This is a genomic window from Mycobacterium avium subsp. avium (assembly GCF_009741445.1).
In the GTDB taxonomy this organism is placed as follows: Bacteria; Actinomycetota; Actinomycetes; order Mycobacteriales; family Mycobacteriaceae; genus Mycobacterium; species Mycobacterium avium.
This window is the reverse complement of the sequence record NZ_CP046507.1, coordinates 1,766,535-2,689,280: the sequence shown is the minus strand read 5'-3', so window position 1 is coordinate 2,689,280 and position 922,746 is coordinate 1,766,535. Positions and strand designations below refer to the sequence as shown.

The window sequence follows — 922,746 nt, the reverse complement described above, 5'->3', positions numbered from 1 at the left end:
GCGTGTCGTGGCTCGAGGCCTTGGGTTTCTGCGGCTTCGGCGAGGCCCAGGGATGGCTGGATGGCGGCCGGCGCATTGCGCTGGACGGCGAGCTTCCACTGAACACGCACGGCGGCCAGCTGTCCGAGGGACGCCTGCACGGATTCGGCTTCCTCTACGAAGCGGTGCTGCAATTGCGCCACCAGGCCGGTAACCGCCAAGTCAAAGACGCACGCACCGCCGTCGTCAGTACCGGTGGGGGAGTTCCATCCGGCGTCATGCTGTTGCACCGCGCGACGTGACGTCGCGACGCTATTCGAAGGCGATGACGCCCCGGATGTTCTTGCCCGCGCGCAGGTCTTTCATGGCCTCGTTGATGTCATCGAGCTTGTACTTCTGCGTGACCAGCTCATCGAGCTTGATCAGCCCCGCCTCATACATCGCCAATAGTTTCGGCATGGCCTCGCGGGGGTTCATCTCGCCGTAGAGCACCCCCTTGAACGTCTTGCACGAACTGACCATGTCAGTGAGGACGATCGGCACCATCAGGTCGGTGATCTTCGGCATCCCGGTCAGCACGCAGGTTCCGCCCTTGCGCAACAACATCATCGCCGTCATTATCATGTCCGCCGGAACGACCCCGGGCGTGAGAACGACCCGGTCGGCCATCACCCCCCAGGTGATCTCCTTGACCAGTTCCAGCGCGGCACCGATGTCGGCAGCGGCGTGGGTGGCCCCGAACGTCGGCGCGATCTCGCGTTTGAACTCGTTGGGGTCCACGGCGACGATGTGCTTGGCGCCGGCGACTTTCGCGCCCTGCACGGCGTTCATGCCGATTCCGCCGACACCGACCACGACGACGGTATCGCCGGCTTGGGTACCCGCCGCGACCGATCCCGACCCGAATCCTGTTGTCACCCCGCAGGACACCAGCGAGGCGGCCTCTAGGGGGATCCAGTCGTGGACTTTGACGAGCGAGCGCTCGGAGGCCACCACGTATTCGGAGAAGGTGCCGACCTGCATCATCGCCATGAGGTCTTCGCCGCCGAGGTGGCGACGGCGGGTGCCGTCGGTGGTCATCGCCTTGCTGTAGATGTCGGCGCCCACGTCGCACAGGTAGGTGTAGCCACTGGCGCACCATCGGCAATTGCCGCAGGCGGGCAGAAACGAAATGGCCACATGGTCACCGGGCTTCAGTGATGTCACCCCGGGCCCGACCGCTTCGACCACACCGGAGCCCTCGTGTCCTCCGAGCATGGGGAACCATTCGGGCACCGGAAGGCCAGACGCCCGCATCATCTCTTCCATCTCCGCTGTCGGCACACTGTCGCCGGTATAGAAGTGTTCGTCGGAGTGACAGATGCCCGCATAGGCCATCTTGACCAGCACTTCGCCCGCGTGCGGCGGATCGAGCTCCACTTCGGTGACTTCCCAATCCACACCGACACCGCGCAACACCGCTGCTTTGGACTTCATTGCGTCTCTTTCGTTAGGGGTTTCACCATTGGCGGAGTTCCTTCACCGCGTCGGAGGCGCGCGGGGCCAGTGTCAGGTAAGGGATGAAACTGCTGTTGCCGCAGTGGATCACGGAATGGACGACCTCGGTCAGGTGTTCCGCGTCAACGAGGCCCCCCCACCATGTACTTGTTCTCCATCCAGTACCTGATGGCCGCTTCCAGAGCGTCGGGGTCCCAGCTTTTGTTGAACTCGGTCTGCGCGTCGCCGGCGCCGCCGAGGCTGTCGCCCACGGCGAGACGGGTGAAGCCGATCTCCGGATGTTCGATACGCCAGGCCTCAACGAGCTTGTCTAAGGCGCTCTTGGTAACCGAGTAGGCCCCGAGCAGCGGCCACGGCGTCGTGTAGGACGCACTCAGTGAGGACAGGTATACGGCAGAGCCGGCCGTCGCCGCCAAATGCGGGGCGGCGGCCGCGGTGACGAGCGCGGCGCCGGTGACATTGGTCGCGAACAACTGTGCCCATTGTTCCGCGGTCACCTCGCGCAGTGGAGCCAACACACCCATGCCGGTCGTGTACACCAAGGCGTCAAGACCGCCGAGCGCGCCGACAACCTCGGAGATCGCCTTTTTGCAGCTGTCGGTGACGGTGACGTCGCACGCGATGGCGACCGCGCCGTTGCCGGCATCCTTGGCGGCCTCGACCAGCCGGTCGTATCGACGCGCCAGTAGCGCGACGTGCGCACCGCGTTGGGCGAGCCCGGTGCCGATGCATCGGCCGAGGCCCGCGGAGGCGCCGACGACGGCGACCCGCATCGGTTGATTTCCGTTGTCAGACATCGAGCTTGGCACTCACGGAGCCGAGGGTCGAGCCCACGGTGCGTTCGAACCGACCGTGGTCGAAGCTGCGGATCTCGACGTCGTGGTCACCGGCACCGGCACGCAGGGCGCCCACCGTGCACTGCTCTCGGGTGCGGTGTTCGAACGGGTCGAACGAATACCACCGACACGCATTCTCGTAGGTGATCTTGTTGATCTCGTCGTCGGGCAGCCCAGCCATGACGAGGGCGAGTTCCTCGGCCGCCGCGGGCCACGACGAGTCGGAATGCGGGTAGTCGCACTCCCAGGCGATGTTGTCGATGCCGACGTCGTGGCGCAGCTTGACCCCGATCGGATCGGCGATGAAGCAGGTCAGGAAGCGCTCCCGGAAGACCTCACTGGGCAGTCTGTCGCCGAAGTCCTGGCCCGTCCACAGGTGATGCATTTCGTACGTGCGGTCGAGGCGGTCGACGAAATACGGGATCCACCCGGTGCCGCCCTCCGAGAGCGCGAACCGTACGTCGGGGAATTGCTTGATGACTCGCGACCACAACAGGTCTGCGGCCGCCGAGCAGACATTCATCGGCTGCAGCGTGATCATCACGTCGATGGGCGCGTTGTCGGCGGTCATCGTGATCTTGCCCGACGAGCCCAGGTGGACCGAGAGCACCGTGTTGGTGTCCGACAGCGCCCGCCACATCGGATCCCAATAGTCGTCGTGGAAGCTCGGGAAGCCGAGGGTGGCGGGGTTCTCGGTGAAGGTCACTGAGTGACAACCCTTCTCGGCATTGCGACGGATCTCCTTGGCGCACAACTCCGGATCCCAAAGTACGGGTAATCCCATGGGCAGGAAGCGTCCGGGATACGACCCACACCACTCGTCGATGTGCCAATCGTTGTACGCCTGGGTGACGGCGAGCGCGAGGTCCTTATCGGGGTGGGTGGCGAACAGCCGGCCCGCGAAGCCGGGAAAGGACGGGAAGCACATGGACGCGAGCACACCGCCCGCGTCCATGTCCTTGATTCGCTCGTGGATGTCGTAGCACCCCGGGCGCATCTCGTCGAAGGCAGTGGGTTCGATGCCGTACTCCTCGCGCGGGCGGCCCGCCACGGCGTTGAGGCCGATGTTGGGGATGATCGCGCCGTTGAACGTCCAGACCTCCGAGCCGTCGGACTGCCGGATCACCCGGGGCGTCTCGTCGGCGTACGTGTTCACAACCCTGCCCTCGAACAGGTTCGGTGGTTCCACCAGATGGTCGTCGACGCTCACCAGGATCATCTCTTCGGGCTGCATGGGACTCCTTGTGCAGAGGTTGAGAGCGAGACTATCAGGTTGTAGAGGAACTATATTCAATTACGGAAATGTACATTTTCAGAACGGTAGCCTTTGACCATGAGCAAATCCAGAAACGCTACCGCCGCAATATTTTTCGGGGCGCTACGGCGAACGAGAGCAACAGCCGGTCGAGGACCTTGGCGGCTCGGCGGCGTGCCCTGGCGGGATTTGCGGCATGCGCGACCAGACGTGAAGCCTCCTCGAGCGCCGCGACGAGCATGTGCGTCAGCTCCCCGACGGGCTGGTCGTCGATGATGCCCTCTGCGATCGCCTCGCGGACCAACTCGTTGATGAGGGCGATGCTGTTGCCCTCCTGGATTTCGCGCAGGGTCTGCCAGCCCAGCACCACCGGACCGTCGACGAGTATCACCCTCTGCACGGCGGGCTCCGTTGCGGCTTCGAGAAATCCGTGCAGACCGCTCGTGAGCCGTTCCCACGGGTCCGTGCCGGGCGGGGGAGTGGCGATGGACCGCAGCGTAAGGTCGTTCTCAACGTCTTCGAACACGGCCCGAAACAGCTCGGCCTTGTCCTTGAAGTGGTGGTAGAAGGCACCGCGCGTGCCGACGCCCGACTTCGCCACGAGGTCACCGATGCTCGTGTTGAAGAATCCGTGCTCCACGAACAGTTCCCGGCCCGCCTCGATCAGGTCGCGGCGAGTCTGCTCGCCACGGGCACGCCGATCATCGTCCGCACCACCGCGCTGCGCCATGCCGATGATCGTAGCAACATTCAGTCTGCATGTTGAGGGGCGTGCCCAGGTGTTATCAGCGCACGATCCCGCGAACAGTCATGAGCCCAAGGTCGGCGTGGGACTTGAAACCCGGCGGGCCATCACAGATGGCGGGGATGGCGTTCACTGGTTCCATCGCGGTCCAGGCGTAGCCGATATAGCCGGGCTTCGCGTGGTCTCGTGCATCTTCGCTGCCCCGCAGGATCAGCTCGGTTCCCGGGTCGCCGTCAATCACCACGCGGTAGTGGTAGTAGGGCTCCCAATCAGGTTTCGGCTCGATGGCGTCGTGTTCAACAAACGAGTAGAGCTCGTGCAGCGTGATGAATGGCCTGCCGTCCACCCACGCCGTCCAGAGATGATGCTGGGACGCGACGGTGCCCGTCTTGATCACACCTTTGAGGCCGGGCATGTCCATGTCCGGGGATCCCTCGTACGGGATATCGCGGGTGGCCGTGCCGAGCTGCACGTCTGTCGTGAACTTCTCCACGGTTTTACCCAGCCCTTCGACAACCATCGTCAGCGACTGTGCGAACAACGACCACGCGTCTTGGAAGAGATTTCCCTTCGCAAATTCGACCGGGGTTTTTCCGAACCCCATCTCGTCCAAGTACTTCAGGGTGTCCTTATTGAAGTTCACCGCCTCGTAGATGTGGATGTGGTCGGTCTTGCCGACGATCCGGGCTAGCGTCAGAACGAGAAGGTCCGCGGCGTAGCCGGGGTGGATGCCACCTCCGTGGAACGAAGTACCGCCTTCTTGGCACGCCGCTTCGATCTTGTCGATGTCCGCGGTGTTGGTTTCGGTCCGATGCCACCACGCACCACCCGAGGCAACGACGCTCTTTCCTCCGCGGAGCAGTCGGCAGATCTCGTCGACGTCCGACCAGAGCGGCGCGTAGAACACGCAATCGGCGTCGAGTGTCTCCAAGGTGGCCTTATCGGTGGTTGCGTGTACCCCGATCGGTCCTACCCCGACGAGTTCACCGGCGTCCCTACCGACCTTCTCCGGGCGATTACAAAGCACTCCGACCACTTCGTAGAGAGGGTTGTGTGCGAAGTGGCGCAGTGCGATCGTGCCGACATTACCCATGCCCCACTGGATCACGCGGTACTTCTTCTGGATTGACGGCGCGTGGGACTCCTGCGTCGATGTGAGCGTCATTCCGTCTCCTCCGGATGTGATCCCCCGCTCGGAAAAACTAACATGCCGAAAGTTCGCTTTGCACTTTTCGTAAACCACCATTTTCGGCGGGTGCGAGTTTGCGGTGGCGCGGTGGGCCTCAACCTCCATACTGTATGTTGCCGCTATGGCAGACGAGGTTCGCGCATACGGTTCGGTCGCTCCCCTGAAAGTCGGCTTGCTCAACGACTATCCGACGTCCGGCGACACCGACAACGACAGCGTCGCCGCGCTGCGGCTGGTGATGGATGAAGCCCTTTCCTCGGGACTGATCGACCGGCCGATCGAACTCGTCACCCGCAATGTGGTGGGCCTGCCCAACGGGACCTACCAAGTGGTCGAGCGGGCCTTCGACGAGCTCGTCGCGGAGGGTTGCCTGGCGATCTTCGGGCCGTGGGTGTCGGATAACGTGGTGCCGCTGCGTTCCCACGTCGAGGCCACCGCGCGGGTTCCGATCGTCACTCTGTCGGGATCGGAGGGAGCGCTCGGCGACTGGTGCTTCGCACTGAACAACGGCTCGATGCCCGAGGAGCCGGTGATGCTGGCCGCGGTGATGATCGGCGACGGTCGATCGCGCATCGCCATTGCCTACGAGGCATCGCTCATCGGTAAGGAGTACCTCGCCTTCGCCGAGAGAGCCTACGACGCCGCGGGTTTGAAGGTCGTTGCGACCGTGGCGATTCCCCAGGTCGAAGCCGACAAGTCCGAGACGGTCACTGCGTTGCGTGCGGCGGAACCCGACGCGCTGGTGCACGTCGGGTTCGGGCACGGGCTGTGGGGCTTCACGGATGCGCTGCGCGCCGCGGGCTGGGATCCGCCGCGATACACGACGACGGCGTTCGAAATGGCACACATCAGCGCGGAGTGGAGGCGGCACCTATCCGGATGGATCGGCCTGGACAGCTACGACGAGCGCAACACGGTCGGACAGGCCTTCCTCGACCGCTTCGAGGCGCGATACGGTCGCCGGCCCGGACACTCGATGCCGGGCCTGTCGCACGACGCGGCCACCGTGATCGTGCGTGGTCTCGCCGCGGCACGGCCGTTGACCGGGGAGGGTGTGAAGAACGGGATGGAGCAGGTGAAGCTCGTCCCGTCGGCCAGCGGCGCGCCGGGAACGTTCCTGCGATTCGGCCGGTTCATCCGACAGGGGTGGATGGGTTCCGATTATCTCGTGGCCCGAAGGGTTTTGCCCGACGGCAGCGCGCACGTTTTCCATGCGGCGCCCAGCGACCACATCGCCCGCGCGGTCGGTGGTGCCTCAGGCTAGTTGGATCGCGCCGAACACCGGTGCTGTCACGACACCGGGTGGCCGGGCCAGCACGTACGGTATGGCGCGAACCGCGCTCATCGCGATCATCAGGTGACCTGGCATGGCGTGCTGGCCCGTCGATGGCGCGCCGTCGAATGCCACGTCGAGCTGGAGTTCAAAGCTGGGCTCACCTTTGATGACCGCGCGGATCAGCGGCGCCTTTTCGCCGGGCGCCAATGGAGCCATGCCCCATTGTGGAAGGTCGCGGGTGAGCACCCACTCCTCGTGAATGGCCAGCAACGGGCGTCCCGACCAGTGGCCGACCCACGAGAATCGCTGCCCGACAACCGTTCCCGCCTCGATCGTGCCGGCCAGGACGTCGATGTCGTGGGGCAGTGTGGTGGCGTCGACCGCCACGTCGATGTGGGACAGGGTGATCCCGAGGACGTCGGCCGTCGCATTGAGGGCCTGGCGGTAGGCCATGTCGAGCTTCTTGATGATCGGGGAGTCAATGCTGACGTCTTCCGGCGGTCTGCCCATGCCCATCAGGTCGACGAGCATCGGCCGACTGTCCACGGCGGAGACGTCGGTGGCCTCGTAGAGGTCGATGCGGTCGATGGACTTACTCAGCCCCGTCACCGTCGCGACGAGCCGCTCGAACATGAAACCGGGGTTCTCACCCGCCGCGTGAAAGCGTGACCCGCCCGCTCGGCACGCCCTGGCGAACATTGCCTCGGTCTCTTCGCCGTAGGTGGGTAGGTGGTTGTACGACGTGGTGGTGATGACGGTGCTACCCGCCGCGAGCAGGCGGCAGATGTCCGCAGCGTTCGTCTCGACGGCGTGGGCCTTGCTGGCCGCGTGCACGACGACATCGGCGCCCAGGGCGATGATCTCGTCCTTGTCCGTCGTGGCGATCACACCCGTCGTCGGTGGCCGCCCGCAGAGCACACCCGCGTCGAGGCCGGCCTTCGCCGGGTCGTACACGAGCACGCCCACTAACTGATAACGCGGGTTTTCAATAAGCTCCTGCAGTGCGGCCCGGCCGACGGCGCCGGTCGCCCATTGCACGACTCGAATAACCAATCGAACGCTCCAGGTTGCTCTTTCGGACTTCCCCGAGTTCTGGTTGGTTCAACCTACATGATGTAGGTTTACAACCGACAAGGTGTAGGTTGAACGGTCGTACGGGAGGTGGGCACGTGACGGAGCCTGCGGTTGCTGGCGACATCGAGCAGCGCATCCGTGATGCGCAGGAGAAGTTCAACGCCGGAATGGGCGCCGACGGCGCCGCGACCCCCTACCCGCTGCTGCGCGAGTTGCGGCGGAAGGCGGCCGTTCACCCCGGCTGGCCGGAGATGGGCGTCCCCGAGGACGGACCGGACGGCACGAAGACATTCACGGCGTACTCGTTCGACGCGGTCAAGGCCGTCTTCACCGACAACATCACGTTCAGCACCCGGATCTACGAGGACATGGTGCGACCGCTGCAAGGCCCGACGATCCTGGAAATGCAGGAACCCGAACACGCGACGTATCGCAGATTGCACGAATTCGCGTTCGCCAGGTCCTCGATGAAACGCTGGGACACCGAACTCGTTGGGCCCCTAGTGGACCGCACGATCGCGAAGTTCCGCGACAACAAGCGCGCCGACGTGGTCAATGCGGTGTTCATGCCGATCCCGGTCCGGATCATCGCCGCCCTGCTCGGCTTGCCCGAATCCGATGTCGGCGAGTTTCACCGGCTGGCCATCGACCTGCTGGGCTTTCGTGCCGACATGGAAACGGCGATGAAGGCCTCGGCTCAGATGAAGGAGTATTTCGTCGGAGTCCTCGCCGACCGGCGCAAGTCGCCGAAGGACGACATGGTGACCATCCTGTCTCGGGCCGAGATCGACGGCGTCAAAATGTCCGATGAACAAATCTACGGATTCATGCGCAATCTCTTGCCCGCGGGAGCAGAGACCACGTCGCGCTCGACGGCCAGCCTCGCGCTGGGTCTGTTGACCCACACCGACCAGCTCGATGCGCTGCGCGCCGATCGCAGCCTGTTGCCGCAGGCGATCGAGGAGGGCATCCGGTGGGAGACGCCGCTGCTCAACTTCATCCGAGAGGTCACTGCCGACATCGACTTTTTCGGGCTCCATATCCCGAAGGGTTCGACGATGATGGTCAACCTCGGCAGTGCCAACCATGACGAGACGCGATGGGAGGACGCCGAGTCCTTCGACATTTTCCGGGAGCGCAAGCCGCACATCGGGTTCGGTCATGGCGCGCACGTGTGCCTGGGAATGCACCTGGCGCGGTTGGAGAGCACCAAGATCTTCGACGCCTTGCTCGACGAACTCCCGGGGCTGCGGCTGGACCCCGACGCCCCGCCGCCCTACGTGACCGGCACCATGTTTCGATCACCGTCGCGCCTCGACGTGGTATGGGACTAGAGGAAGCCGCCTGACATGACTCGCGTGATCCAGTGGGCCACCGGGGTGACCGGAACGATGTCCTTGCGTCACGTCTTGAGCCGGCCGGACCTGGAACTGGTCGGCGTGCGGGTCTACGACGCGGGCAAAGCCGGGGTCGACGCGGGCGCGCTGTGCGGGGTCCCCGAAGCGGGAGTGTTGACGACCGCCGATCGCGACACCATCATCGGAACCGATGCCGACGTGGTGCTCTACATGGGAAAAGTCGAGACCGACACGCCGGGCTGCTTCGCCGATGTCTGTGATCTCTTGGCGTCGGGCAAAAATGTCGTAGCCACCGGCAGTCGGTTTGTTCATCCCCGCTCACTGCACGAATCGCTGGCCGACGCCATCGAAAAAGCTTGCCGCACCGGCGGTTCGTCGTTTCTGGGGCTAGGCCTGTATCCGGGCTTCGTCGGTGAGTCGCTCGCGCCGATCCTGTCCCGGCTGACCGAGCGCACCAACCGGATCAGTGTGCGGGAGGTGCTGAACTACTCGACCTATGCCAGCCACGACCTGATCTTCAATGCGATGGGCTTCGGTCATGCGCCGGATGATCCCGCCCCGTTGCTGACCAACACCGACTATGCCGCGAGCGCATGGATCGGCAGCGCGACGGTCCTTGCGCAGGCGCTCGGACTCCATATCCGGTCCGTCGAGGGGTTCCGCGAGGTCGTGACGACGCCGAGGGCGCTGACGGTGGCCGCCGGGGAGATTCCGGCAGGAACCGTGGGCGCCATGCGCTTCGGAGTGGTGGTCGACTGCGGCGAGACCACCCTCGCCGTCGAACACCTCACCAGGATGGCCGACGACCTGGCCCCCGACTGGCCGACGGAGATCGGTTATGCGGTGACCTTCGAGGGCAAGCCCAACATGACTTTTCAACTCGTGATCGGCTCCCACGGGGAGGATCATGCCGAGCAGGGCTGTCTGGCCACCGCCATGCACGCCATCAACGCCATCCCCGCCGTGATCGCGGCTGAGCCGGGGCTCTACGACTTGTCGACGATCACCCCGTTCGTCGCGCACTGGACTGAGCGCGGCGTCGTGCCCGCGACGTAGGCGCCCACACCTACAACTATGCGAGGAGAGTTGAGTGCTCAAATCGATTGATTTCCAGGTCCTTCGCGAGGCACCGTCCCTGACCCATTACCGGCGCGAATGGGTCCCGAGTCCCGGCATGGGACTGTCGGGAATCTGGCTCGGCGCAGTCGTCGCCGACGCATCCGGTCAGAACTACTGGGGGGTGCGGGGATGCGACGACTTCCTCACCGGAATGACCCACGTCGTGTCTCCGGTCTGCGGCTTTCGCTCGCTTCCGAAAGACCTTGGCGCCGAGGCGCCCCACCTCTATCCGGAGTACTCGACGCTCGACTGGTTCGAGCCGCTGCAGTACGTCGACGATGGTAAGGCGGTGCGGCTATCGTATCCGAGCGGGCGAATCGAACGCGACGCCAACGAGTTTCACTGGTATGACGCCAGCAATCGATGGGAGATCCACGGTCGTACGGTCAGCGACATCGTCCTCACCCACGTGCCCGCCCAGGGCGGCATCGACGACGATGTCTATTACCGCCATGAGCTGATGTACGCCACCGGCAGGGTCGACGGTGTCGAGGTGTCCGGCTACGCACACCAGGACTTCGCGTACGGTCCGCCGAAAAAGGTGTACACCGAACTCCCGATCGCCCGTCACCTGCAAGGCATGTGGGTGTCTTGGCTGCATGAGTTCGACGATGGGCAGTTGGGCGGCGGCAGCTTCTGGCAGGGGCGCGACGGCGTGGCTTTCGGGCCGGGCTATCAGCTGAAAGACGGTGTCACCACGGTGCATACGGATATCGTTGCGAAGCCGACTTTCAACCAGGCCGGAAGGATGTCCGCGCTCGAGGCGACCATCGGCGCCGATTCTTACACCTTCACCTTCGAATCCAGCGGTAGCCCGCTGCACGTCTTCGGTTCCGTGACCGCAATCTCGTCGGGTGCGCGGCCGGCGCGAAGCTGGTGCTGGGTCGAGTACGCCGGAAACATGCTGACACCGGAACTTCTCGACGCGGCCACCGCCGTGTTCGCGCTGGCGCGCGGACTCGGCTGACCACGGATCAGATGAAGTCGGACCCGCCGTCGACGTTGACGGTGGCCCCCGTCACGTAGCCGTTTCGTCGTGACGCCAGATAGGCGGTGACGGATGCGACCTCTTCGGGCAAACCGGCACGACCGACGTCGCAGGGATGGCCGTACGTCCGCTCGACCCATGTCATCACATGCTTGGGATCCGATGAGTCCAGCCCCCCTGCGGCAAGCACTTCCCTCAGCGTCTCGGTGAAACTAGCAGTCACAATGGTTCCGGGACAGACGCAGTTGACCAGGATACCCTCGGCGCCAAGGCTTTTAGACAGGTTCTTGGTGAAACTGGACAGGGCTGATTTGGTGGCCGTGTAAGCCACCAGGCGCGGGCTCTGGCGCTGGATCGAGTGCGCCGAGAGGGTGACGATGCGGGCCCACTCGGCGGCTCGCAACATCGGCAGTGCGGCCCGCACCGAGCGCACAGCGGAGAGCGTTCCCAGTTCGAACGCGGCGTGCCAGTCGTCGTCATCGAGATCCTCGAATGCGCCGGCGTTCGGTCCGACGGTGTGCACCAGGACGTTCAGGCTGTCCCAGGCATGACCAACGGACGCGAACGCCGATGCGATGGATTCGGTGTCGGACATGTCGACGCTGATCGTCAGCACTTCGGGAGCTCCCGCACTGCGGATTTGCCTCGCAGCCGAGTCCAAGGCGGCCTGGCCGCGCGCCATGATCGCCACGGAAGCGCCCTCGGCGCCGAGCCCCTCGGCGATCGCCAGCCCCATTCCCTTGCTGCCTCCGGTGACAACCGCGGTGGCGCCGGCGAAACCCAGGTCCATTGAGCCGTCCTCTGAGGTGCTGTGAAGGGCTACTGGCCCTTGATGATTCGGGGCGCCAGGTGAACGATCTCGCTGACCACTGTCGGGTTGGCGCGCGACATCGCGATCAGGGAAAGCATTGCGTTGGCCACGTCCTCCACCGTAGACATCTCGTCCGGGATCTGACCCCCGTGCGCCCAGGCGCGGTATAGATCGGCCAGCAGGTCCCGGTCGGCTCCGCGCAGGATCTCGGTGTCACAAGTGGGGCCGACGCTGACCCGGATCACGGCGATCTCGGGATGTTCGGCCCGCCAGGAGCGCAAGATCTCGTCGAGCGCGGCCTTGCTCGCGTGATACGCGGCCACACCCGCGCGGGGGCGGCCTACATCGTGGCTCGACGCGATGACGACCGTCGCGCTGTCGGTCAAGTGGGGGAGGGCCGTCCGCAGTACGTGGGAGGCCCCTACGGCGTTGACGGCGTACGCGTGCAGCCAGGTCTCCACATCGGTCTCTTCGATCAGCGCGAACGGCACCACTGCACTGGTGAAAACCACTGCGTCGAGCTTCCCGAAGTTGGCGGCAACGGCGCTGATGACGGATTCGATGGCGCGCGGATCGGACACGTCGAGTTCGTGGGCCGTTCCACCGAGCCGATCAGCTAGTTCCGAAAGGCGGTCTACCCGCCGAGCGGCGAGGGCCACCGCAGCACCCCTGGAGTGGGCGGCAAGGGCCAACGCCTGCCCGATGCCGGACGATGCCCCGATGATCAACATCCGCGTCCCCGCGATGCTGGAGTGCCGGTCGCTCATTGCCTGCTTCCTTTGGATGTTTTCATGATTGACGGCTGCGCCGACACTACCTTGATTCTCGCATATGAGAATCATTATTCTCAGGCGGGCCGGATCGGCCGCGCTCGACTCGGGCAAAACGGCCGGTTCCGGGGCAGCTGTGCTGCCTTTCGTCGATCGGCGCTGACATGTGCGGTGCGACGAACGGGACGCGTGTCCGTCAGCAAAAGAAACCGCCGGCAAACCCGCGGAGGTCACGGGCAAAGTCTGACCAAATTGGGCGGAAGGCTTGTTTGCGATTTGCGATAGCGAATACTCTCGACGAGACGACCTGCTCGGCGGGTAAGGAAGGACGACCGCGTGACGCAAACCGTGGGCGGCCAGCCGTACTTCCACCCGTCCGACTTCGAGATCGACGACGCCCCGTATCCGGTGTGGCAGCGCATGCGTGATGCCCTGCCCCTCTACCACCACGAGAAGTATGGATTCTGTGCGCTGAGCCGATCCGAGGGCGTCGCGCGCGATCTCACCAGTTGCGACGACTACCGCTCGGGCAAGGGCACCATCATCGAAGTCATCCTCAAGGCCTCCCTCCCTGCGAGGTCATGACGTGGCGAATACCGTTGACTCCAACACTGCTACGGGCTCCGTCGAACCGGTTGATGCCAGCGCGTCAACGCTGCTGACCAGGGCCGGGTGGGGGCTTTTCACCGTCGCTTACCTGGCCTTCGCGGTATTGACCGTCGCGACCGTTCAAACGGGCACTCACGGGGATCCCCGCACCACCAATCCCACCCCGGGCCCCGTGCCATATCCGCACTTCCTCGGGTTCGATAACTGGCCGCTGGTAGTCGCCTTCAGTTCCATTCCGATGGCGCTCGGCCTGATCGGATCGTTGGTGTGGCTCTCGGTGCGACAGCGCAGGCTGCATTGGGCGGTGGTAATCGCGTTCGCAGGCCTGATCACCGGCGCACTGGATCCGTTGGCTAACTGGGCGACGTTCGCGATGTTCGACCCGCGCATGCTGCACTTCCCGCGGTCATGGCCGTATATGAACATCTCGCCCAACCTGGAGCCCGCGTTGTCATTCCTGGGGGGTTACGCGGCCTATTACCTACTCAATGGGCTGGGAATCCTGCAACTGCACGACCGCTTCTTGGATCCTATGGTCCGGAGAACCAGTTGGCTTGCGCGCCATCGGCTTGCCGCGGTTTTCTTCGGTGCGTTCGTGATCGCCATACCGCTCAACGGGTTCGTCCAGTTCAGCTGGTTGAGGTTCGGTATCTTCTACTACTCCGAGGCGGTGGGCCCGACGCTGCGGATCGGCCACATCCATTTCCCGCTCATCATGGCGGTGTACGACTCGTTCATCTTCGCGATGGTTGCCGTCATGTGTGTCCGCGACCAAGGGGGCGAGCTGGTGCTGATCAACCGGATCGCCCGCCGGCTTCCGGCGCGGTCGGGCCACAAACAGGTCACGCTGACGCGCCAGCTCCTCGTTTCGGCTTCGGCGGGCCTCGTATCGTTCGGGGTACCGCTGGCGGTGTTGTCCGGGCTACGGGTCGCGGGGCTGTCCGCACCCGCATATGAGCAGAACCCGTATCCGAATGTCAAGGTATACGACCCGTATGGGCATCTCGAGGAATCGGGCAAGCCGGGGCCCTTCTACACATGAGCCCGATCCGAAGGGTCCCCCACCAGCGTGTCGAATCGATAATCGCAATTTCGTTGATCGGAGGCAGCGGTGATGACTGACCACGGTTTCGGCCGCCATCGAGTCGTCCACATCGGTACGGGTCTCACGGGAAGAGAAGCGTTGCGGGCCACGATTCTCGATCCGGCACTGGACCTTGTCGGGATAAAGGTGTCGACACCGAGCAAGGTCGGCACAGATGCGGGTCGGCTCTGCGGGGTGGCGGACGTGGGAGTGACGGCCACCGACGACATGGCGGAAATCATTGCGCTAAAGCCCGATTGTGTGTCCTACTGTGCGACGGCGGTGCGGCGGGAGGAGGACGCGATCGCGGATATTGCCGCGCTGCTGGAATCAGGGATCAACGTCGTTACAATCTCGACCATCCCGATGGTCTACCCGCCGGCTGCGCCGAAACACTGGCGTACCGCGCTCGATTCGGCCGCGAAGAAGGGCAATTCGACCCTTTACGCTACGGGTAGCGAACCCGGATTCATAAGCCTCAACCTTCCGACCGCCCTGCTCGCCGGCGCGGGCACCGTCGATTCGTATCGGATGGACGAGTACGCGGTGGACTTGGACAAGTCCTATCCGATCTGGGATGTGTTGCACGAGTCAATGGGTTTCGGCAAGCCGGATGGCCACGTACCCGCCCGGATAGCTTCGGGCAAGGTGAATCACGACTGGGAGGCGGTCGTGCGTTACCTTGCGGACGTACTTGGGATCGAACTCGACCGTGTGGAACTCGACTGGGAGACTCTGCTCGCTCCCGTTGATCTACCAACTGCTGTGGGCGTGGTGCCGTCGGGAACGATCTGCGGGCATCGCTGGCAGCTTTCCGGAGTCGCCAACGACCGGCCAGTAGTGGCAGTCCAATATTTCGCGACGGTGAGTTCGACACCGTGGCCCGAACACTGGCCGAAGCCCTCGCGCGTGGAACAGGGCGGAATGGTCTTTCGTGTCGAAGGAAATCCCAGCATGAGCCTGGAACTGTACCTCGAACCGTCCAAGGAAAATCACGTCAATCCGGGAATCACGGCCACCGCGATGGCCGCGGTGAATGCCATTCCTCGCGTGGTGGCCGCAGCGCCTGGCGTCATCGAATGGCCCCTGGCCGGACCCGAGATCGTTACTCGACTCTCCCGCACCGGACGGTGACCCTATTCGCGCTGTTACACGGCGGGCTGCATTACGGCTCCTGCTGGGATGCGGTCACCACGGAGCTGGCGCGGCGAGGCCATCGCGTGATCGCACCTGATCTCCCAGTCGACGACGACTCGGCCGGGGCGCTGAAGTGGGCGCAAGTGGCGATCGTTGCGATTGAGCGAGAAGCTGACGGCGCATCCGACGACGTTGTCGTTGTCGCGCACTCGATTTCGGGACTTTGCGCACCGGTCATCGCCACGCTGTACCCGGTGCGCCGAATGGTGTTTGTCGGTGGCCTCCTGCCCGTCCCGGGCCACTCGTTCGTCGAACACCTGGCCGCCAACCCCGATGCGATCACATTTCCCGAGCCGCAAGAACAAGGTACCGGACCGTTCGGTCTTACCTGGGAATCGGTGCGGGAAGGCTTTTACCATGATTGCCCGGAATCGATGGCACGTCATGCGTTCAGCGAACTACGGCACCAGGCGTTCACCGTGTTCACGGAGCGTTGCCCGATCAGCCGCTGGCCCGATACGCCGTCGACCTACGTGCTCATGCGGGACGACCGCGCCGTGGGGGAGTCGTGGGCTCGGCGCAACGCGGTCGGCAGGATCGGGGCACGGGTCGTCGAATTGGACGGCGGCCACTCGCCGTTCTTTGCCCGTCCGGCCGAGCTGAGTGCGGTGCTGCTAAGCTTGGACGACCCCGACGTCAGCTGAAATTGCAGCTGCGGTAACAAACTTCGACTCATCTGATGCCAGCCACGCAACCGCGTTCGCGACGTCCGCGGGCATCGTCACCGCGTAGGCAGCAGTTGCTTGGTGAAGCCGTATTGTCGATGAGGGTAACGGCGCGGTCCGATGTTCACCGTCTCGCGAAATCCAGCGCGTTGCGGGGCGCGGTGATCGGCAGATCCAGTGATGTGGCGATGCCGGGAGCCGCATCGATGACGTACGGGATGGCGTTGACAACGCGCATGGCCGTCGCCTCCATGGCGTTGTCATTCGCCGATGCCGCGGTGCCTTCGGTACCGAAGCGAAGGTCACAGTGGATGTGCGGTTCACCCTCGATCACGATGCGGTAAGTGCCGTGTGGCGCCGACGCCCACTGCGGCGCCAGGTCGGGAGCCATGCGGTTGATGTGCTCGATGGTGATCACCGGATGGCCGGCGACTACCCCGGTGGTCTCGGCCCTCACTGCTCCGCAGGTGCCGGCCGGAATCAAGCCGCACGCCACGTGTAGGTCGCGTGGCGTGATCACGCGCTCGTAGCGTTCGGTGATCTCGTCGAGTTCGACGTCGAGGGCGCGGGCGACGAGACCGATCGGTGGTCCCCAGGCGAACTGCTGTGCGCCCTCGAGTTCGAGCATCGGTTTGAAATCCAGTGGGCGACCGAAACCCATGGCGTCGAACATCAGGTACTCGTTGGGATAGGCCGAGTAGTCAAAGATCTCTTGTGCACGGACCGAGCGGATCGTGTTAGACAGGGTGGACAGTATGACGGCGAACTGGTCGCCGGCGAAGCCGGGTTCGATACCGGACGTGTATATCGTGGCGCCGCCGGCGAGCGCCGCGGCCCGCACCTGATCGGCCAGGTTGGGAATCCACCGGTCGGGAAACATCATTCCGGGCGTGTTGGTCGTGACCACATTGATGCCGGCCCTCAAAATGCGGAGATAGTCGCGCACCGCGGCCGCATCCATTTCGTCGCTCATGGCCGCATACACCACGCAGTCGGGCTTGAGCTTGATGATGTCGTCGAGATCGGCGGTGGTCGTGACGCCGATGGGGCCGACCCCGACTACCTCACCGGCGTCGCGGCCCGCCTTCTCGGGACTGTGCACCCATACGCCGACCAGGTCGAGGTGTGCGCGGCGGTTGATCGCGCGCAAGGCGATGCTGCCCACTCCACCGGTGGATATGACTGCGACGCGTAAGATTTGGTCTACCACGTCAATTGCTCCTTCGTAGGGTGCTTTTGCGCTACAGGTCGGGAATTGGCAGGGACGAATTCGGCCCCTGGAGGCCACCGTCGACGATGAAGGTCGAATTGGTGGCATAGCAATCGCGGGTGGACAGATATAGCGTCAGTCGGCCGAGGTCCGCGACGTCGCCGATACGATGCAGGGGCGTCAGCTCCTTCAGCTTCTCCTCGGAGCCCGGCATGAGGTCGAAGCTTGACTGCAGTCCGGTCGTCATAAAGGCGCCCAGGGCGATGGCATTTACCCGGATCTTGGGGGCGAGCTCCTGCGCCATGGCTCGGGTCAGAGCTTCGAGCCCGCCCTTGGCCACGGAATAGGGCAACAATCCACGGATTCCGAATCGACCTGCACCGGAGGAGATGTTTACGATGGAGCCCCGTCCCACCTTCAACATGTGGGGCACCGCGAGCTGGCTCATGATGAAGGCAGAAGTGACGCAGTAGTCGAACGTCTGCCGAAGGTTGTCGTCGGTGAGGCTCAGAAATGGGCCATACGTTGCGAAACCAACGTTGTTGACAAGGATGTCGATTCGGCCGAACTTGTCGACGGCGGTTTGCACCACGCGTTCGCTGTCCGAACGTTTGAGTGCATCGGCAGTGAGCGCGAGGCCTGTACCGCCGGCTAGTTCGATATCCTTGACCGTCGCTTCCACCTCGGACGAAGTTCGTGCCGTGCCAACGATGGTGGCGCCCGCTTCTGCGAGTACCTTGGCGATGCCTTCGCCGACGCCGCGTCCGGCGCCGGTGACTATCGCCACCTGACCGTCCAGCTTGAATTGTTCGAGTGCCATGAGCGCCTCTCCGCACGGGTTTTGGGTTCGCAGCGGCGAATCTACCGTAATGAGAATCAATATTTCCGGTTATCGGAAAGCGCCCTTTAGGGTGTCGTAGAGTCGTTCGTATGCCGCAGCCACAGTTGCACCACGTCGTGTTCGCGATCGGCCTCGAGCGGCTCGACCGCGCTGCGGAGTACCTGAGCGCATTGGGCTTTCAGTTCGAGGCTTTCGAGCTCGAGCACCTCGGCCTGCAAATCCGACTCGACTGGGACCGCGGTTTCGAGCTCATCGCTCCCACCGCGGCTGCACCGACGGACGGGGGCACCGCGGCGGAGTTCTTGTCCCGCAACGGCGACGGCCTGTTCTCTGTCGTGATACGTACCGCGGATTGTGATGCTGGCGAACACATCGCGGCGCGATACGGCGTCAAGTCCGACTTCCGGCAGCGGCACGAAGGTGACGGCTTCGAGCTGACCGAAGTCAAGCTGGAGCCGTTGTTCGGCATTCCGTTGACACTGATGACCACGAATATGGCAGACGGGCAGCCGGTCACCCCTTAGGGTGCGCCAACAGTTCGCTGAGCTGTTGCGCCAGCTCCGACTTCTTGACCTTTCCGCTCGCGGTGAAAGGGAGTTCTTGCTTCGCGGTGACCCAGATGAACTTCGGAACCTTGTACGCCGACAACCGGCCACGCAGTTGCGCCCGCAAGGACTCGCCGTCGAGCGCCGAGTCGCCGCGCGGTACCACCGCCGCCGCGACCACCGTGCCGTGCTCCTCGCTCTCGGCGCCCACCACGTATGCCTCCAGCACGCCGTCGCAGTCGGCCAGCGCCCGCTCGACCTCGCTGGGTGTGATGTTGGTGCCGCCACCCGTCTTGATCAGATCGCCCAACCGACCGGTGAACCTGATCCAACCGTCGTTGTACTCGACGCCGCAGTCGCCCGTCCGGTAGTAGCCGTCTGGAGTGAACACCTCTTCGCGCTCACGTTTGTGCAGGCGTTGCATCAACGAGTATCCGCGAACCCAGATTTCGCCCGGCGCGCCGACGGGCACCGGCCGCCCCGTGTCAGGGTCGACGATCAGATGGTGCAGCCCTTCGATGGATACGCCACCGGTTTCGGACCGCTCGGGCGGCTGCGGCACATAGGGGTCGACCCCAATGTGGTTGCCGCACAGTTCCGTCATCCCCAGCGCGTTAGGTCCCTTGGGTCGACGCGCGGGCGGCACCATCGCGGGCATGCTGGTCCGTTGCACCGAGCTCAGATCGCGTCCAGGAAAATCGGGATGCTCGGCCAGAGTCTTGCCCTGCTGGGGCCAGCCCAGCGTGATCGTCGCCCGGTGGCGCTCCATGAGTTCCAGGGCCTCGGCCGCGTCGAACGCGGGCTGGGTGACCAGCGTTGCGCCGTGGTGGATCACGGCATGCAATCCGGTGATCAGACCTCCCACCCAGAAGAAGGGCATGGCGGTGAACATCACGTCGTCGTGGGTGACCCCATAGGTGAACGTGAGGTTGTAGGTATGCCGCACCAGCGCGCCGTGGGTGTGGACGGGACCCTTCGGGTCTCCGGTACTGCCCGAGGTGTAGATGATCGTCGCGTCGTCGGCCGGCGTTACGCACAGTTCCACATCGACCAGGAAGTCGGTGTCGCTGGCCGACATGTTGCCATCGCCGTCGATCGTTGTCGTCCAGGCCTGATCGGATGGCCCCCACACGGCAACGGTCCGCAGGAACGGCGCTTTGGGTACGGCGATGCGGCCCGGCTCGCGCTGATCCGACAGCCCCGGCAGCGCCTCCCGGAGGCGGGCGAGGAAGTCGTGATTGCGGAACCGCGACCACGTCAGGATCGCGTGCAGGTCGGCATGGCGTGCGGTCCAGGCGAGTTCGGACGCCTGGTAAAAGGTGTTGAGCGGCACCGCGACCGCGCCGATGCGTGTGGTGGCGAACCAGGCCAGGGCCCAATCGACGCTGTTCGGCATCAAGATTCCGACGTGATCGCCCTTGCTTATACCCTCCGCCAGCAGGGCGATCGCCAGCGCAGCCGAGCGCCGGTCGAGGTCGATATAGGTCAATTCCTGACCATCGGCGATGAGGAACGGCTTGTCCCCGAAACGTGCCGCGCAGGATCTCACCAGAGCGGGAATCGTGGGCAAGATCTTCGGGAAGGGCATGAGCGCAGGATAGTAGCCTTTGCAGAAAACGAGAACAAAGGTTCTCATTCGTTGCTTTCGGCCTACAATTCCGCCATGGCCGCAGAAGCGGGGCGTCGGTCCACTGGCGATCGTTTGGACCGGGTCGAATCGAGTCTCGCGATCAGCCAGCTGCCCAGTAGATACGCGATGGCCCTCGACGCCCGGGATCTCAACGCGCTGGTGGCGTTGTTCGTCGACGACGTCGACGCCGGCGCGGAGGGCCACGGCAGGGATGCGCTGAAGCGTTGGTACGACCGGGTACTTCGGCGGTTCTACCGCAGCATCCACCTGATCTGCGGCCACCAGTTCGATTTCATCGACCCTGACCACGCGACCGGATCGGTGTATTGCCGCGCCGAACACGAGGACGGCGACGGGTGGTTTGTGATCACGATGCGTTACGACGACGTCTACGAGCGCCGCGGCGGCCAGTGGTGCTTCGTCAAGCGGCGGGAGCATCCTTGGTACTCGGTCGACGTGACGGAGCGCCCGGGTCCGGAATTCATGCGCTGGCCGACCGACGTTCGGTTGCGTGCGGCCATGCCCCAGCGCATGCCGACGTGGCGGGCCTTCTGGGCCGACGGAGATCCCGCGCTGCCCGAGCGGTTATCGGCGCGCCCATAGCCTCCGGCGCCGGTTGCCTCACGCGCCGACGCGGTTTACAAATCCGTTCGAAACTGACATTCTCACATAATGCAATCGTGCGTTTTCGCCGTTGCAAGCCTGCCGGTGCGCTCGCACCCGTACCACTGAGACCAATGGAGGCCGTCATTTCCGACGACAAAGTGCTCAGCGGCGTCCGCGTGTTGGAGGTCGCGGCGTGGACCTTCGTCCCGTCGGCCGGCGCCGTGCTCGCCGAGTGGGGCGCCGAGGTTATCAAGGTCGAGCCCCGCGAGGGCGGTGATCCACAGCGTGGCCTGGTCACGATGGGCATCGTGGACGAGGGCGGCGGCACGGTCAACTACATGATCGAGATACCGAATCGGGGGAAGAAGTCGATAGGCGTCGATCTGAGCACACCCGGCGGCCAGGACGTCATCCGTAAGCTCGCTGCCACGTGCGACGTATTCCTCACCAGCTATCTGCCGACTCGCCGCAAGAAGATGGGCATCGACGTCGACGACATCAGGGCAGCGAATCCCGGCATCGTGTACGTGCGCGGGTCAGGCCACGGCCCGAAGGGTCCCGATTCGGACAAGCCTGGCTACGACGGCGTCTCCTACTGGGCGCGCGGCGGCATCGCCGCCATGCTCACCGAAGACGGCGACGAGTTGGTGCGGTCGCGGCCCGCCTTCGGAGATCTCCTCGGGGGCATGGCGATCGCCGGCGGGATCGCGGCCGCTCTGTACAGGAAGGCGACCACCGGCCAGGGTTCGGTGGTGGATGTCTCCCTGCTCGGGCTGGCCGCGTGGAACCTCAGCCCCGACGTCGCGGTGAGCCAGATTCACGGTGGCAGCTCGATCCCGAAGTACAGCCACGCCGACGCACCCAACCCTCTGGTGGGGACCTACCGCACCAAGGACGACCGCTACGTCCAGCTGATGATGCTGCAACTCGACAAGTTCTACCCGGAAGCGATGCGCGCCATCGGCCTGCCCAAATTGGTCGAGGATGAGCGGTTTGCCAGTCCCGCAGCACGTTTCGCCAACCGCACGGAACTCATCTCGCTCATGGACGAGGTGTTCGCAAAACGCACACTCGCGCAATGGCGCGAACAGCTGGCCGAACTCTCTGGCGCCTGGGGGGTTGTCCAAACCCCCGGAGAACTCTGTGATGACCCGGCGGTGACCGCCAACGGCTATGTCGCGAACACCGCCACGATGAACGGCTCGCCATACTCGTTGCCCACAAACCCCGTCCAGTTCGACGAACGGGCCGTTGTCCCGCCGGGCGCACCCGAACACGGCCAGCACACCGAAGAGGTCTTGATGGAGGCAGGCTTGGACTGGGACACCATCGCGACCTACAAGGAAACCGGGGCGATCCTATGAGTGCAACGCCATCGCAGATCGCTTCTGAGAATCCTGTTGATTTCGACCCGTTCTCGGACGACTTCTTCAATGGAGCGTTCGACACGTACCGTCGGCTGCGCGACGAGGCTCCCGTTTATTACAACGCAAAGTGGGACTTCTGGGCCTTGACCCGTTACGACGACGTGGCGCCCGCTACCAAAGACTACGAAACCTTCTCGTCTGCCAAGGGCGCCACGCTGGACATGGTGCAGGCGCACGACGATGCGCTGCCGGTGCCCAAAGTGATCATCTCGATGGACCCGCCCGAACATCAGAAGATGCGCCGGCTGGTGAGCAACGTGTTCACCCCCCGCGCCATCGCCGCGCTGGAAGACATGGTGCGCGAGAAGGTCTACGAGCGCATTCATGCGCTCGACCCGTCCTCCTTCGACGTGGTAGCCGACTTCTCGGCCCTGTTTCCGAACGAGGTCATCACCACCATGCTGGGAGTGCCGAAGCAGGACCGCGACCAGATTCGTCTCTGGCTCGATCTGCTGCTTGAACGGCGCCCCGGTGAGATCGCCACCACCGCAGAGGGTTTCGAGGCCTCGACGAAGACGGGGATCTATTACTACAACCTGGTGCAGAAGCGCCGTGCCGAACCCTGCGACGACATGATCAGCCGGCTCATCGAGACCGAGATCGAGCGAGACGGGCAGGTCGAGAAGCTCACCGATGTGGATATCACCGGCTTCGCGACCATGCTCGGGGGAGCGGGCGCGGAGACCGTCACCAAGCTCATCGGCAATGCCATGGTCGCCTTCGCCGACTTTCCCGACCAGTGGCAGAAGTTGCAGAAGGACCGTAGCAAGATTCCGGCCGCGATCGAAGAGTTGCTGCGCTACGAAGCGCCGTCACAGTACCAGGTCCGCACCGCTACCCGCGATGTGACGTTGCACGGCAAGACAATTCCCGAGGGTAGCGCCGTCCTGCTCGTCACGGGTTCAGCGACGCGCGATGAGCGGATGTTCCCTGATCCTGACCGATTGGACATCGACAGGGAGCGCAAAATGGGCTTCAATCTCGCCTTTGGCTACGGCATACACAGTTGTTTGGGGGCCGCGTTGGCGAGGATGGAGAGCCGCATCGCCCTAGGCGCGCTGCTCGATCTCCTCCCCGAGTACGAAGTCGATCGCAGCGGGTTGCGGCGGGTGGCAATGTCCAATGTTTGCGGGTGGTCCAATGTCCCCGTGCGCAGAATTAGATGAAGTGTTGCGGACGCCGACATTGGCCAGGCGGTGATCGAATTGGCCGACCTCGCCGACGCCGGCGACGTGATCGCCGGAGAATTGCTGGCGTGGCTGTACGCGCGGCTGGCGAGATACAAGTGCCTCGGTCGATTTCATTCACGCGGTGCCTCCCGCGCACCGACGCGTGAAAGTTGAACAAGCATCAGCTCGCCCGAGAACTCGAATCGTGCAACAAGAGCCGGGGTCGGCGAGCGTGAATGGGCTGGAGTCGAGCTGACAGCACACAGTCGACGGAGGCCCAGGGCCGGCCGCTGCGATCCGACGCTAAACGCGATCGAATCCCAAAGATGATCGTGCGCGACGTCAGGGGAACGTCACGACGACCTTGTCCGCGGCGCCGGGGGTGGCCGCCAGCCGCAGTGCCTCCTCGACGTCATCGAACGGAATTGTGTGGCTGATGATGACGGCGTACTTCTGCCAGTTGGCCACCAGATCCTTTGTCACCTCGAAGATTTCGTCCGGGTATCCACAGGATCCGACGATCTCGATTTCGTTGCCCATCACGTTGAGCAGCTCCACGGACACGGGTTCCTTGTGGACGCCCACGATGGTCAATCGCGCGTCCCGCTTCGCCGCCGACAGGACGGTGTCGACGACGGCGTTCGCGCCAGCAGCGTCGAGGTAGACATCAGTCCCGACCCGACCGCCGAACATCGACTCGCCCTCGCCGTGCAGTTCCAAGAGCCGGGTGACGACGTCCTCCTCGGTGGGATCTATCACGGCGTTGGCGCCGACCTGCAGCGCCTTTTCGAGACGGCCCGAAATTGGGTCGACCACGACCACGTGGCCCACGCCGAGCGATTTGAACGCCAGTATTGCCCCGAGGCCCACCGGTCCGGCGCCGAAGACGACGACCTTGTCTCCGGTTCGAGGGTTGCAGCGATTGGCGCCGTGCAGGGCGACGGCCATGGGCTCGTTGAGCGCTGCGACCTCCCACGGTATGTGGTCGGGTATGACCTCGAGACTGCGTCCCCGCGCCGCGTTCTCGATGAGTAGGTACGGTGCCAACGCCCCTGTGGTGCCGCCGTTTCCGATGATGCCGCTCGGGGCGCTCATCGGGTTGACGACCACGTGATCGCCGACCTGGATCCCTACGACGTCCGCGCCCACCTCGACGACTTCACCGGCGGGTTCGTGGCCCAGAGGCATGCGACCCTGCATCGGTGGGACCCCGCCCATGGATATGTAAATCCCGTCGGACCCACACACGCCGCAGGCACGCATTCGCAACAGGACGTCGTTCGGTCCGGTTTGCGGCTTCGGAACATCGAGTAACCCCGTCTCGCCGACGGCAATGACTGTCGCTTGCTTCATGGCATCGGCCGATCGCCGTCAACGCGCGCAGGATCGGCCGCCCCCATGGCGAAGAAGCTCTCCATTACGGGCTGCATCACGCGGTTGACGAGTTCGATCCGGGGACCGATCAGTCCTTTGCAGTACGCCCAGAGCGTTTCGCCTTCGGGGGTTAGACCCCGCCCCTCGACAGCAAAGTGATTTGCTCGCAGCGCCGCGATGTCGTCATCGATGTCGTCGGACCAGTATCCGAGGTGGTGTAGGCCCGAGGTCGAAGGGGTCCACAGGGTGTTGGGAACGGCCTGGACGAGTTCCAGTCGTGGTTCGGTCAGTGAGAACGCCAGCCGTAGGGGGATGGTGTCGACCCGGCCGTCGAGTTCGACCGTCTGGTCCACCTCGAAAGCCTGAGTCCACCGGTGACCGACTACGTCGGTGAGGAAAGCCATCTCGGCGTCGAAGTCTTCGACGACGAGTCCGCAGTGGTACAGATCGTCTGCCTTCATTCTCGTTGCCCTTCTTCCATTTTCATTGCCTTTCTTCGTGCGCGTTGTGGGACGGCGTTCAGATGGACGCGAGTAGTTGCCGCGCCGCTTCGATGCCGGGACGCAGTCGCTCGGCTGCCCCGGTACCGGCGAGGGCCGCCTCGCGTTGCGGCATCTCCAGGCCGACGACGACGTCCCTGGGGAGCTCGGCCAGGTACTCCTTGAGGGGCACCTCACCGGCGCCGGGGACCAGTCGCTCGTTCATGGCCTCGAAGTTGTAGTCGTCGAATCGGCTGGTCATAGTGGTATCGGACAGCTGGATGTATCCGATGCAGGCCGCCGGAATTTCTGCGAGGTCTGCGGGTCGCGTGCCCAACCGGGCGATGTGCATGGTGTCGATCAGCAGGCGGAATTCGGGCCGGTCGACGTACTCGACCACCGTCATGCCCGTGCGGAGGTCTCCGATGGTGAAGCCCGGCACGACCTCCGTGACTGTACTCATTCCACGCTGGGCAGCCATCTCGGTGATCGCGGCGAACTCGTCGCAGCTTCGGCGTAGATCGGGTTCGAAGCTCACGACATTGACCTTCTGGGCGCCGAGCTCGGCCATCAGGTCGAGATCGGCTGCCAGACTGGCGGAGTCGCGTTCGGGCAGGATCAGCAGTCCCTCGCCCAACGAGATTTTCACACCGGTATCGGCCAGGGCGGCGATCACCTCGCGCCGCAGACGTGTGTCGTCCTTGAGCGAATACGTCGGGTAACCCAATTCGGGCAGCGGCACCCCGTACAGCGCCGTGGAGATGTAGTGGCAGCCCAACTCCGCAGTGAGAGAGATGAATTCGAGTGGCGGCATGCCGAAGATGCTCAGGAATTCGATGCCCAGCCGGTCCATGGTGTACTCCGATCGATGTGATTTCTCAGGCGCCCAGCATGATGAGGCCGCCATCGACGGCGAGCAGTTGGCCGGTGATGAATCCAGACCCCTCGCCGACTAGGAAAACCAGCAGCGGAGCAAGGTCTGTGGCCGGGTCGCCGAGGGCTCCGCGCAATGGGATGGCCAACTTCAGGTTCTCGTCCATGAACGCCGAACCTTCCGGACCGAGAAAGCTACGCAGGCGGTCGGCTCCGGGCGTCTGCATCGCCGGCGCGATCGCGTTCACGGTGATGCCTTCACTGCCCCAGGCCTTGGCGGCGGAGCGCGTCCACGCGTGTACCGCTCCCTTCGTGGCCGCGTAGACCGCCGAGATGGGACTGCCCATGACCGCTTCTGCGGAGCCGAAATTGATGATCCGGCCTCCTGAGCCCTGCATGATGCGGTGAGCGGCTTGATTGACGTGAATGGTCCCGCGCACATTGATCGACACGAGCCGATCGATGTCCGCGTCGGTAATCGTTCCCGCGATGCCCGGTAGCCACAGGCCGGCGGCATGAATGACGGCGTCCAAGCCCCCCATGGCTGCCGCCGCTGCGTCGACCGTCTCGTCCACGCTGTTGACACTGGTGACGTCGCAGCGAAGCCAGGAGGCTGGGGATCGCTCGGGAGCCGGCGCCTCATGGAAGGTGGCGACAACGTCGGCGCCGGAATTCACGAAGACGTCGACGATGGCCGCGCCGATGCCCGTGGCCGCGCCGGTAACCAAGACTCGTCTGCGACCGGATATGTTCGCACCTGTCCCGGGCATGTCACGGAGTCCCTTCAAGTTCGATGTCGAAGGCGGCTAAGTACTCGTCGAACACGGGCCGGATCCCGTCGACGGTCAAGCCGTACTGCTCCAATGAGTAGGCGGCAGAACCGAACCGATCTTGAGGATGTTCGGCAAGCCATCGACGCATCCGCTGAACGGTGTCATCGGTGAGTTCATCGCCGGCCCAGTCGTACAGACTGCGCATCACTGAAATCGGATCACGCATCATCTCCGAGTAGTACATGTCGAAGAAGCGGTCATCTCCGATGCGCTCGCGGACTCGAAGCGGGCGGGTGACGTGCGCGCGCATCTGATCCGTGGCCTTGCGGCCGAGCGCGCGGCGGTCGATGTCTGCTTCACGCATCACCACCTGCTGGGGCATCATCAGCAGGTTGCACAGCGAACCCGTGGCCTTGAACGGGTCACGATGGGCCCAAATCATACGCACGTCGGGGAATACGGTCAGCAGGGTTTCGATGTGCACCGCATGCGACGGCATTTTCAAGTTCCAGGTGCCAGGCGCCTTCGACTGCAGGATTTGCAGCACCAACTTCTGATACTCGTAAGTGCTCGTCATGTCCGCTTCGCCGATGAGCCACTCGGAGTATCGAGCAGTGGGCTGCCATGATTCCCACGACAGGGCCTTGAAATCGGCGGCGTGGATGAACATGTCCTCGGTCGGACCATCGGCGTCTTCCCAGTGCGGGATGGCAACTTTGGCCTTCCGCACCATCTTCAGCATCGCCTGCTGCTCTTCAAGGAGGGCCAAGCATCGCGGATCACTCTTCAAAGTTGCAGTGGTCGCGGGCGGCACCGGGTGGATGCACTCCCAGTGCAGCAGCGAGCGGCGTGCCGGGTCTTCGCCCAGTAAATAGCTGATCACGGTGGTACCTGTGCGCGGCATCCCAAGGGTGACGAGGGGCCGTTTGATCTCCTGCTCGCGCACTTCGGGGTGGCGCTTCGCGTAGTCGTGCACTTCCAGGCGGCTCGCGAGGACCCGCGCGAAGTTGCTGATCAGGTATTCGCGACCGGAGTCGGTGACCAGCGGCGAGGAGTGAATTTCGTCGAGCAGGATCGCCAATCCTTCGCGCCAGGAATCGGAATCGATTTCGTGTAAACCGCTGCGCTGCTGCGCGAGGCGCAGGACGTCATCGGGGCTGCGGACCGCACGGTAATCCACCGCGGACGGCGTGTCGGTGCTCATACCGTCAGGTACCCTCCGTCGACGGCGATGGTGGCCCCAGTGATGTACCGGGCCGGTTCACTGCACAGGAAAAGCACTGCCGCCCAACAGTCTTCAGGCTTTCCTGGACGCCCGAGCGGAGTATGGAATCCGATTTCAACATCGACGACTTGCGGGAGATTGATACCGGGGTCGCTCAGTCGCGTGTGGATGAGGCCAGGTGCGACGGCGTTGACGCGGATGCCGTCGTTGCACCAGCGTCGCGCGAGATTCCACGTCAGTGCGGTGAGTGCCGCTTTCGACGATCCATATCCCGGTGACAGGATCGCCGAGCGGAAGGCCGACATCGAGGTGGTGTTGACGACGTTGGCTCCGCCGGGTGCCGTGCTGCTCTTGAGCAGACCCTCGCATGCCATAGTCAAACGCATCGCTCCGAAGAGGTTCTGCGTCAGGGATAGGGCGAAGCCCTCGGGGGTCCATTCATCCTTCCACTCCGGGAATGGACCGCCCGCGTTGTTGACCAGGATGTCCAGTTCTCCAAGCGACGCGGCGAGGTCGTCGACTGATTTTTCGTCGCGGATCTGGCATTGCCGGTAGGTGAATGCGCTCAGGTCATCGTCATAGTCTTCGGTGGAGGCACGGGTCCCGGTGATGGTCACGGCGGCACCCGCTTTGGCGAATTGGGTGGCAATCTCCTGTCCGATGCCGCTCGTGCCACCGGTGACGAGAACCTTGGCGCCGGCGAAGTCGAAGGTGACCGCGTTCATGCCGATAATCCTTTGATGGAGTGCTGGATCCAGGCCTTCACCCAGAAGTTGTCTGCATCGCTGAGCAGACGCTCGTGTGCGGCAATGGCGACGTCCTTGGCGGCCGCGTTGGTGTCGTCGCCGGCCAGAATTAGATCGGTTAGGTGCAGCGCCTCGACCGCCTGGCCGGCGTCTAAACGCGAGCGGGCGGCCGCGACGAGCCGTTCGGCGCCAGCGGCCGCCACGACGTCCGGCGCGACCGACCACGGCGGGATGGGGAACAGCTCGGTGGTGGAGCGGTGGTGGAACCAGCCGCCGTAGAGCTCCCAGATGGCGCGGGAGTTCCACGTGGTCCGCCCATAACCCTCGCCGACGTCGAAACGTTCGGGCAGCCGGATTTCGTTCATCAGGCTGTAGATATCGGAGCCCGACACCATGGCATCGATGACGCGGTCGTGTACCCACTGCATGGCATCGCGCATGGCGGTGACCTCGGTCGCGATAAGGTCGGCACCTTCGATGGGGTCAAAGTGCCCGGTGATGAGGCGATCGGGCTGCAGGGACAGCACCAGATCGAGCGCCTCGATGTACTGGATCGGATCGCGATACCGATCACCGCGGATCGTCACGAGATTTGGCACGTGACCGAACAGCGGGCCAAACAGGTTACCGGTGAACAGGACTCGGCTGTCTGGTAACCATGCGACCAGTGCATCGGTGGTTTCGCCTCCGGGCGTCCAGTGCAGGTCCACTTGCCTCCCGCCGACGTTCAGACCCAGGTGACGATCGAACGTGATAGTCGGTTCAGGAAAAGACATGTCGAAGAGCGACATGTCGACGTCCTTGAGGTGTTCGAGGGTTGCCCTGGTGAATTTCTCGAAGGCGAAGGCGGTGTTGCGCACACGGGCCGGCATTAGTCGTTCGTTGTCGTCGCGCCAGTAGTAATAGTTGGCGTGCATCACCACCGCCGTGTCCGGGTCTCGGAGCGCGGCCGCTCCGCCCCAGTGATCAGCGTGGCCCTGCGTGACGATGATCGTGTGGGTCGGCCCCGGCACCGCCTGGTAGGCGTCGCGATGCAGTGGCCCCTCGTAGAAAACTCCGGTGTTGATGATGATCCGCCCGCTGCCGGTCTCTACGGCATAGGTGTTCGACACTCCCGGTGACATCCAGATGCCATCGCCCAGCGACGTCGCTGGCTGACCCGATGCGGCAGCAATCGCCTCGACGCCGGGTCGGCGGTGATGAATTGACCCCATACGCCGTACTTCCTCTCCGCCAGCCGCGCGGCGTGGTTCAGCCGGCCGGACTTTGCTATATCGAATATTCGATATAGCATCGATATCATGACACCGAGCGTAACCTTGGATTCCCAACCGCGTCAATCCGTTTCGCCACCCACCGATCGGGTGGTCGCCGTCATGAGCCTGCTGGGTGGTGCCCCCGACCGTTGCTTCACGGTGACCGAAGTCGGCCGAGCGTTGGAGATCAGCAGAGCGACCGCACACGCAGTGCTGAATGCATTGGCCGTTCACGACTGGGTAATCCGGGACCCCGAGACCGGTCAATTCAGTTGCGGCCCGGCCATCGAGGCATTGGCTCGTCCTTCCGGAGCAGGACGACGGCTCGTGCGGGCCCGCCTGGCCGGACTGGCGACTGAACTTCAGATGCAAGTTCTGCTGGTACGGCGCAACGGAACCGACATGACGGTGATCGAGACCGCCGGCCAGACGGCGACGGCTGCCCAGGTAGGCCTTGGCTTCCACATCCCGTTCCTGGCCCCTTTCGGCCGCGAGTTCGTCGCGTGGGCCGATGACCAAACGCATGGAGCTTGGCTCGCACGCTTGAAATCGGCGAGGCCCGAATTTCGTTCTCGCATGGACGAAGTACTGGCCGACGTACGCGACCGCGGCTACGCCATCGAGCGTCTGAGCCCTGAATGGCTGCGGGTGCACACTGCGCTTCAAGCGCTGAGCGGGCATGGTGACATCGACATCGTGACCACCAGCCTCGCCACTGCCATCGCCGACGGCACCGTGGTCGACTTCCTAACCGCGGAGCTTCCCCCTGGCCAATTGAATGAAGTGGCCATGGTGATGGCCCCGGTGCGGAACAGCGACGGCGCGGTCGTCATGTCGGTCTCGGCGATCCCCTTCGCGTCGCTGGAAGCGACCGCCGTGAAGGAGTTAGGTCAGCGAATGTGTCACGCCGCCGCCGAACTCGAAACGGTCATTGCTCGCTACGAGGCGACGTAAATGCGGCACCGGACAAATTCCCGTGTGAGCTGACCGTCTCGCCAGAATTTTCTAGTGTCGTGAGTCATCAATTCGCTTGCAGTAGTTCACGGCGGGTCCACGCCCTCAACTGCTCACGCTAGGCACTAGACAAAGCCACAGACGCAGCAACGGGGCCCGGCACACGCCAAGCCTACGATCCGAATGCGAGTTAACGACTCTCGACACTAGCGCCTCTTGAGTCCGTCACTCAGGAATCCCCGCACGACGTGGGCACGGACGAAGTCGGCGACCACGTCGTCGTCGCCCATGTCGAGATAGGGCGACGGGGTGGTGAACAACGAGAACAACATCCGCGCGAACCACTCGGTCGCCGACCGGATGTCAAGGTCACCGCGGACCTCGCCGGTCAGCCGCGCCGCGGAGACATACGGTGCGAGAAACTCGCTGCATTCCCGCAGGAGGGTCGACGCATTCTTGGTCAACATCAAGCTGACCTCGTCCTGGTCGAAATACGATTCGGGCTCCACGACTCGGCGCGCCTGAGCGACGAAAACGCCTGCACGCGTTAGCTTTTCCTCCAGCGTGCTGCCGCCGTGCCGATCGATCGCCGTGGCCAGCCTGCGATAGAAGCGCTGGGACGCCGCCTCCGCACAGCTTTCGACGATCGTCTCCTTGTCCCGGAAGTACTCGTAGAACGTGCTCCTGGACACATCCGCGACACGTGCGATGTCGACGATCGTCGTCTTCCGCAACCCGTGCGTGCGGAAACAGGCGAACGCAGCCGAGATGAGCACCTCGCGGGTGTCGACCGCCGTCGCGTACGTCATCTCGATTCCCGGCTTCCCCGCTCAGCGATCGGGCGCGAGGATCAGTCCGCTCGTCGGAACGCCTGTACCCGACGTGACCAGCACGTGTTCGACGTTGTCCACCTGATTGTGGGACGTGCCGCGCACCTGTCGGACGCCCTCGGTGATGCCGTTCATGCCGTGAATGTAAGCCTCGCCGAGCAACCCGCCGTTGGTGTTGATCGGCATCCGGCCGCCCAGCGACAGTTCTTCAACCGAGACGAAGTCCTTGGCTTCCCCGCGGCCGCAGAATCCGAGCTCCTCGAGTTGAGTGAAGACGAAAGGCGTGAAGTGGTCGTAGAGGAAAGCCGTCGAAATGTCTTGCGGTTTAAGACCGGAATCCCGCCACAGCTTGTCGCCAACGACTCCCATTTCGGGCAGGCCGGTGATCTCCTCGCGGTAGTAGCTGGTCATCACCTCGCCGTCGTAGGCGGCTCCTTGCGCGGCGGCCGTGATGACGGCGGGCGGCTTGGCCAGGTCGCGGGCGCGCTCGACGCTCGTCACCACCATGGCGACACCCCCGTCGCTTTCCTGACAACAGTCGAGCAGCCTCAGCACGGGCTCGATGATCCACCGCGATTGTTGGTGCTGCTCAAGGGTTATCGGCTTCTGGTAGAACCAGGCGTCGGGGTTGTTCGCGGCGTGCTTGCGGTCGATGACCGAGATCTTCCCGAAATCGGCGTTGGTGACGCCGTATGTGGTCATATAGCGCTGCGCGTGTAACGCGACCCAGGCGGCCGGCGTCATGAACCCGAACGGCGCATAGGGAGCCATCCACAGCGGCGTCACTCCCGGCTGACGGCCGGCGCCACCGAAGCGGAACCCGGAGCGCTCGTTGAACGCTCGGTAGCACACCACCGCCTCCGCCACGCCCGTCGCGACCGCCATCGCGGCCTGCATCACCGTTCCCGCGGCGGCGCCACCGCCGTGGGGGACCCTGGTGAAGAACGTCAGCTCCCGGATCCCGACATTGCGGGCGACCTCGATCTCCTCGTTGTCGTCGACGCTGAAGGTGACCATGCCGTCGATGTCGGCGGGACGAAGACCGGCGTCGCCTATGGCGGCTTTGACTGCCTCGCAGGCCAGTTGCATCTCGCTGCGGCCCGATTCCTTGGAGAACTCGGTTTGCCCGATCCCGACGAGCGCGGCCTTGCCGCCAATCCCGCAGGAGCCCCTGTTCATGCATCCACGCCTTCGAGCAGGCTGAGCACCGCGGTTCCCGAGACGTGGTCGCCGAGGCTGTTGGCGCCCCTGAACGTGACCTCGATGAATCCTTCGCCGTCGGCCGACGATTTGTCCGTGACCGATCCGGTGAAGCGCATCGGATCATTCGGGTAGGCCGGGACGCCGAGGCGAATGGACAACTTTTTGATCATCGCCTCGGGGCCCGCCCAGTCATGAAGGAACTTCACGCAAAGCCCATTAGTCGTCAGGATGTTCAAGAAAATGTCTTTGGATCCCTGGGAATTCGCAAAGTCGCGGTCATGGTGCACGGGCATGTAGTCGCGGGACGCGATGGCCCCGGCGACGATCAGTGTGGTGGTCACCGGGACGTCCATCGGGGTGACTTCCTCGCCCACGTTGATGGAATTCCATGCGCGCGTGGTGGTGCGGTCGACGGTGGAGGTCATGCGTTTCCTTCCGGGTATGTCGCGCCGAGCCGGGCGAGTTGTTGGGGGGCAGAGCCGAGCGAGAGCTCGATCTGCTTGGCCCACAGGAAATAGCGATGAAGCGGGTAGGTGACGTCGATGCCCATGCCGCCGTGGACCTGTTGGGCTGATGCGACGACCCGTGCACCCGCCTCGGCGGCCCAGAATTTGGCGATGGCGGCCTCGCGGGCGGCGGGTCGGCCTTCCGCGATCAGCCACGCCGCGTGCCAGGTGGTCCACCGAATCGCCTCGACGTCGATGAATGCATCGGCCAACCGCTGCTGCACGGCCTGAAATGAGCCGATCGGCCTGCCGAACTGCTCGCGCTCGCCGGTGTAGGACGCCGCGATCTTCAACGCGCGCTCGGTCACCCCGACCTGCATGGCGCACAGTCCGACGAGCGCCCTGGTGTACAGCGAGTCGACGGCATCCCGGCCACCGGCCTCGTTGAGTCGGAGCGCGACGGCCCCAGCGAACTCGACGTCGGCGTAGGGCTCACCGTTGGTGGTGATTGCCGGTGTGACGACGACGCCCTCGGTGGCCGTCTCGACGACGAACAGGCCCGGTCCGTCGTCCGCGCGTGCCGAAACCACGATGGCGTCGGCAAGCTGCGCTGCGGGCACGAGTTCCTTGACGCCGTCCAGGATCCAGGCGTCGCCATCGGGCCGTGCGGTGGTGCGTGGGGCGGCCGGGTCGGAGCTTCCCGGTTCGGCGAGCGCGGCGGTCAGTATCGTGCTTCCGTCCACCACCTTCGGTAGGTACCGTCGCTGAGTGGTCGAGTCACCGTGCCGCGCAATCGTATCCGCGCCGAGCACCAGGGTCGCATAGACCGGCACCGGCGCAACACTCCAGCCCACTTCCGCGAGCAGCACGCCGAGGTCGAGGAAGCTGCCACCGCTGCCGCCAACCGATTCGGGTAGCGCGATGCCCAGCAAGTCCGACGCCGCCAGCTCACGCCACAGTGCGGGGTCGAAACGAATCTCGCCCGATTCCAACTCGGTGAGGTGCTCGGTGGTGGCGCGGTGCTCGAAGAGCTGGCGGGCCACCTTGCCGACGGTCTCTTGTTCTTCGGTGAAGGAAAAATCCATGTTCGCCTGGTGCCTCGTGTTCAGCGGGCGGGCCGGAACTGGTGCAGCACCAGCTCGTCCCCGCTCGGGATTGCTTCGAACGTCTCGTAGAAGACCTCGACGGGCATACCGACGTCGATGGCCGCCGGTTCGATATCGCACAGGTTCGACACGATGCGCACACCTTCGTCGAGCTCGATCAGTGCCACGACGTAGGGGTATTGGAGGAAGGGGAGCGGCGGGTATTGCGGCATCACGAAGCTGTAAACCGTTCCGCGCCCGGTTGATTCGATGGAATCCCAGTTGAGCGACTGGCAATTTCCGCACATCGGGCGGGGCGGCACCCGCAACGTCCTGCAGTCGGCGCAGCGCTGGATCAGCAGCTTGTGGTCCTTGAGGCCCGACCAGAAGAATTCGGTGTCCGGGCTGATCGACGGAGCAAGTCTGGTCGCCATCAGCTTCCCGTCTTGAATCGCAGCGTGCGGAACCATTGGCGGCCGATGACTTCGCCGTTCTGATCGCGGTAGGTGGTCACCCACGTGACGAAGAATCCTTTGCCCATCGCGGTCGTCTTCTCGTCGGAGATCGAGTCGAACACCGTCTCACCGGTGATCTCGTCGCCGACGCGGGGATAGCGTTCGATCTCAAACTCAGAGTTCGTCGCGATGATGCCCGTGTAACCGGCGTCGGAGAGGAATTGCAGCGGGTTCGTCTTGATCTCGATCGGCACGCCGCCGCGCTCATGGATGCCGGCGAGCTTGGGCGGCGGCATCGTCCAGCTCTGCAGCATCACCGGCGGGGAAACCAGGCCACCGTAGCGGGAGTTCTCCGCGAACTCGGGATCAAGGTAGGCGGGATTCATGTCGTCCAACGCGTACGCCCAGTGCCGGATCATCGCGGCGTTCACCGGATCAGGGGCGCGGGAGGGTCTGCCGACTCCGTCGGTGGGCGTCCCGATCAACGCGTCGAGGCGCTCGCGCAGGTCGTCTTTGGCTAGCTCTGTCACGTGGATTTCTCCTTTCCGGAGGCCCGCACGTCTCGGGGTGCGCGGGGCATCCCGAGGCCGGCCATAGCGATGATGTCGCGTTGAAGTTCGTTGGCTCCGCCGCCGAATGTGTTGATGACCGCCAGCCTGTAGGCGCTCTCCAGCTCGCCCTTGAGCGGAGCCGCCGAGTCCTTGCGGACACCCGCCTGCCCGACGACTTCGAGCAGCTCGCGGGCGACCTGTTGAGTGAGTTCGGTGCCGAAAACCTTTGCCGCCGAGGCCTCGCCCATACCGAGGGCACCCGAGCTCATCGTCGCGTTCACGCGCAGGTTCAGCAGCCGGTAGGCGGCGACCTGCGCTTCCACCCGGGCCAGGGCCTGCTGCACCCAGGGCTGATCGATGACCATGCCGTCGTCGAGCGGTGTCGTCGACGCCCACTTGAGCGTCTTGGCGAAGAGCGGCTCCAGGGCACCGAGGTTGCCCAGGGCGGCGCGTTCGAGGTTGAGCTGGTTCGTCACCAGCGTCCAACCCTGGTTTTCGCCGAGCACGATGGCGCTCTCGGGTACCCGGACGTCATCGTAGAACGTGTAGTACGTGGACACCCCCGGCATGGTGTGTAGCGGCTTCCAGGAGAACCCGGGCGAGTCCGTCGGCACGATGAACAGGGTGATTCCCTTGTGTTTCTTGACGGTTGGGTCGGTGCGCGCCGCCAACCAGATGTAGTCGGCGAACTCCGCGCCGCTGGTGAACATCTTTGAACCATTGATGACGAACTCGTCGCCGTCCCTGACCGCGGTGGTCCGCAGCGAGGCGAGGTCGCTCCCGGCGCCGGGCTCCGAGTAACCGATCGCGAAATCAACGGTGCCCTTGAGGATCGCCGGGAGGAACTTGGCCTTCTGCTCCTCGGTGCCGTACTGAATGAGCGTGGGGCCCACAGTGTTTAGGGTGACAAACGGCAACGGTGCGTTGACCCTGCGCGCTTCCTCCGAGAAAATGTACTGCTCCAACGCGGTCAGCCCGCCGCCACCGTATTCGACCGGCCAGGCGACGCCGAGCAACCCGGCATCGCCGAGCGCCCGCCGGCACTCGGTCATCGCGGCGCCCCCCTCGGTGAGGTTGGCGACGGCGGCGCGGCGCTCCGGGGTCATCACCGCCTCCAGGCGCGTCCGGTAGTCCTTTCGGAGCTGCTCCTGTTCGGGCGTGTAGTCGAAGTCCATCAGTTGCCCGCCCCCAGTCGGATTGGCATGCGTTTCACGCCCGGCACCATGGTTGCGCGCAGCCGGGTCACGTCACCGGTGAGCTCGATCGTGGGAAAGGCGCCCAGTAGCACCTCAAACATCACCCTGGCTTCCAGGCGCGCGAGCTGGGCGCCAAGGCACGCGTGCTCCCCGGCCCCGAACGCGATGTGCGGGTTGGGATTACGGGTGATGTCGAACTCTTCGCAGGTGGGCCCAAAGATCTCTTCGTCGCGGTTGGCGGAGCCGTAGAGCATGACCACTGTGTCGCCCGCCCTGATCTGCTGGCCGCGGATCTCGACGTCCTCGGTCGCGCGGCGGGCCATGTGGGCGACCGGGCTGGTGAATCGCAGCATCTCCTCGACCGCGCTGGGCAGCAGCGACGGGTCCGATCGCAGCAGCGCGAACTGGTCGGGGTGGTCGATCAGCGCCAACGTGCCCAACGCGATCAGGTTGCGTGTGGTTTCGTTGCCGGCGACCAACAGCAGGAAGGAGAAGTTGAGCAGATCCGCGTCGGTGAGCCGCTCGCCGTCGACCTCGGCCGCGGCCAGGATGCTCAGCAGGTCGTCCTGCCCGCTGACCTCGCCGGACCGCCGCGCGGCGATGAGCTTGGTGAAGTATTCGTACAGCTCACCGAGGGCGACGATCGAGTCCAGTTCGATGTCCGGGTCGGCGGTGCCGACCGCCGCGTCCGACCACGCGCGGAACTGCTCCCAGTCTTCGGGAGGGGCACCGAGCATCTCGGCGATCATCCGGGTGGGAAGGGGCGCGGCGATCTCCTCGGCGAACTCGTACTCTCGCGACGGCTCGACACTGTCCACGATGCCCTTCACGATCTGGCGCACCTTGGGCTCGAGCAACTGCACCTGCCGGCGGGAAAAGCCGGAGTTGATGAGCTTGCGGAGCTGCCGGTGGCGGGGAGGGTCGGTGAAAATGAGGTTGCCTTCCTGAACGGGTTCAGGCTGGCTGGGATCCGGAATCGTGATGCCCTTCGTCGACGAGAAGGTCAGTGGGTGGCCCGAAACGTAGCGGACGTCCTCGTACTTCAACAGCGCCCAGAAGTTCGTGACGTCGTTCCACACCACTGGCGTCGTGTTGCGGAGTTCCCGGTAGACCGGGTAGGGATCGCCGGCGTAGAAGTCCGGAGAGTGCAAGGGAACAGTAGTAGTGGGCACCGCATGCCTTCCTTGGACACTGGGCTGGCCGGACAGATAACGCAAGAATGTCCGTTTCCATGCTGTCTACAGGAGAGCCAGATCATCTGTCAATCGCCGCATATTGGGCTAAAACTGGCTCAAATTAGCCGTTGACGGCGTCGCGGTCGGCGTGTACACACAGGTTGAGTATGTAAGTTATCTCGGTGGCGTCGCCCGCGCTGCTTCACGATCGTGCAGTCAGGAAGGCAGGCAGGATGGCTGGGTCGGGTTCGCTCCTCGAGGCCTACGGTCACTACATTGACGGCCAGTGGACCGACCCGGACTGCGGACGCTACGACGTCGTCAATCCCGCCACCGAGGTGGTGATCCAAACGGCGCCCGATGCGAGCGTGGCGCAGGTCCGGCAGGCGGTCGCAGCGGCCAGGTCCGCCTTCGACACGGGCCCGTGGCCCGCGGCAGAGCCCGCGGAACGGGCCCGATGCCTGCAACAACTCAGCGATGCGCTGATGGCCAGGAGCGAGGAGATCTACGCACTCGCGCTGGCCGAGTGGGGTTGTTCCGCGAACGAACGGCTGATTCACGTCGACGGACCGGCATTCATGGTCGGCCATGCCGCCGAGCTCGCGGCGGAGCCCGCCGAGGCACCGATGGATGCCTGGGGGGCCGCGGGCACCACACTGCTGCGCTACGAACCCCTCGGTGTGGTGGCGGCCATGACGCCGTGGAACTTCCCGCACACCCTCAACGTCATGAAGTTGGGCGCGGCACTGGCGGCGGGAAATACGCTGGTGCTCAAGCCTTCCCCGCTGACACCGCTGGCCGGGCTGGCGTTGGCGCGAATCATCGACGAGGACACGGACATTCCCCCTGGCGTCGTCAACGTGGTGCCGCCGACCAGCGTCGAGGCCAGCAGGAGCCTGACCCTGGATCCCAGGGTCGACATGGTGAGCTTCACCGGTAGCTCTGTCGTCGGCCGCGACGTGATGGCGGGAGCGGCGACCACCATGAAGCGCGTTCTGCTGGAATGCGGGGGCAAGTCGGCGACCATCCTGCTGCCCGACGTCGACGTCACCGACGACCTGTTGGAACGGCTGTTGTTCGAGGGATGCACGATGCATGCTGGTCAAGCCTGCATTCTCAACAGCAGGTTGCTGCTGCCCGAGGCGATCCACGACGAGGTGGTGGACCGGCTCGCCGCACTGTCCCGCGAAGTCGTGATCGGCGATCCCGTCGATCCGGCGGTCACCATGGGTCCGTTGATCAGCCGCGAGCACCTCGACCGTGTCGAGGGCTTCGTCAAACGCGCCGAAGCCGACGGTGCGACCGTCGTGGCCGGGGGAGCCCGCCCGAAGGATCTGAACAGCGGTTTCTATTTCGAGCCAACGATACTCACCGATGCCGCCGCCGATTCGTATATCGCGCAGGAGGAGGTGTTCGGTCCCGTGCTGACCGTCTTGCGGTATCGCGACGACGATGACGCGGTGACCATCGCCAACAATTCGTCTTATGGCCTCGGCGGCGCGGTGTGGGGAAGCGACATCGACCGCGCGGTGGCCATCGCCCGGCGGATGAGGACCGGACAGGTATCGGTCAACGGCACAATCCCCGGAGACGCGCCGTTCGGAGGCTTCAAGCAGAGCGGCATCGGTCGGGAGGGCGGCGTGATGGGACTGCGGGCCTATATGGAGCCCAAGGCCATCGGGATACCCGCGTGAACCGACCCCTGGCGGGCTTGCGCGTCGTCGAGTTGGCCTCCGAGATCGCGGGTCCCTATTGCGCGAAGCTGCTGGTGGACCTGGGCGCCGACGTGCGCAAGGTCGAGCCCCCGTCAGGTGACCCACTGCGCCGTTGGGGTCCCTTTCCCCCAGAGGGCCCTCATCCGGAGCGAAGCGGGCTGTTCGAGTACCTGAACGCCGGAAAGTGCGGCGCCACGGTTGATTTCGCGCAGGAACGTGGCCTTGAGGTCCTGCGCGAGATGATCTCGCAGGCGGATGTCCTGGTCGAAGACTTACCGGGGGGCGCACCTGAGCGCCGGGCGTGGGGTCTGGACGCGCAAACCCTGGCCCGGGTCAACCCGGATCTCGTCGTGGTCCGGATCTCCAGCTTCGGCCAGGAGGGGCCACTGCGTGACCGGGTGACGACTCCGCTGACCCTGCAGGCGGCGGCGGGTTGGATCAACGTGCGCGAGCCCGGCCGGGCGCCGCTACAGGCCGGCGCCCGCATCCCGGAATACATCGCGGGCGGATACGCGGCCCTCGGCGCGCTGACGGCCCTACGCGTCGCCACGGCCGAAACGCACCGGCCGGTCGAGGTGGACGTGTCGATGTTCGAGTCGCTGTTGGCGACGCTGCCCTATCCCATGCTGATGGCCGCCCGCTTGAAAAGCCTTGGCTTGCCGACGAATTCCAAAGCCGCGCCGATGCTGGGTATTGTGCGTGCCTCCGACGGCTGGATCGGGATCAACTGCCTGACCGGTCAGCATTGGCTGGACGTCTGCGCGATGGTCGGGTTGCCCGAGTTCGGCGACCACCAGCTCGCGATCATGCTCGGCGGGCCCGAGCGCGACGAGTTCTTCGCCAAGGCCCAGCCGTTCCTGGAATCGATGTCCGTCGCCGATCTGGTCGAATTGAGCCAGGCCATGCGCATACCCGCGGCGCCGATCACCGACGGCGACACGATCCTGGGCTGCCCGCAGTATGCGGAGCGAGGGTTTTTCGTCGACGCGGCCACCGACGGATGGCGATTCACCAGGCCAGGCGCGCCGTTCCGGCTCTCGAAGACCCCGGTACCGCCGCCATTGCCCGCTCCCGCCCTCCGAACAAACGGAGCGCAGGCCAAGTGGAGCAAGCGCGACGCACCGCGCCCGACGGGTGACGTCGCCGACGTCTCTTTGCCGTTCGCCGGGTTGAAGGTCTTCGACTTGAGCACTTTCTGGGCGGGCGCGTATCTGACGTGCTACCTCGGTGCGTTCGGGGCGGACGTGATCAAGGTCGAATCCATTCAGCGGCCCGACGGACACCGCTACTCGGGCTCGCTGCTGCGCGAGGGCGACGACTGGTACGAGCGCGGGCCGCTGTGGCAGGGAACCAATCTCAACAAGCGCGACATCACGCTGGATCTCACCTCTGCCACCGGTCGAGAGTTGGCGCTGCGACTGGCTGCGGAGGCCGACGTGGTGGTGGAGAACTTCTCGCCGCGCGTCGTCGAACAATTCGGACTGGATTACGACTCCATCGCGCGGGTCAATCCCGGCGTGATCATGGTGCGGATGCCCGGGTTCGGGCTCCAGGGGCCGTGGCGCGACTACGTGGGCTGGGCGCTGAACATCGAACAGGTGTCAGGCATGTCGGCCGCGACCGGTTATGCGGACGGCCCGCCGTGCAATCTGCAGGGGCCCGCCGACCCGATCGCCGGCGTACACGCCTGCGTCGCGCTGCTGGCCGCCCTCGAGCACAGGCGGTCCACCGGCGAGGGGCAGCTGATCGAGGCGGCGCAAATCGAGGTCGGCGCGGCGGTGACAGCCGAACCCGTCATCGAATACTCGTTGACGGGATCGGTGCGCCCGCGTGAGGGAAACCGCCACCGCGAATACGCGCAGGGCGTCTATTCGACCGGCAATGTCGACGAGTGGGTCGCGCTCTCGGTGCGTCATGACGATGACTGGCGAGCGGTGCTGGACGCCATTGACCGCCCCGACCTGCGCGACGACCCGAGATTCGCCTCCGCTGCAGCGCGCCGGGAACACCACGACGAATTCGACGAGGTACTGGCGAATTGGACGTGCGAGCGAACCGCGGAGGAGGTCGTGGCGACGTTTGACCGGCATGGTGTGCCCGCCGAGCGACTGTTGACGGCCGATCGGATGTATGACGTCGAGCAACTCGACGCGCGCGGCTTCTATCAGGACCTGGACCATTCGATCACCGGCCGACAGAGGTTTCCCGGCTGGCCTTTTCGCATCTCGCCGGGACCCATACACCAGCACAGGGCCGCCGCGCCGACACTCGGGCAGCACAACGCCGAGGTGCTTGGAGCGCTTGGACTTTCCGCTCAGGAGATTGCCGCGTTGCGGGAGCAACGAGTGATCGGGGAACGCGTTCTCAACGCATAGTCGATGAACTCGGCCCGTTCGGTCAGGCGTCGATCATCGCGGCGATCGTGTCGACGACGCACGCCGGGCGATCGCTGCCCTCCACTTCGACGGTGACGCGAACCGTGGCCCGGCCGCCTTTGTCGTTGCGCTCAACCTTGAGCAGTTCGGCGCCAGCCCTGATGCGGGAATCGACCGGTACCGGGGCGGGGAAGCGCAGCTTGTCGCTTCCGTAATTGACTTGCATCGCCAAGCCGGTTACCCGGTAGATCTGTTGCACGAGAATGGGTACCAGCGACAAGGTCAGATAGCCGTGGGCGATGGTCTTGCCGTAGGGACCGGCGGCCGCCTTCTCAGGGTCGACATGGATCCATTGATGGTCACCGGTCGCCTCGGCGAACAAGTCGATTTCCTTCTGCGTGACCTGGCGCCAGTCGCTGAAACCAAGGTGCTCGCCGACGTGAGCCTCGAAGTCGGCGATTCCGTCGTAAACCTTCGGGGATGTGCGCGCCCGGGTCATGCCGGAACCTTGAGCCCCAACTGCTCGATAGCGTTGCCTCCCATGATCTTCGCCTTGGCGGCCTCGGAGACACCGTCGAGCCGGTCGACAAAGCTCAGCGGATCACCGATGCCCTCGGGGTGCGGGAAATCGGAGCCGAACATCACGTGATCCTCGCCCATGATGTCGATAATCCCCTTGAGGTCGTCCCCGAGGAACGGATGGATGTAGATGTTTCGCTTGAACACCTCGACCGGGTGCTCGTCGAACTCCTTGGGCATGATCTTGTACGCGGTGTTGAGCTGCTCGAGCAGATTGCGGACCCACCCGCTGCCGTTCTCGACGCAGAAGATCTTCAGATCGGGGAAGCGCGACAACGCGCCGTGGCAGATCATCGCGGCCAGGGTGTCCTCGATGGCGCGGTGGCCCATCACGACTTCGCGTAACGCGCTCGGCTTGAAGGACAGGTACTCGTCGCCGCCTTCCCACTCCATGAGGTGTTTTTGGTAGCCGCTGTCCGAGGCGTGCATGGTGACCGGCATGCCGGCGTTGACGACCTCTTCCCAGAACGGGTCGAACTCGGGGAGGCCCATGGAGCGCGAACCGCCGAACCGGCTGGGCACGGGTGCGGGCCGCACCAGGAATGTCTTCATGCCGCGCTCGAGGCCCCAGTGGAATTCCTTGATGGCTTCGTCCACCAGGGGCAGGCAGATCACGGGGGTGGCGAAGATCCGGTCGTGGTAGTTGAACGTCCAGTGCTCGTGCATCCACTCGTTGAGCGCATGAATGATCGCGTGCGTGAGGATGACGTCGTCGGTCGTGCGTTCCTCGATGAGACTGGCGAGCGTCGGATACATGACGCACTGATCGATGCCGAGTTCGTCCATCAGTTCCAGTCGCGGCGCGGGTGACTGGTATGCCGGGATGACATCCATTGCCTCGCCGATGAATTCGCGGAAGTTGAGGCCTTCGGGATTGTTGCCCAGGAAATAGTCCTCCGCGCTGCCCGGCCTGGCGACTCGCTCGAACGTCGGGTTGGGGATCATGTGGCTGATGTGGTCCTTGACGACGAGTTTGGGTCGGCCGTTGACCTCGACGTAGCCGACCTTTCCGCGGTGCTCCTTCGGCAAGTACTTGGTGAGCGCGTCCGTCGTCTCGTACATGTGGTTGTCGATGTCGAAAACCGGGTACGGCAGAGACCGGGGTGACATGAGGCTATCCCTCCTCCGAGCAGCGAATATGATCGTTTACGATAAGTGAGAACGACGTTATCACTTTGGCTTTTCAACATCCAGACGGGGTCAGGACGCCGGGATCCCTTTCCACGCGTCAATCACGGCATCGGTGGTGGTCACCGTGGCGAGCAGGGACAGCGTGTTATCGATGATGGACTCGGCGTACTCCCGTGGATACCCGCTCACCGCGTCACGCGGCAACACGAACTGATAGCTGCGGTTCACCGCGTCCATCGCGAAGTTCTGGATGGCGATGTTGACCGAAACGCCCACTCCCACAATGGTCTTGATGTTCATGTTCCGCAGCACCGAGTCAAGATCGGTACCCGTCATCGGTCCGACGCCGTGGGTGCGGGTCAGCACGAGGTCGCTGGGTACCGGACCGAGTTCGGGCAGGACCGATGCGCCGGGGCTGCCGGGAGTCAGGTCGGCGGCGAACGATTTTCCGGCCATGAACAGCCGGGCATTGCTGTTCGATCCCCGGTTGTCCGGGCGCTTCTCGATCAGGCAGTGCACGACCGCGACACCGGCCGCCCTGGCGGCGCCGAGCAGCCTGGCGATGTTGGGAATGGCTTCGCGCCGGGCCTCTTCGGCGAGCAATGGAAGGCCGGCCTGCGGCCCGATCACCCCGCCCTGGCACTCCTGGGTCACCAGCGCGGTGGTTGCGGGATCGAGCATGGCTTGAAGGCTGGGTTGTGGCATGAGAATAGACGTTATCGTGTGCTGGAACTCAATTTCCACGAGGAGGACCGATGGAGGCTTGGGAGCTTGAAGTGCGGGAGTCGGTACGGCAGACTTTGGCCGACTACACCGCCGCCACCGATCGATTCGATCTTCGTGCGCTGGCGGCGTGTTTCTGCGACGAGGGAGTGCTGGAATTCACCGGCGGTGCCGAGCGCTTGACGGGGCCCGCGCAAATCGAGACCGGCCTCGGCGCCGCGGTGACCCGGCCTTCGACACCGGGCCAGCCGGCACGGCGCGCTCCGACCCACGTCCGCCACCATGTCTCCAGCATTCGGTTCGGGTCGGTGGCAAACACCAGGGTCGAGGTCAGCAGTTACTTCGCGGTCCACACCGACATCGGACTCGACCACTGGGGCCGCTACCGCGACGTTCTTGTGCCCCTGAATGGTCGGTGGCTGTTCGCCCATCGCCGGATCAGTGTGGACGCGTTCGCGGCCGACAGCCTGATGGCCTAAGGGTCATGCCGTGATGAACTCCTTGGCGAAAGCGCGCGAACGTTCGATGAGTTCGCTCCGGTCGGAGCCGGACGGGGCGATGGTCAACCAGGTGACCCCGGCGGCAGCGAGCCGCGCGATGATGGCGTGACGTTCGTCGGCCGATCTGCTGTCCTCCAAGAGGTTTCCCGCGGAGAAGCAGATGTCCAGCGGTGCGGTGCGGCCGATTTGGGCCGCGTACTGCTTGGCCCAGCCGATCGCGACCTCCAAATCCTCGATGGTCGAGATCTCCGCGGTGCGCGATGCGGCGGCGTAGCCGAACGTGTTGAACGGCGCCCACCCCTGAGCGCGCGATACCGCCCGGCGCACGGCCGGCTTGCTGTTGCCGCCGACCCATACCGGTGGGGGAGTCGTCGGCAGCGGGCGCAGCCGAACACCGCGGGCGGCGAATGACGTCCCCTGGTAGGCGATGTCCTCACCGGTGAGCACCTTGTCCAGCACGTCCAGCGCCTCATCGAGCAGAGCGCCGCGGTTGTCGAAATCGATTCCGAGCGCCTTGAATTCGGGTTTGAGATATCCGGCGGCAGTTCCGAGGATGAGGCGCCCGTTGGACAACGCCGCGAGGCTCTGGATCGATTTGGCGCCGAGAAACGGATTGCGGTAAGCGGCGATGTAGACATTGGTCAACAGCTTGACGTCGGTCGTTGCGGCGGCCGCGAAAGCCAACGCGACGAACGGATCAAGGGCGTGGTGGCCGCCGTGGTCGAGCCACTTCGCATCGGGTGCGGGGTGATCGGTGACGTGGACGGCTGCGAACCCGCTCTCCTCGGCCACTCGCGCGATTTCGGCGATCGCTTCAGCGGTTACGAACTCATCGACCGTTTCGACACGATGAGTCGGCAGTTCGAGGGAAAAGGAGACGGTCACGAGGATCCTTTCATTCAGAGACGAGCGTGGCCAGGCGCTGCGCGTGGTAGTCCGGGTCGCCGAAGATCAGCTGACTGGCCTTGGCGCGCCGGACGTACAAATGGGCGTCGTGTTCCCAGGTGAAGCCGATTCCGCCGTGGATGCGCATGTTGTCGAGCGCAACCTGCAGGAAGGCTTCCGAACACACCATCTTCGCGACCGACGCGGCGGTCGGGAGATCATCGGTGCCGGCCACTGCGGCCGCATGCGATTGGGCCGATCGCGCGCCCTCCACCTGAACCAACATGTCCGCGCACCGGTGCTTCACCGCTTGGAAACTACCGATCGGCCGACCGAACTGAATTCGATTCTTGGCGTAGTCGACGGCCATATCGAGGCACCGTTGCGCCGCGCCGACCTGTTCGGCCGTCAGCGCGACGAGCGCGAGGTCCGATGTGCGGGCAAGGAAGTTCGCGGCACCACCGTCTGTTCCGATCAGCTCCGCCGGTGCGCCGTCGAACTGCACCCGCGCCACCTTGCGGGTGCGGTCGAGTCCGGCCAACGGCGTGCGACAAAGCCCCTCTGGCCCGGCACGTACCGCGAACAACGACACGCCCGCGTCGGTGATGGCCGGCGCCAAGACGACGTCCGCGGTGTGACCGTCGATAACGAGCGGCGCCTCACCACGGATCCGATAACCGGCGCCCCGGCGGTCGGCCCGCAACGTCACGGCATCCGGGTCCCACGCGCCGAGTTGGCCGTTGAGGATCAGCGTCGCGGTGGTGGAACCGTCGACGAACCCAGGAACGAACCGCTCCACCGCCGCGTCGTCCTCGCTGGCGAGAATGGCCTGGGTCGCCAGCGCCACGGTGGCGAAGAAGGGGGAGCACACCAGCGCGCGTCCCATTTCCTCGAACACCACCGCAAGTTCGACCACACCGGCACCGGCCCCGCCCCATCGTTCCGGCACGACTATGCCCTGCAGTCCCAACTCGCCCGCCATCTGGCGCCACGACGCCTCGTCGTACCCGATGTCCGTCGCCATCAGCTTGCGAACGGTCTCGCTGGGCGATGTCGCGCTCAAGTAGTCGCGGACGACGCTGCGAAGTTCGTCGACCTCACTTGACGGCACGCCGGGCCTCCCGGTTCGGCCTCACCCGGGCTGCTGCGGGATCTGTGATACGCAACGCGGCAGACCGAACGCTCAGCGGTGCCCACCCGATCATGTTGTCGTACAGCGGTTTTGATGGAGTCATGTCTTCCTTTGCGCGATCGCGGCTGACGCCGGCGTCCCTCACTCGGGCGCCTGGCCATCCCGCGCGAGATGGCCATTGTCGGATCAGGATAGTATGTTTTGTGAAAATAGAGAATAATCATTCTCGCGCTTAAGGAGCGAAGCGGTGACGACGAAACTCGACTACGGCATCTTTGACTGCGACACCCACTGCTACGAGACGCGGGACGCGTTCACCCGTTATCTGCCGGAGGAGTTTCGGGACCGGGCGATCACCACCGTGCGCGGAGCGGACGGCGTCGAGGTGATCCTTGCGGGACATCGGGTCGCCACGTTCAACAGCGAAGGGGGACTGGGCCTCGATGTCGCTTATCGGCCGGGCTCGCTCAAGGAGATGCTCAAGCAGACGGGATCGGGCAACCCCGAGGAGTCCTACGAGCCGCAACCCATGCAACCGGAATTCATCGAGCGCGGTGCACGCCTTGCCGTCATGGCGGAGCAGAACATCGAGCGTATGGTCATCTATCCCAGCGGTATGGCCCTGGCCGCCGAACACTACGTCGACGACACAGCGGCACTGTACGCCAACCTGCGCTCGTTCAACCGATGGTTCGACGAAGAGTGGGGTTTCAACTACGAAGACAAAATTTTCGCCACGGCGCTGATGTCGTTGCGCGACTTGGATTCTGCGATCGCCGAGACGGAGGCCATCATCGCGCAGGGCGCAAAGTTCGTGCTGTTGCCGACCGGGCCGGCTTACGGTCGATCGCCTGGCGACCCGTACTTCGACCCGATTTATGCACGCTTGCAGGAGGCCGGCTGCATCCTGGTGTTCCACATCATGCCGTTCTGGTACTTCAATGCGATCTCGCCCGCCTGGGGACAAAACTCCGACCCGGCTTCTTGGCACATGTCGGCGTGGCAGTGGATGAATGTCTACGGCCAGCGCCCGATCGAGGAGACGTTGTCCGCTCTCATCTTCGACAACCTCTTCGGTCGCTTCCCGGGCCTGAACGTCCTCGTCGCCGAGCACGGGGCGGAATGGGTGCCGTTCTTCGTCAAACACATGGACAAGAGCAGAGGGATGGGCCGCAACGGGCCTTGGATTGGTGGGAAGCTGACGGAGCGGCCTTCGGCGATCTTCCGCCGTCATGTCCGTGTCGTGCCGTACCCCGAGGACGACATCCCAGGAATCGTCGCGGGCTTGGGATACGACGACTGCTTGGTGATGGGCTCGGATTACCCGCACGCCGAAGGCCTGGCCGTGCCGGCCGAATTTGCCAAGCTGCTCGACCCGCTCGACGACGCCACCAAGCGGCGGATCATGCGTGACAACGCCGACCAGTTGTTCTCCCGGAGCTAACCGCCCGATGGCAGACGACGACGTCGACCTCGACCTGCTGCGCGGGTCTGCGCGGGAGTTTTTGGCCGAGCGCGGCGAAAAGGAATCCGTCAAGGACCTTGCCGCGATGGACTGGACCGCGCTGCTCGTCGGTGAGGAGGCGGGTGGCGCAGGCTGGCGTCCCGTCGAAACGTGCGTCATAGCCGAAGAACTCGGACGAGCGAACGACAGGTCGGCATGGTTCGGTACCACAATGTCGGCCGGCGCGCTTGCCTCGGCGCCCGCCGATGTGAGGGAACAGTTGCTCCCCGGTCTGCTCGCCGGCACGACGGTAGCGGGCTTCGCCGCCGCGGACGCCTCCGCACGGATCATTCGCGGCAATGAAGTCGACATCATTGTGCTTCTGGGACGCAACGGAATTCACCTGATTCGTGACCCGGATCCCGCGCGGACGGTGCTGGACGGCGACTTGCTCGACGTCACCAGAACGGTCTGGCGTATCGACCTCACCGACGCGCCCAGCACCCTGATCGGGCCGCCCGGCAGGGCCACAGAGCTGATGGCCGTGGCTCGGCTGCTCGTTTCCGCCGACTCCTTGGGCGCCGCCTCGATGACCCTTGAACGTCTGACGGCATACCTGCGGGAGCGCGTGGCGTTCGGGGCGCCGATCGCGAGCTTCCAAGCGATTCAGCACCGGCTCGTCGAGCTGCTGGTCTTCGAGGTCAAAGCCCGGGCCGTCATCATGAAAGCGGCGCGCGCCATAGCCTCCGGCGACGAAAGGGCGACCGCCCTGGCGGCGGCCGCGCACGCGTTCGTGGCGGCGAAAGCATCGGCCGCCGTGGACGAATGCATGCAACTGTCTGGCGGCATCGGATTCACTTGGGAGTACCCGCTGCACTACGAACTGCGTCGCGTCTTCACCAACTCTCACCTGATCGGCACGGCGCGGTCGAGTCGCGCGCTGCTGGCGGAGGTGTCCGGCTGGTGAGCGCTTTCGTCAACCGGCCCACCGAGGCGCAGCTGACCGAGTTCAGGCATCGCGTCAGGGCACACATCGCCGAACACGCACCGGCGATCGAGGCGCGCGAAGGCCACCGAGCGCCCGAGACCGCCGAGCAGGAAGCCCTGTTGCGCACGTGGTTCGCCGGCTTGTTCGAGGCGGGGTTTGCCGGTGCGGACTGGCCGGTCGAATACGGCGGTCGCGACGACTACCACCCGCTGCACGACCGCATCGTGAGCGAGGAGATCCTGCGCGCCCGCGCGCCGCGCCCGGTGGACCAGGTGAACCTGGCCGCCCATGTCCTTCTGCACTTCGGGTCCGACGAGCAGAAACGAATGCTGCTGCCATCGATTCGGCGCAGCGAACATGTCTGGTGCCAGTTGCTCAGCGAGCCCGACGCCGGCAGCGACATCGCCGGAGTGCGCAGCCGCGGTACGCGGCAAGACGACGGCAGCTGGCGCCTCGACGGGCAGAAGACCTGGATCACCGACGGCCACTGGGCCGACATGGGCCTCGCTCTGATGCGCACCGACCCGGCGTCGTCGCGCCACCACGGCCTGTCGGTCTTCGCCGTGCCGCTCTCGGCAGACGGCGTCGAGGTTCGTCCGATCCGCACGATCGGTGATGCGATCGAGGTCAATGAGGTCTTCCTCACCGGAGTCCGCGTCGGTGCCGAGAGCCTGATCGGCGCAGCGGGCGACGGCTGGTCAATCATCATGGCGGGCCTGGACTTTGAACGATTCGGCATCGGTGGAAACGTCGTTCTGCTGGAACTGTTGATCGATGATCTGGTCGTCGTGGCCCGCCACGCGCAGGTCGACGGCACACCCGCGCTGGAGTCCGCCGACATACGCCAGAAGGTCGCCGAGTTGGCCGTGGAGGTCGAAGTGGCCAAGGCGTTCATCGACGATCACGTGGAGCGGCTGACATCGGGCGACGAACGACCGGGTGACGGCTCGATCGCGAAGTTGAGTTTTGCGGAGACATACCACCGCGTCGCGGCTTACGGCGCCCAGTTGGCGGCGTCCGCGACCGTCGCCGGGGTCGCGGACCCGGAGGTGCAGAACGCCAAACAACGGTTGCGGGAATGCTGGTTGTGGTCGCGCGCCTACACGATTTCGGGCGGCAGTTCGGAGATGATGCGCAACATTCTTGCCAAGCGCCGACTGCACCTGCCGAGCCGATGACCTCACGTCCTGCGGCGCAGACCTACTGGTCCCTGGTGGAGACCGCCGCGCGGGCGCACCCCGACTGGGTTGTCCTCGCGGACGACTATGGGCGCAGCCTGTCGTGCGCGCAGCTGCGGGACTCCGCACTGACTTGTGCGGCGGCGCTGGCGCAGCGGGGGATCGGTGCGGGCACGGTGGTGTCCTGGCAACTGCCGACCACGCTGGAGACGATGGTCGTCATGACGGCGCTGGCGCGCCTCGGTGCGGTGCAGAACCCGGTGCTGCCGATATGGCGGGAGAGCGAACTGCGGTTTGTGACAGCACAACTCGGGACCGAAGTCATCATCGTCCCGGGATTGTGGCGCGACTTCGACCACACCGCGCTCGCGTATCAGCTCGCCCGTGAACGTGCCGGTGAGCGGCCCATGTCCGTCGTGGTCGTCGACCACGACGCACCCGTCACCGGCGGGCTTCGGCTGCCGGTGGGGGAACCAAAAGAGCTGCCTCCACCGCCGAGCGGCGGCGAGGAACCGCGGTGGATCTACTATTCGTCGGGCACGACGGCGGCACCGAAAGGGGCGCGGCACTGCGACCGGTCGGTCATCGCCGGTTCGGCAGGGGTCATCGGGATCGTCGGGGCGTCCAGTCGCGACGTCAACCCGATCGCGTTTCCGGTTTCGCACATCGGAGGCGCCGCGATGCTCTCCGCGGCCCTGCTCACCGGGATGAAGCTGGTGCTGTTCGACGCCTTCGACCCCGTCGAGACCCCTGTCGCCATCGCGGCGCACCGCCCGACTCTGCTGGGCAGCGCGACGCCTTTCTTCGTCGCCTTCATGGCGGCGCAGGCGAAGCATGGCGACGAACCGCTCTACCCCGATCTGCGGGGCTGCGTCGGAGGGGGTGCGCCAATCACCGCCGAGCTCGGTCACCAAGTGCGACAAACGCTTTCGGTCGACGGCGTGGCCAATGCGTGGGGCTTGACCGAATTTCCGGTCGCCACCTCTCAGGCGCCGAACGGTCCGGCGGAGCTGCTGGATCACACCGTCGGCAAACCGGTGCCCGGCGTTGCGGTACGGGTCGTCGACGAAGCTGGACAGCAGGTGTCGCGTGGCACGGAGGGGGAGTTGCGGCTCAAGGGGCCGCAGTGCTTCCTCGGCTACGTCGACGCAACTCTGGATGCCCACGCGTTCGACGCCGAAGGATGGTTCCGCACAGGAGATCTGGGCCGCATCGACGACGACGGCAACGTCGTCGTCACCGGCCGGATCAAGGATGCGATCATCCGCAATGCGGAGAACATCTCGGCCTTGGAGGTCGAGGGTGTCCTGGCCAGCCACCCGGCGGTGGCCGACGTGGCGATCATCGGGGTGCCGGATGAGCGGACCGGCGAGCGTGTTTGCGCCGTCGTCGTCGCGCGCCCGGGTGTGGCGGTGACGCTTTCGTCGGTCTTCGAACACTGTCAAGCGCGGGGACTGAGCAAGCACAAAACGCCCGAACGACTCGAAATCGTGGATGCGCTGCCCCGGAATAGCACCGGCAAGGTCCTCAAGACCGAGCTGCGGGCGCGGTTCGGCTGAAGCACTTCATCGGGCCCGGCTAGACGCCGATGAGCTCCTTGAGGTTGCCGCCCATCACTCGTGCCCTAGTGTCCTCCGGAAGATCCTCGAGTTCCTTGACGAAATCCGCGGGCTCGGCCAGCCCCTCGGGGTGCGGGTAGTCCGAGCCGAACATCACCCGATCCGCACCCAGGATGTCGACGAGGTGCGACATGTCCTCCTCGTGGAACGGATTGATCCACACGTGTCTGCGGAAGACATCGCAGGGATGCTCGCTGAAGTCGTATGGCCTCTTGCGGTATACGCGGTCGAACACGTCCATCAGGCGCTGCGCCCACGACCCGCCGTTCTCGACCACGCCGATGCGCAGCCCTGGGAACCGCTCGAACACCCCGTGCGCGATGAACGCCGCGAGCGTGTCGAAGATGTTTCGGCTCTCCTCGTAGATGAAACCCCGCAGCTTGCTCAGCGCGAATCCGTTGAACTCCGTAGCTTCCTCCCAGTCGTCGACGTAGCGCTCATAGCCGGAGTCCGAGTTGTGCATCTGCACCGAGATACCCGAATTCTCGACCAGTCGCCAGAAATCGTCGAACTCCGGCAGCGCCGGTGACCGCGACGTGCCGTCCTCGCGCGGAACGGGTGCCGGCCGGATCAATACCGTCCGGGCGCCATTGTTCAGGCACCATTCGAGTTCCTGCACGCCCAGCGCGGGATCGTTCAGCGAGATCGCAGGAACGGGGAAGATCCGGTCCTGGTAGTTGAATGTCCAGTCGTCGAGTAACCACCGATTGAACGCATGCGCGACCACGTGGGTGAGCTCGGTGTCGGATTTGGTCCGTTCTTCGAGCATGCCCGCTGTCGTCGGGAACATCACGGCGCCGTAGACGCCCTGCCGGTCCATCAGCGCCAGGCGTAGGTCGGGCCGCCTGAACTCATCGGGGCAGCGGATCGGTTCGGCGAGCTCCCGCAACGTCTTGCCCTCTGGGTTTATGCCCCGGAAGTAATCGGACCAGGCGCCGGGTGTGGGGATCACCTCGTATGTCGGGTTGGGGATGCACTCCGTGACCGTGCCCAAGATCTGCAACTTCTTGCGCCCGTTGACGTCGATGAATTTCAGCGCCTCGGCGTATTTCTCCGGCAGATATCGCGTGTAGGCGTCGATCGTCTCGTACATGTGGTTGTCGGCGTCCCAGACCTCAAACGCTTTGTCGTCGCTCACCAGCACCTCCAGCAGGCGTGAGAATATTGATTCTCAATCATAGCGAACGTTGGTATCTGCAGCGAACGGGCTCAGAGGTTCATGAAATGGCCGCCATCGACACCGAGGGTTTGCCCGGTGACGTAGCGAGCGGCGGGACCGATAAGGTATGCCACGGCTGAGCCGATATCGCTTTCGGGGTCTCCGATGCGTCCCAGCGGGATTCGGCGTGCCAGCCTTTCCTCCATCGCCGGCTCGGCGCTTATCGCCAAGGTCATCGCGGGTGAATATGCCAGCGGTGAAACAACATTCACCGTGATGCCGTGAGGGGCCCATTCCCGCGCGAGGCTCTTGGCGAAACCGCGCAACGCGCCCTTCATTGTGGCGTAGAGCGGCAGGGTCGCGCTGCCTTCGATGCCGGCGGGTGAGGTCATGACGAGGAAGGTGCCGCCCCGCTTCTTCAACGCGGGAAATACTGAAACGGCGCAGAAGTGCGCTCCACGAAGTGACACCGAGTAGTGGTCGCCCCAAACGGAACGATCGACATCAGCCAGTTGGTGCGGCTGGCTCGAGGCGTTGCTCGTGGCGTTGTGCACCACGGCATCGAGCCGACCGGTGGTCGCCAGGGACAGCTGTATCGCGCCCGCCACTGCGTCACCGTCGGTCACATCGCATCGTGCCCACGTCGCATCGTGGCCCCGCGCGGTGATTTCCTCCGCGACGGCCAATCCCGTTTCGGACCGGGTGGCGACGACGACGTGCGCCCCGGCCGAGGCGAGAGCCATGGCGATGCCGCGGCCAACCCCGGCGCCCGAACCAGTCACCAGCGCGGTGAGACCGTGCAGGCTCATGGCAGCATCACCGCCCCTCCGTCGGCGACGATCGTCTCGCCGACGAGGTGATCGATATCCGGCCGCAAGAGGAATTTCACCGCCTCGACGACGGTGTGGAGAAGCGTCGAATCGTCGTGGACCACAGCCGTGGTGAGGTGCGCGGTAAAAGAGTCCATCTCGGGCGTGAACAGTCGCAGAGGGGCCGCGACCAGGTTGACGGACACGTCTTCGCGCTTCCATTGCCGCGCAGCGGATTTCGCCATCGCGCGGATGCCTTCCACTGCGGTGGTGTACGCCACCAGTCGGGCCGCGCCCGCCATGCCGATTGTCGGCACGACAACGACGATTCGTCCCCCGTGCGGTGCTAACGCGGACCGTGCCCGCTGGAGTGCAGCGAGGGCGGGCCACATCATCCCGTCGACGATGTGATCCCATTCCTCGCCACTGAGGCCGGCCGCGTCGGACGGCCGCGGGGCCGGATCGGTACCGACGACTACGACCGCTCCGGTGATGCCCGATGCCAGCCCACGTCCGGGTACCGCGACGATGCCGTCGAGTCCGTCTGCCAGCTCGCGCGCCAGACCGTCGGCCGCGCCCAAGACGACTGTGGACGACGCCACGTCATCGACTCGGCTGGCGCGCTAGGCGGTCATCGTGAATTTTCACCAACTCCCTGAACCCGATACGTACGTACCGGGGTTTGGGTTGGATGCCCCAGTCGTCGCGGGCGGTGTGCTGGCCGGCCGCTTCGGGTGCTCCCCCGAACGGGGGCCCACCGAGTGGATAGGGCTGTTGGCACTGGAGACTGTCGTCGGAGAAGCGCACCTTCATGAGCTCACTGCAGATCTCGGTCAGCGATAGCGTCGGCCAGCCGTACCAGACCGCCATCACAGGTACGGTCAACGAGCCCTCGATGACCAGCCCGAACAGGCAGACGTACAGCCCGCGTTTGAGCCATTTGTGCATTCGCGCCCACGTCGGGGTGGTTCCGACCGGCAACGGCTCGACCGAATCCTCGGTCCCCACACTGGAATTAGACACGGCGGTCCCTCCTTCGGTGCTAGTCGGAAAAGATCTCTCGGTTGACGGTGTGCAGGTACGGGATCGCGAGGAACGGCGTCACGTAGAAGATGTTGAATGCCCACCACCCGAGAACCGGTAGCCCGACTGCCGTATAGCGGACGTCGGCGTACATCGTCATGTTGAGGATGTAGCCGGTCCACACGATCACTCCGAACCAGCACGTCACGATCGTCCACTGGTGGCCCCAGCGTCTCATTTGGAGCAGCCCGATGGCGGCGGCGATGCGCATGGGAAACGCGATCAGCACGCAGACCATGACCCAGGCCTTCTCGCCTGGCGCAGCGGCTCCGCCGATCCAGAGTTCGTTGTAGTGCCAGAAGTAGCCGGCGTCGATGAGGTTGCCCCATGCGGTGAAGACCGTGCGGGTGATCAGGGCGTGGTTGGCGAATAAATCGAGCGCCCAGCCGATGCTGTTGAGCGCGGCGTCGAGGATGATGACGTATCCGATGAGCGTGACCATCATTGGCCGAACCGACAGCCCGTCGCGCTGCGCCTTTCTCAACAGATAGATCCCTCGGCAAAATATGGGCAGGCCGACGATGCCGAGGACGAGGGTGCCCATGAGCGCGGTGCCGGCGATGCACCATCGATCCGCGCGCCGTTGCATCTCACGCGTTTGTGCCTCGTGCTCGTCCATGGCGGGCGATCGGGTTGGACTCGTCATTGATCACCAATCCCTCGTGAGATACATCTGGAGCTGGATCGCGAACATCGCGATCAGCACTCCGTAGATGAAGACCTGGAACGCGATCAATCCACGTTTGCGTCGTCGATCCTGCTCGTCCACTGTGTCTCCTGCGTCTATCAGAAGGTGCCGATGTTGGCCAGCATCCAGTAGAAGAATGCGACAAGGCCACACATCACTGCCCAGGTCACAGCCACTCGGACCAGTTCCTGCCACATGAGACCCTCCTAGCGGGGTGAAACTTGCCACCAAACGTTAACATCACTCTCAGAAATGAGAACAATCGTTTTCGTCGCGTAGGCGTTGGAGGGACAGGGTCACACGTCCGCGAGCGCAGCGAGGTCGCGCTTGACCACCTTGCCGACATCGTTGCGGGGCAGCTGTTCGACGAACACGATGCGTACCGGAACCCGGTAGGGCGTCAGACGCTCTCGACACCACGACACGAGGCCGGCCTCGGAGACCGACTCATCGCCTCTGACGACGAACGCCCACGGCACCTCCCCGAGCCGCTCGTCCGGAACGCCGACGACGGCGGCTTCGCGCACCCCATCGGCGGCCAGCAGGACGTCCTCTACCGTGCCGGGAAACACTTTGAGGCCACCACGATTGATCATGTCCGATACTCGGCCGTCGAGCCACAGAAAGCCGTCGTCGTCGAACCACCCGAGGTCGCCGGTGTGGAACCAGCCGTCGTCGGTCAGCCGGTCCAGGAAGGCTGGATCGATCTTCCGGGCGGCCGTCGTGGGCGTGCGGACCATCACCTCGTCGTCGGCGATTGTGACGTCGATGCCGGGCAGCGGCCTGCCGACCGAACCCAGTTTGGTCTCGCCCCACTCCCGGGCGTCGGCGGCCGACCAGCCCACCACCTCACCCCCGAGTTCGGTCTGGCCGTAGGAGTTCAGCACTATCACCCCGAATTTGTCCCGGAACCGGCGCGCCTGCACGGGCGACAGGGGAGCGGTGATCGACCGCACGATCTTCAGTGGCGAGAGGTCGGCCAGCGAGTCGTCGTGCAGAACCATGGTCAGCGCCGCGGGCGGCAGCACCGTGGATCGCAGCTGGTGGCGCCGGACCAGCGCGGCGAAATCCGTCGGTGAGAACCGGTCCATCAGCACGACGCCCGAACCGGCCCGGAACGCGAACAGCACCTGGTAGATGCCGGCCCACAGCGACAACGACAAGGGCACCAGGTTCGGCATGGGGGGCCTCTTCGGTGGGGCCGACGCATTTTCCAAGCCAGGTTTCGTGCCGCGAAGTTTGGCCAGCAGCCGGTCGATCAGATCGAGCACCGTGCTGTGACGAAGCGGCACCGGCTTCGGCGGTCCCGTGGTGCCGGAAGTGAACTGCAGCAGCGCGACGTCGTCGTCGTAGCACGGCTCGCCGGCCGAGTGGCCTGACGACGCGACCCTGGTCCACGACAGCGCCTCGCCGGTGATTACGGGCAGGTGATGAGTCGAGAAACGTTGTGCGAGTGCGGGGGTCGTGATGATGGCAACGGGGCGCAGCGTTTCCAGCTGGGCGAGGATCTCGGGATCGGCCGCCCTGGGGTTTAGCGGTGTGTACACGCCGCCGGCGTGCCACGTGCCGAACAGCGCGGCGATGGTGGTGGCGTCGTTGGGCAGCATCGCGGCGACGACCTGTCCCGTCGCCAGCCCGGACTCGGCGAGCAGCTTGCCGAGTCGCTGGGCACTGGCCGACAGCTCGTCACGGGATACCTCGGCGCCGACCGTGTGCACCGCGACGTCGGGTAGACCGTCCAGCAGCGTTGCGAGGTTCACGAATCATCCTCCAGGGGAGCCCAGTTCGGAGTTCGCTTGTCCGCGAAGGCCAGGGGGCCCTCGTTCTGGTCCGGATGGCCCCACATCGATGTCAGGTGTTTCGCACCTTCGCGGCACGCATCGGTGAGGCCGTATTCGAGCGCGCCCCATAGTGCCCGTTTGGTGGCGCGCATCGCCGAGGGCGAATTCTTGGCGATCTTCTCGGCGAGCTCCTGGGCGGCGTCACGCAGCTTGTCGGGCGGGTCGATCACCTGGCTGATCATGCCGAGTTCGTACGCGCGCTGGGCGGTGAGCCGTTCGTGACTCCCGACGAGTGCCATCCGTAACACCGCTTCGGCGGGCATCTTTCGCATCAGTGCGATGGTCTCCAGCGCGCTGACCTGACCGATCGAGACGTGGGGGTCGACGAAGGCCGCATCCGACGACGCGATGACGATGTCGGCGTCAGCCACCCAGTGCAGCCCGCCGCCCGCGCACACCCCATTGACGGCAGTGATGACCGGCTTCTCGACATTGCAGTGCCAGGCGCTCAGCTTCAGATCCAGTGTGCGCATGGTCTCCTGGAATTGCAGCACGGCCTCGCCGTCGAGGTCCTCGACATCGGCGCCCACCTGAAACGCCCGGCCGTTCCCGGTGTGCACGATGACGCGGACGTCGGGATCGGCGTTCAATTCCGCCCACGCCCTGGGAAATTCCTCGCGCATCACGGCGTCGTAGGCATTGAGACGGTCAGGGCGGTCGTTGATGATCCATCCGACGGGACCCCGTCGTTCAACGATGAGTCTGTGGTATGTCATGGAACCTCCGCTACGTCGGGCAGCGGTTGCCACTGCGGCGCACGCTTCTCGCGCCACGCCCGGACACCCTCGGCATGATCGGGGTGATTGCGGAGCCGCCAGATCTCCTCGGCGGCGTCGCTGCGCGCCTGCGTCATTCCGACTTCCAAACTGTGCCAGAGCGCCTTCTTCGTGGTGCGTATCGCGGTCGGCGAATTCGTGGCGATCGCGGCCGCGAGACGGCCCGCCGCCGCGCGGAGCTGATCGGCCGGCACCACCTCGGACACAATGCCCAACTGGTAGGCACGCTGCGCCGAGATGCGTTCACCCTTGCCGCTCAGTGTCATTCGCAGAACGGCCTCCATCGGCGACTTGCGCAGCAGCGTGATCGCCTCGTACGCGACGGCCTGCCCGATGGAGACGTGGGGGTCGGTGAAGGACGCCTGCTCGGCGGCGATGACGATGTCGGCGTCTGCGACCAGATGCAGGCCCCCTCCCGCGCACACCCCGTTGACCGCGGCGATCACCGGTTTCCACACGTCGCAGTGCCAGGACGAGATCTTCAGCTCGGCATCCCTGGTTCGGCGGGAGTGTCGTCGCATGGCCGCCTTGTCCCGCGCGACCTGGACCACGTCCATCCCGGTACAGAACGCCCTGCCGTTGGCGGCGTTGACGATCACCTTGACGTCCGGATCGGTATCGAGGTCGGCCCAGGCGGCCTCGAGCTCGTCGAGCATCAGCGCGTCGAAGGCGTTGCCCGCCTCGGGCCGGTCGAGGATCAACCAGCCGATCCCGTCGGCCTTGGACACGATCAAGCGTTCATAGGCGCTCACGAACGGGGAATGTCCTTCCAGGGCTTGCCCTTCCAGGGGTCCGGCTCCTTCGGCAAGCCGAGCACGCGTTCGCCGAGGATGTTCTTGTTGATGTCGGTGGTGCCGCCCTCGGTGCCGTTGGCGAGGCTGCGCATCATGCCTTGCACATCCCGCGGCAGAGCGTCCGGATCGTCGTGGGCAGGCCAGGCGATCGCATCCGTGCCCAGCAGATCGACCATGAGGTCCTGGATCTGCTGATTGATGGTGGCCTGGTGCACCTTGCCGATCGACGAGGCCGCGCCGGGGGACTGGCCGGCCGAAAGCGCTGCGCGCACGCGCTCATTGGTCCAGCCGCGTACCCGCTCTTGCGCCCACAAGCGCATCACCTTGTTCCTGATCACGGGATCTGCCCAGCGTCCGGTCTCCCTGGCGAGGATGATCAGTCGTTCGGCGCTCGACCCGCCGAGGCGGCCCATCCCACCCGAGCCCGAACCCGACACCATCTGTCGCTCGCTGGACAGCGTCGACGCACTCACGCGCCAGCCGTCGTTGACGGCGCCGACGCGGTGGACGTCGGGCACCCGCGCTCCGTCGAGGAAGACCTCGTTGAATTCGGCCTCGCCGGTGATCTGGCGAAGCGTTCGCACCTCGACGCCCGGCTGGTGCATGTCGAGCAGGAAGTACGTGATGCCCTTGTGCTTGGGCTGTTCGGGATCCGTCCGCGCCAACAGGATCGCAAAATCCGCCTGATCGGCCCACGTGGTCCACACCTTCTGACCGGAGATCACCCAGGAATCACCGTCGCGCACTGCGCGGGTGGCCAACGACGCGAGGTCGGAGCCAGCGCCAGGCTCGCTGAAGAGCTGGCACCACTTCTCCTCGTTGCGCACGATCGGCGGCAGGAAGCGCAGCCGCTGATCCTCGGTACCGTGGCTGAACAATGCTGCCGCCGCATTGTTGAGCCCCAAGGGATTCAGACGCGTCAGGCGAAGCGGGCGGAGCACCTCGTCGATCGCGCGCGCGACTTCGTTGCCAGCACCCAGGCCGCCGTGTTCACGCGCCCACGTGGGTACGACTAGGCCGGATTCGGCGAAGGTCGGATACCACTGTTGGTAATCCGCAGGGCTGCGGACCGCCCGCATGGTCGCGGGGTCCTTGGCCGCGGCCGAGCGCCAGGCGGCCGGAACCTCGGCCTCGATCCACTGCCGCACCGCCGCGACCGCATCGTCGACCGGCGTGTCAGGGCGGATCGGTAGTTGCGTCATGATCTCAACCTCTTCAGCGGCCCTTGAATGCTGCACCGCGTTTGTCGCGGAAGGCCGCCAAGCCTTCCTTGAAATCCTCACTACGACTCGACAATTCGAGTGCCAATGCCTCGTTCTGGAGATGGCGGTCAAGGTCGAGGCCGTTGGCGCTGTGCAGCAACCACTTGGTGAGTCCGAGCGAAACCGTGGGCGCTTCACCCAGTTCTCTGACGAGTTGTTCGGCCACCGAGGGCAATTCGTCGGATGCGCAGGCGCCGTGGATGATGCCCCACTCGGCGGCGCACGTTCCGTCGATTTCCCGGCCGAGCATCAGCAGCTGTCGGGTGCGTACCAATCCGATGAGTCGTGGCAGTAACCAGGCTGCGCCGCTGTCGGGGGTGAAGCCGCGCGCCATGAACGGCTCCCAGAACCGGGCGTCGTCGGCGGCGACGCAGAAGTCTGATGCCAGCGCGATGTGGAAGCCCAGGCCGATCGCCCAACCTCGGACCACGGCGACAATGGGCACCTGCGTCTGAAGCATCAACGGAATCAGCCGATTTGCCTTGTTCGGTAGGCGGCGCTGCGTGCTGCCCACGCGTGGTTTCCGTTCGGATTTTGCGTTGTTGGCGATCAGGTCCGCGCCCGCGCAGAAATCCGGTCCGGTGGCGTCGATCCTGATGACCCGCACCGATTCGTCGGTGCCGGCATCGACCAGATGACCGATCATCGCGTCCAGCATCGCGTCGTTGACGGCATTACGGCGTTCGGCGCGGTCGAGGGTCAGCCGCAGGGTCGGGCCCTGCTGTTCGGCCAGAAGGCCGGGAACACTGCGGTAACTCATGTGCTCAGCGCTCGGCGAACTGTTCCGTTACGGCGGTCAGCAATTCGCCGAGGTTCGTCGCGCCGCCCGGCGGGTCGGGCAGGCGCACGGGCCCTCGGTCGCGGCTGGGCAGCAGGATGGTCGCGTGTCCCGGCGCGGTGATCTGGCCGCGGTGGTTGGTCGCCGCGAGTTCGAGGTCGACGGCGGGGCGTTCACCGTCGGCGAGGTACTTGCGGACGACGGTACCGGTGACGGTGTGGACGTCGCCGACGTAATTGAACAGACGAAACTCGCAATCGAGCTTCCACAGCCAGGCGTCATCACCCATCCAGTCCGTGCACAAGTGGATCAACCACGTCTCGCGCATGCGCCCGTAGTCGAACGTGGTGGGATTGCCCGCGTTGCGCGCGGCGTCGGGCTCCCAGTGCACGCGTTGCTGGGCATCGGGGACGCCGTACTCGTTGGGCGTGTAGAAGCGGGGGATGCGCTGCCGGTTCCGCCACGCCAGTCTCAACGGACGCACACCGTACATGCCCATACCCATGCCGACGTGCCAGCAGACCATGTCGGTGACCGTCAGCGGGCCCTTTGTCAGCGACCCCAAATCGTCGCCTTCGTCGACGTCTTCCCACCACCGCGGCTCGGCGCCGCGCGGGCTTTCGCGCCCGTAGCGTTCGTCGAGCTCGGCGATCTCGTCAGCGGTCCACGTCTTGAGTTGGACGGCTTCGTATTTCTTCCGGCCCCGCGCCTTGCTGCGCTCGGTGCGAATCATGTTGCGGTACTGGCCTCCCAAGATCGTGCCCTCGTCGTCGCGGAACACCTGGGCGGACCATTCGTGGATGGCGCGGCCGGCAAACTCACTGCTCTTGTCGAGCGCGGCCACCAGGGCATTGCGCCTGAAGACGCGGTGGTTGGCGCGCAGCGGCGCCCACCATTCCCGAGCAGATGAGGCGTAGAAGGCATGCACCCCGCGCAGTGGATCGCCCTTGGTCAGTGCGCGGTCCTCGTCCGAGAGTGTCGTGACTTCGTCCTCCCCGATCAGCGTGTCGCCGCCAACGAGGGCGGGTGGGGCCACAGACTCTCCCCATACAGACTTCGCGGCGTATTCGGGATCGGCCCACAGCGGGTTGGCGTCACCGTAGCTTTCGGCGACGTGACGAAACGTGTCCTCGTTGGGGCGGTAGTAGTGCGGTGGCTGCGTGTGCGGGACGGCAATGCCGATGGTAGCCCGCAACCTGGCCAATCCCTCGTCGGTGATCCGCCCCGTCTGCCCCATCGGATTGCCTCCTCGTTGTGGCGGCCCGTGTCGTCGCCCGGACAAGGTGGAAATTAAGATACCCGAAAAACGGAAACGCTGTTAACGCAGGGGTGAACGAGATGTCAGAACAAGCATCCGGAATCGTGTGTGCGATCGGCGCCGACGGCGTCGCGCGGGTGACAATAGATCGCCAGGAAACGGGAAACTCGTTGTCTCCGTTGGCGCGTGACGCACTAACCGAAGCATTCGTACGGGCCAATGACAACCCCGCCGTCCGCGCGGTGCTGTTGAGCGCCAGCGGCACCCGGCACTTCTGCGCCGGGGCCGGCCTCGCACCGCAACCGGCGGGCGCCGGGGCCGCCGTCGAGCCGGTGCAAAAGCGTCCGGGTGACATCGCGCGGATGCTTCAGCAGGGCTGGCAGCGGCTGGTCGCGTCCATTCTCGACTGTGACAAGCCGGTGGTCGCGGCGGTCAAGGGCACGGCCGCCGGGGCGGGCGCGAGCTTGGTTCTGGCTTCCGATCTCGTCGTGATGTCAACGGAGGCAAAGCTTGTCGAGGCGTTTGTGCATCGTGGAATCCTGCCGGATTCCGGCGCCATCCACCTCCTGACGAGGATCGTCGGCCTGCGCAAGGCGACCGAATTACTGATGCTCGGTGAGCCGGTCGACGCGGCCGCCTGCGAAAGGCTGGGACTGGTCAATCGGGTGACCGCGCCGGACGACACCGACGCGGTCGCCGAGGAACTCGCCGGACGGTTGGCCGCGGGCCCGACGGTGATGCTGACGCTGACCAAGCGGCTGCTGTCGGTGTCGTCGGAGTCGGATCGGCACCGCGCATTCGAGCAGGAGGCCTGGGCGCAGGAGGTGGTGTCGCGCACGGCGGACCTGCAAGAAGGCCTGGTGTCGTTCGCCGAACGCCGGAAGCCCAAGTTCCTCGGCCGCTGACCTTCCGCGTCAGCCCGCGATGGGTCCGCCCCGAATGGTGAACGCGGCGCTGTCGTCGATCTCGTCGATAGACGACGCCACCGACTCCGCGGTCAGCGCCGTGTCCTCGATTCCCTTGGTGACACCGATGAACACGCGTGACACTTTGCCCGCGCCCACCGAGTAGATGTGCGCGGTGCGGTCGCACGACCGATGACACAGATAGACCACGACGGGCGTGACGAGCTCGGGATGCATGGCCTTGCCGGCGTCACCCATGATGTTTTCCGTCATCCGGGTCCGCGCTATCGGGGCGATGGCGTTGACGGCGATGCCGTTGCGGGCGCCCTCGATCGCGAGAACGTGCATCATGCCGACCAGGCCCATCTTGGCGGCGCCGTAGTTGGCTTGACCGAAATTCCCGAAAAGGCCGGTGCCCGAGGTCGTCTGAACGATTCGGCCGTAATTCTGCGCCCGCATGATCGGCCACACCGCCCGCGTGACGTTGAATGCGCCGGAGAGGTGCACGGCAATGACGGCGTCGACCTGCTCGGCGGTCATGTTCTTGAACGCCGCGTCGCGCAGAATCCCCGCGTTGTTCACCAGCACATCGACCTGCCCGAAGGCCTCCAGCGCGGCGGCCACGATCGCCGCACCGCCCTCCTCGGTGGCCACCGAGTCACCGTTGGCGATCGCCGTACCCCCGGCCGCGGTGATCTCGTCGACCACGGCCTGGGCCGCCGATATCGACGCCCCGTCGCCGTCCACCGAACTGCCCAGGTCGTTGACCACGACCCGGGCGCCGCGGCGGGCGAGCTCGAGTGCATGGCAGCGACCCAGTCCGCCGCCGGCCCCCGTGACGATGGCTACCTGGTTGTCGAAAGTCATTGAATGCATGGGTGAGAGGTTACATTTACCTAACCGAGAACAACCATTTGCATCTGAGGCGTCGGAGGAGGCTCATGACTGGCCCGGCTGAGTTGCTACGACATGCGCGCCGCAGAGCCGAAGAATTGCGGCCCCGCTACCGAGCGGCCGGTTTCTGGACGGCGGAGCCGATCGACCTGGTGGGACCCACCGCGGCGCGGCACCCTGCCCGGGTTGCCGTCGCGGATCGCGGCGCCGAACTGACCTACGGCGAACTGGACAAGCGCATCGACTCGGCCGCCCGAGCGATGGTCGACGCCGGCCTTGCTCCGGGTGGCGCGATCGTCGTGGTAGTCGGTAACGACGTGGACTCAGTCGTGTCGGTCCACGCGGCGCTGCGGGCGGACGCGGTGGTTCTGCTCGTGCCGCGCAGTGCTGGGGCGACGCAGATCGCCGACATCCTCACCCGCACCGGTGCACGATTCGGCGTAGCGCCGAACTGGGCGACGATCACCGACGCGGAGCTGTCCGGCCTCTGCGATTGGATCGAACTCGGTGACGATGGCCGAACGGGTACCACCCGGCCGCCGCGGCCGGTGCGGTCAGCCGATGATCCGTGCCTTGTGCTTTACACCTCGGGCACAACCGCGCGGCCCAAGGGCGTGATTCATTCGCTGAGCACGCTGGCCAAGGCTTCGGCGAATTACATTGCGGCGGCGGGCCTGGGTTCCGACGACCGCATCTTCTTGATCAGCCCGCTCGCGTCGGTCACCGGGGTGTTGCAGGCGCTGTTCATCGGTCCGATGCTGGCGGCTCCAGTGATTCTGGAAGATCGCTGGGACCCGGCGGCGACCTGCGACCTCCTGGTCAGCGCGGGTGCGACGTGGTACGGGGGCCCGGACCGGCTGCTCGACCGGATGCTCGACCAGGCCGTGGCGCGCGGCGCCGTCGTCCCGTTACGCGCGGTGTACCTGGGCGGCACGATGCTGGACCGGCGGATCGTCGAACGCATCGAAGACGAGTTCGGCATCGTTGTGATGCGCGCCTATGGATCCTCGGAGACCCCGGTCAGCACGTCCGGTCTGCGGACCGAACCCCGAGACATCCGCCATGCCGACGACGGTGTGGCGCTCGGCGACGTCGACGTGCGCGTCGGATCCGAGTCCGAACCCACCGAGTGCTGCATCAAGGGTCCGCACACGTTTCTCGGTTACACCGACGCCGAGGACGACGAATACGCGTTCGAGGGGGAGTGGTTCCGAACCGGTGATGTGGCGGAGGTGGTCGGCGGCCGGGTTCGGATCGTCGGCCGGATCAAGGACATCGTGATTCGTAACGGGCTGAAGATCCCGGCCGCCGAAGTGGAGGAAGCGGTCTCGAGGATCGGTGGGATACGCGAATGCGCCGCTTATTCCGTTTCCGATACCACCACCGGTGAGCGATTGGCTATGGCGGTCGTGCTCGAACCCGGCGTCGAGATCTCGCTCGCCGAGATCGCCCGGACCCTGGGCGCGGAGGGATTGCCGAAATACAAACTGCCCGAAGAACTTGTCTTCTGGGACGAGCCGCTGCCCGTCAACGCCAACGGCAAAGTCGACCGCGCCAAACTCGAAGCGCGGTCGGTCGGGCGGCAGCGGCTGCTCGCCGACCGTCTCGCCACTACCGGATGAGAGATCCCGCCGCCGAACCTAGTCGGCAGCGGGACGGAAGACCGGGACGACGAATCCGTCTTCGTCGTCGCGGAAGGCGATCACCAATTGCATGTCGGCGCGCAAATCTTCGACGCGGCAATTCTCCACGACCGTCATCAGCCGCGGTCCCTCCTCGAGGTCGACCATCGCCAGCACGTACGGCATGCGCACGTCGAAAGGTGCGGCGTTTTGGTGGATGACGCTCCACGTGTAGAGCCGCGCGCGACCGGTTGCCGGCGCCAACTCGACGTCCTCAGCCCAACAATGCGGACAGAACGGCCTGGCGTACAACGATTTGCGACCGCAGGACCGGCAGGCATTCACCAACAGCCGCCGGTCCTGCGTGGCTGACCACCACGCCTGACCATCGGCGTCGATCGTGGGGCGATCAGGAGCCGTCATCGCTACCTTCCGAGAATCATTGTGGCGCTGTGGGTGAAAAAGCCCCCCATCGCGTGGACGCATGCCAACCTGGCGTCGGCGACCTGACGCGCTCCGCATTCACCGCGCAACTGCCGCACCGCCTCCACCATGAGGAACATTCCTCGCATACCCGGGTGACACGACGCCAGGCCCCCGCCATCGGTATTGGTCGGCAGCGAGCCGCCCGGGCGAAGCGCTCCGGACTCTATGAAGGGGCCGCCTTCTCCCTTGGCGCAGAAGCCGAGGTCCTCCACGGTCAGCAGGACGGTGGACGTGAAGGAGTCGTAGAGCTGACACACATCGATGTCGGCCGGGCTGACCCCCGCCCGCGCGAACGCGAGTGGCCCCGAGCGCGCCGCCGGCGACGTCGTGAAATCGGGCCACTGGCCCATGCTGACGTGCGACGCCGCGTCGGCCGTGCCAAGAATCCACACGGGATCCTTCGCGCAATCTCTGGCGACGCGCTCGCTGGCGAGCACGACGGCACCGCCACCGTCGGTGCGCAGGCACACATGCTTGGAGGTGAACGGGTCCGCCAGTAGCGGCGCGGCTGTGACGTCGGCAACGGTGATGCGGTCTCGCTCGAATGCGTTGTCGTTCATGGCTGCCCACTCGTGGGCCGCGACGGCGACTTCGGCCAGTTGGTCGACGGTGGTGCCGAATTGGATCATGTGGCGCCGGGCTGCCATGGCGTACTTGGCGATGAGGGTCGCGCCGTAGGGGGCCTCGTACTGCAGGGCACCGCCGGTTGCCATCGCGGCAGCCGACGCGCGCAGCTGTCGCTTGACGTCGGAGCGTGCGGTCGATCCGTAGGTCAACAGAGCGACCTCGATTTCGCCGGCCGCGATCGCGGCGGCGGTATGGCCGGCCATCACTTCCCAGGAGGATCCGCCGACATTGGTCGCATCGACCCAGGTAGGCCGCAGGCCGAGGTACTCGCTGACTTCCACGGGGGGAAGCAATGTTCCGTGCCCGCCGAAACCGTCGATGTCCTCCTTCGTGAGCCCCGCATCGGCGACCGCCCGCCGCGAGGACTGGGCCATCAGCGCCATGGCGGTCTTGTCGGGCACCCGGCCGCAGTCGGACAAGGCTGCGCCGACGATGGCGACGCGGTTCGATGACATAGCTCATGGTTATCACATCGACGTGGCGTCCGATAACGACCGTTGACAATATTGTGGAAACGTTATTCTCGGTCGGCTACCGTGAGCCTATGACGACGGCGCTGCGGGACGCCTTGCGGGCAGAGACGCTGGTGTTGTGCCTCGCGCTGCTCCACGCGCGCACGCCCGACGTTCCGGCGATCGCTGCGGCGTGTGGATACGACGCGGTATACGTCGATCTCGAACACACATCGACGTCCCTGGATACCGCGCAGATGCTGTGCGCGAGCGCGCTCGGCGCGGGGATCTCCGGCCTGGTGCGGGTGCCGTCTAACGATCCCAGTGTCATCGCCCGCGTCCTGGACGCCGGCGCGGTGGGAGTTATTGTGCCACATATAAATTCGAAACAAGAGGTCGAAGGAGTCGTGCAGGCCGCACGATTTCCACCGATCGGCAACCGGTCCATTTCGGGTCCCAACGCGGTCAGCGGATACGCACCGCGAACAGCGCCCCAATTGGTGGAGCTGCTCGAACGGCGCACGGTCGTGGCCGTGATGATCGAGACCCCGGAAGCCGTCGAGGCAGCCGACTCCATCGCGGCCGTCGACGGTGTCGACATGATTCTCATCGGACCGAGCGATCTGACCGCCGAAATGGGCATCCATGGACAGTATGAGAATGAGCATTTCCACAGTGCAGTAGAATCGGTCGCGGCGGCTTGTCGTAGTCACGGCGTGGCGCTCGGTATCGCCGGAATAAAGTCGGTTGACCTGCTGAATCGATTCGTGGGATTGGGATTGCGATTCATCTCGGCGGGGACCGATGTCGGGATGATGACCGAGGCGGCCTCAGCCCGTGCGCAAGCGCTTCGCGGACTGCAGAGCCACCGCGACGACTGACATCGACAACCGAAAGCGACGCCCACACACCAGGAGGACCGGATGCCGACAGCCATCTACACCGAACGCGTCACCGACCCAATGGCGTGGACCGGCGCGGACTTCACGAGCAAGGAAGACTTCGCCTTCGACCTGTCCGCCCGCAATGTGGCTGCGCTGGAATCGATCCTGGCCAAGACGGCGAACAAGGACCGCGATGACATCACGCCAGAGGATGCTCGGCACCCCGACCTCGACGACGATCTGGCGCGGCTCTACCACGATCTGATGTTCGGCAAGGGTCTGGCCTGCGTGCGCGGCTTCCCGGTCGAGCAGCATTCGATTGAGGACCTCGAGCGCATCTACTGGGCGTTCTGCACGCACCTCGGCTATCTGGTGTCGAACAACTCCTTTGGTCACCGCATGGTGCGCGTTCAGGAAGAGATCCTGCCGGGCGGCGTGCAGCCCGCTCGCGGCACGAAGTCTCGTGCCGAACTCGCGATGCACAACGACGCCGCCGACATCCTGTCGCTGCTGTGCGTCTACCCGGCGGCCCAAGGCGGCGAAAGCCAGTTCGCCAGCGGCCCGGCCGCGCACAATCGGATCCTGGCCGAACGCCCCGACCTGCTCGACGTGCTCTACGAGGGCTTTCCGCACCACCGACGCAGCGAACAACCCGATGACCAGCCCGATGTCACGCCCTACAACGTCCCGGTCTTCTCCCAGATCAACGGGCGAATCTGCATCAACTTCACCTACAGCAGCATCCTGCCGGCCATGAAGACGCTCGGGCGTGAATTCACCCCGAAGCAAGAGGAGGCCATCGAACTGCTGCGCAACATACTCGTCGACCAACAGGTCGAATTCCGTTTGGAGTCCGGGGAAGCGGCCGTGGCGAACAACTTCGCGATGTGCCACTCCCGGTCGGACTTTGTCAGCAGCGACGACCCCAAGAAGGCCCGCTGCTTCCTGCGCGCCTGGATGGAGGTCCCGCGCGAAGATCGTCGGCTGCCGATCGGTCGCGAGTACTTCCACATGGAAAACAAGGATCTGCGGCTCGGGTACGACGTGGTGCCCGGGCGCGACGGCGCGATCGCGCGCAACGACTACCGCAACGTCGACACGGCGCTGGCCGACATGTTCAAGGCGGCACAGGCCAAACCCAAGGCACGGCCATGAAAGGCGCACGACAAAGATGACCGGCGCGCTACGACCGCGGTTGGTCGTCGAGCGGTGGACTGACCCCGCCGCGGCGGACGTCCTGGAACTGTCCGGCATCGACATCGTCAAACTCGATCTGACCGCACCCGCCGAATCAGGCTGGGCGGCATTGGAGTCCGCGCACGGCTACCAAGTCGCCACGCGAACCGATGTTGCCTCCGTGGCCGACGGCGCACAGTGGCTGGCCGGTGAGGCATTGATCGCGCGCTGCCCGTGCCTGCTGGCCGTCTGCTCGGCAGGAGCCGGATATGACGTCATCGATGTCGATGCCTGCACCCGCGCGGGGATAGCGGTGTGTAACAACTCTGGGCCGGGAGCGGAGGCGGTGGCCGAGCACGCCCTGGGATTCATGCTCGACCTCGCCAAGAAGATCACCGTCTCCGACCGCGCGCTACGGAGCGGTCCGCTTCGCGATCGGCTGGCCCTGCGGGGAACTCAGCTGTTCGGCAAGACGCTCGGTGTCGTCGGGCTCGGTGCCATCGGGGGCCGCCTCGTCGAGTTGTGTGCGCCGTTCGGCATGGAGGTGCTGGTCTTCGATCCGTACCTCGACGAGACGACCGCGCGGTCTCGCGGTGTGCAGCAAGTGACGCTCGCCGAGCTCGTCGAACGTTCGGACTTCGTGCAGGTTACGTGCCCTCTGACGAGCGAAACGCGCGGACTCATCGGCAGAACGCAATTCGCCGCGATGAAGCCGACCGCCTTCTTCATCACCACGGCGCGCGGGCCTGTCCATGACGAGGCGGCGCTGCTCGACGCGCTCGTCAGCGGCGGAATCGCCGGCGCGGGCCTCGATGTGTTCCACGAGGAGCCGCCCCGGCAGGACAACCCGCTGCTGCAACTCGACAACGTCGTTGCGACGCCGCACACAGCGGGCATCACGGTGGAGGCCGCGCGGGACATCGCCGTCGCCACCGCGACTCAGTGGCAGACGATCTTCGAAGGCCGCATGCCGCCTCGCTTGTTGAACCCGCAAGTCTGGCCTCGCTATTGCGAACGATTCCACGACATCCTTGGTGTTCACCCGACCGCGCGCGTCCCCGCGGCGGCGGAGTGAAAACGACTACCCCCCAACGAGTGTGAGAGAAGGACCGTGACTTGGCGACACACTACGACACGATCGAGGTCGAGGTCAGGGACCATGCCGCCTGCGTGACCCTCAACCGTCCTGAGGTGCTCAACGCGATCAACGACGAGATGATCGCCGAACTGGCCGTGGCTTATGCGGAAATCGAACGCTCGCAAGATATCTGGACCGTGATCATCACGGGTGCCGGCCGTGCGTTGTGCGTCGGAGCCGACGTCAACAAGGCCGCCGACCACGACATGGAGAACGCGGCAGGCATCGACAACCAGGGCGAACCCATCCTCAGCTCGATGCGGCAGTGGGACGCCCCGCAGGAGGCGACACCGCCGTGGCTGCAGATGACCAAGCCGATCATCTGCGCGGTGAACGGCATCGCCTGTGGGGCGGGAATGGACCTGGTGACCACGGCGGACATCACCATCGCGTCCGAGCGCGCGACGTTGATGGACCCGCATGTCAGCATCGGCGTGACATCCGGGCGCGAAGGGGTCAGGCTCGCCCGTGTGCTCCCGCTGCCCGTGGCGATGCGGCTGATCCTGATGGGCAAACACGAAAAGCTCAACGCGCAGCGCGCTTATGACTTGGGCGTCTTCACCGAAGTGGTCCCGCACGATGAGCTCATGGCGCGCGCCTGGGAGATCGCCGACATCGTGAATTCGAATGCACCGCTGGCGGTGCGTGGTTCACGTATGGCCGTGCGCAAAGGTCTGACGATGCCCATATACGAGGCGGAACTGCTCGCCGAGAATTACCGGATGAAGGTGGCGCTGACGAAGGATGCCATCGAGGGGCCGCGCGCCTTCCTCGAGAAGCGCCAGCCGCAGTGGAAGGCGCTGTAGGGCTCGACCGGCTGCGTTACACCATCCCGAAGAAGTTCTTTGCGTTGGTGGACAGCACCTTTCGCTTGGTCTCCTCGTCCAGGCCCTCCGTCGCCTTGTTTGCGACCTCGAGACTCCGCGGCCAGTTCGTGTCGTTGTGCGGGTAATCGGTCTCGAACATGAGTTGGTCCGGCCCAACCAGATCCAGGATGCGGAACGCGACCGGATCGCCGAAGGTGGAGAACCACACTCGTCCGGGCACCTGGCTGCTCGGCGGTTCGGTCAAGAGAGGGTGTATGCCGCCCCACGCGCGCCGGTCCTCCCAGACCTCGTCGACACGCTGCAGGTAGTAGGGGATCCAGCCCGCTTGCGCCTCGGCGAACGCGAGCTTGAGGCCGGGGAACTGCATGAGCTTGCCGGAGAACAGCCAGTCGACCATGGCGATGGTGCAGTTGACGGCCATCAGTGCGCTCGTCACGACATGCGGGGAGTCCGGAGAGGACTTGGTCAGCGAAGAACTTGATCCGATGTGGAGCATGATCCCCACCTGGTTTCGCTCGCACGCGGCGAAGAACGGGTCCCAATAGCCGCTGTGAATGGACGGCAGGTCCAGGCGAGAGGGCAGCTCGGAGAAGCACACCGCGCGCATCCCCCGGGCGGCCACCCTTTCGACCTCTTTCGCGGCGAGCTCGACGTCCCAGAGCGGGATGATGCCGAGCGGGATCAGCCGACCGTTCGAGCTGCCACCCCACTCGTCGATCTGGAAGTCGTTGTAGGCCTCGACACAGAGCCTGGCGAGCCCCTTGTCCTTGCCGTACAGGAAGCGTTGGCCGCAAAAGCGTACGAGGGTGTTGGGAAAGCAGGCCGAGGCTTCGATGCCGGCAATGTCCATGTCCGCGAGCCGATCCGCGGGACGGTAGCAGCCGGGGCGCATCTCGTCATAGGTGATGGGGTCGGTGGTGAGTTCGTCGATTTCATAGCCGGCGGCCGCGCTGATGAGCGGGATCGGGATAACCGCGTCCTCGTAGTGCCAGATGTCCGCGTCGCGGCCCTCGTCGTCCTCGACGAAAGCCACATCGGACGTGACGGATGGATCCATGCGCCCGCGCGTGCGAACGATCCGCGGGCCGATGTCGCGATAGCGCTCGGGCAGCCGGCTGGTCCACAAATCGGCCGGCTCCACCAGATGGTCGTCCGGCGAGACGATGAGGATGTCTGCGCTCAACGCTGCACTCCTTCGAAAACGGCCCATGGCTTCAGTGAGTGGCACACGGATTCAGAAATGAGAATGACCGTTTCCACGGTACCGCATCAGGCGGCCCGGCGCGCCGGGGCACCTCTGGACTGCCGTCGGACCAAGGCTCCTCGGAGGCGTACCGGCTCTGGGAGAACCGCCCCAGTGCGGGCCGCCGTCGAACCTTCGGGGCCGATGCCGGCAGTAATCACTTACCTGCAGTGAGAATCAACATGCACGTGTAGGTAGATCGCACATTTTCCGCGTCGGACGGGTAGTCTTTCCGCATTATGCCTACGAAGAAGCCCGCCGGTCCCGAAACCGAAACCGGCTTGGAATTGGTCGACAACAACGTCGAGCTGCACGGCTCGTGGCAGCAACGCACGATCGAGCGGCGTCTGAGTTCTGCCAGAGCGCGTGCACTCGCGCGCAGTTCGCGGTTCCTGGCCACCGCGCTGGAATTGGTAGAGGAGTCGGGCAAGGCCGATTTCACGATCCAGACCCTCATCGACAGGTCGAATCTCAGCCTGCGAGCGTTCTACCAACACTTCGCGGGTAAAGAAGAACTGATGTTGGCGCTCTATGAGAACGTCACGAGTCAGTTCACCGAGGACATTCGCCACGATGTCGCGGCCGCCGACGGTCCGATGGAGCAACTCGAGGCTTTCTGCCGGGGCGTTCTGTCCCGCGCGGAGTCGTCGGAAGCCGTCGGGGGCCGGGTCATGACGATCTACAACCTGAGCCTGGAGATCGAGCGGCCGGACGACTTCGCAAAGGTCTGGGAGCCGCACCTGAAGCTGCTGACGAAGATCCTCACGTCGTGTGCTCGGGCCGGATTGGTACGCACGGATCTGACCCCCGCGCAGCTGACCACGTTGCTGAACACCACGCTGACGGCGCTCGCTCAAATCGGCGTTTTTCATCTGGGCGGCAAGGGTTCCAAGCTGACGGAGGACCAGTTGTGGGCGTGGTGCAAACAGGCCGTCACGCCGCCCGCGTCGGACGTCAAAGCCAAGCCGGCGCGCAAGGCGCCGCGTGCCGCAGCCGGCGGACGGGCCGGACGGCCGAAGAAACTAACGGGGTAGGCCGAGCCCGCGCTGGGCGATGATGCTGCGCTGGATCTCGCTGGTGCCCGCATAGATCGTCGTGCCCAACGAGAATCGCAGCGAGTGGTCAAACCGCCCGCGTTCGGGAGCGGTCGGCTCGAGGTAGCTGCGTAGACCGTCCGGGCCGACGAGTTCGAACACGTCCTGGCTGGCACGCTCGAGCGCCTCGGTGCTGAACACCTTGGACATTGACCCCTCGGCCACCGGTATGTCGCCCTGCTCGACCATCCACACGCACCGGCGCTGCAGCAGCATCGACACCTCGGCCTCCATCGCGACGCGGGCGAGCCGGCGCCGGACGTCGGTATTGGCGATCGGCAGTGAGCCGTCGCCGGACGCGCTGGTGGTTGCCCAATGCTCGGCATGGTGCAGCAGCCGGATCAGGTGGGGCCCCCATCCGGACGCGTGCTCGTCTTGCAGCGACAGGCTGAGCACCTGCCAGCCGCCATCGACTTCGCCGATGCGCCACTCGTCGCCGATCCGGACGTCGCTGTAGAAGGTGATGTTGGTGCGTTCCCCGGAAAGCGTCCATACGGCTTGTGCCGCAAAGCCATCAGAGTCGCCCGGCACCAGGAACATCGTCAGGCCTTTGTGTTTCGGCTTGTCCGGGTTCGTGCGCGCAAGCAGGAACACGAAGTCGGCGAGGTGACCGTTGGTGGTGAACATCTTGGAGCCGTTGATCACCCACCCGTCGCCGTCGCGCACGGCGCGGGTGGCGGCCGCCGCGACGTCCGACCCGCATTCGGGTTCGGTGAAGCCGAGCGCAATGGTGATGTCGCCGTTGATGGCTCCGGTGAGGATGCGGTCCTTCAAGAAGGGGGTGCCGATCTCACGGATGATCGCCGCAACCATCCTGGTTGTCTCGGAGAGGTACACCGGCGCGTCATACCGCATCAGTTCCTCTTTGACGACCTGATCGTCCCATGCGTTGCGGCTCTGTCCGCCGAACTCGACGGGCCAGGCCGGAGCGAAATAGCCCTTGTCGACGAGACTTTTGGCGAACTCGTCGTCGTGTGCGACCCCGCTGCGGTAGATGCGTTCCTCGAATTCGGGGGTCAACACGTCGTGCAAGTGGGCACGGAGTCCGTCGCGGTAGGTCTCGGTCTCCGTATCGAGCTGAAAGTGCATGTATGCACGCCAATCTGTCGTGGCACGCGGCCCAGGACGGTACGCATGGCAATGTTAATCTCAATTTTGAGAGTAACCATATCCGCACGTGACGGGGCGATAACGTGGACCTGAGCCTGACGGGCGAACAGAGACAGTTGGTGGATTCGTTCGCCGCGCTGTTTGCGCGCGAGTCGACATCCGAACGAGTCCGGGCGGCCGAGCCGTTGGGCTTCGACCTCAAGCTGTGGAAGGCCCTGCTGGAGACGGGGGCGGTGGAGATGGCGGTCGACGAGGCGGCCGGGGGATGGGGCGCGCCCGAACTGGAACTCGCGTTGATTGCCGAACAGTTCGGACGCGCGGTCGCGTCCGCTCCCGTCATCGAAGCGCAGGTTGCCGCGCGGCTGCTGGCGGCGTCCGGCGAGGCCGGTACCGGGCTTTTGAATGAGGTCCTCGCCGGTGAGCAGCTGGTCACGTTCGCGCCCCGCACCGGTTGCGGTGGGCGGTTGGGGTTGGTGCCCGGCGGGGCGGTGGCAGACCACGTCATCGCCCTGACCCAGGGGCGGCTGCTGGTGGTGCCGATCGGCGAGAACCGCACCATAGTGGAAAACCTTGGGTCAATGCCGCTGGCGGACATCATGATTGACGATGGTCCCGTCGTGCTTGCGGACGGGCCGCAGGCGCGCGGCCTATTCGATGGCGCCCTTGACCTGTGGCTCGCGCTGACCGCCGCGGCTTTGGCGGGCGCGGCCAAGAGGGCCGTGGAGATCGGCGTCGACTACGCCCAGCAACGTCATGCGTTCGGAACCGCGATCGGCTCGTTCCAGGCGGTGTCTCACCCGCTGGCCGACAGCGCCACCGCCGCCGATGGGGCGCGGCTGCTCGGGCTCAAGGCCGCGTGCGCATTCGCCGACGAGCCGGATTGCGTTCGCGAACTGGCTGCGATGGCGTTCGCATTCGCCTATGAGACGGCGCGCGACGCCACTCGGCGCAGCCTGCACATTCAGGGCGGATACGGGTTCGGCATGGAGGGCGACATCCAGCTTTACTATCGCCGGGTTCGGGGATGGGCAATGGTTTTCGGCGAACCCGCGGTCGCATTGGACCGGCTGGCCGATGCGCGCTATGGCGCCGCCGCGGAGTGAACAGAATCGCGACGCGCAAGGATCGCGAAGCTCAGCGTCGCACGCGCCGCGAGTCGGTCGCGGCCAACGTCGAAGACGTCGACGGCAACAACGATCATCCGTTTTCCCGCGCGCACCAACGTGGCGACCGCACGCGCGGGGCCATCGACGATCGGTGCCAGGAAATGGATGGACATGTCCGCGGTTCCCGCGCCGTCGCCGTCGCCGGCATATTTGACCGCAAGGCGCCCTGCGGCGACATCGATGAGAGTGGCTACCAGCCCACCCTGCAGCGCGCCGCGAATGTTCCTCAGGTCTCCTCGGTTGTGCAGGTCAACGACGACCGAGTCATCGGTGTCGACGACGTCGTAGAACGGCAGCTGGGCGAAAAGATGTCCCGGAACGGTGACGTCCATAGGGCGTGGCGCCGCGGGCGAGTTATTGGTCACCGGCACAACGTTAGACGCTGGACCGGACCTGATCTTTCACGGCCAAGACAACCGGGGGAGCGCTCCGCCAGTTCGGCACCCCTTGCGCCTCGCCGGCGGTGGGGAGCTTGTCCTCCCGGATCTGGGCCCAGTGCGAGTGATTCAATTGGTGCAACGCGAAACACGACTGCAGCGCGTTGTAAAAACCCATGTTGTCGACTGATTGGTTTACCGACTCTTTGATGAGCAGGGCCGCCATCGTGGGCACCTCCGCGATGCGTCGCGCCAACTCGAGAGTGCGCTCGGCCAGTTCGTCGCGCCGGAAGATCTTGCTCACCATGCCGAGCCGGTAGGCCTCTTCGATCCCGATCGCGTCACCGGTGAGCATGAGCTCCTTCGTGCGCCGCGGTCCGAATTCCCAGGGATGGCCGAAGTATTCCATGCCGCACATGCCCAGCCGCGTGCCTACCACATCGGCGAAGCGCACCTCTTCGCTGCCCACGATGAGGTCACAGGCCCAGATCAGCATGAGTCCCGCCGAGAACACGTCGCCGTGCACCTGGGCGATGGTGATCTTTCGTAGGTTGCGCCAGCGCAGGTTGTTTTGAAAGAAATAGTGCCATTCCTGCAGCATGGTCCGCTCCGCTCCATCGCGCGTACCGCCGTTGATGGTCACGGTGGGGTGCTGGCCGGGCCCGGGGCCGAACTCGGCACGCGCCTGCTTGGAGCCGATATCGTGGCCCGACGAAAACATCGGGCCCTCGCCGGCCAAGACGACGACGCGGACGTTGTCATCGGATTCGGCGCGGGCAAACGCCTCGTCGAGTTCGACCAGCATGCCGCGGTTTTGGGCGTTGCGCTGGTCGGGGCGGTTCAGCGAGATCCGAACGATCATGCCGTCGTCGAAGGTCTCCCACTTCAAGAATTCGTAATCGCTCACCGTTCGCCCCTTCTTCCCGCATCCGGTAATGGTGTTATCTCTATATGAGAAGATATGTTCTCACAGGTCGGCGGGCGACGACCGGAAGGGGTGCCGATGGCGGACGGTCGAGGTAATCCACGAGTGATCCTGTGGGGTCCTGGTCAGGTCGGCATCGGCGCGTTGCGTGCCCTCATCGCCCACCCCGGCCTGGAGCTGGCCGGCGTCGTGGTGCACGCGGAAGCCAAGGACGGCAAGGACGCCGGCGACCTGTGCGGGATGCCCGCGACCGGCGTCATCGCCACGCGGGACATTGGGGCCGCACTATCGGTGGACGCCGACGTGGTGGCTTACTTCGCGTCGGGTGACTATCGCTACCACGACGCGGCGGTGGACATCGCGCGCTGCCTGCGCGCTGGCAAGCACGTGGTGTGTACCTCGTTGGTGCCCATGTGTTATCCGCCCGCTGCCGACCGGGAAACCGTCGAACTGCTCGAGGCGGCCTGCGCGGAGGGCGGCACCAGCTTTTTCAACAGCGGTGTCGATCCGGGCTGGGCCAACGATGTGATCGCGCTGACGATGACGGGCTTCAGCAGCCGTGTCGACGGCATCACCATGCTCGAGATGCTCGATTACGGCCCGATCCGTCAACCTGACATCATGTTCGACTTCATGGGGTTTGGGCATACCCCCGATCATCCCGCGCCGCTCTTCGACCCGAACCGCCTCGCCGCGTTGTGGGGACCCACCGTGCATCTGGTCGCGGATGGTGTTGGCCTGCCGCTCGATCGCGTCGAGACGACGATCGAGAAATGGTTGGCGACAGAGCGTTACGAAGTGGCGTCGGGGTGGATCGAACCGGGAACCATGGGAGGAATGCGATTCAAGCTCGCCGGAATGGTCGGTGGAGAGGAACGCGTTGTGCTGGAACACATCACCCGAATGGGCGACGGTGCCGCGCCGGATTGGCCGCGGCATCCATCACCGCTCGGTGGCTACCGGGTCATCGTGGACGGCCTGCCCACCTACACCGTCGACATCGAGATGCACGGCCGCGGGGACAACATGCGCGGCCTGACCTACGCGACGGTTATGCGCGAACTCAATGCCATCCCCGCGGTGATGGCCGCACCAGTTGGTTTGCTGTCCACCCTCGATCTGCCGTTGGTCACCGGTCCCGTGCGCGGTGGAACCTGGCGGGGCGTGCTGCCCGCAAAGGCGAAGCTGTGAGCGCTCAACCGGTCCCGCCCGCATCGGTGGATCTGTGGGAGGTCATGCGGACCGCGTCGGCGGTACGGCGCTATCGCGACGAACCCGTCTCCGACGAGGCCGTCGACGCTTGTCTGCGTGCGGCGAGTTGGGCTCCGTCCGGCGGCAACCAGCAGCCGTGGAAGTTTGTGGTGCTGAGATCGAGCGCTCTGCGCGACGTGGTCACGGCGGCGGCTCACAAGACATGGGACGTCATGACCGAGTTCTATCGGCTTTCAATGCCCGAGGACGAGGCTGACGACCCCAAGTCGCGCGTGCTGCGCGCGATGGCTGAGCACATGAGCGTCGGAGGCGCGGCGCCCGTGCTGGTGCTGTTCTGTGTCCAGCCGCAGCGGGGAACCACCGAACTACAGCAGGGAGGGTCGATCTTTCCCGCCGTCCAGAACTTCCTGCTGGCGGCGCGGGCGCAAGGCCTGGGCGCGGCGATCACCCTGTGGCACGGGTCCTGCGAGGATCAGCTGCGGTCGATGGTCGCAATCCCTGACGACTGGCTCATCGCGACTCTGCTCACGGTGGGCTGGCCCAAGGGCGGGCACCACGCGGTGCGGCGCAAACCGCTTGATGAGGTGGCGTCGATCGATCGTTGGGATCAATCCTGGAGCAAGAGGATGGCGTGAGGGACCCAGCGGTAGAAATCGCGCTGCTTCAACAGCATTCCTGTCGCCAATGTGCGGGCGGCCGCGTGGTCTGACGCGCCTCACCCGGTCGACGGGACGCGAGATGAGCCGCCCCACCTACTGCCCAGCGGGGGGTGAGTGAGCACGGCTGGCGTTACATTTGCCTGTGCTAGTGTAACTGCGTTGTCGCAACGGGCCGACGGGAAACTGATGACCGCTGAGCAAGTCATGCCTGCCGAGATCGCCGCAGGGAGCCACAACGACGTCGGCGAAGTCATGAGCACTTCGCTTACACCGCGACATTCGACATCGAAATCGTGCAGCCCGGCGCCGACGGCGTCGGTCCCATTCAGCTGAACAGCCCTGCAGCCCCGACGGAGTTCTGATGACCGTGCCCACCGCCCCCACCGAATCCGACCTGTACTACGACCCCTACAACATCGACCTCAACATGAACCCCTATCCGGTGTTCGCCCGGATTCGGGAAGAGGCGCCGCTGTACTACAACGAACAGCACGACTTCTACGCGCTGAGCCGCTACGACGACGTCAACAAGGCGGTCATCGACCACGAGACGTTCATCTCCGGGCGCGGAGCCCTGCTCGAGATCATCAAGTCGGGCATGGAAATACCGCCGGGCACACTGATTTTCGAGGATCCGCCGATCCACAACATTCACCGCAACCTGCTGTCGCGGGTGTTCACTCCGCGCAAGGTGCTCGCACTAGAGCCGCAGATCCGCGAGTTCACCGCGCGGTGCCTGGATCCGCTGGTCGGGTCGGGTCGGTTCGACTTCGTCAACGACCTCGGCGAGCAGATGCCCATGCGCGTCATCGGCATGCTGCTGGGGCTCCCGGAAGACCGGCAGCGGCAGATCACCGACCACGGCGAGGAGACCCTGCAGGGGAAGACCGTCGACGCGCTGGCCACCGGCGAGGTGTTCGCGGAGTTCGTCGACTGGCGCGCCGAACACCCGTCCGACGACATCATGACCGACCTTCTCAACGCCGAGTTCGAGGATGAGACCGGCACGGTGCGCAAGCTGCGCCGTGACGAGCTGTTGATGTACCTGACGGTTATCGCCACGGCCGGTTCCGAGACCACCACCCGGCTGATCGGCTGGGCCGGTAAGACGCTGGCCGACTACCCGGATCAGCGCCGTGATCTGGTGGAGAACCCGGGACTGATTCCTCAGGCGATCGAGGAGATTCTGCGGTGGGAACCGCCAGCGCTCCAGATCGCCCGCTACGTCACCCGCGATGTCGAGTACTACGGCCAGACCGTGCCGGAGGGTTCGGCGATGCTGATGCTCGTCGGCGCGGCCAACCGCGACCACCGCCGGTTCCCGCCGGACGGTGACGTCTTCGACATCTACCGGGAACAGCGTTCTCACATGACCTTTGGCGCGGGCACGCATTTCTGCATGGGCAACGCGCTGGCCCGCCTGGAGGGTCGGATCGCGTTGGAGGAGATCCTCAAGCGTTTCCCGGCGTGGGAGGTCGACTGGGCCAACGCGGTGCCCTCGGAGACCGCCGCGGTCCGCGGCTGGGCCGCCATGCCCACACTCGTTTCACGTTCCTGACGTCAACGCCGGGATCGAACGTCCCTTACCTGCTTGACCATTGAGGTGCTGCCGCAGAGCGTCAACGGTTAATCCACGCCGTCACCACGCCTTTGAGCCACCGGGCATGCCGTGCGCCCCGCGCATTCGGGGCCAAGACCGCCTCGGCTTGAGCACCCGTCGGCCCATGAGCCGCAGTGTCTGACGAGGCCCGGGACAGTCGTCGCCAAGGTCCTGGCCGACTACGAGGCCGTCGCTGACATCGACGCTTTGGCCCGCGGTATCGGGCCGGCGGTGGCACACCTGGTAGCGATCAGCAAGCAACGCAAGCGAACACGCGGTCGCCGGGGATCATCGCTGGTCGCCAACGTCTAACCGGACCGCGGCCGTGGCGCAGCGTCATCATGCCGCACAACGGGATCGGGCAGGAACAACCTGCAGGAACCGGGTTCGGCGAACGGGATGAGACCGAGGCCCGGAGCGTCGGTGGCGCCGAGCCGCTCCAGCATTCCCTCGACAATCCCGAGGTGGACCTGACAGACGATCGTCGGATAACGACGGGCCGCGTTCAGCAGGGGACACCGGCGCAGTGCGATGCCTCGCCGCGCGTCGGGTTCGTCGTCGGGCGCGAAGCCGAGGCGGGCCAACGCCTCGAGCACGGACTGCCGTGCATCGTCGCCGGTGCGGCCGCACTCGTCGATGAGTTCGCGTCCCCACTCGACGCCGGCCGCACGCGCGTCGCGCTCCGGGTGCGCGCTGGTGCGAGCCAGCTGTCCGGCCAGCGCGGTCGCCAAACCCGCGTAGTCACGCGTCGCCACCGCGGGGTCGGCGGCCGATGCCCGGTACAGCGTGGCCGGACGTCCGCGTCCGGGTGTCCTGGCGGTGGAGCGTTCGACGAGCCCCAGCTCGACGACCGCGTCGAGATGTTCGCGAACGGTGTTGGCGTGCAGGTCAAGAGCCGCGGCGGCGTCAGTGACCCGGACGGGGGAGTGTGCGCGCACGTAGTCGAGCACCCGCAGCCGCTGCCCGGACAGCGCCACGGGCGCCACCAGCACCGGCGTCGGCCGGGGGCCCAGGACGACCGGCTCTTTTTTCACGGAATTTATTGTAGTAAATTGTTGGGCGATGCACCTAGCGCAATGAGCCGCACCCGCTCGGCGAGCGTCAGCTCAACGGAAAGGAACCGAAAATGCCGGCCAACGATGTGATCGTGGCGTCCACAGCTGCCGATGCCGAGGCGGTCGAAGCCATCACCAGTCACCACGCGCAACTCGCCGGGCAGCTGGCGGTGCTTACCGATGCGATGGTGTCGGCGGTCGAGCGCGGTGCGGACTTCGAGCCGACACGCGTTGCCGCCCTTGCCTTCCTGGCCGGTGAGTTGCTGCCGCACGCGGCGGCTGAGGAGGAGCGCCTGTACCCGGCCGCGACCCGCACCCAGCGCGCGCGGCCCCTGATCGAATCGATGATCGCGGCGCACCGCATCATCGGCTCCCTCGTCGACGGCATCCGCACGGAACCGCCGGTGCGCGCGGCCGGTTCCGCCCAAGCCCTGCGGGTGCTGTTCGACGCGCACCTGGTCGACGAGAACGAGCGGATTCTGCCCATCGTCGCCGCCGACCCGGACGTCTCCCTGGTGGAGGTAACCCACGGCATGCACGAACTCCTCGGCCACCCGCATACCACCAATGGCGCCGAGCCATCACACAACTGCGGCTGCGGCGAAACCGATGCCGACGATCCCGTGCTCGACGTCCGCGACGTGCCGCATTCGATCCGGCACGCGACCGTGTTCGGCGCGTTCGACGCGGTTCCGGATGGCGGCGCCCTGGTGCTGGTCGCTCCCCACGACCCGATCCCGCTGCTGCGCCAGCTCGACCACCGGACGTCGGGGCGACTCGAAATCCGCTACGAGCAGCGCGGTCCGGAGGCTTGGCGGTTGCGGCTGATCAAGCGGTAAGGGGCAATACGCGAAACCGCGCGGGGCGTCTAGTCTTCGCGGGACAGCGCCGCGCGCGGACACGCCGCGACGGCCTGCTCGGCGAGCGCCTCCTGCCCGGCGGGCACGGGGTCGGTGAGGACCACGGCGTATTCGTCATCGTCGAGCTCGAACACCTGGGGGGCGATGTTCACACAGAAGGCGTTGCCCTCACAGCGATCACGGTCCACTAGCACGCGCATTGAGAATCCTCCTTCGATACGTCAGCGGGCTGCGTCCTCACGCGTTCGCCTGCTGGCACACCCACCCGTCGGGCGTGCGTCCGGCCTCGATGAACCGGGTCAGCTCCGCGCTTGTTTGCGGCGGCAGGTCGGTGTCGGCGTTCGGATAGATGACCGGCTCCTCTTTGGAGTTGTGCTGGTGGAGTTGATCCAGCAGCTGCGTGCACGTATCCCTCAGTCGCGGAACGTCGTTCCCGTCGGCGAGCAGATCCTCCAGCGTGTTCATGGTGTGCCAGAGCTGACCGTGCTCGCGCATCATCACGAAGATCGGCATCACGATCCCGGCCTCCCGCAGCGGCGGGAACAGGAAGATTTCCTCGAGGTAGATGTGCCGGCGCAGGGCTACCAGGGTGTCGGTCAATAGTTCGCGCTGCAGGCCGCCGCAGTCGAGCTTTTCGATGAAAGCCTCTATCGCGTCATCGATTTCGCGGTGTTCTCGCGTCAACTCGGCAGATAGCGTCGGGCTGGTCATTCGCATCCCCTCTGTGTCGGGCGGCTTCTGTTCTAGTCGAGTTCGGCGTCGACGCTGATCGTCGCTCCGGCGAACAACCGCGACACCGGACACAGTGCTGCGGCCTGGTCCACCACGGCGGCAAAGGATTCGGCATCCAGGCCGGCGACGCTGGCCTTGACCTTCAGCTGCGAGGTGGTGATCGTCGGAACACCATCGACCGCATCCAGGGTCACGGTGGCGGTGACCTCGAGTCGCTGTGGCGGAGTGTGGTTCTCGCCCAATTTCAAGGCCAATGCCATTGAAAAGCACGACGAGTGTGCGGCCGCCGCGAGTTCTTCGGGGCTCGTCTTGCCTCCGGGCTGCTCGGTGCGAGAGGCCCAGGTCAGCGGCAGGCCGTCCAGCGCTCCGCTGCTGCCCTGCGACAGTTTGCCTTCGCCCGACGCCAGCGGGCCTTCCCAGGTGGTCCGCGCCGCCCGTTCCGCGATGCTCATAGTCCGCGATCCCTTTCTCCATTGCGTGGCATTTATACAAGTGCTATTTGTGCAAACCCTAGCCCGTCACCGTGCGCGTTGGCCAGCATCGTCATGGCCCGCCTGGAGCGGGATTCGCAGGGGAACCGTCTCGATCATCGCGATGACTGCGGCGCGGTCGTCGGCGATCGGCGCGGCAATCCCTACCATGGCTAAGACTCAACGTGTCCGCCGCAACACGTCGGCGAGCGCGCGCCGCGGCGTGGGCGGCGGGGCTGCGTCGAGCGCCGGCGCGACACCCACCCGGATCAAGACCTGAGGGAGGTCGGTGTGACCCGTGACCGCCGCCAGCAGTTCACGGCTGACGGACAGTTCCGTCAACTGCGACACCGGACACGTGGCCAAGCCGGCCATCGTGCATTCCAGGAGGACACTCGATAGCACTTCGCCGCACGCAAACGCGTTGGCGTGGCTGTCATCTTCGGTGGACAGCATCAAGATCTTCGAGAAGTCCCGCGTCACCCCGGCGCGCCGGTCCGGGTTGCGGGTGAAAGGGAAGTGGCGATTGACGCCCACCCGATCCGCTTCGGCGGCCGAGATCAACGAGCTGTAAGGGATCCCCTCCGATACCTCGAATGGTGCTGTCCACCAATCGAGTTCGACATGATACGAGGAGTCATACAGGCGCAGCGACTCGGTGAACTCGGCCGCTTCGGCCAGGCGCGGACGCATCTCCTCCGGCAGTACGTCCAAGCGCACCACGCCCGCGTCGATCCTGCCGCGGAGCAAGCCCTCGAAGGATTCCCAGTCGAGCGGCGCGAGGAACGGGAGCCGATCGGTCCGACGCTGCAGGATCGCGTCGGCGCGGCGACGTTGGTGGTCGGTCACGCCGTCGGACGGGGCGAAGCTCACCCTGGCCAGGTGCCCAGGGTTGCCCGGCTCGGGAAAGCGTTCGACTTCGGCGGTCCAACCCGCGGCCGCCATCGCCGCCCGGAGGTGTTCGAGCGCACCGCCGCAGCTGATGTGGGCCTCGCGCATCGATCGATCCGCGTGCACGACACGGCTCGTGTCGAGCAGCAGGTCCAGCCCAGCGCCGTCGGCCACCCATCGCCACGGTTGGGTGTTGTACAGCGACGGGGCGCGACAGGCCAACCGGACCGCATCCTCGATGACCTTGGTTTCCACCATAGTGTCGAACACGACGCACCTCCGGCTTCTCCGCTGGCCCAAGGCCGTTCGCTGGGGAGGACGACTCGGACATCCAGTGCTACTATTAATGAATATTATCCTCCAAATTGCTGGAAGGCAACCGGACGAGAGGATGGATGGGGTGGGCGAGCGCACCGGGACCGAGGCCGGACGGCCGCACCGCGCGGCACAGAACCGGCAGCGCCAACGAGTTCTTGAACTGGTGCGTGAGCATGACGGACCGGTCGATGCGACCGAACTCGCCGCACGGCTTGGGCTGCACACGACGACCGTGCGTTTTCACCTCGACACGTTGTGCGCCGAGGGACTTGTTGAGCGGACTCGGATCACGCGGACCGGTGTGGGACGTCCCCGCACCGGCTACCGCGCGGTGCGCGAGCGGCTGGACTATCGAATCCTGGCCGAAATATTGGCATTGGAACTCGGCGATACCGCCGACAAGAGGCGCCGCCGCGCCGAAGCCGCCGGCCGGCGCTGGGCCGAGCGGATCACCGACGACGTCCCGCACGAAGACGCTGTGGGACACCATGTTCCACGCGACGCGGCACCGGCGGAGGATGCTGAGGAGCGTTCGGCGATGATCACGACGGTGTTCGCCAGGATGGGATTCGCTCCCGAGCTGGTTCCGGCCCAAAAATCGACCCGCCGCAACCGGCGGATAATTCGTTTGCACAGCTGCCCGGTCCGTGATCTGGCCCGTGATCACCCCGAGGTGGCGTGCGCGCTGCACCGGGGCCTCCTGCAGGGCCTGGCGGGCCCGGCTAAGCCGGTTGGTTCGGAGCCGGGGATGCACGTCGAGCTGGAGCCGTTCGTCGAACCCGAATTGTGTCGTGCCACGGTGACCGCGCATGACTGAGGTGTGCGCCCCGGTGGGCCAAGCGGACGCAGATCTGGTCTCCCGCGCGGACATCGAGGCACTGTTGCGCCGGTTTTACGGCCGGGTGATGGTCGACGACGTTCTCGCCGAGCCGTTCGCGGAGTTGCGGAGCAAGGGCCTCGAGTCGCACATCCCGGTGATGGCCGACTTCTGGGAGACCGTGCTGTTCCGCGCCGGACTGTACCGCGGCAGCGCCCTGCACGCCCACCGTCATGTCAATCAACGAACCCCGTTGGGCGGCAGTCACTTTGCCCGGTGGCTCACCGTGTGGAACGGCACCGTCGACGAGATGTTCCGGGGCCCGATCGCCGAGCGCGCGAAGATCCAGGGCGCCCGGATCGCCTGGGCGATGCACCGACGGCTGACGGGCGCGGACTCGCCGGAGCTAGACACCCTGGTGCCGCGCTGAAGCGCTGACACAGCCGCCGGGGGGGGCAAGGTGCCTTCAGTCCGGGTCGCGTTCACGGACGCTGGACTTCCTGGCCTGTCGGTGCCATTCGACGATCCCCCTACCGCCGGACCGGGGTTGGGGTCACGGTTCGTGGTTGCGTGTCGGTCATCGGAACCCGCTCCATCTGGTTTATACAAGCCGACTTGTGTAAACTCTACGTCATGGCATACGTGATAGGAAAGCCATGCGTAGACGTGATGGACCGGGCCTGCGTGGAGGAGTGCCCGGTCGACTGCATCTACGAGGGTGGCCGGGCGCTGTACATTCATCCCGACGAGTGCGTGGATTGCGGGGCGTGCGAACCCGTTTGCCCCGTCGAGGCGATCTACTACGAGGACGACCTGCCCGAAGAGTTGCAGCCGTACCAGGCGGACAACGCGGCGTTCTTTTCCGAAACGCTTCAGGGCCGTGACGAGCCGCTGGGGTCGCCGGGCGGGGCCGCCAAGATCGGCCCGCTCGGTGTCGACACACCGTTGGTGGCCAACCTGCCCAAGCAGGAGCCCGAGCCGGCGTGAACACGGTCGTGATGCCACGCGAGGAACCAGTGGGCCACCGACGCGGAATCTCGTGATGAACGCCGAGGGATCGATTGCCGTCGCCTTGACCTTCGTGTGGTTGGGAATGGTGTTGGCGATCTCATTTCTGGAAGCACCGTTGAAGTTTCGCGCGCCCGATGTGACGAGGCGGATCGGGCTCGGGATCGGGCGCCTGGTCTTTCGCGCGCTCAACAGCGTCGAGGTCGTCTTCGCCGCCATCCTCGTGGCGGTGATTCTGGCCAAACCTCCGCCGGCGGGCGTCATCGCGGCACTGCTGACCGCCTTCGCGACGCTCGCGGCGCAGTTGCTGGTCGTGCGACCATTTTTGAACCGGCGTTCCGCCAAGGTCCTCGCCGGCCTTGATGCGCCGCGCTCACGCGGTCACTACGCCTACGTGGGCCTGGAGGCGGTCAAGGTGATCGCGCTGGTGGTCGCGGGCGTGCTGCTGCTCGCCACCCCGTGACGTGAATCCCGGTCTCGGAGCGTGCTTTTGAAAAGCCCCACGAACACGCGTGGCCGGGTGCTTCCTCGAGTATCACATTCGCCCATACGCGACGGCCATCAACAGGAAGATCCCCGCGACCAGAAGAAACATCGTCGCCAACGGGTCGATCACATCGAAAATCATGGAATCGCCATCAGCTGATGCCGGCTAGGTGAACGCCGTAGGGGACGGCCTTCAGCAGTGTGACGGTGAGCGCGACACCGCTGGGCAGGGTATAGGTGCGCTGCTCGCCGGGACGCGCACCGGCGATGGCGGCGCCCAGCGGTGATCGGATCGAATAGACCTCCATGCCACCGTATTCGGCGCCGCGCACGCTGAACAGGAACGTTTCGACCTCGCCGGTGTCGTCGTAGCGGATCGTCAAAACCATTCCGGGCTCGGCGATCCCGTCATCGGGCGGGTCCTCACCGACGACCGCATCGACCAACAACTCATGGATCCGTCGGATGCGCACCTGCCACGCACGCTGGACGGCGATCGAATTCTCGTCATTGGCGCTACCGACGGCGTTGGTGTCACACAACTCCCGCAGCGTCGCCAATTCCCGCTGAAGCCGCTCGTAGGCCTGCGGTGAAATCCATGCGGGTTGAGTGCTGGTCATATCTTTTCCCTTTCTTCTGACAGCGTTGGAGCGCGCCCGAGAACGTGCTCGCGGGCGAGGATTCGCGGGAGGCTTGCTTTCCGGGGTTAACGGGTGGCGTGACGCAGGGTCCGGTGCCGCGGGTCGAATTCGGCGAGAGCCTGGGGCTGCTTGCCGGTGGTGATCTGTTCGGCCAACAGCCGCCCGGTCACCGGGCCGTGTGCCAAACCCCACATGCCGTGCCCGCCGGCCACATACACGCCACGCACCAGCTCACCGATCAGCGGGCGGCCATCGGCGGGGACCGCGCAAGCACCGGTCCAGACATTGCTGCGCGCGGCCCAATCCACCCCGTCGAGTAGGGAACTGGCGTCGGCGGCGATGGCCTCCACCCGCTCGCGTGGGTGCGGCTGGTGGTGTCGGCGGAGTTCCAACGCGCCTGAAACACGCAGCGCCCCTTTGTAGGGCGTGCACGCGACGCGAATGTCGGGCAGGTAGATCGGCGCCAGTATCGGGCGGTCCACCGGCACGGTGAACGAGTAGCCGCTCTGGGCCTGGACGGGGACGCGCAGCCAGCGGCCGGCCAGCCGCGACAACCGATCACCGGTGGCGATGACCGCGGCATCGGCGGTCAGCGGGTCGCCGCGGCGCGGGTGCACCACGGCCCCGTGATTCCAGCCGTGGACGTCGTCGACTTCCAGCCTGTGCATCGCCGCCCCGCGGGCCATCACCGAGCGGCCCAGGGCTTCGACGAACCGTCGCGGGTCGACGAACCGCTGTCCATTGATGTTCAGCCCCGCGGTGACTTCCGGGGAGGCCAGGGGCACTTGCTCGCGCAGCGCCGCGCCGGAGAGCGCGGTGACATACATTGGCTGTCCGGCGTTTTCGAGCTGCTGCAGCGATTCCAGCATGCGCTGCGCCTCTTTGGTGCTGCGAAACAGCGCGGTGATCGGCGCGTCGGTGACCGGTGCGTCGACCCCGTTGGCGATCAGCACGTCGAAGGCTTCGATGCAGTCCTCGTTGAGCGCCACGCCGGCGCGCAGGGCCCGCTGCGACGACGCACGCCGATGAGGCGCGGACAGCTGCATGAAAATGGCCCCCAGGTGCGCGCCGAGGGTCGACGGCAGCTGCGGCGGCATGGCCGGCTCGCGAACGGCCTGCCATTCGTCGCGCAGCACGCCGGCGGGCTGGAGCGGAAAAGTCAGTGCCGGGGCGATCCATCCCGCATTGCCCCATGACGCGCCCGCTGCAACGCCCGCGCGGTCGACCACCGTGACGTCGACACCACGTTCCTGGAGGAACCACGCCGTGGACAACCCGGCGACGCCGGCGCCCACGACGATCACGGATCTGGGCCCGCCGTCAATAGATTCGACGCCACCCATCGCGCACCTCCGCAACTGATCTTCTGACTGGTGAAGTCCATGGTGGTGTGGACGGGTGCCGCGGTGGTTGCCGGAATCCGACAATGCGGGACTGGGCCGTTGTGCCGAACCGACAACGCCGTTGCTGCCGTTACCTCATCGATGCCCAACCAGGCTGTCGAAGTCCCGTTGCCATCGGGCGTAGCGCGACCGGTCGAGGGCGACACGGACGACGCCGAACAAGCCCGCCGCCAACAAACGCACGGTGGACCAGGTCGCCACGGCGAACGCCACCCCCGCGTCGACAGCGGTCCGCACCGCTGGGCGCACCGGGGCGCCCTTGCCATCGACCCAAATCTCAAACGCGTCACCGGACTTCACGTTCAACGGCGCGGAAACGTCACCGGTGTGCTCGATCCCGTCGACCGACCATCGTGCAGGCACCGTCACCGTTGGGCTTTCGAGATCCCTGCGCGAGTGGCTGTCGCCGATGGACGTCGCGGTCACCTGCCGGCGAGCCTGCTCGACGTGAACGCGGCTGCTGGACTCGTGGACGGCGGTGCCCACGGCAGCCCCGATGGGAACCCCCAGTAGCGAGATCGCGACGGCCAACACCAACACCAGCGCCTCCACCCGGTCGCTGGCGCGTATCAGCGGGTTGTGCCCGAACAACCGCGAGGACAGTCCCCGCGGCAACGGCACGGTGAAGCTCTCCATGGCGGCGCCATCGTCCGGGTCGCCTGCGGGCCGAAGATGATCGGGACGGTGGGTGCTCATCGGATGTTTCCTATCGACGGGTCGGCGCGGGCTTTGATCGCACACGGCAGCCGGAAACACGCCGCCACTGAAACCGGCCACGGGTGACAACCTCATGATGGCGGGCATGATCGCCACAGGGTTTGCCGAGCCAAGACAACCGGGCCGCGGCGCTTTGTCGGATCCCGACAGCCCCGTCGGTCAGTCGGTGTCGGTTGCCGCGAGCTCGATCATCATCGCCAGCCGCTTTCTGGCGTCGTCCAACGACAGGTTGGTGAGCTCGGCCATTTTGCGCAGCCGGTAACGGACGGTGTTCTCGTGCACTCCCAGGCGTTCGCCGGCCTCGGTCGGGTCGCCCTGGGCCTGTAGCCACGCTCGCAGCGTGAGCACGTAGTCCGTGCCGTTGGCCTGGTCGTGGCGGCGCAGTTCGGCCACCGGTCCGCGGGTCGGGGCGCGCCCTGAGCGTGCCGCGGCTCGCAGCCGCTGCAGCAGGATGTCGTCCCACGACTCGTCGTAGGCCGGCGGCGCGGCGGTCGGCGACATCTCGTGCAATGCCAGGCATTCGTCGGCCTCCTGGCGGGCGGCGGCGAGGTCCGCCAGCTCGGCCACCCCGCTGATCCCGGCGATCACCGTCACCCGCTCGGGCAGGGCCGCGTGCAAAGTCGTCACCCAGCGCCGCGCCGTCGCCGCGTCCTCGCCGGGGAGCACGGTGTAGACGATATTGCCCGCCAACGCGCTGCGCCCCGGCCGTGACCAGCCGAACCCCGTGGTGGCGCGCTCGAACGCCAACAGCAACGCCGCATCGCGGTCGGCCCCGACGAACGCCTGCATCGCGATCACGCGCAAACCGTTGTGCGCCAGGCCCAGCCTGCTCGCCACCGTGGACGCGTCGGCCGCGCCCTCCAGCAACCGGATCACCAGTTCGGACTCGACCTGGCGCTCCAGGTCGGCGCTCGCGCGCGACCGCAGCAGGTGCAGGGCCACGGTGTGCGCGCCATCGGCCAGGGCCCCGCGCGCCGCGTCGTCCAGCGGCGCCGGGCATGCCACCCACACCGACCCGATCAGTTCCGCGCCGGATCGCACCGCGACCACCATGCGTCCGGTCAGGCCCTGGTCAGGGGCCTCGGCGATAAACAGCGGCTCGTCGGAGACCGCCAGGTGAGCCAGCACCCCACGCGCCTCGAACAGCGCGCGTAGTGGTTCCGGCGTCTGCCGTCCAAGGATCGTCTCGACCCGTGCCGGGTCTGCATGTTGCTGCAGCCTCGAGTACGCCAACACCCGCAACAGACGGTCGTGGATGACGACGGCGCGACCGATCGCGTCTGCCAAACTATCGGCCAGCGCGAACAGATCGGTTGGGCCGCGCCCGGATTCCGTCTCGCGACCTTCCAGCACCAGGCCGTAGACCACCGCCGCGACCGCGCTCCATGACACCGCCTCGTCGATGACCATCACCGCGCCGACACCGGCGTCACTGTCAAAGGTCACCGGTGCGTCACGGTCGCGCAGCACCACCACGATCGCGCGGGCCGACGCCGCCCAGCGCACCGCCTCGTCGTGGGAGCCGGCGCCGATGGCCAGCAAAACGTCGCCGACGACCGGCCGTTCGGTGGGCGGCTCGTGGACGACCACGCTGCGCAGCTCGGTCGAGCGGGGCACCGACGACCAACGCAACCGGACGCCATACCCACCCAGGACGTTCACCAGGCGGTCCAGTGTGATCATGCGCCGGCTCCAACGGTGTGCAGAAACGAGAGGTAGGTGCCTTGTATTGTGCCCCGGATCGCGAGCGGTAAGCCGATTGTGGCTGCGGAGTCGGAATTCGCAGCGGTCTACCGCGGGTTTCGGCCGGACCGCACTAGGCGGTCAGCCGCAGTGAGGCAAGCCATTACGCCGCGCCAGCCGTCCCATGCGGTCCGTTCTGGTCAACGCGCCCGACGACGTCTAGACTTTTCACAATTTCATTTGTAAAAACATAGGGCGGGCATGTGCCGCCCGGGCCGCGATCAGCCACCGGCCGGCGATGGGCATCTGCGAAGAAAGGGCAGCGGCGCAATGAGTTTTCGCGACGACGGCAAGGTGTACCTCGAAGTCGGGGTCAACGAAGACGCCAGCAAGGATGAAAACCCGAATGTGCCCTACGGCGCCGAAGAGACGGCGCGCGACGTGGTCGAGTGCATGCAGCGCGGAGCCACCGCCGTCCAATTCCATGCCCGCTACGACGACGGCCGGCAGGCGTGGGCCGACGACGAGGTCTCCCGCACCATCCTGGCTGCCGCGGCTCGCGACGTCGACCCGTTGGCCTACCCGGGCTACGCCGGTAGCCTCGACCACATCTGGGCGCTGGCCGAGCACCCACCCGCCGGTACGGGACTGCTGCTCGCGCCGTTCGACCCCGCCCAACACGTCAAGCGTGTGCTGTGGCAGGAGGACGAAAACCAGTTCAAGACGGTCGGTTTCGACGATTCGAACGGTTCGCAGCCGTCTTACCCGCCCGAACTCGACCGGTTCACCAAGCTGGGCCTGGTGCCCAGCATCGGTGTGTTCAACGACGTCGACTTGCGCTGGGTGATACTGGCGGCCCGCATCGGGATCTTGCGGCAACCGCTGAACATCAAGTTGTTCTTTTCCGATCGCTGGGTGTCCTATAACGATCCCGACCCCGATGTCCTCGATTACCTGGTCTCGCGCATCCCGAAGTGGATCGACCACGAGATCGTTGTCGTTCCGTATGCGATGAGCTCCGCCGAACGGCGCCAAGAGCTTTGGGAACATGCGCTCAACCGCGGGCTCGGCATCCGGGTGGGCATCGGGGATTGCCCGACGATATCGCGGACGACCACCAACGCCCAGCTGGTGGATCGCGCGGTCAACCTCGTGACCAAACGGGAACTCACGCCCGCCACGCAGGATGACGTACGCGCCCGCTTCGCCGCGGCCGAGGTGGATGAAAGCGAGTTGGTAAGGGTCGTCGTCAACCGGAACCGGTGTATGGGATGGGGCGTCTGCTACTCGCACGCGCCAGAGATCTACCAACCCGATGCCGAGGGCTACTGTGTCGTCGTGAAGCCCCACGTCGACCCCAGCCTGCTGGAGAAGGCCCTCGAGGGCGCAGCGAGCTGCCCGGAACGGGCGATCCGCGTCGAGGTGTGACATCGCCTCGCGGCCGGACGATGCCCAGCGAGGATCACGGCGGGGGTGTCACCGAGCGCTGCAGGAAAGGCGTGAGTATGTCGACGGGCAGTGGGAAAACCACGGTCGAATTCTGATCGGCGCCCAACTCCAAAAGTGTTTGCAGGTACCGGAGTTGAAGCGAGGCCGGATTCTTCGACAGGGTCTCGGCGGCCTGGCTCAGCTCGTCGGACGCCTGTAGTTCGCCGCGGGCGTTGATGACCTTGGCACGGCGTTCACGCTCGGCTTCGGCCTCCCGGGCCATCGCCCGCTGCATGGATTCGGGGATCTCGACGTCCTTGATTTCCACGACCCGGACCTCGATCCCCCAGGGCCGGGTCTGCGCCTCGATGATGGTCCGAAGATCGTTGTTGAGGTCCTCGCGTTGGGCCAGCAGGGTGTCGAGGTCCGCGCGGCCCAGCAGCGAGCGCAGGGTGGTTTGCGCGATCTGTGAGGTGGCCACCGCGTAGTTCTCCACGGCGAGAATCGCTTTGAGCGGGTCGACCACCTGAAACATCACCACCGCATTGACCCGGGCGGGCACGTTGTCGCGGGTGATCACCTCCTGCGGCGGGATGGTCAATGTCACCACCCGCTGATCGACCCGAATCATCTTGTCCACCAACGGAATCAACCACCGCAGGCCAGGCCCGTACAACGGGCGGGCATGACCCATCCGGAACACCACGCCACGCTCGTACTCGCGCACTACCGCAAGCGAAAGAAATGTCAGCACGACCACCAGCACCGCGATTGTCACCCCGGCCACCCACAGCAGCGCGCTCACGTCGCCGCGTCCTTCTCCGGTCGGCCCGCGCCCCAGCGGGTCGAATAGCGGTCGACCGCGAGAGCCGCCTGGTCTTCCAGCGCGGAGCGGTGCGCCACGTGCCCGGGAGCGTTGGACGGGGTACGCCACAAATGGCCCGCCAGCGGCGTCCCCGCCGCCAGGGCGATGGCTATGACGCCGATCAGTACCAGCAGGTCGGCGGGGGAGTGCAGCCTGGCAAGCATCACCAGCGGCATCACCACCCCCAAAGCTGCTACGCAGCAAGCGATGCCGCGGTGAAAGCGTCCGGCTTCGGAATGCGGCCAGGGGTCGATCTCGCGGCTGATCTCGCGCCCGTGCTCCGAAGTCGTACAGGTCGATTTGACCGGGCAGCTGTTGCACACGCTGGGCTTGGCCCGGTAACGCATCACTCGGTGCTTCGGATCGAAGGAACTCGGCCACAGCCAGTGGTCCTCCGGGCACACCCACGCGTCATGGTCGGCGTGGTAACGGAATTGGCCGCTACGCCACTGCGCGGCGCGCTGCGACACGCGCCGTGCCATCGCGTCGACACCCCAGGCGGTGGCCACCAGTGCCAGTGCGTACCCGGCAACCAGCCATGCCGCGGCGGTGGGGGATGTCATCGTCAACCCTTCTGCGATGCAGCCGGAGTCGGGTCGAGTTCGGTGTAGAGCGGATGTTCGTGCAGCTCGTCGCTGGTCGGCGCGCGTCGGACGTTGCGTATCGCGGTCCACGCGATCCAGACGAACGGCAAGACACCGCCGAGGATGAAGACGAAATCGCCGGGCAGCCGCAGCCATTCGATCAGCGAGTTGCCGGGACGGGTGAGGTAGCCCAGCGACCGCGCCTCGAAATACCCCGTGCTCACGGAGTGGTACAGCTGCAACACCCCCAGCGGCAGCAAGGTGGCGAACACCATCCACGCCAGCCCGATGTTCATGCACCAGAAGGACAGCCGCGCCCACTTCTCCGGCCACTTGTCGGCCGGGATCGCGTAACGGAAGGCGAACATGGCCAGCCCGACGGCGAGCATGCCGTACACACCCATCATCGCTCCATGGGCGTGGTTGGCGGTCAGCGCGGTGCCGATCTGGTAGTAGGACACGATGGGCAGGTTGATCAGGAACCCGAAGATGCCCGCGCCCAAGAAGTTCCAGAATCCGACCGCCACCAGGAACATGACCGCCCAGCGATGCGGGAACGGTGTTTCGTGGCTTTGTTGGCGAGATCCCAGCTGGAGGAACGCCCAGGCCTCGACGGTCAGGAAGGTCAGCGGGATCACTTCGGCGGCGGAGAAGAACGCGCCCAGCGCCATGTGTTCCACGGGCGTGCCGGAGAAATACAGGTGGTGCATCGTCCCGATCACACCGCCGGCGGAGTACAGGATGATGTCGAGGAAGATCACTCTGAGCGCGATCCGCTCGCGCACCACCCCGAGCAGGACGAAGATGTAGGCCACCATCACGGTGGTGAACAGCTCGAGGAAGTCCTCCACCCACAGGTGGACCACCCAGAACCGCCAGAAGTCGGCCACCGAGTAGTGGGTGTCGTGGCCCGCCAACAGGCCCACGGCGTAGAAGGCCGGGATCGCCAGGCCGGTGAAGAAGAACATCCACGGCAGGTTCATCTTCGACTCGCCCTTGAGCTTGCCGCGGATGCCGCGCCAGATGATCGCGATCCACAGGAACAGGCCGACCGTCAGCAGGATCTGCCACAGCCGCGGCAGGTCGAGGAATTCCCACTGCTGGGAGAACAAGCCACCCGCGGGAATCACCCCGTAGATCGAGAGGGCCTCGCAGATCAATGAGCCGCCCACCACCAAGACGAGCGCGCCCAGCAGCCCGTACACTAGCCAACTCTGCCGTCGCGGTTCCCGGCGGCTGATGAAGGGCACCAGGAAGATTCCCCCCGCCAGAAACGCGGCCGCCGTCCAAAACAGCGACAACTGCACGTGCCAGGTGCGGGCGAGGTTGAAGGGCAACAGCTTGGCCAGATCCAGCCCGTAGAACGCCGACAGGTCGGCGCGGTAGTGCTCGGCGGCGCCACCCATCAGGGTCTGCGCCAAGAACAGCACCGAGACGATCGCGAAGATCCAGATCGCGGCGCGCTGCGAGGCGGTCAGTCCCACCTCGCCGGGCTGGCGGAACGACAACGTGGATGCCTCCGCGCTGTGCCACCCGATCTTCTGGCTCCATCGCCCGTACACGGCGAACATGATGCCGGTCCCGCCCAGCAACGTGACCAGCGACAACACCGACCACACCACGATCGATGCGGTGGGCCCATTGTCGACCCGCGGCTCGGCCGGCCAGTTGTTGGTGTAGCTGTAACTGTGACCCGGGCGCTCGGCCGCGGACGCCCACGCCGTCCACGCGAAAAACGCGGTGAGGTCATGGATGTCGGCCGTGCTGGTGATCATGTGCGGCAGCAACCCGTACTTGGTGGAGTTCTCGCCGAAGTAATCCGCGTAATGCTGTTGGAGATGGTCGAAGGCGGCCGCCTGCTTATCGGTGAACACCAACGTCTTGGTGTCGGCGTCGTAGCGGTTGGTGCGAAACTCGGCCACCACCCGTTCCTTCGCGTCAGCCGCCCCCTGTGCCCGCCATTGCGCGGCCACATCGTTGGTCGACATGCGCAGATATTCGGCGGTGTAGTCGGGACCGAGGTAAGCGCCATGCCCCAGCACCGACCCGTACTGCATCAGGCCGCGCGCCTGATAGAGCTCTTGGCCGCGGGTGATCTGGGCGTCGGTGAACAGCACCTTGCCCGACTCACTAACAACATTGGCTGGCAACGGCATTGAGGCGGTGTAGGTCCGGTACACCAAGATGCCCATCACCAAGAACCCGAAGATCATCACCAGCGCCACGCCCTGAGCCCAGCCCTTGCCGATCAACGACGCGGCGGGTGCCGGTGTGGAAGGTCGTGACGGTGCTGATCGGATTGCCATGTGCCGGTGCACTCCTCGGGCTGAGTGAGGGAGGGAAACGTGTCCGGGTAATTACACAATGACGATTGTAGAAATTCACTATGAGCTGCATCACGCCCGAACGCGGGCGCATAACCCCGGTTAGCCGGCTAGCGACCGCGTTTCGTGCCCGCCTGCTGGCAAACCCATCCATCGGGTATGCGGCCCGTGACGACGAACCGGGTGAGCTGCGCGCTCGTCGGCGCCGGCAAATCGTAGTCGGCGTGCAGATACACCACCGGCTCCTCTTTGAAGTTGTGCCCGTGCAGTTGGTCCAGCAGCTGGTTGCAGGTGGCGTCGAGCAGTGGACCGCCTGTCCGGTCGGCGAGCAGTCGTGTCAGGGCTTCCATCGTCCGCCATAGCTCGCCGTGTTCACGCATCATCACGAAGACGGGCATCATGATCCCCGCCTTGCGGATCGGCGGGAACAGGAAGGTCTCCTCCAGGTAGATGTGCCGGCGCAGCGCGTCCATCGTCGCCCTCAGCAGCTCGGGTTGCCGGTCGCCGCCGTCGAGCTTTCCGACGAAACATTCGATTGCAGCGCCTATTTCGCGGTGTTGCCGCATGAGTTCGGCGGATAACACCCGGTCGGGCATCATGTGCTCCTCTACGTCAATGTGCAGATCGGGGCGGGCCAGTTCCTAGAAGGCGGCGGGTCAAGCCGGTGGTGTTGCCGGCGACGAGGCAAGGTTCGGTTCCCGCTGCCCGACAGCGAGTCCCTGCTGTAAGCCCCCGATGAGCTGCTGTCGCTGGGCGGGGGCGCCGGCAGGGCTGGTCTGTGCGCAGCTGCAGCTGAGGCCGCCAAAGGGATTGGGGCCGTCGTCACCCGGATCCGGGTCGGCGCCGGCGTGTATCGGCGTCGACGCCCCGAGCGCCACGATGACCGCGGCGCACATCGCCGCGTTTGTCAGGAGCGCCAAAGGTTTTCGGTTCGGCGGCCGGTGCGCAGACCGGTGTGGTGTGGGTGTGTCCATTGCGATTTCCTTCGGATTCGACGAGCTTGCGCCTCCCGGGACGGGCTGCGGACGGGGGCCCTGCATCATCCGGCCACCGGCGAATGCGGGATGAGCGAGACACGCAAACCGACGCGCTGAACCGCACCCTCGGACTCGCGACCGACCATGCCGCCCAGCGGCAGCTTGGACACGGTCGGGCCGGGGGACGGCGCCGCGGCCCATCCGCCCGGCATGGCGCTGGAGTGGAGGGCCTGCAGGGGCGTGACCGACGAAACGGTGGCGGCCCAACTCGGGGGCACGGACAACGTGCTCAGCGAGCTGGCTTGGCCCACGCCCGCCGCAACTCCGTGACCCACTCCCGCGACCGGCGGGAGATTGCCCAGACCCGCGGCGGCGCCCATACCGCTGATGCCCTCCACGCCGCCGGCGCCCTCGGCCCCCAAAATGGAACCGGCGCCCGCGTAGTCCAGCGCCAACCCCTGGTAGTCCAAACCGAGCCCCTGGTAATCCAAATCGAGCCCGTAGAGGTCTATGCCGATTCCTCCGGTGTCGGCGATCAGGCCTGCGCCGTCGGCGCCGAAACCCGCCGCCTCTCCCGCCAGCGCGCCCGTACCGCCGTCGAGCGCCGGCGCGGCGGCGAGTGTGGAGGCCAGTCCCGTCGCGGCGCCCGCGCCCGTGCTCGCGCTCTTCGTCGCGCCCTTGCCGGAGGCGTTGGTCAGACCCGACAGCGCGCTGAGCGGGGCGGTGGCCCCCGACGATCCCAGCGAAGCGCCCGTGCCCATCGCCGCCTGCGACAGCCCCGTGCTCGAGGACGAGCCGGGTGTCGAAAGGCCTTGCAGGGTTTGCGGCACCGAGGAGGCCCACTGTGTCGCCGTCGCGTGGGCGGTGCTGCCGGATTGCAGCGCCGCGTGGGTGACGGCGCCGATGTGGCCGGCGACGGCGGTCGAAGTCGCCGTTTGGGGCGGCGGCGACGCCACGGGCGAAAGCGCCGAGGCCGACGCCGAACTGGCGGCGTAGCCGTACATCGCGGTCGCGTCTTGCGCCCACATTTCGCTGTACTCGGCTTCGGTCGCCATGATCGCCGGCGTGTTCTGTCCAAAGATGTTCGTTTGGATCAGCGCCAGCAGCCGAATCCGATTGGCCGCGACCAGCGGAGGGGGGACCGTCATCGCGTATGCGGTTTCGAAGGCCGCCGCGGCGGCCGTGGCCTGGGCGGCGGCCTGCTGGCATTGCTCGGCGGTCGCCGTCATCCACGCGATGTAGGGCATGACCGCGGCCACCATCGACATCGACGCCGGTCCCGACCAGGACTCGTCGGTGAGCCCGGCGATCACCGCTTGGTAGCTGTCGGCGGCATCAGTCAGCTCGGCCGCCAGCGTCTCCCATCCCGCCGCGGCGGCCAGCAAACTTGCGGGACCGGGCCCCAAATACATCCGACCAGAGTTGATCTCCGGTGGTAACGCGCCAAAATCCATGCCTATCTCTGTCCCTTGTCAGTTCTCTGGGCGGACCGTCCTGACGCCGCGGCGGTCGCACACGACATCCGGTCACGCAATCGATGTGGTGATGAAAAGCCCAAGTGCCCAACGCATCACGCGACGCGACCTGGTGAGCCCGCATTACCCGGGTTCGTTGGATTGACCTCGCCATTGCGCGAATTGGCACACCTGTTTCCCGGCAGCGCACCGGGGTGTGTGTGATGGCCACAACGCATCTGCTGAACGGCCCAGACGCGCCGATCAGCAGATGCCGGGGGCACCGGAGCTGATCGCGGCTAGCGTCTGATCCGCCGCGGGTGGGTATTGCGCGCCGGCGAGGTGACGCGCCCGATCAGCAACGGGCGACGCAGAACTGAATCAAAATATTGTGCCCGGCGGGGCTGGACGCCGGCGCGCGTGCCGGCGCATCGACGCGCTGCTGGGACCAAATTATGCCGAGGGTGGGTGGGGCCGACGATCCGGATTGCCGAGGCGTGGAAAGAGCGAAAGTGCTTCCACGATCACGCTTTAACGCGACGCTCTTGAATGCCTTGTCGTCGTTCACCGTGGATCCGACGCCGAGGCGACGTACCGGAACCGACTCGTGGTCGGAGTGCACGGGGTTGGATTGCGGGCTGACCGACGAGGCGGCCGCCTCCGGCGGCGAGGCGTTGGCGGCCATTTCGGCTCGCAAAGCCCCGCAACCGAGTACAGCTGCAACGAGTGCCAGCGCAGCTACGATGGCCAACGCGGGTTGCCGTCGCGGCCACCGTGAAAGCAGTCCAACTCCGAAATTCACAGTGCCATGCACTCTACCAGCCGCGATACATCGACAGGCAACGCGTCACGTCCAGCAAAACCCGATCGGGCGCCCTCGTCAGACCATCCGTGGTCCGCCGAAACCCGGAACCGCGCCCACCGGGATCAGCGCCAGCGCGATGACGAGAAGGATGAACAGCCGCACCGTCTTTGGTGTAGGTCGCCGATCGATCTCGGGCCTGCGCGCCGCGAAAAGGAGGAAGACGATCGCGACGTCGAACGCCACGATCGTCAGCCAACGGGTCCAGTCGAACCCGGTCAGAAAGACCGGGATGACCAGCAGCAGGCCGGCGATTACCCAGGCAGTTCGCCCGCGCAAGGCGTCGACGAACGCGCGCAGCGGGACGCCCGAAAGGGCGCTGAGACCCCACACCGTCACCGCGGCGGCACCGGCGCCGAAGAGCAGCGAGACGGTGAGGTCGAGCGCGCCGATGTGGCCGACGGTTCGGATGGCGTCCGCGATTCCGTTGGCGTAGTTGGGCATCACATTGCGGCACACCCAGTCGTGATAATCGGTTTGGCTCGGTTGTCCCGCAAGCACGTAGTGCATCAGCGTCGCGGGCGATGTGACCGTGGCAAAGGGGTTGGGCACCGGGTGGTGTGGCACCGCCGCGCACAGTTGAGGTGCGATGTCGTGGCGACCGAACGCCGCCACGGCAGCCGTGGTGAGGACTCCGGGCAGCACGGCCAGGAGCATGCCGCGGCGCCAGGTGGTTTCCAGGGCCCCGCCGAGGACGATGATTGCCAGGAATGCCCCCAACGCGAACTGCAGCCCTATCGCCTCGTGCACCAGCGTCAAGGCGGCGATGACGGCGCCGTAGGCGGCGCACCATATCGTCGCGGCGGGCCGGGATCGTGTGAGCGCCAACGCCGAGCTGAACGCCGCGAGGGCCGCCCCACCGAAGAGGTCCGGCCGAGCCGAGAACGCCGCGAACGGGACACCGAATGGCAACAGCGGCAACACCGCCGCGACCATCAGTCTGCGTTCAGACCGATGGCGACCCGAGACCACCACACCGGCAACCGTTGCCAGGCCGCCCAAATAGATCAGCGTGGACAGCCACCGCAGACTGAGCGTGGCCGCGAAGTAGTGGTTCGGGGCCAACCGGACCAGTTCGCCGGCGAGCCCGCGGCGGACGAAGCCATGCGTGTAGTCGGCCGTGTAATACGACATCCAGTACACGTCGAGGGGAACGACCTTGATCGCGAACCACAGCACGGCCGCCGCCCACGCCGCGATCGCGACGGCGACACCTACGTGAAGGCGACGCGCGCGGTGATCGGCGTCGAGGGCGAGGTCCACCGTCACGACCCGTCCCCATAGACCGTGGTGGCGGACAAATGCAGGTCGGCCAGCGCGTCGCAGGCGAGCTCGCTCGTGGCCGCGGTGATGGGGTGGGCGCCGCCGTGGTAGCCGACGATGGTGAGAAATCGGCTGCCGTTGACCGTTCCTGTGCCGCAGAACAATTGGCCGTGTGTTTGCTCGATGCGCGACCGGGTGAGGCCCTGCTCGGCCAGCCGCATCGAGAACTCGGTGGCGTCCGCACCGTCGATGCGGCCGACGGCGGCATCGAGGCTGCCGAGGTTGGAGCAGCCCACCGGCAGCTGGCCGGACGACATGGCGATGCCCTCGGCGCGACGGACCAGCCATCGTGGCGTGAACGGAATGAGTGGCAATCCGGCGAGCATCTCGTTGGGCTGGCGAGCCAAAGACGCCAACAGCTCTTTGACATCCGCACGCACGCCGCTCAAGTCGTCGGCCACGGTGTGGCCGTCGACGGTGAGCGTGATCGAGGTCAGCGCGTTGGCGCGGTCGTCATCGGCGGTGCGATCGCTGACCGGAAGCACCACCGTCACGGAGTTTTCGCCGGGGAGCACCCTGCCCATCCGGTGCGCCAGGCGAGCGGCGAACGCGACGCACAGCGTGTTGCTGCTCCCGCCGAGGCTGCGCGCACGTGCCTCCCATGCCGCGGCGTCGGTTTGAATCGTCACCGACCCGAATCCGTTCTGGCGCTGGCGCATTGGGCCGGACGCCCGAGGTGCGCGCGTTTGCGGCTGAGCCTGTCGATCCGCCGCGGCCTTGACCAGTATCGCCAGCGTCGCGATCAGCGCCCGGACGGCCGCCGGCAGGCTGAGAACGGCGTGGGACAGGTCTTCACGAATCGCGCGCCACCGGCCGCGCGAATTCGGCTGTGGGTAGCCGCGATTGCGCGGTTCTCCCTTGACCGCTTCGGTGATGGCCGCTGCCATCGCGAGGCCGTCGACTACGCAGTGTGACGCCACCAGGGTGACCGCCGCCCCACCGTCGTCCAACGGCAGCACGCCGAGGTGAAATGTCGGGCCGTGCTCGGGGTCGACGCGCACCCGCGCGCGTCTTTCGATCCACGCGCCGATCTCGCTCCGGGGGCGCGGCGGTTCGCACGCGATGTCCGGTGAGCGGCTGTCGGCCACCCAGCGATGGCGCCCGAACGGCAGCGGCGAACGCTCGATCCGGCGCCCGAGCAGACCGGCACCGAGATTGTCTCTGAAGGACCGCAATTCGTCGATATCGACGGCGCGGTCATAGACCCATGTGCATTGCACCGTGCTGCCTTGACCGGTGGCGCGCAGCCGCAGAAACGCGGCCTGGTCCAACAGTGCCAGCCTCGTCACTAGCACCCCGCCTCGGCCGCGGCGCGATATCCGCGCACCGCCACCGGCGCGAACACCGCGACCAGGACGCCGGCCCACAGGGCGGCCTGCCACAGCGGCGAGAGCACCGGCCCGCCCTCTGCGAGCGCGCGCATCGCCTCGATCGTCGGTGATATGGGCGAAAAACGGACCACCGGTTGCAGCCAGCCCGGAAAGACCCCGGCGGGCGCGACACCGGTGTTGAGGAACAGCAGCAGCACGCATCCCGCACCCAGCCAGGTCACCATGGCTTTGCCGTCCGCGCGGGCGGCGATCGCGATCACCAACGTCGCCATCCCGGCCGAAATCGCCACGGGCACCAGCACAAAGGCCAGCGCCGCGATCCAGCCGTAGCTGAATCGCAGCCCCAGGGCGACACCGAAGATGGTGAGCACAACGGCGGACGCGGTGGTGCGGGCGGCCTCGGCGACCAGCCGACCCGCCACCGTGCTGGCCCGATGCACCGGCTGCACCCACAACCTCGTCAGTACGCCCGACTCTCGTTCCGCCGGCAAAGCCAAACCGGCGCCCAGGGTTCCGAACACGGCGCCCACCACCGCACACATGGGAACCAGCCCGTACAGGCTGTCGTGTCCGGTGACGGCCAGAACGGCTTTGCCGATCAGCAATTTGTAGACGATGAGGAGGAAGGCCGGGAACAACAGGGCCTGCACCGCGACGATCGGGTCGCGCCGCCAACGGCGCAGGAGCCGGCCGGCCTCCGACGCGCTGTGACTGACGAAGGCCGTCAGTGACGGCGCATACGAAACCCGTTGCGTCGCACAACTAGCCACTGCTCCCCGCGGCGGCCGCGCGGACGCATCCCGCGCCTGCCGAGCGCCCTGAGACGGGATCCGGACCGTGCGGGGCGCGCGGGGGCGTCCGCCGCCGACGCGTCGCTGCATCCGCACCGCCAAAACGCCGAACAACGCCAGCAGCCCCAGGCACCACGCCGATGCCACCGCCAGATCCCTACCCGTTGCGTGACCGGCGGCCAGTCCGCGCAACGTGTCGGTGACCCGGGAGACCGGCTGGTGACGGACGAACGGGCCCAGCCAGGCCGGAAACGACTCCGCGGGAGCGATACCCGTGGACAACAGGACCAGCACCAGCTGGGGCAGCAGCAGCAATTGGCTCGACGATTCGACGGAGCCGACCCGCGAGCCGAGGGCGTCGGCGCCGAGGCACACCGCCATCGCGAACGCCACGACGATGATCACGAACAGGCCCGTGTCGCCCGGACCGCCGGCCATCCGGAAGCCGAACGACCACCCGACGGCGACAGCGGCGACGAGCGCGACGACCGAGCGTATCAAGCAATAGAGCATCCGCGCGGCCAGCGGCACCGCCGCGGGAACCGGCAAAGTCTTGAGACGAGACCCGAAGCCGGAGAGCCGGTCTCGTGCGGCACGGTCCGCGGTCGTCATCGCCCCGAACAGCATCGCCTGCACGATGACCACCGGGAGGACATATTGCGGATAGGTCATCGAGCCGGGATGGATCAGGCTGCCCAACACCAAGGTGAATCCCAGGAAGCAGCCCACGGGCGCCAGCGCCGCGAACAGCAGGTCGGCATCGCGCCGGGAGCCGGATAGTGTGCGCAAGGTGAGTGCCGCCAAGGCACTCATGCCGAGACCTCGGTCGGCGGAGACAATTCCGCGTCACGCATCGGTGTTCAGCCCGGCGTCGGCCACCCGGGTGAACTCGGCGCGCATCGTCTCGACGTAGCGGGAGACCGACCTACGCGCGACGTCGGTGCCGGGGTAAGCGACCACCAGCTGCGTTTTGTCGTGCATGCGATTGACCCACATGCACACCGTCTCCGACAGCCTGTTATCGCCCCACACCCCGGCACGCAGACCGTCGAAGTAGTCGCCGAACGGCAACTTGCGAATATCGATGTACGACAGCATCGGGACCGGACGGTCCGGAACCTCGATGGGGTCCGACGATCCGTCCGGCGACTCGAGCAAGTGGTAGTACGGCACGGCACCCAGGGCCGTGTTTGCATCGAACGATGCCTGGGCGGCGCTGACGACCTCGTCGAACGAAGCGCCGGCGGTCGGAATTGCCAACGGGACAAAACTGGCCAACCATCCGACGGCGGTGGCGTGGGCGGGATCCCGCCGGTTGTCGAATGGGGTGAGGCCGAAATACGTTGCGGCGCCCGTCAACCGGTGCTCGGTCAGGGCGGCGCAGGCGAACACGCCACCGCTGAAACGCGCGCCCGCGGCGCGGCACGCCGCTTCGAACCGCCGTCCCTGGTCGTCATCGATCAGGTCGAACACGTCGATGGCCCCCGGGGTATCGGCGGCCGCCTCGCCAAGTTCCAGCGGAAATTTCGGCAGCGCCCCGTTGTTCGCCGCGAGAAAGGCTCGCCACGAACGGATCTCGGGTGACTCTTCGGTCAGGCCCCTGGTGTACGCATGCTGATTCGCGCTGTATTCGCGATGGCTGGCGGCGGGTGCCAGCGGACACTGTGCCTGCTGCAACGCGCTGAAATACATCGTCTGGATGTCGAGGAAGATCACCCCGGCGGACATACCGTCGGCGCGCAGGTGGTCGACGGCGATCAGGATCGTGAACCGGTCATCACCCTGGATGACGCCGAAGGTGAAGCAGTCCCATTGCAGGGGATCGGGCGTGTCGAGCAGCAGTTTGCGGATCTGCGGCGGTCCCATCTTTCCGAGATCCGTTGGCGCCAAAGTGATGACCTCCGGCTCGGCAATGACGTAGCGAAGGACCTCGTCGTCGTCACCGAAGGCGAACCGGTCGTGGTAGGTGTCGTGTCGCCGCAGGTGCGCATTCACGGCGTAGGTCATCGCATCGATATCACAGACACCGCTGATTTCCCAGGCCCCAATGCACAACCGTGGGATATCACGACCCCGGCTGACCTGGCGTCGGTAGTATCGAAGATGCTGCGACTGCTGATAACTCACCGGCGCCGGATGGTATTGCGCTTCGGCAACACGCCGGTAGGTGGTCGCGGTGGGGTACCAGGATACGACGGTGCCCTCGGCCGTCCAGTCCTCAACCGTTCCCAAGAACATGCGCTACCTTTCGTCCGTCAGCTGGTGACGCCAGTTCGGATGACCTTAATGGCACAGCGCATGAGTTGCTGAACAAGTTGAGGACCCGAGGAGCCCCGTTACGCGGGCCTCCCGATCGCCGCACCGCAGGATGCGTCGACCAATGCGCGCGAGGGAATAAGTTCACCGTGATGTGAGTTGGCGACCCGCATGTTGTCAAGCGGCGCAAAGTCATGACTCGCCGGCGCACCCGCGGCGCAATCATAGAATTCCCCTCTCGGGCCCGAGCAATCTCTCAGGAACTTCTGACAACCCATGGTGTGCCCGTGTGAGGTAGTCAACGACAGGGAGCCGAATTAAATCGCGCGGCTAACACAGAACCGTTGGCCGAACAAGCATTTCTCTCGACGCGATGACCCAATCTGTCGATTCCCACCCACAGAGCGGCGCTGTCTCGGCAAGGCCACCCGAGACGATGCTGGGCCTGCCGAAACGGCGCTTCGGTTACCATATCGTGATGTATGGCCGTATTGGAATAGTGTCAGCAAAACCTTTCTTGCACCGGTGAGTCGGGCAAACAATCACACGATCCGCATAAGTTCCGCGGCGCTGCATCACATGCTCCCGTTGATGCGAAGCCTCGCATGGGATTCGGGCCGATTCCCGACTCCGGCAGCAAACTGCGGCCAACTGGGAATCCGGTCAATAGGGCGCGCTGCGGGCTTCCTCACATCTGAGAACGCATCGTTCCCCTATGCCCCTCAAGGCATTCGACGAGGCCAGGCCCAGGTCGTTTTGGCAGCGCACTGACACTTTGACGGCTTTGGCGCCGGGTTACGCGCAGACAAACAGCCGGGGATCATCGATGATGGTTCGGACACTCCCTCGTTCCCCTCCCGCGAGATTCGTACAGAAGGGACGTTGACGATGCCCGATGAGCTCCGGGGGCCGGCCAGGTTGTTCGATGCCCTGACCACCAAGGGCACCGCCTTCACCGAGGAGGAGCGACGGCGATTGGGCCTGATGGGTCTGCTGCCGACGACCGTCAAGACCCTCGAGCAACAGGCCGAGCACTGCTGGCACGAATTCTCCACGCGCCGCGACGATCTCGACAAACACATCTATCTGCGGGCGTTGCAGGACCGCAACGAGACGTTGTTCTACCGGGTTTTGCTCGACCACATCCCCGAGGCTCTGCCGATCGTCTACACGCCCACGGTGGGGGAGGCCTGCCAGCGTTTCAGCGAGATCTACCGCCGGCCGCGGGGATTGTTCGTGTCCTACGCCGAGGGGGACTGCCTGGACGAGGTGCTCAACAATCGGCCCCAGCGCGAGGTCGACGTGATCGTGGTGACCGACGGGCAGCGGATCCTCGGCCTGGGCGATCAGGGCATCGGCGGCATGGGCATCCCGATCGGAAAGCTGTCCCTCTACACCCTCATTGGCGGCATCGACCCCGCTCGCACACTGCCGATCGTGCTCGATGTGGGAACCGACAACAGCGAACTGCTTGATGACCCTCGGTACCTGGGATGGCGGCACCGACGCGTCGACGACGACGATTACTACGCGTTCATCGACAAGTTCGTCGCCGCGGTACGCAGGCAGCTACCCCATGTGCTGCTGCAGTGGGAGGACTTCGCGTCCACACATGCGCAGCCGATCCTCGCTCGCTACTGCGACGAACTCCTTACCTTCAATGACGACATCCAGGGGACCGCCGCCGTCACCGTTGGGGCGCTGCACGGTGCCGCCAAGGTCGCGGGACGCCCCCTGTCGCAGCAACAGGTTGTCATGCTCGGCGCCGGCTCGGCCAGCATCGGTGTGCTCGACATGATTCGTCGCCAAATGGTGAAGGAGGGATTGTCCGAAGGCGCTGCCTCGGAGCGCATCTGGGTCGTCGACGTGGAAGGGCTTCTCACCGATGACCGCACCGATCTGTCCGCCGCGCAGCGCGGGTTTGCCCAGCCGGCCGCCCGGGTGGCGGGCTGGGGCGTGTCCGGGCGCGCCCGGCTCGCCGATGTCGTCCACCATATCGACGTCGGCGTGCTGCTCGGCTTGTCCACCGCCGCGGGCGCGTTCACCGAAGCGATCGTGCGGGAACTCGCGGGCAAGACCGACCGACCGATCATCTTCCCGCTGTCCAACCCGACGAGCCGGGCCGAGGCGCACCCGGCGGAGTTGGATCGGTGGACTGACGGGCGCGCCCTGATCGCCACCGGATCGCCGTTCGCGCCCCTGCGCCGCGACGGGGTGGAACGCCCTGTCGCCCAATGCAATAACGTCTATATTTTCCCCGCGATGGGTTTGGCCGTCACAGCTGCCCAGGCGACCCGGGTCACCGACGAGATGATGCGCGTCGCCGCGGAGACGTTGGGCGAAGCGTCGCCCGCCCTCGCGCACCCCGACCGGCCGTTGCTGCCCGCGTGGTCGGACGTGCCCGATGTCGCCGTCCGCATCGCGCACGCGGTCGCCATGCAGGCCGTGGTGGACGGCGTCGCCCCGACGCGCAGCGACGCGGAGCTCGCCGACCGTATCGCCGAGGTGCGTTGGCGCCCGGAATATCCCACCGCCGTGAGTCAGTGAACACCGGCCGTCAGTAGACGTCGCGCACGTACCGGTGATTCTTGATCAGCTCGTTGACATAGGCGTGGGCGGCCTCGGCCTCCATCGCGCCGGCGTGGGCCACCAGCGCTCGCAACGCCTCGTCGACGTCCTTGGCCATTCGCTCGGCGTCGCCACACACGTACACGTGCGCGCCCCTCTTCGAGCCAGCCGAAGATTTCCGCGGCGTTCTCCCACATGCGTTGCTGCACATACTGTTTCGTGGCATCCTTGTTGTCGCGGGAGAACGCCAGGTCGAGTCGCGTGAGCACGCCCGATTCCCGGAAGCCGTGCAGTTCGTCGGCGTAGAGGAAGTCCAGCGCCCGATTCCGCGCGCCGAAGAACAGCCACGCCCGACCTGGCGCCCCGGTCGCCTGCCGTTCCTGCAGAAAGCCGCGGAACGGCGCAATGCCGGTCCCCGGACCGACCATGATGATCGGGACGTCAGCGCCGGGCAGGCGGAAGGTGTGATTCGGTCGCAGGTGCACGCGTGCCGTCTCGCTGCGGTCGGCCAGGAAGGTCGAGGCCACCCCGCCATACCGGCGCCCACGGGCGGTGTACCGCACCGTCGCCACCGTCAAATGCGCGCGATCGGGATGGACCACCGGGCTCGACGCGATCGAATAGTCACGGAATTGCAAGGGACGCAAGGTGTCCACGAGTTCGTCCACACTCAGCTCGCCCAGCCTGATCAGGTCGAGCACGTCCCTGCCGTACAACCACGTGCCGGGCTTCGCGGTTCCGTCACCGGCGAGGGCGGCGACCGCGTCGGCATCCCCGGCGCGGGATGCCACCAGCGCCCGCAGCGCCCGCGACGGAGCCCGAATATCCAGGTGGTGGGTCAGCAGGACGCCGAGCGGCTCGTCGTAGCCGGCCACCGCATGGTCGGGGCCCGCATCGAGTTCGGCGAGCACTGCGTCGACCAAGTCGGGGTCGTTGGTGACGTGCACCGCGATCGAATCGCCGGCGCTGTAGGCGATTCCGGCGCCGGTGAGGTCCAACTCGTAGTGACGAACCTCCTTCTCCGAACCCGGCGCGCTGAGCAGCCGGTTCACGACTATCGGTGCATCGAAACGTTGATGGTGATCCCGGCTCGGCGGGGGAGGAGCGGCCGTTGCCTCCTTGGCAACCGTCGCGACACGCGGTCCCGCATGAGCGCGGTCGGCGGCCAGCAGCTTGACCAGGTCGCCCGTCCACGCCGTCGCGAGTTGCTGGTAGGCGCCGTCCACATCGACACGCGCGGTCAGCCTGACCGCTCCCAGCGCTTCCAGGCGCTCGTCGAGGAGCCGGCCGGCATTGCAGAACAGTTCGTAACTGCTGTCGCCGAGCGCCAGCACGGCGAACTTCAAATGGTCGAGCCGGTCGGCGCTTTCGGCGCTGATCGCCTCCCAGAACAACGCGGCGCTGTCGGGGAACTCGCCGTCGCCGAACGTCGAGGTGACCACGATGAAATGGCTCGCCGATTGCAGGTCGGCGATTTCGACCTGGTTGAGTTCCACCGCTTCCGATTCGATGCCCATGGCTTCCTGGACGGAATCGGCGAACGACATGGCCGCGTCTTCGGCGTTACCCATGTCGGTGCCGTAGCCCACGATCAGTGAAAACTTCGGTTGGGCGGTCATGGTCGCTTCCTCTGTGTGCGCGGACCTGTGTCGCTGACCGGGCGGGAGCACCGCCCGACCCAGGCCTAGCATAGGGTAGCCTAACCTAACTGACACGGGAGGTTGCATATGCACACCGCGATTCACCATCCGCTGATATCGGGGATGGACATCCGCCGGGAGCTTCCGGTGCATGAGTCCAGCCGTCGCCTGCGCGCACTCTTTCCCGGGTGTCCCTTGGTGTATGGCATCGCCGTGCTCGACGATGTCTCGCGACAGCGCTGGTGGCCTCTCGATTCACAGCGGACCGACGCGTTGCTGCGGGCGATGTTCGACGATGCGGCGAAAAACATCGGTCCCCACGCCGCCGCGCGGCAACTGGTGGCCAGCCTCATCCACGAGATCATCGGCCGGATGCTGCCGCTGGTGCTGCTGGAAGGAAGAGCCTGGGACGTCGGCCTGGAGAATCTCTGGCTGCACCGCGATCGCGACGGTGCAATCGATTGGGCCGCGGTGGTGGACCCCACGCTGCGCGTGCTGCCCGACGATCCCTGCGCGGCCGCGCGCAGTGGCGATGCCTTCGGGCGGCGCCCGCGCCGAGAGGGCGTGCTCACGCTGCCGAACGAAGCGGCACTGGCGATTTGGGTGGCGCATCGCTGCCACCGAAGCCTGTCGCGGCTGTTCGACTCCGTGCACGCAATCAGCAACGGCGCCGTCGCGCTCACGGCGATGTGGCACATCGTGGGGTCGGCGATCATCGGGGTGGCCGCCCAGATCCCGCGCCCGGCGCCCGTGGACGACCATGTGATCACCCGCCGAAGCCAGGCCATCCTCGATGCGATGGTCGGATTCGGGCTGCCGGTACGCCGATCACGCCGCGCGACAGCGCCTTTGGTCGCCGCACACGCCGGCTCAATCTGACACGGGCGGTCCCGACGAATGCCGGAAGGCCGACGTCTTTGGCGGTCGATACCAACTTCGATGCTCCACTTGAACCACATACATACCGTGTGTATGTTAATACATACTGTATGTATGTGGAGGTGGAAACATGAGTGCCGTGCTCGAGGCCATAGCGGAAGAACGTAGGACCGTTTTGGAGCTTTGCTCGCAGATGCCGGATTCGATGTGGGCCAAGGACAGTGGATGTTCGGGTTGGTCGGTGCAAGATCTCGTGTCCCATATGGCGTGCAGCTTCTGGTTGGCGGTCGACCCATCGGCCCTGCCCGATCCCGGCGATTTGCCGGCCGAGCGCGCGGCGGACATCTATGTCGAGTCGCGACGCTCGATGACCCCCCGAGAGGTCGTGGCCGACTACGAATCGGTGAGTGCGCGGGGTCTGGAGGTGCTCGCCGCCATCGAAGGTCAGGACGTCGACATTCCGATAGGCGATGTCGGCACCTACCCGGCGTCGGTCGTGCCGACAACCTTCGTCTTCGAAGCCTTCGTCCACATCCGGTACGACCTTTTTCCTCCGGATGGGCCGCTGCAAGGTGCACCGCCGCCCGTCGACCAGCTACGGCTCGCGCCCACCCTCGACTGGATCGAAGCGGCCCTGCCGCAGCAGAACACGAGTCTGCTCAACGAGTTACAGACAGGCGTGGAGCTTCGCCTCGACGGCCTGTGCGCTCGGATCCTCCGCATCGGCGACCACGACGATGTCGCCACGCACATCACGTCTGATTCGCAAGCTTTCGTGCGGTGGGTTACCCAGCGCGGTACCTGGGAAAGCTTGGGCGTTCAGGCCGAGGGGGATCCATCGACTCTGAACATGATTCGCCGGCTCAGGGTGTTTTGAGTCCACCGCCGACCTCGACGCTACGCCGTCGGGCGGGGCATCCCACGACCTCCGCGCGGTATGTATGAGAATGCACACGTGAGAGGCGGGGATTGATGGCGAAGGGCGGTCGTCGCACACAGGCAGAGCGCGCGGCCGGCACGCGTGAAGCGCTGGTCGCTGCCGCCCGGCCGTTGTTTGCGTCGTTGGGGTTTGCCGACGCATCCCTGGAAACGATCGTTCGCAACGCGGGGGTGACCCGCGGCGCCCTGTATCACCATTTCGCCGACAAGACAGAGCTATTCGCGGCGGTGTTCGAGCAGGTGGAGGGGGAGATGGCCGCCCGAATGGGAGACGCCGTCGCGGCCGCGGGGCACGGCGATCCCGTCGAGATCATGCGGCTGTGCGCCGCCCTGTGGTTGGACGCGTGCGCCGATCCCGAGATTCAACGCATCGTTTTGCTCGAGGCGCTGGCGGTGCTGGGATGGGAACGCTGGAGCGCCATCGGGCACCGGTACAACATCGGATTCGTCACGGCGCTGCTGACCGAGGCCATTGAGTCGGGCAGCATCCCGCGCCAGCCGATCGAGGCGACGGCCCTGACGATCATGGGGGCGCTGCGCGAAGCGACGCTCTACATCGCGCGTGCGGACGATTACCACCAGGCGCGGGCGGACGCCGGCGTGGTGATGGACAGACTCCTCAGCGCGTTGCGCACCAACGCGATTGGCTAATCTGTCGCCACGTGCGGCGGGTCGTAGATGACCAGGAAAACGAGTTCGTCAGAACCGACGTTTTTCAGACTGTGCACGACGTTGGCGGGCACCTTGACGAAGGTGCCCGCCTTGGTCTCCCAGCAATGCTCGCCCAGCTGAACGAGGCCGGCCCCGCGCAGGAAACAGAAAGCATGGTTGTAATCGTGATGATGCGGCGAGGATCCCCCGCCGGGGCCGAACTTCGTCAACTGCGCACTGAAACGTGTGGAGTAGTTATCGCCGGCCAGCTCGTCACCGACCCAGAAACTCGGTCCCAGGCCGGTCTCGTGCCAGACGATCTCCTCGGGCGCGATGACATTCTGTAACACGTTGTGGCTCATGGGATTCTCCTTCGCAGCGAAAGCCTTGGTGCCCGGCATCGTCACGCGGCAATGCTGCCGCCGCCATCGGCGCGAATGATCTGACCGGTGATATAGCCGGCGTCCTCGTCCAGCAACGCGCAGATGGCGTGCGCGATCTCGCGCGGTGCGCCAAGCCGGCGCAGCGGAATGGTTTGCAGGAGACGCGCTTCGCGCTCGGATCCGGCCGGACTGAGCTCGCGGTACATCTCGGTTTCGATCGGCCCGGGCGCCACCGCGTTGACCGTGATGCCGGACTGCGCGAGCTCTCCCGCCCAGATCCGCGTGCACGCTTCCAGCGCCCCTTTGGTGGCGGCGTAGGGCGTGCGCTCCGCGGTGCCCAGTGTCGTCATGCTCGTGACGTTGACGATGCGGCCCCACCCGGCCGACAGCATCCCGGGCAGCACCGCTTGCACGACCTGCACCGCGGTGCGCACGTTCAGGTCGTAGGTGGTGAACAGGTCATCCAACTCGATCGAACCGATCCGGCCGAACCGCGCGACGCCGACGTTGTTGACCACGGCGTCGACGCGCCCATCCCGCAGGGCTCGCTCGAGTACCGCGTCGGTGGCGGCGCGGTCGGTGAGGTCGACCGCGTAGAACTCACCCGGGAAGTCATCCGGCCTGGCGCGCGCGAGGCCAACCGGCATGTCGCCCGACACCGCGAGACGGTCGGCGACGGCCCGGCCGATTCCCTTCGACGCCCCGGTGATCAGCACTCGCTTTGCGGTCATGGTGTCCTCCTTGGCACGTATTCCGATGATTACTTAAACGTTTTGGAAAGCCAATCAGACATAACGTTGTTGATATGGCTGATGACTTTGGCCTTATGGAGGACGGATGACGACGTTGTCACAGCTCAAGACGTTTATTGCGGTGGTCGACCAGGGCGGCTTCACGGCGGCGAGCCGGCGGCTGGGGCTCTCGCAGCCGGCCGTCAGCCGCACGGTCGCCACCCTCGAAAAGAATTGGGGTTGCCGCTGTTCATGCGCCGCCGGGATGGCCTCGCGTTGACCGAAGCCGGAGCCGTTGCGCTGACGCATGCGCGGGAAGCGGTGCGGCAGTTGACGTTGATGCGCACCGAAGTCGCCGGACTGGCGGGCGACATCACCGGGACGCTGAGTCTGGCCAGTCTGCCGACAGCGACCGCCACGCTCATCGCGCCGCAACTAAGGACCTTCGCCCGGCGGCATCCGGCCGTCACCATTCGGCTGCTGGAGGGGAGCAAGGAAGAAATCTTGGACTGGCTCGACCAAGGCGCCGCCGAAGCCGGTGTGGTCAGCTTGCCGAGCAAGGGCCTCGACGCGGCGGTACTCGGCGTGCAAGAAATGGTCGCGGTGGTGCCGGCCGACAGCCGGCTGGCGTCCAAGGACATCGTCACCTACGCCGACCTGGCCAAGGAGCCTTTTGTTCGCGGCACCGGCGGCTGCGCCGATGTGTTCATGCCGATCGCGCGGCGGCAGGGCATCGAATTCGACCTGGCCTTCGAAGCCCGCGAGATCGGGGCGACGCTCGAAATCGTGCGAGCCGGGCTGGGCGTGAGCATCCTGCCCAGCGCCGGCCTCCCCGAGCTGCCCGGTGTCGTAGTGCGGCCGCTGTTGCCCCTGACCGAACGGCGTCTGGGCATCGCGGTGTCCGCGAGTGCGTCGGCGCCCGCACGGGCTTTTCTCGACCAGATCGCCGCACTCGATCTGGATTAGGCTCGGTGGCAACGGCTTTGCGGTCGCACATGGCTTCACGCCTGTCTGTGGCCCTCGGACGCCGTAACGGGCTGTCAAGTGGTCGAGCCCCACGTGGTATGTTCGCCGACGTGAACATCGGCGTGCGCGCGTATTGGCGCTTTATCGAGGCTCCGGGCGGAGCCGGCGATGAGGCGTCTGGTTGACGCACCCGCACGACTGAGACCCGGAGCCCAGCAGTGACCACACGGTCGCTGCTTTTCGCTTTTCAGGGCATCGGGAACCAGCGGGCGTGCCCTGGCAGCCAACACAGAAAGACACACCCACCATGTCCCTCACCGACGTCACCACAGCTGTCGACACGTCCGACCATCGGATCGTCTCGTTCCGAGAACTCTCGGCTCCGGCCGCGATTCGCGCCGAACTGCCACTGACACCCGCGCGCGCCGAGGCCGTCCAGCGCGACCGCGACGAGGTGTCGGCAATCCTGGCCGGCCACGACGACCGCCTGCTACTCGTAGTCGGCCCGTGCTCGGTGCACGATCCGGCCGCCGCGCTCGACTACGCACACAGGCTCGCCCCGCTTGCGACCCGGTACGCCGAACGGCTGAAGATCGTGATGCGGGTCTACTTCGAAAAGCCGCGCACCACCGTCGGGTGGAAGGGGCTCATCAACGACCCCGCCATGGACGGCAGCTTCGACGTGGAACGTGGGATCCGCACCGCACGAGGGTTGCTGCTCGACATCATCGACGTCGGCCTCCCGGTGGGCTGCGAATTCTTGGAGCCCACCAGCCCGCAGTACATCGCCGACGCCGTCGCCTGGGGCGCCATCGGCGCGCGAACCACCGAGTCGCAGGTGCACCGCCAGTTGGCATCGGGGCTGTCGATGCCGATCGGATTCAAGAACGGCACCGATGGCAACATCCAAGTCGCCATCGACGGCGTCAAAGCTGCGGCGGCGCCCCACCATTTCTTCGGGACCGACGACGTGGGCCGCGCGGCCGTCGTCGAGACCATGGGCAATCCCGACTGCCACGTGATCCTGCGGGGCGGTACCGCCGGCCCGAATTACGATGCGGCTTCGGTGGTCACGGCCATCGATCGGCTGCGCAAGGTCGGGCTGTCCGAGCTGGTCATGATCGACTGCTCACACGCCAACGCCGCCAAAGACCACGTGCGACAGGCCGAGGTCGCCGCCGAGGTGAGCGCGCGCATCGCGGCGGGCGAGCGCGGCATCGCCGGCCTGATGCTGGAGAGCTTTTTGGTGGCCGGCGCCCAATCGCTCAGCGGCGAACTGACATACGGCCAATCCGTCACCGACGCCTGCATGGACTTCGCGACCACGGCGGAATTGCTGGCGAAGCTTTACGCGGCGATGGGTGATCGCGGGTAGGTGGCCCTGAGGCGGACGGGGCCGCGCCGAGTGTGGGGCCTAGGTACGGATTTGGTTCATTTTTCGTCCATACACTCGGTGAACCCAGCGCCCTTGCAAACCAACCAGTGATCGCGGGTAGCACGCGCACGGCGTGGTGCTAGCGCGCCGAAATCTGGCCGGCGATCGCCTTTTTGTCGATCTTGCCGATCGGCGTGGTGGGCAGCGTGGTCATCGGAACCAAGACGTCGGGACGCGCGTGCGCGGCCACGCCACGCCCGTCGAGGTAGCCGTTAAGCTCCGCGAGCGATAGCTCAGGTCCGTTGAAAACGACTGCTGCACAGATCTTCTCGCCCAGATAAGGGTCGGGGAGCGCCACCGCGGCCGCCGAGAAGATCGCCGGGTGGCTGTGCATCTGCTCCTCGAGGTCCGCCGCGGAGATGGTTTCGCCGCCGCGGCAGATGACGTCTTTGACGCGGCCGGTGACCACGACGTAGCCGTCGTCGGTGATCCGGACCAGATCACCGCTGCGGAAGAAGCCTTGCGCGTCAAAGCAGCGCTCGTTGTCGCGCTCGGCGCGAAAGTAGCCGTTGAACGTGTAGGGTCCGCGGACCAGCAATTCGCCTTCCTCGCCGGGGGGCACGGGCTCGCCGGCCGCGTTGACGACGCGCAGTTCGTCGGCGGCGGACAACGGCCGGCCCTGCGTGTGCTCGGTGAGTTCGGGCGGATCGTCGGGGCGCGTGTAGTTCAGCAGCCCCTCGGCCATCCCGAACACCTGCTGCAGGCCCGGCGTCAAGGCGGTGCGCACCAGGCGGGCGTCCTCGGGCTCCAGCTTGGCGCCACCGACTTGTAAGAGCCGCAAGGTTTTTGGAGTCACCGGTTCCCACTCGCAGGCCTGCGCCCACAGTTTGGCCAGGGCCGGCACCAGGGCGGTGACCGTGACGCCATGGCGGTCGATGGCGGCGAAGGCCGCCTCGGGGCTGGGATCGGTGCCGAAGACGGTGGTGGCGCCCACCGTCATCGCGCCGAGCAGGCCGGGACAGGCGAGGGGAAAATTGTGTCCGGCCGACAGCACCGCCAGATAGACGTCATCGCAGGTGAGCCGGCAGAGTTCGGCGCTGGCCGTCGCGTTGAACACGTAATCGTCGTGGGTGCGGGGGATGAGCTTGGGTGTGCCCGTGGTCCCGCCGGAAACCAGAAGCAGCGCAGGCGATCCCGGGTCGGCCGAGGACGGCGGGCCGGGCGCCCGCTCGCACAACTGCGCCCACGAGGTGAACGGCCCCGGGTCGCCGTCGACGATGACGTGCCGCAGCGTTGGGTTTTCCTCGATGAGGCCGAGCGCCATCGTGCGATAGTCGAAACCCGCCGCGGTATCGGCGATCAACAGACCGGTGGCCGCGCTGACCGCGGCGAAATGCCCGAGCTCGGCGGCCCGGTGTCCCGGCAGGCACATCACCGGGACCGCCCCCGCCCGCAGCAACCCGAACAAGGCCACCGCGAACTGGCAGCTGTTCGGCAACTGCAGCAGCACCCGGTCGCCCGGCGCGATACCCAGTGCCCGCAGCCCGCCGGAGGCGCGGTTAGCCTGGTCGTCGAGGTCCGCATAACTGAAGCCGGTACCGCCCACGGCGTCGCGCACCGCGGTTCGATCGGGCCACTGCCGGGCCGCGTCGGTCAGGATCGTGTCCAGCGTCCGTCCCGCCCAATAACCGGCCGCCCGATAGGCGGCGGCGCGATCAGCGGGGAAGGGCACGAACCCGTCGAGGACTCCGGCCGGCGGCGTTGTGTTCGGGGTCATGGCTCCTTAGACGGGGGCTTAGTAGCGGGGATGCACCGAGTAAGGATAGGGTAACCAAAAAATTAGGGCAGCCTGTGCTAATTCAGGGAGGGTCTGTGGTGCACGCCCCGGCACGCTCGGAGGACATCCGGGCGGAGGTGGCCGAACTCCTCGGCGTCGACGTCGATGCAGTTCAGCCGGGTAGCAACCTCATCGGTCAGGGCCTGGACTCGATCCGGATCATGACCCTGGCCGGACGCTGGCGCCGCCAGGGCATCGCCGTCGACTTCGCCACGCTCGCCGAAACGCCGACGGTCGAGGCCTGGGCGGAACTGGTCAACGCCGGCAGGCCGAGCGCTGATCGGCCGGCCGAGCCCGCCGATGCACCCGCGGACGCTGCGCGGTCCAGGGAGGACGAGCCCTTTTCGCTGGCCCCGATGCAGCACGCGATGTGGGTCGGCCGCCAGGAAAACCAGCAGCTCGGCGGCGTCGCGGGACACCTCTACGTCGAATTCGACGGCGGAGGAATCGATCCGGAACGCCTGCGCGCCGCGGCGACCGCGCTGGCACGGCGCCACCCGATGCTGCGGGTGCGGTTCTTGCCCGACGGCACCCAGCGCATCGCCCCGGCCGACGAGTTCGGCCCCTTCCCGGTCCACGTCGAGGACCTGCGCGAGCGGAGCCAAGGCGAGGCCGACCGGCGGCTCGCCGCAATCCGTGCCGCCAAATCACACCAGCAGCTCGACGGCGCGGTGTTCGAGCTCGCGGTGACGCTGCTGCCGGCCGAACGGTCGCGGCTGCACGTCGACCTGGACATGCAGGCCGCCGACGCGATGAGCTATCGCACCCTGATGGCCGACCTGGCGGCGCTCTACCTCGGACGCGACCTGCCCGAACTGCACTACACCTACCGGCAGTACCGCCAGGCCATCGAGGCCGAGGACGCGCGGCCGCAACCGGCCCGCGACGCGGACCGCGCCTGGTGGGCGCAGCGCCTTCCCGAGCTGCCAGACCCGCCCGCCCTGCCGACCACCGCGGGCCGCGCCGAGAACCAAAGCACCCGGCGCTGGCACTGGCTGGACCCGCACACCCGCGATGCGCTCTTCGCGCGCGCCCAGGCCCGCGGGTTCACCCCGGCGATGGCGCTGGCCGCGGGGTTCGCCAACACCCTGGCGCGCTGGTCGACCACCTCGCGCTTCCTGCTGAACGTTCCGCTGTTCGGGCGCCAGGCGCTGCACCCGGACGTCGACTTCTTGGTCGGCGACTTCACCTCCTCGCTGCTGCTCGACGTCGACCTCACCCGCGCGAACACCGCATCGGCACGGGCCCAGGTGGTGCAGGCCGCGATGCGCACCGCCGCCGCCCATTCGGCCTATCCCGGTTTGTCGCTCCTTCGTGACCTCAGCCGTCATCGCGGCACCCAGGTGCTCGCACCCGTCGTCTTCACCAGCGCGCTCGGACTCGGCGAGCTGTTCAGCTCCGACGTGACCGGCCAATTCGGCACACCGGGATGGATCATCTCCCAGGGGCCGCAGGTGCTGCTGGACGCGCAAGTCACCGAATTCGACGGCGGCGTCCTGGTGAATTGGGATGTGCGCGAAGGCGTCTTCCCCGCCGGCGTCATCGACGCGATGTTCGCCCATCACATCGACGAGCTGCTCCGGCTGGCCTCCGCCGACGAAGCCTGGGAGGCGCCGGGCCCCCCGGCGCTGCCCGAGGCTCAGCGCGCGGTACGCGAGGCGGCCAACGGCCGCACCGCCGAACCGAGCGGAGAAGCCTTGCACGACGGGTTCTTTCGGCAAGCCGAGCAGCGACCCGATGCGCCGGCGGTCTTCGCCAGTTCCGGTGACCTCAGCTACGCGCAGCTACGCGACCAGGCGCTGGCCGTGGCGGCCGCGCTGCGTGCGGCCGGCGTCACCGCCGGGGACACCATCGCGGTGATGGGCCCCAAAACCGCCGAGCAGATTCCCGCGCTGCTGGGCATCCTGTCCGTCGGTGCCGTCTATCTGCCGATCGGCGTCGACCAGCCACGCGACCGCGCCGAGCGCATTCTCGAGTCCGGCGGGGTGAGCCTGGCCGTGGTGTGCGGAGGACAACGCCTGTCCATGCCGGTGCCCGAGGTGGTGCTCGCCGACATCCTCGGCGGCGCGCCTGCGAGCACCGAGATCACTTCAGCGAGAGTAGATCCCGCCGCGCTCGCCTACGTGTTGTTCACCTCCGGCTCCACCGGCGAACCCAAAGGCGTCGAGGTCACTCACGACGCAGCGATGAACACTGTGGAATTCATCGGCCGCCACTTCGACATCGGCCCCGCGGATCGATGCCTGGCCCTGTCGACCCTCGAGGGCGACATCTCGGTCATGGACGTGTTCGTCACCCTGCGCACCGGCGGCTCCATCGTCGTGGTCGACGAAGCCCAGCGACGTGATCCCGACGCTTGGGCCCGGCTCATCGACGCCCACCAGGTCACCGTGCTGCATTTCATGCCCGGCTGGCTCGAGATGCTGGTCGAGGTCGGCCGCGGGCGGCTGTCCTCGGTGCGGGTGGTGCCCACCGGAGGCGACTGGGTGCGCCCCGAGGTGGTGCGCCGGCTACGGGCCGAAGCCCCCAACCTCCGGTTCGCCGGCCTCGGGGGAGCCACCGAAACCCCGGTGCACAACAGCATTTTCGAGGTGACCGAGCCGATACCCGACGACTGGACGGCGCTGCCCTTCGGCGTCCCGCTGCCCAACAACGCCTGCCGCGTCGTCGACGACACCGGCGCCGACTGTCCCGACTGGGTGCCCGGCGAGTACTGGGTGTCCGGCCGCGGCATCGCGCGCGGCTACCGCGGACGCCCCGATCTCACCGCCGAACGCTTCGTCGAACACGACGGCCGAATCTGGTATCGCACCGGCGATCTGGTCCGCTACTGGCCCGACGGCACCCTCGAATTCGTCGGCCGCGCCGACCACCGCGTCAAGATCAGCGGGTACCGCGTCGAGCTCGGCGAGATCGAGACCGCGTTGCGGCGCGTGCCGGGGGTGCGCACGGCGGTGGCCGCGTTGATCGCCGTGTCCGGGGAATCCGATGTGCTGGCCGCGCAGGTGTGCGCGGACGACGCCACCGTGACCGCCGAGGGAATCCGGCAGTCTCTCGCCGACCTCGTTCCCGCACACATGATCCCGCGCCACATCACGGTCGTGGAGCGGATCGGTTTCACCGATGCCGGAAAGCTTGACCGGCGCGCCGTGGCGCGCGAATTGGAAGGCGCCGTTTCGCAATCGCAGCGGCCGGGCCACCGCGCGCCGTCGACGCCACTTCAATCCGCGCTGGCCATGATCGTGGGCGACCTGCTCGGCCGGCAGAACATCGGTATCGACGATGACTTCTTCGCCCTCGGCGGTGACTCGGTGCTGGCCACACAGGCGGTGGCGCGAATTCGGGCCTGGCTGGACGCGCCGGACATCATGGTCGCCGACATCTTCGCCAACCGGACCGTGTCGTCGCTGGCCGCGGTCCTCGGGGCCGGTGAGCGCGACCCCGGCCGGCTTGACCAGGTCGCCGAGCTATATCTGGAGGTTATCGGCATGGACGCCGAATCGGTTCTGGCGGCCTCTCAGCAACCCGCGAAATCGTAAACGGTGCAATGACATTGAATAATCTGATCACCGTGTCTTCCACGTTCCCGTCCTGGATCAAGCTGACCCGGGGCCGCAACGAGGGGTCGGCGGACCGCCGTGCGGGCGCCACGGTGGTATTCCCGCATGCCGGTGCGGCCGCCGCGAGCTATCGGGTGCTGGCGGCGGCGCTGGCCGCCGGTGGCGACACCTACGTCGTGCAGTATCCACAGCGGGCCGACCGCCTCAGCGAGCCCGCACACGAAAGCGTGCACGACCTGGCCGCCGGCCTCTTCCAGGCCGCACCATGGCCCAGCGTCGCACCGCTGACGTTGTTCGGCCACAGCATGGGTGCCGTCGTCGCCTTCGAATTCGCCCGCGTCGCCGAGACGCACGGTGCGGCCGTCCGCAAACTCTGGGTATCGGCGGGTCCGCCGCCGTGCGTCGTCGCCGACATGCCCGAACTGCCGACCAGCGACGACGGGCTGCTGGCGGACATCGCCGATTTGGGCGGCACCGACCCGGAACTGCTTGCCGACGAAGAGTTCTCGGAACTACTGACCACCGCGGTGCGCGCCGACTACCAGGCCTTCAACCGCTACGACCCGAGCCCCGACGTCCGCATCGGCGCCGACATCCACGTGTTGGGTGGCCATGACGACCACCGCATCGGGACCGGTGTGCTGCGTCAGTGGGAAAGACACACCGCCGGATCCTTCGCCGTGTCGCTGTATGAGGGCGGGCACTTCTACGTCTACGACCATGTCGACGCGGTCGCCGCGCAGGTGAATGCCGGGTGATACCGATGTCGAACGATGCGTATGACGCCGAGAGCGTCGACCCCGTGGTGATCGTGGGAATGGGTGTCGAAGCGCCCGGCGGCATCGAAAACGCCGAAGGCTACTGGGATCTGCTGGTGCACGGCCGGGAGGCGCTGGGACCCTTTCCCACCGACCGCGGGTGGGCCGTGCGCGAACTGCTCGCCGGCTCGCGCCGCAGCGGTTTCAAGGAGATTCACGATCACGGTGGATTCCTATGCGGGGCAACCACATTCGACCCGGAATTCTTCGGCATCTCGCCCCGCGAGGCCGTGGTGATGGACCCGCAGCAGCGGGTGTCGCTCCGCGTGGCCTGGCGCGCCCTGGAAAACAGCGGCATCAATCCCGACGACCTTGCCGGCCACGACGTGGGGTGCTTCGTGGGCGCCTCCGCCACGGGCTACGGGCCCGAGATGGCCAGGTTCTCCGAACACAGCGGCCATCTGCTCGCCGGGACCGCCCTCAGCGTCATCTCGGGCCGCATCGCCTACACGCTGGGATTGGCCGGCCCGGCACTGACCCTGGATTCCTCGTGCGCGTCCGCGCTGGTGGCCTTCCACGTCGCAGTGCGTTCCCTGCAGAACGACGACTGCGACATGGCCATCGCGGGCGGGGTCAATGTGCTCGGCTCACCGGGGTTCTTCGTCGAGTTTTCCAAACAACACGCCCTCTCCGATGACGGCTACTGCCGCCCCTACAGCGCGCAGGCCAGCGGAACCGTGTGGGCCGAGGGGGCGGCGATGTTTGTGCTGCAACGCAAATCGACCGCGGTGCGCGCCGGCCGCCGGATCCTGGCCGAGGTGCGCGCCACCGCCATCAACCAGGACGGGCGCAGCGCCGGGCTCAGCGCCCCCAGTGGCGACGCCCAGGTCCGCCTCTTCCAGCGGGCCATCACCCAGGCCGGGATCAAGCCCGCCGAGGTGGGCATGATCGAGGGGCACGGCACCGGCACCCGGCTCGGCGACCGCACCGAATTGCGCTCGCTGGCACAAACCTACGGCGACACCGAGGCCGGCGCCGGGGCGCTGCTGGGGTCGGTGAAGTCCAACGTGGGCCACTCGTTGGCCGCCGCCGGCGCGCTGGGACTGGCCAAGGTGCTCGTCTCCGCCGAACACGGGGCCGTCCCGCCCACGCTGCACGCCGGCAACGCAAGCCCCGAAATCGACTGGGACAAACAGGGTTTGCGGCTGGCGCAGACCCTAACACCGTGGCCCGCGACCGACGGGCAGCGCATCGCCGCGGCGTCCGCGTTCGGGATCGCCGGCACCAACGCGCATCTGATCGTCTCCGTTCCCGAGGTCGCGTGATGCTCAGCCATCATCTGCCGGACGGGCGCATCCCGGTGCTGCTCAGTTCCCACGACCCGGAGCTGATCCGCCGGGACGCCGCGGCGATCCTCGATTACCTGGGCCGCATCGACTCGCCGAACGCGACCGCCGCGATCGCATCCACCCTGCTGCGGCTGCGGCGCCCCCGCCGGCACCGGGCCGTGCTGCGCGCGGCCGACGCCGCCGAGCTGGCCGCCGGGCTGGCGGCGATCGCGCGGGGCGAGGAACACGAGCTGGTCACGCATTCCGCGAAGACCACGCCGCCGCGCATCGCGTTCGTGTTCCCCGGCCAGGGAAATCAATGGCAGGCGATGGGCGCCGGCGCCTACCGGGAGCTGCCCGCCTACCGGGAGGCGGCCGACCGGTGCGCCGAAGAGTTCGTCGTCGCCGGATTCGCCTCCCCGCTGCCATATCTGGTGGGGGAGGAAGAGCGTAGCTGGTCACGTCCCGAAATTCAGGGAGCGCAGTTCACCCACGCGGTCAGCCTGGCCGAGGCATGGCGATGCTGCGGTGTGCTGCCCGATATCACCATCGGCCACAGCCTCGGCGAGGTGGCGGCGGCCTATGTGGCGGAGGCGATCTCGCTGCCCGACGCCGTCGCCCTCGTGGTCGCCCGCGCCACCGTGGTCGGCCGGCTGACGGGCCGCTACGCGATGGCGGTGCTGGGCGCCGGCCTCGACGCCGCCGAGTCGCTGCTGGCCGAGGCGCCCGGCTGGGTGGAGGTCTCGGCGGTCAACGGCCCGTCGTCGACCGTGGTCGCCGGCGATCACGACGCGGTGGCCGCCGCGGTGCGCCTGGCGCAACAGCGCGACGTGTTCACCCATCAACTGTCCGTCGACTATCCGGGCCACACCAGTGCGCTGCGGCCATTGCGTGCCAGCCTGGCCGAGCTGACGCCGCGGTCGGCGTTCCGGGACGGGCCGGTGCGCTTCGTCGGTTCCACCCGCGGTGCCGAGTTGGGCGAAGGGACCGATTTCTCGGACTATTGGTATGAAAACCTCTGCGGCACCGTGCGCTTCGATCTTGCCGTGCAGTACGCCCGCGCCTGCGGGGCCGACACGTTCGTGGAGCTCTCGGCGCACCCCTCACTGCTCTATCCGCTGGGCGACATCGTCGGCGACGAGTCGGTTGTCGTCGGCTCGGGCCACCGCGAGCGGCCGGTCACCGAGTCGCTCTCGGCGAGCATCGCCGCGGTCGCGGCCGCCGACCCCGGCTGCCGGTGGGCCGATGCCGTCCCGAACGCTGATCAGCCTCCGCTGCGGGGCTTCCCGAACGCGCCGATGCGCGCGGTGCACCTCTGGGCGGCACCGGAACGAGTGACCGAAGCGGCCTCACCGCCCGCGCCGACCGTGGCCGTCGAGGACTGGCAGCACGCCACCTTGCACACCGTTGCGACACGCCCCGACATCGGCTTCTTCGGTACGGACGCTCTCGCCCGTTCGCTCGCCGATGCCGTTGCGGCGCAAGGCGACTGCCGCGTCGTGGCGCCGAACCAGGCAGAGGTCCTGGCAATCGTGGCGCCGCGTCTCGACGAGCACGACGCCACGGCCGCCATCGAGCAGATCGCCGCCCGTCCCGATGCCGGCCTACCCGACTACCCCGCGCTCATCGGCCCGCGATGCCGGGCCGTCTGGCTACTGACCGTCGGCGCCGAACAGGTCGATCGAGACGACACCCACGTCTCGCCGGCGCAGGCGGCCCTGGCGGCGATGCATCGCAGCGTCGGGTTCGAATTCCCCGACCAGGCCTTCGGACATCTCGACCTCGAGCGCGCAGATGTGGACGCCGCGACCGCGCGGGCCGTCGCCGACGTGCTTTCGGGCGAGGCTGCCGAGGTGGCGTTGCGGGGCGGCGAGCCGCCGCTGAGCCATGTTCGAAGCCACGTCCGGTCATTCCGCGAATGCCGCGAAACGGCAACCAGCCGGCCCCTCGACGCCGCCGCCCTGGACGACGTGGTGATCACCGGCGGCAGCGGGGCGATCGGCCTGCAGTACGCGCGGTACTGCCTCGAACGCGGGGCGCGGACCGTCACCCTGTTGAGCCGCACCGGCGTGGACCCGGCCGCGCTGCGCGAGCTCGCCGACGGCCACGGCGCCGAAGTGCGTGCCCCGCAATGCGATATCACCGACCGCGCCGCACTGGCCTCCGTGGCCGCCACGCACGCGGGTTCGGGGGCGTCGCTGCTGATCCACACCGCGGGCATCGCGCAGGCACGCTCGCGCGCCGACCTCACCGGTGTCGATGTTGCGGCGGTGTGCGATGCCAAGGTCCGCGGTTTGGCGCTGATGGCCGAGGTTTGGCCGCTGCGGCCGGACTGCCGAATCCTCGCCTGCTCGTCGGTGTTCGGGACCTGGGGCGGCTACGGCCACGCGGCCTACGCGGCTTCCAACCGGATGCTCGATGTGCTGGCCGCCCAGCTGCGGGCCGACGGCCGCGACTGCACGGCGATCCGGTGGGGGCTGTGGCAGGGTGCCGGGGTGGTGGTCGGCAACGAGATCACCCGCACCGAACGCTCGGGCCTCGTGGCGATGGAGCCGGAGGCCGCGATCGAGGCCAGCCTGCACCGCTACGACGGCGACCCGCTGATTTTCGACGCCGACTTCGACCGGCTGCAGGTGTTCTTCGAAAGCCAGGGAATGCCAATGCCGTTCAGTGCTTCGCACAGCGGTGACGGCGGCGCACAGGAAGACGTCGCCGTCGCGAAGCCGCTCGCCGAGGTGGTACGGGCCGAATTGGCCGCGACGCTGCATCTGGGTGATTCGCTGTCGATCGACCCGGGCACCTCCCTCATCGACCTTGGGGTGGACTCGTTGCTCGCCCTCGATTTGCGTAAGCGGCTGCGGCGGACGGTGGGGAACTCGGTTCCGGTGGCGCGCATGCTCGGCGGCATCACCGTCAACGAGCTGATCGACGCTCTGCGCGCCGACTCACCCGGTGGCCCCACGCCGCCGCCCATCGAGCGCACCGGCGCCGCCACCGGTGCGCACCACTCAACGCTCGCGATGCTCGAAAGGTTGGACTCCTAGCGTGACAGACACCACCGGCGCCGACACCCGTCTCGACGAGGAACGCTTGGAACTGCTGCGCCGCAAGCTCGCTGAACGCGGCCTGGCCAGGCCGACGGGCGCGGCTTCCGTGGCCACCTACGACGAGCCGCGCATGTCCGCCGGCCAGCACCGGATGTGGTTCGTGCAGTCGGTCGATCCCGACAGCGCGCTGCTCAACATCTGCGTCTCCTATCGCCTCATCGGCGCCGTGGACGCCGCGCGGCTACATCGCGCCGTCGATGCCGTCGCCGCGCGTCACCCCGTACTGCATACGACGTATGACACCGACGGTGAGGGCGACCCGCGGCCCGTCGTCCGCGACGACCTACACCCCGAATGGTCCGAGCACGACTTGTCCGGGCTGGCCGATCAGGCCCGCCGGTTGCGGCTGGATGTGCTGGCGCAGCGGGACTTTCGCCGGCCGTTCGACCTGAGCAAGGATTCACCCCTGCGCGTCACCGTGGCGCACCTGGGCGGCGACGAGCTGATAATGCTGATCACCGCGCATCACATCGCCTGGGACGACGGCTCGTGGGCGCCGTTTTTCGCCGACCTGACCCGTGCGTACACCGACCCGGACGGCTTCGCCGCGGCGCCGGCGCTGCCGGATCTCGCCACCGACCCGACCGCGATCCGTCAGGCCGATCTGGACTACTGGCGGCCGCTGATGGCCGATCTCCCGGAGCCGCTGGAACTTCCCGGCCCCAATGGGTCGGTGGTGCCCACCACCTGGCGCGCGCAACGCGCGACCGCGCCACTGTCGGCGGACGTCGTCGACCGGGCGGCCGCGCTCGCCCGCGAGACGGGCGCCACGCCCTACATGGTGTTGATGGCCGTGTTCGGCGCCCTGGTGCACCGCTACACCCAGTCGACGGACTTCCTGTTCGCGGCCCCGGTGCTGAACCGCGGGGTGGGAACCGAGGATGTCATCGGGTACTACGGCAACACCGTGGTGGTCCGGCTGCGGCCGCGGCCACACCAGACGTTCCGCGAACTGCTGGCCCAGACCCGGGACGGCGCGGTGGGCGCCTTCGCTCATTCGCGCGCTGACCTGGATTGGCTGGTGCGTGAGTCGAATCCGGACCGCCGGCACGGCGCGGACCGGATGACCCGGGTCAGCTTCGGACAGCGGGAGCCCGACGGCGCCGGCTTTTGCCCGCCGGGCGTGCGCTGCGAGCGCGCCGAGTTGCGCGGTCATTTCAACCAGCTGCCGCTGAGTCTGATGGTCGAGCTGAACCGCACGCCGGATGGCCTGGGCGGCGGCGTCATCGAGGCCGAGTACCTCGTCGAGGTGCTGGATCAGCAGCTGGTGCAGCAACTGCTGCGCCACTACGCCGCCCTGCTGGACAGCGTGCTGTCCGACCCCGACGTGACGCTGTCGGCGTGCGCGCTGATGAATGACGAAGACGCCGAGTGGCTGCGGTCCGTGTCGACCGGTGAAGAATTCGTCACCCCGGCGAGCACCTTGTCCGAGCTGGTCAGCCGGCGAGCGGCGCGCACGCCCGACGCCGTTGCGGTCGTCTACGAAGGGCGCGCCTACACCTACCGCGAAATCGATGAAGAGTCGAACCGCGTGGCGCACTGGCTCATCGAGCAAGGAATCGGCACCGAGGATCGCGTCGCGGTCCTGCTGGACAAGTCACCCGAACTGGTCATCACCGCGCTGGGCGTGCTCAAAGCCGGTGGCGTCTACCTTCCGGTGGACCCCACGTACCCGGAGGACCGGCTGAGCTTCATTCTCGGGGACGCGGACGCCAAACTGGTGCTGCGCGAACCGGTTTCCGGATTGGGGAGCTATCCGACCACGGCGCCCGCCGCGTTGCTGCGGCCGCTGAGCCCGCAGAACACCGCGTACCTGATCTACACCTCGGGTTCGACCGGACTGCCCAAGGGCGTGCCGGTGCCCCACGCGCCCATCGCCGAGTATTTCGTCTGGTTCGGCGACGAGTACCGGATCGACGAGACCGACCGGCTGCTGCAGGTCGCCTCGCCCAGTTTCGACGTGTCGATGGGAGAAATCTTCGGCACCCTGATCATGGGTGCCCGGCTGGTGATTCCGCGCCCGGACGGGCTGCGCGACATCGGCTACCTCACCGATCTCCTGGCGCGCGAAGGCATTACGTCGATGCACTTCGTTCCGTCGCTGCTGGGACTCTTCCTGTCGTTGCCCGGAGCCAGCCAGTGGCGCACGTTGCGGCGGGTGCCCATCGGCGGGGAGGCCCTGCCCGGCGAGATCGCCGACAAGTTCCACGCCACCTTCGACGCGTCGCTGCACAACTTCTACGGACCGACCGAGACGGTCGTCAACTGCACCAGCTACCCGGTGGAAGGCGCCCAGGGCACGCGCATAGTGCCGATCGGCCGGCCCAAGATCAACACCCAGGTGTACCTGCTCGACAACGCGCTGCGGCCCGTCCCTGCCGGGGTGATCGGTGAGATCTACATCGCCGGAACACATGTCGCGCACGGATACCACCGCAGGCCGCAGCTGACGGCCGAGCGCTTTGTCGCCGACCCGTTCACCCCGGGCGGGCGGATGTACCGCTCCGGCGACCTGGCCCGGCGTAATGCCAATGGCGACATCGAGTTCGTCGGCCGCGCCGACGAGCAGGTGAAGATCCGCGGCTTCCGCATCGAGCTGGGCGAGATCGCCGCCGCCATCTCGGTCGACCCCAGTGTCGGACAAGCCGTCGTGCTGGCCATGGACCTGCCGCAGTTGGGCAAGAGCCTGGTGGGATACGTGACCCCGGCCGAGGGCGCCGGCACGGAAACCGTTGATGTCGAACGCATCCGCGCCCGGGTGGCCGCCGCGCTGCCGGACTATATGACCCCGGCGGCCTACGTGGTGCTCGACGAGATCCCCATCACCGCCCATCAAAAGATCGACCGCGCCGCGCTGCCGCAACCGCAACTCGCGGCCGGCACCGAGTACCGCGACCCGACGACCCCCACCGAAATCCGGGTCGCCCAGCTGTTCTCGGGGCTGCTCGGACACGAGCGGGTGGGCGTCGACGACTCGTTCTTCGATCTGGGCGGCCACTCGCTGGTCGCCACCAAGCTGGTCACCGCGATCCGCGCGGAGTGCGGTGTGGAACTCGGCATCCGCGACGTGTTCGAGCTCGCCACCGTGGGCCTGCTGGCGGAGCGGATCGACCAGCTGAGCTCGGGCCAACTGACGCAGTCGCGCCCCAGGCTGATCGCAACCGCACACGACGAGCCGATGCCGCTTTCGGCGTCGCAGCTGCGCAGCTGGTTCGCCTACCGCCTGGACGGGCCCAGCCCGGTCAACAACATTCCCTTCGCGGCCAAGCTGACCGGTCCGTGGGACATCGACGCGCTGATCGCCGCCGTCGGCGATGTCCTCGCGCGGCACGAAATCCTGCGCACCAGCTACGTCGAGCTGGACGGCGTGCCCTATCAGGTCGTGGGCCCGGTCGGGGTCGAGGTTCCGGTGCGCCGCGCGGAGGGCGTCGGCGAGGCGTGGCTGCAAGAGCAGCTCGACGTCGAGCGGCGCCATTGCTTCGAGCTGGACTCGGAACTGCCGATCCGGGTCGCGGTGCTGCGCACCGAGAACGCGGACGAGCACGTGCTGTCGGTGGTCGTGCACCACATCGCCTCTGACCATTGGTCGGCGGGTGTGCTGTTCTCCGACGTGATGACGGCCTACCGGGCCCGCCGCGGTGGCGAAGCGCCGTCCTGGGCGCCGCTGCGCGTGCAGTACGCCGACTACGCGGCATGGCAGCGGACGTTTTTGGGGGACGCCAGCGGCCAGGAGTCCGCTATCGCCGCCGAGCAGCGGGAGTACTGGACCCGCAAGCTGGCCGGGCTGCCGGAGGACACCGGGTTGCGCCCGGACTTCCCCCGCCAGCCGGTGCCCAGCGGGGAGGGCGAATCCGTCGACTTCCAGATCGACTCGGCCACCCGCGCCAAACTCGGCGAGCTGTGCCGCGAGTTGGGCATCACCGAATTCATGCTGCTGCAAACCGCTGTGGCAGTGGTGCTGCACAAGGCCGGTGGCGGCGTGGACATTCCGTTGGGCACCCCGGTCGCCGGCCGCACCGAAGCCGAATTGGACCAACTGATCGGCTTTTTCGTCAACATCCTGGTGCTGCGCAACGACATGGACGGCAATCCGACGCTGCGCGAACTGCTGAAACGGGCCCGCGAGACGGCCCTGGCCGCCTACGCCCACCAAGACCTGCCGTTCGACCGGGTGGTCGACAGTGTCAGCCCGGTGCGCTCGCTGTCGCGCAACCCGCTGTTCCAGGTCGTCGTGCACGTCCGGGATCACCTGTCCGCCACGCGGGTCATCGAAACCGCGCCCGCGGGCGGCGATGGACGCGACACCGTGTGCACGTCGCTGGACCCCATCTTCGACATGGCCCACGCCGACCTCAGCGTCAACTTCTTCGGCACCGACGGCACCGACGGCGTCGGCTACAACTGCAATGTCATCTTCCGTACCGAGCTCTACGCCAGAACGACCATCGAGCGGTTGGCGCAATGGCTGTCGCGTGCGGTCGCCGCGTTCGCCGAGGACCTCGACTTGAGCCTGCGCGACGTTGCGCTGATCGACGCGGGAGAACAGCACCGCATCCTGCAGGACTGGAGCCGCGGGGCGCCGGCACCGCACGACAGGCCGCGCACCATACCCGAGCTGCTGGAACCGAGTCGGGCATGGGACGCGGATCGGATCGCGGTGCGCTGCGGGGACGAGCGGATCGATTACCCTGCGCTGCACCGCCGTTCGGACAACCTGGCCGCGCTGCTCGCCAGGAGCGGGGCGGGGCCGGGTGCGTTGGTCGGGCTGTCGACCCGCCGCAGCATCGATCTCGTGGTGGCGCTGGTGGCCATCATGAAGGCCGGCGCCGGTTACTTCCCCATCGACCCCGGTTACCCCTTGGCGCGAAAGCAATTCATGCTCGACGACGTCGCGCCGCCGGTGGTGGTCGCAACGACCGAAGCGGTGGCGACCATGCCACACGTTGCGGGGGTCGAGTTGATTTCGCTGGACGATCCCCACGTGCGCGACCTGGTGGACAGCGATGACGTCGATCCCCAGTCGCGGGATTTGCCGCGGCCCCACCCCGACGACCCGATGTATCTGGTGTTCACCTCCGGATCGACCGGCAAGCCGAAAGGCGCGGTGGGCACCCATCGTTCGATGGCCGCCCGGCTGGATTGGCAGCTGCGGCACTACCCGCCGAGGACCGAGGACGTGCGGCTGGCGCAGGCGTCGATCACCTTCCTCGAAGGCGGGATGGAGATGCTGGCCGGCCTGGCCGCCGGCGCGACCATGATCCTGGCCGACGACGACGAGCACCGCGACCCCGAGGCCCTCGGGGAGTTGATGACCCGGTATTCGGTCGCCCAGGTGACCGCCGTGCCCAGCCTGGTCTCGGCGTTGGTGGACAGTCGGCCCGACGCCGTACGCGCGCTGTCGCGGCTGGTGTGCGGTGGCGAGCCGGTCAGCACGTCGCTGCTGCAACGGCTGGTGTCGGTGTGCGCCGACGATGGTGCGACCGAGTTGCTGAACAACATCGGTTCCACCGAGACCTCCGGCGCGGTTTGCCGCGGGCGGTTGGGCCTGCCGAATCCGCTTGTCGGAAAGCCGGTCCCGGGCGCGCAGGCCTACCTCCTCGACGACGGGCTCCGTCCGGTGCCGGTCGGCGTGGTGGGCGAGCTGTACTACGCCGGTGACCAGCTGGCGCGCGGCTATTGGAAACGGCCCGCCCTGACCGCGACGCGGTTCGTCGCCAACCCGTATGGCGGGGACCCCGGTTCGCGCTTGTACCGCAGCGGTGACCTGGCCCGGTGGACCGAGGACGGCCAACTGGAATTCGTCGGACGCTCCGACCACCAGGTGCAGGTCCGCGGCTTCCGGGTCGAGTTGGCCGAGGTCGAGGCGGCCCTCGCGGCGGCCGACGGCGTCGCCGCCGCGGCCGCGCGCACCTGGGAGGTGCACGGCGGCACGTCGCTGGCCGGATACGTTGTGCCCCAGCGGCCCATCGTCGATGACGTCGACAAGGCGGCGTTCGCGGGGGAGGTGCGCGCCGCGATCGCCACGACCCTGCCGGGCTACATGATGCCGTCGTCGCTGACCGTTCTCGACGTCCTGCCCAAGACCGAGTCCGGCAAGTTGAACCGGCCCGGGCTGCCGCTCCCGGCGGTCAGCACCGGTGGCCTGACCGAACCGGCGCGCACGGACACCGAACGGGCGCTGGCCAAGGTGTTCGCCGAACTGCTGTCGACCCCCGAAGTGGGGCGCTTCGACGACTTCTTCGCCCTCGGCGGCGACAGCATCCTGTCGGTGCAACTGGCCTCGCGGGCGCGCGCCGTCGGCCTGGCCGTGAGCCCGCGCATGATCTTCGAGAATCCGACGGTGCAGCAGCTGGCCGCCGCCGTGGACGCTCTGGGGGACGGGCAGGCTGACGCCGAGCGGGACGACCAGGCGGCCGACGTCCGTTTCGAGCCGATGAGCACCTCCGGCCTGTCGTCCACGGATCTGGCTGCGGTGACCCAACTTTGGTCGTCATCACGCGAGGGCACGACATGACGGCCGCCGACACCGACGTCGCCCCCGACATCGAGGACGTGATGGCGCTGAGCCCCCTGCAGGAGGGCTTGTACTCGCTGACCACGCTCGCCGAGTTCGCCGACGGCGAAGCCGCGGACGACCCGTACGTGATCGGCATGGCCGCCGACATCTCCGGCGCACTCGACGTCGCGCTGCTACGCGAGTGCGCGGAGAAGATGTTGGTGCGCCACCCGAACCTACGGGCCAGCTTCTTCAGCCGCGGCATCGCGCGGCCGGTGCAGATCGTGCCGTCCCGCGTCGAGTTGCCGTGGCGATCCGTCAGCGCCGCGCGTGAGGACGTGCCGGCGCTGGAAACCGGCGAACGCCGCCGGCCCTTCGACCTGGAACACGGGCCGGCCATCCGCTTCCTGCTGATCGAATTGCCGGGCGCGCAATGGCGTTTGGTGCTCACCGCCCATCACATCGTGATCGACGGCTGGTCGATGCCGGTGTTCATCAACGAGATGATGATCCTGTACCAGGCGGGCGGCGACCTGTCGGCGCTGCCCGTGGCGCCGCGGCCGTACCGCGATTACATCGGCTGGCTGGCCAGTCGCGACCCGGAGGCCAGCCAGCAGGTCTGGCGCCGGCACCTCGCCGGCCTGCCCGGCCCCACCCTGCTGGCCGCCGCCCTGGGCTCGGTGGAGACGACGCAGGGACAGCAGACGGCGTTGCCGCGCACCACAGAACTGCGCCTGCCGGCCGAGGCCACCGCGCGGTTGGTCGACGAGACCCGTTCGCGTGGCATCACCGTCAACACCCTGATGCAGATGGCGTGGGCGTTGGTGTTGTCCCGGCTCACCGACACCGACGATGTGGTTTTCGGGGTCACGGTGTCCGGCAGGCCGCCCGAACTGACCGGCGTCGAGACCATGGTCGGTCTGTTCATCAACACCGTGCCCCTGCGGGTGCGGCTGGACTCGGCCGCCAGCGCCGGCGAACAATGCCGCGCCGTGCAGCGCGACGCCGCCCTGCTGCGCGAGCACAGCTATCTCGGGCACGCCCAATTGCGTGCCCTCGGCGGCGTCGGGGAGATGTTCGACACCCTGCTGGTTTACGAGAACTTCCCGATGAACGGGCTGTCCTCCAGTGGCGAATTGACCGCCGGCGGTGCGACATTCCGGCCGTCCGCCCTGCAAACCCTGTCGCATTTCCCGATCGCCGTCGCCGCCCACATGGACGCCGGCGAGCTGGTGGTGCTGATCGAAGTGATCGACGGCGCGCTGGGCGCCATTCCCGCGGCCACGTTCGGTCGTCGGGTGCTGTCCACCGCCGAGCGGCTGTTGCGGGACTGGGCGCGACCGCTGCGCGAGATCAGCGTCCTCTTCGACGACGAGGTTGCCCCGCTGCGTGCCGCCGGGGCGCCCGCCGCGACGTCACCGCGGAGCATTCACGCGCGGTTCGCCGACGTCGTGGCCAGCGCGCCCGACAGCCCGGCGGTCAGCTGGGCGGGTGGCACGCTGAGCTATCGCGAGCTGGATGACCGGTCCACCCGACTGGCCGCCGAGCTCGCCCGCAAGGGCGTCGCGCCCGAAACACCGGTCGCCATAAGCCTTTTCCGCGGTCCGCAGTACGTCGTCGCGATACTCGCGGTGCTCAAGGCGGGCGGCATGTGCGTGCCGCTGGTGCCGGGGATGCCCCCGGAGCGGGTCACCTCGATCCTGCGCCAATCCGGCGCGTCGATCGTCCTGGACGACGAGCTGACCGCACAGCTCCTCGAGGCCGGCCGGCCGCACGACGACTTCACGCCGGTCGACGTCGCGCCCGAGCGGGCCGCGTATGTCGTGTTCACCTCGGGCACCACGGGAGAACCCAAGGGCGTCATCGGAACCCATGGCGCGGTGGGGGCGTACGCCGATGACCATCTGGACCGCGTGCTGCGGCCCGCGGCCGCAAGACTGGGCAGACCGCTGCGCATCGCCCACGCGTGGTCGTTCGCCTTCGACGCCGCCTGGCAGCCGTTGGTCGCCCTGCTCGACGGCCATGGCGTGCATGTGGTCGACGAGCAGACCCAGACCGATGCCGAGGCGCTGGTCGCGCTGATCGCCGAGCACGGCATCGACATGATCGACACCACCCCGTCGATGTTCGCCCAGCTGCAGGCGTTCGGCCTGCTGACCGACGTGCCGTTGACGGTGTTGGCGCTCGGGGGAGAGGCGCTCGGCAGCGCCGCCTGGGACCGAATCCGCGAGGCGTGCAACGCCACGTCGATGACGGCGTACAACTGCTACGGGCCGACCGAGACCACGGTCGAGGCGGTGGTCGCCGCGATCGCCGAGCACGACGAGCCCTGCATCGGCCGACCGACCCGGCACACCCGCGGATACGTGCTGGATTCCGGGCTGCGCCCGGTGCCGTGCGGCGCGACGGGCGAACTGTACCTGGGCGGCGCCCAGCTGGCCCGCGGCTACATCGGCCGCGCGGGGGAGACCGCGGCGCGCTTTGTCGCCGACCCCTTCGCGCCCGCGCAGCGGATGTACCGCACGGGCGACCTGGTGCGCCGATTGCCCGACGGCACAGTGCAATACATCGGTCGCGCCGACGCCCAGGTGAAGATCCGTGGCCACCGCGTCGAGCCCGGGGAGATCGCCGCCGCCCTCGAATCGCATCCCGCCGTCCGGCACGCCGGCGTGCTGGTACATCAGCACCGGGGAGCCCCGCGGCTGACCGCGTACGTGGCGACCACCGATACCACGGGGGCCAAGCCGACGGCCACCGAACTGCGGGCCATGCTCGGCACCCGGTTGCCGCGCTACATGGTGCCGCAGCGCATCGTTTTGGTCGACGAAATCCCGTTGACCCCCAACGGAAAACTGGACGAGTCCACCTTGGCCGCCTTCGACGTCGCCGAATCCGCCGGCGGCGCGGCAACACCCGAGACCGCCACGGAATCCGCGCTGGCCGACCTGCTCGCCGAACTGCTCGGGCACCCGAGCGTCGACGTCACCGCGGACTTTTTGCAGCTAGGACTGGACAGCATCGTGGCGTTGTCGGTGGTGCAGGCGGCCCGGGCGCGCGGAATGGCGCTGCGCGCCCGTCTCATCCTCGACTGCACCAACATCCGCGAACTGGCCGAAGCGATCGACTCGGAAACGGCGGCCGCCACCCAGCAGGTGGACGAGGCAACCGGGCCAATGCCGTTGCTGCCCAACGGCCGATGGCTCTACGAGCACGGCAACCCGCGCCGGCTCGCCCAGACCGAGGCCATCCGGCTGCCCGAGACGCTGCGCCGCGAACAGCTGGACGCCGCGCTGGCAAGCATCATCAACGGCCACGAGGTGCTGCGCACCCGGGTCGACCGCTCCACGATGACCTTGGTTCCGGTGCCGGACGCCGACGTCCTGGGGGCAGTCGAAGAAGTTGAGGTGGATAAAGAGCTGGCCGCGGCGGTACCGGCCCACGTCGCCCGGGCCGTCGACCGGTTGGACCCCGAACGGGGAACGCTGCTGGCCGCGGTGTGGCTCCGGCCCCCGGCCGGCGAGAGCGTGCTGTTGCTGGCCGCGCACGTCGTGGCGCTGGACCCGGCGTCGTGGCGGGTGATCCTCGGTGAACTCGGTGCCGCCCTGACCGCGGTGGCGACCGGTCACGCACCGGCCCCCGTACGGGAACACACCAGCTATCGGCGCTGGGCCGAGGCGCTCACCGCGCGGGCGCACGCCTTGGACACCGCGCCGTACTGGGCGTCGGAGTTGGACGGCGACGACCCCGACCTCGGCGCCCGGCGGCTCGACCCGGACCGCGATCGGGCCCGCGATCTGATCGTCCGCAACGTCGCGACCGACGCCGACCTCACCCGCCGGCTGCTGAATTCGGGTCTGGCGTTGCCCACACTGCTGGTCGCCGCCACCGTGGCGACGGTGACCAGCTGGCGCCGGCTACGCGGTCAGGCGACCCCGCCTCCGCTGCTGGCGCTCGAAACCCATGGCCGCGCGGACAGTTTGGTCGATGGGCCCGGTGCGCACACCATCGACACCGGTGACACGGTGGGCCTGCTCAGCTCCATCTACCCGGTGCGGCTCGACTCCGACGACCCGCACAAGGTGGCGGAGAAGTTGGCCGCGATCCCCGGCGATGGCCTCGACTTCGGGTTGCTGCGCTACCTGCGGGACGACACCGCCGCGCGGCTCGCCGGCTTCCCGCCGCCGCAACTGCTGCTGAATTACCTTGGCGCCGCCCACACCGACGGCGGCACCGGGCTGACGCTCGAACGCGAGCTGCTCGCCGGGGTGTCGCCCGTGCCCGAGCCCGAGCTGGCGGTGCGCCACGAGCTCACCATCGCGGCGATGGTGCTGACATACGGCGGGGAGCGGGTGCTGGCGGCCCAGTGGCGCGCGCTGCCCGACATTCTCACGGACGCGGACGTCACCGCGCTGCAAGGACTTTGGATCGATTCACTGCGGGAGGTGGTGAAATGAGCACACTCGCGATCGTGGGCGCCGGCGCCAAGGCGGTGGCCGTCGCCGCCAAGGCGTCGGTATTGCGCGACATGGGCGTCGAGGTTCCGGACGTGGTCGCCGTGGAACGCATCGGCGTCGCGGCGAACTGGCAGGCCAGCGGCGGCTGGACGGACGGCGCGCACCGGCTGGGCACCAGCCCGGAAAAGGACGTCGGCTTTCCCTACCGCTCGGCGCTGGTGCCGCGCCGCAACGCCGAGCTGGACGAGCGGATGACCCGCTACAGCTGGCAGTCCTACCTGATCGCCACGGCGTCGTTCGCCGAGTGGATCGACCGCGGCAGGCCGGCGCCGCCGCATCGGCGGTGGAGCCAGTATCTGAGCTGGGTCGCCGACCACGTGGGCATGAATGTCGTGCACGGCGAGGTCGAACGGCTGGCCGTCACCGGGGACCGCTGGGCGATCCACACCCACGAGACCACCGTGCACGCCGACGCGTTGATGATCACCGGCCCCGGCCAGGCCGAAAAGTCCTTGCTTCCGGGCAATCCGCGCGTCCTCTCGATCGCCCAGTTCTGGGACCGCGCCGCCAATCACGACCGGATCAGCGCGGAGCGGGTCGCGGTGATCGGCGGCGGTGAGACGGCCGCCGCGATGCTCAATGAGCTGTTCCGGCACCGGGTCTCGAGCATCACCGTCATCTCCCCCCAGGCGACGCTGTTCACGCGCGGCGAGGGGTATTTCGAGAACTCGCTGTTCTCCGATCCGACCAACTGGCCGGCCCTCACGCTGGCCGAACGTCGTGATGCCTTGGCCCGCACGGACCGGGGGGTGTTTTCGTCGAACGTGCAGGAGGCGTTGCTGGCCGATGACCGCATCCACCACCTGCGGGGCCGCGTCGCCCACGCGGTGGGCAGGCAGGGGCAGATCCGGCTGACGTTGTCCACCAACCGAGGAAGCGAGAACCTCGAGACGGTCCACGGGTTTGATCTCGTCATCGACGGCTCCGGCGCCGACTCGCTGTGGTTCGCACCGTTGTTCAGCCAGGACGCGCTTGATCTGCTCGAACTCGGCCTGGGTGGGCCCCTGACCTCGGAGCGGCTGCAGGAGGCTATAGGTTATGACCTGTCCGTCACAGACGTCACCCCTAAGTTGTTCCTGCCGAACCTGTCCGGACTCACCCAGGGCCCCGGATTCCCGAACCTGAGCTGCTTGGGGCTGCTATCCGATCGGGTGTTGGGTTCCACCGTCAGCCCGTCCGCGTATCCCCTGACAAGGAGACATGATGAGCGCCAACCCCTTTGACGACGACAACGCCACCTTCGTGGTGCTCGCCAATGACGAGAACCAGCACAGCCTCTGGCCGACCTTCGCCGACACGCCGTCCGGCTGGCGGGTGGTCTTCGGTGAAGCAAGCCGCGCGGACTGCCTGGAGTACGTGGAGCAGAACTGGTCAGATATCCGCCCCAAGAGCCTGATTGAGGCGCTCGCGGGGGAGTAAGAGCCCACTGCAGGGTCTTGCACTATGTAGGCAGAGGGTGATTTCCCAGCCGCTACACGCCTGCGCTACAAGGCTATTCGGGGTATTTCCCGCATCGCCGCCGTAGCGTCGTCGTAACGTGACCAACTTGAGACACAAATTCCGGAGTCACAGGGCACACTTACACCATCTTCAACCATGAAGACGTGTGACCGTGTGCGGCGATCCCCAAGATTTCCGCCACGGTCCATGTGCATCGAAGGGGGACCTGTGAATTCCGTGAAGTCCATTGCCACGGGCGTGGCGGCGCTGACCGCCATTGGCGGCGCCGCCGCCGGTGTGGCTTCCATTGCAGCACCGATGGGTCTGGATCATGTGCAACTGGCTGCGGTCGGCGCGCCACTGCCGCAGGACCCGCCGCCGCCTCCGCCCCCGCCGCCGGGTGCGCCGGGCCAGTTGCCGACGGCCGATCAGTTGGCCACTCTGTGCAACCAGGTAACCGACCCCGGCGTCAACTACAGGGAGAAGGCCAACTTCGTTGAAAACGGCGTCAGCCAAAACGAGGGCATGGTGGCCGACCACGACCTGCGAAAGGCCTACCGCAACGGGAACTTTCCCGAGCAGTTCAACGTGACGAACATCGCGCCGGCGGGTCCGAACATGGCCCAGGCCGACGTCGCCATCACGGGCCCGAAGTTCGCCGGCCCGGTGACCAAGCACCTCGCGTTCGTCAACCAGGGTGGGAACTGGGTGCTGCAGCACGACGCGGCGATCGCGCTGATACAGGCCGCGACCGCCACCAACTGATGACCGCGCGGTGCCTGCCGCGCAAACCCGAAGCCAGTCCGGCGGGTTCGCCGGACGTTCCGACACTCGAGGACACCCCATGCGTCGCCTCCTGGCGGCGCATGGGGTTTGGCATCTTCGGCCACCGGTAAAACGCCCGCACAGCCGGCGCACAGGGTGCTCATGTCGTTCGCACAACGGGCGGCCGTAACGTATCGGTGCCGAGACACGAAGTACGAGACGCAACGGGCACGCTGACACCACCCGAGCGTCGAGATTCGTGCCCACCGAAGGGGGAACCATGAACACTGTCAAAACCCTTGCCACCAGCGTGGCAGCTCTGGCGATCGTCGGCGGCGCGGCCGCCGGCCTGACCTCGATGTCGGAGCCGAGCCCCCAGGTGGGGGTGCAGCTCGCCACGATCGGCGCGCCGGTTCCGCAGGATCCGCCGCCGGCGCAGCCGGTCGCGGGCGCCAATGTCCCAACGCCCGATCAGCTGACCGGCCTGCTCAACAGCCTGGCCGACCCGAGCGTGTCGTTCAGCAACAAGAGCAACCTGGTGCAGGGCGGCATCAGCGGCATCGAGGCGCACGTCGCCGACAAGAAGCTGCAGAAGGCCGCGAAAAACGGTGACCTGCCGCTGTCGTTCGACGTGACGAACATCCAACCCACCGCCGCCGGTTCGGCGACCGCCGACGTGTCGGTCTCCGGTCCCAAGTTGACGTCCCCGGTCACCCAGAACGTCACCTTCGTCAACCAGGGCGGCTGGGTGCTGTCGCGGGCCTCGGCGATGGAGCTGCTGCAGGCCGCCGGTCAGTGATCGGCGCCGGGGGCGCGCAGGCCTAATTTCGCGATGCGTGCCGGATCCGCCAGCACATCGATCTCCCGGATCCGGCCGCCCCGCACCACGAATCCCATGACGGACGCCGCGTGTCCGGCGACGAAGATGACGGCGCCGGCGGCGCCGTTGACGGTCGCGGCGCGCACCTCGCGGTCGGGCCCGGCGTAGCTTCGGGCCAGCCTGGCCACCGAGGCCGCACCGTCGGCCCGGAACGCCGCCGCGGCCGGGCCGAAGTCACCTCGCAGCACCACCTCGGGATGCAGCACCGACACCAAACGCTCGAAGTCACCACTGCGGCCCGCCGCGAAGAAGGCGTCCACCACCTCGCGTTGGGCGGCCAGGTCGCCGTCGGGAACCGGATCGGCCCGCTCGATCCGCCGGCGCGCCCGGCTGGCCAGCTTGCGGGCCGACTCCGGCGTCCGATCGACGATGGTGGCGATCTGATCGAACGGCACGCTGAAGACGTCGTGCAGCACGAAGGCCAATCGCTCCGCCGGGGGCAGCGTGTCCAGCACCACGAACAGCGCCAGCCCCACCGCGTCGGCCAGCATGGCGCGGTGTTCGGGATCGAATTCCTCGTCGGCTTCCACGATCGGGTCGGGCAGGCGGACGCTCAGCTCCTCGCCGCCGTGAGTTCGGCGCTCGCGCAACATGTTCAGGCAGATGCGGGCGACCACGGTGGTCAGCCACGCGTCGGGGTTGACGATCTCCCCGGAGCTGCCGCTCAACCGCAGCCAGGCCTCCTGCACGGCGTCCTGGGCGTCCTCGAACGAGCCCAGCATGCGATAGGCGAGGGCGCCCAACCGCGGCCGGGCCGCCTCGAAGCGCGCCGTCAATGCCCGCAGTGACGGCGATGACGGCGCGGACGCATCGGGATTGGTCACGGGCGACCGGTCTCCGGCAGGGCGCACACGCGGTCGCCGGAAAAGCCCGACGACCCGATGTCGAGCGCGATGTTGAAGCGGGCGCGCAGATTGCCCAGCGTGATGACGTGGGTCAGGCCGACCAGTTGGGCGGTGTCGAAGTGCGCGCGCAGCGCCTCGAAAAGTTCATCGCTCACCTCGACGGGGGTGCGGCTGATCGCGGTCGCGTATTCGAGGATCAGTTTGTCGAGGTCGGAAAAGCACGGCGCGTCCCGATAATTGGCCATCCCCAGCAGCTCTTCGTCGGTGATGCCCCATTGCCGGGCGATCTGCGAGCCGAGGTCTATGCAGTATTCGCAGCGCACCGTCGTCGCCGATTTCAGCTCCGCCAGCGCGCGGTGGCGCGGACTGAGAACGTCCAGCTTCGATTCGGCCTGCTCCAACTTGCCGTAGGCGTTGAGCAGTCTCGGGATGTGGGCATACATCCGCAGCGGTTCCAGCATTCCCGCGGTTTCCAGCCCGGTCATCTGCGCGAGCTTGCGCCTGGTGAAGAAGAAGGCGATCTTGGCGCCCAGGCCGGCGTCGCGGTCGGAGACTCCCTGTAGCCGTGGCATGGCGATCCTCCCGGCAAGTTGTGGTCGTGAACCAACGTCCTCACTAGGTCGACACGCGGGAAGGCCCAAACGTGACCACTAACTCACCCGGGTTGGCCCAGGGGCATGTCCATGTCGAACACGCGGGCGTGAAGCACGGTGCGGTTCCGCAGCGCCGCGCGCACCGCGCGGTGCAGGCCGTCCTCGAGATAGGTGGTGCCCTTCCACCGCACCGCGTGCGGGAACAGGTCGCCGTAGAAGGTGGAGTCCTCCGAGAGCAGGCGGTCCAGCGCGAGCACCGTTGTGGTGGTGACCAATTCGTCGAGCCGGATCTGTTGCGGCGGTATCTGGGACCAATCCCGATAGGACAGGTTGTGCTCGGGATACGGTTTGCCGTCGCGCACGCCCTTGAAAATCATTGGCCGATCTCCCCCGACGCATAGCTGTGGCCCGACCGGTTCATGCTGGAAAGGCTAGCCGGACACTGGCCGTCCCGGCGAGCAGACGCTCGCGCTCCACCGGTGCGGGCGACGGCGCCCGAGACCGTAAAATGAACCGGGTCAAAGCGGTATCGAAGGAGGTGACGACCAGTGGGAACTGCCGATGACCGACGGTTCGAGGTGCTGCGGGCCATCGTCGCCGATTTCGTCGCCACCAAAGAGCCGATCGGTTCCAAGACGCTGGTGGAGCGCCACAACCTGGGTGTCTCGTCGGCCACCGTCCGCAACGACATGGCGGTGCTCGAGGCCGAGGGCTACATCACCCAGCCGCACACCAGTTCCGGGCGGGTGCCCACCGAGAAGGGCTACCGCGAATTCGTCGACCGGCTCGACGACGTCAAGCCGCTGTCCTCGGCCGAACGGCGCGCGATCCAGGGATTCCTGGAGTCCGGTGTCGACCTCGACGACGTCCTGCGCCGCGCCGTGCGGCTGCTCGCGCAACTGACCCGGCAGGTGGCCGTCGTGCAGTACCCGACGCTGTCGTCGTCGACCGTGCGCCACCTCGAAGTGATCGCCCTGACGCCCGCTCGGCTGCTGATGGTCGTCATCACCGACTCCGGCCGGGTGGACCAGCGCGTCGTCGAACTCGGCGACGTCATCGACGACCACGAACTCTCCCAGCTGCGGGAGATGCTCGGCCAGGCGCTGGTGGGCAAGAAACTGTCAGCCGCCTCGGTCGCGGTGGCCGACCTCGCCGGGCAGCTGAGCAGCCCGGAAGGGCTGGGCGACGCCGTGGGCCGATCGGCGACGGTGTTGCTGGAGTCACTCGTCGAGCACACTGAAGAACGCCTGCTGATGGGCGGCACCGCCAACCTGACCCGCAACGCCGCCGATTTCGGCGGCTCGCTGCGCTCCATCCTGGAAGCGCTCGAGGAGCAGGTGGTGGTGCTGCGGTTGCTGGCCGCCCAGCAGGAAGCCGGTAAGGTGACGGTTCGCATCGGCCACGAGACGGCCGCCGAGCAGATACTGGGCACTTCCGTGGTGACCACCGCCTACGGCACCTCCGACACCGTTTACGGGGGAATGGGTGTGCTGGGGCCCACCCGGATGGACTATCCGGGAACTATCGCCAGCGTTGCCGCGGTTGCCCTTTATATCGGCGAAGTCCTGGGTGCTCGATGAACGCGCACCCGCAGTGTGGGTAGGCGCGGAGAAGACCAGGTATAGGAGAGTCAGGCGTGGCACGCGATTATTACGGGCTGCTCGGCGTGAGCAGAAACGCCGGTGACGCGGAGATCAAGCGCGCGTACCGCAAGTTGGCGCGCGAACTGCATCCCGACGTCAACCCCGATGAGGCCGCGCAGGCGAAGTTCAAGGAAATCAGCGTCGCTTACGAGGTGCTGAGCGACCCCGAGAAGCGGCGGATCGTCGACCTGGGCGGCGATCCGATGGAGAATGCGGCCGCGGCCGGCGGCGGTTTCGGGGGCCTGGGCGACGTGTTCGAGGCCTTCTTCGGTGGCGGCTTCAGCGGTGGCGCGACCTCCCGAGGTCCGATCGGGCGGGTACGGCCCGGCTCGGATTCGCTGCTGCGGATGCGGCTCGATCTCGAAGAGTGCGCGACCGGCGTCACCAAGCAGGTCACCGTCGACACCGCTGTGCTGTGTGACCGCTGCCAGGGCAAGGGCACCAACGGCGACTCGGCTCCGGTGCCGTGCGACACGTGTGGTGGTCGCGGCGAGGTCCAGACCGTGCAGCGCTCCCTGCTGGGGCAGGTGATGACGTCACGGCCGTGTCCGACCTGCCGCGGCGTCGGGGTCGTCATCCCCGACCCGTGCCACCAGTGCATGGGTGACGGCCGGGTGCGCGCCCGCCGGGAGATCAGCGTCAAGATCCCCGCCGGTGTCGGCGACGGCATGCGCGTGCGGCTGGCCGCCCAGGGCGAGGTGGGACCCGGCGGCGGGCCGGCCGGTGACCTGTACGTCGAGGTGTACGAGCAGAGCCACGACGTCTTCGTCCGCGAAGGCGACGACCTGCACTGCACCGTGTCGGTGCCGATGGTCGACGCGGCGCTGGGCGCCACGGTCACCGTCGACGCCATCCTGGACGGCGTCAGCGAGATCACCATTCCGCCGGGCACCCAACCGGCTTCGGTCATCACGCTGCGCGGCCACGGGATGCCGCACCTGCGCACCGGCACCCGCGGTGATCTGCATGTCCACGTCGAGGTGGTGGTTCCCGCCCGCCTGGACGCCCGCGACACCGAACTGCTGCGCGAACTGAAGGCCCGCCGCAGCCGCGACGTCCCCGAGGTGCGCTCGACCCACGCCGGCGGCGGCCTGTTCAGCCGGCTGCGCGAGACGTTCACCGGACGCTAGCCAAGGCGCGCCGATGGTCGCGACCCTGTTCTACGCCGACGCGCTGCCCGAGACCGGCGCGCTGGCCGTCCTGGGCGGTGACGAGGGGTTTCATGCCGCCAGCGTGCGGCGGATCCGCCCCGGCGAGCAACTGGTGCTCGGCGACGGCGCCGGCGGCCTGGCGCACTGCGAGGTGGAGCACGCCGGGCGTGACGGGCTGCGCGCGCGGGTGCTCAAGCGCTGGAGCGTCGCGCCCGGAACCCCGCCGGTGACCGTCGTGCAGGCCCTGCCGAAGTCGGCGCGATCGGAGCTGGCCATCGAGCTGGCCACCGAGGCGGGGGCCGACGGGTTCCTGGCCTGGCAGGCCGCCCGCTGCGTGGCCAACTGGCACGGCGCCCGGGTCGAGAAAGGTCTGCGCCGCTGGCGTGCGGTCGCCCGTTCGGCGGCTCGGCAATCGCGCCGGGCGCACATCCCGCTGGTCGACGGGGTGCTGTCCACCCCGGCGCTGACCTCGCGCATCCGCGACGAGGTGGCCGGCGGCGCGACGGTGCTGGCCTTGCACGAGTCGGCCACCGAGCGGCTCGCCGACGCCGACCTCGCGGGAGCGACATCGGTGTTGTTGGTGGTCGGTCCCGAGGGCGGGATCGCCGACGACGAGATGGCGGCGTTGTCCGACGCGGGCGCGACGGCGGTGCGGCTGGGTCCGCAGGTGCTGCGGACGTCGACCGCCGCGGCCGTGGCGCTCGGTGCGCTGGGGGTGCTGACCCCACGATGGGACCACCCGCCGAGCCTGTAAAGACTCGTCGCGCGCTGCACATTGGGCCAGCGTCGACCCGGCGGTAGGATAAAAACGCTAGAAAACGCCGGAATCGGCGAGCACTTCACACAAGGCAGGCATCGAAAACCACGTGACGCCCCGCGAGACCAGCGCTGCTGACGCAGCCGGACCCCTGTCGGCCGACGCTCAAGTTCGCAGCAGCATCAATGTTCCGCCCCATTCCGTCATGGGCCTGCTGGGTTCGGCAGACGAGAACCTGCGCTCGCTGGACTGGAACGCACCCTTGACGCGGATCTACACGTGCGCGGCAACACCGTCACCATCTCCGGTGAGCCCGCCGACGTCGCGCTCGCCGAACGGGTGATCTCCGAACTGATCGCGATCGTCGCCGGTGGGCAGCCGTTGACCCCGGAGGTGGTCCGGCACAGCGTCGCCATGCTGGCCGGCACCGACAACGAGTCACCGGCCGAAGTGCTCACGCTGGACATCCTGTCGCGGCGCGGCAAGACGATCCGGCCCAAGACGCTCAACCAGAAGCGCTACGTCGACGCCATCGACGCCAACACCGTCGTCTTCGGGGTGGGCCCGGCCGGCACCGGCAAGACGTACCTGGCAATGGCCAAGGCGGTCAACGCTTTACAGACCAAACAGGTCAGCCGCATCATCCTGACCCGCCCGGCCGTGGAAGCCGGTGAGCGCCTTGGCTTTTTGCCGGGCACGCTCAGCGAGAAGATCGACCCGTATCTGCGGCCGCTGTATGACGCCCTGTACGACATGATGGACCCCGAGGTGATCCCGAAGCTGATGTCGGCCGGGGTCATCGAGGTGGCGCCGCTGGCCTACATGCGCGGCCGCACCCTGAATTCGGCGTTCATCGTGCTCGACGAGGCCCAGAACACCACCGCCGAGCAGATGAAGATGTTTCTCACCCGGCTGGGTTTCGGGTCCAAGATCGTCGTCACCGGCGACATCACCCAGGTCGACCTGCCCGGCGGCGCCACGTCGGGCCTGCGCTCGGCGATGGAGATCCTGGACCGCGTCGACGACATCCACGTCGCCGAGCTGACCAGTGTGGACGTGGTGCGCCACCGGCTGGTGTCGGAGATCGTCGACGCCTATGCGAAGTTTGAAGAGCCCGGCCTGACCATGAACCGGGCGGCGCGACGGGCGTCGGGCTCGCGCGGTCGTCGATGATGGTGTGCGGTGAGCGGGATCTATGAGCATTGAGGTGTCCAACGAGTCGGGTATCGACGTCTCCGAAGCCGAGCTGATCAGCGTCGCGCGGTTCGTCATCGCCAAGATGGACGTCAATCCGGCGGCCGAGCTGTCCATGGTGCTGCTGGACACCGCGGCGATGGCCGATCTGCACATGCGCTGGATGGACCTGCCCGGGCCGACCGACGTGATGAGCTTCCCGATGGACGAGCTGGAGCCGGGCGGCCGCCCGGATGCCCCGGAGCCGGGGCCCGCGATGCTGGGCGACATCGTGCTGTGCCCGGAATTCGCCGCCGATCAGGCGGCCGCGGCCGGGCACAGCCTGGGGCACGAGTTGGCGCTGCTGACCATCCACGGGGTGCTGCATCTGCTCGGCTACGACCACGGCGAGCCGGACGAGGAAAAGGAGATGTTCGCCCTCCAGGACCGGTTGCTCGAGGAATGGGTGGCCGATCAGGTGGAGGCCTACCACCAGGACCGCCAGCAGGAGCGCGACCGCCGATTGCTGGACAAGTCAAGGTATTTCGACAACTGATGCCCGCAAAATTGAGCCGACTCCGGATTCTGGCGGCCGCCGCGATCGCTTTCGCGCCGTTGTCGGTGGTGGTCGACGGCCCGGCGGCGCAGGCGGCGCCGTGTGCCGGCGCCGGGTCGAACCCGGTCTCCTGCCAGCACTGCATGTTCTACGTGAACGCCTACCACACCGCCAACGTGTGCAACGAGGACCGGCGGGGGGTGCAGGGCCCGCCGAGCAACGCGCCCACCCGGCCCCCGGAAGTGCCGGTGCCGGCTTACGAGCCGCCCCCGATCCCGGTGCCGGTGCAAAGCCCGCTGGTGTTGCCGCCGCCCAACGCGGGCCAGGGCGCCGTGCCGGTGCTCGAGATCAATCCGCCCGGGCCCGACGCGCCGCGCGACGCCCCCGTGGTGGCACCGCCCCGCGGCCTGGATGCGCCGTCGCTGGCGATCGCCGCGGCCAAGGCCGCCCCGGTGACCCGCGTCGACCCGGCCAACCCGCCCAAACCGCCCACCCAGGTGGACTTCAACCAGCAGGTGCAGAACGTGGTGGCCGCGCACCGGGAAAACGTCGACGTGCTCAAGGTCGACGAGCAACGGCTGATCCGCCCCCGCCACTGGGACTACATCGACTACGACGACGCCTACCGCCGCCCCACCCTCTACAACCCGCTCAATTCGGCGGTCACCTTCCGCTACTTCTACAACGGCGCCTACCAGCAGGCCTACCTGGCGCGCGGCGCGCGGATGGTGCTCGACGCCGCGACGGTCGGCGTGGTCCCGTTCACCGCGGTCGGCGACAGCTATGTGGCCGCGGGCAGCTTCTACGGCGGCGGATCGATTCCGCTGAACGGCTACAACGGCCCGCCGCCGCCGGACTACAAGCCGCCGGCGCCGCCGAAGCTGTACGAGAACGTGACGGCCTTCATCCCCGCCAAGGGTGAGACCGTCGAAGTCGGCCACGTGGCGGTGGTGGGTCACGACGGCAGCCAACCCGCGGGCAGCCAGGACACCTTCCTGCTCGACGACTCCACCCTGGCCTGGGGCCAGATCGACAACTCCAGCAGCGCCCCGGCCCAGATCCGGGTCATCAAGACCCAACCGCTGCCGGGCGCCGGGCCGACCGACGACGGCGGCTTTTTGGTGCTGCTGGCGGTCCACCACCAGGAGCCCGGTCAGCCCAGGCAGTCCGGGTGGGGTCTGGCGCTGCGGTTCGGGGGCTTCGCGGTGGTGGTGGGCGTGATCGCCTGGCTGCTGGCCCGCCGGAGCCGGTCCGAGGAGCAGAACGCCGATTCATGACCGGCTGGTCTGAGTTGCTGGGTGCGGTGGCGTTGATCGCCTTGGGCGGCCTGTTCGCGGCGATCGATGCGGCCATCAGCACGGTGTCGCTGGCCCGGGTGCAGGAGCTGGTGCGTGACGAGCGGCCCGGCGCGGTGGCGCTGTCCAAGGTGATGTCCGAGCGGCCCCGCTACATCAACCTGGTGGTGCTGCTGCGGATCACCTGCGAGATCACCGCAACCGTGCTGCTGGTGGTGTTTCTCTACGACAACTTCGGGCTCAGGTGGGGGCTGTTCGGCGCCGCCGCCATCATGGTGGTGACCAGTTTCGTGGTCATGGGGGTGGGCCCGCGCACCCTGGGCCGTCAGAACGCCTATTCCATCGCGTTGACGACAGTCCTTCCGCTGCAAGTCATTTCATGGCTGCTGATGCCGATCAGCCGGTTGCTGGTGGTGCTGGGTAATGCGGTCACTCCCGGCCGGGGGTTGCGCAACGGGCCGTTCGCCTCCGAGATCGAGCTGCGCGAGGTCGTCGACCTGGCCCAGCAACGCGGCGTGGTCGCCGCCGAGGAACGCCGCATGATCCAGTCGGTGTTCGAACTCGGTGACACCCCGGCCCGTGAGGTGATGGTGCCGCGCACCGAGATGATCTGGATCGAGAGCGACAAATCGGCGAGCCAGGCGATCAACCTGGCGGTGCGCAGCGGGCACTCGCGCATCCCGGTGATCGGCGAGAACGTCGACGACATCGTCGGGGTGGTGTACCTCAAAGACCTTGTGCAGCAGGCGCTCTTACCCGGCGGCAGCGGCCGGGCCACACCGGTGTCGCAGGTGATGCGGCCCGCCGTCTTCGTGCCGGACTCCAAGCCGCTGGATGCGCTGCTGCGGGAGATGCAGCGCGACCGGAACCACATGGCGCTGCTGGTCGACGAGTACGGGGCGATCGCCGGGCTGGTCAGCATCGAAGACGTGCTGGAGGAGATCGTCGGCGAGATCGCCGACGAATACGACCAGGCCGAGACCGCACCGATAGAAGACCTGGGCGACAAGCGGTTCCGCGTGTCGGCGCGGCTGCCCATTGAAGACCTCGGCGAGCTCTACGGCGTGGAGTTCGACGACGATCTCGACGTCGACACGGTGGGCGGCCTGCTCGCCCTGGAGCTGGGTCGGGTGCCGCTGCCCGGCGCCGAGGTGATATCGCACGGCTTGCGGCTGCACGCCGAAGGCGGCACCGACCACCGCGGCCGGGTGCGGGTGGGCACCGTGCTGCTCAGCCCGGTCGAATCCGACCGGTCACCCGACGGTGAGGAACCCGAGCATCATGACTGAATTCCGTTCCGGCTTCGTATGTTTGGTCGGGCGCCCCAACACCGGGAAGTCCACGCTGACCAACGCGCTGGTCGGCACCAAGGTCGCGATCACCTCGATGCGGCCTCAGACCACCCGGCACACCATCCGCGGCATCGTGCACCGGGAGGACTTCCAGATCATTCTGGTGGACACGCCGGGGCTGCACCGTCCCCGCACCTTGCTGGGCAAGCGGCTCAACGACTTGGTGCGCGACACCTACGCCGAGGTCGACGTGATCGGGCTGTGTATCCCGGCCGACGAGGCGATCGGCCCGGGTGACCGCTGGATCGTCGAGCAGATCCGGGCGACCGCGCCGAAGACGACGCTGGTCGCCATCGTCACCAAGATCGACAAGGTGCCCAAGGACCGGGTGGCCGCGCAGCTGGTCGCGGTCAGCGAGCTGGTCGGCGACGGCGCCGAGATCGTTCCGGTGTCCGCGGTGACCGGGGCGCAGGTCGACATCGTGATCGACGTGCTGGCCGCGGCGCTGCCGCCCGGGCCGGCCTACTACCCCGACGGCGAGCTGACCGACGAGCCCGAGGAGGTGCTGATGGCCGAGCTCATCCGGGAGGCCGCCCTCGAGGGTGTTCGCGACGAGCTGCCGCATTCGCTGGCGGTGGTCATCGACGAGGTCAATCCGCGGGAGGACCGCGACGATCTGATCGACGTGCACGCGCTGCTCTACGTCGAACGCGACAGCCAGAAGGGCATCATCATCGGCAAAGGGGGTGCGCGGCTGCGCGAAGTCGGCACCGCCGCGCGTGCCCAGATCGAGAAGCTGCTCGGCACCAAGGTGTATCTCGACCTGCGCGTCAAGGTCGCCAAGAACTGGCAAAGCGATCCCAAACAGCTTGGCAGGCTGGGCTTTTAGCGGGATGTGGTCGGTACGCGCAATCCTGGCCGGTGCGCGGTCGCGACTGCGCCCGAACGGACCGGGCGGGCTGCGGGCATCGCTGGGGGCCGACGTGCCGGTGGACGAGGTGACCGGCGAGGTGCGCCAGTTGCTCGGGTGACGCCTCAGGCGAGCACCCGGATGGTCTGCAGCGACGGATCGGCCGCGTCGGGCAGGTTCATCCCCGCGGCCACACCGGAGCAAAGGTAGTCCAGCACAGCATCATTGAGCCGCTCGCCGGGGACGACGGCGGGGATGCCCGGGGGATAGGGCGTGATCTGTTCGGCGGCGATCCGGCCGGCGGCGGTTTTTGTCGGCACTTCCTGCACCCGCCCGAAAAACGCGTCGCGCGGCAATTCGACTGTCTCCAACTGCATTTCGGCCGGCGACGGCAGCGCGATCCGGGGGGCGGGGTCGAAGTCCTGCGCCGCGGTGCGCCACGCCCGCAGCGCATCGGTGAGACGGCCCAGCGTCTCCTTGTCGTCGGCCATGGACAAGGTGGCCAGGATGCGGCGGTGGTCGCTCATGCCCACGTCGATGCGCGCGTGCTCGCGCAGCCAGTCGGCGGCCTGATAACCCGATGTGCCGGTGCCGCATACGTCGATCAGCACCTGCATGCGGTCCAGGTCGTGGGACGCCTGTACGCCCAGCAGCTCGTCGTCGAGCACCTCCACATCGGGAATGAGCTCGATCTCGTCGCGCACCTGCCGCGCCAAATCCAATGCGGCGCCGAGCAATTGGTGACCGTGCTGCACCATCTGCCGGCGCCAGCCATCCATCGCCGCGTAGATCAGGACGTTGGGGCTGGTGGTCATCAGCAGATCCGCGCACGCCGAGAGGCGGTCCCGGTCGATGAGGTCACCCTGGACGTGGAACACCGAGCCCTGCTCGAAACCGGCGCCCATCTTGTGCACGCTGACCACGCACACGTCGGCGCCGGCATCCATCGCCCAGGTCGGCAGGTCCTCGTGGAACGGCAGGTGCGCCCCCCACGCCTCGTCGAGGATCAACGGCTTGCCCCGCCGATGACACACCTCGGCGATGCCGGCGATGTCGGCGCAGGTGCCGTACGGGCTGGGGCTGACGACCAGCGCACCGGCGGCATTGGGATGCTTGTCCCAGGCCTCTTCGACCTGCTGCGGCGAGGGCGGATGAGAAAAGTGACGCTCGGCGTCCCAGCGGGGAGTGATCCAGCGCGGCTGCACCCCGGAGAAGATCAGCCCCGCCACGATCGACTTGTGGCTGTCCCGGCCGACCAGCAGGCTGCCCTGCCCACCGGCCACCGCCATCATCGCCGCGCGCACCGACAGGGAGCTGCCGCAGGTGGAGAACCAGGCGATCTCGGCGCCGACGGCCTCGGCCATCAGGTCCTCCGCGCGCTGCAGGTAGCCGTTGCTGGTGCGACGGTCGTCGAGCCCGCCGCTGGCCAGCACGTCGTCGAGAAAGGGCTCGCGGCCCAGCACCGCGAGGACCCGATCGTCGGTGCCGCGGCCCTGCCGGTGCCCGGGCGGCGCGAACCCGTACCGGTTCTTGTCGCGATAGTCGGCCAGCGCGTTGAGCAAAGGTGCGTCGGATTGGTCCATTGCGCTCGGATACCCCGGTTGTGCACGGCCGACTCGCCGCGGCCGGCCGCCGGCGCGCTCGTCGCGGGCGGCCGTCACCCGGTGGGCGCGGGCTGGCCGGGGGCGGGGGGAGTGTCGGCGCTCTGGTCCCACCAGGGCTGCGGCTGTTTGCTCGCCCACCCGGACACCGCCTCCAACTCGGCGGCCAGCGAGATCAGCATGCCCTCGCTGTTGGCCGGGCCCATCAGCTGCACGCCGATCGGCAGGCCGTCGGAGGTGAAGCCGGCCGGAACGTTGATGGACGGCCAGCCCAGCACGTTCCACGGGAAGGTCAGCGGGCACGCCGCGATCATGGCGCGGTCGGTGCCGAAGCCGCTGAGCCGGTCGAAGGCGCGGGCCAGCGGCGGGGGTTGCGCGGTGGTCGGCGCCAGCACCACGTCGACGATGTCGAAGATCGAGCCCACCCGGCGCTGGTCGGCGGCCTCGTGGCGGCGGGCGCTGCGCAGGATCGCCTGTCCCAGCAGATGACCCAGCCGCAAGTTGGCCACCGTGCGGGGGTCCAGAACCACGCCGTCGCCCAACCGCTCCTCCCAGTCCCGCAGGCCGGCGGTGGAGCGGGCGAGAAAATCCCACGACAGCCGCATGCCGTAGTCCGGGTTGCCCGGCACCACGGTGTGGCCCAGCAGCTCGAGTTGCTTGCCCACCGCACGGGTCGCGGCCAGGATCTCCGGATGCAGCTTCGGCCGGAACCCCGTGTAGGGGAACCGGGTCGACAGCGCGATGTTCAACGGACCGGGCGCCTTGCCCACATAGTCGGAGGCGGTGATCGGGGGCGGTTTGTGCCGGTCGCCGTCGACGTTGCCGGACGCCGCGTCGAGCACCAACGCCGCGTCGGCCACCGTGCGGGCCAGCACGCCGTTGACCGTGATCCCGTTGAACGCCTCTGGCAGCGGCCAGGTCGAGATGCGTCCGCGCTGCGGCTTGATGCCCACCAGGTGCGTCCACGCCGCCGGGATGCGGATGCTGCCGGCGCCGTCGGACCCGATGGCGGCGGTCACCAGGCCCGCGGCCACCGCCGCGGCGCTGCCGCCCGACGATCCGCCCGGGGTGTGCCGGCGCGACCAGGGATTGCGGGTGTGCCCGAAGCCCGGTCCGCTGGTGAACGGCCATTGCCCGAGTTCACAGGTGTTGGTTTTGCCAACGATCACCGCGCCGGCGGCCTTGAGGCGGCGAACCACCTCGGCATCGTGCGTGGCGGGCGGCACCGAGCCCTCGGTGCCGAAGGCGGTGGGCACGCCGGCAATGTCGACGTCGTCCTTGACGGCGATCGGAATGCCCAGCAGCGGGGCGGTGTCCCCGGCCGCGCGGCGCCGATCGGCCTCGGCGGCGTCGGCCAGCGCCGACTCGGTGAGCACCACCCGGAAGGCGTTCAGCGTGGGCTGGCTGGCATGGATGGCGTGCAGCGAGCGACCCACCAGTGTGGTGGAACTCACCGACCGGCTGGCCAGCTGATACAGCAGGTCAGTCAGGGTGGGCAGGCGCCGGTTGCCGGATCCGGAACTCGAGCCGGAAAGCGCCCCGGGACCCGACTCAGAAGCGCCAATCACGGGGTACGAGACTAACGGCGCGGATCCCCGCAATGTCGCGGCGGGGTGCAAAACTATTGGGATGCGGCTGTATCGAGACCGAGCTGTTGTGCTGCGCCAGCACAAGCTCGGCGAAGCCGACCGGATCGTCACCCTGTTGACCCGGGACCACGGGCTGGTTCGCGCGGTGGCCAAGGGGGTACGCCGCACCCGCAGCAAATTCGGCGCGCGGCTGGAGCCGTTCGCCCATATCGACGCGCAGTTGCATCCGGGCCGCAACCTCGACATCGTCACCCAGGTCGTCTCGATCGACGCGTTCGCCACCGACATCGTCAGCGATTACGGCCGCTACACCTGCGCGTGCGCGATGCTGGAAACCGCCGAACGCCTCGCCGGTGAGGAGCGCGCCCCCGCTCCGGCCCTGCACGGGCTCACGGTGAGCGCGTTGCGGGCGGTGGCCGACGGCCGCCGGTCCCGGGACCTGCTGCTGGACGCCTACCTGTTGCGCGCGATGGGCATCGCCGGATGGGCGCCGGCGCTGACCGAGTGCGCCCGCTGCGCCACCCCCGGCCCGCATCGGGCGTTCCACGTCGGCGCCGGCGGCAGCGTGTGCCCGCACTGCCGCCCGGCCGGTTCGACGACACCGCCTCCCGGCGTGCTGGACCTGATGTCGGCGTTGCACGACGGCGACTGGGAGTTCGCCGAGCAGACGCCGCAATCGCACCGCAACTACGTCAGCGGCCTGGTGGCCGCGCACCTGCAATGGCATCTGGAGCGCCAGCTCAAGACGTTGCCGCTCGTCGAGCGGACCTATCACATCGACCGCACCATCGCCGACCAGCGCGCCACGCTGATCGGGCAGGATATGGACTGTGGTTAGAGCCGAGCGCGCCCCGAAGTCGACCGGCTTCCCGCAGCTGCCCCCGGCGCCCGACGACTACCCCGTGTTCCCGGACAAGTCGACGTGGCCGGTGGTCTTCCCCGAGTTGCCGCCGTCGCCCGGCGGCGGGCCGAGCCGGCCGCCCCAGCACATCTCCAAGGCGGTCGCGCCGCGCATCCCCGCGGACCGACTGCCCAACCACGTGGCCATCGTGATGGACGGCAACGGCCGCTGGGCCACCGAACGGGGCATGTCACGCACCGACGGCCACAAGGCCGGCGAGGCGGTGGTCATCGACATCGTCTGCGGCGCAATCGAAATCGGCATCAAGTGGCTCAGCCTGTACGCCTTTTCCACCGAGAACTGGAAGCGGTCCCCCGAAGAGGTCCGGTTTTTGATGGGCTTCAACCGCGACGTGGTGCGGATGCGACGGGTGAACCTGAACACGATAGGGGTCAAGATCCGCTGGGTGGGTTCGCGGCCCCGGCTGTGGCGCAGCGTGATCAACGAATTGGCGATCGCCGAGGAGATGACCAAGCGCAACGACGTCATCACCGTCAACTACTGCGTCAACTACGGGGGCAGGGCCGAAATCGCCGAGGCCACAAAGGAAATCGCCCGGCTGGCCGCCGCCGGCCGGTTGAACCCCGAGCGCATCACCGAGTCCACCGTGGCGCATCACCTGCAACGGCCCGACATCCCCGATGTGGACCTGTTCCTGCGGACCTCGGGGGAGCAGCGGTCCAGCAACTTCATGTTGTGGCAGGCCGCCTACGCCGAATACATCTTCCAGGACAAGTTGTGGCCCGACTACGACCGCCGCGATTTGTGGGCCGCCTGCCAGGAATACGCTTCCCGCAACCGCAGATTCGGGAGCGCATAATGTCCTCGCTGCAAGAGCGTCTGGCATCGGTGCTGCGCGAGGTGCTGCCGTCGCAGGAGGAGTCCGACGGCGCGCTGACCGTCCACCACGAGGGCACCATCGCCTCGCTGCGGGTGGTCAACATCGCCGAGGACCTCGACCTGGTGTCGCTCACCCAGATCCTGGCCTGGGACCTGCCGCTGACCAAGAAGGTCAGCGACCACGTGGCCAGGCACGCCCGGGATGCCAACTTCGGCAGCGTGAGCCTGGTCGAGAAGGTCAACAAGACTGCCGTGCAGCGCAATTCGGGCAAGAACACCGCCAAGCTCGCCGACGTGATGCTGCGCTACAACTTTCCCGGCGCCGGCCTGACCGACGACGCGCTGCGCACCCTGGTGTTGCTGGTGCTCGATACCGGCGCCCGGATCCGTCACACGCTGACCGATTGAGTCCTTCCCGCCTGCCGAGCGTGAAGCTAGTTTCACGCTCGACCGCGAACGTGAAACTAGCTTCACGTTCGGCGCGGTTTACCGGCACTCCGAGCAGGTGCCGAAGATTTCGATGGTGTGGCTGACGTCGGAGAAACCGTGCTTGGCGGCCACCGCGGTGGCCCACTCCTCGACCTCGTGATCGCTCACCTCGATGGTGGACCCGCAACTGCGGCACACCAGGTGGTGGTGATGGTGCTCGGAACATCGGCGGTACACCGACTCGCCGGTGTCGGTGCGCAGCGTGTCGATCAGGCCCGCGGCGGCCATCGACTGCAGCGTGCGGTAGACGGTGGTCAGCCCGATGTTCTCGCCACGGCGGCGCAGCTCGTCGTGCAACTCCTGGGCGGAGCGGAAGTCGTCGAGGGTCTCCAGCAGGGTGGAGATCGCGGCGCGCTGCCGGGTGGAGCGGACACTGACTCCTGCCCCGTCGCCGGACGGCGTCATGGGCGCGGCTCTTCGCCGGCGTGGGCGACGGCGTCGACCACGATGTGCGCGAGGTGATGATCGGCGAGCCGGTAGAGCACCTCGCGTCCGGACCGCTCCCCGGCGACCACACCGGCCGCCTTGAGGATCTTCAGGTGCTGGCTGACCAGCGGCTGGGGCACCCCGAGCGCGTCGACCAGCTCGTGCACGCAGCGATGGGACTGGCGCAACTGCAGCACGATCGCGATCCGCACCGGCGCCGCCAGCGCCCGCAACAGCTCGCCGGCGGCGTCGAGGATGTCCCGCGGCGGCGGGACGGGGTAGTCGGCCGGACCGGGGTGGCCCGCGGCGGCGAGCCCGTCGTGGTCGTGGGCGGGCAGGCCCGGCTCCGGTCCCATGTCGCCGTCGGTGGCGGCCGGCATCGAGGCAGGTGAGGGGGACATCGTCATGGGAGCGGCATCACCTCGAGAAGTGCCAGGTAGTGGGAAAGCATCCGCCGTTGAGTATCGCGACCGGCCGGCTTCCACTGTCACATGCATGATGACGCATGTCAAAGGTGGCGGGGCCGATCGCTACCATGACTGATGCTCTGCGCACCGCGGTCGATCGCCGCGCGTGCCCGCCCGAACCCGGAAAGGGAGTGCACCGCCTCGTGGCGTCCGTCATCGACACCGTAGTGAACCTGGCCAAACGGCGCGGCTTCGTCTATCCCTCGGGGGAGATCTACGGTGGCACCCGCTCGGCCTGGGACTACGGCCCGCTGGGCGTGGAGTTCAAGGAGAACATCAAGCGGCAATGGTGGCGCTCGGTGGTCACCGGCCGCGAGGACGTCGTCGGCCTGGATTCGTCGATCATCCTGCCCCGCCAGGTGTGGGTGGCCTCCGGCCATGTCGAAGTCTTCCACGACCCGCTGGTCGAGTCGTTGATCACCCACAAGCGCTACCGCGCCGACCATCTCATCGAGGCCTACGAGGCTAAACACGGCCACCCGCCGCCCAACGGGCTGGCCGACATCCGCGACCCGGACACCGGCGAACCCGGCCGGTGGACCGAGCCGCGCGAGTTCAACATGATGCTCAAGACCTACCTCGGACCCATCGAGACGGAGGAAGGCCTGCACTATCTGCGCCCGGAGACCGCGCAGGGTATTTTCGTCAACTTCGCCAACGTGGTGACGACCGCACGCAAGAAGCCGCCGTTCGGTATCGGCCAGATCGGCAAGAGCTTTCGCAACGAGATCACCCCGGGCAACTTCATTTTCCGCACCCGCGAGTTCGAGCAAATGGAAATGGAGTTCTTCGTCGAGCCCTCGACCGCCAAGGAATGGCATCAGTATTGGATCGACACCCGGCTGCAATGGTATGTCGAATTGGGTATCGATCCGCAGAACCTGCGGCTGTTCGAGCATCCCGCCGACAAGCTGTCGCACTACTCCGACCGCACCGTCGACATCGAGTACAAGTTCGGCTTCGCCGGTAACCCGTGGGGCGAGCTGGAGGGGGTCGCCAACCGCACGGACTTCGACTTGTCCACGCACTCAAAGCATTCCGGGGTCGACCTGTCCTTCTACGACCAGGCCACCGACTCCCGCTACATCCCGTACGTGATCGAGCCGGCGGCCGGCCTGACCCGGTCGTTCATGGCCTTTCTGATCGACGCCTACGTCGAGGACGAGGCGCCGAATGCCAAGGGCAAGATGGAAAAGCGCACCGTGTTGCGGCTGGACCCGCGGCTGGCTCCGGTCAAGGCGGCGGTGCTTCCGCTGTCGCGGCACGCCGACCTGAGTCCCAAGGCCCGCGACCTGGCGGCCGAGTTGCGCCGGTTCTGGAATATCGAATTCGACGACGCGGGCGCCATCGGCCGGCGGTATCGGCGCCAGGACGAGATCGGCACACCGTTTTGCGTGACGGTGGATTTCGACTCGCTGGAGGACAACGCCGTGACGGTGCGCCGGCGCGACGACATGTCCCAGGAGCGGATCGGCATGGACGCCGTGGCCGACTACCTGTCGGCGCGGCTCAAGGGCTGCTAGCGCCGTCGTCGCCGACGCCTCCGCAGGACCGGATTCGGGAAATAAGGTTTGCGTAAATTCCGGCTTCCAACGCTAAGGGTGCCTTAGGATCTGCTCTGGGGCATAAGTCGATAACTAGTCGCCATGGGCGGATGTCGGGCCGTCCGTTGCAGGAGCCGTTAACTCGGCCGGTTGGGGTTGCGAATGATTCCCGCGTTTGTGTTCTTCCCTCCCGAGATCAACTCGGCCCTGATTGCGGGAGGCGCGGGCTCCGGACCCCTATTCGAGGCGGCCTCGGCCTGGGACGGGCTGGCCGCCGAATTGTCGTCGTCGGCGTCGTCATTCCAAACCGTGGTGACGGATTTGGCGGCGGGTCCGTGGATGGGGCCGTCGTCGGTGGCCATGACCGCGGCCGCTGCGCCCTATGTGCAGTGGCTGATCATCGCAGCGGCCCAGGCGGAAGTGGCCGCGTTGCAGGCCCGGCTGGCGGCGCTGGCCTTCGAGGGGGCGTTGGTGGCGACGGTCCCGCTGCCGGCGGTGCTGGCCAATCGGGCCAGGCTGCTGGTGTTGATCGCGACGAATTTCTTCGGCCAGAACACGGCGGCGATCGCGCAGACCGAGCTCGAGTACGTCGAGATGTGGTTGCGGGACGTGGCCGCCATGCTCGGGTATCACGCCGGCGCGCAATCGGCGGCGCAGGCCCTGCCGGCGTTCACGGTGCCCCCCGCCGGCCTGGGCGGCGGCGCGGCGTCCGCGGGCCTGGGCGGCCTGGCCGGGTTGGTGAGCGCACCGCTGAGCTTCGCGTCGCAGTTCTTCGAGGGCCTGTCCTCGCTGGGAACGGCGTTCGCCACCCAGCTGCAGTCCGTGTTGGCGGCGCTGCCGCCGGCGGTGTCGTCGCTGACCTCGTTGATCACCTCGACGCCGGTGGCGACGTTGACATCGGTGGCGCAGGCCGGGATGTATCCGGCCACCGCGCTGATGACGCCCATGGTGACGCTGGCCCAAAGCACCGCCCCGGCGGCGGCGCCGGCGGCGACACCCGCGCCGGCGCTGGTGAACACCGCCAAGATGCCCGTCGAGACCCCGCATGCCGCCGCCAACCCATTGGCCGACCTGCAGCCGCTGGCCGGTGGCGGGCTGGGCGCCCTGGGGGTGGCCTCGGCGGGCCTGGGCACCGCGCGGTTCGTCGGGGCGATGGCAGTCCCGCCGACCTGGCAGGGGTCGATGCCGGCGTACATCGCCACCCCCGCGATGTCGGGCGCGCCCGGCGCGGCGCCGATGACGGCGGCGACAACGGGTTCGACCGGTTCGAGCAGCGGCGTGCCGGTGACCGCGATGGCGGTGGGGGACAAGAAGCCCGAGGGCGAGGACCGCGCGACCCGGGCGGAGGTGGTGCGGTCCCGGCCGAAGGTGGTGCCCCGAAACCGGCCCGGATAACGCCGCGCGGTGCCGCTGTGGCAGATGTGCATGAAGTGCATTGCGGCGCGAATTCGGAATTCTTCGGCCGGCGCGAAAACCGCGCACCGGCAAAGCCGAATTCGTCCGCCGTGTCGGTCAAACCGGAGCCCGGCGCCCGCTGCCCGCGGTGTCCCTGCCTCGCCCCGCAAGACGTCCCGCGGTCGCCGACCCGTCCGGCGCTCGGGGTTGCCCCGACCCCGCACGCCGTTCCCGGGCAGCGGAACCCCGTGCGCGGCAAGGGTTTTACCGCTGCCGGCGCGTACGAGGGATTACCGCGCAGCCACCGGTCGGCGGCGTGTCGCGCTGCGACGGTGCACCGCCCGGGGCCGGACGTCGGCGGCCGATGCCGTTCGACACACGCGTAACGTAAGGAAAATCAGCAATTCCCGCATATTCTCTTCGGTTTGTCTTACGATGTGAACCGGTTGGTGTAAATAGGTTCGCCACAGCGTCCGAACGCTTCGATCGGCTGTGGAAGGGGGCAGGGGTGCTGTTGCCTCTTGGTTCGCCGTTGCCGGATGACACGGTGTCGGCAGTACGCGGTGAGTCAGGCGTGCTGGGTGGCTTGTCGGTCCCACTCAAATGGGGCGTGGCCGTTCCACCCGACGACTACGACCACTGGGCGCCGAAGCCGGAAGCGAGCGCCGAGGCCGTCGAGGAGACGGCCGAGATGCCCCGCCCGACCGCGGTCGCCGACGGGGTCTGGAGCGGGTGGGACGGCGAAGCCGTACCGCGCACCGCGGGCGTCATACCGCATTCCCCGGCCGCCGGCTGAGCCCCGCTAGCACCGAAAGTCCCTGCGGGGGCTGGTTTCTGGTCGCTCAGAATCGGCCGCCGCCACCCAGGAAACCGCCGCCGGAGGAACTCGTGCTGCCGCCGAACGACGCCGGGCTCCAGCCGCCGAACCCGCCGCGCATGCCCGAGCTCAGCAGGTCGCCGACGATGATGCCGCCGAGCATCGCGCCCATGTCACCGCCCCCGCCGCGCGGATAGGCGCGTCGCGCCGCTTGCACGTCGCCGTTGGCCAGCGACTGGGCCTCGGTGGCCAGCGTCGACGCCGCGTTGGCGTGCGCGATCGCATCGGCCGGGTCCGTCGCCCGCCTGTCCGCCGCGGCGTGCAGGTGCCGTTGCGCCTCGGCCAGCCGGGTGCGGGCCTCCGGCCCGATGCTGCCCCGGCGGGTGTCGATGTAGTCGGAGACCGCCCGCACCCGCGATTGCGCGGTGAACAACGCCTGCTCCAGCGACCGGGCGAGTCGCTCGGCGGCGGCCCGCTCCTGAGCCACGGCGGCCCGCGTCGGCCTTGGTCAGCTGCCCGAACGCGCCCAGCGGATCGTCGGGCGCACTGGCGCGTGCGCCCTCGACGGCCCTGGTGGCCGCGTCGCGCGCGGCGGCCAACTTGGCGGCGTGGCCGGATTTGGTGTCGCGGGTGGCGGCCAGTAACTCCGCGGCGCGCTTGATGTCGTTTTCGATATCGGCCATCGCCGAAGGCAATTGGTCGATCGCGTGCCGGATGTCACCGGCCGCGTGGTCCACCGCGTCGAGTAGCGACCGGGCCTGCCCGAGCGCCGACTCGGCGGCGCGCACCGCGTCCACCAATCGGCCTTGCTGTCCGCTGACGGCCTGGCCGGCGAGCTCGCGGGCGGTGCCGATGTTGCGGTCGGCGAACGCCAGCCGCTCCTTGGCCGCCGTGACATTGCCGGACACCGAAGTCAGTGCGGCAGCGCTGAACTCGTTGTGCAGCGCCGCCAGCTGTTGCTCGGCCGGGCCGATGCGGGCGGTCAGTTCGACGTACTGCTGCGTCAGCCCGTCCAGCCGCGACGGGGCGTTGATCACCAGATCGCGCAGGCCCTCGAAGGCCTCGGTCTGCGATTCCAGTTCGCGGTCGGCGCGCGCCGCCGACACGATCACCTGGGTGAGCAGCTCGCGGCGCTGCGCGGGCGTCTCCGGCATGCCGTCATCCAATTGCTGGCGCACCGTAAACGCTTGGGAGAGAGCGGCTTTGGCGTTGGTGACGGCCTGGGTGAACGGTTGGGTGCGCTGGTCGCCGAATTCGGCGACGGCCAGGTCCAGTTCGTTGGCGCTGGTGCGCAACGCGTTGTCGACGTCGACCACCAGCGCGCGGGACAGGTCGTCGAGTGTCGGCAGCGGCAGCGCGGCCAGCGCGTCGAGGTCGGTGGGGTCGAGGCGGCGCGCCGCGGCCAATGCGGCGGCTCGGCGGCGCCGCCCGCGATAACGCATGACCAGCAGCAGAGCCATCACCGCGACGAGAAGGGCCGCCAGCGTCGCCAGCAGGATCACCCGGCCCGACGAGCCGGGCGCGGTGTCGAGCCCGGTGGCCGCGGCCACCGCCGCGCCGCTCCAGTCGCCGTCGTGCAGGGCGGGCTCGATCTTGTTGTGCCGCAAGGCCTCGACTCGACTCTGGTTGACGCCCCTGATGGTGGGCGGCACCAGGAAGGCGTAGGCGCGGTCGGTGGTGGCGACGGCCAGCAGCGCGTCGTAGTCGCCCAGGTCGCTGGTGCGCAGGGTGTCTTGTGCCCACCGGGTCGCGGTCTGCCCGGAGAAGGTGTCGACGTAGACCACCCACAGCCGGATGTGGCGGTCGGTGTAGAGCTTGTCGACGGCGGTGGTGATGGCGTTACGGCCGGAATCCGATAGCACTCCGGCGGTGTCGGTGAGGTAGTCGGACAAGCGCAGTGGTGGTTGCGCGCCGGCCGGCGGTGCCAGCAGACCCGCGCTGAGGCCGACCGTGAGGAGCGCGGCGAGCACGGCGAGCAGGCGAGCTGTGCGCATAGGGTCAATCTAGCCCCGCGACAATTCGGGCCGGAGGGCCCGATGAGGAGTGGGGCAATCGAACACAGCCCCGCGACGATTCGGGCCGGAGGGCCCGATGAGGAGTGGGGCAATCGAACACAGCCCGGCGACGATTCGGGCCGGAGGGCCCGAGTCGAGCCGGACTCGGGCGGGCATTCCCTGGCAGACTGTGCGTCGGTGACCAGGAATCAGCACGACCCCTACGACGACTTCGACCGTCAGCGACGGGTGGCCGAAGCGCCCAAGACTGCGGGTCTGCCGGGCACCGAAGGTCAGCACCGTACCGACTTCGCCCGCGACCGCGCCCGCGTGCTGCACAGCGCCGCGCTGCGCCGCTTGGCCGACAAGACCCAGGTCGTCGGGCCGCGAGAGGGAGACACGCCGCGTACCCGGCTGACGCACTCGCTCGAGGTCGCCCAGATCGGTCGGGGGATGGCGGTGGGGCTGGGTTGCGATCTCGACCTCGTCGAGCTCGCGGGGCTGGCCCACGACATCGGCCACCCGCCCTACGGCCACAACGGCGAACGCGCCCTCGACGAGGTCGCCGCGGCATACGGCGGGTTTGAGGGCAACGCCCAGAACTTCCGGATCCTGACCAGCCTCGAGCCCAAAGTTCTTGACGCCCAAGGAAATAGCGCCGGGTTGAACCTGACGCGCGCGTCACTGGATGCGGTGATCAAATATCCGTGGCGGCGCGGCGAAGGCCCCGGGACAAGCAAGTTCGGCTTCTACGACGACGACCGGGAAGCGGCGGCCTGGGCGCGCGCCGGCGCCCCGGCCGGCCGGATGTGCCTGGAAGCGCAGGTGATGGACTGGGCCGACGATGTCGCCTATTCGGTGCACGACGTCGAGGACGGCGTCGTCTCGCAACGCATCGACCTGCGGGTGCTCGCCGACGACGACGAGGCCGCGGCCCTGGCCAAACTGGGCGAGAGCGAATTCTCCCGGGTGGGCGCCGACGACTTCATGGCCGCCGCGCGCCGGCTGTCGGCCCTGCCGGTGGTCGCCGCCGTCGGCAAGTACGACGCCACGCTGGCCTCCTCGGTGGCGCTCAAACGGTTGACCAGTGAGCTGGTCGGCAGGTTTGCCTCGGCCGCCATCGCCACCACCCGCGCGGCCGCCGGACCCGGGCCGCTGGTGCGCTACCGCGCCGAGCTCGCGGTCCCCGATCTGGTCCGCGCCGAGGTGGCCTTGCTGAAAATCCTGGCGCTGCAGTTCATCATGTCCGATCCCCGCCATCAACAGACCCAGGCCGGGCAGCGTGAACGCATCCACCGGGTGGCGCACTGGCTGTATGCGGGGGCGCCGCGAACGCTGGATCCGGTCTTTGCCGCCGCGTTCAACACCGCGGCCGATGACGGCGCCCGGTGGCGGGTGATCGTGGATCAGATCGCCTCCTACACCGAGGGCCGGCTGGAACGCATCGACGCCCGCCAGGCCGGTCCGTAGCGCCGCGCCGGCGACAAGTCGCGCGGCCCGGGAAGCGGCGCGGGCGCGGCGAGTTAGGCTCCCCGATATGAAGAAAATCAGCGGCTCGCCCTGCATCGCCACCCTCTTGATGGGGCTTCCGGTTCTCGCCATGACCGCGTGCAGTTCACCGCAGCACGCGAGCACCCAGCCGGGCACCACCCCGCCGGTGAAAAGCGCCGCACCCACGTCCTCCGGTGCGACGACCACCCCGGCGCCCGGCGGCGGGGCGCTGACCGCGGAACTGAAGACGCCCGACGGCCGGTCGGTGGCCACCGCGACCTTCGACTTCACCGGGGGCTACGTCACCGTCACGGTGAAGACGGTGACCAACGGGGTCCTGACGCCCGGCCTGCACGGCCTGCACGTGCACGAGATCGGCAAGTGCGAGCCGAACTCGGTGGCCCCCACCGGCGGTGCGCCCGGGAACTTCCTGTCCGCCGGCGGTCACTACCAGGCCCCCGGCCACACCGGCAAGCCGGAAAGCGGCGATCTGGCCACGCTGCAGGTGCGCCAGGATGGCGCGGCCTATCTGGTCACCACCACCGATGCGTTCACCCGCGACGAGCTGTTGGCCGGTAACAAGACTGCGTTGATGCTGCACGGCGCCGAGGACACCGAGAACGCGATGGACCGGGTTGCCTGCGGTGTCATCGGTACCGGATAGCTTTTCCGTACCCGGCGCGCTGCGCGCCTTACACTGAGCCGATGTCCAGCCCGGCAGGTTCACGCGCCCCGGGCGATGGCCGTGCCCGGGGCCGGGGCCGGATTCCCGACCGCGACATCGCCGCCATCCGCGAACGGGTGCGCATCGATGAAGTGGTCGGCGATTACGTCCAATTGCGGCGTGCCGGTGCGGATTCGCTCAAGGGCCTGTGCCCGTTTCACGACGAGAAGTCGCCGTCGTTTCACGTCCGCCCCAACCACGGGCACTTCCACTGCTTCGGCTGCGGCGAGGGCGGCGACGTGTATGCGTTCCTCCAGAAGATCGAGCACGTCAGCTTCGTCGAGGCCGTCGAACTGCTCGCCGACCGGATCGGCCACACCATCACCTACTCCGGCCCGGCCACCAGCGTGCAGCGCGACCGCGGCAGCCGCAGCCGGCTCATCGCGGCCAACGCGGCCGCGGCGGAGTTCTACGCGGCGGCGCTCGAGTCCGACGAGGCGGCGCCGGCCCGCCAGTATCTGACCGAACGCAACTTCGATGCCGAGGCGGCCCGTCGCTTCGGTTGCGGATTCGCACCGTCGGGCTGGGATACGCTGACAAAACACCTGCAGCGCAAGGGTTTTGAGTTCAAGGAGCTGGAGGCGGCCGGCCTGTCGCGGCAGGGCCGGCGTGGCCCGATGGACCGGTTCCACCGGCGGCTGCTGTGGCCCATCCGCAGCTCGGCCGGCGAGGTGATCGGGTTCGGCGCCCGCCGGCTGTTCGACGACGATCCGATGGAAGCCAAGTACATCAACACGCCCGAGACGCTGCTGTACAAGAAGTCGAACGTGATGTTCGGCATCGATCTGGCCAAACGCGACATCGCCAAGGGCCACCAGGCCGTGGTCGTCGAGGGCTACACCGACGTGATGGCGATGCATCTGGCCGGGGTCACCACCGCGGTGGCCTCCTGCGGCACCGCCTTCGGCGACGAGCATCTGGCGATGCTGCGCCGACTCATGATGGACGACAGCTTCTTTCGCGGTGAACTGATCTACGTCTTCGACGGCGACGCGGCGGGGCGGGCCGCGGCGCTCAAGGCGTTCGGCGGCGAGCAGAACCTGGCCGGGCAGTCCTTCGTCGCGGTCGCGCCGGACGGCATGGATCCCTGCGACCTGCGGCTGCGCTCCGGCGACGCCGCGCTGCGCGACCTGGTGGCCCGGCGAACACCGTTGTTCGAGTTCGCAATCCGGTCGGCGCTCGCCGAGCTGGACCTGGACAGCGCCGAGGGCCGGGTGGCCGCGCTGCGCCGCTGCGTGCCGATGGTGGCCCAGATCAAGGACCCCACGCTGCGCGACGAGTACGCCCGCCAGCTCGCCGGCTGGGTCGGCTGGAGCGACGTCGCGCAGGTCATCGACCGGGTGCGCAGCCAGTCCAAGCACTCCGCCGGCGCGGGGCGCGGCGGCTCCGGCGGCAGGGTCTCGCGCCGCGCCGAGCAGTCCGCCGCCCCGGCCGGTCCCGCCGCCAGCCGTCCCGACCCCCGCGATCCCACCCTGTGGCCGCAGCGGGAGGCACTCAAGTCGGCGTTGCAGTACCCGGCGCTGGCCGGGCCGGTGTTCGACTCGCTGACCGTCGAGAGCTTCACCCATCCCGGGTACGCCGCCGTGCGTGCCGCGATCGAGGCGGCCGGCGGCACGTCGAGCGGTGTCACCGGCGGGCAGTGGATCGAGGCGGTGCGCGACCGGGCCTCCTCGCCGCTGACGGCGGGGCTGATCAGCGAACTGGGTGTCGAGGCCATCCAGGTCGACGACGAGAAGCTGCCGCGCTACATCGCCGGCGTGCTGGCCCGGCTGCAGGAGGTGTGGATGGGTCGGCAGATCGCCGAGGTCAAGTCGAAGCTGCAGCGCATGTCGCCCATCGAGCAGGGCGACGAATACCACGCGCTGTTCGGGGACCTGGTGGCGATGGAGGCCTACCGGCGCAGCCTGTTGGAGCAGGCTAGCGGGGACGATTAGACGGCGCCAGGGCCTCGTCGGCCGGCTCGGCCTCGCGTTCCATGATGGCGGTCCGGTCGTCGATCTGCGTCAGCGTGACGAACCCGGCGTCGGGCGAGATCCGATTCGCGATCTTGCGCCGGCCCCCTTCGATCACCGATTTGGCCACCGGGCTGCTGGTCAGCGCGCGGTAGGTGCCGACGATCTGCTCGTATCGGCGCCGCCCGGCCTTTGAGCCCAGCACATACCCCAGTCCAAGCACCACGACATACCGGATCAAAGCGTTCCTCCCGACTATCGATGGCTCCATCCTGCCTCACCGGATGGGGTGCAGGCGTCCGCGATCGCCACGGTATGCCACGGGTCACGCTAGTTGGGTGCGGTCGTGCCAGTACGCTAGAGTCGTCCCGCGATCGGGTTAGTCCCCTGTAGCTCAATTGGCAGAGCATTCGGCTGTTAACCGAAGGGTTCCTGGTTCGAGTCCAGGCGGGGGAGCACTTTCTGCAGCGCCCGGCGTCGGTGAGCACGAATCACTTGGGAGACCCGATGGAGTTCCTGGTTGCCGCGACGACCCAGGTTCCCGACGGCACCCCCGCGGAAGCGGTCGACGACCTACGGGCCCGGGAATCCGCACGCTGCCGTGAGCTGGCTCGGCAGGGGCAGTTGCTGCGCTTGTGGCGCGCGCCGTCGCCGCCCGGCCGGTGGCGCACGCTGGGCCTGTTCGCCGCGGCCGACGACAACGCGCTGGAACAGCTGCTCGCCTCGACGCCGCTGCGGGCGTGGCGCACCGAGGAGGTGACGCCGCTGCCGGTGCACCCGAACGATCCGACCGCACGCCTGATCACCCCGGAGCCGGTTTCGGGCGGGGCTGCCGAGTTTCTGCAGGCCATCACCATCCGGGTTCCCGCCGACGCGCCGCAGCGGGTGGTCGACGACGTGCTGGCCCGTGAGGCCGAGCGCGCCGGCGAGCTGGGCGCGCAGGGCTGCCTGCAGCGGCTGTGGTGGCTGCATTCCGGCCCGGGCGAGCCGCGCGTGCTGGCGCTGTGGCGCACCGCGGACACCGAGAGCCTGGCGGCCGTGCTGCGCTCGCTGCCGCTGCACGCCTGGCTGCAGGTGGACACTACGACGCCGCTGCACACCCATCCGGACGACCCGGTCAGCGGCTCACTGGCGGGCCGTTAGCGAATCATCCTGTCGCGCACTGGCTTTCCAGGTCAGCGCCGGGAGCGTTGCCCTGAGCCGGCGCCAGGCCGAGATGCTCGCGCAGCGTAATGCCGCGGTATTCGGCGCGGAAGCTGCCGCGCTCTTGCAGCAGCGGCACCACCTTGTCGACGAACTCGTCGAGACCGTGCGGCGTCAGGTGCGGCACCAGGATGAAGCCGTCGCAGGCATCCGACTGCACGTAGTGGTCGATCTCGGCGGCCACCTGCTGCGGCGTTCCGACGAACTGCTGACGGCTGGTCACCTCGATGATCAGCTCCCGGATCGACAGGTTCTCGGCCCGTGCCCGGGCCCGCCAGGTCTCGGCGACCGTCTTGGGGTCGCCGTGCCGGACCCGGCCGCGGGTGATGGTCGGATTCTCGACGGGCTCGACGTCGGGCAGCGGCCCGTCGGGGTCGTAGGCCGACAGGTCGACGCCCCACACCTGCTCGAGGAATGCGATCGCGGTCGGGCCGCTGACCTGCTGCTCGCGGATGTGGCGGGCGTTGTCGGCCGCCTCGGCGGGGGTGTCGCCCAGCGCGAACGTCGCACCGGGCAGCACCTTGAGCTGCTCGGGGTCGCGCCCGTGGGCGGCGGCGCGGCTCTTCACGTCGGCGTAGTAGCGCTGTCCCGCCTCGAGCGACCCGTGCAGCGTGAACAGGGCGTCGGCGTGCTTGGCGCCGAAGTCCCGGCCGTCGCTGGAGTCGCCGGCCTGCAGCAGCACCGGGTGGCCCTGCGGCCCGGCGGGCAGCGAGGCCACACCGCGCACGTCGAATTGCCGACCGTGATGCTCGACGACGCCGATGCGCGCGGGATCGGCGTAGGTTCCGGCGTCGACGTCGGCGATCACCGCGCCGGGTGACCAGCTGTCCCAGAACTTTCGGGCCACGGTGATGAATTCCTCGGCCCGGCGGTATCGGTCGGCGTGGGCGAGGAATCCGCCGCGGCGGAAGTTCTCCCCGGTGAACGCGTCGGAGGAGGTGACCATGTTCCAGGCCGCGCGCCCGTCCGAGAGGTGGTCCAGCGTCGCGAATTGCCTTGCCACCTCGTAGGGTTCGTTGAAGGTGGTGTTGATGGTGCCGGCCAGTCCGAGGCGTTCGGTGACCGCGGCGAGCGCGGCCAGCACGGTGAAGGTGTCGGGCCTGCCGACGACGTCGAGGTCGTGGATCTTGCCGCGATGCTCGCGCAGCCGCAGACCCTCGGCCAAGAAGAAGAAGTCGAACAGTCCCCGCTCGGCGGTCCGGGCGAGATGCACGAACGATTCGAACGCGATCTGGCTGCCCGCGCTCGGATCGGACCACACCGTGGTGTTGTTCACCCCGGGGAAGTGGGCGCCCAGATGTATCTGCTTGCGGCGACGTGCTTTTCGCGTGGTCATCCGGTGAGCCCCCAGCGTTTGGCGATCAGTTCGTGCGAGCGCAGCCGGTCGGCGTGCCGATGCGTAACCGAGGTGATCACCAGCTCGTCGGCGCCGCTGACCCGGCGCAGCACCTCGAGCCGGTCGGCCACCTCGTCGGGGTTGCCGACGAATTGTGTTGCGGTGCGGTCGGCCACCAGCGCCCGCTGCTCCTCGGTCAACGGATCGCACAGGTCCGGGTCCGGGTAGGGGATCGCGCCCTGGCCGCTGCGGATGGAATACACCCAGTGGCCGTAGCTGGACGCGAGATGGCGCGCGGTGGCGCTGTCCTCGGCGACCACAACGTCGGCCGACACCACCACGTAGGGCCGCGCCAGCCGGGCGGACGGCCGAAAAGCATTGCGGTAGGCCTCGATTGCATCGAGCGCGGTGCCCGGGGTGATGTGGTAACTCGCGACGAACGGAAGCCCGCGGGCCCCGGCGACCTCGGCGCTCTGGCCGCGGGTGCTGCCGAAGATCCACGGCGTCAGCTCGGCGTGCTCGCCCGGCACCACCTGCAGCCGATGGCCGTTGACGGCATAGCTGCCGTCCAGCATCGCCTCGATGTCGGCGATCTGTTCGCCGAAGTCCGCGGGTTGTGCGCACGGCGGGGCCAGGACCGACGACTGCGCCCGGATCCGTTCGCTTTTCATCAGCGCCGTCTGGTCGAAGGGGGCGGGGATGACGAGCCCGTCCGTCTCCCGCCACGGCCGGGCCTCGGGCGGGGAGGCCGCGGTCGGCGACGCGGCCACCTCGGCGCGACGCTGCCCGGATCGGCCCAGCCCCATGTCGATTCGGCCGGGATACAGCGCGTCGAGAATGCCGAAGTTCTCCACCACGGCGACCGCGGTGGTGTGGCCGATCTGCACCGCGGCCGTCCCGACCCGGATGCGCGACGTGGCCGCGGCGATCTGGCCGATCAGCGTCACCGGTGCGGAGCTGGCCACCGCGACGAAATGGTGCTCGGCGAGCCAGTACCGGTGATAGCCCCAGCGCTCGGCGTGCCGGGCCAGGTCGATGGTGTTGCGCAGCGCGGTCGCGGCGTCGCAGCCCGCGCTGATCGGCGCGAGGTCCAGGATCGACAGCGGAGTCACGGTCATGACGCCGCCGTCGCGTAGCGGTTCGGGGCGGGCGCCAATCCCAGCCGCTCGCGCAGCGTCTCGCCGTCGCGGTAGCCGGTGCGGAAACGGCCGGCCCGCTGCAGCCGCGGCACCAGGTCGTCGACGATCGCGGGCAGGTCCAGCGCGTTGACCGCCGGCCGCAGCCGCACCCCGTCGACGCCCGCATCCTGCCAGGCGACCACGAGTTCCGCCAAATCCGTTGCGCTGCCCGCGAATACCCGTGCGTCCGACGAGATGGCCGCCGCGGGGGTCAGCGGATGCCCGACCAACGACACCACCAGGTCCGCGTACACCCGGATCGCCCGGCCCGCGGCCCGTCGCGCCCGGTCGACCTCGGCCAGGATCGCCCGCAGGGAGTCGTCGTCGCGAGGCGTGACGAAGACCAGATCGGCATTGGCGGCGGCGAATTCGTACACCGGGGGCGTGTGCGCCAGCGCCGCCACCACCGGCTGGCCCTGCGGTGGCCGCGGGGTGATGGACGGGCCCTTGACCGAGAAGTACTTGCCGGCGAAGTCGATGTAGTGCAGCTTGTCGCGGTCGATATAGCGACCGGTGGCGACATCGCGGATGACGGCGTCGTCTTCCCAGCTGTCCCAGAGCCGGCGCGCCACCTCCACGGCGTCGGCCGCCTCGTCGAACAGCTCGTCCACCCCGGGGACCGCCCGCCGCCCGAACAACGCCGCTTCCTGCTCGGTCGCGCTCACCCGCACCTGCCAGCCGGCCCGGCCGTGCGAGATATGGTCAAGCGTGGCAATCGCTTTCGACACGTGGAACGGCTCGGTATGGGTGACCGTCGCCACGGGAATCAGGCCGATGTGTTCGGTGACCGACGCTACCCGGGCCGCCACCAGGGTGGCGTCGGCGCGTCCCACCAGTCGCCGCGGCGAGATCTCGGCCCGGCGGCCCGGCTGCGCGTCCAGGCTGTCGTCGATGGTCAGGAAATCCAGCAGTCCGCGTTCGGCGGTGCGGGCCAGCGCCGCCCAGTATCGGCCGCTGAATTGCCCGCCGCCGGTGGCGTTGTGCGCGAACGCGTATCGCCACGCCTGCGGGTGCCAGCCGTACCCGTCCAGCGCCACGGCCAGGTGCAGCTCGGTCATGACCGACCCCGGAAACGTGTCAACGGCTCACCTTCGCGTTGTGTCGATAACTCACTGTGCAACGCTGGGCGCGGCAATGCATTCCGGCACCGGGTTAAGTTCAGCCTGAGTAATACTTCGCCGAGCTCAGCCGGGGTGAAACGCCACCATCCGGGTTAGGTGCAGCGTGGGCGAATCGGCTGCGCACGACTCGGAGGCGTCGCGGGCAAAGCCGTTCGGCCGAACCGCCTTTGGCGGCTCACGCTCAGATGGAAAAGTCTTCGCCGTACCAGACGCCCGCTTCGGGCCGACGGATGACCCGACCGGTCTGTGATCCGTCGACCTTCGCCTCGAGCTTGGTCACCCGGGTCAGCAGCGATTGCAGGCTGACCCCGACCAGATCGGGCATCAGCGAGTCGTCCGGACCGCCGGGGCCGGGATGGGTGCGGGCGATGACCTGCCCGGGCACGCCCACCACCACAGCGCTGGAGGGCACCTCCTTGACCACCACGGCGTTGGCGCCGATGCGGCTGTCGTCGCCGATTTTGATGGCGCCCAAGACTTTTGCCCCGGCCCCGATGATCACCCGGTCGCCGATGGTCGGATGACGCTTGCCGGTGTCGCGGCCGCTGCCGCCCAGAGTGACACCGTGGTAGATGGTCACGTCCTCGCCGACCTCGGCGGTTTCCCCGATCACCACCCCCGTCGCGTGATCGATGAACAGCCCCGGCCCCAGCACGGCGCCGGGGTGGATCTCGACGCCGGTCAGGATCCGGGTGATCTCGGCGCAGATCCGCGCGGCCAGCCGGGCGCCGCGCCGCCACAGCCAGTGGTTGACGCGGTGACCCCAGATGGCGTGCACGCCCGGGTAGGCGAAGATCACCTGCAGCGTGGTCGGAGCGGCCGGATCGCGCTCCCGGGCCGCCCTGATGTCACGACGGATGGCTGCCAGCATGCTAATCGGCCAGGTCGGCGAACAGCGGCGTGCTCAGGTACCGCTCACCGAAGTCGGGGAGCACGACGACCACCAGCTTGCCGGCGTTCTCGGGCCGGCGGGCCACCTGCAGGGCGGCCACCAGCGCCGCGCCCGAGGAGATGCCGACCAGCAGCCCCTCCTCGGCGGCCAGCCGGCGGGCCAGCGCGATCGACTCCTCGTTGCCGACGGCGATGACCTCGTCGACCAGATCCATGGCAAGCACCGGTGGCACGAACCCGGCGCCGAGACCCTGGATCGGATGCGGCCCCTTCTGGCCGCCGGACAACACCGGCGACGCGGCCGGCTCCACGGCGATGAACTGCGCCGACGGCTTGCGTTCCTTGATGACTTGGGCGACACCGGTGATGGTGCCGCCGGTGCCGACGCCGGCGACGAAGATGTCGACCTTGCCGTCGGTGTCGCGCCACACTTCCTCCGCGGTGGTGCTGCGGTGAATCGCCGGGTTGGCCGGGTTCTCGAACTGCTGCGGCACGAAATACCGGTCGTCGCTCTTGGCCAATTCCTCGGCCTTGGCGATCGCGCCCGGCATGCCGTCGGCGCCCGGCGTCAGCACGATCTCGGCGCCCAAGGCGCGCAACAACATTCGCCGCTCCACGCTCATCGTCTCCGGCATGGTGAGCACGCAGCGGTAGCCGCGCGCCGCGGCCACCAGTGCGAGCGCGATACCGGTGTTGCCGCTCGTCGGCTCGAGAATGATGGTGTCCGGTTTGATCAGGCCCGCCTGCTCGGCCGCATCGATCATGGCCACCCCGATACGGTCCTTCACGCTGTTGCCCGGGTTGAAGAATTCCAACTTGGCGACGACGTCGGCGACCGCACCTTCGGTGACCCGGTTCAACCGGACCAGCGGGGTGTTTCCGATCAGCTGCGTGACGTTCTCGGCGATGCTCATCTACCTTTTGTCTCCCACGATGTAGGACCAGGCCTCGTCGGCCTGCCAGCTAATATCGAACTCTATGGCCATTTCGGTGGGGATGGCTAGCGCAACGGGGGTAAACCGTTGCGACGCTTCGTCCAGCGCCACCCCGGTGAGCACGCGTCCATGCAGATCGCCAACGGTTTTCGCGGTCAGCGTTATTCCCGAGCCGCCCGGCGCCTCACGTATGTAGAAGTCCGTGCCCGGTTCGACGACCTGCCCGACGGCGAAACCGTCGGCGTCCACCAGTTGGTGGCCGTCGTCGGCGCTGAGCAGCAGCGGGATTCGCACCCGGAAGGGTCCGATCAGCCCGGCATCCGCGGTGGCCTGCCGGTCGTCGAGCAGCAGGGCGTCGTCGGCGTGGTGGACGGCGCGTCCCGCCTGCGCGAGCAGGTAGTTGTACAGGTGCACGACCTTGTCGGCGTTGCGGTAGTGGCGGGCACCGGTGAGCCGGAAGTTGACGTGCTCGATGGTGGGCGTGGCCGTCTCCGACGTTGCCACCAGCCGGTAGTAGCGGTAGCCGCGCCCGCCGCGGCCGTGACTGCTCGACGACAGCGTGCTGCCCTCGCCCAGTGTGCGCTGGTAGCGCCGCTGTCCGGGCTCCAACCTCAGGTGCGAACCCGAAACATCCTGCCACACAACACCATTGGTGGATTTCTGCAGTTTCAATGTGGCGTCGCCCGCCGACGAGCTCCACACCGAGTAGCCGCCGAGCTGAGGTTGGCCGTCGAATTCGAAGGTGAGCACCGGTCCGGGCGCCCGGTGCACCGCGATGGGGACGTTGAGCGGTCGGGTGTCCAGGGCCAGGCCGTTGGTGAAGAACCAGATCGCCGCCTGCGTCGCGGCGATCGCCTCGTGTTCGGTGATGTTGGCCGGCCCGAGCGGATAGCCGGCCTCGCGCACCTGTCGGCTCAGCTCGGCGGTGGAGCGCAGCGGAAACGAGTTGCGCAGGATCCAGTCGACCTTGGCCTCGTGCCCCGACGTGCGCAGATGCGGCAGCGCGGACCAGGAGTCGACCCGGTAGCGGGACGGATGCGCCGGGGCGATGCCGGCGAAATCCAGCGAATAGGCGTGCACGTTCGGGTTGAGCCGGATCAGATCGGTGCGGGCCCAGCTGCCGTCGGCGAACACCACCCGGTCGACGGTGTGCGAATACGTGCCGCCGCGGTAGCGGGTCATCCGGTTGAGCGCGGTGGCCGGTCGCACCACGCAGCGCCGGCGGGTGGCCACCGGCGCCAGGGCGCGGTCGGGCTCGGACAATATGGTCATGAGTCGTTGATCTTCCTGGAAAAGGCTTTCCATCGGCCCGCGTCGTCGCAGCGCCGGACAGCGCCGGCGACACCGCCCGGGCAGGGGCGAGCGCGGGGATTTCTACAGCGTCAGAGGGCTTGCGGAAATCAACGACAACAACAGCAACAACAGGCCACGACGAGGCAGCGCGACGGGGCAAAGCGCGGCTGTAGGCGGTGTTGCATGTCACCACTATAGGTCATCGCACTTGGCCGTTTGTTCGGCTCAGCCCGGCTGTAAGTCTTGGGCGGCGGTGACCGGCTGGCCTAATGTCGGGACTCGTTGAGTCACCGACCACCGCGGGCCGGCGGACTCGGCGCGGCGGAGGGATGCACGGCACGCCGAGCGACGACGCACAACACCGGCTCGGCGCGCGGCCCCGGCCCCGATGGGGCACGATGAATCCACCGATCCGGGCCGCATTTTTCGACCACGCACGAAAGGATCACGATGACGTCGGCTCAAAATGAGTCTCAAGCACTTGGTGATCTGGCTGCCAGGCAACTCGCCAACGCAACCAAGACCGTCCCCCAGCTCTCGACGATCACGCCGCGCTGGCTGCTGCACCTGCTGAACTGGGTTCCGGTGGAGGCGGGCATCTACCGGGTGAACCGGGTGGTCAATCCCGAGCAGGTCGCCATCAAGGCCGAGGCCGGCGCCGGCAGTGAAGAGCCGCTACCGCAGACCTATGTGGACTACGAGACCAGCCCGCGCGAGTACACGCTGCGCAGCATTTCCACGCTGGTCGACATCCACACCCGGGTCTCCGACCTGTACTCGAGCCCGCACGACCAGATCGCCCAGCAGCTGCGGCTGACCATCGAGACCATCAAGGAGCGTCAGGAGCTGGAGCTGATCAACAGCCCCGAGTATGGGCTGCTGGCCCAGGCGACGCCGGAGCAGACGATCCAGACGCTGGCCGGGGCTCCCACGCCCGACGACCTCGACGCGCTGATCACCAAGGTGTGGAAGACGCCCAGTTTCTTCCTGACCCACCCGCTGGGCATCGCGGCGTTCGGGCGGGAGGCCACCTACCGGGGGGTGCCGCCGCCGGTGGTGAGCCTGTTCGGCGCCCAGTTCATCACCTGGCGCGGTATTCCGCTGATCCCGTCGGACAAGGTGCCGGTGGAGGACGGCAAGACGAAGTTCATCCTGGTCCGCACCGGCGAGGAACGTCAGGGCGTCGTCGGGCTGTTCCAGCCCGGCCTGGTCGGGGAGCAGGCGCCGGGGCTGTCGGTGCGGTTCACCGGCATCAACCAGTCGGCGATCGCGACCTACCTGGTCACGCTGTACACCTCCCTGGCCGTCCTGACCGATGACGCGCTCGCCGTGCTCGACGACGTCGCGGTGGATCAGTTCCATGAGTACAAGTGAGTACCGAGCGGTAGACGCCGAAAGCGACCTGCCCATCAGCGCCGCGGAACTCGCCGCGCTGGCCAGCCAGCTGTATGCGGCCAGCATCCGCCCGGGCCCCGACAGCCCGCCGCAGCAGGCGCCGGTGGCACCTCGCGGCAGCGTGCCGGACGCCACGGCGGCGACCTCGGCCGGGCGGACCGCCGCCGGCACAGCCGACGTGTACCCGGGACCGGTTCCGCAGGTCGGTGGGCGCGACGTCTACCTGCCGCCCCCGGCGTCTCCCGCCCCCGAAGCACCCCCGCAGGCGGCGCCGCCCGCCCCGCGCGGCAGCGCGCCGGACGCCACGGCGGCCACGTCGGCCGGGCGGGCGGCCGCCGGCACCAGCGACGTGTATTCGTCATGGGTGCCGCAGCTGGGGGTCGCCGACATCTATCTCGGGGCTCCGACGCCCGCCGGGCCGGAGGCGCCGCCGCAGAGCGCGCCGTCCGCCCCCCGCGGCCAGGTGCCCGACACGACCGCCGCGGCCACCGCCTACGGCGCCGACCTGAGCGCGTTCGCGGTGCCCACCGGCATCGTGTCCACCGCGCCCGGTGTGCAGGCCGGGACGGTGCCGCCCGTCCCCGTCGTGCCGCGGGCCGCGACGGCGCCGTCGTGGCTGCCCGAGGCGCCCTCGGTCGCCGACCTGGGCTGGTCCGACGCACCCGCACCCGATGCGCCGGCCGGCGACGAGCATGACTACCACTTCCTGACCAAAACCGATCCGGTGCCGCAGTTTCGCGACGAGCACGAGGTTTTCGACGTCGCCGCGATTCGCTCGGACTTCCCGATCCTGAAGGAGACGGTCAACGGAAAACCGTTGATCTGGTTCGACAATGCGGCGACGACGCAGAAGCCGCAGGTGGTCATCGACCGGCTATCGCACTTCTACGCCCACGAGAACTCGAACATTCACCGCGCCGCACACGAATTGGCGGCCCGCGCCACCGACGCCTACGAGGAGGCCCGCGACACCGTCGCCGAGTTCATCGGCGCGCCCAGCTCGGAGAACATCGTGTTCGTGCGGGGCACCACCGAGGCGATCAACCTGGTGGCCCACGCGTGGGGCGCCAAGCATCTGCAGCCCGGCGACGAGATCGTCATCACTCACCTGGAGCACCACGCGAACATCGTTCCCTGGCAGCTGATTTCGCAAAAAACCGGTGCCATCCTCAAGGTGGCGCCGATCGACGACGCGGGCAACCTGCTGCTGAGCGAATTCGAGGAGCTGCTGGGCCCGCGGACCAAGCTGGTCGCGGCCAGCCACGTGTCGAACGCCCTGGGCACCGTGGTGCCGGTGGACAAGATCGTCGAGTTGGGTCACCGCTACGGCGCCCGGGTGCTGATCGACGGCGCCCAGTCCATCCAGCACATCCCGATCGACGTCGCCGAACTCGGCGCCGACTTCTTCGTCTTCTCCGGCCATAAGATCTACGGCCCCACCGGGATTGGTGCGCTCTACGGCACCGAGGAGGCGCTCACCGAGACCCCGCCGTGGCAGGGCGGCGGCCACATGATCGCCGACGTCACCCTGGAACGCTCGCTGTACCAGGGGCCGCCGACGAAGTTCGAGGCCGGCACCGGCAACATCGCCGACGCCGTCGGGCTGACCGAGGCGCTGCGCTACGTGCAACGGTTGGGCGTCGAGCGGATCGCCGCCTACGAGCACGCCTTGCTGGAGTACGCGACACCGCGGTTGGCTGACATCCCCGGGGTCCGCCTGATCGGGACCGCGCAGGAGAAGGCCAGCGTGTTGTCCTTCGTGCTGGCGGGCCACGAACCGCTCGAGGTGGGCAAGGCGCTCAACGCCGAGGGCATCGCGGTGCGGGCAGGCCACCACTGCGCCCAGCCGGCCCTGCGCCGACTGGGACTCGAGGCCACCGTGCGCCCGTCGTTCGCCTTCTACAACACGTTCGAGGAGATCGACGTGTTCCTGCGCGCGGTGCGCCGGATCGCCGAGGGTGGCGCCAACGTCGGCTGAACCGCCGGCCGGGCGGTTAAACCCTAAGTGGTTACGCCCCAACCGAATACGCGCGAGGTCAGCAGCACGATGCCCAGCGAGACGGTGGCGACCACGGTCAACCCGATGACCGCGACCACCAGCGGGCGCCACCCGGTGCGGGCGATCTGGCGGATGTCGGTGTTGAGCCCCACCCCGGCAAAGGTCAGCAGGAACGCCCATTTCGACACGTTGGCGAGGTTGGCGGTCTGGCCCTTGGTCAGCCAGCCCGCGGTGGCGATCGCCGAGACCACCAGGAAGCCCAGCACGAACTTCGGGAATTTGGCCCAGATGAAGGCGGCCTTGGCCCGAACCCCCGGGGCGATCTCGTCGGCCTGCCCGCGGCCCGCCCAGAACAGCGCGAAACCCAGCACCACGAAACCGATCAGCGCGTTGCGGGTCGACTTGACCAGCACCGCGATCTTGCCGGCGTGCTCGGAGTACAGGTATCCGGTGGCGGTGGTCTCGGCGGTGTTGTCCACCGAAAGCCCTGCCCACAAACCGAATTCGTGATCGGTCAGCCCGATCGCATGCCCTAGCGGCGGCAACACGAACAGCGACACCGCGCCCAACGCCAGAATCGCGGCGATCGCGTAGCTGACGTCGGAGTTACGCGCGCGGATCGCGCCCTTGGCCGCCACGATGGCCGACACCCCGCAGATGGACGTGCCGATCGCCAACAGCGAACCGAGCTTGCCCGACAACCCGAACCAGCGGGCCACGGCGATGATGATCGTCCCGGCGATGGTCATGTCCACCAGGATCTGCACCAGGCTGATCCCGCCCAGCTTTGCGATGTCGCCCAACACGAATCGCGAACCGAGCGCCACGATCCCGGCCTTCAGCCAGAATTCGTAGGTCAGCACGCCGGGCCGAAAGATCGGGTGCAGCCCGACGGTGTTGGTGATCACCAGCCCGATCACGATGGCCCACAACACATATTCGATGTCGGGCACCGTCCAGTGCTCGTGTTTGGCCAGCGCGTTCCACCAGATCTGGGCGTACTTGCCCAACACCCCCACGCCGATCAGCAGCAGGATGCCCGGCAGGTAGTCGAGCGGGCGGGTGCTGGTGAAGGTGGCGTCCGCTGTTTCGTCTGTTTCGTCGGGTGCGACGCGAACGGTGCTCACGCCGGTCACCACGGAATCTTCGGGAGCACGTCGGCCACCGCCAGCGCGACGATCACGCCCGCCACCGCGGTGGCCCACCAATCCACCGAAACCGACGCCAGCCGCGCCGCCCAGTCCTGCCCACGATCGGGCGCCTCGTGATCGCCGCGATTGTCACTCACCATGTCCGCTCCTCGAGCAACCGGTGGCGGCCCACGCGGGACGCCTGCTGACGGAATCGTGGCGGTCGCGCCCGCCGCATCCAAGCGATTGGCTCGGCCTGAATTTAGCTCCGCCGTATTTCAGGTCGGCAGACCGTATTTCTCCGCGTCGGCGCGGTAGCGGTCCACCCACTCGTCGGAGCGGTGGTCCGCCTGGCGCTCCAGCACCGGTTCGGGCGCCAGTTGCGGGTCGAGCCCCAACTGCTCGAGGATGGCGGCGACCACCTGAGTCAGGTTGCGCCACAACACCGGATACGGGATCTCCATGGGTTTGAGGTCCTCTTCGGCGAACCAATTGCGCCAGCCCTCTTCCTGGGCGCGCAGCATCGTCACGACGTGGGCGATCGCCCCGGCGTGATAGGTGGCGCGCGCGTCGCGCGCCGGGTCGGGCCGGCCCCGCCAGACCCGCGTCTGCACCGCCCGCCAGAACGACACCGCCTGCGAGACCACATCCGGCCGGTAGACGTGAATCAGCAGCGGCTCCTCGCCGATCACATCGCGGATGGCCGCCCGCAGCCCGTCGCCGCTGCGATCCGGCAGGTTCTTCGCACGGTCCAACAGCAGCGGGGTCTGGTTCCACATCAGCTTGCCGCCCCACACCCCGTTCGGGGTCCGGCCGACCGTGCGGATGTAGCTGCGCCAGATCTCGGGCGGAGCCAGGTCCGGCGTGCCCGCGTCCAGCGGATCGAGCAGGCTCAGGATCGACTCGTCGTCGACCCCGGCGAACCATTCCCGCGGCTGCGGGGCCTGGCTGGTGGACGGCAGGTACTGGAAGAACTCCTGAGGCTCGCCGGCCACGCCGGTGGCCCGCAGCGATTCGACCAGCAGCGTGCTGCCGCTGCGCTGCGACGCCAACACCAGGTATGACGACGGGCTGTTTGTCACCGGCAGAGTGTATCCACAACCGGCACTTCTTATTCCTCGACTTGATGCCCACCTGTTCCTGGACGGCCGAAGTTGTGGTCACGCCGACGCAAAACCTTGCCCACGACAGCGGTGCGGCGAATCCTGACGCTCGTCGTAGAAGCGTTGCGTGCAGCACTATTCCGGACGGCGGGTGAAACCATCCGTCCGGTCCCCGTCCACATTTCTTCTGGTTGATTGCAACCCTGACGGCGGACGAGGTCGTGGCCGTAGATTCGCTGAACTATGCGCGAAGCACACGTGAGTGCCGCATGTAAACAGCGCTGTTTGCTTGGGAGCCAGGTGATTACGAACGGATAAACCGTGTTACGAAATATGGGGGTCGGGTTGAGTCAGCGAATGAGCGGGCGAGCACCGTGAACGCGACCGCCATCGCCAAGCCCATGACGGCGCTCGGCCAATTCTTCTTGCTCAGCGCCGAGGCGCTGGCCGCGGCGGTTCGCGGGCCGTGGGCGTGGCGGGAAATTCTCGAACAGATCTGGTTCGTGGCACGGGTTTCCATTTTTCCGACCATCATGTTGTCGATTCCGTACACCGTGCTGATTGTTTTCGTGCTCAACATTCTGCTGGTGGAGATCGGCGCCGGCGACCTGTCCGGCGCGGGGGCCGGGCTGGCGTCGGTCACCCAAGTGGGGCCGGTCGTCACGGCGATGGTCGTTTCGGGCGCCGGATCGACCGCCATGTGCGCCGACCTGGGCGCGCGCACCATCCGCGAAGAAATCGACGCGATGAAGGTGATCGGCGTCAATCCCGTTCAGGCGCTTGTGGTTCCGCGCATCATCGCGGCCACCTTCGTGGCGGTCATGCTCTACGCGGTGGTCGCCGTCACCGGATTGACGGGCAGCTACATCTTCGTGGTCTTCGTCCAGCACGTCACGCCCGGCGCCTTCGTCGCGGGAATGACGTTGGTCACCGGGCTGCCGCAGGTGGTGATCTCGCTGATCAAGGCGACCCTGTTCGGTCTGTCCGCGGGACTGATCGCCTGCTACAAGGGTCTCTCGGTGGGCGGCGGTCCCACCGGCGTCGGCAACGCGGTGAACGAGACGGTGGTGTTCTCCTTCATGGCGCTGTTCTTCATCAACATTTTGACCACCGCGCTCGGGGTGAAGGTGACGGCCAAATGACCGAGATCGCCCGCGAGCCGTCGCGGTTCGCTGCGCTGGGGCCCAGGCTCGTCGAGTCGACCCGCAAGCTGGGGGAGCAGACCGTGTTCTACGGCCAATCCCTGGCCGCCATCGCCGACGCGATACGGCGCTATCCCGGCGAGCTGTTGCGGCTGATCGCCGAGATGGGCATGGGCACAGGCGCGTTGGCGGTGATCGGCGGCACCGTCGGCATCATCGGCTTCCTCACCCTCACCACCGGAGCCCTGGTCGCGGTCCAGGGCTACGACACGCTGTCCAACATCGGCGTGGAGGCGTTGACCGGATTCCTCTCGGCGTTTTTGAACGTGCGGATGATCGCGCCCTGCACGGCGGGCCTGGCGCTGGCGGCCACGATCGGTGCCGGCGCGACAGCGCAATTGGGGGCGATGCGCATCAACGAGGAGATCGATGCGCTGGAAGTCATGGGCATCCGCGCCGTCACCTACCTGGCGTCGACCCGCATCATCGCCGGCATCCTGGTGGTCATCCCGCTCTACGCCGTCGCCGTCCTGATGTCGTTCATCGCGGCGAAGCTGCTCACCATCTACGTCTACGGCCAATCCAAAGGCGTCTACGAACACTACTTCTCCACCTTCCTGCGCCCGAACGACCTGTTGTGGTCGTTCTTCTCGGCGCTGGCGATGGCCACGGGTGTGATGGTGGTGCACACCTATTACGGGTTCACCGCGACCGGCGGCCCGGCGGGCGTGGGGGAGGCGGTCGGCCGGTCGGTGCGGTCGTCGATGATCGTCACCGCCTTTGTGTGCCTAATGATTTCGCTGTCCGTGTACGGGCAGTCCGGCAACTTCAACCTGTCGGGATAGCCGATGAGCAAACAGAGCAGCAGCGGCCTCATCCGGCGCGGCGGAAACCAGCGCAACGGGATCGACCCCATCTGGTGGGCGCCCACCCTGTTCATCGTCATCGGCGGACTGGTCGCGTTGACCGCGGCCTCCTTCTCCGGGAAGTTCCAGACCTTCGTCCCGCTCACGCTGGTGTCCGACCGGGCGGGACTGGTGATGGAGGACGGCGCCAAGGTCAAGTTGCGCGGTGTGCAGATCGGGCAGGTCGCCTCCATCGGCACCGACGTGAAGACCGCCCGGCTGCAGCTCAAGATCCAGCCGGGCCCGTTCCGATATCTGCCGAGCAACCTGGAAGCCGAGATCAAATCGACCACCGCCTTCGGCTCCAAATTCGTCGACCTGATCGTTCCCGAGCGGCCCAGCGCCAGCCCGCTCAAGCCGGGCGCGGTGCTGCGTTCACGCAACGTCACCGTCGAGGTGAACACCGTCTTCGAGAACCTGCAGGCGGTCGTCCAGGCGCTCGACCCGGCCAAGCTCAACGCCATCCTGTCCGCGTTCGCCCAGTCGGTGCGCGGCAAGGGCGAGCGGATCGGCGAAGCCATCACCGACGCCAATAGCCTTCTGCGCACCGTCAATTCACGCATGGACACCATCGGTGAGGACTGGCGGCTGTTCGGGGCGACCACCGCCGTCTACTCCGACGCGGCGCAACACATCCTGTCGATTCTCGACTCGGCGAGCACCACCAGCAACACCATCACCGACAACCAGCGCTCGCTCGACTCGCTGCTGCTGTCGGCCGTCGGCTTCAGCCAGACCGGCATCAACGTCATCGGAGCCAACGAATCCAACATCGTGCGAGCGATGAACCTGCTCGATCCCACCATCGCGCTGATGCAGAAATACTCCCCGACCTACACCTGCCTGTTCCAGGGCGCCCAGTGGTACGTCGACCACGGCGGCCGAGATGCCCTGGGCGGCAACGGATATTCGGTGATCCTGGACGCCGCTCTGCTGTTCGGCGATGACCCGTACCGCTATCCCAAACACCTGCCCAAGGTCAACGCGACCGGCGGCCCCGGCGGCAGGCCCAGCTGTGGTTCGCTGCCCGACCCCAGCGCCAACTTCCCGGTGCGGGCCCTGGTCACCGACACCGGTTGGGGAGCCGCGCCGAACGAGATCCGCACCAACGTGGCCGCGGGTAACCCGTGGTGGGCCAACTGGTTCCCGACCACCAAGAACCCGCCCGAAGCGCCGCGCTACTTCTGGCGGGGAGGGCAGCCGCCGCCATGAGAAGGAAATTGTCGAGCATCGCCTGGCGGGTGGCGATCTTCACCGCGGTCTGCCTGTTGTTCACCTTCACCCTCATCGCGGTGTTCGGTCAGCTGCGCTTCGAGGACCGCACCGGCTACCAAGCGGTGTTCACCAACATCTCCGGCCTGAAGTCCGGCAACTTCGTGCGCATCGCCGGGGTGGAGGTCGGCAAGGTCGGCGATCTCAGCCTGCACCGGGACGGCACCGTCACCGTCGGCTTCGCGGTCGACAAGGGCGTGCGGCTCAGCGAGGGCACCAAGGCGGTGGTGCGTTACGAAAACCTGATCGGCGACCGCTATCTGGCGCTGGAGGAGGGCCCGGGCTCGCCGCGCCGGCTGCCGCCGGGCGCGACGATTCCGCTGGCGCGCACCTCGCCGGCGCTCGACCTGGACGCCCTGATCGGCGGGTTCCGTCCGCTGTTCCGGGCGCTGGACCCCGATCAGGTCAACGCCCTGTCCGGCCAATTGCTGCGCATCTTCCAGGGACAGGGCGGCACCCTGGCCTCGGTGCTGTCGCAGACCTCGATGCTGACCTCGACCCTGGCCGGGCGCAGCCAGCTCATCGGCGAGCTCATCACCAACCTGAACACCGTGTTGCGCACCTTCGCCACCCGCGACCACGAATTCTCCGACGGCCTGGACAAACTGGCGCAGTTGGTCGATGGGCTGGCCCAGCGCCGCGACGACATCTCCACCGGGCTCGCCTACATCAACGCGGCCGCCGGCTCCATCACCGACCTGCTCTCCCAGTCCCGCCAGCCCCTCAAAGACGTTGTGCAGCACACGGATCGGATGTCCGGGCAGGTGCTCTCCGACCGCGACTACGTCGACAACCTGCTCAAGGAGCTGCCCGACATCTACCAGGTGCTGGCCCGCCAGGGCCTCAACGGCGACTACTTCGGCTTCTACTTCTGCGAAGTGCTGCTGAAGCTCAACGGCAAAGGCGGCAACCCGATCTTCGTCAAATTGCTGGGTCAGCCCAGCGGGCGGTGCACACCGAAATGACGTGGAAGCTACCCAAATCACCCGCCCCGCAACGGCCCTTGATGCTGGGCGTGCTGGGAACCGTCATCCTGGCCTGCGTCACCGTCGTCGCCTTCCAGTACAACAAGCTGCCGTTCATCAAGAACACCGACGACTACGCGGCCTACTTCTCCGAGGCCGGCGGCATCAAACCCGGCAACGCGGTGCGGGTTTCCGGCATGGGCGTGGGCCGGGTCTCGGACCTGCGCCTGGAGGGCACCAAGGTGCGGATCGGATTCACCGTCCGCAAGGGCGTCGTCCTGGGCGATCGCACCGAGGCGGCGATCAAAACCGAAACGATCCTGGGCGCCAAGATGTTGGAGCTGACCCCGCGCGGGGACGGGCGGCTCTCGGGCGTCATTCCGCTGGAACGCACCACCTCGCCCTACGATCTGCCCGACGCCCTGGGCGATCTGACCACCACCATCAGCGGCCTGGACACCACCCAACTCTCCGCGGCCCTGACCACGCTGGCCGACACCCTCAAAGCCACACCGGAGAACCTCAAGCCCGCGCTGCAGGGCGTCGCCCGGTTCTCCGACACCCTCAACAGCCGCGACGCGCAGCTGCGCAACCTGCTGGGCAACGCCAATCACGTCTCGGCGGTGCTGGGCCGGCGCAGCCTGCAGATCGCCGGGCTGGTGGCCAACTCCAACGCGCTGCTGGCCGCGCTGCTGGACGAACGGGATTCGCTGGACGCGTTGATGAACCACCTCACCGCGGTGTCGCATCAGATCAGCGGGCTGGTCAACGACAACCGAACCCAGCTCAAACCCGCGCTGGACAAGCTCAACGGTGTGCTCGAGATCCTGGACAACCGCAAGGAGGAGCTGCAGAAAACGCTGCCCAAGTTCAAACGGTATGCGATGTCGTTCGGCGAATGCCTGGGCTCGGGGCCGTTTTTCAAGGCCTACGTCGCCAACCTGGTGCCCGGCCAGTTCGGCGGACCGGTGTTGGACGCGGACATGTACGACCGTTTCCTGGACCCCGATCAGAAGCTGCCCTCGGAGGTGGTGGATCCGCCGACGGGGACTCCGCCGGTGCCGCCGGAGAACGCGCCGGTGCCGCTGTGGTCGCAGCCGCCGTCGCCGCCGCCGTCCACGCCACCGGTGCGGACCATCCCGCCGCCCTCGCCCCACGAATTCGATCAGCCATGACCATCACTCGAGACACCCTGCGCAAGGCGACCGCGCTGAGCCTGGTCCTGACGCTGGCCGTGGCGAGCGTGCTGGTCGGCGGCAAGCTGTGGCGGGCCGTCGAAAAGAACAGCTACGCGGCGTATTTCGCGGAGACCAACGGCTTGTTCGTCGGCGACGAGGTCCGCATCCTCGGCGTCGCCGTCGGCGCGATCGACAAGATCGAACCCCAATCCGCCGGCTCGAAAGTGACGTTCTCCGTCGACAAGAAGTACGCGATCCCGGCCGCTGCCCGCGCCGCCGTGCTGTCGCCATCGCTGGTGACCGCCCGGGCGATCCAGCTGGTGCCGGCATACTCCGGTGGGCCCACATTGAGCCCCGGCGCGGCGATCCCGCTGAGCCGCACCGCGGTTCCGGTGGAGTGGGACGATTTCCGCAAGCAGCTGGAGAAACTGACCGACGCGCTGCAGCCCACCACCGCGGGCGGGGTGAACTCGGTCGGCGAATTCGTCAACTCGGCCGCCGACAATCTCCGCGGCCAGGGGGACACCGCCCGCGACACGGTACTCAAGCTCTCCGAAGCGATTTCGGCGCTCGGTGACCACGCCGATGACATCTTCAGCACGGTGCGCAACCTGCAACTGCTGGTGTCCGCGCTGTACTCCAGCAGCGACCTGCTGGCCTCGTTCAACACCAACCTGGCCGCCGTGACGACCCTGCTGACCAACACGCCCAACGAGGTAGGCAGTGCGCTGAAGTCGCTGGACGGGGCGCTGAGCGATGTGCGCGATTTCCTGGCGGAGAACCGCGAGGCGATGGGTGTCACGGTCGACCGCCTGGGCTCCATCACCACCGCGCTCAACGACAGCCGCGGTGACGTCAAGCAGATCCTGCACATCGCCCCCACGGTGTTCCAGAACTTCTTGAACATCTACCAGCCGGCCCAGAGCGCGATGACGGGCATCCTGGCACTGAACAACTTCGCCGATATTCCCCAATTCATCTGCAGCTCAATCGAAGCGGCGTCGCGGGCCCGGCTGGCGCGGGTATCCAAACTGTGCCTGCAATACCTCAACCCGATCATCAAGAACCGCATCTACAACTACATCCCGGCGGGGATCAACCCGTTCGTCGGTACCCAGGCCCGGCCCAGCGAGATCACCTACAGCGAGGACTGGCTGCGGCCCGGGTACACGCCTCCGGACAGCGGCCCGCCCCCCGAGGCGCCGGCTCCTCCCGGCCAGCCCGCGCCCGCCGATCAGCCGCCCGCCGAACCCGGCCCGCCGCCGAACCCGACGAGCAACTCGCTGCAGGTGCTGCGGGACCTGATGCTGCCGACGGGGCCGTCATGAGACGCGCGGTCGTCGCAGCACTGGTGGTAGCTTGCGCGGCAGCGCTTTCCGGGTGCGGCTGGCGTGGCTTGAATTCGCTGCGGCTGCCCGGCACCGCGGGCGGGGGACCGGGCTCCTACACCATCCAGGCGCAGATGCCCGATGTGGTGACCATCCAGGAAAACACCCGCGTCCGGGTGGACGACGTCAACGTCGGCAACGTCACCAAGATCGAACTGCAGGACTGGCACGCCCTGGTCACCATGCGCATCGACGGTGACGTGCACCTGCCGGCCAACTCGACCGCCAAGCTCGGCCAGACCAGCCTGCTCGGGTCGATGCACATCGAACTCGCACCACCCAAAGACGAGCCGCCCGTCGGCCGGCTCACGGCCGGCTCGGTCATCCCGTTGTCGCGGGCGAGCCTGTATCCCACCACCGAGCAGACGCTGGCCTCGGTGTCGATTCTGCTCAACGGTGGCGGAATCGGGCAGTTGCAGGAGATCACCCGGGCGGTGGCGAAGGCCTTCGCCGGCCGGGAAGCCGACATGCGCAGCCTGCTGAGCCAGATCGACGAGTTCATCGCGCACACCAACGAGCAGACCGACGACATCATCGCCGCTGCCGAGAACCTCAATGCCCTGGCCGGTCAGGTCGCCGCCGCCGACCCGGTGGTGGACAAGGCGTTGACGTCGGTGCCCAAAGCGCTTGCCGTGCTGGCGCAAGAGCGCACCAAGATCGCCGACACCATCGACCGGGTCGGCAAGTTCAGCGCGATCGCGGCCGACACCATCCACCAGAGCAAGCAATCCCTGGTGGACAACCTGCGCAACATCGCGCCGGTGCTGCGGTCGCTGGCCGACGCCGGACCCTCGCTGACCCGCGGCTTGGACGGCCTGGCGACTTACCCCTGGCCGGCGTCGACGGTGCGGAACTGGTTCCGCGGCGACTACGCCAACCTCACCTTGATCGTCGACTTGACGCTGAGCCGCATCGACCAAGGGCTTTTCACCGGCTCGCGCTGGGAAGGCAACCTCACCCAGCTCGAACTGCAGTGGGGCCGGACCATCGGCATGCAGCCCCCCAGCCCCGTCACCGGCGGCAACCCGCTGACCTATCCGTACCATTTCGGGGGATACTGATGCTTCGGTTGAACCGCCGGACCTGGATCCAGTTGTCGATTCTGGCGGTGGTGACCGTTGTTTCCTGCGGCGCAATGGCATTCAACTTCATGAAGCTGCCCGCGACCCTGTTCGGGATCGGCGAGTACCGGGTCACGGTCGACCTGCCGCAATCGGGTGGGCTCTACCAGACCTCGGTGGTCACCTACCGCGGTACCGACGTCGGCCAGGTCAAATCGGTCGACGTCACCGCGACCGGAGTGCGCGCGGTGCTGGCTATGCGGTCGGGGATCGAGGTGCCCTTCGACGTCCAGGCGTCGGTGCACAGCCGCTCGGCGATCGGTGAGCAGTACATCGAGCTGACCCCGCGGCCCGGCACCGGCGACCACCAGTCCCGGACGCTGCGCGACGGCGACGTCATCACCGCCGGCCGCGTCGAGGTACCGGTGGACATCGGGCGGCTGCTCGACATGACCAACCGTGCGCTGCAAGCGATTCCCCGCGACAACCTGCGCACGGTGATCGACGAGACCGACCGGGCGGTCGGCGGACTGGGCGCCGAGTTGTCCCGCATCGTCGACGGGTCCACCGCGCTGGCCGTCGCCGGCGGCCACACCGTCGACCCGCTCGCCACGCTGATCGATCAATCTCCGGCGGTGCTCAACTCACAGGTCCAGACCTCCGGGGCGATCGCCACCTGGGCCGACCGCACCGCGGCCCTCATGGCCCAGTTCAAGGCGCAGGACGCCGCGGTGCGAGACCTGTTGGCGCACGGCGCTTCCGGAGTCGAGGAGGGCCGCGCCCTGCTGGACCGGGTGACGCCCGCCCTGCCGGTGCTGTTCGCCAACCTGGTGAGCCTGGACGACATCGCCGTCGTCTACCGCCACGACATCGAACAACTGCTGGTGTTGCTGCCGCAGGGCATCGCGGCCATGGCGGCGATCATCGTGCCCAGCTCCAACACCAAGCAGGAGTACCGGGGCGCCCAGTTGGACTTCAACCTCAACCTCAACCTGCCGCCGCCGTGCACGACGGGTTATCTGCCTCCGGCGCAACGCCGTTCGCCCGCCAGCGTCGACGCGCCGGACCGACCCGCCGCCGACTTGTATTGCCGGGTGCCGCAGGACTCGGAATTCAACGTCCGCGGCGTGCGCAACATCCCCTGTGAGAGCAAGCCGTGGAAACGCGCACCGACCGTCGAACTGTGCGAAAGCGACGAAGAATACGTGCCGCTCAACGACGGCTACAACTGGAAGGGCGACCCCAATGCCACCACCAGTGGTCAAGGCGTGCCGCAGTATCCGCCGGGACAGGATCCGCGGCTGCCGCCACCGCGGGGCACCGCCCCGGCACCCCCGCCCGTCGCGGTGGCACCCTACGACCCGGCCACCGGGGATTACATTGGGCCGGACGGCCGCCGCTACACCGAGTCCGATCTGGCGCACCCACGCGCCAAAAGCTGGCAATCGCTTCTGGTTCCGCAACCCTGAGGAGTTCGAGCATCATGGCCGACGAATCTGATACCCCCTCCGCCGAGGAAAAGTCCGACGCAGCAAGACAACTCGACACCGCCGAGGGAGACGATCAAGACCAGGGCCGGGTCGCGCGCTGGCGCGAACTCGCCCGGCGGCGACGGCTGTCGCGGGCGGAGACGGTGTTGGCGGTCGGCGCGGTCATGGTGGCGGCGTTGGCCGGGTTGAGCGGCTGGCTGGGCTACCGCGCCTATCAGCAGCACGACGCCCAGGCGCGGCGCAACCTGTTCGTCGCGACCGCCCGTCAGGGCGCGGTCAACCTCACCACCATCAACTACACCCAGGTCGACCGCGACGTGCAGCGGATCCTCGATTCGGCCACCGGCGCGTTCCGCGACGAGTTCGAGCAGCGGTCCAAACCGTTCGCGGAGGTGGTCAAGGCGGCGCAATCGAAATCCGAAGGCACCGTGACCGATGCGGGACTGGAGTCGCAGCGCGGCGACTCCGCCCAGGTGCTGGTGGCGGTCGCGGTGAAGTCGCACACCGCCGGCGGCGACGAGCCGCCGCGGGAATGGCGGATGCGCATCGAGGTCCGATCCGTCGGCGATGACGCCAAGGTCTCCAACGTGGTGTTCGTCCCGTGACCGCGCCGAGCGAGACGGCCAGGACCGCCGCCGATATCCGGGAGTCGGACACCGACCCGCAACCAACGTCGTCGCGGGGCAAACCCTCGATCGCCTGGCCGCGGGTGTTCGGCTACGGCATACTGCCCGGGCTGGCGCTGGTCTTGGCGCTGGGCGCCGGCTACCTGAGGTGGTCGGCCGGATCCGCCGACGACCTCGCCCAGGCTCGCGCCCAGTCGGTGCAGGCCGCCCGTGAGGACGCGGTGGCGTTGCTGTCCTACCGGGCGGATTCGGTGGACAAGGACCTCGCCGCGGCGCGCGACCGGCTGACCGGTGAGTTCAAGGATGCCTACGCCGAGCTGACCCGCCAGGTCGTCATTCCCGGCGCCAAGGAGAAGCACATCTCGTCCGCGGCCAGGGTCAACGCGGCGGCATCGGTCTCGGTCGCCGAAAACCACGCGGTGGCTTTGGTTTTCGTCGACCAAACCGTCACCATCGGCGACGGCGCCCCCACCGACACCCAGCCCGTCGTCCGGATGACCTTGGACAAGGTCAACGGCCGCTGGTTGGTGTCCCGCTTCGAACCGGTGTGAGGCGTGTCGGTACCGGTGAACCACGCCGCCCGCCTGATGGCGGGCGCGGTCGTCGTGTCGGCGGCGCTGCCGGTGCCCGCCGCGCACGCCGACAACAAGCGGCTCAACAGCGCCGTCGTCTCCGCCGTCTACACCCTGCAGCACCACGCGGGCTGCACCAACGACGTGGTCAGGAACAACGCACTCACCCTGGCCGCCGAATGGCACGCCGAAGACATGATCAACAACCGAAACATCAACGACGACATCGGTTCCGACGGATCGACGCCGCAGGACCGGGCCAATGCCGCCGGCTTTCGTGGCAGGGCCGCCGAGACGGTGGCCATCAACCCGGCGATGGCGATCAGCAGCCTCGAGCTGGTCAACCAGTGGTATGCCAACCCAGACGACATGGCGATCATCCGGGACTGCGCCAACACCTCCATCGGGGTGTGGTCGGACAACAGCCTGGACCGCACCGTCGTGGTCGCCGTCTACGGCCAGCCCGATCCGGCCCGGCGGTAGCGGCGCGATCGGTGGCGGCTACCCGCTGGAAACGGACTCGCTCGCCAGCTCGCACACGCACACCTGGCCGCCGCGCCGCCAGGTGCCGAACTGTGTTCCGTGCCTGCGCTTGAGGTGCTGGGCGTAGACCTTGTCGCGTTGATCCCGCGAGAACGCGAAGTCCAGATTGACCGGCAAGCCCGCCCAGTCCACCTGGTCACCGGCCGCATTCTCGGCCACCCCGCCGTATCGCCGGGGGCACTGCAGCGGACAGTTCTTCTTCATGACCCGATCGGGTCCATCACACTCCCGAGCCACGACTACGTCACTCCTTCAGGTGCGCGACCTTTTGAGTGCATGGTGCGATGCGCATGTTTCAGCGATGGGTGTGCGATGTTTCCGCCGTATTACGAGTTCGACGTCGTCGCGGCTAGTGCGGGCTAGTAGACGTCGCGGTGGTAGCGCTTGTCCGCGCTGAGCGACTGAACGTAGGCCTTGGCCGCGTCCGGGTCGAGATTGCCGAATTCGGCGGCGATGTCGCACAGCGCCCGGTCGACGTCCTTGGCCATCGGGTCGGCGGTGCCGCACACGTACAGCTGGGCGCCGTCCTGCAGCCAGCTCCACAGCTGCTTGCCGCGGTTGCGCATCAGGTGCTGCACGTAGACCTTGTGTTGCTGGTCCCGGGAGAAGGCGAGGTCCAGCTCGGTGAGGAAACCGTCCTCGCGCATCTGCTCCAGCTCGTCGCGGTAGTAGAAGTCGGTGGCGGCGTGCTGCTCGCCGAAGAACAGCCAGTTGGGGCCGCGGTGGCCGAGCGCGCGCCGCTCCTGCAGGAAGCCGCGGAAGGGCGCGATCCCGGTGCCCGGCCCGATCATGATCATCGGGGTGTCCGGGTCGCTGGGCGGGCGGAAGTTGCTCGACGGCTGCAGGTAGACGGCCACCCGATCGCCGGGGGAGCGGGCGGCGAGGTAAGTCGAACACACCCCGCGGCGCGGCACGCCCTGGAAGTTGTAGCGCACTGGCGACACCGTCAGGTGCACTTCGCCCGGGCAGGCCTTGGGGCTCGACGAGATCGAATACAGCCGCGGCTGAAGGCGTTTGAGCACCCTGAGCCATTCGTGGGCCGAGGCGGACACCGGCAGCTGCGCCAGCAGGTCGATGGATTGCCGCCCCCACGTCCAATCGGCCAGTGCGCGTTTGTTTTCCGGCTTCAACAGCTCGGCGAGTTTGGCGTCGCCGGTACGCTCCTGCACGAAACGCACCAAATCCCGGCTGATGTGCGCGATCTCGATGCGCTCGGTGAGCGCCGAACGCAGTGACATCAGCCCGTGCTCGCCGACCTCGACCGGGGTCTGCCCGTCCAGGCCGGTGACCGCCAGCCACTCGTCGACCAGCTCGTCGCTGTTGCGCGGCCACACCCCGAGCGCGTCACCGGCCTCGTAGCTGACGGCGTCTTCCGGCAGGTTGAACACCAGATGCCGCACGTCCTTGGTGGATTTCGGCCCGTTCAACGTGGTGTTGCGCACCATGTCGGTGATGAGCGGGTGCTTTTTGCTGTAGGTGTGCGGCGCGGGCGTGTTCGGGCGGGACGGTGCCGCCACCGGGGAGGTGCGGGCCGAGACGGTCGCGCCGCCGTCGCCGCCCACCGCGGTGGGGGTGCGGGTCAGGGCCTCGATGACGTCAGCGACCCACTTGGCCGCGGCCTGTTCGTAGTCGGGTTCGCAGTCGACGCGTTCGGCGATGCGGGTCGCGCCCAGCTCGGCCAGCCGCGCGTCGAGTTTGCGTCCGTGACCGCAGAAGTCGTCGTAGTTGGAGTCGCCCAGCGCGAGCACCGCGTAGCGGGTGTTGCCCAATCGCGGTGCAGCGTCGCCGGTCAGCGCGCGCCACAGGCCGGAGCCGTTGTCGGGTGCGTCGCCGTCACCGGTGGTGCTGGTGATCAGCAGCAGTTCCCGCGTCGCCGCCAGCTCGGCCGCCGGGAAGTCGTCCATGCTGTGCAGGGCGACCGGCAGCTCGGCCGCCGCGAGTTGCGCGGCGACCTCGGCGGCGAGCTCCTCGGCGTTGCCGGTCTGCGACGCCCACAGCACCACGACCGGGGCCCGCTCGGGCGCGGGTGTGGCACCGGCCGGCGCGGCCGGTGGCTGCTGGACGGCCGGCTGGGGCGGCTCGGGCAGCGCCGCCTGCTGGGATGCGTCGGCGCGGGAGAACAACCCGGCCAGCAGGCCGTCCACCCACAGCCGGGTGCGGGAATCGAAGGGCGCGCTCGGCGGCAGCGTGGGCACGCCACCGGCGCGGCGGCCGGCGTCCGAGCGCAGTCCGGTCAGCATCCCGGCCAGGTACGAGCGGCCGAGCTCGTTGAATTCCGGCTTGAATGACGTTGCCACGCCCAGTAATTCGCCGAGGGCATCGACTTGTGACACGCTGATTTCTCGTACCTCCGTGGGCGCGGATTCCGGTGTGTCGTGGCCCGCCGAAGGGCCGGTTCCGATGGCCGAATCGGGGTGGGAGACGGCGACTTTCGTCAGGGTGACGGCGCACGCCTTGAATTCGGGCTGGTTCGAGATCGGGTCGACCGCGTCGTTGGTGACCGCGTTGATCGACAGATACTCGCCGAAGGCGTCATTCCAGTGGAACGGGGCGAAGCAGTTGCCGGGCCGCACCCGGTCGCTGACGACGGCGGGCAGCACGGCCCGGCCGCGGCGGGAAGCGATTTCGACGCGGTCGTGTTCGCCGATGCCCAGCCGGGCGGCGTCGTCGGGATGGATCTCGACGAACGGGCCGGGGTTGAGCTTGTTGAGTTTGGCGACCTTGCCGGTCTTGGTCATGGTATGCCACTGGTGCGGCAGCCGCCCGGTGTTCAACAGGAACGGGTAGTCGTCGTCGGGCATTTCCTCGGGCTGCAGGTGCGGACGGGCGAAGAACACCGCGCGGCCGCTCGGCGTCGGGAAGGCCAGCCGCGGCACGGTGCCGTCCTCGCGGACCAGTTGTGTCTGGCTGACGCCGTCATTGAGGTAGCGGATCGGGTTGCGGTCGGCCGTGCTCTGCGGCACGCACGGCCACTGCAGCGGCTGCCGACGCAGCCGCTCATAGCTCACACCGCGCAGGTCGTAGCCGGTCGTCGGATTCCAGAACCGCTTGATCTCCTCGAACACCTCCTCGGCGCAGCTGTAGCTGAACGCTTCGGAAAACCCTATCTCGCAAGCGATCCGGGCGATGATCTGCCAGTCGGGCATGGCCCCACCCGGCGCCGCGACCGCCGGCTGGGACAGCGTGATGTTGCGCTCGGAATTGACCATCACCCCCTCGGTCTCCGCCCACAGCGCCGCCGGCAACAACACGTCGGCGTATTCGCTGGTCTCCGTGCCGAGGTAGGCGTCCTGGGCGATCACCAACTCGGCGCGCTCCAGCCCGGCCAGCACGGTCTTCCGATTAGCAACGGAGGCAACGGGATTGGTGCAGATGATCCAGCATGCCTTGATCTGCCCGTCGGCCATCCGGGAGAACATGTCGATGGTTCCGGTGCCGACCTCGGTGCGCAGCCTTCCGCGGGGAACACCCCACACGTCTTCGACGAACTCGCGGTCGGCGGCCGATGCCACCGACCGCTGGCCCGGCAAACCCGGTCCCATGTAACCCATTTCGCGGCCGCCCATCGCGTTGGGCTGACCGGTGAGCGAGAAGGGGCCGCTGCCCGGCTTGCAGATCGCCCCGGTGGCCAGGTGCAGGTTGCAGATGGCGTTGGTGTTCCAGGTGCCGTGCGTGCTCTGGTTGAGGCCCATCGTCCAGCAGCTCATGAAGTTGTCGGCCTCGCCGACCAGCTGAGCCGCCGCGCGGATGTCTTGCTCGGGGATGCCGGTGATTTCGCTGACCCGGTCGGGGGTGTACTGCTCCAGGAAGCTGGGCATCACCTCCCAGCCCTCGGTGAACTCGGCGATGAATTCGCGGTCGGTGTGCCCATTTTCGACGATCAGGTGCAACAGGCCGTTGAGCAGTGCGAGATCCGTCCCCGGGGCGATCTGCAGGAACAGGTCCGCCTTTTCGGCCGTCGCGGTGCGGCGCGGGTCGACGACGATGAGTTTCGCGCCCGCCTTGACGCGGTCCATCATGCGCAGGAACAGGATCGGGTGGCAGTCGGCCATGTTGGCGCCGATGACGAAGAACACGTCGGCGTGTTCGAAGTCCTGGTAGGAACCCGGTGGTCCGTCGGCGCCCAGCGACAGCTTGTAGCCGGAGCCGGCGCTGGCCATGCACAGTCGCGAGTTCGACTCGATCTGGTTGGTGCCGATGAAACCCTTGGTCAGCTTGTTCGCCAGGTACTGCGCCTCCAGCGACATCTGGCCGGACACGTACATCGCGAACGCGTCCGGGCCGTGCTCGTCGATGATCGCCCGTAACTGTTTCGCGCACCGGGTGATCGCCTGATCCGTGTCGATCGGTTCGAGCGGTTCGCCGCGGCCGGCCCGCGCGTGCGCCGAGTCCATCCGGCCCGGGGCGGCGAGCAGGTCGGCGGTGGTGGCCCCCTTGGTGCACAGGCGGCCGAAGTTGGCCGGATGTTCTTTGTTGCCAACCGACTTGGCGACGTGACGGCGCCCGGTTTGCGGATCGGTTGTGATCTGCAACACCATGCCGCAGCCGACGCCGCAGTAAGCGCACATGGTGTTCACGGCGTTCTCCGGCGCCATGGACTCCCTGGCCACGCTTACGTCCCTCCGTCGAGTGTGCACGGGTTAGCTCTCTAACGAGTGAGTTCATTGTGGGGCAGCCATGTTTCGGCACCGCTGCCCGAAATTTCCCCCCGTTTACTTCTTCCTCTCAACGGCAGGCACGCCGGTGTGAAATCGCCGGGGAGATTCAGGGCTTGGGATCGTGTTACCGCAGGTCACCGTTGACCATCCGCCCCGGCAGAGGGTACTCACCGCGGCCCGCGCCACGCTTCTTCGAACGGGCTTTTTGACCAAACCGACGGGACATTCACAGTCTTCGCTAAGCTCACCGCGTGCGTCGGCTCATTGTGATGGTGTTGGTTTTGCTGGCCTCCGGTTGCGGCTGGAAGCCACCGGCGCCGCCACAGGCCCGGCCGGACACCTGCAAGGCCTCCGACGGGCCGACGGCCGACACTGTGCGACAGGCGATCACCGCGGTTCCCATCGCGATCCCCGGCACCATCTGGGTGGAGATCGGGCGCGGCCACACCCGCAATTGCCGGTTGCACTGGGTGCAGATCATCCCCACCATCGCCAGCGAGTCGACTCCCCAACAACTGCTCTTTTTCGACCACAACACGCCGCTGGGCACCGCCACCCCGAACGCAAAGCCGTATATAACCGTGCTACCGCCCTCGGATGACACCGTCACCGTTCAATACCAGTGGCAGAAGGGAAATGATCAGCTGTGCTGTCCCACCGGGATCGGAACGGTGAAGTTCCGGATCGGGCCCGACGGCAAACTGCAAACCATCGGCAAGATCCCGAATCAATAACGGCCGCGCGCTCGCGATCGCCCCAATGTCGTTGGGCAACAAGGTGATCGCCATGACGCAGCGGACGGCCACGGGGCGCCGGGTGGCGGGAACTCACAGCTTGCCCTCAGTGAGTTCTTACCGGGAAATGCCGCTTTACTCGGAAAGCGCTGGCATCCTTGACAACCGGTGCCCGGCGCGGTGGTCGGGCGACGTGTCGTGGGCGCCGATCGGCAGAAGGCGGGTTTGATGGCACGGACGCGACGCATCGCGCATTGGGATCCCGAGGATCTGGTGGCCTGGGAAGCGGGCAACAAGCTCATCGCCCGGCGCAACCTGATCTGGTCGATCGCCACCATGCACGTCGCCTTTTCCATCTGGTACCTGTGGTCGGTGATGGTGCTGTTCATGCCGCAGGCCCGCTACGGTTTCACGACCGGCGACAAGCTGCTGGTGGGCGCCACCGCGGCACTGGTCGGGGCGCTGGTGCGCATCCCGTACGCCATGGGCACCGCGCGGCTGGGCGGTCGCAACTGGGCCGTGCTGTCGTCGCTGGTGCTGCTGATCCCCACGCTCGCGGCCATCGTGCTGCTGGCACACCCAGGGTTGCCGTTGTGGCCGTATCTGGTGTGCGCGGCGCTGACCGGCTTGGGCGGCGGGAACTACGCGGCCGCGCTGGCCAACGTCGAATCGTTTTTCCCGCAGCGGCGCAAGGGGTTCGCGCTGGGTCTCACCGGCGGCGTCGGCAATCTCGGCGCGGCCGGCATCCAGGCGGTCGGGCTGGTGGTGCTGGCCACCGCCGGTAACCAGGCGCCGTACTGGGTGTGCGCCGTCTATCTGGTGCTGCTGGCGCTCGTCGGGGCGGGCGCCGCGCTGTTCATGGACAACCTGGACCATTCCGTCGAGGTCGGTCATGTGCGCTCGGTGCTGACGGTGCCCGACACCTGGACGATTTCGTTCCTGTACATGTGCGCCTCGGGCTCGTTCATCGGATTCGCGTTCGCCTTCGGCCAGGTGATAGCCCACAACCTGATCGCCGGCGGGCAGACGCACGGGCAGGCCGCGCTGCACGCCGCCGAGATCGCCTTCGCCGGGCCGCTGCTCGGATCGATGGCGCGGGTGGTCGGCGGCAAGCTGGGGGACCGCTTCGACGGCGGCCGGGTCACCCTGACCGTGCTGGCCGCCATGATCGTTGCCGGCGGCTTCCTGGTCGCGGTGAGCACGCACGACGACCTGACCCGCCCGTCCGGCGCCCCGGTGTCGCTGTACACGACCGCCGGCTACATCGCCGGCTTCATCGCGTTGTTCATCTGCTGCGGCGTCGGCAAGGGATCGGTGTTCAAGCTGATCCCGTCGGTCTTCGCGCAGCGCAGCCGGGCGTTGGAGCTCGGCGACACCGAACGACGCCACTGGGAACGGGCCCGGTCGGCGGCGCTGATCGGCTTCGCCGGCTCGTTCGGCGCGCTGGGCGGCGTGGTGATCAACCTGGCGCTGCGCCAGTCCTATGCCAGCACCGGCAGCTCGACGCCGGCGTTCGGCGCCTTCATGCTGTGCTACGTCGCGGCGGCGGCCCTGACCTGGGCCAGATATGTGCGCCCACGCCGGGCGCCCGAGCCGCGCACCGCGCCGGACTGGCAGCCGATGGCCGAGCAGCCGGTCAGCTCGTGAGGGCCTCCGACAGGTTCTCCGGGTGCAGCATCTCGGCGTAGCGCAGCCGCTCGGGGATCCCGAAACCGTCGACCAGGGTTTGGGCGTGCGGCCGCAGCGCCCGGCAGCGGTCATTGATGCCCCGGGTGACCGCCTTGGCGCGCTCGGTGGACAGGTAGCGGTGCTCGATGTACCAGGCCTTGTCATCCTCGATCACCGACAGCGCGTACAGGTCGCACAGGATGCCCAACAGCTCGCGGGCCTGCTCGTCGGGGCAGCCGTCGATGCCGGCGACGAACGCTTCCAGCACCACCCGGTCGATGTGCGCGCTGGCCGCGTGCAACACATGGTCCTGCACCGAGTTGAACGCGTCGAATTCGGACATCTCTTTGGATTTCGCCTGCAGCCGCCGCGCCACCGAGGCCAGCAGATACTCCTCGCGGTCTTCGAACATCTTGATCTGGGTGCCGCGGTTGAACAGGCTGCCCTCTTCCTCGCTGTCCTGCCGGGCGTCGACGATGGTCTGGATGATCGTCTCGGCCGCGGTGCGTTTGATGACGCGATCGCCAACGGCGTTGGCGGCGAAGCGAACCCATTCGACCGGACTCATGCTCTTGATGTCGTCGGCGTAGGCGGTCAGCAGCTCCTTGGCCACCAGCTGGGTCAGCACGTGGTTGTCGCCCTCGAAGGTGGTGAACACGTCGGTGTCGCCGCGCAGCGCGATCAGCCGGTTCTCGGCCATATAGCCCGCGCCGCCGCAGGCCTCGCGGGACTCCTGGATCGCCCGCGTCGCATGCCAGGTGTTGGCGGCCTTCAGCCCGGCCGCGCGCGCTTCCAGTTCGCGCTGCTCGTCGGCATCGGGATCGTCGGCGCTCTGGATGTCGTGGCACTTGCTGACCAGTTCGTTCTGCGCGAACTGCAGCGCGTATGACTTGGCGATCAACGGGAACAACCGCCGCTGGTGCACCAGGTAGTCCATGATCAGCACCTCGGAGTCGCCGTCCGGGGTGGTGAATTGCTTGCGCTGCAACGCATATCAGGTGGCGATGTCCAGCGCCACCCGGCCCGCCGCACCGGCGCTGCCGCCGACCGTGATCCGGCCGCGAACCAGCGTGCCCAGCATGGTGAAGAACCGGCGGTTGGGATTCTCGATCGGCGAGCTGTAGGTGCCGTCCGGGGCCACGTCGCCGTACTTGTTCAGCAGGTTGACCCGGGGCACGCGGACGTGGTCGAACACGATGCGGCCGTTGTCCACCCCGGGCAGGCCGCCCTTGTATTCGCAGTCCGAGGTGGTCACCCCGGGCAGGTCGTTGCCGTCGGCGTCACGGATCGGCACCAAGAGGCAGTGCACACCGTGATTGACCGGCTTGCCGTCTTCGGTGGTGATCAGTTGCGCGAATACCGCTGCCACCGTGGCGGTTTCGGCGGCCCCGCCGATGTAGTCCTTGCGGGCCGACGGGGTGGGGGAGTCGATCACGAACTCTTCGGTCGCCGGGTCGTAGGTGGCGGTCGTCTCCAGCGACTGAACGTCGCTGCCGTGCCCGGTCTCGGTCATCGCGAAACAACCGCGCAACTCCAGGCTGATGATCTTGGGCACGTAGGTCTCGTGATGGCGCTCGGTGCCCAGGTTCTCCACGGCCCCGCCGAACAGGCCCCACTGCACCCCGGCCTTCACCATCAACGACAGGTCCGACATCGCCAGCATCTCGATCATGGTGATCGCCGCGCCGACATCGCCGGTGCCGCCGTGTTCTTTGCGGAAGCCGTCGGCGGCCGCGCCGAACGCCGCCATAATCCGCATCTGCTCGGCCACCTTGGTGCGGGCGATCACGGTGTTGGGGGTGTAGTGGGGACGGAACAGGTCCTCGCTCAGCGTCTCCCGCATCCGGTTTCTGACGTCACGCCAACGCCCGTCCAGTGCGTTGCGCAGATGTTCGGCTGTGCTTGTCGTTTCTGGCGCCATGAACCGACCGTAACGTGCGCGTCGCGTCGCCGGAACAACGACGACAATTCATGTCGCCGAACGGATCTTCCCGGGTGAGCGCAACCGGTAGAGGGTCACGCCCGCGGCGGCGACGCCGAACAGCACGAGCATCACCATGTCGAAGACCCACCAGCCGCTGTAGTGCGTCCAGGTCTCGGCGTTGGCGGCCAGCGGGTCGATCCGGCGCAGGTTCACCGTGGACGCCGACGCGGCGAAACCCCACCGGGCCGGGACGAGCCAGCTGATCTGCTGCAGCCCCCACATGCTGACCAGCTGCACCAGGCTTCCGTTGAACAGCACCGCGGCCAGAATCACCGGCACCAGCAGCGGCAGGACTTCGCCCAGCGACTTGCCCAGCGCCGACAGCGCCAGGCCGATCACTGCGGACACCATCGCGGTGACCGCCACGGCGACGTAGAGCTCGAACGTGGCGTCGTGCAGCACGACGGCGCCGTACACCGGAGCGCCCTTGACGGCGATGACGACGGCGAACATGACGGCCGCCCAGACGGCCGCGGCCAGCGCGTACACGGCGACCTTGGCGGCCAGGTAGGCCGGCGCGGACAGCCCGACCTGCTGTTCGCGGCGGTAGACGCGATGCTCCCCGACCATGGCCGGAACCGTCAGCGCCGTCCCGATGATCACCGCGGCAACGTTGAGCAGAGCCAGGATTTCGATGGCCTCGTGCGCGTTGGCGCTGCTCGGCGCGGGCCGCGCCAGGCCCGAATCGCCGGGGATCAGCAGCGTGAGTCCGGCCAACACGAACGGCAGCAGCGCCAGGAATGCGAAGTAGAGGCGATTGGCGAGCAGCAGCCGGATCTCGCGGCGGGCCACCCACCGCACCTGCCGGTTGCCCGGCAGCGCGGCCGGCGGCGCCCACGGCGCCGCGACCTCCGGCGGGGTGGTCGGCGCCGCGGATTGCGGCCGCGCCCGAAACGCGCGATGGGCGCCGTCCGGATCGGCGCCGACCCGGGCCAGCACCGCCGACCAGTCGGCGCTGCCCATCGCGGACTCGGCCTGCAGCGGCGTCCCGAGATAGGCGACCTTGCCGGCGGCGGTGAGCACCAACACCTGATCGCACATGTTGACGTCGGTGAGCGACGTGCGCGACGAGATCGCCGCCACCACGACGCAGCCGAGATTGGCCTGGCGGCGCAGCACGGCCATCACGTGGCGCTGCTGCGCCGCGTTCAGCCCGGCGGTCGGCTCGTCGACCACCAGCAGGCTCGGTCGCGTGATGAGCTCGATCGCCAGGGCGGTGCAGCGCCGCACCTCGGGCGCGAGTTTGCGGATCCTGGTGTCGCGGTGGGCGGTCAGGTCGAGTTCGTCGAGCACCTGGCCGACCACCCGGTCGCGTTGCTCCGCCGAGGTCTCCGGCGGTAGCCGCAATTCGGCGGCATAGCGCAGCGCTTGTTCGACGGTGAGCCGCCGGTGCAGGCGCTCCTCGCGCGAGACGACCCCGATGCGGGCGCGCATGGCCGCCGGCTCGGCGTGCACGTCGTGTCCGTCGACGGTGACGCGCCCGGAGCTGGGCGTCCGGGTGCCCGCCAGCAGCGCCAGCAGCGCGGCATTGCGCGCCGCGGAGGGTCCGATGACCGCGGTCATGGCGCCGGGCTTCGCCGTGAATGAGATGCCCGACAGCGTCTCGTGCCCGTCGACGGACAGCCCGAGCTGATAGGCCACCACGCCGGTGGTGCGGGCGGCGGTGCGCAGCGGCAGCCGATGGGTGGAGTTGGCTTCGTCGGTACGGAACGACGGGCGCTGGGCGCGCAGCTTGGAGGTGATCATCCGCTCGATCAGGCCCGGGCCCTTGGGCGGCTCGGGCGCCGGCGCGGGCGGGGCCGGCGGCGGAACGGGAGGGGGAGGCGGTGGAACGGGTGGCGGCGCGGCCGCGGGCATGCGCTGGGTGGCGCTTTGGGTCGGCACCGTGGGGTCGGGGGCGGTCGGCCGGCCCGGCGGAACAGGCGGCGCGGCCGGGGGATTCGGCGGCCGCGGGGCCGAGTGTCCCGGGTCGGCGACCTGGAAAACCAGCCGCGGGCCGTGCCGGGGATCTTCGATGGTGATGGCCAGGCCGTCGCGGATCTCGACCGTCGGGACCCGGGATCCGTCCAGGAAGATGCCGCGGTGGCTCAGGTCGATGGCCACCCAGTGGGCGCCGGTGAAGCGCAGCACCACGTCCACGCGCGGCGCCGGGGGTGGTTGCGGGGCGAGGCGTTCCAGCGGGATGTCACAGCCGGGGCCGTAGCCCACCACCACGTCGCGACCGGGGGCGAAGACGTACCTGCTCGGTCCGGCCCATACGGTCAGCGAGGCCGGAAGCGCCGAAGCCTCGGTCGGCATCGCCCCACCCTTTCGTCACCGGTCAGTTCGACTACGTGTCTACCCTCGCGCCAGGTCCGGCCACCAGCCTCAGGACGTCTGGCGCCGGCCCGCCAGCGAGGACGCCAGGGAGGCGTTGTCGAGCAGCCGTCGCAACACGTCGACCGCCTGCCGCAGCACCTGCCGGTCTTCGGCGTCGAGCAGCGCCAGCTGCGGTTGAATCGCGGCGGCCCGGTCGGCCCGCACCGCGTTCAGGGTGCGCCTGCCCTCGGCGGTGATGCGGATCCGCACCGCGCGCGCATCGCCGGGATCGACCGTTCGGGTGACCAGGCCCGCTTCCTCGAGTCGGCGCACCTGCGTCGTCATCGTCGGCTGCGAGCAGTGGTCGACGGCGGCCAGGTCACCGATCCGGGCCTCGCCGTGAGCTTCGATGGTTGCCAGCAGCCTGGCCTGCGCTGCCGGCAACGGCATCTGGATGCGCTGGGTGGCCAGCCGGTTGAGCCGCGCGACCACGGCGAGCAGGTCGGCCCCCAGTCCCTGCCCTCCCTCGAGCTTTGCGGTGTCGACGACGTTGTCCATGTCTCCATGGTTGCATAGCTTTGCTAAGCGTGGCCTCAGCGTGGGCGCGTGCCGTGCGGAACACCTTCTTCAGCGGACACTCCCGCGGCGGGCTGGCAGAATCGCCCAAGTGACCTTGCTGCGTTTTCGGCCATCCGGACCAGGGGCACTGCGGCCGAATGAGTTGGCACAGGCCGCGGTCATGGGGGCTCTGTGTGCGGCGATCGAGATCCTCGCCGCGGTGATCCCATTCGCTCAGGGACTGGGCGTGCTGGGCACCGTGCCCATGGGATTGCTGGCTTACCGCTACCGCCCCCGCGCGCTGATGGCCGCGACGGTAGCCGGCGGGGTGATCGCGTTCCTGATTGCCGGGCTGGGCAGCCTTTTCATGCTCGTCGACTGCGCCTGGGTCGGCGGATTGTGCGGCATCGTCAAACGCAAGGGTCGCGGCACGCCGACGGTCGCGTTGTTGTCGTTGATCGCCGGCGTACTCTGGGGCGCCGGATGGGTCGCGGTGTTGGCGGTGCTGACCCGGCTGCGTCATCTGTTCTTCGACGTCATCACGGCCAACGCCAACGGCGTTGCGGCCTTCCTGAACTGGATGCACTTGCAGGGCGTGGGCGCAGGGCTGAAGCGGTACGTCGCCGACGGGCTGCAGCACTGGCCGTTGCTGATCTTCCCCTACATGATCCTGTTGGTCGTCGTCGTCTCGTTCATCAGCTGGTCGGCACTGTCTCGGCTGCTGGATCGGATGCGCAAGATCCCCGACGTGCACAAGCTGGACCCTCCCGACGACGGGCACGCCGCCATCGGGCCGGTTCCGGTGCGGTTGGAGAACGTGCGGTTCCGTTATCCGGGTGCCGAGCAGGACGCGCTGCGCGAGGTCAGCCTGGACATCCAGGCCGGCGAACACGTCGCGGTCACCGGCGCCAACGGCTCGGGCAAGACCACCCTGATGCTGATCCTGGCCGGCCGGCAACCGACGTCGGGCACCGTGCACCGGCCCGGCGCGGTGGGCCTCGGCGACGTCGGCGGCACGGCAATTGTGTTGCAGCACCCCAAAAGTCAAGTCCTGGGCACCCGGGTCGCCGACGACGTGGTGTGGGGTCTGCCCCCGGGCACCGACATCGATGTGCACCGGTTGCTGCGCGAAGTCGGCCTGGACGGGCTGGCCGAACGCGACACCGGAAGCCTGTCCGGCGGCGAGTTGCAGCGGCTGGCGCTGGCGGCGGCGCTGGCGCGGGACCCGAAGCTGTTGATCGCCGACGAGGTCACCACCATGGTGGACCAGCAGGGCCGAGATGCGTTGCTGGGCATCCTGTCTGGTCTCGCGAAACGGCATCAGACCGCCCTGGTGCACATCACCCACTACGACAACGAGGCCGCGTCCGCCGACCGCGTCATCAAGCTCAGCGACTCACCGGACAACGCCGTCGCCGCCGAAACCAACGCCGCGGCCGCGCCGGCCGTCGCCGTCCCGCACGGTTCGGGGGTGCCCGTGCTGGAGCTCATCGACGTCAGCCACGAATACGCCAGCGGCACACCGTGGTCCAAGGTCGCCCTGCGCGATGTCAGCTTCGTGGTGGAGCAGGGCGACGGGCTGTTGATCCACGGCGGCAACGGCTCGGGCAAGTCGACGCTGGCCTGGATCATGGCCGGGTTGACCACTCCCACCAGCGGCAGCTGCCTGATCGACGGCCGGCCCACCCACGAGCGGGTCGGCGAGGTGGCGCTGTCGTTCCAGTCGGCCCGGCTGCAGTTGATGCGCGATCACGTGGACACCGAAGTGGCGTCGGCTGCCGGCTTTTCGCCCACCGACCAGGACCGGGTGGCCGAGGCGCTGATGTCGGTCGGACTGGATCCGGCGATGGGCAAACGGCGCATCGACCAACTCAGCGGCGGCCAGATGCGCCGGGTGGTGCTGGCCGGCCTGCTGGCCCGGTCCCCGCGCGCGCTGGTGCTCGACGAGCCGCTGGCCGGGTTGGACATCGGCAGCCAGCGCGGCCTGCTGCGGCTGCTGGAAAACCTGCGCAGAGAACGGGGTTTGACGGTGGTGGTGATCTCGCACGACACCGTCGGGCTCGAGGAGCTGTGCCCGCGGTCGCTGTACCTGCGCGACGGAGCCCTGCAAACGGCGTCCACCGCGGCGGGCGGAATGCCGTGACCGCGCCCTCGGACACCAAGTCGCCGGCCGGCCGGACTCGGCGGCCGCCGCGACCGGTGGTGCTGCTGGTCCCGGTGCCCGGCACCTCGAAAATCCACGAATTGTGGGCCGGCACCAAACTACTTGTGGTGCTGGGTGTTTCGGTGCTGCTGACGTTCTTTCCGGGGTGGGTGACCGTGGGGTTGATGCTGGCCCTGCTGGTGGCCGCGGCCCGGCTGGCCCACATTCCGCGCGGCGCGCTGCCCTCGCCGCGGCGCTGGATCTGGATCGTGCTGGCGGTGGGCGGCATCACGGCCGCGCTGGGTGCCGGGAGTCCGGTGGTCTCGATCGCCGGGCTGCACATTGGGTTGGGCGGAACGCTGCACTTCCTGCGCGTCACCGCCTTGTCGATCGTGTTGATCGGGCTGGGCGCGATGCTGTCGTGGACCACCAACGTCGCCGAAATGGGGCCCGCCCTGGCCACTTTGGGACGCCCGCTGCGGTGGCTGCGCATCCCGAGCGACGAATGGGCCGTCGCGCTGGCGCTGGCGCTGCGCGCCTTCCCGATGCTGATCGAAGAATTCCAGGTGCTCTACGCGGCCCGTCGACTGCGCCCCAACCAGACACCGCACAGCCGCCGGGCCCGCCGCCGTCAGCAGGCCCGGGACATGATCGACTTGCTCACCGCGGCAATCGTCGTGACGTTGCGACGCGCCGACGAGATGGGCGACGCGATCACCGCCCGGGGCGGTATCGGGCAGCTGTCGGCCGCCCCGGCGCGACCGAAACTCGCGGACTGGGTGACCCTGACCATCACCGTCGCCGCCGGCGCCATCGGGGTGGCGCTGGACTCGATGATCCCCTTCCAGTAGGCCGCCCGGTTCCGCGCGCGCCCGCTAGGGCCGCATCCGGTCGATGAGGTTGGACAACACGACGATGCTTTCGCTGCGTTCGACGTCCGCGCTGGACCGGATCCGTTCCAACGCCACCTCCAAATGCCGCATGTCGCGGGCCAATACGTGCAGGATGGCGTCCGGGGTGCCGGTCACCGTCGCGGCGCTGAACACCTCGGGGATGTCCACCCAGGCCGTCCGCAGCTCGTCGGGCGCGATGCGGCCGTGGCAGAACACCTGAACGTAGGCCTCGGTGTTCCAGCCCAGTGCGTTGCGGTCGACGACGGTGGTGAAGCCCTTGATGACCCCGCTGTCCAGCATCCGGTCGACGCGGCGCTTCACCGCCGGCGCCGACAGGTTCACCTTGTCGCCGATTTCGGCGAAGGTGGCGCGGGCGTGCTCGGTCAGCTCGGCGAGGATGCGCTCGTCGGTGTCGTCCAGGCGATCCATCACGCCTCCTCGGTGCTGAGACAACAAATCATCGAATATCCGACTATAGCGCAATAAATCGACGGCAGACACGCAATGATAGTCGTTTGATTGTTCAGGGGACCGCAAATACCGTTGATGGATGACGGATCAATACGTGCGGGCAGCCCGCCCGGTGCCCCGATCGGCTGCCCGCACCGGCCGGGTGCACCGGCTGCCCAGCGTCCGCCGGTATGCGATGACGCGACCGTCCTTCTTCGCGGTCGACTACGCGATCAACCCCTGGATGGACGTCACCACACCCGTCGACGCCGGCCGCGCGCAGGCCCAGTGGGAGGCACTGCGCCGCACCTATCTACGGCTCGGGCACCGGGTGGACGTGATCGAGCCGGTGGCCGGGCTGCCGGACATGGTCTATGCCGCCAACGGCGGGTTCATCGCGGGAGACGTCGCGATCGTGGCCAGGTTTCGGTTCGCGCAGCGGGCCGGCGAGTCCCGCGCCTACGCCGAATGGATGCGCTCGCTGGGCTATCGGCCGCTGCTCACCCGCCACGTCAACGAGGGGCAGGGCGATCTGCTGAAGGTCGGCGACATCGTGTTGGCCGGCTGGGGGTTTCGCACCGACCGCCGGGCGCATCCGGAGATTTCGGCCGCGCTGCGCGCGCCGGTCGTGTCGCTGGAACTGGTCGACCCGCGCTTCTACCATCTCGACACCGCGTTGGCGGTGCTCGACGACCGCACGATCGCGTTCTATCCGCCCGCGTTCAGCGACACGGCCCGGCGGCAACTGGGTGCGCTGTTCCCGGATGCCATCGTGGTCGGCCCGGCCGACGCGCACGTGTTGGGCCTCAACGTCGTCTCCGACGGGTTACATGTGGTACTGCCCTCTGCCGCAACGTGTTTCGCAACCCAATTGCGCCGGGCGGGGTTCGAGCCGATAGGCCGTCGATTTGTCCGAGCTGCTCAAAGGCGGCGGCTCCGTCAAGTGCTGCACATTGGAGGTTTTCCCATGACGATTCTGGACGGGCAGCTCACCGCGACCCGCGTGGATTCCGCGATCAGGCTGGCGGAAAAGCGTGCCGCGCACAACTATTCGCCGTTACCGATCGTCGCCGCGAGCGCGCAGGGGGCGTGGATCACCGATGTCGACGGCCGCCGCTACCTGGATTGTCTGTCCGCCTATTCCGCGGTGAACTTCGGCCACCGCCACCCCGAGATCGTCGCCACTGCCCATGCGCAGTTGGACACCGTCACGCTGGTCAGCCGCGCGGTCCATTCCGACAAGCTCGGGCCGTTCTGCGCGGCGCTCGCCTACCTGTGCGACAAGGACATGGTGCTGCCGATGAATTCGGGCGCCGAAGCCGTGGAAAGCGGCCTCAAGGTGGCCCGCAAGTGGGGGGCCGAGGTCAAGGGGGTCCCCGCCGGCCAGGCCAAAATCATCGTGGCGGACAACAACTTCCACGGCCGCACCATCAGCATCGTCAGCTTCTCCTCGGACGCCGCGGCGCGGGACGGGTTCGGCCCCTTCACGCCGGGATTCCGCTCGGTGCCGTTCGGGGATGCCGGCGCGCTGGCCCAGGCGATCGACGACAACACCGTCGCGGTGCTGCTGGAGCCGATTCAGGGTGAGGCCGGCATCGTCGTCCCGCCCGACGACTACCTGCCGGCCGTCCGCGCGCTGTGCAGCGAGCACAACGTGCTGATGATCGCCGACGAGATCCAATCCGGCCTGGCGCGTACCGGTTACACGTTCGCCTGCGACCGGTGGCGGGTGGTGCCCGACGTCTACCTGCTGGGCAAAGCCCTGGGCGGCGGGGTGGTTCCGCTGTCGGCGGTGGTGGCCGACCGGGAGATCCTCGGTGTGTTGCATCCCGGCGAGCACGGTTCCACCTTCGGCGGCAACCCGCTGGCCGCCGCGATCGGCACCACCGTGGTGTCCATGCTGGCCCGCGGCGAGTACCAGGCACGCGCGACCGCGCTGGGTGCGCACCTGCAGCGGCGGCTGCGGGCGCTGGTCGGTCGCGGGGTGGACGAGGTGCGCGGCCTGGGGTTGTGGGCAGGGGTGGACATCGACCCGTCGCTGGGCAGCGGCCGGGAGATGAGCCTGCGGCTGGCCGAGCGGGGCGTGCTGGTGAAGGACACGCACGGCGCGACCTTGCGCTTGGCGCCGCCTCTGGTGGTCACCGCGCAGGAGATCGACTGGGCGGTCGGCCAGCTTGCTGCGGTGTTGCGGGAGGCTGCTTCATAATCAGCTGACCCGGCAACAGGAGGGGCAATTGCCAGCCAGGCCGATCGGCTTGAGAGCACAGCTGCTGCGACGGCGCCCGGTGGTGGGCGCACACGTGGCCCCCGGCACCGCCGATCACCTCCGGCGCGGCATCGGGACCTTCCAGCTGACCATGTTCGGGGTCGGGTCGACGATCGGCACCGGCATCTTCTTCGTCATGTCCCAGGCCGTCCCCGAGGCCGGCCCCGCGGTCATCGTCTCCTTCCTGCTCGCCGGCGTCGCCGCCGGGCTGGCGGCCGTGTGCTACGCCGAATTGGCTTCGGCGGTACCGGTTTCGGGCTCGTCGTATTCCTACGCCTACACCACGCTGGGCGAGGTGGTCGCGATGGGCGTGGCGGCCTGCCTGCTGCTGGAATACGGGGTGGCCACCGCCGCGGTCTCGGTGAACTGGAGCGGCTACCTGAACAAGCTGCTGAGCAATGTCGTGGGATTCCAACTGCCGCATGCCTTGTCGACCGCTCCGTGGGACGCGCAACCCGGCTACGTCAATCTGCCGGCGGTCATGCTGATCGGGATGTGCGCCCTGTTGCTGATCCGCGGGGCCAGCGAATCCGCCAAGGTCAACGCGATCATGGTGATGATCAAGCTCGGCGTGCTCGTCGTCTTCGGGATCCTTGCCTTCACCGCGTTCGACGTGCACCACCTCGACGACTTCGCGCCGTTCGGTGTCGCCGGTGTGGGCACGGCCGCCGGCACCATCTTCTTCTCCTACATCGGCCTCGATGCGGTGTCCACCGCGGGCGACGAGGTGACGAACCCGCAGAAGACCATGCCGCGCGCGCTGATCGCCGCGCTGTTGACCGTCACCGGCGTCTACGTGTTCGTCGCGCTCGCCGCGCTGGGGACGCAGCCGTGGCAGGACTTCGGCGGTCAGCAGGAGGCCGGGCTCGCCACCATCCTCGACCATGTCACGCACGGCAGCTGGGCCAGCACCATTTTGGCTGCGGGCGCGGTCATTTCGATCTTCAGCGTCACGCTGGTCACCATGTACGGCATCACCCGCATCCTGTTCGCCATGGGCCGGGACGGGCTGCTGCCGCCGCGGTTCGCCAGGGTGAACCCGCGCACCATGACGCCGGTGCACAACACCGTGATCGTCGCGGTCGCCGCCGCCACCCTGGCCGCGTTCATTCCGCTGCAAAACCTGGCCGACATGGTCTCGATCGGCACCCTCACCGCGTTCGTCGTCGTCTCCGTCGGGGTGATCGTGTTACGGGTGCGCGAGCCCGACCTGCCACGCGGGTTCCGGGTCCCGGGTTACCCTGTCACGCCCGTCCTTTCGATCATGGCCTGCGGGTACATCCTGGCGAGCTTGCACTGGTACACCTGGATCGCGTTCAGCGGCTGGGTGTTGCTGGCGCTGATCTTCTACTTCGTCTGGGGCCGTCACCACAGCGCACTCAACGACGCGGCGGTCGACCCGTCCGGCCAGGAGCGCTGACCGGCTTACCGGCGGGCGGCGGCGTTGGCCGCCGCCTGAGCCCGCCTCAGTGTCGTGGCGACATCGCCGCGGCCGGAGAACATTTCGTCGAAGTAGGGCCGCAGCGCATCGTTGCCGGCGGCGAAGCCGGCCCCGCCCGGGGCGGCGATGCGCGGCCCGTTGAGCACCGCGAAGAACGGTGTGACGTCCACGCCGCGGGCGGCCCAGTAGCGGAAGTACACCGGTTGCGCCGAGGTCACCGCGGGAATGGCCGCGCCGTAGCGGCCCAGGTATTCATTGCCCTGCCTGCTGCCCATCCAGGCCAGCACCTGGCGCACCGCCCCGGGATGCTTGGTCGCGGCGTTGCCCGCTGCGGCAATGCCGTTGGTGACGCTCACCCGGCCCACCGGCCCGGCGGGCATCATCGCCACACCCCACCGGAAGCGCGCATCGCGGGCCACCGGCGCCAGGTTGTAGGTGCCCGATTGGAAGAGGGCCATCCGGCCGGCGAGGAACTGGTTGCGGGAGAAGTCGCCGTTGTCGTTGGTGTCGGCGGCCGGGGGCGCGACGTGGTCGCGGTTGATCAGGTCGACCAGGTAGCGAAACGCCGACACCGCGGCGGGATTGTCGAAGGCGAACTCGTCGCCGCGCTGGAAGACACCGCCGGCCGAACCGATGTAATTCAGGTAGATGCCCTGCGGGTCGTTGGCCGCGTTGTAGCCCCACTGCCGCACCCGACCCGGGTCGAATCCCCGGGTGTCGCCGCGGTTTCCGTCGGCGTCGACGGTGAGCCGGGCCAGCAGCGGACGCAACGTGTCCCCGCCGGCCGGGTTCCACCGCAGGCTGTTCAGCTGGGCCGGGTCGATGCCGGCCGCGCCGAGCAGGTCCGCGTTGTAGTACAAGGCGATACCGGCGTCCGTGAGCTGCGGCACGCCCCACAGCTGTCCGTGCCGGGTGAACTGCTCGACGACGGGTCGCTCCCAGACTGCGGCCGCGTTAGTGCCAAGTGTGTCAAGGATATTCAGCAGTCGGCCGCTGTCGGCGTAGGCGGCGAGGTAGGCGTTGGACAGCCAGAAGATGTCGTCGGCGCTGCCACCGGCGACGTCGGTGCGCAGGGTGTTGAAGTAGGTCGAGTAGGCGACCATGTTGACGTGCACTTCGATGTCGGGATGGACACGGGTGAACGCCGCGAACGATTGCCGGTAGGCCTCGGCGAGCTCGTCGCCCCAGACTCGCACCGTCACGATCGTTTTGTCGCCGTGCGGCTGCCCGGAATAATCCAGCAGCACCGCCGCCGCGGCCAGCAACGCGGCGACCAGCGCCACCGCCCCGGCGACCAGCGTGGAGAAGCGGGGCCGGGTCACTTGAGTCCCGAGACGACGATCGAGGCGACGATGTGACGCTGGAAGATGACGAACAGCGTGACCAGCGGGACGATCGCGATGGTGGTCGCCGCCATCACCAGCGTCCATTGCGCGTTGAACCGGGTCTGCAGATCGGCGGTCGCCACCGTGAGCACCCGCCACTTGTGCCCGCTGGTGATCACCAACGGCCACATGAAGTTGTTCCACTGCGAGACCACGGTGATCAACGCCAGCGCGGCCAGCACCGGCCGGCTGGACGGGATCACCACGTGCACGATCACGTCCAGGGTGTGGGCGCCGTCCAGGCGGGCGGCATTGACCAGGTCGTTCGGAATCATGCGAAAGTGCTCGCGCAGCAGGAAGATTGCGTACGGCGAGCCGAACATGAACGGCAGCACCAACGCCCAGAACGTGTTGCGCAGGCCCAGCTGGGCCATCATCAGATACATCGGCACGATGGTGACCGTGCCCGGCACCATCAGCGTCGCGATGTAGACCCAGAACAGCGCGTCGCGGCCGGGAAACCGCAAGCGCGCGAACGCGTATCCGGCCAGCACCGAGAACGTCAGCTGGCCGACCAGGATGACCGCCGTCATCAACGCCGTCACCGCCGCCGCGCGGCCGAACCCGGCCCCGGCCAGGTCGGCGAAATTGGACAGGGTGGGCGGTCGCGGCAGCTGCAACGGGGTGCCGGTGACGAATTGATGCGCCGAGGTGAACGCCGTCAGCAAGCCAAGTGTGAACGGCGCCAACGTGATCAACGCGCCCACCAGCAGGCCGGCGTAGATCGCGATGTTGGCGCGAGCGCGGTCAGGTGAGGTCATAGCTGATCCGCCGCCGGAAATACAGATGCTGAACCAGGGTGACGCCGATCAGGATCACGAACAGCACCACCGCCATCACCGACGCCCGGCCGATGGCCGCCGAACCGAACGCCTCGGCGTAGATGCGGTGTGCCACCAGGTCGGTGCGGCCAGCGGGACCGCCGCCGGTCAACGCATACACCGTGTCGAAAACCTGTGCGCTGCTGACGATCCCGGTCACCAGCACGAAGAACGTCGTCGGTCGCAGCATGGGCATGGTGATGCGCCAGAACCGCTGCCACGCGTTGGCGCCGTCGGTGCGTGCCGCCGCGTGAATGTCCTCGGGGATGGCGAGCAGGCCGGCCAGGAACGACAACGAGACATACCCGACGTTGGTCCACACCACGACGGCCGACACCAGCGGCAGTGCAAAGCTCGGGTCGGACAGCCATTCGATGCTGTGCCCCAGTACCGCGCTCACCGCGCCGTCGGTGGGCGCCAGGATCCAGCGCCACAGCACCGCGATGGCCAGCGGCGCGCAAATCCACGGCAGCACATAGACGGTGCGGAACAGCCCGGTGCCGGGCAGCCGGCGGGCCAGCATGGTGGCGGCCAGCAGACCCAGCGCCGTCTGCGCCGGGACCACCATGGCCACGAAGACGGCCGTGACCATCAGCGAGTTGCCGAACCCGGCGTCGGTCAGCACCGACCGCCAATTGGACAGGCCGACAAAGCGCAGCGGGCCCAGCAGATCCCACCGGCACAGGCTCAGCCAGATCACCACCAGGATGGGCAGCAGCAGGAACGCGAGCACACCGAACAAGCTCGGCGCCAGCAGCGCGTAGCCCAACGCGGTGGACCGCGGTGCAACCCGGCGTTCGGCGCTGGCCATGGGGTAATTAAAGCGGGCGCTGCCACGGTTTGTGGGGACCGGCCGTTACGGTGGAGCCGTGACACCGAACCGGGGGATCGATGCCGACTTCCTGGACCTGCCGCGCCACGAACTGGCCGACGCGGCGCTGTCCGCGGCCACCGCGGCCGGGGCCAGCCATGCCGACCTGCGGGTTCACCGGCTCATCACCGAGATCATCCAGCTGCGCGACGGCGAGCTGGAAACCGCGGTGATCAATCGCGAGGTCGGGTTGGCGGTGCGGGTGATCGTCGACGGCACCTGGGGATTCGCGTCGCACGCGGAGTTGGCGCCGTCGGTGGCCGCCGAGACCGCCCGCCGCGCCGTGCACGTGGCCACCACGCTGGCCACGCTGAGCAGCGAGCGGGTCGAGCTGGCGCCCGAACCCGTCTACCGAGACGCCACGTGGGTGTCGAGCTACCGGATCGACCCGTTCGACGTCTCGGCCGCCGACAAGATCGGTGTGCTGGGCGACTACTCGGGGCGGCTGCTCGCCGCCGACGGGATCGATCACGTGTCGGCGCTGCTGACCGCCGTCAAGGAACAGACGTTCTACGCCGACACGTTCGGCTCGTCGATCACCCAGCAGCGGGTGCGGGTGCTGCCCTCGCTGGAAGCGGTGACGGTCGACGCCCAGGCGGGCAGCTTCGACTCGATGCGGACGTTGGCGCCGCCGATGGGTCGTGGCTGGGAGGCCCTGGCCGGTGACGAGGTGTGGAATTGGGCCGACGAGCTGGCGCAGCTGCCGTCCCTGTTGGCCGAGAAGGTCAAGGCGCCCACGGTGGTTCCCGGGCCCACCGACCTGGTGATCGACCCGACCAACCTCTGGCTGACCATTCATGAATCGATCGGGCACGCAACCGAATACGACCGCGCCATCGGCTACGAGGCCGCCTACGCCGGCACGTCGTTCGCCACACCGGACAAGCTGGGCACCATGCGGTACGGGTCGCCGGTGATGAACGTGACCGCGGACCGGACCGTCGAATTCGGTTTGGCCACCATCGGTTACGACGATGAGGGGGTGGCCGCGCAAAGCTGGGATCTGGTGCGCGACGGGATTTTCACCGGTTATCAGCTGGACCGGGTGTTCGCCCGGCGGCTCGGACACCCCCGCTCCAACGGCTGCTCGTACGCGGATTCGCCGCATCACGTGCCGATCCAGCGCATGGCCAATGTCTCGCTGCAGCCCGCCCCCGAACAGATCAGCACCGACGACTTGATCGCCCGGGTCGAGGACGGCATCTACATCGTCGGCGACAAGTCGTGGTCAATCGACATGCAGCGCTACAACTTTCAGTTCACCGGCCAGCGGTTCTACCGCATTCGCGGCGGGCGGCTGGACGGCCAACTGCGCGACGTCGCCTACCAGGCCACCACGACCGATTTCTGGAATTCGATGGAGGCGGTGGGCGGCCCGGCAACCTGGCGGCTGGGCGGGGCGTTCAACTGCGGCAAGGCCCAGCCGGGCCAGATCGCGCCCGTCAGCCACGGCTGCCCGTCCGCGCTGTTCCGCGGCGTCAATGTGCTGAACACCCGGACCGAGGGCGGACGATGATCACCCCGCAGCATGTCGTCAACGTCGTGCTCGACGAGGCGGCCAAGCTGGGCGGCGCCGACGAGACCATGGTGCTGGTCACCGACAAGGTGGAGGCGACGCTGCGCTGGGCGGGCAATTCGATGACCACCAACGGGGTTTCGGTGAGCCGGAGCGTGACGGTGATCTCGGTGGTGCGTCGCGGGTCCGGCGCGCGCATCGGAACGGTGGTGTCGGCCGAGGCGGACCCGCGGGTGCTGCCCGGGCTGGTCGCGGCGTCGCAGCAGGCCGCCGCGTCGGCGCCGGAGGCCGGCGACGCCGCACCGCTGCTCGCCGACGCCGGGGAACCCGCCGACTGGGACGCGCCGGTACCCGGCACCGGGCCGTTGATCTTCGCCGACCTCGCCGACTCGCTCGGCCGGGGTTTCCGCGGCACCGATCGGCTCTACGGCTTTGCCCACCACAGTGTTTCGACCACTTTCGTGGCGACCTCGACCGGGTTGCGGCGGCGCTTCACCCAACCCACGGGGGCGGTGGAGATCAACGCCAAGCGCGGCGACGCCAGCGCATGGGCGGGTGTGGGGACACCCGACTTCGTCGATGTGCCAACCGATTCGCTGCTCGAGCAACTGTCGACGCGGCTGGGCTGGGCGCAGCGCAGCGTGGAGTTGCCGGCGGGGCGTTACGAGACGATCATGCCGCCGTCGACGGTGGCCGACATGATGATCTACATGGCCTGGTCGATGGCCGGCCGCGGCGCTCAGGAGGGCCGGACCGCGTTCTCGGCGCCCGGCGGCGGGACCCGGGTGGGCGAGCGGCTCACCGACCTGCCGCTGACGCTGTTCTCCGATCCGATGGCGCCCGGGCTGATCTGCACGCCGTTCGTCGCGGTGAGCAGCTCCTCGGAGGCGGTGTCGGTGTTCGACAACGGCATGCCGATCGACCACGTCGACTGGATCCGCGACGGGGTGATCACCGCGCTGGCCTATCCGCGGGCCGCCGCCGCCAAATACGACGCCGACGTCGCGGTGGCCGCCGACAACCTGGTGATGACCGGGGGGACGGCCAGCCAAGCCGACATGATCGCGGCCACCGAGCGCGGCCTGCTGTTGACCACGCTGTGGTACATCCGGGTCGTCGACCCCACCACGCTGTTGGTCACCGGCCTGACCCGTGACGGCGTCTACCTGATCGAGGACGGGCAGGTCACCGCGGCCGTCAACAACTTCCGGTTCAACGAGAGTCCGCTGGACCTGCTGCGACGGGCCACCGAGGCCGGCGTCAGCGAGAAGACGCTGCCCCGCGAGTGGGGGGATTGGGCCACCCGCGCCGCGATGCCGGCGCTGCGCATCCCCGACTTCCACATGTCCTCGGTGAGCCAGGCCCAGTAGTCGATTGCCGCCGGGCCGCGCGCGTTCTAGCGTGTGACGGATGGCGGCTCCGGTTTCGCTTCGAGAAGACCAGCTCACCCGGTTGGTGGCGGTGTTTCCGGGGTCGCCGTCCGAGGCGCGCGTCGCAGCGTTGATCCGGCGGGTGTGCGCACAGACGTCGTCGCTGCCGCCGTTGCCCGCGCCCATGGAGGTGGGAGAGCCGGAATCGGAAACCGAGGCCGCCGTCGCCGAGTTCGCCGAACAATTCAGCGCCGACGTCTCGGCGATCACCCACGCGCAACGGTCTCGGCTGTCAAAGCAGCTGGGGGACAGGACCTTTGGGGTAGTCGTGCAGATGTACATCGCCGACTTCGTCCCCCGGGTGCGCGCCGGACTGGAAGCGCTCGGGGTCGGCTCGCGGTATCTGGGCTGGCTGTCGGGGCCGATCAGCTGGGACTACGGCAGCGACCCGTCGGATCTGGTGTTCAACGACTTTTTAATCGCGGTGGCGCGAATGCGTGCCCTGGACCCGGTGACCTCCGAGCTGGTTCGGCTGCGGGGCGCGGCGCAGCACCATTGCCGGCTGTGCAACTCGCTTCGCGAGGGCAGCGCGCTGGATGCCGGCGGTTCGGAAACGCTGTACGAGGAGATCGAGCGCTTCGAATCGTCGGGTTTGCTGGACGAGCGCGCAAAGGCAGCGCTGCGCTACACCGATGCGTTAATTTGGACGCCTGCGCACCTCGTCGCCGACGATGTCGCCGAGGTGCGCTCCCGGTTTTCCGAGGCCGAGGCCGTCGAGCTCACCTTCGACATCATGCGCAATGCCAGCAACAAGGTCGCCGTCTCCCTGGCTGCCGACGCGCCGCGGGTCGAAAACGGTACGCAGCGGTATCTGATCGGCGCCGACGGTCAGACGGTATTTAGCTGACCGAGCGGGCGACGGCCTCGGCACCGGTTGAGGCGCGGTTTGGCCACGGTTGGGTGGCCTTGGCGCCTCGCGCCGAAGGCACGAAATGTTAACTATTCGTACACCGCTGCGCAAGCGTCCGTTACCGCTTTGTGCTGGGCTCATTGGCTAACTTAAGCGCGGTCACCGACTCTTATATGAACAAATATGTCGACGATTTGACGCCGGGCGTGCGTCGGAAGCAATCGCATTGGTGCGCAGAGGGAGGTTCGCAGATGACCACCGGGACACGCTCGCAGCTGCGGGTGCCAGCGGTGTGGGTTGCCGGCGTTGCGCTGGGGGCCTCGATGCTCGGCGCCGCGGTGTTGTCGGCTCCGCAGGCTTCGGCGACCTGCAACCTGAGCGACAAGGACGATCAGTACATCAACCTGCTGGCGCAGAACAAGATGGTTCACAACGCCGACTACAGCGATTGCCACGAGGCCGCAGAGGGTCGGTGGTTCGCCGATCAGGTCCGGTCCAATCCCAATTCGTTCGGCGAGGCGCAGGAGTTGGTGAACATGATCACCAACACCACGCCGCTGAGCCAGGCCCAGGCCGAGTGGGAGGTCGAGTCGGCCATCTATGTGTACGCGCCCGACTTGATCCCGAAGATCAAAGACCAGGCCTCGAAGGCAAACTGGCCCACCGAGGGCTGATCGTCGTGGCGGAGCGCGGACCGCCAATGCCTTTGCGCGCCTTGGATTTCGCGGACGTCCGCACGACGCTCTGAGGGTCAGCACATTTGTTTGGTTCAAATACCCTGTCGCATAGCTCTTTTCGGTATTAGTTGTTCACCCATTGTTCGTAAGAGCCGGTGTTTGTCGCGCTCGCGGTCGGTGGTATCCGATCCACAGTGCGTCAAGGGAAGAAGAGACATTCCACCAGAGGGGGTATCTGGAGAAATGGCAAGAACACGAGCACAGGGGGCCGGGCTGGCGGTGGGAGCCGCCGGAATCATGTTGGGGGCGGCCGTGATCGGTGGGGCGGTGCTGTCGGCGCCACCCGCCGCGGCGGCGTGCAGTCTGACTCCCGCCGACGACCAGTACATCAACCTGTTGGCGCAGAACAAGATGGTTCACAATGCCGACTTCAGTGACTGCCATGAGGCCGCGGAGGGTCGGTGGTTCGCCGATCAGGTCCGGTCGAATCCCAATCCGTACGGAAAGGCGAAGGAGTTGGTGAACATGGTCACCAACACGACGCCGTTGTCCCCGGACCAGGCCGAGTGGGAGGTCGAGTCGGCGATCTATGTCTACGCGCCGGACCTGATCCCCAAGATCAAGGCTCAGGCCGGGCAGCCAGCGCCGCCGGCGGCGTGATCGCCGGCGCTGCGCCGCTGGGCTGGCCGCGGGACGCCGACTTCGGGCTTGGGCTACCGTTTCCTACGGAGCAATCACGTCGGGGCGGTAGCTCAGTTGGTTAGAGCCGCGGACTCATAATCCGTTGGTCGCGGGTTCGAGCCCCGCCCGCCCCACGAAAAGCGTGTTTTACCTCGGCTGATGGTTGACGTCTCGGCTTCGGTTGATGGGCGACGGTGTTTCGGCTGATGCGTGACAGTTGTTTCGGCTGATCGGTGACACTCCCTCGATGAGGGAGTTGAGCGTCGGTGAGGGACCAACTCAATCTCCGTCGTCGCGTGATACGGCGCGGTCGATCAGCGTGTGCGCGGCGGCCCGAGCATGGGCCCAGGGGGAGGGGTCGTTGAGCGAGGTGGACAGAGCGGCCGCGCCCTCATAGAGCACAGCGAGTTGGTTGCCCAGCACTTGGGGATCGGCCGCACCGGCCCGTCGGGCCAATTCGGCGAGGCCGTCGATGTAGGTGCGCTTGTGTTCACGAACGATGCTCTGAACTTCGGGCATGGTCTGGCCGGCCTCGACGGCGGCGTTATGGAAGGGGCAGCCGCGCATCAGGGCGTCGCCCGGGCTTGGAGTGTCGAACAGGGCAAGCAGGCGGGCGCGGGGTGACCGATTCGTGGCGTCCGCCTCGGGGTGGATCGGGTCCCCAACAGCTTGCTGGATTCCGCGCAGATACTCCTCGACCACAGCGTTCTTGCTCGGAAAGTGTTGGTAGAGAGTGCGTTTGGATACCGATGCTTCGGCGGCGAGTCGTTCCACGCCAGTGGCGTTGATGCCGTCGCGGTAGAACAGCTCAGTAGCGGTGTCCAGGATGCGCCGGCGCGCGCCCCGGCCGCCCCCGGTCGTCACGTGCTTGACGTCACGTCTCTTGCTCACATGTGAAGTATACCGATTGGTTTACATCGGGGTGGTAACGGTGTAGCGTCGGCTCGACAGAAGTACACCAATCGGTTTACTAGGAGTAGATATGACGCATCGATCACCGGTGGTGCTGGTCACCGGCGCCTCGTCCGGGATTGGCAGAGCCGTCGCGAAAGCCTTCGCCGCGAAGGGCTTTGAGGTCTTCGGCACCACCCGCAATCCCCGGACGGCCGAACCGATCCCCGGAGTCGAACTCGTCGAGCTTGATGTCACGGACGCCGCGTCGGTCGATGCGGCCGCCAAATCCGTCATCGAACGCACGGGGCGCATCGACATCCTGGTCAACAACGCCGGGTCGGGCATCCTCGGCGCCGCGGAGGAGAGTTCGGTGGCCCAGGCGCAACGGCTCATCGACACCAACTTCCTCGGGTTGGTGCGGCTCACGAATGCGGTGCTGCCGTACCTGCGCGCACAGGGCGGCGGTCGAGTGATCAACATCGGCTCGGTGCTTGGCTTTCTGCCGCAGCCCTACGGCACGCTGTATGCGGGCTCAAAGCATGCGGTCGAAGGGTATTCCGAATCGCTCGACCACGAGACCCGCGAATTCGGAGTCCGGGTCTCGGTCGTCGAACCCGCATACACTCGCACCTCGTTCGAGGCCAACATGGCTGATGCCGATGCGCCGATCGATGCCTATGCGGCCAGCCGCGAGCACGCCCGCCGGCGGATGGCCGAGCTGATGAAGACGGCCGACGATCCGGCGATAGTCGCAGAAGTCGTGCTCAAAGCGGCGACTGCCCGCAAGCCCAAACTGCGTTATCCCGCCGGGCCTTTGGCCCGTCGGTTGTCTCTCCTGAAGAAGTTCGCACCGGAAGCCGTGCTGGACAGAGGAATTCGCAAGACGAACGGGCTGCCGGCTGCATCGCGGCCCCATTCTCATCTGCAACTATAGTCGGGGTATCACAACTGTTATTGGGAAAGTGCGGCCCATCTTGTCGCGCACCGGTCGACGGGGTGGGCGTTAGTTCGTCGTTGTCAACGATGTGTCGATGTCTCCACTTAGTGAACAACGATCCGAAATAGTGGCGCGTCAACGTCACTGGTGGTGAAGGGCACCACCGTCACCGATGCCGTTGCGTCGAACCGGTCGTCTTGGACGATGACTGGGCGGGGTTTGCCGCTATAAGCGCCGCGTGCCGCGGCGATGTAGATGTCGCCTCGTCGCACGTCTATGTGGCGTCGTCCCAGTCGGCCGAAACGGCATCGACGAAGGCCTGGTCGTCACGATCCTGTTCGCTGGCAGCCACGAGCGCCGATTGGCGGTGCGCTTCTCTGACGAACCACCCAGCCGATCACAGCCCGATGTAGACGGCCTTGGTGTTGAAGTAGGCCTCGATGCCCTTGCGGCCGCGCTCGCCACCCCACCCGGACTGTTTGTGCCCGCTGATCGGCATCGAGGGGTCGGCCGCGAGCGCGGAGTTCACCCAAATCTGGCCTGCGCGAAGCTCATTGACGACCCGATGGGCACGCGACAGGTTCTCGGTCCAAATCGCCCCGGCGAGCCCGTAGTGCGTGTCGTTGGCGGCGGCGATCACTTCGTCCTCGTCGTCGAACGGGATCACGCAGCCGACCGGCCCGAAGATCTCCTCGCGGATCAGCCGCATGTCGGGTGTGGTGTTGGTGATGATCGTCGCCTCGTAGAAGTACCCCTTGCGGTCCATCGGCTTGCCGCCGGTGATCACCTTGGCGCCGGCGGCCACCCCGTCGTTGACGATGCCTTCCACGCGTTGCCGTTGCTTTTCGCTAATGAGTGGTCCCAGAACGGAATTGGGGTCATCGCTGCCGCCCATCGGCAGCATCATGGCGAACTCGGCGAGGCCCTCGACCACCTGGTCGTAGATGCCGCGCTGGACGTAGATGCGCGAGGTGCACGAGCAGTTCTGCCCCGAGCCGGCGAGCAGGCCCATGCCCGCTCCCATGATCGCCTTGTCGAGGTTGGCGTCGTCGAACATGATCAGCGGCGACTTGCCGCCGAGCTCGAGCGTCAGCCGCTTGAGGTTGCCGGCGGCCGCTTTGACGATCAGCCGCCCCACCTCCGTCGACCCGGTGAATGAGATCTTGTCGACGTCGGGGTGCGCGGTCAGCGCCGCTCCGGTGGTCTCGCCGTAGCCGGTGATGACGTTCAGCACGCCGTCGGGCAGACCCGCCTCGCGGAAGATCTCTTCCAGCTTCAGCGCGGTCAGCGGCGTCTCCTCGGCGGGCTTGAGCACGGCGCTGCATCCCGCCGCGAGCGCCGGCGCGACCTTGAGCATCGCGACGAAAAACGGCCCGTTCCAAGGGATTATCAGGCCGACGACGCCGACCGGCTCGAGCTGGGTGAAGGTGTGATAGGTCTCCCAGGTGCCGAGCAGACCGTCGGAGACCAGGTTGGCCGACTCGCCGTGGATCTTGCCGACCCAGCCCGCGTAGTACTTCAGCATGTCGACCGAGACCGGGATGATGTGGCCGGCGGCCGTCAGGTTCATCCCGTTGTCTTGGGACTCGAGCGCGGCCAGCTCGTCCTTGCGTTCCTCGATGATGCGGGCGGCGCGGAAGAGCACGTTGGCCCGGTGCGACGCGGGCGCCTTGCGCCACACGCCCGACTCGAAGGTCTCGCGCGCCCGCGCCACCGCCGCGTCGACGGCGGCCTGGTCGGAATCCGGGACCTCGGCGATCTGCTCCTCGGTGGACGGGTTGAAGACGGGAATGGTGGTACTCACGGTTCGTCGGGGCCCTTCGTCGGCGGAAATCCTGTCGTCGCGCGACAGAGGTTACGCGCTTAACCACGGGGTGTCCAGCACGTGCGGGCGCTCGATGAGCGTGACGTCCGGACGGATCCTGCAGGTCATCAGCGTGCCGAAACGGATGCGCCGGCCGCGCCCCGGCAGGTGGAGCCCCGCCGCAAAATGGCGGCTAGATTACCCCTATGCGGGTTGTTCGCCTGTTCGCTGCGGTCCTGACCATCCTCACAGCCGGGCTGCTGTGGGCGACCCCGGTCGGCGCGCAACCGCCGACCAAGCTCACCGATCACCTCACCGACAGCAACCGGGTGCTGACGGATCCGGATCGGGCGGCGGTCAGCTCGGCCATCGATCGGCTGTACCGCGATCGACACATCCAACTGTGGGTGGTCTACGTCGACAACTTCAACAAGTTCAAACCCGACAACTGGGCCGACCGCACCCGCAGCGAAAGCGGCATGGGCGACCGTGACGTGCTGCTGGCCGTGGCCACCAACACCAAGTTGTTCACACTTAACCCCCCGCCGCAGCTGCAGAACCCGACAGCCGACGAGTTGAACAGCCTGCGCACCAACAAGATTGGGCCGGCAGTCAGTGCGAAGAACTGGGCCATCGCCGCCATCGCCGCGGCCGATGGTCTGGACACCTCACTCAGCGTGTCTCACCCCGCGAGCCCGGCCAAGCGGGCCTGGCTGCCGATCGCGATCGCTGTCATCGCCGTCGTGGTCGTCGTCGTCGTGCTGCTGCTGGTGCTCTATCGGGCGCGGCGCCGCCGGCGCGCCGCTCGCGGAGTCGGCCCCGGCGGTCCGCAGGATCGTTCGTTGGGGGAGGCGTTGTCGACGGCCGAGGCCAGGTTGCGCCAAATCTCCGACTACGTCGCCCGGCATCACGACAGCGTCGGCGCCGACGCCCGCAGCCGCCTCGACGAGGCCACCCGGCACCTGGCGGCCGCGCACGCCAAGCAGGCAAGCAACGACACCGAGGCGATCGCCCATGCCAACCGGGCATCGACGTTGGCGGCGGAGGCGCAACACCTGGCGAACGACGACGTGCTGGGCGCGCACCGCACGACGCGACGCCGGGGTGCCGCATCCAAGCGATGACCTGAACCGTCGAACGTGGAGTTGTTGCGGAAAATCGGCCGGATCCGCGCAACAACCCCACGTTCGGCGTCACGAGGAACGGTAGCGGGCGCGCAGCAGGCCCAGCGCCTGCTCGACGGTCTCCTCCGTATCGCGGGTCGCGTCGACACGCAGCACCGACGCCTGCTCATCGGGGGGAGTGAACGCGGCGCGCAGCTGCGGCCACAGCTCGATCCGCGCGTCCGAGACGACGCCTTGCTCGGTCGCGCGCCGCTTGAGCCGCGCGATCAGGGTGTCGTCGTCCGCGTCGCACAGCACGAGGTGCAGGTCGACGCCGAGCCGGTGGGCAAGCTGCCGCAGCTGGGCGCGCTCGCCCGGATTGCCGAACGTCGCGTCGACGACCACGCCGTGGCCGCGGCGCAACCAACGGGCGGCGTCGCGGCGTAACGCGGCATAGGTGTTGCGCGTCATCGCGGGATTGTAAAGCCCCGAACCGAATTCGTCGCTGCCGCGGCGGGTCGGCGGAATGCCCGCCATCCTCTTGCGGGCCACGTCCGACGAGAGGTGCACCAGCCCGAGCCGGCCGGCGAGCGCCCGCGCCAGCGTGGTCTTGCCGCTGGCCGGCAGCCCCATGGTGACGACCATCAGCGGACGGGGCAGGCCGCCCGCGTGCGCCCACGCCAGGTCGAAATACCCGCGCGACTCGGCGATGAGCGCTTCCTGTTCACCGCCGGGCACCTTTTCGGTCTGGGCCAGGCGCAGGCTGCGGACCTTGCCACGCACGTAGGCCCGGTAGCACATGTAGAAGTCGAGCAGGCTGGGCAGCTCGTCATCGCCGCTGGCGCGGACGTAGGAGTCGACGAACGCCCAGGCCAAATCGCCGCGACCGTGGTACTCGAAATCCATGGCCAGAAACGACACTTCCGAAGCCAGGTCGGCGCAGCGATAGCGGGGCGCGAACTGCAGACTGTCGAACAACACGATCTGACCGTCGGCGATGCAGACGCTGGCGGCGTGCAGATCGCCGTGACCGTCACGCACGTGCCCCTCGGTCACCCGCCGCTCGAGCAGGGCGGCCTGCCGAAGGACGAATTCCTGGACATAGGAACGGATTTCGTTATTGATCTCGGGGGAGATGGTGCGCCCGATGAACGGGCCCATCTGGTCGAAATTCTCCTGCCAGTTCGCGATCACGCTGGACGGGCTGCCGTACGCCTCGATGTCGGGACCGGTTTCGGCCCGGCCGTGCAGCTTAGCCAGGGTGCGACCGATCCGGCGGGCGAGCCGCGTGTCGACATCGCCGCCCGCCAGCTTGGCCGGCAGCATGCCGTCTTCGGGCAGCCGCCGCATCCACACGGCCGGCTCGCCCGACCCGGCCTCGCCGCCGACCCGGTAGTGGCCGTTCTGCTCGGTGATGTCGACGACGCCGAGGTACACCTGCGGGCTGAACCGCCGGTTGAGCCGCAGTTCTTCGTCGCAGTCGGCGCGGCGTTGCTCGATGCTGGTGAAGTCGAGGAAGCCCAGGTTCACCGGCTTCTTCAGCTTGTAGGCGTAGGGGCCGGCGAGTATGACCCACGAGCTGTGCGTCTCGTGCAGGCGCAGGTCGTCGGCCGGCGGGTCGTACGCGTCGGGTCGCAGAAGATCCGCGACGATCCGCGGCTGTCCGTCGGGTCCGGTGGGGTCGAAGGCGTGCGTCATGGTCTCGCCCCATGAACACTACCCGGCGCTCAGATCTCCTCGACGTCGTCGGCGTAGCGGCCGGGGTTGACCAGCGATGCCAACGCGCCGGTGACCATCATGAGCGCCGCCGCGACGAACACTACGACCAGCCCGGCGTGGAACGGACCCGAAATCAGCTCGGGGAAAAACGATTTGCCGGTCAGCGTCGCGGCATTGACGCCGGGTTGTTGCAGTGCGTGCGACGGTGCGAGCAATTCGGCGATCGGGTTGTAGCCCAGAAACGCCGCGAACAGGCTGCCCACCGGGGGCAGGGCGGCGGCGTCCTGGGCCACCGCCGCGGGCACGCCCTGCTGTTGCAGCCCGCTGCTCAGTGCGTGCGGCAGCGTGCCGGCCAGCCCGACGACCATCAGCGAGAAGAACACGCCGATCGACAGCGCCGAGCCGGCGTTGAAGAAGGTCGACCGAACACCCGATGCGGCTCCCCGGTCCCGGGGCGGCACGCTCGACATGATCACGGCGGTGTTGGGCGCCGCGAACAGGCCGCCGCCCAGCGCGTTGAGGAAGATCAGCAGCGCGAACACCCGGTAGTCGAAATTGACCGGGATCATCAGCAACCCGATGAACGTGACGGCCATCAGCAGCATCCCGGCGACGGCGAACGGCCTTGCACCGAACCGGTCCGCCAACCACCCCGCGACCGGCGCCGCGATCAGGAAGCCGATCGTCGTCGGCAGCATGTAGATGCCGGCCCACAGCGGCGTCGATTCGAAGCGGTAGCCATGCAGCGGCAGCCAGATGCCCTGCAACCAAATGATGAGCATGAACTGCAGGCCGCCGCGGCCGCTCGACGACATGAGGTTGGCCAGGTTGCCCATCCCGAACCCCGCGGACCGGAACAGCCGGACGTTGACCATGGGCTGCGGTGCGCGCAATTCGATGAGGCAGAACACGATCAGCAGCAACAGCCCGAACGCGATCGAGCCCAGCACCCACGGGTTCGTCCAGCCCGTCGGATGGCCACCGTAGGGCTGAATGCCGTAGGTGATGCCGACCAGGACGACGGTCAGCCCCACGCCGAACGTCACGGTGCCGGGCCAGTCCAACGGGCCCGGCGTGCGCACGCCCAGCTCATGCAACGAGCGCATGCCCCACACCGTGCCCAGGACGCCGACCGGCACCCCGACCCAGAAGATCGCCCGCCAGTCCCATTCCGAGAGCAGCCCCCCGAACAGCAGGCCGAGGAACGAGCCGGCCACCGCGGCGACCATGTTGAAGCCGAGTGCCATGCCGCGCTGGTTGCTCGGGAACGCGTCGGTGAGGATGGCGGCCGACAACGCCATCAGGATGGCGCCGCCGACGCCCTGGATCACGCGCCAGCCGATCAGCCACACGGCGCCGCCGGTGAGCGGGAACGGGTCGAACGACAGCGCGATCGCCGCGACGGTGAACACCGCGAAGCCGGCGTTGTAGATGCGCACCCGGCCGAACATGTCGCCGAGTCGCCCGACGAACACCACCAGGACCGCGGTGACCACCAGGTAGCCCATCAGCATCCACAGCAGATAGCCGATGTTGGCCGGCGCCAGCGGGTTCAATCCGATGCCGCGGAAGATGGCCGGCAGCGAGATCAACACGATCGACGAGTTGATCATCGCCAGCAGCATTCCCAGGGTCGTGTTGGAGAGGGCAACCCACTTGTAGCGCGGGTGGTCGCGGTCCCATCGGAGCCTGCGGACATTGGTTTGCTTGGCGACCAGCGTCGGGCTCGTCGCGGCAGGGCTGTCGGCCATCTATATCCCGGTCATCATCAGTCGTCGCCTACATCGGTCCAAAGGCATTATGTTAGCCATACAAACAAATGGGTTTGCAGGCGTCTCTCTCCGGACCGTCAGTCGCCGGTTCCGACGGGCAACAGTTTGTGCACGAGGTGAGCGTTGACGACGCGGAATTCGTGTGCGGGGCGGCGCACGGGCTCGAGGATGCCGTCGGCGTGGACGACGGCGCCGCCGCCGGAGGGGATTCCGACACCTAGGGCGGCTCCCTTCAGCGATTGGATCGCCCGCGACAGCCGCGCCCAGCCGGTTCGCTCGTCGTGCGTGTCGATGACCGCGGGCACCAGGTTGAAGACGTCGAGCAGTCGGTGCTCCGGGGGTGTCCCGATGATGCCGTAGCGCCCGAGCTGGACCGCACCGGCCGAAATGCCCACCAGCACAGCACCTTTGGCGTACCGATCGAGAATCGCGTCCTTCATGCCGTTTCTCTCGAAGGTGTTCCAGCCCCGCTGCACGTCGCCGCCGGCCAGGACGATCAGGTGGGCGCCGTCGAGGAAGGCGCGGTCGGCCGGGCCGAACGACGACGCGATCATGCGGCGCTCGGTGACGCCGATCGCCTCCATCGCCGCCTCGAAGATGTCGTAGAACTCGGGGCGATCACCGTTCGATGCGCCGATGTAGGCCGCGCTGAGCGGCTTGTCTCTTGCCAACCCGTCGAGAGCCGCCTGCACGAGCGGTCGGTCGTGACGCTTCCAGAACAGCAACTGACTGTCGGCCAGCAGGTACAGCGGTTGACGGTGTGGCACAGTCACATCGGCCGGACTTCGGCGGCGAGTTCGTCGAAGCGGGTAAGCGCGGCATCAAGGTCGGTGTCGTCGAAGGCTTCGACACGCGTATAGAAGTCGCCGTCAAGTATGCCAACGACGATGGCCCGCCATTCGGCGTCAAACCCCTGTTGCGAGGTTCCACGCGTAACCTGTGTGATGACCGCTCCCCGGTCGCTCAGTCGGTGCACCGCCTCGATGTAGACGCTGAGATCCGGCATGATTTCCCACAGGCTGGGGAGATATCCGGGCAGAGGCTCCCGCTCGGTGGTCACGGTCGTCCGATGGTCGATGAGAACCGAATCCGTTGTCATGTCAGGAAGTTCGCACCGGTTGGTTCTGGAATAGGCCCGTGTGATCACCGACCAAACGCGCGCATGCGCGGCGGCTTCACCGGCAAGGTAGCGGGCGTCGAGTTCCTCGAATGCCGCGTCGAAGTCGTCGGGGTCGAACACAATGGACGCCGTGGCTTGGTTGTCGTCGTTGGCCTGCACGACGCCGAGCGCGGCGGCTTGGAATGCCTCGGGCTCGTGTTCCTGGCTCACGAAGGCGAAACGAAACAGTGCCAGGTGTGCTCCGCGGGTCGCGATCACGGTCGAGCTGACATCGCTCATCCAAACATCGCCCGTGGCATGCCAATTCGCCATCTCGGCGTCGCGGCCGCGTCGTATGCCGGCGTTCAAGGTTCGCCGGCGATCCTCTGAGTAGAAGTCGTCGGCGAGTAGTTCTGCCATGGCGTCCCAGTCGCGAATCGCGAAATGCGCCAGGAATAGCTCGATCAGTCGGCTTGTCACGTTTTCTGGTCGGGGTGCCGGTCGATGCAGCTCCTCGAAGCGGGCCAGCGCGTCGGGTAGGTCTGCCTCGTCGAAAAGCTCGCAACGGCTGACCAGATCACCTTCGAACATGACAAGGGCGACCTCTCGCCACTCGACATCGGACCGGTTTCGCAACCTGCCATGTGCCAAATGCGTGACGACCGCTCCTCGCTCGGTCATTCGATGCACGGCAAGGATGTGATTTTTGACGTCTTCCGCGAGATCCCAACCAGCACGCAGATATGCGATCAAGCCGCCCGGTTCAAACGCGGTCGCCCGCCGGTGGTCGACGTTGGCCCAGTCCGGAGTGTGCGCCGGCACCTCATACCGGTCGAGCGCGGCATCGCTCGCCCTGAGCAGCGACCACGTTCGCGCGTAAGCAGCCGCTTCACCGGCAAGGTAGCGGGCGTCGAGTTCCTCGAATGCCGCGTCGATATCGTTGGGGTCGAACACAACCCGCGCAAGCATCCGGTCTTCGGGATCGAGTTCGACCAGACCGAGCACCTCGCTATGGAACGCGCCGGGTCCTTGCTCCCGGCCGAAAAACCGGGTACGGCCAAGGAAGAGACGCTGGCCGCGGATCGCGATGACGTCCGACGCGATCTTCGTGATCCCGACCTCAGCCCACGCCCGCATGTTGTTCATATCGACGTCACGGCCGGATTGAATCCCCGCACCCACCACGCGACGGCGATCGTCGCTCGCAAAATCATCAGCCGTCATGTTGGCCATCGCATCCCAGTCGCGTGCGGCGAAGTACGCCAGGAAGCGGTCGCTGACTTCGCTTGCCGTGTTGTGTAGTCGGGGTGCGGGTCGATGCAGCTCCTCGAAGCGGGCCAGCGCGTCGGGTAGGTCTGCCTCGTCGAAAAGCTCGCAACGGCTCAGCAGTTCGCCGTCGAACGTCAGAAGTCCGATCTCCCGCCATTCGGCCTGGAAGCCCCGTGTCGAGGTGCCGTGCGACGCCATGGTGACGACGGCTCCGAGGTCGCTCAGGCGATGCACCGCAGCGACGTCGACGTGGAAGTCCGGTGCGTCGTCGAACACGTCGTGGATGTAAGAGGTCATGTCGCCCGCGGCGAACGTCGCTCCCCGGCGGTGGTCGATATTGACCCAGTCGGGCGATATCTCGGGAAGTTCATGTCTGTTGATCGCTGCGAAGGCGGCCGTCACCAGACCCCACGTGTGCGCATGGGCGGCGGCCTCGCCGTTGAGGTATCGATGATCGAGTTCGGCAATGGCGGCGTCGATGTCGTCGGGGTCGAAGGTAGCCCAACTCGCGATCTTCTGGTTGGAACCAATCTCAAGCAGCCACAACAGATCCACGTGGAATGCTTCGGTGTCCACGTCCCCGCGCGACACCTGTGACCGGATGAGGGCGAGACGCTCGCCACGGATTGCGATGACGTCAGACGTCGCATTCGTGACGTCGAGATCGGCGGCCGACCGGAAGTCGTTGATCTCAGCGTCGCGGTCCTGGCGGATGCCCGCATTCACCACCCGACGACGGTCCACGGTTGAAATGTCGTGAGACAGCATCTCCGTCATGGCGTCCCAGTCGCGGGCTGCGAATTTCGCGAGGAATTGCTGAACAACTCGGCTGGCACCGTTTTCCAGCCGCGGTTCCGGCCGGGTGAGCTCATCGAATCTCGCGATCGCGGCGTCGAGGTCCGCCTCGTCGAAGACTTCCAACCGGTCGACCAGATCGCGGTCGACCGTGATAACGGCGATACTGCGCCACTCGGCTTTAAAGCCCTCTCGCGAGGTTTCGTGCGATACCGTACTGAACACGGCTCCAAGGCTGTCCAGCCGGTGCACGGCCTCGACGGCGCTGCTCACATCGGATGCGAGTTGCCATTCGGCCAGCAATGCGGGCAGTCCACCGGGCGGGAACGACGACGCATGCCGGTGGTCGATAGTGACCCAATCTGACGTGGTCGGCGGCATCTCGCGCCGGTTGAGCGCGTCGTATGCCCGCAAGATTACCGACCAGGTGCGCGAGTGGGCCGACGCTTCGCCGGCGAGGTACCGGGCATCGAGTTCGGCGATGGCGCCGGTGATGTCATCGGGGTCGAAAGCGATGTGGGCCGCGAGTCGGTTGTCGGCGTTGATTTCGACGATGCCGATCATCTCGGTGTAGAACGCCTCGGGGTTGCGGTCCTGCTCCGAAAAGCGAAGACGACGCAGGGCGAGGCGTTCACCGCGGATGGCAATGACATTCGACGTGACGTTCCCCTGCCCGACGAGGTCAGCCATGACCTTCAAATTCGCGATTTCGGTGTCCCGGCCCCGCCGATTACCGGCGTTGAGTGCCTGGCGACGATCATCGAGCAAGAAGTCGTCGGCCAGCGTCGCGGCCATGGCGTCCCAGTCACGAACCGGAAAGTGCTTCCAAAAGCGTTGATCGGCTTGACTTGCCGCGTTTTGCAGGCGGGGTGCCGGCCGGGTGAGCTCATCGAACCTGGCGAGCGCGGCGTCCAAATTCGTCTCGTCGAACATCTCGGAGCGGTTGATCCGGTCGCCGTGCACTGTCGAGATGCCGATTTCCCGCCACTCCGCGTCGAAGCCCGAGTCAGACTTCCCGTGCACCACCCGGGTGACGACCGCTCCGAGTGCACTCAGCCGATGCACGGTCTCGATATAGGCATTCGGCGTTATCAGGTCCCATGTGGCGCGGAGGTACGGCCCAAGATCACCCGGAGCGAATGCGATTGCGCGTCGATGGTCGACGTTAACCCAATCCGGTGTCGTTGTTGGTAGCTCCTGACGATTAACCGCCGAGTACGCAACTGTGATTACCGACCACGCCTGCGCATACGGTGCCGCCTCCCCGGCGAGGTAGTGCGCGTCGAGTTCCCCTATCGCCGCATCGAAGTCGTCGAGGTCGAACGCTGCCATCGCCGCGATCCGCCCGTCGCTGTCGATTTCGACCAGCTGCAGGAAATCCACGCGGAACGCTTCTGATTCCTTGCCGTTTCGCGCGTAGTGGGCACGAGCGAGGGCCAGGCGCGCTCCACGGGTTGCAACGGTGTCCGATCCCGCGTCCGTCACGTCGATGTCGGCGGCCGACCGGTAATCTTCGATCGCGGCGTCGGGGCCGCGCCGGATCCCGGCGCCCACCACCGAACGACGATCGTCGCCGCAGTAGTCGTCGGTGAGAAGATCGGTGATCGCGTCCCAGTCGCGGGCTTTGAAATAGGCGTGCAGGCGCTCGTATGCGCGCGTCGCGCCATTCTCGAGCGTCGGTCGACGATTTACGCCCTCCAACCGAGCGTAGGCGGCGTCGAGTTCGGCCATCGCGGCGTCCATGTCTTCGACGTCGAACCACACCTGTCGCACGACTTGGCTATTCTCATCGACGGCGTAAACCTGGAGAAGCTCGTCGTGTGGCGCTCCGGGACTCTCGTCGACAGCGCTCGTGATCATCCGAGACAGAGCTACTCGCTCGCCTCGCGCGGCGACCATGACATGGTCGATACGTGTAACGCCGGCTTCGAGCTCACGCCTGACCTCACGTCGCATCGCGTCGGATGGGAAGCCAACGCCGACGATCTTTCGCCGATTCTCGATCGAGACATTTGGTGCGAAGAGTCGGTCGAACTCATCCCAGTCCTTGCGATGAACAGCGGCCATCACGCGTTCACCGACTCGCGTGGCCGCGGTGTCAAGTTCGACGCTGGGACTTCGGGGCGGGGTAGGTGCAGACGGGACGGTGTGCTCACCGAGAAGACGGCGTGCCCTCTCGGCGAGTGCCGCAGCGCCCTTCCGCTCGTACAGGTCGACCGCCCGGCCGGCGGCGGCGCGCGCTCCCGCGGTCTCGCCCGCAGCGTTCAAGACCGTTGCGAGAGTGAGGCATGCGTCGCCGTGATCGACCAACAGGTCGGTGTGCCCGGCCACGCTTACAGCCTCTTCGGCCATCCGCCGGGCCTCGTCATAATCACCTCGGCGCGAAAGCAACAGCGCCCGAAGCGTGCGCCAGGCGATCGACGCCTTCAGCGCGTGACCGGCGAGCCGCTCACTCGCCGTGCACAATTCGTCGGCCTCGGCTTCGCGATCGAGCACCAGACATGCCCGACCGAGCAGTGCTGCCGTCTCGGCGGTATCGGCATCGAGGCCCATGCGACGAAAACCGTTGTAAGCCTTGCGCAGATGCGGCTCGGCCGCGGCGGCATCGTCGGCAACCAGCTCGACAATGCCGGCGAACTGCTCGACCTCGAGGAGGGCGTGGCGCAGGCCGAGTTCGGTGACGGTGCGCCGCGCCGAGTCGATCATCCGACGCGCCGCCGCGGCCCGCCCGCGGAAGGCCTCCAACACGGCCTGGCACCGCGTCGACGTGGCTTCGACCGCGGGCGAGTCGGTCGTGATCCGGAGCAGTCGCACCACGTCAAGGCACCGGCCGCCCGCGCGCGGAACAGGATTCGGGCCCCACAGCGCCGCGAGCGGCGCATTCGCCAAAACCGCGTTCACCCGGCGATGTTCGCGCGCGCGGCGCGCCGCGGTGAGGGCATTGTCCAGGGCGATCTCGCAGTCACCGATTCGCCCGAGACGCGCCAGGCATCCGGCGCGGACGGTGTGCGCCGTGGCCTCTCCGGCCGCATCGTCCAATTCGGCCAGCCTGGCGGCGGCCGCGCCGACCGCGGCCTCGACCTCGTCGAGTCGTTCGGGATGGCTCAATATTGACAGCTGCCCGTCAAAGCACGTAGCCCATGCGCTCAGCCGAGCTGAATCGACTGTTGCGCTTTGCAATTGGGAAACGGCGCCCACTGCCGAAGCGACGTCGCCGGCGGCGAGCAGTGCCTCGCAGCGCGCGATCAACAGCTCGGTGACCTGGTCGTCACGGTCGGGCAGTTCGTCGTCGATCTCCTCGAGCGCGTGCAGCGCCCGATCGTAGAGGTCGGCGGCGCCCTCGTAGCCGAGCCGGGTCATCGCCTGGTCGGCCGCGCGCCGGCAATACTGCACGGCCTTGGCCGCATTCCCGGCCCAGGCACATTCGAAGTAGTGGTGCGCCAGTTCGGCCAGCAGCTCGTCCTCGGCGCCGGGCTGGTTCTCCAGGGTCGTGGCGATGCGCTGGTGCAGCCGCATGCGCCGCACCGACGACAGCTCGGCCAGCAGCGACTGCCGGACGATGGCGTGGTTGAAACGATAACGGCCGCCGGGCTCTTCGATGACGATGCCCGCCTGGCATGCCTCGTCGAAGGCGTCGACCTGATCCTCGCCGACCACGCTTTCGACGAGCTCCAGGGCGAACCGGCTGCCGATGACCGCGGCCGTGGCGAGGGCCTTGTTCGTCTCCGACGACAGCCGGGACAGGCGGCGGCTCACGGCCTCGCGCACCCCCTGCGGCAGGGTGCTCTGGTCCCAGCGGCCGCCGCTTTCGTCCACATGATGCAGAGCCTGGATGAGGAAGAACGGATTGCCGCCCGTGACCGACGCCAGCGCCCGGGCCAGCTCGTCGTCGTCATAACCGGCCTCGGCGACGTACGCGGCGACGTCCTGCTCATCAAGTCCGTTGAGCTGCAAGCGATTCGAAGGCTCGAAACCGGCGCTGCGGTGCAGGTCGGCGAGCATGGCCGCCAGCGGATGGGAGCGGTCGAGGTCAGTGCTGCGGTAGGTGCCGACGACTTGCACCCGGGCATGCTCGCCGAACCGCAGCAGATGCCGCAACAGCAGCAGCGTCGGCTTGGCCGCCCAGTGCAGATCGTCGAGCACCAGCACCACCGGCGCACCGGCCGAGACGGCCGCCAACAGCGCGACGACCGCGTCGAAAAGCGCGTAGCGCTCGGTGTCGGGATCGGCGCGCGTCGGCGTGGGCAGGTCGGGCAGCACGTCGGTGAGCCCGGGAACCAGCGGAAGCAGCGCCTCCACACCCCGAAGCCCGCGCAGCCGGTCGGGGCCCAGGCACGGCACCAGCATCCGCAGCGCTTCGGCGAACGGCTGATACGGCGCACCGAGATCCTCGTCGCAGCGCCCGTACAGCACGACCGCCCCCTGTTCATAGACCCGCCGCGACCATTCGCCCGCCAGCCGGGTCTTGCCTACACCCGGTTCGCCGGCGATCAGCACGGCCTGCATGTCACCGGCGAGCGTGCTCTGCCACGCCGAGAGAAGCCCGTCGAGCTCGCGGCCGCGACCGACGAACGGCCCCGGACCGAGCAGCACCGCGGGCAAGCCGGGTCGCTCCATCGGCGCGGCGCTCGGCTGCACCGGGGGAGCGGCTTGGGCGCCGGTTTCCAGGCGCAGCTCGAAAACATGCTCCGGACGGGGCAGGTTGCGCAGCTGGCGCATTCCCAGATCGGTGAGCACGACGTCGTCGGGCAGCGTGTCGATCACGAGTTCGGCGGTGGCGCCCGAGCACAGGATCTGGCCACCCGCCGCCAGTGCCCTCAGCCGCGCGGCGCGGTTGACCGCGCGGCCGAAGTAGTCGCCGTCGCGCAGCTCGGCTTCGCCGGTGTGCAGCGCCACGCGGATGCGCATGGGTTCCCGTAACGCCCACGGCTCGTGGCCGATCGCGTCCTGCAACTCGACGGCGGCCGCGGCGCCGGCCGACGGCCGATCGAAGACCGAAAACGTCGCATCGCCCTCGCCGCGCGTCTTGATCAGCCGTCCGCCGCGCGACGTGACGACCTGTTCGACGAGCTCGTCGTGTCGCGCCAGCGCCACCGCCATGGCGGCGGCGTCTGCCTCCCAGGCCGCGGTGGAGCCCTCGATGTCGGTGAGCAGGAACGTCACCGCCCGCGTCACCGACGAAAGATTCTGCACCACAAGGACATCCAGGGAGGCATCCTGCGCGACGATCGCGCTCTCGAGCCGGCGAAGCTCCGGCCCCGGATCGACGCCCAACTCGTCGGCCAGCTGCGCGCGCGCCCGCTGGTACGCGCCGAGGGCCTCACCCTGCCTGCCGGCCCGGTAGAGCGCGAGCATCAGTTGGCCCCAACGTCTTTCGCGCAGCGGCGCCTCGGCCACCGCGGCCTCCAGCTCACCGATGATCTCGGCCGCGCGGCCGGTGGCCAGCAGCGCGTCGGCCCGATCCTCCACCAGCGCGGCGTGACCCTCGATCCACCGCGTCTTCTCCGAGGTTCCCCGCCGGCCGTCGGGCAACTCGGGGATTCCGCGCCACAGGGCGAGCGCCGCGTCGAAGCAGGCCACCGCTCGGCCGTTGTCGCCGGCCGCGGCGGCGTCGCGTCCGCGGCGGGCGGCCACCTTGTATCGCGCGGCGTCGACGTCGGCGTCGGCCAGGATCCAACCCGCGCCCTGCGTCAGCACGACACCGTCGCCCAGGATGCGACGGAGCGAGGAGATGTGCGTTTGCAGCGCCTTGGCCGCGGTGCGCGGCGGTTCCTCGCCCCACAGCAGCTCCATGAGGGCGTCGGCCGAGACAAGGGCGCCACCGTGCAGGCCGAGCATGGTGAGGACGGCGCGGGGTTTGGCGCCCGGAATCGCGACCGGCGTGCCGTGCCGCCGGACCTGGAGAGGCCCCAAAACCCCCAGCTCCACCGGTAAAAGGGTACTCATCTCGATGATCGTCGGCGGCGCAATTCAATACCTGGTCAAGATCCGGTAAAGCCGCCGGTGACCTGCCCGGATGGCGCCCGAACGGCTAAGGCGCCGCACGGTGACCGGCGCTGGCCGCATGGTGTCGGGAGTTGCGGTACCGACATGGCCACGCACCCGACCGTTTACTTTGGTATCCATGGACAGCGACCGGGATGACTCCGCCGCCAACCGGCGGGACCGGCGCGAACTGGACCGCATGCACACCCGGCTCGACGAGCTGATGGCGGCGCGCGACCAGCTGGAACAACTGGTTCGGGTCATCGTCGAAATCGGCTCCGATCTGGACTTGGACGTCACGCTGCGTCGCGTCCTGAAAGCGGCGATGGAGCTGACCGGCGCCCGCTACGCCGTGCTCTCTTCCCGCGCCTCCGACGGCGGACTCCTCTCGTTCGTGCATGCCGGCCTCGACGCGGACACGGCCCGGCAGCTCGGCGAGCTCGCGGTGGGCGACGGTCTTCGCATCGACGATGTGAGCGTTGATCCGCGCAGCGCCCACCTGTCGGCACACGACCCACCGCTGCGGGCGCTGCTGGGAATACCGATCACGGTGCGGGCAGCCAACTTTGGCAACCTCTATCTGGCGGACGACCGGCAAGGGCGCGTGTTCACCGACTCGCAGGAAGGCGCGGTGCGTGCCATGGCCACGGCGGCAGCCGCCGCCATCGACAACGCGCGACTCTTCGAGCGCGAGCGCGAATCGGCGAAATGGACGAAGGCCAGTCGCGAGATCACCACCGCGCTGCTGTCCGGTGATCCGCAGACGGGTCCGTTGCAGCTCATCGTGAACCGGGCGCTGGAGCTGGCCGGCGCCGAGCAGGCGATCTTGCTGGTCCCGCGAGAGCCCGAGTCGCCCGGGCGGGAGGCCGACACCCTGGTGGTGTCCGCCACCGCGGGCCGCTACGCCTCGCAGGTGATCGGCCGGCAGGTTCCGATGGACGGCTCGACCACGGGCGGTGTCGCGCGGCGCGGCCTGCCGTTGATCACCGACTCCTTCCAATACCCGATCGAGGGATTCACCGATGTCGGCGAACGCTCGGCGATCGTGATACCGCTGATTGCCGACGGCGCGGTGCTCGGCGTCATCGCCGTCGCGCGCGACCCGCAGCAGCCGCCGTTCGGCAACGACTACCTCGACCTGGTCAGTGACTTCGCCCGGCACGCCGCCATCGCCTTGGCACTGGCGGCGGGCCGCCAACACGCGCTCAATCAGGAACTGGCCCAAGCGGATACGGTCGACGAGGCGGTACGCGCCGCGGCTGAAGAACTGCGCCGGCTGTGGCGCGCCCGCCGGGTGCTGGCCGTCACCTTCCCGAGCCACACCTCTGCTACGGAAACGGCGTTCGGTCCGCCCGAGGTCGTTTCGGTCGGCGAGCCCACGCAGTGGGCCGATCTACCGTCGCACATGCACCAGGCGCTCGGCTCGTTGCGCGACGGCGACCTGCTCACCCCGAACACCACGCAGCCCGGGACGGCGGGCATCGCCCTGCAGCATCCCGACGGCGTGCTGGTCGTCTGGATCGACCTGACCGATGAGCGTTCGTTCACCTTGGAAGACCAGACCCTGCTCACCGTGCTGGCCGGCCGCCTCGGCCAGGGCCTGCAACGGGTGCACCAGGTCGACCAGCAGCGCGAAACCGCACTGGCTCTGCAGCACGCGATCCTCGGTCCCGCCGATCTGCCCAACGGATTCGCGGTGCGCTATCAGGCCGCCACCCGGCCGTTGCAGGTCGGTGGTGACTGGTTCGACATCGTCGACCTCGAGGACGGGCGGGTCGCGTTGGTCGTCGGCGACTGTGTCGGCCATGGGCTCGCGTCCGCCACGGTGATGGGTCAGGTGCGCAGCGCCTGCCGCGCCCTGCTGCTCGAAAACCCAAGTCCCGCTGCGGCTCTCGCGGGTCTGGACCGATTCGCGGCGCGGCTGCCTGGCGCGCAATGCACCACCGCCGTGTGCGCGGTGCTCACCCCGGACACCGGGGAACTGGTCTACTCCAGCGCCGGGCACCCGCCGCCCATCGTGGTGCACGGCGACGGCAGCACCCAGATACTCGACGAGGGCCACACCATCGCATTGGGCATCCGACGGGACTGGCCCCGCCCGGAGGCCCGGGTGACCATACCGGCGCGCGCGACCCTGCTGTTGTACACCGACGGGCTGGTCGAACGTCGCCGCAGCCCGCTGGATCGGGGTATCTACCGCGTCGCCACCGTCGCGCAGGATGCCCGCGGCTCGTCCCTCGACGAGTTGGCGACCCGGATCATGTCCGCCGTCGCGCCGCGCGGCGGCTACCAGGACGACGTGGTGTTGCTGCTGTACCGGCATCCGGCGCCGCTGGAGCTGAACTTCCCCGCCGACGTCAACCAGCTGGCGCCCACCCGCACCGCGTTGCGCAACTGGCTGCGCCGTGTCCGGCTGGACCCGGAGCAGACGTTGAACGTATTGGTCGCCGCCGGGGAGGCGGTCGCCAACGCCATCGAGCACGGACACCGGCACAGTCCGCAGGGCACAATTCGGCTGGGCGCCACCGCGTTAGGCGATCAGGTCCGGTTGACGATCACCGACACCGGCACATGGAAGGTTCCCCAAGCGACGTCCTATCCGCATCGGGGGCGGGGCATCCCGTTGATGAAAAGCCTGATGAACGATGTCGACATTCGGTCCGACACCGGCGGAACCACCGTCCACCTCTCCGCCAGGATCACCTGATGGTCACCCCGCTGACGCTGGACACCGGCCGTGGTAGCGACGGCAACCCGGTGCTGGTGGCAGTGGGCGAAATCGACCTGAGCAACATTGACGCATTCCACCGGGCGCTGGCCACCGCCGCCGCGGAGGTCACCGGGAGTGACGGCGCGGTGCTCGTCGACCTCAGCGCCGTGGAGTATGTGGACAGCGCCGCCATCAATGCGTTGGCCGCGCACGCCGACCACATCGCGCTCGTCGCGCACCCGGTCCTGATGCCCGTCTTCAGGGTCAGCGGTTTGACCGAGCTGACCACCGTCGAAGCCGCACCCTCGCCGCCGGCACTTCGTTGAAACATGTTGCAGCGCAAGGCGGACGCGAATCCGCCAAGCCCGCGGCAGCAGTGTGAATTGCCGTGGCGCGAGGGGGATTTGGTCTACTCGGTCGTCATCGGGCGGACCACCGCACGATCGTTCGGCCCGCCAATCCGGCCCGCCGACAGGTTGATTGCCGCACAATGAGGTACGCGGGTCCGACCTACGACGAGTCATCACCGCCCGCCCGGACGACGAAGTGGAGTCGGCGATGAGAGATCACCTACGGCGCTGCCTGGTCGGCGCGTTCGCCCTCGTATCGATCGGGTTGCCGGCGACGGCGCTCGCGACGCCGGGGATCAGCCGCGCCGACGGGGACTGCGCCCCGGGCTGGGGCTGGAGCGTCGAACTGAATCAATGCGTGTTCCTGCTGCCGGCCGCGAACGGACCCGGCGGACCCGGGGGACCGGGCGGGCCCGGTGGACCGGGCGGACCCGGTGGACCGGGCGGACCCGGCGCACCTGGGGGGCCGGGCGCCCCGGGGCATCCCGGCCCGCACTGATACCGTCACCCAGCTGCGGCAACGCCACCCCGGAGCGGCGAAATAGCTGGTCGGCGGCGCGCGGGAACTCATCGCGCCGGCCGGTCGTTATATCAGCTAAGTAACCGGTGACTCGAGGGGGTAATAGCCGCATGCCACGCACAGACAACGACACCTGGGACCTTTCCACCAGTGTGGGCGCCACCGCCACGATGGTGGCCGCCGCACGCGCCATCGCGACCAACGCCGACAACCCGCTGATCGAGGACCGATTCGCCGAGCCGCTGGTTCGCGCCGTCGGGGTGGATTTCTTCACCCGCTGGGTCACCGGCGACCTCGTCGCCGCCGACGTCGACGACCACGACTCCGGTTGGAAGCTCGAGCACATGCCCGTGGCGATGGCCGCCCGTACCCGCTTCTTCGACTCCTTCTTCCAGGGCGCGACGCAGGCCGGGATTCGGCAGGCGGTGATTCTGGCCTCCGGCCTCGACGCGCGCGCCTACCGGTTGGCCTGGCCGGCCGGTACGACGGTGTTCGAGATCGACCAGCCTCAGGTGATCGAATTCAAGACCGCCACGCTGGCAAAGCTGGGCGCGACCCCGCAGGCCACGCTGCGCACCGTCGCCGTCGACCTGCGCGATGACTGGCTAAAAGCATTGGTGGAAGCGGGTTTTGGCAAGGGCCAGCCCACCGCATGGATCGCCGAGGGGCTGTTCGGCTATCTGCCGCCGGAGGCCCAGGACCGCCTGCTGGACAACATCACCGCACTCAGCGCCGACGGCAGCCGGTTGGCGTGCGAAGCTATTCCGGACATGTCAGAGGTAGACACCGAGAAGGCTCAAGAGATGATGCGCAGGGCCACCGCGAAATGGCGGGAGCACGGCTTCAACCTGGAATTCGGCGATCTGGGGTATCAGGGCGAGCGCAACGATGTCGCCGAGTACCTGGACGGCCTGGGCTGGCGGTCGGTCGGCGTTCCGATGAGTCAGCTGTTGGCCGACGCCGGACTCGAGGCGATCCCGCAGACCAACGACTCCGTGTCGGTGGCCGACACCATCTACTACAGCTCGGTGCTGGCCAAATGACCGCACCGCAGCGGCGAGGGCTGAACGACGTCGTCACGCGGATGTGGAGCTTCCTGGCGCCGGCGTATGACCTGCCCTTCCTGCAGCAGTGGGTGTACCGGCCTCCGCACAACGAGGTGATAGCCCAGCTGCGCAGCCACGGTTCGCGCAGAATTGCCGACATCGCTTGCGGCACAGGGATACTCAGCGAGCGGATCCAGCGCGAACTGAATCCCGACGAGATCTACGGCGTGGACATGTCCGACGGCATGCTCAACCAGGCGCGGGCGAAATCGGACCGGGTGCAGTGGTTGCGGGCGCCGGCCGAACAGCTCCCGTTTGACGACGGTGCGCTCGACGCCGTCGTGACGACGTCGGCGTTTCACTTCTTCGACCAGCCGGCGGCATTGCGGGAATTCCATCGCGTGCTGGCCCCCGGGGGGTTGGTGGCCGTCTCGGCGCTCAGTACCCGGCGACCGCTGCTGCAGGCATCCGCCGACAGCAGGTGGAAGCCGCAGCACAACGCGTCGGCTCCCGAGATGCGCAAGCTGTTCGAGGACGCGGGGTTCGTGATCGGCGATCAGTATCGGATCCCGCGGCCGGCCTGGACGCGCCTGGTTTCTGACCTGCTGACCGTCGGCACCAAACGCGACTAGTGACGCGGGCCGCGAAATGCGTTCGCCGGCAACGGCATAACTGACGACGCCCGCCTCACCTGATCGGCGAGGCGGGCGTCGTTTCAGCTATGGCTCACAGCGGGATCCACACTCCGAAGAACCAGAAGCCCCACTGGTTGAACCCGGGATCCCAGACGGGAGTCTCCTGGTAGCCCCAGTAGTCGATCGGGCCGTAGTCCCAGTGCCCGCCGGGCGGAGGGAGCGGTCGATCCCACGCCGGACGCGGTGGTTCACCCGGTCCCCAGGGGGCGGGTCCGTCGCCCCACGGGGCGCCGTGGAAGTAGCCACGTTGGGGGTCCCCATGCCAGGGACCACCCGGGCCGCCGGGGTGATCGGGCCCGCCCGGCCCACCGGGGCCGCCGGGGTGATCGGGACCGCCGGGCCCGCCCGGGCCGCCGGGGTGATCCGGCCCACCCGGGCCGCCGGGACCGCCAGGTCCGCCTGGTCCACCAGGGCCACCGGGATGACCGGGGCCGCCAGGACCGCCAGGCGGCCCACCGGGCCCACCCGGCCCGCCGGGACCGCCCGGGTCATTGGGGCCGGTCGGATGGTGGAAATCTCCGGGCTGCGACCCGCCATGGCCGGGGCCGCCCGCGGGAGGGGCGCCATGCCCGCCCGGAGGCGGCGGTGCCCCGGGAGCGGCGCCGGCGAACCCGGCTCCCATTCCCAACGCGGCGGCGCCGAGCGCTCCGGCGATGCTCACCCCTCCGACAAATTGCTTCAACCTCACGATGCTTCACCTATCCACTCGGTCCACTCGGGATCTCTGCGAAAGGGGAATTCCTCGAACGCCCCCCACCACCACCCAGACACTAGATAGCTTCCCTATGGACCAGCTGTGTCCCGCCCATGCAAAGCTTTGATCCCGGTCAACCGGCACCCGCGAGCGCTGGTTTGGCAAGGCTATGTTGGCTAGTCGCGCACGGTTTTCGTCTATATCGTTGCCGCCGTGTCGAGTACGCCACACCCGGCCGAACCCCACATCGGTTCGGTGTCGTCGAAGTTGAATTGGCTGCGCGCCGGCGTTCTGGGCGCCAACGATGGAATCGTGTCCACCGCAGGCATTGTCGTGGGCGTCGCGGCGGCCACGGCGCTGCGCGCTCCCATCCTGACCGCCGGCAGCGCCGGACTGGTGGCCGGGGCGGTGTCGATGGCGCTGGGCGAATACGTCTCGGTCAGCACTCAGCGCGATACCGAGAAGGCGCTGCTGATCCAGGAGCATCAGGAGCTGCGTGACGATCCGGCCGCCGAACTCGACGAGCTCGCCGCGCTCTACGAAGCCAAGGGTCTGACCGCGGCGACGGCGCGTACCGTGGCCGAGGAACTCACCGATCAGAATCCGCTGCTGGCCCATGCCGAGGTCGAGCTGGGCATCAATCCCGAGGAGCTGACGAATCCGTGGCATGCCGCGTCGTCCTCGGCGCTCTCGTTCGCCATCGGCGCGTTGCTCCCGTTGATCGCGATTCTGCTGCCGCCGCCGACGTGGCGGATTCCGGTCACCGTCGTGGCGGTGCTCATCGCGCTGGTGATCACCGGCGCGGTATCGGCCCGCCTCGGTGGCGCGCCGCAGCTTCGCGCCGTGGCGCGTAACGCCATCGGAGGCAGCCTCGCGCTGGCGGTCACCTACACGATCGGCCACGTGGTCGGCGCCGCGATCGACTGACCACGCCGGCGCATCCGCCGACTGGAAGTGCAACTGTAAGATCCACGGTTGCGGTCCTCAGCAGAGGCCGCACAACCCGTCGCGTGAAGGGTCATGCAGTGGCCGAACCCAATGTCGTTCCCGATCAACCTCGCTGGGCTGACGGGCTGCCGTATTTCGTGCGCGACGGAAACGATTTGGTACCAACCGAAATCGCGCGCGGCGGATGGGGGCCGTCGCTCAGTGGCCATGTCGTCGGCGGGCTCTTGGCGTGGGCCGTCGAGCAAGCCGCCGCCGACGCCGGCCTGCAACCGGCCCGGTTGACCGTCGACCTGCCCCGGCCGACGGCGCTGGAACCGCTCCGGGTGCACACCCAGGTGCGCCACGACCGGCGGCGGTTACGGCTGGTCGAGGCCGTCATCAGCCAAAACGACGTCGTCGTGGCGCAGGCGAGCGCGCTGTTTCTGCGCCGCGGCCCGCAGCCCGACGGGCGGGTCTGGTCACCCCCGGTGCAGATGCCGCCGGTCCCGCTGGACCAGACCTACTCGACGCTTTTCATGCGCACCTACGGCTGGGGCTCGCAGGTGCAGAACCCCGATCCGGACTGGCCGCAGACCGACGGCCCGAAATACACCTGGATACACGAGACGCGCCCGCTGATCGACGACGAGCCGCTCAGCGCATTCACCCGCGCGGCGATGGCCGGTGACATCACCGCGTCGATCGCCAACTGGGGCAGCAAGGCACTGCAGTTCATCAACGCCGACTACACGCTCACGCTGAGCCGGTTGCCCGAGGGCGACCACATCGGGCTGGCCTCGCTCACCCACCACAGCCACGACGGCGTTGCCAGCGGCTCGGCCGTCCTGGTCGACACCGTGGGCCCGATCGGCACCGGACTGTCGGTTGCCATCGCGCACTCGGGATTTCGTCCGCCGTCCGCCGACCCGTCGGCGCGGTGAGTTCCGGTGACGTTCTGGTCGCTGATTGCCGAGGCCGCACGACGCGGCTCACCCCGGCCACTTCTCGCCGATGAGCACGGCCGCAGCATGACCGCACGTCAGCTCTCCGACGCCGCATGCGTCGCCGCGGCCGCGCTGGCCGAGCGGGGAGTCCGCCGGGGCGCCGTCGTGTCCTGGCAGTTGCCCACCACGCTCGAGACCGTGGTGCTGATGGCCGCGCTGGCCCGGCTCGGTGCGGTGCAGAACCCGATCATCCCGGTCCTGCGGGAAAGCGAAGTCCGCTTCATCACCGGCCAGCTGAACACTGAATACTTTGTGGCGCCTGGGCTTTGGCGCGGCTTCGATCACGGTGGGCTGGCTCGGGCGCTGTCGGCCGAACGGGGCTTCGAGGTCATCACCGTCGACCTGGCGGCGCCGCCGGCCGCCGGTGCGCTGCGCCTGCCCGGCGCCGATCCCGATTCCCTGCCGGCGCCGCCGCAATCCGCCGACGAGGCGCGCTGGATCTACTACTCGTCGGGGACCACCGCCGCTCCCAAGGGGATTCGCCATACCGACAGCTCGGTCATCGCCGGCTCGGCGGGGGTGGTCGGCATGGTGGGGGCCACCAGCAGCGACGTCGATCCGATCGCCTTTCCGGTCGCACACATCGGCGGGGCCGCGATGCTGGCCACCGCACTGCTGACCGGCATGCGGTTAGCGCTGTTCGAGGCGTTCGACCCGGCCGCCACTCCGCTGGCCATCGCCGCACATAATCCGACGTTCCTGGGCACCGCGACGCCCTTCTTCGTCGCCTACCTCGAAGCCCAACGGGCCCAAGGGAATCGGCCACTATTCCCGTCGCTGCGGGGATGCCTGGCCGGAGGCGCACCCATCACCGCCGAGTTGAGTCGACGGGTCCGCGACACCTTCGGGGTGGCCGGCATCGCCAACGCCTGGGGAATGACCGAGTTCCCCTGCGCGACATCCCCGTCGCTGACCGCGGCGCCCGAGGTCCTCGACCACACCGTGGGGCCGCCGGTGCCCGGCGTCGAAGTCCGCGTGGTCGACGGCGCAGAGAATGAACTGCCCGCCGGGCAGGAAGGCGAGCTGCGGCTCAAGGGACCCCAGTGCTTCCTCGGCTACGCCGACCCGACGCTGGACGCCGACGCCTTCGACGACCAGGGCTGGCTGCGCACCGGCGATCTCGGCCTGATCGACGCCGACGGCAACGTCCGCGTCACCGGCCGCACCAAAGACGCGATCATCCGCAATGCGGAGAACATCTCGGCCCTCGAGATCGAGAACGCACTCGCGGCGCATCCCGCCGTCGCCGACGTCGCCGTCATCGGGATCCCCGACCCGCGCACCGGCGAACGGGTCTGCGCCGTCGTGGTACCCGCGACGGCCGACGGCGTCACGCTGGAATCCCTTGTGCAACACTGCCGATCACGCGGGCTGAGCCGCTACAAACACCCCGAGCGCCTGGTCGTCGTCGACACCCTCCCGCGCAACCAGTTCGGCAAGGTGATCAAGAAGGACCTGCGCGACGCCTTCGGGTGATGCTGGACGCCTGGGCCCGGCACGCTTATTCGCGCGGATGTAACGCCACGGCGAGATTTCGCCCGGATTTCCGCCGTGGCGTTACGAGCGCGGACAGACGCGGACATGCGCGGACGGGTGCGGACGGCTAGAGGCCCTTGGGGGCGTCGCGGACCGCCTGCACCGCCGCCGCGTCACCCTCGAAGTCGACCCGGGCGGCTCGCCCCACGGCGAACAGCAGCAGCTCCTCGGGCGCCCCGGTCACCGTGACCGCCGGGCCCCGCCCGGCGGTGAGCACGGTCTTGCCCTCCGGGGTGCGCAACGCCACCCGGGCGGGCACTTTGGCCAGGGTGAGCCGGGCCATCAGCGGCAGGGTGCGTCGCAGCGTGCGGGCCAGCGCCGGCTCCAGCGCACGCGGCGTCCAATCCGGCTGGGCGCGTCGCACATCCTCGTGGTGGATGAACATCTCGCCCACATTGGCGACCGGGTCCAGCAACTTGAACGGGGAGTAGACCGGCGGGCCGGCGGCGACCTTGTCCAGCAACTCGTCCCAGTCGTTCTGCGCAGTGACCTGGCTCTGCACCTTGGCGGTGTGCGAGGCCAAGAACGGGATCATGATGCCCGGCGTCGCGTCGGGCCGATACTCCCGGATCACCAGGTGCGCGGCCAGGTCCCGCGTCGTCCAGCCCTCGCACAGGGTGGGCGCATCCGGGCCGACGCCACGCAGAGTTTCCACCAGGGCGGCGCGTTCCCGTCGAGCAACAGACATGGGTTCAGCGTAGGGCCAGCCCCCGGGCGGCGACCATCGATTACTCGGTAAATTTGAAACGTCAAGTTGTCGAAGGGGAATGCCATGAACGCGCGCGTCGAGCAGTTGGAGTTTCAAGCCGAGGCTCGGCAACTGCTGGATCTGATGGTCCACTCCGTCTACTCCAACAAGGACTCGTTCCTGCGGGAGTTGATCTCGAACGCTTCCGACGCACTGGACAAGCTGCGGCTGGAAGCCTTCCGCAACAAGGACCTCGACGTCGACACCTCCGACCTGCACATCCAGATCGAGGTGGACAAGGATGCGCGCACCCTGACCATCCGCGACAACGGCATCGGCATGACCCGCGCCGAGGTGGTCGACCTGATCGGCACCCTGGCCAAGTCGGGCACCGCCGAACTGCGCCAACAACTCCGCGAAGCCAAGAACGCCCAGAACGAAGCCGCCTCAGAGGAACTCATCGGCCAGTTCGGCATCGGCTTCTACTCCAGCTTCATGGTGGCCGACAAGGTCGAACTGCTCACCCGCAAGGCCGGCGAGAGCGAGGCCACCAAGTGGGAGTCGAGCGGCGAGGGCACCTACACCATCGAATCGGTCGAGAACGCCCCGCAGGGAACCTCGGTCACCCTGCATCTGAAGCCCGAGGACACCGAGGACGAGCTGCACGACTACACCTCGGAGTTCAAGATCAAGAGCCTGGTCAAGAAGTACTCCGACTTCATCGCCTGGCCCATCCGGATGGAGGTGGAGCGGCGCACGCCGGCCACCGAAGAGGGCGGCGAGGAGACCGTCACCCGGGAGGTCGAGACCCTCAACTCGATGAAGGCCCTGTGGGCCCGGCCCAAGGACGAGGTCTCCGAGGAGGAGTACAAGGAGTTCTACAAGCACATCGCGCACGCCTGGGACGACCCGCTCGAGGTCATCGCGATGAAGGCCGAGGGCACCTTCGAGTACCAGGCGCTGCTGTTCATCCCGTCCCACGCCCCGTTCGACCTGTTCAACCGGGACGCGCACACCGGCATCCAGCTCTACGTCAAGCGGGTGTTCATCATGGGTGACTGCGACCAGCTGATGCCCGAATACCTGCGTTTCGTCAAGGGTGTTGTTGACGCACAGGACATGTCGCTCAACGTGTCCCGCGAGATCCTGCAACAGGACCGGCAGATCAAGGCCATCCGGCGGCGGCTGACCAAGAAGGTTCTGTCCACCATCAAGGAGTTGCAATCCGAGCGGCCCGACGACTACCGGACCTTCTGGACCCAGTTCGGCCGGGTGGTCAAGGAGGGTCTGCTGTCGGACTTCGACAACCAGGAGACGCTGCTGCAGCTCTGCTCCTTCGCCTCGACGCACAGCGAGGAGGAGGCCACCACGCTGGCCCAGTACGTCGAGCGGATGAAGGAAGGGCAGACGCAGATCTTCTACGCCACCGGCGAGACGCGCCAGCAGATCCTCAAGTCGCCGCATCTGGAGGCGTTCAAGGCCAAGGGCTACGAGGTGTTGCTGCTCACCGACCCGGTCGACGAGGTCTGGGTGGGAACCGTCACCGAGTTCGACGGCAAGCCGCTGCAGTCAATCGCCAAGGGCGAGGTGGACCTGAGCGCCGAGGGCGAGGAGAGCCAGGCCGAGCGGGAAGAGCAGCAGAAGGAATTCGCCGATCTGCTCGCCTGGCTGAAGGACACCCTGTCCGACCACGTCAAGGAGGTCCGGCTGTCCAACCGGCTGACCGACTCGCCGGCCTGCCTGATCACCGACGCCTTCGGCATCACACCGGCGCTGGCCCGGCTCTACCGCGCCTCCGGGCAGGACATTCCGGTGGGCAAGCGAATACTGGAACTCAATCCCAAGCACCCACTGGTCACCGGCCTGCGCCAAGCCCACCAGGACCGCGCCGACGATCCGTCCGTCGCCGAGACCGCGGAATTGCTTTACGGCACAGCGCTTCTGGCCGAGGGAGGCGCCCTCGACGACCCGGCCCGGTTCGCCGAGATACTGGCCGACCGGTTGGCCCGCACCCTGTAGCCCCGGGCCGCGCAGCAAATCGGCGAATTCGGGGATTGAAAAGCGCCGGGCAGGGATACTTTAAGTCCCATGGCCGAGTTCCGCGTGATCGACCCGCACGGGCGGGTGGTCGCGACGCAGAATTTCGCCGACGCCGAGGCCGCACACGCCTGGTTCGTCCACTCGGTCGGCGGCAGCACCGAGCTGGGTTGGCGGATGGAGGTCAACGACGACGGGCAGTGGGCGTTCTTCGATGACACCGAGGGCTTCACCGCCCCGGTGAGTCGACGGCCCGAACGGCGCTGAATCCGGCTCCCGGAGACCGAACATGATGGGCGCCAACCTGATTGGGTGACCCACCGCCGCCGTCGCGAGACGGCCGTGACGTGCCGCGTACGCTCCCACCATGCACGTCGACGCGATGACCGTTCCGCAGCCGCTCGGCCAGATCGGCGACCTGGCCCGGCGAACCCAATCCGCCGGGTTCTCCGGGCTGTTGTTCACCGAGACGGGCCGCACCGCCTACCTGAACGCCGCCGTGGCGTCGCAGGCCGCGCCCGGGCTCGAGCTGTCCACCGGCGTCGCGGTGGCATTCCCGCGCAGCCCCTTCGTCACCGCCGCGGTGGCGTGGGAACTGCAGGAAGCCACCAAGGGCCGCTTCCGGCTGGGGTTGGGTACCCAGGTGCGTACCCACGTGGTCCGGCGCTACGGCGCGGCCTTCGAGCGGCCCGGCCCCCGGCTGCGCGACTACCTGCTCGCCGTCAAGGCGTGCTTCGCGGCGTTTCGGTCCGGCACGCTCGAGCACCACGGCGACTTCTACGACCTCGACTTCATCACCCCGCAGTGGAGCCCGGGACCCATCGACGCGCCCGACCCCAAAGTCGATATCGCGGCGGTGAATCCGTGGATGCTGCGGATGGCGGGCGAAGTGGCCGACGGCGTGCACGTCCATCCGATCGGCGAACCGGGCTACCTCGCCCGTCACGTCCTGCCGACGGTCGCCGAGGGCGCGGCCAAGGCGGGACGCTCACCGTCGGACATCGCGATCATCGTGCCGGTAATGACGATCGTCGGGGACAGCGACGAGGAGCGCGACCAACAGCGCGAAGCCGTGCGGGCCAGCATGGCCTTCTACGGCAGCACGCCGAACTACGCGTTCATCTGGGACGAAGCCGGGTTCGAGGGCACCACCGCCCGCATCCGCGAGAAGCAGAAGGCCGGCGACTACGCCGGGATGGCCGCCCAGGTCAGCGACGACCACATCGCCGTCTTCGCCACCGAGTCGACGTGGGACGGGTTGGCCGACGCGCTGATCGAGAAATACTCCGGCACCGCAACACGTCTGGTCATGTACAACTCGGCGGCTGACCCGGAGCGCTTCGAGCGGTACGGCGAGGTGGCCCGCCGGATACAGCACGCGGTCAGCGGCTGAGCTGAATCGCCTTGACCACCAGCAGCAACGCGCCGACGACCAGGTAGCCGCGCAGGGCGATCATCGCCAGCCGGGTTCCGGGCGACCAGGTGACCGGCTCGAGCAGCGTCAGCGGCGGCATCCGCCAGGTGCTGCGGTCGACGCCGCGCGCCGGAAGCCGCGGGCCGGGTCGCGCGGGCTGACGACGGGCCAGCCAGCGCAGCACCGGGGCCGCACCGGCCGCCAGGATGATCAACGCCAGCGTCAGATAGCCGGCGACGGCGACGACGTTGAGGTCGGGGAACAAGGTGGTGGCCATCAAGATCCCGGACAGCAGCAGCAAAGTGCCGACGATCAATCCGGCGACCCAGTTCAGCCAGGCGCGATTGACCCACGGCCCCAACACTTCTCGGTCATTGCACAGCAACAGCAGAAAGACGCTGGCGCTGGGCAGCAGCAGACCGGCGAGGGCCTGCACCGCGGTGGTGATCAACCCCAGCGGAGCGCCCGGGATCAGCACGATGGCCGCGGCCACCACCACCATCGCGGTGTAGGACAGATAGAACTGTTTGGCGTCGGCGAAGCCGCGATGCAGCGAATGCTTCAGCCCGAACACGTCACCGAAGGCGTAGCTGGTGGCCAGGGTGACCGCGGCGGCGCCGATGATCGAGGCGTCCATCAGCACGATGGCGAAGATCGAGCCGAGCACCTGACGGTGTTGGCCCAGCAGGTGCGCGGTCGCGCCGGCGTCGGTGAAGCCACCCACGGTGTCGGTGGAGCGGGCTGCCCAGTCACCGGTCATCACCAGCGCCGCGGCGCCGATCACCACGACGAACGCGCCCAACACGGTGTCCGCGCGCTCGTAACCCATGAACCGGGGCGTGATGCGCTTGTCGACCACATTGGACTGCTGGAAGAACAACTGCCACGGCGCCACCGTGGTGCCCACGATGGCGATGATCAGCAGCACCGCGTCCGAGCTGACCCCACCCGAAATGCTGGGCACCACAAAGGACTTCGCGGCGCGTCCCCACTGCGGGTGCGACATCAGCAGCATGGGGATCTGCAGCAGGGTGATCGCGATGAAAATGAACATGGCCCGCTCCCACCGGCGGAAGCTGCCGCTGGCCATGATCGCTACCAGTGCCACCGCCGACACCGGCACCACAACGTATTTCGAGACGCCGATGTACTCGGCGGCCAGGCTGATGCCGATGAACTCGGTGACGATGGTCAAGAAATTGAGCAAGAACAGGTCGCCGACCGAGAACCAGCCCCAGCCCCGGCCGAAGCGCTCGTTGATCAGCCGCGCGTGCCCCACCCCGGTGACCGCGCCGAGGCGCACCACCATCTCCTGGTTGACGATGAGCACGGGTACCAGCAGCAGCAACACCCACAGCAGCGAGTAGCCGTAGTTCTGGCCGGCTTGGGCGTAGGTGGCCACCCCGCCCGCGTCGTTGTCGCCGACCATCACGATGATGCCCGGGCCGACGATGGCGAGCAGGGTCAGCAGCCGTGTCTTCCAGGTTCGGGCGTGTTCGGTCTCGCCGACCCGGATGCGGCCGAACGCGCCCTCGATGTCGCCCAAATGCGCGCTGTCGAGCACTGCCGTGCCCCGGGGTTCCACCGGCTCGGCGCGGCGGGTGTTCTCGCCGCCTGAGCTCACGGTGCGTTACCTCCGGGCAGCGGGCGGTCCTCAGCGGTGGTGATTTCGCGAATCGGGCGGGGCGCGGGCTCTCGGCGGCGCCAGTCTTCGGGGATGGTGGCCTCCAGCACGTCGTCGACGGTCACCACGCCGAGCAGGTGGTCCTGCTCGTCGACGACGGGGATCGAGTAGAGGTTGAAATCGGCCATCAGCAACGCGATGTCGGTCAGGTCGGCGTCGGCGTTGACCCGCACCGGATCGGAATCCATCAGCCGCTCAAGGGTTTCGGAGGGATCGACCTGTAGCAGGGTGATCACCGAAACGACGCCGTCGAGCCGGCGGTCCTCGTCGAGCACGTGCACCTTGATCAGCGCCTCGGGCTGAATGCTGTGCGAGGAGGCGATCAACGCCAGCGCCTCGGCCGCCGTGGCGCTGGCCGCGCAGGAGACCGAGTCGACGTTCATCAGCCCGCCGGCGCTTTCGGGGTTGAAACCCATCAACGTGATGACCTTGGTGCGTTGCGGGGCGGGCATCAGGTCGAGCACGCGGCGGCGCCGCGACTGGCGCAGATCGACGATCGCGTCGGCGGCGTCGTCGGCGCGCATCCGCCCCAGCAACGCGGCGACCTCGTCATCGGGCATCTCGTCGAGCAGCCGGCTGGCCTTCTCCGGGTCCAGCTCTTCGAAGACGTCGGCTTCCAGTTCGGGGTCGCTGTGCACCCGGTCCAGGATCTCGCCGCCCTCGGCCTTGTCGGCTTCTTCCAGCAGGTCCGCGATCTCGGCGGCCTTGAGCTCGCCGAACCGGTCCGAAAGCCGGCGCACCGCATCGGAGCGGGCGTGGCCGATCAGCGGCTCGAACGCCTTCCAGTCGCGCGACGCGTGGCCCCCGGAGTGCTTGATCAGCCCGAACAACCGGGGCGGACGGCGGGTGTCCAGCCGGGCGACCATCCAGCCGGCGGCGGTCTGCTCGAGTTCGATGTCGTAGGCGCGCACCAGCTCGACGGTGGCCACGTCGATCAGCCGGTGGCCCAACACGTCGGTGCGCAACAACACCTCGCCTTCCCGGCGTTCGAAGCCGCGAAGGTCAATCTTGTTCTTGGTCAACAGGACTCGATCCGCGGAGTATTCGTGAATCGATTTGTCGCCGACGAACACCCGCCGCCCGCCGACGCCGGCCACGATCCCGGTCACCAGCGGGTACTCGTCGGCTCCGCGCAGCCGCACGATCACGTCCTCGACCCGGCCCACCGTTTCGCCCGAGCGCGCCAGCACCGGCGCCCGCAGCAGTTGCGAGAGATGGATGACCGGCTGCCCGGGGGCCTTGTCCTCCGATGTGCCCACGTATCCCTCCTCAAGGCGGTACGACCGAACCCGCCGACAACCTACCCCGAATCCAGGCCGTGCTGGCGGCTACCGCGTCAATGTGGCCGGGCCGCCAGAGCGTACGCCGCGGTCGCGGTGGATGGCTACCACCAATAGGTAAACGGCAGAAGGCTATTGGGGTCGCCGCTACTGTTTGTCGACCTTTCCGGCGATCTGTTTGGCAATGTCGATGCCGAGGTCGCCGACATCTTTGCGGCACGCGTCGACGTCGATGACGATGTTGTTGCGGGCGGTCAGCGCACGCTGACAGGGCATCGTCACGTTCACGCCGTTGCCGTTGACGGTCACGGTCACCTGGCTGCTCAGCATCCCGTTGGCGTTGGTTACCGGCCCCACCTTCCAACGCAGTTCCGGGTTGGTGCCGTCGGCGGGAACCGTGTCCTGGCGATTGGCGCACGCGGGCCAACGCGCAGACGAGGCGGACAGGAAGGCGCTCGCCTGCTCGGGGGAGGGAAACAGCACGACAAATTGGTACACCTCAGGGCTTTCCAGTTGATTGGCGCCCGCGGGGGTGGGCGCCAGATCGTGGTAGCCGTAGACCGCGGTGCTGCCGCTGCCGGCGTATTCGGATGCCAGGCCGGCGTGCGTGGTGTATTTGCATTCGGCGGGGAATGTGTAATCGGTGCGCCGGACGGGGTCTTCTCCGAGGGCGGTGAACGGGGGATCGCTCGTCGTCCCGGTCACGCCCAGCGCGGTGTCGATGTCGTTGGGGCTGAGCATCAGGTCGGGCAGCGCGCCCCGAGCCAGCGGCGTCTTGGGTGAGGCCGTGCTGCCGGTGGCCGTCGACGAGGAGGCGGCGCCGTGATTGCCGGCGCCGCAGCCGGCGACGAGCATTCCGGCGGCGGCGAGTGTTGCGGCTAATCGGCGCACAGTTCAGTGCCCTTCCCGCGCGAGTCGGCTCCCCATTTTTCGGAGCTTACGACAGCAGGACGGTGCCAACTGCGAATTCGCGACAGCTGCGCCCGGTTGGACGATGCTGAACCACGGGCTATGTTCGCCGGGTGTCTGTTGTGCAGTTCACCTCGGTATCGCCGATCGTCCCGGTCCGAGACCTCGATGTCGCCCTGGACCGCTATCGCCGGCTCGGATTCGACGCGCGGGCATACCAGGGCCCCGAGCGGTACGGTTTCGCCGACCGCGGATCGGTGTCGATCCACCTGACCGAATGGGACGAGCACGACCCGTCGTGCACGGCCGCCAGCGTCTACTTCTACGTCAGTGACGCCGACGCCCTGTATGCGGAGTGGGCGGCGTTGGACAACCTCGGCGGGCGCCTGTTGGCTCCGCACGACACACCGTACGGTTTGCGCGAATTCGCCTACGTGGACCCCGACGGCACCGCGCACCGGGTCGGCTCGCCGCGCAGCTGATCACGTCTTTTCCGTTGAGAACGGCGGAATTTCGTCAGCTGTTGGGGCCGATGCGGCCTGGCTGCGGGCCAGCGCCACCGTCGCGGCCGCCATCACCGCCACCGAGATGCCCAGTGCCAACAGGCCAATGCCGTTGGTCCGCAACGTTTCACCGAGCACGGTGACGCCGAGCACCGACCCGATGATCGGCTCGGCGACGGTCACCGCCGGAAGCGACGCCGTCAGCGGGCCGGCCCGGAACGCCGACTGCTCCCAGGCGGTGGCCGCGATGGCCAGCAGCACCCACACATACAGCTCGGGTGTGCGCAGCAATGCCGGGATGCCGCGGTCGAGTTGGTCGACCACGCCCTTGGTCAGCACCGCAAACAGGCCCCACAGCGAACCGGACATCAGGCCGAGCAACAACGCGGCGACCGGGCCGGGATACAGGCGTGCGCCGAGCACGCACCCAATCAGCGCCGGCCCCATGACCAGTGCCACGATCGTCCACGTCTGCAGCGATCCCCGCGGGGTTCCCTCCTGCGGGTCGCCCACCGTGACCACCACCGCGACGGCGGCGGCCAGCAGTAGCGCCCAAACCGCTTGCCGCCCAGTGATTCTGCGGCGGTTCACCCGCGCGCTGATCAGCAGGGCGAACAGCAACGACGTCACCAACAGCGCCTGCACCAATACCACCGAGCCGAAACCCAGCGCTGCGGCCTGAAAGCCGAATCCGCCGGCGGCCACCAGGCTTCCGGTCCACCAGCGCCGGTCCCGCAGCAGTCGGCGAAACAGCGCGACGGTGCCGACCGGTTGATCCGTGACCTGCTGAGCCGATTGCTGTTGGGCGACGTCGCCCGCACCCACCATGAGGGCGGCCGCGACCGCGAGCACCGTCGCGATGTCCGTTCTGCCCACTAGCTCTCTTCCGTGTGTATCGACACCCGCAACCCGAGTCTTCGCGCCGAGCCTCAGCTGTTGCGCCGAATCCTGAGCGCCGTGGTGATCATCGGAATCTGCAGCGGCAGCCGGGCCAGCGCGGCGATCCGCATCGGCCACGGCTTGTCCCACCACAACCGGACCATGTTCAGGTTGCCCGGAAAGACGCCGACGAACAGGATCGCGGCGGCCAGCGCGGCGGCCCGTCGGGTGCGTCGCGGCACCAGCAGCGCCCCGACCGTCAGCTCGGCCACCCCCGAGCCGTAGGTGTAGAGCCTTGGGCTGCCGGGCAGTTCGGCGGGAATGATGGAGTCGAACGGTTTGGGCGCCAGGAAGTGCAGGGTGCCCACCCCGAGCAGCATGGCCGCGACGCGGTAGGCCGCCAGCTCGGTGGCGTCACGGGCAGCGGCTGATCTGGTTGTCATGGACCCATTGTGTCCCGCGCCCCGGGCGCTGCGGCCACCGGTAAGCCGCGATCGGCATGGGTGTCGCGACCGCGTGTACTAACCGTTTAATTGTTAGCGCGGTCACAGACCGGCCCACACCGAACTTAGGCCAATACTATTGTCTATACAGTATTTGATACGATTCGCCGCGACTGACCGCTGCCAGACCGTTCGAGGTTGAGAACATGGGTACACCCGTAATCGTCGGAGCCGTTCGAACGGCGATCGGCCGTTCCTTCAAGGGGACGCTCGTCAACACCCCGCCCGAGACGCTGATCACCGCGGTGCTTCCCGAGGTGATACGTCGCTCCGGTGTCGACCCCGCCGCGATAGACGACATCATCTTCGCCGAATCCCATTACGGCGGTGGCGATCTCGCGCGTTACGCGGCGGCAGCCACCGGCCTGGAGGACATTCCCGGCCAGTCGGTGAACCGGCACTGCGCGGGCAGCCTCACCGCGATCGGCAACGCCGCGGCCCAGATCGGATCCGGCATGGAGCGGGTGCTGATCGCCGGCGGCGTGCAGTCGTTGTCGATGACGCCGCTGGTCAACTGGCGCATCCCGGGCCCCGAGCTCAAGTTCGAGGAACGCTGGATGCCGCCGACCCACGTCGAGGCGCCGGACGCGCCCACCCGGGACATGTCCATCACCGTCGGCTGGAACACCGCCAAGACGGTCGGCATCACCCGCGAGGAAATGGACGCCTGGGCGGCCCGCTCGCACCAGCGCGCCATCGCGGCCATCGACGCCGGCAAGTTCGTCGACGAGATCCTGCCACTCAAGATCACCCAGGCGGACGGTTCGGTCACCGAGTTCGCCGTCGACGAGCATCCGCGCCGCGACACCACGGTCGAGAAGCTCGCCGGCCTGAAGGTGTTGCACCCCGAAATCGAGGGCTTCTCGATCACCGCGGGCAACAGCAGCGGCACCAACGACGCCGCCGCGGCGGTCGCGCTGGTCGACCGGGAGTACGCCGAAGCCGAAAAGCTCAATGTGATGGGCACGGTGCGGGCGTGGGCCGCCGCGGGCGTGCCGCCGCGCGACTGTGGCCTGGGCGCGGTCAAGGTGATCGGCAAGGTCCTGCAGCGGGCCGGGTTGTCGCCCGACGACGTGGCGCTGTGGGAGATCAACGAGGCGTTCGCGTCCGTGCCCATCGCGGCGTGCCGGGAATACGGTCTCGATGAGGAGAAGGTGAACTTCTCCGGCAGCGGCTGCAGCCTCGGCCACCCCATCGCGGCCTCCGGCGCACGCATGGTGACCACGTTGACCTACGAATTGGCCCGCCGCGGTGGCGGTATCGGCGTGGCGGCGATGTGCGCCGGTGGCGGCCAGGGCGGCGCGGTCGTCATCGAGGTCTAGCCGGGCCTCAGTTGCAGAACGTGTAGCCGATGAACTGGGTGCCGCGGGTATCGCCGCTCGAGTAGTTCGCGAAGTGCACCGCGGGCATCCCGTGGTACTGGGTGTTCATCTTCTGCACGTCCGGCGGCGGCACGTCCTTGGGGAAGGCCAGGATCATGTCCGCGAAGATCTTCAGGCCCGCCTGGCAGATGGCCTCCCGGCGCGGCGGCTGCGGGTTCCACGCGTGCACCACCACCGGCTCGGTCAGCTGAGATCCGGTCGCGCAGTTGGGATCGCAGAGTTTGAACACCGCCGTCCCGGTGCCGTCGGCGCCCTGCGGCCCCCAGGAACTCCACGACATGTCCTGCAGCGCAACGGCCACACTGGCGCAACCCAGCACGTTGAGTTTCTTGGGACGCTCGACCGGCAGGACCGACGGGTTGTAACAGCCCGGGATCGCGTAGCTCTCCGGCGTCGGCGGCGGTCCGGCGGCGGGCGCCGTCGCGCCGTGATCGCCCCGATCCAGCTGCATCCCCACGGCGGTGAGCACACCGATCAGCACCGCGGCCACGATGCCGATCACGATGAGTCGCCCCCGCGAGATGTGCCGCGACCGCCTGGACAAAGGAACGTTGCCGCTCACGTCACCAGATTACGGGGCGAAAATCGGGTCTGGGGCGGTCCGCGCCGACGGGGAATCAGAGGGTAAAGTTGGTCATCGCTACCAACATATTGAGGATTTCGCATGAATGACCATGAGCTGGCCGCGCGGTTGGCCACCGAGGCCGGTCGGCTGCTGCTGGGGGTTCGGGACGAGTTCGCCGACGCTCCGGCAAGCGAGCGGAAAGCGGCGGGGGACAAGCGATCCCACGATTTTCTGATCGAGGCGCTGGCTGCCGAACGGCCCGGCGATGCGGTGCTGTCCGAGGAAGGCGCCGACGACCCGGTGCGATTGCGCTCCGAGCGGGTCTGGATCGTCGACCCGCTGGACGGCACGCGGGAGTTCTCCGAGCTCGGCCGCGACGACTGGGCGGTGCACGTCGCGCTCTGGGAGGCCGGCGAGCTGGTGGCCGGCGCGGTGGCACTGCCGGCGCAGGGCGTCACGTTCGCGACCCCCGAGGTCGCGTCACCCCCCGTCGCGCCGGGCAAGCCGCGCATCGTGGTGTCGCGCACCCGCCCGCCCGCCATCGCGTTGAACGTGCGGGACGCGTTGGACGGTGTTCTGGTGGAAATGGGTTCGGCCGGCGCCAAAGTGGCCTCGGTCGTCCAAGGGCTCTCCGACGTGTACGTGCACGCCGGCGGCCAGTTCGAATGGGACTCGGCCGCGCCCGTTGCGGTGGCGCGGGCCGCCGGATTGCACACGTCGCGCATCGACGGGTCGACGCTGGCCTACAACCAACCCGACCCGAAGCTGCCCGATCTGGTGGTCTGCCGTCCCGAGCTGGCCGACGCCGTCCTCGCGGTCACCCGCTGACGGTCCTCGAGAGTCGCTGGCGCGCTTGGTCTTTCGCGCTAGGACGCGGGCCTGGGCAAAGGCCGCGACTCTGCGCTCAGAGCAACGCCTGCTGCCAGGACAGGATGCGTTCGGCCAGTTCAGGTCCGCGGTCCTCCTGAATGAAGTGACTGGCGTTGATGCGGGCGTGCGGTTGGCCCGCGGCGCCCGGAATGTGCTTGATCAGCGGGCTGTCCGCGTGGCCGAGGATGGGGTCGCGGGCGCCGAAGATGGCCAGGAACGGTTTTTCCCAGCGGCCGAGGGCTTCCCACGCCTTGCGGTTGGCCGGAATCGCGGGATCGGCCGGCGAGGTGGGCACCAGCTGCGGAAAGGCCCGCGCCCCGGCCTGATACGTCTTGTCGGGGAAGGGCGCGTCGTAGCCGGCACGCACCTTGGACGACACCCGGCGGACGGTCCCGACGCTGACGATGCGGCCGGCGGGCAGCACGGGGGAGTAGCGCGCGAAGGCTCGCCACGCGTAGAAGGCGGGCGGGGTGCGTCGCTGCGCGGTGGGAAGAAAGCCGTTGGCCACCACCAGCCGTCCCACCCGGTCGGGCTGCTCGGCGGCGATGCGCAGCCCGATCAACGATCCCCAGTCCTGCACGAACAGCGTGACGTCGCTGAGGTTGAGGTGTTCGAACCAGGAGACCACCCAGTCCACGTGCCGCTGGTAGGAGTAGTCCTCGATCCGGCTGGGCTTGTCCGACCGGCCGAAGCCGATCAAGTCGGGTGCCAGCACCCGGTTTCCGGCGTCGGTCAGCGGCGTGATCATGGTGCGGTACAGGTAGCTCCAGGTGGGCTCGCCGTGCAGCAGCACGATCGGTGGCCCGTCGATCGGCCCCTCGTCCAGGTAGTGCATGCGAAGCGGCCGGGTGTCGCGCGCGGTGACGTCCAGATAGTGCGCCACGAACGGGTAGTCCTCCAGGTTTTCGAATCGGGAGTCCGGGGTTCGCAGCACATGCATATTCAGCTCCTCGGCGTGAACCGGCACCTCTGCTAGCCTCTCTCGCCGACGGGCATTCGTCTAGTAGCAGATTCGTTGAGCTACACCGTTGCGGCCACTAAACTGGCCTCTTCATGGCAATTCGGCGCGCGGTGCTGCTCATCGCCGACATCGGCGGTTACACGCATTACATGCAGTGGAACCGGACGCATCTCGCGCATGCCCAGCTGACCGTCGCGGGACTGCTGGAGTCGGTGATCAACGCGGGCAAGGGCCTGAAGCTGGCCAAGCTCGAGGGCGATGCCGCGTTCTTCTGGGCGCCGGACAGCAGCGCCAAAGTGGTGGTCTGCGAGCGGCTGTCGCGGATGCGCACGTCGTTCCTGCAGCGGCGCGAGCGGATGAAAAACGACATCGCCTGCCAGTGCGCGAGCTGCGCCCAGCTGGAGCAGCTGTCGCTCAAATTCGTGGTTCACGTCGGCGAGGTGGCCGATCAGCGGGTGAAGCGGCACGTCGAACTGGCCGGATTCGACGTCATTCTGGTGCATCGAATGCTGAAAAACCTGGTGCCGGTTGCGGAATACGTGCTGATGACCGATCCGGTCGTGGACTGCCTCGACGAGCCGATGCGCGCGCTGTGCATGCCGCTGGTGCACGTGTTCGAAGGGATCGGCGAAACGCCGACGTACTACATCGACTTGGCGGAAGTGCGGGTTCCGGTCACCGAGCCGCAGCGCAGTTTGCTGCGTCGGCTCGGCGCGACCATGAGGTTCGAGTTCAACTCGCTGCCGTTCACCCTGGGCATGAAGGAGCCCGCGGAAGGGTTCCGCAACTTGGGCCGGGGCGGGGAGGAGATTCCCGCGTAGCGCGGGCGGGACAGCTAGCCGGACCGGGCGGCCAGCGCGCGGCCCATGCGCGACAGCGCCTCGGTGAGGATCGCGCGCGAGGTGGCAAAGTTCAGTCGCAGGTGTCCCGCCCCGCCGGTTCCGAACACGTGGCCGGAGCTCAGCGCCACCCGGGCGTGCTCGAGGAACCAGCGCGCGGGCCCGGACAGGTCGGCGACCACGGCCAGACCCTGTGCGGCGTCCTCGGCGAAGCCCAGCTCTCGGCAGTCCAGCCACGCGAGGTAAGTGCCTTGCGGCCATTGATATTTCACGCCCGGAAGATGTTCGGCCACCAGCTCGCCCAGCAACGCGCGGTTCTGGTCCAGGCCCTGCAGCGTGGCGTCCAGCCATCCGTCACCGCTGCGGAATGCCTCGGTGTGGGCGATGACGCCGAGATGGCTGGGCCCGTGACTGACCTCCTCCGGCATCCGGTTCAGGTCGGCCGCCGCCTCCGGTCCGGCGATGGCCAGGGCCGCCTTCAGTCCGGACAGGTTCCAGGCCTTGGACGCCGAGGTCAGCGCGAAGGCGTTCTCCGCCCCGGCCACGGTCAGGAAGGGGGTGAATCGCGATCCCGGCAAGATCACCGGCGCGTGGATCTCGTCCGATACCACGCGCACGCCGAACCGGCGGGCGAGCTCGGCAACTCCGCGCAGCTCCGCGGCGGTGTGCACCGACCCGGTCGGGTTGTGCGGATTGCACAACAGGTAGGCGACCTTCGCCGTGTTCCCGGCGCGGGCGTGTGCGAACGCTTCTTCCAACGCGCCCAAGTCAATTCGGCCGCCGTCGTCCAGTGGTGCCTCGACGACCCGGCGGCCGTCGTGCGACACGAATGCGTAGAACGGCGCGTACACCGGCGGGTTGACGACGACGGCGTCGCCCGGGTCGGTGACCAGGCGCAGCACCTCGACGGCGCCGAGCATGACGTCGGGAACCAGCGCGGTGCGGCTCACGTCGAGGTCGTGCCACTGCCAACGCCGCGCCGCGAATTCGCTCACCGCCTCGGCGAACGCGGTGCCGCAGGGGTAGCCGGTGTCGCCGTGGTCGATCGCCGTTCGCAGCGCCTGCGCCACCGTCGGCGCCAGTTTGACGTCCATCTCGGCGACCCACAGCGGCAGCACGTCGGCGGGATGGGCGCGCCATTTCATGCTGGTGCGAAGCCGCAGTTGGTCCAGCGTGAGTTCCTCGAACGGGTTAAACGTCACTCGGGCAGATTAAGGCAGTTGAGTGGGCGAACGTGGTCGCGGCCGTACCCGGGCTGCCGTGCTCGCTGGAGATCCCGACCACGCTGCCGCTTTACGCCTTCGACTGAACGTGTAACGTACGTCGCAGACATTAGGCCAGCTAGGAGTTCGCCGTGTACACACTGCGCTTCGACATGCGTGATCCCGAATGGGCCGCGCCCCCAGCCGATCTGTACGCCGCGGCGCCCGAAATGGCGGCCTGGGCCGAGGAGCACGGCGGCCTGGCCGCCGTGCTGTGTGAACACCACGGCTCCGAGGACGGCTACCTGCCGTCGCCGTTCCTGCTGGCCTCCGCGGTGGCCGCGCGGACGCAGCGGCTGGCGCTGAGCCTGATCTTGATCCTGCCGTTCTACGAACCCGTGCGGCTGGCCGAGGACATGGCCGTGCTCGACATCATCAGCAACGGGCGGGCCTCCTACATCCTGGCGCTGGGCTACCGGCCCGAGGAGTTCGAGCATTTCGGTGTGCCGATCAAGAAACGCGGACGCCTCTGCGACGAGAAACTCGCGCTGCTGCGCCGACTGCTGGCCGGTGAAACCGTCGTCGAAGACGGGCGGCGGATCACCGTGACGCCCCGCCCGCTGACTCCCGGCGGGCCGGGGCTGATGTGGGGTGGGGGCACGATCGCCGCCGCCCGTCGGGCCGGCCGGTACGGCCTGGGCATGCTGGGCAACGCGAACGCGCCGGGCATCCAGGAGGCCTACGAAGAGGCCTGCCGCGAGCACGGCCACCCGCCCGGCCCGACGATGTTCCCCGACCGCAACACGCCCTCGGTGGTGTTCGTCGCCGAGGACGTGGATCAGGCGTGGAAGGAGATCGGCGAGCACCTGCTGCACGACGTGCGGACCTACGCCGCATGGAATCCCGGGGACGAGACGACGGCGGGCTTCAGCCACGTCAACACCATCGACGAGCTGCGTGAGACGGGGACCTCGCACGTGATCATCTCGGTGCCCGAGGCGATTTCGCGGGTGAAGGCCGGGCAGGTGCTCAACCTGTCGCCACTGTGCGGGGGACTGCCGCCGGACATCGCCTGGCCGTACCTCAAGCGCGTGGGCGAGGTCGTACTGCCCGAGGCGCTCGGCCATTAGCTATACCGCCGAGCGTCACGCCCCCTTACCGCCGAGCGTCGAGTTATGGTGGAAAATAAGCGATTTCGGCGCAACAACTCGACGCTCGCGGGCTAGCGGGGCTGGTTCGGCACTCCCGGGAACAGCTCGCCCGTCGGACCCGCGGTCACCCAACCGCCCAGCTTCGTCACCAGGTGCGGCGCGAAAACCGCGCCGTAGAGCGCATTTCCGATGACGACCACGGCGACCACGGACAGGACCGACGCACCGACCCGGCTCTTCGACCGGTGCTCGGCCCACATCTCGATGACGTTGCGTCCCTGCGCGTCAGTGCGACCCAACAGGTAGGTGAAGAGCATCATCTGGATGGCCATCGCAACCGAGTCGTAGAGCGGGTACTGGTGCACGGTGCCCTCGCGGATCGCCAGCCCCGGAATCACCCGGCCGTAATAGAAGACCCCGAGCTTGGCGCCCAGGAATCCATTGAAGAACAGCGCCCAGCAGAAGCCGACGACAAGGCCCACGACCAACAGCGTCTGGGGCCTGCGCCAGCCGAAGCGCGCGCTCAGCCAGCGCCCGAGGGCGGTGCCCGTCACCGCCGGCAGCACGAAGTAGGAGATGTAGCCGATCGGAACGAACAACGGCAGCCCGCCCCAGGTCATGTTCAGCGGCCACCACGACGGCATCCGGGGGATCGCCGGCGGGAACTGTGCGTACATCGCCCAGTCGTAGGGCGCCTCGATCCAGGAGAACGACATCGCCGAAATGCACAGCAGCAGAAGCGGATGCAGGCGGCGCCGGCGAACGCTCAGGTAGATGCCGAACGCGGTGAACCCAATGCCGCCGATCAGCGCGAAATCACTGGCCGCCTGCATCACCGGCGTCATCTGCGAGCTCATCGGTCAGCCTGGCGGCTCCGGCGGGCTTGCGGGTCGAAGCGCAGCACCAGCCCGAAGATCAACACGATCAATCCGAACAATGTGCCGAGCATGATGACAGCACCCACGGCCGCACCCCTTCCGATCCGAGCTCGACTCATTAGATAGTGCACACTATCCTAAAGTCAACCATCGACGAGAGGACAACCACGTGGCCCAGCGGCCATCCACCAGGCGCGGCGCGGCAGCGGCGCCGGCCTCGATCCGCCGGCCCCGCGGCGCGCCGCGCCAGCTGCTGCTCGACACGGCCCGGGCCCGCTTTGCCCGGCAGGACTACCGAAGCACCACGACACGCGAAATCGCCCAGGCCGCAGGGGTAACCGAGCATCTGCTGTTCCGCCACTTCGGTTCCAAGGCGGCGCTGTTCCGCGAGGCGCTGGTGCTGCCGTTCACCGATTTCGTCGACGAATTCGGCCGCACCTGGCAGGCTGTGGTCCCCGAGCAGACCGACGAGGAGGAGCTGGCCCGGCGGTTCGTCGGGCAGCTCTACGACGTGTTCGTCGAGCACCAGGGTCTGCTGTTGACGCTGATGGCGTCCGAGGCGTTGAGCGAGGAGGAGAAGGCCGACGCCGGCATCGCCGAGGTCAGGCGGGCAATCACGACGCTGGGCCGGATCAGCGCCGAGGGCATGCATCTGCGGGGCCTGCGGTCCGACCATCCCGACCTGCCGGCGCATTCGACGGTGGCGATGATCGCGGGCATGGCGGCGTTGCGGTCCACCTACTTCGGCGCCGAGCCGCCGTCCCGGGAAGTCATCGTCGACGAGCTCATCCAGGCCATCCTGCACGGCTTCCTGCACAGAAACGGCTGATCCGTTCAATTCGCCACCGCACCAGAGGAATTGGTTATGACAGGCACCAGCGCGATCGAGTTGTACTACGACCCTTTCGATTCTGACATCGACGACAACCCGTACCCAGTGTGGCAGCGCATGCGCGAAGAAGCGCCGCTGTACTACAACGAGAAGTACAACTTCTACGCGCTGAGCCGCTACGAAGACGTGGCACGCGAATTGCCGAACTGGCAGACCTACCAATCCGGGCGGGGCACCACCGCCGACATCCTGTTCTCCAATGTCGAAGTGCCGCCGGGCATTCTGCTGTTCGAGGACCCGCCGCTGCACGACCTGCACCGCCGCCTGCTGTCGCGCGTCTTCACCCCGCGGCGGATGCTGGCCGTGGAGGACCTGGTGCGCGGATTCTGTGTCCGTGAGCTGGACCCGCTGGTGGGCGCCGGCGGCTTCGATTTCATCAGGGATCTGGGGGCGATGATGCCGATGCGCACCATCGGCTACCTGCTGGGCATCCCCGAGGAAGACCAGGAGAAGATCCGGGACCGCAGCGTCGCCAACATCGAGTTGTCCCGCGACAGTGACCCCGCCGCGGTGGACGCGAACGTGTTCGCCAACTCGATCGCGTTGTTCGCCGAATACATCGAGTGGCGGGCCGATCATCCCTCCGACGATCTGATGACCGAGCTGCTCCGAGCCGAGATCGACGAACCCGACGGCACCCGGCGCCCGCTGTCGCGCACCGAGGTGCTGGCCTACACCGCGATGATCGCCGGCGCCGGCAACGAGACCACCGCGCGGCTGATCGGTTTCATGGGACAGCTGCTCTCCGACCACCCGGATCAACGACGCGAACTCGCCGCCGACCCGTCGCTGATCCCCGGGGCGGTCGAGGAGACGCTGCGCTTCGAACCGCCGTCTCCGGTGCAGGCGCGTTACGTGGCGCGGGACGCCGAGCACTACGGCCGCGTCGTCCCGGAAGGGTCGTTCATGTTGCTGCTCAACGGTTCTGCGAACCGCGACCCGCGCCGCTTCACCGATCCCGACCGCTACGACATTCACCGGCAAGGGGGAGGCCACCTCAGCTTCGGCCAGGGCCTGCATTTCTGCCTCGGTTCGGCGCTGGCCCGAATGGAGGCGCGGGTGGCTTTCGAAGAGGTGCTCAAACGCTGGCGGGACTGGGAAGTCGACTACGCCAACGCCGAGCGCGCGCGCACCGCGAGCGTGCGCGGGTGGGCGCGGCTGCCGGTCGTCACCGGTGGTTAGCCCTCGACTGTCACGCCAGCGTGACGCTCGAGGTCGACCGTCACGCCAGCGTGACGCGCGAGGTCGACTGTCACGCCAGCGTGACGCGCGAGGTCGACTGTCACGCTAGCGTGACGCGCGGCGGCTAGCTGGCGCCGCCGTCCACCAACACCGCGCCGTCGGGCCGATCTCCCAGGGTTTGCAGCGGCACGTCCTCGCCGCGGGCGGTCAGGCGCACGATCTCGGCCAATTGCGCGGGGGCGTCGCACTGCAGATAGTGGTCGGCGCCGGGGATCACCCAGTAGCGGTTGCGGCCCGGCTTCGTCTTCAGATACGTCTGCCATACGTGGTTGGGGACGCGCAGCGGCGCGACGTTGTCGTGCAGTCCCCACACCATGGTGGTGTCCACATCGCTGGTGGAAAGCGCTTCCAGCCAACGGGTTTCGTCGGCGGCGCGCTCGTTGAGATATTGAATGGTGTCAGGCAGCACCCGGATTCCGTCGTTGTGGGCGAAGCATTTCGCCAGGGCGGCGATCTCCGGGTCGTCCAGCGTCCGCCGCGGCATGAACGTGCTGGCGCCCATTCCGGCCGCCAGCAGCTCGGGTGTGGTCGCGGCCGCGGTGGCCCGCGCGGTCGAGGGATCGAGCAGCGCGCTCTGAAACGCGGTGAGGTTGGCCAGCGGAAGGTAGATGTTGGCGTTGGTCAGGATCAGGTCGACGGGTGCGGCCGGCGGGTCGAGCGCGGCCAGCATGCCCGACGCGATCATGCCGACACTGCTGCCGCGGTCGTGGGTCAGCATGCGGTAGTCGGACAGTCGCCACACCTCGGTGATGGCGTGGACGAGCAGACGGGCGTCGTCGTACAGCGAATACACGTACGGCTCGGGCGGTTTGTCGGACAGTCCGTAGCCGGGGAAGTCGAGCAGGTGGATGTCGAAGTCACGGCTCAGCTCGCCGGCCAAGGCGAAGTAGTCGATGCTCGACGTCGGAAAGCCGTGCACCAACACCAATGCGGGCGCACCCGGGGTGCCGCAACGGCGGCTGAACACCCCGACTTCCCTGCCGTCGTTGGCCGCGGTGGTCGAGCGCCAACGAAGTTCGGTGCCGCCGCCTTGCCACTGCGCGAAAATGTCCAAGCAGTCAGCATCTCAGAGGCCGTCGCGGCGGACAACCACCGTTCTCACGGGCAGGTGACGTGGATCCCGAACGTCACGTCGCGCGTCCCGCTTTGGCCGGGTGTGGTCGCCTGGCCGGTGCCGGTGACCGTGTAGCTCTTGCCGTCCTTGGTTGCCTGCACCTGAGTCGGCGATTTGGTTCCCTGGTACGGCAATTGATATTGGCCGTTGTCCAGCTTGAGCGAAATCGCGAAGCCATCGACGGTGGGCGGTTGTTCGTCGGAGACCGCGAGGGAGACCGACGCCGAGTCGTCGTGCACGCTGATGCGGGTGGTGAGGTCTCCCGATTCCGGCGGCGACGCATTCGGTTGTGCTGCTGCGCTGGTGCAGTCGACGCCGGCGATCATGGTGTGCTTGTTCCCGTCGATCATCACGGTGGTGCTTGCCAACGCGGCGGTGGAACTCGGGGTGGCAGCCGGGTGGCCGTTCTTGCCGGAACATCCGGGCAGCCCGGCCCCCAACGCCAGCACACCGAGCGCGGTCGCGGCGCCGACGACCCGGCGCCGATCGTTCAGGTTCCTCATTGTCGGCCCTCCGCTAGACGTCATCAGGACTATAAAGCCCGATCGTTACCGCCGGGACGCCCAGCCGATCATGGCGTGCGGCGGTCGGGCGAACGGGCGTTGAACGCGCCCGTGTTCACGACGCGAAAGCCTATCCCGCACAGGGTTGTTCGTTATCTCAGTGTGTCGCGGTCGCGATGAACATGCCGGCGGCGGCGACGAGGAGCACGCCGTCAATCAGGAGCGCATAATGCCGCTGATCGGTTCGGCGCACGAGCGGACGCGCGACGAAGGGCCCGATCATCAAGGCGGTGCCGATCACCAGCCCGCGGGTCACCACGGCGAAGCTGAGCGCGCCCAGCTGGCTGAAGGTGCCGATTTTGCCGATGTAGAGCAGCAAGGCGCTGACGGCCTCCGACCCGAGGAACGCGCCGCCGGACAGCCCGTATCCGGTGAACACGGGCACGCTCAGCGGGCCCGTCGACAGGACCAGACCGGTGAGGAAGCCGACGACGACGCCCGCGACGGCCAAATGCCGCAGCCGAATCCGCCACCGGCGGGCCAGCGCAACCCTGCGTACCGGGATCATCGCGAGGAAAAACACCCCCAGCAGCCCGTCGACCACCGCCTGCGGGATGCTCAGCAGGGTGTTCGCGCCGAGCACGACGGCAGGAGTCCCCGGCAGCGCATAGGCAAGGACCGGCCGCCAGCGAATCTGCCGCCACCACGCGGCAACCCGCGCGACGTTCGCCATCACCGCCGCAATCCCCATGACGGGCACCGTAATTCGCGGCCCGTACATCATGACCAGCGCTGGCAGCAGCACCAGGGACGAGCCGGTGCCCACCAGCCCGCCGAGCGCTCCGGCGGCCAGGGCGATGAGAAAGAGGACGGCGAGAGCCACCATGGCAGGACCTTCTCGCCGGCACGCGGCGCACCGGCGGGGGTCCTCCAGGCTTTTGTCCGTTCAGATGACCGCCTTCCGTCGGGGAAGGCGGTGGCGCCGCTCGGACCAGTCACACCGTGTGGTGCCGGAACCCTAGGCGCTGTCGGGAACAGGCTAACAGGTGGTGCAGCCGCCTACGCGCCGCCGCGTTCCACCGGGCGGGCCGGGTCCGCGCACCACTCCGACCACGATCCCGGGTACAGCGCCGCCGTTCGGCCCACCGCCGCGAGCGCGGCGATCGTCACGGTGGCGGTGACGCCCGAGCCGCAGTAGGCGGCCACCGCGCCGTGCCGCTCGATTCGGTGCTCGGCGAACACCCGGGCGAGCGCGTCGTCGTCGAGGAAGGTGCCGTCGGCCGCCAAAACGTCGCCGCTGGGCAGATTCTCGGCGCCGGGAATGTGCCCGGCGACGGGATCGAGCGGTTCCACCTCGCCGCGGTAGCGTTCCGGCGCCCGGGCGTCGATGAGTGTGGCGGCGCCCGCGGCCACCTGCTCGGTCGTCACGGTCGGACGGTTGCCGGAATGCAAATCATCATGCGGCACAGTCACATTCCCGGGCGCTGGTTCGACCGGCCCGGACTCGAGTCGGCCGCCGGTCGCCCGCCAGGCGGCCAGCCCGCCGTCCAGAATGCGGACGTTGTCCAGCCCGGCCGCGCGCAGCAGCCACCAGGCGCGCGCGGAGCCGGCGCGGTTCCAGTCGTCGTAGACCACCACCGGTGTGTCCTGCCGGATGCCCCATCGGCGGGCGGCCGCCTGCAGGCTGGGTCCCGACGGCAGCGGGTGACGGCCCCGCCCGGACACCGTGTGGTCGCTGAGCTCGTCCTCGAGCGAGACGTACACCGCGCCGGGAAGGTGGCCCTGCAGGTAGGCCGCGCGGCCGTCGGGCTCGTCGAGCCTCCACCGCACGTCCAGGATGCTCACCGGGTCTCCGGCCTCGATGACGTCGGCCAACTCGGTCGCGGTGATCAATACCTGATCGCGTGCCCCCACCGGATCCTCCTTGTCGTCTGTAGCGAGACTAACCAGCGCGGTCGGGCAAACCAGCGCCCGCCCGAGCGGCGCGGCGAAAAGGCCCGGGTGACGGGGGCCGCCGACAGGAGCAACGGGTGGCGCACACACGGCGAGCGACGCGGCCGCGCCGCGCCAGGTCAGGCGGTTTGTTCGGAGTGCCCGCCCGGATCGTCGAAAACCGGTGCCCGCAACGACGCCAGCATGCCGGCGGCGGCCCGGTGCCAGGTGAAGTCCTCGGCGCGGCGCCGCGCGGAAATGCGGCGCTGCCGCTCGGGCCGGCTGACGATGGCGCTGACCGCTCGCGCGATGGCGGCCGGGTCGTTGGCGGCCGATGCGCCGCTGTCCGGGGTGACGATCTCGGTCAGCGCCGACGTGCGCGAGACCACGGCCGGCGTGCCGCACGCCAGCGACTCCAGCGCGGCCAGCCCGAACGTCTCGTGCGGTCCCGGGGCCAGCGTCACATCGGCCGAGGCGAGCAGCTGGGCCACGGTGGTGCGATCGGAGACGAAACCGGTGAAGTCGACCGGGAGCCGGGCGGCCTGCCGCTGCAGCCTGGCCCGCAGCGGGCCCTCGCTCACCACCACCAGCCGCGCGTCGACACCGGCGTGGCACAGCTCGCCGAGCGCGTCGATGCTGCGGTCGACGCGCTTTTCCACCGACAGCCGGCCGCAATGGACCAGCAGCAGCTGGGTCGGCGCCGCCCAGCGGCGGCGCACCAGCTGCGAGTGGTGCCGCGGATGAAACGTCTGCAGGTCCACCCCCAGCGGGACGGTGACGGTGTTGCCGGCGCCGATGCGGTCGAATTCCTCACGCGCAAAGCCCGTGGTGCACACCACGGTGTCGTAGTCGGCGGCGGTGCGGGCGTTGGCCAAGTCGGCGAACTTCTGCGCTGCCCGTCGCGGAAGTACCTGCCCCACAAGGCGATCCAGCCGCTCGTGAGAGATCATCACCGTCGTGACGCCGTGGTCGCGGCCCCAGCGGCCCAGCGATCGCAGGGTGAGCCGGTCGGACACCTCCAGTGCGTCGGGCCGCAACGCTTCCAGCAGCGCCTTGACCGGGCCCGGCAGCACCGCGCGGTAGCCGCCGGTGAAGGGAATCAGTCGGGCGGGCAAGGTGATTCGCACCACGCCGGTGTACAGCCGGGCACGCTCGGTGCGCTGCCCCGGAACGATCAGGAAGACCTCGTGGCCGTGGGCGCAGTATTCGGCGCCCAGTCGGTCGACCGCGGTGCGAAGGCCGCCGGAGCGAGGGCCATAGAAATTGGCGACCTGTACGACACGCATACCGTGAGGACACGCGGCGCGCGTGTGCACTCCTCAATGCTGGCCCGACGCGGGCCTGAACACTGGGTGAACTTCGCCTGGCGGGGTGCTGCTCGGCGGTCTGGCGTCACACTCGACTACCGGGTGCCCCAATCCCAGCGGGGCGTCGTCATCAAAGTCTGCCCGCCGATGCGCGTTTCGCCCCAGTCCTTGTACAGCTCGATCTCGACGGCTTCGCCGTCGGCGCCCTCGCTCAACGGAACCGTATCCAGAAACTCCAGCAGCGTGCGGGAGTGGGTGACCACGACGACCTGGGTGCTGGCGGCGGTGGTGCGGATCAGCGAGGCCAGCGGGGCGACCAGGTCGGGGTGCAGCGAGGTCTCGGGCTCGTTGAGCACCATCAGCGACGGCGGTTGCGGGCTGAGCAGCGCGGCGGACCACAGCAGGAAACGCAGTGTGCCGTCGGATAATTCGGCCGACCGCAGGGCGCGCAGCATGCCGCGCTGGCGCAGCTGAAGGTCGAACAACCCGTCGTGGATGGCCACCGAGACGGTGGCGCCGTCGAACGCCTCGGCGACGGCCCGGTCGAGGTCGTCGAACCCCGACTCGAGGATGGTCTGGATCGCTGCGGCGAGGTCGCTGCCGTCGTCGGCGAGCACCGGGGTGCGGGTGCCCACCTGCGGGTGCCGCGCCGGTGCCCCCGCGTCGACCCGGAAGCCGTCGTAGAACCGCCAGCCGCGCAGCCGATCTCGCACCGCCGCCAGTTCGGGCAGCGCCTGCGGGTGGGCGTATTCGGCGAGCACACTGTGATACGACGGCAGCGACCGGGACAGCTCGTCGAAACCGCTGCCGGAGTCGGCGCTGGCCTCGGCGAAACCGCGGGACCGTCGCACCAGGGTCGTGCTGGGCCGCAGCACCGGGCCGGCGAACAGCACTTCGCGTTTGATCTCCGGATCGCGGGCGAACACCGACTTCCCGGCCGACTGCGGCAGGCCCAGATCCACCAGATAACCGAAATCGTCTGCAGCGAAGCCCAATTCGAGGGATACGGGCCGGGTGCGCACGGTGCCCTCGGTCTTCCCGGAGCGCCGCGCGCCGGCCGGCTGCTCGGGGCCGGCCCACAGCACCGATTGCAGGCCGCCCTCGCGGGCCAGCGACCCGATCACCTCGCCGCGGCCGCAATCCGCCAGCAACCGCAGTGCTCGATACAGCGACGACTTGCCGGTGCCGTTGGCGCCGGTGATCACCGACAGCCGGCCCAGCGGCAGAACCACCTCGCGCAGCGAGCGGTAGCCCCGGACCGCGACGGTGTGCAGCATGAGGCCGACTGTACGGTCGGCCACCGACGGGCCCTATTCCGTGTCGCCGTCGTCCTCGTCGGCCGCGGCGGCCAGCAGCTGCACCTCCTCGAGATCCATCTCGTTTTGCAGCTCCCGCAGCACCGTGTCGTCGATCCGGTTCTGATTGCGCAGCGCGGTGACCTCGCGGCGCTTGTGCTCGAGCACCCCCAGCCGCACCTGCCGGACCTTCTCCCGGGTCTTGAGGATCCGGTTGTCCGGCGAACCGTTCTCGGTGGCCAGCACCAGCGCGGCCTTCTCTTCGTATTCCTTGTGCAGCCGCCGGCGCAGCTCGTCGCTGACGCCGACCTCGTCGGCGACCGCGGGTAGGGCGTCCAGGGCGGCGCGGGCGGCACGGGTGCGGGCCAGCTGCAGCTCCTCGGCGTGCGCGACGTCCGCCGGCAGCCGCGCCCAGCGCACCACGGCGGGCAGCGTGCTGCCCTGCACCAGCACGGTCACCAGGATGACGACGGTGACGATGAAGATCAGCAGGCTGCGATCCGGGAACGGCGCGCCGCTCAGCGTGGTCATCGGCACGGCCACCGCCGCGGCCAGCGACACCGCCCCGCGGAATCCGGCCCAGGCGGTGACGAAGCGCTGCCGCCAGCCGACCCGGCGTTCGCGTTGCACCGCCCGGCGGTCGATCAGCCGGATCAGCATGGTGGTGAATTCGCCCCAGAAGATGCGCGACACGATCACCACCCCGGTGATCACCAGCGCGACGAACAGGGCATGCCGCACACCGCCGTCGACGCCCGCGATGCCGCGCAGCGCACCGGGGATCTGGACACCGACGAACACCCACAACGAGCCGTTGAGCAGGAACGTCGCGATGTCCCAGAAGGCGTAGGACTGCAGCCGGGAGCGGGCCCGGATCACCACCGGCCCGGAGTAGGCCAGCACCAGGGCCGACACCACCACCGCGACCACCCCGCTGCACTCGACCGATTGCGCCAGCAGGAACGCCGCGAAGGGCGTCACCAAACTCAGCGCTCCCTCCTCCTGGGGCGCGTCAATTCGCTTGCGCACCAGCGTCACTGCGCCGCCGACCAGCAGGCCCGCGGCGATCCCACCCAGGTACGAGCCGATGAACCGGAGTGTGACCTCCGGTGGGCTGATCGCCGGCGCGCCGATCGCGACGTGCACGCTGACCGCGAACAACACCAGGGCGGTGCCGTCGTTGATCAGACTCTCGGCCTTCAACACCGTCAGCGAGCGGCGGGGCAGCTTCTTGGCCAGCCCGGCCACCGCGGCCGCGTCGGTGGGGGAGAGCACCGCGCCCAGCACTCCGGCCGCATGCGGATCCATGCCCAGCGCCCGCGCCGTCCACGACACCGCCACCGCGGTGGCGATGACCAGCGCGACGCTGAGGAACACGATGATGCGCGCGTTGGCCCGGATCTCGCGGAAGCTGATGTTCAGGCCTTCCCAGTACAGGATGGCGGGAAGGAACAGCAGCAACACGATCTCGCCGTCGATCCGCACGTGCCCGAACTGCGGGACCAGACCCAGCAGCACGCCGAGCACGATGAGCAGCACCGGCGGGCCCACCCGGTAGCGACGGCCGATGACCGTGCCCACGATGACGGTGGACACCAGGGCGACGATCAGGACGAGGCCGAACACCAGCCCATCCTGCCGGACGGGACCGACGGTGGCCGCGCGGGCCGCACGACGTCATGGGCCGGCGCTTCTTCGCCTATCTTCGGTCTGGGTCACGGCCGGTTAGGCTGCGGAGCGGAATCGAAGGGGGATCTGGTGAAGGTCAGGCTGCTGGCAACAGTCGCCGCGCTCATCTTGTCGACGGTGCTGGGCTGTCACTTCGAGTCCCGCAACCCGCCGTCGACCAAGACCCTCCAGGTCCCCATGAACGACGTGCTGACGCAGAGCGACATCAGCCAGAACATCACCTTGGCCGTCGGCAACACCCTGGTCGTGCAGCTGGGTTCGAACTACACCACCCCCTACCGGTGGACGCCCGACGCGAAGATCGGCGATTCGGCGATCGTCAAGCAGACCAGTCACGAGTTCGTCCCACCGACTTCGGACGCGCTAGGGGCGCCGGGCACCGAGGTGTGGACGTTTGCGGCGCTGAAACCGGGGAGCACCACCATCACCACGTCCTACAGCAGCTTCGTGGACAAGAACGCCAAACCGGCGTGCACCTACACCCTCAGCGTGACCGTGCGATGAGCTGATCGGGCAGCCGATCGCGGGCCGAGTAGACCTCGGCGAGGAACTGCTCGACGGCCACCGCGGTGTGCGCGGCGCGCACCGAGCCGAAGATGTCGAAAGCGTGTTGGGTGAACGGCAATTCGGCGTAGACCACCGGTTGGGTGCTGACTTGCCGCAGCCGTTCGACGAACGCGCGGGCCTGCTCGACGTATGCCAACGAGTCGTTGCGGCCGTGCAGCACGAAAAACGGTGGTGCGTCCGGGTTTACGTGGGTGATCGGTGAGGCGGCGGCGAACGTCTCCAGGTGCGTCGACGGCCGTTGTTTGATGATCGACTTGATCAGCAGTCCGGGCATCATCGGGTGCAGGCTGTCGTCGAAGCGGGTGAAGTCGTAGATGCCGTAGAACGGCACCGCCGCCTGCACCCGGGTATCGGCGTCTTCGAAGCCGGGCTGGTACTTCGGGTCGTTGGGGGTGAGCGCGGCCAGCGACGAGAGGTGGCCGCCGGCCGACCCGCCGGTGATCGCGATGAAGTCGGGATCGCCGCCGTAGCCGGCGATGTGTTGTTTGACCCAGGCCAGGGCGCGCTTGACGTCGACGATGTGGTCGGGCCAGGTGTTGCGCGGGCTGTGCCGATAGTTGATCGCCACGCAGATCCAGCCCAGTTCCGCGAGATGGCTCATCAACGGATGTGCTTGTCCGCGTTTGTTTCCCGTCGTCCAGGCGCCGCCGGGGATCTGGAAGAGCACCGGCGCCCTGCCGGTGAGGTCGAGGTCGGGGCGGCGCCAGATGTCCAGGTGGTTGGCGCTGCCGAATTCGCCGTAGCTGATGTTGGAGTCGTGGGCGTAGTCGCGGTAGATGCGCAGCATCCGCAGCAGGCCCGGTGTTTTGGCGGTGCCGGCGCCGGTCGGCCGGCGCCACAAGTCCGCCGACTCGGTGAGCCGGTCGGCGCCCAGTTCGCTGTCCAGCGCATCGGTCAGCGGCACATTGGCCCGGTGGCCCGCCCGGCTCAGGTTGAGCAGGCCGAGCGCCGACAGGCCCGCGACCAGCCACGCGATGATGCGGACCGGCCGGGTCAGGCGACGTGCCGTCAGGGCCAGCCCGCCGAGCTGGCTGAGCATCGTCTGCAGCGGCAATTCGGTGACGACGAGCCCGAACATCCAGGCGTACAGCGACGGGTACCCCTTGCGCGCCAGCGGCCGGTAGGCGTTGAGGGTGGACGCCGCGGTCACCGCGCTGGCCGTCAGCGACCCAATCTGCCGGATGAGGTGGACGATTCGAGCTTTGCGCATTGGCTCACTTTACGTAGGGGTGTGACGCCCGGATTCGCTAGCGCCGGTGCTAGCGGATTTGGGCGAATCGTCATGGTGTCGGGAGGGGCGGCCGGGCCGCCGAGGTCGGGACCCGGGGACCACCCGGCCGCCTACGTCCGGAGCTCTCCGGGTGGGGATGAGTGACTCGCGAATCCGCCAGCGCCCGTGCTATCAACCCGGCGTGAATCACTACACCTACCGAGTCGCCTGGTCGCCATACCTCGGCGAATACGTCGGCACCTGCCTCGAATTGCCCTACGTGCGCCGCCAGGGTGCGACGGCGCAGGAGGCGATGGGCGCGATCGAGGAGGCCGTCGACTGGTACATCGCCAGCGCTGAGTCCTCCGGCGAAACGCTGCCGACGCCGATGGCCGACCGGTACTACAGCGGCACCATCGTCGTCCGGACGTCCCCGGAACTGCACAGCCGGCTGGCCATGGAAGCCGCCGAACAAAGGGTCTCGATGAACCAATGGGTGGTGCAGAAACTGTCTGGCCGACGCCCGAGCGAGACGTTCGGGCTGTCCGGATTCGACTAGCGAAAAGCTACGACGCGTAGCGAAGGGCTACGACGCGTCGACGCGGCTTTCCAGGTTCTTCACCGGGGCCGGGTCGTTTTCGGTCAGCCCCACCTTCGCGGCCCCGCCGGGTGAGCCGAGTTCGGTGAAGAAATCGGCGTTGATCTGCAGGTATTGGCTGTGCTCGGGCGGCAGGTCGTCCTCGTAGTAGATGGACTCCACCGGGCACACCGGCTCGCAGGCACCGCAGTCGACGCACTCGTCGGGATGGATGTAGAGCATCCGGGCGCCCTCGTAGATGCAGTCGACCGGGCACTCCTCGATGCATGCCTTGTCTTTGATGTCGACGCAGGGCTCGGCGATCACGTAGGCCACGAGTGTTGTCCTTCCTTCTGGCGAGCGGGGTCAGCCGGGTGCGGGGCCGCAGCAACTCGGTTCAGGCTGGCTAATGTAGCGCGGCGGCGGCCGCGCGGGGCGCCGGCCGCGTGTCTTCCATGCTGGCGGCCCACGCCGGGCGGCAGTAGAGGTGCCAGCGTTGTGGTGTCACAAGCTATAGTTGTGTCACACGATTTGATTGTGAGCCCGCGACCATGCCGCTCAGCCCGAGGATGCCCGAACTCGCCTCGTTCGAGGCGTTTTTGGCGATCGCCGAGACGGGCAGCCTCGGCCGGGCCGCCCGCGAACTCGGGCTGACCCAGCAGGCGATCTCCCGGCGGCTGGCCACCATGGAGGCCCAGATCGGTGTCACCTTGGCGGTGCGCACCACGCGCGGTTCACAATTGACGCCGGCCGGCCTCATCGTCGCCGACTGGGCGGCCCGGCTGCTCGAGGTCGCCCACGAGATCGACGCCGGCCTGGGCTCGCTGCGCAAGGAGGGCCGGGAGCGGATCCGGGTGGCGGCCAGTCAGACGATCTCCGAACAGCTGATGCCGCATTGGCTGCTGTCGCTGCAGGCCGAGGCGACCCGGCGCGGCGAGGCCGCGCCGCAGGTGATCCTGACCGCGACCAACAGCGAACACGCCATCGCCTCGGTCCGCGACGGCAGCGCCGATCTTGGATTCGTCGAAAACCCCGGCACGCCAAAGGGTTTGGGCAGCTGTGTAGTGGGGGAGGACGAGCTGGTGATCGTGGTGCCGCCCACCCACAAGTGGGCGCGCCGCTCCCGCGTGGTGACCGCACGCGAACTTGCCCAGACCCCCCTGGTCGCCCGCGAACCCCATTCGGGAATCCGCGATTCGTTGACGGTAGCGTTGCGCAAGGTGCTCGGGGAGGACATGCAGCAGGCCGCGCCGGTGCTGGAACTGACGTCCGCGGCGGCCATGCGCGCCGCCGTGCTGGCCGGCGCGGGGCCGGCCGCCATGAGCCGGCTGGCGGTGGCCGACGACCTGGCGGTCGGCCGGCTGCATGCCGTCGAGATCCCGAAGTTGGACCTGCGACGCAAATTTCGGGCCATCTGGATCGGCGGGCGCACCCCGCCCGCCGGGGCGATCCGCGACCTGCTCAGCCACATCATCGCCCGCACGGCGGCATCGAAGTGACTCAGGCCGCAGCGTCGGCCGACAGCGCCTCGTCGTAACGATCCAGCACCGTCTCGGCCACCAGCCGGTGCGCCCCCAGCGGGGCGGCCATGCGAATCCCGTTGTCCCGGGCGAAGGTTGACACCCCGTCGGTGATGAATCCCGGCGCCAGAAACCACGGTGCGATCACCAGCCGGCGCGCGCCGCGACGGCGCAACTGGTCGGCGGCGCGGGCCACCGACGCCTCGGGCCGGGTCGCGAAGGCCGTTGTGGCGCAAGCCCATCGGGTTCCGGCGGCCAACCGGGACGCAACCTTGGCGGTGCGTGCGTTGGCGGCGATGTTCGACGAACCGATCGCCACCACCATCACCCCGAGATCGTCGTCGAGCGGGGAAACCCCGATCTCGGCCAGACGCCCGCGCAGCACCGCCACCAACCGGTCGTCCTCGCCCAACACGTCGGCCTGCCGGATGCCGTGCGCACCGGCGCGGGCGATCTGTTCGGGGATGTCGAGCCGCGCGTGGTAGGCGCTGGCCAGCAGCAGCGGGGCGACCACGGCGCGCCGGCTGTCCGGCAACCCGGCCAGCACGTCGACGAAGTTCGGGGCGTTGAGCTCGAGGAAGGCCAGCCGCACGTCGAGGCCGGGCCGCATCCGCCGAAGCCGATCGGCGACGGCCTCGGCATTGGCGGCCGACCGCGGATCGCGGCTGCCGTGTGCCGTGAGTACCAGCGTGCTCATGAGGCGTGTAACCCGCATTCGACCTTGTTTCGTCCCCGCCAACGCCCGCTGCGCGGATCCTCGCCCGGTGCCGGCTTGGCGGTGCACGGGGCGCAGCCGATCGACGGGTAGCCCTCCTGCACCAGCGGGTTGACCAAAACCCGGTTGCGCTCGATGTATTCGTCGACCTGCTCGTCGGTCCAGGCGGCGATCGGGTTGACCTTCAACACCTTGAACGACTCGTCGAAGCTGATCAGCGGGGCGTCGGCGCGGGTGGGCGCCTCCACCCGGCGCAGCCCACTCACCCACGCCGCGTAGCCGCGCAGCGCCCTGCGCAGCGGCTCCACCTTGCGCAGCCGGCAGCATTCGTTGGGGTCCCGGGCGAACAGGTCCTTGCCCAGCAGCTCGTCCTGCTCGGCCACGGTGTGCTCGGGTGTGACGTTGAGCAGGTGGATGTCGTAGACGGCCTCGACGGCGTCGCGGGTGCCGATGGTCTCGGGGAAGTGATAGCCGGTGTCCAGGAACAACACCGGCACACCGGGGCGCACGTCGCAGGCCAGCGACACCATCACCGCGTCCTGCATGTTGCAGGCCACCACGTATTTGCAGGTGGCCCAGCCGCGCGGCCCGTCGACGGGCCCGAAGTGCTCGTCGGTCCAGCGCAGGATGTCGATCGCGCTGGCGCCCTCCAGCTCCGAGGCGCCGCGCTCGGCCAGCTCGCGCAGCTGTTCCTCGGTGAAGTCGGTTGCCACGTCGCTCATTTTGACCTCGGACCTCAGCGCAGCTCTTCCTCGTCGGCGCGCAGCGCCCAGGACGCGAACGTCTCACCGTCGTTGCGGCCCTCGAGGTACTTGCGCGTCACCCGGTCGATGTAGTCGCCCAGTTCTTCGCTGGTGACCTTGTGCTGCCGCAGTTTTCGGCCGAAGCCGCTCTGCTCGCCCAGGCCGCCGCCCAGGTGAACCTGGAAGCCCTCGACCGATGTGCCGTCGCCGTTGTCGATCCACTGGCCCTTGAAGCCGATGTCGGCCACCTGGATTCGGGCGCACGAGTTCGGGCATCCGTTGAGGTGGACGCTGATCGGCGCGTCGAGCTGGGCGTCGACGTCGGCCAGGCGCCGCTCCAGCTCGGGCACCAAAGTCTGGGTGCGCACCCGGGTTTCGGCGAACGACAGCTTGCAGAACTCGATCCCGGTGCAGGCCATGGTGTTCTTGCGCCACGACGACGGCCGCGACGGCAGGCCCAGCGCGTCCAGGCCGGCGACGAGTTCGTCGACCTTGTCGTCGGGCACGTCGAGGATGACCAGCTTCTGAAACGGCGTCCAGCGCGCCCGATCGGAGCCGACCTGTTCCATCAGGTCGGCCACCGCGGACAGCGTGGTGCCCGAGACGCGCCCGGCGATCGGGGCGACGCCGACGGCGTTGAGCCCGTTCTTGATCTTCTGCACCCCGACGTGGTCGATGGTGTGCTTGACCGGCGCGGGCGCCGGTCCATCGATCAACCGCCGGTTGAGGTACTCCTGTTCGAGAATTTCACGGAACTTTTCTATGCCCCAGTCCTTGACCAGGAACTTCAGCCGGGCCTTGGCGCGCAGCCGCCGGTAGCCGTAGTCGCGGAACAGCTGGGTGACGGCTTCCCACACGTCGGGCACCTCGTCCAGCGGAACCCACACGCCGAGCCGCTGGGCCAGCATCGGGTTGGTGGACAGGCCGCCGCCCACCCACAGGTCCAGGCCGGGTCCGTGCTCGGGGTGCTCGACGCCGACGAACGCGACGTCGTGGGTCTCGTGCGAGACGTCCTGCAGGCCCGAGACCGCGGTTTTGTACTTGCGCGGCAGGTTGGCGTATTCGGGGTTGTTCAGGGAGCGACGGACGATCTCCTCGATCGCGGGCGACGGATCGAGCACCTCGTCGAGCGAGTCGCCGGCCAGCGGCGAGCCGTGGATGCCGCGCGGGCAGTCGCCGCAGGCCTCGGTGGTCTGCAGCCCGACGGACTCGAGCCGCCGCCAGATCTCGGGCACGTCCTCGATGCGAATCCAGTGCAGCTGCAGGTTTTCCCGGTCGCTGATATCGGCGGTGTCGCGGGCGAATTCGGTGGAGATCTGGCCGAGCGTGCGCATGGTGTGCGCCGACATCGCCTTGCCGTCGGAGCGGACCCGCATCATGAAGTACTTGGCTTCGATCTTGTCGGTGTTGTCGTCACCGGTCCAGCTGCCGTCGTAGCCCTGCTCGCGTTGGGTGTACAGGCCCATCCACCGAAAGCGGCCGCGCAGGTCGGACTTGTCGATGCTGTCGAAACCCTGCTTGGCGTAGACGTTGATGATGCGCTCGCGCACGTTCAGTGGTCCGTCGGCCAGCTTGATCTTCTCGGTGTCGTTGAGCGGTTCGCGATCTCCCAGCGCCCACTGACCCTCGTTGCGGGTCTTGACGGGACGTGCGGTGGTCATGTGGTGTTCTCCTTCGCGAACATTCCCCGGTGTGCGACGCACCGGGGTGGCGTTCCTGACGGCGGCTCAGATCGGCCTGCTACGGGGCCGGGATGGGCTGTCGGCCGCGGCATCGCGATGATGTTGGGGCTTTAGGCACCCGCAAGTTCGTCGTTGGACCCACGGGTCGCGATTCCCATAGTGCACTACTTGCGGCGGCGTCAGTAGAGGTCGCATGTTGTGAGGGCACAACCGGACGTTGTGTGCGCCGCTTCACGATGGGTGACGGCGATCACTTTGCGGGCCAGGGGAATTGCGGGGCCGGTCGCTGCCGTGAGGTTGGCAATTCCGGCCTGATTGGCAACCTTGGTCAGGCCGGACGTCAGACCGGAATCGTGGTGGAAGTCGTTCTGCGGCCGCCGAGTTGGGCCGGCAGCCGGGTGTATCCGTGCAAGTTGATCAGCGACCGCCGTTGCGGGGCAGCGGTGAGCCGCAGATCGGGGAAGTTCTCGAAGAGCGCGCGCAGTGCGGTGGCGCCCTCGATGCGGGCCAGGGCGGCGCCCAGGCAGGCGTGGATGCCGGAGGCGAACGCCAGGTGCTCGCGCGCATTGGGTCGGGTGACGTCGAAAGTGGTTGGGTCGCTAAACACTTTGGGGTCGCGGTTGGCGCCGCCGAGGAACAGCCCGACCATCTCGCCGGCGCCGATGTGGGCGCCGGCGATGTCGACGTCGCAGGAGGGGGTGCGCGCGGTCATCTGGACCGGGCTGGCGATGCGCAGGATCTCCTCGACGGCCGAGGGCCACAGGTCGGGATTGTCGTGCAGCAGCGCCAGCTGCTCGGGGTGTTGCAGCAGCAGCACGATCCCGTTGCCGATCAGGTTCACCGTGGTCTCGAAACCGGCGCCGACGATGAGCGCGGCGTTGGCGGTGAGTTCGCGGTCGGTCAGCGACCCGTCGGCGGCCATCCGGCCGAACGGATTGTCGCTGTGCGGGTCGGCGCGCAGCTGGTGGAAGTGCGCGAGCAGGTACTCGTCGACGCCGCGCAGCCCGTCGATGGCGTCGCGGTAGGTCTTCCAGTCGATGCCGAGGTCCAGCAGCGGAGAGCCGCTGCGGCCCCACGCCAGCATGCGCGGATAGGAATCGGGCGGCATGCCAAGGATTTCGGCGATGATGGCGACCGGCAATCGGGTCGCGAAGTCCGCGATCAGATCGGGCTGCGGGGTGGCCGCGATGCGCTCGATCAGCTCCATGGTCACCTGCGCGACCCGGGTGTTCAGTGCCTCGATGGCGCGCGGGGTGAAGCTCTGCGCGACCAGTTGCCGGTAGCGGGTGTGGTCGGGTGGATCCACGATCACCATGGCGGGCGGCTCCACCGGGTTGGCGACGCCCGGGTCGGTCTTGGCGATCAGCGCCCGCACCGGACGCGGCAGCTCCATCTCGGTGGGTGAGGTGACGCCAAAGCGCTTGTCGCGCAGCACTTGTCGGCATACCGCGTGGTCGACGCTGGCCCACACGAAGGGTGCACGCATCAGCGGCCCGCGGGCGCGGATCTGTTCCATCAACGCGTAGCGGTCCTCGCCCGTCGTTCCGCTGCGCAGCAGCCGCGCCAGCGGGTCACCGCGCCGGGCCTGGACCGCGAAGTAGGCCCGCGGCAGGCCGTGCATGGCCATCCACCGGGCGCCGAGCCGGACACGCATGGGCGATCCCTCCGAAACCGTGAGCCAGTCACGAGACGTGCGATACAGTGGAACTCTAAATGTCTCAGATGGCTTGTTCGTCACGATACGACGGCCGCGGCCGGCGGGCAAGGAGGGATGCGTGACCGCGACGCGAACGGCGGAGTTCGTGCGACGACTCACCGAACCCGACCCCGTCGTCCTCGCCCAGGTCGACAACCCCGACGAGATCACCGCCCGAATTCTGGCCGCCACCCTCGAACAGGCCGAACTCGTCGGGATGCGCCGCACCACCATGGAGGACGTGGCCCGGCGCAGCGGCGTCGGGCGCGCCACCCTGTACCGGCGGTTCCCGACCAAGGCGGCGCTCGTCGACGCCGTGGTGCTGGCCGAGGCGCGCCGCTACCTCGAGGGGGACGCGCAGGCCTGGGCGCAGGGCGCGACGTTCGAGGACCGCATGGTCAACAGCACGGTGTTCTCGGTGACCTTCATGCGCGAACACGCGCTGTTGAAGAAGTTGCAGCGCACCGAGCCCGAGACGATCCTGCCCAGCCTGACCGTTGACGCGGGCGTCATCCTTGACTACGCCATCGAGTACACCGTCGGGCTGCTGCGCAGGGAGCTCTACGGCACGGAGACCACCCCGTCCCAGGAGCGGCACCTGCGCACGGTCGCGGAACTGCACACCCGGCTGACGCTGTCGTTCATCGTCACGCCGCACACCAGCATCAACCTCGCCACCGTCGACGACACCCGCAGTTACGTGCGCAACTATTTGATGCCGATGGTGGTCGGGCCTCGCTAATGGGCCCAACGGCACCGGACTGGGCGGCCTTGGCCCGCCCATGTCGAATGTCGTTGCGGCTAGGGTGGGATGGCGTGGCTCGCGCGGGGGCGCCGCGGTAGCGACACGCGTGAGGTTGGCCACGTTAGCTCGACGCCCGATTCGGGAACTCGCGGGCTGAACCGTCGTGAGAGTGGTGAGAAAGGACAGTTCTGGTGAGCTCCTCGTCCCGCGGGTCGCGGCTCGGCGCCCGGTTCGGGCCGTACGAGCTGCGATCGCTGATCGGCACCGGGACGGTGGGTGAGGTCTACCGCGCCTACGACACGGTCAAGGACCGGTTGGTCGCGCTCAAGCTGTTGCGGGGCGAGTTGGATGCTGGTTTCCGGCAACGTCTTTGGCGCGAGTGTCGGGCGGTGACGCGGCTGCAGGAGCCGCACGTGCTGCCGCTGCATGACTTCGGCGAGATCGACGGCGTGCCGTTCATCGACATGCAGCTGGTCGACGACGGGGGCAGCCTCAAGGAGTTGCTGCGCGAGCAGGGCGGGCTGGAGCCGTCGCGGGCGGCGTCGATCACCGGGCAGGTGGCGCGCGCACTGGACGCCGCGCACGCTGCCGGGTTGATGCACCTGGACGTCAAACCGGAGAACATCCTGCTGACCCACGACCACTTCACCTATCTCGCCGACTTCGGGCTGGCCCAGGCCGCCGGCGACGAGAAGCTTTCGCGCACCTACATGGCGCCCGAACGGTTCACCACCGGAAGCCTCGGGCCGCAGACCGACATCTACTCGCTGGCGTGTGTGCTCTACGAATGCCTCACGGGTCAGCCACCATTCGAGGGTGCCGACCCGGGGGAGCTGAGGAGCGCGCACCTGCTGTCGCCGGCACCACGGCCCAGCATCATGCGCCGCGGTGTCGGCCGGGCGTTCGACGACATCATCACCCGGGGGATGGCCAAGCAGCGAAGCGCGCGATTCGCGTCCGCCGGGGAACTGGCCCGGGCGGCCAGCGAGGCGGTGTTCGCGGCCTACGAGCCGGTGTCGGCGGCGGCCGGGCTCGGCGGGCCCCGTCCGTTGCCGGCGCCGCCGGCGCAGTTCGACGACCCGGACGACACCTTGGGGCCGCCCCCTGTTGGCGAGCGACCGCCGCGCGGGCCGGCGGGCCGGCTGCCCGTGGTGGTGACCGCGGTGGCGGTGCTGATGTTGATCGCCGGGGTGGTGCTGTCGGTGAAAACCGTTGTGGGGACTCATCACAACAATTCGGCCCCGCCGCCGGCCCCGACCACGCGCGCGTTGGCGCCCCCGCCCCCGACGACCCCGCCGCCACCGCTGACTCCGACGCTGTCGCGGCCGGTGACCGGCGCCGACGGGCTGGGGTTCATCGGCGAGACGGCGCGCTGCGACCCGGGCAACCCGCCGGCCGCGGTGGTGCGCACGGCCAAGTCGCTGGCCGTGGTGTGTCAAAACCTCAGCGGCAGTTACTATTACCGCGGCGAGCGGATTCGCGACGGCGCCCACATCGAGCTGTCCAACGCCGAGCGGGTGGAGGACGGGTTCGACGTCACCAATCCGGTCGACGGCGTCGTCTACGAGGTGCGGCCGAATCGGTTGCGGATCATCAGCTTCGGGCACGTCGATTCGTCCGAGCCGGTGCTGCAGTACGCGACGGCGTCATAATCGGCACGGTTCATTTTTGGGGCGCGTGTTGGGGCGGGTCGTTTGCGCCGGCTCTTGGGGGTGTTACGAGAGTCTCATGGGGATCATCGGTCACATGGGTACCGGTTTGCCTACCATGAGATCACTCCCAAATCTGCTAGCGGATGTGATAGCGCTCCTGTCGAAGCGGCCAATGGGACCGTTGCGTGTAGGGGCACGGGATCACCACGGCCGCAATGTTTTGCGGCTCTTTCCGGGTGCGAAGGTGACCGGCAGCTGGCCCAGGCCGGTCATGCTGGGGTTGCCCAGGTATTGGTGCACGTTTTCGACGTCGACCTGGTAGTCCGGGATGCGGTCAAGAACCGCCCTGACCATGACCTCCGACATCAGCCGCGCTAGGTGGGAGCCGATGCAGCGGTGCGGGCCCAGGCCGAAGGCGACGTGGCGGTTGGGTGCGCGGTCGAGGATGATCTCGTCGGGCCGGTCGAATTCGTTTTCGTCGTGGTTGGCCGACAGCCAGCTGATGACGACGCGGTCGTTCTTGCGCAGCCGTTGGCCGGCCAGGACAACGTCGTGAGTGACTGTGCGACTGAGGGTTTGGTTGACCGAGAAGTAGCGCAGGAATTCGTCGGTGGCGGTGCGGTAGAGCTCGGGGTGGTCGATGAGTTGCTGCCGGAGGTTGGGGTGGGTGCCCAGGTGCAGCAGGGTCAGCGCGGTCTGCGAGGTGGTGGTGTCGACGCCGCCGCCGATCAGGTTCCACAGGATGTTGAGCAGCTGCTCGTCGGTGAGGCGGTGGCCGTCGAACTCGAATCGAATGAGGAAGCTGGTCAGGTCTTCTTCCGGATCCGCCCGTCGGCTGGCGGCGTAGTCGAGGACTTCTTGCATCATCGCCGGCACCTTGGCAATCGCGGCGGCGTACTCGTCGCTGTCCTGGCAGACGGCCATGACGGCGTGAAACAGGTTGGCGTACAGGTGCCAGTTGTCGTAGGGCAGGCCCATCAGCTTCATGGTGAGGATGGCGGGAACGGGGCTGGCGTAGTCGAGCACCAGGTCCATCTGCCCTGTTGTTATTTGTTGGTCGAGGAACCAGTGGGCGGATTGCTCCATGAACGGCTTGAGCTTTTCGACGGCGCCGGGGGAGAAGAACGGGGCCAGCGCGTGCCGTAGCGCTTGGTGGTAGGGGCCGTCGACCTCGCCGAGGCCCAGGGCCGGTTGGCCTTCGGGTCGCGGGACGCCCATCTCGCCCTGGTAGTCCACGCCGTCTGCGGCGTTCGGCTCGTACTTGTGGGCGAAAGTGTCGCCGTTGCGGGCGGTTTGGCTGACGGCGTCGTAGCTGCTGAGGAACCAGAACCCGCCGTAGTTCTCGTTCCACGCGACCGGACATCGTTGCCGCAGTTCGGCGTTGACGGCCAGTTCGTTGAGGTTGAACGCGTCGGAGTGATGGTCGAAGTCGACGATCGCGTCGGGGCTGACGTTCGGACGTGTGGCCATCGAAAAGCCCTCCAACGGAAGGTAATTTGCGTATTCGGCGGAAGCGGGCCGCTATTGGTTTATCTTTTGCATTATTACGCGTTCCAGCTGGTTGCAGTAGGGGCCTCGACGCCGGGCGGCGTCGGGCAGGGCCGGTTCGGTCCGACTTGCTGCGGGAAGGTTGCCATGACGAGCCATCGCACGGTTTTTAATCACGTTGGGTTATGCGTGGCGGATCGGGAGCGCTCCCGCCGGTTCTACGAGGGCCTGCTGGGTTTCCAGTTTTGGTGGGAGATTGACCCGCCCGACGATCGGACCGCTCAGCTGGTGGGGCTGCCCGAGCCGCTCGGCGTGCATGCGACGTATCTGGTGCGCCACGGCCTAGTGCTCGAGCTGATCGACTACTCCAAGCGCCGGGTTCATGCCGGCTCGCAGCGGACGATGGATCAGATCGGGCTGACGCACATCTCGTTCTCGGTGTCCGACCTGCCGGGTGTGTTGGCCCGGGTGCGCGAGTTCGGTGGAGCGGTGGTCGACGGGAGCGTGTCCGACGGCGCCGCGATGATCCGGGATCCGGACGGGCAGTTGTTGGAGTTGCTGTCGGACGGGTGGTTGGCGGCATTGCCGGCGAGGCCGTAGTCGGTCGGCCGGATGCGGGCGACAAGGCGATGTTGTCGGTGCCGGATGAGATGGTCTCGTAATGGAGACGGCGCTCGGTCGAAGCGATCGCCCGTCACCAAACACGTCCTCTCAGAGCGGCTTTGGGCAGGACAAACTTGGCCGCTCCCGGAAGGGCTACAATTGTGCTACATTTGTAGCATGTCTGAAGTGGCGTCTCGCGAGCTGCGCAACGATACGGCGGGGGTACTGCGGCGCGTGCGGGAAGGGGAGGACGTCACCATCACCGTCAACGGCCGAGCCGTCGCGATGCTGACCGCGCTGGGGCCGCAGCGACGGCGGTGGCTGAGCAAGGCGGAGTTGCTGTCGCGCTTGCGCCGCGCGCAAGCCGATCCCGGGCTACGCCAAGACCTCGCAACCCTTGCAGGCGACACAACTGAGGACCTCGGTCCGATCCGATGACTGCAAGGCCGGCCGGGGTGCTCGACACCTCGGTGTTCATCGCGTCCGAAAGCGGACGGCACCTGGACGAGGCGCGAATCCCCGACGAGGTAGCCACCACCGTCATCACCCTTGCCGAACTTCACGCCGGCGTATTAGCCGCGACGACGTCCGACGTTCGGGCGCAACGCCTCGCAACGCTGGAATCGATAGCGGATATGGAAATGTTGCCAGTCGACGACGACGCGGCCCGCATGTGGGCAAGGTTGCGGATCCACCTAGCCGAGGCTGGACGGCGGATGCGGGCTAATGATCTGTGGATCGCGGGGATCGCGGCATCGCGGGGACTGCCCGTTGTCACCCAGGATGACGACTTCGCCGCACTCGACGGCGCGGCGAACCTGGCGATTATTCGGGTTTGAAGGTGTGTCTCCGAGGTGCGCAACCTGGTCAAGCACGTGCGGTGCAGAGTCGCAGGGGCGAATGCGTTCCAGTCACACGCCGGTACGCGAATGGCGGTGGAGTTGAGTTCACTCTTCGCTCGCTGCTTTTCTGTCGGACCATCAAATTAGTTGTAAGCGGTACTTCCGGCTTCGGGATGCGTCGTGCTGACGAGCTTGGCGGCGCAGTGATCTCGGTCAAACCCTTGGAACCTGCACCAGGCCAACGGGCCAGAGGAGTCGGCGAAGGTAAGGCCGGCAACGGTAACCCAGAAGTCCGGCCCGGAAAAAGTCGACCAATCACCCGACCAAAGCAACTTTACGTTGGGATACCGCTGCCTCAGCTGCAAGTGCTCCCGGAGAGTCATTGCGTTGTCCCACACAACACCGTTGTCTACGACACCCGGACGTTTGGAGCTAAGTTGTGGAACCCAGCGGTCGGCGAGTTGCGCGCGAACAAACGCGCGGTCGTCATTGGCGATCTGGTGTAGCTGCTGTGTGGCGTCTTGTGGTGCCGACGTCGGCGTGCTGGGTAATCGGGCCGGCTCGGTACCTGACGGAGGCGGCTCGGTCTCATAGGTAGGCACGGGGTTGGTATAGGAAACAAGCGGTGAGGTTGATGGCTCCGAGGTGCTTGAATTTCGTTGTGTGGTAAGGCCAATGACCAGTCCGGTGCCGCCGACCAAGAGCGCCACCGCGACCCCAACAATGGTCAGCACCATCAATTTCTTCGAGCCGCCTTGGTCTGCGTCGGTAGCACTTACCGGACCTGTTGCGGGATAAGGATATTGGGCAGCGAACGGCGGATAGCTAGAAGGCGCACTGACGTATTGCGGCGCCAGCAGTGTATTGATGCCGGCCGAAGTGGCCGGATCGGGAGCCAGCGCGCGCTTTGCCGCGCGTCCTAAGGCCCCAGCACTCCCATAGCGGTCATCTGGATGTTTAGCCATGCCGCGGGCAATGACATCGTCAAACGACGCCGGAACGTGCGGATTCACGGCACTCGGCCGCGGAGGCGGTGACGACAGATGGGCGCGGATGGCCTGCTCCGCGCTGTGAACCGGAAACGGTTTCGCACCCGTGAGTGCCTCGTAAAGGACGCATGCCAGCGCGTAGACATCCACCGCTGAGGTTGTTTCCTCATCACCGAATCGTTCAGGCGCCATGTAGTCGAAGGTGCCGACTGTGTGCCCTGCCATGGTCAGGTGCGTATCACCTCTCGCTTCCGCGATGCCAAAGTCGACTAAGTATGCGAAGTCGTCTGGCGTGACAATGATGTTCTGGGGCTTCACGTCACGGTGAATGAGGCCTGCGGCATGGGCAGCGTCCAACGCCGATGCGACCTGCCGAATTATGTCGGTGGTCCGCCGCGGCTCAAGTGAACCCGTCTTGAGCATTTCGTGCAGTGTTTGACCCTGGACCAGTCGCATGTCGATGTACAGGACACCGTTAATCTCACCCCAATCATGGATCGGGATGACGTGAGGCTCCTGCAAAATTGCGGCTGCCCGCGACTCGCGCAGAAATCGCTCACGAAACTTTTCATCGTCGGCATAATTGTCGGTGAGTAACTTCAGCGCGACGGCTCTGCCCTTTTTGGTGTCGTACGCCTCGTACACCTCGCCCATGCCACCTTTACCGATCAGCCGCCTTATCTCGTATTGGCCGAACGATGTGCCGACCAGCGACTTCATGGTGCCCCTCCTCTGACTTTCGCTTCGGTCAGTATCCGGCGCAGGAGCTAGCTCGCGCAGGAGTTTCCGGAGGAACCGCGGAATCTGTACGGGTGTAGGCGCCGCTCGTAAATCGTTGCGTCGATGCTTCACCAGGTGCGTTGCCGCGGCTTACGGTTAATCGGCCCCGCCGAGCATGATCGCATTCAGTATCCTTCGGTGAACGAGCTGACGGCACCGGCGGAAAGGCAACAGGAGTGACCCGACTGCCCCTCGCGAACGCCGACGAGCAACCCGAGCAGATCCGCCAACTCTTGGAGCGCCCCGACACTCTCAACGTCCTCCGCCTGATCGCCAACGCCCCCAACATCTTCGAATCCTGGTCGCAGATGGCCAGCCAACTCTTCGGAACCGAAACCTTCAGCCCGCGGATGCGCGAAGTGATCATCCTGCGAGTGGCCCACTTACAAGACTCGCCCTACGAGCTCGCCCAGCACGTCGTCTTCGGCCGCGCGGCGGGACTGACTGACCACCAGATCGACGCCCTGCAAGACAAGGCGGACCTCGACGCGGCAGGGTTCACCGACGAGGAACGCACCGTCATCGACACCGTGACCAAGCTGTGCACCACCCACCGCCTGGATGACGCCTCCTTCGCCAAAGTGCACACGCTGCTCGGCGACGAGGCCCTCACCGAACTTCTGATGATCGTCGCGACCTACTACGGCCTGGCATTAGTCCTCAATGCAACGGACCTCGACATCGACGCAGCGACATGACCCGCATCCCGTACCGCCGGCCCGAAGAGATGCCCGCCAGAGCCCGCGAATTGACCGCCCGCCGAGGCAATCTCAACGTCTACCGCACACTCGCCAACGCCGAGAAGGTGTTCACCAGCTGGATGGTCGCCGGGGACGCCGCGCTGAGCAGCCCGGTGCTGCCCCGACGGCTGCGCGAACTCATCGTCCTCCGCACCGCATCGGCGATGGACTGCGCCTACGAGCTCGGCCAACACCGGGACGTGGCACGAACCGTCGGCCTCGACCCCGCCACCATCGACGCCGTCATCTCCGAAACCGGTTGGCAGACCGGCGATCTCACCCCCACCGAGCTGGCGGTGCTGCACCTGACCACCGAGCTGGTCACCACCCGCCGGGTCGCCCAACCACTCTTCGATCGCGTGCACCGCGCCCTCGGCGCCGAGGCCACCGTGGAGGCACTGATGGTGATCAACCGCTACGCGGGACTGGCGTTGATGCTCAATGCGCTCGAGGTGGACCTCGACGAGACCGCCCGGCTGCCCATACCGCCGCCGAGCTGAGCCCAACACGGCGGCACCGAGATCGCCAATCTCCTCAGGGGAGAGGACGCCTCCCGTAATCTGCATGATGTGGCACCCAAGCCCAAGTCAACCCGTCTGTCAGTCGAGGACTGGCTCGAGGTGGGCTACACCGTGCTCGCCGAAGAGGGCGTGCGGGCGCTGAAGGTCGAACGCCTCTGCCAGCAGGCCGGTGTCACCCGCGGCAGCTTCTACTGGCACTTCGAGGACATCGACAACTACCGGGCCGCCCTGGTCGAATCGTGGAACAAGTTCCTCGAACGCGACCGCCAGGCGCTCGCCGAGCTCGACTCGCTGCCACCCCGGGAACGCCTCTCAGCCATGATGGGCACCCTGGTCAGCCCGCAGTACTGGATGCTGGAGCGGGCGATGCGCGAATGGGCGCGCCTAGACCCGGTCGCCGCCGAGAACATCCGGGCCGCCGACCGGCACCTGCTGCGCACCGTCACCAAGGCCTACCGCGACTACGGCTTTTCCCCCGAGGACGCCAAGCTGCGCGCGGAGCTGACCTTCGCCGCGGGCATCGGACTGCTGCACCTCACCGGCTCGGCCGAGCAGGCTCAATCGCTGGCCCAACGCGAACGATTCCTCGACCTGATGCTGACCGAGGCGGGCGTGGCCTCAGATCATTGAGATCGGGGAGATCTTCGCCCCAATCGCCAACGCCCCGGCCAACTCTCGGCTCGTGTCGTAGTCGAACACCACATGCCCCGCGGCGATGTCCACGTCGCGCTTGGCGCGCTGCATCGGGCTGGACAGGAAATGAGCGCTCGCGCCGGACGCCTCCGTGACGTCGGCGATGATCGCCCGGCTTTCGTGCACCGTGCGCGCGGCCGCCAGCCGGGCCTCGGCCCGCACCGAGCGGCTCACCCGGTCGCCGCCGGCGACGATCGCCTCGATCCGGTCGGCGGTCTGTGCGACCAACGCCCGCAGCGCGTCCAGCCGCACCCGGGCCTCGCCCAGCCTGATCTGCGCGGCGGGCTGATCCTTTTGCGCCACTGCGCTATACGCCAGCACCCGCTCGCCGAGCCGGTCGGCGAACAGCTGCACCACCCGCTCCGCCGCCCCCAGCACGGGCATCGCCGCCGTCAGCGCCAGCGCGGGCACCATCGGCCAGCGGTAGGTGGCGGCGGCGTGCTCGCGCGCGCCGGGCGCGGTCCCGCCGTAGATGTCGGCCACCGCCACCAGCCGATGCTCGGGAACGAAGACGTCGGCGATCACCACGTCGTGCGAACCCGTGCCGCGCATGCCGGCGGTGTGCCAGGTGTCGACGACCTCGAACTGCCCGGCGGGCATCACGACCAACGCCGGATCGATGCGGTCGGTGCGCTCGATCAACGCGCCGACGATCAGCCAATCGGCGTCTCTCGCCCCCGTCGCCCAGGACCACCTGCCGGTCAGCCGCACACCACCGTCGGCCGGTGTGGCGCGGCCGGTGGGCGCCAGGGGAGCCGGCGCCAGCACCGGCCCGGACGCGAAGACCTCCCGCTGCGCCCGCGGATCGAACAACGACAGCATCCAGTTGTGCAGCGCATAGAAACCCAGCGTCCAAGCGCTCGACGCGCAGCCGTGCGCCATCCGCCGAATCGGTTGCAGCAGCTCGGGAAACGAGGCTTCCAGGCCACCGAACCGGGCCGGCAACAGCAGGCGGAACAGCTCGGTCTGCCGGAACTCGTCGACCGTCGCCGCCGGCAGCCGGCGCAGCCGCTCGGCCTCCTCGGCACGCTCGCCCAACCGCGCCACGAACTCGTCGGTGATGCCATGCAGCGGGTGATCTTCGACCACGGACATGCGCACGACCGTAACATACTTTTTAGTATGTAGAGCCCGCGGTTGTTACCATCGCGCGGTGAGTGATCGCCGAGGGCCGCGGTCCGTGGCCCGCCGCGACGTCCTGCGCCTCGCCGGCGCCATGCCGGTGATCCTGGCCGCCGGCGCGGTACTGCCCGGCCCGCGCGCGGCGGCCGGTGTGGCCGGCATGTCGGTCTTCCTCGACCCGGGCCACAACGCCGTCAACGACGCGTCGATCAACCGACCGGTGCCCAACGGTCGCGGCGGCAGCAAGCCGTGCCAAACCTCCGGGGCGGCGGCCGACGACGGCTACCCCGAGCACGCGTTCACCTGGGCGGTGGTCGGCCTGATCAACGCGTCGCTGAACCAGATGGGCGTGCACACCCAGCTATCCCGCGCCGACGACAGCGGCGTCGGTCCGTGCATCGACCAGCGCGCCGACGCGGCCAACGCGATGCGGCCGGACGCGATCGTGAGCATCCACGCCGACGGCGGGCCCGCGTCCGGCAGCGGATTCCACGTCAACTACTCCAGCCCGCCGCTGAACGACGTCCAGGCGGGCCCCGCCGTGCAGCTCGCTCACGCGATGCGAGATGCCTTGGTGCAGGCCGGTTTTCAGTCCGCCACCTACATCGGCTCGGACGGCCTGTACGGCCGCGACGACCTGGCCGGGCTGAACCTGGCTCAGTACCCGGCGGTGCTGGTCGAACTCGGCAACATGAAGAACGCCGGTGACGCCGCGCGAATGGAAAGCCCCGATGGCCGGGCGGCATACGCCGCCGCGGTCACCGCGGGAATCGTCGCCTTCCTGAACGCGAAAGCGGCGTCGGGCTAGCCGAGCGGCTGCTCAGCTGCCGAAGCCGCCGCCGCTCGGCGCCGCCACCGTCGCCGGCCCGCCCAGGCCGAGGTGGCTGGAGGCGAACGCGACGCCCTTGTCGATCATTTCGTTGTCGTTGGCGTAGGTGTTGTGCGCGGCGAAGTTCATCCCGTCCGAGCACACCGGATCCTCGGTGGCGCACACCTTCAGCGTCTTGTCCTGGTACGCGGGGCCGATGACCACCGGCGGCTCGTTCAGGAAATTCATCGCTCGCACGTTGGGCATGCCGAACAGCACCACCGAGGAGACGTGGTTGGCGACCTCGGGATCCAGCGGCTTGGGCACGGTGTTGGGGTCGACGCCGTCGGGCACCGAGGCCGAGGTGACGAAGCCCATCACGGCCGCGCCCTGCGAGTAGCCGCCGAGCACCATCTTGGTGTTGGGGCAGTCGTGCGCCATCGAATTCACATGTGCGCCCGCATCTCTGATGCCCTCGATGCCGGTGTCCCACTGATCACTCGCGGGGTAGTTGACCGGGTAGACGTCGAAGGACCGCCCGCCCACCCGCTGGTGCAGGGCGTCGACGAAGGCCTGTCCGGTGGGGCCGACGCCGGGGGCTTCACCGGTGCCCCGCGCGAACACCACCTGGATGTCCGGACATTGGGCCGCGGCGGTGGGGATCACCGAACCGGACACCGCCGAGGCGGCCACACCCGAGGCCGCCATGACCAGTGCTGAACCGAGAGAACGAACGATGTGACGTGCGAACATGCCGTCGAAAATGCCCATGCAAGCCCCTCCCAAACCTGTCAAGTTTCCGACCGTTTAATGAAATTTTCCTGTATGCCCGGGCGCGGCGACGAACGGTGGACAGGGGCGGCGTCGCCTCCATCGGACCGACGCCGCAATTGCGCAGTCGCGTCGTGTACCAAGACAGTCTAAGCGTCGTTTGGGGTATCCACGGGCGGGTAGCCGGAGACCGCGAGCACAAAATCCACTACTCACGGTCTGACGAGGTGACGACATGGCAACGGGTGAAACGGGTTTCGACGACGTGACCTACGACCTGATCTCCGTCCAGTACCACTCGCTGAAGGCGGGCCACGACTACGGCCAGTACGTGCGCGACGCGAAGAACGCCGGCATGGAGGAGATCGCCTCCTTCTTCAGCGAGGTGATGGCGCAGGACTCCGAGCGGGCGCGGCGCTGCCACGAGTTCCTCGGCCAACTGCAGGGGACGCCCGCCGCCGGCCCGGCCACAAGATAAGAATCACCGCGAGCCGCCGCGGCCGCCTGCCGAGCTAATGCCCGAACCGGGTCAGCCCGAGCGGGGCTCGGACCGGCGTTTGCGCTGACAAGGACGGGGTAATCGCGCGCAATGACCCGTCGTCGCATTACCGCGCGGGTGTCAGCATGGTCACATACTGGCAAAGCTCGGATGCGCCTGTCGGCGCGGCCTATTAGAGTTGCGTATCTTAGGGAAAGCTTAGGTATTCGTTAAGTAATGGGTTAGGTAGCTACGGAGCAAGGCTGTGGTCACAGACCGTTTCGACGCGATCATCGTGGGTGCGGGTTTCGGCGGCATCGGCGCCGCCATCCAGCTCAAGCGCCTGGGCTTTGACAACATCGTCATCCTCGACCGCGAGGACGACCTGGGCGGAACCTGGCACGTCAACCACTACCCGGGCATCGCCGTCGACATCCCGTCCACCACCTACTCGTACTGGTTCGAGCCCAACCCCGGCTGGTCACGGCTGTTCGCCCCGGGCGGCGAGGTGAAGCAGTACGCCGCCGACGTCGCCGACAAATACGACGTGCGCCGGCACATGCGGTTCAACACCACCGTCGAGGGCGCGCAGTGGGACGAGGACGCCGAGGTGTGGCGGGTTGCGCTGGCCGGCGGCGAGAGCCTGACCACCCGGTTCCTGATCACCGCGACCGGCTTCCTGTCGCAGCCGCACACGCCCGACATCCCGGGCATCGGCAGCTTCGGGGGAAAGGTCGTGCACACCACGGCATGGGACCACGACTACCGCTACCAGGGCCGGCGCATCGCGGTCATCGGCACCGGGGCGTCCGCCGTGCAGGTCGTCCCGGAGCTGGCCAAGGAGGCCGGGGAGCTGACCGTCTACCAGCGCACCGCCACCCACGTGCTGCCCAAGGTGGACTTCGAGTTCGACCCGGCGGTGCGGCGCCTGTTCGCGCGGGTGCCGGCGGCGCAGCGCGCGCTGCGCTGGGTGACCGACGTGCTGCTCGAGATCATCATGATCGTCGGCGCGTTGCACTTCAAGGAATCCCGCGGCCGTGGCAACATCTCCGCCTCAGATCTGGCCAAGATCAACCGATTTCGGTGGATCCGGGACAAGGAACTGCGCGCCAAGCTGACGCCGGACTACGACTGCGGCTGCAAGCGGCCTACCTTCTCCAACAGCTTCTACCGCGTCCTCACCCAGCCGAACGTGCACCTGGAGACCAACCCGATCGAACGGATCGAGCCGGACGGCATCGTCACCGCCGACGGACGCAAGACCGTCATCGACACCCTGGTGCTGGCAACGGGTTTCGACCTGTGGGAGGCAAACTTCCCGGCCATCGAGGTGATCGGCCGCAAGGGCCGCAACCTGGGCAAGTGGTGGCGCGAGACCCGGTTCCAGGCCTACCAGGGCGTGTCCATGCCGTACTTTCCCAATTACCTGAGCCTGGCCAGCCCGTTCGCCTTCTCCGGCTTGTCCTTCTTCCACACCATCGAATACCAGATGCGGCACATGGACCGGCTGCTCGGCGAGGTCATGCGCCGCGGCGCGACCACCTTCGAGGTCACCGAGGAGGCCAACGACCGGTTCATGGAGCGGATGACCAAACTGCTGGACAATTCAGTGTTCTACGCCGGCAACTGCGCCACCTCGCGGTCGTACTACTTCAGTCCCAGCGGCGAGGCCTCGCTGCTGCGGCCGACGTCGACGCTGAACTCGATCCGCGAAGCCAGCAGCTTCCCGCTCAGCGACTACGTCATCGCCTAGCTCGCCCGGCGGTGCGCTGACCGTGCTCGGGGTGGGGTTGGCGCCCGTGCGATCCTGATTCGAATCGATCAGATAGGTGATCGAAAACCGACCGCCGTCGCCACCGGTGTAGCCGGGCAGCCCGGCCGCGCAATCCCGATTCGCCACGCTGGCGATGGCGGCGTCCACGGCCATCGGCGCCCGCAGATACACCTCGGCCAAATGCGCTGTGGCGCAGTCGACCACGGTGACGTCGACCCGGCTGCCGTCGGCCGGCGGCAGGTCGGCCACGCACTGACCGGGCTGCAGGTCGATCCACTTCTCGGTGTGCGAGCCCGGGGGTAGCGGGGCGGCGGTGACGGTGGGGGTGGCGAGGCCGGCGTTGGCCCAGCAGCCCACCGCCGCGACCGCGGCCAGGCCGCACCGGGTGCGCAGCCGCCGAACCCGCATCGGAAGCCTCCCTGGATCCCTTGCCTGGGTGGAGTTTACGGCGCGCCGGTCAGCGCCGGATCCGGTTTTTCCGACGACATCGCCAAGAACCCCCGCACGCAGCGCGCGGCCAGTAGCCAGTTGCCCGGCCTCCTCATGTCCAGCCCACCCAGCAGCTGTTTGATCATGGTCAGCGTGTCGAAGTAAATGCGTTCGCAGACAAGGGTTTCGGTGTCGTCGAACAGGAAGTAGGCGGTCACGCGGACGCGGAACCGGCTGCCGGTGGGCGGCACCTTGCCCAGGTAACCGCGATGCGTGCCCATCAGCCAGAATTCGACGATCACCGCGTCGGCGCTGTGCCGCAGCGCGATGATCTCGTGGTCCTGGTCGGGGAACGCGGTCCGCGTGTAGGCGTAGTAGTCGCGCACCGCCGCTTCGCCGTCGTGCACGATCAGTTGCGGGATCAGCTCGTAACGCGGATGCGGGAAGGTCGACAGCACGTCGTCCCAGGCCTGGCGGACCTCGTCGTGGAAGTGGTCGAGCACCAGCTTCTGGCGGGCGGCCAGCACCTCGGGAGCGGGAAACGCGGGGATGGTCACCGGCTCAGCGTAATCCGGCGGCCCGGCACGGGGGCGGTGTTCGCGCCGCGAATCCGATAGCGGATGCGTCAGCGGATCTGGCACGCACACATGCCTTGGGAGACAGGCGAACTCGGGGCTAGCGCGGGGGAGTCCGGGCCACCGGGCCTAGCGCGGGGGAGTCCAGGCGACCGGCAGGCGCTTGATGCCGTGGATGAATTGCGACAGCAGCCGCGCGGGCTCCTCGGTGGCGACGATGTCGGGGATCTCGTGGCGCAGCTCGTCGAACACCACCCGGATCTCGCGGCGCGCCAGGTTGGCGCCCAGGCAGAAGTGCGCGCCCCCGCCGCCGAAACCCAGGTGCGGGTTGGGGGTGCGCGCCACGTCGAACAGCCAGGGATTGTCGAACGTCGACTCGTCCCGGTTGGCCGAGTTGTACCAGAGCGCGACCTTGTCGCCGGCCTTCATCTTGGTGCCGCGCAGCTTGACGTCGCGGGTCAGGGTGCGCCGCATGTACACCACCGGCGAGGCCCACCGCACGACCTCCTCCACCGCGGTCGGCGTCAACCGGTCGAAGTCCGAGAACCACTTGTCGCGCTCGTCGGGGTAGCGGGACAGGGCCAGCACCCCGTGGCTGATCGCGTTGCGCGTCGTCTCGTTGCCGGCCACCACCAGCAGGATGAAGAACGACGCGATCTCCGACGACGTCAACCGTTCCCCGTCCACCTCGGCCTCCACCAGGCTGGTGGTCAGGTCGTCGTGATGGTTGACCCGCCGATCCTCGGCCAGCGCGGTGGCGTACGCGCCGATGTCCATCGACACCTGAAGAAACTCCTCGAAATCGGTGGCCAGGTCCGAGTCGCCGAACCCGAGAATCACGTTGGTCCAATGGAATACCCGCTGATGGTCCTCCTCGGGGATGCCCATCATGTCGCAGATGACCTGCAGCGGCAGCGGCCCGGCCAGCTCGCTGACCAGCTCGGCCTCCCCGTTGGGATGATTGGCGACCAGCGACGACACCAGCCGGCGGGCCCGCTCGCGCACCGACGCCTCGATGCGCGCCACCACCTTCGGGGTGAACGCGCGGCTGACGATCGAGCGCAGCCGCTGGTGGCGCGGATCGTCGAGCACGATCATCGAGCCGAAATACTCTGCCAGCTCCGGTGTTTGGTCGTTGATGGTGATGTTCGGGACGGAGCTGAAGATCTCCGGATGCCGGCTGGCGAAGTGGACGTCCTCGTGCTTGGTCAGCGCCCAATAACCGTTGCCCGCCACGAACCCGTCCATCTCGATCGCCGGCCAGAACGAGATCGGCGCCTCGCGGCGCAACGTGGCGAAGGCGCCGTCGCGGAAGTCGTCGTCGTATCCCCAAAAGTCAAGCGACTCAAGGTGAATGTCGGCCAGCGGGACGCGGGGCGGCGGCGCCCCGTTGATCCGTGTGGCCAAGCCCTTTTTCGGTCGCGTCTTGAGGCTCACCGGGACCTCCTCTGTGCTCGGGACTGCTCGGTCAGTGGGTGCACACGGTCCGGGCGGGCGTGCCGACCGAAGCCGTCGCCGCACTCACCACGTTGCCGTCGACCAGGATCTTGCAGGAGATGGGACCCGGCCCCTGCGCGCTGACGGTGAACACCTCCCCGCCGAACCCGGTGAACTGCGCCGACCAGGGCAGCGGCGCATTCACCTGATGCAGCTGACCGGTGTCGGTTTGGTAGTAGATGAATTCGGCGACCGCGGGCCCGTTGACCTCGTAGCGGACCTGCGACATCTGGGGCAGCGCGTGGGCCACACCGCAGGCGTTCGCGAAACCGAAACCGACGGCCACCAACAGCGACGACCCGGCGAGGTGCTTGCTCATAAATGCATCGTGTCACCACGGGCGACGGTAGGGAAGCTTATGGTGAAGCCCGACGCGGGGATTGGTGAACCAAAAGGTGGCGGCAAGGATGTCCGAACACGGCTCGAAGCGTGTGGTCGTTTGGGGTACTGGTTTCGTCGGCAAGATGGTGATCGCCGAGATCGTCAAGCATCCGCTGTTCGAGTTGGTGGGGGTGGGCGTCAGCAACCCGGCCAAGGTCGGCCGCGACGTCGCCGACATCTGCGGGCTGCCCGAGCCGACGGGCGTCATCGCCACCGACGACGTGGACGCCCTGATCGCGCTGAAACCCGACGCGCTGGTGCACTACGGCCCGACGGCCATGCACGCCAAGGAGAACATCGCGCTGATCACCCGGTTCCTGCGGGCCGGCATCGACGTGTGCTCGACCGCGATGACGCCGTGGGTGTGGCCGACCATGCACCTCAACCCGCCCAACTGGATCGCGCCCATCACCGAGGCCTGCGAGCTGGGGGAGTCGTCCTGCTTCACCACCGGCATCGACCCCGGCTTCGCCAACGACCTGTTCCCGATGACCCTGATGGGGCTGTGCTCGGAGGTGCGCCGCGTCCGGGCCTCCGAGCTGCTCGACTACACCAACTACGAGGGCGACTACGAGGTCGAGATGGGCATCGGCCGCGAGCCCGAATACAGCCCGATGCTGGAAAACCGCGACGTGCTGATCTTCGCCTGGGGCGCCACCGTCCCGATGATCGCGCACGCCGCCGGCATCATGCTCGACGAGATCACCACCACCTGGGACAAGTGGGTGACACCCACCGAACGCACCACCGCCAAGGGCGTCATCAAACCCGGGCATGTCGCCGCCGTCCGGTTCACCATCAACGGCGTCTACCGGGGCGAGACCCGCATCCAGCTCGAGCACGTCAACCGGATCGGGCTGGACGCCGCCCCGGACTGGCCGTCCGGCCACGACAACGACGTCTACCGGGTGGACATCGAAGGCACCCCGAGCATCTTCCAGGAGACCGCGTTCCGCTTCACCGACGGCTCCGGCCGGGACGCCGCCGCGGCCGGATGCCTGGCCACCGGGCTGCGGGCGCTGAACGCCGTGCCGGCGGTCAACGAGCTGCGGCCCGGCTGGGTCACCCCGCTCGACCTGCCGCTGATCCCCGGCACCGGCACCATCCGCTGAGGCGCGCACAGCGTGCGCATAGCCGAAGCTGACCCGAGTTACAGGTTTGGACGGCACAATGACGGCTAGCCGAATGCGAGTCGGTGCGCTGCGAACACGGGGATCACACATGGCCAATGGAGCTGGGACCGCACTGGGCTTGTCGATCGGCGCCACCAACCTGGCGGCCGTCACCTCCGATCACGCCGTCACCCGCAAGCCCGTCCTGACCCGGTATCCGGACCGGCCCGCCGAGGTCGGCGTGCCCGCCGAGAATCCCCGGTTGCAGGGGCCCGGCGTGGTGATCACCGGCTTCGTCAACCGGGTCGGCGACCCGCGGCCCGTCGTCGCGTCCGACGGCTCGGTGCACCGCAGCGAGATACTGCTGGCCGACGCGCTGCGGGCGCTGGCCTACGCCGCCACCGGCGGGCGCGCCCTGCCCGACGACATCGCCGTCACCTACCCGGCGCACTGGGAGTCGGCGGCGGTGGAGGCCCTGGGCGCCGCGCTCGGCGAGATCCCCGAATGGTCGCGACGCGCCCGGCCCATCGTGCTGATCCCCGACGCCGCCGCGGCCCTGCTGGCGGTGCGGACCAGCCCGGGCCTGCCGGCGCGCGGAACCGTGGCCGTCTGCGATTTCGGCGGCAGCGGCACCAGCATCACGCTGATGGACGCCGACGGCGACTACCGGGCGCTGGCCCCGACCCTGCGGCACCGGGATTTCTCCGGCGACGTGATCGACCAGGCGCTGCTGGGCGTCGTGGTCGCCAATATGCCGACCACCGGCGCATTCCCCACCGGCACCGCGGCCATCGGCTCGCTGAGCCGGCTGCGCGGCGGGTGCCGGGTGGCCAAGGAGCAGCTGTCCGCCAACACCACGACCACCCTGACCGACGGGCTGACCGGGGTGCGCGGCGAAATCCGGCTCACCCGAGCCGAACTCGACGACGCGATCGCCCCCGCGCTGGGCGGCTTCGTCACCGTGCTTCGGGAAACGTTGTCGCGCAACGGGATCCGTGATCTCGCCGCGGTGGTGTCGACGGGCGGCGGGGCGAATCTGCCCGCCGTCACCACCACGCTGGCGCGGCATTTCCGTGTTCCGGTCGCCACCACGCCGCACCCGCAGCTCACCGCGGCGGTCGGGGCCGCGTTGCGGGTGGCGCACGCGGACGCCGGCGCGACGTTCACCGCACCGGCCGCACCCGCCACCGCCACCGCCCGCGCGGCGGCCCGGCCGGAGCCGCGCGAGGACGTGACCGCGACCGCCGCGGTGCCGCCGGCGAATCCCGCACCCATGGAAGCGCAGGCTTGGTCGGACACCGGGACCGACGCCGCGGTCCCGCCGCCCCGGCGCAAGCGGCTGTTCACCCGGTCGCGGCTGTTCCCCACGGCGGCGGTCGTCATCGCCGCCGCGGCGCTGCTGCCGGTGGGCACCGCCCTGATGATCGGACTGACCGCGCAGAACAAATCGGACAAATCGGTGACCACCCCGGCGCCCACTCTGAGCACCACCCCGGCGCCGCCCCCACCCAGCGTCACCGCCGAGCCCGCGCCGCCACCCGCGGACATCCCGGTGCCGTCGACGTCGGACACCAACCCGCCCGCCGAGACCGAGACGCCGATGACCACCACGCCGCGGGCCACCCCGTAGGCGGCCCCGCCCGCGCATCCGCTGCCCCCGCGCAGGGTCGCGGCCCCGGCGATCCCGCCCATTCCCGGGCTCAACGAACCCATCCCCGGGCTGGACCGGGTCAACCAGATCATTCAGGAAATCGAAGGAAACCTGGGCGTCGGGTAATTCCCTTACAGCTCAGCCCTTTTCGTCCTTGTTCGGAGCGGCGGCGGCTTCCCGGAGCACCTCGTTGAGGGCCTTGTCCTTCTCGATCTGATCCCGCAAGGCCTGCTCGTCGCGGCCCTCGTCGGCGTGATCGGTGCCCTCGGCGACTTCATGCTTGGGATTGCCGTCCTCGTCCAGCCACTCGTTGACCGCCGTCCCGGACACGCTGCCGCCGGTGCCGGGCAGCACGATGGTGGCCTTGTCCTCGTAGGCCTCCATCATCTCGGCGGCCTTCTTCTTGTCGTCCTCGTCGGGTTCCGGCTTCTCGGTCAACCGCTGATCATCGTCTCGGCCAGAGGCTTGATCGTCTCGCGCGCTCATGCATCTACCCCCTCGCAGTCGCAGATTCGACGATGGGGGGGGGGTTACCCGCTGCGCTGTTGTGCCGAAACTCTCATCACTGCGCCGCCTCGCGCTTGACCAGCACCAGCAACGCCTGCGGGATCCGCATCGGCTCCGGCGCGCTTGACAGGCGCTGGGCGATCGCGCTCTGCAGCTGCTCGACGAACCGCGGGGCCCGCGGGTCGCGGATCCCGTCGTCGAGTCCGGCCACCAGCGCGGGGAACAGCGCGGACCGCGCGAAGGCCGCCCACTGCGCGCCGAACGCCTCGGCGTCGTGGTCGGCCTGGAAGCGAGCCCAGAACCGGTCCTCGGCGTTGAAGATCTCCAGCTGCTCGACCATCAACCCCTCGAACCGACCCTTCGGCGCGAACGGTGCGCGAAAATCCTTCTCGCTGCGGGCGAAGGTGGGAATCGTCATGCGCTGCAACTCATCCGGGCGCAGCAGGCCGTCGCGCCGCTGATCCTCGAGCGCCTCGACGATGGCATCGAGCAGCGCGGCGAAACCCGCCGAGCAGCGCCCGTCCTCCTCGTCGGCGGCCAGGGTCAACGCCACCAGCCGGCCCTCGGGGGCCAGCTCGCGGCCCCGGAAGGCGACGAAGTTGTGCCAGTCCAGCGCGGCCTGGTCGGCGTAGGCCGCCAGCACCGCGTCGTCCCTGCTGCACGACACGTGCACATGATCGGGCACCGCACCCGGGGTGCGGCTGAGCCACTGCGTCGCCCACGACGTCCAGCCCAGGTTGACCGTCCGCGACGGCACGATCTGGTTGTAGAACGACCGGCCGATCGCCGAGGTGAACGTCGCCGCATCCGCGTGCAGGTAGCTCTCCGGGTCGTCGGCCACCGTGTCGAACAGCGCCGAGAAGTCATTGCCCGGTAAATCGGTGTGCGCCACCAGGATTGCGTGATCGGGGCGGGTGCGCCGGCGCAGCACCGAAACGGCCGCCGACAACGGCTTGAGCGAATTGTGGCCGTTGGCGGCGCCGTAGTCGGCCACGACGATCGGCTGCGGGGCCTTGGGCAGCGCCACCTGCTCGGCGGCCCGCTCGAACTGCGCGATCGCCTTCGCCAAACCGGCGGCGCGCAGCCGCGAGGCCTCGGTGTAGGTGGGTTCCGGCCGGACCACGATGCTTGATTGGAGGCCCGATTCGGGCGTCCCAGGTTCAGGCATGGATCAACGATAGTGGTTGAGTTGCCGGTCAGTTCGGCTTGCCGGGATCAGTGGCCGCGCGCCACCCACTCCTCGTAGTGCACGATCTCGTCGCCGATGGTGGTGCTGTCGCCGTGGCCGGTGTGCACGACGGTTTCGCCGGGCAGCGTGCCGAGTCGGCCGGAGATCGACTGCAGGATGGTCGGGAAGTCCGAATAGGAGCGTCCCGTCGCGCCGGGACCGCCGGAGAACAGCGTGTCGCCGCTGAACACCACGCCGAGTTCCGGCGCGTACCAGCACACCGAGCCGGGGGAGTGGCCGGGCGTGTGCAGCGCCAGCAGCTCGGTGCCGGCCACATCGATGGTGTCGCCGTCGGCGATGGTGCGGAAGTCCTTGTCCGGGTGGGTCATTCGCCACAGCACGTCGTCGCCCGGGTGCAGCAGCACCGGGGCGTCCAGCGCGGCGCCCAGCTCGGGAGCCACCGTGACGTGGTCGTTGTGGCCGTGCGTGCACACCACCGCCACCACGTTGCGGTTGCCGACGGCCGCCACGATCGGCTCGGCGGTGTGCGCGGCGTCGAACACCACCACGTCGGAGTCGTCGCCGACGATCCAGATGTTGTTGTCGACTTCCCAACTGCCGCCGTCGAGTTCGAAGGTGCCGTGGGTGACGATCTTGTCGATGCCGGCCATCACAGCATCACCACCGAGCGCAGCACCTTGCCGTCGTGCATGTTGTGGAAGGCGGCTTCGACGTCGCCGAGCCCGATGCGCTCGGAGACGAACTTTTCGAGGGGAAGCCGGCCCTGCAGGTACAGCTCGATCAGCGTGGGGAAGTCGCGTTCGGGCAGGCAGTCGCCGTACCACGACGACTTCAACGACCCGCCGTGGCTGAAGAAGTCCACCAGCGGCATCTCCAGCGTCATGTCGGGAGTCGGAACACCCACCAGCACAACGGTTCCCGCCAGGTCGCGGGCGTAGAAGGCCTGCTTCCAGGTTTCCGGGCGGCCCACCGCGTCGATCACCACGTTGGCGCCGAACCCGTCGGTGAGGTCCTGAATCGCGGCCACCACGTCGGCCTGGCGGGCGTTGACGGTGTGGGTGGCGCCGAAGCCGCGGGCCCAGTCCAGTTTGGTGTCGTCGGTGTCGACGGCGATGATGCGCCGGGCGCCTACCAGCGCCGCGCCCGCGATCGCGGCATCGCCCACGCCGCCGCAGCCGATCACCGCGACGGTGTCATCGCGGGTGACGGCACCGGTGTTGATCGCCGCGCCCAGCCCGGCCATCACCCCGCAGCCCAGCAGCCCGGCGACGGCGGGGTCGGCGGCGGGGTCGACCTTGGTGCACTGGCCGGCGGCCACCAGTGTCTTGTCGGCGAACGCCCCGATGCCCAGCGCCGGTGTCAGCTCGGTGCCGTCGGTCAGCGTCATCTTCTGGGTGGCGTTGAAGGTGTCGAAGCACAGGTGCGGGCGGCCGCGCTTGCAGGCCCGGCACTGCCCGCACACCGCGCGCCAGTTCAGCACCACGAAGCCGCCCGGCTGCACCGCGGTCACGTCGGGGCCGACGGCCTCGACCCGGCCGGCGGCCTCGTGGCCGAGCAGAAACGGGTACTCGTCGTTGATGCCGCCCTCGCGGTAGGTCAGGTCGGTGTGGCACACCCCGCAGGCGATGACGTCGACCAGCGCCTCACCGGGCCCGGGATCGGGAACGACGATGTCGACCAACTCAACGGGTTCGCCCTTCTTGCGTGAAATCACGCCGCGCACTGTCTGACTCATGGGCTCCAACCTACTGTCGTCCGCCATACATCTCGCGGCGGGCCGTCCACCCATCGACCCGGTGTAGCGTCCCAGGGCGTGACGGCTTTGGAGACGACCGACGAATTCACCGACCGGATCACCGCGGCCATCGACGGCGCCAGCCTGGCGCTGCTGCTGAGCATCGGACATCAGACCGCTCTGCTGGACACGATGGCCGGACTCCCGCCGGCCACCAGCGATCGGATCGCCGAGGCCGCCGGGCTCAACGAACGCTACGTCCGGGAGTGGCTGGCCGGCATGACCACCGGACGCGTCGTCGACTACCACCCCGCCACCGCCGAGTACTCGCTGCCCGCGCACCGCGCCAAGGTGCTGACCCGCGCGGCCGGGCCGGACAACCTGGCCCTAGTCGCCCTGTTCCTCCCGCTGCTGGCCGAGGTCGAGCAGAAGATCATCGGCTGCTTCCGCACCGGCGGCGGCCTGCCCTACACCGAGTTCCCGCGCTTCCACGCGTTGATGGCCGAGCAGAGCGGCGTGGTGTTCGACACCGCGCTGGTCGACGTGGTGCTGCCGTTGGTCGACGGGCTGGTGCCGTGGCTGCGCCGCGGAGCCGACGTCGCCGATTTCGGCTGCGGCAGCGGGCACGCGATCAACGTGATGGCACAAGCGTTTCCGGCCAGCCGATTCACCGGCATCGACTTCTCCGAGCACGCCATCGCCGCCGGGATCGCCGAAGCCGCCGAACGCGGCCTGGCGAACGCGTCCTTCGAAAGTCACAATCTCGCCGATCTCGACAGGGCCGACGCCTACGACCTCATCACGGTGTTCGACGCCATCCACGACCAGGCGCAGCCCGCCCGGGTGCTGGCCAACATCCACCGCGCGCTGCGGCCCGGCGGCGTGCTGCTGATGGCCGACATCAAGGCGTCGAGCCGGCTCGAGGACAACGTCGGCGTCCCGATGAGCACCTATCTGTACACCACCTCGCTGATGCACTGCATGACGGTGTCGCTGGCCGCCGACGGCGCCGGGCTGGGCACCGCGTGGGGCACACAGCTGGCCGTCGCGATGCTGGGCGAGGCCGGCTTCGCCGACGTGCGGGTGGCCGAGATCGAGTCCGACCCGATCAACAACTACTACATCGCCCGCAAGAGCTGATGGCGGCGCTCGACGCTCTGGACGAATGGCCCGTCGGGGCCGTCGCCGCCGCGGTGATCGGACCCACCGGCGTGCTGGCCGGCCACGGCGACGCCGAGCGGGTGTTCGCGCTGGCCTCGGTGACCAAGCCGCTGGCGGCGCGCGCCGTGCACGTCGCCGTCGAAGAGGGCGCCGTCGAGCTGGACGCGGCCGCCGGTCCGCCCGGCGCCACCATCCGCCACCTGCTGGCGCACACCTCGGGGCTCTCGATGCACTCCGATCAGGTGCTGGCCCCGCCCGGCACCCGCCGCATCTACTCCAACCAGGGCTTCACCGTGCTGGGCGAAACCCTGGAAGAAGAGACCGGCATCGAATTCGCCCGCTACCTGCACGAGGCGGTGTGCCAACCCCTGGGCATGACCGCCACCCGGCTGGACGGGGGCGCGGTGGCGGCCGGATTCGGGGCGACGTCGACCGTGGCGGACCTGGCGGCATTCGCCGGCGACCTGCTGCGGCCGACGACGGTCTCCGCGCGGTTGCACGCCGAGGCGACGACGGTGCAGTTCCCCGGGCTGGACGGCGTGCTGCCCGGCTACGGGGTGCAGCGGCCCAACGATTGGGGGCTCGGTTTCGAGCTGCGCGACGGCAAGGCGCCGCACTGGACCGGCGCGGCCAACTCGGCGCGAACGTACGGTCATTTCGGCCAGGCGGGCGGCTTCATCTGGGCCGACCCCGACATCGAGCGGGCGCTGGTGGTGCTCACCGACCGCGATTTCGGGGAGTGGGCGCTGGACCGGTGGCCGGCGATTTCGGACGCCGTGATATCCGAATACAGCTAAATCGGATCGCACACTAGCGCAACATGGGTATCACAGGGCACAATAGACACGCGCGACACAGAAAAAATCGAAGATTTGCGCAAGCTGCCCTGCTTGCCGGGTCCACAGGTCGTTGGGGAAGACGTCCCTCGTGGAACCGAAGGAGCAGGAAATGCGAGCGTCGAACCAATTCGCCGACGTGACGACTGGCGTGGTGTACGTGCACGCCTCGCCGGCGGCGGTGTGCCCGCATGTCGAGTGGGCGTTGTCGTCGACCCTGGGGGCCAAGGCCAACCTGACCTGGACGCCCCAGCCGGCGATGCCCGGACAGCTGCGCGCGGTCACCAACTGGGTCGGTCCGGTGGGCACCGGCGCCAAGCTGGCCAACGCGTTGCGCTCCTGGTCCGTGCTGCGGTTCGAGGTCACCGAGGACCCCAGCCCCGGAGTCGACGGCCACCGCTTCAGCCACACCCCGCAACTGGGTCTGTGGAGCGGGGCGATGAGCGCCAACGGCGACATCATGGTCGGGGAGATGCGGCTGCGCGCGATGATGGCCCAGGGCGCCGACACGCTGGCCGCCGAGCTGGATTCCGTGCTGGGGACGGCCTGGGACGAGGCGCTCGAGGCATTCCGCGACGGCGGCGACGCCGGCGAGGTGACCTGGCTGAGCCGGGGCGTGGGTTAGGGACCGGCCCGCAGGATCCGCAGCGCGCCCGGAACGGCGGAGATCTCCGCCGGCAGCGGGCAGGCGAAGTCGCCGTCGGCGTAGACGTTGATCCCCGGACACTCGACGTGGATGGATTTGGCCCGCGCCGTGCTCACCTGCTCGAGTTCGACGTGCGTGCCCTTCATCACGGTCGGGAACAGGCGGACCAGCTTGGCGCGCGATGCCTCGTGCACCATGGTGATGTCGAGCAGGCCGTCGGCGTGGTCGGCGGCCGGGCAGATCCGCATTCCGCCCCCGTAGCTGCGGGTGTTGCCGAAGGCGGCCAGCGTGATGTCGGCGTCGATCTCGCGGGCGCCGTCGAGCACCAGGCGAAAAGGTAAGAGCCGCAACTGGGACAGCTCGGCGAGCATGGCCACGTAATAGCGCAGCCGGCCGTGCGGCCAGCGCATCCGGTTGGCGCGATCGGTGACCAGCGAGTCGAAGCCGGTGGCCGCCACGGTGCCGAACCATTTGTCGAATCCGTTGTCGGCCCGAATCCGGCCCAGGTCAACGGTTTCGGCCCAGCCGTCGACGATGATGTCGGCGGCGGCCTCGGGATCCTTGGTGGGGATCCCGAATTCACGGGCGTGGTCGTTGCCGGTGCCCGCCGGGACGATGCCGGCGGGAATGTCGGTGCCCGCCAACACTTGTAGCGCGTTGGAGAACACCCCGTCGCCCCCGGTCACCATGACCGCGTCGGCACCCTTGTCCAGTGCCGCACCGACCAGGTGCCGGGCGTCTTGCGCGTCGTCGCCGATGATTTCGACGACCTCCACTCCGCGCCGGTGCAGCCGGGCGATCGCCCGCTGCGCGGCGGCCACCGCGGCGCCGTGCCCGGAGGCCGGGTTGGTCAGCGCGATCACCTTGCCGATCTCGTACCGGCGCAGCCGTGCAGCCGGGGACGTCACGGAATCAGCTTGCCGGGGTTGAGGATTCCGGCCGGGTCCAGGGTGTCCTTGACCGCGCGTAGCACCTGCACTCCCAACTCGCCGATCTCCTCGGGCATCCACGGCCGGTGGTCGGTGCCGACGGCGTGGTGGTGGGTGATGGTCCCGCCGGTGGCCATGATCGCATCCGAGGCGGCCTTCTTGGCGGTTTTCCACTGCTCGATCGGATCGCCGCGTTGCCCGGCGACCACGGTGAAGTACAACGACGCGCCCGTGGGGTAGACGTGCGAAATGTGGCACATCACCAGCGCCGGGGTGCCGGTCTGCGCCAGCGCGGTGGTGAGTGCTTGTGTGACAGCGGCTTTCAGCGCCGAGATGTTGGACCAGTCGGTGGCCGTCTCCAGTGTTTCGCACAGCGCCCCGGCCGCCAGCAGTGAGTCGCGCAGGTAGGGCGCACCGAACCGGCCGCGCTCCCAGGCCCGGGCCGGGCCGTCCCCCAGCGACGTTCCGCCCTGGGCCGCCAGCAGCGCGCGGGTTTCGGCGTGCCGGCTGTCGACGTGTTGTTCGGTGCCCTCGAACATGGTGATGCACAGGCAGCCGCCGGTGATCCGGGACTCGCCGATCGCCTCCGTGGTGGCCAGGTTGACCCCCGTCTCGGCCTCGTCGGAGAGGCGAATCACGGTGGGGCCGGTGCCATTCTGGGTGACCGCGCGCAGGGCGGCCGCTCCGGTTTCGAAGTCGGGGAACGACCATGCCTCGTAGCGAACGGCCTGCGGAATGCGGTGCACCCGCAGCCGCACCCGGGTGATGACGCCCAGGGTGCCCTCCGAGCCGATCAGCAGCTGACGCAGGTCCGGGCCGGCGGCCGACTCCGGTCCGCGCCCCAGGTCCATGGTGCCCACCGGGGTGATCACCCGCAGCCCGCGCACCATGTCGTTGAACCGGCCGTAGCCCGCCGAGTCCTGCCCGGAGGACCGGGTTGCGGCGAAGCCACCGATGGTGGCGTATTCGAAGCTCTGCGGAAAATGGCCAAGCGAAAAGCCATGTGCACCAAGCAGTTTCTCAGCATCCGGACCGGTGACCCCGGCCCCGAGAACCGCCAGGCCGGACACCGGGTCCAACGAGATCAGCTGATCGAAACGGCGCAGATCCACCGCGACGGCGGCGCCGAACCCGGCGCGCTCGGGGGTGAGCCCGCCGACCACGCTGGTGCCCCCGCCGAACGGTACGACCGCGATCCGATGCTGGGAGCAATAGCGCAGAATCGCGGCGACGGACTCGTCGTCGCCGGGCAGCAACACGGCGTCGGGCGCATCCTGCGGGCCCGGGCCGTTGCGGCTGAGCAGGTCGATGGTGGACTTGCCGCCCGCGTGCAGCAACCGATCGGAATCGGCGGTGCGGCAGTACTCGGGGCCGACGATGGCGGCCAGCGCCTCCCGGTCCGCCGGCGATAGCGTGGACGGACGCAACCGCACCTGCTCGGGTCGCGGCTCGGCCGCGCGGGACCCCTCGATCCCCACGGCCTGCTGCAGCAATGACCGGATGCCCTCGGAGAGCGGTTTGGCCGCGGCGGGATCCCCCCAGGCGTTCCATTTCATCGGCGGCAGCAGCCGCTCCGGATGCGTCATGCGTTACAGTATTACAGATGCTGTCAATCCGTAACGATAGGCCGGACGCCGCGCTGGACACCGGCGAGCGCATCCTGGCGGCCGCGGCCAGCTGCGTGGTCGACTTCGGCGTGGACCGGGTGACCCTGGCCGAGATCGCCCGGCGGGCCGGCGTCAGCCGGCCGACGGTGTACCGGCGCTGGCCGGACACCCGGTCGATCGTCGCGGCGCTGTTGACCCGGCATGTCACCGACGTGATGCGGGCCGCGCCGTTGCTCGGCGACGACCGGGAATCGCTGGTGCGACAGATCGTTACGGCGGCCGACCTGTTGCGCCAGGACCGGCTGGTGATGTCCGTGCTGCACTCGGAGCTGGCGCCGATCTACATCACCGAGCGGCTCGGCACCAGCCAGCACATGTTGATCGACGCCCTCGCCGCCCGGCTGCGGGTGGCCCAGCGTAATGGCAGCGTCCGGCCCGGCGACCCGGTGCAGATGGCCACCATGGTGTTGCTGATCGCCCAGTCGACCATCCAGTCGGCGCAGATCGTCGAACCGCTGCTCGACGCCGAGGCGCTGGCCACCGAACTCGCCTACTCGCTGAACGGATACCTGTCGTGATCCCCGACCCCAGCGCGCTCAACGCCGCCCGCCGGACCGCCGACTTGGCCGCGCTCGCCGAGGGTGAGCCGCTGGATGTGCTGGTGATCGGCGGCGGCATCACCGGGGCCGGGATCGCGTTGGACGCCGCCGCGCGCGGGCTGCGGGTGGCGCTGGTGGAAAAGCGCGATCTGGCGTTCGGCACCAGCCGATGGAGCTCCAAACTCGTGCACGGCGGGCTGCGCTATCTGGCCAGCGGCAACGTCGGCATCGCCCGGCGCAGCGCCCTCGAACGCGGAATCCTGATGACCCGCAACGCCCCTCATCTGGTGCACGCGATGCCGCAACTGGTGCCGTTGCTGCCGTCGATGAGCCGGGCCACGCGGGCGCTGGTGCGCGGCGGCTTCCTGGCCGGCGACGCGCTGCGCTTCCTCGCCGGCACGCCGGCCTCGACACTGCCCCGCTCGCAACGGGTCTCGGCGCAGCGCGTCGTGCAGCTGGCGCCGACCGTGTGCCGCGACGGCCTGGACGGGGGATTGCTGGCCTACGACGGTCAACTGATCGACGACGCCCGGCTGGTCACCGCGGTGGCGCGCACCGCGGCTCAGCACGGCGCGCGGATCCTCACCTACGTCGCGGCGTCGCGGGCCACGGGCACGTCGGTGCGGTTGACCGACGTGCGTGGCGGCGGCTCGTTCGACGTGTCGGCCGGCGCGGTGATCAACGCGGCCGGGGTGTGGGCGGGCGAGATCGACGGCTCGTTGCGGTTGCGGCCCAGCCGCGGCACGCATCTGGTCTTCGATGCCGCCGCCTTCGGCAATCCGACTGCGGCGCTGACGATTCCGATTCCCGGCGAGCTCAACAGGTTCGTCTTCGCGATGCCCGAACAGCTGGGCCGGGTCTACCTCGGGCTGACCGACGAGGCCGCGCCGGGTCCCATCCCGGACGTGCCGGAGCCGTCAGTCGAGGAGATCACGTTCCTGCTCGACACGGTGAACACCGCGCTGGGCACGGCGCTGGCCGCCACCGATGTGATCGGCGCCTACGCGGGGCTGCGGCCGCTGATCGACACGGGTGAGGGCCGCACCGCCGACGTCTCCCGCGAACACGCCGTCGTCGAATCCGCGTCCGGGGTGATCAGCGTGATCGGCGGCAAACTGACCGAATACCGTTACATGGCACAGGATGTGCTCGATCGTGCCGTGCGGGTGCGGCGGCTGCGCGCCGCGAAATGCCGGACCCGCAACCTGCCGCTGATCGGGGCGCCGGCCAACCCCGGGATCACCGGAGCGCCGCAGGTCGCACTGCCGGAGTCACTCGTGTCGCGGTACGGCGCCGAGGCGGCCAAGGTCGTCGCGACCGCCGGTTGCGAGCGGCCGTCCGAGCCGGTTGTCGACGGAATCGACGTCACCCGAGCCGAGTTCGAATACGCGATCACCCACGAGGGCGCGCTGGAGGTCTCCGACATCGTCGATCGGCGGACCCGGATCGGCCTGGTGCCGCGCGACCGCGAGCGGGTGGTGGCCGTGGCCGAAGAGTTTCTCGCCCGCTTCGGGTAGGGCGGCTGGGTCGCGCTCCACCCGTCAGGTATTGATAGTTCCTATCGAATGATAGACACTGTCAGTTCTGGGCGCGAGTGGAAAGGGGACGAGATGACCACGCGAGTGCCTGTGCTCATCGTCGGGGCCGGCGTCGGCGGGCTGTCCATGTCGGCGCTGCTGACCCAACACGGTGTCCGGTCGCTGCTGGTGGAGAAGCGGCGCGAGGTCTTCCTGTACCCGAAGGCCCGCAACCTGAGCTTTCGCAGCTTGGAGATCCTGCGCGGGATGGGTCTGGGCGACGAGGTGCATGCGGTCGCCGAGCACGTCTCGACCGTGGTGGCCAAGCCGGCGCTCAACAGCCCCGAGGAGCGACCGGCGCTCGACGTCGAGGGGATCTTCGCCGGTCTGGAGCGGTTCAGCCCCGAACCGGCGGCGCAGTACTGCCCGCAGAGCCGGCTCGAGCCGATCCTGCTCGCCGCGACCCGGCGCGGCGGCAGCGACGTGCGCTACGGGACCGAGCTGTCCTCGATCGACATGGACGAGGCCGGCGTCACCGCGGTGGTTCGCGACGCCGAGTCGGGCACCGCCGAGACGATCCGCGCCGACTATCTGATCGGCGCCGACGGGGTGCACAGCCCTCTCCGTAACCTGTTGGGAATCACCACGTCTGGATACGGCGCGCTGCCCATCTACGTCGTCTTCGTCTACTTCCGGGCGCCTTGGCGAAAGTTCATCCCGCACTTGCACGACGGCGACGGCGTGCAGGTCAAGAACGCCGACGTGGACGGCATCTTCCTGGTCGCCGAAGGTGACCTCGGCATGTTCATCACCACCTACTTTCCCGACGAGGGCGAGACGGCCGAGCAGTTCACGCCGCAGCGCTGCCGCGAGCTGCTCACCAAGGCGATCGGCGAGCCGCTCGACATCGACGTCATCGAGGTCGCGGCATGGCAGCCCTACGAGCAGGTCGCCGACCGATTCGATTGCGGGCGAGCGTTTTTGGTGGGCGATTCGGCGCACACCATGCCGCCGTTCAAGGCCGGGGGAGCCAACACCGCGATCCAGAGCGCGCACAACCTGGCCTGGAAACTCGCCGCCGTGCTGCGAGGCGCGGCCGGACCGGCGCTGCTGGACACCTACCACGCCGAGCGCCACCCCGTCGGCGTCTTCGCCGCGCGCCAGTCGCTCACCGGGCCGTCGATGGCCCTGCTGAGACCGGGTGGGAAGCGGCCGCAACTGCCGGCCGACGAAGAGGCACCGATCTTCGCCCTGATGATCGGATACCGCTACGGCGCGAACGGCATCGAGCTGGTGGACGAGTTGCGCGCCCAGCCCGGCACCCGGGTGCCACACGTCTGGGTGCGCGACGGTGTCTCGACCCTCGACCTGGTGGGCCCGGAGTTCACCGTGCTCACCGGCGACGAACGCTGGTGTGCCGCAGCGGCTTCCATGTCGCTACCGGCGCACCGGGTCTACAACGACCAGTGGGCGGCGATCACCGGGCTGGCGCCGGACGGGGCACTGCTGATCCGGCCCGACGATTTCGTCGGGTGGCGCGCCGACGAGCTGCCCACCGACCCGCAAACCGCTCTCCGCCAAGCGCTTTCGCTGTGCCTGGGCCGGGCACGTTAGGGCGCGAGCAGACGCAAAAGCCCCCGATGCGCGGCGTGTCGCGGGGCTTTTGCGTCTGCTCGCGCGGGAAAAGTGGGGTTACAGCGGGATGTTCTTGTGACGGCCGCGGCGCGCCGGCGCCTGGGCCAGCGCCTCGGTGAGCTTGCTGCGGGTGTGCGCCGGGTCGATCTTCTCGTCGACCACGCCGATCTCGATCGCACTGTCCACACCGCCGGCGATCTTCTCGTGCTCGGCGGCCAGCTGGTCGTGCAGCGCCTCGCGCTCGTGCTCCGGGGCGGCGGCCAGCTTCTTCTTGTGCAGGATGCCGACGGCGGCCTTGGCTCCCATCACCGCGACCTCGGCGTCCGGCCAGGCGAACACCTTGGTCGCGTTCAGCGAGCGGGAGTTCATCGCAATGTAGGCCCCGCCGTAGGTCTTTCGGGTCACCAGGGTGACCCGCGGAACGGTGGCCTCGCCGAAGGCGTGCAGCAGCTTGGCGCCGCGACGCACCACACCGCCCCACTCCTGGTCGACACCGGGCAGATAGCCCGGCACGTCGACGATCACCACCAGCGGGATGCCGAAGGCATCGCACAGCCGCACGAAACGCGCTGCCTTCTCGGCACTTTCGGAGTTCAGGCAACCGCCCAGCCGCAGCGGGTTGTTGGCCAGCACGCCGACCGTGCGACCGGACAGCCGGCCCAACCCGATCACCATCGACGGCGCCCAGTTCGCCTGGAACTCGTCGAACGGGGTCTCGTCGTCGAGGATCGCGGTCACGATGGGGCGGACGTCGTAGGCGCGGCGGGCCGACTCGGGCAGCAGCGCGTGGATGTCGGTGTCCCCGGCCTCGGCCTTGGTGCGGTCGAAATGGCCCTGCTGGCAGAACAATCCGACCAACCGGCGACCGCGCTCGTAGGCGTCGAGCTCGTCGTCGGCGACGATGTGGCACACCCCGGACTTCTTGTGGTGGGTCTCGGGGCCGCCGAGCGAGGCCATGTCGACGTCCTCGCCGGTGACGCTGCGCACCACGTCGGGTCCGGTGACGAACACCCGGCTCTCCGGCGCCATCACCACGACGTCGGTCAGCGCCGGCCCGTAGGCGGCGCCACCGGCCGCGAAGCCGACCACCACCGAGATCTGCGGGATGTAGCCGGACGCGCGGATCATCGCCTCGAACACCAGGCCCACGGCGTGCAACGCCTTCACGCCCTCGGCCAGCCGGGCACCGCCGGAGTGCCAGATGCCCACGATCGGGCTCTGCTCCTCGATGGCGGTGTCGTAGGCGTCGACGATGTGCGAGCAGCCCTCGATGCCCATGGCGCCGCCCATCACGGTGCCGTCGGTGCAGAACGCGATGGTGCGCACACCGTTCACGGTTCCCGCGGCGGCAAGCACGCCCGAGCGGTCACGTTCGTGCAGCAGCGCAACGCTGCCGTCGTCGAAGAAATTGCTCAGGCGCAACAGCGGGTCGCGGGGGTCGAGCGACTCGCCAACCGTCTCGGGGGCCGTGATAGTCATCGCAGGTCTCCTGTATTCCGGTGCTGCTCGGGACGGTGGGTTCAGTACCGTCCGAAGGCGATGGCGACGTTGTGGCCGCCGAAGCCGAACGAGTTGTTGATCGCGTACTGGTAGTTGCCCGGTCGCGGTTTGCCCGCCACCACGTCCAAATCGATTTCGGGGTCGAGGTTTTCCAGGTTCAGGGTGGGCGGGACGACCTGGTCGCGCAGGGCCAGCACGGTCAGGATGGACTCGACGGCGCCGACGGCGCCGACCGAGTGGCCGAGCGCGGCCTTGGGGGCGTAGACGGCGGCGTTGCCGCCGTGCGGGCCCAGCGCGTTGTTGATCGCCTTGCTCTCGGCCACGTCGCCCACCGAGGTGCCGGTGGCGTGCGCGTTGACGTGATCGATGTCGCCGGGCGTCAGGCCGGCCAGCTGGATGGCGCGGCTCATGGCGTGTCCGGCGCGTTCGCCGTTGGGGTCCGGGGCGACCATGTGGTAGCCGTCGGAGGTGATGCTGGCGCCCATGATGCGGGCCAGGATGTTGGCGCCGCGGGCCTTGGCGTGTTCCTCGGTTTCGATCACCATCAGCGCGCCGGCCTCGCCGAACACGAAGCCGGTGCGGTCCCGGTCGAACGGGCGGCAGGCGCCGACGGGGTCGTCGTTCTTGGTCGACATCACGATGCGCATCTGGGCGAACGCCGCGATCGGCACCGCCTCGATCTTCGTCTCGACGCCGCCGCAGATCGCGATGTCGGCCTCGCCGAAGACGATGTTGCGCCACGCCTGGGCGATGCCCTCGGAGCCCGACGCGCACGCCGAGACCGGGGTGATGACGCCGGCCTTGGCGTGATGTTCCAGCCCGACCGCCGCGGCCGCGCCGTTGGGCATGTACTTCTGCACACCGAGCGGGGAGACCGCCTTCATGCCCCGCGCGCGCATGTCGTCGTAGCTGAAGACCATTTCCTCGGATGACCCCAGGCCGGTGCCGATGGAGACCATCAGCCGGTTGCTGTCCACCTCGGGCGAGCCGGCGTTCTCCCAGACCCGCCGGCCCAAGATGGTGGACATCCGTTGCAGGTAGCCCGTCCGGCGCAGCTCGACGCGGGTCAGCTGACTGTCGAACTCCTCCAACAGATGTCCGCCGATGCGCACCGGCAGGTCGAACTCCTCGACGAAGGGATCGTCGAGTGTGCGGATACCACTTTGACTGTCCAGCAACAGCTTCCAGGTGGTCTCGGCGTCAGTCGCCAGCGCGGTCGTCATGGCGATGCCGGTGACGACCACGTTCGGGAGCGTTTTCCCGGTAACCAGCTCTGTCATGGGTCTTGCGAAGATTCCTTCCCTAACTTGTCCGGCAACTTTGCGGGCCGTTGCGGCCCGCATCGTCGCCGGACGTCGTGCTCAGTAGCGCCCGAAGGCCAGTGCCACGTTGTGGCCACCGAAGCCGAACGAGTTGTTGATCGCGTATTGGTAGTCGCCGTAGCGGGGTTCGCCCGCCACGATGTCCAGATCGATTTCGGGGTCCGGGGTTTCATAGTTCAAGGTGGGCGGAATGACGCCGTCGCGCAGGGTCAGCACCGTGAGCACCGATTCCAGCGCGCCGACCGCGCCGATCGAGTGTCCCAGCGCGGACTTCGGCGCATACACCGCCGCCTCCTGACATCCGGCCACCCGGATGGCGTTGGCCTCGGCGGTGTCACCGATCGGCGTCGCGGTGCCGTGCGCGTTGACGTGGTCGACGTCCTTGGGGGACAGGCCCGCCAACTCCAGCGACCGCGTCATGGCCCGGCCCGCCCGCACACCGTCGGCCGCCGGGGCCACCATGTGGAACGCGTCGGACGTGATGCCGGCACCCATCAACCGGGCCAGCGGCTTGGCACCGCGGGCCTTGGCGTGCTCCTCGGTCTCGATCAGCATCAGCGCACCGGCCTCGCCGAACACGAACCCGTCTCGGTCCTTGTCGAACGGCCGCGACGCCCGCTCGGGCTCGTCGTTGCGCGTCGACATGGCCCGCATCATCGAGAAGGCCGCGATCGGCAGCGCCTCGATGGGGCCCTCGACACCACCGCACACGGCGACATCGGCGTCGCCCATGACGATCTGGCGCCACGCGTGGGCGATCGCCTCCGAGCCCGACGAACAGGCTGACACCGGGGTGATCACCCCGGCGCGGGCGCCGAGCTGCAGACCCACCACGGCGGCGGCGCCGTTGGGCATGATCATCTGCACGGCCAGCGGCGACACCTTGCGGGGGCCGCCCTCGTTCATCAGGTCGTAGCTCTCCACGATCCGCTCGGCACCACCGAGGCCGGTGCCCACCACGACCGAGAACCGGTCGGGGTCGAGCTCCGGGTTGCCGGCGGTCTCCCACAGCTGGGTGCTGAGCAGCTTGGCCAGCCGCTGGACGTAGGACATGCGGCGCAGGTCGAGCCTGCTCATCCGCTCGTCGATGGGCTCCTTGAGGTGGCCACCGATCCGGACCGGCAGGTCCCACTTGGTGATGTAGTCGTCTTCGAGGACGTGGATGCCGCTTTCGCCGGCGAGTAGACCCTTCCACGTGCTCTCGACGTCCGGCGCGATCGACGTCGTCGCCGTGACGGCGGTTACCACAACGCTGGGGTAACCGCCGTTAGCAGTGGAAGGCTTACTCACTTGCTGTCCGCTTCCAGCCTTGCCTTGACGTTGGCGACCGCCTCGGGGTTCTCGGTCTCCAGCTTGGCGCGCAACGCCTCGGCAGCCTCGGGGTTCTCTTCCTCGAGCTTCTGGATGTAGGCCACGACGTCACCGACGGTGCGCAGACCGGCGAGGTCCTCGTCGGGAATCTTGACGCCGTACTTGTCCTCGGTCTGCACGGCGATCTCGACCATCGACAGCGAGTCGATGTCCAGGTCGTCGACGAAGGACTTCTCCGGGGTGACCTCGGAGGGCTCGATACCGGTCACCTCTTCGATGATCTCGGCGATACCGGCGATGATTTCTTCCTGGCTGACAGCCACAGCATTTCCCTTCGTAATGTGTTGTGAATCAGTCGAACTGACGTGTGTTATGCGGTTGTACTGGTCGAGCTGGCTATTAAAGCTCAGCCAAAGCGTCCAGGTCTGCGGGTGACTTCACGGCTCGTGCCGAAACCCCCCGAAGTTCTCGTTTGGCGATGCCGGTGAGAGTGCCCGCGGGCGGGAACTCCACGGCCGCTGCGACTTCCAGCTCACGCAGCGTGGCGGTGCACAGGTCCCAGCGGACCGGCTGGGTCAGCTGGGCGACCAGCGCCTCCATCGCCGCGGCCGCCGAGGCGACCGGCTTGCCGTCGCGGTTGGACAGCAGCGTGGCGGTGGGCTCGGCCGTCTGGACGGCGGCCGCCGCGGCGGCGTAGCCGTCGAGCGCCGAGGCCATGTACTTGGTGTGGAACGCTCCGGCCACCCCGAGGGCGCGCACCCGGGCCTTCGCCGGGGGATCCTCGGCCAACTTCTCCAGCGCGGCCAGCGACCCGGCGGCCACGATCTGGCCGGCGGCGTTGCGGTTGGCGGGGAACAGGTCGAGCTGCTCGAGCCGGGCGAGGACCTCGGCCTCGTCGCCGCCGAGCACCGCGGACATGCCGGTCGGCTCGACCGCGCACGCCTTGGCCATCTCGGCGCCGCGGGTGGCGGCCAGCGCGACGGCGTCGTCAGCGGCCATCACGCCGGCGATCGCGTAGGCGGCGATCTCCCCGACGGAGTGGCCCGCCACGACCAGGTCGGCGTCGGCGAGCAGGCCGCGCCGGGTCAGCTCCTGGTGGGCGAGCAGCGTGGCGGCGACGACCAGCGGCTGGGTGACCGCGGTGTCGGTGATCTCTTCGGTCGATGCGGTGGTGCCCAGGCGAACCAGGTCGAGGCCGCTGGCCTTGGACCACAGCGCCAACTGGTCGGCGGCGCCGTCGAGCTCCAGCCACGGCGAGAGCATCCCCTCGGTCTGCGAACCCTGTCCGGGCGCAAGCAATGCAATCACGTGTTTAAGAGAACACTGTGGAAACGGTTTTGGCGGGTGTAACAGATTATGAACCTCGTCTTAGGTTTTTGTGTACACCCTACAAAATAGCTCGGTAAGCTACTGGTTTGATATCGTGCCGCGATCTGTTGCCCGGGTCACTATCCGCCCGATTGCCCCCGCGCAGCACCGTTGACCGGCAGCGGAACGGCGGGCATGGCGGCGCCGGCGGCGCTGGGCGGGTGCGTCGGGTAGTTGAGCTGCCCGACCGTCGCGGCCACTCGCAGCACATATGCGTCGCGCGGCTGCATGGGATCGCGGCCGGTGAAGTCGGTGATCCGCTTGAGTCGGTAGCGCACGGTGTTTGGATGAACGAACAACTTTCTGGCACAAGCCTCAATCGCGCCACCAGAATCTAAGAAAGCGTCCAGGGTTTCGATGAGGGTGGGGCCGGCGTCGGCCAACGGGCCCATCACGTCCGTGTGCAGCGCCACGATCGCCGACGCATCGCCCATCAGGGCGCGTTCCGGCAGCAGCTCGCGGGCCAGCACCGGCCGTGGCGCTCCGCGCCAGCCGCCGACCGCGTTCATCCCGGATATCGCCTCGCTGGCGCTGTGGTAGGCCGCCGTCAGCATCGGTGCGGTGGGCCCGACCACGACAGGTCCGTCGGAGAACGCCTCCAGCAGATCGCCCAGGAATTTGTCGGTCGGTGACAATTGGCCGGAAACGATAGCGACCAGCCAGGTGCCGTGCACGTCGGTCAGCGCCGCCCGGCCGTGCTGCGCGGCGATGTCGCGGACGTGCTGACTGGCGCGTTCGCTGTCGCCGGGGCCGGTCGAGCCGTCGCGGCCGGGCGCCGGCGTCCCGACCACGACCGTCGCCGGGGCGGTGGTGTCCCAGTTCAGCGCCGCGGCGCGGGACAGCAGCTCCGGGCCGGTGTCGCCCCGGACCACCGCGTCGACCACGCTGGCTTCCATCCGGCTGTCCCAGGTGCCGCGCGCCTCGGCGGCGTCGGCGTAGGCGGTGGCGGCGGTGAAGGCCAGGTCGCGGCTGTATTTCAGGACGCCGACGGTCAGGGCGGTCAGCTGCTCTTCGGAGCGGGCCAGCAGCGGCACCACCTCCTCGAAGAACTCCATGGTGACCCGGACCATCTCCACGCTGTGCCGCAGCGCGATGCGGCGGGCCAGGTCCTGGGGCACCAGCTCGAAGGCCTGCGCGGTGTGCCGGACGTTGCTTTTGGGGTCCTGCATCCATTCGGCGAAGTTGACCACGGCCGTCTGCACCACCAGCGACACGCTGGCCCGTTGGGAGGCTTCCAGGTCGGCGAAGAACGGCAACCGGTCCTGCATCACCGACACCGCCTCGGTGGCCAGCCGGCCCGAATACTGCTTCAGCCGGCGCAGCACCGATTCCGGGACGGTATCCAGCGTCTCCAGCGGCGACCGGGGATGCTTCGCGAACGGGCCGGCGAACGGGTTGTCATTCACCCCTAAAACCTACGCCATCTTTTGGAGACTTCCCCCAAAGGGGCGGGGGTGTCGGACTGTTGGGTGCTCGCGGCCGGCGCTCGGGTGGTGCGGGGCCGCGGCGGCTGCGTGGGGCTTTGCCGGCCGAGCGTGAAGCTAACTTCACGCTCGGCCTCGACCGTGAAGCTAACTTCACGCTCGGCGGAGGCGCGGTGGGCGTGGGCGCGGCGGGGTGGTGGGCGACGGGCGTGGGCGACAGGCGGGGGCCCGGGGCGGGGGCGTGGGCGCCCCGCCCCGGGCGCCGTTAGGCCACGCCGGGGTCGGACGTCTGCTCGGGGGCGGCCAGCACGTCGTCGATGCGGTACTGGCGTGCGGCGGCGACCGGCACCGACGGGTCGATCTCGCCGTCGCGCGCCAGCGCCTCGAGCACCGCGACCACCTGCGACTCGGCGTCGGTGTTGAAGTACCGCCGCGCCGCGGGCCGGGTGTCGGAGAAGCCGAACCCGTCGGTGCCCAGCGTCACGTAGGTGCCCGGCACCCACGGCCGGATCTGCTCGGGGACCGCCCGCATCCAGTCCGACACGGCGACCACCGGCCCGCTGGCATCCGACAGCGCCTGCGTGACGTAGGGGACGCCGGCGGGCCGGTCCGGGTGCCGCAGCCTGGCCCGGTCGATCGCCACGCCGTCGCGGTTCAACTCGCCCCAGCTGGTCACCGACCACACGTCGGCGGCCACGTCCCACTCGTCGGCCAGCATCTTCGCCGCGCTCAGCGCCGACGGCATGGCCACTCCGGAGGCCAGGATCTGCGCCTTGTTGGCGCGCTGTTCGGTGGCCACGTGGTAGCGGTAGAGGCCGCGCAGCAGACCTTCGGGATCGAAGTTCTCCGGCTCCGGCGGCTGCACGTACGGCTCGTTGTAGACCGTGATGTAGAAGTACACGTCCTCGGGGTTCTCGCCGAACATCCGCGCCAGCCCGCTCTCCACGATGTAGGCGATCTCGTAGGCGAACGCCGGGTCGTAGGCGACCACGGCCGGGTTGGTGGCGGCCAGCAGCAGCGAGTGGCCGTCGGCGTGTTGCAGGCCCTCGCCGGTCAGGGTGGTGCGCCCGGCCGTCGCGCCGAGCAGGAAGCCGCGCGTCATCTGGTCGGCGGCGGCCCACAGCCCGTCACCGGTGCGCTGGAAGCCGAACATCGAATAGAAGATGTAGATCGGGATCATCGGCTCGTTGTGCGTCGCATACGACGTCCCGGCCGCGATGAACGATCCCACCGACCCGGCCTCGTTGATGCCCTCGTGCAGGATCTGCCCGACTTCGCTTTCCTTGTACGCCAACATCAATTCGGCGTCCACGGCGGTGTACAGCTGGCCGTTGCGGTTGTAGATCTTCAGCGACGGGAACCAGGAGTCCATGCCGAAGGTGCGCGCCTCGTCGGGAATGATCGGCACGATCCGCGGGCCGATCTCCTTGTCCCGCAACACTTCTTTGAAGGTGCGCACCGTCGCCATGGTGGTGGCGACCTCCTGGGTGCCCGACCCCTTCTTCAGCGCGGCGTAGATGTCGCGGCCGGGAAGCCGCAATGCCTTTGCCTTGGTGCGGCGTTCGGGCAGAAAGCCGCCCAGGGTGCGGCGCCGGTCGAGCATGTAGCGGATCTCCGGGGCGTCGGAGCCGGGGTGGTAGTAGGGCGGCAGGTAGGGGTTCTCGTCCAGCTGGGCGTCGCTGATCGGAATGCGCATCGCGTCCCGGAAGTGCTTGAGGTCTTCCAGCGCAAGCTTTTTCATCTGATGCGTGGCGTTGCGGCCCTGGAAGTGCGCGCCCAGCGAGTAGCCCTTGATGGTCTTGGCCAAGATCACCGTGGGCTGGCCCTTGTGGTCGACGGCGGCCCGGTAGGCGGCATACACCTTGCGGTAGTCGTGGCCGCCGCGCTTGAGGTTCCAGATCTCGGCGTCGGTCATGTTCTCCACCAGCGCCTTGGTGCGCGGGTCGCGGCCGAAGAAATGGTCGCGCACGTAGGCGCCGTCGTTGGCCTTGTAGGTCTGGTAATCCCCGTCGGGCGTGGTGTTCATCAGGTTCACCAGCGCGCCGTCCCGGTCGGCGTGCAGCAGGGCGTCCCACTCGCGGCCCCAGACCACCTTGATGACGTTCCAGCCGGCGCCGCGGAAGAACGACTCCAGTTCCTGAATGATCTTGCCGTTGCCGCGCACCGGGCCGTCGAGGCGCTGCAGGTTGCAGTTGATCACGAACGTCAGGTTGTCCAGCGCCTCGTTGGCGGCCACCTGGATCAGCCCGCGGCTTTCCGGCTCGTCCATCTCGCCGTCGCCCAAGAAGCACCACACGTGCTGATCGGAGGTGTCCTTGATGCCGCGGTCATGTAGGTAGTGGTTGAACCGCGCCTGATAAATGGCGTTCAGTGGGCCCAGGCCCATCGACACCGTGGGGAATTCCCAGAAGTCGGGCATCAGCCGTGGGTGCGGGTAGGACGGCAGGCCGCCGCCGGCGTGGCTGTGCTCCTGGCGGAAGCCGTCGAGTTGGTCGGCGGTCAACCGGCCCTCCAGGAAGGCGCGCGCGTAGATCCCCGGGGAGGCGTGCCCCTGGATGAAGATCTGGTCGCCGCCGCCGGGATGCGACTTGCCGCGGAAGAAGTGGTTGAAGCCGACTTCGTACAGCGCCGCCGACGACGCGTAGGTCGAAATGTGGCCGCCCACACCGACTCCCGGCCGCTGCGCGCGGTGCACCATGATGGCGGCGTTCCACCGGATCCACGCCCGGTAGCGCCGTTCGACGTCCTCGTCGCCGGGGAACCACGGCTCGAGTTCGGTGGGAATGGTGTTGACGTAGTCGGTGGAGGTCAGCGACGGGATGGCGACCCGCTGCTCGCCGGCGCGTTCGAGCAGCCGCAGCATCAGATAGCGGGCCCGCGACGGCCCGGAGCGCTCCAGCAGTTCGTCGAAGGACTCCAGCCACTCCGACGTCTCTTCCGGATCGATGTCGGGGAGGTAGGACGCGACCCCCTCGCGGATCACCCGGACGCGGTCGGGTTCGGCCGGGCCGGTGGGGTTTGTGGCCAGATCGTGGCGCACGAATTCGGTTGTCAACCCACTACTCCTGTAATTGGCGGGATGTGTGCCGTGGGGTGGTTCGCACCCCGACCACCATCGTGCCGCACCGGTGTTCGACGCGGATAGTCGACGTCGGGTAGCCGACTCGGCGGGCAACGCCCCGGCGGGTCGGGGACAGCCGCACACCCCACCCGGTAACGTCAGGACCGTGCTCATCCGGTGGCGTGGCGTCCCGCAGATGCAGGTGGGGGCTTTCCCCCGGCGTGGTGCGTTGGCGCTGGGCTGTGTGGCCGCCGCGCTGATCGGCATCGTGGGATGCACCTCCGTCACCAACGGAACCGCGACCCCCGACACCCGGGTGGCCCCGGCCTACCGGCAGTCCGTGTCCGCGTCGGTTTCCGCCTCGTCGGTGACCTCGAGCGTCCGGGAATCCCAGCGCCAGCAGTCGCTGACCACCAAGGCGGTGCGCACCGCCTGCGCCGCGCTGGTCACCACCAGCAAGAACGCGATCGACAAGACCAACGAATTCGTCCAGGCGTTCAATTCGGGCCGCGGCACCGGCCCCACCGAAGGCCCGGCCATCGACGCCCTCAACGACAGCGCCAACACGGTGGCCAACAGCTTCAACGATGCGATGTCGCAGCAGATCAAGGACGCGTTCAATGCCTACATCGACGCCGCGCACGCGGTGGCCAACGCCATCGGCACGCACGCGTCGACGTCGGAATTCAACAAGCGCGTCGACCAGCTCAACGACACGAAGAAGAAGGCGATCCAACTCTGCCTGGCCACCTAGTGAGCCGGAAGTGTGAACGGGATCGCGGCTGTGCGACGATAATCGGCAATCACACGGTGTGCACGGCTGGCGCACATGGTTGAAGGAGGCTCCACGGTGGTCGCGGCGGATCACGCCCCGAGCTACGCTCGCAAACTGGGCATCCAACGGGACCAAGTTGTCCAGGAGTGGGGCTGGGACGAAGACACCGACGACGAGATCCGCGCCGCGGTGGAGGAAGCCTGCGGCAGCGACCTGCTCGATGAGGACACCGACGAGGTGGTCGACGTCGTGCTGCTGTGGTGGCGGGACGGGGACGGCGACCTGGTGGACACGCTGATGGACGCGATCAGCCCGCTGGCCGAGGACGGGGTGATCTGGGTGTTGACGCCCAAGACCGGCAAGCCGGGACATGTGCTGCCGGCCGAGATCGCCGAGGCCGCTCCCACCGCCGGGCTGATGCCCACCTCGTCGGTCAACCTGGGCGACTGGAGCGCCAGCCGGCTGGTGCAGCCCAAATCGCGCGCCGGGAAGCGTTGATGCTGTCGGTCGGCACCCCCGCCCCGGACTTCACCCTGCGCGACCAGAACCAGCAGCGCGTCACGCTGAGCTCCTTCCGCGGCTCCAAGAACGTGCTGCTGGTGTTCTTCCCGCTGGCGTTCACCGGGATCTGCCAGGGCGAGCTGGACCAGCTGCGCGACCATCTGCCCGAGTTCGAGAACGACGACAGTGCGGTGCTGGCCATCTCGGTGGGTCCACCACCCACACACCGGATTTGGGCGCTGGAGAGCGGTTTCACCTTCCCGGTGCTGTCCGATTTCTGGCCGCACGGCGCGGTCAGCCAGAGCTACGGCGTGTTCAACGACGAGGCCGGCTACTCCAACCGCGGGACGTTCGTCGTCGACCGGTCCGGGATCATTCGCTTCGCCGAGATGAAGCAGCCCGGCGAGTCCCGCGACCAGCGGCTGTGGACCGACGCGCTGGCGGCGCTGAAGGCCTGAAAGTTTGGGGTCCCGGCCGGCGGGCGTGTAGCCTGCGGCCTGCACAGGGGCGCGTAGCTCAGTGGTAGAGCTCTGGTTTTACACACCAGCGGTCGGCGGTTCGATACCGTCCGCGCCCACCCGATGACCGGCCCGCCGGCCGGCCGCGCGCGGTGCCGAGCCGGCCGCCGAAGCCGGCTCGAAATGCCTTGGCGGCGTAGGGCTCCCGGCCGGTGGCCGGTGGGCCTGCCCCGAGATCCAGGACCGGGCGCCGGCGAGCACGGCGGCGTGCACCGCCCGCGCGATGCGGGCGCCGAACGTCGAGCGCGGCCCGCCGAACGCCTCCGCCGCCCCGTCCGTCGGGCAGTGCACGACGACCGCGTCCGAGGCGGTTCCGGTGGCCCGAATCCCGGCCTCGTGCAAGGCCTGCGCCTTGGCCTCGGTGGCGGTGGCCACGGCGTTGACCAACGCCGCCTCCGACAGCCGCACCGGCGCCGCCACCACGATGTTGATCGTCCCCACCCGGTGCGGCGCCTCGCGGCGGAAGTGGTGGTCGGGCGCGGCCGCCCAGGCGGGGCTGGAGAGCCCGACCGTCGCGGTCACCTGCGCGCCGCCGTCGGCGCCGAGGTGGTGGCGGGTCACGTCGACGGCGGTGAGCAGCCCGCAGCCGGCGCCGGCGAGCCCGAGCGCGGCGCCGATCTCGCCCAGGTGGCGGTCGGGGTCTGTCCGGTCGTAATCGAGCGGGACCGTGGCGTTGACCAACCAGTCCCGCGCGCCGATGCCGCCGCCGAGCGGGCCCGAGGAGATGCACAGGCGTGGCTCGGTGAACCGCCAGACCAGCACCGGCAGCGACCGGCCGTGTTCGACGCGCGCGGTCAACTGGGGATGCACGGGTCTCATCCTCGCGGGCGGGCGCCAGCGAGCTTCACCAGGCCGCGATTTCGGGCCCCGACAGTCGCGGTGGACTCACGCTCGCGCACTATGAACGCGTGAAACCGTTCCGCATCGATGTCCCCGACGACGTTCTCGACGATCTGCGTGCGCGGCTGGCCCGCACCCGGTGGCCCGAGGCCGAATGCGTGGACGACTGGAGCCAGGGCATGCCGCTGGCCTACACCCGCGAACTGGCCGACTACTGGGCCAACGACTACGACTGGCGCGCGCGGGAAGCGGCGCTGAATCGGTTCGACCAGTTCGTCACCGAGATCGATGGCCTGGACATCCATTTCATCCATCAGCGCTCGCCGCACGCCGACGCGTTCCCGCTGCTGATCACCCACGGCTGGCCGGGCTCGATCGTGGAGTTCCACAAGGTGATCGAGCCGTTGACCAACCCGGCGTCGGGACGCGCCGAGGACGCCTTCCACGTCGTGTGCCCGTCCCTGCCGGGCTACGGCTTCTCCGGGAAACCCACCCGCGCGGGGTGGGGCGTGGAGCGGATCGCCCGGGCCTGGGAAACGCTGATGCTGCGGCTGGGCTATCAGCGCTACGGCGCGCAGGGCGGCGACTGGGGCGCGGCGGTGACCACCCAGATCGGCCGCAATCGCGGCCACTGCGTGGCCATCCACCTCAACATGCCGATCGGCAGGCCCGGCCAGGAGGCGCTGACCAACCCCACCGAGCAGGAGCGAGCGGCGTTGGCCGCGTTGGCGAATCACCGCAAGCGGGGCACCGGCTACTCCAAGCAGCAGTCCACCCGGCCGCAGACGCTGGGCTACGGCCTGGCCGATTCACCGGTGGGTCAGCTGGCCTGGATCGTCGAAAAGTTCTGGGACTGGGCCGATTGCGACGGGCATCCGGAGAACGCGTTGAGCCGCGACGAGCTGCTCGACAACGTGATGGTCTACTGGGTGACCAACACCGCCGCCTCCTCGGCCCGGCTGTACTGGGAGAGCTTCTCGGCGTGGGGCGGCGGGGACCGGGTCGAATTGCCCACCGGCGTCGCGGCTTTCCCGGGCGAACTGCTCAAGGCGCCGCGCTCCTGGTGCGAGCCGGCCTACAACATCACGCACTGGACGGACATGCCGCGCGGCGGGCATTTCGCCGCATTCGAGCAGCCGGAGCTGTTCGTCGAGGATCTGCGCGTGTTCTTCGCGACGGTACGCTGAGGGCGGCTAGACCACCCGGCGGCCCCGGCGCGCCCGGGATCTCATGTCCCACAAGTAAATTCGATAGCCGAGGATCCACACCCCGTGCGGGATCAACCGGTCGGCCAGCCGCAACGAGAACAGCAGCCAGCCGAACCGGCGCTGCTGGGCCGGCGTCCAATCCAGCTGCATCATCTCGCGGAACTCGGGGGCCAAGAACCCCGTCGTCGCGAACAGGTTGAACGGCCCGGCCAGCACCCGCAGCGGCCAGGGCAGGAAGGCCAGCGACGCCACCCCGTGCAGGTGCTCGCGCACCGGCGGGTCGATGCGCAGCTCGTCGAGCGAGCGTTTCCAGTACTCGTCGAAGGCGGCCCGGTCCGGCGGCCACATCCGTTCGGGCACCTGCAGCGTGGTGCCCAGCCGCGCGGCGTCGCGATAGACCGCGTCGGCCGAGGCCTCATCCAGCGGGCCGTGCAGGAACTCGTGTTGGTCGACGAAGTAGCGGTACAGGCACGCCGCCACCCACAGCTGCAGCTTGGGGTCAAAAGCGTTGTAGGACACCGGGCTTGACGGCCTGGACCGCACCTGCCGGTGGGCGACGTCCACCGCCGCGCAGATCAACGCCCGGTCGTAGTCGGTGCCGATGGTCGCGGCGGCCAGATAGGTGCCGGTGGTGCGGGCCCGCTTGAACGGATGCTTGTAGACGTTGCCGCTGTCCACCGGGCTTTCCAGCACGCCGTAGCCGACGCCGGGCAGGGACAGCTGCATGATGACGTTGGCGGCGGGCAGCAACGTCGCCGCTGGATTCAGCAGGTCGGCGACCCGCTTCGCGGGCCACTTCATTGCGGGCCCCGCCTCGTCGATTCCATGAACCCCAGTATGAGACGCTGCGCAGGTGTTGGCGACGCACCCCCTCGGCGTGCTGATCGGTTACCTGGCCGACCGCGCGCTGGGCGACCCGCGCCGCGGTCATCCGGTGGCGCTGTTCGGCCGCGCCGCCGCCGGTCTGGAGAACCTCAGCTACCGCGACGGCCGGGTCGCCGGCGCGCTGCACGTCGGGGTGTCGATCGGGGCGGTGGGCCTGCTGGGGCTGGCCGTGCACCTGGCCGCCGCGCGCGCCGGTCCGCGCTGGTCGATCGCGGCGACCGCCGCGGCCGGATGGGTCTGCTCGGGTGGAACCTCGCTGACCCGCACCGGGCTGGCCATGGCCGAGCTGCTGCAGCGCGGCGACGTCGACGCCGCCCGTCGGCTGCTGCCGTCGCTGTGCGGGCGCGACCCGGCGGCGCTGGACTCCGCCGGGCTGGCCCGGGCCGCGCTGGAATCGGTCGCGGAGAACACCTCCGACGCGCAGGTGGCGCCGCTGTTGTGGGCGGCGGCCGGTGGGGTGCCCGCGGTGCTGGCGTATCGCGGCATCAACACGCTGGACGCGATGATCGGCCACCGCTCGCCGAGCTATCTCCGATTCGGTTGGGCGGCAGCGAAATTGGACGACATCGCCAACTACCCGGCGGCGCGGGTCACCGCGTCGCTGACGGTGCTGCTGGCGCCGGTGGTCGGCGGCTCCCCGTCGGGCGCGGCGCGGGCCTGGCGCCGCGACGCCGCCCGCCATCCCAGCCCCAACGCCGGCGTGGTGGAGGCGGCGTTCGCCGGGGCGCTGGGCGTGCGGCTGGGCGGGCCCACCCAGTACCGGCACCAGCTGCAGATCCGGCCGACGCTCGGCGCCGGCCGCGAGCCCACGGTGACCGATCTGCGCCGGGCGGTGCGGCTGTCGGCGGCGGTGCAGGCCGCCGCCGTGGCCCTGGCGGCCGGGCTGCTGGCCGCCTACCGGCGGCGTCCGTAGCGGTCGGCGAGCTTGTCCTGCACCGACTGCGGGGCTTCGGCTGCCGGTGCGGCCGGTTGCTTTTCCGCGCGGCGGGCCCGCAGCTCGGAGTAGGCGAAATAACCCACCCCGATCGGGGCCAGGATGCCGAACGCGATCCACTGGATGCCGTAGGACAGGAATGGGCCGGCGTCCAGTTGCGGCACCCCGACCACCCCCAGCCCGCCGGGCTGACCGTCGACCAACTGCAGATAGGACCCGGCGAGCGGCACCTTGGTGAGCACCGCGATCTGCTCGGTGTCGATCGAATACACCTGCCGCACACCGTCTCCCACGAACGGGTCCTTGCCGGCGGCGGCGGGCTCGGAGTTGCGCAGCCGGGCGGTGATGGTCACCGTGTCGGCGGGCGGGCGGGGGATCGGCGGGACCCGCGACCCCTCCAACGGCCGCACGTAACCGCGGTCGACCAAGACGGTGGGCCCGCCGTCGACCACGAAGGGCGCCAGCACCTCGAACGCCGGTTTGGAGTCGATCACCCGCAGCCGGGCCAGCACCTGCACGTCGGCCAGATAGTGGCCGGTGGCGCTCACCTGCCGCCACTGCTCGGCCGGGGCGGCCGAGTTTTGTTGCGGCAGCAGGGTTTTCAGCGGGACGGGCGGGGTGGTCAGGGAGTGTTCGATCTGGTGGTTCTGCTGTGAGGTCCTGCTGTGCTTGCCCAGCTGCCAGGGCGCGAGCACGGTGAAGCACAGGTACGCGAACGCGACCACCACCAGTGCCAGCACGACCCAGCCCGGTCGCAGCAGAAACGACAAGCCGCGCAGCCACCGGGGCATCACGACGATCCGTTCTGCGCCAGCCGTTCGTCGACCCAGTCGTGCAGGCCGGGCAGCGCGGCCTCGATGACGGTGTAGACGCGTTCGAAGTCTTTGCTGTCGCCGTAGTAGGGGTCGTCGACGTCGGGGGTGTGCGCGCCGGTGCGCGGATCGAACGACCGCAGCATCCGGATGCGGTCCTCGTCGACGCCCAGGTGCCGCAGCATCCGGGCGTGGTTGCGGTCCAGTGCCACCACCAGATCGGCGGACAGATGCTCGGCGCCCACCTGCGCGGCGCGGTGCTCGGTCGGGTAGCCGTGGGCGCGCAGCACGCCGGCGGCCCGCTCGTCGGCGCACTCGCCGACATGCCAGTTGCCGGTGCCGGCGCTGCTCACCCGCACGGCATCGGCCATGCCGCGGCGGCGCAGCTGGTCGGCGAACATCTTCTCGGCCATCACCGACCGGCAGATGTTGCCGGTGCAGACGAACGTGACGTGCAGCGGTTCAGACACCCAGCGCCCTCCGCAGCTCGTCGATGGTGGCGGCGCGGGTGACGCCGTCGGGGTGCGAGTCGGCGTGCCCGTAGCCCCAGCCGACCACCACGGTGTCGATGCCGTGCGCGGCCGCGCCGTGCACATCGTGGCTGCGGTCACCGACCATCAGCACCCGCTCGGGCAGCGGTTCCAGCTGCGCCAGCGCGTGCGCGAGCACCTCGACCTTGGCCTTGCGGGAACCGTCCGGGCTGGCCCCGGCGATCACCTCGAAGTGATGGTCGAGCCCGAAATGGGCGAGGATGCGCCGCGCCGTCGGCTCCAGCTTGGAGGTGGCCACCGCCAGCCGCACCCCGGCGGCGCGCAGATCGGCCAGCAGCGCCTCGATCCCGTCGAACAGCGTGTTCATCGCCCAGCCGCGGGCGCCATACTCGGCGCGGAACGCCGCGATCGCCGCCTCGGCGTCCTCGCCCAGTTGCATGGACCGGAACGTGTCGTCCATCGGCGGGCCGACGATCTGCGCGACGAGGTCGCCCGGGGGCACCGGCGCGCCGATGGACTCCAGCGCATGCAGGAAGCTGGCCACGATGCCCTCCGCGGAGTCGGTCAGCGTGCCGTCCAGATCGAAGATCACCAGCTGCGCCGCGGGGGCGGCGGGATCGGCTGACGTTGTGCCTGTCACCTCACCATTGTCCTCGATGGCCGCGGCGGGCCGGGACGGTGTTGCTCGGTGCTGCTCCGGGCCGCCGGGCCGGCCACTAATGTTTCACGGATGGCGAGTCTGAACCTGAGCCCGCCGGCGGCGCGCTACCACGGTGATCAGGCCGTCGCACCCGGGATGCTGGATTTCGCCGTCAACGTCCGGCACAGCCGGCCGCCGCAGTGGCTGCTGGATCGGTTGGCGGCGCGGCTGCCCGACCTGGCCCGCTACCCGGGCGACGACGACGTGCACCGGGCGCAGGACGCCGCCGCCGAACGGCACGGCCGCCGCCGCGACGAGGTGCTGCCGCTGGCCGGGGCCGCCGAGGCGTTCGCGCTGCTGAGCAACCTGCGCCCGAAGCGGGCGGCGGTCATCGCGCCGTCATTCACCGAGCCGGCCGCGGCGCTGAGCGCGGCCGGGGTGCCGGTGCACCACGTCGTGCTGGAGCCGCCGTTCGGTCTGCACGGCGCGGCCGTCCCCGAGGAGGCCGACCTGGTGGTGGTGGGAAATCCCACCAATCCCACCGCGGTGCTGCACGGCCGCGAGCAGCTGCTGGCGCTGCGCCGGCCCGGACGGCTCCTGGTGGTCGACGAGGCGTTCGCCGACGCGATTCCCGGCGAGCCGCAATCGCTGGCCGGTGACGCGCTGCCCGACGTGCTGGTGCTGCGCAGCCTGACCAAGACGTGGGCGCTGGCCGGGCTGCGGGTGGGCTACGCGCTGGGCGCGCCGGAGGTGCTGGCGCGGCTGACCGCGCAGCGGGCGCACTGGCCGGTGGGCACGCTGCAGCTGACGGCGCTGGCGGCCTGCTGCGGCCGGCGGGCCGTCGCCGACGCGGCTGCCGGGGCGGAGCGGTTGAGCCGGCTGCGCGAGAAGATGGCGGCCGGGCTGGCGTCGGTGGGCGCCGATGTGCTCGACGGGCGGGCGCCGTTTGTGTTGTTCCGGATGCCGGATGCGGTCCGGGTCCGAAAGCTGTTGCACGACAAGGGGATCGCCGTCCGTCGCGGTGACACGTTCGTCGGCCTGGACGAGCGGTACCTGCGCGCCGCGGTGCGCCCGGAGTGGCCGCTGCTGGTGCAGGCGATCGCGGAGGCGCAGCGGTGAGCGTGAAACTCGCCGACGTCATCGCGGTGCTCGACGAGGCCTACCCGCCGGGCCTGGCCGAACCCTGGGATTCGGTGGGGCTGGTCTGCGGGGACCCCGACGAACCGGTGGAGTCCGTGACCGTGGCGGTGGACGCGACACCCGCGGTGGTCGACGAGGTCCCGGCCGGCGGGCTGCTTCTGGCCCACCACCCGCTGCTGCTGCGCGGGGTGGACACCGTCGCGGCCAGCACGCCCAAGGGTGCGCTGGTGCACCGGCTGATCCGCACCGGGCGGTCGCTGTTCACCGCGCACACCAACGCCGACTCGGCATCGCCCGGGGTCTCCGACGCGCTGGCCGATGCGCTCGGCCTGACCGTGGAGGCCGTGCTGGAACCGGCCCGGCCCGCCTCCGATCTGGACAAGTGGGTCATCTACGTGCCCGGCGAGAACGCGGACGCGGTGCGGGAAGCCGTCTTCGCCGCCGGCGCGGGCCATATCGGCGACTATTCGCATTGCAGCTGGAGCGTCACCGGCATCGGGCAGTTCCTGCCGCACGAGGGCGCCTCGCCCGCGGTGGGCAGTGTCGGCAGGGTGGAACGGGTGGCCGAGGAACGGGTCGAGGTGGTGGCCCCCGCACGGGCCCGGGCCGCAGTGCTGGCGGCGATGCGCGCCGCCCATCCCTACGAGGAGCCCGCGTTCGACATCTTCGCGTTGCTGCCCCCGCCCGGCGACGCCGGGCTGGGCCGCATCGCGCGGCTGGAGTACCCGGAGCCGTTGCGGCGCTTCGTGTCCCGGGTCGACGCGGCGCTGCCGGCGACGTCCTGGGGAGTGCGGGCGGCGGGCGACCCGGAGCTGGCGGTGTCGCGGGTCGCGGTGTGCGGCGGCGCCGGCGATTCGCTGCTGGCCGCCGCGGCCGGCGCCGGGGTGCAGGCCTACCTCACCGCCGACCTGCGCCACCACCCTGCCGACGAGCATCGCCGGGCCTCCGAGGTGGCCCTGATCGACGTGGCACACTGGGCGAGCGAATTCCCGTGGTGCGCCCAGGCCGCCGACCTGCTGCGGTCCCGGTTCGGTGGACGGCTCGACGTGCGGGTGAGCTCGATTCGCACCGACCCGTGGAATGTCGAGCACGACGGGGGTGAGGGACGATGAAAGCCGATGTGGCACAGCAGCGTTCACTACTGGAGCTGGCGAACGTGGATGCCGAGCTGTCCCGGCTGGCGCACCGGGCCGAGCATCTGCCCGAGCAGCAGGCCTGCGAGCGGATGCAGCAGGAGTACGACGCCGCCGGTGACCGGCTGGGGGCGGTGCGAATCGCCTTGGAAGACATCGATGCTCACGTGCGGCGGCTGGAAGCCGAGGTCGACGCGGTGCGCCAGCGCGAAGACCGCGACCGCTCGCTGCTGCAGTCCGGAGCGATCGACGCCAAGCAGCTGGCCGACCTTCAGCACGAGCTGGAGACCCTGCAGCGTCGCCAGACCAGCCTGGAGGATTCGCTGCTGGAGGTGATGGAGCGGCGCGAGGAGCTGCAGGCCCAGCTGGACGGCGAGCAGCAGACGCTCAAGGAGCTTGAGGCCGCGATGGCCACCGCGCGGCGCGATCTGGACGCCGCGCGCGGCGAGATCAGCGAGTCCCGTGCGCTGCATTCGTCGCGGCGCGAGGCGCTGAGCGCCGAACTGGACCCCGAGCTGTTCGCCCTCTACGAACGGCAACGCGCCCGGGGCGGGCCGGGCGCCGGGCAGCTGCTGGGACGGCGGTGCGGCGCCTGCCGGCTGGAAATCGACCGCGGGGAGCTGTCCCGGATCTCGGCGGCGGCCGAGGACGACGTGGTGCGGTGCCCGGAATGCGGGGCAATCCTGCTGCGGGTCAAGGGGCCCGGTCAGTGAAGGTCGTCATCGAAGCCGACGGCGGATCGCGCGGCAACCCCGGCCCCGCCGGGTACGGCGCCGTGGTGTGGACACCGGACCGCGGCACCGTGCTGGCCGAGAACAAGCAGGCCATCGGCCGGGCCACCAACAACGTCGCCGAATACCGCGGCCTGATAGCCGGTTTGGACGACGCGCTGAAGCTGGGCGCCACCGAGGCCGAGGTCTACCTGGATTCCAAGCTGTTGGTGGAGCAGATGTCGGGGCGGTGGAAGGTCAAACACCCCGACCTGATCGAACTGCACGCCCAGGCCCGAGGCCTGGCGGCGCGGTTCGACAGGATCAGCTACTCGTGGATTCCCCGCGAGCGCAACTCGCACGCCGACCGGCTGGCCAACGAGGCGATGGACGCGGCCGCCGCGGCCACCGGCACGGCGGAAAAGCCCGAGCCGGCGGAAAAGCTTGGGCGGGCCGAACAATCCGATCCGACCGCCGTCGACGCCGGGAAAACCGCCGCGGCGCCGTCACCGGCGGCGCCCGGGTGGACCGGGGCGCGTGGCACCCCGACCCGGCTGCTGTTGCTGCGACACGGGCAGACCGAATTGTCGGTGCAGCGCCGCTATTCCGGGCGCGGCAACCCCGCACTCACCGAGACGGGACGGCGGCAGGCCGACGCGGCGGCACGCTATCTGGCCGCGCGCGGCGGGATTTCGGCGGTGTTCGCCTCCCCGCTGCAACGGGCCTACGACACCGCGGCGGTCGCCGCCAAGGCGCTGGGCCTGGACGTGACCGTCGACGACGACCTGATCGAAACCGATTTCGGGGCCTGGGAGGGGTTGACGTTCGGCGAGGCCGCCGAGCGCGACCCCGGACTGCACCGGCGCTGGCTGCGTGACACCAGCACCGCTCCGCCGGGCGGGGAGAGCTTCGACTCGGTGGCCGAGCGGGTGTCGCGGGTTCGCCAGAAGATCATCGCCGCACAGCAGGGCAGCACCGTGCTGGTGGTGTCGCACGTGACGCCGATCAAGATGCTGCTGCGGGAGGCGCTGGACGCCGGGCCGGGCATCCTGTACCGGTTGCATCTCGACCTCGCCTCGCTGAGCATCGCCGAGTTCTATTCCGACGGAGCCGCTTCGGTGCGGCTGGTCAACCAGACCGGATACCTGTAGGACGCCGGGAAGCCCGCCGGCCGGGTTAGCCGTCGCCGGCGGGCGGGTGCACGGTGATGGCCTGCTCCGGGCAGTTCTGCTCGCCGACGCCGGCCTGCGCCTCGAGCTCACCGGAGACCCGCCCGGGCCCGCACCACGCAGTGGCCGAACTCGTCGGCGTCGAAGACGTCGGGCGCCAGGGTGTAACAGCGTCCGTGACCGGTGCAGCGCTCGGCGTCGACGACGACGCGCCTCATCGCGCCCTCATCGCACTGGGAAGACCAGCGGCAGCGACTCCACCGACCTCAGCGCGGCGGTGTAGGTCAGCTGCGTGCCCGGTTTGATCTCGTAATCCGGTATGCGCCCATGGAATTCGCGAAGTGCCACGCGCAACTCCATGCGGGCCAGATGAGAGCCGAGGCAGCGATGCGGGCCGCCGCCGAAGGCCCGGTGTCGGTTGGGGCTGCGGGTGAAGTCGACGGTTTCGGGGTCGGGGAACTCGGCCGGGTCGGTGTTGGCCGCGCCGAGCAGCGGGCTGACCCGTTCGCCCTTGCTGATCGGGCAGCCGCCGACCTCGACGTCTTGCGTTGCGACGCGAGCGACACCGGGAACCGGTGTCTCCCAACGCAACAGCTCCTCGACGGCGCCGGGCAGCACGTCGGGCCGCTCGACAAGCTGACGACGGTGCTCGGGGTGGCGCGCCAGGTAGACGAAAAAGCAGTCCAGCGAGTCGGTGACGGTGTCCAGACCGGCGATCAGGAACAGGAAGCAGATGTCGAGCAGCTCCTCGCGGGACAGCGGCTGCCCGCCCACGTCGGCGGCGATCATCGCGGACAGCACGTCGTCACGCGGGACCGCGATGTGCTCGTCGATGGCCTTGTCGAAGTACTCGTAGATCTGTTGAGCCACACCGGCGGAGCTCTCGTGGCGGCGGTCGAACCCCGAGTCGCCCGCCGGGCGGATCACCCCGTCCTTCCACAGCAGAAATCGGTCGAGGTCCTCCAGCGGCAGACCCAGCAGCTGCAGGAACACCGTGCACGGCAGGGGAACCGCGAACTCGGCGTGGAAGTCGCATTCGCCCCGCGCGGCGAACCGGTCGATCATCTCGTTGACCAGCTCGGTGACGAGCGGTTCGCGGCGGGCCATCTCGCGCGGGGTGAACAGCGGGTCGAGGATGCGGCGGTACTTGGCATGCTCGGGCGGGTCGATCTGCAGCGGGATCAACGGCCGCACGTTGCCCAGGTCGACCGCGTCCATGTTCGACGAAAACAGTTCGGTGTGCTTGAGCGCCATCTCGATGTCGGCGAGGCGGCTGAGCACCACCGCCTGCGGGGACCGGAACACCGGGTTGGACTCGCGCAGCGCCTTGTACATCGGTTGCGGCTCCGCGACTCCGGTGACGGTCTGGTCGACGAAACCTCCGGCTTCGGTCATGGGGTGAGCCTGGCACCATCGTCGGCGCCAGGCAATGGCGCGGCCGGCTAACTGTGCAGGTGCAGCCGCTCGCCGTGCGGTCCGAAGATGACGATGGCCTCCACCGGCCCCTCGACCACGCCGAACCAGTGCGGAGTCCACGTCGAGAACTCGACCGCCTCGCCGGGATCGATGGTGAAGTCCCGGTCGCCCAGGATCAGCCGCATCCGGCCGGCCAGCACGTACATCCAGTCCTGTCCCTCGTGCACGGGCAGCTCGGCGGGCGGGGTGCGCCGCCGGGCGCTGACCCGGATCTTGAAGGCGTGCAGGCCGCCGGCGGGGCCCTGGCGGGTCAGCGGCCAGTAGGTGACGCCGTGGTGGGTGTGCGCCGACCCGCGCACCCGCGGGTCGGGCGCCTGCGCGGGCTGCAACAGCTCGTCGGTGCTGACCGAGAGCGCCCGGGCCAGCCGCGGCAGGTGATCCAGCGCCAGCCGGCGCTTCCCGGACTCCAGGCGGCTCAGCGTCGACACGTCGATCCCCGCCCGCGCACCCACCTCCTGCAACGTCAGGCCGCGCTGCACGCGCAGCTCCCGCAGCCGCCGGCGCACCTGGACGTCGATGTCGGTGTTTGCCTGCATGGCAAACAAGCTTGGCAAAACTTGGGCGGCTGGGCAAGCTCGCGGTATGGACACTTCGTGCGAACCCGGTGAGGCCGGGCGGTTTTGGGAAGAACGCTATCGCGGCGCCGAGCGGGTGTGGAGCGGGCGGGTCAATCCGCGGCTGGCCGAACTGGCCGCCGACTTGCCGGCGGGGCGGGCGCTGGATCTGGGCTGCGGGGAGGGTGCCGACGCGCTGTGGCTGGCGCAGCGCGGCTGGACGGTACTGGCGGTGGACATCTCGGCCACCGCGCTACGCCGCGCCGCCGAGGCAGCAGCGTCGCGGAAATTATTGGCGCGGATCGACTTTCAGCGCCACGACCTCAACGAGAGCTTCCCGGAAGGGATGTTCGACTTGATCTCCGCCCAGTATTTCCACTCGCCGGTGCACCTCGACCGGGACGCCGTGCTGCGCCGGGCGGCCACCCGGGTGAAGCCCGGCGGTGTGCTGTTGATCGTCGACCACGGCGCGGCGCCACCGTGGGCGCAGCACGACGGTCACCACTTTCCGGGTGTCGAGGAGGTGCTCGGGTCGCTGCGGCTGGATCCGGACGGGTGGACCCGGCTGCGGGCCGAGGCCGCGGGGCGCGAAATGACCGGTCCGAACGGAGAAGTCGGGACGTTGATGGACAACATCATGATGTTGCGGCGGACCGAACAGGCCTACGCGGCGTCGTGAAAGATCAAGCCCATCGCGTAGCGCTGGCCGGAACGCACCACCGAGACCCCGTGGCGTACCGGCGCCGCGGACCAGCCGCGGGCCGAGCGCACCGGACGTTCCCGGGTGGTGAAGACATAGCCATGGCCCTGAGGTAATTGCGTTGCGGTGCCGCGGGATTGGGCGCGCGGCCGCTGCTCGACAAGCAGGAATTCGCCGCCGGTGTAGTCGGTCTGCGGATCGCTCAGGTTGATCACCACCTGAAGCGGAAACACCAAGTCCCCGTAGAGATCCTGATGCAGCGCATTCCAGTCGCCGGCACCGTATTTGAGCATCAGGGCGGTGGACCGTTGCTGGCCGGCCGCGTGGCAGGCCGCCAGCCAGTCGTCGAGGCGGTCCGGCCACACGGGGTCACGGCCGAGTTTGCCCCACCAGTCCCGGGCGATCGGCAGCAACCGGGGATAGAGGGCCTGTTTGAGTTGTTCGATCGGCTCGGGATAGGGCGCGCGGAAGTAGCGGTACTGCCCGGCGCCGTAGCGTTTGGGGGCCATGTCGATGGTCGACCGGAACAGGCCGTCGTCGGCGTAGAGTTCGCGCAGCCGTGCGGCTTCCCGGGGCGTGACCAGCCGCGGCAGCAGCGCCCCGCCGAATTCGCCGACCGCGGCGGCGATGGCGTCCCAATCGCCGGAGTCGACGCGCCTGTGCCATCGGTCCATCAGGTCCACGATAGGGCCCGCCCGCCCGCGGCGAGGGCGTTGCTGGCACCGGCCGGGCGCAGCGGGTACCGTGGATCGTCGCGGACGAGTTGGCCGGGCGGCCGCGGCTCGTATCCCGAGTCGAGGAAAGTCCGGACTTCACAGAGCAGGGTGATTGCTAACGGCAATCCGAGGTGACTCGCGGGAAAGTGCCACAGAAAACAGACCGCCACCCTCGCGGTGGTAAGGGTGAAACGGTGCGGTAAGAGCGCACCAGCACCCCGGGTGACCGGGGTGGCTCGGCAAACCCCACCCGAAGCAAGGCCAAGAAGGCCGTGCCGCCGGCACGGCCGCGCAGGCGTCCGAGGGTTGCTCGCCCGAGCCTGCGGGTAGGCCGCTCGAGGCACCCGGTGACGGTGTGTCCAGATGGATGGTCGCCGCCGCGCCGCCGGTTTTCCGGCGGCGCGGAACAGAATCCGGCTTACAGGCCAACTCGTCCGCCCCGGCTTCGTTGCGGGCGGTTGCGGGCTAATCCGCCTTGTGCACCGCCTTGCCGAGTTTGCGCAGCGTGTCGTCGAGTTCGTCACGGCAGCGTTGCGCCAGATCGGCCTCGCGCTGATAGAGCAGCCCGTAGGTGAAGGTGTCCTCGCCGGCGGCGTGCGCGGCCTGCGCCTCCTGGCTCAGGTGTTCGCGGCTGACCACGCTGTCTTGGTGATCGCCCAGCAGTGACTGCACGGCCTTGGCCCGCTCGGCCACCCGCGCCGCTCCGGTCGCCGTCGCAGTGTATCGAAGTCGCTTGGCGCGCTTGCGGATTCGATGTATCGCCTCGTCGCGTAGGTGTCGGTCGCCGGGGTGCTCGCGGTCCACCCGGGCGGCGGCCTTGGCGGCCTTGCGGACCTTGCGGTAGGCGGTGTCGATGGTCACCGGCGCCTGTTCCTCGGCCCCGGGGAGGCCGGGGCGCCGGGCCGCGATCGCGTCCAGGGAGTCGAGCAGCCGGAAGTAGCGCTGCGACCGCATGGCGATCAACGAGCGGCGCAGCCCGACCTGATAGCGGCGCCGGGCACCCCCGACCAGACGTTCGCGCACCGGCCCGCGCACCAATTCCGGTGGGAGCGCGCCCAAGTCGCGCTCGTAGCGCTCGGCGAGCACCTCGGCGTCGCGGGCCACCCCCAAAATGCCGGCCAGCTCCCGCAATTCGTCGAGCACCCACGCGTCGTCGCCCAACCCGAACGAATCCTGGTAGTCGCGCAGCAGGCTGCGCAGCTTGCGGGTGGTGACCCGCATCTGGTGGACGGAGTCGAAGGCGTCAGCGCGCACGGCGCGATCCCACACCAGCAGCTCGCGAACCTGCTCGGCGATCGCGCGCTGCAGCGGATCCTCGGGCGGCCGCGCGCCGTTGGGCGACGGCGCGCGGCCCAGCACCCGCGCCAGCTTGGAGCCGTGGCCGGCCGGCACCGCTCCGGCGTCCAGCAGCCGGTTGCTCAGCCGGTTCAGCAGCTCGGCGCCGGCGGCGCCCTCGGCGTGCCCGTTGCCGCCGAGCAGCTCCAATTCCCATTCCCGCCACTCCTGTTGGGTGGGCGGATGTCGGGTGGGCGGGTTTTGGGTGGGCGCCTGATCGGTGGGCGACGCGGCGGTGTCGTCGAAACCGCCGGAACCCTCGTCGACACCGCCGGAACCGTCGTCGGGGCCCTCGGGCGCGCTCGGCGTCGCCCACGCGGTGACGTGGTCGTTGCTGAACTCGGCTAGCGGCTGGCCCGCCGCGTCGTAGAGCACCTGCGTGTCACGCTCGGTGGTGATCCGCGCGACCGGCCGCAGCGGACGGTTGCGGACGATCGCCAGCACCACATCGACCAACTCGGTGGGCACGGTGTCGGCGTCGGAGGCGTCCAGCGGTGCCCGGACTTCGGTGCGCGCGTCGGGCCCGGCGGGCAGCTTCAGGTGCCATCCGGCGTCCGAGCCGCCGGTGCGCCGGCGCAGGGTGATCTTGTTGCGCGCCAAGTCATGTGCGGGCGTGTCGAAATACGTCGCGTCCAGGATCTGGGTCGGCGACTGCTCGACCCGGGCGACCGCGGCGATCCCTTCGAACGAGGGCATCACCGTGGACTCGACCACGTCGAACTTGCGCTCCACCTCGAGATGACGCGAGGTCTGCGGCGCTTGTGCAGGCATCTTCGGGCTCCATCGGAGGCGCGTCGGAGGCGCGTCGGGGGCGCCGGGCGCGGCCGTCAACATGGTGGACAGGGGCGGATGAGCACCCATAGCCTGCCATACCGCGGTGACGGCGTTACGGCGGTGGAGGCGGCGGGGGAGTCGAGGTGTCGTCTTCGGGCAGCGGCGCGTAAACGGCCGGCGGCGGGGCGTAGCGGGCGATGTTGTCGCCGATGTTGGTGCACCCGCTCACCGTGACGCGCCGGCCGGCGCCCACGCACACGGTCGCGTCCGCGCGATCGGCGCCGGGCACGGCGACCAAGATCGCGGGCACCGCGGCCAGACCGCAGAGCACCAGCAACGCCGCACGGCACCGGCGCGCATTCATCCGCGCTCTCCTTCCGACGCTTTGATTGCCACCTGATTGCATTGTGCCGTCGTGAGCCGGCGGCGGGCGGGAATCGGAAATAATCGCCTGGCGGCCGCGCAATTCTTCGCCGCGAATCGGCGCCCGTGCGGCGAGGAAACCCTTATGGTTTGCCATACGCACACCCGCCTTTCGGCAGAACCGACGAATGGAGCGTTCCATGGCGCCTTTTGCTCGCTCGGCACGCCGAGTCATCGGCGAAAGAATCGCGGCCGGCGCGGCCGGGGTGGCAATGACCGTCGCCGGCCTTGTCGCGACGCTTGTGCTGACGGCGGGACCGGCGGCGGCCGACTGGCCGATGGACGATCCGGAACCGGCGCCGGCGTCGCTGCCGAACTGCACGGCGGCCGACCTGGCCCAGGTGTCGGCGGGCGTCGCCGCAGCCACGTCGGCGTATCTGTTCAGTCACCCGGACGTCAACGCCTACTTCACCAGCTTGAAGGGCCAGCCCCGCGACGAGATGCGCGCGCAGCTCAAGCAGTACATGGATGCCAACCCGCAGACCCACGCCGACCTGGAGGGCATCCGCCAGCCGCTCACCGATTTCCAGGACCGCTGCCGCTGACGGCCCCGGCCGGTCAGCCGGCCGGCGGCGGCTGCAGATGCATCGCCAGATCGCTCAGCTCGAGGATGGTCTGAATCTCGCTGTCCCGGAACGGCCGCCCGTCGGGATCCAGCAGGTCGTGGAACCATTCCCGGGGCATCGCCGGATCCGGATGCTCCCAGGAATCCCACGGGAAAAACGTCTGGGTTTTCCCGGCGACCAGGCCCCAGTTGAACGCGCCGACGTTGGCGCGCTTGGCGATCGGCAGGATGGTTTGCACCGTGCTGCCCAGCGGCCGGGCCATGTACTCGGTGCACAGGATCGGGCGCCCCAGCGGCACCAGATCGGCGATGCGCTTCTCGAACGCCGCCGGTTCGCCGTAGCAGTGGAAGGTGATGACGTCGGAGTTGTCGAGCTGGATGCCGCTGATGACGCTGCGCCGTGCCGGGTCGGCCCACTCGCCCTGCCACACGCCGCTGGTCAGCGGTTGGCAGGGATCCACCGAGCGGGCCCACGCGAACACCTGCGGCAGCAGCTCGGCGACCCGGTCCAGCTTGTCCGTGCGCTCGACCGAGGCGTAGGCGTCGGCGGGATTGTCCGGCTCGTTCCACAGGTCCCAGCCCAGAATGCGGTCGTCGGTGCGGAATTGCGCCAGCACCCCGGTGACGTAGCCGCGCAGGGTGTGCAGGTAGCCGTGGTCGTCCAGCCGCGCCGCGCCCGGGCTTTGCACCCAGCCCGAATTGTGGATGCCGGGCCGGGGCGCCCGCTGCGGACCCGGTTGGGGAAACGGATCCCAGCACGAATCGAACAACACGAACAGCGGCTTGATGCCGTGTCGGGCCGCGATGTCGACGAACCGGGCCAGGCGGCCCTGAAACCCCCGGTGGTCCTGTTCCCACAGCAGGTCGTGCAGGAAGACGCGCACCGCGTTGAACCCGTTGCGGCGGGCCCAGCCCAGTTCGGTGTCGATGCGGCGGGGGTCGAAGGTGTCCGGCTGGAACATCTCCAGCTGGTTGATGGCGTTGGAGGTGATGTAGTTCGCGCCGACCGGCCAATCCTGCGCCTGATACCAGCGGTTGGCCCGCTCGGGTGACCACCGGCTTGCCTGCGGCGACGTGCGGGGCGGCTGCGCGGACGCGTGCGGTGCTCGGGCCAAAGCCATGCCTCCTGCCAATAGCAGCGGCAACTTGAACACCAGTCGACGGTGCACTAAGTCACCACGATTCCCCCGGTCGATGTGGTCCCACCCTTGCGCTAGACAATCCGTCTTCGGCAATCGTACATCGTTGCCACACAAGGACTTTCAGCCCACACGGGCCGTCGGGTCGTGACCGGGACGGCTGCGGTGCGCGCTAAAACCCTTGCTACGCCGTCACAGTAGCGCAGCGGGGCGAGGGCCCCAACGACCGCCTCAGAAGCAGTGTTCGTCGGCCGGGAAGACCCCGGCGGCCACCTCGTGCGCATACTGCGTTGCGGCGCGGCGCAATTCGCCGCCGATGTCGGCGAAGCGCTTGACGAAGCGGGCGGACTTGCCGCTGCTCATGCCGGCCATGTCCTGCCAAACCAGAACCTGGCCGTCGCAGTTGGGGCCGGCGCCGATCCCGATGGTCGGGATGGTGAGCTTGCCGGTGATCTGGGTGGCCAGCTCGGCCGGCACCATCTCCATCACCACCGAGAACGCTCCGGCCTCGGCGACGGCGATCGCGTCGGCGATGGTCTGTTCGGCCGCGTCGCCGCGGCCCTGCACCCGGAAACCGCCCAGGCTGTTCACGCTCTGCGGGGTGAAGCCGATGTGCGCCATCACCGGGATGCCGGCCGCGGTCAGGTGAGCGATCTGCTCAGCCACCCGTTCGCCGCCCTCCAGCTTCACCGCGTGCGCGCCGCCCTCCTTCATGAACCGGGTGGCGGCGGCCAGCGCGGCGGCCGGCCCGGCCTCGTAGCTGCCGAACGGCAGATCGGCGACCACCAGGGCGTGCGGGGCCCCCCGCACCACGCCGCGGACCAGCGGGATCAGCTCGTCGATCGACACCGGCACCGTGGTGTCGTAGCCGTAGACGACGTTGGCCGCCGAGTCGCCCACCAGCAGCACCGGGATGCCGGCCTCGTCGAAGATGCGGGCGGTGGAATAGTCGTACGCCGTCAGCATGGCCCACTTGTGGCCCTCGGCCTTCATCTTCTGCAGATGGTGGGTGCGAATCCTGGTGCGCGGCTGGGCAGGTTGGGCGGGCTGGGCCGGCTGGGCGGCACCGTAAACATTGTGCTCAGACATCGTTGTCCTAGTGGGTGGTCGGGTCGATCCTCGTGGCCCTCAGTTTTGGAAAATCCTGAGCGGGTCCCCGGGCTCGTCTGACGGTGTCATTCTGCCATTTCTTTTGCGCAGTCGCACCGCCGCGGCGGTGTGAGACATACCATGCTGCGCATGCAGCGGCTGAGTGGACTCGACGCCAGCTTCCTGTACCTGGAGACCTCGTCGCAGCCCATGCATGTGTGTTCGATCATCGAGCTGGACACCTCGACGGTGCCGGGCGGCTACACCTTCGAGCGGCTGCGTGACGCCCTGGTGCGCCGCATCCGGGCGATTCCGCCGTTTCGGGAAAAGCTCGCCGACAGCCCGCTGAATCTGGACCATCCCGTCTGGGTGGACGACGAGGACTTCGACGTCGACCGTCATCTGCACCGCATCGCCGTGCCGGCGCCGGGCGGGCGTGCCGAGCTGTCGCAGATCTGCGGCCACATCACCCAGACGCCGCTGGACCGCCGCCGGCCGCTATGGGAGATGTGGGTGATCGAGGGCGTGGCCGGCACCGACTGTCACCGGGACGGGCGGCTGGCGGTGATGACCAAGGTGCACCACGCCGGCGTCGACGGGGTGACCGGCGCCAACCTGATGTCGCAGCTGTGCGCGACCGAGCCCGACGCCGCGGCGCCGGAACCGGCCGCGGGCGTCGGCGGCGGCGCCGGGTGGCGGATCGCCGCCGGCGGCCTGGTCAGGTTCGCGGCCCGGCCGCTGCGGCTGGCCAGCGTGGTGCCCGACACCGCGTCGTCGGTGCTGGCCACGGTGCGACGGGCGCTCGACGGCGCGGCCATGGCCCGCCCGTTCGCGGCGCCTGCGACGGTGTTCAACGCCCGGATCAGCAACCGGCGCTGCATCGCGTATGCCGAATTGAATCTCGACGACGTCAAAGCGGTGAAGAACCATTTCGGCGTCAAAGTCAACGACGTGGTGATGGCCCTGGTTTCCGGCGTGCTGCGCCAATATCTGGCGGAGCGAAACGCATTGCCGGATTCGTCGCTGGTGGCGTCGGTCCCGATTTCCGTGCACGGCAAATCCGACCGGCCCGGCCGAAATCAGGTGTCGGCCATGTTCGCGTCCCTGCACACCGAAATCGCCGACCCGGTGCAGCGGCTGAAAGCGATCGCCCACGCGAATTCGCTTGCCAAAGAACACAGTTCGGCCATCGGGGCGTCATTGCTGCAGGATTGGACGCAATTCGCGGCGCCGGCGGTGTTCGGCATCGCGATGCGGCTTTACGCGCGGACCCGGTTCACCGACAGCATGCCGGTGCACAACTTGGTGGTCTCCAACGTGCCCGGGCCGCAGCTTCCGCTGTACCTGCTGGGCTGCGAGGTCAAGGCGATGTATCCGCTGGGGCCGATCTTTCACGGCTCGGGGCTCAACATCACCGCCATGTCGTTGCGGGGCAAGCTGGACGTCGGGCTGATCGGCTGCCCGGACCTGGTGCCCGACCTGTGGGAGCTGGCCGACGAGTTCGCGGTGGCGATGGAGGAGCTGCGGGCGGCGGCGCGGTAGCCGGGCCGCGGTGCCGCTGATCAGGATCCCAAGTTTCCTCTGGCAGCATATGTGGGCATGGGCCTGTCTCGTCGCGGTAAGAGCGCGCGCACGCTGCTGATCTGGATGTCGATCGCCGCGGTCGCGTTGCTGTTGGCGGGCTGCGTCCGAGTGGTGGTGGGACGCGCCGTCATGTCCGGGCCCAAGCTGGGCCAGGCCGTGGAGTGGACGCCGTGCCGGGCCGCCAACCCGAAGGTCAAACTGCCCGCCGGTGCGCTGTGCGGCAAGCTGGCCGTCCCGGTCGACTACGACCACCTCGACGGCGATGTGGCGACGCTGGCGATGATCCGTTTCCCCGCCACCGGGGACAAGATCGGTTCGCTGGTGATCAACCCCGGCGGGCCGGGGGAGTCGGGCATCGAGGCGGCGCTGGGCGTCGTGCAGTCGTTGCCCAAGCGGGTCCGCGAACGCTTCGACCTGGTCGGTTTCGACCCGCGCGGGGTGGGCGCGTCGCGCCCGGCGGTCTGGTGCAACTCCGACGCCGACAACGACCGGCTGCGCACCGAGCCCAACGTCGACTACAGCCCGGCCGGGGTGGCCCACATCGAGGACGAAACCAAACAGTTCGTCGGCCGCTGCGTCGACAAGATGGGCAAGAAGTTTCTGGCCAACGTCGGGACCGTCAACGTCGCCCGCGACCTCGACGCGATCCGCGCGGCGCTGGGCGACGACAAGCTGACCTACCTCGGCTACTCCTACGGCACCCGGATCGGCTCGGCCTACGCCGAGGCCTACCCGCACAACGTGCGGGCGATGATCCTCGACGGCGCCGTCGACCCCAACGCCGACCAGATCGAAGCCGATCTGCGGCAGGCCAAGGGATTCCAGGACGCGTTCAACAACTTCGCCGCCGAATGCGCCAAGCAACCGAACTGCCCGCTGGGCACCGACCCGGCCAAAGCCGTCGACGTCTACCACAGCCTGGTGGACCCGATGGTCGATCCCGACAACCCGATGGTCGGCCGGCCCATCCCGACGAATGACCCACGCGGACTGAGCTATAGCGACGCCATCGTCGGCACCATCATGGCGTTGTACTCACCGAACCTGTGGCACCACCTGACCGACGGGCTGTCCGAACTCGTCGACCACCACGGCGACACCCTGCTCGCCCTGGCCGACATGTACATGCGCCGCGACGCGCACGGCCACTACACCAACGCCACCGACGCCCGGGTGGCGATCAACTGCGTGGACCAGCCGCCGATCACCGACCGCGCCAAGGTGATCGACGAAGACCGCCGCTCGCGGGAGATCGCGCCGTTCATGAGCTACGGGCAGTTCACCGGCAACGCGCCGCTGGGTACCTGCGCGTTCTGGCCGGTGCCGCCGACCAGCAAGCCGCACACCATCTCCGCGCCCGGGCTGGCGCCCACCGTGGTGGTATCGACGACGCACGATCCGGCGACGCCGTACAAGGCCGGGGTGGATCTGGCCAACGAGTTGCGCAGCTCGCTGCTGACCTACGACGGAACGCAGCACACCGTGGTGTTCCAGGGTGACGGCTGCATCGACAACTACGTGACGGCCTATCTGGTCGGCGGCACCATCCCGCCCAGCGGCGCCAAGTGCTGACGCCCCAGGTTTCGCCGAACGTGCACTGGCGGCGAGCTTCTCGCGGATTTTTCGCGCTGAGTGCACGTTCGGCGGCGGCCGGCTCGGCGGTCCGGCCCGAGACCAAGGCGTAACCGTTTCGCGCTGCCACGGGTATCCGGGGCTGCAACGATGACAGCCATGTCGCGCCTGAGATCGTTGAGCTCGGCGCTGCTCTCATTCGGCCTCGTCCTCGGTGGAACGTCGGGCGTCGGGTTGCCGGTGGCCGGCGCCACCCCGGAGCCCGGCGCCGGCCAGACCCCGGCGCCGAATCCGCCGGCGGCCGCGGCGCCGCAGGGCTGGGGGAGCTGCAGCCAATTCGTCACGGACACAAGCGATATCCCGACCGCGCAGTGCACCACGGTGTCGGTCCCGATCGACTACAACAACCCAGGCGCCGGGCAGGCCAAGCTCGCCGTGATCCGGGTACCGGCGACCGGTCAGCGGATGGGCTCGCTGCTGGTCAACCCCGGCGGCCCGGGCGGCTCGGCCGTCGACATGGTGGCCGCGATGGCCTCCGACATGGACAACTCGGCCATCCGGCGCAGCTTCGACCTGGTCGGCTTCGACCCGCGCGGGGTGGGCCACTCGACGCCGTCGCTGCGGTGTCGCACCGACGCCGAGTTCGACGCCTACCGGCGCGAACCCATGGTCGACTACAGCCCGGCCGGGGTTGCCCACATCGAGCAGCTCTACCGGCAGCTGGCCCAGCAGTGCGTCAACCGGATGGGCACCGCGTTCCTGGCCAACGCCGGCACCGCCTCGGTCGCCCGCGACATGGACGCGGTGCGCCAGGCGCTCGGCGACGAGCAGATCAACTACCTGGGCTACAGCTACGGCACCGAGCTGGGCACCGCGTACCTGGAGAAGTTCAGCAACCACGTGCGGGCGATGGTGCTCGACGGCGCCATCGACCCGACCGTCGGGCCGGTCGACGAGAACATCAACCAAATGGCCGGATTCCAAACGGCTTTCAACGACTACGCCACCGACTGCGCCCGCTCGCCGGGCTGCCCGCTGGGCACCGACCCGGCGCAGTTCGTCAACCGCTACCACGCTTTGGTCGACCCGCTGGTCACCCGGCCGGGCCGCACCGCCGACCCGCGCGGGCTGAGCTACGCCGACGCCACCACCGGCACCATCAACGCCCTCTACACGCCGGCGCACTGGAAGTACCTGACCAGCGGTCTGCTCGGGCTGGCGCGCGGCACCGACGCCGGCGATCTGCTGGCGCTCGCCGACGACTATCAGGGCCGCGACCGCAACGGCCACTACTCCAACGACCAGGACGCGTTCAACGCGGTCCGCTGCGTCGACGCCCCGAACCCGACCGACCAGGCCAGCTGGGTGAGCGCCGACCAGAAGATCCGCCAGGCCGCGCCGTTTTTGAGCTACGGGCCGTTCACCGGCAACGCGCCCCGCGACCTGTGCGCGCTGTGGCCGGTGCCGGCGACGTCGGCGCCGCACGCCGCCCCGCCGATGCCCGCGGGCAAGGTCGTCGTCGTCTCCACCACGCACGACCCGGCCACGCCGTATCAGGCCGGGGTGAATCTGGCCCGCCAGCTCGGCGGCCCGCTGATCACCTACGACGGGACGCAGCACACCGCGGTGTTCAACGGCGACCAGTGCGTGGACAACGCCGTGGTGCGCTATTTCGTCGCCGGCACGCCGCCGCCGGCGTCGTATCGCTGCCAGTCCTGACCAGCGCCGCACGCCCCACCGCAACGGTTCTGAGCGGGCATCGGTAACACAGAATTAACAGCGGTTGCCTACTGTTCGAGATATGGATCGACAGAAGGAATTCGTCCTGCGCACCCTCGAGGAACGGGACATCCGCTTCGTTCGGCTGTGGTTCACCGATGTGCTCGGGTTCCTCAAGTCGGTCGCCATCGCCCCGGCCGAACTCGAAGGCGCTTTCGAGGAGGGCATCGGCTTCGACGGCTCCTCGATCGAGGGCTTCTCCCGGGTGTCGGAATCCGACACCGTCGCCAACCCCGACCCGTCCACCTTCCAGGTGCTGCCGTGGGCCTCGCCCAACGGCCACCACCACTCGGCGCGAATGTTCTGCGACATCACCATGCCGGACGGGTCGCCGTCCTGGGCCGACCCGCGGCACGTGCTGCGCCGCCAGCTGCAGAAGGCCAACGACCTGGGCTTCTCCTGCTACGTGCACCCCGAGATCGAGTTCTTCCTGCTCAAGCCCGGGCCCGACGACGGCACGCCGCCCGTCCCCGTCGACACCGCCGGCTACTTCGACCAGGCCATCCACGACTCCGCCTCCAACTTCCGCAGGCACGCCATCGAAGCGCTGGAGTTCATGGGCATCTCGGTGGAGTTCAGCCACCACGAGGGCGCGCCCGGCCAGCAGGAGATCGACCTGCGCTTCGCCGACGCCCTGTCGATGGCCGACAACGTGATGACGTTCCGCTACGTCATCAAGGAGGTCGCGATCGAGAACGGCGCCCGCGCCTCGTTCATGCCCAAGCCGTTCGGGCAGCATCCCGGCTCGGCGATGCACACCCACATGAGCCTGTTCGAGGGCGACGTCAACGCGTTCCACAGCCCCGACGACCCGCTGCAGCTCTCGGACGTGGGCAAGTCGTTCATCGCCGGCATCCTCGAGCACGCCTCCGAGATCAGCGCCGTCACCAACCAATGGGTGAACTCCTACAAGCGGCTGGTGGGCGGCGGCGAGGCTCCCACCGCCGCGTCCTGGGGGGCGGCCAACCGCTCGGCGCTGGTGCGGGTGCCGATGTACACGCCGCACAAGACGTCGTCGCGGCGCGTCGAGGTGCGCAGCCCCGACTCGGCGTGCAACCCCTACCTGACCTTCGCCGTGCTGCTGGCCGCCGGCCTGCGCGGGGTGGAGAAGGGCTACGTGCTGGGGCCGCAGGCCGAAGACAACGTGTGGGACCTGACCCCCGAGGAGCGGATCGCGATGGGCTATCGCGAACTGCCCACCAGCCTCGACAGCGCGCTGCGCGCCATGGAGTCCTCGGAGCTGGTCGCGGAGACGTTGGGGGAGCACGTCTTTGACTTCTTCCTGCGCAACAAGCGCACCGAGTGGGCGACCTACCGCAGCCACGTCACCCCGTACGAACTGCGCACCTACCTGTCGCTGTAGCCCCGGCGCCGTAGCGCATTTCCCGTCCCGGGTGCGCCGGCGCGGCGTAGGGTTGCGCTACCGTCGTGGTCGTGACCAAACCCGCGACGCAGCGTCCCCGGCTGCCCAGCGTCGGCCGGCTCGGGTTGGTCGATCCCCAAGCGGCCGAACGGATGGCGCAGCTGGGTTGGTACGACCATGACGACCAGGCCCACGTCGATCTGCTGTGGGCGCTGTCCCGGGCGCCGGACCCCGACGCCGCGCTGCTCGCCCTGGTCCGGCTGGCCGAGACCCCCGACGCCGGGTGGGACGAACTGGGCGCCGCCCTGCTCACCGAACGCCCGCTACGGGGACGGCTGTTCGCGGTGCTCGGCTCCTCGCTGGCCCTGGGCGACCACCTGGTCGCTCAGCCGCGATCCTGGAAACTGTTGCGCGGCAACGTCTCTCTGCCCACCCACGACGAGCTGTGCGCGATGTTCACCGGCTGCGTCGACGAGGCGCTGGCCGACCCCGGCTCGGCGATGGTGCGGCTGCGCACCCTGTACCGGGACCGGCTGCTGGTGCTGGCCGCGCTGGACCTGGCCGCCACCGTCGAGGACGAACCGGTGCTGCCGTTCACCGTGGTGGCCGCCCACCTGTCGGACCTGGCCGACGCGGCACTGGCCGCCGCGCTGCGGGTGGCCGAGCACAACGTGTGCGGCGACCGGACACCGCCGCGGCTGGCGGTCATCGCGATGGGCAAATGCGGTGCCCGCGAACTGAACTACGTCAGCGACGTCGACGTCATCTTCGTCGGCGAGCGCGCCGACACCGTCACCACCCGGGTGGCCAGCGAGATGATGCGGCTGGCGTCCGAGGCGTTCTTCCAGGTCGACGCCGGGCTGCGACCGGAAGGCCGCAGCGGCGAGCTGGTCCGCACCGTGGAATCGCACATCGCCTACTACCAGCGCTGGGCCAAGACGTGGGAGTTCCAGGCGCTGCTGAAAGCCCGTGCGGCGGTGGGCGACGCGGAGCTCGGCCGGCGCTACCTGGACGCGCTGATGCCGATGGTGTGGGTGGCCTGCGAACGCGAGGACTTCGTGGTCGAGGTGCAGGCGATGCGCCGGCGCGTCGAGCAGCTGGTGCCCGCCGACGTCCGCGGCCGCGAGATCAAGCTGGGCAGCGGCGGGTTGCGCGACGTCGAATTCGCCGTGCAGCTCTTGCAGTTGGTGCACGGCCGCAGCGACGAGTCGCTGCACGTGGCCTCGACGGTCGACGCGCTGGCCGCGCTGGGGCAGGGCGGCTACATCGGGCGCGAGGACGCGGCCAACCTCACCGCCTCCTACGAATTCCTGCGGCTGCTCGAGCACCGGCTGCAGCTGCAGCGGCTCAAGCGCACCCACCTGCTGCCCGAGGCCGACGACGAGGAGGCGGTGCGCTGGCTGGCCCGGGCCGCCCACATCCGGCCGGACGGCCGCCACGACGCGGCCGGGGTGCTGCGCGAGGAGCTGCGGCACCAGAACTTGCGGGTCTCGCAGCTGCACGCCAAGCTCTTCTACCAGCCGCTGCTGGAATCGATCGGCCCGGCCGGGCTGGAGATCCGGCACGGCATGACCTCCGAGGCCGCCGAGCGGCAGCTGGCCGCCCTGGGCTACGAGGGCCCGCAGAGCGCGTTGAAGCACATGTCGGCGCTGGTCAACCAGAGCGGCCGGCGCGGCCGGGTGCAGTCGGTGCTGCTGCCGCGGCTGCTGAACTGGATGTCGTATGCGCCCGACCCGGACGGCGGGCTGCTGGCCTACCGCCGGCTGTCGGAGGCGCTGGCCGGGGAGAGCTGGTATCTGTCCACGCTGCGCGACAAGCCCGCGGTGGCGCGGCGGCTCATGCATGTGCTGGGGACCTCGGCGTACGTGCCTGACCTGCTGATGCGCGCGCCGCGGGTCATCCAGGACTACGGCGACGGGCCGTCCGGGCCCCGGCTGCTCGAGACCGACCCGGCCGCGGTGGCCCGCGCGCTGGTCGCCTCGGCCAGCCGGTACTCCGACCCGGTGCGGGCGATCGCCGGGGCGCGCACCCTGCGCCGCCGGGAGCTGGCCCGGGTGGCGTCGGCGGACCTGCTCGGCATGCTCGAGGTCACCGACGTGTGCAAGGCGCTGACCTCGGTGTGGGTGGCCGTGCTGCAGGCCGCGCTGGACGCGATGATCCGGGCCAACCTGCCCGACGACGGCCCGCAGCGGGGCAAGGCGCCGGCCGCCATCGCGGTGATCGGCATGGGCCGGCTGGGCGGCGCGGAGCTGGGCTACGGGTCCGACGCCGACGTGATGTTCGTCTGCGAGCCGGCACCCGGCGTCGACGATTCGGCGGCGGTGCGCTGGGCGGCCTCGGTCGCCGAGCAGGTTCGCACCCTGCTGGGCACCCCCAGCGTGGACCCGCCGCTGGACGTGGACGCCAACCTGCGGCCCGAGGGCCGCAACGGCCCGCTGGTGCGGACTCTGGCGTCCTATGCCGCCTACTACGAGCAGTGGGCGCAGCCGTGGGAGATCCAGGCGTTGCTGCGCGCGCACGCGGTCGCCGGGGACGCGGAGCTGGGGCAGCGGTTCCTGCTGATGGCCGACAAGACGCGCTACCCCGCCGACGGGGTGTCGCCGGAGGCGGTGCGCGAGATCCGGCGCATCAAGGCCCGGGTGGACGCCGAGCGGCTGCCGCGCGGCGCCGACCCCAACACGCACACCAAGCTGGGCCGCGGCGGGCTGGCCGACATCGAATGGACGGTGCAGCTGCTGCAGCTGCTGCACGCCCACGAGGTGCCGGCGCTGCACAACACGTCGACGCTGGAGTGCCTGGACGCGATCGCCGAGGCCGGCCTGGTTCCCGCCGACGAGGTGGACCTGCTGCGGCAGGCCTGGCTGACCGCCACCCGGGCCCGCAACGCGCTGGTGCTGGTCCGTGGCAAGCCCACCGACCAGCTGCCCGGGCCCGGGCGTCAGCTGAACGCGGTCGCCGTCGCCGCGGGCTGGCCCACCGACGAGGGCGGGGAGTTCTTGGACAACTATCTACGGGTGACGCGACGCGCAAAAGCAGTCGTGCGCAAGGTGTTCGGAAGTTGAGTCAGGAGGCCGGCGCGTTGGACGCCATATTCGAGGTGCTCGACGCGGCGGAGGCCGAACGGGTGACCGCACTGTATGCCCCGTTGGCCGATGCGGTCCGCGAGCTCGTCGACGCCACCATCCGGACCGAGGTTGACGACGCCGTCGTCGCCGAAGCCCGCTCGGCGATCGAGGCGGTCACCGCGTCGCTGCGGCGACGGACCCGGCCGGTGGGGGTGAGCTACCGGGTCGACGGCCGGCCGCTGCCGCTGGGCAACGCCGCGATCGGCGTGTGCAATCCGATCGCCCCGCCGATCGTCGTGCACCACGAGGGCGACGGGCGCTGCTGGAGCGAGTTCGTCCTCGGCTCGGCCTACGAGGGGCCGCCGCGGCTGGTGCACGGCGGCGTCAGCGCCCTGGTGCTCGACCACATGCTCGGTGAGGCGGCCAGCGAAGGGCTGTCCAAGGCGCGGTTCACCGGCACCATCACCGTGAAATACCTGCGCGGCACGCCGCTGGGCCCACTGCGCTGTGACGCCTGGATCGACCGTCGCGAGGGCGTCAAAGTCTTTGCCCGAGGCATCATTTCGGATGCCGCGGGAGTCACCGTCGAGGCCGACGGCGTGTTCATCGAGCCGGCCTGGGCGCGGGAGACGCAGTGAGGTTCTACGTCAGCAGCGCCTTCTTGAACACCCGGGAGATCATCGAGATCGCCAGGGCCGCAGACGAACTCGGCTACGACGGGATCGGCATCCCCGACCATGTCGTCAACCTGGAGACGCTGGACACCCCCTACCCGTACACCAGGGACGGGCAGCGGCGCTGGCAGCCGTTCACCGACTGGCCCGACCCGTGGGTGCTCATCGGGGCGCTCGCCCAGGTCACCACCCGGCTGCGGTTCGTCAACACCGTCTACATCCCGGCGATGCGCAACCCGTACTCGGCGGCCAAAGCCATTGGCACCGCGGCGGTTCTGGCGTCGGGCCGGGTGGAGCTGGGCGTCGGCGTCGGCTGGTGCCGCGAGGAATTCGCGTTGATGGGGGAGCGGTTCGAGGCGCGCGGCAAACGCACCGACGAGATCATCGAGCTGATGCGGGCGCTGTGGGCGCCGGGCTGGACGGAGTTCGAGGGCGAGTTCTACTCCGCGCCGCGGCTGGAGATGCAGCCCACCCCGCCGCCGATCCCGGTGTATGTGGGCGGGCTGTCGGACATCGCGCTGCGCCGCGCCGCCCGCAGCGACGGCTGGATCGGCGACCTGATCAAGACCGAGCGGGCCATCGAGGCGGTCGGCCGGCTGCGCGAGCTGCGCGCCGAAAACGGTTTGACGATGGACGATTTCACCATCCTGACGCCGCTGACCGACGCGTTCACCACCGCCGATTACCGGCGTGCCGAGGATGCCGGCATCACCGGGATCATCACCATGCCGTGGATGTTCTACGCCGGGCCGCAGGCGTCGCTGGACGACAAGATCGACGGCATGCAGCGGTTCCGCAAGGACCTCGCGCTGGACGGGTAGGGCTGGACACCTGCGCCGGCTTCGGCTGAGCCCCACGACACTTACCCGGTGGCGCCGACACGCCGGCGCGGGCCGCCATGGCTTACGTCTCGCGGAACCCAGCAGGGGCGGCGGGGACGAGACCGCCCGCCCGATCGGATCGGGCGGGCGGCATCGACTTAGACGTCTCTAAACGTCGTAGTACAGCGCGAATTCATAGGGGTGCGGCCGGACCTGGACCGGCAGGATCTCGGTCTCGCGCTTGAAGCTGATCCACGTCTCGATCAGGTCGGGCGTGAAAACGCCTCCCTCGGTGAGGTATTCGTGGTCCTCTTCCAGCCGGTCGATCACCGCGGACAGCTGGGTCGGCGCCTGCGGGATGTTGGCGGCCTCCTCGGGCGGCAGCTCGTAGAGGTCCTTGTCGACCGGCGCCTGCGGCTCGATCTTGTTCTTGATGCCGTCCAGGCCGGCCATCAGCATGGCCGAGAACGCCAGGTACGGGTTGCCCGAGGAGTCGGGGCAACGGAACTCGAGCCGCTTGGCCTTCGGGTTGGTGCCGGTGATCGGGATGCGCACACACGCCGAGCGGTTGCGCTGGCTGTAGACCAGGTTGATCGGCGCCTCGAAGCCCGGCACCAGGCGCTTGTAGGAGTTCGTCGTCGGGTTGGTGAACGCCAGCAGCGACGGCGCGTGGTGTAGCAGGCCGCCGATGTAGTGCCGCGCGGTGTCCGACAGACCGGCGTAGCCCGTCTCGTCGTACATCAGCGGGCTGCCGTCCTTCCACAGCGACTGATGGGTGTGCATGCCGGAGCCGTTGTCCCCGAACAGCGGCTTGGGCATGAACGTGACGGTCTTGCCGTTCTGCCACGCGGTGTTCTTGACGATGTACTTGTAGAGCATCATGTCGTCGGCGGCGTGCAGCAGCGTGTTGAACTTGTAGTTGATCTCGGCCTGGCCGCCGGTGCCCACCTCGTGGTGGCCCTTCTCCAGGCTGAAGCCGGCCTTGATCAGGTTGGACAGCATCTGGTCGCGCAGGTCGACGTAGTGGTCGACGGGGGCGACGGGGAAGTAGCCCCCCTTGGGGCGGACCTTGTAGCCGCGGTTGGGGCTGCCGTCGAGCTCGTTGGGCGAGCCGGTGTTCCACCAGCCCGAGATGGCGTCGATCTCGTAGAACGAGCCGTTGGTGCGCGAGTCGAAGCTCACCGAGTCGAAGATGTAGAACTCGGCCTCGGCGCCGAAGTACGCGGTGTCGGCCACACCGGTGGAGATCAGGTAGTTCTCCGCCTTGCGGGCGATGTTGCGCGGGTCGCGCGAGTACGGCTCGAGGGTGAACGGGTCGTGCACGAAGAAGTTCAGGTTCAGCGTCTTGGCCTCGCGGAACAGGTCGATCTGGGCCGTGGCCGGGTCCGGCAGGAGCAACATGTCGGATTCGTGAATGGACTGGAATCCGCGAATGGACGAGCCGTCGAAGGCCAGGCCGTCCTCGAAGACGCTCTCGTCGAAAAACGAAACCGGGATTGTGAAGTGCTGCATGATGCCGGGCAGGTCACAGAACCGGACGTCGACAAATTCGACTTTCTCGTCCTTGGCGAGTTTGAAGACGTCGTCGGGCGTCGTTTCCGTCACAGAATGCTCCTTTACTTGGTGAGATCCGCGGCCTGACGCTATGGAGCAGATGTTGCCCGTCAGTCAACCCGATGTTGCGCGCACGTTACGTGACCATGCCACACGCAAAAAGTGGCCGCGTCGGCGGCGGGTTCTATTGTGGGGCCATGGATCGCAAGATCGTATCTTTTCTGTTCGCGCGGCGCACCGTCTGCCCGTCCCGCCGGTGCCGGACCGCCGGGCGCCGCGACGCCGGTCCGGGGCGATGACGCCGGAATCGCGATCCGCATATCCGGGCGAAAAGCTCGGCCTGCCGCAGCGCGGGCCCGGCTCGTTGGCGCCGATGGGGCCCCGGCTGGGTGCGTTGATGATCGACTGGCTGATCTCCTACGGGCTGGCGGCGCTGGCCATGCGGTTGGGCTGGTTCTCGGCATCGGCCCTGGCCACCAGCGTGCTGGTGATCTGGTTTCTGCTGGGGGTGGTCTCGGTGCGGCTGTTCGGCTTCACGCCCGGCCAGCTGGTGTTGCGGCTGCAGGTGGTGACGGTGGACGGGCGGGGGCTGGTCGGCACCGGCCGCGCGGTGGTGCGCGGTGTGCTGGTCGGGACGGTGGTGCCGGCGTTGTTCACCGACTGGGACGGCCGCGGCCTGCAGGACCGGCTGACCGCGACGGCCGTGGTGCGGCGCTGAGCTCTGCCGATGGCGGCGACCCGCCGCGCCCGGCCGCGCTTTGCGATCGGCGCGGGAGCTACTTGCGGCGGACGGTGCGCTGCACCCCGCGCATCTTGCCGGCGTTGGGCAGCGGGCCCTTGGGCATGACGGCGGCCCCGGCCCGCGACCCCAGGGCGGCCAGCCGCGACTCCAGGGTGTCCATCTGCTTGACGGTGATGTTGGCCGGCAGCCGGGTCAGGTGGCGCTCCAGCTTGGCCAGCGGCACCTCGTCTTCGCCGTTGCCGACGATGATGTCGTAGATCGGCACGTCGCCGATCAGCCGGGCGGTGCGCTTTTTCTCCTGCGCCAGCAGCGGCCGCACCCGGGTCGGCGAGCCCTCGCCGACCAGGATCACGCCCGGCCGGCCGATGACGCGGTGCACGGCGTCGAAGTGGCCGGTCGCCGCCACCCCGGGGGTCACCCGCCACTTGCCGCGCAGATTGTCCAAAGCCCATGCCGCCGCGCCGGTTTGGCCCTCGGCCTTGCGGTACACCGATTTCTGCGCGCGGCGCCCGAACACGATGAAGGCGACCAGCGCGCCCAGCACCACGCCGAACGGGATCAAGGTGATCATGGTCAGCCCGCCGGCCCAGACGCCCACAGCCACCGACACGCCCACGACCAGCAGGAAGGCGCCGATCATGTAGGGCAGCAGGCGCTTGTCCTCCTGGCGCTGGATGTTGAACGCCTGCCACAACTGGGCGCGGCGCTCGCGCGCGGCGGCCTTGCGGGCGGCCTGCGCCTGCGCGCGGGCCGCCTTGTTGTCGGCGGCAGAGCGGGATTTAGCCATAGTCAAAGAATACGTAGCGCCGTGGCGGCTAGGCGCGGGCGCGGGCGGCCTGCCGGTAGAGCCGCCCAGCGCGGTACGACGAGCGCACCAGCGGCCCGGCCAGCACCCCGGAGAAGCCCAGCTCTTCGGCATGCCGCGCGAACTCGACGAATTCCTCCGGCTTCACCCAGCGCTCGACCGGGTGGTGGCGGGCCGACGGGCGCAGGTACTGGGTGATGGTGATGAGGTCGCAGCCGGCGCCGCGCAGGTCGGCCAGCGCGGTGCGCACCTCGTCGGGGGTTTCGCCCAGGCCGAGGATGAGGTTGCTCTTGGTGACCAGCCCGGCCTCGCGGGCCGCGGTCAGCACGTCCAGGCTGCGCCGGTAGGTGAAGGCCGGGCGGATCCGTTTGAAGATCCGCGGCACCGTTTCGACGTTGTGCGCCAACACTTCCGGGCGCGACCCGAACACCTCGGCGAGCCGGTCGGGCCGGCCGTTGAAGTCGGGGATCAACAGCTCGACACCGGTCGACGGGTTGAGCTCCTTGATGGCGCGCACCGTCTCGGCGTACAGCCAGGCGCCGCCGTCGGGCAGGTCGTCGCGTGCCACCCCGGTGACCGTGGCGTAGCGCAGCCCCATCGTGCGCACGCTGTCGGCCACCCGGCGGGGCTCGTCGCGGTCCAGCTCGGCTGGCTTGCCGGTGTCGATCTGGCAGAAGTCGCAGCGACGGGTGCACTGGTCGCCGCCGATCAGGAAGGTGGCCTCGCGGTCCTCCCAGCATTCGAAGATGTTGGGGCAGCCGGCCTCTTCGCAGACGGTGTGCAGCCCCTCGCGCCGGACCAGGCTCTTGAGCTCGGTGTATTCCGGCCCCATCCGGGCCCGCACCCGGATCCACGGCGGTTTGCGCTCGATCGGGGTCTCGGCGTTGCGCACTTCCAGGCGCAGCAGTTTGCGTCCCTCGGGTGCGACAGTCACATCGCCGATGCTACGCGGGCGCCGGGTGAGTGCTCACGCACCGGCAGCACCCCGTCCAGGGCGTCGCAGACGGCGTCGGCGACCGACGTCACGACGTCGTCGACCGCGACCGGTCGACGTAGTTCGGCCGTCAGCGACGTCACCCCGGCGTCGCTGATGCCGCACGGAACGATGGCGTTGAAGGCGCCCAGCTCGCAGTCGCAGTTCAGCGCGAAGCCGTGCAGGGTGGTGGCGCGGGACACCCGCACCCCGATGGCGGCAACCTTGCGGTCGGGCCGGCCGGCGTCGCCCGGCACCCACACCCCGGAGCGGCCCGGCACGCGGACCGTGTCCAGGCCCAGATCGGCGCACACCTTGATCAGCGCCTCCTCCAGCCGTCGCACGTAGTCGACCACGTCCAGCGGTTCGGCCAGGCCGATGATCGGATAGCCGACCAACTGGCCGGGCCCGTGCCAGGTGATCTTGCCGCCCCGGTCGGTGTCGACCACGGGCGTGCCGTCCAGCGGCCGCTCGTGCGGTTCGGTGCGCCGGCCCGCGGTGTACACCGCCGGGTGTTGCAGCAACAGCAACGTGTCGGGGCCGCCGGCGACCCGGGCGTCGGCCAGGTCGCGCTGCTGCTGCCAGGCCGCGCGGTAGTCGACGGTGCCGAGCCGGCGGACTTCGATCAGGGCGCGGCTGGACCGGATGGAATCGATCACGTTCGCGACGGTACTCGGCCCGGGCAGGTCGGGCCCAATCCGGGCGGGGTCAGTCGTGGGCGGGCCGGGCGGTGGCATAGCCGAGCGCCTCGCCAATGGTGTTGTGGTGGAACACGAATCCGGTGCGCTCCAGCGCGGCGGGGATGGCGCGCTGGCCGGTCAGCAGGCCCTCGTCGGCGAACTCCCCGAGCGCGGCGCGGACGGCGAAACCGGGCAGCATCAACGGGGTCGGGCGGTTGACCGCCCGCCCGAACGCGGTGGTGAATTCGGCGTTGGTGACCGGGGCCGGCCCGGTCATGTTCACCGGGCCGGACAGCGCGGGCTCGAAGATCGCGAACAGCAGGGCCCGCACCTCGTCTTCCAGCGTGATCCACGACATGTACTGCCGCCCACTGCCCAGCCGGGCGCCCAGGCCGGTCCGGAACAGGGGCCGCAACCGGCCCAGCGCGCCACCGGCGGGGGAGAACACCAGCCCGCTGCGGGCCAGCACCACCCGGGCGCCGCCGTACTGCGCCGGCAGCGTGGCCGCCTCCCAGTCCTGGCACAGCTGGGCCAGGAAACCGGTTCCGGCGCGGTCGTTTTCGTCGACCACGCGGTCCTTGGTGTTGCCGTAGAAGCCCACCGCGCTGGCGTTGACCAGGGTCGCCACCCCGGCGTCGGCGACGGCGTGCGCGAGGACCTCGGTGGGGGTGATGCGGCTGTCGCGCAGGCTCTGTTTGAAGGCCCCCGACCATCGCCGCTTGCCGATGTTCACCCCGCACAGGTTGACGACGGCGTCGACGCCGCGCAGCGCGTCGGGATCCAGATCGCCGCTCTCCGGATTCCAGGACAGCTCGTCGCCGTTCGCCGGCGCCCGGCGCACGATGCGCAGCACCCGATGGTCGTCGGCGCGCAGGGCCGCCGCCAGCGCCGAGCCGATCAGGCCGGACGAACCCGCAATGGCGATGACGGCCTTTTGCCCAGCGCGAGCCAACGTTCGACCGCCCTTCTCACAGCCCGAGGTCGGCCTCGAATGCTCCCTCTTCGAGCCGGTGCTTGATGGTGGTCAGGAAGCGGCCGGCGTCGGCGCCGTCGATCAGCCGGTGGTCGTAGGTCAGCGGCAGGTAGCAGACGGAGCGCACGCCGATCGACTCGTTGCCGAACTCGTCGACGATCACCCGCGGCCGCTTGACGATCGCCCCGGTGCCCAGCATGGCGGCCTGCGGCGGGACCAGGATCGGGGTGTCGAACAGCGCGCCCTGGCTGCCGATGTTGGTGATCGTGAAGGTGCCGCCGGACAGCTCGTCGGGCTTGAGGTTGCCCGACCGGGCGCGCGCGGCGATGTCGGCGATCGCCCGGGCCAGCCCGGCCAGCGACAGGTCGCCGGCGTTGTGCACGACGGGGGACAGCAGCCCCTGTTCGGTGTCGACCGCGAAGCCGAGGTGCTCGGCGTCGTAGTAGGTGATCTCCTTGGTTTCCTCGTTGTAACTGGCGTTGATGTTGGGGTGGATCTTCAGCGCGTCGATCACCGCGCGGGCGATGAACGGCAGGAACGTCAGGTTCACCCCCTCGCGCTCGGCGAACGCCGCCTTGGCCCGGGCCCGCAATCCGACCAGCCTGGTCATGTCGACCTCATGGGTCTGGGTGAGTTGGGCTGTGGCAAGCAGGGATTCGCGCGTCTTGGCCGCGGTGATCTGACGGATCCGGCTGGCCTTCTGGGTGGTGCCGCGCAGGTGCGCCAGCGCCGGCGCCGGCGTCGGCGCGGCGGGCTTGCGGGCCTCGGCGGCCGCGGGGGCCGGTGCGGCCGACGGCTGGGCGGCGGCCTGTTGTTGCCGCTGCTTCTGCTCGGCGGCGGCCAGGACGTCTTGCTTGCGGATGCGACCACCCACGCCGGTGCCGGTGATCGACGACAGGTCGATGTTGTTCTCGGCGGCCAGCTTTCGCACCAGCGGTGTCACGTAGGGGGTGCCCTCGCCGCCGGCGGCCGGCTGGGCTTGAGCCGGTTGGGCTTGAGCCGGTTGGGCTTTCGGCTCGGGCGCCGGCTGGGCTTGTGGCTGTGGCTGTGGCTGGGGCGCGGGCTGCGCCTGGGGTTGGGGTGCCGGTTCGGGTTTCGGTTCGGGCTTGGGGGCCGGCGGGGGTTGGGGCGCAGCGGGGGCGGGCGCCTGGGCGCCGGTGCCGATGCGGGCCAGCTCGCCGCCGACCGGCACGGTGCTGTCCTCCTCGGCCGTGATGCTGATCAGCACGCCGGCCACCGGCGACGGGATCTCGGTGTCGACCTTGTCGGTGGACACCTCGACCAGCGCGTCGTCGACCTGGACCGAATCCCCGACCTTCTTGAGCCAGCGGGTCACGGTGCCCTCGGTCACCGACTCGCCCAGCTCGGGCATCAACACCGGGGTGGCGGCGCCGCCACCGGACTCCTGCGGCGCCGGCTGGGCCGGCGCCTGCGGCTGGGCCGGGGCCTCGGGCTGGGCCTGGGCCTGGGGCTCGGGCTGGGCCGGTGCTTGCGGCTGGCTCGGCTGGCTGGGGGCCTGCGCCCCGCCGCCGGCGGCGGCGTCGTCGGCCGCGTCGCCGATCACGGCCAGTTCGCCGCCCACCTCCACGGTGTCGTCTTCCTGGGCGATGATCTTGGTCAGCACACCCGCGGCAGGCGACGGGATCTCGGTGTCGACCTTGTCGGTGGACACCTCGACCAGCGGCTCGTCGAGTTCGACCGTGTCCCCTTCCTGCTTGAGCCAGCGGGTGACCGTCCCCTCGGTGACGCTCTCACCGAGTGCCGGCATCTGGACGGAGAAGGCCATCTCTTCTGACTCCTCGATCGCTCGTGGGTCGGGGCGGGTCGATCAGCTCGCTCGCGGAAGGCGAAGTCGCAATCCAAAACTATCCTGTCACTGCGCCCGCGCCGGCACACATCCAGGGCAGATCCGGCTCGCGGCTCGGGTGACCCCGGTCACGCTTGCTACCGTGTGGCCACCGCGGCCCCAGCGCCGCGGCCCACAGCGGGAGCCAGACCGGGGAGGTCCGATGCCGGCACCACAACACTCGCCCCAGCATTTCGTGCACAGCGCCGACGGCACCCGCATCGCGGTCTACGACGAGGGCAACCCCGAGGGCCCGACCGTCGTGCTGGTGCACGGCTTTCCCGACTCGCACGTGCTGTGGGACGGGGTCGTTCCGCTGCTGGCCGAGCGGTTCCGGATCCTGCGCTACGACAACCGCGGGGTCGGTGCGTCGTCGGCGCCCAAGCCGGTGTCGGCCTACCGCATGGACCGCTTCGCCGACGACTTCGCCGCGGTGATCGGCGAACTCAGCCCGGGCGGGCCCGTACACGTGCTGGCCCACGACTGGGGCTCGGTCGGGGTGTGGCACTACCTCAAGCGTCCCGGCGCCAACGACCGGGTCGCCACCTTCACCTCGGTGTCCGGGCCCAGCCAGGACCAGCTGGTCGACTACATCTTCAGCGGACTGCGGGCGCCCTGGCGGCCGCGCGCGTTCGCCCGCGCGCTCGGCCAGGCGTTGCGGCTGAGCTACATGATCCTGCTGTCCATCCCGGTGCTCGCGCCGTTGGCCCTGCGGCTCACCCTGTCGATCCCGGCGCTGCGGCGCAACGCCGTCGACAACATTCCCATCGAGCAGATCCACCACTCCGACCGCCTGGCCGCCGACGCGGCACGCTCGGTGAAAACCTATCCCGCCAACTACTTTCGCTCGTTTGCCATCCGTAAACAGGGTGTGGCCGTCATCGACGTGCCGGTGCAGCTGATCGTCAACACCGAGGACCGGTACGTGCGGCCGTACGGCTACGACCACACGCCGCGGTTCGTGCCGCGGCTGTGGCGCCGCGACATCCGGGCCGGACACTTCTCGCCGATGTCGCATCCGCAGGTGATGGCCGCGGCGGTGCACGACTTCGCCGATATGGCCGAGGGCAAGCCGGCCAGCCGCGCGCTGCTGCGCGCCCAGGTGGGGCGTCCCCGCAAGGCGTTCGGCGACACCCTGGTGTCGGTCACCGGCGCCGGCAGCGGCATCGGCCGGGCGACCGCGTTCGCCTTCGCCCGCGAAGGCGCCGAGCTGATCGTCAGCGATATCGACGAGGCGGCCGTCAAGGCCACCGCCGCCGAGATCGCCGGCCGCGGCGGCGTCGCGCACGCCTACGTGCTCGACGTGTCCGATGCGCAGGCGGTGGAGGAGTTCGCCGAGCGGGTCAGCGCCGCGCACGGCGTGCCCGACATCGTCGTCAACAACGCCGGCATCGGGCAGGCGGGCGGATTCCTGGACACCCCCGCCGAGGAGTTCGACCGGGTGCTCGCGGTCAACCTGGGCGGGGTGGTCAACGGCTGCCGGTCGTTCGCGCGGCGAATGGTGCAGCGCGGCACCGGCGGCCACCTCGTCAACGTGTCGTCGATGGCCGCCTACGCCCCGCTGCAGTCGCTGAGCGCGTACTGCACGTCCAAGGCGGCGACCTTCATGTTCTCCGACTGCCTGCGCGCCGAACTCGACGCCGCCGGGGTGGGACTGACCACCATCTGCCCGGGCCTGATCGACACCAACATCATCAACACCACCAGATTCGACGCGCCGGCGGGCGCCCGGGCCGAACGGGTCGACGACCGGCGCGGGCAGCTGGGAAAGATGTTCGCGCTGCGCCACTACGGGCCCGACAAGGTGGCCGACGCCATCCTGTCGTCGGTGCAGAAGAAGAAGCCGATCCGCCCGGTGGCGCCGGAAGCCTATGCGCTGTACGGCCTTTCGCGGGTGATGCCGCAGGGGTTGCGCAACGCCGCGCGGCTGCGGGTGATCTGAGGCTAAACGTCCGAGGCTAAACGTCTGAGGCGAAGCGTCCTTTGGTTAAGCGCCGGTGGCCGCGCCGCGGCGCCCGGTCAGTAGCGTCGCGCCGATCGCGATGATGCCCAGCACCGCCAGCGGTATGGTCCACGCGCGCCGGCCGCCCACCGAGGACTGGCACTGCGCCACATAGTCCGTGTGCGGGACGATCTGGTTGAGGATCGGAACGTTGGCCACGCTGTTGTCGTTGGCGTTGCGGGCCGCGGAAAGATCCGTCACGACCGCGTTCCCGCATCCGATGGAGTGGCCGTTGCCGTCGGAAACCGACACCGGCGCCAGCAGCCCGATGACTCCGGCCAGCAACAGCACGGCGCCCACACCGATGATCAGCCGTCGCACCGTCATGGTTTCGCCTTTCTCGTCGGGCCCTGTCCGGGCCGAGCGATAGCAGATTAACCGCCGCGTGCCCCCGGTAAACCCGACCCGGGCGGCGAGTAACCCACCGAATCGCGGGTATCCGCGGCCCAAGCCAAAGACGTGAAGGGGTGGGCCGGTGATTACTGCCACGCGCGAGGTCGCCGCGCCGTGTGAGCGGGTCTGGGAGGTAATTGCCCAGGGCTGGACCTACACGCAATGGGTGGTGGGCAACAGCCGCACCCGCGCGGTGGATGCGGACTGGCCGAATCCCGGCGCCTCGATCCGGCATTCCGCCGGGGTGTGGCCGCTCGTCATCAACGACGCGACGGTGGTGGAGCGCTCAGACCCCCCACATGAGCTGGTGCTGCGCGCCCACCTGGGACCCCTGGGCGCCGCGCGAATCACCTTGCGGCTGCACGCAACCCGGGTGGGATGCCGGGTGGAGATGATCGAAGTCCCGGCCCGCGGATCGGTACGGCTGATCCCGAATCAGCTTGCGCTGCTGGCGGTTTACCCCCGAAACCAGGAGTGCCTGCTGCGGCTGGCGGCGCTGGCCGAACGGCAGGAGCCGAATCCGGTGACCTAGCTCATGGCCTCCGACGCGGTGGCCATGTCGCTGCTGACGAAGTAGTTCGCGAGCTTTCTTCGGCCGCCGAGCGTCACGCCAGCGTGGCGCCCGGCGGGCCGAGCCACGCCAGCGTGACGCTCGACGGGCGCAGCGGAATGACGCTCGACGGGCGCGGCGGAATGACGCTCGGGCGGGCGGCGGAATCGCGCTGGGGCGCTTAGCCGTTCGCGGCGATGTCTTCGAGCACCGCGAACATGGTGCGCGTCGGCACCCCGGTGGCGCCCTTGGGCGAATAACCCCACGGGCTGCCGGTGTTGTAGGCCGGGCCGGCCACGTCGATGTGCGCCCAGCCCACCCCGTCGGCGACGAACTCGCGCAGGAACACGCCGGCCACCAGCATGCCGGCGAAGCGCTGCCCGCTGATGTTCGACAGGTCGGCCACCGTGGACTTCAGGTCCTCCTTGAGCTCGTCGGGCAGCGGCATCGGCCAGCCGTTCTCACCGACCCGCTGGGAGATCGCCGCGACCCGGTCGCGGAACTCGTCGCTGCCCATCACCCCGGGGATCCGGGCGCCCAGCGCGACGGTCTGCGCGCCGGTCAGCGTGGAGGTCTCGATCAGGTAGTCCGGGTTGTCCTCGCAGGCCCGCACGATGGCGTCGGCCAGGATCAGCCGGCCCTCGGCGTCGGTGTTCTGCACCTCGACGGTGGTGCCGCCGTACTGCGTCAGCACATCGCCGGGCCGCTGCGCGGTGCCCGACGGCATGTTCTCCGCCATCGGCACGGTGGCGATCACGTCGATCGGCAGCTGCAGCCGCGCGGCCAGCGCCACGGTGGCGATGACGGCGGCGGCCCCGCCCATGTCCGAGGTCATGTGATGCATCGAGGCCGCCGGCTTGATCGAGATGCCGCCGGTGTCGAAGGTGACGCCCTTGCCGACCAGCGCCACTTTTTTCGCCTGCTTGGATTTCTTGGCCAGCCGCGAACCGCGGTGGATCAGCCGCACCAGCCGCGGCGGGCGCGACGAACCCTGGCCGACGCCCAGAATCCCTCCGTAGCCGCCCTTTTGCAGCGCCTTCTCGTCGAGCACCTCCACCTCGAGGCCGACGGACTCACCCAAAGCCCTTGCCCGCTTGGCGAATTCGTCGGGAAACAGGTGACTGGGCGGGGTGTTGACCAGATCGCGGGCGGTGGCGACCGCGGTCGCGACGGCCGCACCGTGCGCGACCTCCTGCTTGGCGTCCTTGGCGGTGGCCAGCACCGTGATCTTTTGCAGCCCTTTGTCTTTCGGGGCGGTCTTGGCGCTGCGGAATTCGGTGAACCGGTAGCTGCCCAGGATCAGGCCCTCGACGGCGGCCGAGGCCACGCCCTCGCCGGGCAGCGCCGCCAGCGTGGTGAACACCGTCTCGGTGTTGGACAGCGACCGCGCGGCCACCCCCGCGGCACGGCGGACGGTGTCGGCCGGCCACTCGGATCGCGGCTTGCCCAGGCCGACGGTCAGCACGCTGGACACCGGCAGCGATCCCACGACCAGCCGGTGCAGTTGTTCGGCGCCGCCGGTGGCCGCCAGCGCCCGCAGGCCGGATTCGATCTCGGCGACCGCGTCGGAGGACAGGAACGACCCGGCCGACGCGACGACGGCGCCCGGCTTGTCGTCGTCGCCGGTGGAGACGACGGGCACGATCAGCACGGTGGACGCGGCGGCGCGGCGCGGCAGCGAGGAGGCGACGTTGACGACGGGGGAGGCGTAACCGGGTTCTGTGCTCATCCGCATCACCCTAACGGTCCGCCGGTCGCGGCTGGCTAGGGTGAGAAGTCGTGAGCAACGAAGCCGACCTGCTGCACGGACCGCTGGAAGACCGCCACCGCGACCTGGGCGCCAGTTTCGCCGAGTTCGGGGGTTGGCTGATGCCGGTGTCGTATGCGGGCACCGTCAGCGAGCACAACGCGACGCGCAACGCCGTCGGCCTGTTCGACGTCAGCCATCTGGGCAAGGCGCTGGTTCGCGGGACGGGCGCGGCGCGGTTCGTCAACTCCGCGCTCACCAACGACCTGAACCGGATCGGGCCGGGCAAGGCGCAATACACGTTGTGCTGCAACGAATCCGGGGGAGTCATCGACGACCTGATCGCCTACTACGTCGACGACGACGAGATCTTTTTGGTGCCCAACGCGGCCAACACCGCCGCCGTGGTCGAGGCGCTGCAGGGCGCCGCCCCGGCCGGGGTGACCATCAGTAACCTGCATCGCTCGTATGCCGTGCTGGCCGTGCAGGGGCCGCGCTCGGCCGACGTGCTCGCCGAGCTGGGGCTGCCGACCGACATGGATTACATGGCCTACGCCGACACCTCGTTCCGGCAGGTGCCGGTGCGGGTCTGCCGCACCGGGTACACCGGCGAGCACGGCTACGAGCTGCTGCCGCCGTGGGAGTCCGCCGGCGTGGTGTTCGACGCCCTGGCCGCGGCGGTGTCGCAGGCCGGCGGCCAACCGGCCGGCCTGGGTGCCCGCGACACGCTGCGCACCGAGATGGGTTACCCGCTGCACGGCCATGAGCTGTCACCGGACATTTCGCCGCTACAGGCCCGATGCGGCTGGGCGATCGGCTGGAAAAAGGAGGCGTTCTTCGGCCGCGACGCGCTGCTGGCCGAGAAGGAGGCCGGGCCGCGACGGCTGCTGCGCGGGCTGCGGATGGTGGGCCGCGGCGTGCTGCGGGCCGGCCTGACGGTGCTCGTCGGTGACACGCCGGTCGGGGTGACCACCTCGGGCACGTTCTCCCCGACGCTGCAGGCCGGGATCGCGCTGGCGCTGATCGACACCGACGCCGACGTGCGGGACGGTCAGGAAGTCACCGTCGAAGTCCGCGGCCGCGCCGCCACGTGCGAGGTGGTGCGGCCCCCGTTCGTCGCGGTGAAAACCCGGTAGCGGCGCGGTCGCGCGGGCAAAATCCGATCGGACGCCCGGATATACAATCAGCGGATGACCAGTGGCTCCCTCGAGTTCACGGTTTCGCGCTCGACACGTCCGGCGACCGACGCCGAACGCGAAACCATCCTGGCCGAGCCGGGTTTCGGCAAATACTTCACCGACCACATGGTGTCGATCGAGTACGACGAGACCGAGGCCGGACGGGGCTGGCATGACGCGCGCGTCATCCCGTACGGCCCGATCGAGCTGGACCCGTCGGCGATCGTGTTGCACTACGCGCAGGAGATCTTCGAAGGGCTCAAGGCCTACCGCTGGGCGGACGGCTCCATCGTGTCGTTTCGCGCCCAGGCCAACGCCGCCCGGTTGCGGTCCTCGGCGCGGCGGCTGGCGATTCCCGAGCTGCCCGAGGAGCTGTTCCTGGAATCGCTGCGCCAGCTGATCGCCGTCGACAACGCCTGGGTACCGGCCGCCGGCGGCGAAGAGGCGCTGTATCTGCGGCCGTTCGTCATCGCCACCGAGCCCGGGCTCGGGGTGCGGCCCTCCAAGCAATACCGCTACCTCCTGATCGCCTCCCCGGCCGGCGCCTACTTCAAGGGCGGCATCAGTCCGGTCACCGTCTGGGTGTCGACGGAGTACGTGCGGGCCAGCCCGGGCGGCACCGGGGCGGCCAAGTTCGGTGGCAACTACGCGGCGTCGCTGTCCGCGCAGGCCGAGGCCGCGGCCAACGGCTGCGACCAGGTGGTGTGGCTGGACGCCGTCGAGCGGCGCTTCGTCGAGGAGATGGGCGGGATGAACATCTTCTTCGTGTTCGGCAGCGGCGGCTCGGCGCGGCTGGTCACCCCCGAGCTGTCCGGCTCGCTGCTGCCCGGTATCACGCGAGACTCGTTGCTGCAGTTGGCAATTGACGCCGGTTTCGCCGTCGAGGAACGCAAGATCGACATCGACGAGTGGCAGAAGAAGGCCGCCGCCGGTGAGATCACCGAGGTGTTCGCCTGCGGCACCGCCGCCGTCATCACGCCGGTGTCGCACGTCAAGTACGGCGAGACGGAGTTCACCATCGCCGACGGCCAGCCCGGCGAAGTGACGATGGCATTGCGCGACACGCTCACCGGGATTCAGCGGGGCACCTTCGCCGACACCCACGGCTGGATGACCCGGCTCGGCTGATTTGCGGGCTCGCGCCCCGCGGGCGCCGGCTGCCCGCGACTGTCGGCTCGCCCGCGAGTGCCGGCTCGCCCGCGAGCGTGAAGTTAGTTTCACGCTGGGCCCCGACCGTGAAGCTAGTTTCACGCTCGGCGGGTTGCTGAGCGGCCGAGCCGAGCCGAGCCGGCCCGGGCTAGACGCGCACCAGGGCCGCGAGCGCTACCGCGCTGACCGTCGCGGTCAGCTCGATCGCCGCGCCCAGCACGTCACCGCTGATGCCGCCGAAGCGGCGCACGCAATGCCGCACCAGCACCCCGCCGCAGCCCAGGCCCAGCAGCACCGCGACCGGTCCGTGCCACGGCCGCGGCCCGGCCACCAGCGACATGCCGAGCAGCACCGCGACCCAGGCCGCCGCCACCGCCGCCGGCTGACTGCCGGCGACGGTGGCGCCCAGCGAGCTGCCGGCGGCCGCCGGCACCGTCCGACGGCAGGCCAGCACCGCGGCGACCCGGCCGGCGAACACCGCCACGGCCACCCCGACCGGAACCGGCCGCCCCGCCGCGAGCGCGGAGAACGCCAGCGCCTGCGCCATCACCACCACGACGACGGCGGCCACGCCGAACGGTCCGGTCGAGCCGTCCCGCATCACCGCCCGGGCGCGGTCCGGGGGCCCGTAGCAGCCCAGGCCATCGGCCGTGTCGGCGACGCCGTCGATGTGCAGGCCGCGGGTGATCAACAGCAGCGCGGCCACGGCGAGCAGCCCGCCCAGCGGGCTGGACCGGCCGAACACCACCGTGCCGCCCCACGCGACGGCGGCGGCCAGCGCCCCCAGCGCGAGGCCCACCACCGGCAGCGCCGTCATGGCGCCGCGGCCCATCGGCCCGCGGCCGCCGGCCGGCATGGGCAGCACCGTGCCGAACGCGAAAGCCGTTGCCAGCGAACGCATCACGGGTGAGCCGACGGGTCGGACACACCGGCCTGGGCGAAGGTCGCCATCGACGACAGGGCCGCCACCGCGGCCCGCACGATGGGCAGCGCCAGCGCGGCGCCGGTGCCCTCACCGAGCCGCATGCGCAGGTCGAGAATCGGCTCCAGATCCAGCGCGGTCAGCGCCAGCGCATGACCCGGCTCGGTGGAGCGGTGCCCGGCCTGCCACCACAGCCGGGCGCCCGGCGCCAGGTGCTCGGCGACCAGCGCGGCCGCCGTCACCGCCATGCCGTCGAGCAGCAGCGGGGTGCGCCGCACCGCGGCCTGCGCGCAAAAACCCGCCAGCGCAGCCAGATCCGCGCCTCCGGCGCAGCGCAGCAGCGCGACCGGGTCGGGCAATACCCGTCGCGCCCGAAAGAGCGCGTCGCGCACCGCGGCCGTCTTCCGCGCCCACCCGGCGTCGTCGATGCCGGTGCCAAACCCCACCGCCACGACCGGCTCGACGTTGGTCAGCGCCGCCACCAATACCGCTGCGGCCGTGGTGTTTCCGATCCCCATGTCGCCGGCGATCAGCAGGTCCGCGCCGGCGTCGACCTCCTCGTCGGCGATGGCCGCACCCGCGGACAGCGCCCGCTCGGTCTCCTCAGCGGTCAACGCGTCCTGCACCGTGATGTCGCCGCTACCGCGGCGGACCTTGTTCGCGCCGATCCGATCGTCGGGCGGGTCTGCGTCCACCGCCAGGTCCGCCACGCGCACGCTCGCCCCGGCGACGCCGGCCAGCGCGTTGATCGCGGCGCCGCCCGCGTCGAAGTTGGCGACCATCTGGGCCGTCACCTCCGGCGGGTAGGCCGAGACGCCGCACCGGGCGACGCCGTGATCACCGGCGAACACCACCACCCGGGCCCGCTCGAACTGCCGCGGCGGGCACTGCCCCTGGCAGGCCGCGATCCACACCGACAGATCCTCCAGCCGGCCTAGCGCGCCGCGCGGTTTGGTCAGGGTGTCCTGCCGCGCCCGGGCGGCGGCGGCCGCGCCCGGGTCGGGCGGCGAGACGGTCGCGAATTCCATCAGACCCCCGGCGTTTTGATCGGCACCGGCTGGCCGGCCACCACCAGCACCACCCGGTCGCACAGCCGCGCGAGGCGCTGGTTGAGGCTGCCCAGCTCGTCGGCGAACCGGCGCGCGGACGCGGTGGCCGGCACCACAGTCAGCCCCACCTCCGGGCTGACCAGCACCAGCGCGGCGGCGAACTCGGCGACCGCGGCCAGCAGGTCGTCGACCGGGGCGGTCACCGAGCCGCCCTGCCATCCGTCGTGCCGGTCCAGCATGCCGGTCAGCCAGCCGCCCAGGTCGTCGACCAGGGTGGGGACCTGCGGACAGCGGCGCAATTCGGTTGCGATGTCGTCGGTTTCGATCGTCGACCAGTGCGCGGGGCGCCGGTCGCGATGCTCGGCGACCCGGTGCGCCCAGGCCGCATCGTGCACGCCGGGCGGCCCGGGCGCCAGGTAACGAACCCGCCGGCCGGCCGGCAGCCCGTCGGCGACGGCTTCCTCCGCCCACTGCGACTTGCCTGACCTGATCCCGCCGAGCACCAAAGTGCGCACCGGTGTCAGCCGGCTTTCGGGTGAGGTCTAATCGACACTGCTGCCGTGCTTGACTTGGGGCCGCGGCGCCCGCAACCGCCGCATCTGCGAGGCCCGACCGGCCGCGTAAAGGCCTAGCTTCCAACGGCTTTCGGTGTTGTTGGGGAACTTGGCGTCGACCATCCTGCTGACCTTGCGGCCCAGGATCAGGCCGTCGATACTCATCACTGCCATCAGCACCAGCATTGCGGGAGAGATGTAGAGCTGCAGTTGCGGGACGCCGAACATGATGAACATCAAGAACAGCGTCGACGGCATGAACAGGCCGAGCAGGTTGCGCCGGGAGTCCACGATGTCGCGCACGTAGCGTCGGACCGGGCCCTGGTCGCGCGGCAGCAGGTAGCCCTCCTCGCCGGCCATCATGCGTTCCCGCCGCTCCGACATGCGGGCGCGATTGGCGGCCTTGTCGGCGCGGCGCTCCTCGCGGCTGAGCTTGGGGCCTGCCAACGTCTTGCGGCGGGCCCGCGCCTCGGAGGCGGTCATCGGTGCGGGTGCGACGGGCCCCTTGCGCGCGTTGCGGCGGGCCTCGCTGCGCTTGGGGGTGGGGCGACCCTTCGGGCCGGTCCGGCGCGGCTCGCGGGACGCGGCGTCCGCGGCGCCAGCAACGTCGGATCCGCCCGACGCGGCGGTCTGCTCGTCGAGGTCTTCGTCCTGGTCCTTCTTTCGGCCCAACAGCTTCACAGGGGCCAGGTTACTTCGCGGCCGGGTCGCGCCGGAATTCGCCTGGAATGCCTTGCTATTAGACCTGCGTTAGTGCCTCAGTTGGCCCTACTCTTACACGTGATGAACGGCTGCCTTTGATGGACGACGGGTCGATGGCCTCGGATGATGCTGCCTCCAGCCTGGCCCCCGGCCGCCTTCAATTACCCGCGATGCAAGTTCTGGTGGCGCCCGACTGTTATGCCGACAGCATGTCGGCGCTGGAGGCGTCCGCCGCGATCGCGACCGGCTGGACGCGGTCGCGTCCCGGCGACCGGTTCATCGTCGCCCCGCAGTCCGACGGCGGTCCCGGTTTCGTCGAGGTACTGGCCAGCCGGCTGGGCGAGACGCGCCGGCTGCGGGTGTCCGGGCCACTGAAAGCCATGGTGGAGGCCGAATGGGTCTTCGATCGGGGGTCGGCGACCGCCTACCTGGAGTGCGCGCAGGCGTGCGGGTTGGCGCTGCTCGGCGGTCCACCCACCCCGGAGACCGCCATGGCGGCCCACAGCAAAGGCGTGGGCCAGCTGATCGCCGAGGCGCTGCGGGTAGGGGCGACCCGGATCGTGGTCGGACTCGGCGGCAGCGCGTGCACCGACGGCGGCCAGGGCATGATCGCCGAACTCGGCGGCCTGGACACCGCCCGCCGGCAACTGGGCAACGTCGAACTGATCGCCGCCTCCGACACCGAATACCCGCTGCTGGGCCCGTGGGGGGCGGCCCGGGTGTTCGGGCCGCAGAAGGGCGCCGACACCGCCACGGTCGCGGCGCTGGAAGTCCGGCTGCAGGCCTGGGCGCTGATCCTGGAGGCGGTCGCCGGGCGCGACGTCAGCGCCGAGCCGGGCGCGGGCGCCGCCGGCGGCATCGGGGCCGGGCTGTTGGCGCTGGGCGGCCGGTGCGAGTCGGGCGCGGCCATCATCGCCGAACACACCCGGCTGTCCGACGACCTGGACACGGCGGAGTTGATCGTCACCGGCGAGGGCCGATTCGACGAGCAGTCGCTGCACGGCAAGGTGGTGGGTTTCCTCGCCGACGCGGCCCGGCCGCGCGGGATTCCGGTGATCGTGCTGGCCGGCCAGGTCGATCTGGACACCGCGACCGTGCGCTCGGCGGGCATCATGGCCGCGCTGTCGATGGCCGAACACGCCGGATCGGCGCGGCTGGCCCAGGCCGACGCCGCCAATCAGCTGATGGGTCTGGCCTCGGTTGCGGCGGCGCGACTCGGGAATAGCGGTCCGTCAAGGTACCGTTGAAGCAGTGGACTTTCGCCCAAGTCCGGGTCGCAGTGCGCACGCCGGCGATACCGGGCCCGATCGAAGCCACCCAACGATGAGGCATGTAGGAGAAGCAATGACGGTGCAAAACGAGTCGAACGCCAAGACCCACGGCGTGATCCTGACCGAGGCCGCCGCCACCAAGGCAAAGTCCCTGCTGGACCAGGAGGGCCGGGACGACCTGGCGCTGCGCATCGCGGTCCAGCCGGGTGGGTGCGCTGGGCTGCGCTACAACCTCTTCTTCGACGACCGGTCGCTGGACGGCGACCTGACCGCGGAGTTCGGGGGTGTGACGCTGACGGTGGACCGGATGAGCGCGCCCTATGTCGAGGGCGCGTCCATCGATTTCGTGGACACCATCGAAAAGCAGGGGTTCACCATCGACAACCCCAACGCCACCGGCTCCTGCGCCTGCGGCGACTCGTTCAACTAGACCCTTCGGCTGATCGCGAAGGCCCTCTAGTACGAGCCGCCGGTGCGCAGCACGTACGAGCACACCATGATCTGGCCGCGCTGGAACAGCAGCTGGGCGATGCCCTGCACCTGCCCGCGCGCCGGGCCGCCGCTCACCGGGGACACCCGCATGCTGAACAACGCCTGCGCCTGGTACTGCGACAGGTAGACGATCTTGTCGATCGAGGTCACCTGCACCTCGGAGAACTGTTTGCGGAACGCGTCGCTGCTGAGCTTGGCCAGCGCCTGGTCGGACCGCTTGTCCTGGACGCCGTCGTAGAGGCCGCACAGGGCGTTGCGGGCGATCTCGTCGATGTCGCGATGCTCGAGCGCGTCCAGATAGCCCTGGATCGCCGTTTTGGCCGCGCCCTCGGAGAACGTCGCCCCGGTGTTGGCGCCGTTGGTGCGCACCCCGTACACGATGGCCACCGTCATCACCGCGACCAGCGCAACGGCCAGCGCCAGGCCGACGATCAGCCGCCGCTTGGATCGCCGCGGCGGGTACGGCGCGGGCGCGGGTGGGGGACCGGCATAATTGGCTGAACCGGGTGGCGCCTGCGGGGCCGCGGCGTAGCCGGTATCGCCGGCGTTGGGGTGGTCCGGGAACTCGAGTGGCTGGGATTCGCTTGGGGGAGTTGGTCCTTGGCCGCCGACGGTGTGGTTCGGCGAGTGCGGACCTGCCATCGTGGTTCTCCTACGGTGGTGACGGGACTGCGAGCGGGTTCGGCCCGTCGAGTTGCTGAGCCGTTCCCAAAGTCGTTCCTAAGGGAGGCTAGCGCAGACCATGCACCGACCGTGCACGCAGCGACGGTCGAAACACCTGAGTAAGCTAGATAACCTTACTAACGAAGGATGGAGATTTCGTGACGATCGCGGTGACAGGGTCGATTGCAACCGACAATCTGATGCGCTTCCCCGGCCGGTTTTCCGAACACCTGCTGGCCGAGCACCTGCAGAAGGTGTCCCTCAGCTTCTTGGTCGACGACCTGGTGATTCACCGCGGCGGCGTGGCCGGCAACATCGCCTTCGCGATCGGGGTGCTGGGCGGCGACGTCGCGCTGGTCGGCGCGGCCGGCGACGACTTCGGCGAGTACCGCGACTGGCTGCAGCGCCACGGCGTCAACTGCGACCACGTGCTGATCTCGCAGACCGCGCACACCGCCCGGTTCGTGTGCACCACCGACCAGGACATGGCCCAGATCGCCTCCTTCTATCCGGGCGCCATGTCGGAGGCCCGCAACATCAAGCTCGCCGACCTGGTGTCGTCGCTGGGCAAGCCGGAGCTGGTGATCATCGGCGCCAACGACCCGGAGGCGATGGTGGTGCACACCGAGGAGTGCCGCAAGCTGGGCCTGCCGTTCGCCGCCGACCCGTCCCAGCAGCTGCCCCGGCTGTCCGGCGAAGAGATCGACAAGCTGGTCGACGGCGCCGCCTACCTGTTCACCAACGACTACGAGTGGGAGCTGCTGCTGTCCAAGACCGGCTGGTCGGAGGCGGACGTGCAGCAGAAGGTCGGGCTGCGGGTGACCACGCTGGGCGCCAAGGGCGTCGACATCGTCGAGCGCGACGGCACCACCACCCGCGTCGGCGTGGTGCCCGAGACCAGCCAAACCGACCCCACCGGCGTGGGCGACGCATTCCGCGCCGGCTTCCTGACCGGGCGCAGCGCCGGGCTGAACCTGGAACGCTCGGCGCAGCTGGGCTCGCTGGTCGCCGTGCTGGTGCTGGAATCCACCGGAACCCAGGAGTGGTCCTGGGACCACGAGGTCGCCAAAAGCCGGCTGGCCGGCGCGTACGGCGAGGACGCGGCCGCCGAGATCGCCGCGGTGCTGGCCTGACGTTTTGCCGAGCAGACGCGCTCAGAGCTGCACCGGGTACACCGGCTCGCCGATCTGTGGCACCACGCTGTGCTCGACGAAGATGGCGTGCCAGAGCATGAAGATCAGCACCGTCCACAGCCGGCGGCTGTGATCGCTGACGCCGTTGCGGTGCTCGTCGAGCATCCGGCGCACGGCGCCCAGGTCCACCAGGTGACCGGCCTGAGACGACGCCACCATCGAGTAGGCCCACTCCAGCAGCTCGCCGGCGCGCAGCCAATGCCGGATCGGGACCGGGAAGCCGAGCTTGGGCCGGTGCAGCACGTGCGCCGGGACGATCGGCTCCAGCGCCCGCCGCAACGCGTACTTCGTGGTGGTGCGGGTGATCTTGGCCTCCACCGGCAACCGGGACGCCACGGCGAACACCTCGGGATCCAGGAACGGCACCCGCAGCTCCAGCGAGTTGGCCATCGTCATCTTGTCGGCCTTGACCAGGATGTCCCCGCGCAGCCAGGTGAACAGGTCGATGTGCTGCATGCGCGCCACCGGGTCCCAGCCGATCGACTGCGCGTACAGTGCGGCGGTGACGTCGGTGTGCGTCCATTCCGCGCGGAAGCCGGGCAGCACGTCGCGCAGCTGCGCATCGGAGAAGCTGCGGGCGTTGCCGTAATAGCGCTCCTCGAGCGTCAGCGACCCGCGGTGCAGCAGGCTCTTGCCGCGCATCCCGTCCGGCAGCGGCTTGGACACCTTGCCCATCGAGCGCCGCACCGGCCGCGGCAGGTAGTCGAAAGGCCGCAGCGACAACGGCTCCCGATAGATCGTGTAGCCGCCGAACAGCTCGTCGGCGCCCTCCCCGGACAGCACCACCTTGACGTGCTTGCGGGCCTCCCGGGCGACGAAGAACAACGGCACCAGCGCCGGGTCGGCCACCGGCTCGTCGAGGTACCAGACGATCTCGGGCAGGGCGGCGACGAACTCGTCGGGGTGCACCACCTTGGCGATGTGCCGGGCGCCGATCGCCTCCGCCGAGGCCACCGCGACGTCGATCTCGGAGAATCCCTCGCGCTCGAAACCGGTGGTGAAGGTGATCAGCCGCGGGTTGTGCCGGATGGCCAGCGCCGCGATGGCGGTCGAGTCGATGCCGCCGGACAGAAACGCCCCGACGGTGACGTCGGCGCGCATGTGTTTGGCCACCGAATCTTCGAGCACCGCGGTGATCTCGTCGTAGCGGGCCTGTTCGGTGTCGCGGGTGATGGGCACGGCCGCGAACCGGGGCACGAAGTAGCGGGTGATGTCGGGCGCCGCGCCGGGCCGGATCCGGGCATAACAGCCCGATTCCAGCCGTCGCACCCCGCGGTGCAGCGTCTCGGGCTCCGGCACGTACTGCAGGACGGTGTAGTGCTCCACCGCGCGCTCATCGATCGCGGTGTCGAACCCGATCAACTCGGCCAGCTCCAGCAGGCACTTCTTCTCGCTGGCCACCGCGGTGCCGCCGGTGCCGGTCGCCACGAACAGCGGTTTGATGCCGAAAGGGTCACGAGCACAGAACAATTCGCGGGTGACGGTGTCCCACAACGCAAACGCGAACATGCCGCGCAGCCGGGTCAATACATCGGTGCCCCAGTGGTGGAAGCCGGCGACGATGGCCTCGCCGTCGCCGTCGGTGGCGAACACCGCGCCGTGGTGGGCGGCCAGCTCGTCGCGCAGCTCCAGGTAGTTGTAGATCTCGCCGTTGAACACCAGCTCGTAGCGGTCCGGCGTCTCGGGCGGGCCCCAGCGCAGCGGCTGGTGCGAATGGGCGATGTCGATGATCGACAGCCGGTTGAAGCCGAACACGACGGAGCCGTCGGCGCCCGCCCAGGTGCCCGGCTCGTCGGGCCCGCGGTGGCGCATCAGGTGCGAGGCGCGCGCGATCGCGTCGTCGGCGCCGACGGCACCGGCTCGGGCGGCGACGAACGCCAGCAGACCACACACGGCGCCTCAGTATGCCGCACGTCCAACGCCGGGACCGACTGACGGGCCGGGGTTTCGTCGCCCGGTTCAGACGCGTGGTCTACGCTGCGTAGTATTCGATATCCGAGCAGGAGGCGCCGACGTGACCCCTCGCGAGCAGGACCGTTCGCAACCTTTGTCGCAGGGTAGGTTTCCGGGCCGCGTCGGGCGCAGGGTGCTGCGGCCGTTGGCGCTGGCCGTGACGCTGGGTGTGCTGGCGATCGTGCTGAGCGGATGCAGCAGCTGGGCCGACGCGCTGGCGCTGGGCTGGCCGAAGGGCATCACCCCGCAGGCCCACCTCAACCGGGAGCTGTGGATCGGCGCCGTGATCGCCTCGCTGGTGGTCGGGGCCATCGTGTACGGGCTGATCTTCTGGGCGTCGGCGTTCCACCGCAAGAAGGCGACCGACACCGAGCTGCCCCGCCAGTTCGGCTACAACATGCCGTTGGAGCTGGTGCTGACGGTGACGCCGTTCCTCATCATCTCGGTGCTGTTCTACTTCACCGTGGTGGTGCAGGAGAAGATGCTGCACATCGCCAAGGACCCCGAGGTGGTGGTCGACGTCACGGCCTTCCAGTGGAACTGGAAGTTCGGGTATCAGAAGGTCAACTTCAAAGACGGCACGCTGACCTACGACGGCGCCGACCCGGAGCGCAAGAAGGCGATGGTGTCCAAGCCGGAAGGCAAGGACGCGCACGGCGAGGAGCGGGTCGGGGCCGTCCGCGGGCTGAACACCTCGGACCGCACCTATCTGAACTTCGACAAGGTCGAGACGCTGGGCTCCAGCGACGAAATCCCGGTGCTGGTGCTGCCCACCGGCAAGCGCATCGAATTCGACCTGGCGTCCGCGGACGTGGTGCACACCTTCTGGGTGCCCGAGTTCCTGTTCAAGCGCGACGTCATCCCCAACGCCGAGGCGAACAACTCGATCCACGTGTTCCAGGTCGAGGAGATCAACTCGCCCGGGGCGTTCGTCGGCCACTGCGCCGAGTTCTGCGGCACCTATCACTCGATGATGAACTTCGAGGTCCGTGTGGTGTCGCCCAACGACTTCAAGGCCTACCTGCAGCAGCGGATGGACGGCAAGAGCAACGCCGAGGCGCTGCAGGCGATTGGTCAGTCTCCGGTGGCGGTGACCACGCACCCGTTCGACTCCAAGCGCGGTCAGTTGGCCGGAAGCCAGTAGGTTAGGACACCACATGCATATCGAAGCCAGGCTGTTCGAGTTCATCGCCGGGTTCTTCTTTCTGACCGCACTGCTCTACGGCGTGCTGACCGCGCTGTTCGCCACCGGCGGCGAGGAGTGGGCGGGGACCACCGCGCTGGCGCTGACGGGCGGCCTGGCGCTCATCGTGGCCACCTTCTTCCGCTTCGTGGCCCGCCGCATCGACACCCGCCCCGAGGACTACGAGGGCGCCGAGATCAGCGACGGAGCAGGCGAATTGGGCTTCTTCAGCCCGCACAGCTGGTGGCCGATCCTGATCGCGCTGTCGGGTTCGGTGGCCGCGGTGGGCATCGCGCTGTGGTTGCCCTGGCTGATCGTGGCCGGGGTGATGTTTATCCTGTCGTCGGTCGCCGGGCTGGTCTTCGAGTACTACCTGGGTCCTGAGAAGCACTGATTCGCGGCATAAAGGTCACAATCCGATCACGTGATCGGCTGCGCAGTTCGCCACGGCGTCTCTGCCCCTTTGCGGTTGGGTAGTGTTTTGCCCAGGCAAATGGGAAGTTTCCCGGCGCGCCCGCAATGAAGTGACCGCGGAGTTTTACGCGCAGGCGATGCAGTTCGAACAGGGTAGGCAAAGGCAGAGATGAGCGGGTCTAGACCCCCGGGATGGGAACCTGAGGAACCCGATCCTGCTGCCGACCCGATCGACCACCAGCCGGATCCCGGCGGCCCGCCCGCCGACGAGTTCCCGGGTGAGGATTTCCCGGCCGGGGGAGAACACGAGGACGCGGTCGAACCCTTCGACGACAGCGTCGAATTCGACGCGGCCGACCAGACGGGTCAGACCGACGCCTACTCGCGGGCCTATTCGGCCCCGGAGTCCGAGCATTTCACCAGCGGCCCCTACGTGCCGGCCGATCTGCGCCTGTACGACTACGACGACTACGACGAACCGGCCGAGCTGGACGAGGAACACGGCACCGCCCGCTGGCCGTGGGTGGTCGGGGTGGCGGCCATCGTGGCCGCCATCGCGTTGGTGGTGTCGGTGTCGCTGCTGTTCGCCCGGACCGACACCACCAAGCTGGCCAACCCGAACACCACCACCGCGTCCACGCCGCCGCTGCAGGACGAGATCACCACCACCAAACCGCCGCCGCCCCCACCGCCCCCGCCGCCGCCCACGACCGAACCGCCGCCCCCGACTGCAACGGAGACCCAGACTGTGACGGTGACGCCCTCTCCGGCACCGCCGCCCCCGCCCGCGCCCGCCCCGGCCCCGCCGCCGGCCACCTCGACGGCCGCGGCCCCGCCGCCGCCCACCACCCCGACGGGTCCGCGCCAGGTCACCTACTCGGTGACCGGCACCAAGGCCCCAGGCGACATCATCTCGGTGACCTACGTGGACGCGTCCGGCCGGCGGCGCACGCAGCACAACGTGTACATCCCGTGGTCGATGACGGTCACCCCGATCTCGCAATCGGATGTGGGCTCGGTCGAGGCGTCCAGCTTGTTCCGGGTCAGCAGGCTCAACTGCTCGATCACCACCAGCGACGGAACGGTGCTCTCGTCGAACAGCAACGACGCGCCGCAGACGAGCTGCTGATGGTCAGCAGATATTCGGCATATCGGCGTGGGCTGGGCGACGACACCGTCTCGCCCGAGGTCGTCGACCGCATCCTGATCGGCGCCTGCGCCGCGATCTACCTGGCGTTGTTGGGCGTCAGCGTGGCGGCCTGCGTCGCGCTGGCGGACCTGGGCAGGGGATTTCACAAGGCGGCCAGCAGCCCGCACACCACCTGGGTGCTGTATGCCGTCATCATCGTCTCCGCGCTGATCATCGCGGGGGCCATCCCGATCCTGTTGCGGGCCCGCCGGATGTCGCAGGCCGAGCCGACTGCCCGGGCGATGACGGCGCCGGCACGACCCCCGGTGCGGCTGGGCGCCGGTGTCGCGCGGCCCGCGACCGAGCGGGCGCCGCACACGCCGGCGACGACCCCGGACGTGGGGTGGTCGGGCGAGGCGGTCGATCGAATCTGGTTGCGCGGCACCGTCATATTGACCGGCACCATGGGCGCGGCGCTGATCGCGGTCGCGACGGCGACCTATCTGATGGCGGTCGGTCACGACGGATCATCCTGGGTGGGCTACGGATTCGCCGGGGTGATCACCGCGGCGATGCCGGTGGTCGAGTGGCTGCACATCCGCCAGCTGCGCGAGGCGGTCGCCGAGCAGTAACCGCCGTCGCGGCCCGGCGCCGGGTCACCTCGGCGATCCGGTCGGCCGCGGGTGGCGTAGCGTCGAGCGCGAGCGGTTTCGTTGTCAGCGGTGCGCTACCGCGCTCGCGGGTGCACCCACCGGCAATGCGATTCCTCCCTTCGCCCGCCCGCGAAGGATGCCGACCGGGAAGGGCGCCGCACGTGGGTTCCGCAGCAAGACGCCGACGCGCCGATCCCGTCCGGCTGTCGGTGGGGTGCGAACTGGGCCGCGCCATCGACGGCGCCTGGTGGCCCCGCGCCGACCGCATCACCAACGAATTGCCCGAGCTGGTCGCGGTGCTCACCCCGCTGCTCGGTCAGATCGGCGCGATCAACGTCAACTGGCCGCCGCTGCAGCGACCGCCGGACTTCAACTGGCCGGGCTGGGAACGCAAGCGCCAGCACGTGATGACGCTGATCGGGGGAGACGCGCGGATCAACCTGCTGATCATCCCGTACGCGACCTACAGCGCGCTGGCGCGGATGGTGCTGCGCTGCGCGGCCGGGCTGCCCGTCGAGCCCCGGGACCGGGGCAAGCCGGCGTTCCTGACGGCCGGCTCGATCCTGCGGGCCGCCGAGCAACAGCGCGTCGACAGCGCGCCCTGAGGCTCACCGGGGCTCAGGGCGCGCTGCCGCGTCGCTAGTGCTGGCCGTCCTCGCCGTTGGTGGAGCCGTTGGTCGAGCCCACGATGCTGTCCTGATGTTCGCGCAGGGCGGTCAGGGCACGCTGCTCGGAGGCGTGCGCGGCCTCCCGCAGGGCCGCGTCCTCGGACGGCGGATCGGCGTACAGGAAGCTGCCGATGCCGGGCGACCCGGCCGAGCCCAGCTTGTTCATCTTCTTGGGCAGCGGGGCGCCCTGGTACTCCAGCGGCAGCGGGTGACCGTGCTCGTCGACCGGGCCCAGCGGCTGGTGCAGCTCGATGTAGGCGCCGTGCGGCAACCGTTTGATGATGCCGGTCTCGATGCCGTGCTCGAGCACCGCGCGGTCGCTGCGCTGCAGCCCGATGCACCACCGGTAGGTGACGAAGTACACGATCGGCGGAACGATGACCATGCCGATGCGGCCGATCCACGTCGTCGCGTTCAGCGAGATGTCGAACTTCAGCGCGATGATGTCGTTCATCGCGCTCAGCGTGAGCACCATGTAGAAGGCGATCGCCATGGCGCCGATCGACGTGCGCACCGGCACGTCGCGCGGCCGCTGCAGCAGGTTGTGGTGCGCGTAGTCACCGCTGAACCGCTTCTCCAGGAACGGGTAGATGATCAGCAGCACGAACACCGCGCCCATGATCAGCGCCACCCACACCACCGCCGGAATGGTGTGGTGCCAGAAGTAGAACTCCCACGGCGGCCAGATACGCGCCAGGCCCTCGGTCCACATCATGTAGAAGTCCGGCTGCGAGCCGGCCGAGACGTGAGATGGCTTGTAGGGGCCCAGGTTCCAGATCGGGTTGATCTGCAGCAGACCACCCATCAGGCCCAGCACGCCGACGATGGCGGCGAAGAACGCGCCGGACTTGACCGCGAACACCGGCATCACCCGCACCCCGACCACGTTGTGCTCGGTGCGACCCGGGCCGGGGAACTGGGTGTGCTTCTGGAACCACACCATGGCCAGGTGCAGCCCGATCAGCGCCAGGATGATGCCGGGCAGCAGCAGGATGTGCAGGGCGTACATCCGCGGGATGATGTAACCCGCTGCGGCGCACTCACTTCCGACACCGCCGCAGGGGAAGTCACCACCGAACAGGGCCCAGTGCAACCAGGTCCCGATCACCGGCATACCCAACGTGATCGAGGACAGGGCGGCGCGCAACCCGATGCCCGACAACAGGTCGTCGGGCAGCGAGTAGCCGAAGTAGCCCTCGAACATGGCCAGGATCAACAACAGTGAGCCGATCACCCAGTTGGCCTCGCGCGGCCGCCGGAAGGCGCCGGTGAAGAAGATGCGGGCCAGGTGCACCATGATCGCGGCGGAGAAGATCAGCGCGGCCCAGTGGTGGACCTGACGCACGAACAGCCCGCCGCGGACCTCGAAGGAGATGTCCAGGGCCGACGCGAAGGCCTTCGACATCTCCACGCCGCGCAACGGTTGGTAGACGCCGTTGTAGGTGACCTCGGCCATGGACGGGTCGAAGAACAGCGTCAGGTACACCCCGGTGAGCAGCAGCACGATGAAGCTGTACATCGCGATCTCGCCCAGCAGGAATGACCAGTGGGTGGGGAAGACCTTGTTGAGCTGTCTGCGGACGGCCGCCGACGGGTGGTAGCGCGTGTCGATGTCCTCGCCTTGACGGGCCAGGACGTCGCCGATCTTCGGGGGACTCAATTTCGGACTCATGTTGTCGTCCTCTCCCAGAATGCCGGTCCGACGGGTTCGACGAAGTCACCGTTGGCGACCAGATACCCGTTGGTGTCGATGGTGATCGGCAGTTGCGCCAACGCCCGCGCGGCCGGCCCGAAGATCGGCTTGGCGAAATGCAGCGCGTCGAACTGCGACTGGTGGCAGGGGCACAGGATCCGGTAGGACTGCTCCTCGTACAGCGATGCGGGGCAACCCAGATGCGAGCACACCTTGGTGTAGGCGAAGAACTCGCCGAAGTTGAAGCTCTCCTGGCCCTGCCGCTTGACCACGCGGGGCATGTCGGTGGGCCGAATCCTGATGAGCATCACCGGGTTTCGCACACCCTGGTTGATCGCCCGCAGCTTCTCCTGCGATTCCGGGGTGGTGCCGTCGCCGTCGGACTCGCGCCACGGGAACACGGTTTCCATGCCGCCGGCGTCGAGGTCCTCGGGCCGCATCTTGACGAACGGCGCCCCGGTGTAGGTGCCGGTGGCGCGGGCCAGGTAGATGGTCTCGCCCGGGTAGCGCGGGGTCCAGCCCGACGTCCACAGCACGGCCTTCTTCCCGTTGGCGGTGGGCACCACCGGCTTCCACGGGTTCTTGATCAGGCCCCCGGCAAACGCGACCAGGGTGGACAGGCCGAACGCGCCCAGGCCCACGCCCAGCGACAGCCCGACCATCTTGCGCCGCCCGATGGTGGACCCGTTGTAGGCGTCGGCCAGGTTCGCCACCACCGTCTTGCGGTCGATCTCGCGGGAGGCGCCGTCGTGCCGCTCCTGGATCGAAATCTCTTCGGGGATAAAGCGTTTCTGGTACAGGATGGTGCCGATCCCGATCGACAGGATGGACATCCCGAAGGTCAGGCCGTACAGCGGGGTGGCCAGGTCGTACAGGAAGCTGCCGGCGGCCTCCTTGGGCTTGTACTCCCACGGCCAGAACAGGAAGATCAGCAGCAGCGCCAGCCCGAAGCCGCCGCCCAGCAGAAGCCACAGGGCGACGCCGCGCTCGGCGCGCTTCTCGGCCTTGGTGCCCTCGACCGGCCACCGGGGTTCCTTGAACACCGTTTCGACGCCGTCGAGCTTGCCGCCCAGCGTCACCAGCTCCTGCTGCGACATCGCGGCCAGCGCCGCTTCGTCGGGCTCGTTGGGCGCCCCGGCTCCCTTGTCGGTGTCAGAGCCGCGAACGTCGCCGTCGCTCATTTTGCGCCGCTCCTCCTCTTCGGTTCGGCCCCTTCGCCGTTGCGCGGCTGGGGGAGACCCCACTGCATCGTCCGGGTGCGGCTCATGCGCGTGCCCCGATCCACAGCGCCAGCCCGATGGCGGCCACCATGCCGATGATCCAGGCCGCCATGCCCTCGGGGGCGGGGCCGAACCCGCCCAGGCCGTAGCCGCCCGGCTGGCGCTCCTCGGTCACCGCCTTGATGTAGCCGATGATGTCCTTCTTGGCCTCGAACGACAGCTGGCGGTCGGAGAACTTCGGCATGTTCTGCGGACCGGTCCGCATCGCCGCCAGGATCTGCTGCTCGTTGGCGGGCTCGAGGTCCGGCGCGTACTTGCCGGACGACAGCGCCCCGCCCTTGCCGGTGAAGTTGTGGCACGACGAGCAGTTCAGCCGGAACAGATCGCCGCCGCGGCCCAGGTCCTCGCCGCGCAGCGAGCGCATCGCCAGGCTGCCATCCGGGTTGCGCACCGTGGTGGGGCCGCCGCCGTTGGCCTGCACGTAGGCGCCCAGCGCGTCGGTCTGCGCCTCGTCGAACACCGGCTCCTTGCGGGGCGCCTGCGCCTCGCCCGTCATCGCGGGCATCCGGCCGGTGGACACCTGGAAGTAGACGGCCTCCTCACCGACACCGATCAGGCTCGGCCCGCGGTCGGGCACGCCCTGCAGGTTGGCGCCGTGGCACGACACGCACGACGTGTCGAACAGCTGCTTGCCGGTGCGCAGCAGCGCCGAGTTCGACTCGTCGGCGACGGCGACCTGCGGCCGCGGCGTCAGGATGGCGGCCAGTCCGCCGGCGATGGTCAGCGCGATCAGCAACAGCAGGCCGCCGGACAATCGGCGGCGCAGCCGCCGTCGCGAACGGTCGGTTCGGGTGGACCGCAGCTTCTTCAACCGAGCACTCCTGTTCGTCCAGCGTCCGCTCATCGGATGAAATAGATCACGGTGAACAGCGCGATCCACACGATGTCGACGAAATGCCAGTAGTACGAGACGACGATGCTGGCCGTCGCCTGCGCCGGGGTGAACTTGCTCATCGCGGTGCGGGCCAGCAGGAAGATGAAGGCGACCAACCCGCCGGTCACGTGCAGACCGTGGAACCCGGTGGCCAGATAGAACACGCTGCCGTAGGCGCTGCCCGGGATGGTCGTGCCGTGGCCCATCAGGTGGTAGTACTCGTAGCCCTGCCCGAGCACGAAGAACAGGCCCATCAAGAAGGTGATCACATACCAGCGGCGCAGCCCGAACACGTCGCCGCGCTCGGCGGCGAACACCCCCATCTGGCAGGTGAACGACGACGCGATCAGCACCAAGGTCACCGGCACGGCCTGATACAGGTTGAGCTCGGTCGGCGGCGGCGGCCACTTGCCGCCCGACTGGGCGCGGGCGGTGAAGTACATCGCGAACAGGCCAGCAAAGAACATCAGCTCGCTGGAAAGCCAGACGATCGTGCCGACACTGACCATGTTGGGCCGATTCAGCGAATGAACCCGCGACGTAATTGCAGTACCTGAGGTCCCGACAGCGCTGGTCACATCCGCAAGTATGACGCTTTGTAGTTGTTGAACTCCACCCGGGTCTGGAATTTCGCGATTTGTGGCGGGGCGCGTCGCGCCCCGGCGCCGACCGGGCCCTTCGCGGCGAGGTTGGGGCCGCTGTGCCCGGCGTGGGACCATCGGCGCGTGGCGTTGTCATCTGAGTCGTCTGCGGCTTCCGCAGCCCGGCGGCCCTCCGGTGGGCCGGCGACGTCGTGGCGCCAGGTGCTGGCCCGGCTGACCGGCGGTGACGACCTGGCCCGCGGACAGGCGGCCTGGGCCATGGACCAGATCATGACCGGCGAGGCGAGCCCGGCCCAGATCGCGGCCTTCGCGGTGGCGATGCAGGTGAAGGTCCCCACCTCGGCCGAGGTCATCGAGCTGGCCGAGGTGATGCTGAACCACGCCCTGCCGTTCCCGGCCGGCGCGATCCGCGACGACACCGTCGACATCGTCGGCACCGGCGGCGACGGCGTCAACACCGTCAACCTGTCCACGATGGCGGCGATCGTGGCCGCGGCCGCGGGGGTGCCGGTGGTCAAACACGGCAACCGCGCGGCGTCGTCGCTCTCGGGCGGCGCGGACACGCTCGACGAGCTCGGGGTGCGGATCGACCTGGGCCCCGAGCAGGTCGCGCGCAGTGTCGCCGAAGTCGGCATCGGCTTCTGCTTCGCGCCGCTGTTCCACCCGTCCTACCGGCATACCTCGGCGGTGCGCCGCGAGATCGGCGTGCCGACGGTGTTCAATCTGCTTGGGCCGCTTACCAATCCGGCTCGACCGCGGGCCGGATTGATCGGCTGCGCGTTCGCCGAGCTGGCCGAGGTGATGGCCGGGGTGTTCGCCGCCCGGCGCTCCAGTGTGCTGGTGGTGCACGGCGACGACGGGCTCGACGAGTTGACCACCACGACGACCAGCACCATCTGGCGGGTGCAGGCCGGCACGGTGGACCGGTTGACGTTCGATCCGGCCGGGTTCGGTTTCCCGCGGGCCGAGCTCGACGATCTGTTGGGCGGTGACGCGCAGACCAACGCCGCGGAGGTGCGGGCGGTGCTGGCCGGCGGCCAGGGCCCGGTGCGCGACGCCGTCGTCCTCAACGCCGCCGGCGCGATCGTGGCGCACGCCGGGTTATCCAGCCGCGCCGAATGGTTGCCGGCCTGGGAGGACGGGCTGGCCCGCGCCAGTGCCGCCATCGACTCCGGCGCGGCCGAACAGCTGCTCGCGCGTTGGGTGCGGTTCGGTCAGCAGCTCTGACGCCCGCAGGGCCTGCTCGCTTGCCAGCCGGGCCGAGCGCGCCGCCGCCGCCCACGCCGCCCAGGCCCCGGCCGAGCGCAGCGGGGAGGCCCAGCCCGCCGCGTCCTGGGTGCCCTCCACCCGGACGATGCGCACCCCCGGGGCCTCCAGCCAGCGCGCGATCAGCGCCGTCTCCTCGACCAGCGCGCCGCCCAGCGGCCCCGGCTCGGGCCAAATCGCTTGCGCCGCAGCGGTGATCGCGTCAACCACCGGCATCGGCGGCACCCCGCGCCGGGCGTTGCCCGCCGCGGCGAGCCGGCCGTAGCGGACGACGGCCAGCTGATAGCCGCCCTGCCCGTCGGGCGCGGCGGCAACCAGCTCCGGCAACGAGGCCAGGACCCGCAGCCGCTGGCCGCGCCACAGCACCTCGACCGCGGTGGCGGTGCGGTCGCGCAGCCGGGCGGCGCTTTCGAAGTGACGCCGCTCGGCCAGCGCAGCGACCTGGTCCACCGCGGCGGCCAGCGCGCTGTTGTCGGCGCCGTCGATCAACGCCGCGACCCGCGCCACCGCGGCCGCGTATTGGGTGGCCGTGACGCCGCGGGCGGCCGGGCACGGCGCCACCTCCGCCTCCGGGCACAGCGGCCCGTGCAACGCCGCCCGGCCCAGCCGGTTGGTGCAGGTGCGCAGCCCGGCGAACCGGGCCAGCAGCTCGGCGGTGTCGGCGGCGTCGGCGCGGGCCCGGAACGGCCCGACGGCCCGGTCGTGCCGCGGCGCCCGGACCACCGCGAGCCGGGGGAACGCCTCGTCGGTGAGCGCCACCCACCACCACCGCTGGGGGAAGCGGGACCGCCGGTTGTAGGGCGGGGCGTGGGCGGCCAGCAGCCGCAGCTCGCGCACGCCGGCCTCGAGCGCGTGCGCGCACTCGACGTGGTCGACGGCGCCGGCCAGCGCGACCATCTCCTTCATCCGGCCGCGCGGATCGGCGCCGGTGAAGTACTGGGCGACCCGGCGCCGCAGGTCGACGGCGGTGCCGATGTAGAGCACCTCGCCCGACGGCCCGCGGAACAGGTACACCCCCGGCCGGCGCGGCAACCCCTCGGCCAGCACCCGTTTGCGGCGCTGGGCGGGCGTCACGTCGGGCAGGTAGCCGCGCAGGTCGGCGTAGGTGTGCACGCCCTGGTTGCCGACCCGCTCGATGAGGGCGTGCAGCACGTCGACGGTGGCCCGGGCGTCGTCGAGGGCGCGGTGGGTGGGTTGGGTGGTCACGGCGAACAGCCGGGCCAGCGAGGCCAGCCGCACGCTGGGGGCCTCCTCGCGGCTGAGCACCCGGCGGGCCAACCGGACCGTGCACAGCACCCGCGGTCGCGGCCAGGCGATGTCGCACTGCTGCGCGGCGGCGCGCAGGAACCCGACATCGAAACCGGCGTTGTGGGCGACCAGCACCGCCCCGCGGTCCAAGCCGGCGAACTCGAGGAACATCGGCAGCACCGCGTCGATGGCCGGCGCGTCCGACACCATCGCCGTGGTGATGCCGGTCAGTCGCATGATCTGGGGCGGGATGCTGCGCTGCGGGTCGACCAGGGTGGCGAACTCGCCGAGCACCACGCCGTCGCGCACCTTGACCGCCCCGATCTCGGTGATGGCGTCGGGCGCGGTTTCCCCGGTGCTGGTGCTGCGTCCGCCGGTGGTTTCCAGGTCGACCACCACGAAGGTGGTGTCGCGCAGCGCGACCTCCTCGGGGCCGAACGCCGGTCCCACGTCGGCGAAGCTCAGCTGAGTCGCACCGTCGGAGGCCACGGTGGTGACGGTAGGCAGCACGACCGACACCCGGGCGGCTGCCACGCCGGTCCGGGCGGTCGGGGTCGGCTGTCGATGTCGGTGGCCGCCGTTACCGTTCGGTCAGCCCGGCGCGATGTGCGCCGGCCCGCTCCGCGGAGCCAGACCGAGAGGACGGACCGATGGCATCGAGAACTGGACCCACCGACAGGGGTGCGACGGCGGGTGCGGCGCCGGCCGCGACGCCGGAGCCGGGGGCGCCGGTGGTGATCGACTGCGACGACTGCGCGGCGCGCGGACCCGGATGTCGCGACTGCGTGGTCGGCGTGATACTCGGGGTCCCGGATACCTTATTGCAGGACGATCGAGCGGCTTTGGAGGTTTTGGCCGACGCCGGCCTGGCACCACGGCTGCGGCTGGTCCCGATTCGTCGGGATCGCGGGACTGGTGTAGCCTAAATGCCTTGTCCGCCAAAGGCCCTCGGCTCAGGCGGAATGGTCCACATCAAAATGACAGAGTTCTTTCTAATTTCTTAACCGCCCGCTTTGGACAAACGCCGATATCGTTTCGTAACCTGTTTGAGACCTAAACCCGCTCGACGACCGCGATTCGTCGATGGCCGTTTAAGGAAGCAAATCTTGAGGCTTGACTCTAGGTACCCGGTTGCGCGTGCCCTGACACGTTCGGCCCTGGGGACGCTAGCTGGCTTCGCGATCCTGTTCGGTATCGTCACCGCGCCCGCGTGCGCCGACCCGGCCGAAGACGCCATGGCGAAACTCAACGAGCTGTCCCGTCAGGCCGAGCAGACCACCGAGGCCATGCACAGCGCCCAGCTCGACCTGAACGAGAAGCTGGCCGCCCAGCGCGCCGCGGAGAAGAAGCACGACGACGACCAGGCCGCGGTGGACGCGGCGAAGGCGCACCTGGCGTCCTACCAGAACGCGGTCAACAACCTGGCCGCCGCGACCTACATGGGCGGTCGCGTCGACGGCATGGAAGCCATCCTGACCGCCGGGTCGCCGCAGGGGCTGATCGACAAGCTGGCCGTGCAGCGGCTGATGGCCACGCAGATGGCCAGCCAGATGAAGAGCTACCGGATCGCCGGCGAGCAGGCCGCCAAGGCCGAGCGCGAGTCCGCGAAGTCGGCCGCCGACGCCAAGAGCGCCGCCGAGCAGGCCGCCGCGGTGCGAGCGAGCTTGCAGTCCAAGCAAAGTCAGCTGCAGGTGCAGATTGCGGTGGTCAAGTCGCAGTACATGTCGTTGACGGCCGACCAGCGCACCGCGCTGGCCAACCCCGGACCGGCCGTCCCGGCCGCCGCGACGGCACCCGGTGCGCCGGCGCCCGAAGCGGCGCCGCCCGGCACGCCCCCGGGCGGGCCGGGGCCGGGTGAGGCTCCGCCTCCCGGCGGCGCACCGGGCATGGCTCCCGGCGGCGGGGGAGTCGGCGGCGGCGACCGCGCCACCGTCGTGCAGGCCGCGCTGACCCAGGTCGGTTCACCTTATGTCTGGGGTGGCGCCGCGCCCGGCGGGTTCGACTGCTCGGGCCTGGTGATGTGGGCGTTCCAGCAGGCCGGCATCTCGTTGCCGCACTCCAGCCAGGCGTTGGCCCATGGCGGACAACCGGTTTCGCTCTCGGACCTGCAACCCGGCGACGTGCTGACCTTCTACTCCGACGCCTCACACGCCGGCATCTACATCGGCGACGGCATGATGATCCATTCCTCCACCTACGGTGTGCCGGTGCGGGTGGTGCCGATGAACTCCTCCGGCCCGATCTACGACGCCCGCCGTTACTAGACGCCCGCGGCTCGCGGTCCTGCTGGCCTGGGTGTTCGTCGTCGAACTCGTGGTGGCCGCGGCGGTGCCGTTCGACGCCGAACGTGACGGCCGGACCCGTCCCGCCCAGCTGGTCAGCCCCGTGCGCAGCCAATTCAGCGCGTCGAGCAGGTCGCTGGTCGTCGGCGATCGCACCGTCCGGCTGCTGGGTCTGGGCGGCCCGGCCAGTGACCGGTTGCTGGCCCGGGTGGCCGCGGGCATGGGCGCGGCGATCACCGCCGTGGAGGCGTTCTGGGGCGCCGACTGGAGCCGGGAGATCTCGGTGGTGGCCGCCGGCACCGACGAGGAATTCCGCGCCGCCGCGGGCGGGGGCCCGGCGACGCAGTGGGCCGACATCGCGGCCGTCACCGTCTCCGACCGGGTCGATCCGGTGCGCCGGATCGCGTCCGGCCAGCGCATCGTGTTCGCCCCGGGTGCCGCCAACATGAGCCCGGCGTCGTTGCGAATCGTGGTGGCGCACGAGCTTTTTCACTACGCGTCGCGCGCGGACACGGTTGCCGACGCGCCCCGCTGGCTCACCGAAGGGGTCGCCGACTTCGTCGGTCGGCCGCCAGCGCCGGTGCCCGCCGACGCGTTGCTGCCGCTGACGCTGCCGTCGGACACCGACCTGGACGTGCCGGGGCCGCAGCGTTCGTCGGCCTACGACCGCGCCTGGTGGTTCGCCCGGTTCGTCGCCGACAGCTACGGACCGCCGAAACTGCGCGAGCTGTACCTGGCCACCTGCGGCCTGCGGCGCGCCGATCTGGCCACCGCGGCCCAAGAGGTGCTGGGGACCAGCCCCGCCGGCCTGCTCACCCGCTGGCATCAGTGGCTGACCCACTAGGGGCCGGCCCGCGGGGCCGCCAGGCTAGCCTAACCCAGTGAGTCGGGTCCTGCTGGTAACCAACGACTTTCCGCCCCGCCCGGGCGGCATCCAGTCCTACCTCGGCGAATTCGTCGGGCGGCTGGCCGCCGCCGGCTCGCATGAGCTGACGGTGTATGCACCGGACTGGAAGGGCGCGCAGGCTCACGACGAGGCCGTCGGCTACCGGGTGGTGCGCCACCCGGGCACGCTGATGCTGCCCGGGCCCGCGGTCGACGCCCGGATGCGGCGGCTGATCGCCGAGCACGTCATCGACACCGTGTGGTTCGGCGCCGCCGCCCCGCTGGCGCTGCTGGCCCAACGCGCCCGCGCCGCCGGGGCCCGCCGGGTGCTGGCCAGCACGCACGGCCACGAAGTGGGGTGGTCGATGCTTCCGGTGGCGCGCTCGGTGCTGCGCCGCATCGGCGAACAGACCGACGTCGTCACCTTCGTCAGCCGCTACACCCGGTCCCGGTTCGCGCCGGCGTTCGGGCCCAGGGCGCGGCTGGAATACCTGCCGTCCGGCGTGGACACCGACCGGTTCCGGCCCGATCCGGCCGGCCGGGCGCGGCTGCGGGAGCGCTACGGGTTGGGCGAGCGGCCCACCGTGGTGTGCGTGTCCCGGCTGGTGCCGCGCAAGGGCCAGGACATGCTCATCCGAGCGATGCCCTCGATCGTGCAACGGGTCGACGGCGCCGCGCTGGTCATCGTCGGGGGCGGCCCGCACCTGCAATCGCTGCGCGCCCTGGCCCGCGACTGCGGGGTGGCCGCGCAGGTGACCTTCACCGGGGGGATACCGGCCGCCGAGCTGCCCACCCATCACGCGCTGGCCGACGTGTTCGCCATGCCGTGCCGCACCCGCGGCGCCGGCCTGGACGTCGAGGGGCTGGGCATCGTCTACCTGGAGGCCTCGGCCAGCGGTGTCCCGGTGATTGCCGGCAGGTCCGGGGGAGCACCGGAAACGGTGCAGCACAACAAGACCGGGCTGGTGGTGGACGGCCGCTCGGTGACCGAGATCGCCGACGCCGTCACCGAATTGCTCAGCGACCCGGACCGGGCCGCCGCCATGGGCGCGGCCGGCCGCCAGTGGGTGACCAGCCAGTGGCGCTGGGACACCCTGGCCGCCCGGCTGGCCGGGCTGCTGGGCGACTAGCGCCGCCAGCGGGCCGGGCCGCGGCCCCGCGTCACGCGGGGCCGCGAGCGTCACGCGGGGCCGCGAGCGTCACGCGGGGCCGCGAGCGTCACGCCAGCGTGACGCTCGCGCGCCGGCGCCACGCCAGCGTGACGCTCGGCGGCGAAGAGCCGTCAGAGCCGAAGAGCCGTCAGAGCCGTCAGTCCTTGGCGTAGATGGCCTCGATGTCGGAGGCGAACTTCTCGGCCACCACGTTGCGCTTGACCTTCATCGTCGGGGTCAGCTCGCCGGTGTCCTCGGTGAAATCGACCGGCAGGATGCGGAACTTGCGGATCGATTCGGCATGCGACACAGCCTGATTGGCGTCCTTGATGGCGGCGTCCACCTCGGCGACCAGATCGGGGTCGGTGGTCAGATCGGCCACCGACGCCCCGGCGCCCTTGTGGTTGCGCTGCTTCCAGCCGCCGAACGCCTCGGGGTCGATGGTGATCAACGCGCCGATGAACGGCTTGTTGTCGCCGACCACCATCGCCTGACTGATCAGCGGGTGCGCTCGCAGCCGGTCCTCGAGCACGGCGGGGGCGACGTTCTTGCCGCCCGCGGTGACGATGAGCTCCTTTTTGCGCCCGACGATCTTCAAGAACCCGTCGTCGTCGAGCACGCCCAGGTCGCCGGTCTTGAACCAGCCGTCGGTGAAGGCGTCGGCGGTGGCCTGCTCGTTGCGCCAGTAACCGCTGAACACCACGCCGCCGCGCACCAACAGCTCGCCGTCCTCGGCGATGCGCATGCTGTTGCCCGGCAACAGCGTTCCCACGGTGCCGATCTTGACGTTGCCGACCTGGTTGACGGTGATCGCCGAGCTGGTCTCGGTCAGGCCGTAGCCCTCGTGGATGGTCAGGCCCACGCCGCGGAAGAAGTGCCCGAGCCGCGAGCCCAGCGGTGCGCCCCCCGACACCGACGCGTGGCAGTCGCCGCCCAGCGCCGCCCGCAGCTTGTGGTACACCAGCCGGTCGAACAACGCGTGCTTGGCCCGCAGCAGCGGACCCCGCCGGCCGCGGTCGGCCGCCTCGCTCCAGTCGACGGCGGTCTGCACGGCCATCGCGAAGATGCGGCCCTTGCCGTCGTTGGCGGCGTTTTGCTCGGCGGTGTTGTAAACCTTCTCGAACACCCGCGGCACCGACACCACCACGGTCGGCTTGAACACGGCGAACATCGGCAGCAGGTTCTTGATGTCGCTGGTGAATCCCACGGTCACCTTGTTGGCGAACGCGGACAGGGTCAGCGAGCGGGCCAGCACGTGGGCCAGCGGCAAGAAGATCAGCAGCCGCTGCCCCTGGTCGAGCAGCGTCGGCAGGCTCTCCTTGGCGCCGCGGGTCTCGTAGAGCAGGTTGGAATGGGTCAGCTGGCAGCCCTTGGGCCGCCCGGTGGTGCCCGAGGTGTAGATCAGGGTGGCCGGATCCTGGGCGCGCAGCCCGTCCAGACGCGCGGTCAGCTCGGCCGGTTCCACCCCTGCGGCCGCCTCGGCCAGCTGGTCGAGGGCCTTGGGGCCGGAGCCGTCGATGTGCAGCACCCGGCGCAGGGCGGGCAGCTCGGCGGTCAGCTCGGTGACCATCGCCGCGTGCTCGTCGGTCTCGGCGAACGCCAGCACCGCCTCGGAGTCCTGCAGCACCCAGCGCACCTGCTCGGCCGAGGACGTCTCGTAGATCGGCACGGTGACCGCGCCCACCGCCAAGATCGCCAGGTCGAGGATCGCCCATTCGTAGCGGGTGGCCGAGAAGATGGACACCCGGTCGCCGGCCTGTACCCCCAGTGAAATCAAACCCAATGCGGCCGAACGGATCTGAGCCGCCGCCTCGGCGCAGGTGACGTCGGTCCACTCCCCGTCGACTTGGCGTTGGTAGATGACGAAGTTCGGATCGTCGCGCTCGTGCTCGAAGACCATCGTCGCGATGTTCTCGTTTTCGCCGACGGAGAAGCGGGCGGGGACGCTGTACTCACGCACTCTGATGACCTCAATCGACCTCGTGACGTTTCCCGGGAGCCGGGTTGCTGCCGACCAGCCTAATCCGCGCATCCACCCAGCACGGCGACGGTGGGTGAGCGCGGGACCCGATTGCCCCTGCCTGCCCTGGGTCCGGCGCCGCCGGGCGGTGTGTGAAGCTGTGGTCATGCACAGCATCCAGATCGCGGACGAGACGTTCGTCGCGGCCGACGGCGCCCGGGTGGGCGCCGCGGTCGCCGACCGGGCGAGCTGGCGGCGCTGGTGGCCGGACCTGCGCCTGCAGGTCGTCGAGGACCGCGGCGACAAGGGCATCCGGTGGTCGGTCACCGGCGCGCTCACCGGCACCATGGAGGTCTGGCTGGAGCCGCTGAAGGAAGGGCTGGACGGCGTCGTGCTGCACTACTTCCTGCACGCCGAGCCGACCGGGGTGGCCGCCTGGCAGCTGGCCAAGCTGAACCTGGCGAAAATGACGCACCGACGCCGGGTGGCGGGCAAGAAAATGGCCTTCGAGGTCAAGGCGACACTGGAACGGTCGCGACCGGTCGGAGTTTCTCCGGTAGTTTAGCCGGGTCAGGTCCGCGCGGAGAGTACCGTGTCGGACCGAGACCCGCGGGGTTCCCGCACGGCAGTTCCCAGGAGGCCGGGGGCGATCCGGGCGCGGGAGAGAGGGCAACAACCAGGTGGCGGAGAAGACGACCCAAACCATCTACATCGAAGCCGACCCGGACACCGTGATGAAGGTGATCGCCGACATCGATTCCTACCCGCGATGGATCTCGGAATACAAGGAAGCCGAAGTCGTCGAAAAGGACGCCGACGGCTACCCCAAGGTCGCGCGCATCGTCATGGACGCCACCGTCCTCAAGGACACCATGGTGATGTCCTACCAGTGGCCCAAGGATCGGCGGTCGGTCAGCTGGACGCTGGTGTCGAGCTCGCTGCTGCGGGCCCTGGAGGGCTCATACCGGTTGGCGCCCAAGGGATCCGGTACCGAAGTCACCTACGAACTCTCGGTCGACCTGGCCATGCCGATGATCGGCCTGCTCAAGCGCAAGGCCGAGCGGCGGCTGACCGACACCGCGTTGAAGGATCTCAAGAAACGAGTCGAGGCTGAGTGAGTCCGGTGCATCGTCGGCGCCCACCCCGGCCCGGATCAGTCTCTTCGTTGGCAAAGGCGGGGTAGGCAAGTCCACGCTGGCCTGCGCCACCGCGGTGGCCGCCGCCGGCGCGGGGCAACGGGTGCTGGTGGTCTCCACCGACCAGGCGCATTCGCTGGGCGATGTGCTGGGCGTCCCCGTCCCGCCGAGTCAGGCTGAGTTGGTCCGGGTGCTCGCCGACCTGGAGACCGGACGGGCCGAGGCCGGCGGCGGGTTCCTCGACGCGCTGGCGCTGGACACCCTGGCCCTGCTCGAGGCCCGATGGCGTGACGTGGTCGCCGCCCTGGACCGGAGATTTCCCGACTCCGAGCTGAGCACCATTGCGCCCGAAGAGCTTTCGGCGCTGCCGGGTGTGCAGGAGGTGCTCGGTCTGCACGCCGTCGGCGAGTTGGCCCGCTCCGGGCGATGGGACCGGGTGGTGGTCGATTGCGCCTCCACCGCGGACGCGCTGCGCATGTTGACGCTGCCCGCCACCTTCGGCCTCTACGTGGAGCGGGCGTGGCCGCGGCACCGCCGGTTGTCGCTGACCGCCGAGGACGCCCGCTCGGCCGCGGTGGTGGAGCTGCTCGAGCGCGTCAGCGCCAGCGTGGAGGCGCTCAGCGCCTTGCTCACCGACGGCGACCTGGTCGGTGCGCACCTGGTGCTGACCCCCGAGCGGGTGGTGGCCGCCGAGGCGGCCCGCACCCTGGGGTCGCTGGCCCTGATGGGGGTGCGGGTCGAGGAGCTGATCGTGAATCAGGTTCTGCTGCAAGATGACTCGTACGAGTACCGCAACCTGCCCGAGCATCCGGCCTTCTACTGGTACACCGAACGCATTGCCGAGCAGCAAAGCGTGCTCGAGGAGCTCGACGCCGCCATCGGCGAGGTGGCGCTGGTGCTGACCCCGCACCTGTCCGGCGAGCCGATCGGACCCAAGGCGCTGGGGGCGCTGCTCGACGCCGCCCGGCGCCGGGGCGGGGCCGCGCCGCCCGGCCCGCTGCGGCCCACCGTGGACCTGGAATCCGGGACGGGACTTGGGTCGATCTACCGGATGCGGCTAGCGTTGCCGCAACTCGACCCGTCGGCGCTGACGTTGGGCCGGGTCGACGACGACCTGATCATCAGCGCCGGCGGGTTGCGGCGCAGGGTGAGGTTGGCGTCGGTGCTGCGGCGGTGCACGGTGCTGGATGCGCATCTGCGGGGCAGCGAGCTGACGGTGCGTTTTCGACCAGATCCGGAGGTGTGGCCTAAGTGAGTGGGGCTCATCCCGACATCGGTCCGGAGCTGCGCAGGCTCGCCGAGTCGATCCTGGACGGCATCGACCCCGCCGTGCGGGCGGCGGCGGCGCTGACGGCCGGCGCCGGCCCGGGAACCGGTAAGTGCCAGCAGGTCTGGTGCCCGGTGTGTGCGCTGGCCGCGCTGGCGACTGGCGACCAGCACCCGTTGCTCACCGCGATCGCCGATCACAGCATCGCGTTGCTGGAGGTGATTCGCGACATCGTCGCCGACATCGACCGGGCGTCTGGCCCGACACCCGGACCCCCACCCGACGGCCCGCCCGGCGGCGCCCCCGACACCCCCGACACCGGGCAGGCCCCGCGGACCCGGTATCAGCCCATCCCGGTGACCTTCGAGGAGTGAGCCGGCCGCGCGGCAGGTGGTCCCTTCTTATCCGGATGGGTACAGTTGGCGCAGAACATCAGCGGGTGCAGCCGAGAGGGAGGGGCCATGTGGTACTGGCTATTCAAGTACGTGCTCCTCGGCCCGCTGCTGTCTTTGCTGGGACGGCCGAAAGTCGAAGGCCTAGAACATGTTCCGAGCTCCGGGCCGGCGATACTGGCCAGTAATCACCTGGCGGTGATGGACAGCTTCTACCTTCCGCTGGTGGTGCGACGGCGGATCACCTTCCTGGCGAAGTCGGAATATTTCACCGGCACCGGCCTCAAGGGCTGGTTTCAGCGGTGGTTCTTCACCGCCGTCGGCCAGGTGCCGATCGACCGCACCGACGCCGACAGCGCCCAGGCCGCGCTGACCACCGCGCAGCAGGTGCTGGCCCAGGGCAAGCTGCTGGGCATGTACCCCGAGGGCACCCGGTCACCCGACGGCCGGCTGTACAAGGGCAAGACCGGGCTGGCCCGGCTGGCCCTGCAGACCGGGGTTCCGGTGATCCCGGTCGCGATGATCGGCACCAACGTCGTCAACCCGCCCGGCTCCAACATGTTGCGGTTCGGCCGTGTCACCGTGCGGTTCGGCAAGCCGATGGACTTCTCCCGGTTCGAGGGGCTGGCCGGCAACCGCTTCATCGAGCGGGCCGTCACCGACGAGGTGATCTACGAGCTGATGGGGCTCTCGGGGCAGGAATACGTCGACATCTACGCGGCCAGCCTCAAAAAGGGCGGCGCCGAGGCGCCCGGCGACGAGGCCGCGCGGATTCCCGAGACGGCCGCGGGTTAGCCGATTGCGGTGACCGGCGTCAGCTGCTGCGGCGCCGCGTCCCGCGAGGCGGCGCGGGCGGTGACCGTGACGCCCGCCGCGACGATGACCGCCAGCGCCCACCACACGTAGGACATCCCGGCGAGCTGGCGCCACCACACCGCGCTGGCCTCGTGATGCTTGGGCAGCAGGTCGATGGGCGTCCACCTCATCAGGGCCACCCCGACGACGCTCAGCACCAGCAGCGCCGCGTTGCGCCGCCGCCAGCCCAGGACGCCGGTGACCAGCACCGTCGGCAACACCCACACCCAGTGGTGCGACCACGACACCGGCGAGACCACCAACCCGAACAGTGCGACGCACACCAGCGCCAGCGTCGGCTCGTCGGCGCGCAGCACCCGCCGCATCGCCCACACCGTCACCGCCAGCACCAGCAGCGACGCCGCCACCCACAGCAGCGACCGCGGCTGCTGCGCCAGCCCCAGGCGGGCCAGCGCGCCGGCGATGTTCTGGTCGGTGTTCAGCGACGCGGAACCGATCCGGTCGGTGTGGTGCACGGTGTGCGTCCAGTACTCCCACGAGTCGGTGTAGGCCAGGACGAAACCGAGCAGCGTCGCCCCCGCGAACGAGGCCAGCGCGGTGAGCACCGCGCGATGGTCGCGGCGCAGCAGGAAATAGAGCAGAAACACCGCGGGCGTCAGTTTCAGCGCCATGCCCAGCCCCAGCAGCAAGCCGCGCGGCCACGGCGTGCGCCGCGGCAGGCAGTCGGCGATCACCAGCGTCATCAGCACCACGTTGATCTGGCCGAAGGCGAAGTTCGAACTGATCGGCTCCAGCCAGATCGTGGCGGCCGCCGCGACCACCACGGCCAGCCACCACCGGCGCAGCCAGGCCGGGCCGGGCAGCAGCGCCGAGGTGCTCCACACGTCGAGGCGGGCCAGCACGATCACGGTCGAGACGACCAGCAACACCAACGTCAGGGCGGTGATCGCCACACTGGCCGTCGGCATGTGCATCCAGGCGAACGGGCAGAACACGATGGCGGCCAGCGGCGGATAGGTGAACGGCAGATCCACGATCGGTGTGTGGAACAGCACGTCTCCGCGGTACAGCGGGCGGCCGTCCATCCAGGCCCGGGCGCCCATCTGATACACGTCGATGTCGATGCGATAGGGGGTGTGCCCGAACAACTGCCACGCCGCGTACCCGAGGGCGGCGGCGGCCGTCAGCCACGCCAACCCCCACCACAGCGCCCACCCCGGTCGTTTGCCTGGGAAGCCGGCCCCGGGCGCTTGCCGCGTACTCATGTCGCACAACAGCGTAATGGGTGCGCAGGCCGCCACCCCTGCTGCAGCGCGGCTCCCACGCCCCGGACCCGCGCTGGCGTACGTTTCAAGGGTGCTCCACTCGTTCGTGTCCGAGGTCACCCGGTGGTTCGCACATGACGTCTACGACCGGGGACACCTGCCCCTGCTGTGCTGCCTGGTCGCCTTCATCCTGACGTTCTTCGTCACCCGCTCGTTCGTGCGGTTCATCCGGCACCGCGCCGAGACCGGCCGGCCGGCCCGGTGGTGGCACCCGCGCAACGTCCACGTCGGGGGGGTGCACATCCACCACGTGACGTTCGGGGTGGTCCTGACGCTGCTGTCCGGCCTGACGCTGGTGACGCTGTCCATCAACGGGCATGAGCCCGAATTCACCGTTGCCGCAACGTTTTTCGGGATCGGTGCCGCCCTGGTGCTCGACGAGTACGCGTTGATCCTGCACCTGTCCGACGTCTACTGGTCGGAGGACGGCCGCACCTCGGTGGACGCGGTGTTCGCCGCGGTGGCGGTGGGCGGACTGCTGATCATGGGCCTGCACCCGCTAATGTTCTTCCTGCCGATGTGGCACGGCGCCGATTCGATGATGCTGCGCGCGCTGGTGGGCGGCGCCATGGTGTTGACGTTGCCGCTGGCCGTGGTGGTGGTGCTCAAGGGCAAGATGTGGACCGGCCTGCTCGGCATGTTCCTCGTCGTGCTGCTGGTCATCGGCGCGGTCCGGCTGTCGCGTCCGCACGCGCCGTGGGCCCGCTGGCGGTATTCCACCCAGCCGGAGAAGATGCGCCGCGCGCTGCAGCGGGAAAGGACGCTGCGCCGCCCGGTGGTGCGGGCCAAGCTGTATCTGCAGTGCGCCATCGCCGGCACGCCCCGATTTCCCGACGAGCGCACCGTCGATGCCACGCTCGACCACGAGGTCCATCCGGCACCGGCGCCCACCGGTCCCATCCTGATCGGCAGGTAAGCCGGCCGTAGGCTTCCCGGGTGCGGTATTTCTACGACACCGAATTCATCGAGGACGGCCGCACCATCGAGCTGATCTCGATCGGGGTGGTCGCCGAGGACGGCCGCGAGTACTACGCGGTGTCCACCGAATTCGATCCCGAGCGCGCCGGGCCCTGGGTGCGCGCCAACGTGCTGCCCAAGCTGCCGCCCCCGGCGTCGCAATTGTGGCGCTCCCGCAGGCAGATCCGCGACGACCTGGAGGAGTTCTTCGGGGTCCGCGCCGCGCAGAGCGAGCCGATCGAACTGTGGGCCTGGGTGGCGGCCTACGACCACGTGGCCCTGTGTCAGCTGTGGGGCCCGATGCCGGATTTGCCGCGCGCCATCCCGCGGTTCACCCGGGAACTGCGCCAGCTGTGGGAGGACCGGGGCTGCCCGCGGATGCCGCCGCGCTCACCGGATGCCCACGACGCGCTGGTCGACGCCCGCGATCAGCTGCGCCGGTTCCGGATCATCACCGGGGCCGGCTGAGACGCCGACTGAGGCGCCCGGCTGAGGCGCCCGCGCGTTCCCGCAGTTCAACCCTGACCAGGGGACTTCGCGACCCGGTTACCATGGACCGATGAACTGGACCGTCGACATCCCGATCGACCAGCTGCCGCCGCTGCCGCCGCTGCCGGGCGATCTGCGGGCGCGGTTGGACGCCGCGCTGGCCAAACCGGCCGCCCAGCAGCCCAGCTGGCCCACCGACCAGGCCACCGCGATGCGCACGGTGCTGGAGAGCGTGCCGCCGGTGACGGTGCCCTCGGAGATCGTCCGGCTGCAGGAGCAGCTGGCCCAGGTGGCTAGGGGTGAGGCGTTCCTGCTGCAGGGTGGGGACTGCGCGGAGACGTTCACCGAGAACACCGAACCGCACATCCGCGGCAACATCCGCACCCTGTTGCAGATGGCCGTCGTGCTCACCTACGGCGCCAGCATGCCGGTGGTCAAGGTGGCCCGCATCGCGGGGCAGTACGCCAAGCCGCGGTCGGCCGACATCGACGCGCTGGGGCTGAAGTCCTACCGCGGCGACATGATCAACGGCTTCGCGCCGAATGCCGCTGTGCGCGAACATGATCCGTCGCGACTGGTGCGCGCCTACGCCAACGCCAGCGCGGCGATGAATCTGGTTCGGGCGCTGACGTCCTCGGGACTGGCTTCGCTGCACCTGGTGCACGACTGGAACCGCGAATTCGTCCGGACTTCGCCGGCCGGCGCCCGGTACGAGGCGCTGGCCACCGAGATCGATCGCGGGCTGCGCTTCATGAGCGCCTGCGGGGTGGCCGACCGCAACCTGCAGACCGCCGAGATCTACGCCAGCCATGAGGCCCTGGTGCTCGACTACGAGCGCGCCATGCTGCGGCTGTCGGACAGCGATGCCGGCGAGCCGCAGCTCTACGACCTGTCGGCGCACACCGTGTGGATCGGCGAGCGCACCCGCCAGCTCGACGGCGCGCACATCGCGTTCGCCGAGGTGATCGCCAACCCGATCGGCGTCAAGATCGGCCCGACGATCACCCCGGAGCTGGCCGTCGAGTACGTCGAGCGGCTCGACCCGCACAACAAGCCCGGCCGGCTGACCCTGGTGAGCAGGATGGGTAACAGCAAGGTGCGCGATCTGCTGCCCCCGATCGTGGAGAAGGTACAGGCCACCGGCCACCAGGTGATCTGGCAGTGCGACCCGATGCACGGCAACACCCACGAGTCGTCCAACGGCTACAAGACCCGGCACTTCGACCGCATCGTCGACGAGGTGCAGGGCTTCTTCGAGGTGCACCGCGCGCTGGGCACCCATCCGGGCGGCATCCACGTGGAGATCACCGGCGACAACGTCACCGAGTGTCTCGGTGGGGCGCAGGACATCTCGGACATGGATCTGGTCGGCCGCTACGAAACCGCTTGCGACCCAAGGCTGAACACCCAGCAGTCGCTGGAGTTGGCCTTCCTGGTCGCCGAGATGCTGCGCGACTAGGACCGTACCGCAATCCTGTTCCCCGGCGGGCTCGCCGGCCCGACCGGAGCCGTCTCGGAGCGGTGTCGCTTTGCGGCGAACCGGGCCCGTAGGTTGCCCCACACGATGCGCGGTAACAGAGCGGGATCCCGCAGCCGCGACGGCGGGTCGATGAAGTTGAAGACGCGAAAGCAGCGTTCGGTCAGCACGACATCCTGGGTTGACGCATTCAACGTCGCCCTGGATATCCAGCCTTGCAGCCGCTGCCGCATCCCGTGGTAGACGCCGGACGTGGTCCGGTCTCTGGCCTGATTGATGGCCCACGTCGCGCCGATGTACTGGGTCGTAGCCCGGAAAAAGCGTTGCGCCAGCAGGGCATCTCCCGCGCGCAGGCACTCGCGCAGGGTCAGCGCTTCCAGCGCGGCGATCGTCATGCCTTGGCCGTAGGTCGGGTCGAGACTGCACAGCGCGTCGCCCATCACCAGCAGACCCGACGGGAAATCGGCCAGCTGGTCGTAGCGCCGCCAGAACGCGGCGGTGTGGTGGTATGTCACGGCTTCCCCGATGGGGTAGGCGCGGCGCAGGCCCTCGACGATGGCCGGGGGCAGCGACGGCTCGGCCATCGCGAGCATCGCGGCGAAATCGGTTGGTGGCTCGCCGGTGTCGGCCGGCACGCCGATCGCCAGGATGAACGTGTCGTGTTCGTTGGCGAGCAGCAAACCCGCCGGCCTGCCGCCCCCCGGGTTGAACATGACCAGCCGCTGGGCGATCGACCCCTCGGGCATGCTCAACTGTTGGCTCGCGTAGCCGTATCGGGCCACCGCCCGCTCCTCGGTCGGCCGTTGGTAGCCCAGGCTTTCCAGAAATGCCGGCGTACGGGCCGAGCGCCCCATGGCGTCGACGACCAAATCGGCGTCCAGCGCCATGAGAAAACCGTTGTAGCGCCGGGTGATTCGCACGCCGTTGACGATGTCCGCGGTGTTGAGGAGGTCGCACACGTCGTGTCCGTCGAGGAACGTCACGTTCGGCAGGGCCTTGACGCGGCGGCGCAGGTGAAATTCCATGAACGGCCGGGTCGTCATGTGCAGCGCCAATGCGTCCGGATCGGCGAACGCGCCCGAGTTCTTCATTTCGTAGCGCCCGAAGCGCACGTAGAACCGCGACAGGTCACCGTCGTCGACGACGACCGCCCCCGCCCGGGCCAGGTCATCGAGCAGACCGGGAAACAATTCCTCCAGGACTTGTAGGCCGCGGCTGTAGAAGTTGTGCACGTGACGGCCCTGGGGGATGCCCCTGCGGTGGCACGGATAGTCGGGCAATTTGTCCCGCTCGACCACGCTGACCGAATCGTAGAACTCCGAAAGTACGCGCGCGGCAAGCAAACCCGCGATCCCGGCACCCAGTACCACCGCGTGCTCACCGAGCCGGTTCGGCGAGTCGACGCCCTGCGTTGTCGAACCCATACGAAAGCACGGTACACCAAAATTAAGAAAAATAAGAGAACATTGTGATTACTTTAAGATCGTGTCGCCCCCGGGGCGCGATCCACCCCGCTGAGCCGTCGCGCCTTCCGATGGACGCGCGCCGCGCCGGAAAGCTAGAACAGTCCGTTCAGGTTGCGCCCGATGGTCCAGGCCGCGGTGGCGACCATCCCGGTGACCGCCAGCACCAGCGCCAACCAGACCAGTACCATGCGCCGGTTGTGCTGGCGGGCCCAGACGAACTCGCTGATCGGGATGCCGGCGAATTCGCCTGTGACAGACTGGTATTCGTAGTCGTCCTCGTCGTCATCGGGTTCGGCCCCGACGTGTGCCGGGGGTTCGGGCTGCGGCCACTCCTCGGGTCCGCGGGTCAAGTGGCGGGTGGGATGCCGCGCCGGCGGCTCGGCGCCGGGCGCCCGCCGGCCGGCCTCGCGGTGCAGCGCCGCTGACCGGTGTAACGCGGAGTTGCGCGGGGCCGGCACCCGAAAGCCGGGCAGCGCAAGCTCATCGGCGATCGCGTCCAGATCGGCGCCCATCTCGACCGCGTCGGCGTACCGGTCGGCCGGGTCGCGGGCCGTCGCGCGCTGCACGAAGTCGTCGAACTGCGCGGGCACGCCGTCGATGGCCGCGCTGGGGGGCGGGACATCGGCGTCCAGCCGCCGATAGGCGATCGCCAACGTCGAGTCGCCGGTGAAGGGGGTGCGCCCGGTCAGCAGCTCGTAGGCGAGGATGCCGGCGGCGTACACGTCGCTGCGCGGGGTGGCCGCGCCGTCGCGCACCTGTTCGGGCGACAGGTACGCCGCGGTGCCCAAAATCACGCTGGCAGAGGTGATTCCGGCGGCCGCGACGGCCCGGACCAACCCGAAGTCGGCGATCTTCACCTCGCCGTCGTCGGAGATCAGCACGTTCTCCGGCTTGACGTCGCGATGGACCAGGCCGGCCCGGTGCGCGGCGGCTAGCCCGCCCAGCACCGGACGCAGCACCGCCGCCACCGCGTAGGGCGGCATCGGTCCGCGTTCGCCCAGCAGCTCGCGCAGCGTCCCGCCCTCGATGAGCTCCATCACCAGAAACGGATGCCGCGCGTCCAGGCCCTGGTCGTAGACGGCCACCAGGCCCGGATCCTTCAGCCGGGCCACCGCGCGGGCCTCGCGCTGGAACCGGGTCAGGAATTGCTCGTCGCCGGCGTAACGCGGGTCCATCACCTTCACCGCGACGGGACGGTCGAGCCGGGTGTCCACGCCGCGGTAGACGGTCGAGGTGCCGCCGCTGGCGATCTTGGACTCGATCAGATAGCGGCCGTCCAGCAACGTGCCCGAGGAGGAGCCGGGCGATTCAGCTTGGGCCACGGGGCCATCGTAGGGGCGAGGTGGTGATTGGGCGCCGGAACACGGGCTCAACGCGCGCATCAACGCCTACACTTGCGCGAGTGAGCAGTATTCCTGCCGGCGACGATGTGCTAGATCCCGACGAGCCGATCTACGACTTGCCGAGGGTCGCCGAATTGCTCGGAGTCCCGGTTACCAAGGTGCACCAGCAACTCCGGGAGGGACACCTGGTCGCGGTCCGACGCGGCGAGGCCCTGGTGGTGCCGCAGGTGTTCTTCACCAAGTCCGGCGAGGTGGTCAAGAGCCTGCCCGGGCTGCTGACGATCCTGCACGACGGCGGCTATCGCGACACCGAGATCGTGCGCTGGTTGTTCACCCGGGACCCGTCGCTGACGGTGACCCGGGACGGCAGCCGTGACGCGATCAGCAATGCCCGCCCCGTCGATGCGCTGCACGCCCACCAGGCCCGCGAAGTCGTGCGCCGGGCCCAGGCGATGGCTTACTGAGCCGGCTGCGGAACCCGGTACAGGCTGTACCAGGCGACCAGCGCGACGGCGGTGGCCAGCGAAAAGTGCAGCCATGAGTACATGCCGTGGGAGCCATCGGGTTTGAAGATCACCATCACCCAGGTCGACAGGCCGCCGATGATCGCCACCGCGCGGCGGGACTGCGCCAGCGGGGCCAGCACGGCCAGCGGCCACGAGTAGTACCACGGCAACGCGGCGGGCACGAACAGCACCACGATCAGCATCGAGATCGCGATGCCGGTGAGCGCGTCGCGGTCGTCGCGGCGGAACCGCCACCACAGCAGCGGCAGCGAGATCGCGATGATCGCGATGCCGACCAGCCGGGTGACCCGCAATATCGGGTAGAAACTCACCGGAAAGAACCCGCTGCCGATCGCGTGGATCAGGTTGGCGGCCGCGGTCGGCACGGTCAGCCAGTTGATGATCTTCACCGATCCGGCCAGTGCGGTCAGCCAGCCCAGCCCCACCCCGGCCACCGCGGACAGGGCGGCGAACACCACCGCGAAGATCAGCAGTGAGGCCGCGGTGGCCGCGAAAAATGCTGGCACCGGCCGATATCCGCGCCGATCGCGCAGTTGGCGCGCCCACACCCACACCAGGAAGGGCAGTGCGATGCCGGCGGTGGCCTTGACCGCGATGGCGACGGTGATCAGCGTGACGCCGGCGACGGGGCGGCCGCCGAACGTCAGCGCGATGCCGGCCGCCATCAACCCGACCATCAGCATCTCGTTGTGCACCCCGCCCATCAGATGGATGAGCACCAACGGGTTGAGCACGCAAATCCACAGCGCCGTCGGCTCGTCGGCGCCCAGGTGGCGCGCCAGGCGGGGGGTCGCCCAGATCAGTAGCACCAGGCCGGGCAGCATGCACAGCCGCAGCAGCGCGGTGCCCGCCACCACGTTGTTGCCGACCAGGATGGTGATGATCTTGGCCACCAGGATGAACACCGGACCATAGGGTGCGGTGGTGATCGACCAGATCGGACTGACGTTGTCCAGCAAGCTGTTCGGGTTCGCGACCGGACCGACCGCGTAGGGATCCAGGCCGTCGCGCAGCAGCGCGCCCTGCGCCAGGTACGAGTAGGTGTCCCGGCTGAACACGGGCACCGACACCAGCAGCGGCGCCAGCCAGAAGCCGGTGGTGGCCTTCATGACGAACTCGGTTGCCTCGCCGGCCAACACGCGACGGCCCAGGCTCAGCCAGGCGATCAGCATCAGGCCGACGCCGGTCCACAGCACGATCGACGACAGCACCAGGCCGTGGCCGAAACGCAGCCAGGACATGTGAATCGACTCGAGCAGCGGGTCGTGCTGACGGGTGCTGCCCGCTCCCAGCCCGCCCAGGGTGATCAGCACCGATCCCAACATCCCCAGCTTCGCGGGGCCGGAGTCGGCGCTACCGGCGAACGCCTTCAGCCGCGAAAACCATTGTCCGCGAGAGGGTTTGGCCGCCGGTGGGTCGGCGGCCGGGGTGTCGGTTCCGGTGGCCATCGGTTCAGGCCGACCGGTTGGTGGCCAGCTTGGCCAATTCGGACAACCCCGCCTTGGCGGCGGTGTTGATGGGTGCGGCCGCCAGGGTGGCCAGGGCCCGCTGGGTCAGCGTGGCGATGCGCTGCTCGGCGGCGGCCAGCGCACCCACCGACTCGATCACGTCGCGCAGCCGATCCACTTCGGCGTCGCTCAGCTGTGCTCCGATGGAGTCTCGTAACAGCTTGGCGGCCAACGGATCCGACTTCTCCGCCAACTCCACCGCCTCGGCCAACAGCACGGTGCGCTTACCGGATCGCAGGTCGTCGCCCGACGGTTTGCCGGTCACCGCGGGGTCGCCGAACACGCCCAGCACGTCGTCGCGCAGCTGAAACGCCACCCCGAGGTCGGTCCCGAACTGGCTGAACAGGTCGTGCACGTCCGGCCGGTCGGCGGCGGCGGCCGCGCCGAGCTGCAACGGGCGCGACACGGTGTAGCAGGCGGTCTTGAAGGTGTCGACGTTCATCGCCGAGGCGATCGAGGCGGCGGCGCTGGCCTCGGCGACGATGTCGAGGTACTGCCCGCCGAGCACCTCGGTGCGGATGTTGGCCCACACCCGCCGCACCCGGCGCGCCGCCTGCGGTGTCAGGTCGACACCGAGGACGATGTCGTCGGCCCAGGCCAGGGCGAGATCGCCGAGCAGGATCGCCGCCGACATCCCGAACCGCTCCGGCGAGCCCTGCCACTGCCGGTCGCGGTGCAACGACGCGAACCGCACGTGCGTGGTGGGCCGGCCCCGGCGGGTGGCCGAGTCGTCGATCACGTCATCGTGCACCAGGGCGCACGCGTGCAGCAGCTCGAGTGCGGAAAACAGCAGCAGCGCTTGGTCATCGGGCGCCTCGGTGGCCACCGCGCGCCAGCCCCAGTAGGCGAAGGCGGGCCGCAGCCGCTTGCCGCCGTTCAGCACGAACTCTTCCAGCGCGGCGATCAGGCCGCTGTAGTCGTCACCGATGTAGGCGGTCTCGGCGCGCCGGTCATGCAGATACCGCCGCAATTGCTCGGTGATGGCGCCGGTCAACTCGACGGTTGCCGCCGCTTCTGAAGCTCGTAGGCTCAGCGCGGCGCCCCTTTCTGCTCGGCTGGCTGGGTGTTGCAGGCCCGACCAGTGTATTCGCCGCGTCGCCCGAGCCGGTCTCCGCGGCCGACGGGGTGCCCGCCGCGCCCAGTTGCTTCGACTGCCTCACTAACCCGCCCCTATGCTGGCGGGTGCGCTGGGGCTGGCGCGGACAGTGCGCGCACAGCAGACGCCCCGGGCCAATACCCGTCGGATGGAGAGAAGCCGCGTGACCCTCAACACCATTGCGCTCGAGCTGGTGCCACCCAACGCCGACGAAGGTCGGGAGCGGGCACTCGAAGAGGCGCACAAAGTGGTGCGGCATTCCGCGGAGTCGGGTCTGGACGGCCGGATCCGGCACGTGATGATTCCCGGCATCATCGCCGAGGACGACGATCGCCCGGTTCCGATGAAGCCCAAGCTGGACGTGCTGGACTTCTGGTCGGTCGTCAAACCGGAACTGCCGGGGATCAAGGGCTTGTGCACCCAGGTCACCGCGTTCATGGACGAACAGTCGCTGCACGGACGCCTGACCGAGCTGTGCTCGGCCGGCATGGAAGGCGTGGTGTTCGTCGGCGTGCCGCGCACCATGAACGACGGCGAGGGCTCCGGGGTCGCCCCCACCGACGCCCTGTCGATCTACCGCGACCTGGTGACCAACCGCGGCGTCATCCTGATCCCCACCCGCGACGGCGAACAGGGCCGCTTCAGCTTCAAGTGCGACCGCGGCGCCACCTACGGCATGACGCAGCTGCTGTACTCCGACGCGATCGTGGGGTTTCTGCGCGAGTTCGCCAGGCAGACCGACCACCGGCCGGAGATCCTGCTGTCCTTCGGCTTCGTGCCGAAGATGGAGAGCCGGGTCGGGCTGATCAACTGGCTGATCCAGGACCCGGGCAACGCCGCGGTGGCCCGCGAGCAGGAGTTCGTCAAGACGCTGGCCGCCAGCGAACCGGCGCAGAAGCGCCGGCAGATGGTCGACCTGTACAAGCGCGTCATCGACGGCGTCGGCGACCTCGGCTTCCCGCTGAGCATCCACCTGGAGGCGACCTACGGGATTTCCGGCCCGGCGTTTCAGACCTTCGCCGAGATGCTGGCCTACTGGTCGCCCCGGCCGAGCTAGGGGCTATTCGGGTGGGGGTTGGTCGCGCGGGGCGGTCAACCGCGGTGACCGGTCCCGGCTGACCCAGGCCAGCAGCCCCACCACCCCGGCCGCAGCGAAGGACGCGATGCCCAGCCACACCACCGCGCCGGTGAATGACCGGGTGTTGGGGTCGGTGTAGCGGGCCTGGGCGGTCATGGTGCTCACCACGCCCGGCTTGAGCTTCCAGGACACCACGTCGGGCTCCACCCGGTCGCCGTTGGTCGAGGTCACCACGCCGGGAAAGGCCACCGTCAGCTCGACGTCGGCCTCCGGGTCGGTCAGCGAGGTCAGGTCCGCCCGGCCCTCCAGGAGCACCAGGTTGCCGTTGCGGCGCAGCGACAGGTTGACCCCGGCGGCGTCGGAGTTCATGTTGGCCAGCTGCGGCAGCTCGGCGAACGTCAGGTCCGAGAACACCGCCTGGGAGCCGACGTAACCGTCGCTGTCGTAGTTCGACACCGCCACCTTCTGGCTGAACGGCAAGTTGTTGCTGTCCAGCTGCGGGCCGGTGTCCTTGGGAGTCTTGGGTTTCGCGGCGGCGACGATCTCGCCGGACACCAGGTCGTCGGGGGAGATGGTGAGCGAGGCGCGCACGCGCAGGCATCCGGTGGCCAGCGGCACCACCAGCAGCAGCATCGCGAAGGCCAGCAGGCGCCGCCGTCGCATCCGGGCGGCCTGGGATCCGCGGCGGCGGGGCGGGGCAGGGCGGGCGCGCACCAGGTCATCGTGCCAGATCCGCCGTGCCGCTCAGTGCAGCCTTGGGTCGCGTGCCGAATGTTGCGGTGTCACAGCGGGAGTTCGCGGCCCAGGATCGCGAACGGCCGGGGGTCGCCGGCGAAGTGGTAGCGGCGGATGATGTCGGTGAAACCCAGCCGCCGGTACAGCCGCCAGGCGCGGTTGGGCTCGCCGTTGGTTTCCGGTGTGGACAGCAGCACGTTCTTTTCCGCGCGACCGGCGAGCAGCCGTCGCGCCAGCGCCTCGCCGAGCCCGCGGCCTTGGGCGCGGGGGTGGATGTGCAGCTCGGTCAGCTCGAAATAATCGTTCATCAGCCGGGCGATCTCCTGCGGCGGAGAGCCGCCGCGCTGCAGACCCAGCACCACCTGCTGCTGCCACCATTGCCCCGGCGCCCCGGGGTAGCCGTAGGCCACGCCGAGCAGCGGGGCGCTGGCCAACTCTTCGGCCGACGGCATCTGATCGTCGTAGTCCACCTCGGCCTCGACGACGGCCGCCCCTTGCCAGCCGCGGCGCCGGATGTGTTCCAGCCACATGGCGGCGCGCTGGTTCTCGGTGCCGCGCGGGTATCGCATCGCGTCCACGTACACCGCCAGGGCGTCGCCGAGTCGGCGCTCCATGTCGTGGGGGAGCAGATCGATGAGGAATATCGCCAACCCGCGGTGCCCTCCTCATCCAGCGATCTCGTCCAGCGATCTCGTCCAGGGATCCGTTGCTTCGCGGTGTCGGGGTCGCCCCGGAAATGGTCTCCGTGGGACCGGGCCGCTAGCGATCATTATCGGACGCGGGCGCGGCGGTCGGTAAGCGGTCGGCGCACCCGGTTTCGGAAGCCGGTTTCGGAAGCCGGTTCGGGAGCCGGTTCGGGAAGCCGGTTGTAGCGCACGGGCGTTGCGGTCCGGCGGGGTGCCCGGATGCGGGCGGGATAGAATCGGCGCGGAACCAGTGGTATGGGGCAGATCGACCTCGTATCATTCAATTAGTTGCCCGCGCAACGGGCATCCGCGTGCTACCGATAGTCACGTGTCAACTTGTCGGCAAGGAGGGACGAATGCCACTCTCCGATCATGAGCAGCGGATGCTCGATCAGATCGAGAGCGCTCTCTACGCCGAAGACCCCAAGTTCGCTTCGAGCGTCCGGGGCGGAGGGTTCCGCGCGCCCACCGCGCGTCGGCGTCTGCAGGGCGTGGCGTTGTTCGTCATCGGTCTGGCAATGCTGGTTTCCGGGGTGGCCTTCAAGGCCACGATGATCGGAAACTTCCCGATCCTCAGCGTCTTCGGGTTCATCGTGATGTTCGGCGGTGTGGTGTTCGCCATCACCGGTCCACGGTTGCCCGGCCGGCCCGACCTGTCCGGCTCGGCCCCCACCTCGCTGCGGCAGCGCCGCAACAGGAGTGGAGGCTCGTTCACCAGCCGGATGGAGGATCGCTTCCGCCGCCGCTTCGACGACTGACGTCCACCCACACACCCGCGGGGCAGCCGAGTCGGCTGCCCCGCGTTGTTTTCCCGGCCCCGGTGGCCGCCGAGGGCCGACTCCGGTGGCCGCCGAGGGCTGACGGCGAGGCTGGGCGGCGCGCAACCGTCGATGCCGTTTTGCGTCCCAATCGATCCCCAACCGAGGCGCGGGCCGCCCATTACCCCCACTGCGCCCCACCGGAAATCCCCACGTTTCCCCACCCGCGGCATTTCGCCTGGTCAACAAGGTGATAGCGGCGTCCCGAAAGACGCCGCAGCAGGGCGGCGACACACCCCGGCGGCCACAATGTTCTCCTTTTGACGTCGGACAACCCGAAAAACGCCACCCCGACACCCACGGAATGGGGCGAAGTGGGGGATTGTGGGGTATGGTGGCTGCAGTGTTTGGGTGACCTCGAACGGGAGGTGAGCTGGTGTTTCTCGGCACCTACACGCCCAAACTCGACGACAAGGGGCGGCTGACGTTGCCCGCCAAGTTCCGCGACGCACTGGCAGGGGGGTTGATGGTCACCAAGAGCCAGGACCACAGCCTCGCCGTCTACCCGCGGGCGGAATTCGAGCAACTGGCCCGCCGGGCGAGCAAGGCCTCCAAGAGCAACCCGGACGCCCGGGCGTTCCTGCGCAACCTCGCCGCCGGCACCGACGAACAGCATCCCGACGCCCAGGGCCGCATCACCTTGTCGGCCGACCACCGTCGTTACGCGAGCCTGTCCAAGGACTGCGTGGTGATCGGGGCGGTCGACTACCTGGAAATCTGGGATGCCCAGGCCTGGCAGGACTACCAGCAGACCCACGAAGAGAACTTCTCCGCGGCAAGCGATGAAGCACTCGGCGACATCATCTGAGGCGCATGCCCGTGCAACGTGGCCTCTGCCCGAACCGACCCTGGCGTACTTCCCCAACGCCAGGTTCGTGCCTTCGGACAGGGACCTCGATGCAGGGGCAGCTCGCCCGATCCGGGGAGGCGTTGCGGTGGTTGACGATTCACCGGACTTCGGGCACGTGCCCGTCCTGCTCGAGCGCTGCGTCGAGCTGCTCACCCCCGCACTGACCCGTCGTCACCCCGACGGCTCGGGCGCGGTCCTGCTGGACGCCACCCTGGGCGCGGGCGGGCACGCCGAACGGTTCCTGACCGACCTGCCCGGGCTGCGGCTGATCGCACTCGACCGCGATCCCAGCGCGCTCGAGATCGCCCGGGAACGCCTGGCGCGGTTCGCCGACCGGATCACCCTGGTGCACACGCGTTACGACGGCATCGCCGCGGCACTGACCGAATCCGGTTACGCCGCAACCGAATCGGTCGACGGGATACTGTTCGACCTCGGGGTGTCGTCGATGCAGCTGGATCGCCCCGAGCGGGGCTTCGCCTACGCCCAGGACGCCCCGCTGGACATGCGGATGGACCCGGGATCGCCGCTGACCGCGGCCGACATCCTCAACACCTACGACGAGGCCGAGCTGGCGGACATCTTGCACCGCTACGGCGAGGAGCGGTTCGCGCGCCGGATCGCCGCGCAGATCGTGCGCCGCCGCGCCAAAGAGCCGTTCACCTCCACTGCGGACCTGGTTTCCCTTCTCTACCAAGCCATTCCGGCACCGGCCCGGCGCACCGGCGGGCACCCGGCCAAACGCACGTTCCAGGCCCTGCGGATCGCCGTCAACGACGAACTGGACACGCTGCGCTGCGCGCTTCCGGCCGCGCTGGACGCGCTCGCCGTCGACGGGCGGATCGTGGTGCTGGCCTACCAGTCCCTGGAGGACCGGATCGTCAAGCGGTTGTTCGCCCAGGCGGTCGCCTCCCGCACCCCGGTGGACCTGCCGGTCGAACTTCCCGGCCACGAGCCACGGTTCCGCGCCCTGACCCACGGCGCCGGACGCGCCGACGCCGCCGAGATCGAACGCAACCCGCGCAGTGCCGCAGTGCGATTGCGGGCCCTGCAACGAACGCAAGCACCGCAGGCGACCGGGAAAGGCGATTGATGAAAGCAGAGCGCGAGACGGCGAAACGGCGCGGCGGCAGCGATCGTCGGGGCGCCCGCGACGGTTCCGCCCGCCGCGGCAGGCGTCCGGCGGCCGACGCCGGCGCGGCGCGGCGCGCCCGCGGCGGCCCGGCCTCCGCGCCCACCCGGGAATCCCGCGCGCCCAAGCCGGGTCCGCAGACCAGCCCCGTCGCGCGGCCGGCCGAGCGATCGGCCCGGCCCAAGAACACCAGCCAGGCCAAGGCGCGGGCGAAGGCTCGTAAAGCCAAGGCGCCCAAGGTCGTTCGGCCCCGGCTGACCGAGCGGCTGGCCGCCCGGCTGGCAGCGATCGACCTGCGGCCGCGCACCCTGGCCAGCAAGGTCCCGTTCGTCGTCCTGGTCATCGGTGCGCTGGGCGTCGGGCTCGGGCTCACCCTGTGGCTGTCCACCGACTCCGCCGAGCGCTCCTACAAGCTCAGCCACGCCCGGGAGCGGACCCGGTTGCTGCAGCAGCAGAAGGAGGCGCTGGAGCGCGACGTGCGCGAGGCGGAGGCCGCACCCGCGCTGGCCGAGGCGGCCCGCAAGCAGGGCATGATCCCGACCCGGGACACCGCGCACCTGGTCCAGGATCCGTCCGGCAACTGGGTGGTGGTCGGCACACCCAAGCCGGCCGACGGGGTGCCGCCGCCGCCGCTGAACAGCAAGCTGCCCGACGAGGCGCCGCAGCCGCCGAAGCCGGCGCCGCCGGCCGCCGAGGTCCCGATCCGGGTGGAGCCCGCCCCCGGCGGACCCGTCCCGGCCAGGTCCGGGCCCGAGGCGCTGCTGCGCGCGCCGGACGGCGCCTCCACGCTGGGCGGTCAACACCTGGCGCCGGCGGTTCCCCCGGTCCCGGGCACGCCGCCCGGTGTGCCCGGCGGTCCCGTCGCCGCGCCGCCCGCGCTGCCCGGCGGTCCGGTCGCCGCTGTGCCACCCGCATCGCCCGCCATGCCCACCGGCCCGGCCACCGGTCGCCCGCCGGGCCTGACGCCCGGGCTGCCGATGCCGGGGCTGCCGATGCCGGCCGGGCCGGCGGTGGCTCCGGCCCCCGCGGAGGTCTCGATTCCATTGGGGGGCTTGCCCGTTCCGGCTCCCGGCCAGCTGCCCGCCCCGCTGCCGCCGGAGGTGCCGGTGCCGGTGCAATTGGGCCGCCCGGGCGCGGCCCCCCAGCCGGTGGTCCCGGCCGCCCCGCTGCCGCAACCGGTCAACGGCGCCCAGCCCGGGGCCGCCCCCGTCGCGTCGCCGGGTGCCCCGAGGTGAGCCGCGGCGACTCGGCACGGGCCCGTCGGTCCCAGTCGGTGCGGCCGACGCGTGGGCCGCGTAAGGACGTGCAGGGCAAGGCGATTCGCCAGCCCAAACGCCGCGGCAAGGCCAACCCGGCCGAGGCCGCACCCGGGCACTCGGCGCGGCAGCGGCGCACCCGTCAGATCGCGCAATTGACCTCTCGGGGCGGATCGTTCGTGTTCCGTCACCGCGCCGGCAACGTGGTGATGCTGGTGGCGATGGTGGTGGCCGCCGCCCAGTTGTTCGTCCTGCAGGTGACCAACGCGTCGGTGCTGCGCGCCCAGGCGGCCGGACAGCTCAAGGTCACCGATGTGGAAAAGGCGGTGCGCGGCAGCATCATCGACCGGCACAAGGATCAGCTCGCCTTCACCATCGAGTCGCGGGCGCTGACCTTCCAGCCGAAGCGGATTCACAAGCAACTGGAGGAGGCCAAGTCCAAGAACCCGTCGGCTCCCGACCCCCAGCAGCGGCTGCGCGACATCGCCAAGGAGGTGTCCGGCCGGCTGGGCAACAAGCCCGACTCCGCGACCGTGCTGAAGAAGCTGCAAAGCGACGAGAACTTCGTGTACCTGGCGCGCGCCGTGGATCCCGCTGTGGCCAGCGCGATCTCGGACAAGTTCCCGGAGGTCGGCTCCGAGCGTCAAGATCTGCGGCAATACCCGGGCGGATCGTTGGCGGCCAACATCGTCGGCGGCATCGACTGGGACGGCCACGGGCTGCTGGGTCTGGAAGAGTCGATGGACTCGGTGCTGTCCGGAACCGACGGCTCGGTCACCTATGACCGCGGCTCCGACGGCGTGGTGATCCCGGGCAGTTACCGCAACCGGCATCGGGCGGTCAACGGCTCGATGGTGCAGCTGACGCTGGACGACGACATCCAGTTCTATGTGCAGCAGCAGGTGCAACAGGCCAAGAATGTGTCTGGCGCGCACAATGTTTCGGCCGTGGTGCTGGACGCCAAGACCGGCGAAGTGCTGGCCATGGCCAACGACAACACCTTCGACCCGTCCCAGGACATCGGCCGTCAGGGCGACAAACAGCTGGGCAACCCGGCGGTGTCCTCGCCGTTCGAGCCCGGTTCGGTGAACAAGGTGATCACCGCGTCCTCGGTCATCGAGTACGGCCTGTCGAATCCCGACGAGGTGTTGCAGGTGCCCGGCTCGATCCAGATGGGCGGGGTGTCCATCCACGACGCGTGGGACCACGGCGTGATGCCCTACACCACCACGGGTGTGTTCGGAAAGTCCTCCAACGTGGGCACTTTGATGTTGGCGCAGCGGGTCGGGCCGGAGCGCTTCTACGACATGGTCCGCAAGTTCGGGTTGGGCCAGCGCACCAACGTGGGCCTGCCCGGTGAGAGCGCGGGGCTGGTGCCGCCGATCGACCAGTGGTCGGGCAGCACCTTCTCGAACCTGCCCATCGGGCAAGGTCTTTCGATGACGCTGCTGCAGATGACCGGCATGTACCAGACGATCGCCAACGACGGGGTGCGGATCCCGCCGCGGATCATCAAGGCCACCATCGCGCCCGATGGCACCCGCACCGAGGAGCCGCGCCCGGAGGGCGTGCGGGTGGTATCGCCGCAGACCGCGCAGACCGTGCGCAACATGCTGCGCGCCGTCGTGCAGCACGACCCGATGGGTTACCAGCAGGGCACCGGTCCGGCCGCCGCGGTGACCGGCTACCAGATGGCCGGCAAGACCGGCACCGCCCAGCAGATCAACCCCGCCTGCGGCTGCTACTTCGACAACGTCTACTGGATCACCTTCGCCGGGATGGCCACCGTCGACAACCCCCGGTATGTCATCGGCATCATGATGGACAACCCGGAGCGCAACGCCGACGGGACGCCGGGCCACTCCGCGGCCCCGCTGTTCCACAACATCGCCGGCTGGCTGATGCAGCGGGAGAACGTGCCACTGTCGCCGGACCCCGGCCCGCCGCTGACCCTGCAAGCCACCTGACCGAGCGCCGCCCGCGGATCGCCCGCCGGCCCGCCCCGGCTAGGTAGGGTGTCATGGCCGATCATGAGGATGACGCGGCGCCGGAGGGAGGTGTGAGCAGAAGTGGTGTCGGTGCCCACGGGGTTGCGCCCCAGCGCCGTCCCCGGCGTGCGGCTGCCCGCGCTGGCCGACCAGGTCGGCGCGGTGATGGCCGGCCCGGACCGGCGCGCTGCCGTCCCCGACGTCACCGTCACCGGCGTGACCCTGCGCGCCCAGGACGTGCTGCCCGGCGACCTGTTCGCCGCGCTGCCCGGTGCGACGACGCACGGCGCCCGGCACGCCGCCGAGGCGATCGAGCGCGGCGCGGTCGCGGTGCTCACCGATGCCGCGGGTGTCGCGCAGCTGACCGGCGGCCGGACCACGCCGACGCTGCTGCACCCCAGGCCCCGCAGCGTGCTCGGGGAGCTGGCCGCCGCCGTGTACGCGCACCCGTCCGAGCGGCTGACCGTCATCGGCATCACCGGCACGTCCGGCAAGACGACCACGACGTATCTGGTCGAATCGGGTCTGCGCGCCGCCGGCCGCACGGCGGGGCTGATCGGCACGGTCGGCATCCGCATCGACGGCGCCGACATCCCCAGCGCGCTGACCACCCCGGAGGCCCCCGCCCTGCAGGCGCTGCTGGCCGCGATGGCCGAACAGCGGGTGGACACCGTCGTCATGGAGGTCTCCAGCCACGCGCTGGCGTTGGGCCGGGTGGACGGAACCCGTTTCGCGGTCGGCGGTTTCACCAACCTGTCGCGTGACCACCTCGACTTTCACCCCACCATGGCCGACTACTTCGAGGCCAAGGCCTTGCTGTTCGACCCGAACTCCCCGCTGCGGGCGCACCGCGCCGTGGTGTGCATCGACGACGAGGCCGGGCGCGAAATGGCTGCCCGCGCCGGTGATGCGGTCACCGTCAGCGCCGAGGGACAACCGGCGCACTGGCGGGCCGTCGAGGTGGCGCCGCTGGGGACCGGGGGACAGCAGTTCACCGTGATCGATCCCGCCGGCGTCCAGCACCGGGCGGGCATTCGGCTGCCCGGCCACTATAACGTCGCCAATTGCCTTGTGGCGCTGGCACTTCTGGATGCAGTGGGAGTGTCCCCGGAGCAGGCGGCGCCGGGACTGCTGCAGACCAGGGTGCCCGGCCGGATGGAGGAGATCGACGCCGGCCAGGACTTTCTGGCGCTGGTCGACTACGCCCACAAGCCGGGCGCGTTGCGCGCGGTGCTGAGCAGCCTCAAGCGCCCGGATCGCCGGCTGGCGGTGGTGTTCGGCGCCGGGGGCGAGCGCGACCCGGGCAAACGGGCGCCGATGGGCGCGACCGCCGCCGAGCTCGCCGACCTGGTGGTCGTCACCGACGACAATCCGCGCGGTGAGGACCCCGCGGCGATCCGCCGCGAAATCCTGGCCGGTGCCACCGAAAGTGGTTGCGCCGCAGAGGTTATCGAGATCGGCGACCGGCGTGCGGCGATCCGCCACGCCGTTGCCTGGGCGGGACCGGGCGACGTGGTGCTGGTCGCGGGCAAGGGTCATGAGACCGGGCAGCGCACCGGCGAGCACACCCGCCCGTTCGACGACCGGGTGGAGCTGGCCGAGGCGCTGCGCGAGGCCGTCGGGCCTCGAAAGGCGCAGGGATGATCGACCTGACCGTCGCCCAGATCGCCGACATCGTCGGCGGCACCCTGGCCGACATCACCGCACCGGACGCCGCGCGCCGGCGCGTCACCGGCACCGTCGAATTCGACTCGCGCGCCGTCGGGCCCGGCGGGTTGTTCCTGGCGCTGCCCGGGGCGCGCACCGACGGGCATGACCACGCGGAGTCCGCGGTGGCCGCCGGTGCGGTCGCCGTGCTGGCCGCCCGGCCCGTCGGCGTCCCCGCCATCGTCGCGCCGCCGGTGGATGCCGCGGACGCGCTGGCCGGGGTGCTCGAGCACGACGCCGACGGGTCCGGTGCCGCGGTGCTGGCGGCGCTGGCCAAGCTCGCCCGGGCGGTGGCCGCCGAGCTGGTCGCCGGCGGGCTGACCATCGTCGGGATCACCGGATCGTCGGGCAAGACGTCGACCAAGGACCTGGTCGCGGCGGTGCTGGCGCCGCTGGGTGAGGTGGTGGCCCCGCCCGGGTCGTTCAACAACGAGCTGGGGCATCCCTGGACGGTGCTGCGCGCCACGGCCGACACCGACTACCTGGTTCTCGAGATGTCGGCACGCCACCCCGGCAACATCGCCGCGCTCGCCGAAATCGCCCCGCCGGCCGTGGGGGTGGTGCTCAACGTCGGCACCGCACACCTGGGCGAGTTCGGCTCGCGGGAAGCCATCGCACGCACCAAATCCGAACTGCCGCAAGCGGTTCCAGCGTCCGGCGTGGTGGTCCTCAACGTCGATGACCCCACCGTGGCGGCCATGGCCGAGGTGACCGCCGCCCGGGTGGTCAGGGTCAGCCGCGCCGAGCACACCGAGGCCGGCCCCAGCGACGTGTGGGCCGGGCCGGTGTCGCTGGACGAGTTGGCCCGGCCGGGGTTCACGCTGTATCACCGCCACGCCGGTGGGACACGACAGGCGCGGGTGCAACTCGGCGTCTCCGGCGACCACCAGGTCGGCAACGCGCTGTGCGCGGCCGCGGTTGCGCTGGAGTGCGGCGCGACGGTCGAGCAGGTGGTGGCCGCGCTCGCCGGGGCGGGCCCGGTGTCGCGGCACCGGATGCAGGTCAGCACCCGCGGCGATGGCGTCACGGTGATCGACGACGCCTACAACGCCAATCCCGATTCGATGCGGGCCGGGCTGCAGGCCCTGGCCTGGATCGCCCGCGGCGGGGCGGAACCGGGCGCCCCGGCCCGGCGCAGCTGGGCGGTGCTGGGCGAGATGGCCGAACTCGGCGACGACGCGATCGCCGAACATGATCGCATCGGCCGGCTGGCGGTGCGCTTAGATGTGTCTCGACTCGTTGTCGTGGGAACTGGGAGGTCGGTGAGCGCCATGCACCACGGTGCGGTCATGGAGGGTTCCTGGGGTTCGGCCGACAAGGGAGCCGTCAACGTGCCCGACGCCGAGGCGGCGCTTGAGCTCTTGCGGGCCGAGCTGCAGCCCGGTGACGTGGTGCTGGTCAAGGCATCCAACGCGGCCGGGCTGGGCGCACTCGCCGACGCGCTGGCCCGTGACGATCGCGAGGGCGGCGCAGCCGGCGGGACCCGCCGATGAGACAGATCCTCATCGCCGTCGCCATCGCGCTGACCGTGTCGATCCTGTTGACCCCGGCGCTGATCCGGTTGTTCACCCGGCAAGGTTTCGGTCACCACACCCGCGAGGACGGCCCGCCCACCCACCACGCCAAGCGGGGCACGCCGTCGATGGGCGGGGTGGCGATCATCGCGGGCATCTGGGCCGGCTATCTGGGAACGCACCTGGCCGGGCTGGCCTTCGACGGCGAGGGCATCTCCGCGTCGGGGCTGCTGGTGCTGAGCCTGGCCACCGTGCTCGGCATCGTCGGATTCCTCGACGACCTGATCAAGATCCGCAGGTCGCGCAACTTGGGCCTGAACAAGACCGCCAAGACCATCGGGCAGGTCGCGGCCGCGGTGCTGTTCGGTGTGCTGGCGTTGGGATTCCGCAACGCCAACGGCCTGACGCCGGCCAGCGCCGACCTGTCCTACGTGCGCGAGATCGCCACCGTCACGCTGGCGCCCGGGCTGTTCGTGTTGTTCTGCGTGGTCGTCGTCAGCGCCTGGTCCAACGCGGTCAACTTCACCGACGGCCTGGACGGGCTGGCCGCCGGCAGCATGGCGATGGTCACCGCGGCCTACGTGCTGATCACGTTCTGGCAGTACCGCAACGCGTGCGTCACCGCGCCCGGGCTGGGCTGCTACAACGTGCGGGACCCGCTGGATTTGGCGATCGTCGCCGCCGCCACCGCGGGCGCCTGCATCGGCTTTCTGTGGTGGAATGCCGCGCCCGCCAAGATTTTCATGGGCGACACCGGATCGCTGGCCCTGGGCGGCATCATCGCCGGCATCTCGGTCACCAGCCGCACCGAGATCCTCGCCGTCGTGCTGGGCTCGCTGTTCGTCGCCGAGGTGAGCTCGGTTGTGTTGCAGATCTTGACCTTTCGCACCACCGGGCGACGGGTCTTCCGGATGGCGCCGTTTCACCACCATTTCGAGCTGGCGGGCTGGGCCGAGACCACCGTCATCATCCGGTTCTGGTTGCTCACCGCGATCGCCTGCGGCCTGGGCGTGGCCCTGTTCTACGGTGAGTGGCTGGCCGCGATCGGTGCCTGATGAGTGCTGCTGAGCCGGCCCTGGCCCCGCTGTCGCCGGGGGCGCCGGTGCTGGTGGCCGGCGGCGGGATCACCGGCAGGGCGGTGCTGGCGGCGCTGAGGAGATTCGGCGCGGCGCCGACCCTGTGCGACGACGACCCCGCCACCCTGCGCGGATACGTGGATTCCGGAGTCGACACCGTCTCCACATCGGCGGCCGCCGAACGGATTTCGCGCTATGCCCTGGTGGTCACCAGCCCCGGGTTGGCGCCGACCGCACCGCTACCGCTGGCCGCCGCGGCGGCGGGGGTGCCCGTGTGGGGGGACGTGGAGCTGGCCTGGCGCCTAGACGCCGCCGGACACTACGGGCCGCCGCGCCGCTGGCTGGTGGTCACCGGGACGAACGGCAAGACCACCACCACGTCGATGCTGCACGCCATGCTGACCGCGGCGGGCCGGCGAAGTCTGTTGTGCGGCAACATCGGTAGCCCGGTGCTCGACGTGCTCGACCAACCCGCCGAGCTGCTGGCCGTCGAGCTGTCCAGCTTCCAACTGCATTGGGCGCCCTCGCTGCGGCCGGAGGGGGGAGCGGTGCTCAACATCGCCGAAGACCACCTCGACTGGCACGGCACGCTGGCCGACTACGCCGCGGCCAAGGCCCGGGTGCTCGACGGCCGGGTGGCCGTCGTCGGGCTGGACGACAGCCGGGCCGCGGCGCTGCTGAGCACCGCCCGGGCGCCGGTGCGGGTCGGTTTCCGGCTGGGCGAGCCGGCCGCCGGGGAGCTCGGTGTGCGCGGCGGCCAGCTCGTCGACCGCGCCTTCGCCGACGACCTGACCCTGCTGCCGGTCGACTCGATCCCGGTGCCCGGACCGGTCGGAGTGCTCGACGCCCTGGCCGCCGCCGCGCTGGCGCGCTGCGTGGACGTGCCTGCATCGCCCATCGCCGAGGCGATCGTCTCCTTCCGGGTGGGCCGGCACCGGGCCGAGGTGGTGGCCGTCGCCGACGGGATCACCTACGTCGACGACTCCAAGGCCACCAATCCCCACGCCGCCGAGGCCTCCGTGCTGGCCTATCCCCGCGTGGTGTGGATCGCCGGGGGGCTGCTGAAGGGCGCGTCGGTCGACGCCGTGGTGGCCAGGATGGCGTCCCGGCTGGTCGGCGCGGTGCTCATCGGCCGAGATCGGCGAGAGGTTGCAGAGGCGTTATCGCGACACGCGCCGGATGTCCCCGTCGTCCACGTTGTGACAGGCGAGGATGCTGGTATGGATGCGACGCCTGTGGTGTTTGGTGCCAATGTGACAAAAGTGAAACATTTGGGCGGGGATCTCGGCGCTGCGGTCATGAGCGCGGCGGTGGCCGCCGCCCGTGACCTGGCCAAGCCCGGTGACACCGTCCTGCTGGCACCGGCGGCCGCGTCGTTCGACCAATTCGCTGGGTACGCCGACCGGGGCGACGCGTTCGCGGCCGCGGTGCGCGCGGCCATCCGGTAGGGCGGGGCGTGGGTAACGCACTGACCCGGCTGCTGGGCCGGGGTAAGGACACCACCAAGACCGCCGAGCCGGCCGACGACGACGGCGCGGCGGCCGACACCGGCGCCGTCCCGGACGGCGCGCCGGAGGCCGACGACGAGCAGGACCAGCAGGTCACCGACGAGCCCACGAAGGCGTCCCAGAAGGCGTCCAAGAAGGCGTCCACGAAGGCCTCCAAAAAGGAGTCCAAGAAGGCGCCGAAGGACAAGCCGAAGGACGGGAGCTCGCACAGCCGGTTCGGGGCCTGGCTCAGCCGGCCGATGACGTCGTTTCACCTCATCATCGCCATCGCGGGGCTGCTGACCACGCTGGGTCTGATCATGGTGCTCTCGGCGTCCGGGGTGCGCTCCTACGACGCCGACGGGTCGGCCTGGGTGATCTTCGGCAAGCAGGTGCTGTGGACGGTGATCGGGCTGATCGCCTGCTACGCCTCGCTGCGGATGTCGGTGCGGTTCATCCGGCGCGTCGCGTTCACCGGCTACGTCGTCACCGTCATCCTGCTGGTGCTGGTGCTGGTGCCCGGGATCGGCAACCTGGCCAACGGATCGCGTAAGTGGTTCGTCGTCGCCGGGTTTTCCATGCAGCCCTCCGAGCTGGCCAAGATCGCCTTCGCCATCTGGGGCGCGCACATGCTGGCGGCCCGCCGCCTGGACCGGGCCAGCCTGCGTGAGCTGTTGATCCCGCTGGTGCCGGCCGCGGTGATCGCGCTGGCGCTGATCGTGGCGCAGCCCGACCTCGGGCAGACGGTTTCGCTGGGCATCATCCTGCTGGCCCTGCTGTGGTACGCCGGCCTGCCGCTGCGGGTGTTCATCACCTCGCTGCTGGCGGTGTTCATGGCCGGCGCGGTGCTGGCGATGTCGGCCGGATACCGCTCCGACCGGGTGCGGTCCTGGATGAACCCGGAGAACGACCCGCAGGACACCGGCTATCAGGCCCGGCAGGCGAAATTCGCGCTGGCCCACGGCGGGATCTTCGGCGACGGGCTCGGGCAGGGCGTGGCGAAATGGAATTACCTGCCCAACGCGCACAACGACTTCATCTTCGCGATCATCGGCGAGGAGCTCGGCTTCATCGGCGCCTTCGGGCTGCTGGTGCTGTTCGGCCTGTTCGCCTACACCGGGATGCGGATCGCCCGCCGCTCGGCCGACCCGTTCCTGCGGCTGTTGACGGCCACCACCACGATGTGGGTGCTGGGCCAGGCGTTCATCAACATCGGTTACGTGATCGGCATCCTGCCGGTCACCGGCATTCAGCTGCCACTCATCTCCGCGGGTGGAACATCCACGGCGGCAACGCTTTTCATGATCGGGATCATGGCCAATGCGGCCCGTCACGAGCCCGAGGCGGTGGCCGCGCTGCGCGCCGGCCGCGACGACAAGGTGAACCGGCTGCTGCGACTGCCGCTGCCCGAGCCGTATTCGCCGACGCGGCTGGAGGCGTTCCGCGATCGCAAGCGGACCGGTCCGCAGCAGGCCCCGAAATCGGCCCCGAAATCGCGCCCGGCGCCGCGCAAGGGCGCCAAGCCGGCCGGGCGCAAGCCCACCCGCAACGCCGGCCGCAACGCCACCCGCAATGCCGGCTTCCATGCCGACGCGCCGCTGCCGCCCCCGCTGCCCCGCACGGCCGGCCGGGCGGGCCGCCAATCTGGGGGTAACACCCGCGCCCGGGCAAGGCATCATGGATCTGGCCAGCGCTATGCCAGTCTGGGAGCCAACTCCGGAGCAAACCCGGCAGCCAGTTCGCGCGCCGGCCAGCGTCAGCCACGGCGCGCACGGGCATTGGAAGGTCAGCGTTACGGGTGAACGACACGGTCAAGAAGCCGACCGGCGGGCGGGGGGACGATCCTCTGCCCGCCGGTGCCGCGTTGTCGGCCGTTGCACCTCATGAGCCGGTGTCGGTGGTGCTGGCCGGCGGCGGCACCGCCGGCCACGTCGAGCCGGCGATGGCCGTCGCCGACGCGCTGAAGGCCCTCGACCCAAACGTCCGGATCACCTCGCTGGGCACCGCGCGCGGGCTGGAGACCCGGCTGGTGCCCGAGCGCGGCTATGACCTCGAGCTCATCACGCCGGTGCCGCTGCCGCGCAAGCCCACCGGCGACCTGGCCCGGCTGCCGTCGCGGGTGTGGCGGGCGGTGCGCGAAACCCGGGCCGTGCTCCACGCCGTGGACGCCGACGTGGTGATCGGATTCGGCGGCTACGTGGCCCTGCCGGCCTACCTGGCCGCCCGCGGCGTCTCACCGCGCAAGCCCAGGGTGCCGGTGGTGATCCACGAGGCCAACGCCAGCGCCGGGCTGGCCAACCGGGTGGGCGCCCGCACCGCGCAGCGGGTGCTGTCCGCGGTGGCCGATTGCGGCCTGCCCGGCGCCGAGGTGGTCGGCGTCCCGGTGCGCGAGGCCATCACCTCGCTGGACCGCGCGGCGGTGCGCGCCGAGGCGCGTCGGCACTTCGGATTCGCCGACGACGCCCGGGTGTTGCTGGTGTTCGGCGGCTCGCAGGGCGCGGCCTCGCTGAACCGGGCGGTGTCCGGCGCCGCCGCGCAGCTGGCCGCCGCCGGCGTGTCCGTGCTGCACGCGCACGGCCCCAAAAACACGCTCGACCTGCGCGAACCGCAGCCCGGCGACCCGCCCTACGTGGCGGTGCCCTACCTGGACCGAATGGACCTGGCCTACGCGGCCGCCGACCTGGTGATCTGCCGGTCCGGGGCGATGACGGTCGCCGAGGTGTCGGCGGTGGGGTTGCCGGCCATCTACGTGCCGCTGCCGATCGGCAACGGCGAACAGCGGCTCAACGCGCTGCCGGTGGTCAACGCGGGCGGCGGCATGGTGGTCGCCGACGCCGACTTGACGCCGGAGTTGGTCGCCCGGGAGGTGGCCGGCCTGGTGGGCGACCCGCCGCGGCTGGCGGCGATGACGACGGCCGCCGCGCGGGTCGGGCATCCCGACGCCGCGCGCCGGGTCGCCCAGGCGGCGCTGGACATCGGCAGAACGGCGCGGCGCGCCCGCGGCGCGACCGGGGGCAGGCCGTGACCACCGACCAGCTGCCCGCCGAGCTGGAACGGGTGCACATGGTCGGCATCGGGGGAGCCGGCATGTCGGGCATCGCCCGCATCCTGCTCGACCGCGGCGGCCTGGTGTCCGGCTCGGACGCCAAGGAGTCGCGCGGCATCCACGCGCTGCGCGCCCGCGGCGCCCAGATCCGCATCGGGCACGACGCGTCGTCGCTGGATCTGCTGCCCGGCGGCCCCACCGCGGTGATCACCACCCACGCCGCCATCCCGAAAACCAATCCCGAACTCGTCGAGGCGCGGCGGCGCGGCATTCCGGTGATCCTGCGTCCGGCCGTGCTGGCCAAGCTGATGGATGGCCGCACCACCCTGATGGTGACTGGCACGCACGGCAAGACGACGACGACCTCGATGCTGATCGTCGCGCTGCAGCACTGCGGGCGCGACCCGTCCTTCGCGGTCGGCGGCGAGATGGGGGAGGCCGGGACCAACGCCCACCACGGCAGCGGCGACTGCTTCGTCGCCGAGGCCGACGAAAGCGACGGCTCGCTGCTGGAGTACACGCCCGACGTCGCGGTGGTCACCAACATCGAGACCGATCACCTGGACTTCTACGGCAGCGCCGACGCCTACATCGCGGTGTTCGACGCGTTCGTGGAGCGGCTGGCCCCCGGCGGCGCGCTGGTGGTGTGCGTCGACGACCCGGGCGCGGCCGCGCTGGCCCGGCGCACCGCCGAACTCGGAATTCGGGTGCTGCGCTACGGATCCGGGTCGCACGGCCAAGCCCCGTCCGGCGAACCGCTGGCCGCCACCCTGGTGTCCTGGCAGCAGCAGGGTACCGAGGCGGTCGCCCAGATCCGGCTGGCCGGCGAGCAGCAACACCCGCTGGTGATGCGGCTCTCGGTGCCGGGGCGGCACATGGCGCTCAACGCGCTGGGCGCGCTGCTCGCGGCGATCGAGATCGGCGCGCCGACCGAGGCGGTGCTGGACGGGCTGGCCGGCTTCGAGGGGGTGCGCCGCCGCTTCGAACTGGTCGGCACCGCCGGTGGGTCGGCCCCCAGCTCGACGGTGCGGGTGTTCGACGACTACGCCCATCACCCCACCGAGATCGCCGCCACGCTGGCGGCGGTGCGCACCCTGCTCGAACAGAGCGGCGGTGGTCGCAGCATCGCGGTGTTCCAGCCCCATTTATATTCGCGCACAAAGGCTTTCGCCGAGGAGTTCGGTCACGCCCTGGACGCCGCGGACGAGGTTTTCGTGCTGGACGTCTACGGCGCGCGCGAACAGCCGCTGGCCGGTGTCAGCGGAGCCAGCGTCGCCGAGCACGTCAGCGTGCCGGTGCGCTACCTGCCGGACTTCTCCGCGGCCGCCGAGCAGGTCGCCGCGGCCGCCGCGCCCGGCGATGTCATCGTCACCATGGGGGCCGGCGACGTCACGCTGCTGGGCCCCGAGATCGTCACCGCGCTGCGGGTGCGGGCCAACCGCGGTGCGCCGGGGGCGTTGCGATGACGCAGCCGGACCCCGAACCGACCGGGTCGGGCCCGGCCGACGTGGTGGGCGAGGCCGTCACCGAACCGCTGTTCGTCGGCACCGGCCCGCAGCAGCGCGCCGATGGCGGCGCGGAGCAGGCCGAGGTGGAGGGGCCGCGCCGGCGGGCCCGCCGCGAGCGAGCCGAACGCCGCGCCGCGCAGGCCCGGGCCATGGCCATCGAGGAGGCGCGCCGCGAGGCCAAGCGCAGGGCCGCGGGGCGGCCGGTCAACCAGCCCAAACCCGTTGCGCGCGGCGTGGTTCGGGGCCTGAAGATGTTGATGGTGACCATCCTGCTGGTGATCGTCGGGATCGGTCTGGCCCTGGTCCTCTACTTCACGCCGGCGATGTCGGCGCGCAACATCGTCGTCGTCGGCACCGGCGTGGTGACCCGGGAAGAAGTGCTGGACGCGGCGCGGGTGCGGCTGGGCACGCCGCTGCTGCAGATCGACACCGGCCAGGTCGCCGACCGGGTGGCGGCGATCCGGCGGGTGGCCAGCGCACGAGTGCAGCGCCAGTACCCGTCCGCGCTGCGGATCACCATCGTCGAGCGAATCCCGGTGGCGGTCAAAGACTTTCCCGACGGGCCGCACCTGTTCGACCGCGACGGCGTGGACTTCGCGACCGGGCCGCCGCCGCCGGCGCTGCCCTACCTCGACGTCGCCGACCCGGGGCCCAACGACCCGGCGACCAAGGCCGCCCTGCAGGTGCTGACCGCGCTGCGACCCGAGGTCGAGGGTCAGGTGGGCCGGATCGCGGCGCCCTCGGTGGCGTCGATCACCCTGACCCTGGGCGACGGCCGGGTGGTGATCTGGGGGACCACCGACCGCACCGACGAAAAGGCCGAGAAGCTGGCGGCGCTGCTGACCCAGCCGGGCAAGACCTACGACGTGTCCAGCCCCGACCTGCCGACGGTCAAGTAGCGATGTTCGTCACGCCCGCGCCGCCGGGATCCGCCATACCGAGCGCTCACCGCCGCCGCGGTGGGAAAAATGCCCAAAATTTGCGGGACGCGCGTCGGCGCGCCTGCGGGGTTAGCGCGCGCTGTGCCCATACCGTTCTGGTTGCGCGGAACTACTTGACATAACTCTAACTCTATGGTTGAGGTTGAGGGTTTGCCGGGAGGGCCGCCGACGTCCGGAGGAGCCCACCGCCGGGAGAGCAGCCAAGCCCATCAGGGAGGAAGACGAATGATGACCCCCCCGCACAACTACCTGGCCGTCATCAAGGTCGTGGGTATCGGTGGCGGCGGCGTCAACGCCGTCAACCGGATGATCGAACAGGGACTCAAGGGCGTGGAGTTCATCGCGATCAACACCGACGCGCAAGCGCTGTTGATGAGCGATGCCGACGTCAAACTCGACGTCGGGCGCGACTCCACCCGTGGACTGGGCGCCGGCGCGGACCCCGAGGTCGGCCGCAAGGCCGCCGAGGACGCCAAGGACGAGATCGAGGAGCTGCTGCGCGGCGCCGACATGGTGTTCGTCACCGCCGGCGAGGGCGGCGGCACCGGGACCGGCGGGGCGCCCGTCGTCGCCAGCATCGCGCGCAAGCTCGGCGCTTTGACCGTGGGCGTGGTCACCCGGCCGTTCTCGTTCGAGGGCAAGCGGCGCAGCAACCAGGCCGAGGCGGGCATCAACGCGCTGCGGGAGAGCTGCGACACCCTGATCGTCATCCCCAACGACCGGCTGCTGCAGATGGGCGACGCGGCCGTGTCACTGATGGACGCCTTCCGCAGCGCCGACGAGGTGCTGCTCAACGGTGTGCAGGGCATCACCGACCTGATCACCACGCCGGGGCTGATCAACGTCGACTTCGCCGACGTCAAGGGCATCATGTCCGGCGCGGGCACCGCGCTGATGGGCATCGGCTCGGCCCGCGGCGAGGGCCGCTCGCTCAAGGCCGCCGAGATCGCCATCAACTCGCCGCTGCTGGAGGCCTCGATGGAGGGTGCGCAGGGCGTGCTGATGTCCATCGCCGGCGGCAGCGACCTGGGGCTGTTCGAGATCAACGAGGCGGCCTCGCTGGTGCAGGACGCCGCCCACCAGGACGCCAACATCATCTTCGGCACCGTGATCGACGATTCGCTGGGCGACGAGGTGCGGGTCACCGTCATCGCGGCCGGCTTCGACGCCGCCGGGCCGGGGCGCAAGCCGGTGATCGGCGGCAGCGCCGACAAGGGGGAGAAGACCGGCGGCGCGCACCGGATCGAGTCGGCCAAGGCGGGCAAGCTCACCTCAACGTTGTTCGAGCCGGTCGACGCGGTCAGCGTGCCGATCCACACCAACGGCTCGACGCTGAATATCGGCGGCGAGGACGACGACGTGGATGTGCCGCCTTTCATGCGCCGCTGAGGCCATGGACTCGACCCGCCTGGCGGACAAGCGCTTTGCGGATACTGGTCACGTGAGCGTTCGCATCCGCCGGGTGACGACCACCCGCGCCGGTGGTGTCTCCAAGCCCCCGTTCGACAGTTTCAACCTGGGCGACCACGTCGGCGACGACCCGGCGGCGGTAGCCGCCAACCGGGCCCGGCTGGCGGCCGCCCTCGGGCTCAAGCCCGACCGCGTGGTGTGGATGAACCAGGTGCACGGCGACCGGGTCGAGGTGGTCCACGGGCCCCGCGACGGCGCGGTGGACGCGACCGACGCGCTGGTCACCGGCACCGCGCGGCTGGCGCTGGCCGTGGTGACCGCCGACTGCGTTCCGGTGCTGCTGGCCGACGCCCGCGCCGGGGTGGCCGCGGCCGTGCACGCCGGTCGGGTCGGGGCCCAGCGCGGCGTGGTGGTGCGCACGGTGGAGGCGATGCGGGCGCTGGGCGCGCAACCCGCCGACATGTCGGCCCTGCTCGGCCCGGCGGTCAGCGGCGCCAACTACGAAGTGCCGGCGGCAATGGCCGACGAGGTCGAGGCGGCGCTGCCGGGCAGCCGCACCACCACCGCGGCCGGAACGCCCGGACTGGATCTGCGGGCCGGAATCGCTTGCCAGCTAAGGGAATTGGGTGTCACCGCAATCGACATCGATCCGCGGTGCACGGTGGCGGACCCGGCATTGTTCAGTCATCGCCGCGACGCGCCGACCGGACGGTTGGCCTCCCTGATCTGGATGGAGTGACGGCGATGACGGCAGGGACACCGGCCCCGGACAGCGCCGGCGACCGCGAAACGGAATTGACGCACGCCCTGGCGGCGGTGCGCTCGCGGCTGGCGGCGGCCGCCGAGGCGGCGGGCCGCAATGTCGCGGAAATCGAAGTGCTGCCGGTCACCAAATTCTTCCCGGCGACCGATGTCGTGACGTTGTCCCGATTGGGTTGTCGCGCCGTCGGCGAATCACGCGACCAGGAAGCGACGGCGAAGGTGGCCGAAGTCACGCGCCTGTTGGCGACGTCCGCGCGGACGAACGTGGCGATTCCGCGCTGGCACATGGTGGGCCACATCCAGCGGAACAAGGCCCGGTCGGTGGCCCGCTGGGCGCACACCGCGCACTCGGTCGACAGCACCCACCTGGTGTCCGCGCTCGACCGGGGAGTGGCGGCGGCCCTGGCCGACGGCGGCCGCACCGACCCGATGCGGGTGTACGTCCAGGTCAGTCTCGACGGCGACGAGTCGCGCGGCGGCGTGGACATCTCCCGGCCCGGCGCCGTCGACGAGGTGTGCGCGCAGGTCGCGGCGGCGAACAACCTGGACCTGGTCGGCTTGATGGCCATCCCGCCGCTGAACTCCGATCCCGACGAGGCGTTTGACCGGCTGCAATCCGAGCATCGGCGGGTGCTCGAGACGCATCGCAACGCGGTGGGGCTGTCCGCCGGCATGTCCGACGACTTCGAAATTGCCGTCAAACACGGTTCGACATGTGTGCGTGTCGGTACCGCGCTATTGGGCCGTCGCCCGTTACCGTCACCGTAAGTAGTCACTGCAGTAACAGCTTCATCACTAACACCAGCAATCTCAGGGGCTAGAAGGGTCAACGCAATGAGCACACTGCACAAAGTCAAGGCGTATTTCGGGATGGCCCCAATGGACGACTACGAAGACGAGTACTACGACGACCGCGCGCCGTCCCGCGGTTTCCCGCGGCCGCGATTCGACGACGGGTACGGCCGCTACGACGGTGACGACTACGACGACCCGCGCCGCGAGCCGGCCGACTACCCACCGCCCGCCGGCTACCGCGGCGGCTACGCCGAGGAGTCGCGCTACGGCGCCGTCCACCCGCGCGAGTTCGAGCGCCCCGAGATGGGCCGGCCGCGGTTCGGGTCCTGGCTGCGCAACTCCACCCGCGGCGCGCTGGCGATGGACCCGCGCCGGATGGCGATGATGTTCGAAGAGGGCCACCCGCTGTCGAAGATCACCACGCTGCGGCCCAAGGACTACAGCGAGGCCCGCACCATCGGCGAGCGGTTCCGCGACGGCACCCCGGTCATCATGGACCTGGTCTCGATGGACAACGCCGACGCCAAGCGGCTCGTCGACTTCGCGGCCGGGCTGGCGTTCGCGCTGCGCGGCTCCTTCGACAAGGTCGCCACCAAGGTGTTCCTGCTCTCACCCGCCGACGTCGACGTGTCGCCGGAGGAGCGCCGCCGGATCGCCGAAACCGGTTTCTACGCATACCAATAACCTCGACCGCCCGGCGTCGCCGCCGGCGGCGCGATGCCCCTTCGGACCAGGTGAGATGGGGCATCGCGCCCGGAGTCGGTAGGCTGGCAGGCGCCGCGCAGGTCCGCGGCGCTTGGCTCTCATCCGCCAGGTCATCGGCAAGGTCATCGGTAAGGTCGGGGCACTTCAGTTGGTGTTGTTCTTTCAGATCCTCGGGTTTGCGCTGTTCATCTTCTGGCTGCTGCTCATCGCCCGGGTCGTCGTCGAATTCATCCGCTCGTTCAGCCGGGACTGGCATCCCACCGGGATCACCGTGGTGGTGCTGGAGATCATCATGTCGATCACCGATCCGCCGGTGAAGCTGCTGCGCCGGCTGATCCCGCAACTGACCATCGGAGCGGTTCGCTTCGACCTGTCGATCATGGTGCTGCTGCTGGTCGCGTTCATCGGGATGCAGTTGGCGTTCGGCGCGGCGGCCTGATCCGGTCCTGATCCGGCTTGTCCCGCGCGGCGCCGTTCAGCGGGGGTGACGTGGGGCCGGATTCCGGCCCGGAGACGGTTCGGCCACGTTTTAGCGTCGGTTTGGTTCCGCCGATTTAAAAATTCTAAGGTTTCGGATTTTATTGGCCTCACTGTTTGAAATTGGTTCTTATTTATTGGGCTAATCGGCGACCGTCGCGCCTGGTGTGACAGGATGGACGGCAGTTGCACGACGGCTACCACTGCGTTCTACACTTTCCAGAACGTTCGACAGGAACTTGAGGGGACGAAACAATGCCGCTTACACCAGCCGACGTCCACAATGTGGCGTTCAGTAAGCCACCGATCGGCAAGCGGGGCTACAACGAAGACGAGGTGGATGCCTTCCTCGATCTGGTGGAAGCCGAGCTGACGCGACTCATCGAAGAGAACAGCGACCTGCGGCAACGGATCGAAGAGCTGGACCAGGAGCTCGCCGCCGGTGGCGGTGCCGCCGCGCCGGCCGCCGCCGCGCCCACTCAGGCCATTCCTGTCGCCGAGCCCGAGCCGGTCAAGGCCGCGCCGGCCGCCGCCGTCAGCAACGAGGAGCAGGCCATCAAGGCCGCGCGGGTGCTGAGCCTGGCCCAGGACACCGCCGACCGGCTGACCAGCACGGCGCAGGCCGAGTCGGAGAAGATGCTGGCCGATGCGCGGGCCAACGCCGACCAGATCCTCAGCGAGGCCCGCAGCACCGCCGAGACCACGGTCGCCGAGGCCCGGCAGCGCGCCGACGCGATGCTGGCCGACGCGCAGGCCCGCTCGGAGGCCCAGTTGCGTCAGGCCCAGGAGAAGGCCGACGCCCTGCAGGCCGACGCCGAACGCAAGCATTCCGAGATCATGGGCACCATCAACCAGCAGCGCACGGTGCTGGAAGGCCGCCTCGAGCAGCTGCGCACCTTCGAACGCGAATACCGCACCCGGCTCAAGACCTACCTGGAGTCCCAGCTCGAGGAGCTCGGCCAGCGCGGCTCGGCCGCGCCGGTGGATTCCAGCGCCGATGCGGGCGGGTTCGACCAGTTCAACCGGGGCAACAACTAGCCGCTGACTGGGCTCTGAGTCGTGCCGGTCACGCGCCGAGCTTCGGGGTTGGCACACTAGGTCTGAAACAAGGTCTGCAAGACCGCGGTCCCGCTCGTCGCCTGGAGGATGACTGATGCTCATCATTGCGCTGGTATTGGCCCTGATCGGGCTCGTCGCGTTGGTGTTCGCGGTCGTCACCAGCAACGAGCTGGTCGCCTGGGTGTGCATCGCCGCCAGCGTGGTGGGCGTGGTGCTGTTGATCCTCGACGCGCTGCGGGAGCGCCAGCAGCGCGACCTGGGCGGTGACGAGGCCCACGAGGACGCTGACGAGGACGCGGACGAGGCGGGCGCCGACGAGGACGACTTCGTCGACTATCCCGAGGACGCCCCCACCGAAAGCACTGCCGACGCCACCGAAAGCACCGAAGCCACCGAGCCGTCCGACCAGTCGGATCAGTCAGGGCAGGCCGGGCGGTCCGAGGAATCCGCCGTCCCGGCCGACGGCCGCGGCGATGAGTCCACGCACTGACGTTCCGCGCGCTCAGCCGGTCGGTGTGGCCAGCAGCTCACGCACCTCGTCGTCGCTGACCTGGTGAAAGTCGCCGTACACCTGCCCGACGGCCTCGAATCCCGGCGGCGTGCTCAGGCACACCACCTCGTCGGCCTCGCGGCCCAGCTCGCGGCAGGCCGACTCCGGTCCCACCGGCACGGCCACGACTATCGATCTGGGCGTCGCGCCGGTCGGGCCGGACCTCAACGCGCGCACCGCGGCCAGCATGCTGGCGCCGGTGGCGATCCCGTCGTCGACCAGGATCACGACCTTGTCCCGCAGGTCGGCCATCGGGCGATCGCCCCGGTAGGCGTGCTCGCGCCGCGCCAGTTCGGCCGTCTCGCTGTCGATCACCGCGCGCACCTGCTCGTCGGTGATGCGCAGGCTGCTCACTACGTCGTCGTTCATCACCACGCCGCCGCCGCTGGCCAAGGCGCCCATCGCCAGCTCCGACCAGTTCGGCACCCCGAGCTTGCGCACCAAAAACACGTCCAGCGGGGCGTGCAGCGCCGCGGCGATCTCCCAGGCCACCGGCAGGCCGCCGCGGGCCAGCCCGAACACCAGCACGTCGCCGCGGTTGCGGTAGCCCATCAGCTCCCCGGCCAGCGCGCGCCCGGCCTCACGGCGGTCGCGAAAACTGCGCATCGCCGTTCGCCGGAGAAAGCCGTTCGGTCGGTTCATCGGTGGTGTCCCAAAGGTGTCTTCCAAGCCTACTGGCAGCTACGCCCACGCATCGGCGAGCCGGCCTCGCTGCCGTCGTTCCAGGGGATGGCGCCGACGGCCGGCAACATGTCGACCCGGCGACCGGACAGGTCGTGGCGCACCCGCACGGTCCGGTCGACGAGTCGGATGTCGCATTCGCCGGGGCCGTCGCGAAGGGTGTTGTGCAGCTTGGTGTTTCGTAGCATCACCCACTTGTCGAGCTTGTTGTCGGCCATGGGGATAACGCTTTCGGATGTCGCCTGCTCGGCCGGTTACCCGATCGGCCGGCCCTCACACGCGCAGGGTGCATCGGCAGCGAGAAAGCTCTGGAACAAGACGAAAAATATGTGTGATCGCGGCGTCGCCGCTGAACACACTCCATCGGCTCGCTCGCCTCAGTGGTGTGTCCGAGGGGGGACTTGAACCCCCACGCCCATTAGTAGGGCACTAGCACCTCAAGCTAGCGCGTCTGCCATTCCGCCACTCGGACAAGACCAACCGGCATGGGTTGGCAGCTAAGGCTATCGGATTGCCCGCCGCTAACCCAATCCAGCTGCTCGGGCCCGGGCCCGGGAGCCCTCCGGCAATGGTAGGAAAGGAGGTTGTGACCATCCAGAGCGGGGCGAGCGAGGTGACGGCCAACCCGAGCGACGACGTCGTCGAGGTGGTCAGCACCCTGATCCGGTTCGACACCACCAACACCGGCGAACCGGAGACCACCAAGGGCGAGGCCGAGTGCGCGCAATGGGTCGCCGAGCAGCTGGCCGCGGTGGGCTATGCGCCGCATTACGTCGAGTCCGGCGCGCCGGGCCGCGGCAATGTGTTCGTCCGCCTGCCGGGTGCCGACAGTTCGCGCGGCGCGCTGCTGATCCACGGGCATCTCGACGTGGTGCCGGCCGAGCCGACCGAGTGGAGCGTGCACCCGTTCTCCGGCGCGGTCAAGGACGGTTTCGTCTGGGGCCGCGGCGCGGTCGACATGAAGGACATGGTCGGCATGATGATCGTGGTGGCCCGGCACCTGAAGCGGGCCGGCATCGTGCCGCCGCGCGACCTGGTGTTCGCGTTCATCGCCGACGAGGAGCACGGCGGGACGTTCGGCGCGCAGTGGCTGGTCGACAACCGGCCGGAGCTGTTCGCCGGGGTCACCGAGGCGATCGGCGAGGTGGGCGGCTTCTCGCTGACCGTGCCGCGCCGCGACGGCGGCGAGCGTCGGCTCTATTTGATCGAGACGGCCGAAAAGGGGCTGTCGTGGATGAAGCTCACCGCCCGCGGCCCGGCCGGGCACGGGTCGATGGTGCACGACCAAAACGCCGTCACCGCCGTCGCCGAGGCCGTCGCCCGGCTGGGCCGCCATCAGTTTCCGCTGGTGCTGACCGACACCGTCAACCAGTTCCTGGCCGCGGTCAGCGAGGAGACCGGACTGACGTTCGACACCCAATCGGGCGACCTGCGCGGCGTGGTCGAAAAGCTCGGCCCGATGGCGCGCATGCTCAAGGCCGTGCTGCACGACACCGCCAACCCCACCATGCTCAAGGCCGGGTACAAGGCCAACGTCGTCCCGGCGATCGCCGAGGCGGTGGTGGACTGCCGGATCCTGCCGGGCCGCAAGGCTGCGTTCGAGGCCGAGATCGACGAGCTGATCGGGCCGGACGTGACGCGGGAATGGATCAAGGACTTCTCGTCCTATGAGACCGGCTTCGACGGCGACCTGGTCGACGCCATGAATGACGCCGTGCTGGCGCTGGACCCGGATGCCCGCACCGTGCCGTATATGCTGTCCGGCGGTACGGACGCGAAATCCTTTGCGCGCTTGGGTATTCGCTGTTTCGGTTTCAGTCCGCTGCGGTTGCCGCCCGACCTGGATTTCACCGCATTGTTCCATGGTGTCGATGAGCGGGTACCCATCGATGCGCTGCGGTTCGGCACCGACGTGCTGACCCACTTCCTGACCCACTGCTAGTTGACCGACGCAAGCCGATCACACGAGAGGACCGCCATGAGCACAGCTCCTGACCCGTACGCATCGCTGCCCAAGCTGCCGACCTTCACGCTGACCTCGCAATCGCTGACCGACGGTGGAACCCTGGCCAAGCCCCAGGTCAGCGGGATCATGGGCGCCGGCGGGGAAGACGTCAGCCCGCAGCTGAGCTGGTCGGGTTTCCCGGCCGAGACCCGCAGCTTCGCCGTCACCGTCTACGACCCCGACGCCCCGACGGCCTCCGGGTTCTGGCACTGGGCGGTGGCCAACCTGCCGGCCGACGTCACCGAGCTGCCCGCCGGTGCCGGCGACGGCAGCAATCTGCCCGGCGACGCGCTCACCCTGGTCAACGACGCCGGGCAGCGCCGCTACATCGGGGCGGCGCCGCCGCCCGGACACGGCCCGCACCGCTACTACATCGCCGTGCACGCCGTGGATACCGAAAAGCTGGACCTGCCCGAGGACGCCAGCCCGGCCTTCCTCGGGTTCAACCTGTTCCAGCACGCCATCGCGCGCGCCGTCATCCACGGCACCTACGAGCAGAAGTAGGTCAGCACCGCGGCCGCTGCCGCCGTTCCGGGCGCCCCGGCCGCTCCGGGCGCGAATCACTTGCGCCACATTGGTCCCGGTGTTCCCAGCGCGGCGGTTTTTGTCGTAGGCCCGCCGTAGTGTTTCGAACATGCATTCGAGCACTCGGGAGGAGATCCGGGCGGACGTCGACGCGCTGCGTGCCGCGGTCTCCCGCGTGCTCGGGCATTCGTATGACGCGCTGACCACGCCGGAGCGGCTGCGGTTGCTGGAGATCTTCGACCGCGAGACCCGCCGGCTGCGGGTGCCCGGGCACCAGCTGATCAACCAGCTTGCCGAGCAGTCGGATCCCACCGAACTCGGCGGCAGGCTGTCGTTCGCGTTGGCCGAGCGGCTGCACATCACTCGCAGCGACGCGAGTCGCCGGATCGCCGAGGCGGCCGACCTGGGCCCGCGCCGGGCGCTGACCGGGGAGCCGTTGCCGCCGCTGCTGCCCGCCACGGCGGCGGCCCAGCGCGACGGGGCGATCGGCACCGACCACGTGGCGGTGATCCGGCAGTTCTTCGACCAGCTGCCGGAGGCGGTGGACGTCGAGACCTGCGAGCACGCCGAACGGCAACTGGCCGCCCAGGCAACCCAGTTCCGGCCGGATCAACTGTCCAAGCTGGCCCGCCGGCTGATGGACTGCCTCAACCCCGACGGCCGCTACAGCGACGAAGACAGGGCGCGGGCGCGCGGGCTGGTCCTGGGCAACCAGCAGGCCGACGGCATGTCCCGGCTGAGCGGCTGGCTCACCCCGGAGGCGCGCGCGGGCTGGGAAGCGGTGCTGGCCAAGCTGGCCGCGCCGGGGATGTGCAACCCCGACGACGACGCGCCGGTGGTGGACGGGCCGCCGCCGGAAGCGGCGTCGCAGCGCGACAGCCGCAGCGCGGCCCAGCGCAACCACGACGGCCTCAACGCGGCCCTTCGTGCGCTGCTGGCCGGCGGAAAGCTGGGGCAGCACAACGGGTTACCAGCATCGATCATCGTCACCACCACCCTGCGGGACCTCGAGTCCGCGGCCGGTAAGGGGCTGACGGGCGGCGGCACCCTGCTGCCGATGTCCGAGGTGATCCGGCTGGCCCGCCACGCCCACCACTACCTCGCCGTCTTCGACAACGGCAAACCGCTGGCGCTGTACCACACGAAACGCCTGGCCTCGCCGGGGCAACGAATCGTCTTGTACGCCAAGGACCGTGGCTGTTCGCACCCGGGCTGCGACGTTTCGGGCTATTACTGCGAAGTCCATCATGTCACCGGTTACGCCAAATGCGGCCGCACCGACATCGACCAACTGACCTTCGCCTGCGGCGGCCATCACCCGCTGGCCGAGCAGGGCTGGATCACCCGCAAGAACGGCCGAGGCGAGACCGAATGGATCCCACCACCGCATCTGGAGCGTGGTCAGCCACGGGTGAACTCGTTTCACCACCCCGAGGACATGCTGTGCGACACCGAAGACCAGCAAGACCAGCAAGACCAACAAGACCAAGCCGACGAGGAAGACGGCGCCGCGTGAGTCAACCCGATTCGCGCGCCGCCGACCCGACGGCGTCGCGCAGCGAGGCGAACCCGCCATCGCGCAGCCGCTGCGCGATGCCGTCGTGAATCTGCTTGGCCCACAAGCCTCCTCCGTAGACGAAGCCCGTGTAGCCCTGCAGCAGGGAGGCGCCCGCGGTGATCCGCTCCCAGGCGTCGTCGGCGGTCTCGATGCCGCCGACACCGATCAGCACCAGGCGATCGCCGACCCGGCCGTAGAGCCGGCGCAACACCTCGACCGCGCGGCGGGCCACCGGCGGCCCGGAGATGCCGCCGGCGCCCAGCTCGTCGATCCCCGCCGTGCGCAGGCCGTCCCGCGACACCGTGGTGTTGGTGGCGACGATGCCGGCCAGGCCGAGTTCGACGGCCAGGTCCGCGATGTCGTCGACGTCGGAGTCGGACACATCCGGCGCGATCTTCACCAGCACCGGTGTGGACGTCTCGGCGAGAACGGCCGACAGGATCGGCCGCAGCGACCCCACCGCCTGCAGATCGCGCAGCCCGGGCGTGTTCGGCGAGCTGACGTTGACCACCAGATACGACGCCAGCGGGCCGAGCAGCCGCGCGCTTGCCCGGTAGTCGTCGACGGCCTGATCCGGCGGCGTCGCCTTGGTCTTGCCGATGTTGACCCCGATCGGGATGTCGGGCTGTCGGCGGGCGAGCCGCACCGCCAGCGCGCCGGCGCCGAGATTGTTGAAGCTCATCCGGTTGAGCAGCGCCCGGTCGGCGGGCAGCCGGAACAGCCGCGGCGCCGGGTTGCCGGGCTGCGGGCCGGCGGTGACGGTGCCGATCTCGGCATATCCGAAACCCAGCGCGCCCCAGGCGTGCAGCCCCAGCCCGTCCTTGTCGAAGCCGGCCGCCAGCCCCAGCGGCCCCGGGAAGCGCACCCCGAACACCGTGCTGGCCAGCACCGGATCCGTCGGAGCCAGCAGTCGGCGCAGCAGTCGCCGGGGCCAGCCGACGGCCGTGACGCCGCGCAGCAGCGCGAACACCAGCGTGTGAATCCGCTCGGCGGGTACCAGGAAAAACAGCTGCCGCGCCACGCCATACCACCGATGGCCGCCGCCGCGCGGTGCCGGGGGCGCCCCGCTCACAGTTGCGGCTGGTCGGGCCGCCGCCCCTCGAAGCCGCCAGCATCGACACGAGATTTCTTGCGGCGCAACAACACTCGCCTGCTGCCGTCGGTGTACAGCCGCACCCTGGTCAACTCCCAGCCGCGGTATTCGGCCTCGATGGACAACCGGGTGGACGCGCTGACCCGGGTCACCTCCGGCGGCAGACGCAGCGGCACCCACTCGTATTCATCGGACAGCTCGCTGTCCCAGCCCGCGGGCAAACGGGCGCGCCGCGCCGCCGTCAACGTTTACCCGCCGCGTGGTCGATCACCTGAACTCCCGCGCCGGACCCGGACACCACGTACAGGGTGTCCGACGCTTCGTCGAAGGCCAGGGAGTTCGGTTGCTGCACGGTCGGGTAACGCACCTTTTCGACGGGAATTCCGGTGGACAGATCGTAACCAATGACGATATTGGAAACGGTCTGCGAAACCCAGGCTAACGCGCGGGAACCGGCCAGGCCGTAGGGCGCCTGAGGAACCGGGTAGGCCTGGCGCAGGATCAGCGGATCCACGCCGTACACCAGCAACTGGCCGCCGCGGGTGTCGGCCACCAGCACCCGGCCCGCCGCGTCGGCGGCCATGGTGGTGGCGCCCCGGCCGGCCCGCAGCGCCTGCTGGGCCCGGCCGTCGGCGCCGATCGTGGTCACCGAGGTCTGCCCGCGGTCCAGCACCACCGTCGTATTGCCTTGGGTGGCAAGCGAATCGACCCGCGCGAAGATCTTGCTCCGGTTGGCGACGGCCGCGGTAGACCCAGTGGTAGACCCAGTGGTAGGCACGGCCGGCGTCGGGGAGGCCAGCGTGTAGACGGCGCCGTCGGCGCTGCCCAACACCAGCGTGCCGTCGGCGCGTTGGGCCACCGCGGTGAACTCGGTCTGCGCCGCATCGGCGACGCCCACCCGCACGACGCGGCCGGTGGCCAGATCCAGCACGAAGTAGCCGCCGCGGGTGGCCAGGTAGACCGCGCCGCGGCCGTCGCCGGTCAACGCGGTCGCCGGGCCGGGCAGGGCGGCGACCCGCGGCGGGACCTGCGGGTCGCCGAACAGGGTGACGCTGGCCGGATCGGAAGCCGCGGCCAGCACCGCCAGCTGGTGGGTGCCGGCGTCGAACACCGCCGCCGCGGCGTGCGCGGCCAGTGGCCGCACCGACCCGGCCGGCTGCTGCGCTGACGGCGGCGACACGGCCGCGCCCGCGGGTTCGATGGTCGGGGGCGCGCCGCGCAGCGGATTCGACGAACACCCGCTCAGCAAAAGCGCGACACCCCAAATGCAGCCTTGAATCGCCAGCTTGTGGCGCCCTCGCCGGAGCAGCGCGTGTGGTAACAGCAATGGGTTTCCCTGGGTGCGACGGCGGGACAAGACAAATTCTAGGGAACGGTTTCGCATCCAACCGGGCCGTGCTGCCTGCGTCCGGGCCCAGGGGCGAGGTATGGTCGGCCTATGGCCGTCACCGCTGACCGTCATATGGCGCAGAAAGAGTTTGCTGTCGAAGACATGTCGACAGGAATTTTCGCTAGCGGATATGGACAAGTCGGAGATGGACGCAGTTTTTCGTTCCATATCGAAAACCGCTCACTTGTCGTCGAGGTTTACCGGCCGCGCCTGGCCGGGCCCGTTCCGCAGGCCGAAGACGTGGTCGCCACCGCAGTCCGCAGCCTGGTCGACATCGACCTCACCGACGAACGCAGCTTGACCGCTGCGGTGCGCGACTCCGTGGCCCACGCCGAGCCCGTCTCCCGGTAGTCGTTTCGGGTCCGGGCGCCGCCCACCGGGTAGCGTCGGGGTCGACATGACCGTCATCCTGTTACGACACGGCCGCTCCACCTCGAACACCGCGGGCGTTCTCGCCGGCCGTTCCGAGGGCGTCGACCTCGACGACAAGGGCCGCGAACAAGCCGCCGGCCTGATCGACCGGATCGGTGACCTGCCGATCCGGGCGCTGATCAGTTCGCCTCTGCTGCGCTGCCGCCGCACCCTCGAGCCGCTGGCCGACACGCTGTGTCTGGCGCCGCTCGTCGACGACCGGCTCGCCGAAGTGGACTACGGCGAATGGACGGGTCGCAAGATCGGCGAGTTGGTGAGCGAGCCCTTGTGGAAGGTGGTGCAGGCCCACCCCAGCGCGGCGGTATTCCCCGGCGGTGAGGGCCTGGCGCAGGTGCAGGCGCGCGCGGTGGCGGCGGTCCGGGAACACGATCGGCGGCTGGCGGCAGAGCATGGCGCCGACGCGCTGTGGGTGGCGTGCACACACGGCGACGTCATCAAGGCGGTGATCGCCGACGCGTACGGCATCCACCTGGACGGCTTCCAGCGGGTCACCGCCGACCCGGCGTCGATCAGCGTGATCCGGTACACCGAGCTGCGCCCGTTTGTGTTGCACGTCAACCACACCGGCGCGCGGCTGTCCGCGCCGCTGCGGGCCGGACCGGCGCCGCCACCAGACCAGCACGACGACCACGACCACGACACAGGCGACAAAGCGCACACGGATCCTAAGTCCAACGGCGAATCGCAGGCGGCGCCGGCGACCTCGGTGCCGTCCAGCGACGCGGTGGTCGGTGGTTCGACGGATTAATTCGGCTGCCACCTCGATCGGATCGCACAGCGATGGCGGCAGCCGGTATTTTGGAGGTTGCCATGGCCCGCGCAATTCATGTCTTCCGCACACCCGACCGCTTCGTGGCCGGGACCGTTGGCCAGCCGGGAAACCGCACCTTCTACATCCAGGCGGTGCACGACTCCCGGGTGGTGTCGGTGATCTTGGAGAAGCAGCAGGTTGCGGTGCTCGCCGAACGGATCGGCGCGCTGCTGCTGGAGGTGAACCGCAGGTTCGGCACGCCGGTGCCGCCGGAGCCCGACGAGGTCGAGGACCTGAACCCGTTGATCACGCCGGTGGACGCCGAATTTCGGGTCGGCACCATGGGCCTGGGCTGGGACTCCGAGGCGCAGACCGTGGTGGTCGAGCTGCTGGCCGTCACCGACGCGGAGTTCGACGCCTCGGTGGTGCTCGACGACACCGAGGAGGGCCCCGACGCGGTGCGGGTGTTCCTGACGCCGGAGTCGGCGCGGCAATTCGCCACCCGCTCCAACCGGGTGATCTCGGCAGGCCGTCCGCCGTGCCCGCTGTGCGACGAACCACTGGACCCGGAGGGCCATATCTGCGCACGGGCCAACGGCTATCGGCGCAGCGCGCTGCTCGGGTCTGACGATGACCCCGAGATATGACGACCGTGAGGTGTTGCGCGACGGCGAGCTGACGGTCATCGGACGGATCCGCTCGGCCAGCAACGCCACCTTCTTGTGCGAGGCGACGCTCGGCGACCGCGCCGTGCACTGCGTCTACAAGCCGGTCGCGGGGGAGGCGCCGCTGTGGGACTTTCCCGACGGAACGCTGGCCGGCCGCGAACTGGGCGCCTACCTGGTGTCCACGCAGCTGGGCTGGAACCTGGTGCCCTACACGGTGATTCGGGACGGCCCGGCCGGTCCCGGCATGCTGCAGCTGTGGGTGCGGCAACCCGGCGATGCGGTCGGTGAGGTCAGTGAGGCCGGCGAGTCGGGTGCTGAACAGCCCGATCCGGGACCGGACCTGGTCGACCTGTTCCCCGTCGGCGCCTCGCCGCCGGGCTACCTGCCGGTGCTGCGCGCTTACGACTACGCCGGCGACGAGGTGGTGCTGATGCACGCCGACGACCCTCGGCTGCGCCGGATGGCCGTGTTCGACGTGCTGGTCAACAACGCCGACCGCAAGGGCGGGCACGTCCTGTGCGGCGTCGACGGCCGGGTCTACGGCGTCGACCACGGGGTGTGCCTGCACGTGGAGAACAAGCTGCGGACGGTGTTGTGGGGCTGGGCCGGCAAGCCGGTCGACGACGACACCCTGGCCGCCGTCGCCTGCCTGGCCGAGGCGCTCACCGGCCCGTTCGGCGACGAACTGGCCGAGCAGATCACCCGGGCGGAGATCGCCGCGCTGCGCCTGCGCGCGCACGCGCTGCTGGACAATCCGGTGATGCCCGGCCCCAACCGGCATCGCCCGATCCCGTGGCCGGCCTTCTAGCTTCCCGGGCTTTTCGGGCTTTTCCGGCCGGGCGCCGCCGTCGGCGATACTGAAGCGGTGACCCCCCCGCAACCCGTCGGACGAGATGACCGACGCCGCGCTGGCCGCCGATCTCGCCGCCGAAGCGGGGGAATTGCTGCTGAAGGTCCGCGACGAGGTCGGCTTCGGCTATCCGTGGGCGCTCGGCGACGCGGGCGACAGTCTGGCGAATGCGCTGATCCTGGGACGGTTGCAGGTCGAGCGGCCGGACGATGCCGTGCTCAGCGAGGAGGCCTACGACGACCTGTCCCGGCTGCAGCACGACCGGGTGTGGATCATCGACCCGCTGGACGGCACGCGCGAGTTCTCCACGCCGGGCCGCGACGACTGGGCCGTGCATGTCGCGCTGTGGCAGCGCCCGACCAACGGCCGGCGCGAGATCACCGACGCCGCGGTGTCATTGCCGGCCCGCGGCAACATCGTGTACCGCAGCGACACCGTCACCGCCAGCGCCGCGCGCGTCGGCGTCACCGACACCATCCGCATCGCCGTCAGCGCCACCCGGCCGCCCGCCGTTTTGCACCGGATGCGCCAGCGGTTGCCCATCCAGCCCGTCGCGATCGGTTCGGCCGGCGCCAAGGCGATGGCGATCATCGACGGCGTGGTCGACGCCTATCTGCACGCCGGGGGTCAGTGGGAGTGGGACTCGGCCGCCCCGGCCGGGGTGGTGATGGCCGCCGGGATGCACGCATCGCGGCTGGACGGTTCGCCGATGCGCTACAACCAGCTCGACCCCTACCTGCCAGACTTCGTCATGTGCCGCGCCGAGCTGGCGCCCGTGCTGCTGGGCGCGATCCGCGACGCGTGGCGCTAGGTGATCGAGCATCCAGTCCCGCCACTTGCCCAGCCACCGGTCGCGGCCGCCGACCCCCATTTGCTGCCACCGCGGCTGCGCGGCCGCAGCCGGGCGGCCACCGCCTCGACTGCGGCGGGGCCAGCCACCGGGACGCGGCCCACGACCTGTCCGGTGGCAGGGCAGGTGACGACGATTTCTTGGGGAGTGCCCGGGACCGCGGTGTCGGTTCGCTCAGTTCGTGTCGGTCGACATGACAACCACCCCGTTCGGCGGCCTCGACCGGATTTGCTCGATACCCGACCCAGCAAACCACAAATCGGGCGAGGGCGATAGCGCGGCCGGGGCGCCGCGCGGCGGGCGACGCAGCCCCGCCGAGCGGCTCCGCCTAGGCTGATTGTCATGCGGTCGTGGTCCTCCCCACAGGTTCCCCAATTACCGGGACGCGGCCCCGAGCTTCGGCTGTATGACACCTCCGATCGGCAGGTGCGCCCCGTGGCGGCCGGCGCCGGGCCCGGTTCGGCCGCCACCATGTACGTCTGCGGCATCACCCCCTATGACGCGACCCACCTGGGCCACGCCGCAACCTATTTGGCGTTCGACCTGATCTACCGGCAGTGGCTCGATCTCGGGCACGACGTGCACTACGTGCAGAACGTCACCGACGTCGACGATCCGCTGTTGGAGCGCGCCGCGCGGGACGGCATCGACTGGCGGGCACTGGCCGAGCGCGAGGTGTCGCTGTTCCGCGAAGACATGGCCGCGCTGCGCATCTTGGCGCCCCGCGACTACGTCGGGGCGACCGAGGCGATCGCCGACGTGGTCGAGCTGGTCGAGAAGATGCTGGCGTCCGGCGCGGCCTATGTCGTCGACGGCGAATTCCCCGACATCTACTACCGCGCCGACGCCACGCTGCAGTTCGGCTACGAGTCGGGCTACGACCGCGAGACCATGCTGCGACTGTTCGCCGAGCGCGGCGGCGACCCGCAGCGGCCCGGCAAGACCGACGCGCTCGACGCCCTGCTGTGGCGGGCGGCGCGGCCCGGCGAGCCCAGCTGGCCGTCGCCGTTCGGCAACGGCCGGCCGGGGTGGCACGTCGAGTGCGCGGCGATCGCGCTCAGCCGCATCGGCAGCGGCCTGGACATCCAGGGCGGCGGCAGTGACCTGATCTTCCCGCATCACGAATTCACCGCCGCGCACGCCGAATGCGTGCGCGGCGAGCGGCGATTCGCCCGCCACTACGTGCACGCCGGGATGATCGGCTGGGACGGGCACAAGATGTCCAAGAGCCGCGGCAACCTGGTGCTGGTGTCGCAGCTGCGCGGCCGCGGAGTGGAGCCGGCGGCCATCCGGCTGGGCCTGCTGGCCGGGCACTACCGCGGGGACCGCTACTGGAGCGACCAGGTGCTCGACGAGGCGACCGCCCGGCTGCGGCGCTGGCGCACCGCGACCGCGCTGCCCGCCGGACCGGACGCCACCGACGTGATTGCCCGAGTGCGCCAATACCTGGCCGACGACCTCAACACGCCTAAAGCGCTTGCCGCACTTGATGGTTGGACCACCGATGCGCTCGACTACGGCGGCCACGACACCGCGGCGCCCCGGCTGGTGGCAAGCGCCGTCGATGCGCTGCTGGGAGTGGCCCTGTAGCCGATGCGCCTCGGTCCGTCCTGAAAGAGGCTGCCGCGCAATCTCATTCGATGGGCGCCTGGACGCGAGCCCGAAGCGACAGCGGCCGGCTCGTGCCGCGCGTTTCGATGACGGGTCCGGTGCAGACGGGTCCGGTGCATACGCCTAGGGCGCCGTTTCGGCAAGTCGCCGGTGAACAGTGCGGCGCTTCAGGGCGGTTATCCACAGCCGGGCGGCATTGGCGATTTCTGTTGTCGGTATCGCGCTGTTGAATGTCGAGCGTGGAGCTGGACCGGGCGATGAGGCTGCGAGGCGGCGTGTGTCGACGTCACCGCAAATTGTGTCGATGTTTGCTAGAAATTGATCTTGGTAAGTCCCGTGAGCCTATGAAACAGCTGTATAACTGCAACAATAATTAACACAGACGTCGAAACAGGGCGGCTCACAAAATTTGCTGTGAAGTCTAGCCCGGGAGTATATTTCTCGGCAACTGCTGGACCCTAGAAGGAGTAAGTCCGGTGCATACGACGAGTGGGCTCGCGGGGCCGTCACCAGACGGTCTGTCGCGTCGACCGCCGCGTCGTGATCGTCGGCCACAAGAGCGTCGCGTGGCCGCTACCGCTCGAGTCGAACGTGGGCCCGAGTCGGATTTTGGACGCGCTCCACTGGGCTCGCGCCTGGCTTCGCGGAACGCGAACGCGCCAGGCTTTCCCACACCAGCTAGGGGTTTCCGATGCCTGGCGAAGTCGGGTCGTGGCCCATCGTGGGCCGAGAGGCGGAGCTGCGCCGGTCACTGGCGGCGCTGAGCAACGCGGAGTTCCACGGGGTGGCGTTGGTCGGCGACGCCGGTGTGGGCAAGTCGACGCTGGCGCGCATGCTGGCCAAGACCGTCGAGTCTGCGGGGCGCACGGTCCGATTCGCGCTGGGCACCCAGACGGGCTCCGCCGTGCCTCTGGGCGCGTTCTCGCATGCCGTCAGCCTCATGGCGGTGAACGAACCCGCGGTCATGCTGGCGGCGGCGCACAACACCTTGAGCCAGGACAAGAACTTGGTGGTCGTGGTCGACGACGCGCAACTGCTCGACCCGTTGTCGGTCACCTTGGTCAACCAACTCGCGGCCTGGCGCAGCGCGCGGCTGATCGTGACGATCCGCTCCGGCGAGCCGGTGCTGGATGCGGTGACCGCGTTGTTGAAAGAGCGCCTGCTGCTGACGGTGCACGTCGATCCGTTCACCCGCGAACAGACCGAGCTGCTGGCCGGCACGGTGCTGGGCGGGCCGGTCGATCCCCGGGTGGTCGACGAGCTGCTGCAGCGCAGCTCCGGAAACCCGTTGCTGCTGCGTGGCTTTCTGACCGCGGGCCGTGACACCGGGGCGCTGTTCCGCACCGCGGAAGGCTGGCAACTGCGGGGACCGCTGCGCGGGGATCGCGAACTGCACGACGCTCTGGAGTACCGGCTGCAGTCGCTGAGCTCCGAGGAGCGCGAGGTGGTGGAGATCCTGGCCACCGCCGGCTTACTCAACTGGGACATACTGCGTGACATCTGTGATGCCGAGGCGGTGGCGGTCCTGGAGCGCCGCGGCTTGATCCGGTTGGTGACCGACGGATCTCACGCCGTGGCACAGCTGACCCACCCGATGCTCGGCGAAGCGGCGACCCGCCACGCCGGCATGGTGCGCACCCGCCAACTCAACGGCAAACTGGCGCGAGCGCTGCAAAAGCATGAGCGGACCGGGAGCCGACACCTGCGGTTGCCCCATCTGCAAAGCCGGATCCGATTGGCGGAGTTCATGCTGCACAGCGACATGGAGCCCGACCTCGACGTGATCACCGAAGCCGCGCGGGACGCGCTGGCGATGTCGAACGTGCAGCTGGGCGAGGAACTCGCGAGGTTCGCACTCGATCGGGGTGGTGGCCTGCCGGCCGCGTTGGTCCTCGCCGAGGCGGTGAGTTGGCAGGGCCGTGGCGAGGAAGCCGGTTTCGTGCTGGCTCACGCCGAACCCGACGGCGACGACGACTGGCTGATCGCGCGGTGGGGCTGCCTGCGCGCCGCCAACCTGTTCTGGGGTTGCGGTGACGTCGAAGCCGCCCGGCGCGAAGCCGACACCGTGAAGAAGCGTGTTTCGTCCGAGGCCGGCCTGCACCTCATCGACGCGCTCGAGCTGTCCATGGCCTTCTTCCGTGGCGACGTCGAGACGACGACCGAGCTCGGGCCCGGCCTATGCGAATCCGATGCGGTCCCAATGGCGACGACGTGGGCGGCGGTGCCGACCTGCGCCGCGTTGGCCGCGGCCGGCCGCTATTCCGAAGTCGGCCGCATCGCCGACATCGGGGTGCGTGCCGCCGTGTCGTGCGGGATGGGATTGCATCGATTCAACATCGGGATCAGCGAGATCATCGCGGCGACGGACGCCGGGGACGACCGCGCGGCCGAACGGATCTACAAGCGCTACGCCGCGATGGCCGAAGGCCTTCCCGGCGCGGAGGCCATGGTCGACGCGATGCTCGGGCTCGTCCGGCTCGCCCGCGGCGAATTCCCCGCGGCCTGCGCCGCGTTCACCCGTTCGATCTCCTTGTTCGCCAAGGGCTTTCCGTCGCCCTGGCTGGTGGTCGTGGGTGCCTTCCAAGCCCAGGCCGAGGGGGCGCGCGGCGACAGCACGGCGGCCGCCGCGGCGTTATGGCGGGCGGACCGGGCCTACGGACCGCACGCGGCGGTGTTCCTCCCCGAACTCGAGCTCGCCCGGGCCTGGGAAAGGGCCGCCGCCGGCGACACCCAGGCCGCCACGACCCATGCCACGCAGGCGGCGGAGATAGCGCGCGCCGCCGGGATGCACGCGGCGGAGATGCGCACACGCCATGCCGCGGTGCGATTCGGCGACCGTTCACAGACCGCGCGGTTGGAGCGGCTTGCTCGCATCCTGGATACACCGCTGGCCGAAGCGGCCGCGGACCATGCCCGCGGTCTGACGCAACGCGACGGCGATCTGCTCGATGCCGCGGCGCAAAAATTCGCCGACCTCGGTGCCCTGGCGTGCGCCGCCGACGCGGCGGCTCAGGCGGCCGGCGAACATGCCCGTCGGGGCGACCGCGGGAAGAAATTCGAATCTTCGGCCTGGGCGCACGCGCTGGCCAGCCGGTACGAGCTGCACACGCCGGCGGTCGAGGCGGCGGCGCGCCCGCTGCCCTTCAGCGGACGGGAACGTCAGATCGTGAATCTGGTGGCGGCCGGCCTGTCCAACCGCGAGATCGCCGACCGGCTGGTCATCTCGGTGCGCACGGTGGAGGGGCACCTCTATCGCCTTTTCACCAAACTCGGGATCAACAGTCGCGAGCAGCTCACCCTACTGGTGGCCCGAGAGCCGCGCGGACGAAGAGAGCTATTGGGCCACAGCAACCCGTCGCTTGGTGATCAGGACGACGTTCACCCCCACGCGGGCTAAGTTCTTATCGGCACCCTATGGAGCCTTTGAGAGTCGCTACTCTATCTCGACGCGCGCACCACTCGACTTGCCGACAGAGTCCGGCGACGCCCGCTCCACCCGCCATACGCTCCCGCGCATGACAGGCAGTCGGAAGCATACGGCGGTAACCGCTCGTGATGGCGACCCGTCCGGACCCGCGGCTGCGGTTTCGTTGCGGAGATCCCAGCTGGGCGAGGACGCACCGGGGTCGGTTTGTTCGGGCAGGACCGCGATTTCGGACAGCTCCTTCCGGCTTTATCTGGCTGCGGCTCGTTCCGGCTTCATGTAGTGCCGGGCCGCCCAGCAGGTGAGGGAGATATATCCGTGACGCAGCGGGTAAATGGGTCAACCTGGCCCATTGTGGGACGCGATGTGGAATTTCGGCGATCGCTCGCGGCGCTCAACAACGGGGAATTCCACGGGGTGGCGTTGGTCGGCGACGGCGGTGTGGGCAAGTCGACGTTGGCGCGCATGCTGGCCAAGACGGTCGAGTCCGCCGGGCGCACGGTGCGATTCGCGCTCGGTACCCAGACGGGCTGGGCGGTGCCGCTGGGCGCGTTCTCGCGCGCGGTGAGCCTCGGGGTCGGGCACGAACCGGCGATCATGCTGGCCGCCGCGCACAACACCTTGGGTCAGGACAAGAATTTGGTGGTGGTGGTCGACGAGGCGCAGTTGCTCGATCCGTTGTCGGCCACCTTGGTGAATCAGCTTGCGGCCGGGCGCAGTGCGCGGCTGATCGTGACGATCCGCTCCGGTGAGCCGGTGCTGGATGCGGTGACGGCGTTGTTGAAAGAGCGCCTGCTGTTGACGGTGCACGTCGATCCGTTCACCCGCGAACAGACCGAGCTGTTGGCCGGCGCAGTGTTGGGTGGGCCGGTCGACACGCGGTTGGTGGATGAGCTGTTCGAGCGCAGCGCGGGAAACCTGTTGCTACTGCGTGGTTTTCTGACGGCGGGCGTGGAAAGCGGCGCCCTGGTTCACACCGAACAGGGCTGGCAACTGCAGGGTCCGCTGCGCGGCGATCGCGAACTGCATGATGCCCTGGAGTACCGGCTGCAGTCGCTGAGTTCCGAGGAGCGCGAGGTGGTGGAAGTACTGGCCACCGCCGAGCTGCTGGAGTGGGAGATCTTGCGCGACATCTGCGATGCCGACGCGATGGCAAGCCTGGAGCGCCGCGGCCTGATCCAGTTGGTGACCGACGGATCGCACACCCTGGTGCAGTTGAATCACCCGATGCTCGGCGAAGCGGCGACCCGCCACGCCGGGGTGGTGCGCTCGCGGCAGCTCAACGGGATCCTGGCGAAGACCCTGCGCAAGCACCTACGGGCGGCGGGGCGGCGCTCACAAATCTCCGACCCCCGCGGTCGAATCCAGTTGGCGCAGTTCATAATGCGCAGCGACTTGGAGCCCGATCTGGATGTGGTCATCAAGGCGGCGGCCGACGCGATGGCCATGTCGAACGTCGTGCTGGGCGAGCAGCTGGCGACGTTTGCGGTCGACCGTGGTGGTGGCCTGCCGGCCGCGTTGGTGCTCGCCGAGGCGGTGAGCTGGCAGGGCCGCGGCGAGGAGGCAGATTCCATCCTGCTGGGCGCCGACGTCGATGATGCCGACGAATGGCTGATCGCGCGCTGGGGCTGCCTGCGCGCCGCCAACCTGGCCTGGGGATGCGGGGACGCCGAGGGTGCAACGCGGGTACTGGCCGAGGTGAAACAGCGCCTGGCGACCGAGGGCAGCCTGCAGCTGATCGATGCGCTGGATGTGTCGATCGGGTTCTTCCGCGGCGACATCGCCCGGACGATCGAATTCGGGCCGCGCCTGTGCGAACCGGATGTCGTGCCGATGGCGACCGTGTGGGCGGCTGTCGCGACATGCGGCGCCTTGACCGCGGTGGGGCGTTTTTCCGAGGTCGGCCGCATCGCCGCTGCCGGCGTGCGCGCGACGGCGCAGTGCCGGGCGGGAGCGCAGCGGTTCGCCATCGGACTGGCCGAGGTCATGGCCGCGACCGCTGCCGGTGACTATCCGGCGGCCGAGCGAATCCACAAGCGTTACGCCGCACTGGCAACCGGCCTTCCCGCAGCGGAGGCCATGGTCGACGCGATGCTCGGCGTCCTGCAGCTCACCCGCGGTGAGCTGCAGGAGGCCTGCGCCACCCTCGACCGGTCGATTTCCCAGCTTTCCCAAGGCTTTCCATTACCGTGGCAGCTCGTCGTGGGCGCCTTGCAGGCACAGGCCGAAGGGGCCCGCGGGGACAGCGCGGCGGCCGCCGTGGCGCTGCGGCGGGTCGAGGAAGCCTACGGACCGCACGTCGCGGTGTTCCTGCCGGAACTCGAGCTCGCCCGGGCCTGGGAGCGGGCGGCGGCCGGCGATACGGCGGGCGCTCAGACGCAGGCAATGCAGGCGGCGCAGACTGCACGGAAAGCCGGCATGCACCTGGTCGAGATGCGGGCACGCCATGCGGCCCTTCGCTTCGGCGATCGTGCGCAGGCCGCGCGAGTAGACGAGTTGGCCAGCATCCTGAACTCCCCGTCGGCCCAGGCGGTCGCCGGCCATGCCCGCGGTCTGGCTCAGCACGACGGCGATCTGCTCGACGCCGCGGCCCACCGCTTCGCCGACCTCGGCGCCTTGGCATTCGCCGCCGATGCGGCGGCTCAGGCGGCCAGCGAACATGCCCGCCGGGGCGACCGTCGCAAGGAGGTCGAGTCGTCGACCTGGGCGCACGCGTTGGCCGGCCAATGCGGGTCGCGCACACCGGCGCTCGACGCGGCGGCGCGCCCGCTTCCGTTCAGCGGACGGGAACGTCAGATCGTGAATCTGGTGGCGGCCGGCCTGTCCAACCGCGAGATCGCCGACCGGCTGGTGATCTCGGTGCGCACGGTGGAGGGACACCTCTATCGCCTCTTCACCAAGCTTGGCATCAATAACCGCGACCAACTCATCCAACTGATCGGCCGCGACGCATCGTGACCACACACGCTCTTCGGACACTCGGGTGGGGTCGCGGCCGATCGGGTGCGGCTGCCGCGCAGGTCGCGTCGAGCTGGCGGGGCCCAGGCCGTCCATGCTCCGAAAAACGCTCGTGCGCAACCGCATAGCCCCGGTGCTGCCCGCCGCGACTCCGGGGCGCGGAATGCATGCCTTTCGCTGATCGCCGACCCGTCGAGCGCTCGGTGACCACTGGTCAAAACCGCCGCCCGCGGGCCGTTACGCACCACCGGAGGGATGACTACTCGATCTGTGCGCGCGTGGCACTCAAGTCGAATCAATCCGTCCGTGAGGCCCGAGCGAGCAAACTTAAGCTGCCGCACATGACATCATGCCTGGCGGGCATGGCCGGTTGGACTCGCATGGTTGCGGAATTCGGCCGGATCCTCCAGCACCCGCCACAATGCCTCGACCGGGCCGGGGCGGGCACGCACTACACCCACGCCGTTTCTCGAGGTTGAAATCATGTCTCACAGCCACCGGTTGGTCGACCATATCGTCGGGTATCTCGCGTCGATCGGAGTGGACTGCATCTTCGGCGTCGATGGCGCCAACATCGAGGACCTGTACGACGCCGCATTCCTGCACTCGGACATGGACGCGGTGCTGGCCAAACACGAGTTCTCCGCCGTGGCGATGGCCGACGGATACAGCCGCAGCGGCAGCGGCTTCGGCGTGGTGGCCACCTCCGCGTGGGGCGCGCTGAACCTCGTTGCCGGCCTCGGGGAATTGTTTACCAGCCGCGTGCCGCTACTGGCGTTGGTGGGCCAGCCGCCGTCCACGATGGATGGTCGCGGCGGCTTTCAGGACACCAGCGGCCGCAACGGTTCACCGAATGCCGAGGCGCTGTTCTCCGAGGTGTCGGTGTTGTGCCGACGAGTCCAGACCCCGGCGGACATCGCGTTGGCGCTGCCCGCCGCCGTGGCGGCCGCGCGAACCGGTGGCCCCGCGGTGTTGTTGCTGCCCAAAGATATTCAGCAAGCTGACGTGACCAGCAACGGCTACCTGCCCGAGCCCGGCATCGAGCGGCCACGAGACATCGGTGATCCACGCCCGATCGTGGCAGCGCTGCGCCGGGCGAGCGGTCCGGTGACGATCATCGCCGGTGAGCAGGTGGTTCGAGACGATGCGCGGGCCGAACTGGCGTCGTTGCGGGCGGTGCTGCGCGCGCGGGTGGCGTGCGTGCCCCATGCCAAGGATGCCGCCGGCACACCGGGTTTCGGGTTGTCGTCGGCGCTCGGCGTCACCGGCATCATGGGCCACCCTGGCGTGGTGGAAGCGGTGGCCGACAGCGCGTTGTGCCTGGTGGTGGGCACCCGGCTTGCGGTGACCGCCCGCGCCGGCCTGGACGATGCCCTGGCCGCGGTGCCCACCATCTCGCTAGGGTCGGCGCCGCCGTACCTGGCCTGCACTCACATCCACACGGACGATCTGCGGGCTTCGCTGCGAATGCTGACGAGCGCGCTGACCGGCCGTGAGCGCCCGACCGGAATCCGGGTACCCGATGCGGTGTCCAGAACCGAGTTGAATCCGCCGCGATTCGACGGCCCCGGCGTGCGCTACCGCGAAGCGATGAGCATGCTCGACCGCGTATTGCCCGACGGGTCCGACATCGTCGTCGACGTCGGCAGTTGCGGGGCGGCCGCCGTCCACTACCTACCGGTCCGGCGCGGCGGCCGATTCGTGGTCGCACCCGGCATGGGCTACAGCTTTGGCGCCGGCATCGGAATGGCCGTGCGGCGGAGGAAATTCGGGCGGCGCGGACATGTCGTGGTGATAGCCGGGGACGGCGCGTTTTTCATGCACGGCATGGAGGTGCATACCGCTGTGCAATACCGACTGCCGGTGGCGTTCGTCTTGATCAACAACAACGCGCAGGCCATGTGCGCAATGAGCGAAAAGTTGTGCTACGGGAATCGGCACAGTTACAACACGTTCGCGCCCAGTCGGCTCGGCGCCGGCCTCGCCGCGATGTTCCCGGAACTTCCCTCGGTCGACGTCGACGACGTCGATGGCTTCGGCGCTGCCGTGCAGTCGGCGCTGGAGGTCGACGGGCCGTCAGTGATCGGCGTCGAATGCTCCGCCGAGGAAGTGCCGCCCGTCTCGGCCTTTCTCGGGCCTGTGACGCCGAAATCAGTTGAGTGCCAACATGGTATGGCGCAGGACAGAATCGATGCCATCGTCGGCGCCTGACGGCACCGCCGACCCCACCGGCACCGGCGCCCTGTCAATGCATGCCCGAGCCCAGGTAGAGCCCCGATAGAGACCAGATAGCGAATGCTCGACGCAGGGTTCAACCCCTGGCCCGTCGGGGATCCGCTCTGTCGTCGTCATGATCGCGCCCCAAACCTGCGCTCTCGACGGAAACGACTGTCGCAGAATCGATTCCGCAAGACCACGTGCATATCAGGTGAGAGCTTGTTTGTCACTACGTAAGCCGCGCTGCGGGCTTGCGTTCGCCACTCTATGTACTCGCAGTTACTACGCTACCCGGCTTGATGGGCCATGCAACAGGATTGAAACCCATACGCTCCCGGTCATATCGAGATCGTTGCTCGGTCAAGCCCCCGAGTGCCCGGTCGAAACCAACAGGCGCACCGAAGTGCCCGACTCATGTCAAACGAGGACCTGGAGGACAAGTGAGTACCAATCCGTTCGACGACGACAATGGCAGCTTTTTCGTCCTGGTCAACGACGAAGAACAACACAGCCTGTGGCCGGCGTTCGCCGACATTCCGGCCGGCTGGCAGATGGTTTACGAGTTGAGTCCCGCATAGTGGTGTAGCGCGGTTGCTGGGTTCGTCATCGTGTCGGTGATGGACGTAAAGCGGCCACCGCGTGATCCTTCGAGTCAACCTTCCACAGAATCCTCGAGGAGTCCCACGATGACCGCACCCCACATTGTCGACCCTGCCGGCCTTCTTGGCGAGGCCCTGGCCGAAGCCTCACCTGATCTGATGCGCTCCCTGCTGCAGACCGTGATCAACGCTCTGCTGTCGGCGGATGCTGATGCCGTCGTGGGCGCCGAATGGGGCCAGCCCACCCCGGGACGGCGAGCGCAGCGCAACGGGTATCGCCACCGCGGCCTGGACACCAGGGTGGGCACCATCGATGTCGCAGTCCCGAAGCTGCGCAAGGGAACCTACTTTCCCGACTGGCTGCTCGAACGCCGCAAGCGGGCCGAATCCGCGCTGATCACCGTGGTCGCCGACTGCTACCTGGCCGGCGTCTCCACGCGGCGGATGGACAAGCTGGTCAAGACCCTGGGCATCGACTCACTGAGTAAATCGCAGGTCAGCCGCATGGCCACCGACCTCGACGAGCACGTCGAGGCGTTCCGTCACCGCCCACTCGATTCTGCTGGCCCGTTCACCTTCGTCGCCGCTGATGCGTTGACGATGAAGGTCCGCGAAGGCGGCCGCGTGGTCAACGGGGTCGTGCTGCTGGCCACTGGCGTCAACGGTGACGGACACCGCGAAGTCCTGGGCATGCGGGTGGTCACCAGCGAGACCGGCCCGGCCTGGAACGAGTTCTTCGCCGACCTCGTCGCCCGCGGGCTGGCCGGCGTACGCCTGGTCACCAGCGACGCCCACGCCGGGCTGCGCGAGGCGATCGCGGCCAACCTGCCCGGAGCGGCCTGGCAGCGGTGTCGCACACACTACGCGGCCAACCTGATGAGCATCTGCCCCAAGAGCATGTGGCCGGCGGTCAAAGCGATGCTGCACAGCGTCTACGACCAACCCGATGCCCCCGCGGTGGCCGCGCAGTTCGACCGGCTCATCGACTACGTCACCGACAAACTGCCCGCCGTGGCCGACCACCTGGCCACCGCCCGCGAAGATATCCTGGCCTTCACTGCATTCCCCAAAGATGTCTGGTCCCAGATCTGGTCCAACAACCCCGCAGTTATCTGGAGTCCTGCAGGCGGTGTCCTTGATGTCCGACACGAGGCGTTGAGGTCCCAGGTTCTGCGTGGTGGACGTGTTTATCTGCAGTCGTCCAGGAGGCAAGAGCCTGCGGAGGGGCGATGCAGATTGCACGAGTTATCTCGCCGGTCTCGTTGCGTGAGTCGTGGACCGTTCTCGGCGACGACGACGCTCCGGTAGCAGCGGTTGACCGGTATCTGGCGTATCTGACCGATATCGAGCGATCACCGAACACGGTCAAGGCGTACGCGCACGATCTCAAGGACTGGTTCGGTTTTCTCGCCGAGCGTGGGCTGGACTGGCGGGCGGTGCGGCTTGATGACGTAGGTGAGTTCGTGGCCTGGCTGCGGCTGCCGCTGCGGGCCCGGCATGGGCAGGTTGCGGTGTTGCCGTCGGTGCCGCATCACTGCACGGAATCTACTGTGAACCGCAAGCTTTCGGCGGTCGGGGCGTTTTACACCCACGCCGCACGAGATGGGCTGGATGTCAGCGCTCTGCTGACCTCGTGGCAGGTCGGCGGCGCGCGCGGTGGTTGGAAGCCGTTTTTGCACCACATCAGCAAGGGCGCGCCGAGGTCGCGGCGGGTGATCGCGTTGAAGGCGCCGAAGAAGCTGCCGCGGGTGCTCTCACCGGACGAGGTGCAGGCGATCCTGGATGGTTGCGGTCGGCTGCGGGACCGATTGCTGTTCGCCGTGCTCTACGACACCGGGATGCGGATCGGTGAGGCACTTGGTTTGCGGCACAACGACATCGCCGCTGCCGAGCATGAGGTGACGGTGCGGCGACGCGATAACGCCAATGGCGCGCGCGCCAAGTCACAGACCGTCCGCACGATCCCAGTCAGCAGCGCGTTGATCCGATTGTTCGCCGACTACCTTCACAGCGAGTACGGCGATCTGGACAGCGACTACGTGTTCGTCAACCTGTGGGGCCGCCCGCAGGGGCATCCGCTGACCTACGCTGCGGTCTACGACCTGGTGCGGAGGCTGCGCCGGCGGACCGGGATCGACTTCGACCCGCACTGGCTGCGACACACGGCCGCAACCCGGCTGCTGCGCGACGGAGTCAGCATCGAGGTGGTCGCGCACCTGCTCGGACATGCGCACGTGGCGACGACGACCACGACGTATGGGCACCTCACCGTGGAGGACGCTCGGCGGGTCATGGAACAGGCAGGCTGGTTCACCGATGGGCAGGTGCGGCTATGAGCGCGCCGTCGCTGAAGCCCGCCGGCCCGTCGGGGCTAATCGGCAAGCTGATGGCCGAGGTCCGCAGCGAATTCCGCAGCGATGTACTGGAATTCGGTGCCGATGATCCGGTGTTTGGTGGAGCCGAGTGCCGGGTTGAGGGGTGCGGGCGAACCGCCCGCGGACGCGGCCTGTGTGAAGGACATCGGCAACGGTGGGACGACGAAGGACGCCCGTCGGTGGAGCAGTTTGTCGTGTCGACCGATCCGCGGTGGCGGCGGCGACAACCCAACCAGCGCTGCCGGGTGCCCGGTTGCGGTTACGGCTCTGCCCGTGGCGGCATGTGCGGGCTGCACGCGCAACGATGGGAACGCGCCGGGCGCCCCAGCCTGGCCGGATGGCTGGCCGAACCGCAGCCGTTCAAGCAACCAGCGGCCGGGGTGACCTGCCGGATTCCGCACTGCGAGCTCTGGCCGCAGGGCACGTCTGCGTTCTGCCAAACCCACACCAACACCTGGAAGGTCAACGGCAGACCCGACATCGACGTGTTCGCCGACCGCTTCGCCGCCGAAGCCCCGTTGGCCAGTGAGCAGATACGGCTCGACCGGCTGATCGGTCAGCTGAAGCTGGAACTGCAGTACGTGCTGCAACGCCGCCACGACGATCGGCAGGGCAAGCTCACCCCGGACGTGGTCATGCGCGTGGTGAAGGCACTGGCCGCCGCAGGCGTGGGCTCCCTGCTCCACCACGACGAGGACACCTGGCATGACTGGGCTCGGTCGACGATCAACGACACTCGCTCCCGTGGATTCCTCAGCTACGCATCCCGGGTGATCGCCGACCTGGCCGAGGCCGGCGGCTGGGACGCCGAATACCCGCGCGAAGTCTGGCGCATGCGCCGGCTCGGCTACGACGGAGACCGCACGCTGCGCTTCGACGGTATTCCGCAGCCGTGGCTGCGGGATCTGGCCAAGCGGTGGGTCCGGTGGCGGCTATCGACCGGATTGGGTCTGGAAGCCGGCGGCGGCAGGCCGGTCGTTGCGCTCACCCGCTTCGCCGGGTACCTCGCCGACATCGGCGTCGAGAGCATCGACCGGATCAACCGGCCGGTGCTGGAGCGCTATTTGGCCAACCTGCGCAGCGACTCCATCGGTGCCCAACGCCGCGGGACCCATATCGGGCTGCTCAACCGATTCTTCGCTACCGTCCGCCAACACCGTTGGGACACAGACCTTCCCGCAGACGCGATGTTCTTCGCCGAGGACTACCCCAAACGCGATGAACGGTTGCCTCGGGCACTGGCCGAACAGGTCATGACCCAGCTCGAGGATCCCGACAACCTTGCCCGATACGCCGACCCCGCTCACCGGTTGATCACGATCATCTTGATGCGTTGCGGGCTACGGATCACTGATGCGCTGCGGCTGCGCAGCGATTGTGTGGTCGCCGATGCCGAAGGCGCACCGTATCTGCGCTACCTCAACCACAAGATGAAACGCGACGCGTTGGTGCCCATCGACGAGCAGTTGCGCGAACTCATCGCCGAACATCGCAACCACACCTCCCAGCGTTGGCCGGCAGGCACGCCGGTGTTGTTCCCACGGCCGACGAAGAACATTGACGGCACCCACCCGATCGCGAGTCCCACCTACCGGATGGCGCTGTTGCGCTGGCTGTCCGTCTGCGACATCCGCGACGAGCACGGCCAGCCGGTGCACCTCACCCCGCACCAGTGGCGCCATACCCTGGGCACCCGGCTGATCAACCGCGACGTCCCGCAAGAGGTCGTGCGACGCATCCTCGACCATGACTCCGCGCAGATGACCGGGCACTACGCCCGCCTGCACGACACCACCGTGCGCCGTCAGTGGGAGGCAGCTCGAAAGGTCGACATCCACGGCGCCACAATCATTTTCGACCCGTCCGGGCCGATCGCGGAGGCCGCCTGGGCCAAACAGCGCCTCGGCCGAGCCACCCAGGCCCTACCCAACGGCTACTGCGGACTGCCGGTGCAGCAGAGCTGCCCGCACGCCAACGCCTGCCTGACCTGCCCGATGTTCCTCACCACCGCCGAGTTCCTGCCCCAGCACCACCAGCAGCGGCAACAGACTCTGCAGCTGATCACCGCCGCCGAAGCCCGCGGCCAACAACGTCTGGCCGAGATGAACCGTCAAGTCCTGCACAACCTGGACACCATCATCACCGCCCTCAACGATTCAGAACCAGGGAAGGCCAAACATGCGGGCTGACAACAGCATCAACCTCATCCGGGCGGCCCAGCAGCGGCACGAACACACCCGCGCCAAGGCGATCGCGGCGATGCACGAACTCGACCGGACCGGCGCCGTGCTCACCTTCGAATCCGTCGCCCGCCATGCCGGTGTCTCCCGCTCGTGGATCTACACCCAAATCGACCTCAAAGACGAGATCTGCCGGCTCCGCGCCCAGCACCGGCCCGAGCCAAGCACACCGTTACCTGCCCGACAACGCGCCAGCGACGACTCCCTGCGGCAGCGCCTCGAAATCGCCAACCGCCGCAACCACGAACTCGCCGATGAGAACCGGCGGCTACGCCGCCAACTCGCGTGCGCCCTTGGCCAACTCCGCGACGACACCGGAAGACACCATGAACGGACGCATCGCGATTCGGTAACGATCGGGCCATGCTGACCGCCAACCGATATCGATCTCCAGCCGCGTCATGGACACCCTCCACGACACAAACCTGCAGGTCACAACAGCTATCGCACACAGTGCTCCAGATAACCAGTGAACGACTCAACAAAGAGATCCGCCGCCGCACCGACGCCGTCGGCGTCTTCCCCAACCCCGCCGCGCTGCTACGGCTGGCCGGCTCCGTTCTCGTCGAAGCCCACGACGAATGGCAAGTCGCCGAAAAGCGCTATCTCTCCGAGACCACCCTGGCCCTATTACATCCCCGCTCCGATTCAGCCGACCAATCCGTTGCCGTCCCCGCCGCCATCACGGCATAGTGGAAACTCGCAGAGCCTCAGGCGAAACGCCGATCGGCTTTACACCACTTCACGGGGCACAACCCTGGTTTTGGGCGCAAAAGATCCCAAGAGTTGCCGCAAGACTACCGTCGAATGCTGACAGGCCGTGGCAGTGACACGCGCCTATTGGGCGTTGGAAGGGGACTGTGGAGGTTTGGGCATAGTCCGCCCACAAGCTGAGTGTATCCATGAACACTTACCGGATCGTGGATCGACACGTAGACAGCGACAAGGTCATGGCCGATCCGACGACACCGCGCCCCGTGCGCTTCTCGCTCGCGGAGCCCTTGGCTGCAAGACATTAACCCCCCGGTAGGGGTGGGTCGAAATCCCCGAGGCCGATGGGCCGCGTGACCCTTCGGAAGCTCTCTCGCACCGAGCAAGTTTTCGAAAAATGTGGGCATGGACCGCTGCGCAGGTCGGAACGAAGGAGATCAGAGATCCAGGTGCCTGAGGTCGGATGCTCTTGGCACCAAGGGATGTGAGCTGACTGTCGCGAACTCGTCCCAAAGCGCCAAGACAGTTCTGGCAACTGCACGCAATTTCCAGCCGGTTATGGGAACCAGCTCGGTGCGCCGAGTTGAGAAGTGGATGACGTGCTTGCTTGTGTCCTTATAGTACTCGCGCAGTTTCCGCCTTCGAGCAGCCGTCAGGAATGGTGTTGGCCAAATCGTCCCCTTTGCAAGGGTATTGGACACGGACCTGTCACTGCGCTGCGGGCAAACTTCGAGGAACTCGATCAGCAGACGAGCATTGAGATAGAAAGAATCTAAGGCCGCCTGCCGAACCACATTTGAGTTCGACTGATCGAGGACTACATCGGGTAACTGGGCAACCATGGCAGCGATGCGCCGGGCCTCCAGCCGAATCCTTGCAACGCGGCTTATAGCCGAATAGGGCACCTGCGCAAGCGGCGGAGTTGACACGCAGGGAAAGCTACCTTGCCCGGGCCGCAGATTAAGCTGTTTTACACACTATGCTGCCGACTACGCGCGCGTCCCCACAACATATGCCCCCTAAAGGGGGTGTATGGGGCGGGACGACGATAAAGTCGTTTAACCTGCGTATTATCACCATCCCCACCACATATCGTCCCTCTAGAGCGGGGACGAGTGACGGGCATCCCGGGCGGCATGGACCACTGCGTTGCGGAACTGATAGCCGTTCTCGGCGCGCAAGGTGCGTGCGGCTTCATCCCGGCTCGCATCGAGCGGAACGTCGAGCCGCTCTAACGCCTCAATGCACTCACCTTGCTTGCCGTCGCGGATGACGGGAGGGTGCCGCGCCGGCGCGGCATGCCTACACAACAGGACCTTCGCAGGGGGCTCAACCCCCGTCCCTCGTCGCGGATCAGGGACACCTCGTTCCCGCTGCGCTTCATAATTCACGCCACGTCGACATCCCGCTTCGCGGGCGACCCCCGTGCCCCCTTGCTCGAATCGTGACCCTGATGCTCAATGCGCAGCACCGTGCGACTCTGCCGACGGAGCGGGACCATGGTGGAGTTGTACAGATTCCGCCAGGTGTCGACGTTGTCTTCCTTGCCTTCCGCCAGCCGTGAAATGGTTCCAGGACAATCAAATCCGGCTCATGCTTCTCAGCTTCCACCGCGAGCGTTGAGCCTCCCCATTCAGTGTCCAGCGGCGACAAGTTTGGGAAGGAGAAGTAAAGCAGCGGGTGGCCAGCCAACTCAGCCGGAGGGCGCGTCCCATGCGGCGCAGCCATTCAGCCAACTCCCGCTCAGCACACATACGGCTCGTAACCCAAGTGCCAGTTAACCCGGAGCGATCCAATGCTTATTGCATGATTGTTGTATGCAAACTGATAAGCTGCACTATATAGTGCAGCTGAGCTGCAAAAACTCTGGTGCGCGATACTGGGATTGAACCAGTTCAATCGGTTTGCTAGCGTGGGTGTTGTGACCTGGCCGAATAGCCGTACTACCTGCGATCACGTTGTCCAGTATAGCGGAATCGTTCGGAAAGTTGCGGAAAGTTGATACGGTCTTGTTAGCTCACAACGAGTTCACGCAGTTCACGCCAGTGCACACCGGAGTATCGCAGAAAGGTGCGACGTGGTTAGGGGAGAAGGCCGCAAGCCGCAGAAGCGCGGCGCATTCGGAACCGCCCACAAACTGCCCAGCGGGCGCTGGCGCGCGATGTACCACGGGCCCGACGGCCGCCGCTACACCGCGCCCAAGACATTCCTGACCGAGAAAGACGCTCGCGGGTGGCTGTCTCTGCGCCAGGCCGAAATCATCCGTAAGGCGTGGGTGCCGCCCGAAGCCGACGAACAACCAGTGCCGAAACTGACGTTCGAGACCTACTCGAAAACGTGGATGGCGCAACGTGACCTGAAAGACCGCACCCGTCAGCACTACGCCAAGCTGCTTGGGGATCACATCGTGCCGACGTTTGGCGGCCTGCCGATCGCATCTATCACTGCCGACGACGTGCGTGCCTGGCATGCCAAGCTCGGCGCCAATACGCCGACGCTGCGCGCGCACTGCTACGGGCTGTTGAGGACGATCATGGGTACCGCCCTGAGCGACGGCAAGATCAAGGTCAACCCGTGCGTGATCCGTGGCGCCGGCAGTGCTCGCCGCGTCCACAAGATTCGGCCGGCGACGCTCGACGAAATTGCGACTATCGCCGAAGAAATGCCCGAACGCTACCGGGCGATGGTATTGCTCGCCGCATGGTGTGCGCTGCGGTTCGGCGAGCTGACCGAGCTACGCCGGCGCGACATCATCATCGTCGACGCCGATGACCCCGACGACACGTACGGGGTGGTGCGCGTCGAGCGTGCCGTCGTGCGCGTCGAGCAAGGCTTTCAGATCACCACACCCAAGTCGGACGCCGGCCGCCGCGACGTCGAAATCCCGCCGCATCTGCTACCCGCGATCAGAGACCACCTTGACCGGTTCGTCGAGCCAGACAAAGACGCTCTGCTGTTCCCGGCCGTACACGGCGGCCACCTGGCGCCGGCCAGCCTGTACCGCCAGTTCTACCGGGCGCGCTCTGTAGCCAAGCGCGATGACTTGCGCTGGCACGACCTGCGCCACAGCGGCGCAGTGCTCGCGGCTGCTACCGGCGCCACGCTCGCGGAACTGATGGCGCGCCTTGGACATTCGACACCGCAAGCTGCGATGCGCTACCAGCATGCGGCACAAGGCCGAGACCGTCAGATAGCCCGCTTGCTGTCGAAATTGGTGGCCGTAGAACCGTCCCCGTCGGGGGACTGACACGCTCAAGCGCGGCACGTTGTGGCGACTTTCGGAAATGTCTGGTACCAATTGAAGTGCTAGAGGTGAAAGTAGCCCGGCAATCCCCGATATGGGGGTTGAGCCTGCCATAGGCGTTTCGGGTAAGGATTAGCCCCGTAACGGACCACCTGATATAGGGAAGGTCGAGCAACGCTAGAAGCCGAAATGGCTTCTGCCGGAAGCTCGGTCCCGTGGTGGTCTCGAATCTCTCCGGTAGAACCCTTCGGCTTTAACGCCGAGCTACTTGGAGAGTTGATGGCGATCAAGCCAATTGAAGAAACCAGTTCACACACTGGTCCCAACTGCCGCGCTCGTCGGCACCCCGAGAACAATCCGCCGGCCCGCCGTTGGGCGTCGATGAAAGACGCTGCTGAATACCTTGGCGTGTCGACGCGCACCATCCGCCAGATGATCGCGGATGGCAAATTCAGAGGCTACCGGGCCAATGCACGGTTGTTTCGCGTCGACCTCAACGAAGTGGACGCGGCGCTGGAACCTTTCGGCGGGGCGGCATGAACGGCCCACCGAAAGGCGAAAGCCGGGCCCCGCACCAGGGCCCGACTCTCATGTCATCGCCTACAACCGCAATCGACAGCACCAACGATACCCGCCGTAACTGCCAGGCCCCGTCGCTAAGCGGTCGCCCTGCCGCGAGCGCACCGATGCCCGCCGTGGGTCAACTTCCCAACGTCGAAACCGTTTTCGTGGGCACACTCATGTGGTCGTCACCTGCTGACGTCACGGCGGCGCTTGAGCTGGTGGCCGACGATGATTTCGAGTCGCCCGCCTCGAGTTCCTAAGGGGAGTCAAGCTACTTCGGTGGGTTTTATGCTGGGGTGGACGGGCCGGTGAATTGGAGCGCGTAGCGACTCCTGTTGTTCCCGGCCCGTCCTGCCTTTTTGGCGCTGGGAGTAGCGCTTGGAGGCAGCGTTGATGCGAGTCTTCTTGTCGACGGTGTGGTGGGCGCGGACGATGCGGCGTCCTTCTTCGAAGGTGATGGGTCGTCCGTCGGTGTCGCGCAGCACGTAGTGCGCTCCGGCGCGCCAGCAGGTGGCGATGCGGGTGAGCAGGATGGTGGCAATGTGGCAGATCGCCGAATCGTGGTGGCGCTCGGTGCTCATCAGGCGTTTGTATTTCGCGGCCAGTTGCGGGTCGCTCTTGCGGGCTTGGTCAGCGGCGGCGAAGAGGGCTTCGCGCAGCAGCGGGTCACCGGCTTTGGTGAGTCCGTGGCGCTGTTCTGCTTGTCCGGACTGGTTGACCTTGGGGACGAGGCCGGAGTAGGCGCGGATGGCGGCTAGGGAGTGGAACCGGTGCGGGTCGCCGATGCGGCCGGCGATGACCGCACAGGTGACGGGCCCGACGCCGGGTGCTGAGGCGATGATGCCGCGCGGGTCGGCCTCGGCGTAGAGGTTGGCGGCGCGCTCGTCGAGGTCGTCGATCTGCTCGGTGAGCATCTGGGCTTGCTCGGCTTCGGTAGCGATGTCGGCGGCCAGTTCGGCGAAGTCGATGCGGGCATTAGCGCCAGATCCCCATAGCTGCAGCGATTCTTGGGCGGCGGTCAACAGCAGGGTGGCGTGTGGTTCGCGCCAGGCGCCGCGGGAGTGGCGGATCAGGAAGCGGGTCAGGCGGGCATGGCCGAGACGGATCAGGCTGTGCGGGTCGGCGTAGCGGGCCAGCAGTGCCAGCGCGGCCTTGCCATAGTTGGATCCCAGCGCGTCGTACCAGGCTGGACCGAGGAGCTCGAGCTGGGCGTCAAGGCGCTGGAAGACTGCGGTGCGGCGCTTGACGATCGAGGAGCGGATCTTGACCAGGCGCCGCAGCGGTTCGCCGGGCCCGTCGCCGCTGTGGTCACGCAGCCCCTCTGGATGCAGCAAGGGCAACCGGGCCAACAGCTTGGAGTCCAGATGGTCATTTTTGGTGTGCTTGGAGTAGTAGGCGCGCAGGTCTGCTGACTGGGTGGTGGGCACCATCGAGATCCGGGCGCCGTGATGACGAAACCAGGATGCCAGCGGAACCCATGCGTTGCGGGTGGGCTCCATCACCACCCGCACGGTGTCTTGCTCGCTGAGTCCGATTACTTTCCAGAGCTTTTCGAGGTCGGCGGGCCGGGTGAAGAACTTTCGTCCGGTCCACACATACGTCCCATCGGGACGGGCCAGCGATGCTTGATGAGCAGCCCGGCACGCCACGTCGATACCCAAAATCAGTTCCACGCACATCCTTTCGACGGATCCAGGTCAGTCCCCGGCTCCGACGGGCATGGCCCAGACATTCCGCAAGCAGAAGTCCGCTCCCGAGCGGCTCCAAGTTCCCGAACAGGGACACCGGTCGGCACCTGAGACGCGCCGCGGACGACCACTCAAAAATCAGGAATCACCAGGTGTTCCGGTCGGTGGCCTCGGCCGTCCGCGGACGCCCACTAAACCTAAATGTCGGTGCTTGTCAGTACCATCCGCCGCCTTGCCGTGGCCGGTCAGCCATGCGACGCACAAATAGTCCTCGACGAGTTGAGCCGCGCCGGCCGCGTCAATCGCGCGATTGCGTTGGCGCTCATGGACGCAACCACTAGCGGCGCAGTACCACAGGCCGCCCGATTTTACGGCGCAGTGGTGCTTGCCCGATCGTTGCGGCGCCGGGTCGAGTCCGCCGGCAATGCGCTTGTCGAAGCCGCACAGGCCGGCGCGGAAAGCCAGCTCGCCGCGCTCGTCAGCGCCGCGACCGTTTCAGTTCTCGACTGCGCCGGCCGGCTCGCCGAACTACGGGGAGAAGCCTGATGGGCACATTCGAGGCTGAGCTCAAACGGGCAATGGGGCAGGAAACTGGCGGCGCCGAACTGCTCGACGACATTGAACGCTTCGCCGGCCCGTTCTTCGCGTTTCGGTCGCCGCACTATCTCGTGGTCATCGTGCTGTGGATCGCCCACACCTGGACCGTCGGCGCTTTCTATGTGACGCCACGGCTGATAATCGACAGCCCTGAACCGGGATCGGGGAAGACCCGCGTGCTGGAAGTGCTGGCGCTGTTGTGCCGCAATGCGAAGCTCACACTGTCAACGACGACTGCGGCACTTTATCGACGGATCGCGGCCGCCGGCGACCAGCCGCCGACCATCTTGCAGGACGAGGCTGACGCAGTTTTCGGCCGAACCGCCAACCCGCAGGCCGAGGATTTGCGCGCGTTGTTCAACGCCGGATACAAACGGGGCGCCACGGTGGACCGCTGCGAAGGTGATGCCAAAAGCATGCGCGTGGTTGAGTTTCCAGTGTTCGCGCCTCTTGCACTGGCCGGGCTGGCGGGCAAGATGCCTCGCACGGTGCTAGACCGGGCTGCGGCCGTCCTGCATATGCGTAAGCGAGCGCCCGACGAGCATGTCGCCGAATTCCGCGAGCGCGACGCCGAGGCGCACGCCGCCCCGCTGCGAGACCGACTGTCGGACTGGGCCGAGACCAACTTCGATGCACTGTGTGCCGCGCGGCCAACGATGCCTGACGGCGTGCGTGACCGCGCGGCCGAAGTGTGGGAGTCCCTGCTGGCGGTCGCCGACGCCGCCGGCGGCGACTGGCCGGCGCGGGCACGATCCGCCTGCCGTCACTTCGTGCTGGACAACGAGGTCGAGGAACTGTCATCTGGCGCTCGACTACTTCGCGACGTCCGCACGGTGTTCGGCGAGCGCGACCGGATGTTCTCGGTCGACATCGTCTCTGCGCTGACATCCGATGACGAATCCGAGTGGGCCGACCTCTGGGGCAAGCCGCTCGATCAGCGACGCCTAGCAAAGGAATTGGCTCGGTACGGAGTGCGGTCGAACACCATCCGCATCGGCAATGGGAGGGCCAAGGGCTATCAGGTCGCCGGCGACGATGGACTCGCTCAGGCGTGGCAACGCTACGTGCCGACCGCATCTATCCGTGACGTGCGCGACGACCGTGACATTGCAGCTCAGCGTGTCACGGACGAGAACGGTACCCGTGACATGCGCGACGGCCGTGCCGCATCCGTGACACATAAAAAAATGTCTGACCAGGATGTATGCCAATCCGGCACGGCTGTCACGGCGGTCACGGGAAGTAATGGAATCCCTCGCCGCGACGGCCACCGGAACGGACGATTCGCGCCCCCCACGGGCCCGGGCCGCTGTCCACGATGCGGGTTCGATGTAGCAACCCAAGGCCACCGGAGAGACTGTGAAGACGTCGCCAGCAAACGGCAGCGTCTGCCATTAGTCGACTGACAAATCCGCAGCACCATCAAGAGAAGGGAAACAGGGAAGATGGATGAAATCCGAGACGAGCAGGACGATTTCAACCGCCAGGTTGCGTCGGTGGCTCTTGAGCTGATCGAGCTGGTACGACGTCAGCACGAACAGGGTGGCCTCGACATCGACGAGGCGTTCGACGGCATCAGCACGCGGGATTCGGAGGTCGTGCTCGCCGCGTGCTTGGGCGTGGTCGACGTCGCTATCCGCGTGGGCGCGCAGGGCACCGACGACCAGGCGTACTACGGCCGGCTCGGCGTCATCCGCGAAGCCGTGAAAGACATTCTGGGCCGCTCATGACGACCTTCGAAGAACGCAGGGCGGCCGCACCGATCGACGCATTGCTTCTGGCCCAGTCGCTATGGAGCGGCGACCATACGGCCACCGACATTCTGATGCGCTACTGCGAACCCTGGACGGTGGCCCGCGAGCTGGCCGACTGGTTGCGGGTGGCCGTCACCAAGGCATTGGAATGCGGCGCCGGTCCTGAATTCGGTGACGTGCACGAGTTCGATGTGCTGGCTCGCTGGCTGCAAGGTGTGCAACAGAGGCAGGCGGCACGATGAGCGCCGGCGACGGCATCGGCGCCCAGTACCCGCAACCGGACCCGCGCGGCTGGCTCGTCTTCGAATCGCTGCCGGCCGACCTACAGCGCGCCGAAGACTCAACCCTGTTCGCCGACTACGGCCGCGCTGACGGGTGCGGTGTGCAACTGCTGTTCGACCGCGCCGCACGCATCTGGTATTTCGAGCGGCCTGCGACCGACGCCGAACGAACACTATTGGCGCACTTGGGTTACCAGTTGCCCGATGAGCTGACCACGCGCGTCAGCTACGCCACTGAAACACTGCGGCGCCGTACGTGGCCGCAACTCGAAACACAGGAGGTATCAGCACCATGAGCGACACCAGCACCACCGAAACCACGACGACCACGACCGACGCCGGCGGCCAGGCCGACACGCAACCAGCGACCACAGTCGACAATGGCGACGTGCAACCCGGCAACGCCGGCGATTCGGAACCGGCCGGCAACGGTGAGGCGGCCCGATATCGACGCCAACTACGCGAGACGGAGGGCCAACGCGACGCGCTGGCCGAACGTCTCGCCGGCTACCAGAAACGGGAGGCGAGGCCGTCGTGGCTGAGATTCTCGACGTGCCCGCCGATTTGTGGGACGTGGCAGGGCTCGACGTGGCCGGCTTTTACAACGACGACGGCACCCTCGACGAAGACAAGGTGCGGTTCGCGGCCGGCACCCTTGCCGAAATGCGGCCCAGGCTAGCGAAACCGCCGGCCCCACAGGCGTCCTGGGGCCAGGGAAGCGGCGGAATCGGGCCAGTCGGCGGCCAAGATGCTAGCTGGAACGACGTCATCAGAAGGTAGGATGGCGGTCGAGGTCGGACAGACGGCAGGACCGGGCCAACCTCAACGCAGGGCCAGGCGCCCGCCACGTCGCTCCGGGTGAGCGCGCGGAAGAACCGCTCGTCGGCATCTTCGACCCGTCACGAACGTGACACCTTGGTTTTCGTCGAAGTCGATGCCGAACACAGCGGCCAACGTAAATCGTTGCGCGACAAGCGCGCTCACCCATAGGAGCATTTCTCATGGCATCGACAACCAGCACGTTCGGGCCCATTCTCGCGCCCGAACAGGTCGCCGACCTCATCATTCAACCGCTGATCCAACAGTCCATCGCCGGCCAAGTACTCACGTCCGTCACGATCGGCGAGCATTCGTACCGAATCCCGATCGTCACGACCGACCCCAGTGCATCGTGGACGGCCGAAGGTGCGGAAATCACCGTGACCGACCCCGACGTCGACGAGCTCGAAGTCACGCCGTCCAAGCTGGCCGCGCTGACCGTCATCAGCCAGGAGCTTGCCGACGACTCGAGCCCGGCCGCCATCAACGTTGTCGGCCAAGGCATCACCCGCGACCTCAGCCGCAAGACCGACCAGGCGCTATTCACGGCCACCACGACCAACGGCCCGGGTGGCATTCCCGGTGTCAGCGGCGTATCCACCGTTTCGGCCGGCGCCGCGTACGCCAACGTCGACCCGTTCAGCGACGCCATTTACACGGCCGCCCAGCACAACGGCGTCATTACCGCATGGGTCACCAACCCGGCGACCGCGATGGCGCTGGCCAAGCTGAAAGTCGGCGCCGACTACAACCTTCCGTTGTTGCAACCAGACCCCACCAAGCCCGGCCAGCGGCAGATTCTCGGCATTCCGTTGCTCACGTCGCCGTACGTCACGACCACGAACAACGTCGTGTGGGGCATCTCGCAGAGTCAGGCGTTCATGGTCGTGCGCGAAACCGCAGAGGTCGAATCCGACCGAAGCGTGTTCTTCACCAGCCACCGTGTCGCGGTGCGCGCCATCGTGCGGCTCGGCTTCGGCTTCCCCAACCCGCCGACCCTCGTCAAGATTGCGACCACCTGATGACCATGACAACCAAGAGCGCACGCCGCGCACACGAGCCATCGGTGGACGACCACAAGCCGTGCACCGTAGACGTCACGCCCGGCACGGCCGTTTACTGGGACGGCGACCAGCGCGGCGGCACCATCCGCGATGTGCCCAAACACATTGCGATGGACTGGCTACGCAAACGCTTCGCAACCGTCGTGTACGAACCAATGGACGATGCGTAGGCGCAAGCCGCGCCGTGACACCACACCATGCACCGTCACAGTGACGCCAGGTCACCTGGTTTTCCACGACGGTGCGCAACGCGACGGCACACTCCACGACGTGCCGAAGCACTTGGCGATGCACTGGCAAAAGCACCACTTCGCCACCATCGTCGACGAACCGGTCGGTGCCGGCGCCGCGTCAAACACTGAGCATGTCGACATAACGAGAGTGCAAGACGTGGCCATGACCGCATCCTTTGCCGCGAGCCACGATCTGCGCGACGCCGACACCGACCACACCGCCACCGGAGGGACGCCTGGCGCGGCGAGCCCGGCGCCGGCTCGAAGGGGATACGGTGGAGACTCCCCGCCCGTATCTACTGACAGCCGTTCGGTTCTGGTAAAAATGCCGTGTACGGGTCTGGGAATTTCGCTGCCAGCGTCCGAAAATCCGTCGAATAGTTGTAATCAATTGCAGAACAACGTAATTGACCTATCGCCGTATCGGCTTGATTCGGCGGATGATGCGGCGGGCGGGCTCGGTTCGGGTGGTGACGGGCGTACGGGTTCGTACGGGTTGCGTACGGGTTCGCGCGTGTGCCGGAATTGCGGTGCGCCGGTATCGGGCCGGCGGAAGTGGTGCTCGGAGGCGTGCCGGTTGCAGGCGTACCGCCAGCGCGGGGGCGGCGAATGACGGTCGGCTACCGGTTCTGGGTTGTGCGGCCGGGGGAGGATTTGCTGCTCTCGCCGTACGTTGCGCCGCCGGTTGAGGGCATCAACGTGTTGCAGGCGAGTGAGATTGCCTTGCGCATGGTCAGCGGCGAGGACTACGGGCCGGCGTGGTTTTCGGCGCGGATGACCGCGACGTGCCCGACGGCTCCGGACCATCGGCCGCCGGCGCCAGGCTGTCTCTGCGGCGTTTTTGCAGAGCGCACCGTCGAGCACGCCCGGGTGCGAGCGCAGCGACATCGGGTGAGCGTTGAGGCCAATCTGGTGCGAGCGTGGCGGCGCGGCCTTGCAATTCCGCCGCCACCGTCCTACGTCATTGGCGCCGTCGCGCTGACGGGCGCTATACCGTTTGTGCCGGCGCCTCCGATGTTCCGCGTCGCCGATGACGAATTGCGGGCGGCGGCGGCCGAAATCGTCGACTTGCTCGTGCCTGTCGACTCGGGTGACCCTCAGCTTGGCGAGCGGCTGGCCGCCCGGTATGGCGTGCCGGTGTCGGTTGTCAAACCCGCGATTGCCGGCCGGTGACCGAGCATCCCGGTCGCACCGAACCCCGGCGCCGGCGCCGCGAACGGCGCCAAACTACTGCGGTTAGTTGATGTGGCGATGGGGTACCGTCAGGCGAGGTGCGCGGCGGGCCCGGGGTTGCCGAGCACTTAGCCCCCGTCAGTCATGAAGCCGCTGGCGGGGGCGCCCTTGTCGAAGACGGCTTGAGCGATCTGCGCGGCGCGCTCATCAGTCATCAGCTCGCCTTGAAAGACGAATTCTTCGGCGTGGAGGTCGATGTCGCTGACCTCTGCACCGGCCAGCGATTCGGGAAACCCTCGTGCGTTATCTGTCACCGGTGACCTCCTACTCCCAATTCTCCTGCACAACGATGACGGCGCTTCGCCGCATCGGTTCTGTGGTCAACCAAGTGTGATGGGCTCCGACGTCGGGAGCGTCGCCAGCTTGGGGTCAGCGAAGCGGCACGGCAACCCAATCGTCCTGGCCCGCCCACTTCACATACAGCTCGTTGGGCATGGGGGATTGCATCGACCCCTTGAGAAGCATGGTGTGGCCTGCACCCGGTTGGACGACCGAATCGTTGGGAAGTCGGCGGTTGATGCGCGGCGCCCGGGATTCATCGACGTAGACGTGTTCGGCTGTGTCTGTTCCGGTGTTGCGTAGGACGTACTGGTCGCCGTCGCCTTTTTCGATTCGCCACGCCACTTCGGCCGGCTTCGGTTCATCGCTCGCGGTGGTGTGGCCGGCGATGCCGGCTTCGAGCGCGCGCTCTGCGATCAGATTGGCGCGGGCTGCTTCGTCTGCGCTTCGCTCGGCGGCCTTAGCTGACTGCTTCTCCCACCGCAACACTCGCCACGACAGCAACGCAGAGCACAGCGAAATCACCAGGGCAACCCAGCCTGGTACGTCACCCCAGTGCATGCCGGTGAAGATACGCGACCTGCGCCTACCCCCGCCGCAAAATGCGCTCGGTCACCGCCGAGTGGCCGGCCGCTCGGCGCCGTGGTGGCGGCTGCATAGCCAGCGCGCGGTGGTCGGCGAACACCGCACCGAGCATCTGTTGCCGGTACTCCCAGTCGGCCCGGGCCGCGATGGCCGCGCGCCGGCGCTGGGCCCGATTGACCAACAGCGCGCACACGACGACGAGCACAGGCACGAAGAACCACGGGTACGCCAGGATCACGCCGGCGACGGTATAGAGCGCCGGCAAGCCCACAAAGACGCCGGCGCACACGGCGGCGGCCGGGTGCCGATCGCGCCACGTGTCGCGTTCGAATTCGAGCCCGCAGCGTGGGCATTGGTGTCCGGCCACCGGTCAGACCGCTCGGAAGTCAACGAAGTGCTCGACGGGGAACGAATCCTTGCACTTGCCGCATCGCAGCAGCAGCCTCGGGGACGTGGCGAGCAGTATCAGCGTCTTTCGCACGTACCGGTTCTTGTGGAAGGTGCAGACCGCCGTTCCCCGGTCCGCGCAGTGCTGGGCTATCCAGGCTGCTGGGTTGCGGCATGGCCGCGCTGTCTGCTTGGTCTGACAACGGAGCGGTTCATCCCATGATTCGGCGATGATCTCGGCGAACGAAGCCGCAGTGCCGGTGCTCGCGTGAATGGCGTCGGTGCTGGTGGCGGTTGTCATGGCTGGGCCTTCTTGTCGGGAAAGACCAACCTTCGCTCCAGGTACCGACAAATCGGGGTGTGGTTGCGTACTGAGGCTTGCAGTGGTCATGGCTAGCTACCTCTCGGTCGGATGCTAGCGTCCCGTTGACCAGTTCACATGTAGTTCACGTGGCCTGCTTGCCGGCTCAGATTGTGGTTCTGAGCATTACGAAAGCTGGTGCGCGATACTGGGATTGAACCAGTGACCTCTTCCGTGTCAGGGAAGCGCTCTCCCGCTGAGCTAATCGCGCCGGGGAAACCAAAAGCTGGAGGTGGAGACGGGAATCGAACCCGTGTGCACGGCTTTGCAGGCCGTTGCCTCACCACTCGGCCACTCCACCGTTGGGGTCCACGCCACTTGCACCTTCGAGCGGATGACGGGATTCGAACCCGCGACCCTCACCTTGGCAAGGTGATGCGCTACCAACTGCGCTACATCCGCGCGCCACGGACGAGATCGTCGCCCGGTGCGAAGCACGACGATAGTCGACGTGAGCGGGCACATACAAATTTCTTGGTACGAGCCGTGTCTAGGCTATCGCGTCGTCCCGCCGAAGCCGATGCGGCCGGTATCGTCGGGTCTGGCTCGTGCTAGTCTTCGACGTCGTTCGCCGGTCCCGTGGCTCAGTGGGAGAGCGTCCGCTTCACACGCGGAAGGTCGCTGGTTCGATCCCAGCCGGGACCACAAGGTAGGAGCGTTATTTGCGCGTCGCGCACAACATCCGCGCAACATCGGCAGCTTTTCTCGGCTGAAGATGGGTCGCCCGAACCGCTGACATGTGTCGTCGTGGTCTGATAGACCTCTCTCTGACAAAGGAGGGGTAATCAATTCATGAGGATCGCAGCGACGTTCGCCGGGGCGGTGTTCGGTGCCGCCCTGACCGCCTGTGCCCCGGCGCCTACCGCTTCGGCTGTGCCCGGTGACCCGATGGCCGGCTGTGAGACCCAGGTGTTCGCCAACTACTGCGACGGCCCGATCCGGCCCGACGGGTCATGGAAGCGGTGCATGTTCGCCCACGGCCAGTACGGCGGCGGGGTCTACACCCCGCCGGTCCAGAACTGCTTCATCGTGCCCGGGGCCGATCAGATCCCGCCGACGCCGATCGGACAACCAAACCACCACATCGACCAGTAGCGGCTCCGTATCTGGCGACGACCTACTATCGCGGTCAGAACGTCCAGCCCTGCGCCTCGATGTATCCCATGAGGTTGAGGCACGGCACGCCGACAGCCGCGCAGACATCGGGAATGCGGGGCCTGTCGAGCTTGCCGCTCGCGGTCTCCTCGGTGACGACAGTACCGTTGTGGACCATCGCCAGCGCGATGACGAACGGGTCGGCTGCGCTGCGCCTTCCGCCCTGGCTCACCAGCCGCGGGTAAAGGCGGAGAATCTGCGTCGCGCCCTGCTGTATGGGTTGTTCTAGCGGAACGAACAAGTCAAGCTGCGCGTCGGCCCACTGCCGAGCGTCGTCATCGCGTCTATTGAGTTCGTGCCGGACCTCATCCACCGACCGAACGAGGCCGGCCGCGATGGCGTCCTCGATCCGCGCCCACAGCGTGTGAAACACCGTGGGCCGGAACAGGTCGCGCCGCCCATTGAGGATGGCGCTGGTGTCGAAGGAATAAAGCACGTCAGTCAGACGACATTCCGCAACTCGGCGGATTCGGCCAAGCGGGGGATCTGGCTTACCTTCGCGTCTAGGTAGATCGCTGCGGTGTTGCTGTCGATTACGCGGCGCCGGTGAGCATCGGTTACTGCGCGCACGTAGGCCTTGCCGAGGTCGCGCACCGTGTTTCGGTACCAGTCGCCGCCGCCGGTTCGAGCGCGGTCGGCCTCCTCCTCGTGGGCGGCGATGAACTCGGCGCGACGCTGACGGTAGAGGTCTACTGGTACGAGGCCGAGCGCGCTCAATCGTCGTAGGAACGCCTCGGCGCTCACACCGAACTGCGCCGCGACTGGCCGCAAGGTGTCGTAGTCCCAAGACGCTGGAATGTCGCGTCGAGCGATGACGTCCGGCCGTGCGCGTACGTCGGCGGCGGGCATCAGCACGGCGGCGGCGACGGCATTGCACCGCGCTTCCAGTGTCCGGTTTGCGGTGCGGGGCCGATCGTCGGCCACCACGTCACACAGCCCCTCGGTGTGCAGCACAAGGTGTACGAACTCATGTAGCAGCGAGAACAGCCGGGGCCGAGGGTAGTCGCCGCCATTGAGCACGATCACTGGCAGCACGTCGAAGTACAGAGACATGCCGCGCATCTCGTCCACGGACACCTTGCCGCCGCGCGTGGCCAGCACCAGCATGCCGGATGCCTCGATGGCTGACACCCACGCATTCAGATGCTCGTACGGACTTAGGGAATTAGGCGGGATGGGCAGGGGGCCGACATCGATCAAGGCTGCGCGGATGCGCGCCGCAATCTCGGCGTCGTTGTCGTCGGCTGACACCGGGATGCGCCAGGCAACAGGGAGCTCCCGTTCCTCTGTCTCGGCCAGCTCCAGCGCAAAATCGCGCTGCGTATGTGCGCGCCGAAATTCCTCATGCAGCTCGGGAGACCAGTGACCAGCCTGGGTGCCGTCGAGCCGCCGAAAGTCCCGCAGCGTGTCGAACCCTTCGGGCGGTTCGGAGAGGAAGAACACCGCGAGCGAGCGTTTGTAAACCTCGGCGGCCTTGCGCAACTGGGCGATGGTCGGCACCGCCCTGCCCGCCTCCCACGCTTCCACACGGTCGTCGGGCAAGCCGAGCTTACGGGCTGCCGCCAGTGCGCTCAGCCCGCACGATTCGCGCGCCCAGCGCAGAACGGAAGACTCCACCGGCGCAGGAATTGACGACGGCATGGAGTCATAATGCCCTAGGCCACCAACACCAATCGCCGAATTGCGCACATCCCCCCAAGACCTGGTGAGACGTGTCATCAAGGCTGTTTGGCCGCCGGCGCGGCCGGCTATTGCCTGATTGCGCCCGCTGGGCCACCATAAACGGCGTGAGTAAGGTCACCCTAACTACCGAGCTGCCGCAGATGTTCGGCCTGACCCTGCCGTCGCCGGTGTTCATGGCGCCGATCGGCGTCATCGGCATCTGCGCCCAGGACGGCCACGGCGACCTCGCCACCGCGCGGGCGGCCGCGGCCACCGGCGTCCCCATGGTCGTTTCCACCCTGACCGCCGACCCGATGGAAGACGTCGCCGCGCAGTTCGGCGACACCCCCGGCTTCTTTCAGCTCTACACCCCGAAGGACCGGGAGCTGGCCGCCAGCCTCGTGCACCGGGCCGAGGCCGCCGGCTTCAAGGGCATCATCGTCACCCTGGACACCTGGATCCCCGGCTGGCGACCGCGCGACCTGTCCACCGCCAACTTTCCCCAGCTGCGGGGGATGTGCCTGAGCAACTACACCAGCGATCCGGTGTTCCGCGCCGCCCTGGCGCGCCCGCCCGAGGAGGACCCGCAGGGCACCGTGCTGCAGTGGATATCGACCTTCGGACACCCGCTGACCTGGGACGACCTGCCCTGGCTGCGGTCGCTGACCGATCTGCCGCTGATCATCAAGGGCATCTGCCACCCCGACGACGCCCGCCGCGCCCGCGACGGCGGCGTCGACGGCATCTACTGCTCCACCCACGGCGGACGCCAGGCCAACGGCGGTCTGCCCGCGCTGGACTGCCTGCCCGGTGTGGTCGAGGCGGCCGACGGCCTGCCGGTGCTGTTCGACTCCGGGATCCGCAGCGGCGCCGACGTCGTCAAGGCGCTCGCGCTGGGCGCCACCGCGGTCGGCATCGGCCGCCCGTACGCGTACGGCCTGGCGCTCGGCGGCGTCGACGGCATCGTGCACGTGCTGCGCTCGATCCTGGCCGAGGCCGACCTCATCATGGCTGTCGACGGATATCCGACGCGCAAAGATCTCACCCCGGACACGCTTCGGCGCGTCGCCTGAGTCCGGCCGCCCGGTTTCTGCCAGCGTGGGGGAGTGCCGGACAGCGAACCGATCCTCGAGGAGTTCGACGAGTACCTGGCGCTGCAGTGCGGGCGTTCGGCGCACACCCGCCGCGCCTACCTCGGCGACCTGCGCTCGCTGCTGGCCTTCGCCGGTGAGCGCGGCACGGGCCTGGACGGGCTGAGCCTGCCCCTGCTGCGCTCCTGGCTGTCCGCGGCCGCCGCCGGCGGCGTCGCCCGCACCACGCTGGCCCGCCGCACCTCGGCGGTCAAGGCGTTCACCGCCTGGGCCGTGCGGCGCGGCCTGCTGACCGCGGACCCGGCGGCTCGGCTGCAGGTGCCCAAGACGCACCGCACCCTGCCCGCGGTGCTGCGCCAGGACCAGGCGCTGGGCGCCATGGCCGCCGCTAAAACCGGTGCGGCACAAGGAGATCCGATCGCGTTGCGGGACCGGCTGATCGTCGAGATGCTGTATGCCACCGGGATCCGGGTCAGCGAGCTGTGTGGCCTGGACATCGACGACGTGGACACCGGGCGCCGGCTGGTCCGCGTCCTGGGCAAGGGCAACAAGCAGCGCAGCGTCCCGTTCGGGGCGCCGGCCGGCGAGGCGCTGCACGCGTGGCTGGCCGACGGGCGGCCCGCCCTGGCGAACGCGGAGTCCGGCCCGGCGCTGCTGCTGGGCGCCCGCGGCCGCCGGCTCGACGTCCGCCAGGCCCGCACCGTGGTGCACCAGACGATCGCGGCGGTCAGCGGCGCGCCGGACATGGGACCGCACGGGCTGCGCCACAGCGCGGCCACCCACCTCCTGGAAGGCGGCGCCGACCTGCGGGTGGTCCAGGAACTGCTGGGTCATTCCAGCCTGGCCACCACCCAGCTCTACACCCATGTCGCGGTCTCGCGGCTGCGCGCCGTGCACGACCAGGCCCATCCGCGGGCCTGACCGGCGACGCGCGCGTCGAGTGTGAACCCTGGGCGGCGACACGCCGACGATCCGCGCCGCGATGCAACACCGAACGCCGAGGTGCAACACTCGAGCGCGCTCAACCGCCCAGCGGCTTGAGCCGGATCGGGGTGGACGCGACCAGGCCCAGCGGATCGACGTAGCGTGCGCCCGACGCCGGACCCCACATCGCGCCCCAGTGCAGGCAGGCCCCTCCAGCTGGAGAGGCCCGGCAGCCGGGGTGCCCGGGCAGCAGCTCGCCCAGCACCGTCTGCGCCGTCACCGGCTGCCCGACCCGCACCACCGCCCGGACCGGCTCGTAGCTGGTGCGCAGCCCGCCGGGATGTGCCACCGACACCACCGGCCGCCCGGCGAGCAGCCCGGCGAACACCACGGTCCCCGCGCCCGCCGCGTACACCGGCTGACCGGCGGTGCCGGCCAGATCGACGCCGCGGTGGCCGGGATGCCAGTCCTGGGCCGGGGCGTCGAACGCCCGCACCACCACCGGCGGCGGGCGCAGCGGCCACTCCAGGCGAAGATCGCCGGCCGCCGCCGGGACCGCGCCGACCAGGCCCACGACCAGCATCAGCGCCGCCCACCGCACGCACCGAGTTCAGCGCCGCGGCGGCGGCGCCGCCAGTCACGGCCGCGGCGGCTGTGGAAAAAGCACCTGCTGAATGGGTGTAAACTGCTGGTCGCAGCTCGTCCGCGGGCTGACTTCGCGCGTCTGCATCGCGTCTCGGAGTTTCCACGAGGAGATCGCACCGCATGCCGACCGGTCCCACCCGGGTTTCCGGGCTGGGTTCGGCATCGCCGCAGGCGCCAGGGCCCGGCCTCACCCGATGCCGGGCGACAACCGACACAAGTGAGGCACCTCCATGGCCGTAGTCACCATGAAGCAGCTGCTCGACAGCGGCACCCACTTCGGGCACCAGACCCGTCGCTGGAACCCCAAGATGAAGCGGTTCATCTTCACCGACCGCAATGGCATCTACATCATCGACCTGCAGCAGACGCTGACGTTCATCGACAAGGCGTACGAGTTCGTCAAGGAAACCGTCGCCCACGGCGGCACCGTGCTGTTCGTCGGCACCAAGAAGCAGGCGCAGGAATCCATTGCGGCAGAAGCGACCCGGGTCGGCATGCCGTACGTCAACCAGCGCTGGCTCGGCGGCATGCTGACCAACTTCTCCACCGTGCACAAGCGGCTGCAACGCCTCAAGGAACTCGAGGCCATGGAGCAGACCGGCGGCTTCGAGGGCCGCACCAAGAAGGAGATCCTCGGGCTGACCCGCGAGAAGAACAAGCTCGAGCGCAGCCTCGGCGGTATCCGCGACATGAGCAAGGTGCCGTCGGCGATCTGGGTCGTCGACACCAACAAGGAGCACATCGCCGTCGGCGAGGCCCGCAAGCTGGGCATCCCGGTCATCGCGATCCTGGACACCAACTGCGACCCCGACGAGGTCGACTACCCGATCCCGGGCAACGACGACGCCATCCGCAGCGCCGCGCTGCTGACCAAGGTGATCGCCTCCGCGGTCGCCGAGGGCCTGCAGGCCCGCGCCGGCGTGGGCCGCGGTGACGGCAAGCCGGAGGTCGAGGCCGCCGAGCCGCTCGCCGAGTGGGAGCAGGAGCTGCTCGCCTCGGCCACTGCGACAGCCGCCCCCACCGAAGCGGGCGCACCCGAACCCACCACCGACCCCTCCTAAGGAAGGCTGACCATTGGCCAACTTCACCGCTGCCGACGTCAAGCGGCTTCGGGAACTCACCGGTGCCGGCATGCTCGACTGCAAGAACGCCCTGGCCGAATCCGACGGCGACTTCGACAAGGCGGTCGAGGCGCTGCGGATCAAGGGCGCCAAGGACGTCGGCAAGCGCGCCGAGCGGGCGACGGCCGAGGGCCTGGTGGCCGCCCAGGGCGGCGCGCTGATCGAGCTGAACAGCGAGACCGACTTCGTCGCCAAGAACGCCGAATTCCAGGCGCTTGCCGACCAGATCGTGGCGGCGGCCGCGTCCTCGAAGGCCACCGACGTCGACGCGCTGAAAGCCGCGAAAATCGGTGACACGACCGTCGAGCAGGCGATCGCCGAGCTGTCGGCCAAGATCGGCGAGAAGCTGGAGCTGCGCCGCGTCGCGCACTTCGACGGCACCGTCGAGGCCTACCTGCACCGGCGGGCGGCCGACCTGCCGCCCGCGGTCGGCGTGCTGGTCGAGTACCAGGGCTCGGGCAAAGACAGCGACAAAGAGGCCGCCCACGCGGTCGCGCTGCAGATCGCCGCGCTCAAGGCCCGCTACCTGTCCCGCGGCGACGTGCCCGAGGACGTGGTGGCCAGCGAGCGCCGCATCGCCGAGGAGACGGCCAAGGCGGAGGGCAAGCCGGAGCAGGCGCTGCCCAAGATCGTCGAGGGCCGGTTGAACGGCTTCTTCAAGGACGCCGTGCTGCTCGAGCAGCCGTCGGTGTCCGACAGCAAGAAGACCGTCAAGGCGCTGCTCGACGAGGCCGGCGTGACCGTCACCCGGTTCGTGCGCTTCGAGGTCGGCCAGGCCTGACCGGTCGCGCGCGGCGGCACAAAACCTCCCGACGGCGTGCCCGCGCGGGTTAGCGTCGGTGCATGCGACACGTGCACGCGTTCGGCGACGACGCCCTCGGCGACCTCGACGCGGTCGGGCTGGCCGACGCCCTCCGAGCCGGTCGGGTGAGCCGGGCCGAGGTGGTCGAGGCCGCGATCGCGCGCACCGAGGCCGTCGACCCGATGCTGAATGGCTTGGCGTACGCGGCTTTTCAGCAGGCGCGGGCGGCCGCCGAGCGGCCCGACCCGCCCGCCGGTTTCTCCGCGTTTTTCGACGGCGCCCCGACGTTCATCAAGGACAACATCGACGTCGCCGGCCAGCCCACCATGCACGGCACCGACGCGTGGACGTCGTACAACGCCGTCGCAGACAGCGTGTTCACCCGGCTGTACCTGGCCACCGGGCTGATCTCGGTGGGCAAGACGCAGCTGTCGGAGTTCGGTTTCAGCGCGGCGGCCGAGCATCCCCGGCTGGGCCCGGTCCGTAACCCGTGGGACACCGACTACACCGCCGGGGCGTCGTCGTCGGGATCGGGCGCGTTCGTCGCCGCCGGCGTGGTGCCGATCGCGCACGCCAACGACGGCGGCGGCTCCATCCGCATCCCGGCGGCCTGCAACGGGCTGGTCGGTCTCAAGCCGTCGCGCGGGCGGCTGCCGCTGGATGCCACGCTGCGCCGGATGCCGGTCGGGGTGGTGGCCAACGGGGTGGTGACGCGTTCGGTGCGCGACACCGCGGCGTTCTACCGGGAGGCCGAGCGGATCTGGCGCAACCCCAGGCTGGCGCCGATCGGCGACGTCACGGGCCCGGGCCGCCAGCGGCTGCGGATCGCAGTGTTGACCCGGTCGATCCAGCGCGAGTGCAGTCCGCGGATCCGGGAGCTGACGCTCAAGACGGCCGGCCTGCTCGAGGAGCTCGGCCACCGGGTCGAACACCTCGACGAGCCCCCGGTCGCGGCCAGCTTCGTCGACGATTTCGTGCTGTATTGGGGGTTTTTGGCGCTGGCCCAGGTGCGCAGCGGCCGGCACCTGTTCGGCCCGACGTTCGACCGCGACAAGCTGGACAGCCTGACCCGGGGCCTGTACCGGCACACCAGCCGCAACCTGCACCGCCTGCCGCTGGCGATCGCGCGGCTGCGCCGGGCGCGACGGCGCACCGCGCCCCTGTTCGGCATCTACGACGCGGCGCTGACCCCGACCGTCGCCGACGAGACGCCGCGCATCGGTTTCCTGGCGCCGACCGACTACCAGCAGGTGATCAGCAGGTTGATCGACTGGGTGTCGTTCACCCCGCTGCACAACGTCACCGGCGAGCCGGCCATCTCGCTGCCGTTGGCGCAGTCCGAGCACGGCATGCCGGTCGGCATGATGCTGTCGGCCGACATTGGCCAGGAGGCGTTGCTGCTGCAGCTGGCCTACGAGCTGGAAGAGGCGCGGCCGTGGCCGCGCATCCAGGCCGCCTGATCAGCCGTCGGAGCCCAGTTTCTGCAGCATTCGTTTGAACTCGCGCTGCTGAGTCTCGGTGAGCTTGGCCAGGATTCGGGCATCGGCGCCGCGCACCGCGGCTTCGGCCCGCTTGAGCAGGGTGCGGCCCGCGCCGGTCAGGTGGGCCGGCAGCGAGCGCCCGGACGACACCGACGACGGCCGCGCCACCGCGCCGACCTCCTGCAGCCGGCGCAGCACCGTGTTCATCGCCTGCGGGGTGACGCCCGCGCGGCGGGACAACTCCGCACTCGACATGCCCGGGAACATCGAAAGAATGCGCAGGCAAACGAATTCGGGCAGGGTCAAACCCAGCGGGCCCAGCGCCCCGGAAACCTCCGGGCGCAGCGCGGCCCCCACCCGGTACAGCAGGTAACCCAGCGGCGCGTCGTCGGCCTCAGTCATGTCAACGATCTTGACATATCGCGGCGCCCCGATGCGCGCGTTCGCCGGCGTGATTGCCGGCCCCGCAACGGGGTAACCGTCCGGCGGTAACCAGTCGGGTGGCACACGAGGAGGTCCGATGCCCAAGACGACCAAGGGCGGCGCGCCCAAGAAGGGCGAATTGCCCAGCACCCTGCAACGTTCCAGCGCCAAGGCGCAGCGGACGTTCGCCAAAGCCCATGACGCGGCCGCGCAGGAGTACGGCAGCGAGGAACGCGCCCACCGGGTGGCCTACTCGGCGGTCAAACACAGTTTCGAGAAGGTCGGCGACCACTGGGAGCCCAAGGCGAAGAAGGGTCCCTCCGACCAGCGGGCCCGCAGCGGTGGCCCGCGGGCGTCCGGTGCGTCGGCCGAGGGCGTCGACGCCAACGCGAGCAAGAAGCACCTGCTGGACGTGGCCCGCCGACTCGATGTCCGGGGCCGCTCGACGATGACCAAGTCCGAGTTGGTCGACGCGATCAAGAAGCACAACCGCCGGGCGCGGGCCCGCTGACCGCACGCCAAACCAGCGGCGGCTCCGGTGTTTTCACCGGTTTAACCGCCCGGCCGGTGGGCAACGTCAAGCGGCCCAATGCCTTTGGTGCTAGAGGATGGGCCGTCCGCCGGTGACGGCGACCCGCGCCCCGGAGATGTAGCTCGCCTCGTCGGAGGCCAGCAGCACGTAGATGGGCGCCAGTTCGGCCGGCTGCCCGGCGCGGCCCAGCGGCACGTTGTCGCCGAACGACTCCACGCTGTCCGGCGGCATGGTGGACGGGATCAGCGGTGTCCAGATCGGCCCCGGCGCCACGCTGTTGACCCGAATTCCCTTGTCTCCCAGCAGCTGGGCCAGGCTGGCCGAGAAGTTGGCGATGGCCGCCTTGGTGGCCGCGTAGGGCGCCAGGGTGGGATTGGGCGTATCGGAGTTCACCGAGGAGCTGCCGATGATCGACGAGCCGGCGCGCAGATGCGGCAGCGCGGCCTTGGTCAGGTAGAAATAAGCGCCGACGTTGAGCCGGAAGGTGTAGTCCCACTCCTCGTCGCTGATCTCGTCGAGGTTCTTGTGCATCATTTGATAGGCGGCGTTGTTGACCAGGATGTCCACCCCGCCCAGCTCCCGCACCGCGCGGTCCACCACCGCCCGGCAGTGGGCGGGATCGGATAGGTCGCCGGGCACCAGCACGCATTTGCGGCCGGCGTCGGTGACGTGGCGGGCCACGTCGCGCGCGTCGTCGTCCTCGTTGAGGTAGGCGATCAGCACGTCGGCGCCCTCGCGGGCGTAGGCGATCGTCACCGCCCTGCCGATGCCGCTGTCGCCGCCGGTGATGATCGCCTTTTTGCCGAGCAGTTTTCCCGAACCCCGGTAACTGTTTTCACCACAGTCCGGAATTGGTTCCATCTTCGCCTGCACGCCCGGGACTGATTGTTGCTGCGCCACAAAGCCCATCGGATTTCCTCAGCTGCTCGAAAATTCGTCGTCCATTGCCTCGGCGGCCATCTGCCGCTTCAGGATTCGCGCCGGCTGGGGCCGGCGGTCGGCACGTCCGGGTCGTCGTCGGCCGGCGGTTCCGGATCGCGCCATTCCTCGCTGCGGCTGGTCCGGTTACCTCGGACGGTGCCGTCCAATTCGTGCTTGAGCTCGTCGTCTTGGCGTGAACTGTGCTTGGAGTTGCCGCGTTGCACCCGACTGCTCCCTTCGCGGATATCTCGACTCGCGTCCTTCCGGGCGGGCGGACGCCCTTGCCGACGACTACCCGGCGGGGCAGCGCCTAATCGCGCCCGGAGCGCGGTTGCCGGTGTGAGTGCTGAGACGGCTGTTATGAGCTGAGGCCGAAGACGTCGTCGGGGTAAGTAATGCCATTTGCCCGCGTTTGCGTCGGTTGAGCGGTTGATTCGGGACGCCGGTGTTTAAGTCGAAGATTTGTTGGCTATTTGCCGGATTATCTGCGAAAGGCCCTTCCGGGGGGCAATTGTTCGAGACGAAAGGAATCTCAATGAGCGTGTCAAGCGGTGAGGACGCCCGGTGAGTGCGTCAGGCAGCTGCCACGGTTGGTTGCTGGGGTTGCCAGGTTCTGTTGTCGCGCAGCAGTGCCCACAGGACGTCGACGTGGCGGCGTGCCAGGGCAAGCAGGGCCTGGGTGTGGATATGGTTCTCGGATCGTTTGCGGTCGTAGAAAGCCCGCGAGGGACCTTCGATCTTGAGGCTGGACAGGGCGGCGAGGTAGAACACGCGGCGCAGGCGCCGGTTGTAGCGCTTGGGCCGATGCAGATTGCCGGTGATACGGCCGGAATCGCGTGGGACGGGTACCAATCCGGCGAACGATGCCAGTCGGCCGGGGTTGGTGAAGGCGGCCATGTTGCCGCCGGTGATTACGAGGAACTCAGCGCCCAGGTGTGGCCCCATGCCGGGCATCGACTCGACGATGGCGGCGCTGGGATGCTCACGAAATTTGTTGGTGATTTGCTTATCGATGTCCTTGATCTGCCGATCCAAGTCCAGCAGCCGTGCTGCGAGTTGCTTGATGAGCGCGGCGGTTCCGGCTTCGCCGGGAAGGGTGATTATCTGGCCTGCTGCCGCGGCGAGCGCCTTGTCGGCGATCGTGTCGATGTTGTTGGGCCATGCCCGGTTTTTCCGAAGGTGCTTGATCACGCCAGCTCTTTTTGCCGACCGGATTTCGCCCGGAGTGCACATAGCGGATACCAGGATCAACGGCGCGCGGGTGGAGTAGTCGAACGCAGCTTCCAGAGCAGGGAAGATGGCGGTGAGCATCGAGCGCAGCCGGTTCACGCCTCGCACCCAGTCAGCCATCAGATCCGACCGGTATGCGGTCAGCGACCGCAATTCGGCAACCAGGTCTTCGCCGGGTACGACCGGGGACAGATCTCGTCGGTGCCGAGCGGTTTCGGCGATTACCCGCGCGTCTTTGGCGTCGGTCTTGCCTTCGCCGCGGAACGCATGACTCATCGTGTTAACCGTGCGGCCCGGCACATACACCACCTCGGCTTTCGCGCTCAGCAGTACGGCGATCAGCAGCGCCGCCGGCGGCGAGGTCAAATCGATCGCCCACACCACGTGGTTAGCAATCCGGCCGCCCTGGGCGATCAGGTCTTCGATCGCGGCCTGTTCGTTCGGGATTTTCTTCGACCACACCACCTTTCCGGTGTCATCGATCGCGCACGCATGATGAGTGGACTTACCGACGTCGATACCCACCCACACTCGGTCGGGTTCGGCCATACCGCTACTCCTGTCGTCGCAGTCCCCGCGGACAACCCCGCCAACAGGTCCTTAGAGCAGCGTCATCGAGTACGCGTCAGATCTCAATCAGTGGCCAGGACCGTCCAAAACGGCAGGGCGGCCATTCCTTTCAAGCAACAACCGTTGCAACAACACATTAGCCACACCCCACCGTCCTGGGCATCCAGGACATCCAATCCCAGACCCCTTCAACCCTAAGGAAATGAACAATGAAGGTCACCAAGAACGCCGTGCTGACAGCCGCCGCTGCCGGGGGTATCGCGGCGGCGAGCGTGTTCGCGGCGACGCCGGCCGCCGCCGCGCCCAACATCCAGGGGTTCGGCGTCAGCGAGCAGCTGGTGGACGGGCCGCTGGTCACCGACTACACGGTGAGCAATCTGCAGCCCAGCAACGTCAGCATTCCGGGTTACACCCCGAAAGGCACGCTCTACCAGGCCGACGTCAGCGTCCGCTCGGACGGTGGGGTGGTCACCCCGATGGTCCACGACTTCATCGCCCGCGGCCCCAACGGCCAGAACTACCGGGTGATCGACAACGTGGCGGTGCCCAACGGCCTGAGCCCCGCGCCGATCCCGCAGGACACCGAGTCGACCGGGACGCTGTACTTCGACGTGACCGGCGCGCCGCCCAACGGCGTGGTCTACAACGACGGCATGCAGGACGTCCTGATGTGGACCTCCAACGTGCCCAGCTCCGCGCCCGGCGCGCCGAACAGCCCCGCACCGGGTGCGCCGAACAGCCCGGCGCCGGGCGCTCCGCCCGCGCCGGCGGCGCACACGTAAACCGTCGAACCGTCGAAGAACTCCCCGCACCGCAATGGTGCGGGGAGTTTTGCGGTGCGGGAATCGTGCGGGCGCGAATCGGGTATCCGGAATTCATGAGTAACCCCGATCACAGACCGACGCAGGTGCGCGCCCAGGCGCAGCGCCACGCCGCCGAAACCCGGGCGGCCATGCAGGAGCGACGCAACGGCCAACGCGGCGGCCTGAGCGGATGGGTCGCCGAGCGGGCGGCCCGATGGGATCTGTCCGGCCAGGACGAGGACACCCTGCAGCGGCAGAAGTATCTGTGGAATGCGCTGGTGGACTACTGGTTTCGGATGGAGATCGACGGATGGGAGAACATCCCGGACGCACCGCCGGCGCTGCTGGTCGGGGTGCACTCCGGGGCGCCGTTCGTCTGGGACGCCTGGACCGTCGGCCTGCAGTGGTGGCGCCGGTTCGGGCCGGACCGCCCGCTGCATGGCACCGCCCACGACGCATTGATGGCAATCCCGTTGTTCGGGCGCTACTTCCGCTCGATGGGGGTCCTTCCGGCGGCCCCGGACGCGATCGCCACCGCGCTGGCGGAGGGGCGTGACGTGGCGCTGTGGCCCGGTGGGGAAGTGGACTCGCTGCGGCCGTGGACCGAGCGGGACCGCGCCAACCTGGCCGGGCGGACCGGGTTCGTCAAGATGGCGATCCGCGCCGGCGTGCCCATCGTGCCCATCGCCACCGTCGGCGGCGCCGACGCCATGCCGGTGCTGATTCGCGGCGACCGGCTCTCGAAAGCCTTGCGGCTGGACCGTTTACTGCGGCTCAAGGTGTTCCCGCTGGCGATCTCGCTGCCCTGGGGGATCGCGCCGGCGGCGCTGCCTCAGCTGCCGCTGCCGGCCAAGATCCGGACGCGGTTCATGCCCCCCGTCGAACTCGACAACGATCCCGCGCGGGTGCAGGACGACGAATACGTCGAGCGCAAATACCGGGAGGTGCAGGACTCGATCCAGCAGGGAATGGACGCGCTGGCGCGCCGGCGGGCATTCCCCGTCTTCGGCTGATCCTCATCGAAAGGTGTTGCCGCTCACGGCTTCTGGTGCCCAACGATCCATTCCGGCTGCGGTGGCGTCGGCACCCGGTAGCCGACTCCGCGGACCGTGCCGACCAGCGACTGGTGCCGGGTGCCCAGCTTGGCGCGCAGCCGCCGGATGTGCACGTCGACGGTGCGGGCCCGCCCGTTGCCCTCATAGCCCCACGCCTGTTGCATCAGCCGGGTCCGCGTGAACGCCTGACCGGCATGCTGCACAAGGAAATTCAGGAGTTTGAACTCGGTCAGGGTCAGGTTCAGTTCCCGGCCGTCCAGCGACGCGGTGAAGCTGGCCGGGTGCAGCAACAGGTCGCCGAATTTCAGGGTGCCGTCCAGGCCGCCGCGGCGGCGGCCGATGGCCAGCCGCAGCCGCGCCTGCAACTCCTCGGCGCAGGTGCCGGGCAGCATCACGTCGTCGAAATTGCAGTCGACGTCCACCGCCGCGCAATCGGCCGGGGCGACCAGCGCCACCACCGCGGTCGCCGGGTGATCGGCCGTCAGCCGGTGGCTCACCGCCTGGGCGGCGGCCACGTTGCTGCGCGCGTCGATGATCGCCACATCCGCGGGGCCGAATTGCCCGTCGCCGTCGGTGCTCAGCGCGGCGCGGCGTGCCGGGCGGGCGAATCTGCTCAGATCGGGTAGCGCCGATTCGAAATCGTCCTCGTTGGTGAGGACCACCACGTCCAACGACATCTCCAAACCTCGTGAGGTTCTCGCTTCCCCCGGTCCGTAGGCACCTCTGCGGGAGATGTCTGACAGCGCCGTACTGGATACCCGCCCCGCCGGAAACTATGCAGGCGATCCCAGAAAAGCGATGGGCCCGGCCCATTTTCACGGACCGGACCCATCTTTTCCAGCGAGCTACTGGTTGGCCCTCTGGCGCTCCTCGGCGGCCTCGGCGCCGCCGCGAGCGGCCTCGGCCTCGGCTTCCTTCTTCGCCGCGTCGCGCTGCGCTTCGGCCTTGTCCTGCTGCGCCTGGCCCTCCCGGGTCAGGTCGTCACGACCGGCCACCGCGCCCACGGCTTCCTTGGCCTTTCCTTTGACGTCCTCGACGACGCCCTTCACCGCTTCCGCGGGTCCCGACTTGTTTTCTTCCGCCATGGAACCGTTCCTCCTCTTGGCGTACTGCGAGCGATGCACGCTCGAACGACGATCGCGAGCGATCGATCCGGTCATACGGCGAGGCAGGTCCTCGTTGCTCAAGACCGCGTATTTCCGCCGCGTCCTGGCGGATTCCCCCGCCACCGAGCCCTCAAACGCGCACCGGTGCGCCACCGCAATCCGGTACCGAGAGACTCGAAAATCGGTCGGGCAGGCCAACTGTGCGCATAATGCACCCCGGCGGGGCGGCGTTGTGCTGCGATGAGGCAGGATGTGAAATGCCGTTCCGGAGAGACTCGTCCCGGGATGGCACTCTCATGCGAGGAGTCTGATGACGGAGTCCAGGGAGCCCCACGTCGCCGGCTCGGCGGCTCCGAGGCCAGAGCCGGCGAACGGACTGGCTTCCGGCCAGCCGTCGAGCCGGGCCCGGTATTCGCGAGTGCTGCTCAAGCTGGGCGGCGAGATGTTCGGTGGCGGCCAGGTCGGTTTGGATCCCGACGTCGTCGCGCAGGTGGCCCGGCAGATCGCCGAGGTGGTCCGCGGCGGCGTCCAGGTGGCGGTGGTGATCGGCGGCGGCAACTTCTTCCGCGGCGCCCAGCTTCAGCAGCGCGGCATGGAGCGCACCCGTTCGGATTACATGGGCATGCTGGGCACGGTGATGAACAGCCTGGCGCTGCAAGACTTCCTGGAGAAGGAAGGCATCGTCACCCGGGTGCAGACCGCGATCACCATGGGCCAGGTGGCCGAGCCCTATCTGCCGTTGCGCGCGGTGCGCCACCTGGAGAAGGGACGGGTGGTGATCTTCGGGGCCGGCATGGGCCTGCCCTACTTCTCCACCGACACCACGGCCGCGCAGCGGGCGCTGGAGATCGGCGCCGAGGTGGTGCTGATGGCCAAGGCCGTCGACGGCGTGTTCTCCGCGGATCCCCGGCAATATCCCGAGGCCGAGCTGATCACCGCGATCAGCCACCGCGAGGTCATCGACCGCGGGCTGCGCGTGGCCGATGCGACGGCGTTCAGCCTGTGCATGGACAATGGCATGCCGATCCTGGTGTTCAATCTGCTGACCAATGGCAATATCGCCCGCGCGGTCGCCGGTGAGAAGATCGGGACGCTGGTCACCACCTGAGGAGGAGCGGCGCAGATGATCCGCGGCGGCGACGATGCAGAGCGTAGCGATGAGGAGGAGCGGCGCAGATGATCCGCGGCGGCGACGATGCAGAGCGTAGCGATGAGGAGGAGCGGCGCAGATGATTGACGAGGCTCTCTTCGACGCGGAAGAGAAGATGGAGAAGGCCGTAGCGGTTGCCCGTGACGACTTGTCGACCATCCGGACCGGCCGCGCCAACCCGGGCATGTTCTCCCGGATCGTGATCGACTATTACGGCGCGGCCACCCCCATCACCCAGCTGGCCAGCATCAACGTGCCCGAGGCGCGGCTGGTGGTGATCAAGCCCTACGAGGCCAGTCAGGTCGGGGCGATCGAGACGGCCATCCGCAACTCCGACCTGGGCGTCAACCCCACCAACGACGGCACCCTGATCCGGGTGGCGGTGCCCCAGCTCACCGAGGAGCGCCGCCGCGAGCTGGTGAAGCAGGCCAAGAGCAAGGGGGAGGATGCCAAGGTGTCGGTGCGCAACATCCGCCGCAAGGCGATGGAGGAGCTGCACCGCATCCGCAAGGACGGCGAGGCCGGCGAGGACGAGGTCGGGCGGGCCGAAAAGGACCTGGACAAGACCACCCATCAGTACATCACCCAAATCGACGAGCTGGTCAAGCACAAAGAAGGCGAGCTGCTGGAGGTCTAGCGACCATCCGGCAGCGAAGTTGATTCAGGTCCGTGGCTACCTCAGATCCCGGTGCAGGCGACGAGCCGGAGCATGCCGTCGAGAACACGACCGAGGGTGCGGCCGGGCAGCGGGCCAAGAAGAAAACCTCCCGGGCCGGACGTGACCTGCGGGCCGCCATCGCGGTGGGCGCCGGTATCGGCGCAGTGCTCATCGTCACGCTGGTGTTCGCGCCCCGCTTCTGGGTGCCGATCGTCGCGATGGCCATCCTGGTCGCCAGCCATGAGGTGGTCCGCCGGCTGCGCGAGGCCGGATACGTCATCCCGGTCATTCCGTTGCTGGCCGGCGGCCAGCTCACGGTGTGGCTGACCTGGCCGTTCCACGCCGCCGGCGCGTTGGCCGGCTTCGGCGTCACCGTGGTGGCCTGCCTGTTCTGGCGGTTGTTCATGCAGGACAACCGCAAGCGCCCCGAGCCGTTCGCCGGTTCGCCCTCGGCGAACTACCTGCGCGACGCGTCGGCCACCGTCTTCCTGGCCTGCTGGGTGCCGTTGTTCGCCTCCTTCGCCGCCCTGCTGGTCTATCCCGCCGACGGTGCCGGGCGGGTGTTCTGCCTGATGATCACCGTGGTGGCCTCCGACGTCGGCGGCTACGCCGTGGGCGTGCTGTTCGGCAAGCATCCGATGGTCCCGGCGATCAGCCCCAAGAAATCCTGGGAGGGCCTGGCCGGCTCGCTGGTGCTGGGTATCACCGCGGCCACCCTGGCGGCGACTTTTCTGGCCGGCAAGGCGCCGTGGGTGGGCGCGCTGCTGGGGGTGGTGCTGGTGCTCACCTGCACCCTCGGCGACCTGGTGGAGTCGCAGGTCAAGCGTGACCTGGGCATCAAGGACATGGGCCGGCTGCTGCCCGGCCACGGCGGCCTGATGGACCGGCTGGACGGTGTGCTGCCGTCGGCGGTCGCCGCCTGGACGGTGCTGACGCTCGTTCCGTAGGCCGGCCCCGGCGATGACCGATACTGGACGGGTCATGGTTCAACAACTGGTGTTCTCCGAGCCGCGCCCCGGTAAGCCGCCGCGGCACCTGGCCGATCTCGACGCCGACGGCCGCGCCTCCGCCGTCGCCGAGCTGGGCCTGCCGGCGTTTCGGGCCAAGCAGCTGGCGCATCAGTACTACGGCCGGCTGATCGCCGATCCGCGGCAGATGACCGATCTGCCGGCCGGGCTGCGCGACGCGATCGCCGACACCATGTTCCCGATCCTGCTCACCGCGGCCTCCGAGGTGACCTGCGATGCCGGCCAGACCCGAAAGACGTTGTGGCGGGCCCTGGATGGGGTCACCGTGGAGTCGGTGCTGATGCGCTACCCGCAGCGCAATACGGTGTGCATCTCGTCGCAGGCCGGCTGCGGCATGGCCTGCCCGTTCTGCGCGACCGGCCAGGGCGGGCTGAGCCGCAACCTGTCGACGGCCGAGATCCTCGAGCAGGTGCGCGCCGGCGCGGCGGCGCTGCGCGACGACTTCGGTGACCGCCTGTCCAACGTGGTGTTCATGGGCATGGGGGAGCCGCTGGCCAACTACGCGCGGGTGGTGGCCGCGGTGCGGCGCATCGTCGCCGCGCCGCCGCAGGGTTTCGGCATCTCGGCCCGTTCGGTGACGGTGTCGACGGTGGGGCTGGCGCCGGCGATCCGCAAACTCGCCGACGAACGGCTCGGGGTGACGCTGGCGTTGTCGCTGCACGCCCCCGACGACGAGCTGCGCGACACGCTGGTGCCGGTCAACAACCGGTGGAAGATCGCCGAGGCGCTCGACGCCGCCCGGTATTACGCCGACGTCACCGGCCGTCGGGTGTCGGTGGAGTACGCGTTGATCCGCGATGTCAACGATCAGCCATGGCGCGCCGATCTGTTGGGGCAGCGGCTGCATCGCGCGCTCGGGCCGCTGGTGCACGTGAACCTGATACCGCTCAACCCGACGCCGGGCAGCCAGTGGGACGCCAGTCCCAAGCCGGTCGAGCGGGAGTTCGTCCGGCGGGTGCGCGCCGCCGGGGTGTCCTGCACGGTGCGCGACACCCGCGGCCGCGAGATCAGCGCCGCCTGCGGACAGCTGGCCTTCGAGAAGGGATAGCAGGCGGGGCCGGGCGGTGAACCCGGGAGGCGCGCGGTGCGTCTTCAGGGCATGTCCCGTTTGTCATTTGTCTGCAGGCTTTTGGCCGCAACCGCTTTCGCCGTCGCCCTGCTACTCGGGCTGGGCGACGCGCCGCGCGCGGCGGCCACCGACGACCGCCTGCAATTCACCGCGACCACGCTCAGCGGCGCGCCGTTCAACGGCGCCAGTCTGCAGGGCAAGCCCGCCGTGCTGTGGTTCTGGACGCCGTGGTGCCCGTACTGCAACGCCGAGGCCCCGGGCGTGAGCCGGGTGGCCGCCGCCAACCCGGGCGTCACCTTCGTCGGCGTCGCCGCCCACTCCGACGTCGGCGCCATGGCCAACTTCGTCTCCAAATACAACCTGAACTTCACCACGCTCAACGACGCCGACGGAGCGATCTGGGCCCGCTACGGCGTGCCCTGGCAGCCCGCGTACGTGTTCTACCGGGCGGACGGCAGCTCCACCTTCGTCAACAACCCCACCTCGGCGATGCCCCAGGACGAACTGGCCGCCCGGGTGGCGGCGCTGCGCTGACGTGGACCGCGGTCTGGTCGGGCTGGCGGTTGCCGCCGGCATGGTGGCGGCGCTGAACCCGTGCGGGTTCGCGATGCTGCCCGCCTATCTGCTGCTGGTGGTGCGCGGCGCGGGAGCGCGGGCGCCGGGTGTGGCCGCGGCGGGTCGGGCCCTGGCGGCCAGCGCCGGCATGGCGCTCGGCTTCCTGACGGTGTTCGGGCTGTTCGGCGCGCTGACCGTGTCGGCGGCCGGGGCGGTGCAGCGGTGGCTGCCCTACGCCACCGTGGTCGTCGGGGTGCTGCTGGTGGCGCTCGGCGGCTGGCTGCTCGCCGGGCGGTCGCTGTCGGCGCTGACGCCCCGGCCGGTCGGGCCGCTGTGGGCGCCCACCGCGCGGCTCGGCTCGATGTACGGCTACGGCATCAGCTACGCGATCGCCTCGCTGTCCTGCACCGTCGGGCCATTTCTGGCGGTCACCGCGGCCGGCCTGCGCAGTGGCTCGCTGCTGACCGGCGCCGCGGTCTACCTCGGCTACGTCGCGGGCCTGACGCTGGTGGTGGGGGTGCTGGCCGTCGCCGCGGCGACGGCCGGCGCGGCGACGGCCGACCGGCTGCGGCGGATGCTGCCGTTCGTCGACCGGATCAGCGGCGCGGTGCTGGTGCTGGTCGGGCTGTACGTGGCCTATTACGGCGGCTACGAGGTGCGCCTGTTCGGCGCCGGCGGCGACCCGCGGGACGCGGTGATCGGCGCGGCCGGGCGGCTGCAGGGTGCGTTGGCCGGCTGGGTGCATCGGCACGGGCTCTGGCCGTGGGCGCTGGCGCTGCTCGCGCTGGCGGCGGTGCGGTTCGGCCGCGCCCGGCGGCGCGGGCGGCGGGCCGACCGGCTACCTGATCCAGCCGCGGCGGCGGCCCCACAGGTCGCGGATCAGCACCACGAGGACCAGCGTCGCGAATCCGATCAGAAACCAGTTCTCGATGTGGCCGACGTGGTTGCCGCGCAGCATGGCCAGCAGCAGCCCGAAGATGATCAGGCCGACGACGTGCCAGGTCCGGTGGTTGATCCGGCTCCATCCCCACGCCGCCGACGGCACCTCGACGGTGTCGACGCCGGTGAAGTGCTCGACCTCGGTACTGGCCACGGCGAATCCCCTTCGGATCGGATCGGCTTGTCGAACCCAGATTCTGGCACAACGGCCGGCCGGGCTCGCGGGGCACGGCCGCATCATGGCCCGCGCCGGTGGCGGGCGCACAATGAATGGGTGACCAACCCGACGAGCGACGGGCAGCCGCGCGGCCGCCTGCGCGTACTGGTGCTGGGCAGCACCGGCTCGATCGGCACCCAGGCGCTGCAGGTGATCGCGGCCAACCCGGACCGCTTCGAGGTCGTCGGCCTGGCCGCCGGGGGCGCCAACCTGGACACGCTGCTGCGGCAGCGGGCCGAGACGGGTGTGACCAACGTCGCCGTCGCCGACGAACACGCCGCCCGGCGGGCCGGCGACATCCCGTTCTGCGGGCCCGAGGCGGCGACCCGGCTGGTCGAGGAGACCGAGGCCGACGTCGTGCTCAACGCGCTGGTCGGGGCGCTGGGGCTGCGGCCCACGCTGGCCGCGCTGGAGTCGGGAGCCCGGCTGGCGCTGGCCAACAAGGAGTCGCTGATCGCCGGCGGGCCGCTGGTGCTCGCGGCCGCCGCGCCCGGGCAGATCGTGCCGGTCGACTCCGAGCATTCCGCGCTGGCCCAGTGCCTGCGCGGCGGCACCGGCGACGAGGTCGCCAAGCTGGTGCTGACCGCCTCCGGCGGCCCGTTCCGCGGCTGGACGGCCGAGGAGCTCGAGCACGTCACGCCCGAGCAGGCGGGCGCCCACCCGACCTGGTCGATGGGGCCGATGAACACGCTGAACTCGGCGTCGCTGGTCAACAAGGGCCTGGAGCTCATCGAAACCCACCTGCTGTTCGGCATCCCGTATGACCGCATCGAGGTGGTCGTGCACCCGCAGTCGATCGTTCATTCGATGGTCACCTTCGTCGACGGCTCCACCCTGGCCCAGGCCAGCCCGCCGGACATGCGGCTGCCGATCTCGCTGGCCCTGGGCTGGCCGCACCGGGTGCCCGGGGCGGCCGCCTGCTGCGACTTCTCCACCGCGTCGAGCTGGGAATTCGAGCCGCTGGACAATGAGGTCTTCCCCGCCGTCGAGCTGGCCCGCCACGCCGGGCAGGCCGGCGGCTGCATGACCGCGATCTACAACGCCGCCAACGAGGAGGCGGCCGCGGCGTTCCTGGCCGGACGGGTCTCGTTCGGCGCCATCGTCGAAACCATCGCCGACGTGCTGCACGCCGCCGACCAATGGGCGCCCAAATTCAGCGAAACACCCGCTAACGTGGATGACGTACTAGACGCGCAGCGCTGGGCACGGCAGCGGGCGCAGCGTGCCGTCGCACAGGCACGGCCCGCCACGGCGTCAGCGAAAACCCCCGGAGTGGTGTGAGAAAGGTCCTCGCAGCCTAATGATGTTCGTCATCGGCATTGTGCTGTTCGCACTGGCCATCCTGATCTCGGTGGCCCTGCACGAGTGCGGGCACATGTGGGTGGCCCGCGCCACCGGCATGAAGGTGCGCCGCTATTTCGTCGGCTTCGGCCCCACGCTGTGGTCGACGCGGCGCGGCGAGACCGAATACGGCCTCAAAGCCGTTCCGCTGGGCGGTTTCTGCGACATCGCCGGGATGACCTCGGTGGAGGAGCTGGCGCCCGACGAAGCCGACCGGGCCATGTTCAAGCAGGCCACCTGGAAGCGCGTCGCGGTGCTGTTCGCCGGCCCCGGCGCGAACTTCGTCATCTGCCTGGTGCTGCTCTACGCCATCGCCCTGATCTGGGGACTGCCCAACCTGCACCCGCCGACCAAGGCGATCGTCGGCGAAACCGCTTGTGTGGCACCGGAAGTGGCGCCGGGCAAGCTCGCCGACTGCACCGGGCCCGGTCCGGCGGCGCTGGCCGGGATCCGCCCCGGCGACGTCATCGTCAAGGTGGGCGACACCCCGGTGTCGACGTTCGACGACATGGCCGCCGCCATCCGCAAGGTGCACGGCAACGTCCCGATCGTCGTCGACCGGGACGGCACCGCCATCACCGCCTACGTCGACGTCACACCCACCCAGCGCTACCTGAGCGGCGGGTCCGGCCCGCAGGGCGCCCCGCCGCAACCCTCGACCGTCGGCGCCATCGGCGTCGGAGCGGTCAAGGTCGCGCCCGCCCACTACGGCGTGTTCTCCGCGATCCCGGCCAGCGTGGTGTTCGCCGGCGACCTGACCGTCGAGGTGGGCAAGGCGCTGGTCACCATCCCCACCAAGGTGGGGGCGCTGGTGCACGCCATCGGTGGTGGCCAGCGCGACCCGCAGACCCCGATGAGCGTGGTCGGGGCCAGCATCATCGGCGGCGACACCGTCGACCACGGGCTGTGGGTGGCGTTCTGGTTCTTTTTGGCCCAGCTGAACCTCATCCTGGGCGCGATCAACCTGGTGCCGCTGCTGCCCTTCGACGGCGGACACATCGCCATCGCGGTGTTCGAGAAGGTCCGCAACCTGATCCGGTCGGCCCGCGGCATGGTCGCCGCGGCGCCGGTGAACTACCTCAAACTCATGCCGGCGACCTACGTCGTGCTGGTGTTCGTGGTGGGCTACATGTTGCTGACGGTGACCGCGGACCTGGTCAACCCGATCAGGCTCTTCCAGTAATCGACTCCGGTAATCGACGTGAAGGAACGAACGTGACGACAGGCCTGGGCATGCCGCAGACCCCGGCGCCCACGCTTGCGCCCCGGCGCCGCACGCGCCAACTGATGGTGCGCGACGTCGGGGTCGGCAGCGACTATCCGATCTCGGTGCAGTCGATGTGCACCACCAAGACCCACGACGTGAACTCGACGCTGCAGCAGATCGCCGAGCTGACCGCGGCCGGCTGCGACATCGTCCGGGTGGCCTGCCCGCGCCAGGAGGACGCCGACGCGCTGGCCGAGATCGCCCGGCACAGCCAGATCCCGGTGATCGCCGACATCCACTTCCAGCCCAAGTACATCTTCGCGGCCATCGACGCCGGCTGCGCCGCGGTGCGGGTGAACCCCGGCAACATCAAGGAATTCGACGGCCGGGTGGGCGAGGTCGCCAAAGCCGCTGCGGCAGCGGGCATTCCGATCCGCATCGGCGTCAACGCGGGCTCGCTGGACAAGCGGTTCATGGCCAAGTACGGCAAGGCCACCCCCGAGGCGCTGGTCGAGTCCGCGCTGTGGGAGGCCTCGCTGTTCGAGGAGCACGGCTTTTCCGACATCAAGATCAGCGTCAAGCACAACGACCCCGTGGTGATGGTGGCCGCCTACGAGCAACTCGCCGAGCAGTGCGACTACCCGCTGCACCTGGGCGTCACCGAGGCCGGGCCCGCGTTTCAGGGCACCATCAAGTCCGCGGTCGCGTTCGGTGCGCTGCTGTCGCGCGGTATCGGCGACACCATCCGGGTGTCGCTGTCGGCGCCGCCCGTCGAGGAGGTCAAGGTCGGCATCCAGATCCTGGAGTCGCTGAACCTGCGGCCGCGTTCGCTCGAGATCGTGTCCTGCCCGTCGTGCGGGCGCGCCCAGGTCGACGTCTACACGCTGGCCAACGAGGTCAGCGCCGGCCTGGACGGCCTGGACGTGCCGCTGCGGGTCGCGGTGATGGGCTGCGTGGTCAACGGACCGGGCGAGGCCCGCGAGGCCGACCTGGGCGTCGCGTCGGGAAATGGCAAGGGGCAGATCTTCGTTCGCGGCGAGGTGATCAAGACGGTGCCCGAATCCCAGATCGTGGAGACGCTGATCGAAGAGGCCATGCGCATCGCCGCGCAGATGAACAGTGAGGGCGGGCCGGAGGCAACATCCAGCGGTTCACCGGTTGTCACCGTAAGCTGATAAGGGCCAGCGTCGGTCCACGAGTTCGCAGCACAGAGAGTTCGCAGCATGTCGGCTCCACCCCTGTTCCGCCTTGTCGGCGAGCGACGGGTGTCCGTGGTGCGCGACGCGGCCGCGGTGTGGCGGGTGCTCGACGACGATCCGGTCGCCTCGTGCATGGTGGCGGCCCGGGTGGCCGACCACGGCATCGACCCCAACGCGATCGGCGGCGAACTGTGGACGCTGCGCGGCGCCGACGAGTCGCTGTGCTTCGCCGGCGCCAACCTGATCACGCTGCGCGGCGCGCCGGGTGATTTGACCGCGTTCGCCGACGAGGCCATGCGCGGGGCGCGGCGCTGCTCGTCGCTGGTGGGCCGCGCCGATCTGGTGATGCCGATGTGGGAGCGGCTGGAAGCGGCCTGGGGCCCGGCCCGTGACGTGCGGGACCGCCAGCCGCTGCTGGCGCTGTCCAGCTATCCCAGCTGCGACATCGACACCGCGGTGCGCCAGGTCCGGCCCGAGGAGCTGGACGCCTACCTGGTGGCCGCCGTCGACATGTTCATCGGCGAGGTCGGCGTGGATCCGCGCATCGGCGACGGCGGTCGCGGCTACCGTCGGCGGGTGGCCAGCCTGATCACCGCCGGGCGTGCCTGGGCGCGGTTCGAGCACGGCCAGGTGGTGTTCAAGGCCGAGGTCGGCTCGCAGTCGCCGGGGGTGGGCCAGATCCAGGGGGTGTGGGTGCACCCGGAGTGGCGCGGCCTGGGCCTGGGCACCGCCGGCACCGCGACGGTGGCCGCGGTGATCGTCGGCAGCGGGCGCACCGCCAGCCTCTACGTCAACGACTTCAACACCGTCGCGCGCGCCGCCTACGCCCGCGTCGGCTTCGCCGAGATCGGCACCTTCGCCACGGTCCTGCTCGACTGATGGACCCCGGGCCGAAGTCACGCTGGCGTGACGCTCGGCGATCAGCGCCACGCTGGCGTGACGCTCGGCGGACGAGATAGTCCGCAATCGGCACATCACGATCCGGTCTCGGTGTGTCGACGCCGCTGTTCAGGCCGCAGTTCTTAACATCAGCACCGATGGTAACTACAAGAACAGTGGCCACATCCGCCTCGGGCTTGCTGCTGGTCGCGGTGATCGCCCTGTCCGGATGCACACCGCGGCCCGACGGGCCCGGACCGGCCGCGGAGAAGTTCTTCCGCGCCCTGGCCGTCGGCGACACCGCGACGGCCGCCCAGCTTAGCGACAACCCCAACGACGCCCGCGAAGCCCTCAACGCGGCCTGGTCGGGTCTGCAGGCCAGCCATCTGGACGCGCAGATCCTCAACGCCAAGTACGCCGAGGACACCGGCACGGTCGGCTATCGCTTCACCTGGCACCTGCCCAAGAACCGCACCTGGACCTACGACGGCCAGCTGAAGATGGCGCGCGACGAGGGCCGCTGGGAGGTGCGCTGGACCACCACCGCGCTGCACGCCAAGCTCGGCGAGCACCAGACCTTCGCGTTGCGCGCGGACCGGCCGCGCCGCGCCTCGGTCAACGAACTCGGCGGCAGCGACGTGCTGGTGCCGGGCTACCTGTACCACTACACGCTGGACGCCACCCAGGCCGGCAACGGCGCCGCGCTGTTCGGCACCGCGCACGCGGTGGTCGACGTGCTGCGCCCGTTCAACGGCGCGCTCGCCGACCCGCAGCTGCTCGCCGAGCAGGCCAGCTCGTCGACCCAGCCGGTGGACCTGGTCACGCTGCACCCCGACGACAACGACAAGGTCTTCCCGGCCATCGGCAGGCTGCCCGGCATCGTGGTCACCCCGCAGCCCGAAATGCTGCCCACCGACCCGCATTTCGCGCCGGCCGTCGTCGCCGCGGTGAAGAAGGCGGTGGTCGACCAGCTCGACGGCCAGGCGGGCTGGCGGGTGGTCAGTGTCAACCAGAACGGTGTCGAGGTGGAGGTGCTGCACGAGGTGGAGGGGTCGCCGGCGCCGTCGGTGTCGCTCACCATCGACCGGGCGGTGCAGAACGCGGCCCAGCACGCGGTGGACACCCGCGGCGGCAAGGCGATGATCGTGGTGATCAAGCCGTCGACCGGGGAGATCCTGGCGATCGCGCAGAACGGCGGCGCCGACGCCGACGGCCTGCCGGCGACCAACGGGCTCTTCCCGCCCGGGTCGACGTTCAAGATGATCACCGCCGGCGCGGCCGTCGACCGCGACATGGCCACTCCGAACACCATGCTGGGCTGCCCCGGCCATCTCGACATCGGGCATCGCACCATCCCCAACTACGGCGGCTTCGATCTGGGCGTGGTGCCGATGTCGCGGGCGTTCGCCAGCTCCTGCAACACCACCTTCGCCGAGCTCAGCAGCAAGATGCCGCCGCGCGGCCTGACCCAGGCGGCCACCCGGTACGGCATCGGCCTGGACTACCAGATCGACGGCATCACCACGGTCACCGGCTCGGTGCCGCCGACCGTGGACCTGGCCGAGCGCACCGAGGACGGCTTCGGCCAGGGCAAGGTGCTGGCCAGCCCGTTCGGCATGGCGCTGGTGGCCGCGACGGTGGCCGCCGGCAAGACGCCGGTGCCGCAGCTGATCGTGGGCCGGCAGACCGCGGTCCAGGGCGACACCACCCCGATCAGCCCGAAGATGGTCGACGCGCTGCGGCCGATGATGCGGCTGGTGGTCACCAACGGGACCGCCAAGGAGATCGCCGGCTGCGGCGCGGTGTACGGCAAGACCGGTGAGGCCGAGTTCCCCGGCGGGTCGCACTCGTGGTTCGCCGGCTACCGCGGCGACCTGGCCTTCGCCGCGCTGATCGTCGGGGGCGGCAGCTCGGAATACGCGGTCCGGATGACCAAGGTGATGTTCGAGTCGCTGCCGCCGGACTTTTTGGCCTGACCAACACGCCCGCTCACAGGGCGCGTGCGGCGGTAAATTGCAAGCGTGGGCGAGTCCGGGGAAGAGATGGTCGCGCTACGGGTCTCCGACGCCGACCGCAACGGCACCATGCGCCGGCTGCACAACGCGGTCGCGCTGGGGCTGATCGACATCGACGAGTTCGAGCAGCGCTCGTCGCAGGTCTCCTATGCGCGCACCCGCGGCGAGCTGGACGGCCTGGTCGGCGACCTGCCCGGACCGGGCGCCATCGTCACCTCCGCGGCCGACCGGGTGGAACTGCGCGGCTGGGCGGGTTCGCTCAAGCGGCACGGCGAGTGGACGGTGCCCACCCGGCTGGCGCTGGTGCGCCGGTTGGGCTCGGTGGAACTCGACCTCACCCGCGCCCGGTTCGCCGGCCCGGTGGTGGTGATCGAACTGGACATGCGCTTCGGCTCGGTGCAAATCCGGTTGCCCGACGGCGCCAGCGCCTCCATCGACGACGTCGAGGTGTATGTGGGCAGCGCCGTCGACCGCCGCAAGGACGCGCCCGGTGAGGGCCGCCCGCACGTCGTGCTGACCGGGCGGGTGGTGTGCGGCTCGGTGGTCATCCGGGGACCCCGCCGCTCGCTGCTGCGCCGGCGGTTGAGCGGCTGAGCCCGTTCGGGGCGCGGTTAAGCTAGCTACCATGCCCGCTCGCACCGCGCTGTCCCCCGGAGAGTTGTCGCCGACTCTGCCGGTGCCCGCCCGCATTCCGCGCCCGGAATACGTGGGCAAGCCCACCGCCCGGGAGGGCAGCGAGCCGTGGGTGCAAACCCCCGAGGTGATCGAGAAGATGCGGGTCGCCGGGCGGATCGCGGCCGGCGCGCTGGTGGAGGCGGGCAAAGCCGTCGCGCCCGGGGTGACCACCGACGAACTGGACCGGATCGCCCACGAGTACATGATCGACCACGGCGCCTACCCGTCCACGCTGGGCTACAAGGGCTATCCGAAGTCGTGCTGCACGTCGCTGAACGAGGTGATCTGCCACGGCATCCCGGACTCGACGGTGATCGAGGACGGCGACATCGTCAACATCGACGTCACCGCCTACATCGACGGCGTGCACGGCGACACCAACGCCACCTTCCTGGCCGGCGACGTCGCCGAGGAGCACCGGCTGCTCGTCGAGCGCACCCGGGAGGCGACCATGCGCGCCATCAACGCCGTCAAGCCCGGGCGCGCCCTGTCGGTCATCGGCCGCGTCATCGAATCGTATGCAAATCGGTTCGGCTACAACGTGGTTCGCGACTTCACCGGGCACGGTATCGGCACCACCTTCCACAACGGCCTGGTCGTCTTGCACTACGACCAGCCGTCGGTGTCGACCATCATGCAGCCGGGCATGACGTTCACCATCGAACCGATGATCAACCTCGGCGGCCTGGACTACGAGATCTGGGACGACGGCTGGACGGTGGTCACCAAGGACCGCAAGTGGACCGCCCAGTTCGAACACACCCTGCTGGTCACCGACACCGGCGTGGAAATCCTGACGCTGCCGTGAGCCGGTGAGCGGAGCCCTGCTGGTCGCCGGCACCAGCTCCGACGCCGGGAAGTCGGTGGTGGTGGCCGGCCTGTGCCGGTTGCTGGCCCGCCGCGGGGTGCGGGTGGCGCCGTTCAAGGCGCAGAACATGTCCAACAACTCGGCGGTCACCGTCGAGGGCGGGGAAATCGGCCGCGCCCAGGCGATTCAGGCCCGCGCGGCGGGCCTGGAACCCAGCGTGCGGTTCAACCCGATCCTGCTCAAACCTGGCAGCGACCGCACCTCGCAGCTGGTGATCAAGGGCCAAGTGGCCGAATCGGTTACCGCGACAAGCTATGTGCAGCACCGCGACCGGCTCGCCGCCCTCGTTCTGAACGAATTGACTTGCCTGCGTGACGAATTCGATGCGGTGATCTGCGAGGGGGCGGGTTCGCCGGCCGAAATCAACCTGCGTGCAACGGATCTGGCCAATATGGGCCTGGCCAGGGCCGCCGATCTCGCGGTGATCCTGGTCGGCGACATCGACCGCGGCGGTCTGCTGGCGCACCTGTTCGGCACGGTCGCGGTGCTCGATCCGCAAGACCAGGCGCTGATCGCCGGGTTCGTCGTCAACAAATTCCGCGGCGACCCCGCGCTGCTGCAGCCCGGATTGCGCCGCCTGCACGACATCACGGGCCGGCCCACCTACGGTGTGCTCCCGTACGCCGACCGGCTGTGGCTGGACGCCGAGGACTCGCTGTCGGTGCTGGCGCACCGCGTCGTCGGCGCGCCCGACCCGCCGCTGGGCGACGACTGGCTGCGGGTGGCCGCCGTCCGGCTGCCCCGGATCTCCAACTCCACCGACGTCGAGGCGCTGGCCTGCGAACCCGGGGTGCTGGTGCGCTGGGTCAGCGAACCGTCCGACGTCGCCGACGCCGACCTGGTCGTCATCCCGGGCAGCAAGGCCACCGTCGCCGACCTGTCCTGGCTGCGCGAGCGCGGACTGGCCGCCGCGATCACCGCGCACGCCACCGCCGGCAGGCCGGTGCTGGGCATCTGCGGGGGATTTCAGATGCTGTGCCGGCGCATCGACGACCGGGTGGAATCCGGCGTCGGCGAGGTGGCCGGGCTGGGTCTGCTGGACGCCGACATCGCCTTTCATCCCACCAAGACGTTGCGCCGCTGGCAGCGGCCGCTGGCCGGCTACGAGATCCACCACGGGCGGGTCTCCCGCTGCGCCGAGCACAGCTGGTTCGACTCGGACGCCGAGCCGCAGGGTCTGGTGCGCGGCGCGGTGTTCGGGACGCACTGGCACGGCCTGCTCGACAACGACGACTTCCGGCGCGCCTGGCTCGTCCGGGTCGCCGACGCGGCCGGCCGGCGCTTCGTGCCCGGCGACACCGACGTCGCCGCGCGGCGCGACGCCCAACTCGATCTGGCCGCCGACCTGCTGGCGGCCCACCTCGACGTCGACGCAGTGCTCGGGCTGCTGGACGGTCCGCCGCCGCGGCTGCGGCTGGCAACTCGGTTGTGCCGGTAGGGAATTCGCGCACCCCGACGGTGAACGCCGTTGTTGACGGCGCGGTCAAAAATCCGCGCCCGCGTATCGGATGCTCGAGAAGCGTCGCGCACACAGGCCGTTTGGCTGTAGCGTGCTTGGGTGTCCTCGATGATGACCACCCTGGACGGGTTCGGTGTCCCGGTCGTTGTGGCCGGTCCGGAGAACGGCGTCGTCGTCGTCATCCTCGGTGACGAGGATCGCGCGCCCGCGGCCTACGACGCGGTCTGCGAACGGCTGCACACCGCGTCGCTGCGCACGGTGGTGATCGGCTTCGATCCGCGGCTCACCCCCAAATCGGTGATCGGCATCCTCGACGCGCTGGGCATCGGCTGGGCCGTCGTGATGGGTGACCGCGCCGGCGGCGAACTCGCCTGGGAACTGACGGCGACCCGGCTGGGCCGGTTCGTCGGCCTGGTGGTGATCGACCGCGGGCACCCGCGGGCCGCCGACCGCGACGGCGCCATCCGCGACGGGCACTGCCCGCCGGTGGAGATCGGCACCACGGTGTTGGTCAGCTCGCCGGCCGCCCGGGCGGTGGCCCAAGCCAGCCAGCAGTACGTCTACGCCGACTACCGGGTGGTGCACCTGGGGCGGCGCACGGTGCAGGAGTCGACGGCGCAACTGGCCGCCGAGATCATTCTGCGCACCAGCACCTGGTAGCCCGCGACGGTCATGGCCAGTGAAGACAGCGCGCTGACCGGTTCCGATACCGCGATGCTCTCGCTCGCCGCGCTGGACCAACTGGTGGCCGCCGGCGCGCCGGAAACGCGGGTGGACACCGTCATCGTGGCCTTCCCCGACATGCAGGGCCGGCTGGTCGGCAAGCGGATGGACGCGCGGCTGTTCGTCGACGAGGCGGCCGCCACCGGGGTCGAGTGTTGCGGCTACCTGCTGGCCGTCGACGTCGACATGAATACCGTGGGCGGCTATGCGATCTCGGGCTGGGACACCGGGTACGGCGACCTGGTGATGCGCCCGGACCTGTCCACCCTGCGCCGCATTCCCTGGCTGCCCGGGACGGCGCTGGTGATCGCCGACGTGGTGGGGGCCGACGGCAGCCCGGTCGCGGTGTCGCCGCGGGCCGTGCTGCGCCGCCAGCTCGACCGGCTGGCCGGGCGGGGGCTGTTCGCCGACGCCGCGACGGAGCTGGAATTCATGGTGTTCGACGAGCTGTACCGCCAGGCGTGGGCCAGCGGCTACCGCGGGCTGACCCCGGCCAGTGACTACAACATCGACTACGCGATCTCGGCGTCGTCGCGCATGGAGCCGCTGCTGCGCGACATCCGGCGCGGAATGGCCGGTGCGGGACTGCGATTCGAGTCCGTGAAGGGCGAATGCAACCGCGGCCAGCAGGAGATCGGCTTCCGCTACGACGAGGCGCTGCGGACCTGCGACAACCACGTCATCTACAAGAACGGGGCCAAGGAGATCGCCGATCAGCATGGCAAGAGCCTGACATTCATGGCGAAATACGATGAGCGCGAAGGCAACAGCTGCCACGTTCACCTTTCGCTGCGCGACGCCCAGGGCGGGGCGGCGTTCGCCGACCCCAGCCGCCCGCACGGCATGTCGACGATGTTCTGCAGCTTCCTGGCCGGCCTGCTGGCCACCATGGCAGACTTCACGCTGTTCTACGCGCCGAACATCAACTCCTACAAGCGATTCGCCGATGAGAGTTTCGCGCCCACCGCGCTGGCCTGGGGATTGGACAACCGCACCTGCGCGCTGCGGGTGGTCGGCCACGGCGCGCACACCCGCGTCGAGTGCCGGGTTCCCGGCGGCGACGTCAACCCGTATCTGGCGGTGGCGGCGATCGTCGCCGGCGGGCTGTACGGTATCGAGCAGGGCCTGGCGCTGCCGGAACCCTGCGCGGGCAACGCCTACCGCGCCCGCGGCGTCGGCCGGCTGCCGGCCACCCTGGCCGAGGCGGCGGCGCTGTTCGAGCACTCGGCGCTGGCGCGGCAGGTGTTCGGCGACGACGTCGTCGCGCACTACCTGAACAACGCCCGGGTCGAGCTGGCGGCGTTTCACGCCGCGGTCACCGATTGGGAGAGGATGCGTGGTTTTGAACGGCTCTGAGCCCCTCGGGGGCGATCCGCCGCGGCGGCCGGTGGTGGGCCTGACGGCGTATCTGGAACGGGTGCAGACCGGGATCTGGGACATCCCCGCCGGGTACCTGCCCGCCGACTACTTCGAGGGCGTCACCCGGGCCGGGGGGATCGCCGTGCTGCTGCCGCCGCAGCCGGTGGACACCGGGATCGTCGGCTCCTTGCTGGACGGCCTGCACGCCCTGGTGATCACCGGGGGTTACGACCTCGACCCCGCCGGCTACGGCCAGCGGCCGCACCCGAGCACCGATGCACCCCGGACCGACCGCGACGCTTGGGAATTCGCGCTGCTGCGGGGCGCGCTGCAGCGCGGGCTGCCGGTGCTGGGCATCTGCCGCGGCGCGCAGGTGCTCAACGTCGCGTTCGGCGGCACCCTGCACCAGCACCTGCCCGACGTGCTCGGGCACGGCGGGCACCGGGCCGGCAACGGGGTGTTCAGCACGCTGCCGGTGCGCACCGTCGCGGGCACCCGGCTGGCCGCGCTGCTGGGCGAGACGGTCGATGCGCCGTGCTATCACCATCAGGCGATCGACAAGGTGGGCGACGGGCTGGTGGTCAGCGCGTGGGATCCCGACGGTGTGGTGGAGGCGGTGGAGCTGCCCGGTGACGCGTTTGTGCTTGCCGTGCAATGGCATCCGGAACAGTCCCTGCACGACCTGCGGCTGTTCACCGCGATCGTGGACGCCGCCCGGTCGCACGCCGGGGTCGCCCGTTGAGTACCGCGCGACTGATCAACCCGGCCACCGAGGAGGTGCTGGGATCGGTCGAGCACGCCGACGCCGCCGCCGTCGACGACGCGGTGGACCGGGCGCGGGCGGCCCAGCGGCGGTGGGCCCGGCTCGCCCCGGCCGACCGGGCCGCCGGGCTGCGGGCCTTCGCCGCCGCCGTCGACGCCCACCGCGACGAACTGGCCGCCCTCGAGGTCGCCAACTCCGGGCACCCCATCGCCTCGGCCGAGTGGGCGGCCGGCCAGGTCCGCGACGTGCTGACGTTCTACGCGGGCAGCCCGGAACGCTTGTCCGGCAAGCAGATTCCCGTCGCCGGCGGACTGGACGTCACGTTCCACGAGCCGCTCGGCGTGGTCGGTGTGATCACCCCGTGGAACTTCCCGATGCCGATTGCGTCCTGGGGCATCGCGCCCGCCCTGGCCGCCGGCAACGCCGTGCTGGTCAAACCCGCCGAGCCGACGCCGCTGACCACCATCCGGCTCGCCGAGCTGGCGGTGCAGGCCGGGCTGGACCGCGACCTGCTGCAGGTGCTGCCCGGACCGGGGACGGTGGTCGGGGAGCGGTTCGTCACGCACCCCGACGTTCGCAAGATCGTGTTCACCGGCTCCACGGAGGTCGGCAAGAAGGTGCTGGCCGGCGCGGCCGCCGAGGTGAAGCGGGTGACCCTGGAGCTGGGCGGCAAGAGCGCCAACATCGTGTTCGCCGACTGCGATCTGCAGCGGGCCGCCGCGACCGCGCCGGCCGGGGTGTTCGACAACGCCGGGCAGGACTGCTGCGCCCGCAGCCGAATCCTGGTGCAGCGCACCGTCTTTGACCGGTTCATGGAGCTGCTCGAGCCCGCCGTCACCGGCATTGTGGTCGGCGATCCGGCGTCCCGCGGCACCCAGATGGGGCCGCTGGTGTCGGCCGCGCACCGCGCCAAGGTGGCGTCCTACGTGCCCGACGGAGCCCCGGTCGCCTTTCGCGGCACGGCGCCGACGGGGCCTGGATTCTGGTTTCCCCCAACGGTTCTGACCCCATCCCGCACGGACCGCTGCGCCACCGAGGAGATCTTCGGCCCGGTGGTCACGGTGCTGGCCTTCGACGACGAGCAGGACGCCGTCGCGCTGGCCAACGACACCAGCTACGGCCTGTCCGGGTCGATCTGGACCAACGATCTGTCCCGGGCGCTGCGGGTGTCCCGGGCGGTGGAAGCCGGAAACCTGTCGGTGAATTCGCATTCGTCGGTTCGCTACCACACCCCGTTCGGCGGGTTCAAACAGTCGGGGCTGGGCCGCGAACTGGGACCGGACGCCCCGGCGCAGTTCACCGAGACCAAGAACGTTTTCATCGCGATCGACGAGGAGCCGTGATGGACCTGACGCAACGGTTGGCGGGCCGGGTGGCGGTCATCACCGGCGCCGGCGGCGGGATCGGGCTGGCCGCGGCGCGTCGGATGCACGCCGAAGGCGCCACCATCGTGGTGGCCGACATCGACGCCGACGCCGGGGCGGCGGCCGCCGACGAACTGTCCGGCCTGTTCGTGCCGACCGACGTCGCCGACGAGGACGCGGTCAACGCGCTGTTCGACACCGCCGCCCGCCGCTACGGGCGCATCGACATCGCGTTCAACAACGCCGGCATCTCACCCCCCGACGACGACGTCATCGAGAACACCGAACCGCCGGCCTGGCAACGCGTCCAGGACGTCAACCTGACGTCGGTGTATCTGTGCTGCCGGGCGGCGTTGCGGCACATGGTTTCCGCGCGACGCGGGTCGATCATCAACACCGCGTCGTTCGTCGCGGTGATGGGCTCGGCGACGTCGCAGATCTCCTACACCGCCGCCAAGGGCGGGGTACTGGCCCTGTCGCGGGAACTCGGGGTGCAGTTCGCCCGGCAGGGCATCCGGGTGAACGCGCTGTGCCCCGGGCCGGTCAACACCCCGCTGCTGCAGGAGCTGTTCGCCAAAGACCCGCAGCGCGCCGCCCGCCGGCTGGTGCACGTGCCGGTCGGCCGCTTCGCCGAACCTGGCGAAATCGCCGCTGCGGCAGCATTCTTGGCCAGCGATGACGCGTCCTTCATCACCGCGTCCACGTTCTTGGTCGACGGCGGCATCAGCGCGGCGTACGTGACCCCGCTCTAACCACCGGACTCGCCGGCCGCGTGCGGGCCCGCCGGCTCGCCAGGCGGCACCAGCCGGATGTGCTCGCCCGCCCGGTCCGGGCGCGGCTGCCGCGCCAGCGGGGCGAGCGCGGCCGCGCCCCGCGGCGCCGACAGCACGCCGACCGTCATCGCGCGACCGACGACCGCGCACACCCGGGGCACGGCGGCCGGCCCGGGGAACAGCGTCTGCAGCGCCGCCGCCTTGTTCATCGAATTGAGGTGGCCGATCGCCAGATCCGAGGGCGCGGTCAGCGAATTCAGTTTCGACAGTGCCGGCGTGACGGCGGACATGGCCGCGTCCAGCGTGCGCAGCGGCGCCGCCGACAGCTGTTCCAGGGCACCCGGAATGGCCGCCATCACCTGGCCGCCGGCCGCGATCAGCTCGGGTGCGGCGGTCAACGCCCAGCTTCGGGTCGCCGCCCCGCAGTCTCCCGGCGGCGCGGTGAACGGGGTCAGCGTCACCGCGGCGGCCGAGGCGTCGGCGTAGGCGTACATGGCGGCGGCGTTGCGCGCCCACATCCGCTCGTAGGCGGCGTCCACCTCGGCGATCGCCGGGCTGTGCTGGCCCAGGCAGTTCGCCGACACCAGCGCCAGCCGGTGGGTGCGGTTGCCGGCGATCACCGGCGGGGGCACCATCGCCGCGCAGGCCGACCGGTGCGCGTCGGCGGCCGCGGTGAGCCCCTCGGCGGCCTGCTCGCCGCGCGCGGCGTTGCCGTCCAGCCAGTCGATGTAGCGGGCGGCCGCGTCGCCCAGGGCGGCGGTCGCCGCCCGGTAGCTGGTCGCGACGGCGCGCAGTTGACGGGCCAGCCCGTCCCACGCCGCGGCGGCCCGGATCAGCGATCCGGCGCCCGGGCCCGAATGCATCAGCCCGGTGCTGACTTCCGGGGGAAGCGTTGCGAAATCCATTACGGCCACTGCCTGACTGCGCCGGTGTGAGCGGTACCCGAAACCATGGGGCTTCCTTCAACAGATAGACACGGGGGTTACACGTCCTGGGCCGGACCCCGGAGTCCGGCCGCGCGTCGATCAGCGTCGGGCCACGCCGAACAGTGTCAAGACATCCCGGTCGGGCAGAAAGGTTGCGGGCGCGCGGGATGGGGCCCCTCGCGGGGCAAAACCCAACGGGCTGAAGGATATCGGTATCGGCGACAGAACCGCGTGCGGCGACAGGCGGTTCCAGCTCAGCGGCCGCTCCTTGGTCATCCACGTGCTGTGGAACGGCTTCTTGTTGGTGTTGTTCGCCGGTGCCGCAGACCGCGAGGTGGCCGGGGCGGCCCGGCTGATCGTCGACGGGCGCCCGGCAACCCGCGCCACGGTCGGGGCCGACGGCATCGCCACGGGCGGGGCCGCAGTCGGGGCCGTCCAGGCCGGCGGCTCGGGCAGGGCGGCCGCGGCGCACGCGGGCCGCAACGCCGACCCCGCGACCAGCGCGATGAACACCCCGAGCGCTGCGGCAACCGCGATGGCCGGCTGCCATCGCCGCGTTTCGTCGCCGCCTCGCAAGATCACAGTGCATCGAATGTAGCGCGGGAAACCCGCGACGGTCGGAACCAGCTGTGAACTCGGTCGGAGTCCGGTGTGGCACGGGCCGCCGGCCGCTACCGGCGGAACAGCATCAGCGGGATCGCCGTCTCGGCCGGCGTGGCCGCGCCGTGGAAGCCGACCAGGCGCGCCGTCTCCGGCGGCTCGTGGGCGCTGGCCAGCACCGCGGTGTCCCCGGAACAGACCACCACCACGTCGCCGAGCCGCGGCAGGTGCCGGTCGGCGACCGGGCCGAACATGCCGGTGGCCACCGCCTGCACGCGGCTGTACACGGCGGCCCGGCCGTCGAGCAGCTCCGACCACGCGGCCTGCACGTCGGGCGCGGCGCCCGGCTCGGTGTGCAGGTACCGCACCCGCGGCTCGCCGGCCACCACGCGGATGCCCGCGGCCAGCCGCGGGTCGCTGTCCAGGTCGACGCGGGCCTCGGGCGGGACGTTGAGGCCGCCGTGGTCGGCGGTCACCAGCAGCGCGGCATTCGGCGGCAGCGCCTCGAGCAGGCCGGACAGCAGGGCGTCGACGGCCGCCGCCGCGGTGTGCCACTGCGGCGAGCCGATCCCGAACAGGTGGGCCGCGGTGTCCAGCTCCGCGGTGTAGCCGTACACCAGCCCGGGGCCCGCCCGCAGCTCGTCGCCGACCAGCCGCGGGTAGTCGTCGGCGGGCTCGGCCGGCACCAGCCGGGCGCCGCGGTAGGCGGCCTCGGTCAGGCCACTGCCCAGAAACGACGACGGCAGCACGGCGCGGGCGCGGACACCGGCGGCGGCGAGCCGCTCGAACCAGGTGGGCAGCGGCTGCCAGGCGTCCGGCGCCGGGTCGTCGCGCCACCGGACGTGGTTGAGCACCCGGTCGGTGCCCGGCACCCGCAGCGTGAAGCCCAGGATCCCGTGCTGGCCGGGCGCCGCGCCGGTGGCCAGCGACACCAGGCTGGTCGGGGTGGTCGACGGGAAGGTGCAGTCCAGCCTGGTCAGCCTGCCGACCTCGCCGGCCCGCACCGCGGCGAGCAGCGGGGCGTCGCCGGCCAGCTGGGCGAGCAGCTGCCAGCCCAGCCCGTCGACCAGCAGCACCAGCACCCGGTCCACCCGCTCGGTGCCGACCCAGTCGGTCACGGCCGACCCGCCCGACTCGTGCCCCGCATCTGCGACGCCGAGCAGGGCGGCCGCGGCGGGCAGCACGTCGCGCAGCGAACCGGGCACCCGGCCAGTCTGGCGTCCGGCCCACACGCGCGCCAGTCGGCGATCGGGCCCGGGGCGGCCCGACCGTCAGGGCGCGGTTCAGGCTTCTCGGCCGGTCCCGGCGCGCGGATCGGCGCCGGCCCACCTCTCTTCGATGCGTCCGTACCGCCAGATCAGCAGGGCCACCGCCCAGGTGAGGACGAACATGCCGACGACGACGTAACCGACCGTGTTCAGGTCCAGCCCGCCGAGCCAGTCCCAGAACGAGCCCCGCCAACCGAATTCGTCGGCGAACAGGACGAGCAGCTCGATGCTGCCGATCACCCACGCGACCGCCACCGACAGCGCGGTGATGATGATGTTGTAGTAGATCTTGCGCACCGGGTTGGAAAACGCCCAGCCGTAGGCGAAGTTCATGAACGAGCCGTCGATGGTGTCCAGCAGGCACATGCCGGCCGCGAACAGCACCGGCAGGCACAGGATGGCGTACCAGGGCAGCCCGGCCGCCGCGCTGGTGCCGGCCAGCACCAGCAGCGCGACCTCGGTGGCGGTGTCGAAACCGAGCCCGAACAGCAGGCCGACCGGATAGCAGTGCCAGGACTGGGTGATCGACTTGGTGAACCGGCCCAGCCACCGGTTCATCAGCCCCCGGTTGTCCAGCTGCCGCTCCAATTCCGCGGCGTCGGTGTGCGGGTCGTAGTCACCCCGGCGCACTCGCGCGAGGACGCGCAGGATGCCGACCAGGACGACGACGTTGAGCAGGGCGATCGCATAGAGGAACACGCCCGAGACGCTGGTGCCGATCAGCCCGGTGTAGTGGTGCAGCGCCGACGAGTCGTCGCGCACCGGCCCCACCACCGTCCTCACCCCGCAGGCCAGCAGCACCGCCAGCGCGAACACCACCGTGGAATGGCCCAGCGAGAAGAAGAAGCCGACGGCCAGCGGGCGCTGCCCGTCGTTCATCAGCTTGCGGGTGGTGTTGTCGATCGCGGCGATGTGGTCGGCGTCGAAGGCGTGCCGCAGGCCCAGGGTGTAGGCCGTCAATCCGACACCGACACCAAATGCCTTGCCGCCCAAGCTGTATTGCGCCGGGGCCACCAACAGCACCAAGGTCAACCAGCCGATCAGGTGCAGGGCGAGGATGGCGCCCAGCATCGACGCCAGCCGCCACCATTCCGCCGGCGCCAGCGCGCCGAGAAACCTGGTCGCCCGTGCCGGCCACCGGTCGATCTCCGTACTGGTCACGGGGGTCCTTCCGGCGCGGGCGGTGTCGGGCACAGGGCAACGGGCACGACTGTAAGTTCCGCGTCTTGCCGGACGCAAGGCGGGCACACGGCCCGTGCCCGCGAAATCAGTACAGGCCCAGCAGCGCGTTCTCGACGACCTCGGGCAGCGCCGGGTGAATCCAGTACTGGCCGCGGGCCATCTGCGCGGCGGTCAGCCCGAAGCTCATCGCCTGGATCAGCGGCTGGATGATCGAGGACGCCTGAGGGCCCATGATGTGCGCGCCCAGCAGCCGCCCGCTGGTGCGCTCGGCGATCAGCTTGACTACCCCGGTGGTGTCTTCCATCGCCCACCCGTAGGCGACGTCGCCGTAGTTCTGGATCGCCACCGAGATGTCGAAACCCCGTGCTATCGCCTGGTTTTCGGTCAGCCCCACGGTGGCCAGCTGGGGATCGGTGAACACCGCCGACGGAACGTAGCGGTGGTCGGTGACGGCCATAGACTCGGTGTCGTCCCAGTCGCAGAGCAGGTTGTGCCGCACCACCCGGGCCTCGTGGTTGGCGACGTGCTTGAGCTGATACGGCGACGACACGTCACCGAGCGCGAAAACCCCTCGGGCCGAAGTGCGTTGGTACTCGTCGACCACCACGCGACCGTTCTCCACGTCGACGCCGGCCTGCCCGGCGTCGAGCAGATCGGCGTTGGATATCCGGCCGGTGGCCACCAGCAGCACCTCGGCGTCCAGCGTGGATCCGTCGTCCAGGCGCAGTGTGACGCCGGAGCCGCGGTTGCTGCCGCCCACCACGTTGCGCTGGGTGCGCAGTTCCCATTTGGCCGCGGCCAGCCGGGTGAACCGCTCGCAGATCATGTCGTCGTACTGGCGCAGCATGCGGCCGCTGCGGATCACCACGGTCACGTGCACCCCCAGCGCGGAGAAGATGTGCGCGAATTCGGCTGCCACGAAGCCACTTCCGACGATCACCAGATGCTCGGGCAGCGCGGGGATGCGCATGATGGTGTCGCTGGTGTGGTAGGTGACGCCGCACTCGAGGATCGCGGGGGGAATCACCGGCCGCGACCCGGCGGCGATCACCACCTGCTCGGCGGTGAACTGCTCGCCGGCGTCGGTGCGCAACAGGTAACGGCCGTCGGATTGCACCGGCCCGAACCGGGTGTGGCTGCGGTACAGGTCGATATTGACCGAGGAGCGCCGATACTCTTCGCCGCTGGCCGCGATCGGGTCGATGCGGCCGAAGACGCGGGAGACGATGTCGGGCCAGCGCACCCCGTCGAGGTGCGCGTCGACGCCGTAGCGGGCCGCCTCCCGGATCGTCGTGGCGACGTCGGCGGCGTAGACGAACATCTTGGTGGGGATGCACCCGACGTTGAGGCAGGTTCCGCCGAAGGTGCCGTGCTCGCAGATGGCGGTCCGCTTGCCGGCGAAGCGGGCATCGAGAAGGCTGTTGCCCGAACCGGTTCCGATGATCGCGAGGTCGTAGGTTTCCATGTTCGGCGCCTCACCCTTCGTCCCGGGACGCCGGGGCCCGGGTGCTATCGGTGCTCCGGTCGCGCAGGTAGCCGTCCAGCCACAGATCCAGTTGCCGATAGGCCGCCGCGCGGGGCCCCGGCAACGACAAGAACACGTCGTGTTTGGCATCGGCGACCGGAATGATGGTGCTGCGGTTGCCGATACAGCCCGCCCAGCGGGCGATCTGGGTGACGTCGAGCACCGCGTCACCGCAGTGCATGGATGCCGGGTCGGGCGTCTCCTGCACGCTGTGGTCCGAGCGCAGGATCAGGTTCGGCACCCCGACGTCGAGACCGCGGTGCAGTCGCGCCTGACCGCGGCGCACTGCGTGCAGCCAACCGAACGTGATCGGAAAGCCGCCAACGGGTTTCCACTGCAGGTTGTAGTCGAATTCCCCGCCGTAGTCGCGGTGCAGCGTGGTGCCGTAGCCACCCTGCACCGGGGACCGGGCCACGCCCTTGGAACGCACCCGGGACAGGCCGGCGATCAGCGCCACGGTCAGCGAGTGCCACAGGATGGGCGGGCCGGGCAGCTCCAGGAACGGGCTGTTGAGCACCAGACCGCCAACTGCCGAGTGCGCGACGGGATTTCGGCGCCGCAGCCGGTCCAGCCACAACGACACGATCAGCCCGCCGGCCGAATGCCCGTACACCAGCACCCTGCGGCTTCCCCCGCTCGCCACGCTCAGCGCGCGTTCCAGTTCGGTGTCGTAGTTGGCCAGGTCGGTGACGAAATGCGGCGTCTGCCCGTCGCGCCGCGACCGGCCGCACTTGTGCAGGTCCAGCGCGTAGAAGGCGAAACCGCGCGCGGCGAAGTGATCGGCCAACGCGGTGTGGAAGAAGTAGTCGGTATACCCGTGCACCGCCAGCACCGCGTGATCGGCGGCCGGCGCCGCGTCGTCCCCGCGCCGGATCAGGGTCGCGACGATGTCGCCCTCGCCGGCCGGATCGGCGCCCAGCGCCAGGGTGCGCTGCCAATAGCCGGGTAGCACGTCGGGCACCCAGCCAGCCGCCCCGCCAGTCACCCCGCCAGCTTAGAGCTTTTGCCGGCCGCGGCGACGCCGCGCGTGGTTCGCGTCGCTTTGCCACCGGATAACCTGAGGATCGGCATGCCTCGAGGAAAAGGACCAACAAGCCGGTGTCATCGCTAGCCAGGACCACCCGCACGGACGTCGTGCTGGTGGGCGCGGGCATCATGAGCGCCACACTGGGCGCGTTGCTGCGGCGGCTGCAGCCGGATTGGTCGATGACCTTCGTCGAGCGCCTGGACGCGGTCGGCGCCGAGAGCAGCAGCCCGTGGAACAACGCCGGCACCGGGCATTCGGCGCTGTGCGAGCTCAACTACACCCCGCAGCGCGCCGACGGCTCCATCGACATCGCCAAAGCGGTGCGCATCAACGAGCAGTTCCAGGTGACCCGCCAATTCTGGGCGTATGCCGTGGAGAACGGCATGCTGACCGATCGGGGCTTCGTGACCCCGATCCCGCACGCGAGTTTCGTGCGCGGGGCGCGGGCCGTCGAGTATCTGCGGCGCCGGCAGCAGGCGCTGGCGCCCAACCCGTTGTTCGCCGGCATCGAATTGATCGAGGACGCCGACGAGTTCGCCCGCCGGCTGCCGTTGATGGCCGACCGGCGGGACTTCTCCGAACCGACCGCGCTGAATTGGGCGCGCCACGGCACCGACGTCGACTTCGGCGCGCTGTCGCGACAGCTGATCGGGTTCTGCGTGCGCGGCGGCGCGACGGCGCTGTTCGGCCATCAGGTGCACAACCTGACGCGGGAGTCCGACGGCAGCTGGACGTTGCTGATCCGCAACCGCCGGACCGGCGAAAAGCACCGGTGCAAAGCCAAATTCGTGTTCGTCGGGGCCGGCGGTGACGCGCTGCCGCTGCTGCAGAAGTCGGGTATCGGCGAGGCCCGCGGATTCGCGGGGTTCCCGATCGGCGGTCGGTTCCTGCGCGCCGACAATCCCGTGCTCACCGCGGCGCACCGGGCCAAGGTGTACGGGGCCCCGGCGCCGGGGGCCCCGCCGCTGGGAGCGTTGCATCTTGACCTGCGCTACGTCAACGGCAAGCCGTGGCTGGTGTTCGGGCCGTATGCCGGCTGGTCGCCGAAGTTCTTGAAACACGGGCACTTCACCGATCTGCCCCGCTCGGTGCGGCCGCACAATCTGGTCGCGCTGCTCGGCGTCGGCGTCACCCAGCTGACGTTGCTGCGATACCTGATCGGCCAGTTGCGGCTGTCCGCGCCGGACCGGATGCGGATGCTACGCGAATTCGCGCCCACCGCAGCGGATTCGGACTGGGAGCTGACGGTGGCCGGTCAGCGGGTGCAGGTGATCCGGCGCGATCGGCGCCGCGGCGGCGTGCTTGACTTCGACACCACTGTGGTGGCGGCCGGCGACGGCAGCATCGCGGGGTTGCTCGGCGGCTCGCCGGGTGCGTCGACGGCGGTGCCGATCATGCTCGATGTGCTGCAGCGCTGTTTCGCTGACCGTTATCGGTCGTGGCTGCCCGCGCTCAAGGAGATGGTTCCCTCGCTGGGCGTGACGCTGTCCGACGAGCCGGCGCTGTATGAGGAAGTCTATTCATGGGGAACGAAGATCCTGGGACTGGACGAGTTGGATGAGGAGCGCCCTTAGTGACTCGCGCCGACGACGATGCAGAGCGCAGCGATGAGGAGGAGCGGCGCAGATGACTCGCGCCGACGACGATGCAGAGCGCAGCGATGAGGAGGAGCGGCGCAGATGACAGAAGCATTGCGACGCACGTGGGCCAAAGACCTTGATGCCCAAACGCTTTACGAGCTGCTCAAGCTGCGGGTTGAGGTGTTCGTCGTCGAGCAGGCCATCCCGTATCCGGAGTTGGACGGGCGCGACCTGCTCGCCGAAACCCGGCACTTCTGGCTGGAAACCTCCGACGGCGAGGTGATCTGCACGCTGCGGCTGATGGAGGAGCACGCCGGCGGCGAGAAGGCGTTCCGGATCGGGCGGCTGTGCACCAAACGCAGCGCCCGCGGCCAGGGCCACACCACCCGGCTGCTGCGCGCGGCGCTGGCCGAGGTGGGTGACTACCCGTGCCGGATCAACGCCCAGACCTACCTGGCCGACATGTACGCCCAGCACGGATTCGTCCGCGACGGCGACGATTTCCTCGACGACGGCGTCCCGCACGTGCCCATGCTGCGACCCGGCTCGGGATTGGCGGAAAAGCCGTGAAGCCCTACCCGTTCAGCGCCATCGTCGGGCACGACCGGCTGCGGCTGGCCCTGCTGCTGTGCGCCGTGCGCCCGGAGATCGGCGGCGCGCTCATCCGCGGCGAGAAGGGCACCGCCAAGTCGACGGCCGTGCGCGGCCTGGCGGCCCTGCTGTCCGCCGCCACCGGCAGCGACGCGAACCTGGTCGAAATGCCGCTCGGCGCAACCGAAGACCGGGTGATCGGCTCGCTGGACCTGCAGCGGGTGCTGCGCGACGGCGAGCACGCGTTCTCCCCGGGGCTGCTGGCCCGCGCGCACGGCGGTGTGCTCTACGTCGACGAGGTCAACTTGCTGCACGATCATCTCGTCGACGTGTTGCTCGACGCCGCGGCTATGGGACGGGTGCACATCGAACGCGACGGCATCTCGCATTCGCATGACGCCCGGTTCGTGTTGATCGGCACCATGAATCCCGAAGAGGGCGAACTGCGTCCGCAGCTGCTGGACCGGTTCGGGCTCACCGTCGACGTGCATGCCTCGCGTGACGTGGAGGTGCGGGCGCAGGTGATCCGGCAGCGGATGGCCTATGAGGCCGACCCGGACGGTTTCGCCGAACGCTACGCCGACGCCGACGCCGAGCTGGCCCGGCGCATCGCTGCGGCGCGCGCCCTGGTCGACGACGTGGTGTTGCCCGACACCGAGTTACGGCGCATCGCGGCGCTGTGCGCGGCGTTCGACGTGGACGGCATGCGGGCCGATCTGGTGGTGGCCCGCACCGCGGTCGCGCACGCGGCCTGGCGCGGCGCACCCACCGTCGAGGAGCAGGACATCCGGGTGGCCGCCGAGCTGGCCCTGCCGCACCGCCGCCGCCGCGATCCCTTCGACGACCCGGGCATCGACCGCGAGCAACTGGACGAGGCCCTGGCCCAGGCCGGCTCCGAGCCCGACCCGGATCCCGACCCGCCCGGCGGAGGCCAGGCCGGCGAGACAGAACAGCAACCGCCGCAACGGGATTCGGCGCAGGACGCCAAGCCGCGGCCGCCGACGACGAAACCGAGTGCGCCGCCGTCGAAGACGTTTCGCACCCGCGCGCTGCGGGTCCCCGGTGTCGGCGAAGGGGCACCCGGCCGGCGGTCGCGGGCCCGCAACGCCAGCGGCAGCGTCATCGCAGCCACCGACGGCGCCGACACCGGCTGCGGCGGCCACGGGCTGCACCTGTTCGCCACCCTGCTCTCGGCCGCCGAACGGGCCGGTGCCGGGCCGCTGCGGCCGGGGCCCGACGATGTGCGACGGGCCGTGCGCGAGGGCCGCGAAGGCAATCTGGTGATCTTCGTCGTCGACGCCTCCGGATCGATGGCGGCGCGGGACCGGATGGCGGCGGTCAGCGGTGCCACGCTGTCGCTGCTGCGCGACGCCTATCAGCGCCGCGACAAGGTCGCCGTGATCACGTTCCGGCAACAGCAGGCGCGGCTGCTGTTGCCGCCCACCTCCTCGGCGCACATCGCCGGGCGGCGGCTGGCCCGCTTCGACACCGGCGGCAAGACGCCGCTGGCCGAAGGGCTGCTGGCCGCGCGCGAGCTGATCGTCCGGGAGAAGGCCCGCGACCGGGCGCGCCGCGCCCTCGTGGTGGTGCTCACCGACGGCCGGGCCACCGCCGGCCCGGATCCGTTGGGCCGCAGCCGGATCGCCGCGGGCCGGCTGGTCGCCGAGGGCGCGGCCGCGGTGGTGGTGGACTGCGAAACGTCGTATGTGCGGCTGGGCCTGGCCGAACACCTGGCACGCCAGCTGGGCGCCCCGGCGGTGCGGCTGGAGCAGTTGCACGCGGATTCGCTGACGCGTGCGGTGCGCGACGCCGCCTGAGCCGGGGCGAACAGAAAGGGTAACCGCTTATGCCACAAGGTGTTCCGCTTCAAGTTCCCGACGACGGCCTGACCACCCGGACCCGCCGGCACACCCCGGTGCTGGCGGTGCACACCGGCGCCGGCAAGGGGAAGTCGACGGCCGCATTCGGAATGGCGTTGCGGGCGTGGAACGCCGGGCTTTCCGTGGCGGTGTTCCAGTTCGTCAAGAGCGCCAAGTGGAAGGTGGGCGAGGAGGCGGCGTTCGCCGCACTCGGCCGCCTGCACGAGGAACAGCGGATCGGCGCGCCGGTGGAGTGGCACAAGATGGGCGCCGGCTGGTCCTGGACGCGCAAGGCGGGCAGCGACGACGATCACGCGGCGGCCGCGGCCGACGGCTGGGCCGAGATCGCCCGCCGGCTGGCGGCCGCCCGGCACGACTTCTACGTGCTGGACGAATTCACCTATCCGCTGAAATGGGGCTGGGTGGACGTCGACGAGGTGGTGTCCGTGTTGGCGGGGCGGCCCGGACACCAGCACGTGGTGATCACCGGACGCGATGCCCCGCAACGGCTCATCGATGCGGCCGACCTGGTCACCGAGATGTCCAAGGTGAAGCACCCGATGGACGCCGGGCGCAAGGGGCAGAAGGGCATCGAGTGGTGAACGTGCCCGCGGTGGTCGTCGCGGCGCCCGCCTCCGGCAGCGGAAAGACCACGGTGGCAACGGGTTTGATCGGTGCCCTGCGCCGGGCGGGCCGCCGGGTGGCGGCGTTCAAGGTGGGGCCGGACTTCATCGATCCCGGCTATCACGGCCTGGCCGCCGGCCGGCCGGGCCGCAACCTCGACCCGGTGTTGGTGGGGGAGAACCTGATTGGCCCGCTGTACGCGCACGGCGCCGCCGGCGCCGACATCGCCGTCGTCGAGGGCGTGATGGGGCTGTTCGACGGGCGGATCGGGCCGTCCGGCGCCAGCCCGGCGGCGGGATCCACCGCGCACGTCGCCGCGCTGCTGGGCGCGCCCGTCGTGCTGGTCGTCGACGCGCGCGGCCAGAGCCAGAGCATCGCCGCCCTGCTGCACGGCTTCTCGACGTTCGACGCCGCGACCCGGGTCGCCGGGGTGATCCTGAACCGGGTCGGGTCGGCCCGCCACGAGCAGGTGCTGCGTCAGGCGTGCGAACAGGCCGGCGTGCCGGTGCTGGGCGCCATCCCGCGCAGCGCCGAATTAGAGTTGCCGACAAGGTATTTGGGCTTGGTCACGGCGGTCGAGTATGGACGCCGCGCCCGGCTCGCGGTCGAGGCGATGACCGCGCTGGTGGCACGCCACGTCGACCTGGCGGCGGTGGCGGCGGTCGCCGCCGCCCGGCCCGTCACGACGCCCTGGGATCCGGCGGCGGCGGTGGGGGATCCCGGCGGGTGCGGCGGTGAGCGGGCCACCGTCGCGGTGGCCACCGGGAAGGCGTTCAGCTTCGGCTACGCCGAGCACGCGGAGCTGCTGGCCGCCGCCGGCGCCCGGGTGGCGGAATTCGACCCGCTCGTCGACGCGTTGCCCGACGGCACCGATGCGCTGTTGCTGCCCGGCGGTTTTCCCGAACAGTTCACCGCCGAGCTGTCTGCCAACGAGGTCGTGCGCCGCCAGATCAACGAGCTGGCCGCCGCCGGGGCGCCCGTCCACGCCGAGTGCGCCGGGCTGCTTTACTTGGTGTCCGAACTCGACGGCCACCCGATGTGCGGGGTGCTGGCCGGGCAGGCCCGGTTCACCCCGCAGCTGACGCTGGCCTATCGCGATGCCGTGGCCGTCGTCGACTCCCCGCTGTACGCCGCCGGCCAGCGGGCGGTGGGCCACGAATTCCACCGCACCACAGTGACATTCAGCGACGACTACCCGCCGGCGTGGATGTACCGGACCCAGGAGTCCGGCCATCGCGACGGCGCGGTGCGCGCCGGTGTGCACGCGTCGTATCTGCACACCCACCCCGCCGCCGCGCCCGCGGCGGTGGCCCGCTTCGTCGGGTGCGCGCTGGCCGCTCGCGCCGACCCGGGCAGGACGCGGGCCCACCCCGGCAACCACTAGGCTTGCCGGGTGACCGAGAGCGCCTACCTGGTGGGGCTGCGGCTGACCGGCAAGAAGGTGGTCGTGGTCGGCGGCGGCACCGTCGCCCAGCGCCGGCTGCCGTTGCTGATCGCCAGCGGCGCGGACGTCCACGTCATCTCCCGCAGCGCCACCCGATCGGTCGAGGCGATGACCGGAATCACCCTGCAATTGCGCGAATACCGCGACGGCGACCTCGACGGCGCCTGGTACGCGATCGCGGCCACCGACGACCCGCGGGTCAACGAGGCCGTGGTCGCCGAGGCCGAACGCCGCCGCATCTTCTGCGTCCGGGCGGACGTCGCCGTGGCGGGGACCGCGGTCACCCCAGCATCTTTCAGCTATGCCGGGTTGTCGGTGGGCGTGCTGGCCGGCGGCGAGCACCGCCGCTCGGCAGCGATCCGCTCGGCCATCCGGGAGGCGCTGCAGACCGGGGCCATCACGCCGGAAGGCCCGGTGGGCTCCGACGCCGTCAAGGGCGGGGTGGCGCTGATCGGCGGCGGCCCCGGCGACCCCGAACTGATCACGGTGCGCGGCCGGCGGCTGCTGGCCCAGGCCGACGTCGTGGTGGCCGACCGGCTCGCCCCGCCCGAACTGCTCGCCGAGCTGCCTCCGCACGTGGAGGTGATCGACGCCGCCAAGATTCCCTACGGCCGGGCCATGGCCCAGGACGCCATCAACGACGTCATGATCGAACGCGCCCGCGCCGGAAGCTTCGTGGTGCGCCTCAAAGGCGGGGACCCGTTCGTCTTCGCCCGCGGCTACGAGGAGGTGCTGGCGTGCGCCGACGCCGGGATTCCGGTCACCGTCGTCCCGGGTGTGACGAGTGCCATAGGAGTGCCCGCATTGGCGGGCGTCCCGGTCACCCATCGGGCGGTAAATCACGAATTCGTGGTGGTCAGCGGGCATCTCCCACCCGGTCATCCCGAATCGTTAGTGAATTGGGATGCACTGGCCGCATTGACCGGCACAATTGTTTTGCTGATGGCGGTCGAACGTATCGAACTTTTCGCCGAGGCCCTGCTGAAGGGTGGACGACCAGCGGATACACCGGTGCTGGTGGTTCAGCACGGGACGACGGCGGCGCAACACACTTTGCGGGCCACCCTGGCCGACACGCCCGAAAAGATTCGTGCCGAAGGTATCCGACCTCCCGCGATCATCGTGATCGGCGCGGTGGCGGCTTTCGGGGTTTAAACGGTTCTTAAGATTACTGTAAGGTAACCCTTTATGACGGCTCTCAACGACTCAGAGCGCGCGGTCCGGAACTGGACATCTGCACGCCCCGATCGTCCGGCCCCGGTGCGCAGCACGCCGCCGGCGGAGACCGCCCCCAAGCCCGCGGCGGAGACCGCCGTAAAGCGGACTAGCAAGTACTACCCGGCTTGGCTGCCGTCGCGCCGCTTCATCGCCGCCGTCATCGCCATCGGCGGCATGCAGCTGCTGGCCACCATGGACAGCACCGTGGCGATCGTCGCGCTGCCCCGGATCCAGAACGAGCTCAGCCTCTCCGACGCCGGCCGCAGCTGGGTGATCACCGCCTACGTGCTGACGTTCGGCGGGCTGATGCTGCTCGGCGGCCGGCTCGGCGACACCATCGGGCGCAAACGCACCTTCATCGTCGGCGTCGCGCTGTTCACCATCTCCTCGGTGCTGTGCGCGGTCGCCTGGGACGAGGCGACCATGGTGATTGCCCGGCTCTCGCAGGGGGTCGGGTCGGCCATCGCCTCACCGACGGGCCTGGCGCTGGTCGCCACCACCTTCCCCAAGGGGCCCGCCCGTAACTTCGCGACGGCGGTGTTCGCCGCGATGACGGCGGTCGGCTCGGTGATGGGCCTGGTGGTCGGCGGGGCGCTGACCGAGGTGTCCTGGCGGCTGGCGTTTTTGGTGAACGTGCCGATCGGGCTGGTGATGATGTACCTGGCCCGCACCGCGCTGCGCGAGACCAACCGCGAGCGGATGAAACTGGACGCCACCGGTGCCGTGCTGGCCACCCTGGCCTGCACCGCCGCCGTGTTCGCCTTCTCGATGGGCCCGGAGAAGGGCTGGATCTCGCTGACCACCATCAGCTCCGGTGTGGTCGCGCTGGGCGCCGCCCTGGCCTTCGTCATCGTGGAGCGCACCGCGGAAAACCCGGTGGTGCCGTTCGACCTGTTCCGCGACCGCAACCGGCTGGTCACCTTCATCGCGATCTTCTTGGCCGGCGGCGTCATGTTCACCCTGACCGTGTGCATCGGCCTGTACGTGCAGGACATCCTCGGCTACAGCGCGCTGCGCGCCGGGGTGGGCTTCATCCCGTTCGTCATCGCGATGGGCATCGGTCTGGGCGTCTCTTCGCAACTGGTGGCGCGGTTCTCGCCGCGGGTGCTGACCATCGCCGGCGGCTACCTGCTGGTGCTCGCCATGCTCTACGGCTGGTGGTGCATGCACCGCGGCGTTCCCTATTTCCCGAACCTGGTGCTGCCCATCGTGGTGGGCGGCATCGGCATCGGCATGGCCGTCGTCCCGCTGACCCTGTCGGCCATCGCCGGCGTGGGTTTCGACCAGATCGGCCCGGTATCCGCGGTCACGCTGATGCTGCAGAACCTGGGCGGACCGCTGGTGCTGGCCGTCATCCAGGCCGTGATCACCTCGCGCACACTGTATCTGGGCGGCACCACCGGCCCGGTGAAGACCATGAACGACGCCCAGTTGCAGGCGCTCGACCACGGCTACACCTACGGGCTGCTGTGGGTCGCCGGGGCGGCCGTCATCGTGGGTGCCGCGGCGCTGTTCATCGGCTACACACCCGAGCAGGTCGCGCACGCCCAGGAGGTCAAGGAAGCGATGGACGCCGGGGAGCTCTGACCCGGCCCAGTGGTTGCGGCGCAACCAGTTCCGTGATTTTCGTCGGCCGGTGATTGGCCGGGTGTTCGGCGGGGTAGTGCATCAAGCGGTGCCTTCGGCTCAACGAGCCCCCAGTGACCCCCAGCGCAGCTCCACGAAGCCTCCACGAACCGAAGTGTCGCCCGATGCATGCCCGCCGACGCGATGGGACGAGGATGGACACCACCGACGACACGATCAGGATCAGATTCGCCACCGAGGACGACTGGCAGGCGGTCTATGCGAATCAGGCGGGCGCCTACGGGGTTTCGGTGGACCCGGCCGACGTCGAAGCCTGGAAACGCCGCGTCGACCTGGAAGACATCCTGGTCGCCGAGGACGTCTCCGATCCGGCGCGGCCGACCGTGGTCGGTACCTCGTTGTGCTACAAGCTGCGGCTCACCGTGCCGGGCGGCGCCACCCTGAAGGCGGCCTGGCTGGCGATGATCGCCGTCGCCGCAACGCATCTGGGGCGAGGCGTCTGGCAGCAGCTCAGCATCCGCGGCTTCGGCATCCTGCAGGAACGCAACTATCCGATCCTGTGCGGCGTTCCGACCCAGCCCACGGTGTATGAGATCCTGGGCGCCGGAGTGGCCAGCTACGCCCGCACCTACAACATCGAGCCGCGCTTCACCGACCTGCGCGCCAAGCCCGAGCGGAACCGGGCGCGCGTCGTCGAGGCCGACGAGGCGCGGGGGCTGCTGCCCGACCTCTACGACCGATGGTGCGCGGTGACGCCCGGGGCGCTGAGCCGCAGCCGGGCCTGGTGGGCCGACGTCCTGGAGGACCGGGTGACCCAGCGCGACAACGGATCAACGCTGAACTACGTCGTGCACCCGGACGGCTTCATGACCTACCGGGTGATCGGCGCGTCACCGCACGCGTTCCGCCGGCCCTTCGGCAACCTGATCGTCCAGGATTTCTGCCCGATCACCCCCGAGGCGCACACCGACCTGCTCGCGACCCTGCTGAGCCTGAAGATGTTCGACAACAGCGTCATCGAGACGCCGGTCGACGACCCGCTCCCGCTCAAGCTGAAGGACCAGCTCGCCGCCCAGACCACGAAGGTCAACGACTTTCTGTGGATGCGGATCATGAATGTGCCCGAGGTGCTTCCGAAACGGGCCTACCGCGCCGACGCGGATTTGGTGCTGGACGTCACCGACCCGCTCGGGGTGGCCGGCGGCCGGTTCCTGCTGCGGATCCGCGACGGCGTCGGAACCTGCACGCCGCACGACGGGCCCGCCGACATCAAGATCGGTCTGGGCGATCTGGGATCGATCTACATGGGTGCGCATCGCGCCTGGGAACTCCACCAGGCCGACCGCATCACCGAACTGCGCAGCGGTGCGCTGCTCGACCTGGACGCCGCGTTCACCACGCAACGGGCGCCCTACTGCGGCACGCTGTTCTGACGCCGGCGCACACGCGCCGGTGAGGGCGACCCGGTCGCCAGGCTAGGCTAGCCCGCTGTGATCACCCGGATGTCCCAGCTGTTCCTGCGCACCCTGCGCGACGACCCCGCCGACGCCGAAGTGCCCAGCCACAAGCTGCTGATACGGGCCGGATACATCCGGCCCGTCGCGCCCGGGCTGTACAGCTGGCTCCCGCTGGGGCTGCGGGTGCTGCGCCGGATCGAGCACATCGTCCGCGAGGAGATGAATGCGATTGGCGGCCAAGAGATCCTGTTTCCCGCCCTGCTGCCGCGCGCGCCGTACGAGGCGACGAACCGGTGGACCGAGTACGGCGACAGCGTTTTTCGGCTGCAGGACCGCCGCGGCAACGACTACCTGCTGGGGCCCACCCACGAGGAGCTGTTCACCCTGACCGTCAAGGGTGAATACAGCTCCTACAAAGACTTTCCGGTGCTGCTGTATCAGATCCAGAACAAATACCGCGACGAGGCGCGGCCACGGGCAGGCATCCTGCGGGTGCGCGAGTTCGTGATGAAGGACTCCTACTCGTTCGACATCGACGACGCCGGGCTCAAGGCCGCCTATCACGCACACCGGGAGGCCTATCAGCGCATCTTCGCGCGGCTGCAGGTGCGCTACGTGATCGTGTCCGCGGTGTCGGGCGCCATGGGCGGCAGCGCCTCCGAGGAGTTCCTGGCCGAGAGCCCGGTCGGCGAGGACACCTTCGTGCGCTGCCTGGAGTCCGGCTATGCGGCCAACGTCGAGGCGGTGATCACCGCCCGCCCGGACCCGCAACCCGTCGAGGGTCTACCCGAGGCGGTGGTCCACGACACCGGTGACACCCCGACCATCGCCACCCTGGTCGACTGGGCCAACCGGGCGGGCCTGGGCCGCACCGTCACCGCGGCCGACACGTTGAAGAACGTCCTGCTCAAGGTGCGCCAGCCCGGCGGGGAATGGGAGCTGCTGGCCATCGGCCTGCCCGGCGACCGTGAGGTCGACGACAAGCGGCTGGGCGCGGCGCTGGAGCCGGCCGAGTACGTGCTGCTCGACGACGCCGACTTCGCCAGGTACCCGTTCCTGGTGAAGGGTTACATCGGTCCGAAAGCATTGAAGGACAACGGAGTTCGTTACCTGGTCGATCCGCGCGTGGTGGACGGCACCAGCTGGATCACCGGGGCCGACGAACCGGGCCGCCATGTCGTCGGGCTGGTCGCGGGCCGGGACTTCACCGCCGACGGCACCATCGAGGCCGCCGAGGTGCGCGACGGCGACCCGTCGCCGGACGGCGCCGGGCCGCTGGTGTCCGCGCGCGGCATCGAGGTCGCCCACATCTTCCAGTTGGGCCGCAAGTACACCGACGCCTTCACCGCCGACGTGCTGGGCGAGGACGGCAAGCCGGTGCGGCTCACCATGGGCTCCTACGGCCTGGGGGTGTCGCGGATGGTGGCCGTCATCGCCGAACAGCACCACGACGAGCTGGGCCTGCGCTGGCCCGCGTCGGTGGCGCCGTTCGACGTCCACCTGGTGATCGCCAACAAGGACGCGCAGGCGCGCGCCGGAGCCACCGCGCTGGCCGACGACCTGGACCGGCTCGGCGTCGAGGTACTGCTCGACGACCGTCAGGCCTCGCCGGGGGTGAAGTTCAAGGACGCCGAGCTGCTGGGCGTGCCGTGGATCGTGGTGGTGGGCCGGGGCTGGGCCGACGGCGTGGTGGAGCTGCGCGACCGTTTCGCCGGCCAGACCCGGGAGCTGGCCACCGGGCCGTCGCTTGCCGCCGACATCGCGGCCGCCCTGCGCGGCTAGTCAGTCGTTGCCGCCCGGGAAGCTGGTGGTGATCGGCCAGGCGCCCAGCACCCGGTTCCACCGGGCCGCCATCACCGCGCTCTGGACCAGGGCGGTGGCGGCGAACGCGCGGTCGTCGCCCGTCTCGGCGTGCTCGGCCACGACGCGCCACGCCCCGGCGCCGTCGTTCTCCATCCGGGCGGCCAGCCGCGCGGCGTCGGCCGGGCTGCCCACCACCAGGGGCAGCTGATAGCCCGCCGCGGCGACCGGGGCGGTGACCTTGCGGGCGGTCAGCATGGCGATGACGTCGTCGCGGCGCTGCCGGTGCTGCTCGAGGGCCTCCACCACCATGTCGTTGACGCTGGGCGGCGACATCGCCGAGACGATCCCGTAGCCGTAGATCGTCGAGTGCTCGATGGCCAGCGCGTCGCACAGCGCCGCGTTGTCGGCGTCCTTGCCCGAGGTCATATCGACGGCCCCCCGGGCACCAGCGCGACGGTGTAGGACGCCGTGCAGGAGGCCGCGATCGAGGCCAGCAACCCGGCCCGGTAGCCGGATTCGGTGCCCACCAGCCGGCTGGCGCTGTCGGCCGAGGCGCGCAGCGCGTTGATCACGTCGGACACCGGCGGCGGGGGTGGTGGCGGCCCGGCCGGTTGCGCGGGGCTCGGGCTGGTCGTCTCGCTGGTCGAGGAGGTGGCGAGCTTGCCGGCCGCCCGCGAGATCTCGGTGGACAACGCGCGGGCGTGCGCGGCGCGCTGGCTCGCCACCACGGTCAGCGCGGCGGCGACCTGCGGCGGGTTGCCCAGGGCCGCGGCGGCGGCGCCGGCCAGCGCACTGTCGTGGCGGGCCTGGTCCAGCGGGCCCAGCAGCTGCTCGACCGGCGGCGGCTTGGGCGCGGGCTTGCTGCAGGCGGACACCGCTCCCAGCGCGGCCAGCGCCGCGCCACCGGCGAGGACCTCACGCCTGTTGACACGCCTGTTGACGGGCGGAACTGCGCTAGGCACAAGGACATCCTGCCATCGGCGCGAAAGCGGGCTCGATGCCAGGACGCGATCACCCCGTCATCGCTGATTCCTGGCGTATCGTGGATAGCTGGTTCTCGCGGAGGGCCGACCCTGAAGGGCTGTGTGCTCCGCCGGGACACCGGAAGCCGCCCGCGAGGCCATCGGGGTGGCGAACATCCGCCAGATGACCGGACAACTCAAGATGAGGAGCTCGCCGTGACCACCGGGCTACCGTCCCAGACGCAGGTGATCGAGCTACTCGGTGGAGAGTTTGCGCGCGCCGGATACGAGATCGAAGACGTGGTCATCGACGCACGCGCGCGTCCACCGCGCATCACGGTGATCGCCGACGGCGACGACGGCCTCGACCTCGACGCCGCGGCCACGTTGTCCCGCTCGGCGTCGGCGCTGCTGGACAAGCTCGACACCATCGAGGACCACTACGTGCTCGAGGTGTCCTCGCCCGGGGTGGACCGACCGCTGAGAACCCCCAAGCATTTTCGCCGCGCCCGCGGCCGCAAGGTCGACGTCGTCCTGTCGGACAACTCGACGGTGACCGGCCGGGTCGGCGAGACGGGCGACGACACCGTCGCCCTGGTGGTCCGCGCCGGCCGGGACTTGGCGATACGCGAGATTCCGCTCGGTGACGTCGTCAAAGCCGTTGTCCAGGTGGAGTTTTCGCCCCCTGCGCAGGCGGAGCTGGAACTGGCGGGTGTGGGGAGCGACAAGACGGAGGAGCGGCGCAGATGAATATCGACATGGCCGCACTGCACGCGATCGAGGTGGATCGGGGCATCTCGGTCAACGAGCTGCTCGAGACCATCAAGTCTGCGCTGCTGACCGCCTACCGGCACACCGAAGGCCACCAGAACGACGCCCGCATCGAGATCGACCGCAAAACCGGCGTCGTCAAGGTGATCGCGCGGGAGACCGACGAGGACGGCAACGTCATCAGCGAATGGGACGACACCCCGGAGGGTTTCGGCCGGATCGCCGCGACCACCGCGCGACAGGTGATGCTGCAGCGCTTCCGGGACGCCGAGAACGAGCGGACCTACGGCGAGTTCTCCACCCGCGAGGGCGAGATCGTCGCGGGGGTGATCCAGCGGGACAGCCGCGCGAACGCGCGCGGCCTGGTGGTGGTCCGGATGGGCACCGAGACCAAGGCCTCCGAGGGCGTCATCCCGGCCGCCGAACAGGTGCCCGGCGAAAGCTATGAGCACGGCAACCGGGTGCGCTGCTACGTCATCGGGGTGACCCGCGGCGCGCGCGAGCCGCTGATCACGCTGTCGCGCACCCACCCCAACCTGGTCCGCAAGCTGTTCTCCCTGGAGGTCCCGGAGATCGCCGACGGATCGGTGGAGATCGTGGCGGTGGCCCGCGAGGCCGGGCATCGCTCCAAGATCGCGGTGAAGTCCAACCTGCCCGGGCTGAACGCCAAAGGCGCCTGCATCGGGCCGATGGGCCAGCGGGTGCGCAACGTGATGAGCGAGCTCTCCGGGGAGAAGATCGACATCATCGACTACGACGACGACCCGGCCCGGTTCGTCGCCAACGCGCTGTCGCCGGCCAAGGTGGTCTCGGTGTCGATCATCGACCAGGCCGCCCGGGCCGCCCGGGTGGTGGTGCCCGACTTCCAGTTGTCGCTGGCCATCGGCAAGGAGGGCCAGAACGCGCGGCTGGCGGCCCGGCTCACCGGCTGGCGCATCGACATCCGCGGCGATTCGCCCGGCGGCGCGGGCGGGCACTCGGAGAGCCGGCCCGAGCACGGCGCCACGCACGGAATGGCCCACGACCGCTGACCGCACGGTCCGGGACACTCCGGGCGCGGCCGGACAGGCTCGGGTGGTGCTGACCATCGATTCGGTGACGCTAGACTGAGCCGTGATCCAGCGTGAGCCTTCGGGACCCGTGCGAACGTGTGTCGGGTGCCGGAAGCGAGAGTTGGCCGTCGAACTGCTTCGCGTGGTGGCTGTGCCCACCGGGAACGGCGAATTCGCCGCGATCGTTGACACAGCCGGTAACCTGCCGGGGCGGGGTGCGTGGCTGCATCCCGCGCCGCAGTGCGCCCAGCAGGCGATCCGGCGGCGTGCTTTCACCAAAGCGCTGCGGATCACCGGTTCACCGGACACCTCCGCGGTGGTCGAGCACATAGAGTCCCTCCATGCGCCCGAGCGCCCGGCGACAGAACAGGTAGCAAAGAACATGAGCACACCGTGAAGTCCCGATGACAATGCGTCATAGCTGAACACGAGGCGCGGCCCCACGACTGTCGCCTCATAGACAGGAGAAGTAGTGGCAGGTAAGGCCCGCGTACACGAGTTGGCAAAGGAACTCGGTGTCACCAGCAAGGAAGTCCTCGCCCGACTGAATGAACAGGGCGAATTCGTCAAATCCGCGTCGTCGACGGTAGAAGCGCCGGTGGCGCGCCGGCTGCGCGAGTCCTTCGGCGGCGGCAAGGCCGCCGAGGGCGCCGCGAAGGCACCCGCCAAGGCCGCGGCCAAGGGCGACGCGAAGACCGCGGCCAAGGGCGACGTCAAGGCGCCCGACAAGGCGCTGGACGCCGCCCTGGACAACGCGATCAAGGCCGGCGGCAACGGCGAGGCGGCCGCGCCGCCCGCCCAGCCCGGCGGCACCGCGACCACCCCGGCCGCGCAGGCCACGCCCGAGGCCCCGGCCCGACCGGGGCCCGCGGCCGCGCGGCCGTCGGCGCCGGCTCCCGGGCAGCCCAAGCCGCCCGCCCCGGGGCAACCGCCCCGCCCGGGCGCCACGCCGGGCCCGCGTCCCGGCCCGGTACCCAAGCCCGCCGCCCGCACGCCGCGGGTCGGCAACAACCCGTTCTCGTCGGCCCAGCCGGTCGATCGGCCCATCCCGCGCCCGGTGCCGCGTCCCGGAGCGCCCCGCCCGGGTGCGCCGCGGCCCGGCGCGTCGCCGGGCAACATGCCCCCGCGTCCCGGCGGTGTCGGCGGCCCGGGCCGCCCGGCGCGGCCCGGAGCCCCGCGGCCCGGCGGCGGCCGGCCCGGTGGGCCCGGCGGTCGTGACGGCGGCGGCGGCAACTACCGCGGCGGCGGCGTCGGCGCCCCGCCCGGTGGTGGCGGTGGTTTCCGCGGCCGCCCCGGTGGCGGCGGCGGTGGCCGTCCCGGGCAGCGCGGCGGTGCGGCCGGCGCGTTCGGCCGTCCCGGTGGTGCGCCGCGGCGTGGCCGCAAGTCCAAGCGGCAGAAGCGTCAGGAATACGACTCGATGCAGGCCCCGGTCGTCGGCGGCGTGCGGTTGCCGCACGGCAACGGCGAGACCATCCGGCTGGCCCGCGGCGCGTCGCTGTCCGACTTCGCCGAGAAGATCGACGCCAACCCGGCGTCGCTGGTGCAGGCGCTGTTCAACCTCGGCGAGATGGTGACCGCCACCCAGTCGGTTGGCGACGAGACGCTCGAGCTGCTGGGCAGCGAGATGAACTACAACGTTCAGGTCGTCTCGCCCGAGGACGAGGACCGCGAGCTGCTGGAGTCCTTCGACCTGACCTACGGCGAGGACGAGGGCACCGAGGAGGACCTGCAGACCCGGCCGCCGGTGGTGACCGTGATGGGTCACGTCGACCACGGTAAGACGCGGCTGCTGGACACGATCCGTAAGGCCAACGTCCGCGAGGCCGAGGCCGGCGGCATCACCCAGCACATCGGTGCCTACCAGGTGACCGTCGAGCACGACGGGGTGGAGCGCCCGATCACCTTCATCGACACCCCGGGTCACGAGGCGTTCACCGCCATGCGTGCCCGCGGCGCCAAGGCCACCGACATCGCGATCCTGGTGGTCGCCGCCGACGACGGTGTCATGCCGCAGACGGTGGAGGCGATCAACCACGCGCAGGCGGCCGACGTGCCGATTGTGGTGGCCGTCAACAAGATTGACGTCGAGGGTGCCGACCCGCAGAAGATCCGCGGGCAGCTCACCGAATATGGTTTGGTGCCAGAGGAATTCGGCGGCGACACGATGTTCGTCGACATCTCCGCGAAGCAGGGCACCAACATCGACCAGCTGCTGGAGGCGGTGCTGCTGACCGCGGACGCCGCCCTGGACCTGCGCGCCAACCCGGACATGGAGGCCCAGGGTGTGGCGATCGAGGCGCACCTGGACCGTGGCCGCGGGCCGGTGGCAACGGTGTTGATCCAGCGCGGCACGCTGCGGGTCGGCGACTCGATCGTCGCCGGCGACGCCTACGGCCGGGTGCGGCGCATGGTCGACGAGCACGGCGACGACGTCGAGGAGGCGCTGCCGTCGCGGCCGGTGCAGGCCATCGGGTTCACCTCGGTGCCCGGCGCCGGGGACAACCTGCTGGTCGTCGACGAGGACCGGATCGCCCGGCAGATCGCCGACAAGCGCAGCGCCCGCAAGCGGAACGCGCTGGCGGCACGGTCGCGCAAGCGGATCAGCCTCGAGGACCTGGATTCGGCGCTGAAGGAAACCAGCCAGCTCAACCTGATCCTCAAGGGCGACAACGCCGGTACGGTCGAGGCGCTGGAAGAGGCCCTGATGGGCATCCAGATCGACGACGAGGTGGCGCTGCGGGTCATCGACCGCGGTGTCGGTGGCATCACCGAAACCAACGTCAACCTGGCGTCGGCGTCGGACGCGGTGATCATCGGCTTCAACGTGCGCGCCGAGGGCAAGGCCACCGAGCTGGCCAACCGCGAGGGCGTGGAGATCCGCTACTACTCGGTGATCTACCAGGCGATCGACGAGATCGAGAAGGCCCTGCGCGGCATGCTCAAGCCGATCTACGAGGAGAACCAGCTGGGCCGCGCCGAGATCCGGGCGATCTTCCGGTCCTCCAAGGTGGGCATCATTGCCGGCTGCATGATCACCTCCGGGGTGGTGCGCCGCAACGCCAAGGCCCGGCTGCTGCGGGACAACGTGGTGGTCAGCGAGAACCTCACGATCAATTCGCTGCGCCGGGAGAAGGACGACGTGACCGAGGTCCGCGAGGGCTTCGAATGCGGTATGACGCTGGGCTATTCCGACATCAAGGAAGGCGACGTCATCGAGTCCTACGAGCTGGTCCAAAAAGAGCGCACCTGACAAGCTGCGCTGACTATGCGAAGCGTAAGTGATGAGGAGGAGGCGGTGAATCCGACCACCGCCGACGATGCAGAACGAAGTGATGAGGAGGAGGCGGTGAATCCGAATGCCTGACCCGGCGCGGGCCCGCCGTCTGGCCAAGCGGATCAACACGATCGTCGCCTCGGCGATCGAGTTCGAGATCAAGGATCCCGGACTGGACGGCGTCACCATCGTCGACACGAAGGTGACCGCCGACCTGCACGACGCCACGGTGTTCTACACGGTGATGGGACGCACGCTGGACGATGAGCCGGACTACGGCGCCGCCGCGGCCGCGCTGGAGCGGGCCAAGGGCGCGCTGCGCACCATGGTCGGGGCCGGCACCGGCGTGCGTTTCACCCCCACCCTCACGTTCACCCGCGACACCACGTCCGACAGCGTGGCGCGGATGGACGAATTGCTGGCCCGGGCCCGCGCCGCCGACGCTGATCTGGCGCGGGTTCGGTCCGGCGCCAAGCCGGCTGGGGAGGCCGATCCATACCGGGAGAGCGGATCGGGCGTCGAGCCCGGCCGGGACGGGAGCATCGGTGACGACGACCAACCCGAATACTGAGCTGACCGGCGTCCGCGTGGATGCGCACGGCGCCGTCGAGTTGCTGTCGCGGGCGGGCACCGTCGCGGTGATCGCGCACGTGCATCCCGACGCCGACACCATCGGGGCCGGGCTGGCCCTGGGGCTGGTGCTGGACAAGTGCGGCAAGCGGGTCGAGGTGAGTTTCGCCGAGCCGGCCGGGCTGCCCGAGTCGCTGGCGTCGCTGCCCGGCTGCCGGTTGCTGGTCAGGCCGGACGAGATCCGGCGCGACGCGGATTTGGTTGTCACCGTTGATGTTCCGAGCGTCAAGCGGCTGGGCGTGTTGAGTGAGTTGGCGGTCACCGGCCGCGAGGTGCTGGTCATCGACCACCACGCCTCCAACGACGTGTTCGGCACCGCCAATTTCATTGACGTGGCGGCTGATTCGACGACGATGATGATCGCCGACATCCTGGACGCCTGGGGCAAGCCCATCGACCACGACGTCGCGCACTGCATCTACGCGGGCCTGACCACCGACACCGGCTCGTTCCGGTGGGCCAGCGCCCGGGCGCTGCGGCTGGCCGCCCGGCTGGTCGACATCGGCGTGGACAACGCCGCGATCAGCCGGGCCCTGATGGACACTCATCCGTTCGGATGGCTGCCGCTGCTGTCGCGCGTGTTGGCCTCCGCGCAGCTGCTGCCGGACGCGGTCGGGGGCCGCGGCCTGGTGTATGCCGTTGTCGGCAACCAGGATTGGATCAGCTCACGCCCGGAGGAAGTCGAGAGCATCGTCGACATCGTGCGCACCACGCAGCAGGCCGAGGTGGCCGCGGTGTTCAAGGAGATCGCGCCGGGGCAGTGGTCGGTGTCGATGCGGGCCAAGGCGCAGGTCGACCTGGCCGCGGTGGCCTCCGGGTTCGGCGGCGGCGGGCACCGGCTGGCGGCCGGCTACTCGACCACCGGCTCGATCGAGGACGCGGTGGCCTCGCTGCGCGCCGCCCTGGGGTAGCACGGCTTTCCAGGTTCTCAGAACGCCCAGCTGCCCGTGCGCTGCACGACGAACCCGTGGTCGCCGCTGGTGGTGTCCAGGCAGGCGATGAGGTGGTCGGCTCCCACCGCGCAGGTGACGTTGAGGTAGGTCAGCTTCTGGCCGGCGCCCAGCGTTTTGCCGCCGGACGGCAGCGGGGCCGGATTGCCGTCGCACCCGCCGTAGGACATCCGGCTCAACTGGTAGCCCGGCCCCTTGAAATCGACGGTGCCCAGCACGCAGTCGCCCGGGCGGGGCGGGCCGCCGGGGAAGGGCACGTCGTCCATCCCGGACATGTCGCCCTTGCACTTGATGTCCTGGGACGGCTGCGGCACCGGCGCCGGCCCGCCGTAGAAGTCGCAGGCCACGGCGTAGGGGGTGGAGAAACCGATCCGCGGCGGGCTGCCCGGCGCGCCGCTGGTCAGGTAGCCGTCGGACGGGACGGCGGTGAAACCGTCCAGGTTGGGGAAGCCCGGCGGCTGCGCGACCGCCCGCGGCGCCACCGCGGCGATGGCCGCCAGCGCGAGCCCGCCGAGCACCCTGGTGACGCCGACCACCGCACGCATCTGCTGATCGTATTGGGTCGGCGGATGAGACCCAACGGAGCGCCCGGTCGGTGCCGGTCAGCGGACCTGGGAGCGGCCGCGCGCCAGCACCGCCTCCCGGTTGGCGGCGATGTCGTCGCCGCTGGTCCGGAACTGCCGGGCCGCCATGGCCTCCTGCCACAGCCCCGCGCTGGTCTGCGCGTCGTCGATGCGGTGATAGGAGGTCAGCAGCGCGCGCACCGCGTTCTGGTTGTTCCCGACGATCGAGGCCGCCACGGCCCGGGCGGCGCCCAACAGCTGGTCGTGCGGCACCACCTCGGTGACCAGCCCGGCCCGCAGCGCGTCGGCCGCCGACAGGTAGTCGCCGGTCAGGCTCATCCGGCGGGCCAGGCCGATGCCGACCTTCTGCGGCAGCCGCACGCTCAGCCCCCAGGTGGGCAGCAGGCCGACCCGGGCGTGCGTGTCGGCGAAGCGGGCGTTCTCCGAGGCGATCAGGATGTCGCAATACAGCGCCAGCTCCAGCCCGCCGGTGACCGCGGCGCCGTTGATGGCGCCGATCACCGGCTTGGTCAGCGCCGGCCAGCGCGGCGAGATGTCCGGCAGCGCCGACGAGCCGCCCAGCTCCTTGAGATCCAGCCCCGCGCAGAACACCGGATCGGCGCCGGTGATGATGACGACGTCCACGTCGTCGTCCGTCTCGGCGTCGGCCAGGGCGCCGAAGAAGCGGTCCCGCAACGCCGCGGACAGCGCGTTGCGGGCCTGGGGCCGGTTGAGGGTGAGGGTGCGCACCCGCTCCTCGGTGTTGCTCAGCAGGATCTCGTCGGTCATGCGTTTACCGTAGCCAGCCGGCCGATGCGAGCGGAGGCGGTCCCTGGCCGCAGCGCTTATGGTTGGACCCATGTGCCGGAACATCACCGAACTGCGCGGTCTGCAGCCGGCGGCCACCGCCGAGGAGATCGCGGCGGCCGCGCGCCAATACGTGCGCAAGGTCAGCGGCATCACCGGCCCGTCGGCGGCCAACGCCGACGTTTTCGAGGCCGCGGTCGCCGAGGTCACCGAGGCCACGACGCGGCTGCTGGCCGCGCTGCCGCCGCGGCGTCAACCGCCCAAGACGGTCCCGCCGCTGCGCCGACCCGAGGTGATCGCGCGATTGGCGGGAGCGAAATGACGCTCGCCACAACGACTCTCGCGCTCAAGGAGTGGAGTGCGGCGGTGCACGCGCTGCTGGACGGGCGGCAGCGGGTGCTGCTGCGCAAGGGCGGCATCGGGGAGAAGCGGTTCGAGCTGGCGGCCGGCGAATTCCTGTTGTTCCCGACGGTCGCGCACAGCCACGCGCAGCGGGTGCGGCCCGAGCATCAAGACTTGCTGGCGCCCGCCGCCGCCGACAGCACCGACGACGAGCTGGTGATCCGCGCGGCCGCGAAAGTCGTTGCGGCGGTTCCGGTCAACCGGCCGGACGGCCTGCCGGCCATCGAGGATCTGCACATCTGGACGGCCGAGTCGGTGCGCGCCGACCGGCTCGACTTCCGCCCCAAGCACAAGCTGGCCGTGCTGGTGGTGTCGGTGACGCCGCTGGCCGAGCCGGTGCGGCTGGCCCGCACGCCGGACTACGCCGGCTGCAAGAGCTGGGTGCAGCTGCCGGTGCACGCTCGGCTGGGGCCGCCGGTTCACGATGACGAAACGCTAGCCGCCGTCGCCGACCGGGTCCGCGACGCCGTCGGCTGACGGCTCGGCCGGCCCGACGGGCAGCAGCAGCCGGGAGCGCCCGTAGCGCACGCTGTGGGTGACCGGGGTGAGCCGCCGGGCGGTCAGCACCGGTTCGCCCGAGCCCAGATTGTGCGCGTAGCGCGGCGACCAGCTGCCGGCGATCAGCAGCCGGATGCGCGAGCCGGCCCGGAAGCGGTGGGCCGTGCCGTCCAGTTCGAGGCGAATGACCTTGTCGGCCTTGGGTTTTGCCGCGGCGCTGAGCCGCCGGTAGGTCTCGGTGACGTTGCGCGACCGGCCCGCTGCGTCGACCTCGCTCACCCGCACGAACAGATCCGCGTGCGGATGGTCGGCGCCGTGCGCGAGCTCGACGACCGGGTTGCCGTACACGTACACGTCCTCGGTGAGGGTGGCGCTGGTGAACGCCAGCACGTCGTCGCGGGACGCCAGCCGGGTATCGTCGCGGTAACCGCCGTTGGGGGACAGCAGCGGACCGCCGGTGGTCGGCGTCGGGTGGGCCGGGTCGTAACGAAAGGTGGCCGGCGCCAACCCTTTCAGGCTCGGCGCCGTCTCGCCCAGGTAGCCGCCGGGGCGCAGGTACAGCGCGCGCTCGGTGGTGGCCGGGGGCCAGTCGGGTAGGCGGCGCCAGGCGCGGGCCCGGTCCACGCCGGTGACGTAGACGTGCACCCGGCCCGCCCGCCGGCCGGGCGCGTCACCCAGGTGGGTCTCCAGCCACTGCAGCGACTCCCGGGTGCAGACACCCAGCCCGGTGGTGAGCAGCTGGGTGTGGGTCCACGGGCCGACGGTGAGCGCGACGTCGACGCCGCGGGCGCGCAAGTGCGCGTACTGCTGCAGGGTTTGGCGGATGAAGAGGTCCTGCCAGCCGCCGACCAACAGCACCGGCACCCGCACCCGGTCCAGGGCTTCATTGCACCGCAACGAGTTCCAGAACGGATCGGATGGGTCGGCGTGTTCGATCCAGGATTCGAACCAGGGCGCGCCGGTGCCCAGCAGCGCCCGGGCGGCCTCGCCGAGCGGCACCCCGGCCGCCGCTTCGGCCACCTTGCGGCGGGCTCGCAGCTGGTGCAGCGCGGCCCGGGCGCGCACCGGTTCCTCCTGATGCGACACCATGTCGCTCCAGCCGAGGAAGTCGTTCACGGCGAACGACCCGGTGCCCCAAGTTGATTCGTTGAAGTCGTGCGGACCGACCATGATGACGGCGGTGGCCATGTCCGGCGGCGGGTCCTGCAGCAGCGCCCACTGCGTGAACCCCAGATAGGACATTCCGATGGTGGCGAAGCGGCCGGTGAACCAGGGCTGTTCGCGCAGCCATGCCACGGTGTCGGCGCCGTCGGCGACCTCGTGGGCCATCGGCTCGAACACCCCGCCCGAGCCGAACGTTCCGCGCACGCTTTGCAGCACAACGTGATAACCGCGCGCCGCGTACAACCCGCCGAACACCAGCGCGAACGGAAACCCGCGTCCGTAGGGGGCGCGCACCAGCAGGGTGCCGGCCGGCGCGGAGGTGGCGGGCGCGTAGTGGTCGGCCACCAGCTCGACGCCGTCGCGCATCGGCACCGCGACCCGCCGCACGGTGTAGTCGGTGGTGGCCGGAGGCAGGCCCAGCAGCCGGCCGGCGGCCCTGCCGCCGAGGTGTCGCAGCGTGTGCAGCGCCGGCTGCGCCGGGCGAAGTGAAGTCAGACTCACGGCCTAGAACTTGTAGTAGGGGGCCAGGTCGTTGGCGCGCTGCAGATTGGTCTGCATGCAGTCGACCTCGGGATTGGAGTAAACGGTCGAGTAGTACAGCGCCTGCTGCAGCACGCCGTAGCTGGTCTTGAACGCCACCATGCAGGAGTAGAACCAGTAGCTGTTGTGGTAGGTGGGCTTGAGCACCCAATACTGCGCGGCGCGGTGGCCGGCGATCGTCGTCTCGACCGCGTCGGCGGGCAACGACTGCTCGTAGGTGCGCCAGATGATCGGCTCGACGGCCACCTGGTAGTTCCCGGCGTCGAAGTGGCAGCGCAGCCCGTCCTCGTGTTCGGGTGGCGTGAAGGCCAGCCCCAGCCCCTGGACGGCGTCGAACGGGATGTCCTCGCACGGGTCGAACGGGCGCGGGTCGGTGGTCGCCACGATGGGGCTCTTCATGGTGGTCTCCAGCGGCTGGGCGGTCGATCGCAGCTCGACGGGCCCGGCGGCGCCGCCGTCCGGCGCGGGTGGGGCGCTCAGCACCCCCGCGGTGCCCGCGATGGCCGCTGTGAGCAGCGCACCCAGCGCCCCCAACAGCCGAACATTGGCGAACACGACACCCCCTGACGCCTCAGCGGTTCCTTGCCGGGAGTGTACAAGTCGGGTGCGCGGCGTCACAGCCCGACAAGAACTTGTTCCAATCGGAGCGGGGGTGGCGCGGTGGAGTCGTTAGGGTGGGGAGTCGTGGCAGGCCAGGAATCGAGCAACGCGGGACAACCGACGCTGTGGGCGGTGTCCGACCTGCACACCGGGCATCTGGGCAACAAGCCGGTCACGGAGTCGCTGCATCCGTCGTCGCCGGAGGACTGGCTGATCGTCGCCGGCGACGTCGCCGAACGCACCGACGACATCCGCTGGGCCCTTGACCTGCTGCGACAGCGGTTCGCCAAGGTGATCTGGGTGCCGGGCAACCACGAGCTGTGGACCACGACCCGCGACCCGGTGCAGGTCTTCGGCAAGGCCCGCTACGACTATCTGGTCAACATGTGCGACGAGATCGGCGTCATCACGCCCGAGCATCCGTTCCCGGTGTGGACCGAGCGCGGCGGCCCGGCCACCATCGTGCCGATGTTCCTGCTCTACGACTACAGCTTCTTGCCGGACGGGGCCGCAAGCAAGGCCGAGGGCCTGATGATCGCGCGGGACCGCAACGTGGTGGCCACCGACGAGTTCCTGCTCTCCCCGGAGCCCTATCCCACCCGGGAGGCGTGGTGCCGGGAACGGCTGGAAATCACCCGCGCCCGGCTGGAGGCGCTGGATTGGATGACGCCGACCGTGCTGGTCAACCACTTCCCACTGGTACGCGAGCCGTGCGACGCGTTGTTCTACCCGGAGTTCTCGCTGTGGTGCGGCACCACCAAGACCGCCGACTGGCACACCCGCTACAACGCGGTGTGCTCGGTCTACGGCCACCTGCACATCCCGCGCACCACCTGGTATGACGACGTGCGGTTCGAGGAGGTGTCGGTGGGCTATCCGCGGGAGTGGCGGCGCCGCAAGCCCTACGGCTGGCTGCGCCAGGTGCTGCCGGATCCCCAGTACGCGCCGGGCTACCTCAACGACTTCGGCGGTCACTTCGAGATCACTCCCGAGATGCGCCGGCAGGCCACGCAGTTCCGGGAACGGTTGCGGCAGCGGCAGTCACGATGACGGGCACGCTGGTCTCCTCGGTGCTCCCCGCATCGGACGGCCTGGCCTACTCGGAGGTGTACTCCGATCCGCCGGGGGTGGCCCCGCTGCCCGAGGAGGAGCCGTTGATCGCCCGGTCGGTGGCCAAGCGGCGCAACGAGTTCATCACCGTGCGGCACTGCGCGCGCATCGCGCTGGGCGAGCTCGGCCTGCCCCCGGCGCCGATCCTCAAGGGAGAGAAGGGAGAACCCCGCTGGCCCGACGGCGTGGTGGGCAGTCTCACCCATTGCACGGGCTATCGCGGGGCGGTGGTGGGCCGCACCGGCGCGGTGCGCTCGGTGGGCATCGACGCCGAACCGCACGACGTGCTGCCCGACGGGGTGCTGAACGCGATCAGCCTGCCCGCCGAACGTTCCGAGATCCCGTCTGTCTTGCCCGGGGATCTGCATTGGGATCGAATCCTGTTCTGCGCCAAGGAGGCAACGTACAAGGCCTGGTTCCCGCTGACGCGGCGCTGGCTGGGCTTCGAGGACGCCCACATCACCTTCGAGGCCGATCACCCGGGCGCGACGACGGGCGGTTTCGTCTCGCGGATCCTGATCGATCCGGCGGCGCTGTGCGGTCCGCCGCTGACCGCGCTGTCCGGCCGGTGGTCGGTGGCGCGCGGGCTGGTGCTGACCGCCATCGTGTTATGAGCCCTCCGGGGCTGGTCGTCGTCGACAAGCCGGCGGGAATGACCAGTCACGACGTGGTGGGCCGGTGTCGCCGGATCTTCGCGACCCGACGGGTGGGGCACGCCGGGACGCTGGACCCGATGGCCACCGGCGTGCTGGTGCTCGGCGTCGAGCGCGCCACCAAGATCCTGGGCCTGCTGACCGCGGCCGCCAAGTCGTACTCGGCCACCATCCGGCTGGGCCAGGCCACCTCCACCGACGACGCCGAGGGCGACGTGGTGCGCAGCGTCGACGCGCGGCACCTGACGAGCCAGGCGATCGAGGCGGCGGTGGGCGGGCTGCGCGGCGACATCCACCAGGTGCCCTCGACCGTCAGCGCGATCAAGGTGGCCGGCAAGCGGGCCTACAAGCTGGTCCGCGAGGGCCAGGCCGTCGAGCTGCCGGCCCGCCCGGTGCGCATCGACCGGTTCGAGGTGCGCGATGTGCGCGCCGCCGGTGAGTGCGTCGACGTCGACGTCGAGGTGGACTGCTCGTCGGGAACCTACGTTCGGGCGCTGGCCCGCGACCTGGGCGCGGCGCTCGGGGTGGGCGGGCATCTGACGGCGCTGCGGCGCACCCGGGTCGGGCGCTTCGGGCTTGAGCAGGCGTATGGGCTCGACGAGCTGGCCGAGTGCCCGCGGCTGAGCTACGGCCTGGACGAGGCATGCCTGCTGATCTTCGGGCGCCGCGATTTGTCCGCCGACGAGGCCGAGGCCGCCGGCAACGGCCGGGCCCTGGCGGCGGCCAGGATCGACGGAGTGTATGCCGCCTGCGCCCCCGACGGCCGGGTGATCGCGCTGCTGCGCGACGAGGGCGCGCGGACTAGATCGGTCGTCGTCATCCGCCCGGCGACGATGCAGGACGGTACGTCCTGAGGAGGAGTCGGGCCATCGGGTCCAGCCCGGCGACGCTTTAGCCGCCCGGCCCACGCTTTAGCTGCCCCGGCCCAACGGTTGGTCGGGCCACGTTGCACACTGAGAGCCTGAGCCGTTGGGAAGGGGACAAAGATGTCCAACAAGGTTTACGTCGTCGGCGTCGGCATGACGAAATTCGAGAAGCCCGGCCGCCGCGAGGGCTGGGACTATCCGGGCATGGCGCGCGAGTCGGGGACCAACGCGCTGGCCGACGCCGGCATCGACTACCGCGAGGTGCAGCAGGGCTACGTCGGCTACGTCGCCGGCGACTCGACGTCCGGCCAGCGCGCGCTCTACGAGCTGGGCATGACCGGCATCCCGATCGTCAACGTCAACAACAACTGCTCCACCGGTTCGACCGCGCTCTTCCTGGCCGCCCAGGCCATCCGCGGCGGGCTCGTCGACTGCGCGATCGCGCTGGGTTTCGAGAAGATGCAACCGGGCTCGCTGGGCGGCGGCGCCCAGGACCGCGAATCGCCGATGGGCCGCCACGTCAAGGCGATGGCCGAGATCGACGAGTTCGCCATGCCCGTCGCGCCGTGGATGTTCGGCGCCGCCGGCCGCGAGCACATGCGCCAATACGGCAGCACCGCAGAGCATTTCGCCAAGATCGGCTATAAGAACCACAAGCATTCGGTGAACAACCCGTTCGCTCAGTTCCAGGAGTCCTACACGCTCGAGGACATCCTGGCCGCGCGGATGATCTCCGATCCGCTGACCAAGCTGCAGTGCTCGCCCACCTCGGACGGCTCGGGCGCGGCGATCCTGGCCAGCGAGGCGTTCGTCGACAAGCACGGGCTGGCCGGCCAGGCGGTGGAGATCGTCGGCCAGGCCATGACCACCGACTTCGCCTCGACGTTCGACGGCAGCGCGAAGAACCTCATCGGCTACGACATGAACGTCCAAGCCGCGCAACAGGTTTACGACCAATCCGGGTTGGGGCCGCAGGATTTCCAGGTGATCGAGCTGCACGACTGCTTCTCGGCCAACGAACTTCTGCTCTATGAAGCCCTCGGCTTGTGCGGCCCGGGCGAGGCGCCCAAGCTGATCGACAACGGCGACACCACCTACGGCGGGCGCTGGGTGGTCAACCCGTCCGGCGGCCTGATCTCCAAGGGGCACCCGCTGGGCGCCACCGGGCTGGCGCAATGCGCCGAGCTGACCTGGCAGCTGCGCGGCACCGCGGACAAACGTCAGGTCGAAAACGTCAGCGCCGCACTGCAACACAACATCGGGCTGGGTGGCGCGGCCGTCGTCACCGCCTACCAGCGCGCCGAACGCTAAGCGCGCCATGATCGAATGGTCCGACACCGACCTGATGGTCCGCGACGCCGTCCGGCAATTCGTGGACAAGGAGATCCGGCCGCACCTGGACGAATTGGAAAGCGGCGCGATGTCGCCCTATCCGATCGCGCGCAAGCTGTTCAGCCAGTTCGGCCTCGACACCATGGCCGCCGAGGCGGTCAAGAAGATGCTGGACCGCGAGCGTAGCGGAGCCGACGAAAATGGCGACAGCTCAGGCGCCGCAAACGAATTCAGCGGCGGCGGCGCGCAAGGCTCGATGATCGCGGTGCTGGTCTCCGAGATCGCTCGGGTCAGCATCGGATTGCTGTCCACCGCGTCGGTCAGCCTGGGCCTGGGCGCGGCCACCATCGCCAGCCGCGGGACGCTGGCCCAAAAAGAGCGCTGGCTGCCCGAGCTGATGACGCTGGAAAAGATTGCGGCGTGGGCGATCACGGAGCCGGACTCGGGCTCGGATGCGTTCGGCGGCATGAAGACCTCAGTCCGGCGCTCCGGCGACGGAGATGGGGCCTACATCCTCAACGGGCAGAAGACCTTCATCACCAACGGGCCCTACGCCGACGTGCTCGTGGTTTACGCCAAACTCGACGAGGGCGACCCGTCGGTGGACAAGCGCAACCGCTCGGTGCTGGTCTTCGTGCTCGATGCGGGCATGCCGGGCCTGACCCAGGGCAAGCCGTTCAAGAAGATGGGCATGATGTCCTCGCCGACGGGCGAGCTGTTCTTCGACAACGTGCGGCTGACCCCGGATCGTCTGCTCGGCGAGAGCGAACAGCACGCCGAAGGCGACGGCCGCGACAGCGCCCGGGCCAATTTCGCCGCCGAGCGGATCGGGATCGCGATGATGGCGCTGGGCATCATCGACGAATGCCACCGACTGTGCGTCGATTACGCCAAGAGCAGGACGTTGTGGGGCAAGAACATTGGGCAGTTCCAGCTGATCCAGCTCAAGCTGGCCAAGATGGAGATCGCCCGAATGAACGTGCAGAACATGGTCTTTCACACCATCGAACGCCAGCAGGCGGGTAAACCGCTGACGCTGGCCGAGGCCTCGGCAATCAAGCTGTACTCGTCGGAGGCGGCCACCGAGGTGGCGATGGAGGCCGTGCAGCTGTTCGGCGGCAACGGCTACATGGCCGAGTACCGGGTGGAGCAGCTGGCCCGCGACGCCAAATCACTGATGATCTACGCCGGCAGCAACGAGGTCCAGGTCACCCACATCGCCAAGGGTCTGCTGTCGAGCTGAGTCCGTCGCGCCGACCTGGCCGCCGAACGTGCACTGAGCGCGAAAAAACGGCGGCGGAATCGCAACCAGTGCACGCTCGGCGGGGCGCGAGGCGCGGCGCGAAAGCGCGAGGGCTCAAAAGGCGAGTTATGCCGTTACCCAGATCGCCCGGGCGGCGGGGCTGCCCAGGTCCACCGTCGTCTCGGCGCCGTCGCCGGACTCGATCGCCACCGAGATCATGCCGGCGAACTCGCGGCGGGTCAGCACCCGCAGCCGCGAGTCGAGGTTGATGCCGACGTCGGTGAAATAGCGCAGCATCTCCGAGTCGGCGTCGGAGATGCGGGCCACCGTCCCGGTGTCGCCGTCGCCGCACGCCCACAGCTGACGGGCCGGCGGCGTGGGCACCTGGCCGTCGGTGGCCGGTATCGGGTCACCGTGCGGGTCGCGCTGCGGGAAGCCGAGTTTGGCGTCGATGCGCGCCACCAGGCGGTCCGACACCGCGTGCTCGAGCACCTCCGCCTCGTCGTGCACCTCGTCCCAGGCGTAGCCCAGCTCGTTGACCAGGAAGGTCTCCAGCAGCCGGTGCCGGCGCACCATCTCAAGCGCCGCGCGCCGGCCCGCCTCGGTCAGGGTCACCGCGCCGTACTTCTCGTGGTCGACCAGCCCCTGTTCGGCGAGTTTGCGGATCGACTCGGAGGCGGTGCTGGCCGACACCCCGATCTTCTCGGCCAGCATCTTGGTGCTGACCTTCTGCGGCGCACCCTCGGGCGACCACTCCTGGGCATTCCAGATGGCCTTGAGGTAGTCCTGGCCGACCGCGGTGAGACCGCCACGCTCTTCGTCAGCCCTCACAGGAGAAAGTTTAGGCAACCCAACCTCGATCCGGCGTGTTCCCCGCCACCTCGCCCGGCGTTGCGCGCCGCGGACCTCCCGGCGGGCGGCCGCGCGCCGTAGGCTTGCGGGCGTGCAGCGGTGGCGCGGCCAAGACGAGATACCCACGGACTGGGGCAGGTGTGTGCTGACCATCGGCGTGTTCGACGGTGTGCACCGCGGCCACGCCGAGCTGATCGCGCACGCGGTCAAGGCGGGGCGGGCCCGCAACGTGCCGACGGTGTTGATGACGTTCGACCCGCACCCGATGGAAGTGGTCTACCCGGGCAGCCATCCCGCCCAGTTGACGACGCTGACCCGGCGCGCCGAGCTGGTCGAGGAGCTGGGCATCGACGTTTTCCTGGTGATGCCGTTCACCACCGACTTCATGAAACTCACCCCGGACCGCTACGTGCACGAGCTGCTGGTGGAGAACCTGCACGTGGTCGAGGTGGTGGTGGGGGAGAACTTCACCTTCGGCAAGAAGGCGACCGGCAACGTGGAGACGCTGCGGCGGGCCGGCGAGCGGTTCGGGTTCGCCGTGGAGGCGATGTCGCTGCTGTCCGAGCACCACAGCAACCAGACCGTGACGTTCTCCTCGACCTACATCCGGTCCTGTGTGGACGCCGGCGACGTGGTGGCGGCCATGGAGGCGCTGGGCCGTCCGCACCGGGTGGAGGGCGTCGTCGTCCGCGGCGAGGGGCGGGGGATCCAACTGGGCTTCCCGACGGCCAACGTGGCCCCGCCGATGTATTCGGCGATCCCCGCCGACGGGGTCTACGCCGCCTGGTTCACCGTGCTGGGCCACGGGCCGGTGACCGGCACCGTCATCCCGGGTGAGCGCTACCAGGCGGCGGTATCGGTGGGCACCAACCCGACCTTCTCCGGGCGCACCCGCACCGTCGAGGCGTTCGTCCTGGACACCCAGGCCGACCTGTACGGGCAGCACGTCGCGCTGGATTTCGTCGCCCGCATCCGCGGCCAGCACAAGTTCGACTCGGTCGACGACCTCGTCGTCGCCATGGGCCAGGACACCGAGCGGGCGCGTCAGCTGCTATCCGCGGGCTGAGGTTCGCAGACCAGCGTTTATGCCCGCCGGTCCCGGCGCTGCTAGACTGCCCGACGACATCGGCGCGTGCTGCGGTTCGCGGTGGCCGCGCCTGAACTCGTGATTATCGCGGACCGATCGATGGAGACAATTTCGTGGCGCTGACAGCCGAGCAGAAGAAAGAAATCCTGGGCACCTACGGCCTGCATGACACCGACACGGGCTCCCCGGAGGCGCAGGTCGCGCTGCTGACCAAGCGGATCGCCGACCTGACCGAGCACCTGAAGGTGCACAAGCACGACCACCACTCGCGGCGCGGACTGCTGCTGCTGGTCGGGCGGCGCCGGCGGCTGCTCAAGTACGTCGCCCAGATCGACGTCGAGCGGTACCGCTCGCTGGTCGAGCGGCTGGGCCTGCGCCGCTGACCCGGTAGCGGCCGCGCACGAACAACCGATTCCGCCGGCGATGCTGGCGGGTGCGCCCCGCCCGTGTAGAGTGAGGACGTTCTGGGCCGATTCGGCCCGAGCAACCGGTGCGGTCACGCAGATCCGCGTGTGCCGTTCCAGCGTGTCACTACGCACCTTTCGAGGGGGCACCTTCGAGGGAGCAGCCCGGTCTGCATCGGGCGGTCTTCGGTAGTGGCTGCCGGGCTCTCCGGATCTGGAGCAGGTCGGCCGCTTCGATCGATGGCCGTAGCCGCATACAGACTGGCTCCTCGAAAAGCTCCGCGGGTGGCTCGCAGGCCCATTCGGGTCGGTGAGTGATCCTGCAAACCCTCTCCAGTTGCGCGTGATGACGCGAAACAGCCGAATAAGAGAGGCCGTACGGACGTCTATGTCTGTCGCTGAAATTGAAGAAGGCGTGTTCGAGGCGACCGCCACCATCGACAACGGGAGCTTCGGCACCCGCACCATCCGCTTCGAGACCGGCCGGTTGGCCCAGCAGGCTGCCGGCGCCGTCGTCGCCTACCTCGACGACGAGAACATGCTGTTGTCGGCGACCACCGCCAGCAAGAGCCCCAAGGAGCACTTCGACTTCTTCCCGCTCACCGTCGACGTCGAGGAGCGGATGTACGCCGCGGGCCGCATCCCCGGCTCGTTCTTCCGCCGCGAGGGTCGCCCCTCCACCGACGCCATCCTGACCTGCCGGCTCATCGACCGCCCGCTGCGGCCGTCGTTCGTCGACGGCCTGCGCAACGAAATCCAGGTCGTCGTCACGATTTTGAGCCTGGACCCCAACGACCTGTATGACGTGCTGGCGATCAACGCCGCGTCGGCCTCCACCCAGCTGGGCGGTCTGCCGTTCTCCGGCCCCATCGGCGGGGTGCGGGTGGCGCTGATCGACGGCACCTGGGTGGCGTTCCCGACGGTCGAGCAGCTCGAGCGCGCGGTGTTCGACATGGTGGTGGCCGGCCGCAAGGTCGACGGCGCCGACGGGCCCGACGTCGCCATCATGATGGTCGAGGCCGAGGCCACCTCCAACGTCATCGAACTCATCGACGGCGGCGCCCAGGCGCCCACGGAAACCGTTGTGGCCCAAGGCCTTGAGGCCGCCAAACCGTTCATCGAGGTGCTGTGCACCGCGCAGCAGGAGCTCGCCGACAAGGCCGCCAGGCCCACCAGCGACTACCCGACCTTCCCCGACTACGGCGACGACGTCTACTACTCGGTGGCGTCGGTGGCCACCGACGAGCTGTCCAAGGCGCTGACCATCGGCGGCAAGGCCGAACGCGACGCGCGCACCGACGAGCTCAAGGCCGAGGTGCTGGCCCGGCTGGCCGAAACCTATGAGGGCCGCGAGAAAGAGGTCAGCGCCGCGTTCCGCTCGCTGACCAAAAAGCTGGTGCGCCAGCGCATCCTGACCGACCACTTCCGCATCGACGGCCGCGGCATCACCGACATCCGCGCGCTGTCCGCCGAGGTCGCCGTGGTTCCGCGGGCACACGGCAGCGCGCTGTTCCAGCGCGGTGAAACCCAGATCCTGGGGGTGACCACGCTGGACATGGTCAAGATGGCCCAGCAGATCGACTCGCTGGGGCCCGAGACCACGAAACGCTATATGCACCACTACAATTTCCCGCCGTTCTCCACCGGCGAGACCGGCCGGGTGGGCTCGCCCAAGCGCCGCGAGATCGGCCACGGCGCGCTGGCCGAGCGTGCCCTGGTGCCGGTGCTGCCGAGCCTCGAGGACTTCCCGTACGCCATCCGGCAAGTGTCCGAGGCGCTGGGCTCCAACGGCTCGACGTCGATGGGCTCGGTCTGCGCGTCCACGCTGGCGCTGCTCAACGCCGGGGTGCCGCTCAAGGCGCCGGTGGCCGGCATCGCGATGGGCCTGGTGTCCGACGACATAGAAGTTGAGGCGGGAGACGGCACAAAATCGCTTGAGCGCCGCTTCGTCACCCTGACCGACATCCTGGGCGCCGAGGACGCGTTCGGCGACATGGACTTCAAGGTGGCCGGCACCAAGGACTTCGTCACCGCGCTGCAGCTGGACACCAAGCTCGACGGCATCCCGTCGCAGGTGCTGGCCGGGGCGCTGAGCCAGGCCAAGGATGCCCGCCTGATCATCCTCGAGGTGATGGCCGAGGCCATCGACGAGCCCGACGAGATGAGCCCGTACGCGCCGCGGGTCACCACCATCCGGGTCCCGGTGGACAAGATCGGCGAGGTGATCGGCCCCAAGGGCAAGATCATCAACGCCATCACCGAGGAGACCGGCGCCCAGATCTCCATCGAGGACGACGGCACCGTGTTCGTCGGGGCCACCGACGGCCCGTCGGCGCAGGCCGCGATCGACCGGATCAACGCCATCGCCAACCCGCAGCTGCCCACCGTCGGTGAGCGGTTCCTCGGAACCGTGGTCAAGACAACGGATTTCGGCGCGTTCGTGTCGCTGCTGCCCGGGCGTGACGGCCTGGTGCACATCTCCAAACTCGGCAAGGGCAAGCGCATCGCCAAGGTCGAGGACGTGGTGAACGTCGGCGACAAGCTGCGCGTGGAGATCGCCGACATCGACAAGCGCGGCAAGATCTCGCTGGTCCTGGTGGAGGAAGACAACTCGGCACCCGCCGACACCCCGGCGGCCGCCCCTGCCGATGCCACCAGCTGACAGCAGAAGGCGAGCAGCTGACTCATCGACCGGCGCCCTGCGCGCCGGCAAGGTCGTCGAGGCGCAACCGCACCCGCACGCCGCCCTGCGGCGCAGCACGCTGCCCGGCGGCCTGCGGGTGGTCACCGAGTACCTGCCCGCGGTGCGGTCCGCCTCGGTCGGGGTGTGGGTCGGCGTCGGCTCCCGCGACGAGGGTGCCACCGTGGCCGGCGCCGCGCACTTCCTCGAGCACCTGCTGTTCAAGTCCACGCCCACCCGCACCGCGGTGGACATCGCGCAGGCGATGGACGCCGTCGGGGGAGAACTGAACGCGTTCACCGCCAAGGAACACACCTGCTACTACGCGCACGTGCTGGACGCCGACCTGGAACTGGCCGTCGACCTGGTCGCCGACGTGGTGCTCAACGGCCGCTGCGCCGCCGAGGACGTCGAACTCGAGCGTGACGTCGTGCTGGAAGAGATCGCGATGCGCGACGACGACCCCGAGGACGCGCTGGGGGACATGTTCCTGGGCGCGCTGTTCGGCGACCACCCGGTGGGCCGGCCGGTCATCGGCACCGCGCGGTCGGTCGCGTCGATGACGCGGACGCAGCTGCACTCGTTTCACGTCCGCCGCTACACACCCGAACGGATGGTGGTGGCGGTGGCCGGCAACGTCGACCACGACGAGGTGGTGGCGATGGTGCGCGAGCACTTCGGGCCGCACCTGGTCCGCGGGCGGCAACCGATCGCGCCGCGCAAGGGCGCCGGACGGGTGAACGGCCGGCCCGGGCTGCTGCTGGGCACCCGGGACGCCGAGCAGACGCACGTGTCGCTGGGGGTGCGCACGCCCGGGCGCGGCTGGCAGCATCGCTGGGCGCTGTCGGTACTGCACACCGCGCTGGGCGGGGGCCTGAGTTCGCGGCTGTTCCAAGAGATCCGGGAGCTGCGCGGGCTGGCCTACTCGGTCTACTCGACGGTGGACATCTTCGCCGACAGCGGCGCACTGTCGGTGTACGCCGCCTGCCAACCGGAACGCTTCGCCGAGGTGATGGCGGTGACCAGCGGCGTGCTCGAGTCGGTGGCCCGCGACGGCATCACCGAGTCGGAATGCCGGATCGCCAAGGGCTCGCTGCGCGGCTGCCTGGTGCTGGGTCTGGAGGACTCCGGCTCGCGGATGAGCCGGCTGGGCCGCAACGAACTCAACTACGGCCGGCACCGCAGCATCGAGCACACCCTGGCGCAAATCGACCGGGTGAGCGTCGACGAGGTCAACGCGATCGCCCGCCGGCTGCTCACGCAGCGCTACGGTGCCGCGGTCCTGGGCCCGTATGGCACCAAACGGTCACTGCCCCAACAACTTCGGGCGATGGTACGGTAAGCCAATGTCCGCCTCCTTACTCGCGCCGTGCCGGCGCTCGCCGTCGCCGGAGTAAGCCAATGTCCGCCTCCTCGCTCGCGCCGTGCCGGCGCTCGCCGTCGCCGGAGTAACCCAATGGTGCTGGGCTTCTGGGACATCACGGTGCCCATCGTCGGCGCGCCGATGGCCGGCGGGCCCGGCACCCCCGCGTTGGCCGCGGCGGTGTCCAACGCCGGCGGGCTCGGCTTCGTCCCCGGCGGCTACGTCAGCGCCGAACAATTCGCCGACGACATCGCCGCGGCGCGCAAGGCCACCACCGGCCCGCTCGGGGTGAACCTGTTCGTGCCCCAGCCCAGCGTCGCCGACTGGGTGGCCCTGGACTACTACGCGGCGGAACTGGAAGAGATCGCCGAGCACTACCAGGTGGAGGTCGGCCACCCGCGCTACGGCGACGACGACGGGTGGGAGCAGAAGCTCGAGGTGGTCGCCGACGTCCGGCCCGAGCTGGTGTCGTTCACCTTCGGCGTCCCGCCGCCCGACGTGATCCGGCGGCTGGGCGCGCTGGGCCTGCTGGTGATGGTCACGGTGACGTCCGCCTACGAGGCGGGCGTGGCCGTCGCCGCCGGCGCGGACAGCCTGGTGGTCCAGGGTCCTGCGGCCGGCGGGCATCGCGGCACCTTCGCTCCGGACATGGAGCCGGCCAACGAGTCGCTGCACCAGCTCATCGACCGCATCCGGCACGCCCACGACATCCCGATCATCGCCGCCGGCGGGCTCGGCACCGCCGACGAGGTCGGCGCGGCGCTGCGCCGGGGCGCGGTGGCCGCCCAGGTCGGCACCGCGCTGCTGCTCGCCGACGAGGCCGGCACCAATGCGGCGCACCGCACCGCCCTGAAGAACCCGCTGTTCGCCACCACCGTTGTCACCCGGGCGTTTTCGGGCCGCTACGCACGAGGGCTGGAGAACGACTTCACCCGCATGCTCGACCACGTGGCGCCGCTCGGCTATCCCGAGGTGAACCAGATGACCACACCCATCGTCGAGGCGGCCGCCGCCATCGAGGACCCCAACGGGATACCGCTGTGGGCGGGGGCGGCGTTCAAGCACGCCAGCGCCGGCCCCGCGGCCGATATCATCGCCGGCCTGGCCGCCACCGGTTAGTCCTGCTGCAGCACGCCGGCCGGGTCGGTGCACGGCAGACCGAGGTCGGCGGCCACCTGCTGCGACAGCAGCGCACCGTCATGTGTCGAAAGCCCTTTGGCCAGAGCATGATCCGAGCGGCACGCCGCACGCCAGCCGCGGTCGGCCAGGGCCAGCACGTAGGGCATGGTGGCGTTGGTCAGCGCCACCGTCGACGTCTTGGGCACCGCGCTGGGCATGTTCGCCACGCAGTAGAACACCGTGTCGTGCACGGCGAAGGTCGGGTCGTCGTGCGTGGTCGGCCGGGAGTCCTCGAAGCAGCCGCCCTGGTCGATGGAGATGTCCACCAGCACCGCGCCCGACTTCATCTGCGCGACAAGCGAATTCGAGATCAAGTTGGGGGCCTTGGCGCCGGGTAGCAGCACCGCGCCGATGACCAGGTCGGCGCGCTTGACGGTGCCCTCCAGGTCGTAGGCCGACGAATACCGGGTGCGGACCTGGCCGCCGAACTCGGCGTCGAGCAGCCGAAGCTTGTTGATGTTGACGTCGAGAACCGTGACCATGGCTCCCATCCCGCCGGCGACCCGGGCCGCGTTGTAGCCGGCCGTGCCCGCCCCGACCACCACGACATCGGCGGGCTTGACCCCCGGCACCCCGCCCATCAGCACGCCGCGCCCGCCGTGGGTGCGCATCAGGTGGTAGGCGCCCACCTGAGCGGACAGCCGGCCGGCCACCTCGCTCATCGGGGCCAGCAACGGCAGGGTGCCGTCCGCGGTTTGCACCGTCTCGTAGGCGATCGACGTCGTGCCGGAGGTCAACAGCGCCTCGGTGCAGGCACGCGAGGCGGCCAGATGCAGAAAGGTGAACAGAATCTGGTTGCGCCGCAACAGGTCATACTCGGTCGGCACCGGTTCCTTCACCTTGAGCAGCAGCTCCGCGTCGGCCCAGACCTGTTCGGCGGTGTCGGCCAGTTGGGCGCCGGCCGCCTTGAACTCGGAGTCGGGGATCGACGACCCCTCGCCGGCGCCGCTTTGCACCAGCACCTCGTGGCCGCGGCGGGTCAACTCGGCGACGCCGGCGGGGGTGAGGGCCACGCGAAATTCGTTGGTCTTGGTCTCGGTCGGTACGCCGACTCGCATGATCGCCCCTTGTCCGCGGATTCCCTTTCAAGTGTGGAGAAACTTCGGAGGGCCCGCAATCGGACCGAAAACGGATACCCGCTGGACAGAGCGGGTGGATATGATCCGACGATGAGTGACCCCAGTGTTTCTGCGTCCGTGCACATCGACGCCCGGCCCGAGGTGGTGTACCGGCTCATCACCGACCTGCCCACCCTGGCGTCGCTGGCCGAGGAGGCGGTGGCGATGGAGTGGCGCAAAGGCGACGCGGCGCGCCCGGGCGCGGTGTTCACCGGACACAACCAAAACGGCGGCCGGCGCTGGAGCACCAAGTGCACCGTCACCGACGCCGAACCCGGTCGCCGCTTCGCATTCGACGTGCGCCACACCGTCTTTCCGGTGGCGCGCTGGCAGTACGACATCGTCGGCACCGACGGCGGCTGCGACGTCACCGAAAGCACCTGGGACCGCAGGCCTGGGTGGTTTGCCAAGGTCGCCGGCAGGGCCACCGGAGTCACCGATCGGGCGGGCGCCAACGCCGAGCACATCCGGCTCACCCTGCAGCGGCTCAAGCAGCGCGCCGAGGCCGAGTAGTCGCCGGCGCCCTCATCGACACCCAAGAACCCGGTACCGGCGGTTTCGCATACCGGGTTCGCGGACCTATACTTGCGACGCTGCTTGTGCCGGGCGACGCCCGCGGCGCGACGGGGTCGCCGGCCGCCGCCGACGACGGCGCAACGCTGAGGTAATGCCGAGGTAGGGGGCCATCATGGTGATCATCGACAACCAGGCGGCGGGTCCGCACGACGCGTCGGTGGACCACGAGCGGCTGGTTCTCGAGGCCCGCGACGTGGACTTCGACTGGGCGCAGCTGCCGTTCCACTACGCGCCCGGCGAGCCGTTCGCCACCCATGTGCTCAACGTGCTGCACCTGCTGCTGCCCGCCGGCGAGCAGTTCTTCGTCGAGGTGTTCAAGCAGGCGTTGCCGCTGATCCGGGACGATCAGCTGCGGCTGGACGTCCAGGGATTCATCGGGCAGGAGGCCGTGCACTCTCGGGCGCACGCCAATGTGCTGGCCCACTTCGCCGCCCGGGGTATCGACCTGCGCCCCTACACCGGTCAGATCGAGTGGCTGTTCGGCACGCTGCTGGGGCCCCGCCCCAATTGGAGCCCGCGCCGCCGGCAGAGCTGGCTGCTCGAGCAGATCTCGCTGGTGTCGGCCATCGAGCACTACACCGCCATCCTCGGCGAGTGGATTCTCGACTCGCCGGCCCACGACCGGATCGGCACCGATCCGGTGATGCTGGACATGCTGCGCTGGCACGGCGCCGAAGAGGTCGAACACAAGGCGGTGGCCTTCGACACCATGAAGCACCTGCGGGCCGGCTACTGGCGGCAGGTGCGCACCCAGCTGGTGGTGACGCCCGCCATGTTGCTGTTGTGGATCCGCGGCGTGCGGTTCATGTATTCGCGGGATCCCTATCTGCCGCCGCACACCAAACCGCGCTGGCGGGACTACTTCCGGGCCGCGCGGCGCGGACTGGTGCCCGGGCCGCTGCGGTTCGTGCGGGCGGTCGCCAACTACTACCGGCCGGGCTTTCACCCCTCGCAGCTCGGCGGGCTACAGCGGGCCGTCGACTACCTGGCCGTCTCGCCCGCCGCCCGGGCCTCGCACTGACCGATGACCGTCACGTCGACCATCACCGCCGACGACGGTGTCACCCTGGCGGTGCACCGCTACACCGACATCGACCCGGCGCGCCCAACCATACTGGCAATCCACGGGTTTCCCGACAACCATCACGTCTGGGACGGGGTGGCCGACGAGCTGATCGGCGCGCCGTACAACTTCGTGGCCTACGACGTGCGCGGTGCCGGTGAATCATCATGTCCGGCAACACGTTCCGGGTACGGGTTCGCCCAGCTGGTCCGTGACATCGGTGCGGTGATCGACAGCCTGGGCGTCGGGCGGGTGCACCTGCTGGCCCACGACTGGGGTTCGATCCAGGCCTGGGCCGCCGTCACCGACCAAGCGGTCACGGGCGAGTCGGTCATGGACAAGGTGGCGTCATTCACCTCGATTTCGGGTCCGCACCTGAACTACGCGGGGGCGTTCCTGCGTTCGGCGCGCACCCCGCGGGCGGTGGCCCGGGTGGTCCGGCAGCTGATCGCCTCGGGCTACATCGGGTTCTTCCTGTGCCCGGGCGCGGCGGAACTGTCGTTTCGCGCCGGGATCGGCGTGAAAGTCATTGCGGCCCTTGAGCGTATCGGGCACACCAGCACCCGGAGCCAACGCCGGGACACGCGGCGGTCGCTGCGGGACTACCTCAACGGGCTGCAGCTGTACCGGCAGAACATGCCCGCGCCGATGCTGGCGCCCGGACCGCGGCTGCCCGAGACGACGGTTCCGGTGCAGACCCTGGTTCCGCGCCGGGACGTCTTCGTCACGCCCGCGCTGCAACGGTTCACTGGCGCGATTCCCCAGCGCGCCAGGGTGATCGAGATCGAGGGCGGCCACTGGGTGGTGACCTCGCGCCCGGACGTCATCGCCCGGCTCACCACCGAATGGGTCGATTTGCAGTCCGCCGGCGCGGTCGCACCCCAGCTGACCGGCGAGCGCCGTGAGCTGCCCGGCGAGCGCCGCGAGGTCCGCGGCCGGCTCGCACTGGTCACCGGGGCCGGCGCCGGGATCGGCAGGGCCACGGCGGTGGAACTGGCCCGTCAGGGCGCCCGCAAGGTCGTGATCGTCGACCGCGATCGGGCCGCCGCCGACCAGACCGCCGACGCGGTGCGCGCCGCGGGCGCCGGGGCCGCGGTCTACCAGGTCGACGTCAGCGACGAGGCCGCGATGAACGACCTTGCCGCCCAAGTGCGTAACGAGCACGGGGTGGTCGACATCCTGGTGAACAACGCCGGCATCGGCATGGCGGGGCGTTTCCTGGAGACCAGCCCGGCGAATTGGGACGCCATCATGGGCGTCAACGTCCGCGGCGTCATCTGGGGCAGCAGGGCGTTCGGGGCACAGATGGTCGAGCGCGGCCAGGGCGGAACGATCATCAACGTGGCCTCGGCGGCGGCCTACCTGCCGTCGAAGTCCATGGTGGCCTACGGCACCACCAAGGCGGCGGTGCTGGCGCTCAGCGAATCACTGCGGGCCGACTTCGCCGACGAGGGCATCACCGTCACCGCGGTGTGCCCCGGATTCGTCAACACCAACATCGCCAAGAGCACCATCTACGCCGGCATGAGCGCCCAGCAGCAGGAGCGGGCGCGGGACAGGGCCGACGCCGCCTACCGGCGCCGCAACTTCACGCCCGAGGCCACCGCCAAGGCGATCGTCAAGGCGATCAAGACCGGCCCGGCGGTGGTGCCGATCGCCGCCGAGTCGCGGATCGGCTACGCGCTGCGCCGGATCAGCCCCGGCGCGATCCGGCTGTTGGCGCGCTGGGACATTCGGCAGACATGAGCATCCGCCGGGCCGCGTCGCGCCCGCCGAGCATCTGGGCCAGCAGACCCGCCGACCTGTACGGCCGGCGCGACCACGATCGCTTCACCGCGGTGCTGTGGGGCGTGCGCGCGGTGTTCGAGGGCTTCGCCTCGGTGTCGCGGTGGCACCCGGCGCGGGTGAAACCCGTGCAGCGCAAGCTGACCGCGGTGGTGGCCAAACGCGAGTTCGCCGCCCCCGACGTCGTCGCGTTGACCGTGGCCGCCCCCGACGGCGGGTTGCTGCCGTCCTGGACACCGGGCGCGCACATCGATGTGCTGTTGCCCTCGGGCCGGCGCCGGCAGTACTCGCTGTGTGGCCCGCCCGGCCACCGCGGCGAGTACCGCATCGCGGTGCGCCGCATCGCCGACGGCGGCGGCGGATCGATCGAGATGCACGAGGCGTTCGGCGTGGGCGACACCGTGGAGTTCGAGGGCCCACGCAACGCGTTCTACCTGGGCACCGCGGAACACGACGTGTTGTTCGTGATCGGCGGCATCGGGGTGACGCCCATCCTGCCGATGATCCGGGTGGCCGCGCGGCGCGGAATCGATTGGCGCGCAATCTATACCGGCCGCAGCCGCGAGTACATGCCGCTACTCGACGAGGTGGTTTCGGTGGACCCGCAGCGGGTGACGGTGTGGGCCGACGACGAGCACGGTCGGTTTCCCACCGCGGCGGAGCTGCTGGCGGCGGCCGGCCCGGCGACGGCCGTCTACGTGTGCGGGCCGAGTGCCATGCTCGAGGCCGTCCGGATCGCCCGCAACGAACATGCCGGCGCGCCACTGCATTACGAGCGGTTCAGCCCGGCGCCGGTCGTCGACGGTGTCCCGTTCGAGCTGGAGTTGGCGCGATCACGGCAGGTGCTCACCGTGCCGGCGAACCGGACGGCGCTGGACGTCATGCTCGACCGCGACCCGACGACACCGTATTCGTGCCGGCAAGGATTCTGCGGCACCTGCCGGGTGAAAGTGCTTGCCGGACAGGTGGATCACCGTGGCCGCACCGATCCGGGCCAGGACGGCATGCTGGTCTGCGTCTCGCGCGCCGACGGCGGGCGGCTGGTCATCGACGCCTGAGCGCGTCGTCACGGTCGGGACTGCTCCAGGTAGGCGGCCAGGGCGTTGGTCAGGCCCCGGCGCGCCATGTCGAGGTCGGCGTAGGAGCCCAGCTGGCGTTCCGACACCAGGCCGCGCATCGCGCCGGGGATCAGGGCGGCCACCTCACGGACGCGGTCGGGGTCGACGGCCAGCCCGGCGAAGGCCTGCTGGCAGGTCTCGAGCCAGCTCTTGCCCCAGGAGAACAGCTCGGCGGCGGTGCGCGGGTACAGCCGCTCCAGCTCGTCGGGGTCGCGCGGCAGCGCCGCCCGCAGGTTTTCGATCGCGCGGGAATCCGGTGCCGCCAGGCCGCGGTAGAGCGTCTCGATGATGGCGCCGACCCGTTCGCGCAGCGGCGCCTCCGGCGAGACCGGCGAGGACAGCGACGAGAACGTCGCGGCGCGCCGCTCGGCGGTGCGGTGCAGCACGGCCGCCCAGAAGCCGTCGGTGTCGCCGAACTGGTACTGCACCGCGCCCCAGGTGGCGCCGATGTCCTTGGCGATGCGATTGGCCGACACCGAACCCGGTTCGCCGGAGGCCAGCGAGCGCAGCGCGGCCTCCAGCATGCTTTCGCGAGTCGCGTGGCCCCGCCGGTTGGGGCGCCGGCCGGCGACCCCGGCCCCGCTGGTCTGCCGGGTCATTCGTCGATCTTATCCGCCGGCACTTATCCGTCCGCAGAGTTTCATAGAGGGTACTTTGATTTGGCGGCGGGGCGGCCTAATATTCGTACCCGAGGGAGGGCAGCTCAGATGGGAGGGCACGATGGCTAAGCCGCCGTTGTCGATGAAGCCGACCGGCTGGTTCCAGGTCGCCTGGTCCGACGAGATCGGCGTCGGCGACGTGCACAAGATGAAGTACTTCGACCAGGAGATGGTCGCCTGGCGCGCCGAATCCGGTCAGCTCACGGTGATGAACGCCTACTGCGAACACCTGGGCGCGCACCTGGGCTACGGCGGCAAGGTCGTCGGCGAGGTGCTGCAGTGCCCGTTCCACGGGTGGCAGTGGAGCGCCGAGGGCCGCAACGTGTGCATCCCGTACCAGGATCGGCCCAATCGCGGCCGCCGGATGCGCACCTATCCGGTGGTGGAACGCAACGCCTCCGTGTACATCTGGCATGACCTACAGCGTCGCGAGCCCTACTTCGACCCGCCCGACGTGTTCGCCGCCTTCGGCGACGGCAGCAGCGCCGACGACTACTACCCGCAGCAGCGGCTGTACCGGCAGGCGCTGGAGATGCATCCGCAGTACGTACTGGAGAACGGGGTGGACTTCGCGCACTTCAAATTCGTGCACAACACCCCGATCGTGCCGGTGTTCACCCGGCACGACTTCGCCGAGCCGGTGTCCTACGTCGACTTCACCATCACGTTCGAGGGCGACGACGGCCAAAAGATCGAGGACGTCAACAGCGGTGTGCAGGCCATCAACGGCGGGCTCGGGATCGCGGTGACCAAGAGCTGGGGCATGATCGACAACCGCACCATCTCGGCGATCACCCCGGTCGACGAGCGCACCTCCGACGTCCGGTTCATGGTCTACATCGGGCGGACGCCGGCCAAGGATGCGGCCCGCGCACAGCGCAAGGCGGCCGAATTCGGGGACGAGGTGATCCGGCAGTTCACCCAGGACATCGAAATCTGGCAGCACCAGCGGTATTCGGATCCGCCGGCGCTAGCCGCCGACGAGTATCAGGGCTTCATGGCAATTCGCCAGTGGGCCAAGCAGTTCTATCCCGAGTTCGCAGCGCAGGAGGCTTAGGCAAATGGGCACAGCACCGATTCGCGTCTTCCAGGTCGGAAGCGGCAACGTCGGCTCCGAGATGATCAGGCGGATCGCGACCCAGCCGGATCTGGAACTGATTGGCGTGCACTGTTATTCGCCCGAGAAGATCGGCAAGGACACCGGACAGTTCGCCGGCCTGGCGCCCAACGGGGTGAAGTTCACCGGGACCGTCGAGGAGATCATCGCCGCCAAGCCGGACGTGCTGACCTTCCACGGCGTGTTTCCCGACGAGGACCTCTATGTCAAGGTCCTCGAGGCGGGCATCGACATCGTCACCACCGCGGACTGGATCACCGGCTGGCACCGCGACAAAAACCACCCGCACCCGTCGGGCAAGCCGGTGACCCAGCTGCTGGCCGAGGCCGCCGCGAAGGGCGGCGCGACGTTCTACGGCACCGGCATGAACCCGGGGCTGAACCAGATCCTGGGCGTGGTGTGCTCGGCCGACGTCGCCGAGATCGAGAACGTCACCACCATCGAATCGGTCGACGTGTCCTGCCACCACTCCAAGGACACCTGGATCGAGGTGGGATACGGCCAACCGGTGGACGATCCGGAGATCCCGGCCAAGCTGGAGAAGTACACCCGCGTCTTCGCCGACAGCGTGTACATGATGGCCGACTGCTTCGACCTGACCCTCGACGAGGTCACGTTCAGCTATGAGTTGGGTGCGTGCACCAAGGACGTCGACCTGGGCTGGTACACGCTGCCCAAGGGGTCGCTGGGCGGCAACTACATCAAGTACCAGGGCATGGTCGACGGCGTGCCGCGGGTGGAGACGCACCTGGAATGGCAGATGACCCCGCACACCGACCCGAGCTGGAATGTCAAGGGCTGCTACATCACCCAGATCAAGGGTGACCCGTGCATCTACAACAAGCACATGATCTTCCCCAAGCCCGGCGTGGACCTGTCCAACCCGGACAACTTCGCGTCCATCGGCATGACCGTGACCGGCATGCCCGCGCTCGCCGCGATCAGGTCGGTGGTGGCCGCGCCACCCGGGCTGCTCACCAGCGCCGATCTGCCGCTGCGCGGTTTTGCCGGGCGGTTCAAGAAGTAGGGACCTCACGGGTCCTCGCCATCGAAATAGCGCTCCGGATGGTGAAAGTCGTTGATGCGCGCGCCGCGGTCCCACTGCGGTGGCGGGATCCACGCCGTGCGTCCATCTGCGAGTTTCTTTGTCCGCCAACCATTTTCGATCAGTTTGTGATGCGGCCCGCAGGCGAAGGTGAGGTTGTCGACATCGGTCAAGCCGCCCGTGGCCCACTCGTTGAGATGATGCACCTCGCACCAATAGCCGGGTGCGTCGCAGCCGGGGTGGGTGCAGCCGCGGTCTTTCGCGTAGAGCACCACGCGCTGGTCCGGCGACGCGACGCGGCGGCTCCGGCCGAGATACAGCGGCCGACTCGAGTGCTCGTCGAACACCGCCAGGTAGTGATACGCGTGACGCGCCATGCGGATCACGTCGCGCATCGGCAGCAGCGTCCCGCCGCCCGTCACCGCCCGGCCGGCGCCCGTCGTCAGCTCTCGCAGCGTGGTCGACACGATGACCGTGACCGGTAAGCCGTTGTGCAGACCGAGCTTCGGATCACCCAACCGGCCGCGCACCAGGGCGTTGAGTGCGTCGTGCTGTCGCTGGGCGGGAGTGCGCGAGTCCTTGGTGGCGGACTCCTCGTCGGGTTCGCCGGCGACGCAGGGGGCCTCGTCGTCCGGGTTGCACATGCCGGGGGCCGCGAACCGGGCCAGCCACGCGTCCAGATTGGCGCGCAATTCCGGTGAGGCCCAAAGCTTTCCGAGGCTCATCCCGTCTGCCCGCTGGCCGCACCAGGTGAAGCCGCGCTGGCGGGCACGGTCGGCGTCGGAGAACTTCCCGTCGGGGTTGATGCGCAACGCGCACTGGTGCGCGACCTTTTCGAGCTGGTCGGGCCGCAACAGTGTGGCCTGGTGGGCAAGAAACCGCTCCGCTTCTTCCACCGCGCGGACCGGCGTCGTCTCGGGAAGGTCGCGAACGAACTTCTCGATCACCCGCAGGTGCTGCCCGTCGAGCATGCCCTCGCGCCACACCCCGGCGGTGGCCGGCAATTCGGGTGGCAATTCCTGGCCGGTCAGCGTCAGGCGCGGCGACAGCTGCTTGGCTTCCCGAAGCCGCCGGCACGCCTCGGCGCAACTGATCCGCAGCCGGTCGGCGATGACCTTATGCACCGGGCCGCCCACGTCGCCCGGGCCCTCGCCGGCCAAGCCGGCGATCACACCGTGACTGACCGCGATCTGCCGCCGCCGCGAGGCCTCCATCCGTTCGAGCGCGCGAAGCCGGACGACGGGATGCAGGGCGTCGAAGTCCAGCGCGCGGATCGCCGCGTCGGCGGTGTCCAGCGCGTCCAGGGCCGCGCGCACCTCGGCCGGAACTTCGATCGAATGCATGTTCGAATCCTAGGGCGCGGGGCGCGGGGAAATGGACAATGCCGCAGCTGTGGATGAACCGCGAACTGTGGACAACCCCGGCTCGAAGCCCGCGCGCGGCGGTCCAGCTGTGAGGGCGGGATGCGCTCGCGTTTGTCGTGGTGGCGCGGAGGGTAACCACGCGTCGTGCGCGCCGGATGGGTGAATGCGGCAGCCGCGATCACCGTGGTCATCGCCGCATGCCCGTGTCCCACCGGTTCGGCCGACTCGACGCCGGACAGTCCACCGTTCCCGATCGGCCAGCTGGGCGTGCCCGTGCATGCACGAGCCGCCAGCGGGGCGACCGCCGACATCACCGTCAACAGCGCGACGTGGCTGCCGCCGGGCTGCACCTCGCATTTCGCGACTCCGACGGCTGGCTCCGCGTGCAACGTGGTGGAACTGACGATCACCGCGACGTCGCACCGGTTCTTCCAAGTGAATCAGCGCTATATGTTCGCGGGATACGGCGGCGGCAATCAGCCGTGGACCCATCCCGACGATGCGCCCCAGCCGGCCACGATGGCCGTCGACTACCAGAGGCTCGGCAAGATGCCCCCGCTGCAGACGGGCGGCCTTCACGACGGGCAGACCGCACATGGATTCGTCGGCTTCGCGATGCCGGCGGGCGGTGACCTGTACCTCACGATCAACGATCCCGAGCAACCCGCTCCGTACACCGAAGCGGGCTGGATCGTGCACACCTGAACCCGCGGCACCGCGCGGCGCGGAATGTGACCCGGTCTAGGCTTCAGCCATGCGGGTAGGAGTGCTGGGAGCCAAGGGAAAAGTCGGGTCGACGATGGTGGCGGCGGTGCAGGCCGCCGAGGGCCTGACGCTGTCCGCCGAGGTGGACGCCGGCGATCCGCTGAGTCTGCTGACCGACGGCGGCACCGAGGCGGTGATCGACTTCACCCATCCCGACGTCGTTATGGGCAACCTGGAGTTCTTGGTGCGCAACGGAATTCACGCTGTCGTCGGCACCACCGGCTTCACCGCCGAACGGCTGGCGCAGGTTCGGGAGTGGCTGGCCGACAGCCCCGGCACGTCGGTGCTCATCGCGCCGAACTTCGCCATCGGGGCCGTGTTGTCGATGCACTTCGCCAAGCAGGCGGCGCGCTTCTTCGACTCGGCGGAGGTGATCGAACTGCATCATCCGCACAAGGCCGACGCTCCGTCGGGCACCGCGACCCGCACCGCCAGACTGATCGCCGAAGCGCGAAAAGGCTTGCCCCCCAACCCCGATGCCACCAGCACCAGCCTGCCGGGAGCGCGCGGCGCCGACGTGGACGGCATCCCCGTGCACGCGGTGCGGCTGGCCGGGCTGGTCGCCCATCAGGAGATCCTGTTCGGCACCGAGGGCGAGACGCTGAGCATCCGCCACGACAGCCTGGATCGGACCTCATTCGTGCCCGGTGTGCTGCTGGCGGTGCGGCGCATCAGGGAACACCCGGGCCTGACCGTGGGCCTCGAACCGCTGCTCGACCTGGGCTGAGCAAACCGGCTATGAGCAAACGGCTATGAACAAAGCGCTGCGCATCCAACTGCTCGTCGCCTTCCTGTGTGTGGCGCTGTTGGTGTACTTCGCCTTGCTCGGGCGGGTGGCCATCGCGATGATCGCCTCGGGCCGGGCCGCCGCCGTCGGCCTGGGCGTGGCGGTGCTGATCATGCCCGCCCTCGGGCTGTGGGCCATGATCGCCACCCTGCGCGCCGGATTCGCCCACCAGAGGCTGGCCCGGCTGATCGCCGCCGACGGCATGGAGCTGGACACCAGCGCGCTGCCGCGCCGGCGGTCGGGCCGCATCCGGCGCGACGCGGCCGACGCGCTGTTCGCCACCGTGCGCACCGAGGTGGAAAACCACCCCGACGACTGGCGGCGCTGGTATCGGCTGGCCCGCGCCTACGATTACGCCGGGGACCGCCGCCGCGCCCGGGAAGCCATGAAGACCGCCGTCGACCTGCAGGGCCACCAGTGACCGACACACCGAGCAAGACGCTGCTGATCGTGCACCACACGCCGTCGCCGCACACGCACGAGATGTTCGAGGCGGTGGTCTCCGGCGCCACCGACCCCGAGATCGAAGGCGTCGAGGTCGTCCGCCGGGCGGCGCTGACGGTCTCGCCGGCCGAGATGCTGGCGGCCGACGGATATCTGCTGGGCACCCCGGCCAACCTGGGTTACATCTCGGGTGCGCTCAAGCATGCCTTCGACTGCAGCTATTACCAGCTGCTCGACTCCACCCGCGGGCGGCCCTTCGGCCTGTACCTGCACGGCAACGAGGGCACCGAGGGCGCCCAGCGCGCCGTCGACACCATCACGACCGGCCTGGGCTGGACGAAAGCCGCTGAGACGGTGGTGGTTTCGGGCAAGCCCAGCAAGGACGACCTGCAGGCGTGCTGGGAGCTGGGTGCGACGGTCGCCGCCCAATTGATGGACTAGCCAGTTGATGGACTAGCCCAGTTGATGGACTAGGTGTACGCCGGCTGGAAGGCATCCGCTGGCTGCGCCAATGCCAGCGCCGAGCTGGTGCCGAGCGGGCCGTGCCGGTCGAACAGCGTCGCGGTGCCGGTGGCGACCCCGGCCGTGCCGTAATGGCTTTGGGCCGCCAGCCCGAGGAACTCGCCGTCGGGCAACCGGCTCGCGGTGACGGTGTAGTCGGCGTTGATGTAACGCAATCCGCCGGTGCCCCAATGGGTCAGCGAACTGGTGATGTCGCCGACGAACGCCAGCCGGGTGAACGGTGTGAGCGGATGGCCGTGCACCATCGGGCGAAACAGCCGGGCCCAGGCGAACTTCTGCGAATGCGCCTGCTCCCACTCGCCGGCGGCGATACCGGGGCTGCCTGCCCGGGTGGCCCCGTACCCCCAGATGAGAAAGGGCATGTCCGCCGGGAAGCCCTCGGACGACGTCGGCAACGGCGGCATCTGCACCGGAGGCGACCACACCTGACCGTCGGGATGATCGCCGCGACGCAGGAACAGCGCGCTGGCCCGCGCGACGACGACGCCGTTCTGCACCAGGTCGGCGTCGACCAGTTTGATCCGCCGGCCCTCCCGCTGCACCGAGGTGCGGATCTGCACCGGCGCCAGCAAGGCGGGGCGCAACAGGTCGACGGTGAATCGGGCGGGCTGCAGGTCGGGGTCGATGCCGGATTGCTCTATGCCCCAACCCAATAGGCCGCCGACGATCTGCCCGCCCATGGCCGCGCCCCACGGGCCCCGGGTCATCGTGCCCGGAATATAGGAGTCGCCGTCTACAGTGAAAAACGCCTCGGGCATGATGGCGGGATCCTCGATCGTCACCGCTATCACGATAGGGCAGCAGGCAGGATAGGCAGCAGGATAGGTAGGACCGGCATGCCGCCAGTGATCGAAATCGCGCGGGAGCACAACCCGTTCCCGACCACCGGCGTGTCCCGCGGCCGCGACGGCATTCCGCGCTACGACGAGCTGCCCGCCACGCTGGTGGACATGCTCGTCGACCAGGTCGACGCCCGCCCGGACGGCGAGGCCGTGGTCGAGCTCGGCGGTGGCCGGCTGACGTACCGGCAGCTGTGGGACCGGGCGGTGCGGGTGGCCGGCGGGCTGCGCGCCGACGGGCTGCGGCGGGGGGACCGCGTCGCGGTGCGCTATCCCGCCGGGATCGACTGGGTGCTGGCCTTCTGGGGCACGGTGCTGGCCGGCGGCGTTGCGGTGGCGGTCAATACGCGCTCCGCGCAACCGGAGGTCGATTTCGTGCTGTCCGACTCCGGTGCACGGCTACAGCTGGCGCCGGGTGACCCGCTGCCGGACGGAAAACCCTACGTCACCAAGCAACTCGGCGCGGCCGACACCGCCGCCCTGTTCTACACGTCGGGCACCACCGGCCACCCCAAGGGCGTGCCGACCACACACGAGGCATTCCTGACCAACACCGAGAACGCGATCCGCTGCCTGCAGCAGCCGCGGGACCTGGGCGAGGACATGCGCACGCTGATCTCGGTGCCGCTGTTCCATGTGACCGGTTGCAACTCACAGCTTTTGGCCGCGGCCCGGCTCGGGGGAGCGTCGGTGATCCTGCCCGCGCTCGACCTGGACACGCTGCTCAACGCGGTGGTCGCCGAACGTGTCTCGGTGATGGTCACCGTCCCGGCGATCTATGCATTGTTATTGCGCCACAAGGATTTTGCCGGAAACGATGTATCCCGCGTGCGCTGGGTCGGTTACGGCGGGGCGCCCATCGCGCCGTCGCTGGTGCGCACGGTGAAAGACGCCTTCCCGCACGCCACGGTGTTCAACGGCTATGGCATGACCGAGACGGCGTCGCTGATGACGGTGCTGCCCGACCGCGAAGCGGTCGAGCATGCCGATTCGGTCGGGTATGCGGTCCCGTCGGTGGACCTGGGGCTGATCCCGTTCGGCGACAACGAACCCGGCGTCGGGGAGTTGGTCACCCGCGGCGGCAACGTGACCGCCGGCTACTGGAACCGGCCGCAGGCCACCGCGAGCACCTTCGCCGGGGGCTGGCTGCACACCGGCGACGTGGTGCGCGTCGACGACGCCGGCCGGGTGCACATCATCGACCGGCTCAAGGACATCATCAACCGCGGCGGCGAGAACGTCTCCAGCGTCGAGGTCGAGGCGGTGCTGCTGGGTGCGCCCGGCGTCGCGGATGCGTGCGTGCTGGGGGTGCCCGACGACGTGATGGGCGAGAAAGTGGGGGCGGTGCTGTTCGGCGACGACGACATCGACGTGCCGGCGGTGCTCGAGCACTGCCGCGGCCGGCTGGCCGACTTCAAGGTGCCGCAATACGTTACGATCGCCGACGGCCCACTGCCGCGCAATGCCGGCGGCAAACTGCTCAAGGCCAGACTGCGCGACCAGGTGCGCTGGGGTGACCCGCTGCGATGACCGCGAGCCTGCTGGTCGCCAACCGCGGCGAGATCGCACTTCGAATCATCCGCACCGCAACCGAACTGGGCATGCGAACCGTCGCCGTGTACGCCGCGGACGACGCGCACAGCCCGCATGTGCACGCCGCCGACGAGGCGATGCCGCTGCCCGGCAGCGGCCCGCCCGCCTACCTGAACCAGGCTGCCCTGCTGGCCGTGGCCGAGAACACCGGCGCAACGCTGATTCATCCGGGCTACGGATTCCTGTCCGAGAACGCCGAATTCGCCGAGGCCTGCGCCGCCGCCCGCCGCACCTTCGTGGGCCCCGACGCGCGCGTGCTCGAGCTGCTGGGCAACAAGACGGCGGCCCGCCGCGCCGCGATCGCCGCCGAGGTGCCGACGCTGGCCGCCACCGACGGCCCGAGCGGCGTCGAGGACATCGAGGCGTTCTTCGCCGCGCACCCCGGCGGCATCATGATCAAGGCGCTGGCCGGCGGCGGCGGGCGGGGAATGCGCAAGGTGCACAACGCCGCTCAAATCGCCGGCGCCTACCAACGCTGCGCCGCGGAGGCGCGGCTGGGGTTCGGCGACCCGGCGCTGTTCGCCGAGGCGCTGCTCGGCGACGCCCGCCACATCGAGGTGCAGGTGGTCGCCGCGCCGGCCGGGCACCAAACGCACGCCCTGGCGGTGGGCGACCGCGACTGCAGCATGCAGCGGCGCTACCAGAAGCTGATCGAAATCGCGCCCGCCCAAGGGCTTTCGGAGGAGCTGCGCCGCGCGCTGCACCAGGCGGCCGTGCGGTTGTGTGCCCGCGTCGGGCTGCGCGGGCTGGCCACCGTGGAGTTCCTGGTCAGCGGCGAGCGTTTTGTCTTCCTGGAGGTCAACCCGCGAATCCAGGTGGAGCACACCGTCACCGAACAGACCACCGGGCTCGACCTGGTCGCCGTGCAGCTTGCGATCGCCGGCGGCGAGTCCTACTACCGGCTGGGCCTGCCGGCCGGAATCGCCTCCGACGGCACCGAAGTCATCGGCGAGCCGGCCGCCCAGCGGGGCATCGCGATCCAGCTGCGGGTCAACGCGGAGACGTTCGGCGCCGACTTCTCCGTGCTGCCGTCCGCCGGCACGCTCACCGCGTTCTGCCCGCCCAGCGGACGGGGAGTGCGGGTCGACACCTACGGCCGGCCCGGACTGGTGGTGAGCCCGCAGTACGACTCGCTGCTGGCCAAGGTGATCGTCGCGGTGCACGGATCCTCGTGGCGGGCGGCGATGCGCAAGGCCGACACCGCCCTGTCCGAATTCGGCGTCGAGGGCGTGGCCACCAACATCGGGTTCCTGCGCCGGCTGCTGGCCGAACAGCGACTCGAAACCGGCTGGGTGAACACCGATTTCGTGGACGATAAGCTTCCCGAGTTGGCCGCCGCCGCGCTGACCCATCAGCCCGGCCCGCAGCCGGGCGCCGTCGAGCTGTATCCCGGCGAGGACGCGCTGCGGGCGCAGCTGGCCGGCACCGTGGTCGAGGTGGCGCCCGAGGGCGCGGATTACCCCGCGGGCGCCCAGCTGGTCGTCCTGGAAGCGATGAAGATGCAGCACGTCCTCGCCGCGCCGGACGCGCTGCGCACCGTCCGGGTGCTGGTGACCCCCGGCCAGGTCGTCGGGACCGGCGATCCGCTGCTGGTTTTCACCCGCACCACGGGCGGTGACGACGGTGAATCCGTCACGGCGGCAACCGATCTCGACCTAACCCGCGCCGACCTGGACGAGGTGATCGAGCGCCACGCCCGGACCCTGGACGAGGGGCGCCCGGACGCCGTCGCCAAACGGCACCGGCAGGGCCGGCGCACCGCCCGGGAGAACATCGACGACCTCGTCGACCCCGGCAGCTTCGTCGAATACGGCGCCCTGGCCATCGCCGCGCAGCGCAGCCGGCGCTCCGAGGAGGACCTGATCGCCAACACCCCGGCCGACGGTCTGGTCGCCGGCCTGGCCACCATCGGCGCCGACCGGTTCGGGCGGGCCGCGGCGCAGGCCGTCGTGGCCTCCTACGACTACACCGTGCTGGCGGGCACCCAGGGCATGCGCAACCACGCCAAGACCGACCGCGTCTTCGACCTGGCCGCCCGGAAACGGCTGCCGGTGGTGCTTTTCGCCGAGGGCGGCGGCGGACGGCCCGGCGACACCGACGTCGGCGGCGCCGCGGGGCTGGACGTGCCGACCTTCCGGATGCTGGCCGGGCTGCGCGGGCGGGTGCCGCTGGTGTCGGTCGTCTCGGGCCGGTGCTTCGCCGGCAACGCCGCGCTGGCCGGGGTGTGCGACGTCATCATCGCGACCCCGGACGCCAACATCGGGATGGGCGGGCCGGCGATGATCGAAGGTGGCGGGCTGGGCGTCTACCCGCCCGAGGCGATCGGGCCGATCGCCGTGCAGCGCCGCAACGGGGTGGTCGGCCTGGTCGCCCGCGACGAAGCGCACGCGGTGTCGCTGGCCAAGCAATACCTCTCCTACTTTCAGGGCCGCCTGGACCGGTGGCAGGCGCCCGACCCGCGGGTGGCCCGACATGTGGTGCCGCAGAACCGATTACGCGCCTACGATGTGCACCGCGCCATCGAGGCGATCGTCGATGTCGGGTCGGTGCTGGAGCTGCGCCCCGACTACGGGGTGGGCATCGTCACCGCGCTGGTGCGCGTCGAGGGCGTGCCCTACGGGCTGATCGCCAACAGCACCCATCACCTCGGCGGCGCCATCGACGCCGAAGCCGCCGACAAGGCCGGCGACTTCCTGGCGTTGTGCGAATCCTTTGGGCTGCCGGTGATCTCGCTGTGCGACACCCCCGGCTTCATGGTGGGGCCCGATGCCGAGACCCAGGCCGCGGTGCGCCGGTTCGGCCGGATGTTCGTGCTGGGCGCGCGGCTGACGGTGCCGCTCGGAATGATCATCCTGCGCAAGGGATACGGGCTCGGCGCGATGGCCATGGCCGGCGGGTCGTTCCGCGCACCGCAATTCACCGTCGCCTGGCCGACCGGCGAGATCGACGGCATGGGCCTGGAGGGCGCGGTGCGGCTCGGCTACCGCAAGGAGCTGGCCGCCGTCACCGATCCGGCCGAACGGCAAAACCTCTTCGACCGCCTGGTGGCGGCCGCCTACCAGCACGGCAAGGCGCTGCGGGCGGCGACCACCTTCGAGCTGGACGACGTCATAGACCCAGCAGCCTCCCGGGCCTGGATCACCAGGCTCTCGGGAGGCTGACGGGTTGAGCGGTTACGCGTGGCCGGAGCCACAACCGACGCCGGGCAGGCAGCCCTGGCCGCCGGGCACGCCGCCGGGGCCGGCGAACTGGCCACCGGAGCCGCAGCCCACGCTGGGCACGCAGCCCTGTCCGCCCGGGCCGCCGCCCGGACCCTGGTCCTGCCCACCGGAGCCGCAGTTGCCGTTGGCGTCGCAGCCGCCACCACCCGGGTCGTCCTTGAAGGTGATGTGCGTGGGCGCGGCCGGCCCGGCTGGCCCTGCGACGATGACGTCAGCGGCGGCCGCGGGCGCGGCGGCGATGGCCGCGGCAGCCGCTGCGGCAACGACCAGCGGTTTCATGAGTGTCAATTTCGATCGCATGCGGCTGGCATACCACCTCAACACCTGTCCAAAACATCGCGAATAAAATTTCGGCAGCAAACGAACGACCGGCCCACCACCGCGACAGAAGGCACACCATGACCTCACAGGATCTGACCGGACGCACCGCCATCATCACCGGCGCGTCGCGCGGTATCGGGCTGGCCATCGCCCAGCAGCTGGCCGCGGCGGGCGCCAACGTGGTGCTCACCGCCCGCAAGCAGGAGGCCGCCGACGAGGCCGCCGCCCAGGTGGGGCCGCAGGCCCTCGGGGTCGGTGCCCACGCGGTCGACGAGGACGCGGCCCGCCAGTGCGTGCAGCTCACGCTGGAGCGCTTCGGCAGCGTCGACATCCTGGTCAACAACGCCGGGACGAATCCGGCGTACGGGCCGCTGATCGAGCAGGACCACGCCCGGTTTGCCAAGATCTTCGACGTCAACCTGTGGGCGCCGCTGCTGTGGACCTCGCTGGCGGTCAAGTCGTGGATGGGCGAACACGGCGGATCGATCGTCAACACGGCCTCCATCGGCGGCCTGCACCAGTCGCCGGCAATGGGCATGTACAACGCCACCAAGGCGGCGCTGATCCACGTCACCAAGCAACTGGCGCTGGAACTTTCGCCGCGCGTCCGGGTCAACGCGATCGCCCCCGGGGTGGTGCGCACCCGGCTCGCCGAGGCGCTGTGGAAGGACCACGAGGACCCGCTGTCGTCCTCGATCGCGCTGGGCCGCATCGGCGAGCCGATCGACGTGGCCGCCGCCGTCGCCTTCCTGGTGTCCGAAGCCGCCAGCTGGATCACCGGCGAGACACTGGTCATCGACGGCGGCACCGTGCTCGGCGCCGCGCAGGGATTCCGGCCGGCGCCGACGCCGTCCTGACCTCACCGCCGCGGCGACGCTAGAGTTTCCCGACCACACCTTGAAGGCGGGAACCAGCGGATGCGTGTGCTGCTGTCGGCGTACGACTCGCGCGGCGGGGTGCAGCCGCTGGCCGCGCTCGCGGTGCAGCTGCGGGCGCTCGGCGTCGACGCGCGGGTGAGCGCCCCGCCGGACGCGGAATTCGCCGAGCTGCTGGCCCGCGCCGGGGTGCCGCTGGTGGCGTTCGGCGACTCGCTGCGGGCGATGAAAACCGCGGCGACGACGCCGTCGGAGGAGCAGCTGCGCCGCCAGCTGGACGGGCTCATCGCCGCCCAGTTCGACGCGGCGGCCGCCGCCCGGGAATGCGACGCCCTGGTGGTGGCCGGCTTCCCGCCGGCCGCGGCCGCCGCCCGCTCGGCCGCCGAAAAGCAGGGCGCCCACTACGTTTACGTCAGCTATCAGCCCACCATCCTGCCGTCGCCGCACTACCCGCCGCCCGGGTACGCCGACGCGGCGATCGACAACCGGCTGCTGTGGCAGCTCGACGGCCGGTACATGCAGGCGCTGTTCGGCGAGACGCTCAACGCGCGCCGGGCGGCGATCGGCCTGCCGCCGCTGGACGACCTCCGCGGCTACGCGCTCACCGAGCGCCCGTGGCTGGCCACCGACCCGACCCTGGATCCGTGGCGGCCGCCCGGCGACCTCGACGTGGTGCAGACCGGCGCCTGGCTGCTGGCCGACGATCGCCGGTTGCCCGCGGAGCTGGACGCCTTCCTGGATGCCGGCGCCCCGCCGGTGTACGTGGGCTTCGGCAGCATGCCGATGCGGGCCTGTCGGGACGTCGCCCGGGTGGCCATCGAGGCGGTGCGCGCGCAGCGGCGCCGCGTCGTCGTCTCCCGCGGCTGGGCCGGGCTGGGGCCGATCGACGACGGCGAGGACTGTCTGGTCGTGGGTGAGGTCAACCACCAGGCGCTGTTCGGGCGGGTCGCGGCCGTCGTGCACCACGGCGGGGTGGGCACCCTGACGGCGGCCGCGCTGGCCGGCGCGCCCCAGGTGGTGGTGCCTCAGGGCGCCGACCAGCCGTACTGGGCGGCCCGGGTGGCCGAGCTGGGCATCGGCGCCGCCCACGACGGTCCGGCCCCCACCGTCGAATCGCTGTCCGCCGTGCTCGGGACCGCCCTGACCGAGCGGACCCGTGCCCGCGCCGGGGCGGTGGCCGCGACGATCCGCACCGACGGCGCGGCGCGGGCCGCGCGGCTGCTGGTGGCGCGGCTAGCGGGGTAACGCCGCGGCGAACACGTCGCGCATCGCGTCCCAGTGCCGTTCGGCCGCGGCCGGGTCATAGGGCGCATTGTCGGGGACCGCGAAACCGTGTGCGGCCGAATACCATTCGATGGTGTGCCGGACACCGGCCGCGGTCAGCGCCTTGTCCAGCTGCTCGGCGTGATCGGTGGTGAACGACGCGTCGTCCTGGGCGCCGCCGACATACACCGTGGCGCTCATCCGGTCGGCCAGCAGGTGCGGGCTGTCGTCACTGTCGGTCACCAGGCCGCCGCCGTGGAACGACGCCGCCGCGGCCACCCGGTCGGGCAGCCGGCCTGCCACGATGAGCGATGTCCGCCCGCCCATGCAGTAGCCGCACACCCCGAACCGGTCGCCGGACACCTCCGGGCGGGCGGCCAGGTAGTCGAAGAACGCCGCGGCGTCGGTGGCCATCCGGTCCGGGGTGACGCTGCCGATCATGGCGAACAGGCGGTTGCGCTCCTGCTGGTCGGCGAAGACGGTCGCCATGTCGAACGGGGCCCATTCGCCGCTGCGGTAGTAGACGTCGGGCAGCAGCACCGCGTAGCCGAATCCGGCCAGCTCGGCGGCCATCTGGTCGAATGTGTCGCGCACCCCGCCGGCGTCGGGATACATGACCACGCCGGGCCACGGCCCGGACCCGTCGGGAAGAAAGAGGCGCACCGGGCAGGTGCCGTCGGCGGTGCTGATGCTGTCGGTGATCTTCGGCATGGCACCCGTTCTACTCCTGGCCGTCCGACGTAAGATCGCCGCGTGCCCATCCCGACGCCCTACGAGGACCTTCTGCGTCTGGTGCTCGATCGGGGAACGGCCAAATCCGACCGCACCGGCACCGGGACGCGCAGCCTGTTCGGCCAGCAGCTGCGCTATGACCTGTCGGCCGGCTTCCCGCTGATCACCACCAAGAAGGTGCATCTGAAATCGGTGGTCTATGAGTTGCTGTGGTTCTTGCGCGGCGACTCCAACGTCGACTGGCTGCACCGGCACGGCGTCACCATTTGGGACGAATGGGCAAGCGACACAGGCGATCTCGGACCGATCTACGGCGTGCAGTGGCGGTCCTGGCCGACGCCGTCGGGTGAGCACATCGACCAGATCAGCGCCGCGCTGGATCTGTTGCGCACCGACCCCGACTCGCGGCGCATCATCGTCTCGGCGTGGAACGTCGGCGAGATCCCGCGGATGGCGCTGCCGCCGTGTCACGCGTTCTTCCAGTTCTACGTGGCCGACGGGCGGCTGAGCTGCCAGCTCTACCAGCGCAGCGCCGACCTGTTTCTGGGCGTGCCGTTCAACATCGCCAGCTACGCGCTGCTCACCCACATGATGGCCGCCCAGGCCGGACTGTCGGTCGGCGAATTCGTGTGGACCGGCGGCGACTGCCACATCTACGACAACCACGTCGAGCAGGTCCGGCTGCAACTGAGCCGTGAGCCCAGGCCCTACCCGGAACTCGTTCTGGCGCATAGGGATTCGATCTTCGACTACACCTACGACGACGTCGTGGTGCACAACTACGATCCGCACCCGGCCATCAAGGCCCCCGTCGCGGTATGACCCGTGCCGAGGTGGGCCTGGTGTGGGCCCAGTCGACGTCTGGCGTCATCGGCCGCGGCGGTGACATCCCGTGGAACGTGCCCGAAGACCTGACCCGGTTCAAAGAGGTGACCATGGGGCACACGGTGATCATGGGCCGGCGGACCTGGGAGTCGTTGCCGGCCAAGGTGCGGCCGCTGCCCGGCCGGCGCAACGTGGTGGTGTCGCGCCGGCCCGACTTCGTCGCCGAGGGGGCGCGGGTGGCCGGGTCGCTGGAGGCGGCCCTCGCGTACGCCGGGAGCGACCCCGCGCCGTGGGTGATCGGCGGCGCGCAGATCTATCTGCTGGCGCTGCCCCATGCCACCCGCTGCGAGGTCACCGAGATCGAGATCGACCTGCGCCGCGACGACGACGACGCGCTGGCGCCCGCGCTGGACGACAGCTGGGTAGGCGAGACGGGCGAGTGGCTGGCCAGCCGCTCCGGGCTGCGGTACCGGTTCCACAGCTACCGTCGGGACCCGCGCTCTTCCGTTCGCGGCTGTTCGCCCTCACGCCCGAGCTGACATACTCGGACGCGGGGGTCGGTCACACACCGTCTACCAGCCGCTGTTCGGGAAAAGGGGGAATTGGCAGTGATCACCGAACCCGTCAAGACGTTTTCGCGCAAGTTCATGGGCTACGACACCACCGCGGTCGACGCGCACATCGAGATGCTGACCGCCAAGCAGCAGCTGCTGATCGACGACGTGGAGAGCCTGCGGGCAAGGCTGCAGGAGTCCAACGAGCAAACGGCCGCGCTGCGCAAGGAGGTCGCCGCGCTCACCGACACCTCGCCGGCGCCGCACGCGGTGCAGCAGCGGATGGCCAAGATGCTGGCCCGCGCGGTCGACGAGGTGGCCGAGATGCAGGCCGAGGCGCGGGCCGAGGCCGACGCGCTGATCGCCGCGGCGGAAGCCGAGGCGCAGGCCGCCGAGCGCAAGCGCGACGAGGTGCTCGCCGACATGGCCGCGCAGCAGGAGGCGCTGGAGGCCGAATACCGGGAGACCAAGGAGAAGCTGGACGCCGAGCTGGCCGACATGCGCGCCGAGGCGCAGGCGGCCATCGACGAGGCGCGCCGCGCCGCCGAACGGGAGTGCGAGCAGCTGCTCGGCGACGCCAAGCAGGGCGCTGACCACTACCGCGACACGGCCCGGCGTGCGGTGGAGGAGGCCAGCGCGCAGCGGATCAAGATCCTCGAGCAGCTGATGAGCGTGTACCGCGAGCTCGAGGACGTCCCGGCCGCGCTGCAGGCCGCCTACGACGAGCAGCAGGGCTCGGCCGACGACGGCGTGCTGGCGGCGGTGGACGGCAAGGTACGCGCGGGCTGAGTGTCGCCGGGCGGCGGTATCGTCGGCGCCGTGTCGACCCGCAGGCTGTCCGTCGCCCAGGCCCGCCGGATTGCCGTTGCGGCGCAAGGCTTTACCGAGCCCCGGCCCGCGGGTGCCGTCACCCGCGCGCACCTGAACCGGCTGATATCCAAAATCCAAGTGCTGCAATTGGATTCGGTGTCGGTGACGGTGCGTGCCCACTACGCTCCGGTGTTCAGCCGGCTCGGCCCGTATGACCGCGAGGTGCTCGACCGCGCCGCGTGGGGCCCGCGCTCGTCGCGGCTGCTGGTCGAGTACTGGGCGCATGAGGCCGCGCTGATGGCCGTCGAGGATTGGCCGTTGCTGCGCTGGCGGATGCGTCAGTACCGGCACGGCCGGTGGGGAACCCACATCGTGCAGGCCAATCCGCGGCTCGCCGACGCGGTCGTGGCCGCCGTCGCCGAGCTCGGGCCCAGCACGGCCGGGCAGATCGAGGCGCATCTGGCGGCCGAGCCGCGCCGCAGGAAGGGCGCCTGGTGGAACCGCAGCGACACCAAGTGGGTCGCCGAGGCGCTGTTCGCCGCCGGAGTGCTCACCACCGCTACCCGGGTCGGCTTCGCCCGCCACTACGACCTGGTGGAACGGGTGCTGCCGGCCGACGTCCTGGCCCGCCGGGTCGACGACGACGAGGCGATCCGGGAGCTGACGCTGCGGGCCGCCGGTGCGCTGGGGGTGGGCACCGAGGCCGACATTCGCGACTATTTCCGGCTGTCCGCCGCGCAGGTCAAGCCGGCGATCGCCGAGCTGGTGGCCGCCGGCGACCTGGAACGGGTCGAGGTGGCCGGCTGGCCGGCGCCGGCCTACCTGCGGGCCGGCCGCGCGGTGCCGCGCACGGACCGCGGCACCGCGCTGCTGTGCCCATTCGACCCGCTGATCTTCTTCCGGCCCCGCGTCGAGCGGCTCTTCGAATTCCATTACCGCATCGAGATTTACACGCCGGCCGCCAAGCGCCGGTACGGCTACTATGTGTGGCCGCTGCTGATGGACGGGCGGCTGGCGGCCCGCGTCGACCTGAAGGCCGACCGGGCCGAGGGCACGCTGCGCGTCCTCGGCGCCTTCGCCGAGCCGCAGGCGCCGCGGCCCCGGGTCGCCGCGGCGCTGGCCGGTGAGTTGTGGTCCATGGCGTCCTGGCTGGGGCTGGGCGGGCTCAGCGTCGCCGACCGCGGGGATCTGGCCCCGGCGCTGCGTGCGGTCGCCTGACGCGCCGCGCGGCGGCGCGCATCGTCGCCGGGCGGGGTCAGATTGCCCGGCTCCTCCTCGCGCCGCGCGGCGGCGCGCATCGTCGCCGGGCGGGGTCAGATTGCCCGGCTCCTCCTCGCGCCGCGCGGCGGCGCGCATCGTCGCCGGGCTAAGGTGATTGCCCGTGGCCGAGATCGCGCCGCTGCGCGTGCAACTGATCGCCAAGACCGACTTCCTGGCGCCCCCGGACGTGCCGTGGAGCACCGACGCCGACGGCGGCCCCGCGCTGGTCGAGTTCGCCGGGCGGGCCTGCTACCAGAGCTGGTCGAAACCCAACCCCAAAACCGCGACCAACGCCGGCTACATCAAGCACATCATCGACGTCGGCCACTTCTCGGTGCTCGAACACGCGAGCGTGTCGTTCTACATCACCGGCATCTCCCGGTCCTGCACCCACGAGCTGATCCGGCACCGGCACTTCTCCTATTCCCAGCTCTCCCAGCGCTACGTCCCCGAAAACGACTCCCGCGTCGTCGTGCCGCCGGGCCTGGACGACGATCCCGAGCTGCAGCAGATCCTGGCCGCGGCCGCCGACGCCAGCCGGGCCACCTACACCGAGCTGCTGGCCAGGCTGGAGGCCAAGTTCGCCGACCAACCCAGCGCCGTACTGCGGCGCAAACAGGCGCGCCAGGCCGCCCGCGCGGTGCTGCCCAACGCGACCGAAACCCGCATCGTCGTCACCGGCAACTACCGCGCCTGGCGCCACTTCATCGCCATGCGGGCCAGCGAGCACGCCGACGTGGAGATCCGGCGGCTGGCCATCGAGTGCCTGCGCCGGCTGGCGGACGTCGCGCCCGCGGTGTTCGCCGACTTCGAGATCGCCACGCTGGCCGACGGCACCGAGGTCGCCACCAGCCCGCTGGCCACCGAGGCCTGAGCGGTCACGAAACCCCTTGCCCCCGCCAGGTAACCTGAACAGCGTGAGCACGGTCGGATTCGACGCCCCAGCGCGGTTGGGAACCGTGCTGACCGCGATGGTCACGCCGTTCGCGTCCGACGGCTCGCTGGACACCGCCGCCGCCGCGCGGCTGGCCAATCATCTCGTCGACTCCGGCTGTGACGGGCTGGTGGTGTCCGGAACCACCGGCGAATCCCCGACCACCACCGACGACGAGAAGCGCGAGCTGCTGCGGGTGGTGCTCGAGGCGGTCGGCGACCGGGCCCGCGTCATCGCCGGCGCCGGCACCTACGACACCGCGCACAGCGTCCGGCTGGCCAAGGCCTGCGCGGCCGAGGGCGCGCACGGTCTGCTGGTGGTCACGCCCTACTACTCGAAGCCCCCGCAGCGCGGGCTGATCGCGCATTTCACCGCCGTCGCCAACGCGACCGAACTGCCGGTGCTGCTCTACGACATTCCCGGACGCTCGGTGGTGCCCATCGAGTCGAGCACCATCCGCGCGCTGGCGTCGCACCCCAACATCGTCGGCGTCAAGGACGCCAAGGCCGACCTGCACGCCGGCGGCCAGATCATCGCCGAGACCGGACTGGCCTACTACTCCGGAGACGACGCGCTGAACCTGCCGTGGCTGGCCATGGGCGCCACCGGCTTCATCAGCGTGATCTCGCACGTCGCCGCCAATCAGCTACGGGAGTTGTTGTCCGCCTTCACTTCCGGGGACATCGCCACCGCCCGCAAGATCAACGCGACCGTCGCGCCGCTGTGCGACGCGATGGCCCGCCTGGGCGGGGTGACGATGTCGAAGGCGGGGTTGCGGCTGCAGGGCATCGACGTCGGCGATCCGCGACTGCCGCAGGTGCCGGCGACGCCCGAGCAGATCGAGGCGTTGAGCGCCGACATGCGTGCGGCCTCGGTGCTCAGGTGACCCGGGGAGCGTCCGAGCAGTGGATGTAGACCTCGCCCCGCCTGGCCCGCTGGCCGCCGGGGGGTTGCGGGTCACCGCGCTGGGCGGCATCAGTGAAATCGGCCGCAACATGACGGTTTTCGAGCACCTGGGCCGGCTGTTGATCATCGACTGCGGGGTGATGTTTCCCACCCACGACGAGCCCGGCGTCGATCTGATCCTGCCGGACCTGCGGCACATCGAAGACCGGCTCGACGACATCGAGGCGCTGGTGCTCACCCACGCGCACGAGGACCACATCGGCGGCATTCCCTACCTGCTCAAGCTGCGGCCCGACATCCCGGTCGTCGGTTCGAAATTCACCCTGGCCCTGGTCGCCGCCAAGTGCCGCGAACACCGGCTCAAGCCGGTGTTCGTCGAGGTGTCCGAGGGGCACAAGAGCACCCACGGCGTGTTCGAATGCGAATACTTCGCCGTCAACCACTCCATCCCCGACGCGCTGGCGATCGCCGTACACACCGGCGCCGGAACGGTTTTGCACACCGGCGACATCAAGCTCGACCAGCTTCCGCTGGACGGCCGGCCCACCGATCTGCCCGGCATGTCGCGGCTCGGTGACGCCGGGGTCGACCTGTTCCTGTGCGATTCGACCAACGCCGAGCTGCCCGGCGTCGGCCCCTCGGAAAGCGAAGTCGGCCCGACCTTGCACCGGCTGATCCGCGGCGCCGAGGGCCGCGTCATCGTGGCCTGCTTCGCCTCCAACGTAGACCGGGTTCAGCAGATCATCGATGCCGCAGTGGCATTGGGCCGGCGGGTGTCGTTCGTCGGCCGGTCGATGGTGCGCAACATGGGCATCGCCCGCGAACTCGGATTCCTGCGGGTGGCCGACGCCGACGTGATCGACATCGGCGCCGCCGAGCTGATGCCGCCGGAGCGGGTGGTGCTGATCACCACCGGCACCCAGGGCGAGCCGATGTCGGCGCTGTCGCGGATGTCGCGCGGCGAGCACCGCAGCATCACGCTGACCGCGGGCGACCTTGTGGTGCTGGCCTCGTCGCTGATCCCGGGCAACGAGGAGGCGGTCTACGGCGTGATCGACGAGCTCGCCAAGATCGGCGCCCGGGTGGTCACCAACGCCCAAGCGCGCGTTCATGTTTCGGGCCACGTCTACGCCGGTGAGCTGTTGTTCCTGTACAACGGCGTCCGGCCGCGCCACGTGATGCCGGTGCACGGGACGTGGCGGATGCTGCGGGCCAACTCCAAGCTGGCGGCCCGCACCGGCGTGCCGGAGGAGTCGATCCTGCTGGCCGAGAACGGGGTGAGCGTCGACCTGGTCGCGGGCAGGGCCTCGATCTCCGGGGCGGTGCCGGTCGGCAAGATGTTCGTCGACGGCCTGGTCGACGGCGACGTCGGCGACATCACGTTGGGGGAGCGGCTGATTCTGTCGTCGGGTTTCGTGGCGGTGACGGTGGTGGTGCAGCGCGGCACCGGGCGTCCCGTGGCGCCACCGCATCTGCATTCGCGCGGCTTTTCCGAGGACCCCAAGGCGCTCGAGCCCGCGGTGCGCCGGGTCGAGGAGGAGCTCGAGGCGCTGGTGGCCGAGAACATCACCGACCCCAGCCGCATCGCCCAAGGGGTGCGGCGCACCGTCGGCAAATGGGTGGGCGAAACCTACCGCCGACAGCCGATGATCGTCCCCACCGTCATCGAGGTCTAGCCCCGGCTCACTCCGCACCCGGTTCCCTTGCTCCGCGAAACTTAAAGCAGGCAGGCGCTTTTCGGCGTGTCGCCGCCAAGGTTTAAGTGTCGCGAACGCCCGCGGTGGCTAGGTCTTCTCCGCGTAGGCCGACCATTCCAGCTGGGAGGCTTTGAGTTTGCGGCCGGTGGGCACGACATACCGCTGCATGAGTTCGTCGGGTCCGGCCTGCTCCACCAGCCGCCAGCCGTACTCGGCGAGGAAGTCGGCGACCTCGCCGGGCTGCAAGCCGAAATGCCACAGCTGGCGCCGCTGGCGCACGTTGCGGTACAGCGTGCGGGTGCCGTACCGGTTAGTGCCGTCGATGAAATCGCTTCGCACATAAGTGAACACCAGCCGGCTGCCCGGGGCGGCCGCGCGCAGCCCGTCCAGCGTCCGGCGCACGGTGGCCTCGCTGAGGTACTGGGTGACGCCTTCGCAGATGAAGAACACCCGGTAGTCGGTGCGGTAGCCGTGCTCGGCCAGCGCGGTGAGCAGGTCGTCGTGCTCGAGGTCCAACGCAACCAACCGAACCGACAGCGGCAGCTCGCCGAGCACCCGGCGGACCGTCTTGAATTTGCGGGCGACGTTGACCGGCAGGTCGACCTCGAACACCGGGATGCGCACCCGCCGGGTCAGCAGGTAGGCCCGGGTGTCGAGCCCCGCACCCAGGATGACGACGGCGTTGATGTCGTCGAGCGACTCCTTGAGCTTGTCGGCGATGAAACGCTTGCGGCAGGCCAGATTCGCCCACAGCCCGGGACCGGTGAACTCCGAGCCGCGGATCATCAGGTGACGAACCGGGGCGAACCGGGTGGCGCCGACCAGCCAGCGCAGCGGGGCGGGCAGGAACAGCTCGGCGAAGTCGTCGTCTACCAAACGGCGGCCGGGCGGCTCGTTCTGCTCCACCGCCGCCAACACCATCGGCCCAAATGCCGTCTGCGCTACCGGATTTCGTGCCATGGCCGCTACTTGTTCAAAAAGCCCGCGTCCACCGGCAGGGTGACGCCGGTGATGTAGCGGGCCTGGTCGGACACCAACCACGCCACCGCGTTGGCGACGTCTTCGGGGGCGAGCACCTCCACCGGCATGGCATTGCCCATCGCCCCCGGCGTGTCGGTCGCGGCGGCCATCTTGGCCAGCCACTCCCGGGTGAACTCGTTGTTGATCATCGGCGTCTCCACCCCGGAGGGATGGATCGAGTTCACCCGGATCATCTGCCCGGCAAGCAGATTCGCGTATACCCGCATCAAACCCACCACCCCGTGCTTGGCGGCGACGTAGCCGACCGAACCCGGGTCCGCGCTGCCGACGCCGGCCAGCCCGGCGCTCGAACTGATCAGCACGATCGACCCGCCGGTGCCCTGTTTGACCAGGGCCGGGATCGCGACCTTGATGGTGTGGTAGACGCCGGTGAGGTTGACGTCGATCACGTCGTGCCAGCCGTCGTCACCGGCGGACATGGGCGCGATGCCGGCGTTGGCCACCACGATGTCCAGGCGGCCGAACTCGTCGAGACCCGCCTGCAGCGCCGCCGACAGGGATTCCCGGTCGCGCACGTCGGCCTGCCTGGCCACGATGCGCGAGCCGATGTCCTCCACCAGCTTCACCGTGGCCGCCAGCTCCTCGGGGGTGGCCAGCGGGTAGGGCACGCTGGCGATCTGGTCACACAGGTCGACGGCGATGATGTCCGCGCCGTCGGCGGCCAGCCGCACCGCGTGCGCGCGCCCCTGACCGCGCGCCGCGCCGGTGATGAAGGCGACCTTTCCCGTCAGGGGCCCTTCCGACGAGCGGGGCATCAGGGACGCAACTGTCCCTTGCCCGGGTCGCCGGCCGGAACCGGCTGCAACATCTTGATGTCCGGGGCCCCGTCGAGGTGCTCGCCGGCCGCGCTGAACATCTTGCCGATCGCGGGCGCGGTGCTGTGCGTCTTGAGCGCCTCCTCGTCGGCCCACTGCTCGACGAACACGAACGTCTCGCCCGACTGGTGCAGCGAATACAGCTGACAACCGGGTTCGTCGTGCACCTCTTCGACCGCACGAGTCAAGATGTCGCGGACGGTGTCGACCGATTCCGGTTTGACGGTCATGGTGGCGACGACGACGACGGGCATGCTTGTGGCCTCCTGGGCGCTCCGGGTGTGGGGTGACGAGCACGACTTCTCGCACCGGATGTCACCCTACTCACGCGAATTCAGGGCCCATCCCGCAGCTGCCGCACAAGCCTGGTCGTTACCAGTGTGGCGGGTGGTGTAGATGATGCCGTTGCGACTACCCTTGCCGTCATGCCCAGTAAGACCGCCGCCCGCTCCGGAAGCCGAACGAGCAGGTCAAAGGCCACTTCGCGGTCCAGCGGGTCGCGCGGCGCGCGACCGGCGGCGTCCCGCCGCAAGCCCGGCAGGCCCACCCGGCGGCGGCAGCACCCGCCGCTGGTCGCCGCGGGCCTGACCTGCGGCCGCGCCCTGCGCGCCGGCTGGATGCTGGCCGCCCGGGGCACCGGCGGCGCGGCCCGGTCGATCGGGCGGGCCCGCGACATCGACCCCGGGCACCGCCGCGACGGCATCGCGCTGCTGCTGCTGGGCTTCTCGGTGGTGGTCGCCGCCAGCTCGTGGTTCCACGCCGCCGGGCCGGTCGGGGCCTGGGTGGACACCGCGCTGCGGACGTTCATCGGCGCGGGCGTGCTGGCGCTGCCGGTCGTCACGGCCGCGGTGGCGGTGACGCTGATGCGCACCGAGCCCGATCCCGACGTGCGGCCCAGGCTGATCCTTGGCGCCGGGCTGATCGCCCTGTCGGTGCTGGGCCTGCGCCACCTGTGGTCGGGATCGCCGGGCGACCCCGACGCGCGCCGGCGCGCGGCCGGATTCATCGGCTTCGCCATCGGCGGCCCGCTCTCCGACGGGCTGACGCCCTGGATCGCGGCGCCGCTGCTGTTCATCGGCTTCATGTTCGGGCTGCTGCTGTTGACCGGCACCACCATCCGCGAGCTGCCCGTGGTGATGCGCAACCTGTTCCACACCCGGTTCGTCGAGGACTACACCGACGAGGACTACACCGACGCGGACTACACCGACGGGGACTACGGCGACGAGCCCTACGACTACGCCGGCGAATTCGACGACGCGACCGCGCAACCGGAGCCGGAACCGGCGGCGTGGGCGCCCGACGACGACGCCCAGGCCGCGCTGCAGGACGACATCCCCACCGTGCCCGAGCCCGCCGTCAAAACCGGGCGCGGCCGCAAGCGGGGACGCGCGGCCGACAACTCCGACACCATCGAGCTGGACCGGGTGGTCGAGGGACCCTACGTGCTGCCGTCGCTGAGCCTGCTGGTGGCCGGGGACCCGCCGAAGAAGCGCAGCGCCGCGAACAACGTCATGGCCGACGCCATCACCGAGGTGCTCAACCAGTTCAAGGTGGACGCCGCCGTCACCGGCTGCACCCGCGGGCCGACCGTGACCCGCTACGAGGTGGAGCTGGGGCCCGGGGTGAAGGTGGAGAAGATCACCGCCCTGCAGAAGAACATCGCGTACGCGGTGGCCACCGAGAGCGTGCGGATGCTGGCGCCCATCCCCGGCAAGTCGGCCGTCGGCATCGAGGTGCCCAACACCGACCGCGAGATGGTGCGGCTGGCCGACGTGCTGACCGCCCCGTCCACCCGTCGCGACCACCACCCGCTGGTGATCGGCCTGGGCAAGGACATCGAGGGCGACTTCATTTCGGCGAACCTGGCCAAGATGCCGCACCTGCTGGTGGCCGGCTCCACCGGCTCGGGCAAGTCCAGCTTCGTCAACTCGATGCTGATCTCGCTGCTGGCCCGGGCCACCCCGGAAGAGGTCAGGATGATCCTGATCGACCCGAAGATGGTGGAACTGACGCCCTACGAAGGCATTCCGCATCTGATCACCCCGATCATCACCCAGCCCAAGAAGGCCGCCGCTGCGCTGGCCTGGCTGGTCGAGGAGATGGAGCAGCGCTACCAGGACATGCAGGCCTCCCGCGTGCGCCACATCGACGACTTCAACGCCAAGGTGCGCTCCGGTGAGATCACCGCGCCGCTGGGCAGCCAGCGCGAATACCGGCCCTACCCGTACGTGGTGGCAATCGTCGACGAGCTGGCCGACCTGATGATGACCGCGCCGCGCGACGTCGAGGACGCCATCGTGCGGATCACCCAGAAGGCCCGCGCCGCGGGCATTCACCTGGTGCTGGCCACCCAGCGCCCGTCCGTCGACGTCGTCACCGGCCTGATCAAGACCAACGTGCCGTCCCGGCTGGCGTTCGCGACGTCGTCGCTCACCGACTCCCGGGTGATCCTGGACCAGGCCGGCGCGGAGAAGCTGATCGGCATGGGCGACGGCCTGTTCCTGCCGATGGGCGCGTCCAAGCCGATCCGGTTGCAGGGCGCCTTCATCACCGACGAGGAGATCCAGGCCGTCGTCGCCGCCTGCAAGGACCAGGCCGAACCCGAGTACACCGAGGGCGTCACCGCCGTCAAAACCAGCAGCGAACGCGCCGACGTCGACCCCGACATCGGCGACGACATGGACGTGTTCCTGCAGGCCGTCGAGCTAGTGGTGTCCAGTCAGTTCGGCTCCACCTCGATGCTGCAGCGCAAGCTGCGGGTCGGGTTCGCCAAGGCCGGCCGGCTGATGGACCTGATGGAGACCCGCGGCATCGTCGGGCCCTCCGAGGGGTCCAAGGCGCGCGAGGTGCTGGTCAAGCCCGACGAGCTGGCCGGCACGCTGGCGCTGATCCGCGGCTCCGGGGCCGGATCGGCCGACGCCGACGGCGGCGATCCCGACTAGCGCCGTTTAGCGCCGAACGTCACGCCAGCGTGACGCTCGGCCGCCAGCGTCACGCCAGCGTGATGCCCGCGCGGCGCGAGCGAGGCCTAGAGCACCAGCAGCATCCGCGAGTTGCCGAGGATGTTCGGCTTGACGTAGCTCAGGTCCAAAAATTCGGCCACCCCGATGTCGTAGGAGCGGCACATCTCCTCGAACACCTCGGCGGTCACCGGCGTGCCCTCGATCTCGGTGAAGCCGTGCTTGCCGAAGAACTCGGTCTCGAACGTCAACACGAACAGCCGCTTGAGCTCCAGCTCGCGGGCGACCTGCAGCAGCCGGTCCACGATCGCGTGGCCGATGCCGTGACCGGTCATCGCGGGGTTGACCGCGACGGTGCGGATTTCGCCGAGGTCCGACCACAGCACGTGCAGCGCCCCGCACCCGACCACCCGGCCCGGGGAATCGGGGAGCTCGGCCACCCAGAATTCCTGGACCGCCTCATACAGCGTCACGAGGTTCTTTTCCAGCAGGATCTTTCCCGCGTAGGTGTCGACGAGTTCTTTGATGGCGGGAACATCGGACGTTCGCGCGCGTCGAACCAGCGGCCGGTAGCGCTGCGGACTTTCGGTCACGGCTAACAGTATCGGCATCACGGACGGCTGCGCTGGTCAACCGTTATTCTGTTGCGGTGCCGGGGCAGCCGCAGACGGGTCCGATGGTAGGGCGGGCAAACATCGCCAACCTGGCCAACACGTTGACCCTGCTGCGGCTGGTGTTGGTGCCGGTCTTTCTGCTCGCCCTGTTCGCCGGTGACGGCCACGAGACCGGCTTCCGCATCCTGGCTTTCCTGATCTTCGCGTTCGCCTGCATCACCGATCGGCTGGACGGGCTGCTGGCCCGCAACTACGGGATGGCCACCGAATTCGGCGCGTTCGTCGACCCGATCGCGGACAAGACGCTGGTCGGGTCGGCGCTGATCGGGCTGTCCATGCTCGGCGAGCTGCCGTGGTGGATCACCGTGCTGATCCTGGCCCGCGAATTCGGGGTCACCGTGCTGCGGTTGGCGGTCATCCGCCGGGGCGTGATCCCGGCCAGCTGGGGCGGCAAGCTCAAGACGGTGGTGCAGGTGTTCGCCATCGGTTTGTTCGTGCTGCCGTGGGCGGGCACGCCCGGGCCGTTCCGGGTGGGCGCGGCCGTGGTGATGGGCGCGGCCATCGTGCTCACGGTGATCACCGGGATCGACTACGTGGTCTCGACGGTGCGCGAAGTGCGCCGGACCGCCGCCTGATTCGGGCTGATTCGGCATCCCCGAACGGGAACCACCGCGGCCCCGCCGGCGTTCACCTAATTGAGCACCTGCCGGAGGCGAGTGAAGAGGCGTGCCGCGCAGGGCCGACTGGACGAAGGAGTGCGGGATGCCGCCATTGGTGCGCGAGGTCATCGGCGACGTACTGCGCGAGGCCCGCACGACGCAAGGCCGGACACTGCGCGAGGTGTCCGATACGGCGCGGGTGAGCCTCGGCTACCTGTCCGAGGTGGAACGCGGCCGCAAGGAGCCGTCCAGCGAGCTGCTCAACGCGATCTGCGACGCGCTGGACGTCCCGTTGTCGTCGGTGCTCACCGACGCCGGCGAGCGGATGGCCAGCGAGGAACGCGCGGCCGTCGCCGCGCCGGCCGGCCCCAGCATCGACGCCAGCACCAAGGTCGTCATCCCGCCGGTGGCCAGCCTGGCGCTGGCCTGAGCGGCGGGATCCCCGCAAGGGGTACGGCGATCGGCGCCGACCCACTAAATTGAGCGACAGGCGTGGAGCCTTTTCAGGGCCGCCGCGGCCCCTCGAGAAGCGAAGGTGGAGCTGACTGATGGCCAATCCGTTCGTCAAGGCGTGGAAGTACCTGATGGCGAAGTTCAACGCCACGATCGACGAGCGCGCCGACCCCAAGGTGCAGATCCAGCAGGCCATCGAGGAAGCCCAGCGCACCCACCAGGCGCTGACCCAGCAGGCCGCTCAGGTCATCGGCAACCAGCGCCAACTCGAGATGCGGCTCAACCGCCAGCTCGCCGACGTGGAGAAGCTGCAGGTCAACGTGCGTCAGGCGCTGACGCTGGCCGACCAGGCCACCGCCGCCGGCGACACCGCCAAGGCCACCGAGTACAACAACGCCGCCGAGGCGTTCGCCGCCCAGCTGGTCACCGCCGAGCAAAGCGTCGAAGACCTCAAGACGCTGCACGACCAGGCGCTCAACGCCGCCGCCCAGGCCAAGAAGGCGGTCGAGCAGAACGCGATGGTGCTGCAGCAGAACTTCGCCGAGCGCACCAAGCTGCTCAGCCAGCTCGAACAGGCCAAGATGCAGGAACAGGTCAGCGCCTCGCTGCAGTCGATGAGCGAGCTGGCCGCCCCCGGCAACGTGCCCAGCCTGGACGAGGTGCGCGACAAGATCGAGCGGCGCTACGCCAACGCGATCGGGGCCGCCGAACTGGCACAGGGCTCCGTGCAGGGCAGGATGCTCGAGGTCGAGCAGGCCGGCGTGCAGATGGCCGGGCATTCCCGGCTCGAGCAGATCCGCGCCTCGATGCGGGGCGAGGCGTTGCCGACCGGAGGCACACCGGCCGCCGGCGGCACCCCGGCCACCCCCGCGCCCGGCCAGGGCGCCGGCGACGCGGTCAGCGAGAAACCACTTGGTCAGTAGCTCATGGCCGTGAACGCAACGCAGCCCGGGCCGTGGCGGGCGTTGCTGCAGCGCGGAGTGGCCGCCGCCGCCGACCTTTCCGACCTGGTGGCCCGCAAGATCAGCGCGGCCACGGACCCGCGGGCGCGCCTGCTGCGCCGCCGCCGCCGCGCGCTGCGCTGGGGCCTGATCTTCACCGCCGGGTGCGCGTTCTGGGCGGTGCTGACGATCATGCTGGCCGCCTGGGGATGGTTCGCCCTGCTGCTGGAGATCACCGGCGCCGTCGCGGTCGTGATGGCCATTCCGGCGACGTTGCTGCTGCTGCGCTACCGCTGGCTGCGCGCCGAGCCACTGCCGGCGCCCCGGCCGGCGACCGTGCGCCGGCTGCCGCCGCCGGGTTCGGCGGCCCGCCCGGCGATGTACGCGCTGGGCGCCTCCGAACGCGGCTTCGCCTCGTTGCTGGCCGTGCTGGAGCGGGGCGCGATGTTGCCGGCCGCCGAAATCCGCGACCTGACCGCGGCCGCCGGCCGCACCTCGGCGGCCATGGCGTCCACCGCCGCGCAGGTGGTGTCCATGGAACGGGCGGCGCAGGCCGGCGAGGAATCCCGGTCATATCTGGCGCCCACCATCAACGCGTTCACCGCGCAGCTGAGCGCCGGGGTGCGCCAGTACAACGAAATGGTCACCGCCGCAGCGAGATTGGTGTCCGCGGCCAACGGTGACGGGTCAACCGCGTCGCAGCACTACCGGGCCGAGCTGGTCGGGGCCACCGACCGGCTGAACGGGTGGGCGCAGGCCTTCGACGAACTCGGCGGGCTACGCGGCGCCGGTTAGTCTTCCGGGCGCGGGCCGTAGCGCTCGATGTAGGAGCGGTGGATGTGGGCGTCGCGCTGCCGGGAGACCTCGTCGACCAGCTCGGGGTCCAGACCGTGCACGGCCAGCATGTGCCGGCGCCACACCTTGTTGAGCGCGTGCGAAAAGTACACGAACGGAATGAGAATCGGCAGCGTCATGCTCAGGTGAACGTCGAGCGTCGTCGGGATCAACCAGAACGGGGCCAGCACCAGCACCGCCGGCACCGCCACCCGCCGCATCATCCGGGCCGTCGCGCCCTTGCCGGCCAGGTCGTTGCGCACCCAGTCGCGCATCGAGTCCGGCAGCCGCCCGCCGCAGCAATAGCGGACGAACTGAACGAAATTCGGCCGGGTGCGGCCCCTGTCCTGGCTCATGGCGCGCTCAGAACGTGGCTTTCAGCGACGGCAGCAGCAGCGCGGCCACCCCGCGCGCCGTGGCCTTGAGCATGTCGAAGAAGTCGAAGTAGTCCCGCCACAACGTGATTCGCCCGTTCTGCACCTCGAACACGCCGCACACCCAGAACTGCAGCCGCAGCGGGCCGAAGATCAGCGCATCGGTGCGTTCGGTGAGCACCGCGCCGCCGTCGGCCGCGATGCGGTGGATCTTCACCTCGAAGGCGGCGCGGCCCTCCATCCGGCGAAACAGCTTCATGGCCCGGGCCCGGCCGTGGATGGTGGGCAGCCCGACATTCTCGTAGACGAGGTCGTCGGCCAGTGCGGCCTCGGCGGCGTCGTAATCCGCGTCCTGCAGCGCGTTGAGGAATCCTTCGACCGTACGGGTGTTCGCAACGGTGGTCCCAGTCAGCTCGGTCATATCGCCAGCGTAGGCGAGCGTGGCGGCCGAACGCTGTGGCAGGGTGAATCCGATGCGCGTCGCCGTGGTCGCCGGGCCGGATCCCGGGCATTCGTTCCCGGCGATCGCGCTGTGCCGCCGCTTCGCCGACGCCGGCGATACTCCCACGCTGTTCACCGGCGCCGAGTGGCTGGACACCGCCCGCGGCGCCGGCGTCGACGCCGTCGAACTGGACGGACTGGCGGCCACCGACGAGGACGTCGACGCCGGGGCCCGCATCCACCGCCGCGCCGCCCGGATGGCGGTGCTCAACGTGCCCGCCCTGCGCGACCTGGCGCCCGACCTGGTGGTGTCCGACGTCATCACCGCCGGCGGCGGGATGGCCGCCGAGCTGCTCGGCATCCCGTGGATCGAGCTCAGCCCGCATCCGCTCTACCTGCCGTCCAAGGGGTTGCCGCCGATCGGCAGCGGGCTGGCCCCGGGCACCGGCCTGCGGGGTCGGCTGCGTGACGCCACCATGCGCGCGCTGACCGCGCGCTCCTGGCGGGCCGGGCTGCGGCAGCGCGCCGCGGCGCGGGCCGAGATCGGCTTGCCGGCCCGCGACCCGGGGCCGCTGCGCCGGCTGATCGCCACCCTGCCCGCCCTCGAGGTGCCCCGGCCCGACTGGCCGGACGAGGCCGTGCTGGTGGGACCGCTGCATTTCGAGCCGACCGACCGGGTGCTGGACATCCCGGCCGGTTCCGGGCCGGTGGTGGTGGTCGCGCCGTCGACCGCGCTGACCGGCGCCCGGGGTCTGGCCGAGGTGGCGCTGTCCTGCCTGACGCCGGGGGAGACGCTGCCGGCCGGGGCGCGGCTGGTGGTGTCCCGGCTGGCCGGGCCGGAGCTGGCAGCACCGCCGTGGGCGGTGGTCGGGCTGGGCAGTCAGGCCGAGTTGCTGCGGCACGCCGACGTGGTGGTCTGCGGCGGCGGGCACGGGATGGTGGCCAAGACGCTGCTGGCCGGGGTGCCGCTGGTGGCGGTGCCCGGCGGCGGCGACCAGTGGGAGATCGCCAACCGGGTGGTCCGCCAGGGCAGCGCCCGGCTGATCCGGCCGCTGAGCGCCGACGCGCTGGTGGCCGCGGTGAACGAGGTGCTGTCGTCACCGGGCTACCGGGCGGCCGCGCAGCGCGCCGCCGCCGGCATCGCCGACGTCGCCGATCCGGTCCGGGTGTGCCGCGAGGCGCTGGCCGGATGACCTTATGCTTCGGCGGGAGGCACCCATCTCGGCGGGAGGCACCCATGAGGATCATCACCACGTTCGCCGCGGGCGCCGTGCTGGCCGGGGCGCTGTTCGGCTCGCCGTTGTGGGCCGGCCCGGCTCACGCCGACAGCGCCGATCAGCAGCAGGCCTGCCAGTTGATGGACGACCCGGCCGCCGCCGAGCAGGGACTGGCGCCGGCCGAGTACGCATTCATGCAATTGCGCGCCACCATGTCCGCGCAACGCGCCCGCGACACCATGTCCCTGGCGGTGCAGACGTATTGCCCCAACCACCTGATCGACCTGCCGGCCAGCTGGCGCTGAGGACGCGTCTGGGTATGTTGGCTGGGATGCGGCTCACGGAGTTCCACGAGCGGGTGGTGTTGCGCTTCGGCACCACCTACGGCTCATCGGTGTTGGTGGATCACGTACTGACCGGTTTGGGCGGGCGGACGGCGGCGCAGGCGATCGAGGACGGTGTGGACCCGCGCGACGTCTGGCGGGCGTTGTGCGTCGACTTCGACGTGCCGCGGGAGCAATGGTAAGTCCGCAAGCGGGTGCTATCGATCCAGCACGCAGTCGCCGCACACCGAGCCCCCGGGCAGCCGGTAGAACAGGCAGCAGCTGGCCCGCCGGAAGTCCAGCGGCGGGCCGGTGACGGTGCCGGCGCCGGACATGATGCCGGTGTCCAGCAGCGCCAGGGTGGTCTCGACGATCGCGGAGCGCAGGTCCGGCCGCGCCGACAACAGCGCCCGCGCCGCCCCGACCAGCGCCGAGGCCACGTTGCCGGCGAGCAGGGCGGGCGCCAGCCCGACGCGCAGGCCCGCGGCCAGCGGACCCAGGTGCTCGTCCACCACGAGGCGATACAGCAGCTCGGGGTGCGGCGCGGTGACGCGCCGCCCGACGGGCTCGGGCAGCCGCAGCTGCGCGCCAGTCGCGGCGCGGTGCAGGTCGCCGAGGTCGGGGACGACGCCGTGGCCGATCGCGCAGCCCAGCACCGGCGACCACAGCCGGCTGGCGTGGGCCAGGTGCACCAGCGAGGCGCCGATCCGCAGGTCACGGGTGCGGTAGCGGCGGGCGGTGGCCGCGATCAGGTCGGCGCTGCCGTCGGCGTAGCACTCAGTGACCGGGCGCCAGCCGGCCGGGTCGCCGCCCACGGTCAGCGCGAAGAAGCCGCCGTAGGACGACACTTCCGACAGTTGCGGGGAGATATCCAGGATGTCGGCCGGCCTTTCGCGGCTGCTGCGGCGCCCGCGGCGTGTCGAACTTGAATCGAACACCTGTTCGGCTACTGTGGGGGACGTTCGCAGCGTCAACTTGTCGGTGGCCTTCTCTAGTGTCACCGCCAACCGACCGATACCGGTCAGAAGACACACCGACTATAGGAGAGGCACCATGACGCAAGCCCCCGACCGCGAGAAGGCTCTCGAACTGGCGATGGCCCAGATCGAAAAGAGTTACGGGAAAGGCTCGGTGATGCGTCTCGGCGACGAGATGCGTCAGCCGATCTCGGTCATCCCGACCGGATCCATCGCCCTGGACGTCGCCCTGGGCATCGGCGGCCTTCCCCGCGGCCGGGTCGTGGAGATCTACGGCCCGGAATCCTCGGGTAAGACCACCGTCGCCCTGCACGCGGTGGCCAACGCCCAGGCCGCCGGCGGTGTCGCGGCGTTCATCGACGCCGAGCACGCGCTGGACCCCGAGTACGCCAAGAAGCTCGGCGTGGACACCGATTCGCTGCTGGTCAGCCAGCCGGACACGGGGGAGCAGGCGCTCGAGATCGCCGACATGCTGATCCGCTCCGGCGCGCTGGACATCCTGGTCATCGACTCGGTGGCCGCGCTGGTGCCGCGCGCCGAGCTGGAGGGCGAGATGGGGGACAGCCACGTCGGGCTGCAGGCCCGGCTGATGAGCCAGGCGCTGCGAAAAATGACCGGCGCGCTGAACAATTCGGGCACCACCGCGATCTTCATCAACCAGCTGCGGGAGAAGATCGGGGTGATGTTCGGCAGCCCGGAGACCACGACGGGTGGCAAGGCGTTGAAGTTCTACGCCTCGGTGCGCATGGACGTGCGCCGGATCGAGACGCTCAAGGACGGCACCAACGCGGTCGGCAACCGCACCCGGGTCAAGATCGTCAAGAACAAGGTGTCGCCGCCGTTCAAGCAGGCCGAGTTCGACATCCTCTACGGCCGCGGGATCAGCCGGGAGGGCTCGCTGATCGACATGGGTGTGGATCAGGGCTTCATCCGCAAGTCCGGTTCCTGGTTCACCTATGAGGGCGAGCAGCTCGGCCAGGGCAAGGAGAACGCCCGCACCTTCTTGATGGAGAACGACGAGGTCGCCAACGAGATCGAGAAGAAGATCAAGGAAAAGCTCGGCATTGGCGCGGTCGTGACCGATGACTTGTCCGATGACGGCGTCCTGCCCGCCCCCGTCGACTTCTGAGCCCTCCCGCGAGGAGCAGGCGCGGGCCCTGTGCCTGCGCCTGCTCACCGCGCGAGCGCGCACCCGCGCCGAGCTGCACGGCCAGCTGGCCAAACGGGGCTATCCCGACGACGTCAGCACCGCGGTGCTCGACCGGCTGGCCGCCGTCGGCCTGATCGACGACGCCGACTTCGCCCAGCAGTGGGTGCAGTCCCGGCGGGCGCATGCCGGCAAGAGCAAGCGCGCCCTGGCCGCCGAGTTGCACACCAAGGGGGTGGACAACGACGTGATCACCAGCGTGCTGGCCGGGATCGACGCCGGCGCCGAGCGGGACCGGGCCGAGCAACTGGTCCGGTCCAAGCTGCGCCGCGAGACGCTGGCGGAGGACAACGCGCGGGTGACCCGCCGGCTGGTGGGGATGCTGGCCCGGCGCGGCTACAGCCAGAACCTGGCGTGCGAGGTGGTGCTGGCCGAGCTGGCCACCGAACGGGAGCGCCGCCGCGTCTAGCCGATGACGTGCGGTTTCTCCCGTGCGGACCGCTCGCCGTACCATGGCCCCGTGACTTCGACGGTGGCCCGGGATGTATCGGGGGTGCGCACCTATCAGGTGCGCACCTACGGCTGCCAGATGAACGTGCACGACTCCGAGCGGCTGGCGGGTCTGCTGGAGGCGGCCGGCTACCGGCGGGCCGCCGAGGGGGCTGAGGTCGCCGACGTGGTGGTGTTCAACACCTGCGCGGTCCGGGAGAACGCCGACAACAAGCTGTACGGCAACCTCAGCCACCTGGCGCCGCGCAAGCGGGGCAACCCGGAGATGCAGATCGCGGTCGGTGGCTGCCTGGCCCAGAAGGACCGCGAGGCCGTGCTGCGCCGGGCGCCCTGGGTCGACGTCGTGTTCGGCACCCACAACATCGGGTCGCTGCCCACCCTGCTGGAGCGGGCCCGGCACAACAAGGCCGCCCAGGTGGAGATCGCCGAGGCGCTGCAGCAGTTCCCCTCGTCGCTGCCCAGTGCGCGCGAATCCGCTTATGCTGCTTGGGTTTCCATCTCGGTTGGCTGCAACAACAGCTGCACGTTCTGCATCGTCCCGTCGCTGCGCGGCAAGGAGGTCGACCGCAGTCCCGACGACATCCTGGCCGAGGTCAGGTCCCTGGTGGCCGACGGCGTCCTCGAGGTCACGCTGCTGGGTCAGAACGTCAACGCCTACGGGGTGTCCTTCGCCGACCCGGCGCTGCCCCGCGACCGCGGCGCGTTCGCCCGGCTGTTGCGGGCCTGCGGCGAGATCGACGGGCTGGAACGGGTGCGGTTCACCTCGCCGCATCCGGCCGAGTTCACCGACGACGTCATCGAGGCCATGGCGCAGACCCCGAACGTGTGCCCCGCCCTGCACATGCCGCTGCAGTCCGGCTCCGACCGGGTGCTGCGCGCGATGCGGCGCTCGTATCGGGCCGAGCGTTTCCTCGGCATCATCGACCGGGTCCGGGCCGCCATGCCGCACGCCGCCATCACCACCGACCTGATCGTCGGGTTCCCCGGCGAGACCGAAGAGGACTTCGCGGCCACCCTGGACGTGGTGCGCCGGGCCCGGTTCGCGGCCGCCTTCACCTTCCAGTACTCCAAGCGGCCCGGCACCCCGGCCGCCGAGCTCGACGGGCAGATCCCGAAAGCCGTTGTGCAGGAACGCTATGAGCGCCTCGTCGAGCTGCAGGAGTCGATCTCGCTGCAGGGCAACCAGGCCCTGGTCGGCCAGACCGTCGAGCTGCTGGTCGCCACGGGGGAGGGGCGCAAGGACAGCGCCACCGCCCGGATGAGCGGACGCGCCCGCGACGGCCGGCTGGTGCACTTCACCGCCGACGACCGGGTGCGCCCCGGCGACCTGGTCACCACGGTCATCACCGGGGCCGCACCCCACCACCTGATCGCCGACGCCGGCATCCTCCGCCATCGCCGCACCCGGGCCGGTGACGCGCACGCCGCCGGCCGGCGCCCGCGCGGCGTCGGTCTCGGCATGCCCGCCGTCGGGCCGCCGGCCGGCCCGGCCCAACCCGTTGGATGTGCCTCATGAACGACGACCGCAACCACGACGACCCCCAGCTGGGCGCGCTGCGCACCGAGATCGAGGCCGCCGAACGGCGGGTGGCCGGCGGCATCGACCCCGGCGCCCGCGGCTTCGTGGTGTCGATCCTGGTGTTCGTGCTGCTGGGGTCGTTCATCCTGCCGCACACCGGCGACGTGCGCGGCTGGGACGTGTTGTTCGGCACCCACGACGCGGGCGCCGCCGCGGTGGCCCTGCCGTCGCGGGTGTTCGGCTGGCTGGCGCTGGTGTTCGGCGTGGGCTTCTCGACGCTGGCGCTGGTGACCCGGCGCTGGGCGCTGGCCTGGATTGCGTTGGCGGGCACCGCGATTGCCGGCGCCGCGGGGATGCTGGCGATCTGGTCGCGGCAGACCGTGCCCGCCGGGCATCCCGGGCCGGGGTGGGGCCTGATCGTCGCCTGGATCACCGTGCTGGTGCTCATCTACCAGTGGGCCCGGGTGGTGTGGTCGCGCACCATCGTGCAGCTCGCCGCCGAGGAGCAGCGCCGCCGGGTCGCCGCGCAACAGCAGTCGACCACCCTGCTCGACGATCTGCCCAAGCCCGAGGATCCCGCCGCCGGGACCTGACGCCGGCGGTCAGGGCTTACGGGACAGCGCCTCGACCGCCGCCTGCGCCCACTGCCGCCACTGCTCGGCGTTGGCCCGCGCCTCCTCGGCCTCCTTGGTGCGGCCCGCCGCGGCGGCCTTGCGGGCCTGCTGTTCGTACTGCTCGGCGCGGGCCTGGAACTGCTCGGCCCGGGCCTGCGCCTGCGGGTCGGACCAGCCCGCGTCGCCGGCCTCGCGCACCTTCTTCTCCACCGCGCGCAGCCGGCGCTCCAGCTCGGCGGAGCGCTCCCGCGGCACCTTGCCGATCGCATCCCACTTCTCGGCGATCGCGCGCAGCGCCGCCCGGGCGGCGTCGTGGTTGCCGGTGTCCAGTTTCTCCGCCTCGGCCAGCAGCGCCTCCTTGGCGGCGGCGTTGGCGCGCAACTCCGCGTCCTTCTCCGCCGTCGCGGCGTTGCGCGCGGTGAAGAACACGTCCTGGGCCTGCTTGAACCGCCGCCACAGCGCGTCGTCGACCTCCCGGGCCGCGCGGCCGGCCGCCTTCCATTCGGCCAGCAGCTTGCGGAATTCCGCGCTGGTGGCCGTCCAGTCCGTCGATCCGGACAGCTCCTCGGCCCGCTCGCACAGCCGCTCCTTGGCCTGGCGGATGCTCGAGCGTTCCCGGTCCAACTCGGCGAAATGGGCGCCCCGCCGCCGGTTGAAGGCCTCCCGGGCCGCGCTGTAGCGCTTCCACAGCGCATCGTCCACCCGGCGGTCCAGGCCGGTGATGGTCTTCCACTCGTCGAGGATCGCGCGCAGCCGGTCGCCGGCGGCCTTCCACTGCGTCGAGTTGGCGGCCAGCTCCTCGGCCTCGGCGGCCAGCGCCTCCTTACGGGCGGTCTGCGCGGCCCGATGCTCCTCGCGCCGCGAGCGCTCGGCGGCGACGGCCGCCTCGGCCTGTTCGGCGATGCTGGCCAGCCGGGCCGCGAGCGCATCGATGTCGCCCAGCACCGTCGCCGTCGGCAGCGCCTCGGCCAGCTCGGAGGCGTGCGCCTTGATCTTGCGCGCATCCCCGGTCCCGGACGCCAGCCGCTCCTCCATCAGGGTGACCTCGGTGGCCAGGTCGTCGAACCGCCGGCCGAAGTGGGCGAACGCGGCCTCCCGGTCGCCGGCCTGCCAGGAGCCGACGACGCGCTCGCCGGCCGCGCTGATCAGCCACACCGTGCCGTCGTCGTCCACCCGCCCGAACCGGTGCGGGTCGCTGGGCGGCGGCGGCACCACCACCGGGTGGGCGGCCGGGCGCCCCGCGCTCACGGGCCGGGGACCGGGTCGCGGACCCGGGCGCGGCGCAGGCCGAGCCGAATCGTCGCGAGGCTGGTCACCCGTCATGCGCTCGTCACTACACCTTTCGCACCCGTCCGCGCGGTCCACGTCCCGCGCGCCTGCCGCGCGTGGCGGCACCGTCTCCTGCAGCCGCGGATGACCGATCCAGGTTTTCCCAGCAGCTGCTTAACAGTATTCAAGCAGCTTGCCCCGCCGCTCGCCGCCACCTTGGCATTCCACCGAAGAACGCCCGCCGGCTCCCTGTGACGTTCTCTTAGAGTTATCCAAGCGGCTACATAGATTGCTGAAGTAATAATCGAGTGATCACCTTGGGACGCGGTCCGCCAACGTGTGGAACGTCATGAATTTGTAGTTGAACTGAACGCGAATTGTGCGTGCATTTGCTTGCGCCTCGGGGAAAGCTAGTCCGGACGGGTCGCGAGGCGGAGGGGTCGGAACATGTCGAAGGTTGATGTCGCTGCGTTGATCGCCCTGTGCGCGGCGTTGGCCTCCGCGGTCGGCGACGTGATCCGCCAGCGCTCCGCGCACGAGATCACCGACAAACCGGTGGGCCACCTCGAACTGTTCCGCATGTCGCTGCGCGACACGCGCTGGTGGCTGGGCGGCCTGGCCGCGATCACCAACTACAGCCTGCAGGCCGCCGCGCTGGCCTGGGGGTCGGTGGTGCTGGTGACCGCCCTGCAGGTGACGGCGCTGCTGTTCGCCCTGCCCCTCTACGCGCGGCTGGCCCACCAGCGGATCAAACCGCGGGAGTGGGCGTGGGCGCTGATTCTGGCCGCCGCCCTGGCCGTGGTGATCATCGTCGGCGACCCCGCGTCCGGCAAGCAGCGCGCCCCGCTGCACATTTGGGCGATCGTGGCCCTGGTCATGGTGCCGGTGCTGGTGGCCTGCGTGGTGGCGGCGCGCAGGTCGGCCGGCAGCCCGTTCGCGGCGGTGCTGCTGGCGGTGGTCGCGGGTTCGTCGCTGGCGCTGTTCGCGGTGCTGACCAAGGGTGTGGTCGAGATGTCCGAGCACAGCCTGGTCGGTGTGCTGACCTCGCCGGAGTTCGTGCCCTGGCTGCTGGTGGCGCTGACCGGGATGATCTTCCAGCAATCGGCGTTTCGCGCCGGCGCGCTGACCGCCTCACTGCCGACGATGACGGTGGCCAAGCCGGTGGTGGCCGGGCTGCTCGGCGTGCTGGTGCTCGACGAGACGCTCAACGCGCACGGTCTCAAGGCGTTCGTGCTGGTCGGCGCCGTCGCGGTGGTGATCGTCGCGACCATCGCGCTGGCCCGCGGCGAGGCCGCCAGCATCAACCGGCCCGAGCCCGGCCCGGGCAGCGCCCCGCGAAAAGCCCGTGACACCGCCGCCGACGTCGCCGCTGACGACGACGACACCGGTCCGTTCAGCGGCCGGCTGCTGGTGGCCGACAGCTCCCGGTGGTGAGCCCGGGCGCGCCGGGCCGCGTTAGTTTGGTGGCGTGCTGAGCGTCATCGCCATCGTCCCGTCGGCGCCGGTGCTCGTCCCCGAGCTCGCCGGAACCGCCGCCGACGAGCTGGCTGAGCTGAGCGCCGCGACGCTCGCGGCGGCCGCGTTGCTGCCCGATCGCTGGCTGATCGTCGGGACCGGCGCCGCCGACCAGGAGCTGGGTGACGACGCGGTGGGCACCTTCGCCGGATTCGGGATGGACGTGCCGGTCCGGCTGTCCCCGCCGGCCGACGGCCGGGCCGAGGCGGCCCCGGCCGCACTCCCGCTGTGCGTGCTGCTGGGCGGCTGGCTTCGCCGCCAGGTCCAGCCGCGGGCCGCCGCGCGGGCCCGCATCTATCGCGCCGACCACGACGCCGACACCGCCGTGCGCCGCGGCCGGCAGTTGCGCGCCGAGCTGGACGCACTGCCCGAACCGGTCGGGGTGCTGGTGGTGGCCGACGGCGCGAACACCCTGACCCCGGCCGCCCCCGGCGGTCACCACCCCGGCGACGCCGCCGCGCAGCAGGCCCTGGACGACGCGCTGGCCGGCGGTGACATCGCCGCGCTGCGCCGCCTGCCGGGCCAGATCCTGGGCCGGGTCGCCTTCGGGGTGCTGGCCGGGCTGGCCGAGCCGGGGCCGCGCTCGGCCAAGGAGCTCTACCGGGGGGCGCCCTACGGGGTGGGCTACTTCGCCGGTGCCTGGCAGCTGTGACGGCGGCCGTGCGGCCACTGGCGATCATCGGCCCCACCGGCACCGGCAAGTCCCAGCTGGCGCTGGACGTCGCCGAACGGCTCGGGCCACTCGGCGCCGAGATCGTCAACGCCGACGCGATGCAGCTCTACCGCGGGATGGACATCGGCACCGCCAAGCTGCCCGTCGACGCCCGCCGCGGCATCCCGCACCACCAGCTCGACGTCCTCGACGTCACCCAGACCGCGACCGTCGCCCGCTATCAGCGCGCCGCCGCGGCCGACATCGAGGCCATCCTGGCCGCCGGCGCGGTGCCGATCATCGTGGGCGGCTCCATGCTCTACATCCAGTCGCTGCTCGACGACTGGTCGTTCCCGGCCACCGATCCGCGGGTGCGGGCGCGCTGGGAGCGGCGGCTGGCCGAGGCCGGGGTGGGCGAGCTGCACGCCGAGCTGGCCCGCCGCGATCCCGCGGCCGCCGCGGCCATCCTGCCCACCGACGCCCGGCGCACGGTGCGGGCGCTGGAGGTCATCGAGCTGACCGGCCGGCCGTTCGCCGCGTCCGCGCCGCGGATCGGCGCGCCGCGCTGGGACACCGTCATCATCGGATTGGATTGCGACACAACCGTTCTCGACGAGCGGCTGGCCCGGCGCACCGACGCGATGTTCGAGCAGGGCCTGGTGGCGGAGGTGACCGGGCTGCTCGGGCGGGGGCTGCGCGACGGGGTCACCGCCGCGCGCGCCCTGGGCTACGCGCAGGTGATCGCCGCGCTCGACGCCGGCGGCGGCGACGAGCAGCTGCGGCAGGCCCGCGAGCAGACCTACGCGGGCACCCGCCGCTACGTGCGCCGGCAGCGGTCCTGGTTTCGGCGCGACCACCGGGTGCGCTGGCTCGACGCCGGCGCCTGCAGCCCGCCCCGCCTCGCCGACGCCGCCCTGGAGGCCTGGCGCCACGTATCCTGAGCAGGTGAAATTCGCGAAGGGCCACGGCACCGAGAACGACTTTGTGCTGCTGTGCGACCCGCCGGCCGAGCTGCGCCTGACCGCGGCGGGCGTGGCCGCGCTGTGCGACCGGCGGCGCGGGCTGGGCGCCGACGGGGTGCTGCGGGTCACCACCGCCGGCGCCGCCGCCGCGGCCGGCGTGCTGGACCGGCTGCCCGACGGCGTGGCCGCCGGCGACTGGTACATGGACTACCGCAACGCGGACGGCTCGGTGGCCCAGATGTGCGGCAACGGCGTGCGGGTCTTCGCGCACTATCTGCGCGCCAGCGGGCTGGAGACCCGCGACGAATTCGTGGTCGGGTCGCTGGCCGGCCCCCGGCCGGTCACCGTGCACGCCGCCGACGCGACCGGCGCCGACGTCAGCGTCGACATGGGCAAGGCCAACACGCTGGGCAGCGGGGGCAAGGCCTTCGAGGCGACCGTGGGGGGCCGGCGGTTCGCCGGCCTGGCGGTCGACGTGGGCAACCCCCACCTGGCCTGCCTGGACCCCGAGCTGAGCGTCGACGAGCTGGCCGCGCTGGACGTCGCCGCGCCGGTGAGCTTCGATGCCGCCCAGTTCCCGGACGGGGTCAACGTCGAGGTCCTCACCGCACCGGCGGCCGGGGTGGTGCACATGCGGGTGCACGAGCGCGGCGTGGGCGAGACGCGCTCCTGCGGCACCGGAACCGTCGCGGCCGCCGTCGCCGCGCTGACCGCCGCCGGCGCCGACACCGGCACCCTGACCGTGCGGGTACCGGGCGGCGACGTCGTCGTCACCGTCACCGACGCCACCAGCTACCTGCGCGGGCCGTCGGTGCTGGTGGCCCACGGCGAAATCAGCGAGGAATGGTGGCAGCAAGCGCAGCGTTAATTCAGGTGCACGCCACCGAGGTTGCGTGCATCATCTCTTATTGCCTATGACACATCCCGAATTCCGCGACGACGCTCCGGCCATCACGGAGCCGAGCACCGGCGAACTCGCCCTGGAAGACCGGTCGGCGCTGCGCCGCGTCGCCGGCCTGTCCACCGAGCTCACCGACATCTCCGAGGTCGAATACCGCCAGCTGCGGCTGGAACGGGTGGTGCTGGTCGGTGTGTGGACCGACGGCACCGCCGCCGACAGCCGGGCCAGCATGGCCGAGCTGGCCGCGCTGGCCGAGACGGCCGGCTCCCAGGTGCTCGAGGGGCTGATCCAGCGCCGCGACAAGCCCGACCCGTCGACCTACATCGGCTCGGGCAAGGCGGCCGAGCTGCGCGACGTGGTGCTGGCCACCGGCGCCGACACCGTGATCTGCGACGGCGAACTGTCCCCGGCGCAGCTGACCGCGCTGGAAAAGGCGGTGAAGGTCAAGGTGATCGACCGCACCGCGCTGATCCTCGATATCTTCGCCCAGCACGCCACCAGCCGGGAGGGCAAGGCGCACGTGTCGCTGGCCCAGATGGAGTACATGCTGCCGCGGCTGCGCGGCTGGGGCGAGTCGATGTCCCGGCAGGCCGGTGGCCGCGCCGGCGGCAGCGGGGGAGGCGTGGGGCTGCGCGGTCCCGGTGAGACCAAGATCGAAACCGATCGGCGCCGCATCCGCGAGCGGATGGCCAAGCTGCGCCGCGAGATCAAGGACATGAAGCAGGTCCGCGACACCCAGCGCAGCCGCCGGCTGCACAGCGACGTGCCCTCGATCGCCATCGTCGGCTACACCAACGCCGGCAAGTCCAGCCTGCTCAACGCGCTGACCGGGGCGGGCGTGCTGGTGCAGGACGCCCTGTTCGCCACCCTGGAGCCCACCACCCGGCGCGCCGAATGGGACGACGGCCGGGCGTTCGTGCTCACCGACACCGTCGGCTTCGTCCGGCACCTGCCCACCCAGCTGGTCGAGGCGTTCCGCTCCACCCTGGAGGAGGTCGTCGACGCCGATTTGCTGGTGCACGTCGTCGACGGCTCCGACGTCAACCCGCTGGCCCAGATCGACGCCGTGCACCAGGTGATCTCCGAGGTCATCGCCGACCATCACGGCGATCCGCCGCCCGAGCTGCTGGTGGTGAACAAGACCGACGCCGCCGGCGACGTGGCGCTGGCCAAGCTGCGGCACGCCCTGCCCGGCGCGGTGTTCGTGTCCGCGGCCACCGGGGACGGCATCGACGGCCTGCGCCGCCGGATCGCCGAGCTGGCGGTTCCGGCCGAGGCCGCCGTGGACGTGGTGATCCCGTATCACCGCGGCGACCTGGTGGCCCGGCTGCACGCCGACGGGCGGGTGCAGCAGGAGGAGCACAACGCCGAGGGCACCCGGATCAAGGCGCGCGTTCCGCTGGCCCTGGCCGGGCGGCTGCGCGAGTTCGCCGCCCCCTGACCCCGGCGGCTGCCGACCAACCGTCTGGTTGGTATATGTTGGGCGGCAGCAATCCCAGTCGCCCGGAGGTCGTCCATGAGCAGCGCCATCAAATACCAGCGCACGCTTTTCGAGTCAGAACACGAACTGTTCCGCGAGTCCTACCGGGCCTTCCTCGATCGTCACGTCGCGCCGTGTCACGACGAATGGGAGAAGGCGAAGATCGTCGACCGCGGGGTGTGGCTCGAGGCCGGCAAGCAGGGCTTCCTGGGCATGGCGGTGCCCGAGGACTACGGCGGCGGGGGCAATCCCGATTTCCGGTACAACACCATCATCACCGAGGAGACCACCCGCGGCCGCTACAGCGGGATCGGCTTCGGCCTGCACAACGACATCGTGGCGCCCTACCTGCTGGCTCTGGCCACCGAGGAGCAGAAGCAGCGCTGGCTGCCGAAATTCTGCACCGGAGAACTGATTACGGCGATCGCGATGACCGAGCCGGGCACCGGCAGCGACCTGCAGGGCATCAAGACCCGTGCGGTCAAGCAGGGCGACCACTACGTGCTCAACGGGTCAAAGACGTTCATCACCAACGGAATCAACTCCGATCTGGTGATCGTGGTGGCCCAGACCGATCCGGACAAGGGGGCGCAGGGCTTTTCGCTGCTCGTGGTGGAGCGCGGCATGGAGGGCTTCGAGCGGGGACGGCACCTGGACAAGATCGGGCTGGACGCCCAGGACACCGCCGAGCTGTCCTTCACCGACGTGCACGTGCCCGCCGAGAACCTGCTGGGCCAGGAGGGCATGGGATTCATCTACCTGATGCAGAACCTGCCGCAGGAACGGATCTCGATCGCCGTCATGGCGGCCGCGGCGATGGAGCAGGTGCTGGAGCAGACGCTGGAATACACCAAGGAGCGCAAGGCATTCGGCAAGTCCATCGGCAGCTTCCAGAACAGCCGTTTCGTGCTGGCCGAGCTGGCGACGGAGGCCACCGTGGTGCGCATGATGGTCGACGAGTTCGTCCGCCTGCACCTGGACCACAAGCTGACCGCCGAGCTGGCCGCCATGGCCAAGTGGTACTCCACCGAAAAGCAGGTGCACCTGATCGACCGCTGCCTGCAATTGCACGGCGGCTACGGCTACATGCGCGAATACCCGGTCGCCCGTGCCTATCTCGATGCCCGGGTGCAGACCATTTACGGCGGCACCACCGAGATCATGAAGGAAATCATCGGCCGCAGCCTCGGCGTCTAGCGTTTCGCGCGGCCGGGGGCACGCCGGGTCGCGATTCGGACATGGCCCCGCATCGGTTCGACATCGATGCGGTATCCGTTTTTGTAAAATTCGTAATTTGACTTCGCATTTCTTGTTGGCTGGAGCAAAGTAATGCGAGCCCGGCGACAAGGCGGATCGTGAGTGGGTCCTTTCCCCGCGCCATCGCGGCCCGCGCGCCGGAGACGCAGTACGGGCGTCGCCGCAAAGGGAGCCATGCCCGTCGGCTGGAAGGCTTGGTGAAGGTGCACAGAGGTCGGATGCGCAAGCTGGTCGGAAGCGCGCTGGTCAGCTTGACGACCACAGCACTGGCCGCGGTACTCCTGGCGCCCGCCGCGACGGCGAGCCCGATCGGCGATGCCGAGGCGGCGATCATGGCGGCCTGGGAGAAGGCCGGCGGCGACACCTCCCCGCTGGGCGCCCGCAAGGGCGACGTGTATCCCGTCGGGGACGGGTTCGCGCTGGACTTCGACGGCGGCAAGATGTTCTTCACCCCGGCCACCGGCGCGAAATTCGCCTACGGGCCGATCCTGGACAAATACGAGTCGCTGGGTGGGCCGGCCGGCAGCGACCTGGGCTTCCCGGCCATCAACGAGGTGCCGGGCCTGGCCGGTCCCGACAGCCGGGTGGTCACCTTCTCGGCCAGCGACAAGCCGGTGATCTTCTGGACGCCCGAGCACGGCGCCCACGTGGTGCGCGGCGCCATCAACTCGGCCTGGGACAAGCTCGGCAGCTCGGGCGGGGTGCTCGGGGTGCCGGTCGGTGACGAGACCTACACCGGCGAGGTGTCCACCCAGAAATTCAGCGGCGGCCAGGTGTCCTGGAACCGGCAGACCAAGCAGTTCAGCACCGAACCGCCGGGGTTGGCCGACCAGTTGAAGGGTCTGCAGGTCGCCATCGATCCCACCGCCGCCATCAACACGGCCTGGCGCGCGGCCGGCGGGCCCGGCGGCCCGCTGGGCGCCAAGCAGGGCGGACCCACCCCGGTCGGCGGCGACGGGATCGTGCAGAACTTCGCCGGCGGCAAGGTGTTCTTCACCCCGGCCACCGGGGCGAACGCGCTGGAGAGCGACATCCTGGCCAAATACGAGTCGCTGGGCGGGCCGGCCGGCAGCGACCTGGGATTCCCCACCACCAACGAGACCGACGGCGGCATCGGGCCGTCCAGCCGGATCGCCACCTTCTCGGCCCCCGACAAGCCGGTGATCTTCTGGACGGCCGACCACGGCGCCTTCGTGGTGCGCGGCGCGATGCGGGCCGCCTGGGACAAACTCCGCGCTCCGGCCGGCAAACTGGGCGCGCCGGTCGGCGACCAGGCCGTGGACGGCGACGTGATCTCCCAGCAGTTCACCGGCGGCAAGATCTCCTGGAACCGGGCAAAGAACACGTTCAGCACCGACCCGTCGAACCTGGCGCCGCTGCTGTCCGGCCTGCAGATCTCGGGCCAGAACCAGCCGAGCAGTTCGGCCATGCCGGCCCACCCCAAGAAGTTCAGCTGGCATTGGTGGTGGCTGATGGCCGCGATCCCGGTCGCGGTCCTGCTGGTGCTGCTGATCTGGGTGCTGTTCGTCTGGCGCCGCCGCCGGCCCGGGCCCGAGGCCACCGGCTACGGCGTCGACCACGGCTACGACGCGGCCGAGGGGCAGTGGGGACACGACGACGCCGACGTGGCCACCGAGCACTTCGGCGCGCCGCCGTCCGGTGAGCCGCCGGCCGGGTCCGGGGTCGCCGCCCGGGTCAGTTGGCAGCGCCAGGCCCCCGCCGACGGCGGGTACGGGTTCGAGGAGGAGGACCCCGACGCGGTCGACACCGATTCGATCCCGGTGGTCTCCGACGAGATGCTCGCCGAAGCCGACTATCCCGCCGCCGAGGCCGATTACACCGACTACACCGACGCCGTCCCGGAGGTCGCCGAGCCCGAGACCGCCGACGACGCCGCCTACGCCGACGCCGACTACGCCGAGGTCGACTACCCGGATGTCGGCTATCGGGAGGACGAGTATCCCGACCTCGCCGTGCCGCACACCCCGCCCGACGCCGACGCCGTGACCGGCGGCATCCCGGCCGCCGAGGCCGACGACGAATACGCCGAGCTGGCCGCGCCGCAAGCGCAGCCCGAAGAGCGCCCGGAACCGCAGCCGGGACCGGAGGAGGCGGCGGAGGCCGCCGGCGGTGCCGTCGACGCCGGTGTTGCCGGGACCCGACCGCGGTCTGGGCGGCACGCCGCCGCGGACGAGGAGGACGCCTCGGAGAACGGTCTGGCCGGCCCGGACGGGCGGCCGACGATCCACCTGCCGCTGGAGGACCCCTACCAGGCGCCGGAGGGTTACCCGATCAAGGCCAGCGCTCGCTACGGCCTGTACTACACGCCGGGCAGCGACCTGTACCGGGACACGCTGCCCGAGCTGTGGCTGTCCAGCGAAGAGGTCGCGCAGGCCAACGGTTTCACCAAGGCCGACTGACCGGCGTCACACCTTGCGGATCACCGTGACCACCTTGCCCAACACGGTCGCGTCGTTACCGGGAATGGGGTCGAACGCCGGGTTGTGCGGCATCAGCCAGACCTGACCGCCGGCGCGTTTGAACGTCTTGACGGTGGCCTCGCCGTCGATCATGGCCGCGACGATGTCGCCGTTGTCGGCGACGTGCTGCTGGCGCACCACCACCCAGTCGCCGTCGCAGATCGCCGCCTCGACCATCGAGTCACCGACCACCTTGAGCAGGAAAAGCGTTCCGTCGCCGACCAACTCGCGCGGCAGCGGAAAGACGTCCTCGACGGCCTCCTCGGCGAGGATGGGCCCGCCGGCCGCGATCCGCCCGAGCACCGGGACGAAGGTGGGTTCGGGCAGCGCGTCGGAGCCGGCCACCTCGGTGGCGGGCGCGGCCACGTCGTCGTCCACGCCGCGGACATCGACCGCGCGCGGCCGGTTGGGGTCGCGGCGCAGATAGCCCTTGCGTTCCAGGGTGCGCAGCTGGTGGGCCACCGAGGAGGTCGACGTCAGGCCGACGGCGTCGCCGATCTCCCGGATGCTCGGCGGGTAGCCGCGGCTGGTCACCGAGGCGCGGATGACGTTCAGGATGGTGCGCTGCCGTTCGGTCAGCGAGGGATCCACGGCGTGCAGCCGGCCGTCCGGTCCGGCTGATGAACTGTCGTTGCTGTCGTCCATGGCACCGAATGTAACCCCATCGCCGACGAGAATCAAACATGTGTTCGACTGGCGTGTCGTGCCCGACCCCGGTGCCGGCCACGGAGCCCGCCTGGGGCCTAAAGACCCTACAACTGCGGAATCACACATGTGTAACTTTTGCGTAGACCGGGTACCTGATCTGCATGACAGTGGTAAGGCCGACGAAGTTGTCGGTGGCGTGATCTAGCGTTTGGCTCGTGCGACACGCTTCGCTCAAATGTTCGGGTTTCGAACACACAAGCGATTAGAGTCGAACACACGAGCGAGAGCTAGTTGACCGGAGGAACGCAGATGACAGTCATCCATACGCTTGCGCCGCGTCCGAGCAGTCTTCGGCGTCCGGTCAACGGACCGGTTCAGGGCGTTCGGTACGGCCGCGACGGGCTGACCCGTCCACGCCGGCCGGGGCCGGTCCGGCCCGCCGGGGCGGCGACCCGCTACCACGGCACCGGGGTGGCCATGTCGGTTGCCCCGCACCGGCGGCGCTCGGTCACCTGGGTGACGACGGTCGGGCTGGCGTTGGCCGCGGGGGCGATCACGCTGTGGCTGGGTCTGGTCGCCAACGTCGGTCAGGTGCTCAACGGCGACGCGCCGAGCTCGGCCGCCCACGTCCCGGACCGGCTCGCCGTGGTGCGGGTCGACCCGGGGGAGTCGCTGTCCGACGTCGCCCACCGGGTGGCACCCGACGCGCCGGCCGCCCAGGTCGCCGACCGCATCCGCGAGCTCAACGACCTGAACTCGCCCACGTTGGTTGCCGGCCAGACGTTGATCGCTCCCGTCGGCTGAACTCCTTGTGCCACAACGTTTCCGGGACCCGATGCCACTGTTGCCGGTGGCGGGCCCCGAGGCCCGGTGGCTCCGTTAGCCGTGGCGCCGTCGGCGCAGGTACGCTCGAAGTCCTGCGGTACCCGGTCGTCGGCACGGTGAAGGAGCAGTCATGCACTGTCCGTTCTGCCGTCATCCGGACTCCCGGGTGATCGACTCGCGGGAAACCGACGAAGGCCAGGCCATCCGGCGGCGCCGCTCCTGCCCCGAGTGCGGACGGCGTTTCACCACCGTGGAAACCGCGGTGCTGGCGGTGGTCAAGCGCAGCGGCGTCACCGAGCCGTTCAGCCGGGAAAAGGTGATCAGCGGTGTCCGCCGGGCCTGCCAGGGGCGCCAGGTGGACGACGATGCGCTCAACTTGCTGGCCCAGCAGGTGGAGGACACCGTGCGCGCCGCCGGCTCGCCCGAGGTGCCCAGCCACGAGGTCGGCCTGGCCATCCTGGGGCCGTTGCGCGACCTCGACGAGGTGGCCTACCTGCGCTTCGCCTCGGTCTACCGGTCGTTCGAGTCCGCCGACGATTTCGAGCGCGAGATCCAAGCGCTGCGCGAGCACCGCGGCGTGGCGACCCCGGGCTGACGACGCCGCGCACACCGCGTCGGCCTAGGCTCGCGTTCATGCCCACCGACTTGCATCCCGACCTGGCGGCGCTGGCCCCGCTGCTGGGCACCTGGACCGGCCGGGGCTCCGGCAAGTACCCACCATCCAGCCGTTCGACTACCTCGAAGAGGTCACCTTCTCCCACGTCGGCAAGCCGTTTCTGGCCTACGCCCAGAAGACCCGGGCGGTGGCCGACGGCAAGCCGTTACACGCCGAGACCGGATATCTGCGGGTGCCGCAACCGGGTCGGCTCGAACTGGTGCTGGCCCATCCGAGCGGCATCACCGAGATCGAGGTCGGCAGCTACGCGGTCACCGGCGGCCTCATCGAGATGCGGATGTCCACCACGTCGATCGGGCTGACCCCCAGCGCCAAGGAGGTGACGGCGCTCGCGCGTTGGTTCCGCGTCGACGGCGACGAGCTTTCCTACTCGGTGCAGATGGGCGCGGTCGGGCAGCCGCTGCAGGACCATCTCGCCGCGGTGCTGCACCGGCAGCGCTGAGGAGTCATCGCCGCCGGATCGTCAATCCAGGTGCCGCACACCGTCATTGACCACCCGACCGGCCACCCCCACCCAGCCTTCGGCGCTCCAGCTGGTTTCGATCACCGAACCCTTGCCCTGGGTGATCCGCAGGTCCCGGCTCAGGTAATCGGTGATCCGCATCGCCGCCGAACCGGTCGCCTCGTCTTCGGGCACGCCCAGGTTGGCGGCGAACATCCGGGACCGCAGCGCCCCGGCGGCCCGGTCGGTCCAGGCCCACAGGTAGTGCGCGGTGTCGTCGGAGAACTCCGTCGGGTCGGCGGCGAGAACCTCCTCGGCCGAACCGAATTCGTGCAGCGCCAGTTCGGGCGCCCATTCCGAGCGGGCGCTGATGCGGGCGCGCGGCCCGTCGTAGCCGACCTGCACGATCCCGGCCGGCACCGCCAGCGTGTTGATCGGCGAGCCCTGCTCGCGCAGCCACCACGCGGCGCCGACGGTGGGATGACCGGCGAACGGCAGCTCGGTGCGCGGCGTGTAGATGGTGGCGTGCGCGGTGGACGAACCGGGTGCCGGAAGGTCAACGAAAACCGTTTCGCTGTAACCCAATTGGGTGGCCAGCCGCTGCCGGCCGGCGACCTCGACCCGGCCGGCGTCCACCACGCCGAGCGGATTGCCGAAGTTGCCGTCCGAGTCGGCGAACACCCGCAGCACCGTCACGTCGATACCCATGGCCCGACTGTACGACCCCGGCCGCGGCCGGCCCGGACTCAGGTGGCGCTGCGTTCGTCGGATCCCATGGCGCTGAGCACCGCGACGCGGGTGGGCGCCGGGCCGGTGACGGCCTGCGCGCCGCCGCCGCTGCGCAGCAACCGGCGCAGCGCCTCCTGATCGTATGCGGCGGGCTCGGTGGAGTCGATGAAGCGCTCGACGACGTCGATGAACCGGGCCGGGTCGTCGTGGAACGGAAAGTGGCCGGAGCCCTCGAAGATCTCCAGCCGCGAGCCGGGCATGGCGGCGTGCGCCATCCAGGCGTGCCGGACCGGGACCACCACATCCTTGGTGCCCCAAACGATCTGCACCCGGATGGCCTCGGTCAGGTAGCAGCGGTCGAGCATGGTGACGATCTGACCGCGCCAGTCCACCACCGCCCGCAGCGTCCGGCTGAACGCCGCCGACGCCGTCGGCTCGGGCAGGTCGTCGAGGATCCGCAGCACGTTGGGCAGGTCGCGGCCCAGGCCGGTGCTGCCCAGCGCGGTGCCCAGGACGCGGCCCATCAGCTGCACCGCCGGCAGCACCAGCGGCAGCCGCAGCAGGGCGATGGCTTCGCTGCCCAGCGGCAGCGACGCCCAGCGCAGCACGAAGTTCACGTCCTTGGTCACCCCGCCGGCGCCGACCAGGATCAGCCGCTCCACCAAATGCGGGAACTGGTAGGCGAATTGCATGGCCACCCCGCCGCCCAGGGAATGGCCGACGATGGTCACCCGCTCGATGTCGAGCACCGCCAGCAGGTCGCGCATCCCGTTGGCGTAGGCCGCCACCGAGTAGTCGGCGCGCGGCTTGTCGGACTGCCCGTGCCCCAACAGGTCCGGGGCGATGACGGTGAACCGCTGGGCGAGCTTGGCCTGCACGGTGTTCCACGTGGTGGAGTTGTCGCCGATGCCGTGGATCAACAGGATCGCCGGCCCCGACCCGGCGATGCGGTAGGCGCGGCGGTAACCGTGAATGGTGCGGAACTCGAGGCGGGGTGCGCTCACTTCCCGCACCGGGCGGAGCGTGTTCTTGCGCTTCCGCTCGGTCATATCGCCAACCTTGTTGTCGGGCCGGGGTGACGGCGGTGGTGGCTGGGTGGTCGGGTCAGGCCTGGTCGTCGTCGTCGAACTTCTTCTCCGCCTGCTGGGCCAGGAATCGCTCGAACTCGGCGCCCAGCTCGTCGCCGCTGGGCAGGTCCCCGTCGCGAGTCAGTAACGACCTGTTCTCCTGGGCGTCGACGAAGGCATCGTACTGGCGCTCGAGCGCGGCCACCACTTGAGCCACCTCCGCGCTCGCCTCGACCTGCTCGTCGATCTTGGCCCGGATCACCTCGGCGGCTTCGCTCAACGCGGTCAGCGGCAGCTCCAGCGACGCGGTCTTGGCGACCTGCTCGAGCAGCGCCTGGGCGGCGGCGGGGTAGTCGGTCTGGGTGAGGTAGTGCGGAACGTGCACGGTGTAGCCGACCACCTCGTGCCCGTGCTGGGCCATCCGGTACTCCAGCAGGTTGGACGCGCTGCCGGGAACCTGGATCTCGGCGATCCAGGGCTGGAAGTTCTTGATCAGCTCCGGGTTGTTGGAGTGCGCCGTCATGGTGATCGGCCGGGTGTGCGGGACCGCCATCGGCACGGTGCCCAGGCCGATGGTCTGGCGCACGCCCAGCCGCTCGGCCAGCAGCCGCACCGCGGTGATGAAGCGCTCCCACTTCAGGTCCGGCTCCAGCCCGGCCAGCAGCAAAAACGGGGTGCCGACGCTGTCGCGCAGCGCGTACAGGCTCAGCTCGGGATCGTCGTAGTGGGTGAAGTGGTCGGTCTTGAAGGTCATCAGCGGGCGCCGCGAGCGGTAGTCCAGCAATTCGTCGATCGCGAACGACGCGACCAGCTCGGAATCGAGCGCCGCCTTCAGATGCTTGGCCGCTAGCCGGATGGCGTGCCCGGCGTCGGAAAAGCCCTCCAGGGCGTGCACCAAGACCGGGCCGCGCCCGTCGGACGTCGACAACTGCGGGGCGGGCAGCTCCAGCTCGTACATGCCGGCCTGCCCCGGCTGGTATTGATCACCTGCGTCTTGACGGTGAGTCATGGGGATCGCCTCCTTTCGGGGGTCTCTCCAGGGTGCCCTACCAAGTGTCCCCCGAATCGCGGGGCACCGACATCGAACAGCGAACGCGAAGTCACGCTGTCAGCTGAAACGTCACCATTGTCCGGCGTAATCCGCGGCGCCCCGATCCGGGGTCCGCCCCGCGGCGCGCCAGCAAACCCGTGGCCACACCGCGACGCGCGGAAGTCGGCCCGGCGGGGCAGGGTCAGGCATGATGAAGGCGATGCGCGTACCGATCCTGATGCTCTGCTCGGTGGTGGGGGTGGCGGCGTCGCTGACGTCGTGCCACCGGCCCGTCGAGCACGTGTCGGGTGCCCCGGTGTCCGCACCGCGGGTCGGCGGCCCGGTGCAGCGGCTCAGCCAGCCCGAGCAGAAGGCCGTCGCGGGCCCGGTGGAGCCGGACCGGCGCATCGGGGCGATCTTCATCGACGGTGGGCCGCTTCATGTTTGCACCGGTTCGGTGCTGCATTCGGCGGCCGGCAACCTGATCATCACCGCCGCGCACTGCCTGGCCGGGGCGTCGCTGATCACGTTCGTCCCCGGCTTCGCCGGCGACGCCGCGCCCGGGCCCGCCGACGTGTGGAAGGCCGACGCGGTGTACCTCGATCCGCGCTGGACCAACGGCAAGGACCCGCACGCCGATTACGCGGTGGCCCGGGTCAGCAACGACAGCGGCGCCGCCGTCGAGTCCCGGGTCGGGTTGGCGCTGACGCTGGGCGTCACACCCCCGCCGGGCAGCCGGGTCACCGTGCTGGGCTATCCGGCCGGCGTGGGCGGCTCGCCGATCGGGTGCCAGGCCGCCACGTCGGTCACCGACACCGGATTCCCGGCGCTGGCCTGCGAGGGGCTGGTGGACGGCACCAGCGGGGCGCCGTGGGTCAGCGGCACCACCGTGGTCGGGCTGATCGGCGGCCTGGAGCGGGGCGGCTGCGCGGCCAACATGTCGTACTCGGCGCCGTTCGACGCGCAGACCGCGGAGTTGCTGGCCCGCGCCGAGGCCGGCGGACCGGGCGACCCGATCCCCAACGACCTGCAGGACGCCTGCTAGCGGGTCAGCGGCGGAACTGGTTGAGCGCGCGCACCTTGTTCATCACGTCCAGCGCCGCCACCTTGTAGGCCTCGGAAAAAGTGGGGTAGTTGAACACCGCGTCGACCAGGTATTCCACCGTGCCGCCGCAGCCCATCACGGCCTGCCCGATGTGCACCATCTCGGTGGCGCTGGTGCCGAAGATGTGCACGCCGAGCACCTTGAGGTCCTGGGTGGACACCAGCAGCTTGAGCATGCCGTAGGAGTCGCCGGCGATCTGGCCGCGGGCCAGCTCCCGGTACCGGGCCACCCCCACCTCGTAGGGGATCGCGTCCTTGGTGAGCTCCACCTCGGTGGCCCCGACGTAGGAGACCTCGGGGATGGAGTAGATGCCGATCGGCTGCAGCTCGGTGATGCCGTCGGACGCCTCCCCGAACGCGTGGTAGGCGGCCAGCCGGCCCTGCTCCATTGACGTGGCGGCCAGCGCCGGGAAGCCGATCACGTCCCCGACGGCGTAGATGTGCGGCACCTTGGTCTGGAAGTTGTCGTCGACGAAGATGCGGCCCCGGTTGTCGGCCTCCAGCTCGGCGTTGTGCAGGTCCAGATGGTCGGTCTGGCCCTGCCTGCCGGCCGAGTACATCACCGTCTCGGCGGGAATCTGCTTGCCGCTGGCCAGGGTGGTGACGGTGCCCGCCGACCCGACGTCGACCGCGGTCACCTCCTCGCCGAACCGGAACGTCACCGCCAGGTCGCGCAGGTGGAACTTGAGCGCCTCGACCACCTCGGGGTCGCAGAAGTCGAGCATGTCGTCCCGCTTCTCCACCACGGTCACCTTGGTGCCCAGGGCGGCGAACATCGAGGCGTACTCGATGCCGATCACGCCGGCGCCGACCACCACCATCGAGGTGGGCAGCGATTTGAGGTCCAGGATCCCGTCGGAGTCGAGCACCCGGTCCTCGTCGAACTCGACGCCCGACGGCCGCGCCGGCCGGGTGCCGGTGGCGATGACGACGTATTTGCCGCTGATGGTGATCTTTTCGCGCCGGGACGGGTCCTCGACCTCGATGGTGTGCGGGTCGACGAAGCGGCCGTGCCCGATCAGCAGGTCGATGCGGTTGCGCATCAACTGGTTGCGCACCACGTCGATCTCCTTGCCGATCACGTGCTGGGTGCGGGCCAGCAGGTCGGCGGGGGTGATCTTCTCCTTCACCCGGTAGCTGGCGCCGTAGAGTTCGCGCTGGCTCATGCCGGTGAGGTAGAGGACCGCCTCGCGCAACGTTTTCGACGGGATGGTGCCGGTGTTGACGCACACGCCGCCGAGCATCTGTCCGCGTTCGACGACCGCGACGGACTTGCCCAGCTTGCCGATGCGATCGCGGCCTTCTGCCCGCCGGGCCCCGACCCGATGACCACCATGTCGTACTCTTGCGGCGAGCTCATGGGCTAAACAGTAGAGCAGCTCAACTCACAGTGCTGGGTTCATCCACAGCTGTGCTGCCGCGCCCGCGCGGCCGCGCACCCGGTGACGGTGGCGGCCGTCAGCGTGGGTGCTCATGACCACGCATCGACAACCCGACTTCACGCTTTCCCGCCCGGGCGCGCTCATCGCCGCGCTGCCCGCCGTTCTCGGCTTCGTCCCCGAAAGTTCATTGGTACTGGTGTCTTTGGAGGACGGGCGGCTCGGGTCGGTGCTGCGCGTCGACCTGTCCGACGAGTTGGCGCACCGGGTCGACCACCTGGCCGAGGTGGCCGCCGCGGCCCGGCCCGAGGCGGTGATCGCGGTGATCGTCGACGCGGCCGGGGCGCCCTGCCCGAGCTGCAACGAGGACTACCGGCAGCTGTGCGATGCACTGTCAGAAGCGTTGGCGCGCAACGACATTGAGCTGTACGCCGCGCACGTGGTGGACCGGGTCGCGCTGGGCGGCCGTTGGCACTGCGTCGACGGCTGCGGGGCCAGCGGCCTCATCGACGACCCGTCGGCGTCGCCGCTGGCCGCCGCGGCGGTGCTGGACGGCAGGCGGCTCTACGCGCGGCGCGCCGATCTGCAGGCGGTCATCGCCGTCGAGGACCCCGAGCGCAGCGCGGCGTTGACGGCCGCGGTCCGGCGTCAGGCCGGCCGGCGCACCGCGGCGCTCCGGGCGGACCCGGTGCGCCGCACCCGCGGCGACGTGGAAAAGGCCATGGCCGCCGCCGCCCGGGTGTCATCCGGTGAGGCGCTGTCCGACACCGAGCTGGCGAGGCTGGGCTGCGCGCTGAGCGACCCTCAGGTGCGCGACATGCTCTACGCGCTGGCCGTCGGCGAGGGCGCCGACGAGGTCGAATCGCTGTGGGCGGTGCTGGCGCGCACGCTGCCCGAGCCGTGGCGGGTCGAGGCGCTGGTGCTGGTCGCGTTCAGCGCCTACGCCCGCGGCGACGGTCCGCTGGCCGGGGTGTCGCTGGCCGAGGCGCTGCGCTGCGAGCCCGGGCATCGGATGGCCGGCATGCTGGACACCGCGTTGCAGTCGGGTCTGCGGCCCGAGGACATCCGGGACCTGGCGCGCACCGGCTACCGGCTGGCCAAACAGTTCGGCGTGCGGCTGCCGCCGCGGCGGCCGTTCGGCCGCAGGGCCGGCTGAAACGTTCGGCTGCAGGGCCGGCTGAAGGGGAGAAGCGGTGCGGCTCAGACCTTTTCGACCTTGACCGCGTGGGCCATCTCGTGCGGCAGGGTGACGTTCTCGTGGCCGGGGATGACGATCGTCACCCCCGCGGGGCCGGTCTCCACGGTCACCCGGGCGTTGGGCACCACACCGGCGTCCTTGAGCCGCGAGATCAGGTCGATGTCACCCTGGACGTGCTCGGTGAGCTGGCGCACCACCACGGCCACCGGGGCGCCGGACGGCAACTCGGTGAGCCGGACCAGGTTGGCCTCCTCGGCGCCGGACTCGGGCCCCACGCCCAAGTCCAGCAGCCCGGGAATCGGGTTGCCGAACGGCGAGGTGGTGGGGTTGTTCAGCACCTTCACCAGGCGCCGCTCGACGTCCTCGCTCATCACGTGCTCCCAGCGGCACGCCTCGGCGTGCACTTCCTCCCAGGGCAGCCCGATGACGTCGACCAGCAGCCGCTCGGCCAGCCGGTGCTTGCGCATCACGGCCACGGCCAGCGCCCGGCCCTTGTCGGTGAGCTCGAGGTGGCGGTCGCCGGCGACGTGCAGCAGCCCGTCGCGCTCCATCCGGGACACGGTTTGGCTGACGGTCGGCCCGCTCTGATCGAGGCGTTCGGCGATCCGGGCACGCAGCGGCGTCACGCCCTCTTCTTCGAGGTCGTAGATGGTCCGCAGATACATCTCGGTGGTGTCAACCAGGTCGTTCATTCAGCACCTTCCATCGACGCTGAGTCTACTTGGCCAGCTGCGTGAATGGGTGTAACGCGTCGACGGCAAGCAGTATGCCCGCCGCTGACGCGGCGGGCATACCGTCTGCTACCTAGCTTGGGTGAGCTATCAGCTCGCGTACGACCGTAGCCGGTCGGCGCGCTCCCCGTTGCGGAGTTTGGACATCACGTCCCGCTCGATCTGGCGGACCCGCTCCCGGGACAGCCCGAACAGCTTGCCGATCTGGTCCAGCGTGCGCGGCTGGCCGTCGTCGAGGCCGAACCGCAGCCGGATCACCTGGTGCTCGCGCTCGTCCAGGGTGGCCAGCACGCTGCGGATGTCGGTGTGCAGCAGCTCGGCGATCACCGCGTTCTCGGCGGACATCGCCTCGGCGTCCTCGATGAAGTCGCCCAGCGGGGCTTCCTCCTCCGAGCCCACCGGCATGTCCAGGCTCACCGGGTCGCGGCTGTGCTCGAGCAGGTCGTTGATCTTGTCGATCGGGATGCCCGACTCGGCGGCCAGCTCCTCGTCGGTGGCCTCGCGGCCCAGGTTCTGGTGCATCTCCCGCTTGATCCGCGCCAGCTTGTTGACCTGCTCGACCAGGTGCACCGGCAGCCGGATGGTGCGGCTCTGGTCGGCCATGCCGCGGGTGATGGCCTGACGGATCCACCACGTCGCGTACGTCGAGAACTTGAATCCCTTTGTGTAGTCGAACTTTTCCATCGCCCGGATCAGCCCGAGGTTGCCCTCCTGGATCAGGTCCAGCAACGGCATGCCGCGACCCGTGTACCGCTTGGCCAGCGACACCACCAGGCGCAGGTTCGCTTCCAGCAGATGACGGCGCGCGGCCTGGCCGTCGCGCACCACGGCCTCCAGATCGCGTTTGCGGTTCTCCCCAAGGCGCTTACGCGTTTCGAGCAGGTGCTCGGCGTAGAGCCCCGCTTCGATGCGCTTCGCGAGTTCCACTTCGCCAGCCGCATTCAGCAACGCCGTCTTACCGATCCCGTTCAAATACACGCGCACCAGGTCCGCTGCGGGGCTTTGAGCATCCAGATCGCCGTCAAATCTGCTCGTGCTGGCGTTCGCCATAGCGACCTCCCGTTCGGCTTGTACTGTCATCGGGTTCAACGACAGACCAGCCTTCTGAGTTCCCGGCGGTTCCCCATCTCACACGTGTTGACGTGCAGAAATGTGTCGCCGACCTGAGAATGTCCTGAGAAGTGCGCCGCGGCGGCACGCTCAGTGAAACGGCGGGCGGTCCCGATCGATTCCGTCCCACCCGCCCGGTTGCCACCGCGCCTGCGCAGCTGGCGGCGGCTCCAGCGCCGCCTGCTCGGCGCGGGGAAACAGCGGGGTGCGGCGGCGGGCGTTGTCGAACCGGCGGGGCTCGTCGGGACTGCGCGGCGGCCGGTCGTTGGCGATCAGCACGGCCATCCACGGCAGCGGGATCGACGCCGCCACGATCGCCAGCGAGATCAGCCCGTTGTGCCAGGCGCCGTAGGCGACCGCCGCCAGGATCAGCGCCGGAATCCGGAAAGCCATCAGGGTCAGGTATTTACGCACCCGCGCGCGGTGCTGCTCCTCGTAGGAGGGCGCGGCGGCGGTGATGAGCACTGGCCGGCTCTTGTTGCGGTCAAAGTCGTCGAATCCGCCATCGAACCCCGAATCGGAGCCGTGCTTCATTCCTCCACTGTCCCACACCCGGGCGGTTCCGGCTCGGCCGGTTTCCGCCCGTCCGGCGGCACGTCCGCCGGTGCCGCCGGCGGTGCACAATATGGGGTATGCAGACCCAGACGATCGAACGCACCGAGACCGACGAACGCGTCGACGACGGGACCGGCAGCGATACGCCCAAGTACTTCCACTACGTCAAGAAGGACAAGATCGCCGAGAGCGCGGTGCTGGGCAACCACGTCGTGGCGCTGTGCGGCGAGGTCTTTCCGGTCACCCGGGCGGCCAAGCCGGGCTCACCCGTCTGCCCGGAGTGCAAGCAGATCTACGACCGGCTCAAGAAGGGCTGATCAGCCCCGCGGTTCGGCCGGCGCCACCTCGCGCCGCTGGGTCGCCGGGTTCGCGATCGGGCTGGCCAGCGTCTGCACCGTCCGCTCCAGGGCGGGCGACCGGGAGAACAACCAGGTGCGCAGCCGGTGCGCATGGGTCTTCGGCGCCGGGAACTCCTCCTGGACGGCGGCGTTGAGCTCGGCGCCCAGCATGATCGCGAAGCCGCCGAAGAACGCGAACAGCAAGAACGCGATCGGGGTGGACAGCGCGCCGTAGGTGTAGCCGGTGCTGGTGATCCAGCGCAGGTAGAAGCGCAGGCCCAGGGTGGCGGTGACGAACACCGTCGTGGCCAGCATCGCGCCCAGGATCAGCCGGTGCGACGGCAGCGGCTCGGGCAGGGCGACCCGGTACAGGATCATCACCGCGATCGTCAGGCCGACGATCAGGGCGGGGTAGTAGCCGTAGCGCAGCACGTTGGACAGGCCGAGCGGGATGTGTTCGCCCACCTTGCGCGGGCCCACCACCACCAGCGGCGCCGTCGCCACCACGCCCACCAGCATCACCACGTAGAGGAACAGCGCGAAGAACCGCTGGCGCACCGGGTGGCGCAGCGGCGTCTGGTCGTGCGCCTCGACCACCGAGTCGACGAACGCCGAGATGGCCGACGACCCCGCCCACAGCGAGATCAGGAATCCCAACGACACCACCTCGCCGCGGGCGTTGTTGGCGATGTCACGGACGGTCGGCTCGATGATCTCGTTGACCACGCTGGGGGAGAACACGCTGTGCGCCGTCGAAATCAGCTGCCGCAGGATGCTGGGCAGCATGTCCGGACCGAACAGCGGCGCCACGTACGCGAGCGTCCCCAGCAGCCCGAGCAGCAGCGGCGGCAGGGACAACGCCGACCAAAAACCCGCCTGAGCCGACTCCGAGAAGATCGAGTCGTCCCAACTCTTGGAAAGAGTCCTCAGGGTGATTCGCCAGATGTGGTGGCGCGACGGTTTTGCGACCTGATCGCTCATACCAGTCCAGCATTACCGGAAATCGCGCCCACTTCCCACATTGGCGGCGGGCGAGTTCGGCAGGGCTAGCTTTCGCTGACCTCCAGCACCGCGTCCAGCTCGGTCAGCTTGGCCTCGTGCTCGTTGGCGTGGTGCTGGCAGAAGAGAAGCTCCAGTCCCGAAGGCAGCTTGGCGCGCACCCGAGCCGCGGCACCGCAGCGATCGCAGCGGTCGGCTCTGGTCAGTTCAGGACTCGTCAGAGTTGCATTCATGGCTTCTCCGTTCTCGTACATTCACTTTCTCAGACGTATGGCGTTTTCGCCTTGTTCCCCGATCGTTATCGGGTGTGTCGTTTCTCACGACCTGGTCAGGTTTGGTTCGGCGGGGTCTCTAGGGTGGCGGTCGTGACCGTCAGTCCCGGCGTTCTGGTGCATCTGTGCGGGGCGAAACAGTGGGCCCGCGCCCGGCGCAGGGGCCGCATCGATCCGCAGGACGCCGACTTCATCCACCTGTCGACGCCGCAGCAGGTGCACCTGCCCGCCAACCGGCTCTACCGCGGCCGCGACGACCTGGTGCTCCTGCACGTCGACCCCGACCGGCTTGCGGCGCCGCTGCTTTGGGAGCCGGGAGTGCCAACCGATCCCGCATCGATGTTGTTCCCGCATCTGTACGGGCCGCTGCCGGTGAACGCTGTGATCGCGGTCACCGACTACCGGCCGGGACCCGACGGCGGCTTCCCGCCCGTCGCCACGTAGGCGTCGGCTTCGATCTCCACCAGCAACTCGGGTGCGATCAGCGCCGCGACCTCGACCATGGTGGCCGCGGGCCGTATCGCGCCGAACACCTCCGCGTGCACCGCCCCGACCTCGCGCCAGCGCGAGATGTCGGTGACGTAGATGCGGGTGCGCACCACATCGGCGAGTTCGGCGCCGGCCTGTCGCAGGGCAATCTCGATGCGGCACAAGGCATCTCGCGCTTGGGCGGCGATGTCGCCGGCGGGCCCGGCGCCGGTTGTCCCGGCGACCCAGACGTGCGGGCCGACGCGCACCGCCCGCGCGTAGCCGACGTCGGATTCGAAGGCCGAGTCGGATTGGACCACGGTGCGGTTGCCAGACATGCGCCTCACGGTACGTCGGCACCGCGCCCCGCCGCAGCCGAATTTTCCGGCGACAGCGTCAGTTTGACCTACCGGCTTACGCCGGCATCGAGATGGCTTGCGCGCCAACCATTCTGGGGATGTGTGCGCTCCAATTAGACCTTGGTGGCACCCATGTCGACAGTGAGCTGCGTGCCTGTCACCGTTCGGGCCAGATCCGAAGCGAGCCAGAGGACCGCATCGGAGATGTCATCCGGCTCGGCCACAGCATAGGGCGGCAGCACACTGCCGAACGACACGACATAATTCGGATGCTCGGTCAGGAACTCTGTCGGCGGTACGCCCATCGGTGTCGCCACACCCCACGGGTGAACGGAGTTCACGCGAATTCCGTATTCGCCTAGCTCGATGGCCGCCGACTTGGTGAGCCCCACAACCCCGTGCTTGGCCGCACTGTAGTGGGCCTGCCCAGGCAGCGACTTGATCCCTGCGACCGAGCTGATCAAGACAATCGATCCACCGTTGCCAGCCGAGATCATATGCGGAACAGTGGCTTTCATTGTTCGCCAGACACCCGACAGGTTCACGTCCAGCATCGTCAGCCACTGCTCTTCAGACATCTCCCACAACCGAGCCCAGTTGGCGATCCCGGCATTGGCAACTACGACATCCAGTCGGCCGCCGAGACGCTCGACGCCCTCGGTCACGATTCGTTCGAGGGCCTTGAGATCGCGCACGTCCGCCGTGTCGACGACGAACGGCCTCCCCTCCCGCTCGAGCAGACCGGCGGTCTCCTTGAGATCCGCTTCGGTGGCAGGCGGATAGGCGTTGTCTGGCGATACCTCGTCGCAAATGTCGACCGCGATCACCGATACACCCTCGCGCGCCAGCCGCACCGCGTGGCTGCGGCCTTGACCGCGCGCCGCACCGGTCACGAAGGCGACCTTGTCGTCAAGCAGACCCATGACAACCCTCCGATCGGCCCAGCCTCGACGATGCGTCTCTCAGCTGGCTGGCATCGCAGCTCCTCAACTGCTCGAACCGCCGTAGCTGGGTTAGCTGAGTATCCGCCGATTGACGGTCGCGGAACCCGCGAATCGCGATCTTGACCGACTGGCCGTTCGGCCCCTCAGGACGACGGCAACGCCTGGGCCGTGACGCCTGCGGGTGTTCTGGTCTGAATCTCAGTCCAGGTAGTCGCGCAGCACCTGGGAACGGCTGGGGTGGCGCAACTTTGACATCGTCTTGGACTCGATCTGGCGGATGCGCTCGCGGGTCACCCCGTAGACCTGGCCGATCTCGTCCAGGGTGCGGGGCTGGCCGTCGGTCAGGCCGAACCGCAGCCGCACCACGCCGGCCTCGCGCTCCGACAGCGTCTCCAGCACCGACTGCAGCTGGTCCTGCAACAGCGTGAACGACACCGCGTCCACGGCCACCACGGCCTCGCTGTCCTCGATGAAGTCGCCCAGCTGGGAATCGCCCTCGTCGCCGATGGTCTGGTCCAGCGAGATCGGCTCGCGGGCATATTGCTGGATCTCCAGCACCTTTTCGGGCGTGATGTCCATTTCCTTGGCCAGCTCCTCGGGCGTGGGCTCGCGGCCCAGGTCCTGCAGCAGCTCGCGCTGGATGCGGCCCAGCTTGTTGATCACCTCGACCATGTGCACCGGGATGCGGATGGTGCGGGCCTGGTCGGCCATGGCCCGGGTGATGGCCTGACGGATCCACCACGTCGCGTAGGTGGAGAACTTGTAGCCCTTGGTGTAGTCGAACTTCTCGACCGCACGGATCAGGCCCAGGTTGCCCTCCTGGATCAAATCGAGGAACGCCATCCCGCGGCCTGTGTAGCGCTTGGCCAGCGACACCACCAACCGCAGATTCGCTTCCAGCAGATGGTTTTTCGCGCGGTCGCCGTCGCGGCAGATCCACATCATGTCGCGGCGCTGGGCGGCGGGCAGCTTCTCGCCGCGCTCGGCCATCTCCGACATCAGCTGGGTGGCGTACAGGCCGGCCTCGATCCGCTTGGCCAGCTCGACCTCTTCCTCGGCGTTGAGCAGCGCGACCTTACCGATCTGCTTGAGGTAGGCGCGCACCGAGTCGGCCGACGCGGTCAGCTCGGCGTCCTTGCGGGCCTGCCGCAACGCCTCGGATTCGTCCTCGTCCCAGACGAAATCGCCGGAGGCCTTGTCCTTTTCGGACGGCTCGGCGATCTCGTCGTCCTCGTCGGCGGCCGTGGCGCCGGCCGCCTTGGGGGCGGCGGCTTCCTCGTCCTCGCCCTCCTCGGCGTCACCGGGCTCGATGTCGGCGTCGTCGGCCGCCACGTCCTCCTCGAGGTCGTCGAGGTTCAGGTCGGTGTCGATGTCGAGGTCCTCGCCGGGCTCGCCCTCCAGGTCGGGCTCGGTGTCGAGATCCTCGACGGCGCCGTCGGTGTCGAGGGCGTCGGGGTCGGCCGGGCCGCCCTTGGCAGCCTTCGTCCCGCGCCCCGACGGCGCCTTGGCGTCGGCACCCTTGGCCGACGAGCGGGTCTTCTTGGCGGGTTCGGCGGCCGCGCCGGCCTCGGACTTGGCGGACCGCGATGCGGTCTTGGTGGCCCGCTTGGCGGGCGCGGAGCCGTTGGCGGCCTTGGCCGCCGGCCGCTTGGCGGGGGACGACGGAGACTTTGTGGCGGTGCGTTTCACCGGCCCATCCGTCGCCGGGCTTGCTTTGGTCGCTGCCACTTACACCCCTTCGTTTGGGCTCACTTTCGGTGGGTAGTGGGCATGGTTAACCGAAAGTGTCTGCTATGTCGATGTCGGCGTTGGTATCAGCGTGACCAGTCGCACGCTGGCGGTTGGGCGTTCGCCGAGCACCATTGTAACGACAGTGCGCGGTACTACGGCTGTGCCGGCCAAAAATCAGTGGGTGACGTCCGAGGTCGCGGCCATGGCCGCGCCGACGATCCCGGCGGTGTTGAGCAGGGCCGCGGCGACCACCGGGATGCGGTTTTCTAGCAGCGGCAGCCATTTGTCGGCCTTGCGGCTGATCCCGCCGCCGGCGATGAACAGGTCCGGCCACAGCGCGTTCTCGATGCTCACCAGCACCCGGGTCACCTGTTTGGCCCACTTCTCATAGGACCAGCCGTGGCGTTCCTTCACCGAGGACGCCGCGCGCTGCTCGGCCTCCTTGCCGCCCACCTCCAGGTGCCCGAGCTCGGTGTTGGGTATCAGGGTGCCGTTGTGAATGACCGCCGAGCCGATCCCGGTGCCGAACGTCAGCAACACCACCAGCCCCGACTGGTTCCGGCCCGCCCCGTAGTGCTCCTCGGCCAGCCCGGCGGCGTCGGCGTCGTTGAGGACGGTGACCTCCTGGCCGTTCAGTTCGGCGCTGATGATGTCGCGTGCGTTGGTGCCGATCCACGCCTTGTCCACGTTGGCCGCGGTCTGCACGACGCCGTGGGTGACCACCCCGGGATAGGTGACGCCCAGCGGCCCGGTCCATTCGAAGGCGTCGACCACCGCGGCGATGGTCTTGGCGACGGCCGAGGGTGTCGCCGGTTGCGGGGTCAGCAGCTTGACCCGCTCGCCGATCAGCAGCCCGGTGTCCATGTCGACGATGCCGCCCTTGATGCCGCTGCCGCCGACGTCGACGCCGAAGCCGCGCCGCGGCGGCGGGCCGGCGGCCGGGGCGGCGGGGGTGTGCGCGGTCGAGTCGGTGCTGGTCATCGAATCTCCTCGGCGTCACTGGGCTGTCCGCCCACCTTAACGCCGCGACCGCGCGGTCCGCGGCGTCTGCGCGGCGGCGGCGACTGTGATGCGATGGACCGGTGATGCCCTCCGATGACGAGCTCGTGCGGCTGCGTTCGGTGGCCGAGACCCTGGCCGCCGAGGCGGCCGCGTTTGTCCGGCGCCGGCGCGCCGAGGTGTTCGGCACCGAGCCCGGCGGGGCGTCCGCCCCCGACGGCGGCGCGGTGCGATCCAAGAGCACGCCGACCGACCCGGTGACCGTGGTGGACACCGAGACGGAGCGGCTGCTGCGGGACCGGTTGGCCCAATTACGGCCCGGCGAACCGATTCTCGGCGAGGAGGGCGGGGGGCCCGCCGAGCCGTCGGCCCCTGGGGACGGGACGGTCACCTGGGTGCTCGACCCCATCGACGGCACGGTGAATTTCGTGTACGGCATCCCCGCCTATGCGGTCTCGGTCGGCGCTCAGGTCGACGGGGAGTCGGTGGCCGGGGCGGTCGCCGACGTGGTCGGCGACCGGGTGTACTCGGCGGCCGCCGGTCTCGGCGCCCATGTCAGCGACGGCGCAGGCAGGCAACCGCTGCAGTGCGCGGCGGTCGACGATGTGTCGATGGCGTTGCTGGGCACCGGTTTTGGCTATGCGCGGCAACGGCGCGCGGCGCAGGCGGCGCTGTTGGCGCGGATGCTGCCGGTGGTCCGCGACGTGCGGCGGATCGGGTCGGCGGCGCTGGATCTGTGCATGGTCGCCGCGGGCCGGCTGGACGCCTATTACGAGCACGGTTTGAAAGTGTGGGACCGCGCCGCGGGCGCGCTGATCGCCGCGGAGGCCGGCGCCCGGGTGGTGCTGCCGGCACCCGACGGCGACGGGGCCGGGTTGGTGCTGGCCGCCGCGCCCGGGATCGCCGACGAGCTGCTGGCCGTCCTGGAACGCTTCGACGGCCTGGACCCGATCCTGGACTGAGCGCCTCAGCAGCTGCTGGCGTGAATCTTGGCCAGCAGCGTGGGATCCGAGGGTTCGGTGGCCCCGGGCCGCAGGGTGGCCAGCACCGCGTCGATGTCGTCGTTGTGGGCCAGCGCGGTGAAGTCGGTGCCCAGCGCGAGGTCGACGGAGTCGTCGGCGCGGTTGTCGTTGAACAGTTCGGTGCACGGCGCCACCAGCCACACCGCCGCGGCCGTGGCCTGCCCGGCGGTGCCGAACCGGATCTGGCCCTGGCAGGTGAGCCGGGTGCCCGCGTACAGCGGGTCGTTGGCGGCGGTGGGCTGGGCGAAGCCGAGGTCCTTCATCGCCCCGGCGACGTCGCCGGCCTGCCCGCCGCGGCCGCTGGCGTTGAGCACGCGGACCTTGGTGTCGGCGAGCTTGGCGGGCGTCACGTCCATCATGGCGCTGCGCGACACCTGCTCACCGAGCTGGGCCGGCGCCGAAGCCGTCGACCCCGCCGGCCCGGTCGACTTGGGCGGGGGATTGCACACCGCGGCCTCGTGCATCTTGGCGGGCCGCGTCAGCGCCACCGTCCAGATGACGGCGGTGGCCACCGCGAGCAGGCTCACCACCACGATCGCCGGCCGGGGGTTGCGCCGGCGGAATGGCCGGCCGTGCTTGTCGAAAGCGGTACCCTCGGTGATTTGTGTGACCACAGCTGCACTCTAGTCGCACGCCAAACCCCTGTTCAGAAGCGAGCGCAAGGGTAAAAATAGGGATGTGAGGTAAATCACACCTTAAGGGGCCGCGATCCGGGCACGAATCGTTTGGTGGATGCGTTCGACGCTGGTACAAAGCGATGCTTGGATAACGAGGGCATGTGAGGGGAAAGAATGCCTACCGACTATGACGCTCCACGGCGTACCGAGACCGATGACGTCTCGGAGGACTCGCTGGAGGAGCTCAAAGCGCGACGGAACGAGGCGGCTTCGTCCGTCGTCGACGTCGACGAATCTGAATCCGCTGAATCTTTCGAACTGCCCGGCGCCGACCTCTCGGGGGAAGAGCTCTCGGTGCGCGTCATCCCGAAGCAGGCTGACGAATTCACCTGCTCGAGCTGCTTTTTGGTGCAACACCGCAGTCGGCTGGCCAGCGAGAAGAACGGCGTGATGATCTGTACCGACTGCGCGGCCTGATCGGTCAGCCGCGTAATGCCGACAGCACCCGCTCCGGGTGACGGCAGCTCACCAACCAGTACGGCGTCGGATCGTCCGGGTCGTCGAGTACCACCAGGATCATCGGTCCCACCCACGCCCGGTGCAGTACGTAGGCGGCCGGGTCGAGCTGACGGCCCAGGGCGGCGGATTTCGCCGACGGCGCCACCGGCGCGGAGCGGGCGATCGCGGTGACCGGCAGGTGCGCGGGGCCGGCCCACAGTTCCACCTCGCCGGGCACGGCGGGGTTGGCGGTGACCCGGACCTCGATGCGGCCCAGCCACAGCAGCGCCGCGGCGGCCACCGCGAACAGCGCCGCGTATGGCCACCACGAGGACTGGCGGGTGACACCCATGTTGAACTCGAACGCGATGATGCCGGCCAGCGCGAACGCCGGCGGCCACCACCACCAGGGCACCCACAATCGTTCGCGATATCGCACGTGGTGCGGCGCGACGCGGGTATCGGACACGCGGTCAAGGGTAGTCTGTGGCCCCGTGTCGACCAGTCTGGCCATCGTCCGTCTCGACCCCGGGCTTCCGCTGCCCAGCCGCGCCCACGAAGGCGACGCGGGCGTCGACCTCTACAGCGCCGAAGACGTCCGGCTGGAACCCGGCCGGCGCGCCCTGGTGCGCACCGGGGTGGCGGTCGCCATCCCGTTCGGCATGGTGGGCCTGGTGCATCCGCGGTCGGGACTTGCTGCGCGCGTTGGACTTTCGATCGTCAACAGCCCGGGTACCATCGACGCGGGCTACCGCGGCGAGATCAAGGTGGCGCTGATCAACCTGGACCCGGCCGAGCCGATCGTGGTGCACCGCGGCGACCGCATCGCCCAGCTGCTGGTGCAGCGCGTCGAGTTGGTGGAGCTGGTCGAGGTGTCGTCGTTCGACGAGGCCGGGCTGGCCGGCACGTCCCGGGGCGACGGCGGCCACGGTTCCTCCGGCGGACACGCGAGTCTGTGATGCGCGCCGGCGAGGATTTCACGAGGAGGCGCGATGAGGCGCGATGAGGTGGGCACCCCACCCGGGGAAGAGCGGCGCTGATGGCTGTATTCGGTAGGCGCGCCCGCAGGGGCGACGACGAGGACACCCCGGTCGGCGCGGAGATCCCCGAACCCGACCCGGTGGTGGCGCACGACGACGCGGACGAGCAGGCCGCCGACGAGCTCGAGGGTCCGTTCGACATCGACGATTTCGACGACCCCGCCGTGGCGGAGCTGGCCCGGCTGGACCTGGGCTCGGTGCTGATCCCGATGCCGGAGGCCGGCCAACTGCAGGTGGAGTTGACCGAAACCGGTGTGCCGAGCGCGGTTTGGGTCGTCACGGCCAACGGCCGTTTCACCATCGCGGCCTACGCGGCGCCCAAGACCGGCGGGCTGTGGCGCGAGGTGGCCGCCGAGCTGGCCGAGTCGCTGCGCAACGACTCGGCCAAGGTCAGCATCCAGGACGGGCCCTGGGGGCGGGAGGTGGTCGGCACCGCCGCCGGCGTGGTGCGCTTCATCGGCGTCGACGGCTACCGGTGGATGATCCGCTGCGTCGTCAACGGCACCCACGAGACGATGGAGGCACTCGAGCAGGAAGCGCGAGCGGCGTTGGCGGACACCGTCGTTCGCCGCGGCGACACCCCCCTTCCGGTGCGCACGCCGCTGCCGGTGCAGCTGCCCGAGCCGATGGCCCAGCAGCTGCGGGAGGCCGCGGCCGCGCAGCAGGCCGCCGCGCAGCAAGCCCAGTCCCAGCAGTCGCCGGGCAACGAGCCGGCCGCGCGGCGCAGCGCCGACGGGTCGGCCATGCAACAGCTGCGCACCACCACCGGCGGCTGACCCGGCCGCTCGGGACTACAGCTCGGCCAGCGCGGCCAGGCAGGCCGCGCCCAGGGCGGCGGGGTCGGCGCCGATCTGATCCAGCGTCACCGTGCGCAGCGCCGCCCGCGGCGCGGCGGCCACCCAGTCCCGGCCCGCCTGCAGCGGGTGAATCGGGTCGTCGAGCGCGGCCGCCACCGCCAGCGGCGCGGTCAACCCGGCCAGCTCGTCGCGGCTCGGCGCCACGTAGCCGGCCGCCTCTTCCATGGCGTCGGGCAGGTGCGGCCACTGCGCGCCCCACGAGCGGGTCAGCTCGTCGGCCAGCCACGCCGGGCTGGACGCGCGCATCTGGATCGTCGTCGCCGCCAGCCCGTCGGCGCGCAACCGGGCGGCCGAATAGCGTGCCGCCAGCGCGGCCGGCGCCTCCTCGGGGGCCCCGGCCCAGGCCGGCAGCGCGGCCAGCACCGCGACCGCCCGATCGGGATGGGCCAGCGCCCACGCGGCCGCCACGGCCGCGCCGATCGACACGCCGCCGACCGCGATCGGCCCTCGGCGCGCCGCGTCGTCCAGCGCCTCCAGATAGCCCGCCACCAACCGGTCGGGATGCGGCGGCGGGGCCACCAGCACCGCGCCCACCCCGGTGAGCGGACCCGAGAATGCCCGGTGAATGTAGTCGTCGTCGGAGCCGGTGCCGGGCAACAACACGGCACTGACACCGCGCAGATCGACCACCACCCCTTGATAGTGCCCCGGCGTTCACCGGGGCTCCAACCGGGGTGTTTGAGTCGGTTGGCGCGGGGGAACCAAGAGGTCTACGGTGTCCGTTGGCATAAATGGAAGCGTCGAGGCTTATCAGCATTGTCAGGAGTGGCCATGGGGGCCCAAGGGTATCTGCGCCGGCTCACCCGACGGTTGACGGAGGATCCGGAGCAACGCGACTCCGAGGAACTGTCCGACGAGGTCGCCAGCACCGGCGCGCAACGTGCGATCGACTGCGAGCGTGGCCAGGAGGTCACCATGGTCGGCACGCTGCGCAGCGTGGAATGTAACGGCCGGGCCTGCGCCGGCGGCGTGCGCGCCGAGCTGTTCGACGGCAGCGACACCGTCACCCTGGTGTGGCTGGGCCAGCGCCGCATCCCGGGCATCGACTCGGGCCGCACCTTGCGGGTGCGCGGCCGGCTGGGCAAGCTGGAGAACGGAACCAAGGCGATCTACAACCCGCACTACGAAATTCAACGGTGACCGTCCCCGACGACATGGGGGCAATCCCGTCCCCCGGGGAGCCGGGCTCATCGGAACAAATGACCGCTAACCGCATCAATCCCGAACGTCTGCTGGCACAGGCAGGCGGAGTCAGTGGTGTCATCTACTCGTCGCTGCCGGTGGTCGTGTTCGTCATCGCGTCGAGTGTGTCCGGCCTGGTCGCGGCGATCGCGGCCGCGCTGGGGGTGGCCGCGCTGGTGCTGCTGTGGCGCCTGGTGCGCCGGGACTCGCCGCAGCCGGCGATCTCGGGGTTCTTCGGTGTGGCGCTGTGCGCGCTGATCGCCTACGTGGTGGGGGAGTCCAAGGGCTACTTCCTGCTGGGCATCTGGATGTCGTTGCTGTGGGCGGTGGTGGTCGCCGCGTCGGTGCTGATCCGCCGCCCGTTGGTCGGCTACGCGTGGAGCTGGGCCGGCGGGCGCGGCGACGGCTGGCGCAGCGTGCCGCGGGCCGTGTACGCGTTCGACGTCGCCTCGCTGTGCTGGGTGCTGGTGTTCGCCGCCCGCTTCGTGGTGCAGGGGCTGCTGTACGACGCCGACCGCACCGGCTGGCTGGCGGCGGCGCGGATCGGGATGGGCTGGCCGCTGACCGTGCTGGCCGCGCTGGCCACCTACGCCGCGATCAAGTCGGCGCAGCGGGCCATCGCCGCGGTCGAGCTGGCCTCCGGCGCCGCCGGCGAGTAATCCGGCGGCCGCTAGCCGAGCAGCAGTTTCTGCAGTTCCTCTTCGGCCTCGGCCACGGCGACGAACAGCAGCTCGTCGCCGCCTTCCAGCGGCTCGTCCTCCTCGGGCACGATCACGCGCGGCCCGCGCAGGATGGTCACCAGCGCGGCGTCGCGGGGCAGCTGCAGCCGGCGCACCGGCTTGCCGCCCCACGGGGTGTCGTCGGGCAGCGTGATCTCGACCAGGTTCGCCTGCCCCTTGCGGAATTCCATCAGCCGCACCAGATCACCGACGGCGACGGCCTCCTCGATGAGCGAGGCCAGCATGCGCGGCGTCGACACCGCCACGTCCACCCCCCAGGCGTCGGTGAACAGCCATTCGTTGCGGGGATCGTTGACCCGGGCCACCACCCGCGGCACCGCGAACTCGGTTTTGGCCAGCAGGCTCAGCACCACGTTGGCCTTGTCGTCGCCGGTGGCGGCCACCACCACGTCGAACTCCTGCAGCTGCACCGACTCCAGCAGGCTCAGCTCGCAGGCGTCGCCCAGCCGCCAGTGCGCGGCCGGGATGGCGTCGACGTCGACGTGATCGGGGTTGCGTTCGATCAGGGTCACGTCGTGCCCATTGGCCAGAAGTTCCCGGGTGACCGAGCGGCCGACCGCGCCGGCGCCGGCGACAGCTACCTTCATGTGCGCCGTTCCTCGTACCCGGCTTGCCGACCAGGCAAGCCGGCTCCTTCGTCGTCGGCGGTCTTCATGCGCGCCGCTCCTCGTGGTTCACAGGTCTTCGCTCGGCGGTAGCGCGGCGATGGCCGCCGCCTCGGCCGCGCGGCCCGATATCGCCGCCACGTACACCTGGTCGCCGGCCTGGATCACCGACTTGGGCTCGGGCAGCACGCCCGACCCGAACCGGATCAAGAACGCGACCCGGGCGCCGGTGGCCTGCTCGAGATCGGTGACCCGGTGCCCGATCCAGTCCTCGTGCAACACGACCTCGGACACGGCGACGGTGCCGGTCGGGTCGCGCCACTTGGCCGTCTGGGTCTCCCGCAGCAGCGCGTTGAGCAGACGGTCGGTGGTCCAGGGCACGGTCGCGATGGTGGGAATGCCGAGGCGCTCGTAGACCTCGGCGCGCTTGGCGTCGTAGATGCGGGCCACCACCCGCTTGACGCCGAACGTCTCGCGGGCCAGCCGCGCCGAGATGATGTTGGAGTTGTCGCCCGAGGACACCGCGGCGAACGCGTCGGCCTCCTCGATGCCGGCCCTCAGCAGCACATCCCGGTCGAATCCCTGGCCCAGCACCCGCTCGCCGGCGTATTCGGGGCTGAGCCGGTTGAAGGCGGTGCTGTCGCGGTCGATGACCGCGACGTCGTGACCGATGCGCGACAGCCCGTCGGCGACCGAGGACCCGACCCGGCCGCAGCCCATCACCACTACACGCACATCCAGATCCTCTCGGCCGCGTCTGGCGCCGTCACCGGCAACGCACGTCGGCAAGCCGTTTCGGTCGGCGAACATTCTCGCCTACGAACGCTACCGGCATACTCGCCGGGGCTTACTCTTGGCTCTCGTGTCCAAACTTTCAACCGCCACTCGTCGGTTGCTTATCGGTCGGCCGTTTCGCAGCGACCGGCTGAGTCACACCCTGCTGCCCAAGCGGATCGCCTTGCCGGTGTTCGCCTCCGACGCGTTGTCGTCGGTGGCGTATGCGCCCGAAGAGGTGTTTTTGATGCTGTCGGTGGCCGGGGTGAGCGCGTACGCGCTGACGCCCTGGATCGGCCTGGCGGTGGCCGCGGTGATGTTGGTGGTGGTGGCCAGCTACCGGCAGAACGTGCACGCCTACCCGTCCGGCGGCGGGGACTACGAGGTGGTCACCACCAATCTCGGCGAGACCGCCGGCCTGGTGGTGGCCAGCGCGCTGATGGTGGATTACGTTCTGACCGTTGCGGTTTCGACGGCCTCGGCGATGGCCAACATCGGCTCGGCGGTCCCGATCGTGGCCGAACACAAGGTGTTCTTCTGTGTGGCGGCCATCCTGTTGGTGATGGCGTTGAACCTGCGCGGGGTGCGCGAGTCGGGGGTGGCCTTCGCGATCCCGACGTATGCGTTCATCATCGGGGTGCTCACGATGATCGGCTGGGGGCTGTTCCGGATCTTCGTGCTGGGCAACCCGCTGCGGGCGGAATCCGCCGGATTCGAAATGCATGCGCAGCACGGCCAGATCGTCGGCTTCGCGCTGGCGTTCCTGGTGGCGCGGTCGTTCTCCTCCGGGTGCGCGGCGCTGACCGGTGTCGAGGCGATCAGCAACGGGGTGCCGGCGTTCCAGAAACCCAAGTCGCGCAACGCCGCCACGACCCTGCTGATGTTGGGCGGCATCGCCGTCACGCTGCTGATGGGCATCATCGTGCTGGCCGAGAAGATCGGGGTGAAACTCGTCGAGGACCCGGCGACGCAGCTGAGCGGGACGCCGCCGGGCTACTACCAGAAGACCCTGGTCACCCAGCTGGCGCAGGCGGTGTTCGGCGGCTTCCACATCGGGTTCCTGCTGATCGCCACCGTGACCGCGCTCATCCTGGTGCTGGCCGCCAACACCGCGTTCAACGGGTTCCCGGTGCTCGGCTCGATCCTGGCGCAGCACAGCTACCTGCCGCGGCAACTGCACACCCGCGGCGACCGGTTGGCGTTCTCCAACGGCATCCTGTTTTTGTCCGGGGCGGCGCTGCTGGCGATCATCGCCTTCCGCGGCGAGGTCACCGCGCTGATCCAGCTCTACATCGTCGGCGTGTTCATTTCGTTCACGCTGAGTCAGATCGGCATGGTGCGGCACTGGACCAGGTTGCTGCGCACCGAGACCGACCCGGCCGCGCGGCGCAAGATGATGCGCTCCCGGGCGGTCAACACCGTCGGATTGCTTTCCACCGGCGCGGTTTTGCTGGTGGTCCTGATCACCAAGTTCGCCGCCGGGGCGTGGATCGCCCTGTTCGCGATGAGCTTGCTGTTCGGGATCATGAAGATGATCAACCGGCACTACAACACGGTGAACCGCGAATTGGCCGAGCAGGCCGCCGACCAGGACGACGTGGTGTTGCCCAGCCGCAACCACGCCGTGGTGCTGGTCTCGAAGCTGCACCTGCCGACGCTGCGTGCGCTGGCCTACGCCCGGGCCACCCGGCCCGACGTGCTCGAGGCGGTGACGGTCAGTGTCGACGACGCCGAAACCCGCGATCTGGTGCACAAGTGGGAGGAGGCCGACATCAGCGTCCCGCTCAAGGTCATCGCCTCGCCCTACCGCGAAATCACCCGCCCGGTACTGGAATACGTCAAGCGGGCCAGGGAAGAGTCGCCGCGCACCGTGGTCACGGTGTTCATTCCGGAGTACGTGGTCGGCCATTGGTGGGAGCAGGTGCTGCACAACCAGAGCGCGCTGCGGCTCAAGGGGAGGCTCCTATTCATGCCGGGGGTGATGGTGACTTCCGTTCCCTGGCAACTGAGTTCGTCGGAGCGGCGCAAGACCCTGGAGCCGCACATGGCCCCGGGCGACGCCCGGCGGGGAATCTTCGATTGACCCGCCCGGGGCCGCCCCCGGTGGGCGAGCTGACGCTGACCACCGGCAGCCCGGCCAACGGCGGCAGCTGCGTGGCGCATCACGAGGGCCGGGTGGTGTTCGTCCGGTACGCGCTGCCCGGTGAGCGGGTCCGGGTTCGGGTCACCGCCGACCGCGGATCCTATTGGCACGCAGAGGTTCTCGACGTCATCGAGGCGGCGGACGGCCGCATCGAGTCGCTGTGCCCGATCGCCGGGGTGGACGGCGCCGGGTGCTGCGACCTGGCTTTCGTGCGGCCCGAGGCGGCCCGGGCGCTCAAGGCCGCGGTGGTGGCCAATCAGCTGGAGCGCCTCGGCGGGCATCGCTGGGCCGGCGAGGCCGAACCGCTGGGGAATACCGGGCCGACGGGGTGGCGCACCCGGGTCCGGCTGGACGTGGGCGCCGACCGCCGGCCGGGCTTTCACCGGTACCACAGCGAGGAATTGGTGACCGACCTGCGCTGCGCGCAGCTGCCGCCCGGCATGCTGGACGGCATCGCCGAGACCCAGTGGCCGTCGGCCGCCCAGCTGCACGTGGCCGTCGACGACGACGGCGCCCGCCACGTGGTGCGCACCCTGCGGCAGGGCCGGCGCACCGCGACCAAGGTCATCGAGGGACGCTACGAGGCGGTGCAGCGGGTGAGCGGGCGCCGCTGGCGGGTGCCGGTGACCGCTTTCTGGCAAGCGCACCGCGACGCGGCGGCGACCTACCGCGCCCTGGTGCTCGACTGGGCGCAGCCCGGCGCCGGCATGACCGCGTGGGATCTCTACGGCGGCGCAGGCGTTTTCGCCGCGGCGCTGGGCGAGGCCGTGGGCGCGTCCGGGCGGGTGCTCAGCGTCGACACCTCGCGGGCGTCCACCCGGGCCGCCCGGGCGGCGCTGGCCGACCTGCCGCAGGTGCAGGTGGTCACCGACTCGGTGCGCCGCGCCCTGGCGGCGCAACGAACCCCCGCCTTGAAAGCAGACGTGGCGGTGCTGGATCCGCCGCGGGCCGGCGCCGGGCGCGAGGTGATCGACTCGCTGTCCGCCGCCGGCGTGCCCCGCATCGTCCACATCGGTTGTGAGGCAGCCTCTTTCGCCCGCGATATGGGAATCTACCTGGGGCACGGCTACACCGTCGAGAAGATCAGGGTGTTCGACGCGTTCCCGCTCACCCATCACAGCGAATGCGTCGCGCTGCTGACGCGGTGAGTTTCGCACTCGCCGAGCGTGGGGGGTATGGACGAAAAACGAACGAGGTTCGTACCCAGGCCCCACGCTCGACGCCGAATCAGCCCCACACGAAATAGCGCAGCCACAGATACAGCGCGGACAGCGCGACCGAGACCGCGGTGACCACCACGCCCTTGCGGGTGAACTCCCAGAAGGAGATCGGATTGTCGGCCCGGCGGGCGATCCCGAGCAGCACGATGTTGGCGCTGGCGCCGATCGCGGTGAGGTTGCCGCCGAAGTCCGTGCCCAGCGCCAGCGACCACCACAACACCGCGGGGTTGGCGTGGTCGCCCAGGGCCGGCACCAGGTCGGCGACCACCGGCGCCATCGTCGCGGCGTACGGGACGTTGTCGACGATCCCGCTGATGACGACCGACGCGACGAGGATGACCATCGTCGCAGTCAGGGTGTTGCCGCCGGTGGCGGTGATCGCCAGGCGGGCAAGGTGTTTGACGACGCCGGTCTTCACCAGGGCGCCGACCATGACGAACAGGCCGGCGAAAAACAGCAGCGTGTCCCACTCCACGCCGGACAGGTAGTCGGCGGGCTGCAACCGCGACGCCACCACCAGGATGCCGGCGCCCAAGAGTGCCACCAGCGAGGGTTCCAGGTGCAGCGGCCCGTGGGCGATGAACGCTGCGAACACCGCCAGCAAGACCACCCCGCAGGTGACCAGCAACCGGGGATCGCGGATGGCCTCCTTTTCCTCCAGCGACATCACGTCGGCCACCCGCTCGGGATCGACGGTGAAGGCTCCGGGAAAAAGCCTGGGCAGCAACGCAATCAGCACGCCGACGACGATGACCACGATGGGCGCCAGATGAACCAGGAAGTCGTTGAAACTCAGTCCGCCCCTGCTGGCGATGATTATGTTGGGCGGGTCGCCGACCAACGTCGCCGCGCCGCCGACGTTCGACGCGAACACCTCGGCCATCAGGAACGGGGCCGCGGCGATCGCCAGGCGATCGCACACCAGCAGGGTCACCGGGGCGATCAGCAGCACCGTGGTCACGTTGTCCAGCAGGGCCGACGCGAGCGCGGTCACCAGCACCAGCAGGATCATGACGCGCAGCGGGGAGCCCCGGGCTCGCTTGGCCGACCAGATCGCGACGTACTCGAAGACACCGGTTTGGCGCAGCACGCTGACGATGATCATCATGCCGAGCAGCAAAAAGATTACGTCCCAATCGATTCCGGTCTCGCGCGAGTAGAAGACGTCGTCCGAACGGATCAGCGGCAACGTGATGACCACCGCGGCGCCGGCCAGCGCGACGAACGTCTTGTTGACGCGATCGCTGGCGATCAGGGCGTAGGCCACCACGAACACCGCAATCGCGATGACGCTCATCTATGTCCCACCCGATTCAAGGCCGCAGCGCCGCCCCGAGCACCCGCGATGCGGTGATCACCCCGATCAGCCGGCCCTCCTTGACCACCGCGACGAGCGGGCTGCGCAGCCGCGCCATCAGCGCGGCCACCTCGATGATGGTGTCGTCCGCGTCGGCCGGGGGCACGTCGACCAGGTGGTCCGGCAACACGTCGCGCACCGTCTTGCCGCGCAGCTTCTCCGCGCAGCGGTCGGCCACCGACTCGTTGAGCACCCCGGCCAGCGACGGATCGTCCTGCACGTAGCGGGGCACGATGAAGCGCACGACCTGTGAGGCGGGCAGCACCGCGAACGGTTTACCGGACGCGTCGGTGACGACGATCCCGGGCAGCCGGTGCTCGGCCAGCAGGCGGGTGGCGTCCAGGGCGTCGGAGTCGACCGAGACGACCGGGAAGTCCTCGGCCAGTTCCGCCGCGCGCATACCCAGGACAATACGACGAGCGCCGGCCACATTGATCAGTAGTGTTCCGCCGGGCGCTGCGTAGACTGACGGGATGCTGGAACAGATCCGCGGGCCCGCTGATCTGCAGCACCTTTCGACGCATCAGCTCCGCGAACTGGCCGCCGAGATTCGCGAGTTCCTGATCCACAAGGTCGCTGCCACCGGGGGGCATCTGGGGCCCAACCTCGGCGTGGTCGAGCTGACGCTCGCGCTGCACCGGGTGTTCGACTCGCCGCACGACCCGATCATCTTCGACACCGGCCATCAGGCCTACGTGCACAAGATGCTGACCGGGCGGGCGCACGAGTTCGAAAGCCTGCGCAAAAAGGGTGGCCTGTCGGGGTATCCGTCGCGCAGCGAAAGCGAACACGACTGGGTGGAGTCCAGCCACGCCAGCGCCGCCCTGTCCTACGCCGACGGCCTGGCCAAGGCCTTCGAGCTGAGCGGGCACCGCAACCGGCACGTGGTCGCGGTGGTCGGCGACGGCGCGCTCACCGGCGGCATGTGCTGGGAGGCGCTGAACAACATCGCCGCGTCCGGCCGCCCGGTGATCATCGTGGTCAACGACAACGGCCGCAGCTACGCGCCGACGATCGGCGGGGTGGCCGACCACCTGGCCACGCTGCGGCTGCAACCCGCCTACGAGCAGGCGCTTCAGCGGGGCCGCGACGCGCTGCGGGCGCTGCCGCTGGTGGGCAAGTTCGCCTACCGGGTGATGCACAGCGTCAAGGCCGGCATCAAGGACTCGCTGTCGCCGCAGCTGCTGTTCACCGACCTCGGGCTGAAGTACGTCGGCCCCGTCGACGGCCACGACGAACGCGCGGTGGAGGCCGCGCTGCGCCATGCCCGCGGCTTCGGGCGCCCGGTGATCGTGCACGTGGTGACCCGCAAGGGGATGGGCTACGCGCCCGCCGAGGACGACGAGGCCGACCAGATGCATTCCTGCGGCGTGATCGACCCGATCACCGGGCAGGCCACCAAGGTCGCCGGGCCCGGCTGGACGGCGACCTTCTCCGACGCGCTGATCGGCTACGCCCGCAAGCGCCGCGACATCGTGGCCATCACCGCGGCCATGCCCGGGCCCACCGGGCTGACGCCGTTCGGCCAGCAGTTCCCCGACCGCCTGTTCGACGTCGGCATCGCCGAACAGCACGCGATGACCTCGGCGGCCGGCCTGGCCATGGGCGGCATGCACCCGGTGGTGGCCATCTACTCGACGTTCCTCAACCGCGCCTTCGACCAGATCATGATGGACGTCGCGCTGCACCGGCTGCCGGTCACCATGGTGCTGGACCGGGCCGGCATCACCGGTTCGGACGGCGCCAGCCACAACGGCATGTGGGACCTGTCCATCCTCGGCGTCGTGCCCGGCATGCGGGTGGCCGCACCCCGCGACGCCGCCCGGTTGCGCGAGCAGCTCGGCGAGGCGCTCGACGTCGACGACGGGCCCACGGCGCTGCGCTTCCCCAAAGGTGATGTGGGCGAGGACATTCCGGCGATCGAGCGGCGCGGCTCGGGCCTGTCGGGCGTCGACGTGCTGGCCCTGCCGGCCAGCGGCTGCAACCACGACGTGCTGCTGATCGGTGTCGGCGCGTTCGCGCCGATGGCCCTGGCGGTGGCCAGGCGGCTGGCGGATCAGGGCATCGGCGTCACGGTCGTCGATCCGCGCTGGGTGCTGCCGGTCTCGGATTCCATTCTGGAGCTGGCGGCCCGGCACAAGCTGGTGGTCACCTGCGAGGACAACGGCGTCAACGGCGGGGTGGGGTCGGCGGTCTCGGCCGCGCTGCGCCGCGCCGAGCTCGACGTCCCGTGCCGCGACGTCGGATTGCCGCAGCGGTTCTACGAGCACGCCTCCCGCGGGGAGCTGCTGGCGGATCTGGCGCTGACCGACCAGGACATCGCCCGCCGCATCACCGGCTGGGTCGCCGCGCTGGGCAGCGGCGTGGCCGAGGCCGAGATCCGCGAGCACCTCGACTAGTCACGGGTCTGGGTGCCCACCCGGCGCGGCCGGTGCGCGTCAGCCGTCGTCGTCCGCAACCGCCGGCGGCGGCTGCTGCAGCGCCCGGGCCAGAACCGGATCCACCAACTCGCGCTGCCAGGGCCGGGCGTGCCCGGCGCACAGGAACGCCTCGACCGCCGCGAACGGGTCGGGGGTGGGCTCCCAGTCCCAGCACAGCCGTCGCACCAGGTCCGGTGCGACCAGGTTCTCGGTGGGGACGTGCACGCGTTCGGACACCTCGGCCAGCGCCGCGCGCGCGGCCTCCAGCCGCGCGGCCGCCTCCGGTTTGCGCCGGCTCCACCGCGCCGGCGGCGGCGGCCCGTTCGGCGGTTCGGAGTCCACCGGCGGATTCTCGCTCTGCCGGGCCGCATCCAGCGCCGCCAACCAGGTCGCGGCGCTGCGCCGTTGATTGCGCCCGCCGAACACCGGCAGCGCCACCAGCTCCTCGATGGTCGTCGGGTTGGCCAGGGCGGCCTCGATGATCGCCGAGTCGGGCAGGATGCGCCGCGGGGCGATGTCGCGGCGCTGCGCGATGCGGTCGCGCGTCAACCACAGTTCGCGCACCGCGGCCAGGCCGCGCTGATCGCGCACCCGATGGATTCCCGACGTCCGCCGCCACCGGTCGCGCCGCGCGGCGGGGCCCGGCTCCTTGGAACCCGCCTCCCGCAGATAGTCGAATTCCTGTGCTGCCCAATCGGTTTTGCCCTGCCCCGCCAGCACGTCGGCGATCGCGGCGCGCAGCTCGATGAGCAGCTCCACATCCAGGGCGGCGTAGTTGAGCCATTCGGCGGGCAGCGGGCGCTTGGACCAGTCGGCCGCGCCGTGGCCCTTGGCCAGCCCGAAGCCCAGCAGCCGCTCGACCATGGTCGCCAGGTTCACCCGCTCGAACCCGGCCAGCCGCCCGGCCAGCTCGGTGTCATACAGCGCCGGCGGCCGCATGCCCACCTCCGCCAGACAGGGCAGGTCCTGATCCGCGGAGTGCAGGATCCACTCGTCGCTGCCGAGCACCTCGGCCACCGGCCGCAGCGCCCGCACCGGGTCGGCGCCGTGGCTCACCGGGTCGATCAGCACGGTGCCGGCCCCGGCCCTGCGGATCTGGATCAGGTAGGCCCGGTTGGAGTAGCGGAATCCCGACGCCCGCTCGGCGTCCACCGCGAACGGCCCGCGGCCGCGGTCCAGCCGCCGCGCCGCGTCCTCGATGTCGGGCACGCTGGCCGAGATCGGCGGGACGCCTTCGGACGGGTGCGGCAGCGGGATGGGAGCGGGCACGCCGCTACCCGGCCCCTCGGCCGACGGTTCGCCCATGCTAGGCGCGTGACCGCGAGCTCAGGTCGGTGACTCCGGCGGGCGGCAGCCCCGCGGCGTGCTCGAGCACCTCGCAGAACGCCTGCACGTGCGCGCCCACCGCGGGCGACGTCGCGGTCCAGGACGCCCGCAGCTCGAGCTGGTGGGCACGCGGCGGTCCGGAGATGTCGCCGTAGCGCACCGACGTGGTGGCGGTGACGGTGCCGCCCAGCGCGACGACGTGTTCCATGCGTGACTCCAGTGCCTCGACCAGCCAGCTCCACGCTACTTCAGGAAGCAGCGGATCCACCGCCTCGCTGGGGTCGAGGTCGGCCTGGATGTAGGCCACCATGCGGATGGTGCCGTCCCAGGCGTCGGCGCCTTCGGGGTCGTACAGCAGGATCAACCGGCCGAAGGCGTCACCGTCGGACCGTTCCGGAATGATTTCGCGGTCGGGATGTTTGACCTCGGCGCCCAGGGCGTAGCTGTGGGGCGCCAGGCGTTGCGGCGGCCGGATCGGACCCAGCTCGATCTCCGGCCGCATGACGACGGCGTTCATCGCCGCTACCGCCTCGCGGAATGGGGCCGGTTCGGATGAGGTCACTTGACGCCGCTCCTGTTCATCCCGGCCGTTCTGCATCGTCACAGCGCGGGTCACAGGGATCGACGGTAGACCCATCGGCCGACACGCCGCGACAGGCGCGCCGGGTTATACACCCGCCGCGACCAAGCCGTTACCGGGCCTCCACCAAAGCTATATGTCCAGCTCAGGTGGCAGATCCGCCGGTGAAGCGGGCGGCGCGTTTCTCCCGGTGCGCGGCCAGGCCTTCCTGCACGTCGGGCCCGCTGAAACTGAGGAATTCCAGCCCCACCGAGGTCTCGAAGGTGGGGCCCATCATGCGGTACCAGTGATTGAGGCTGCGCTTGGTCCATTGGATGGCGTGCTGGGCGCCCTGCGCCAGTTTCCCGGCGATGCCCGCGGCGGTGGACAGCACGTCGTCGTCGTCGACGCACAGCGACACCAGGCCGATCCGCTCGGCCTCCTCGCCGAGCAGCGTCTCGCAGGTCAGCAGGTAGTACTTGGCCTTGGCCATGCCGACCAGCAGCGGCCAGCAGATGGCGGCGTGGTCGCCGGCGGCCACGCCCAGCTTGGTGTGCCCGTCGATCAGCTTGGCGGTGCGGCCGGCTACCGAGATGTCGGCGAGCAGGGCCACCACCAGGCCCGCGCCCACGGCCGGCCCGCGGATGGCCGACACCACCGGGGTGTCGCAGTTGATCATGTTGTGCACCAGGTCGCGGGCCTCCCGCATGATGCGGACCCGGCCCTGGTAGTCGCCGATGGTCTCGTCGATCAGGTCGAAGCTGCCGCCGGAGGAGAAGGCCTTGCCCTCACCGCGGACCAGCACCGCGCGCACCGCCGGGTCGCGGTCGATCACCGGCCAGATGTCGGCCAGGTCGCGGTGCATCTGCGGCCCCACCGAATTCAGACCCGGCGAGTCGAGCACCACCGTCAGCACCCCGTCGTCGCCGAGTTCGCAGCGCAGGCTGGGGAAGTCGTGGTAATCGACCGGCGGGTGGCTGACTGGCACGGTCGTCGATACTACGCAGCGACGCCGTCATGGCAGCATTGAGCCCGATGAACAGCAGCGCGCGTACCCGCCGCGACCTTCCCGAGTCGCCGTATCTGGCCGCGGTGAACGGCCGCAAACCCCACCGGGTTCCGGTGTGGTTCATGCGGCAGGCCGGCCGGTCGCTGCCCGAATACCGGGCGCTGCGGGCCCAGCACGACATGCTGTCGGCCTGTTTCGACGCCGAGCTGGTCTGCGAGATCACGCTGCAGCCGGTGCGCCGGCACGACGTCGACGCGGCGATCCTGTTCTCCGACATCGTGGTGCCGCTGCTGGGTGCCGGCATCGACCTGGACATCGTGGCGGGCGTCGGGCCGGTGATCGCGTCGCCTGTGCGCACCGCCGCGGACGTGGCCGCGATGAAAACGCTTGAGCGGCAACGGGTTCAGCCGATCGCCGATGCGGTTCGGCTGCTGGTGTCCGCGCTCGGTGAGGTTCCGCTGATCGGCTTCGCGGGTGCGCCGTTCACGCTGGCGTCCTATCTGATCGAGGGCGGGCCCAGCCGCCATCACGCCCGCACCAAGGCGATGATGCTGGCCGACCCGGACAGCTGGCACGCCCTGATGGAGAAGCTGACCGACATCACCGTGGGCTTCCTGCGGGTGCAACTGGACGCCGGGGTGGACGCCGTCCAGGTGTTCGACTCGTGGGCCGGGGCGCTGTCGCTGGCCAACTACCGCAGCTACGTGCAGCCGCACAGCGCCCGGGTGTTCGCGGCGCTGGCCGATTACGGCGTGCCGATGACGCACTTCGGGGTGGGCACCGCCGAACTGTTGGGGGCGATGTCGGCCGCCCTCAAACCGGCGCCCGCGACGGTGGTGGGCGTGGACTGGCGCACCGCGCTCGCCGACGCGGCGACCCGGGTGATGCCCGGCACCGCGCTGCAGGGCAACCTCGATCCGGTGGTGCTGCTGGCCGGGTGGCCGGTGGTGGAGACGGCGGCGCGGGCGGTGGTGGACGACGGGCGGCGCGCCGTCGACGCCGGCGCGGCCGGGCACGTGTTCAACCTCGGCCACGGGGTGCTGCCCGAAACCGATCCCGGTGTGCTGACCGAGCTGGTGTCACTGGTCCACTCGCTATGACGGCCCGCTCGTATTGTGTTGTGGGCGGCGGTATTTCAGGGCTGACGGCGGCCTACCGGCTGCGGGTGGCGGCCGGCGACGACGCGGTGATCACGCTGCTCGACCCGGCGCCGCGGCTCGGCGGCATCCTGCGCACCGAGCCGGTGGGCGGCGTGCCGATGGACCTGGGCGCCGAGGCGTTCGTGCTACGCCGCCCCGAGCTGCCCGCACTGCTGAGCGAACTGAATCTGACTGGCCGCCAACGCGTTTCGACCGGCGCCCGCCCGCTGATCTACAGCCGGGGACGGCTGCACCCGCTGCCCACCGGCACGGTGGTGGGCATCCCGTCGTCGGCGGCGTCGATGGCCGGACTGGTCGACGAGGCGACGCTGGCCCGCATCGAGGCCGAACCGCGGCGGCCGCTGCACTGGCGGGCCGGCAGCGATCCCGCGGTGGCCGACCTGGTGGGCGATCGGTTCGGCAAGCAGGTGGTGTCGCGGTCGGTGGATCCGCTGCTGAGCGGGGTGTACGCCGGCTCGGCGGCCACCATCGGGCTGCGCGCGGCCGCCCCCACCGTGGCGGCGGCCCTGGACCGCGGCGCCGCCAGCCTGACCGACGCGGTCCGGCGGGCCCTGCCGCCGGCCACCGGGGCGCCGGTGTTCGGTGCGCTGGACGGCGGCTACCGGGTGCTGGTCGACGAGCTGGTCGCGCGCGCCCGCCCGCGGCGGGTCCGGGCCGCGGCGGCCCGGCTGGAACCCGCCGGGCCGGGATGGGCCGTGGTCGACGACGCCGGTGCCCGCCGGCACGCCGACGCGGTGATCCTGGCCGTGCCGGCGCGGGAGGTCGCGCGGCTGCTGGCCGGGATCGCCCCGCGCAGCGCCGCCGCCGCCGGCCGCGTCGTCGCCGCGTCGTCGGTGGTGCTGGCGCTCGCGGTGCCGGGCGACACCGCGTTTCCCGACTGCTCCGGCGTGCTGGTCGCCACCGGCGAGCGGTTGCGGGCCAAGGCCATCACGCTGTCGTCCAAGAAATGGGGGACGCGCGCGGACGTGCAGCTGCTGCGGTTGTCGTTCGGCCGGTTCGGCGACCAGGTGGCCGCCCGCACCCCCGACGAGGAGCTGCGGGGCTGGGCGCTGGCCGACCTGGCCGCCGTGTTCGGGCTGGATGTCCGCCCGGTGGACATGCGGGTGCAGCGCTGGCTCGACGCCATGCCGCAGTACGGGCCCGGCCATGCCGAGCTGGTCGGCGAGCTGCGCGCGGGCCTGCCGCCGACGCTCGCGGTGGCCGGCGGCTACCTGGACGGCATCGGGGTGCCCGCCTGCGTGGGCGCGGCCGGGCGCGCGGTCGAGGCCCTTCAGGCGGAAGTGGCACGATAGGTCGCATGGCCAAGCTTGACTATGACGCGCTGAACTCGGCGATCCGCTACCTGATGTTCTCGGTGTTCGCCGTGCGCCCGGGCGCGTTGGGGGACCAGCGGGACGAGGTCGTCGACGACGCGTCGCGGTTCTTCAAACAACAGGAGGAGCGCGGCGTCGTGGTGCGCGGGCTCTACGACGTGGCGGGCATGCGCGCCGACGCCGACTTCATGATCTGGACGCACGCCGAAACCGTCGAGGCGCTGCAGGCGACCTACGCCGATTTCCGGCGCACCACCGCGCTGGGGCGGGTGTGCTCGCCGGTGTGGAGCAGCGTGGCGCTGCACCGGCCGGCCGAGTTCAACAAGAGCCACATCCCGGCGTTTTTGGCCGGCGAGGAGCCCGGCGCCTACATCTGCGTGTATCCCTTTGTCCGGTCCTACGAGTGGTATCTGCTGCCCGACGAGGAACGCCGCCGCATGCTCGCCGAACACGGCATGGCCGCCCGCGAGTACAAGGACGTCCGCGCCAACACGGTGCCGGCGTTCGCGCTCGGCGACTACGAGTGGATCCTGGCCTTCGAGGCGCCCGAACTGCACCGCATCGTCGACCTGATGCGCGAGCTGCGCGCGACCGACGCCCGCCGGCACACCCGCGCGGAGACCCCGTTCTTCACCGGTCCCCGGGTGCCCGTCGAGCAGCTGGTGAATTCGCTGCCGTGACTGCATCGTTCGATCCCGCCGACCCCGCCCGCTTCGAGGAGATGTACCGCGACCAGCGGACGTCGCACGGATTACCCGCCGCCACGCCGTGGGACATCGGCGGCCCGCAGCCGGTGGTCCGCCAGCTCGTCGCGCTCGGCGCGATCAAGGGTGAGGTGCTCGACCCCGGCACCGGCCCGGGTCATCACGCGATTTACTATGCGTCCCAAGGTTTTTCGGCGACCGGTATCGACGGCTCGGCGGCCGCCATCGAGCGGGCCCGGGCCAACGCCCACAAGGCCGGGGTGTCGGTGAATTTCGAGTTGGCCGACGCGACGAAGCTGGACGGCTTCGACGGCCGGTTCGACACGGTGGTCGACTGCGCGTTCTACCACGTCTTCGCCGCCGAGCCCGAGCTGCGCAGCTCGTATGCGCGGGCGCTGCATCGGGCCACCAAACCGGGCGCCCGGCTGTACATGTTCGAGTTCGGCGAACATGACGTCAACGGCTTCAAGATGATGCGGTCGTTGTCCGAGAACGACTTTCGCGACGTGCTCCCCGCCGCCGGCTGGGAGATCAGCTACCTGGGGCCGACCACCTACCAGGTCAACCTCAGCGCCGAGACGATTCAGATGATGGCTGCTCGCAATCCCGACATGGCCGACGAGGCGGCGAAGTTGCTGGAGCGCTTCCGCGCGATGGAGCCGTGGCTGCAGGGCGGCCGGGTGCACGCCCCGTTCTGGGAAGTGCACGCCACCCGGGTGGACTGACTGCTCCTTTCTTCGGCCGCGAGACTTAAACCATGGCGCCGGTTTCCGGCGTGTCGCGTGCGTGGTTTAAGTGTCGCGGTAGCCGCGACGGGTTAGTGCATCACGTGTGCGTCGCACCACGTCGTCAGGCTTGTCCTCGGCGATCACCCGGACGACGATCCACCCCAGTTCTTGCAGCGCGCGCAGCCGTGCCTGGTCGCGCGCGTACTGCCGCCGATTGGTGCGGTGGTGGTCGCCGTCGTACTCGGCGGCCACCAGATAATCCTCCCAACCCATGTCGAGCACGGCGATGAGCCGCCAGTTCTGTTGGACCGGTATTTGCGTGGCGGGTACCGGAATTCCGGCATCGATCAGCAGGAGGCGTAGCCAGGTCTCCTTTGGCGACGCGGCTCCGGGGTCCACCAGCGGGAGGGCCGCACGCAGCTTTCGCAGCCCCCGCGCTCGTGGACGCCGCTCGGCCAGCATCAGCACTTCCTCGGTCGAGAACGGTGTCGCCCGCATCAACGCGTCGAGTCGCGCCACCGCCTCGCCGCGGGGCCGCTGCCTGGCCAAGTCGAACGCGGTCCTGGCCGGGGTGGTGACCGGCAGACCGGCGACGCGGGTGATCTCGTCGGGCTCGAGCCGCTGGTTGCGTGTGATCACGCCGGCCGGCGGATGCGGGTTGCGCCAGATCAGCTCGATGGGCTCGTCGTCGTCGATCCAGCTCGACCCGTGCAGCGCTGCGGCGGCCAACCCGGCGAGGACGCCGCGGCGGCCCGACCACAACCACGCCGCCACCGAACGTGTGCGCAGCGAGCGCGCGGCGTGGGCGGGCAGATAAATGTCGGGATAGATGGCGCGGAATTGCGCTCGCAATCGGTGGCGGCTCAAGGTTCCGCGCCGCACGGCGTCGCTACCCACAAACGCGTCGTCCACGCATGAACTGACGCCGGGGCGGAGCCGGGGGATCCGCGAAACTTAAACCAGGGCGCCCGTTTCCGGCGTGTCGCGTGCGTGGTTTAAGTGTCGTCGCAGCGCGCGAGGGCAAGGGCAACAGGCGCCGCACAAATCAGGACGGCACCAGCCGCAGGCAGATCGAGTTGATGCAGTAGCGCTGATCGGTCGGCGTCGGGTAGCCCTCGCCGGTGAACACGTGGCCCAGGTGGCTGTGGCAGTTCGCGCACAGCACCTCGGTGCGCGTCGTGCCCAAAGAGTGGTCCGGCAGCAGGATCACCGCATCGGAGTTCGCCGGGTCGTAGAACGACGGCCAGCCGCAGTGCGACTCGAATTTCTCTGTGCTGCGGAACAATTCGGCCCCGCAGGCCCGGCACTGGTAGACGCCCTCGGTCTTGGTGTCGGTGTATTCACCGGTGAAGGGTCGCTCGGTGCCGGCCTGGCGCAGCACGTGGAACTCCTCCGGGGTGAGCCGCTGGCGCCACTCGTCGTCGGTCAATTGCACCTTCGGACTGGTCATATTGCGACGCTCCTCCTCATCGCTGCGCTCTGCATCGTCGCCGGCGCGTCATGCCTCCACGCTAGCGCTAATGGCGGTGACCCGCTGCGCCCGGCTGCGCCGCGCTTGCGATCACCGCGCCGCTAATGGCGGTGACCCGCTGCGCCCGGCTGCGCCGCGCTTGCGATCACCGCGCCGCTACTCGCGCCCGGCCGTCAGCCATGCCGGATCGATGCCGCGATCCAGCCGGTCCTCGGCCTTGGCGTCCAGATACCGGTAGCACAGCACGCTGAACACCACGATCAGCAGCAGCGACCACCCGTAGGTGATCTTGAGGTATTCCAGCGCGCGGCCGTAGCGCATCCAGTTGAACAGCAGCCAGCGGTCCAGCGTCATGAAGCCGTAGATCCCCAGCCACGCCGGCCAGTTGCGGATCAGCGAGTTGGGCAGCACCACCGTCATCAAGAACGGGAACAGCATCATCGAGTAGTAGCCCTGGGCCAGCGGCAGCACCAGCCACGACCACAGCAGCAGCACGCCGGCGGAATTGGTGAACCAGAACCGCGGATCGCGGGTGCGGTAGTAGCGGTACAGCAGCCACAGCGCACCGATCGCGATCAGCGTGAACAGGATTCGCATGAACACGATCAGCCAGGTGGGCAGGCCGAAGTACACGCCGTTACCCTCGATCGAGCTGTTGAAGTAGTCCCGCACGCCCCCGATGTAGGGCAGGGTGCGGGTGACGAAGTCCATCGGGTCGCTGACCAACGGCCACGCCGCCGCGTTGATGAGGATCGGGATCGCGAACGCGGGCACCAGCGCCCGCCACTGCCGGTTCAGCAGCGGCAGCAGCAGCAGCGGCCCCAGCACCGGCTTGAGGGTGAGCGTCAACCCGATGGCCACCCCGGCCCACCACTGGCGGCCGACCCGGCCGTCCAGCAGCCAACGCAAAAACAGCATCTCGGCGAGCAGCACGCAGCCGTTGATGTTGGTGAACACCAGCGTGTTGGTCACGGTCTCGGTGCAGAACATGGCCAGCAGCAGCGCCGGCGCGGCGACCGAGGACAGCGTGTAGCCGAACAGTCGCAGCAGCAGGTACCAGGCGATCAGGATCGCCACGGTGTTGATGAGGATGAACAGGTACCGCGACGGATACTCGGGCAGATAACCGAACGGGGCCATCAGCAGCGTGCCGCCGGGCGGATACAGGTAGTGCGGGTCGACGTAGTCGAAGTGCTCGTTGTAGATGTCCCAGCCGCGCCGGAAGTTCAGCACCGCCCGGTAGACGGGTTTGAAGTCGTCGGTGATGTTCCCGTTGGTGGTGACCACGATGCTGCGGTGCAGCACCGAGAAGATGGCGATCGGCCACAACGCGGACCGCAGCACAGTCGCGACGCTGGGTGCGCTGGTGCGGGGACGAAAGGCGGCCTGGATCCAATCACGCAAGCCGGTCGATTCAGCTGCCGTCACCAGCGCACCGTACACCGGCGCGCCGGGCGATCCGAAAGCAGCGTCAGGCCGGGCAGTAGGTGTCGGTGTTGGGCAATTTGCCGCTGCCCAGGTAGCCGATCAGCGGCGGAACCGCGCAGCCCGAATAGATGCTGGCGCCGTGTCCGATGCCCTGCCACATCACCCGCTTGCTGGCCGCGTTGGCGTTGATGATCCCCGCCGCGGTCGCCGCCACCCCGTCGGTGCCGACGATCGGGTCGTTCTGCACGCCGAGCAGCAGCACGTCGACCTTGAGGCTCTTCGGCGACGGCGGCGGCGAGCCGGTGGGCCAGTGCACGCACTTGACCATGTTGAGCGCGGCGACGGTCCCGAACTGCGGATAGAGCTTGCCCCAGGCCACCACCAGCTCGCGCACCCGGTCCGGCGTCGGGCGGTTGACCGCGTCGCTGCAGACGTTGACGAACTGGCCGTCCGAGTCCTGCATCGCGTTGGCGTGGTTGATCAGGTTGTTCAGCGCGTTGGTGTCGCCGGAGCGGGCGCTGGCCAGCGCGTTGGCCAGGTCGGTGGTGGCGTTGACGCGCCCGCCGGACGGGAAGCCCAGCGCGACGGTGATCGCGTTGGCCACCTGCGCCACCGACACGCCGCCGGGACCCTTGCCGGCGCGGGCGTCGGCGAGCAGCGCGCTGACCGCGCCCTTGGGGTCGGGGCCCAGCGCGCAGTTCACCGCGATGCACTGGGCGGCGAAGGCGTCCAGCGCGGCCTGCTGCCCCTTGACCTGCTGCTCGGCGGCGGCTTCGGCGTTGACGCCCAACGCGACCGGGGAGTCGAGGATCAGCCGGGCCACCTTGTCCGGCCGCGACCCGGCGTAGGCCAGCGCCACCTGGGCGCCGTTGCCGATCCCGATCAGCGCCAGCGCGGGCACGTCCCAGGTGCTGCGCAACCGCTCGATGTCGGAGGCGGCGTGCGCGTCGTCGTAGGCCGACGCCCCCGGCGCGATCGCGTCGGTGCAATTGGTGGTGGCGGCGTTGGCGACCTCGGACAGGTTGGCCACCGGGTCGTCACCGGCCTGGAATTGCGACTGATCACGCATCTGCTGGCGGTCGAACTTGTCCCGGCAGTCGATGGGGCTGGACATGCCGATGCCGCGGCGGTCGACGGCGACGATCGGGTGCGCGGCCAGCACGTCGGCGCCGGCCCGCGACAGCCACACCGGCAGCTGCGCCGACGACGGCAGGTCCGAGCCGGTGGTGAACACCAGCGGGCCCGCGTCGCGGGGTGTCTGATTCGACCGGGCGCGCACCACGCCGATGCTCAGGGCACCGCCCCCGCCGTTGACCGGGTCCAGGTCGGCGTCGTAGTTCGCGCAATCCAGCTGGATGCCGGGGGCGGGCGGGACGGCCGCGTCGGCGAACACCCGGGACGTGCAGTCGTGCCAGGCCAGGTCGTTTTTCGGGGCGGCGAGCGGCGGCGGGCCGCCCGGCGCCGGCTTGGAGGTGGCCGCGCCCTGGGGCCGCGCGCCGGAATTGGTGGCGAAGCGCGGGTCGGCGGCCAGGCCCGGGACGCAGCCGGCGAGCAACGCGGTCACCGCCACCAGGATCGTGGCGCACGGGTGGGGCCGACTCATGCCGACCACAGTAGCTAGCACCTGACGTAGCGGGTGTACAGGTAGCCGGCGTCGTCGGTCAGCACGTGCGCGCAGCGCATCCGGGTGAGCAGCTGGCCCGGCCCGGTGGCGATGCGCCGGGCGTGGCCGCCGACGAGGTAGGGCGCGATGGTCAGGCACAGCTCGTCCAGCAGTTGGCGTTCGAGCAACGAATTCAGCAGCGTCGGACCGCCTTCGGTGAGGATGCGCCGCATCCCGCGCTCGCCGAGCAGGGCCAGCATGGTGGCCTCGTCGACCCGCTCCGGGTCGCCGGCCGAGCAGTCCAGCACCTCGCACAGGCCGCTGAGCAGTCGGCGGGTCTGGTCGGCGGCCGCGGCGCAGGTGAGCACCAGCGGCGGCACCTCGGTGCGGGTGAACACCGCCATGTCCCGGTTCAGGTGGCCGGATTTGGTCACGATCCCCGGCGGCGGGACCTCGCTCTGGCCGCGGGCCTGGCGCTGCTGACGCTGGGCGACGCCGAGCTGCGCGCCGGAGTAGCCCTCGATGCGCACGGTGCCCGCCCCCACCACGATGACGTCGGCGAGTTCGCGCAGCAGGTTGAAGACGGACCGGTCGCCCGGCCCGCCCATGGCGCCGCTGCTGCCGTCGGCGGTGGCGCCGCCGTCGACGCTGGCGATGAAGTTGGCCCGCACCCAGGTTCCGGCGTGCCCGTCGGGATAGTCGTACAGGCCGGGGAGTTCGCCGTCGTCGACCTCGCGTACCGACCCCAACAGCGACAGCGGCGTCTCCGGAAGGGCCATGCGTCTGATTGCAGCACGCGGTTACAGTGCGTGCATGCACGGGTCCGGCTCCGCGTCCGCGTCGGCCGGTGTGGCGCACCTGGTGGACCGGCATCCCACGGTGTCGCCGCAGCGGCTGATCGCCCAGCTGCGACCGCCCCCCACCTTCGCCGACGTGAGCTTTGCGACGTATCAGCCCGATCCGGCCGAGCCGACGCAGGCCGCCGCGGTCACGGCCTGCCGGGAATTCTGCCGCCAAGCCGTGCAGCGCCGCGCCGGCCGGCGAAAACTGTTGGGACGACGCGAGATTCTGCCCGGCGTGGGCCTCTACCTGGACGGCGGGTTCGGGGTGGGCAAGACGCACCTGCTGGCGTCGGCCTACTACGAGCTGCCCGGTGACGGCCCGGTGCGCTCACCGGATGGCCCGGCGCCCAAGGCGTTTGCGACGTTCGGCGAGCTGACCCAGCTGGCCGGGGTGTTCGGCTTCGCCGAATGCGTGGACCTGCTGGCCGATTACACCGCGGTGTGCATCGACGAGTTCGAGCTCGACGACCCGGGCAACACCACGCTGGTCGCGCGGCTGCTCTCGTCGCTGGTCGAGCGCGGCGTGTCGGTGGCCGCCACCTCCAACACGCTGCCCGAGCAGCTCGGCGAGGGCCGCTTCGCCGCGCAGGATTTCCTACGCGAGATCAACACGCTGGCAAGCATTTTCACCACCGTGCGGATCGAGGGGCCGGACTACCGGCACCGCGATCTGCCGCCGGCCCCGGCGCCGCTGTCCGACGCACAGGTGGCCGCGCGCGCCGCCGTCGTCCCAGGGGCGACGCTGGACGATTTCGACGCGCTGTGCGCGCATCTGGCCACCATGCACCCGTCGCGCTATCTGACCCTGATCGAGGGTGTCAGCGCGGTGTTTTTGACCGGCGTGCACCGCATCGACGACCAGAACGTCGCGCTGCGGCTGGTGTCGCTGACCGACCGGCTCTATGACGCCGGGGTGCCCGTGCTGGCCTCGGGGGAGAAGCTGGACACCATCTTCAGCGCGGAGATGCTCTCCGGTGGATACCGCAAGAAGTACCTGCGGGCCATGTCCCGGCTGTTGGCGCTGACCGCCGGCGCTAACGAAGCGTACGGCTCATGAGGTAGTCGTCCTCCCGGCCGGCGCCCAGCTGAAAGGTTCTGGTGCCGCTGACCGTGAAGCCGTGCTTGGCGTAAAAGCGTTGTGCGCGTTGGTTTTTCTGGTTTACGCCCAGCCACACTCGGCTGACGCCCCAGCGGCCGGCAGTGTCCAGCGCCAGGCGCATCAGTGCGGCCGCGGTCCCGGCGCCGTGCTGTTCGGGTGCGACGTAGATCTTCGACAGCTCGGCCGCGTCGCCGGCGAGGTCGTGAATGAGCATGGCGTAGCCGACGATTCGGCCGTCGAGCTCGGCGGCCAGGACCGCGCGGTGCGGGTCGGCCAGGTACCGGGCGAAACACTCGGCCGACAGGTTGGCGTCGATGAACGCCGCGATGTCCTCCCGCGCCGCCGACGTCGGGCACGCCAACGGGAACGTGCGCGCGGCCAGGCCCGCAAGCTGTTGAACGTCAACGGATTCCGTCGTGACGACGCGGACGGCGTGGGTGGCCGGCGCGGGCGTCAAAGATTCCACTGCGCCAGGTGATAGCCCGTCTTCTTGTCCAGCAGCACCACGTTGGAGACGGGGTCGCGGTAGGCGTCCCAGTACACCCCGCCGCGCACGATCGCGCCGTTGGGCGCGTTGACGAGCACGTTGTCCAGCGCGTCGGGCGCATCGGAGGCGCGCGGCTTGTAGGCGTCGGCGTTGGGGGTCACGCCGTTGAAACTGAACACGGTCGCCAGGATGTAGGGGTTGGGCACCCGGATGGCCCGGATGGTCACGTCGGCGCGGTCGACGGTGCTGCCGGGGAAGCCCTTGTAGGTGCCCTCGCGGGTGTAGCCGAATCCCGGGGGCGGGTCGCAGGGCGCCACGCTGCTCACCGTGACGTCGGCGATGAAGGTGCCGTTGTCCACCCTCAGCGTGTCACCGATGTGCCCGATCGGCGCGTCCCCGGCCCAGGCGCGGGGGAGCGGGACCGCCCCGACGCCGGCCGCCGCAACCGGGAAACCGATGAGGAAGGCGGACACGACCCTCAGCCAACGACGCATCCTCGCATGATCGCACACACCGTCGCGCCGAAGGGAGGGTCAACCGTCTTCGCCGGCGCCGACGTTCTTGCCGCTGCCCAGTGATTCCAGCGCCCGGATCAGATCGACCTCGACCCGCTCCTTGTCGACGCCGCCGCGGTGCAGCGGCCCGTCGCCGTCCTCGAGCTCCAGCAGTGCCAGCAACTGGTGCTCGGTGCCGACGTAGTTGTGGCCGAGCCGCAGCGCCTCGCGCACGGTCAGTTCGAGCACCTTGCGGGCCGGCCCGCTGAACGGGATCAGCGCCGGCGGGTCACCGTCGGCGCGCAGCGCGGCGATCGCGGCGGTCGCGGCGTCGCGCAGGGCGTCGGTGTCGACGTGCTGCAGGCGCAGCAGCACCGTCGCCAGCGCGGCCGGGTCGCTGAGCACACCGATCAGCAGGTGGTCCGGGGTGATCTCGCGGTTGCCGGCCTGGTGGGCGGCGTTCTGGGCCGCCACCACCGCGCCGCGCGCCCGCGGGGTGAACCGCTGGAAGCCCTGACCGGGATCCAGGATGGTGGCCTCGCGCGGGACGAAGCGCTTCTGCGCGGCCTGTTTGCTGACGCCCATGCTCTTGCCGATGTCCGTCCACGACGCCCCGGAGCGGCGGGCCTGGTCCACGAAGTGGCCGATCAGGTGGTCGGCCACCTCGCCCAGGTGCTCGGCCGCCAGCACGGCGTCGGCCAGCTGGTCCAGCACGTCGGGGTGGGTGGTTTTGATGGCGTCGATCAGCTCGTCGAGGCGGACCGGGTGGGCGATGCGGATGGGCTCGGACATGCCGTCAACGTTAGGTTGACGCTGGCGGTGGTGTCAACCCGCGGTTGACGCCCCGGGGTTTCGGGGCCGTCCGGGGAAAGGATGCGGTTTGCTCCGTGCTCTGCAAGAATCACCGATTCATGAAGCTGTTTTTGATTGTGGCGGGATTTGCCGCGGTAATTGGGTTGGCCGTACCCGCGCGCGCCGACAGCACCGACGACGCATTCGTGGCCTCACTGGATAAAGCCGGCATCAAGTACGGCGACGCCGACAAGGCCGCCGGCGCCGGCAAATGGGTGTGTACCACGCTGCAGGGCGGCAAGCAGATGTCGGACGTGGTCAGCACCCTGCAGTCCAAGAACTCCAACCTCAGTGACGACCATGCCAACACGTTCGCGGCCATCGCCGTCAACGCCTACTGCCCGGATCAGGCCTCCAGCATCACGCCGGCTACCCCGACCGACACGCCGCCCAGCACTTCCTGACGGCGCGCGTTTGCGATGTAGCGCGGCCGAAACCTGCGTTTAACATCGCGGCCCTAATATGCGCCCGGGCGCAAATTGCCGAAAACGGTGTGAATCGTTTGCTGTGCGTCGCCGGCGTCAATTTCCGAGGCAGGCCCTTCCGCGGGCGGGTGCCCGACGAGATGCCGATCGCCGCCGGGTTTGGGACAATCGGTGCGCTATGCGATTCTTCCTGGGGCTGTGCGCCCTCGCCGCCACCATCGGACTGGCCGCGCCGGCGCACGCGGACATCGACAACGATCAGGACTTCCTCAAGGACCTGCGCGACGCCGGCATCACCTACCAGGACGCCGGCAACGCCATCACTATCGGCAAGTCGGTGTGCGAGCTGCTCGACGACGGCCAATCCGACGCCAAGATCGTGACCGATCTGCGCAACCAGAACCCGGCGTTCCAGGGCGCCAGCGCGGCCAAGTTCACCTACCTCTCGGCCGCGCACTACTGCCCGAAGTACATCACCGGGGAGGACCGCGGTCCCAAGCCCGAGGGTGCCGTCGGCAACTGAGCCGGCCGGCCCGCAATAGGCTGGTGCCGTGCGCGTCGATCCCGGACCGCTGACCTGGGACACCGCGGTGCAGACCTGGCATCTCGACCCGGTCTCCGCGGTCGTCGTCGTGGCGCTCGCCGCCGGATACGCCTGGTGCTACCGGCGGGCCGGGACGTCGGCCCGCGTCGCACCCGCCGCCTGCTTTGCGGCCGGGATGCTGGCGTGGGTGGCGGCCACCTGCAGCGCCGTCGGCGCGTATGCCTACCTGCTGTTCTGGGTGCGCGCGCTGCAGGTGTTGCTGCTGCTCTACGTCGTGCCGTTCTTCCTCGCGCAGGCCACGCCGGTCACGATGCTGCGCGACGCGCTGGGGCCGTCCGGCCGCAACCGCCTCGATCGCCTGTTGGCCAGCCCGATCGCCCGGGTGCTCGCCCACCCGGCGACCACCTCGCTGGGGATGCTGGCCACCCCCTGGCTGCTGTATCTGACGCCCTGGTACACCGCCGCCCTGCACAACGAATGGGTGGGCGCGCCCGCCCGAATCCTGTTGGTGGCGCTGGGTTTCGGCTACTTCTACGCCCGCCTGCAGGAGGACCCGGTGCCGCGCCGCTACCCGCAGTCGATCTCGCTGCTGATCACCGTGGTGGAGGCGCTCGGCGACGGGCTGCTGGGGCTGGTCATCTGGCAGGGATCGCTGATCGGTGCGTCGTATTACGCTGGGCTGCACCGGGTCTGGGGCCCCGACCCGCGGCTGGACCAAACCATCGGCGCCGGTGTGCTGTGGATCCTCGGGGATCTGGTCGGGTGGCCGTTCGTGCTGCTGCTGATGCGGGCCATGTCCCGCGACGAGCGGGCGCACGCCGTCGCGGTCGACGCCGAACTCGACGAGGCCGAGTCACACGACGCCGGCGGCGCCGCCGCGTCGGGCCTGTGGTGGGAGAACGACCCGCAGCTGCGCGAGCGCTTCGGCCGCGGCTGACCTCGAAACCGGCTGGCCTGCTGGGATTTTCAGGCCGCGCGTGCCGTCCAGGTGAAGCTCTGCATCTGCGGCAGCCGCGGGGCCAGGGCCGCGGCGACGCTGCGGCCGATGCGATCGGAGTCCGCCAGGGACGTGGCGGCATCCAGGAACCCCTCCACCTCGACCCGCAGGGTCCGCCCGGTCCACCGGGCCCGGGCGTGCGCGTGCGTCACACCGGGCACCGAGACGGCGACGGCCTCGGCGGTGGTGACGATGTCGGGGTCGACGCCGTCGAGCAGGCGATGCGCGATGTCGGCGGTCACCTCCCAGCCGACGTGGCAGATGAACCCGGTGACGACGATCCCGGCGACCGCGTCGGCCCAGCCCCAGCCGAGCGCCACGCCGATCAGCCCCAGCACCGCCCCGGCCGACGAGAGTGCGTCCAGCCACGAATGCTTGGCGTCGGCCACCATGGTCGCCGACCGAATTCGCCTGCCTACCACCAGTTTGTAGCGGGCCACCAGCTGGTTGCCGACGACCCCGACGACCGCGGCGGCGATGCCCCAGCCGACGTGTCCGGTGCCGCCGTGCCGCAGCAGTTTGGTGACGCTCTCGAAGCCGGCGACCACGGCGCTGCCCCAGATCACCAGGGCCACCCCGATACCGGCCAGGTCCTCGGCGCGCTCGTAGCCGTAGGGATAGCGCTCGGTCGGGAGCTTGCGCGACGCGCGGAAGCCGACGAACACCAGGGCGCTGGTCGACACGTCGGACAGGTTGTGCAGCGCATCGCCGAGCAGCGCCACCGAACCCGACACCACCGCGATGACCAGTTCGACCAGCCCGGTCAGCGCCAGGCCGGCGGCGCTGACGGCGACGGCCCGGTTGGCCTGCCGGCGCTCACCGGCGTCGTCGGTCGCGGTGTCGAGGGGAAAGCTTGCCGCCGGGTCGCGGACCCCGTTGATCACATGCATACGGCCAGCATGCCCCACTCGGCAGCGCCGCCCAAGTGCCGCGGTCCCGGACACGTGATGGCGATCGGCGGGCACGGCCGCGGCCACCGGACGGAGCCACGCGGAATCGTCAGCGCGCCAACGCATTTCGGGCCCGGCGCAAGGCCGCCACCGCCGCCGGGTGCCCCTACTTGTCCCTCTCGGAGTCGGACGGCCCGTCGCGCCAGGGGCGGGAGGTTTTCGGCACCACCATGAACGCCACCGGCAGCCGCAGCAACGCGTCGCGGGCGGAGACCTCGAGGAAAACGATCTCCATCTCCATGCGGTTCAGCGGGCGCGTTTCCATCATGAAGCGCGTCCGCAGGTAGCGGGGGGTCCGCAGCCACTCGACCAAGTTCATGATCGCGACTGTACCCTTCCGGCGGAACTATCTGATTTGCACGGCATTTCGCCGACCCGACGTGAATTTCCCGGCCGGATGCGCACCGGCGCGCCGTCAGCTCATGCCGATGCGGATATTCTTGACTTGCAGAAACTCGTGCAGGCCCTCGACGCCGCCGGTGCGGCCGAAGCCGCTCTGCTTGTATCCGCCGTAGGGGCCCTGCGGCTCGATGTCGCTGTGCCTGTTCACCCACACCGAACCGGCCTGCAAGCGGCGCGCAACCCGGTGTGCGCGTTCCAGGTTGGCGGTCGCGACGAACGCATTTAGGCCGTAGCGGGAATCGTTGGCGAGGCTGACCGCCTGCGCCTCGTCGGCGAACGGCATGACCGAGGCCACCGGCCCGAAGGTTTCGGTCTGCGCCAGCGACGAGCGGTTGTCCACGTTGCTGAAGATCGTCGGCTCGATGAAGTAGCCGGACGCGAGCTCACCCCCGAGCCGCCGCCCACCGGTGACCAGGTCGCCGGCCTTCTCGGCGACCGCCCGGTCGATGACGCCGAGGATGCGGTTGGCGGCGGCCTCGGTGATGACCGGCCCCAGCATGACGTCGGGGCGCAGCGGGTCGCCGATCGTGGCGGCCTGCACCTGGGCCACGAGCTTTTCCACGAAGCTCACGTACACCGACGCCTCGACCAGGATCCGCGAGGCGCAGGCGCAGCTCTGGCCCGCCTGGGTGAGCGGGCCCTGGTGGGCGGCGATGACGGCCGCCGTGTCCAGGTCGGCGTCGGCGAACACGAGATAGGCGGATTTGCCGCCCAATTCGGCCGTCACGGGCGTGACGTTGTCCGACGCGGCCCGCAGCACCTGCTGGGCGGTCGCGTGGCCGCCGGTGAAGTGGACCTTGCCGACTCCGGGGTGCCGAACCAGCGCCTCGCCGCCTTCCGGGCCGGCCGGCAGCACGTTGACCAGTCCCGGCGGCAACCCCGCCTCCAGGCAGAGTTCGCCAAAGCGCAAGGGCGCCAACGACGCAAGCTCGGAGGGCTTGAAGATGACGGCGTTTCCCGCCGCCAGTGCGGGTGCGACGGCGGCGCCCGCGACCACCAACGGTCCGTTCCACGGGGCGATGACGGCGACCACGCCGTAGGGTTCACGTTCGACGATGTTGACGTCGAACGCGCCGCTGACCGGTGTGCTCGCCCCGGTCAGCTTGTCCGGGTAACCGGCGTAGTAGCGCACGAACCGCTCGGTCAGCACCGAGTTGCCGGCGACCGAGATCGGCACCCCGTAGTCGTGCACGTTGAGCTCGGTCAGCTCGGCGAAGTGGTCGCGCAGCAGGTCGGCCAGCCCGAACAGCAGGTCGCGGCGGCGATCGACGGGGTAGGAGATCCATTCGCGCTGCGCCTCCCGGGCGCTGTGCACGGCGCGGTCGACCTCGCTGTGGCCGGCCAGCGCAATGGTCGCGTTGGGCACACCGGTGCCGGGGTAGCGGTGCTGGTGGCTTCCGCCCGACGCCGCGGTGATCCGTTCCGTGCCAATGAGTAACGCACCCGTACGCGGCGGTGAGGACGCAGTAGCCGTCATGGGTCAGCCGACCGGTGTGGCGTCGGAGTGGTTTTCGGCGATCACCCGCTGCTTCTGCTCCGCGATCGCCTGGTTGAGGTGGTCGGCCTTGGCGCAGCCGTAGTACGCGGCGAACTGCAGCGCCACCTCGTCCATCTCTCGAAACGACACGTCACCGCTTTTGAGCGCCGCGTAAACATGCGACATGATCGGGATTTCGGCGTCCTGGAAGGCCACGCAGGCGACCGTGATGAGGCGGCGTTCCTTCATGCCCAGCCCGGGCCGCAGCCACATCTCGCCGAAGACGAAGTTGAGAATGCCCGCGCCCGAATAGGGGTTGTCCCGCGGCGGCGCGAACGGCAGGCAGTTGATGTCCTTGAACGATCGTTCGCCGCCCCGCAGCCGCTGCTCGGGATCGGCGGCGGTGACCAGCGGCAGCAGCGGCTCCGGGTCGGGCGTCGGCTCACCGCGTTCCGCGGCGATCCTGGCCCACTGCTGGTCCACCACGATGTTGAAGCGTGACGCCTTCGGCCAGCCCGCGTAGACGGCGAAATGCAGCACCGCTTCCCGCATTTCGGTGATGCTGAGGTCGCCGCTGTTCAACGCGGCGTAGACGTGCTGCTCGAGCGGGGCCTGCGCGTCGGCGGCCGCCACGCAGGCCAGCGTCACGAACCGCCGGTCGCGCCGGCTCAGCCCCGGCCGCGACCACACCTCGCCGAAGACGAAGTCGATCAGCCCCGAGGCGCAGGGGCTGGCGTCGTCCGGCGGGTCGAAGGTCATCACCTCGGCGAAGGTGCGCACCCCGCGCTGATGCCGCGCCGCGCTATCTGATCGTGACACCGGCGTCGACCTTCAGCTCGAGTCCTGTGACGTAACGGGATTCGTCGGAGATCAGGTAGAGCACCGCGTTGCTCACGTCGGACGCCTCGATCAGCGGCGCGGGCAGCGCGTTGAGGAAGATGGGCACCAGATCGGGCCGCTGTTCGGCGATCAACGCGTGCATGCCCGGCGGCGCCATCCCGGTGGCCACCCCGGTGGGATGCACGGTGTTGACGCGAATGTTCTGTGCGGCAAGCTCATTGGCCAGCGCGAGCGTCATCCCCACGATGCCGTGCTTGGACGCCGTGTAGGGCAGATGCAGCGGGGTTCCCTTGATGCCGGCCGACGAGCTGATGTTGACCAGGCTGCCGCCGCCCCCGCCGATCAGGTGGGGGAGCGCGGCCGCGCAGGTGTTCCAGGCCCCGATCAGGTTGACGTCGAGGACCAGCCGCCACTGCTCGGCGGTGGTGGTGTCCCAGGTGCCCACGGTGAGCACACCCGCGTTGGCGACCGCGCCGTCGAGCCCGCCGAGCTCGTCGACGGCCGCGTCGACCGCCGCCTTCATGGCGGCCTCGTCGCGCACATCGACGATCTTGGGCACCGCCCGGCGGCCGTGCTTCTCCACCAGTCGCACCGTCTCGTTCAGGTCCTCCTCGGTGGCCAGCGGGTAGTCCAAACCCGTTGGGGTGCAGCAGATGTCAACCAGGATGCAGTCGGCGCCCTGTTCGGCCAGCCGCACCGCGTGCGAGCGTCCCATGCCCCGCGCGGCCCCGGTGATGAGGACCCGTTTGCCGGCGACCCGGCCCGTCGCGTCGTCGGTTGCCATGTCAGACCTTGTTGCAGAAGCCGGCATCGACCGGGAACGTCACCCCGGTGACGTAGCGGGCCTCGTCGGAGACCAGGTAGGCGATGGCGGCGCTGACGTCTTCGGGCTCGAGCATGCCGACCGGCATCGGGTTCTGCAGGTGCGGGCCGGCGCCGGGATTCTTCTCAAGGAATTCGGTCATGTCGTCGTTGGTGGCCATCATCGTGTTGACCGCGGTCGGGTGCACCGTGTTCACCCGAATGTTCAGCGGCGCAAGCGCATTGGCCAGGGTGCGCATCAGCCCCACGATGCCGTGCTTGGAGGCCGCATAGCCCAGGCCGCCGCCCTGCAGGCCGCCGAAGCCCTTGATGCCGGCGGTCGAACTGGTGAAGATGATCACCCCGCCGCGGTTACCGGCCAGCAGATGCGGAATGGCCGCCCACGCCGTGTGATAGGCGCCGTCCAGGTTGACGCCGGTGACCGCCCGCCACTGGGCCAGTTCCTCCTCGATGCTCAACTTGCCGGAAGGCCAACGGCGCGATGCCGGCATTGGCCAGCACGATGTCCAGCCGCCCGAATTGCTCCACACCGGCGTCCAGCGCGGCCTTGACCTGGCCGAAGTCGCGCACGTCGGCCACCGTGCCGAGCATCTTGCCGCCGGCCTCCTCGACCAGCGCGACGGTCTGGTCGAGCTCCGCGCGGGAGGCCATCGGATAACCGTTGGCGGCGATGTCCGCGCAGATGTCGATGCCGATGATGTTGGCGCCCTCACGCGCGAGCCGTACCGCGTGGCTGCGGCCCTGGCCGCGCGCTGCTCCCGTGATGAAGGCGACTTTGCCATCTAGTGAACCCACGGCGGGCGTCCTCGTTTCTTGTCCGGCGGCCCAGTTCAGGGGCGAGTAACGTGGTTACTCACCCGCGCACAGTAACATGGTTACCGTGACGGCAAAAGGGCCCGACGCCCCGATCGTTTCCGGGGATCCGATTCTGGGCATCGTGGTCGACATGCTCGATACCGGGGGCTACGAGGCCGTGCAGCTGCGCGAGGTGGCCCGGCGGGCCCGCGTCTCGATGGCCACCATCTACAAGCGCTATCGCACCCGCGACGAGCTCATCGTGGCGGCCCTGGAGGGGTGGATGGACGCCAACCGGTATGCGCGGTTGCCGTCGCTGATCGACGAGCTGCCCGGCAAATCGATGTATTCCGACCTCATGCACGTGATGCGCACCATCTTCGAGCCGTGGGAGCGGCATCCGTTGATGCTGCGCTCCTACTTTCAGGCGCGCTCGGGGCCCGGCGGTAAACGCCTGATCCAGCGCGGTGTCGAGGCCGTCGTTCCCGTCGCGAAAAGCGTTCTGGCCCAGGCTGATCCGGGATTCGTCAACGATCTGGAGCTCATCCTCACCGGTGTGGTCTTCGGGTTTCTGACCCGCTTCGCCCAGGGCGAGATCGAGGTCACCGAGATCGTGCCCGGCATCGAGCGCACGGTGTACTGGCTTACCCAGGCCTACCAGAACGCCGATGCCGGCCGGCAACCTCACATCAGCGGCGGCGGGATCAGCCAGCCCAGCGAGGGGTCGACGTCGTCCTTGTACTGCGGGCAGTAGCTGGCGACCGAAAGACCGATGAAGTAGCCGGATTGCTTCGGCGTCAACGGGGTTTGCTTGGTCAGCCGCAGCGCCAGCATCGACACGTTGGGGTTGGCGTCGATGCTCGAGCACACGCTGTGGCCCATGGCGATCGCGTCGTCGTCGTCGAACATGGTGATCCCGCCCTTGGCCAGGCCGGCGAGGAACGCGTCATCGGCTTCGTCCGCGGCGGCCGGTGCCGCGCACAACAGCGCGGCGGCGGACAGGACGACCGCGCAGGCGGCCGGCCACGCGGCACGACCGGCCTTGGTGTGAGTCATGGCCTCCCCTGGGTGCGGTGGGCCGAATCAAGACGACTTATTGAAACGATAGACGAATTCTGGGTGCCGTCGCCGCGGCGCACGCCGGCTCGCGGTCACGACGAGCAATGCGTGGCTTTGATCCGCCCGTTCGGCGCGCCCAGCTTGGCCAGGGCGTCGGAGTCGGCGCTGGCCGCATCGGGGCCCGAGCCGCCCCGGAACCGCCCGGAGCCGCGGTCGAAGGCCACCGACGCGCAGCCGTTGCGGGCGCCCGCGACCACTTCGCAGGCGTCGCCGGCCTCGGCGGTGCAGTGCGCAAGGGCGAGTTGGTTCGCCTGGTCCTGACTGTTCGCGGTGGCCCAGCCGGCGGCGCGTCCGCTGCCCACCGACACCGCCAGGGCGACGAAGTCGTCGTCGGCCCAGGCGGTTTGGGGCGCCCACAGCGCCGCGGCCGGGCAGCCGACCGCGACGACGACGGCGATGAGTGACCGCACGCCAAGCTCCTTTGTGTCCAGGACAGCAATGTAGCGCCGACGCCGGGGCGCGCGCGGCGGAATCGGCCGGCGGCTACACGCCGCGTTCGGGGTCTTCGGCCAGGTAGGTGACCTGATACCAGCGGCTGCCCGGCGGGCCGCCGGAGGCCCCGGTCGCGGTTGCCCGCTCCAGCCGGACGTCGGTCAGCTGTGGATTCTGCACGCGGATGTAGTCCTCGAGGGCGGCGTGCAGCGCGTCGCCGCGAAGGCTGGTGTCCGCCAGGGCCCGGGTCTCGTACCGCGTCCAACTCACGCGAACATCTTGCTCCCACCCAGCGGAACGGAACACGCTGGTATCACCGGGGCTTCTCCCTATACTCGACCTGATTCATGGAGGGCGCGATGGCTACAACCTGGGACACGCTGGACCGTTACATCGTCATCTCGACGGACACTCACGCCGGGGCGGATCTCTACGGCTACAAACCGTATCTGCCGGCGCGGCTGCACGACGAGTTCGACGCCTGGGCCAAGGCGTACGCCAGCCCGTTCGACGACCTGATCGTCGCCACCGCCAACCGGAACTGGGACCACGAGCTGCGGATCGGCGAGATGGACGCCGACGGGGTGGCCGCAGAGGTGTTGCTGCCCAACACCGTTCCGCCGTTCTTCCCGACCACGCCGAACATCACCATCAGCCTGCCCCGCACTCGCGCGGAGTTCGAAAAGCGTTGGGCCGGTGTGCAGGCGCACAACCGGTGGCAGGTCGATTTCTGTTCGCTGGCTCCCGACCGGCGCCGCGGGCTGATCCAGATCTTCCCCAACGACGTCGAGTTGGCGATGGAGGAAATCCGTTGGGGCGCGCGGCAGGACTGCTTCGGCGGTGTGCTGATTCCGCCCGTCTCGCCCGGCGATTCGCAGGTGGCCCCGCTTTTCCACACCCGCTACGAACCGCTGTGGGCGCTGTGTGCCGAACTGGACTTCACCGTGGTGCAGCACGCGGGGGCCGGCAGCCCGGAGATGCCGATGGACCAGCCGGCGTCCAATGCCGTGTTGATCACCGAGATGGCCCTGTGGGCCCAGCGGACCCTCGGCCACCTGATCCTGGCCGGCGTGTTCGAACGGTATCCGACGCTGCGGTTCGTGCCGACCGAGCAGGGAACCCTGTGGGTGCCGGCACAACTCGGCGTCCTCGACGCCATGGTGCCCACCATGAAATCCGATGCGCACAACCGCACCTACGGGATGTTCGGCGGCTCGTCGGTCGACGCGCTGACCCTGACGCCCAGCGAATACGTCCAGCGCAACTGCTATCTGGCCAGCGAGCTGATGCCCTACGACGGCGCGATGATCGACTTCATGGGGCCCGATCACATCATGTGGGGCAGTGACTATCCGCACGAGGAAGGCTTTGCGCCGCACTCGAAGTTGGCCATCCGCTGGGCGCTGCACGACCGGCCCGAGGATGCCTGCCGAAAGATCTTGGGCGGCAACGCCGCTCGGCTCTACCGTTTCGACCTCGACAAGCTGATTCCGGTGGCCGCCAAGATCGGGCCCACGGTCGAGGAGGTGCGCACCCCGGTGCCGGACACCGGCTATCGCGCCCCGGCCGCGTTCGGCTACCGGCCCTTCGAAGGCGGGCTGGCGCTCAAGCGGCTGGCGCCGCAACGCGGTTAACCGGACTCGTCGGCCAGGGCTTCGCTCAGTCGGCGGGTCGCGGCGGCCAGCTGGGTGCCCAGCCGGGTGACCGCCGCGCCGCTCATCGGCTCGGCGCTGGGCACCAGGCTGAGCATCAACGCGATGCTCGGGCCCGGCCCCAGGATCGGGGAGTCGATGTGGCTCACCTCGTAGCTGCGGTCGGGGGCCAGGCTGATCGGGAACCACTCCTCCTGGTGGATGAGCTCGTCGGTCAGCGCCTGCGCCAGCTGGCTCAGCCGGGTGGATCGCACCTCGGCGCTGCGCACCAGCAGCGCCAGTTCCTGCAGCCGCAGGTCGGGCAGCAGGTGCAGGCCCACCGCGTAGCCGCGCTGCCGGGCGGCGGCGATGGCCTCGCGGTAGCGGTCGCGCACCTCGTCGGGCAGGGCGGCCAGCCAGCGCTCCCGGTCCTCGGTTCCCGCCCAGGCAACGGTCGACGCCCGGTACGGCGGGCGGTGCGGGAACTGGGTGCCGATCGGCATCGGGTGCCCGCCGCCGCGGCGGCTGCGGACCTGATCGACAACGGTGGAGTAGTCCTCGCTCACCGAGAACGCCACGCAGTGCGCGCCCGTCGCCGCCGCCAGCTCGTCCATCACCGAGCGGGCCAGCACCAGGGCCGGGTAGCGGGCGGCGGCCTCGCGGCCGAGCCGCACTAGGGCCGGGCCCAGGTGGTAGGTCTTGCGCACCGGGTCGCGCAGTAGCCAGCCGCCCCGCAGCAGTTCGGACAGCATCGAGTGGCAACTGGCCTTGTGCACGTGCAACCGCCGGGACGCCTCGGCCAGGGTGATCCCCGCGCTGCCGTCGGCCGCCAGCAGCTCGAACAGGTTCACCACCCGCTCGGTTTGCGGCGAGGGACGCGCGGCCATGCCCGCAATGGTCGCATAATGCGAACGGTTGTGGTGCTCAGTGCGACCGTGTGACGATAGCCACACCATGACGGACCTGCAGGGCAAGGTGGCGGTGATCACCGGCGGCGCCGGAGGCATCGGCCGGGCCCTCGGCCGTCGTCTCGGCCACGAGGGCATGAAGGTGGTGCTGGCCGACGTGCTCGCCGACCCGCTGCAGGAGGCGACGCGGGCGCTGGCCGACGAGGGCATCGAGGCGGCCGGCGTGGTCACCGACGTCACCGACTACTCCTCGGTTGAGGCGCTGGCCAAGGAGGCGTTGCGCCGCTTCGGCGCGGTGGACGTGGTGTGCAACAACGCCGGTACCGGCGCGGTGTCCGAGGGCTATCTGTGGGAGCACGACCTGGCCGACTGGCGCTGGGGGATCGACGTCAACGTGCTGGGCGTCATCCACGGCCTCAAGGCGTTCGTGCCGATCCTGCTCGAGCGGGGCGAGGGGCACGTGGTCAACACCTGCTCGGGCAACGGCGGATTCGCGCCGATCGCGCGGGGCGCCATGGGCGGACCGGCCACCGCGGTCTACCCGATGACCAAGGCGGCCGTGCTGTGCGTGACCGAGAGCCTGTACACGCACCTGGAGATGACCGGGACGCGGGTGCGTGCGCACGTGCTGTTCCCGGGCGGGTTTTTGAACACCGGCATCTGGGAGTCGTGGCGGCATCGACCGCCGCGCTACGCCCCGACGCAGCAACGCCGCACGCCCGAGCAGACGCTGGACAAGGTGGTGGCCCGGTTCGAGGCCGCCGGCGCCCGCGTCGAGTTCACCCCGCTGGAGACGGTGGCCGACCTGGTGGTGGACGGCATTGCGGCGGACCGGTTCTGGATGATGGGCCCGCCCGCGCCGTCCGACGACGTCGTGCGCCGCAAGGCGGCATCGATCCTTTCCCGCGGCGCCCCGGACTACCTGGTCGACGTTCTCGGCCGCAGCGCCGGCGGAAACTCCGAAACGCAAGGAGAAAACCAGTGAGCAGCAACGTCATTCGCTACGGGCCCCGTCCGCCCGAGGCCCAGGTCGACCACGAGATCGATGCCACCAAGGCGCCGATTGCCACCGAGGCGGTGACGGTCACCTACCTCACGGAGCCGGACATCGTCGCGGCGGTGCTGCCCAAGCCGCTGCAGCCGGCCGACGAACCGCTGGTGCGCATCCAGCTGCAGCGGGTCCGCATCGAGGGGATGGCGCCGTTCGGGTCGGCGGTGTTCTCGGTGACCGCCCGGCACGGTGACCGGCACGGCGACTATCCGCTGTTCATGCCCCAGTCCACCGAACAGTCCGTCACCGGCGGCCGCGAAACCTTCGGCGAGCCAAAGAAACTCGCGCAGATCACGGTGGAGCGCGACGGCGACCGCGTCACCGCCGGCGTGGACCGGCTGGGCTACCGGCTGATCCGGCTGAGCGGGCAGGTCAGTGGCCCGGCGGAGTTGCCGCCCGACCAGATGAACACCGAGTTCTACTTCAAGTTCCTGCGCGCGCCCGACGGCAGCGGCATCACCGACCCCCACCTGGTCTACGGTGAATACCACCGGCACTACGAGCTGCTGGAGAACATCGACGGCACCCTCGAGCTGGGGGAGTCGCCGCTGGATCCGGTGGCCGACATCGTGATTCGTCAGGTCACGTCGATCACCTGGTGCCGGCGGCGCACCGTGCAGGTGGGGCGGATCGCGGCGCGGGTGCCGCAGGAGTGGCTGCTGCCGTATGTGCACCAGCGCTACGACGACGTGGCCCTGCTGGCCGCCCCGCGGCCCGAACCGGCGCGGGCGTAGCGCATGGACCGCTACACCGTCATCTCGGCCGACTGCCACGCCGGCGCGGACCTGCTCGACTACCGCGACTACCTGGATCCGCAGTACCGTGACGAATTCGACGGTTGGGCAAAGACTTACGTGAACCCGTTCGGCGACCTGAGCGAGCCCGACGCCGAGCGCAACTGGAACAGCGCGCGGCGCAACTGTGAGCTGGACACCGAAGGCATTGCGGGAGAGGTGATTTACTCCAACACCGTGCCGCCGTTCTTTCCGCACGCCAGCCTGGCCGCCCCGCCGCCGGAGACGGCCCGGGAGCTCGAGCTGCGCTGGGCCGGGCTGCGCGCCCACAACCGCTGGCTGGCCGACTTCTGTTCGCTGTCACCCGAGCGGCGCGCCGGGGTGGGGCAGATCCTGCTGGGGGACTTGGACGAAGCCGTCGCCGAGGTGGCGCAGATCGCCAAACTCGGCCTGCGCGGCGGGGTGTTGCTGCCCGGGATCGCCCCCGGCACCGGCATCCCGCCGCTGTACGCCGAGCACTGGGAGCCGCTGTGGGCGGCGTGCGCGGAGGCCGGGGTGGTGGTCAACCACCATGGCGGCAACGCCGGGCCGAGCCCGACCGACGGGTGGGGCAGCTCGTTCGCCGTCTGGGTGTACGAGACGCACTGGTGGGCGCATCGGGCGTTGTGGCACTTGATCTTCAGCGGCGCCCTGGACCGCCATCCCGACCTCACCGTGGTGTTCACCGAGCAGGGCGCCGGGTGGATACCGGCGACGCTGGCCTCGCTGGACGTGGCCGCGGCCCGCTACGCGCGAGCGAACTCGGCGATCGCCCGGTTCGCCGGTCCCACCGCCGGTTCGCTTTCGCTCAAGCCGAGCCAGTACTGGGCCCGCCAGCGTTACGTCGGCGCGAGTTTCATGCGCCCGGTCGAGTGCGCCGAGCGGCACGGAATCGGTGTCGAGAAGATCATGTGGGGCAGCGACTACCCGCACTACGAGGGGACCGCCCCCTACACGCGAGAAGCGTTGCGGCACACCTTCAGTGACGTTCCGCCCGACGAGGTGGCCGCCATGGTGGGCGGGAACGCGGCGAGGGTGTACGGCTTCGACCTCGACGCGCTGGCGCCGCTGGTGGACCGGATCGGCCCGAGCGTGGCCGAGGTCGCCGAGCCGCTGGCCGCCGTGCCCGCCGACGCGAGCAGCACCGTCTTCGAGCCCGACCCCATCCGCACCTGGTAAGCGAAAGGACCGCCATGACCGACGTGGACCCCTACATCATCATCTCCGCGGACACCCACGCCGAGCTGCCGACCGAGCGCTACCGCGAATACGTCGACCCCGAATACCGGGAGGACTTCGAGACGTATCTGGCGGAGAAGACGGCCGCGGCGCAGGCCGGCGGGTTCATCGACGAGGAGTTCGCGCAGGAGTGGTTCTCCGAGCACGGCGAGGGCATCGCCGGCGGGTGGGATGTGGCGTTGCGGGACAAGGAACTTGACGGCGACGGGGTGGTCGGCGAGGTCATCTTTCCCGACGCCGACGCGGTGACCGGGGTGGCCGGCGCCCCGTTCGGGGCCGGCCTGGGCCAGTCGGGCGACCTCGACCCGGGCCGGGCGATGGCCGGGGCGCGGGCGCACAACCGCTGGCTGGCCGAGCTGTGCAGCCACAGTCCCGAGCGGCGGGCCGGGGTCGCGGTGGTGCCGATCCTGGCCGACGTGGACGCGGCGGTCGCCGAGATCACCCGCGCGGCCGAGTCGGGGTTGCGGGGCGGGATCCTGATCCCGGCGCGCTGGGTCGGCTACCCGCCGTATCACGACCGTCGCTACGACAAGGTCTGGGCCGCCTGCCAGGACCTGCAGATGCCGGTGCACACCCATTCCGGTCCCGCGCCGCAGGAGGAGTACGGGGGCCATTTGGGCATCTATGTCACCGAGGTGCGGTGGTGGGGGGCGCGGCCGCTGTGGTTCGCGTTGTGGTCGGGCGTGTTCGAGCGTTTCCCGGGCCTGCGCTGGGGGGTGACGGAGTGCGGCGCGTTCTGGGCCAACGATCTGCTGTGGCTGATGGACACCCGGTATCTGCGTGAGCATTCGGCCAAGAAGATGAGCCATCTGATGGAGGGCGACCTGACCATGCCGCCCTCGGCGTACTTCGACCGGAACTGTTTCATCGGCGCCACCACCACCGAGCGCAGGGAGCTGGCCCGGCGCTACGAGATCGGCGTGTCGAACATCTTGTGGGGCAACGACTTTCCGCACCCGGAAGGAACCTGGCCGCACACCCGCGACTGGCTGCGGCGCTCGTTCTGGGACATTCCCGTCGAGGAGACCCGCCAGATGCTGGGCTTGGCCGCCGCCGAGCTGTACAACTTCGACCTGGGCGCGCTGGCCCCGCTGGCCGCGCGCATCGGCCCGGTTCCCGCGGACCTGGGCCAGGACGATGCGGTGAGCATTCCCAAGTGGGAGGCGGCCCGCCGGACCGGACGGCACTGGCTGACCGACGCGGAGCCCATGTCCGATCTGGTGCAGAGCTGAACGCGCCTCAGGTGTGGACTTTCCAGCCGGCCAGCGGGGTGGGGGCGGCCGGCGCGTCGGGGTCGTTGAACTCGATGTAGACATCGCCCTGGCGGATGGCGCCGTCGTAGGCGATGAAGCCGTGGGCGGTTTGACCGTTGGTGACGCTGCCCACGCGCAGCGGCGGCGTCTTGTTGAGCTGCTGGTAGTCGGCCAGCGACGAGCCGCCCTGGATGTCGCGGTAGGGGTCTTGGCGCCACGGGGTGGAGGCGGCGGTGATCGAGGCCTGGCTGTAGGTGAACGGCTTGTCGGATTTGCCGGCGATGGTGAGTTCGATGACGTTGCACCCGCCGCCGCCCGGGCAGCCGGACGAGACCCAGGTCGCGTTGTTGAGCGTGACGTCGGCCGTCGCGGTGCTGTACTCCGTGACGTGGATGGTGGTGCCGGACTTTCCGGTCGGGAAGGGCGACTGTTGGGGCGTCGGGTCGGCGGTGGCGCCGGGCGCGGTCAAGCACGCCGTCAGCGCCAGCGCCGCCGCGAGGGTGCTCATGCGAGCAGGTCTGGTCACCGGCTGAAGATAGCGCATTGCGACGTCGCGACGCCGCCGTCATTCCTGCGGTCGAGGCTCACGGCGGCGGCGGGGGCGGGGGCTCGGCCGGGGGCGGCGGCGCCGGCGGGTTGTCCCAACTCCCCGGGGTGCCGGCGGGCACCTGCATGCCTAGCCAGTTGCACGGCAACATCGAGCGCCACGCGATCAAGGCGCACTGCTGTTCCGGTGTCAGGGGACTGGGACCCGCGCAGGGCGGTGTTCCCGGCGTCCCGCAGATCGGGTCGGCCGATGCCGGGGGCGCGGAGGCGAACGCGGCAACCGGGAACATCGCCGCGGCCGCCGCAACGAGGGTGATGACGACACGTCGGATGCGATGCATGGCCACCTCGAATCTGTAACTGCGTGCCGCAGATCGTAACTCGGGGCTCTGACACGGCGGGGCGGTTTTGACGTGGGCGGCCTGGTTGGGCGGGTGGCGGGCCGGCTTTCGGGGCTCAGAGCTTATTCAAAAGACCTGTCGCGCGGCATATTCAACGAGCCCGCGCTTGGTGACGGGCCCGCGGAGCCTTTGGGAGCTAATGCGGTGCGTTGGCCATGAAGCAGCGCACGCGAGTGGCGGCGTCTTCCGGCTTGACTCCCATGTCCACTAACCGCTGGACCACCTGTTCGGGAAGCACACCAGAACTGAGGTCGACGTCGATCACATGAACGCTGGGAAACCAAAATTCTGCCTGTTGCCCCGGTGGCGGGGGCTTGGCATCGCCACCGACGCACTGTACGTAGCCATTGACGCCCGTATCAGCGTGCGCTGCCGACGCGCCGATGAGCGCAGTGAGGGCCATGCCGGCCGCCGCGACGGCGTAGGTGAAACGCATGGGGGCATTATGCCGCGTTCGCGTCGTTTAACAACCACAAATCCGCGGTTGAAATGCGCAAACCCTGATGTGCTCGGCCGGTGACGGGGCATTGCTTCGCCCTGTATGTCGAGTTCAGGATGCCGAGTTGGAAGGTGGGTGGCACCGACCGCTGCGCGAAGTTCCGCAACAGCATGTGACTCAATATGAAACCGCAACGGCGCCAACCATTTCCGGAGGTCAAGCGGTACTGTTGGCGAATCCGCTGATGAGCAGGCCCATTTTAGTGCGATGCCGCGAGCGCGCGGCCCTCGTCTTGGCAACCGGCAATGAAGTCGGGCGGGTAAGCCGGGTCATCCACCGATTTTCATGCACGCGGAATCAGCGGTGAGACGCCGCGCGCATTGAGATCAGCGATCAAGGCTTGGTCATCGGCGTGGGCCGGCGCGCCGACGCCGATGCCGATCGACACGGTGATTGCCGCGCCAAAGGCAATGCACAACGACATGCCCCCTGTTTTGGTGATGCCTGCATGGTGGCGGTTGCCCGGTTCGCCGACGGGAGCCTAAACGGTTCCACGAGAAGCACACATCGGAAATCGTGAAATCGCAAACACGGACGACCGGCGCAGCTAAATTGATGTCCTCGGGCGTCGGGTGAACATCTCCGTACGAAACCCCGGAGTGGAGTCATGTCGCGTATCACGAAGATCAGCGTTGCGCCGGCCGGGATGATCGCGGCTGTCTTATTCGTGGCTCCACTCTCACCGGTGGGCCCACTGCCAACGTGCGGTGGCTACATCAACGTTGACGGTAACTACGTGCCATCGCCGGATCACACACGGAGCAGCCTCCCCGACAACGACGGGACGTACAGCCACTCCCAACACAAGCAAGGGTCAGGCTCCTGGCACGGCGGCACCGGTCGGTCGAAGTAGGCAGGGAGCAGGCACGTCATGGGAGCAATGAAACTTGGTCGCGCCGTGGTCTGTTCAGCTTTACTTGCTGCTGGACTTCTCACCACTGGAGTCTGTGCGGCAAGCGTTGCCCAGGCTGACTTCTGCGGGGCGAAAGAGGACCCGTTCTCGTGTACGGCACGCTTAGACGCGGGCCCCCCCACATCGGCCGAGTCGGCATTTATCCAGTCTGACCAGATGTTAACCGATGGCTGGCGTTCCGTGCCTGGCTTTCCCAAACTCTAGTGGTCGATTTGGAAGGGGCCGCTGGATCGGTCACGCGAATGCGCAGCTTCTTCGTCGGAGAGTGAAGGGTCGCTGGCCGGACGAGGCCCACGGTCGGGGCAGCGAGGGGGTACCCCCCAGGGGGTTTTATACGCGCCGGACGCGTTGGTCGATCCAGTCGATAACTTCAACAGCGGACTTCGCGCATTTCTTAACATCTGCCGGAGTGCCAACAACTTTCGACGCTTGGACTGCGAGGCCGGCAGCTCGAAGATTGGCCAGTACTTCTTGGCTATTGCGTTGCCGTGAGGTGAGACGGCCTAAACCGTGCGCCCACGCATTCCGGGCATCTACGAACCCAAGCCAGCTTCTCCACCAGCCCGCATCAACAACATCGACACCTAGCCACGTCTTGATGAACTTCCGTCGCTCATTCCAACTTGATTCCACGGGCTTGGAAATTGAGTTCATCACAATATCGGGTATGGGCTCGACCGACGAGGCAGATATCAATTTGGCGTGCATGGTCAGCGACTCAACAACGAAGACCTCTACATGGCTAACAACTTCACTTATCGCTGAGAGTACAGGTCTGCTCGAATTGCTGTCGTCACGCCAATCTTCTAGGCTGCGAAAAGCTCGCTCAGTCTTGTCGTAAGCAGCAACAGCGAGCCAAACAAACTCACATACCTCTTCACCGTTTTGCGATCTGACATCAGAGTTCATAAGATCGATTCCGCCCAGTTGCGAATTATTTTATCGAATCTGTCGCCACTATCGAGCGAATCTCTGTCCGCTACTGGCAGTCCAGCGAGAGCAGCGGCGGCAAATTGGGAGCTGTACGAGCCGGGAAGTTGATTCAGACGGGACCAGGCGTCTCGCGCCAGCGAACCGGTAGCGGCTAAGGACCACACCGCATGGGAAGCCAAGACCTCATCTTGAACGCTTGTTTGCGCTGCGAGCCACCCTTCCACCTCGGGGTGGAGGGCCAGTCGCCCCGCCCAGATTCTCTCGCGATCTGGATTGCTAAGCGCATAGCACAGCCAGACAGATATCCATCTGCTTAAGGCAGTGTTCTTGATGGTTGTTGCAACGGCGTCATCTACGCCCTTTGCGTGGGTTTCCGACAACTCATACAGGTAGCCGGCCACCTGATAGGTGAGTTGCGGCTCCATCAGTAGAAGCTCCGGGACGTGCTCTAAAGCTTCTGGTTCGCGTACCAGCGATAGAAGGTTCAAAACCAAACTAAGATCAAGCCGAGTAGGCATAGCGGCCTTGTCGTCCTCGCGCACCGACTTCGCCGCGGCGGCCCACGCCTGCAACTCTTCCATCGCAACGGCGGCAAAAACCTCTGGGTCTTCTGGAGTAATGGGCTCGAAGCTGTAGAAATCGACCGTGGTCAATTCATCGCGTTTTTCCCTCCATGCGTCGGTGAAGTACTGTCGTTCTCGCTCCATATGTTCGATATATTTGTCGCGATTCACAATGTATGTCTTTCGCTCATTCACGAATAGTCCCAGTGAGCGGAGCTCTTCGTCGAAAATTTCGAGAGCGTTGATGCCTTCTTGATAGCTCGATGCTCCGATTCTGAAATCATCAGAATGGTGCCAGGCGGTCAACCCGCGCCGACGAAGTCTCCGCAGCAAAGTATCAGCGTAGGTGTCCGCAAGCCTATCGCTGGCGAAGTTCCCTTGGGGCAGGCCCCCTACGTCGGGTGAAATTGCTTGTAAAAATCCGCGTAACCATGCGATTACCGACCACTCGCCCGTCCGAGACAACAAGACGTTAGCAATCCTGTCCACTTGAATGGACGAATAATAGTTGGCTAAATCAGTCACTACGATAAATTTGTCGCCATTTTCGACCGGGGCACTCACCATAGTCGAGTAGCCATCTTTGGCGCGCTCAGGCGCAAGGCCATCAGCCAGTAGGGAAGTTGCGGCCCGATAGAGGACACGTTCCGGCAATGGCAGGGCGGCGGCGGGTCGCCGTCCATGCCGCCACTTGCTCGCCGCCAATACTGGCGCAGGTTGATTACCGACGCTACCTTCCCGCGCCCGCGTGGCGATGATCGCTGCCACCTCGTCGAGGTTTCCACGCGCAGCTAAATCGCCAACTTGCACCGGGAGAAGGTCACGCCGGGGCCCGGGGGAACGTCCCGGGGCGTGGTGTAAATAGTGGCGGCGTGTCGGTGCTGATGTAGAGGGCCATCGCGTGAGTCTCTGTGGTGAAACGACCAAGGATCACTACCGAGAGGAACATCGCGATGGCCCTGGACCAGTCTGCCTTGCTGGAGGTGCTGGACGCATTACGCAATGCCGATGCCGCTGATCGGATCAAGCAGGCCGCCGAGACGATTTATCAGGCACTCATCGATGCGGAGCTGACGGCGGTGATCGGCGCCGGTCCGCATGAACGGAGCGCATCACGAACCAACCAGCGCAACGGGTCTCGGCCGCGCACACTGTCGACGATCGCTGGCGATTTGGAGTTGCGGATTCCCAAGCTTCGGTCGGGCTCGTTCTTCCCGGCGCTGCTGGAGCGGCGCCGCCGGGTCGATCAGTGCTTGTTCGCGGTGGTGATGGAGGCCTATTTGCACGGCACCTCCACCCGCAAAGTCGACGATTTGGTTAAAGCCCTCGGCGCGGACGCCGGCATCTCCAAAAGCGAGGTCTCCCGGATTTGCGCCGATCTGGACACCGAGGTAGGCGCCTTTCGGGACCGGCCTCTATCCGAGCAGCACTTCCCGTATGTGTTCCTCGACGCCACTTACTGCAAGGCTCGGGTCAACCATCGGGTGGTCTCCCAAGCGGTCGTCATCGCCACCGGTGTCGCGGCTGACGGACGCCGTGAAGTGCTCGGCTTCGACGTCGGTGACTCCGAGGACGGCGCGTTTTGGACGGCGTTTCTGCGCTCACTGAAAACCCGCGGCCTGTCCGGGGTGCAGCTGGTGATCTCTGATGCCCACACCGGGTTGCGCAGCGCCATCGAGGCCATCCTCATCGGCGCATCTTGGCAACGATGCCGGGTGCACTTCCTGCGCAACGTGCTCGCCCAGGTGCCCAAGGGATCAGCCGAGATGGTCGCCGCAGCGATCCGCACCATCTTCGCCCAACCCGACGCCGAACATGTGCGAGAGCAACTCGACACCATCGCCGGCATGCTCGGCCGCCAACTGCCCAAGGTCGAAACGATGCTGCGCGAGGCCGCCGACGACATCACCGCATTCGCCGATTTCCCTGTCCTGCACTGGAAAAAGATCTGGTCCAACAACCCCGCAGTTATCTGGAGTCCTGCAGGCGGTGTCCTTGATGTCCGACACGAGGCGTTGAGGTCCCAGGTTCTGCGTGGTGGACGTGTTTATCTGCAGTCGTCCAGGAGGCAAGAGCCTGCGGAGGGGCGATGCAGATTGCACGAGTTATCTCGCCGGTCTCGTTGCGTGAGTCGTGGACCGTTCTCGGCGACGACGACGCTCCGGTAGCAGCGGTTGACCGGTATCTGGCGTATCTGACCGATATCGAGCGATCACCGAACACGGTCAAGGCGTACGCGCACGATCTCAAGGACTGGTTCGGTTTTCTCGCCGAGCGTGGGCTGGACTGGCGGGCGGTGCGGCTTGATGACGTAGGTGAGTTCGTGGCCTGGCTGCGGCTGCCGCTGCGGGCCCGGCATGGGCAGGTTGCGGTGTTGCCGTCGGTGCCGCATCACTGCACGGAATCTACTGTGAACCGCAAGCTTTCGGCGGTCGGGGCGTTTTACACCCACGCCGCACGAGATGGGCTGGATGTCAGCGCTCTGCTGACCTCGTGGCAGGTCGGCGGCGCGCGCGGTGGTTGGAAGCCGTTTTTGCACCACATCAGCAAGGGCGCGCCGAGGTCGCGGCGGGTGATCGCGTTGAAGGCGCCGAAGAAGCTGCCGCGGGTGCTCTCACCGGACGAGGTGCAGGCGATCCTGGATGGTTGCGGTCGGCTGCGGGACCGATTGCTGTTCGCCGTGCTCTACGACACCGGGATGCGGATCGGTGAGGCACTTGGTTTGCGGCACAACGACATCGCCGCTGCCGAGCATGAGGTGACGGTGCGGCGACGCGATAACGCCAATGGCGCGCGCGCCAAGTCACAGACCGTCCGCACGATCCCAGTCAGCAGCGCGTTGATCCGATTGTTCGCCGACTACCTTCACAGCGAGTACGGCGATCTGGACAGCGACTACGTGTTCGTCAACCTGTGGGGCCGCCCGCAGGGGCATCCGCTGACCTACGCTGCGGTCTACGACCTGGTGCGGAGGCTGCGCCGGCGGACCGGGATCGACTTCGACCCGCACTGGCTGCGACACACGGCCGCAACCCGGCTGCTGCGCGACGGAGTCAGCATCGAGGTGGTCGCGCACCTGCTCGGACATGCGCACGTGGCGACGACGACCACGACGTATGGGCACCTCACCGTGGAGGACGCTCGGCGGGTCATGGAACAGGCAGGCTGGTTCACCGATGGGCAGGTGCGGCTATGAGCGCGCCGTCGCTGAAGCCCGCCGGCCCGTCGGGGCTAATCGGCAAGCTGATGGCCGAGGTCCGCAGCGAATTCCGCAGCGATGTACTGGAATTCGGTGCCGATGATCCGGTGTTTGGTGGAGCCGAGTGCCGGGTTGAGGGGTGCGGGCGAACCGCCCGCGGACGCGGCCTGTGTGAAGGACATCGGCAACGGTGGGACGACGAAGGACGCCCGTCGGTGGAGCAGTTTGTCGTGTCGACCGATCCGCGGTGGCGGCGGCGACAACCCAACCAGCGCTGCCGGGTGCCCGGTTGCGGTTACGGCTCTGCCCGTGGCGGCATGTGCGGGCTGCACGCGCAACGATGGGAACGCGCCGGGCGCCCCAGCCTGGCCGGATGGCTGGCCGAACCGCAGCCGTTCAAGCAACCAGCGGCCGGGGTGACCTGCCGGATTCCGCACTGCGAGCTCTGGCCGCAGGGCACGTCTGCGTTCTGCCAAACCCACACCAACACCTGGAAGGTCAACGGCAGACCCGACATCGACGTGTTCGCCGACCGCTTCGCCGCCGAAGCCCCGTTGGCCAGTGAGCAGATACGGCTCGACCGGCTGATCGGTCAGCTGAAGCTGGAACTGCAGTACGTGCTGCAACGCCGCCACGACGATCGGCAGGGCAAGCTCACCCCGGACGTGGTCATGCGCGTGGTGAAGGCACTGGCCGCCGCAGGCGTGGGCTCCCTGCTCCACCACGACGAGGACACCTGGCATGACTGGGCTCGGTCGACGATCAACGACACTCGCTCCCGTGGATTCCTCAGCTACGCATCCCGGGTGATCGCCGACCTGGCCGAGGCCGGCGGCTGGGACGCCGAATACCCGCGCGAAGTCTGGCGCATGCGCCGGCTCGGCTACGACGGAGACCGCACGCTGCGCTTCGACGGTATTCCGCAGCCGTGGCTGCGGGATCTGGCCAAGCGGTGGGTCCGGTGGCGGCTATCGACCGGATTGGGTCTGGAAGCCGGCGGCGGCAGGCCGGTCGTTGCGCTCACCCGCTTCGCCGGGTACCTCGCCGACATCGGCGTCGAGAGCATCGACCGGATCAACCGGCCGGTGCTGGAGCGCTATTTGGCCAACCTGCGCAGCGACTCCATCGGTGCCCAACGCCGCGGGACCCATATCGGGCTGCTCAACCGATTCTTCGCTACCGTCCGCCAACACCGTTGGGACACAGACCTTCCCGCAGACGCGATGTTCTTCGCCGAGGACTACCCCAAACGCGATGAACGGTTGCCTCGGGCACTGGCCGAACAGGTCATGACCCAGCTCGAGGATCCCGACAACCTTGCCCGATACGCCGACCCCGCTCACCGGTTGATCACGATCATCTTGATGCGTTGCGGGCTACGGATCACTGATGCGCTGCGGCTGCGCAGCGATTGTGTGGTCGCCGATGCCGAAGGCGCACCGTATCTGCGCTACCTCAACCACAAGATGAAACGCGACGCGTTGGTGCCCATCGACGAGCAGTTGCGCGAACTCATCGCCGAACATCGCAACCACACCTCCCAGCGTTGGCCGGCAGGCACGCCGGTGTTGTTCCCACGGCCGACGAAGAACATTGACGGCACCCACCCGATCGCGAGTCCCACCTACCGGATGGCGCTGTTGCGCTGGCTGTCCGTCTGCGACATCCGCGACGAGCACGGCCAGCCGGTGCACCTCACCCCGCACCAGTGGCGCCATACCCTGGGCACCCGGCTGATCAACCGCGACGTCCCGCAAGAGGTCGTGCGACGCATCCTCGACCATGACTCCGCGCAGATGACCGGGCACTACGCCCGCCTGCACGACACCACCGTGCGCCGTCAGTGGGAGGCAGCTCGAAAGGTCGACATCCACGGCGCCACAATCATTTTCGACCCGTCCGGGCCGATCGCGGAGGCCGCCTGGGCCAAACAGCGCCTCGGCCGAGCCACCCAGGCCCTACCCAACGGCTACTGCGGACTGCCGGTGCAGCAGAGCTGCCCGCACGCCAACGCCTGCCTGACCTGCCCGATGTTCCTCACCACCGCCGAGTTCCTGCCCCAGCACCACCAGCAGCGGCAACAGACTCTGCAGCTGATCACCGCCGCCGAAGCCCGCGGCCAACAACGTCTGGCCGAGATGAACCGTCAAGTCCTGCACAACCTGGACACCATCATCACCGCCCTCAACGATTCAGAACCAGGGAAGGCCAAACATGCGGGCTGACAACAGCATCAACCTCATCCGGGCGGCCCAGCAGCGGCACGAACACACCCGCGCCAAGGCGATCGCGGCGATGCACGAACTCGACCGGACCGGCGCCGTGCTCACCTTCGAATCCGTCGCCCGCCATGCCGGTGTCTCCCGCTCGTGGATCTACACCCAAATCGACCTCAAAGACGAGATCTGCCGGCTCCGCGCCCAGCACCGGCCCGAGCCAAGCACACCGTTACCTGCCCGACAACGCGCCAGCGACGACTCCCTGCGGCAGCGCCTCGAAATCGCCAACCGCCGCAACCACGAACTCGCCGATGAGAACCGGCGGCTACGCCGCCAACTCGCGTGCGCCCTTGGCCAACTCCGCGACGACACCGGAAGACACCATGAACGGACGCATCGCGATTCGGTAACGATCGGGCCATGCTGACCGCCAACCGATATCGATCTCCAGCCGCGTCATGGACACCCTCCACGACACAAACCTGCAGGTCACAACAGCTATCGCACACAGTGCTCCAGATAACCAGTGAACGGCTCAACAAAGAGATCCGCCGCCGCACCGACGCCGTCGGGATCTTCCCCAACCGCGACGCCATCGTCCGTCTCGTCGGCGCCGTGTTGGCCGAACAGAACGACGAATGGGCCGAAGGCCGCCGTTACCTCGGCCTCGACATCCTCACCCGCTGCCGCCTGACCACCATCACCGACGACAACCCCGACATAGGAGCCAACGACATGCCCGCACTCACCGCCTAACCCACCGGATCACACAGCACTACACCACTTCCCGGGACTTGACCGGTTTACGGCGAAGCGGATCGCGCTGCGTGCCTGGACTACATCGAACAGAACTGGCCCGATATCCGCCCGAAGACTTTACGGGACAGGCTGGCGGCGCAGCGCCGCGGTGCTGGCAAGTAACCCGCAAAGGAATTCCGATGACGATCGATGACCGGGCACTGCACGTTGGGCGAGAACAACTGACGGAACTCGATGGTGGGCCATTCCCGCTGACACGCGGACAGCTCGACATCTGGCTCGCACAGGAAACGGATCAGCAGGGTGCGAGGTGGCAGCTGGGCTACCTGCTGCGAATCGAAGGCACCGTCGACCCGTGGTTGCTGGAGCACACGATCCGGCAAGTGGTGCGCGAGGCCGAACCACTCCGAGCCGCCTTTTTCCAGGTGGATGGCCAGGTTTTCCAGAAGGCCGTCGATTACCCGGACGTCGAGCTCGCGTGCTATCAGCGGATGGGCTCGCAAGATCCCGTCCAGGAAGCCTACCGGCTGGCGGCCTCGATTCAGCGCACCGTGATGCCGCTCGATGGCCCGCTGTTCAAATTTGCGTTGTTGCAGACCCGCGTGGACGAATTCTATCTATTCGTGTGCTGCCACCACATCGTGGCGGACGGAATCGGTCTTGCTCTCATTTGCCACCGCATCGGGGATGTCTACAACGCGTTGGCCTCGGGTGCGCCGATTCCCCCCGCCTATTTCGGGTCGCTGAGTGATTTGATTGCCTGCGAGGCCGAATACGAAGCGTCCACCGATTATCTCGATGATCGGGCCTATTGGGCCGAGAACCTACCGTCGGAAAGCGAACCGGGTTATCGGTTCGCGCCCGCCTCGGAGCGGGAACCGTACGAATCTTCCGCGCCGATTGAGTTGGACCCGGTCGCCGTCGCCGGGATACAGAAGTTGTCACAGGAGCTGGGGGTGCGTCGCTCGTCGGTGCTGGCCGCGGCGTGCGCGCTGCTGGTGGGCGGGTGCGACCTGGAAAATTCGGAGATCGTGTTCGAGTTTCCGGTGAGTAGGCGGGTGCGTCCGGAAGCGCAGACGGTGCCCGGAATGATTACCGGATTCGTCCCCCTGGTCCTGAAAGCTTCGCCGGGCTCGTCGGTCGCGAGTTTTTGTGAGCATGTCGACACACGGCTGGGAGAAGCGCTCCAACATCAGCGGTTCCCGGTGCACACCATCGAGAACAAGCGTCGCGGGTCCACGCAGACGTCAAATCGGGTAATTCTCAATTTCATTCCGACGACAAACCTGGCCAACATCGCCGGTGCCAGGGTTTCGGGAACCCTGACCCACACCAACCTCGTCGACCAGCTTGGACTGGACTTCTTCAGCGACCACGATCGGCTATTCCTCGGCATGCAGCCCGGCGCGACAACGGGTGGATTCGGTGGCGCCGGGCAATGGCTTTCTGATTGTGACGTCCACGATGTGGTCGGGCGGTTGGAGCGGGTGTTGGTGGCGATGACGGCTGATCCGGGGCGGCGGTTGTCGTCGGTGGATGTGCTGGGTGTGGGTGAGCGGGTGCGGTTGGATGAGCTTGGTAACAAGGCGGTTTTGGCTGGCCCGCGGGGTGTTTCGGTGTCGATTCCGGATTTGTTTGCCGCGCATGTGGCCGGGACGCCGGATGCGGTGGCGGTGAGTTTTGGCGGCCGTTCGGTGAGCTATCGGCAGCTGGATGAGGCGTCGAATCGGTTGGCGCATCTGCTGGTGGCTCGCGGGGTGGGCCCGGGTGAGCGTGTGGCGCTGCTGTTTTCGCGGTCGGTCGATGCGGTCGTGGCGATGTTGGCGGTGCTCAAGACGGGGGCGGCGTATCTGCCGATCGACCCGGGCGTGCCGGACGAGCGGGTCGGGTTTGTGTTGGCCGATGCCGCGCCGATCGCCGCGATCACCGGCACCGGGCTGGCGGAGCGGTTGGGCGGGTATGACGTGGTGGTCATCGACGTCGACGATCCCGCTGTCACCGTGGTGGTGGAGGCCTATCCCGGCACGGCACCACCGGGGCCGGCCCCTGACGATGTCGCCTACCTGATTTACACGTCGGGCACCACGGGTGTGCCCAAAGGCGTTGCGGTCACTCACCGCAACGTGACCCAGCTGTTGGGGGCGTTGGATGCGGGGTTGCCGGCCCCGGGCGTGTGGGCGTTGTGTCATTCGTTGGCGTTCGACGTGTCGGTGTGGGAGATTTTCGGCGCGCTGGTGCGCGGTGGGCGGTTGGTGGTGGTGCCGGAGTCGGTGACCGTTTCTCCGCAGCAGCTGCACGGCATGTTGGTGGCCGAACAGGTCAGCGTGTTGACCCAGACCCCCTCGGCGGTGGCGGCATTGCCGGCTGACGGGTTGGAGTCGGTGGCCGTGGTGGTGGTCGGTGAGGCGTGTCCGGTGGAGGTGGTGGATCGGTGGGCGCCGGGTCGGGTGATGGTCAACGCCTACGGGCCGACAGAGACCACCATGTGCGTGGCCATCAGCGCACCACTAAAGCCAGGATCGGCGGGCTCGGGTGTGGTGCCCATCGGCTCACCCGTCCCCGGGGCGGCGTTGTTCGTCCTCGATCGGTGGCTACAGCCGGTGCCGGCGGGGGTGGTCGGCGAGCTGTACGTGGCCGGTCGTGGCGTGGCATGTGGATACCTGGGCCGGCCGTCACTGACCGGGTCACGTTTCGTGGCCTGCCCGTTCGGAGCGCCCGCGACACGCATGTATCGCACCGGGGATTTGGTGCGTTGGCGTGCCGACGGGCAGCTGGATTATCTGGGGCGGGCCGATGAGCAGGTCAAGATCCGCGGCTACCGCATCGAGCTGGGCGAAATCCGCTCGGCGCTAGTGGATTTGGACGGTGTGGAGCAGGCGGCGGTGATCGCCCGCGAGGACCGCCCCGGCGACAAACGACTGGTCGCCTACGTCACCGAATCAGCCACCGCAACCGCCGACCCCGCCGAGATCCGCGCCCGGCTGGCGAAGCGGCTGCCCGAATACATGGTGCCGGCCGCGGTGGTCGTGCTGGAAACGCTGCCACTGACCGCGAACGGCAAACTCGACACCCGCGCCCTGCCCGCACCCGAATTCCAGAACGCCGACTACCGTGCACCCGCCAGTCCGGTCGAGGAAATCCTGGCCGGCGTATTCGCCGACGTGCTGGGGCTGGACCGGGTCGGCGTGGACGACTCGTTCTTCGACCTGGGCGGCGACTCGTTGTTGGCGATGCGGGTGATCGCCGCGATCGAAACCACGCTGAATGCCGACCTTTCGGTGCGCACCGTGTTCGAGGCGCCCACCGTTACCCAGTTGGCGCAGCGCGTCAGCGGCGACCGGGGCCGGCGGCAACCGTTGGTGGCCGTGGAGCGGCCGGCGGTGGTGCCGTTGTCGTTCGCCCAGCAGCGGTTGTGGTTCATCGACCAACTGCTCGGGCCCTCGCCGATCTACAACATGGCTGCCGCGTTGCGGCTGACCGGACGGCTAGACGCCGACGCGTTGGGGACGGCCCTGGCCGATGTGGTGGCCCGCCAGGAAACCCTGCGCACCCTATTCCCGGCCGTCGACGGGATACCCGAGCAGGTGGTGATCCCGGCCGAGCGGGCCGACTTCGGCTGGCAGGTCGTCGATGCCAGCGGCTGGCCGACGGACCGGCTACAGCAGACCATCGAGGCCACAGTCCGCCACTCGTTCGATCTGGCCACCGAGATCCCGCTGCGGGCAAGGCTTTTCCGGATCGCCGACGATGAGCATGTGCTGGTGGCCGTGCTGCACCACATCGCCGCCGATGGTTTGTCGATGGCCCCGCTGGTGGCCGATCTGGGCATGGCCTATGCCAGCCGGTGTGCCGGGCATGCACCGGGCTGGGCTCCGTTGCCGGTGCAGAGTACGCCGACTACACCCTGTGGCAGCGCGCGCAGCTGGGCGACGTCACCGATAGCGACAGCCCGATCGCTGCGCAGCTGGCGTATTGGGAGCAGCAGTTGGCCGGGTTGCCCGAGCGGCTGGCGTTGCCCACCGACCGACCCTATCCGCCGCTGGCCGACTACCGCGGCGCCAGCATGCTCGTCGACTGGCCGGCCGAGCTGCAGCAGCGGGTACGCACGGTGGCCCGCGAGCACAACGCCACCAGCTTCATGGTGATCCAGGCCGCCCTGGCCGTCCTGCTGGCCAAACTCAGCGCCAGCCGCGATCTCGCGACTGGATTCGCCATCGCCGGGCGGCGTGAGCCGGCGCTCGACGAGTTGGTGGGATTCTTCGTCAACACCCTGGTGCTGCGAGTCGACCTGGCCGGCGATCCCAGCTTCACCGAATCGCTGGCTCAGGTGCGCGCGCGCAGCCTGGCCGCCTACGACCACCAAGACGTGCCCTTCGAGGTACTGGTGGAACGGCTCAACCCCACCCGCAGCCTGGCCCATCACCCGCTGGTACAGGTGCTGTTGGCCTGGCAGAACTTCACCGGCCTGGATGACGCCTCGGCGGCCGGGTTGGCCGTCGGCGACCTTCGAGTCACCCGGCTGCCGCTGGATACCCAGTCGGCGCGCACGGATCTGACATTCACGCTGTCCGAACGTTTCACCGAGTCCGGTGAGCCCGCCGGGATCGGCGGTTCGGTGGAGTTTCGCACCGACGTGTTCGACCCGGAAAGCATCCAGACGCTGATCCAGCGGTTGGAGCGGGTGCTGGCGGCGATGACCGCCGATCCCGGTCAGCGGTTGTCGTCGGTGGACCTGATGGATACCGATGAGCACATCTACCTCGACGAGATCGGAAACCGGGAGGCGTTGACGCAACCAGCGGCGCGGGTGTCCATCCCGGCGATGTTCGCCGATCAGGTCATCCGCGCCCCGCAGGCCGTGGCGACCCGCTGCGCCGGTCACTCGATGACCTACCGGCAGCTCGACGAGGCGTCGAACCGGTTGGCGCACTTGTTGATCGAGGCGGGCGCCGGCCCGGGCGAATCCGTGGCGCTGCTGTTCAACCGTCGCGCGGAGGCCGTCGTCGCTGTACTGGCGGTGCTCAAAACCGGGGCGGCCTATCTGCCGATCGACCCGGCCCACCCGACCGCGCGCATCGAGTTCATGGTTGCCGATGCCGCACCGATCGCCGCGATCACCACCACTGAGCTCGCCGAGCGACTGGACGGATGCGGCCTCCCGATCATCGACATCGCGGATCCCCGTATTGACAGCTACCCGCACACGGCGCTGCCGGTGCCGGATCCGGACGATATCGCCTACCTGATCTACACCTCCGGCACCACCGGTGTCCCCAAAGGCGTTGCCATCACCCACAACAACGTAACCGAGCTGCTCGGTTCCCTTGCCCCGGATTTGGCGCGGCCCGGGCAGGTGTGGTAGCAGTGGCACTCCTACAGCTTCGACATCTCGGGCTGGGAGATCTACGGCGCGCTGCTGCACGGTGGGCGGCTGGTGGTGGTGCCCGAGGAGGTGGCGGCATCCCCGGACGACTTGCACGCCTTGCTGATTGACGAAAAGGTCACCGTCCTCTGCCAAACCCCCTCGGCAGCGGGGACGCTGTCGCCGCAGGGGTTGGAGTCGGTGACCCTGCTGGTCGGCGGCGAGGCCTGCCCGTCCGAACTGGTCGAGAGGTGGGGGCCCGGACGCGTGATGATCAATGAATACGGCCCCACCGAGACGACGATGTGGGTGGCCTTGAGTGCGCCGTTAACGACGGGGTCGACCGGGTCGGACGCCGTGCCGATCGGGTCACCCGTGCCCGGGGCGGCCTTCTTTGTGCTGGATCAGTGGTTGCGCCCGGTGCCGGCCGGCGTGGTCGGCGAGTTGTATGTGGCCGGTACCGGCGTCGGGGTCGGATACGTGCGCCGGGCGGGGCTGACCGCATCTCGTTTTGTGGCCTGTCCCTTCGGCGAGTCGGGGACGCGGATGTATCGCACCGGGGATTTGGTGCGGTGGGGCGCCGATGGGCAGCTGCGGTATCTGGGTCGGGCCGATGAGCAGGTCAAGATCCGCGGGTACCGCATCGAACTGGGCGAAATCCGTTCGGCGCTAGCCGGTTTGGACGGTATCAAGCAGGCGGCGGTGATCGCCCGCGAGGACCGCCCCGGCGACAAACGCCTGGTGGGCTATGTCACCGAATCAGTCACCGGAGCCGCTGACCCGGCCGATATTCGGGCCCGGCTGGGTCAGCGGCTGCCGGCCTACATGGTGCCGGCGGCGGTGGTGGTGCTCGACGCGTTGCCGTTGACGGTCAACGGCAAACTGAATGCCCGGGCCCTGCCGGCGCCCGAGTACATCGAGCGCGAAAAGTACTGCGCCCCAGCTACTCCCACCGAGGAGGCAGTGGCCGGGATCTACGCCCAGGTGCTCGGGCTCGAGCGGGTCGGGGTCGACGACTCCTTCTTCGACCTGGGCGGGGATTCGCTCTCGGCGATGCGGGTCATCGCCGCCATCAACAAAACCTTGGACGCCGGCCTCGCGGTCCGCACGTTGTTCCACGCACCGTCCGTCAGAGGGTTGTGCCGGCAGCTGGGCCAGGGCGCCAACGAGGTGGAAAACCAGGTGGAAATCGTCCCCGTCGAGTTCCTCAAGGAGGGCACCGGCGCTCCGCTGTTCTGCATTCATCCCGCGAGCGGGCTGAGCTGGCCGTATCACGCTCTCGGTAATTACCTGGGCTGCCCCATCATCGGGATTCAGCAATCCCTGCAGCGAGGCGAGGCCGAACCGGCGTCAATCCGCGACATGGCGAAAAACTATGCCGACCGGATCCAGGGCGTTGATCCCACCGGGCCCTACAACCTCCTCGGCTGGTCCTTCGGCGGCGTCGTCGCCCATGAGATCGCCATCGAGTTGCAGCGACGCGGCTGTCCGGTCCGGCATCTCATCCTGCTCGACGCCCTACTGGTCATCCCCAGCAGCGACGCCCTGAACAGCGATGTCTTAGTCGAGCAGGCACTGAACGAAGTCCTGCGGTTCTGTGGCATACAGGTTCCCGAGGGCGATGAGCCGCTTACCTACGAGCGGGCCGAAAAACTGCTTCGCGAACGAGGGATCGAAGAGCTACCGCGCTACAAGCCGTTGCTCGATTCGATTGTCCGCAACGACAATACGAACCTCGCGTTGGCCAGAGCGCACGAACCGGGCGTCTTCGATGGTGATGTGAAGTTGTTCGCCGCCGCGCGGGAGGAGGGCGACCAGAACTCGTCGTCGCTGCGAAGCTGGCGACCGTATGTCACCGGCGAAATCAGCAGCTACCCGGTCGACTGTACGCATCAGCAAATGATGAGTACTGAGTCGCTGATCCAGTACGGCCAGCAACTCAAGGTTGTCCTCGAGGGTGGCGGTTGACGATGTCCGTAGCGCCGACCACGCGGCTGTGGTCTCGCCAGTTCGTCGCCGTGATCGTCGCGATCGGCGGCATGCAGCTGATGGTGGCGATGGACGGTCCCGTCGCGGTCTTCGCGCTGCCGAAGATCCAGAACGAAATGGGCCTGTCGGATGCGGCGCGGAGCTGGGTGATCACCGCCTACATGCTGACCTTCGGTGGCCTGATGCTGTTGGGTGGCAGGCTGGGCGACACCATCGGCCGCAAGCGCGCCGCTTTCCTCGTCGGGGTCGCGCTGTTCACTTTCGCCTCGGGCTTGTGCGGCATCGCCTGGGCCGGCGGCACGTTGATAGCGGCACGGCTGCTGCACGGTGCGGCCGCCGCGATCATCGCGCCGACCAACTTGGCGCTGATAGCGACCACCTTTCCGCGGGGGTCGGCGCGCAATGCCGCGACGGCGGTGTTCGGCGCGATGACCGGTCTCGGCGGAGTGCTGGGCCTGGTGGTAGGCGGGGCCCTCACCGACGTGTCGTGGCGGCTGGCGTTTTTGGTGAACGTACCGATCGGGCTGGCGGTGATCTACCTCGTCCTCATCACTCGACAGGAAACCCAGACGGAGCGGATCAAGCTCGACGTCACCGGGGCGGTGCTGGCCACCGTGACCGGAACGGCCGCCGTGTTCGGCATTTCGATGGGCCCGGAGGCGGGATGGCGCTCGCCCATCACGATCGGGTCGGGCGTGGTGGCGCTGGCCGCTTTCGTCGCGTTCGTCGTGGTGGAGCGCACCGCCGAAAACCCCATCGTGCCGTTCAACCTGTTCTTGGACCGCAACCGGTTGGCCGCGTTCGCGGCCATGTTCCTTGCCGGCGGGGTGTTTTTCACGCTCACCGTGCTGGTCGGACTGTATGTGCAGACCATGATGGGCTACAGTCCGCTGCGCGCCGGCGTCGCCTTCATCCCGTTCGGCCTCGCGATGGCCATCGGGGTGGGCGTGGCGTCGAAGCTGGTGACGTGGTTCCCGCCACGGGTGGTGGTGATCGCCAGTGGCGGCCTGATTCTGGGCGCGACGCTGTACGGCTCGACCTTCAATCGCGGCATGCCCTACTTCCCGAATCTCGTTGTGCCCCTGATCGTTTGCGCTATCGGCATCGGCGCGGTCTTCGTCACGCTCACGCTGTCGGTGATCGCCAGCGTCGACGTCGACCGGATCGGGCCGACCTCCGCGATCGCGGTGATGCTGCAGACCCTGGGCGGCCCGCTGGTGCTGGTCGTCGTGCAGGTGGCGATCACGTCGCACGCGCTGCGCCTGGGCGGCACGCTGGGTCCGGTGAAGTCCATGAACGCCGCCCAGCTGCATGCGCTCGATCGCGGTTACACCTACGGCCTGCTGTGGCTGGCCGGGGTCGTCGCGCTGCTCGGTGGGGTGACCCTGCTGATCGGGTACACCGCAGCCCAGGTGGCCCGCGCCCAGGAAGTCAAGAAGGCCGTCGACGCGGGGGAGTTGTAGCCGCCCGGGACCGGCCGAAGCAATCGGCATCGGCGAAAAACACGTTCGCAGAACGTGTTCCGATCCGTCCCGCCGGTCTTCGGATGCGTAAGTTTCTGCCGCGGACACCGCCACCACTCGGTCGGTTTGCGCCGACCACTCTATGTGCGGCCCCTGACTACGCTACCGACTTGATAAACCTGACAACGGGATTGAAACGCACGACGCTCGGGGTCATGCACTTCGCCGAGACCGTTTTCGGGCGCCCGGTCCGCAACAGCTAGTGCACCGCACCGTTCGGCTCTTGCCACAGCGAACTCTGGAGGACTGGTGACTACCTACCCGATCGACGACGTTATTCAGCGCTCGCCTTCCACCGATTCGTCCCCCCCGATCCGCACCACACCCGTGGTTCCGGTCGCCGTGATCGGCATGGCCTGCCGGCTACCCGGAGCCGTCGACTCCCCGGAGCGGTTGTGGGAGGCATTGTTGCGCGGCGACGACTTCGTCACCGAAATCCCGCCCGACCGCTGGGACGCCGACGAATACTACGACCCCGAGCCGGGTGTGCCGGGCCGGTCGGTATCGCGCTGGGGCGCATTCATCGACGACGTCGCCGGCTTCGACCCCGAGTTCTTCGGGATCAACGAGCGGGAAGCGACCGCGATGGACCCGCAACACCGCTTGCTGCTGGAGACCTCATGGGAGGCAATGGAACACGCCGGTCTCACCGAGGAGCGCGTCGCCGACTCCCGCACCGGGGTGTTCATCGGGTTGACGCACGGCGACTACCAATTGCTGGCCGCCGACACCCGCTCCGTGGAAGGCGCCTATGGCTTCTCCGGGAGCAACTTCAGCCTGGCTTCCGGGCGCATCGCCTACGCTCTGGGCGTCCACGGTCCCGCACTGACGGTGGACACCGCGTGTTCGTCCGGCCTGACCGCCATCCACCTGGCCTGCCGAAGCCTGCACGAGGGCGAAAGCGATCTCGCCCTGGCCGGCGGCGCCACCCTGGCGTTGGACCCGCGCAAGTTCTCCGCCGGGTCGGCCGAGGGCATGCTGTCGCCCACCGGACGCTGCCACGCCTTCGACGTCGCGGCCGACGGGTTCGTGGGCGGCGAGGGCAGCGTCATGCTGCTCCTCAAGCGGCTGAACGACGCGCTCCGAGACGGTGATCGGATCCTGGCGGTGGTGCGCGGCACGGCCGCCAATCAGGACGGTCACACCGTGAACATCGCCACCCCGTCCAAGACCGCGCAGACCGCGGTGTACCGGGCGGCGTTGGCCGCCGCGGGCGTGGATGCCGGCACGGTCGGCATGGTCGAGGCGCACGGCCCCGGCACCCCGGTGGGCGACCCGATCGAATACGCCAGCCTGGCTGAGGTCTACGGCATCGACGGCCCCTGCGCGCTGGCGTCGGTGAAGACCAACTTCGGCCATGCGCAGGCAGCCTCCGGAGCACTCGGGATGATGAAGGCGATCCTCGCGCTGCAGCACGGCGTGGTTCCCCGGAACCTGCACTTCACCCAGCTGCCCGACGACCTGGCCCGCATCGACACCAAACTCTTTGTGCCGCAGCAGACCACACCGTGGGTCAGCAACGGCGGCCACCCGCGACGGGCCGCCGTCTCGTCCTACGGGCTGTCGGGAACCAATGTCCATGCCATCCTGGAACAAGCACCCGAGCCTGCTCCCGAAACCGTTGCACCCGAAGGTATCTCGGCAGAATCGCCGCTGCTGTTCCCGCTGTCGTCCACCTCGGCCGACGAACTGCGCCGCACCGCCGGCCGGCTGGCCGACTGGGTGCACGCACACGGCGATCTGGCGCTGCCCGACCTGGCCTACACCCTGGCGCGCCGGCGCGTGCACCGCCCCGTGCGCACCGCCGTCCTCGCGGGCGACCGGGCCCAACTCATCGAGGCCCTGCGCGAGGTCGCCGACGGCGACACTCCCTACCCGGCCGCGGTCGGACGGGGCGACCGGGGGCCGGTATGGGTGTTCTCCGGTCAGGGTTCGCAGTGGGCGGCGATGGGCGCCGACCTGCTGGCCACCGAACCGGTGTTCGCCGCCACCGTCGCGCAGGCCGAACCGTTGATCGCCCGGGAGTCCGGATTCTCGGTCGCCGAGGCGATGTCGGCGCCGCAGACCGTCACCGGTCAGGACCGGGTCCAGCCGACGCTGTTCACCATGCAGGTCGCGCTGGCCGCCACCATGAAAGCCCACGGGGTGCGTCCGGGCGCGGTGATCGGGCACTCCCTCGGCGAGGCCGCCGCCGCCGTCGTCGCCGGCGCCTTGTCGCTGGAGGACGGGGCGCGGGTGATCTGCCGGCGCTCTCGGCTGATGTCCCGGGTCGCGGGTACCGGTGCCACGGCATCCGTGGAACTGCCTGCACAGCAAGTGCTTTCGGAGCTGACGGCGCGCGGCATCAGCGATGTCGTGGTGGCGGTGGTGGCCTCACCGCAGTCCACCGTGATCGCCGGCGCCGCCCCGACGGTTCGCGACCTGGTCACGGCCTGGCAGGAGCGCGGCGTGATGGCCCGCGAGGTGCCCACCGACGTCGCCTTCCACTCGCCCCAGGTCGATCCGATCATGGACGACCTGACCGACGCGCTCGCCGAGATCAGCCCGAGGCCACCCGAGGTGCCGTACTACTCGGCGACCCTGTTCGACCCGCGCGAGCAGCCGGTGTGCGACGCCCGCTATTGGGCGAACAACATGCGCCGCATGGTGCGATTCGCCACGGCCGTCCAGGCCGCGTTGGAGGACGGCTACCGGGTCTTCGCCGAACTGGCGCCGCACCCGTTGCTCGTCCGCGCGCTCGAGCAGACCGCCCGCAGCCGCGAAATACCGATGGCCGCCCTGGCCGGCATGCGCCGCGGACAAGCGCTGCCGCACGGGCTACGCGGCTTTGTGGCGGACCTGCACAATGCCGGCGCCGCGGTCGATTTCTCCGTGCTCTACCCGACCGGGCGGCTGGTGGACGCGCCGCTGCCGACCTGGACGCACCGCCGGCTGTGGTTGACCGACGGCGGGCTGGAGTCCCCGACACATGGCGGCTGCACCGTCGCGGTCCATCCGCTGCTCGGCCCGCACGTCCACCTGCAGGAGGAACCCGAGCGTCACCTGTGGCAGGCCGACGTCGGCACCGCCGCCCAGCCCTGGCTCGCCGACCACCAGATCCGCAACGTGGTGGTGCTGCCGGGGGCCGCCTACTGCGAGATGGCTTTGGCGGCCGCGCGATCCGTGCTGGGCGCGACGGCCGAGGTCCGCGACATCCGGTTCGAGCAGGCGCTGCTGCTGGACGAGAAGACCACGGTCGACGCCTCGGCGTCGGTGTCCTCGCCGGGGGTCCTGCACTTCACCGTGCAGTCGCATCAGGGCGGCGAACAGGCGCGGCACGCGTCGGCGGTGCTGGGTGCCGCAACGGACGAGCAGCCGGCCGCCCACGACCTGTCCGCGCTACTGACCGCGCACCCGCATGACGATGACGGCGACGAGGTGCGCCGGCGGATGGACCGACGCGGCGTCCAGTACGGTCCCGCGTTCGCCGGCCTGGGCGCCGTTCATAGCGGCGACGAGACCGGCACCGTCCTGGCCGAGGTGGCGTTGCCGCGCCAAATCCGCTCGCAGCAAGCCGCTTACGGCGCGCACCCTGCGCTGCTGGACGCCTGTTTCCAGTCCGTCGAAGCTCATCCGGCTGTTCGGGCGCTCGGCGACGGAGCGCTGGGATTGGTGCTGGGCATCCGTCGCCTGCGCGCCTACGGCGCCGCACGCAACGCCCACTACTGCTACACGCGGGTGACCAAGGCCGACACGTCCGGCGTCGAGGCCGACATCGACGTGCTCGACGAACACGGGGCGGTCCTGCTGGCCGTGCAGGGTCTGCGAGTGGGCACCAGCGCATCCGAGAGCGGCACCAGAGACCGTGTGCTGACCGAACGGCTGTTGAACATCGAATGGCGGCAACGGGAATTGCCCGAGCCGGAGCACGCCGACGCCGCAAGCTGGCTGCTGATCGGCACAACCGCCACGGCCGACGTACTGGCCAGCACATTGGCCGACACGCTGAAAAACCATGGGGCGCAATGCACCACGATGGCCTGGCCGCAGCAGGCCGACCACACCGCGCACGCCGAACAGCTGCGAAACCAATGGCGTGGCGACGGATTCACCGGCGTGGTGGTGCTCACCGGGCCGAAAAACGGTGATAACGACCAGGAGTCGGCACTGCTCAGCCGGGACCATGTGCAACATCTGGTGCGCATCGCCCGCGAGCTGACGGACCTGCCCGGCGAACCGCCGCGGCTGTATGTCGTGACCCGCAACGCCCAAACCGTGCTGCCCAACGACGTGCCCAACCTGGGCCAGGCGGGGCTGCGGGGCCTGGTCCGGGTCATCGGCATGGAACACCCGCAATTGGGCGCCGGCCAGATCGACGTGGACGAATCCACCGACGCGCAAGCGCTGGCGCGGCAACTGCTCGCCGGCTCCGAGGAGGACGAGACGGCGTGGCGAGACGGCGCCTGGTACACCGCCCGGTTGTGCCCCGCTCCGCTGCTGCCCGAGGAGCGGCACACGGCCGTCGCCAACCACGAGTGCGACGGGATGCGCCTGCAGATCCGCACCCCCGGCGATCTGGAGTCACTCGAACTCGTTGCCTGCGACCGCATTCCACCGGGACCCGGACAGATCGAGGTGGCCGTCAGCGCGTCCAGCATCAACTTCGCCGACGTGCTGGTCGCATTCGGCCGGTACCCCGCGTTCGAGGGGCGGCTGCCGGAACTGGGCACCGACTTCGCGGGCGTGGTGACCGCGGTCGGGCCGGACGTGACCGACCACAAGGTGGGCGATCATGTCGGCGGCCTGAGCGCCAACGGGTGTTGGGGCACCTTCCTCACCTGCGACGCGCGCCTGGCCGTCACCTTGCCGCCCGGACTGGCCGACGACCAGGCGGCGGCGGTGACGACCGCGCACGCCACCGCCTATTACGGCCTGCACGAGCTGGCCCGAATCGGGGCCGGTGACCGGGTGCTGATCCACTCCGCGACCGGCGGGGTCGGACAGGCGGCGATCGCCATCGCCCGCGCCGCCGGAGCCGAGATCTTCGCCACCGCCGGCAGCGAGCAACGCCGACAATTACTGCGCGACATGGGTATCGAGCACGTCTACGACTCGCGAACCGTGGAGTTCGCGGACCTGATCCGCCATGACACCGACGGCTACGGCGTGGACATCGTGCTCAACTCGGTCACCGGCGCCGCCCAGCGCGCGGGCATCGAATTACTGGCTTTCGGTGGGCGATTCGTCGAGATCGGCAAACGCGACATCTACGGCGACACCCGATTGGGACTCTTGCCGTTCCGGCGCAACCTGACGTTCTACGCCCTCGACCTGGCGTTGATGTCGTTCAGCCACCCGGACAGACTGCGCGGCTTGCTCAGGACGGTGTACCGGCTCACCGCGGACGGAGCATTGCCGATGCCGGAAAGCACGCATTATCCACTTGCCGACGCCGCCAGCGCGATTCGGGTGATGAGCGCCGCCCAGCACACCGGCAAGCTCGTGCTCGACGTCCCGCACGCCGGCCACAGCCGCGTGGTGGTGCCGCCGGCGCAGGTCCGCGCCTTCCGCAGCGACGGCGCCTACATCGTCACCGGCGGACTGGGCGGCCTGGGGCTGTTTTCGGCCGAAAAGATGGCTTCTCCCGGTTCTCGCGCCGGCTGCGGGCGCATCGTGCTGTGCTCGCGCGCGCTGCCCAATCCCAAGGCGCTGGCGACGCTCGAACGGATCCGCCAGATGGGTGCCGACATCGTGGTCGAGCGCGGCGACATCGCCGAGGCCGGCACGGCGCAGCGGTTGCTCGACGTAGCGACCGCCACCGGGCTTCCGGTGCGCGGCGTGCTGCATCTGGCGGCGGTGATCGAGGACGCCACGCTGGCCAACATCACCGACGAGCTCATCGAGCGGGACTGGGCGGCAAAGGTTTACGGCGCATGGAATCTGCACTGCGCGCTGCAAGAGTCCGGCGCCGAGCAGTCGCTGGACTGGTTCTGCTCGTTCTCCTCGGCGGCCGCGCTGGTCGGCTCGCCCGGCCAGGGCGCCTACGCCGCGGCCAACAGCTGGCTGGACGCCTTCACCCGCTGGCGCCGGGCCCGTGGCCTGAAGGCCACCGCCATCGCCTGGGGTGCCTGGGCGCAGATCGGGCGCGGTGCCGCCCTGGCCGATAGTGCCGATGTTGCGATCACTCCCGACGAGGGCGCTTACGCGTTCGAAGCGCTGCTGCGCCACGACCGGGCCTGCACCGGCTACGCCCCGATAACGGGCACACCGTGGTTGACCGCATTCGCGCAACGCAGTCCCTTCGCCGAGGCGTTCCGCGCCAACGGGCAAAGCGCAACGGGCACAAGCAAGCTGCGTGCCGAGCTCGAGGAGCTGCCGCCGGAAGAGTGGTCCACCCGGCTGCGGCGGCTGATCTCGGATCAGGTCAGCCTGATCCTGCGCCGCAACGTCGACCCCGACCGCCCGCTGCCCGAGTACGGCCTGGACTCGTTGGGCGGCCTCGAACTGCTCACCCGCATCCAGACCGAAACGGGCATCCGGGTGTCGCCCGCCGACATCGCCGCCATCGGCACCATACGCGGTTTGGCGGACCTGCTGCGGGACAAGCTGACGCCCGCGGGCGCGGCCCAGGCGGAAAGGGTTTAGCTCATGAGGATCGACTTACGTTGCGGCACAAAGGAGGAGAAGTGAGCGCACCCGAGAACCGTGACTTCTTCACCGACAAGTCAGTTGTCGACGACCCCTACGACTACTACGACGCGATCCGTCGTTGCCCGGTGTGGCGTGAGCCGGCGCACGGCGTGGTGATGGTCTCGGGGTACGACGAGGCCCTCGCGGTGCAGCGCGACACCGACCACGCCCTGTCGGTATGCAACATTGTCAGCGGTCCTTGGTCGGGGATACCGGCCAACACCGGCACCGACGACATCTCGGAACTGATCGAGCGGTACCGCAAGAAGGTCACGTTCGGCGATTACTTCATCACGTTCGATCCGCCGATGCATACCGCGCACCGCTCGCTGTTGAGCAGATTGTTCACCCCGAAGCAGCTCAAGAACAACGAGGACTTCCTGTGGCGGCTTGCCGACGAACAACTCAACCGCTTCATCGCGAATGGCAAGTGCGAGATGGTCATCGACTACAACTTTCCGTTCACCCTCGACGCGATCACGGACCTGTTGGACGTGCCGGAAGCCGACCGTGAGCGATTCCGCCGCGCCGCGATCGCCAGCAGGCTCGAAGGTGATCGCAGCGGCTTCGTCGGGGTGAAAGAGGAGTGGTTCGTCGAGTACGTCGAGGAACGGCGGCGCAATCCGCGCGACGACGTCCTCACGGAGTTGGCGCTGGCGAAGTTTCCCGACGGCACGACACCCGAACCGATCGATGTCGCCCGCGTTGCCACGTTCATGTTCGCCGCCGGCCACGGCACGACGATCGACCTGCTGAGCCTGTCGATGCTCACGCTCGCGGAGCGACCGGACTTGCAAGACCTGCTCCGCGAGGACAACTCAAAGATCCCCGCCTTCATCGAGGAGATGCTGCGCATCGAAAGCCCGATCAAATCGAATTTCCGTCTCGCGCGGCGCACCACCAGGATCGGCGACGTCGAGGTGCAGGCCGGCACCAGCATTCTGGTAATGAACGGTGCGGCCAACCGTGATCCGCGGCGGTTCGACGAGCCCAACGAATTCCGCCTCGACCGCCCGAACATACTGCATCACATGGCATTCGGCCGCGGAATTCACACGTGCCCGGGCGCTCCGATTGCCCGCGCCGAGGTGCGGGTCAGCCTGGAGCGGATCCTCAGCCGGATGGCCGACATCCGCCTTTCCGAGGCCAAGCACGGTCCGGCAGGCGCTCGCCGGCTCAGATGGGATCCCACCCTGTTGTTCCGGCGCCTCAAGGAATTACACCTCGAGTTCACCCCGATTCGGTGAGCCGTTCCGATGCGAAGACCAGCTGGAGATACCCACCGAATGGCCACGCAAGCGGTGACCCGATCGGCCGTCGCGGTTTGCGGCCTGGCCCTAGCGTTGACCGCGGCCGGGCCGGCGTCCGCCGATCGGGATCTGAGTCCGTTCGTCAACACAACCTGCGATTACGGGCAGGTGATGTCGGCGCTGCAGGCGGCAGATCCGCAGGCCGCCGCGCAATTCAGCGCTTCGCCGGAGAGCGTCTCGTTTCTGCGTCAGTTCCTCGCGTCACCGCCGGGTCAACGCCAGCAGATGGCCCAGATGTTGGCGAGCCAGCCGGGGGCCGACCAACAGTTCGGGCTTGTCCAGCGGGTCTTCAGCACCTGCAACAACTACTGAGCAGGTTCTCCGTGGCCACCCTCATCGAAGGCTTCCCCCTCATCAGCACGCTGCGCGACGCGGTGTTCCTCACCGCAACCGTCAGCGAGATCGAAGCGTTGACACCGCGAATGCGCCGCATCCGGTTCAGCGGCCCGCGACTGCACGGACTGGGCTGGACCCCGGGTCAGCACGTCCGGCTGCAGGTCGAAAGCCTGCGGCAGTCCGTGCTGCGGCTGCACCCATACCCCGTGCTGCGCACGTATTCCATCTACGCCGCCGACCCCGACCGCGGCGCGCTGGACATCGTGATGGTCGACCACGACGGCGACCCGAAGGGCGCGACGCCCGCCAGACGTTGGGCGATGGCCGCCACCCTCGGAGATCACGTCCGTATGACCCGGCCCCAGGGCAAGTTCGTCATCCGGGACGACGCGCCCTATCACGTGTTCGCCGGCGAGGAAACCGCGTCGGTCGCGTTCGCCGCGATGCTTCGATCTTTGCCCCCCACCGCCGAGGTCTACGGAGTGGTGGAGGCCGCGACCGAAGCCGACCACCTGCCCCTGGCCCGGCCCCTCGAACAGGTCGAGCGCGGCGGCGCCCCGGCCGCGAACTCCGCCGTGCTCGCCGACGCGCTGCGCCGCCTTCCGCTGCCGGACCATCCGGGCGTCGCCTACCTCGCCGGCGAGGCCCGCACCGTGCAAGCCCTGCGCCAGATATTGATCACCGAACGCGGCTGGAAGCGAAACCAGGTACGCACCAAGCCTTTCTGGTCGCCGGGCCGCACCGGCATGGAGTAATCATGGTCGAGACGTCTATTTCGGACCTGCTGTGTGAACGGGCCAGTCTGCAGCCCAACGACACGGCGTTCACGTTCATCGATTACGAGCGGGACTGGAACGGGGTCGCCGAGACCCTGACGTGGTCGCAGCTGTACCGGCGGACGGTGAATGCCGCACGAGCGCTTCAACATTGCGGGGCGACGGGCGACCGCGCCGTGATCATGGCCCCGCAGGGCCTCGACTACATCGTGGCGTTCCTTGGCGCGTTGCACGCGGGACAGGTCGCGGTTCCGCTGGCGCTGCCGCTGGGGGGCGTCAGCGACGAGCGCGTCGACTCGGTGCTGCGTGACGCGTCGCCGACCGTCATCCTCACCACGTCCTCCGCCGCGGAAACCATTGCGGGGTATGTCAAGTCGCAATCCGGCCGACCGGTGCCATCCGTCGTCGAGGTCGACCTGCTGGATCTGGACACCCAAGCCGCCTCCGGCGCCGGGGGCCAGAATCGCCCGGAGTTGGCCTATTTGCAATACACGTCCGGGTCGACCCGTCAACCTGCCGGGGTCATGGTCTCGCAGCGGAACCTGCTGGCCAACTTCGGGCAGATCATGTCCGACTTCTGCGCGGAGTACGGGGGCGTCGCCCCGCCGGACACCACCATCGTGTCGTGGCTGCCGTTTTATCACGACATGGGTTTGATCCTGGGCGTGTGTGCACCGGTCCTGGGTGGTATCCCCGCCGTGCTGACCAGCCCGGTGTCGTTCCTGCAGCGACCGGCCCGGTGGATGCAGTTGCTGGCCAAGGAAAGTCACACATTCTCGGCGGCACCGAACTTCGCTTTCGAGTTGGCGGCGCGTAAAACATCGGGCGAGGACATGGCCGGGCTGGACCTGGCCGACGTGCTGGTGATCCTCAGCGGGAGCGAACGGGTGCATCCCGCGACGCTGCGGCGTTTCACCGAGAAGTTCGCGCGCTTCAACCTGCCCGGCAAGGCGGTACGCCCCGCCTATGGACTGGCGGAGGCGACGGTCTATGCGTTGAGCCGCACACCGGCGCAGCCGCCCGAGATCGCGCACTTCGATTCCGAGAAGCTGGTCACCGGCACCGCGGAGCGGTGCGAAAGCCCCACCGGCACACCACTGGTCAGCTACGGGGTGCCGCGGTCACCGATGATCCGCATCGTCGATCCCGACACCGGGATCGAGTGTCCGGAGGGGACCGTCGGCGAGATCTGGATCCACGGCGACAACGTCGCGATGGGCTACTGGAAGAAACCGCAAGAGACCGAACGCACCTTCGGCGGTCGGCTGGCCGCCGCGTCGTCGGGCGCGCCCGAAGCGTCGTGGCTGCGCACCGGCGACTCGGGGTTCCTGTCCGATCGCGAGCTGTTCATCATCGGCCGCATCAAGGACCTGTTGATCGTCTACGGGCGTAACCACTCACCCGACGACATCGAAGCAACGGTTCAGGAGATCACCCGGGGCCGGTGCGCGGCGATCGCGGTTCCGCAGGGGGGCATGGAAAAGCTGGTCGTCATCATCGAAGTCAAGAATCAGGACCCGTCCCGCGAGGCCGCGGACAAGCTTGCGCTCGTCGAGCGCGAAGTCACCTCGGCGATCTCGAACTCCCACGGCATCGGGGTGGCGGATCTGGTCCTCGTGGCCCCGGGCTCGATACCGATCACCACGAGCGGCAAGGTGCGGCGCGCGTCGTGCGTCGAGCAATACCGGCAGGGTCAGTTCGCCCGGCTGAGCCGTTAGCCCGGTGACGGCGGGGTTCGCCGCCGACACCGCGGGGGAGGGCGGCAATAGACTTGCGCGCCAACGGCAACCGGCCGCGGGCCGGTCTCTTATTCGGGTGACCGGTGATTTTCGTCCGTCAGTCCGCGTCGTCGGCCTTTTTCCGTCCGCCCCAGGGCTTTCCTACCGGCCGCCAGCAAAACTGGTTGCTGCCCTGACGGTGCCAGAGATAGGTGTCGAGATCACCCAAGTTGCTGCGCGCCACAAACTTCCACATCGGAAAATCTGACGGAGTCGATTTTCGGTGCATCATCCCTCCCTCAGAAAAAGCGTTGCAGCGCGTCGAGAAGCGCGTTGAGAAGCGCAATTGACCGGACCGGAGCAGATCGAATTCGACACGGTTCGATAACGACCGGCCTTGTGCGACAAGCGTCTACCAACGCCGCCGGGCGTGGCGGCACGCCGCCGTCCGTCGTCTCGCGTCGCCGCGTGGCATGCGCGATTCCGTGTCATGTTCGGAGCCTATGGTCGCGGCCGCTACTACTGGGACGGCGCGAGCCAAATAGAGTAGTGCGAGAGGCGATTTAGGGTAGTGAGGTCGAATTAACTTGGCACACGGCGAATAACGCCCCCGCTAACCGCCGCCAAAGACGAAAAACCACAGGCATACTCGACACCCGCAAAATAGGCCGCAAATTCGCGCCAGCCCGCACCAGCCGGCCCGACCGCGATCCGTCCGACCGCACCGGTACGTTTGCGTCATGACATCGCTGCGGGACAAAGTCGTCTTCATCACCGGCGGCGCCCGGGGAATCGGCGCCGAGGTCGCTCGCCGGCTGAACGCGAAAGGCGCCCGGTTGGTGCTGACCGACCTCAACGACGCCGAACTGACCTCGCTTGCCGCGGAACTCGGCGAGGAGCGGGTGCTGACGGCCGTCGCGGACGTGCGCGATCTGTCGGCCATGCAGGCCGCCGCCGACCGCGCCGTCGAGCGATTCGGTGGCATCGACGTGGTGCTGGCCAACGCCGGCATCGCCAGCTACGGCTCGGTGGCCCAGGTCGACCCGGACGCGTTCCGGCGAGTCCTCGACATCAACGTGCTCGGCGTCTTTCACACCGTGCGAGCGACCTTACCCGCGGTGATCGAGCGCCGCGGCTACGTGCTGATCGTCTCGTCGCTGGCCGCCTACGCGGCCTGCCCGGGGCTGGCCCCCTACAACGCGTCGAAGGCCGGCGTCGAGATGCTGGCCAACGCGCTGCGACTGGAAGTGGCCCGGCACGGCGTCAAGGTCGGCTCGGCGCACATGTCCTGGATCAACACCGCGTTGGTTCGCGACACCCAGAACGACCTGCCGGCCTTCGATCGACTGCTCGCCAGCCTGCCCTGGCCGCTGAACAAGACGACGACGGTCGACAAATGCGCGGCCGCGTTCGTCAAGGGCATCCAGCGCCGCCGCACCCGCATCTACTGCCCACGGTGGGTGGCGCTGTTCCGCTGGGCCAAGCCGGTGCTGTCCAGTCGGCTCGGCGAAATGCCGCTGCACTCACCGACCGCCGAGCTGTTGCCCGCACTGGACGCCCAAGTCGCCGCGCTGGGCCGTTCGATGTCGGCCGCCAACGTGGAGTTGTTGCGGCCGGATTGCGGGTCGGCGCGCAACTAGTCGACGCTCGGCGAGCGAAATACCTAGCGCCCGAAGCCGGGCCGGCGACGGCGCAGATACCGCTCGAACTCGGCAGCCAGCGCGTCGCCGTCGATCTTGCCCAGCGCGTCGTTCATGTCGACCTCGGCGTCGCCGCGCTGTTCCAGCGACTGCACGTATTCGGCGAGATCCTCGTCCTCGGCGGTCATCTCGGTGACCGCCTGCTCCCACTCCTCGGCGTCGGTCGGCAGGTCGGCCAGTGGCACCTCGATGTCGAGCACGTCCTCGACGCGGCGCAGCAACGCCACCGTGGCCTTCGGGTTGGGCGGCTGGGACACGTAGTGCGGCACCGCCGCCCAGAACGTCACCGCCGGGATCCCGGCGGCCACGCACGCGTCCTGGAACACCCCGGCGATGCCGGTGGGGCCCTCGTAGCGGCTCTCCTCGAGCCCGAAGCGTTTGGCCGACTCGGGCGAGTAGGCCGCGCCGGACACCGGCACCGGCCGGGTGTGCGGGGTGTCGGCCAGCAGGGCGCCCAGGATCACCACGGTGTCCACGTTGAGCTTGTCGGCGATGGCCACCAGTTCGGCGCAGAAGGTGCGCCAGCGCATGTTGGGTTCCACGCCGTGCATCAACACCACGTCGCGGTCGCTGCCCGGCGGCCGGCAGTGCGAGATCCGCATCGCCGGCCACACCAGCTCGCGGGTCACCCCGTCCACCTGCCGGATCACCGGACGGTTCACCTGGTAGTCGTAGTAGGCCTCGTCGTCGATCTCCAGGATCGGGTCGGCCTCCCAGATGGCCTCGAGGTGCTCGAGGGCGTCGCTGGCCGCATCGCCGGCGTCGTTCCAGCCCTCGAACGCAGCCACGACGACGGTGTGGTGCAGTTCGGGCAGAGCGGCCTGGCCACTGGGTGCGCCATAGGGTGGGCCGTCGGGCGGGGTCACAGTTTTAGCGTACGGCCTTCCCCGCGACAATGTCCGAGGCGGCGTGGCCGTGTATCGGCGGCCGATCGGCGGTTTACCCGCGCCTTTGCATAGGCGGACTATCCTTACGGCGTGACTGCCGCCGACGAACACGCCGCGACGGGCACCGCGTCAATGGCGGCCGACCCGAGCCCGGACGGTTTCACCAACAGGAGTCGACACCGTCGCGCAGAAATACGCCCGGCCGCAATCTCGTTAACCTTGGTAACTATCATGTCGCCGACAGGATCTGCGAGCTGTCGATCCCGGCGATGAGTTGGGCGTCCGAACGTCGATCGGGTGACGACGTAGACTTTTCTGGTCGAGAGGCGTTGCAACGGATCCGGGTTCCCGCCGGCATCCGCCACGCTCGGCGAAGTCAAGGACGCCTTCCGTTATGGAAGGAGTGCACGTGACCGCCCCCGTGACCACCCCGGCGTCGGACAGCTTCGCGCCGAACATCCGCCCCGACTGCACCGACGAACTGACGGCGGCGCTGCGCCAGCGGATCATGGTGATCGACGGCGCCATGGGCACCGCGATCCAGCGGGACCGCCCCGACGAGGCCGGCTACCGCGGCGAGCGGTTCAAGGACTGGCCGAGCGATCTGGTCGGCAACAACGACCTGCTCAACCTGACGCAGCCGCAGATCATCGAGGGCATTCACCGCGAGTACCTCGAGGCGGGCGCCGACATCCTCGAGACCAACACCTTCAACGCGAACGCGATCTCGCTGTCCGACTACGGCATGGAGGAGCTGAGCTACGAGCTGAACTACGCCGGCGCCGCCCTGGCCCGTAAGGCCGCCGACGAGTTCAGCACCCCGGACAAGCCCCGCTACGTCGCCGGGGCGCTGGGGCCGACGTCGCGGACCGCGTCGATCTCGCCGGACGTCAACGATCCCGGGGCCCGCAACGTCACCTACGACGAGCTGGTCGCCGCCTACCTCGAGGCGGCCAACGGCCTGGTCGACGGCGGTGTCGACCTCCTGATCGTCGAGACGATCTTCGACACGTTGAACGCCAAGGCTGCGGTGTTCGCCCTCGAGACGCTGTTCGAACAGCGCGGGCGCCGCTGGCCGGTCATCATCTCGGGCACCATCACCGATGCCTCCGGGCGAACGCTGTCCGGGCAGGTCACCGAGGCGTTCTGGAACTCGATCCGGCACGCCAAGCCGATCGCGGTCGGGCTCAACTGCGCCCTGGGCGCACCGGAGATGCGGCCCTACATCGCCGAGGTGTCGCGCATCGCGGACACCTTCGTCTCCTGCTACCCGAACGCCGGCCTGCCCAACGCCTTCGGCGAGTACGACGAGTCCCCGGAGCGTCAGGCCTCCTACATCGCCGACTTCGCCGAGGCCGGCCTGGTCAACATCGTCGGCGGTTGCTGCGGAACCGCGCCGCCGCACATCGCCGAGATCGCCAAGGTCGTCGAGGGCAAGCCGCCGCGCGAGGTGCCGCAGATTCCGGTGGCCACCCGGCTCTCGGGCCTCGAGCCGCTCAACATCACCGACGACTCGCTGTTCGTGAACATCGGCGAGCGCACCAACATCACCGGCTCGGCCCGGTTCCGCAACCTGATCAAGGCCGAGGACTACGACACCGCGCTGTCGGTCGCCCTGCAGCAGGTGGAGGTCGGTGCCCAGGTCATCGACATCAACATGGACGAGGGCATGATCGACGGCGTCGCCGCGATGGACCGGTTCACCAGGCTGATCGCCGCCGAGCCGGACATCAGCCGGGTCCCGGTGATGATCGACTCCTCCAAGTGGGAGGTCATCGAGGCCGGCCTGAAGAACGTGCAGGGCAAGCCGATCGTCAACTCGATCTCTTTGAAGGAGGGCGAGGAGAAGTTCGTCCGCGAGGCGCGGCTGTGCCGCAAGTACGGCGCGGCCGTCGTCGTGATGGCCTTCGACGAACAGGGTCAGGCCGACAACCTGGAGCGCCGCAAACAGATCTGCGCACGCGCCTACCGCGTGCTGACCGAAGAGGTCGGCTTCCCGCCCGAGGACATCATCTTCGACCCCAACTGCTTCGCGCTGGCGACCGGCATCGAGGAGCACGCAACCTACGGCATCGACTTCATCGAGGCCTGCGCCTGGATCAAGGAGAACCTGCCGGGGGTGCACCTCTCCGGCGGCATCTCGAACGTGTCGTTCTCGTTCCGGGGAAACAACCCCGTCCGCGAGGCGATCCACTCGGTGTTCCTGTTCCACGCCATCAAGGCCGGCCTGGACATGGGCATCGTCAACGCCGGCGCGCTGGTGCCCTACGACTCGATCGACCCCGAGCTGCGGGACCGCATCGAGGACGTCGTGCTGAACCGCCGCGAGGACGCGGCCGAGAGGCTGCTGGAGATCGCCGAGCGGTTCAACAAGTCCGCAGATGCTTCGGAGGATTCGGCGGCGGCCGAGTGGCGCGGCCTGCCGGTCCGCGAGCGGATCACGCACGCCCTGGTCAAGGGCATCGACGCCCACGTCGACGAGGACACCGAGGAGTTGCGGGCCGAGATTGCCGCCGCGGGTGGCCGGCCGATCGAGGTGATCGAGGGCCCGCTGATGGACGGCATGAACGTCGTCGGCGACCTGTTCGGCTCCGGCAAGATGTTTTTGCCCCAGGTGGTGAAGTCGGCCCGGGTGATGAAGAAGGCCGTCGCCTACCTGCTGCCGTTCATCGAGGCGGAGAAGGAAGAGTCCGGCGTGTCCGGTTCCAAGGACACCAACGGCACCATCGTGATGGCGACCGTCAAGGGCGACGTCCACGACATCGGCAAGAACATCGTCGGAGTTGTCTTGCAGTGCAACAACTTCGAGGTGATCGACCTCGGTGTGATGGTGCCGGCCCAGAAGATCCTCGATGCTGCGAAAGAGCACGACGCCGACATCATCGGGCTGTCCGGCCTGATCACCCCGTCCCTGGACGAGATGTCCAACTTCGCCGCCGAGATGGAACGCGAGGGCCTGCAGATCCCGCTGCTGATCGGCGGCGCGACCACCTCGCGCGCCCACACGGCCGTGAAGATCTCGCCGCGGCGTTCCGGCCCGGTGGTCTGGGTCAAGGACGCCTCCCGCTCGGTGCCGGTCGCCGCCGCGCTGCTGGACGACAAGCAGCGGCCCGCCCTGCTGGAGGCCACCGAGAAGGACTACGCGTCGCTGCGGGAACGGCACGCCCAGAAGAACGAGCGGCCGATGGTGACGCTGGAAAAGGCCCGCGCCAACCGGACGCCGATCGACTGGGACGGCTACACGCCGCCGGTGCCCGCGACCGGTGCGGGAATACGGGAATTTCAGGACTACGACCTCGCCGAGCTGCGCGAGTACATCGACTGGCAGCCGTTCTTCAACGCCTGGGAGATGAAGGGTCGCTTCCCCGACATCCTCAACAACCCGGCCACCGGCGAGGCGGCCCGCAAGCTCTACGACGACGCCCAGGAGATGCTCGACACCCTGATCAAGGAGAAGTGGCTGACGGCCAACGCGGTGATCGGGTTCTTCCCGGCGAACGCGATCGGCCCGGGTTTCGAAGACATCGAGCTGTACACCGACGACACCCGCACCGAGGTGCTGACCACGCTGCACAACCTGCGCCAGCAGGGCGAGCACCGCGACGGAATCCCGAACCGGTCGCTGGGCGACTACGTCGCCCCCAAAGAAACGGGGCACCGGGACTACATCGGCGCCTTCGCGGTGACCGCGGGGCTGGGCAGCCAGGAGAAGATCGCGGAGTTCAAGGCGGCCCTGGACGACTACAGCGCGATCCTGCTGGAGTCGATCGCCGACCGGCTGGCGGAGGCGTTCGCCGAACGGATGCACCAGCGGGTCCGCAAGGAGTTCTGGGGCTACCAGCCCGACGAGCAACTGGACAACGACGCACTCATCGACGAGAAGTACCGGGGAATCCGGCCCGCGCCGGGCTACCCGGCCTGCCCGGAGCACACCGAGAAGGTGACGCTGTGGAAGTTGATGGACGTCAAGGAGCGCACCGGCATCGAGCTGACGGAGTCGATGGCCATGTGGCCCGGCGCCGCCGTCAGCGGTTGGTATTTCTCGCACCCGCAGTCGCAGTACTTCGTGGTCGGGCGGTTGGCCCAGGACCAGGTCGCCGACTACGCGAAGCGCAAGGGCTGGACGCTGGCCGAGGCCGAGCGCTGGCTGGCCCCCAACCTCGGCTACAACCCCGAGGACTGAGCGGTACGCCACCGGCTAGACGCGCAGCACGGAACCCAAGGCGGACAACGGGATATGCGCCTGCACGGTGCCGCCGTCCATGAACCACTGCGGCAGACCGGTGGCGAAGTTGATCGGTTCGTCGTGGCCGACGGGATAGTCCGGCATGTACAGGATCAACTCGTCGGGGGTGATCGCCCAGGCCTTGTACGCCCCGGAGTAGACCTTGTCCGGCGTCCACCGGTCGACGACGAACGGGTAGGTGCCCGGGTCGTGCGGCGGCGGTGCCTGGTTGAGTGCCGTCTCGATAAACGGTTGCGCCAGTGGGGGAATGGCGGTCAGCGGGTTTGACGTCGTCAGGTCCGCGAGTTGTACCCTTCGGCCGCTTGCCATGTCGAAGGTGAAGGTCCGGTAGGCGTTGTTGGGCTTGGGCCCGTCGGCGTGATAGTCCTCGTGGAACACCGCGCTGAGCAGGCTGGCATGCCGGAACACCTCGAAGTTCTCCTCGCCGTAACTGTCGGCGGCCATGCTGGAGTTGGCATTTCGCCAGTTGTTGACCAGCGTGCGCAGGTAGTCGCGGATCACCGGTCCGATGGTCGGGTTGTCGACCAGGTCGTCGGGCACGGCGACCTTGATGTCGCGGACGGCGTTGCGTTCCGACGTCACCGAGGTGTGGCAGTACTGGCCGTCCCAGTCGCCGCCCAGCTCGCCGCAGAACGACGGTGCCGACGCGTGGACCTTGCCGGTGCCGGGAATGGTTGCGGCCGTGAGCAATACCAGCGCCGCAAGGATCCGGGGGATCACAGCAGCTGCACTTTGCTTGCGCGCCAACGGCCGTCGACCTTTTCCATGGTCATCTTGATCCGGCTGCGGTCGATGCGCGGGTCGGGCGCGGCGGTGTTGGTGACGGTCTGGTCGATGAACAGCAGCACCACGACCTTGCCGGTGGAGGCGGACTGAATGGCAGAATCCACCACCACGCCGTGGGCGGTGGCCTTGTTGTCGATCAGCAATTGCCGAAGCTTGACACTGGACTGGGTGTACATGTCCTTGAACTCCCCGGTCGCACCGTCGAGCACCTGCTTGAAGTTCTCGTCGACCTTGTTGGAATCGATGCTGGTGAGCACTGCGCGTAGACGATGGCGGCCTGCTGGGCCTGTTCACCGGCCGCCTTCACCTGATGCTCCTGCCATTGCCGCCAGCCCAGGAAGCCCGAAACGGCAAGGGAGGCAACGAGTAACAACGGCAGCACGCTGCGACGCAGGTAGCGCCGCCAGGGCCGCTTGCGGCGCTCGCGCCCGCGACGCTTGCCGGTGAGCAGTTCGCCCCCGTCTTCGGCTTCGTCTGGGGCTTCGTCTTCGGCTTCGTCGCCTTCGGCTTCGTCGGTTTCGGCCTCGTCGGTTTGCTCGCCGGCCTGCTCGGCGATCGCGTTCTCGACGTCGTCGCCCGCGGCGTCGTCGGCCGGCTCGGTCTCGGCGGCCGTGTCGGGCTTCGGGTTCTTCTCGGTGGTCACGATCACGATCATCTCCTAGGGATCGGCTCGGCTGGTTTCCGGCTCAGTGCGGCGGTTCGATCGGCAGCTGCGGGCCGCCGTAAGGGGTGGGGATGGTGTAGCGGCCCCGGGGTGTGGGATCGGTTCGCCGGCCCAGGTCTGCCCCCGGCGGCGGGCCGGCGGTGTCGTCGCCGCCCGGTCGCGGCGCGTTCTTGGCGCCCCGGATGGACACCGCGGGATCGTCGTCGCGGCAGTAGGTGTACATGAACGGCTCGTAGTAGTCGGCGGCGGAGGAGGCGTGCGCCGGTGTGCCGTAGTCGCACACATAGCGGGGGTAGAGGTCGGCCGTCGCCCACACGCCGTGGTCGTGAAAGACGCTCGTCACCGCGTCCAGCACCGAGCCGCGGTAATCGGGGAACAGCGCGTTGAGCGCCGGGACGCGCAGATAGAGAAGCTGCGACATGGTGGCCATGCTGCCCAGCAACTGCACCATGGTGTCGGAGTTGTCCGCGAACAGATTGTCGACGGCCGAAAGTGTTTGCGGCGTCTGCGAAGTCAACCGGCGGTAGCCGGCCTGCATCCGGGCGACACCCGTCAGCGTGTGGTTGAGTTCGGTTGCGGCGGCGCCTAATCCGTTGTTCTTGTCGCTGGCCAGATTCAGCACGACGCGGCTGGTCTTGATGATGCTGGTGGTTTCGGGCAGCACCGAGTCGAGCGTGGAAAGCAGGAACAGACCGCCGTCGACGATTGCCGTCAACTTCGCCGGGCCCTCCTTGCTCAGGCTCAGCTCCTTTTTGATCAGCTCGATCTTGCGCGGATCCACCTGGGCCAGCAATCCGTCGGCGTCACCGAGCAATTGGGCCAGGCTGACCGGGACGGTGGTGCGCTCGGAGGTGATGAAGCTGCCGTCGTGCAGATAGGGCCCGGCGTCGGAGGCGGCCTCGAAATTGATGAATTGCTCGCCGGCCGGCGACAGCGCCGACACGTGCGCGACGGTGTTCGCCGGGATGCGCACCTTCGACGTGATGGCGGCGACGGCGTTGACGCCGTTGTCGGTGATCTGCAGCGACTCGATTCGTCCGATCCGCACCCCGCGCAGCGCCACATCCTGATTCGGCAGCAACCCACCGGATTCCGGCAACTGCACGGTGACGCGGTAGGACGACGCGAACGGCGTCACCCGCAACGCGCCGATCAACAGATAGGCGGTCGCGACGACGAGGATCAGCACCAACCCCGCCACGGACAGCCAGACCTGCTGTCGATGACCCGTGCGCACCGCACGGACAACGAGATTGGCGAAGCCGGCGACGGCGCGGATCATGGCGGCGATCCCGGCTGCGGCGGGGGAGGTCCGGGGGCGACGTCGATCTGGCCGGGGACGGTGGGATCCGGCACGACGGGAACCTGCGGCGCGTTGGGCCCGCGGCCGACCACGCGCTCCTGCAGCCGCCACAGCGTGTACTTGAGGGTGCCGACCAGCAGGTTGACGTTGTAGTGGTGCGGCCCGTGCAGCCCGATGTCGCCGGGGAAGCCGATGTCGGGGAGCGATCCCAGCATGATCTTGTCCACGCTGACGTTCACCGAAATCGAGTTTCCCGCCGTCGATTTGACCAACGCCGGGATCAGCCGGTTGATCGATTGCCAGCTGGTGTCCGGGCTCACCGCGACGTCGTTGGCGGCCCCGGCGATCGCGTTCAGGTCGCGGATCATGCTGCGCCCGCTGGTGTCGGTCCCGCCCAGCGCGGGGAAGCGGGCCAGCAGCCGCGAGGTGTCACCCACCTGCTGGGCGACCTCGGACAGCTCGCCGGTGTTGTCGGCCAGGGCCGAGGTGGCGGGACCGGCGGCCGTCATCAGATCGGTGATGGTGTGGTTCTTGGCGTCGAGTTGGTCGGCGAGAGTGGACAATTGCGTCAACGCGGCCGAGATCTGGTCGGACCGGGCATCCAGCGTCCCGAGCAGCTCGTTGGACTTGCGGATCATGTCCCCGAAGGCCTGGCCCTGGTCGCCGGTCGCCTTGCCGAAGCCGTTGATGATGTTGGTGAAATTGCGCACCGCGCCGCCGTTCACCAGCACAGCCGCCGAGCTGAGCACCGACTCGACCGTCGCGGCCGCCGCGGTGGACTCCAGGCCGATGGTGTCGCCGTTCTTCAGCAGGGGCGCGTCGTGATCGCCCGGCGGGGGTTTCAGCGCGACGAACACGTCGTCCAGCGGTGTGGCGGTGCGCAATTCGGCCGTGCTGCCCCGGGGCAGTTGCACTCCGTCGCGGATGCGCAGCCGGGTGAGCGCGGTGTAGTTGCGGGCCACCATCGATTCGAGCTGCCCGACGTCCGCGCCGGCGAGTTTGACCTTGGCGTTCATCGGCAGGTTGAGCGCGTTGGAGAACACCGCGTTCAGCGAATAACCCCCTGATCCCAGCCCCGGGGCCGGAAGTGGCAGGCTGGCAAGGCCATTCGTGGCGCAGCCCGCGGTGGCCATCGTCACAGCCATCGCCGCGGCCAGCGCCGTGAGCCTTCCCCACGCGCCCGTCGCCGTCATTTCTGTCCCATGGCGGCCAGGCCGTCGAGCACATAGGTCAGCCCGAAGTCCGGGCCGAAGTCCTGGATCGTGCCGGTGCTGCAGCCGAGTTGTCGCAGGCCCATCAGGTTGCAGATCTCTTTGGTGTACTGGCTGTCGAACAGCAACCGGTCGGTGAGGAAGCGGGCGCGGACGCTGCCGTTCGCCCGGTCGATCATGTTGTAGGCGTTGTCGGCCACCAGGGGGGCCAGGTCCAGCAGCTCGGCCAGGTCGCGCCGCTGGTCGGTCACGGTCTTCAGCGTGTCGTTGCCGCTGAGCACGGCGTGCTTGATGTTGTCGCGGTTGGCGTCGAGCAGGTCGCCGGCCCGCTGGATCAGCTGGTCGAGTTTGTGTCCGGTGTTGCCGCTGCCGAGGTCCTCGTCGGCCATGATCTGGCTGACTTGGTGAATGGTGGAGGCGAATTCGCGCAGTTTGGTGTCGTTGCTGGCCACGGCGTCGAACAGGGTGCTGAGGTTCTTGACGATCGTGGTGATCTGTTCGCGGGTGGCCGCGCCGCCGTCACTGGACAGCCGCAACGCCTTGGACAGCTCACCGAGGGCCGCCTTGATCTTTTCGCCGTTGCCGTTGACCACCTCGGCACCGCCGCCCAGCACGTCGGCGATCGGGCCGCCGCCGTGGCCGTCGCCCTCCAGCGACTTGGTCACCTTGTCCAAAACATTGAGGACACTGCTGAATTCGACGGGCGTCTTGGTCCGCGGCAACCCGATGGTGTCGTGGTTACCCAGGACGGGGCCGCCGCGGTAGGGCGGCGTGAGTTCGATCTGCCGGTCGGTGAGGATGGAGGTCGACACGGTGACGGCCTGCGCGTTGGCGGGAACCTTGACGCCGCGGTCGACGGTGAACTCGACCTCGACGTAGCCGCCCCTGGGGTTGATCTTGGTGATCTTGCCCACCGGCATGCCCAGCACCGCCACCACATTGCCCTCGTAAAGCCCTGAGGCGCTGTCGAATTGGGCGGTCACCGTGATCGTGTCGTCGTCGGGGCGCAGCAGCCACCATCCGATGCCGACGGCGGCGGCGACCACAGCCACGCCGGCCACCACGGCCAGCGCCTTCGTGCCGAGCCGCGTCACTTGCAGTCCTTGAAGTACTGGATCATGCCGAACTGCTTGGCACGGCCGCTGATCGCGCACATCCACGAGTCGATCAGCGGGACGTTGGGCGCGTTGAAATTGATCGCGTTGCCGTCACCGGTGAGGTTGGCCGCCTCGCGGAAGAAGATCGGGCTGACCTGCAGCAGGCTGTGCAGCAGGTCGTCGTGCGCGGACACCAGGCCGGTGAAATCGCGGATGTCTTTGAGCAGCGCGTCCACCCCCGACCGGTCGTTGACCACCACCCGACTGAGGGTGTCGACCAGGCTGGACAGGGATCGCATCATGGCGTGGAAGACCGCGCGCCGTGCCACGAATTGGCCCAGCAGGTCCTGGCCCTGGTCGACGAGCGCGCCGATGCCGGCCTGCTGGCGGCGCAGCGTGTTGGTCACCTGTTCGGTGCTGCGCAGCAGCTGCCCGAGTTGATCGCGCCGGGTCGCGATGATCGACGACAGCGTGTCGATGTTCGTGATCGCCTGCGGCACAACGGCCGGCAGGCCCTCGAGTTGCTTGCCCAGCACCGCCAGCGACTGGGCAAACCGGTCGGAGTCGACCTGCTCGAAGGTGGTGGTGGCGTCCTGCAATGCGGCCTGCAGGTCGTAGGGGACCTCGGTGTGCGCCAGGTCGAAGGTGTTGCCGGGCAGGCGCGCCGGGCCATTGGGTTCCAGCGCAAGGTAGCGCGAACCCAGGATGGTGGTGACCCGGATCTGGGCCCGGGAATCCTTGCCGAAGCTGATGTTGTCGCGCACCTTCAGACCCGCCTCGACGTGGTCGCCGACGAGCTTCATGCTGGTGACCGTGCCCACCGGGATGCCCGCCACCACGATCGGGTTGCCGGCGCGCAGCGACGCCGCTTGCGCAAACTCGGCCGTGTAGTGCCGGTATCCGGCGCCGAGCGCGTGCACCACCAGCATGACCGCGATCACCGCCGCGACCACCGCGACGGCGACGAACCCGAGCCAGGTCTTGTTGTAGCTCTCCAGCGGGCGCTTCGTCAGTGCCGAAAGTCGTTGCCGCACAGACCTGTCGAGCATCGATCCTGCCGTGGTCCCGGCCATCAACTCAACCATCGACGGTGCTCCTGCATCTCGGGGTGTGCCAGGCCCGGTTGCCGGGTGTGGCGGCGTTGATGATGATCGGCACGACGTCGTTGAGTCCCGGGAAAAATCCCATGAAGTTCACGTCGCACACGTAGGCGTTGCCGTAGGCGCCCTGGTTGCCCACCCGGGTGAGCCCCTTCAACAGCAGCGGGATGTTGTCGCCGAAGAAGGCCACCTGCGGTTCGACGTCCATGATGTGTTTGGTGACGCCCGGTTGGCGGTCGATGAACTCACGCAGCGCCGGGTACACGTCGGCGGCGGAGGCCGACAGCCGATCGCTCAGCCGGGCCAGCGACCCCACCGAGGCCACCAGGTCCGGGCGTCGCCGGTCGAGTTCCCCGACCACGCTGCGGGTCTGGGTGATGACCTCGTCGAGGTTGTCGTTCTGCGCCGCCAGGTTGCCCACCACCTTGTTCAGGTTGGTGATCACGTTGCCGAGCGCCTGGTCGCGGCCGGCGAAAGTCTGTGTGAGCGTGGAAGTCTGGCCGACCAGGGTGGCCAGCGACGACGTGTCGCCCTGCAGCGAGGCGATGATGCCCTTGGTCAGGTTGTCGGCGTCGTGCGGGTTGAGCAGGCTGAACAACGGTTCGTAGCCGTTGAGCAGCGTGGTGACGTCGAACGAGGGTTCGGTGCGTTCCAGCGGAATGGTGCTGCCCGGCGGAAGCTGCGCTGGATTGCCCTCCTTGCCCAACGACAGGCCGAGATAGCGCTGGCCGACGATGTTCTGGTAGGTGACCGACGCCAGGGTGTTCCCGTACAGCCGCTGTTCGGACTGCACCACGAAGGAGACCTTCGCCAATTTCCCGTCCAGTTCGATCTTTTCGACCCGGCCCACCCGCACCCCGGCCATCCGCACGTCGTCACCTTCGCGCAGCCCGTACACATCGCTGAACACCGCCGAATACCGGGCCGTGTCGCCGGCCACGTCGCGGCGCAGGCTCACATACACCAGCCAGGTCAGCGTCAGCGAGACGATCATGAACAGCGTCAGCGCGATGAGCGGGCCGCGAAACCTCATTTGCCCTCCCCGGGTCGAGGCGCGGGGGACGGCCCGGGCGGATGCGCCAGCGACACCGTCGTTCCGCGGGCGACCGGGCCCAGCAGCAACTGGGTGGCCTCCGACGCGGGTCCACCGGTGATCGCGCCCAGCATGGTTCGTTCGTATTGGCTCCCCACGGGACCCACGTTGCCCCCGAACGACGGCCGGAACGAGGACTGGGGAATCCAAGGGGCCTTGGGCGCCACCGGCGCGACCCACGGTTGCTGCGGTTGCGGTGTCGCCGGCGCCCCCGGTGACGGGTTGTCCGGATTGGCGCTCCCGGGCACCGGCGGCGACGGGGTGATCCCCGGGGCCAGTGGGGGATTGGGGTCGGTCAAATTCGGGGTGGGGTTGATCAGCGGCGGGCCCACCGCGACGAGGTTCCCGTCCGGGCCGATCACCGTGCCCGGCGGCGGCGCCAGATCCTTGGGCGGCTGATAGTTCTGTGGCAGCAGCACGTCGGGCAGGTCGGGCCGCACCGGAATCAGCGGGGCGGTGAAGCAGCTGGGCCCCTTCAGCTCTCCGTAATGCGGGCAGTCGGCGCGGGTGTAGGTGGAGCTGGGGGTGAAGGTCAGCATCGCGCGCATGTTGCCCAGGTTGGTCTGCGGGTTCCAGACCTGCTCCATGAACTGGTTGGCCAGGTTGTCCAGTTTGGTGACCGCGGGCACGAAGTTGTTCGACTTCTGCGCCAACACACCGAGCACCGGTGTGAAATCTGCGGTGATCCTGATCAATTGGTCGATGTGGTTGTCGAAGGACTGACGCGTCGTCCCCACCGTGTAGTCGGCGCCCGACAGCAGCGACGCCAGCTGGCCGCGTGTCTCGGCGAAGGTCTGCATCGGCTCGACGGCCTGGTGCAACGCGTCCAACAGATCCGGCGCCGTCTGCGCCAGGCCCCGCGTCGCATCCAACAGGGCCGACACCGTGGATGGGCCGGTGTCGGTGCTGACAATCGAATTGAGTTGATCGAGAAGGCGATTCAGTTGCGCCCCGGCGTTGAGCAGGCTGACCCGCCGATGATCGGTAGCCGCCCCCAGGGCGGCCAGAATTCCCACCGACCTGTCATCGCGGCCGCGCCCCGCGGCGGCGAGCAGATCGCGCAGCTTGCTGACCGTCGTCTGGAACAACACGGTCGGCAGCCGCTTGTCCTCCGGAATATGGGCGCCGTCACGGATTTTCGAGCCGGGCCCGTTACCCACCAGTTGCACCGACGACACGGCGAACACGTTGCTGGGCACTACTCGTGCGGTCACACTGGCCGGAATCGACTTGGCGTAGTCCTCTTTCAGGTTGATGTGGACATAGTTGGGTTTGCCGTGGGCCGCGGGGACGACGTCGTCGACCATGCCGACCAGCACGCCGTGGTATTTGACGTCCGACTTCTGCGGCAGGCCGTCGCCCACGTTGACCAGGTCGGCCACCACCCGCACGTAATCGTCCAGCCTGCCAGTCGATTTCACCAACATCACGGTGGTGAGCAGGGCGCTGACCACCAGCACCGCGATGCCGATGCCGAACAGCTGCCGGTCCGAGGGGCCGCGTCCGTCCAGCTCAAAGGAATTGGGCATCGTCCACCGACCTCGCCACCGGCCTACCCGCCGAACCTTGCGCCGGAATCGACGCCCCACAGCGCCATGGTGAGCAGCATGTTCACGATGATCACCACCGTGATGCTGGCCCGCATGCCGTGCCCCGCGGCCACCCCGACGCCCTCGGGCCCGCCGCTCGCGTAATACCCGTAGTAGCACTGGATCGTGGAGGCGATCCACACGAAGACGACCGCCTTGAACAGCGAGTAGACGATGTCCTGGCCGGCCAGCATCAGGGTGAAGTAGTGCAGGTAGGACCCGGTCGAGCCGCCACTGCCGATGCTCACCACGATTTGGGTGCTCAGGTAACCGATCGCCAGGCATGCCGCGTACAGCGGGACGATCGCCACCACCGACGCGATCAGCCGGGTGGTCACCAAGTAGGGGATCGGGCGAATGGCAATCGATTCCATCGCGTCGATCTCCTCGGCGATGCGCATGGATCCCAGCTGGGCGGTGAAGCGGCAGCCGCCCTGCATCGCGAAGGCCAGCGACGCCATCAGCGGGGCCAGCTCGCGGGTGTTGACCAACGAGGAGACGAATCCGGTGGCCGGTCCCAGGCCGAGGAGGTCCAGGAAGTTGTAGCCCTCGATGCCGACCAGTGCGCCGACCGTCATCCCCAGCACCACGGCCACGCCCGCGGTGCCGCCGCCCACCACGATCGACCCGTTGCCCCAGGTGATGTTCGACAGCAGCCGCAGGAACTCGCCGCTGTACTGGCGCAGGGCCAGCGGGACGGCCACCAGCGCCCGGACGAAGAAGACCAGCAGATGGCCGAGCCGGATGACCGGGACCTTGCCCCTGCGGTAGAGCCGCGCCAGCGGCACCGAGATCGGCGCGAAGGGTTGGTATGCCGAGGCCGTCACGTCACAGCCCCGTCCTGGGCGACAACATGATGTAGAGCTGGCTGATCGCGACATTGACGATCATCAACAGCAGAATCGCCTCCACCACAGCGGCGTTCACCGAATTGGCCACGCCGGTCGGTCCGCCCTTGGTGGACAAGCCTTTCTGGCTCGACACGATCGCCACGATGGCGCCGAACACGATCGCCTTGAGCAGCGCCAGGATCATGTCACCGGTCGTCGCGAACGACGCGAAGGTGGACACGAAACTGCCCGGCGCCCCGTTCTGGAAGTACACGTTGAACATGTAGCTGGCGAAGAATCCGGCGAAACACACGACACCGGTGAGTGCCACGCCGATCATCACCGCCGCGGCGAAGCGCGGCACCACCAGGCGACGGACCACCGAGACGCCCATCACCTCCATCGCGTCGGTCTCTTCGCGCATGGTTCGCGAACCCAGGTCGGCGGTGATCGCCGACCCGACCGCCGACGCCATCAGCACCGCGGCGACCAGCGACGCGCCCTGCCGGATCACGGCGAGCCCGCTGGCCGCGCCGGCCAGCGAGGTGGCGCCCACCTGCCCGGCCAGCAACGCGAACTGGATGGACAGGGTGACGCTGATCGGCAGCGAGACCAGGATGGTGGGCAACACGGCGGTGCCGGCCATGAACGCGCCCTGGCGGACGAATTCCTGCCATTGGAATCGCCCGGTGATCAGGTCGTAGAAGAAGTACTGGATGGTGCGCACCCCCAGCACGAACTGCTCGCCGACCGTCGTCAGTGAGGCCACCGGGTGACGTTTGACGTAGCCGACCGACCAGTTCCGGATGGCAGCAACGCCGTCGACGCCGTCGAGTGGCGTGGTCAAGGTCGCGGTCATCGCGGCGTGACCAGCGGTCCGTTCAGCAAACCCATGGCACAGGTCATTGCGTACCAGCTACCGCGTTCATCGGCCCTCTTCCCACCCCTGAATCCTGAGTGCCGCGCGAACGTCGTTGGGCGCCATTGACTCTAACTTTATTAAAATAGTGTCAACAAGCCCCACAAGTCCGCAGTTCATTGGCGTGTGCTGCATCACACTAGCCTACGTGAGAGGGGCTTTCAATAGTGTAGAGTCACTCATCTCAGTTCGTCGCTGGACGGCGCCGTGGGGTTTGAATGTCGGATTGACGAAGGTGATGGCATGCCCTCAGCAAATAGCAGCTCGTTGCGGGACCGGCGCCGGGCCGAGCTGCTCTCGCAGATCCAGCAGACCGCCCACCAGCTTTTCGCCGAGCGCGGCTTCGAGGCGGTGACCACCGAGGACATCGCCGCGGCCGCCGGGATCTCGATCAGCACCTATTTCCGGTACGCGCCCACCAAGGAGGGTCTGCTGGTCGATCCCGCCCGCGAGGTGGCGGCCACAATCGTGGGCGCGTACCGCACCCGGCCGGCGCACGAGTCGGCGGTCGAAGCGTTGATCCAACTATTCGTCACGCATGCCAAGGAGGTCGGCGCGGCGGGCGACTTCGATACTTGGCGGCACGCCGTCGCGACCGCGCCCCACCTGCTGCGTAAGTCCGTGCTGATGAGCGAAACCGATCACAGCAACCTGATCCAACAGGTCGCGGCGCGGATGAATGTCACTGCGGCGCTTGACATTCGGCCCGCTCTGCTGGTGCACACGAGTTTGGCCACCGTCCAATTCGTCCTCGACGGATGGCTGAGCTCGGACAGCGACGAGAGCCGGCCCTTTCACGAGCAATTGGAAGAAGCGCTGCGCATCACGCTCGCCGGATTCGACCGGCCCAGCGACGCCACGCCCGGCCGGCGCTAAACCGCCGTGACTTTGCCGGCCGGCGCGTGAAACAATCGCTGGCCGTGAAGACCTTCGAGGATCTGTTCGCCGAGCTGGGCGAGCGCGCCCGTACCCGGCCCGCCGGCAGCGCGACGGTCGCCGCGCTGGACGGCGGCGTGCACGGGCTGGGCAAAAAGATCCTGGAGGAGGCCGGTGAGGTGTGGCTGGCCGCCGAGCACGAATCCGACGACGCTCTGGCCGGAGAGATCAGCCAATTGCTGTACTGGACGCAGGTGCTGATGATCGCGCGCGGGCTGTCCCTCGACGACGTGTACCGGAAGCTGTGACGATGCTGCGCGTCGCGGTTCCCAACAAGGGCACGCTGAGCGAGACGGCCACCGAGATCCTCGCGGAGGCCGGCTATCGGCGCCGCACCGATTCCAAGGACCTGACCGTCATCGATCCGGTCAACCAGGTCGAGTTCTTCTTCCTGCGGCCCAAAGACATTGCAATCTACGTGGGTTCGGGCGAGTTGGACTTCGGCATCACCGGACGGGACCTGGTGGGTGATTCCGACGCCCCGGTGCGGGAACGCCTGGCGCTGGGATTCGGGTCGTCGAGCTTTCGCTACGCCGGGCCGGCCGGGCGGGACTGGAAGATCGCCGATCTGGCCGGCAAGCGGATCGCCACCGCATATCCCAACCTGGTCCGAAAAGACTTGGCAGAGCGCGGTATTGAGGCCACCGTCATTAGGCTCGACGGCGCGGTGGAGATTTCGGTGCAGCTCGGTGTGGCCGACGCCATCGCCGACGTGGTCGGGTCGGGGCGCACCCTGAGCTTGCACAACCTGGTGGCCTTCGGTGAGCCGCTGTGCGATTCCGAAGCGGTGCTCATCGAGAGCGACCGGGGTGGCCAGGACGACACACAGGCCGCACGCGATCAGTTGGTGGCGCGGATCCAGGGCGTGGTGTTCGGGCAGCAATACCTGATGCTCGATTACGACTGCCCCCGGGCGGTGCTGGACAAAGCCACGGCGATCACGCCGGGGCTGGAGTCGCCCACCATCGCGCCGCTGGCCGACGCGGACTGGGTCGCCATCCGGGCGCTGGTGCCGCGCCGCGGCGTCAACGAGATCATGGACGAACTGGCCGCCATCGGCGCCAAGGCAATCCTGGCGTCCGACATCAGGTTTTGCCGGTTCTGATCGCACTCCGTACCGGCCGGGTGCGGGCCGCGTGGGCATCGTGCCGCCCGGGGTCGCTGTGTTAGCGTCCGGCTCAGGGGATTGCCCGGGTTGGCGAATGGGCCGTCCCTGCACCGGCCGCCGGTTGTTCACCCTCGGAGGAGGATCCCCGTGACACACGCGCTTATCGTATTGCTGGCTTTGCTGATCGGTGTCGTCGCCGGATTGCGGTCGCTGACGGCGCCGGCCGTGGTGGCCTGGGCCGCCCTCATCGGTTGGGTCGATCTGCACGGCACCTGGGCGTCCTGGATGGCCAACATCATCACGGTGATCGTCTTCACCGTGCTTGCCGTCGGTGAACTGGTGAACGACAAGCTGCCCAAGACGCCGGCCCGCACGGCGGCGCCGATCTTCGCGGCCCGGATCGTGCTCGGCGGGCTAGCCGGGGCGGCGCTGGGGGCCTGGCCGCATTGGACCTTCACCGCGCTCGGGGCCGGTGTCATCGGCGCGGTGCTCGGCACCCTGGGCGGCTACCACGCCCGTCGGTGGCTGGTCGCCGCGACCGGCGGCAAGGACCTGCCGATCGCGCTGCTCGAAGACGTGGTGGCGATCGCGGGCGGGTTCGCCATTCTCGCGGCGACCGGGCACGTGCTGACTGATTATCTGCTGACGGCCGTTAAGTGACAGCCCCTAACTGACAGTCGTTGAGTGACAGTCGTTCAGTGACAAAGCATTTCGACGCGATCATCGTCGGCGCCGGCCAGGCCGGCCCGCCGCTGGCCGGGCGGCTGACCGCGGCCGGGCAGCGCGTCGCCATCATCGAACGCAAACTGATCGGCGGCACCTGCGTCAACACCGGGTGCATTCCCACCAAGACGCTGGTCGCCTCGGCGCATGCGGCCCACCTGGCCCGTCGCGGCGCGGACTACGGCGTCGGGACCGGGGCGATCAGCGTGGACATGGCGAAAGTCAAGGCACGCAAAGACGAGATCATGCTGGGCGACCGCAAGGGCGTCGAAGACTGGTTGGCGGGCATGGCCGGCTGCACCGTGGTCCGCGGCCACGCCCGCTTCCGGGATCCGCACACCCTGCAGGTCGGCGAGGACCTGCTGCGGGCCGAGCGCATCTTCCTCAACGTCGGCGGCCGCGCGGTGGTGCCCGACATCCCCGGCCTGGCCGGGGTCGACTTCCTCACCAACGTGTCGATCCTCGAACTCGACAGGCTGCCAACACATCTCGTCATCGTCGGCGGAAGCTACATCGCGCTGGAGTTCGCCCAGATGTACCGGCGCTTCGGGGCTGCGGTGACCGTGGTGGAGCGCGGCCCGCGGCTGGCCTCCCGCGAAGACGAGGACGTGTCGGCCGCGGTGCAGGAAATCCTGCGGGCCGAAGGCATCGACATCGTCGTCAACGCCGACGACGTGCGAATAGCCAAGACCGGCAACGGTTTCGAACTGACCCCGCGTGACGGCGCTCCGCCCATCCGGGGCAGCCACCTGCTGCTGGCGGTGGGCCGGCGACCCAACACCGACGACCTCGACCTGGCGGTGGCCGGCGTGCGGACCGACGCCCGCGGCTACATCCTCGTCGACGACCAGCTGAAGACCAGCGTCGAACACATCTGGGCGATGGGCGACTGCAACGGCAGGGGCGCGTTCACGCACACCTCCTACAACGACTTCGAGATCGTCGCCGCCAATCTGCTCGACGACGATCCGCGCCGGGTGAGCGACCGGATCACCACCTACGCGCTCTACATCGACCCGCCGCTGGGGCGCGCCGGCATGACCGTCGCGCAGGTCCGTGCGTCAGGGCGCAGGGCCCTGGTCGGGAAGCGCCCGATGACCAGGGTGGGCCGGGCGGTGGAAAAGGGTGAGACACAAGGCTTCATGAAGGTGGTGGTGGACGCCGACACCCGGGAGATCCTGGGCGCCGCCATCCTGGGCGTCGGCGGCGACGAGGCGATACACGGCATCCTGGACGTCATGTCCGCCAAGGCGCCCTACACCACGCTGTCGCGCACCATGCACATCCACCCCACCGTCAGCGAACTGATCCCGACGATGCTGCAGCAAATGTCGCCGCTGGCCTAGCCGGCCAGGTCGACGGGGTCGGACAGAGTCGAATTGTCTTGCGCGCCAAGTGTATCCGGCCAGCCGGGGTAGGGCGGCGGGGTTCCGCCGAATAGCGGGCAGAGCTGCTGATGCGGACACCAGTCGCACAGCCGTGACTGGGTGGGACGGAAATCGCCTGTCCGACCGGCGGATTGGATGGCCCGCCAGATCGCCATCAGGGTCTTCTCGAAGCGCAGCAGCTCGTCGTACTCGGGTGAGTAGTCCAGCACCTGACCGTCGGCCAGATAGATGAGCCGCAGCCGGGTGGGCGGCACACCGCGCGAACGCAACAGGGCCACCGCGTAGAACTTCATCTGGAACATGGCCTTGAACTCGGCCAGGGCTCGTGCAGCCGGCGGCGCCTTGCCGGTCTTGTAGTCGACCACCCGCAGCTCGCCGGTGGCGGCGACGTCGATGCGATCGATGAATCCGCGCAGCAGCGTTCCGTCGGCGAGTTCGACCTCCACCCGCTCCTCGCAGCACTGCGGGTCGAAACGGGTGGGATCTTCGAGCCGGTAATAACCGGCGAGCAGCGCCTGCGCCTCGGCCAGCAGTTGGCCGTGCTGGGTGGGATCCAGGTCCGCCGTCAGCTCCGGGCTCGCGGCGAGGAGCTGTTCCCAGGCCGGGCCCACCAGCGCCAGGGCCGTCTCGGGGCCGCGCTGGGCGGCCGGCAGCTCGTACAGCTGCTGCAGGGCGGCATGCACCAGCGAGCCGCGCAGTTGGGCGGGCGACGGCGCCTCGGGCAGCCGGTCGATGGCCCGGAACCGGTACAGCAGCGGGCACTGCTTGAAGTCCGCCGCCCGCGACGGCGACAGCGCCGGGCGCGACACCTGGCCCGTCGGCCGCGCCGCCGACTGCCGTGCCTCCGGCTGGACGATCATGTTCGGCAGCCTAGGACCGGGCGCCGACAACCCCCAAGCACCGGTTGCGGCGAGTCGGCTGGCACGCTGGACCGCGTGTCCGTTACCGGCCCGTTCACCGTGGGCGAGCGTGTGCAGCTCACCGACGCCAAGGGTCGGCACTACACGATGGTGCTCGCCGCCGGCGCCGAGTTCCACACCCATCGCGGGTCCATCCCCCACGACGCGGTGATCGGGCTCGAGCAGGGCAGCGTGGTCAAGTCCAGCAACGGCGCCGTCTACCTGGTGATGCGGCCGCTGCTGATCGACTACGTGATGTCGATGCCGCGCGGGCCGCAGGTGATCTACCCCAAGGACGCCGCCCAGATCGTGCACGAGGGCGACATCTTCCCGGGGGCGCGGGTGCTGGAGGCCGGGGCCGGCTCGGGTGCGCTGACCTGCTCGCTGCTGCGCGCGGTCGGACCCCAGGGGCGGGTGATCTCCTACGAACAGCGCGCCGACCATGCCGAGCACGCCCAGCGCAACGTGTCCGTGTTCTTCGGGGGCGAGGCACCGGACAACTGGCAACTGATCGTCGACGACGTCGCCGACTCGGATCTGCCGGACCGGTCCGTCGACCGCGCCGTGCTGGACATGCTGGCGCCGTGGGAGGTGCTGGAGTCGGTCGCGCGGCTCCTGATCCCCGGCGGGGTGTTGATGATCTACGTGGCCACGGTCACCCAGCTGTCGCGGGCCGTCGAGGCGTTACGGGCCCAGCAGTGCTGGACCGAACCACGCTCCTGGGAAACCTTGCAACGGGGTTGGAACGTCGTCGGTCTCGCGGTGCGGCCGCAGCATTCGATGCGCGGGCACACCGCCTTTTTGATCTTCACCCGGCGGCTGGCGCCCGGCGTCATCGCGCCGGCGCCGTTGGGCCGTAAACGCGAAGGCCGCGACGGCTGATCCGACGGCCCGGCTAGCCCAAGTCGTCGCTGCGAACCAGCGAGCGCCGCACCGAGAGCAGCTCGAACTCCGGATGCGCGGCCACCAGCCGTTCGGCCGCGTCCAGGACGTCGACGGCATGGCCGCGGTCGCCGGAGACCGTGGCGACGCCGATGCCCGCCCGTCGATACAAGTCGTGCGAACCCGTCTCGGCGGCCGAGACGCTGAACTTGCGCTGCAACTCCGCGACGACGGGACGGATGACCGACCGCTTCTGTTTGAGCGAGCGGACGTCGCCCAGCAAGACGTCGAACTCGAGCCAGCCGACCCACATCCCGCGGCTCACCCGGGCGGGGTTTGCGTGGGCGCGGGCTCCGGCGGCGGGGCGGGTTCGGCCGGCGGAGCCGGGGCCCCCGGGCCCTCGGGAGCCGCAGACGTCGGCGCCTGCGGCGACTTGCCAAGGGCCAACAGCGTTTCGGCGGTGTGCCGGGACAGCTGCCAGCCGCCCTGGAAGGGAGTGAACTCCATGGGGAAGGTGCAGTTGGCGTTGTTGGGCTGGTTGGTGTGGACGGCGATGCTGGCCTTCACGTTCGACGGGTTCTGGTCCGACCACGCGATGTCGTTCGCGGTGAAGGTCATGGGCAGGTAGCCGTTGTCGCGCAAGGCATTGGTGAACTTGTCCAGCGTGGCCGCGCTCTCCGGCGTCGCGCCCTCGACCAGACTCACCTTGTTGGCGCCCGGGACGCTCGGGTCGGCCAGCCGGCCGAGCACATCGGTGAGGGCTTCGGGGGGCGGCAGGGGAGTCGTGGCCGGCGGCGCGATCGGAGTCGACGTGGCGGGCGGCAGCGACGAGGCGGCCGACGTCTCGCTTCTCGGGTGCGACGTCGAACACGCCGCCAGTCCGACCGCCGCCAGCGCGGTGGCGGCGCTCAACGCTACGGACAGTGCTCGGTGCATCCAGTCGGTCGGCCGGCTAGGCGGCTCTGGCCGCTGCGCGGATCGGGGAACTCGCTAAGGTCGGGCCGATGGGTGCAACCGAAGTCACACCTGCGGCGCCGGCGCCGACGGCTGCGACCGGAGCCGAGCCCGTGGCGAGGCTTTTTGCGGTCACGGCGTTCCTCCGGGCCCTTTCGATCATCAGGATTAGTGGCCGAGATTACCAGCGTGACGAAAATCTTAACTTTTCGTGGGTATTTGACTACCCACATCAATCGGCAATCGCCGGTAGCTTTGAAGTATCCGCCGCGCCAATTCGGTGTGGGAAAGGAGCGCAAGATGGGTAGCTCAGAGCGTTCTGAAGCTTTCGGGACCCCCCGCGAATCAGACATGTCCAGCGGCGACGAGGCCGAGCTGGAGGAACTGCGTCGCGAGGCGGCGATGCTGCGCGAGCAACTCGAGCACGCCGTCGGCTCGCACGGCGGCGCCCGCTCCGCGCGTGACGTGCATCAGCTGGAGGCCCGCATCGACTCCCTTGCGGCCCGGAACTCGAAGCTGATGGAGACCCTCAAAGAGGCCCGTCAACAGCTGCTGGCCCTGCGCGAGGAAGTCGACCGGCTCGGGCAGCCGCCCAGCGGCTACGGCGTCCTGCTCGCCACGCACGAGGACGACACCGTCGACGTGTTCACCTCGGGCCGCAAGATGCGGCTGACCTGCTCGCCGAACATCGATGTTTCGTTGCTGCGCAAGGGTCAAACGGTTCGTCTCAACGAGGCGCTGACGGTGGTGGAAGCCGGCACCTTCGAATCGGTCGGCGAGATCTCCACCCTGCGCGAGCTGTTGGCCGACGGGCACCGGGCCCTGGTGGTCGGCCATGCCGACGAGGAGCGCATCGTGTGGCTGGCCGAGCCGCTGGTCGCCGACAACCTGCCCGACGGTCACCCGGACGCCCTCAACGACGACACCCGGCCGCGCAAGCTGCGGCCCGGCGACTCGCTGCTGGTGGACACCAAGGCCGGCTATGCCTTCGAGCGCATCCCCAAGGCGGAGGTCGAGGACCTGGTGCTCGAGGAGGTCCCCGACGTCAGCTACGAGGACATCGGTGGCCTGACCCGCCAGATCGAGCAGATCCGTGACGCCGTCGAGCTGCCGTTCCTGCACAAGGAGCTCTACCGCGAGTACGCGCTGCGGCCACCCAAAGGCGTGCTGCTCTACGGCCCGCCCGGTTGCGGTAAGACGTTGATCGCCAAGGCGGTGGCGAACTCGCTGGCCAAGAAGATGGCCGAGGTGCGCGGCGACGACGCCCGCGAAGCCAAGTCGTACTTCCTCAACATCAAGGGCCCCGAGCTGCTCAACAAGTTCGTCGGCGAGACCGAGCGGCACATCCGGCTGATCTTCCAGCGCGCCCGCGAGAAGGCCTCCGAGGGCACGCCGGTGATCGTGTTCTTCGACGAGATGGACTCCATCTTCCGCACCCGCGGCACCGGGGTCAGCTCGGACGTCGAGACGACGGTGGTCCCGCAGCTGCTGTCCGAGATCGACGGCGTGGAGGGGCTCGAGAACGTCATCGTGATCGGCGCCTCCAACCGCGAGGACATGATCGACCCGGCCATCCTGCGGCCCGGCCGCCTCGACGTGAAGATCAAGATCGAGCGCCCGGATGCCGAAGCGGCGCAAGACATCTTCTCGAAGTACCTGACCGAGGAGCTGCCGCTGCACGCCGACGACCTGGCCGAGTTCGGCGGCGACCGCACCGCCTGCATCAAGGCGATGATCGAGAAGGTCGTCGAGCGGATGTACGCCGAGATCGACGACAACCGGTTCCTGGAGGTCACCTACGCCAACGGCGACAAGGAAGTCATGTACTTCAAGGACTTCAACTCCGGGGCGATGATCCAGAACGTCGTCGACCGCGCGAAGAAGAACGCGATCAAGTCGGTGCTGGAGACCGGCCAGCCGGGTCTGCGCATCCAGCACCTGCTCGACTCGATCGTCGACGAGTTCGCCGAGAACGAGGACCTGCCCAACACCACCAACCCCGATGACTGGGCGCGGATTTCGGGCAAGAAGGGCGAGCGGATCGTCTACATCCGCACCCTGGTCACCGGCAAGAGCTCGAGCGCGTCGCGGGCCATCGACACCGAGTCCAACCTGGGCCAGTACCTGTAGCGGTCGCGGGTGCCGGCTGCCGGCTCCGCTTCCGCGACACTGCAACTACGCACACGACACGCCGCGGCGGATGTGCGTAGTTTCAGTCTCGTGCTCGTGGCCCCTGCCCGCCGTCAGGCCGTCACCAGCGAATAGCTGTTGGTCAGGTCGTCCTGCAGCACCCGCGCGGGCCGGCTGGTGGTGTCCACCCGCAGCTCGCTGGTGAGCACCCGAGGTTGGTAACTCCACCCGGCGGGCAGGTCGAGGCGGCCGGCGAGGCCGGGTAGATCCGCTCGCGACAACGTCGGGTCGGACACCTGGCTCCAGGTCTGCATCACCCAGTGCTGGTTCTCGGGGTCGATCAGCTCGTAAATCTCCTGGCCCGCGTCGAAGACGAAGACGGTGTGGCGATTGACCGTGTTGGGGATGTAGGGCGCGGGATTCATCGACGACAACAGCACAGTGGCCTGCTGGATCATCTCGATGCCGCCGAAGGTTTTGGTGATCCGGGGGCCTTGCGGCTGCTTCTCGATGCCGTTCATCAGCCAGTAGCGCGGACCGTTGAGCAACGCCATGGCCGCCCCGTGCTCCTTGGCGATCGCGTGCGGGTCGAGCGCCGACCACAGCTCGGCCGGACAGTCGTTGAGCGGAAAGCTGTTGTAAACCGTTGCCTGCGGGCCCGCCTCACCCGGAGTGACGAGCAGGACTTCGCCGTAACGTTTCCCCGCCAGGTCCAGGGCATGTTTCCCGACGGCGCCATCGGATCCGGGTGCGGACACAGGGTGAAATTAATCACTGGTGTCGGTGCCGTCAACAAGCAGCGTCCCGCCCCGCTGCGCGGGGCGCATCGTCGTCCGGCGGGGTTTGATGGGCCGGCTCCTCCCGCCCCGCTGCGCGGGGCGCATCGTCGTCCGGCCTACGCTTAGGTCATGCAACGGATTATCGGGACGGAGGTCGAATACGGCATTTCATCGCCATCGGACCCGACTGCCAACCCGATCCTCACGTCGACGCAGGCGGTGTTGGCGTACGCGGCCGCAGCGGGCATCCAGCGCGCCAAGCGCACCCGCTGGGACTACGAGGTGGAGTCGCCGCTGCGCGACGCCCGCGGTTTCGACCTGAGCCGCTCGGCCGGCCCGCCGCCGGTGGTGGACGCCGACGAGGTCGGCGCCGCCAACATGATCCTCACCAACGGGGCACGGCTCTACGTCGACCACGCCCACCCGGAATACTCCGCGCCCGAATGCACCGACCCGCTCGACGCGGTGATCTGGGACAAGGCCGGCGAGCGGGTGATGGAGGCCGCCGCCCGGCACGTCGCCAGCGTGCCCGGCGCCGCGAAACTTCAGCTCTACAAGAACAACGTCGACGGCAAGGGCGCCTCCTACGGCGCGCACGAAAACTATCTGATGTCGCGGCAGACGCCATTTTCCGCGATCATCGCAGGGCTCACCCCGTTCCTCGTGTCCCGTCAGGTGGTCACCGGCTCCGGGCGGGTCGGCATCGGGCCCTCCGGTGACGAGCCCGGCTTCCAGCTGTCCCAGCGCTCGGACTACATCGAGGTCGAAGTCGGCCTGGAGACCACGCTCAAACGCGGCATCATCAACACCCGCGACGAGCCGCACGCCGACGCCGACCGGTACCGGCGGCTGCACGTCATCATCGGCGACGCCAACCTGGCCGAGACGTCGACCTATCTGAAGCTGGGCACCACGGCCCTGGTGCTCGACCTGATCGAGGAAGGCCCGGCGCACGGCATCGACCTCAGCGACCTGGCCCTGGCGCGGCCGGTGCACGCGGTCCACGCGATCAGCCGCGACCCGTCATTGCGCACCGCCGTGGCGCTGGCCGACGGCCGCGAGATGACCGGGCTTGCGCTGCAACGGGTTTACCTCGACCGGGTGGCCAAGCTGGTCGACAGCCGCGACCCGGATCCGCGGGCGGCCGACATCGTGCAGACCTGGGCGCACGTGCTCGACCAGCTGGAGCGCGACCCGATGGAATGCGCCGAGCTGCTGGACTGGCCCGCCAAGCTGCGCCTGCTCGAAGGATTCCGCCAGCGGGAGAACCTGAGCTGGTCGGCGCCGCGGCTGCACCTGGTCGACCTGCAGTACTCCGACGTCCGACTGGACAAGGGCCTCTACAACCGGCTGGTGGCGCGCGGCTCGATGAAGCGGCTGGTGTCCGAACACCAGGTGCTCGAAGCGGTGGACAATCCGCCCACCGACACCCGCGCCTACTTCCGGGGCGAATGCCTGCGCCGGTTCGGCGCCGACATCGCCGCGGCCAGCTGGGATTCGGTGATTTTCGACCTGGGCGGCGATTCGCTGGTCCGCATTCCGACGCTGGAGCCGCTGCGCGGCAGCAAGGCGTATGTCGGAGCGTTATTGGACTCGGTGGATAGCGCCGCCGAGCTGGTCGAACAACTCACCAGCTAGACGCCGGTTCAGGCGGGCAACGTCGGAGTTGACCGGTAGGGTAGAGAAGACCAACGGGCAGCGTGGCTTGGCAATCGAACTCGATAATTGGGACAAGCCACTCAACAGGCCCAGACGAAGCAGGAGGCGGCGATGGCTCAGGAGCAGACCAAGCGTGGCGGTGGCGGCGACGACGAGGACGACTTCGCCAGCAGCACGGCCGCGGGCCAAGAGCGCCGGGAGAAGCTGGCCGAGGACACCGACGATCTGCTGGACGAAATCGACGACGTTCTCGAGGAGAACGCCGAGGACTTCGTCCGGGCATACGTCCAAAAGGGCGGCCAGTGACCTGGCAGTTCCCTGATCGCCTGTCCACCAATTCCGCACTTCCGGGCCCCGCATTCTCCGGACAACCCGCCGTAGATCTGTCGTCATTCGCCGACTTCCTGCGCCGCCAGGCGCCGGAGTTGCTGCCGGCGGCCCTCGGCGGGGCGCAGTCCGGCCCGGCTTCGTCGAGCGGCGGCACGGGTCAGCTGCCGCACGGGACCACCATCGTCGCGCTGAAATACCCCGGCGGCGTGGTGCTCGCGGGCGACCGGCGTTCGACGCAGGGAAACATGATCGCCGGGCGCGACGTCAAGAAGGTGTACATCACCGATGACTACACCGCCACCGGCATCGCCGGCACCGCCGCCATCGCCGTGGAGTTCGCCCGGCTGTATGCCGTGGAACTCGAGCACTACGAGAAGCTCGAAGGCGTGCCGCTCACGTTTGCCGGCAAGGTCAACCGGCTGGCCATCATGGTGCGCGGAAACCTCGCCGCCGCGATGCAGGGACTGGTGGCGTTGCCGCTGCTGGCCGGCTACGACATCGACGCGCCCGACCCGGAAGGCGCCGGCCGCATCGTGTCGTTCGACGCCGCCGGCGGCTGGAACCTGGAAGAGGAGGGCTACCAGTCGGTGGGGTCGGGCTCGATCTTCGCCAAGTCGTCGATGAAGAAGTTGTACTCACAGGTCGTCGACGCCGACTCCGCGGTGCGCGTCGCGATCGAGGCGCTCTACGACGCCGCCGACGACGACTCCGCGACCGGCGGACCGGATCTGGTCCGCGGCATCTATCCCACCGCGGTCACCATCGGCGCGGAGGGTGCGCTCGAGGTGCCGGAGAGCCGCATCGCCGAGCTGGCCCGCGAGGTGATCCAAAGCCGTTCGCGCGCAGACACTTTCGGCCCCGACGCCGCGGGTGGTGACAAGTGAGCTTCCCGTATTTCATCTCGCCCGAGCAGGCGATGCGCGAGCGCAGCGAGCTTGCGCGCAAGGGCATCGCCCGGGGTAAGAGCGTGGTCGCGCTGGTCTACGCCGGGGGTGTGCTCTTCGTCGCCGAGAACCCGTCGCGGTCGTTGCAGAAGATCAGCGAACTCTACGACCGGGTGGGCTTCGCCGCGGCGGGCAAGTTCAACGAATTCGACAATCTGCGCCGCGGCGGCATCCAATTCGCCGACACCCGCGGTTACGCCTACGACCGCCGCGACGTGACCGGGCGGCAACTGGCCAACGTGTACGCGCAGACGCTGGGCACCATCTTCACCGAGCAGGCCAAGCCTTACGAGGTGGAACTGTGCGTCGCCGAGGTCGCGCACTACGGCGAGACGAAACCGCCTGAGCTGTACCGGATCACCTATGACGGGTCGATCGCCGACGAGCCGCATTTCGTGGTCATGGGCGGCACCACCGAGCCGATCACCACCGCGCTCAAGGACTCCTACGCCGAGAACGCCAACCTGCGCGAGGCGACCCGCATCGCGGTGCGGGCGTTGCGGGCCGGCAGCGAATCCTCCAACGGCGACCAGTCCGCCCTGGACGTCGGCAGCCTGGAAGTCGCGATCCTGGATGTCAACCGGCCCCGCCGGGCGTTCCGCCGGATCAACCGGCCCACGCTGGAGAATTTGCTGCGCGAACTCGACTCGAACGGTTCGGACGGCAACGGCGACGCGCCGGAGCTCAACGGCGGCTCCTCCGACTAGCGCCCCTTCGCCCGCACCCGAAAACGCCGCCCGACACCGCCGCCGGAAACCGCGCCCGGAAACTTCGTCACACCGATAGGCGCGGCTTGCCCACCGCCGCGGTCGGACAACCAGTACGCTCGATTACGTGCAGCGGCGAATCATGGGCATCGAGACCGAGTTCGGGGTCACGTGCACATTCCATGGGCATCGCCGGCTCAGCCCGGACGAGGTGGCCCGCTACCTGTTCCGCCGCGTCGTGTCCTGGGGCCGCAGTTCCAACGTCTTCCTGCGGAACGGCGCCCGGCTCTACCTCGACGTGGGCAGCCACCCCGAGTACGCCACCGCCGAATGCGACAACCTGGTGCAGCTGGTCACCCACGACCGCGCCGGAGAATGGGTGCTCGAGGACCTGCTCGTCGATGCCGAGCAGCGGCTGGCCGACGAGGGCATCGGCGGCGACATCTACCTGTTCAAGAACAACACCGACTCGGCGGGCAACTCCTACGGCTGCCACGAGAACTACCTGATCGTGCGGGCCGGCGAGTTCTCCCGGATCTCCGATGTACTGCTGCCGTTCCTGGTCACCCGCCAGCTGATCTGCGGGGCCGGCAAGGTGCTGCAGACGCCGAAGGCCGCGACGTTCTGCCTTTCCCAACGCGCCGAGCACATTTGGGAGGGCGTCTCCAGCGCCACCACCCGCAGCCGCCCGATCATCAACACCCGCGACGAGCCGCACGCCGACGCCGAGAAATACCGGCGGCTGCACGTCATCGTCGGCGACTCCAACATGTGCGAAACCACCACCATGCTCAAGGTGGGCACCGCCGCGCTGGTGCTGGAGATGATCGAGGCCGGCGTTCCGTTCCGGGACTTCTCGCTGGACAACCCGATCCGTGCGATCCGCGAGGTCAGCCACGACATCACCGGCCGGCGGCCGGTCCGGCTGGCCGGGGGGCGTCAGGCCAGCGCGCTGGACATCCAGCGCGAGTACTACAGCCGCGCCGTCGAACACCTGCAGACCCGGGAGCCCAACGCCCAGATCGAACAGATCGTCGACCTGTGGGGCCGCCAACTCGACGCGGTCGAAAGCCAGGACTTCGCCAAGGTGGACACCGAGATCGACTGGGTGATCAAGCGCAAGCTGTTCCAGCGCTACCAGGACCGCTACAACATGGAGCTGTCCGACCCGAAGATCGCCCAGCTGGACCTGGCCTACCACGACATCAAGCGCGGCCGCGGCGTCTTCGATCTGCTGCAGCGCAAGGGGCTCGCCGCCCGGGTCACCACCGACGAGGACATCGCCGAGGCGGTCGACACGCCGCCGCAGACCACCCGGGCGCGGCTGCGCGGCGAGTTCATCAGCGCCGCCCAGGCCGCCGGCCGCGACTTCACCGTCGACTGGGTGCACCTCAAGCTCAACGACCAGGCGCAGCGGACCGTGCTGTGCAAGGACCCGTTCCGGGCCGTCGACGAGCGGGTCAAGCGGCTGATCGCGAGCATGTAGCGACGCGTGCGTCGGTGCAAGCGCCGGGTGCTGACCATCGAATAACCTGGTGCCGATGGCGACGTCAAAAGTCGAACGGCTGGTGAATCTGGTCATTGCCCTGCTGTCCACCCGCGGCTACATCACGGCAGAAAAGATCAGGTCGAGCGTGGCGGGTTACTCGGAGAGCGCCAGCGCCGAGGCGTTCTCCCGCATGTTCGAGCGGGACAAGAACGAGCTGCGCGACCTGGGCATCCCGCTGGAGGTGGGGCGGGTTTCGCCGATGGACCCCACCGAGGGCTACCGCATCAACCGCGACGCCTATGCGCTCGCGCCGGTCGACCTGACCCCGGACGAGGCGGCGGCGGTGGCGGTGGCCACCCAGCTGTGGGAGTCGCCCGAACTGATCACCGCGACCCAGGGCGCGCTGCTCAAGCTGCGCGCGGCCGGCGTTGACGTCGACCCCCTGGATGACGGGGCACCGGTCGCCATCGCCTCCCCGGCCGGAGTGCCCGGACTGCGCGGCTCGGAAGAAGTGCTCGGAATCCTGTTGTCCGCCATCGACTCCCGTCAGGCCGTGCAGTTTCCGCACCGGCCGTCGCGGGCCGAGCCGTACGCCATCCGCACCGTCGAGCCCTGGGGCGTGGTCACCCAGAAGGGCCGCTGGTATTTGGTGGGCCACGACCGCGACCGCGACGCCACCCGCACCTTCCGGCTGTCCCGGATCGGACCGGGCGTCACCCCGATCGGCCCGCCCGGCGCGGTCACCGTGCCGGACGGCGTCGACCTGCGCAGGATCGTCGCCCAGACCGTCACCGACGTGTCCGCGACGCCGGCCGGCGGGCAGGCCCGGGTGTGGGTGGCAGACGGGCGGGCGACCGCGCTGCGCCGGGCCGGGCGGCCCGTCGGCACCCGGCAACTGGGCGGCCGCGACGGCGAGGTGATCGAGCTGGACATCCGCGGCACCGACCAGCTCGCCCGCGACATCGCCGGGTACGGCGCCGACGCGGTGGTGTTCGAGCCGCAGTCGCTGCGCGACGATGTGCTGGCCCGGCTACGCGCGCATGCCGGTGCCGATGCCGTCGGCGCCGGCCGGCCCGGCGGCCGCGGGGGAGTGTCGGCATGACGCCCATCTCCACCCGTCTGGTCCGGCTGCTGAACATGGTCCCGTATTTCCAGGCCAACCCGCGGGTCACCCGGGCCAAGGCCGCCGCCGACCTCGGGGTGTCGGCCAAGCAGCTCGAGGAGGACCTCAACCAGCTCTGGATGTGCGGTCTGCCCGGCTATTTCCCGGGCGACCTCATCGACTTCGAGTTCTCCGGCGACACCATCGAGGTGACCTTCTCCGCCGGCATCGACCGCCCGCTGCGGCTCACCTCGCCGGAGGCCACCGGCCTGCTGGTGGCGTTGCGGGCGCTGGCCGACATCCCCGGCGTCGTCGACCCGGAAGCGGCGCGCAGCGCGATCGCCAAGATCGAGGGCGCCGCCGGAGCCGTCGGGCACGACACCACCCAGGCGGCGACCGCCGTCGACGAACCCGCTCCCGCGGAGAGCCGGGCCGCCGCCGCGGTGCGTGCGGCCGTGCAGTCCCGACACGCGCTGGCCATCGATTACTACTCCGCCTCGCGCGACACGCTGACCAGCCGGGTCGTCGACCCCATCCGGGTGCTGCTGATCGGCGGGCACAGCTACCTGGAGGCCTGGTCCCGGGAGGCCGAGGGAGTCCGGCTGTTCCGCTTCGACCGGATCGTGGAGGCCAGCGAGCTCGACGAGCCGGCCGCGCCACCGGAACCGGTGCTGCACGCGCCGCCCGACACCTCGCTGTTCGACGGGGACCCGTCGCTGCCGTCGGCCACGCTGCGGGTGGCGCCGCACGCGTCCTGGATGTTCGAGTACTACCCGATGCGCGACCTGCGCGAGCTGCCCGACGGCTCCTGCGAGGCGGTGATGACCTACGCCTCCGAAGATTGGATGACGCGGCTGGTGCTGGGCCTGGGATCCGGCGTGCAGGTGCTGGCGCCGCACTCGCTGGCGCAGCGGGTGCGCGAGGCCGCGGCGGCCGCCCTCGCGGCGTATGAGGCCCTGAGCTGAGAAAATCCGGGCCGTCCCGCCCGGCGCCGGCGCGGCGCGGGCCCACCGCCAGTTCACGTCACTGCGGTAGCATCGGGTGAACGTCTGGAGGTAATCAAAGTGGGCAGTCTTAGTCCGTGGCACTGGGCGATCCTCGCGGTCGTGGTGATCTTGTTGTTCGGTGCCAAGAAGCTCCCCGACGCGGCGCGTTCGTTGGGCAAGTCGATGCGGATCTTCAAGTCCGAACTGCGCGAGATGCAGAGCGAGAACAAGACGGAAACGTCGGCGCTGGGTGCGCAGAGCGAGTCCTCCGCGGCCAACCCCACGCCCGTGCAGTCGCAGCGCGTCGACCCTGCGGCGCCCAGCGAGCAGGGGCACAGCGAAGCACGCCCGGCGTCGTAGCCCGACGTCCCGTCGCGGTGCCCGAGCGCCCCTGACCAGCTCCGACCGAGCATCGTGAAAGCATTCAAGGTTTCAGCGCGCACATCCGGCCTGCTGAAGCGTCTCAATCCGCGCAACAGACGCAGCCGCACCAATCCGGACGCGACCATGTCGCTGGTCGACCACCTGACCGAGCTGCGCACCCGGCTGCTGATCTCCCTGGCCGCAATCGCGCTGACCACCATCTTCGGGTTCTTCTGGTACTCGCATTCGATCTTCGGGCTGGAAAGCCTCGGCGAGTGGCTGCGCCATCCCTACTGCGCGCTTCCGCAGTCGGCGCGGGCGGAGATCAGCGCCAACGGGCAATGCCGGCTGCTGGCCACGGCACCGTTCGACCAGTTCATGCTGCGGCTCAAGGTGGGCTTGACGGCCGGGGTGGTGCTGGCCTGTCCGGTGTGGTTCTACCAGTTGTGGGCGTTCATCACGCCCGGGCTGTACCAGAAGGAGCGCCGCTTCGCGATCGCGTTCGTGATCCCGGCCGTGGCGCTGTTCGTGGCCGGCGCGGTGCTGGCCTACTTCGTGCTGTCCAAGGCGTTGGGCTTTTTGCTGACGGTCGGCAGCGACGTGCAGGTGACCGCCCTGTCGGGGGACCGGTATTTCGGCTTCCTGATCAACCTGCTGATCGTTTTCGGAGTGAGTTTCGAATTCCCGCTGCTGATCGTCATGCTCAACACCATCGGCGTGCTGACCTACCCGCGGCTCAAGGCGTGGCGGCGCGGGCTGATCTTCGCGATGTTCGTGTTCGCCGCGATCTTCACGCCCGGCTCCGATCCCTTTTCGATGACGGCGCTGGGCGTGGCCTTGTCGGTGCTGCTCGAGTTCGCCATCCAGATCGCCCGGCTGCACGACAAGCGCAAGGCCAAACGCGAAGCCCAGGCCGTGATTCCCGACGACCAAGCCTCGGTCATCGAACCGCCCACGGCCATACCGGAGCCGTCGCTGTCGGCCGGCCAGCATGACGATGTCACCTGACCCGTCGGCACCCGACGCCGCGACCGAACTGGTCGAGCTCAGCCGGTTCAGCTCCGAACTGCCCTTTGCGCTCGACGGCTTTCAGCGGCGGGCCTGCGCGGCGCTGGAACGCGGACACGGCGTGCTGGTCTGCGCGCCGACCGGGGCCGGTAAGACCGTGGTCGGCGAATTCGCGGTGCACCTGGCGCTGGCGGCCGGCGGCAAATGCTTCTACACCACGCCGCTGAAGGCGCTGAGCAACCAGAAGCACACCGATCTGACCGCCCGCTACGGCCGCGACCGCATCGGCCTGCTCACCGGGGACATGTCGGTGAACGCGGATGCGCCCGTCGTGGTGATGACGACCGAGGTGCTGCGCAACATGCTGTACGCGGATTCACCTGCGCTGCAAGGACTTTCGTATGTGGTGATGGACGAGGTGCATTTCCTGGCCGACCGGATGCGGGGCCCGGTGTGGGAGGAGGTCATCCTGCACCTGCCCGACGAGGTGCGGGTGGTCAGCCTGTCGGCGACGGTCAGCAACGCCGAGGAGTTCGGCGGCTGGATCCAGACCGTGCGCGGTGACACCACGGTGGTGGTCGACGAGCACCGGCCGGTGCCGCTGTGGCAGCACGTGCTGGTGGGCAAGCGACTGTTCGACCTGTTCGACTACCGCAACTCCGAAGCACCCGGGCAGCCGAGCGCGGGCCGCGAGCCGCGGGTCAACCCGAATCTGTTGCGTCACATCGCGCATCGCCGCGAAGCCGATCGGCTCTCGGATTGGCAACCGCGCCGCGGCGCCGGACGCGGCCGTCCACCCGCCCGGGCCGGACGGCCGCGCTTCTACCGGACCCCGGGGCGCCCGGACGTGATCGCCACCCTGGACGCCGAAGGGCTGCTGCCGGCGATCACCTTCGTGTTCTCCCGGGCCGGTTGTGACGCCGCCGTCCAGCAATGCCTGCGTTCGCCGCTGCAGCTGACCACTCAGGAGGAGCGGGTCCAGATCGCCGAGGTGATCGAGCACCGGTGCGGCGATCTCGCCGACGCCGACCTGGCGGTGCTCGGCTACTACGAGTGGCGCGAGGGGCTGCTGCGTGGTTTGGCCGCCCACCACGCCGGCATGCTGCCCGCCTTCCGGCACACCGTCGAGGAGTTGTTCACCGCGGGCCTGGTCAAGGCGGTGTTCGCCACCGAGACGCTGGCGCTCGGCATCAACATGCCGGCCCGCACGGTGGTGCTCGAACGGCTGGTCAAGTTCAACGGCGAGCAGCACGTGGCGCTGACGCCGGGGGAGTACACCCAGTTGACCGGCCGCGCCGGGCGGCGCGGCATCGATGTCGAGGGCCACGCGGTGGTGCTGTGGAATCCCACCGAGGAAACCACCGAGCCGTCCGCGGTGGCCGGGCTGGCCTCCACCCGCACCTTCCCGCTGCGCAGCTCGTTCGCCCCGTCCTACAACATGACGATCAACCTGGTCCAGCAGATGGGCCCCGAGCAGGCGCATCGGCTGCTGGAGCAGTCGTTCGCGCAGTACCAGGCCGACCGCTCGGTGGTCGGCCTGGTGCGGGGCATCGAGCGGGGCCAGGCGATGCTCGACGAGATCGCCGCCGAGCTGGGTGGGCCCAAGGCGCCGATTCTGGAGTACGCGCGGATGCGGGCCCGGATCTCGGAGATGGAACGCGCGCAATCCCGTGCGTCGCGGCTGCACCGACGGCAGGCAGCCAGCGATGCGCTGGCCGCGCTGCGCCGCGGCGACATCATCAACATCGCCCACGGCCGCCGCGGCGGGCTGGCGGTGGTCCTGGAATCGGCCCGCGACAGCTCCGATCCGCGACCGTTGGTGCTGACCGAAAACCGTTGGGCGGGACGGATTTCCTCGGCCGACTATTCGGGCAACTCGGCACCGGTCGGTTCGATGCCGTTGCCGAAGCGGGTCGAGCACCGCCAACCGCGGGTCCGGCGTGACCTGGCGTCGGCGCTGCGGTCGGCGGCCGCCGGGCTGAGCATTCCGGCCAAGCGCCGCCGCGGGGACTCCGACGAGGGGTTCCACGACCCGGAGCTGGCGTCGCTGCGCGAACAGCTGCGCCGGCATCCGTCGCACCACACGCCGGGCCTCGAGGCGCAGGTCCGGCAGGCCGAGCGTTACCTACGTATCGAACGCGACAACGCGCAACTGGAGAAGAAAGTTGCCACGGCTACCAATTCGCTGGCCCGGACCTTCGACCGGATCGTCGGGCTGCTCACCGAGCGTGGCTTCATCGAACGCCGCGACGGCGATCCCCGGGTCACCGACGACGGCCGGTTGCTGGCCCGCATCTACAGCGAGAGCGACCTGCTGGTCGCCGAATGCCTGCGCACCGGCGCCTGGTCGGGGCTGAAGCCGGCCGAGCTGGCGGCCGTCGTGTCGTCGGTGCTCTACGAGAGCCGGGGCGGCGAGGGCCCGGGTGCCGCGTTCGCGGCCGAGGCGCCGACGCAGCCGTTGCGGCAGGCTTTGCTGCAGACGTCGAGGCTGTCGTCGGCGCTGCGCGCCGACGAGCAGACGCACCGGATCGCCCCGAGCCGCGAGCCCGACGACGGCTTCGTCACCGTCATCTACCGCTGGGCGCGGACCGCGGACCTGGCCGCGGCGCTGGCCGCCGCCGACCCCGGAGGTGCCGGCTCCCCGCTGCTGGCCGGGGACTTCGTGCGCTGGTGCCGCCAGGTGCTCGACCTGCTCGACCAGGTGCGCAACGCCGCCCCGGACACCGAGCTGCGGGCTACCGCCAAGCGGGCGATCAACGACATTCGGCGCGGCGTCGTCGCAGTTGACGCCGGGTAGGCTAGGCCGGAGCTACCGTTAAGCGCCGAGAGTTCATGCCGAGATACAAGGGGCTGAGGAGAAAGATGAGCGGACCGCAGGGATCGGACCAGCAGTGGCAACCGCCCGGTCAAGGTCAAGGTAGCGACCACTCGTCAGACCCGACCCAGGTGGCGCCGACCTGGCAGGACCACGCCACCCAGGAGGCGTCCTGGCAGGCCCCGGCCTACACGCCGCCGGCCGAGTACCCGCAGTATCAGCAGCCGGGCGAGCAGGCCTATCCGCAGCCGTACCCGCAACAGCAGGGCTACGCCCAGCCCGGGCAGTACGGTCAATACGGCCAGCCCGGCCAATACGGCCAGCCCGGGCAGTACGCCCAGCCGGGTCAGTACCCGCAGCCCGGCCAGTATCCACAGCCGGGCCAGTATCCGCAGCCGGGTCAGTACGGGCAATACGGCCAGCCGGGTCAGTACCCGCAGCAGTACCAGCCCTATGAGCAGCCCGGCAAGAAGCGCCCCGTCGGGCTGATCGCCGGGGTGGCCGGCGGGATCGCGTTGTTGCTCATCGCCGTCGTGCTGGTGCTGGGTTTCTGGCAGCCCGGGTTCTTCGTCACCACCAAGCTGGACGTCAACAAGGCGCAGGCCGGGGTTCAGCAGGTGCTGTCCGACGAGACCAACGGCTACGGAGCGAAGAACGTCAAGGACGTCAAGTGCAACCACGGCCAGAACCCGACGGTCAAGAAGGGCGCCACGTTCGACTGTGACGTCAGCATCGACGGCGCGCCCAAGCACGTGACGGTGACCTTCCAGGACAACAAGGGCACCTACGAGGTCGGCCGCCCCCAGTGACCGGTTAGCCGGGCAGCGCGTCGAGCGCTTTCTGCAGTCGGGCGATTGACGAGCCGACGCCGAGTTCGGTGGCCAGCTCGGCGGTGCGTTGCGGATCGGCGGCGACCAGCGGCACTGCATCGCTGGGCGTCGACAGCTTGACGGGCGCATCGGTGGCCACCCGCACCACCGCGCCCGCCGCCTCGATGTAGTCCAGCGCCCCCAGCAGCTTGGTCCGCAGGCCCTTGGCCGTCTTCGATTTCGGGTCGTGGGCGGCGGCCAGGACCCGGTGCAGCGAACCGTGCTGGGCCAGCAGGGTCGCGGCGGTCTTCTCGCCGACGCCCGGCACGCCCGGCAGGCCGTCGGAGGGGTCACCGCGCAGCAGCGCCAGTTCGGCGTAGGCAGGCCCGGCCCGGTCCACCGGCACGCCGTAGTGTTCGGCCACCTCGACGGGGCCGAACAGGGTGGCTTTGCTCAGGCCGCGGCCGAGGTAAAGCACCCGCACCGGCACGGGATCGTCGGACACCACCTGCAGCAGGTCGCGGTCGCCGCTGACCACCACCACCGGGTCGTCGCGCTCGCGGGCCGCCAAGGTGCCCAGCACGTCATCGGCCTCGAATCCCTCGGCCCCGGCCGTCGGGATCCCGTACGCCTCAAGGAGTTCGGCGATTATGTCGATCTGGGGCGTCAGATCGTCCGGCACCTCCTCGACGTCCGGCTCGCCCGCCGGCTCCGCCTCGGCCACCCGGTGGGCCTTGTAGGACGGGACCAGGTCCACCCGGAATTGCGGGCGCCAGTCCAGGTCAAGGCAGACGACGAGACGGCTGGGCCGTTGCTGGGTGATCACCACGGCGAGCGAATCGAGGAATCCGCGCACCGCGTTCACCGGCCGGCCGTCAGGGGCGGTGATCGAGGACGGCACCCCGAAATAGGAGCGGAACCACATGCTGGCGCCGTCGAGCAGCACCAGTGGCGATCGCATGCCGGTTATCTTGTCACGCCGCGTGTTGCCAGGCCGTCGAGCGTCGAGTTGTTGCGGCCCGTTCTCGCGAAATGGCGCAACAAGTCCACGGTCGGCGCGCAGGTTAGCCTGGCTGCCATGGAATCCCACCGTTTCGACGCGGACGTGTATGCGCGCCGGCTGGCGGCCGCCGCCTCGGCGACCGCCGCCGCCGGGCTGGTCGGCCTGGTGATCACGCCGGGATATGACCTGCGTTACCTGGTCGGGTCGCGGGCGCAGACCTTGGAGCGGTTCACCGCCCTAGTGTTGCCCGCCTCCGGTGAGCCGACCGTCGTGGTGCCGCGGCTGGAGGTGGCCTCGCTGAAGGGGTCGGCGATCGCCGAACTCGGTCTGCCGGTGCGGGATTGGGTCGACGGTGAGAACCCCTACGAAATGGTGGCCGCGGCGTTGGGCGGGGCGCCGGCCGCGACCGCCGTCACCGACTCCATTCCGGCGCTGCATCTGCTGCCGATGGCCGGCGTGCTCGGCGTGCTGCCGGTGCTGGCCACCGACGTGTTGCGCGGCCTGCGGATGGTCAAGGAAGAGTGCGAGGTCGACGCCTTGCGGAAGGCCGGCGCGGCCATCGACCGGGTGCACGCCCGGGTGCCGTCGTTTCTGGTACCGGGCCGCACCGAGGCTGACGTGGCCGCCGATATCGCCGAAGCCATTGTGGCCGAAGGGCATTCGGAGGTGGCCTTCATCATCGTCGGCTCCGGCCCGCACGGCGCCGACCCGCACCACGGGTATTCGGATCGCGAGCTGCAGGTGGGCGACATCGTCGTCGTCGACATCGGCGGCTCCTACGAGCCGGGATATCATTCGGATTCGACCCGCACCTACAGCATCGGGGAGCCGAGTCACGAAGTGGCCCAACAGTATTCGATTCTGCAGCGCGCTCAGCGGGCGGCCTGTGATGCGGTCCGGCCCGGTATGACGGCCGAGCAGGTCGATGCTGCCGCCCGTGACGTGCTGGCCGCCGCGGGACTCGCGGAGTATTTCGTGCACCGCACGGGGCACGGCATCGGGCTGTCGGTGCACGAAGAGCCTTACATCGTTGCGGGAAACGACCTGCCGCTCGCCGCGGGCATGGCCTTCTCCATCGAGCCGGGCATCTATTTCCCGGGACGGTGGGGCGCCCGCATCGAGGACATCGTGGTCGTGACGGACGACGGCGCCCTGGCCGTCAACAACCGGCCGCACGAACTGATCGTGGTGCCGGTGCCGTAGCGCTGTGCATGAACGACTTGTGGCGTTGAGCCGCCGCGGTTAGCTTGGCGGAGCGATCATTGGGTGAGTAGCGGCGACGCGCGGGCTTGAGCGAAAATTCCGCACGTGGCTCCCTTGGCGGTTGATCCGGAGGCGATGTATGCCGCCGGCAGCGCCGTGGCGGCCATCGGCGATTCGTTGGCGGCGAACCTGACGATCTTGACGGCCGGCGTTTCGGCCCACACGGGTGTTGACCGTGCCGGCGAGGTGTTCGGCCTGGGGTATCAAGACTCGGCCGAGTCGATGTTGAAGGCCGCGGCCGGCGTCGTCAACGCGTGCCGCAAATGCGGGGCCCTGATCCAGCAAGGCGCGCCGAATTATTCGGCGGCCGAAGCGGCCTCGACGCTCGGCGGCGGAAGCGGCGCTTTGCCGGCGCCGTCCGCGCCCGCTGACCTTGCCGCGCCCGGGCCCCCGGGGACCTGGGGTAAGGGAGAGCCGCCACCACTGCTGTGGGCGGTCATACAGGCGCTCGTCTCCGAAGTGTGGCCCGACGGCGACGTGGCGGGCCTGCACGCGGCCGCATCCCGTTGGCACGGTTTCGCCGCGGCACTGAACGGGGTGCAGGGAACCCTCAACGCGTCCAAGGCGCTGTTCGACAGTCAACAGATTCCCGAAGGCGAGAAGATCGATCACGCTCTGGCCGAAATAGGCGCTGCCGCAGCGGCTATCGGTCAGCAGTGTGACGCCCTGGCCCGCACCGTCGACGAATTCGCGGACCGGGTCGGCCACGCGCAACAGGCGATTCGGGATCTGCTGCATCGGATCGAAGCGCTCGGCGACATCGGTCACAACATCATGCTCATCATCGACGGCGACGCGTGGGACGAGATCCAAAAGATCGCCCGGGACGTCAACGCCGTGCTGCAGCATCTCGGACAGGAAGCCCGGGCCTTCGAGCAGGAGATCAGGCTGCTCATGCAAGCGGCCGATCGCGAGATCGTCACCTGCCAGAAGTATGCGCGTCGCGGCCTCATCACATTTTTGGGAGAAGACGTCGGTAATCCGGTGGCGACCGCGCTCGACTTCGGGATCAACGTCCAGGAGGGCGTTGTCAAGGGTGCGGTCGGCATGGGGTTGGGCCTCGTCGATCTGAGCCCGCATTGGATCGCCCTCGATCCCGAGGGTGCGGGCGCGACCTGGGGTGGTCTGGTCAAGAACGCGTGGAAGGAAAGCTTTGTCAACGCCGCCGTCAATCCCCAGGAATTCGCGCAAGCACGGCTGCAGGAGCTGAAAGGCCTTGTGCACGCGGACGATTGGACCCGAGACCGGCCGGGGTTGGGAGCCGGTGAAGTCGCGTTCGATGCGGCCACACTGATCGCGCCCGGTCTCGGTGAGGCCGGCGCGGCAGCCGACGGTGCCAGCGCGGCCGCCCGCGGCGCCGAGGCGGAGGCGGATGCCGCCGGCGCGGCCGGGCGGGTCGGCGGGATCGCCGGCGCCCGGGGCGCGCTGGCGGACATCGCCAAGTCAACCGCCGATCTGCCGAAGAACCTCGAGGGTGTCACCAAGGACTTGCCCGAGATCAAGCCTCCGACGGGCGGCGCTCCGGTGGGTTTGGGGACCCGCGGCAAGCCGATCGAGGCGCCGGTCGAATCGGCGCCGCGTCCGCCGGACGGCACGCCGGGTGCGCAGCGGGGCTCGCCGCCCGTGGCAACGTCCCCGGCTTCTCCCGGCCCGGCAGGCGATTCGGGCGCTGGCCCGCACGGTCCGAGTTCGTCGCCCGCTCCAGCTGCGCCGCCGGGTGGCCCCGTCGGCCCTCACGATCCCGCGCCCGCGCCAGCCCCCGCGGCTCCGGCGGGCGGTCCTGGTGGCTCGGGTGGTGTGCATGATCCGGCGCCCGCGCCAGCGCCGGCCCCTGCTGCTTCGGGCGGCCCGGGCGATCCGGTGTCGGTGCCGTCCGGCGCTCCGCACGAGCCCGCATCGGTTCCGGCGGAGGAGCCGCGTGAGCCGGTATCCGTGCCTGCCGGAGGCGTGCACGACCCGGTCGCTGAGCCGACGGGTGGTCCGCATGAGCCAGCATCGGTTCCGGCCGCCGGGTCGCGTCTCGCGTCTGTGCAGGCTGCTGCGGGCGACGGCCTGCCGTCGGCTACTCCTCAGCTGTTCGACCACACGCCGTCGCAGGTGCCGGTGTCGGCCGGTGGATCGTCCGGTGAGGCTGCGTCTGTCGGCGCGCATTCACCGTCGTCGGCTTCATCAGCGGCTCCGCACTTCGAGTCCCCGGGGCGACCCTCAGAAGTGCCAGCGCCCAACGGCGGCGCGCACGGTCCTGGCGAGAGTGGCCCTCCGGGCGGGCACCCGCCGGGCGAGCCACCGCACGGCGGCAAGCCAAGTGGTGATGGGGACGGCGGTCCGCCGGCAGACGACAGGCATAAACCGGCGCCCGACGGTCCACCTAACGAGGCCGACGGGAAAGACCCTTCGCACGGCGACGACGGACCAGCGGAAGGACTTACCGCGGAAAAGCGCGACGAAATCATCGCCATACCCAAAGGCAGTCGTCCTGACCCTTCGGAATATCTGTCACCCCGATATATTGAGAATCACCTGCAGAAATTCCATGATGGCGTCACTCGATTTATGCCGCAGAGCAATCTCGAGAAGTATGGTATCGCGCAGCGCGATGGAACATCATTCGTATGCCCAAACATGAAGCAGATGCAATGACAGCAGCGACCGAAGGAAATTTGCGAGCAATGGAGAAAGAGCTCGGACTACCTGACGGGTTTCTCGATTCGAACAAGGTAGTGAGGATCGATATCAGCGATCCAGAAGACTTCAATCTACGAATTCCTTCTGGAAATGAGGCGGGCGCCAACGAGCAATGGATCCCCGGCGGTGTCTTGCCTAACGGCGCTTCAGAAGCTGTCATTGACGGTGGATTGATCCCACCGGACCACTACACTGTAACTGATGTCTTCGAGTAGAAAGAAGCGTAATGAAGTTTGAGGACACATATTTTTCGCGAGAGGATAGATATTCGATCGGCGTAGAGTCAACCTCAGGCCGGTACTATGCGTCGATCCCCGTTAGTAATGGGATCGTAGATTACGAAGAATATTATGAGCTTACCCCGGATCAATATCACCAATTCTTAAACGACCATGGGACTGCCATTGACTTCATCGAAGCGTGTCGGAGGCATGAACACGATGACTTACTCCTGCAACAACCGGGTAGTAACCGTGGGACTCCTGTTTAGAAGCCGATGCATTGAGTGGCGGTCCGCTAGTCCGATTTTCCGAACCTGACGACGCTTACGCGCCCCGGTCCAACAGATCCGACGACCCGAGCACCCGCTCGATCTGAACCTCGATGACCACCCTTCGCGGGTTGGGCCGCGGCGTGCGGTAGCGCTGGGCGTAACGCAACTCGGCGTCGCGCACCGCGTCGACGTCGCTGTTCACCTTGGACCGGCCCTCCAGCGACAACCACCGCGCCCCGTCGACCTGGCTGAGCACGGCCAGCCCGCCGCGATCGGCGTTGATCGCCTTCTGCGACCCGCCGGTGGTGATCACCCGGGCGATGTGCGTCTTGGGGTCGAAGGTGAAACCCACCGCCACCACGTGCGGCGAATTGTCGGCCCGCAGCGTGGTGAGCATGGCCAGATGGCGCTCCGACAGAAACGCCAACGCGTCGTCGGTGAGCCGGGTAGTGGTATTCGCCATCACCGCCCACGCTAGCGCAGGTAATAATCGCAGCCGTGGACGACACGGGCGCCGCTCCGGTACTAATCCTGGGCGGCCGCAGCGAAATCGGCGTCGAGCTGGCCCGACGGCTGGCGCCGGGAACGACGGTCGTGCTGGCGGCGCGCAACGCCGACCGGCTCAACGACCAGGTCGACGTGCTCAAAGCCGCCGGCGCCTCGGCCGTGCACACCCGGGAATTCGACGCCGACGACCTGGCCTCGCACGGCCCGCTGGTCGCCTCGGTCGTCGCCGACCACGGGCCCATCGGCACCGCGGTGCTGGCCTTCGGAATCCTGGGTGATCAGGCCCGCGCCGAAACCGACGCCGAGCATGCGGTCGCCATCGTGCACACCGACTACGTCGCCCAGGTCAGCATGCTCACGCACCTGGCTACCGCCATGCGCGCAGCCGGCCGGGGCCAACTGGTGGTGTTCTCCTCGATCGCGGGCGCGCGCGTGCGGCGCGCCAACTACGTCTACGGGTCGGCCAAGGCCGGCCTGGACGGCTTCGCCAGCGGCCTGGCCGACGCGCTGCACGGCACCGGTGTGCGGTTGCTGATTGTGCGCCCGGGATTCGTGATCGGCCGGATGACCGAAGGCATGACGCCGGCGCCACTGTCGAGCACACCCGCGCAGGTGGCCGCCGCGACCGCGCGTGCGCTGGCGAAAGGCCGTCGCACCGTGTGGATTCCGTGGGCGCTAGGGCCCGCGGCCGCCGTGCTGCGCATGCTGCCCCAGTTCATCTGGCGCAGGATGCCGCGATGATCCGCACCGGCGACCACGCGGCCCGATCCGATGCGGAGCGGCACCCATGATCGTCGTGGTCGGCATCGGCGCCGACGGCATGGCGGGACTCGCCGAGGCATCACGCGCCGAACTGCGAAGCGCCGCGGTCATTTACGGCTCCAAGCGGCAACTGGATCTGCTCGACGCCACGGTACCCGCACCCCGGCGCCAATGGCCGTCACCGATGCTTCCGGCGTTGCAGAGCCTGCTGGACGACCACACCGGCGACGTCCACATCGTGGCCAGCGGCGACCCGCTGCTGCACGGCGTCGGCGGGACGCTGATCCGCCTGTACGGCGCCGGTCGGGTGCGGGTGCTGCCGCACGTGTCCTCCGTGACGCTGGCCTGCGCGCGCATGGGCTGGAACGTGCACGACACCGAGGTGATCAGCCTGGTCACCGCGCCGCCGCACACCGCGGTGCGCCGCGGCGGCCAGGCGATCGTCCTGTCGCAGGGCGCAGCCACCCCCACCGAGCTGGCCGCGCTGCTGACCGCGCACGGCCGCGGTGATTCGCAGTTCACCGTTCTCGAAAGACTCGGCGCCCCAGACGAACACCGCCGCGACGGCACCGCCCGCGACTGGGCCGACGGTGCCGCAGACATCGACCCGCTCAACGTGATCGCCGTACGCTACCTGCCCGACGAGCGCGTCTGGCCGCTGCCCGACCACGCCTTCACCCACGACGGGCAGATCACCAAGCAGGGAATCCGCGCGGTGACGCTGGCCGCGCTGGCGCCGCGGCCAGGGGAGCGGTTGTGGGATGTCGGCGCCGGCTCGGGCAGCATCAGCGTGGAGTGGTGCCTGGGCGGAAACGGTTGCCGCGCAACCGCATTCGAACGCGATGCACAGCGCCGGCACAACCTGGCGGCCAATGCCGCGGCATTCGGCGCAGCCATCGACGTGCGCGGCGACGCCCCGCACGCTTTCGACGGCGCCGAGCCGCCGTCGGCCATCTTCATCGGCGGCGGACTGACCCGGCCCGGCCTGCTCGACGCCTGCTTCGACCACCTGCCCAGCGGCGGACGGCTCGTCGCCAACGTGGTCACCACCGAGTCGGAAGCCGTTGTCATCCAAGCCTATACGCGGTTCGGTGGGCAGCTGCGACGCTTCCAGCACTATCACGGCAAGGCGTTGGGCGCCTTCACCGGCTGGCACCCGCAGTTCCCGGTCACCCAGTGGGCGGTGACCCGGTGACCGTCTACTTCATCGGCGCGGGCCCGGGCGCCGCGGACCTGATCACCGTCCGCGGCCAACGGCTGCTGCAAAGCTGCCCGGTGTGCCTGTACGCGGGTTCGATCATGCGCGACGACCTGCTGGCACTGTGCCCACCGGACGCGAGAATCGTCGACACCGGCCCGCTGACGCTGGATCAGATCATCACCGAGCTCAGCCAAGCGCACGCCGCCGGCCACGACGTGGCGCGGCTGCATTCCGGCGACCCCTCGCTGTACAGCGCGCTGGCCGAGCAGTGCCGCCGGCTCGACGCGCTGGGCATCGACTACGAAATCGTGCCCGGCGTACCGGCTTTCGCCGCGGCCGCGGCCGCGCTCAAGCGCGAGCTCACCGTCCCCGGTGTTGCGCAGACGGTGACGCTGAGCCGGGTGGCCACCTTGTCCACGGCGATGCCGCCCGGCGAAGACCTGGCCACCCTGGCCCGAACCGGCGGCACCCTGGTGCTCCATCTGGCCGCCGCGCAGATCGACAGCATCGTCGGGCAACTTCTCGACAACGGCCGTCAACCCCAAACACCCTGCGCGGTAGTCGCTTTCGCGAGCTGGCCGCAGGAAACGGTGCTGCGCGGCACTCTCGACGACATCGCCGCGCAGATGCACGACGCCCACATCACCAAGACCGCCGTCATCATCGTCGGCGACGCGCTGACCGCCGGCGGATTCACCGACAGCTACCTGTATTCGACCGGCCGCGCCCGCGGAAGCAGGCACTGATGCGACTGCTGCTGCTCGGCGGCACCGGCGAGGCGCGCGCCCTGGCCAAGGCCCTGCACCCGCGGATCGACATCATCAGCTCGCTGGCCGGCCGGGTGCCCGATCCGGCGCTGCCGGTCGGGCCGGTGCGGATCGGCGGCTTCGGCGGCGTCGACGGGCTGCGGCGGTGGCTGCGCGACGAACACATCGACGCCGTGGTGGACGCCACCCACCCCTTCGCCTCCACCATGACGGCACACGCCGCCCAAGCCTGCGCCGAGCTGGGGCTGCCACACCTGGTGCTGGCCCGCCCGGCCTGGGACCCGGGAGCGGCCACCGTCGTCGACTCGGATACCCGCGCCGCGGAAACTGTTGCCGAGCAAGGCTATTCGCGAGTGTTTCTCACCACCGGCCGCTCGGGGGCGCGGGCGTTCAAGGACAGCGACGCGTGGTTTCTGATCCGGGCCGTCACCGAACCGGATGCGACCACACTGCCGCGTCGTCACCGGGTGGTGCTTTCCCGCGGCCCCTATCGCTACGACGACGAGCTCGCCCTGCTGGGCGAGCACCGGATCGACGCCTTGGTCACCAAGAACAGCGGCGGTCAGATGACCCGCGCGAAGCTGGATGCCGCTGCAGCGCTGGACATTCCGGTCGTGATGGTGGCAAGGCCGGCGCTGCCGGCCAGCGTGTCGGCGGTCGGCAGTGTGGCCGAGGCCGCCGAATGGGTTGCGGCGCTGGCGATCAAGGACTAGCCGGTCAGGTCGCTGCGCTCGCCGTCGGCCAGCAGCGCGTCGCGGGCCCGGGCCACCCGCGATCGGATGGTGCCCACCGGGCAGCCGCACACCGCGGCGGCGTCGGCGTAGGGCAGCCCGAGCAACTGGGTGAGCAACAGCGCTTCGCGCTGTTCGGGATTGAGGCCGGCGATCATCGTCGTCACCTCGACCAGATCCTCGAATCCGCGGGCGTGGCGGTCGGTGCGCAGCACGTGTTCGGGATCGGCGCCCACCGCGGCGCGCGGCCGCGACTGCAGGTGACGGATGTGGTCGGCCACGACGCGGCGCGCGATGGACAGCAGCCAGGTCCGGGCACTCGAGCGTCCGGAGAACCGCTCGATGGCGCCGATCGCGCGCAGGAACGTCTCCTGGGTCAGATCGTCGGCGCTGCCCGCATCGCACAGATACGCGACGAACCGCCACACGTCTTGCTGGGTGGCCTTGATGAACGCCTCGAGCGCCCGGGCGTTCCCGCGCGCGGCGGACAACGCGAGCTCGGTTACCGCCTCGTCGTCGCTCGGCGCGATCATGCCCAACCACCTTAATTGCGCGGGTTTTCCGATCCTACGACGGGTCGTCGTAGACGATGCGGTGGGGTAGGGGGCCGCGCGATTGATGGGCCGCAGGTGTCCGCGCCGCCGGCCCGCGGGAGCGTCAGCGGTCCAGGCCGCAAAGCCGGCGTCGGCCGTCGCGTCGGAGGAGCCGGGGCGGCGCGATCCCACCCGTTCCCGCGCCACCAGCAACGCGAAGGCCAGGCCGAGCAGCAGCGGCATGTGGCTGGCGATGCGGGTGGCGGTCACCTCCCCGTCGAAGGCGTCGACGATGACATAGCCCAGCAGCGCAACTGAATACACGCCGGTGATCGCCGCCACCCCCGACGCCGAGGCGGGCCAGACGCCGGCGGCGATCATCGCCAGCCCGAGCGCCAGCAACCACGCCGTGGACTCGTGCATCAGGTGCTCGCCGGACATCGCGCCGTGCATGTGGCCGGCGACCATGCCGAAATCGATCCCGCTGATCTGGGCGGCGGCGATCGCCACCTGGAACAGTCCGACTCCGATCAGCCCCCAGCGGCGGTAGTGCGACCGCAACCAGCGCATCCAGGCCGGGCGCCCGGTCGGCTGCTCGCTAATGCTGGCCATGATCTTGTCCACCAGGTCGGGTCCCTCACCCGGCGTCACCGAGGCCAGCCGACGGGTCTGCACCGCCGCCCCGATCAGCCAGGAGCGGCAGCCCCGGCACGCCTCGAGGTGGGCATCGACCTGCTGCGCGAGCACCTGAGGACGCTCACCGTCCAGCCGAGCCGACAGCGCCTCCCGGGCAACGTCACACCGCATCCCTGCATCGTTGCGCATGGCGGGTCTGCGCGCAAAGACTCCCGCGAGTTGGGGCGCCGCGCGAATTCGCGTGGAACCAAACGGTCCCGGCGACCGACCTGTGGGGGAAAGCTCGCCAGCCCATCCACGAGATTCACCGAAGAGGTATTCGTGTTGTTGCCCGAAGGCCCCCGACGATGACCGCCCCCCGTCTGGATCGCGTTTCCCCCCGAAGTGCACTCGACGCTGCTCAGCAGCGGTCCCGGACCGGCGCCGCTGCTGGCCGCGGCCACCGCCTGGTCGTCGATGAGCACCGAGTACGCCGCCGCGGCGGCCGAACTCGACGGGTTGCTGGCCGCCGCGCACGCCGGCGCCTGGGAAGGGCCCAGCGCCGAGCAGTACGTGGCCGCCCACGCCCCATACCAGGCCTGGCTGCTGGAGAGCGCGGCCAAGAGCTCGACCGCGGCGAGCCTGCACGAGACGGCGGCCGGCGCCTACACCGCCGCGCTGGCCGCCATGCCGACGCTGGGTGAGCTCGCGACCAATCACGCGGTGCACGGGGCGCTGGTCGCCACCAACTTCTTCGGCATCAACACCATCCCGATCGCGGTCAACGAGGCCGAGTACGCGCGGATGTGGGTGCAGGCCGCCACGACGATGTCGACCTACCAGGCCGTCAGTCAATCCGCGCTTGCCGCGGTTCCGCCGACCACGCCCGCGCCGACGATCGTCGCCCCGGGCGCCGAGGCCGGCGCCGCCACCGCCGCGGCGGTCCAGAGCGCCGCGGCGGCCCCGGCCGCCGATTCCGGCTCAAATCTCAACCACGCCGACACGTCGAGCACCCAGCAGCAGGCCAGCACGGCGGCGCAGTCCTATCCGTCCTGGCAGGATCAGCTCACCGCGTGGCTGAAGCAATACACCCAGAATTTCGCCTGGCCGGTGTCCAAGGACCTCAATCCCGGCGGCTGGCCATTCCCTCCGGTGCCGTTCGTCAACGGCCTGGCCTCGTTCTTCGGCCAGCTCGGGTTCTCGCCGGCCCTGTCGACCGCCTTGGGCTGGGCCATCTTTCACACGTTGATGATCTTCTGGCCGTTCGTGCAGGCGGCGATCCAGATGGCCGTGGTGCTCGCGCCGGTGGTGGTGGCGGCGATCGGCGCGGCCGCGGCGGGTGGGGCGGCGGCCGCGGTGACCGCGATCAGCGTCGCGGCCCCGCTGTCGATGGCCGCGCCGGTCCCGGTCGCCGCCGCGCCGGCGCCGGTCGCCACCGTTCCCGCGCCCACCATCGCCGGCGCGCCGGCCGGCGTGAGTCACGTGCCGACAACGGCGTCGGCCCCGGCCCCGACGATGGCCGGATCCGCCGGCGGCGGACCGGTCGGCGGGGGACCCGGTGTCGGCTTCGGCCCCACCGCCACCGACGGAATCGGCGCCGGCATGTCCGACGCCCTGTACGCGGTCGGACTGTCGGGTCTGTCGGCGCGCGGCAGCGCGAGCAGCCGGGCACGCCGCAAGTCGGGGGAACCGGCGCCCGACGACCTCGACGCGCCCGCGGCGGCCGTGGCCGCCGCCGCGGGCAGCAAGAAGGCGCGGGCGCGTCGGCGCCGCCGCGGCACCGCCACCGACCGCGCCTACCGCTACGAATACATGGACCTCGATACCGACAGCGGCCCCGAGGACGGCGGCCCCGACGACGGCCCGGTGGCCTCCGAGGCGAGCGCCGGCCAACTCGGATTCGCCGGTGCCGCAACCAAATCCGACGCGGCCCGGCCCGCCGGATTGGCGACGCTGACCCGGGACGGGTTGAGCGAGGGCCCCGGCGTGCCGATGATGCCCAGCACCTGGGACCGCGACTGAGCGTTACATCTCATAGCGCCGGGGCGTGAACACCCGGTCCCCGGAATCGTCGGAGTACCACTGGGTTTGCGAGGACCCGACGATCAACAGGCAGCGCATGTCGATCTCGGCGGGATCCAGATCGGCCAGCCGCACCACCCGGACGTCCTCGTCGGGGCCGGACACGTCGCGGCCGATCACCACCGGCGTGCCGGGTTCGCGACGGGCCAGCAGAATGTCGCGCATCGCGCCGACCTGCCAGGTCCGCGTCTTGGACGCCGGGTTGTAGATCGCCAGCACCAGGTCGGCGGTCGCCGCGGCCTCCAGCCGCGCCGCGATCACCTCCCACGGCTTGAGCCGGTCGGACAGCGAGATCACCGCGTAGTCGTGCCCCAACGGCGCGCCGACCCGGCTGGCGACCGCCTGGGCGGCCGTCATCGCCGGGATCACCCGCACCTGCACGCCCGGCCACTGCTTGGCCTCTTCCAGCACCGCGGTCGCCATCGCGAACACGCCGGGATCGCCCGACGACACCACCGCCACCGCCCGGCCCTGCTCGGCCAGCGCGCAGGCCAGCCGCGCCCGTTCGGGTTCGTCGCGGTTGTCGCTGGGGTGGCGCCGCTGACCGCCGCGAACCGGCACCCGGTCCAGGTAACGGCCGTAGCCGACCAGATCGGTCGCCGCGGCCAACTCGCGGCGGCTCTGCGGCGTCATCCACTGCGCATCGCCCGGGCCTAGGCCCACCACCACGACGGTGCCGGCGCTCGGCGCGCGCCGCGCGCGCTGCCCGCCCGGCAGGATGGCCAGCGCGAAGTACGGAACACCGTCCGCGTCCACGTCCGCGGCGGGCACGATGCGTTGCGCGGACGTGCTGGCCCGCTCCACATAGACGGCGTCGTCGAGCTGACCGGACTGTGAAAGAGCTTCCCGCACAGCGTGATACGAGCGTCCCAACTTGAGGACGACGGCGGCGTCGGCGTCGGCGAGGCGCCGGGTCAGCTCGGCGACCGGCAATGTGCCCGGCAGCACCGACAGCACCTCGTCGCCGGCCACCAACGGGGTGGCGATGGCCGCCGACGCGGCGCTCACCGAGGTCACGCCCGGCACGATGACGGCGTCGAACCGCTGCGTCAGCCGGGTGTGCAGGTGCATGTAGGAGCTGTAGAACAGCGGGTCGCCCTCGGCCAGCAGCGCCACGTCGCGACCCGCGTCGAGGTGCGCCGCGATGCGCGCGGTGGCCTCGACGTAGAAGTCCTCGATCGCGCCGGCATAGCCGCCGGGATGGTCGGTCACCTCGGTGGTGACCGGATACACCAGGTGCTCCTCGATCTGGCCGGGCCGCAGGTACGGTTCGGCGATGCCGCGGGCGATGCTGCGGCCGTGCCGGGCGCTGTGGTAGGCGACCACGTCGGCCTCGCCGATCACCCGGGCGGCCTTGACGGTGACCAACTCCGGGTCACCGGGCCCCAGCCCGACGCCCCACAACGTCCCTCGCGGGTTGGCCGGTGCCGTCATTCGCGGTCGCTCGCGATCGCGTTGACGGCCGCGGCGGCCATCGCGCTGCCGCCGCGGCGGCCCCGCACCACCAGGTACGACATGCCGCGCGGGTTGTCGACGAGCTCCTGCTTGGACTGCGCCGACCCGACGAATCCGACCGGCCCGCCCAGCACCCCGGCCGGCGGGCCCACCCCGTCGTCGACCAGCTCGAGCAGCCGGAACAGCGCGGTGGGCGCGTTACCGATGGCCAGCACGGCGCCCGGCAGCCGGTCGGCCCACAGCTCGACCCCGGCCGCCGAGCGGGTGGTCTGCCGGCGGGCGGCCAGTTCGGCCGACCGGGGATCGGCGACCAGGGACACCACCTCGTTGTCGGCCGGCAACCGCGCCGCGGTGATCCCGGCGGCCACCATCGACGAATCGCACAACACCGGGGCGCCGGCGCGCAGGGCGGTGCCCACCCGCTCGACGACATCGTCGGTGAACGCGACGTGCTCGGCCACGTCGACCTGCCCGCAAGTGTGGATCAGCCGCACCACCACGCGGGCCACATCGGCGGGGAAGCGGGCCAAGTCGGCTTCGGCGCGGATGGTCGCGAACGACAGGCGATAGATCTCCGCCGCATCGCGGATGTAGTCGAGCACCCGATTACCGTAGCTGCCGGTATCCCTCGCCGGTCGCCAGCAGCACCTCGCCGGCGAGCGGGCTGCCGCAGGCGCGTTCGCACCCGACGAAATGACGGTGCCCCGGCGCAGTCCCGTCCCGCACCGCCAGCGCGGCGTCGGCCCGCACGTCGGCGGCCGAGCGTGCGCACCCCGGGCTGCCGGTGCAGGCGCTGACGCTCAGCCAGGGCGAGTTCTCGTCGAACACCAGACCCAACGGCGCCAGTACCCGCAGCGCGGCGTCGGCCACCTCTTCGCGAAGGTCACCCACCAGCACCGAGCGCCACGGCGTGATCACCAGCGGCGCCTGCAGGGCGGCCAGATACTCCGCGACGCGGGCCGACAGCAGCCCCAGCGGCACCGCGGCGCCCAGCGTCACCCGGCCGTCGTCCTGTGTTATCCAGCCCACCGGGGGTTTGGTGACGGCGGGATAGGCGATCGGCCCGCACTCGGCGCCGGGCAGCAGCTGGTTTGGGTCGTCCAATTCCTGGACGCGCCAAGCACTTCCGCGGACCTGCACGAACCGCGTCGCGACGCCGACCAGCGTCGCGACCACCTGGTCGGGCGGCAGCCGGACACCGGTGTCGCGCCCGGCGAGCAACACCGCGCAGCCGTCGGGCAGCGCATGCACGCCGACGTCGGCGCGCAGACCCGACACGTCGGCGCGCCCGTCGTCGAGGCTGAACCAGAACCGGCCGCCCAGCTCGGCCAGCCGGGGCTGCGCGCGGATCGCGGCATCCAACTCGCCGACCCACCGCCTCACGTCGAGGTTGCCGCCGGACCGCCCCGACAGCGGTGAGGCCACGATGTTGCGCACCCGCTCGTGCGTCGCCGACGGCAACAGACCCGCGGCCGCCAGCGCCCCGGCCGCCGCCGTCACGTCGGTGAGGCCGCGCAGCTGCACGTTGCCCCGCGCGGTGAGCTCCAGCGTCGGCGAGCCCGACCGATCGGCGATGTCGCACAACACCGTCAGCTGGGCCGGTGTGAGCATGCCGCCGGGCAACCGCACCCGGGCCAGGGCACCGTCGGCGGCCTGGTGCACCTGCAGCGCACCCGGGCATGCGTCGGCGTCGCGCGTCCTGGCCACCCGTCCACGGTACGGCCCGGCGCCGGGGGATTGCCTTCAGCCAGACCTAAACCCTTACCCAAGGCATCGACCGCCCCTACCGTCGGCACGGTGAGCATCGCCACCGCGCTCGACGCTGCGCCGAAACGCCTTGGCGGCGCCGCATCCGGCGCGCCGGGCGGGCTGTGGGCGCGCCGCAAATGGGAAGTGGTGCGCCTGGTTTCCCCGCTGGCGCTGCTGGCGCTGTGGCAGCTGGGCAGCGCGATCGGCGTGATCGCGCAGGATGTGCTGCCCGCCCCCTCGTTGATACTGCAGGCCGGCGTGGAGTTGACCCGCAACGGCCAACTCGCCGACGCGCTGCACATCTCCACCGTCCGCGTCATCGAGGGGTTGGCGCTGGGCGGGGTGATCGGCATCGTGGCGGGCGCCGCAGTCGGCCTGTCCCGCTGGGTCGAGGCCACCGTGGACCCACCCCTGCAGATGATCAGGGCGCTGCCGCACCTGGGGCTGATCCCGCTGTTCATCCTGTGGTTCGGCATCGGCGAGCTGCCCAAGGTCTTGCTGGTGGCGCTGGGTGTGGTCTTCCCGCTGTACCTCAACACCTTCTCCGCGATCCGCCAGGTCGACCCCAAGATGCTGGAAACCGCTCAGGTGCTGGGTTTTTCGTTCTTTCAGCGGTTCCGGCGGATCCTGGTGCCCGGAACGGCGCCGCAGGTGCTGGTCGGTTTGCGTCAGTCGCTGGCGATCGCCTGGCTGACGTTGATCGTCGCCGAACAGATCAACGCCGACAAGGGCATCGGCTTCCTGATCAACAACGCGCGCGATTTCCTGCGCATCGACATCATCATCTTCGGGCTGACCATCTACGCGTTGCTGGGCATCATCACCGACGCGGTCGTCCGCCTCATCGAGCGCCGCGCCGTGCGCTACCGACACTGACACCGAAAGGCTCAGGCTTGACACTGACCGCAGAATCCGGCCCGCTCGCCGGGTCGCGCACCGATGTTGCCGGCGAACTGCGCCACGTCGACAAGTGGTACGGCAACCGCCATGTGCTCCAAGACGTTTCGCTGCAGATACCGAGCGGTCAGATCGTCGCGCTGATCGGGCGCAGCGGCTCGGGCAAATCGACGGTATTGCGGGTGCTGGCCGGTCTGTCACACGACCACACCGGCCGGCGGCTGGTGGCCGGCGCCCCCGCGCTGGCCTTCCAGGAGCCGCGGCTGTTCCCGTGGCGGGATGTGCGGACCAATGTCGGCTACGGGCTCACCCGCACCCGGCTGCCGCGCGCGCAGGTGCGTCGGCGCGCTGAGCGGGCGCTGGCCGACGTCGGGCTGGCCGACCACGCCCGGGCCTGGCCGCTGACCCTGTCCGGCGGTCAGGCGCAACGGGTTTCGCTGGCGCGGGCGCTGGTCGCCGAGCCGCGGCTGCTGCTGCTCGACGAACCCTTCGGCGCCCTGGACGCATTGACCCGGCTGAGCATGCACACCTTGCTGCTGGACCTGTGGCGACGGCACGGCTTCGGGGTGCTGCTGGTCACGCACGACGTCGACGAGGCGGTCGCGCTGGCCGATCGGGTGCTGGTGCTCGAGGACGGCCGAGTGGTCCACGAGCTGGCCATCGACCCGCCCCGGCGCACACCCGGGGAGCCCGGCGCCCACACCGAGCGGTATCGCGCCGAGCTGCTGGATCGTCTCGGCGTGCGGCAGTGATCCGCGGCGTCGTCGCGCTGACCGCGACCGTCGGGCTCTTGCTGACCGGATGCGTTTCCCGGACAACGACTTCCGGACCCACACCACCACCGGCCGCGGTGCCGTTGTCCGAGCTGTCCGGCCTCACCCTGCAGGTCGGCGACCAGAAGGGCGGCACCGAGGCGCTGCTGCGCGCCGCCGGTCAGCTGGACAACCTTCCCTACCGGGTCGCCTTCTCGACGTTCACCTCGGGGCCGCCGCAGGTCGAGGCGGCCACCGCGGGCAAGATCGACTTCGCGATCACCGGCAACACCCCGCCGATCTTCGGCGCGGCCAGCAACGCCCGGATCAAGGCGGTCTCCGCCTACGGCGGCGGCGGGGCGGGCAATCGCATTCTGGTGCACGCGGATTCGCCGATCACCTCGGTCTCCGACCTGCGCGGGAAGGCGATCGCCGTCGCCAAGGGCAGCTCGTCGCACGCCAACCTGCTGGCCCAATTGGACCGGGCGGCAATCAAACCCGCCGACGTCAAGTTCGTGTACCTGCAGCCCGCCGACGCGCTGTCCGCGTTCAGCCAGCACCAGGCCGACGCCTGGGCCATCTGGGATCCCTACACGGCCCAGGCCGAACAGCAGATCCCGGTGCGCAGCATCGCCGAGGCGCAGGGCGTCACCAACGGCGACTGGATCGGCGTCGCATCCGACCAGGCGCTGGCCGATCCGAAACGCAACACCGCCCTGGGTGACCTGCTGGTGCGGTTCGAAACGGCGGTGCGCTGGGCGCGGGCGCATCCGCAACAGTGGGCCCAAAGCTACGCTGCCGCAGTCGGATTGGACCCTCAAGTGGCGGCGGTGTCGCAGGCTCGGAGCCTGCGGTTGCCCACCGAACTCGGCGATGACGTGGTGGCCTCGGAGCAGAAGCTGGCCGACCTGTTCGCCGCGGCCGGCCAACTGCAATCCGCGCCGAGGTTCGCCAACTGGGTGGACCGCCGGTTCAACGCGGCATTGCGGCCGGGCCTGGTCAGCTGAACCCCATGCTCGGCACGGATTGGGGGCAGCCCGCGGCGGGCACCCTGCTGCGGTGAGGACGTTGCGCTACGCCCCGGGCCGCTGGGCCGACGTCTTCGGCGAACCGGCATCACCCACGGTCTTGCTGTGGCACGGCGCGCAAACCGACGCCCGCGCCGCCGTCGGCCCGCTGGCCGGCCTGCTCGCCGCCCACGGTCTGATGGTGGTGGCGCCGGACTGGAACTCCCACGCCGCCGACGGCGGACGCGCCGACCTGTTGCGATCGCTGGACTTCACCCGCGGGCTCGCCGGTGACTCCGGGGCGGTGGCGCTGGTCGGGTGGTCACTGGGTGGGGCCGCAGCGGCGGGCGTCACCCTGCAGGCGGATCGATTCGGCGTGGCGCCCCTGCACACCTTCTGCCTGGCCGGCGCGTTCATGGTTCCCGACCCGCTCACCGGTCGGGCGGCCACCGACACGGTGCCGCCCGACCGCAGCGGCACCGCGTTCACGCTGCTGCACGGCGTCGCCGACGATGTGGTGCCGGTGAGTGCCAGCCGGGACTTCGCCGCACACCTGCAGCGGATCGGCTGGCCGGTGCAGCTCGTCGAGGTGGCTGCCGATCACGGGTCGATCGCCGGCGCCGACTACGACCCGGTCGCCGACCGCTACCAACCCGGCGCGCGGGATGAGACGCTGCGGTTCGCCGGGGAGGTCGCCGCCCGGATCGCGGCGACGCTACGGTACTTGGGTGGCTGAGCCGACCATCCTGCTGCTGTCGACATCCGACACGGATCTGATCAGCGCCCGTTCCAGTGGGAAAAACTATCGGTGGGCCAACCCGTCGCGGCTGTCCGACGACCAACTGCCCGATCTCTTGGCCGATGCCGCCATCGTGGTGGTGCGCATCCTCGGCGGTTACCGCGCCTGGCAACACGGCATCGACACGGTGCTCGCCAGCGGCGTGCCCACCGTGCTGGTCAGCGGTGAGCAGGCCGCCGACGCCGAGTTGACCGGCCTGTCCACGCCGGCCGCCGGCATCGCGGTCCAGGCGCACATCTATTTAGCGCACGGCGGCGTCGAGAATCTGCGCCAGCTGCACGCCTTTCTGTCCGACACCGTGCTGATGACCGGATTCGGTTTCGCCCCACCGGTCATGACGCCGACCTGGGGCGAACCGGCGCGGCCCAACGCGATCGACACCGACGGCCCGACCATCGCCGTGCTGTACTACCGCGCCCAACACCTGGCCGGCAACACCGGCTACGTCGAGGCGCTGTGTGCGGCCATCGAGGACGCCGGCGCGCGACCCATGCCGATCTACTGCGCGTCGCTGCGCACCGCCGAACCCGAACTGCTGCAACGGCTGCGCGAGGCCGACGCCATGGTGGTGACCGTGCTGGCCGCCGGGGGACTGAAACCGGCGGAGGCGGCGGCCGGTGGTTCCGACGACAGCTGGAACGTCGAACACCTTGCCGCCCTTGACATCCCGATTCTGCAAGGGCTGTGCCTGACCACCCCGCGGGCCCAGTGGTTGCAGAACGACGACGGCCTGAGCCCGCTAGATGTGGCCAGTCAGGTCGCGGTACCGGAATTCGACGGCCGCATCATCACGGTCCCGTTCTCCTTCAAGGAGATCGACGACGACGGCCTGATCTCCTACGTCGCCGACCCCGAGCGATGCGCCCGGGTGGCGGGACTGGCGGTGCGGCATGCCCGGCTGCGCCACGTCGGCCCGGCCGACAAACGGGTGGCCCTGGTGTTCTCGGCCTATCCCACCAAGCACGCCCGCATCGGCAACGCGGTGGGGCTGGACACCCCGGCCAGCGCGGTCGCCCTGCTGCGGGCCATGCGCGCGCACGGCTACCGCATCGGCGACCTGCCCGGCGTCGAGGCGAACGACGGCGACGCCCTGATCCACGCCCTGATCGAGCGGGGCGGGCAAGACCCCGACTGGCTCACCGAGGGGCAACTGGCCGGCAACCCGATCCGGGTGTCCGCCGCCGACTACCGCGCCTGGTTCGCGACCCTGCCCGCCGAGTTCACCGACGCCGTCCAGCAGCACTGGGGCCCGCCACCCGGGCAGCTTTTCGTGGACCGCAGCAACGATCCCGACGGCGAAATCGTCATCGCCGCAATACAATCGGGCAACCTGGTGCTGATGGTGCAGCCGCCCCGCGGCTTCGGGGACAACCCGGTCGCGATCTACCACGACCCCGACCTGCCGCCCAGCCACCACTACCTGGCCGCCTACCACTGGCTGGACGCCGGATTCGGCGCGCACGCGGTGGTGCACCTGGGCAAGCACGGCAACCTGGAGTGGCTGCCCGGCAAGACGCTGGGCCTGTCGGCGGGCTGCGCGCCCGACGCCGCGCTGGGCGACCTGCCGCTGATCTACCCGTTCCTGGTCAACGACCCCGGCGAGGGCACCCAGGCCAAACGGCGCGCGCACGCGGTGCTCGTCGACCATCTCATCCCGCCGATGGCGCGCGCCGAAACCTACGGCGACATCGCCCGTTTGGAGCAGCTGCTCGACGAGCACGCCAACGTCGCCGCGCTGGACCCCGGCAAGCTGCCCGCCATCCGCCAGCAGATCTGGACGCTGATCCGGGCCGCCAAGATGGACCATGACCTCGGGCTCACCGAACGCCCCGAGGAGGACTCCTTCGACGACATGCTGCTGCACGTCGACGGCTGGCTGTGCGAGATCAAGGACGTCCAGATCCGCGACGGCCTGCACGTCCTGGGCCAAAAGCCAACGGGGGAAGCCGAACTGGACCTGGTGCTGGCGATCCTGCGTGCCCGTCAACTGTTCGGCGGCGAGCAGGTCCTCCCCGGCCTGCGCCAGGCGCTGGGTCTGGCCGAGGACGGCACCGACGAACGCTCGGCGGTCGACGGGGCCGAGGCCGCGGCCCGGGAACTGGTGGCGGCGCTGCAGGCCACCGGCTGGGATCCCGACGCCGCCGGGCGGCTCACAGACAACGCCGACGCCGCGGCGGTGCTGCGGTTCGCGGCCGCCGAAGTGGTGCCCCGGCTGGCCGGCAGCAGCGCCGAAATCGACCAGGTGCTGCGCGCCCTGGACGGCCGTTTCATCCCGGCGGGCCCGTCGGGCTCGCCGCTGCGCGGGCTGGTGAACGTCCTGCCCACCGGGCGCAACTTCTACTCCGTCGACCCCAAAGCGGTCCCGTCCCGGCTGGCCTGGGAAGCCGGTGTGGCGCTGGCGGATTCGCTGCTGACCCGCTACCGCGACGACCACGGCCGGTGGCCGCAATCGGTCGGCCTGTCGGTGTGGGGCACCTCCGCGATGCGCACCGCCGGCGACGACATCGCCGAAGTCCTTGCGCTGCTTGGTGTTCGGCCGGTGTGGGATGATGCGTCACGCCGGGTCGTCGAGCTCGCCCCGATCCCGCTGGCCGAGCTGGGCCGCCCGCGCATCGATGTGACCGTGCGGATCTCGGGTTTCTTCCGGGACGCCTTCCCGCATGTGGTCACCATGCTCGACGACGCGGTGCGACTGGTCGCCGGCCTGGACGAGCCCGCCGCCGACAACTACGTCCGCGCCCACGCCCAGGCCGACCTGGCGCAGCACGGCGACCAACGACGCGCCACCACAAGGATTTTCGGCTCCAAACCGGGCACCTACGGTGCGGGGTTGCTGCAGCTGATCGACAGCCGCAACTGGCGCGACGACGCCGACCTGGCTGCGGTGTACACCGCCTGGGGCGGTTTCGCTTACGGCCGCGACCTGGACGGCCGCGAGGCGGTCGACGACATGAACCGCCAGTACCGGCGCATCGCGGTCGCGGCCAAGAACACCGACACCCGCGAACACGACATCGCCGACTCGGACGACTACTTCCAGTACCACGGCGGCATGGTCGCCACGGTGCGGGCGCTGACCGGCCAGGCGCCGGCCGCCTACATCGGCGACAACACCCGACCCGACGCGATCCGCACCCGCACCCTGTCGGAGGAGACCACGCGGGTGTTCCGGGCCCGGGTGGTCAACCCGCGCTGGATGGCGGCGATGCGCCGGCACGGCTACAAGGGCGCCTTCGAGATGGCGGCGACCGTCGACTACCTGTTCGGGTACGACGCCACCGCGGGCGTGATGGCCGACTGGATGTACGAGCAGCTCACCGAGCGCTACGTGCTGGATCCGGAGAACCGGAAATTCATGGCCGAGTCGAATCCTTGGGCGCTGCACGGGATGGCCGAACGGCTGCTGGAGGCGGCCGGGCGGGGTATGTGGGCGCAGCCGCAACCCGAAACCCTGGACGGCCTCCGCCAGGCGCTGCTGGAAACGGAGGGCGACCTGGAGGGCTGAGCGGCTGCTCGCCGAGCATGCGGCTGGTCTCACACTCGGCGCGCGCCGGTGATCGGCTCCAGCGGTACGTTGATCGAGTGACCCCCACCTTCGCCGACCTCGCCAAGGCGCAATACATCCTGTTGACCACGTTCACCAAGGACGGCAAGCCCAAGCCGACCCCGATCTGGGCGGCCGCGGACAAAGACCGACTGCTGGTCATCACCCAGGAAAAATCGTGGAAGGTCAAGCGGATTCGCCACACCCCGCGAGTCACGCTGGCCACCTGCACCATGAACGGCCGCCCCACCAGTGAGGCCGTCGAGGGTACCGCCGCCATCCTCGACAAGTCGCAGACCGCAGCGGTCTACGACGCGATCGGCAAGCGCTACGGCGTGGTCGGCAAGGTGTTCAACTTCTTCAGCAAGCTGCGCGGCGGCATGGCCAACAACGTCGGCCTCGAATTGAAAGTGGCGTAGCGGCCGGCCGAACCGGGGCGGGACTACGGTGTGGCGGCCAGATGCTCGCCGAAGAAGGAGAAAACGCGGCGCCAGGCGTCCTCGGTGGCCTCCTCGTTGTAGCCGAAACCGGCGATCCGCAGCAGCGGCTGGGCCGGCAGCTCGTTGGCGAAGCTGTGCCCGGCCTCCGGATAGACCTTGATATCGGCGGTGATGTTCTTGTCCGCGGTCACTTTTCGCAGCTTTTCCGCCGCGCCCTTGCCGGTGAGATCGCGGCCGCCGAAACTCGCTACCACCGGGCATGCGCCCTCGAGCACCTCGTCCAGGTTGCCGGGCAGGGGAGTGCCGTAGAACGGCGCGGACGCGCCGAAACCCTTGGGCGACATGACAAGAGCGAAACGCCCGCCCATGCAGAACCCCGCGATCCCGACGCGGCCCGTGCATTCCGGCATGGCCTGCAGGTGGTCGCGGGCGGCCAGGATGTCGTCGAGCGCGCGACCCCGCTGGGCCGCCAGCTCCTTCATGACCCGCGTGATGCAGCGGACGAGGCCGCCGCGCGCGTACATGTTCGGGGTGAGCGCCAGGTAGCCGGCCCGGGCGATGCGGTCGTTGATCGACTGCTTGTCCCGGCCGTAGCCGAACGCGTCGTGGATCACCACTACACCCGGCCAAGGGCCCTGTCCGGCCGGAGTGCTCAGCAGCGCATCGATCGGTCCGTCGGGGGTATCGATCTGAATCGTGGTCATAGCGTCATCTAACTGCAATCGCGTCGGATCGCACCACGGGAACTCCGACCGGTGCGCGGCCGTTGGCCTGACATGGTGGCCCGGCTGTTGCTCCTCTACGCCGTCGTCGAACTCGCGGTGACCTTCGCGTTGGTGTCGACGATCGGCTGGGGCTGGACCCTGCTGGTGCTGCTGGCGACCTTCCTGCTCGGCTGGGGCGTGGTGGCGCCGATGGCTGGATCCCAGCTGCTGCGCCGGATCGGGCAATTGCGCTCGGGGTTGACCGAGCCCCGGGCCGCGGCCGGAGACGGCGCGCTGCTCAGCCTGGCCACGGCGTTGGTTCTCATCCCCGGACTGCTGAGCACCGCGCTGGGCCTGATGCTGTTCATCCCGCCGATACGCGGCGCCGCCGCGCCGCGGTTGACCGCGCTGACGCTGCGCACCCTGCAGCGGCACGCCCCGCCCTACCCGACCGCATTCCGCGCCGCCACCGATCCGCGCGGCCCGTACGAGCACCGCGACTACATCGACGGCGAGGTCATCGACGTCCACGACGTGCCGGCACCGGCGCGCAACCAACCGTTCGACGGCCGCCGAGCCACCGGATGAGCGGTTGCCGCGCCCGGCGCGGCGGCACGTAGTTTTGGCGTGTGGACGTGGCCGACCGACCGACACCGGTGACCCTGCTGGTCAACGGCCGGGTGCACACCCCGGCGGCGCCGGACGCGACCGCGATGGCCGTCCGCGGCGGTGTCATCACCTGGCTGGGCGGCGATGACGTCGGCCGCAGCCTGTTCCCGGATGCCGACGTCGAGGACCTCGACGGCGGTTTCGTCACGCCCGGCTTCGTGGACAGTCACATCCATCTGACCGCCACCGGCCTGACCCTGTGCGGGCTGGACCTGCGCCCGGCCCGCTCCCGCGCCCACTGCCTGCAACTAATCGCCGACCACGCCGCCGCCCACCCCGGCCGGCCGGTCTGGGGACACGGCTGGGACGAAACGTCGTGGCCGGAGCGCACCCCGCCCGGCACCGCCGACCTGGACGCCGTGGTCGGCGACCGGCCGGCCTACCTGACCCGGGTGGACGCGCACTCCGCGCTGGCCTCCACCGGGCTGCGACGGCGGGTCGCCCAACTCCCGTCGGCCAGCGGTTTCAGCCCGGACCGGCCGCTGGTCGCCGACGCCCACCATCTGGTCCGGGCGGCCGCGCGGAACCTGCTGACCGCCGAGCAACTCGCCGAAGCCCGCGCCGCGGCGCTGCATGCCGCCGCGGCGGCCGGCATCGTGGCGGTGCACGAATGCGCCGGACCCCAGATCGGCGGCATGGACGACTGGCTGCAATTGCGGGCCCTCGACCACGGTGTGGAGGTGATCGGCTACTGGGGTGAGCCGGTGAGCACCGCCACCGACGCGCGGGCGCTGATCGAGGCCACCTGTGCCCGGGGGCTGGCCGGCGACCTGTTCATCGACGGGGCGCTCGGGTCCCGCACCGCCTGGCTGCGCGAGCCGTACGCCGACGCGCCCGACCGCACCGGGACCTGCTACCTGGACCCCGAGGCCGTCGAGGCGCATCTGCTTGCCTGCACCGAGGCGGAGATCACCGCCGGGTTCCACGTCATCGGCGACGCGGCCGTCGCCGCGGCGGTGGACGCCTTCGAGAAGGTCGCCGCCCGGCTCGGCCCGGTCGCCGTCGCCCGCTGCGGGCATCGCCTCGAACACGTCGAGATGATCGACGCCGAGCAGGCCGCCAAGCTGGGCCGATGGGGTGTCATCGCCAGCGTGCAACCAAATTTCGACGCGCTCTGGGGCGGCGCCGACGGCATGTACGCGCAGCGGCTCGGGGCCGAGCGAGGCAGTCAGCTCAATCCGTTTGCGCTGTTAGCATCCCAAGGCGTGCCCCTCGCGCTAGGTTCCGACGCCCCCGTCACCGGGCTTGACCCCTGGACGAGCGTGCGCGCCGCGGCCCACCATCGCACCCCGGGCAGCGCGATCTCGGTGCGCGCCGCGTTTGCTGCGGCCACCCGCGGCGGCTGGCGGGCGGCCGGCGTCCGCGACGGGATGACCGGCACCCTGGTGCCCGGCGCGCCCGCCTCCTACGCCGTCTGGGCCGCCGGCGACCTGGAGGTGAGCGCCCCGCGCGACACGGTCGCGCGCTGGTCGACCGATCCGCGGTCCCGGGTGCCCGCGCTGCCGCGATTGGGCCCGACCGACGCCCTGCCGCGGTGCCGGCGAACGGTGCATCGGGGCGCTGTCATCCATGGCTGACGAGCGGGCCGCAGCCCGGCTGGGCAGCGCCGCGCGCCGGGCGGCGACCGGGCTGGGCGCCGCGGTGATCGCCCGGCTGCCGGCCGCGCAGGCGGCGATGCGGCCCCGACTGCTCCGGTTGATCTGCGCCGTCGTGGGCGGCGGGTTGCTGTGCGCCAGCTTCCCGGCGGTGAACTGGTGGTGGGCCGCCGTCCCCGCCGCCGCGCTGCTGGCGTGGGTGCTCACCCATCCGGCGACGACGCCGGCGGGCGGGCTGGGGTACGCCTTCGTCTTCGGGCTGGCCTTCTATCTACCGCTGCTGCCGTGGGTCGGGCTGCTGGTCGGTGCCGTCCCGTGGCTGGTGCTGGCCGCGGTGTCGGCGCTGTTTCCCGCCGTCTTCGGGCTGTTCGCCGTGCTGGTGCGCCGGCTGCCCGGCTGGCCGGTCTGGTTCGCGTTGCTGTGGGCGGCCCAGGAGTGGCTGAAGTCGATCTTCCCGTTCGGCGGCTTCCCGTGGGGCTCGGTGGCGTTCGGCCAGACGCACGGACCGTTCCTGCCGCTGGTCCAGCTGGGCGGCGTCGCGTTGCTCTCGTTCGCCATCATGCTGGTGGGCTTCAGCGCGACGGCCCTCGCGCTGGAGATCGTCAAGTGGTGGCGCTCCGGTTACCCCGCGGCCCAGTCATCGGCCGGGCCGGCCGCGCCGCCGGCGGTGGTGCTGCCCGGCGTCTGCATCTGCCTGGTGCTGTTCGCGGCGGTCATCGTCTGGCCGCAGGTGCGGCACTCCGGTACCGGCTCGGGCGGCGAGCCCTCGGTGACCGTCGCGGCGGTCCAGGGCAACGTGCCGCGGCTGGGTTTCGGGTTCAACGAGCAGCGCCGGGCGGTGCTGGACAATCACGTCCGGGAGACGCTGCGGCTGGCCGAGGACGTGCGGGCCGGGGCCGCCCCGCAACCCCAGTTCGTGATCTGGCCGGAAGACTCCTCGGACATCGACCCGCTCGTCAACGGCGACGCCGCCCTGGAGATCTCGCAGGCCGCGTCGGCCATCGGCGCACCGATCCTGATCGGCAGCGTGCTCGAAGTCCCCGGACGCCCGGCGCAGGATCCCCGCTACACCAACACCATGATCGTGTGGAACCCGGCGACCGGCCCGGCCGACCGCCACGACAAGGAGATCGTGCAGCCGTTCGGCGAGTACCTGCCGATGCCGTGGCTGTTCAAGCATCTGTCCGGATACGCCGACCGCGCCGGCGCCATGGTGCCCCGCGCGGGCAGCGACGTGGTGCACATGGCCGGGGTGCCGGTCGGGGTCGCCACCTGCTGGGAAGTGATCTTCGACCGCGTCCCGCGGCGCGCCGTCACCCACGGCGCCCAGCTGCTGGTCGTGCCGGCCAACAACGCCACCTTCAACCAGCGGATGAGCGAGCAGCAGCTGGCGTTCGCCAAGGTCAGGGCCGTCGAGCACGACCGCTACGTGGTGGTTGCCGGCACCACCGGCATCAGCGCGGTGATCGCCCCCGACGGCGCCGAACTGGCGCGCACCGACTTCTTCCAGCCCGCCTACCTGGACATACAGGTGCGCCTCAAAACCAGGCTGACGCCGGCCACCCGCTGGGCGCCGCTGCTGCAATGGGTGATGGTCGCGGTGGCCGGGGCGGTGATCCTGGTCGCGATACGGCAGAATGGATGGTTCCCGCGTTCGATCCGGCAGAGGCCGGGACGCTCGGGTGCGCCGAAGCATCCCGATGCCTCCCCGGCCGAAACCGAGGGCGACACACACCCGGCGCACAATGCCGCGCCCGACGAGGACGGCGACCACGCTCCGCCAGAGGACGGCGGCGACGACACTGGACCGCCCGAGGGCGGCCGACCCCATATCGGGCGACACAGAGGAGCTACATGACCACCGGCCAACCGGCGCCCCCGGACCCGGGCACCCGACCCAGCCAGCGCGTCCTGGTGATCATCCCCACCTACAACGAGCTGGAGAACCTGCCGGTCATCCACCGGCGGCTCAAGGACGCCTGCCCGCACGTGCACCTGCTCGTCGTCGACGACAGCAGCCCCGACGGCACCGGCCGGCTGGCCGAGGAGCTGGCGGCGGCCGACGCCGGTCGCACCCACGTGATGCACCGCACCGCCAAGGACGGACTGGGCGCGGCGTACCTGGCCGGCTTCGCCTGGGGGTTGAGCCGTGACTACTCCGTGCTGGTCGAAATGGACGCCGACGGCAGCCACGCGCCCGAGCAGCTGCACCGCCTGCTGGACGCGGTCGACGGCGGCGCCGATCTGGCCATCGGCTCCCGCTACGTCGACGGCGGCACGGTGCGCAACTGGCCGTGGCGGCGCTGGGCGTTGTCCTGGACCGCCAACACCTACGCGCGGCTGGCGCTGGGCATCGGGGTGCACGACATCACCGCCGGCTACCGGGCCTACCGCCGCGAAGTGCTGGAAGCGATCGACCTCGACGGCGTGGACTCCAAGGGCTACTGCTTCCAGATCGACCTGACCTGGCGCACCATCTGCAACGGGTTCACCATCGCCGAGGTGCCCATCACGTTCACCGAGCGCGAGCTCGGCGTGTCCAAGATGAGCGGATCCAACATCCGCGAGGCCCTGGTCAAGGTCACCCGCTGGGGCATTCAGGGCCGCCGGTCGGGTGCGCGGCGGGCGCGCCCGACCCGGGCCGACAACCGCAGCTGAGCGGGGGTCAGCCGCGGCGGCGGCTCTTGATGATCTCGAGGCGCTCCTTGAGCAACTCTTCGAGCTCCTCGATCGAGCGGCGCTCCAGCAGCATGTCCCAGTGCGTCCGCGGCGGCTTCACCTTCTTCGGCTCGGGCAGGTCGCCCTCGATCAGGGTGCCTTCCATGCCGTTGCGGCACAGCCAGGTGCCGGGGATCTCGGCGTCGTCGGCGAACGGGACCTCGAACTCTTCGCCGTTCTCGGTGCGGTACCGCGCGATCTGACGCGGGGCCAGGTCGTGGTTGCGGTCGGTCTCGTAGCTCACGGCTCCGAGCCGGCTGCCCCTCAGGACGCGATCAGCCATGTGTGCTACTCCTTTAAATCTTCTGGAGCTCTGCGGCTCCCGTAGGGCGATTCTTCCTCGCTAAGCAACGCTGTGGCGATCTGCGCAGTTCCCGGCGGCAGACCGGGATACGCGACGCGACCATCCATGATACCGGGATCGCCGAGAATCCCCGACTAAAGTCGGCAGGCGTGAGCCGCCGTACCCATCCGCAGCCCTGCCGCTGGTGCGGTCGCGACGTCACCGACGCGGGCATGGGCCGTCGCCGCCAGTACTGCCGCCAGTCCTGCCGGCAGCGGGCCTACGAGCAGCGCAGCTCGCTGAACCGGCACGGCGCCGCGGCGGTGCCCGAGGATGCCGTGGTGCTGTCCGCCGACGACGCGGCCGACCTGTCCGATCGCGTCTACCAGGTGCGCTGCGCGGCCGAGGACGTGGCGACCGCGGTCGACGAGGGCGCCGGGCCCGCCGAGCTGCGTCAGTTGTGCGACGCGCTGATCCAGGCCGCCCGAGCCGCCGACGGCTGGCGCCGCGCCGGTGTGTGACGGCTTCGTGCCTGCCGCGCGGCCCGCGCCGGCTCGGCGGCTGAACCGGCCGCGACCCGCGCCTGACCATGCACGACGGGCGGCCGGGTACAGTCGCGCCATGGACCAGGGGCCACGTTCACGGCGGACCGCTGTCCAGCGAGCGCACCGGGCGCCCGGCGTCGCATCCCGCCCGCGCGGGGCGCTTCGCCCGTCCCAGCCGGTCCTCCTGTAGCAGCCGGGAGCAGCGGACGTTTTGAAATCCAGTCGGAGTTGGCCATACTCACCAGCAACATTCTTGCGTTCCAGAGCGGCACGATGCTGGTCGAACGGAACACGGCGTCGCCCCGTGCAGCAAATTCCGTGACTCGGCGAGAACCGCATCCGGCGGCACCAGACGGCCAGACATTAGGTGAGGGTTAGGCGAGGTTTTGTGATGGTGGACCAACTCCAGCATGCGACCGAGGCGCTGCGCAAAGCGCTGGTCCAGGTCGAACGCCTGAAGCGCACCAACCGCGCGCTCCTGGAGCGGTCGAGCGAGCCGATCGCGATCGTCGGGATGTCGTGCCGCTTCCCGGGCGGCGTGGACAGCCCCGAGGCGCTGTGGCAAATGGTGGCCGAGGGCCGCGACGTGATCTCGGAGTTTCCCACGGATCGCGGCTGGGACCTGGCGGCGTTGTATGACCCCGACCCCGACGCCCGCCACAAGTGCTACGTCAACACCGGCGGCTTCGTCGACAACGTCGCCGACTTCGACCCGGCGTTCTTCGGCATCGCGCCCAGCGAAGCGCTGGCGATGGATCCCCAGCACCGGATGTTGCTGGAGCTGTCCTGGGAAGCGTTGGAGCGGGCCGGAATTGACCCCAGCGGCTTGCGCGGCAGCGCCACCGGCGTGTTCGCCGGCTTGATCGTCCAGGGTTACGGCATGTTGGCCGAGGAGATCGAGGGCTTCCGGCTGACCGGCCAGTCGTCCAGCGTGGCGTCGGGTCGGGTGTCGTATGTGTTGGGGCTGGAGGGCCCTGCGGTGTCGGTGGACACCGCCTGCTCGTCGTCGTTGGTGGCGTTGCACATGGCGGTGCAGTCGCTGCGATCGGGCGAGTGCGATCTGGCGCTGGCCGGCGGCGCGACGGTGAACGCCACCCCGACGGTCTTCGTCGAGTTCAGCCGGCACCGGGGCCTGGCGCCCGACGGCCGCTGCAAGGCGTACGCGGGCGCGGCCGACGGCACCGGCTTCTCCGAGGGCGGCGGCATGCTGGTGGTCGAGCGGCTTTCGGATGCGCGGCGGTTGGGGCATCCGGTGTTGGCGGTGGTGCGGGGTTCGGCGGTGAATCAGGATGGTGCTTCCAATGGGCTGACGGCGCCGAATGGGCCGTCGCAGCAGCGGGTGGTGCGTGCGGCGTTGGCCAACGCGGGTCTGTCGGCGGCCGAGGTGGATGTGGTGGAGGGGCACGGCACCGGCACCACGTTGGGTGATCCGATCGAGGCGCAGGCGTTGTTGGCGACGTACGGTCAGGATCGTGGCCAGCCGTTGTGGTTGGGGTCGATCAAGTCGAACATGGGTCATACTCAGGCGGCTGCGGGGGTGGCCGGGGTGATCAAGATGGTGCTGGCGATGCGCCACGAGTTGTTGCCGGCCACGCTGCATGTCGATGAGCCCAGCCCGCATGTGGATTGGTCGGCGGGGGCGGTGTCGTTGTTGACCGAGGCCCAACCGTGGCCGGGTGAGCGGCCGCGGCGGGCGGGGGTGTCGTCGTTTGGCATCAGTGGCACCAATGCGCACGTCATCATCGAGGCGGTCCCGGCCGTCGAGCCGGCGCACGCCGACGCGCCCGCGCTGCCGGTGTTGCCCTGGGTGGTGTCGGCCAAGTCCGCGGCGGCGTTGCGGGCGCAGGCGGCGCGGTTGGCCGAATACGTGCGCGCGCAGGGGGAATTGGACATCGCCGACGTGGGCTGGACGTTGGCGGGACGCGCGACGTTCGAGCACCGGGCCGTCGTGGTGGGCGGTGACCGGGACCGCCTGCTGGCCGGGCTGGACGAGCTGGCCGCCGACGACCCGGCCGCATCGATCATCCGGGGTGTCGCCACACCGGCGGGCAAGACGGTGTTCGTCTTCCCCGGCCAGGGATCGCAATGGCTGGGCATGGCAACCGAATTGCTGGACACCGCACCGGTTTTCGCGCAGCACATCCAGGCCTGCGAGGAGGCCTTCGCCGAATTCGTGGACTGGTCGCTGATCGATGCGCTGCGCGGCGCACCCGGCGCAGCGGGGATGGATCGCGTCGACGTCGTGCAGCCGGCGCTCTTCGCGGTGATGGTGTCGCTGGCCGAGCTGTGGAAGTCCGTCGGGGTGAGCCCCGACGCCGTGATCGGCCACTCGCAGGGCGAGATCGCCGCGGCCTATGTCGCCGGCGCGCTGTCGTTGCGTGACGCCGCCCGAGTGGTGACCCTGCGCAGCAAGCTGTTGCGGTCACTGGCCGGCCCCGGCGGCATGCTGTCGATCGCCTGCAGCACCGAGCGGGCGCGAGAGTTGTTGGCGCCGTACGGGAACCGGGTCAGCATCGCCGCCGTCAACGGCCGCTCGGCGGTCGTGGTGTCGGGGGAGGGGGCCGCGCTCGACGAGCTCGCCGCGTTCTGCGCCGACCTTGCGCTGCGGACCCGCCGCATCGACGTGGATTATGCCTCACATTCGGTCGAGGTCGAGGCGATCCGCGAGGACCTCGCGCAGGCGCTGACCGGTATCGAGCCGCGTTCCTCGCGCATCGCCTTCTTCTCCACGGTGACCGGAAACCGCTTGGACACAGCGGGATTGGACGCCGACTACTGGTACCGCAACATCCGGCAAACCGTGCAGTTCGACCAGGCGGTGCGCAGCGCGGCCGAGCACGGATACCGGACGTTCATCGAATCCAGTCCGCATCCGGCGTTGGTGGCGGGGATCGAGGACACCGTCAACGACAGCCTGCCGGGTGACACCGAGGCTATCGTCATTCCCACCCTGGGCCGCGACGACGGCGGGCTCGAGCGGTTCCTGACGTCGGCGGCCACCGCCTTCGTCGCGGGAGTGAACGTGGCGTGGCGCGGTGTGCTGGACGGAGCCGGCTTCGTGGAGCTGCCCACGTATGCCTTTGACCGCCGCCGGTTTTGGCTGTCCGGCGAGGGCGCCGCGGCCGACGCCAGCGGCCTGGGCCTGGGCACCAGCGAGCACCCGCTGCTCAGCGCGGTCGTCGAGTTGCCCGCCTCGGGCGGGGTGGTGCTGACCGGCCGGTTGTCCCCGAGCCTGCAGGGCTGGCTGACCGATCACGCCGTGTCCGGCACGGTCGTCTTCCCCGGAGCCGGTTTCGTGGAGCTGGCGATCCGCGCCGGCGACGAAGTCGGTTGTTCGACGGTCGAGGAGCTGACGCTGCAGGCTCCGTTGATGTTGCCGGCCAAAGACTCCGGGATCGGATCGGTCGCCGTGCAGGTGCTGGTCGGCGAGGCCGACGAATCGGGTCGGCGCGACGTGTCCATCTTCTCGCGGCCCGACAGCGACTCGCCGTGGGTGTGCCACGCGCAGGGAACGCTGAGCACCGGATCGATCGAGCCGGGCGCCGATCTGGCGGCGTGGCCGCCGGCCGGGGCCACCAAGGTCGACATTGCCGACGGCTACCAACGGCTGGCCGCGCGCGGCTACGGCTACGGCCCGGCCTTCCAGGGCCTGACCGCGGCGTGGGTGCGCGGCGACGAGGTGTTCGCCGAGGTGCGGCTGCCCGACGCCGCGGGCGGCGTCACCGGGTTCGGTGTGCACCCGGCGCTGCTCGACGCGGCCATGCACGCCTTGATCGTCGGCCACCAAATCGCCGGTGACACAGACGAAGTGGCGCTGCCGTTCGCGTGGCAGGGCGTGTCGTTGCACGCCGCCGGGGCGTCGGCGGTACGCGCCCGCCTGGCCCCCGCGCAGGCGCCGGGCACAGCGGCCTCCCGGGCGGTTTCCCTCGAGCTGGCCGACGGGCTGGGATTGCCGGTGCTGTCGGTGCGCGCGATGGTGGCGCGTTCGGTGAGCGAGCGCCAACTGCGCGCCGCGGTGTCGGCCGCGGGCCCCGACCGGCTGTTCGAGGTGGCCTGGGCACCGGTGACCGTGCCGGCGGCCCACGGCGAACCACCCGTCCACCAGGTGTTTGAATCCCTTGCGGCCGAAGGCGATCCGGTCGGCGAATCGTATCGGCGCACCCACGAGGCGCTGGCCGCCGTGCAGTCGTGGCTCACCGAGCACGATTCCGGGGTACTGGTCGTGGTGACCCGGGGGGCAATGGCGCTGGCCGGCGAGGACGTCACCGACCTGTCCGGCGCGGCGGTGTGGGGGCTGGTGCGCTCGGCGCAGACCGAGCACCCCGGACGGATCGTGCTAATCGATTCCGATGCCGCACTTGACGATTCCGCGCTGACCGCGGCCCTGGCGACCGGCGAACCCCAGGTGTTGCTCCGCGACGGCACGGTCTACACGGCACGCGTACACGGCAGCCGCGCGGTCGACGGCATCATGACACCGCCGGAAGACCGGCCCTGGCGGCTCGGCATCAGCAGCGCGGGCACCTTCGAAAACCTGCAGCTCGAACCGGTTCCCAACCCGGATGCCGCGCTGCAGCCGGGCCAGGTTCGGGTGGCCCTGCGCGCCATCGCCACCAACTTCCGCGACGTGATGATCACGCTGGGCATGTTCACCCACGACGCCCTGCTCGGCGGCGAAGGTGCCGGCGTGGTCGTCGAGGTCGGGCCGGGCGTCACCGAATTCTCGGTCGGCGACTCGGTGTACGGCTTCTTCCCCGACGGCAGCGGCACGCTGGTGCCCGGCGACGTGCGCCTGCTGCAGCACAAGCCCACCCACTGGTCCTACCCCGAAGCCGCCGGCATCTCGGCGGTTTTCACCACCGCCTACATGGCGTTCATCCACCTGGCCGACGTCAAACCGGGGCAGCGGGTGCTGGTGCACGCCGCCGCCGGAGGTGTCGGCATGGCCGCGGTGCAGCTGGCCCGGCATCTGGGCCTGGAAGTGTTCGCCACCGCCAGCCGCGGCAAGTGGGACACCTTGCGCGCCATGGGATTCGACGACGACCACATCGGCGACTCGCGCACGCTGGAATTCGAGGACAAGTTCCGCTCGGCAACCGGCGGGGCCGGGATGGACGTGGTGCTGGACTCGCTGGCCGGGGAGTTCGTCGACGCCTCACTACGGCTGGTCGCGCCCGGCGGCGTGTTCCTGGAGATGGGCAAGACCGACATCCGCGACCCGGGTGTGGTGGCCAGGGAATACCCCGGTGTGCGCTACCGCGCCTTCGACCTGTTCGAGCCGGGCCGTCCCCGGATGCGCCAGTGGATGGTGGAACTCGCCGGGCTGTTCGACGCCGGCGTGTTGAACCCGTTGCCGGTCACCACATTTGACATCCGGCGTGGCCGCGCCGCGCTGCGCTACCTGAGCCAGGCCCGCCACATCGGCAAGGTCGTCATGACGGTGCCCGGGGCGCTTTCCGCCGGCACCGTGCTGATCACCGGTGGCACCGGCATGGCGGGCTCGACGTTGGCGCGCCACCTGGTGACCGGCCACGGCGTTCGCGACCTGGCGCTGCTGAGCCGCACCGGCCCGGACGCGCCGGGCGCGGCCGAGTTCGTCGCCGAACTGGAAGCGGCCGGGGCCCGGGTGCAGGTGATCGCCTGCGACGCGGCCGACCGGGCCGCGCTGGCCGGCGTCATCGCCGGGATTTCCGCGGAGCGGCCGCTTTCCGGCGTGATCCACGCCGCCGGCGTGCTCGACGACGCGATGATCACCTCGCTGACACCGGAGCGGATCGACGCGGTGCTGCGGGCCAAGGTGGACGCGGCCTGGAACCTGCACGAGCTGACCCGCGACATGAATCTGTCGGCGTTCGTGATGTTTTCCTCGATGGCGGGGCTGGTCGGCTCGTCCGGACAGGGCAACTACGCCGCGGCGAACTCCTTCCTGGATGCGTTGGCGGCGCATCGGCGGGCGCACGGGCTTCCGGCGATCTCGCTGGCGTGGGGCCTGTGGGACCAGGCCAGCGCCATGACCGGGGGCCTGGACGCCGCCGACCTGGCCCGGCTGGGCCGCGACGGCATCCTGGCGTTGTCCTCGGACGAGGCCATGGAATTGTTCGACACGGCGTTGATCGTCGACGAGCCATTCCTGGCGCCGGCCCGTATCGATCTGGGCGCGCTGCGCGCACACGCGGTCGCGGTGCCCCCGATGTTCGCCGATCTGGTCAACGCGCCGACCCGGCGCCGGGTCGACGACTCGCTGGCCGCCGCGAAATCGAAATCCGCGCTGGCGCATCGCCTCGACGGGCTGCCCGAAGCCGAGCAGCACGCCGTGCTGCTGGAGCTGGTGCGCTCCCACATCGCCACCGTGCTGGGCAGCCCGACCGCCGAGGCGATCGACCCGGACAAGGCGTTCCAGGAACTGGGCTTCGACTCGCTGACCGCGGTCGAAATGCGCAACCGGCTCAAAACCGCGACCGGACTGGCGCTTTCGCCGACCTTGATCTTCGACTACCCCACACCCAACGCCCTGGCCGGCTACATCCGCACCGAGCTTGCCGGCGCCCCGCAGGAGACCACGCACGCGCCCGTCGTCCGCGCCACCGACGACGATCCGATCGCGATCGTCGGGATGTCGTGCCGCTTCCCGGGCGGCGTGGACAGCCCCGAGGCGCTGTGGCAAATGGTGGCCGAGGGCCGCGACGTGCTCTCGGAGTTTCCCACCGATCGCGGCTGGGACCTGGCCGGCGTGTACAACCCCGACCCGGACGTCCCCGGCACCTGCTACACCCGCACCGGCGGTTTCGTCGACAACGTCGCCGACTTCGACCCGGCGTTCTTCGGCATCGCGCCCAGCGAGGCGCTGGCGATGGATCCCCAGCACCGGATGTTGCTGGAGCTGTCCTGGGAAGCGTTGGAGCGGGCCGGAATTGACCCCAGCGGCTTGCGCGGCAGCGCCACCGGGATGTTCGCCGGGGTGTACACGCAGGGCTACGGCATGGGCGCCGCACCCATCGCGGAGGGCTTCCGGCTGACCGGCCAGTCGTCCAGCGTGGCGTCGGGTCGGGTGTCGTATGTGTTGGGGCTGGAGGGCCCTGCGGTGTCGGTGGACACCGCCTGCTCGTCGTCGTTGGTGGCGTTGCACATGGCGGTGCAGTCGCTGCGATCGGGCGAGTGCGATCTGGCGCTGGCCGGCGGCGCGACGGTGAACGCCACCCCGACGGTCTTCGTCGAGTTCAGCCGGCACCGGGGCCTGGCGCCCGACGGCCGCTGCAAGGCGTACGCGGGCGCGGCCGACGGCACCGGCTTCTCCGAGGGCGGCGGCATGCTGGTGGTCGAGCGGCTTTCGGATGCGCGGCGGTTGGGGCATCCGGTGTTGGCGGTGGTGCGGGGTTCGGCGGTGAATCAGGATGGTGCTTCCAATGGGCTGACGGCGCCGAATGGGCCGTCGCAGCAGCGGGTGGTGCGTGCGGCGTTGGCCAACGCGGGTCTGTCGGCGGCCGAGGTGGATGTGGTGGAGGGGCACGGCACCGGCACCACGTTGGGTGATCCGATCGAGGCGCAGGCGTTGTTGGCGACGTACGGTCAGGATCGTGGCCAGCCGTTGTGGTTGGGGTCGATCAAGTCGAACATGGGTCATACTCAGGCGGCTGCGGGGGTGGCCGGGGTGATCAAGATGGTGCTGGCGATGCGCCACGAGTTGTTGCCGGCCACGCTGCATGTCGATGAGCCCAGCCCGCATGTGGATTGGTCGGCGGGGGCGGTGTCGTTGTTGACCGAGGCCCAACCGTGGCCGGGTGAGCGGCCGCGGCGGGCGGGGGTGTCGTCGTTTGGCATCAGTGGCACCAATGCGCACGTCATCATCGAGGCGGTCCCGGCCGTCGAGCCGGCGCACGCCGACGCGCCCGCGCTGCCGGTGTTGCCCTGGGTGGTGTCGGCCAAGTCCGCGGCGGCGTTGCGGGCGCAGGCGGCGCGGTTGGCCGAATACGTGCGCGCGCAGGGGGAATTGGACATCGCCGACGTGGGCTGGACGTTGGCGGGACGCGCGACGTTCGAGCACCGGGCCGTCGTGGTGGGCGGTGACCGGGACCGCCTGCTGGCCGGGCTGGACGAGCTGGCCGCCGACGACCCGGCCGCATCGATCATCCGGGGTGTCGCCACACCGGCGGGCAAGACGGTGTTCGTCTTCCCCGGCCAGGGATCCCAAACCCTAGGCATGGGAAGGCAATTGCATGCCGGATATCCGGTTTTCGCCGAGGCGTTCGACGCGGTCGTCGCCGAACTCGACCGCCATCTGCTTCGCCCGCTGCGCGACGTCATCTGGGGTGACGACGAAAACGTCTTGAACAGCACCGAATTCGCGCAGCCGGCGCTGTTCGCGGTGGAAGTCGCATTGTTCCGGCTGCTCGAATCGTGGGGAGTGCGACCCGATTTCGTGATGGGCCACTCGATCGGGGAGCTGTCGGCCGCGCACGTCGCCGGTGTGCTGTCATTGCAGAACGCCGCGGTGTTGGTGGCGGCGAGGGGCCGGTTCATGCAGGCGCTGCCCGAGGGCGGGGCGATGATCGCCGTGCAGGCCACCGAGGCGCAGGTGCGCCCGCTGCTGGGTCCGGACGTCGGCATCGCCGCGGTCAACGGCCCGGCCGCGGTGGTGATTTCCGGTGACCACGATGCGGCCGTCGCGATCGCCGAGCGGCTGCGCGCCGAGGGTCACCGCGTGCACCGGCTGTCGGTGTCGCACGCCTTCCACTCCCCGCTGATGGAACCGATGATCGACGAATTCGGAACTGTCGCAGCCGGTCTCGCTATCGACAAACCCGTCATCCCGATCATCTCCTATCTGACCGGGCAACCGGCGGCCGACGACTTCGGGTCGCCGGAGTACTGGAAGCGCCATGTCCGCGACGCGGTGCGCTTCGCCGACAGCGTGCGGTTCGCGCAGTCGGCCGGTGCGACCCGTTTCCTGGAGGTCGGGCCGAGCAGTGGCCTGACCGCCGCGATCGAAGAGACGCTGGCCGACGCGCCCGTCGTCACCGTGTCCGCCCTGCGCAAGGACCGCCCGGAGCCGGTCGCTCTGGTCAACGCCGTCGCCCAGGGCTGGGTCTGCGGCATGGACGTGGACTGGCGCGGCGCACTCGGTACGGGGCACCTGGTCGACTTGCCCACGTATGCCTTTGACCGGCGGCGCTTTTGGCTTTCCGGCGACGGTGCGGCCTCCGATGCGGCGGGGCTGGGCCTGGCCGCCGGCGACCACGCCCTGCTGGGCGCGGTGGTGGAACTGCCCGCCTCGGGTGGCGTGCTGCTCACCGGCCGGCTGTCATCGGCCAGCCAGGGCTGGCTGGCCGACCACGCCGTCGGTGGCGTGGTGCTGTTCCCCGGCGCGGGGTTCGTCGAACTGGCGATCCGCGCCGGCGACGAGGTGGGCTGCGGCATCATCGACGAGCTGAATCTGGCTGCGCCGCTGGTGTTGCCGGCCGGCGGCTCGGTCGCGATCCAGGTCGTGGTCGACGGCCCGGATGATTCGGGTGCGCGTGCGGTGTCGGTGTTCTCCCGCGCCGACGCGGGCGCGGGCTGGTTGTTGCACGCCGAGGGTGTGCTGCGCGCCGGGTCGGCGCAGCCGGCCACGGACCTGTCGGCGTGGCCGCCCGTGGGCGCGGTGCCGGTCGATCTCGGCGACGGATATGAGCAACTCGCCGAGCGCGGCTACCGGTACGGGCCGGCGTTCCGCGGCCTGACGTCGATGTGGCGCCGCGGCGACGAGATCTTCGCCGAAGTGAACCTGCCCACCGATGCCGGCGTCAGCACAACCGGTTTCGGCGTGCACCCGGTGATGCTGGACGCGGCGTTGCACGCGGTGATGTTGGCGTCCGACGGCGACGAACTCCCGGCGGGCTCGATGTTGGTGCCGTTCTCCTGGCAGCGGGTGTCGTTGCATGCCGCGGGCGCGGCGGCGGTGCGGGCACGGATCGTGCCGGTCAGTCCGTCCGCGGTGTCGATCGAATTGGCCGACGGGTTGGGGCTGCCGGTGCTCTCGGTGGCGTCGATGGTGGCGCGGCCGGTGACCGACCAGCAGCTGTTGGCCGCGGTGTCGAACTCGGGCCCGGACCGCCTCTTCGAACTGATCTGGTCCGCCCAGCCGTCGGCGGCCGTACAGCCGGTGTCGCTGTTAAATTGGGGCGCAACGGAATTGGACGCCACCGACACCGACTCCGACAGCGGGCGTTTCGCGGTGCTGTTCGAATCGGCGCCGGTGGCCGGGGACGTCGTGACCGAGGTGTACGCCGTGACCCGGGCGGTGCTGCCGGTGCTGCAGTCGTGGCTCGCCCGCGACGGGGCTGGCACCTTGGTGGTGTCCACCCGCGGCGCGATGACGCTCCCGGGAGAAGACGTCACCGATCTGGCCGGCGCGGCGGTGTGGGGCCTGGTGCGCTCCGCGCAGACCGAGCACCCCGGCCGGATCGTGCTGGTCGATACCGATGCGCCGCTGGACGCCGATGCGGTCGCGGCGGTGCTGGCGGTCGGCGAGCCGCAGACGTTGCTGCGCAACGGAACCGTGTACACCGCGCGGGTGCTCGGCAGCCGGGCGGTGGGTGCCCTGCTGGTGCCGCCGGAGGATGGACCGTGGCGGCTGGGCATGAGCAGCTACGGCACCATCGAGAACCTGAGGTTGGAGCCGATCCCCGACGCCGACGCGCCGTTGGGGCCCGGCCAGGTTCGGGTGGCGACCTCGGCCCTCGCTGCCAACTTCCGCGACGTGATGATCGCGTTGGGCCTGTATCCCGATCCGGACGCGGTGATGGGCATCGAAGCGTCCGGCGTGGTCATCGAAACGGCCTCGCAGGACGGGCGTGTCGCGGTCGGCGACCGCGTGATGGGCCTGTTCCCGGACGGAACCGGGACCGTCGCCACCACCGATCAGCGGCTGCTGGTCAAGGTGCCGGCCGGATGGTCGCACACCGCGGCCGCGACGGCGTCCGTGGTGTTCGCCACGGCCTACTACGCGCTGGTGGACCTCGCCGACGCCAGGCCCGGCCAGCGGGTGCTGGTGCATGCCGCCGCCGGCGGCGTCGGGATGGCCGCGGTGCAGCTGGCCCGGCATCTGGGCCTGGAAGTGTTCGCCACCGCCAGCCGCGGCAAGTGGGACACGTTGCGCGACATGGGCTTCGACGACGATCACCTCGGCGACTCGCGCGGCCTGGACTTCCAGGACAAGTTCCGGGCGGTGACCGGCGGGACCGGGATGGACATCGTGCTCGACTCGCTGTCCGGTGATTCCGTCGACGCGTCGCTGCGCCTGGTCGCCCCCGGCGGGATCTTCCTGGAGATGGGCAAGACCGACATCCGCGACCCCGAGGTCGTCGCCGCCGAGCACCCCGGTGTGCGCTACCGAGCCTTCGATCTCTTCGAGGCCGGGCCGGACCGCATCGCCCGGCTGCTCGACGAATTGGCCGCGATGTTCGGCGAGGACGTGCTGCGGCCGTTGCCGGTCACCAGGTTCGACGTGCGACGTGCGCCGGCCGCATTGCGCTACCTGAGTCAGGCCCGCCACGTCGGCAAGGTGGTGATGACCATGCCCGACGCGTGGACGGCGGGCACGGTGCTGATCACCGGCGCCACCGGGATGGCCGGTTCGGCGGTCGCGCGACATGTGGTGACCCGCCACGGCGCGCGGAACCTGGTGTTGGTCAGCCGGCGCGGACTGGACGCGCCGGGCGCCGCGGAGCTGGTGGCCGAGCTGACCGCGGCCGGCGCGCGCGCCGAGGTGGTGGCCTGTGATGCCGCCGACCGGGAGGCGCTGGCCAAGGTGATCGCCGACATCCCGATGCAGCACCCGCTGACCGGGGTGATTCACGCCGCCGGGGTGCTCGACGACGCGGTGGTGACGTCGCTCACCCCGCAACGGCTCGACACCGTGCTGCGGGCCAAGGTGGACGCGGCGTGGAACCTGCACGAGCTGACCCGCGACCTGGATGTCGGTGCGTTCGTGATGTTCTCGTCGATCGCCGGGCTGGCCGGCGCGTCGGGTCAGGGCAACTATGCGGCCGGCAATTCGTTCCTGGACGGCCTGGCCGCTCATCGGCGGGCCCACGGGTTGCCGGCCATCTCGCTGGGCTGGGGGCTGTGGGATCAGGCCAGCGCCATGACCGGCGGGCTGGGTGCGGCCGACCTGGCCCGGTTCGGCCGCGACGGTATCGTCGCGATGTCGTCGCAGGAGGCGCTGGAGTTGATGGACACCGCGCTCATCGTCGACGAGCCGTTCCTGCTGCCGGCCCACATCGACCTTGCGGCGCTGCGGGTCAAGTTCGACGGTGGCACGCTGCCGCCGATGTTCGTCGATCTGATCAACGCGCCCACCCGCCGCCAGGTCGACGACTCGCTGGCCGCGGCCAAGTCGAAATCGGCTCTGCTGCAACGCCTCGAGGGGCTGCCCGAGGATGAGCAACAAGCGGTCCTGCTGGACCTGGTCCGCTCCAATATCGCCACCGTGCTGGGCAGCTCCAGCCCGGAGGCGATCCACCCGGACCGGGCCTTCCAGGAACTCGGGTTCGACTCGCTGACCGCCGTCGAGATGCGCAACCGGCTCAAAGCCGCGACCGGACTTGCCCTTTCGCCGACGCTGATCTTCGACTACCCGAACTCGGCCGCGCTGGCCGGTTACATGTATCGGGAACTGGTCGGCACGTCCGGACAGCCGGCGGCGGCCGCGGCGCCGGGCGAAGCCGAGATCCAGCGCGTGGTGGGATCGATTCCGGTCAAGCGTCTTCGCCAGGCCGGGGTCCTGGAGCTGTTGCTGGCGTTGGCGAACGAGTCCACCGGGGCCGCGCAATCCGCAACGCCGGCGGTGACCACCGAAAAGGACATCGCCGACATGGATCTCGACGACCTGGTCAACGCCGCGCTGCTGGATGACGACGACGAGTAGGCGGTCGATGAGAATCGCGGTCACCGGGGCCAGCGGCGTGCTCGGTCGCGGCCTCGCCGCCCGGCTGCTCAGCAAGGGCCACGACGTCGTCGGCATCGCCCGGCATCGGCCCGACAGCTGGTCGAGCGCAGCGGATTTCATCGAGGCCGACATCCGGGATGCCGCCGCGGTCAACCGCGCGGTCACCGGTGCGGACGTCGTCGCGCATTTGGCGTGGACCCACGACACTCAGGAGCGGACCGGCTCGCAGGTCAACATCGCCGGCATCGCCAACGTGCTGGCGGCGATGGCCGAAACCTCGGCGCGCCGCATTGTTTTCCCATCGTCGCCGCACGTCTACAGCGGTGGCGACACCCCGCGCAGCGAGGCCGAGGCGCCGGTCCCGTCGGCCGCCGACGCGGTGCAGCAAGCCCGCGTCGAGGAGATGCTCGTCGCCTCCGGACTCGAATCCGTCACCATCCGCTGCGCGCTCGTCGTCGGCCGCAACGTCGACAACTGGGTGCGCCGGGTTCTGGCGCTGCCCGCCTTCCCCGGCGGGTCCGTCGATCGCCCCATCCAGTTGGTGCACCTCGACGACGCGCTGCGACTACTGGAGTCGGCGGTGCTGAGCACCGAAATACCCAGCGGCACAGTCAATCTCGCTGCGCCGGGGACGACGACGTTTCGCCGGATCGCGGCCACCCTGCGCCGCCCGGTGCTGCGGCTGGGCCGCCCGGCGCCGGACGAGCTGGAGCCGGTGCTCAGCGCGCCGCTGATGGATACTGCGCTGCTGCACGAGCGGTGGGGCTTTCGGCCGGCATGGCAGTGCGGTGAATGTGTCGAGGATATGGCGCTGGCGGTGCGCGGGCGCGTCACGGTGGGGCGCCGCGTCGTGTCGCTGCCCTGGCGGCTGGCCAACGTCGCGGACCTGCCCGCCGTCGATGCCTCCGCGCAGGACGGTGCGGTGCCCGTACCGGCCGGCCCCGAAGGGGTCAACGGCGAGTTCGACACGCCGATCGATCCGCGTTTCCCCACCTTCCTGGCCACCAACTTGTCCGAGGCGCTGCCCGGTCCGTTCTCGCCGTCCTCGGCGTCGGCGACGGTGCGCGGAGTACGCGCCGGCGGCGTCACCATCGCCGAGCGGCTGCGGCCGGGTGGTCTGGTGCAGCGCGAAATCGCCCTGCGCACCGTCGGCGTGTTCGCGCACCGCCTCTACGGTGCGATCACCTCGGCGCACTTCATGGCCGAGACCGTGCCGTTCGCCAAGCCGTCGATGATCGTCAGCAACAGCGGGTTCTTCGGCCCCAGCATGGCCTCGCTGCCCGTCTTCGGTGAGCAGCGGCCAGCCGAAACCGGCTGGGCCCGAAGGCTGTTGCGCAATACCCGCAACATCGGGGTGTTCGGCGTCAATCTGGTGGGCCTGAGCTCCGGTGCGGCGCGCGACACCGACGACTTCATCGCCGACGTGGATCGGCTGGAGCGGCTGGCCGGCGACGCCGCCGAACTCGACGAGCGCCGGTTGGTGAGCCTGATCGCGTTGGCGCGCGACCAGGTCGTGCACGGCTGGGTGCTGGCCTCCGCGTCGTTCATGCTGTGTGCGGCGTTCAACGTGTTGCTGCGCGCGGTGTGCGGACGGGACACCTCGGCGCCGGCCGGCCCGGAACTGGTCAGTGCGCGATCGGTGGAGGCCATGCAGCGCCTGGTCGTTGCCGCACAGCGTGATCCGAACGTGGCCCGGGTGTTGACCGAACCGGGGGAGCGGTTGGACAAGCTGGCCGTCGACGCGCCGGAATTCCATGCCGCGGTGCTGGCCGAGTTGGCGCTGATCGGGCACCGCGGTCCGGCGGAGTTGGAGATGCTGTCGACGAGCTACGCCGACGACCCCGAGCTGCTGGTCCGCATGGTGGCCAAGGCGATGGCGGCGACCGCGGCGCCGCCGCCGCAGCATCCCCGTATTCCGTTGCAGGCCAAGCCGATTGCAGCGCTGGCTGCGCGTCAACTCCGCGACCGCGAAGCCCGCCGCGACAAGGTGGTGCGCGCCAACTGGGTGTTGCGCGCCCTGTTGCGGGAATACGGTCGCCGGTTGACCCACGCGGGCGTCTTCGGCAGCGCCGACGATGTGTTCTACCTGCTGGTCGACGAACTCGATGCCCTGCCGGCCGACGTCGCGGCGGTGGTGGCGCGGCGTCGGGCCGAGCACCGCCGGCTGGCCGGCATCGCACCGCCCACGGTGTTCAGCGGAAGCTGGCAGCCGACGGCAACTTCCGTGCCGGCGCTGGCCGGTGGCGGAACCCTGCGCGGCGTCGGGGTGTGCGGCGGACGGGTCCGCGGTCGGGTGCGCATCGTGCGGCCCGAGACCATCGACGACCTACAGCCCGGCGAGATCCTGGTGGCCGAGGCCACCGACGTCGGCTACACCGCCGCATTCTGTTATGCCGCGGCCGTGGTGACCGAACTCGGCGGGCCGATGTCGCACGCCGCCGTGGTGGCCCGCGAGTTCGGCTTCCCCTGCGTGGTGGATGTGCAGGGAGCCACCAAGTCGTTGCCGCCGGGTGCGCTCGTCGAGGTCGACGGGGCGACCGGCGAGATCAGGGTGCTGGAACTTGCTTCGGAGCCGGCCACCGGCGGCGGGTAGGCGCTTACGGTGGCCCCTGTCATGGCGCCGAATGTTGTTGCGCCGCTTGGCGGGCCAGCCTGTCGTTGTGGATCTTGACGAGTTCTCGGAACCCCAGCCGGTGATACTTCGGTATCGGCTGGATACCCCAGACGTCCTGCGCGGTGGCCTTGCCCTCGGCGCCCTCCGGCGGGCCGAACGGCGGGTAGGGGTACTTGCACTCCAAAGTGTCGTTGGAGTACCGGATCTTGAGCAGCTCGCTGCAGATCTGGGTGAGGCTCAGCGTCGGGTAGCCGTAGTAGACCGCCATGAACGGCAGCGTGAAGGCGCCCTCGATGACCAGGGCCACCAGGCACACGAGCACGGCCCGCTTGATCCATTTGTGCATTCGCGCGTAGTACGGCGTGGTGCCGGGTTCGAGACCGGCGGCCGAGTCCTTGTCGTCGGCGGTAGACGGTACGGACGGACTAGTCATGGCACGGCTCCTTTAGTCGGAGAAGATTTCGCGGTTGACGGTGTGCAGGTAGGGGATTGCCAGGAAAGGGGTGATGTAGAAGATGTCGTAGAGCCACCAGCCGATGACCGGGAACACCACACCGGCGTAGCGCACGTCGGCGAACATGGTCATGTTGAACACGTAGGCCGACCAAATCACCACGCCCATCCAGCAGGTGACGACCATCCACTGGTGGCCCCACCGCTTCATCTGCAGGAAACCGATCGCGGCGGCCACCCGCATGGAGAAGACCGTGAGAATCAGCCCTGCGACATAAGCTTTTTCGCCCGGCCCGGCCGAGCCGCCGATCCACAGTTCGTTGTAGTGCCAGAAGTAGCCGGCGTCGAACATGTTGCCCCAGCCCACCATCAGCACCCGGTTAATCAGGGTGTGGTTGGCGACCAGGTCGAGCGCCCAACCCAGGGAGTTGAGCATTCCGTCGATCAGCACCAGGTAGCCGATCAGGGTCACGATCATCGGCCGCACCGACAATCCGGCGCGCAGCGCCCGGCGCTGCACCCACACCCCGCGCATGAAGATCGGGAACCCGATCAGGCCCGGCGCCCACATGCCCATCAGGGCGGCGCCGACGATCATCCACTTGTCGGCGTGGCGCTGGGCCTGGCGGGATTCGTCGTGGTGGTCCTCGAGGGTGGTCGCGCTGTTTGCTTGCGCGGCAGCGAGATTCACAGATCCCACCACCCGCGGGTGAACGACATGTAGAGCTGGACGCCGAACATCGCCAGCAGATAGCCGTAGATGAAGATCTGAAAGACGATGAGCGCCCTCTTGCGCTTCTGTTCCTGTCGGTCCATGCCGGTTACTCCCTTCCCTAGGGCGAATTGTTCGAGGTGGCCAGGCTGGCTGCCGCGACTTCACGCAGTCCATCGGTGACCGCGCCGTCGCTGCTCAGCGGCGCGAGTATGCACGCGTCGGCGGCGTCCAATTCGGTTGCGCCGGTGGCGATCAGCTGGGCGGCGGTGACCAGCACCCTCGTCGACGGCGGTTCGAAGTGGAAGGCTTCGTCGGCGGTGCGGATCGCGACGGCGCACCTGACCAGCCGCTGGGCGGTGGCCAACGGGATTCCGGATTCGGCGACGATCACGTCGGCCTCGCGGTCGGGCGGCAGATAATGCATCGCCAGCGTGACGAACCGTTGGCGGAACGAGGGTTTGAGCTCCTTGAGTGAGCTGCGGTAGGCCGGGTTGTACGAACATACCAGCATGAACCCTTCGGGGGCCTTCACCACCTCGCCGGCGCGGTCCAGGTACAACGACCGTCGGTGATCGGTGAGCGAATGCAGGATCGCCAAGGAGTCGTGGCGGGCCTCGACGACCTCGTCGAGGTAGCAGATCGCCCCGGCTTTGACGGCCCGGGTGAGCGGGCCATCGGTCCAGACCACGTCGCCGCCGGTCACCATGAAGCGCCCGACGAGGTCGGAGCTGGTGAGGTCGTCGTGGCAACTGATCGTGACTACCGGGCGCTGTAGCAGCGAGCCCATGTGCTCGACGAACCGGGTTTTGCCGCACCCGGTCGGGCCGGTCAGCATCACCGGCAGGCGCCGCGCAAAGGCCGGTTCGAACAGCTGAACTTCGTTGCCGTTGGCGAAATATGTGTCGGTGGTCATCTCTTCCTCAATCGGCCGGCATTCACGCGGCGACCAGTTCGCGATGGACATGGGCCAATACGCGGGGCAATTCCTCGATACGCCGGATCCGTTGCGACCGGCGCGGCCCGAATACCTCCGGAAGGGGGTCCACCCGGGTCGGCCCGACGCCCACGTAATACATCGACACGCCGGCGTCGTTGGCCTCCTCGACGGCGTGCGCGGCATCGGCCCAGGCGTAACGGCCCTCGTAGCCTTCATCGGAGATCAGCCCGTCACCGATGACGATCAGCAGGCGCCGCTCGGCGGGTTGGGCGAGCAGCCGGCTGGTCAAATGGCGAAGTGGCGCACCGAGTCTGGTGTAGCCGCGGGTGGACAGGCCGAATGTGCTCGGCGGCACGAACCGGCGGTCTTCGAAGTCCTTCAGGCACCGGACTTCGACCCGGTGTCGGGTGTTGCCGGTGAACACGAAAACGCCATGGCGTTCCCGCGCCAGCGTCATGGCACGCGAAAGCACGTCGGCACAGGCCAATTCGAGCTGAAACACGCGTCCCCCGTGCACCCCCAGTGACGAGCTGCCATCGAGCAGTAGTGCGGTGGTGACATCGCGGCCGCTGGGCAACAGGTCGCGAAACACCCTCGGCTCCTTGGCCTCGCCCGTCGTCAGGTCGATGTAGTGGCTGACGTACTGGTCGACGTCGAGGTCCGAGCCGTCTTCGAGGCGGCCGGTCATTGCACGGTGGGTGTGTTCTTCGAACCACTTGCGGACATCGACGGCCACCGGCACCGGACGGCGGAGGCGCCGGCCGTCGGCGTGCTCGACGACAGCGACGTGGTCGTGCATGAATCGCTGTGTCCACATGTTCCACTCGGGATAGGGGATGCCCGGCCGGTGCTGGGGTGTGACGTCGAGATCGTTGTCCTGGGGCCGGCTCGGCGGCGGCAGATTCGGGTTGCGCACACCCCCGTCGCCGCCGACGGGCACCGAGTACGGCCGCGGACGACGCTTCTGTGTGGTGGTCCACGGCATCCTCCCGAAGCTGCGTCGTAGTCTGTCGGTCAATCCCTGCGGCGCCGTGTAGGCCAGCGGCAAAGCGCCCAGCAGCGGAGGCACCGTTAATTCCAGGCCGGTCGCCGCCAATCCGATTGCCCTGTCGAGCATCTGGGCGCCGTCCATGCCCGCGGCCTGGGGGTGGACGTCAGGGAGCAGCCGTTGGACCTCGGGAAGCAGGCCGGGCCACCGCGACGCGATCCAGCCGAGCGCCACGGCGCCTTCGACGAGCGTGAGCGCGCGCAGTTCCCGCGCGGACAGCTCGTTCAGCCGGAATTCGGTGACGCGTTCCTTGGATGGCGAGCATTGCAGGGCCACACCGCAGGTCAGGGTTCTGCGTGTCCAGTCGGAGGGTGCGGGGTAGGGGACGTGGACGAATGTGAGTGCCGCATCCAATCCGAAGCCCCGCCGCTCGCCGGTGACGAGCCACACGCCTTCGCGGCGCTGCTCGCTCAGCGCGACCGCCGTCACGGCGCAGCTGCGTTCCAGCGCCATCGCGCGGCCGTCGGAGTACTCGGAACGCTCGGTCATTCAGAACGTACCGATGTTGGAGAACAGCCAGTACCAGAACCAGATGATCAGCCCGGTGCCGCCCCACGCGGCGACGTAGCGGAGGATCTCCCATAGATAGCCCATGATGTGACTTCCTCGGTGGCGTAGTGGTTTTCAGCGTGCGCGTGGTTCAGTCGGCGAAGAGTTCGCGGTTCACGGTGTGCAAATAGGGGATGGCCAAAAACGGGGTGATGTAGAAGATGTCGTAGAGCCACCAGCCGACGACCGGCAACACGACGCCGGCAAAACGCACGTCGGCGAACATCGTCATGTTGAACACGTAGGTGATCCAAATGACGACGCCCATCCAGCAGGTGATGACCATCCACTGGTGGCCCCATCGCTTCATCTGCAGGAAGCCGATGGCAGCGGCGATCCGCATGGTGAAGACGGTCAGGATGAGCCCGACCTCCAAGGCCTTCTCGCCGGGACCGGCCGCGCCGCCGACCCACAGCTCGTTGTAGTGCCAGAAGTAGCCGGCGTCGAACATGTTGCCCCACCCGTTGAGCAGCACCCGGGCCAGCAGGGTGTGGTTGGCCACCAGGTCGAGCGCCCACCCGACGGTGTTGATGGCGGCGTCGATGATCACGAGATAGCCCAGCAGGGTGACCAGCATCGGCCGGACGGACAGGCCTTCGCGTTGCGCCCGGCGCAGCAACCGGACTCCCCAGAGAAACAGCGGCAATCCGAAGACGCCGAGCGCCGCGGTGCCGATCAGCAGGCTGCCGGAAATGAGCCACTTGTCCGCCCGCCGCTGCGCGAGTTGTGACCGGTGCAGGTGCTCGTCGATGCTCAGGCCGGCCTGCGCGGCGTCACTCGATTCGAGCCTGGGCAGCATCGCGAACCCTCCCCGCCATCGACACTGATTGGATCGGCGCCTGCACTATAACAGACTGACTACAGTCAGCGAAAGACACCGCGTCCGAACACCGCGGTGCAGCACAATGCAAAGGAGTACTGAATCGATGCTGTTCCGCGCAGCCGACGGCCGGCACCCGTAAGGCGTTGCGGCGTCAGGGTTTCAGACTGCGCAGAGTCCTCGCGACGTAGTCCTCCAGCAGGGCGTGTCCGGTGGGCCAGTGGTTGGTGGTGATCAACAAGGCGTACAGACCCAACAGGAAGAACACCGCGCTGTTCATGGGATTGACGTGCGGGTCCGTCTCGCCGCGTTGCTGGGCACCTTCGATCTCCTTGGCCACCAAGACGATCAACGGGTGGTCGCGGCCGTCCTCGGTCTGCGGGCGGGTCTGGGAGAAGTGCAGCGCGAGAAAGTCATTGAAGAGCATGTCGCCCAATCGGCGCTCCAGCCCGACCACCAAGCGGACCGCCTCGTTCAACGCCGACGCCAGATCGTGCTCGGACTTGAGGAATTGCGCGAACTGCTTGGCTATCCGCTCCTCTTCCCGGCGCTCCAACTCCAGCAGTACATGCTCCTTGGTCGGGAAGTGAAAGAAGAAGGTGCCGTGGGCAACTCCCGCGGCGGCGACGATCGCGCCCACGTCGGCCTCGGCCATTCCGGCGCGGGCGAACTCGGCGATCGCGGCGCCCATCAAACGCTCGCGCGTCTGCAGGCGCTTGGCTTCACGCGCCGACAGCCGGTCCGCCACAGCCATCGCTCTTCCTTATAGTTGACCCGACTCATGCCAAAGACGGCATGCTCAACGACCCATTATGCCGCGTCATCACCAAAAGCGCTTGCATACCTCGACTATTCTTCTGGGCATCGAGCGAACCCGGATATCAACTGAGAGCATAGTCATTGACTATAGTCAGTAGGATACCTACATTGAACGGCGCAGACATCACCCGCTACCGAGGGAGTCCGGCATGGCGTTGGAGCAATTCCGGCTGGACGGACAGGTCGCGATCGTCACGGGCGCCGGGAAGGGAGTGGGGGCGGGCATCGCCCGGGTGCTGGCCGAGGCGGGCGCCACTGTCGTCGGGACCGCGCGCACCGAGGCCGATATCGTCGGCACGATCGAGGGCATCGAGGCGGCGGGCGGCAAGGGCCTGGCGCTGGTGGCCGATGCGATGAGCCGCCCGGACGGAGAGCGCGTGGTCAACACCGCCATGGAGCGTCTCGGCCGCATCGACATCCTGGTCAACAACGTAGGCGGCTCCAGCTATGCACGGTTTCTGGACATCACCGACGAGGACTTCCGGCACACCTTCGACTGGTGCGTGACCTCGGCGTTCATCATGAGCCAGCTCGTGGCCGCGCACATGCTCGCCGCCGGGCACGGCTCGATCGTCAACATCTCGTCGGGCTCGGCCCGGTTCGGGATCCGGGCATTGACCGCCTACTGCGTCGCGAAGGGCGGCCTCGAGGCGCTCACCCGCGCCATGGCGCAGGAACTCGCGCCCAAGATCCGAGTCAACGCCATTGCGCTGGGCTCTTTCGCCACCGACGGTCTGCGGGGCAGCCTGGACCTGATGCCCGGATCGCTGGAGAAGATGCTGGCGGCCACGCCCCTGCACCGGCTGGGCGACGTCGAGGACCTCGGCCGGCTCACGGTGTACCTGTGCACCCGGGACTGCTATGCCACCAATGCGATCTTTCACGTCGACGGTGGCCTCGACTCGAACAATTCGCCGCTGCCGATACCGGATTACTGAACCCCCGCAAAGGACGAGGCAGTCGTGCGCAGAGTCATTCAATTCTCCACCGGCAACGTTGGCCGGCATTCGTTGCGGGCGATCATCGGCCGGCCCGATCTGGAACTGGTCGGCGTGCACGCCGCCGGTCCGGAGAAAATCGGCCGGGACGCGGCGCAGCTGTGCGGGCTGGACGAACCGACCGGCATCATCGCCACCGACGACATCGACGCCCTGGTGGCATTGAACGCCGACTGCGTGGTCTACACGTCGCAGGGGGAGACCCGGCCGATGGACGCCATCGAGCAGATGTCCAGGTTCCTGACCGCGGGCACCAACGTGGTCGGCACGTCGATGGTCTGGCTGGTGGCGCCCCGTCACGCCGAGGAGTGGTTGCGCGAACCCCTGCAGCGTGCCTGCGAGGCGGGCAACACCTCGCTCTACGTCAACGGCATCGATCCCGGCTTCTCCGGCGATACGCTGGTGCACGCCGCCGTCAGCCTGGCCACCCGGGTCTCGTCGATCACCGTGCAGGAGATCTTCGACTACGGAAACTACGACAACGCCGAGTTCACCGGTGCCGCAATGGGTTTCGGAACCTCCCCGGACGACGACTCGCCGATGATGTTTCTGCCCGGGGTGATCGTGGCGATGTGGGGCGGTCAGGTCCGCAGCCTCGCGGACCATCTGGGCGTCGAGCTCGACGACGTGCGCCAGCGGATCGAGCGCTGGTTCACCCCGGAGCGCATCGACTGCACCATGATGACGGTGCAGCCCGGACGGATGGCGGCGGTCCGGTTCGCCACCGAGGGCGTCCGCGACGGCGAGCCCGTCATCACCCTCGAGCACGTCACCCGGCTCACCCGGGCCGCGGCGCCCGACTGGGAATATCCGCCCGACGGTCACACCGGGGTGCACCGCGTGGTCGTGGCGGGCGAGCCGCGGGTCGAGATCAACACCCATGTCTCCCATCCGCTGTTCGATTCCACTGACGCCGGGTGCATTTCGACGGCCGCCCGGGTGGTCAACGCGATCGACTGGGTGTGCCGGGCGCCCCAGGGGCTCATCGGTGTCGAGGACATTCCGCTCGCGGCGACCATGCGCGGCGCGCTGTGGCAGGACCGCTAGCCCACCGTTGGGCGAGATCGCTTCATGAATCGCGTCGAACCCATAGGCTGTGCCCTCAGGTGAACGATTCGTTCGGCGGCCGGACAGCCGACTTCGGAAGGAGGGCTCATGACCAAGGTGCGGACGTCCGCGCTCGGCCTGACGGCCACCGCGGTGCTGGTCGGCGCGACGGTGGTGGGCTGCGGCGGGGACAAGAACCCGGCGGCGTCATCGAGCGCGGCGACCTCCACCACCAGCGCCGCATCGCCCTCCTCGGCGGCGCCGGCGGACTACAGCAACCTGTTGATCAAGCCCGGCGACGTGGGCCCCAACGCCACCGCCGACGGCCCGCCCAGCCAGAATCCCAGTGGCATCACCGGCGTGGGACAGGTTTTCAAGAACCCCGACGGCAAGCGCACCATCATGGACACGATCGCGGTGTTCCCGGACCCGGCGACCGCCGCTCAGACGGCGGCGAACATGCGCGACGTCGTCGGCAAAAAGGTCAACGGGCCACAGCAGCCCATCGACATCGGCTCCAACGGGTTCATGGTGATCGGCCAGGGCAGCGATCCGGCCAACCCGATGGAGATCTCCGAGGCGGTCTTCGTCGAGGGCAGAGCGATGGTCGACCTCGAATCCGATTGTGTGATAGGCAATCCCACGCCCGCTGACGTTCTGCTCGACCTCGCCCGCAAACAAGACGCCGCGGTCAAAGCCGGCTTGCCGGCCGGCTGATCGGACCTCACAGGGGCCAGCTGTTCGGCTGGGACGCATAACGCAGGGCGGCGGCCGGCGGCAACGGCCGGCGCTCATCGACCGATATCGCGTCGACGACCAGTGCGACATAGCGTCGCCAGCCCTCGCTGCCCGCATCCATGGTGGACAACACGCTGTAGAGCATCGCCACCAACCGGGGCAGATCGTCGGCGACCAGGTCGGCGCGGATCCTGCCGGCCCGCTGTCCCTCGCGGACGAGCTCACCGAGCGCCTCGTTGAGCGAAACCGAGATGTCGGAGGTGAGGGACCCGGCCCGATGCGCGGCGGCCAGCAGGTTCTGCTCGCGGGCGCCCAGCGATATCGCGGCCTCCACCAGGCGGGTCAGCCCGTGCAGCGGATCCTTCGCGTGGCGGGCGCTGTCGATCACCGGCGTGAGATCCTCGGCAATGCTCTGGTCCAGGGCGGCCCGCACCAGGTCCGCCTTGGCCGGAAATCTGCGGTAAAGCGTTCGCTCGCCGACGCCGGCGCGGCGCGCGACCGCCTCCACCGGCGCGTCGGGGCCCAACTCCGCGTACACCTCGCGGGCCGCGCGCAGGATGCGCTCGACGTTGCGTGCCGCGTCCGAACGCAACGGCCGGTCCTCAACCGCGGTCATGAGACCCAGCGTAACCGACAGTTGACTGCCAACTGGCGGGGCTTTACAGTCTTTAACTGTCAGGCTTCTGCCACTTAACTGGAAACATGGGTCATGTCAATCTCTTTCGAGACCTCCGAATCCCGCGCCGACGCGGAGCTTCCGGTGTTGCCGATGCCGCGGGCCGCGCACTGCCCGCTCGCCCCGCCACCCGAGTTCGTGGACTGGCGGCAACGACCCGGGCTGCGCCGCGCGCTGTTCCAGGGCAACCCGGTCTGGGTGGTGAGCCGCTACCGAGACATTCGCGCCGCGCTGGTCGATCCGCGCTTGTCCGCCAAGACCATTCCGGATTCGATCATGCCCACCGATGCCGACAACAAGGTCCCGGTGATGTTCGCCCGGACCGACGATCCCGAGCATCATCGGTTGCGCCGCATGCTGACCGGCAACTTCACCTTCCGGCGGTGTGAATCGATGCGACCGCAGATCCAGGACACCGTCGACCACTACCTCGACCGGATGCTCGACGGCGGTGCGCCGGCCGACCTGGTGCGGGAATTCGCCCTGCCGGTGCCGTCTTTGGTGATCGCGCTGCTGCTCGGCGTGCTGCCGGAAGACCTGGAACTTTTCCAGTTCAACACCAGCAAGGGGCTCGACCAGAAATCCTCCGACGAGGAAAAGGGCAAGGCCTTCGGGGCCATGTACGCCTACATCGAGGAGTTGGTGCAGCGCAAGGCACGCGAACCCGGCGACGACTTGATCAGCCGGCTGATCACCGAATACGTGGCGACGGGCCAACTCGATCACGCCACCACCGCCATGAACAGCGTGATCATGATGCAGGCCGGCCACGAAACCACCGCCAACATGATCTCGTTGGGAACCGTTGCGCTGCTGGGGAATCCGGAGATCTACGCCAGGCTCGGACAAACGGACGACGCCGCCGTCGTCGCCAACATCGTCGAAGAGCTGATGCGCTACCTGTCCATCGTGCACAGCCAGGTGGACCGGGTCGCGACCGAAGACCTGACGATCGCCGGTCAGCTGATCCGGGCGGGGGAGTTCGTGGTGATGAACCTGCCCGCCGGGAACTGGGACACCGAATTCGTGGATAATCCCGAATCCTTCGACGCCGACCGAAACACCCGCGGGCACTTGGGCTTCGGCTACGGCGTGCACCAATGCATCGGCGCGAACCTGGCCCGGGTCGAGATGCAGGTCGCGTTCGCCACGCTGGCGCGCCGCCTGCCCGGGCTCAGACTGGCGGTGCCCCCGGAGCAGCTGAAGTTCAAGGACGCCAACATCTATGGCATGAAGGAGCTGCCGGTGAGCTGGTAACTACCGCCGCGCCGCACATCACCATCGCCGAGCGTCGAGTTGTTGGCGCCGAAAGCCACGATTTCACGCAACAAGTCGACGTTGGGCAGCGAAAGCCTCAGCAGCTGAACGCGGCGCCCACGCCGTCCGGCGGCGGCGTCGAGCGCAGGCAGCCGAACGGTTCGACCCCGGCCGGGCTGAGCTTGGCCGCCGACTGGCGCGCGTAGTTCACGCAGTACAGGCCGGCCTGGTCGGCGCGGCACCGGTACTCCCCGAACGCCAGCGAGTCCCCGTTGGCCAGCTCCGTCCCGTTGCCGTTGACGAACGGACCCGGATCGGCCCGGGCGGACCCGACCTGCAGGCTCGTCCCGTCGAAATCGACCCAGCCGCCTTGCCATTGGCCGTAGGCCGTCGCGGGCGGCGGGGCGGGATGGGTCAGGCTCACCAGGCAGACCACCGCGCCGCCGGTGTGCTTGGCATCCGTCATGCACGAGACTTTGCCGGCCAGGGCCGACACCGCGATGTCGTCGCCCAGCGGCGTGGCCACGCCGTCGCGGGTCGCCGTGTGGTAGCGGCTCGGATCGGCCGGGTGGCCTGCCTCGATCCAGGTGATGACGTCCGACATCGCCGCACCGGCGGCCGGCGCGCCCGAGGGCCCCGGCGGTTTGCTGCTCGACGGACCGGCGGCGGACCCCGACGGCGTCGCCGCACCGCTCGGGGTGGGCTCCGAACGGCCGCCCGTCGTGTGTGCGCACCCGGCGACCAGTACTGACGCGGCGATCATCGCAGCTATCCGCATGAAGTCAGGCTAACCGGCGCGGCGGGCAACAAGGCGCTGCGCGCGCGTCGGCGCCGTCACGTCGGTTACCGTCGATTCATGCATGACCGCACCGTCCGCGCCCGCACGGCCACCGGCATCGTCGAGGGCTTCACCCGCGACGGGGTCCACCGGTGGCGGTCCATCCCGTACGCGCGCCCGCCGGTGGGCGACCTGCGCTTCCGCGCGCCGCAGCCTGCGCAGCCGTGGTCGGGCGTCCGGCACTGCCACGGCTTCGCCAATTGCGCGCCGCAGCAGCGCCGTTACACCCTGCTCGGCCTCTCCGGCCTCGGCGGCCGCTATCAACCCATGAGCGAGGACTGCCTCACCCTCAACGTCGTCACGCCGGAGGCGCCGGCCGAGGGGCCGCTGCCGGTCATGGTGTTCATCCACGGCGGCGGCTACTTCCTGGGCAGCTCGGCGACACCGCTGTACGACGGGGCGGCGCTGGCCCGGCGCGGGTGTGTCTACGTGTCGGTGAACTATCGCCTGGGTGCGCTGGGCTGCGTGGACTTCTCGTCGCTGTCGACGCCGGAAATCCCCCTGGAGAGCAACCTGTACCTGCGCGACCTGGTGCTGGCGTTGCAGTGGGTGCGCGACAACATCGCCGAGTTCGGCGGCGACCCGGACAACGTCACGATTTTCGGGGAGAGCGCCGGCGCCTGCATCACCGCCACGCTGCTGGCCGTCCCGGCCGCCAAAGGCCTGTTCGCTCAAGCGATTTCGGAAAGCCCGGCCTCGGGACTGGTGCGTTCCCAGGAGGTCGCCGCCGAATTCGCGAATCGCTTCGCCAACCTGCTCGGTGTGCGCCGCCAGGACGCGGCCAACGCGCTGATGCAGGCGTCGGCGGCCCAACTGGTCAAGACCCAGCACCGGCTGATCGACGAGGGCATGCAGGACAGGCTGGGCGCCTTCCCGATCGGGCCCGTGGTCGGTGACGACATCCTGCCGACGGACCCGGTGGAGGCGATGCGGCGCGGCGAGGCGCACCGGGTGCCGCTCATCGTGGGCACCAACGCCGAAGAGGGCCGGTTGTTCACCCGGTTCCTGGCCATGCTGCCGACCAACGAATCGATGGTCGAAGAGCTGCTGGCCGACGCGGAACCGGCTGTGCGCGAACGCATTACCGCCGCCTATCCGAACTATCCCGACCGGTCCGCGTGCATCCAGCTCGGCGGTGACTTCGCCTTCGGCTCGGCGGCCTGGCAGATCGCCGAGGCCCACTGCGCGCACGCACCCACCTACCTCTACCGGTACGACTACGCCCCGCGCACGCTGCGCTGGTCGGGTTTCGGCGCCACCCACGCCACCGAGTTGCTCGCCGTGTTCGACGTCTACCGCACCAGGTTCGGCGCGCTGTTGACCGCCGCGGCCGACCGGCGGGCCGCGCTGCGGGTGAGCAATCAGGTGCAGCGGCGCTGGCGGGCCTTCAGCCGCACCGGCGTGCCGGGGGAGGACTGGCCGCGCTACACCGCCGCCGAGCGCGCCGTGCTGGTCTTCGACCGGAAATCGCGCGTCGAGTTCGATCCGCACCGGCACCGCCGGATGGCCTGGGACGGCTTCTCACTGGCGCGCTGACCTGGCACGCTAACCCTCATGCATGCCGAGACCGAGCAAGTCATCGAACGACCCAGCGACCTGAGTGCCTCCTGGCTGGCCGCGGTGATCGGCACCGGCCCCATCGCGGACTTCTCGGTCGAGCGCATCGGCACCGGCCAGATGAGCGAGTGCTACCGGATCCGGCTGCGCTACGCGCAGGCCGATGCGCGGGGACCCGAGTCGGTGGTGCTCAAGGTCGCGGCCACCGATCCGGTCAGCCGGCAGACCGGCCTGGCGCTGGGCCTCTACGAGCGGGAGGTCCGCTTCTACGGTGACCTCGCGCCGCGGCTGGGCGGACCGATCGCGCCCTGCTACCACGCGGCCGTCGACACCTCGACCGGCGTGTTCGACCTGCTGTTGGGCGACGCCGGACCGGCCGTCGTCGGCGACGAAATCGCCGGTGCCACAATCGAACAGGCCCGGCTGGGGGTTGTCGAGCTGGGGCGGCTGCACGGCCCGCTGCTCGGCGACATCTCGCTGGCGCAGGCGCCGTGGCTCAACCGCGACGCGCCGCTGAACCAGGCCATGATCGCGCCGCTGTACGCCGGTTTCGTGGAGCGCTACGGCGACCAGATCGCGCCCGAGCACCGGGCGGTGTGCGAACGCCTGGTGGCCGCGTTCGACGGCTATCTTGCTCAGGAGCCGGGCGTCCGGGGCCTGGTGCACGGCGACTACCGGCTGGACAATATGCTGTTCGGCACCGCCGGGGCCGAGCGCGCGCTGACGGTGGTCGACTGGCAGACCGTGTCGTGGGGACCCGCGCTGACCGATCTCGCCTACTTCCTGGGGTGCGCGCTGCCCGCCAAGGACCGCCGCGAACACTACGACGCGCTGCTGCGGGCCTACCACGAGGCGCTGGGCCCGCAGCCGCCCATCACCCTGGCCGACGTCGCCGACGGGGTCCGCCGGCAGAGCTTCTTCGGGGTGATGATGGCGATCGTCTCCTCGATGCTGGTGGAACGCACCGACCGCGGCGACCAGATGTTCATGACGATGCTGCGGCGGCACTGCGACCACGTGCTCGACACCGACGCGCTGGCGACGCTGCCGGCCGCGAGCGCGCCCGAGCCATTGCGGCCGTCGCCCGAGGACGAACTCGCCCACGATCCCACCACCGAACCGCTGTGGAGCGAGAGCTGGTACGCCGACTTCGCCGATCCCGCACAGGGATTGGGCGGCTGGTTTCGCCTCGGCCTGGTCGCCAACCAGCAGACCGCGTGGGTGCACGCGTTGGTGTGCGGCCCCGACATACCGACCGTCGCCGTCGACGCGCAGGTGCCGCTGCCGCCGGATCCGTGGACGGTGCGCACCGACACCTTCGAGATCACGCATTCCGCCGGCGCGCCGCTGCGCAGTTACCGCGTCGACGTGCGGGCCCTGGCCCAGGCCTACGCCGACCCGGCGGCGCTGCTGCGCGGGGAGCCCGGCACCCCCGTCGCGATGACCATGAACCTGGATTGGCACACCGACGGCACGCCCTACAAATACGCGATGACGACCCGCTACGAGATTCCGTGCACCGTCACCGGCAGCGTCACCATCGGCGACACCGCCTACCGCATCGAATCCGTTGCCGGACAGCGCGATCACTCCTGGGGGGTGCGCGACTGGTGGAGCATGGACTGGATCTGGAGCGCACTGCACCTCGACGACGGCACCCACCTGCACGGGGTGAACATCCGCATCCCCGGCGCACCCGCCTTCAGCATCGGCTACACCCAGGGCGCCGACGGCGAAGTCACCGAACTGCAGACCGTCGACTCGCGAGAATCCTTCGGCGACAACGGATTACCGCTGGACGCGACGCTGGAACTCAACCCGGGCGAGATCACCGCGCAGGTGGACGTGCGCGGCCAGGCGCCGGTCCGGCTGGTCGCCGCCGACGGGCGGGTCAGCCAGTTCCCCCGTGTCTGGGCCGCCGTCAGCACCGGAGACGGCCGCCGGGGCGTCGGTTGGCTGGAATGGAACCGCAATCTCGGCGAACGGATCGGGTGAGCGGATCGGCACCCGTCGTGGTGATGGGCGTCTCCGGGTCGGGCAAGTCGACGGTCGGGGTGACGCTCGCCCGGCGCTTGCGGGTCCCGTTCGTCGATGCCGACACCCTGCACCCGCCCGCCAACATCGCCAAGATGGCGGCCGGCACACCGCTCGGCGACGACGACCGCCGCCCCTGGCTGGACGAGGTCGGCGAATGGCTGGCCGCCCATCGCGACGGCGGCGTGGCCGCTTGTTCGGCGTTGAAGCGGGCGTACCGCGACCGGCTGCGCGCGCACTGCCCGGACGTCGCGTTCCTGCGTCTGTCCGGTTCGGCGGCGCTCCTCGGCCCCCGGCTGGCGGCCCGGTCCGGCCACTTCATGCCGGCCGCGCTGCTGCAGTCGCAGTTGGACGCCCTGGAGCCGCTGGGCCCCGACGAGGCGGGGTTGACCGTGGACGCCGGCCGCGAGGTGGATTCGATCGTCGACGTCGTCCTGCGGGCCCGCCGGTAGCCGACCCCCGGGCCGTCGTGTAGCATTCTGCTACGGACTGTAACGGGGTGTTGCGGTCGCGGGGCGTCGAGGAGGATGTGATGGCCGAGGCCGTCGATCGGGTCACCCGGGTCGCGTCCGATCTGATGGACAGCGCGGCGGCCGAGGGCGCCCGTCAGAGCCGCTCGGCCAAGCAGCAGCTCGACCACTGGGCGCGGGTCGGGCGTGCGGTGTCCAGCCAGCACACCGCGTCCCGGCGGCGGGTCGAAGCCGCGCTGGCCGGCCGGCTGTCCACCGCCGAACTCACCGTCGAAGAGGGCGTGGTGTTCAACGCCGAGATCTCGGCGGCCATCGACGAAAGCCTGGCGCGCACCAACTACGGGGCGACGCTGGCCGGGCAGGGTGTCACCACGGTGGCCCTCAACGACGATGGCGAGATCGTCGAGCACCGGCCCGACGGCACCGCGGTGGTGCTGGCCGGCCGGCGCTGACCCGGCACCCGCGGGCGGTCCGGCGGCCGGATGGAGCGACTCGACGTGGTGGTCGGGCCCAACGGCGCCGGCAAGTCGACGTTCATCGCGTTGACCCTGGCGCCGCTGCTGCCGGGCAGCGTGGTGGTCAACGCCGACGAGATCGCGCGGCAGCGCTGGCCGCAGGATCCGGCGTCGCACGCCTACGACGCCGCGAAGGTCGCCGCCGACACCCGGGCGAAGCTGATCGACCTGGGCCGGTCGTTCATCGCCGAGACCGTGTTCTCCCACCCGTCCAAGCTGGACCTGCTGCACGCCGCCCGCCGCGCCGGCTTCACCGTCGTGCTGCACGTGCTGCTCATCCCGGAAGACCTTGCCGTCGAACGGGTCCGGCACCGCGTGCGGGCCGGCGGCCATGACGTGCCGGAAACCAAGATCCGCGAGCGGCATCGCCGGTTGTGGACTCCGGTCGCCGAGGCGATGACCCTGGCCGACCTGGCCACCGGCTACGACAACAGCCGGCTGCGCGGGCCGCGTGTGGTGGCCCGGCTCAGCGGCGGGCTGACGGTCGGTGCCGTCGACTGGCCGGCGTGGGCACCCGAGACCTTGCGGTCGCGTTGGCCGGTCTAACCGCTCACCAGGACAGCTTGCGGCGTCCGGTCCCGACCTGGCCGCCGACCCGCTCGCGGGCGGTGTCGGCCAGCAGGCTGCCGCGCTGCCGGGCGGTTTCGGCCAGCTCCTCGCCGCGCACCCGCGCCGTGCCGGCGAGCTTCTCGCTGCGCTTGCGTGCCTTCTTGGCCAGCTTCTCGCTGCGCTTGCGCGCCTTCTTGGCCAGCGGCTTGCCGCGCTCGGCGGCCTCCTCGGCGAGTTCCTCGCTGCGCTTGCGTGCCTTCTGGGCCAGATAGGCTGCCCGCTCGGCGGCCTCGTCGGCCAATTCCTCGCCGCGCTTGCGTGCCTTCTTGGCCAGCGGCCTCCCGCGCTCGGCGGCCGTGCTGGCCAATTCGCGGCCCCGTTCGAGTGCCGCTTCGGCGTACGGCGCGCCGCGTTCGGCGGCCGTGCTGGCCAATTCGCGGCCGCGTTCGAGTGCCGCCTCGGCGTACGGCGCGCCGCGTTCGGCTGCGGTGCTGGCCAATTCGCGACCCCGCTCGGCGCCGATCTGCAGGCCGTGCGCAATCCGCTCGCCCAGCTCCGACAGGTCGGCCTCGAACCCCGAGTCGTCGGAGCCGGGCCACGCCGAAGACACCCGTTCCGAGAGCCGCTCGGCGGCCCGCCGTCCGCGCCAGCCCAGCGAGGGCTTGCCCGCGGTGTCCGCGGAGGCGATCAACAATCCGCCCAGCAGGCTCAGGTCGGTGAGAAACTGTTGGCGCTTCTGGGCTTTGGCCACCGGGTCGCTTTCGTTCCAGAACGAGTGCGCCCCGAGGTTGGCCGGCAACACCGTCAGCGCGAGCGCGGCCGAGGCGACCCGGGGCAGCTTGCCGGTGGCCAGCAGCAGACCGCCGCCGATCTGGACCGCCGCCGTGATCTGTGCGACCGTCTCGGGATCGCTGGGAATGTTGCCGCTCACCGGATCCGGTAACGCCTGCAGCCCGTCCACGGCCGGCGCCGCCGCCTCGGCCGCCGATTTCGGGTTGAGCAGTGAGTTGACTCCTTGCCCGATGAATGCCACTGATAACAGGGGTCGCGCGATTCTCCTGATCACCATGGCCGGTGTATTACCCGGCTCGTTGTCGAGCAAACCGTGGTGCCGATATGCCCAGCTAGTGCCGCGCCGCGGCGCTGCGGCGGCCCGGCGGGTGCGGCTAGGGTGAAGTGGTGCGAGCGTTGATCATCGTCGACGTGCAAAACGATTTCTGCGAGGGCGGCTCGGTGCCGGTGGCCGGTGGCGCGGCCGTGGCGCCCGCCATCAACGCCTACCTGGACGACGCTCCGGGCTACGACTACGTGGTGGCGACGCAGGATTTCCACATCGACCCGGGTGATCACTTCTCCGACCGGCCCGACTATTCGTCGTCCTGGCCGGTGCACTGCCTCGCCGGCAGCGCCGGCGCCGATTTCCGGCCCGAGCTGGACACCACCCGCGTCGACGCCGTCTTCCGCAAGGGCGCCTACGCCGCGGGGTACAGCGGCTTCGAGGGCGTCGACGACAACGGGACGCCGCTGCTGGAATGGTTGCGCCGGCGCGGGGTCGACGAGGTCGACGTGGTCGGCATCGCCACCGACCATTGCGTGCGGCGGACCGCCGAGGACGCGGCGCGCGCGGGCCTGACCACCCGGGTGCTGGTGCACCTGACCGCGGCCGCAGCGGAGGATTCGGCGGCCCGGGCGCTGGACGAAATGCGAAGCGCCGGAATCGAATTGGTCGGAGCACGCTGATGGTGGCGCCCCTGGATCGACAGCAGCTGCTGGCCGCGGTGGAGCGCTCGCCGCAGGCCGCCGCCGAGCACGACCGCGCCGCGTGGGTGGCGTTGTTCACCCCCGACGGCCGGATCGAGGACCCGGTCGGCTCGCGACCGCATCTCGGGCGGACGCAGATCGGCCGTTTCTATGACACGTTCATCGGCCCCCGGGACATCAGGTTCCACCGCGACCTCGACATCGTCTTCGGCACGACGGTGCTGCGCGACCTGGAGCTCGAGGTGGCGATGGGCCCGGCGGTCACCATGTACATTCCCGCGTTCCTGCGCTACGACCTTCGAGAAACCAACGGCGAGTGGCTAATCGGCGCGCTGCGCGCCTATTGGGAGCTTCCGGCCATGATGGTCCAGTTCCTGCGCAGCGGCCCGGGCGCGGCGCGCCCCGCCGTGGACCTGTACCGCGGGCTGCTGCGCAATCAGGGATGGCGGGGCAGCGCGGGCTTCATGGCCGGCTTCCGCCGCGTGGGCGCGCCGCACCAGCGGCTGGTGCGGCGCTTCCTCGACGCCGTCGCAGCCGGCGACAAGTTCGCCGCTGCGCAGGCGTTGTCATCAACGGCGGCAATAACTTTGGGCGACCGCGACCCGATCGAACTGGCCGAATTGGCCGAACAGTTGGCGGGGGCGGGCCTCACCAAGATGAACAGCGTCGGCCCCGCCGTGGCGGTCTCGCTGCATTCGGGTCACGGCCGCGCCATCGTGTTCGCCGATGTGGCCTGGCGGGCCAACGCGATCAACCGGATCCGCTACTTCCCGGCCTGACCTCGCGCCCGATTCAGCGGAGAGCCATCCAGGCCAGCGATGCTGCGGACAGACACAGGTAGGCCCCGGGAAACGCGATGTTGTACAGCACGCCGGCCCGCAGGTGCGTCAGCACCGCACCGACGAAGAACACCACCAGCCCGGCGGCCGCGGCGATTCCCAGCGCCGGCAACCCCAGCAGCCCGACGACGAGGCCGGCGGCCCCGGCCAATTTCGCCGCACCCAGCGCGGGCAGCCAGGACCGCGGCACCCCGACCTCGGCCGAGTTGGCCAGCACGAATCGCGCCGGGACGAAGTCGGCCACCGCGATCGCGGCGGTGATGGCCGCGGTGAACAGTATGATTCCGACGAATACGGTGTTCATGTGCATCAATCCCTTGCCGCGCAGCCGTTTCCGGGGTTCTCGCCGCGGCCGGCCGCGCGGGTACACAGCGCCCCGCGACCCGCGATCGGTATGGTCATGGTCGTCTCCTTGGCATGTCGGAGGGATGCGGTCACCAACTTGACGACTGCCGTGCGGAAAAGGTGACCCATGAACGCCCCACGAAATTTGGCGGAGCTGGCGCAGCGTTTCGACGACGACCGGCGCCACCTGAGGTCGGTCGCGTTCCAGCTGCTGGGTTCGCTGGCCGACGCCGACGATGCGGTGCAGTCGGCCTGGCTCAAGGCCAGCCGCGCGGACTTCGCGGCGGTCGACAACCTGTCCGGCTGGTTCACGACGATCACCGCGCGCGAGGCCCTCGATCAGCTGCGGGCGCGCAAACGGCGTGCCGAGCTACCGCTCGCCGCGCCCGAGGAGCTGGACCGGCTGGCCGTGCCGGCGTCGTCGCCGGCCGACGAGGACACCCTGCTGGCCGAGTCGGTGAGCACCGCGCTGCTGGTGGTGCTCGATCGGCTCTCGCCGGCGCAGCGCGTCGCCTTCGTCCTGCACGACGTGTTCGCCATGCCGTTCGAGACGATCGCCGAATTGTTGAACCGGTCGCCGGACGCCGCCAAGAAGCTGGCCAGCCGGGCCCGCGACCGGCTGCACGCCGCCCCGGCCGGCCCACCCCGCCGGGACGGGCACCGGATCGAGCGCCACGTCGAGGTGGTGCAGGCGTTCCTGGCGGCCTCGCGCGGCGGTGACATCGCCGCGCTGCTGCAGCTGCTGGCCCCCGACGTACTGCGCACGGTCGATCCTGTCCTGGTGCCCGCGGACGTGCCGACCGCGCTGCGCGGCGCCACCCGGGTCGCGCAGGAGACCCGTCGATTCGCCGGGCGGGCCCGCGCCGGTGCTGTCATGCTCATCGACGGGACACCGGGCATCGTGATCGCTGCCCGCGGGCGCGCCCAGATCCTGTTGATGATCGGCATCGGGGCCGACGATCGCATCCACACGATCGACATCACCGGCGACCCTGAGCGCATCCGCCGGGCAACGCTGGCGCTGCCACCCGCCGGCCGGTTCAGGAACATCACAACCTGATCGGGTACCAAGGACGTCAGAGGACGCCGGCCACCGGACCGGCACCGGGCCAGACCGGGAGGACCATGCTCGATAGGCCGTTCGGACGGCGCAGCCTGCTGCGCGGTGCGGGCGCGCTTTCCGCGGCGGCGCTCGCCCCATGGTCGGCCGGCTGCGGCTCCGACGACGACGGCGCGCTGACCTTCTTCTTCGCGGCCAATCCGGAGGAGCGGGACGCGCGGATGCGCATCATCGACGAGTTCGCGCGCCGCCACCCCGACATCAAGGTGCGAGCGGTGCTGTCCGGGCCCGGCGTGATGCAACAACTTTCGACGTTTTGCGTCGGCGGCAGATGCCCCGACGTGCTGATGGCGTGGGAACTGTCCTACGCCGAACTCGCCGACCGCGGTGTGCTGCTGGATCTGGGCCCGCTGCTGGCGCGGGACAAGGCGTTCGCCCAGCAGCTGCAGGCCGACAGCATCCCCGCGCTGTACGAGACCTTCACCTTCAACGGCAAGCAGTACGCCCTTCCCGAGCAATGGTCGGGCAACTACCTGTTCTACAACAAGCGGCTCTTCGACGAGGCCGGAGTGCCGTCGCCGCCCACGGCGTGGGAACACCCTTGGGACTTCACCGAATTCCTGAACGCGGCGCGCGCGCTGACCAAGCGTGACGCCTCCGGCAGGGCCGCCCAGTACGGATTCGTCAACACCTGGGGCTCCTACTACTCGGCCGGCCTGTTCGCCATGAACAACGGCGTGCCCTGGTCGGATCCGCGGCTGAACCCGACTCACTTCAACTTCGACAACGCCGCCTTCCAGGAGGCGGTGCAGTTCTACGCCGACCTGGCCAACAAATACCGGGTCGCCCCCAATGCCTCGGAGACACAGTCGATGTCGACGCCCAACCTGTTCGCCGTGGGCAGGGCCGCCATGGCGCTCGGCGGGCACTGGCGCTACCAGACCTACATCCGCGCCGAGGGCCTTGATTTCGACGTCGCTCCGTTGCCGGTCGGTCCGGCGGTCGGCAAGGGGCAGCCCGCCTGTTCCGACATCGGCGCCACCGGGCTGGCTATCTCGTCGAGCAGCCCGCGCAAGGAGCAGGCCTGGGAGTTCGTCAAGTTCGCCACCGGGCCCGTCGGGCAGGCGCTGATCGGTGAATCCTGCCTGTTCGTTCCGGTGCTGCGCTCGGCGCTCAAATCGGACGGATTCGCCAGGGCGCACCGGCGGGTCGGCAACCTCGGCGTGCTGACCGATGGACCGGCCTTCTCCCAGGGCCTGCCGATCACCCCGGCGTGGGAGAAGGTCAATGCGTTGATGGACCGCAACTTTGGGCCGATCCTGCGGGGCAGCCGGCCCGCGACGTCATTGGCCGGGCTGTCCCGCTCCGTCGACGAAGTGCTGCGCAGCCCATGACCGCGCTGGACACCGAGGCGGGCCGGCGGACCCCGAAGAACCCGAGCCCGTGGCGCCGGCACGCATGGGCGGGCCGGTTGTTCGTCGCGCCCAACATGGTGGCGGTCGCTGTGTTCATGCTCTTTCCGCTGGGCTTCTCGCTGTACATGAGCTTTCAGCGGTGGGACGTGTTCACCCCGCCGAAGTTCGTGGGGCTGAAGAACTTCACGGATCTGTTCAGCTCCGATCCGTTGTTTCTGATCGCGATCCGCAACACGGTGATCTTCACGCTGGGATCGGTCGTCCCGACGGTGGCCATCAGCCTGGCCGTCGCCGGTGTGCTGAACCAAAAGGTCAGGGGCATCGGCATTTTCCGGACGATCGTCTTTCTGCCGCTGGCCATCTCCTCGGTGGTGATGGCGGTGGTGTGGCAATTCGTCTTCAACACCGACAACGGGCTGCTGAACATCATGCTCGGCTGGGTCGGGCTGGGCCCGGTGCCGTGGCTGGTCGAGCCCCGCTGGGCCATGGCGTCGCTGTGCATCGTCAGCGTGTGGCGCAGCGTCCCGTTCGCCACGGTGGTCCTGCTGGCGGCGATGCAGGGCGTTCCGGAAACGGTGTACGAGGCGGCCAGGATCGACGGCGCCGGCGAGATCCGGCAATTCTTCGCCATCACCGTGCCGCTGATCCGGGGGTCGATCTCGTTCGTGGTGATCATCTCGATCATCCACGCATTCCAGGCATTCGACATGGTCTACGTGCTCACCGGCCCCAGCGGCGGACCCGAGTCGGCGACCTACGTGCTGGGCATCATGCTGTTCCAGCATGCCTTCTCGTTCCTGGAATTCGGATACGCCTCCGCGCTGGCGTGGGTGATGTTCGCGGTCCTGCTGGTGCTGACCGTGGTGCAGTTGCGGGTCAGCCATCGACGTTCCTTGGAGACTTCCCGTGGGCTCAAGTGAGGCCGTCATCAAGCGCACCGTGCTCCGCGCCGCCACCGTCTACGCCGCGCTGCTGGGCATCGCCTGGTGCGCGCTGTTCCCGATCGCGTGGGCGGTGTCGGGATCGCTGAAAACCGAGGGCGAGGTCAGCGAGCCCACGCTGGTGCCGGCCCGCCCGCGCTGGTCGAACTACACCGAGGTGTTCGCGTTGATGCCGATCGGGCGGATGTTCGTCAACACCGTGCTGTACGCCGGCTGCGTCACCGCCGGGCATGTCTTCTTCTGTTCCCTGGCCGGATACGCCTTCGCCCGACTGGATTTCCGCGGCCGCAACACGCTGTTCGTGGTCTACCTGGGCACGCTGATGGTGCCGCTGACGGTGACGGTGATCCCGCAATTCCTGATCATGCGGACGCTGGGGTGGGTCGACACCCCGTGGGCGATGATCGTGCCCGGGTTCTTCGGCAGCGCTTTCGGCACCTACCTGATGCGGCAATTCTTCCGCACCCTTCCCACCGATCTGGAGGAAGCGGCGATCCTGGACGGTTGCACACCGTGGCAGGTCTACTGGCGGATCCTGCTGCCGCACGCCCGGCCGGCGGTGATGGTGCTCGCCGTGCTCACCTGGGTCAACGTCTGGAACGACTTCCTGTGGCCGCTGTTGATGATTCAGCGCAGCAGCCTGGCCACCCTGACCCTGGGCCTGGTCCGGATGAAGGGCGAATACGTTGCCCGCTGGCCGGTTCTGATGGCAGCCTCGATGCTGATCATGCTGCCCCTGGTCATCATCTACGCGATCGCGCAACGCTCGTTCGTCCGCGGCATCGCCGTCACCGGGATGGGCGGGTGAGCATGGCTTCGGTGACTTTCCAGCAAGCGACCCGGCGTTACCCGGGGGCGGACCGGCCCGCCCTGGACAACCTGAACCTCGTTGTCGGCGACGGTGAATTCGTGGTGCTGGTCGGACCCTCCGGCTGCGGCAAGACCACCTCACTGCGGATGGTGGCCGGGCTGGAAACCGTGGACTCCGGACGCATCCTGATCGGTGACCGGGACGTCACCAACGTCGACCCCAAGCAACGAGACGTGGCGATGGTCTTCCAGAACTATGCGCTGTACCCGCACATGACGGTGGCCCAGAACATGGGGTTCGCCATGAAGATCGCCAAGACCCCCAAGGCGCAGATCCGCGAGCGGGTGCTGGACGCCGCGAAACTGCTTGACCTGCAACCGTATCTGGATCGCAAACCCAAAGATCTGTCCGGCGGTCAGCGGCAGCGAGTGGCGATGGGTCGCGCGATCGTGCGCCGGCCGCAGGTCTTCCTGATGGATGAACCGCTGTCCAATCTCGACGCCAAGCTGCGGGTGCAGACCCGCAACCAGATCGCCGCGCTGCAGCGGCGGCTGGGCACCACCACCGTCTACGTCACCCACGACCAAGTGGAGGCGATGACGATGGGTGACCGCGTCGCCGTGCTGCGCGACGGTGTGCTGCAACAGTTCGCGCCGCCCCGCGAGCTCTACCGCAATCCGAGCAACGTCTTCGTGGCGGGCTTCATCGGATCGCCGGCGATGAATCTGTTCACCTTGCCGGTAGTGGATTCGGCTGTGTCACTTGGTGATTGGCCGATCGCACTGCCACGCGAGATCGCCGCCGCGGCAAGCGAAGTCGTCGTCGGGGTGCGTCCCGAGCATTTCGAGCTGGGCGGCCTCGGTGTCGAGATGGAGGTCGACGTGGTCGAGGAGTTGGGTGCCGACGCCTACCTGTACGGCCGGATCACCGGTTCGGGCAAGGTGATCGACGCGCCGATCGTCGCGCGTGTCGACGGGCGCAACCCCCCGGAGAAGGGCAGCAGGGTGCGCCTGCATCCCGCACCCGGGCACCTGCACTTCTTCGGGCGCAACGGCCAGCGAATCGGGGTAAGGGGGTCATGGTGAACACAGTGCGTGCCGACCTGGTGTGCGAAGGCGGCGGCGTCCGCGGCATCGGGCTGGTCGGGGCGGTGGATGCGCTGGCCGCGGCCGGCTACCGGTTTCCCCGGGTGGCCGGCAGCAGCGCCGGCGCGGTGGTCGCCTCGCTGGTGGCGGCCCTGCAAACCGCCGGCGAGCCGCTGAGCCGGCTGACCGACATCATGCGCACCATCGACTACCGGAAGTTCTTGGACCGCAACCTGATCGGCCACGTGCCGGTGATCGGCGGGGGACTGTCGCTGTTGACGTCGGACGGCGTGTACCGCGGGGCTTACCTGGAGCAGTTGCTGGCCGGTCTGCTCGGCGATCTGGGCGTGCGGACGTTCGGCGATCTGCGCACCGGCGAGGCGCCCGAGCAGTTCGCCTGGTCGCTCGTGGTGACCGCCAGCGACCTGTCCCGGCGCCGGCTGGTACGCATCCCCTGGGACCTCGGCTCGTACGGCATCGACCCCGACGACTTCCCGGTGGCCCGCGCGGTGCACGCCTCGTCGGCGATTCCGTATGTGTTCGAGCCGGTTCGGGTCGGCGGTGCCACCTGGGTGGACGGCGGCTTGCTGTCGGACTTTCCGGTCGAGTTGTTCGACCGGCCGGACGGGCAACCGCAGTGGCCCACCTTCGGGATCCGGTTGTCGGCCCGGCCGGGCATTCCGCCCACCCATCCCGTGCACGGCCCGGTGTCGTTGGGGATCGCGGCGATCGAGACGCTGGTCAGCAACCAGGACAACGCCTACATCGACGACCCGTGCACCGTGCGGCGCACCATCTTCGTGCCTGCCGAGGACGTCAGCCCGATCGACTTCGACATCACCGCACAGCAACGCGAAGCACTCTACGAACGGGGAAGGCAAGCGGGCCAACAGTTTCTGCAGACTTGGAACTACGCCGACTACTTGAAGGCCTGCGGCGGCCCGGTGCCCGAAACTCCGTGACGGCGGTGGACCGCCGGGCAATTGGCTATCCGCGCGAGCAGCGGATCGCGTGAACGCGGCGCAACACCAGGTCGACGTCCTGCGGTGAGGGCAGCTGATTGGTGAACCGGGTGATCTCGACCCCGATGTCAACGGAGCTGATCGGCCACAGTCGGCGGGCGATGAGATCGGTTGCGATGGCGGTGATGTCGTCGTGGCACAGACGCCGGTGCGCCAACGCCACCAACGGCACGTGACCGGTGGCCGGCATGCCGGCGGGGTAGCCGGCCCGCACGAAAGCCACAATGCTGGTCACCCAGTGCGCCAGGTCCATACGTCCACCTCGCTAACCGCCGCGGTTGCGCTTAAGCGGCAGTGCTTTACCTGGCTAGCAACGTACCATCGGCAACGCGATCAGCCAGGTAACGCCACACAGTTAAACGCATTTTTCTCGCCGGCGGTGCTGGCAGCCCCGGCACGGTTTCAGCGGCGCCGGTCTCGGTCACGATTCGCACACGGTGGCGCGCCGTAACGATGCTTGGCCGCAACGCTTCCTAGTATCGCCGCGTGATGGATCGCTATGGAACGGATGTCCTTGCGCCGGGTCGGCGCAAGCCCCGCTCGACCGAGCATCCCGCCGAGCCGGGGCTGGTGGTCGAGGACGTGGAAACCGGCTACGTCGGCGCGGTGGTGCGGGTGGAATACGGTCGGGTGGATCTGGAAGACCGGCGCGGTCATGTGCGTGGGTTTCCTTTGGGCCCTGGGTTTTTGCTCGAAGGCCGCCCGGTCATCTTGACGGCGCCGCGGCGGCCGGCGCCGGCCGCCGCGGCCAGGACGGCGTCCGGATCGGTCGCCGTGCCGGGCGCGCGAGCGCGGGTTGCCCGCGCCAGCCGCATCTACGTCGAGGGCCGTCACGACGCCGAACTGATCGCGCAGGTGTGGGGGGAGGACCTGCGGATCGAAGGCGTCGTCGTCGAGCAACTCGGCGGCGTCGACGATCTGGTGGACATCGTCGCCGAGTTTGCACCCGGCCCGGGGCGGCGGCTCGGCGTGCTCGTCGACCACCTGGTGCCCGGTTCCAAGGAGGCGCGCATCGCCGACGCGGTGCGACGGGGGCCGGGTGGGACCGACACGCTGGTCGTCGGCCACCCCTACGTCGACATCTGGCAGGCGGTCAAACCGCAGCGGCTGGGCCTGGCGGCCTGGCCGGAGGTGCCCCGGCACGTGGAGTGGAAGCACGGCGTGTGCCGGGCGTTGCGTTTGCCGCACGCCGATCAGGCCGACATCGCCCGGGCGTGGCGGCACATCCGTTCGCGGGTGCGTGACTGGAACGACCTCGAGCCGGCGCTGATCAGCCGGGTCGAAGAACTCATCGACTTCGTGACGCAGTCGGCCGCCTGACCCGGCGCCCGCAGGACCTGGCGAGTTTAGCTAGGCTACGCTAAGCCGAAAGTCCCGATCGGCGGGACAGAAATCGGGCGTATGCAGGGCGTATTCGGCGTATTCATCGGCACGTTTCTCATCGGTCTGCGTGAAGGCCTCGAGGCGTCACTGATCGTGAGCATCGTCGCCGCCTTCCTCAAGCGAAACGGCCAGACCCTGCGCCCGATGTTCGCCGGCGTCGCGGTGGCTGTGCTGCTCAGCGTCGCGGTGGGCGTCGGCCTGGACCTGCTGGCGACCAGCCTGCCGCAGGCCCAGCAAGAGATGATGGAAACCGTCATCAACGCCGTCGCCGTGGTGTTCGTGACCTCGATGATCATCTGGATGAACCGCAACGCCGCGCAGCTCAAGGGTGAACTCGAGCGCGAAGCCCGCCAGGCGGTCCACCGCGGCGGGGCCCTGGCCCTGGGCGCCATGGCCTTCCTCGCCGTCCTCAAGGAGGGCTTCGAGACGTCGGTGTTCCTGCTGGCGGCGGCCGAGACCTCGCACGGCAGTCGGTGGTTCGCCGTGCTGGGCGGGGTGCTGGGCATCGCGACGTCGATCGGGCTCGGCGTGGGCCTGTACTTCGGCGGCCTGCGGCTGAACCTGGGCCGGTTCTTCCGGGTGACCGGGGTGTTCCTGGTGCTGATCGCCGCCGGCCTGGTGCTGGGTGCGCTGCGCACCGCGCACGAGGCCGGCTGGCTGAACATCGGCCAGCGGCAGCTTTTCGACCTGTCCGGCTGGATCCCGAGCGATTCCGTGCTGGGCGCGGTCACCACCGGCGTGCTCGGCATCCCCGCCGACCCCCGTCTGGTCGAGGTGCTGGGCTGGCTGCTGTACGCCGTGCCGGTGCTCGTCGTGTTCCTGCGGCCGGCCCGGCTGGCGGCCACCCCGCGCGCCCGAGGCCGGCTGCTGGCGACCGCCGCCACGCTGCTGCTGGCCATCGCCGCCGTGCTCGCGGTCGCGGCGCCCGCCCGGGACACGGTCGACGCCGCGCGCACCCGCACCGTCACCGACCGCGCCGGCCACGCCGCCGCGGTGTCGATGGCGACCGGGCCACACGGGCGCGAACTGACCGTCACCCCCGCGGGCACCTCGACCGTGCACCACATCCAGCTTGTCCCGGCCGACGACCAGAGCGTGGACGGGCTGCCGGTCCAGGCGTGGCAGGCCTCCGAAACCGCCGGGGTCGACGGCGCGCCCGAGATCACGCTGGACCAGCTGCGCGACATGACCGGCGGCCGGCTGCCGGTCGGTCTGGCGGCGGCGCGCACCCGGGGGCCGTTTCAGGGCCAATGGTCGACGACCACCGTGTACACCGTGCTGACCCGGGGCGACGCGGTGATCAGTGCGAAAGCGGCGAGCAACCGCACGGCGGTGCTGACGGGCGGCGGGTTGACCGGGGCCAAGACCGTCAGTCTCGGCGGGCTGGCGACCGACTGGTCCACGTCCGCCGCCGAAGACCACGCGACCGCCGCCGCGATCGCTGCCGGCGACCGCAACCGGGGGGAGGGACAGCTGTGGAATGTCTGGCTTCCCTTGGTAATCGCCGGTTTCGCGGTGGCGTGCGCGCTGTCGGCGCTAGCCTCGGTGCGCGTGGACCGCAAGCGAGAAGATGAGAGGAAAGCAATCGATGGTGAGGCGCATCGCCGGGGCAACGTGCCGGTCTCATGAATCCGCTTGGCCCGCAGCGGTTCTCGTTGCGGCGACGATGCTGTCGGTGACCGCATGCGGCCACTCCGGCGACAACGCGAACCATGCTGCGCAGTCCAAGCCCGGCGGCGGCAACGCGGTCAAGATCACCCTGACCAACAGCGCCGGCAAGGACGGCTGCGCGCTGGACACCACCAACGTGCCCGCCGGGCCGGTCACCTTCACCGTGGCCAACACCAATGCCCCCGGCATCAGCGAGGTCGAACTGCTCCGCGACCAGCGCATCGTCGGTGAAAAGGAGAACCTGGCACCGGGATTGGACCCGGTGTCGTTCACCCTCACCGTGGACGGCGGCTCCTACCAGCTCTACTGCCCCGGGGCCAGCACCGAGTACCAGACCCTGACGGTGACGGGCAAAGCTCCGGCGACGCCGACGGGCACCGTCGCGACCGTCCTCAGCCAGGGCACCAAGGACTATGCGGCCTATATCGTCAACCAGATCGGTCAGCTCAACGACGGCGTGAAGGCCCTCGACGCGGCCGTGCAGGCGGGCAACCTCGACGCCGCGAAGGCGGCCTACGCCAAAGCCCGGTTGTACTGGGAGCGTTCGGAATCCACCGTGGAGGGATTCGTGCTGCCCGGCTTCGCGGTCGGCGACAACGCCGGCAGCCTCGACTATCTGATCGACATGCGGGAGTCCACCCCGGTCGACGGCAAGGTCGGGTGGAAAGGCTTCCACGCAATCGAGCGCGACCTGTGGCAGGCCGGCGCGATCACCCCGGGCACCAAGGCGTTGAGCACCGAGCTGGTGGGCAACGTCGGCAAATTGCACGGCATCGTCGCCACCCTGCAGTACAAGCCCGAGGACCTGGCCAACGGCGCCAGCGACCTGATCGAAGAAATCCAGAACACCAAGATCACCGGTGAGGAAGAGGCCTTCAGCCACATCGACCTGGTCGACTTTTCCGGCAACGTGGAAGGCGCCCAACAGGCGTACGCGTCGCTGCGCCCCGGCCTGGAGAAGATCGACAACAACCTGGTCCACCAGATCGACCAGCAGTTCCAGAACGTGCTCGCCACCCTGGACGGATATCGCGACCCCGGCGCGCTCGGCGGCTACCGCACCTACACGCCGGCCCTGAAGGCCAGCGACGCGCCCAAGCTGACCGCGGTCATCCAGCCGCTGCATCAAAGCCTGTCCACCGTCGCGCAAAAAGTCGTCTCGGCCGGCTGACTATGACCGACGACCCCATCGAACCCACCGACGGCGCGCCGAAAAGCGAAGGCGTGGAACCTGATTCGACGGCCGTGTCGCGCCGGCGCGCGCTGGGCGGCGCGGTGCTGGCCGGCCTCAGCGGCGCCGCCATCGGCGCCGTAGGCGGCGGGTTCGCCGGGCACGCCGTGGCGGCGGGGCAGCGCGGCGACGACCACGACACCGTCGACCTCCGCCGCAGCTACCCCTTCTACGGCCAGCCGCACCAGGGCGGAATCGACACGCCGCCACAGCGTTACGCCATGTTCATGTCGTTCTCCCTGGCGTCCGGTGCCGGCCGCACCGAGTTGCAGACCCTGCTGGCGCGCTGGTCGGCGGCGGCCGCGATCCTGCAGCAGGGAAAGCCGGTCGGCACCGTGCAGCCGCAGGTCGACGTGCAGCCCCCGGCCGACACCGGGGAGGCCGACGGGTTGAGCCCGGCCAGCCTCACCGTCACGATCGGGTTGGGGCCGTCGCTGTTCGGCGATCGTTTCGGATTGGCCGCGCGCCGGCCCGCGGTGTTCACCGACCTGCCACCGCTCAACGGCGACAACCTGGATCCTCGCCTGCACGGCGGCGACCTGTCCGTGCAGGCGTGCGCCGACGACCCGCAGGTCTGCTACCACGCCGTGCGCAACCTGGCCCGGCTGGGCCGCAACATCGTCTCGCCGTTCTGGGCGGTGCTCGGCTTCGGCCGAGCCTCGGCCGACCCCGGCCAGCACACGCCGCGAAACCTGTTGGGGTTCAAGGACGGCACCCGCAACATCGCCAGCCAGGCGGAATACGATCGGTTCGTGTGGGTCGACGACAGCGACCAGCCGTGGATGAACGGCGGAACCTACCAAGTGGTCCGCAAGATCCGGATGCTGCTCGAGACATGGGACGTCGACCGGATCGGCAATCAGCAGCGGATCTTCGGCCGCACCAAGGAAGAAGGCGCGCCGCTGTCCGGCAGGCACGAATTCGACACCCCCGATTTCACCGCCAAGGGCGCCGACGGCAATCCGCTCATCGATCCGATGTCGCACGTCGGCCTGGCCGCCCGGGAGAACAACGACGGCATCATGATCCGACGGCGGTCCTACAACTACACCGACGGCCTGGACGCCAACGGCCAACTCAACGCCGGCCTGCTGTTCATCTCGTATCAAAAAGATCCGCAAGATTTTATCCGGCTGCAGAACCGGTTGGGCGCCCACGACCTGCTCAACGAGTACATCCGCCACATCGGGTCAGCAATCTTCGCCGTCCCGCCCGCGCCCGCTGAAGGCCACTACATCGCCCAAAGCCTGTTCCGCTGAGCAAATTCCGCCGCGCGGCGCGCGGCGGTAACCGCGCCGCCGGTGGCCGGCGCCGATGTGGGCCGGCTCACCGCCGCAGCAGGCCGGCCCGCCGTCACGCGTCGGCGCCCGCCCAGCACCAACTCCGTGAAGCCGCACAATCAGCGAGAAACGGAGAAGTCACATGACCGACGCGCTCGTCATCGACGCCGAAGGCCTGGACCGGCTGTCCTGTAACGCCAAGGCAAACCCCGAGACCGGCAAGAAGACGCTGAAGGCCAAGACGGTGTGCGAGAAGGGATTCCGCAACATGACCTACGTCCGGGACCTGGCGCCCATGCTGGTGGGGGAGCCGCCCGCGCTGCTGGGCGACGACTCGGCGCCCAACCCCTCCGAGACCGCGCTGGCCGCGCTGGGCTCCTGCGTGTCGGTGGGGTTGCTGGCCAACGCCACGCACCGCGGCGTGACGCTGACCAAGATCGAGGTCGAGATGGAAGCCGACATCGACATCTCCGCGGTGTGGGGTGTCGGGGACACCCCGCCGGGTAAGCGGCTCGGGTTCAGCGCGGTGCGCTGCACGGTGAGCCTGGCCGGGGACGCGGACGAGGCCACGCTGAAGGAGATCCACGACAACGCCATCGCCTGGTCGCCGGTGGTGAACACCTTCCGCAACCCGGTCAGCGTCGACTCCACCCTGGTCACCGGATGAGCACCGCGAACTGCGCTGGGCCCCAACGGCATTCGATGCCGGGACGCCGGAGGTGATGGCATGACGGCGACCGTGGATGGCGCAACCGGCCTGCTCGACGCCGCGCTGGTCGAGGACATCCGGGCTCATGCCGCGGTGCTGGACCGCGGCCAGGACAGCGCCCGGCGCAGCTTCACCGCGCTGGGCGAGGCCGGCGTGCTCGGGATCGGCGCCCCCGGCAACCGCGACGGCCGGCTGCCGGTGATGGCCGAGGTGATCCGGTCCATCTCCGGGATCTGCATGAGCACCGGCTTCTCGCTGTGGGCGCACCGCATGACGGTCGAGTATTTGCTCACGGCCGCAACCCCGTTCAGCGCCGTCGCGGTCCGGCCGCTGCTGCGCGGAAGCGTACTCGGGGTCACCGGCATGGCCGCCGCGTTCAAAGAGGCGGCGGGCTGCGGCAGCATGGAGCTGACCGCCACGCCGGTGGCCGGCGGCTACCGGGTGTCCGGGCCGATCAGGTGGGCCAGCAACCTGTATCCCGATTCGACGATGGTGACCGCGGTGCGCACCGAGGCCGGCGAGCGGTTGATCGTCGCGGTGCCGCTGGACACGCCCGGGGTGATCCTGGGCGAGCACTTCGATCTGCTCGCCCTAGGCAGCACCGCCTCGTCGTATCTGAACTTCGACGGCGCGCACATCGCCGACGAGCAGGTGCTGTCCCGCGATTTCGACGGCTTCCTGCAGGCGGTCCGGCCGACTTTCCTTGTGCTGCAATCCGCGATGTGCCTGGGGCTGAGCCGGACCGCGGTGCGGCAGGCCGGCTTCGGGCTGGGCGGAGTCAACGCGGTGTTTCGCGCCGACGTCGAAGCCATCACCGAGAAGCTGGGCGCAGCCGAGGAAACGCTGGCGAAACTGGCCGCGGCCGTGGGCGGGCCGGCGGCGCCGAGCAAGAAGGAGCTGTTGTCACTTCGGCTGGCCGCGGCCGAATTGGCCGCCGCCAGCGCCGATGTGGAGATCCGCACCGCCGGCGGCAAGGGTTATGCGAGCAGGACATCGGCGAGCAGGCGCTACCGGGAGGCGGCGTTCATTCCGGTCCAGTCCCCGTCCGAGGCGCAGCTGCGCTGGGAGCTGGCCGGATGCGGCTGAGCACGGGTCGATGGTGACCCCGGTGGCGGTGCCGCCGGAGGGCACCGACGCGGGGCGGTTGGTCGGCGGTGTGCCGCTGGCCCGCCTGGTGCGCGACTTTCACCGGCCGATGCTGAATTTCGCCCGCACCATGGTGGATTCGCCGGCGGTGGCCGAAGAGGCCGTGCAGGAGGCGTGGCTGCAGGTGCTGCGATCCTCGGACTCGTTTCAGGGCCGATCGTCGGTCGGCACCTGGCTGTTCGGCATCGTCAAGCACACCGCCGCGCGGCACCGCCGCCGGGAGTCGCGGATCCGCCGTCACGAGGTGCTGGCCGACGCGGACATCGAGGCCGTCGACCCGCTCTCCGGCCGCATGCATCCCGCCGGGCATCCCGATGCCGGCCACTGGAGGGTGCCGCCGTCGCGCCGGTTTTTGCCCGAAGACCAGACCGTGCACCGCGAGCTGCTGGGCTACCTGCGCGAGGCGCTGGACGCGTTGCCCGCGCGCCAGCGCCAACTCGTGATCCTGCGGGATCTCGTCGGCATCTCGGCCGAGGAGGCGGCGGAGCTGCTGCAACTGTCCGCCGAGGCGCAGCGGGCGCTGCTCTACCGGGCCCGGGGAAATCTCCGAAACGAATTGGAAAAGCGGTACCAGCCATGACCGTTCCCGACAACACCGTCCCCGCCATCGACTGCGTCGACTTCGTTCGCCTGGTCGACGACCTCGTCGACGCCGACCCGCAGCAGTGGGGGCCGATCGTGGCCAAGCACCTCGACGAGTGCCCGCCGTGCCTGGTCTACCTGCAACAGATGCTCGACCTCAAGATCCTGCTCCGTCATGTCTTCGACGGCGAGCAGCTCGGCGAGCACGACGTGACCCGAATCCTCAACGCGCTCAACACCTTGACGAAAGGCGAACACCGATGACGATCAACGCTTCAGCGCCGCAGCGCCAGGGCGCAGTGGCGGTGGTGGACACGGTCACCGCGTTGCCCGCCGCCGTCGCCGGCGACGGCGGCACCGCGGATCCCTTCGAGCCGCTGACGGTCGGCGCCATGGTGGACCGGGTTTCGGCCATGGCGGTGGAAAAGGCGGCGCACCCGTGGGCGTTCCTGATGCGCTCGTTGGTCGGCGGCGCGATGGTGGCCTTCGGTGTGCTGCTGGCCCTGGTGGTCAGCACCGGCGTCAAGACACCGGGAGTGGCGAGCCTGTTGATGGGCCTGGCATTCGGCATGTCTTTCGTCCTCATCCTGGTGTCGGGCATGTCGCTGATCACCGCCGACATGGCCGCCGGCTTTCTCGCCGTGCTGCAACGGGCGCTGAGCATCCGCAGCTACGTGGTGCTGGTCGCCGTCGGACTGGTCGGCAACATCGTCGGCGCGCTGGTGTTCGTCACCGTGTGCGCCGCCGCCGGCGGCCCCTACCTGGGCGCCTTCGCCGACCGCGCCGCGACCGTCGGCACCCAGAAGGCCGGCCAGCCGTTCTGGACGGCGCTGCTGCTCGCCGTGCTGTGCACGTGGTTCCTGCAGACCTCGATGTGCATGTTCTTCAAGGCCCGCAGCGACGTGGCCCGGATGGCGCTGGCGTTCTACGGCCCGTTCGCGTTCGTGATCGGTGGCACCCAGCACGTGATCGCCAACGTCGGGTTCGTCGGACTTCCCTTGCTGCTCAACCTGTTTCACCCGATCGCGGCGCGCGGCGATATCGGCTGGGGATTCGGCGACCACGGCCTGCTGACCAACATCGGCGTCACCACCGTGGGCAACCTGATCGGCGGCACCGTCTTCGTGGCGCTGCCGTTCTGGATCATCGCGCACTTGCAGCGGCGCCGCCTCCTTTCGACGGGAGCCCTCCGGCCCGACGGCTGAGGACCAAAGCCTCACGACCGACACCCCCTCCGCGGAATAGCATGGTCACCGATGGAGGGAGAATGAAATGTCCGCACCCGTCCAGCAACTCGGCATCGCCGTCGCGGTCGACGGCTCGCCGGCCTCGAACGCGGCCGCCTACTGGGCGGCCCGGGAAGCGGCGATGCGCCACTGCCCGCTGACCATCGTGCACGCGGTGTCGACCCCGACCACCATGTACCCGCCGGTCCCGTACCCCGAGGCGCTGGCCACCAACCTGGAAGACGAAGGCAAACAAGCGATCCTGCACGCCACCAAGATCGCCGAGGAGGCGATGCCGGCCGACCGCCAGGTTCCAATCGGCCGAAAACTGCTCTACTCGGCCCCGGTGCCCGCCCTGCTCGAGCTGTCCGGCGCCGTGCGAATGCTGGTGCTGGGCAGCGCCGGACATGGATTGCTGGCCCGCGGTCTGCTCGGCTCGGTCAGCTCGGCGGTGGTGCGTCACGCGAACTGCCCGGTCGCGGTCGTGCGGGACGAAGAGCTGCCGGATCCGCACAGCGCGCCGGTGCTGCTGGGCACCGACGGCTCACCGGCCTCCGAACTGGCCACCGAAATCGCGTTCGACGAAGCATCCCGGCGCGGCGTCGATCTGGTGGCCATCCACGCGTGGAGCGACACCGCGGTCACCGAGGTATTCGAAATCGATTGGCCGATAGTCGAAGCCGAAGCGGAGCGCCACCTCGCCGAGAGCCTGGCGGGCTGGCAGGAACGCTATCCCGACGTGACCGTCCATCGCCTGGTCGCCCGTGACCGGGCGGCGCAACACATCATCAGCAGCTCGGAAACCGCGCAGTTGGTGGTGGTCGGCAGCCACGGTCGGGGCGGGCTGGCCCGGCTGCTGCTGGGTTCGGTGAGCAACGCCGTCCTGCACTCGGTGCGGGTACCGGTCATCGTCGCGCGACCGCCGGCCTGAGCACGCGGCCGCGCCGCCGGCCGAACAACCCGGTTCACGCCGGCCGCTCCACCGGGCGAGCGGTGGGACGTAACGCCGCGAGCAGCACACCGGCCGTGAAAACCAGGGCGGTCGGCCACGGGAACCGCCCGTCGGGCGCAAAGCCCTCGGCGGCCACCACGGACAGGGTGTAGGCCGCCAGCGCCGCACCGGCCAGCAGCACCGGTTCGGCGGCGCGCGCGGGCAGCGGCACGCCAAGCAGTGGCAGCGGCGCGGCGAAAAGCCTTCGGGCCCACCACAACAGCACCATCTCGACCGCCGTCACCGCGCTCAGGACGGCCACCCATTCCAGCCGGGCCTGCCACCACTGCACGCTGCCTTCGGGGGGCTGCGGCAACAGCCCGGCCGGATATCCGACGATCGCCACGATCACGACGGGAATCATGTGCCACAGGTAGAGGGCCATGATGTTGTTGTTGGCGATCGAGAGCCCCCGCTCGGCCCGGATGGCGCGCAGTGCGCGGTTGAGCGCGGGTGCAGCCGCCATCACGATTCCGGTTTGGGCGCCGCCGAAGGCCAGCAGCGCCACGGTGGGCGGCGTGGTGTTGTCGATGGTCTGGCCGGGAACCCCGATCATACTGACCGGATACACGCGCAGCCAGATCAATGCCGCCAGCAGCACCGCCGAGACGCCGGCCAGCAGCCACGGCCGGCGGCCCGCCAATGACCCTTCGTGCCAAGCGATCCCGAGCTGATACAGCGTTCCCCAGCCCAACACATAGTTCACCCAGCTGAGGTGGGGCAGATGGGCGCCGATCCGGGCCGCATCGAGCACGGCCACCGTCACAGCGAGTGCCGCAGGCACCCACAGGCCCCAACGGCGTTGCGCGACAAGCGCAATCGGCGTCAACGACACCACCACCAGATACACCGCCAAAAACCACAGGTGCATGGCCACCGCCCAACCGGCGTACTCGAGCACCGAACCCGCCACGCCGCAGGCGGCCAGCGCGACCACCACCGCCGACACCAGCACCGCATACACCGCGGTCGGCCCGAGGACCCGGGCCAGCCGGCGCTGCAGCCAGGACCGACGGGGCACTCCCTCTTCGTCGTGCCGGTGCGTCCAGGACACCGCGCCGGCGTACCCGGCCACCAGGAAGAAGGTCGGAACCGCCTGGAACGGCCAGGTCAGCCATTGCGTCCAGGGCATGTCCACCAACGGGTTCTGCCGGCCGAACTGCCCGTCGTGATAGGTCACCGATCCGGCCAGCCAGTGCCCGAGCACGATCAGCACCACCCCGGACACGCGGTAATAGTCGACCGCCAGATTGCGCGCCGGCCGCGCGCTGTTTGCGTGCTGCATCAGATCGCGGGAAGCTCGACGCGGGACACAGCGCCACGCTACCGTCCGGCCCCGCGCGCAATCACGTCAGGAACAGGAGACGCGCCATGAAGCAGGCTCAACTCGGCGGACTGCAGGTGGGCCGGCTGGGCCTGGGGGCGATGGGAATGTCGGTGGCCTACGCCGGCACCGGCACCGACGACGCCGAATCGATCCGCACCGTGCACCGCGCCATCGAGCTGGGCGTGACGCTGATCGACACCGCCGAGGTGTACGGCCCCTACGTCAACGAGGAACTGTTGGCCCGGGCGCTGCGCGGGCGGCGCGATCGGGTGGTGCTGGCCACCAAGTTCGGTCTGATCTCGCACACCGGCCGCGACGGCCTGGACAGCAGCCCCGCCAATATCCGTGTCGCCGTGGATGGTTCGCTGCGCCGGCTGGCCACGGACCACATCGACCTGTACTACCAGCACCGACTCGACCGCCAAACCCCGATTGAAGACACCGTCGGAGCGCTGGCCGAACTGGTCGCCGCCGGCAAGATCCGGCACATCGGTCTCTCCGAGGTCGGGGTGAATACCATCCGCCGCGCGCACGCGGTGCACCCGATCACGGCCGTCCAATCGGAGTACTCGCTGTGGACCCGCGACCAGGAAGACGAGATACTGCCGGTGCTGCGCGAACTCGGGATCGGGTTCGTCGCCTACTCACCGCTGGGCCGCGGCTTCCTCACCGGCGCTATCCGCTCCGCGCACGAGCTGCCCGACACCGACTACCGCAGGACCAACCCGCGGTTCGCGGAACAGAACTTCGCCCACAACCTGCGCTGCGCCGACGAATTGCGGGACATCGCCGCGGACGTCGGCGCCACGCCGGCCCAGGTCGCGTTGGCCTGGTTGCTGGCGAAAGGCCCTGACATCGTGCCGATCCCGGGCACCAAACGCGTCGCCCGCCTGGAAGAAAACGTCGGGGCCGACGCGCTGGAGCTGACTACCGAGCAGCTGTCCCGGCTGGATCGACTCACGCCGCCGGTGGGCGGACACCACGCCGACGCGCAGCTGGCGTGGATCGACCGCTGACCGAACCGGTTAGTCGGCGGTCGCCAATGCCGCTGTGCCGTACTTCTTTTCGATCAACGTCCACGGGTCGGCGTAGGGGCCGCGTCCCTCCAGCCGGCGCTGCACGATCAAGATGGTGCGCAGGAGGGGCCGCAGCAGCGGCCCCAGCAGTCGCAGGGCGAGCCGGCTGCGGCCCTGCGATTCGGCCAGCCAGGCCACCGTCTGGCTCCAGTCGTGCTCCTGGAAGTCGAGCAGCTGCTGGGCTTCGGTGGTGTCGTACCAGCCGGTGAAACTCCAGCCCCGGTCGTCGGCCGGGTTGCCGGGCAAACTGGCCGACGGGCCGAGCCGGCCCAGCCCGACGGCCTCCATCATGGCGTCCTCCAGTTCGCGCTGGGTGAGCACGTAGGACTCGTTGCCGCCGATGAGCAGCACCTTGCCGGAAATGGTGGCCGCACGATCGACGCCGTTGGCGAAGGCCAGCGCCACGTCCCGCGCATCCACCGCGTGCATCCGGTTGTCGCTGGGCATTGACCGCATCAGCAGCAGGTAGTCGCCGTTGATGGAGGCGTGGGTGTCCGGCGAGATGATCCCGCCGAGCCGGAACAGCGCATACGGCAGCCCGCTGGCCCGGATTGCCGCCTCGGCCAGCACCTTGTCCTGGCCGTATTGGTCGATCGGGTTCACCGGGGTGTCCGGGGTGATCCGCTCCGGCTGGCGGTAGGGGTTTCGCGACCCGTAGACCGCGGCGCTGGAGGCCATCAGGAACAGGGGCGGGCGGGACAGCGCCGTGCAGGCGGCCAACAGGTTCTCCGTGCCGCCGACGTTGACTCGCCGGGCCAGGTCGGGCTTGCGATATGACAGCGGGGAGACCACGGCGGCCAGGTGCACGACGGCGTCGGGCTGGTGGGCGGTGACCAGGTCCCGCACCGCCTCGGCGTCCAGCAGGTCGGTGTAGGCGGGAATCAGCGTGCCGGGATAGCCGCCGGCGGCGAGTTCGGTTGCGACGGCGGCGGTGTTGTCATTGCGCAGGTCCATCGCGACGACGGTGCGTCCGCGCTGCAGCAGAAGCTGCGTGCAGCGCTTGCCGACCTGTCCGAACGCGCCGGTGACCAGAACGGTGTTGGCGGTCATGGCCGGGTCACCGATCCATCAGGCGGCCGGCGAAGGTGCCGATCGCGGCGCGGATCCGGGGGGAGACGTAGATCGAGAAGAGGGGAGTCACGATGTCCTCGCGCAGTCGAGTTAGCTTGGAGCTCTTGATGAACCACTGGCCGTCGATGTTTTCGTAGGTTTCGTGGTAGTGGCCGTAGCCGACCAAGGTTATCCCGGGCCCGAAGCGGACGACGTCTTGCAGCGCCCACGTCCCGCGCGCGGTCGTCGCCGAGGTGAGCTCGATCTCGGGGTTGTGCACCTGATGCGCCGTCGGCTGGGTGGCGCGGCCGAGTGCCCGGCGGGTGAAGGCCACGAAGTCGTCGGCGCCGGCGATCACCGCGCCGCCGGCTTCGGAGGTGTCGCTGAGAAAGTCGTCGGTGAAGATCGTCCGCCAGGCCGCCCAGTCCTTGGTGTCCAGGTAGCGGCAGTAGCGCGCCTTGAGTTGCTTGATGGATTCGATCGCCGGCAGGGTGTCGGCGACCGCGCTGTGCGCGCGCTCGGTCATTGCGGCTCGATTCTTCTCGCACGGGTCTGCACGTGACGTTTCCCTGGCGAAGTGTAAACCCGTCAGCCTTTGAAGTAGACGACCTGATGGCTGCTGGCCAGCAGCCCGCCCTGCCGGGTCCACACCCGGGCGCTCTGGTCGAAATAGCCGCGGTCGAAGCGGTTGGCGTGGGCGCTGGCCAGGACGAAGTCGTCGCCCACGGCGTCGAGCTCGTGTTGATCGGCGTGGAAGTAGGTGGTCAGCGAAATGGTCCCGGACGGCACGAAGCCGCCGCGGCGCAAGAACACCCGCGGGTAGAAGATGTCACACAATGCGGCCAGCGCCGGATAATCCACCGGGCGTCCCGCCTTGTCGCGGACCCACAGCGTGCTGGTCGACGACGGGCTGGGATCCTCGCCTCGCCCGGGCATCGCCCCTTCGACGTACCGCATGTCGTAGCGGCCGGTCCACCGAACCAGGCCCGGATCGACGCTCGGCAGCCGCTCGGGCGGCGGGGTGCCGGGCGGCCGCGCTTCGGTGTCCGACCAGCTGTCGCGCCGCAGCGCGAAGATCGCGGTGGCGGTGGTCTTGACCACGTCGTCCTGGCTGAGCTCGACGATCCAGTGCTGGTTGGTGCGGTTGGTGCGGGCGGCCCGCAGCGTGACGTCGAAGTCGCCGTCGGCGATGGGCGCGGCGTAGTTGACGGTCAGGTCAAGCGGGTCGCCGATGCGGTCGGGGTGCGCGTGGACGGCGCTGAGCAGCGTGGCGGCCGTGATGCCGCCGAACGGTCCGACCATGTTGGCCCACTCCGGGTGGGTGCGGCCACGCCGGGCATCGGCGCCCAGCGTGTCCAGGCGCAGCGCTTCATCGAAAACATGTGTGTCGGTCATGGCGGTTCGACGCAGATTACTTGCGGGCGACGCCGCGACCGGTCACCGGGTCTCGCGGACCCGGCTGGTCCGTTCGTAGGGCGCCGCCTGTACACCCGCCGCGGCAGTGCTGTACAGTCGCCCAGCACAAGGTCGACGCTGCAACGAGAGGCCATCCGGTGACGTCGGAGTCGGTCGAGGAATTTCGGGGCCGGGCCAGGGCCTGGCTGGCCGCGAACATGCCGCGACTCGATCCCGCCCGGGCGGCGCTGCTGCAGCGCGACGAGCTCAGCTCCTGGCACCGGGCCCGGGAATTGCAAAAGCTGCTCTACGACGGCGGATTCGCCGGAATCTGCTTCCCGCGCGAATACGGCGGGCTCGGGCTGAGCTACGAATACAAGAAGGCGTTCGACGCCGAGTCGGTGGGTTACGAGACGCCGCTGCTGCTCAACGTCCCGTCCTTCGCCATCTGCTGCGCCACGATCCTGGACATGGGCAGCGAGCAGCAGAAGCGCACCCACATCGCGGCCGCGCTGCGCGGCGAGGAAGTGCTGGTGCAGTTGCTGTCCGAGCCCAGCGGGGGATCGGACCTGGCCGGTGTGCTCACCCGGGCCGAGCGCCGCGGGGATCGCTGGATCATCAACGGCGCCAAGACCTGGAGCACGAGCGCGTTCGCCGCCGACTACGGCCTGTGCCTGGCCCGCACCAACTGGCAGGTGCCCAAACACGAAGGCCTGACCATGTTCCTGGTGCCGCTTGCCCATCCCGGCGTCACCATCAATCGCATCCGGCAGGTCAACGGCTCGGTCGAGTTCTGCGAAGAGTTCTTCGACGACGTCGACGTGGGCGACGACGCGGTGCTGGGTGAACCGGGGAAAGGATGGGACGTCGCGTCGCGGCAGCTCTATCACGAGCGCCGCACGATGGGAGACGGCTCGGAGTACACCAGCGGCCCGGGAATCGCTGAGGCCCAAGATATTTCGGTCGATCTGCTGTCGTTGATCGACGCCGTCGGCGGTCCCGGCGACCCGCGGCTGCAGGAAGCGGTGGGTCGGGCGCTGGTGCACCGGGCCGTGCACGGACAGCTCAGCGAGCACGTCTTTCACGCCGTGGTCGACGGAACCCTGCCGCCGGCCGCGGGATCGATCATCCGCCTGTCCATGGCCGAGGTGCACAACGTGGAAACCGACACCGCGCTGGCGGTGGCCGGCCCGGCGGCCGTGGTCGACGGCGCCGGTGGCCTGCTCGACATCGGGACGCGCTATCTGGGTCGTCAGATCGCCAGCATCGGCGGCGGCACCACCGAGATGGCGCGCAACGTGATCGGCGAGCGGGTGCTCGGCTTCCCGCGCGAGCGCGCCGACGACCGCGGCGTCCCGTTCAACCAGGTGCGGCGCGGCAGAAACCCAGGAGGCCAACGCAATTGAGTGACCGACTTCGTGACATCCGGGAGTTGGCCGGAGACACCGACGCCTACCGCGACGAACTGTACCGGCGCTGGACCGGTCTGCTGAGCTACCGCTACATCGGCCGCAAACACTCGTCGATGAATCTCGGCGAGACCGACGACACCGTCACGATCCGCCGCGACATGCGCAACGAGGCCGGCGGAATCATGGTGGCGCCGTTGGCTATTTCCTCCCCGGAGGGCTGTCAGACCGACATGGTCGCCGTCCCCAACCCGGTGATCGCGTCGGTACAGATCATCGACCCCGGCTACGACGTGAAACGGGTCGAGATCGTCGGGTCCGGCATCGTGCACCAGGGCCGCACCATGGGCTACGGGCGATGCACCATCGTCGACGCCGACAACCCCGGACGGGTGATCGCGTTCAACGAGGGGCAGGGAGCGATCATCGGCATCCCGCCGGAAGGCCTTGACCGGATGGATGTTTCGGGCACCGAATTGGTGATCGAGGATTCCGACGAGCTGCCGCCGCTGTGGCGGGCCTTCGGCGCGAGCCGGCGCGGCGACGGCCATTGGACGCTGCCCGAGCTGAACACCGAGCTGGCATCCCCGGACGCCGCGCTGCACATCGGCCCCCAGCACGTCGTCCTCGAGACCGCGGCCATCGATCTGGCCGCCGAGGTCGCGGGGACCAGGAAGCTGCAGGTCGTCAGCTGGCACGTGATGTTCATGTCGCGCGGCAAGGTGGGCCCGTTCCGGGTGGAGGGCACAGCCCACCCCGGTGCGTCCGGCCGCGTCGGCGTGCGCATGCTGCTGCACGACGAGGGCAACGCCGACAAGGCCGTCACCTCCGCGGCGGCAATCTTCGAGGTCGTCGGCTGAGCCGGTCCCGGCTGCTGCGCCGCGGTCAGATGCCCCTAACGCGGGTATTACGGCACAAAGTCCCTCCCGACAGGGGACGTCGGCCCCTCGTGCGGCCGCCGTGACCCGACCACGATCGGGGTGAGCAGGCAAGGAGAAGGGTCGACCGACATGACCAACCGCTTTCCCGACGAGGGCACCATCCGCACCGTGCTGGCCCTGGCGTCCCGTGCTCCGTCCGTGCACAACACGCAACCGTGGCGATGGCTGGTGGGGCAGGAGAGCCTGCATCTGTATGCCGACGGTGGCCGGCAACTGCCGAACACCGATCCCGACGGCCGCGACTTGATTCTGAGTTGTGGTGCGGCGCTTCACCACTGCGTCGTCGGTTTCGCGGCGGTGGGATGGCAGGCCCGGGTGACCCGGTTGCCCAACCCGGCTGACCCCGATCACCTTGCCGCAATCGAATTGTCCGGCGGCACAGCCGATCCCGTTGACATCGCGCTGGCCGCGGCGATACCGCGGCGGCGGACCGACCGGCGGCACTACAGTTCCTGGCCGGTACCGGTGGGGGACATCGCGCTGATGGCCGCCCGGGCTGCCCGCAACGGGGTGACGCTGTGCCAGGTCGAGGACGCCGACAAGCTGCACGAGATCGTGAAGCAATCGGTCTGGGACCACATGAATCGCGACTACCTCGTCGAGCTCGCCGCGTGGAGTGGACGCTACGCCGCGGTCGCCGGGGTTCCGGCGCGCAATACACCCAAGTCCGATCCCGGCGCCAAGATTCCGGGACGGCTGTTCGCCGGACCCATGTTGGCGATGCCATCGGGATCGTCTGCAGCCGAGGACAATTCGGTACTGCTGGCGCTGGGCACCCGCGGTGACGACAGGCTGGCCCGGCTCCGCGCCGGCGAGGCCACCAGCACGGTGTTGCTGACCGCGACGTCGATGGGCTTGGCGAGTTGCCCGGTCACCGAACCGCTGGAGGTTGCCGACACCCGGGAGGCGGTGCGGACCGAAATCTTCGGTGGCAGCAACTACCCGCAGATGCTGCTTCGGATTGGCTGGCCACCGATCAACGCCGACCCCTTGCCGGCGACACCCCGCCGCGAACTCTGCGATTTCGTCGAATGGATGACCGACCGGGAACCGGGCATCGCCGAATAGCCGGGGCACTTCGGCGAAAGTGATCTCCCCACTAGCCGGTTCGCCCGGGCACCGGCAGAGTTGGGGTAGCCGGGAAGGAGGACTCGATGATCGAGATGTTGCCAGACATGCCGCCGGGAGTGACCGGTGTCCGGGTGTCGGGCCGGCTGAGCGGGCAGGAACTGCGCGAGGTCAGGCCCACTTTGGAGAAGTCGCTGAAAAGCGGCGAGATCAGGATCGTGGAAGTCATCGACTCCGATTACCAGGGCTTCGGGCCCGGCGGGCTGGTCGAGGATCTCAAGCTCGGCCTGGGCGCGGTCCTGCCGCACCACTCGGCATTCCGGCGCATCGCGGTCGTCTCGGACAAGGAGTGGGTCGCGCACACCTTGCACGCGCTGGCCTGGATGGTGCCCGGTGAGCTCGCCGTGTTCGGACTCGGCGAGCTCGAGCGTGCCAAGCAGTGGGCCGCGGGCGCGGACTCGTAGCGGGGAGCCGCCGACCCGAGGTCTAACGACCCTAGCGTGCGCGGCGCCGTCGCCCTACGTTGGGCAACGGTACCGGCTTGCCCACCCGGGTCCGGCACTTGCCTAAGGGGCGCAAGGCTAATCGAGCAAGCGCGCAACGCGGATGCCGCGTTGCCTTCCGGCGGCCGGCGTCTGTGGTTTATGCGGCGCGCGGGACGTCCGGCGTCGAGGTCGTGGCCGGCGTGGACGGCGAAGTCACCGGCTTCCAGCCGACGTAAGCCAGATACAGGCCTACCACGCCGACGGCGACGTCGCCGCCCACCCACAACGCGGTCATCCGGACGGCGGCGTCGGCGGCTGCCATGAACGCATGCGGAAAGGCCATGAGAAGGAAGGCGCGTACCGCGAAAACCCATCCCACCACCGAGACCGTGACGGCCGGCGCGCCTCGCCAGCACCGATGCAGACCGATGATGACCAGCGACGCCAACAGCAGGAACCCGCCGGTGACCAACGGCAATGCCGAGTTCGACTCGAAATCCGACAGCAGCTTGCGCATGTCCGACGCACGGGCCACGGTCGTCGCGGTGAAGACGACCAGGAACGGGCCGAGCACACGGGCGAACATGCGGGTGCGAAGCTCCGGTGGTCTTGTAGTGCTCATGTGCCGCACCTCCATTGGTGACGGGTCGCTCGGCGTGTGCGATTTGCCCCCTCATCCGTAGCACTGTGCGTGACCCCGGGCCAGGGACCGAAAGTCCCGCACCGTGGGGACATTGGTCGACGTGCGTCGGCATGACCGCGATCGGGTGCCGAAGCGCGGGTTCGACGGGACCTAGGACCCTAGCGCCGGCGGCGTGGACGGCCGAAGGTCGTAGGTGGTCGTAGCTAGCGGACAGGCAGGTGACAGTGATGATGCACATGACCGCGGATACCGAGGTGATCACGGCGGCAATCGAATTGGCGTGCCATGCCCCGTCGCTGCACAACAGCAAGCCCTGGCGGTGGGTCGCCGGCAGCACCGGAGTCGATCTGTTCGTCGATCCGCGCCGAACAGTGAAATCGGCCGACAAATCCGGTCGCGAGGCGATCATCAGCTGTGGCGCCGCACTGGACCACTTCCGTGTCGCGATGGCCGCGGCCGGCTGGAGCAGCAACGTCGCGCAGTTTCCCAACCCGAACAACCTCGACCACCTCGCCTCGATCGACGTCGTGCCCACCGAGTACGTCGCCCGGGCTCGCCGCGACCTTGCCGACGCGATACTGCGTCGCCGGACGAACCGGCTGCCGTTCCGGGCGCCCAAGCACTGGTCGGCGCTGGAACCGGTGCTGCGCGACGCGGGGCGAGATCACTCCGTCGCCCTCGACGTGTTGGGTCCGGACGCGCGGCCGGGCCTGGTTGAAGCGGCCAGGCTGACTGAAGCCCTGCGCCGCTACGACGACGACTACCACCACGAATTGGATTGGTGGACATCGCCGTCCAGAAAATTCGACGGTATCCCCGAAAGCGCTCTGGTGTCCGAGGCCGACGATCGCCGGGTCGACGTGAACCGCCGATTCCCCGTCGACCCGCTCGACGAGCGCAGCTCCGCGGGCAGCTACGACGACGCGAAAATCCTTGTGCTGTCCACCCCGGAGGACACCCGGGCCGACGCCCTCCGAGTCGGGCAGGTGCTGTCGCGGATCTTGCTCGAGTGCACGGCGGCCGGACTGGCGACCTGCCCGGTGACTCATGTCACCGAGCTGGAAGCAGGCCGGGACCTGATCCGGCACCTGATGGCCGATCCCGCCGCGGTGCCCCAGGTGTTGATCCGGGTGGGCGTCGAACCGGAGGGGGAGTTGCCGCGCCGCCCGACGCCGCGGCGACCGCTCGGCGACGTCTTGCAATTCCGGCCGCTGTCCGATCGCTGAAACCGCTTCCAGGGCCGTGTCTTCGGGGCCAACGGGCCGCCCAGCCTATTTCGTGAGGAGTACGACATGTCCGATCCCAAACACCGCGGCATCCTGGTCTGCGTCGACGGATCGGCGGCGTCCGACGCCGCGGTGGCGTGGGCGGCGCGCGAGGCGGCCATGCGCGGCTTGCCCATCACCGTCATCCACGCCGTCGCGCCCGTCGTCGTGGGCTGGCCGGTCGGCCAGTTGTACGCCGACATGCCCGCATGGCAGCAAGACGGCGCACAGCAGGTCATCGACCAGGCCCGCAAGATCGTCATCGCCAACCAGGGCGGCGGGACACCGCCCGAAATGCGCACCGAGATAATCTATTCGGCCGTTACGCCGACGCTTATCGACGCGTCCCGGGACGCCTGGATGATCGTCGCCGGAAGCCAGGGGCTCGGGGCTTTGGGCCGGCTGCTGTTGGGTTCGGTCACCGCCGCACTCCTTGCGCATGCGCACTGCCCGGTGGCGGTCGTCCACGCCGATGACCATGCTGCTCGCGCCGCCGACGCGCCCGTGCTGGTGGGTACCGACGGGTCACCCGCCTCGGAGGCCGCGATCGCCCTGGCGTTCGACAAGCGTCTCGCCGGGGCGTCGGCGTGGTGGCGCTACACGCCTGGAGCGACGTCGGCGTGTTTCCCATTCTCGGCATGGACTGGCGCGACAGCGAGGCGAAGGGCGAGGAACTGCTGGCCGAGCGGCTGGCCGGCTGGCAGGACCAGTACCCGGACGTGCATGTGAAGCGATTGGTCGTGTGCGACAAGCCGTCTCGGTGGCTGGTCGCGGAAGCCGAGCGCGCTCAACTAGTCGTCGTCGGCAGCCACGGACGGGGCGGGTTCCCCGGCATGCTGCTGGGTTCGGTCAGCTCGCATGTCGCGCAATCGGCGACGGCGCCGGTGATCGTGGTCCGTGGGCGGTGACCGTGCGTCGCGCCCATCGCATGTCCGGCTGGCTGCTCAGCGCGCCACCACTTCGCGAGCGGCCGACGAAGGTCTGTCGTCCTTGCGGTTGGGGACGAAAGTCTCCTGACCGGCCGCGGTTTCAGACATAGCGTTTCCGATGACGGAGGGAGAACGGAATGGCCGCATCCAGCAAGCGCTGTGGCGTCCTGGTCGGAGTCGACGGATCGCCGGCGTCGAATTTCGCTGTCTGCTGGGCCGCGCGCGACGCGGCGATGCGCAATGTGCCGCTGACCCTGGTCCACATGGTCAACGCCGCCACGGTGTGGCCCCAGGTGCCGATGGCGGCCGAAGCCGTGGCGTGGCAGGAGGACGACGGTCGCCGGGTCCTGCAGGAGGCGGTCAAGATCGCCGAAGACGCCACCCGCAACGGCCGGAAACTCGCGATCACCACCGAACTGTGGCACGCACCGCCGGCGCCCACGCTGGCCCAGTTGTCGGAGGAGGCGGAACTGGTCGTGGTCGGCTCCACCGGGCGCGGAGCGATCGGCCGGGTGTTGCTCGGTTCGGTCAGTTCCGGCCTGGTGCGACGCGCCCGCTGCCCGGTCGCCGTCATCCACGACGAGGATCCGATGATGCCCTACCCGCAGCGGGCGCCGGTGCTGGTCGGGATCGACGGCTCGCCGGCATCCGAACTCGCCACGGCGATCGCCTTCGACGAAGCGTCACGGCGCGGTGTGGACCTCAACGCGGTTCATGCGTGGAGTGACACGCAAGTTTTCGGGCTGCCCGGCATGGACTGGCCGGCGGTCAGGTCGGAAGCAGAGCGGAGTCTGGCCGAACGGCTGGCCGGTTGGCAAGAACGCTATCCCGATGTCACGGTGCACCGAATGGTGGTCTGTGACAGGCCGGCTCGCCAGTTGATCGAACAATCCGAATCCGCGCAGCTGACCGTCGTGGGCAGTCACGGCCGCGGCGGCCTGGCCGGCACACTGCTGGGCTCGGTCAGCAATGCCGTCGTCCACTCGGTGCGCATGCCGGTGATCGTGGCCCGGCCGTCGTAAAGCGTCACGCCCGCGCGGTGTGAATACGCCTGCCCGACAGCGTGATCCACCGACGGCACCCGGCGAGCTGCGCCGGCGCTCGCAGCCGCGGCCTGGGTAGCCGTCCGGGCGGTAGTATCTGTGCCGTCGGAGGCAATCAGAGAGGGCCGCGCCTGATGACATCGCCCGGCGCCGACCGCTATCTGAGCGCGGCGTTTCGCAACAAGAGCCTGCCCGAGCGTCTTCGCAACCTCGAGGCCATGGTGGAAGCGATCACCGACTGCGCGATCATCCAGCTCGACGCCAACGGCGACGTGGCGCGCTGGTGCCCCGGCGCCGAGGCGATGACGGGTTACTCGGCGGCCGAGGCCCTTGGCCGGCCGGCGGCGCTGCTCTACACCTCGGAGGACCGCGCCGCCGGACTGGCCGAACGCGAATTGGCCGCGGCGCGCGAATCGGGCCGCTGCGAATTCGAAGGCTGGAGAGCACGCAAGAACGGCCAACGGTTTCGCGCCGGTGTCGCGTTGTCCGTATTCACGGATGACGCGGGCAGCGCCATCGGGTTCACCACGGTGATGCGCGATGTGACCGCCGAACACCAACGAGCGGAAACCATGTTCCACGCGCTGCTCGAGTCGGCACCGGACGCGATGGTCATCGTCGGTCCGGACGGGCGCATCGTGCTGGCGAACGCTCAGGCCGACCAGATGTTCGGCTATCCGCGCGAAGAGCTGATCGGCCGGGAAGTGGAGATTCTGATACCGCCCCGGCATCGCGGTTCCCACGAGCGCTACCGCACCGGCTTCTTCGCCGCCCCGGCAGCCCGGCGCATGGGCGCCGGCCTGGAGCTGTGGGGGATGCGTTGCGATGGAACCGTATTCCCGGTCGACGTGAGTCTGAGCCCGCTGCAGACGGAACAGGGGGTGATGGTGTCGGCGGCCATCCGCGACATCACCGAGCAGTTGGCCGTCCAAGCTGAGCTCACCGAAACCCGCGCTCAGGCCGAGGTGCTCGCCGAGCGGGACCGGATCGCCGGCGATCTGCAGGACCATGCCATCCAACGCGTCTTCGCCGTCGGTCTCGCGCTTCAGGGCACCATCCCGCGGGCGCGTTCGGCCGATGTGCAGCAACGCCTCAATGCGGCGGTCGACGATCTTCACGCGGTGGTGCAGGATTTCCGCACCGCGATCTTCGACCTGCGCCACACCAAAACCGATGTCCCCGGGCTGCGGCAGCGTTTCGATGAGGTGATCGGCCGGCTGGCAGAGGGTTTGGCCACCACCGTGCAGTACAAGGGGCCGCTGTCGGTGGTGGAAGGCGAGCTCGCCGACCAGGCCGAAGCCGTCGTCGCCGAAGCCATCGGCAACGCGGTGCGGCACACCGCGGCCACCAAGCTGACCATCGCCGTCGAAGTCGCCGACGAGGTGAGCATCGAGGTCATCGACAACGGCAAGGGCCTGCCCGACGACGTCAGCGAGGCCGGGCTGAAGACGTTGCGCCGGCGCGCCGAACGGGTCGGGGGCACCCTGACCGTCGGCGCCGCCGCGGGCGGGGGCACCCGATTGCGCTGGGTGGCTCCGCTGCCCTGACCGCTGCTGCGTCAGCGCCGCAGCGCAACCCTGGTCATACATCGCATGCCATATGTATGGTGCTCATACGTGCCGATCCGGGCACCGGGATGACGGGAGAAACGCAGTGGCAGAACGGTTGGCCGGAAAGGTGGCCCTGGTCAGCGGCGGTGCCCGCGGCATGGGCGCATCGCATGTGCGGTCGCTGGTGGCCGAGGGAGCCAAGGTGGTCTTCGGTGACATCCTCGACGACGAGGGCAAGGCCGTCGCGGCCGAGGTGGGGGAGGCGACCCGCTACCTGCATCTCGACGTCACCAAGCCCGAGGATTGGGACGCGGCGGTGGCCACCGCCCTGGCCGAATTCGGCCGGATCGACGTGCTGGTCAACAACGCCGGCATCATCAACATCGGCACCCTGGAGGACTACGCGCTCTCGGAATGGCAGCGGATCCTCGACATCAACCTGACCGGAGTGTTTCTGGGCATCCGCGCCGTGGTCAAACCGATGAAGGAAGCGGGCCGCGGCTCGATCATCAACATCTCCTCGATCGAGGGCATGGCCGGCACCATCGCGTGCCACGGTTACACCGCAACCAAATTCGCGGTGCGCGGGCTGACCAAGTCGGCCGCATTGGAGCTGGGCCCCAGCGGAATCCGGGTGAACTCGATCCATCCCGGGCTGATCAAAACCCCGATGACCGAATGGGTTCCCGAGGACATCTTCCAGAGCGCCCTGGGCCGCGCCGCCGAACCCAAGGAGGTGTCCAACCTGGTGGTGTACCTGGCCAGCGACGAATCCAGCTACTCCACCGGCTCGGAGTTCGTCGTCGACGGCGGCACCACCGCCGGCCTGGGCCACAAGGACTTCTCCAACGTCGAGACCGACGCTCAGCCGGACTGGGTCACGTAGCCCTTTGCCGCGAAAGTGCTACTGCCGACGCATTTCCCGAGTGGGACCGTGGGCAGTTGCACTTTCGCGTGGTTCAGGCGTCCGCAAGCACCTCGCGCTCTTGGGCGGCCGGCTTCGGCCAGGGGGAGGGGACGGGGCGTTGGCGGACTCGTTGGGGCCACCAGAACCATTTGCCCAGCAGGGCGGCGATCGAGGGTGTCATCAGTGACCGCACGATCAGGGTGTCGAACAGCAGACCCAGGCCGATGGTGGTACCGACCTGTCCGATCACCGTGAGTTCGCTGACCGCCATTGTCATCATGGTGAAGGCGAACACCAGCCCCGCCGAGGTCACCACCGAGCCGGTGCCGCCCATCGACCGGATGATGCCGGTGTTCAAGCCGGCGTGGATTTCTTCTTTGAACCTGGCCACCAGCAGCAGGTTGTAGTCGGCGCCGACGGCCAGCAGGATGATGACCGACATGGCCAGCACCATCCAGTGCAGTTCGATGCCGATCAGGTGCTGCCAGATCAGCACCGACAGCCCGAATGATGCGCCCAGTGAGAGCAATACGGTGCCCACGATGACCGCCGAAGCCACCACGCCGCGGGTGATGATCAGCATGATGATGAAAATCAGGCACAGCGAAGAGATTCCGGCGATCAACAGGTCGTAGTTGTTGCCGTCGCTGAGGTCCTTGTAGATCGACGCGGTGCCCGCCAGGTAGATCTTGGAGCCCTCCAGGGGTGTTCCCTTGAGCGCTTCGTAGGCGGCTTTCTTGATCGCCCCGATGTGTGAAATGCCTTCCTGGGTCATCGGATCGCCGTCATGACTGATGATGAACCGCACGGCGTGCCCGTCGGGGGAGATGAAGTTCTTCATCCCCTTCTTGAACTCTTTGTTGTTGAAGGTCTCCGGGGGCAGGTAGAACGAGTCGTCGTTTTTGGAGGCGTCGAACGCCTTGCCCATGGCGTTGGAGTTCTTCTGCGCCTCGTTCTGCTGATCCTGCAGACCCTTCTGGGTCGAATACATGGTCAGCATCGTGGTTTTCATGGCCTTCATGTTCTCGATCATCGAGGGCATCAACGCCACCATCTGGGGCATCAGCGTATCCAGATGATCCATGATGGGCAGCAGGCTTTGGATGTCGTCGGTCATCGTGTCGATACCGTCGAGCGCGTCGAACACCGAGCGCAGCGACCAGCACACCGGGATGTCGTAGCAGTGCTTTTCCCAGTAGAAGTAGCTGCGCATGGGCCGGAAGAAGTCCTCGAAATCGGCCATTTTGTTGCGTAAGTCGTTGATGTCGATGGTCATGTCATGCATCTTTTGCACCATCACATGCATGTCGTTGGACATCTGCACGGTGATGCTTTGCATCTTTTCCATGCTGTCGATGGTGGTCTGCATCATGTCGGCCTGATGCAGCATGTCGGCCATCTGGTCTTGCTGGTACTTCTGGTTCATCTGCTGGGTGACGCCCTGCATGCTGATCTGGAAGGGGATCGAGGTGTGCTCGATCGGGGTGCCCTGCGGCCGGGTGATGGCCTGCACCCGCCCGATCCCGGGTACCCGGAAGACCGTTTTGGCGATCTTGTCGATCACCAAAAAGTCCGCCGAGTTGCGCAGATCGTGGTCGCTTTCGATCATCAGCACTTCGGGGTTCATCCGCGCCTGCGAGAAGTGCCGGTCGGCGGCCGCGTACCCCTCGTTGGCGGGCAGGTCGGTGGGCAGGTAGTTGCGGTCGTTGTAGTTGGTGCGGTATCCGGGCAGGGTCAGCAACCCGACGAGTGCCACCCCGATCGTGAGGACCAGGATCGGGCCGGGCCAGCGCACGACGACGGTGCCGACCTTGCGCCATCCCCGAATCCGTTGCGTGCGCCTGGGTTCCAGCGTCTGACGGAAACGCGAGGCCACCGAGATGACCGCGGGGCCCAGCGTCAACGCCGCCGCGACCACCACCACCATGCCGATGGCCAGCGGGATGCCCAGCGTCTGGAAGTAGGGCAGGTTGGTGAAATGCAGGCAGAACGTGGCGCCGGCGATCGTCATCCCCGAGCCGGCCACCACGTGCGCGGTGCCCTTGTACATGGTGTAGTACGCGTCTTCGCGGGACTCGCCGACCGCCCGGGCTTCCTGATAGCGGCCGATCAAAAAGATCGCGTAGTCGGTGGCGGCCGCGATCGCCAACGTGACCAACAGGTTGGTGGCGAACGTCGACAGGCCAATGATCTTGTAATAACCCAGGAATGCGACCATCCCGCGGGCGGCGGACAGCTCGAGCACCACCATCACCAGCGTCAGCAACACCGTGATGACCGACCGGTAGACCAGCAGCAGCATCCCGATGATGACCGTGAAGGTGGCTGCCGTGATCAGCTGCAGGCTGCGGTCACCGGCGGTGTGCTGATCCGCCGACAGCGCGGCCGGGCCGGTGACATACGCCTTGACCCCGTTGGGTGCCTGCACGCTCTTGACGATGTTCTGGACCGATTCCACCGACTCGTTGGCCAGCGCCTCACCCTGGTTACCGGCCAGATAGACCTGGACGTAGGACGCCTTCCCGTCGTTGCTCTGCGCCCCCGCCCCGGTCAGCGGATCACTCCACATATCCTGAATGTGCTCAACGTGTTTGGTGTCCGCGTTGAGCCGGCGCACGATCTCGTCGTAGTAGGCGTGGGCGTCGGCGCCCAGGGGTTGTTGGCCCTCGAGCACGATCATCACCGAGCTGTTGGACTTGTACTCGTTGAACACCGCGCCCATGCGCTTGGTCGCAACGACCGACTGCGCGTCGTCGGGAGTCATCTCCACCGAGCGCATCTTGCCGACCTCGTCGAGCTGCGGGACGACGACGTTGAGCACCGCGATGAGCGCGATCCAGCCGATGATGATCGGCACGGCGAACGTCCGGATGAACCGGGGGATCTTCTCCCGCACGGGCTCCTTGACGACGGGGATGGCGTCGGTTCTGGTGTCGTCGAACGTTGTGCTCATGCGGATTTCACCAAGCAGAAGGTCAGGGCGTGTACGCCGTGGGTGATGTTCTCGTCCTTGACTTCGTCATCGATGGTGATGCGGCACCCCAGGGTGTTGCCGTCGCTTTGCGCCGAAAGATTGGGGAAGACCGACGGGGCGGTGGTGGACAGCACCAGCGTCCACGGCAGCGGCGCGCCATCGACGCGCTTGGGGTCGGCGGACAGGTCCAGATAATTCACGTTGGCCTGGCTGGCCGAACCGAACACCTCGTACTTGACGACCTTGGGTTTGAACGGCTTGGAATCGTCGAGCCGCGGGCTGGTCAGGATACCGGTGTCGTGGGCGCCGAAGAAGGACTTGACCCGAACCACGGCGAAGCCGCCGACCAGCACCACCGCCACGATCAGCAGCGGCAACCAGGCGTTGCGCACAAGTCTCGAAATCTGCACCTAGTTCCCTTCCCCATCACGCGGTCGTGACGCGGGTCAGCGGTTGTGCCGCCGGGGCCGTGGGCAAGCGAGTGCCCACACGCCGCGCTGCTCAACAACGAGTTACGTCGATTGCCGTGGTTCGTGTGCGCTCGAGCGTCACGCGCGGTGAATGCTGGCCCTTACACCGGCTGACGTTCCCGGTAGCGACACCCGGATCGCCTTGTTGCTGAAGCCTCCCCGCGTACCGCCACCAGCGCATAGTACATGATCTGCATACCTTGCAGTTTATGCAACATTTGCTGGAGGTGTTTCAGGTCACTTGGTGAAGATGCTGTTCACCAGCGCCGCGGCCCGCTCAACATAAGGCATTGGCGTGTCGTCGGTTTCACTCGCCTCGCCGCTCGCCCACTTCTCGATGCCGGAACGCACCGCCGTCAGGGCCAGCGCGGAGATCAGCGGGGCCATCTCGTCGTCGGGCTGCATGCCTTGGCGGCGCACGATGATCTCGGTCAACTGGTTCTGGAATCGTTCCAGATCGGCGAGGAACGCGGCCAACACCGCGGGGGAGGTCTTGGCGAGTTCCAGCATGTTGGCGGCGTGTTCCCGTCGTGGGGGCACGTCACGCAGGTGGTGCGCCGCCAGCGTGATCAGCTCCGCCAGCACCACCGAGTAGGGGGCCGGTCCGGCCGCGACGAAGTCGGCGACCAACTCCGGCGGTATGTCCGAGGGGCCGTAGGCGATCGCGGATTCCTTGTTGGGGAAGTAGTTGAAGAACGTGCGCGTCGAGATTCCCGCTTCGGCGCAGATCTCGTCCACGGTGACCTTGTCGAATCCGCGTTCCAGGGTGAGGCGCACCGCGGCATCGCGGATGTCGGCGCTCGTCTGGCGGCGACGGCGCTCGCGTAGCCCAACGGGATTGGCCATACTCATATAGTTGCACGTCGTGCACACTTTGCACTCAAAAGCCGTCGGCTCGGGGCCGGGCGGACCGCCCCGTCCGCCGCGCCGGCAAACATGGCGCGGCCTGTCCGGCGGGGCTGAGCAGAGCCGCGGGCGGTGCCCGTGGCGCGTGATAGCGCTTGTCGCACAATGGAATTCAGCGGTGTACCGGGCCGGGCCGGCTTGTCACCCGTTGGGGGCGAGAGCACCGCGCAGAAAATCGCACTGACTTTCGAAGAATTTGGCGGAGATCGGCGCCTTGTCCACGATCTGGTCGAAGGCGTGAAACGCGCCGGGGACGATCTCCTCCTGCACCGGAACGCCGGCCTCGCGCAGACGCCGCGCGTACTCCAGGCACTCCGGATAAAAGAGGTCCAGGGTGCCGACGCCGATCCAGGCCGGCGGCAAGCCCGACAGGTCCTTGCGGCGGGCCGGTGCCGCCTCGTCGGGGTCGGCCCCGTTGAGGTACCACTGCCAGGCCAGCTGGTTGTCGGATTCGGTCCACATGAGGCGTCGGGGGCCGCCGCGTTGGGCGCCGGTGCGATCGTCGAGCATCGGATACACCAGCATCTGGAAGGCGATTTTGACGTCGTTGCGGTCGTGCGCCCGCTGCGCCAGGGTGGCCGCGAAAAGTCCACCGGCACTTGCCCCACCGACGGCGACCCGCTCCGGATCCACCCAGGGCTGGCGCGCCAGCCACAGCAGGGCCGCGTAACAGTCCTCGACCGGCGCGGGGTACGGGTGTTCGGGAGCCAACCGGTGTTCCACCGCCGCGATCGCGACACCGGTGCGGTGCGAAAGCTTGCGTAGGTACTTGTCGTCCTGGGCGGCGTGCCCCATGACCGTGCCGCCGCCGTGGATCCAGAGCAGCGCGGGCGCATGCTCGGCGAGGTTGGGTGGACGGTGCAGCCGGACGGTGACGTGCTCGTTGACCGCGACCACCGGCACCGTGCGGAGGCGGCCCGCGTTGCCCATCAGGTTCATGATGGCGCGCTGCAGCTTGAGACCGCGGTGCAGGGCGTACCCGCGGGGCAGGAATCGAGCCACCTTGCGCAGACCGGGATCCACCACCTGGGGCGCCGTGAAGGCATCGTCGGGGAGCCGGTCAGCCATCGAGTGCCCTCGGTTTCCGTGCGGTCTGCGTGCGCCGGTGGACACGCTGACCATACAGGACCGGGATAGTGTCGACGGGGTTTGCGAATCGCGGGTCCGCCTCACCCCGTAGCGGGCCTCCAGCTGCCGGGCATCATCGGAACGGTCGGTGCGCCACCGAATGCGTCGCCGGCCAGCCTGGCCAATCCCGACGCTCGCCGCCCGGTCACCGTGGTGACACCCAGCCGGCCCGCGCCGCGCTCGGAGGTCAAAGACGAATTCGGTTGTGGGGCAATATCTGCCGCGGCCCGCTCGTCCGGCTCGGTGTCCGCCTCCGGGTCGAGGAATTCGTAGCGGTAGCCGCGGTCGACGCGGCTGGGGGTGTTTCGCCGGCGTCGCCGGGTTTGTCGATCGGCCGCGGCCGGGGCCGGCGCGGCCGCGGCCGCCGCGGTGGCATCGGCGGCCGGCCGGCAGTTCTTGCCCGAAGCGCTCGACTCCGTCGCCGCCCCGAGAACCCCCACCAAGTAGGGTGAAACGAAAGCCTGTGCAGTTAACGATGTTTCGGGTCCAATGATCGTCGGTGGCGGTGTGGGTGGTGCGCCCGGGGTGGCCGCCGCCTCCGGTGATGCGGGCATCGGAGCCGCGCCGGGCGACGACGCCGTGCCCATGGTCGGTGCGGCGCCGACGGTGGGCGGCGGGGGAGCGTCGGCCACCGGAATCGTGGACGGTGACACCGGTGGGGTCAGCGTGGGCGCCGGGACCGCCGCCAGGCCGGTCAGGCCCGCCAATCCTCCGGCCGCTCCCGCGGGCACGATCAGCAGGGGTGTGGTCAGCGCGAGGGTGTACACCGGATTGCTCAGGAAAAAGCTCAGCAGCCCGGCCGGGTTGTAAAGAATCAGCCAGATCAGGTACAGGGTTCGGTGGATCACGAACTGAAGTGCGAGCATCACGATGGTCTCGAGCAATTGCGCGGGGTTGTGCGCGTACATCGGAATCAAGGTCTCCACCCGGGACAAGAACATCGACAGGCTCGGATGCATCGACCAGCCCTGCGGCGAAAACGGGTTGAACGGAAACAGGGCTTCCAGCCATTCCTGAAGGTTTTGCGGCAGTGCGGTTCCCATGACGTACGGATTGCCGCCGCTCATCCCGGAGCCACCGCTCATGCCGACGTTCATGATCTTCGGGGCCGCCGTGGCCTGCGGCGCGGAAGCAACGGCGGTTGTCGAGACGGCCTGATACGTGCTCATGGTGGTGGCTGCCTGCACCCACATTCGCGAATAGTCCGCCTCGTTCAGCGCGATCGGAATGGTATTGACGCCAAAGAAATTCGTCGAGACCAGCGCCGCGTGCATCGCGTGGTTGGCGGCCAGCTCGCCCAGCGTCGGCATCGCCGCCAGGGCGGTCGTGTAGGCGGTCGCGGCGGTTTCCTGCCGTGCGGCCATTGCGGCGCTGTCCGCGCTGGCCTGCGTCAGCCAGGCCACGTAGGGCGCATGAGCGGCCGCATACTGGGCGGCGCTGGGTCCTTCCCAGGCTCCGGCTTGAACCTCATCGAGCAGCGCGGTCAGTTCGCTGGCGGCTGCGGCATATTCGGTGCTCAGTGAGCTCCAGGCGCCCGCCGATGCCAGCAGCGGCCCGGGTCCGGGCCCGCTGGACAGCAGCGCCGAATGGATCTCCGGCGGGAACGCCATCCAGATCGGCGCGGTCACTGCCGGCCTTTCCAATTACAAGGTGTTGCAGTGGCTTTCGAAACGACCCGTGCGTGACCGCCATGGGGGCCGCGACCCATCACCGGCTGACTCCTTTCGGCCGCTGTAGCGAGGCCTGAAGCCATGAGTGTACCACTCGGCACGGTTTGCACCAAAGGCGTTGCTGTTCGATGTTCAGGGCACGGTCACCGATTTCCACTCGACCGTGTGCAGCGAAGCTCAGCGTATCTGCGGTAGCCGCAATCAGAACGTGGACTGGAGCGACTTCGTAAACAGTTGGCGTGCTGCGTACTTCAGCTGTCTGGAGGCGGCGAAACCGGACCGTGACAATTGGATCACGGTGCACTCGGTATACCGCAGCAGCCTCGAATCACTGCTGGCCGAATACAGCATCACCGACTTGACCGCCGCTGAGCGTGACGAACTCACCCTGGCGTGGCAGCGCCTCGTGCCGTGGCCCGACGTGCTACCAGGGCTGACACGGCTCAAGAAGAAGTTCATTATTGCCACCCTGTCGAACGCGGACGTGTCGGCGCTGATCAACATCGCGAAACGTGGCGGACTGCCCTGGGATGCAGTGTTCGCCGCCGAAATGGCCGGCGTGTTCAAGCCCGATCCGGCGATCTACCATATGGCGGCGCGATACCTGGGACTCGCACCGCGGCAGATCATGATGGTGGCCAGCCACAAATACGACATCCGTGCGGCCGCGAGCCTGGGTTTCCAAACAGCCTTCGTCACCCGTCCATTCGAGTTCGGACCCTTGGGATTGGCCGACACAGCATACGACGACGCGTTCGATGTCAACGCTGCAGATTTGCTCGACCTCGCCACCCAGCTATCCTGCTGAGCACCGATTTCATATTGGTTCGCTCGTCTTTATTAGGCTTCGTAACACCCTCGGTCGGGCGATCCGCAGGAAAGCGTCACAGTGACAAAACGATACGCTGTGGGGCCCACTGCCTGACCCGGCCGTGCGCAGCAATTTCGTTCGTCCAAACTCCGGGGGATTGTCGGGTTCTCGTGATCCGGCACTGAAGGCGCGGGCAGGGGGACGAACCAGTGGCCCTAAAGCCGTCGTAGGCCCGGACATTCGGACGGCCTCCGAATGTTCCCTTTGGTCGAACACTTCGATGGGAACCGCTCAGCTCAATCCGACAGCGTCAATACGTCACAGTGACGAAATGGAACGCAGGGCGGGGCGAGACCGTCGGCGCGGGGCGGGTTTCGAGGATCTGGGCGGCGAGACGGAACCATGCACCGTCCTTGGGAAGTATCAATACGTTCCTGGTGGGCGAATGGCTTCCTCGCGAGCCGGCCGAAAGTAGTGAAGAGCCGGGCGAGTCGGGTCCATGCGATGAAGTCTCGAGACGCGGGCGGTTCCGTCTCCGAGCTGCGAGGTGGTCCGGGCCTCGACACTGGCGGCCGTTCTACCGATAAGCGACATTATGTCAAGTCAGCGACCAGATGAATCGCCGATGTTCCGAGTGACCCCTTTCATGGCATGCACAACAGCACCGACTCGATCCCCCGCCTCGCCGAACGTCGAATCAGCTCTCAGGGGTAATCGAATTGGTTAGCTGACGGGCACGTGGCGGCTAAGGAAGTCGAGCTGGTCGGTGACGTTGCGTTCGAAGTCCGCACCGACGTAGATGTCGAAATGGCCTGCGTCGTAGAGCTTGATCTCGCCGCGCGGTGCCTGGGCGGCGTACTTCTGGGTCGCCTTGGCGGGGGCGACAGTGTCGTTCGCACAGATGGCGAACAAGATCGGGCATGACACCTTGCGGGCTTGACGTCCCGGGAAGTGCCGGATGATGTCGAGCGCGAAGCGGGCGGCCACCTCCTTCGGTACGTGCTGCCCTTCGGGGATCAGCGCGGACACGCCGGCGACGCTGTCGGGAGAGGACATCAGCGAAGCCGATCCGGGCGGGCCGTAGGACGGCACCATCACCGGCGGACGTCCGAGCCGGGCGCCGATGGCATCGCGCACGGCGAGGGCGGTGACCTTGACCGAACTCACCGGTGGTATGGCGAATGAGGAGGCGAACCCGTCGGTGAATGGGCACTGCGAGATCGCGGCGGCGATGCGCTTGTCCTGGGCGGCGGTGATTATGGTGTGGCCGCCGCCAAAGGAGGTGCCCCACACCACGACTCGGTCGGGGTCGATGCCATCGAGGGTCCGCGCGTAGGCGACGGCCGAGCGCCAGTCCTGCAGTTGCTTGTCGATGTCGAGCAGTTGGCGCGGTTCGCCGGAACTCGCGCCGAAGTGGCGGTAGTCGAAGACCAGGCAGACGTAGCCGGCAGCGGTGAACCGCTCCGCGAAGGCATCCAGCCGCATCTCTTTGACCCCCGCAAGGCCGTGCGCCATCACGATCACGGGCCGTCGATCGTCTGCGGAGTGCGAGGAGGGTGTGTAGAGCCAGGCGGCACAGGTGCCGTCGGCCGAGGTAAAAGTGATGTCGCTTCGGGTCATGACGCCCACAGTAATGGAAGGAATACAAACATTGGAAGGTCATCCAACTATTGCATGGGTTACAGTTCTGGTGTGAACGCCGCCGCTCCTGCACCTGCGCCGATGACCCGCACCCAGCAGCGCGCTGCCGAAAATCGCCGTACGGTCATCGACGCTGCGCGGGAGATCATCGCGACCCAGGGCGTCGAGGCCCTCACTCTTGAGGCCGTCGCCGAAAAGGCCGACGTGGTTGTGCAGACCATCTACAACCGCGTCGGCGGGCGCTCCGCTCTACTGACCGCAGTGGCCGAACAGGCACTCGAACAGAGTCGCGTCTACATGGATCCGGCCTACGAGGCGGACGGCACCGTGGAAGAGCGAATGATGTTGGCGGCCAACGCCTATGCGCGTTTTGCGCGCGAAAGGCCACACGAGTTCCGGATTTTGGTCGAGCCGCCGAACGAACCCGAGGCTGTCGCACGCATCGCCGAGCTCACCCGTGCCCAGAACGCACGCCTCACTGCGGTGCTCCGCGAAGGCATGGCCGCCGGTCTCATTCGCGCAGACCTCGATCCCGACGACGTCACCACTGCACTGTGGGCAACCTTCAACGGTCTACTGGCACTGGCCTGGCGTCCCGGGGGCCTTCAGGAAAGCCCCGAAACCATCGACCGCCTTCTTGCCGCGTACATCGCCACGGTGAGTGACGGCCTGCGAACTCGCTGATGCCAAAACCATTGGAATCCCGTTCGGTGCCACCTGCCGGAACCGTCGAATGGCGCTACCAAAGCAGCCGCTGAGTCCTGCGGATCTACGGCCGCAACGTAAAGCCGGTACGGTGCGGCAGCCGATCCAATAGACAGGACGATCGCACGGAATACGGTGGAATCGAATATGCAAGGTTACCAGTCAAGCCCGTCGTATTGCATGGCGAATCAGAGCCCGCCCCCCTGCCGTCGCCGAACTGCTCGGCTACAGCCACAAAGTCACCCAACGCCACGCCGAGCTTGCCGCCCAATCCGCTTGCGCGGTTAGGGCGCTGTCGCGCCCGCCCGCGTGGAATCCGACTGAACCAGTTCGCCTCCCGCCCCGTGGTTCGGGCGTGCGCGAGGCTCGCCACAACAGTTGCGCACGCCACCAGCCCATGGGTGAATTGCTTCCGCCGATTCGTTCCCGGGCTGCGCGGCTAGCCCCGAAAATGCGGAAGAGGACGGTGGGCATGGAGCCCGTTGAGCAGGATGGCCAAGAGGACGAAACACCAGGCGACACCGAGCGTCGCCGCCGCTTCACGCTGACTCGGCGGAACGCATTGCTCGGCATGGGCGCGGTTGCCGGATTCGCCGCGGTGGACGTCGGCGGGTTCGCCTACGCGGGCGGGTGGCTGCGCCCCGACTCCCCGCTTACGCCGCCGCGGTTCGCCGATCGCTTCGAGCACGTCTACGGCCGCCACGACGGGTTCCGGCGAAATCACGCCAAGGGCCTCAGCGCTACCGGGTCGTTCACGAGCACCGGCGCGGGCGCGGCGATCTGCCGGGCGGCGGTCTTCCGGGCGGGCACCGTCCCGGTCGTCGGCCGGTTTTCGCTAGGCGGGGGCCTGCCGGACCAGGCGGACAAGCCCGAGACTGTCCGCGGCCTCGGGCTGTTGTTCGACGCGGGTGGCCAGCAATGGCGCACCGCCATGGTCAACGTGCCGGTCTTCACCGATAGCACGCCGGAGGGGTTTTACGAGCGCCTGCTCGCGTCCAAACCCGTGTCCTCAACCGGGAAGCCCGACCCGCAGAAGATGGCCGCGTTTCTCGATCGTCACCCCGAGACGGCCGCGGCGATGAAAATCATCAAGCAGTCGCCGCCGAGTGCCGGGTTTGCAGACACCACGTTCTACGGGCTCAACGCCTTCTTGTTCACCAACAGCGCCGGCGCCACCGTTCCGGTGCGGTGGTCGGTAGTTCCGCAGGACGGCGGCGTGGCCGGCGCATCGGGGCCGACGCGTGGCAAGGACTTTCTTTTCGACGACCTGATCCGCACGCTGGCCCAGCGGCCGCTGAAGTGGCGGCTGATGCTGACGGTGGGTGAGCCCGGCGATCCCACCCACGATGCCACCAAGCCGTGGCCGCGATCCCGGCGCACCGTCGACGCCGGCACCGTCACCATCACCGCGGTGCACACCGAGGAAGAGGGCAACGCGCGCGACATCAACTTCGACCCGCTGGTGCTGCCCGACGGCATCACGCCGTCCGACGATCCGTTGCCCGCGGCGAGGTCGGCCGTGTACGCGCGGTCCTTCACCCGTCGCGCCGAGGAGCCCAAGTCGCCCAGCGAGGTCAACGTGACGCGGGTGCTGCCATGACCAGCGAGACAAACGAAAAAACCACGGCCCCAATGCGATTCGCCCTCCCGTCGCGCATCCTGCACTGGCTGATGGCGCCGATGGTCATCGGGCAGCTGCTCATCGGGGTGGTCATGATCACATCGTTGACCTACTATCCGCTGCTGCTGGCCATCCACCGGCCGCTGGGCGCCTTGATCCTGGCGTTTGCGGTGGTGCGCTTGGCGAACCGGTTCACCCATCGGCTGCCGCCCTTCCTTGCCACGATGGGCCCCGTAGAACGCCGCGTCGCGACATGGTCGGAGTACCTGCTCTATGCCCTGCTGCTAGCCCAGCCCTTGATCGGGTGGGCGATGCTGTCGGCGGCGCGGTTCCCGGTCGTCTTGGTGGGACCCGTGCATCTGCCCGGCATCGCACCGCACAACGTCGACGTCTATGCGGCGCTGCGCCAAGCCCACAACGTCGGCGCCTTCCTGCTTTTCCTGACCTTCACGGCCCACGTCTGCGCGGTCCTCTTTCATACGCTCGGCCTGCGCGACCGGCTCCTCGATCGCATGGCGCTGTGGCCCACCAAGCCCGTCGCCTCGCGGCAGGACGAATTCAAGGCGTGACGGCCCGGCCTCGATGCCCTCAACACCTCATCGCCGGCCGAGTTAGTGCGCCAAAAGGGGCGACCTCTCCCCCTCCAGGCAAAAGCACGGGACCCCGAAGATGGCGACCATCGCGAGTAGTTGAGCGCGATGATCAACGAGCCCCATGGTGTGTGAACGTAAACAGGCCACGGGGCGCCCAATTAGGCCGTCCTCGATCTCCATTACCTCGACGAAGTCCATCTGTTCGCCCTCTGGCGTGATCCGGTCGGGGGTACTCCCACGTCGCGCGCCGGCCGTCGGTGAAAAAGCCGGCGCGGTGATAGGCCCGCAGCTCAGGAGTGCGCGCTACTACCTCGGCCGACCGCCGAGCGTGGAGTTGTTGGCGTCGAAATGGCCGATTCGGCACAACAACTCGACGTTCGGCGTCAGGGTCCGAGGTGCCGCTCGGCGAGCTTGGCGAACGTCGCACCAGCCGGTTGCGGTCCCAGGTGCGGCGGCCAGCGTAGGACTTCGGTCCCCTGTGACGCACAAGACATAGTTAGTTGGATTAACCATTTCGTCCGTGCGGGTAGACGAGATGGCATGAACGCGAAACTTTCGAAGCTCACACCAGTTCTCTTCGCCGGTGTCGCTGCCGCAGGAATCGCAGTCGCACCCTCCGCTTTCGCCGATCCGGAACCCCCGCCGCCGGCCCCTCCGGCTCCCGGTTGCTATAACCCTGACGGCACTCCCTGCACGCCGTCGGCGGGCCCGCAGGGAGCCGGTGCCGAAATTCCGGGCGGCCCAGGGGCGTTGGCGCGCTCCGATGGCCACGTCTCGGCCGGAATCCCCGGTGGCCCCTGGGCTAAAGCGGGGCCGGGTGGAGGAATCGCGTGCGTACCAGGCGGTCCGTGCCGAACCATCACCTTGCCTGGATAACGCTTCATTCACTTCACGTTCGGCGCGAGGGGCGACTGTCGGGTCACCCCTTGCGCCGAACTCGTCTGAAGGTGCGTTCGGACCGTTGACGCTGGGACTAGGCAAAACCTACAAACCGCTCGCAACCGCTGAAAAGCGCCTCACCGTGCGCGGTCGAGCGGATCCGGTCCTTAACTCAGTGTCAAGATCGTGCCCACGGCGACGCTGATCACCACCATGATGGACACCAAGATCACCGTTATCGACGCACCCACGATCTCTTCTTCCGTGAGGCGCCAGCGGGGTTTGTCGGCAAGAACGGTGCGCCTTTGGGGCGCAAACGCGTTCATTGCCGCGACCGCCAAAAGAAGATCGTCCGCGTCGTCCGCATCCTTTTCGATTGCCTCGTGCGCGGCTAATGCGGTCGTCATATGAACCCCCAGGATTGCGGTCGCCAATAGGCGTTATCTCGTATCTCCACGCTAAGAGTGCGAGATCAAGATTGCGGCAACGCTCCTTAACGGTCGCAGCACAACGTCCATGCTCTAGGAGCAATGGACCATGCGCAGCGCTTGACGTCTCGCCGCCGAGTCCACGCCGCGATCAGCCGCACCGGCAGGTGCTCGTGTCGGTGAATCGCCCGTCGACTGGCCCACGCGAATCGCGTCGCTGCCAATTGTGTTGCGATGACAGCTACTTGGTCCGCCGATAAACCGAAGTAGATCTCACCGTTTTGGGTCGGGATGAGCTCGCCGGGCATTTGTTGGGGAGCGAGAGTGATCGGCACGTCGGCGGCCGACAGCAGGAACTGGATGCCGTCGATTGCCTTGTCGACCGAGCCGCTCGGTCCGTCGCCGGTGGGCGGCCGCCACAGAATGCTCCTGGCCTGTTGCGGATCAGCGATCACCTGCGCCAGCTCGACGCCGGTCAACTTGGTAAAGGTCACCGCTGTTTGGCCTTTCTCTGGCCGGCCGGTATCCGATCAAGACTAAAGCCAGCCGCGGGCGCGGCGGCTGAGAAAAGGCAAACGCGTGCTTGGGTCATCCCTGTCCGGCACCTTCCGCGACGGTGAAGTAGTCGCCGTGCTCGAGGTCTTCCAGCAGCGTGTGGTGGCTCGGGTTCCAGCCGAGCAGCGCGCGGGTGCGCGCACTGGAAGCCGGCACGTCAGCGGCGAACACCGAGCTCAGCGCCGCGCTCCCGAAATGTGCTGGCGCGTCGTCTAATTCGACCGACACGACCGGCAGATCAAGCTTTCGACCGATCTTTTCGGCGATGTCCCGCAGCGGCACACCGCTTTCCGCCGTTCCGTGCAGCGCAGTTCCGGCCGGCGCCTTCTCCAGTGCAAGCCGAAACAGGGTTGCCGCATCGAGACGGTGGACCGCGGGCCACCGGTTGGTCCCGTCCCCGATATACGCCGAGACACCCGTTTTGCGGGCGGTCGCCACCAACATCGCCACGAACCCGTAATCACCCGGGCCGTGCACAGTCGGGGCGAGCCGGATCACGCTCGAACGCACTCCCCGCTCGGCGTACCCCAGACATGCCCGCTCGCCGGGGATCCGGTACGCGGCGAACGCGTCGGGGTCGGGCGCGTCCGTCTCCTCGCTCACCCGTCCCGGAGTCATCACCATGGTCCCGGACGTTGACACGAACGGTTTGCCGGTCCCGGCCAACACGGCCCCCATGGCCTCGATCGCATCGACGTCGCGTTTGGTGATGCCGGACAAATCGCCGGAGTCCCCACCGATAGCCATATGGATGACGCCGTCGGCGGCTGCCGCGCCCTCGCGCAGCCGGTCGAGATCGTCGAGCGAACCCGCGAACGGCTCTGCTCCCAGGCGAGCCAGGCGATCTGCCGAGGTGGCCGAGCGGGCCAACCCGGTGACCCGGTGCCCCGCAGACAGTAGCTCCGATACGACGGCGGGCCCGGTCAGGCCCGAGAGCCTCCAGTGACGAACACGTGCACGAGATTCCCCCTCGAAGCTAAGTGGAGCGCGTTCCGATTAGCTGACGAGAGTACATAACCGGAACGTGTTCCGCTAGAGTGGCCCGCGTGGCTCAACCCGTTCGCAGCGACGCGGCGCGCAATCGCGAGGCGCTCATCGAGGTCGCGACCAGGTTGTTCGCCGCGGCCGCCGGCGGCGACGAGCCCTCGCTGCGGTTGATCGCCCGCGAGGCCGGTGTCGGGGTCGGCACATTGTTCCGCCACTTCCCCACTCGCGAGGCATTGGTCGAAGCCGTGTACCAGGACCAGGTGCGTCGCCTGACCGAAGGCGCCGATCAGCTGCTGGCGAATCATCCACCCGCGCAGGCCATGCGCCGCTGGATGGATCTGTTCACCGACTGGTTGGCCACCAAGCACGGCATGCTCGGCACCCTGCGGGCGATGATCAATAACGAGCAACTCGGCTCTGGTCACACCCGCATCGAGTTGCTGGCCGCCATCGACAAGATCCTCGCGGCCGGTCGCGCCGCGGGTGACATCGGCGACCACATCAGCTCCGAAGACGTCGCGGCCGGCCTCATCGGCATCTTCACGGTGGCCCCGACCGGCGGCAACAGCGAGCAAGCCACCCGGTTACTCGACATCTTCATGAACGGACTCTCGGCACCCCAGTCGACCGTGCGCACTACGACAAGCACGACGGACAACCCGTAGCCCACGCGGGATCGAGCCCGATCGAAACGCACGCCAGCAAATGCCAGGGTTTGAAATTCCACGCTTTGGATAGACCTCGCTTCAACTGCCGCTCCCCGGATAGCGGCACATCAGGAAGGGAGCCCGACGTGGCGTTCTCACACATTGCATCGAAAACGACGGCAGCGACGGCCGCGCTGGCGGCGGCCGGACTCCTCGCCGCGGCCCCGGCATTCGCCGATCCGCAAGTCCTGCAATTCGGCCAGATGGCAGAGATTTCCAGCAACGGTGGCACCATCGACTACACCGTGAGCAACCTGCAACCCAGCGGCCACAACGACGGCGTGTGGTACTCCGACGTCACGGCCAAGGGTGTCAGTGGTAACGCGGTTCCCAACATTGCCGACTTCAACGCGCGGGCCGTCAACAGCTCCACGTTCGCGGTGATGAAGGGCAACCAGACCGACGGCCTTCCCGAGGGGCCACTGCCCCTGGGCACCCCCGTCACGGGACGCCTTTACTTCGACGTGCGCAACGGCACGAACCCCGACAGCGTCGTCTACCGGGACGCCGGAGGCACGGACAAGGTGGTCTGGAAGAGCTAGCCGGTCCGGTGAACGCCTGATTCGGGCTACAGCCCGGACGGCACAACCTTGCCGTTGACCGTCACCGCGACCTGGTCGGTCTTCGGGTTGTATTGGATCGTGCCGTGCTCGAAGTTCGACACGAGCACATCGCCGACGGAGCGCTGGTCGCTGACGGGCAATCCCAGCGGACCTGCCGAACCGTTGGTGCCGGTGATCTCGGGCGTGCCGTCCGCGCCGCGTGGCACATTCCAGGCCTCCCGGATCTTGCCCAGGGTGATATAGGCGGGCGTTCCGGGCGCGTCGTTCTTGGCGGTGATCACGCCGCCCTCGAACTGCTGGAACACCACGCCGCTCTCCCGTTTCCCCGCGTTGCGGTCACCCGTCAGTGGCTTGCCGAGAGCCTTCTTCTGATCGTCGGTGGCTGACGCGTACTTGGCAGCGATCGGGCCGGTCAGCGTCACCTCGACGTTGCTCTCCCCGATGAGCTTCACCTCGGTGGGCTGCGCCGGGTTCGCCGACGTGGAGGTGGCGCTCGCTGCCGCGTGGGGCGGTGCCGACGCGTCGACGCTCTTGCCATTGCTGCATCCCACGGTGATCAGCGCGACGGCGGCCAGGCCGACGACTGCCGAACGGCGGTGTGCGGTCGTTTTCACGGGGTTCCTCTCGCGTCGTCCGATGGAGTGGGTCAAGGTGCGGCCGACCTCCTCGCCGGCGGTCTTCATCGCTCCGAACGAACTTACGCCGCTAGCACTGGCAACAAGCCAGAGCACCCGAGTAAACCTCAGCGCTGCTCGCCGGGTACCCGCTGCACGAGATTCGTTTCTTCAGCCCTTGTCATGATTCCTCGGCCAGCCGCCGGTGGTAGGCGGCGCGGGCGTCGGGGTCGGCGCCGCTGACGAGCCGGTCGAACCGGACGGCGTGCGCGACGGCAAAGCGCGGCGTGTCGGGCAGCAGCGAGACGGACTTGAGCAGGGCGCCGAGGGTGGCCGGCACGGTCTTGCGTGGCTTGTCTTTGCTGACGGCGGCGACGATACCGGCGGCGACGTCCTCGGGCTCGGCGGTGGCCAGTGGCCTGGCCCAGCCGGGAACCTTTGTGCCCGCGGATAATTCGGTATTGATGATGCCCGGAAGCACCAGGCTGACCCCGACGCGGTGCGGGCGCAGTTCGCGGTGCAGCGATTCGGTGAAGCCGACCACGAAATGCTTTGTGCCGCAATAGGTCGCCATTCCCGGCTCACCGGTGACGCCGGCCAGCGACGCGATGTTGACGATGTGTCCCGCTCCCCTGGGCACGAACCGCGCTGCCGCCAGCCGAGACCCGTTGAGCACCCCGTAGACGTTGACGTCGATCATGCGGCGGCTCATGGTCGGCGATTCGTCGACGAACGGGCCGGTCGGCATGATGCCGGCATTGTTGACCAGCACGTCGAGCCGACCCAGCCGGGCCTCGACGTCGTCCAGAAACGCGGCGAACGAGGCGGGATCGCTGACATCGAGCGGCAGCCCGACCACCGCCGGATCGCCGCCGAGTTCGACGGCCTGTTTCTCGGCGAGTTCGGTGTCGAGGTCACCGAGGGCGACCTTGGCGCCTTCGGCCAGAACCGCTTTCGCCGTCGCCAGCCCGATGCCGCGTGCGCCGCCGGTGATCGCGACCACCTTGTCCGTCAGATCCACCGGAACCGCCCTCCATACGCGGCCGCGAGTTCGTCGGCGCGCCGGCGGAACGCATCGGCGCCGCCCGGATAGCCGGTGGCGAACTGGCGCACTCCGCCGGTCCACGGCGGGTAGCCGATGCCGAAGATCGAGCCGACGTTGGCGTCCGGGTCGGAGCTGATGACGCCGTCGTCGTAGGCCTTCTGCGTTTCGATCGCCTGGATGAACAGGTAGCGGTCCTGCAGGTCGTCGAACGGAACCGACAGTGCGCGTGTGGTGTTGAATGCCGTTCGCAGACCGTCCCACAACCCGGCGCGGGTGCCGTCGGCGTAGTCGTAGAAACCCGCGCCGCCCTGCTTGCCGTTGCGGTCGAAAGTGTCCATCAGCGTGGTGACCACCTCGGCGGCCACGCGCACCGACTCGTCGAGCGGGAGGCCGTCGGCTGCGGCCGCCTGCACCGTCTCATCCATGATCTTGCGGATGGTGCCGAAGCTGAGCTCGTCGGCTACCTGTAGCGGCCCGGCCGGGTAGCCGGCCTGAAGCGCCGCCTGTTCGATGGTGGCAGGGTCGATGCCTTCGGCGAGCATGTTGAAGGCCTCGAGCAGGTAGGTGGAGAACACCCGGGTGGTGAAAAATCCGCGGCCGTCGTTGACCACGATGGGGTACTTCTTGATGGCCAGCGTGTAGTCGATGACCCGGGCCAGGGTCTCGTCGGATGTCTTTGCGCCGCGGATGATCTCGATCGGGTCCATCTTTTCCACCGGTGAGAAGAAGTGGATGCCGATGAAGTTCTCCGGGCGACTCACCCCGGCGGCCAGGTCGGTGATCGGCAGCGACGAGGTGTTGGAGCCCAGCACGGCGCCGGGTTCGACGATGTTCTCGATCTCGGCGAACACCTTGTTCTTCAGCTCGGTGTTTTCGAATACCGCCTCGATCACGAAATCCACGCCGGCGAAGTCGGCGGCGTCGGCGGTCGGGGTGATGCGGTCCAGCAGTGCCTGCGACTTCGCCTCGGTGGTACGGCCTTTCGCCAATGCCTTCTGCTCGAGGTTTTCCGAGTAAGCCTTGCCCTTGCGGGCCGCCTGCAGCGTGATGTCTTTGAGGACGACGTCGATGCCGGCTTTCGCTGTCACATACGCGATCCCGGCGCCCATCATGCCCGCACCCAGGATGCCGACCTTGTTGATCGTGCGCTCGGGGACGTCGGCGGGGCGCGACGTGCCGCCCTGCACGGCCTGCAAATCGAAGAAGAACGCCTGAATCATGTTCTTGGCGATCGGGCCGGTGACCAGGTGCACGAAGTAGCGGGTCTCGATGACCTGGGCGGTGTCGAAGTCGACCTGGGCCCCTTCGAGTGCGGCCGCCATGATTGCTCGCGGCGCCGGCATCCTCGAGCCCTTGAGCTGCTTGCGCAAGTTGGCCGGAAACGCCGGCAGGTTGGCCGCAAACGCCGACGTGGCCGGGCCGCCACCGGGAATCTCGAAACCCGGGACATCCCACGGCTGCACATGCTTGTCCGGGTTGGCCAGGATCCACGTCTTGGCGGCTGGCACCAATTCCTCGACCGACTCGACCAGTTCGTCGACCAGTCCTACCTGTTGGGCCTTGGCCGGCTTGAACCGGTTGCCGGTCAACAACACCTGCATCAGTGCGTTTTGGATGCCGAGCAGCCGCACGCTGCGCGCCACGCCGCCGGCTCCGGGTAGCACACCCAGCATCACTTCGGGCAGGCCGATCACGCTGCCCGCCACGTCGGCCGCGATGCGGTGATGGGTCGCCAGCGCCAGCTCCAGCCCGCCGCCCAACGCGGCGCCGTTGATCGCGGCGACGACCGGTTTGCCCAGCGTCTCCAGCCGACGCAGATCACGTTTGATCGCCGTGGAGCCGTCGAACAGCTGCTGCGCGTGCTCGGGTCCGGCGCTGCGGATCTGGGTCAGATCGGCGCCGGCGAAAAACGTGGACTTGCCCGAGGTGATCACCACACCGGTGGTCTCGTCGACCTCGGCCTCGAGCCGGTCGATCATCGCGCCCATCTGCTCGACGTAGGCATCGGTGAGCATATTGGCGCCGTTGTCAAGGTCGTCGATCGTCAGCGTGACGATCCCGTCGGCGTCCTTGTCCCAGCCAATAATGCTGTCACTCAATTGAACTCAAACCCTTTCGATGATGGTCGCCACGCCCATGCCGCCGGCGACGCACAGCGTGATCAGGCCGTAGCGTCCACCCCGCCGCTCCAGCTCGTCGAGGACGGTGCCCAGCAGCATCGCGCCGGTGGCACCGAGCGGATGGCCCATCGCGATAGCACCGCCGTTGACGTTGTACTTCTGGTCCGGGATGCCGAAATACTGTTGGATCTTGATGGCGATGGCCGCGAAGGCCTCGTTCATCTCGAACAGGTCGATGTCGTCGATGGTCAGGCCGGCAAGGTCAAGTGCTTTGCGCACGGCCGGGATTGGGCCGCCGAACATCAGCACCGGGTCGGCGCCGCTGGTGGCCGCGGACACGATGCGCGCCCGCGGGGTCAGACCGGATGCCGCGCCGGCCTGCTCGCTACCGACCAGCACCAGCGAGGCGCCGTCCACAATGCCCGAGCTGTTGCCGCCGGTGTGCACGTGGTTGATCGCTTCGACCCAGTGGTAGCGCTGCATCGCGACGGCGTCGAAACCACCGAATTCGCCGATTCCGGCGAACGCGGGCGCCAACTTGGCCAGCTCCTCCACCGTGCTGTCCGGCCGCATGTGCTCGTCGTGATCCAGGATGGTCAACCCGTTGATATCGCGCACCGGCACAACCGATTTCGCGAAGTAGCCGCCCGACCACGCCTCGGCGGCGCGCCGCTGCGAACGCACCGCGTAGGCGTCGACGTCCTCGCGGGTGTACCCCTCGATGGTGGCCAGCAGGTCGGCGGCCACCCCCTGGGGGATGAAGTAGTTGTCGTAGGCGGTCGCCGCGTCGTAAGCCATCGCCCCTCGGTCGCTGCCCATCTCGACCCGCGACATCGACTCCACCCCACCGGCGATCACCAACTCGTCGAAACCCGAGCGCACCGCCTTGGCCGCGACGTTGACGGCGTCCAGGCCCGACCCGCAGAACCGGTTGAGCTGCACCCCGCCCACGGTGTCGGGCAGCCCGGCCACGGTGACCGCCGTGCGCGCGATGTCCATGCCCTGATCGCCCACCGGGGTGACGACGCCGAGCACGACGTCGGAGATGCGGTCCTCGTCGAGGTCCGGAAAGCGGCGGCGCAGCTCGTCGATCAGCCCGACCACCAAGGAGATCGGCTTCACGGAATGCAGCGCGCCGCTGGCTCTGCCCTTGCCCCGCGGGGTGCGGATTCCCTCGTAGATGTATGCCTCAGTCAATTCAACGTCCTTACAGCGAGCGGCTGATGATTTCCTTCATGATTTCGCTGGTACCGCCGTAGATCCGGTTGACCCGCGACGCGGTGTACATGTTGGCGATCGGATACTCGGTCATGTAGCCGTAGCCCCCGAAGATCTGTAGGCACTTGTCGACGATCTGGTCGCTCTTCTCGGCGGCGAACAGCTTGGCCATCGACGCGGTGGCCGGGTCGTTCTTGCCGTCGAGGTACTGCCCGACGGCGTAGTCGACCATCGTCTTGATCGCCAGCGCCTCCGTTTTGCAATCGGCCAGCACGAATTTGGTGTGCTGGAACTTGCCGATCGGCCGGCCGAACGCCTCCCGCTCCCGCGAGTACTTGATCGCCTCGAGCACCGCGACCTCGGCGAGCGCCGCGCAGATTGTCGCGATGATGAGCCGTTCGCGGGCAAGCTGCTCCATCAATTGGTAAAAGCCCAGACCCTCCTGCGCGCCGAGCAGGTTGGCCACCGGCACCCGCATGTCGGAGAAGAACAGCTCGCGGGTGTCCTGCGCGTGCTGGCCCATCTTGGCCAGCACCCGGCCACGCTCGAACCCCGCCAGGTTCTCGTCGGTTTCGGCCACGATCAACGACACCCCGGCAGCCCCCTTCGACGGGTCGGTCTTGGCCACGATCACCAACAGGTCGCAGTGAGTTCCGTTGGAGATGAACGTCTTCGACCCGTTGATGACGTAGAAGTCGCCGTCGCGTCGCGCGGTGGTCTTCACCGATTGCAGATCCGACCCGGTACCTGGTTCGGTCATCGCGATGGCCAACACCGCCTCACCGCTGATGATCTTGGGCAGCCACCGCCTGCGCTGCTCGTCGCTGCCGTAGGCCCAGATGTAGTGCGCGACGATCGGCGAGTGCACGGCGAATCCGAAGCCCTGGTCGTAGGCGTAGGCCAGTTCCTCCTGCACGACGACGTTCATCGCGAAGTCGCCGCCCGCGCCGCCGTATTCCTCGGGCAGGTCCAGGCCCAGCAAACCGGCATCCCCGGCTTTGTTCCAGAACTCCCGATCGACCGCGTGTTGGGCGGCCCAGCGTTCCTGGTTCGGGGTGGCCTCCTTGCGGAAGAACTCCGCGGCGTGCTTGCGCAGCTCGCGGTGCTGGTCGGTCTCCCAACTCGGACGGTAATCGGGAAACAATTCGGACATATCTACCTCACTTCGTTCAGGGGAATATCCATATGCCGCGCAAGGTCTTCCAGCTCGGCGGTGGTCTTGGCCGCGAACGCCGCGCCCAGGCTTTCGTGACTCCCGTCGGCGCCGAACACCTGGCACGTGCGGGCGAAAAAGTGCGGTTCTATCGCCCCAAGGGCGACGTAGCCGTCGGCGGACGCGTAGATGCCGTATCCGGGGTAGGCGCCGCCGAGCACCGCGCCCTCCCCCATCAGCCCGTAGCGCACCGCATCGCCAGCCCGGGCGGCGGCTTCCTCCAACACGACGCGGTAGCGTTGTCCCGCACCCGCTTTCGCGGCTTGCAGCAGCGCCGCGAGCGCGCTCGACACCGCGCGTTCGGCGCCGAGCACATCGGCGATCGGCACCTTCGGCATATGCGGCGGGGTCAGCGTGCCCTGGGCCGCCTGGTAGTTCAGGTCATGGCCCGGGGTCTCGGCGCGCTCGCCGTGATGCCCGACGATCTCGATCAACGACAACCGCGGAAACTTCTGCTGCGGGCGCGCCAGGCCTGACCGATGCAGCGCCGAGGGCCGCATCGAGGTGATCAGCAGGTCGGCGCCCGCCAGCAGTTCGTCGAGCTTGGCGCGATCACCGGTGTCCTTGAGATCGAGCGTCAGCACGTTTTGGTGCTCGATCAGCCGCGCGTACCAGTCGGGCGCGGCGGCGGCGAGCGGATCCTCCGTCGCCGGCTCCACCTTCGTCACCGCGGCACCCAGTTCGGCGAGCCGGGCCGCCGCCAGCGGACCGGGCAGGTTCACGGCCAACGACACCACCGTGACACCGATCAGGGGCTGCATAGAACGTCATCCTCCATTCCCCAGCGTGCGATACAGATGTATTGTAAATAGATCAAACGTAGAGCTAATTGGGTCAGGCGCTAACATAGCGGCGTGGACCAGGAGCAGTGGTGATGACCAATCCGCGGGCGACCAACGAGGACCTGACGGCCAAGGCGCGAATTCGCAACGCCGCGCTGGACCTTTACGCGCAATATGGTGAAGATCGAATTTCGCTGCGCGACATAGCCTCTGCGGCCGGCGTCACCCTGGGGTTGGTGCAACACCACTTCAAAACCAAGGCCGGTGTGCGCGATGCAGTCGACCAGCTGGTGGTGGACTACTTCGCCCACGCGCTGGCCCAGGTTCCGGCCGAGGGCAGTGCGCGGCACGTCGCGGCGGCCCGCGACGAGGCGGTCGCCCGCATGCTGCGCGACAACCCCCCGGTGGTCAACTACGTGCGGCGCGCGGTGCTCGATCCCTCCGAGGATCGGCTGCACCTGCTCGATGCGCTCATCGAGCTGACTCGCCGCGAAATCACAGCCCTGCGGGGTTCGGGAATGGCATCCACCAAACGCCCCGAGTCCACCCAGATCCTGGGCGTCTTGATTCGCCAAATGGGCGAGCTGCTGTTGCAGCCCATGGTCGACGCGGTGTGGGACCGCGTCGCCAAGCCGACTGACGCCCGCAAGCCCCGGCTGCGCATCACCGTCGAAAACTAACGTGGCCCCGGCGCCGGTTATCAGCGGGTCGCGTCCGCCAACTGTTCGATCTCGGCGTTAAACGCGTATGGCACTTCGATATTCGTGCAGTGCCCGGCGCGGGGAAACCGCGCGAACCGGTGCAGACTGCCCCGGACCTGTAGTGCCTCGGCGATCCGGTGTGCAACTGCCGGCGGCGTCAGCCGATCCTCGGTGCCGGTCACCACGGTGGTCGGCACCGTGAGTTTCTCCAACCCGGCGGTGACGTCCAACCCGGACAGCCCCGCTCCCCACACCGCCCGCACATCGGTGCGGCAGTCGGCCAGGATCTCATAGACGAAGTCCACCGCCTGCCGATCGGCGTAGCGGGACAATGCCATCCGCTGCAGCGGCCACCGTGACCAGCGGATCGAGGGAAGCGTCATCGTCGAGCCCGCTAACGCGGTGATCAACGGTCGGCGGATGTGGCGATAGCGGTCGGCGAATGGCAGCAGCATCGTGGTGGCGCTGAAGCGCTCGGCGATGGTGTTGGCCAACAGCACCGCCGACACCGCGTGGGCGGCGAAGCGCTGTGCCCACGCCATGATGGTGATCCCACCAAAACTGTGTCCCACCAACACCGCCCGTTCCCCCGGTGCCAACACCGCGTCGAGCACGGCGGCAAGGTCGCGCCCCAGCACGTCGGGGCGCACGCCGTCAGAGCCCAGCGTGCTGCGGCCCAGCCCGCGCTGGTCGTAGGCGATCACCCGATACTTGGCGGCAAGAGCGTTGATCTGCGGGTTCCAGTACTCGATGCGGCATCCGAAACCATGGATCAGCACGATCGGCTGGCCGAACGCCGAACCGTAACTGCGCACATGCAGCTGCGCGCCGTCGTGCGTCGCCACCGTCGTCGCGTCGTAGGCTACCCGCGGCTCCCGAAACAAGCCCTCAGCGCGGCTTTCGGGGTCGAAACGCGGCACTAGCCCCCGCCGGCCACTCACCATGGTTCCCGCCTTGCGTCTGCGCGATCGCTACGTGACAATACAGCTGTACTGTAAACAATTTTGATGACTAGTTCAAGGCAGCTGATGACCCATGCACCGGCCAGCCGGCCCACCACCCTGTGCGAAGCCTTCCAGGCGACCGCGGCCAAGCACCCGGACGCGGTGGCGCTGCGCACCCTCGGCGATGCCACGACCATCACCTGGCGTCAGTACCGCGACCGGGTGCGGGCGATCGCGGCGGGGCTGGCCGGGCTCGGCGTAGGGAACGGCGACACCGTTGCGCTGATGATGAGTAACCGCCCCGAGTTCCATTTGTGCGACACCGCGGTCCTGCACACCGGTGCCACACCGTTTTCGGTGTACAACACCAATCCACCCGAGCTGCTGGCGTATCAGTTCGACAACGCAGACAACCACGTGGTGATCTGCGAAGGCACTTTCCTGCCACAGGTTCTCGCCGCGGCGCAGCAGGGCGGCACTGTCGAACACGTCGTGTGCGTCGACGGCGCGGCGAACGGTGCCATCGGGCTCGGTCAACTCGAGGCCTCCCCCGCAGCCGATTTCGACTTCGAGCGGTCATGGCGGGCGGTCGGGCCGGACGACGTGCTGACCATCGTCTACACCTCGGGCACCACCGGCCCTCCGAAAGGCGTTGAGCTCACCCACACCAACTTCATCGAGAACGCCCGGATCACCGAAGAGGTGGGTGGGATCACGCATGCCGACCGGGCGGTGTCCTATCTGCCCGATGCACACGCCGCCAACCGCTGGATCACTCACTATCAAAACCTGCTCTACGGCCTGCAGATCACCACCGTCGGCGATTTCAAGGCTGTGCTGCCCGCGTTGACCGAGGTGCGGCCGACGCTCTTCCTTGGCGTGCCGCGGGTGTGGATCAAGGCCAAGGCGGGTCTGGAAGCTGCGGTAGATGCGGAACCTGCCGGCAAGCGAGCGCTTGCGAAATGGGCGTTCGGGGTCGGCCGCGCGAGGGCCCGGGCCGTGTCAGATGGCCGCCCGGTCGGACTTGCCGAGAAGCTTCGGTACGCGTTCGCCGACCGGCTGGTGTTGTCGAAGGTGCGCCGGCGGCTGGGCATGGACCGGCTTCGGATCGGCGTCACCGGCGCGGCCCCGATCCCGCGGGAGGTTCACGAGTTCGTCTTGGGCTTGGGCATCCCGGTATGCGAGGGGTACGGGATGACCGAATGTACGGCCGGTGCGACCGTGAATCGTCCGGAACGGATCAAGATCGGAACGGTTGGTACCCCGGTTCCGGGGACTGAGGTAACCGTTGCCTCCGACGGGGAGGTGCTGGTGCGGGGCAAGAACGTGATGCGCGGCTACCGCAAGGCGCCCGAGAAGACCGCGGAGGCAATCGATTCCGATGGGTGGCTGCACACCGGCGATATCGGCGAGATCGACGAAGACGGCTACCTGCGCATCGTCGACCGCAAAAAGGAACTCATCATCAACGCCGCCGGCAAGAACATGTCGCCAACCAACATCGAAAACACCATCGCCGCTAGCTGCCCGCTGGCCGGCCCCGTCGTGGTGATCGGCGATGCTCGGGCGTACAACACCGCCCTGATCACCCTGGATCCCGACTCCGTCACCGAATATGCGCACGCGCACGGTCTTTCGGGTTCGCTCCGCGAACTTGTCCGCAATCCGGCGGTGCGCGCCGAAATCGAGAAGGGAATGGCGGCCGCCAATCGCCGGCTGTCGCGGGTCGAACAGATCAAGCGCTACACGGTGTTGGCCGACGTCTGGGAACCCGGCAGCCAATACCTCACACCGACGGCCAAGCTCAAACGTAAACCGATCGCCACCGGATACGCCGCCCAGATCGACGCGATGTACACCGAGCAAGGCAAGCGATCCGCAGGACATTCAGCCGCATCGGACTGAAGCGGCGACCTTGCGGCGCGATGCTATTCGGGCCAGCCGTTGTTGAGGATCAGGTCGACGAAGTTGTCGCGGGCGAAAGTCGGGTCGAAGTGCTCGAGCACATCGGCGTTCATCGTGCCGAACGTGCTGTGCGGGCGGTGCTTCATCCCGTCGTTGAAGGCCTGCAGAATGCGCGTTTTGAAATCTGGGCGCGGATGGGCGGCGACCACCGCGGCGAGCGCTTCGGGAGCAAGATCGTCGCAGCCAACGCCCACCACATCGGTCTCGACACCGGCGGTCACCAAGGCGATTTCGGGATCCAGGAATTCGGGCACCCCCGGGGTGGTGTGCAAGGCGATGCCCAGCCATACCTTGTCGGCGTCTGCCTTGCTGACGCCGCGGTGCAGCAGGAACTCCCGCGCCGCATTGGCACCGTCGACCTCGAAGCGCAGGGCGGAATCGCGGTAGCGCTCGGTCAGGCCCAGGTCGTGAAACATGGCGCCCGCGTACAGCAGTTCCAGGTCCGGTTGCAGTCCCCGGCGCCGGCCCTGCAGCGCGCCGAAGAGGAATACCCGTCGGGAATGGTGGAAAAGCAGGTCGTCCTCGGCATCCCGGATGAACTCGGTGATCTCGCGAACCAATGCGGTGTCAGGTATGGCGATGTCGGCGATGGTTTCGATGGACGAAGTGGTGGTCATGATATGTCTCCTCGGTTGAGCTGGACTGTGTTGGCCGCCTTGGCATTACGCGGCGATACTCCCGCCCCCGTCGACGCGCAGGATTTGACCGGTGATGTAGCCGGCGTCCTCGTCGAGGAGAAAACAAATCGCGTGGGCGATCTCGCGCGGCCTGGCGACCCGATGCAGCGGAATGCTTTGCAGGAAGCGGGCTTCGCGTTCCGATCCGACCGGGCTGCGTTCGCGGTACATGTCGGTTTCGGTGGGTCCCGGTGCCACGGCGTTCACCGTGATGCCGGCCGAGGCGAGCTCGCCCGCCCAGATGCGGGTGCACGCCTCGAGCGCCGCCTTGGCCGCAGCGTACGGGGTCCGCTCGGGCGTGCCGAGCGTGGTCAAGCTGGTCACATTGACGATGCGGCCCCATTCCGCGTCGAGCATGCCGGGCAGGGCCGCCTGCACGACCTGAACGGCGGCGCGCACATTCAGGTCGTAGGTGTCGAACAGGTGGTCCAGCTCGATCGAGCCGAGTCGGCCGAACCGGGCGAAACCCACGTTGTTGACCACGGCGTGTACGGCAGCGTGCCCGACGATCTTGTCCAGCGTCGCCGCGGTTGCGTACGAGTCGGCCAAGTCGACCTCGTAGAACTCCCCCGGAAAATCCTTGGGGGCGCTCCGGGCAAGGCCGATCGGTTCGTGGCCGCCCTCGGCCAGCCGATCGGCCACCGCGCGGCCGATACCCCTCGATGCCCCGGTGATCAAAACCCGTCGCGACGGCATGGACTGCTCCTTGGAATCGTGATGGCGGTGCGCCTGGAGCCAGTCTGGGGCCGGCGGGCCGTGCAGGCCCATGACTGCCGAGCCGTATATCCCACAAAAAGCGACACAAGGGATTCGTGGCTCAAGCCGATGAGCCGTCAAAGCCCATCCGAGCCGTCGCAACCTCCGTCGGCAGCCGGGTTCAGGTGCAACGGTATTGACCGTTGAGCACGCAATTCGTCGGTGGCGAATAGGTGCCGGTCAACACGCCTCGGAAACCACCCGTCGCCGAACCACCGGGTGCGATGACGCGATTCCAGTTCGCCGGCGTCAGAACGTAATGCGTGCCGGATTGGGTGAGGGTGCTGTTCCACGTGTGCAGGACGGATTGGCCCGCCGGCATGTCGAATTCGAGCTTCCAATCGGACAGCGGCACCGTGCTCGAGTTGGTGATGGCGAAGCGGGCGATGAAACCGGTCTGCCACGTATGCTCGACCGTCAACGTCGCCATGGGTGCGGCCGCATCGGCCACCGGGGCGATGGCGAGGCCGAGGACCGCAACCACGGCAACGATCACCGCCGACACGGCTCCGTGAAGCGCTGTGCGGCAGCGCTTCAGGTGATTGTCCAGTCCAGCCATGGCATCCAAGGTAAAGCCGGACAGGCGATCTCGGACCTCGCAGCGCGGGTAGGCTACCGGACCTTTGCCCAACCGAGACCGGCATGAAATTTCGGCCGCGATCCACCGGGAGCCAAGGTTCAACCCGCAAGCAAGGTGCCGGCCTGCGCGCTAGCGTGGCATTGTGGGTAAGGCCTGGGATTACACGGCGGCGGCGCCGGGCAGCGCGCCCGGAGTCACGTCCATGGTGGGCTACCGCACCTTGGATGTGCCCGAGGGCGTGCACCGCGGCATGCCGTCGTCGATGCTGACCTTCATCGTCAGTCTCGACGATGGGGTGGAAGCCGCCGACACCGCGACCGCGCTGCCGGCTGCCCGACCCACGCCGCTGATCCTCGGCGGCCTGCATCTGCGGGCGAGTCACGTGCGGCAACGCCGCGGTCAGGCCGGCGTGCAGCTGGCGGTGCATCCGCTGGCCTCGCGCGCGCTGTTCGGTCTGCCCAGCGCCGAGCTTCCCGTCGCCGAGTACGACGCGACCGCCGTATTGGGACGAGACATCGTCGACCTGCACCACCGGGTGGCCGAAGCGCACCGGTGGCCCGACGTGTTCGCGCTGGTCGCCCAGTACCTGATCGATGCGCGACGGCGTCGAGACGGCGCGACGGTGCGTCCCGAGGTGCTGCATGCCTGGCACCTGCTGCAGCGCAGCCGCGGCCTGATACCGGTGACGGCCCTGGCCGACGCGGTCGGCGTCACCACGCGACATCTGGCCACGTTGTTCCGGCGGGAGGTCGGTCACTCGCCCAAAACGGTCGCGATGCTGATGCGGTTCCAGCACGCTACGGGGCGGATCGCCGAGTCGGCGCGCCGCCACGGTCGCGTCGACCTCGCCCGGGTCGCGGCCGACACCGGTTACAGCGACCAGGCGCACCTGAGCCGGGAATTCGTCCGGTTCGCCGGTGTGCCGCCGCAGCGGTGGCTGGCCGAAGAGTTCCGAAACATTCAAGACGGCGGGCACTCGCTCGGGTCACAGTGGGAGCATGACTGCTTCGAATCCGACCGTCTGGTTGACACTGCAAGCCCATAACGCACCCAAACTGATCGACTACTACGTCGAGACATTCGGCTTCGTTCTGACGGCCCGCTACGGCGACGGCGAGACCGTCGACCATGCGCAACTGAACTGGCCCGAGGGAAGCGGCGGCATCATGCTCGGCAGCCACAAGCCCGGCGCCGAGTGGTGTCGCGAACCCGGAACCGCCGGCGGCTACGTCGTCACCGCGGATCCGGATGCTCTCTACCGGCGCGTCCGGCAGCACAACGCCGAGATCGTCCGCCCCCTTGCCGAAACCGATTACGGTGCACGCGAATTCACCGTCCGCGATCCGGAAGGCAACCTGTGGTCGTTCGGGGACTACGGCGGAGCAAACCCGCCGAACTGATCAGTTCGGCGATCACAACCGGGCGTTTGGCTATCCTTCACATTCGGGCCGCCGTGTACCCGCATACTGGCGGCGTCCGCACCACGCCACGATGAGGAAGGCAACGCCATGTCCCCACTTCGGTGCTTGGCCAGAGTTGCCACCCCCCTGATGATCGGCGCCGCGCTGGTCGGTGGCGCTGGCATCGCGGCTGCCACACCGCAAGACGACGCCTACCTGGCGCAACTGCGCGCGGCCGGCCTCACCTGGCCCCCGAAGACCGAAGAGGCACTCATCGCCGAGGCGCACGACGTCTGCTACGACCTCACGTGGGGTTGGACGCCGCAACAGATCGCCGACGACCTTCATGCCCGCTTGGACAACAAGGGCGTGACGTTGTTGGACGTCGGCAGCCTGGTCAACGCCGCCCACAACATCTATTGCCCCGGCAATGTGTGCGACGCCCCCAGCCTGTGCACGTGACAACGGCGTCGGGTTGGCTACTCGCGCAACCCTTTTCGGCTGCCTAGCACGCCGGCATTGATACCGGCTAGTCGGCGGGTGGCACCACGGGCGGACGGCATTCGTTGGTGCCCGGGTCCCACCACCAGCCGTTGTCGCAGGCGAGCGGTTGCGGCCCGACCCCCAGCGGCCGGCACACGTTGGCCGTCGGGTCCCACCATTGGCCCGGGTCGCAGGCCAACGGTTGCGGCCCGACCCCGAGCGGTCGGCACACCTTGCCGGTGGGATCCCACCACTCGCCGTCCGCGCAGTCGGCCTTGCTCACCGCCGGCGTCGCTATCGTCACGGCCGCCATCGACGCGAACGCCAACATGGCGACGACCACAAGCTGGCGAACAAATGTCTTCATGGTGGGTCTCCCCTCGTTGCTACCCGTCATCGAACCGAGTCCGGGCCTGCGGGTCAAGGCCATCGGGCAAGTTGCGGGCGACGGCCCGGCGGCGAAGCCGTCCGATGAATTCGTGGCCGCCCACCGGTCAGACCTACAAGCACAAGGTCGGCAACCGGATGGACTGGTACTCGTCATCGCAGAGCACGTTCGGCGCCGACATGGACGCACCGCCCGGCAGCGGCTTCGCGGTCAACGTGTTCCTGCGCGACGGCGACACGGTATACCGCACCTGGCACACCAACGGACGCGGCACCGAGCAGCTCAGTCACTCCTTCGGGTTGATCGACATCCTGCCGTAGGGGCGCCAGGAGGACTGGCAGGACTCCCCGCAGGGCTGGCCCTCCCGGCCCACCTATTCGGGCTGGCCCGACTCCCCCGCCATCGCCCGCGCCTACGGACCCAACGACGGCTGATGACCGCGCCCGCCGGCGCGGGACGGATGCTCGTCCGGCGTTGAGCGAAAGCGTGTTTCGACACCGCCATGGGCGGGGCGCACACTGGGGCAATGGACGAATGTGAGCTCACGATCAGCGCGCCGGGCGGAGCAGCCCTGCCCCCGCCGCCATCTCGTCGCCGGAGGCCGCCCTCGACGTCGCCGGGGCGGGCGTGATGACGCACGCTGGCGAGCCCCAGCCGCGCCGCGTGCTCAACGGGCTGTCCGACATCCGCGCGTTCTTTCACACCAACTCGGTGCCGCTGTACTTCATCTCCCCCACCCCGTTCAACCTGCTCGGCATCGACCGCTGGATACGAAACTTCTTCTACCTCACCTACTTTGACTCGTTCGAGGGCATACACTCGCGCGTATTCGTGCCCCGGCGGCGCGACCGCATCGATTTCGACTCCATGGGCGATGTCTGCAACCACCTGCTGCGCGATCCCGAGACGCTCGAGTTCATCGCGGGTCGCGGACCCGGCGGTAAGGCCTGCTTCGTGATGATGGACGAGGAGACTCAGGCCCTCGCGCGGCAGGCGGGTCTGCAGGTCATGCATCCGCCGGTGGAGCTGCGCAACCGGCTGGGTTCCAAGACCGTCATGACGCGTCTGGCCGACGAGGCGGGCATCCCGAGCGTGCCGCACGTGATGGGTCGCGCCGGCTCCTACCAGGAACTGCTGACGCTTGCGCAGGACGCCGGACTGGGCGACGACCTCGTCGTCTCGATCCCCTACGGCGCCGCCGGCAGCGGGACATTCTTCGTGCGCGGCCAGCGCGATTGGGACGAGCACGCCGGTGACCTGACCGCGCAGCAGGAATTCAAGGTCATGAAGCGCATCCGCAACGTCGAGGTCTGCCTCGAGGGCGCGGTGACGCGCCACGGCACCGTGATCGGGCCCGCGATGACAAGCCTGGTCGGTTATCCGGAGCTGACTCCGCACCGAGGCGCCTGGTGCGGCAACGACATTTGGCGCGAAGTGCTGCCACCTGGCCAGACGCACGCCGCGCGGCAAATGGTGGGAAAGCTGGGCGACATCCTGAGCCGTGAAGGTTACCGCGGCTACTTCGAAGTGGACCTGCTGCACGACCTGGACTCCGACGAGCTCTACCTCGGCGAGGTGAACCCGCGTCTGTCCGGCGCCAGCCCGATGACGAACCTGACCACCGAGGCCTACGCTGACATGCCGCTGTTCCTGTTTCACTTGCTCGAGTACATGGACGTGGACTACGAGCTCGACATCGAGGGGATCAACGCCCGCTGGGAGCGGGGCTACGGCGAGGACGAGGTGTGGGGGCAGGTGATCCTCGCGGAAACCTCGCCGGACGTCGAGCTTTTCACGGCCACGCCCCGCACCGGGGTGTGGCGCATCGACGACGACGGCCGGGTCTCCTTCTCGCGCACCGCCAACGACTGGGCCACGCTGCTCGACGGGTCCGAGGCGTTCTACATGCGGGTCGCCGCGCCGGGCGACTTGCGTTCCGAGGGCGCACAACTCGGTGTGCTGGTCACCCGCGGACACCTGCAGACCGACGATTACCGGCTCACCGAGCGCTGCCAGCGCTGGGTCAAGGGCATGAAGGCGAAGTTCGCCTCCACTCCCCTGGCGCCGGCCACGCCGATCGTCTCGCGGCTCGTCGCGCGCGCGTGAACGCCCCGGCCGGCATCTCCCTGGACAACTGGCTCTCGCCGCCCTACGCGCGGTGGTCCTTCCAGCACCTCGAAGACTTCGTGCCGACCGCGGTGATCGCGCGCGGAACCGGACCCGTCGCCGCGATACCTGCCGCCCCGTCCGAGCTGGCCGAAATCCGGGTGGCGGTGACCGACGGGACGGCCAGCACGGTCGGCGCCGTGATGGCCGGCACCGCGACCGACGGATGGGCCGTCGCCCACCGCGGCGCGATGATCGCCGAGCATTACCTCGAGGGCATGCGTCGCCAGACCCGGCACCTGCTGTTCTCGGTGAGCAAGTCCCTGGTGGCGGCGGTCGTCGGCGCGCTGCACGGCGCCGGCGCTATCGAGCTCGACGCGCCGGTCACCAAATACATTCCTGCCCTTGCTAATTGCGGCTATGCCGGGGCGACGGTGCGCCACCTGCTGGACATGAGATCGGGTGTCGCGTTCTCCGAGAACTACGACGACCCGGCCGCGCAGATACACCTGCTCGACCAGGCGGTCGGGTGGGCGCCCAACCACCGGCCCGATGCGCCCGCAACGCTGCGCGACTTCCTGCTGACCTTGCGACAGAAGTCGGTGCACGGCGGACCATTCGAATACCGCTCGTGCGAGACCGATGTGCTCGGGTGGATCTGCGAGGTGGCCGCCGACCAGCCGATGCCCGCACTGATGTCGGAACTGCTGTGGAGCCGGATCGGCGCCCAGCGTGACGCCACCATCGCGGTCGACCCGGCCGGCACCGGGTTCTTCGACGGAGGGATCAGTGCCTGCCTTACCGACATGATCCGGTTCGGGTCGCTGTTCCTGCGCGAGGGTGTCTCGTTGACAGGCCGGCGCGTACTGCCGGAGGCGTGGATCGCCGACACCCTCGCGGGCGGGCCCGACTCCCGTCGGGCATTCGCCGCCAGCCCCGACGACAACGAGATGCCCGGCGGGATGTACCGCAATCAGATGTGGCTGCCCTACCCGGGCGACAACGTGCTGCTGTGCCTCGGCATGTGCGGTCAAATGATCTATGTCAACCGCGCCGCGGAGATGGTGGCCGCCAAGGTGTCCACCCAGCCGCATTCCCACGAGCCGCACATGCTGGACACGCTGAGCGCATTCGACGCGATCGCGCACCGGCTGGCCGGGCGCACGGATTAGCCCACCCTGGATGTCGTCGCGGCGGACTCGACATCGGCGGCCTCAGGTCCGAAATCGAATCGCTGCATACGGTCCAGCAGGTTGCCCACCAGCGTGTCGACGCCGGCCCGGGCCTCGACCGGCAGGAGTTGGTCCACGGCGGCATGGGTGGCCACCCGGCGCGGCAGGAACAGCTGGCAGCAGTCCTGGTCGGGCAGCATGGCGATCTCGGCGGTGCCGATCCGCCGGGCCTCGGCGAGGATTTCCTGCTTGTCGAAGCCCAGCATCGGCCGCAGCACCGGCAGGGTGGCGGCCTGTTCGGTGGCGGCCAGGTTGGGCAGCGTCTGGCTGGCCACCTGACCCAGGCTGTCGCCGGTCACGACGGCCTGGGCGCCGATCCGTTCGGCAAGGCCACAGGCCAGGCGGAGATACAGCCGCCGCTGGGCGACGATCTGGGCTTCCCCGGCGCCGCTGGCCGCCAATGTCCGCTGGGCCCGGCCCACCGCGGCCACGTACAGCCGGGATCGGGGCTGGAAGCGGGTGAGTTGGCGAACCAACGCATACGCCTTGTACGTCGAGGAGGCATCGGTGAACGGGGCGCCGGTGCAGTGCAGGAAATCGCAGGCCAGTCCGCGCCGCATGGCGCGGTATGCCGCCACCGGCGAATCGAACCCGCCGGAGAGCAACACCACCGCCCGGCCGCTGGACCCCACCGGCAAGCCGCCCTGTCCGGGATGCGTTCGGGTGCCGAGAAAGATCTCGCGCCGGTCGACCTCGACGGTCAATTCCAGCTCCGGGTGCGACAGGCCGACCCGCCACCCCAGGTCGGCGCGGACGCGGGCGCCGATGCGGGCGGCCAATTGCTCCGAGCTCAACCCGAACCGCTTGTCGCGGCGGTGGCAGCGCACCGCGAACGTCGGCGCCCCGTCCTGGGTGCGGTGGTCTCGGAGCAACTCCACCGCAGCGGTTTCGGCCGCCCGAGCGGACCTGGGCACCCGCCATACCGGCTGCACCAGGCTGATGCCGATCAGGTTGCGGGCCAACGCAACCAACTCGTCCTGCAGTTCCGGGGAGGTGAACAACACCAGCACGCCGCCACGGCGCCGGACCGCGGGGCGGTGCTCGGGCGGCCACGCCGACAGTGCGTCGTCGAGATTGGTCAGCAGCCACTGCTCGAACCAGCGCCGGTTGCCGCCCTTGAGCACCATCTCCCCGTACTTGAGCAGAACACAGCATTGCATGTGCACGTCTCGTTCACCTCCGGCTACCGACTACCCCGCTACCACGCCGCCCAGACCGATGCGTGGGCCACACCCGGGTCGGGTGGATCGTCTCCGCGTAGGAATATGATGTCTACGCCATAAGTTTTCTCTTCTGAAAAGAATAGATCATCATCCTTGGCCCAAAGGAGGTGGTGAACATGCTGAGGTTTGACCCGTTCTTCCGCGACATCGACCACCTGACGCAGCAGCTGTGGGGCGCCGTGCCCTGGGGCACCGCCGCGCAACCGGCCCTGGTACCGATGGACGCCTGGCGCGACGGCGAAAAGTTCGTGGTGGAGTTCGATCTGCCCGGTGTGCTGCCCGAGTCGCTGGACGTCAACGTCGAGCACGACGTGCTCACGGTGCGTGCGGAACGACCTGCCATCGACGAGGACCGCAATGGTGTGGTGTCCGAACGCCCGCGCGGCGTGTTCAGCCGGCAGGTCTACCTGGGTCACGGCCTCGACACCGACAACATCCACGCCGATTACGTCGACGGGGTGTTGCGGTTGACGATCCCGGTGGCCGAGGCGGCCAAGCCGCGCAAGATCGAAGTGGCCGCGGGCAAGCACCAGCGCGCCATCAACGCGTGAGCGCAAATCGTCGGGGGCTGTTCCGGCAGGGACAGCCCCCGACGCGGGTCCAGGCGTTGATCAGACCGCTTCTCGCCGCGCCTCGCCACGACATTGGCGCGGCGCCGCGGCCCGTTCCGACTTTTGCCGGGTCTTGAGTTTGGCGTTGAGCAGCTCGAGCGCCGAGTAGTCGGCCTTCAGCTGATCGTTCTTGCTTTCCAGATCGAGGATGCGGGCGACCCCGACCAGGTTGACGCCCTGATCGACCAGCTGACTGATCCGCTTGAGGCGCGCCAGATCGTCGTCGCTGTAGCGGCGGGTTCCCCCATCGCTGCGCGCGGGGGTCAGCAGCCCTCGCCGCTCGTAGTGCCGCAGCGTCTGCGGGGGGATCCCGGACAGTTCGGAAGCCACCGAGATGCCGTAGACGCCGCGCGCCGAGCGGGGTGTCGGATCACCTCTCAAGTCAGTCTCCTCCAGAAAATATCTGACTACTACTTGCAGAAGTATACCAGTAGTGGTATCAAAAACATATGTCAACAGACATAGATCTTCTGCTTTGAGCTGGAGGTGAATCATGGTGTTGATGCGTACAGATCCGTTCCGCGACCTCGACCGGTGGACCCAACAGGTGCTGGGCACCGCGGCGCGGCCGGCGGTCATGCCGATGGACGCCTGGCGGGACGGCGACCAGTTCGTCGTCGAATTCGATTTGCCTGGCGTCAATGCTGATTCGCTCGACCTCGACGTGGAGCGCAACGTGCTCACCGTCCGTGCCGAACGACCCGACCTGGACCAGAACCGCGAGATGGTATCGGCCGAGCGCCCCCGCGGTGTGTTCAGCCGGCAGCTGTTCCTTGGGGACAACCTCGACACCGACAAGATCGAGGCGAACTATCACGACGGCGTGCTGCGGCTGACCATCCCGGTGGCCGAGAAGGCCAAGCCGCGGCGGATCGAGATCAACCACAACCACAGGACGGCGATCAACGCCTGAGAGCGGGGTCGCAACCGCGGTGCAGGTCGGCCGCGGTTGCGACCCGATCATTCCAACTTGTCGGTGATGACAAGGAGGTGATGCGTCGGCAGCCGAAGTTGACACGGTGAATCCCCGTGCCGCCCACCACTTACTGCTACGTACGGACAGCGACCGACGCATGAGATTGCGCGCGCACCGCCACTTTCGTGGCCGCCATTGGTGGACCGCACGGGAGATCACCGGCGGGACCGGGGCGCGCGTGTGATCCCGGCGCGCGCCCCTCACCCGCGGTCAGGCTGTCGACCCCGGCGTAAGGCACGGTGGCTGTCCATGACGAATCCCTATCTGGTGCTTGGTGTTTCGCCGACAGCGACGCAAGCCGAAATCACCCGCGCCTACCGGCGCCACCTTCGCGCCCACCACCCCGACACGTCCCCGCCGGATTCGGCGACCGAGAGCAGCGAACGGCTGAGCGAAATCCTCGCGGCCTATGCGCTACTGCGCGATCCGGCCCGGCGGGCCGACTACGACCGGGAGCATCGGGTGCACCAGCGCATCCGCCCCGCCGTCACGCGCGTCACGCGCATCGAGCCGGCCGACGAGCAACCGCCGCTGCGGGCGGGCCCGGTGCGCTGGCATCGCCGGTACTGATCCGCCGTGGCAGAGGGTGCAGCCGTGTCCGGCCCGGGTTGAGCGCGGCGGGTCACCGAAGGACCGGGTTGGCGCCGAAGCCCGCGCCTTGCAGGCGACGGTCGGTGCGGTCGGCGGCGTTGGCGGTCGATCGGGCGGCCGACGCATTGACCGCGGCAACGACGCGCCGGCGGTTCGGCACCGCGGCGGCACCGTGTTCCACCACCCGCAGACACATCGCCCTGACCGCCCGGATGTAGCGCTCGACCGAATCGCGGGCGACCGGATTCTGTGGGAACGCCACCGTCAAGGTGGTCTCGGTGTCGAATCGGTTGACCCACATAAGCACCTGATCGGACGACCGGCCGTCGCCGTAAATCCCGGCGTTCAGGCCGTCCCATTGCCCGCTGAACGGGATCCCCCGCGCGTCGGCGAACGAGAGCATGTGGACGTCGCCCGTCGGTTTGCTGATTCGCCCGCCGAAAGACGACAGCTCCAAAACGCGGTCGAAGGGGACGTCGGCCAGACCGATAGCGGAATCAAAGGACGCCTGCGCGGCGATCACCGCGTCACCGAACGAGGCCCCGGCGACCGGGACGGTGACCGGGATGAAGCTGGCGAACCAGCCCGGAGTCACGAATTCGGCCGGCGTGCTGCGGTGGTCATACGGCGTGATCGCGCAATACGTCTCCGCCCCGGTCAGCTCGTACTCGGCGAAGGCCGCGCAGGCGAACACGCCACCGCTGAAGCGAGCCCCCGCCTTTGTGCAGGTGGCGTCGAACCGCTCGGTCTGACTCTCGTCCATGAGCGGTGCGACCACCACACCGCTTCCGCACGGCACCGACGGATCGCCAAGTGGCAGCGGGAAACTCGGGAGGGTTCCGCCGTTGTCCTGCGCGAATCGAATCCATGCGCGCACCTGGGGGGACTGCAGGGTCAGCGCCTCGGTGTGCTGGTGCTGCCGGCGGCAGTAGTCGTGGTAGCTGGCCGGCTCGGGCAGCGGCAGCGGGCGCCCGCCGCTCACCAAAGCGGCATACGTCAGATGGATTTCGAGGAAGATCACGCCGACCGACATCCCGTCGATGACCAGATGGTCCGCACTCATATAGAAGGTGAAGTGATCCGGGTGCTGGACGAGACCGAAGGTGAAGCAGTCCCACCGCAGCGGATTCGGGGTGGCCAGGATGTGGGCGCGCAGCTCGGTCGGCGTCATCTCGCCGCGCTGCAGCGCAGCGAACTCGATGTCGGCGGGATCGGCGAAGGTGTGCCGGACGATGCGGCCGTCGGTCCGATGCTCGAACCAACTGTGGTAGGTGTCGTGCCGGCGCAGATGGGCGTTGATCGCTTCGGTCATGGCCGCCACGTCGCACACGCCGGAGATATCCCAGACCCCGATGTTCAGCCGCGCCATGTCCAGGCCCCGGGCGGCGTGTTCGCTGAACCGGCGAAGATGATGCAACTGTTGGTAACTGGCCGGCACGTCGCTAATCGGTGCCTGCCGGGCTTTTTCCCGCGCCGCCGGAGTCGCGTGCCAGGAAATCACCGAACCGGTTCCCGGATCCCAGTTATGCACCGTCCCGAATGTGACCACAAAACCTCCTCGGAGCTGCGGCGGAATTACCGGAAGGCTGCAGCGATAGGGGCGCCAAATCCAGGCGGATAAGTCGCCGGTTGACGGCTATTTTACGGATGTCTACTAAAGGCCATGCGACGGATGTCGACAGCCTTATTCCACGAATGTCTACTAATGGCGGCGCATAGTCGGCCAGTTATACGCGCACGTCAGAGGGGCTTTCGCGGCTCGCGTTAGCGTACATTTGGCTAGCTGGGCAAGGCCAGAGCCGGGATGAAACTGTTAGTTACATCACACCGCCGAGCGACGTGCGAGAGCCGCACTCTCCTACCGGATAAATATCCTTACCGCCGCGTCGGAAAGGGCCAAATTCGTATTATTGCGCATTTGTCTAATTGCGAAATAGCAGGTACCGGGCAATTCACGGAAGCATGGCCACGAAAAATGTTGCCGTCAAATCTGCGAGCGACCTCCCCGGCCGACGGTATTCGCGGTCCCGCGGCGCCACCCCCGCCCGCCGGCCGAGGAACGGCGCCGTGCCGGTAGCGTGACGGCCGTGAACTCCGTCCGGACGTTTTCTGCCGCCGCGTTCGCGGCCTGTTTCACGGCCGCCGCTGCGATGCTCGCCGGTGCGGGCACGGCCGGCGCCGCCGACTCCTGCCCGACCGCCGCGCCGCCCAGCGGTGGCACGCCGGACTGGACGCTGACCGGGACCACCGGCAGCGTCGCGGTCACCGGATCCACCGATACCGCCGCTCCGGTGGTGAACGTGACGGCACCGTTCAGCGTGACCCAGACTCAGGTGCACACGCTGCGCGCCGGCGACGGGCCCGCCGTTCCGGGCACCGCGCGGGTGTCCGTCTGCTACATGGGCGTCAACGGGCGTGACGGCACGGTGTTCGACAGCAGCTACCAGCGGGGCGCCCCGGTCGACTTCCCCCTCGGCGGCGTCGTGCCAGGCTTCCAGAAGGCCATCGCCGGGCAAAAGGTCGGGTCCACCGTCGCGGTCGCCATGACCTCCGCCGACGGCTATCCCGACGGCCAGCCCAGCGCGGGGATCCGCCCCGGCGACACGCTGGTCTTCGCGATCAAGATCCTCGGCGCCACGACCTAGCTGTGCGCCGATTCGCCTGTGCCGCAACGCAGGTGAGGTGGTCGGGGTCAGACTTGGTTGAACCCGCCGTCGGCGGTGACCGTGGACCCGGTGCAAAAGCTGGACAGGTCGCTGGCCAAAAACACTGCGGCATGGGCGATCTCGACGGGATCGGCGAAACGGCCCAGCGGGATGGTCGCGATCCGGCCGGCGCGGAACTCCTCGACGGACGCGTAGGGGTCGGTCTGCGCGGCCAGCCGGTCGCTCCCCGGAGTGGCGGTGGACCCGGCCACGAGGACATTGACCCGGATGTTGCGGTGGGCGAGTTCGTTGGCCCAGGCCCGGGCCAGCGATCGCACCGCGGCCTTGGTGGCCGCGTAGATGCTCAGCCCGGCTCGGCCGCGGTCGGCGGTGGTGGAGCCGGTCAGGATGATCGAGGCGCCGTCGTTGAGCAGCGGCAGCGCCTTCTGCACGGTGTACACGACGCCCTTCACATTGGTGCCCAGCAGGGTGTCGAGGTCGTCGTCGGTGATCTCGCCCAGCCGCGCCACCCTCGTCGTCCCGGCGTTGGCCATCACGATGTCCAGACCCGCGCCGGCCGCCGCCACCTCGCAGTAAAGCCGGTCCAGGTCGCGCGGTGCCCCGACGTCGCCGCGCACGGCGGTGGCCCGCGGCCCCAATTGCCTTGCCGCGTCTTCGAGTTCGCGTTGCCGGCGGCCCGTGATGAACACCCGCTCGACGCCCTCGGCCAGGAACCGCTCGGCGGTGGCCAACCCGATACCGGAGTTGGCGCCGGTGATGACGGCGGTCTTGCGGTCGAGCAGTCCCATCCACACTCCTGACGTTGCCGCGGCGGCCCACTTGCCGGTGTCGCCGACTCCCGATCATGCCGCGCGGCCAGGGCGGCGCCGCCACGGCTCCCCCGCGGTCGGCCGGTCTCGTATTGTCTGCAGCGTGATTGCCGCTTGGATCGTGTCGCCGTGGTCAGTGCCCAGCGAGCCCGGGTCAGCCGGCGGGGCCGCCCGCTAGGCCGGGCACCGGCGTGGCAGCCCTGGTATTCGCGCTGGCCGGACTGGCGTTTCTGGATTCGCTCAACGTCCTCAACGTGGGAGTGGTCTCGGCGGTCATCTTCGACAGCCGGCTCAGCCGGCGATCACCCGTCCCGGGCGCCCTGAGCTTCGTGGCCGGCGTGTTCGCGGTGACCACCACCTTCGGCCTGTGCACGGTGCTGGGCATCAGCTTCATCACCACGGCGCTGGATTTCCACGTCACACCGGCCATCCGGTTCCGCGGCGAGCTGGTGCTGGGCATCGCGCTGATCTGCCTGGCGTACTTCCCGCTGACCGCGCAGTCGTCGGCCCCCGGCTGGGCGATGGCGGCGATGCGCAAACGGCCCTGGCTGCTCGGCTTCCTCGGGCTGGCGGTGGGCAGCGGGCAGGCGCCGACGGCGGTGCCCTACCTGACCGGCTTGGCGATGCTGGCCGCGTTGGATCCGCGGCCGCCGCTGTGGCCGCTGGTCATCATCGCCTACTGCGCCATCGCCGTGTCGCCGCCGCTGGCCATCCTCGCGCTGTCGCTGCGACGCACACCGCGGGCCATGCGCATTCAGCGCGGGCTGGTCCGTGCGCTGACCCGCTACGGCCCGATGTCGGTGCGGCTGTTGTTCTTGGTCTTCGGGGTCGGGCTCATCGCCGATGCGCTGGTCAACCACAGCGCGCTGTGGTAACGCCTCTCATGTCCCGCACAGCCCGCTGGATTACCTTGTCGGCTGTGACCGATCGTCAAGAGCGCGCAATGTCTTTCGGCTCGATCGCCGAGGACTACGACGGCCTGCGCCCGCAAGCCCCGCCGGAGGCGGTCGACTGGCTCATGCCGCCCGACTGCGGGGTGGCCGTCGACGTGGGCGCCGGCACCGGCCTGTTCACCCGGGCACTCGCCGGCCGGGCCGCGCACGTCATCGCCGTCGAACCCGACGCGCGGATGCGGGCCGTGCTGGCCCACCGGTCGCCCGCTGTCCGTGTGCTCGAGGGGCGCGGCGAGGCGATACCGCTGCCCGACCGTTGCGCCGACGCGGTGTTCGTCTCGTCGGCCTGGCACTGGATGGACCCGCAGCGGGCCGTCCCGGAGATCGGCCGGGTGCTGCGCGACGGCGGGCGCTTCGGGCTGATCTGGACCAGCCGGGACCGCGACGTCGACTGGGTGCGCGACCTCGACCTGCTGCCCGGCGATGACACCAGCGAGGCGGACGCGCCCGATCGCTTCCGGCGGCGACACGAGAACGTGGTGCTCCCTGATCCGCAGATCTTTCACCACGTCGCCCGCGAGACGTTCACGTTCGTGCGGACCATGACGCTCGACGACGCGGTGGCGATGCTGGCCACCTACAGCAGGATCATCACCGCGTCCCCGGCCGACCGCGCCCGCCGGCTGGCCAAGGCCCGGGCGGTGTTGACCGAGCGCTTCCCCGGGGCCCACGCGATCGACATCCCGATGCAGTCCCGGTGCTGGCGCGCCGACCGGATCGCCCGCGCCGGCTGACCGCCCCGGGCGCCCCGAGTCAGGACTGCGGTCCCTGCGAGGGCGGCCAGTGCGTCCCCGGCGACGCGTCGCCCGGGCTTTCGTAGTCGCCGCGCGACAACGGCACCCAACGCTCGCTGGGTGCGGGCTGCTTCGAGGACGGGAAGTCGCGCAGGCTCCCGGTCGGCTTGGCGTCCCACTTGGCGAACGTCAACGGCGTCTGCAGCCACGCGTGCAGCAGGTTGTAGGCGGCCTCCAGCGAATCGATGTGGGTGCGCTCCCAGCCGTGGCTGCCGTCGAGCCCGAAGCCGACCAGCGCGGCGCGGGTGTTCGCGCCCGCCTCGATCGCCGCGGCGGCGTCGGACCGGTAATAGCGAAAGATGTCGCGCGCGAACGGGATTCCGCGGTCCTGGGCCAGCCGGCACAACTTGCGGGTCAGGTGGTAGTCGAACGGGCCGTGCATATCGGCCATCGGGATCGTCACCCCATCCTCCAGCGAGTGCTGGCCGGGCGCGCACACCGCGTTGTCCACGGAGATCAGTTCGGCGATGTCCGGCGGCAGACCATGACTGGCGCCGTGACCGACCTCCTCGGTGATGGTGACCATGATCGTGGTGCGGTGCGGCAACACCACCTTGTTCTCGGCGAAGTTCTTGGCCAGGGCGAGCGCGATCGCCACGCCCGCCTTGCCGTCCAGCTGCCGGGAGACCACGAAGCCGTCGGCGGTCAGCTCGGGGCTGGTGATCAGGGCGACGAAATCACCGATCTGCAGACCGAGGCGGACCAGGTCGTCCCGGCACGACACCTTGCGGTCGATGCGAACCTCGACGTGCTCCCAGCCCGTGGGTTGAGTGTCGATCTCGTCGCCGAACGCGTGGCCGCTGGACTTGAGCGGCAGGATCGTGCCGGTGATGAACTCCTCGGGATCGTCGATGAAGATGCGCACCCGTGCACCCGCGGCGAATCGGGCCGAGAAGGTGCCGACCGGAACGAGTTCCAGCCGGCCGTTGTCCTTGAGCCCGCGGACCATGCAGCCGATGGTGTCGGAGTGCACCACCAGCGCGCGGTCGGTGGTCGCCGACTCCCCCGGCAGCTCGGCAGTCAGCGCCCCGCGCCGGGTCAGCGTGAACGGCACGCCGAAGTCGTCGAGGATGTCGCCGATCACCTGCATCACCGCGTCCGTGCGCCCCGACGGGCTCGGGGTCTGCAGCAGCGCCAGCAGCGTGTCCACCATCCACGTGCGGTCGGCCTCGGCCATGGCCGCGGTCTGGCCCACCTCGTCTCCTTTCCGGTCTGGGAATCGCGTTCAACCTACCGTGTGGCCGACGCGAGCGGCCCCGGCCCGGGCTGCAGCGCTGCTAGGACGCCGCGTCCCGTTCGGAGATCAGATCGGCGAGGGCGAGGATCCGTTGCGCGTCGCGCACGTGCAAACTCTCGATCATCCGGCCGTCGACGGTGATGACGCTGGTTCCCGCGGCCTGCGCCTGCTGGTAGGCCGACACCACCTTGCGGGCGTCGGCCAGCTCCTGCGGTGACGGGCCGAACACCTCGTTGGCCGGGGCGATCTGGGACGGGTGGATCAGCGTCTTGCCGTCGAATCCCATCTCCCGGCCCTGGGCCGCCTCGGCCCGGAAACCCGCGTCGTCGGTGATGTCGTTGAACACGCCGTCCAAGACGACCTTTCCGGCCGCCCGCGCCCCCAACAATGCCAGGCCCAGCGCCGGCACGACGGGGCCGCGCCCCGCGACGTGCCGGCCGTGCAACTCGTTGACCAGGTCATTGGTGCCGACCACCAGCCCGGCCAGGCGGTCGCTGGCCGACGCGACCTCCTCGGCCCGCAGGAAGGCCCGCGGTGTTTCCATCATCACCCACAGCTGCAGCGACGCCGCGGCGCCCAACGTGTCCAGCGCCCGGTCCAGGGCTTGAACCTGTTGTGCCGTCTCGACTTTCGGCACCAGCACGCCGTCGGCGGCGGACCCGGCCACCGCCGCCAGATCGTCGTCGTGCCACTCGGTGTCCAGGCCGTTGATGCGCACCACGATCTCGCGGGGCCGGTAGTCCGGCGACGAGATCGCCTCGCACACCGCGGCTCTGGATTCGGCTTTCGCGTCGGGCCCGACGGCGTCCTCGAGGTCGAATATCAGCACGTCGGCCGGCAGCGATTTGCCTTTCTCCAGCGCCCGCGGCTTGTTGCCGGGCAGGTACAGGGCCGATCGGCGCGGGCGCAGGGTCGGTGCCATCGGGCGATTCACTTCCTGTCGTCGGGCTCAGCGGGGGATCACCGGCGTGCGCGATGCGCGCGGCATAGCCAGAAAGTACCCTTCGATACCGGCGGTGTAGTCGCGGGTGGCGACCGGGCCGGGGGCCAATCGGTCCCGCGGCGGCCGGATCGCGGAAGGGGAGAACAGATGTCATCGACCGGTTCGTCACGTACCGAGGGCGACAGCTGGGATCTGGCCTCCAGCGTGGGGGCGACCGCGACCATGGTCGCGGCCTCCCGGGCGCTGGCCTCTCGCGGTCCGGACCCGCTGCTCGACGACCGGTTCGCCGAACCGTTGGTGCGCGCGGTCGGGCATCCCTTTTTCGTCCGGATGCTGGACGGCCAGATCCCGCTCGACACCGACGACATGCCGATGACGCTGCAGCAGCGGCGCGAGCAAATCACGGTGCGGACGCGGTTTTTCGACGATTTCTTCCGCTCCGCGACCGCCGCCGGCATTCGCCAGGCCGTCATTCTGGCCGCCGGGCTCGACGCGCGGGCCTACCGGTTGACCTGGCCGGCGGGCACCGTGGTGTTCGAGGTCGACCAGCCCGAGGTCATCTCCTTCAAGACCGACACCCTGGCCCGGTTGGGCGCGCAACCGACCGCCGAGCGCCGCACCGTCGCCGTCGACTTGCGCGATGACTGGGCAACAGCGTTGCGCGACAACGGCTTTGACAGCAGCGCCCGTACCGCCTGGATTGCCGAGGGGCTGCTGCCCTACCTGCCGCCGCACGCCCAGGACCGGCTGCTGGACAACATCACCGCGCTCAGCGCGCCGGGCAGCAGGCTGGCCACCGAGAACATCACCGACATGCGGGTGTTCACCGACGAACGCGCCCGGGCGATGCGCAGCACCTGGCGCCAGCACGGACTGGACATCGACGTCGCCGAACTGGTCTGGCTCGGCGAGCGCCGCCCGGCCGGCGACCACCTGGAGGCCACCGGCTGGAGCATCACCCGCCTGCCCACCGAGCGGGTGTACGCCGACTACGGCTTCGAGTTGCCCGACAACGACATCCTCAGGGAATTCCGCCAGGCCATCAGTTATCTCAGCGCCGAATTGGGCTGAACCGCAGCACTTCTCAGCCGCCCACTCCGGGGTAGGGTCTGGGATCGCGCCACTCGCGCTCGAACGGCAGCCGCCACGCGTTGGGCGCGATCAACTGGTGAATTGCGTTGGGGCCCCATGTCCCCGGCTGGTACAGCTTGGCCGGTGGCGGGTCGTTGAGCAGCTCTTCGGAACGCTCCCACAGTGATTCGATGCCTTCGGCGGTGGTGAACAGGGTGTGGTCGCCGCGCATCGCGTCCAGGATCAGCCGTTCGTAGGCCTCCAGCACGTCCACCGCGGTTTCGATCTCCTGGGTGGAGAATTGCATGGACAGCTTGTCCAGTTTCATGCCGGGGCCGGGCCGCTTGCCGTAGAACGACAGAGACACCCGCGAATTGTCCGCGAGATCGAACGTCAGGTGGTCGGGCCCCTGCGTGCCCACCCCCGACCCGGGCGGGAACATGGTCCGCGGTGCCTCCTTGAACGCGATCGAGATGATGCGGATGCCCTCGGCCATCCTCTTGCCGGTGCGAAGGTAGACGGGCACCCCGGCCCACCGCCAGTTGTCGATGCCGACCTTGAGGGCGATGAATGTCTCGGTGTCGGAATCCTTTGCCACTCCGTCTTCCTCGCGATAGCCGATGTACTGACCGCGAACCACGTTCGAGGGCTTGACCGGAAGCATCGACCGGAACACCTTGTTCTTTTCTTCGCTGATGGCGAACGGTTCGAGCGCCGTCGGCGGCTCCATCACCACGAAGGCCATCACCTGGAACAGGTGGGTGACCACCATGTCCTTGTAGGCGCCGGTCTCCTCGTAGAAACTCGCCCGCTGATCCAGGCCGAGGGCCTCGGGGATGTCGATTTGGATGTGGTCGATGAAGTTGCGGTTCCAGATCGGCTCGAACAACCCGTTGGCGAAGCGGAACGCCAGAATGTTCTGGGCGGCCTCCTTACCCAGGAAGTGGTCGATGCGGAAAATCTGGGATTCCTCGAAGGTTTGGTGCACGAAGTTGTTGAGCGCCACCGCGCTGGCCAGATCGGTGCCGAACGGTTTCTCCATCACCACCCGCGACCGCTCGACCAGTTTGGCGTCGCGCAGCATGGTGATCACCGCGCGCGCCGCCTTCGGCGGCACCGACAGGTAATGCAGCCGCCGCACGTTCGGCCCCAGCTTGGCCTCGGCCTCGGCCACCGCGGCGGCCAGCGCGTCGGACCCGGCGCTCTGCGAGATGTAGGTGATGATGTCGGCGAAGTTGCGCCACTGGTCGGGCGTCAGCTTGTGCGTGCCGAACGAGTCGATCGCGTTCTTGGCCAGCTCGCGGAATTCGTCGTTGCCCAGGTCCTCCAGCGACGTGGCGACGATCTGGATGTCGGGTGCCAGCTCGGACTGGTCCAGATACGCCAAACCGGGGATCAGCTTGCGTTTCGCCAAATCCCCGGTGGCGCCGAACAGGACGATCACATGAGGGTCGAGCGGGTCGGTGTGGTGACGACGCGGCCGGGCCTCGGGAGCCGGGTAGGAGATGGTCTGCGGTTTCTGGGTAGCCACCCCTGCGATACTTCCATCGCCGCGCTGCCGTGTCGCGCCTGCTCGGGTTAGCGGTCCTACGATCGGGTACTGGATACCGGCGGGCTGCCCGCGCCTGGGCCCCCACACCAAGCCCGCGCCACCCCCAATGGAATGCGCCGATGGAAAGCGATATGAGCGAACCCGACAAAGACCCGCTGAGCCGTGCTCAGGAGCTCGAGAACATCGTCGACCAACTCGAGGAGAAGGTCGCCGACGACCGCGAAGCCGAGGGTGTTCCCGGAAAGCCCAGCGACCGGGAGGATGCCGCCGTCCGCGGCTCGGACGACGAGCCGCCTGACTAGCGCGGCCGCCGGACCGCGTCGGGCCTCATCGGTCGGGCAGGTCCACGGCGTGCGCGCGGAAGGCCGCCAGCACGTCGGCGGCCGGCCACTCGTCGGCCCGGTACCGGACGGGACTGATCCCCGCGACGGGCAGCAAGCCCACCGCATCGACGACCGTCGGGAACGGCACGGTGAACGTGTCGGCAGCGTTCGACGGGTCACCGGCCGCGAACGTCACGTAATCGGTGTGCGGCAGCTCCCAGGCCGACCCCTGCGCCCACACCGTGGTGGTGCGCCGGCCCCACGGCGTGTCGATCAGCCGCGCCTCGGCCACCTGCTGCGGGAACCGTTCGCGCTCATAGTGTTCCCGCAGATATTCGGTTTGGTGCCGGTATTCCGTTGCGGCCAAAAGGCTTCGGGCGCTCAGCGCCAGCCCGCGCCCCGGGTGGGGGCCGGCTTGGTCGAACGGCACGATGATGGCGCCCGCGATCGTGTACCCCTGCGGGGAGACGGGCTGTTCGGCAGCCAGGTACAGCTGCTCGGCCACCTCGAAGAGCTCGGCCACGCCGTCGGGCGCGTCGGTGCCCAGCACCAACGACCCGTCGCCGGGAAAGAACACCAGCGGCCGGGGGCCGCCCGGGACCGCCAGCGAGCCCAGCCAACCCGTCGCCAACACCATCGAGTCGATGTAGCTGTCGCCGTCGGTGTCCCTCAGCAGGTACTTCTCTCCCGGGGTCAGAATCTGCTGACGCGCGGTCAGGTTCTCCCGGGCCACCGTGAAGGCCTGATCGCCGGTGATGCCCCACGCACCGGTTTCGGCCGGTGTCACCATCGCCCGCACCGCGGGCAGGTCGACGACCACCATCTCGTTGATGAGCGGGAACACCGGACGCACCCAGGGCTGCGCGCCGTCGTTGACCAGCCGGTTGGCGTAGCTTTGCGGGCGTAGCACCGGCCTGAGCAGCGGTTGGGCTTCGGCCCACGTCACCGGCGGCGTCGCCGGTTGGTCGGTTGCCATGTCCACGTGCTTCCTGCTCTCGATCAGCGAACACGCACGTTACACCCTGGGGGCGCCGGCACAAGTCACCATCGGCGCGCGCTCATCCGCCGGCCGCGGGCGGCCCGCACCAGGTGGTGAGGGCGTCGTGCAGCCCCGGGTCGTTCGGGTCGCCGGCCCACGCGACGTGGCCGTCCGGCCGGATCAACACCGCCGGCGGTGCGCTCACCCGCCCGAGCACCGGAAGTTCCCAATCCGCAACACATTTCGCGTCAACGACGCGCACGCGATCGGCCCAGCCGGCGACGCTGCGGCGCCCGGCGCCGGCGAAATTGAGCAGCACCGGCCGGGCGTTTCGCAGCAGGGCGAACACCCGCGATGCGCCGTCGGCGGTGACCAGGTCGAGATCGGGCATGCGCCGGCCCAGCAGCGGATGCCCCGGGCCCAGGTCGTAGCGAACGTCCAGGCCGGATATCATCGCGGCGAACCGTTTCCGCGGTTCGTCCATGCCCAGCAGCTCGGTGACGAGGTCGCGCAGCGCCCGGGTGCGCTCGTCGGGACGCAGCAGCGCCATCTGCGCTATCGCGTTGCGCAGCACGCGCTCGCCGACCGGATGCCGTTCGGCGTGGTAGGTGTCCAGCAGGGCGGGTGGCGACGCGCCGCCGACCACCAGGGCCAGCTTCCAGCCCAGATTCACCGCATCCTGCACGCCGGTGTTCAGTCCCTGCCCGCCCACCGGGTGATGGATGTGTGCGGCGTCCCCGGCCAGCAGCACCCGCCGGTCACGGTAGCGCGCCGCCTGGCGTGCCGCATCGGTGAACCGGGAAATCCAACGGGGACTGTGGATTCCGTAATCCGTGCGGTAGACCGCGATCAGCGCCTGCCTCAGGTCGTCCAGGTTCGGCTCGGCCGCGCTGCGCAGCTGCCGCTCGGTGACCAGCACCCGCACACCCCCGGCCGGCTCCGTCTCGGACAGGGCATGCACGCCGAGCGAATCGTGGTGAATCCCCCACTGCGGTGGTTGCCCTGTCCGCCAATCCATTTCGGCCTCGGCGAGCAGATAGCTCGTCGTCGCCTCCCAGCCCGGGAAGTCGATACCGGCCGCTTTGCGGATCACGCTGCGGCCCCCGTCGCAGCCGACCAGATACTGCCCGCGCAGGGTTCGGCCGTCGGACGCGACGACGTCCACGCCGGTGTCGTCCTGGGTGCAGGTCGCTATCCGGTGGCCGCGGTAAATTGGCACACCGAGTTCGCCGACCCAGTCGGCCAGGATGCGCTCGATGTGGTTCTGCCACAGCGCCAGTCCGTAGGGGTGCCGGGTGGGAAAGTCGCTGATGTCCAGCCGGATTTGGGCGAAGCCGGCGACCTGCGCCACCTGCCCCTCGGCCAGGAAACGATCCACGATCCCGCGCTGGTCGAGGATTTCGAGCGTGCGGGCATGCAGACCGCCGGCGCGCGAGCCGATCAGCTGCTGGTCGGCCCGCCGCTCGACCACCGCGACGTCGACTCCGGCCAACCCCAACTCGCCGGCCAGCATCAGCCCCGTCGGGCCGGCTCCGGCGACGAGCACCGCATGGTCGCGGACCGACCGCTCCGAGAAACGCACACCCCGCATTTCGCCCCCCATTCCGAATTGTGGTTCGAGACAGCGATTTTGCGTCACCGCCCCGGTCTTGCGGCAAGCCCCGGGGTGCGCTATAGGTTGAGAGTGGGAGGCAAAGCCACGCGGTAGCGCTGCCGCGCCGCGTCGATCGCCCGGTGGATGCGTTGCTCGCTGACCGGTCGCGGCGTGCCGAGCTGCTGGGCCCACAGGCTCACCCTCAGTTCCTCGATCTGCCACGCGATGTCGCGGACGTCGGCGGCCGTCTTCGCGGCCTCGGGTAGCTCATCCACCAACTCGTCGTAGGCGTGCTGCGCGGCGTGCACCCGCCGCATCCGGTCGCGGTCGGCCTGGCCGGCCCGGGCCAGCCCGTCCAGGCGGCGACGGATCGCCGACAGGTAGCGGGTGAGATCGCCCAGCCGCGCGCCGCCGGTGGCGGTGACGAAGCCGGCCGGCAACAGCCGGTCCAGCTGGGCGCGGATGTCGGCGACCGCGTCGGCCTGGGCAGGCGGCGGCGTCGCGGGCAACGCCAGTTGCACCTGCTGGGCGGCGGCCAGCACCTGCTCGACACGGCCCACCAGCTCGATGGTGTTGGGCCCCAGCGTCTTTGCCACCCGCTGTCGCAGCGCGGTGAACTCGTCGCGGGTCCACACCGGCTGCGGCACCAGCGCGTCGGTCGCGGCGTCGGCGCAGTCTTCCAGCAGCGCCGGCAACGAGCCGTCCGGGTTGCCGCCCAGCGCCAGGCGGGTGCGTGGATCAAGTTGACGCGCAATAGCTTTGGCCGGTGACGGAATACTCAGGCGTACCAGCCGGCGGAGACCGGCGCCCATCATGCGGACCTGTTCGGCCGATGTCGCGAACACCCTCAGGTCGACCGCACCGCCGGTGTCCACGAACGCCGGGTAGCCCCGCACCGTGCGGCCGTCGAGGCTGCGCTGCACGACGCGGGGCAGTTCGTCGAGGTCGTCGGGCCAGCCGCGCAACCCGGTGCGCTGCAGCCGGGCCCCGACCGTGTCGGCGACGACCTGCCGCGCCGGCGTGGTGAGCCGTTCCTGCAGTGCCCGCAGATCCTTGCCGCGGGCGAGTTCGGTCCCGTCGGTGGACTCCACCGCGAACGTCATCCGCAGATGCGCCGGCAGCTTGTCCAGATCGAACGCGTCGATGGGCACCGAAACCCCGCTGCGCCGGCGCAATTCGCGCTGCAGCGCAGGCAGCAGCGGCTCGGCGGCCGGATCGATGGCGCCCAGCACCGCGCGCGCGGTGTCGGGCGCGGGAACGAAGTTGCGGCGCAGGTCTTTCGGCAGCGACCGGATGAGCGCGGTCACCAGCTCCTCGCGCAACGCCGGCACCTGCCAGGCGAACTCGTCACCGCCCAGCCGCGCCAGCACGTCGATCGGCACCTGCACGGTGACCCCATCGTCGGCGGCGCCCGGCTGGAACCGGTAGGTCAGCGGCAACGTCAAGTCGCCGGCCCGCCAGCTGTCGGGACGGTCGGCGTCGCCGGTCTCCTCGGTGCGCAGCAGGTCGGCGCGGGTGAAGGTGAGCAGATCCGGGGTCTGGTGTCGCTGCTTTTTCCACCACGCGTCGAAGTGCCGCGCGGACACCACGTCGGCGGGGATGCGGGCGTCGTAGAGCGCGTAGACGTCGTCGTCGCCGACCACCAGGTCGCGGCGGCGGGCGCGCTCCTCCAGCTCCTCGAGTTCGCCGCGCAGCCGGGCGTTGTCCGCGAAGAAATGGTGCCGGGTGTGCCAGTCCCCCTCCACGAGCGCGTGCCGGATGAACAACTCGCGGGCCAGCACCGGATCGATGCGGGCATACCCGACCCGCCGGCGCGACACCAGCGGCAGCCCGTACAGCGTCACCTGCTCGTAGGCCATCACCTCGCCGCGGTCGGGGTCCCAATGCGGTTCGCTGTGGCTGCGCTGCACCAGGTCGCCGGCCACCCGCTCGACGGCCTCGGGCTGGATGCGCGCGGCGGTGCGGCCGTAGAGGCGGGTGGTCTCGACCAGCTCCGCCACCACCACCCAGCGCGGCGGCCGTTTGCTGAGCGCCGACCCGGGGGCCAGCACGAAACGGGAGTTGCGCGCGCCGGCAAACTCGCGGGAGTCCTCGCGGCGCATACCCACGTGCGACAGCAGCCCGGCGAGCAGCGCCGCGTGCACCCGGGCCGGGTCGGCCGGCTCGCCGGACTCTTCGGTGATGCCCAGCTCCCGGGCGATGCCGCGCAACTGCCCGACCAGATCCTGCCACTCCCGAATCCGCAGATAGTGCAGGAATTCGGCGCGACACAGCCGCCGAAACTGGTTGCCGGACAACTCCTTTCGCTGCTCACGCAGATAGCGCCACAGGTTGAGATACGACATGAAGTCGGAGTGCTCGTCGGCGAACCGGGCATGCTTTTGGCGGGCCGCCTCCTCCCGGTCGCTCGGCCGTTCCCGCGGATCCGGGATGCTCAGCGCCGCAGCCAGCACCAGCATCTCGCGCACGCAACCCTCGGTCTGGGCCGCCAGGATCATCCGGCCCAACCTGGGGTCGACCGGCAGCCGGGCGAGCCGACGGCCCCGCTCGGTGATCGCGCCCTGCCGGTCGAACGCGCCGAGCTCGGTCAACAGCTGCACACCGTCGCGGACGCTGCGCCGGTCCGGCGGGTCGAGGAACGGAAAGTTCTCGATATCGCCCAGCCGCAGCGCCGCCATCTGCAATAGCACCGCGGCGAGGTTGGTGCGCAGGATCTCGGGTTCGGTGTAGCGCGGGCGGGCCGCGAAATCGGCCTCGGAGTACAGCCGGATGCACACGCCGGGCGCGACGCGGCCGCAGCGGCCGGCCCGCTGCGCGGCCGACGCCTGCGAGATCGGCTCGATCGGCAACCGCTGCACCTTCAACCGGCGGCTGTAGCGCGAGATGCGGGCGTTTCCCGGGTCGACGACGTAGCGGATGCCGGGCACGGTCAGCGACGTCTCGGCGACGTTGGTCGCCAGCACCACCCGCCGGCCGGTGTGGGGCGCGAACACCTTCTGCTGCTCGGCGGTGGGCAGCCGGGCGTACAGCGGAAGAACCTCGGTGTGCTTCAGCCCCGTCAAAGCCTCTGCGGTGTCCCGGATTTCGCGTTCCCCGGACAGAAACACCAACACGTCCCCGGGCGGCTCGACCTCGAGCTCTGCGATCGCGTCGACGATCGCCTCGACCTCGTCGCGTGTTTCGGTGCGCACGATCTCGTGGTCGGGGTCGTCGGGATCGTCCGCGGTTGCGGAGGGCAGGGCGATCTCGAGCGGCCGGTAGCGGATCTCCACCGGGTACGTGCGTCCCGACACTTCGATGATGGGCGCGTTGGCGAAGTGTTCCGAGAACCGCCGCGGCTCGATCGTCGCCGAGGTGATGATGAGCTTCAGATCCGGCCGGCGGGGCAGCAACTCGCGCAGGTAGCCCAGCAGAAAATCGATGTTCAGGCTGCGCTCGTGCGCCTCGTCGAGGATCAACGTGTCGTAGCGCAGTAGGCGGCGGTCGCGCTGGATCTCGGCGAGCAGGATGCCGTCGGTCATCAGCTTGATCAGGGTGCGGTCGCTGACCTGGTCGGTGAACCGGACGGTGTAGCCGACCGTCTCGCCCAGCGGGCTGCCCAGCTCGTCGGCGATGCGCTGCGCGACGGTGCGCGCGGCGAGCCGGCGCGGTTGGGTGTGTCCGATGGTTCCGCTGATGCCCCGGCCGGCCTCGAGGCAGATCTTGGGCAGCTGGGTGGTCTTGCCCGATCCGGTCTCCCCGGCGATCACCACCACCTGATGCGCGCGTATTGCGTCGGCGATCTCCCGGCGCCGCTCGCTGACCGGCAGATCGGGATAGCTGACGGCCGGGACGGCGGCTTGGCGGGCGGCGACGACCGCTTCCGCGGCGGCGATCTGATCGGCCAGCTGGCGCAGCTCGTCGGGCGCGGCGCCGCGCAGCTTTTTCAGCCGCCGGCCGAGGCGCGCGGCGTCGCGAATGGTCAGACCGTCAAGCCGGCCGCGCAGCTGCGCCCCGGACACCGGGAAGGACGGTTCGGCCACTGCTGCCACGATAGGCGTCCTTCGGCGACGGCGGCGCACGGCCGTCCGGTCACGCGTCGGGGCCGACGCGGTGTCAAAATGGCAATGCCGCACGTCGCCATACCGGGGGGTGACGAGGAGATTTGACGGGATGGGCCGAAGCCTCCCCCACCCATCCGGCGATAGAGACGCCCGCCCCTATCGATTGCGGCTGCGCGCCGATGCGGGCAGCGTCTTCTACCGCACCCAACAGGCGCGCATGTTGCGAATCTTCTTGGGGGCCACCACATTCCTCTACGCCTACGGTGTGGTGTTCACCTTGTTCCCGATCCGCGCGGGGTTGACCCTGTCCAATCCGGCCGGCGGCATCGTCGCGGTCGGTCTCGGTCTGGGGGCGCTGGCCTGGCTGGCCGCCCGGCCCGACAAACCCGCGCCCGCGACGGTGACGGCGATCGTGGCCACGCCGATCGTGATGGCCTTCCACCGGGTGATCATCGCCGAGTTCGTCTGCCTGATCGCGCCGATGTTCCTGGCGATGTACCTGCGCGCGTTCTACTCGCCGCGCCGCGGCGCGGCCCTGGTCGCCGTGCTCGCCGGCCTGTCCGTGGCGGCCCTGGCGGTCGCGCCCACGCCGAAGCTGTCGATCGACTACGCGATCTTCGTGATCGCGATCATCGGAGCCGCCGAGTCGTTCGGGTTGCTGACGCGCGCCCTCGTCACGGCGGCGTGCACCGATCCCCTCACCGGCCTGCTCAACCGTGCGGGGTGGGAGATCGCCACCGCGGACCTGCTGTCCCGAACCCGTTCGGCCACAGCCACCGTCACCGTCGTCGCGCTGGACATCGACAACTTCAAGACACTCAACGACACCGAGGGCCACGTCGCCGGCGACGAATATCTGGTGCGGTGCGCCGCCTTCTGGCGCCAGGTCGCGCCCGCCGGCGCCGTGCTGGCCAGGTTTGGCGGCGACGAGTTCGCGGTGTGCATCGCCGACCACCACCCCACCAGTGCCAAGGCGGACCAGTTCGTGGCCAGCGTCCGCCGGCACACCCCGGACACCAGCGTCGGCACGGCGTCCGGCGCGGGCGCGAGCGCCGACATCGCGTCGCTGTACGCGGCCGCGGACGCGGAGCTGTACAGCGCCAAGCGCAGGAGGCGAGATCCCGGGCTGCGACCCGCCCGCGGTTGACGGCGGCCGAATGCGGGTATCAGGCGGCAAGCGCATCCAATGGGAAGCCGGCTCGGGTGGGGGAAGTGATCGGCGATGGTCGGTTGGCTGGACAGGCTTCAGCGACGGAATCGGGCCGTCGGCGTGATCGTCGGTGTCGTCTACAAATACAACGACGACCAGGGCGGTTACCTCGCCGCGCTGATCACCTACTACGCGCTGGTGTCGCTGTTTCCGCTGCTGCTGCTGTTGACCACCGGCCTGGGGGTGATCCTGGCGGGCCGGCCCGATCTGCAGGCCCAGGTGCTGCACAGCACCTTGAGCGAGTTCCCGGTCATCGGAAGCCAGCTGCACCACCCCGAGGGCCTCAGCGGAGGAGCGGCCGGCGTGATCGTGGGCCTGGCCGGTGCCCTGTACGGCGGCCTGGGCGTGGGTCAGGCGGTGCAGAACGCCATGGACTCGGTGTGGGCAGTGCCGAAACACAAGCGCCCCAACCCGATTCGGTCGCGGGTGCGCAGCCTGCTGCTGCTTTTGGTGCTCGGCTCGGCGGCCATCGCGGCGACCCTGCTGGCCGCGGCGGGCCAGGCCACGGCGGGGCTCGGCTTCCTCGGCAAGGCCGGACTTGCACTCACCTCGGTGGCCATCAACGCGCTGATCTGCCTGGTGCTGTTCCGCCTCACCACCGCGCGTGCGCTGTCCTACCGGCAGGTGTGGCCGGGAGCCGTTGCGGCAGCGCTCGTTTGGCAACTCCTGCAATGGTTCGGGGCCGGCTATGTCGCGCACGTGGTGAAGCGGGCCAGCGCCACCAACAGCGTGTTCGCGTTGGTGCTGGGCGCGTTGGCCTTTCTGTTCCTGGCGTCGACCGTGCTGGTGGTGTGCGCGGAGGTCAATGTCGTTCTGGTGGAGCGGCTGTACCCGCGCGCCCTGCTCGGCGCATTCAGCGACGACGCGGATCTCACGTCGGCCGATCGCCGGACCTACACCAAGAAGGTCAAGGCCGAACGCGTCAAGGCCTTCGAGCGGGTCAGCGTCAGATTAGACGACGCCAAACGCTCACCCGCCAAAACCGTTGGGCGCCTTAATATTTTCGGCGATGTGCGGCGGCCGCGCACACCGTGAGCCGGGTGGGCGGCGGCCTTGTGCGAACGCGATGGCGACGGGGAAATAGTCTCCCCTCATGAGTCTGGTCACCTATGAGCTGCACGACCACGTCGCCACCATCACCCTGAACCGCCCCGAGGCGCGCAACGCCATCAACGGCGCGCTGCGCCAGGACCTCAATGCGGCCTGGGACCGCTTCCGCGACGACCTGGACGCCTGGGTCGGGATCCTGACCGCCAACGGCGACGTGTTCTGCGCCGGCGGTGACCTCAAGGACGGCGAAGGCTCGGTCGGCACCTTCGGCGGCACCTTCTGGGAGAAGCCGACGATCAACTCCTTCGAGTCCGGCATGGAACTGTTCAAGCCGACCATCGCCGCCGTGCACGGCCCCTGCATCGGCTACGGCCTGACCGGGGTGTTGTTCTGCGACTTCGTCATCGCCAGCACCGAGGCGACGTTCTGCTATCCCGAGGTGGCGATCGGCGTGCCCACCATCGTCGGGGCGATCCGGTTGCCCCGCCGGGTGGGCTGGGCCAATGCGATGGAGCTGCTGTTGACCGGCAAGCCGATGAGCGCGGAGCGGGCCAAGGAGATCGGGCTGGTCTGGAAGCTGGTGGAGCCCGACCGGCTGCAGGCCGAGGCGCGGGCCTGGGCCCGCACCCTGACCGAGGCCGCACCCCTGGCCCAGCGGGCGACCAAAGAGGTGGCGTGGCGCACCGCGGACATGGGCTGGATCGAGTCGGTGCGCTTCGGCGAGACCATGCGCAAGGTGGCCGGGGCCACCGAGGACGTCGCCGAAGGCATCCGGGCCTGGACCGAGAAACGCAAGCCGCAATGGCGCGGCCGGTGAGGCGTGCCGGCCGGGCACCGGCACCGCCGCGCCGGGCGGTGTGTCAGGATTCCAGGATGAATGCACGCAGACTTGCCCGCTTGGTTGGTATCTCGGTTGTGACGACGTGGGCGCTGCTGAGTGCACCCGTGGGCAACCCGGTCGCCGCCGCCGACCCCTGCTCGGACGTCTCGGTGGTGTTCGCCCGGGGCACCCACCAGGAACCCGGTCTGGGCAATATCGGACAGGCCTTCGTCGACTCGCTCACCTCGCAGCTCGGCGGGCGGTCCGTCGACGTGTACGCGGTCAACTACCCGGCCAACGACGACTACCACAACAGCGCGAACGCCGGCGCCGACGACGCGAGCGCGCACGTCCAGGACACCGTGGCCGCCTGCCCCAACTCGCGCATCGTGCTCGGCGGCTACTCGCAGGGCTCGACCGTGATCGACCTGGCCACCAACGCGATGCCGCCCTCGGTGGCCGACCACGTCGCCGCGGTGGCCCTGTTCGGTGAGCCCTCGAGCGGCTTCTCCACCATGCTGTGGGGCGGCCAGCCGCTGCCGACGATCAACCCGCTCTACGGCGGCAAGACGATCAGCCTGTGCGCCCCCGACGACCCGATCTGCTCCGGCGGCGGCAACATCATGGCGCACGTGTCCTACATCGACGCGGGCATGACCGCGCACGCCGCGACGTTCGCGGCCAACCACCTCAACCAGGGCTCGCCGCGCACCTAGCGACCGCTCACCGTGGCTGCGGCGTTGCCCCTGGTCAAGTTGTTCCGCGACACCGTCGCGGTGCGGATGTCGGTGGCCGTGCTGCTCGGCGTCGCCGTCGCCGTGGTGGTGGGCAACACCGTCGGCTGGCGGTTCGCGCTGGTCGGCTGGGTGGTGACGGCCGGGGTGTATGTGGCGTGGACGCAGCTCATCCTGTTCGGCATGGACGCCGAGCAGACCCGCGTCTGGGCGACGCGGGAGGATCCCACCCGCTGGGTTGCCGACGCGGTCATTTTGTCGGCCAGCGTCGCGAGCCTGGCCGGGGTCGGTTACGTGGTGGCCGCCGGGTCGCATGCCGGCGCTCGGGCGGTGGCCGCCGCCGTGCTGGGCATCCTGGCGGTCGCCGCGTCCTGGTTCGCCGTGCACACCCTGTTCACCGTGCACTACGCGCGGCTGTACTACTCGGGTCAGCCGGGCGGCATCAACTTCCACGACCCGGAGCCGCCCCGCTTCCGGGATTTCGCCTACGTGGCGTTCACGGTCGGCATGACCTACCAGGTGTCCGACACCGAGATCGGGCTGACCGCCATCCGGTCCACGGTGCTGCGCCACGCCCTGCTGTCCTACCTGCTCGGCGCGGTGATCCTGGCCGTCACGATCAACTTGATCGCGGGGCTGGGCGCCAAGCTCTGAGCGGCCCCGGCCGATCGGCTACCGTCGGGGCTATGTCCAAAGTCTCCGGCAACGAGTTGATCGACGACGTCACCCCGGGCGACCTCATCGCCGTCGACCGCGGGTCCGGTGAACGGGCCTACAAGGTCGTCTTCAAGGACGCCACCGACGGGGGCTATCTCGTCACCCTGGAAAGCGACGGCGGCGAGACCTTTCAACTCGACCTGCCCGCCGGCACCCGGGTGACCCGGGCACTCGAGGCGAAATGGGAATCCGCCCAAAGCCCCACGCCCAACGCCGATGACTGACGTCTCTGCGTAGACGCCCGGCGATCCGGGTAGGCGTCTCGGTGACCGGCTCGCCGCGAGTCGGTGCCGCGACGAAGGGGGTGGGCCGCCATGACCGCACAACCGCCCGCCGCGCCGGACGCTACGATTCGACGGTGACCGGGTCGCCGACGGTGATGACCCCCTCGGCCAGCACCGCCAGATAGGCCCCGGCGCACGGCTGCGGGCCGTGACCGCCTGTGTCCAAACGATTTTCGGCCGCGGGAATGCGAAGCGCGTGCGGGGCCCGCGGCAGCCGGCCGTGCTCGAGAGTGGGAACCACGCAGCGCGACGTGGCAGTCAGCACCCGCAACCTGGCCTCCCCGACCGTGATTTCGCTTCCCGCCCAATCGTTTTCGGCATACGGCGGATAGCCCGGCGGGGTGGCGATCACCAGGTTGGGCCGGTAGCGCAGCGCCTCCACCCCGATGTGCTGCAGGGTGGCGGTGGTGATCGCATGCAGCGGGGCTTCGTCGGTGAACGAATGACCCGGGGTGGCCGCGGAGATCCGCAGAATGCGGCCGTCGACCTCGGCGTCGAGGCCGCGCTCGAGCAGCTGCTCCGGATCGGGGCGCACCAGCGTGGCGCCGTCGGGGCGGCGCGCGATCAGCCGGACCCGGCGCCGCGTCAACCGGGAGATCAACTCGTCGACGCCGGGGTCATCGGCGGCCACGTCCATCCCGTCGGGCAGGCTGATGCGCACCCCACTCGCATCGGCGCGCGCGGTGCACGTCAACAGGTCACGCCAGAGCCGGGGATTCTTGGCGCTGGCGACGTGTCCGGTTTCGTCGTCGACGAGCGCCAGCCGCCGGTCGCCCTGGGCGCCGTGCTCGTCGACCGCCAGCCGGTCCAGCGTTTCGCCCAGCATCGACTTCACCGGGTAACGCAGCAAGGCCTCGACCCGCATCGGCACCGCGGCGCGGGCGGCCGTCGACTCGTCCATCACCCACCTTCACTCGGCGCAACTGCACACTATTGTTCGCTGTGCTCACTGTGCCCGAAACGCCGGGGCCGCACCACCGTTCAGATCGGCGCCGCGGTCACCACGATCGACTGATCACTGGTCTCCCAGGCCGTCATGAACGTGGCGACACCGACCTGTTCGTCGGCGTGGTCGATACCCGGGTCGTTGAGGTGCACGATCTGGGTGTCCGTGTCGATGCCCGTCACGACCAGGAAGTGGTCGGCTTTGGTGCGCTGGTCATCGGCGTTCAGGATGACCGAGGAGTTGACGAAGGCGATGATCTTGCGGTTCTTGGCGAGGTATTGCTCCAACGCGGGCAGGCCGGTGCGGTCCGGCTCGGTCGCCGAGACCATCTCCGACTTGATGCCGAAGTGATCGAGCAGCACGACGAGGTCGGCCAACTCGATGCCGGCGTTGGGGCCCGAATGGCTGGGGTCGTTGCGCGGCGCGTAGATCGGACCGGGATTGGTGCCCGACGGGGTCGACTCGGCCAGGTCGAGCATCTGCCGTTCACTCGGTGCGGTGCCGGTGATTTCGCCCACCACGTCGGCGACGGAGACCAGTCCGCAGTTGTCCTCGAGCGACTGCGCCGCCCAGTAGCGGGCGGCGGCCGCGGGATTCCCGTACCGGCCGGGAGTAGCGGTCGTGGACGACGGATTATCTTGTGCTGCAACGGCTTTGGTCGCCGACGTGGTCACCGACGCGGTCGCCGCGGTGGTGGCCGGAGGGGCGGCGCCACACCCCGCGACGAGCGGCGCGCCGGCCAACCCGATGCACGCCGCGAGCACGGCAACCCGGGCGGCGCGGCCGAGGCGGAGGGTGGGCATGCGTGCTACCGGATTTCGTCGAACGGTCGAAGGGCCAGCAAACGGTAGCACCCCGGGCGCGGCGCTAGGGCCAAATCACAGTGAACCCTCGAAATCAGCTTGGCAGCAGGCGCTTCTTCTGTTCTTCGAATTCCTGCTGCGTCAGGATCCCCGCGTCCCGCAGCGATGCCAGCTCGCGCAGCTCGGCGGCGATGCTGGTGATCGGTCCGCCCGCGCTGACTGCCGGCGCCGCCGGCTCCTGTTTCGGCGCCTTGCCCGGTTCTTGGCCCGGTTCGCGCGGCGCCTTGGCGGCCTCGGCCCGGGCCCGCTCGCGACCGAGGCCGGTGGTGCCGGCCATCGCGCGCCCGGCCAAACCCGCCGCGGCCATCTCGCCGAACAAACTCCCGGTGCCAGCGGGTGCGGCGGTGGCCGCGGTTTCGGCGGCGGCGGTCACCGTGGTGGCCGGCAGCGCCAGGGCGGCCGGCCGGATCGCCGGAGCCGCGGCCGTCCACGTCGGCGGCACCGACAAGGTTCCGACGGTTTTCGCCTGGCCCAGGCCCGCCGACGCCAGCGTCCCGAAACCGCCCGCCGGGTTGGTGATGACCGGGAACGGCGACGGCGGCACCGCTCCGGTGCCCGGCCAGGGTTGCACGCCGGCCCAGCCACTGACGATGTCGTCGGTGTGGAAACCGGTCAGGGCGCCGGCGATGTCGAAGGGCAGCGCGATCGTGGCCGAGGGTGCGTCGACGCCCATCCCGACCACGCTGGCCGGCGCGTCGAGGAAGATCGCGATCAGGTCGCTCTCCAGCCCCAGCAGGTCGGTCACCGACGGGTCGCCGAGCGCGTTCGGCGACACCGCAAGGTTGTTCAGCATGTTGGGCACCGCCGAGAACGGCTGCTGCGTCACGGTGTTGCGGGTGCTGCCGGCGGCGGTGGCCGCGGCCTTCGACACCGCCTGCGACTGATCGGCGCCGGAGTTGGTGGTCGGATCCGGTTGGGTGAACGGGGTCAGCCGGGTCGCCGCGGCGGCGGCGCCGGCGTAGCCGTACATGGCGGCCGCGTCGCGCGCCCACATCTCGGCGTACTCCGCCTCGGTGGTGGCGATCGCCGGCGTGTTCTGCCCCAGGATGTTGGTCGCGACCAGCTGGGCGAGCAGCGTGCGGTTGGCCGTGACCACCGGGGGCGGCACCGTCTCGGCGAACGCCGTCTCGTAGGCGAAGGCCGCCGCCCGGGCGTTGTTGGCGGTCTCTTCGGCCTGGGCTCCGGTGGTGCGCATCCACGTCAGGTAGGGCGTGATCGCCGCGATCATCGCGGCCGCCGACGGCCCGACCCACGGCCCGGAGGTCAGGGCGGTGATCTCCGCCTGATAGGAGTCCGCCGTCGAATGCAGGGTGGCGGCCAGCTCGTCCCACGCCATCGCCGCGGCCAGCATGGGTCCCGACCCCGGACCGGCGTACATCCGCGCGGAGTTAACCTCCGGCGGTAGTACCGCGAAGTCCATGTCGTTCTCCTCCGATCGCTGCGCTGGCCGTGCCGGGACGGATGGCGTCAGCGCGGGTCATGCCGGGCGTGCGTGATGTGGGACGTGATCTGGGGATAGCCACCTGAGCAGCAAACAAATCGCAATCCTTCTGGTACTGCCGGTACCGCATCGAAGTCCAGCCGGATGAGAGCCCCCAACTGTCCAGGATCGGTCGCACACATCTGCAACTGTCGCCCACGTTCACGAATACAGCGAAATTGTTGCGGTGGGTTAACGCTAGGTTACCGGGGCGTGACGGCTGCGATCGACAAGGGTATGACGCGTCGTGAGCAAATTGTTCTCAGTGCGGTCTCAGCCGCGCGCTTCCAGCAAAAACCGTGGTCACCTCGGCCCGCGGGCCCGCCGGGACCTTGCGGGCGGGCGGCCCGGGGGGTGTTCTGCTTGGATTCGGAGCAGCATCCGTGAGTGAGGTTGGTTGATGAAGATTGTGCTGGCCACCTACGGCAGCCGGGGCGACGTCGAACCCTGCGCCGCCGTCGCCCGGGAGTTGCAGGGCCGCGGCCACGACGTCCGGATCGCGCTGTCGCCCGACCAGCTCGGCCTGGCGGAGTCGGCCGGACTGCGCGCGGTGGCCTACGGGCCGGACAGCCGCGAGCAGATCAACACCGCCACCGATTTCGTCCACACGGTGCAGAATCCGATCAGCGCGCTACCGCAGCTGACCGAGCGGGTCACCGCGGTGTGGGCCGCCAAGAGCGAAACGCTCGCCGCGCTGGCGGCAGGCGCCGATCTGCTGGTGGCCGGGATGAACGAGCAGCGGCTGGCCGCCAACGTCGCCCAGCGCGTCGGCGCCCCGCTGGCGGCGCTGCACTTCTTCCCCGCCGACACGCTGGAGCTCGGCTGGATACAGTCACACGTCACCGCCGCCGCCGAAGCCGCCCAGCGTCAGGCGCTCGGTTTGCCCGCCGACGCCGGGCAATCGGACCGGGCGGCGCTGGAGATCCAGGCCTACGACGAGCTGTGCGTGCCCGGGCGGGCAGAGCAGTGGGCGACGGCGGGGCACCGGCGGCCGTTCGTGGGGTCGCTGACCCTGGGCCTGCCGACCGGCGTCGACGACGAAGTACTGTCCTGGATCGCCGACGGGACCGCGCCCGTCTACTTCGGCTTCGGCAGCACCCCCGTCAGCTCCCCCGCCGAGACGGTCGCGGTGATCAGCGCTGCCTGCGCGCGGGTGGGTGAACGGGCGTTGATCTGCAGTGGCCCAAACGATTTCACCGGCATCCCGCCCGAGGACCACGTGAAAATCGTGCCGGCGGTCAACCACGCCGCGGTCTTTCCGGCCTGCCGCGCGGTGGTGCACCACGGCGGGTCCGGCACCACCGCCGCGGGTTTGCGGGCCGGCGTGCCGATGCTGATCCTGTGGTTGTGGCTCGATCAGCCGGTCTGGGCTGAGGCGGTCAGCGCGTTGGAAGTCGGCCTCGCGCGCGCGTTCTCGGCGTCCACCCTGGACTCATTGACCGCCGATCTTCGCTGTGTGCTGGACGGGCGCTACCACGACCGGGCCCGGGAGGTCGCCACCCGGATGACCAAACCCGGCGAAAGCGTCGCGGCCGCGGCGGATCTGCTCGAGGACGCCGCCCGCGGGGGCTGATCGGCGCCGGGGTGCCCGGGCGGTGGTGCAAAGCCGGCCCGTCGTGTAGAAGGTTCTGGTGCAGGATCCGCCGAATCGCTCGTTCGATCCGTCGCTGCTGCGCGAGGCGGTGATCCGGCGGATCTACCGCCGCACGTCGGCCGAGGGCACCATCAGGGTGCCGGCCGTCCCGGCCATGATCGACGAATACCTCCAGTTGTGTGGCAACGTCTGCGCCACCCTGGGCGTCTGGTATGCCCCCGAGCAGTTCGCGCAGCTGCGCTCGGCGCTGGAAGTCGAACTGGCCAAGGCCTTCAAGGCCTCCCCCCGGTCGGACGTGCTCATCTCGTATCACGCCCCGTTCGGCACGGGCGTGAACTTCCACGTCCAGGCCGACTGGCGCACCATCGAGGCCGACTACGAACAGTGGGTGGCCGTGCGTCCGCCGCCGCTGTTCGGCACCGAGCCCGACGCGCGGGTGCTGACCCTGGCCGCCGAGGCCGACGACCCCGCCACCTATCGGGTGCTCGACGTCGGCGCGGGGACCGGGCGCAACGCGCTGGCGCTGGCCCGGCGCGGTCACCCGGTGGACGCGGTGGAGATGACCGCGAAGTTCGCCGAGGCGATGCGCGCCGATGCCGAGCGGGAATCCTTGGGCGTCAACGTTATTCAAAGCGACGTGTTCACGGCGATGGAGAATACCCGCGACCGCTACCAGCTGATGGTGCTCTCCGAGGTGGTGCCCGACTTCCGCACCGCCCACGAGTTGCGCGGCATGTTCGAACTCGCCGCCGAATGCCTGGCGCCCGGCGGACGGCTGGTCTTCAACACCTTCCTGGCCCGCGACGGCTACGTTCCCGACGCCGCCGCGGTGCAATTCAGTCAGCAGTGCAACAGCATGGTCTTCACCCGCGACGAGGTGATGGGCGCGGCGGGCGGGCTGCCGCTCGCGCTCGTCGCCGACGACTCCGCCTACGAGTACGAGAAGACCCATTCGCCCGCCGAATCCTGGCCGCCCACCGGGTGGTTCGAGGGTTGGGCCGGTGGCCTCGACGTGTTCGACGTCGAACGGGACGACTCCCCGATCGAACTGCGCTGGATCGTCTTCGCCAAGACGCGCGCCGGGTGAGTCGCTCAGCGCGACGCGGTCAGGTCCCGGGTCGCCGGTCCTTCCAGCAGGGTGCCGTCGGGTGCGAAGCGCGACCCGTGCAGCGGGCATTCCCACGCCTTGTCGGCGTCGTTCCAGTTCACGATGCCGCCCAGATGGGGACACACCGGTGACACGCGGTGCTCGGTGCCGTCGACGCGGCAGCGGGCCTGTAGGTGCCACGGCGGGCCGCTGACCACACCGCCGTCACCGTCGACCGGGCTGCGGCGCCCGATCCGCACCGCCGGAGTGATCCAGCCCTTGGTCAGGTTGAAGCCGACCTCGAGGTTGGCCTGCACGGCGGTGGCCAGACCCGACAGCTCGTGCGGGCTCCAGCTGGCGAACGCGCGCGCCCAGTCCATTCGCCCGCCCAGGATCCGGCTGGACAGCGCCAACGCCGCCGCGGCCCCGTTGGTCATCCCCCACTTGTTGAAACCCGTTGCCACGAAAATCGTTTCGCTGTTGGGCAGGATGGGGCCCACGTAGGGCAGGTGGTCGATGGGCGTGTAGTCCTGGGCCGACCAGAAGTGAGTCTGCACCGCACCCGGAAAATGCTTGCGGGTCCACGCCGACAGTTCGTCCAGCGCAGCGGACGGGCTCTTCTCGCGGCCCACGGTATGACCCGCGCCGCCCACGATCAGCCGCTCCCCGTCGGGCACCGGCGCGTACCGCACCGAACGGGTCGGCGAGTCGGTGGAGATCATCATCGGCCGGGTGATGTTGCCGGGGACCTTGAAGGCCAGGCAGTAGGACCGGCTGGGCTTGACCCGGGCGAAATAGCCGCCGCGATCCAGGATAGGGATGCCGGTGGCGAGCACCAGCTGGTCGGCGTGCAGTTCGACGTCGTGGCCGGCGGCATCGCTGCCCTGGTTGGCGTGGACGCGCACCCCCTTGCCGCGCCAGGACACGCGCCGCACCCGGGTGTGCTCGACCAGCCGGCCGCCGCGGCCGAGCAGTTCGACGGCCAGCGAGTCGAGGAAGGGCATCGGGTCGAACTGCGCCTGGTCGGCCAGGCGCACCCCGCCGTGATAGGCGAACGGCACCTCGGCGTCGTCCTGCCACACCACCGGGAGCCCGACCGCCTGACAGGCCTCGAACTCGGCGCGCGCCGACGGCACGCCCCGGACGGACTGGGCGTAGGTGTAGGCGTCTTCGCGTTGCACCGCCACGCCGTGCGCCTCGCAGTGGCCCAACACCCATTCCTGGCCCTCGCGGTTGCCGTCCACGTACGCGCGCGTCACCTCCCGGCCGTGCCGCGGCAGCACCTTGGACAGCTGGCTGCCTTGCAGCAGGCTGATTTTCGCGGTGGTGTTGCCGGTCGCGCAGGCGCCCACCGTGCGCGCCTCCAGCACCAGCACGTCCTTGCCCGCGCGGGCCAGCAGCGCCGCCGTCATCAGGCCGGTGATTCCGGCGCCCACCACGATCACGTCGGCGGACGCCGGCCCCTGGTCAAGCTGGCTTGCGGCCCAAGGACGTTCGGTGCGCTCGCTCATCCACAAAGAAGTCACGGCAGTGCTGATACCCCGGCCCGGCCCGAAGAAACGCCGCGGGCTCAGCCCTGTCGTAGCCGGGCCCTGGCCTGCTGCAGCGTTTCCGCGGCGGCGCGGCTGGCCTTTTCCGCCGTGTCGTAGTCGCCCTCGGCGCCGCGCAGTTCCCGCTCGGCGTCCCGCAGCTCCCGGGCCGCCGCGTCGCGCCGCTGCCGGGCCGCATCGCGTCGGGCCCTGCCCTCGGACAACTCCGCGTCGGCCCGGGCTATGGCGTCTTCGGCGGCGGCGACGGCGGCGCGCAGCCGCTGCGCCTGCCGGTTCTGCGCGGCGGCGCGCGCCGGCTTTCGGTTCGCCGGCTCGGGCTCGGGGCTCGGGGCGTCACCCACGTCAGCCAAGTCACCCAAGTCACCGAAGCCCGACCACCGCTCGGGCCGGGTGAGCCGGCCCAGGCGCGCCCGCACCTGCGGGTCGGCGACGGCGGCTTGCAGCGTGCCGGTCAGGTCTTCGCGGACGGCGGCCGACGGCGTGCGCACGTCGGCCGCCCGCAGCGCGGCGCCGGTGAGTTCGTCGATGAGCCGGTGCTGCTCGGCGGACAATTCGCGAATGCGCGCCCCGTCCAAAGCGGCGTGCGCGGCCCGCAACCGCTCACCGAGGTCGGCCAGCCGCTGTCGGGCGTCCTTGTGCCGCAAGGCCAACCGGTTGACGATCCAGGCCGCCGCGGTGGGTTTGCGGGCCGCCGAAATCCGTTGGGCCGCGGCATCGTCGCCACGCGCCGAGGCCGCCGCGGCCAGCCGGGCGCGCTCGGCGGTGAACTGCTGCGGCGGCACCCAGTAGAGAGTGTCGAGGTCCTCGTCGGCCATGAAGCCATGCTCTCCCGCGGATGCCGGTCGGTTTAAAAACGGTACGTCCCGGGATACCTGACCTACAACATCGAGCACACCATCGTCGGCGGGTGATGAGGAAGCGGGATTCGAACAGCGTCATGGCGTCCAAGAGCAGCGATCGGCTCGTCGGCCGCATCCTCGGCGTCCGCCGGCCGCGCCGATTCCTGGCCGCGGTGTTCGTCGTCGTCGCGGTGGCCGGCGCTATCCAACTGGCGGAGGCCGCACCGTGCCCGCACGGCGGTTGCCCCGGCGGTGCCGCCCCGAAAACCACTGGGCCGGCGCGCGTGAGGATCACCCCGGGCCCCGGCGCGCGGAATGTCGACCCGGTCGCGCCGGTGCTGGTCAAGGCCGAGACGGGCACCCTGGCCGGCGTCGAAATGGTCAACGAGGGCGGCACGGCGGTGCAGGGCGTGATGACCCCCGACAACCTGGTGTGGAAACCCACCGTCGCGTTGGGCTACGGCCGCAACTACACGCTGACGATCACCAGCCGCGGCACCGATGGTGTTGAGACCAAACAGGTTTCGACGTTCTCCACGCTGCGGCCCTCGAACCAGACCAAGGTGTCGTTCACCACCACGTCGGAATCGCCGCTGCGCGACGGCGCGAGCTACGGCGTCGGGACGGTGATCGTCGCGCACTTCGACGAGCAGATCGCCGACCGGGCCGCCGCCGAGCGGCACCTGAACGTGACCACCAATCCGAAGGTCACGGGCTCGTGGTTCTGGGTGGACGGCCAAAACGCGCACTGGCGCCCCGAGCATTACTACGCGCCCGGCACCACCGTCACTGCCGAGGCGAAGATCTACGGAATTGCGTTGGGCGACGGCCTGTTCGGGCAGGACGACAGCCGGGTGTCATTCCGCATCGGCGACGCGCACGTCTCGATCGCCGACGACGCCACCCACCAGGTCAGCGTGTTCGACAACGGCGTCCTGGTGCGCACCATGCCCACGTCCATGGGGATGGGCGGCACCGAGAACATCGGCGGTCGGTCGATTTCGCTGTGGACCCCGCCGGGCGTCTACACCGTGCTCGACAAGGGCAACCCGGTCGTCATGGACTCCTCGACGTTCGGGTTGCCCAAGAATTCCCGGCTCGGGTATCGCGAAACCATCAACTACGCCACCAAGATCAGCTCGGACGGTATCTATCTGCACGAGCTCGACGCGACGGTGTGGGCGCAGGGCCACCAGGACACCTCGCACGGCTGCCTGAACCTCAACGCCGACAACGCGAAATGGTTCTACGACTTCTCGGTGCCCGGCGACGTGGTCGAGGTCCGCAACAGCGGCGGGCCGCCGCTGACGCTGGCGCAGAACGGCGATTGGACGCTGAGCTGGGATCAGTGGCGTCGGGGCTCCGCGCTCAAACCCACCTGAGGCGGGTGACGCAGCTCATTGGACACCGCTGTTGTGCTCCACTTCACAATAAACTCTTGACTCGTTCCAAATAAGTGAGTCATTCTGGTGCGGTGTCATCGACGGCCGATTACGCGGACAGGTTGCGGATGGCCGATCTGCGGGTGACCCGGCCCCGGGTTGCCGTGCTGGAAGTCGTGGACGCCAACCCGCACGCCGACACCGAGACGATCTTCTCGGCGGTGCGAATGGCCCTGCCCGACGTGTCCCGCCAAGCCGTGTACGACGTGCTCAACGCGCTGACCGCCGTGGGCCTGGTCCGGCGCATCCAACCGCTGGGCATGGTCGCCCGCTACGAGTCGCGGGTCGGCGACAATCACCACCACGTCGTCTGCCGGTCCTGCGGGACCATCGCCGACGTCGACTGCGCGGTCGGCGAGGCTCCCTGCCTGACGCCGTCGGACGACGACAACGTTCTCGACGGCTTCGTCCTCGACGAGGCCGAAGTCATCTACTGGGGCCTGTGCGCCGATTGCTCGACGGCAGGTTCTTGATCGCAGCCCGATTCACCCACCCTCGAAAGGAATGCTGTGTCATCTGATACATCCGCCAGCCGCCCACCCCAACCGGACACCGGGACGGCCAGCAAAAGCGAAAGCGAAAACCCAGCAATCCCTTCGCCGCACCCGAAGTCGAATGCCCCCCTGACCAACCGGGACTGGTGGCCCAACCAGATCGACGTGTCCAGGCTGCACCCCCATGTCGCCGAAGCCAATCCGCTGGGCGAAGACTTCGACTACGCCGAGGAATTCGCCAAGCTCGACGTCGAGGCGCTCAAGGCCGACGTGATCTCGGTGATGACCACCTCGCAGGACTGGTGGCCCGCCGACTACGGCCACTACGGTGGCCTGTTCATCCGGATGAGCTGGCATGCCGCGGGCACCTACCGCATCCACGACGGCCGCGGCGGCGGCGGGCAGGGCATGCAGCGGTTCGCCCCGCTCAACAGCTGGCCGGACAACGTGAGCCTGGACAAGGCCCGGCGGCTGCTGTGGCCGGTCAAGAAGAAGTACGGCAACAAGATCTCCTGGGCGGACCTGATCATCTTCGCCGGCAACTGCGCGCTGGAGTCGATGGGTTTCAAGACCTTCGGCTTCGCGTTCGGCCGCGAGGACGTCTGGGAGCCCGAGGAGATCCTCTGGGGTGAAGAGGACGAATGGTTGGGCACCGACAAGCGCTACCCGGGCACCGGCGAGCGCGAGCTGGCACAGCCCTACGGGGCCACCACCATGGGTCTGATCTACGTGAATCCCGAAGGGCCCGAAGGCAAGCCGGATCCGATCGCCGCGGCCATCGACATCCGTGAGACCTTCGGCCGGATGGCGATGAACGACGAGGAGACCGCAGCCCTGATCGTCGGCGGCCACAGCTTCGGCAAGACCCACGGCGCCGGCGACGCCGACCTGGTCGGCCCGGAGCCCGAGGCGGCCCCGATCGAACAGCAGGGTCTGGGCTGGAAGAGCTCGTACGGGACCGGCGTGGGCAAGGACGCCATCACCAGCGGCCTGGAGGTGGTCTGGACGCCCACCCCGACCAAGTGGGACAACACCTTCCTGGAGACCCTGTACGGCTACGAGTGGGAGCTGACCAAGAGCCCCGCCGGGGCCTGGCAGTTCACCGCCAAGGACGGCGCCGGCGCGGGCACCATTCCCGACCCGTTCGGCGGGCCGGGCCGCGCGCCCACGATGCTGGTCACCGACATCTCGCTGCGCGAGAGCCCGATCTACCGCGACATCACCCGGCGCTGGCTCGACCACCCCGAGGAGTTGGCCGACGCCTTCGCCAAGGCGTGGTACAAGCTGCTGCACCGCGACATGGGACCGGTCTCGCGGTTCCTGGGGCCTTGGGTCCCCGAACCGCAGCTGTGGCAGGACCCGGTTCCGCCCGTCGACCACCCGCTGGTCGACGACAACGACGTAGCCGCCCTGAAGGACAAAGTGCTCGCCTCCGGGCTGTCGGTGCCGCAGTTGGTCAAGACCGCGTGGTCGGCGGCCGGCAGCTACCGCAACACCGACAAGCGCGGTGGCGCGAACGGCGGACGGCTGCGCCTGCAGCCGCAGCGCAACTGGGAGGCCAACGAGCCCTCGGAGCTGGACAAGGTGCTGCCCGTGCTGGAAAAGATCCAGCAGGACTTCAACGCGTCGGCGTCCGGCGGTAAGAAGATCTCCCTGGCCGACCTGATCGTGCTGGCCGGCTCGGCCGCGGTCGAGAAGGCGGCCAAGGACGCCGGCTACGAGATCTCGGTGCACTTCGCGCCCGGGCGCACCGACGCCTCGCAGGAGAGCACCGACGTGGACTCGTTCGCGGTGCTCGAGCCGCGGGCCGACGGATTCCGCAACTTCGCGCGGCCCGGCGAGAAGGCCCCGCTCGAGCAGCTGTTGCTGGAACGGGCCTACCTGCTCGGTGTGACGGGCCCGGAGATGACGGTGCTGGTCGGCGGGCTGCGCGCCCTCGGCGCCAACCACGGAGGCAGCAAGCACGGCGTGTTCACCGACCGGCCGGGCGCGTTGACCAACGACTTCTTCGTCAACCTGCTTGACATGGGCACCGAGTGGAAGGCGTCGGAGACCGCCGAGAACGTCTACGAGGGACACGACCGGGCCACCGGCGCGCTCAAGTGGACCGCCACCGCGAATGACCTTGTGTTCGGCTCGAACTCGGTGCTGCGGGCGCTGGCCGAGGTCTACGCCCAGGACGACAATCAGGGCAAGTTCGTCGAGGACTTCGTCGCGGCCTGGGTCAAGGTGATGAACAACGACCGCTTCGACCTGAAGTGACACCGGGCGACACCCCACGAGTCACCGGCTCGCGGGGTGTCGTGCATTTAGGTCACCGCGCGAAGTCCCACTGCCCGTAGTCGGCGGCGAGGACGTCGTCGACGTCCACGTTGATGCCGCCCAGCAGCGGGCCCGGGCTGCCCGGGCTGTTGACCACGGCCTGGTACAGCACCGCCGCGGGCTCCCGCTCGCCATGCGACCACGACCGGGTCTGCCACGCCCACCGGTGGCCCGGAGTGCTGGACGGCCCGACGACGCCGTCACGGATCGCCCACCCGCACGCCCGGGCATGCCCGTAGATGCCGGTACGGCCGACGCCCAGCACCGAGTTGATCCCCCGAAACCATTGCACCGCAACGTTGTTCCACGTGTCGGCGTCGATGTCGTCGTCGACGCTGAAGAAGATGGGCGCCGAGTCCGGGCCGCCGGCCGCGGCGTGCAACTGCGTGGCCGTGTGCGCATCGGCGACGCCGCCGTCGTAGCCGCGGGTGAAATCCGACGGGTCCGGCCATCCGGGCTTGCCGTACTGGAAGTTGCTGACGATGTGCAGGCCCGCGGCGCGCAGCGCGTCGGCGTAGTCCCGGGTCAGCGGTTTGGCCTCGAAGTCGGCGCCCGGCCGCGACAGCGATACGTAGTTCACCACGCCGTCGTAGCCGGCCGCCTTGATCTCCTCGGGCGCGATCCTGCGCTCGGCAAAGTCGATCAGCTTCAGCCCGGCGGCGCGGGCGGTCGGACCGCCCGCGCCGGCCATCGTGCCCAGGCTCAGCAGCACCGGCGCCAGGGCGCATCCGGCGGCGTAGCCGAGGACCTCGCGCCGTGACGGCGGTCGTCGATCGCCGCGTGCACCCGGTCCGGCCGAATCCCGCACCGCGCGATGGTAGCAAAACCCGCGGTCGCGGTTTCGGGTCGTCGGCGCCGGTCAGCCGGGCGCGGCCGGTGCGCCGCCGGGCGCGCCGCGCGCCGGCCACCGACCGGTCGGACGGAGGACGCCCACGAGCCAGTGGCATGATCTTTGCGTGTCGGACATCCCGGGGGCCGCCTACGCGCGGGACGGCGGATTCCGGACTCGTTGCGCTCGCTTAGGTGATCGAACTATAGTCTGGACACATGTCCAGTTTGCTGTCGCGGAGTTCGGGAGTCCGTTGACCGCGATGGATTCGGCGCCATTCCGCGGTCATTTTCCAGCAAAGAAGAGTTGAGTATGCGAATTGCTCTGCTGTCCTACCGTAGTAAGACCCATTGCGGCGGACAGGGCGTCTACGTGCGCCATCTCAGCCACGGCCTGGTGGAGCTCGGTCACGACGTCGAGGTGTTCTCCGGGCAGCCGTATCCCGACCTGCTCGACCCGCGGGTCCGGCTCACCGAGGTGCCCAGCCTCGACCTGTATCGCGAACCCGACCCGTTCCGGGTGCCGCGGCCGAGCGAAATCCGGGACTCCATCGACCTTTTGGAACTGCTGACCACCTGGACGGCGGGCTTCCCCGAACCGCGGACGTTCACGCTGCGCGCCGCGCGGTTACTTGCCGGGCGCACAGCCGATTTCGACGTCGTGCACGACAACCAGAGCCTGGGCACCGGCCTGCTCAGCATCGCCGGCGCGGGACTTCCCGTGGTGGCCACCGTGCACCATCCGATCACCCGGGATCGGGTGCTGGATCTGGCCGCCGCACGATGGTGGCGAAAACCGTTGGTGCGCCGCTGGTATGGGTTTTTGGCCATGCAGCAGGAAGTCGCCCGCCACATCCCCGACCTGTTGACGGTCTCGTCGTCGTCGGCGGCCGACATCATCTCCGATTTCGGGGTCTCCCCCGAGCAACTGCACGTGGTGCCGCTCGGGGTGAACACCGAGCTGTTCAAGCCGGGTTCGGGCCCGCGCCAGCCCGGCCGGATCATCGCCATCGCCAGCGCCGACACGCCGCTCAAGGGCGTCCGCACCCTGCTGCACGCGGTCGCCCGGCTGCGCACCGTGCGGGACCTCGAGCTGCGGCTGGTGGCCAAGGTCGAACCCAACGGCCCCACCCACAAACTCATCGCCGAGCTCGGGATCTCCGACATCGTGCACATCACCAGCGGGCTGTCCGACGCCGAGCTGGCCGCCTTGTTCGCTTCCGCGGAGGCCGCCTGCATCCCCTCGCTGTACGAAGGGTTTTCGCTGCCGGCCGTGGAAGCCATGGCCAGCGGCACCCCGATCGTCGCCAGCCGGGTCGGCGCACTGCCGGAAGTACTCGGCACGGACGGCGCCTGCGCCGAGCTGGTGCCGCCCGCCGACGTCGACGCCCTCACCCGCGCCCTAGGTGAGCTGCTGGATTCGCCGGAAAAGCGCCGCAGCCTGGGCCGGGCGGGCCGCACCCGAGCGGTCGACGTGTTCAGCTGGGAAGCCGTGGCGGCGCAGACCGTTCGGGTCTACGAGCGCGCGATCGCGCGCAACGCAGCGGGCCGGGCGCCATGCTGACGGTCGATTTCGACCGGCTGGGCATCGGGCCGTCGAGCAAGGTCATCGACGTGGGCTGCGGCGCGGGCCGGCACGCGTTCGAGGCCTACCGGCGCAGCGCCGACGTCGTCGCCTTCGACCAGAACGAGGCCGAATTGCGTTCGGTCGACACCGTCCTGCGCGCGATGGCCGACAGCGGCGAGGCGCCGGCCGGCGCGTCGGCCACGGTGGTCGTCGGTGACGCACTCAAGCTGCCCTACCCCGACCAGACATTCGACTGCGTCATCGCGTCGGAGATCCTCGAGCACATCCCGCACGACGACGCCGCCATCGCCGAATTGATCAGGGTGCTCAAGGTCGGCGGCACGCTGGCGGTCAGTGTGCCCCGCTGGCTGCCGGAGCGGGTTTGCTGGCTGCTGTCCGACGAATACCACAGCAACGAAGGCGGCCACGTCCGCATCTACCGGGCCAGCGACCTGCGCGCCAAGATCCTCAGCGGGGGAATGACATTGACCCACGCGCATCACGCCCATGCCCTGCACTCCCCATTCTGGTGGCTGAAATGCGCTGTGGGCGTACACAACACCGATCACCGCGCGGTGGCCGCCTACCACAAGCTGTTGGTCTGGGACCTGATGCGGCGACCCAAGATCACCCAGCTGGCCGAGTCGCTGCTCAACCCGCTGGTGGGCAAGAGCGTGGCGATGTACTTCGTCAAACGACAGGACGCGAAAAGCCAAGCGACCGCGGGATATTCCATTGCATCGGTCTAGCCTGCCCGCGGTCCCCGGGGTGCTCACACCCGAGGAATGCCGGCAGACCGCGCTGTCGATCGCGGCCGAGCAGGAACCGTCGGGCGCCATCCCCTGGTTCGACGGCGGCCACACCGATCCGTGGGACCACGTGGAGTGCGCGATGGCGCTCACCACCGCCGGGCTGCTCGAGCCGGCCCGGGCGGCCTTCGAATGGAGCCGTCGCACCCAGCGGCCCGACGGCTCCTGGCCCATCCAATTCCGCGCGGGCGTCATCGAAGACGCCAACAGCGACAGCAACTTTTGCGCCTACATCGCCGCCGGGGTGTGGCATCACGTGCTGGTCACCGGTGACGACTCGTTTGCCGCCGAGATGTGGCCGGTGGTGCGCAAGGCCATCGACTTCGTCATCGACATGCAGGTCGGCTACGGCGAGATCACTTGGGCGCGAAGCGAAGCCGGCCTGTTGCCGGAGGCTCTGCTGACCGGGTGCTCCAGCGTGTTCCACAGCATCCGGTGTGCGCTGGCGCTGGCCGGCCTGGTCGACGACCCGCAGCCGGAGTGGGAGCTGGCGCTGGGCCGGCTGGGTCACGCGATCACCGCGCACCCGGAGGCGTTCACCGAGAAGGACCGCTACTCGATGGACTGGTACTACCCCATTCTCGGTAGCGCCGTGCGCGGTCCGGCGGCGGCCGCCCGGATCAAGCAGCGCTGGGACGACTTCGTGGTCGACGGCCTGGGCATCCGGTGCGTGGGCGATCGCCCGTGGGTGACCGGCGCCGAAACCTGCGAGCTGGTGATGGCGCTGGAGGCACTGGGCCGGCGCTCCGAGGCTCATCGCCAGTTCGCCGCGATGCAACACCTGCGCGAGGGCGACGGTTCATATTGGACGGGACTGGTTTTCGCGGACGGAAAACGCTGGCCCGAGGAGCGCACCACGTGGACGGGCGCGGCGATGATCCTGGCGGCGGACGCCCTGTCGGATGCCACCGCCGGCGCCGGGATCTTCCGCGGCGACGCGCTGCCGGTGGGCCTGCAGACCGACTTCGATTGTGAATGCGTGGCCAGCGGCCGCTGACGCTTTAGTCCTGTTCGACCGGCTCGCCCGCCCGGCCGCCGATCCGCTCCAGCACGCGCAGCGACCCGGTGGCCGACACCTCCCTGAACTGACCGGAATCGATTGCCCGGCAATAGATGTGATACGGCGGCCGGCCGCCGTCCCTGGGGTCGGGGAAGACGTCGTGAATGGCCAGCGCACCGCCGGGCGTCACCCACTTGGCCCATCCGTCGAAGTCCTGGTTCGCGGCGGTCTCGCTGTGGCCGCCGTCGATGAACAACAGCTGCAGCGGTGATCGCCAGCCCCGGGCCACGATCGGTGACTTCCCCACGACCGCCACCACGTGGTCGTCCAGCCCGGCGGCGTCCAGGGTGCGACGAAACGTCGGCAGCGTGTCGAACAGGCCGGTCACCTCGTCCACCAACGAGGCGTCGTGGTATTCCCAGCCGGCCTGGTGCTCCTCGGAGCCGTGATGGTGGTCGACCGTGTACAGCACGCTGCCGGTCTGTTGGGCCGCGGCGCCGAGGAACAGCGTGGATTTGCCGCAGTACGTGCCGATTTCGACGCCGGTGCCGCCGTCGAGGTAGCGCAGCGCGGTGTCGTAGAGCGCGCGTCCCTCCTCGGCGGGCATGAAACCCTGGACCTGTTCGGCCAGGGCGAACAAACGCTCGTCGACGTGATTCATCAGCCGAACCTATCGCCTTGCGCGACACCGCCGTCACCGTGGTCGATGTTCGCGCTGAGCGATCACCGCGGGCCGGCGCACCGGCTGTCCGGCGGGCGAAGCGACCGCGCCTTAACATCATCGGTGTGCGCGCCTCGTTGACCCGTGATCCCGGTGCCGTCCGCCCGGCCGTCGTGACCGCCGCTGTTGCCATGACGGCCGTTGCCATGGCGGCCGCCCTGCTGCTCCCGCCCGGCACCCCTGGGGCGGCGGCGCCCGCGTCCGCCGCGAACTGCACCCCGGTGCAGGTCGTGTTTGCCCGCGGCCGCAACGAGTCCCCCGGACCGGGCGTGCTGGGCAATGCGTTCATCAGCGCATTGCGGTCCAGGGTGAACAGGACCGTCGGCGTCTACGCCGTGCAGTACCCGGCCGACACTGAGGTCGCCCAGGGCGCCAACGACATGAGCCGCCACATTCAGGACATGGTCAACAGCTGCCCGGACACCCGGCTGGTGCTGGGGGGCTACTCGCTCGGCGCGGCGGTCACCGACGTGGTGCTCGCGGCACCCATCGGCGCATTCGGATTCGACAGCCCGCTGCCGCCCGGCGTAGACCAGCACATCGCCGCCGTCGCGTTGTTCGGCAACGGAAGCCAGTGGGTGGGTCCGATCACCAACTTCAACCCGACCTACAACGACCGGACCATCGAGTTGTGCCACGGCGCCGACCCGATCTGCAACCCGGCCGACCCGAACACGTGGAAGCAGAACTGGCCGCAGCATCTCGCCGGCGCCTACATCGACGCGGGCATGGCCGACCAGGCCGCCGACTTCGTGGCCGGCAAGCTCTGATCGACGGCACCGGCGTTGCCGAGCCGATCGCCGCGGCGCCCGCAGTCGCGGCGCGGTTATCCGGGCACGTGCGGAATTCGGTGTCGGGTCGCGCGCAAATCGCGGTGGCAAGTCTCAATTCCGGGGCGCGCGAGGCTTGGCAGATCGGCGAAGCCGAATTCCGGCCCCCACAGTTCAGGGCTTCGAATTCACGCCGGAGTGTTACCGCTGGAATACAGCTTGAAGTTGCGGGTCATCGGAACGACGGGATTGCCGGTGCCCGAGGCCGCGGCGCGCTGCCGGGCGCGGTAGGACGGGTGGCGACGCATCGCTTCACTGCGTTCACGCTCGCGGCGCTGAGCGGCGGCCCATAGCGGATGGGACTGAAGGAAAATAACCGTGCCTTCTGATGTATTCGCCACGATCGTCACTCCTCTCAGCACCACTCGCAAAAGCCGGGACAGTGGTTATCGGATCGTGATTCCAGAATGCCCGCCGAATCCTGAGACCAAACCATCCGCCAGGATGAGAATTGGCCGTGAATTCGCATATGCGCAATCCGGTGCCACTGCCCGCCGCCGTCCATGCCGGCCGGACCGAACGATAGCGACGACCACCGACATTTAGGTTTAGTGGGCGTCCGCGGACGGCCGAGGCCACCGACCGGAACACCTGGTGATTCCTGATTTTTGAGTGGTCGTCCGCGGCGCGTCTCAGGTGCCGACCGGTGTCCCTGTTCGGGAACTTGGAGCCGCTCGGGAGCGGACTTCTGCTTGCGGAATGTCTGGGCCATGCCCGTCGGAGCCGGGGACTGACCTGGATCCGTCGAAAGGATGTGCGTGGAACTGATTTTGGGTATCGACGTGGCGTGCCGGGCTGCTCATCAAGCATCGCTGGCCCGTCCCGATGGGACGTATGTGTGGACCGGACGAAAGTTCTTCACCCGGCCCGCCGACCTCGAAAAGCTCTGGAAAGTAATCGGACTCAGCGAGCAAGACACCGTGCGGGTGGTGATGGAGCCCACCCGCAACGCATGGGTTCCGCTGGCATCCTGGTTTCGTCATCACGGCGCCCGGATCTCGATGGTGCCCACCACCCAGTCAGCAGACCTGCGCGCCTACTACTCCAAGCACACCAAAAATGACCATCTGGACTCCAAGCTGTTGGCCCGGTTGCCCTTGCTGCATCCAGAGGGGCTGCGTGACCACAGCGGCGACGGGCCCGGCGAACCGCTGCGGCGCCTGGTCAAGATCCGCTCCTCGATCGTCAAGCGCCGCACCGCAGTCTTCCAGCGCCTTGACGCCCAGCTCGAGCTCCTCGGTCCAGCCTGGTACGACGCGCTGGGATCCAACTATGGCAAGGCCGCGCTGGCACTGCTGGCCCGCTACGCCGACCCGCACAGCCTGATCCGTCTCGGCCATGCCCGCCTGACCCGCTTCCTGATCCGCCACTCCCGCGGCGCCTGGCGCGAACCACACGCCACCCTGCTGTTGACCGCCGCCCAAGAATCGCTGCAGCTATGGGGATCTGGCGCTAATGCCCGCATCGACTTCGCCGAACTGGCCGCCGACATCGCTACCGAAGCCGAGCAAGCCCAGATGCTCACCGAGCAGATCGACGACCTCGACGAGCGCGCCGCCAACCTCTACGCCGAGGCCGACCCGCGCGGCATCATCGCCTCAGCACCCGGCGTCGGGCCCGTCACCTGTGCGGTCATCGCCGGCCGCATCGGCGACCCGCACCGGTTCCACTCCCTAGCCGCCATCCGCGCCTACTCCGGCCTCGTCCCCAAGGTCAACCAGTCCGGACAAGCAGAACAGCGCCACGGACTCACCAAAGCCGGTGACCCGCTGCTGCGCGAAGCCCTCTTCGCCGCCGCTGACCAAGCCCGCAAGAGCGACCCGCAACTGGCCGCGAAATACAAACGCCTGATGAGCACCGAGCGCCACCACGATTCGGCGATCTGCCACATTGCCACCATCCTGCTCACCCGCATCGCCACCTGCTGGCGCGCCGGAGCGCACTACGTGCTGCGCGACACCGACGGACGACCCATCACCTTCGAAGAAGGACGCCGCATCGTCCGCGCCCACCACACCGTCGACAAGAAGACTCGCATCAACGCTGCCTCCAAGCGCTACTCCCAGCGCCAAAAAGGCAGGACGGGCCGGGAACAACAGGAGTCGCTACGCGCTCCAATTCACCGGCCCGTCCACCCCAGCATAAAACCCACCGAAGTAGCTTGACTCCCCTTAGGAACTCACATTTGCCGTTTCGAATCCGCGCCGGCGGGCTGCTAGGGTCCCTTGCTTATGCCGGAGATCGATCGCCGCCGCATGATTGTGACCACCGGAATCGGAGTGCTGGCAGCGGCGCTGCCGAACCCGAGAGCCGGGGCCAGTCCGGCCCCGCCGCCCGCGGCGCCCAGCGGCCAATCCGGGACCTACCTCTTCCAGGATGAGTTCGACGGTCCGGCCGGCTCGGCGCCGGACGCGTCCAAATGGGCGGTGGCCAAAGCCCGCGAGACGATTAAGGATCCGACTTACTGGGAACGCCCGGAGAACATCGGGCAGTACCGCGACGACCGCCGCAACGTCTTCCTCGACGGCAAGTCCAACCTGGTGCTGCGCGCCGCCAAGGACGGCCCCACCTACTACAGCGGCAAGGTGCAGAGTCTGTGGCGCGGCGGCGTCGGCCACACCTGGGAGGCCCGGATCAAACTGGACTGCCTGACCGCCGGCGCCTGGCCGGCTTACTGGCTGGGTAATGACGACCAGGGCGAAATCGACGTCATGGAGTGGTACGGCAACGGCAACTGGCCCTCGGCCACCACCGTGCATGCCAAAGCCAACGGCGGCGAGTGGAAGACCCACAACATCGCGGTGGACAGCGCCTGGCACACCTGGCGATGCCAGTGGGACGAGGCCGGCATCCGGTTCTGGAAGGACTACGTCGACGGCGCGCAACCGTACTTCGACGTGCCCGCCAGTTCGCTGCCGGATTGGCCGTTCAACGGCCCGGGCTACACGGTTTTTCCGGTGTTCAACCTGGCGGTGGCCGGGTCCGGCGGCGGCGACCCCGGCCCGGGCAGCTATCCCGCGGACATGCTCATCGACTGGATCCGCGTCTGGTAGCAATGCCCGCCGGCGCCGTCAGTGCGTCAGCAGCGCGGCCGCGCTCCACGCCCGGCGACCCGGACGGCGCGGATCCGGCTGCGGCAGCCAGCCGAGCGGGCGCATCACCAGCGGCAAGCGCCGCAGCCGGCGGGCCGCCGAATACAGCGCCTCCACCTGGACCGTTCGCCAACCCAGGTTTTCGAAATAGGCCAACCCGTTGTCCGGGGCGAACTTGAACGGCGCGTTGGCCAGCATGCCCGCCATCTTCTTGTTCATCATCTTCTTCAGGCCGGGTCCGGCGAAGTCGAGCATCCACCAGCGGACCTCGGGCCGCTGCAGCGCCGCCGACAGCGCGGACACGTCGCTGTCGTCCAGATACATCAACAGGCCCTCGGTGAGCACCAGCGCCTTGGTCGCACCGTCCAGCGCCTCGTTCAAAAACGCGTCCCGGGCGACCCCGTCGGCCAGGTCGACTGCGGTTCGGGTCAACCGGCAGCGCGGCACCTCGTCGGCGAGGACCTGCGTCTTCTCGGCGAGCAACGCCGGCAGGTCCGCCTCCACCCAGGTGAGATCGGGCGGCAGGTTCAACCGATACGGCCGGGTGTCCAGCCCGGCGGCCAGGTTCAGCACCCGGTCGCAGCCCTGGGCGATGGCCTCGGCGATGGCGTCGTCGATGATCTTGGTCCGCGCGACAAGCCACCACCCGTTGCGCGTCGTGCGCGGCACGTGGTCGACGATCGCGCGGCCGTGGTCACCGGCGAGACGTTCGGCCAGCGGGTCACAGAAAATCGCGTCGGGCCGCGCGGATTCGGTGGCCCGGTGCAACGCCGTCCAGCGCGCCGTGTCGGAAACATGGGTGATGGTGTGCCCTGGGCCTGACATACGTGCGTTATAGCAGTACGGCGGCGGCGCTACTGACCGGCCCTGCCGCCGGCCAGCCAGGCGGCGGTCACCGTGCGGGTCGCCGGCGGCGGCAGCACTGCGTCCGGCGCCCCGAGCCGGCCGACCTTGACGGTCCACGCCGGTGCCGAGCGGTCGATGCAGGAGCCGCGGCCCTGGCTGGGCTGCCACAGCACGGCCAGATCCGAACCGGCGCCGCCGCATCCGTAGACGCCGACGTACCCGTCGGCCCGCCCGCCCCACGCGCCGCCGTTGCGCAGCAGGCAGCGGGTGCCGTCGTCGAGGGTCAGCGCGAACGGGTCCGGGTCGGCGGGCGCGCGCACGGGTGCCAGCTGCCCGTCGAACGTCACCCGGTGCATCTGCCTGTCCCACGGATTGTCTACGCACAGAAGGGATCCCGGCGTGGACGGCCAGCAGGTGCCGGCACCGGCGGCGCTCGGCGAACAGTAGTAGACGTTGTCGTCGACCGCCGACGGTGACGGTTGCGAACACTCGGATGCGTGCCCGACGCTGTCGGGCCCGGCCGCCACCCGATAGCCGTTGATGGCTTGGCCGTCCGGCCCGACCGCCACGACGGTGATCACCTGGGTGGGTGGCGGATCGGCCGCCGCGGATCCCGCCGGCAGGAACAGCGCCCAGGCCAGGACGGCGATGGGGACCAGGGCAACTCGCGACACGTTCACCGGCGAACCCTTTCGACAGCCCCCTGCCGTGCAGGGTAGTGCGTGCCGGACGTGGTTGGGATCGGTAGCCGCCGGCCGGGCTTGCACTGGGCGCAACGACGGCGCCACTCCGGCGCCGCCCCTCACGAAAGGAATCTCAATGAGCGTGTCAAGCGGTGAGGACGCCCGGTGAGTGCGTCAGGCAGCTGCCACGGTTGGTTGCTGGGGTTGCCAGGTTCTGTTGTCGCGCAGCAGTGCCCACAGGACGTCGACGTGGCGGCGTGCCAGGGCAAGCAGGGCCTGGGTGTGGATATGGTTCTCGGATCGTTTGCGGTCGTAGAAAGCCCGCGAGGGACCTTCGATCTTGAGGCTGGACAGGGCGGCGAGGTAGAACACGCGGCGCAGGCGCCGGTTGTAGCGCTTGGGCCGATGCAGATTGCCGGTGATACGGCCGGAATCGCGTGGGACGGGTACCAATCCGGCGAACGATGCCAGTCGGCCGGGGTTGGTGAAGGCGGCCATGTTGCCGCCGGTGATTACGAGGAACTCAGCGCCCAGGTGTGGCCCCATGCCGGGCATCGACTCGATGATGGCGGCGCTGGGATGCTCACGAAATTTGTTGGTGATTTGCTTATCGATGTCCTTGATCTGCCGATCCAAGTCCAGCAGCCGTGCTGCGAGTTGCTTGATGAGCGCGGCGGTTCCGGCTTCGCCGGGAAGGGTGATTATCTGGCCTGCTGCCGCGGCGAGCGCCTTGTCGGCGATCGTGTCGATGTTGTTGGGCCATGCCCGGTTTTTCCGAAGGTGCTTGATCACGCCAGCTCTTTTTGCCGACCGGATTTCGCCCGGAGTGCACATAGCGGATACCAGGATCAACGGCGCGCGGGTGGAGTAGTCGAACGCAGCTTCCAGAGCAGGGAAGATGGCGGTGAGCATCGAGCGCAGCCGGTTCACGCCTCGCACCCAGTCAGCCATCAGATCCGACCGGTATGCGGTCAGCGACCGCAATTCGGCAACCAGGTCTTCGCCGGGTACGACCGGGGACAGATCTCGTCGGTGCCGAGCGGTTTCGGCGATTACCCGCGCGTCTTTGGCGTCGGTCTTGCCTTCGCCGCGGAACGCATGACTCATCGTGTTAACCGTGCGGCCCGGCACATACACCACCTCGGCTTTCGCGCTCAGCAGTACGGCGATCAGCAGCGCCGCCGGCGGCGAGGTCAAATCGATCGCCCACACCACGTGGTTAGCAATCCGGCCGCCCTGGGCGATCAGGTCTTCGATCG

The 922,746-nt window shown here is 68.8% G+C and carries 832 protein-coding genes, 8 tRNA genes, 1 other RNA gene and 29 pseudogenes (2 of these 870 running past the window's edge); 497 read left to right on the top strand and 373 right to left on the bottom strand.

Annotation, left to right across the window (positions count from 1 at the left end):
* On the top strand, positions 1–281 hold the 3' end of the coding sequence (locus MAA44156_RS12525; RefSeq protein WP_029248437.1) for a thiolase C-terminal domain-containing protein. The gene continues 1,339 nt to the left of window position 1, outside the view; only the last 281 of its 1,620 coding nucleotides appear in the window; the start codon falls outside the window, past its left edge; the stop codon is at positions 279–281.
* 10 nt (positions 282–291) lie between these two features.
* Here the strand turns inward: MAA44156_RS12525 and MAA44156_RS12520 are convergent, their stop codons facing one another.
* The 5 genes and pseudogenes from MAA44156_RS12520 to MAA44156_RS12500 all read right to left on the bottom strand — a co-directional run bounded on the left by MAA44156_RS12520 (position 292) and on the right by MAA44156_RS12500 (position 5,477).
* Positions 292–1,455: an NDMA-dependent alcohol dehydrogenase gene (locus MAA44156_RS12520; RefSeq protein ID WP_009976079.1), complete on the bottom strand. Its 1,164-nt coding sequence runs from the start codon at positions 1,453–1,455 to the stop codon at positions 292–294.
* Between the two features lie 22 nt (positions 1,456–1,477).
* Positions 1,478–2,273 (bottom strand): annotated as a pseudogene (locus MAA44156_RS12515) (SDR family oxidoreductase).
* Positions 2,266–3,546 (bottom strand): amidohydrolase family protein, encoded by a 1,281-nt coding sequence (locus MAA44156_RS12510; RefSeq protein WP_009976083.1) that lies wholly within the window; start codon positions 3,544–3,546, stop codon positions 2,266–2,268. Before MAA44156_RS12510 ends, MAA44156_RS12515 begins: the two are co-directional and overlap by 8 nt.
* A 118-nt stretch (positions 3,547–3,664) precedes the next feature.
* Positions 3,665–4,297, bottom strand: a complete 633-nt coding sequence (locus MAA44156_RS12505) for a TetR/AcrR family transcriptional regulator (protein ID WP_009976084.1) — start codon at positions 4,295–4,297, stop codon at positions 3,665–3,667.
* 55 nt (positions 4,298–4,352) lie between these two features.
* Entirely contained in the window at positions 4,353–5,477 is a 1,125-nt protein-coding gene (locus tag MAA44156_RS12500; RefSeq protein ID WP_009976085.1) for an NAD(P)H-dependent amine dehydrogenase family protein, read from the bottom strand.
* 145 nt (positions 5,478–5,622) lie between these two features.
* On the opposite strand from MAA44156_RS12500, the gene MAA44156_RS12495 reads away from it, so the two are divergent.
* Positions 5,623–6,765 (top strand): ABC transporter substrate-binding protein, encoded by a 1,143-nt coding sequence (locus MAA44156_RS12495; RefSeq protein WP_009976088.1) that lies wholly within the window; start codon positions 5,623–5,625, stop codon positions 6,763–6,765.
* On the opposite strand, the gene MAA44156_RS12490 is transcribed toward MAA44156_RS12495, so the two are convergent.
* A complete protein-coding gene (locus MAA44156_RS12490) occupies positions 6,757–7,815 on the bottom strand; it encodes an NAD(P)H-dependent amine dehydrogenase family protein (protein WP_014379726.1) in 1,059 nt (352 codons plus the stop codon). The two genes, MAA44156_RS12495 and MAA44156_RS12490, sit on opposite strands and share 9 nt — an antisense overlap.
* A 131-nt stretch (positions 7,816–7,946) precedes the next feature.
* On the opposite strand from MAA44156_RS12490, the gene MAA44156_RS12485 reads away from it, so the two are divergent.
* From MAA44156_RS12485 to MAA44156_RS12475, 3 genes are read left to right on the top strand one after another with little or no spacing between them, the layout of a single operon-like run.
* A complete protein-coding gene (locus MAA44156_RS12485) occupies positions 7,947–9,185 on the top strand; it encodes a cytochrome P450 (RefSeq protein ID WP_009976092.1) in 1,239 nt (412 codons plus the stop codon).
* A 15-nt stretch (positions 9,186–9,200) separates the two neighbouring features.
* A complete protein-coding gene (locus tag MAA44156_RS12480) occupies positions 9,201–10,265 on the top strand; it encodes an NAD(P)H-dependent amine dehydrogenase family protein (RefSeq protein ID WP_031351582.1) in 1,065 nt (354 codons plus the stop codon).
* Between the two features lie 34 nt (positions 10,266–10,299).
* Positions 10,300–11,295: a hypothetical protein gene (locus MAA44156_RS12475; RefSeq protein ID WP_014384313.1), complete on the top strand. Its 996-nt coding sequence runs from the start codon at positions 10,300–10,302 to the stop codon at positions 11,293–11,295.
* Between the two features lie 7 nt (positions 11,296–11,302).
* Here MAA44156_RS12475 and MAA44156_RS12470 read toward each other — a convergent pair whose 3' ends face one another.
* On the bottom strand, positions 11,303–12,106 hold the full coding sequence (locus MAA44156_RS12470) for an SDR family NAD(P)-dependent oxidoreductase (protein ID WP_009976097.1): 804 nt from the start codon (positions 12,104–12,106) through the stop codon (positions 11,303–11,305).
* Positions 12,107–12,135: 29 nt separating this feature from the next.
* On the bottom strand, positions 12,136–12,894 hold the full coding sequence (locus MAA44156_RS12465) for an SDR family oxidoreductase (protein ID WP_009976099.1): 759 nt from the start codon (positions 12,892–12,894) through the stop codon (positions 12,136–12,138).
* Positions 12,895–13,233: 339 nt separating this feature from the next.
* Here MAA44156_RS12465 and MAA44156_RS12460 point away from each other — a divergent pair, with 339 nt between their 5' ends.
* From MAA44156_RS12460 to MAA44156_RS12445, 4 genes are all read left to right on the top strand, one after another.
* The gene (locus MAA44156_RS12460; RefSeq protein ID WP_009976100.1) at positions 13,234–13,482 is read left to right on the top strand and encodes a hypothetical protein; all 249 of its coding nucleotides are present in this window, start codon (positions 13,234–13,236) and stop codon (positions 13,480–13,482) included.
* Between the two features lies 1 nt (position 13,483).
* Entirely contained in the window at positions 13,484–14,548 is a 1,065-nt protein-coding gene (locus tag MAA44156_RS12455; protein WP_023879871.1) for a spirocyclase AveC family protein, read from the top strand.
* Between the two features lie 252 nt (positions 14,549–14,800).
* On the top strand, positions 14,801–15,724 hold the full coding sequence (locus MAA44156_RS12450; RefSeq protein WP_014379733.1) for a dihydrodipicolinate reductase: 924 nt from the start codon (positions 14,801–14,803) through the stop codon (positions 15,722–15,724).
* A complete protein-coding gene (locus MAA44156_RS12445; RefSeq protein WP_009976107.1) occupies positions 15,721–16,431 on the top strand; it encodes an alpha/beta fold hydrolase in 711 nt (236 codons plus the stop codon). The genes MAA44156_RS12450 and MAA44156_RS12445 overlap by 4 nt, the downstream gene beginning before the upstream one ends.
* 145 nt (positions 16,432–16,576) lie before the next feature.
* On the opposite strand, the gene MAA44156_RS12440 is transcribed toward MAA44156_RS12445, so the two are convergent.
* On the bottom strand, positions 16,577–17,632 hold the full coding sequence (locus MAA44156_RS12440) for an NAD(P)H-dependent amine dehydrogenase family protein (RefSeq protein WP_080552562.1): 1,056 nt from the start codon (positions 17,630–17,632) through the stop codon (positions 16,577–16,579).
* A gap of 61 nt (positions 17,633–17,693) precedes the next feature.
* A complete protein-coding gene (locus tag MAA44156_RS12435; protein ID WP_009976108.1) occupies positions 17,694–18,482 on the bottom strand; it encodes an SDR family NAD(P)-dependent oxidoreductase in 789 nt (262 codons plus the stop codon).
* A gap of 110 nt (positions 18,483–18,592) precedes the next feature.
* Between MAA44156_RS12435 and MAA44156_RS12430 the strand changes: the two genes are divergently transcribed.
* On the top strand, positions 18,593–19,027 hold the full coding sequence (locus tag MAA44156_RS12430; RefSeq protein ID WP_009976109.1) for a VOC family protein: 435 nt from the start codon (positions 18,593–18,595) through the stop codon (positions 19,025–19,027).
* Here the strand turns inward: MAA44156_RS12430 and MAA44156_RS12425 are convergent.
* Positions 19,017–20,636, bottom strand: coding sequence for a class I adenylate-forming enzyme family protein (locus MAA44156_RS12425; protein ID WP_009956520.1), 1,620 nt, complete (start codon positions 20,634–20,636; stop codon positions 19,017–19,019). The genes MAA44156_RS12430 and MAA44156_RS12425 overlap by 11 nt on opposite strands.
* Positions 20,637–20,750: 114 nt before the next feature.
* Here MAA44156_RS12425 and MAA44156_RS12420 point away from each other — a divergent pair, with 114 nt between their 5' ends.
* The 3 genes from MAA44156_RS12420 (at position 20,751) to MAA44156_RS12410 (ending at position 23,877) form a co-directional block, all read left to right on the top strand.
* Positions 20,751–21,281, top strand: coding sequence for a nuclear transport factor 2 family protein (locus MAA44156_RS12420; protein ID WP_009956519.1), 531 nt, complete (start codon positions 20,751–20,753; stop codon positions 21,279–21,281).
* 134 nt (positions 21,282–21,415) lie between these two features.
* Positions 21,416–22,648, top strand: coding sequence for a CaiB/BaiF CoA transferase family protein (locus tag MAA44156_RS12415; RefSeq protein ID WP_009976112.1), 1,233 nt, complete (start codon positions 21,416–21,418; stop codon positions 22,646–22,648).
* Positions 22,645–23,877 (top strand): cytochrome P450, encoded by a 1,233-nt coding sequence (locus MAA44156_RS12410; RefSeq protein ID WP_009976113.1) that lies wholly within the window; start codon positions 22,645–22,647, stop codon positions 23,875–23,877. Before MAA44156_RS12415 ends, MAA44156_RS12410 begins: the two co-directional genes overlap by 4 nt.
* 345 nt (positions 23,878–24,222) lie before the next feature.
* On the opposite strand, the gene MAA44156_RS12405 is transcribed toward MAA44156_RS12410, so the two are convergent.
* Genes MAA44156_RS12405 through MAA44156_RS12375 form a run of 7 tightly spaced genes read right to left on the bottom strand, consistent with a single transcriptional unit; the run spans position 24,223 to position 30,564 of the window.
* Positions 24,223–25,233: a zinc-dependent alcohol dehydrogenase gene (locus tag MAA44156_RS12405; protein ID WP_014384317.1), complete on the bottom strand. Its 1,011-nt coding sequence runs from the start codon at positions 25,231–25,233 to the stop codon at positions 24,223–24,225.
* The gene (locus MAA44156_RS12400; protein WP_009976118.1) at positions 25,230–25,715 is read right to left on the bottom strand and encodes a VOC family protein; all 486 of its coding nucleotides are present in this window, start codon (positions 25,713–25,715) and stop codon (positions 25,230–25,232) included. Before MAA44156_RS12400 ends, MAA44156_RS12405 begins: the two co-directional genes overlap by 4 nt.
* Positions 25,716–25,773: 58 nt before the next feature.
* Positions 25,774–26,586, bottom strand: a complete 813-nt coding sequence (locus MAA44156_RS12395; RefSeq protein ID WP_009976120.1) for a sugar phosphate isomerase/epimerase family protein — start codon at positions 26,584–26,586, stop codon at positions 25,774–25,776.
* A 25-nt stretch (positions 26,587–26,611) separates the two neighbouring features.
* On the bottom strand, positions 26,612–27,376 hold the full coding sequence (locus tag MAA44156_RS12390) for an SDR family NAD(P)-dependent oxidoreductase (RefSeq protein ID WP_029248439.1): 765 nt from the start codon (positions 27,374–27,376) through the stop codon (positions 26,612–26,614).
* A 1-nt stretch (position 27,377) separates the two neighbouring features.
* The gene (locus MAA44156_RS12385) at positions 27,378–28,583 is read right to left on the bottom strand and encodes a sulfotransferase family protein (protein WP_009976124.1); all 1,206 of its coding nucleotides are present in this window, start codon (positions 28,581–28,583) and stop codon (positions 27,378–27,380) included.
* On the bottom strand, positions 28,580–29,329 hold the full coding sequence (locus MAA44156_RS12380; RefSeq protein WP_009976125.1) for an SDR family NAD(P)-dependent oxidoreductase: 750 nt from the start codon (positions 29,327–29,329) through the stop codon (positions 28,580–28,582). Before MAA44156_RS12380 ends, MAA44156_RS12385 begins: the two co-directional genes overlap by 4 nt.
* Positions 29,326–30,564, bottom strand: a complete 1,239-nt coding sequence (locus MAA44156_RS12375) for an alkyl sulfatase dimerization domain-containing protein (RefSeq protein ID WP_014384318.1) — start codon at positions 30,562–30,564, stop codon at positions 29,326–29,328. The genes MAA44156_RS12380 and MAA44156_RS12375 overlap by 4 nt, the downstream gene beginning before the upstream one ends.
* A gap of 87 nt (positions 30,565–30,651) precedes the next feature.
* On the opposite strand from MAA44156_RS12375, the gene MAA44156_RS12370 reads away from it, so the two are divergent.
* Positions 30,652–31,560 (top strand): helix-turn-helix domain-containing protein, encoded by a 909-nt coding sequence (locus MAA44156_RS12370; protein ID WP_080555736.1) that lies wholly within the window; start codon positions 30,652–30,654, stop codon positions 31,558–31,560.
* 206 nt (positions 31,561–31,766) lie between these two features.
* Here the strand turns inward: MAA44156_RS12370 and MAA44156_RS12365 are convergent, their stop codons facing one another.
* The 8 genes from MAA44156_RS12365 to MAA44156_RS12330 are packed head-to-tail and all read right to left on the bottom strand — an operon-like array spanning position 31,767 to position 38,477.
* Positions 31,767–32,369 (bottom strand): TetR/AcrR family transcriptional regulator, encoded by a 603-nt coding sequence (locus MAA44156_RS12365; protein ID WP_009956515.1) that lies wholly within the window; start codon positions 32,367–32,369, stop codon positions 31,767–31,769.
* 21 nt (positions 32,370–32,390) lie between these two features.
* Entirely contained in the window at positions 32,391–33,569 is a 1,179-nt protein-coding gene (locus tag MAA44156_RS12360) for a lipid-transfer protein (protein WP_009976131.1), read from the bottom strand.
* Positions 33,566–34,018 (bottom strand): MaoC family dehydratase, encoded by a 453-nt coding sequence (locus MAA44156_RS12355; RefSeq protein WP_009956512.1) that lies wholly within the window; start codon positions 34,016–34,018, stop codon positions 33,566–33,568. The genes MAA44156_RS12360 and MAA44156_RS12355 overlap by 4 nt, the downstream gene beginning before the upstream one ends.
* Positions 34,015–35,124: an acyl-CoA dehydrogenase family protein gene (locus tag MAA44156_RS12350; RefSeq protein ID WP_009976133.1), complete on the bottom strand. Its 1,110-nt coding sequence runs from the start codon at positions 35,122–35,124 to the stop codon at positions 34,015–34,017. The genes MAA44156_RS12355 and MAA44156_RS12350 overlap by 4 nt, the downstream gene beginning before the upstream one ends.
* Before the next feature lie 20 nt (positions 35,125–35,144).
* A complete protein-coding gene (locus tag MAA44156_RS12345; RefSeq protein WP_009976134.1) occupies positions 35,145–35,558 on the bottom strand; it encodes a Zn-ribbon domain-containing OB-fold protein in 414 nt (137 codons plus the stop codon).
* Positions 35,558–36,109, bottom strand: a complete 552-nt coding sequence (locus MAA44156_RS12340) for an FAS1-like dehydratase domain-containing protein (protein WP_009976136.1) — start codon at positions 36,107–36,109, stop codon at positions 35,558–35,560. Before MAA44156_RS12340 ends, MAA44156_RS12345 begins: the two co-directional genes overlap by 1 nt.
* Complete coding sequence (locus MAA44156_RS12335; RefSeq protein WP_008255398.1) at positions 36,106–37,305, bottom strand: acyl-CoA dehydrogenase family protein; 1,200 nt, start codon at positions 37,303–37,305, stop codon at positions 36,106–36,108. Before MAA44156_RS12335 ends, MAA44156_RS12340 begins: the two co-directional genes overlap by 4 nt.
* Entirely contained in the window at positions 37,305–38,477 is a 1,173-nt protein-coding gene (locus MAA44156_RS12330; RefSeq protein WP_009976142.1) for a cytochrome P450, read from the bottom strand. The genes MAA44156_RS12335 and MAA44156_RS12330 overlap by 1 nt, the downstream gene beginning before the upstream one ends.
* 257 nt (positions 38,478–38,734) lie before the next feature.
* Here MAA44156_RS12330 and MAA44156_RS12320 point away from each other — a divergent pair, with 257 nt between their 5' ends.
* Together MAA44156_RS12320 and MAA44156_RS12315 are read left to right on the top strand one after the other, a co-directional pair.
* Positions 38,735–40,195: an aldehyde dehydrogenase family protein gene (locus MAA44156_RS12320; protein ID WP_009976143.1), complete on the top strand. Its 1,461-nt coding sequence runs from the start codon at positions 38,735–38,737 to the stop codon at positions 40,193–40,195.
* Positions 40,192–42,591, top strand: a complete 2,400-nt coding sequence (locus MAA44156_RS12315; RefSeq protein ID WP_029248441.1) for a CaiB/BaiF CoA transferase family protein — start codon at positions 40,192–40,194, stop codon at positions 42,589–42,591. The genes MAA44156_RS12320 and MAA44156_RS12315 overlap by 4 nt, the downstream gene beginning before the upstream one ends.
* Positions 42,592–42,613: 22 nt before the next feature.
* On the opposite strand, the gene MAA44156_RS12310 is transcribed toward MAA44156_RS12315, so the two are convergent.
* From MAA44156_RS12310 to MAA44156_RS12300, 3 genes are all read right to left on the bottom strand, one after another.
* Positions 42,614–43,090 (bottom strand): MaoC family dehydratase, encoded by a 477-nt coding sequence (locus MAA44156_RS12310; RefSeq protein WP_008255402.1) that lies wholly within the window; start codon positions 43,088–43,090, stop codon positions 42,614–42,616.
* A complete protein-coding gene (locus tag MAA44156_RS12305; RefSeq protein WP_009976147.1) occupies positions 43,087–44,280 on the bottom strand; it encodes an amidohydrolase family protein in 1,194 nt (397 codons plus the stop codon). The genes MAA44156_RS12310 and MAA44156_RS12305 overlap by 4 nt, the downstream gene beginning before the upstream one ends.
* A 90-nt stretch (positions 44,281–44,370) precedes the next feature.
* A complete protein-coding gene (locus MAA44156_RS12300; protein ID WP_009956502.1) occupies positions 44,371–44,982 on the bottom strand; it encodes an isochorismatase family protein in 612 nt (203 codons plus the stop codon).
* A gap of 74 nt (positions 44,983–45,056) precedes the next feature.
* Here MAA44156_RS12300 and MAA44156_RS12295 point away from each other — a divergent pair, with 74 nt between their 5' ends.
* Entirely contained in the window at positions 45,057–45,503 is a 447-nt protein-coding gene (locus MAA44156_RS12295; protein WP_023879877.1) for a nuclear transport factor 2 family protein, read from the top strand.
* A gap of 3 nt (positions 45,504–45,506) precedes the next feature.
* On the opposite strand, the gene MAA44156_RS12290 is transcribed toward MAA44156_RS12295, so the two are convergent.
* Together MAA44156_RS12290 and MAA44156_RS12285 are read right to left on the bottom strand one after the other, a co-directional pair.
* Positions 45,507–46,409, bottom strand: a complete 903-nt coding sequence (locus MAA44156_RS12290) for a TIGR03619 family F420-dependent LLM class oxidoreductase (RefSeq protein WP_008255406.1) — start codon at positions 46,407–46,409, stop codon at positions 45,507–45,509.
* Positions 46,410–46,419: 10 nt separating this feature from the next.
* Positions 46,420–47,520 (bottom strand): acyl-CoA dehydrogenase family protein, encoded by a 1,101-nt coding sequence (locus MAA44156_RS12285; RefSeq protein WP_008255407.1) that lies wholly within the window; start codon positions 47,518–47,520, stop codon positions 46,420–46,422.
* Between the two features lie 268 nt (positions 47,521–47,788).
* Between MAA44156_RS12285 and MAA44156_RS12275 the strand changes: the two genes are divergently transcribed.
* Genes MAA44156_RS12275 through MAA44156_RS12260 form a run of 4 tightly spaced genes read left to right on the top strand, consistent with a single transcriptional unit; the run spans position 47,789 to position 52,710 of the window.
* On the top strand, positions 47,789–48,985 hold the full coding sequence (locus MAA44156_RS12275) for an amidohydrolase family protein (RefSeq protein WP_009976149.1): 1,197 nt from the start codon (positions 47,789–47,791) through the stop codon (positions 48,983–48,985).
* 7 nt (positions 48,986–48,992) lie between these two features.
* Positions 48,993–49,952, top strand: coding sequence for an acyl-CoA dehydrogenase family protein (locus MAA44156_RS12270; RefSeq protein WP_008255411.1), 960 nt, complete (start codon positions 48,993–48,995; stop codon positions 49,950–49,952).
* Positions 49,949–51,151 (top strand): acyl-CoA dehydrogenase family protein, encoded by a 1,203-nt coding sequence (locus MAA44156_RS12265; RefSeq protein WP_009976152.1) that lies wholly within the window; start codon positions 49,949–49,951, stop codon positions 51,149–51,151. Before MAA44156_RS12270 ends, MAA44156_RS12265 begins: the two co-directional genes overlap by 4 nt.
* Complete coding sequence (locus MAA44156_RS12260) at positions 51,148–52,710, top strand: class I adenylate-forming enzyme family protein (protein ID WP_009976154.1); 1,563 nt, start codon at positions 51,148–51,150, stop codon at positions 52,708–52,710. Before MAA44156_RS12265 ends, MAA44156_RS12260 begins: the two co-directional genes overlap by 4 nt.
* A 19-nt stretch (positions 52,711–52,729) precedes the next feature.
* Here the strand turns inward: MAA44156_RS12260 and MAA44156_RS12255 are convergent, their stop codons facing one another.
* From MAA44156_RS12255 to MAA44156_RS12205, 11 genes are all read right to left on the bottom strand, one after another.
* On the bottom strand, positions 52,730–53,914 hold the full coding sequence (locus MAA44156_RS12255) for an amidohydrolase family protein (RefSeq protein ID WP_009976156.1): 1,185 nt from the start codon (positions 53,912–53,914) through the stop codon (positions 52,730–52,732).
* Positions 53,915–53,979: 65 nt separating this feature from the next.
* The gene (locus MAA44156_RS12250) at positions 53,980–54,738 is read right to left on the bottom strand and encodes an SDR family NAD(P)-dependent oxidoreductase (RefSeq protein ID WP_009976157.1); all 759 of its coding nucleotides are present in this window, start codon (positions 54,736–54,738) and stop codon (positions 53,980–53,982) included.
* On the bottom strand, positions 54,735–55,340 hold the full coding sequence (locus MAA44156_RS12245; protein ID WP_009976158.1) for an SDR family oxidoreductase: 606 nt from the start codon (positions 55,338–55,340) through the stop codon (positions 54,735–54,737). The genes MAA44156_RS12250 and MAA44156_RS12245 overlap by 4 nt, the downstream gene beginning before the upstream one ends.
* A gap of 1 nt (position 55,341) precedes the next feature.
* Complete coding sequence (locus MAA44156_RS12240) at positions 55,342–55,746, bottom strand: hypothetical protein (protein WP_009956486.1); 405 nt, start codon at positions 55,744–55,746, stop codon at positions 55,342–55,344.
* A 34-nt stretch (positions 55,747–55,780) separates the two neighbouring features.
* Positions 55,781–56,440 (bottom strand): hypothetical protein, encoded by a 660-nt coding sequence (locus MAA44156_RS12235; protein WP_009956485.1) that lies wholly within the window; start codon positions 56,438–56,440, stop codon positions 55,781–55,783.
* A 365-nt stretch (positions 56,441–56,805) separates the two neighbouring features.
* The gene (locus tag MAA44156_RS12230; RefSeq protein WP_009976159.1) at positions 56,806–58,269 is read right to left on the bottom strand and encodes a class I adenylate-forming enzyme family protein; all 1,464 of its coding nucleotides are present in this window, start codon (positions 58,267–58,269) and stop codon (positions 56,806–56,808) included.
* Positions 58,266–59,066: an enoyl-CoA hydratase/isomerase family protein gene (locus tag MAA44156_RS12225; RefSeq protein WP_009976160.1), complete on the bottom strand. Its 801-nt coding sequence runs from the start codon at positions 59,064–59,066 to the stop codon at positions 58,266–58,268. The genes MAA44156_RS12230 and MAA44156_RS12225 overlap by 4 nt, the downstream gene beginning before the upstream one ends.
* On the bottom strand, positions 59,063–59,878 hold the full coding sequence (locus tag MAA44156_RS12220; RefSeq protein ID WP_008255430.1) for an enoyl-CoA hydratase/isomerase family protein: 816 nt from the start codon (positions 59,876–59,878) through the stop codon (positions 59,063–59,065). Before MAA44156_RS12220 ends, MAA44156_RS12225 begins: the two co-directional genes overlap by 4 nt.
* On the bottom strand, positions 59,875–61,122 hold the full coding sequence (locus tag MAA44156_RS12215) for an acyl-CoA dehydrogenase family protein (RefSeq protein ID WP_009976161.1): 1,248 nt from the start codon (positions 61,120–61,122) through the stop codon (positions 59,875–59,877). Before MAA44156_RS12215 ends, MAA44156_RS12220 begins: the two co-directional genes overlap by 4 nt.
* A gap of 13 nt (positions 61,123–61,135) precedes the next feature.
* Positions 61,136–61,942 carry an enoyl-CoA hydratase/isomerase family protein gene (locus tag MAA44156_RS12210; RefSeq protein ID WP_009956480.1) on the bottom strand — a complete coding sequence of 269 codons (807 nt, stop codon included), beginning with the start codon at positions 61,940–61,942 and terminating at the stop codon, positions 61,136–61,138.
* 4 nt (positions 61,943–61,946) lie between these two features.
* The gene (locus tag MAA44156_RS12205; protein ID WP_009956478.1) at positions 61,947–63,197 is read right to left on the bottom strand and encodes a hotdog family protein; all 1,251 of its coding nucleotides are present in this window, start codon (positions 63,195–63,197) and stop codon (positions 61,947–61,949) included.
* A 92-nt stretch (positions 63,198–63,289) separates the two neighbouring features.
* Here MAA44156_RS12205 and MAA44156_RS12200 point away from each other — a divergent pair, with 92 nt between their 5' ends.
* Positions 63,290–64,123 (top strand): enoyl-CoA hydratase/isomerase family protein, encoded by an 834-nt coding sequence (locus tag MAA44156_RS12200; RefSeq protein WP_014379757.1) that lies wholly within the window; start codon positions 63,290–63,292, stop codon positions 64,121–64,123.
* Positions 64,124–64,132: 9 nt separating this feature from the next.
* Here MAA44156_RS12200 and MAA44156_RS12195 read toward each other — a convergent pair whose 3' ends face one another.
* Positions 64,133–64,999 (bottom strand): SDR family NAD(P)-dependent oxidoreductase, encoded by an 867-nt coding sequence (locus MAA44156_RS12195; RefSeq protein WP_009956476.1) that lies wholly within the window; start codon positions 64,997–64,999, stop codon positions 64,133–64,135.
* 116 nt (positions 65,000–65,115) lie between these two features.
* Between MAA44156_RS12195 and MAA44156_RS12190 the strand changes: the two genes are divergently transcribed.
* Complete coding sequence (locus MAA44156_RS12190) at positions 65,116–66,639, top strand: class I adenylate-forming enzyme family protein (RefSeq protein WP_009976164.1); 1,524 nt, start codon at positions 65,116–65,118, stop codon at positions 66,637–66,639.
* A gap of 18 nt (positions 66,640–66,657) precedes the next feature.
* On the opposite strand, the gene MAA44156_RS12185 is transcribed toward MAA44156_RS12190, so the two are convergent.
* Both MAA44156_RS12185 and MAA44156_RS12180 read right to left on the bottom strand, forming a co-directional pair.
* Positions 66,658–67,062: a Zn-ribbon domain-containing OB-fold protein gene (locus MAA44156_RS12185; protein WP_023879882.1), complete on the bottom strand. Its 405-nt coding sequence runs from the start codon at positions 67,060–67,062 to the stop codon at positions 66,658–66,660.
* A gap of 2 nt (positions 67,063–67,064) precedes the next feature.
* Positions 67,065–68,207, bottom strand: coding sequence for an acetyl-CoA acetyltransferase (locus tag MAA44156_RS12180; RefSeq protein WP_009976166.1), 1,143 nt, complete (start codon positions 68,205–68,207; stop codon positions 67,065–67,067).
* A gap of 89 nt (positions 68,208–68,296) precedes the next feature.
* On the opposite strand from MAA44156_RS12180, the gene MAA44156_RS12175 reads away from it, so the two are divergent.
* Genes MAA44156_RS12175 through MAA44156_RS12160 form a run of 4 tightly spaced genes read left to right on the top strand, consistent with a single transcriptional unit; the run spans position 68,297 to position 72,208 of the window.
* Positions 68,297–69,085, top strand: a complete 789-nt coding sequence (locus MAA44156_RS12175) for an HpcH/HpaI aldolase family protein (protein ID WP_179960064.1) — start codon at positions 68,297–68,299, stop codon at positions 69,083–69,085.
* Between the two features lie 42 nt (positions 69,086–69,127).
* The gene (locus MAA44156_RS12170) at positions 69,128–70,243 is read left to right on the top strand and encodes a TauD/TfdA family dioxygenase (protein WP_009976169.1); all 1,116 of its coding nucleotides are present in this window, start codon (positions 69,128–69,130) and stop codon (positions 70,241–70,243) included.
* Between the two features lie 16 nt (positions 70,244–70,259).
* Entirely contained in the window at positions 70,260–71,339 is a 1,080-nt protein-coding gene (locus MAA44156_RS12165; RefSeq protein WP_009976171.1) for a hydroxyacid dehydrogenase, read from the top strand.
* Positions 71,340–71,380: 41 nt separating this feature from the next.
* A complete protein-coding gene (locus tag MAA44156_RS12160; RefSeq protein ID WP_009976172.1) occupies positions 71,381–72,208 on the top strand; it encodes an enoyl-CoA hydratase/isomerase family protein in 828 nt (275 codons plus the stop codon).
* A 16-nt stretch (positions 72,209–72,224) separates the two neighbouring features.
* Here MAA44156_RS12160 and MAA44156_RS12155 read toward each other — a convergent pair whose 3' ends face one another.
* On the bottom strand, positions 72,225–73,412 hold the full coding sequence (locus tag MAA44156_RS12155; RefSeq protein ID WP_009976173.1) for an amidohydrolase family protein: 1,188 nt from the start codon (positions 73,410–73,412) through the stop codon (positions 72,225–72,227).
* Between the two features lie 299 nt (positions 73,413–73,711).
* On the opposite strand from MAA44156_RS12155, the gene MAA44156_RS12150 reads away from it, so the two are divergent.
* A complete protein-coding gene (locus tag MAA44156_RS12150) occupies positions 73,712–74,506 on the top strand; it encodes a TetR/AcrR family transcriptional regulator (RefSeq protein ID WP_009976174.1) in 795 nt (264 codons plus the stop codon).
* Here the strand turns inward: MAA44156_RS12150 and MAA44156_RS12145 are convergent.
* On the bottom strand, positions 74,495–75,655 hold the full coding sequence (locus MAA44156_RS12145; RefSeq protein ID WP_009956463.1) for an acyl-CoA dehydrogenase family protein: 1,161 nt from the start codon (positions 75,653–75,655) through the stop codon (positions 74,495–74,497). The two genes, MAA44156_RS12150 and MAA44156_RS12145, sit on opposite strands and share 12 nt — an antisense overlap.
* Positions 75,656–75,759: 104 nt before the next feature.
* On the opposite strand from MAA44156_RS12145, the gene MAA44156_RS12140 reads away from it, so the two are divergent.
* Positions 75,760–76,779, top strand: a complete 1,020-nt coding sequence (locus MAA44156_RS12140) for an acyl-CoA dehydrogenase family protein (protein ID WP_009976177.1) — start codon at positions 75,760–75,762, stop codon at positions 76,777–76,779.
* On the opposite strand, the gene MAA44156_RS12135 is transcribed toward MAA44156_RS12140, so the two are convergent.
* Positions 76,758–77,174, bottom strand: a complete 417-nt coding sequence (locus MAA44156_RS12135; RefSeq protein WP_009956461.1) for a PaaI family thioesterase — start codon at positions 77,172–77,174, stop codon at positions 76,758–76,760. The two genes, MAA44156_RS12140 and MAA44156_RS12135, sit on opposite strands and share 22 nt — an antisense overlap.
* Positions 77,175–77,217: 43 nt before the next feature.
* Positions 77,218–78,126, bottom strand: coding sequence for an enoyl-CoA hydratase (locus MAA44156_RS12130; RefSeq protein WP_009956460.1), 909 nt, complete (start codon positions 78,124–78,126; stop codon positions 77,218–77,220).
* Positions 78,127–78,249: 123 nt separating this feature from the next.
* Between MAA44156_RS12130 and MAA44156_RS12125 the strand changes: the two genes are divergently transcribed.
* The 3 genes from MAA44156_RS12125 (at position 78,250) to MAA44156_RS12115 (ending at position 81,573) form a co-directional block, all read left to right on the top strand.
* A complete protein-coding gene (locus MAA44156_RS12125; RefSeq protein ID WP_009976179.1) occupies positions 78,250–79,335 on the top strand; it encodes an NAD(P)H-dependent amine dehydrogenase family protein in 1,086 nt (361 codons plus the stop codon).
* Between the two features lie 44 nt (positions 79,336–79,379).
* Positions 79,380–79,991 (top strand): nitroreductase family protein, encoded by a 612-nt coding sequence (locus MAA44156_RS12120; protein ID WP_033715450.1) that lies wholly within the window; start codon positions 79,380–79,382, stop codon positions 79,989–79,991.
* 385 nt (positions 79,992–80,376) lie between these two features.
* Positions 80,377–81,573, top strand: coding sequence for a cytochrome P450 (locus tag MAA44156_RS12115; RefSeq protein ID WP_009976182.1), 1,197 nt, complete (start codon positions 80,377–80,379; stop codon positions 81,571–81,573).
* 350 nt (positions 81,574–81,923) lie between these two features.
* Here the strand turns inward: MAA44156_RS12115 and MAA44156_RS12105 are convergent, their stop codons facing one another.
* Positions 81,924–82,649 (bottom strand): helix-turn-helix transcriptional regulator, encoded by a 726-nt coding sequence (locus tag MAA44156_RS12105; RefSeq protein ID WP_009976183.1) that lies wholly within the window; start codon positions 82,647–82,649, stop codon positions 81,924–81,926.
* 92 nt (positions 82,650–82,741) lie between these two features.
* Between MAA44156_RS12105 and MAA44156_RS12100 the strand changes: the two genes are divergently transcribed.
* The gene (locus MAA44156_RS12100) at positions 82,742–83,509 is read left to right on the top strand and encodes a DUF2249 domain-containing protein (RefSeq protein ID WP_009976185.1); all 768 of its coding nucleotides are present in this window, start codon (positions 82,742–82,744) and stop codon (positions 83,507–83,509) included.
* A gap of 29 nt (positions 83,510–83,538) precedes the next feature.
* On the opposite strand, the gene MAA44156_RS12095 is transcribed toward MAA44156_RS12100, so the two are convergent.
* From MAA44156_RS12095 to MAA44156_RS12080, 4 genes are all read right to left on the bottom strand, one after another.
* Complete coding sequence (locus MAA44156_RS12095; protein WP_009976187.1) at positions 83,539–83,730, bottom strand: ferredoxin; 192 nt, start codon at positions 83,728–83,730, stop codon at positions 83,539–83,541.
* Positions 83,731–83,767: 37 nt separating this feature from the next.
* The gene (locus MAA44156_RS12090) at positions 83,768–84,241 is read right to left on the bottom strand and encodes a hemerythrin domain-containing protein (RefSeq protein ID WP_014379765.1); all 474 of its coding nucleotides are present in this window, start codon (positions 84,239–84,241) and stop codon (positions 83,768–83,770) included.
* Positions 84,242–84,273: 32 nt separating this feature from the next.
* On the bottom strand, positions 84,274–84,714 hold the full coding sequence (locus MAA44156_RS12085; protein ID WP_009976189.1) for an OsmC family peroxiredoxin: 441 nt from the start codon (positions 84,712–84,714) through the stop codon (positions 84,274–84,276).
* Positions 84,715–84,912: 198 nt separating this feature from the next.
* Complete coding sequence (locus MAA44156_RS12080; protein ID WP_029248443.1) at positions 84,913–85,893, bottom strand: Acg family FMN-binding oxidoreductase; 981 nt, start codon at positions 85,891–85,893, stop codon at positions 84,913–84,915.
* A 130-nt stretch (positions 85,894–86,023) separates the two neighbouring features.
* Here MAA44156_RS12080 and MAA44156_RS12075 point away from each other — a divergent pair, with 130 nt between their 5' ends.
* From MAA44156_RS12075 to MAA44156_RS12060, 4 genes are all read left to right on the top strand, one after another.
* Positions 86,024–86,758 (top strand): helix-turn-helix transcriptional regulator, encoded by a 735-nt coding sequence (locus MAA44156_RS12075; protein ID WP_009976191.1) that lies wholly within the window; start codon positions 86,024–86,026, stop codon positions 86,756–86,758.
* A complete protein-coding gene (locus MAA44156_RS12070) occupies positions 86,751–87,188 on the top strand; it encodes a group III truncated hemoglobin (protein WP_009976193.1) in 438 nt (145 codons plus the stop codon). The genes MAA44156_RS12075 and MAA44156_RS12070 overlap by 8 nt, the downstream gene beginning before the upstream one ends.
* A gap of 203 nt (positions 87,189–87,391) precedes the next feature.
* Positions 87,392–87,745 (top strand): ferredoxin, encoded by a 354-nt coding sequence (gene fdxA / locus MAA44156_RS12065; RefSeq protein WP_009976195.1) that lies wholly within the window; start codon positions 87,392–87,394, stop codon positions 87,743–87,745.
* A 55-nt stretch (positions 87,746–87,800) separates the two neighbouring features.
* Positions 87,801–88,229, top strand: coding sequence for a hypothetical protein (locus MAA44156_RS12060; protein WP_009976196.1), 429 nt, complete (start codon positions 87,801–87,803; stop codon positions 88,227–88,229).
* 175 nt (positions 88,230–88,404) lie between these two features.
* Here the strand turns inward: MAA44156_RS12060 and MAA44156_RS12055 are convergent, their stop codons facing one another.
* The 4 genes from MAA44156_RS12055 to MAA44156_RS12040 all read right to left on the bottom strand — a co-directional run bounded on the left by MAA44156_RS12055 (position 88,405) and on the right by MAA44156_RS12040 (position 92,696).
* Positions 88,405–88,872 carry a GreA/GreB family elongation factor gene (locus MAA44156_RS12055; protein WP_009976198.1) on the bottom strand — a complete coding sequence of 156 codons (468 nt, stop codon included), beginning with the start codon at positions 88,870–88,872 and terminating at the stop codon, positions 88,405–88,407.
* A gap of 86 nt (positions 88,873–88,958) precedes the next feature.
* Positions 88,959–90,236, bottom strand: coding sequence for an NAD(P)/FAD-dependent oxidoreductase (locus MAA44156_RS12050; protein ID WP_029248444.1), 1,278 nt, complete (start codon positions 90,234–90,236; stop codon positions 88,959–88,961).
* 135 nt (positions 90,237–90,371) lie between these two features.
* On the bottom strand, positions 90,372–91,100 hold the full coding sequence (locus MAA44156_RS12045) for an Rv1733c family protein (RefSeq protein ID WP_227974637.1): 729 nt from the start codon (positions 91,098–91,100) through the stop codon (positions 90,372–90,374).
* A gap of 72 nt (positions 91,101–91,172) precedes the next feature.
* Positions 91,173–92,696 (bottom strand): PucR family transcriptional regulator, encoded by a 1,524-nt coding sequence (locus MAA44156_RS12040; RefSeq protein WP_009976202.1) that lies wholly within the window; start codon positions 92,694–92,696, stop codon positions 91,173–91,175.
* A gap of 330 nt (positions 92,697–93,026) precedes the next feature.
* On the opposite strand from MAA44156_RS12040, the gene MAA44156_RS12035 reads away from it, so the two are divergent.
* Positions 93,027–94,124 (top strand): 3-keto-5-aminohexanoate cleavage protein, encoded by a 1,098-nt coding sequence (locus MAA44156_RS12035; RefSeq protein ID WP_009976203.1) that lies wholly within the window; start codon positions 93,027–93,029, stop codon positions 94,122–94,124.
* Positions 94,125–94,158: 34 nt separating this feature from the next.
* Here the strand turns inward: MAA44156_RS12035 and MAA44156_RS12030 are convergent, their stop codons facing one another.
* From MAA44156_RS12030 to MAA44156_RS11985, 10 genes are all read right to left on the bottom strand, one after another.
* Positions 94,159–94,929 carry a slipin family protein gene (locus MAA44156_RS12030; RefSeq protein WP_009976204.1) on the bottom strand — a complete coding sequence of 257 codons (771 nt, stop codon included), beginning with the start codon at positions 94,927–94,929 and terminating at the stop codon, positions 94,159–94,161.
* The gene (locus tag MAA44156_RS12025; RefSeq protein WP_008255516.1) at positions 94,926–95,552 is read right to left on the bottom strand and encodes a hypothetical protein; all 627 of its coding nucleotides are present in this window, start codon (positions 95,550–95,552) and stop codon (positions 94,926–94,928) included. Before MAA44156_RS12025 ends, MAA44156_RS12030 begins: the two co-directional genes overlap by 4 nt.
* 2 nt (positions 95,553–95,554) lie before the next feature.
* On the bottom strand, positions 95,555–97,879 hold the full coding sequence (locus MAA44156_RS12020) for a nitric-oxide reductase large subunit (protein WP_029248446.1): 2,325 nt from the start codon (positions 97,877–97,879) through the stop codon (positions 95,555–95,557).
* A gap of 128 nt (positions 97,880–98,007) precedes the next feature.
* Positions 98,008–98,493 (bottom strand): hemerythrin domain-containing protein, encoded by a 486-nt coding sequence (locus tag MAA44156_RS12015; RefSeq protein ID WP_029248447.1) that lies wholly within the window; start codon positions 98,491–98,493, stop codon positions 98,008–98,010.
* Between the two features lie 443 nt (positions 98,494–98,936).
* On the bottom strand, positions 98,937–100,328 hold the full coding sequence (locus MAA44156_RS12010; protein WP_029248448.1) for a PPE family protein: 1,392 nt from the start codon (positions 100,326–100,328) through the stop codon (positions 98,937–98,939).
* Positions 100,329–100,683: 355 nt separating this feature from the next.
* On the bottom strand, positions 100,684–101,130 hold the full coding sequence (locus MAA44156_RS12005; RefSeq protein ID WP_479682802.1) for a hypothetical protein: 447 nt from the start codon (positions 101,128–101,130) through the stop codon (positions 100,684–100,686).
* Positions 101,131–101,208: 78 nt separating this feature from the next.
* Positions 101,209–102,459, bottom strand: coding sequence for an Rv1490 family membrane protein (locus MAA44156_RS12000; protein ID WP_009976212.1), 1,251 nt, complete (start codon positions 102,457–102,459; stop codon positions 101,209–101,211).
* A complete protein-coding gene (locus MAA44156_RS11995; RefSeq protein ID WP_009976213.1) occupies positions 102,456–103,802 on the bottom strand; it encodes a wax ester/triacylglycerol synthase domain-containing protein in 1,347 nt (448 codons plus the stop codon). Before MAA44156_RS11995 ends, MAA44156_RS12000 begins: the two co-directional genes overlap by 4 nt.
* Positions 103,802–105,448, bottom strand: coding sequence for an ABC transporter permease (locus MAA44156_RS11990; protein WP_009976214.1), 1,647 nt, complete (start codon positions 105,446–105,448; stop codon positions 103,802–103,804). Before MAA44156_RS11990 ends, MAA44156_RS11995 begins: the two co-directional genes overlap by 1 nt.
* A gap of 33 nt (positions 105,449–105,481) precedes the next feature.
* The gene (locus MAA44156_RS11985; RefSeq protein ID WP_014941680.1) at positions 105,482–106,873 is read right to left on the bottom strand and encodes a condensation domain-containing protein; all 1,392 of its coding nucleotides are present in this window, start codon (positions 106,871–106,873) and stop codon (positions 105,482–105,484) included.
* A 906-nt stretch (positions 106,874–107,779) separates the two neighbouring features.
* Here MAA44156_RS11985 and MAA44156_RS11980 point away from each other — a divergent pair.
* A complete protein-coding gene (locus MAA44156_RS11980) occupies positions 107,780–109,438 on the top strand; it encodes an NAD-dependent malic enzyme (RefSeq protein ID WP_009976216.1) in 1,659 nt (552 codons plus the stop codon).
* On the opposite strand, the gene MAA44156_RS11975 is transcribed toward MAA44156_RS11980, so the two are convergent.
* Positions 109,432–111,078 carry a diflavin oxidoreductase gene (locus MAA44156_RS11975; RefSeq protein WP_009976217.1) on the bottom strand — a complete coding sequence of 549 codons (1,647 nt, stop codon included), beginning with the start codon at positions 111,076–111,078 and terminating at the stop codon, positions 109,432–109,434. The two genes, MAA44156_RS11980 and MAA44156_RS11975, sit on opposite strands and share 7 nt — an antisense overlap.
* A 108-nt stretch (positions 111,079–111,186) precedes the next feature.
* On the opposite strand from MAA44156_RS11975, the gene MAA44156_RS11970 reads away from it, so the two are divergent.
* From MAA44156_RS11970 to MAA44156_RS11960, 3 genes are all read left to right on the top strand, one after another.
* Positions 111,187–111,978, top strand: coding sequence for a hypothetical protein (locus MAA44156_RS11970; protein ID WP_009976218.1), 792 nt, complete (start codon positions 111,187–111,189; stop codon positions 111,976–111,978).
* A gap of 130 nt (positions 111,979–112,108) precedes the next feature.
* Entirely contained in the window at positions 112,109–112,855 is a 747-nt protein-coding gene (locus tag MAA44156_RS11965; RefSeq protein WP_009976219.1) for a maleylpyruvate isomerase family mycothiol-dependent enzyme, read from the top strand.
* 95 nt (positions 112,856–112,950) lie between these two features.
* Complete coding sequence (locus MAA44156_RS11960; RefSeq protein ID WP_009955693.1) at positions 112,951–113,568, top strand: TetR/AcrR family transcriptional regulator; 618 nt, start codon at positions 112,951–112,953, stop codon at positions 113,566–113,568.
* On the opposite strand, the gene MAA44156_RS11955 is transcribed toward MAA44156_RS11960, so the two are convergent.
* Both MAA44156_RS11955 and MAA44156_RS11950 read right to left on the bottom strand, forming a co-directional pair.
* On the bottom strand, positions 113,565–113,969 hold the full coding sequence (locus MAA44156_RS11955; RefSeq protein WP_227974644.1) for a cupin domain-containing protein: 405 nt from the start codon (positions 113,967–113,969) through the stop codon (positions 113,565–113,567). The two genes, MAA44156_RS11960 and MAA44156_RS11955, sit on opposite strands and share 4 nt — an antisense overlap.
* 2 nt (positions 113,970–113,971) lie before the next feature.
* Entirely contained in the window at positions 113,972–114,682 is a 711-nt protein-coding gene (locus MAA44156_RS11950; RefSeq protein ID WP_009976223.1) for an SDR family oxidoreductase, read from the bottom strand.
* A 106-nt stretch (positions 114,683–114,788) separates the two neighbouring features.
* Between MAA44156_RS11950 and MAA44156_RS23565 the strand changes: the two genes are divergently transcribed.
* The 3 genes from MAA44156_RS23565 (at position 114,789) to MAA44156_RS11940 (ending at position 117,023) form a co-directional block, all read left to right on the top strand.
* The gene (locus MAA44156_RS23565) at positions 114,789–114,962 is read left to right on the top strand and encodes a LysR family transcriptional regulator (RefSeq protein ID WP_227974638.1); all 174 of its coding nucleotides are present in this window, start codon (positions 114,789–114,791) and stop codon (positions 114,960–114,962) included.
* A complete protein-coding gene (locus MAA44156_RS11945; RefSeq protein ID WP_009976225.1) occupies positions 114,923–115,648 on the top strand; it encodes a LysR family transcriptional regulator in 726 nt (241 codons plus the stop codon). The genes MAA44156_RS23565 and MAA44156_RS11945 overlap by 40 nt, the downstream gene beginning before the upstream one ends.
* A 307-nt stretch (positions 115,649–115,955) precedes the next feature.
* Positions 115,956–117,023, top strand: coding sequence for a 3-deoxy-7-phosphoheptulonate synthase (locus MAA44156_RS11940; RefSeq protein WP_009976227.1), 1,068 nt, complete (start codon positions 115,956–115,958; stop codon positions 117,021–117,023).
* A gap of 139 nt (positions 117,024–117,162) precedes the next feature.
* Here the strand turns inward: MAA44156_RS11940 and MAA44156_RS11935 are convergent, their stop codons facing one another.
* Positions 117,163–118,800 (bottom strand): (2,3-dihydroxybenzoyl)adenylate synthase, encoded by a 1,638-nt coding sequence (locus tag MAA44156_RS11935; RefSeq protein WP_009976228.1) that lies wholly within the window; start codon positions 118,798–118,800, stop codon positions 117,163–117,165.
* Between the two features lie 95 nt (positions 118,801–118,895).
* Between MAA44156_RS11935 and MAA44156_RS11930 the strand changes: the two genes are divergently transcribed.
* The 10 genes from MAA44156_RS11930 (at position 118,896) to MAA44156_RS11885 (ending at position 141,627) form a co-directional block, all read left to right on the top strand.
* Positions 118,896–122,399, top strand: coding sequence for a non-ribosomal peptide synthetase (locus tag MAA44156_RS11930; protein WP_023884250.1), 3,504 nt, complete (start codon positions 118,896–118,898; stop codon positions 122,397–122,399).
* Between the two features lie 8 nt (positions 122,400–122,407).
* On the top strand, positions 122,408–123,178 hold the full coding sequence (locus MAA44156_RS11925) for a thioesterase II family protein (RefSeq protein ID WP_009976231.1): 771 nt from the start codon (positions 122,408–122,410) through the stop codon (positions 123,176–123,178).
* Positions 123,179–123,183: 5 nt separating this feature from the next.
* The gene (locus tag MAA44156_RS11920; RefSeq protein ID WP_009976232.1) at positions 123,184–124,503 is read left to right on the top strand and encodes a beta-ketoacyl [acyl carrier protein] synthase domain-containing protein; all 1,320 of its coding nucleotides are present in this window, start codon (positions 123,184–123,186) and stop codon (positions 124,501–124,503) included.
* Positions 124,503–127,550 (top strand): mycobactin polyketide synthase MbtD, encoded by a 3,048-nt coding sequence (gene mbtD / locus MAA44156_RS11915; protein ID WP_009976233.1) that lies wholly within the window; start codon positions 124,503–124,505, stop codon positions 127,548–127,550. Before MAA44156_RS11920 ends, mbtD begins: the two co-directional genes overlap by 1 nt.
* A gap of 1 nt (position 127,551) precedes the next feature.
* The gene (locus MAA44156_RS11910) at positions 127,552–134,127 is read left to right on the top strand and encodes a non-ribosomal peptide synthetase (RefSeq protein ID WP_009976235.1); all 6,576 of its coding nucleotides are present in this window, start codon (positions 127,552–127,554) and stop codon (positions 134,125–134,127) included.
* Positions 134,124–138,563, top strand: coding sequence for a non-ribosomal peptide synthetase (locus tag MAA44156_RS11905; protein WP_009976236.1), 4,440 nt, complete (start codon positions 134,124–134,126; stop codon positions 138,561–138,563). Before MAA44156_RS11910 ends, MAA44156_RS11905 begins: the two co-directional genes overlap by 4 nt.
* Positions 138,560–139,846, top strand: a complete 1,287-nt coding sequence (gene mbtG / locus MAA44156_RS11900) for an NADPH-dependent L-lysine N(6)-monooxygenase MbtG (protein WP_009976238.1) — start codon at positions 138,560–138,562, stop codon at positions 139,844–139,846. Before MAA44156_RS11905 ends, mbtG begins: the two co-directional genes overlap by 4 nt.
* Positions 139,827–140,042 carry an MbtH family protein gene (locus MAA44156_RS11895; RefSeq protein ID WP_008255573.1) on the top strand — a complete coding sequence of 72 codons (216 nt, stop codon included), beginning with the start codon at positions 139,827–139,829 and terminating at the stop codon, positions 140,040–140,042. Before mbtG ends, MAA44156_RS11895 begins: the two co-directional genes overlap by 20 nt.
* 249 nt (positions 140,043–140,291) lie before the next feature.
* A complete protein-coding gene (locus tag MAA44156_RS11890) occupies positions 140,292–140,828 on the top strand; it encodes an MTB12 family secreted protein (protein WP_009976241.1) in 537 nt (178 codons plus the stop codon).
* Between the two features lie 280 nt (positions 140,829–141,108).
* Entirely contained in the window at positions 141,109–141,627 is a 519-nt protein-coding gene (locus MAA44156_RS11885; protein WP_009976242.1) for an MTB12 family secreted protein, read from the top strand.
* On the opposite strand, the gene MAA44156_RS11880 is transcribed toward MAA44156_RS11885, so the two are convergent.
* The 3 genes from MAA44156_RS11880 to MAA44156_RS11870 all read right to left on the bottom strand — a co-directional run bounded on the left by MAA44156_RS11880 (position 141,621) and on the right by MAA44156_RS11870 (position 143,523).
* Complete coding sequence (locus MAA44156_RS11880; RefSeq protein WP_009976243.1) at positions 141,621–142,532, bottom strand: sigma-70 family RNA polymerase sigma factor; 912 nt, start codon at positions 142,530–142,532, stop codon at positions 141,621–141,623. The two genes, MAA44156_RS11885 and MAA44156_RS11880, sit on opposite strands and share 7 nt — an antisense overlap.
* A complete protein-coding gene (locus MAA44156_RS11875; RefSeq protein ID WP_009976244.1) occupies positions 142,529–143,125 on the bottom strand; it encodes a carboxymuconolactone decarboxylase family protein in 597 nt (198 codons plus the stop codon). The genes MAA44156_RS11880 and MAA44156_RS11875 overlap by 4 nt, the downstream gene beginning before the upstream one ends.
* An 83-nt stretch (positions 143,126–143,208) precedes the next feature.
* Positions 143,209–143,523 (bottom strand): type II toxin-antitoxin system VapB family antitoxin, encoded by a 315-nt coding sequence (locus MAA44156_RS11870; protein WP_008255581.1) that lies wholly within the window; start codon positions 143,521–143,523, stop codon positions 143,209–143,211.
* A gap of 171 nt (positions 143,524–143,694) precedes the next feature.
* Between MAA44156_RS11870 and hrcA the strand changes: the two genes are divergently transcribed.
* From hrcA to MAA44156_RS23315, 9 genes and pseudogenes are all read left to right on the top strand, one after another.
* On the top strand, positions 143,695–144,726 hold the full coding sequence (hrcA, locus tag MAA44156_RS11865; RefSeq protein WP_009953090.1) for a heat-inducible transcriptional repressor HrcA: 1,032 nt from the start codon (positions 143,695–143,697) through the stop codon (positions 144,724–144,726).
* Between the two features lie 56 nt (positions 144,727–144,782).
* The gene (gene dnaJ / locus MAA44156_RS11860) at positions 144,783–145,919 is read left to right on the top strand and encodes a molecular chaperone DnaJ (protein WP_009976246.1); all 1,137 of its coding nucleotides are present in this window, start codon (positions 144,783–144,785) and stop codon (positions 145,917–145,919) included.
* A 13-nt stretch (positions 145,920–145,932) separates the two neighbouring features.
* On the top strand, positions 145,933–146,694 hold the full coding sequence (locus tag MAA44156_RS11855; RefSeq protein ID WP_009976247.1) for a 16S rRNA (uracil(1498)-N(3))-methyltransferase: 762 nt from the start codon (positions 145,933–145,935) through the stop codon (positions 146,692–146,694).
* A gap of 112 nt (positions 146,695–146,806) precedes the next feature.
* Positions 146,807–147,870, top strand: a pseudogene (locus MAA44156_RS11850) (PhoH family protein).
* A 22-nt stretch (positions 147,871–147,892) separates the two neighbouring features.
* Positions 147,893–148,426 (top strand): rRNA maturation RNase YbeY, encoded by a 534-nt coding sequence (gene ybeY, locus MAA44156_RS11845; protein WP_009976249.1) that lies wholly within the window; start codon positions 147,893–147,895, stop codon positions 148,424–148,426.
* A complete protein-coding gene (locus MAA44156_RS11840; RefSeq protein ID WP_009976250.1) occupies positions 148,426–149,703 on the top strand; it encodes a hypothetical protein in 1,278 nt (425 codons plus the stop codon). The genes ybeY and MAA44156_RS11840 overlap by 1 nt, the downstream gene beginning before the upstream one ends.
* On the top strand, positions 149,700–151,010 hold the full coding sequence (locus tag MAA44156_RS11835; RefSeq protein ID WP_009976252.1) for a hemolysin family protein: 1,311 nt from the start codon (positions 149,700–149,702) through the stop codon (positions 151,008–151,010). Before MAA44156_RS11840 ends, MAA44156_RS11835 begins: the two co-directional genes overlap by 4 nt.
* Entirely contained in the window at positions 151,003–151,902 is a 900-nt protein-coding gene (gene era / locus MAA44156_RS11830) for a GTPase Era (RefSeq protein ID WP_009976254.1), read from the top strand. The genes MAA44156_RS11835 and era overlap by 8 nt, the downstream gene beginning before the upstream one ends.
* A gap of 4 nt (positions 151,903–151,906) precedes the next feature.
* On the top strand, positions 151,907–152,044 hold the full coding sequence (locus MAA44156_RS23315) for a hypothetical protein (RefSeq protein ID WP_009976256.1): 138 nt from the start codon (positions 151,907–151,909) through the stop codon (positions 152,042–152,044).
* A 4-nt stretch (positions 152,045–152,048) separates the two neighbouring features.
* Here the strand turns inward: MAA44156_RS23315 and MAA44156_RS11825 are convergent, their stop codons facing one another.
* Positions 152,049–153,506, bottom strand: coding sequence for an aminotransferase class I/II-fold pyridoxal phosphate-dependent enzyme (locus tag MAA44156_RS11825; RefSeq protein WP_009976257.1), 1,458 nt, complete (start codon positions 153,504–153,506; stop codon positions 152,049–152,051).
* Between the two features lie 74 nt (positions 153,507–153,580).
* Positions 153,581–155,092, bottom strand: a complete 1,512-nt coding sequence (locus tag MAA44156_RS11820) for an amidase (protein ID WP_009976258.1) — start codon at positions 155,090–155,092, stop codon at positions 153,581–153,583.
* Between the two features lie 61 nt (positions 155,093–155,153).
* Between MAA44156_RS11820 and recO the strand changes: the two genes are divergently transcribed.
* Genes recO through MAA44156_RS11805 form a run of 3 tightly spaced genes read left to right on the top strand, consistent with a single transcriptional unit; the run spans position 155,154 to position 157,262 of the window.
* The gene (recO, locus tag MAA44156_RS11815; protein ID WP_003878322.1) at positions 155,154–155,951 is read left to right on the top strand and encodes a DNA repair protein RecO; all 798 of its coding nucleotides are present in this window, start codon (positions 155,154–155,156) and stop codon (positions 155,949–155,951) included.
* Positions 155,944–156,834 (top strand): decaprenyl diphosphate synthase, encoded by an 891-nt coding sequence (locus tag MAA44156_RS11810; RefSeq protein ID WP_009976260.1) that lies wholly within the window; start codon positions 155,944–155,946, stop codon positions 156,832–156,834. The genes recO and MAA44156_RS11810 overlap by 8 nt, the downstream gene beginning before the upstream one ends.
* Positions 156,834–157,262 (top strand): hypothetical protein, encoded by a 429-nt coding sequence (locus tag MAA44156_RS11805; RefSeq protein WP_009976261.1) that lies wholly within the window; start codon positions 156,834–156,836, stop codon positions 157,260–157,262. The genes MAA44156_RS11810 and MAA44156_RS11805 overlap by 1 nt, the downstream gene beginning before the upstream one ends.
* 78 nt (positions 157,263–157,340) lie before the next feature.
* Here MAA44156_RS11805 and MAA44156_RS11800 read toward each other — a convergent pair whose 3' ends face one another.
* Both MAA44156_RS11800 and MAA44156_RS11795 read right to left on the bottom strand, forming a co-directional pair.
* Positions 157,341–157,748: a Fur family transcriptional regulator gene (locus tag MAA44156_RS11800; RefSeq protein WP_009976262.1), complete on the bottom strand. Its 408-nt coding sequence runs from the start codon at positions 157,746–157,748 to the stop codon at positions 157,341–157,343.
* Entirely contained in the window at positions 157,745–158,125 is a 381-nt protein-coding gene (locus tag MAA44156_RS11795; protein ID WP_003878320.1) for an ArsR/SmtB family transcription factor, read from the bottom strand. The genes MAA44156_RS11800 and MAA44156_RS11795 overlap by 4 nt, the downstream gene beginning before the upstream one ends.
* A gap of 242 nt (positions 158,126–158,367) precedes the next feature.
* On the opposite strand from MAA44156_RS11795, the gene MAA44156_RS11790 reads away from it, so the two are divergent.
* The 3 genes from MAA44156_RS11790 to MAA44156_RS23790 all read left to right on the top strand — a co-directional run bounded on the left by MAA44156_RS11790 (position 158,368) and on the right by MAA44156_RS23790 (position 161,971).
* On the top strand, positions 158,368–159,759 hold the full coding sequence (locus tag MAA44156_RS11790; RefSeq protein ID WP_009976264.1) for a glycine--tRNA ligase: 1,392 nt from the start codon (positions 158,368–158,370) through the stop codon (positions 159,757–159,759).
* A 183-nt stretch (positions 159,760–159,942) separates the two neighbouring features.
* The gene (locus MAA44156_RS11785; protein ID WP_009976265.1) at positions 159,943–161,175 is read left to right on the top strand and encodes a PPE family protein; all 1,233 of its coding nucleotides are present in this window, start codon (positions 159,943–159,945) and stop codon (positions 161,173–161,175) included.
* A 508-nt stretch (positions 161,176–161,683) separates the two neighbouring features.
* Positions 161,684–161,971, top strand: coding sequence for a hypothetical protein (locus MAA44156_RS23790; protein WP_029245112.1), 288 nt, complete (start codon positions 161,684–161,686; stop codon positions 161,969–161,971).
* 46 nt (positions 161,972–162,017) lie between these two features.
* On the opposite strand, the pseudogene MAA44156_RS11775 reads toward MAA44156_RS23790, so the two are convergent.
* Positions 162,018–163,986 (bottom strand): annotated as a pseudogene (locus MAA44156_RS11775) (TPM domain-containing protein).
* 198 nt (positions 163,987–164,184) lie between these two features.
* On the opposite strand from MAA44156_RS11775, the gene MAA44156_RS11770 reads away from it, so the two are divergent.
* The 3 genes from MAA44156_RS11770 (at position 164,185) to dnaG (ending at position 168,135) form a co-directional block, all read left to right on the top strand.
* Positions 164,185–165,456, top strand: a complete 1,272-nt coding sequence (locus MAA44156_RS11770) for a deoxyguanosinetriphosphate triphosphohydrolase (RefSeq protein WP_009976269.1) — start codon at positions 164,185–164,187, stop codon at positions 165,454–165,456.
* A 67-nt stretch (positions 165,457–165,523) separates the two neighbouring features.
* Complete coding sequence (gene sodC, locus MAA44156_RS11765) at positions 165,524–166,141, top strand: superoxide dismutase[Cu-Zn] (protein WP_009976271.1); 618 nt, start codon at positions 165,524–165,526, stop codon at positions 166,139–166,141.
* Between the two features lie 41 nt (positions 166,142–166,182).
* Positions 166,183–168,135: a DNA primase gene (gene dnaG / locus MAA44156_RS11760; RefSeq protein ID WP_009976272.1), complete on the top strand. Its 1,953-nt coding sequence runs from the start codon at positions 166,183–166,185 to the stop codon at positions 168,133–168,135.
* Here dnaG and MAA44156_RS11755 read toward each other — a convergent pair.
* Positions 168,119–168,394 carry a hypothetical protein gene (locus MAA44156_RS11755; RefSeq protein ID WP_003872504.1) on the bottom strand — a complete coding sequence of 92 codons (276 nt, stop codon included), beginning with the start codon at positions 168,392–168,394 and terminating at the stop codon, positions 168,119–168,121. The two genes, dnaG and MAA44156_RS11755, sit on opposite strands and share 17 nt — an antisense overlap.
* 142 nt (positions 168,395–168,536) lie before the next feature.
* Here MAA44156_RS11755 and MAA44156_RS11750 point away from each other — a divergent pair.
* Together MAA44156_RS11750 and MAA44156_RS11745 are read left to right on the top strand one after the other, a co-directional pair.
* Positions 168,537–168,609, top strand: a tRNA-Asn gene (locus tag MAA44156_RS11750).
* A 51-nt stretch (positions 168,610–168,660) separates the two neighbouring features.
* Positions 168,661–169,296, top strand: coding sequence for a muconolactone Delta-isomerase family protein (locus tag MAA44156_RS11745; RefSeq protein WP_009976275.1), 636 nt, complete (start codon positions 168,661–168,663; stop codon positions 169,294–169,296).
* A 4-nt stretch (positions 169,297–169,300) separates the two neighbouring features.
* On the opposite strand, the gene MAA44156_RS11740 is transcribed toward MAA44156_RS11745, so the two are convergent.
* From MAA44156_RS11740 to MAA44156_RS11715, 6 genes are all read right to left on the bottom strand, one after another.
* The gene (locus tag MAA44156_RS11740; protein WP_009976277.1) at positions 169,301–170,692 is read right to left on the bottom strand and encodes an NtaA/DmoA family FMN-dependent monooxygenase; all 1,392 of its coding nucleotides are present in this window, start codon (positions 170,690–170,692) and stop codon (positions 169,301–169,303) included.
* On the bottom strand, positions 170,689–171,810 hold the full coding sequence (locus MAA44156_RS11735; protein ID WP_009976279.1) for an LLM class flavin-dependent oxidoreductase: 1,122 nt from the start codon (positions 171,808–171,810) through the stop codon (positions 170,689–170,691). The genes MAA44156_RS11740 and MAA44156_RS11735 overlap by 4 nt, the downstream gene beginning before the upstream one ends.
* Entirely contained in the window at positions 171,807–172,928 is a 1,122-nt protein-coding gene (locus MAA44156_RS11730) for an LLM class flavin-dependent oxidoreductase (protein ID WP_009976281.1), read from the bottom strand. Before MAA44156_RS11730 ends, MAA44156_RS11735 begins: the two co-directional genes overlap by 4 nt.
* Before the next feature lie 244 nt (positions 172,929–173,172).
* Positions 173,173–173,862 (bottom strand): serine O-acetyltransferase, encoded by a 690-nt coding sequence (gene cysE, locus MAA44156_RS11725; protein ID WP_009976282.1) that lies wholly within the window; start codon positions 173,860–173,862, stop codon positions 173,173–173,175.
* A 1-nt stretch (position 173,863) separates the two neighbouring features.
* On the bottom strand, positions 173,864–174,796 hold the full coding sequence (gene cysK, locus MAA44156_RS11720) for a cysteine synthase A (protein WP_003872497.1): 933 nt from the start codon (positions 174,794–174,796) through the stop codon (positions 173,864–173,866).
* The gene (locus MAA44156_RS11715; protein WP_009976284.1) at positions 174,797–176,089 is read right to left on the bottom strand and encodes a thioester domain-containing protein; all 1,293 of its coding nucleotides are present in this window, start codon (positions 176,087–176,089) and stop codon (positions 174,797–174,799) included.
* Positions 176,090–176,560: 471 nt separating this feature from the next.
* Here MAA44156_RS11715 and MAA44156_RS11710 point away from each other — a divergent pair, with 471 nt between their 5' ends.
* The gene (locus tag MAA44156_RS11710; protein WP_003872495.1) at positions 176,561–177,484 is read left to right on the top strand and encodes a family 2A encapsulin nanocompartment shell protein; all 924 of its coding nucleotides are present in this window, start codon (positions 176,561–176,563) and stop codon (positions 177,482–177,484) included.
* Positions 177,471–179,483 (top strand): family 2A encapsulin nanocompartment cargo protein cysteine desulfurase, encoded by a 2,013-nt coding sequence (locus MAA44156_RS11705; RefSeq protein ID WP_065371100.1) that lies wholly within the window; start codon positions 177,471–177,473, stop codon positions 179,481–179,483. Before MAA44156_RS11710 ends, MAA44156_RS11705 begins: the two co-directional genes overlap by 14 nt.
* A gap of 23 nt (positions 179,484–179,506) precedes the next feature.
* Here the strand turns inward: MAA44156_RS11705 and MAA44156_RS11700 are convergent, their stop codons facing one another.
* From MAA44156_RS11700 to stf0, 3 genes are all read right to left on the bottom strand, one after another.
* Positions 179,507–180,640 (bottom strand): YeiH family protein, encoded by a 1,134-nt coding sequence (locus tag MAA44156_RS11700; protein ID WP_003872493.1) that lies wholly within the window; start codon positions 180,638–180,640, stop codon positions 179,507–179,509.
* Positions 180,637–180,795, bottom strand: coding sequence for a hypothetical protein (locus MAA44156_RS23310; RefSeq protein ID WP_009976293.1), 159 nt, complete (start codon positions 180,793–180,795; stop codon positions 180,637–180,639). The genes MAA44156_RS11700 and MAA44156_RS23310 overlap by 4 nt, the downstream gene beginning before the upstream one ends.
* Positions 180,796–180,912: 117 nt before the next feature.
* Positions 180,913–181,716 carry a trehalose 2-sulfotransferase gene (stf0, locus tag MAA44156_RS11695; RefSeq protein WP_003872491.1) on the bottom strand — a complete coding sequence of 268 codons (804 nt, stop codon included), beginning with the start codon at positions 181,714–181,716 and terminating at the stop codon, positions 180,913–180,915.
* 395 nt (positions 181,717–182,111) lie between these two features.
* On the opposite strand from stf0, the gene MAA44156_RS11690 reads away from it, so the two are divergent.
* The 11 genes from MAA44156_RS11690 to MAA44156_RS11640 are packed head-to-tail and all read left to right on the top strand — an operon-like array spanning position 182,112 to position 192,819.
* Positions 182,112–182,879 carry an MlaE family ABC transporter permease gene (locus MAA44156_RS11690; protein WP_009976294.1) on the top strand — a complete coding sequence of 256 codons (768 nt, stop codon included), beginning with the start codon at positions 182,112–182,114 and terminating at the stop codon, positions 182,877–182,879.
* Positions 182,876–183,724: an ABC transporter permease gene (locus MAA44156_RS11685; RefSeq protein ID WP_009976296.1), complete on the top strand. Its 849-nt coding sequence runs from the start codon at positions 182,876–182,878 to the stop codon at positions 183,722–183,724. The genes MAA44156_RS11690 and MAA44156_RS11685 overlap by 4 nt, the downstream gene beginning before the upstream one ends.
* 3 nt (positions 183,725–183,727) lie before the next feature.
* A complete protein-coding gene (locus MAA44156_RS11680; protein WP_009976297.1) occupies positions 183,728–184,996 on the top strand; it encodes an MCE family protein in 1,269 nt (422 codons plus the stop codon).
* A complete protein-coding gene (locus MAA44156_RS11675; protein WP_011724566.1) occupies positions 184,993–186,021 on the top strand; it encodes an MCE family protein in 1,029 nt (342 codons plus the stop codon). The genes MAA44156_RS11680 and MAA44156_RS11675 overlap by 4 nt, the downstream gene beginning before the upstream one ends.
* Complete coding sequence (locus tag MAA44156_RS11670) at positions 186,018–187,196, top strand: MCE family protein (protein WP_121035782.1); 1,179 nt, start codon at positions 186,018–186,020, stop codon at positions 187,194–187,196. Before MAA44156_RS11675 ends, MAA44156_RS11670 begins: the two co-directional genes overlap by 4 nt.
* A complete protein-coding gene (locus tag MAA44156_RS11665; protein ID WP_009976301.1) occupies positions 187,193–188,527 on the top strand; it encodes an MCE family protein in 1,335 nt (444 codons plus the stop codon). The genes MAA44156_RS11670 and MAA44156_RS11665 overlap by 4 nt, the downstream gene beginning before the upstream one ends.
* Positions 188,524–189,648: an MCE family protein gene (locus MAA44156_RS11660; protein ID WP_029248451.1), complete on the top strand. Its 1,125-nt coding sequence runs from the start codon at positions 188,524–188,526 to the stop codon at positions 189,646–189,648. Before MAA44156_RS11665 ends, MAA44156_RS11660 begins: the two co-directional genes overlap by 4 nt.
* Positions 189,648–191,117 carry an MCE family protein gene (locus MAA44156_RS11655; RefSeq protein ID WP_009976303.1) on the top strand — a complete coding sequence of 490 codons (1,470 nt, stop codon included), beginning with the start codon at positions 189,648–189,650 and terminating at the stop codon, positions 191,115–191,117. The genes MAA44156_RS11660 and MAA44156_RS11655 overlap by 1 nt, the downstream gene beginning before the upstream one ends.
* 14 nt (positions 191,118–191,131) lie before the next feature.
* A complete protein-coding gene (locus MAA44156_RS11650) occupies positions 191,132–191,743 on the top strand; it encodes an Rv1363c family protein (protein ID WP_009976304.1) in 612 nt (203 codons plus the stop codon).
* Complete coding sequence (locus MAA44156_RS11645) at positions 191,740–192,315, top strand: Rv1363c family protein (protein ID WP_009976305.1); 576 nt, start codon at positions 191,740–191,742, stop codon at positions 192,313–192,315. The genes MAA44156_RS11650 and MAA44156_RS11645 overlap by 4 nt, the downstream gene beginning before the upstream one ends.
* A 3-nt stretch (positions 192,316–192,318) precedes the next feature.
* Positions 192,319–192,819 (top strand): CAP domain-containing protein, encoded by a 501-nt coding sequence (locus MAA44156_RS11640; protein WP_023884260.1) that lies wholly within the window; start codon positions 192,319–192,321, stop codon positions 192,817–192,819.
* A gap of 18 nt (positions 192,820–192,837) precedes the next feature.
* Here MAA44156_RS11640 and MAA44156_RS11635 read toward each other — a convergent pair whose 3' ends face one another.
* Together MAA44156_RS11635 and MAA44156_RS11630 are read right to left on the bottom strand one after the other, a co-directional pair.
* Entirely contained in the window at positions 192,838–193,083 is a 246-nt protein-coding gene (locus MAA44156_RS11635) for a hypothetical protein (RefSeq protein ID WP_009976307.1), read from the bottom strand.
* Between the two features lie 155 nt (positions 193,084–193,238).
* Positions 193,239–197,474, bottom strand: a complete 4,236-nt coding sequence (locus MAA44156_RS11630; RefSeq protein ID WP_009976308.1) for a bifunctional nitrate reductase/sulfite reductase flavoprotein subunit alpha — start codon at positions 197,472–197,474, stop codon at positions 193,239–193,241.
* Between the two features lie 332 nt (positions 197,475–197,806).
* On the opposite strand from MAA44156_RS11630, the gene MAA44156_RS11625 reads away from it, so the two are divergent.
* Both MAA44156_RS11625 and MAA44156_RS11620 read left to right on the top strand, forming a co-directional pair.
* A complete protein-coding gene (locus MAA44156_RS11625; RefSeq protein ID WP_003872476.1) occupies positions 197,807–198,271 on the top strand; it encodes an LppP/LprE family lipoprotein in 465 nt (154 codons plus the stop codon).
* A gap of 228 nt (positions 198,272–198,499) precedes the next feature.
* Complete coding sequence (locus MAA44156_RS11620) at positions 198,500–199,918, top strand: nitrate/nitrite transporter (protein WP_011724580.1); 1,419 nt, start codon at positions 198,500–198,502, stop codon at positions 199,916–199,918.
* On the opposite strand, the pseudogene MAA44156_RS11615 reads toward MAA44156_RS11620, so the two are convergent.
* From MAA44156_RS11615 to MAA44156_RS11605, 3 genes and pseudogenes are all read right to left on the bottom strand, one after another.
* Positions 199,908–201,860 (bottom strand): annotated as a pseudogene (locus MAA44156_RS11615) (acyl-CoA dehydrogenase family protein). The gene MAA44156_RS11620 and the pseudogene MAA44156_RS11615 sit on opposite strands and share 11 nt — an antisense overlap.
* A 48-nt stretch (positions 201,861–201,908) precedes the next feature.
* Positions 201,909–204,221 (bottom strand): ATP-binding cassette domain-containing protein, encoded by a 2,313-nt coding sequence (locus MAA44156_RS11610; protein WP_009976310.1) that lies wholly within the window; start codon positions 204,219–204,221, stop codon positions 201,909–201,911.
* Positions 204,222–204,290: 69 nt separating this feature from the next.
* Positions 204,291–204,779: a MarR family winged helix-turn-helix transcriptional regulator gene (locus tag MAA44156_RS11605; RefSeq protein WP_003872472.1), complete on the bottom strand. Its 489-nt coding sequence runs from the start codon at positions 204,777–204,779 to the stop codon at positions 204,291–204,293.
* Between the two features lie 181 nt (positions 204,780–204,960).
* On the opposite strand from MAA44156_RS11605, the gene MAA44156_RS11600 reads away from it, so the two are divergent.
* Entirely contained in the window at positions 204,961–206,922 is a 1,962-nt protein-coding gene (locus MAA44156_RS11600; RefSeq protein WP_033711735.1) for an ABC transporter ATP-binding protein, read from the top strand.
* Positions 206,919–207,773 carry a CbiQ family ECF transporter T component gene (locus MAA44156_RS11595; protein WP_009976315.1) on the top strand — a complete coding sequence of 285 codons (855 nt, stop codon included), beginning with the start codon at positions 206,919–206,921 and terminating at the stop codon, positions 207,771–207,773. The genes MAA44156_RS11600 and MAA44156_RS11595 overlap by 4 nt, the downstream gene beginning before the upstream one ends.
* Before the next feature lie 24 nt (positions 207,774–207,797).
* Here MAA44156_RS11595 and MAA44156_RS11590 read toward each other — a convergent pair whose 3' ends face one another.
* Positions 207,798–208,244 (bottom strand): Rv2324 family transcriptional regulator, encoded by a 447-nt coding sequence (locus tag MAA44156_RS11590; RefSeq protein ID WP_009976316.1) that lies wholly within the window; start codon positions 208,242–208,244, stop codon positions 207,798–207,800.
* A 121-nt stretch (positions 208,245–208,365) separates the two neighbouring features.
* Here MAA44156_RS11590 and ddaH point away from each other — a divergent pair.
* The 3 genes and pseudogenes from ddaH (at position 208,366) to MAA44156_RS11575 (ending at position 211,951) form a co-directional block, all read left to right on the top strand.
* A pseudogene (ddaH, locus tag MAA44156_RS11585) lies at positions 208,366–209,236 on the top strand (dimethylargininase).
* Positions 209,233–210,471 carry an ornithine--oxo-acid transaminase gene (gene rocD, locus MAA44156_RS11580; protein WP_023879909.1) on the top strand — a complete coding sequence of 413 codons (1,239 nt, stop codon included), beginning with the start codon at positions 209,233–209,235 and terminating at the stop codon, positions 210,469–210,471. Before ddaH ends, rocD begins: the two are co-directional and overlap by 4 nt.
* 28 nt (positions 210,472–210,499) lie before the next feature.
* Entirely contained in the window at positions 210,500–211,951 is a 1,452-nt protein-coding gene (locus MAA44156_RS11575) for an amino acid permease (protein ID WP_023879910.1), read from the top strand.
* A gap of 5 nt (positions 211,952–211,956) precedes the next feature.
* Here the strand turns inward: MAA44156_RS11575 and MAA44156_RS11570 are convergent, their stop codons facing one another.
* From MAA44156_RS11570 to MAA44156_RS11560, 3 genes are read right to left on the bottom strand one after another with little or no spacing between them, the layout of a single operon-like run.
* Positions 211,957–213,294 carry an extracellular solute-binding protein gene (locus MAA44156_RS11570; RefSeq protein ID WP_009976321.1) on the bottom strand — a complete coding sequence of 446 codons (1,338 nt, stop codon included), beginning with the start codon at positions 213,292–213,294 and terminating at the stop codon, positions 211,957–211,959.
* Positions 213,291–214,118 (bottom strand): carbohydrate ABC transporter permease, encoded by an 828-nt coding sequence (locus MAA44156_RS11565; protein WP_009976322.1) that lies wholly within the window; start codon positions 214,116–214,118, stop codon positions 213,291–213,293. The genes MAA44156_RS11570 and MAA44156_RS11565 overlap by 4 nt, the downstream gene beginning before the upstream one ends.
* The gene (locus MAA44156_RS11560) at positions 214,105–214,989 is read right to left on the bottom strand and encodes a carbohydrate ABC transporter permease (RefSeq protein WP_003872464.1); all 885 of its coding nucleotides are present in this window, start codon (positions 214,987–214,989) and stop codon (positions 214,105–214,107) included. The genes MAA44156_RS11565 and MAA44156_RS11560 overlap by 14 nt, the downstream gene beginning before the upstream one ends.
* A gap of 58 nt (positions 214,990–215,047) precedes the next feature.
* Here MAA44156_RS11560 and MAA44156_RS11555 point away from each other — a divergent pair, with 58 nt between their 5' ends.
* The 6 genes from MAA44156_RS11555 to MAA44156_RS11530 all read left to right on the top strand — a co-directional run bounded on the left by MAA44156_RS11555 (position 215,048) and on the right by MAA44156_RS11530 (position 220,337).
* The gene (locus tag MAA44156_RS11555; RefSeq protein ID WP_009976323.1) at positions 215,048–216,565 is read left to right on the top strand and encodes a TldD/PmbA family protein; all 1,518 of its coding nucleotides are present in this window, start codon (positions 215,048–215,050) and stop codon (positions 216,563–216,565) included.
* A complete protein-coding gene (locus tag MAA44156_RS11550; protein ID WP_009976324.1) occupies positions 216,562–217,935 on the top strand; it encodes a TldD/PmbA family protein in 1,374 nt (457 codons plus the stop codon). Before MAA44156_RS11555 ends, MAA44156_RS11550 begins: the two co-directional genes overlap by 4 nt.
* Before the next feature lie 40 nt (positions 217,936–217,975).
* Complete coding sequence (locus MAA44156_RS11545) at positions 217,976–218,842, top strand: carboxymuconolactone decarboxylase family protein (protein ID WP_009976326.1); 867 nt, start codon at positions 217,976–217,978, stop codon at positions 218,840–218,842.
* A 254-nt stretch (positions 218,843–219,096) separates the two neighbouring features.
* On the top strand, positions 219,097–219,519 hold the full coding sequence (locus MAA44156_RS11540) for a hypothetical protein (protein WP_009976328.1): 423 nt from the start codon (positions 219,097–219,099) through the stop codon (positions 219,517–219,519).
* Positions 219,520–219,801: 282 nt separating this feature from the next.
* The gene (locus tag MAA44156_RS11535; RefSeq protein WP_029248453.1) at positions 219,802–220,182 is read left to right on the top strand and encodes a DUF732 domain-containing protein; all 381 of its coding nucleotides are present in this window, start codon (positions 219,802–219,804) and stop codon (positions 220,180–220,182) included.
* Between the two features lie 81 nt (positions 220,183–220,263).
* Positions 220,264–220,337: transfer RNA gene (locus MAA44156_RS11530), tRNA-Ile, on the top strand.
* 145 nt (positions 220,338–220,482) lie between these two features.
* On the opposite strand, the gene MAA44156_RS11525 is transcribed toward MAA44156_RS11530, so the two are convergent.
* Positions 220,483–221,094: a TetR/AcrR family transcriptional regulator gene (locus tag MAA44156_RS11525; RefSeq protein WP_009976330.1), complete on the bottom strand. Its 612-nt coding sequence runs from the start codon at positions 221,092–221,094 to the stop codon at positions 220,483–220,485.
* 91 nt (positions 221,095–221,185) lie between these two features.
* Here MAA44156_RS11525 and MAA44156_RS11520 point away from each other — a divergent pair, with 91 nt between their 5' ends.
* Positions 221,186–222,031 (top strand): oxidoreductase, encoded by an 846-nt coding sequence (locus tag MAA44156_RS11520; protein ID WP_023879913.1) that lies wholly within the window; start codon positions 221,186–221,188, stop codon positions 222,029–222,031.
* A gap of 119 nt (positions 222,032–222,150) precedes the next feature.
* Here MAA44156_RS11520 and MAA44156_RS11515 read toward each other — a convergent pair.
* The 3 genes and pseudogenes from MAA44156_RS11515 to MAA44156_RS11505 form a co-directional block, all read right to left on the bottom strand.
* Positions 222,151–222,306: pseudogene (locus tag MAA44156_RS11515) on the bottom strand (type II toxin-antitoxin system PemK/MazF family toxin); the annotation flags it as partial.
* 2 nt (positions 222,307–222,308) lie between these two features.
* Positions 222,309–222,419 (bottom strand): annotated as a pseudogene (locus tag MAA44156_RS23785) (antitoxin MazE-like protein); the annotation flags it as partial.
* 12 nt (positions 222,420–222,431) lie between these two features.
* Entirely contained in the window at positions 222,432–223,838 is a 1,407-nt protein-coding gene (locus MAA44156_RS11505) for an aldehyde dehydrogenase family protein (RefSeq protein WP_009976332.1), read from the bottom strand.
* 206 nt (positions 223,839–224,044) lie between these two features.
* On the opposite strand from MAA44156_RS11505, the gene MAA44156_RS11500 reads away from it, so the two are divergent.
* Positions 224,045–224,962 (top strand): TPM domain-containing protein, encoded by a 918-nt coding sequence (locus MAA44156_RS11500; protein ID WP_009976333.1) that lies wholly within the window; start codon positions 224,045–224,047, stop codon positions 224,960–224,962.
* 69 nt (positions 224,963–225,031) lie between these two features.
* Here the strand turns inward: MAA44156_RS11500 and MAA44156_RS11495 are convergent, their stop codons facing one another.
* The 4 genes from MAA44156_RS11495 to MAA44156_RS11480 form a co-directional block, all read right to left on the bottom strand.
* The gene (locus tag MAA44156_RS11495) at positions 225,032–226,639 is read right to left on the bottom strand and encodes a bifunctional aminoglycoside phosphotransferase/ATP-binding protein (RefSeq protein WP_009976335.1); all 1,608 of its coding nucleotides are present in this window, start codon (positions 226,637–226,639) and stop codon (positions 225,032–225,034) included.
* Between the two features lie 29 nt (positions 226,640–226,668).
* Positions 226,669–228,411: an MFS transporter gene (locus MAA44156_RS11490; protein ID WP_009976336.1), complete on the bottom strand. Its 1,743-nt coding sequence runs from the start codon at positions 228,409–228,411 to the stop codon at positions 226,669–226,671.
* Positions 228,412–228,509: 98 nt separating this feature from the next.
* Positions 228,510–229,205 carry a Type 1 glutamine amidotransferase-like domain-containing protein gene (locus tag MAA44156_RS11485; protein ID WP_009976337.1) on the bottom strand — a complete coding sequence of 232 codons (696 nt, stop codon included), beginning with the start codon at positions 229,203–229,205 and terminating at the stop codon, positions 228,510–228,512.
* Positions 229,202–237,523, bottom strand: a complete 8,322-nt coding sequence (locus MAA44156_RS11480; protein WP_009976338.1) for a BTAD domain-containing putative transcriptional regulator — start codon at positions 237,521–237,523, stop codon at positions 229,202–229,204. Before MAA44156_RS11480 ends, MAA44156_RS11485 begins: the two co-directional genes overlap by 4 nt.
* A 196-nt stretch (positions 237,524–237,719) precedes the next feature.
* Between MAA44156_RS11480 and MAA44156_RS11475 the strand changes: the two genes are divergently transcribed.
* The 5 genes from MAA44156_RS11475 to MAA44156_RS11455 all read left to right on the top strand — a co-directional run bounded on the left by MAA44156_RS11475 (position 237,720) and on the right by MAA44156_RS11455 (position 242,838).
* Positions 237,720–240,287: a SpoIIE family protein phosphatase gene (locus tag MAA44156_RS11475; protein ID WP_009976339.1), complete on the top strand. Its 2,568-nt coding sequence runs from the start codon at positions 237,720–237,722 to the stop codon at positions 240,285–240,287.
* The gene (locus MAA44156_RS11470; protein ID WP_009976340.1) at positions 240,287–240,616 is read left to right on the top strand and encodes an STAS domain-containing protein; all 330 of its coding nucleotides are present in this window, start codon (positions 240,287–240,289) and stop codon (positions 240,614–240,616) included. The genes MAA44156_RS11475 and MAA44156_RS11470 overlap by 1 nt, the downstream gene beginning before the upstream one ends.
* 232 nt (positions 240,617–240,848) lie before the next feature.
* A complete protein-coding gene (locus tag MAA44156_RS23555; RefSeq protein ID WP_218461170.1) occupies positions 240,849–241,139 on the top strand; it encodes a hypothetical protein in 291 nt (96 codons plus the stop codon).
* A 131-nt stretch (positions 241,140–241,270) separates the two neighbouring features.
* On the top strand, positions 241,271–242,203 hold the full coding sequence (locus MAA44156_RS11460; RefSeq protein WP_029248456.1) for a class I SAM-dependent methyltransferase: 933 nt from the start codon (positions 241,271–241,273) through the stop codon (positions 242,201–242,203).
* Positions 242,200–242,838, top strand: coding sequence for a class I SAM-dependent methyltransferase (locus MAA44156_RS11455; RefSeq protein WP_009976344.1), 639 nt, complete (start codon positions 242,200–242,202; stop codon positions 242,836–242,838). Before MAA44156_RS11460 ends, MAA44156_RS11455 begins: the two co-directional genes overlap by 4 nt.
* A gap of 94 nt (positions 242,839–242,932) precedes the next feature.
* On the opposite strand, the gene MAA44156_RS23550 is transcribed toward MAA44156_RS11455, so the two are convergent.
* Complete coding sequence (locus tag MAA44156_RS23550) at positions 242,933–243,589, bottom strand: chitin-binding protein (RefSeq protein WP_080555738.1); 657 nt, start codon at positions 243,587–243,589, stop codon at positions 242,933–242,935.
* A gap of 219 nt (positions 243,590–243,808) precedes the next feature.
* Here MAA44156_RS23550 and MAA44156_RS11445 point away from each other — a divergent pair, with 219 nt between their 5' ends.
* From MAA44156_RS11445 to MAA44156_RS11435, 3 genes are all read left to right on the top strand, one after another.
* Positions 243,809–244,522 carry a VIT1/CCC1 transporter family protein gene (locus MAA44156_RS11445; RefSeq protein ID WP_010949468.1) on the top strand — a complete coding sequence of 238 codons (714 nt, stop codon included), beginning with the start codon at positions 243,809–243,811 and terminating at the stop codon, positions 244,520–244,522.
* A gap of 98 nt (positions 244,523–244,620) precedes the next feature.
* A complete protein-coding gene (locus MAA44156_RS11440; RefSeq protein WP_009976345.1) occupies positions 244,621–245,463 on the top strand; it encodes an acyl-CoA thioesterase domain-containing protein in 843 nt (280 codons plus the stop codon).
* 6 nt (positions 245,464–245,469) lie between these two features.
* Positions 245,470–247,002, top strand: coding sequence for a class I adenylate-forming enzyme family protein (locus MAA44156_RS11435; protein WP_023879920.1), 1,533 nt, complete (start codon positions 245,470–245,472; stop codon positions 247,000–247,002).
* Between the two features lie 127 nt (positions 247,003–247,129).
* Here MAA44156_RS11435 and MAA44156_RS11430 read toward each other — a convergent pair whose 3' ends face one another.
* Positions 247,130–247,750, bottom strand: coding sequence for a TIGR03085 family metal-binding protein (locus tag MAA44156_RS11430; protein WP_023879921.1), 621 nt, complete (start codon positions 247,748–247,750; stop codon positions 247,130–247,132).
* Between the two features lie 84 nt (positions 247,751–247,834).
* Between MAA44156_RS11430 and htpG the strand changes: the two genes are divergently transcribed.
* From htpG to MAA44156_RS11415, 3 genes are all read left to right on the top strand, one after another.
* The gene (gene htpG, locus MAA44156_RS11425; RefSeq protein ID WP_009976349.1) at positions 247,835–249,769 is read left to right on the top strand and encodes a molecular chaperone HtpG; all 1,935 of its coding nucleotides are present in this window, start codon (positions 247,835–247,837) and stop codon (positions 249,767–249,769) included.
* Between the two features lie 69 nt (positions 249,770–249,838).
* Positions 249,839–250,054 carry a hypothetical protein gene (locus MAA44156_RS11420; protein ID WP_009976351.1) on the top strand — a complete coding sequence of 72 codons (216 nt, stop codon included), beginning with the start codon at positions 249,839–249,841 and terminating at the stop codon, positions 250,052–250,054.
* Positions 250,055–250,154: 100 nt separating this feature from the next.
* Positions 250,155–251,180: a TIGR03617 family F420-dependent LLM class oxidoreductase gene (locus MAA44156_RS11415; RefSeq protein ID WP_011724609.1), complete on the top strand. Its 1,026-nt coding sequence runs from the start codon at positions 250,155–250,157 to the stop codon at positions 251,178–251,180.
* On the opposite strand, the gene MAA44156_RS11410 is transcribed toward MAA44156_RS11415, so the two are convergent.
* From MAA44156_RS11410 to MAA44156_RS11400, 3 genes are all read right to left on the bottom strand, one after another.
* Entirely contained in the window at positions 251,170–252,825 is a 1,656-nt protein-coding gene (locus MAA44156_RS11410) for an NRAMP family divalent metal transporter (protein ID WP_009976355.1), read from the bottom strand. The genes MAA44156_RS11415 and MAA44156_RS11410 overlap by 11 nt on opposite strands.
* Positions 252,822–254,144 carry a magnesium transporter MgtE N-terminal domain-containing protein gene (locus tag MAA44156_RS11405; protein ID WP_009976356.1) on the bottom strand — a complete coding sequence of 441 codons (1,323 nt, stop codon included), beginning with the start codon at positions 254,142–254,144 and terminating at the stop codon, positions 252,822–252,824. The genes MAA44156_RS11410 and MAA44156_RS11405 overlap by 4 nt, the downstream gene beginning before the upstream one ends.
* Positions 254,145–254,312: 168 nt before the next feature.
* Entirely contained in the window at positions 254,313–255,056 is a 744-nt protein-coding gene (locus MAA44156_RS11400; RefSeq protein WP_011724610.1) for a sensor domain-containing protein, read from the bottom strand.
* A gap of 140 nt (positions 255,057–255,196) precedes the next feature.
* Between MAA44156_RS11400 and MAA44156_RS11395 the strand changes: the two genes are divergently transcribed.
* On the top strand, positions 255,197–255,556 hold the full coding sequence (locus tag MAA44156_RS11395; protein WP_009976358.1) for a bleomycin resistance protein: 360 nt from the start codon (positions 255,197–255,199) through the stop codon (positions 255,554–255,556).
* Here MAA44156_RS11395 and MAA44156_RS11390 read toward each other — a convergent pair whose 3' ends face one another.
* Positions 255,557–256,453: a DMT family transporter gene (locus MAA44156_RS11390; RefSeq protein WP_009976359.1), complete on the bottom strand. Its 897-nt coding sequence runs from the start codon at positions 256,451–256,453 to the stop codon at positions 255,557–255,559.
* A gap of 53 nt (positions 256,454–256,506) precedes the next feature.
* Positions 256,507–256,899, bottom strand: coding sequence for a DoxX family protein (locus tag MAA44156_RS11385; RefSeq protein WP_009976360.1), 393 nt, complete (start codon positions 256,897–256,899; stop codon positions 256,507–256,509).
* A 206-nt stretch (positions 256,900–257,105) separates the two neighbouring features.
* Between MAA44156_RS11385 and MAA44156_RS11380 the strand changes: the two genes are divergently transcribed.
* A complete protein-coding gene (locus tag MAA44156_RS11380) occupies positions 257,106–258,281 on the top strand; it encodes a thiolase family protein (protein ID WP_009976361.1) in 1,176 nt (391 codons plus the stop codon).
* Between the two features lie 7 nt (positions 258,282–258,288).
* On the opposite strand, the gene MAA44156_RS11375 is transcribed toward MAA44156_RS11380, so the two are convergent.
* A complete protein-coding gene (locus MAA44156_RS11375; RefSeq protein WP_003872429.1) occupies positions 258,289–258,843 on the bottom strand; it encodes a hypothetical protein in 555 nt (184 codons plus the stop codon).
* A gap of 162 nt (positions 258,844–259,005) precedes the next feature.
* Between MAA44156_RS11375 and MAA44156_RS11370 the strand changes: the two genes are divergently transcribed.
* Complete coding sequence (locus tag MAA44156_RS11370) at positions 259,006–259,734, top strand: 3'(2'),5'-bisphosphate nucleotidase CysQ (protein ID WP_003872428.1); 729 nt, start codon at positions 259,006–259,008, stop codon at positions 259,732–259,734.
* A 76-nt stretch (positions 259,735–259,810) separates the two neighbouring features.
* Here the strand turns inward: MAA44156_RS11370 and MAA44156_RS11365 are convergent, their stop codons facing one another.
* The gene (locus tag MAA44156_RS11365) at positions 259,811–260,716 is read right to left on the bottom strand and encodes a haloalkane dehalogenase (RefSeq protein WP_003872427.1); all 906 of its coding nucleotides are present in this window, start codon (positions 260,714–260,716) and stop codon (positions 259,811–259,813) included.
* 113 nt (positions 260,717–260,829) lie between these two features.
* Here MAA44156_RS11365 and MAA44156_RS11360 point away from each other — a divergent pair, with 113 nt between their 5' ends.
* On the top strand, positions 260,830–261,558 hold the full coding sequence (locus MAA44156_RS11360) for a DUF2652 domain-containing protein (protein WP_003872426.1): 729 nt from the start codon (positions 260,830–260,832) through the stop codon (positions 261,556–261,558).
* A gap of 14 nt (positions 261,559–261,572) precedes the next feature.
* On the opposite strand, the gene MAA44156_RS11355 is transcribed toward MAA44156_RS11360, so the two are convergent.
* Positions 261,573–262,721 carry a MalY/PatB family protein gene (locus MAA44156_RS11355; protein WP_263423776.1) on the bottom strand — a complete coding sequence of 383 codons (1,149 nt, stop codon included), beginning with the start codon at positions 262,719–262,721 and terminating at the stop codon, positions 261,573–261,575.
* Between the two features lie 209 nt (positions 262,722–262,930).
* Between MAA44156_RS11355 and MAA44156_RS11350 the strand changes: the two genes are divergently transcribed.
* Positions 262,931–263,908 carry an LLM class flavin-dependent oxidoreductase gene (locus MAA44156_RS11350; RefSeq protein ID WP_003872424.1) on the top strand — a complete coding sequence of 326 codons (978 nt, stop codon included), beginning with the start codon at positions 262,931–262,933 and terminating at the stop codon, positions 263,906–263,908.
* 92 nt (positions 263,909–264,000) lie between these two features.
* Here MAA44156_RS11350 and MAA44156_RS11345 read toward each other — a convergent pair whose 3' ends face one another.
* Entirely contained in the window at positions 264,001–264,786 is a 786-nt protein-coding gene (locus tag MAA44156_RS11345; RefSeq protein WP_009976367.1) for a spirocyclase AveC family protein, read from the bottom strand.
* A 190-nt stretch (positions 264,787–264,976) separates the two neighbouring features.
* On the opposite strand from MAA44156_RS11345, the gene MAA44156_RS11340 reads away from it, so the two are divergent.
* Positions 264,977–265,636: a TetR/AcrR family transcriptional regulator gene (locus MAA44156_RS11340; RefSeq protein ID WP_009976369.1), complete on the top strand. Its 660-nt coding sequence runs from the start codon at positions 264,977–264,979 to the stop codon at positions 265,634–265,636.
* Positions 265,637–265,672: 36 nt separating this feature from the next.
* Positions 265,673–266,881: a cytochrome P450 gene (locus MAA44156_RS11335; protein WP_009976371.1), complete on the top strand. Its 1,209-nt coding sequence runs from the start codon at positions 265,673–265,675 to the stop codon at positions 266,879–266,881.
* A 124-nt stretch (positions 266,882–267,005) separates the two neighbouring features.
* On the opposite strand, the gene MAA44156_RS11330 is transcribed toward MAA44156_RS11335, so the two are convergent.
* The 7 genes from MAA44156_RS11330 to MAA44156_RS11300 all read right to left on the bottom strand — a co-directional run bounded on the left by MAA44156_RS11330 (position 267,006) and on the right by MAA44156_RS11300 (position 274,718).
* The gene (locus tag MAA44156_RS11330) at positions 267,006–267,995 is read right to left on the bottom strand and encodes an alpha/beta fold hydrolase (RefSeq protein WP_009976372.1); all 990 of its coding nucleotides are present in this window, start codon (positions 267,993–267,995) and stop codon (positions 267,006–267,008) included.
* 44 nt (positions 267,996–268,039) lie between these two features.
* Entirely contained in the window at positions 268,040–268,558 is a 519-nt protein-coding gene (locus MAA44156_RS11325; protein ID WP_009976374.1) for a lipoprotein LpqH, read from the bottom strand.
* Positions 268,559–268,715: 157 nt separating this feature from the next.
* Positions 268,716–269,444, bottom strand: coding sequence for a sulfite exporter TauE/SafE family protein (locus MAA44156_RS11320; protein ID WP_009976375.1), 729 nt, complete (start codon positions 269,442–269,444; stop codon positions 268,716–268,718).
* Between the two features lie 173 nt (positions 269,445–269,617).
* Positions 269,618–270,472, bottom strand: coding sequence for a sulfurtransferase (locus MAA44156_RS11315; protein WP_009976377.1), 855 nt, complete (start codon positions 270,470–270,472; stop codon positions 269,618–269,620).
* 158 nt (positions 270,473–270,630) lie between these two features.
* Complete coding sequence (locus MAA44156_RS11310; protein ID WP_009976379.1) at positions 270,631–271,776, bottom strand: glycosyltransferase; 1,146 nt, start codon at positions 271,774–271,776, stop codon at positions 270,631–270,633.
* A 116-nt stretch (positions 271,777–271,892) separates the two neighbouring features.
* Positions 271,893–273,074: an AAA family ATPase gene (locus MAA44156_RS11305; RefSeq protein WP_009976381.1), complete on the bottom strand. Its 1,182-nt coding sequence runs from the start codon at positions 273,072–273,074 to the stop codon at positions 271,893–271,895.
* A gap of 33 nt (positions 273,075–273,107) precedes the next feature.
* Entirely contained in the window at positions 273,108–274,718 is a 1,611-nt protein-coding gene (locus MAA44156_RS11300) for a Na+/H+ antiporter (protein WP_009976383.1), read from the bottom strand.
* Between the two features lie 132 nt (positions 274,719–274,850).
* Between MAA44156_RS11300 and MAA44156_RS11295 the strand changes: the two genes are divergently transcribed.
* A complete protein-coding gene (locus MAA44156_RS11295; protein WP_003872412.1) occupies positions 274,851–275,285 on the top strand; it encodes a protease inhibitor I42 family protein in 435 nt (144 codons plus the stop codon).
* On the opposite strand, the gene MAA44156_RS11290 is transcribed toward MAA44156_RS11295, so the two are convergent.
* Positions 275,266–276,558, bottom strand: coding sequence for an alpha/beta hydrolase (locus tag MAA44156_RS11290; RefSeq protein WP_009976385.1), 1,293 nt, complete (start codon positions 276,556–276,558; stop codon positions 275,266–275,268). The two genes, MAA44156_RS11295 and MAA44156_RS11290, sit on opposite strands and share 20 nt — an antisense overlap.
* Before the next feature lie 202 nt (positions 276,559–276,760).
* On the opposite strand from MAA44156_RS11290, the gene MAA44156_RS11285 reads away from it, so the two are divergent.
* Positions 276,761–277,117, top strand: coding sequence for a type II toxin-antitoxin system HicB family antitoxin (locus MAA44156_RS11285; protein WP_009976387.1), 357 nt, complete (start codon positions 276,761–276,763; stop codon positions 277,115–277,117).
* A gap of 27 nt (positions 277,118–277,144) precedes the next feature.
* On the opposite strand, the gene fdxA (MAA44156_RS11280) is transcribed toward MAA44156_RS11285, so the two are convergent.
* A complete protein-coding gene (gene fdxA / locus MAA44156_RS11280; RefSeq protein WP_009976389.1) occupies positions 277,145–277,471 on the bottom strand; it encodes a ferredoxin in 327 nt (108 codons plus the stop codon).
* Between the two features lie 215 nt (positions 277,472–277,686).
* On the opposite strand from fdxA (MAA44156_RS11280), the gene MAA44156_RS11275 reads away from it, so the two are divergent.
* On the top strand, positions 277,687–278,634 hold the full coding sequence (locus tag MAA44156_RS11275) for a LysR family transcriptional regulator (RefSeq protein ID WP_009976391.1): 948 nt from the start codon (positions 277,687–277,689) through the stop codon (positions 278,632–278,634).
* Position 278,635: 1 nt separating this feature from the next.
* On the opposite strand, the gene MAA44156_RS11270 is transcribed toward MAA44156_RS11275, so the two are convergent.
* The 4 genes from MAA44156_RS11270 to MAA44156_RS11255 all read right to left on the bottom strand — a co-directional run bounded on the left by MAA44156_RS11270 (position 278,636) and on the right by MAA44156_RS11255 (position 283,449).
* Positions 278,636–279,352 (bottom strand): sirohydrochlorin chelatase, encoded by a 717-nt coding sequence (locus MAA44156_RS11270; protein WP_009976392.1) that lies wholly within the window; start codon positions 279,350–279,352, stop codon positions 278,636–278,638.
* Entirely contained in the window at positions 279,349–280,092 is a 744-nt protein-coding gene (locus MAA44156_RS11265) for a phosphoadenylyl-sulfate reductase (protein WP_009976393.1), read from the bottom strand. The genes MAA44156_RS11270 and MAA44156_RS11265 overlap by 4 nt, the downstream gene beginning before the upstream one ends.
* Before the next feature lie 14 nt (positions 280,093–280,106).
* A complete protein-coding gene (locus MAA44156_RS11260; RefSeq protein ID WP_009976394.1) occupies positions 280,107–281,774 on the bottom strand; it encodes a nitrite/sulfite reductase in 1,668 nt (555 codons plus the stop codon).
* 361 nt (positions 281,775–282,135) lie between these two features.
* A complete protein-coding gene (locus MAA44156_RS11255) occupies positions 282,136–283,449 on the bottom strand; it encodes a cytochrome P450 (RefSeq protein WP_009976398.1) in 1,314 nt (437 codons plus the stop codon).
* A gap of 121 nt (positions 283,450–283,570) precedes the next feature.
* Here MAA44156_RS11255 and MAA44156_RS11250 point away from each other — a divergent pair, with 121 nt between their 5' ends.
* Together MAA44156_RS11250 and MAA44156_RS11245 are read left to right on the top strand one after the other, a co-directional pair.
* Entirely contained in the window at positions 283,571–284,233 is a 663-nt protein-coding gene (locus MAA44156_RS11250) for a TetR/AcrR family transcriptional regulator (RefSeq protein ID WP_009976400.1), read from the top strand.
* A 194-nt stretch (positions 284,234–284,427) separates the two neighbouring features.
* A complete protein-coding gene (locus MAA44156_RS11245) occupies positions 284,428–285,888 on the top strand; it encodes a serine/threonine-protein kinase (protein WP_009976402.1) in 1,461 nt (486 codons plus the stop codon).
* A gap of 201 nt (positions 285,889–286,089) precedes the next feature.
* Here the strand turns inward: MAA44156_RS11245 and MAA44156_RS11240 are convergent, their stop codons facing one another.
* Positions 286,090–287,358, bottom strand: coding sequence for a cytochrome P450 (locus MAA44156_RS11240; RefSeq protein ID WP_023884275.1), 1,269 nt, complete (start codon positions 287,356–287,358; stop codon positions 286,090–286,092).
* Between the two features lie 165 nt (positions 287,359–287,523).
* On the opposite strand from MAA44156_RS11240, the gene MAA44156_RS11235 reads away from it, so the two are divergent.
* The 3 genes from MAA44156_RS11235 (at position 287,524) to MAA44156_RS11225 (ending at position 288,818) form a co-directional block, all read left to right on the top strand.
* Positions 287,524–287,976 carry a VOC family protein gene (locus tag MAA44156_RS11235; protein ID WP_029248457.1) on the top strand — a complete coding sequence of 151 codons (453 nt, stop codon included), beginning with the start codon at positions 287,524–287,526 and terminating at the stop codon, positions 287,974–287,976.
* Between the two features lie 180 nt (positions 287,977–288,156).
* Positions 288,157–288,417, top strand: a complete 261-nt coding sequence (locus MAA44156_RS11230) for a type II toxin-antitoxin system Phd/YefM family antitoxin (RefSeq protein WP_009976405.1) — start codon at positions 288,157–288,159, stop codon at positions 288,415–288,417.
* On the top strand, positions 288,414–288,818 hold the full coding sequence (locus tag MAA44156_RS11225) for a type II toxin-antitoxin system VapC family toxin (protein WP_023879930.1): 405 nt from the start codon (positions 288,414–288,416) through the stop codon (positions 288,816–288,818). The genes MAA44156_RS11230 and MAA44156_RS11225 overlap by 4 nt, the downstream gene beginning before the upstream one ends.
* A 146-nt stretch (positions 288,819–288,964) precedes the next feature.
* Here the strand turns inward: MAA44156_RS11225 and MAA44156_RS11220 are convergent, their stop codons facing one another.
* Positions 288,965–290,530 carry a serine/threonine-protein kinase gene (locus MAA44156_RS11220; RefSeq protein WP_029248458.1) on the bottom strand — a complete coding sequence of 522 codons (1,566 nt, stop codon included), beginning with the start codon at positions 290,528–290,530 and terminating at the stop codon, positions 288,965–288,967.
* Between the two features lie 236 nt (positions 290,531–290,766).
* On the opposite strand from MAA44156_RS11220, the gene MAA44156_RS11215 reads away from it, so the two are divergent.
* The 3 genes from MAA44156_RS11215 (at position 290,767) to MAA44156_RS11205 (ending at position 292,481) form a co-directional block, all read left to right on the top strand.
* Positions 290,767–291,288: a carboxymuconolactone decarboxylase family protein gene (locus MAA44156_RS11215; RefSeq protein WP_009976411.1), complete on the top strand. Its 522-nt coding sequence runs from the start codon at positions 290,767–290,769 to the stop codon at positions 291,286–291,288.
* A complete protein-coding gene (locus MAA44156_RS11210) occupies positions 291,285–291,830 on the top strand; it encodes a carboxymuconolactone decarboxylase family protein (protein WP_009976412.1) in 546 nt (181 codons plus the stop codon). Before MAA44156_RS11215 ends, MAA44156_RS11210 begins: the two co-directional genes overlap by 4 nt.
* A 120-nt stretch (positions 291,831–291,950) precedes the next feature.
* Positions 291,951–292,481, top strand: coding sequence for a TetR/AcrR family transcriptional regulator (locus tag MAA44156_RS11205; RefSeq protein WP_011724637.1), 531 nt, complete (start codon positions 291,951–291,953; stop codon positions 292,479–292,481).
* On the opposite strand, the gene MAA44156_RS11200 is transcribed toward MAA44156_RS11205, so the two are convergent.
* Positions 292,470–293,639 carry an acyl-CoA dehydrogenase family protein gene (locus MAA44156_RS11200; RefSeq protein ID WP_009976416.1) on the bottom strand — a complete coding sequence of 390 codons (1,170 nt, stop codon included), beginning with the start codon at positions 293,637–293,639 and terminating at the stop codon, positions 292,470–292,472. The genes MAA44156_RS11205 and MAA44156_RS11200 overlap by 12 nt on opposite strands.
* Positions 293,640–293,697: 58 nt before the next feature.
* Here MAA44156_RS11200 and MAA44156_RS11195 point away from each other — a divergent pair, with 58 nt between their 5' ends.
* Entirely contained in the window at positions 293,698–294,474 is a 777-nt protein-coding gene (locus tag MAA44156_RS11195; protein ID WP_023879931.1) for an Rv3717 family N-acetylmuramoyl-L-alanine amidase, read from the top strand.
* Positions 294,475–294,486: 12 nt separating this feature from the next.
* Here MAA44156_RS11195 and MAA44156_RS11190 read toward each other — a convergent pair whose 3' ends face one another.
* Positions 294,487–295,245: a cutinase family protein gene (locus tag MAA44156_RS11190; protein ID WP_003872393.1), complete on the bottom strand. Its 759-nt coding sequence runs from the start codon at positions 295,243–295,245 to the stop codon at positions 294,487–294,489.
* A 235-nt stretch (positions 295,246–295,480) separates the two neighbouring features.
* On the opposite strand from MAA44156_RS11190, the gene MAA44156_RS11185 reads away from it, so the two are divergent.
* On the top strand, positions 295,481–295,723 hold the full coding sequence (locus MAA44156_RS11185; protein WP_003878208.1) for a hypothetical protein: 243 nt from the start codon (positions 295,481–295,483) through the stop codon (positions 295,721–295,723).
* 265 nt (positions 295,724–295,988) lie between these two features.
* The gene (locus tag MAA44156_RS11180; protein WP_009976421.1) at positions 295,989–297,476 is read left to right on the top strand and encodes a flavin-containing monooxygenase; all 1,488 of its coding nucleotides are present in this window, start codon (positions 295,989–295,991) and stop codon (positions 297,474–297,476) included.
* 18 nt (positions 297,477–297,494) lie between these two features.
* Here the strand turns inward: MAA44156_RS11180 and MAA44156_RS11175 are convergent.
* The 4 genes and pseudogenes from MAA44156_RS11175 to MAA44156_RS11160 all read right to left on the bottom strand — a co-directional run.
* Positions 297,495–297,905: pseudogene (locus tag MAA44156_RS11175) on the bottom strand (hypothetical protein); the annotation flags it as partial.
* Between the two features lie 35 nt (positions 297,906–297,940).
* The gene (locus MAA44156_RS11170) at positions 297,941–298,483 is read right to left on the bottom strand and encodes an ester cyclase (protein WP_009976424.1); all 543 of its coding nucleotides are present in this window, start codon (positions 298,481–298,483) and stop codon (positions 297,941–297,943) included.
* A gap of 147 nt (positions 298,484–298,630) precedes the next feature.
* Positions 298,631–299,938 (bottom strand): cytochrome P450, encoded by a 1,308-nt coding sequence (locus tag MAA44156_RS11165; protein ID WP_029248459.1) that lies wholly within the window; start codon positions 299,936–299,938, stop codon positions 298,631–298,633.
* A 31-nt stretch (positions 299,939–299,969) separates the two neighbouring features.
* Positions 299,970–300,317, bottom strand: a complete 348-nt coding sequence (locus MAA44156_RS11160) for an MmpS family transport accessory protein (protein ID WP_009976428.1) — start codon at positions 300,315–300,317, stop codon at positions 299,970–299,972.
* Between the two features lie 88 nt (positions 300,318–300,405).
* Between MAA44156_RS11160 and MAA44156_RS11155 the strand changes: the two genes are divergently transcribed.
* Positions 300,406–301,491 carry an NAD(P)H-dependent amine dehydrogenase family protein gene (locus tag MAA44156_RS11155; protein ID WP_009976430.1) on the top strand — a complete coding sequence of 362 codons (1,086 nt, stop codon included), beginning with the start codon at positions 300,406–300,408 and terminating at the stop codon, positions 301,489–301,491.
* Between the two features lie 109 nt (positions 301,492–301,600).
* Positions 301,601–303,121, top strand: coding sequence for an Hsp70 family protein (locus MAA44156_RS11150; RefSeq protein WP_428842550.1), 1,521 nt, complete (start codon positions 301,601–301,603; stop codon positions 303,119–303,121).
* A 159-nt stretch (positions 303,122–303,280) separates the two neighbouring features.
* Here the strand turns inward: MAA44156_RS11150 and MAA44156_RS11145 are convergent, their stop codons facing one another.
* The 4 genes from MAA44156_RS11145 to MAA44156_RS11130 all read right to left on the bottom strand — a co-directional run bounded on the left by MAA44156_RS11145 (position 303,281) and on the right by MAA44156_RS11130 (position 306,573).
* Positions 303,281–303,628: a hypothetical protein gene (locus MAA44156_RS11145; protein WP_023879935.1), complete on the bottom strand. Its 348-nt coding sequence runs from the start codon at positions 303,626–303,628 to the stop codon at positions 303,281–303,283.
* A 76-nt stretch (positions 303,629–303,704) separates the two neighbouring features.
* Positions 303,705–304,772 (bottom strand): class I SAM-dependent methyltransferase, encoded by a 1,068-nt coding sequence (locus MAA44156_RS11140; RefSeq protein WP_009976433.1) that lies wholly within the window; start codon positions 304,770–304,772, stop codon positions 303,705–303,707.
* 92 nt (positions 304,773–304,864) lie between these two features.
* Positions 304,865–305,488, bottom strand: coding sequence for an MBL fold metallo-hydrolase (locus MAA44156_RS11135; protein ID WP_003872382.1), 624 nt, complete (start codon positions 305,486–305,488; stop codon positions 304,865–304,867).
* A complete protein-coding gene (locus MAA44156_RS11130; protein WP_009976434.1) occupies positions 305,488–306,573 on the bottom strand; it encodes an S-(hydroxymethyl)mycothiol dehydrogenase in 1,086 nt (361 codons plus the stop codon). The genes MAA44156_RS11135 and MAA44156_RS11130 overlap by 1 nt, the downstream gene beginning before the upstream one ends.
* 78 nt (positions 306,574–306,651) lie before the next feature.
* On the opposite strand from MAA44156_RS11130, the gene MAA44156_RS11125 reads away from it, so the two are divergent.
* The 3 genes from MAA44156_RS11125 (at position 306,652) to MAA44156_RS11115 (ending at position 309,195) form a co-directional block, all read left to right on the top strand.
* Positions 306,652–307,713 (top strand): class I SAM-dependent methyltransferase, encoded by a 1,062-nt coding sequence (locus MAA44156_RS11125; RefSeq protein WP_009976436.1) that lies wholly within the window; start codon positions 306,652–306,654, stop codon positions 307,711–307,713.
* The gene (locus MAA44156_RS11120) at positions 307,713–308,531 is read left to right on the top strand and encodes a serine hydrolase domain-containing protein (protein WP_009976437.1); all 819 of its coding nucleotides are present in this window, start codon (positions 307,713–307,715) and stop codon (positions 308,529–308,531) included. Before MAA44156_RS11125 ends, MAA44156_RS11120 begins: the two co-directional genes overlap by 1 nt.
* A 151-nt stretch (positions 308,532–308,682) precedes the next feature.
* Positions 308,683–309,195 carry a DUF3145 domain-containing protein gene (locus tag MAA44156_RS11115; protein WP_003872378.1) on the top strand — a complete coding sequence of 171 codons (513 nt, stop codon included), beginning with the start codon at positions 308,683–308,685 and terminating at the stop codon, positions 309,193–309,195.
* On the opposite strand, the gene MAA44156_RS11110 is transcribed toward MAA44156_RS11115, so the two are convergent.
* Together MAA44156_RS11110 and MAA44156_RS11105 are read right to left on the bottom strand one after the other, a co-directional pair.
* Positions 309,192–310,124: a diacylglycerol kinase gene (locus MAA44156_RS11110; protein WP_009976439.1), complete on the bottom strand. Its 933-nt coding sequence runs from the start codon at positions 310,122–310,124 to the stop codon at positions 309,192–309,194. The two genes, MAA44156_RS11115 and MAA44156_RS11110, sit on opposite strands and share 4 nt — an antisense overlap.
* The gene (locus MAA44156_RS11105; RefSeq protein ID WP_009976440.1) at positions 310,121–311,701 is read right to left on the bottom strand and encodes an FAD-binding oxidoreductase; all 1,581 of its coding nucleotides are present in this window, start codon (positions 311,699–311,701) and stop codon (positions 310,121–310,123) included. The genes MAA44156_RS11110 and MAA44156_RS11105 overlap by 4 nt, the downstream gene beginning before the upstream one ends.
* A 47-nt stretch (positions 311,702–311,748) precedes the next feature.
* Here MAA44156_RS11105 and MAA44156_RS11100 point away from each other — a divergent pair, with 47 nt between their 5' ends.
* From MAA44156_RS11100 to MAA44156_RS11090, 3 genes are all read left to right on the top strand, one after another.
* Positions 311,749–312,330, top strand: coding sequence for a TetR/AcrR family transcriptional regulator (locus MAA44156_RS11100; RefSeq protein ID WP_009976442.1), 582 nt, complete (start codon positions 311,749–311,751; stop codon positions 312,328–312,330).
* A complete protein-coding gene (locus MAA44156_RS11095; protein ID WP_009976443.1) occupies positions 312,327–313,868 on the top strand; it encodes a glycerol-3-phosphate dehydrogenase/oxidase in 1,542 nt (513 codons plus the stop codon). The genes MAA44156_RS11100 and MAA44156_RS11095 overlap by 4 nt, the downstream gene beginning before the upstream one ends.
* A 93-nt stretch (positions 313,869–313,961) precedes the next feature.
* Complete coding sequence (locus MAA44156_RS11090) at positions 313,962–315,482, top strand: FAD-dependent monooxygenase (RefSeq protein ID WP_011724650.1); 1,521 nt, start codon at positions 313,962–313,964, stop codon at positions 315,480–315,482.
* Positions 315,483–315,560: 78 nt separating this feature from the next.
* Here the strand turns inward: MAA44156_RS11090 and MAA44156_RS11085 are convergent, their stop codons facing one another.
* The 7 genes from MAA44156_RS11085 to aceE form a co-directional block, all read right to left on the bottom strand.
* Positions 315,561–316,982: an acyl-CoA carboxylase subunit beta gene (locus tag MAA44156_RS11085; RefSeq protein ID WP_009976445.1), complete on the bottom strand. Its 1,422-nt coding sequence runs from the start codon at positions 316,980–316,982 to the stop codon at positions 315,561–315,563.
* Between the two features lie 41 nt (positions 316,983–317,023).
* Complete coding sequence (kasB, locus tag MAA44156_RS11080) at positions 317,024–318,283, bottom strand: 3-oxoacyl-ACP synthase KasB (protein ID WP_009976446.1); 1,260 nt, start codon at positions 318,281–318,283, stop codon at positions 317,024–317,026.
* An 81-nt stretch (positions 318,284–318,364) separates the two neighbouring features.
* Positions 318,365–319,615: a 3-oxoacyl-ACP synthase KasA gene (kasA, locus tag MAA44156_RS11075; RefSeq protein ID WP_011724652.1), complete on the bottom strand. Its 1,251-nt coding sequence runs from the start codon at positions 319,613–319,615 to the stop codon at positions 318,365–318,367.
* Complete coding sequence (acpM, locus tag MAA44156_RS11070; RefSeq protein ID WP_003872368.1) at positions 319,612–319,959, bottom strand: meromycolate extension acyl carrier protein AcpM; 348 nt, start codon at positions 319,957–319,959, stop codon at positions 319,612–319,614. Before acpM ends, kasA begins: the two co-directional genes overlap by 4 nt.
* 76 nt (positions 319,960–320,035) lie before the next feature.
* Positions 320,036–320,944, bottom strand: coding sequence for an ACP S-malonyltransferase (locus tag MAA44156_RS11065; protein ID WP_003878192.1), 909 nt, complete (start codon positions 320,942–320,944; stop codon positions 320,036–320,038).
* Between the two features lie 140 nt (positions 320,945–321,084).
* Positions 321,085–322,410, bottom strand: coding sequence for a PucR family transcriptional regulator (locus MAA44156_RS11060; RefSeq protein ID WP_003878191.1), 1,326 nt, complete (start codon positions 322,408–322,410; stop codon positions 321,085–321,087).
* A gap of 283 nt (positions 322,411–322,693) precedes the next feature.
* Positions 322,694–325,483, bottom strand: coding sequence for a pyruvate dehydrogenase (acetyl-transferring), homodimeric type (aceE, locus tag MAA44156_RS11055; protein WP_009976448.1), 2,790 nt, complete (start codon positions 325,481–325,483; stop codon positions 322,694–322,696).
* A gap of 172 nt (positions 325,484–325,655) precedes the next feature.
* Here aceE and MAA44156_RS11050 point away from each other — a divergent pair, with 172 nt between their 5' ends.
* The 4 genes from MAA44156_RS11050 (at position 325,656) to MAA44156_RS11035 (ending at position 327,342) form a co-directional block, all read left to right on the top strand.
* Positions 325,656–326,243: an Rv2240c family protein gene (locus tag MAA44156_RS11050; protein ID WP_023884289.1), complete on the top strand. Its 588-nt coding sequence runs from the start codon at positions 325,656–325,658 to the stop codon at positions 326,241–326,243.
* 96 nt (positions 326,244–326,339) lie between these two features.
* On the top strand, positions 326,340–326,762 hold the full coding sequence (locus MAA44156_RS11045; RefSeq protein WP_003872363.1) for a DUF3052 domain-containing protein: 423 nt from the start codon (positions 326,340–326,342) through the stop codon (positions 326,760–326,762).
* A complete protein-coding gene (locus MAA44156_RS11040) occupies positions 326,762–327,223 on the top strand; it encodes a peroxiredoxin (RefSeq protein WP_009976451.1) in 462 nt (153 codons plus the stop codon). Before MAA44156_RS11045 ends, MAA44156_RS11040 begins: the two co-directional genes overlap by 1 nt.
* 47 nt (positions 327,224–327,270) lie before the next feature.
* Positions 327,271–327,342 (top strand) — tRNA-Val (locus MAA44156_RS11035).
* Here MAA44156_RS11035 and MAA44156_RS11030 read toward each other — a convergent pair.
* A complete protein-coding gene (locus MAA44156_RS11030; protein WP_080555740.1) occupies positions 327,302–328,102 on the bottom strand; it encodes an adenosylcobinamide amidohydrolase in 801 nt (266 codons plus the stop codon). The genes MAA44156_RS11035 and MAA44156_RS11030 overlap by 41 nt on opposite strands.
* Before the next feature lie 89 nt (positions 328,103–328,191).
* Between MAA44156_RS11030 and MAA44156_RS11025 the strand changes: the two genes are divergently transcribed.
* Positions 328,192–329,310 (top strand): epoxide hydrolase family protein, encoded by a 1,119-nt coding sequence (locus tag MAA44156_RS11025; protein ID WP_009976454.1) that lies wholly within the window; start codon positions 328,192–328,194, stop codon positions 329,308–329,310.
* 6 nt (positions 329,311–329,316) lie between these two features.
* On the opposite strand, the gene MAA44156_RS11020 is transcribed toward MAA44156_RS11025, so the two are convergent.
* Complete coding sequence (locus MAA44156_RS11020) at positions 329,317–330,132, bottom strand: oxygenase MpaB family protein (RefSeq protein WP_009976455.1); 816 nt, start codon at positions 330,130–330,132, stop codon at positions 329,317–329,319.
* A gap of 52 nt (positions 330,133–330,184) precedes the next feature.
* Here MAA44156_RS11020 and MAA44156_RS11015 point away from each other — a divergent pair, with 52 nt between their 5' ends.
* Positions 330,185–331,129: a cobalamin biosynthesis protein gene (locus MAA44156_RS11015; RefSeq protein ID WP_033725167.1), complete on the top strand. Its 945-nt coding sequence runs from the start codon at positions 330,185–330,187 to the stop codon at positions 331,127–331,129.
* Here the strand turns inward: MAA44156_RS11015 and MAA44156_RS11010 are convergent.
* From MAA44156_RS11010 to MAA44156_RS11000, 3 genes are read right to left on the bottom strand one after another with little or no spacing between them, the layout of a single operon-like run.
* A complete protein-coding gene (locus MAA44156_RS11010; RefSeq protein WP_011724657.1) occupies positions 331,111–331,941 on the bottom strand; it encodes an SURF1 family cytochrome oxidase biogenesis protein in 831 nt (276 codons plus the stop codon). The two genes, MAA44156_RS11015 and MAA44156_RS11010, sit on opposite strands and share 19 nt — an antisense overlap.
* Positions 331,941–332,432, bottom strand: coding sequence for a low molecular weight protein-tyrosine-phosphatase (locus MAA44156_RS11005; protein ID WP_009976459.1), 492 nt, complete (start codon positions 332,430–332,432; stop codon positions 331,941–331,943). The genes MAA44156_RS11010 and MAA44156_RS11005 overlap by 1 nt, the downstream gene beginning before the upstream one ends.
* Positions 332,425–333,093: an HAD-IA family hydrolase gene (locus MAA44156_RS11000; RefSeq protein ID WP_009976460.1), complete on the bottom strand. Its 669-nt coding sequence runs from the start codon at positions 333,091–333,093 to the stop codon at positions 332,425–332,427. Before MAA44156_RS11000 ends, MAA44156_RS11005 begins: the two co-directional genes overlap by 8 nt.
* A gap of 90 nt (positions 333,094–333,183) precedes the next feature.
* Between MAA44156_RS11000 and cobC the strand changes: the two genes are divergently transcribed.
* From cobC to MAA44156_RS10980, 4 genes are read left to right on the top strand one after another with little or no spacing between them, the layout of a single operon-like run.
* Complete coding sequence (gene cobC / locus MAA44156_RS10995; protein WP_009976461.1) at positions 333,184–334,212, top strand: Rv2231c family histidinol phosphate aminotransferase CobC; 1,029 nt, start codon at positions 333,184–333,186, stop codon at positions 334,210–334,212.
* Complete coding sequence (locus MAA44156_RS10990; protein WP_009976462.1) at positions 334,209–335,345, top strand: Nif3-like dinuclear metal center hexameric protein; 1,137 nt, start codon at positions 334,209–334,211, stop codon at positions 335,343–335,345. The genes cobC and MAA44156_RS10990 overlap by 4 nt, the downstream gene beginning before the upstream one ends.
* Complete coding sequence (locus MAA44156_RS10985) at positions 335,342–336,079, top strand: zinc ribbon domain-containing protein (protein WP_009976463.1); 738 nt, start codon at positions 335,342–335,344, stop codon at positions 336,077–336,079. Before MAA44156_RS10990 ends, MAA44156_RS10985 begins: the two co-directional genes overlap by 4 nt.
* Positions 336,076–337,227, top strand: coding sequence for a bifunctional RNase H/acid phosphatase (locus MAA44156_RS10980; RefSeq protein ID WP_009976464.1), 1,152 nt, complete (start codon positions 336,076–336,078; stop codon positions 337,225–337,227). Before MAA44156_RS10985 ends, MAA44156_RS10980 begins: the two co-directional genes overlap by 4 nt.
* A gap of 25 nt (positions 337,228–337,252) precedes the next feature.
* On the opposite strand, the pseudogene MAA44156_RS10975 reads toward MAA44156_RS10980, so the two are convergent.
* From MAA44156_RS10975 to MAA44156_RS10965, 3 genes and pseudogenes are all read right to left on the bottom strand, one after another.
* Positions 337,253–337,463, bottom strand: a pseudogene (locus tag MAA44156_RS10975) (ferredoxin).
* 7 nt (positions 337,464–337,470) lie between these two features.
* On the bottom strand, positions 337,471–338,640 hold the full coding sequence (locus tag MAA44156_RS10970) for a cytochrome P450 (protein WP_009976466.1): 1,170 nt from the start codon (positions 338,638–338,640) through the stop codon (positions 337,471–337,473).
* A gap of 47 nt (positions 338,641–338,687) precedes the next feature.
* Positions 338,688–339,257, bottom strand: coding sequence for a helix-turn-helix domain-containing protein (locus tag MAA44156_RS10965; RefSeq protein ID WP_009976468.1), 570 nt, complete (start codon positions 339,255–339,257; stop codon positions 338,688–338,690).
* Positions 339,258–339,303: 46 nt separating this feature from the next.
* Here MAA44156_RS10965 and MAA44156_RS10960 point away from each other — a divergent pair, with 46 nt between their 5' ends.
* Entirely contained in the window at positions 339,304–339,954 is a 651-nt protein-coding gene (locus tag MAA44156_RS10960; protein ID WP_009976469.1) for a class I SAM-dependent methyltransferase, read from the top strand.
* Here MAA44156_RS10960 and MAA44156_RS10955 read toward each other — a convergent pair.
* The gene (locus tag MAA44156_RS10955; RefSeq protein ID WP_024637506.1) at positions 339,939–340,649 is read right to left on the bottom strand and encodes a 2OG-Fe(II) oxygenase; all 711 of its coding nucleotides are present in this window, start codon (positions 340,647–340,649) and stop codon (positions 339,939–339,941) included. The genes MAA44156_RS10960 and MAA44156_RS10955 overlap by 16 nt on opposite strands.
* Before the next feature lie 85 nt (positions 340,650–340,734).
* Here MAA44156_RS10955 and rnpB point away from each other — a divergent pair.
* Positions 340,735–341,128: RNase P RNA component class A (rnpB, locus tag MAA44156_RS10950), an RNA gene on the top strand.
* A 28-nt stretch (positions 341,129–341,156) separates the two neighbouring features.
* Here rnpB and MAA44156_RS10945 read toward each other — a convergent pair.
* Together MAA44156_RS10945 and MAA44156_RS10940 are read right to left on the bottom strand one after the other, a co-directional pair.
* A complete protein-coding gene (locus MAA44156_RS10945; RefSeq protein WP_011724672.1) occupies positions 341,157–342,797 on the bottom strand; it encodes a CYTH and CHAD domain-containing protein in 1,641 nt (546 codons plus the stop codon).
* A gap of 115 nt (positions 342,798–342,912) precedes the next feature.
* Positions 342,913–343,164, bottom strand: a complete 252-nt coding sequence (locus MAA44156_RS10940) for a hypothetical protein (protein WP_003872343.1) — start codon at positions 343,162–343,164, stop codon at positions 342,913–342,915.
* A 187-nt stretch (positions 343,165–343,351) separates the two neighbouring features.
* Here MAA44156_RS10940 and MAA44156_RS10935 point away from each other — a divergent pair, with 187 nt between their 5' ends.
* The gene (locus MAA44156_RS10935; protein ID WP_019732174.1) at positions 343,352–343,768 is read left to right on the top strand and encodes a heme-binding protein; all 417 of its coding nucleotides are present in this window, start codon (positions 343,352–343,354) and stop codon (positions 343,766–343,768) included.
* 13 nt (positions 343,769–343,781) lie between these two features.
* Here MAA44156_RS10935 and MAA44156_RS10930 read toward each other — a convergent pair whose 3' ends face one another.
* Together MAA44156_RS10930 and panB are read right to left on the bottom strand one after the other, a co-directional pair.
* On the bottom strand, positions 343,782–344,957 hold the full coding sequence (locus MAA44156_RS10930; protein WP_010949430.1) for a glycoside hydrolase 5 family protein: 1,176 nt from the start codon (positions 344,955–344,957) through the stop codon (positions 343,782–343,784).
* A gap of 201 nt (positions 344,958–345,158) precedes the next feature.
* A complete protein-coding gene (panB, locus tag MAA44156_RS10925; protein ID WP_023861483.1) occupies positions 345,159–346,016 on the bottom strand; it encodes a 3-methyl-2-oxobutanoate hydroxymethyltransferase in 858 nt (285 codons plus the stop codon).
* 150 nt (positions 346,017–346,166) lie between these two features.
* Between panB and MAA44156_RS10920 the strand changes: the two genes are divergently transcribed.
* The 7 genes from MAA44156_RS10920 (at position 346,167) to MAA44156_RS10890 (ending at position 356,874) form a co-directional block, all read left to right on the top strand.
* A complete protein-coding gene (locus MAA44156_RS10920; RefSeq protein WP_121035776.1) occupies positions 346,167–347,558 on the top strand; it encodes a WS/DGAT/MGAT family O-acyltransferase in 1,392 nt (463 codons plus the stop codon).
* A 51-nt stretch (positions 347,559–347,609) separates the two neighbouring features.
* Entirely contained in the window at positions 347,610–349,172 is a 1,563-nt protein-coding gene (locus MAA44156_RS10915; protein WP_003878170.1) for an alpha/beta hydrolase, read from the top strand.
* 150 nt (positions 349,173–349,322) lie between these two features.
* Positions 349,323–350,891 carry an alpha/beta hydrolase gene (locus MAA44156_RS10910; protein WP_023879949.1) on the top strand — a complete coding sequence of 523 codons (1,569 nt, stop codon included), beginning with the start codon at positions 349,323–349,325 and terminating at the stop codon, positions 350,889–350,891.
* An 82-nt stretch (positions 350,892–350,973) separates the two neighbouring features.
* Positions 350,974–352,314, top strand: a complete 1,341-nt coding sequence (glnA, locus tag MAA44156_RS10905) for a type I glutamate--ammonia ligase (RefSeq protein ID WP_003872336.1) — start codon at positions 350,974–350,976, stop codon at positions 352,312–352,314.
* A 65-nt stretch (positions 352,315–352,379) separates the two neighbouring features.
* Entirely contained in the window at positions 352,380–355,376 is a 2,997-nt protein-coding gene (locus MAA44156_RS10900; RefSeq protein ID WP_009976481.1) for a bifunctional [glutamine synthetase] adenylyltransferase/[glutamine synthetase]-adenylyl-L-tyrosine phosphorylase, read from the top strand.
* Positions 355,373–356,017: a PaaI family thioesterase gene (locus MAA44156_RS10895; RefSeq protein WP_009976482.1), complete on the top strand. Its 645-nt coding sequence runs from the start codon at positions 355,373–355,375 to the stop codon at positions 356,015–356,017. Before MAA44156_RS10900 ends, MAA44156_RS10895 begins: the two co-directional genes overlap by 4 nt.
* Complete coding sequence (locus tag MAA44156_RS10890; RefSeq protein ID WP_009976483.1) at positions 356,014–356,874, top strand: TIGR03619 family F420-dependent LLM class oxidoreductase; 861 nt, start codon at positions 356,014–356,016, stop codon at positions 356,872–356,874. Before MAA44156_RS10895 ends, MAA44156_RS10890 begins: the two co-directional genes overlap by 4 nt.
* Before the next feature lie 168 nt (positions 356,875–357,042).
* Here MAA44156_RS10890 and glnA (MAA44156_RS10885) read toward each other — a convergent pair whose 3' ends face one another.
* On the bottom strand, positions 357,043–358,479 hold the full coding sequence (gene glnA, locus MAA44156_RS10885; RefSeq protein ID WP_003872332.1) for a type I glutamate--ammonia ligase: 1,437 nt from the start codon (positions 358,477–358,479) through the stop codon (positions 357,043–357,045).
* 244 nt (positions 358,480–358,723) lie between these two features.
* Between glnA (MAA44156_RS10885) and MAA44156_RS10880 the strand changes: the two genes are divergently transcribed.
* Positions 358,724–359,146 (top strand): RDD family protein, encoded by a 423-nt coding sequence (locus tag MAA44156_RS10880; RefSeq protein ID WP_009976485.1) that lies wholly within the window; start codon positions 358,724–358,726, stop codon positions 359,144–359,146.
* 58 nt (positions 359,147–359,204) lie between these two features.
* Here MAA44156_RS10880 and MAA44156_RS10875 read toward each other — a convergent pair whose 3' ends face one another.
* From MAA44156_RS10875 to sucB, 5 genes are read right to left on the bottom strand one after another with little or no spacing between them, the layout of a single operon-like run.
* Positions 359,205–359,957 (bottom strand): DUF4191 domain-containing protein, encoded by a 753-nt coding sequence (locus tag MAA44156_RS10875; protein ID WP_009976486.1) that lies wholly within the window; start codon positions 359,955–359,957, stop codon positions 359,205–359,207.
* Between the two features lie 28 nt (positions 359,958–359,985).
* Positions 359,986–360,909, bottom strand: a complete 924-nt coding sequence (gene lipA / locus MAA44156_RS10870) for a lipoyl synthase (protein ID WP_009976487.1) — start codon at positions 360,907–360,909, stop codon at positions 359,986–359,988.
* A complete protein-coding gene (lipB, locus tag MAA44156_RS10865) occupies positions 360,906–361,607 on the bottom strand; it encodes a lipoyl(octanoyl) transferase LipB (RefSeq protein WP_009976488.1) in 702 nt (233 codons plus the stop codon). The genes lipA and lipB overlap by 4 nt, the downstream gene beginning before the upstream one ends.
* 49 nt (positions 361,608–361,656) lie before the next feature.
* Positions 361,657–362,580: a TIGR01777 family oxidoreductase gene (locus tag MAA44156_RS10860; RefSeq protein WP_009976489.1), complete on the bottom strand. Its 924-nt coding sequence runs from the start codon at positions 362,578–362,580 to the stop codon at positions 361,657–361,659.
* Between the two features lie 16 nt (positions 362,581–362,596).
* Positions 362,597–364,387 (bottom strand): 2-oxoglutarate dehydrogenase, E2 component, dihydrolipoamide succinyltransferase, encoded by a 1,791-nt coding sequence (gene sucB / locus MAA44156_RS10855; RefSeq protein WP_011724697.1) that lies wholly within the window; start codon positions 364,385–364,387, stop codon positions 362,597–362,599.
* Between the two features lie 223 nt (positions 364,388–364,610).
* On the opposite strand from sucB, the gene MAA44156_RS10850 reads away from it, so the two are divergent.
* Positions 364,611–366,389 carry an SDR family oxidoreductase gene (locus MAA44156_RS10850; RefSeq protein ID WP_011724699.1) on the top strand — a complete coding sequence of 593 codons (1,779 nt, stop codon included), beginning with the start codon at positions 364,611–364,613 and terminating at the stop codon, positions 366,387–366,389.
* 45 nt (positions 366,390–366,434) lie between these two features.
* Here MAA44156_RS10850 and MAA44156_RS10845 read toward each other — a convergent pair whose 3' ends face one another.
* Entirely contained in the window at positions 366,435–366,776 is a 342-nt protein-coding gene (locus MAA44156_RS10845) for a hypothetical protein (protein WP_003878156.1), read from the bottom strand.
* 148 nt (positions 366,777–366,924) lie between these two features.
* On the opposite strand from MAA44156_RS10845, the gene MAA44156_RS10840 reads away from it, so the two are divergent.
* Complete coding sequence (locus tag MAA44156_RS10840; RefSeq protein WP_023879951.1) at positions 366,925–367,374, top strand: SRPBCC family protein; 450 nt, start codon at positions 366,925–366,927, stop codon at positions 367,372–367,374.
* Positions 367,375–367,573: 199 nt separating this feature from the next.
* Here the strand turns inward: MAA44156_RS10840 and MAA44156_RS10835 are convergent, their stop codons facing one another.
* A complete protein-coding gene (locus MAA44156_RS10835) occupies positions 367,574–369,121 on the bottom strand; it encodes a leucyl aminopeptidase (protein ID WP_009976500.1) in 1,548 nt (515 codons plus the stop codon).
* Between the two features lie 50 nt (positions 369,122–369,171).
* Between MAA44156_RS10835 and gcvT the strand changes: the two genes are divergently transcribed.
* On the top strand, positions 369,172–370,275 hold the full coding sequence (gcvT, locus tag MAA44156_RS10830) for a glycine cleavage system aminomethyltransferase GcvT (RefSeq protein WP_009976502.1): 1,104 nt from the start codon (positions 369,172–369,174) through the stop codon (positions 370,273–370,275).
* 54 nt (positions 370,276–370,329) lie between these two features.
* Positions 370,330–371,445, top strand: coding sequence for a branched-chain amino acid aminotransferase (locus tag MAA44156_RS10825; RefSeq protein WP_009976503.1), 1,116 nt, complete (start codon positions 370,330–370,332; stop codon positions 371,443–371,445).
* Positions 371,446–371,614: 169 nt separating this feature from the next.
* Here the strand turns inward: MAA44156_RS10825 and MAA44156_RS10820 are convergent, their stop codons facing one another.
* Genes MAA44156_RS10820 through MAA44156_RS10805 form a run of 4 tightly spaced genes read right to left on the bottom strand, consistent with a single transcriptional unit; the run spans position 371,615 to position 374,672 of the window.
* Entirely contained in the window at positions 371,615–372,370 is a 756-nt protein-coding gene (locus MAA44156_RS10820; protein ID WP_065371117.1) for an adenosylcobinamide-GDP ribazoletransferase, read from the bottom strand.
* On the bottom strand, positions 372,367–373,419 hold the full coding sequence (cobT, locus tag MAA44156_RS10815) for a nicotinate-nucleotide--dimethylbenzimidazole phosphoribosyltransferase (RefSeq protein ID WP_029248463.1): 1,053 nt from the start codon (positions 373,417–373,419) through the stop codon (positions 372,367–372,369). Before cobT ends, MAA44156_RS10820 begins: the two co-directional genes overlap by 4 nt.
* Positions 373,416–373,952 carry a bifunctional adenosylcobinamide kinase/adenosylcobinamide-phosphate guanylyltransferase gene (locus tag MAA44156_RS10810; RefSeq protein ID WP_011724706.1) on the bottom strand — a complete coding sequence of 179 codons (537 nt, stop codon included), beginning with the start codon at positions 373,950–373,952 and terminating at the stop codon, positions 373,416–373,418. Before MAA44156_RS10810 ends, cobT begins: the two co-directional genes overlap by 4 nt.
* 27 nt (positions 373,953–373,979) lie before the next feature.
* Positions 373,980–374,672, bottom strand: coding sequence for a DUF3043 domain-containing protein (locus MAA44156_RS10805; RefSeq protein WP_009976511.1), 693 nt, complete (start codon positions 374,670–374,672; stop codon positions 373,980–373,982).
* 191 nt (positions 374,673–374,863) lie between these two features.
* Here MAA44156_RS10805 and MAA44156_RS10800 point away from each other — a divergent pair, with 191 nt between their 5' ends.
* Positions 374,864–375,940, top strand: coding sequence for a glycerate kinase family protein (locus tag MAA44156_RS10800; protein ID WP_003878146.1), 1,077 nt, complete (start codon positions 374,864–374,866; stop codon positions 375,938–375,940).
* Positions 375,941–376,037: 97 nt separating this feature from the next.
* Positions 376,038–376,394 carry a HesB/IscA family protein gene (locus MAA44156_RS10795; RefSeq protein ID WP_003872274.1) on the top strand — a complete coding sequence of 119 codons (357 nt, stop codon included), beginning with the start codon at positions 376,038–376,040 and terminating at the stop codon, positions 376,392–376,394.
* Between the two features lie 26 nt (positions 376,395–376,420).
* On the opposite strand, the gene MAA44156_RS10790 is transcribed toward MAA44156_RS10795, so the two are convergent.
* Positions 376,421–377,098 carry an Rv0361 family membrane protein gene (locus MAA44156_RS10790; RefSeq protein WP_003872273.1) on the bottom strand — a complete coding sequence of 226 codons (678 nt, stop codon included), beginning with the start codon at positions 377,096–377,098 and terminating at the stop codon, positions 376,421–376,423.
* A gap of 179 nt (positions 377,099–377,277) precedes the next feature.
* On the opposite strand from MAA44156_RS10790, the gene MAA44156_RS10785 reads away from it, so the two are divergent.
* Positions 377,278–378,252 (top strand): carbohydrate kinase family protein, encoded by a 975-nt coding sequence (locus MAA44156_RS10785; protein WP_009976513.1) that lies wholly within the window; start codon positions 377,278–377,280, stop codon positions 378,250–378,252.
* Between the two features lie 21 nt (positions 378,253–378,273).
* Here the strand turns inward: MAA44156_RS10785 and asnB are convergent, their stop codons facing one another.
* Complete coding sequence (gene asnB / locus MAA44156_RS10780) at positions 378,274–380,205, bottom strand: asparagine synthase (glutamine-hydrolyzing) (protein ID WP_009976514.1); 1,932 nt, start codon at positions 380,203–380,205, stop codon at positions 378,274–378,276.
* A 121-nt stretch (positions 380,206–380,326) separates the two neighbouring features.
* Here asnB and ctaC point away from each other — a divergent pair, with 121 nt between their 5' ends.
* The 5 genes from ctaC (at position 380,327) to MAA44156_RS10755 (ending at position 384,249) form a co-directional block, all read left to right on the top strand.
* Positions 380,327–381,409 (top strand): aa3-type cytochrome oxidase subunit II, encoded by a 1,083-nt coding sequence (gene ctaC, locus MAA44156_RS10775; RefSeq protein ID WP_003872270.1) that lies wholly within the window; start codon positions 380,327–380,329, stop codon positions 381,407–381,409.
* A 13-nt stretch (positions 381,410–381,422) separates the two neighbouring features.
* Entirely contained in the window at positions 381,423–381,842 is a 420-nt protein-coding gene (locus MAA44156_RS10770) for a cytochrome c oxidase subunit 4 (protein ID WP_003872269.1), read from the top strand.
* A 189-nt stretch (positions 381,843–382,031) separates the two neighbouring features.
* Positions 382,032–382,991 carry an MmpS family transport accessory protein gene (locus MAA44156_RS10765; RefSeq protein WP_033725151.1) on the top strand — a complete coding sequence of 320 codons (960 nt, stop codon included), beginning with the start codon at positions 382,032–382,034 and terminating at the stop codon, positions 382,989–382,991.
* Positions 382,991–383,623, top strand: a complete 633-nt coding sequence (locus MAA44156_RS10760) for a DUF2561 family protein (RefSeq protein ID WP_009976517.1) — start codon at positions 382,991–382,993, stop codon at positions 383,621–383,623. The genes MAA44156_RS10765 and MAA44156_RS10760 overlap by 1 nt, the downstream gene beginning before the upstream one ends.
* Positions 383,624–383,805: 182 nt before the next feature.
* Positions 383,806–384,249 carry a DUF5994 family protein gene (locus tag MAA44156_RS10755; protein WP_011724710.1) on the top strand — a complete coding sequence of 148 codons (444 nt, stop codon included), beginning with the start codon at positions 383,806–383,808 and terminating at the stop codon, positions 384,247–384,249.
* A gap of 34 nt (positions 384,250–384,283) precedes the next feature.
* Here MAA44156_RS10755 and qcrB read toward each other — a convergent pair whose 3' ends face one another.
* The 4 genes from qcrB to ctaE form a co-directional block, all read right to left on the bottom strand.
* Entirely contained in the window at positions 384,284–385,984 is a 1,701-nt protein-coding gene (gene qcrB, locus MAA44156_RS10750; protein WP_009976519.1) for a cytochrome bc1 complex cytochrome b subunit, read from the bottom strand.
* Entirely contained in the window at positions 385,981–387,186 is a 1,206-nt protein-coding gene (gene qcrA, locus MAA44156_RS10745; RefSeq protein WP_009976520.1) for a cytochrome bc1 complex Rieske iron-sulfur subunit, read from the bottom strand. The genes qcrB and qcrA overlap by 4 nt, the downstream gene beginning before the upstream one ends.
* 82 nt (positions 387,187–387,268) lie before the next feature.
* Positions 387,269–388,096 (bottom strand): cytochrome bc1 complex diheme cytochrome c subunit, encoded by an 828-nt coding sequence (gene qcrC, locus MAA44156_RS10740; protein ID WP_003872263.1) that lies wholly within the window; start codon positions 388,094–388,096, stop codon positions 387,269–387,271.
* Positions 388,097–388,125: 29 nt separating this feature from the next.
* Positions 388,126–388,737 carry an aa3-type cytochrome oxidase subunit III gene (gene ctaE, locus MAA44156_RS10735; protein ID WP_023861629.1) on the bottom strand — a complete coding sequence of 204 codons (612 nt, stop codon included), beginning with the start codon at positions 388,735–388,737 and terminating at the stop codon, positions 388,126–388,128.
* A 147-nt stretch (positions 388,738–388,884) separates the two neighbouring features.
* Here ctaE and trpD point away from each other — a divergent pair, with 147 nt between their 5' ends.
* Positions 388,885–389,988, top strand: a complete 1,104-nt coding sequence (trpD, locus tag MAA44156_RS10730) for an anthranilate phosphoribosyltransferase (RefSeq protein WP_029248464.1) — start codon at positions 388,885–388,887, stop codon at positions 389,986–389,988.
* Here the strand turns inward: trpD and MAA44156_RS10725 are convergent.
* Positions 389,926–391,764 (bottom strand): annotated as a pseudogene (locus MAA44156_RS10725) (DEDD exonuclease domain-containing protein); the annotation flags it as partial. The gene trpD and the pseudogene MAA44156_RS10725 overlap by 63 nt on opposite strands.
* 161 nt (positions 391,765–391,925) lie before the next feature.
* On the opposite strand from MAA44156_RS10725, the gene MAA44156_RS10720 reads away from it, so the two are divergent.
* The 4 genes from MAA44156_RS10720 (at position 391,926) to pimB (ending at position 395,572) form a co-directional block, all read left to right on the top strand.
* Positions 391,926–392,201 (top strand): hypothetical protein, encoded by a 276-nt coding sequence (locus MAA44156_RS10720; protein WP_227974639.1) that lies wholly within the window; start codon positions 391,926–391,928, stop codon positions 392,199–392,201.
* A 180-nt stretch (positions 392,202–392,381) separates the two neighbouring features.
* Entirely contained in the window at positions 392,382–393,539 is a 1,158-nt protein-coding gene (ripC, locus tag MAA44156_RS10715) for a peptidoglycan hydrolase RipC (RefSeq protein WP_023861627.1), read from the top strand.
* A gap of 31 nt (positions 393,540–393,570) precedes the next feature.
* Positions 393,571–394,401 (top strand): hypothetical protein, encoded by an 831-nt coding sequence (locus MAA44156_RS10710; protein WP_009976527.1) that lies wholly within the window; start codon positions 393,571–393,573, stop codon positions 394,399–394,401.
* A 37-nt stretch (positions 394,402–394,438) separates the two neighbouring features.
* Complete coding sequence (gene pimB, locus MAA44156_RS10705; RefSeq protein ID WP_009976529.1) at positions 394,439–395,572, top strand: GDP-mannose-dependent alpha-(1-6)-phosphatidylinositol monomannoside mannosyltransferase; 1,134 nt, start codon at positions 394,439–394,441, stop codon at positions 395,570–395,572.
* 178 nt (positions 395,573–395,750) lie between these two features.
* Here the strand turns inward: pimB and MAA44156_RS10700 are convergent, their stop codons facing one another.
* A complete protein-coding gene (locus MAA44156_RS10700; RefSeq protein ID WP_009976530.1) occupies positions 395,751–397,553 on the bottom strand; it encodes an AMP-dependent synthetase/ligase in 1,803 nt (600 codons plus the stop codon).
* A 166-nt stretch (positions 397,554–397,719) separates the two neighbouring features.
* On the opposite strand from MAA44156_RS10700, the gene MAA44156_RS10695 reads away from it, so the two are divergent.
* From MAA44156_RS10695 to MAA44156_RS10675, 5 genes are all read left to right on the top strand, one after another.
* Complete coding sequence (locus MAA44156_RS10695; RefSeq protein WP_009976531.1) at positions 397,720–398,118, top strand: hypothetical protein; 399 nt, start codon at positions 397,720–397,722, stop codon at positions 398,116–398,118.
* A 115-nt stretch (positions 398,119–398,233) separates the two neighbouring features.
* Positions 398,234–398,671, top strand: a complete 438-nt coding sequence (locus MAA44156_RS10690; protein WP_009976532.1) for an SRPBCC family protein — start codon at positions 398,234–398,236, stop codon at positions 398,669–398,671.
* On the top strand, positions 398,664–399,944 hold the full coding sequence (locus MAA44156_RS10685) for an ArsA family ATPase (RefSeq protein WP_085988250.1): 1,281 nt from the start codon (positions 398,664–398,666) through the stop codon (positions 399,942–399,944). The genes MAA44156_RS10690 and MAA44156_RS10685 overlap by 8 nt, the downstream gene beginning before the upstream one ends.
* Positions 399,941–400,330, top strand: a complete 390-nt coding sequence (locus MAA44156_RS10680; RefSeq protein WP_009976534.1) for a hypothetical protein — start codon at positions 399,941–399,943, stop codon at positions 400,328–400,330. Before MAA44156_RS10685 ends, MAA44156_RS10680 begins: the two co-directional genes overlap by 4 nt.
* A gap of 87 nt (positions 400,331–400,417) precedes the next feature.
* Positions 400,418–401,143 (top strand): lysophospholipid acyltransferase family protein, encoded by a 726-nt coding sequence (locus MAA44156_RS10675; protein ID WP_009976536.1) that lies wholly within the window; start codon positions 400,418–400,420, stop codon positions 401,141–401,143.
* Here MAA44156_RS10675 and MAA44156_RS10670 read toward each other — a convergent pair.
* Positions 401,140–402,429, bottom strand: a complete 1,290-nt coding sequence (locus MAA44156_RS10670) for a glycosyltransferase 87 family protein (protein WP_010949412.1) — start codon at positions 402,427–402,429, stop codon at positions 401,140–401,142. The genes MAA44156_RS10675 and MAA44156_RS10670 overlap by 4 nt on opposite strands.
* A gap of 106 nt (positions 402,430–402,535) precedes the next feature.
* Here MAA44156_RS10670 and MAA44156_RS10665 point away from each other — a divergent pair, with 106 nt between their 5' ends.
* The 3 genes from MAA44156_RS10665 (at position 402,536) to MAA44156_RS10655 (ending at position 405,394) form a co-directional block, all read left to right on the top strand.
* Positions 402,536–403,405, top strand: coding sequence for a hypothetical protein (locus MAA44156_RS10665; RefSeq protein ID WP_031351624.1), 870 nt, complete (start codon positions 402,536–402,538; stop codon positions 403,403–403,405).
* A 20-nt stretch (positions 403,406–403,425) separates the two neighbouring features.
* Positions 403,426–403,914, top strand: a complete 489-nt coding sequence (locus MAA44156_RS10660) for a polyadenylate-specific 3'-exoribonuclease AS (protein ID WP_009976539.1) — start codon at positions 403,426–403,428, stop codon at positions 403,912–403,914.
* Between the two features lie 91 nt (positions 403,915–404,005).
* Positions 404,006–405,394 (top strand): class II 3-deoxy-7-phosphoheptulonate synthase, encoded by a 1,389-nt coding sequence (locus MAA44156_RS10655; RefSeq protein ID WP_003872245.1) that lies wholly within the window; start codon positions 404,006–404,008, stop codon positions 405,392–405,394.
* On the opposite strand, the gene MAA44156_RS10650 is transcribed toward MAA44156_RS10655, so the two are convergent.
* Together MAA44156_RS10650 and MAA44156_RS10645 are read right to left on the bottom strand one after the other, a co-directional pair.
* Positions 405,391–406,836, bottom strand: coding sequence for an FAD-dependent oxidoreductase (locus MAA44156_RS10650; protein WP_009976541.1), 1,446 nt, complete (start codon positions 406,834–406,836; stop codon positions 405,391–405,393). The two genes, MAA44156_RS10655 and MAA44156_RS10650, sit on opposite strands and share 4 nt — an antisense overlap.
* Positions 406,837–406,970: 134 nt before the next feature.
* Complete coding sequence (locus tag MAA44156_RS10645) at positions 406,971–408,263, bottom strand: protein kinase domain-containing protein (protein ID WP_409231157.1); 1,293 nt, start codon at positions 408,261–408,263, stop codon at positions 406,971–406,973.
* A 17-nt stretch (positions 408,264–408,280) separates the two neighbouring features.
* Here MAA44156_RS10645 and MAA44156_RS10640 point away from each other — a divergent pair, with 17 nt between their 5' ends.
* The gene (locus MAA44156_RS10640) at positions 408,281–408,685 is read left to right on the top strand and encodes an Rv2175c family DNA-binding protein (protein WP_003878126.1); all 405 of its coding nucleotides are present in this window, start codon (positions 408,281–408,283) and stop codon (positions 408,683–408,685) included.
* Here the strand turns inward: MAA44156_RS10640 and MAA44156_RS10635 are convergent.
* Both MAA44156_RS10635 and idsA2 read right to left on the bottom strand, forming a co-directional pair.
* On the bottom strand, positions 408,679–410,196 hold the full coding sequence (locus MAA44156_RS10635; RefSeq protein ID WP_003872241.1) for an alpha-(1->6)-mannopyranosyltransferase A: 1,518 nt from the start codon (positions 410,194–410,196) through the stop codon (positions 408,679–408,681). The two genes, MAA44156_RS10640 and MAA44156_RS10635, sit on opposite strands and share 7 nt — an antisense overlap.
* Positions 410,197–410,200: 4 nt before the next feature.
* Entirely contained in the window at positions 410,201–411,250 is a 1,050-nt protein-coding gene (gene idsA2 / locus MAA44156_RS10630; RefSeq protein WP_003872240.1) for a bifunctional (2E,6E)-farnesyl/geranyl diphosphate synthase, read from the bottom strand.
* 265 nt (positions 411,251–411,515) lie between these two features.
* Between idsA2 and MAA44156_RS10625 the strand changes: the two genes are divergently transcribed.
* Positions 411,516–412,409, top strand: coding sequence for a mycobacterial-type methylenetetrahydrofolate reductase (locus tag MAA44156_RS10625; protein WP_003872239.1), 894 nt, complete (start codon positions 411,516–411,518; stop codon positions 412,407–412,409).
* A 3-nt stretch (positions 412,410–412,412) separates the two neighbouring features.
* On the opposite strand, the gene lppM is transcribed toward MAA44156_RS10625, so the two are convergent.
* Together lppM and MAA44156_RS10615 are read right to left on the bottom strand one after the other, a co-directional pair.
* A complete protein-coding gene (gene lppM / locus MAA44156_RS10620) occupies positions 412,413–413,093 on the bottom strand; it encodes a lipoprotein LppM (protein ID WP_003872238.1) in 681 nt (226 codons plus the stop codon).
* A gap of 119 nt (positions 413,094–413,212) precedes the next feature.
* A complete protein-coding gene (locus MAA44156_RS10615) occupies positions 413,213–413,815 on the bottom strand; it encodes a GNAT family N-acetyltransferase (protein WP_011724724.1) in 603 nt (200 codons plus the stop codon).
* Between the two features lie 392 nt (positions 413,816–414,207).
* Between MAA44156_RS10615 and MAA44156_RS10610 the strand changes: the two genes are divergently transcribed.
* The 20 genes from MAA44156_RS10610 (at position 414,208) to MAA44156_RS10510 (ending at position 436,872) form a co-directional block, all read left to right on the top strand.
* Positions 414,208–414,609, top strand: coding sequence for an SCO2097 family morphological protein (locus MAA44156_RS10610; protein WP_011724725.1), 402 nt, complete (start codon positions 414,208–414,210; stop codon positions 414,607–414,609).
* Between the two features lie 436 nt (positions 414,610–415,045).
* Positions 415,046–415,477, top strand: coding sequence for a division/cell wall cluster transcriptional repressor MraZ (gene mraZ, locus MAA44156_RS10605; RefSeq protein ID WP_003872235.1), 432 nt, complete (start codon positions 415,046–415,048; stop codon positions 415,475–415,477).
* Positions 415,452–416,612: a 16S rRNA (cytosine(1402)-N(4))-methyltransferase RsmH gene (gene rsmH / locus MAA44156_RS10600; RefSeq protein ID WP_095785446.1), complete on the top strand. Its 1,161-nt coding sequence runs from the start codon at positions 415,452–415,454 to the stop codon at positions 416,610–416,612. The genes mraZ and rsmH overlap by 26 nt, the downstream gene beginning before the upstream one ends.
* Complete coding sequence (gene ftsL / locus MAA44156_RS10595; protein WP_062886511.1) at positions 416,612–417,886, top strand: cell division protein FtsL; 1,275 nt, start codon at positions 416,612–416,614, stop codon at positions 417,884–417,886. Before rsmH ends, ftsL begins: the two co-directional genes overlap by 1 nt.
* Complete coding sequence (locus MAA44156_RS10590; protein ID WP_023884315.1) at positions 417,883–419,874, top strand: peptidoglycan D,D-transpeptidase FtsI family protein; 1,992 nt, start codon at positions 417,883–417,885, stop codon at positions 419,872–419,874. The genes ftsL and MAA44156_RS10590 overlap by 4 nt, the downstream gene beginning before the upstream one ends.
* Before the next feature lie 102 nt (positions 419,875–419,976).
* The gene (locus MAA44156_RS10585; RefSeq protein WP_009976555.1) at positions 419,977–421,539 is read left to right on the top strand and encodes a UDP-N-acetylmuramoyl-L-alanyl-D-glutamate--2,6-diaminopimelate ligase; all 1,563 of its coding nucleotides are present in this window, start codon (positions 419,977–419,979) and stop codon (positions 421,537–421,539) included.
* Positions 421,536–423,095, top strand: coding sequence for a UDP-N-acetylmuramoyl-tripeptide--D-alanyl-D-alanine ligase (locus MAA44156_RS10580; protein ID WP_009976556.1), 1,560 nt, complete (start codon positions 421,536–421,538; stop codon positions 423,093–423,095). The genes MAA44156_RS10585 and MAA44156_RS10580 overlap by 4 nt, the downstream gene beginning before the upstream one ends.
* Entirely contained in the window at positions 423,092–424,171 is a 1,080-nt protein-coding gene (mraY, locus tag MAA44156_RS10575; RefSeq protein ID WP_009976557.1) for a phospho-N-acetylmuramoyl-pentapeptide-transferase, read from the top strand. The genes MAA44156_RS10580 and mraY overlap by 4 nt, the downstream gene beginning before the upstream one ends.
* Complete coding sequence (gene murD, locus MAA44156_RS10570) at positions 424,171–425,640, top strand: UDP-N-acetylmuramoyl-L-alanine--D-glutamate ligase (RefSeq protein ID WP_009976558.1); 1,470 nt, start codon at positions 424,171–424,173, stop codon at positions 425,638–425,640. The genes mraY and murD overlap by 1 nt, the downstream gene beginning before the upstream one ends.
* An 8-nt stretch (positions 425,641–425,648) precedes the next feature.
* A complete protein-coding gene (gene ftsW / locus MAA44156_RS10565) occupies positions 425,649–427,481 on the top strand; it encodes a putative lipid II flippase FtsW (RefSeq protein WP_009976559.1) in 1,833 nt (610 codons plus the stop codon).
* Positions 427,478–428,704: an undecaprenyldiphospho-muramoylpentapeptide beta-N-acetylglucosaminyltransferase gene (gene murG, locus MAA44156_RS10560; protein ID WP_011724732.1), complete on the top strand. Its 1,227-nt coding sequence runs from the start codon at positions 427,478–427,480 to the stop codon at positions 428,702–428,704. Before ftsW ends, murG begins: the two co-directional genes overlap by 4 nt.
* Entirely contained in the window at positions 428,701–430,191 is a 1,491-nt protein-coding gene (gene murC / locus MAA44156_RS10555; RefSeq protein ID WP_009976563.1) for a UDP-N-acetylmuramate--L-alanine ligase, read from the top strand. The genes murG and murC overlap by 4 nt, the downstream gene beginning before the upstream one ends.
* A complete protein-coding gene (locus MAA44156_RS10550; protein WP_009976564.1) occupies positions 430,188–431,132 on the top strand; it encodes a cell division protein FtsQ/DivIB in 945 nt (314 codons plus the stop codon). The genes murC and MAA44156_RS10550 overlap by 4 nt, the downstream gene beginning before the upstream one ends.
* A gap of 270 nt (positions 431,133–431,402) precedes the next feature.
* On the top strand, positions 431,403–432,563 hold the full coding sequence (gene ftsZ / locus MAA44156_RS10540; protein ID WP_003872223.1) for a cell division protein FtsZ: 1,161 nt from the start codon (positions 431,403–431,405) through the stop codon (positions 432,561–432,563).
* Positions 432,564–432,615: 52 nt separating this feature from the next.
* Positions 432,616–433,323, top strand: coding sequence for a peptidoglycan editing factor PgeF (pgeF, locus tag MAA44156_RS10535; protein ID WP_011724736.1), 708 nt, complete (start codon positions 432,616–432,618; stop codon positions 433,321–433,323).
* Between the two features lie 5 nt (positions 433,324–433,328).
* Positions 433,329–434,114: a YggS family pyridoxal phosphate-dependent enzyme gene (locus MAA44156_RS10530; protein WP_003878112.1), complete on the top strand. Its 786-nt coding sequence runs from the start codon at positions 433,329–433,331 to the stop codon at positions 434,112–434,114.
* A 66-nt stretch (positions 434,115–434,180) separates the two neighbouring features.
* Complete coding sequence (locus MAA44156_RS10525) at positions 434,181–434,825, top strand: cell division protein SepF (RefSeq protein ID WP_003872220.1); 645 nt, start codon at positions 434,181–434,183, stop codon at positions 434,823–434,825.
* Between the two features lie 169 nt (positions 434,826–434,994).
* A complete protein-coding gene (locus MAA44156_RS10520; protein WP_003878110.1) occupies positions 434,995–435,285 on the top strand; it encodes a YggT family protein in 291 nt (96 codons plus the stop codon).
* 293 nt (positions 435,286–435,578) lie between these two features.
* Complete coding sequence (gene wag31 / locus MAA44156_RS10515) at positions 435,579–436,361, top strand: DivIVA-like cell division protein Wag31 (RefSeq protein ID WP_003872218.1); 783 nt, start codon at positions 435,579–435,581, stop codon at positions 436,359–436,361.
* Between the two features lie 115 nt (positions 436,362–436,476).
* The gene (locus MAA44156_RS10510; RefSeq protein WP_009976570.1) at positions 436,477–436,872 is read left to right on the top strand and encodes a phage holin family protein; all 396 of its coding nucleotides are present in this window, start codon (positions 436,477–436,479) and stop codon (positions 436,870–436,872) included.
* A gap of 12 nt (positions 436,873–436,884) precedes the next feature.
* On the opposite strand, the pseudogene MAA44156_RS10505 reads toward MAA44156_RS10510, so the two are convergent.
* The 3 genes and pseudogenes from MAA44156_RS10505 to MAA44156_RS10495 all read right to left on the bottom strand — a co-directional run.
* Positions 436,885–437,577 (bottom strand): annotated as a pseudogene (locus tag MAA44156_RS10505) (phosphoribosyltransferase); the annotation flags it as partial.
* A gap of 26 nt (positions 437,578–437,603) precedes the next feature.
* Complete coding sequence (locus MAA44156_RS10500; protein WP_009976574.1) at positions 437,604–437,831, bottom strand: crotonobetainyl-CoA--carnitine CoA-transferase; 228 nt, start codon at positions 437,829–437,831, stop codon at positions 437,604–437,606.
* 168 nt (positions 437,832–437,999) lie between these two features.
* Positions 438,000–438,085 (bottom strand) — tRNA-Leu (locus MAA44156_RS10495).
* A 114-nt stretch (positions 438,086–438,199) separates the two neighbouring features.
* Here MAA44156_RS10495 and MAA44156_RS10490 point away from each other — a divergent pair.
* The 3 genes from MAA44156_RS10490 (at position 438,200) to MAA44156_RS10480 (ending at position 441,659) form a co-directional block, all read left to right on the top strand.
* The gene (locus MAA44156_RS10490) at positions 438,200–439,555 is read left to right on the top strand and encodes a M20/M25/M40 family metallo-hydrolase (protein WP_003878107.1); all 1,356 of its coding nucleotides are present in this window, start codon (positions 438,200–438,202) and stop codon (positions 439,553–439,555) included.
* Between the two features lie 36 nt (positions 439,556–439,591).
* On the top strand, positions 439,592–440,122 hold the full coding sequence (locus MAA44156_RS10485) for a YbhB/YbcL family Raf kinase inhibitor-like protein (protein WP_003872213.1): 531 nt from the start codon (positions 439,592–439,594) through the stop codon (positions 440,120–440,122).
* A gap of 130 nt (positions 440,123–440,252) precedes the next feature.
* Entirely contained in the window at positions 440,253–441,659 is a 1,407-nt protein-coding gene (locus MAA44156_RS10480) for an HNH endonuclease signature motif containing protein (RefSeq protein ID WP_009976575.1), read from the top strand.
* Between the two features lies 1 nt (position 441,660).
* Here the strand turns inward: MAA44156_RS10480 and MAA44156_RS10475 are convergent, their stop codons facing one another.
* From MAA44156_RS10475 to MAA44156_RS10465, 3 genes are read right to left on the bottom strand one after another with little or no spacing between them, the layout of a single operon-like run.
* Positions 441,661–442,722 (bottom strand): quinone-dependent dihydroorotate dehydrogenase, encoded by a 1,062-nt coding sequence (locus MAA44156_RS10475; RefSeq protein WP_009976576.1) that lies wholly within the window; start codon positions 442,720–442,722, stop codon positions 441,661–441,663.
* 47 nt (positions 442,723–442,769) lie between these two features.
* Entirely contained in the window at positions 442,770–443,039 is a 270-nt protein-coding gene (locus tag MAA44156_RS10470) for a DUF5703 family protein (protein ID WP_003872209.1), read from the bottom strand.
* Positions 443,036–444,151, bottom strand: a complete 1,116-nt coding sequence (locus tag MAA44156_RS10465) for a YncE family protein (RefSeq protein ID WP_227974640.1) — start codon at positions 444,149–444,151, stop codon at positions 443,036–443,038. The genes MAA44156_RS10470 and MAA44156_RS10465 overlap by 4 nt, the downstream gene beginning before the upstream one ends.
* Positions 444,152–444,232: 81 nt before the next feature.
* Between MAA44156_RS10465 and MAA44156_RS10460 the strand changes: the two genes are divergently transcribed.
* From MAA44156_RS10460 to MAA44156_RS10390, 15 genes and pseudogenes are all read left to right on the top strand, one after another.
* Positions 444,233–444,535 carry a hypothetical protein gene (locus MAA44156_RS10460; RefSeq protein WP_003872207.1) on the top strand — a complete coding sequence of 101 codons (303 nt, stop codon included), beginning with the start codon at positions 444,233–444,235 and terminating at the stop codon, positions 444,533–444,535.
* A gap of 46 nt (positions 444,536–444,581) precedes the next feature.
* A complete protein-coding gene (locus MAA44156_RS10455) occupies positions 444,582–445,364 on the top strand; it encodes a histidine phosphatase family protein (protein ID WP_009976580.1) in 783 nt (260 codons plus the stop codon).
* A gap of 62 nt (positions 445,365–445,426) precedes the next feature.
* Positions 445,427–446,014 carry a DUF3090 domain-containing protein gene (locus tag MAA44156_RS10450; protein ID WP_003872205.1) on the top strand — a complete coding sequence of 196 codons (588 nt, stop codon included), beginning with the start codon at positions 445,427–445,429 and terminating at the stop codon, positions 446,012–446,014.
* On the top strand, positions 445,998–446,843 hold the full coding sequence (locus MAA44156_RS10445) for an SCO1664 family protein (RefSeq protein ID WP_023879984.1): 846 nt from the start codon (positions 445,998–446,000) through the stop codon (positions 446,841–446,843). Before MAA44156_RS10450 ends, MAA44156_RS10445 begins: the two co-directional genes overlap by 17 nt.
* 85 nt (positions 446,844–446,928) lie before the next feature.
* On the top strand, positions 446,929–447,696 hold the full coding sequence (locus MAA44156_RS10440) for a 3'(2'),5'-bisphosphate nucleotidase CysQ (protein ID WP_009976582.1): 768 nt from the start codon (positions 446,929–446,931) through the stop codon (positions 447,694–447,696).
* Positions 447,697–448,077: 381 nt separating this feature from the next.
* Positions 448,078–449,325 (top strand): cysteine--1-D-myo-inosityl 2-amino-2-deoxy-alpha-D-glucopyranoside ligase, encoded by a 1,248-nt coding sequence (mshC, locus tag MAA44156_RS10435; protein WP_023869076.1) that lies wholly within the window; start codon positions 448,078–448,080, stop codon positions 449,323–449,325.
* A 742-nt stretch (positions 449,326–450,067) separates the two neighbouring features.
* The gene (locus tag MAA44156_RS10430; RefSeq protein ID WP_009976584.1) at positions 450,068–452,743 is read left to right on the top strand and encodes a helix-turn-helix transcriptional regulator; all 2,676 of its coding nucleotides are present in this window, start codon (positions 450,068–450,070) and stop codon (positions 452,741–452,743) included.
* A 393-nt stretch (positions 452,744–453,136) separates the two neighbouring features.
* A complete protein-coding gene (locus tag MAA44156_RS10425; RefSeq protein WP_023879988.1) occupies positions 453,137–455,728 on the top strand; it encodes a LuxR C-terminal-related transcriptional regulator in 2,592 nt (863 codons plus the stop codon).
* Between the two features lie 483 nt (positions 455,729–456,211).
* The gene (locus MAA44156_RS10420; protein ID WP_011724749.1) at positions 456,212–457,939 is read left to right on the top strand and encodes a thiamine pyrophosphate-binding protein; all 1,728 of its coding nucleotides are present in this window, start codon (positions 456,212–456,214) and stop codon (positions 457,937–457,939) included.
* 446 nt (positions 457,940–458,385) lie between these two features.
* Positions 458,386–458,505, top strand: a pseudogene (locus tag MAA44156_RS10415) (MbtH family protein); the annotation flags it as partial.
* Between the two features lie 126 nt (positions 458,506–458,631).
* Positions 458,632–459,651: pseudogene (locus MAA44156_RS10410) on the top strand (IS256-like element IS1601 family transposase); the annotation flags it as partial.
* Positions 459,652–459,773: 122 nt separating this feature from the next.
* On the top strand, positions 459,774–460,880 hold the full coding sequence (locus MAA44156_RS10405; protein ID WP_029248429.1) for a site-specific integrase: 1,107 nt from the start codon (positions 459,774–459,776) through the stop codon (positions 460,878–460,880).
* A complete protein-coding gene (locus MAA44156_RS10400) occupies positions 460,877–463,108 on the top strand; it encodes a tyrosine-type recombinase/integrase (RefSeq protein WP_024637620.1) in 2,232 nt (743 codons plus the stop codon). Before MAA44156_RS10405 ends, MAA44156_RS10400 begins: the two co-directional genes overlap by 4 nt.
* Complete coding sequence (locus MAA44156_RS10395; RefSeq protein ID WP_009980034.1) at positions 463,098–463,529, top strand: DUF6262 family protein; 432 nt, start codon at positions 463,098–463,100, stop codon at positions 463,527–463,529. Before MAA44156_RS10400 ends, MAA44156_RS10395 begins: the two co-directional genes overlap by 11 nt.
* Positions 463,530–463,630: 101 nt before the next feature.
* Positions 463,631–463,852: pseudogene (locus MAA44156_RS10390) on the top strand (transposase); the annotation flags it as partial.
* 455 nt (positions 463,853–464,307) lie between these two features.
* Here MAA44156_RS10390 and MAA44156_RS10385 read toward each other — a convergent pair.
* Entirely contained in the window at positions 464,308–464,799 is a 492-nt protein-coding gene (locus MAA44156_RS10385; protein ID WP_128971805.1) for a hypothetical protein, read from the bottom strand.
* Positions 464,800–465,947: 1,148 nt separating this feature from the next.
* Here MAA44156_RS10385 and MAA44156_RS10380 point away from each other — a divergent pair.
* Both MAA44156_RS10380 and MAA44156_RS23545 read left to right on the top strand, forming a co-directional pair.
* On the top strand, positions 465,948–467,117 hold the full coding sequence (locus tag MAA44156_RS10380; protein WP_023879706.1) for a tyrosine-type recombinase/integrase: 1,170 nt from the start codon (positions 465,948–465,950) through the stop codon (positions 467,115–467,117).
* 378 nt (positions 467,118–467,495) lie between these two features.
* Positions 467,496–467,654 (top strand): excisionase family DNA-binding protein, encoded by a 159-nt coding sequence (locus tag MAA44156_RS23545; protein ID WP_033715377.1) that lies wholly within the window; start codon positions 467,496–467,498, stop codon positions 467,652–467,654.
* Between the two features lie 290 nt (positions 467,655–467,944).
* Here the strand turns inward: MAA44156_RS23545 and MAA44156_RS10370 are convergent, their stop codons facing one another.
* Positions 467,945–469,357 (bottom strand): IS110 family RNA-guided transposase, encoded by a 1,413-nt coding sequence (locus tag MAA44156_RS10370; RefSeq protein ID WP_080555769.1) that lies wholly within the window; start codon positions 469,355–469,357, stop codon positions 467,945–467,947.
* 210 nt (positions 469,358–469,567) lie between these two features.
* Here MAA44156_RS10370 and MAA44156_RS10365 point away from each other — a divergent pair, with 210 nt between their 5' ends.
* The 9 genes from MAA44156_RS10365 to MAA44156_RS10325 all read left to right on the top strand — a co-directional run bounded on the left by MAA44156_RS10365 (position 469,568) and on the right by MAA44156_RS10325 (position 475,287).
* Complete coding sequence (locus tag MAA44156_RS10365; protein WP_023880708.1) at positions 469,568–469,912, top strand: hypothetical protein; 345 nt, start codon at positions 469,568–469,570, stop codon at positions 469,910–469,912.
* On the top strand, positions 469,912–471,369 hold the full coding sequence (locus MAA44156_RS10360) for a DUF3631 domain-containing protein (RefSeq protein WP_009978145.1): 1,458 nt from the start codon (positions 469,912–469,914) through the stop codon (positions 471,367–471,369). The genes MAA44156_RS10365 and MAA44156_RS10360 overlap by 1 nt, the downstream gene beginning before the upstream one ends.
* 39 nt (positions 471,370–471,408) lie before the next feature.
* Entirely contained in the window at positions 471,409–471,693 is a 285-nt protein-coding gene (locus MAA44156_RS10355) for a hypothetical protein (protein WP_009978144.1), read from the top strand.
* Positions 471,690–471,959, top strand: coding sequence for a hypothetical protein (locus MAA44156_RS10350; protein WP_009978143.1), 270 nt, complete (start codon positions 471,690–471,692; stop codon positions 471,957–471,959). The genes MAA44156_RS10355 and MAA44156_RS10350 overlap by 4 nt, the downstream gene beginning before the upstream one ends.
* Positions 471,956–472,294, top strand: a complete 339-nt coding sequence (locus tag MAA44156_RS10345) for a hypothetical protein (RefSeq protein ID WP_009978142.1) — start codon at positions 471,956–471,958, stop codon at positions 472,292–472,294. The genes MAA44156_RS10350 and MAA44156_RS10345 overlap by 4 nt, the downstream gene beginning before the upstream one ends.
* 238 nt (positions 472,295–472,532) lie before the next feature.
* The gene (locus MAA44156_RS10340) at positions 472,533–472,778 is read left to right on the top strand and encodes a hypothetical protein (protein WP_009978141.1); all 246 of its coding nucleotides are present in this window, start codon (positions 472,533–472,535) and stop codon (positions 472,776–472,778) included.
* A 221-nt stretch (positions 472,779–472,999) separates the two neighbouring features.
* Positions 473,000–473,839 carry a phage major capsid protein gene (locus tag MAA44156_RS10335; protein ID WP_009978140.1) on the top strand — a complete coding sequence of 280 codons (840 nt, stop codon included), beginning with the start codon at positions 473,000–473,002 and terminating at the stop codon, positions 473,837–473,839.
* The gene (locus tag MAA44156_RS10330) at positions 473,839–474,051 is read left to right on the top strand and encodes a hypothetical protein (protein ID WP_009978139.1); all 213 of its coding nucleotides are present in this window, start codon (positions 473,839–473,841) and stop codon (positions 474,049–474,051) included. Before MAA44156_RS10335 ends, MAA44156_RS10330 begins: the two co-directional genes overlap by 1 nt.
* Positions 474,052–474,723: 672 nt before the next feature.
* Positions 474,724–475,287: a hypothetical protein gene (locus MAA44156_RS10325; protein WP_009978137.1), complete on the top strand. Its 564-nt coding sequence runs from the start codon at positions 474,724–474,726 to the stop codon at positions 475,285–475,287.
* Between the two features lie 128 nt (positions 475,288–475,415).
* On the opposite strand, the gene MAA44156_RS10320 is transcribed toward MAA44156_RS10325, so the two are convergent.
* The 7 genes from MAA44156_RS10320 to MAA44156_RS10290 form a co-directional block, all read right to left on the bottom strand.
* Complete coding sequence (locus MAA44156_RS10320) at positions 475,416–475,601, bottom strand: hypothetical protein (protein WP_009978136.1); 186 nt, start codon at positions 475,599–475,601, stop codon at positions 475,416–475,418.
* 115 nt (positions 475,602–475,716) lie between these two features.
* Positions 475,717–476,187 (bottom strand): hypothetical protein, encoded by a 471-nt coding sequence (locus MAA44156_RS10315; protein ID WP_128971806.1) that lies wholly within the window; start codon positions 476,185–476,187, stop codon positions 475,717–475,719.
* 25 nt (positions 476,188–476,212) lie between these two features.
* Positions 476,213–476,449: a hypothetical protein gene (locus MAA44156_RS10310; protein WP_128971807.1), complete on the bottom strand. Its 237-nt coding sequence runs from the start codon at positions 476,447–476,449 to the stop codon at positions 476,213–476,215.
* Between the two features lie 132 nt (positions 476,450–476,581).
* Positions 476,582–476,899 carry a hypothetical protein gene (locus tag MAA44156_RS10305; protein ID WP_009978131.1) on the bottom strand — a complete coding sequence of 106 codons (318 nt, stop codon included), beginning with the start codon at positions 476,897–476,899 and terminating at the stop codon, positions 476,582–476,584.
* A 196-nt stretch (positions 476,900–477,095) separates the two neighbouring features.
* Positions 477,096–477,170, bottom strand: a tRNA-Val gene (locus MAA44156_RS10300).
* Positions 477,171–477,186: 16 nt separating this feature from the next.
* Positions 477,187–477,260: transfer RNA gene (locus tag MAA44156_RS10295), tRNA-Cys, on the bottom strand.
* A 28-nt stretch (positions 477,261–477,288) separates the two neighbouring features.
* A tRNA-Gly gene (locus MAA44156_RS10290) sits at positions 477,289–477,361 on the bottom strand.
* Between the two features lie 171 nt (positions 477,362–477,532).
* Between MAA44156_RS10290 and MAA44156_RS10285 the strand changes: the two genes are divergently transcribed.
* Together MAA44156_RS10285 and MAA44156_RS10280 are read left to right on the top strand one after the other, a co-directional pair.
* Positions 477,533–477,604, top strand: a tRNA-Val gene (locus MAA44156_RS10285).
* 147 nt (positions 477,605–477,751) lie between these two features.
* The gene (locus MAA44156_RS10280) at positions 477,752–478,054 is read left to right on the top strand and encodes a CDGP domain-containing protein (RefSeq protein WP_009978130.1); all 303 of its coding nucleotides are present in this window, start codon (positions 477,752–477,754) and stop codon (positions 478,052–478,054) included.
* Positions 478,055–478,088: 34 nt separating this feature from the next.
* On the opposite strand, the gene MAA44156_RS10275 is transcribed toward MAA44156_RS10280, so the two are convergent.
* Positions 478,089–478,550 (bottom strand): DUF4411 family protein, encoded by a 462-nt coding sequence (locus MAA44156_RS10275; protein ID WP_009978129.1) that lies wholly within the window; start codon positions 478,548–478,550, stop codon positions 478,089–478,091.
* 5 nt (positions 478,551–478,555) lie between these two features.
* The gene (locus MAA44156_RS10270) at positions 478,556–479,755 is read right to left on the bottom strand and encodes an XRE family transcriptional regulator (protein WP_050427683.1); all 1,200 of its coding nucleotides are present in this window, start codon (positions 479,753–479,755) and stop codon (positions 478,556–478,558) included.
* Between the two features lie 71 nt (positions 479,756–479,826).
* Here MAA44156_RS10270 and MAA44156_RS10265 point away from each other — a divergent pair, with 71 nt between their 5' ends.
* Positions 479,827–480,849, top strand: coding sequence for an alpha-hydroxy-acid oxidizing protein (locus tag MAA44156_RS10265; protein WP_332909159.1), 1,023 nt, complete (start codon positions 479,827–479,829; stop codon positions 480,847–480,849).
* A gap of 33 nt (positions 480,850–480,882) precedes the next feature.
* Positions 480,883–481,788 carry a tyrosine recombinase XerC gene (locus MAA44156_RS10260; protein WP_003875091.1) on the top strand — a complete coding sequence of 302 codons (906 nt, stop codon included), beginning with the start codon at positions 480,883–480,885 and terminating at the stop codon, positions 481,786–481,788.
* Between the two features lie 109 nt (positions 481,789–481,897).
* On the opposite strand, the pseudogene MAA44156_RS10255 reads toward MAA44156_RS10260, so the two are convergent.
* A pseudogene (locus tag MAA44156_RS10255) lies at positions 481,898–482,362 on the bottom strand (M23 family metallopeptidase); the annotation flags it as partial.
* Between the two features lie 304 nt (positions 482,363–482,666).
* On the opposite strand from MAA44156_RS10255, the gene rpsB reads away from it, so the two are divergent.
* From rpsB to MAA44156_RS10240, 3 genes are all read left to right on the top strand, one after another.
* Positions 482,667–483,497, top strand: a complete 831-nt coding sequence (gene rpsB / locus MAA44156_RS10250; RefSeq protein WP_003875093.1) for a 30S ribosomal protein S2 — start codon at positions 482,667–482,669, stop codon at positions 483,495–483,497.
* Positions 483,498–483,510: 13 nt separating this feature from the next.
* Complete coding sequence (gene tsf / locus MAA44156_RS10245) at positions 483,511–484,338, top strand: translation elongation factor Ts (RefSeq protein ID WP_009978118.1); 828 nt, start codon at positions 483,511–483,513, stop codon at positions 484,336–484,338.
* A gap of 62 nt (positions 484,339–484,400) precedes the next feature.
* Positions 484,401–485,819 carry an amidase gene (locus MAA44156_RS10240; protein WP_009978116.1) on the top strand — a complete coding sequence of 473 codons (1,419 nt, stop codon included), beginning with the start codon at positions 484,401–484,403 and terminating at the stop codon, positions 485,817–485,819.
* Here MAA44156_RS10240 and MAA44156_RS10235 read toward each other — a convergent pair whose 3' ends face one another.
* Positions 485,820–486,242, bottom strand: coding sequence for a MarR family winged helix-turn-helix transcriptional regulator (locus tag MAA44156_RS10235; RefSeq protein ID WP_003875096.1), 423 nt, complete (start codon positions 486,240–486,242; stop codon positions 485,820–485,822).
* Positions 486,243–486,360: 118 nt separating this feature from the next.
* Here MAA44156_RS10235 and MAA44156_RS10230 point away from each other — a divergent pair, with 118 nt between their 5' ends.
* Positions 486,361–486,774, top strand: coding sequence for a ChaB family protein (locus tag MAA44156_RS10230; RefSeq protein WP_003875098.1), 414 nt, complete (start codon positions 486,361–486,363; stop codon positions 486,772–486,774).
* A gap of 90 nt (positions 486,775–486,864) precedes the next feature.
* On the opposite strand, the gene MAA44156_RS10225 is transcribed toward MAA44156_RS10230, so the two are convergent.
* The 3 genes from MAA44156_RS10225 to MAA44156_RS10220 all read right to left on the bottom strand — a co-directional run bounded on the left by MAA44156_RS10225 (position 486,865) and on the right by MAA44156_RS10220 (position 489,495).
* The gene (locus MAA44156_RS10225) at positions 486,865–487,704 is read right to left on the bottom strand and encodes an SDR family oxidoreductase (RefSeq protein WP_023879650.1); all 840 of its coding nucleotides are present in this window, start codon (positions 487,702–487,704) and stop codon (positions 486,865–486,867) included.
* A 59-nt stretch (positions 487,705–487,763) separates the two neighbouring features.
* On the bottom strand, positions 487,764–487,940 hold the full coding sequence (locus tag MAA44156_RS23295) for a hypothetical protein (protein ID WP_003875100.1): 177 nt from the start codon (positions 487,938–487,940) through the stop codon (positions 487,764–487,766).
* 349 nt (positions 487,941–488,289) lie between these two features.
* Entirely contained in the window at positions 488,290–489,495 is a 1,206-nt protein-coding gene (locus MAA44156_RS10220; protein WP_156649246.1) for an IS110-like element IS901 family transposase, read from the bottom strand.
* 230 nt (positions 489,496–489,725) lie between these two features.
* On the opposite strand from MAA44156_RS10220, the gene MAA44156_RS10215 reads away from it, so the two are divergent.
* Entirely contained in the window at positions 489,726–490,298 is a 573-nt protein-coding gene (locus MAA44156_RS10215) for an MPT63 family protein (protein WP_009978109.1), read from the top strand.
* A gap of 95 nt (positions 490,299–490,393) precedes the next feature.
* Positions 490,394–491,332 carry a lysophospholipid acyltransferase family protein gene (locus MAA44156_RS10210; protein WP_033715341.1) on the top strand — a complete coding sequence of 313 codons (939 nt, stop codon included), beginning with the start codon at positions 490,394–490,396 and terminating at the stop codon, positions 491,330–491,332.
* A gap of 23 nt (positions 491,333–491,355) precedes the next feature.
* On the opposite strand, the gene MAA44156_RS10205 is transcribed toward MAA44156_RS10210, so the two are convergent.
* Positions 491,356–492,051 (bottom strand): winged helix family transcriptional regulator, encoded by a 696-nt coding sequence (locus tag MAA44156_RS10205; protein WP_009978105.1) that lies wholly within the window; start codon positions 492,049–492,051, stop codon positions 491,356–491,358.
* A 168-nt stretch (positions 492,052–492,219) separates the two neighbouring features.
* Positions 492,220–492,459, bottom strand: a complete 240-nt coding sequence (gene mbp1, locus MAA44156_RS10200) for a microaggregate-binding protein 1 (protein WP_003875104.1) — start codon at positions 492,457–492,459, stop codon at positions 492,220–492,222.
* A 331-nt stretch (positions 492,460–492,790) separates the two neighbouring features.
* Between mbp1 and pyrH the strand changes: the two genes are divergently transcribed.
* From pyrH to dsbE, 5 genes are all read left to right on the top strand, one after another.
* A complete protein-coding gene (gene pyrH, locus MAA44156_RS10195; RefSeq protein WP_003875105.1) occupies positions 492,791–493,588 on the top strand; it encodes a UMP kinase in 798 nt (265 codons plus the stop codon).
* A 121-nt stretch (positions 493,589–493,709) separates the two neighbouring features.
* Positions 493,710–494,267: a ribosome recycling factor gene (gene frr / locus MAA44156_RS10190; protein WP_003875106.1), complete on the top strand. Its 558-nt coding sequence runs from the start codon at positions 493,710–493,712 to the stop codon at positions 494,265–494,267.
* Between the two features lie 146 nt (positions 494,268–494,413).
* Complete coding sequence (locus MAA44156_RS10185) at positions 494,414–495,235, top strand: phosphatidate cytidylyltransferase (RefSeq protein ID WP_224098827.1); 822 nt, start codon at positions 494,414–494,416, stop codon at positions 495,233–495,235.
* A gap of 34 nt (positions 495,236–495,269) precedes the next feature.
* Positions 495,270–496,364, top strand: coding sequence for a dual-specificity RNA methyltransferase RlmN (gene rlmN / locus MAA44156_RS10180; protein WP_009978098.1), 1,095 nt, complete (start codon positions 495,270–495,272; stop codon positions 496,362–496,364).
* A gap of 51 nt (positions 496,365–496,415) precedes the next feature.
* A complete protein-coding gene (dsbE, locus tag MAA44156_RS10175) occupies positions 496,416–496,919 on the top strand; it encodes a disulfide bond-forming protein DsbE (protein WP_033711947.1) in 504 nt (167 codons plus the stop codon).
* An 859-nt stretch (positions 496,920–497,778) separates the two neighbouring features.
* Here the strand turns inward: dsbE and MAA44156_RS23450 are convergent.
* On the bottom strand, positions 497,779–498,033 hold the full coding sequence (locus MAA44156_RS23450; RefSeq protein ID WP_016705993.1) for a DUF2631 domain-containing protein: 255 nt from the start codon (positions 498,031–498,033) through the stop codon (positions 497,779–497,781).
* Positions 498,034–498,153: 120 nt separating this feature from the next.
* On the opposite strand from MAA44156_RS23450, the gene dxr reads away from it, so the two are divergent.
* From dxr to MAA44156_RS10100, 13 genes are all read left to right on the top strand, one after another.
* Positions 498,154–499,377, top strand: coding sequence for a 1-deoxy-D-xylulose-5-phosphate reductoisomerase (gene dxr, locus MAA44156_RS23445; RefSeq protein WP_015632592.1), 1,224 nt, complete (start codon positions 498,154–498,156; stop codon positions 499,375–499,377).
* A gap of 19 nt (positions 499,378–499,396) precedes the next feature.
* A complete protein-coding gene (locus tag MAA44156_RS10155) occupies positions 499,397–500,620 on the top strand; it encodes a M50 family metallopeptidase (RefSeq protein WP_009978095.1) in 1,224 nt (407 codons plus the stop codon).
* A gap of 32 nt (positions 500,621–500,652) precedes the next feature.
* Complete coding sequence (gene ispG, locus MAA44156_RS10150; RefSeq protein WP_003875113.1) at positions 500,653–501,819, top strand: flavodoxin-dependent (E)-4-hydroxy-3-methylbut-2-enyl-diphosphate synthase; 1,167 nt, start codon at positions 500,653–500,655, stop codon at positions 501,817–501,819.
* Between the two features lie 48 nt (positions 501,820–501,867).
* A complete protein-coding gene (locus MAA44156_RS10145; protein ID WP_009978091.1) occupies positions 501,868–502,722 on the top strand; it encodes a GNAT family N-acetyltransferase in 855 nt (284 codons plus the stop codon).
* A 158-nt stretch (positions 502,723–502,880) separates the two neighbouring features.
* Entirely contained in the window at positions 502,881–504,698 is a 1,818-nt protein-coding gene (locus tag MAA44156_RS10140) for a penicillin-binding transpeptidase domain-containing protein (protein ID WP_009978090.1), read from the top strand.
* Between the two features lie 66 nt (positions 504,699–504,764).
* Entirely contained in the window at positions 504,765–505,331 is a 567-nt protein-coding gene (locus tag MAA44156_RS10135) for a DUF1707 SHOCT-like domain-containing protein (protein WP_263424716.1), read from the top strand.
* Positions 505,332–505,362: 31 nt separating this feature from the next.
* Entirely contained in the window at positions 505,363–506,220 is an 858-nt protein-coding gene (gene map / locus MAA44156_RS10130; protein ID WP_009978087.1) for a type I methionyl aminopeptidase, read from the top strand.
* A 4-nt stretch (positions 506,221–506,224) separates the two neighbouring features.
* Positions 506,225–507,718, top strand: coding sequence for a cobyric acid synthase (locus tag MAA44156_RS10125; RefSeq protein ID WP_009978086.1), 1,494 nt, complete (start codon positions 506,225–506,227; stop codon positions 507,716–507,718).
* A gap of 129 nt (positions 507,719–507,847) precedes the next feature.
* Positions 507,848–508,399 carry an alpha/beta hydrolase gene (locus MAA44156_RS10120; RefSeq protein WP_003875119.1) on the top strand — a complete coding sequence of 184 codons (552 nt, stop codon included), beginning with the start codon at positions 507,848–507,850 and terminating at the stop codon, positions 508,397–508,399.
* Positions 508,400–508,411: 12 nt separating this feature from the next.
* The gene (locus MAA44156_RS10115) at positions 508,412–509,818 is read left to right on the top strand and encodes a glutamine synthetase family protein (RefSeq protein ID WP_009978082.1); all 1,407 of its coding nucleotides are present in this window, start codon (positions 508,412–508,414) and stop codon (positions 509,816–509,818) included.
* The gene (locus MAA44156_RS10110) at positions 509,784–510,563 is read left to right on the top strand and encodes a gamma-glutamyl-gamma-aminobutyrate hydrolase family protein (RefSeq protein WP_227974647.1); all 780 of its coding nucleotides are present in this window, start codon (positions 509,784–509,786) and stop codon (positions 510,561–510,563) included. Before MAA44156_RS10115 ends, MAA44156_RS10110 begins: the two co-directional genes overlap by 35 nt.
* On the top strand, positions 510,560–511,927 hold the full coding sequence (locus MAA44156_RS10105; RefSeq protein WP_009978080.1) for an aldehyde dehydrogenase family protein: 1,368 nt from the start codon (positions 510,560–510,562) through the stop codon (positions 511,925–511,927). Before MAA44156_RS10110 ends, MAA44156_RS10105 begins: the two co-directional genes overlap by 4 nt.
* Positions 511,924–512,700 (top strand): 3-oxoacyl-ACP reductase, encoded by a 777-nt coding sequence (locus MAA44156_RS10100; protein ID WP_023880731.1) that lies wholly within the window; start codon positions 511,924–511,926, stop codon positions 512,698–512,700. The genes MAA44156_RS10105 and MAA44156_RS10100 overlap by 4 nt, the downstream gene beginning before the upstream one ends.
* On the opposite strand, the gene MAA44156_RS10095 is transcribed toward MAA44156_RS10100, so the two are convergent.
* Positions 512,697–513,626, bottom strand: coding sequence for a PPE family protein (locus MAA44156_RS10095; protein ID WP_205590192.1), 930 nt, complete (start codon positions 513,624–513,626; stop codon positions 512,697–512,699). The two genes, MAA44156_RS10100 and MAA44156_RS10095, sit on opposite strands and share 4 nt — an antisense overlap.
* 289 nt (positions 513,627–513,915) lie before the next feature.
* Here MAA44156_RS10095 and MAA44156_RS10090 point away from each other — a divergent pair, with 289 nt between their 5' ends.
* The gene (locus MAA44156_RS10090) at positions 513,916–514,245 is read left to right on the top strand and encodes a hypothetical protein (RefSeq protein ID WP_049770268.1); all 330 of its coding nucleotides are present in this window, start codon (positions 513,916–513,918) and stop codon (positions 514,243–514,245) included.
* A 73-nt stretch (positions 514,246–514,318) separates the two neighbouring features.
* Here the strand turns inward: MAA44156_RS10090 and MAA44156_RS10085 are convergent, their stop codons facing one another.
* The 4 genes from MAA44156_RS10085 to MAA44156_RS10070 form a co-directional block, all read right to left on the bottom strand.
* A complete protein-coding gene (locus MAA44156_RS10085) occupies positions 514,319–515,452 on the bottom strand; it encodes an alkaline phosphatase family protein (RefSeq protein ID WP_065371029.1) in 1,134 nt (377 codons plus the stop codon).
* 78 nt (positions 515,453–515,530) lie between these two features.
* Positions 515,531–516,676 carry a Nickel transporter NicT gene (gene nicT / locus MAA44156_RS10080; RefSeq protein ID WP_011725634.1) on the bottom strand — a complete coding sequence of 382 codons (1,146 nt, stop codon included), beginning with the start codon at positions 516,674–516,676 and terminating at the stop codon, positions 515,531–515,533.
* A 106-nt stretch (positions 516,677–516,782) separates the two neighbouring features.
* The gene (mtr, locus tag MAA44156_RS10075) at positions 516,783–518,162 is read right to left on the bottom strand and encodes a mycothione reductase (protein ID WP_009978070.1); all 1,380 of its coding nucleotides are present in this window, start codon (positions 518,160–518,162) and stop codon (positions 516,783–516,785) included.
* Positions 518,163–518,172: 10 nt separating this feature from the next.
* The gene (locus MAA44156_RS10070; protein ID WP_009978069.1) at positions 518,173–519,183 is read right to left on the bottom strand and encodes an alpha/beta hydrolase; all 1,011 of its coding nucleotides are present in this window, start codon (positions 519,181–519,183) and stop codon (positions 518,173–518,175) included.
* 194 nt (positions 519,184–519,377) lie between these two features.
* Between MAA44156_RS10070 and mqo the strand changes: the two genes are divergently transcribed.
* The 9 genes from mqo (at position 519,378) to MAA44156_RS10025 (ending at position 531,391) form a co-directional block, all read left to right on the top strand.
* On the top strand, positions 519,378–520,823 hold the full coding sequence (gene mqo, locus MAA44156_RS10065; RefSeq protein ID WP_231124034.1) for a malate dehydrogenase (quinone): 1,446 nt from the start codon (positions 519,378–519,380) through the stop codon (positions 520,821–520,823).
* A gap of 105 nt (positions 520,824–520,928) precedes the next feature.
* Entirely contained in the window at positions 520,929–521,399 is a 471-nt protein-coding gene (locus MAA44156_RS10060; protein WP_003875132.1) for a GNAT family N-acetyltransferase, read from the top strand.
* Positions 521,396–523,237: a magnesium chelatase subunit D family protein gene (locus MAA44156_RS10055; RefSeq protein WP_023885208.1), complete on the top strand. Its 1,842-nt coding sequence runs from the start codon at positions 521,396–521,398 to the stop codon at positions 523,235–523,237. The genes MAA44156_RS10060 and MAA44156_RS10055 overlap by 4 nt, the downstream gene beginning before the upstream one ends.
* A 29-nt stretch (positions 523,238–523,266) precedes the next feature.
* Positions 523,267–523,881 carry a cob(I)yrinic acid a,c-diamide adenosyltransferase gene (cobO, locus tag MAA44156_RS10050; RefSeq protein ID WP_009978065.1) on the top strand — a complete coding sequence of 205 codons (615 nt, stop codon included), beginning with the start codon at positions 523,267–523,269 and terminating at the stop codon, positions 523,879–523,881.
* Positions 523,878–525,287 (top strand): cobyrinic acid a,c-diamide synthase CobB, encoded by a 1,410-nt coding sequence (locus MAA44156_RS10045; RefSeq protein WP_009978064.1) that lies wholly within the window; start codon positions 523,878–523,880, stop codon positions 525,285–525,287. Before cobO ends, MAA44156_RS10045 begins: the two co-directional genes overlap by 4 nt.
* 9 nt (positions 525,288–525,296) lie before the next feature.
* Positions 525,297–526,502 (top strand): uroporphyrinogen-III C-methyltransferase, encoded by a 1,206-nt coding sequence (cobA, locus tag MAA44156_RS10040; protein WP_009978063.1) that lies wholly within the window; start codon positions 525,297–525,299, stop codon positions 526,500–526,502.
* A gap of 33 nt (positions 526,503–526,535) precedes the next feature.
* Positions 526,536–528,152, top strand: coding sequence for an MFS transporter (locus tag MAA44156_RS10035; protein WP_023884061.1), 1,617 nt, complete (start codon positions 526,536–526,538; stop codon positions 528,150–528,152).
* 194 nt (positions 528,153–528,346) lie between these two features.
* Positions 528,347–529,585, top strand: coding sequence for a GNAT family N-acetyltransferase (locus MAA44156_RS10030; RefSeq protein ID WP_009978061.1), 1,239 nt, complete (start codon positions 528,347–528,349; stop codon positions 529,583–529,585).
* A 57-nt stretch (positions 529,586–529,642) separates the two neighbouring features.
* A complete protein-coding gene (locus MAA44156_RS10025; RefSeq protein WP_009978059.1) occupies positions 529,643–531,391 on the top strand; it encodes a proline--tRNA ligase in 1,749 nt (582 codons plus the stop codon).
* On the opposite strand, the gene MAA44156_RS10020 is transcribed toward MAA44156_RS10025, so the two are convergent.
* Entirely contained in the window at positions 531,392–531,838 is a 447-nt protein-coding gene (locus tag MAA44156_RS10020; protein WP_003875140.1) for a ferritin-like domain-containing protein, read from the bottom strand. It lies immediately after the preceding gene.
* A complete protein-coding gene (locus MAA44156_RS10015; protein ID WP_003875142.1) occupies positions 531,835–532,374 on the bottom strand; it encodes a hypothetical protein in 540 nt (179 codons plus the stop codon). Before MAA44156_RS10015 ends, MAA44156_RS10020 begins: the two co-directional genes overlap by 4 nt.
* A 216-nt stretch (positions 532,375–532,590) precedes the next feature.
* On the opposite strand from MAA44156_RS10015, the gene rimP reads away from it, so the two are divergent.
* The 6 genes from rimP to MAA44156_RS09985 all read left to right on the top strand — a co-directional run bounded on the left by rimP (position 532,591) and on the right by MAA44156_RS09985 (position 539,012).
* Positions 532,591–533,124, top strand: coding sequence for a ribosome maturation factor RimP (rimP, locus tag MAA44156_RS10010; RefSeq protein WP_023879661.1), 534 nt, complete (start codon positions 532,591–532,593; stop codon positions 533,122–533,124).
* Positions 533,121–534,176, top strand: a complete 1,056-nt coding sequence (gene nusA / locus MAA44156_RS10005) for a transcription termination factor NusA (protein ID WP_003875144.1) — start codon at positions 533,121–533,123, stop codon at positions 534,174–534,176. The genes rimP and nusA overlap by 4 nt, the downstream gene beginning before the upstream one ends.
* Before the next feature lie 85 nt (positions 534,177–534,261).
* Entirely contained in the window at positions 534,262–534,594 is a 333-nt protein-coding gene (locus tag MAA44156_RS10000) for a YlxR family protein (RefSeq protein ID WP_073578851.1), read from the top strand.
* 75 nt (positions 534,595–534,669) lie between these two features.
* Positions 534,670–537,447, top strand: coding sequence for a translation initiation factor IF-2 (gene infB, locus MAA44156_RS09995; RefSeq protein ID WP_121035643.1), 2,778 nt, complete (start codon positions 534,670–534,672; stop codon positions 537,445–537,447).
* A 106-nt stretch (positions 537,448–537,553) separates the two neighbouring features.
* Positions 537,554–538,042 carry a 30S ribosome-binding factor RbfA gene (rbfA, locus tag MAA44156_RS09990; RefSeq protein WP_003875146.1) on the top strand — a complete coding sequence of 163 codons (489 nt, stop codon included), beginning with the start codon at positions 537,554–537,556 and terminating at the stop codon, positions 538,040–538,042.
* A complete protein-coding gene (locus MAA44156_RS09985) occupies positions 538,017–539,012 on the top strand; it encodes a DHH family phosphoesterase (protein WP_023879663.1) in 996 nt (331 codons plus the stop codon). Before rbfA ends, MAA44156_RS09985 begins: the two co-directional genes overlap by 26 nt.
* Before the next feature lie 17 nt (positions 539,013–539,029).
* On the opposite strand, the gene MAA44156_RS09980 is transcribed toward MAA44156_RS09985, so the two are convergent.
* Together MAA44156_RS09980 and MAA44156_RS09975 are read right to left on the bottom strand one after the other, a co-directional pair.
* Positions 539,030–539,596, bottom strand: coding sequence for a hypothetical protein (locus MAA44156_RS09980; RefSeq protein ID WP_009978051.1), 567 nt, complete (start codon positions 539,594–539,596; stop codon positions 539,030–539,032).
* 57 nt (positions 539,597–539,653) lie between these two features.
* Complete coding sequence (locus MAA44156_RS09975) at positions 539,654–540,403, bottom strand: enoyl-CoA hydratase (RefSeq protein ID WP_009978049.1); 750 nt, start codon at positions 540,401–540,403, stop codon at positions 539,654–539,656.
* A 70-nt stretch (positions 540,404–540,473) separates the two neighbouring features.
* Here MAA44156_RS09975 and MAA44156_RS09970 point away from each other — a divergent pair, with 70 nt between their 5' ends.
* Positions 540,474–540,743, top strand: a complete 270-nt coding sequence (locus MAA44156_RS09970) for a DUF2277 domain-containing protein (protein ID WP_009978047.1) — start codon at positions 540,474–540,476, stop codon at positions 540,741–540,743.
* Positions 540,740–541,300: a DUF1802 family protein gene (locus tag MAA44156_RS09965; RefSeq protein ID WP_009978046.1), complete on the top strand. Its 561-nt coding sequence runs from the start codon at positions 540,740–540,742 to the stop codon at positions 541,298–541,300. The genes MAA44156_RS09970 and MAA44156_RS09965 overlap by 4 nt, the downstream gene beginning before the upstream one ends.
* Here MAA44156_RS09965 and MAA44156_RS09960 read toward each other — a convergent pair.
* Both MAA44156_RS09960 and MAA44156_RS09955 read right to left on the bottom strand, forming a co-directional pair.
* Positions 541,259–542,986 (bottom strand): CocE/NonD family hydrolase, encoded by a 1,728-nt coding sequence (locus MAA44156_RS09960; RefSeq protein ID WP_009978044.1) that lies wholly within the window; start codon positions 542,984–542,986, stop codon positions 541,259–541,261. The genes MAA44156_RS09965 and MAA44156_RS09960 overlap by 42 nt on opposite strands.
* A 3-nt stretch (positions 542,987–542,989) precedes the next feature.
* Complete coding sequence (locus tag MAA44156_RS09955) at positions 542,990–543,580, bottom strand: DUF3558 domain-containing protein (RefSeq protein WP_009978043.1); 591 nt, start codon at positions 543,578–543,580, stop codon at positions 542,990–542,992.
* A 129-nt stretch (positions 543,581–543,709) separates the two neighbouring features.
* Between MAA44156_RS09955 and MAA44156_RS09950 the strand changes: the two genes are divergently transcribed.
* The 5 genes from MAA44156_RS09950 to MAA44156_RS09930 all read left to right on the top strand — a co-directional run bounded on the left by MAA44156_RS09950 (position 543,710) and on the right by MAA44156_RS09930 (position 548,829).
* Positions 543,710–544,675 (top strand): ACP phosphodiesterase PptH, encoded by a 966-nt coding sequence (locus MAA44156_RS09950; RefSeq protein ID WP_009978042.1) that lies wholly within the window; start codon positions 543,710–543,712, stop codon positions 544,673–544,675.
* Positions 544,672–545,349 carry a 4'-phosphopantetheinyl transferase PptT gene (gene pptT, locus MAA44156_RS09945; protein WP_009978041.1) on the top strand — a complete coding sequence of 226 codons (678 nt, stop codon included), beginning with the start codon at positions 544,672–544,674 and terminating at the stop codon, positions 545,347–545,349. The genes MAA44156_RS09950 and pptT overlap by 4 nt, the downstream gene beginning before the upstream one ends.
* Positions 545,346–546,242 carry a tRNA pseudouridine(55) synthase TruB gene (gene truB / locus MAA44156_RS09940; RefSeq protein WP_023879667.1) on the top strand — a complete coding sequence of 299 codons (897 nt, stop codon included), beginning with the start codon at positions 545,346–545,348 and terminating at the stop codon, positions 546,240–546,242. Before pptT ends, truB begins: the two co-directional genes overlap by 4 nt.
* A gap of 132 nt (positions 546,243–546,374) precedes the next feature.
* The gene (locus MAA44156_RS09935; protein ID WP_009978037.1) at positions 546,375–547,565 is read left to right on the top strand and encodes a lipid-transfer protein; all 1,191 of its coding nucleotides are present in this window, start codon (positions 546,375–546,377) and stop codon (positions 547,563–547,565) included.
* Between the two features lie 7 nt (positions 547,566–547,572).
* The gene (locus MAA44156_RS09930) at positions 547,573–548,829 is read left to right on the top strand and encodes an acyl-CoA dehydrogenase family protein (RefSeq protein WP_009978035.1); all 1,257 of its coding nucleotides are present in this window, start codon (positions 547,573–547,575) and stop codon (positions 548,827–548,829) included.
* Positions 548,830–548,955: 126 nt separating this feature from the next.
* Here MAA44156_RS09930 and mntR read toward each other — a convergent pair whose 3' ends face one another.
* Entirely contained in the window at positions 548,956–549,660 is a 705-nt protein-coding gene (gene mntR / locus MAA44156_RS09925) for a manganese-binding transcriptional regulator MntR (protein ID WP_003875160.1), read from the bottom strand.
* A 112-nt stretch (positions 549,661–549,772) separates the two neighbouring features.
* Between mntR and MAA44156_RS09920 the strand changes: the two genes are divergently transcribed.
* The 5 genes from MAA44156_RS09920 to MAA44156_RS09900 all read left to right on the top strand — a co-directional run bounded on the left by MAA44156_RS09920 (position 549,773) and on the right by MAA44156_RS09900 (position 556,334).
* Positions 549,773–550,747 carry a bifunctional riboflavin kinase/FAD synthetase gene (locus tag MAA44156_RS09920; protein WP_003875161.1) on the top strand — a complete coding sequence of 325 codons (975 nt, stop codon included), beginning with the start codon at positions 549,773–549,775 and terminating at the stop codon, positions 550,745–550,747.
* Between the two features lie 134 nt (positions 550,748–550,881).
* Positions 550,882–551,151 carry a 30S ribosomal protein S15 gene (rpsO, locus tag MAA44156_RS09915; protein WP_003878661.1) on the top strand — a complete coding sequence of 90 codons (270 nt, stop codon included), beginning with the start codon at positions 550,882–550,884 and terminating at the stop codon, positions 551,149–551,151.
* Between the two features lie 409 nt (positions 551,152–551,560).
* Positions 551,561–553,834, top strand: coding sequence for a polyribonucleotide nucleotidyltransferase (locus tag MAA44156_RS09910; RefSeq protein WP_023879669.1), 2,274 nt, complete (start codon positions 551,561–551,563; stop codon positions 553,832–553,834).
* Positions 553,821–555,194 carry a M16 family metallopeptidase gene (locus MAA44156_RS09905; protein WP_023879670.1) on the top strand — a complete coding sequence of 458 codons (1,374 nt, stop codon included), beginning with the start codon at positions 553,821–553,823 and terminating at the stop codon, positions 555,192–555,194. The genes MAA44156_RS09910 and MAA44156_RS09905 overlap by 14 nt, the downstream gene beginning before the upstream one ends.
* Positions 555,195–555,308: 114 nt before the next feature.
* Positions 555,309–556,334 carry a nitronate monooxygenase gene (locus tag MAA44156_RS09900; protein ID WP_009978031.1) on the top strand — a complete coding sequence of 342 codons (1,026 nt, stop codon included), beginning with the start codon at positions 555,309–555,311 and terminating at the stop codon, positions 556,332–556,334.
* Here MAA44156_RS09900 and ald read toward each other — a convergent pair.
* Complete coding sequence (gene ald / locus MAA44156_RS09895) at positions 556,331–557,452, bottom strand: alanine dehydrogenase (protein ID WP_009978030.1); 1,122 nt, start codon at positions 557,450–557,452, stop codon at positions 556,331–556,333. The two genes, MAA44156_RS09900 and ald, sit on opposite strands and share 4 nt — an antisense overlap.
* Before the next feature lie 111 nt (positions 557,453–557,563).
* Here ald and MAA44156_RS09890 point away from each other — a divergent pair, with 111 nt between their 5' ends.
* The 4 genes from MAA44156_RS09890 (at position 557,564) to MAA44156_RS09875 (ending at position 561,994) form a co-directional block, all read left to right on the top strand.
* Positions 557,564–558,025 carry an SRPBCC family protein gene (locus MAA44156_RS09890; RefSeq protein ID WP_019734228.1) on the top strand — a complete coding sequence of 154 codons (462 nt, stop codon included), beginning with the start codon at positions 557,564–557,566 and terminating at the stop codon, positions 558,023–558,025.
* A 175-nt stretch (positions 558,026–558,200) separates the two neighbouring features.
* Entirely contained in the window at positions 558,201–559,109 is a 909-nt protein-coding gene (locus tag MAA44156_RS09885) for a metal-dependent hydrolase (protein WP_009978028.1), read from the top strand.
* 3 nt (positions 559,110–559,112) lie between these two features.
* Complete coding sequence (locus tag MAA44156_RS09880) at positions 559,113–560,897, top strand: SDR family oxidoreductase (RefSeq protein WP_009978026.1); 1,785 nt, start codon at positions 559,113–559,115, stop codon at positions 560,895–560,897.
* Entirely contained in the window at positions 560,894–561,994 is a 1,101-nt protein-coding gene (locus MAA44156_RS09875; protein WP_023884069.1) for a PDR/VanB family oxidoreductase, read from the top strand. Before MAA44156_RS09880 ends, MAA44156_RS09875 begins: the two co-directional genes overlap by 4 nt.
* 8 nt (positions 561,995–562,002) lie before the next feature.
* Here the strand turns inward: MAA44156_RS09875 and MAA44156_RS09870 are convergent, their stop codons facing one another.
* The gene (locus MAA44156_RS09870) at positions 562,003–562,653 is read right to left on the bottom strand and encodes a TetR/AcrR family transcriptional regulator (RefSeq protein WP_003875173.1); all 651 of its coding nucleotides are present in this window, start codon (positions 562,651–562,653) and stop codon (positions 562,003–562,005) included.
* A gap of 121 nt (positions 562,654–562,774) precedes the next feature.
* On the opposite strand from MAA44156_RS09870, the gene MAA44156_RS09865 reads away from it, so the two are divergent.
* Together MAA44156_RS09865 and MAA44156_RS09860 are read left to right on the top strand one after the other, a co-directional pair.
* On the top strand, positions 562,775–563,770 hold the full coding sequence (locus MAA44156_RS09865; RefSeq protein WP_015632594.1) for an aromatic ring-hydroxylating dioxygenase subunit alpha: 996 nt from the start codon (positions 562,775–562,777) through the stop codon (positions 563,768–563,770).
* Positions 563,771–563,774: 4 nt separating this feature from the next.
* Entirely contained in the window at positions 563,775–564,857 is a 1,083-nt protein-coding gene (locus MAA44156_RS09860; protein WP_003875175.1) for an NAD(P)H-dependent amine dehydrogenase family protein, read from the top strand.
* Positions 564,858–564,862: 5 nt separating this feature from the next.
* On the opposite strand, the gene MAA44156_RS09855 is transcribed toward MAA44156_RS09860, so the two are convergent.
* On the bottom strand, positions 564,863–566,218 hold the full coding sequence (locus tag MAA44156_RS09855) for an HNH endonuclease signature motif containing protein (protein WP_009978024.1): 1,356 nt from the start codon (positions 566,216–566,218) through the stop codon (positions 564,863–564,865).
* 165 nt (positions 566,219–566,383) lie between these two features.
* On the opposite strand from MAA44156_RS09855, the gene MAA44156_RS09850 reads away from it, so the two are divergent.
* The 4 genes from MAA44156_RS09850 (at position 566,384) to MAA44156_RS09835 (ending at position 568,676) form a co-directional block, all read left to right on the top strand.
* Positions 566,384–566,944 carry a hypothetical protein gene (locus MAA44156_RS09850; RefSeq protein WP_009978023.1) on the top strand — a complete coding sequence of 187 codons (561 nt, stop codon included), beginning with the start codon at positions 566,384–566,386 and terminating at the stop codon, positions 566,942–566,944.
* Between the two features lie 49 nt (positions 566,945–566,993).
* Positions 566,994–567,731 carry a 4-hydroxy-tetrahydrodipicolinate reductase gene (dapB, locus tag MAA44156_RS09845; RefSeq protein WP_009978022.1) on the top strand — a complete coding sequence of 246 codons (738 nt, stop codon included), beginning with the start codon at positions 566,994–566,996 and terminating at the stop codon, positions 567,729–567,731.
* Between the two features lie 25 nt (positions 567,732–567,756).
* Positions 567,757–568,212, top strand: a complete 456-nt coding sequence (locus tag MAA44156_RS09840; protein ID WP_009978021.1) for a membrane protein — start codon at positions 567,757–567,759, stop codon at positions 568,210–568,212.
* Between the two features lie 62 nt (positions 568,213–568,274).
* Positions 568,275–568,676 carry a flavodoxin family protein gene (locus tag MAA44156_RS09835; RefSeq protein ID WP_042632833.1) on the top strand — a complete coding sequence of 134 codons (402 nt, stop codon included), beginning with the start codon at positions 568,275–568,277 and terminating at the stop codon, positions 568,674–568,676.
* A 29-nt stretch (positions 568,677–568,705) separates the two neighbouring features.
* Here the strand turns inward: MAA44156_RS09835 and MAA44156_RS09830 are convergent, their stop codons facing one another.
* Positions 568,706–569,539 (bottom strand): thioesterase family protein, encoded by an 834-nt coding sequence (locus MAA44156_RS09830; RefSeq protein WP_009978020.1) that lies wholly within the window; start codon positions 569,537–569,539, stop codon positions 568,706–568,708.
* A gap of 54 nt (positions 569,540–569,593) precedes the next feature.
* Here MAA44156_RS09830 and MAA44156_RS09825 point away from each other — a divergent pair, with 54 nt between their 5' ends.
* A complete protein-coding gene (locus tag MAA44156_RS09825; protein ID WP_211207529.1) occupies positions 569,594–571,126 on the top strand; it encodes a class I adenylate-forming enzyme family protein in 1,533 nt (510 codons plus the stop codon).
* On the top strand, positions 571,123–574,350 hold the full coding sequence (locus tag MAA44156_RS09820) for an acetyl-CoA carboxylase family protein (RefSeq protein ID WP_009978018.1): 3,228 nt from the start codon (positions 571,123–571,125) through the stop codon (positions 574,348–574,350). The genes MAA44156_RS09825 and MAA44156_RS09820 overlap by 4 nt, the downstream gene beginning before the upstream one ends.
* 12 nt (positions 574,351–574,362) lie before the next feature.
* On the opposite strand, the gene MAA44156_RS09815 is transcribed toward MAA44156_RS09820, so the two are convergent.
* The gene (locus tag MAA44156_RS09815; protein WP_009978017.1) at positions 574,363–574,689 is read right to left on the bottom strand and encodes a hypothetical protein; all 327 of its coding nucleotides are present in this window, start codon (positions 574,687–574,689) and stop codon (positions 574,363–574,365) included.
* A gap of 119 nt (positions 574,690–574,808) precedes the next feature.
* On the opposite strand from MAA44156_RS09815, the gene MAA44156_RS09810 reads away from it, so the two are divergent.
* Together MAA44156_RS09810 and MAA44156_RS09805 are read left to right on the top strand one after the other, a co-directional pair.
* Positions 574,809–575,588 (top strand): SDR family oxidoreductase, encoded by a 780-nt coding sequence (locus MAA44156_RS09810; RefSeq protein ID WP_009978016.1) that lies wholly within the window; start codon positions 574,809–574,811, stop codon positions 575,586–575,588.
* A gap of 60 nt (positions 575,589–575,648) precedes the next feature.
* Positions 575,649–576,851: a glycosyltransferase gene (locus MAA44156_RS09805; protein WP_009978015.1), complete on the top strand. Its 1,203-nt coding sequence runs from the start codon at positions 575,649–575,651 to the stop codon at positions 576,849–576,851.
* Here MAA44156_RS09805 and MAA44156_RS09800 read toward each other — a convergent pair.
* Complete coding sequence (locus MAA44156_RS09800; RefSeq protein WP_009978011.1) at positions 576,840–577,580, bottom strand: dienelactone hydrolase family protein; 741 nt, start codon at positions 577,578–577,580, stop codon at positions 576,840–576,842. The two genes, MAA44156_RS09805 and MAA44156_RS09800, sit on opposite strands and share 12 nt — an antisense overlap.
* A 42-nt stretch (positions 577,581–577,622) precedes the next feature.
* Between MAA44156_RS09800 and MAA44156_RS09795 the strand changes: the two genes are divergently transcribed.
* The 7 genes from MAA44156_RS09795 (at position 577,623) to MAA44156_RS09765 (ending at position 584,566) form a co-directional block, all read left to right on the top strand.
* Positions 577,623–578,423 (top strand): thymidylate synthase, encoded by an 801-nt coding sequence (locus MAA44156_RS09795; RefSeq protein ID WP_009978009.1) that lies wholly within the window; start codon positions 577,623–577,625, stop codon positions 578,421–578,423.
* Positions 578,420–578,965, top strand: a complete 546-nt coding sequence (locus tag MAA44156_RS09790) for a dihydrofolate reductase (RefSeq protein ID WP_009978008.1) — start codon at positions 578,420–578,422, stop codon at positions 578,963–578,965. The genes MAA44156_RS09795 and MAA44156_RS09790 overlap by 4 nt, the downstream gene beginning before the upstream one ends.
* 69 nt (positions 578,966–579,034) lie before the next feature.
* Positions 579,035–579,769 carry a coiled-coil domain-containing protein gene (locus tag MAA44156_RS09785; RefSeq protein WP_009978007.1) on the top strand — a complete coding sequence of 245 codons (735 nt, stop codon included), beginning with the start codon at positions 579,035–579,037 and terminating at the stop codon, positions 579,767–579,769.
* Positions 579,770–581,008 carry a winged helix-turn-helix domain-containing protein gene (locus tag MAA44156_RS09780; RefSeq protein ID WP_009978006.1) on the top strand — a complete coding sequence of 413 codons (1,239 nt, stop codon included), beginning with the start codon at positions 579,770–579,772 and terminating at the stop codon, positions 581,006–581,008. It begins immediately after the preceding gene.
* A gap of 163 nt (positions 581,009–581,171) precedes the next feature.
* The gene (thyX, locus tag MAA44156_RS09775; RefSeq protein ID WP_003878641.1) at positions 581,172–581,924 is read left to right on the top strand and encodes an FAD-dependent thymidylate synthase; all 753 of its coding nucleotides are present in this window, start codon (positions 581,172–581,174) and stop codon (positions 581,922–581,924) included.
* 43 nt (positions 581,925–581,967) lie between these two features.
* Positions 581,968–582,870, top strand: coding sequence for a 4-hydroxy-tetrahydrodipicolinate synthase (dapA, locus tag MAA44156_RS09770; RefSeq protein WP_009978005.1), 903 nt, complete (start codon positions 581,968–581,970; stop codon positions 582,868–582,870).
* Between the two features lie 19 nt (positions 582,871–582,889).
* Entirely contained in the window at positions 582,890–584,566 is a 1,677-nt protein-coding gene (locus MAA44156_RS09765) for a ribonuclease J (protein WP_009978004.1), read from the top strand.
* A gap of 108 nt (positions 584,567–584,674) precedes the next feature.
* Here MAA44156_RS09765 and MAA44156_RS09760 read toward each other — a convergent pair whose 3' ends face one another.
* The 3 genes from MAA44156_RS09760 to MAA44156_RS09750 are packed head-to-tail and all read right to left on the bottom strand — an operon-like array spanning position 584,675 to position 586,697.
* Positions 584,675–585,547: an SAM-dependent methyltransferase gene (locus MAA44156_RS09760; protein ID WP_023861132.1), complete on the bottom strand. Its 873-nt coding sequence runs from the start codon at positions 585,545–585,547 to the stop codon at positions 584,675–584,677.
* Between the two features lie 5 nt (positions 585,548–585,552).
* Positions 585,553–586,383, bottom strand: a complete 831-nt coding sequence (locus tag MAA44156_RS09755) for a mycofactocin-coupled SDR family oxidoreductase (RefSeq protein WP_009978002.1) — start codon at positions 586,381–586,383, stop codon at positions 585,553–585,555.
* Complete coding sequence (locus MAA44156_RS09750; protein WP_009978001.1) at positions 586,383–586,697, bottom strand: putative quinol monooxygenase; 315 nt, start codon at positions 586,695–586,697, stop codon at positions 586,383–586,385. Before MAA44156_RS09750 ends, MAA44156_RS09755 begins: the two co-directional genes overlap by 1 nt.
* Positions 586,698–586,868: 171 nt before the next feature.
* Between MAA44156_RS09750 and MAA44156_RS09745 the strand changes: the two genes are divergently transcribed.
* A complete protein-coding gene (locus MAA44156_RS09745) occupies positions 586,869–589,388 on the top strand; it encodes an FtsK/SpoIIIE family DNA translocase (protein WP_023861133.1) in 2,520 nt (839 codons plus the stop codon).
* An 86-nt stretch (positions 589,389–589,474) separates the two neighbouring features.
* Here the strand turns inward: MAA44156_RS09745 and MAA44156_RS09740 are convergent, their stop codons facing one another.
* Positions 589,475–589,999: an amino-acid N-acetyltransferase gene (locus MAA44156_RS09740; protein ID WP_003878638.1), complete on the bottom strand. Its 525-nt coding sequence runs from the start codon at positions 589,997–589,999 to the stop codon at positions 589,475–589,477.
* Between the two features lie 83 nt (positions 590,000–590,082).
* On the opposite strand from MAA44156_RS09740, the gene pgsA reads away from it, so the two are divergent.
* The 4 genes from pgsA (at position 590,083) to pspM (ending at position 592,868) form a co-directional block, all read left to right on the top strand.
* Entirely contained in the window at positions 590,083–590,655 is a 573-nt protein-coding gene (gene pgsA, locus MAA44156_RS09735; RefSeq protein ID WP_003875200.1) for a CDP-diacylglycerol--glycerol-3-phosphate 3-phosphatidyltransferase, read from the top strand.
* 127 nt (positions 590,656–590,782) lie between these two features.
* On the top strand, positions 590,783–591,109 hold the full coding sequence (gene clgR / locus MAA44156_RS09730; protein WP_003875201.1) for a transcriptional regulator ClgR: 327 nt from the start codon (positions 590,783–590,785) through the stop codon (positions 591,107–591,109).
* Between the two features lie 118 nt (positions 591,110–591,227).
* A complete protein-coding gene (gene pspA / locus MAA44156_RS09725) occupies positions 591,228–592,055 on the top strand; it encodes a phage shock protein PspA (RefSeq protein ID WP_009977998.1) in 828 nt (275 codons plus the stop codon).
* A gap of 3 nt (positions 592,056–592,058) precedes the next feature.
* Positions 592,059–592,868, top strand: coding sequence for a phage shock envelope stress response protein PspM (gene pspM / locus MAA44156_RS09720; RefSeq protein WP_009977997.1), 810 nt, complete (start codon positions 592,059–592,061; stop codon positions 592,866–592,868).
* Here the strand turns inward: pspM and MAA44156_RS09715 are convergent.
* Together MAA44156_RS09715 and MAA44156_RS09710 are read right to left on the bottom strand one after the other, a co-directional pair.
* Positions 592,865–593,263 carry a DUF5313 domain-containing protein gene (locus MAA44156_RS09715; RefSeq protein WP_009977996.1) on the bottom strand — a complete coding sequence of 133 codons (399 nt, stop codon included), beginning with the start codon at positions 593,261–593,263 and terminating at the stop codon, positions 592,865–592,867. The genes pspM and MAA44156_RS09715 overlap by 4 nt on opposite strands.
* A 7-nt stretch (positions 593,264–593,270) precedes the next feature.
* Positions 593,271–593,702, bottom strand: a complete 432-nt coding sequence (locus tag MAA44156_RS09710) for a limonene-1,2-epoxide hydrolase (protein ID WP_009977994.1) — start codon at positions 593,700–593,702, stop codon at positions 593,271–593,273.
* Positions 593,703–593,754: 52 nt separating this feature from the next.
* Here MAA44156_RS09710 and MAA44156_RS09705 point away from each other — a divergent pair, with 52 nt between their 5' ends.
* The 3 genes from MAA44156_RS09705 to MAA44156_RS09695 are packed head-to-tail and all read left to right on the top strand — an operon-like array spanning position 593,755 to position 595,465.
* Positions 593,755–594,915 carry a glycosyltransferase gene (locus tag MAA44156_RS09705; protein ID WP_009977993.1) on the top strand — a complete coding sequence of 387 codons (1,161 nt, stop codon included), beginning with the start codon at positions 593,755–593,757 and terminating at the stop codon, positions 594,913–594,915.
* Between the two features lie 44 nt (positions 594,916–594,959).
* Positions 594,960–595,244: a hypothetical protein gene (locus MAA44156_RS09700; protein WP_003875207.1), complete on the top strand. Its 285-nt coding sequence runs from the start codon at positions 594,960–594,962 to the stop codon at positions 595,242–595,244.
* Between the two features lie 26 nt (positions 595,245–595,270).
* Complete coding sequence (locus MAA44156_RS09695; protein ID WP_009977991.1) at positions 595,271–595,465, top strand: DUF3046 domain-containing protein; 195 nt, start codon at positions 595,271–595,273, stop codon at positions 595,463–595,465.
* A gap of 15 nt (positions 595,466–595,480) precedes the next feature.
* Here the strand turns inward: MAA44156_RS09695 and MAA44156_RS09690 are convergent, their stop codons facing one another.
* Positions 595,481–596,137: a (2Fe-2S)-binding protein gene (locus tag MAA44156_RS09690; RefSeq protein ID WP_010949753.1), complete on the bottom strand. Its 657-nt coding sequence runs from the start codon at positions 596,135–596,137 to the stop codon at positions 595,481–595,483.
* A 178-nt stretch (positions 596,138–596,315) separates the two neighbouring features.
* On the opposite strand from MAA44156_RS09690, the gene recA reads away from it, so the two are divergent.
* Genes recA through MAA44156_RS09670 form a run of 4 tightly spaced genes read left to right on the top strand, consistent with a single transcriptional unit; the run spans position 596,316 to position 600,008 of the window.
* Positions 596,316–597,368, top strand: coding sequence for a recombinase RecA (recA, locus tag MAA44156_RS09685; protein WP_003875210.1), 1,053 nt, complete (start codon positions 596,316–596,318; stop codon positions 597,366–597,368).
* Complete coding sequence (gene recX / locus MAA44156_RS09680) at positions 597,334–597,855, top strand: recombination regulator RecX (protein ID WP_009977986.1); 522 nt, start codon at positions 597,334–597,336, stop codon at positions 597,853–597,855. The genes recA and recX overlap by 35 nt, the downstream gene beginning before the upstream one ends.
* Positions 597,856–597,906: 51 nt before the next feature.
* On the top strand, positions 597,907–599,412 hold the full coding sequence (miaB, locus tag MAA44156_RS09675) for a tRNA (N6-isopentenyl adenosine(37)-C2)-methylthiotransferase MiaB (protein ID WP_085988262.1): 1,506 nt from the start codon (positions 597,907–597,909) through the stop codon (positions 599,410–599,412).
* A complete protein-coding gene (locus tag MAA44156_RS09670) occupies positions 599,409–600,008 on the top strand; it encodes an Rv2732c family membrane protein (protein WP_009977983.1) in 600 nt (199 codons plus the stop codon). Before miaB ends, MAA44156_RS09670 begins: the two co-directional genes overlap by 4 nt.
* Before the next feature lie 9 nt (positions 600,009–600,017).
* Here the strand turns inward: MAA44156_RS09670 and MAA44156_RS09665 are convergent, their stop codons facing one another.
* Positions 600,018–601,352, bottom strand: coding sequence for a DUF349 domain-containing protein (locus MAA44156_RS09665; RefSeq protein WP_062887777.1), 1,335 nt, complete (start codon positions 601,350–601,352; stop codon positions 600,018–600,020).
* Positions 601,353–601,745: 393 nt separating this feature from the next.
* Between MAA44156_RS09665 and MAA44156_RS09660 the strand changes: the two genes are divergently transcribed.
* The 7 genes from MAA44156_RS09660 (at position 601,746) to MAA44156_RS09630 (ending at position 610,485) form a co-directional block, all read left to right on the top strand.
* Positions 601,746–602,732 (top strand): DMT family transporter, encoded by a 987-nt coding sequence (locus tag MAA44156_RS09660; RefSeq protein ID WP_023879686.1) that lies wholly within the window; start codon positions 601,746–601,748, stop codon positions 602,730–602,732.
* Positions 602,733–602,766: 34 nt separating this feature from the next.
* Complete coding sequence (locus MAA44156_RS09655) at positions 602,767–603,465, top strand: class III extradiol ring-cleavage dioxygenase family protein (protein ID WP_009977981.1); 699 nt, start codon at positions 602,767–602,769, stop codon at positions 603,463–603,465.
* Positions 603,466–603,473: 8 nt separating this feature from the next.
* Positions 603,474–604,406 (top strand): tRNA (adenosine(37)-N6)-dimethylallyltransferase MiaA, encoded by a 933-nt coding sequence (gene miaA, locus MAA44156_RS09650; protein ID WP_121035772.1) that lies wholly within the window; start codon positions 603,474–603,476, stop codon positions 604,404–604,406.
* A 4-nt stretch (positions 604,407–604,410) separates the two neighbouring features.
* Positions 604,411–605,295: a diaminopimelate epimerase gene (gene dapF, locus MAA44156_RS09645; protein ID WP_065371044.1), complete on the top strand. Its 885-nt coding sequence runs from the start codon at positions 604,411–604,413 to the stop codon at positions 605,293–605,295.
* Positions 605,296–605,341: 46 nt separating this feature from the next.
* A complete protein-coding gene (hflX, locus tag MAA44156_RS09640; RefSeq protein WP_009977976.1) occupies positions 605,342–606,769 on the top strand; it encodes a GTPase HflX in 1,428 nt (475 codons plus the stop codon).
* A 75-nt stretch (positions 606,770–606,844) separates the two neighbouring features.
* The gene (locus tag MAA44156_RS09635) at positions 606,845–608,005 is read left to right on the top strand and encodes an acyl-CoA dehydrogenase family protein (protein ID WP_009977975.1); all 1,161 of its coding nucleotides are present in this window, start codon (positions 606,845–606,847) and stop codon (positions 608,003–608,005) included.
* A 278-nt stretch (positions 608,006–608,283) separates the two neighbouring features.
* Positions 608,284–610,485, top strand: a complete 2,202-nt coding sequence (locus MAA44156_RS09630; RefSeq protein ID WP_009977974.1) for an LGFP repeat-containing protein — start codon at positions 608,284–608,286, stop codon at positions 610,483–610,485.
* Positions 610,486–610,491: 6 nt separating this feature from the next.
* Here MAA44156_RS09630 and lexA read toward each other — a convergent pair whose 3' ends face one another.
* The gene (lexA, locus tag MAA44156_RS09625; RefSeq protein WP_009977973.1) at positions 610,492–611,190 is read right to left on the bottom strand and encodes a transcriptional repressor LexA; all 699 of its coding nucleotides are present in this window, start codon (positions 611,188–611,190) and stop codon (positions 610,492–610,494) included.
* Positions 611,191–611,502: 312 nt separating this feature from the next.
* On the opposite strand from lexA, the gene MAA44156_RS09620 reads away from it, so the two are divergent.
* The 3 genes and pseudogenes from MAA44156_RS09620 (at position 611,503) to MAA44156_RS09610 (ending at position 613,136) form a co-directional block, all read left to right on the top strand.
* Entirely contained in the window at positions 611,503–611,997 is a 495-nt protein-coding gene (locus MAA44156_RS09620; RefSeq protein WP_029248544.1) for a LysM peptidoglycan-binding domain-containing protein, read from the top strand.
* A 151-nt stretch (positions 611,998–612,148) separates the two neighbouring features.
* Complete coding sequence (gene nrdR, locus MAA44156_RS09615) at positions 612,149–612,613, top strand: transcriptional regulator NrdR (protein ID WP_003875225.1); 465 nt, start codon at positions 612,149–612,151, stop codon at positions 612,611–612,613.
* A gap of 38 nt (positions 612,614–612,651) precedes the next feature.
* Positions 612,652–613,136, top strand: a pseudogene (locus MAA44156_RS09610) (peroxynitrite isomerase).
* Positions 613,137–613,157: 21 nt separating this feature from the next.
* Here the strand turns inward: MAA44156_RS09610 and MAA44156_RS09605 are convergent.
* The 3 genes from MAA44156_RS09605 to MAA44156_RS09595 are packed head-to-tail and all read right to left on the bottom strand — an operon-like array spanning position 613,158 to position 615,941.
* Entirely contained in the window at positions 613,158–613,844 is a 687-nt protein-coding gene (locus MAA44156_RS09605) for a PhzF family phenazine biosynthesis protein (protein ID WP_009977971.1), read from the bottom strand.
* A 38-nt stretch (positions 613,845–613,882) separates the two neighbouring features.
* Positions 613,883–614,914: an alpha/beta fold hydrolase gene (locus MAA44156_RS09600; protein WP_009977969.1), complete on the bottom strand. Its 1,032-nt coding sequence runs from the start codon at positions 614,912–614,914 to the stop codon at positions 613,883–613,885.
* Between the two features lie 55 nt (positions 614,915–614,969).
* Positions 614,970–615,941, bottom strand: coding sequence for a proteasome assembly chaperone family protein (locus tag MAA44156_RS09595; RefSeq protein ID WP_023879693.1), 972 nt, complete (start codon positions 615,939–615,941; stop codon positions 614,970–614,972).
* Positions 615,942–616,170: 229 nt separating this feature from the next.
* Between MAA44156_RS09595 and MAA44156_RS09590 the strand changes: the two genes are divergently transcribed.
* Positions 616,171–617,007 (top strand): trypsin-like serine peptidase, encoded by an 837-nt coding sequence (locus MAA44156_RS09590; protein WP_009977965.1) that lies wholly within the window; start codon positions 616,171–616,173, stop codon positions 617,005–617,007.
* Positions 617,008–617,011: 4 nt separating this feature from the next.
* On the opposite strand, the pseudogene sthA reads toward MAA44156_RS09590, so the two are convergent.
* A pseudogene (gene sthA / locus MAA44156_RS09585) lies at positions 617,012–618,426 on the bottom strand (Si-specific NAD(P)(+) transhydrogenase).
* Between the two features lie 113 nt (positions 618,427–618,539).
* On the opposite strand from sthA, the gene MAA44156_RS09580 reads away from it, so the two are divergent.
* Positions 618,540–619,601 carry a DUF4192 domain-containing protein gene (locus MAA44156_RS09580; protein ID WP_009977960.1) on the top strand — a complete coding sequence of 354 codons (1,062 nt, stop codon included), beginning with the start codon at positions 618,540–618,542 and terminating at the stop codon, positions 619,599–619,601.
* A gap of 44 nt (positions 619,602–619,645) precedes the next feature.
* Here the strand turns inward: MAA44156_RS09580 and MAA44156_RS09575 are convergent, their stop codons facing one another.
* From MAA44156_RS09575 to MAA44156_RS09565, 3 genes are all read right to left on the bottom strand, one after another.
* Entirely contained in the window at positions 619,646–620,335 is a 690-nt protein-coding gene (locus MAA44156_RS09575; RefSeq protein ID WP_003875234.1) for an iron-dependent transcriptional repressor DtxR, read from the bottom strand.
* A 129-nt stretch (positions 620,336–620,464) separates the two neighbouring features.
* Positions 620,465–621,454: a sigma-70 family RNA polymerase sigma factor SigB gene (gene sigB / locus MAA44156_RS09570; RefSeq protein WP_024637055.1), complete on the bottom strand. Its 990-nt coding sequence runs from the start codon at positions 621,452–621,454 to the stop codon at positions 620,465–620,467.
* Between the two features lie 120 nt (positions 621,455–621,574).
* Positions 621,575–622,036, bottom strand: a complete 462-nt coding sequence (locus MAA44156_RS09565; protein WP_010949740.1) for a DUF3099 domain-containing protein — start codon at positions 622,034–622,036, stop codon at positions 621,575–621,577.
* An 80-nt stretch (positions 622,037–622,116) separates the two neighbouring features.
* Here MAA44156_RS09565 and MAA44156_RS09560 point away from each other — a divergent pair, with 80 nt between their 5' ends.
* Positions 622,117–622,356: a DUF3039 domain-containing protein gene (locus MAA44156_RS09560; RefSeq protein ID WP_003875237.1), complete on the top strand. Its 240-nt coding sequence runs from the start codon at positions 622,117–622,119 to the stop codon at positions 622,354–622,356.
* On the opposite strand, the gene MAA44156_RS09555 is transcribed toward MAA44156_RS09560, so the two are convergent.
* Entirely contained in the window at positions 622,357–623,358 is a 1,002-nt protein-coding gene (locus MAA44156_RS09555; RefSeq protein ID WP_003875238.1) for a YihY/virulence factor BrkB family protein, read from the bottom strand. It abuts the gene before it with no gap.
* Between the two features lie 65 nt (positions 623,359–623,423).
* Positions 623,424–623,609: a DUF7455 domain-containing protein gene (locus MAA44156_RS09550; protein WP_003878617.1), complete on the bottom strand. Its 186-nt coding sequence runs from the start codon at positions 623,607–623,609 to the stop codon at positions 623,424–623,426.
* A gap of 123 nt (positions 623,610–623,732) precedes the next feature.
* Between MAA44156_RS09550 and MAA44156_RS09545 the strand changes: the two genes are divergently transcribed.
* Positions 623,733–624,092 (top strand): DUF952 domain-containing protein, encoded by a 360-nt coding sequence (locus MAA44156_RS09545; protein WP_009977956.1) that lies wholly within the window; start codon positions 623,733–623,735, stop codon positions 624,090–624,092.
* On the opposite strand, the gene MAA44156_RS09540 is transcribed toward MAA44156_RS09545, so the two are convergent.
* The 4 genes from MAA44156_RS09540 to ppgK all read right to left on the bottom strand — a co-directional run bounded on the left by MAA44156_RS09540 (position 624,047) and on the right by ppgK (position 628,131).
* Entirely contained in the window at positions 624,047–624,454 is a 408-nt protein-coding gene (locus MAA44156_RS09540; protein ID WP_009977955.1) for a RidA family protein, read from the bottom strand. The genes MAA44156_RS09545 and MAA44156_RS09540 overlap by 46 nt on opposite strands.
* A 134-nt stretch (positions 624,455–624,588) precedes the next feature.
* On the bottom strand, positions 624,589–625,398 hold the full coding sequence (locus MAA44156_RS09535) for a mycofactocin-coupled SDR family oxidoreductase (RefSeq protein ID WP_009977954.1): 810 nt from the start codon (positions 625,396–625,398) through the stop codon (positions 624,589–624,591).
* 219 nt (positions 625,399–625,617) lie between these two features.
* The gene (locus MAA44156_RS09530; RefSeq protein ID WP_023861150.1) at positions 625,618–627,147 is read right to left on the bottom strand and encodes an RNA polymerase sigma factor; all 1,530 of its coding nucleotides are present in this window, start codon (positions 627,145–627,147) and stop codon (positions 625,618–625,620) included.
* 177 nt (positions 627,148–627,324) lie between these two features.
* Complete coding sequence (gene ppgK / locus MAA44156_RS09525) at positions 627,325–628,131, bottom strand: polyphosphate--glucose phosphotransferase (RefSeq protein ID WP_009977949.1); 807 nt, start codon at positions 628,129–628,131, stop codon at positions 627,325–627,327.
* Between the two features lie 104 nt (positions 628,132–628,235).
* Between ppgK and MAA44156_RS09520 the strand changes: the two genes are divergently transcribed.
* A complete protein-coding gene (locus MAA44156_RS09520) occupies positions 628,236–629,111 on the top strand; it encodes an inositol monophosphatase family protein (RefSeq protein WP_009977947.1) in 876 nt (291 codons plus the stop codon).
* Between the two features lie 5 nt (positions 629,112–629,116).
* Here MAA44156_RS09520 and cei read toward each other — a convergent pair whose 3' ends face one another.
* Positions 629,117–629,785, bottom strand: coding sequence for an envelope integrity protein Cei (cei, locus tag MAA44156_RS09515; protein WP_009977946.1), 669 nt, complete (start codon positions 629,783–629,785; stop codon positions 629,117–629,119).
* Between the two features lie 177 nt (positions 629,786–629,962).
* Between cei and MAA44156_RS09510 the strand changes: the two genes are divergently transcribed.
* Positions 629,963–630,265 (top strand): DUF4193 domain-containing protein, encoded by a 303-nt coding sequence (locus tag MAA44156_RS09510; RefSeq protein ID WP_003875246.1) that lies wholly within the window; start codon positions 629,963–629,965, stop codon positions 630,263–630,265.
* Between the two features lie 4 nt (positions 630,266–630,269).
* Here the strand turns inward: MAA44156_RS09510 and MAA44156_RS09505 are convergent, their stop codons facing one another.
* Positions 630,270–630,755: a DUF3093 domain-containing protein gene (locus tag MAA44156_RS09505; protein ID WP_023861153.1), complete on the bottom strand. Its 486-nt coding sequence runs from the start codon at positions 630,753–630,755 to the stop codon at positions 630,270–630,272.
* Between the two features lie 25 nt (positions 630,756–630,780).
* On the opposite strand from MAA44156_RS09505, the gene dut reads away from it, so the two are divergent.
* Both dut and MAA44156_RS09495 read left to right on the top strand, forming a co-directional pair.
* Positions 630,781–631,245: a dUTP diphosphatase gene (gene dut, locus MAA44156_RS09500; protein WP_003875248.1), complete on the top strand. Its 465-nt coding sequence runs from the start codon at positions 630,781–630,783 to the stop codon at positions 631,243–631,245.
* An 80-nt stretch (positions 631,246–631,325) separates the two neighbouring features.
* Positions 631,326–632,102 (top strand): DUF3710 domain-containing protein, encoded by a 777-nt coding sequence (locus MAA44156_RS09495; protein WP_011725557.1) that lies wholly within the window; start codon positions 631,326–631,328, stop codon positions 632,100–632,102.
* A gap of 15 nt (positions 632,103–632,117) precedes the next feature.
* Here the strand turns inward: MAA44156_RS09495 and MAA44156_RS09490 are convergent, their stop codons facing one another.
* Complete coding sequence (locus MAA44156_RS09490; protein ID WP_011725556.1) at positions 632,118–632,816, bottom strand: hypothetical protein; 699 nt, start codon at positions 632,814–632,816, stop codon at positions 632,118–632,120.
* A 138-nt stretch (positions 632,817–632,954) separates the two neighbouring features.
* Between MAA44156_RS09490 and MAA44156_RS09485 the strand changes: the two genes are divergently transcribed.
* Both MAA44156_RS09485 and MAA44156_RS09480 read left to right on the top strand, forming a co-directional pair.
* The gene (locus MAA44156_RS09485) at positions 632,955–633,323 is read left to right on the top strand and encodes an OB-fold nucleic acid binding domain-containing protein (RefSeq protein ID WP_003875251.1); all 369 of its coding nucleotides are present in this window, start codon (positions 632,955–632,957) and stop codon (positions 633,321–633,323) included.
* Between the two features lie 59 nt (positions 633,324–633,382).
* Complete coding sequence (locus tag MAA44156_RS09480) at positions 633,383–634,024, top strand: DUF3159 domain-containing protein (RefSeq protein WP_003878612.1); 642 nt, start codon at positions 633,383–633,385, stop codon at positions 634,022–634,024.
* A gap of 11 nt (positions 634,025–634,035) precedes the next feature.
* Here the strand turns inward: MAA44156_RS09480 and MAA44156_RS09475 are convergent, their stop codons facing one another.
* Positions 634,036–634,692 (bottom strand): potassium channel family protein, encoded by a 657-nt coding sequence (locus MAA44156_RS09475; protein WP_003875253.1) that lies wholly within the window; start codon positions 634,690–634,692, stop codon positions 634,036–634,038.
* A gap of 87 nt (positions 634,693–634,779) precedes the next feature.
* A complete protein-coding gene (locus MAA44156_RS09470) occupies positions 634,780–635,445 on the bottom strand; it encodes a potassium channel family protein (protein ID WP_003878611.1) in 666 nt (221 codons plus the stop codon).
* A 127-nt stretch (positions 635,446–635,572) separates the two neighbouring features.
* On the opposite strand from MAA44156_RS09470, the gene MAA44156_RS09465 reads away from it, so the two are divergent.
* Positions 635,573–637,567, top strand: a complete 1,995-nt coding sequence (locus MAA44156_RS09465) for an APC family permease (RefSeq protein ID WP_009977931.1) — start codon at positions 635,573–635,575, stop codon at positions 637,565–637,567.
* Between the two features lie 20 nt (positions 637,568–637,587).
* Positions 637,588–638,775, top strand: a complete 1,188-nt coding sequence (locus MAA44156_RS09460; protein WP_009977929.1) for a class I SAM-dependent RNA methyltransferase — start codon at positions 637,588–637,590, stop codon at positions 638,773–638,775.
* 79 nt (positions 638,776–638,854) lie between these two features.
* Here MAA44156_RS09460 and MAA44156_RS09455 read toward each other — a convergent pair whose 3' ends face one another.
* Complete coding sequence (locus MAA44156_RS09455) at positions 638,855–640,144, bottom strand: ArsB/NhaD family transporter (protein WP_009977927.1); 1,290 nt, start codon at positions 640,142–640,144, stop codon at positions 638,855–638,857.
* Between the two features lie 16 nt (positions 640,145–640,160).
* The gene (locus tag MAA44156_RS09450) at positions 640,161–640,604 is read right to left on the bottom strand and encodes a CBS domain-containing protein (RefSeq protein WP_009977925.1); all 444 of its coding nucleotides are present in this window, start codon (positions 640,602–640,604) and stop codon (positions 640,161–640,163) included.
* A 73-nt stretch (positions 640,605–640,677) separates the two neighbouring features.
* On the opposite strand from MAA44156_RS09450, the gene dxs reads away from it, so the two are divergent.
* Positions 640,678–642,603, top strand: a complete 1,926-nt coding sequence (gene dxs / locus MAA44156_RS09445; protein WP_009977923.1) for a 1-deoxy-D-xylulose-5-phosphate synthase — start codon at positions 640,678–640,680, stop codon at positions 642,601–642,603.
* 39 nt (positions 642,604–642,642) lie between these two features.
* Here dxs and MAA44156_RS09440 read toward each other — a convergent pair whose 3' ends face one another.
* The 3 genes from MAA44156_RS09440 to MAA44156_RS09430 form a co-directional block, all read right to left on the bottom strand.
* A complete protein-coding gene (locus MAA44156_RS09440) occupies positions 642,643–643,929 on the bottom strand; it encodes an HRDC domain-containing protein (protein ID WP_023884091.1) in 1,287 nt (428 codons plus the stop codon).
* A 1-nt stretch (position 643,930) separates the two neighbouring features.
* Complete coding sequence (locus MAA44156_RS09435; RefSeq protein ID WP_016706020.1) at positions 643,931–644,548, bottom strand: DUF3000 domain-containing protein; 618 nt, start codon at positions 644,546–644,548, stop codon at positions 643,931–643,933.
* Between the two features lie 127 nt (positions 644,549–644,675).
* Complete coding sequence (locus MAA44156_RS09430) at positions 644,676–645,497, bottom strand: enoyl-CoA hydratase/isomerase family protein (protein ID WP_003875262.1); 822 nt, start codon at positions 645,495–645,497, stop codon at positions 644,676–644,678.
* 47 nt (positions 645,498–645,544) lie between these two features.
* On the opposite strand from MAA44156_RS09430, the gene hemE reads away from it, so the two are divergent.
* From hemE to MAA44156_RS09410, 4 genes are read left to right on the top strand one after another with little or no spacing between them, the layout of a single operon-like run.
* The gene (gene hemE / locus MAA44156_RS09425; RefSeq protein WP_009977914.1) at positions 645,545–646,618 is read left to right on the top strand and encodes a uroporphyrinogen decarboxylase; all 1,074 of its coding nucleotides are present in this window, start codon (positions 645,545–645,547) and stop codon (positions 646,616–646,618) included.
* Complete coding sequence (locus MAA44156_RS09420) at positions 646,615–647,970, top strand: protoporphyrinogen oxidase (protein WP_065371049.1); 1,356 nt, start codon at positions 646,615–646,617, stop codon at positions 647,968–647,970. Before hemE ends, MAA44156_RS09420 begins: the two co-directional genes overlap by 4 nt.
* 5 nt (positions 647,971–647,975) lie before the next feature.
* Positions 647,976–648,671, top strand: coding sequence for a hydrogen peroxide-dependent heme synthase (hemQ, locus tag MAA44156_RS09415; RefSeq protein ID WP_003875265.1), 696 nt, complete (start codon positions 647,976–647,978; stop codon positions 648,669–648,671).
* Positions 648,668–649,420 carry a class I SAM-dependent methyltransferase gene (locus MAA44156_RS09410; RefSeq protein WP_009977897.1) on the top strand — a complete coding sequence of 251 codons (753 nt, stop codon included), beginning with the start codon at positions 648,668–648,670 and terminating at the stop codon, positions 649,418–649,420. Before hemQ ends, MAA44156_RS09410 begins: the two co-directional genes overlap by 4 nt.
* 66 nt (positions 649,421–649,486) lie before the next feature.
* On the opposite strand, the gene MAA44156_RS09405 is transcribed toward MAA44156_RS09410, so the two are convergent.
* The 5 genes from MAA44156_RS09405 to MAA44156_RS09385 all read right to left on the bottom strand — a co-directional run bounded on the left by MAA44156_RS09405 (position 649,487) and on the right by MAA44156_RS09385 (position 654,704).
* On the bottom strand, positions 649,487–650,335 hold the full coding sequence (locus MAA44156_RS09405; protein WP_009977895.1) for a type IV toxin-antitoxin system AbiEi family antitoxin: 849 nt from the start codon (positions 650,333–650,335) through the stop codon (positions 649,487–649,489).
* 133 nt (positions 650,336–650,468) lie between these two features.
* Positions 650,469–650,873 (bottom strand): peptide-methionine (R)-S-oxide reductase MsrB, encoded by a 405-nt coding sequence (msrB, locus tag MAA44156_RS09400; RefSeq protein ID WP_009977893.1) that lies wholly within the window; start codon positions 650,871–650,873, stop codon positions 650,469–650,471.
* A 177-nt stretch (positions 650,874–651,050) separates the two neighbouring features.
* Positions 651,051–652,337, bottom strand: coding sequence for an arabinofuranan 3-O-arabinosyltransferase (aftC, locus tag MAA44156_RS09395; RefSeq protein ID WP_003875269.1), 1,287 nt, complete (start codon positions 652,335–652,337; stop codon positions 651,051–651,053).
* Positions 652,338–652,365: 28 nt separating this feature from the next.
* Positions 652,366–653,925: an alpha/beta hydrolase gene (locus MAA44156_RS09390; protein ID WP_100069957.1), complete on the bottom strand. Its 1,560-nt coding sequence runs from the start codon at positions 653,923–653,925 to the stop codon at positions 652,366–652,368.
* 14 nt (positions 653,926–653,939) lie between these two features.
* On the bottom strand, positions 653,940–654,704 hold the full coding sequence (locus MAA44156_RS09385) for a pyrimidine reductase family protein (RefSeq protein WP_009977891.1): 765 nt from the start codon (positions 654,702–654,704) through the stop codon (positions 653,940–653,942).
* Between MAA44156_RS09385 and zapE the strand changes: the two genes are divergently transcribed.
* Complete coding sequence (gene zapE, locus MAA44156_RS09380; protein ID WP_029248538.1) at positions 654,703–655,824, top strand: cell division protein ZapE; 1,122 nt, start codon at positions 654,703–654,705, stop codon at positions 655,822–655,824. The two genes, MAA44156_RS09385 and zapE, sit on opposite strands and share 2 nt — an antisense overlap.
* Here zapE and MAA44156_RS09375 read toward each other — a convergent pair.
* From MAA44156_RS09375 to MAA44156_RS09365, 3 genes are read right to left on the bottom strand one after another with little or no spacing between them, the layout of a single operon-like run.
* Positions 655,802–656,332 carry a GNAT family N-acetyltransferase gene (locus tag MAA44156_RS09375; RefSeq protein WP_029248537.1) on the bottom strand — a complete coding sequence of 177 codons (531 nt, stop codon included), beginning with the start codon at positions 656,330–656,332 and terminating at the stop codon, positions 655,802–655,804. The two genes, zapE and MAA44156_RS09375, sit on opposite strands and share 23 nt — an antisense overlap.
* The gene (locus MAA44156_RS09370) at positions 656,320–656,847 is read right to left on the bottom strand and encodes a hypothetical protein (protein ID WP_003875274.1); all 528 of its coding nucleotides are present in this window, start codon (positions 656,845–656,847) and stop codon (positions 656,320–656,322) included. Before MAA44156_RS09370 ends, MAA44156_RS09375 begins: the two co-directional genes overlap by 13 nt.
* 39 nt (positions 656,848–656,886) lie before the next feature.
* The gene (locus MAA44156_RS09365; protein WP_009977884.1) at positions 656,887–657,639 is read right to left on the bottom strand and encodes a Clp protease N-terminal domain-containing protein; all 753 of its coding nucleotides are present in this window, start codon (positions 657,637–657,639) and stop codon (positions 656,887–656,889) included.
* A 119-nt stretch (positions 657,640–657,758) separates the two neighbouring features.
* On the opposite strand from MAA44156_RS09365, the gene MAA44156_RS09360 reads away from it, so the two are divergent.
* The 3 genes from MAA44156_RS09360 to MAA44156_RS09350 all read left to right on the top strand — a co-directional run bounded on the left by MAA44156_RS09360 (position 657,759) and on the right by MAA44156_RS09350 (position 659,605).
* Positions 657,759–658,103 (top strand): DUF732 domain-containing protein, encoded by a 345-nt coding sequence (locus tag MAA44156_RS09360; protein ID WP_003875276.1) that lies wholly within the window; start codon positions 657,759–657,761, stop codon positions 658,101–658,103.
* A 199-nt stretch (positions 658,104–658,302) separates the two neighbouring features.
* Positions 658,303–658,647: a DUF732 domain-containing protein gene (locus tag MAA44156_RS09355; protein ID WP_009977882.1), complete on the top strand. Its 345-nt coding sequence runs from the start codon at positions 658,303–658,305 to the stop codon at positions 658,645–658,647.
* Positions 658,648–658,675: 28 nt separating this feature from the next.
* Entirely contained in the window at positions 658,676–659,605 is a 930-nt protein-coding gene (locus MAA44156_RS09350; RefSeq protein WP_009977880.1) for a cytochrome c oxidase assembly protein, read from the top strand.
* Between the two features lie 29 nt (positions 659,606–659,634).
* On the opposite strand, the gene MAA44156_RS09345 is transcribed toward MAA44156_RS09350, so the two are convergent.
* The 6 genes and pseudogenes from MAA44156_RS09345 to MAA44156_RS09320 form a co-directional block, all read right to left on the bottom strand.
* Positions 659,635–660,555, bottom strand: coding sequence for a cation diffusion facilitator family transporter (locus MAA44156_RS09345; protein ID WP_009977878.1), 921 nt, complete (start codon positions 660,553–660,555; stop codon positions 659,635–659,637).
* A gap of 166 nt (positions 660,556–660,721) precedes the next feature.
* Positions 660,722–660,934, bottom strand: a complete 213-nt coding sequence (locus MAA44156_RS09340; RefSeq protein WP_003875280.1) for a hypothetical protein — start codon at positions 660,932–660,934, stop codon at positions 660,722–660,724.
* A gap of 96 nt (positions 660,935–661,030) precedes the next feature.
* Positions 661,031–662,494 carry an aldehyde dehydrogenase family protein gene (locus tag MAA44156_RS09335; protein ID WP_023879700.1) on the bottom strand — a complete coding sequence of 488 codons (1,464 nt, stop codon included), beginning with the start codon at positions 662,492–662,494 and terminating at the stop codon, positions 661,031–661,033.
* A 3-nt stretch (positions 662,495–662,497) separates the two neighbouring features.
* Entirely contained in the window at positions 662,498–663,313 is an 816-nt protein-coding gene (locus MAA44156_RS09330) for a carboxymuconolactone decarboxylase family protein (RefSeq protein WP_023861164.1), read from the bottom strand.
* Complete coding sequence (locus MAA44156_RS09325) at positions 663,297–664,118, bottom strand: mycofactocin-coupled SDR family oxidoreductase (RefSeq protein ID WP_009977866.1); 822 nt, start codon at positions 664,116–664,118, stop codon at positions 663,297–663,299. Before MAA44156_RS09325 ends, MAA44156_RS09330 begins: the two co-directional genes overlap by 17 nt.
* Before the next feature lies 1 nt (position 664,119).
* Positions 664,120–664,951 (bottom strand): annotated as a pseudogene (locus tag MAA44156_RS09320) (mycofactocin-coupled SDR family oxidoreductase).
* A 76-nt stretch (positions 664,952–665,027) separates the two neighbouring features.
* Here MAA44156_RS09320 and MAA44156_RS09315 point away from each other — a divergent pair.
* On the top strand, positions 665,028–665,705 hold the full coding sequence (locus MAA44156_RS09315) for a TetR/AcrR family transcriptional regulator (RefSeq protein ID WP_023861165.1): 678 nt from the start codon (positions 665,028–665,030) through the stop codon (positions 665,703–665,705).
* On the opposite strand, the gene MAA44156_RS09310 is transcribed toward MAA44156_RS09315, so the two are convergent.
* From MAA44156_RS09310 to MAA44156_RS09300, 3 genes are all read right to left on the bottom strand, one after another.
* Positions 665,636–666,007 (bottom strand): DUF732 domain-containing protein, encoded by a 372-nt coding sequence (locus MAA44156_RS09310; RefSeq protein WP_009977863.1) that lies wholly within the window; start codon positions 666,005–666,007, stop codon positions 665,636–665,638. The two genes, MAA44156_RS09315 and MAA44156_RS09310, sit on opposite strands and share 70 nt — an antisense overlap.
* 95 nt (positions 666,008–666,102) lie before the next feature.
* Positions 666,103–666,480, bottom strand: a complete 378-nt coding sequence (locus MAA44156_RS09305) for a DUF4189 domain-containing protein (RefSeq protein ID WP_009977858.1) — start codon at positions 666,478–666,480, stop codon at positions 666,103–666,105.
* A gap of 73 nt (positions 666,481–666,553) precedes the next feature.
* A complete protein-coding gene (locus MAA44156_RS09300; protein ID WP_009977857.1) occupies positions 666,554–666,772 on the bottom strand; it encodes a hypothetical protein in 219 nt (72 codons plus the stop codon).
* Between the two features lie 77 nt (positions 666,773–666,849).
* On the opposite strand from MAA44156_RS09300, the gene MAA44156_RS09295 reads away from it, so the two are divergent.
* Entirely contained in the window at positions 666,850–668,136 is a 1,287-nt protein-coding gene (locus tag MAA44156_RS09295) for an amidohydrolase family protein (RefSeq protein WP_009977856.1), read from the top strand.
* Here MAA44156_RS09295 and MAA44156_RS09290 read toward each other — a convergent pair.
* The gene (locus MAA44156_RS09290) at positions 668,133–669,020 is read right to left on the bottom strand and encodes an IclR family transcriptional regulator (RefSeq protein ID WP_009977855.1); all 888 of its coding nucleotides are present in this window, start codon (positions 669,018–669,020) and stop codon (positions 668,133–668,135) included. The two genes, MAA44156_RS09295 and MAA44156_RS09290, sit on opposite strands and share 4 nt — an antisense overlap.
* 67 nt (positions 669,021–669,087) lie before the next feature.
* Here MAA44156_RS09290 and MAA44156_RS09285 point away from each other — a divergent pair, with 67 nt between their 5' ends.
* Genes MAA44156_RS09285 through MAA44156_RS09270 form a run of 4 tightly spaced genes read left to right on the top strand, consistent with a single transcriptional unit; the run spans position 669,088 to position 673,336 of the window.
* Positions 669,088–670,026 carry an SDR family oxidoreductase gene (locus MAA44156_RS09285; RefSeq protein WP_009977854.1) on the top strand — a complete coding sequence of 313 codons (939 nt, stop codon included), beginning with the start codon at positions 669,088–669,090 and terminating at the stop codon, positions 670,024–670,026.
* A complete protein-coding gene (locus MAA44156_RS09280) occupies positions 670,023–670,826 on the top strand; it encodes an acetoacetate decarboxylase family protein (RefSeq protein ID WP_009977852.1) in 804 nt (267 codons plus the stop codon). The genes MAA44156_RS09285 and MAA44156_RS09280 overlap by 4 nt, the downstream gene beginning before the upstream one ends.
* A 3-nt stretch (positions 670,827–670,829) precedes the next feature.
* Positions 670,830–672,044, top strand: a complete 1,215-nt coding sequence (locus MAA44156_RS09275; RefSeq protein WP_009977850.1) for an amidohydrolase family protein — start codon at positions 670,830–670,832, stop codon at positions 672,042–672,044.
* A 14-nt stretch (positions 672,045–672,058) separates the two neighbouring features.
* Positions 672,059–673,336, top strand: coding sequence for an amidohydrolase family protein (locus MAA44156_RS09270; protein ID WP_009977848.1), 1,278 nt, complete (start codon positions 672,059–672,061; stop codon positions 673,334–673,336).
* Between the two features lie 7 nt (positions 673,337–673,343).
* Here MAA44156_RS09270 and MAA44156_RS09265 read toward each other — a convergent pair whose 3' ends face one another.
* The 4 genes from MAA44156_RS09265 to MAA44156_RS09250 form a co-directional block, all read right to left on the bottom strand.
* Positions 673,344–673,865, bottom strand: coding sequence for a hypothetical protein (locus MAA44156_RS09265; RefSeq protein ID WP_009977847.1), 522 nt, complete (start codon positions 673,863–673,865; stop codon positions 673,344–673,346).
* Positions 673,866–673,941: 76 nt separating this feature from the next.
* Positions 673,942–674,250 (bottom strand): hypothetical protein, encoded by a 309-nt coding sequence (locus MAA44156_RS09260; protein ID WP_020424469.1) that lies wholly within the window; start codon positions 674,248–674,250, stop codon positions 673,942–673,944.
* Positions 674,251–674,440: 190 nt separating this feature from the next.
* Positions 674,441–674,740, bottom strand: coding sequence for a hypothetical protein (locus MAA44156_RS09255; RefSeq protein ID WP_009977846.1), 300 nt, complete (start codon positions 674,738–674,740; stop codon positions 674,441–674,443).
* Between the two features lie 346 nt (positions 674,741–675,086).
* A complete protein-coding gene (locus tag MAA44156_RS09250) occupies positions 675,087–675,227 on the bottom strand; it encodes a hypothetical protein (protein WP_009977845.1) in 141 nt (46 codons plus the stop codon).
* 183 nt (positions 675,228–675,410) lie between these two features.
* Here MAA44156_RS09250 and MAA44156_RS23780 point away from each other — a divergent pair, with 183 nt between their 5' ends.
* Positions 675,411–675,656: a DUF3761 domain-containing protein gene (locus tag MAA44156_RS23780; protein ID WP_080555756.1), complete on the top strand. Its 246-nt coding sequence runs from the start codon at positions 675,411–675,413 to the stop codon at positions 675,654–675,656.
* 390 nt (positions 675,657–676,046) lie between these two features.
* Here MAA44156_RS23780 and MAA44156_RS09240 read toward each other — a convergent pair whose 3' ends face one another.
* Both MAA44156_RS09240 and MAA44156_RS09235 read right to left on the bottom strand, forming a co-directional pair.
* Positions 676,047–676,625 carry a hypothetical protein gene (locus MAA44156_RS09240; RefSeq protein ID WP_128971790.1) on the bottom strand — a complete coding sequence of 193 codons (579 nt, stop codon included), beginning with the start codon at positions 676,623–676,625 and terminating at the stop codon, positions 676,047–676,049.
* Complete coding sequence (locus tag MAA44156_RS09235; protein ID WP_155763157.1) at positions 676,622–677,980, bottom strand: RNA-directed DNA polymerase; 1,359 nt, start codon at positions 677,978–677,980, stop codon at positions 676,622–676,624. The genes MAA44156_RS09240 and MAA44156_RS09235 overlap by 4 nt, the downstream gene beginning before the upstream one ends.
* A gap of 185 nt (positions 677,981–678,165) precedes the next feature.
* Here MAA44156_RS09235 and MAA44156_RS09230 point away from each other — a divergent pair.
* The 14 genes and pseudogenes from MAA44156_RS09230 to MAA44156_RS09165 all read left to right on the top strand — a co-directional run.
* Positions 678,166–679,176, top strand: a pseudogene (locus MAA44156_RS09230) (IS256-like element IS1311 family transposase); the annotation flags it as partial.
* Positions 679,177–679,301: 125 nt separating this feature from the next.
* Positions 679,302–680,408 carry a site-specific integrase gene (locus tag MAA44156_RS09225; RefSeq protein WP_029248429.1) on the top strand — a complete coding sequence of 369 codons (1,107 nt, stop codon included), beginning with the start codon at positions 679,302–679,304 and terminating at the stop codon, positions 680,406–680,408.
* A complete protein-coding gene (locus tag MAA44156_RS09220) occupies positions 680,405–682,636 on the top strand; it encodes a tyrosine-type recombinase/integrase (RefSeq protein WP_024637620.1) in 2,232 nt (743 codons plus the stop codon). Before MAA44156_RS09225 ends, MAA44156_RS09220 begins: the two co-directional genes overlap by 4 nt.
* On the top strand, positions 682,626–683,057 hold the full coding sequence (locus MAA44156_RS09215; protein ID WP_009980034.1) for a DUF6262 family protein: 432 nt from the start codon (positions 682,626–682,628) through the stop codon (positions 683,055–683,057). The genes MAA44156_RS09220 and MAA44156_RS09215 overlap by 11 nt, the downstream gene beginning before the upstream one ends.
* Positions 683,058–683,155: 98 nt before the next feature.
* Positions 683,156–683,386: pseudogene (locus MAA44156_RS09210) on the top strand (transposase); the annotation flags it as partial.
* A gap of 45 nt (positions 683,387–683,431) precedes the next feature.
* A pseudogene (locus MAA44156_RS09205) lies at positions 683,432–683,551 on the top strand (MbtH family protein); the annotation flags it as partial.
* Between the two features lie 17 nt (positions 683,552–683,568).
* Positions 683,569–690,719, top strand: a pseudogene (locus MAA44156_RS09200) (amino acid adenylation domain-containing protein).
* A 2-nt stretch (positions 690,720–690,721) separates the two neighbouring features.
* Positions 690,722–692,203 (top strand): MFS transporter, encoded by a 1,482-nt coding sequence (locus tag MAA44156_RS09195; protein WP_009976594.1) that lies wholly within the window; start codon positions 690,722–690,724, stop codon positions 692,201–692,203.
* A gap of 309 nt (positions 692,204–692,512) precedes the next feature.
* Positions 692,513–698,887, top strand: coding sequence for a sulfolipid-1 biosynthesis phthioceranic/hydroxyphthioceranic acid synthase (gene pks2, locus MAA44156_RS09190; RefSeq protein WP_009976595.1), 6,375 nt, complete (start codon positions 692,513–692,515; stop codon positions 698,885–698,887).
* A 41-nt stretch (positions 698,888–698,928) separates the two neighbouring features.
* Complete coding sequence (locus tag MAA44156_RS09185) at positions 698,929–700,179, top strand: cytochrome P450 (protein WP_009976597.1); 1,251 nt, start codon at positions 698,929–698,931, stop codon at positions 700,177–700,179.
* Between the two features lie 39 nt (positions 700,180–700,218).
* Positions 700,219–700,554, top strand: a complete 336-nt coding sequence (locus tag MAA44156_RS09180) for a hemophore-related protein (protein WP_009976598.1) — start codon at positions 700,219–700,221, stop codon at positions 700,552–700,554.
* Positions 700,555–700,565: 11 nt separating this feature from the next.
* Positions 700,566–701,333 carry a siderophore-interacting protein gene (locus MAA44156_RS09175; RefSeq protein ID WP_009976599.1) on the top strand — a complete coding sequence of 256 codons (768 nt, stop codon included), beginning with the start codon at positions 700,566–700,568 and terminating at the stop codon, positions 701,331–701,333.
* Between the two features lie 2 nt (positions 701,334–701,335).
* Positions 701,336–703,072, top strand: a complete 1,737-nt coding sequence (locus tag MAA44156_RS09170) for an AMP-binding protein (RefSeq protein ID WP_009976600.1) — start codon at positions 701,336–701,338, stop codon at positions 703,070–703,072.
* 740 nt (positions 703,073–703,812) lie between these two features.
* Positions 703,813–704,712 (top strand): SDR family oxidoreductase, encoded by a 900-nt coding sequence (locus MAA44156_RS09165; protein ID WP_009976604.1) that lies wholly within the window; start codon positions 703,813–703,815, stop codon positions 704,710–704,712.
* Positions 704,713–704,735: 23 nt separating this feature from the next.
* Here MAA44156_RS09165 and MAA44156_RS09160 read toward each other — a convergent pair whose 3' ends face one another.
* Positions 704,736–705,638 carry a PAC2 family protein gene (locus MAA44156_RS09160; protein ID WP_003872187.1) on the bottom strand — a complete coding sequence of 301 codons (903 nt, stop codon included), beginning with the start codon at positions 705,636–705,638 and terminating at the stop codon, positions 704,736–704,738.
* Between the two features lie 415 nt (positions 705,639–706,053).
* On the opposite strand from MAA44156_RS09160, the gene metH reads away from it, so the two are divergent.
* On the top strand, positions 706,054–709,842 hold the full coding sequence (gene metH / locus MAA44156_RS09155; protein WP_023879992.1) for a methionine synthase: 3,789 nt from the start codon (positions 706,054–706,056) through the stop codon (positions 709,840–709,842).
* Between the two features lie 15 nt (positions 709,843–709,857).
* On the opposite strand, the gene MAA44156_RS09150 is transcribed toward metH, so the two are convergent.
* From MAA44156_RS09150 to MAA44156_RS09105, 10 genes and pseudogenes are all read right to left on the bottom strand, one after another.
* The gene (locus MAA44156_RS09150; RefSeq protein WP_009976607.1) at positions 709,858–710,625 is read right to left on the bottom strand and encodes a mannan-binding family protein; all 768 of its coding nucleotides are present in this window, start codon (positions 710,623–710,625) and stop codon (positions 709,858–709,860) included.
* A pseudogene (locus MAA44156_RS09145) lies at positions 710,622–711,346 on the bottom strand (DUF3329 domain-containing protein). The gene MAA44156_RS09150 and the pseudogene MAA44156_RS09145 overlap by 4 nt, the downstream one beginning before the upstream one ends.
* A 31-nt stretch (positions 711,347–711,377) precedes the next feature.
* Positions 711,378–712,637 (bottom strand): MlaD family protein, encoded by a 1,260-nt coding sequence (locus tag MAA44156_RS09140; RefSeq protein ID WP_009976609.1) that lies wholly within the window; start codon positions 712,635–712,637, stop codon positions 711,378–711,380.
* Entirely contained in the window at positions 712,634–713,851 is a 1,218-nt protein-coding gene (locus MAA44156_RS09135) for an MlaD family protein (protein ID WP_029248470.1), read from the bottom strand. The genes MAA44156_RS09140 and MAA44156_RS09135 overlap by 4 nt, the downstream gene beginning before the upstream one ends.
* Positions 713,848–714,963 (bottom strand): MCE family protein, encoded by a 1,116-nt coding sequence (locus MAA44156_RS09130; RefSeq protein WP_009976612.1) that lies wholly within the window; start codon positions 714,961–714,963, stop codon positions 713,848–713,850. The genes MAA44156_RS09135 and MAA44156_RS09130 overlap by 4 nt, the downstream gene beginning before the upstream one ends.
* The gene (locus MAA44156_RS09125) at positions 714,960–716,015 is read right to left on the bottom strand and encodes an MCE family protein (protein ID WP_029248471.1); all 1,056 of its coding nucleotides are present in this window, start codon (positions 716,013–716,015) and stop codon (positions 714,960–714,962) included. The genes MAA44156_RS09130 and MAA44156_RS09125 overlap by 4 nt, the downstream gene beginning before the upstream one ends.
* A gap of 28 nt (positions 716,016–716,043) precedes the next feature.
* Positions 716,044–717,099 carry an MlaD family protein gene (locus tag MAA44156_RS09120; protein ID WP_009976615.1) on the bottom strand — a complete coding sequence of 352 codons (1,056 nt, stop codon included), beginning with the start codon at positions 717,097–717,099 and terminating at the stop codon, positions 716,044–716,046.
* On the bottom strand, positions 717,096–718,688 hold the full coding sequence (locus tag MAA44156_RS09115) for an MlaD family protein (RefSeq protein WP_009976616.1): 1,593 nt from the start codon (positions 718,686–718,688) through the stop codon (positions 717,096–717,098). The genes MAA44156_RS09120 and MAA44156_RS09115 overlap by 4 nt, the downstream gene beginning before the upstream one ends.
* A 23-nt stretch (positions 718,689–718,711) precedes the next feature.
* Complete coding sequence (locus MAA44156_RS09110) at positions 718,712–719,575, bottom strand: ABC transporter permease (protein WP_009976617.1); 864 nt, start codon at positions 719,573–719,575, stop codon at positions 718,712–718,714.
* A gap of 1 nt (position 719,576) precedes the next feature.
* A complete protein-coding gene (locus tag MAA44156_RS09105; RefSeq protein WP_003872176.1) occupies positions 719,577–720,437 on the bottom strand; it encodes an MlaE family ABC transporter permease in 861 nt (286 codons plus the stop codon).
* Between the two features lie 303 nt (positions 720,438–720,740).
* On the opposite strand from MAA44156_RS09105, the gene MAA44156_RS09100 reads away from it, so the two are divergent.
* The 5 genes from MAA44156_RS09100 to MAA44156_RS09080 all read left to right on the top strand — a co-directional run bounded on the left by MAA44156_RS09100 (position 720,741) and on the right by MAA44156_RS09080 (position 724,610).
* On the top strand, positions 720,741–721,373 hold the full coding sequence (locus tag MAA44156_RS09100) for a TetR family transcriptional regulator (protein WP_011724761.1): 633 nt from the start codon (positions 720,741–720,743) through the stop codon (positions 721,371–721,373).
* 26 nt (positions 721,374–721,399) lie between these two features.
* Positions 721,400–721,681, top strand: a complete 282-nt coding sequence (locus MAA44156_RS09095) for a phosphoribosyl-ATP diphosphatase (RefSeq protein WP_003872174.1) — start codon at positions 721,400–721,402, stop codon at positions 721,679–721,681.
* Positions 721,682–721,683: 2 nt separating this feature from the next.
* The gene (gene hisG / locus MAA44156_RS09090) at positions 721,684–722,538 is read left to right on the top strand and encodes an ATP phosphoribosyltransferase (protein WP_029248472.1); all 855 of its coding nucleotides are present in this window, start codon (positions 721,684–721,686) and stop codon (positions 722,536–722,538) included.
* 150 nt (positions 722,539–722,688) lie between these two features.
* Positions 722,689–723,201 (top strand): membrane protein, encoded by a 513-nt coding sequence (locus MAA44156_RS09085; protein WP_029248473.1) that lies wholly within the window; start codon positions 722,689–722,691, stop codon positions 723,199–723,201.
* 38 nt (positions 723,202–723,239) lie between these two features.
* Positions 723,240–724,610, top strand: coding sequence for an FAD-containing oxidoreductase (locus tag MAA44156_RS09080; RefSeq protein ID WP_009976623.1), 1,371 nt, complete (start codon positions 723,240–723,242; stop codon positions 724,608–724,610).
* On the opposite strand, the gene MAA44156_RS09075 is transcribed toward MAA44156_RS09080, so the two are convergent.
* A complete protein-coding gene (locus MAA44156_RS09075) occupies positions 724,607–725,512 on the bottom strand; it encodes a RecB family exonuclease (RefSeq protein ID WP_009976624.1) in 906 nt (301 codons plus the stop codon). The genes MAA44156_RS09080 and MAA44156_RS09075 overlap by 4 nt on opposite strands.
* Positions 725,513–725,587: 75 nt before the next feature.
* Between MAA44156_RS09075 and trmI the strand changes: the two genes are divergently transcribed.
* Positions 725,588–726,433, top strand: a complete 846-nt coding sequence (gene trmI / locus MAA44156_RS09070; protein ID WP_009976625.1) for a tRNA (adenine(58)-N(1))-methyltransferase TrmI — start codon at positions 725,588–725,590, stop codon at positions 726,431–726,433.
* A 13-nt stretch (positions 726,434–726,446) separates the two neighbouring features.
* Here trmI and MAA44156_RS09065 read toward each other — a convergent pair whose 3' ends face one another.
* Both MAA44156_RS09065 and lppK read right to left on the bottom strand, forming a co-directional pair.
* Entirely contained in the window at positions 726,447–726,746 is a 300-nt protein-coding gene (locus MAA44156_RS09065) for a DUF503 domain-containing protein (RefSeq protein ID WP_003872168.1), read from the bottom strand.
* Between the two features lie 8 nt (positions 726,747–726,754).
* Positions 726,755–727,369: a lipoprotein LppK gene (lppK, locus tag MAA44156_RS09060; RefSeq protein WP_029248474.1), complete on the bottom strand. Its 615-nt coding sequence runs from the start codon at positions 727,367–727,369 to the stop codon at positions 726,755–726,757.
* Positions 727,370–727,687: 318 nt separating this feature from the next.
* Here lppK and arc point away from each other — a divergent pair, with 318 nt between their 5' ends.
* On the top strand, positions 727,688–729,517 hold the full coding sequence (gene arc, locus MAA44156_RS09055) for a proteasome ATPase (protein WP_003872166.1): 1,830 nt from the start codon (positions 727,688–727,690) through the stop codon (positions 729,515–729,517).
* Positions 729,518–729,630: 113 nt separating this feature from the next.
* Here arc and MAA44156_RS09050 read toward each other — a convergent pair whose 3' ends face one another.
* The gene (locus MAA44156_RS09050) at positions 729,631–730,275 is read right to left on the bottom strand and encodes a hypothetical protein (RefSeq protein ID WP_009976627.1); all 645 of its coding nucleotides are present in this window, start codon (positions 730,273–730,275) and stop codon (positions 729,631–729,633) included.
* 150 nt (positions 730,276–730,425) lie between these two features.
* Here MAA44156_RS09050 and dop point away from each other — a divergent pair, with 150 nt between their 5' ends.
* From dop to MAA44156_RS08995, 11 genes are all read left to right on the top strand, one after another.
* Positions 730,426–731,934, top strand: coding sequence for a pup deamidase/depupylase (dop, locus tag MAA44156_RS09045; protein WP_009976629.1), 1,509 nt, complete (start codon positions 730,426–730,428; stop codon positions 731,932–731,934).
* Between the two features lie 132 nt (positions 731,935–732,066).
* The gene (locus MAA44156_RS09040) at positions 732,067–732,261 is read left to right on the top strand and encodes a ubiquitin-like protein Pup (protein ID WP_003872163.1); all 195 of its coding nucleotides are present in this window, start codon (positions 732,067–732,069) and stop codon (positions 732,259–732,261) included.
* Positions 732,258–733,169 (top strand): proteasome subunit beta, encoded by a 912-nt coding sequence (gene prcB / locus MAA44156_RS09035; protein WP_003872162.1) that lies wholly within the window; start codon positions 732,258–732,260, stop codon positions 733,167–733,169. The genes MAA44156_RS09040 and prcB overlap by 4 nt, the downstream gene beginning before the upstream one ends.
* Positions 733,166–733,936: a proteasome subunit alpha gene (prcA, locus tag MAA44156_RS09030; protein ID WP_003878079.1), complete on the top strand. Its 771-nt coding sequence runs from the start codon at positions 733,166–733,168 to the stop codon at positions 733,934–733,936. Before prcB ends, prcA begins: the two co-directional genes overlap by 4 nt.
* A gap of 127 nt (positions 733,937–734,063) precedes the next feature.
* The gene (gene pafA, locus MAA44156_RS09025) at positions 734,064–735,422 is read left to right on the top strand and encodes a Pup--protein ligase (protein ID WP_003878078.1); all 1,359 of its coding nucleotides are present in this window, start codon (positions 734,064–734,066) and stop codon (positions 735,420–735,422) included.
* A gap of 55 nt (positions 735,423–735,477) precedes the next feature.
* On the top strand, positions 735,478–736,527 hold the full coding sequence (locus MAA44156_RS09020) for a helix-turn-helix transcriptional regulator (protein ID WP_009976632.1): 1,050 nt from the start codon (positions 735,478–735,480) through the stop codon (positions 736,525–736,527).
* Positions 736,524–737,492, top strand: a complete 969-nt coding sequence (locus MAA44156_RS09015) for a helix-turn-helix transcriptional regulator (protein WP_009976634.1) — start codon at positions 736,524–736,526, stop codon at positions 737,490–737,492. The genes MAA44156_RS09020 and MAA44156_RS09015 overlap by 4 nt, the downstream gene beginning before the upstream one ends.
* 99 nt (positions 737,493–737,591) lie before the next feature.
* Positions 737,592–737,873: a Sec-independent protein translocase subunit TatA gene (tatA, locus tag MAA44156_RS09010; protein WP_009976635.1), complete on the top strand. Its 282-nt coding sequence runs from the start codon at positions 737,592–737,594 to the stop codon at positions 737,871–737,873.
* 54 nt (positions 737,874–737,927) lie between these two features.
* On the top strand, positions 737,928–738,884 hold the full coding sequence (gene tatC / locus MAA44156_RS09005; RefSeq protein WP_009976637.1) for a twin-arginine translocase subunit TatC: 957 nt from the start codon (positions 737,928–737,930) through the stop codon (positions 738,882–738,884).
* Positions 738,874–741,681 carry a DEAD/DEAH box helicase gene (locus MAA44156_RS09000; RefSeq protein WP_009976639.1) on the top strand — a complete coding sequence of 936 codons (2,808 nt, stop codon included), beginning with the start codon at positions 738,874–738,876 and terminating at the stop codon, positions 741,679–741,681. The genes tatC and MAA44156_RS09000 overlap by 11 nt, the downstream gene beginning before the upstream one ends.
* 65 nt (positions 741,682–741,746) lie before the next feature.
* Entirely contained in the window at positions 741,747–742,508 is a 762-nt protein-coding gene (locus MAA44156_RS08995) for a DUF4333 domain-containing protein (RefSeq protein WP_033712597.1), read from the top strand.
* Between the two features lie 4 nt (positions 742,509–742,512).
* Here MAA44156_RS08995 and MAA44156_RS08990 read toward each other — a convergent pair whose 3' ends face one another.
* On the bottom strand, positions 742,513–743,469 hold the full coding sequence (locus tag MAA44156_RS08990; protein ID WP_009976645.1) for a 5'-3' exonuclease: 957 nt from the start codon (positions 743,467–743,469) through the stop codon (positions 742,513–742,515).
* Positions 743,470–743,586: 117 nt separating this feature from the next.
* Between MAA44156_RS08990 and MAA44156_RS08985 the strand changes: the two genes are divergently transcribed.
* The 4 genes from MAA44156_RS08985 to MAA44156_RS08975 all read left to right on the top strand — a co-directional run bounded on the left by MAA44156_RS08985 (position 743,587) and on the right by MAA44156_RS08975 (position 747,949).
* Entirely contained in the window at positions 743,587–744,714 is a 1,128-nt protein-coding gene (locus MAA44156_RS08985; protein ID WP_009976647.1) for a M24 family metallopeptidase, read from the top strand.
* Between the two features lie 105 nt (positions 744,715–744,819).
* The gene (locus tag MAA44156_RS23530) at positions 744,820–747,414 is read left to right on the top strand and encodes a WXG100-like domain-containing protein (protein WP_227974617.1); all 2,595 of its coding nucleotides are present in this window, start codon (positions 744,820–744,822) and stop codon (positions 747,412–747,414) included.
* Complete coding sequence (locus MAA44156_RS23775) at positions 747,411–747,674, top strand: hypothetical protein (protein WP_227974618.1); 264 nt, start codon at positions 747,411–747,413, stop codon at positions 747,672–747,674. Before MAA44156_RS23530 ends, MAA44156_RS23775 begins: the two co-directional genes overlap by 4 nt.
* A gap of 11 nt (positions 747,675–747,685) precedes the next feature.
* Positions 747,686–747,949 (top strand): hypothetical protein, encoded by a 264-nt coding sequence (locus MAA44156_RS08975; RefSeq protein WP_080555743.1) that lies wholly within the window; start codon positions 747,686–747,688, stop codon positions 747,947–747,949.
* A 55-nt stretch (positions 747,950–748,004) separates the two neighbouring features.
* Here MAA44156_RS08975 and MAA44156_RS08970 read toward each other — a convergent pair whose 3' ends face one another.
* The gene (locus MAA44156_RS08970) at positions 748,005–748,415 is read right to left on the bottom strand and encodes a F420-dependent biliverdin reductase (RefSeq protein WP_003872145.1); all 411 of its coding nucleotides are present in this window, start codon (positions 748,413–748,415) and stop codon (positions 748,005–748,007) included.
* A 35-nt stretch (positions 748,416–748,450) separates the two neighbouring features.
* Between MAA44156_RS08970 and dprE2 the strand changes: the two genes are divergently transcribed.
* From dprE2 to MAA44156_RS08950, 4 genes are read left to right on the top strand one after another with little or no spacing between them, the layout of a single operon-like run.
* Positions 748,451–749,200: a decaprenylphospho-beta-D-erythro-pentofuranosid-2-ulose 2-reductase gene (dprE2, locus tag MAA44156_RS08965; protein ID WP_009976656.1), complete on the top strand. Its 750-nt coding sequence runs from the start codon at positions 748,451–748,453 to the stop codon at positions 749,198–749,200.
* A gap of 46 nt (positions 749,201–749,246) precedes the next feature.
* Positions 749,247–750,416, top strand: a complete 1,170-nt coding sequence (locus MAA44156_RS08960; protein WP_009976658.1) for a bifunctional cobalt-precorrin-7 (C(5))-methyltransferase/cobalt-precorrin-6B (C(15))-methyltransferase — start codon at positions 749,247–749,249, stop codon at positions 750,414–750,416.
* Entirely contained in the window at positions 750,413–751,168 is a 756-nt protein-coding gene (cobM, locus tag MAA44156_RS08955; protein WP_009976659.1) for a precorrin-4 C(11)-methyltransferase, read from the top strand. The genes MAA44156_RS08960 and cobM overlap by 4 nt, the downstream gene beginning before the upstream one ends.
* Positions 751,165–751,902, top strand: coding sequence for a cobalt-precorrin-6A reductase (locus tag MAA44156_RS08950; RefSeq protein WP_029248477.1), 738 nt, complete (start codon positions 751,165–751,167; stop codon positions 751,900–751,902). Before cobM ends, MAA44156_RS08950 begins: the two co-directional genes overlap by 4 nt.
* Here the strand turns inward: MAA44156_RS08950 and sigC are convergent.
* Together sigC and MAA44156_RS23520 are read right to left on the bottom strand one after the other, a co-directional pair.
* Positions 751,899–752,453 carry an RNA polymerase sigma factor SigC gene (gene sigC / locus MAA44156_RS23525; RefSeq protein ID WP_031348810.1) on the bottom strand — a complete coding sequence of 185 codons (555 nt, stop codon included), beginning with the start codon at positions 752,451–752,453 and terminating at the stop codon, positions 751,899–751,901. The two genes, MAA44156_RS08950 and sigC, sit on opposite strands and share 4 nt — an antisense overlap.
* Before the next feature lie 114 nt (positions 752,454–752,567).
* Positions 752,568–753,260: pseudogene (locus MAA44156_RS23520) on the bottom strand (DUF2275 domain-containing protein); the annotation flags it as partial.
* A 195-nt stretch (positions 753,261–753,455) separates the two neighbouring features.
* On the opposite strand from MAA44156_RS23520, the gene MAA44156_RS08940 reads away from it, so the two are divergent.
* Positions 753,456–755,090, top strand: a complete 1,635-nt coding sequence (locus tag MAA44156_RS08940; protein WP_156649245.1) for a PPE family protein — start codon at positions 753,456–753,458, stop codon at positions 755,088–755,090.
* 3 nt (positions 755,091–755,093) lie between these two features.
* Here MAA44156_RS08940 and MAA44156_RS08935 read toward each other — a convergent pair whose 3' ends face one another.
* From MAA44156_RS08935 to cobG, 3 genes are read right to left on the bottom strand one after another with little or no spacing between them, the layout of a single operon-like run.
* Entirely contained in the window at positions 755,094–756,584 is a 1,491-nt protein-coding gene (locus MAA44156_RS08935) for a precorrin-2 C(20)-methyltransferase (protein WP_009976670.1), read from the bottom strand.
* Complete coding sequence (locus MAA44156_RS08930) at positions 756,581–757,207, bottom strand: precorrin-8X methylmutase (RefSeq protein ID WP_009976671.1); 627 nt, start codon at positions 757,205–757,207, stop codon at positions 756,581–756,583. The genes MAA44156_RS08935 and MAA44156_RS08930 overlap by 4 nt, the downstream gene beginning before the upstream one ends.
* Positions 757,208–757,211: 4 nt before the next feature.
* Positions 757,212–758,312, bottom strand: coding sequence for a precorrin-3B synthase (gene cobG, locus MAA44156_RS08925; protein WP_009976672.1), 1,101 nt, complete (start codon positions 758,310–758,312; stop codon positions 757,212–757,214).
* Between the two features lie 90 nt (positions 758,313–758,402).
* Here cobG and MAA44156_RS08920 point away from each other — a divergent pair, with 90 nt between their 5' ends.
* The 6 genes from MAA44156_RS08920 (at position 758,403) to MAA44156_RS08895 (ending at position 765,772) form a co-directional block, all read left to right on the top strand.
* The gene (locus MAA44156_RS08920; protein WP_009976673.1) at positions 758,403–759,230 is read left to right on the top strand and encodes an ABC transporter permease; all 828 of its coding nucleotides are present in this window, start codon (positions 758,403–758,405) and stop codon (positions 759,228–759,230) included.
* A gap of 17 nt (positions 759,231–759,247) precedes the next feature.
* Positions 759,248–760,003: an ABC transporter ATP-binding protein gene (locus MAA44156_RS08915; protein WP_003872133.1), complete on the top strand. Its 756-nt coding sequence runs from the start codon at positions 759,248–759,250 to the stop codon at positions 760,001–760,003.
* Complete coding sequence (locus MAA44156_RS08910) at positions 760,000–761,010, top strand: ABC transporter substrate-binding protein (protein ID WP_009976677.1); 1,011 nt, start codon at positions 760,000–760,002, stop codon at positions 761,008–761,010. The genes MAA44156_RS08915 and MAA44156_RS08910 overlap by 4 nt, the downstream gene beginning before the upstream one ends.
* 52 nt (positions 761,011–761,062) lie before the next feature.
* Complete coding sequence (locus MAA44156_RS08905; protein ID WP_024637318.1) at positions 761,063–761,746, top strand: alpha/beta hydrolase family protein; 684 nt, start codon at positions 761,063–761,065, stop codon at positions 761,744–761,746.
* Positions 761,739–765,314 (top strand): cobaltochelatase subunit CobN, encoded by a 3,576-nt coding sequence (gene cobN / locus MAA44156_RS08900; protein WP_009976680.1) that lies wholly within the window; start codon positions 761,739–761,741, stop codon positions 765,312–765,314. The genes MAA44156_RS08905 and cobN overlap by 8 nt, the downstream gene beginning before the upstream one ends.
* Positions 765,315–765,391: 77 nt before the next feature.
* Positions 765,392–765,772 carry a PPOX class F420-dependent oxidoreductase gene (locus tag MAA44156_RS08895; protein WP_003878054.1) on the top strand — a complete coding sequence of 127 codons (381 nt, stop codon included), beginning with the start codon at positions 765,392–765,394 and terminating at the stop codon, positions 765,770–765,772.
* A gap of 23 nt (positions 765,773–765,795) precedes the next feature.
* On the opposite strand, the gene MAA44156_RS08890 is transcribed toward MAA44156_RS08895, so the two are convergent.
* Positions 765,796–766,497 carry a dienelactone hydrolase family protein gene (locus MAA44156_RS08890; RefSeq protein WP_009976682.1) on the bottom strand — a complete coding sequence of 234 codons (702 nt, stop codon included), beginning with the start codon at positions 766,495–766,497 and terminating at the stop codon, positions 765,796–765,798.
* Between the two features lie 72 nt (positions 766,498–766,569).
* Here MAA44156_RS08890 and MAA44156_RS08885 point away from each other — a divergent pair, with 72 nt between their 5' ends.
* The 3 genes and pseudogenes from MAA44156_RS08885 (at position 766,570) to lnt (ending at position 771,419) form a co-directional block, all read left to right on the top strand.
* Positions 766,570–767,085 (top strand): FxsA family protein, encoded by a 516-nt coding sequence (locus MAA44156_RS08885; protein ID WP_009976685.1) that lies wholly within the window; start codon positions 766,570–766,572, stop codon positions 767,083–767,085.
* A gap of 125 nt (positions 767,086–767,210) precedes the next feature.
* Complete coding sequence (locus MAA44156_RS08880) at positions 767,211–768,743, top strand: amidohydrolase (protein ID WP_227974649.1); 1,533 nt, start codon at positions 767,211–767,213, stop codon at positions 768,741–768,743.
* Positions 768,736–771,419, top strand: a pseudogene (lnt, locus tag MAA44156_RS08875) (apolipoprotein N-acyltransferase). Before MAA44156_RS08880 ends, lnt begins: the two are co-directional and overlap by 8 nt.
* A 7-nt stretch (positions 771,420–771,426) precedes the next feature.
* Here lnt and rbpA read toward each other — a convergent pair.
* Positions 771,427–771,762 (bottom strand): RNA polymerase-binding protein RbpA, encoded by a 336-nt coding sequence (gene rbpA, locus MAA44156_RS08865; protein ID WP_003872122.1) that lies wholly within the window; start codon positions 771,760–771,762, stop codon positions 771,427–771,429.
* Between the two features lie 170 nt (positions 771,763–771,932).
* Here rbpA and MAA44156_RS08860 point away from each other — a divergent pair, with 170 nt between their 5' ends.
* The 3 genes from MAA44156_RS08860 to MAA44156_RS08850 all read left to right on the top strand — a co-directional run bounded on the left by MAA44156_RS08860 (position 771,933) and on the right by MAA44156_RS08850 (position 787,825).
* Positions 771,933–772,283: a hypothetical protein gene (locus MAA44156_RS08860; protein ID WP_003878051.1), complete on the top strand. Its 351-nt coding sequence runs from the start codon at positions 771,933–771,935 to the stop codon at positions 772,281–772,283.
* 415 nt (positions 772,284–772,698) lie between these two features.
* Positions 772,699–785,211: a type I polyketide synthase gene (locus MAA44156_RS08855; RefSeq protein ID WP_121035629.1), complete on the top strand. Its 12,513-nt coding sequence runs from the start codon at positions 772,699–772,701 to the stop codon at positions 785,209–785,211.
* Positions 785,212–785,218: 7 nt separating this feature from the next.
* Positions 785,219–787,825 (top strand): sugar epimerase family protein, encoded by a 2,607-nt coding sequence (locus tag MAA44156_RS08850; RefSeq protein ID WP_009976695.1) that lies wholly within the window; start codon positions 785,219–785,221, stop codon positions 787,823–787,825.
* A gap of 19 nt (positions 787,826–787,844) precedes the next feature.
* On the opposite strand, the gene MAA44156_RS08845 is transcribed toward MAA44156_RS08850, so the two are convergent.
* The 7 genes from MAA44156_RS08845 to MAA44156_RS08820 form a co-directional block, all read right to left on the bottom strand.
* Complete coding sequence (locus MAA44156_RS08845; protein WP_009976697.1) at positions 787,845–788,279, bottom strand: hypothetical protein; 435 nt, start codon at positions 788,277–788,279, stop codon at positions 787,845–787,847.
* 12 nt (positions 788,280–788,291) lie between these two features.
* A complete protein-coding gene (locus MAA44156_RS08840) occupies positions 788,292–788,990 on the bottom strand; it encodes a hypothetical protein (RefSeq protein WP_009976699.1) in 699 nt (232 codons plus the stop codon).
* Positions 788,987–789,115 carry a hypothetical protein gene (locus MAA44156_RS23675; protein ID WP_009976700.1) on the bottom strand — a complete coding sequence of 43 codons (129 nt, stop codon included), beginning with the start codon at positions 789,113–789,115 and terminating at the stop codon, positions 788,987–788,989. The genes MAA44156_RS08840 and MAA44156_RS23675 overlap by 4 nt, the downstream gene beginning before the upstream one ends.
* A 17-nt stretch (positions 789,116–789,132) precedes the next feature.
* Positions 789,133–789,927: a CbbQ/NirQ/NorQ/GpvN family protein gene (locus tag MAA44156_RS08835; RefSeq protein WP_009976702.1), complete on the bottom strand. Its 795-nt coding sequence runs from the start codon at positions 789,925–789,927 to the stop codon at positions 789,133–789,135.
* 22 nt (positions 789,928–789,949) lie between these two features.
* On the bottom strand, positions 789,950–791,488 hold the full coding sequence (locus MAA44156_RS08830) for a nitric oxide reductase activation protein NorD (RefSeq protein ID WP_009976704.1): 1,539 nt from the start codon (positions 791,486–791,488) through the stop codon (positions 789,950–789,952).
* 151 nt (positions 791,489–791,639) lie between these two features.
* Positions 791,640–792,347 carry a hypothetical protein gene (locus tag MAA44156_RS08825; RefSeq protein WP_009976710.1) on the bottom strand — a complete coding sequence of 236 codons (708 nt, stop codon included), beginning with the start codon at positions 792,345–792,347 and terminating at the stop codon, positions 791,640–791,642.
* Positions 792,348–792,522: 175 nt separating this feature from the next.
* Positions 792,523–793,122 (bottom strand): TetR family transcriptional regulator, encoded by a 600-nt coding sequence (locus MAA44156_RS08820; RefSeq protein ID WP_023865869.1) that lies wholly within the window; start codon positions 793,120–793,122, stop codon positions 792,523–792,525.
* Between the two features lie 214 nt (positions 793,123–793,336).
* Here MAA44156_RS08820 and MAA44156_RS08815 point away from each other — a divergent pair, with 214 nt between their 5' ends.
* From MAA44156_RS08815 to MAA44156_RS08805, 3 genes are all read left to right on the top strand, one after another.
* On the top strand, positions 793,337–794,125 hold the full coding sequence (locus MAA44156_RS08815; protein WP_009976713.1) for an SDR family NAD(P)-dependent oxidoreductase: 789 nt from the start codon (positions 793,337–793,339) through the stop codon (positions 794,123–794,125).
* Positions 794,126–794,149: 24 nt separating this feature from the next.
* On the top strand, positions 794,150–795,232 hold the full coding sequence (locus tag MAA44156_RS08810; protein WP_009976715.1) for an NAD(P)H-dependent amine dehydrogenase family protein: 1,083 nt from the start codon (positions 794,150–794,152) through the stop codon (positions 795,230–795,232).
* 108 nt (positions 795,233–795,340) lie between these two features.
* On the top strand, positions 795,341–795,949 hold the full coding sequence (locus MAA44156_RS08805; RefSeq protein ID WP_009976716.1) for a hypothetical protein: 609 nt from the start codon (positions 795,341–795,343) through the stop codon (positions 795,947–795,949).
* A gap of 7 nt (positions 795,950–795,956) precedes the next feature.
* Here MAA44156_RS08805 and MAA44156_RS08800 read toward each other — a convergent pair whose 3' ends face one another.
* Positions 795,957–796,586, bottom strand: a complete 630-nt coding sequence (locus MAA44156_RS08800; protein ID WP_009976717.1) for a TetR/AcrR family transcriptional regulator — start codon at positions 796,584–796,586, stop codon at positions 795,957–795,959.
* 93 nt (positions 796,587–796,679) lie between these two features.
* Between MAA44156_RS08800 and MAA44156_RS08795 the strand changes: the two genes are divergently transcribed.
* Complete coding sequence (locus tag MAA44156_RS08795; RefSeq protein WP_009976718.1) at positions 796,680–797,903, top strand: cytochrome P450; 1,224 nt, start codon at positions 796,680–796,682, stop codon at positions 797,901–797,903.
* Between the two features lie 97 nt (positions 797,904–798,000).
* On the opposite strand, the gene MAA44156_RS08790 is transcribed toward MAA44156_RS08795, so the two are convergent.
* Positions 798,001–798,681, bottom strand: coding sequence for a hypothetical protein (locus tag MAA44156_RS08790; RefSeq protein WP_023861532.1), 681 nt, complete (start codon positions 798,679–798,681; stop codon positions 798,001–798,003).
* Between the two features lie 78 nt (positions 798,682–798,759).
* Between MAA44156_RS08790 and MAA44156_RS08785 the strand changes: the two genes are divergently transcribed.
* The 5 genes from MAA44156_RS08785 (at position 798,760) to MAA44156_RS08765 (ending at position 803,863) form a co-directional block, all read left to right on the top strand.
* Positions 798,760–800,277 (top strand): carboxylesterase/lipase family protein, encoded by a 1,518-nt coding sequence (locus MAA44156_RS08785; protein WP_009976720.1) that lies wholly within the window; start codon positions 798,760–798,762, stop codon positions 800,275–800,277.
* Between the two features lie 18 nt (positions 800,278–800,295).
* A complete protein-coding gene (locus MAA44156_RS08780) occupies positions 800,296–802,293 on the top strand; it encodes a DUF7064 domain-containing protein (protein WP_009976721.1) in 1,998 nt (665 codons plus the stop codon).
* On the top strand, positions 802,290–802,784 hold the full coding sequence (locus tag MAA44156_RS08775; RefSeq protein WP_009976723.1) for a gluconokinase: 495 nt from the start codon (positions 802,290–802,292) through the stop codon (positions 802,782–802,784). Before MAA44156_RS08780 ends, MAA44156_RS08775 begins: the two co-directional genes overlap by 4 nt.
* Positions 802,785–802,864: 80 nt before the next feature.
* Positions 802,865–803,254: a TA system antitoxin ParD family protein gene (locus MAA44156_RS08770; protein ID WP_009976725.1), complete on the top strand. Its 390-nt coding sequence runs from the start codon at positions 802,865–802,867 to the stop codon at positions 803,252–803,254.
* A 30-nt stretch (positions 803,255–803,284) separates the two neighbouring features.
* Positions 803,285–803,863 (top strand): ATPase, encoded by a 579-nt coding sequence (locus tag MAA44156_RS08765; RefSeq protein WP_003876749.1) that lies wholly within the window; start codon positions 803,285–803,287, stop codon positions 803,861–803,863.
* Between the two features lie 4 nt (positions 803,864–803,867).
* On the opposite strand, the gene MAA44156_RS08760 is transcribed toward MAA44156_RS08765, so the two are convergent.
* Positions 803,868–804,935: a DoxX family protein gene (locus MAA44156_RS08760; protein ID WP_003876748.1), complete on the bottom strand. Its 1,068-nt coding sequence runs from the start codon at positions 804,933–804,935 to the stop codon at positions 803,868–803,870.
* 110 nt (positions 804,936–805,045) lie between these two features.
* On the opposite strand from MAA44156_RS08760, the gene pncA reads away from it, so the two are divergent.
* A complete protein-coding gene (pncA, locus tag MAA44156_RS08755; RefSeq protein WP_155251422.1) occupies positions 805,046–805,606 on the top strand; it encodes a pyrazinamidase PncA in 561 nt (186 codons plus the stop codon).
* Positions 805,606–806,406 (top strand): nuclear transport factor 2 family protein, encoded by an 801-nt coding sequence (locus MAA44156_RS08750; protein ID WP_009976729.1) that lies wholly within the window; start codon positions 805,606–805,608, stop codon positions 806,404–806,406. The genes pncA and MAA44156_RS08750 overlap by 1 nt, the downstream gene beginning before the upstream one ends.
* A gap of 13 nt (positions 806,407–806,419) precedes the next feature.
* On the opposite strand, the gene MAA44156_RS08745 is transcribed toward MAA44156_RS08750, so the two are convergent.
* Positions 806,420–806,770 (bottom strand): DoxX family protein, encoded by a 351-nt coding sequence (locus MAA44156_RS08745; RefSeq protein ID WP_003878038.1) that lies wholly within the window; start codon positions 806,768–806,770, stop codon positions 806,420–806,422.
* A gap of 168 nt (positions 806,771–806,938) precedes the next feature.
* Between MAA44156_RS08745 and MAA44156_RS08740 the strand changes: the two genes are divergently transcribed.
* From MAA44156_RS08740 to MAA44156_RS08715, 6 genes and pseudogenes are all read left to right on the top strand, one after another.
* Complete coding sequence (locus tag MAA44156_RS08740; protein ID WP_009976731.1) at positions 806,939–807,871, top strand: sigma-70 family RNA polymerase sigma factor; 933 nt, start codon at positions 806,939–806,941, stop codon at positions 807,869–807,871.
* Between the two features lie 65 nt (positions 807,872–807,936).
* Positions 807,937–809,265: an ABC transporter substrate-binding protein gene (locus MAA44156_RS08735; RefSeq protein WP_009976732.1), complete on the top strand. Its 1,329-nt coding sequence runs from the start codon at positions 807,937–807,939 to the stop codon at positions 809,263–809,265.
* A gap of 36 nt (positions 809,266–809,301) precedes the next feature.
* Positions 809,302–810,206 (top strand): annotated as a pseudogene (locus tag MAA44156_RS08730) (carbohydrate ABC transporter permease); the annotation flags it as partial.
* Entirely contained in the window at positions 810,193–811,035 is an 843-nt protein-coding gene (locus tag MAA44156_RS08725; RefSeq protein ID WP_003876741.1) for a carbohydrate ABC transporter permease, read from the top strand. The pseudogene MAA44156_RS08730 and the gene MAA44156_RS08725, both read left to right, overlap by 14 nt.
* A gap of 2 nt (positions 811,036–811,037) precedes the next feature.
* The gene (locus MAA44156_RS08720) at positions 811,038–812,123 is read left to right on the top strand and encodes an ABC transporter ATP-binding protein (protein ID WP_029248479.1); all 1,086 of its coding nucleotides are present in this window, start codon (positions 811,038–811,040) and stop codon (positions 812,121–812,123) included.
* The gene (locus MAA44156_RS08715) at positions 812,117–813,085 is read left to right on the top strand and encodes a patatin-like phospholipase family protein (RefSeq protein ID WP_003876738.1); all 969 of its coding nucleotides are present in this window, start codon (positions 812,117–812,119) and stop codon (positions 813,083–813,085) included. The genes MAA44156_RS08720 and MAA44156_RS08715 overlap by 7 nt, the downstream gene beginning before the upstream one ends.
* A gap of 25 nt (positions 813,086–813,110) precedes the next feature.
* On the opposite strand, the gene MAA44156_RS08710 is transcribed toward MAA44156_RS08715, so the two are convergent.
* The gene (locus MAA44156_RS08710) at positions 813,111–813,398 is read right to left on the bottom strand and encodes a DUF3349 domain-containing protein (RefSeq protein WP_009976737.1); all 288 of its coding nucleotides are present in this window, start codon (positions 813,396–813,398) and stop codon (positions 813,111–813,113) included.
* 233 nt (positions 813,399–813,631) lie between these two features.
* Here MAA44156_RS08710 and MAA44156_RS08705 point away from each other — a divergent pair, with 233 nt between their 5' ends.
* The 10 genes from MAA44156_RS08705 to MAA44156_RS08660 all read left to right on the top strand — a co-directional run bounded on the left by MAA44156_RS08705 (position 813,632) and on the right by MAA44156_RS08660 (position 823,304).
* A complete protein-coding gene (locus MAA44156_RS08705; protein ID WP_009976739.1) occupies positions 813,632–814,465 on the top strand; it encodes a DUF3097 family protein in 834 nt (277 codons plus the stop codon).
* A gap of 81 nt (positions 814,466–814,546) precedes the next feature.
* Positions 814,547–816,157, top strand: coding sequence for an iron uptake transporter permease EfeU (efeU, locus tag MAA44156_RS08700; RefSeq protein WP_009976741.1), 1,611 nt, complete (start codon positions 814,547–814,549; stop codon positions 816,155–816,157).
* A gap of 37 nt (positions 816,158–816,194) precedes the next feature.
* Positions 816,195–817,370, top strand: a complete 1,176-nt coding sequence (gene efeO, locus MAA44156_RS08695; RefSeq protein WP_009976743.1) for an iron uptake system protein EfeO — start codon at positions 816,195–816,197, stop codon at positions 817,368–817,370.
* A 2-nt stretch (positions 817,371–817,372) separates the two neighbouring features.
* A complete protein-coding gene (gene efeB / locus MAA44156_RS08690; protein ID WP_009976744.1) occupies positions 817,373–818,689 on the top strand; it encodes an iron uptake transporter deferrochelatase/peroxidase subunit in 1,317 nt (438 codons plus the stop codon).
* A gap of 163 nt (positions 818,690–818,852) precedes the next feature.
* Complete coding sequence (locus tag MAA44156_RS08685; RefSeq protein WP_009976745.1) at positions 818,853–819,377, top strand: OsmC family protein; 525 nt, start codon at positions 818,853–818,855, stop codon at positions 819,375–819,377.
* A gap of 60 nt (positions 819,378–819,437) precedes the next feature.
* Positions 819,438–820,505, top strand: coding sequence for an acyl-CoA dehydrogenase family protein (locus MAA44156_RS08680; protein WP_009976747.1), 1,068 nt, complete (start codon positions 819,438–819,440; stop codon positions 820,503–820,505).
* A gap of 10 nt (positions 820,506–820,515) precedes the next feature.
* The gene (locus MAA44156_RS08675) at positions 820,516–821,145 is read left to right on the top strand and encodes an RNA polymerase sigma factor (protein ID WP_011724819.1); all 630 of its coding nucleotides are present in this window, start codon (positions 820,516–820,518) and stop codon (positions 821,143–821,145) included.
* The gene (locus MAA44156_RS08670; protein ID WP_003876728.1) at positions 821,142–821,411 is read left to right on the top strand and encodes a hypothetical protein; all 270 of its coding nucleotides are present in this window, start codon (positions 821,142–821,144) and stop codon (positions 821,409–821,411) included. The genes MAA44156_RS08675 and MAA44156_RS08670 overlap by 4 nt, the downstream gene beginning before the upstream one ends.
* A complete protein-coding gene (locus tag MAA44156_RS08665; RefSeq protein WP_009976750.1) occupies positions 821,408–822,352 on the top strand; it encodes a formate/nitrite transporter family protein in 945 nt (314 codons plus the stop codon). Before MAA44156_RS08670 ends, MAA44156_RS08665 begins: the two co-directional genes overlap by 4 nt.
* A gap of 67 nt (positions 822,353–822,419) precedes the next feature.
* Positions 822,420–823,304, top strand: a complete 885-nt coding sequence (locus tag MAA44156_RS08660; RefSeq protein WP_009976752.1) for a universal stress protein — start codon at positions 822,420–822,422, stop codon at positions 823,302–823,304.
* Between the two features lie 34 nt (positions 823,305–823,338).
* Here MAA44156_RS08660 and MAA44156_RS08655 read toward each other — a convergent pair whose 3' ends face one another.
* Positions 823,339–824,649: an acyltransferase family protein gene (locus MAA44156_RS08655; RefSeq protein WP_009976753.1), complete on the bottom strand. Its 1,311-nt coding sequence runs from the start codon at positions 824,647–824,649 to the stop codon at positions 823,339–823,341.
* A gap of 86 nt (positions 824,650–824,735) precedes the next feature.
* Between MAA44156_RS08655 and MAA44156_RS08650 the strand changes: the two genes are divergently transcribed.
* Positions 824,736–825,707, top strand: a complete 972-nt coding sequence (locus MAA44156_RS08650; protein WP_009976755.1) for an aldo/keto reductase — start codon at positions 824,736–824,738, stop codon at positions 825,705–825,707.
* 9 nt (positions 825,708–825,716) lie between these two features.
* Here MAA44156_RS08650 and MAA44156_RS08645 read toward each other — a convergent pair whose 3' ends face one another.
* From MAA44156_RS08645 to MAA44156_RS08635, 3 genes are all read right to left on the bottom strand, one after another.
* The gene (locus MAA44156_RS08645; RefSeq protein WP_009976757.1) at positions 825,717–826,817 is read right to left on the bottom strand and encodes an NAD-dependent epimerase/dehydratase family protein; all 1,101 of its coding nucleotides are present in this window, start codon (positions 826,815–826,817) and stop codon (positions 825,717–825,719) included.
* Positions 826,818–826,824: 7 nt separating this feature from the next.
* Positions 826,825–827,343: a nuclear transport factor 2 family protein gene (locus MAA44156_RS08640; RefSeq protein WP_003876722.1), complete on the bottom strand. Its 519-nt coding sequence runs from the start codon at positions 827,341–827,343 to the stop codon at positions 826,825–826,827.
* 62 nt (positions 827,344–827,405) lie between these two features.
* Entirely contained in the window at positions 827,406–828,212 is an 807-nt protein-coding gene (locus MAA44156_RS08635) for an acyl-CoA thioesterase (RefSeq protein ID WP_009976758.1), read from the bottom strand.
* Between the two features lie 158 nt (positions 828,213–828,370).
* Between MAA44156_RS08635 and MAA44156_RS08630 the strand changes: the two genes are divergently transcribed.
* The 4 genes from MAA44156_RS08630 (at position 828,371) to MAA44156_RS08615 (ending at position 832,094) form a co-directional block, all read left to right on the top strand.
* Positions 828,371–829,618, top strand: a complete 1,248-nt coding sequence (locus MAA44156_RS08630) for an acyl-CoA dehydrogenase family protein (RefSeq protein ID WP_009976760.1) — start codon at positions 828,371–828,373, stop codon at positions 829,616–829,618.
* The gene (locus MAA44156_RS08625) at positions 829,615–830,481 is read left to right on the top strand and encodes a hypothetical protein (protein WP_023880021.1); all 867 of its coding nucleotides are present in this window, start codon (positions 829,615–829,617) and stop codon (positions 830,479–830,481) included. The genes MAA44156_RS08630 and MAA44156_RS08625 overlap by 4 nt, the downstream gene beginning before the upstream one ends.
* 150 nt (positions 830,482–830,631) lie before the next feature.
* Positions 830,632–831,630, top strand: coding sequence for an Acg family FMN-binding oxidoreductase (locus MAA44156_RS08620; protein WP_009976762.1), 999 nt, complete (start codon positions 830,632–830,634; stop codon positions 831,628–831,630).
* Between the two features lie 86 nt (positions 831,631–831,716).
* On the top strand, positions 831,717–832,094 hold the full coding sequence (locus MAA44156_RS08615; protein ID WP_009976763.1) for a SpoIIAA family protein: 378 nt from the start codon (positions 831,717–831,719) through the stop codon (positions 832,092–832,094).
* A 178-nt stretch (positions 832,095–832,272) separates the two neighbouring features.
* Here the strand turns inward: MAA44156_RS08615 and MAA44156_RS08610 are convergent, their stop codons facing one another.
* On the bottom strand, positions 832,273–832,701 hold the full coding sequence (locus tag MAA44156_RS08610; protein ID WP_009976764.1) for a hypothetical protein: 429 nt from the start codon (positions 832,699–832,701) through the stop codon (positions 832,273–832,275).
* Between the two features lie 281 nt (positions 832,702–832,982).
* Here MAA44156_RS08610 and MAA44156_RS08605 point away from each other — a divergent pair, with 281 nt between their 5' ends.
* The 5 genes and pseudogenes from MAA44156_RS08605 to MAA44156_RS08585 all read left to right on the top strand — a co-directional run bounded on the left by MAA44156_RS08605 (position 832,983) and on the right by MAA44156_RS08585 (position 838,431).
* Positions 832,983–833,984: an Acg family FMN-binding oxidoreductase gene (locus MAA44156_RS08605; protein WP_023880024.1), complete on the top strand. Its 1,002-nt coding sequence runs from the start codon at positions 832,983–832,985 to the stop codon at positions 833,982–833,984.
* A 66-nt stretch (positions 833,985–834,050) separates the two neighbouring features.
* Positions 834,051–834,931, top strand: a pseudogene (locus MAA44156_RS08600) (universal stress protein).
* Positions 834,932–835,089: 158 nt separating this feature from the next.
* Positions 835,090–835,974, top strand: coding sequence for a universal stress protein (locus tag MAA44156_RS08595; protein WP_009976768.1), 885 nt, complete (start codon positions 835,090–835,092; stop codon positions 835,972–835,974).
* A gap of 155 nt (positions 835,975–836,129) precedes the next feature.
* A complete protein-coding gene (locus tag MAA44156_RS08590; RefSeq protein ID WP_009976769.1) occupies positions 836,130–837,542 on the top strand; it encodes a PAS domain-containing sensor histidine kinase in 1,413 nt (470 codons plus the stop codon).
* 106 nt (positions 837,543–837,648) lie between these two features.
* Complete coding sequence (locus MAA44156_RS08585) at positions 837,649–838,431, top strand: SDR family oxidoreductase (RefSeq protein ID WP_003878018.1); 783 nt, start codon at positions 837,649–837,651, stop codon at positions 838,429–838,431.
* Between the two features lie 73 nt (positions 838,432–838,504).
* Here MAA44156_RS08585 and MAA44156_RS08580 read toward each other — a convergent pair whose 3' ends face one another.
* From MAA44156_RS08580 to MAA44156_RS08560, 5 genes are all read right to left on the bottom strand, one after another.
* A complete protein-coding gene (locus MAA44156_RS08580; protein WP_009976774.1) occupies positions 838,505–841,405 on the bottom strand; it encodes an MMPL/RND family transporter in 2,901 nt (966 codons plus the stop codon).
* On the bottom strand, positions 841,402–841,836 hold the full coding sequence (locus tag MAA44156_RS08575) for an MmpS family transport accessory protein (protein WP_011724837.1): 435 nt from the start codon (positions 841,834–841,836) through the stop codon (positions 841,402–841,404). The genes MAA44156_RS08580 and MAA44156_RS08575 overlap by 4 nt, the downstream gene beginning before the upstream one ends.
* Positions 841,837–842,133: 297 nt before the next feature.
* On the bottom strand, positions 842,134–842,742 hold the full coding sequence (locus MAA44156_RS08570; protein WP_009976776.1) for a TetR family transcriptional regulator: 609 nt from the start codon (positions 842,740–842,742) through the stop codon (positions 842,134–842,136).
* Between the two features lie 201 nt (positions 842,743–842,943).
* Positions 842,944–843,870, bottom strand: coding sequence for an alpha/beta hydrolase (locus MAA44156_RS08565; RefSeq protein WP_023881593.1), 927 nt, complete (start codon positions 843,868–843,870; stop codon positions 842,944–842,946).
* 101 nt (positions 843,871–843,971) lie between these two features.
* On the bottom strand, positions 843,972–845,558 hold the full coding sequence (locus MAA44156_RS08560) for a PPE family protein (protein WP_009976778.1): 1,587 nt from the start codon (positions 845,556–845,558) through the stop codon (positions 843,972–843,974).
* Between the two features lie 127 nt (positions 845,559–845,685).
* Here MAA44156_RS08560 and MAA44156_RS08555 point away from each other — a divergent pair, with 127 nt between their 5' ends.
* Complete coding sequence (locus MAA44156_RS08555; protein ID WP_023880026.1) at positions 845,686–846,408, top strand: haloacid dehalogenase type II; 723 nt, start codon at positions 845,686–845,688, stop codon at positions 846,406–846,408.
* Positions 846,409–847,134: 726 nt separating this feature from the next.
* On the opposite strand, the gene MAA44156_RS08550 is transcribed toward MAA44156_RS08555, so the two are convergent.
* Positions 847,135–848,031: an alpha/beta hydrolase gene (locus tag MAA44156_RS08550; protein WP_196770373.1), complete on the bottom strand. Its 897-nt coding sequence runs from the start codon at positions 848,029–848,031 to the stop codon at positions 847,135–847,137.
* 102 nt (positions 848,032–848,133) lie between these two features.
* On the opposite strand from MAA44156_RS08550, the gene MAA44156_RS08545 reads away from it, so the two are divergent.
* From MAA44156_RS08545 to MAA44156_RS08535, 3 genes are all read left to right on the top strand, one after another.
* Positions 848,134–848,736, top strand: a complete 603-nt coding sequence (locus MAA44156_RS08545) for a TetR/AcrR family transcriptional regulator (protein ID WP_009976783.1) — start codon at positions 848,134–848,136, stop codon at positions 848,734–848,736.
* A gap of 493 nt (positions 848,737–849,229) precedes the next feature.
* On the top strand, positions 849,230–850,357 hold the full coding sequence (locus tag MAA44156_RS08540) for a catalase family peroxidase (protein ID WP_276208823.1): 1,128 nt from the start codon (positions 849,230–849,232) through the stop codon (positions 850,355–850,357).
* 32 nt (positions 850,358–850,389) lie between these two features.
* The gene (locus MAA44156_RS08535; RefSeq protein WP_009976785.1) at positions 850,390–850,947 is read left to right on the top strand and encodes a cytochrome b; all 558 of its coding nucleotides are present in this window, start codon (positions 850,390–850,392) and stop codon (positions 850,945–850,947) included.
* Positions 850,948–852,017: 1,070 nt separating this feature from the next.
* Here MAA44156_RS08535 and MAA44156_RS08530 read toward each other — a convergent pair.
* The 3 genes and pseudogenes from MAA44156_RS08530 to MAA44156_RS08520 all read right to left on the bottom strand — a co-directional run bounded on the left by MAA44156_RS08530 (position 852,018) and on the right by MAA44156_RS08520 (position 853,792).
* Positions 852,018–852,257: a hypothetical protein gene (locus tag MAA44156_RS08530; protein WP_003876708.1), complete on the bottom strand. Its 240-nt coding sequence runs from the start codon at positions 852,255–852,257 to the stop codon at positions 852,018–852,020.
* Positions 852,258–852,343: 86 nt separating this feature from the next.
* Positions 852,344–852,772: a DUF1877 family protein gene (locus MAA44156_RS08525; protein WP_009976787.1), complete on the bottom strand. Its 429-nt coding sequence runs from the start codon at positions 852,770–852,772 to the stop codon at positions 852,344–852,346.
* Between the two features lie 94 nt (positions 852,773–852,866).
* Positions 852,867–853,792 (bottom strand): annotated as a pseudogene (locus MAA44156_RS08520) (SDR family oxidoreductase).
* 78 nt (positions 853,793–853,870) lie between these two features.
* Here MAA44156_RS08520 and MAA44156_RS08515 point away from each other — a divergent pair.
* The gene (locus MAA44156_RS08515; protein ID WP_009976790.1) at positions 853,871–854,485 is read left to right on the top strand and encodes a TetR/AcrR family transcriptional regulator; all 615 of its coding nucleotides are present in this window, start codon (positions 853,871–853,873) and stop codon (positions 854,483–854,485) included.
* Between the two features lie 128 nt (positions 854,486–854,613).
* Positions 854,614–855,069: an MPT63 family protein gene (locus MAA44156_RS08510; protein WP_003876705.1), complete on the top strand. Its 456-nt coding sequence runs from the start codon at positions 854,614–854,616 to the stop codon at positions 855,067–855,069.
* Between the two features lie 26 nt (positions 855,070–855,095).
* On the opposite strand, the gene MAA44156_RS08505 is transcribed toward MAA44156_RS08510, so the two are convergent.
* The 6 genes from MAA44156_RS08505 to MAA44156_RS08480 form a co-directional block, all read right to left on the bottom strand.
* On the bottom strand, positions 855,096–855,704 hold the full coding sequence (locus MAA44156_RS08505; RefSeq protein WP_029248481.1) for an LGFP repeat-containing protein: 609 nt from the start codon (positions 855,702–855,704) through the stop codon (positions 855,096–855,098).
* A gap of 181 nt (positions 855,705–855,885) precedes the next feature.
* Positions 855,886–856,725, bottom strand: coding sequence for an SDR family oxidoreductase (locus MAA44156_RS08500; protein ID WP_009976793.1), 840 nt, complete (start codon positions 856,723–856,725; stop codon positions 855,886–855,888).
* Positions 856,716–858,848, bottom strand: coding sequence for a 3-hydroxyacyl-CoA dehydrogenase NAD-binding domain-containing protein (locus MAA44156_RS08495; protein ID WP_009976795.1), 2,133 nt, complete (start codon positions 858,846–858,848; stop codon positions 856,716–856,718). The genes MAA44156_RS08500 and MAA44156_RS08495 overlap by 10 nt, the downstream gene beginning before the upstream one ends.
* Before the next feature lie 6 nt (positions 858,849–858,854).
* On the bottom strand, positions 858,855–860,066 hold the full coding sequence (locus MAA44156_RS08490) for an acetyl-CoA C-acetyltransferase (RefSeq protein WP_009976797.1): 1,212 nt from the start codon (positions 860,064–860,066) through the stop codon (positions 858,855–858,857).
* Between the two features lie 10 nt (positions 860,067–860,076).
* Entirely contained in the window at positions 860,077–861,240 is a 1,164-nt protein-coding gene (locus MAA44156_RS08485; RefSeq protein WP_009976798.1) for an acyl-CoA dehydrogenase family protein, read from the bottom strand.
* 2 nt (positions 861,241–861,242) lie between these two features.
* Entirely contained in the window at positions 861,243–862,061 is an 819-nt protein-coding gene (locus MAA44156_RS08480; RefSeq protein ID WP_009976799.1) for a CoA transferase, read from the bottom strand.
* Between the two features lie 113 nt (positions 862,062–862,174).
* Between MAA44156_RS08480 and MAA44156_RS08475 the strand changes: the two genes are divergently transcribed.
* Positions 862,175–862,762 carry a TetR/AcrR family transcriptional regulator gene (locus tag MAA44156_RS08475; RefSeq protein WP_003876698.1) on the top strand — a complete coding sequence of 196 codons (588 nt, stop codon included), beginning with the start codon at positions 862,175–862,177 and terminating at the stop codon, positions 862,760–862,762.
* Positions 862,763–862,782: 20 nt separating this feature from the next.
* Here MAA44156_RS08475 and MAA44156_RS08470 read toward each other — a convergent pair whose 3' ends face one another.
* Positions 862,783–863,667 carry an alpha/beta fold hydrolase gene (locus MAA44156_RS08470; protein ID WP_023880032.1) on the bottom strand — a complete coding sequence of 295 codons (885 nt, stop codon included), beginning with the start codon at positions 863,665–863,667 and terminating at the stop codon, positions 862,783–862,785.
* 144 nt (positions 863,668–863,811) lie between these two features.
* Here MAA44156_RS08470 and MAA44156_RS08465 point away from each other — a divergent pair, with 144 nt between their 5' ends.
* Positions 863,812–865,632, top strand: a complete 1,821-nt coding sequence (locus MAA44156_RS08465; protein WP_009976801.1) for an AMP-dependent synthetase/ligase — start codon at positions 863,812–863,814, stop codon at positions 865,630–865,632.
* A gap of 23 nt (positions 865,633–865,655) precedes the next feature.
* On the opposite strand, the gene MAA44156_RS08460 is transcribed toward MAA44156_RS08465, so the two are convergent.
* The 3 genes from MAA44156_RS08460 to MAA44156_RS08450 form a co-directional block, all read right to left on the bottom strand.
* Complete coding sequence (locus MAA44156_RS08460) at positions 865,656–866,309, bottom strand: HD domain-containing protein (protein WP_009976803.1); 654 nt, start codon at positions 866,307–866,309, stop codon at positions 865,656–865,658.
* Positions 866,310–866,354: 45 nt separating this feature from the next.
* Entirely contained in the window at positions 866,355–867,065 is a 711-nt protein-coding gene (locus MAA44156_RS08455) for an SDR family oxidoreductase (RefSeq protein ID WP_033716479.1), read from the bottom strand.
* 181 nt (positions 867,066–867,246) lie between these two features.
* Positions 867,247–867,684, bottom strand: a complete 438-nt coding sequence (locus MAA44156_RS08450) for a cellulose-binding domain-containing protein (RefSeq protein WP_003876693.1) — start codon at positions 867,682–867,684, stop codon at positions 867,247–867,249.
* A gap of 223 nt (positions 867,685–867,907) precedes the next feature.
* Here MAA44156_RS08450 and MAA44156_RS08445 point away from each other — a divergent pair, with 223 nt between their 5' ends.
* The 3 genes from MAA44156_RS08445 (at position 867,908) to MAA44156_RS08435 (ending at position 869,567) form a co-directional block, all read left to right on the top strand.
* Positions 867,908–868,750, top strand: coding sequence for an AraC family transcriptional regulator (locus MAA44156_RS08445; RefSeq protein WP_009976808.1), 843 nt, complete (start codon positions 867,908–867,910; stop codon positions 868,748–868,750).
* The gene (locus MAA44156_RS08440; protein ID WP_031351645.1) at positions 868,704–869,105 is read left to right on the top strand and encodes a VOC family protein; all 402 of its coding nucleotides are present in this window, start codon (positions 868,704–868,706) and stop codon (positions 869,103–869,105) included. Before MAA44156_RS08445 ends, MAA44156_RS08440 begins: the two co-directional genes overlap by 47 nt.
* Positions 869,106–869,231: 126 nt before the next feature.
* Complete coding sequence (locus tag MAA44156_RS08435; RefSeq protein ID WP_413540679.1) at positions 869,232–869,567, top strand: DUF732 domain-containing protein; 336 nt, start codon at positions 869,232–869,234, stop codon at positions 869,565–869,567.
* Between the two features lie 67 nt (positions 869,568–869,634).
* Here MAA44156_RS08435 and MAA44156_RS08430 read toward each other — a convergent pair whose 3' ends face one another.
* The gene (locus tag MAA44156_RS08430) at positions 869,635–869,955 is read right to left on the bottom strand and encodes a hypothetical protein (protein WP_019732287.1); all 321 of its coding nucleotides are present in this window, start codon (positions 869,953–869,955) and stop codon (positions 869,635–869,637) included.
* Between the two features lie 134 nt (positions 869,956–870,089).
* Here MAA44156_RS08430 and MAA44156_RS08425 point away from each other — a divergent pair.
* The 3 genes and pseudogenes from MAA44156_RS08425 to MAA44156_RS08415 form a co-directional block, all read left to right on the top strand.
* Positions 870,090–870,410, top strand: a pseudogene (locus tag MAA44156_RS08425) (DUF899 family protein); the annotation flags it as partial.
* Between the two features lie 196 nt (positions 870,411–870,606).
* Positions 870,607–872,082 (top strand): biotin carboxylase, encoded by a 1,476-nt coding sequence (locus MAA44156_RS08420; RefSeq protein WP_009976816.1) that lies wholly within the window; start codon positions 870,607–870,609, stop codon positions 872,080–872,082.
* Positions 872,079–873,254 carry a serine hydrolase domain-containing protein gene (locus MAA44156_RS08415; protein ID WP_009976818.1) on the top strand — a complete coding sequence of 392 codons (1,176 nt, stop codon included), beginning with the start codon at positions 872,079–872,081 and terminating at the stop codon, positions 873,252–873,254. Before MAA44156_RS08420 ends, MAA44156_RS08415 begins: the two co-directional genes overlap by 4 nt.
* Here the strand turns inward: MAA44156_RS08415 and thiI are convergent.
* On the bottom strand, positions 873,251–874,480 hold the full coding sequence (gene thiI, locus MAA44156_RS08410) for a tRNA uracil 4-sulfurtransferase ThiI (RefSeq protein WP_009976820.1): 1,230 nt from the start codon (positions 874,478–874,480) through the stop codon (positions 873,251–873,253). The two genes, MAA44156_RS08415 and thiI, sit on opposite strands and share 4 nt — an antisense overlap.
* Before the next feature lie 164 nt (positions 874,481–874,644).
* On the opposite strand from thiI, the gene MAA44156_RS08405 reads away from it, so the two are divergent.
* The gene (locus MAA44156_RS08405; RefSeq protein WP_009976821.1) at positions 874,645–875,088 is read left to right on the top strand and encodes an Hsp20/alpha crystallin family protein; all 444 of its coding nucleotides are present in this window, start codon (positions 874,645–874,647) and stop codon (positions 875,086–875,088) included.
* 60 nt (positions 875,089–875,148) lie between these two features.
* Here MAA44156_RS08405 and MAA44156_RS08400 read toward each other — a convergent pair whose 3' ends face one another.
* Positions 875,149–875,529: a MerR family transcriptional regulator gene (locus MAA44156_RS08400; protein WP_019732292.1), complete on the bottom strand. Its 381-nt coding sequence runs from the start codon at positions 875,527–875,529 to the stop codon at positions 875,149–875,151.
* A 112-nt stretch (positions 875,530–875,641) separates the two neighbouring features.
* Between MAA44156_RS08400 and MAA44156_RS08395 the strand changes: the two genes are divergently transcribed.
* Both MAA44156_RS08395 and MAA44156_RS08390 read left to right on the top strand, forming a co-directional pair.
* Positions 875,642–876,061, top strand: coding sequence for an Hsp20/alpha crystallin family protein (locus tag MAA44156_RS08395; protein ID WP_009976824.1), 420 nt, complete (start codon positions 875,642–875,644; stop codon positions 876,059–876,061).
* A gap of 312 nt (positions 876,062–876,373) precedes the next feature.
* Positions 876,374–876,694, top strand: coding sequence for a J domain-containing protein (locus MAA44156_RS08390; protein WP_009976825.1), 321 nt, complete (start codon positions 876,374–876,376; stop codon positions 876,692–876,694).
* 52 nt (positions 876,695–876,746) lie between these two features.
* On the opposite strand, the gene MAA44156_RS08385 is transcribed toward MAA44156_RS08390, so the two are convergent.
* Positions 876,747–878,264, bottom strand: coding sequence for a condensation domain-containing protein (locus MAA44156_RS08385; protein ID WP_023865923.1), 1,518 nt, complete (start codon positions 878,262–878,264; stop codon positions 876,747–876,749).
* 538 nt (positions 878,265–878,802) lie between these two features.
* On the opposite strand from MAA44156_RS08385, the gene MAA44156_RS08380 reads away from it, so the two are divergent.
* Positions 878,803–879,360, top strand: a complete 558-nt coding sequence (locus MAA44156_RS08380) for an FKBP-type peptidyl-prolyl cis-trans isomerase (RefSeq protein ID WP_003877981.1) — start codon at positions 878,803–878,805, stop codon at positions 879,358–879,360.
* Between the two features lie 47 nt (positions 879,361–879,407).
* On the opposite strand, the gene MAA44156_RS08375 is transcribed toward MAA44156_RS08380, so the two are convergent.
* On the bottom strand, positions 879,408–880,169 hold the full coding sequence (locus MAA44156_RS08375) for an SDR family NAD(P)-dependent oxidoreductase (protein ID WP_009976827.1): 762 nt from the start codon (positions 880,167–880,169) through the stop codon (positions 879,408–879,410).
* Positions 880,170–880,381: 212 nt separating this feature from the next.
* Between MAA44156_RS08375 and MAA44156_RS08370 the strand changes: the two genes are divergently transcribed.
* Both MAA44156_RS08370 and MAA44156_RS08365 read left to right on the top strand, forming a co-directional pair.
* Positions 880,382–881,065 (top strand): GAP family protein, encoded by a 684-nt coding sequence (locus MAA44156_RS08370; RefSeq protein WP_003876677.1) that lies wholly within the window; start codon positions 880,382–880,384, stop codon positions 881,063–881,065.
* A gap of 44 nt (positions 881,066–881,109) precedes the next feature.
* The gene (locus tag MAA44156_RS08365) at positions 881,110–881,877 is read left to right on the top strand and encodes a class I SAM-dependent methyltransferase (protein ID WP_010949316.1); all 768 of its coding nucleotides are present in this window, start codon (positions 881,110–881,112) and stop codon (positions 881,875–881,877) included.
* 19 nt (positions 881,878–881,896) lie between these two features.
* Here MAA44156_RS08365 and MAA44156_RS08360 read toward each other — a convergent pair whose 3' ends face one another.
* Together MAA44156_RS08360 and MAA44156_RS08355 are read right to left on the bottom strand one after the other, a co-directional pair.
* Entirely contained in the window at positions 881,897–883,132 is a 1,236-nt protein-coding gene (locus MAA44156_RS08360; RefSeq protein WP_009976829.1) for an osmoprotectant NAGGN system M42 family peptidase, read from the bottom strand.
* An 82-nt stretch (positions 883,133–883,214) separates the two neighbouring features.
* The gene (locus MAA44156_RS08355) at positions 883,215–884,096 is read right to left on the bottom strand and encodes an HpcH/HpaI aldolase/citrate lyase family protein (protein ID WP_009976830.1); all 882 of its coding nucleotides are present in this window, start codon (positions 884,094–884,096) and stop codon (positions 883,215–883,217) included.
* A gap of 168 nt (positions 884,097–884,264) precedes the next feature.
* Between MAA44156_RS08355 and MAA44156_RS08350 the strand changes: the two genes are divergently transcribed.
* Positions 884,265–885,188 carry a class I SAM-dependent methyltransferase gene (locus MAA44156_RS08350; RefSeq protein WP_009976831.1) on the top strand — a complete coding sequence of 308 codons (924 nt, stop codon included), beginning with the start codon at positions 884,265–884,267 and terminating at the stop codon, positions 885,186–885,188.
* Positions 885,189–885,201: 13 nt separating this feature from the next.
* Here the strand turns inward: MAA44156_RS08350 and zwf are convergent, their stop codons facing one another.
* A complete protein-coding gene (gene zwf, locus MAA44156_RS08345; protein ID WP_029248483.1) occupies positions 885,202–886,719 on the bottom strand; it encodes a glucose-6-phosphate dehydrogenase in 1,518 nt (505 codons plus the stop codon).
* Positions 886,720–886,859: 140 nt separating this feature from the next.
* On the opposite strand from zwf, the gene MAA44156_RS08340 reads away from it, so the two are divergent.
* Positions 886,860–887,042, top strand: coding sequence for a hypothetical protein (locus tag MAA44156_RS08340; RefSeq protein ID WP_003876669.1), 183 nt, complete (start codon positions 886,860–886,862; stop codon positions 887,040–887,042).
* A 25-nt stretch (positions 887,043–887,067) separates the two neighbouring features.
* Here MAA44156_RS08340 and MAA44156_RS08335 read toward each other — a convergent pair whose 3' ends face one another.
* The 3 genes from MAA44156_RS08335 to hrpA form a co-directional block, all read right to left on the bottom strand.
* Entirely contained in the window at positions 887,068–888,045 is a 978-nt protein-coding gene (locus tag MAA44156_RS08335; RefSeq protein ID WP_003876668.1) for a DUF1444 domain-containing protein, read from the bottom strand.
* 76 nt (positions 888,046–888,121) lie between these two features.
* The gene (locus tag MAA44156_RS08330; protein ID WP_023880035.1) at positions 888,122–889,633 is read right to left on the bottom strand and encodes an FAD-dependent monooxygenase; all 1,512 of its coding nucleotides are present in this window, start codon (positions 889,631–889,633) and stop codon (positions 888,122–888,124) included.
* 80 nt (positions 889,634–889,713) lie between these two features.
* Entirely contained in the window at positions 889,714–893,667 is a 3,954-nt protein-coding gene (hrpA, locus tag MAA44156_RS08325) for an ATP-dependent RNA helicase HrpA (protein ID WP_029248484.1), read from the bottom strand.
* A gap of 175 nt (positions 893,668–893,842) precedes the next feature.
* Between hrpA and MAA44156_RS08320 the strand changes: the two genes are divergently transcribed.
* From MAA44156_RS08320 to MAA44156_RS08295, 6 genes are all read left to right on the top strand, one after another.
* A complete protein-coding gene (locus MAA44156_RS08320; RefSeq protein WP_009976836.1) occupies positions 893,843–894,826 on the top strand; it encodes a GGDEF domain-containing protein in 984 nt (327 codons plus the stop codon).
* 75 nt (positions 894,827–894,901) lie between these two features.
* Positions 894,902–895,924, top strand: coding sequence for a YihY/virulence factor BrkB family protein (locus MAA44156_RS08315; protein WP_009976838.1), 1,023 nt, complete (start codon positions 894,902–894,904; stop codon positions 895,922–895,924).
* 58 nt (positions 895,925–895,982) lie between these two features.
* Positions 895,983–896,756: an enoyl-CoA hydratase/isomerase family protein gene (locus MAA44156_RS08310; protein WP_009976840.1), complete on the top strand. Its 774-nt coding sequence runs from the start codon at positions 895,983–895,985 to the stop codon at positions 896,754–896,756.
* Between the two features lie 56 nt (positions 896,757–896,812).
* Positions 896,813–897,475 carry a cutinase family protein gene (locus MAA44156_RS08305; RefSeq protein WP_023880038.1) on the top strand — a complete coding sequence of 221 codons (663 nt, stop codon included), beginning with the start codon at positions 896,813–896,815 and terminating at the stop codon, positions 897,473–897,475.
* 12 nt (positions 897,476–897,487) lie between these two features.
* Positions 897,488–898,147, top strand: coding sequence for a DUF1345 domain-containing protein (locus tag MAA44156_RS08300; protein WP_011725014.1), 660 nt, complete (start codon positions 897,488–897,490; stop codon positions 898,145–898,147).
* A 32-nt stretch (positions 898,148–898,179) separates the two neighbouring features.
* Positions 898,180–898,434, top strand: coding sequence for a hypothetical protein (locus tag MAA44156_RS08295; RefSeq protein ID WP_009976844.1), 255 nt, complete (start codon positions 898,180–898,182; stop codon positions 898,432–898,434).
* Between the two features lie 121 nt (positions 898,435–898,555).
* Here MAA44156_RS08295 and MAA44156_RS08290 read toward each other — a convergent pair whose 3' ends face one another.
* The 3 genes from MAA44156_RS08290 to MAA44156_RS08280 all read right to left on the bottom strand — a co-directional run bounded on the left by MAA44156_RS08290 (position 898,556) and on the right by MAA44156_RS08280 (position 901,723).
* Entirely contained in the window at positions 898,556–899,395 is an 840-nt protein-coding gene (locus MAA44156_RS08290) for an MOSC domain-containing protein (RefSeq protein WP_009976846.1), read from the bottom strand.
* 80 nt (positions 899,396–899,475) lie between these two features.
* Complete coding sequence (locus MAA44156_RS08285; RefSeq protein WP_003876658.1) at positions 899,476–900,243, bottom strand: C39 family peptidase; 768 nt, start codon at positions 900,241–900,243, stop codon at positions 899,476–899,478.
* A 94-nt stretch (positions 900,244–900,337) separates the two neighbouring features.
* Entirely contained in the window at positions 900,338–901,723 is a 1,386-nt protein-coding gene (locus MAA44156_RS08280; protein WP_011725017.1) for a PPE family protein, SVP subgroup, read from the bottom strand.
* A 460-nt stretch (positions 901,724–902,183) separates the two neighbouring features.
* Between MAA44156_RS08280 and MAA44156_RS08275 the strand changes: the two genes are divergently transcribed.
* Positions 902,184–903,356 (top strand): glycosyltransferase, encoded by a 1,173-nt coding sequence (locus tag MAA44156_RS08275; RefSeq protein ID WP_009976848.1) that lies wholly within the window; start codon positions 902,184–902,186, stop codon positions 903,354–903,356.
* Positions 903,357–903,414: 58 nt separating this feature from the next.
* The gene (locus MAA44156_RS08270) at positions 903,415–904,464 is read left to right on the top strand and encodes a class I SAM-dependent methyltransferase (RefSeq protein WP_019732651.1); all 1,050 of its coding nucleotides are present in this window, start codon (positions 903,415–903,417) and stop codon (positions 904,462–904,464) included.
* Between the two features lie 5 nt (positions 904,465–904,469).
* Here MAA44156_RS08270 and MAA44156_RS08265 read toward each other — a convergent pair whose 3' ends face one another.
* Positions 904,470–905,975: an FAD-dependent oxidoreductase gene (locus MAA44156_RS08265; protein WP_009976849.1), complete on the bottom strand. Its 1,506-nt coding sequence runs from the start codon at positions 905,973–905,975 to the stop codon at positions 904,470–904,472.
* 59 nt (positions 905,976–906,034) lie between these two features.
* Positions 906,035–906,829 carry a hypothetical protein gene (locus MAA44156_RS08260; RefSeq protein ID WP_009976850.1) on the bottom strand — a complete coding sequence of 265 codons (795 nt, stop codon included), beginning with the start codon at positions 906,827–906,829 and terminating at the stop codon, positions 906,035–906,037.
* Between the two features lie 122 nt (positions 906,830–906,951).
* Between MAA44156_RS08260 and MAA44156_RS08255 the strand changes: the two genes are divergently transcribed.
* The 3 genes from MAA44156_RS08255 (at position 906,952) to katG (ending at position 911,051) form a co-directional block, all read left to right on the top strand.
* Positions 906,952–908,235, top strand: a complete 1,284-nt coding sequence (locus MAA44156_RS08255; RefSeq protein ID WP_009976852.1) for a L,D-transpeptidase — start codon at positions 906,952–906,954, stop codon at positions 908,233–908,235.
* 92 nt (positions 908,236–908,327) lie between these two features.
* Positions 908,328–908,768 (top strand): Fur family transcriptional regulator, encoded by a 441-nt coding sequence (locus tag MAA44156_RS08250; protein WP_023861604.1) that lies wholly within the window; start codon positions 908,328–908,330, stop codon positions 908,766–908,768.
* 36 nt (positions 908,769–908,804) lie between these two features.
* Positions 908,805–911,051, top strand: a complete 2,247-nt coding sequence (gene katG / locus MAA44156_RS08245) for a catalase/peroxidase HPI (RefSeq protein WP_009976853.1) — start codon at positions 908,805–908,807, stop codon at positions 911,049–911,051.
* 52 nt (positions 911,052–911,103) lie between these two features.
* Here katG and MAA44156_RS08240 read toward each other — a convergent pair whose 3' ends face one another.
* Positions 911,104–911,919, bottom strand: coding sequence for a DUF1906 domain-containing protein (locus MAA44156_RS08240; protein WP_009976855.1), 816 nt, complete (start codon positions 911,917–911,919; stop codon positions 911,104–911,106).
* A gap of 333 nt (positions 911,920–912,252) precedes the next feature.
* Here MAA44156_RS08240 and manT point away from each other — a divergent pair, with 333 nt between their 5' ends.
* Genes manT through mmpH form a run of 3 tightly spaced genes read left to right on the top strand, consistent with a single transcriptional unit; the run spans position 912,253 to position 915,312 of the window.
* Positions 912,253–913,503, top strand: coding sequence for an MMP alpha-(1->4)-mannosyltransferase (manT, locus tag MAA44156_RS08235; RefSeq protein ID WP_023880043.1), 1,251 nt, complete (start codon positions 912,253–912,255; stop codon positions 913,501–913,503).
* Positions 913,497–914,255, top strand: a complete 759-nt coding sequence (locus tag MAA44156_RS08230; RefSeq protein WP_009976857.1) for a class I SAM-dependent methyltransferase — start codon at positions 913,497–913,499, stop codon at positions 914,253–914,255. Before manT ends, MAA44156_RS08230 begins: the two co-directional genes overlap by 7 nt.
* The gene (gene mmpH, locus MAA44156_RS08225; protein ID WP_009976858.1) at positions 914,242–915,312 is read left to right on the top strand and encodes an MMP endo-(1,4)-3-O-methyl-alpha-D-mannosidase; all 1,071 of its coding nucleotides are present in this window, start codon (positions 914,242–914,244) and stop codon (positions 915,310–915,312) included. Before MAA44156_RS08230 ends, mmpH begins: the two co-directional genes overlap by 14 nt.
* A 4-nt stretch (positions 915,313–915,316) precedes the next feature.
* Here mmpH and MAA44156_RS08220 read toward each other — a convergent pair whose 3' ends face one another.
* On the bottom strand, positions 915,317–915,976 hold the full coding sequence (locus MAA44156_RS08220) for a class I SAM-dependent methyltransferase (protein ID WP_009976859.1): 660 nt from the start codon (positions 915,974–915,976) through the stop codon (positions 915,317–915,319).
* A gap of 191 nt (positions 915,977–916,167) precedes the next feature.
* Here MAA44156_RS08220 and MAA44156_RS08215 point away from each other — a divergent pair, with 191 nt between their 5' ends.
* The gene (locus MAA44156_RS08215) at positions 916,168–916,806 is read left to right on the top strand and encodes a cutinase family protein (RefSeq protein ID WP_370445545.1); all 639 of its coding nucleotides are present in this window, start codon (positions 916,168–916,170) and stop codon (positions 916,804–916,806) included.
* Positions 916,807–916,994: 188 nt separating this feature from the next.
* Here the strand turns inward: MAA44156_RS08215 and MAA44156_RS08210 are convergent, their stop codons facing one another.
* Positions 916,995–917,216, bottom strand: coding sequence for a hypothetical protein (locus tag MAA44156_RS08210; RefSeq protein WP_085988254.1), 222 nt, complete (start codon positions 917,214–917,216; stop codon positions 916,995–916,997).
* 402 nt (positions 917,217–917,618) lie between these two features.
* On the opposite strand from MAA44156_RS08210, the gene MAA44156_RS08205 reads away from it, so the two are divergent.
* Both MAA44156_RS08205 and MAA44156_RS08200 read left to right on the top strand, forming a co-directional pair.
* Complete coding sequence (locus MAA44156_RS08205) at positions 917,619–919,031, top strand: IS110 family RNA-guided transposase (protein WP_080555769.1); 1,413 nt, start codon at positions 917,619–917,621, stop codon at positions 919,029–919,031.
* 66 nt (positions 919,032–919,097) lie between these two features.
* Positions 919,098–919,919 carry a glycoside hydrolase family 16 protein gene (locus tag MAA44156_RS08200; protein ID WP_011725026.1) on the top strand — a complete coding sequence of 274 codons (822 nt, stop codon included), beginning with the start codon at positions 919,098–919,100 and terminating at the stop codon, positions 919,917–919,919.
* An 18-nt stretch (positions 919,920–919,937) separates the two neighbouring features.
* On the opposite strand, the gene MAA44156_RS08195 is transcribed toward MAA44156_RS08200, so the two are convergent.
* The 3 genes from MAA44156_RS08195 to MAA44156_RS08185 all read right to left on the bottom strand — a co-directional run.
* Complete coding sequence (locus MAA44156_RS08195; protein WP_011725027.1) at positions 919,938–920,783, bottom strand: class I SAM-dependent methyltransferase; 846 nt, start codon at positions 920,781–920,783, stop codon at positions 919,938–919,940.
* 29 nt (positions 920,784–920,812) lie between these two features.
* Positions 920,813–921,484 carry a hypothetical protein gene (locus tag MAA44156_RS08190; RefSeq protein WP_011725028.1) on the bottom strand — a complete coding sequence of 224 codons (672 nt, stop codon included), beginning with the start codon at positions 921,482–921,484 and terminating at the stop codon, positions 920,813–920,815.
* Between the two features lie 177 nt (positions 921,485–921,661).
* Positions 921,662–922,746, bottom strand: partial view of an IS110-like element IS901 family transposase gene (locus MAA44156_RS08185; RefSeq protein ID WP_009974923.1) — the 3' portion only. Its footprint extends 121 nt past the window's final position; the window shows 1,085 of its 1,206 coding nt (coding positions 122–1,206); the start codon falls outside the window, past its right edge; the stop codon is at positions 921,662–921,664.

Coding starts and splice junctions, on each gene's coding strand:
- MAA44156_RS12520 (WP_009976079.1), bottom strand. CDS start 1,455: ATGAAGTCCAAAGCAGCGGTGTTGCGCGGTGTCGGTGTGGATTGGGAA.
- MAA44156_RS12510 (WP_009976083.1), bottom strand. CDS start 3,546: ATGCAGCCCGAAGAGATGATCCTGGTGAGCGTCGACGACCATCTGGTG.
- MAA44156_RS12505 (WP_009976084.1), bottom strand. CDS start 4,297: ATGGCGCAGCGCGGTGGTGCGGACGATGATCGGCGTGCCCGTGGCGAG.
- MAA44156_RS12500 (WP_009976085.1), bottom strand. CDS start 5,477: ATGACGCTCACATCGACGCAGGAGTCCCACGCGCCGTCAATCCAGAAG.
- MAA44156_RS12495 (WP_009976088.1), top strand. CDS start 5,623: ATGGCAGACGAGGTTCGCGCATACGGTTCGGTCGCTCCCCTGAAAGTC.
- MAA44156_RS12480 (WP_031351582.1), top strand. CDS start 9,201: ATGACTCGCGTGATCCAGTGGGCCACCGGGGTGACCGGAACGATGTCC.
- MAA44156_RS12470 (WP_009976097.1), bottom strand. CDS start 12,106: ATGGACCTGGGTTTCGCCGGCGCCACCGCGGTTGTCACCGGAGGCAGC.
- MAA44156_RS12465 (WP_009976099.1), bottom strand. CDS start 12,894: ATGAGCGACCGGCACTCCAGCATCGCGGGGACGCGGATGTTGATCATC.
- MAA44156_RS12435 (WP_009976108.1), bottom strand. CDS start 18,482: ATGGCACTCGAACAATTCAAGCTGGACGGTCAGGTGGCGATAGTCACC.
- MAA44156_RS12430 (WP_009976109.1), top strand. CDS start 18,593: ATGCCGCAGCCACAGTTGCACCACGTCGTGTTCGCGATCGGCCTCGAG.
- MAA44156_RS12425 (WP_009956520.1), bottom strand. CDS start 20,636: ATGCCCTTCCCGAAGATCTTGCCCACGATTCCCGCTCTGGTGAGATCC.
- MAA44156_RS12415 (WP_009976112.1), top strand. CDS start 21,416: ATGGAGGCCGTCATTTCCGACGACAAAGTGCTCAGCGGCGTCCGCGTG.
- MAA44156_RS12410 (WP_009976113.1), top strand. CDS start 22,645: ATGAGTGCAACGCCATCGCAGATCGCTTCTGAGAATCCTGTTGATTTC.
- MAA44156_RS12405 (WP_014384317.1), bottom strand. CDS start 25,233: ATGAAGCAAGCGACAGTCATTGCCGTCGGCGAGACGGGGTTACTCGAT.
- MAA44156_RS12400 (WP_009976118.1), bottom strand. CDS start 25,715: ATGAAGGCAGACGATCTGTACCACTGCGGACTCGTCGTCGAAGACTTC.
- MAA44156_RS12395 (WP_009976120.1), bottom strand. CDS start 26,586: ATGGACCGGCTGGGCATCGAATTCCTGAGCATCTTCGGCATGCCGCCA.
- MAA44156_RS12390 (WP_029248439.1), bottom strand. CDS start 27,376: ATGCCCGGGACAGGTGCGAACATATCCGGTCGCAGACGAGTCTTGGTT.
- MAA44156_RS12385 (WP_009976124.1), bottom strand. CDS start 28,583: ATGAGCACCGACACGCCGTCCGCGGTGGATTACCGTGCGGTCCGCAGC.
- MAA44156_RS12380 (WP_009976125.1), bottom strand. CDS start 29,329: ATGAACGCGGTCACCTTCGACTTCGCCGGCGCCAAGGTTCTCGTCACC.
- MAA44156_RS12375 (WP_014384318.1), bottom strand. CDS start 30,564: ATGGGGTCAATTCATCACCGCCGACCCGGCGTCGAGGCGATTGCTGCC.
- MAA44156_RS12370 (WP_080555736.1), top strand. CDS start 30,652: ATGACACCGAGCGTAACCTTGGATTCCCAACCGCGTCAATCCGTTTCG.
- MAA44156_RS12365 (WP_009956515.1), bottom strand. CDS start 32,369: ATGACGTACGCGACGGCGGTCGACACCCGCGAGGTGCTCATCTCGGCT.
- MAA44156_RS12360 (WP_009976131.1), bottom strand. CDS start 33,569: ATGAACAGGGGCTCCTGCGGGATTGGCGGCAAGGCCGCGCTCGTCGGG.
- MAA44156_RS12355 (WP_009956512.1), bottom strand. CDS start 34,018: ATGACCTCCACCGTCGACCGCACCACCACGCGCGCATGGAATTCCATC.
- MAA44156_RS12350 (WP_009976133.1), bottom strand. CDS start 35,124: ATGGATTTTTCCTTCACCGAAGAACAAGAGACCGTCGGCAAGGTGGCC.
- MAA44156_RS12345 (WP_009976134.1), bottom strand. CDS start 35,558: ATGGCGACCAGACTTGCTCCGTCGATCAGCCCGGACACCGAATTCTTC.
- MAA44156_RS12335 (WP_008255398.1), bottom strand. CDS start 37,305: ATGGACTTCGACTACACGCCCGAACAGGAGCAGCTCCGAAAGGACTAC.
- MAA44156_RS12320 (WP_009976143.1), top strand. CDS start 38,735: ATGGCTGGGTCGGGTTCGCTCCTCGAGGCCTACGGTCACTACATTGAC.
- MAA44156_RS12310 (WP_008255402.1), bottom strand. CDS start 43,090: ATGACCCGGGCGCGCACATCCCCGAAGGTTTACGACGGAATCGCCGAC.
- MAA44156_RS12305 (WP_009976147.1), bottom strand. CDS start 44,280: ATGTCACCCCGGTCTCTGCCGTACCCGGTTTTCGACATCGACAACCAC.
- MAA44156_RS12300 (WP_009956502.1), bottom strand. CDS start 44,982: ATGCTCGATCCCGCAACCACCGCGCTGGTGACCCAGGAGTGCCAGGGC.
- MAA44156_RS12295 (WP_023879877.1), top strand. CDS start 45,057: ATGGAGGCTTGGGAGCTTGAAGTGCGGGAGTCGGTACGGCAGACTTTG.
- MAA44156_RS12270 (WP_008255411.1), top strand. CDS start 48,993: ATGGCAGACGACGACGTCGACCTCGACCTGCTGCGCGGGTCTGCGCGG.
- MAA44156_RS12260 (WP_009976154.1), top strand. CDS start 51,148: ATGACCTCACGTCCTGCGGCGCAGACCTACTGGTCCCTGGTGGAGACC.
- MAA44156_RS12250 (WP_009976157.1), bottom strand. CDS start 54,738: ATGAGCCTGCACGGTCTCACCGCGCTGGTGACTGGTTCGGGCGCCGGG.
- MAA44156_RS12235 (WP_009956485.1), bottom strand. CDS start 56,440: ATGGACGAGCACGAGGCACAAACGCGTGAGATGCAACGGCGCGCGGAT.
- MAA44156_RS12225 (WP_009976160.1), bottom strand. CDS start 59,066: ATGACATACCACAGACTCATCGTTGAACGACGGGGTCCCGTCGGATGG.
- MAA44156_RS12215 (WP_009976161.1), bottom strand. CDS start 61,122: ATGACGCAACTACCGATCCGCCCTGACACGCCGGTCGACGATGCGGTC.
- MAA44156_RS12210 (WP_009956480.1), bottom strand. CDS start 61,942: ATGAGTTACCGCAGTGTTCCCGGCCTTCTGGCCGAACAGCAGGGCCCG.
- MAA44156_RS12205 (WP_009956478.1), bottom strand. CDS start 63,197: ATGGGGCAGACGGGGCGGATCACCGACGAGGGATTGGCCAGGTTGCGG.
- MAA44156_RS12195 (WP_009956476.1), bottom strand. CDS start 64,999: ATGCATTCAATGACTTTCGACAACCAGGTAGCCATCGTCACGGGGGCC.
- MAA44156_RS12185 (WP_023879882.1), bottom strand. CDS start 67,062: ATGACGGCTCCTGATCGCCCCACGATCGACGCCGATGGTCAGGCGTGG.
- MAA44156_RS12180 (WP_009976166.1), bottom strand. CDS start 68,207: ATGTCATCGAACCGCGTCGCCATCGTCGGCGCAGCCTTGTCCGACTGC.
- MAA44156_RS12175 (WP_179960064.1), top strand. CDS start 68,297: ATGACGACGGCGCTGCGGGACGCCTTGCGGGCAGAGACGCTGGTGTTG.
- MAA44156_RS12170 (WP_009976169.1), top strand. CDS start 69,128: ATGCCGACAGCCATCTACACCGAACGCGTCACCGACCCAATGGCGTGG.
- MAA44156_RS12165 (WP_009976171.1), top strand. CDS start 70,260: ATGACCGGCGCGCTACGACCGCGGTTGGTCGTCGAGCGGTGGACTGAC.
- MAA44156_RS12150 (WP_009976174.1), top strand. CDS start 73,712: ATGCCTACGAAGAAGCCCGCCGGTCCCGAAACCGAAACCGGCTTGGAA.
- MAA44156_RS12145 (WP_009956463.1), bottom strand. CDS start 75,655: ATGCACTTTCAGCTCGATACGGAGACCGAGACCTACCGCGACGGACTC.
- MAA44156_RS12135 (WP_009956461.1), bottom strand. CDS start 77,174: ATGGACGTCACCGTTCCGGGACATCTTTTCGCCCAGCTGCCGTTCTAC.
- MAA44156_RS12120 (WP_033715450.1), top strand. CDS start 79,380: ATGCGGACCGCGTCGGCGGTACGGCGCTATCGCGACGAACCCGTCTCC.
- MAA44156_RS12115 (WP_009976182.1), top strand. CDS start 80,377: ATGACCGTGCCCACCGCCCCCACCGAATCCGACCTGTACTACGACCCC.
- MAA44156_RS12100 (WP_009976185.1), top strand. CDS start 82,742: ATGCCGGCCAACGATGTGATCGTGGCGTCCACAGCTGCCGATGCCGAG.
- MAA44156_RS12095 (WP_009976187.1), bottom strand. CDS start 83,730: ATGCGCGTGCTAGTGGACCGTGATCGCTGTGAGGGCAACGCCTTCTGT.
- MAA44156_RS12090 (WP_014379765.1), bottom strand. CDS start 84,241: ATGACCAGCCCGACGCTATCTGCCGAGTTGACGCGAGAACACCGCGAA.
- MAA44156_RS12085 (WP_009976189.1), bottom strand. CDS start 84,714: ATGAGCATCGCGGAACGGGCGGCGCGGACCACCTGGGAAGGCCCGCTG.
- MAA44156_RS12070 (WP_009976193.1), top strand. CDS start 86,751: ATGACTGAGGTGTGCGCCCCGGTGGGCCAAGCGGACGCAGATCTGGTC.
- fdxA (WP_009976195.1), top strand. CDS start 87,392: ATGGCATACGTGATAGGAAAGCCATGCGTAGACGTGATGGACCGGGCC.
- MAA44156_RS12060 (WP_009976196.1), top strand. CDS start 87,801: ATGAACGCCGAGGGATCGATTGCCGTCGCCTTGACCTTCGTGTGGTTG.
- MAA44156_RS12055 (WP_009976198.1), bottom strand. CDS start 88,872: ATGACCAGCACTCAACCCGCATGGATTTCACCGCAGGCCTACGAGCGG.
- MAA44156_RS12050 (WP_029248444.1), bottom strand. CDS start 90,236: ATGGGTGGCGTCGAATCTATTGACGGCGGGCCCAGATCCGTGATCGTC.
- MAA44156_RS12045 (WP_227974637.1), bottom strand. CDS start 91,100: ATGCCCGCCATCATGAGGTTGTCACCCGTGGCCGGTTTCAGTGGCGGC.
- MAA44156_RS12040 (WP_009976202.1), bottom strand. CDS start 92,696: ATGATCACACTGGACCGCCTGGTGAACGTCCTGGGTGGGTATGGCGTC.
- MAA44156_RS12035 (WP_009976203.1), top strand. CDS start 93,027: ATGAGTTTTCGCGACGACGGCAAGGTGTACCTCGAAGTCGGGGTCAAC.
- MAA44156_RS12025 (WP_008255516.1), bottom strand. CDS start 95,552: ATGACATCCCCCACCGCCGCGGCATGGCTGGTTGCCGGGTACGCACTG.
- MAA44156_RS12020 (WP_029248446.1), bottom strand. CDS start 97,879: ATGGCAATCCGATCAGCACCGTCACGACCTTCCACACCGGCACCCGCC.
- MAA44156_RS12015 (WP_029248447.1), bottom strand. CDS start 98,493: ATGCCCGACCGGGTGTTATCCGCCGAACTCATGCGGCAACACCGCGAA.
- MAA44156_RS12010 (WP_029248448.1), bottom strand. CDS start 100,328: ATGGATTTTGGCGCGTTACCACCGGAGATCAACTCTGGTCGGATGTAT.
- MAA44156_RS11990 (WP_009976214.1), bottom strand. CDS start 105,448: ATGAGTGCCTTGGCGGCACTCACCTTGCGCACACTATCCGGCTCCCGG.
- MAA44156_RS11985 (WP_014941680.1), bottom strand. CDS start 106,873: ATGTTCTTGGGAACGGTTGAGGACTGGACGGCCGAGGGCACCGTCGTA.
- MAA44156_RS11980 (WP_009976216.1), top strand. CDS start 107,780: ATGCCCGATGAGCTCCGGGGGCCGGCCAGGTTGTTCGATGCCCTGACC.
- MAA44156_RS11975 (WP_009976217.1), bottom strand. CDS start 111,078: ATGACCGCCCAACCGAAGTTTTCACTGATCGTGGGCTACGGCACCGAC.
- MAA44156_RS11970 (WP_009976218.1), top strand. CDS start 111,187: ATGCACACCGCGATTCACCATCCGCTGATATCGGGGATGGACATCCGC.
- MAA44156_RS11965 (WP_009976219.1), top strand. CDS start 112,109: ATGAGTGCCGTGCTCGAGGCCATAGCGGAAGAACGTAGGACCGTTTTG.
- MAA44156_RS11960 (WP_009955693.1), top strand. CDS start 112,951: ATGGCGAAGGGCGGTCGTCGCACACAGGCAGAGCGCGCGGCCGGCACG.
- MAA44156_RS11955 (WP_227974644.1), bottom strand. CDS start 113,969: ATGCCGGGCACCAAGGCTTTCGCTGCGAAGGAGAATCCCATGAGCCAC.
- MAA44156_RS11950 (WP_009976223.1), bottom strand. CDS start 114,682: ATGACCGCAAAGCGAGTGCTGATCACCGGGGCGTCGAAGGGAATCGGC.
- MAA44156_RS23565 (WP_227974638.1), top strand. CDS start 114,789: ATGACGACGTTGTCACAGCTCAAGACGTTTATTGCGGTGGTCGACCAG.
- MAA44156_RS11940 (WP_009976227.1), top strand. CDS start 115,956: ATGTCCCTCACCGACGTCACCACAGCTGTCGACACGTCCGACCATCGG.
- MAA44156_RS11935 (WP_009976228.1), bottom strand. CDS start 118,800: ATGACCCCGAACACAACGCCGCCGGCCGGAGTCCTCGACGGGTTCGTG.
- MAA44156_RS11925 (WP_009976231.1), top strand. CDS start 122,408: ATGACATTGAATAATCTGATCACCGTGTCTTCCACGTTCCCGTCCTGG.
- MAA44156_RS11920 (WP_009976232.1), top strand. CDS start 123,184: ATGTCGAACGATGCGTATGACGCCGAGAGCGTCGACCCCGTGGTGATC.
- mbtD (WP_009976233.1), top strand. CDS start 124,503: ATGCTCAGCCATCATCTGCCGGACGGGCGCATCCCGGTGCTGCTCAGT.
- MAA44156_RS11905 (WP_009976236.1), top strand. CDS start 134,124: ATGACGGCCGCCGACACCGACGTCGCCCCCGACATCGAGGACGTGATG.
- mbtG (WP_009976238.1), top strand. CDS start 138,560: ATGAGCACACTCGCGATCGTGGGCGCCGGCGCCAAGGCGGTGGCCGTC.
- MAA44156_RS11895 (WP_008255573.1), top strand. CDS start 139,827: ATGAGCGCCAACCCCTTTGACGACGACAACGCCACCTTCGTGGTGCTC.
- MAA44156_RS11885 (WP_009976242.1), top strand. CDS start 141,109: ATGAACACTGTCAAAACCCTTGCCACCAGCGTGGCAGCTCTGGCGATC.
- MAA44156_RS11875 (WP_009976244.1), bottom strand. CDS start 143,125: ATGCCACGGCTACAGGGAGTCTCCGACCGCGACGCCGGCCTGGGCGCC.
- MAA44156_RS11870 (WP_008255581.1), bottom strand. CDS start 143,523: ATGATTTTCAAGGGCGTGCGCGACGGCAAACCGTATCCCGAGCACAAC.
- MAA44156_RS11855 (WP_009976247.1), top strand. CDS start 145,933: ATGGTCGCGACCCTGTTCTACGCCGACGCGCTGCCCGAGACCGGCGCG.
- ybeY (WP_009976249.1), top strand. CDS start 147,893: ATGAGCATTGAGGTGTCCAACGAGTCGGGTATCGACGTCTCCGAAGCC.
- MAA44156_RS11840 (WP_009976250.1), top strand. CDS start 148,426: ATGCCCGCAAAATTGAGCCGACTCCGGATTCTGGCGGCCGCCGCGATC.
- MAA44156_RS11835 (WP_009976252.1), top strand. CDS start 149,700: ATGACCGGCTGGTCTGAGTTGCTGGGTGCGGTGGCGTTGATCGCCTTG.
- era (WP_009976254.1), top strand. CDS start 151,003: ATGACTGAATTCCGTTCCGGCTTCGTATGTTTGGTCGGGCGCCCCAAC.
- MAA44156_RS23315 (WP_009976256.1), top strand. CDS start 151,907: ATGTGGTCGGTACGCGCAATCCTGGCCGGTGCGCGGTCGCGACTGCGC.
- MAA44156_RS11825 (WP_009976257.1), bottom strand. CDS start 153,506: ATGGACCAATCCGACGCACCTTTGCTCAACGCGCTGGCCGACTATCGC.
- recO (WP_003878322.1), top strand. CDS start 155,154: ATGCGGCTGTATCGAGACCGAGCTGTTGTGCTGCGCCAGCACAAGCTC.
- MAA44156_RS11805 (WP_009976261.1), top strand. CDS start 156,834: ATGTCCTCGCTGCAAGAGCGTCTGGCATCGGTGCTGCGCGAGGTGCTG.
- MAA44156_RS11800 (WP_009976262.1), bottom strand. CDS start 157,748: ATGACGCCGTCCGGCGACGGGGCAGGAGTCAGTGTCCGCTCCACCCGG.
- MAA44156_RS11795 (WP_003878320.1), bottom strand. CDS start 158,125: ATGGGACCGGAGCCGGGCCTGCCCGCCCACGACCACGACGGGCTCGCC.
- MAA44156_RS11785 (WP_009976265.1), top strand. CDS start 159,943: ATGATTCCCGCGTTTGTGTTCTTCCCTCCCGAGATCAACTCGGCCCTG.
- sodC (WP_009976271.1), top strand. CDS start 165,524: ATGAAGAAAATCAGCGGCTCGCCCTGCATCGCCACCCTCTTGATGGGG.
- dnaG (WP_009976272.1), top strand. CDS start 166,183: ATGTCCAGCCCGGCAGGTTCACGCGCCCCGGGCGATGGCCGTGCCCGG.
- MAA44156_RS11745 (WP_009976275.1), top strand. CDS start 168,661: ATGGAGTTCCTGGTTGCCGCGACGACCCAGGTTCCCGACGGCACCCCC.
- MAA44156_RS11740 (WP_009976277.1), bottom strand. CDS start 170,692: ATGACCACGCGAAAAGCACGTCGCCGCAAGCAGATACATCTGGGCGCC.
- MAA44156_RS11735 (WP_009976279.1), bottom strand. CDS start 171,810: ATGACCGTGACTCCGCTGTCGATCCTGGACCTCGCGCCGATCAGCGCG.
- MAA44156_RS11730 (WP_009976281.1), bottom strand. CDS start 172,928: ATGACCGAGCTGCACCTGGCCGTGGCGCTGGACGGGTACGGCTGGCAC.
- cysE (WP_009976282.1), bottom strand. CDS start 173,862: ATGCTGGCAGCCATCCGTCGTGACATCAGGGCGGCCCGGGAGCGCGAT.
- cysK (WP_003872497.1), bottom strand. CDS start 174,796: ATGAGCATCGCCGAGAACGTCACGCAGCTGATCGGAAACACCCCGCTG.
- MAA44156_RS11715 (WP_009976284.1), bottom strand. CDS start 176,089: ATGACCATATTGTCCGAGCCCGACCGCGCCCTGGCGCCGGTGGCCACC.
- MAA44156_RS11710 (WP_003872495.1), top strand. CDS start 176,561: ATGACGTCGGCTCAAAATGAGTCTCAAGCACTTGGTGATCTGGCTGCC.
- MAA44156_RS11705 (WP_065371100.1), top strand. CDS start 177,471: ATGAGTACAAGTGAGTACCGAGCGGTAGACGCCGAAAGCGACCTGCCC.
- MAA44156_RS23310 (WP_009976293.1), bottom strand. CDS start 180,795: ATGGTGAGTGACAATCGCGGCGATCACGAGGCGCCCGATCGTGGGCAG.
- MAA44156_RS11685 (WP_009976296.1), top strand. CDS start 182,876: ATGACCGAGATCGCCCGCGAGCCGTCGCGGTTCGCTGCGCTGGGGCCC.
- MAA44156_RS11680 (WP_009976297.1), top strand. CDS start 183,728: ATGAGCAAACAGAGCAGCAGCGGCCTCATCCGGCGCGGCGGAAACCAG.
- MAA44156_RS11675 (WP_011724566.1), top strand. CDS start 184,993: ATGAGAAGGAAATTGTCGAGCATCGCCTGGCGGGTGGCGATCTTCACC.
- MAA44156_RS11670 (WP_121035782.1), top strand. CDS start 186,018: ATGACGTGGAAGCTACCCAAATCACCCGCCCCGCAACGGCCCTTGATG.
- MAA44156_RS11665 (WP_009976301.1), top strand. CDS start 187,193: ATGACCATCACTCGAGACACCCTGCGCAAGGCGACCGCGCTGAGCCTG.
- MAA44156_RS11660 (WP_029248451.1), top strand. CDS start 188,524: ATGAGACGCGCGGTCGTCGCAGCACTGGTGGTAGCTTGCGCGGCAGCG.
- MAA44156_RS11655 (WP_009976303.1), top strand. CDS start 189,648: ATGCTTCGGTTGAACCGCCGGACCTGGATCCAGTTGTCGATTCTGGCG.
- MAA44156_RS11650 (WP_009976304.1), top strand. CDS start 191,132: ATGGCCGACGAATCTGATACCCCCTCCGCCGAGGAAAAGTCCGACGCA.
- MAA44156_RS11635 (WP_009976307.1), bottom strand. CDS start 193,083: ATGAAGAAGAACTGTCCGCTGCAGTGCCCCCGGCGATACGGCGGGGTG.
- MAA44156_RS11630 (WP_009976308.1), bottom strand. CDS start 197,474: ATGGCGCCGGAGAACGCCGTGAACACCATGTGCGCTTACTGCGGCGTC.
- MAA44156_RS11625 (WP_003872476.1), top strand. CDS start 197,807: ATGGTGTTGGTTTTGCTGGCCTCCGGTTGCGGCTGGAAGCCACCGGCG.
- MAA44156_RS11620 (WP_011724580.1), top strand. CDS start 198,500: ATGGCACGGACGCGACGCATCGCGCATTGGGATCCCGAGGATCTGGTG.
- MAA44156_RS11610 (WP_009976310.1), bottom strand. CDS start 204,221: ATGCCGACCGAGGCTTCGGCGCTTCCGGCCTCGCTGACCGTATGGGCC.
- MAA44156_RS11605 (WP_003872472.1), bottom strand. CDS start 204,779: ATGGACAACGTCGTCGACACCGCAAAGCTCGAGGGAGGGCAGGGACTG.
- MAA44156_RS11600 (WP_033711735.1), top strand. CDS start 204,961: ATGGGGGCTCTGTGTGCGGCGATCGAGATCCTCGCCGCGGTGATCCCA.
- MAA44156_RS11590 (WP_009976316.1), bottom strand. CDS start 208,244: ATGGATCGCCTGGACGACACCGACGAGCGCATCCTCGCCGAGCTGACC.
- rocD (WP_023879909.1), top strand. CDS start 209,233: ATGACGATTCTGGACGGGCAGCTCACCGCGACCCGCGTGGATTCCGCG.
- MAA44156_RS11565 (WP_009976322.1), bottom strand. CDS start 214,118: ATGACCTCACCTGACCGCGCTCGCGCCAACATCGCGATCTACGCCGGC.
- MAA44156_RS11560 (WP_003872464.1), bottom strand. CDS start 214,989: ATGGCCAGCGCCGAACGCCGGGTTGCACCGCGGTCCACCGCGTTGGGC.
- MAA44156_RS11550 (WP_009976324.1), top strand. CDS start 216,562: ATGATCACCCCGCAGCATGTCGTCAACGTCGTGCTCGACGAGGCGGCC.
- MAA44156_RS11545 (WP_009976326.1), top strand. CDS start 217,976: ATGGCGGCTCCGGTTTCGCTTCGAGAAGACCAGCTCACCCGGTTGGTG.
- MAA44156_RS11540 (WP_009976328.1), top strand. CDS start 219,097: ATGACCACCGGGACACGCTCGCAGCTGCGGGTGCCAGCGGTGTGGGTT.
- MAA44156_RS11520 (WP_023879913.1), top strand. CDS start 221,186: ATGACGCATCGATCACCGGTGGTGCTGGTCACCGGCGCCTCGTCCGGG.
- MAA44156_RS11500 (WP_009976333.1), top strand. CDS start 224,045: ATGCGGGTTGTTCGCCTGTTCGCTGCGGTCCTGACCATCCTCACAGCC.
- MAA44156_RS11495 (WP_009976335.1), bottom strand. CDS start 226,639: ATGACGCACGCCTTCGACCCCACCGGACCCGACGGACAGCCGCGGATC.
- MAA44156_RS11490 (WP_009976336.1), bottom strand. CDS start 228,411: ATGGCCGACAGCCCTGCCGCGACGAGCCCGACGCTGGTCGCCAAGCAA.
- MAA44156_RS11475 (WP_009976339.1), top strand. CDS start 237,720: ATGGACAGCGACCGGGATGACTCCGCCGCCAACCGGCGGGACCGGCGC.
- MAA44156_RS11470 (WP_009976340.1), top strand. CDS start 240,287: ATGGTCACCCCGCTGACGCTGGACACCGGCCGTGGTAGCGACGGCAAC.
- MAA44156_RS23555 (WP_218461170.1), top strand. CDS start 240,849: ATGAGAGATCACCTACGGCGCTGCCTGGTCGGCGCGTTCGCCCTCGTA.
- MAA44156_RS11460 (WP_029248456.1), top strand. CDS start 241,271: ATGCCACGCACAGACAACGACACCTGGGACCTTTCCACCAGTGTGGGC.
- MAA44156_RS11455 (WP_009976344.1), top strand. CDS start 242,200: ATGACCGCACCGCAGCGGCGAGGGCTGAACGACGTCGTCACGCGGATG.
- MAA44156_RS11430 (WP_023879921.1), bottom strand. CDS start 247,750: ATGTCTGTTGCTCGACGGGAACGCGCCGCCCTGGTGGAAACTCTGCGT.
- htpG (WP_009976349.1), top strand. CDS start 247,835: ATGAACGCGCGCGTCGAGCAGTTGGAGTTTCAAGCCGAGGCTCGGCAA.
- MAA44156_RS11420 (WP_009976351.1), top strand. CDS start 249,839: ATGGCCGAGTTCCGCGTGATCGACCCGCACGGGCGGGTGGTCGCGACG.
- MAA44156_RS11415 (WP_011724609.1), top strand. CDS start 250,155: ATGCACGTCGACGCGATGACCGTTCCGCAGCCGCTCGGCCAGATCGGC.
- MAA44156_RS11385 (WP_009976360.1), bottom strand. CDS start 256,899: ATGACAACCAGATCAGCCGCTGCCCGTGACGCCACCGAGCTGGCGGCC.
- MAA44156_RS11380 (WP_009976361.1), top strand. CDS start 257,106: ATGGGTACACCCGTAATCGTCGGAGCCGTTCGAACGGCGATCGGCCGT.
- MAA44156_RS11370 (WP_003872428.1), top strand. CDS start 259,006: ATGAATGACCATGAGCTGGCCGCGCGGTTGGCCACCGAGGCCGGTCGG.
- MAA44156_RS11365 (WP_003872427.1), bottom strand. CDS start 260,716: ATGCATGTGCTGCGAACCCCGGACTCCCGATTCGAAAACCTGGAGGAC.
- MAA44156_RS11360 (WP_003872426.1), top strand. CDS start 260,830: ATGGCAATTCGGCGCGCGGTGCTGCTCATCGCCGACATCGGCGGTTAC.
- MAA44156_RS11355 (WP_263423776.1), bottom strand. CDS start 262,721: ATGAAATGGCGCGCCCATCCCGCCGACGTGCTGCCGCTGTGGGTCGCC.
- MAA44156_RS11345 (WP_009976367.1), bottom strand. CDS start 264,786: ATGAGCTCGCAGATGACGCCGGTGATGCAGGCGGCCAGTGATTTCGCG.
- MAA44156_RS11335 (WP_009976371.1), top strand. CDS start 265,673: ATGACAGGCACCAGCGCGATCGAGTTGTACTACGACCCTTTCGATTCT.
- MAA44156_RS11325 (WP_009976374.1), bottom strand. CDS start 268,558: ATGAGGAACCTGAACGATCGGCGCCGGGTCGTCGGCGCCGCGACCGCG.
- MAA44156_RS11320 (WP_009976375.1), bottom strand. CDS start 269,444: ATGGTGGCTCTCGCCGTCCTCTTTCTCATCGCCCTGGCCGCCGGAGCG.
- MAA44156_RS11310 (WP_009976379.1), bottom strand. CDS start 271,776: ATGCGTGTCGTACAGGTCGCCAATTTCTATGGCCCTCGCTCCGGCGGC.
- MAA44156_RS11305 (WP_009976381.1), bottom strand. CDS start 273,074: ATGCTGCACACCGTCGCGGTCCGGGGCTACCGCTCGCTGCGCGAGGTG.
- MAA44156_RS11290 (WP_009976385.1), bottom strand. CDS start 276,558: ATGCGCAAAGCTCGAATCGTCCACCTCATCCGGCAGATTGGGTCGCTG.
- MAA44156_RS11275 (WP_009976391.1), top strand. CDS start 277,687: ATGCCGCTCAGCCCGAGGATGCCCGAACTCGCCTCGTTCGAGGCGTTT.
- MAA44156_RS11270 (WP_009976392.1), bottom strand. CDS start 279,352: ATGAGCACGCTGGTACTCACGGCACACGGCAGCCGCGATCCGCGGTCG.
- MAA44156_RS11265 (WP_009976393.1), bottom strand. CDS start 280,092: ATGAGCGACGTGGCAACCGACTTCACCGAGGAACAGCTGCGCGAGCTG.
- MAA44156_RS11260 (WP_009976394.1), bottom strand. CDS start 281,774: ATGACCACCGCACGTCCCGTCAAGACCCGCAACGAGGGTCAGTGGGCG.
- MAA44156_RS11255 (WP_009976398.1), bottom strand. CDS start 283,449: ATGCGTGTCCGGCTCGGCGCCCGGTGGATGGCCATGCACGGCCTGCCG.
- MAA44156_RS11240 (WP_023884275.1), bottom strand. CDS start 287,358: ATGGCCACACGTCCGAACGTCAGCCCCGACGCGATCGTCGACTTCGAC.
- MAA44156_RS11235 (WP_029248457.1), top strand. CDS start 287,524: ATGACGAGCCATCGCACGGTTTTTAATCACGTTGGGTTATGCGTGGCG.
- MAA44156_RS11230 (WP_009976405.1), top strand. CDS start 288,157: ATGTCTGAAGTGGCGTCTCGCGAGCTGCGCAACGATACGGCGGGGGTA.
- MAA44156_RS11225 (WP_023879930.1), top strand. CDS start 288,414: ATGACTGCAAGGCCGGCCGGGGTGCTCGACACCTCGGTGTTCATCGCG.
- MAA44156_RS11220 (WP_029248458.1), bottom strand. CDS start 290,530: ATGAAGTCGCTGGTCGGCACATCGTTCGGCCAATACGAGATAAGGCGG.
- MAA44156_RS11210 (WP_009976412.1), top strand. CDS start 291,285: ATGACCCGCATCCCGTACCGCCGGCCCGAAGAGATGCCCGCCAGAGCC.
- MAA44156_RS11200 (WP_009976416.1), bottom strand. CDS start 293,639: ATGTCCGTGGTCGAAGATCACCCGCTGCATGGCATCACCGACGAGTTC.
- MAA44156_RS11190 (WP_003872393.1), bottom strand. CDS start 295,245: ATGGGCATTTTCGACGGCATGTTCGCACGTCACATCGTTCGTTCTCTC.
- MAA44156_RS11185 (WP_003878208.1), top strand. CDS start 295,481: ATGGCAACGGGTGAAACGGGTTTCGACGACGTGACCTACGACCTGATC.
- MAA44156_RS11160 (WP_009976428.1), bottom strand. CDS start 300,317: ATGAGCAAGCACCTCGCCGGGTCGTCGCTGTTGGTGGCCGTCGGTTTC.
- MAA44156_RS11155 (WP_009976430.1), top strand. CDS start 300,406: ATGTCCGAACACGGCTCGAAGCGTGTGGTCGTTTGGGGTACTGGTTTC.
- MAA44156_RS11150 (WP_428842550.1), top strand. CDS start 301,601: ATGGCCAATGGAGCTGGGACCGCACTGGGCTTGTCGATCGGCGCCACC.
- MAA44156_RS11145 (WP_023879935.1), bottom strand. CDS start 303,628: ATGAGCGCGCGAGACGATCAAGCCTCTGGCCGAGACGATGATCAGCGG.
- MAA44156_RS11135 (WP_003872382.1), bottom strand. CDS start 305,488: ATGGCCGGCATCGACAAGATCGTCACCCACGGCACCTTCGAACTCGAC.
- MAA44156_RS11130 (WP_009976434.1), bottom strand. CDS start 306,573: ATGAGTCAGACAGTGCGCGGCGTGATTTCACGCAAGAAGGGCGAACCC.
- MAA44156_RS11120 (WP_009976437.1), top strand. CDS start 307,713: ATGGCGGCGCTCGACGCTCTGGACGAATGGCCCGTCGGGGCCGTCGCC.
- MAA44156_RS11115 (WP_003872378.1), top strand. CDS start 308,683: ATGCGAGCGTCGAACCAATTCGCCGACGTGACGACTGGCGTGGTGTAC.
- MAA44156_RS11105 (WP_009976440.1), bottom strand. CDS start 311,701: ATGAAATGGAACGCCTGGGGGGATCCCGCCGCGGCCAAACCGCTCTCC.
- MAA44156_RS11100 (WP_009976442.1), top strand. CDS start 311,749: ATGCTGTCAATCCGTAACGATAGGCCGGACGCCGCGCTGGACACCGGC.
- MAA44156_RS11090 (WP_011724650.1), top strand. CDS start 313,962: ATGACCACGCGAGTGCCTGTGCTCATCGTCGGGGCCGGCGTCGGCGGG.
- MAA44156_RS11085 (WP_009976445.1), bottom strand. CDS start 316,982: ATGACTATCACGGCCCCCGAGACGGTTGGCGAGTCGCTCGACCCCCGC.
- kasB (WP_009976446.1), bottom strand. CDS start 318,283: ATGACAGAGCTGGTTACCGGGAAAACGCTCCCGAACGTGGTCGTCACC.
- MAA44156_RS11040 (WP_009976451.1), top strand. CDS start 326,762: ATGCTGTCGGTCGGCACCCCCGCCCCGGACTTCACCCTGCGCGACCAG.
- MAA44156_RS11030 (WP_080555740.1), bottom strand. CDS start 328,102: ATGAGACCCGTGCATCCCCAGTTGACCGCGCGCGTCGAACACGGCCGG.
- MAA44156_RS11020 (WP_009976455.1), bottom strand. CDS start 330,132: ATGAAGTGGCCCGCGAAGCGGGTCGCCGACCTGCTGAATCCAGCGGCG.
- MAA44156_RS11010 (WP_011724657.1), bottom strand. CDS start 331,941: ATGCCCCGGTGGCTGCGCGGCTTGTCGTTTCTGCTGCGACCGGGCTGG.
- cobC (WP_009976461.1), top strand. CDS start 333,184: ATGGCGAGTCTGAACCTGAGCCCGCCGGCGGCGCGCTACCACGGTGAT.
- MAA44156_RS10985 (WP_009976463.1), top strand. CDS start 335,342: ATGAAAGCCGATGTGGCACAGCAGCGTTCACTACTGGAGCTGGCGAAC.
- MAA44156_RS10970 (WP_009976466.1), bottom strand. CDS start 338,640: ATGACCGAAGCCGGAGGTTTCGTCGACCAGACCGTCACCGGAGTCGCG.
- MAA44156_RS10965 (WP_009976468.1), bottom strand. CDS start 339,257: ATGCAGGCAAACACCGACATCGACGTCCAGGTGCGCCGGCGGCTGCGG.
- MAA44156_RS10960 (WP_009976469.1), top strand. CDS start 339,304: ATGGACACTTCGTGCGAACCCGGTGAGGCCGGGCGGTTTTGGGAAGAA.
- MAA44156_RS10955 (WP_024637506.1), bottom strand. CDS start 340,649: ATGGACCGATGGCACAGGCGCGTCGACTCCGGCGATTGGGACGCCATC.
- MAA44156_RS10945 (WP_011724672.1), bottom strand. CDS start 342,797: ATGCCTGCACAAGCGCCGCAGACCTCGCGTCATCTCGAGGTGGAGCGC.
- MAA44156_RS10940 (WP_003872343.1), bottom strand. CDS start 343,164: ATGAATGCGCGCCGGTGCCGTGCGGCGTTGCTGGTGCTCTGCGGTCTG.
- MAA44156_RS10935 (WP_019732174.1), top strand. CDS start 343,352: ATGGAGCGTTCCATGGCGCCTTTTGCTCGCTCGGCACGCCGAGTCATC.
- panB (WP_023861483.1), bottom strand. CDS start 346,016: ATGTCTGAGCACAATGTTTACGGTGCCGCCCAGCCGGCCCAGCCCGCC.
- MAA44156_RS10920 (WP_121035776.1), top strand. CDS start 346,167: ATGCAGCGGCTGAGTGGACTCGACGCCAGCTTCCTGTACCTGGAGACC.
- MAA44156_RS10910 (WP_023879949.1), top strand. CDS start 349,323: ATGACAGCCATGTCGCGCCTGAGATCGTTGAGCTCGGCGCTGCTCTCA.
- glnA (WP_003872336.1), top strand. CDS start 350,974: ATGGATCGACAGAAGGAATTCGTCCTGCGCACCCTCGAGGAACGGGAC.
- MAA44156_RS10880 (WP_009976485.1), top strand. CDS start 358,724: ATGACGCCGGAATCGCGATCCGCATATCCGGGCGAAAAGCTCGGCCTG.
- MAA44156_RS10875 (WP_009976486.1), bottom strand. CDS start 359,957: ATGGCTAAATCCCGCTCTGCCGCCGACAACAAGGCGGCCCGCGCGCAG.
- sucB (WP_011724697.1), bottom strand. CDS start 364,387: ATGGCCTTCTCCGTCCAGATGCCGGCACTCGGTGAGAGCGTCACCGAG.
- MAA44156_RS10850 (WP_011724699.1), top strand. CDS start 364,611: ATGCCGGCACCACAACACTCGCCCCAGCATTTCGTGCACAGCGCCGAC.
- MAA44156_RS10845 (WP_003878156.1), bottom strand. CDS start 366,776: ATGACGGTGCGACGGCTGATCATCGGTGTGGGCGCCGTGCTGTTGCTG.
- MAA44156_RS10835 (WP_009976500.1), bottom strand. CDS start 369,121: ATGAGCACAGAACCCGGTTACGCCTCCCCCGTCGTCAACGTCGCCTCC.
- MAA44156_RS10825 (WP_009976503.1), top strand. CDS start 370,330: ATGACCAGTGGCTCCCTCGAGTTCACGGTTTCGCGCTCGACACGTCCG.
- MAA44156_RS10800 (WP_003878146.1), top strand. CDS start 374,864: ATGCAAGTTCTGGTGGCGCCCGACTGTTATGCCGACAGCATGTCGGCG.
- MAA44156_RS10795 (WP_003872274.1), top strand. CDS start 376,038: ATGACGGTGCAAAACGAGTCGAACGCCAAGACCCACGGCGTGATCCTG.
- MAA44156_RS10790 (WP_003872273.1), bottom strand. CDS start 377,098: ATGGCAGGTCCGCACTCGCCGAACCACACCGTCGGCGGCCAAGGACCA.
- MAA44156_RS10770 (WP_003872269.1), top strand. CDS start 381,423: ATGCATATCGAAGCCAGGCTGTTCGAGTTCATCGCCGGGTTCTTCTTT.
- MAA44156_RS10765 (WP_033725151.1), top strand. CDS start 382,032: ATGAGCGGGTCTAGACCCCCGGGATGGGAACCTGAGGAACCCGATCCT.
- MAA44156_RS10760 (WP_009976517.1), top strand. CDS start 382,991: ATGGTCAGCAGATATTCGGCATATCGGCGTGGGCTGGGCGACGACACC.
- qcrB (WP_009976519.1), bottom strand. CDS start 385,984: ATGAGTCCGAAATTGAGTCCCCCGAAGATCGGCGACGTCCTGGCCCGT.
- qcrA (WP_009976520.1), bottom strand. CDS start 387,186: ATGAGCGACGGCGACGTTCGCGGCTCTGACACCGACAAGGGAGCCGGG.
- MAA44156_RS10720 (WP_227974639.1), top strand. CDS start 391,926: ATGGCATCGAGAACTGGACCCACCGACAGGGGTGCGACGGCGGGTGCG.
- MAA44156_RS10695 (WP_009976531.1), top strand. CDS start 397,720: ATGCACAGCATCCAGATCGCGGACGAGACGTTCGTCGCGGCCGACGGC.
- MAA44156_RS10675 (WP_009976536.1), top strand. CDS start 400,418: ATGTGGTACTGGCTATTCAAGTACGTGCTCCTCGGCCCGCTGCTGTCT.
- MAA44156_RS10670 (WP_010949412.1), bottom strand. CDS start 402,429: ATGAGTACGCGGCAAGCGCCCGGGGCCGGCTTCCCAGGCAAACGACCG.
- MAA44156_RS10655 (WP_003872245.1), top strand. CDS start 404,006: ATGAACTGGACCGTCGACATCCCGATCGACCAGCTGCCGCCGCTGCCG.
- MAA44156_RS10650 (WP_009976541.1), bottom strand. CDS start 406,836: ATGGGTTCGACAACGCAGGGCGTCGACTCGCCGAACCGGCTCGGTGAG.
- MAA44156_RS10635 (WP_003872241.1), bottom strand. CDS start 410,196: ATGGCCACCGGAACCGACACCCCGGCCGCCGACCCACCGGCGGCCAAA.
- lppM (WP_003872238.1), bottom strand. CDS start 413,093: ATGCGACGGCGGCGCCTGCTGGCCTTCGCGATGCTGCTGCTGGTGGTG.
- MAA44156_RS10610 (WP_011724725.1), top strand. CDS start 414,208: ATGCCACTCTCCGATCATGAGCAGCGGATGCTCGATCAGATCGAGAGC.
- rsmH (WP_095785446.1), top strand. CDS start 415,452: ATGAAGCACTCGGCGACATCATCTGAGGCGCATGCCCGTGCAACGTGG.
- ftsL (WP_062886511.1), top strand. CDS start 416,612: ATGAAAGCAGAGCGCGAGACGGCGAAACGGCGCGGCGGCAGCGATCGT.
- MAA44156_RS10580 (WP_009976556.1), top strand. CDS start 421,536: ATGATCGACCTGACCGTCGCCCAGATCGCCGACATCGTCGGCGGCACC.
- mraY (WP_009976557.1), top strand. CDS start 423,092: ATGAGACAGATCCTCATCGCCGTCGCCATCGCGCTGACCGTGTCGATC.
- murD (WP_009976558.1), top strand. CDS start 424,171: ATGAGTGCTGCTGAGCCGGCCCTGGCCCCGCTGTCGCCGGGGGCGCCG.
- MAA44156_RS10550 (WP_009976564.1), top strand. CDS start 430,188: ATGACGCAGCCGGACCCCGAACCGACCGGGTCGGGCCCGGCCGACGTG.
- ftsZ (WP_003872223.1), top strand. CDS start 431,403: ATGACCCCCCCGCACAACTACCTGGCCGTCATCAAGGTCGTGGGTATC.
- MAA44156_RS10530 (WP_003878112.1), top strand. CDS start 433,329: ATGACGGCAGGGACACCGGCCCCGGACAGCGCCGGCGACCGCGAAACG.
- MAA44156_RS10525 (WP_003872220.1), top strand. CDS start 434,181: ATGAGCACACTGCACAAAGTCAAGGCGTATTTCGGGATGGCCCCAATG.
- wag31 (WP_003872218.1), top strand. CDS start 435,579: ATGCCGCTTACACCAGCCGACGTCCACAATGTGGCGTTCAGTAAGCCA.
- MAA44156_RS10510 (WP_009976570.1), top strand. CDS start 436,477: ATGCTCATCATTGCGCTGGTATTGGCCCTGATCGGGCTCGTCGCGTTG.
- MAA44156_RS10500 (WP_009976574.1), bottom strand. CDS start 437,831: ATGGCCGACAACAAGCTCGACAAGTGGGTGATGCTACGAAACACCAAG.
- MAA44156_RS10485 (WP_003872213.1), top strand. CDS start 439,592: ATGAGCACAGCTCCTGACCCGTACGCATCGCTGCCCAAGCTGCCGACC.
- MAA44156_RS10480 (WP_009976575.1), top strand. CDS start 440,253: ATGCATTCGAGCACTCGGGAGGAGATCCGGGCGGACGTCGACGCGCTG.
- MAA44156_RS10460 (WP_003872207.1), top strand. CDS start 444,233: ATGGCCGTCACCGCTGACCGTCATATGGCGCAGAAAGAGTTTGCTGTC.
- MAA44156_RS10455 (WP_009976580.1), top strand. CDS start 444,582: ATGACCGTCATCCTGTTACGACACGGCCGCTCCACCTCGAACACCGCG.
- MAA44156_RS10450 (WP_003872205.1), top strand. CDS start 445,427: ATGGCCCGCGCAATTCATGTCTTCCGCACACCCGACCGCTTCGTGGCC.
- MAA44156_RS10445 (WP_023879984.1), top strand. CDS start 445,998: ATGACCCCGAGATATGACGACCGTGAGGTGTTGCGCGACGGCGAGCTG.
- MAA44156_RS10440 (WP_009976582.1), top strand. CDS start 446,929: ATGACCGACGCCGCGCTGGCCGCCGATCTCGCCGCCGAAGCGGGGGAA.
- mshC (WP_023869076.1), top strand. CDS start 448,078: ATGCGGTCGTGGTCCTCCCCACAGGTTCCCCAATTACCGGGACGCGGC.
- MAA44156_RS10420 (WP_011724749.1), top strand. CDS start 456,212: ATGTCTCACAGCCACCGGTTGGTCGACCATATCGTCGGGTATCTCGCG.
- MAA44156_RS10405 (WP_029248429.1), top strand. CDS start 459,774: ATGCAGATTGCACGAGTTATCTCGCCGGTCTCGTTGCGTGAGTCGTGG.
- MAA44156_RS10400 (WP_024637620.1), top strand. CDS start 460,877: ATGAGCGCGCCGTCGCTGAAGCCCGCCGGCCCGTCGGGGCTAATCGGC.
- MAA44156_RS10395 (WP_009980034.1), top strand. CDS start 463,098: ATGCGGGCTGACAACAGCATCAACCTCATCCGGGCGGCCCAGCAGCGG.
- MAA44156_RS23545 (WP_033715377.1), top strand. CDS start 467,496: ATGAAAGACGCTGCTGAATACCTTGGCGTGTCGACGCGCACCATCCGC.
- MAA44156_RS10370 (WP_080555769.1), bottom strand. CDS start 469,357: ATGTGCGTGGAACTGATTTTGGGTATCGACGTGGCGTGCCGGGCTGCT.
- MAA44156_RS10365 (WP_023880708.1), top strand. CDS start 469,568: ATGTCGGTGCTTGTCAGTACCATCCGCCGCCTTGCCGTGGCCGGTCAG.
- MAA44156_RS10360 (WP_009978145.1), top strand. CDS start 469,912: ATGGGCACATTCGAGGCTGAGCTCAAACGGGCAATGGGGCAGGAAACT.
- MAA44156_RS10355 (WP_009978144.1), top strand. CDS start 471,409: ATGGATGAAATCCGAGACGAGCAGGACGATTTCAACCGCCAGGTTGCG.
- MAA44156_RS10350 (WP_009978143.1), top strand. CDS start 471,690: ATGACGACCTTCGAAGAACGCAGGGCGGCCGCACCGATCGACGCATTG.
- MAA44156_RS10345 (WP_009978142.1), top strand. CDS start 471,956: ATGAGCGCCGGCGACGGCATCGGCGCCCAGTACCCGCAACCGGACCCG.
- MAA44156_RS10335 (WP_009978140.1), top strand. CDS start 473,000: ATGGCATCGACAACCAGCACGTTCGGGCCCATTCTCGCGCCCGAACAG.
- MAA44156_RS10330 (WP_009978139.1), top strand. CDS start 473,839: ATGACCATGACAACCAAGAGCGCACGCCGCGCACACGAGCCATCGGTG.
- MAA44156_RS10325 (WP_009978137.1), top strand. CDS start 474,724: ATGACGGTCGGCTACCGGTTCTGGGTTGTGCGGCCGGGGGAGGATTTG.
- MAA44156_RS10315 (WP_128971806.1), bottom strand. CDS start 476,187: ATGCACTGGGGTGACGTACCAGGCTGGGTTGCCCTGGTGATTTCGCTG.
- MAA44156_RS10305 (WP_009978131.1), bottom strand. CDS start 476,899: ATGACAACCGCCACCAGCACCGACGCCATTCACGCGAGCACCGGCACT.
- MAA44156_RS10280 (WP_009978130.1), top strand. CDS start 477,752: ATGAGGATCGCAGCGACGTTCGCCGGGGCGGTGTTCGGTGCCGCCCTG.
- MAA44156_RS10270 (WP_050427683.1), bottom strand. CDS start 479,755: ATGCCGTCGTCAATTCCTGCGCCGGTGGAGTCTTCCGTTCTGCGCTGG.
- rpsB (WP_003875093.1), top strand. CDS start 482,667: ATGGCCGTAGTCACCATGAAGCAGCTGCTCGACAGCGGCACCCACTTC.
- MAA44156_RS10240 (WP_009978116.1), top strand. CDS start 484,401: ATGCGACACGTGCACGCGTTCGGCGACGACGCCCTCGGCGACCTCGAC.
- MAA44156_RS10235 (WP_003875096.1), bottom strand. CDS start 486,242: ATGACTGAGGCCGACGACGCGCCGCTGGGTTACCTGCTGTACCGGGTG.
- MAA44156_RS10230 (WP_003875098.1), top strand. CDS start 486,361: ATGCCCAAGACGACCAAGGGCGGCGCGCCCAAGAAGGGCGAATTGCCC.
- MAA44156_RS10225 (WP_023879650.1), bottom strand. CDS start 487,704: ATGGGCTTTGTGGCGCAGCAACAATCAGTCCCGGGCGTGCAGGCGAAG.
- MAA44156_RS10220 (WP_156649246.1), bottom strand. CDS start 489,495: ATGGCCGAACCCGACCGAGTGTGGGTGGGTATCGACGTCGGTAAGTCC.
- MAA44156_RS10215 (WP_009978109.1), top strand. CDS start 489,726: ATGAAGGTCACCAAGAACGCCGTGCTGACAGCCGCCGCTGCCGGGGGT.
- MAA44156_RS10210 (WP_033715341.1), top strand. CDS start 490,394: ATGAGTAACCCCGATCACAGACCGACGCAGGTGCGCGCCCAGGCGCAG.
- MAA44156_RS10205 (WP_009978105.1), bottom strand. CDS start 492,051: ATGTCGTTGGACGTGGTGGTCCTCACCAACGAGGACGATTTCGAATCG.
- mbp1 (WP_003875104.1), bottom strand. CDS start 492,459: ATGGCGGAAGAAAACAAGTCGGGACCCGCGGAAGCGGTGAAGGGCGTC.
- pyrH (WP_003875105.1), top strand. CDS start 492,791: ATGACGGAGTCCAGGGAGCCCCACGTCGCCGGCTCGGCGGCTCCGAGG.
- frr (WP_003875106.1), top strand. CDS start 493,710: ATGATTGACGAGGCTCTCTTCGACGCGGAAGAGAAGATGGAGAAGGCC.
- rlmN (WP_009978098.1), top strand. CDS start 495,270: ATGGTTCAACAACTGGTGTTCTCCGAGCCGCGCCCCGGTAAGCCGCCG.
- dsbE (WP_033711947.1), top strand. CDS start 496,416: ATGTCCCGTTTGTCATTTGTCTGCAGGCTTTTGGCCGCAACCGCTTTC.
- MAA44156_RS10155 (WP_009978095.1), top strand. CDS start 499,397: ATGATGTTCGTCATCGGCATTGTGCTGTTCGCACTGGCCATCCTGATC.
- MAA44156_RS10145 (WP_009978091.1), top strand. CDS start 501,868: ATGTCGGCTCCACCCCTGTTCCGCCTTGTCGGCGAGCGACGGGTGTCC.
- MAA44156_RS10140 (WP_009978090.1), top strand. CDS start 502,881: ATGGTAACTACAAGAACAGTGGCCACATCCGCCTCGGGCTTGCTGCTG.
- MAA44156_RS10135 (WP_263424716.1), top strand. CDS start 504,765: ATGGTCGCGCTACGGGTCTCCGACGCCGACCGCAACGGCACCATGCGC.
- map (WP_009978087.1), top strand. CDS start 505,363: ATGCCCGCTCGCACCGCGCTGTCCCCCGGAGAGTTGTCGCCGACTCTG.
- MAA44156_RS10120 (WP_003875119.1), top strand. CDS start 507,848: ATGATGACCACCCTGGACGGGTTCGGTGTCCCGGTCGTTGTGGCCGGT.
- MAA44156_RS10115 (WP_009978082.1), top strand. CDS start 508,412: ATGGCCAGTGAAGACAGCGCGCTGACCGGTTCCGATACCGCGATGCTC.
- MAA44156_RS10095 (WP_205590192.1), bottom strand. CDS start 513,626: ATGGATTTCGCAACGCTTCCCCCGGAAGTCAGCACCGGGCTGATGCAT.
- mtr (WP_009978070.1), bottom strand. CDS start 518,162: ATGGAAACCTACGACCTCGCGATCATCGGAACCGGTTCGGGCAACAGC.
- mqo (WP_231124034.1), top strand. CDS start 519,378: ATGAGCGCCACACTGGGCGCGTTGCTGCGGCGGCTGCAGCCGGATTGG.
- MAA44156_RS10060 (WP_003875132.1), top strand. CDS start 520,929: ATGACAGAAGCATTGCGACGCACGTGGGCCAAAGACCTTGATGCCCAA.
- cobO (WP_009978065.1), top strand. CDS start 523,267: ATGCCACAAGGTGTTCCGCTTCAAGTTCCCGACGACGGCCTGACCACC.
- MAA44156_RS10035 (WP_023884061.1), top strand. CDS start 526,536: ATGACGGCTCTCAACGACTCAGAGCGCGCGGTCCGGAACTGGACATCT.
- MAA44156_RS10030 (WP_009978061.1), top strand. CDS start 528,347: ATGGACACCACCGACGACACGATCAGGATCAGATTCGCCACCGAGGAC.
- MAA44156_RS10020 (WP_003875140.1), bottom strand. CDS start 531,838: ATGACCTCGGGCAAGGACGCCGACAACGCGGCGCTGTGCGACGCGCTG.
- nusA (WP_003875144.1), top strand. CDS start 533,121: ATGAATATCGACATGGCCGCACTGCACGCGATCGAGGTGGATCGGGGC.
- rbfA (WP_003875146.1), top strand. CDS start 537,554: ATGCCTGACCCGGCGCGGGCCCGCCGTCTGGCCAAGCGGATCAACACG.
- MAA44156_RS09980 (WP_009978051.1), bottom strand. CDS start 539,596: ATGCGTGCGGTGGTCGGCGTCACCAGGGTGCTCGGCGGGCTCGCGCTG.
- MAA44156_RS09975 (WP_009978049.1), bottom strand. CDS start 540,403: ATGACCGACGAGATCCTGCTGAGCAACACCGAGGAGCGGGTGCGCACC.
- MAA44156_RS09970 (WP_009978047.1), top strand. CDS start 540,474: ATGTGCCGGAACATCACCGAACTGCGCGGTCTGCAGCCGGCGGCCACC.
- MAA44156_RS09965 (WP_009978046.1), top strand. CDS start 540,740: ATGACGCTCGCCACAACGACTCTCGCGCTCAAGGAGTGGAGTGCGGCG.
- pptT (WP_009978041.1), top strand. CDS start 544,672: ATGACGGGCACGCTGGTCTCCTCGGTGCTCCCCGCATCGGACGGCCTG.
- truB (WP_023879667.1), top strand. CDS start 545,346: ATGAGCCCTCCGGGGCTGGTCGTCGTCGACAAGCCGGCGGGAATGACC.
- MAA44156_RS09935 (WP_009978037.1), top strand. CDS start 546,375: ATGTCCAACAAGGTTTACGTCGTCGGCGTCGGCATGACGAAATTCGAG.
- MAA44156_RS09930 (WP_009978035.1), top strand. CDS start 547,573: ATGATCGAATGGTCCGACACCGACCTGATGGTCCGCGACGCCGTCCGG.
- MAA44156_RS09910 (WP_023879669.1), top strand. CDS start 551,561: ATGTCTGTCGCTGAAATTGAAGAAGGCGTGTTCGAGGCGACCGCCACC.
- MAA44156_RS09905 (WP_023879670.1), top strand. CDS start 553,821: ATGCCACCAGCTGACAGCAGAAGGCGAGCAGCTGACTCATCGACCGGC.
- MAA44156_RS09900 (WP_009978031.1), top strand. CDS start 555,309: ATGGTGCTGGGCTTCTGGGACATCACGGTGCCCATCGTCGGCGCGCCG.
- ald (WP_009978030.1), bottom strand. CDS start 557,452: ATGCGAGTCGGCGTACCGACCGAGACCAAGACCAACGAATTTCGCGTG.
- MAA44156_RS09890 (WP_019734228.1), top strand. CDS start 557,564: ATGAGTGACCCCAGTGTTTCTGCGTCCGTGCACATCGACGCCCGGCCC.
- MAA44156_RS09885 (WP_009978028.1), top strand. CDS start 558,201: ATGGTGATCATCGACAACCAGGCGGCGGGTCCGCACGACGCGTCGGTG.
- MAA44156_RS09880 (WP_009978026.1), top strand. CDS start 559,113: ATGACCGTCACGTCGACCATCACCGCCGACGACGGTGTCACCCTGGCG.
- MAA44156_RS09875 (WP_023884069.1), top strand. CDS start 560,894: ATGAGCATCCGCCGGGCCGCGTCGCGCCCGCCGAGCATCTGGGCCAGC.
- MAA44156_RS09870 (WP_003875173.1), bottom strand. CDS start 562,653: ATGACCCGGCAGACCAGCGGGGCCGGGGTCGCCGGCCGGCGCCCCAAC.
- MAA44156_RS09865 (WP_015632594.1), top strand. CDS start 562,775: ATGGCTAAGCCGCCGTTGTCGATGAAGCCGACCGGCTGGTTCCAGGTC.
- MAA44156_RS09860 (WP_003875175.1), top strand. CDS start 563,775: ATGGGCACAGCACCGATTCGCGTCTTCCAGGTCGGAAGCGGCAACGTC.
- MAA44156_RS09855 (WP_009978024.1), bottom strand. CDS start 566,218: ATGCATTCGATCGAAGTTCCGGCCGAGGTGCGCGCGGCCCTGGACGCG.
- dapB (WP_009978022.1), top strand. CDS start 566,994: ATGCGGGTAGGAGTGCTGGGAGCCAAGGGAAAAGTCGGGTCGACGATG.
- MAA44156_RS09840 (WP_009978021.1), top strand. CDS start 567,757: ATGAACAAAGCGCTGCGCATCCAACTGCTCGTCGCCTTCCTGTGTGTG.
- MAA44156_RS09835 (WP_042632833.1), top strand. CDS start 568,275: ATGTTCGAGGCGGTGGTCTCCGGCGCCACCGACCCCGAGATCGAAGGC.
- MAA44156_RS09825 (WP_211207529.1), top strand. CDS start 569,594: ATGCCGCCAGTGATCGAAATCGCGCGGGAGCACAACCCGTTCCCGACC.
- MAA44156_RS09820 (WP_009978018.1), top strand. CDS start 571,123: ATGACCGCGAGCCTGCTGGTCGCCAACCGCGGCGAGATCGCACTTCGA.
- MAA44156_RS09815 (WP_009978017.1), bottom strand. CDS start 574,689: ATGAAACCGCTGGTCGTTGCCGCAGCGGCTGCCGCGGCCATCGCCGCC.
- MAA44156_RS09810 (WP_009978016.1), top strand. CDS start 574,809: ATGACCTCACAGGATCTGACCGGACGCACCGCCATCATCACCGGCGCG.
- MAA44156_RS09805 (WP_009978015.1), top strand. CDS start 575,649: ATGCGTGTGCTGCTGTCGGCGTACGACTCGCGCGGCGGGGTGCAGCCG.
- MAA44156_RS09800 (WP_009978011.1), bottom strand. CDS start 577,580: ATGCCGAAGATCACCGACAGCATCAGCACCGCCGACGGCACCTGCCCG.
- MAA44156_RS09790 (WP_009978008.1), top strand. CDS start 578,420: ATGACCCGTGCCGAGGTGGGCCTGGTGTGGGCCCAGTCGACGTCTGGC.
- MAA44156_RS09760 (WP_023861132.1), bottom strand. CDS start 585,547: ATGGCACGAAATCCGGTAGCGCAGACGGCATTTGGGCCGATGGTGTTG.
- MAA44156_RS09755 (WP_009978002.1), bottom strand. CDS start 586,383: ATGCCCCGCTCGTCGGAAGGGCCCCTGACGGGAAAGGTCGCCTTCATC.
- MAA44156_RS09750 (WP_009978001.1), bottom strand. CDS start 586,697: ATGCCCGTCGTCGTCGTCGCCACCATGACCGTCAAACCGGAATCGGTC.
- MAA44156_RS09745 (WP_023861133.1), top strand. CDS start 586,869: ATGCCCAGTAAGACCGCCGCCCGCTCCGGAAGCCGAACGAGCAGGTCA.
- pgsA (WP_003875200.1), top strand. CDS start 590,083: ATGGTAGGGCGGGCAAACATCGCCAACCTGGCCAACACGTTGACCCTG.
- clgR (WP_003875201.1), top strand. CDS start 590,783: ATGCCGCCATTGGTGCGCGAGGTCATCGGCGACGTACTGCGCGAGGCC.
- pspA (WP_009977998.1), top strand. CDS start 591,228: ATGGCCAATCCGTTCGTCAAGGCGTGGAAGTACCTGATGGCGAAGTTC.
- pspM (WP_009977997.1), top strand. CDS start 592,059: ATGGCCGTGAACGCAACGCAGCCCGGGCCGTGGCGGGCGTTGCTGCAG.
- MAA44156_RS09715 (WP_009977996.1), bottom strand. CDS start 593,263: ATGAGCCAGGACAGGGGCCGCACCCGGCCGAATTTCGTTCAGTTCGTC.
- MAA44156_RS09710 (WP_009977994.1), bottom strand. CDS start 593,702: ATGACCGAGCTGACTGGGACCACCGTTGCGAACACCCGTACGGTCGAA.
- MAA44156_RS09705 (WP_009977993.1), top strand. CDS start 593,755: ATGCGCGTCGCCGTGGTCGCCGGGCCGGATCCCGGGCATTCGTTCCCG.
- MAA44156_RS09700 (WP_003875207.1), top strand. CDS start 594,960: ATGAGGATCATCACCACGTTCGCCGCGGGCGCCGTGCTGGCCGGGGCG.
- MAA44156_RS09695 (WP_009977991.1), top strand. CDS start 595,271: ATGCGGCTCACGGAGTTCCACGAGCGGGTGGTGTTGCGCTTCGGCACC.
- recA (WP_003875210.1), top strand. CDS start 596,316: ATGACGCAAGCCCCCGACCGCGAGAAGGCTCTCGAACTGGCGATGGCC.
- recX (WP_009977986.1), top strand. CDS start 597,334: ATGACGGCGTCCTGCCCGCCCCCGTCGACTTCTGAGCCCTCCCGCGAG.
- MAA44156_RS09670 (WP_009977983.1), top strand. CDS start 599,409: ATGAACGACGACCGCAACCACGACGACCCCCAGCTGGGCGCGCTGCGC.
- MAA44156_RS09665 (WP_062887777.1), bottom strand. CDS start 601,352: ATGACGGGTGACCAGCCTCGCGACGATTCGGCTCGGCCTGCGCCGCGC.
- MAA44156_RS09660 (WP_023879686.1), top strand. CDS start 601,746: ATGTCGAAGGTTGATGTCGCTGCGTTGATCGCCCTGTGCGCGGCGTTG.
- hflX (WP_009977976.1), top strand. CDS start 605,342: ATGACACATCCCGAATTCCGCGACGACGCTCCGGCCATCACGGAGCCG.
- MAA44156_RS09635 (WP_009977975.1), top strand. CDS start 606,845: ATGAGCAGCGCCATCAAATACCAGCGCACGCTTTTCGAGTCAGAACAC.
- MAA44156_RS09630 (WP_009977974.1), top strand. CDS start 608,284: ATGCGCAAGCTGGTCGGAAGCGCGCTGGTCAGCTTGACGACCACAGCA.
- lexA (WP_009977973.1), bottom strand. CDS start 611,190: ATGGACGACAGCAACGACAGTTCATCAGCCGGACCGGACGGCCGGCTG.
- MAA44156_RS09620 (WP_029248544.1), top strand. CDS start 611,503: ATGACAGTCATCCATACGCTTGCGCCGCGTCCGAGCAGTCTTCGGCGT.
- nrdR (WP_003875225.1), top strand. CDS start 612,149: ATGCACTGTCCGTTCTGCCGTCATCCGGACTCCCGGGTGATCGACTCG.
- MAA44156_RS09605 (WP_009977971.1), bottom strand. CDS start 613,844: ATGGGTATCGACGTGACGGTGCTGCGGGTGTTCGCCGACTCGGACGGC.
- MAA44156_RS09600 (WP_009977969.1), bottom strand. CDS start 614,914: ATGACCGAGCGGAAGCGCAAGAACACGCTCCGCCCGGTGCGGGAAGTG.
- MAA44156_RS09595 (WP_023879693.1), bottom strand. CDS start 615,941: ATGACTCACCGTCAAGACGCAGGTGATCAATACCAGCCGGGGCAGGCC.
- MAA44156_RS09590 (WP_009977965.1), top strand. CDS start 616,171: ATGATGAAGGCGATGCGCGTACCGATCCTGATGCTCTGCTCGGTGGTG.
- MAA44156_RS09580 (WP_009977960.1), top strand. CDS start 618,540: ATGACCACGCATCGACAACCCGACTTCACGCTTTCCCGCCCGGGCGCG.
- MAA44156_RS09575 (WP_003875234.1), bottom strand. CDS start 620,335: ATGAACGACCTGGTTGACACCACCGAGATGTATCTGCGGACCATCTAC.
- sigB (WP_024637055.1), bottom strand. CDS start 621,454: ATGACAGTACAAGCCGAACGGGAGGTCGCTATGGCGAACGCCAGCACG.
- MAA44156_RS09560 (WP_003875237.1), top strand. CDS start 622,117: ATGCAGACCCAGACGATCGAACGCACCGAGACCGACGAACGCGTCGAC.
- MAA44156_RS09555 (WP_003875238.1), bottom strand. CDS start 623,358: ATGAGCGATCAGGTCGCAAAACCGTCGCGCCACCACATCTGGCGAATC.
- MAA44156_RS09550 (WP_003878617.1), bottom strand. CDS start 623,609: ATGAATGCAACTCTGACGAGTCCTGAACTGACCAGAGCCGACCGCTGC.
- MAA44156_RS09540 (WP_009977955.1), bottom strand. CDS start 624,454: ATGTCTGGCAACCGCACCGTGGTCCAATCCGACTCGGCCTTCGAATCC.
- MAA44156_RS09535 (WP_009977954.1), bottom strand. CDS start 625,398: ATGGGTCTGCTTGACGACAAGGTCGCCTTCGTGACCGGTGCGGCGCGC.
- ppgK (WP_009977949.1), bottom strand. CDS start 628,131: ATGACCAGCACCGACTCGACCGCGCACACCCCCGCCGCCCCGGCCGCC.
- MAA44156_RS09520 (WP_009977947.1), top strand. CDS start 628,236: ATGCCCTCCGATGACGAGCTCGTGCGGCTGCGTTCGGTGGCCGAGACC.
- MAA44156_RS09510 (WP_003875246.1), top strand. CDS start 629,963: ATGCCTACCGACTATGACGCTCCACGGCGTACCGAGACCGATGACGTC.
- MAA44156_RS09495 (WP_011725557.1), top strand. CDS start 631,326: ATGGCTGTATTCGGTAGGCGCGCCCGCAGGGGCGACGACGAGGACACC.
- MAA44156_RS09485 (WP_003875251.1), top strand. CDS start 632,955: ATGGGGGCCCAAGGGTATCTGCGCCGGCTCACCCGACGGTTGACGGAG.
- MAA44156_RS09480 (WP_003878612.1), top strand. CDS start 633,383: ATGACCGCTAACCGCATCAATCCCGAACGTCTGCTGGCACAGGCAGGC.
- MAA44156_RS09475 (WP_003875253.1), bottom strand. CDS start 634,692: ATGAAGGTAGCTGTCGCCGGCGCCGGCGCGGTCGGCCGCTCGGTCACC.
- MAA44156_RS09455 (WP_009977927.1), bottom strand. CDS start 640,144: ATGAGCGTCATCGCGATTGCGGTGTTCGTGGTGGCCTACGCCCTGATC.
- MAA44156_RS09450 (WP_009977925.1), bottom strand. CDS start 640,604: ATGCGCGCGGCGGAACTGGCCGAGGACTTCCCGGTCGTCTCGGTCGAC.
- dxs (WP_009977923.1), top strand. CDS start 640,678: ATGCTGGAACAGATCCGCGGGCCCGCTGATCTGCAGCACCTTTCGACG.
- MAA44156_RS09440 (WP_023884091.1), bottom strand. CDS start 643,929: ATGGGCGAACCGTCGGCCGAGGGGCCGGGTAGCGGCGTGCCCGCTCCC.
- MAA44156_RS09435 (WP_016706020.1), bottom strand. CDS start 644,548: ATGCAGAACGGCCGGGATGAACAGGAGCGGCGTCAAGTGACCTCATCC.
- hemE (WP_009977914.1), top strand. CDS start 645,545: ATGAACAGCAGCGCGCGTACCCGCCGCGACCTTCCCGAGTCGCCGTAT.
- MAA44156_RS09420 (WP_065371049.1), top strand. CDS start 646,615: ATGACGGCCCGCTCGTATTGTGTTGTGGGCGGCGGTATTTCAGGGCTG.
- hemQ (WP_003875265.1), top strand. CDS start 647,976: ATGGCCAAGCTTGACTATGACGCGCTGAACTCGGCGATCCGCTACCTG.
- msrB (WP_009977893.1), bottom strand. CDS start 650,873: ATGACCAGTCCGAAGGTGCAATTGACCGACGACGAGTGGCGCCAGCGG.
- MAA44156_RS09390 (WP_100069957.1), bottom strand. CDS start 653,925: ATGAGTCGGCCCCACCCGTGCGCCACGATCCTGGTGGCGGTGACCGCG.
- zapE (WP_029248538.1), top strand. CDS start 654,703: ATGCGTCTGATTGCAGCACGCGGTTACAGTGCGTGCATGCACGGGTCC.
- MAA44156_RS09385 (WP_009977891.1), bottom strand. CDS start 654,704: ATGGCCCTTCCGGAGACGCCGCTGTCGCTGTTGGGGTCGGTACGCGAG.
- MAA44156_RS09370 (WP_003875274.1), bottom strand. CDS start 656,847: ATGCGTCGTTGGCTGAGGGTCGTGTCCGCCTTCCTCATCGGTTTCCCG.
- MAA44156_RS09365 (WP_009977884.1), bottom strand. CDS start 657,639: ATGTCCGAGCCCATCCGCATCGCCCACCCGGTCCGCCTCGACGAGCTG.
- MAA44156_RS09360 (WP_003875276.1), top strand. CDS start 657,759: ATGAAGCTGTTTTTGATTGTGGCGGGATTTGCCGCGGTAATTGGGTTG.
- MAA44156_RS09355 (WP_009977882.1), top strand. CDS start 658,303: ATGCGATTCTTCCTGGGGCTGTGCGCCCTCGCCGCCACCATCGGACTG.
- MAA44156_RS09345 (WP_009977878.1), bottom strand. CDS start 660,555: ATGCATGTGATCAACGGGGTCCGCGACCCGGCGGCAAGCTTTCCCCTC.
- MAA44156_RS09340 (WP_003875280.1), bottom strand. CDS start 660,934: ATGAACTTGGTCGAGTGGCTGCGGACCCCCCGCTACCTGCGGACGCGC.
- MAA44156_RS09335 (WP_023879700.1), bottom strand. CDS start 662,494: ATGACGGCTACTGCGTCCTCACCGCCGCGTACGGGTGCGTTACTCATT.
- MAA44156_RS09325 (WP_009977866.1), bottom strand. CDS start 664,118: ATGGCAACCGACGACGCGACGGGCCGGGTCGCCGGCAAACGGGTCCTC.
- MAA44156_RS09315 (WP_023861165.1), top strand. CDS start 665,028: ATGGTTACCGTGACGGCAAAAGGGCCCGACGCCCCGATCGTTTCCGGG.
- MAA44156_RS09310 (WP_009977863.1), bottom strand. CDS start 666,007: ATGACTCACACCAAGGCCGGTCGTGCCGCGTGGCCGGCCGCCTGCGCG.
- MAA44156_RS09295 (WP_009977856.1), top strand. CDS start 666,850: ATGGAGGGCGCGATGGCTACAACCTGGGACACGCTGGACCGTTACATC.
- MAA44156_RS09290 (WP_009977855.1), bottom strand. CDS start 669,020: ATGGCCGCGCGTCCCTCGCCGCAAACCGAGCGGGTGGTGAACCTGTTC.
- MAA44156_RS09285 (WP_009977854.1), top strand. CDS start 669,088: ATGACGGACCTGCAGGGCAAGGTGGCGGTGATCACCGGCGGCGCCGGA.
- MAA44156_RS09275 (WP_009977850.1), top strand. CDS start 670,830: ATGGACCGCTACACCGTCATCTCGGCCGACTGCCACGCCGGCGCGGAC.
- MAA44156_RS09270 (WP_009977848.1), top strand. CDS start 672,059: ATGACCGACGTGGACCCCTACATCATCATCTCCGCGGACACCCACGCC.
- MAA44156_RS09265 (WP_009977847.1), bottom strand. CDS start 673,865: ATGAGCACCCTCGCGGCGGCGCTGGCGCTGACGGCGTGCTTGACCGCG.
- MAA44156_RS09255 (WP_009977846.1), bottom strand. CDS start 674,740: ATGCGTTTCACCTACGCCGTCGCGGCGGCCGGCATGGCCCTCACTGCG.
- MAA44156_RS09250 (WP_009977845.1), bottom strand. CDS start 675,227: ATGTCGTTGTGCATTGCCTTTGGCGCGGCAATCACCGTGTCGATCGGC.
- MAA44156_RS23780 (WP_080555756.1), top strand. CDS start 675,411: ATGTCGCGTATCACGAAGATCAGCGTTGCGCCGGCCGGGATGATCGCG.
- MAA44156_RS09240 (WP_128971790.1), bottom strand. CDS start 676,625: ATGAACTCTGATGTCAGATCGCAAAACGGTGAAGAGGTATGTGAGTTT.
- MAA44156_RS09225 (WP_029248429.1), top strand. CDS start 679,302: ATGCAGATTGCACGAGTTATCTCGCCGGTCTCGTTGCGTGAGTCGTGG.
- MAA44156_RS09220 (WP_024637620.1), top strand. CDS start 680,405: ATGAGCGCGCCGTCGCTGAAGCCCGCCGGCCCGTCGGGGCTAATCGGC.
- MAA44156_RS09215 (WP_009980034.1), top strand. CDS start 682,626: ATGCGGGCTGACAACAGCATCAACCTCATCCGGGCGGCCCAGCAGCGG.
- MAA44156_RS09195 (WP_009976594.1), top strand. CDS start 690,722: ATGTCCGTAGCGCCGACCACGCGGCTGTGGTCTCGCCAGTTCGTCGCC.
- MAA44156_RS09180 (WP_009976598.1), top strand. CDS start 700,219: ATGGCCACGCAAGCGGTGACCCGATCGGCCGTCGCGGTTTGCGGCCTG.
- MAA44156_RS09170 (WP_009976600.1), top strand. CDS start 701,336: ATGGTCGAGACGTCTATTTCGGACCTGCTGTGTGAACGGGCCAGTCTG.
- MAA44156_RS09165 (WP_009976604.1), top strand. CDS start 703,813: ATGACATCGCTGCGGGACAAAGTCGTCTTCATCACCGGCGGCGCCCGG.
- metH (WP_023879992.1), top strand. CDS start 706,054: ATGGAAGGAGTGCACGTGACCGCCCCCGTGACCACCCCGGCGTCGGAC.
- MAA44156_RS09140 (WP_009976609.1), bottom strand. CDS start 712,637: ATGATCCGCGCCGTCGCCGGCTTCGCCAATCTCGTTGTCCGTGCGGTG.
- MAA44156_RS09135 (WP_029248470.1), bottom strand. CDS start 713,851: ATGACGGCGACGGGCGCGTGGGGAAGGCTCACGGCGCTGGCCGCGGCG.
- MAA44156_RS09125 (WP_029248471.1), bottom strand. CDS start 716,015: ATGCTCGACAGGTCTGTGCGGCAACGACTTTCGGCACTGACGAAGCGC.
- MAA44156_RS09120 (WP_009976615.1), bottom strand. CDS start 717,099: ATGAGGTTTCGCGGCCCGCTCATCGCGCTGACGCTGTTCATGATCGTC.
- MAA44156_RS09115 (WP_009976616.1), bottom strand. CDS start 718,688: ATGCCCAATTCCTTTGAGCTGGACGGACGCGGCCCCTCGGACCGGCAG.
- MAA44156_RS09105 (WP_003872176.1), bottom strand. CDS start 720,437: ATGACCGCGACCTTGACCACGCCACTCGACGGCGTCGACGGCGTTGCT.
- MAA44156_RS09100 (WP_011724761.1), top strand. CDS start 720,741: ATGCCCTCAGCAAATAGCAGCTCGTTGCGGGACCGGCGCCGGGCCGAG.
- hisG (WP_029248472.1), top strand. CDS start 721,684: ATGCTGCGCGTCGCGGTTCCCAACAAGGGCACGCTGAGCGAGACGGCC.
- MAA44156_RS09075 (WP_009976624.1), bottom strand. CDS start 725,512: ATGATCGTCCAGCCGGAGGCACGGCAGTCGGCGGCGCGGCCGACGGGC.
- MAA44156_RS09065 (WP_003872168.1), bottom strand. CDS start 726,746: ATGTGGGTCGGCTGGCTCGAGTTCGACGTCTTGCTGGGCGACGTCCGC.
- lppK (WP_029248474.1), bottom strand. CDS start 727,369: ATGCACCGAGCACTGTCCGTAGCGTTGAGCGCCGCCACCGCGCTGGCG.
- arc (WP_003872166.1), top strand. CDS start 727,688: ATGGGTAGCTCAGAGCGTTCTGAAGCTTTCGGGACCCCCCGCGAATCA.
- dop (WP_009976629.1), top strand. CDS start 730,426: ATGCAACGGATTATCGGGACGGAGGTCGAATACGGCATTTCATCGCCA.
- MAA44156_RS09040 (WP_003872163.1), top strand. CDS start 732,067: ATGGCTCAGGAGCAGACCAAGCGTGGCGGTGGCGGCGACGACGAGGAC.
- MAA44156_RS09020 (WP_009976632.1), top strand. CDS start 735,478: ATGGCGACGTCAAAAGTCGAACGGCTGGTGAATCTGGTCATTGCCCTG.
- MAA44156_RS09015 (WP_009976634.1), top strand. CDS start 736,524: ATGACGCCCATCTCCACCCGTCTGGTCCGGCTGCTGAACATGGTCCCG.
- MAA44156_RS09000 (WP_009976639.1), top strand. CDS start 738,874: ATGTCACCTGACCCGTCGGCACCCGACGCCGCGACCGAACTGGTCGAG.
- MAA44156_RS08995 (WP_033712597.1), top strand. CDS start 741,747: ATGAGCGGACCGCAGGGATCGGACCAGCAGTGGCAACCGCCCGGTCAA.
- MAA44156_RS08990 (WP_009976645.1), bottom strand. CDS start 743,469: ATGCGATCGCCACTGGTGCTGCTCGACGGCGCCAGCATGTGGTTCCGC.
- MAA44156_RS08985 (WP_009976647.1), top strand. CDS start 743,587: ATGGAATCCCACCGTTTCGACGCGGACGTGTATGCGCGCCGGCTGGCG.
- MAA44156_RS23775 (WP_227974618.1), top strand. CDS start 747,411: ATGACAGCAGCGACCGAAGGAAATTTGCGAGCAATGGAGAAAGAGCTC.
- MAA44156_RS08975 (WP_080555743.1), top strand. CDS start 747,686: ATGAAGTTTGAGGACACATATTTTTCGCGAGAGGATAGATATTCGATC.
- MAA44156_RS08970 (WP_003872145.1), bottom strand. CDS start 748,415: ATGGCGAATACCACTACCCGGCTCACCGACGACGCGTTGGCGTTTCTG.
- MAA44156_RS08960 (WP_009976658.1), top strand. CDS start 749,247: ATGATCGTCGTGGTCGGCATCGGCGCCGACGGCATGGCGGGACTCGCC.
- sigC (WP_031348810.1), bottom strand. CDS start 752,453: ATGATCGCGCCGAGCGACGACGAGGCGGTAACCGAGCTCGCGTTGTCC.
- MAA44156_RS08935 (WP_009976670.1), bottom strand. CDS start 756,584: ATGACGGCACCGGCCAACCCGCGAGGGACGTTGTGGGGCGTCGGGCTG.
- MAA44156_RS08890 (WP_009976682.1), bottom strand. CDS start 766,497: ATGACCACGATTCAGATCGATACCCCCGACGGACCGATCGATGCGCTG.
- MAA44156_RS08885 (WP_009976685.1), top strand. CDS start 766,570: ATGGTGGCCCGGCTGTTGCTCCTCTACGCCGTCGTCGAACTCGCGGTG.
- MAA44156_RS08880 (WP_227974649.1), top strand. CDS start 767,211: ATGGCCGTCCGCGGCGGTGTCATCACCTGGCTGGGCGGCGATGACGTC.
- rbpA (WP_003872122.1), bottom strand. CDS start 771,762: ATGGCTGATCGCGTCCTGAGGGGCAGCCGGCTCGGAGCCGTGAGCTAC.
- MAA44156_RS08855 (WP_121035629.1), top strand. CDS start 772,699: ATGGTGGACCAACTCCAGCATGCGACCGAGGCGCTGCGCAAAGCGCTG.
- MAA44156_RS08850 (WP_009976695.1), top strand. CDS start 785,219: ATGAGAATCGCGGTCACCGGGGCCAGCGGCGTGCTCGGTCGCGGCCTC.
- MAA44156_RS08845 (WP_009976697.1), bottom strand. CDS start 788,279: ATGACTAGTCCGTCCGTACCGTCTACCGCCGACGACAAGGACTCGGCC.
- MAA44156_RS23675 (WP_009976700.1), bottom strand. CDS start 789,115: ATGGACCGACAGGAACAGAAGCGCAAGAGGGCGCTCATCGTCTTTCAG.
- MAA44156_RS08835 (WP_009976702.1), bottom strand. CDS start 789,927: ATGACCACCGACACATATTTCGCCAACGGCAACGAAGTTCAGCTGTTC.
- MAA44156_RS08830 (WP_009976704.1), bottom strand. CDS start 791,488: ATGACCGAGCGTTCCGAGTACTCCGACGGCCGCGCGATGGCGCTGGAA.
- MAA44156_RS08825 (WP_009976710.1), bottom strand. CDS start 792,347: ATGCTGCCCAGGCTCGAATCGAGTGACGCCGCGCAGGCCGGCCTGAGC.
- MAA44156_RS08820 (WP_023865869.1), bottom strand. CDS start 793,122: ATGGCTGTGGCGGACCGGCTGTCGGCGCGTGAAGCCAAGCGCCTGCAG.
- MAA44156_RS08815 (WP_009976713.1), top strand. CDS start 793,337: ATGGCGTTGGAGCAATTCCGGCTGGACGGACAGGTCGCGATCGTCACG.
- MAA44156_RS08805 (WP_009976716.1), top strand. CDS start 795,341: ATGACCAAGGTGCGGACGTCCGCGCTCGGCCTGACGGCCACCGCGGTG.
- MAA44156_RS08800 (WP_009976717.1), bottom strand. CDS start 796,586: ATGACCGCGGTTGAGGACCGGCCGTTGCGTTCGGACGCGGCACGCAAC.
- MAA44156_RS08795 (WP_009976718.1), top strand. CDS start 796,680: ATGTCAATCTCTTTCGAGACCTCCGAATCCCGCGCCGACGCGGAGCTT.
- MAA44156_RS08790 (WP_023861532.1), bottom strand. CDS start 798,681: ATGCGGATAGCTGCGATGATCGCCGCGTCAGTACTGGTCGCCGGGTGC.
- MAA44156_RS08785 (WP_009976720.1), top strand. CDS start 798,760: ATGCATGACCGCACCGTCCGCGCCCGCACGGCCACCGGCATCGTCGAG.
- MAA44156_RS08780 (WP_009976721.1), top strand. CDS start 800,296: ATGCATGCCGAGACCGAGCAAGTCATCGAACGACCCAGCGACCTGAGT.
- MAA44156_RS08770 (WP_009976725.1), top strand. CDS start 802,865: ATGGCCGAGGCCGTCGATCGGGTCACCCGGGTCGCGTCCGATCTGATG.
- MAA44156_RS08765 (WP_003876749.1), top strand. CDS start 803,285: ATGGAGCGACTCGACGTGGTGGTCGGGCCCAACGGCGCCGGCAAGTCG.
- MAA44156_RS08760 (WP_003876748.1), bottom strand. CDS start 804,935: ATGGTGATCAGGAGAATCGCGCGACCCCTGTTATCAGTGGCATTCATC.
- MAA44156_RS08750 (WP_009976729.1), top strand. CDS start 805,606: ATGGTGGCGCCCCTGGATCGACAGCAGCTGCTGGCCGCGGTGGAGCGC.
- MAA44156_RS08745 (WP_003878038.1), bottom strand. CDS start 806,770: ATGAACACCGTATTCGTCGGAATCATACTGTTCACCGCGGCCATCACC.
- MAA44156_RS08740 (WP_009976731.1), top strand. CDS start 806,939: ATGAACGCCCCACGAAATTTGGCGGAGCTGGCGCAGCGTTTCGACGAC.
- MAA44156_RS08735 (WP_009976732.1), top strand. CDS start 807,937: ATGCTCGATAGGCCGTTCGGACGGCGCAGCCTGCTGCGCGGTGCGGGC.
- MAA44156_RS08720 (WP_029248479.1), top strand. CDS start 811,038: ATGGCTTCGGTGACTTTCCAGCAAGCGACCCGGCGTTACCCGGGGGCG.
- MAA44156_RS08715 (WP_003876738.1), top strand. CDS start 812,117: ATGGTGAACACAGTGCGTGCCGACCTGGTGTGCGAAGGCGGCGGCGTC.
- MAA44156_RS08710 (WP_009976737.1), bottom strand. CDS start 813,398: ATGGACCTGGCGCACTGGGTGACCAGCATTGTGGCTTTCGTGCGGGCC.
- efeU (WP_009976741.1), top strand. CDS start 814,547: ATGCAGGGCGTATTCGGCGTATTCATCGGCACGTTTCTCATCGGTCTG.
- efeO (WP_009976743.1), top strand. CDS start 816,195: ATGCTGTCGGTGACCGCATGCGGCCACTCCGGCGACAACGCGAACCAT.
- efeB (WP_009976744.1), top strand. CDS start 817,373: ATGACCGACGACCCCATCGAACCCACCGACGGCGCGCCGAAAAGCGAA.
- MAA44156_RS08685 (WP_009976745.1), top strand. CDS start 818,853: ATGACCGACGCGCTCGTCATCGACGCCGAAGGCCTGGACCGGCTGTCC.
- MAA44156_RS08680 (WP_009976747.1), top strand. CDS start 819,438: ATGACGGCGACCGTGGATGGCGCAACCGGCCTGCTCGACGCCGCGCTG.
- MAA44156_RS08675 (WP_011724819.1), top strand. CDS start 820,516: ATGGTGACCCCGGTGGCGGTGCCGCCGGAGGGCACCGACGCGGGGCGG.
- MAA44156_RS08670 (WP_003876728.1), top strand. CDS start 821,142: ATGACCGTTCCCGACAACACCGTCCCCGCCATCGACTGCGTCGACTTC.
- MAA44156_RS08665 (WP_009976750.1), top strand. CDS start 821,408: ATGACGATCAACGCTTCAGCGCCGCAGCGCCAGGGCGCAGTGGCGGTG.
- MAA44156_RS08660 (WP_009976752.1), top strand. CDS start 822,420: ATGTCCGCACCCGTCCAGCAACTCGGCATCGCCGTCGCGGTCGACGGC.
- MAA44156_RS08655 (WP_009976753.1), bottom strand. CDS start 824,649: ATGCAGCACGCAAACAGCGCGCGGCCGGCGCGCAATCTGGCGGTCGAC.
- MAA44156_RS08650 (WP_009976755.1), top strand. CDS start 824,736: ATGAAGCAGGCTCAACTCGGCGGACTGCAGGTGGGCCGGCTGGGCCTG.
- MAA44156_RS08645 (WP_009976757.1), bottom strand. CDS start 826,817: ATGACCGCCAACACCGTTCTGGTCACCGGCGCGTTCGGACAGGTCGGC.
- MAA44156_RS08640 (WP_003876722.1), bottom strand. CDS start 827,343: ATGACCGAGCGCGCGCACAGCGCGGTCGCCGACACCCTGCCGGCGATC.
- MAA44156_RS08635 (WP_009976758.1), bottom strand. CDS start 828,212: ATGACCGACACACATGTTTTCGATGAAGCGCTGCGCCTGGACACGCTG.
- MAA44156_RS08620 (WP_009976762.1), top strand. CDS start 830,632: ATGACCAACCGCTTTCCCGACGAGGGCACCATCCGCACCGTGCTGGCC.
- MAA44156_RS08615 (WP_009976763.1), top strand. CDS start 831,717: ATGATCGAGATGTTGCCAGACATGCCGCCGGGAGTGACCGGTGTCCGG.
- MAA44156_RS08610 (WP_009976764.1), bottom strand. CDS start 832,701: ATGTTCGCCCGTGTGCTCGGCCCGTTCCTGGTCGTCTTCACCGCGACG.
- MAA44156_RS08595 (WP_009976768.1), top strand. CDS start 835,090: ATGGCCGCATCCAGCAAGCGCTGTGGCGTCCTGGTCGGAGTCGACGGA.
- MAA44156_RS08590 (WP_009976769.1), top strand. CDS start 836,130: ATGACATCGCCCGGCGCCGACCGCTATCTGAGCGCGGCGTTTCGCAAC.
- MAA44156_RS08580 (WP_009976774.1), bottom strand. CDS start 841,405: ATGAGCACAACGTTCGACGACACCAGAACCGACGCCATCCCCGTCGTC.
- MAA44156_RS08570 (WP_009976776.1), bottom strand. CDS start 842,742: ATGGCCAATCCCGTTGGGCTACGCGAGCGCCGTCGCCGCCAGACGAGC.
- MAA44156_RS08565 (WP_023881593.1), bottom strand. CDS start 843,870: ATGGCTGACCGGCTCCCCGACGATGCCTTCACGGCGCCCCAGGTGGTG.
- MAA44156_RS08550 (WP_196770373.1), bottom strand. CDS start 848,031: ATGACCCGAAGCGACATCACTTTTACCTCGGCCGACGGCACCTGTGCC.
- MAA44156_RS08545 (WP_009976783.1), top strand. CDS start 848,134: ATGACCCGCACCCAGCAGCGCGCTGCCGAAAATCGCCGTACGGTCATC.
- MAA44156_RS08540 (WP_276208823.1), top strand. CDS start 849,230: ATGGAGCCCGTTGAGCAGGATGGCCAAGAGGACGAAACACCAGGCGAC.
- MAA44156_RS08535 (WP_009976785.1), top strand. CDS start 850,390: ATGCGATTCGCCCTCCCGTCGCGCATCCTGCACTGGCTGATGGCGCCG.
- MAA44156_RS08530 (WP_003876708.1), bottom strand. CDS start 852,257: ATGACGACCGCATTAGCCGCGCACGAGGCAATCGAAAAGGATGCGGAC.
- MAA44156_RS08485 (WP_009976798.1), bottom strand. CDS start 861,240: ATGTCCGAATTGTTTCCCGATTACCGTCCGAGTTGGGAGACCGACCAG.
- MAA44156_RS08480 (WP_009976799.1), bottom strand. CDS start 862,061: ATGCAGCCCCTGATCGGTGTCACGGTGGTGTCGTTGGCCGTGAACCTG.
- MAA44156_RS08475 (WP_003876698.1), top strand. CDS start 862,175: ATGACCAATCCGCGGGCGACCAACGAGGACCTGACGGCCAAGGCGCGA.
- MAA44156_RS08465 (WP_009976801.1), top strand. CDS start 863,812: ATGACCCATGCACCGGCCAGCCGGCCCACCACCCTGTGCGAAGCCTTC.
- MAA44156_RS08460 (WP_009976803.1), bottom strand. CDS start 866,309: ATGACCACCACTTCGTCCATCGAAACCATCGCCGACATCGCCATACCT.
- MAA44156_RS08455 (WP_033716479.1), bottom strand. CDS start 867,065: ATGCCGTCGCGACGGGTTTTGATCACCGGGGCATCGAGGGGTATCGGC.
- MAA44156_RS08450 (WP_003876693.1), bottom strand. CDS start 867,684: ATGGCTGGACTGGACAATCACCTGAAGCGCTGCCGCACAGCGCTTCAC.
- MAA44156_RS08445 (WP_009976808.1), top strand. CDS start 867,908: ATGGTGGGCTACCGCACCTTGGATGTGCCCGAGGGCGTGCACCGCGGC.
- MAA44156_RS08440 (WP_031351645.1), top strand. CDS start 868,704: ATGACTGCTTCGAATCCGACCGTCTGGTTGACACTGCAAGCCCATAAC.
- MAA44156_RS08430 (WP_019732287.1), bottom strand. CDS start 869,955: ATGAAGACATTTGTTCGCCAGCTTGTGGTCGTCGCCATGTTGGCGTTC.
- MAA44156_RS08420 (WP_009976816.1), top strand. CDS start 870,607: ATGACGCACGCTGGCGAGCCCCAGCCGCGCCGCGTGCTCAACGGGCTG.
- MAA44156_RS08395 (WP_009976824.1), top strand. CDS start 875,642: ATGGTGTTGATGCGTACAGATCCGTTCCGCGACCTCGACCGGTGGACC.
- MAA44156_RS08390 (WP_009976825.1), top strand. CDS start 876,374: ATGACGAATCCCTATCTGGTGCTTGGTGTTTCGCCGACAGCGACGCAA.
- MAA44156_RS08375 (WP_009976827.1), bottom strand. CDS start 880,169: ATGGGACTGCTCGACCGCAAGACCGCCGTCATCACCGGCGCCAACTCC.
- MAA44156_RS08355 (WP_009976830.1), bottom strand. CDS start 884,096: ATGGCACCGACCCTGCGCCCGCGCCGATCGGCCCTGTACCTGCCCGGC.
- MAA44156_RS08350 (WP_009976831.1), top strand. CDS start 884,265: ATGTCATCGACCGGTTCGTCACGTACCGAGGGCGACAGCTGGGATCTG.
- MAA44156_RS08340 (WP_003876669.1), top strand. CDS start 886,860: ATGGAAAGCGATATGAGCGAACCCGACAAAGACCCGCTGAGCCGTGCT.
- MAA44156_RS08330 (WP_023880035.1), bottom strand. CDS start 889,633: ATGCGGGGTGTGCGTTTCTCGGAGCGGTCGGTCCGCGACCATGCGGTG.
- MAA44156_RS08315 (WP_009976838.1), top strand. CDS start 894,902: ATGGTCGGTTGGCTGGACAGGCTTCAGCGACGGAATCGGGCCGTCGGC.
- MAA44156_RS08310 (WP_009976840.1), top strand. CDS start 895,983: ATGAGTCTGGTCACCTATGAGCTGCACGACCACGTCGCCACCATCACC.
- MAA44156_RS08305 (WP_023880038.1), top strand. CDS start 896,813: ATGAATGCACGCAGACTTGCCCGCTTGGTTGGTATCTCGGTTGTGACG.
- MAA44156_RS08295 (WP_009976844.1), top strand. CDS start 898,180: ATGTCCAAAGTCTCCGGCAACGAGTTGATCGACGACGTCACCCCGGGC.
- MAA44156_RS08290 (WP_009976846.1), bottom strand. CDS start 899,395: ATGGACGAGTCGACGGCCGCCCGCGCCGCGGTGCCGATGCGGGTCGAG.
- MAA44156_RS08285 (WP_003876658.1), bottom strand. CDS start 900,243: ATGCCCACCCTCCGCCTCGGCCGCGCCGCCCGGGTTGCCGTGCTCGCG.
- MAA44156_RS08280 (WP_011725017.1), bottom strand. CDS start 901,723: ATGGACTTCGCGGTACTACCGCCGGAGGTTAACTCCGCGCGGATGTAC.
- MAA44156_RS08275 (WP_009976848.1), top strand. CDS start 902,184: ATGAAGATTGTGCTGGCCACCTACGGCAGCCGGGGCGACGTCGAACCC.
- MAA44156_RS08265 (WP_009976849.1), bottom strand. CDS start 905,975: ATGAGCGAGCGCACCGAACGTCCTTGGGCCGCAAGCCAGCTTGACCAG.
- MAA44156_RS08260 (WP_009976850.1), bottom strand. CDS start 906,829: ATGGCCGACGAGGACCTCGACACTCTCTACTGGGTGCCGCCGCAGCAG.
- MAA44156_RS08255 (WP_009976852.1), top strand. CDS start 906,952: ATGGCGTCCAAGAGCAGCGATCGGCTCGTCGGCCGCATCCTCGGCGTC.
- manT (WP_023880043.1), top strand. CDS start 912,253: ATGCGAATTGCTCTGCTGTCCTACCGTAGTAAGACCCATTGCGGCGGA.
- MAA44156_RS08230 (WP_009976857.1), top strand. CDS start 913,497: ATGCTGACGGTCGATTTCGACCGGCTGGGCATCGGGCCGTCGAGCAAG.
- MAA44156_RS08220 (WP_009976859.1), bottom strand. CDS start 915,976: ATGAATCACGTCGACGAGCGTTTGTTCGCCCTGGCCGAACAGGTCCAG.
- MAA44156_RS08215 (WP_370445545.1), top strand. CDS start 916,168: ATGACGGCCGTTGCCATGGCGGCCGCCCTGCTGCTCCCGCCCGGCACC.
- MAA44156_RS08205 (WP_080555769.1), top strand. CDS start 917,619: ATGTGCGTGGAACTGATTTTGGGTATCGACGTGGCGTGCCGGGCTGCT.
- MAA44156_RS08200 (WP_011725026.1), top strand. CDS start 919,098: ATGCCGGAGATCGATCGCCGCCGCATGATTGTGACCACCGGAATCGGA.
- MAA44156_RS08195 (WP_011725027.1), bottom strand. CDS start 920,783: ATGTCAGGCCCAGGGCACACCATCACCCATGTTTCCGACACGGCGCGC.